Raw genomic sequence first — 895153 nt, 5'->3', positions numbered from 1 at the left:
CGGTTTGGACCGGCCTCGCCGCCCACCGTCCGCTCGGCAACATCAACCGGGCGCGCAATGCCCCCTACAGGCATTCAGCGGAGTTCCGGCAGAAGTTCAACGGCTGCCCGATCCACGAGCCAACTACGGGGTGTTGAGCATGACCGCATACTCCTGACCCATAGCAGCCCCTTCAAACCGCGGCCTTCGTCGTCCGCTTCGACGCAGGAAGCGGACGTCGTAGAAGTCCTCACGGCCTCGCTTGTAGGGCGGATGCAGCGCGTGCCGTGAACCCTGCGATCAGCATCACCAACGTCACCGCCTTGCGGCTGCTGACCGTGCCGACGCGCAGCTGTTTGATAGCCGACCCAAAGTTCCGCATTGAAGAGGTTGTCCTCGGGCAGGTCCTCCTTTGCCACCTTCCGCTGCTCGAACGTGACCGTGACCGGGCCGCCGCCTACGACATGTAGCGACGACGGCAGTCCGCAAGCGCTGTGGGAAGCGCTGTCCCGGACGATGGCAGGCACCCACCCGCAGACCATCCCCGATGCGGAGAGTGAACCGCTGGAGCCCGCTGTTCCCGGCCGCTCGCGTCGTCCGAGAAAATTTGGCTCGCCGGGCACCGCATCACGCGAACTTGTCAGGTAACGGACATCTTTGCGCCGGGAAGTCCGCTACTGGACAACCCGATTGCCGCCGACCGACGAAATCCCGTGAACAGATCCCCCCTACGCTCCCTCGACGGCAACCTGCTGCTCGAAGCCCTCGACGACACCGACCGAGCGCTCCTGGCACCGCATGCCGAACGGCGCGAGGTGGGGCGGGGCGATGTGCTGTTCCGGGCCGGCGACGACGTCAGCCACGTCACCTTCCCAGCCCAGGGCTGCGTCGTGACGCTGGTGGTGCCGCTTCAGGACGGCAAGTCGGTCGAGACCGCCACCGTCGGTCGGGAGGGGGCCATCGGCGGCGTGGTCAGCCAGGGCTACCTGCCGGCGTTCGGGCAGGCGGTCGTGCAGGTCGCCGGCCCGGCCATCCGCATCGACGCCGACCGCTTGGCCGAGGCCAAGCACACCTCGAAGACCGTTCGCGACCTGTTCGTGCGCTACGCCGACTGCCTGCTGGCGCAGGTGCTGCAATCGGTCGCCTGCAACGCCGCCCACACCATCGAACGACGCTGCCTGCGCTGGCTCCTGACCCTGCAGGACAGGCTGGGGACGCCCGACCTGCCGGTGACCCACGAGGTCCTGGCCGACATGCTCGGGGTACGGCGCGCCTACCTCACAGAGGTGCTGGGGCGCCTGCGGCGGGACGGCTTGATCGAGATCGGCCATCGGCGGTTGACGCTTCCGGACCGGGCGCGGGCCGAGGCGGCCTCGTGCGAGTGCCACGCCGCGGTGCGGCACCACTTCGCCGAGGTTCTCGGGGCCGTCTACGCCCCGGGGGGCCGGATGGTCGCCGTCGACGCCAGCGAGCCGGACAGGCTCAAGCCGCCTTCTCCCGCGGTCACGCTCCGGGAGATGGCTCCGTGAACCTCGAATTCCTGAACCGCCCCTCCGTCGAGGATGAGGCGCGCCTCGCCGCACTCGGCGCGTTCGACGTCCTCGACACGCCGCCCGAGCGGGGCTTCGACGACATCGTCCACCTCGCCCGCCGCCTCTGCGGCGCACCCGTCGCCCTGGTCAGCCTGGTCGACCGTGACCGCCAATGGTTCAAGGCGCGCGCCGGCTTCCCGCCCTGCGAGACCGACCTGGACCGCTCGGTGTGCAAGTTCGTCCTCACCGAGCCCGGCGTCCTGCAGATCCCGGACCTGACGCTCGACCCCCGCACCCGGGACAACCCGCTGGTGACCGGCGAGCCGCACCTGCGCTTCTATGCTGGCGCGCCGCTGCGCACGCCCGAGGGCCACGTGCTCGGCAGCCTGTGCGTGATCGACCACCGTCCCCGTCCGGGCGGCCTCTCCCCGGAGCAGATCGATGATCTGGAGGCGCTCGCCCGACAGGTCATGGACCAGCTCGTGCTGCGCCGGTCGCTCGCCGACCGTGACCGCGCCGGGCGCCAGGGCGAGGCCGTCGCGGTGGCCCTGGCAGGGGTCGCGGCGGCCGGCGGCGACCTCGAAGCGAGCTTCCGCGCCGTGCTGGCGGGCGCGATGCGCGCCGTCCCCACCGCCGAGGCCGGGGCGGTCGAGATCCGCGACGGGGATTCCCTGGTCTACCGCACCGTGACGGACGGGCTCGCGCAGCATCTCGGCCTGCGCCTCCCGATCCGGGGAAGCCTCGCGGGCGCCTGCTTCCTCGACGACGCGCCGCTCCGCGTCCCCGACGTCCGCCGTGACCATCGGGCCGAGCGGGATATCGCGGAGCGCCTACGGATGCGGTCCTGCCTGCTGGCGCCGGTGCGGCGCGGCGGCGTGGTGGTCGGCGTGCTGAAGCTGCAGTCGAGCTGCCCGGACGCCTTCGCCGACGGTGACCTGCAGGTCCTCGGCGTCTTCGCCGGCTCCGCCGCCTCCGGTCTCGCCGAGGCGGGCGAGTTCGCCGCCACCCGGGCGGCCGCCCGGACGGAGTACCGCCGACGCGCCGTGTTCGACAGCGCGCACGACTACGCCATCGTCCTGCTCGACCTCGACGGCAAGGTCACGGACTGGAACGCCGGCGCGACCAAGATCCTCGGATGGCGACCCGAGGAGATGTGCGGGAAGCCCGCCGACGCGTTCTTTACCCCCGAGGACCGGCGCGACGGCATCCCGGACATGGAGATGCAGTCCGCCCTGGAGGAAGGTCGGGGCATCGACGAGCGCTGGCACCTGCGCAAGGACGGCAGCCGCTTCTGGGCCAACGGCGAGATGATGGTGCTGCGCGACGAGGCCGGCGCGGCCATCGGGTACGTGAAGATCCTGCGCGACCGGACGGAGCAGAAGGAAAGCGCCGTCCGCCTGCAGGAGAGCCAGGACCGCTATCGGCTGGCGGCCCGGGCCACCAACGACGCGATCTGGGACTGGAACCTCGCCGCCAACCACGTGCTCTGGAACGAGGCCCTCACCGAGGCCTACGGCCACGTCTCCGAGGCCGTCGAGCCGACCGGCGACTGGTGGATCGCGCAGATCCATCCCGACGACCGGGCACGGATCGACGCCTCGATCCACGCGGTCATCGACGGCGCCGGCACGGCCTGGTCGGACGAGTACCGCTTCCGCCGTGCGGACGGCTCCTACGCGCACGTGCTCGACCGAGGCTACGTCCTGCGCGACGACGACGGCCGGGCCTGCCGCATGATCGGCGCGATGCTCGACCTGAGCGAACGCAAGCGGGCCGAGGACGCCTTGCGCGAGAGCGAGCGGCGGTTCGAGCTGGAGCGCGGCCTGCTGGAGGCGATTTTCCGCCAAGCCCCGGTCGGCATCTCCATTGCTGGGACCGAGGCCGGCATGCCGTCGTCGCTCAACGCCAAGGCCGAGGAGATCCTCGGGCACGGGCTCGGGACGGAGGGCGACGCCCGATACGTCTCCTACGGCGCCCTTCACCCAGACGGTCGCCGGTACGAGCCGGCGGACTACCCGACCCTGCGCGCCCTGCGGAACGGCGAGACGGTGCGCGGCGAGGAGATGCGCTATCGCAACACCGAGACGGGCGAGGTGCGCCTCCTGGAGGTGTCGAGCGGTCCGGTGCGCGACGCCGAGGGCGCGATCCAGGCCGCGGTGACGGTGCTGGTCGACGTCGGGGACCAGCGCCGGGCCGACGCCGAGACGCGCCGCCTCGCCGCCCTGGTCGAGCAGAGCCAGGACTTCATCGGCCTGGCGGCTCCCGACGGGAGCGTCGACTTCGTCAACGAGGCCGGCCGGCGCCTCATCGGCCTAGCCGATCTCGCCGCGGCGCGAGCCATGCCCATCGTGGACTATTTCGCGCCGGAGGAGCGCGCGCGGGTCCTCGACGAGGTGCTGCCGGCGGTCGAGCGGGACGGCTTCTGGGAGAGCGAGCTGCACTTCCGGCACGTAGTCACCGGTGCGGCGGTGCCCGTCCTCTACAATCTCTTCCCCGTGCGCGGTGCGGATGGGCGCAGGCTCGGCTACGGCACCGTCACCCGCGACCTCACGGAGCAGAAGCGGGCGCGCCAGGCGCTGCAAGCCAGCGAGGCGACGCTCAGGGCGGTGCTGGACACGGTGCCGGTCGGCATCCTGTTCGCGGAGGCGCCCTCCGGTCGCATCGTCGGAGGGAACCGGCGGCTGGAGGAGATTTTTCGCCATCCGGTCCTGCCCTCGCCCGACGCCGACAGCTACGGCGAGTGGGTCGCCTTCCACGAGGACGGCCGCCGGGTCGCACCGGAGGAGTACCCGCTGAGCCGCCTCATCCGGGAGGGGGTCGAGCACGCCGAGATGCGATGCGAGTACCAGCGCGGCGACGGCAGCCGCCTCTGGATCGAGATCGCGGGTGCGCCGATGCGCAACGAGGCTGGGAAGAGGGTCGGTGCGGTCGTCGCCGTGGCCGACATCGATGCCCGCCGTCGGTCCGAGGAACGGCAGGAGCTGCTCAACCAAGAACTCTCCCACCGCATGAAGAACCTGTTGGCGATGGTGCAGGCCATCGCCGCATCGACCCTGCGCGGCGCCACCGACATCGACGCGGCGCGTGACGTCCTGGGCAGCCGGCTGGTCGCGCTCGGCAAGGCGCACGACGTGCTCCTCGGCGGCGCCGCGGAGAGCGCCTCCCTTTCGGCCGTGGTCCGGGAGGGCGTCGGCGTGCAGGAATCGGCCGGTCGGCGCGTCGAGTTCGCCGGGCCGGACGTGGAGATCGGCGGCAAGGCCGCGCTATCCCTGGCGCTGACCCTGCACGAACTGACGACGAACGCGGTCAAGTACGGCGCGCTGTCGGTGCCGGACGGCGAGGTCGCGGTGAACGCGTCGCTGGTCGGGACGGAGGACGCGCCACGGCTTCGCATCGCCTGGATCGAGCGCGGCGGCCCGCCGGTGGTGCCGCCATCGCGAAAAGGGTTCGGATCGCGCCTGATCGAGCGCGGCCTGACGGCGCAGGTCAACGCCAGCCTCGCCCTCGATTACCGCCCCGAGGGGGTGAGCTGTGTCGTCGAGGCCTCGCTGGCCGATTTCCAGGCGGTCGCTTGAGGGTGCGACGCAACGAAGGGCCGGGCGACCAGTTGCCGATTGCCATGACGGATAACCCGAGCGTGACGACGGCCTTGGTTGTCGAGGACGAGATGCTCTGCCGCCTGGAAGTCCGCGACCTCCTGGAGGCCGACGGCTATGCCGTGGTCGAGGCCGGCAACGCCGCCCAGGCGCTTGAAAGGCTCGACGATACGGTCGGGCTGGTGGTCACCGACGTGCGCATGCCGGGACCGATGGACGGCCTCGCTCTGGCGCGCGAGGTGATGCGCCGTCGCCCGGACATGGCCGTCGTGGTCGTCTCGGCGCTGGTAGCCCCGCGGCCCGGGGACCTGCCCGACGGCATTCCCTTCGTCGCCCGTCCTTACCTGGAGAGCCGTCTGCACGAGGCCATCGGCGAGGCGCTGGCGGCCAGGGCGGCGCACGGTTGAGTTCGACGAAAACTCATCCGCCGGCCGGGGGGAGCATTCCCCGGGACCCGCGCACGTTGACGTCCGCTCACGCCCTCGGGGGCCGACAGGGAAACCCGCCAAGCAATCGGACACGGCGCTCCTGGGACCGCGTCCGGCCCGTGCCGCGTTAGGTCCGGCCCCGGCGATCCGCGGCCGCCTCCTGGACGGCACGGCGGAGGATGCGCGACAGGTCGGCGACTGAGTAGGGTTTGGGCAGCAGGTCGAAGCCGTGCGTACCCTCGGCCGCGAGCACGTCGCTGTAGCCACTTGTCAGGACCACCGGGAGGTCCGGCCGACGCCGACGGATCACCCCCGCGAGCTCGACGCCGTTCATGCCCGGCATCATCACGTCCGAGAACACTACCTCGAACCGGGTGGGGCCGCGTTCGATCTCGGCGAGCGCCCTTTCCGCGTCGACCGCCCAGACCGTGTTGTAACCGAGTTCGCGAAGCGCCTGCTCGGCGAATGCGCCGACGTCGAGGTTGTCCTCCACGACGAGGACCCGGGTGCCGTGCCCGTCGGCGAGCGCCTCCGGCTCCTCGACCGGCCCGGCGGCGTGCGAAGGAGCGACCCGAGGAAGGTAGAGGGTGAAGGTCGTGCCCTCGCCGAGCGCGCTTTCGACGGTGATCTCGCCGCCGGACTGCTTGGCGAACCCGAAGACTTGGCTCAGCCCCAGGCCCGTGCCCTGGCCGACGGTCTTGGTCGTGAAGAACGGCTCGAAGATCCGCTCAAGGTTCTCCGGGGCGATGCCCGAACCCGTGTCGGAGAGCGAGACCGCCACGAAGTCCCCACGCTGGCGCGGGTGCGCCCGCACGGCCGGGATCACCGTCGTACGACGAAGCCGGATGCGCAGGTTCCCTTGGCCGTCCATGGCGTCGCGGGCGTTGACGACGAGGTTCACGAGGGCTGTGTCGAACTGGCTCGGGTCGGCGTTCACGTGCAGGTCGAGGCTGTCACCCTCAGGCAGGTCGAGCTCGACCCGGACGCGCGATCCCGTGAGCGTGCCGACCATGTCGGAGACGGCAAGCACGGCGCGGTCAACCGCGAAGGTCTCGGGCCGTAGCGCCTGGCGCCGCGCGAAGGCAAGCAGTTGGCCGGTGAGCTTGGCGGCCCGGTCGACGGTGTCGGAGATGGCGCCGACGTAGCGGATCCGGCGCTCCTCGGCGAGGTCGGGTCGCTTCAGCAGGTCGGTCGACGACTTGATGACTGTCAGTAGGTTGTTGAAATCGTGGGCGACGCCGCCCGTCAACTGGCCGACGGCCTCCAGCTTCTGAGACTGGCGCAACTGCTCCTCAAGAGCCCGGCGCTCGGTGACGTCGCGACCGGCGGCGTAGAAGTGGTCGCCGCGCGGGATGGCGTTCCACGACATCCAGCGGAAGCCGCCGTCCTTCGTCCGGACGCGCACGTCGACGTCCTGCAGGTGGAGTCCGCCGCTGACGCGCTCGAAGGCCGCGGCCGCCTCCGGAAGGTCGTCGGGATGTACGAGGGCATCGAAGCGAGCCCCCACGACCTCGTCGGCACCCCACCCCAGCAATTCGGTCCACGCGGCGTTCGCCTTGCGGAAGATTCCGTCGAGCCCGCAGACCACGAAGAGGTCGCGGCTGGCCCGCCAGACCATGTCGCGCTCGTCGGCCCGCTCCTGGGCGGTGGCCTCCAGATGGTTCTCCAAACGGCGTCGGTCGGTAATGTCGTTGAACAGGATGGCGACCCGATGCTGCTCGGGCTCGCCCACCCGGAGAGCATGCACGTCGAAGTACCGTCCCATCGCAACGGAGCCGCTCTCGAACCGCACCGGCTGCCCCGTGCGGGCGACCTCGCCGTAGGTGTCGAACCAGGAGCGTTCGAGGTTCGGCACGAGGTCGCTCGCCCAGCGTCCGGCGGCTTCGTGTAGGCCGGTCTGCGCCGCGAAGGCGGGGTTCAGTTCGACGAAGCGGTAATCGACCGCGCGGTCGTTTGCGTCGAAGCGCATCTCTACGACACAGAAGCCACTATCCACGGCATCGAACAGCGCCCGGTAGCGGGCTTCGCTCTCTGCCAGGATGCCTTCCGTTGTCCGGAAGCGGGTGATGTCGAGCTGGCTCGCGAAAAAGTAACGGAGTTGTCCCGCCGGATCGAAAACCGGGCTGATGTACAACTCGTTGATGAACGACGTTCCGTCACGGTGGTAATTCAGGATCTCGACGACGACGTCGCGCCGGGCGGCGACCGCGTCGCGAACCTTGGCCACGTCCGCGGGGTCGGTGTCGCGGCCTTGGAGGAAGCGGCAGTTTCGTCCGATAAGCTCGGCGGCGTCGTACCCGCACAGGTTCTGGAACGCCCGGTTGGCGAAGACGATGGGATTGTCGGGCAGGTTGGGGTCGGTGATGATCTGCGGCATGCGGGTCTTCTCCGCCGCCGTGAACAGCAGATCGGTCGAGGCCGCGGACGTGCGCTGCCCCTGCTCCGGCTGGCGCAGACCGTCACCTAGCCGGGCCTCCAGCATCGCGACGCGCTCTTCGAGCTCGCGCTCGCGCCGCCGCAGCCTCTCGGTCTCCGCGTCCATGGCTCCCCCGTCACGGATGTCAGTAACTTTCCATCCGGCTCGAGACAACGTCCGCCCGCAGGCGACGCGGCGACACGGCGCATGCCGGTCTCCCTCCTTCGGGACGTTCGGCAGCGTCGCGCGTTGTCGACCGCTCCCGCCACGGGGGCGGAGAAGGGGACGCCATGCAATCGGATACGCCACGGCCGGGGGACGACCCGTTGCCGCCCATCGGTGACCCGCCGCCGGACACAGGGCCGCCCGAGGGCGATCCGCCGACCGAGCCGCCGGCGCCGCAGCCGCCCGGCCCCATCAACGGTCGCTGAGGCTGCTGCCCGCCCCCGCACGGGTGGCGCCCCTGCAGGACCGGGATGCCGCCACCGGCGCCCGGTCATCTCGCGGACGACATGGCTGGGGGCAGGTCGACGCCATTCTGCCGAGTGAGGACGGAGCCCGGGCCCGCGGACGACCGGCGATGATTGCGTAAGGGTGGAGGTGCGGCGTGCGTCCATGCCCTGGCCGCTCCCCTTCCGTGCTATCCAGCCGCTCGATTCCCCCACCGCCGCTGCCTTCGGTTCCCCGGTTTGATCACGCCCGCATTCATCCCAGACACGCGTTGCCACCCGAAAGCCGGGTGTTTCCCCGAAGCGGATCGCCCACTTCCCGGTGCGTCGAAGGGAGGATGCCTCGTTGAGCGCGCTTGAGATCGAGCGGCTCCGGCGGCGCGAGCGCGAACTGGAGGCGGAGGTGGCGCGGCTGCGCGACGAGCGCACTCCGCGCCAGGCGGGACACTACCGGGAGATCTTCGACAGCGCCGTCGACTTCGCCATCGTTACGACCGACCACGAGGGGCTGGTCACCGCCTGGAACCCGGGTGCCGAGCGCATCATGGGCTGGTCGGCCGGGGAGATGCTTGGCCGGGCGACCGATACCTTCTTCACGCCGGAGGACCGGGCGGCCGACCAGCCCGCAACGGAGATGCGGCGCGCCGCCGGGACCGGGCGCGCCTTCGACGAGCGCTGGCACCTCCGGAAGGACGGCTCCCGGTTCTGGGCCAGCGGCGAGATGATGCCGCTGCGCGCCGCGGACGGCGCCGACCTCGGCTTCCTCAAGATCCTGCGCGACCGGACCGAGGCGAGGGCCTCGGAGGGCGAGACCCAGCGCGTCCGGGACGAGCTGCAGGTCGTCACAGACGCGCTGCCGGTGCTGATCTCCTTCATCGACCGGGACCACGTCTACCGTTTCGTGAACCGGCGCTACGAGACCTGGTTCGGGCGGCCGGCGAGCGAGATCCTCGACCGCGAGGTGCGGGCTGTCGTCGGGGAAGAGGTCTACGCGGCGCGCCTTCCCTTCATGGCGCGCGCTCTCGCCGGCGAGGACATCACCTTCGACGCACTGATGCCGTCGCAGGGCGGCGCGTTCCTGCAATCGGAGATCCGTTACATCCCGCGCCGGACCGTGGGCGGGGCGGTGGACGGCTTCTTCGTCATGGTCACCGACATCGCCGAGCGCGAGCGCGCCCAGGCCGACCTGCGCGAGGCCGAGGACCGCCTCAGGCTGGCGCTGGAAAGCTCCGGCACCGGCATCTACGACTACGACCTCGTCACCGGCGCGCTGACCTGGGACGTGCGCACCCGGGCGCTTTTCGGCCTGTCCCCGGACGACCCGGTCTCGTACGAGGAGGCCTTCCTGCCCGGCGTGCACCCGGACGACCGGGAGCGGACGGACCGCACCGTCCAGGCCGCCATCGGTGCGGTTAAGGGCTTTGACACCGAGTACCGCGTGGTCGGGCTACGCAACGGCGTCGGGCGCGTGCTCGCGGCCAAGGGCAACACCGTCTTCCGGGATGGCGTGCCCGTGCGCTTCGTCGGCACCGTGCGCGACGTCACCGAGGCTCGCGCCGCCGAGGCCCGCGCCCGGCGCCTCGCGGCCCTGGTGGAGCAATCGAGCGACTTCATCGGCATCGCCGACGCGGGGGGCATGCCTGAGTTCGTCAACGAGGCCGGCCGCCGGCTGGTCGGGTTGGCGAACCTCAACGAGGCTTGCTCCCACGGTCTCGTGGAATACTTCGCCCCGGAGGACCGGGCGACCGTGCTGGAACAGGCGCTTCCGGCCGTCCGTGAGACCGGGTTCTGGGAAGGAGAGCTCGCGTTCCGCGACTTCGCCACCGGGGCGGCGGTGCCGGTCCATCACACAATCTTCTCGGTCCGCGACGCGCAGGGGGCGCTCTCCGGCTACGGGACGGTTGCGCGCGACCTGACAGAGCGTCGGCGCCAGGACGCGTTCCGTACCGCCCTGATCGAGCTCGGCGACCGCTTTCAGGCTTGCGGCGACACCGCCAGGATGGCCTACGCCGCCGCCGAGGTCGTGGCCCGCACGCTAGGGCTCGACCGGGCCGGCTACGGAACCGTCGACCTGGCGCTGGACTCCATCGATATCGAGAGGGACTGGACGGCCCCAGGCGTCGCCAGCGTCGCCGGCCACCATCGCTTCGGCGACTACGGCGATGTCCAAGCGGGTCTTGTCGAGGGCCGCGAGGTCGTGATCGCGGACGTGGCGACCGACCCGCGGACGGCGTCCGACCCAGGGCCCCTCCTAGCCATCGACGCCCGGGCCCTGATCAACATTCCGGTGATGGAGCACGGACGGGTCGTAGCGGTGTTCTTCCTGCACGACCGGCAGGTGCGGGACTGGCGGCCGGACAAGCTCGCCTTCGTACGCGACGTCGCCGAACGCACCCGCGCTGCCATCGAGCGCTTCCGCGCCGAGGCAAGCCGGCGCGAGAGCGAGGAACAGTTTCGGGTCTTCGCGCAGGCCATCCCCAACCAGGTCTGGGCCGCGTACCCCGACGGCTCGCTGTACTGGTTCAACGACCAGTTCTACGCCTACTGCGGCGAGCCGCGGGGCAGCCTGCTTGGCCCGGATGCCTGGGCTCGCATTGTCTATCCGGACGATATCCCACCCGTCGCCGCCGCCTGGGGGCATGCCCGCGCGACCGAAACCGTCTACGAGGCCGAGTACCGGCTGCGTCGTGCCGACGGCGCCCATCGCTGGTTCCTGGTCCGGGGCGAGCCGGTGCGCGACGCCGCCGGCCGTGTCACGCGCTGGGTCGGCACCAATACCGACATTGATGACCAAAAGAGCGTGACGAGCGAACTGGCCCGCCTCGCCGGCAGCCTGGAGCAGCAGGTCGAGGAGCGCACGCGCGACCGCGACCGGATCTGGCGCCTGTCGACCGACGTGATGCTGGTGGCGCGCTTCGACGCGACCATCGTGGCGGTCAACCCGGCCTGGACGGCCCTGTTCGGCTGGTCGGAGGGCGAGCTCCTGGGTCGCCCGTTCATGGACCTCGTGCACCCGGACGACGTGGCCTCGACCGTGGCGGCGGCGGGCGACCTCTCGGCCGGCTCGGTGATCCCGCGCTTCGAGAACCGGTACCTTCACAAGGACGGCAGCTACCGGTGGCTGTCGTGGACGGCGGTGCCGGACGAGAGTTTCATCCACGCGGTGGGCCGCGACTTCACGGCCGAGAAGGAAGGCGCCGACGCCCTCGCCAAGGCCGAGGAGGCCCTGCGGCAATCGCAGAAGATGGAGGCGGTCGGGCAACTGACCGGTGGGTTGGCGCACGACTTCAACAACCTGCTGGCCGGCATCTCGGGCTCGCTGGAGCTGATGCAAACCCGGATGTCGCAGGGGCGCATGGGCGACCTCGACCGTTACATGACCGTGGCGCAGGGCGCGGCCAAGCGGGCCGCGGCCCTCACGCATCGCCTGCTCGCCTTCTCCCGGCGCCAGACCCTCGACCCGAAGCCGACCAACGTGAATCGCCTGGTCCACGACATGGAGGAACTCGTCCGGCGCACGGTCGGACCCGGCATCCACTTGGAGGTCGTCGGCCTCTCGGGCCTGTGGCCGGCCTTGATTGATCCGGGTCAGTTGGAGAACGCGCTGCTGAACCTGTGCATCAACGCGCGCGACGCCATGCCGGACGGCGGACGCATCACCATCGAGACCGCCAACAAGTGGATCGACGACGCCGGCGCGCACAGGCACGACCTGGCGCCGGGCCAGTACCTCAGCGTCTGCGTGACCGACACCGGCACCGGCATGACGCCGGACATCGTCGAGAAGGTGTTCGAGCCGTTCTTCACCACCAAGCCTACCGGCCAGGGCACCGGCCTCGGCCTGTCGATGGTCTACGGTTTCGCCCGCCAGTCCGGCGGCCAGGTCCGGATCTACTCCGAGGTCGGCGAGGGCACGACGGTCTGCCTTTACCTGCCGCGCCACTACGGCGAGGCGGACGAGGACGACGTCGCGCGCAAGCTCGCCGAGGCCGGGCGTGCGGGCCGGGGCGAGACCGTGCTCATCGTCGACGACGAACCGTCGGTGCGGATGCTGGTGACCGAGGTGCTGGAGGATCTCGGCTACACCGCCATCGAGGCCGCCGACAGCGTCGCCGGCCTGAAGGTGCTGCAATCGGACGTGCGCATCGACCTGCTGGTGACCGACGTGGGCCTGCCGGGGGGCATGAACGGCCGGCAGATAGCCGATGCCGGCCGCGAGCGGCGGCCCGGCCTGAAGGTGCTGTTCATCACCGGATACGCCGAGAACGCGGTTTTGGGGAACGGGTACCTGAACCCCGGGATGCAGGTCCTGACGAAGCCGTTCGTGCTGGAGACGCTCGCCGCCCGCATCAAGGACCTGATCGCCGACGCGTAGGGGGCCGGCGCGCTACGCTTCGGCGGGCGAGGCCGCGAAGCCTCGCATCGCCTCGATGGCCTGCGCCCGCATGCGAAGGAGGGCGAGCCCGTCTAGGACGCCGAACAGCTCCCGCTCCGCCTCGCCGCAGTCGCGACCCGCCCCGAGCAGGGCCGTCACCTTCCCGGCCAAGCCGTCGGCGCGGAGTTGTTGCGAGGCGGTCTCGGCGCGCATCGTGCGCAGCATCGTGTCCAGGGGCATCGTCGGGTCGTCCGGTAAGCGCCCACGAACTCGGGCACGGATCAATGCGCGAATACGGCCAAGGTTGCGCCGGCTACCGCCCTAGGCGCGCCATGACGACCTGCCTCGGGATACCTTTCGGGGGTGGGGGTGTTGTCGGCGGCCCCCTCTCTCGGAGACCCTATGTCGAACCCCTTCTGTGCTGCGTTCCTGCTGGCCTTGGAGGCGCAGAAGGTCATCGAGTTGCGGCTGGTTCGGATCGCCTGGGGCGGGCCCGAAGCCCAGGTCGAGATGGTGTCGATGGTCGGCGAGAAGGTCGTGGCCGCGATGGAGGCGGCCAACACCCTGATGGCGGGCGGCACCCACGGCGACGTCGTCGCGCGCTATCGGGAACTGGTCGCCGACAACACCCGCCGCCTCATGGGCTGAGGTGCGGGAGGGCATCGGGGGGGATCGCGGAAGCGGGTGTCCGGCCCGGGATCCTCAGGCGTTGCGCCGGCCGTAGCGTCCCTCTAAGGGCGCCTCGAAATAGCGTCGGTGGGTCACCCGGACGTCAATCTTCTTGCGAAGCGTCCCGGCGGTGAGCGACTCCATGTGAAGGGCGGCCCCGCGGAAGGTCCAGGTGCGTAGCCCGGACAGGATCTCGTCGGGCGTGAGGGAACCGCGCTCGGCGATGAGCTCGGCTATCTCCTGCATGACGCGGTCCCAGAACTCCTCGGCCCGGAACCGGTCGAGTTGGTTCTTGACCTTGGCGACGCGGGCGGCCTCGTCCTCGGCCGCCTTCGTCCGGTCGGCGAGCGCGGCGTTCCCGGTCTGAAGTCTTGTAGCCAACTAGCTCGATCGTTCCGTTCGGAGGCAGCTTTCGAGCGAAGAGCGGCCATTCCAGCAGTTGTGGCAGAAGGTCCGGAAGTGGCGCCTTGTGGACCTTCGGCATGCTTCAGTGCGACTTGAGTGAGCGAGAGGGGGATGCCTTACAGCCGCCTGTGGATGGTCCGAGGGCGCCCTTGGCAGTGATCGCAGGATCGTATCCACTGCGTGTGCACACGAAGCTAAGGCGCCTGCAACTGCAATAACTTAGCTGATGCCTTCTGTTGAGGTCATGTTGGGTGAGAATCCTGGCTACTCACCCGCGGACTGGCGGATCCGCAGAGCGCTGGCCCTCTGCGCTGGGCGACCCGGCAATAGCAAAGCCGGCCCGGCTTGAGCCGGCTCAGCCGCTGCGGCTCTCTTCAAGCTCAACAGACGGCTTGCGCTCGCCCGCGTTTCCAGGAATCTTAGCCGTACACAGCGGTTCGCGCTCGAGCGAACGCGTCGTGTCGCGCCGGGGAAGGTGAAGAAACTGCCCCACGCTGGCCGGCGGCCAGCCTCGGACGCGTAGGCTGCCGGTCGGCGTGGGACCTCACGTGCTTCGTGGTGTATCGACCCTCCGCTCCGCCGGTGGCGTGCACCCCAGGTGCATCGACGCCGGCACGGATGACATCGGGCGCGGCAGCCGGCGCCAAGACATCGCTGAAGTCCCCGGCCGCCGGAGCACCTGTCAAAGGTCGGGGAGCCTACTCCAGCACCGATGTGCCTGCGCCGCTGTCCCCGCAGCGTAAACGCGGACGCATGCCCCGACGCGAGCCTGATCCGCCTCAGGTCGTGGACGATCTCCTGCGCCCGCTGCCCGTCTCACGGGCCGAGCTCGATGTGCTCGAGACCTTCCTCGGCGCCGAGATCGACGCCCTCTTGCGCGATCTGTTGCGATGAGGTGCGCGCCCCCCCCCCAGACCCTGCCGGCCGAAGTCTCGCCCGCACACAGCGCGACGACAGGCCTGTGGATCGCGACGCATCCCGGCTTTGCCTCTTACCATCACAGACTCACCCTGCCGCGACCGTCTGCGAGGCTCAAACCATGAAACTGATCAAGCGCTCGAACGGCTCGCTGCCTGCCCGCGACGGCCAGCTGCGCGCCTGCCTGTACCTGCGCGTCTCCACTGGCCGGCAGGCCGAGAGCGACCTCTCCATCCCCGATCAGCGCAAGTCCGTGCAGGCCTACTGCGCCGCCCATAGCTGGCCCGTCATCGCCGAGCATGTCGAACCCGGAGCCTCCGCCCTCGACGATAACCGCCCCGCCTTCCAGGCCATGATCACCCGGGCCGAGGACGGCGACCGCCCCTATGACGTCATCGTGGTGCACTCGCTCTCCCGCTTCTTCCGCGACGCGCTCGGGCTGGAGATGTATGTGCGTCGCCTTGCCAAGGTCGGGGTGCGGCTCGTCTCGATCACCCAGGAACTCGGCGATGATCCCGCTGCCGAGATGATGCGCCAGATGTTCGCGCTCTTCGACGAGTACAGCAGCCTCGAGAATAGCAAGCACGTCCAGCGCGCGATGAACGAGAATGCGCGTCAGGGCTTCTACAACGGATCCAATCTGCCCCTCGGCTACACACTCGAGGAGGTGGAGCGGCGCGGCAGCCGGATGAAGAAGCGGACGATCGTCGATCCGGTCGAGGCGGAGACGGTTCGGCTGATCTTCCGGCTCTACCGGCACGGCGATGGGCAATCCGGCCCTCTCGGAGTGAAGGCGATTTGCTGCCACTTGAACGAACGGGGCTACCGTACGCGGGCCGGCGCCCGCTTCGGCGTGGCAACGATCCACCGGATCCTGACGAATCGAATCTATGTGGGTGAATGGGGCTTCAACAAGCGCTGCTCGAAGACGGGGCAGGAGAAGCCGAAGGCAGAGCACATCGCCGTTGCGGTGCCGCCGATCATCGCGCTGGATGTGTTCGAGGCCGTGCAGGCGACGCTCAAGGCGCACAATCCGCGCGTCACGCCGGCGCGTGTGGTGTCGGGCCCGATCCTGCTCACTGGACTTGCGACCTGCACGACCTGCGGTGGCGCGATGACGCTTCGGACCGGCACCTCGAAATCGAAGAAGGTGCACAGCTACTACAGCTGCTCGACCAAGGGACGTCAGGGTGCGACGGGCTGCTCGGGCCGGTCGATCCGGATGGCAACGCTCGACACGCTCGTCACGGACCACCTTGTGACTGAACTGCTGCAGCCCGACCGCCTGCGGGCGACGCTGGCATCGCTCTGGGCGCTGAGGGCCGAGCGGGCAGCGGAGGTCGATGTTCGGGGAACTGCGCTACGCGGCGAACTCGCGGCAGCGGAAGAGAAGCTGCGGCGGCTCTACCGGCTTGTCGAGGACGGCGAGGACGAGCCGGACGATCTGCTGAAAGAGCGGCTCTTGGCGTTGCGGGCCAAGCGAGATCTGGCGAAGGCCGCCCTTGCGCGGATGCGCGAGGCCGGTCCGAGCCCATCCGAGATCGGACCTGAGCTGATCGAGCGCTTCGGGCGGCTGATGCGCGAGAAGGTGTCGTCGGGCGAGGTCCCGTTCCGGAAGGCGTGGCTTCAGGCGATCGTCGACCGGATCGAGGTCGGCGCGGATATGATCCGCATCATCGGCGACAAGGAGAGCCTGGAAGCCGCCCTCACCGGCGCAGACGGCACAGCCGTGCCCGGTGTTCGCAGTTCTGTACGCAAGTGGCGCGCCCTGCGGGAGTCGAACCCGCCTCTTCAGCGTGAAAGGCTGACGTCCTAACCGATAGACGAAGGGCGCTGGCGCTGGGCCGGGGCCTCTATAAGCGGGCGCGTCCCGGAGGGCAACGGCTCGTTTGCGGCTTGACGGGAGCGGCCGCGGCCGGTTTGTCGCGGGCGACACCGTTTGGACGAGGCTCGGATCGATGACCACCCGGCGCGACGACAAGGCCGCCCGCCCCCGGGGCCCGCGGCCCGGCGAGGGGCGGCGGCCGGCCCGTCCGTCCCGGCCTGCCGGGGCGGAGGGAGTCGGCGTCCTCTACGGATGGCATCCCGTGGTGCAGGCGCTCGGCAATGCGGGGCGCCGGCTCCACCGGCTGCTCGCCACCGAGAACGCCGCCGCGCGCCTCGCGGCGGAGCTCGGCCCCCTGCGGATCACCCCCGAGCTCGTGCGGCCGGGCGACATCAACGCGCTGCTGGGGCCCGACGCCGTGCACCAGGGCCTCTATCTGGAGGCCGAGCCCCTCCCCGCCCCCGGGCTCGACGATCTGCCGGACAACGCCCTGCTGCTCGCCCTCGACCAGATCACCGATCCGCACAATGTCGGCGCGATCGTGCGCACGGCCGCGGCCTTCGGCGTCACGGCCATCGTCACCACCGCCCGGCACGCGCCCGGCGCCACGGGCGTGCTGGCGAAATCCGCCTCGGGCGGGCTGGAGCATGTGCCCTTCGTCACCGTGCGCAACCTTGCCGAAGCGCTGATCGAGCTCGGCGAGCGCGGCTTCACCCGGATCGGGCTCGATTCCGAGGCGGCGGTCGATCTCGACACGATCACCCCCGCCCGGCCCGCCGTGATCGTGCTCGGCGCCGAGGGCAAGGGCCTGCGCGAGCGCACCCGCACCTGCTGCGACGTGCTCGCCCGCATTCCCTTCACGGGCGAGATCCGCAGCCTCAACGTCTCGAACGCCGCCGCGATCACGCTCTACGCCCTGCGGGTGCGCTGACCCGGGGCTCCGCCCGGATCCCGCCGCAGCGCCCTCGGGCGCCAGAAGGGCCTTCGGGATCCCCGGGGGTTCAGCCCGCCAGCAGTTCGCGGGCGACCGCCCGGTAGCCGATGTCGCGGCGGCAGAAGCCCTCCGGCCAGTCGATCCGGGCGACCGCCGCGTAGGCGCGCGCCTGCGCCTCCTTCACGCTGTCGCCGAGCGCCGTGACGGCGAGCACCCGGCCTCCGTCCGCGAGCAGGCGTTCGCCGTCCTGGCGGGTGCCGGCCTGGAACACCAGGGCGCCGTCGGCTTCCGCCGCGTCGAGGCCGCGCACGGCCGAGCCACGCACCACCGCACCGGGATAGCCGGCGGCGGCCATCACCACGGTCAGCGCCGCCCGTTGCGGATCGAATTCCAGCGCGACCCCTGTGAGGTCGCCCTCGCAGGCCGAGAGCAGGGCCGGCACGAGGTCCGAGCTGAGGCGCGGCATCAGCACCTGCGCCTCGGGGTCGCCGAAGCGGGTGTTGTACTCGATCAGCTTCGGTCCGTCGTCGGTCAGCATCAGCCCCGCGTAGAGGATGCCGGTGAAGGGCGTGCCCCGCGCCCGCATGCCGGCAAGCGTCGGCGCGATGATCCGCTCCATCACCTCCGCCTCGATCTCGGGGGTGAGGATCGCGGCCGGCGAGTAGGCGCCCATGCCGCCGGTGTTGGGGCCGCGGTCGCCGTCGAAGACGCGCTTGTGGTCCTGCGCCGTGCCGCAGGCGATCGCCCGGGTGCCGTCGCAGAGCGCGAAGAAGCTCGCCTCCTCGCCGAACAGGCATTCCTCCACCACCACGGCGGCGCCGGGCTCGGCGAAGAGGGCGCGGAGCGCACCCTCCGCCTGGTCGAGGGTCTCGGCCACCGTCACGCCCTTGCCGGCGGCGAGCCCGTCGGCCTTGACCACGATCGGCGCGCCCTGCTCCCGCACGTAGTCGAGGGCCGGGTCGAGGGCGTCGAAGCGCGCGAAACCGGCGGTCGGGATGCCGTACTCGGCGCAGAGATCCTTGGTGAAGCCCTTCGAGCCCTCGAGCTGGGCCGCCGCCTTCGTCGGACCGAAGGCGCGGATGCCGGCCGCCGTCAGGTCGTCGATGAGGCCCGCCACCAGCGGCGCCTCCGGCCCCACCACCACGAGGCCGACGCGCTCGGCCTCGCAGAAGGCGCGGACCGCCGCGTGGTCGGCCACGTCGAGGTCCGGGCGGTTCTGCCCGTGACGCGCCGTGCCGGGATTGCCGGGCGCCGTGAACAGGCGGGTGCAGAGGGGGCTCTTGGCCAGGGCATAGGCGAGGGCGTGCTCGCGGCCGCCGGAGCCGATCAGCAGGATGTTCATGGGTCGACGCTTGTCCCGGAAAAGCGGCTCCGGGGGAAGGGGGGAGCGGCGGCGCGCCGCGCATCCGGCCCGGTTGGCCGGTCTTTTCCGGACTTTCCTCAGGGGGCCGGCGCAGCGGAGCCCCTTCGCTGGTCCGCCTCACTGGGGCAACACCCCACTCGGTACCCGCTCAGTCCCCCTTCGCCAACGGATCCCTGCCGGCGCCGTTCCCCGCTGCCGTGCCCAGCGCGCCCGCCTCCGGCCGGGCGGGCAGGACCGCCCGGACCGTGGTCCCGACCGCGAGCGCGCTCTCGATCTGGAGGCGGCCCTGGTGGCGGTTCAGGCTGTGCTTGACGATGGCGAGGCCGAGCCCGGTGCCACCCTTCTCGCGGCTGGAGGCCACGTTCACCCGGTAGAAGCGTTCGGTGAGGCGGGGGATGTGCTCGGGTGCGATGCCGGGCCCGTCGTCGCGCACCGTGAGGACGATCTCGGGCCCGTGGCGCCCCTCCATGTGGGCGAGTTCCACCGCGACGCTCTCGCCGCCGTAGCGCACGGCGTTCTCCACGAGATTCTCGACGACGCGCGCCAGCTCGTCCGGCTCGCCCAGAACCGGGAAGGCGCCCTCCCCGTCAAAGGTCACCGTGACCCCGCGCTCGGCGGCGAGCGGGGCCTGCATCTCGACCATCTGGCGGGCGAGGCTCCCCAGATCGACTGGCTTCGTCGGCGGCATGTGCTCGCGCAGCTCGATGCGCGAGAGCGAGAGCAGGTCGTCGATCAGCCGCGTCATGCGCTGGGCCTGGGCGCGCATGATGTCGAGGAAGCGCGCGCGGGCGGGCGCGTCGTTGCGGGCGGGACCCTGCAGGGTCTCGATGAAGCCGAGCAGGGAGGCCAGCGGCGTGCGCAGCTCGTGGCTCGCGTTGGCGACGAAATCGACCCGCATCGCCTCCAGGCGCCGGGCCGCGGTGAGGTCGCGCAGGAACAAGACCACGTTCGGGCCAGACCCGTCCGGCATGGCGAGCGCCCCGATCTGCACCTCGAAGGCCCGCTCGGTCGGCACACGGGTGGCGTAGGCGACCTTGAGGGTCTGGCCGGTGCGCAGGACCTCCTCGATCCCGTCGAGCACGTCGGGCGCGCGCAGGCCGAAGGAGAGCGGGTGGCGCAGGCGCATCGCCGGCAGCAGGGCGCGGGCCGCCGGGTTGGCCTCGATCACCACCGCGCGCCGGTCCACTAGGATGACCGGGTCCGGGATGTTGGCGAGCAGCGCCTCGGCGATGACGTGGCGGTCGGCGCTGCGGGGCTGCGGCTCGGGCGCGGCGGGGCTGCTGCGGCGCGTCCCCGAGAGACCCCCGAGGCAGGCGGCCGCCAGCCCGGCGAGCGCGAGGAACCCGTCGAGCGCGCCCTGGAGCCAGGCCGCCAGGAGGATCAGGCCGATCGCCACCGCCGCGCCGGTCCAGGCGGCCCTCGTCCGGCTGTCGCGGCCCATCTCAGGCGGCCCGCATCCGTCAGCGGCCGCCGAGGCGCCGCTTGGCCTCGAAGGCGCCCAGCATCAGTAGGGCGATGCCGAAGGGCACGAGGTAGTAGCAGACCCGGAACAGCAGGAGCGAGCCGAGCACCTGATCGCGCGGCAGGCTGGAGAGCGCTACCAGGATGGTCGACTCGAACACGCCCGCGCCCCCCGGCACGTTCGAGGCGATGCCAAGCATCGCCGCCAGCACGTAGATCGCCAGGAAGGTGGTGAAGCCGATGGCGAGGCCGTCCGGCAGCAGGACGTAGAGGACGGCCGCCGCCGCGCAGACGTCGCCGATGCCCACGATCATCTGGCCGATCGAGACCGAGGCGCCGGGCAATTCCAGCCGCCAGTGCTTCACGGTCACGCTGCGGCGCTTGGCCGAGACCCAGGCGAGGTAGCCCAGCACCGCCGCGAGCGCGGCCAGCCCCACCCCCTGGTTGATCCGGATCGACGTGAAGGCGAGCCCCGCGAGCTGGCCCGCCTCGATGATCAGGCTCAGCCCCAGCACCACGCCCATGCCGAGCCAGAAGGTGAAGCCCGCGATCACCGTGAGCGCTGCGATCTTGGCGGCGTTGAGCCCGTGCCGGGCGTAGATCCAGTAGCGGATCGTGCCCGCGGTGAAGAGCGCGAAGCCGAGGGTGAAGCTCACCGCGTAGCTCGTGAACGAGGCGAGCGCGGTGACCCAGTAGGGCACGCTCACCCGCAATTGCCGCAGCGCCAGCGCGTCGTAGCCGGTGAGGAAGAGGTAGCTCACGACGACGAAGCCGAAGGCGATGGCGAACTGCTCGCCCGTCTTCTGCACCATCGCGGCGTGGAGGTCGGCCCAGGTGATGTCCTGTGCGAGGTGCCAGAGCACCCCGAGCGAGACGACGAAGAGGACGACGCTCGCGACCGTGCCGATCCAGGCGTAGCGCCTGCGCCCGCGCGCGGCCTCCGGGACACCTGCCGCGCGCGCCTCCGCGTCGGCGTCGACGGCCTCGGCCCGCTCGATCGCCGGGCGATGCTGGCCCTGGAAGTTCATGCCGATCGCTGTCCGCCTTCCTCCGGAGCGGCCGCCCGCCTCGCGACGAGACGACGGCGCCGGGCCGGCATCCGCGGACATGCTGGAACGATGCCTGCCCGGAAACCTGCCAGTGTTGTCGTGTCCGCGGGCAGCCCCGCGGCCTGTCGCCCGCATGTAGGACCTGTGGCCGCGGAAGGCCAGCGACGCGCGCCGCCCTCCACGGCCGCGTCAGGGCGCAGCGATGCCCGTCCGAGATGTCCGCAGGATGACGGAGGCTTGCCCAAGCCCCGCCCGGATGCGCTCGGCCACGGCGGGCGCGGTGCAGACATAAGTCGGGCTCGGATGCGGCACGCCGATCACCGGCAGCCCCGGCCGCAGGGACGCGAGCGCGGGCCGCGCCTCGCCCGCGAAGCGCCCGGCGAGCACCGCCACCGCGAGCCGGGGCAGCAGGTCGAGGAGCGGGGCGAGATAGGGCTCGGCGGCGCGCAGCTCCGCCCGGCGTGGGGCGCGGTTGAGCGCGCCGGGCGCGTGGATGACCCAGGGCACGACGTTCCAGATCAGGGTGTCGGCCCGCGGGATGCCGGCCTCGGCGAGGAACCGGAACAGGTTGGCGGCGGTGCCGGTGGCGCTGTCGCGGGTGACGAAGCCGGTGCGGAGAACCGCGGGTCCCGGCGTCTCCAGCAGGAGGAGCATCCGGGCCCCCACGCCGCCGTCGAGCGGGTCGGGATCGGGGACGGGCGCCTCCCGCTCCGCACTGACGCGACCGGCGAGCGCGCGGATCGGCGCGATATGGGGGGCGTCCAGGAGGGCGCGGCGCGCGGCGAGCTGCGCCGGGTCGCGCAGGGATTTCGGCTGGTCCGGCGCGGCCCCGGTCATACGGCCGCGGCGCACAGCGCCGCGAGCGTCGGCGGCAGCGTGCCGGAGAGGCGGAAGCGCTCGCGCCCCTCCTCCTGCGCCAGCCGCGCCTCCAGGCCGGCCGGGCCGCCGAACTGGAAACCGATCTGGCTGGCATAGGCAGCGCAGGCCCGGAGCTTGGCCGCCTCGCCCTCGGAAGCGAACGTGATCGTGATCTCGGGCAGGCCGGCGAAGAGGGGGGCCAGCGGCTGCTTCGGCTCGGCCGTCCGCACCGTGTAGGGGAAGTCGCGCCACCACAGGACCGGCAGGGCGAAGCCCGGCTCCTGCAGGGCGGGGCCTGGCCCGCGCAGGGCCTCGACCATCCGGACATGATCGACATGCCCGCCGATCGCCTGGGGGGCGAGCAGCACGTCCGGCGCGGTCTCGGCGATCAGCGCCGCCAGGGCGGGGGCGAGCGCGTCGGCGATGCGGTCGTCGGCCCGCGGCGCCTCGAACAGTTCCGGCGCCGAGCCGTAGCCCCGGTGCGGCGCCTCGCGGAAGGGCAGGTGCAGGGGCGGGGCGAGCCCAAGCTGGCGCGCGGCTTCCGCGTCCTCCGCCCGGCGGAGCGCCATGTAGTCGATCTTGGGACCGAGGCCCTTGTCGAGCTGGCAGGCCAGCGCGAAGCCCTGCGGCTCCGGCACCGAGGCGGTGAACACCGTCGCCATCACCACCCGCCAGCCGTTCGTGGCGAGCCGATTCAGCGTGCCGCCGCACGAGAAGGCTGCGTCGTCGAGATGGGGCGAGAGGGCGAGCGCTGTGGGCAAGGGGAGAACGGTCTCGCGCGGTCAGAGCAAGTGCGGCTCGGCGCGGAAGCGGCAGGCCGGATCGTGCGGCAGCGTCTCGGAGAAGTCCGTGTGCGGCGCTTCCGACCTCACCGCGGCGTAGACCTCCATGATCTGCCGGCCGACCGCGCTCCACGAGTAGACCCGGCGGCACTCCTCCAGGCCGGCCTCGGCGATGCGGCGGCGCAGCGCGTCGTCCTCCACGATCCGGGTGAGGGCGCGGGCGAGCGCCGGCACGTCGCCGGGGTCCACGAGGAGTCCGTTCTCCTCGTCGCGCAGGCAGTCCGAGACGCCGACCGAGTGGGTGGAGACGCAGGCCAGCCCCGCCGCCATCGCCTCCAGGATCGTGTTCGAGAAGCCCTCAGCGTAGGTCGGCGAGACGAAGACGTCGGCCGCCCGGTAGAGGTCCGGCACCGTGGCGTAGTCGGCGTAGCCGGTGAAGCGGATCGCGTCCTCGGAGAATCCCAGGCGCTGGGCCAGCTCCCTGGCCGGATCGACGTCCGGCCCGATGCCGGAGATCACCGCGGCGAAGCGCGTGTCCTGCTCGCGGAGCAGCGCCAGCGCCTCGATGAAGTCGAGCACGCCTTTCCGGCGGTCGACGCGGCCGTGGTAGAACAGGCGCACCGGCCCGTCATGGGCGGCCGGCAGCCCGTCGCCGGTCCCTTGCGCGAAGCGCGCGGTGTCGACCGCGCCCGGCACGATGGTGAAGCGGGCCGGATCCGAGCCCAGCCGGTCGCAGACCTCGGCCACGAAGGACTGGCCGCCGATGAGCAGGGCGTTGGCGTGGGCCAGCACCTCGCACATCGCGACCCGATGGGTCTCGCAGCAGGAGCCGACCCAGTGGCCGTCGCCGCCCTGGATCGAGACCACGTTCGGCAGGCCGAGGCGCTTGGAGGCGAGAAGCGTCGCCCAGCCGGTCGGGTAGCCGTACTGCGCGTGCAGCACGTCGAAGGGCTTTCTCGCGTGCTCGGCACAGATCGTCTCGACCATCGTGGCGATGTCGCGCTCGAAATCGCCGCTCTCCTGCTCGCCGAGCTGTTCGAGGCCGATCACCCGCACGCCCGGCACCGGCGGGGGCGGGCCGCCGCCGTAGACGCGGGTGCCGAAGGCGTCGCCCCGGTATTGCGAGATCATCGTGATGTCGTGGCCGGCCTGCACCAATTCGCGCAGCAGGTTCTGCGCGTAGACGCTCATGCCGGAGATCGCCGGGAAGTAGCGGCGGCTGACGAAGCAGATCCTCATTGCGGGCGGGTCTCCTGCACCGGCAGATCGGCGCCGGGGCCCCGGCAGGCGCGCAGGTATTCGAGCGCCTCGGGGATCATCCGGTCCGCCCGGTGGCTCTCCCGGGACAGCTCGACGCAGATCAGCTTGTCGTAGCCCACCGCCTCCAGCGCGTTCAGCACGCCCGGCACGTCCATGTCGCCCTCGCCGAAGGGCAGATGGATGTGGATTCCGCGGGCCATGTCCTCGATCGCCACGGTGCCGATCCGGTCGGCGAATTCGTGCACGGCTGCTGCCGGCTCGCGCTCGCCGGTGACGAGGCAGTGGCCGGTGTCGAGGGCGAGGCGCAAGCCGTCGATCCGCAGGGCGGCGTAGTCGTCGAGCGTCTCGACGAGCATGCCGGGCTCGGGCTCCAGGCAGGGCACGACGCCCCGCTCGGCCGCGTAGGCTACGACCTCGTGGAGCCCCTCGGCGAGCCAGCGCCGGGCCTCGTCGTGGTCGACGCCGGGCTTTGGCACGCCGGCCCAGAACGAGATCGCCTCGGAATGCAGCATCGCCCCGATATCGATGGCCCGCTTCAGGAAGCCGACGCGCCGGGCGCGGCCCGCGGCGTCGGCCGTCACGAGTGTCGGCTCGTGCTTGGCGGTGGGATCGAGCAGGAAGCGGGCCCCGGTCTCGATCACCGAGCCGAGTTCGAGCTTTTGCAGAAGGCTCGACACGCGGCCGGCCTCCGCCGCCCAGTTCTCGGCGAAGGGGTCGAGGTGGTGGATGTCGAGCGTCAGCGCCACGCCGTCGTAGCCCGCCGCCTTGATGAGGCGCAGGGCGTCGTCGAGCCGGTGGTTGGCGGCGCCATTGGTGTTGTAGGCGAAGCGCAGGCTCATGCGGCGCGCCCCCGCTGCTCCAGCCGGAAGGGCGCGTGGTGCGATTCCGGCTCGCGGTAGAGCGGGTAGTGGCTGCCGACGATCTCCTCGGCGAGCGCGGTGTCGAAGAGCGGCTGGCCGCCGAAGCGCTCGATCGCCTCCGGGGTCAGCCGCACCGGCCGCAGGGTCTCGCTGGCCTCGCCGAAGCGGATCAGCGGGTGCTCGCGCTCGAGGAGCTTGCGGGTGTTGCGCTCGCCGATCCGGTAGTAGCTCATGGTCTCGACCTCGAGACCGGGCACGATCGCCTTGGCGACGCCCACGCCTCCGCCGGGCGGCGAGCAATCGACGTAGAGCACGTCGAAGCCGGCCTGCTCCAGCCGGTCGCAGGCGATCCTGCCGCGGGCGTGGCCGTCGGCGGCCTCCTGGGTCGGCAGTTCCGAGAAGCGCTTGGTGGAGCGCTCGGAATAGACCGTGCCGGCGAGCACGCCGTGCAGGCCCTCCGGCGGCAGCACGATCCAGTCGAGCATGGCCTTGAGCGCCCGGCTCTCCTCCAGGTCGAGGCTCGGCAGGGCCTTCTGGATGAAGGCATCGACGTAGCCCGGAGGCGTGATGCGCCGCGCGAAGTCGAGGGGCCCGTGGCCGAAGCTCTTGCGCACCCGCGCGGCCTGGAATTCGAGCAGCGCCTTGCGCAGGGCCCGGTCGCGGTCCGGGTCGCAGGCCTCGCCGCAGGCCGAGAGCGCGATCGGGGTCGGGGCGTCGGCGAGATTGCTGTCGTAGCCGACCACGTAGAGGTTGGTCAGGCCGAACTGGTCGGTGGCGAATTTCGGCAGTGCCCGGATGCCGAGGCTCTCCAGCCGCGCCAGCATGGCGGCGTTCTCGTCCGAGATGCCACCTTCGAAATCGAGCATCACGCCCTGGTCGAGGGCGCGGAACAAGAGGCCGTTGCCGTCGCGCTGCAGCAGTTCCAGCACGCCGTGCCCGAGGGCGAAGTCCACGTCCGGGCCGGCGCCGAGGCCGTTGGTGATCAGGTTGGTGAAGGGCGTGTAGCCCTCCGACAATTCGAAATAGTCGGTCGCCGCGACGTCGAGGGGCATCAGCACGGTCTCGCCCGTGCCGCGGCGGGTGGCCGGGGTCCATTCGAGCACCGTGTCGCGCCCCACGGGCGAGCCCGCCGGCAGGCAGAGCGTCAGCGGGTCGGCGACGGATTTCGGGCCGAACACCCGGACGAGGTCGTTGTAGGAGCCGCGCTCCTTCTTGCGCGGCATGACGGCGAGCGACGGCATCAGGTTCTCGGCGATCTCGGCGACCGCGCCGATCAGCGCCTCGTCGTCGGTGGCGCCGTAGCCGATGCCGGACGGCATCGCGCCGACGAAGAAGGGATCGTCGAGGAAGAGCGAGACGAACCAGACCGGCACGCCGGTGCGGTCGAGGGGCGCGAGGTTGAAGCCGACGACGCGGCCCGGGGGCAGCACGTCGAGATAGGCCCGCACGGGGTCGGGCAGGCGCTCGGGCAGGCCCTCGATCCGGCGCGGGGCGCCGTAGCTGTAGGGCCGCGGCGCCTTGATGCGGGCGTGGCGGGCGCGGGCGTCCTGGTCCTGTTGGCTGGGGGTCGTCATGGATGCACCTCAGGACAAACGCGGTTGATCAGGGCGGCTGGCGCGGCTCCCCCCTCTCCCCGCGCGGGAAGAGGCCTGTCTGCACCCCGTCGTGCAGACAGGAAGCGGAGGCGAAGCCGCAGCGGCGGTGAGGGGGCTTGTCCGGATAAGCCTCTTCCGTCGAAGCCCCCTCACCCCCGCGTCGATCCCTTCAGGATCGATGCGCCGGCTCGCTCCGGCGACGACCAGGTCGCCGGAGCCCTCTCCCCGCGCACGGGGAGAGGGGAGGCCGCGATCTTCAAGGTGATGATCCGGAAGCACGGCGCTGAGGTGAAGGTCGGCGTGCATCACGGTTCGAACCTCCCGCCCCCACCCCGGTCGCTCGCGTAGGCGCCCACGACGAGCCGCATCGTGTGGAGATCCCGCGCCGCCGCGTAGGCCTCGCGCTCCGCCGGGCGGCGCAGCGCCGAGCCGAAGGCGCGCACCTGCTCGGTGAAGGGCGAGGCGTCCCTGTCGAAGGCGACATCCTGGGCCGCGCCCGATGCACCGTCGATGAACGTGAGGCGGCCGCCGGCCACCTGCCCCATCGTGTTCTCGGCGACCATCTGGCCGCGCGTGCCGACCACCTCCAGGCGGCGGCGCGGCAGCGCGTCCGGGCAATTGTAGGCGACGTTGAGACTCGCCAGCACGCCGCTCTCCGTGCGGCCGATCAGCAGGGCGCCGTCGTCCACGCTGTAATCCTGCGCGCGCGCCTGCGTGAGGGCGGCGATCTCGCGGATCGACTCGTCCAGCAGGAAATCCACGAGGTCGAGCCCGTGCGGCGCGAGGTCGATCAGCGCGCCGCCCCCGGCCCGGGCCGGATCGATGCGCCAGTTGTCGTGGCCTGCCTGCGGCGCCCAGTCCCGGTGCAGCCAGCAGGCGTAGACGATGCGCAAAGCCGTCACGGTGCCGAGGCGTCCGGTCCGGACCGCGTCCCGCATCAGGCGGTGGGCCGGGTGGTGGCGCTGGTCGAAGGCGGTGCCGTAGAAGATGCCGTGGGCCTGGACGGCCGCCGCCATCGCCTCGGCGTCGCTGAGCGAGGCCGCCATCGGCTTCTCGCAGAGCACGGCCTTGCCCGCGGCGGCCAGCGCCTCCACGGCCTCGCGGTGGAGATGGTTCGGCGTCGCGACGTAGACCGCTTCCACCTCGGGATCGGCGATCAGGCCGGCGAGGTTCGCGTAGGCCCGCGCTCCCTCGGCCTCGGCGGCCGCGCGGGCCGCCTCGCCGGGATCGCAGACCGCGACCAGCCGGTGCCCGGCCTCGCGGATGCCGGGCGCCATGTAGTCGCGGGCGACCCAGCCGTAGCCGACGATGCCCCAGCGGACGGGCTCCATCACCAGCGCTCCGGCAGGTCGACGAACTCGCGCCGCCGCACCCGGTCGGATTCCGCCGCCTCCGGCACCCCGGTGAAGCGCAGGCGCTCCGGCCCTTCCGAGTGCAGCGGGTAGGTGACGAGGCGGGCGTACTCGGCCTCGTAGCGCTCCGAGGGCCAGCGGATGGTGAAGCCGCCACCCGCGTCCGGCTGGTAGAGCGGGTTGAGGTGGAGTTCCGTGCCGGCCGGCGGCAGGGTGAGGCCGTCGATCACCGCGCGCGGGGCGGGCCGCATGCCGGGCCCGGCCACCACCGAGAAGGCCTCGCAGGCGCGCAGCTCCCCGGGCTCGCGGGGGCCCGGCGCGCGGGCCTCGACGAGCGCCCGCGTCAGCTCGGCGTCGTCGTAGACGAGGGCGTCCGGGAACAGCTCGGCGATGTCCTCTGCGGTCACCGCGCGGCCCGCCGAGAAGCCGGGGCTCTCGGCGTTGTGGATGTGGCTGATCGCGAGCCAGCCGTCGTCGCCGGCCGTCTGGCGCAGGGATTCGAGCAGGCGCGGCTTGTCGTCGAGGAAGTAGAAGGCGTCGTTGCAGAGCACGAGGTCGACCGGTGCGCCTGGGATCGGCCAGTGCTCCGAGGCCGCGTCGAAGCAGACGAGCTGCGCCTTGTCCCCGACCACCCAGTGCCGGGCGACCCAGAGCTTGGCGAAGACCACGTCGGCGCCCGCCACCTTGTGGCCGCGCCGCTTCAGCTCGCGCAGGTAGTGGCCGATGCCGCAGGCGAACTCGAAGACGCAGGTCGGCTCGTTCCAGTGCGCTTCCAAGAGCGCGAGGCCCGCCAGATAGGTCGGGTCGCTCCAACGGTGCAGGAAGTAGTCGCCGACCCGGCCCCAGCCGAGGAGCCGCACCGCGTCGCGCAGGGTGGCGGTGGCGCGGCTCTTGACGAGCTGTCGGATCTCGCCCGCGTCGGCCGGCGGCCCGGTCCACCAATCGTCCTGGTCGGCGAGCAGCGCGCAGAGCGCCTCGTCGGGCTCGCCCGCGTCGAGATGGGCGATCACGCGCTCGATCAGCTGGGCGCGGTTGATGCGCAGATAGGGGATGCCGTCGATGACCGGCCAGCGCGCGCCGGTCTCCTCGTCCGCGAGCGAGTGCGGGCGGTCGGCGCGGAGCGGGTTGCCGGTCTCGGGCGAGCGCAGGGCGAAGGGAATCATGGACTCAATCTAGAGCGCTCTCCGCCGAAGTGGACGCCGGTTCGGCGCAAGAGAGCACGTCAAAACAAGAGCTTAGAGCCGCGCCCGATTGCAACGCGATCGGGCGCGGCTCTAGGCCCGAACGGGAGACCCGCGACGCCGGGCCCGGAGCAGTCCCCTGCCCCGGAACGGTCTCGCGGGTTCCTCCCGATCACGGAATCCGCATATCGGCCAGAACGCGGTCGTGGAAACCCTTCACCGGGCCGGCATGCACGAGTTCCATGTCATCCAGCACCGTCTGCATCGTCAGCGAGGCGGCGTTTAGGTGCTGGGCGATCTGGAGCACGCGGTCGATGCAGTCGGCGGCGTGGAAGGCGCGGCCCTCGGCGGTCGCGTCGTCGGGCAGCACCGCGCGGGCGCGCACGACCTGGTCGCGCAGAGCAGGATCGAGCGCGTCGAGCGCCCAGCGCGCGGTGGTCTCCATGATCGGCCCGAGATGGTCACCGAGCAGCATCTCGCCGGTGAAGCCGGCATCCGGCATCGCGGCGTTGTGGAAGTGGTGCGCCATCGCGGCGAGGAACACGGTCGCGGGATCGGCCCGGTAGAACGGGCTGAGCGCCACGCCGTAGACCGCCACCATCAGGCAGTGCTCGGCGTGGTTCTCGGGCGGCTCGAGGAGGATCCGGGCGCGGCCCGGGCAGGTCACGCCCGCCCGCGGCTGCTGGGCGAGCGCCGCGACGAAGCCCGGCAGCGGGCCCGGCACCACCTCGGTGCGGATCTGGAGGCGCTCGCGCAGCCGCTCGCGCAGCGCCGGATCGAGCGCGTCCGTCACCGCGTCGAAGCCCGAGACCAGCACCTCGGCGACCGCCGCGTCCGAGAGCCCGGCCGAGGCCAGGAAGGCCGCGTCGAGGTCGCAGAGGCGGGTGGCGGCGAGCGCGGTGGCGGTGATGTCGAGGGCGACCTCCTCCGGGCTCGCGCCGCCGGTCAGCATCCCCCACCCTTGCGCGAACAGGCGCTCGGCGATGGAGCCGGTGCGGCCCGCCGAGCGGACGCGCTTCAGGTCGTTCAGCTCGACCAGGAGGTCCCGGAGCTCGAGCGGTGCGGCGGGGCCCGAGGGGGCCCCACCCTGATCGGCCGCGGCCATCAGTTCACGCCGAGCCAGTCGCGCAGCATCTTCTCCTGCTTGCCGAAGGCGTGCTCGGGCCCGTGGCCGTTCTTGACCATCGGAGCCTTGAAGAAGGTCGAGAGCTGCTCCTGCACGCCGCCGTCGCCGCGCTTCTTGGCCAGATCCAGCACGCGGGCGATCTCGATCACCAGGGGGGCTGCCAGGATCGAGTCCTTGCAGAGGAAGTTCACCTTGATCTGCATGCGCTGGCCCATGAAGCCGGTGACGTCGATGTTGTCCCAGGCTTCCTTGTCGTCGCCGCGCGGGCGGTAATAGTGGATGTGGACCAAGTGGTCCTCGACCGGATAGCCGAGGATCGAGTCGAGCACCGTGCCCTTGGTGTTGAGCTTCGACTGCAGCGAGTTCGGGTCGTTCAGCGCCAGGCCGTCGCGGTTGCCCAGGATGTTGGTCGAGAACCAGCCGTCGACGTGCAGTGCGCGGGCCTTGAAGGCCGGGGCCAGCACCGTCTTCATCATGGTCTGGCCGGTCTTGCCGTCCTTGCCGGCGACCGGGACGTTCAGTTCCTTGGCGAGCTCCAGCAGCGCCGGCACGTCGGCGGCGACGGAAGGCGTGAAGTTGGCGTAGGGGACGCCGCTCTTGATCGCCGCGTAGGCATAGAGCATCGCGGGCGAGATCGACTCGTCGCTTGAATCCAGGCCCCGCTCGAAGGCCTCGGCCGAGTTCAGGGTCGGGTCGCTGAGGTCGGGCCAGCGCTCGGTCGAGGCGAGGTTGACCACCACCACCTCGTCGAGGTTGCTCTCCTTCTGGAAGCGGCGCAGGTCGTTGGCGATGACCGAGACCGCCTCGCGGTGGTCCTTGGCGACGATGCGGTTCTGGCCGTCGATGTTCTTGCAGAACTTCGCGCTGCCGACCGCCGGCCAGGGCGTGATGCCCTTGAGCACCTGGGCGCCGTTCTCGATATCCTGCTTCGTCAGGACGCCGTGGCCCGCGGCCGCGGCGGCGAGATCGTCGCCGTTGAGGTCCCAGCCCCCGAAGACGAGGTCCTTGTAGTCGGCCATGCCGGCGACGGAGACGCCGGCGAGCGGCAGCCCGTCGAGTCGGTTCGATCCGGACTTGATCATCTCGATGCCGGCGATGGCGGTGGTGGCGACGGCCCCACCCATACCAACGAAGGCAACGCCGACACGGCGACCGGTCTGCATGCTCATCGGACGGGTACTTCCTCAACTGCGTGGCGCGGCGGCTCTTGTCGTGGTCACTGTCGGGCTGCCGCCGCGGGGCCCTGTAACTGGAGCGTACGGGCCTCGTTCCAAGCCCGGCACGAACACAGATGTGGCGCGGTTTGGATGAGCCGAGCCTGAACACGGCGGCGAATCGGCAGAATTCCGAGGACGTAACGCCGCATCCGTCCTGCCACGCGAGGATCACGCGAGGATCACGGCAGCGTCCCATTCTGGTCACGTCGGCTGTGGATAGAGCCGGCGCTGAACGAAAGCCCGGCCAACGAACGCCGCGGCACAAGAAGGACCAGACATGGGGGTTGTCCCGGAGCCGGCGCGCTGCGCCGACGACGTGAGCCGTCTCGTGCCTTGCGAGACCTTTTGCGAGGATCAGACCGTGGCGTGGCTGCCGCGGGCCGTGCGCGGACAAGAGCGCCGGAGCTTTGCCAAGACCCGTCGTGCGAAGACCCGCCGCGGCGCCACGCTGGTGGCCGCACTCCTGGCCGGTCTCGCCCTGCCGCAGACCGCATTCGCGCCGGTCGCCTCGGCCCATGACCGCATCGACCTGAGCCCACGCGCCGCGCAGGCCCTGGAGGCGCAGGCCGCGGCAGAGGCCGTGGGGGCTGCCGCGTCCGAGATCGAAACGCCCCGGGACGAGGTTGGTTCCGATGCCGTGTGGACCGGCGTGCCGGTCCCCGAGCAGGAGCCTGCGACGACCGCGCTGATCGAGGGCGACCTCGCCGCCCTGCCCCAGCCGGTGCGGGACGCCGCCGAGGAGAAGATCAAGTTCGGCCCGATGAGCGTGCCGCGCCGGGTGGTGGACACGATCCTGCGGGCCTCGGAGGAGGCCGGCGTCAATCCGGTCTACATGATGGCGCTCGCCGACAAGGAATCGAGCTTCGACACGGACGTGAAGGCCGCGACCTCCTCGGCGCAGGGCCTGTTCCAGTTCGTGACCGCGACCTGGCTGGAGATGATCCGCGATTACGGCGCCCGCTACGGGCTCGCCGCGGAGGCGGCGGCCGTGAAGGGCCGCGGCGGCGCGATCTCGGTCGCGGACGGGATGCGCCAGCGGGTGCTGTCGCTCCGCAACGACCCCTATGTCGCCTGCCTGATGGCGGCCGAGCTGGTGAAGCGCGACCGCGGCCGGATCGAGGCGCGGGTCGGGCGCGAGCTGAGCACGACCGAGCTGTACTTCGCCCACTTCCTCGGCACCGCGAGCGCGGGCCGCTTCCTCAGCCTGTCGAGCGACAAGCCCGAGGCCTCGGCCCAGAAGGCGTTCCGCTCCGCCGCGCGGGCGAACCGCAGCCTGTTCACGCAGAAGAGCGGCAAGGGCCGCCGCGGGCTCACGGTCGCCGAGGTCTACGAGCGCATCGACGGCATGATGGACAAGCGGCTGAGCCGCTACGAGGGCGTCGCCGCGCTCGCCCGCCAGCCCGAGCCGGAGAGCGACGAGACCCCGGTGCGCGTCGCCGAGCCCGCCGAGACCGGCCGCGTGCAGGTCACCGAGGCGTTGCCCGCGGGGCTGTAACGGCCAGCGCAACTCTCCCTCCCCCTTCTGCGGGGGAGGGCGATCGCGCATGCCTCAATGCGCCGCCTGCGCACCTCCGCCGAGCTTCACGTTCTTGAGGATGAGCGCCAGCGGCACGAGGCAGGCGGTCATCGCGCCGAGCACCCAGAACACGTCGATATAGGCCCAGTAGGCCACCTGGGTGGAGAGCTGGCTGCCGATCCAGGCGATGGCCTGATTCTGCGCGTCCGGCCCCGCCAGCCCGTGCTGCTGGAAGTAGCGCGTCGCCTGCGCCAGGGTCTCCTGGTAGGCCGGGCTCGACGGATCGACCGATTCCACCAGCCGGCTCTGATGGAACTGGCTGCGATAGGCCAGGATGTTCTGGGCGAGCGACACGCCCATCGAGCCGCCGACGTTGCGCGCCACGTTGATGAGCGCCGAGGCTTGGTCGGTCTGCTCCTTCCGCAGCCCCTCGTAGGAGGCCGAGGTCACCGAGAGGAAGATCATCGGCAGGCCGATGCCGATATAGATCCGCGACCACGCGAAGAACCAGAACGTGGTGTCGCCGTAGATCCGGGTGAGGTCGTACATCCCGGCGGCCACGATCGCCCCGCCCGTCGCGATCAGCCATTTGGGCTGCACGAAGGACGAGAGCCGCCCGACCAGCGCCATCATCGCCACCGTGACGAGGCCGCCGGGGCCGAGCACCAGCCCCGACAGGGTGGCGGTGTAGCCGTAGTACTCCTGCGTGATCTGCGGGATGAACTGCGTGGTGGCGATCAGGACCGCACCGGTGAACAGCATCACCACGAAGCAGGCGCCGAACTGGCGGCTGTTCAGCAGGCGCAGGTCGATGACCGGGTTCTTCCGGGTCAGCAGCCACGGGATCATGGCGCAGAACGCGACCACGGTGAGCACGCCGAAGACGTTCATCAGGGTCGAGGTGCCGAACCAGTCCTTGCGCTGGCCCTCGTCGAGGACGACCTCAAGCGAGCCGAGGAAGAGCGCCACCAGCAGGAAGCCGACAAGGTCGAAGCGCACCCCCTTCCGCCGCAAGTCCCGGCGCTTGCGCTTGGCCGCCTCGCTGTCCTCGATCAGCCAGTACATCAGGCCGAGCGCGATCACGCCGATCGGCCCGTTGATCAGGAAGCACCAGTGCCAGGAGGCGTTGTCGGAGAGCCAGCCGCCGAGCGTCGGGCCGATCACCGGCGCCACCACGATGGCGACGCCGTAGAGGGCGAAGGCTTGGCCCCGCTTCGCGGGCGGGAAGGAATCCGCCAGGATCGACTGGGCCAGCGGCGCCATGCCGCCGCCGCCGAGCCCCTGGAGCACCCGGAACAGCAGCAGCGATTCCAGGCTCCAGGCGAAGCCGCACAGGATCGAGGCGAGCGTGAAGAGCGCCACGCTCCACATGAAGAAGGCTTTGCGCCCGTAGCGCTTGGCTAGGAAGCTCGACGCGATCAGCGTGATGGCGTTGGCCACGAGGTAGCTCGTCACCACCCATGCCGCCTCGTCGGGCCCGACCGCGAGGCCGCCCGAGATGTAGCGGAGCGCGACGTTGGCGATCGTGGTGTCGAGCACCTCCATGAAGGTGGCGAGCGCCACCACGAGGGCGACCGCCCAGGGGTTGTGGCCCCCGGGCGCTTCGGAGGAGGCGGCGCTCACCGCACGTGGGCTTTCGGCACCACCGACATGCCCGGACCGATCGAGACATCGGTGGGCCAGGCGTCGACCACGATCTTCACGGGAATGCGCTGCGTCACCTTCACGTAGTTGCCGGTGGCGTTCTGCGCGGGCAGCAGGCTGAAGGCGGTGCCGGAGCCCGGCTGCACCGAGTCGATCCGGCCGGTGATCTTGCGGTCCGGATAGGCGTCGATCGTGACGTCGACGTTCTGGCCCGGGCGCATGTCGGTGACCTGGGTCTCCTTGTAGTTCGCGGTGATCCAGATCGCGTCGGGCACGAACATCGACAGGCTCTGGCCCGCCTGGGCGTATTCCCCGACGCCGCCGGTGAGACGCACGACGCGGCCTCCTTGCGCCGCCGTCACGGTCGTGTAGCCGAGGTTGAGCCGGGCCTGGTCACGCTGGGCCTTGGCCTGGGCAAGCTGCGCCTCGGCGCTGGCGCGCTGGGCTTTGAGTGAGCCGACCTGCCGCTCGGCCGCCACTACGTTCGCGTTGGCGCTCGTCAGCGCGGCCTGGCGCTGCTGCAGGGTAGAGGTCGAGGATTGCGATTGCTGGATGGTGCCGGCGCCGCGCTCGGCGAGCTTCTGGTAGCGGTCGGCATCCTCCTGGGCGAATTTCAGCGCCGCCTGCGCGGTGTCGACCTGGGCCTGCGCCACCTCGATCTGCGCCCGCTGCGCCGCGATCTGCGCGTCGACGTTCTCGATCGCCGCCTCGGCCGCCTGCACCTGCGCCTCGGCCTGCTCCAGCGCGACGCGGTAGTCGCGCGGGTCGATCTGGAAGAGCGTGTCGCCGGGCTTCACGTGCTGGTTGTCGGTGACCGGCACGGCCACGACGTAGCCGCCGACCTTCGGGGCGATCGTGAAGCTGCGCGCGTCCACGAAGGCGTCGTCGGTGGTCTCGTAGGGATGAACGTAGACCTGCCAGTAGAGGAACGTGGCCACGCCGAGCGCCACGAGAACGAGGCCGCCGAGCACGAACCACCAAGGATGGCGCCGCAGCACGCCCGGGCGCTCGGCCTCGTCCGTCTCGTCCCCGCCATCCTGGTCGGGATCCCGCGTCCCGGCCTCCTTGCGGGCCTCCTTGCCCTCCGGCGCGTCCTCTCGCGCGTCCTCCCGGTCGCCGGGCCGGCGCGCGGCGGGCTGAAGGTCGAGGATGTCGCGCGCGCCGTCTTGGTCGCGCGCCACGTCCGCCTCGGACCGGCGCGGGAACGCGTCGGCGGGCGCGGCCTGCCGCTGATCGTCGAGCATGGATGCTGATTGCCGAAGGAGGCGCCCCCTGGGGGCTGCGCCTCGGATGAACCCGCCTCGAAACCCAAAAGGTACGGATGCCACCAAAGTTCCATCCCGGGCTCTCGCGTCGCACGGAACGGCGCCCGCCACGCTGCGTTGCGGCAGAATCGCGGGTGGCACGCGCCGTCACGCCGCCGGAGGACTTGGCATGGCAGGAACGTCCGACGCGTCCGGAGGAGCTCCTTCCTCCGGCGGAGGCCTGAGCCCCTCCGGCGTTCCCCTCACCGGGCCGGCCCGGCTCGACGCGATGAGCACGGTGCTCGCCCGCAACTGGTGGCTCGTCGCCCTGCGGGGCGTGTTCGCCATCCTGTTCGGAATCGCCGCCCTCGTGGCGCCGGCCGCCTTCGTGCTCTCCCTGGTGCTGTTCTTCTCGGCCTATATGGTCGTCGACGGGATCTTCGGCATCGTCGCGGCGGTGCGGGCGGCGCAGCGGCACGAGCGCTGGGGCTTCCTGCTCTTCGAGGGGCTCGTCGACATCACGGTCGGCGCGGCGGCCTTCCTGGTGCCGGCCGCGGCGGTCTGGGCCTTCGTGCTGCTGGTGGCGGCCTGGGCCCTCCTCTCGGGCGGCCTGATGATCGCGGCGGCCTTCCGGCTGCACCTGCATTACGGGCGCTGGTGGCTCGGGCTCGGCGGGGCCGTCTCTGTGCTGTTCGGCATCGCGCTCCTGATCAATCCCGGCATGTCGGCGCTGGTGCTGACGTGGTGGCTCGGCGGCTACGCCGTGGCCTTCGGGGTGCTGCTGCTGATCCTGGCCTTCCGCCTGCGCGGGCGCCACGAGGCGGCGGGGCGGCCGGGGCCGCTGGCGCAGCCCTGAACCGGAACGTGAGGCTTTCGGGTCGTAGCGGGCTCGGGCGGGATTCGTCTAAGAACGGCCGTGGACAAGCGTGACAGGCGGCCCGGCCGCTGGCGGCGGATGCGATGAGCCCTCCCGATCCGGAACGCCCGGGCCCCGGCGCGCCGGAGCCGCGGCCCGACCCCGATACCCGCGCGGCCGCCCGCGAGGCGGCCTCGGCCGCCCGCGCCCTCGCGCGCCAGCTCGGCATCCTCGGCGCCGGCGCCGCCCGCGCGGCTCTCCGCGGCGGGAGCCGGCTCGGTGCCCGCGGCGCCGCGGGCCTCGGTAGTGCTGCCGAGCGGCTCAGGGCCCGGCGCCCCGCCGCGGCCGGCGCATCCCCGGGGGCCGCCCCCGCCGAGCAAGCTGCACCCGAGCGAGCCGCCGCCGCGCCGCGCCGGGCCTTCCGGCCCCAGCGCCGCACCCTCGCGATCCTGGCGCTGGTCCTCGTCCTGCCGCTGGGCGCCCTGCTGCTCTATGTGCTAGCCGCCTTCCTGACCCTGCCGCCGCTGGGCTCCGTCTCGAACGATCCGGGCAGCCGCGCGCTCACCGTCGAGGCCGATGACGGGCGCGTCTTCGCCACCCGCGGCGCCTTCCGGGGCGAGCGGCTGACCGCCGCCGACCTGCCGCCGACGCTGGCACAGGCCATCGTCGCCATCGAGGACCGGCGCTTCTACGGCCACTGGGGCGTGGACCTGCGCGGACTCCTGCGCGCCGCCTACCGCAACGCGCTCGGCGGGGGCGTGCGCGAGGGCGGCTCGACCATCACCCAGCAATATGTCCGCCTCACCTCGCTCTCCCAGGAGAAGACGCTCCGGCGCAAGATCCAGGAGGCCTTCCTGGCGCTTCGGGCCGAGAGCGAGATGTCGAAGAGCGACATCCTGCTGGGCTATCTCAACACCGCCTATTTCGGCGCGGGCGCCTACGGGGCGGACGCGGCGGCGCGACGCTATTTCGGCAAGCCCGCCAAGCAGCTGACCCTGCCGGAGGCCGCGATGCTGGCGGGCCTCGTGCGCGCCCCCTCGCAGCTCGCCCCCACCCGCAATTTCGGCGGCGCCAAGGAGCGGGCCGACGTGGTGCTCCAGGCGATGGTCGAGACTGGTGCCATCTCCACCAAGGAGGCGGACGCGGCCCGCGCCAAGACCGTGACGCTGCGCACGCCGCCCGAGACGCCGCCCGGCACCAACTACTTCCTCGACACGGTGCAGGCGGACGCCAAGCGCCTCACCGACACGGGCGGCGACCTCACGGTGCGCTCGACCTTGAATCTCGACCTGCAGAGCTTGGCCGAGGGCGTCATCGCCCGCCGCCTCGACGCGGAGGGGACGAAGAAGAAGGTCTCCCAGGCCGCCCTCGTGGCCCTCTCGCCCCAGGGCGCGATCCTGGCGATGGTCGGCGGGCGCGATTACGAGGACAGCCAGTTCAACCGCGCGGTCCAGGCCAAGCGCCAGGCCGGCTCGCTCTTCAAGCTCTTCGTCTACCTCACCGCCTACGAGCAGGGGCTCTCCCCCGACTCGGTTCTGGTCGACCGCCCGGTCCAGATCGGCGACTGGGAGCCGCAGAATTCGAACAACCGCTTCCGCGGCGCGCTCCCCTTGCGCAGCGCCTTCGCGCTCTCGGTCAACACCATCGCGGCCCAGCTCGGCGACGAGCTTGGCATTCCGGCGGTGATCGCCACCGCCAAGTCCCTGGGCGTCACGTCGGAACTGCCGAATGTGCCGAGTCTCGCGCTCGGCTCAGCCGAGGTGACGCTGCTGGAGATGACCCGCGCCTATGCGGGCGTGCTCGCCAACCGCACGCCGCTCGAGACCTACGCGGTCCACGCGATCCGGGGCGGCGGGCCCCAGCCGCTCTACCTGCGCCCGGATCCGGCCGCGACCCGGGGGCTCCCCGGCGACAGCCGCACCATGATGCTCGACTCGCTCCAGGCGGTGGTCGATTCCGGCACCGGCAAGGCCGCCAAGGTCCCCGGGCTGGCGGTCGGCGGCAAGACCGGCACGACCCAGGATTACCGGGACGCGTGGTTCATCGGCGTGACGCCCGACATGGTGGTCGGCATATGGGTCGGCAACGACGACAACAGCTCGATGAACCGGGTCGGCGGCGGCGACCTGCCGGCCGCGATGTTCCGGGACTTCGTGCAGCGGGCCTCGGCCCAGCTCGCCAAGGGCCGCAAGCGCCCCTCCGCCGCCCGCGCCGAGCCGGCGCCCGCCCCGGCTCCGGCGCCTGCCCCGAATCCGTCGGCCCCGGTCCCGCCCGCCGCGATTCCCGCGGGCGCCGAGGCGCGCGGCGTGCCGGAGGTGATCGATACCGGCACCCTGTCGTTCCGGGGCCGTGTGGTGCGGCTCGCTGGCGTCGAGGGCCAGGGCGGCGCGCTCGCCCGCCAGCTCGCCCGGTATCTGCGCCGCCGCGAGGTCAGCTGCGCGCCCGAGAGCGACGGTATGCGCTGCCGCATCGACGGCGACGACCTCGCCGCCCTGATCCTGGCGGCCGGCGGCGCGCGGGCGAGCGAGGACGCGCCGCAGGACCTGCTGGCCGCCGAGGAGCAGGCCCGCTCCGAGCGCGTGGGGCTGTGGGGCCGCGAGCGCTGAGGGCGCCGCTCGCCGAGCAGGGCGCGGATCCCCTCTCCCCGCGCGCGGAGAGGGGATCCTAGCCTCCGAGCGGGTGGGGGGCAGATCACGAAAAAGCCCTCCCCGCCGGCGGCGAGGAGGGCCCGTCTCACACGGGGGGCGCCCGAGGCGGCCCCTTCATTCACATCACGCGGCGATTGCCTGAGCCGACGGACCGGCCTGCCGCACGTCGGCATCGACATGGGCCTCGAAGCGCTTGAAGTTGTCCTCGAACATCTTCACGAGCCGCGCGGCCGTCTCCACGAAGGCGCCCTTGTTGGCCCAGGTCTTCACCGGGGTCAGGATGTGCGGCTCGACGCCCGGCACCGAGACCGGCACCGCGAAGCCGAAATATGGGTCGCGGCGGAACTCGGCCTGGGCCAGCGAGCCGTCGAGCGCCGCCGAGAGCAGGCGGCGGGTCACGCGGATCGGCATGCGGCGGCCGGTCCCGACGCCGCCGCCGGTCCAGCCGGTGTTGACGAGCCAGCAATCGACGCTGTGCTTGGCGATGAGATCGCGCAGCAGGTTGCCGTAGGTGCTCGGGTGCCGCGGCATGAAGGGCGCGCCGAAGCAGGTCGAGAAGGTCGCCTCCGGCCCGGTCAGGCCGCGCTCGGTGCCCGCCACCTTCGCGGTGTAGCCGGACAAGAAGTGGTACATCGCCTCGGCGCCGGTCAGCTTGGCGATCGGGGGCATCACCCCGAAGGCGTCGCAGGTCAGCATCACGATGTTCTTCGGGTGCCCGGCCCGGCCGGTGGCGCTCGCGTTCGCGATGAAGTCGAGCGGGTAGGCGCAGCGGGTGTTCTCGGTGAGCGAGGCGTCGTCGAAGTCCGGCACCCGGGTGAGCGGATCGATGATCACGTTCTCCATCACCGTGCCGAAGCGCTCGGTGGTGGCGTAGATCTCGGGCTCGGCGTTGCGCGAGAGGCGGATGGTCTTGGCGTAGCAGCCGCCCTCGAAGTTGAAGATGCCCTCGTTCGACCAGCCGTGCTCGTCGTCGCCGAGCAGTTGGCGCGAGGAATCGTTCGAGAGCGTGGTCTTGCCGGTGCCCGACAGGCCGAAGAAGATCGCCGAGCCGCCCTCGGCGTCGAGCGCGGCGTTGGCCGAGCAGTGCATCGGCATGACGCCCTTCCCGGGCAGGATGTAGTTCAGGTAGGTGAAGACCGACTTCTTCATCTCGCCCGCGTAGGCCGAGCCGCCGATCAGCACGATCTTGCGGGTGAAGTCGATGGCGATGACCGTCTTCGAGCGGCAGCCGTGCCGGGCGGGGTCCGCCTGGAAGCTCGGCAGGTCGATGATCGTCATGTCGGGCACGTAGGCCCCGATCTCCGAGCGGTCGGGCCGGATTAGCAGGTTGCGGATGAACAGCGAGTGCCACGCGAACTCGGTGAAGACCCGGGCCTTCACCCGGTGGGCCGGATCGGCCCCGCCGTAGAGGTCCTGGGCGAAGAGTTCCCGGCCCTCGGCGTGCTTCAGGAAGTCCTGGTAGAGGGTCTCGAACTGCTCCGGCGTGATCGCGCCGTTGTTGTCCCACCAGATCTCGTTCTCCGTGGCCGCGTCGCGCACCACGAACTTGTCCTTGGGCGAGCGGCCCGTATGGCTGCCCGTGGTCGCCACCAGGGCGCCGCCGCGGGCGAGCTGCCCTTCCTTGCGCGACAGGGCCTCCTCGTAGAGGCGCGGCGCCTCGAGGTTCCAGTGGACGGCCTTCAGATCGCGAAGGCCGATGGCCTCGGCACCGTGGCCCGCGTTGAACTCACCGATATTGGTCACGATCGTCACTCCCGAGCCCCTGTTCGCGCTTTGGTTCCGGCCCCGGCTTGCCCGTGGCCTTGGGGAGCGTCCGTGCGGTCGTTCAGGACCGCCGCACGCTGGTTCTCCGCTCCCGACCCTGCCTTGGTCGGGCGGCACGAGCCGCCCGGTCAATCCGAACTTTGGGCGTAGGTCCGCCCCACGGCCCCAGAGTTCGGAGCGCGGCCGGCAGAGCCGGGCCGCCGCGCGTGACTGGAGCCGACCGCCTGTCTGTATCCTGAACGATGGTCGCACGGGCGGGCGCGGGGGCGACGGAACCCCTATATTGTAACCCAGCAGACCACCCTTTCGGCCGGCCCCCCGCCCCGCTATGGCGGGCGCGCCGCCCGCCGGAATCGGCCTGCCCCGACACGAGAGTCCCCGATGCCGCAAGCCGTCGCCGGTCCGGAGATCGAGCGCCTGATCCAGCTTCTCGCCCGGATGCCGGGGCTCGGGCCCCGCTCTGCACGCCGCGCCGCGCTGCAGCTCATCAAGAAGCGCGACACGCTGCTCGGCCCCCTCGCCGACGCCATGCGGGTTGCGGCCGAGCGCATCGTGGTCTGCCACGCCTGCGGCAACGTCGATACCAGCGACCCCTGCACGATCTGCCGCGATGCCGCCCGCGATCCCTCGACGCTCGTGGTGGTGGAGGACGTCTCCGACCTCTGGGCGCTGGAGCGCTCGGGCGCGGTCCAGGCGCGCTACCACGTGCTCGGCGGCGTGCTCTCGGCGCTCGACGGCGTGCGGCCGGAACACCTCAACATCGCGAGCCTCGTCGAGCGGGCGAGCGACCCGGCGGTCAAGGAGATCATCTTGGCCTTGAACGCCACGGTCGACGGCCAGACCACCGCCCACTACGTCACCGAGTCGATCCGGCGCCTCGACCTGAAGGTCACCCGCCTCGCCCACGGCGTGCCGGTGGGCGGCGAGCTCGACTACCTGGACGAGGGCACCCTCATGGCGGCGATCCGCAGCCGCACGGCGTTCTGAGGGCGTTCTGTGCCCGTCATTTGACCGGCACTGCGCCCCACCCTATTCGAAACGCTTCCTCAGACGCCCGCGCGCCCCGCCCCGATCGAGCCATGGCCATCCTTCCCCTCGTCATCCTGCCGGATTCGCGCCTGCGCCTCGTCTCCGAGCCGGTCGGCCCCGTCACCAGCGAGATCCGAAAGCTCGCCGACGACATGCTGGAGACGATGTACGACGCGCCCGGCGTCGGGCTCGCCGGGATCCAGATCGGCGTCCAGAAGCGCATCGTCACCATCGACACCTCGAAGGAGGAGAATGTCCGCCGCCCGCAGGTCTTCCTCGATCCGGTGATCACCTGGGAATCGGAGGAGACGCGCGTCTACGACGAGGGCTGCCTGTCGATCCCTGACTACTACGCCGAGGTGACCCGGCCCGACCGCGTGCGCGTGCGCTTCCGCGATCTCGACGGCAAGGAGCAGGAGATCGAGGCCGACGGCCTGCTCGCCACCTGCCTGCAGCACGAGATCGATCACCTCAACGGCGTGCTGTTCATCGACCACATCTCGAAGCTGAAGCGCGACCGGGTGATGAAGAAGTTCGCCAAGGCGGCCAAGCGCGACGCCGCCTGAGGCCACCGGGATGCGCGTCGTCTTCATGGGCACCCCGGACTTCGCGGTGCCGACGCTGGCGCGGATCGCCGAGGACGGCCACGCGGTCGCCGCCGTCTACACCCGCGCGCCCGCCAAGGCGGGTCGCGGCATGAGCTTGCGCCCCTCCCCCGTCCACGCGCTCGCCGACCGGCTCGGCGTGCCGGTGCTGACCCCCGCGAGCCTGAAGGGGCCTGAGGCCGCCGAGACCTTCGCGGCCCACGGCGCGGACGTGGCGGTCGTCGTCGCCTACGGCATGCTCCTGCCGCCCGCGATCCTCGCCCTGCCCCGCCACGGCTGCCTCAACCTGCACGGCTCGCTGCTGCCGCGCTGGCGCGGCGCCGCCCCGATCCAGCGCGCCGTGATGGCGGGCGACCCCGAGAGCGGCGTCGGCGTGATGCGCATGGAGGCCGGGCTCGATACCGGACCGGTGGCGCTGGAGGCGCGGGTGCCGATCACCCCGGGCCTCACCGCGGGCGAGCTGCACGATGCCCTGATGCCCTTGGGCGCCGACCTGATGGCGCGGGCACTCCGGCAACTGGAGGCGGGCGACCTCGCCTTCGTGCCCCAGCCGGAGGAGGGCGTCGTCTACGCCCACAAGATCACGAACGATGAGGCGCGGATCGACTGGTCGCAGGCGGCGGAAGCGGTCGCCCGGCAGGTCAACGGCCTGTCGCCCTTTCCCGGCGCCTTCTTCGAGGCGGATCTCGGTAAGGGACCGGAGCGCGTGAAGGTGCTGAGGGCGCTCCCCGAGGCCGGCTCCGGCGCGCCCGGGACGCTCCTCGACGGCGACTGCACCGTGGCCTGCGGCACGGGCGCGGTGCGCCTGCTCGAACTGCGTCGCGCCGGCAAGGGCGGGGTCGCCAGCGGCGCCGAGTTTCTGCGCGGGGCGCGGCTGGAGCCCGGCGCGCGGTTCGCGGGCTGACATGCCCCGCTACAAGCTCGTCATCGAGTACGACGGCGCGCCCTTCTGCGGCTGGCAGCGGCAGGCGGAGGACCCGACCGTGCAGGCGGCCGTTGAGGCGGCGGTGCTGCGCTTCTCGGGCGAGGCCGTGCGGCTCACCTGCGCCGGGCGCACCGATGCGGGGGTGCACGCGATCGGGCAGGTGGCGCATCTCGACCTCGCCAAGGAGTGGCGCACCGACACCGTGCGGGACGCGCTGAACGCCCACCTCCGTCCGCAGCCCGTGGCGGTGCTCTCGGCCGAGATCGTGCCGGAGACGTTCGACGCGCGGCACTCGGCCATCCGGCGGCACTACCGCTACCGCATCCTCAACCGGCGCAGCCCCGCGGCGCTGACCCGCGCCCATGTCTGGCAGGTGCCCTGGGCGCTCGACGCGGAGCTGATGCACGCGGCCGCCCAGCGGCTTCTGGGCCGGCACGACTTCTCGGCCTTCCGCGCGGCGGAGTGCCAGGCCAACAGCCCCGTGCGCACGCTGGAGCAGCTCGACGTGGCGCGGGTGCGCTTCGGCCTGTTCGACGAGATCGTGGTGGCGACGGCCGCGCGCTCCTTCCTGCACCATCAGGTGCGGGCGATGGTCGGCACGCTGATGCTGGCGGGCTCGCGCCGCCTCACGGGCGACGACGTCGCCGAGATCCTGGCCACGAAGGCCAAGCACCGCTGCGGCCCGCTGGCCCCGGCCTGCGGGCTGACCTTCTCGGGCGTGGACTACGCCTGATCCGGCCCCTCGATGCGGAAGGCGGTCTTCACCGCCTCCGCTTGATCGAGCCCACGGTCTGCATCTGGGCCTGCGCGTCGGCGCGGTCGTCCTCGCTCGCGGCCGCCCAGTTCTTCTCGTAGAGCGTGACGATCCACTCGTCCTTGCGCCCCTGCGCGCCCTCGCGGGCGAGCGCCAGCCACATCAGGCCGCGCACCCGTTGCACCGGCACGCCGCCCATCCCGTTGACCAGGATGTCGCCCAAGAGTGCCTGGGCCGGGTGGTGTCCCTTCTCGGCCGCGAGGTTGAACCAGCGCGCCGCCTGGCGGGCATCGGCATCGACGCCGGTCCCGTCGAGGTAGAGCCGGGCGAGGTTGTACTGCGCGTTCGGGTCGCCGAAATAGGACGCCGCGTAGTTGAACATGTCGTAGGCCCGCGTCGGGTTCGGGCGCACGTAGGTGCCCTTGATCCCGTCGAGGAAGTAGGCGCCGAGCGCGTTGAAGGCGCTCGCGGTCACGCCGGCGATCTGCGCGTCCGGCGCGTCGTCGGTGCCGGCATCCGCGATGCGCGAGAAGTACTCGAAGGCCTTGAGGTCGTCGTGGGGCACGCCGTCCCCGTCCGCGTACATGCGGCCGAGCTTCCACAGGGCCAGCGCGTGGCCCTGGCCGGCGGCGTATTCGAGGGCGCGCGCGGCGCCCTCCTTGTCGCCCGCGTTGTACTCGCGCACGCCCGCGCGCAGCGCGTCCTTGGCCGAGCGGTAGGTCTTCTCCGCCACGGGGGTGCGCGCTGCCGCGTCGAGCGCGCGCGGGGCCGGAACGGAGGCGAGCGTCATCGCTGCCGCGAGCCCCGCGAAACCGAGCATGCGCAGCATCTCAAGTGCCCGAGGCCGACACGGATCGGCCTCGACCGGCCACGCAGTCCGGCTGAGGTCGGACCTAGACGTCCGCATAGGTCTGCGTCTCCTTGGCGCCGCCCGGATGGGTCACGGCGCCGGTCACCGCCGGGCCGACGCCCTGCGCGTATTTCCAGAGGTAGCCGGAGGTCGCAGTGTTCGGGCGCGGCGCCCAGGCCTTGCGGCGCTCGGCCAGCTCGTCGTCTGACAGTGCGACGTCGAGCGTACCCTTGATCGCGTCCAGCGTGATCAGGTCGCCATCACGGATCAGGCCGATCGGGCCGCCGACTGCGGCCTCGGGCCCGACATGGCCGACGCAGAAGCCACGGGTTGCGCCCGAGAAGCGCCCGTCCGTGATCAGCGCGACCTTGTCGCCCATGCCCTGGCCGTAGAGGGCGGCCGTGGTGGAGAGCATCTCGCGCATGCCGGGGCCGCCGCGGGGGCCCTCGTAGCGGATCACCAGAACCTCGCCCTCCTTGTAGGTCCGGTTCTGCACCGCCTGGAAGCAGGCCTCCTCGCCATCGAACACGCGGGCGGGGCCGGTGAAGACCTGTTTTTCCGCCGGCATGCCCGCGACCTTCACGATCGCGCCCTCGGGGGCGAGGTTGCCCCGCAGGCCGACGACGCCGCCGGTCGGGGTGATCGGGGCGTTGGCCGGGCGGACCACGTCCTGGTCCGGGTTCCAGGCCACCTTCTCGAGGTTCTCCGCGATGGTGCGGCCGGTCACCGTCAGGCAGTCGCCGTGGAGGTAGCCGTGGTCGAGGAGCGTCTTCATCAGGAGTGGGATGCCGCCGACCTCGAACATGTCCTTGGCGACGTAGCGCCCACCGGGCTTGAGGTCGGCGATGTAGGGCGTGCGCCGGAAGATCTCGGCCACGTCGAACAGGGTGAATTCGATGCCGCACTCGTGGGCGATCGCCGGCAGGTGGAGCGCCGCGTTGGTCGAGCCGCCGGACGCCGCGACGGTGGCGGCGGCGTTCTCCAGCGCCTTGCGGGTGACGATGTCGCGCGGGCGGATGTTCTTGGCGATGAGCTCCATGACCTTCTCGCCGGCCGCCGCGCAGAACTTGTCGCGGATCTCGTAGGGCGCCGGGGCGCCGGCCGAGTAGGGCAGCGCGAGGCCGATCGCCTCGGAGACGGTCGCCATGGTGTTGGCCGTGAACTGCGCGCCGCAGGCGCCGGCCGACGGGCAGGCGACCTGCTCCAGCTCGTCCAGATCCTCCAGGCTCATGTCGCCGACCGCGACCTTGCCGACCGCCTCGAACAGGTCCTGCACGGTGACCGGCCGGCCCCGGAAGGAGCCGGGCAGGATCGAGCCGCCGTAGATGAAGATCGACGGCACGTTGAGGCGCACCATCGCCATCATCATGCCGGGCAGCGACTTGTCGCAGCCGGCCAAGCCCACGAGCGCGTCGTAGGCGTGGCCGCGCATGGTCAGCTCGACGGAGTCGGCGATGACCTCGCGCGAGGGCAGCGAGGCGCGCATGCCGGCATGGCCCATGGCGATGCCGTCGGTGACCGTGATGGTGCAGAACTCGCGCGGGGTGCCGTGGGCGGCGGCGACGCCCTTCTTCACGGCCTGGGCCTGGCGCATCAGCGAGATGTTGCAGGGGGCGGCCTCGTTCCAGCACGAGGCGACACCGACGAGCGGCTGGTGGATCTGCTCGCGGGTCAGGCCCATGGCGTAGAGGTACGAGCGGTGCGGCGCGCGGTCGGGACCCTCGGTCACGTGCCGGCTCGGCAGCTTCGACTTGTCGTTCACGCGCGCGTCCATGACCCGGGCCCTGTCCGTACTCGGCGACGATCCCGGATATGGGGTGCGCGCGGCCGTTCCACATCGCCTTGCGGCGATGCGCGAAGGGCTGAAACGCTGTCCGGAATCCCTCGCAACAGCGCGGTAAAGCGTTGCAGAATCTGCCGTTTACCGCCGATGCTGAGGTGGTCCCGGTTTATGGCGGGAACGGGGCGGTTCGGGGCAGCACTCGGGGCAAACCCGGGATGCTTTCGCGGTGTTGCGACCCCGCCACAGCCACGCTTGGGCCTCCGAATACCGATGAGGATCCGGGCTAAGCTTGGGGGAGTGCCGCCGTCCGGTCCGGCGCCTCGAGCATCCGGTCGCTCTCGTCCTTCAGCTGCACGCCGGTGAGGCCGCGACTGAGCGCCTGCCCGAGGAGCCAGGCGAGCCGGAAGGCCGCCTTGTTGGGGCTGAGGCCGGCCGCGCGCACGTTCGAGATGCAGTTGCGCTCGGCGTCCGAGCGGCCGGGGCGGGGCCCGTAGGTCAGGTAGATCCCGAGGCTGTCGGGCGAGGACAGGCCCGGCCGCTCGCCGATCAGCACCGCGACGGCGCGTGCCCGCAGGGCCTCGCCGATGCTGTCGCCCAGCGCGACGCGGGCTTGGCCCGCGACGACCACCGGCGCGAGGCGCCAGTCGGCCTCCGCGGCGCGGGGCCGGAAGGCTTCGAGGACCGGCACGGCGTTCTCGTGGATCGCCCGGGCCGAGAGCCCGTCCGCGACCACGAGGGCGAGGTCGCAAGCCTCGCCCGCGGCGGCGGCCAGCGCCTCGCGGCTCTCCGGAGCGAGGCTGCGGCCGAGATCGGGCCGGCGCAGGTAGGTGGCGCGGTCCTCCGCCCGCGAGGCGGCACCGAGCGTGGGCAGGCCCAGCGCCTCGACGCCGGCCCGGACCGCCTCCGCGTCCAGCGGCGTGTGGACCGCGTCGCGCGCCTGGGCGTGGGCGAGGCCGAAGGCGAGCACGCTGCGGGTGGTCTGGCCGCTGCCGGCCCGGCCCAGGCCGATGCGGGCGGGGGTGAGCCGGGCGAGCCGGGCCCAGATCTCCGCCTCGCTCACGCGGCGAGCCCGGCCGCGTCGGCGAGCAGGCGGTTCTGCGCGCCCGCGACGAGGGCCCCTGCCCCGTCCGTCAGGCCGATCGCGTGGAGCCAGGCCTCGAACTCGGGCGCGCGCCTCAGGCCCAGCACCTCGCGCAGGTAGAGCGAGTCGTGGAAGGCGGTGGACTGGTAGTTCAGCATCACGTCGTCGGCGCCCGGCACGCCCATGATGTAGGTGCAGCCCGCAGCCCCCAGCAGCGTCAGGAGCGTGTCCATGTCGTCCTGATCGGCCTCGGCGTGGTTGGTGTAGCAGACGTCGACCCCCAGCGGCACGCCCATCAGCTTGCCGCAGAAATGGTCCTCCAGCCCCGCCCGGATGATCTCCTTGCCGTCGTAGAGGTATTCGGGACCGATGAAGCCCACCACCGTGTTGACGAGGAGCGGCCGGAAGGAACGCGCCACCGCGTAGGCGCGGGCCTCCAGCGTCTGCTGGTCGATGCCGTGATGGGCGTCGGCCGAGAGGCAGGAGCCCTGGCCGGTCTCGAAATACATCCCGTTGTCGCCGACGCTGCCGCGCTTGAGCCCGAGCATCGCGTCGTGGGCCTCCCTCAACAGGTCGAGCGTCACGCCGAAGCTCGCGTTCGCCGCCTCCGTGCCGGCGATCGACTGGAAGACGAGATCGACCGGCAGGCCCCGCTCCATCGCCTCCAGCGTGGTGGTGACGTGGGTGAGCACGCAGGATTGCGTCGGGATGGCGTGGCGCTGGATCAGCTCGTCGAGGAGGTGCAGGAGGTCGCCCAATGCCTGCACGGAGTCGGAGGCCGGGTTGATGCCGATCACCGCGTCGCCGCAGCCGTAGGAGAGCCCGTCGAGGATCGCCGCGGTGATGCCGGCCGGATCGTCGGTCGGGTGGTTCGGCTGGAGCCGCACCGCCAGCGTTCCGGGCAGGCCGATCGTGTTGCGGAACCGGGTCACCACGCGGGCCTTGCGGGCGACCAGGATCAGGTCCTGGTTGCGCATGATCTTCGACACGGCCGCGGCGATCTCGGGCGTGACCGCCGGGGCGATGCGGGCGAGCGTCTCGGAGCAGGCGGTGAGCAGGAACTCGCGGAAATCGCCGACCGTGAGGTGGCCGATCTCCCGGAAGGCGGCTTCGTCGTGCCCGTCGAGGATCAGGCGGGTGACGGCGTCGTCCTCGTAGGGGATCAGCGGCCGGGCCAGGATCTCCCGCAGGGGCACCTCGGCGAGGCACCAGCGCGCGGCCCAGCTCTCCTCCGCGGATTCGGCCGCGATCCCGGCGAGCCGGTCGCCCGAGCGGGGCGGCGTCGCCTTCGCCATCAGGGTGGCGAGGTCGGCGAAGGCGAAGCTTCGCGGGCCGACGACGTGGCGGTAGGCCATCGGGGCACCTCTCGGGCTCGTGACGTCGGCTCAGCGTATCAGACCGGGCGCGCATGGCGATGCCCCGCGCGTCCGTCAGGCCCCTCGCACCCATCCTGTCAGCAAGAACCACGCCCGCGGACGCGTCGTCCCGCTGCGGCGCCCGTGCGACGGCCCTGCCCGCCGAAGCGGCGGCTTCGCGACTCAGGCCGCCGCTTCCAGGCCCCGGCCCGAGGCCCGACGGTCCTGGATCTCGATGAAGACCCGCGTCACTTCGCTGTTGCGCGCCCGCAGCGTCCGGTCGAGGCGCGTCACCGCGCTCTCGATCTCGGCGCCCGAGAGGTCGTCCGCCATGTCCAGGCTGACGTTCACCAGGATGTCGTCGGGACCGAGATGCTGGGTCAGCACCTCGTTGACGTGGCGCACGCCGGGCTCGGAGCGCACGATCTCGCGGATCTGCGCCACCACCTCCGGGTCGGCCGCCTCGCCGATCAGCAGGCCGTGCGTCTCGATCATCAGGAAGATCGCCATGCCGACGAGCACGAGGCCGATGCCCACCGAGGCCCAGCCGTCGAGGGCCGGCATGTCGAGGAGATGGGCCGCCACCACGCCCGTGAAGGCGATCACGAGGCCGATGAGCGCCGCCACGTCCTCGACCAGGATCGTGAACAGCGACGGGTCCTTGCTGCGGCGGATCGCGGTGATCGGCGGGCGCGCCCCCTTCTCGGCCCAGAAGGCCCGCACGGCGACGAGGCAGGAATAGCCCTCCGCCGCGATGGCGAAGCCGAGGATCGCCACGTTCACCCAGAAGCCCGGGAGGCGGTAGCCCAGGATCGTGGCGTCGGCCGCCGGCTCGGGATGCATGATCTTCTCCGCACCCTCGTAGATCGCGAAGATGCCGCCGCCGAGGAAGATCATCAGCGCGACCACGAAGGCGTAGAAGTAGATCTCGCGCCCGTAGCCGAAGGGGTGGCGCGCGTCCGCCGGGCGCTTGGCCCGCTTCAAGCCCACCAGCAGCAGGATCTGGTTCGCTGTGTCGACCAACGAGTGCGCGCCCTCGGCCAGCATCGCGGTCGAGCCGGTGAGGAAGGCGCCCACGAACTTCGCCGCCGCGATGGCGAGGTTGGCGCCCGCGGCGGTGTAGATGGCGCCGGTGCTCTCGGCCATGCGGGTCTGTCCTGGCTGGGCCGGCACGCGGACCGGCCGGGATACGGGTGAGCCTGCAATGAGCCGGCAGAGGCCAAGGTTCCAACGCCGCGCCGTCCGCGGGCGGTGGACGGATGAGGGGCCGTTCGGCATCGTGCGGCGACCGAGGAGACGACCGGAGCCGCCATGTCCGCAACGATGTCCGCGACCACGCCCGCCTACGATCCCCAGAACGTCTTCGCCAAGATCCTGCGCGGCGAGATCCCGGCCCACCGGGTCTACGAGGACGACCACACCCTGGCCTTCATGGACGTGATGCCCCAGGGCGAGGGCCACACCCTGGTGATCCCGAAGGCGCCCTCGCGCGGCCTGCTCGACGCGGAGCCGGAGGCGCTCGCCGCCCTGATCGCGAGCGTGCAGCGGGTGGCGCGCGCCGTGAAGGCGGCCTTCGCGGCGGACGGGCTGACGGTTTTCCAGTACAACGAGCCGGCGGGCGGGCAGACGGTGTTCCACCTGCACGTCCACATCATCCCGCGCCGGGAGGGCGTGCCGCTGAAGCGCCACGAGGGCGGCATGGCCGACAACGCCCTGCTGGCCGAGCACGCGGAGCGGATCCGGGCGGCCCTGAAGGGGTAGGGCCGGCGAAGGCCGGCTCGGCGTCGAAGCGCGAGCGGCGGGAACCGGTTGCCGCACGCTCGGTTCGGGCGTGCGTGGACCCCTCTCCCCGCAGACGGGGACAGGGAGGTTGTATCGCTCAGGCCGCCGCGGTTCCGCCTGCCTGGGCCATGCCGGCGAGGACCCGCCGAAGCGCCGCGTTCTCGGCCTCCAGTTCGGCGATCCGGCGCAGCAGCACCGTCAGGGGCGCGTCGGCGGTCTCCGCAGCCGGCGCAGCCGGGGCGGGGGCCGCGGCCTCCTCCGCGAAGGTCACGCCGATGCCGTCCGCACGGCGCCAGCGCAGGGTGGCCCGGAAGGTACGGTCCTTCTGCGGGATGTAGAGGTCGAAGGTCGCGGGCAGCGTCGCGGTCTCGCTGAGCGCCAGCCGGGCGCCCGAGGCCGAGAAGTCCCGGACCATGCAGTCCATCGAGGACGCGCCGTTGTTGAAGCTGATGCGCCCCTTCAGGAATACGCGCTGGCGCACCTCGTTGCGATGCTCCGCCGACATCTCACCCGCCTCCGGATCGGTTTCGGTCCCGATCCTGGCACCGCGGCTCTTAAGAAACCTTTCCCGCAATACCGCACCCGGGCGCGGTTCAGGCGGTGTAGCGCCGGTCCACCGTCTGGAAGAGGTAGAAGCCGTTGAAGCGCACGGCCGTGTCGGCTGCCCGCCCGTCGAAGTCGAGCGGCGCCCCGCCCCCCGTCCCGAGCTTGCCCTCGAAGGTCCAGCGCCCGCCGCCGAGGAAGGCCGGAACCGCGCAGGATTCCGGCACCGCGCAGCACAGCCCCTCGACGCTCCTCAGGCGGAACAGGTTGTAGCTTCGCATCGGAAGTCCTCCGCTTGGCCGCCCCACTGGCGATGCGTGTATCGCAGCTGATGCTCCGCATCGCAGCCGATGCCCCGCCCCGTTGTGCGGTGCGGAGAATCAGCTTGACCGTGCTCATAATGGCACAATCGGTCGGGTTTATGTCGGCGTGTTTGCGGGGACGTTTCTCTCCAGCTCGTCGAGCCAGATCCGGGCAGAGGCGTCGGAGGGCGCGCGCCAGTCGCCGCGCGGCGAGAGCGAGCCCCCGGCCGCGACCTTCGGGCCGTTCGGGAGCGCCGAGCGCTTGAACTGGCTGAAGCCGAAGAAGCGCGCGAGGAAGACACCGAGCCAGCGCCGGATCACGGGGAGGTCGTAGGCGACGCGCTTGGCCTCGGGGAAGTCCGGCGGCCAAGCGCCCCGGCCCGGATCTCCCCAGGCATGCAGCGCCAGGAACGCGATCTTCGAGGGCCGGAACCCGTAGCGCAGCGTGTAGAACAGGTTGAAGTCCTGCAGCGCGTAGGGGCCGATCGTCCCTTCCGTGCTCTGGGGCGTGTCGTCAGCGTCCATCGGCACGAGTTCGGGCGAGATCTCGGTGTCGAGCACCGCCTGGAGGGTCCGGTTCTCCTCCGCGCCGAGCTGCCCCGAGGCGATGACCCAGCGGATCAGGTGCTGGATCAGGGTCTTGGGCACGCCGCTGTTCACGGCGTAGTGGCTCATCTGGTCGCCGACGCCGTAGGTGCACCAGCCGAGGGCCAGTTCCGAGAGGTCGCCGGTGCCGACCACGATGCCGCCGTGGCGGTTGGCGAGCCGGAACAGGTAGTCGGTGCGCAGCCCCGCCTGCACGTTCTCGAAGGTGACGTCGTAGACCGCCTCGCCCCGCGCGAAGGGGTGGCCCATGTCGGCCAGCATCTGCTTGGCGGCCGGGCGGATGTCGATCTCGGCCGCCGTGCAGCCCATCGACCGCATCAGCGCGTGGGCGTTGGACTTCGTGCCCTCCGAGGTGGCGAAGCCCGGCATGGTGTAGGTCAGGATGTCGGAGCGCGGGTAGCCCAGCCGGTCGAAGGCCTTGGCGATGACGATCAGCGCGTGGGTCGAGTCGAGGCCGCCCGAGACGCCGATCACCGCCCGCTTGGTGCCGGTCGCCTGGAGGCGCTGGGCGAGGCCCGCCACCTGGATGTTGTAGGCCTCGTAGCAGTCCTGCGCGAGGCGGTCGGCCTCGGCCGGCACGAAGGGGAAGCGCTCGACCCGGCGCTCGAGACCGAGATCCTCCATCGGCGGATCGAGCCGGAAGACGACCCGGCGGTAGGGCGGGGCGCCCGTCGATCCGGCACGGGCGTTGTCGTCGAAGCTTCCCGCCTGGCGCCGGTCCTGGGCGAGGAGATCGAGGTCGATGTCGGCGATGGTCGCCACCGGCGTTTGCGGGAAGCGCTCGCCTTCCGCCAGCCGTACGCCCACCTCGTCGATCGAGGTCTGGCCGTCCCAGGCGAGATCGGTGGTGGATTCCCCCTGCCCCGCCGCGGCGTAGACGTAGGCGCACGAGGCCCGCATCGAGGCCGCCCGGGTGAGGAGCGCGCGGGCATCCGCCCGGCCTACCGTGATCGGGCTGCCCGAGGGGTTGGCCAGCACCGTGGCGCCGGCGAGCGCCGCCCGCATCCCGGGAGCGTCGGGCACCCAGAGATCCTCGCAGATCTCGATGCCGAGCACGAAGCCGGGCAGATCGGAGGCCTCGAACAGCAGGTCGGTGCCGAAGGGCGCCTCATGGCCCGCGACCCGCACGCTCCCGCCCGCGATCCCGGCGCCGGAGGCGAAGTGGCGCTTCTCGTAGAACTCGCGGTAGTTCGGCAGGTAGCTCTTCGGCACCACGCCGAGGAGCCGCCCACGATGGATGGCGAGCGCCGTGTTGTAGATCCGGTTGCCCCAGCGCAGCGGCGCGCCGACCACCAGGAGGGGGCGCAAGGCCGCGGATTCCGCGATCAGCCGCCCGGCCGCGTCCTCGACCGCGTCGAGCAGCGTCGCCTGCAGGAAGAGGTCCTCGATCGCGTAGGCCGAGAGCGCGAGTTCCGGAAAGACGGCGAGCGCCGCGCCCCTGTCGTGGCAGGTCCGGGCCAGCTCCAGCACCGCCTCGGCGTTGCGCCCCGGCTCGGCCGGGTGGCTGCGGCCTGTGCAGGCGGCCACCCGCGCGAAGCCGTGACGGTAGAGCGAGCGGAACTCTGGAACCTGGTTCACGGCGGGCTGGCCTCGCGTGCGGGTAACCTTTCCGGGGATCTAAGGCACGGCGCCCCCGCTCTCCAGCGGGGCAGGGGTCTGGCTCAAGCGGGGCAGGGGCGCGTCAACGGCCGGTAAGGACCGGCGTCCCGGCTCAAGCCTCTGTTAACGACGACGCGCCTAACTCGGGGACGAGCCGCCCTCCCCCGGGCGGAAGCCCTGTTTCGAGTAACAGAAGCTCTCATGCGCGCATCGGGACGGCCCCCCTACTCACACCGCGATCCCTCCCGCCCCGGCCGCGGCGTCGACCGCCCGGGCCTCTCGCTCGGGGCGCTCGCGCACCGGCTGATGTCGCTGCGCCAGAGCCTGACGCGTCGCCTCGGCGGGGCCCCGCGCCATCCGGGCTACAACCTGCCGCGTCAGGGCCAGGCTGCCGCCCAGAGTTGGGCCACCCCGCCGAACGCCATGCTCGCCCGCGAGCCGCAGGTGCCGATGCCGCGCGTCCTGCCGCGCGAGATGGCACCGTTCGGCGCGTCGGAGCCGCGGTTCGGCGCGTCGGAGCCGCGTTTCGGCGCTCACGACGCGGGCGGCTTCGGCATGCCCGAGGCGGCCCGCGCCGAGCCGCAGGGCTGGCCCGACCACGTCTTCGACGACCGCGCCGGCTTCGAGCCCCTGCCGCCGCGCCACGAGAGCCGCATCGACCACGCCGCCTCGACGCCGGGCGTCCTGGTGCGCCAGCCCCGCCGCCCGGCCGCGATCGCCCCCGAGGGCGTGCCGGCCGACGCCTACACGAGCGCACCCGCCGCAGCACCCGCATCCGCCGCGTCCCAGCCTTCCGCCGTCCGCTTTACCCGCACGCCCGATACGGTCCTCCAGGAGCGCCGCCAGCGGGCGCTGGAGGCCGAGCGCGCCGCGCTGGAGCGCGCCCGCGCCGAGGCCCAGGCCGCGCTGCAGGCCCGCGCGGACGCGCAGGCCGCGATCGAGCGCGCCGAGGCCGAGCGCCGCGCCGCCGCCGAGGAGGCAGCCCGCCTGGAAGCCGAGCGCACCGCCGAGGCCGCCGCCGCGGCGGCCCGGGTCGATGCCGGCCCGCCTGTGCCGCTCTGGCGCCAGCCCTTCGTGGCGTCGGAGGGCGTGCGCTACTTCCGCACCCCCGACCGGCGCCCGGCCCGCCCGAGCGTCGAGCTGTCGGCGGAGGCGCAGGCCCCGCAGGCGGTGTACGGGCCGGTCGCGGCGATGAGCGGACCCGAGGCCGCCCTCGCCCCCGAACTCGCGCCCGAGACCTCCTCCGAGGTCGCGGCGATGCCGGAAGCCGGCGCGACGCCCGCCTGCGCCGACTTCTCGGACCTGCCCGACTGGTCGGGCGTGCAGCCCTGGTTCGGCAGCGACGACGGCTTCTCGGCCGCCGAGGCCTGGGCCGCGCTCGACGCCCGGCCCGAGGCGGCTCCCGAGGCGGCTGCGGAGATCGCTCCCGAAGCCGCCCCCGAGCCTGCCGTCAACGAGCCTGCGGCCGACGAGGCCGCGCCCTACGTCGCGGTGCCGGTCGACATCTCGCACCTGCGCTCGCTGCCGCCGAAGCCCGTCTACGTGCTCGACCGGCTGGTGCGCTTCGACATGCCCCCGCGCCCGGCCGACCTGCAGGACAATGCCAGCGCCCGCGCCGCCGAGGCCGCGGCCGCCGCCTTCCTGCCGCCGCGTCCTGCCCTGACGCTGGTCTTCGGGCCGGAGACGCCGGCCCCGGCCGGCCCGAGCGACGCCGCCGTGCCGGCCGCGATCGAGCCCGCCCCCGTGCCGCGCCCCCTCCGGCCGGCCCTGTCGGCGATGGCCGCCCGCGCCGCCATCCGCCCGGCTCGCCAGCCGGGCGCGCCGGAGCCGGCGCCCGCCGAGGCCCCCGCCTTCGAGTCCGCCGCGGTGCAGGTGCCGTTCCAGATGCCCGTCGCGGCCGAGGGCTCCGCGCCCGTCGCGGTGCCGATCCCGGCGCGCCCGGTCCTGCTGCGCGGCCGTGCCGCCCCGGCTCCCGAGCCGGCCGAGGAGATCGTCGAGGCGTCCGAGGCCGTGGAGGCCCCCCTCCCCTCTCCGGCGGAGTCCGGGCAGGCCGTGGCCGCCGAGCCGGCCCCCCTCCCCGCTCCGGTCCAAGGCCTGGTCCAAGGCCCGCTCCAAGCCGCCCCCGTCAACGTGCCGGCCGTGGTGCGCCCGCACCTGATCCCGGCCGGGCGCCACCTCGAGGTCGCGGCCTTCGCGAACGCCGATTACGAATTGCCCGCGCTCGAACTCCTCGCCCTGCCGGCCCCCGGCGGCAGCGAGGAGGTCGATGCCGACGTGCTGGAGCAGAACGCCCTCAACCTGCAGCAGACGGTCCAGGATTTCGGCGTGCGCGGCGACATCCTGGCGGTGCGCCCCGGCCCGGTCGTCACCCTCTACGAGCTGGAGCCGGCCCCCGGCACCAAGTCCTCCCGCGTCATCGGCCTGTCGGACGACATCGCGCGCTCGATGTCGGCGGTCTCGGCCCGCGTCGCGGTCGTGCCCGGCCGCAACGTCATCGGCATCGAGCTGCCGAACGAGACCCGCGAGACGGTCTACCTGCGCGAGCTCCTCTGCGCGCCGGACTTCGTGGAGACGAAGCACAAGCTCGCTCTGTGCCTCGGCAAGAACATCGGCGGCGAGCCGATCATCGCGGATCTGGCCCGCATGCCGCACCTGCTCGTTGCCGGCACCACCGGCTCCGGCAAGTCGGTGGCCATCAACACCATGATCCTGTCGCTCCTCTACCGGATGAAGCCGGAGGAGTGCCGCCTGATCATGGTCGATCCGAAGATGCTGGAACTCTCCGTCTACGACGGCATCCCGCACCTGCTCTCCCCCGTCGTCATCGACCCCAAGAAGGCGGTGATCGCCCTCAAATGGGCCGTGCGCGAGATGGAGGAGCGCTACAAGAAGATGTCCAAGATCGCGGTCCGCAACATCGACGGCTACAACGCCCGGATGAAGGAGGCCCGCGAGCGCGGCGAGACCATCACCCGCACGGTGCAGACGGGCTTCGACCGCCACACCGGCGAGGCGGTGTTCGAGGAGGAGGCGATGGACCTCAGCCCGCTGCCCTACATCGTGATCGTGGTGGACGAGATGGCCGACCTGATGATGGTGGCCGGCAAGGACATCGAGGGGGCGATCCAGCGCCTCGCCCAGATGGCGCGGGCGGCGGGCATCCACCTGATCATGGCCACCCAGCGCCCCTCGGTGGACGTGATCACCGGCACCATCAAGGCGAACTTCCCGACCCGGATCTCCTTCCAGGTGACGAGCAAGATCGACTCGCGCACGATCCTGGGCGAGATGGGCGCCGAGCAGCTTCTCGGCCAGGGCGACATGCTGTTCATGGCCGGCGGCGGGCGCACCACCCGCGTGCACGGGCCCTTCTGCTCGGATGCCGAGGTCGAGAGCGTGGTCGCCCACCTCAAGCGCCAGGGCCGGCCCGCCTATCTCGACGCCGTCACGGCGGACGATGCGCCCGACGAGGCGCCCGCCAAGGGCTCCCGCGGCGCCAAGGCGGCCCCGGCCGCGGAGGAGCGCGAGGAGGAGGCCCCGGTCTTCGACGTCGGCGCCTTCGCGGCTGCGGTGGGCGGCGAGGCCGGCGAGCTCTACGAGCAGGCGATCCAGGTGGTGCTGCGCGACCAGAAGGCGTCGACCAGCTACATCCAGCGCCGCCTGCAGATCGGTTACAACCGCGCCGCTTCCCTGATGGAGCGGATGGAGATCGAGGGCATCGTCGGCCCCGCCAACCACGCGGGAAAACGCGAGATCCTGGTCGATGCCAGCCATTTCGCGGGCTCCGCCATCGGCAACGCGATGGCGCACCCGCTCGGCGCCGCCGCGATGGACGACGAGGACTGACCCTTCTCCGCCCGACCCCGGCCGGGCGGTTCCGCGACGCGCGTCGCATCTTCGCCACAGGGGCGGGCTCTAAGCGGGCCCGCCCCCGCACGACCCGCACCGGCGCCCGCGCCACGAGGAGACAGCCCCACGATGATCGGCCGCCGCACCAGCCCCGCCGCGTCGCTTCTCGTCCTCGCGGCCTGGCTCGGCGCCGCCGCGCCGGCCGAGGCGCAGGTCGGCAACTTCCTCGACAGCCTGTTCGGCCGCAAGGAGCAGCCCGCCCCCGAGCCGCAGCCCGAGGTGGCCCCGCCCGCTCCGGCGCCCGCGCCCAAGAAGGCGGCGCCCAAGCCCCAGGCGGGCAAGGACGCCAAGGAGCACAAGGACGGGGTGAAGGAGGCGAAAGCTGCCAACGAGAAGACCGGCAGCATCAAGGGCCGGCCCACCGAGGCGAGGGCGCCGGCCCAGTCCGAAAAGGTCGCGGCCGTGGGCGCGCCCGCGGCGATCCCGGCCGCGCTGGAGCAGGCGGATCCCGCCACCGTGCTCGCCCAGGCCAACGCCTATTTCAACGGGCTGAACACGCTGACGGGCAGCTTCGTGCAGATCTCCGCGGACGGGCGCCGGATCGGCGGCAAGCTCAGCCTCGTGAAGCCCGGGCGCCTGCGCTTCGACTACGACCAGCCCTCGCCGCTGGAGGTGGTGGCCGACGGCCAGTCGGTGGCGGTGCGCGATCGCAAGCTCGGCACGCAGGACCTCTACTTCATCGCCCAGACGCCGCTGAAATTCCTGCTGCGGGAGAAGATCGACCTCGCCCGCGACCTCACGGTGACCGAGGTCGTCAATGAGCCGGGCGGCATCCGCATCGCGCTGGAGGATCGCGCCACGCTCGGCGGCACCTCGAAGATCCAGCTCTACTTCGACGCCGAGATGAAGACCCTGTCGCAGTGGCGGATCACCGACCCGCAGGGCTACCTCACCACGGTGCAGCTCTCGAACCTGCAGCGGGGCAAGGCGGTCGACGGGGCGCTGTTCTTCATCAATTACGGTCGCGCCGAGGACAAGGCGATGGCCGAGCGCATCAAGCAGTCGCAGAACCCCTGAGGGTGGCTGGCAGCGGCGCTTCGGATCGCGCTGCCCTTTTCCCGGATCACCTTCCACTGCGTTCCAGGCGTCCGGGAAAGGGGCGGCGCCTAGTCTGTCAGGCCGCCGGAGGTCGGTGGGAAACGGGTTCTTCTGCCCCGCCTCAGGCCGCGGCCACCGGCCGCCAGCGGTCGAGCTCCCGGTCGATCGCCCGCTCCGTCCCCTCCATGAAGGCGGCCGCCGAGAGGCCGGCGGCGAGCGGCGCGAGGTAGCTCACCACCACGGTCCCAGGCCGGCTCACCGACCCGCTCGGCCAGTACAGCCCGGAATTGACCGCGACCGGCAGCACCGGCAGGCCGAGCTTGCCGTAGAGCAGCTCCGCCCCGCGCTTGAACTGCACCGGCGCCCCGAAGGCGCTGCGGGTGCCCTCGGGGAAGATCAGCACCGAGCGGCCTGCCGCCACCGCCGCGCGGCTCTCCTCGATCATGGTGCGCAGCGCCTGTGTGCCGTTGGCGCGATCGATGATGATCATCGGCGAGCGGCGCAGGAACCAGCCGACCACGGGGATCGCGACGAGTTCGCGCTTGGCGATGATCGCCACGTCCGGCACCAGGATCAGGAAGGCCAGGGTTTCCCAGGCGGACTGGTGGTTGGCCACGATCAGGCAGGGCCCGTCCGGGATGCGCTCGCGGCCCTCCTCGACATGGCGCAGCCCGACGATGCCGCGCAGCCCGAACAGGATGCCGCGCGCCCAGAGCCGGGTCGCCGCGCGGATCGGCCGGGCCGGCGCGCCGCTCGCGGCGAAGGCCACGAGGGGCACGAGGAACAGGGCGGTCCAGGCGGCCCAGTAGGCGTTGAAGCAGGCGGAGCGAAGCGAGGGCAAGGGCGTGTCGGGCTCGAGGACGGCCGTCCGGAGACGGCGGAGCGCGCCCATACCGCCTTCCCCGCCCCGGTGCACGGCAATTCGCGCGCCTGCGACCCGGATGCACTGTCGGCGCGCGCCGGATCAGCTATCGAGTGTGGCCCCGCCCGACCGGCTCGGAAAGCCCCGCCCGTGCGCCTCACCGTCACCACCTGGAACATCAACTCGGTGCGCCTGCGCATCGATTCCGTGCTGCGCTTCCTCAGCGAGAACCGGCCCGACGTGCTCTGCCTGCAGGAGACGAAGTGTCCGAACGAGCTGTTCCCGCTGAAAGCCTTCGCCGGCACCGGCTACGAGCACGTCGTGTTCTCGGGCCAGAAGGGCTACAACGGCGTCGCGATCCTCTCGCGCTTCCCGCTCCTGACCCCTGAGATGATGGGCTTCTGCGAGCGGCCCGACGCGCGCCACATCTCGGCGGTGCTGGGGCGCGAGGCGGGACCGGCGGCGGGAATCGTGCTGCACGACTTCTACGTGCCGGCCGGCGGCGACGTGCCGGACCGCGCCCTCAACCCGAAATTCGCGCACAAGCTCGACTTCCTGGCGGAACTCCGCGCCTGGGGCGGACGGCGCGTCGCCGGCCCGGCGATCCTCGTCGGCGACCTCAACGTGGCGCCGCTGGAGCACGACGTCTGGTCGCACAAGCAGCTCCTCGACGTGGTGAGCCACACCCCCGTCGAGACCGAGGCGCTGGAGATTCTGCGGGGCGAGGCCGGGTGGATCGACGCGGCGCGCCACCTCACGCCCGAGCCCGAGAAGATCTACACGTGGTGGAGCTACCGCTCGCCGAACTGGGAGCTCGCCAACAAGGGGCGCCGCCTCGACCACGCCTGGGTCTCGCCGGATCTGGCCGGCACGGTCCGCGCCGTCACCGTCTCGCGCGAGACCCGCGGCTGGGAGCGTCCCTCCGACCACGTGCCCGTGACGCTGGCGCTCGAACTCTGAGGGGAACGCAGGCCCCGCCTCGCGCATTGCCGGGCATCACGAACCGTTGATGAGGCCCTCATGCGCAAGCTCCTGCTCGCCTTCCTGCTCCCCCGCGTCGTCTCCTGGCTGCGCCGCCGCTACGGCTCGCCGAGCCACCGCACCCGCCCGTACTGAGCCTCTCGTAATTTCCCTCCCCCCTCTGCGGGGGAGGGTGGCCCTCGTGTGAGCGAGGGTCGGGAGAGGGGTGAACGCTTCAGGATGGAGCTTTAGCCTGCATGAAGGTTGCACCCTCTTCTTGAAGCCGGGTTCCCCTCTCCCGACCCGGCCTGACGGCCGGCCCACCCTCCCCCGCAGAGGGGGGAGGGAAAATGTCGGCGCTACACCGCCTGCCGCGCGGTCTCGGGCATCAGCAGCACCGCGACGAAGCTCATCGCGGCGGCGATTCCCAGATAGGCACCCACCCAGGCGATGCCGCCCATCGCCACGAGGCTCTGCGCCAAGTAGGGCGCCGCCGAGGCGCCGATGATGCCCGCGAGGTTGTAGGTCACCGAGGCGCCCGTGTAGCGCACCCGGGTCGGGAACAGCTCCGGCAGCAGCGCCCCCATCGGCCCGAAGATCCAGCCCATCGCGAAGAGGCCGAGGCAGAGGAAGCCGAGCACCAGCGGCCACGAGCCCGAGCCCAGCATCGGCCCGAGCAGGAGGCCGAGGAACATCGTGAAGAGGGTGCCCGACATCACCACGGGGCGCCGCCCGAACCGGTCTGCCGCCCAGCCCGAGAGCGGAATGCCGAGGCCCATGAAGCAGACGGCGATGCACTCGAAGAGCAGGAAGGTTGGCCGCGTGTAGCCGAGGGTTCCCGTGCCGTAGCCCAGTGCGAACACGGTCGAGAGGTAGAACACCGCGTAGCAGGCCACCATCGCAAAGGTGCCGAGCAGGATCGCCCGCGTGTGCTGCGTGACCACGGTGGCGAGCGGCACCTTCTCGGGCTCGGCCCGGGCGAGCGCCGCCTTGAAGGCGGGCGTCTCGGTGAGCGCGAGGCGCACGTAGAGGCCGACGCCGACGAGCACCGCCGAGGCCAGGAACGGCAGGCGCCAGCCCCAGCTCTGGAAGGCCTCGGGGCTCAGCCCGAAGCTCAGCGCCAGGAAGCAGGTATTGGCCAGGATGAAGCCGACCGGTGCGCCGAGCTGCGGGAAGATGCCGTACCAGGCCCGTTTGCCCGGCGGCGCGTTCTCCACCGCCAGGAGCGCCGCCCCGCCCCACTCGCCGCCGAAGCCGAGCCCCTGGCCGAAGCGCAGGATGCACAGCGCTGCGGGCGCGAGCCAGCCCGCGGTGGCGTAGGTCGGCAGGCAGCCGATCAGCACCGTCGAGAGGCCCATGATCATCAGCGAGGCGACGAGCGTCGCCTTGCGGCCGATGCGGTCGCCGAAATGCCCGAAGAGCGCCGCGCCGATCGGGCGCGCCAGGAAGGCGATCGCGAAGGTGGCGAACGCTGCGAGCAGCTGCACGCCGGGCTCGCCCGGCGGGAAGAAGACCGGCCCGATCACCAGGGCGGCGGCGGTGGCGTAGATGTAGAAGTCGTAGAACTCGATCGCCGTGCCGACGAAGCTCGCCGTGAGGATGCGGCGGGCCGAGGTCGGCGGGACGGGTGCGGTCTGGAGCATGGGACGCGGCCTGAACTGAGGACGCGCCCGCCCTAGTGCAGCCGCCCCCGTTTGCCCAGCGGTCCGGCACTATTTCGCGGCGCGATGGAGTCGGGACGACCGCCGCGGGCGACGTCGCAGGGCGCGCCGAGTCCGCCGCATCGGACCTCCCCCACCGTGTGTCCGCACCGGATCTGCCCATGCGCCGGGCGCGCGGCGCCGGAAGGGGGCCGTTCGCGACGCGAAGTGCCGCTTTTTCAGGCGCGCACAATCCGGTTGCGGGCGGCTCGGCCGGCCGTCCGCGCGCGTGCGCGAGGCGGGACGCAAACCTCGGTTGGCACGGAACCTGCTCACGACCCCGTGTCCGTCAAAGGCGACGGCACCGCCCTCCGCCAGCAACGCCGCTGTCGCGATCCCTCCCGTCCCGCGCCTCAGGGCCGCGGCCGGCGGTGTGCATCGCTGCGCGGGTCGGCGGCCGGCAATTCCTGTTTCTCGAGGCAGATACATGCAGAACGGCGAGTCGAAGACCCGGCGCAGCATCCTCAAGGGCGTGGCCGCCGCCCTGTCGCTGACGGCCGCCGCGCGGCTGGCGCTCCCCGGCGGCGCCTTCGCGCAGGGCGCGGGGCCGGAGGTGAAGGGGGCCAAGCTCGGCTTCATCGCGCTCACCGACGCGAGCCCGCTCTTCGTCGCCAAGGAGAAGGGGTTCTTCGCCAAGCACGGCATGCCCGACGTCGAGGTGCTGAAGCAGGCCTCCTGGGGCACGACCCGCGACAACCTCGTGCTCGGCTCCGAGGGCAACGGCATCGACGGCGCCCATATCCTCACGCCGATGCCCTACCTGATCTCGGCCGGCAAGGTGACGCAGAACAACGTGCCGGTGCCGATGCACATCCTGGCGCGGCTCAACACCAACGGCCAGTGCATCTCGGTCGCCAAGGAGTATCTCGACGCCAAGGTCGCGCTCGACTCCAAGGTCTTCCGCGCCGCCACCGAGAAGAAGAAGGCCGCCGGCAAGTCCGTGAAGGCCGCCATGACCTTCCCGGGCGGCACCCACGACCTCTGGATCCGCTACTGGCTCGCGGCCGGCGGCATCGACCCCGACAAGGACATCGAGACCATCGTGGTGCCCCCGCCCCAGATGGTGGCGAACATGAAGGTCGGCACGATGGACGCCTTCTGCGTCGGCGAGCCCTGGAACGCGCAGCTCGTGCAGCAGGGGCTGGGCTACACCGCGCTCACCACCGGCGAGCTCTGGAAGGACCATCCCGAGAAGGCCTTCGCGCTCCGCGCCGCCTTCGTCGAGAAGTACCCGAACGCCACGAAGGCCCTGACCATGGCGGTGCTGGAGGCGCAAGCCTGGTGCGACCGGCCCGAGAACAAGGACGAGGTCGCGCAGATCGCCGCCAAGCGCCAGTGGATGAACGTCCCGGTGGCGGACGTGGCCGGCCGCATCAAGGGCACGATCGATTACGGCGACGGGCGCGTGGTCGAGAACAGCCCCTTCGTGATGAAGTTCTGGCGCGACCACGCCTCCTACCCGTTCCAGTCCCACGACCTCTGGTTCCTCACCGAGGACATCCGCTGGGGCAAGTTCGAGGCGACCACCGACACCAAGGCGCTCATCGCCAAGGTGAACCGCGAGGACATCTGGCGCGAGGCCGCCAAGGCGCTCGGCGTCACCGACATCCCGACCTCGACCTCCCGCGGCAAGGAGACCTTCTTCGACGGCAAGGTCTTCGACCCCGCGGACCCCGCCGCCTACCTCGCCGGGCTCGGCATCAAGAGGATCGCCTGATGGCCGCCACCTCCGCCACCCTGGGCACGGCCGCGCGCGACAGTGCCGCGGTCAAGTCCCGCCGCCTGCCCCGGATCACGGGCAAGGATCTCCGGGCGCTCGGCGCCCGGGTGATTCCGCCGCTCGTGGTGCTGGCCGCCTTCCTGCTGTTCTGGGAGGTCGCCTGCTCACGCCCGACCGCCGGCCTGCCCCCGCCCTCGCGGGTGCTCTCGGAGGCCTGGCCCATCATCTCGGACCCGTTCTTCGACAACGGCGGCACCGACAAGGGGCTGTTCTGGCACATCACCGCCAGCCTCCAGCGCGTCGCGCTCGGCTTCTGCCTCGCGGTCGTCGCGGGCGTGATGCTGGGTACGCTCGTCGGACAGTCCGAGTGGGCGATGCGCGGCCTCGACCCGATCTTCCAGGTGCTGCGCACGATCCCGCCGCTCGCCTGGCTGCCGCTCTCGCTCGCCGCATTCCGGGACGGCCAGCCCTCGGCGATCTTCGTGATCTTCATCACCTCGATCTGGCCGATCATCATCAACACCGCGGTCGGCATCCGCAACATCCCGCAGGATTACCGCAACGTCGCCGCCGTCATCCGGCTGAACCCGGCCGAGTTCTTCCTCAAGGTGATGCTGCCGTCCGCGGCCCCCTACATCTTCACGGGGCTCCGCATCGGCGTCGGCCTGTCCTGGCTCGCGATCGTGGCGGCCGAGATGCTGATCGGCGGCGTCGGCATCGGCTTCTTCATCTGGGACGCCTGGAACTCGTCGCACATCTCCGAGATCATCGTCGCGCTCGTCTATGTCGGCGTGATCGGCTTCATCCTCGACCGGCTGGTGGCGGCGGCAGGCAGCCTCGTCACCCGCGGCACCAGCGCGGCCTGAGGGAGGGCCAGACATGGCAACCGCACATCTCGACCTCTCGCAGGTCGGCATCAGCTTCACCCGGGGCGGCAAGACGACCGAGGTTCTGCGCGACGTGAACCTCAAGCTCGACAAGGGCGAGTTCGTTTCGATCATCGGGCATTCGGGCTGCGGCAAGTCCACGGTGCTCAACATCGTGGCGGGCCTGCTCAAGGCCTCGACCGGCTGCGTGCTGCTCGACGGCAAGGAGGTGTCGAGCCCGGGCCCCGAGCGGGCGGTGGTGTTCCAGAACCACTCGCTCCTGCCCTGGCTCACCGTGCGCGAGAACGTGGCGCTCGCCGTCGACAAGGTGCTGGCCAGGAAGAAGTCGCGCGCGGAGCGGGCGGCCTGGGTCGAGCACAATCTCGCGCTGGTCAACATGATGCACGCGGCCGAGAAGCGCCCGAACGAGATCTCGGGCGGCATGAAGCAGCGCGTCGGCATCGCCCGGGCGCTCGCCATGGAGCCGACCGTGCTGCTGATGGACGAGCCCTTCGGCGCGCTCGACGCGCTGACCCGGGCGCATCTCCAGGATCAGCTCATGGAGATCCAGGTGCGGCTCAGGAACACCGTCATCATGATCACCCACGACGTGGACGAGGCGGTGCTGCTCTCGGACCGCATCGTGATGATGACGAACGGGCCCTCGGCCACGATCGGCGAGATCCTGCCCGTGCCGCTCGCCCGGCCGCGGCGCCGGCTGGAGCTCGTCGAGGACCAGACCTACGTCCATTGCCGGGCGGAGGTGCTGGAGTTCCTCTACGCCCGCCACGCGAAGCCGGCGCTGGCGGCGTAAACATCGGGCGGTCCTGGCGCCGACCTCAGCGGAGAGCCGGGCCTGAAGCGCGCCCCCTCTCCCGCGCGGGAGAGGGGACCCGCGCCCTCATCGGCGCGGGCGGTGACTGTCCAAGAAGGATCAATCCTTCAGGTCGGCCGGCACCTTGCCGCCGTTCTCCTCGAGCTTCTTGATCACCTGCTTGTGCAGCCAGACGTTCATCGTGGCCGAGTCGTCCTTGTCGCCGGTGTAGTGCAGCTCGTCGGCGAGCTGCTTGCGGGCGGTGAGGCTCGAATCGAGGTCGAGGAGCTTCATCAGGTCCACGATCGAGGTGCGCCAGTTCAGCTGCTGCGGGTTCTTGGCGGCCATGTCGTTGAGCACCTGCTCGACATCGACCTTTCCGCCCCCGCCGGCCGGGGCCGCGGCGCCGCCCGAACCGGTGCTGCCCGTGGTCGCGGTCGAGGTCGGGTTGCTCGACTCCGAGGGGGCGGCCTCCGCGCTGCCGCCGCCGAACGGGTGCAGGATCTTGCTGACGATGCTTCCGAGAAGGCTCATGGCGGAACTCCTTTTCGCTCCGGGGCCGGGTTCGTCGCGGGACCGGAATCCCGCAGCCGCCTGACAACGGGTCGCACCCCAGGGCGTTCCCACGCGTGGGGCGTCCCCCCTCTTCCGGGCTCAGCGGCTGGCGTGCAGGGCGAAGCCGAGCAGGCCGAGCCCGGTCAGCAGACAGATGCCGCTCCAGCGCTCCAGGCTGGCGGCGCGGTCCGGGCGGCGCAGCGACAAGGCGGCGAGACCCACGCCGCCAGCGATGCAGGCGAGACTGATCATGGTGAGCATGCCGGGAAGAGAGATCTGATTTGGACCGACCACGTAGAAGAAGGCTCTCCGTATCGATAGTGATCCCCGTGCGCGGGGGCGGATTTTGTTGTGAAATCCCGATTTGTTGATCGGGCCGGTTGATCGCCGCCCTGTTTTCGGGCCTCTGCGGTTTGCAGCCGGCCCCGCCTGTGGCATGGCGCGCGCAAACCTCACGAACGGACCCCGCCCATGCGCTCGGCGCTCACCGCCCTGGCCACGCTCGCCGCGGCCGCCCTCCTCTCCGCCCAATTCGGCACCCAAGCGCTCGCGCAGAGCGCCGTCCCGGTCCGCATCGGCGTGATCCCGGTGATCGGCGCCGCGCCGGTCTTCGTCGCCGACCGCGAGGGCGGGCTGAAGCAGGCGGGGCTGACCCCCGCCTTCACCACCTTCGAGTCCGGGCCGAACATGATCCAGGCGCTGGCGTCGGGCACCATCGACGTCTACGTCGCGGGCATCGCGCCGCTCGCGGTCGCCCGCTCGAAGGGCATCGACGTGCGGGTGGTCGCCGCCACGGCGATCGAGGAGATGGTGTTCGTGGCCGGCCCCAAGCTCGCCCCCTACTTCGCCGCCGCCCCCGACAAGGCCGAGGCGCTGCGCCAGTTCAAGGCCAAGGAGAACCGCCCGGCCCGGCTCGCCACCCAGCCGCCGGGCTCGGTGCCCAACACCACGCTCCAGCACTGGCTCTGGCAGGCCGCCAAGGCCGACAAGGCGGACGTGCAGGTCGTCGCCATGGGCATCGACGCGACCCAGCAGGCCCTGCTCGCCGGCGCGGTCGACGGCGCCTCGATCCGCGAGCCGGCGCTGACCATCGTCCAGGAGCGCAACCCGGCGATCAAGCTGATCGCCACGGGCGCCGAGATGTTCCCCGACCAGCCGGGCACGGTGGTGGCCGTCTCGGGCGCCTTCGCGGACAAGAACCCGGCCGCGGTGCAGGGCCTCGTGGACGCGCTGGTCAAGGCGACCCAGACCCTCAAGACCGATCCCGACCGCGCGGCGCCGGCCGTCGAGCAGGCGCTCGGCAAGGGCATCACCGACGTCGCCACCATCCGCCGGGCCATCACCTCGCCGGCCGCCAAGTTCACCGCCGACCCGCGGGTGATCGTGGAGGCCACGAAGGCGATGCAGGATTATCAGGTCAGCATCGGCACCCTCGACAAGGCGGTTCCGGTCGACGGCCTGTTCGTCCCCTCCTACTACGAGAAGGCGGCGCAGCCGGCACGATGACACGCTTCCGCGCGACGCTGCTCGCCGCGGCGGGGCTGGCGGTCTTCCTCGGCATCTGGGAGGCCGCGCCCCGGCTCGGCCTGATCAATCCGGCCTTCCTGCCGCCGCCGAGCACGATCCCCGCCGCCTTCGGGCGCGAGATCGCACTCGGCGTCTGGACGGCGGCGGTGCTGTCGAGCCTCAGCCACTACGTGGCGGGGCTGGCCTGCGGCGCGGGCGCCGGGATCGGTCTCGGGCTGGTGGCCGGCATGTCGCGCGGCTTCGAGGCGGCGACCGCCTGGGTGGTGCGGCTGCTCCGCCCGATCCCGGGGCTGGCCTGGGTGCCCTTCGCGATCATCTGGTTCGGCGTCGAGCCGTCGGCTGCGGTGTTCATCATCGCGGTGGGCGTGTTCTGGATCGTGTTCTTCGCAACCCAGGGCGCGGTGCGGGGCGTCGACCGCGACCTCGTCGAGGTGGCACAGGCCTTCGGCTTCCGCGGCCCTCTCCAGCGCCTCGTCAAGATCCTGCTGCCCGCCGCGACCCCCGGCATCCTGGTCGGCCTGCGCACCGCGCTCGGCCAGGCCTGGATGGCGGTGGTGGCCGCCGAGATCTTCGGCGTGCCGGGCGTCGGCCAGCGCATGATGCAGGCCTCCTCGCTCCTCTCCACGGACATCGTGGTGGTCTACATGCTGACCATGGCCGGGCTCTACGGCCTGTTCGATTCCGCCTTCGTCGCCCTCCAGGGCTGGCTCCTGCGCTGGCGGGCCTGAGATGCCGGACACCATCATCGACATCCGGGGCCTCAGCCTCGTCTACGGCACGGGCGAGCGCCGCAACGTCGTCCTCGATGCCCTCGACCTCGGCGTGGTGCGCGGCGAGGTTCTGGTCATCGTGGGCGAGTCCGGCGTCGGCAAGTCGACCCTCTTGCGGGTGCTGATGGATCTGAGCCGCCCGAGCGGCGGCACGGTGGAGATCCACGCCCGGCCCGATTGCCGCACGCCGATGGCGATGGTGTTCCAGGACGCGCGCCTGCTGCCCTGGCGCCGGGTGATCGACAACGTCGCCTTCGGCCTCGAAGGCTCGGGCCTGTCGCGGGCGCAGCGCCGGGCGCGGGCACACGCGATGCTGGCGCTGGTCGGCCTCGCCGATTTCGGGGATCGCTGGCCGCACCAGCTCTCCGGCGGCCAGCGCCAGCGCGTCGCGATCGCGCGGGCGCTCGCGGTCGAGCCCGACGTGCTGCTGATGGACGAGCCCTTCTCGGCGCTCGACAGCTTCACCCGCGAGGGGCTGCAGGACGAGTTGCAGCGCATCACCCAGGAGACGGCCAAGACGGTGCTGTTCGTCACCCACGACATCGACGAGGCGGTGACCATCGCCGACCGCGTCGTGGTGATCGCCGGTCCCCCGGGCCGCATCGCCGCGGAGGTCCGGATCGGCCTGCCGCGTCCCCGCATCCGCCGCGACGCCGCGCTCCAGGACATCGCCCGGCAATTGCGGGCTGAGCTGTCCCGGCGCTCGGCGGATCTGTGAGGGAGGCGGGCTGCGGGCGCGCCGGCCGCCTCAGACCGCGAACCCTCGCAGCCCCCACGACACCGCCATGCCCACGAGCACGGCGGCCCCGAGGAAGCGCCGCCACGGGTTGACCCCGCGCACCACCTCGTCGAGCGCCCACCAAGCGAGGCAGAGCAGGGCGCCCGCTCGCGCCGCGCGGCCGAGCGTACCGGCCGGATCGAGCGCGAACCCGACCGCCGTGAGGCCGATGAACAGCCAGAGCGGCAGGTTCGGCCATTGTCCGACCGTGATCCGCCCGTCGACGCGGCTGCGGAAGGTCCAGTCGAGCGCCTGGCGGAGCGCGGGCACTGTCAGAGACGGGCGCCGTCCGCCCGGCGGATCGGCGCGCAGATCTCGGGGCTGATCTTGTCGAGGTGCTGGCAGGCGTTGTCGCGGTACCACGTCCGCAACTCGGGCTGGTTCGGTGCGACGTACATGCCCACGAGCACGAAGCCCGCGCCCACGAGGATGACGAGAAGCAGCAGGTTGCGCATCGGGCGGTCTCCCTGAAGCCGCCCGCGGGCGGCGCTCCCACAACGCGGCGATGCCCGAAGGGCTCCCGCCGGCATCCCGGCGTGCGGCCGCGCACGGTTAATATTGCGTCGGGTGGATCATAACGCATTCACGTTTCGTTAACGGCGAAATGTGGAAACCGCGCCGCAGATCTTAACGGACGATGAAAGGACTCGCGCAAAAGCCCCGCAATGCGCGATCGTTAAACGTCGCCGAGAGAACGCGGCCCAATTCGAGACGCCAGAGCCGGTCATGAGCAGAATCGAAGACCTGAAGTTCCTCGTGACACTGACTCTCGTGGTGCTCTGCGGCAGCGGCCTCGACGCGATGCTGCGCTGATCGGGGCGTTTTAGGCCTCGCGCATGAAGGCGCGCGCCAGGGCGTGGGCCGCCGCACTCGGAACGGTTTCGACGCGCCCGCCAGGGCAGGACGGTTCGACGGTGCGAAGGACCATCCGGGTCCGGTCGGCCCGTGGACGAGGGCTCGGCACGATGCGCGGGTCCGGTCCAGAACGCAGGACGCTTCTCAGGGCGCGAACCCGCGCAGCTTCCTCGACGCGCAAGCGCCAGATCCCGACCGCGAGGCCGGCAAGGCCCAGCCCTTCGAGCCAGAGCGCGATCTCGTAACCCGGTGCCATACCCGGTGTCATGCCCGTCCCCGTTGCAGGGCCGGTCTGTCGCGCGCATGGTTAGCGGATCCTTAACGGCCATCGCGCTGCAGCAACAGGCGCCTCGCGCCGCGCTGCGGCGCGAGGCGGGTCGCGGCCTACCGGTGCCGGTGGCTCCGGCGCGTCTTCACCGTCCGCTTGCGCGGCGCGGGCGCCATGGAGGGGTCCGCGGCCCCCGGTGCCATCGCGGGCGTGCCGCCCGGGGCGCCCGAGCGGCGCTCCATTCCGCCGAGCGGACCGCCGGCCTGGGAGCCCGAGGCATTGTAGGGCGAGCCGCCCTGCGCGAGGGCGGAGCCCGCCAGCAGGCTCAGCGAGGCGGCGAGCAGCAGCGTCGTCTTGGTCATCGGAACGGACTCCGGGTGCGGGGCGTGGCACATCCTGGGGCGACCGTCGCGGCCGGCCCCTCGGAGGAACCCTATCCTCTCGGGCAAGTTCCGCCCGGGGCCGGTCGTCGAATTGCGCAGCCCGGCGGCGCGACCTATCTCGCCCGTCTGACCTTGCCGACCTCTCCCGCGCCGGAGCCCCGTTGACCCTCCCCTCACCCGATGCCAGCGGCGCCTACCTCCTCATCGACGTGGCCGGCACGCCCTGCGCCCTGCCGCGCGCGGCCGCGGGGGAGATCCTGCCGCTCCCCGACCTGTTCCGGCCGCCGGCCAGCGGGGCCTGGCTCGCGGGCTTCCTCAATCTCGGCGGCGAGGCGGTGCCGGTGGTGGACCTCGCCCAGCTCCTCGGCCTGCGCGGCGCGACGCCTGAGCCGGGCCTGCACGCCCACATCGTGCTCGGCCGTGACCGGGACCTCGCCTACCTCGTGGACCGTGTGACCGACCTCGTCGGCGTGGCCGCGGAGGCGTTCCGGCCGGTCGACCCGGACCGGAGCCTGAACGGATGCGTCGCCGCCGCGATCGAGCGCGGCGGCCGTCTCGTCCACGTCCTCGACCCGGCCCGACTGCTCAGCGCCGAGGAGCGGATGCGCGTCGAGGCGGCCGCCCGCGCGGCGGCCGAGCGCCTCGCCGCCCTGCCCGCGGCCTGAGGCCCGGGGCCGCATGCGGGAGCCCGGCTCCAGGGATTCCCGGATCAGCCTCGCGGCCGATCCCGGCTACGGCGCCCTCAAGGCGCGGATCATCGCGCGCACCGGCCACCACTACTACGCCGACAAGGACGACCTGCTCTCCGACCGCCTGCGCCGCCGCTTCCGGGCCCTGGGCGTGGCTGACGCCGCCGCCTACGCCGCACTCCTGGAGCGGGCGCCCGAGGAGTGGACGGCGCTCGAGGCCGAGATCACCATCGGCGAGACCTTCTTCTTCCGCTACGCCGAGCAGTTCGCGGCGTTGCGCGGGACCATCCTGCCGGACATCCTGGCGGCGCGCGCGGCCGAGCGGACCTTGCGGATCTGGAGCGCGGGCTGCTCCACGGGGGCCGAGCCCTACTCGCTGGCGATCCTCGTGCACGAGCTGCTCGGGCCCGCCCTGCCCGACTGGCAGGTGACGATCCTCGGCACCGACATAAGCGCGGCGGCGCTGGAGACCGCGCGCGCGGCCGAGTACGGGCGCTGGGCCCTGCGCACCTCGCCGCCCGAGGAGCGGATGCGCTACTTCCGCGCCGTGCCGCCCCAGCCGGGCGCGGCGCGCGAGAGCGGCTACGCCCTGCGCGAGGCCTACCGCCGCCTCGTGCGCTTCGAGCGGCGCAACCTGCTCGAACTCCTCGGAGCCGGCGCCCCGCCGCATCTCGACGGCTTCGACCTGATCCTCTGCCGCAACGTGCTGATCTACTTCGACGCCGAGACCGTGGCGGCGCTGATGCGCGCCTTCGGCGCCCGCCTGCGGGGCCAGGGCTGGCTGCTGATCGGCCATGCCGAGCCGAACCCCGCCTTCGCCGGCTGGCTCGACGCCGTGAGCCTGCCCGGCACCGTCGCCTATCGCCGCCCGGGCGAGGCGCGCCCAGAGGTGGTACCCACGAAACCCTGGCAGCCGACGGCCCTGCCCGATCTGCCGCCCGCGCGACCGGACCCGCTCCCCGACGTCCCCCCCGCGCCGTCGCCGTCCGAGGACGGGGTGCTTCGTGCGCGGGAGTCCGTCCCGCCGCCATCCGCTCCGCCGGCCGGTGCGGCCGCCCCCGGGAGCGGGACGGATGCCGAGATTGACCTCGAGACGGACCCTGAGACCGTCCTCGCGGAGATCCGCGCGCGCGCCGATGCGGGCGAGAGCGGTGCGGCCTGGCGGGCGCTCGGCGCCGCGCTCGCCGTGCGCCCGACCGACCCGCGGCTGCGCTTCTACGAGGGGCTGATCGCGGCGAGCCTCGGGCGCGAGGCCGAGGCCGAGCGGGCCTTCCGGGGCGCGATCTATCTCGATCCGGGCTTCGTCATGGCCCACCACCATCTCGGCCTGCTGCTCGCGGGCCTCGGGCGGGCGGAGGCGGCGCGCCTGGCCCTCGACAACGCGCTGCGGCTGAGCCAAGCCCTGCCGCCGGAGATGGTGCTCCGCGAGGGCGACGGCGCGACCGCCGCCGAGATCGCGGCGGGCGCCCGGGCGGCGCGGGACGGGATCGGGCGATGAGCGGGGCGGGAGCGGCGTGAGCGCCGGGAAGGGCAGCGGGTCGATCGGCCGCACCGCCGGGGCGGTCATCGGCAGGGCCGCCGACGCGGCCGTCGAGAGGGCCGCCGAGCGGGCCAGGGCGCTCCGCGCGGCCCGGACCGAGGTGCTCGCCCGGCGCGGCCGCGACCGCGCGGCCCTGGCCGGGACGCGCGCCTACCTGGTCTGCGCCTGCGGCGCGGAGCGCTACGGCCTGCCGCTCGAGGCGGCCGCGGGGGTCCTGCCGATGCGCCCCTGCACCCCGGTGCCCGGCGCGGTGCCGGCCCTCGTCGGCCTCGCGGCCGTCTCGGGCCGCATCGTCAGCGTGCTCGACCTCGCCCGCGCCCTCGGGCGGCCCACCCCCGGAGCCGGCCCCGGCGGCCACCTCGTCACCCTGCGCAACGCCCCCGTGCCGCTGGCGCTCGCCGTCGACCGCGTGCTCGGCGTCGCCGAGATCGACTTGGACGCGCCAGACCTGGACGAGGAAACCTCGGCCAAGCCCGACCTGCCCGCGGCCGCGCATCCGTCCTCCGGCGGGATGGGCGACGCGGCCGTTTCGGGCTATGCCCCCGCCAAATCCGAGGGCGGCGACTTCGTCGTCCTCGACCTGCCGCGCCTGCTGCGGCGCGCCCTCCCCTGACGCCAGAGGCCGTTTCCCGGCCCCGGAGCACGCCGCCTTGACCTCGCTGTCGCTCTCGATCGGAAAACGGATCCTCCTCGGCTTCGTCGCCATCACGGTGGTGATCGTCGCCATGGGCTTCTACGCCATCGGCCAGATCGGCGCGGTGCGCGAGGCGACCGACGCGATCGTCGCCCGCGACCTCTCGGTGGCGCGCCAGCTCGACGACCTCGCCAACAAGGCGCGCGACATGGGCCTGTACCGCCGCAACGCGGTGATCGCCGTGCTCGCGCGCGAGACCGACGCGCAGGCGGTCAACCGGTCGCTCGACAACTGGCGCAACGCCGCGGGCGAGGCCGACGCCCTGCTGGCCTCCCTGGTCCGCGCCTCCAACGGCTACGCGGAATCGGCCTTCACGCCCGGGCGGGCCGCGATCTGGAAGCGGCTCGCGCTCGGCGCCGCCGACACCGCCAGCCTGTTCCGCCAGCTGCGCACCGCCAGCGAGGCGCAGGTCGCGGCGATCGCCGCGCGCGACGCCGCCGCGATCGAGGCGCGCAACCCCGACATCAACAGCATTCAGGAGAGCGTGCTGCGCGGCATCGAGCAGAACCGCAACGTTCTCGACGAGGGCATCGCCACGGGCCAGCGCACCGTCCAGGGCATCTACGAGGCGAGCCGCCTCTCGATCCTGGGCACGCTCGCCGCCTGCGCCCTGCTCAGCATCCTCGTGACCATCCTGATCAGCCGCGCCGTGGTCCGGCCGCTGGAACGGGTGATGGGCTTCGTGGAGCGCGTCGGCTCGGGCGACCTCTCGGGCGAGCTGCCCGCCCAGGGCGGCGACGAGATCGCCCGCCTCAGCCGGACGCTGAACCAGATGGTGGGCGGCCTCGCCGAGCTCGCCCGCACCAACCGCGCCGCGACCGCCGACCTCAACGCCGCGGCCGCCGAGATCCGCGCCTCCGCGCAGGAGCAGGCGGCCTCCGTCGAGGAGCAGTTCGCCGCCGTTCAGGAGACCGCCGCGACGGTGGACGAGATCACCCATTCGGGCGCCCAGATCTCGAAGCGGGCCGGCGAGGTCATCGCCACCGCCCAGGCCACCGCCCAGACCTCGCGCCAGGGCCTGCGCGCGGTCGCCGACACCGCCAAGGCCATGGACGCGATCCGCGAGCAGGCGGAGGCGGTGGCCGGCAACATCGTGGCGCTCTCCGAGAAGACCCAGGTGATCGGCGACATCATCGAGACGGTCAACGATATCTCGGAGCGCACGCACCTGCTGGCCCTGAACGCCGCCATCGAGGCGGCCGCCGCGGGCGAGGGCGGGCGCAGCTTCGCGGTGGTGGCCGCCGAGATGAAGCAGCTCGCCGACCAGGCCAAGGCCGCGACCGTGCAGGTGCGCGGCATCCTCGGCGAGATCCAGCGGGGCATCAACACCTCGGTCATGCTCACCGAGGAGGCGGTCAAGCGCGCCGCCACCGGCAAGGCGCGCTCCGACACGACGCACCGCACGATCGAGGAGATCTCGGCCCGCGTCGAGGAGAACGTCCAGACCTTCCAGCAGATCGTCGCCTCGACGAACCAGCAGCAGCTCGGCATCGAGCAGGTGATGGGCGCGCTCCAGAACATCCGGCAGGCGAGCCAACAGACGGCTGCCGGCACCCGCGAGGTCGAGGCGGCGTCCGCCAACCTCACGGAGCTGGCCCAGGCCCTGATGGCGCTCGCCGAGCGCTACCGGCACTAGGCCCGGGCTTCCGCCTTGGCCGACATCCGCCAGCTCCTGCTCGCCGCCTTCGAGGTCGAGCACCGCGAGCATATCGAGGCGATCCGCGCCGCGCTCGGCACCGCGGGGGCGGGCGCCGCGCCCGATTGGAACGACATCTTCCGCCGGGCCCACAGCCTGAAGGGCGCCGCCCGCGCGGTCGATCTGCCGCCCGTCGAGGCGCTGGCCCACCGGCTGGAGACCCTGTTCGAGCGGGTCAGCACGGGCGCCGCCCTCGACCGCGCGGCCGAGAGCGCCACGCAGCTCGCCCTCGACCGGATCGAGGCCTACGTCGCCGCCATCAAGGAGGCGCCGGACGCCGCCATGCCGGGCGACGCGCTGGCCGCGCTGGACGGCTGCCTCGGTCCGGACCGGTCGGAGGATCCGGCTTCCGCGCCGCCCGCCGAAGCGCCGGCCGCGCCCGCCTTCTCCGCCTCGCTGTCCCAGCTCTCTGCCGAACCCTCCACACCGCCCCTGCCGAGGCCCGCCGCCCCGGCCGAGCCGGCACCGGAGCCCGCCCAGGCGATCCTGCGCGTGCCGGCCGAGACCGTCGAGGCCCTGTCCCGGGCGAGCCACGACCTCACCAGCGCCCTCGGCGGCGCCCCGGTAGCGGAGGGCCTCGCCCGCATCGCCCGCGCCTGCACCGACCTGCGCCGCCGGGTCGGGGGGCTGGCAGGCGCTGGCCAGGCTGCCGACGACACCGCCGGCGAGGCGGCCCGGGCGGAGCTGCGCGGCCTCGACGGGGCGCTCGCGGCGCTCGCGCGCGAGGCCGGCGACCTCGCCCGACGCCACGCCGCCGCCGCCGCGGTGCTCGACGGGGCCGCCGCCCGGGTGCGCGCCGAGGCCGAGCGCCTCGCCCTCGTCCCGGCCGAGACCGTGCTGGGCCTTCTCGCCCGCACCCTGCGCGAGACCGCGCGCGAGCAGGGCCGCGACGTCGCGGTCGCCACCCGCGGCCTCGACGTCCCGGTGGACCGGGCCATCCTGCAGAGCCTGAAGGACCCTGTCCTGCACGCCCTGCGCAACGCGCTCAGCCACGGCTGGGAGCCGCCGGAGGTCCGCGCCGCCGCGGGCAAGCCCGAGGCGCTGCAGATCGGCTTGGAGGTCGCGCTGCGGGGCGGGCGGCTCGTTCTCACCGTCTGGGACGACGGCAGGGGCCCCGACCTCGCGGCGATCGCCGCGCAGGGCCGCCGCCGCGGCCTCCTCGTCGAGGGCGAGACGCCGGATCCCGACGCGCTCCTCGCCCTGGTCTTCGAACCGGGCTTCTCGACGGCTTCCAGCATCGACACCCTGGCGGGACGCGGCTTCGGCCTGTCGGTGGTGGCGGATGCCGCCCGCGCCCTCCAGGGCAGCGTGCGCCTCGGCCCCCGCGCGCCCGCCGGCAGCCAGCTCGTCCTCAGCCTGCCGCTCGCCGCCTCCCGGCGCAGCCTGCTCCTGGTCGAGGCGGGTGGGGCCACCTACGCCCTGCCGGGCGCGGGCGTGGCGCGCCTGCTGCGGGTCGAGCGCGCCGGTCTGCCGCAGGCCATGGGCCGGACCCTGCTGCGCGTGGCGGAAGCCGAGGGCCAAGGGGGGGGTGAGGCCGAGGCGAGTCTCCCGGTCGCGGCGCTCTCCGACCTCCTGAACCTGCCGGCGGCGGCGCCCGGCCGGAACCTCACCGCCGTGCTGCTGCGGGCGGGCGGGCGCCGCCTCGCCCTCGCGGTCGAGCGTCTGCACGACGTGCGCACGCTCCTCGTCCTGCCGGTGCCCCCCGTGGGCGCCGACCCAGACCTCGTCGCCGGCACCGCGATCCTGGCCGGCGACGTGCCGGTCCTGGTGCTCGATCCCGAGGGGCTGGCCGCCCGCGCCGACGGGGCCCTGCCCGCCGCCTCGACCGCGGCTCCGCCCGACATCGACGGCGAGGCCGCCGGAACCGCGCCGCGGGCGCGACGTTCGATGGTGCGCGCGACGATTCTGGTCGTCGACGATTCCATCACCACCCGCACCCTGGAGAAAGGCATCTTGGAAGCGGCCGGCTACCGCGTGGTCGTCTGCGTGGACGGACAGGACGCCCTCGACCGGCTGCGCGCCGAGATCGAGCCGGTGGACCTCGTCCTCGCCGATGTCGAGATGCCGCGCCTGGACGGCTTCGGCCTGCTGCGCGCGCTCCGGGCCGACGAGCGCTTCCGCCGCCTGCCGACCGTGCTGATGACCTCCCGGGGCGACCCCGAGGACGTCGCTCGCGGCCTCGAACTCGGCGCCGACGCCTACCTGACCAAGCAGAAGTTCGACCAGAGCGGGCTTCTCGAGACGATCGGGCGCCTGCTGTGAACGGGGCCGGCACGGCGCACGGCGGCCGCGTCCGGGTGATGCTGGTCGAGGACAGCCTCGTGGTGCGCGAGCTCCTGCGCCACATCGTCTCCCGCGACCCGCGCCTGGAGATCGTCGCGGCGGTCGCCTCCGGAGAGGAGGCGCTGACCCTGATCGACGTCGTGCGTCCCGACGTGATCTCGATGGACATCCGGCTCCCCGGCATCGACGGCCTGGAAACCACCCGCCGCATCATGACCGAGCACCCGACGCCGATCGTCGTGGTGGCGGACGCGGTCGAGGATTCCTCGCTGCGCATTTCCATGAACGCGCTGCGGGCCGGCGCCCTCTCGGTGGTCGAGAAGCCGGTGGCGACGACCCATGCCGGCTACGAGGGCATCGCGGGCGAGATCTGCACGCAGCTCCGTATCATGGCCCAGGTCCCGGTGATCCGCCGCCGGCCGATCGGCACCGAATGGGCCGGGCGTGGCCCCGCCGCGCCCGCGATCCGGACGGGTGCCGCGCCCACGGCAAGCCTCCAGGCGCCGACCGTCCTCGGCATCGCCGCCTCGACCGGCGGCCCCCCGGCGCTCGCCCGGGTGCTCGGCGCCCTGCCGGCGGATTTTCCCTTGCCCGTCCTCCTCGTCCAGCACATGGGCGCTGCCTTCATGGACGGGTTCGCGGGCTGGCTCGACGGGGTGGTGCCGCTGGCGGTCGGGATCGCGCGCGACGGCGAGCAGGCCAAGGCCGGCCGCGTCTACGTGGCGCCCGGCGACCGCCATCTCGAACTCGGGTCCAACCGCACCCTGCGCATCCTCGACACCGCCCCGGTCTCCGGCCAGCGCCCGGCCGCGACGGTGCTGTTCCGCTCGATGGCCCGGCAATGCGGCGCCTCCGGCATCGGCGCGCTCCTGACCGGCATGGGCGAGGACGGCGCGCTCGGTCTCCTCGACATGCAGGCGGCCGGAGCCCAGACCATCGCCGAGCACGAGAGCACCGCTGTCGTCTACGGCATGCCGGCCGCCGCCGTCCGGCTCGGCGCCGCCCGCAGCGTCCTGCCCCTCGACCGGGTGGCGGGCCAGATCCTGCGCCTCGTCGATCCCGAGGCCGTGCCGTGAGCGCCGCCGCGGAGCCGGGATCGGCCCCCCGCATCCTCCTGGTGGAGGACTCGGAGACGCAGGCCCTGGAGCTGCGCCTGTTGCTGGAGCAGAGCGGCTTCACTGTCGCCCGCGCGGCGACCGCGGAGGCCGCCCTCGACCACCTGAACCGCGAATTGCCCGACCTCGTCGTCGCCGACTACCACCTGCCCGGCATGAACGGCGACGAGCTGACCCGGCAGATGCGCCTCTCGCTGCGCACCCGGGCGTTGCCGCTCCTGATGCTGACCGGCGCCCGCGAGGGCGAGCGCCAGGGCCTGGAGAGCGGCGCCGACGCCTACGTCGCCAAGTCCGACGATCGCGACCTGCTGGTCCTGCGCATCCGGGCCCTGCTGCGTGAGCGCGGCAAGCCCGCGGCCGCCGGCGAGGCGCCGGGCGCGGCCGGGTTCCGGCGCGGGCGCGTCCTCGTCATCGACGGCAGCGCCACCTACCGCACCTTCCTGGCGGGCCTGCTCGGCCAGGAGGGCCACGCCGTCACCACCGCGGACGGGCCGGAGGAGGCGCTCGCCGCCCTCGACCGGGACGGCGAGCCCTTCGACTGCGTCACGCTCGACCTGCTGAGCCCGGCCTATGACGGGTTGGAGCTGTGCCGCGCGGTCGATGCGCGCCGGACGAGCCGGGCGGGGGGGGCCGGCTTCCACCTCGTCGGCATCTCGGGCTCGACCCCGGCCAAGGACTTCCTCGTGCGCGCCTACGCGGCAGGCGCCGACGACGTGGTGGCGAAGTCCGACGCCGAGGTGCTGGCGCTGCGGGTACGCGGCCTCGTGCGCCGCCGCCTTCTGGAGGAGGACGACCGCCGCATCGCCGGCGCTTTCGGGGCCCGCGAGCGCGCGGTGGAGCGGGCCCGCGCGGAGGCCGAGGCGGCGGAAGCCCGCGCCAGCCTCGCCGACGCGCTGGAACAGGCCAACAGCGATCTCGCCACGGCCAACCGCCGGCTGACCGAGGCGCAGGCCAAGCTCGTCCAGGCCGCCAAGATGGCCTCGCTCGGCGAGCTGGTCGCCGGCATCGCCCACGAGATCAACAACCCGCTGGCCTTCATCCTGGCCCACCAGGGCACGGTTGAGCGCCTGCTCGGCGAGTTGCCCGGCCTCGCCGACGAGCGCGGCGCGAAAACCCTCGCCAAGGCCCGCGACCGGGTCGGCGCCATGCGGATGGGCCTGACCCGGATCCAGGACCTCGTGCTCAACCTGCGCAAGTTCTCGCGCCTCGACGAGGGCGAGCGGGCGCTCGTCAACGTGCCGGAGGCGATCGAGACCGTGCTGGCGCTGATCCAGCACAAGCTCGGCACGCGCATCGGCGTAGAGCGCGACTTCGCCGGGCGGCCGGAGATCCGCTGCACCCCGGCGCTGCTCAACCAAGTGGTGATGAACATCCTCTCCAACGCCGCCGACGCGATGCCGGAGGGGGGCACCATCCGGATTGCCACCCGGGCCACCGAGGAGACCGACGAGATCCGCATCAGCGACACCGGTCCGGGTATTCCGGAGAGCCTGCGCGAGAAGATCTTCGAGCCGTTCTTCACCACCAAGCCCGTCGGATCGGGTACCGGACTCGGCCTCGCGATTGCCTACAGCGTCGTTCAGGCGCATAGCGGCGTCCTCAGCGTGGAGACGGCCCCGGGGGGAGGTGCCTGCTTCGTGATCGGGATCCCGCGGCAGGCTGTGGACGCATGACGCACGGTACCCAAGACGCGTTTCGAGACGGATTTCTGGAGGACGGGACGGGCTTGGCGGCGCATCGCGGCACGATCCTGGCCGTCGACGACGAGCCGGACATCCTGATCGCCCTCGAGGACCTGTTCGAGGACGAGTACCGGGTCCTCACCAGCCCGAAGCCCGCCGAGGCGCTGGAGATCCTGCGGGCCGAGCCGGATATCGCCGTGGTGATCTCGGACCAGCGCATGCCGGGCATGACCGGCGACGCGCTGCTGGCCGAGGCCCGCACTTTCCACGACGCCCAGGCCATCCTGCTCACGGGCTACGCCGACATCACCGCGGTGATCGGGGCGCTCAACCGTGGCGGCATCATCGGCTACGTCACCAAGCCCTGGGACGCCGGCCTCCTGCGCGGCACCGTCCGCACCGCCTTCGAGCGCCACAGCCTCGGGCGGGAACTGGCCACCGAGCGCGCCCTGCTGCGCGGCCTCCTCGACCACGCCGAGGAGGCGATCTCCTTCAAGGACGCGCAGGGCCGCTTCGTGCGCCTCAACGCCCGCAAGGCGGCGCTCCTCGGGCGCTCCGTCGCCGACAGCCTCGGCCGCCGCGAGGCGGATCTCGCGCCCGTGGCCGCCGAGAGCGCGGCGGCGGATCTCGCGGCCGTCCGCTCGGGCGAGGTCGGCAACACGCTCGTCTCGGAAGGGCCGGCCGGGGCCGAGCGCTGGACCCAGGTGGTCCGCGTGCCGATCCGAGACGCCGCCGGCGCCGTCGCCCACCTCGCCACGATCGAGCGCGACGTCACCGAGCAGAAGAGCCTGGAGGCGCGGCTGCGCCAGTCCGACAAGATGCAGGCGCTCGGCACGCTCGCCGGCGGCATCGCGCACGACTTCAACAACCTGCTCACCGCCATCCTCGGCAGCCTGGAACTCGCGGTGCCGAAGGTCGAGGGCCAGCCCCGCGTCCAGCGCCTGATCGAGAACGCCCGGGGCGCCGCCGAGCGCGGCGCCTCGCTGACGAAGCGCCTCCTCAGCTTCAGCCGCACCCACGACCTGCACGCCCGCGCCACCGACGTGAACACGCTGATCGCCGGCATGAGCGACCTGTTCGGGCGCAGCCTCGGCGGGCTGGTCACCGTGCGGACCGACCTCGCCCCGGACCTGCCGCCCGCCCAGGTCGATCCCGATCAGCTCGAACTCGCGGTCCTGAACCTCTGCATCAACGCCCGCGACGCGATGCCCGACGGCGGCACGATCGTGGTGGCAACGGACCGGCTCGTCATCGCGGACGATCCGGATCTCGCCCCCGGCACCTACCTGCGGGTCAGCGTGACGGACGAGGGGAGCGGCATCCCGCCCGAGATCCTGAAGCGGGTCTGCGAGCCCTTCTTCACCACCAAGGCCGTCGGCCAGGGCACCGGGCTCGGGCTCGCCATGGTGTTCGGGCTGGCCCAGCAGTCGAAGGGCCGCTTCAGCATCGAGAGCGCGGTCGGGCGCGGCACCCGGGTCGAGCTCGCCCTGCCCTGCGCCGAGGGCGCGGCCCAGGCCGAGACGGCCGAGGAGGCCGACGCCCCCCTGGCGAGCCGGCCGGCCCGGGTCCTCGTCGTGGACGACGACCCGGAGGTGCGCCACGTCACCGCCTCCTTCATCCGCCGCTTCGGCTACCGCGAGACCGAGGCCGCGAGCGGCACGGCGGCGCTGGCCCTCCTGGAGCGCGAGACCTTCGACCTCGTGGTGGCCGACCTTGCCATGCCGGGCATGAGCGGCGTGGACCTCGCCAACCTCGTCCGCGCGCGCTGGCCTGACCTGCCGCTCCTGATCCTCACAGGCCACGCCGAGGCGATCGAGATTCCCGAGGACCTGCCGGTTCTGGCCAAGCCCTTCCAGTCGGCGGAACTCGCACGGCGTGTGTCGGCGCTTCTGGATTGAGGCTCGGGCAGGCCCTGCTCAAGGACGACCCGCCAACGCGATCGCCTTGCGCAGGATGCGACGGCCGACAGGGAAGGCCTCGGAGATCAGATCGGCGGCATGCGTGTCAGACCCTGTCGGCATGAGCGCCTTCAGGGATGTGGTCTCAGGCCATCCTGCACCGGCCGGCACCCGAAATGAAGAAGGCGGCCCCGAGGGACCGCCTTCCTTAAGAGACCGCTGGTGCCGGACCGGCTCAGGCCGCGTCGGCGACCTGCTGGCTCGGGCCCGAATCCTTGCCGCGGGCGTCGACGTCGCGGTCGACGAACTCGATCACGGCCATCGGGGCGTTGTCGCCGTGGCGGAAGCCGGCCTTCATGATGCGGCAGTAGCCGCCCGGGCGGCCCTGGTAGCGCGGGCCCAGCACGGTGAAGAGCTTCTTGACCATGTCGGCGTCGCGCAGCTGCGCCATCGCGAGACGACGGGTGTGGACGCTGTCGGTGCGGCCGAGCGAGATCAGCTTCTCGACGACCGGGCGCAGGTCCTTCGCCTTCGGCAGGGTGGTGATGATCTGCTCGTGCTTGATCAGCGCGGCGGACATGTTGGCGAACATCGCCTTGCGATGCTCGGCCGTGCGGTTGAAGCGGCGACCGCGGTAACCGTGACGCATGGTGCTGGCCTTTCCGTATGCTGCCGGCCGCCGTGCCAAGGAACGGCCGGTGCCTCCTCAGGAGGCGTCTTCGTTCTCCGCTTGACCCCGCGGCGGGATTTTTTGGTTGGGGCGCCCCGGCTTCGCTGGGGCGCCACGTCGGTGCGATGCGCCGCTCCGGTCAAGCCCGGAGCGGCTTCGCCCCCTCAGTAGTGCTCCTCGAAGCGCTTGGCGAGGTCCTCGATGTTCTCCGGCGGCCAGCCGGGGATGTCCATGCCGAGGTGCAGACCCATGCCGGCGAGCACTTCCTTGATCTCGTTGAGCGACTTGCGGCCGAAGTTCGGCGTGCGCAGCATCTCGCCCTCGGACTTCTGGATGAGGTCGCCGATGTAGACGATGTTGTCGTTCTTCAGGCAGTTCGCCGAACGGACCGAGAGCTCCAGCTCGTCCACCTTCTTGAGCAGCGCTGGGTTGAAGGGCAGCTGCGGTGCGAGCGGGGCGGCCTCCTCCTTGCGCGGATCCTCGAAGTTCACGAAGACCTGCAGTTGGTCCTGGATGATGCGCGCGGCGTAGGCCAGCGCATCCTCCGGCGAGACCGCGCCGTTGGTCTCGACCGTCATGGTCAGCTTGTCCTTGTCGAGATCCTGGCCCTCGCGGGTGTTCTCGACGCGGTACGAGACCTTGGTGACGGGGGAGAACAGCGAGTCGACCGGGATCAGGCCGATCGGCGCGTCCTCGGGGCGGTTGCGCTCGGCCGGGACGTAGCCCTTGCCGGTGGCGACCGTGAACTCCATGCGGATCTCGGCGCCGTCGTCCAGCGTGCAGATCACGAGGTCGGGATTCAGCACCTGCACGTCGCCGGTGACCGCGATGTCGCCGGCGGTGACGAGGCCCGGGCCCGTCTTGCGCAGGGTCATGCGCTTCGGGGTGTCCGACTGCGAGCGGATCGCGATCGTCTTGATGTTGAGGACGATGTCAGTGACGTCCTCGCGCACGCCCGGGATCGAGGAGAACTCGTGCAGCACACCGTCGATCTGCACGGCGGTGACGGCCGCGCCCTGGAGCGAGGAGAGCAGCACGCGGCGCAAGCTATTGCCGAGAGTCGTGCCGAAGCCGCGCTCCAGCGGCTCTGCCACGACGGTCGCGACGCGCTTCGGGTCGTCGCCGGTCGTCACCTGCAGCTTGTTCGGCTTGATCAGCTCTTGCCAGTTCTTCTGAATGACCACGGTCCTACCTCTCGCCTCTCACGCGCCGCGCCCCGGGACGCCTCGCGTTTCGGCCGGTCCGCCTGGCTGCCCCCGCCCGCGGAACCGGTCCCTGAATGAAACCTACTGGGCGGCGACCCAGAGCTCCGGCACGAAGCTGTAGGCCGCCCCGTCCCGCGCCACGTAGCCGAGCGCAGGGAATTCGAGGTGGTTGCCGGCGATGAAGCTCCGGTCGTTCGCCACCATGTCGAGCACGCGCTTGCGGGTCTCGCGCGCCTGCTCGACGTCGACGTCGAAGACCATGCCGGCCTCCGGCTGCTTGAACTGGATCGCGGGCAGATGCACCACGTCGGTCCAGCTGAACAGGCTCTTGTCCCCGGAAACGATCCGGAAGCCCGTGTGTCCCGGCGTGTGGCCGGGCAGGTGCACGGCCTCGATGCCGGGCAGAACCTCGCCGCCCCGGTGGTAGCGCAGGCGGCCGCCGTAGGGCGCCACCGCCTTCTGGGCGTTCTCGAAATAGGCCTTGGCGCCCTCCGGCGCGCGGGCCAGCGCGTCCTCGCCGAGCCAGTGTGCCGCCTCGTCGGTGTGCAGCACGATCTCGGCGTTCGGGTAGCGCCCCTGCCCCCGGTCGTCGATCAGGCCGCCGGCATGGTCGGGATGCAGGTGCGAGATCAGGATCGTGCCGATCTCCTCCGGCTTCACGCCCGTGAGCGCCAGCGCCGCCGGCACGCGGCCGAGCGTGTCGCCGCCGAGGCTGCCCATGCCGGTGTCGATCAGGGCGGGCTTGCGGCCGGGGCCCGTGATCAGGAAGGCGTTGAGGGTGATCCTGGGATCCTGGGCGCGGAAGCCGGCCGCCTGGAGCCGGCCGGCCTCGTCCTTGGAGATGCCCGCGACGAGATCGAGGGAGCCCTGCAGGTAGCCGTCGTTGAGGACCGTGACCGTGAGGTCGCCGACCGGCCAACGCAGGACGCCTGGAAGTGCCTTCGAGCTGTCCGTCACGCAGATCTCCCCGTTCGAGTGCGCTTGTGGGCGGCGCCGCGCGAACGGCCCCGCCCGCCCTGTCGCACGGCCCCGCGACGGGGCCGTGTCGGTCGCCCGATCAGACGCGGCGGCGCTTGCGCGGACGGCAGCCGTTGTGCGGGATCGAGGTCACGTCGCGGATCGAGGTGACGGTGAAGCCCGCGGCCTGGAGGGCGCGCAAAGCCGACTCGCGGCCCGAACCGGGGCCCGAGACCTCGACCTCGAGGGTGCGCATGCCGTGCTCGGCGGCCTTGCGGGCGGCGTCCTCGGCGGCGACCTGGGCGGCGTAGGGGGTCGACTTGCGCGAGCCCTTGAAGCCCATCGCGCCCGACGAGGACCACGAGATCGTGTTGCCCTGCGCGTCGGTGATGGTCACCATCGTGTTGTTGAACGAGGCGTTCACGTGCGCGACGCCCGAGACGATGTTCTTGCGCTCGCGGCGGCGGACGCGTTGCGGTTCCTTGGCCATGTTCTGCTCGTCAGTCCTTCAGGCACGCCCGTAATGCCAGGCGCTCGGGATTCTTTTGGGATGTCGGCGGCGCGGATGCGGAGATCTGCGAGCGCCTGTCCGGGGCCGCAGAGGGACACCCGCACGACGGAGAGAAGGCCGAGCGCAGCACGGCCTCCCAAGTCCGAAAAGATTACTTCTTCTTGCCGGCGATCGGCTTCGCCTTGCCCTTGCGGGTGCGGGCGTTGGTGTGGGTGCGCTGGCCGCGGACGGGCAGCTGCTTGCGGTGACGGAGGCCACGGTAGCAGGCGAGGTCCATCAGGCGCTTGATGTTCATCGAGACTTCGCGGCGCAGGTCGCCCTCGACGATGTAGTCGCGGTCGATCGTCTCGCGGATCTGGAGCACCTCGGCGTCGGTGAGCTGGTTCACGCGGCGCTCGGCCGGGATGCCGACCTTGCCGGTGATCTCCTCGGCCTTCTTGGGGCCGATGCCGTGGATGTACTGCAGCGCGATGACGACGCGCTTGCCGGTCGGGATGTTGACGCCTGCGATACGGGCCAAGATATCACTCCATCGCCGAACCGAACGGTCCGGTCTTTCTGATTGCCGCGCGTCCGGTGGAGTCCGGCCCTTGCGCGTCCGTCGAACGACGACGCGGCCCGCGGCCGCCCGATCAGGGCACCTCGAGCCACGTTCCGAATGGACGAAGACCGGCCTGCTAGCGCGGGGCGGTCCACCTGTCAACCGCCCGTTGCAATCCGCTCAGATCTTCCGCACGGCGCCCTTGGCGGCGCTGGTGGTCAGCGCCGCGTAGGCCCGGAGCGCCGCGCTGACCTTACGCTTGCGGGGCGCTGCCGGGTGCCAGCCCCGCTGCTCTTGTGCCTGCCGCCGCCGCTCCAGCTCGGCCGGGTCGACCGCGAGATGGATGCGCCGGTTCGGAATGTCGATCTCGATCCGGTCGCCCTGCTCGACGAGGCCGATCAGGCCGCCCTCGGCGGCCTCGGGCGAGACGTGGCCGATCGACAGGCCGGAGGAACCGCCCGAGAAGCGCCCGTCGGTGACGAGCGCGCAGGCTTTACCGAGGCCCTTCGATTTCAGGTAGCTCGTCGGGTAAAGCATCTCCTGCATGCCGGGGCCGCCGCGCGGGCCCTCGTAGCGGATCAGCACCACCTCGCCGGCCTTGACCCGGCCGTTGAGGATGCCGTCGACCGCCGCGTCCTGGCTCTCGAAGACGTGGGCGGTGCCGGTGAACGAGAGGATCGAGGCATCGACGCCCGCGGTCTTCACGATGCAGCCGTCCTCCGCGAGGTTGCCGAACAGGACGGCCAGGCCGCCGTCCCGCGAGTAGGCATGCTCCGCGTCGCGGATCACGCCGCCCGTCCGGTCGAGATCGAGCTCGTCCCAGCGCGCCGCCTGGCTGAAGGCGACCTGGGTCGGCACGCCGCCGGGCGCCGCCCGGTAGAACTCGTGGACCGCGGGGCTGGCGCTCTGCCGCACGTCCCAGCGCGCCAGGGCCTCACCGAGCGTGCCCGCCGCGACGTTGCCGGCGCGGGCGTCGAGGAGCCCGGCCCGGTCGAGCTCGCCCAGGATGCCCATGATGCCGCCCGCCCGGTGCACGTCCTCCATGTGGACGTTGGCGACCGCCGGGGCGACCTTGCACAGCACCGGCACGCGGCGCGAGAGCCGGTCGATGTCGGCCATGGTGAAGGGCACCTCGCCCTCGTGGGCGGCGGCGAGCAAGTGCAGCACCGTGTTTGTCGAGCCGCCCATGGCGATGTCGAGCGTCATCGCGTTCTCGAAGGCCGCGAAGCTCGCGATGGATCGGGGCAGGACGCTCGCGTCGTCCTGCTCGTAGTGGCGGCGGGCGAGATCCACCACGAGATGGCCGGCCTCGACGAAGAGGCGCTTGCGGTCGGCATGCGTCGCCAGAACCGAGCCGTTGCCGGGTAGCGCCAGACCCAGCGCCTCGGTGAGGCAGTTCATGGAATTGGCCGTGAACATGCCCGAGCACGAGCCGCAGGTCGGGCAGGCCGAGCGCTCGATCGTCGCGACGTCCGCGTCCGAGACCCGGTCGTCGGCCGCCGCCACCATGGCGTCCACGAGGTCGAACTTGCGGGTGATGCCGTTCATCACGACCTTGCCGGCCTCCATCGGGCCGCCGGAGACGAACACGCACGGGATGTTGAGGCGGAGCGCCGCCATCAGCATGCCGGGGGTGATCTTGTCGCAGTTCGAGATGCACACCATCGCGTCGGCGCAGTGCGCGTTGACCATGTACTCGACCGAGTCGGCGATCAGCTCGCGCGAGGGCAGCGAGTAGAGCATGCCGTCGTGGCCCATCGCGATGCCGTCATCGACCGCGATGGTGTTGAACTCCTTGGCCACGCCCCCCGCCTGCTCGATCTCGCGGGCGACGAGCTGGCCGAGGTCCTTCAGGTGGACGTGGCCCGGCACGAACTGCGTGAAGGAGTTCACGACCGCGATGATCGGCTTGCCGAAATCGGAATCCTTCATGCCGGTGGCGCGCCAGAGGCCGCGGGCGCCGGCCATGTTGCGGCCGTGGGTGGTGGTGCGGGAGCGGTAGGCGGGCATCGGCGTCTCGGAAGGGGTTTTCTTGGAGGAATTTTGGGCCTTGTGCCGGCTGAAGGGGGCCGGGTTCAAGGGTGTTCGGATCGGTGCGGGCATGCAGCGTGGCCGGGGGCCCGTTCCGGCGGCTCGGTTCCGCGCATTCTCCCTCCCCCCTCTGCGGGGGAGGGTGGGCCGGTCGTCAGGCCGGGTCGGGAGAGGGGAAGCCGGCTTCCAGATCGGACGCGAACGGCATGAAGGGGTGAGCCCTGTTCTGCACCGTCGCTCCCGCTCTGCGGGACTTCGTCCCGACCGTCCCCCTTCGGATGCCACCCCCCCCCGCAGAGGGGGAGGGAGAGCGCGGGCGTCACCGTCGGCCCGTGTCGGGCGACGGGCGCATCTCACTCCGCAGCGCTCAGCGGCCCGGTCGCGGCGGCGAACTGCGCCGCGTGCAGGCGGCGGTAGTAGCCGCCGCGGGCCAGCAACGCCTCGTGGCGGCCCTCCTCCACGATGCCGCCCTCCGTCACCACCACGATGCGGTCGGCGTGCCGGACGGTTGCCAGCCGGTGGGCGATGACGAGGGTCGTGCGCCCCGCCGACAGCTCGGAGAGCGCCGCCTGGATCTCCCGCTCGGTCTCGGTGTCGAGCGCCGAGGTCGCCTCGTCGAGGATCAGGATCGGCGGGTTCTTCAGGAAGACCCGGGCGATCGCCATGCGCTGCTTCTGGCCGCCCGAGAGCTTCACGCCCCGCTCGCCCACCACCGTGTCGAGCCCCTCGGGCAGCCCGGCGATCAGGTCACTGAGCCGGGCGCGGCGGGCCGCCTCCAGGATCTCGGCCTCGCTGGCATCCAGCCGCCCGTACGCGATGTTCTCCCGGATCGTGCCGGCGAACAGGAACACGTCCTGCTGCACGATGCCGATCTGGCCGCGCAGCGACGCGAGCGTCAGGTCGCGGATGTCGTGCCCGTCGATCGTGATGCGCCCGGCCTCGACCTCGTAGAAGCGCGGGATCAGCGAGCAGAGCGTGGTCTTGCCCGCGCCCGAGGGGCCCACGAGGGCAACCGTCTCGCCGGCCGCGACCGCGAGGTTCAGCCCCCGCAGCACGGGCCGGTCCGGGCTGTAGCCGAAGGCGACGTCCTCGAAGCGGATCGCGCCGGAGAGCGGTCCGGCCGCTACCGCGCCCGGCCGGTCGGCGATGTCGGGCTCCGTGCCCAGCAGCGCCATGTAGCGCCGGAATCCCGCGATGCCCTTCGGGTAGGTCTCGACCACCGCGCCGATCTTCTCCAGCGGCCGGTAGAACACGCCGACCAAGAGCAGGAAGCCCACGAAGCCGCCGGCCGAGAGATCGCCGCGGACCACGAAGGCGGCGCCCCCTAGGAGCACCACGATCTGGACGAGGCGCATGCCGAGGTAGTTGATCGACAGGCTCGCCGCCATGATGCGGTAGGCCTCGAGCTTGGTGGCGCGGTAGCGGGCGTTGTCGGCCGCGAAGAGGGCGCGCTCGTGCGCCTCGTTGGCGAAGGCCCGCACCACGCGCACGCCGCCGACATTCTCCTCGATGCGCGCGTTGAAGGCGCCGACACGCCCGTACTGGGCCTGCCAGTTGCGGGTCATGCGCCCGCCGTAGCGCAGGGTCACGAAGGCGATGACGGGCAGGATCGCGGCCGTCATCAGGGCGAGCGGCGGGTGGACCCAGATCATCAGCGCGAAGGCCCCGAACAGCGTCATCACGGCGATGAAGAGATCCTCCGGCCCGTGATGCGCGACCTCGCCGATCTCCTCCAGGTCCTTCGTCACGCGGGCCACCAGATGGCCGGTCTTCTGGCCGTCGTAGAAGCGGAAGGAGAGTTTCTGCAGGTGGTCGAAGGCGCGGGCCCGCATCGTGGTCTCGATGTTGATGCCGAGCACGTGGCCCCAATAGGTCACCACCACCATCAGGCCGGCATTGGCCACGTAGAGGGCGGCGAGCCCCGCGGCTGCCAGCACGATCAGGCTCCAGTCCTGCTGCGGCAGCAAGCGATCGACGAAGAGCTTCACGGCGATCGGAAAGCCGAGTTCGAGCAGGCCCGAGAGCACGGCGCAGCCGAAGTCGACCAGGAACAGGGTGCGGTGGGGCCGGTAATAGGCGAGGAAGGCCTTCAGCATCGGGAACTCGCGAGGACGCGCGGACGCGGCGGCCCCCCTGATAGGGGCAGACGGTCCGGCTGCCCAGCGCTCCCGCCGCCGCGCCTGTCCTCAGCCCTGTGCCTTCAGCCCGTAGCTGCGGAACTTCTCGACGTTGCGGGCGATCTCGTCGTCCGGCAGCACCACCGGCGTGCCGACCTGCAGCGCCACCGCGTATTGCCGGCACAGCGTCTCCAGCTCCACCGCGAGCCAGAGCGCCTTCTCGAGGTCCGGCCCGGTCGCGATCATGCCGTGGTTGGCGAGCAGGCAGCAGGTCCGGTCTTCCAGCGCCGCCAGCGCGTGGGCGGAGAGTTCCTCCGTGCCGAAGGTGGCGTAGGGCGCGCAGCGGACCGTCGGGCCGCCCGCCGCCGCGATCATGTAGTGCACCGCCGGGATCTCCCGCCGGCACATGGCGAAGGCCGTGCAGTAGATCGGGTGGGCGTGCACCACCGCGTTCACCTCCGGCCGGCGTGCCAGGATGTCCCGGTGGAAGCGCCATTCCGAGGAGGGCTTGAGCGGGTGCTCGTAGGTGCCGTCGAGGCGCATGAACACGATGTCGTCCGGGCTCATGCGGGCATAGGGCAGGCCGGAGGGTGTGATCAGCAGCCCGTCCGCGTGGCGCAGCGAGACGTTGCCGGATGTGCCCTGGGTGAGCCCGAGGGCGTCGAGGCTGCGGGCGGCCTCGACGATCGATTGTCGGATCCGGAAGGCGTCGTGGCGTGCCATGTGCGGTCCCTTCGGGACGATGCGGAGAGAAAGGACCCGGCGCCCTGCCGGCACCGGAAGGGTCTAGCCCGCGGCTGGCACCGCGCGCTACCCGTATGAGCGGCTGGACGAAGGCTTCGACATTTGGCATTCCAAATGCCAATATCCCCAGCCCACACATGCCGCCGCTGTGGGCACCCGGCCCGGGTGGCTTTGAGTTGCCTGCACTTTCGGCTAGGTCTCGACTCACGGAGCGGCGCAGCAGCCGGTGAAGTCTGGATTCAGGATGTCCAACAGCGACCAGTTCAGCATCAAGCCGATCGTCGCGAGTTCGAGCCTGCGCACGCTGGCCTACGAGGCGCTGAAATCCGCCATCACCAACATGGACCTGTACGGCCGCCCCGACGAGGTGCGGCTGGACGAGCGCAAGCTCTCGCAGGATCTCGGCGTCAGCCGCACGCCGGTGCGCGAGGCGCTCACCGTGCTGGAGCAGGAAGGCTTCGTGCGCTCCGAGGCGCGCCGCGGCATCTTCGTGATCAAGAAGACCAAGGCCGAGATCGTCGGCATGATCCACGCCTGGGCGGCGTTGGAGAGCATGGCGGCCCGCCTCGCCTGCACCCGGGCGAGCGACGCGCAGTTGCAATCCCTGCGCACCGAGTTCCCGGAATTCTACGAGGGCCGCCCCGCCGAGCACCTCGACGAGTACTCGGACGCCAACATCCGCTTCCACCAGAAGATCATCTCGCTCGGCCAGTGCGAGGCGATCGCGAGCCTGTCGAGCAATCTGCTGATGCACGTCCGCGGCATCCGCAACACGGCTCTCCGCCAGGGAGAGCGGGCCGAGAGCTCGATCCGCGAGCACGTGGAGATCATCAAGGCGCTGGAGGCCCGTGAGGCGGAACTCGCCGAGCGGCTGGTGCGCGACCATGGCCTCGGGCTTGCCCGGCACGTGGATACCTACGGCCACTATCTCGACTGATCCGGCCGCAGGACAGGCCCCCAAGCCCGACCCGGCCCGTGCCGACCTCGGTGCCGGTGTCCGCACGCGCGGGGAGGGTCATATGCGCAGCCCCCCTTCCCGGTCTTGCCGCGCCGCACAAGACTGATGCGTCACAGGTTCAGCGTCCGGTCATGCGCTCGGCGCGCCGCGTCGCCGGATTGGATCGAAGATTCTTAACGGAAGTTGACGAAGGCGGATCATCCATGCACCGGTAGCATATTTGGCATGCCAAGCTTGGTATGCCAATTTGCGGCGCAACATGCGATTACGGCGATGCAACATCGCCAACGACGCACGTTCCGGTCCGAACCCATGCTCTTCGCCCTGCCCTTCCTCCTCGTCGCGCTCGCCGTCCTGGTCGTCGGCGTCCAGATCCTGCTGGTCGTCAAGGTGGCTGACATGTTCGAGTCGCCCCGCGACACGCGCCGCAACGTGCACACCCGCTACCCGGACGTGCCGGCCGGCCGCTACGCCTGAGGCGGTTTGAGGCCGTGCGGCCCCGAAGTCTTTGCGGGGCCGGGCCGACCGCTTTCGAGACGTGATCGCCGCAAGGTTTTGCTCACCATTTCGGTGTTAGGGTCAACAAATCGTTGATCCGAGCGACCCGAGGGCGCTGACGTGGCACTGGGCGCCCAGATCCCGGACGAAGGTTTCGTCCTTCTGCTGTCGGACCGCCCGGCCGAGCGCCGGGCGCTTGAGCGGGCGATCGGCCTCGTCGCGGCCTGCCGGGCCGCTGAATCCGGCACCGGCCTGCCGCCGGGCCGTCCGCGTCTCGCGGTGCTCGACCTCGACGCCCCGGCCCTCGCCGCCGCCGAGGCGGCTCTCGACCGGGCCGTCCCCCGCCTCGTGCTTGCCCGCGGGCCGGGCGCGTCCCCCTCGCCCGCCGCCCAGACCCTGCCCGCGAACGCGCCGCGCGAGACCGTGCTGGCCGGCATCTTCGCGATGCTGGAGAGCGCCGCGAAGGCCGAGCGCACCCGCACCCGCACGCTCCTCGCCCGCAGCGGTGCCGCCACGACCCTGGTGGCCGACCTGTTCGACAGCGCGGCGCTCGGCGCCCGGATCGATCCGGCCGAGATCGAGCGCGGCACCGAGATCGTTGTGGAGGCAGTCGCCGAGGCCGGCATCCGCGACTGGCTGCACACCGTCTGGCGGCACGATGCGGGCGTCTACCAGCATACCCTGAGCGTGGCGGGCTTCGCCGCCGCCTTCGGCTCCGTGCTGGGCTTAGGGAGTGCCGATCATCATCGCTTCGCCCGCGCGGCCCTTCTGCACGACATCGGCAAGGCGCGCATCCCTGCCGAGATCCTGAACAAGCCCGGCCGCCTCACCCCGGAGGAGTGGCGCCTGATGCAGCGCCACCCCGCCATCGGCGCCGACCTCCTGGCGGAGCAGGGCGGCACCGAGCCTACAGTGATCGCGGCCGTGCGCCACCACCACGAGCGCCTCGACGGCACGGGCTATCCCGACGGGCTCGCGGGCGCGGCGATCTCGGACCTCACCCGCCTCGTGGCGATCTGCGACGTGTACTCGGCGCTGACCGAGCGGCGCGCCTACCGCACCTCGATCGAGCCCCTGGCGGCGCTGGCCCAGATGGGGAGCGAGCGCGGCCATCTCGACCCGGCGCTGCTGGCCGCCTTCCGCCCCGTCGCGCTGGCCCACGCAGGGTAGTCCGGGAATCCCCAAGGGTGTCACACCCTTGGGCGGGGTCTGGGGCGGCGCCCCGGGTTGGAATCTCCGATCCGGCGAAGCCGGGGCGGCGGTTCCAAATGCAGGGCTCTGCCCTGCACCTGCCAAAGGTCTCGACCTTTGGGATCCGGGACCAGCCGTGGTTCGCTTGCCACACCGGGCCGCGATCCGCCCGGCGGGCCGCCGTCCGCCCCGGTTTCGCCGCAGGCGCCCCGGAGGCAGGCCGCCCCGCCCGCGAGCCCCGACCATCACTGTGCCGATCCGACCCTTCGCCCGCCTCGCCGCCCTCGCCCTGCCGCTGGGCCTGGCCGCCTGCGGCACCTCGGCCATCCTGCCGGAGGTCGCCGCCCCGACGCTGCCGGTGATCCTCGACGAGACGGCAGCCGCCGCCGCGATCTCGCGCTACCGCGCCCAGCACGGGCTCGGACCGGTGGTTGTGGATTCCGGGCTGACGAAGGCCGCCGCCTTCCAGGCCGGCAACAACGCCCGCGCAGGGAGGCTCAGCCACGACCTCGGCGGCACCTTCACGTCGCGCATGGCCTCGGCGGGCCTCGCCCGCTCCTACGCGGCCGAGAACCTCAGCGCCGGCTCCGAGACCTTCGACCAGGTGCTCGCCCGCTGGAAGGCCTCGCCCCAGCACAACGCCAACATGCTGATCCCGCAGATCCGCCGCATCGGTATCGCCCGCGTGGACGCGCCCGAGACGCGCTACCGCCGCTACTGGGCGCTGGTGATGGCGGGGAACTGAGGCGGGTTCCGGTCGATCACATCGGATGCCGGCGGGAAGAGGGGATCCGCTGAGACCGATATGACCAACCGGAAGCCGATCTCCTACTCCACCCGGTTCGGCTCGACCACGTTGCCGGTTCCGTTGTCGGCATCGTCCGCGCTGCTGCCGAACGGATAGCCGCGATCCTCGCCGCAGTAGAGCCGCCAGCCGCCGCGGGAATTGACCACCACCGGCGCCGACCCGAACAGGCCCCGCCCCCGGAAGACGTTGTCCGTCACCACGTTGTCGGAGGGCGTCTGGTGGCGCACCGTGCCGCCCTCCCCGCAATTGCGGTAGAGCCGCACGCCCCCCTGGCCCCGCAGGTCGAAGCGGTTGCCGGTGATGCGGTTGCGCGCCGAGCCGTCGACCGCGACCAACTCGCGCGCCGTCTCGGTCGCGATGGCGTTGTCCTCGATCCTGTTCTCGGCACTCTCCGCGTCGAGGTAGAGCGCGGTCGAGCGCGAGCGGCCGTCGAGCCGCGAATCCCGCAGCGTCACCCGGGTGACGCCGGGCCCGAGATAGAGCGGGATGTGCCCGAGCGCCGTGATCGTCGTGCCGAGGATGGCGATGTCCGTCGGGGCCGCCGCCTGCGCCCGCTCGGTGTGGCCGGGCCTGTGCGAGGAGCCGCGCAGCACCTCGGCCTGCCCGTTCACTCCCATGCCCCAGATCCGGACATGGCCGAGGATGCGGCAGTCGCGCACCGTGATCCCGGCGGGGCGCTCGAAGCCGCCGCCGGGCAGCGGGCGCGAGCGGATCGCCAGCGCGAAGGCGTCGATGGCGGGCGGCGGCTCGGCCCGGCCCAGCGTCGCGCCCGCGCAGTCGAGGGTGATGCCGGAGGCCGAGGCGCCCTCCAGCACGATCCGCTTCGTCACCCTGTCCTCGGGCCCGAGCCGCAGGTTGCAGGCGAGCGCGACGCTCTCCGCGCCCGGCTCCGCCGGGGCGAGGATCCGGGCGCGGGTCGCGGCGTCGCAGGACGCGGCGGCAACCCGGACGAGGGCCGGCGGTTCGGGCGGGGGCGGCGCGGGAAACGGCATGGCGCGGCTCTGACGCCGGAGACCGGCATTTTCGGGACGGTGGCCAAATCCCCGGGCCCCAGCGCCGCGAACGCGCCTATATCGACCCAGCCCCTCCCCCACCCGGTCGCGTGACGTGTCGAGCTCCTTCGAAGACCTTCTGCTCCGCTGGCTCCAGCCCTCCGCCGCCCTGCGGGCCGACGTCCTGGCGGCGGTCGGTACCGCGCTGGCGCTCGCCGTGACCCTGCACGCGCTGCTGCGCAAGCGCCGGGTCAGCGTCGCGGTGGCCTGGGTCGGCCTCGCCTGGCTCTCCCCGGTCTTCGGCTCGGTGCTCTACCTGATGTTCGGCATCAACCGGGTGACCCGGCGCGCCCGGAGGCTGCGCACCAAGCCCTCGGAGGCGCTGGAGGCGACGAGCCTCGAGGACGCGGTGGTGCCCCACACCCTCTGGCCCCTCGACCGGGCGGTGCGGCGCATCACCGGCCTGCCGGCGCTCGCGGGCAACGCCGTCCAGCTCTACCGCAACGGCGACGAGGCCTACCCGGCGATGCTGGCGGCGATCGCCGATGCGCGCACCAGCCTCGTGCTCACGAGCTACATTTTTCGCGACGACCCGACCGGCCGCCTCTTCTGCGCGGCGCTCGCCGAGGCTCGGGCGCGCGGCGTCGCCGTCCGGGTGATCATCGACGGCATCGGCGGTGGCTACTTCCGGGCGAAGGCCTACCGGCGCCTCGCCGCCGCCGGGGTGCGGGCCGGCCTGTTCATGCACTCGGCGCTGCCCTGGCGCATGCCTTTCCTGAACCTGCGCAACCACAAGAAGCTCTTGATCGCCGACGGGCGCCTCGCCTTCACGGGCGGGGTGAACATCTCGCAGCCCAACCGCCTCGCCACGCGGCCCGACCACCCGATCCGCGACACGCATTTCCGGATCGAGGGCCCGGTGGTCGAGCAGCTGATGGCGGCCTTCGCCAGCGACTGGGCCTTCGTGGACGGCGAGATCCTCGACGGGCCGACCTGGTTCCCGGACCTGCAGCCCGTCGGTCCCACCGTCGCCCGCGCGGTGACGTCGGGGCCGGACGCCGACATCATGAAGATCGAGTCGGTGATCCTGCACGCGCTGAACGGTGCCCGCGAGCGGGTCGCGATCGTGACGCCCTATTTCCTGCCCGACGAGGTGGTGATGGCGGCCCTCGCGCTCGCGGCCGAGCGGGGCGTGACCGTCGACGTGGTGATCCCGGCCCGCTCCGACCACGTCTTCGTCGACTGGGCGACCCGCGCCCACGTGATGTCGCTCCTGCGCAGCGGCGTCCGGATCTGGCTCGACGAGCCCCCCTTCGACCACTCGAAGGCGCTCGCCGTCGACGGGGCCTGGTGCTTCGTCGGCAGCGCCAACTGGGACATGCGCAGCTTCCGCCTCAACTTCGAGCTGAACGTCGAACTCTACGACGCAGCGATAGCGGAGGCGCTGGAGCGCTTCATCCGGGCGAAGATGGAGACGCGGCTGACGGAGGACGACCTGCGCGCCCGCCACCTGCCCGTACGCCTGCGCGACGCAGGCGTGCGACTGCTGCTGCCATACCTCTGACGACGCGCGGTGGCGGCTCCGGCGCCGGGCGCAGGTGCACCACGATCGGCCGGTGGTCCGAGGGGCCCCGCGGCAGGACCGCGCTGCGCTCGCAAACGAGGCCGCGGGCGAGGCAGCGGTCGAGCCGCAGCGGCACCATCCGGGCCATGGCGTGGGTCGGGTTGCGGGGCCCCACGTCGCGGAAACCCGGCATGAGGGCCGGGCCGACGATGTTGTAGTCGCCGAGCACCGCGGCGCGCTCGGGAAGAACTGACATCACCCGGCGGAGCTGGCGCCGGTTCAGCATCTGCCCGTGCGACAGGTGGACGTTGGCGACCGCGAATTCGCCGAGATCGAGCACCTGGGAGACTCGGTGGAACATCGCGCCGGACGGCAGCGGCACGACGAGCGGTGGGCTCGCCCAGGGCTTCGGCGCCCACATGGCGAGGCCGTGGATGCGGTCGGGCAGCTGCGCCCAGGCATAGACCCCACCGACCCGCTCGCGGAGCGCCGCGATGCCGCGGGTCGCCTCCTGCATCAGGAGCAGGTCCGGCTGCTCCTGCTCGATCAGCGACACGAGGTCCGCCACCGCCGCACCGGTCCGGCGCAGCAGGTTCCAGCTCACGATCTTGTAGCTGCCGGCCTCGCGGTCGGCCCGGGCGAGCGGGCTCGCGGCGACGGAGCCGAGGCCGAGCGGCCGGTGGGGCGCGGTATCGAGCATGCCGGGATCGGAGCTGACCTTGAGGCGGACGGGGCGCGTGACAACGCGGCACGGCCCCACCCGTTCGATGAGGGCGCCTAGGGGCGAATCGCGGCCGAACGGTGGTGTGCGGGTCGCGCGGGCGCGGCCTGCCTCCGGCCCCGCCCCGCGGGGCCGTGGGTTGACGCTGCGCGGCCCACGGGTGCAATGCCCGCGCCCCCACACAGCCGAAAGCGCGCCGATGCCGCCGCTCCTCGCCCTGCCCTTCCCGGCGATCGACCCGGTCGCCCTGGCCATCGGCCCGATCACCATCAAGTGGTACGCGCTCGCCTACATCGCCGGGCTGATCGGCGGCTGGTACTATGCCCGCCGCCTCGTCATGGCCGATTCCCTCTGGGGCGTGGTGCGGCGCCCGAGCGTGGCCGACATCGACGACCTCGTGGTCTGGGTGGCCCTCGGCGTCGTGCTTGGCGGGCGCATCGGCTACGTGCTGTTCTACAACCTGCCGCTCTACCTCTCGGACCCGGTGGAGATCTTCGCCATCCGCAACGGCGGCATGTCGTTCCACGGCGGGTTCCTGGGCGCGATCCTGGCCTTCCTGCTCTTCGCCCGGGTGCGCAGGCTCAACGGCTACAACCTCCTCGACATCGGCGCCGTCGTGGTGCCGATCGGCCTGTTCTTCGGCCGCATCGCCAATTTCGTGAACGGCGAGCTCTGGGGCCGGGTCGCGCCCGATTTCCCCTACGCAGTGGTCTTCCCTACGGGCGGCCCCCTGCCCCGCCACCCGAGCCAGCTCTACGAGGCGGCGACCGAGGGCCTGCTCCTCTTCATCGTGATGGCGCTCGCGGTGCGCCGCTTCGGCTTCCGGCGGCCCGGCCTCCTCGGCGGCATCTTCGTCCTCGGCTACGCGCTCGCCCGCACGGCCTGCGAGTTCTTCCGCGAGCCCGACCGGCAGCTCGGCTTCCTGTTCGGCGACAATCTCGGGCCGCTCGGCGGCGGCATCACCATGGGGATGCTGCTCTGCGTGCCGATGGCGCTCGTCGGCCTCGCCTACATCGTGCTGGCCGCCCGCGGCTGGACCCGGCCGCGGCACCCCGTCGAGGCGCCCGCCGCCGCGGACCGGGCGGTGGAGGCGTGAGCGCGCCGCCGAGCACGACGCCGAGCACGCCGCCGACCACGCCCCTTGGCGCAGAGATCGCCGCGCTGATCCGCGAGACCGGGCCGATCGGCATCGACCGCTACATGGCGCTCTGCCTCAGCCACCCGGTCCACGGCTACTACCGGACCCGCGACCCGCTGGGCGCGCGGGGCGACTTCACCACCGCGCCCGAGATCAGCCAGATGTTCGGCGAGCTTCTCGGCGTCTGGGTCGCCCTGGTCCGGCAGCAGATGGGCGAGCCCGAAGACCTCGCGCTGGTCGAGCTCGGCCCCGGCCGCGGCACCCTGATGGCCGACGCGCTGCGGGCGCTGCGCGCCGCCGCGCCGGACGCGCGCCTCGCGGTGCACCTCGTCGAGACGAGCCCGGTGCTGCGGGCCGCCCAGGAGGCGCGGCTCGCCGGGACCGGTGCCGTCTGGCACGGCGGGATCGACACCCTGCCGGCCGGCCCGATGATCGTGCTGGCCAACGAGTTCCTCGACTGCCTGCCGGTGCGCCAGTTCGAGCGGACCGGGCGCGGCTGGTGCGAGCGGGTCGTCGGGCTCGCGGACGGCCGGCTGGCCTTCGGCCTCGCGCCCGACCCGCTGCCCGAGATCGCTGCCGAGGCCCCGGAGGGCGCGCTGATGACCCTGCCCTCCGCCGGCCTCGACCTCGTCCGCAGCTTCGGACGGCGCCTGCGCGCCGAGGGCGGCGCCCTGCTGGCGATCGATTACGGCCATGCCCGGCCGGGCTTCGGCGATACGCTCCAGGCGCTCGCCGGCCACGCCTTCGCCGACCCGCTCGCCGCGCCCGGCGAGGCCGACCTCACCGCCCACGTCGATTTCGCGGCGCTCGCCCGCGCCGCGGCTTCCGAGGGCGCGGCCGTCTACGGGCCCGCGACGCAGCGCGACTTCCTGCTGGCGATGGGGCTGGCCGCCCGCGCCGAGCGGCTGAAGGCCCGGGCCGACGCGGATCGGGCCCGGGCGATCGATGCGGCCGCGGCGCGCCTGACCGACCCGGCCGAGCGCGGCATGGGCGGCCTGTTCAAGGTGCTGGGCCTGGCCGACCCGCGCCTCGGCCCGCTGCCGGCCCTCCCGGCGCCACAGACCTAGGCAGACCTAGCCGGCGAGGGACCCGAAGGCCTCGACCGTGGCGGGCGCGACCCGCTGCGCTCGCGGCCCGGAGGCACCCGGCCCGCTTCCGCCCTGCGGCGGCGCGGCACGCGGCGCCTCGCTCGGCCCTGTCGAGGGCGTGGGGCGCGCGCCGGTCTCCGGCAGCGGCGGCCAGATCGGGCGGTCGGGCTTGATCCTCTGAGACATCGTCCACCTCCTCCGAAGTCGCGGATCCGCGCGGGCCGCCCCACAAAATGCCAGGCCGGCCGCGCGGTTCCTTGCGCGATCAACCGTCGTCTCGGGCCTCCGGTTCGGCTATCGAGGCGTGGCGCCCGCACTCGCGCGCGCCCACACCTTGCCGGGAACCCGCCCATGCTCATCGAAGCGCCGGAACTGAGCGGGCACGCCGCTATCCGCCACGCCTTCTTCACCCGGCAGGGCGGCGTCTCGGAGGGGCTCTACGCCTCGCTCAACGGCGGGACCGGATCGAGCGACCGGCCCGAGCGCGTGGCCGAAAACCGGGCCCGGATGTGCGCGCAGCTCGGGCTGCCCGCCGACCGCCTCGTCGGCCTCTACCAGGTGCATTCCGCCGAGGTGGTCACCGTGGAGGCGCCCTTCGCCGAGCGCCCGCGGGCCGACGCCATGGTGACGCGGGTGCCGGGCCTCGCGCTCGGCATCGCCACGGCCGATTGCGGCCCGATCCTGTTCGCCGATCCCGAGAACGGCGTCGTCGGCGCCGCCCATGCGGGCTGGAAGGGCGCGCTCACGGGAATCGTCGGCGCGACGGTCGAGGCGATGGAGCGGCTCGGGGCCGAGCGGCGCAGCATCGTGGCCGTGCTGGGGCCGACGATCGAGCAGCCGAACTACGAGGTCGGGCCCGACTTCGTCGCCCGCTTCACCGCCGAGGCCCCCGGCATGGAGCGCTTCCTCGCACCGGCTGAGCGGCCCGGCCATGCCCAGTTCGACCTGCCGGGCTTCATCCTGGCCCGCCTCGCGGAGGCCGGGATCGGCGAGGCGGCCGCCCTGCGGCTGTGCACCTACGCCGACTCGGACCGCTTCTACAGCTTCCGCCGCACCACCCACCGGGGCGAGCCGGATTACGGGCGGCTGATCTCGGCGATCGCGCTCCTCCCCTGAGGGGCGGGGGGCTTGCCGGGGGGGGGCTGCGACACTTTGTCAAACTGGTCGGTGAAAAAAGCGTGGCCGCAGCGGAACCTTGGCCATTCGGGGCGTGTTGTACGGTCAAGGTATCCCCAGGGAACAAGGCAGCGCATCGTAAGGGGCCGTCACAGGCGGTCGGTGCGCTCCAGGCATCAAGCCAACCCGGAGGAGTCCTGAACGATGAGGCACAGTGCCGACCTGTCGCGAGTGCGCGGCGGCACGCGTCGAGTGTGAGGACCAGATGATCAAGACCCTGCTCAAGAGCGCCACCGCGCTCGTCGCCGTCACCGCCGCGGGCTCCGCGCTCGCCGCCGACCTCCCGCGCCGCGCCGCCCCGCCGCCGGTCTTCACGCCGGTTCCGGTCTTCACCTGGACGGGCTTCTACGCCGGTTTCAACGCCGGTTACGGCTTCGGCACCGGTAACGACCGCGGCCCGACCGTGGTCGCCGTCTCGCCCGGCACCCGCCTCTTCGCGGCCGGCAACACCTTCACCTCGGGCGTCCTCGCCTTCGGCGGTGAGCGCTCCTCCGAGGGCTTCGTCGGCGGCGGCCAGATCGGCTACAACTACCAGCTCACCCCGGGCTCGGGCGTCGTGATCGGCGTCGAGGCCGACGCGCAGTACGCCGATTTCGGCCGCAACCGGAACCGCTTCGCCTTCGCGGCGCCCGCCGGCAGCACCCTGGTGCCCGGCTCGCTCGCCTACAACCCGAACGGCCTGTCGAGCCTCGACTACTTCGGCACCGTGCGCGGCCGCCTCGGCTACGCCTTCGACCGCACCCTCGTGTACGCCACGGGCGGCTTCGCCTACGGCTCGGGCGGCGGCCGCGACTTCGGCCTGCCGAATTCCTCGCGCGACGACTTCCAGACCGGCTGGACTGTGGGCGGCGGTGTCGAGTACGCCCTGCCGACCGATTCCTTCCTGAACTTCTTCCGCTCCTCGGCCGTGACGCTGAAGGTGGAAGGTCTCTACGTGAACCTCGACCAGGGCCGCCGCAACAACGGCGCCTTCGCGACGAACTTCGCCGGGGAGACCTTCGTCGCCGGCGGCCCGAACACCCTGCTGGTCTCGGGGCTGGCCAACGTGCGCCGCGACACCGAGTTCGCCGTCGTCCGCGCCGGCCTGAACTACAAGTTCGGCTCGTACTGAGATCGACGCGCCCTGGCGTCGGCCCTGCGGCCGGCGACCCCGCAAGTCTCCCGAAGCCCGGCCGCGCGCCGGGCTTCTTTCATTTCGGGCTCGTTCCGAGCCTTCGACTTTAATCCCGAAAATCTTACCGCCTCGAACGGCGAAGTTTTCTTCCCCGCCCCTGACAAAGCCTCGCGTCCCTCCCCATTTGCCCTGGCGTCCGCGCGGCCCGTGAACGCCCGCGGGTCGTGACTCGAGGAGGACGACTCCATGAACAGCGAAGAACGCGACGTCATCAACGGCATCTTCCAGCGCCTGGAGCAGGCCGCGAGCCAGCCCCGCGACGCGGATGCCGAGCGCTTCATCGCCGACCGGATCCGCCAGCAGCCCTACGCGCCCTACGCGATGGCCCAGCTGATCTACGTGCAGGAGGAGGCGATCAAGAGCCTCAACCAGCAGCTGGAGGAGGCGCGCCGCCAGCAGGCGCAGCCGCAGAGTTCCGGCGGCGGCGGGTTCCTGTCGAGCATCTTCGGCGGCGGCCAGCGCCAGGAGCCCCCGCGCCAGGGCGGCGCCTGGGGCGGCCAGCCCGGCTACGGCCAGCAGCCCGGCTACCCGCCGCAGGGCCCGCAGGGCTATCCCCAGCAGGGCGGCTATCCGCAGCAGGGCGGCCCCTGGGGCGGCCAGCCGCAGCAGCCGGCGCGCGGCGGCGGCTTCATGGCCACCGCGCTCCCGATGGCGGCGGGCGCGGCGGGCGGCATGCTGCTCGGCAGCGCCCTCTCGAACGCCTTCGCGGGCGGCCACTCGCAGCTCGGCAGCGCGGCCGCGGCCGGCCTCGGGGGCGGCACGCAGGATCTCTCCGCCAACACGCAGGATTTCGGCGCCCCGCTCGGCGGCGGCTACGATGACGGCGGCGCGGGCGGCGGCGACGATTTCGCCGGCGACATGGACGGCGGCGACGACAGCGACTGGGCCTGAGGCCCCTTCCAGGTCCCTCTGGCCGGCGCCCGTCCGGGCGCCGGCCTCGTCAGGTCACAGGACCTCGACGCGGGTGCCGACCGGTACGCGCTCGTAGAGATCGACCACGTCCGCGTTCATCATGCGGATGCAGCCCGAGGAGACCGACTGGCCGATCGTGTGCGGCTCGTTGGTGCCGTGGATCCGGTAGAGCGACGAGCCGAGATAGAGGGCGCGCGCGCCCAGCGGGTTCTCCGGGCCGCCGACCATGTGGCGCGGCAGGTCCGGGCGCCGGGACAGCATCTCCTTCGGCGGCGTCCAGTCCGGCCACTCGGCCTTGCGGCTCACCGTCTTCAGCCCCGCCCAGGTGAAGCCCGGCCGCCCGACGCCGATGCCGTAGCGCAGCGCCCGGCCGCCCGGCTGGACGAGGTAGAGGAACTTGTTGGGCGTATCGACCACGATGGTGCCGGGCCGCTGCGGCCCGGGATAGGCGACCTCCTGGCGCTGGAAGCGCGGGTCGAGGCCGCGCTCGATCCGCTCCGAGCGGGGATCGGCCACCTGCGGCGCGGGATAGGCCATCGGGTCGGCCGCGCCCGGGTAGGGATCGGGCCGCGGCGCGGCCACGGCCGCCTGCGGCAGGGCCGCGTGACGCTCCGGCTGCCAGGACCGGCCCGGGACCGGCGCGCCGTAGGCGGCGCCCGGATAAACCGCGGCGCCCGGATATGCCGCGGCGCTCGGATAAGACCGCGCGCGCCGATCCGCCTGCGGCGCGGTGGGGGGGCCGCCGGGCACGCTGCCGGTCATCAGATACTCGATCAGCCCGCCGCCGTAGGCTCCGGGCTCCGCGTACCGGGCCTGCTGCGCCGCGTATCCGCCGCTCTGCGCCGCCGCCGGCGCGATCCCCGCCGCGGCGAGCGCCGCCGCGCACAATCCCCACCGCACACGCCCGTCCATCGTCCCAGCCCCCGCGCCTGACGGGCTTGGAAAGTCGGCCCGCTCGCCTGCACGATCCGGCCCGGCGCCGCGGATCCGGTGAAGGAAGATGGTGAATCGGCCCGGCTCCGCCGGATCTCCCCGGGGCGCCGGAATCAGCGTGAACCGCCCCTTAAAGGCTAAATCCGGCGGGTCGCGGTCATGGTCCGGAAACCGTTTGACAACTCCTGGCGGCTACGCTTCTCGGACTGTGCAGAAGGCCGACCCGCCGCGATGATCCAGAAGCGCTACCGCATCGAAGACAGTCTCGGCATCGTTTCGGTGCAGCCTCCCGTGGCCGAGGCGGCACCGGCCGATCCGGCGCGGCTCGACGAGATCCTCGGCGCGATCCAGGATTTGCGCCGCATCACCCAAGCCAGCGCGGGCGAGACGGTGGACGCCTGCCGGCGGGAGCTCGCCGAGGCCTTCGCCATGCGCTCCGAACTCGACGTGATGAAGGAGGCGATCTCGCGCACGAAGTCCGAGATCGCCGCCCTGCACCGGTCGGAGAACAACGGCAAGGGCATGCGCCGGGCCGCCGACGAACTCGACGCGGTGGTGGAATCGACCGAGAGCGCGACCTCGACCCTCCTCACCGTGATGGAGGAGATCGAGCAGAACGCCAACATGCTGCGGGCGGGCAACCTCGGCAAGTCGGCCCAGGAGAACGTCGACGCGATCCTGGAGCGGGTCGTGGTCGCCTACGAGGCCTGCAACTTCCAGGACCTGACCGGCCAGCGCATCAGCAAGATCGTCGGCGTGATGAAGTTCGTCGAGGACCATCTCGATCGGGTCCTCGCGACCTGGAACAGCCTCGAGAGCTTCCGCGACATCCTCGGCCCGATCGACGCCGCGGACCCGGACGACGAATCGGCGCTCCTCAACGGGCCGAAGCTCGACGAGGATCCGGGCCATGTCGATCAGACGGACATCGACGCGCTGTTCGACTAGATCGCGCGCGGCCCCTTTCCCGGCGAATCCGGGGCGCTTAGATCAGCCGCATGAGCCGGCGCGCCCCGTCAGATCTCCCGCCCGACCGCTTCGACGACGGCTCCGAGGACGGGCGCGACGACGAGGCTCCCGATCTCCTGCCCGAGGATGTCCTGCCCGAGGACGGCCAGGAGATCGACTTCGACTTCGAGCCGGGCGCGGTCCAGGCCGGCACCGAGGTGATCCGACGCTTCTGGACGACGCTGCCGACCTCGCCCGGCGTCTACCGGATGTTCGACCACAAGGGCGACGTCCTCTACGTCGGCAAGGCCAAGAACCTGAAGGCGCGGGTGGGCTCCTACGCGCGGGGGCAGGCGCACTCGAACCGCATCGCCCGCATGATCTCGCAGACGGCGGCGATGGAGTTCGTCACCACCGCGACCGAGACCGAGGCGCTGCTGCTCGAGGCCAACCTCATCAAGCAGTTGAAGCCCCGCTTCAACGTGCTGATGCGGGACGACAAGTCCTTCCCGTACATCCTGGTGACGGATGATGGCCCGGCGCCGCAGATCGTGAAGCACCGGGGTGCCCGGCGGCGCAAGGGCAGCTATTACGGCCCCTTCGCCAGCGTCTGGGCGGTGAATCGCACGGTCAACGCCCTGCAGCGCGCCTTCCTGCTGCGCACCTGCACCGACAGCTACTACGAGAACCGCACCCGGCCCTGCCTGCTCTTCCAGATCAAGCGCTGCTCCGGCCCCTGCACGGGCGAGATCGGCGAGGCCGATTACCGGGGTATGGCGGAGGCGGCGAAGAACTTCCTCGACGGCAAGTCGAACGCCGTCAAGGACCGCATGCGCGCCGAGATGCAGGAGGCCTCCGACGCGATGGAGTTCGAGCGCGCCGCGCGCTTCCGCGACCGGATCGCCGCGCTCTCCGCCATCCAGGGCGTGCAGGGGGTGAACACCCAAGGGGTCGAGGAGGCCGACGTCTTCGCGCTCGACGAGCAGGCCGGCCAGTTCTGCATCGAGGTGTTCTTCTTCCGCAACTTCCAGAACTGGGGCAACCGCGCCTACTTCCCGAAGGCCGACCGCACCATGACGCCGGAGGAGGTGCTGGGCTCCTTCATCGGCCAGTTCTACGACGACAAGCCGGCGCCCCGGACCGTGCTCACCAGCCACGCGGTCGAGGACGCGGAGCTGGTAGCCGCCGCCCTGTCGAGCCGGGTCGAGCACCGGGTCGAGATCCACTGGCCGCGCCGCGGCGAGCGGAAGAACCTCGTCGACTACGCCCAGAGGAACGCCAAGGAGGCGCTGGCGCGGCGGCTCGCCGACACCGCCTCGCAGGGCAAGCTGCTCACCGCGCTCGGCCAGGCCTTCGGGCTGGAGCGGGCGCCGCGACGGATCGAGGTCTACGACAACTCGCACATCTCGGGCACGAACGCGGTCGGCGGCATGATCGTGGCGGGTCCCACCGGCTTCATGAAGACGCATTACCGCACCTTCAACATCCGCTCGGAGGAGCTGACCCCGGGCGACGATTACGGGATGATGCGCGAGGTGCTGCAGCGCCGCTTCAAGCGGCTGGTGAAGGAGGCGCCCCGCACCGCGGGCGAGGCCGCGGCCTCGGCGCTGGAGGGCGGCGTCGCGGAGCCGGTGCCGGAACCGCAGGCCGATTCCGACGCCTTCCCGGCCTGGCCCGACCTCGTGCTGATCGACGGCGGCAAGGGGCAGCTCGACGCGGCCCGCACGGCGCTGGAGGAGGTCGGCGTCACCGACGTGCCCCTCGTCGGCGTCGCAAAGGGCCGCGACCGGGATGCGGGGCGCGAGACCTTCTTCGTGCCGGGCCGACCCGCCTTCCGCCTGCCGCCGCGCGACCCGACGCTCTACTTCGTGCAGCGCCTGCGCGACGAGGCCCACCGCTTCGCCATCGGCAGCCACCGGGCCAAGCGCAAGCGCGAGATGGTGAAGAACCCGCTCGACGAGATCGCCGGCATCGGCCCCACTCGCAAGCGCGCGCTCCTGCACCATTTCGGTACCGTGAAGGCGATCCAGCGCGCCGCGCTGGAGGACCTTGCGAAGACGCCCGGCGTGAACGCCGCGACGGCGCGTGCCGTCTACGACTTCTTCCATGCGGGCTCGTGAGGCGCGCGCGAGGGGATGGATCCGTTGACGCCCGAGGGAAGCCGTGATTTCACCGCGCCGATGAACGCCGTCCTCCCCCGACGCCGGTCGCAGGCCTGGACGCTCGCGAACTGCCTCACCTACGGCCGCCTCGTCGCCGTGCCGGTGATGGTGGGGCTGCTGTTCTGGCCCGACTCGATCTCTGCCCGCTTCACCGCGCTCGGGGTGTTCGCCGCCGCCGCGGTGACCGACTATCTCGACGGCTACGTCGCGCGCACCTACGGGCAGTCCTCGGCGCTCGGGCGCATGCTCGACCCGATCGCCGACAAGCTCCTCGTGGCCGCCTGCCTGCTGATGCTGGTGGCCGACCGCACCATCGCGGGCCCCTCGACCTGGGCCGCCATCGTGATCCTGTGCCGCGAGGTGCTGGTCTCGGGGCTGCGCGAGTATCTCGCCGAGCTGAAGGTCGGCCTGCCCGTGAGCCGTGTCGCCAAGTGGAAGACCACGGTGCAGCTCCTAGCGCTGGGCTTCCTCGTGGCGGGGCCGGCCGGCGAGACGATCCTGCCCGGAACCGAGCGCATCGGCGTCCTCCTCCTCTGGCTCGCCGCCGCCCTCACGCTCTGGACCGGCTGGGACTACATGAGGGCTGGCGTCAAGCACGCCATCGACGACCCGCGCTGAGCGGACCGGGCCGCCGCAGGAATCCTCGACGCATGGAAGGAGGCCCCGCCCGATGAAGCTCGTCTATTTCGCCTGGGTGCGCGAGCGGGTCGGCCGTCCCGAGGAGGTGGTCGAGCCGCCGGCGGAGGTCCGCACCGTCGCCGACCTCGTCGGCTGGCTGCGGGGACGCGGCGAGGAATACGCCTACGCCTTCGAGAACCCGCGCGTGGTGCGCGCCGCGATCGACCGGGTCCACGCCAAACCGGACGCCGCGATCGCGGGGGCCTCGGAGATCGCCTTCTTCCCGCCGATGACGGGCGGCTGACGCGCTTCCCTGCCGGCCCCGCGCCGGCCGCTCGGACGAGCCCCCCGGGACGACGGGACATTACTGTTAAATCCCGTGCGCGACCGCTCTCCTGTCGGCGGTGTTTCGCGCGAGGATTGCATCGTTAACGCTGCTTTCACGGGGACGGCCGCCACTCTGGGCGGTCCACTTGCCGTCGATAGCAGCCATGAATCTCCTGAACCGGACCCCGATCATCGCCAAGGTGATCATCCCCCTGCTGGTCGTCGCCCTCGTGGCGGCCGGCCTCGTCGTCCAGGCGCGCGGCGCCCTCGACCTTCTCGCCGGCCAGACCCGGGACATCGTCGACATCCAGTCCGCGCGCCTGGAGAACATCCTGGGCGTGCGCGTCAACGTCACCGAGGCCACGGTCCAGAGCCGCAACATCATCATCGAGACGCGCCAGGCAGAGATGGCGGGCTACAAGGAGCGCTACGACCATCACGTGAGCGCGACCTACGCGGCAGTGGACACGCTGATCCGGCTCGCCGACACGCCCGAGCGGCGCGCAGTCCTCCAGGCGCTCCGGCAGACCGTGAGCACGTATTTCGGCATCCTCGACCGGGTCACCGCCCTCGGCCTGCGCAACGAGACCGAGACCGCTGCCCGCCTCGCGCTGATCGAGGGCTCGCCCGCCCGCACCGCTGTACGCGACGCGGTACAGCAGCGGATCGACGTGCTGAGCCGCGAACTCGCCAAGGCCAAGGCCGACGCGGCCTCCGAGGCCGCGCGCGCGACGGCCCTGCTCATCGGTACCGCCCTGGCCGGCCTCCTGGCGGCCCTCGGGCTCGCCGCCGGCATCGTCGTCCTCGGTATCAGCCGGCCGCTCGCCCGCCTTGTCTCCGTCCTGGAGCGGATGGCCCGGGGCGAGGCCGAGGCGGAGATCGCCGAGGCGCGGCGCGGAGACGAGATCGGCGCGGTCGGACGCGCGGTCGAGGGCATCAAGGCGATGGTGGCGCAGAAGGCCGCCGAGCAGGCCGAGATCAAGCGCATCGCCGACGAGGCCGCCGCGACCGAGCGCCGCCGCACGATGGTGGAGCTGGCCGACGGCTTCGAGCGGGCCGTCGGCGGCATCGTCGGCAGCGTCTCGTCCTCGGCCACCGAGCTGCAGGCCACGGCCCAAACCATGACGGTGGCCGCGACCCAGACCGCCGGCCAGTCCTCGAGCGTCGCCGCCGCCGCCGAGGAGGCCGCGGCCAACGTCAACACGGTGGCGGCGGCGGCCGAGGAGCTTGGCGCCTCGGTCGGCGAGATCGGCCGGCAGGTCGCGGGCTCGGCCGACCTCGCCCGCCGCGCCGTCGGCGAGGCCGACCACACGGCCACGCTGGTGCATGAGCTGAGCGGTGCGGTCGCGCGCATCGGCGACGTGGTCGGGCTGATCTCCTCGATCGCGGGCCAGACGAACCTGCTGGCCCTGAACGCCACGATCGAGGCGGCGCGGGCCGGCGAGGCGGGCCGCGGCTTCGCCGTGGTGGCCGCCGAAGTGAAAGAGCTGGCCTCGCAGACGGCGCGTGCGACCGAGGACATCTCGGCCCAGATCGCGCGCATCCAGGGTGCGACGGGCGAGGCGGTCCAGGCCATCGGGGGGATCACGGGCCGTATCCGGGACATCGACGCGGTGGCGGCCCAGATTGCGGCGGCCGTGGAGGAACAGGGCGCGGCGACCCAGGAGATCGTGCGCAACGTCGCAGAGGCCTCGACGGGCACCAGCGCCGTGACGCGCAACATCATCGGCGTGGCCCAGGCCTCGGAGGATACCGGTGCGGCCGCGGGTCAGGTGCTCGGCGCGGCCGGCGCGCTGTCGCGCCACTCCGAGCAGTTGCGGGGCGAGGTGGGGCGCTTCCTCGCCACCGTCCGGGCCGCCTGAGCGGACGCGCCCGCGGGGCCGCGCACGGGACCGGGGCCGCCGCGTGGCGGCCCCTTGCTTTTTCCGGGGACCGCGCCTCAGGCGCGCCGCAGCGCGATCCCCGCGACGGTCGCGGCCCCGAGCAGCGTCGCGGCGACCGGCGTGGCGCTGCCCTGATGCCAGAGCCCGACCGCGACGGTGAAGAGCGCGCCGAAGGCCATCTGGGTGAACCCGTAGAGGCTGGAGGCCGCGCCCGCCGCGCGCGGATCGACGTTCATCAGCCCGGCCACCGCGTTCGGGCCGACGAGGCCGACGCCGAGCGCGTAGACGATGAGCGGCCCGATCAGGCTGATCACGCCGAGAAGCCCCGCCTGGTCGATCGCCAGCAGCGTGCCCGCGCCCGCGAGGCAGACGAGGTTGCCGGTGCGGGCGAGGCTCCGGATCGGCACGCGGCCCGCGAGCCGGTTCGCCGCCACCGCGCCCGCCACCATGCCGAAGACCACGATGAGGCAATCGAGCCCCACCTCCCCCGAGGAGCGGCCGAGCCGCTCGACCAGCAGGAAGGGCGCGACCGCCAGGAAGGCGTAGAGGCTGGTGCCCGCGCAGGCCCCCGCCACCAGATAGGCCCGGAAGACCGGCATCCGCAGGAGGCGCAGGTAGGCGGCCGCCATCGCGGAGGGGCCGGGCAGCGCCACCGGGTGCCGGTTGGTCTCCGGCAGGGTGACGACCACGAGCGCCCCCAGCACGGCGACGAGCGCGGCCAGCACCCCGAACACCGCGCGCCAGCCGAGCCAGGTATCGACGAGGCCACCGAGTGCCGGGGCGAGAGCCGGGGTCAGCGTCATCGCCATGGTGAGCAGCGCCATCCGGCGCGCCGCGTCGGTGCTCTCCGAGACATCGCGCACCATGGCACGGCCGATCACCAGCGTGCTGCAGGCCCCGAGCGCCTGCAGCACGCGGGCCGCGACCAGCACGCCGATATTGGGGGCGGGGACCGCGAGGAGCAGGCCGGCGAGATAGAGGCCGAGACCCGCGATCAGCACCGGGCGGCGCCCGTAGCGGTCCGAGAGCGGACCGTAGACGAGCTGCCCGCCGGCGAGCCCCACGAGAAAGAGCGTGATGGTGAGCTGGGCCACCGACGGTGTGGTGCCGAGATCGGCGGCCGCATCCGCCAGCGCCGGCACGAAGATGTGCAGCGCCAGCGTTCCCGTCATGGTGACGGCGACGAGGAGCGGGAAGGAGGCCTGCTGCCTCACTGCGTCCGGACGCGGTCCACCACGGCACGGGCCGCGGCGAAAGCCTCGTCGGCGTCGAGTTCCGTCGTGTCGAGCACCACCGCGTCGGCGGCGGCCTTGAGCGGGGCGGCGCTGCGCGAGGCGTCGCGGGCGTCGCGGGCCTGGATGTCGGCGAGGATCGCCGCGAGGGAGGCCGCTTCGCCACGGCCCTCCAACTCGCGGTGGCGCCGCCGCGCCCGCTCTTCGGCGCTCGCCGTGATGAAGAGCTTCACCCGCGCGTCCGGGCAGATCACCGTGCCGATGTCGCGCCCGTCGAGCACCGCGCCGTCCGGCGTGCCGGCGAAGCGCTGCTGCCAGGCGAGCAGCGCGGCGCGCACCGCCGGGATGCCGGAGACGCGCGAGGCCGCCTCGCCCATCGCCCGCTCGCGCAGGCGCGGGTCGGCGAGCCGGTCGGCGATCAGGCCCGTCGCGGCGCGCGCGGCCGCGGCCTCGTCGTCGAGCGGGATGCCCGCATCGATCAGGGTCAGTGCGACCGCCCGGTAGAGCAGCCCCGTGTCGAGATGGGGCAGGCCGTAATGGGCGGCCAGCCGCCGGGCGAGCGTGCCCTTGCCGGAGGCCGCCGGGCCGTCGATCGCGATCACCATCGGCATGGGCCTACTCCGCGATCCTGCCGCCGAGCGCCCGCATGGTCGGCAGGAAGCTCGGGAAGCTCGTGGCGATCATCGCGCCGTCATCGACCGTGACGGGCTCGCGCGTGGCCAAGCCCAGGACGAGGAACGCCATGGCGATGCGGTGGTCGAGATGGGTCGCGACCGTGCCGCCGCCCCGGGGCGCCGCGCCGTCGCCGTGCACCACGAGATCGTCGCCCTCGACCAAGTGGGCGACGCCGTTGGCCTTGAGGCCGGCGGCGACCGCCGCGAGCCGGTCCGATTCCTTCACCCGCAGCTCGTGCAGCCCGTTCATCCGGGTGGTGCCCTCGGCGAACGCCGCCGCGACGGCGAGCACCGGGTACTCGTCGATCATCGCGGGCGCGCGCTCGGCCGGCACGTCGACGCCCTTCAGCCGGCTCGCGCGCACGCGCAGGTCGGCGACGGTCTCGCCGCCCTCCTCGCGCTCGCGCAGCCGCTCGATATCGGCGCCCATCTCGATGAGCGTGGTGATCAGGCCCGTGCGCAGCGGGTTCATCATCACGCCTTGAATCGTCACCTCCGAGCCCGGCACGATCAGCGCCGCCACCAGCGGGAAGGCGGCCGAGGAGGGATCGGCCGGCACCACCACGTCGGTGCCGCGCAAGCTCGGCTGACCGGTGAGCGCGATGCGCCGCCCGTGGCCGCCGGGGCCGTGGGCCTCGACCGAGACCTCGGCGCCGAACAGGCGCAGCATCCGCTCGGTATGGTCGCGGGTGGCTGCGGCCTCGATCACGGTCGTGGTGCCGGGGGCGTTGAGGCCGGCAAGCAGCACGGCCGACTTGATCTGCGCGGAGGCCGCGGGCGTCTCGTAGGTGATCGGGATCGCCTCGCGGGGGCCCCGCAGGGTGAGGGGCACGCGCCCGCCCTCGGCCTCGGCCACCACCTCGGTGCCCATCCGCACCAGCGGGTCGAGGATGCGGCGCATCGGCCGGCTGCGGAGCGAGGCATCGCCGTCGAAGGTCGCGGTGACCGGCTGGCCGCCGACCACACCCATCATCAGGCGCGAGCCGGTGCCGGCATTGCCGAAATCGAGGGTCTCGGCCGGGTCGCTCATCCCGCCGATGCCGACGCCGCGCACCACCCAGCGCCCCTCGCCGAGCCGCTCGACGCCCGCGCCCAGCGCCTTGGCGGCGGCGGCGGTGCGCAGCACGTCGTCGCCCTCCAGCAGGCCTTCGACCCGGGTCTCGCCGATCGAGAGGAGGCCGAGGATCATCGCGCGGTGCGAGATCGACTTGTCGCCGGGCGGCCGGAGCGAGCCGCGCAGGGCCGAGCCCGGCGAGGCGGTGAGGGGCTGGGGGTCGGAATCGTGCGACACGGCTTATGGTCCGAAGGCGGCGGGCGGGCCGGATGAGCGCCGGAGGGGATCGACGGGCCGGTTAGCACCGATGGCGCCCGGCGTCATCCTGGGGCCAAGCCGGAGCCTGGGCCGGACACGCCCTTCGGTGCCCGCGGGACCCGCCGCGGGGCTCGCGCGCGGGCGGCCGCCAGCCAGGAAGCCGCTGAGGTTCGGGCGAAATCCGCCCGCGCCGCGCCATTTGACAGCCGCCCGCGCCGCGACTAACGGGGCCCCTCCCCAGACAGCACCGTGACGAGGTTTTCGCCCGTGGCCAGACCGGAACTCGGCTTGAAGCGCCAATGCATGAATTGCGGCGCGAAATTCTACGATCTCGCCCGCGACCCCGCCGTCTGCCCCAAATGCGGCTCGGTCTACCAGGCGACGACGGCGAGCCGGGTGGCCGCCCCGGCCCTGTCCCGCAGCAGCGCGAGCACGGACGACGAGGACGAGACGGACGAGAAGGGCCCGGAGATGGTCTCCCTCGATGAGGTCGAGGCCGCCGAGGACGACGTGGATACCTCGACCGACGACGATTCCGGCGACGATGCCGGCGGCGACGATGCCGACACCTTCCTGGAGGAGGAGGATGCCGGCGACGACGACGTCTCCGACCTGATCGACGGCGACATCGAGAACGACGAGGAGAGCTGACCTCGGTCCGCCGGCCGCACGGGGCGATCCGGGCGGCCGCGATCGAAAATGGTCGATCGGTGCGAAAAAGGGGTTGAGCGCGGACCGTCCTCCGCTTATAGAACCGGCCTCGCCGGGGCCCGAGGGCAGAGACCCGAGGACATCGGCGAGACGCCATCCGGAACCAGACCCGGATGGGTGATGAGAGTGGGGCCTTAGCTCAGCTGGGAGAGCGCTTCCATGGCATGGAAGAGGTCATCGGTTCGATCCCGTTAGGCTCCACCATCCTCCCCCCGGTCCGGTGACCGGGACTTGCCTCGCTGACGAGGCTCCAACATCCAGGCATAGCCAACCGGCGACGGTCCTGAGGATCGTCGCAACACGTAGAACGTTCGGCGGACGCCCGTCGGCGCGCCATAGCTCAGCCGACCGGCGTGCTCGCCAGCGAGAGGGCGCAGGTCGCGACCACGCGCCGTTGCGCGTCGCGGATGCTGACCGAGAGATGCAGGGGATCGTAGCGGCTCGCCTCGTCGCGCGCGATGTCGGCCAGCAGGCGCCGGCCCTGGCTCTGGGCCGAGGTCGTGTCCGGCCACTCGCTGCCCTCGTCGTCCTGGTGCGAGAGCTCGTGGTCGTGGATATCGAAGAAGTAGTGCGGCATCTCGGGGCCGTGACGCGAGGGAAGCGGTGCCCGAGCCGGCCGGCAGGCGCCTGTCCGGACCGGGACCGACCCGGGACAGCGCGACCGCCGGCGGCGACGGGCGTGTCGATGTTGTAGGCTGTGCCGCCAGCACCTCATACAGGTAAATTGCGAGCAAGTTTTCCGGTGGCCGGCCGCAGGGAGGGAAATGTCGCGCCAAGCCCGATGGGCGATGAAGCCTCCATGGTGTAGCATGGTATAGAATGAGTTGGACGACTGATCTTTCAGTCCGGAAACGTACCGTTTTCGACCGGAGGCCGAGCTGCGTCTGTCGCTCTATACAGACTTCTCCCTTCGGCTGCTGCTATATCTCGGCGCGGTCAGGGCGGACGGCTGGGCGACGACGCCGGACGTCGCGCGGACCTTCGGCATCTCGGTGCATCATCTGCACAAGGCGGTCCAGGGGCTGGCCCGGGCGGGCTTCGTCGAGGCGAAGCAGGGCCGGGCCGGCGGCGTGCGCCTCGCGCGCGATCCCGCCGCGATCCGGCTCGGCGCCGTGGTGGCCGAGCTGGAGGGCACCGGCTGCCTGATCGATTGCGGGCGCGGCCCCTGCCCGCTCGCCCGGGATTGCCTGATCAAGCACGCGCTCGACGCCGCCGAGCGCGGCTTCATCCGGGAACTCGACCGCTTCACCCTGGCGGACATCCTGGCCCACCGGACCGGGGCGACGCTGAGCGGACTGATCGCGGCCGGGCGGGCGGGCCGGGAGGCGTCCTCGGCCTGATGCGCCGTCAGGGATCCGTGCCGGGACCCGCGCCAAGATCGGTGCCACGATCCGTACGCGGACGGGACGAATCCCTCGTGCCGCCGTTGACCGGGGGTGATGCCGTTCCGCGGAGGTCCGAATGCCCGTGCTCGCCCGCGCCGTCCTGATCGCCGCCCTGTTCCCCGCCTTGCCGGTCCGCGCTGCGGCGACCGGTCTGGAGCGCGGCAGCCCGTTCTACCGGGCCGCGCCCTACGTGCCGCCCTCCGCGGCCACCTTCAGCGCGCCCGCCGAAGCCCTCCGCCCTGTCCACCTGCACGAGAGGCCGCCCGCACCCCGGGACGGCCGGCTGCCGAATCAGCGCACCGGACCGATGCACGAGCGCGCGGTGCGCGACATCTGCATCGGCTGCTGAGGGCCCGCGCCGATGGACGACCCGGCGCCCGCCCGCTATGGCGGTCGGTGCTCCTCCGGTGCACACCTCGCCCGGCCCCATCCCATGCGCCTTCCCACAACCCTGCCGGCAACTCTCCTGGCCTGCCTCGCGGTGCTCATGCCTCTCTCTCCCGCCAGGGCCGAACCCGTCGAGGCCGTGGAGCGGGCGGACGCGGCGGGCCTCGCCGCCGCGCTCCAGGCCCGCATCCTCGCGGCGCCGAGCGCGACGGCCGTGCTGGAGGCGTGGTGCGCGGAGCGCGGCCTCAGCCCCGAGCCGCGTCTCGTCGCCCTGCGGCTGGCCGCCCCCGAGAAGCCGCCGAGCGCCGAGCAGCGCCGCCGCCTCGGCGTCGGCGAGGCCGAGCCGGTGCGCTACCGGCGGGTGCGCCTCGCCTGCGGCGCGCACGTGCTCTCGGAGGCCGACAACTGGTACGTGCCGGCCCGCCTCACGCCCGCGATGAACCGCGCCCTCGACGAGACCGACGCGCCCTTCGGCCGGGTTGTGCGCCCGCTCGCGCCGGTGCGGCGCAACATCGGCCTGCGCGCCCTGGACCATGCCGGGCCGCCGGGCCGCGACACCCCGCTCTTCGCGGTGGAGGCGGTGCTGACGAGTGCGGCGGGCCAGCCCTTCTGCGAGGTCGCCGAGACCTATCTGGGCGCGGTGCTGGGGCCGGGCGTGCCCTGAGCTTGGCGCGGGCCGCAACATCCGGCTAAGAGCCTGACCCGGCCGCTCGCCGGTCTTCGGGAGGATACCATGACACCGCGCCGCTCCACGCTCCGCGCCGCCGGCCTGCTGGCCGCCCTGCTGACCGCCGGTCCCGGCCACGCGGCCGGCGATCCCAGCGGTGTCTGGCTGACCGAGACGGGGGATTCCAAGGTGCGGCTCGCCCGCTGCGGCGCGGGCTATTGCGGCACGGTGGCCAGCGTCGCGGGCAAGGGCCTCGACGCGAACAACCCCGATCCGGCGCTGCGCGGCCGCAGCGTCGTCGGGGTCCAGATCGTCAACGCGCCGAACGCGTCCGGAGACGGCTACGCGGGCACGCTCTACAACCCGAAGGACGGCAAGACCTATTCGGGCACCCTCAAGATGACCGGCCCGAACACCCTCGTGGTCTCGGGCTGCGTGATGAGCGTCTTCTGCAAGAGCCAGACCTGGAAGCGCGCGAACTGATCCGCTCGAACGCGCGAACGCCGCGCCATCCTGAGATGACGCGGCGTTCGTGCCCGGGCGCAGGGCCGGCTCAGTTCAGGACGACGACCTTCGCGCCGACCTTCACGCGCTCGTAGAGGTCGGTGACGTCCTCGTTGGTCATGCGGATGCAGCCCGACGAGACGGCCTGGCCGATCGTGTCCGGCTCGTTGGAGCCGTGGATGCGGTACTCGGTCGAGCCGATATACATGGCGCGGGCGCCGAGCGGGTTCTCGATGCCGCCGGCCATGTAGCGCGGCAGGTCGGGGCGGCGGGCCAGCATGGCGGCCGGGGGCGTCCACGACGGCCACTCGCGCTTGGCGGTGATCGTCTTGGTGCCCGACCACGTGAAGCCCGGGCGGCCGACGCCGACGCCGTAGCGGATCGCCTCGCCGTTCGGCATCACGAAGTAGAGGCGCCGCTCCTGGGTCGAGACCACAATCGTGCCCGGCTTGTAGGGGGCGTTGAAGGCGACGACCTCGCGCGGGATCGGCTGGACCTGCGCCTGCGGCGCCGCCTGGACGCCCTGGCCGTAGCCCGGCTGGTAGGCGCGGCCTGGCGTGCCCTGGTAGCCGTAGGGCTCGTAGGTATCGCCGTAATAGTCCTCGGCGTCCGTGGCGCCGAAGGGATCGTAGGAGGACGCGGCGAAGGCCGGCGTGGCGGCAAGAAGCGAGACGCCGAACAGGGCGGCGAGCGCAGTCGCGGAGGTCTTCATGATGAGCCTGCCTGAGCAATAACCTTTGCCATTACAAGCGTGAGCATAGGTCTCAGGTTCCACAGGGCCCGGAAGATTTTGCCGGGCGGAGGAATACCGAAGCTCGGCCGCGACTTCGGCGTCTTGACGCAGCCGTTTGTCCCCCGGTTGTTCACGGCCGCGTGAGCGGGCCTTTGGAACATCGCCTTTCAGAAGACCTCGTCGGTGTGCACGTCGAAGCGGGCGAGGCTTTGGAAGCCGAAATTCGTCGTGATGGCGACGTCGGTGGCGTCGCGCCCGCGCGCCATGACGATGCGGCCGATGCGCGGGCGGTTGTGGCGCGCGTCGAACGTGTACCAGCGCGGGCCCTCGGGCCCTTCGAGGAACACCTCGAACCAGGCGGAGAAGTCCATCGGGTCCGGCACCGCGGGCACACCGATATCGCCGAGATAGCCCGTGCAGTAGCGCGCCGGGATGTTCATGCAGCGGCAGAGGGTGACGGCGAGATGCGCGAAGTCGCGACAGACCCCCTCCTGCTGGGTGTGGCCGTCATGGGCTGAGCGTGTCGCGTCTGCCCGCATGTAGTCGAAGCGGATCCGGTTGTGGGTGTAGTCCACGATGGCCTGGACCCGGGCCCAGCCCTCCGGCGTGGAGCCGAACAGGTTCCAGGCAGTCTGGGCGAGCTTGTCGGTGTCGCAGTAGCGCGAGCCCAGGAGGAAGACGAGCACGTCGTCCGGCAGGTCCTGCACCGGGATCTGGCGCGCCCCGGGGGCGTACTCGTCGGGCTCGCCGGAATCCTGCACCACGAAGGAGGCCGACATCGCGATCCGGCCGGGCGGGGCCAGGATGCGGTGGCAGATGTTGTCGAAGCGGTCGCGGTACTCGTGCGCCGGCACCGGCGGATCGAGGCGGATCACGTGCGGGGTCAGCACGTCCGGCATCCGCGACGGGTGGACGCTGAGCATCAGGATCATCGGCGTCGGCTGGCTCGAATCGAAGGCGATGTCGAAACCGGTCCTGATCTTCATGGGGCACACCGCTCGGAGAGGGAGCCGGCGCGATGCAAGAGGCGCGCCCCCACCCGGCTCGGAGCGGGGCGCTCAGAGCACGGGCGGCGGCGGCTCGCCGCTGGCGCGCTCGGCCTCGACCAGAACGTCGAGCGGGCGCCAGGGTTTCTGGATGAACACGGCCTCGGGCGGCAGGTCCGGCCGGCTCACCCCGTGGCCGGAGGTGATCACGAGCCGCGCGCGAGGCCACAGGGTCGCGACCGCGTGGGCGAGCTGCAGCCCGTCCATGGCGCCGGCCAGCCGCACGTCGGCGAAGACCAGGGCAACGTCGCCGCCGTGATCCTGCAGCACCCGCAGGGCGGCCTCCGCGCTGTCGCAGCCGATCACGGCGAGCTCGGTCTCCTCGAGCAGGGTCTCGGCGAGCGCGCGGATCTGCGGCTCGTCCTCCACCACCAGGGCGAGGCGCCTCGGCTCCGCGATGGCCGGCGGCGCCTCGGCGGCCGCCGGCTCGGGCTCGGCCTGGCGCACGCGCCGGACGAGGGCGGCGAGATGCTCCGGCACGCCCTCGGCCACGAGGTCGTCGTAGAACGAAGCGAGGGTCTGCCCGATCTGGTCGAGGGGAACGCCCGGCGTGAGCGTGTCCAGGGCGGGTACGCGCCGCGCGCCGGCCCCGTCGCGGTCCGCTGTGCTCAAACTACCTCCCGAACGCTCCTGCACGCCCCGGCCGGGGCCTGTGAAAAGAAGTCGGGAACGGGCCGTCAGTTGCGCGGCCCCAGCGATTCCACCGGGATCTTCGGCCAAAACCTACGGCGTGGCGGGCGCGTCGGCGTCCGCGAAGGCCATCAGCCCCGAGACCGCGCGCACGTTCTGGTAGCGGGCGCCGCGGGTGCTCATCATCGCCTCGAACTTCTCGTGCACCTGGGCGACCGAGAGGCTGACCGCCTTCTTGGCCCGGCGCCCGCGTTGCGCCGCGGAGGCGAAGAAGATCGTCCGGTTGGCCCGCGCCGGGCCCGGCAGCAGCGCGGCGGCGGCGGCACCCGGCGTGTTCACCACCTTGGCCAGAAACTCCTCGGCGTCGTCCGGCCCGAGGAAGTGGGCGAGATAGACCTCGCCCAGCGTCAGCTCGCGGCCGATGCGCAGCGCGATGCGGGCGGCGTCGCGCTTCAGCATCTCGCCCGCCATCAGGGCTGAGAGGTAGGGATCGCGGCGCAGCTCAAGGATGCGGGCGCGCTCGGCCGGGTCCTGCACGGAGGGCCGGTCGTTGGCGTCGGCCACCACGAGGGCCGCGTCCTTCTCCAGGCCGTACCGGGCGCCGAAATCGCGCACCACGCCGAGCCAGGTCCGCTCGATGAACTGGTACAGGCCCGTGGCCGAGGAGGTCTTGGCCTGGACCGCGGTGATGAAGCTCGATTCCTTGTCGGCCACCGCCATCAGGAGCACGGGGTCGGTCTGCACGGCCTGGGCGGCCTTCACGATGGTCTGGACGAGGTGGCGCCGGATCTTCATCGGGCCGAATTCAAGCACGTCGTTCGGGTCGCCGACCGCGCTCTCGGAGAGCAGGAAGTCGTACGAGACCCGGTCGACGCTGTTCGAGCCGAGGTCGGTATCGAGATCGTGAACGTGCGCGAAGGCCGTCGAGGCGCGCAGCGGCGCGGCCGGCGCCGGGTTCTCGACCGCCCGCGGGGCGAGCGAGACGGTCTGCACCCGGGGGCGCGGCATCTGGATCTCGGTGGCGGCATGAGCGGTGGAGACCGCGTTGTCGAGGCCGATCCGCCCGAGCTCGGCCCCGGAGCCGATCAGCACCGCGCTGAGGCCGCCGGCCACGAGGGTGATGGAGAGGAGGGAGCGGGCGAGCGCCGGGCGGCTGCCGTGGTCGCGCCCGACGCAGGTCTCGGCCGTGATGGCGTCGGCCGGGCCGGCGCCGAAGCGGGTGGGCGCCTTGGCGGCGGCAGAGTAGGCGTTGCGCGACGTTCCGGCGGTGCGGCCCTGCATTGCGACTCACGTGCTCTGATCACGCGCCGGTGACGGCGCCTTCCCCGTGAGATGGCTTGACAGATGTGGCGACAACACGGCCGCGCTTGGGACGATCCTGTGGCAAACCCCGCCCGATCGGCGGCGAGCTTAGCCGTAGAATGTCACCCGTGACTTAATCGGTCCGCCTCGGCTAAGAGGGCGCGAACGCGCGGGCTCCGGCCGCGGCGCACGACACGAACGTTCCCAGCAGAGTCAATCCTCGATGAGCGGCGTCAACGAGATCCGGTCGACCTTCCTCGACTACTTCGCAGCAGCCGACCACGCCGTCGTGCCCTCGTCCTCACTCGTCCCGAAGAACGACCCCACGCTGATGTTCACGAACGCCGGCATGGTGCAGTTCAAGAACGTCTTCACGGGCGTCGAGAAGCGGCCCTACCAGCGGGCGACCACGGCGCAGAAATGCGTCCGCGCGGGCGGCAAGCACAACGACCTCGACAATGTCGGCTACACCGCGCGCCACCACACCTTCTTCGAGATGCTCGGCAACTTCTCGTTCGGCGACTATTTCAAGCCGCGCGCCATCGAGCTGGCCTGGAACCTGATCACCAAGGAGTTCGGCCTCAAGCCCGACCGCCTGCTGGTGACCGTCTACGCGGACGACGACGAGGCGGCGGGCCTCTGGAAGAAGATCGCGGGCTTCTCGGACGACAAGATCATCCGCATCGGCACCTCCGACAATTTCTGGCAGATGGGCGATACCGGCCCCTGCGGGCCGTGCTCTGAGATCTTCATCGACCAGGGCCCGGCGCTCCAGGGCGGCCCGCCCGGCTCTCCGGACGAGGACGGCGACCGCTTCCTCGAGTTCTGGAACCTCGTCTTCATGCAGTACGAGCAGGTCGAGCCGGGCAACCGCCTCGCCCTGCCGCGGCCCTCGATCGACACCGGCATGGGCCTGGAGCGCATGGCGGCGATCCTGCAGGGCGTGCACTCGAACTACGAGACCGACCTGTTCCGGGCCCTGATCGACGCGGTGGCGCACGCCGTCTCCCGCGCGCCGGAGCCCGCGACGCTCGCCTCCTACCGGGTGATCGCCGACCATCTGCGCGCCTCGTCCTTCCTGGTGGCGGACGGCGTGCTGCCCTCGAACGAGGGCCGCGGCTACGTGCTGCGCCGGATCATGCGCCGCGCCATGCGCCACGCCGAGCTGATCGGCTCGCGCGAGCCCATGATGTACCGCCTCGTGCCGGTGCTGGTGCGCGAGATGGGCCAGGCCTACCCCGAGCTGATGCGGGCCGAGAGCCTGATCTCCGAGACCCTGCGGCTGGAGGAGACCCGCTTCCGCCGCACGCTGGAGCGGGGTCTAGCCATCCTCGACGCCGAGAGCCGCGACCTCCAGGCCGGCGGCCAGCTCTCGGGCGAGACCGCCTTCACCCTCTACGACACCTACGGCTTCCCCCTGGATCTCACCCAGGATGCCCTGAAGGCCCGCGGCATCGGCGTCGACACGGAGGCCTTCACGGCCGCCATGCAGCGCCAGAAACAGGCGGCCCGCGAGGCCTGGAAAGGCTCGGGCGAGGCCGCGACCGAGACGGTGTGGTTCTCGGTGCGCGACCGCGTCGGCGCCACCGAGTTCCTGGGCTACGAGACGGAGGGCGCCGAGGGCATCGTCGTGGCGCTCCTGCGCGAGGGCGCCGAGGTCGAGGCGCTCAACGCCGGCGAGAGCGGGCTGATGCTGGTGAACCAGACCCCGTTCTACGCCGAGTCCGGCGGCCAGGTCGGCGATACCGGACTCGTCGTGGGGCCGGGCCTCACCGCCCGCGTCACCGGCACCGAGAAGAAGCTCGGCGACCTCTTCGTCCACCACGTCGCAGTCGAGGCGGGCACGCTCGCGCGGGACAGTGCCGTGGAGCTGAAGGTCGACCATGCCCGCCGTCGGGCGATCCGCGCCAACCACTCGGCCACCCACCTGCTGCACGAGGCGCTGCGGCAGGTGCTCGGCGACCATGTCGCCCAGAAGGGCTCGCTGGTGGCGCCCGAGCGCCTGCGCTTCGACATCAGCCACCCGAAGCCGATCGAGGCGGCCGAACTGCAGCGCGTCGAGGACATCGCCAACGCGGTGCTGCTGCAGAACGAGCCGGTCGTGACCAAGCTGATGGCGGTGGACGACGCCATCGCGTCGGGCGCCCGCGCGCTGTTCGGTGAGAAGTACGGCGACGAGGTGCGGGTCGTCTCGATGGGCAAGCCCGTGGACGAGGCCGGCGCTCTTGGTGCGACCGGCGCTCTTGCCGAGGGCGGGCGCCTGCCGAACTTCTCGATCGAGCTCTGCGGCGGCACGCACGCGGCCCGCACCGGCGATATCGGGCTGATCACCATCGTGGGCGAGAGCGCGGTGGGTGCCGGGGTCCGTCGCATCGAGGCGATGACCGCGGACGCGGCCCGCCGCTACCGGGCCGAGGAGGGCCGGGCGCTGGCGGCGCTCGCCGGCCAGCTCAAGGCGCCGGTCGCCGAGGCGCCGGACCGGCTCGCGGCGCTGATCGAGGACCGCCGCCGCCTGGAGCGTGAGCTGGCCGATGCCCGCAAGAAGCTCGCGATGGGCGGGGGCGCCGCGGGCGGCGGCGACGAGGCCCGCGAGGTGGCGGGCGTGAAGCTGATGGCGCGGGTGGTCGAGGGCGTCGAGATGCGCGACCTCAAGAGCCTCGCGGACGAGGGCAAGACCCGGCTCGGCTCCGGCATCGTGGCGATCGTGGGCGTGGCCGCGGACGGCAAGGCCGGTCTCGTGGTCGGCGTCACCGAGGACCTGACCGGCCGCTACGACGCGGTCGGGCTTGTGCGCGCGGGCGCGGGCCATCTCGGCGGCAAGGGCGGCGGCGGCCGCCGCGACATGGCCCAGGCGGGAGGACCCAACGGGGCCGGCGCGCAGGCGGCGCTCGACGCGATCGCCGAGGCGCTGGCGCAGGCCGAGGCGGCCTGAGGTCGGGGCGGATCGCCGTCAAAGATCCCGGGCCGGCGACCGCCGCGTCTTCCCTCCCCCCTCTGCGGGGGAGGGTGGCCCCTGCGTCAGCAGGGGTCGGGAGAGGGGTGAACGCTTCAGAATAGGACTGTGCCCTGCATGAAGGCCGCGCCCTCTCCGGCACCGTCGCTCCCCTCACCCGACCCGGCCCGACGGCCGGCCCACCCTCTCCCGCAGAGGGGAGAGGGAGGACGCGGGGGCGGCCGCCTGAACCGAGTGACGACAATGGCTCCGCAGGCGGGCAGAGCGGGTCTTAGGTTCGGGGTTAGACCGCCACCCGCCCCACCGCCTCCTCCACCAGCGCCGCGCCGCGCGCCTCCGACAGGGCTTCGCCCACCATCAGGATCGCCGGCCCCTCCAGTCCCGCCGCCTCGATCCGGTCGGCGAGGTCGGCGGCGCTGCCGCGCACCGTCGCCTGGGTCGGGCGCGTCGCGTTGAACACCACGAGCGCCGGGGTCGCGGGCGCCAACCCCTCGGCCACCGCCCGCTCCAGCAGCGCCCGGAGCGTGCGCTTGGGCATGTAGACCACGGTGGTGACGCTCGGATCCGCCAGCGCGCCCCAGTTCAGATCGTCGGGCAGCGCGCCGCGGCGGTCGTGGCCGGTGACGAATTGCAGGCGCCGCGCCGCGTCGCGGTGGGTCAGCGAGACGCCGAGCGAGGCGGCAGCCCCCTGCGCCGCGCTGACGCCGGGCACCACCGCCACCGGGATGCCGGCGGCGCGGCATGCCTCGATCTCCTCGCCGGCCCGGCCGAAGACCAGCGGGTCGCCGGATTTCAGCCGCACCACCTGCTTGCCCGAGCGGGCGAGCTGCACCATCAGCGCGTTGATGTCGTCCTGGCGGCAGGAGGGCCCGTGCCCGGTCTTGCCGACCAGCATCGTGCGGGCCTCGCGCCGGGCGTAGTCGAGGATCTCGGGCGCCACGAGGTCGTCGTACAGGATCACGTCGGCGTTGCGCAGGGCGCGTAGCGCCTTCAGCGTGAGCAGTTCCGCGTCGCCCGGCCCCGCGCCGACGAGCGTCACCGCGCCGCCCTTCGGCGCCGCCTCGGTCTGGGCGAGCAGGCCCGCGAGGTCATCGGCGTCCGGCGCCCGGTCGGGCTCGGCGAAGGCGCGGTCGGTGAAGCGCTCCCAGAAGAAGCGCCGCTCGGCAAAGCCGTGGAAGCGCCCGGTGACCGCCTCGCGCCAGTCGCGGGCGGCGGTGACCCAGCGGGCGAAGCCCCGCGGCAGCATCGCCTCGATGCGCGCCCGCACGGTCTGGCCGAAGACCGGGGCGGCGCCCTCGGTCGAGATGCCGACGACGAGCGGCGAGCGGTTGACGATGGCGCCGAACTTCACGTCGCAGAGATGCGGCCGATCGACCGCGTTGACGATGGCGCCGGCCCCGCGCGCCGCGGCCACGAAGGCCACGCAGTCGCGCTCGTCCTCCATCGCCCCGATGGCGAAGGCGGCGCCCCAGAGATCCTCCGGCGTCCAGCGCCGCGCGTGCAGCGTCACCCGGCCCGAGACGATCTCGCCCGGCACCGCGCGCAGCTCCTCGGAGGGATCCTCCGCGTAGACATCGACCTCGGCGCCCGCGGCGGCGAGGAGCTTCACCTTCCAGGGCGCGCCGCCGTTCGACCCGGCCAGCACCGCGCGCCTGCCCTGGAGCGGCACGAAGACGGGCAGGACAGCGAGCGGCTCCAGGCCGGCCTTGGTCTCGCGGGGTTCACGGGGAGAGCGCATGAGGATGGGCTTCGACATGGGAATCCGTCCAAAGTGCGGTCAGGCCGCCGAGCGCGCAAGCGCCGCGGGCAGCAGCTTGCGGATCTCTGGGATGCACGAGCCGCAATTCGTGCCGGCCCGGCAGGCCGCGCCCACCGCCTCGACGCTGTGGGCGCCCCCCGCGATCGCCGCCGTGATCGCGTCGAGCCCGACCCCGTGGCAGGCGCAGACCGTGGGGCCCGCCGCCGCGGTGGCGGCCCGGCCCGACAGCAGGGCGCGCCGCTCGGGGGCGTCGGGCGCGTCGGCGGCGAAGAGCGCCTTGGCGGCCTCCCAGTCGGGTTTCTGCTCGGCCGGCGCGTAGGCCAGGCAGGCGACGAGCCGTTCGCCGTCGTAGACGGCGCAGCGGTAGCGCCCGCGGGCGTGGTCGGCGTACTCGGCGAGCTCGTAGCCCTGGAACAGCCCGCGCATCAGCATCGCGATCTCGCGCGAGCCCTCCTGCGCGGCGAAGAGGAGGCCCCAGCCGCCCGTGACCGCCGCGCGCGCCCACCACCAGCCCTCGGGCGGGGCGACGCCCTCGCGGGTGAGCAGATAGCCCCGCGCCCGGTAGGCGACCGGTGCGACCGAGGCCGGCGTCGCCTTCAGCTCGGGCTGGCCGGAGACCGGGTCCGGCACGCCGCGCACCAGGGCGCCGACCCGGGCCTTCGAGGCGGTCGCGTCGCTCCAGTGCATCGGCATGAACAGGTTGCCGGGGGCGACCGAGGGCGTCACCATCACCTCCAGCTCCGCCGAGCCGTGCTCGGTCGAGACGGCCGCGATGCCGCCGTCGGCGAGGCCGTAGCGGGCGGCGTCGTCCGGGTGCACCTCGCAGAACGGCACGGCGCGGTGGGCCGAGAGGCGCTGGCTCTTCCCCGTGCGTGTCATCGTGTGCCAGTGGTCGCGGATGCGGCCGGTGTTGAGCACCAGCGGCCGCGCCTCGCTCACGGGTTGCGCCAGCGCCGGCGGCTGCACGGCGACGAAGCGGGCGCGCCCGTCGAAGGTGTAGAAGCGCCCGTCCGCGAAGAGCCTCGCCCTGGTCCCGCCGCGCTTCGGCAGCGGCCACTGCACCGGGCGGTTCACCTCGTAGGCGGCGTCCGAGATCTCGGCCAGCCCGCCGAGGTCGAAGTCGCGGCTGCCGTTGTTCTCGAAGGCCGAGAGGCCGGCATGCTGGCGGAACACGGCCGCCGCGCTGGTGAAGCTGAAGGCCTGCCCGTGGCCGAGCCGGCGCCCGACATCGGCCAGCACCGCCCAGTCGGGTCGCGCCTCGCCCGGCGCCTTGAGGAAGCGGCGCTGGCGCGAGATGCGCCGCTCCGAGTTCGTCACCGTGCCGTCCTTCTCGCCCCAGGCGAGCGCCGGCAGCAGCACGGTCTTCCGCCCCGTCGCCCGGGCTGTGTCGGAATCGGCCATCACCTCGGAGACGACGTAGAGGTCGAGCTTACTGACCGCCTCCCGGATCAGGTCGGCCCGCGGCATCGAGACCAGCGGGTTGGTGCCCATTACCCAGAGGGCCTTGATCTTGCCGCGCTGGATCGCCTCGAACAGGGCGACCGCCTTCATGCCCTCGCCCGTGATGATGTTGGGCGCGCGCCAGAAGCGGCGGACCCGGTCCACCTCCTCCGGCGCGAAATGCATGTGGGCGGCCAGCATGTTGGCGAGCCCGCCGACCTCGCGCCCGCCCATCGCGTTGGGCTGGCCGGTCAGCGAGAACGGGCCCATGCCGGGCCGCCCGATCCGCCCCGTGGCGAGGTGGCAGTTGAGGATCGCGTTGGCCTTGTCGGTGCCCTGGGCCGACTGGTTCACGCCCATCGAGAAGGCGGTGACCACCCGCTCGGTGCGGGTGAAGAGATCGTAGAAGCCGCCGATCTCGGCCTCCGAGAGGCCGGTGAGGGCGGCGACCGCGGCGCGGTTCGGCGCGATCAGCCGGGCGCGGTCAAGGGCCGCGTCGAAGCCCGCGGTGTGGTCGGCCACGAAACGGGCATCGAGCGCGCCCGTGTCGGCGAGGTGCACGAGGAGGCCCGAGAACAGGGCGGTGTCGCTGCCGGGCCGGATCCCGAGGAACAGGTCGGCCTCCTCGCCCGTCTGCGTCTTGCGCGGGTCGATCACCACGAGCTTGGTGCCGCGCTTGGTGCGGGCATCGACCATGCGGCGGAACAGGATCGGGTGGCACCACGCGGTGTTGGAGCCGGTGAGCACGATGAGGTCGGCCTCGTCCAGGTCCTCGTAGCAGCCCGGCACCGTGTCCGAGCCGAAGGCGCGGCGGTGGGCGGCGACCGCCGACGACATGCAGAGCCGCGAGTTGGTGTCGACGTGGGGCGTGCCGATGAAGCCCTTCGCGAGCTTGTTGGCGACGTAGTAATCTTCCGTGAGCAACTGGCCCGAGAGGTAGAAGGCGATCGAATCCGGTCCGTGCCGCTCGGCCGCCTTACGCAGGCCGCCCGCGACCGTGCCGAGGGCCGATTCCCAGCTCTGGCGCACCCCGTCGACCTGCGGTTGGAGCAGGCGGTTCTCCAGCGACAGGGTCTCGCCGAGCGCCGAGCCCTTCGAGCAGAGCCGGCCGAGATTGGCCGGGTGCTCCGGATCGCCCGCGATGGCGGCACCCCCCTGCCCGTCCGGCGTGGCGAGCACCCCGCAGCCCACCCCGCAATAGGGGCAGGTGGTGCGAACCGTCTGCTCCGGCACCGGCACGGTCATGGGTTCTTCCTCGGGCAGTCGTCGGGAGGTCGGCAGCAAGAGTCGGGCCGCCGGCCGTAGCTCTCCCTCCCCCCTCTGCGGGGGAGGGTGGCCCGGCCGTCAGGCCGGGTCGGGAGAGGGGAGCGACGGTGCAGAACCGCGCTCGGCATCGACGTTGAGCCGGAACCTGAAGCGGGGTTCCCCTCTCCCGCCTCGCTTCGCTCGGCACCCTCCCCCGCAGAGGGGGGAGGGTCGGGGTGGTCAGTACACGTCGGCCTGATACCGCCCGGCCTTCTTGAGCGCGGCCAGATAGGCCACCGCTTCGTCCGGGTTCTTGCCGCCGTGCTGGGCCGCCACGTCGATGATCGCGCGCTCGACGTCCTTGGCCATGCGCTTGGCGTCGCCGCAGACGTAGAAATGGGCGCCGCCCTCCAGCCACTTCCACAGCTCGGCGCCGTTCTCGCGCATGCGGTCCTGCACGTAGGTCTTCTCCGAGCCGTCGCGCGACCAGGCGAGCGAGAGGCGGGTCAGGACCTTGGCGTCCTTCAGCCCGTTCAACTCGTCCTTGTAGAAGAAGTCCGAGGCCTGGCGCTGGTGGCCGTAGAACAGCCAGTTGCGGCCCGGCGCCTCGGTGGCGGCGCGCTCGCGGAGAAAAGCCCGGAACGGCGCGATGCCGGTGCCGGGGCCGCACATGATCACGTCCTTCGAGAGATCCTCCGGCAGCGCGAAGCCGTGCGCCTTCTGCAGGTAGATCCGGACCTTGGTCTGCTCGGGGAGGCGCTCGCCCAGATGCGTCGAGGCGACGCCGAGGCGCAGCCGCGAGCGGTGATTGTAGCGCACCGCGTCGACCGTCAGCGAGACCTTGCCGACGTCCATCTTGGGCGAGGACGAGATCGAGTAGAGCCGCGGCTGCAACTCGTCGAGCGCCTCGAGGAAGACCTCGGCGTCGGGGCGCGCGCCCGGGAACTTGTGGAGCGCGGCCAGCACGTCGAGATACTGCGCGTCGCCGTCCGGATCCTCGCCGGAGGCCAGCGCCTGTGCCTTCTTGCGCTGGTCGCCCGAGGTGAGGAGCGAGAGGAGCTGGTAGAGCCCGTCGGGCGCCGCGCCCAGTGCGTACTCCGTGAGCAGGCGGTTGCGCAGGGTCTTGCCCCCGATCATCCGCTCGGGCCGGGCGCCGAGTTCGGCGATGACCGCGTCGACCAGCGCCGGAGCGTTGGCCGGGAAGAGCCCCAGCGAGTCGCCGACCACGTATTCGATCGGCGTGTCCTTCAGGTCGATCTCGATGTGCCAGGTCTCCTTCTCGCCGCCCGGCGCGTTGAGGCGCGTGCGGGAGAGGAAGGTGGCCTCGACCGGATTCTCGCGGCAGTAGCCGAGCGGCCCGAGCTCGACGGGCGCCTTCGGTGCATCGTCCGCCGCCTGCGCGGGGGCCGCGCCGCCGCCTGCGCCGAACGCCTCCTCCAGCTTCTTCAGCATCCGGAGCGTGTCCTTGCCGCCGGGCTGGCAGAGGTTCAGGCGCTCCTCCTTCTTCAGGAACAGTGCGTTGGCGTAGTCGGCGCAGTTGTAGCCGCACTGGCCGCAATCCTGCTGGGCCATGGCGGCCATCAGCTTCTGCGGCTCGGAACGGTCCTTGGCGAGGTCCATCCGGTCGGCCAGCGGCATGGAGGGATCGTGCCAGGGCGCGTCGTCGTTGTCGGCGAGCTTCGGGCCCGTCGCGGGGCCCTCCCCCGGCGCCAGCGCGGTCGCACCCGGCACCGCGGGACCGAGGAGCGCCGCGAAGTAGCCGGAGAGCCAGGCGCGCTGGTCCGGGTCGAAGGGTGCGGTCTCGGGGATCAGAACGAGGGGGGGCGAGACATGCTGGGTCATGCGGCGGCCTTCAGGGCGGGCTGTTCCTCGGCGGCGTCGCGGAGCGATTCCGCGCTGATGCGGGCGGTGAAGGACTGGAAGCTCTCCTCCGGGCCCTGGCGGCGGGCGAGATAGGCGCGCAGCAGCGCCTCGACGCGAGAGGGGCAATCCTCCGCCTTGACCGCCTTCCAGATCTCGGTGCCGATCTTCGGGTTCTCGGCGAAGCCCCCGCCGACCACGATGTCGTAGCCCTCGACGGTGTCGCCCTCCTCCGAGACGACGACCTTGGCGCCGATCAGGCCGATATCGCCGATGTAGTGCTGGGCGCAGGAGTGGTGGCAGCCGGTGAGGTGGACGTTCACCGGCACGTCGAGCTCCGTCACGGTCGCCTCGACGTGGTCGGCGATGAGCATCGCGTGGCCCTTGGTGTCGGAGGCGGCGAACTTGCAGCCGCGCGCGCCCGTGCAGGCGACGAGCCCCGAGCGGATGCCCGCGGCCTTCACCGAGAGGCCGAGCGCCAGGACCCGGGCCTCGACCTCGTCGACACGCGCATCCGGCACGCCCGAGAAGATGAAGTTCTGCCAGACCGTCATGCGGATCTGGCCATCGCCGCACTCCGCCGCGATCTTGGCCAGACCTCGCATCTGGTCGGAGGTCATCTTGCCGACGGGGAGCACCACGCCGACCCAGTTCAGGCCGGGCTGAACTTGGCTGTGCACGCCCACATGGCTGAAGCGGTCGGTCGGCTTGCGGGGCGCGACGTGCTCCGGCGCGACCCGGTCGAGCTTGCGCCCGAGCTTCTCCTCGACGGCGGCGAGGTACTTCTCGAAGCCCCAGGCGTCGAGGACGTACTTCATCCGGGCCTTGTTGCGGTTCGTCCGGTCGCCGTTCTCGATGAAGACCCGGATGATCGCGTCGGCGACCCGGTTGCAGTCCTCGGGGCGCAGCACCACGCCGGTGTCGCGCGCGAGGTCCCGGTGGCCCGAGATGCCGCCGAGCACGAGGCGCATCCACACGCCCGGCTCGACCGAGGCGCCCTCCAGCACCTGGATCGCCTGGAAGCCGATGTCGTTCGTCTCCTCCAGCGCCGGCATCACGCCGCCGCCGTCGAACGAGACGTTGAACTTGCGCGGCAGGCCGTAGAGCGAGCGGTCGTTGAGGATCCAGTTGTGCCAGGCCTTGGTGAGGGGCCGCGTGTCCAGCAACTCCTGCGCGTCGATGCCGGCGGCGGGCGAGCCGGTGACGTTGCGGATGTTGTCGGCGCCCGCCCCTTGCGCGGTCAGGCCGAGATCGGTGAGCCCGTCGAGGAAGGGCTGGGCGTGCTCAGGACTGATCTCGCGCACCTGCAGGCCGGCGCGGGTGGTGACGTGGCCGTAGCCGCCGCCATGCGCGTCCGCGAGGTCGGCGATGCCGGCGAACTGCCAGTGCTGCAGGATGCCGTTCGGCACCCGGATCCGGCACATGTAGGAGGTCTGGTTCGGCGCGACCCAGAACATGCCGTGGTAGCGCCAGCGGAAATTGTCCTCGGGCTTGGGCTGCTTGCCGGCCGCCGCCTCGGCTTTCAGGCGGTTGTGCCCGTCGAAGGGGTTCTCGGCCCGCTTCCACTTCTCCTGGTCGCAGAGCTTGCCGCCGTCCTTGATCGTGCGGTCCTGCGCCTTGATGTGGATCGCGTCGGGACCCGTGGGCTCGGCCGGGGGCGCGCCGGCCCCCTGCCCGATCGCGAGGCCGCCCGTCAGCCGGGCCGCCGCGATGCCGGAGGCGAAGCCTTCGAGGTAGCGCTTCTGCTCGGCGTTGAAGTTGTCAGCCATGGTCGCTTCCTTCACGCAGCGAGGGCTTCGGGCGCCGGGCGCCCGAACATGAGGTCGTCGAGATCGCCGCCGACCGGCTCTCCGGTGCGGATCAGGCGCTTGCACAGGGCCTGCTCGCCGATGTCGCCGACGAAGACCGCGCCGATCAGGCGGCCGTCCGCGACGAGGAGCTTGCGGTAGAGGCCGGCGCCCGGATCCGAGAGCACGACCGCCTCGGCGTTCTCCGGCGTGTCGACCACGCCCGCCGAGAAGACCGGCAGCCCCGAGACCTTGAGGCTGGTGGAGAGCGCGGTGCCCGCGTAGCTCGCCGCCTCGTCCGCGAGGTGGCGCGCCAGCGTGTCGGCCTGCTCGTAGGCGGGCTCGACGAGGCCGTAGATCTGGCCGCGGTGCTCGGCGCACTCCCCGAGCGCAAAGATGCGCGGGTCGGAGGTGGTCATGCGGTCGTCCACCGTGATGCCGCGCGCGACCGTGAGGCCGGCCTCGCGGGCCAGCGCGACGGAGGGGCGCACGCCCACCGACATCACCACGAGGTCGGCCGGCAGCACCTTGCCGTCGGCGAGGCGCAGGCGCTCGACGCGGCCCTCGCCCTCGACCGCGGCGGTGTCGGCCTTGAGCAGGACCTTCACGCCCCGCGCCTCCATGGCGCGCTTCACGAGGTTCGCCGCCGCGTGGTCGAGCTGGCGCTCCATCAGGCGGTCCATGACGTGCAGCAGCGTGGTGTCGACGCCGAGCCGGGCGAGCCCGACCGCGGCCTCGAGTCCCAGCAGGCCTCCGCCGATCACGACGGCCCGGGCGTGCTCCACCGCGGCCTTGCGGATCGCCGCGACGTCGGCGAGGTCGCGGAAGGTGATGACGCCCGGCAGCTCCATGCCGGGCTTCGGCAGGCGGATCGGGGTCGAGCCCACCGCCAGCACGAGCTTGTCGAAGGGCAGGACGTGGCTCTCGCCGACGATCGCCAGCCCGTTCTCGCGGTCGATGGCGGTGACGGGCGCGCCCGTGATCAGGCGGATGCCGTGCTCGGCGTACCAGTCGAGGCCCCGGAAGGCGCAGGCCGCCTCGTCCACCTCGCCGCCGAGCAGCGAGGAGAGCAGGACCCGGTTGTAGGCGGCGACCGGCTCTGCGCCCACCACGGTGACGTCGTAGCGCCCGGGCGAGCCCTCGGTCAGGCGCTCCAGGAAGCGGAGCGAGGCCATGCCGTTGCCCACGACCACGAGGCGCTCGCGGGTCAGGCCCGCCTGGGGCGGAGACTGCGCGCCCGCCGGATCCGTCCGGAATGTTGCCATCGCCTGAAGGGTCTCGATCCTCGAAGACAGGGAGGGGCGGACCGCCCAACAAAAAGCCGCTGACCGTTCGCCCCAGCGCGGCTCCCACCGTCTGCGCGCGAACCGGATCAGCGGCCTCGCTGACGGTGCTGTCCGTCGCCGTTGACGAACACGATCCTCCAGGCAGTTTCCGTGCCAGACGGGCCGGGCCGATCCCAAGTGGCCGCGCCAGCTTGGAATTCTTCGCATGCCGGGCAGGCGCGCGCCGCCGCCGGCAGCGGGGCGTGCGGTGCACAAAATTGAGGCGAATGGATTCGATGCGGGCAGAGCGCCCGGTCAGGCCAGCGTCTGCAATGGGACGGTCGCCGGGATCCGGAAGACCGAGCACCGCCGTGCGGCTTCGGCACGAGGGAAGCGGCTCGTCAGGGCACGGGCGCGTGTCGGGCGACGCGTGCCGGGCCGATGCTCAGATGAGGGCGGAGACCGCCGCGATCAGGCCGAAGACGGGGCCGATGCCGACGAGGAGCGCCCAGTGCCAGAGCACCGGCCCGGCGGTCCGGCGGTTGTCGTTGACGGGCCGGGGCGGTCGGGCGCGGAGCCTGACATAGTGCGACAGCACCACCCGACCGTCCGGCGGACGGTGCGTGGTCGGGAAGGTGTCGAGCTTGCGGCATCCGGGCATGGCGGACCTCAACGTCCGGACCGCCGCTCCGTTCCACCGGAGCGCGGGCCCGCTCAGCCTACCCCGTCCGGGCAGGCATCGGCCAGGATGTCGGGCCGGTAGAGGGCGAGGGCGGCGGCTTCCGGGTCCGGCCCCGGCGGGATCTGCCCGGCCGCCCGCATCTGGGCGAGCAGCCAGCGCGCCTGCCCGGGCTGCGGCGCCTGGGCCTCCGCGCCGAAGCGGATGTAATCCGGCACGCTTCGGGGCGCCGAGCCGACCGTCAGGTCGCCCGCGAGCGTGCGGCCGATCAGCTCCGCGTCGAGGCCGAGATAGGTCCGCCCGGCGAGGCGGTGGGCGAGCTCGGCCCGGTTCTCCGGCTCGGCGCACCACAGGCCGGCCCGCGCCACCGCGCGCACCAACGGCAGCGTCGCGCCGTCGTGCCTGCGCGAGACCGCCAGGACCTTCTCGGGCGCGTCCGGGGCGAGATCGCGGCCGAGCGCCGCGATGCGCCCGATCCCCGCCGCCACCGCGACGCCGTTCCAGGGCGCGCCGGCGCAGAAGCCGTCCACGAGGCCGCGCCCGAGCGCCTCGACGCTGTGCTGGGGCGGGACCACGACGAGCCGCGCCAGCCCGATGTCGAAACCGCCCCGCTCGGCGAGGAGCCGGAGCTGGTAGGTGTGGCAGGAGAAGGGATGGACGGTGCCGAGCGTGAGCGGCCGGCCCGCCTCGGCCCTGGCCCGCGCCACCCGGCCGAGGGCGTGGGCGACCGCGTCGAGGTCGTCGCCCTCCGGCGCCATCGCCTCCCAGAGCGCGTTCGTCACCGTGACGGCGTTGCCGTTGAGGCTGAGCCCGAGCGGCACCATCAGCTCCGCGGGCGGCCCCGAGAGGCCGAGCCCGCTCGCCAGCGCGAGCGGCGCCAGCATGTGGGCCGCGTCGAGATGGCCGAGGGCGAGCCGGTCGCGCAGGGTGGCCCAGGAGGGTTCGGGCGAGAGGTCGAGGTCCAGCCCCTCCGCCCGGGCGAAGCCGAAGACGTGGGCCGCGATGAGCGGGGCGGCGTCGCAGAGCGGTACGTATCCGACGTGTAGTCTCATCTGTGGAGGCCCATCGTCCTATCCCAGCAGGTCCGCGGTGGTGACGATGGCGCGGGCGATGTCGGCGATCTTGCGCTTCTCGTTCATCGCCTTGCGGCGCAGCTGCTTGTAGGCCTCCTCCTCGCTGAGGCCCTTCAGGTTCATCAGGATGCCCTTGGCGCGCTCGATCAGCTTGCGGTCGGCCAGCTCGCCCCGCGCCTCGGACAGCTCGCGCTGGAGCCGCGCGAAGGCGTTGTGGCGCAGGATCGCGATGTCGAGGATCGAGCGGATCCGCTCGGGTCTCAGCCCGTCCACCACGTAGGCGGAGATCCCGGCATCGACCGCCGCCTGCATCATCGCGGCGTCCGAGCGGTCGACGAACATCGCCACCGGCCGCTCCGCCTGCCGGGTGACGCTCGACATCTGCTCCAGGATGTCCCGACTCGGGCTCTCCAGGTGGATCACCACCACGTCGGGCGCGAGCGCGGCGACGCGCTCCATCAGGTCGGCGGTGTCGGGCACGACCACGACGCGCCCGATCCCGGCGGCGCGCAGGCCCTCCTCCAGGATGGCGGCGCGGGCCCGGCTCGGGTCGATCACGGCGACGGTGAGGCTGGTATCTGTCATCGCGGCCCGGTTCCGGCCAAGTCCCTGAGGCTTCTCGCGCCGATCACTGCTCTCGTCCTTGGCGGGCCGCGGGCGCGGGGCGATCGGCTGTCGCGACACGCTCTTATGCTCTGCCATGGGCAACGCAAGGCACATGCCCGTGTCGCCCGCCTCTCCCGCGGCGCGCGGTTGCACGATGATACGCGACGGCCCAGCTTCCGCCGCAAAGGAAGCTGCATTCTCGGGAATCGGCGGCGCGGATCGCGAGGTGGATCGGTGAGTCGGATGCTTGGACAGGACCCGCTGCGGGACAGCCAGGGACCCCGTCTGTCCCTCCCCTTCCTGCCGACGCTCGTCACCGCGGTGCTGATCGGCGCCGGCTCCCTGCTCTGCCGCGGCCCGGCCGCACCGCCGCCGGAGGCGCGCGTGGACGCGCAGGCCTTCGCGCCGGCCGCGTCCCTGCCCGGCCCCGCCCCCCGCGCGCCCGCCGCGCTGGTCTTCGCCGAGCACTTTCCGCTGAGCACAGCCGCGGCCGGCATGGCCTGGGAGCCGCCGGTCCAGGCGCGGCCGTCCCCCGCGCCGCGGGTCGCCGCGGCGCCCGCGCGTCGGCCGGTGGCGGCGCAGCTGCCACCCCGCCGTCCGGAGGCCGTCGTCGCCCGCGCGGCCGAGCCGGAGCTGACCTCCGTGGCCATCTCCCAGCCCTGGCTCGTCCCGCCGGCGGCTATCCCGGACGGCGAGGCCGAGGAGGAGGGGCTGCCCGCGCTCGCCCTGCCCTTCGCACCGGCAGCCCAGAAGGCCGCCGAAACGGTCGGCGAGGCGGTCGGCTACGTGCGCGGCCGCGCCGCCGCGCTGGGCGGCTCGGTCTCGATCCTCGTCGACCGGCTCCGCTGAGCCGCTGCGGGCCGCTCGCTCCGGGCCGCGTGCCTGAGGGGGTACCCCCAAAGGGCTGCGCCGAGTTCGCCGCGGCTCCGCTCTGGACCCGCCCGCGGGCCGAACTAGGTGCGGTGCATCACGGGCACCCGCAGATTCCGTTCCCATGGCCGCACGCATCGAGGATTACGCGCTTGTCGGCGACGGGCGCACCGCCGCCCTGATCAGCCGCGCCGGCAGCGTTGACTGGCTCTGCTTCCCGCGCTTCGATGCCGCCGCCCTGTTCGCGGGCCTGCTCGGCACCGACGATCACGGGTTCTGGCAGCTCGGGCCGGTGGCCGAGCACGCCGAGACCACCCGCGCCTACCGCGACGGCACGCTTATCCTGGAGACGCGCCACAGGACGCGCGAGGGCGAGGTCAAGGTCACGGACTTCATGCCGGCCGAGGACGGCTCGCACCTGATCCGTCTGGTCGAGGGCCTGAGCGGCAAGGTCGCGATGCGCACGGAGCTGGCGGTGCGCTTCGATTACGGGCTGGCCGTCCCCTGGGTCTCGCGCAGCGAACTCGACGACCTGCGCATGATCTCTGGCCCCCACAAGGTGGTGCTGCGCACGAACGTCCCCTTCCGCGGCTCGCACCGCCAGACCACCGTTTCCGAATTCACGGTGCACGAGGGCGAGACCGTGCGCTTCGTGCTGAGCTACGGCCCCTCGCACGAGGACGATCCGCCCCCCGTCGAGCCGCGCCGGGTGCTGGCCGCCACCGCCCGGTTCTGGCGCGACTGGTCGCACCATTGCGCGCGCGGCACGCCCTGGGACGACATCCTCAAGCGCTCGCTCCTCACGCTCAAGGCGCTGATCTACCGCCCCACCGGCGGGATCGTGGCGGCGCCCACCACCTCGCTGCCCGAGCAGCTCGGCGGCGTGCGCAACTGGGACTATCGCTTCTGCTGGCTGCGCGACTCGACCTTCACCCTCCTAGCGCTGATGGATTCGGGCTACATCGAGGAGGCGCGTGCCTGGCGCGACTGGCTGACCCGGGCGGTCGCCGGCAACCCGCAGCAGGCCCACATCCTCTACGGCATCGCGGGCGAGCGCCTGCTGCCCGAGATTGAACTCGACTGGCTGCCGGGCTACGAGGGCTCGAAGCCCGTGCGGGTCGGCAACGCGGCGATCGAGCAGTTCCAGCTCGACGTCTACGGCGAGGTCTTCGACGCGCTCTATCAGGCCCGCCAGCGCGGCATGCCGGAGGACCGCGAGGGCTTTCGCGTGGGCCGCGCCCTGATGAACCATCTCGACCGGGTCTGGCGCGAGCCCGACGAGGGCATCTGGGAGGTGCGGGGCGGGCGCCGGCACTTCGTGCACTCGAAGGTGATGGCCTGGGTCGCCTACGATCGCGCCATCCGCAGCTGGGAGGCGATCTGCGAGGCCGGCACCGCGCTCAGCCCGAGCGGGCGCCGCCTGCCCGACCCGCCGCTGGCGGAGTGGCGCGCGACCCGCGACGAGATCCACGCCGAGGTCTGTGAGCGGGGATTCGACAGGGAGCTGAACAGCTTCGTGCAGTTCTACGGCTCGAAGGACCTCGACGCGAGCCTGCTGCTGATCGCCCATATGGGCTTCCTGCCCCAGGACGACCCGCGCGTCGTCGGCACCGTGGAGGCGATCGGCCGCCACCTGATGCGCGACGGCTTCATCCTGCGCTACGAGACCCACGACCAGAGCACCGACGGCCTGCCCGGCGGCGAGGGCGCCTTCCTGCCCTGCAGCTTCTGGTACGCCGACAACCTGATCGGTCTCGGCCGCCGCGACGAGGCGCGCGCGCTGATCGAGCGCCTGATCGGGATCTGCAACGACGTTGGGCTGGTTTCCGAGGAGTACGACGTTCAGGCCAAACGCCAGGTGGGAAACTTCCCTCAGGCGTTCACGCATGTTGCGCTCGTCAACACCATCCTCAATTACAGCCGCACGGAAGGCCCGGCCAGGGAGCGCGGCGGGGCGGACGGCGCGGGCCCGGGCGAGACGATCCCGGCGGAGGCCCGCATCGCCGCATCGCCCGCGCTCTGAGCGCCCCACCGGTTTTGAGAGGCTGACACGATGAGCGGAGCAGACACCGTCGCCAGGACGGGCTTGAGCGAGACCGAGACGCTGGCGGTCAACACGATCCGCACGCTCGCGATCGACGCGGTGCAGCGGGCCAATTCCGGCCATCCGGGCGCCCCGATGGCGCTCGCGCCGGTCGCCTACACCTTGTGGAACCGATATCTCCGCTACGACCCTGCGCATCCGCACTGGCCGAACCGAGACCGCTTCGTGCTCTCGGCGGGCCACGCCTCGATGCTGCTCTACGGGCTCCTGCACCTCGCCGAGGTGGCCGAGAAGGATGGCGGTAACGCCCCGGCCATCTCGCTCGACGACATCAAGAAATTCCGGCAGCTCGACAGCCGCACGCCGGGCCATCCCGAGTACCATTTCACCACCGGCGTCGAGACCACGACGGGGCCGCTCGGCCAGGGCGTGGCGAACTCGGTCGGCATGGCGATGGGCGGCCGCTTCCTCGGCGAGCGCCTGAACAAGACCGACCTGCCGCTGTTCGACTACAACGTCTACGCGATCTGCTCGGACGGCGACCTGATGGAGGGCGTGGCCTCGGAGGCCGCCTCGATCGCCGGGCACCTGCGCCTCGCGAACCTCTGCTGGATCTACGACAACAACACCATCACCATCGAGGGCCACACCGAGCTCGCCTTCGGCGAGGAGGTGGCGACGCGCTTCCTGGCCTATGGCTGGCAGGTGCTGCGGGTGGCCGACGCCAACGACGTGCACGCGATCGCGGCCGCGCTCGAGACCTTCCTGCAATCGAGCGACCGGCCGACGATCATCATCGTCAACTCGATCATCGGCTACGGCGCGCCGACGAAGCAGAACACCGCCAAGGCGCACTCGGACGCGCTCGGCCCCGACGAGGTCAAGGGCGCCAAGCGCGCCTACGGCTGGCCTGAGGATTCCGAGTTCCTGGTGCCGGAGGGCGTCAAGGAGGTGTTCCGCGATGGCATCGGCAAGCGGGGCGCGGCCCTCTACGACCAGTGGCAGGGTTTTCTCACCGCCGCCAAGCAGGGCGATCCCGAGCACGCCGAGGCGCTCGACGCCTTCTTCGAGGGGCGGCTCCCCGAGGGCTGGGATAAGGACATCCCGGTCTTCGAGGCCGACGCCAAGGGGCTCGCCACCCGCGAATCGTCGGGCAAGGTGCTCAACGCCATCGCCAAGCACGTGCCGTTCCTGCTCGGCGGCTCGGCGGATCTGGCGCCGTCCAACAAGTCGAACCTCACCTTCGAGGGCGCGGGCTCGCTGACGCCCTTCGAGCCGGGCGGGCGCAACATCCATTTCGGCGTGCGCGAGCACGCGATGGGCTCGATCGTGAACGGGCTCGGCCTCTCGGGGCTCCGGGCCTACGGCGCGACCTTCCTGGTCTTCGCCGACTACATGCGCCCGCCGATCCGGCTCTCCGCCCTGATGGAGCTGCCGATCTTCCACATCTTCACCCACGACTCGATCGGCGTGGGCGAGGACGGGCCGACCCATCAGCCCGTGGAGCAGCTGCTCTCGCTGCGCTGCATCCCCGGCCTCGTGACGCTGCGCCCGGCCGACGCCAACGAGGTGGCCGAGGCCTACCGGGTGATCTTCAGCCTGCGCAACCAGCCGGCGGTGCTGGCGCTCTCCCGCCAGCCGCTGCCGACGCTCGACCGCTCGAAGTACGGGCAAGCCTCCGGCACCGCCAAGGGCGGCTACGTGCTGGCCGACAGCGAAGGCGCCCCGGAGGTGATCCTGATCGGCACCGGCTCCGAGGTGCAGCTCTGTGTCGGCGCCTACGAGGCGCTGAAGGCCGAGGGCGTGCGGGCCCGCGTCGTCTCGATGCCGTCCTGGGACCTGTTCGAGCGCCAGGACGAGGCGTACCGGAACAGCGTGCTGCCGCCCGAGGTTCTGGCGCGCGTGGCCGTCGAGCAGGGCTCGGTGATCGGCTGGGACCGCTACACCGGCTCCGCGGGGGCGATCGTCGGCATGCACACCTTTGGAGCCTCGGCCCCGATCAAGGACCTGCTGACGAAGTTCGGCTTCACCCCCGACAAGGTGCTGCAGGCCGCCCGCGACCAGATCGCCAAGCACAAGAAGTAGGCCCGAAAGTCGGGCCGCAGAGCGGGCCGCCCCCTGGGGTGGGGCGGCCCGCGCCCCTACATCGTCCGTAGGCCCCGTCCGGGGCGGCGCCCGTCTCGCGCCCCCCATTCATCCGAGGGATCGACATGAACGCGCTCAAGGCCCTGCATGCGGAACAGGATCAGGCGGTCTGGCTCGATTTCGTCGCGCGCGGCTTCATCGCCAAGGGCGAGCTGAAGGCGCTCGTCGAGCGGGACGGCCTGCGCGGCGTCACCTCGAACCCTGCGATCTTCGAGAAGGCGATCGGCCACTCGGACGAGTATGACGCGAGCCTCAAGGCCGTGATGGAGCAGGGTGATTCCCGCGTCATCGACCTCTACGAGGGGATGGCGGTCGAGGACATCCAGAACGCCGCCGACGTGCTGCGCCCGGTCTACGAGGCGAGCGACGGCGCCGACGGCTACGTCAGCCTGGAGGTCTCGCCCTACCTCGCGCTCGACACCGAGGCGACGCTCGCCGAGGCGCGGCGCCTCCATCAGGCGGTCTCGCGCGACAACCTGATGGTGAAGGTGCCCGCGACCCCGAAGGGAATTCCGGCGATCCGCCAGCTGACGGCGGAAGGCATCTCGATCAACGTCACGCTGCTCTTCTCGCAGGTGGAGTACGAGAAGGTCGCCCGCGCCTTCGTGGAAGGACTGGAGGCGCGCGCCAAGGCCGGCCACGACGTCTCGCGGATCGCGAGCGTGGCGAGCTTCTTCATCAGCCGCATCGACAGCCTCGTCGACAAGCTCCTCGACGAGAAGATCGCGGCCGCCAACGACCCGGCGACCAAAGCCGCGCTCGAATCGCTCAAGGGCAAGGTCGCGATCGCGAACGCCAAGCTCGCCTACCAGCGCTACAAGGCGATCTTCGCCGAGGCGACGTGGACCGCGCTCGCTGAGAAGGGCGCCAAGGGGCAGCGTCTGCTCTGGGCCTCCACGGGCACCAAGAACAAGGCCTATTCCGATGTGCTCTACGTCGAGGAGCTGATCGGCCCGAACACCGTCAACACCATGCCGCCCGCCACGATGGATGCCTTCCGCGACCACGGGCAGGTGCGCGCCACCATCGAGGAGGATCTCGACGGCGCCCGCGCGGTGATGAGCGCGCTGGACAAAGCCGGCATCGATATCGAGGCGGTGGCTCGGCAGCTCGTGGACGAGGGCGTGCAGCTCTTCATCGACGCCGCCGACAAGCTCCTCGGCGCGGTCGCGGGCAAGCGCGCAGCGCTCCTCGGCCACCGGCTGAACGGCCAGAGCTTCGCCACCGCGGAGGACTTGGAGAAGGCGACCGCCGAGGTGGTCGAGTCCTGGCGCGCGAGCGGCGCGATCCGCCGGCTCTGGGCCCACGACAGGACCGTCTGGTCGGGTGCCGACGAGGACAAGTGGCTCGGCTGGCTCCGCATCGTCGAGGATGAGCGGGAGAAGGCCGGCCAGTACGCCGAGTTCAGTGCCTGGGTGAAGGGCCGCGGCTTCAGCGACGCCGTGGTGCTCGGCATGGGCGGCTCCAGCCTGGGGCCGGAGGTGCTGAGCCTGACCTACGGCAACCGCGACGGCTTCCCGCGGCTCCGCATCCTCGACTCGACGCATCCGGACGAGGTGCGCGCCGTCGAGGCGGCGGTCGATCTGCCCAACACGCTCTTCATCGTCGCCTCGAAGTCGGGCTCGACGCTGGAGCCGAACGTCTTCCGCGACTACTTCCTCGGCCGCATGAAGGAGGTCGTCGGCGACAGGGCCGGCTCCCACTTCGTGGCGATCACGGATCCCGGCTCCGCCATGGAGCAGGCCGCGAAGGACGATCGGTTCGAGAAGATCTTCCACGGGGTGCCGCAGATCGGCGGGCGCTACTCGGTGCTCTCGGCCTTCGGGCTGGTGCCGGCGGCGGCCATCGGCATCGACGTTGCGGAGTTCCTGGACTGCGCCCGCACCATGGTGCGCTCCTGCGGGCCGGCGGTGCCCCCGTCCGAGAACCCGGGCGTGCGCCTCGGCGCGCTGCTCGGCACGGCCGCACTCCAGGGCCGGGACAAGGTCACGCTGGTGGCCTCGCCCGGCATCGCGAGCTTCGGCGGCTGGGCCGAGCAGCTCATCGCCGAATCGACCGGCAAGCAGGGCAAGGGTCTGATCCCGATCGACGGCGAGCCGGCGGACGTGCCGGCGGCCTACGGCCACGACCGCGTCTTCGTCTATCTGCGCCTCGACGGCCACGCCGTGACCCAGCAGGACGAGGCCCTGCGCAGCCTGGAGCGCGAGGGGCACCCGGTGGTGCGGATCAGCCTCGACAAGGTCGAGCAGTTGCCGCAGGAATTCTTCCGCTTCGAGATGGCGACGGCAGTGGCCGGCGCGGTGCTCGGCATCAACCCGTTCGACCAGCCCGACGTCGAGGCGAGCAAGGTCGAGACCAAGAAGCTGTTCTCAGCCGCGGAAGAGAGCGGGTCGCTGCCCGCCGAGGCGCCGCTCTACGAGGACGAGGGCATCGCGCTCTACGCCGACCTCGCCAACGCCGAGGCCCTGGGCCCCGCGGCCGACGGGCTCGACCCGGCGCTCCACGCCCATCTCGGCCGCCTCAAGGCCGGCGACTACCTCGCGCTGCTGGCCTACCTGCCCCGCAGCGAGGCCAACCACGCCGTGCTGCAGGAGGGCCGTCTCGCCGTGCGCGACGCACGCCACGTCGCGACCTGCCTGGAGTTCGGGCCGCGCTTCCTCCACTCGACGGGGCAGGCCTACAAGGGCGGGCCGGACACGGGCGTGTTCCTGCAGATCACCGCCGAGCCCACGGCCGATCTCGCGATCCCCGGGCGCAAGCTCGGCTTCGCCACGGTGGTGGCCGCGCAGGCGCGGGGCGATTTCTCCGTCCTTGCCGAGCGCGGGCGGCGGGCGCTCCGGGTCCACATCAAGGGCGATCTCGACGCGGGGCTGAAGCGCGTCGCGGCGGCGCTGAAGGCGGCGATCGGCTGATCTCCGTCCCGAACCAAACCGGGGGCGATCTAAGGAAGGGCAGCGATGCAACTCGGCATGATCGGCCTCGGCCGGATGGGCGGCAACATCGTCCGCCGCCTCCTGCGGGACGGGCACTCAGCGGTGGTCTACGACCGCGACCCCAAGACGGTCGCGGCCCTCGTCGAGGCGGGCGCCACGGGCGCCGACAGCCTGGAGGACCTCGTCGCCAAGCTCGAGGCGCCCCGCACCGCCTGGGTGATGCTGCCGGCCGGCGCCATCACCGAGGAGACGGTGAAGCAACTCGGCGACCTGATGGCGCCCGAGGACACGATCATCGACGGCGGCAACTCGTTCTACGGCGACGACGTGCGCCGGGCGGCCGAGCTGCGGCCCAAGGGCCTCCACTACGTCGATGTCGGCACGTCCGGCGGCGTCTGGGGGCTGGAGCGCGGCTACTGCATGATGATCGGCGGCGACAAGCCGACCGTCGACCGGCTCGACCCGATCTTCAGGACGCTGGCGCCCGGCGCCGGCGAGATTCCCCGAACCCCGGGCCGCGAGGGTCGCGATCCGCGCGCCGAACTCGGCTACATCCACGCGGGACCCTCAGGGGCCGGCCACTTCGTCAAGATGGTCCACAACGGCATCGAGTACGGCCTGATGCAGGCCTATGCCGAGGGCTTCGACATCCTTCGCCACGCCAATGCCGAGAGCGTGCCGGAGGCGCGCCGCTACGAACTCGAACTCGGCGACATCGCGGAGGTCTGGCGGCGGGGCAGCGTGATCTCCTCCTGGCTCCTCGACCTCACGGCCAGCGCGCTCGCGGGCGACGAGCACCTGGAGGACTATTCGGGCTTCGTCGAGGATTCGGGCGAGGGCCGCTGGACCATCAACGCGGCCGTCGAGGAGGGGGTGCCGGCCACCGTCCTGTCGAACGCCCTCTATCGCCGCTTCCGCTCCCGCGAGCAGGAGAGCTACGCCGACAAGCTGCTCTCGGCGATGCGAAAGGGCTTCGGCGGCCATCTGGAGCCGAAGCAGCCGAAGATGTGAGGAACCGCGGCCCCCGCCGCGGGATAGCCGAACAGACGACGGACCCGCCGAAGGACCCCCATGCCGAGCCACCTGCCCCCGGGCGCCCAGGTCCTGCCCGATGCCGACGCGGTCGCCCGCGCGGCGGCCGACCATCTGGTGGCGGTCTGCGCCGAGGCGCCCGGGGACCGGATCGCGGTCTGCCTCTCGGGCGGCTCGACGCCCAAGCGCCTCTACGAGCTGCTGGCCGGGCCCGATTACGTCGATCGCCTGCCCTGGGCCCGGCTGCACTGGTTCTTCGGCGACGACCGGGTGGTGCCCTGGGACGACGCGCGCAGCAACGTCCGCATGGTGCGCGAGGCCTTCGGACACGGGGCGCCGGTGCCGGAGACGCACCTGCACTTCATCCCCTCCGATCTCGGGCCCGAGCGGGGCGCCGAGGCCTATGCCCGCGCGCTCCTCGACTTCTACGGCGCCGACCGGCTCGATCCCGCCCGGCCGCTCTTCGACCTCGTCCTGCTGGGCCTCGGCGAGGACGGGCACACCGCCTCCCTGTTTCCCGGCAAGCCCGCCCTCGCCGAGCGGGAGGCGCTCGCCGTCGCAGTGCCGGAGGCCGGGCTCGCGCCCTTCGTGCCGCGCATCACCCTGACCCATCCGGCGCTCGCCTCCGCGCGCTGGTCGCTCTTCCTCGTCACCGGGGCGGGCAAGCGCGAGGTGCTGCGCCGCCTCCGCGCGGGCGAGGACCTGCCGGCAGGCCACGTGACCAGCCTCGGCCGGCTGGTCTGGCTGGTGGACGAGGCCGCTGCCGGGGCCTGAGCGAGGCCGCGTCACGCTTCGTTGACGCAGAGAAGCGGGATTCTCGCGCACGGCGGCGAACGGCCTTGATTCCGCCGCGGCGTCGGGGTCCGGTGGGGCGACCGATTTGCCGGGCCGACGACCCCCGATGACCGAAGATCTCGCGCCCTCGCAGCGCCCGACCGCGCGCGGCCTCTTGTTCCGCCGCCGCAGCCGGATCTCGCCCGGCCCTCTCCGCCCCGTGCAGCGGCGCGCGGGCGGCGGCGTGGCCGCCGGCATGCTCACCGGCGCGCTGCTCGGTCTCGCCTTCCTGGCCGCCTTTACCCTGCCCTTCGTGCGCGTGGGCGGTTCTCCCGGTGAGAGCGAGGCCAGGGCACGCGGGGCTGTCCGGGCCTCCGCGGTCGGGGATGCGTCGGAGCCGGGCGGCGGGCGATCGACGTCGGAGCGCACCGTTGCTGCCGAGATGTTGGACGCCCCCGGCCGCGGCGGGACGAATTAACGCCGCTTTCGGCATAGCCGGGACCTGAGATGGACGCGCTGCAGGATTGGCTTGGGGAACGACCGGGTCGATGCGATACAGCTTTTGCCCGGTCTGGTGCCTGAAGACGACAGATACGGCATCCATCTACAATCGTTCCGTACATCGGGCATGCTTCTCCTCCTCACCGACCGGCCGGACCGGAACATCGCCCTGGCGCAGCTTCTCGAGCAGATCGCGCCCTGCCGTGTCTCGACCGTTCAGGGGCGCTTTCCCGGGCGCATCGAGGCCCCACTCGGCCTCGTTGCCGATATCGACCTGCTCCAGCCGGCCGCCGCGCGCAGCCTGCGCACCCTCCGGGCGGCGGCGGGCGGGGCGCGCACGCCGCTCATCTGCCTGATGCGCAGCATGGGGGAGCGCAGCCTCGCGGAGGCGCGCAGCCTCGGGGCCGAGCTCTGCCTGCCCGGCGACACGCCGGTCCGCACCGTGGCGCAGGCGGTCCTGGCCCATCTGCGGCCCGCCCCCGTCGGCATCGAGGCGGTCGTCGCCCGCAGCGCCGTCGAGACCGGCACGGTGATCACCGGCCTGCTCGACGCCGTGCGCAACGGCGAGGCGGTGCAGCTCGCCGCGGTCGACGAGGGCCTGACGCCCGTGCTCACCGCGGTCGAGACCGGCGGCCTCGACCGCTGGCTCGCCACCGTGCGCAGCTACGACGACGCCACCTACCAGCACTGCCTGCTGGTGACCGGGCTCGCCGCGACCTTCGCGATCGACCTCGGCTTCTCCGAGCGCGACCGGCACCAGATCGTGCGCGCCGCCCTGGTGCACGACGTCGGCAAGGCCCGCATCCCCCTGGACATCCTGAACAAGCCCGGCCGCCTGGGCCCCGCGGAGCAGGCGGTGATGCGCTCGCACGCCGCGGTCGGCCACCGCATCCTCGTGGAGGCGGGCGGGTTCGACGCGCTGACGCTCGACGTCGTCCGCCACCATCACGAGGCGCTCGACGGCTCCGGCTATCCCGACGGCCTCGCGGGCAGCGCGGTCAGCGATCCGGTGCGCCTCGTGACGATCTGCGACATCTACGCCGCCCTCGTCGAGAGCCGGCCCTACAGGGTGCCGATGCCGAGCGGTCAGGCCGTCGACGTGCTGCTGGGCATGCCGGACAAGCTCGACATGGCGCTGGTGCAGGCGTTCGCCCGCAGCGTGTCGGGGACCTGAGGCAGGCGTGCGACCTTTTGTCCTAATCGTGTCCCGTGCCGGCCCATACCGGGCGACGCCTTCGGCCATGTCCGGAAAATTGTGACCGAAGGTTGTGTAGTATATCCTTCTTCATCTCCGGTTGTGTGGTGTGTTATTCCGGATCGGGTTCAAGTTATAGGTTCGGTTACTGGCGGTGCATATGCCCGGGTTAGGTTCGCTCCAGACCGGCGCCAATCGACCCGTAGGATCCAGTGACATACATGCGCGCATTTGCTCGACTCAGGCTGGTTGCAAAGCTGGCGGTGGTCTTCTCGGCCTTGATCCTCACCGCGGCCGGCACGGCCGCACTCACGTGGCGCGGCGCTGCCGCCGTGCAGGACGCCGGCGACTGGAACGAGCACACCCACCGGGTGCTCGAACAGGTCCAGGCCCTGACCACCGCCATGCTCAATCAGGAGACCGGACTGCGTGGCTACCTGCTCGCCGCCGACGAGCGTTTCCTCGAGCCCTACAAGGCCGGCGCGGGGCTCTACGCCGAGGCGTCCGCCCAGATGCGCCGCCTGACCGCCGACAACCCGCAGCAGCAGCAGCGCCTCGACCAGATCGACGCGCTCGCGCGCCAGTGGCGTGAGCAGATTGGCGACCGCGCGATCGCCCTGATGCGCGAGCCGGAAACCCGCGGCCAAGCCCGGCAGATCGAGATCTCCGGTCAGGGCAAGACGGCGATGGACGCGCTGCGCGCCAAGGCCGGCGAGGTCGATCGGGTCGAGCGCGCCCTGCTGGAGACGCGGATCGCGGCGGCCTCGGCGGCGGCCTCGGACATGCGCGTCGCCGTGCTGACCGGCCTGATGGTGATGATCGGCGCGGCGATCCTCGGCATCCTTCTCCTGAACCGCACCGTCTCCGGCCCGCTGCGCGGGATGACCGCCCTGATCGAACGTCTCGCGGCCGGCGACGCGACGACCGAGGTGAGCTACCGCGACCGGCGCGACGAGATCGGCGCGATCGCGGGCGCCGTGCAGGTGTTCAAGGACAACATGATCCACACCCGCCAACTGGAGCAGGAGACGGCGCTCGCCCGGACGGGCGCGGAGGCGCAGCGCAACGCGGCGATGCGCGGAATGGCCGACGACTTCGAGCGCGCGGTCGGCGGCATCATCGGCACGGTCTCGTCGGCGGCGACCGAACTGCAGGGCACGGCCCGCTCCCTGTCGGGCGCGGCCGATATCGCCGCCGGCCAGTCGAATGCCGTGGCGGCGGCGGCCGAGCAGGCGTCCTCGAACGTCGCCACCGTGTCGGCGGCCGCCGAGGAACTGGGCTCGTCGGTGGCCGAGATCGGCCGGCAGGTCGACGGCTCGGCGAGCCTGGCCCTGGCGGCTGTGGCGGAGGCCGACAGGACGGTCGAGCTGGTCCAGGCGCTGAGCGGGGCGGCCGCGCGCATCGGCGACGTGGTGGCGCTGATCTCGTCGATCGCGGGCCAGACGAACCTGCTGGCCTTGAACGCCACGATCGAGGCGGCGCGGGCCGGCGAGGCGGGCCGCGGCTTCGCGGTCGTCGCGGCCGAGGTCAAGGAACTCGCCGCCCAGACCGCGCGGGCGACCGAGGAGATCTCGACGCAGATCGGCCGGATCCAGGGCTCGACCGGTCAGGCGGTGACGGCGATCGGCGGCATCACCGAGCGGATCCGGGAGCTGAGCGGCGTCGCCAACGCGATCGCGGCGGCGGTCGAGGAGCAGGGCGCGGCGACCCAGGAGATCGTGCGCAACGTCGCCCAGGCCGCGACCGGCACCGCGGAGGTGACGACGAACGTCACGGTCGTCGCCGGCGCGGCGAGCGAGACGGGCGCGGCCGCGACGCAGGTCCTGTCCTCGGCCTCCGAGCTGTCGCGCCAGTCCGAGCACCTCTCGGCCGAGGTGCAGCGCTTCCTCGCCACCGTCAGGGCCGCGTGAGCGCGGCGGCCGGTCCCGGGATCCGTCCCGGGACCGGCCGACCGGCATTGTCGCGCGGGAGGGTTTCGGCAGGGGGCGGCCGGCGAACGGTGTCATGCCGCCGCCGGTCGACCACGCCGGTTCGTATCCCTGACCGGTCATCCCGGGGCCGCAGAGCGGAACCCGGAAGGACGGGGGGAGAGCCCGCCGAACGATCGAGCCGGGCAAGGGTATCCGGCGCCCCGCAGACGAGTTCTCCGCCGAAGTGGACGCCGGTTCGACGCACGTGCGGACCGGAGAGAGGGCTTCGAGCCCGATCGCGACGCCCGCGTCTCCAGCCGCGGCGCGCGCTTTGCCCTGCGGATCCGGTGCCTGGACCGCTCAAGCGAAGTGCTTCGAGAGCTTGAGCCCCTGGGCCTGGTAGTTCGAGCCGGCGCCCGCAGCGCCGTAGAGGGTGCGCGGCAGGGCCGCCATCCGCTCGTAGACGAGCCGGCCCACGATCTGGCCGTCCTCCAGCAGGAAGGGCACGTCGCGCGAGCGCACCTCCAGCACGGCCCGCGCCCCGCTGCCCCCCGCGCCCGCATGGCCGAAGCCGGGATCGAAGAAGCCGGCGTAGTGCACCCGGAACTCGCCCACCAGCGGATCGAACGGCACCATCTCGGCGGCGTGGTCGGGCGGCACCTGCACCGCCTCCTTGGAGGCCAGGATGTAGAACTGGCCGGGATCGAGGATCAGCGTGCCCGAGCCGTCGGCGGCGAGCGGCTCCCAGAAGTCGCGGACCGGGTGGCGGCCCGGCGCATCGACGTCGACGAGGCCGGTATGGCGCTTGGCGCGGTAGCCGATCAGCCCGTCGAAGCCCGCGAGATCGACCGAGACCGCGACCCCGCCCTGGAAGGAGGGCTCGGCCACGCTGACGAGGGGCGAGCGGGCGTGGAGCGCGGCGAGCTCGACCTCGCGCAGGCGCGGGTCGCCCCGGCGGAAGCGGATCTGGGACAGGCGCGAGCCCGTGCGCACGAGGACCGGGAAGGTGCGCGGCGAGATCTCGGCGTAGAGCGGGCCGGCATAGCCAGGCTCGACCTGATCGAAGGCGGCGGCCCGGTCGGTGATGACGCGGGTGAACACGTCGATGCGCCCGGTCGAGCTTTTCGGATTCGCGGAGGCCGCAAGCTCCCCCGGCAGCGCGAGACTCTCCTGCAGCTCGGCGATGTAGACGCAGCCGGTCTCCAGCACCGCGCCCTCGCTGAGGTCGATCTCGTGCAGGGAGAGCGCCGCCACGCAGGCGGAGACCGGGCGCTCGCGGCCCGGCAGGAAGCTCGTGCGCACCCGGAAGACGCGCCGCCCGAGCCTCAGGTCGAGGCTGGCGGGCTGGATCTGGCCCGGGGCGAAGGGGGCCTCCGTGCGGATCGCGCCCGCCTCGGCGAGCGCCGCGATGTCCTGGGCCGGCAGGATGCCGTCCCCTGCCGGCCGGTCGGCCTCGGAAGCCCGCGTCGTGCTGGTGTTCATGGCGCGTGGGATCCCGTGCGAAAAGCTCCTTGTCCCCTGAGGCGCCTAAGATGCGGTAAAACGCCGGGACCCGAAAGGTCCCCAGCCCGGAGCGCGGGCGGGGACCGAAGGGAGGCCCGGTCGCAGGTCAGGCGGATCAGGCGCGTCAGGCGCCGGGCAGGGTGGCAGGCTGCGGCGCGCCGAGGTGGCTCCGAGGAAGGCGGCGAGCGCGCCCAGGATCAGCGCTAGCGCCGCGTACAAAGCGCCTGATGGGTTGAAGGGGCCTCAGAGCTTGCTGACGAGGAGGCCCAGACCGAATCCGACGAGGCCTGCGACGACGAGCGAGGCGTGCGGCCACTCGGCGGACCGGTCATGGCCCTCTCGGAGGTAGTGGCGGCCGCGGTCGTAGGCGTCCTCGGCGTAGTCGTGAGCCTCGTCCGCCGCGTGCCGGACGGCGTCCTTGGCCTGACCGTAGAGGTTCTCGGCCTGCCCACCCGCCTCGCGCAGGCGGCCCTCCGCCGAGTCGCGCCGCGAGCCGGTGAGGTCACCGACCGCGCCCTGAACCTTGCCGCCCAGTTCCTTGGCGGCGCCCGTGATCCTGTCGGTGTCGATCATGTCGTTCTCCGTGACGTCCGTGGTGCGGGAGACGGCCCCGCGCGGGGCCGCCCGGTGACGTGTCGCTCGGCGCGCGCCAGCGAGACCGGCCCTCGGCCTCGCCCTCGGCATCGCCGGTGGCTTGGCCGACGACCGCCTTCGCCGAGCCACTGAGCGGCGCGGCGGAAGCCTTGTTTCGGTCCTCACGGGCGCGGCACGCCGTGCTGTGAGGAAACCTGCGACCAGACCGAGATGTGCGCCCCTGCGGGCAGGTCCAGTCGTGCGGAAGGATCAGGCCGGCTGTGTGCTCAGACGCTCCCGGCCTGGTAGGGGAACCCGTTCTCACGGCCCCAGACCACGGCCTCCGTGCGCCGGTGGACGCCGAGCTTGCGGTAGAGCGCGGCGCCGTGGTTGCGCACCGTGTTGCGGGAGAGGCCGAGCTTGCGCGCGATGGCGTCGTCGTCGAGGCCCGAGCAGATCAGGTTCAGGATCTGGCGCTCGCGCACGGTGAGATTCGGCGCGGCGGCGTCGCCGCCCTCGCGGTCGGGACGGCGCAGGTTCGCCAGCTTCTCGATCAGGCCGCGGCTGAACCACGAGGTGTCGGCCATCACCGTCTCGATGGCGTCGAACAGCTCGCGCTCGCCGCGCTTGCGATCGGTGATGTCCTGCAGGACGAGCAGGACGAAGTCCGCGTCGTTGATGCTGATGCGCTCGGCCGAGACCAGGCAATCGAGGTTCGCCCCGCTCTCGTGGCGCAGGCAGACCTCCGCGCCGAGCAGGTGGCCGCTGCGGGCGAGCCCCGCCTCGAACTGCTCGCGCTGGGCCTGGGTCACCCAGAGCCCTGCCTCGTCGAGCGAGCGCCCGACGACACGGTCCTCGCCGAAGCCGAGGACGCGGGTGAAGGCCTCGTTGACGGCGGTGATCCGGAAATCGTCGGCCCGCGCCAGCACGGTCGGCACGGGGGTGAGCCGGAAGGCCTTGGCGAAGCGCTCCTCGCTCTGGCGCAGGGCCGTCTCGGCTTTGCGCCGCAATTCGAGGTCGGCGAAGGTGAAGAGCATGCAGGGCTCGTCGCCCATCTCGATGGGCTGGCCCGCCACGATGACGAAGCGGCTGGCGCCGTCGGGCAGCTCCAGGCAGGCCTCCATCTGCGGGATGGTGCCGCCCTCGTTCAGCCGCGAGACCGCGAGTTCGCGGTTGCGGGCGCCCGCCAGCACGTCGACCTCGTAGACGCTGCGGCCGATCACGGCGTCGCGGGTATGGCCGGTCATCTCCAGGAAGCCGTGGTTGACCTTGATGTGGCGCAGGTCGGAGAGCCGCGTGATCACGGCGGGCGCCGGGTTCGCGTTGAAGGTCCGCTCGAAGCGCTCCTCGGCCTCGAACTGATCGGAGACGTCCTTGAGGACGAGCGCCAGGCAGCTCGGATTGCCCTGGTGATCCGTGGCGACGAGGCTCCGGAGCGAGTGCACGAAGTCCTGGTCCGGCCGGTCCGCACGGGTCACCTGGACCACGACGTCGTGGAAGGTCTCGCCGGCCACGACCCGCTCCATCGGGTAGGCGTCCGGGGCGCGGTTGTTGCGGTAGCGCAGGCGGAAGCGCTCCCGGTAGGCGTCGACCGTGGGGCCGAGCTCGTCGATCGAGGCGACCCCGTGCATGGCGAGCGCGGCCGCGTTGGCGTAGGACAGGCTCTGGTCGGGCTCGACCAGGATCACCCCCTCGCTCAGGCCGGCGATGATCTGCCGGAGCTCATGCCTGTCGACATCCGCCTTCACGGCCCCCACCGCCCCCTCGTTCCTGGCGCTGCCCGACCGGCAGCGGGGCACAAACGGGTTGCGCCCAAGGGTGTTCCGCGCGAGGCGGAGTTTTCAGTGGTATGCCCGTATTCCGGGGGCGAACGGTCTCGACCAGGGCGGGGCCCGGCCCGGCGGCCCGCACCCCGCGTGAGCGTGGGTCGTCCTGGTTCGGCTACTTCTTCGTCAGCCCGCCCAGCACGTTGCGCAGGATGGCGTCGCCCACCTGCTTGCCGACGCTGCGGGCCATCGAGCGGGCGGCGTTCGACACCACCTGCTCCACGAGCCCCGGCCGCGGGCGACGCCCGCTCCGCGTCGCCCCCTTGCCCTTCGGTGCCTCGTCCCCGCCGAGCAGGCTGCCCAGCACGCCCCCGAGCAGGCCGCCGAGCCCGCCCTCGCTCTCCTTGGCGGCCTCGGCCGTGTCCGCGTCGAGGCCCTTGCGGGCGGCGAGCATCTCGTAGGCGCTCTCGTTGTCGACGGCCTCGTCGTACTTGCCGCGCAGGGGGCTGCGGGCGATCACCTCGGCCCGCTCGGCCGGCGTGAGGGGCCCGACCCGGCCCTGCGGCGGGGCGATCAAGGCCCGCTCGACGATCGAGGGCGTGCCCTTGGCCTCCAGGAAGCTCACCAGCGCCTCGCCGACGCCGAGTTCCGTGATCGCCTTCGCGACGTCGAAGCCCGGGTTCTGCCGGAAGGTCTCGGCGGCGGCCCGCACCGCGCGCTGGTCGCGGGGCGTGAAGGCGCGCAGGCCGTGCTGCACCCGGTTGCCGAGCTGGCCCAGCACCGTCTCGGGCACGTCGAGCGGGTTCTGGGTGACGAAGTAGACGCCGACCCCCTTCGAGCGGATCAGGCGCACCACCTGTTCCACCGCGTCGAGGAGCGCCTTCGGGGCGTCGTCGAACAGGAGGTGGGCCTCGTCGAAGAAGAAGACGAGCTTCGGCCGGTCGAGGTCGCCCACCTCCGGCAGCTGCTCGAACAGCTCCGAGAGCATCCAGAGCAGGAACGAGGCGTAGAGCTTCGGCCGCTGCATCAGCTTGTCGGCGGCCAGGATGTTGACGTGGCCCCTGCCCTCCCGGTCCTTGCGCATGAAGTCGGCGAGATCCAGCGCCGGCTCGCCGAAGAACCTGTCGGCGCCCTGGTTCTCCAGGACCAGGAGCTGGCGCTGGATCGCCCCGACGCTGGCCGCGGAGACGTTGCCGTAGGTGCCGGAGATCTCCCGCAGGTTCTCCGAGCAGAAGTTGAGCAGCGCGCGCAGGTCCTTCAGGTCGATGACCGGCCAGTGGTTCTCGTCGGCGACCCGGAAGGCGATGTTGAGCACGCCCTCCTGGGTGTCGTTGAGTTCGAGGAGCCGCGCCAGCAGCAGCGGGCCCATCTCGCTGACCGTGCAGCGGATCGGGTGGCCCTGCTCGCCGAACAGGTCCCAGAACACGGTCGGGAAGCGATCGGGCTCGTACGTGATCCCGAGTTCCTCGGCGCGCTTGACGAAGACGGGCTTGGCCTCCCCGGCCGCCGCGATCCCCGAGAGGTCGCCCTTGATGTCGGCGGCGAAGACCGGCACGCCCGCGTTCGAGAAGCCCTCGGCCAGAACCTGAAGGGTCACGGTCTTGCCGGTGCCGGTGGCCCCCGCCACCAGCCCGTGCCGGTTGGCCAGCCGCAGCGTCAGCACCTCGGGCTTGGCGCTTGGCCCCGTGCTCTTGCCGACCAGGAGCGTGCCGTCGTCCGCCATCGTTCGAATCCCCGTGCGCTGCCGCCCGAGGTTATGCCGCGGCGCGGCCCGATTGCCAGAGCCGCCCGCACAGCTTGATTTCCCGCGCGCGAGGCCCGACAGACGGGGGCGATTTTTCGGGAAGGCCTGGATCCATGGAAGAACTGATCGCCCGCGTGACCAACCGCACCGGGCTCGACGCCGCCACGGCGCAGACCGCGATCGGGCACATCATCGCCTTCCTGCAGAAGGAGGGCCCGGCGACCGAGGTCGCCCAGCTCATGGCCGCGATCCCGGGCTCGGAGGCGCTGGTCGCCGACTCGAACGCCTCCGAGGGCGGCGGCGGCCTGATGGGCATGCTGGGCGGCATGATGGGCGGCGGCGTGATGGCGCTCGGCCAGAAGCTGATGTCGGCCGGCGTGCCGATGGGCCAGATGCAGCCGCTGGGGCAGGAGCTCTTCGCCTTCGGCCGCGAGAAGGCGGGCGAGGACGTGATGGGCCCGATCGTCGGCTCGATCCCGGGTCTGAACCAGTTCGTCTGATCCCGGGTCGGACAGCCGGCGCGACAGGCGCGCGCCGCTGTCATAAAAGCGTTCGCGCTTCGTGGTCATGAGTGTGACCGCGAGGCGCGGGCCGCACCGTCCGGGGGACGGCGGCCGGGGGCCTCCGGAGCGGGCTTCGACGATGGTCGCGAACTTCACCCGTGGGGCCGGCGCGGCCTTTGCGAGCGGCTGGGACCGCGGCGTGGCCGAGCCCATCGCCAAGCTCAAGCGGCGGGGCGCCGAGGCCGGCATCCCGGGGCTGGGCGGGCGCAGCCTCGTGCCGCCGGGCGCCACGCCGATCCGCTTCGCCGAGCGCTTCAAGGCGCCGCTCGCCACGCCGGGCCTGGGGCCGAGCCTCGGCCGGCTCGGCACGCTGGAGGTGCGGCTCGCCGTGAAGAAGGGCGAGGTGCGCCGGGCCCAGCGCCTGCGCTACGGCGTGTTCTACGAGGAGATGTCGGCGGTGCCGACCGGCATGGCGGCCTTCTCGCGCCGCGACGCCGACGAGTACGACGCGCTCTGCGACCACCTCCTGGTGATCGACCACGCCGCGACCGAGGCCAAACCCTTCCGCAAGGCTCGGCCCAAGGTGGTGGGCACCTACCGGCTGCTGCGCGGAGAGGTGGCCGAGCGCAACTTCGGCTTCTACTCGGCGGGCGAGTACGACCTCGGGCCGCTGCTCGCCGCCCAGGCCGGCAAGCGCATCCTGGAACTCGGCCGCTCCTGCGTGCTCAAGCCCTACCGCACCAAGCGCACGGTCGAGCTGCTCTGGACCGGCATCTACGCCTATCTGCGGCACCACCGGATCGACGCGCTGATCGGCTGCGCCAGCCTGGAGGGCACCGACCCGGACCGGCTCGCCCTGCCCTTGAGCTTCCTCCACCACCACGCCCGCGCCCCCGAGGGCTGGTGCGCGCGGGCGCTGCCCGGCCGCCACGTGCCGATGGATCGCCTCGCCCGCGGCGCGGTCGATCCGAAGGCGGCGCTCCAGGCCCTGCCGCCGCTGATCAAGGGCTACCTGCGGGTCGGCGCGACCTTCGGCGACGGGGCGGTGGTGGACCACCAGTTCGGCACCACCGACGTGTTCGTGGTGCTGCCCGTCGAGGCGATCGCGGCGCGCTATCTCGGCCATTTCGGGCCGGCGGCGAACCGGCACGCGGCCTGACGACCGCTCAAGCGGTCACAGCCGCTTGGCGAGTTCCGCCGCGCTCTGGTCGGCCGGGCGCATCAGGTTGAGCGCCCCGAGGAAGCGGTTCTTGCCGTCCATCACGTAGACCAGGGCGGTGTGCTCCATCGTGTAGTCGCCGTCCTTGGTGGGCACCTTGCGACTGTAGGCGCGGTAGCCCTTCACCGCTGCCGCGACCTGCTCCGGCGTGCCCGTGAGGCCGACGATGCGCGGGTCGAAGCTCGCCAGATAGGCCTTGAGGTCGGCGGGCCGGTCGCGCTCCGGATCGACCGTGATGAAGGCGACCTTCACGCCCTTCCCCTTCTCGCCCAAGGCCGCCAGCACGTCGGAGACCTGCTGCAGGGTGGTCGGGCAGATCTCGGGACAGTGGGTGAAGCCGAAGAAGACGAGGTGCGTGGCGCCCGCGAAGGCGCGCTCGGTCGTGGGGCGGCCGTCCTGATCGACGAGGCTGAACGGGCCGCCGACGCTGGCCACCGCCTCCTGCTGCGGGGGCACGAGCGTGAACCAAGCCGCGCCCGCGATGCCGACGAGGCCGATCACGAAGGCGGCGAGCGGGACGATCGCCCGGTGCAGCGTCGAGGTGCCGGAGGCCGCGCTCACGCCCGGACGTCCTTGCGCTCGTAGCGGGTGAGGAGCGGCGTCTGGGCCAGCGCGAACACCACCGTGATCGGCATGATGCCGAAGACCTTGAAGTTCACCCAGAAATCCTCCGTCTGCGTGCGCCAGACCACCTCGTTCAGCGCGGCGAGCGCCAGGAAGAACAGGCCCCAGCGGAAGGTGAGCTTGCGCCAGCCCTCGTCGGTCAGCGAGAACATCGAGTCGAGCACGACGGCGAGGAGCGGCTTGCCGAAGGCGAGGCCGCCGAGCAGCACCACGCCGAACAGCGTATTCACGATGGTGGGCTTCACCATGATGAAGGTCTTGTCCTGCAGGTAGAGGGTCAGGCCGCCGAACACCACCACGACGACGCCAGAGACCAGCGGCATCACCGGTAGGCGCCGCACCAGGGCGTAGTGGATGGCGAGCGCCGTCACGGTCGCGGCCACGAACAGGCCGGTGGCGACGAAGAGTTTTTGGTCGGCCACGATCCCGAAGCGCTCGGCGTAGGCGTTGCCGAGGAAGAACAGCACCAGCGGCCCCATCTCCAGGGCGAGCTTCAGGAGTGGCGGCAGGTGGCGGTGCGGAGGGGCGGATTCGATCTGCATGGCCCCGATATAGGCGTTTCGTGCGCGTCTGTCCGCGCACCTGTCCGCGCATCCCTGCGGGTGCCCGGGGTCGGGCACTAGCGGGCGCGGGCGTCAGCCGGCCTGCGGTCGTGGCCGGCGGCCGGCCTCCTGCGCCAGCAGGTACAGGCCCGAGCCGATCACGATCATCGCGCCGACGAGGGTCCAGCCGCTCGGCACGTCGCCGAAGACCAGGAAGCCGAGCGACACCGACCAGACGAGCTGCGTGTAGATGAAGGGCGCCAGCACGCTCGCCGGGGCGCGGGCGTGCGCCAGGATCAGCAGCCAGTGTCCGAAGGTGCCGATGAGCCCGATGCCGACGAGGAGCGCCCAGACCTGCGGGGTCGCGGGGCTCGACCAGATCCAGGGCAGGACCGGCAGCATCACGGCGAGCCCCGACAGGCCGGAGAAGAACAGCGTGGTGCGGGTCGAGTCGTGGGCCGCGAGCTTGCGCGTCAGGATCACGTAGAAGGCGTAGCAGACCATGTTGCCGAGGCTGAACAGCACGGCCGGGTGGACAGTGCCGAGGCCAGGCCGCACGATGACCAGCACGCCCATGAACCCGACCGCGATGGCGGCCAGCCGGTCGCGGGAGGAGCGTTCGCCCAGCAGCGGCCCGGCGAGCAGCGCCACGGCGAGCGGCGCGGCGAATTGGATCGAGACCGTCTCGGCGAGTTGCAGGTAGCGCAGGGCCAGGAAGTTCAGCGCCGTGGTGCCGAACAGCAGCAGCGAGCGCAGGATCTGCAGGGGCAGCCGGCGGCTCCGCACCACCTCGGGGTGGCGGACCGGGTTCAACACCAGGGTGATCAGCGCCACGTTGACCGCGTAGCGCATGAAGGTCGAGACCAGCGGGTCGACTCCGAGCCCTGCCAGGGTCTTGCCGCAGGCGTCGAGGCTCGCGAAGGAGGCGACCGCGCCGCACATCAGCGCGATGCCGACGAGCCGGCGCCGGTCCGGAACGGTGCGCGTCGCTGGGCCGGTCACGGCATGGGTCTGGGGGACATAGGTCTGGGGGACATGGGCCTGGGGCGCCTGGGCCTGGGGCACGTCAGATCTCACGGATGATCGGCCCAGCGGAGGGCGCCCGATCAGAGGTTGCGGCGAGGTCCGCTTCCTAACCCGGGATCGTAATCGGGGTGAGGCCGTTCGGCGCAGGGCTGCCCTGCCGGCCGCTTCGGCCCAGTTTCAGGTACAGGCTCAGCGCCGGGCTTCCCGCGGAGTCTCGCGGGCGTTCGCCTTCTGCACCCGGGCCTTCTCGCCGCTGTGGCTGGCGATGAGCGCGCCGAGATGTTGCTGGTCGAGTCCGCGGGCCGGGGCGGCTGCAGCCGCCGGCGCGCGCTCGGCCTGGCTCGGCGCGATCGAGCCGGTGGTGGTCGGCTCCGGGATGGCGCGGGCGAGGGTGGTGGGCTGCTCGCGCTGGACGCGCAGGGTCCAGTGGGCGGCGGTGGAGAGCGCGGCGATCGCCAGGATCGCCTTGATGCCACCGGTGAGGAGGCGTCGCATGGTCGTCAGGCCCGAAGGAACGCGGTGGCACGCGGCCGGTTCCCCGGCCCGTCCTTATCCTTACCGGGCGGCGTGAACGAAGCCACAAGAACCTGCCGGTGTCTTCGTCCCGGAACGGGCCAGCTCAGGCGCGGGTCAGATCACGCGCCAGATCATGGACGAGCCCGGAGAAGTTTGTGGGCCATGCGCCGGATCCGCGGTTCCTGTTCCCCGCGCCTCCGACACCCCTGCAGCCGCCCGGCCCACTGGGTCTCACGGGAGCGGCCCAGAGAACTGGTCCGGACCGCCCCGTCGCTGCCGACCCCGCTACCATGCCGGCCCGAGCGGGCTCGCGAAACCTTCAGGCGCATCGGCCGCGGGGACCGCCGATGTAGAGGGCGCGCGGGCGCCAAGCAACCGCGGCGATCCGTCCTGGCTCCATCTCAGGCCCCGATAACCGGGGGAAACAAGCTCGGCGGTTCGACCGTGATGCTCTCTGCGTCACAACTCGTGGCCTACCGCGTGAGCGCGTAGATGTTCACCTCGAGCTTGTCGTCGGTGCCGTCCGTGAGATCGGTGACGTACTCCTCGATGAAGCGGTCCTGGACCATGATGTCCTTGGCGTCGAGATAGGCGGTCAGCGTCTCGTAGGTGCCGTCGATCCCCTCGTAGGAGCCCTTGTGCGAGAAGCGCAGGGCCTTGCCGGAAGGCGTCGTGCCGAAGCGCAGCTCGCCCTCCGGCGCCCGCTCGGGCGTTTGGGCGACCGGGATCATCGCCTCGTACTGGAAGCCGTCGTCGTCGGTGCGGGTGAAGACCGCGATCGGCCGGCCGGCCGGCGCGATGCCGGCCTTGGCGAGGTCGGATTCGATGCGGGCGAAGATCTGGCGCAGGCTCTGGGCCGCCTCCTCCCACTTCGCCTTCCCGGCCAGGATCGCCGCGGGCTTGGCCGGCAGCGAGACTTCGTCCACGTCGCTCGCGTCGCCGGGCGTCTCCACGAGCGTCGGGCGCGCGGTGGCGGCGTTCGGCTTCGCGTCGGCGGGCGGCGCGGCCGGCGGCGTCAGCGCCTTCTCGGGCTGGGGCGCGGCGGAGCGCTCCGGGTCCTGCGGCGGGTTCGGCGCCGTCGTGGTCGGCAGCGGGTTCGTCTGCGCCGGGGACGGTGCCGTCGAGGGCGGCGGGGGTGGCTGTTGCTGTGCGAGGGCCGGGTGGGCGAGGACGAGGGCGGCGGCGAGCGCGGGACGAAGGCGGATCAAGGATACGCTCCGGCAGAAGGGGCTACCCGTCCCGGTTGCGAATCGGCCGGGCCTGGGGGCGCAAGGTAGTGACGAACCGGGCGTCCCGCGAGGGCGGCCAGGCCACGGCGGCGCGGCGATCGCGCGGGGGCGCCGCCCGCCCGGCCCCCTCGCGCCGGAGGGCCGGGTTTGCCATATAGCCCGCAGCCTTCGCCCCGATATCCGAGACAACCCGGCCCGCAAACGGCATGAGCGCACTCGCGAACCGACGTTTCCTGAAGATGCACGGCGCCGGCAACGCCATCGTGGTGCTCGACCTGCGCGGCAGTGCGCACCGTGTCGCGCCCGAGGAGGCGCGCGCCATCGCGGCCGATGCCGGCTCGCGCTTCGACCAGCTCATGGTCGTGCACGATCCCGTGAGCCCCGGCACCGACGCCTACATGCGGATCTACAACACGGACGGCTCGGAATCGGGCGCTTGCGGCAACGGCACGCGCTGCGTCGCCTACGCGATGTTCGACGACCCCGCCATGGCGCGCCCCGCCGAGGGCGGGCGCCTGACCCTGGAGACGGTGGCGGGCCAGGTCGGGGTGCGGCGGGTCGCCGAGCGCGCCTTCACGGTCGACATGGGCCGGCCGCGGCTCGCCTGGGACGAGATCCCGCTGGCCGAGCCCTTTCCCGACACCCGCCGGATCGAGCTGCAGATCGGCCCGATCGACGATCCCGTGCTGCACTCGCCGGGCGTCGTGAACATGGGCAACCCGCACGCGGTGTTCTTCACCGAGCGCGACCCGGACGGCTACGACCTCGCCCGGTTCGGGCCGCTGCTGGAGAACCACCCGATCTTCCCCGAGCGGGCCAACATCTCGGTGGCGCAGGTGACGGGGCGCGACACGATCAGGCTCCGGGTCTGGGAGCGGGGCGCGGGCCTGACGCTCGCCTGCGGCACCGCCGCCTGCGCCACCGTGGTGGCGGCCTCGCGCCTGCGCATGATCGGGCGCCACGCCACGGTGAGCCTGCCGGGCGGCGACCTCGTGATCGAGTGGCGGGCCGACGACCACGTGCTGATGACCGGCCCGGTCTTCCTGGAGGCGGAGGGCACCTTCGCGCCGGAGCTGTTCGCCGGGGCCGCCTGATGGCGGTCGAGACCCTGACCTTCGGCTGCCGGCTCAACACCGTCGAGTCGGAGGCGATGCGCGCGGCTGCCGGCGGCCATCCGGGCGACCTCGTCATCGTCAACACCTGCGCGGTCACGGAGGCCGCGGGCCGGGAAGCCCGCAAGGCGATCCGGCGGCTGCACCGCGAGCGGCCGGGCGCGACGATCGCGGTCACGGGCTGCGGCGCGCAGGTCGAGACCGCGGCCTACGCGGCGATGCCCGAGGTGGCGCGCCTCGTCGGCAACGCCGAGAAGCTCGATCCCGCCGCCTGGGCCGCCGCGCCCGCGCGGGACGTATCCGACGTGATGGCGGCACGCGCCGTGACGCCGACACGGATCACCGGCATGGCGGGGCACACCCGCGCCTTCGTGCCGGTGCAGAACGGCTGCGACCACCGCTGCACCTTCTGCGTGATCCCGTTCGGGCGGGGGAACGCGCGCTCGGTCGCCGTCCCGGAGGTGGTCGCGCAGGTCGCCCGCATCGTGGAGGCGGGCGGGCGCGAGGTGGTGCTGACCGGTGTCGATCTCACCGCCTACGGGCGCGACCTCGGGGACCTCACCCTCGGGCGCCTCGTGCGGGCGATCCTCGCCGGCGTGCCGGATCTGGCGCGGCTACGCCTCTCCTCGATCGATTCGGTCGAAGCCGACCCGGAGCTGGTGCGCGCCTTCGCCGAGGAGGCGCGGCTGATGCCCCATCTCCACCTCTCGCTCCAGGCCGGCGACGACCTCGTGCTGAAGCGGATGAAGCGGCGGCACCTCCGCGCCGACGCGATTCGCTTCTGCGCCGAGATCCGCGCCTTGCGGCCCGACACGGTGTTCGGCGCCGACCTGATCGCCGGCTTCCCGACGGAGACCGAGGCGCAGTTCGCCCGCTCGCTCGACCTCGTGGCGGAATGCGGGCTGACGCACCTGCACGTCTTCCCCTACTCCGCCCGCCCCGGCACGCCCGCCGCCCGGATGCCGTCTGTGGCCCCGGACGTGATCCGGGAGCGCGCGGCGCGGCTGCGGGCTGCGGGCGCCGCTGCGCTCCTGCGCCACCTCGACGGCGAGGTCGGCCGCACGCACCGGGTGCTGGCCGAGCGCGGCGGCACCGGCCGCACGGAGGGCTTCACGCCGGTCCGCCTCGCGGCAGAGCCCGGCACGCTCCACACCGTGACGATCGCCGCCCACGACGGCCGCGCGTTGATCGCGGCCTGAAGTCCCGGTTTCGAAAGGTCGAGACCTTTCGCGGGTGCAGGGCAGAGCCCTGCTGTTGGCCTCCGCACCCGGCCTTGCCGGGTCCGGAGACCAAATCCGGGGCTGCGCGCCCCGGACCCCGCCAAAGGGTCTCGACCCTTTGGAATCCCGGAAACCTACCCGCTCCAGCCGCAGCCCGCGAGCGCCGACCGCATGTGCTGCGGGGCCGGCGCCTCGGCCCGGATCGCGTCGCGCTTCGGGTAGAGCGGGATCGCGAGCGACCGGGCGTGCAACTGCAATACGCTGTCGCGCGGGCCGCCGCCGTAGATCGGGTCGCCCAGGATCGGCCAGCCGGACTCGGCGCAGTGCACACGCAGTTGGTGCGTGCGGCCGGTGATGGGCTTCAGCTCCAGCCAGGTCCGCCCCGCCGCCGGGTCGCGTCCGAGCACGCGCCAGTGCGTCAGCGCCGGGTCGCCCGCCGGGTCGGCCTTCATCCACCACGAGCGCGGATCGGGCGAGCGCCGGGCGAGCGCCAGGTCGATCTGGCCAGCCTCCGCCTCCGGCCCGCCCACCACCACCGCCCAGTAGGTCTTCTCGACGGCCGAGCCCGCGAACAGCTTGCCGAGCCGGGCCAGCGCCTTGGCGTGGCGCCCGAGCGCGAGGCAGCCCGATGTGTCGCGGTCGAGCCGGTGCACCGCCTCCGGCCGGCGCGGCAGGCCGAAGCGGAGCGCGTCGAGATGGTCGGTCAGGGTCTCGCCGCCCTTCGGGCCCGGATGCACCGGTAATCCCGCCGGCTTGTCGATGACGAGCAGCAGGGCATCGCGGTAGAGGAGGCGCGCGCCTATGTCAGGCAGGATCGGGGCGGACATATCCCCCGCTAGACCATTCCGGCGCGCCGGGACACCGGGCGCCAGCAAGGACGTGACGATGAGCGAGGACAAGCCGGGCTGGTTCGGCCGCCTGTTCGGGCGGAAGGGCGCCGAGAAGGCGCCGGAGCCTGCCGAGGAGACGCCGCCGCCGGACGAGGCCGCCTCCCCGGTCGATCCGGCTTCGCCGGCAGAGGGGCACCCCGACTTCGCCACGGCGGCCGACGACGTCACGCACGTGCCCTTGCCGCCGGAGGAGCCGGCGCCCGAGGCGCCTTCGCGCAACACGGTGCCGGACGTCGTCGAAGGCGCCGGCCTCATGCCGATCGAGGGACAGGAGGAGCGCCCGCCCGCCGGCACCGCGGGTGACGACCCGGCGCGCGGCGCCGAGCCCGCCGACACCACCTCCCAGGCGCGGGAGCCCGAGACCGGCGAGGCCGATAGCCCGGACCGGACCCCGGCTTCCGTCCCCGACATCCAGCCGGTCGACGCGGCCGCCGCGCTCGCCTTCGACGCCGGGGCGGAGCCGCAGCGCGAGCCCGAGGTCCGCGGCTGGTGGAGCCGCCTCACCTCCGGGATGAAGCGCACCTCGTCCAACCTGTCGGAGCGGGTCACGGGGCTCTTCACCAAGCGCAAGCTCGACGCCACGACCCTGGAGGATCTGGAGGACGCGCTGATCCAGGCCGATTTCGGCGTCGAGACCGCGACCCGGATCTCGGACGCCGTCGGCAAGGGCCGCTACGAGCGGGGCATCTCGCCCGACGAGGTCCGGTCCATCCTGGCCGCGGAGGTGGAACGGGCGCTCGATCCGGTGGCGCAGCCGCTCGCCATCGACGCCTCGAAGAAGCCCTACGTCATCCTCTGCGTCGGCGTGAACGGGGCCGGCAAGACCACGACGCTCGGCAAGCTCTCGCTGAAGTTCCGGGCCGAGGGGCGCTCGGTGATGCTGGCGGCCGGCGACACCTTCCGGGCCGCGGCGATCGACCAACTCAAGGTCTGGGGCGCGCGCACCAACACGCCGGTGATCAGCGGGGCGCAAGGGGCGGACGCGGCGGGCCTTGCCTTCGACGCGCTGAAACAGGCGCGCGAGGCCGGCACCGACGTGCTCCTCATCGACACGGCCGGTCGGCTCCAGAACAAGGCCGGGCTGATGGCGGAGCTGGAGAAGATCATCCGGGTGATCCGCAAGTTCGATCCGGAGGCGCCGCACGCGACGCTGCTCGTGCTCGACGCCACCGTCGGCCAGAACGCGCTGAGCCAGGTCGAGCTGTTCTCGCAGGCAGCACCCGTCTCGGGACTGGTGATGACGAAGCTCGACGGAACGGCGCGGGGCGGCATCCTGGTAGCGCTCGCGGCGAAGTTCGGCCTGCCGGTGCACTTCATCGGCGTCGGCGAGGGCGTGGAGGATCTGGAGCCCTTCGCGGCCCGGGATTTCGCGCGGGCGATCGCGGGGCTGGAGAAGGCGTGAGCCGCAGCACCCCCTCTCCCCGCTCGCGGGGAGAGGGCTTCATGCCCCCTTGTCGGGGCATGAAGCGAGGCGGCAGCCGGTGGTGAGGGGGCGACTCCGGAAGAGCCTCCTCCGGCAATACCCCCTCACTCTCGCTACCGCTTGTCGCGCCGACGACGAGGTCGTCGCGACCCTCTCCCCGCCCGGCGGGGAGAGGGGAATCCACCCGGAAGCCTCAGCTCCCGAACAGCCCGCGCAGTTTTGCCAGGAAGCCGCCCTTTCGGGGCTCCGCCGCTACCTCGGTGGTCGTCGGGATCCGCGCCCCGCCATCCGCCCGGCGCGGCGCCTGGACCAGGCCGAGGGCGGCCGTGTCCGTGGTCTCGCGGTCGATCAGGATGAGGCCGCCGGTCTCGCGGTTCTCCGCGTAGGCGTCGAAGGCCACGGGCCGATCGAGGGTCAGCGTCACGTCGGCGATGTCGTTGGCGCTGAGCGTCTCGGCGGGGCCGGGCTGGCCCGTCTCCGGGTCGATGCGGGTGCGGATCGCCGTCACGGTGGCGTTCGTCGTCACCGTGCCGATCTTGGCGAGCAAAGCCGCGCCCGGCGCCAGCGGGCTCTCGGAGGCCCAGAACAGGCGCACGTCGAGCGTGTCCGAGACCTGCATCGGCCGGTCGCTCGCCGCGATCACGTTGCCGCGGGAGGCATCGACCTGATCGGCGAGCACCAGCGTCACCGACTGGTCCTCGCCCGCGACCGCGAGGTCGCCGTCCGCCGTGTAGATGCGGGCGACCGTCGAGGTCCGGCCGTTCGGCGCGACCGTGACGCTGTCGCCCGGACGCACGCGGCCCGACGCGATGCGGCCCGAATAGCCGCGGAACTCCGAATCCGGCCGGTTCACCCACTGCACCGCCATGCGGAAGGGGGCGGCGAGCGCCTCCTCGTGCACCGGCACGTCCTCGAGATAGGAGAGCAGCGTGCCGCCCGTGTACCAGGTGGCGGCGGTGCCCGGCAGCACGACGTTGTCGCCGTTCTTGGCCGAGAGCGGGATCGCCCGCACCTCGGCGAAGCCCAGGTTCTTCGTGAAATCCGTGAAGCCTGCCAGAATTTCCTCGAACTTGGTCTGCGACCAGCCGACGAGGTCCATCTTGTTCACGGCGAGCGCGATCCGCCGGATGCCGAGCATCGAGACGAGGAGCGCGTGGCGGCGCGTCTGCCGGGTCAGGCCCTGGCGGGCATCGACCAGGATCACCGCGACGTCGGCCGTCGAGGCACCGGTCGCCATGTTGCGGGTGTACTGCTCGTGGCCGGGCGTGTCGGCCACGATGAAGGAGCGCTTCTCGGTCGAGAAGAAGCGGTAGGCCACGTCGATGGTGATGCCCTGCTCGCGCTCGGCCTGCAGGCCGTCCACGAGCAGCGCCAGATCGACCTCCTGACCCTGCGTGCCGTGCTTGCGGGAATCCCGCTGCAGGGCCGAGATCTGGTCGTCGAAGATCTGCTTGGTGTCGTGCAGCAGGCGCCCGATCAGGGTCGACTTGCCGTCGTCCACCGAGCCGCAGGCGATGAAGCGCAGCACTTCCTTGCGCTGGTGGGCGGCCAGGAAGGCCTCGTAGCCGAAGGTCTCCGGTGACTGGTGGATCGTCATCAGAAATAGCCCTCCTGCTTCTTGCGCTCCATGGCGCCCGCGCCGTCCTTGTCGATGACCCGGCCCTGCCGCTCCGAGGTGCGGGCGGCCAGCGTCTCGCCGATGATCTCTGGCAGGGTCGCCGCCGGGCTCTCCACCGCGCCGGTCAGCGGGTAGCAGCCGAGCGTGCGGAAGCGGACCTGGCGCATCTGCGGGGTCTCGCCGGGGTTCAGCGGCAGGCGCTCGTCATCGACCATCAGGAGCTGGCCGTCGCGCTCCACCACCGGCCGCTCCTTGGCGAAGTAGAGCGGCACGATCGGGATGTTCTCCTGCTCGATGTAGAGCCAGATATCGAGCTCGGTCCAGTTCGACAGCGGGAAGACGCGCAAGGACTCGCCCCGCTTCTTGCGCAGGTTGTAGAGGTGCCAGGGCTCGGCACGCTGGCGCTTCGGGTCCCAGCGGTGCTGCGCGGTGCGCAAGCTGACGATGCGCTCCTTGGCGCGGCTCGCCTCCTCGTCGCGCCGCGCGCCGCCGAAGGCCGCGTCGAACTTGTGCTGGTCGAGCGCCTGCCGCAGCGCCTGCGTCTTCATCACGTCGGTGTGGACCTCGGAGCCGTGGCTGATCGGACCGACGCCGCGGGCCAGGCCCTCCTGGTTGGTGTGGACCAGGAGGTCGAGGCCGAGTTCCTTCGCGCGCTGGTCGCGGAAGGCGATCATCTCGCGGAACTTCCAGGTCGTATCGACGTGCAGCAAGGGGAAGGGCAGCTTGCCCGGCGCGAAAGCCTTCAGCGCCAGGTGCAGCAGGACCGAGGAATCCTTGCCGATCGAGTAGAGCATCACTGGGTTCTCGGTCTCGGCGACCGTCTCCCGGAAGATGTGGATGCTCTCGGCCTCCAGGCGCTGCAGGTGGGTCAGCCGATCGGGTCCGAAGGTCTGTCTCGGCGCGGCCTGAACCGCTTGGGCGGCGCTCATCGGGCCATCTCCAGGTTGTGTTGGGTCTCTGTGGTCGCGGATTCCGGTTCGAACACGGCGGCTTCGCGGCCGGGCTCGACGTTCGCTTCAGGGCGGCCGACATGCAGGCCGCACTCCTTCTTCTCTTCCTGCTCCCACCACCAGCGGCCGGCGCGCTCGCTCTCGCCGACGCGCACCGCGCGGGTGCAGGGCGCGCAGCCGATCGACGGGAAGCCGCGGTCGTGCAGGACGTTGTAGGGCACGTAATTGTCGCGCACGAAGCGGTCGACGTCCTCGCGCGACCAGTCCGCCAGGGGATTGAGCTTCAGCAGGCCGCGCTCGGCGTCGTAGGCCGCGAGCGGGGTCGCGGCGCGGTTGGCCGACTGGCCGGCGCGCAGGCCCGTGAGCCAGCCGGCGGCACCCTTCAGGGCGCGGGCGAGCGGCTCGACCTTGCGGAAGCCGCAGCAGGCCTGCCGGGCGGCGACCGAGTGGCGGAAGCCGTTGATCCCCTCCTCGGCCACGAAGCGCTCCTCGGCCTCGCGCTCGGGCGCGAAGGCGCGGATGCGGATGCCGTAGGCCGATTCGGTCTCGGCCCAGACGTCGTAGGTCTCGGGAAACAGCCGGCCGGTATCGAGGGTGACGATCTCGGTGCGGCCCTTGGCGAGCGCGATCGCGTGGGTCAGCACCTGATCCTCGATGCCGAGGCTCGTGGTGAAGACCAGCCGGCCCGGCACCTCCGCCTCGATCAGGCGGATCCGGCCGGGCAGGTCGCGCTCCGTCAGGGCGGCCGCGAGGGCCTCGGCGGCCTGTGGGTTGAGCAGGGTCATCATGCGTCCGCGAAAAAACTGCGGTTGTGTGAGGGCTGAGATGTTCGCTATAACGAACGAAGTCAAGGCGGAGCGGCCTTGCGCACCGTGCATCCGCTTCCGTCGCGGGGGGTAGCGGCGCAACGGCCCGGAATCCGGTTTGGTTGCCTGTTCGGGAAAGATCCTTCTCGCCGGAGGAGATCGTCCCGCCGCGACAGGGCTTCCCGCCGCCGCCCCCGAACGTCATGCCGGAGGTCCCGTGGATTCGATCGACCTGAAGATCCTCGCCCTGCTCCAGACGGACGCGACCCTCTCGATCGCCGCGATCGGCGAGCGGGTCGGCCTGTCGCAGACGCCCTGCTGGAAGCGCATCCAGCGCCTGGAGGCGGACGGGGTCATCGACCGGCGGGTGGCCGTGCTCGACCCGGTCAAGCTCGGGCTCGGCCTCACGGTCTTCGTCTCGATCGAGACCGCCGACCACTCGAAGGACTGGCTGGAGCGCTTCGCCGACACCGTCTCGGCGATGCCCGAGGTGCTGGAATTCTACCGCATGGCCGGCGACGTCGATTACATGCTGCGGGTCGTCGTCGCCGACATGGCCGCCTACGACACCTTCTACAAGAAGCTCATCGCCACACTGCCTCTCAAGAATGTGACCTCGCGCTTCGCCATGGAGAAGGTGAAGTCCACCACCGCCCTGCCCCTCCCAGCGCCCCCGACGCACGGCCGGCACCTGCCCGGCACCGCGCCGACCCTAGCGGTGGTTGGGGAATAATCTTTTCTTTTGCGCCGCAACAACAGTCGGCTTTTTCTACGCCGGCACGGTTCTGTAAAAAGAACGTTCCCCGTTGACAGAAGCCTCGTGTACGACGACATGGTCCCCTGATGTCACGCCAAGCCATACTCCCCCGCACCGCGCCCTTCGCCGACAGCGAGCGCGCCAGTCTCGACGCGGTGCTCGGCGCCGCGACGCCGATCCAGCGCGCTTGGCTCGCCGGGTTCCTCGCGGGCCTCGACGCCGCGGGCGGCCAGCCCGCCGCCGTGCCGGCCGCTCCCCCGAAGGCCGCCGAGCCGCTGACGATCCTGTTCGCCAGCGAATCCGGCAACTCGGAGAAGCTCGCGGGCGACGTGGGCAAGCTCGCGCGCAAGCAGGGCTTCAAGCCGAAGGTGGTGGATTTCGCTGACCTCGACCTCGCGACCCTGCCGAAGGCCGGCAAGATCGTGGCCATCGCCGCGACCTGGGGCGAGGGCGAGCCGCCGGCCCGGGCCGTGCGGGCCTACGGCGAGCTGATGGGTGACGCGGCGCCCCGCCTCGACGGCGTGGCATTTGCGGTGCTGGCGCTCGGCGACACGAGCTACGCGGAGTTCTGCGCCATCGGCAAGGCGCTCGACGCCCGCTTCGAGGCGCTGGGGGCCAAGCGCGCGGCGGAGCGTGCCGACCTCGATCTCGATTTCGAGAAGCCCGCCGCCGACTGGATCAAGGCCACGCTGAAGGCGCTCGCGCCCGCGCCCGCCGACAACGTGGTGGCGGTCGATTTCGCTCGCGCGGCCGGGGCCGAGGACGAGGATGCCGAGCCCAGCCGCGAGCCCCACGTGGTCGAGGTCGTCGAGCACGTGAACCTCAACTCCTCGCGCTCCGACAAGGAGACGATCCACCTCGCGCTGGCCTTCGAGGACGGCGCGCCGGCCTACGAGCCGGGCGATTCGCTGGAGATCTACCCCGAGAACGACCCGCAACTCGTGGAAGAGATCCTCAAGGCTGCGGAGCTTGAGGGCGACGAGGCCCTGCGCAAGGCGCTCATCGCCGAGCGCGACATCACCACCCTCTCGGCCGCCACGATCGAGCGCTTCGTCAAAGCGACGGGCCACGAGGAGGCGCGCAAGCTCGTCGAGAGCGGCGAGGCGCGCGCCTGGATCGAGGGCCGTCAGCTCATCGACCTGATCGAGACCTACCCGGCCAAGCTCACCGGCGAGCACCTCAACGCCATCACCCGTCCGCTGCCGCCGCGGGCCTACTCGATCGCCTCCTCGCGCAAGGAGGTGGGTGACGAGGTCCACCTGACGATCGCCGCCGTGCGCTACGAGACCCACGGGCGCGCCCGCTCCGGCGTCACCTCGGTGCACGTGGCCGACCGCATCCGCGACGGCGCCAAGCTGCGGGTGCGGCTGAAGCCGAACCGCCATTTCCGCTTGCCGCAGGATCCCGCCACCGACATCATCATGGTCGGGCCCGGCACTGGCGTGGCGCCCTTCCGCGCCTTCGTGCAGGAGCGCCGCGCGACGGAGGCTCCCGGCCGGTCCTGGCTGTTCTTCGGCGACCGCCAGTTCACCCACGACTTCCTCTACCAGCTGGAGTGGCAGGAGGCTCTGGAGGACGGTTCGCTGACCAAGATCGACGTGGCCTTCTCGCGCGACCAGCCCGAGAAGATCTACGTGCAGGACCGGATCACCCAGAACGCCGCCGAGTTGGTCTCATGGCTCGACGGCGGCGCCCATCTGTACGTCTGCGGCGACGCCAAGAACATGGCGCGCGACGTGCGGGCCGCGGTGGTGAAGGCCTACGAGACCGCCAAGGGCCTGAGCCCGGCCGACGCCGAGGCGCAGGTCGCGGCCCTGGAGCGCGGCCACCGCTACCAGCAGGACGTGTACTAGGGACCTGACGCTCGCCCGGAGGGCGAGCAACCCCGGACCGGGGCGGGAGGCAGCCTCCCGGACACCAAGCCTCACGCTCTCTCTGCCCCGCGGCCTCGAGGCCCCGGCGAGGGAGAGACTTACGCTTTCGACGATATTGGATTCGTTCCATGGACGACCACAGCCCCCGCGACGCCGACGCCCCGGTCGAAACTCCGGCCGAGCGCACCTACGAGACGCCCCCGACCGAGCGGCCGATCACCGACGCGGAAGCCGCGCGCGCGGCCCAGCTCTCGGCCAACGAGCACATCAAGATCGCCAGCGGCTATCTTCGCGGCACGCTCGCCGACGGCCTGCTGAAGCACGCCACCGGGGCGATCTCGGACGATGACGGGCAGCTCGTGAAGTTCCACGGGATGTACCTGCAGGACGATCGCGACATCCGGGCCGAGCGCACCAAGAAGAAGCTCGACAAGGCCTACAGCTTCATGATCCGCCTGCGCATCGCGGGCGGCGTGGTGACGCCGAAGCAGTGGCTGATCCTCGACGACATCGCGCGCACCTACGCGGGCAACGCGCTGCGCGCCACCACGCGCCAGACCTTCCAGTACCACGGCGTCATCAAGTCGAACCTGAAGCGCACGATGGCGGCCATCGACGCGGCGCTCCTCGACACGATCGCGGCCTGCGGCGACGTCAACCGCAACGTGATGGCGGCGACGAACCCGGCCCAGACCGGTGCCCACAAGGCGGCCTACCAGCTCGCCAAGGACATCTCGGACACGCTGCTGCCGAAGACCAGCGCGTGGCGCGAGATCTGGCTCGACGGCGAGCGCGTGGTCGGCGGCGAGGAGGCGGCCGAGATCGAGCCGGTCTACGGCCGGACCTACCTGCCCAGGAAGTTCAAGACGGTCGTCGCCGTGCCGCCCTCGAACGAGGTCGACATCTTCGCCCACGACCTCGGCTTCATCGCGATCCTCGACAAGAAGAACAAGCTCACGGGCTGGAACGTGACGGTCGGCGGCGGCATGGGCATGACCCACGGCGAGACCGACACCTTCCCGCGCACCGCCGACGTGATGTGCTTCGTCAAGCCCGAGGACGCCCTGAAGGCGGCGGAAGCCGTGATGACGGTGCAGCGCGACTGGGGCAACCGCAAGGTCCGCAAGAACGCCCGCCTCAAGTACACGATCGAGCGCTACGGCCTCAAAGCCTTCCGGGCCGAGGTGGAGAAGCGCGTCGGCAAGCCGCTCGCCGACCCGAAGCCCTTCACGTTCACGGGCAACGGCGACCGCTACGGCTGGGTCGAGGGCGAGGACGGGCGCCACCACCTTACGCTCTACGTGCCCTCCGGCCGGATCAAGGACGTCGAGGGCGGGCCGCAATTCCTCACCGGCTTCCGCCGCATCGCCGAGGTGCACGAGGGCGATTTCCGCCTCACGGGCAACCAGAACGTGATCGTCGCCAACGTGCCGGCGGAGAAGCGCGCCGAGATCGACGCGCTGGTGGCCGAGTACGGCCTGACCAACGGCGCCGGGGCGCTGCGGCGCAGCTCGATCGCCTGCGTGGCGCTGCCGACCTGCGGCCTCGCGCTCGCCGAGAGTGAGCGCTACCTGCCGGATCTCATCTCCGAGCTGGAGGAGAGCCTGGCGAGCCACGGCTTGCAGGACGAGGAGATCACGATCCGCTCGACCGGCTGCCCGAACGGCTGCGCCCGGCCCTTCATCGCCGAGATCGGCCTCGTCGGCCGCGGTCCCGAGCGCTACCACCTCTATCTCGGCGCCGCCTTCGACGGGTCGCGGCTGAGCAAGCTCTACCGCGAGGACGTCCAGGCCTCGGAGATCCGCGGCATCCTCGACCCGCTCTTCGCCGACTACGCCCGGCACCGGCAGCCGGGCGAGCATTTCGGCGACTTCGTCATCCGCGCCGGCCACGTGGCCAAGACCGGCAACGGTCCGGACTTCCACGCGCGGATCGGGGCACTGAAGCCCGCCGCCTGAGGTGAGCGGGACGCGCTGTCCCTCTCATCGACGATGCTCTGTTTCCTGCCTCCTCCGGATACGGCCCGGAGGAGACGCGGGTTCTCTCGCGCGTGCGGATTGCTCGGCGAAGGTTTGAGCGGGTCCTGGCTCCTGCTTGGCTTGCTCTACGCGGGTGAGAGGTCTGTGGCCTGGGCCGCGTGTGCTGCCATTCGCGGGTGGCCAGCACCGGCGATCGTCCGGCCTTTGTGGCGTTTACAAGCTGTACCGGGCCTGCCGGCTCGGGGCGGCCCGAGCGTCAGGACCCGGCCCGCGGCCGCGTACCGGATCCCGGCGCGAACCGCATCCGGCCCACCGCTGCCAATCTTCCAAGCTTGCGCAAGCCGCCACGCACTTCCCGAGGAGCAATCCGCACGGGAGAGGGCGCGCAGCGCAGTTCTGGCTTGATCCAAACCCGCCGGCCCTCGCTGGGATCAGGAGCGGACGTGTGGATCCGGTGGACCCCTGGGAGCGGGAACCCGCCGCAGCCGACGTGACCGGCCGGAAACAGCCTCAGGCCGCCGTCCGTCCCGCCGTAAAGGCGGTGTGCCCCGCGATCAGCCCGCCCGAGAGCGCCTCGGCGATCAGGGCGCGGGTCTCCTCGACGCCGTAGAGCGCCACGAAGGAGCCGAAGCGGGGCCCGCGCGCCTCGCCGAACAGCACGTTGTAGATCGTACCGAACCACGCCTGCGAGACGCCCGGCCGCCCGTCCGGGCTCTTGGCCTTGCCGGAGAGGTCAGGGAAGTGGCGCCGCCCGACCTCGTAGACCACCGCCTGCAAGGCCTCCGGATCGGTCGAGCCGGCATGCGGTGCCAGCGTCTCCGCCAAATCCTCCAGCGCCGCCCGCTCCTCCGGGGTCGGCTCGCGGTAGGTCTTGGCCGGGCGCACGAAGTCCCGGAAGTAGGCGAGCGCGTGCCCGACCAGCCGGTCGAGATAGGGGTGCGTCTCCGGCCCGATCCCGGGGGCGTAGCGCCGGATGAAGCCCCAGAGCACCGCCTTGTCCTCGGTGTTGGCCACCGCCGCGAGGTTCAGCAGCATCGCGAAGTTGACGCCCCCGCCCTCGACGCGCTCCGGCTCCGGCGGCGCGCCCGCGTGCAGGTGCCAGACCGGGTTGCCGAGCCGCAGCTTGGCGTCCTGGCCCCGGTAGCGGTCGAGGAAGTTCAGGTACTCGTCGACGTGGCGCGGGATCACGTCGAAGAACAGGCGCTTGGCCTCGCGCGGCTTGTTGTACATGAACAGCGCCAGCGAGTCGGGCGTGCCGTAGGCGAGCCACTCGTCGATGGTGAGCCCATTGCCCTTCGATTTCGAGATCTTCTGGCCGCGCTCGTCGAGGAAGAGCTCGTAGTTGAAGCCTTCCGGCGGCTCGGCCCCGAGCGCGCGGGCGATCTGGCCCGAGAGCTTGACCGAGTCGATTAGGTCCTTGCCGGCCATCTCGTAGTCGATGCCGAGGGCCACCCAGCGCATCGCCCAATCGGGCTTCCACTGCAGCTTGGCGTGGCCGCCCGTCAGCGGGGTCTCGTAGGCCTCGCCGGTCGCGGGGTCGCGCCAGGCGAGCGTGCCCGTGGCGGCATCCACGCGGTCGATCGGCACCTGCATCACGTGGCCGGTCACCGGGTGGATCGGCAGGAAGGGCGAGTAGCTCGCCGAGCGCTCGGCGCGTAGCGAGGGCAGCATGATGTCCATCACCGCCTGGTAGCGCTCGGCCACCAGCAGGAGCGTCGCGTCGAAGGCGCCCGAGCGGTAGCATTCCGTCGCCGAGCGGAACTCGTAGTCGAAGCCGAAGGCGTCGAGGAAGCGGCGCAGCTCCGCGTTGTTGTGCGCGCCGAAGCTGTCGTGCGTCCCGAAGGGGTCGGGCACCTTCGTGAGCGGCAGGTTGAGCGCGCCCTGCAGCAGCTCGCGGTTCGGCACGTTGTCCGGCACCTTGCGCAGGCCGTCCATGTCGTCCGAGAAGGCGATGAGCCGGGTCGGCACCGCGTCCTTCGTCAGCACCCGGAAGGCGTGGCGCACCATTGAGGTGCGGGCGACCTCGCCGAAGGTGCCGATATGCGGCAGGCCCGAGGGGCCGTAGCCCGTCTCGAAGAGGATCTCCGACTTGGGCTTGCGCTCCAGCCGCGCGACGAGCTTGCGCGCCTCCTCGAAGGGCCAGGCGGCGGCGTGCGCGGCGGCCTCGATCAGGTCGGGGTCGAGGGTGAGCGGGGCGGGCATGAAGCGGTACGTTCCAGCATGTGCCGAGAACCCGCCTCACTAAGGCAGGGGCGCCGGACGGGTCAACGCGGGGGGCTCATGCCGGCGCTGCGCCGGATGGGACACCGGGATCACCGGCGAGGGCGCGCTCCAACGCACGCACGGCCACGACATAGGCCGGGAAGGTCGCCCGCATCCGCGCAAGACTTTCGTCGGTCCTGGCCGGATCGAGGTCGAACCCGTAGCGGTGCCGGACCCGGCGCCGAAGCCCTTCAGCTCGGTCAGCGAGAGGTAGAGGGCGTCGTCCAGCAGCGGTGGTCTGAGACCGACGACGGCGGCGCGCATCTGGTCGAGCAGGTCCTGATGCGAGGTCTCGCCGGTCGGGACCGTGCCGTCGATGTCGTTGGCAAGGCTGAGCAGCGTGTCCTCAATGCCGTTGTAGACGTTATGGACGGCCCCGGCGGTCGCCGTCATGCGGCCCCAGGCGTTGACCGCCTCCGGCGGCAACGCATCGTACTGCGCCGGAAAGGTATCGAGGTTCCGGAACTCGCGCGCGGCACGCTCAAGCTTCGGTCCGAGCTTCGCGAAGGCGGGATGCGATGACGCGATCATGCTCGAAAGCCTCCCGCTGCTCCTGCGTGAGATCGCAGGCGAAGATCAGATCGTAAGGGATGCCGGTGCCCCGCAGGATGCTTGCCAGCGCGCGCTCCACCTCCGCCCGCTCGGCCGGACCGACCGGACTCTCGACCAGGATCTCGATGTCCGAGTGCAGGCGGAAGCGGCCCGTCGCGAGCGAGCCGATCACGGAGGCGCGCTGACCGAGCGCGCCGAGGGCCGCGAGGCAGCGGGCGCTCAGGATCTCCGCCCGCCGACGCCGCTCCGCGCTGCGAGGATCTCCGCAAGTCGGCTCGTGGGTGCCATGACCGATTCCCGTTCGCCTCCAGCCGCTCGTTGCGCAGGTTAGGGGATTTCTGCCTTCATCAGAACGGGCTGACCGGGAAGAAGCGCAGGTACAGCTCCGCGTACTTGCCGTCGTCCCACAGGCGCTGGAGCGCGTCGTCGAGGGCGCGGGACAGCGCCGCGTCCTCCTGGCGGGTGACGAGGCCGATCCCTTCCCCGAAATAACGGTTCTCCAGGTAGTCGCCGCCCGTGAAGGCGCAGCACCCGGCCGCTTCCTGGCCACCGAGCCAGAGGGCTAGGTTGACCCCGTCCGCGAACAGGTACTCGGTCTCGCCCCGCTTCAGCGCGCCCTCGGCGGCGGCGAGGTCGGTGAAGTCCTTCACCTGCGCCTTCGGGAAGAAGGCCCGGAGATAGGCCGCGTGGGCGCTGCCCGCGATCACGCCCACGCTCCGGCCCGCGAGCCCCTCGGGTGAGGGCGGCGGCAGGGGCGCGCCCGTGCGGGCGGCGAAGCGGGCGGGCCAGCGGAAATAGGGCCGCGTCGCCAGGAACTTTTCCCGGAGCGTCGGGGTCAGCGGGATCGCCGCCGCCACCACGTCGCCCTGCCGCTCGTTCAGGGCGTCGAGCAGCGTGTCGAAGCGGCGCGCCTGCACCGTGCAGGTGATCGCGAGGCGCTCGCACACGGCGCGGGCGAGCTCCACCGAGAAGCCGGTCGGCGCCCCGTCGGGCCCGGCGAAGTGCAGCGGCGGGAACTCGTCGTCGGTGAGGAAGCGGACCGGCCGGCCGGTCTGGGGCGCCTCGACCCGCTCGCCGCGCGCGCGCGGATTCCAGAAGTTTGGGATCTTCACGACCTCGGAGGAGGTGGGCTCGGCCCGGATCTGTTGCGTACCGGACGCGCAGATCAGAATTGCCGCGAGGATCAGCCGAAATCGTGCCATCATGCCGGACGCGTCTTGACGGGATAACAGTCCTAGTGTCCGCTGGCCCCGGTCAGGCGGCTCGGCTCGCCCGCCTGTCTAGCACGTTCCGCGGGCCGCGGGAGCGGGTGACCGTGTCGTTCCTGCGCCTCCTGCTCAAGCCCGCCGCCGACGCGCCGGCCCTGCCGCCCGAGATCGCCTTCCTGCTCTGGGAGGGGGTGCCCGCCGCCGACCTCGCCCGTGCCGCCGAGTTCGCCCGGACGAGCGGGACCGACGCGGCGACCGCAATGCTCAATGCCGGCTGGATCGCCGAGGAGGAGTACTACCGCGCGCTCGCCCGGGCGCTCGGCGCCCCCTTCCTCGACGGCGCGATCCCGTTCGGCCCGGGCCTGCGCTACCCCGACAGCCTCCTGGCCGGGCTCGCGCCGCTCGCCACGGGCGCCGCAGCGCCCTGCGTCCTGGCGCCCCGCGGACCGCAGGTCGCTGAACTCCTCGAGACCGGCTACCGGCGCGGCATGCCGGCGATCACCACGCCGACGCGGCTGCGCGAGGCGGTGTTCGCGGCGCGCGGGCCCGAGATCGCGGCCTACGCGGCGGACAACCTGCAGCGCCGGGCGCCCCACTGGGCCTTCGGGCGCGAGCCGGCCAACCGCTGGCTGCTGTTCCTCTTCCTGCTCGCCTGCACCGGGCTCTGCCTGTTCGCCGCGCTGCCGCCGATGCTGGCGCTGGCCGTGACGGTCGCGGTGCAGCTCGTGTTCCTGGCGATGACGGGCCTGCGGATCGGCGCCGCCTTCCTGGGGGCCGGGATGATCGCGGGGCGCGTGCGGCCGCTCACGGATGCGGAGCTGCCCACCTACACGGTGATGATCGCGATGTACCGCGAGGCGGCGGTGGTGGACCGCCTCGTCCGGGCGCTCGCCCGGCTCGACTATCCGCGCTCGAAGCTCGACGTGAAGTTCCTGATCGAGGCGGACGACACAGAGACCGCGCGGGCGCTCGCCCGCTACCCTTTCCCGGCCCGGTTCGAGACGGTGGTGATGCCGCCGGGCCTGCCCCGGACGAAGCCGCGGGCCCTCAACGCGGCTCTGCCGCTCGTCCGCGGCAGCCTGCTCGTGGTCTACGACGCCGAGGACGTCCCGGCGGAGAACCAGCTCCGGCTCGCCGCCGCGCTCTTCGCGCGCTCCCCCGCCAGGACGGCAGCGCTGCAGGGCCGGCTGCTCGTCGACAATCCGGGCGATTCCTGGTTCGCCCGCTTCTTCACGCTGGAATATCTCGGGCTGTTCGGGGTGCTGAACCCGGCGCTCGCGCGCTGGCGCCTGCCGATGCCGCTCGGCGGCACCTCGACGCATTTTCGCACGCGGATCCTGCGCGAGCTGCACGGATGGGATGCCTGGAACGTCACCGAGGACGCCGATCTCGGCGTCCGCCTCGCGCTCGCCGGCTACGATGTCGGCGACCTGCCGAGCAGCACCGTCGAGGAGGCGCCGGTGCGCGGGCGGGCCTGGCTCCATCAGCGGGTGCGCTGGATCAAGGGCTTCCTCCAGACCAGCCTGACGCACGGACGAGCGCCGCTGGAGACGCTCCGCCGGCTCGGCCCGGTGCGGGGGCTGACGGCTCTGGCGCTGGTGCCCGGCGCCGTGCTCTCCGCGCTGGTCTACCCGCTCTACCTCGTGCTGACGACCTACGACCTGTTCCTGCGCGCGCAGCCGGAGGCGCCGACCCTGCTGGCGCGTCTGCCGCAGGGTCTCTCCATGTTGCTCTTCGTGGCCGGGTTCTTCGCCCTGATGCTGCCCGCGGCGCTCGGCTGCGTCCGACGCGGCTGGCTCGACCTGATCGTCTGGGTGCCCTTGATGCCGATCTACTTCTGCTGCGTCAGCCTCGCGGCCTGGCTCGCCGTGTTCGAGCTGGTGCGGGCACCCAACCGCTGGAACAAGACCGAGCACGGGCTCGCCCGAAGCTCCCGCAGCGGGCTGCTGCACCCGGGCCGGAAGGCGCCCGCCTGAGGCCTACCCGGCATCCTTCAGGGCCGCGAGGCCTTCCCGGTAGGTCGGGAAGGCCAGTTCCACGCCGAGTTCCTCCCGGATCAGGCGGTTCCGCACGCGCTTGTTCTCGCCGTAGAAGCTGCGGGCCATCGGGCTGAGATCGGCGGTCTCGAAATCGACCTCCGGCGGCAGCGGCAGGCCCGCGATCCCGGCGGCGTACGCGGTCACCACCTGCGGGGGCGCCGGCTCGTCGTCGGTGACGTTGTAGACGGCGCCCGGTCGGGGGCGGTCGATCGAGGCGCTGAGCGTCGCCGCGATGTCGTCGATGTGGATCCGGTTGAAGACCTGTCCCTGCTTGACGATGCGCTGCGAGCGGCCCTCGCGCAGCTTCACGATCGGGTTGCGGCCCGGTCCGTAGATGCCCGACAGCCGGAAGACCTGCACGGATTTCCCCGTCTCGCGGCCGAGGTCGAGCCAAGCGTTCTCCACCGCGAGGCGCATCCGCGAGCGGGCGCTGAGGGGCGCGGGCTCGGTCGCCTCGTCGATCCAGGCGCCGCCGTGATCGCCGTAGACGCCGATCGTCGAGAGGTAGCCGATCCAGCGGATGCGGCTGCCCACGATGGCCTCGCGGTAGGCGCGCAGCACCGGGTCGCCCTCAGGCTGCGGCGGCACCGAGACGAGGAGCACGTCGGTCTCCGCGAGATCCTCCGCGATGCACGGATCCGCACCCTCCGGCCCGAAGGCGCGCACCGCGAAACCTGTCTCATCCGAGAGCGCGCGGGCCTTCTCCGGATCGGTGACGCTCGCCCGGATCTGCCCGAAGCGCCCGCGCTGGCTCTCGGCGAAGCGCCGGGCCGAGAAGCCGAGGCCGAAGACGAACAGGTTCATGGGTCTTCTCAAGTCTCCGGATCCCGCGCGAGCGCCGCCCGCCACTCCGCCCGCACGTGCGGGTCGGCCTCGCCCGCGCCGTGCCGGGCGTGCAGCGCGGCGAGCGCCGAGCCGTCGAGGTAGCGCGCGGCGGCCCAGACGGCCATGCCCCGCACGAGCGGCGAGGGGTCGGCGAGATGGTCGAGGGCCGCGGCGCCGAGGGCCGGGTCGCCCGCGTTGCCGATGGCGATCAGCACGTTGCGCAGGAAGCGGTCGCGGCCGGTGCGCTTGACCGGCGTGCCGGCGAAGCGCGCCCGGAACGCCGCGTCGTCGAGGCCCGCCAGCTCCGCGAGGGGCGGCGCGGCAAGGTCGTCGCGGGCGCTCATCCGGGCATCCGCCGCCGCGTGCGCGAACTTGTTCCAGGGGCAGACCGCGAGGCAGTCGTCGCAGCCGAAGATCCGGTTGCCCATCGGGCGCCGGAACTCCTCCGGGATCGGGCCGGCATGCTCGATGGTGAGGTAGGAGAGGCAGCGCCTGGCATCGAGCCGGTAGGGCGCGGGGAAGGCGTCCGTCGGGCAGACGTCGAGGCAGGCGCGGCAGGAGCCGCAATGTCCGCGGCCGGGCGCGTCCGGCTCCATCGCGGCGGCGCTGTAGATCGCGCCCAGCAGGAGCCAGTTGCCGTGCTCGCGCGAGAGCAGCACCGTGTGCTTGCCCTGCCAGCCGAGGCCGGCGGCTTCCGCCAGCGGCTTCTCCATCACGGGGGCGGTGTCGACGAAGACCTTCACGGGTCGGCCGGACTTGGCGGAGAGGTAGCCGCCGAGTTCCTTCAGCTTGCCCTTCAGCACCTCGTGGTAGTCACGCCGCTGCGCGTAGGCCGCGATCGCGCCGCGGTCGCGGCGGGCGAGGAGGTCGAGCGGGTCGCTCTCGGGCCGGTAGCTCATGGCGAGCACCCAGACGCTGGCCACCTCCGGCCAGAGCGTCGCCGGGTCGGCGCGCTGGTCGGCGCGCTCGGCCATCCAGCCCATCTCCCCCTGTGCGCCCTGGGCGAGCCACGCGGCGAGGCGCTCGGGCAGCAGCGGCACCGCGTCGGGCGTGGTGAGGCCGAGCGCGCAGAAGCCGAGGGCGCGGGCCCGCGCCTCGACCAGCCGACGCAGGTCGGCGCCGGCAAAGGTTCGCTTGGGTGTAGGGCCCTGCACGCTCATCCGGGCTCGCCGCGCTCGCCGGGGCAACCCGGCGACGGCGCCGCTCTATCCCATCGGGCGCCGGGATCCCACGGGATCCCACGTCCCAGCAGCGGGCGCGCGGTGTCGCGGCCTGGAGCCGTTCCCGATCACGGTGCAATCGAGAACGGCTCCAAGTTCTTGTTGTGACGCGCGCTCTCTCGCCGAACCGGCATCCGCTTCGGCGGAGAGCGCCCTAGCCGCGCACGCTCGCTGCCACGGCCCGGGCGAGCTGGGCCGCCTGGTTGCGGATGTCGGGCACGGCGGTGCACTCCCAGAACACGCCGCGGATGAGCGGCCCGAGGGTCCAGAGCGGGGCGGGCGCCTCGCCGGTTCCGATCACCGAGAGATCGGGTCGCACGTCGAGGCCGATGCCGAAGGGGCCCGGCCGCGCCAGCCCGCGGCCGATCAGCCGGCGCAGGAGCGGGTCGGCGGTCTCGGCAACCCGGCCGATGCCGCGGGCGTCGAGGATGCACTGCACCGCGAAGGTCTCGGGCTCCCGCGCCCAGCGCGGCCGGCAGGTGACCAGGGCCTCGTCGGGCCGGTCCTCGATCGAGAGGAGCCTGGCCGCCCGGACCTCGAGCGTGCCGGCCGCGATCTCGGCGGCGATCGCCGCGCCCGCGGGCGGCGCGGCGCGGTGGCGGTGCACGTCCCAGAACGGTCGCAGATGGCGCAGGAACCGCGCCTTCTCGGTCTCCGGCAGGCCGAGCCAGAGCGTGTCGGTGACCGGCCGCAGGGCGTCCAGCACCCCGTGCCAGCCGATGCCGGAAGCGGCCGCCGCCGCGATCTCCCGGCGGATCCGCCGCAGGAGCCGCGTGAGCGAGCCGCGCTCGGCCGCGGAGAAGTCCGGCAGCGGCCAGGCGCCGGCCGGCGCGTGCACGGTTGAGATCTGCCCGCGCCGCGACAGGGCGACGATGCGGCCGGAAAACCCGTGGCGGCGCAGGTTCATCACGGCGTCCACCATGCTGAGACCGGTGCCGACCACGAGGACCGTCCGGTCAGGGTGGAGCCGCCCGAACCCGTCCGGGTTCCAGGGATCGGCCCGGTGCCGGCTCGCCGGCTCCTCGGGGGCCGCGAGGTTGCCCATCGCCAGCACGGCGCCGGCGGCGGCGAAGGGCCGGCCGCCCTCGCTGCGCAGGACGAGGCGTCCGTCCTCCGGCACGATGTCGGTGATCGCCTCGTTGACGAGGTGCAGCCGTGGCGCCCCGTCGCCCGTCAGCGCCGCGGTGAGCAACTCGGAGAGGTAGCGCCCGTAGAGGCCGCGGGCCGCGAAGGTACCGGCCGGCGTCCGGCGGATCCCCTCGGCCTCGTCGGCGCCGGCGAGCCAGTCCTCGAACTGCGTCGGCCGGTCGGGGAAGGCGCTCATGTTGGCGGCGCGCACGTTGAGGAGGTGGTCCGGATTGCCCGTCGCGTAGGCACGGCCGCGCCCGAAGCGCTCGGCGCGCTCGCAGAGCAGGACCGGACGGTCCGGCGGGAGCTGCGCCAGGAGCTGGATCGCCGCCGCGGTTCCGCTGAACCCAGCCCCGATCACGGCGATCGGCAGCGGCTGTGCCTCGGAGGGAAGCGGTCGGTCTGACATCGGTCTTTCGGGAATCCGGGTCGGTGCGGGGCCCTGGCGTCACAGCGGAAGAGTAGCTCCCGTACCCCCGGGCCGCCATGGAAGGGACCTCCCTTCTCCCGGCCGGATGGCGAAGGTCGCGCGCCCCTGCTGCGCTTTGTGGAGAAGAGTTTCCGCGCGGCCGCTCCCGTCCCGGATCCCAAAGGTCGAGACCTTTGGCGGGTGCAGGCAAGGTTCTGGATCTCGGCCCTGCAGTCGAACGCCCTGTCCAGAAGAGCCGGACAGGGCTTTCGGACCCGGGGCTACGCGCCCCGGGACCCCGCCCAAGCGGCTCGCCCCTTGGGGATCCCGTGGGATCACACCGTGGGCGCGGCCACCTTCTGGCGCAGGCCCGTGATCACCGCCTTCAGGATACCGGTGCCGACCGCCTCCGGGTCCGGCGTCGGCAGGTCGCCGCGCGCCGCGTAGATGCGCTCGTGCACGAAGGCGAGCTTGGCGATCACCGCGGGCGTCAGTGTGAACGGGTAGAGCGCGTTCTGGCCCATGCTGCGCGAGAGCGAGTTGATCGCGTAGGTCAGCGGCAGCCACGCCTCGATCAGGCGGTCGAGGTCGTGGGTCTGGTAGGGATCGAAGTCGATCACCACGGGCGCGCTCACCTCCTTGCGCAGGCGCGGGCGAAGGTGCAGCTCGAAGGTCGAGGCGGTCTCCACCGTGTCGACGATGTGCAGGTAGTGGGCGAAGGTCTCGGCGAAGTCCTCCCACGGATGGCTCGTGGCATAGGTCGAGACGTAGGATTCCTCCCAGTTCGCGGGCGCGCCGTTGGCGTAGTGCGTCTTCAGGGCGGCGGCGTAGTTCAGGCTCTCGTCGCCGAACAGGGCCCGAAAGGGCTCCAGATGCGGGCTGTTCTGCACCAGCAGGTACCAGAAATAGTGCCCGATCTCGTGCCGGAAGTGGCCCAGCAGCGTCCGGTAGTGCTCGCCGAACAGCGTCCGCCGCCGCTCGCGCTCGACGTCGTCGGCCTCGGCGATGTTCATCGTGATGAGGCCGTTGAGATGGCCGGTCATCACCGGGGGGCCGCCCATGTAGGTCTCGGACGGATCGACCAGGAAGTCGAAGGCGAGGCCGTCGGTGTACTGGGCCCGGGTCGCGAGCGGCAGGTCGAGGCGCAGCAGCGAGTAGAACAGCCGGTGCTTGGCCGCCTCGACCTGCCGCCAGCGGGTGAGGTTCCAGGGAATCGTGAGGTCCGGCACCACGTGGTTGTGCCGGCAGGTGGTGCAGAAGATGTCGTTGGCCTCGTCAGGCACCAGCCAGTTGCAGGCATTGTGCCGGGCATTGGCGCAGAAGCGGTAGCGGCGGCCCGGATGCGCGTAGGCGTGGTAGACCGGGATCCCGGCCGAGCCCGGATGGGCCGAGGTGCCCACCGGCTCCAGCGCCGAGACCTCGTGCCGGTCGCAGACATAGCCCAGGCGCCGCTCGCAGCTCTCGCAGGCGGTGGCCTCGAAGGTCACCGGCTGGTCGCAGGCCTGGCACTGGAAGATCTTCATGCACGGGTTCCGAGGCAGGCCGTGTCCGCCGCGGCGGCCGTGCCGGGGGACAGGCTTATCCTGTGCCACGCCCCTCACGCGTCAAAGTGTCTTGACGGACAAAGTTCCCTTGTCTCCAACCGGGGCGTCCGACCGCCGCTCCCGACGCGCGGCGGGGCCGCATGGAAGCCGCATGGAACTTGCTTGCGGCGTCCCCCGTGTATCATCGGGCGTCGCCCCGCCGCGCGGCGGGACCGGGCGGCGTCCGCGCCCGGAAACGCTCAGACGAGACTGCCCGTGTCGATCAAAGCCGCCCTGCACCACGTCACGCATTACCGCTACGACCGGCCGATCAGCCTCGGCCCGCAGGTGATCCGCCTGCGCCCGGCCCCGCACGCGCGGGTGAAGATCCCGGCCTACGTGCTCAAGGTGACGCCGCAGAATCATTTCCTGAACTGGCAGCAGGATCCGAACGGCAACTGGCTCGCCCGTCTCGTCTTCCCGGAGAAGACCGACGAGCTGAAGATCGAGGTCGACCTGACCGCCGAGATGGCGGTGATCAACCCGTTCGACTTCTTCGTCGAGGACTACGCCCAGACGGTACCCTTCGCCTACGAGGCGGACCTGAGATCCGAGCTCGCGCCCTACCTCGCCCTCGACGAGGCGCAGGGGCCCGAGCTCGACGCCTTCCTGGCCGCGCTGCCGGAGAAGACCGGGGGCGAGACCAACACGGTGCTCTTCCTCGTGGCGCTGAACCGGGCGGTGGCGGACGCGATCGCCTACGGCGTGCGCATGGAGCCCGGCGTCCAGAGCGCCGCCGAGACCCTGACGCTGAAATCCGGCTCCTGCCGCGACTCGGCCTGGCTGATGGTGCAGATCCTGCGCCGCCTCGGCCTCGCGGCGCGCTTCACCTCCGGCTACCTGATCCAGCTCGTGCCCGACACGACGGCGGTCGAGGGACCGGAGGGCACCAAGACCGACTTCACCGACCTGCACGCCTGGGCGGAGGTCTACCTGCCGGGCGCGGGCTGGGTCGGCCTCGACGCGACCTCGGGCCTGCTCTGCGGCGAGGGCCACATCCCGCTGGCCTCGACGCCGCACTACCGCACGGCCGCGCCGATCTCGGGGCTCGCGGAGCCCGCCGAGACCGAGTTCGGCTTCGACATGGGCGTGACCCGCGTCGCCGAGTCGCCGCGCGTGACGAAGCCCTTCTCGGACGGCGTCTGGGCCGAAATGGACGCGCTCGGCGAGCGGGTCGACCGGGATCTCGCCGCGCAGGACGTGCGCCTGACCATGGGCGGCGAGCCGACCTTCGTGTCGATCGACGATTTCGAGGCGGAGGAGTGGAACACCGGGGCGGTCGGGCCGACCAAGCGCGATCTCGCCGACAAGCTGATCCACCGCCTGCGCGACCGCTTCGGGCCGGGCGGCCTGCTGCATTACGGCCAGGGCAAGTGGTACCCGGGCGAGAGCCTGCCGCGCTGGGCCTTCGGCCTGTACTGGCGCCGGGACGGCCGCCCGGTCTGGTCGGACGCCAGCCTGATCGCGCCGGAATCCGGCACCGGCGCCACCATCACGCAGGCCCGCACCTTCACCGACGCGCTCGCCGAGCGGCTCGGCCTGCGCGCCTACGTGATCCCGGCCTTCGAGGATTCGGAGCACTGGGAGAAGGAGCGCGAGCGCCTGCCCGTCAACGTCACGCCGATCCGGCCCCAGAGCGGCTCGGCCGAGTACGACGCCCGGATCAAGCGGGTCTTCACGCGCGGCTTCGGGGAGCCGACCGCCTACGTGCTGCCGCTGGCGAGCCTCGCCATGGGGGGCTTCTCCGAGCGGGCCTGGATCTCGGAGGCCTGGGACTTCCGCCGCGGCCACGCCTTCCTGGTGCCGGGCGACTCGCCCGCGGGCTTCCGCCTGCCGCTGGCCTCCCTGCCGCACGTGCCGCCCGAGAGCTTCCCCTACTACCAGCCGCAGGACCCGCTGGAGGCGCGCGGCGATCTCGACGACGCGCCGGGCCGCGGGCCCGCGCGCAACGGCAGCGAGATCGAGGGCGTGGCGGTCCGCACCGCGCTCGCGGTCGAGCCCCGCGACGGGGTGCTGCGGGTGTTCATGCCCCCGCTCCAGCGCATCGACGAGTATTTCGAGCTCGTCGGCCACGTCGAAGCGGCCGCCGCCCAGTGCCGCCAGCCGGTCCACATCGAGGGCTACGAGCCGCCCTACGACCCGCGCGTCCGCGTCATCAAGGTCACCCCCGACCCCGGCGTGATCGAGGTGAACGTGCACCCGGCCGCCTCCTGGCGCGAGGCGGTGGAGATCACCACCGGCCTCTACGAGGAGGCGCGCCAGACCCGGCTCGGCGCCGAGAAGTTCATGACGGACGGGCGCCACACCGGCACGGGCGGCGGCAACCACGTGGTCGTGGGCGGCGCGACCCCCGACGACTCGCCCTTCCTGCGGCGCCCCGACCTGCTGAAGAGCCTCGTGCTCTACTGGCAGCGGCACCCCTCGCTCTCGTACCTGTTCTCGGGCCTCTATATCGGCCCGACGAGCCAGGCCCCGCGTATGGACGAGGCGCGCCACGACGGGCTCTACGAGCTGGAGGTGGCGCTCCATCAGGTGCCGGAGCCGGACGCGCCCAACATCCCGCGCTGGCTGGTGGACCGGATCTTCCGCAACATCCTGGTGGACGTCACCGGCAACACCCACCGGGCCGAGATCTGCATCGACAAGCTCTACTCGCCGGACGGACCCACGGGGCGCCTCGGCCTCGTGGAGTTCCGCGCCTTCGAGATGCCGCCGGACGCCCGCATGAGCCTCGCCCAGCAGTTGCTGCTGCGCGCGCTGATCGCTTGGTTCTGGCGCGAGCCCCAGACCGGTGGTTGTGTCCGCTGGGGCACGGGGCTGCACGATCGCTTCATGCTGCCCCATTTTCTGGCCACTGACTTCCGCTCCGTGCTGGATGACCTCGCCCGGGCCGGCTACGCTTTCGATCCGGTCGCCTTCGAGGCGCAGAGCCTGTTCCGCTTCCCCGTCTTCGGGAAGGTGGAGCACGAGGGCGTGCATCTCGAGCTGCGGCAGGCCCTGGAGCCGTGGCACGTGCTCGGGGAGGAAGGATCGAGCGGGGGGACCGTGCGCTTCGTCGACAGCTCCGTCGAGCGCCTGCAGGTGAAGGTGACCGGCTTCGTGCCGGGGCGCCACGTCATCGCCTGCAACGGCCGCCGCCTGCCGATGACCTCCACCGGCACGGCCGGGGAGGCGGTGGCGGGCCTGCGCTTCAAGGCCTGGCAGCCGGCTTCCTCGCTCCACCCGACGATTCCGGCCCACTCGCCGCTCACCTTCGACATCCTCGACGCCTGGAGCGGGCGGGCGCTCGGCGGCTGCCGCTACCACGTCGCCCATCCGGGCGGGCGCAACTACGAGACCCATCCGGTCAACGCCTACGAGGCGGAGGGGCGCCGCCTCTCCCGCTTCCAGCCGCACGGCCACACCCCGGGCCGGGTCGCGATGCCGCGCGAGGAGGCCAATCCCGAGTTCCCGCTCACCCTCGACCTGCGGACGCCCGGGCCGCAATGACCGCGCTCGCGGAGGTGAGGGAGGCGGCGGGCGGCCCCGTGCCGCTCGCGCGCTGGACGGAGGGCTACGCGCCGCTTCCGGGCCGGCCCGACGAGTACCTCGCCCCCGACGGCACCCCGCGCGCCGCGTCCGGCGGGGCCTGGTCGCGCCTGCTCGACCATCTCGGGCGCCTCGGCGAGCCCGAGATGATGGCCCGCTTCGTCTCGGCGGAGCGGCACATCCGCGACGCGGGCATCTCGTTCCGGGTCTACGGCGACCAGCGCGAGCATGCCTGGCCGCTGGGCTCCCTGCCCCTGGTGATCGGGGCCGCCGAGTGGCGCGACCTCAGCGCGGGGCTGGTCCAGCGGGCCGAGCTGATGGAGGCGATCCTCGCCGACGTCTACGGCCCCGGCGACCTCGTGGCGGGCGGCGACCTGCCGGCCGCGGTGGTGGCGGGCTCGCCCGAGTTCCTGCGCCCGCTCCACGGGGTCGCGCCACCGGGCGGGCGCTATCTCAAGCTCTATGCCGCCGACATCGGCCGGGGCCCGGACGGGCGCTGGCGGGTGCTGGCCGACCGGACCCAGGCGCCCTCCGGCCTCGGCTGGGCGCTGGAGAACCGGATGGTGCTGGCCCGCGCCTTCCCAGACATCTTCGAATCCTGCCACGTCGAGCGCTTCCCGGCCTTCTTCCAGGCGTTTCGCGACGGCCTCGCGGCGGGTGCCGAGCGGGCGGACCCGCGCATCTGCCTGCTGACCTCGGGCCCCTACAGCAGCACCTACGTGGAGCAGGCCGCACTTGCCCGCTATCTCGGCTTGATGCTGGTCGAGGGGGACGACCTCGTGATGCAGGACGGGCGGCTGCACGTCCGCACCGTCTCGGGGCTGAAGCGCTGCGATGCCCTCTGGCGCCGGATCGACGCCGACTACCTCGACCCGCTGGAGCTGAACCCCGCCTCGCGGCTCGGCGTGCCGGGCATCCTCGAGGCGCTGCGCAACGGCAGCCTCGTGATGGCCAACATGCCGGGCTCGGGCCTCGTCGAGTCGGGCGCCCTCGAACCCTATCTCGACGGCATCGCACGGCGCATGCTCGGCGAGCCCCTGCGGCTCGCCGGCCCGCCAACCTGGTGGTGCGGCGACCCGGACGGGCTGGCCCATGTGCGCGACAACCTCGACGCCCTGACGCTGCGCCCGGCCGCCACGCCCCAGCGCGGGGCCGGCCGCGACGCGCTGCTCGGGCCCCAGACGCTTGCCGCCGACCGGGCGCGCGCGGTGGCGGCGCTGAACGAGCGCCCCTTCGACTATGTGGGCCAAGCGCTCGGGCCGCTCTCGACCATGCCGGGCTGGGAGCGCACCGATCGGGGCCTGCGCCTCGTGCCGCGTCCCTTCGTGCTCCGGGTCTTCGCCGCCCGCACGCCCTCGGGCTGGCAGGTGATGCCGGGCGGGTTCTGTCGCGTCGCCGAGCGCGACGACGTGGACCCGACCGAGATGCGCCTCGGCATCCGGGCCGCCGATGTCTGGGTCCTCTCCGAGACGCCCGTCGAGACGCCGACCCTGATCCAGGGCCGCCCGCCCCGGGTGCGGCGGCTGGCCGGCCACCTGCCCTCGCGGGCCGCCGACGGCCTGTTCTGGTTCGGCCGCTACACCGAGCGGTCCGAGGCGGTGATCCGCCTCGTGCTCGCCCATCTCCGGAGCGTGGGCGACGCCGTCGTCACCGACATCGCGGGCGGCGCGCACGCTCCGACCGCGGCCCGCATCCGCCGCCTGATCGCCGAGTGGGGCGCCGGAAGCAGTCCCGACCTGCCGACGGCCGCCCTCGCCCAGGAGGCGCTCTCCGGGCGCGCGGTGCCGGGCTCGGCCCGCGCCCATATCGAGTCGGCCCGGCGCAACGCCGCCAAGCTCCGCAACCGCCTCTCGGGCGAGGCTTGGCGGGTGCTGGCCGACCTCGTGGACCTGCTCGCCCTCGATCCGGGCCGGGCCTTCACCGAATCGCAGCTCCTCGGCCGGGCCGAGCGTGCGCTGAGCCACCTCGCGGCGCTGTCGGGCCTCGCCCACGAGAACATGAGCCGGGCGGCGGGCTGGCACTTTCTCGATCTCGGCCGGCGCATGGAGCGGGCGATCAACACCTGCGATTTCGCGCTCGCGCTCGCCGACGACGAGGCCACGCCCGAGAGCCTCGGGGTGATGCTGGCGCTCTGCGACTCGCAGCTCAGCTACGGCTCCCGCTACCTGCAGGGCGTGGCGCTCGACCCCGTGCGCGACATGGTCCTGCTCGATCCCTACAACCCGCGCTCGGTGGCCTTCCAGGCGGAGGCGATCGCCCGCCACCTCGCCGACCTGCCCGCCCTCACGGCCGACGGCGTGCCGGAGCCCCATTGCCGGCTCTCCGCCCGCATCCTGGCGGAGTTCCGCAGCGGCGAGGCCGCCGATTTCGACGCGGTCGGCATGGCCCGCATGGAGGGCGAGCTGGAGCGGCTCGCCGACGCGATCGCCGGCCGCTACTTCCCGGCCGGCCCCCAGGCCGCGCGTCCGGAAAAGCTCGGGGGGCTCGGGTGATCTACACGCTGCGCCACCGCACCACCTACCGCTACGCCCGGCCCGTGCGCTTCGCCCGCTGCTCCCTGCGGCTGAAGCCGCAGGACGGCGAGGGCCAGACCGTGCTGGCGAGCGCGGTGACGATCGAGCCGAGCCCGGCCAGCGCCGTCACCCGGCGCGACTATTTCGGCATCGAGGCGCTGGGCATCCGCCTCGACACGCCCCACGCCGAGTTCGCGGTCGAGGCCAATTCCCGGGTCGCGGTCGATCGCCCCTCGCCGCCTGAGCCGGAAGCCGGTCCGGCCTGGGACGCGGTGCGCGACGCCGTGCTGGCGAGCCGCGACCTCTCGGGTCAGGCGCCCGTGCACTTCCTGTTCCCGAGCGCCCGCGTGCCCCTGGTGCCGGCGGTGACGGACTACGCGCGGCCGAGCTTCCGTCCGGGCCGCAGCGCCTACGGGGCCGCCCACGACCTGATGCGCCGGATCCGGGCCGATTTCCGCTTCGATTCGGGCGCCACCGCCGTCGACACGCCGCTGGCCGAGGCGTTCCGGCTCCGCGCCGGCGTCTGCCAGGACTTCGCCCACGTGATGATCGCGGGGTTGCGCGGCCTGGGCCTGCCGGCTGCCTATGTCAGCGGGTACCTGCGCACCACACCGCCCCCGGGCCGCCCGCGGCTCCAGGGAGCGGATGCGAGCCACGCCTGGGTCGCGGTCTGGTGCGGTGAGCGCTGGCTGGGCCTCGACCCGACGAACGACTGCGCCGTGGGCAACGACCACATCGTGGTGGCGCGCGGGCGCGACTACGGCGACGTCGCCCCGATCGACGGCATCGTCACCGCCTCGGGGCGGCAGCGGCTGCGCGTCGAGGTGGACGTGATCCCGGAGGGGGAGGAGGCCGGGGCCGCCCTCGCGCTGGCGGTCTAGGGGGCTCTCCCTCCCACCTCTGGGGGAGGGAGAGGCGTCGCGAACGATCCTACCCCCCGCCATCCGCGAAGCGCCGGAACGCCGCCAGCGTCTCGCCGCTGACATGGTGCTCGATGCCCTCGGCGTCGCGCCGCGCCGTCTCGGGGCTGACGCCCAGCGCGCAGAGGAAGCGCTCGACCACTTGGTGGCGCTCCCGCGCCTGGTCGGCCAGGATCCGCCCGGCCTCCGTCAGGAACACGCCGCGGTAGGGCCGCTGCTGCACCAGGCCGTCCTCGGAGAGGCGCTTGAGCATCTTGGCGACCGTCGGCTGCGCGACGCCCAGCCGGGCCGCGATGTCGACCTGCCGCGCCTCGCCGCCGTCGCCGATCAGGTCGGCGATCAGCTCGACATAGTCCTCGGCGAGTTCCGAGCGCCGGGCCTCGCGGGCCTGCCGAAAGCTCGCGACATGGACCTCCGGATCGACGAGCGGGTCTCCCGCGGGGGCGGTCGTGCGGCGGGCCTGCATCGGTCGGAACACCTCGTCTGGCGGAGGACTGGCGGCCCTCATAGCCCAGGAGGCCACGCACCGGGAGCCCCCGCACCTTAATCGGACCCTTCGCCCGAACGCGGCACCGGACGCGCGGCTTAGCTGTTCACAACGGTTATAGCACGAGCTATATTGCTCCGCAGGGGCCGGTCCGGTCTCCCACGAGGATCGTCGTGAACGTCAGCCCGCAGCCCATCGCCCCGGATCCGAGCTGGCGCTCCGCGAGGCCCGCGGACGAGCCGAGCCTCGGCGCCCTCAACGCCAGCGTGGCGGTGCGCGCGGGCGGCTCCTGGCCGCGGCGGCTCCTCGGCTTCCTGGGGCCGGGCTACATGGTGGCGGTCGGCTACATGGACCCGGGCAACTGGGCGACCGACATCGCGGGCGGCGCCCAGTTCGGCTACACCCTGCTCGCCGTCATCCTGATCTCGAACCTGATGGCGGTCGTGCTGCAGGCGCTCAGCGCCCGGCTCGGCATCGCCACGGGCCGCGACCTCGCCCAGGCCTGCCGCGACGCCTATCCGCGGCCCGTCGGCTTCGCGCTCTGGCTCGCCTGCGAGGCGGCGATCATCGCCTGCGACCTCGCCGAGGTGATCGGTACGGCGATCGCCCTGAAGCTGCTCTTCGGCCTGCCGCTCTGGCTCGGCGCCGTGATCACCGCCCTCGATGTGCTGGTGGTGCTGCTGCTGCTCCGGCGCGGCTTCCGGGCGCTCGAGGCCTTCGTGATCGGGCTGCTCACCGTCATCTTCGTCTGCTTCGCGGTGCAGATCGCGCTGGCCGCCCCACCGGTCGCGGCGGTGCTCGGCGGCTTCGTGCCCTCGCGCGAGATCGTCACGAACCCGGCCGCCCTCTACATCGCCATCGGCATCATCGGCGCCACCGTGATGCCCCACAACCTCTACCTGCACTCCTCGATCGTGCAGACCCGAGCCTACCCGCGCGATCTCGCGGGAAAGCGCGAGGCCCTGCGCTTCGCGGTGGCGGATTCGACCATCGCCCTGACGCTCGCGCTCTTCGTCAACGCCGCGATCCTGATCCTGGCGGCCTCCGTGTTCCACGCGAGCGGGCGCACCGACGTGGAGGAGATCGAGCAGGCCTACGAGCTGCTCTCGCCGCTGCTCGGCGTCGGCCTCGCCTCGACGCTGTTCGCGGTGGCGCTGCTGGCCTCGGGCCTCAACTCGACCGTGACCGCGACGCTCGCCGGCCAGATCGTGATGGAGGGCTTCCTCCGGTTGCGCCTGCCGAACTGGGCGCGGCGCCTGATCACCCGCGGCATCGCCATCGTGCCGGTGGTGGTCGTGGCGGTGCTCTACGGCGATGCCGGCACGGCCAAGCTCCTGGTGCTCAGCCAGGTGGTGCTGTCGATGCAGCTGCCCTTCGCGGTGATCCCGCTCGTCAGCTTCGTCTCGGACCGGGCCAAGATGGGCGCGCTGGTGGTGCCGGGCTGGCTGAAATGGCTGTCCTGGGCCATCGCCGGGCTCATCGTGGTGCTGAACCTGAAGCTGCTGGCCGACACCCTGGCGGGCGCCTGACTCCGCTGCTCGGTTGAGCGCGATCCGCACCACACCGCGCCCCCGATCCAGCTTGACCGTATCGAGGGCGCCGACGATTTCGGATGAGCAGTCGAACCGCGGGCCATTCTGGCCGTTAACCTGCCGATCTCAGCTCCCGGTGGGTCCAATGGCCAAGCACGACATCCTCGGATACTTCGAGCATCGCCGCGACGGCGCCTGGGTCTGCGTGCGCCCGTTCACGCTGACGACCCGCAGCGCCAGCATCGACATCCGCCAGGGACAGCGCTTCGATTACGGCAAGCGTGTCGGCGGGCTCGACCTCGCCGAGTACCTGGAGCAGCTCGGCTCGCAGTTCGGCTCGTAGCGGTTCTACCCGGGCGGCGGCGTCGGCGGCGTCTCCGCCTGGCTCTGCGCGCCCTCCCCCCGGCCGCCGGCCGGTGCGCCGGGGGATTTGCCGCGCTCGGGCGCTGCGGTCTCGGGATAGCGCTTGCGGTACTCGGCCAGGAACGCCCCGAGCGTCTCGGCCTTCGAGGCGCGCTGTGCGATCTCGCGGAAGCCGGGCTGTCGTGTCGGGTCGGCGCCGGTGATCAGCGCGAAGCTGCGCGCGTCCGCGCTCTCGGCCATCAGTCCTGAGAACTTGGCCTTCAGCCGCTCCAGCCCCAGGCGCTCGTCCGCGAGGTCGTAGGCGATGCCGGCGCGGATCACATCGGCGCGCGCCGCCTCGTCGAGGGTCTTCTTGCCGCGCCAGACCTCGCCGAGGAGCGCCTCGTGCGCCTCGCCCGCCCCCCGCCAGCGTCGGGCAGCCCAGAGGATGTCGGCCCTGAGGCGCGACACGTCCGGCCCGCTCTCGTCCTCGATCGTCTCCAGGGCGAGATCCGTGCGGCTCAGGTCCGACAGGGCGCGGGCGCGCACCAGGGCGCGGGCGCGGGCCAGATCCGTCGGCAGTTCCGGCAGGTGGGTCGCGTCGATCGCCTCGAGCGCCTGGAGCGGCTTGCCGTCCATCAGACGCACCGTGGCGAGGCGGGCCGCGACCGCCGCGCGGGCCTGGCCGGTGAGCCGGTGGTCGATCTGGTGCTGAAGCAGGTCGCCCGCGGAGTCGAGCAGGTCCAGCCCGACCAGCCGGTCGGCGAGGCGGCGCACCACCTCGTCGCCGCGCCGGCCGATCGGCGCGAACTCCTTGAAGTCGAAGTAGAGCGCCACCGCCTCGATGCCCGGCAGCGCGTCGCCGCGCCCGCCGAGATAGAGCCCGTCGAAGAGGCCCTGGGCCTCGGCGTTCAGAACCCGCGCGGTCTCGGAGGCCGGGAAGGCGGCCGCCGCGCGCCGCGTCGTCGCGAAGGCCTCGCGGAAGCGCCCGGCCACCGCGTAGCTTCGGGCGAGGCCGGCGATGATCGCCTCCTCGGTCGGGCCGCCGCGCCACGTCACGGCGAGGCGCTCCAGCCGGGCGAGCGCCTCGCCGGAGGACATCTTGGACGTGGCCAGAGCCAGCAGGGTCCGGCGCAGGGTCGCGGCGGCGGCGACGGGCGGCGCGGCCGCGACTTCCAGCCGCTCGTAGCGGTCGAGGGCGGCCACCGTCTGTCCGGTCAGTTCCTCCACGCGGCCCTTCACCAGGGCGAGGCGGTCTCGCGCCAGCGGGTCGCGCTTGGGCGCGGCCTCCATCCGGGCCACCGCGGCGTCGATGTCGCCGTTCTCGATCGCGGATTCGGCCGCCGCCGCGAGCACGAGGTCGCGCAGATCCTCGGGCAGGCGCCCGGCGAGGCCCAGGGTGCGGCCGAAGCCGGTCTCGGCCGAGCGCCACGCGCCCTGGCCCGCCTCCGCCACGGAGCGCCACAGCACCACCTCCGCGTCGCGGTCGAGCACCTCGCCGCCGAGCACGGCGCGGGCCTCGGTGAGGCGGCCGGCGCGCAGGAGGGCGAGCCCGCGCCAGATGGTCGTCTCGCGCTGCGCTGCCACCAGAGGATCGTCCGCCGCGGCGACGTCGAGGGCGGTCAGGCCCTCCAGATCGAGCCCCGCCGCGATGAGCGTGCGGGCGTGAGTGACCCGCAGGGGGCCGCGCTCGCCGGGCGGTGCCGCAGTCGCGGCGGCGAATTGCTGGCGCAGGATCGTGCGCAGGTTGCCGGACTTGCCGCGCGCCCAGATCTCCGGGTCGATGGCCGGGGCGCCGGCCTCGGCGAGCGCCGCCTCGGGGCGGCGCGCCACGCTCGACACGGCGAGCCCGCCCTCGCGCCCGACCGCGACCCCGTCGAGGTCCGGGCGCACCGCGAGGTCGTCGGCGTAGGCCAGCACCGCGAGGCCGAACCGGCTCGGCAGCAGCTCGAAATCGACGAAGCGCTGGCGCTTGGGCATGCCGGCCGGGCGCCGCGCCTGCGTGGTGACCACGGCGATCCGCTCGCCGTCGAGGTCGAGCCAGGTGGCCGCGCTCGGTCTCGGCAGATCGACCGCGAGGCCGAATCGCCCGGCCGCGTCGCTCAGCCGCCGCGGGGTCAGCACGGCGCTGGGGGTGAGCGTCTCGCCCGCGGCGAGTTCCCAGCCGGCGCCCTCGCCGACCGCCACCGGCAGCAGGTCCACGAGGCGGCCCGGCGGCACTGCGAAGCGCAGGACGGTGAGCTTGCCGACCCGGCGCGGCTCGCCCAGCGGCTGGAGCCCGCCCGCACCAGTCTCGGGCGGGCGTAGGGTCTCGTCGGTCTCGAAGGCGAGCGTCGCTACGCCGAGCCGCTCGAACATCGCGACGGGCGGAAGGGTGCGGAAGCCGAAGACGAGGCCTGCACCGGGCTTGCCGAGCGGCGGCTCGGCCTCCGGCTGCACGGGGCGGGCCACCTCCCGCACCGATTCCCGAGGTGCCGCCTCGCGCGACGCGGCGGGCCGCTGAGACTCGGCGCGGCGCGGCGCCTCCGGCGCTTGGTCGCCCGCCTGGGCAACCGCCTGAGTACCCGGCGCCGACGCGACAGCCGGGACGGCCGGCCTCTCCCCGGCCTTCACGAGATCGACCGAGACCGCGTCCTCGTCGCGCTCGACGCTCAGCGCGTAGCCCTCGGCCGGGGTGAGCAGCAGGCTAGCGGAGTCGGGGTCCGTCTCGGCCGAGAGGCCGGCGAGCGCCGGGGCCGTCCGGCCGCGCGCCTCGCGCACGTCGATGGTCCAGGCGCCCGCGATCCTGAGACGGGTGGCGCCGCCCTCCCGCAGGCTCTCGCTGTGCACGCCGGGCGGCAGGCGCAGGGAGAGGCGGGTCAGCGTCGGCAGATGGGCGATCTCGAGGGCGAGCGGCCGGCGCACCGGCGACGGGTTGCGCACCCGCAGGGCCGCCTCGGCGGCCTCGGCCCGCCGCGCCAGCTCCGCCACCACCTCGGCCGGCAGCGGCGGCACGAGGCCGGTCCAGTTCTCGGGCAGGAGGTCGACAAAGACCTGCTCGGCCGCCTCCTGCACGCTGACGCGGACGGGGCGCTGCAGGGCGAGACGCAGGCCGGTCCCGTCGGGGTCGCGCCGGGCCACCGAGATGTAGGCGGGCATCTCCTGGGCGAGCCGCTCTGCGCCGCCCGGCGCCCGCTCGGAGAAGCTGAGCACCAGCACGCCCGCGCTTGCCCGCGCCTTGACGGAGACCGGCTTGTCGAAGGTGAGGCGGATGCGGCCGTACGGGGCGGGCGCGGCGCCCTCCCCGGCCCGGGCCTCGCTGCCCTTCAGGGCAACGAGCCGCGCGGCGGCGGCCGGTGCCGCGGCCGGGAGCGCCGTCAGGATCCCCAGGAGCAGGGCCGCGCGCAGGGCCCGCAGGCCGCCCGCTCGCCCCCCCCTCACCTGCCCCGCCCCCATGGACCGCCCCGACGCCGTACGCCGCGGGACTCTGCGGGGGGCAGGGCTAACGGCGGCTTAATGGGACGGCCGCAGGTCCCGCCGCTCAGCGGCGCAGGACGAGGTTCGGCACGAGCTTGCCCTCGGGGCCGAAGCCGTCGAAGGCGCGCTTGCAATTGGCCTCCGGGTCCTTGCGGTAGCTCTCCAGATAGGCGGTGGCGGCGAGATGCAGCGTTCCGCCATCGAGGGCGCCCGGCTCGATACCGAGGCGGCGCAGGGCGGCCTTGAGCTGCTCCGGCTCGCCCCGCAGCTCCGCGCAGGCCACGTTGACGAAGCCCACCAGCCCGGCGAGCCGGGCCGCCATGGTCTCGTTCTTGGAGAGTTCAGGCGGCTTCGCCTCCCCGGCGGGCGGGGACGCCGGCGCGGCCGGTTCCTGCGCCTGCGCCGGCAGGGTACCTGCCCCGGCGAGCAGCGCCACCGCGGCGAGCCGCGCCGCCAGCATGATCCGTCGCATGGTGTCCTCCCTGTCCGTTCCCGCGCGGCCGTTGTGCCCGGCCTGCGCCTTCTCCTAGAGCCGTTCCCGATCGCGTTACAATCGGGAGCGGCTCTAAGTCCTTGTTTCGACGCGCTCTCTTTCGCCGAGCCGGCATCCGCTTCGGCGGAGAGCGGTCTAGCCCCGCCCGGTCCGGCGGAGCCACGGATGCCGGGCGATGGATCCCGGCGCGGTCAGCTCCCGAGGGCGGTGGCGCGGGCGAAGGCGGCGTTGAAGCCGCCGAGCGGCAGGGTGATGGTCACCGTCTCGCTGCTGTTGGCCTTCTGGGCGTTCACGACCAGCGCCTTGGCGGTCTTCATCGCGTCGGTGGCAAGCGTCGGGAAGCTGATCGGCACGAGGCAGCCCTCGCTCGTGCAGGTGGTGTAGGGCGCGCCCTTGCCGAGCACCGACTCGTCCAGCTTGAAGGTGACGCCGGTCTCGATGTTGAGCCCGAACGGCATCAGGATCAGCCCCTCGGCCCGGCCCTCCTGCGGGGTGCGCAGCTCGAACACGAACTGGCGGCGCCCGCTCTGGCGGTCGCCCTGCGACTGCGTGACGAGGCAGCTCGTCCGTGCCTCGGCCCGGGCGCAGTTCGTCGTCCACTCGCCGTAGGTCTCGCTCACCGTGTCGGCACCCGCGGGCCAGACGGCCGGGGCCGCCTCGGGCTTGGCGTCCGCAGGTTTCTCGGCAGCCTTCTCGGCAGGTTTGGCCTGGGGCTTCGGCTTCGGGGCGGGCTTGGGCTTGGGCTTCTGGGGGGCGGTCGGCGCCTCCTCCGCCTCGGGCGCTGCGTCCTGGGCGGCGGCCTGACCTGCGAGCAGCAGGGCCGCGAGCAGCGCGGCCCGCAGGCCGGCCTGCGGCCGGGGCGTCCGGCCCGCGGATCGGGCAAGCGCGCGTGTCGACATCGATCTCGTCCCCTCGGCGACGCACCGGAAGTCGGTGCGCGTCCAGACCTTTGGAGCCGTTCCAGATCCGGTCTCGACGGCCCGGTGCGCTCTAGCGCCGGGGCGGGGGCGAGGCAATCGCCGGGCGCGCGACGCTCGCCGCGCTCTCAGAACAGGCGGCGCAGGCTGCGCGCCAGCGCGAAGGCGAGGGTCACCACGCCGGGATCGCGGTCGATCGCCTCCTGCTCGGGGGCGGGGCACCGGGCTACGAGAACCGAGAGCATGACTCAACTCCATGGGCGTCGGGGGCGCTTCCACGGACCGTTCGGCCTCCTGTTGGGACGAATGTGCGGAGATCGCGCCGCCTGTGCAACGCGCGGTATCGCACGGGCCTCATGCGGCGATGTCATATGTATGAAAGTTCCGGCTTCTAGGAACACTTGCGCTCTTCTGCAGGTCTGCGCGACATCGGTGCCATCCCGTCGATCCTCCGTCGAAAGAACTGTCTTTCGGTTTGTCGCCCGATGGGGTGAAATCTTAATCTCTGCCGAACCCGCCCGGCCGCCGACGGTTGACCCCGCGGGCGGGCGCGGTCAGAAGCCCCCTTTGCGCGAGGCCGGCGGTCGCCGCGGCCAGCTGTCGCCGCTTCGTCACAGACGACGCTTAACCACCGACACTTTCCACCTGCCGCGCCCCGAGCCGGGGCGCGCGAGACGACGAGGATCCCCCCGGAATGACCGATCAGCCGACCCATCACCCGGTCTACGGCCGCATCAGCGGTCCCATCGTGATGATCGGGTTCGGCTCGATCGGCCGCGGCACCCTGCCGCTCATCGAGCGCCACTTCGACTACGACCGCGCCCGCTTCACGGTGATCGATCCGGTCGACACCCACAAGGACCTCGCCGAGAAGCACGGCCTGCGCTTCGAGACCGTGGCGCTGACCCCTGAGAACTACCGCGACGTGCTCACCCCGCTCCTCACCGAGGGCGGCGGCCAGGGCTTCTGCGTCAACCTCTCGGTCGACACCTCCTCGCGCGCCATCATGGAGCTCTGCCGCGAGCTCGGCGCCCTCTACATCGACACGGTCGCCGAGCCCTGGCCGGGCTTCTACTTCGACAAGTCGAAGAGCCAGGGCGACCGCACCAACTACGCGCTGCGCGAGAACATCCTCGACGCCCGCGCCCAGAAGCCCGGCGGCACCACGGCCGTCTCCTGCTGCGGCGCGAATCCCGGCATGGTCTCGTGGTTCGTGAAGCAGGCGCTCCTCAACATCGCTGAGGACACCGGCCTGGAACGGCCGGAGCCGAAGTCCCGGGCCGAGTGGGCCGCGCTGATGAAGGATCTCGGCGTCAAGGGCGTCCACATCGCCGAGCGCGACACCCAGCGCGCCAAGAACCCGAAGCCGCGCGGCGTCTTCGTCAACACCTGGTCGGTCGAGGGCTTCGTCTCCGAGGGCAACCAGCCGGCCGAGCTGGGCTGGGGCACCAACGAGACCTGGATGCCCGAGAATGCCCGCGAGCAGGAGAAGGGTTCGCGCTGCGCGATCTACCTGCTCCAGCCCGGCGCCGATACCCGCGTGCGCACCTGGGTGCCGACCGTCGGCGCGCAGTTCGGCTTCCTCGTGACCCACAACGAGGCGATCTCGATCAGTGACTACTACACGGTGCGTGAGGGCGATCGGCCGGTCTTCCGCCCGACCTGCCACTACGCCTACCACCCGGCCGACGACGCCGTGCTCTCGCTCCACGAGATGTTCGGCAATGCCGGCAAGGTGCAGGAGCGCCACCACATCCTCGACGAGAACGAGATCGTGGACGGCATCGACGAGCTCGGCGTGCTTGTCTACGGCCACAAGAAGAACGCCTACTGGTACGGCTCGCAGCTCTCCATCGAGGAGACGCGCCGCATCGCCCCCTACCAGAACGCGACCGGCCTTCAGGTGACGAGCGCGGTCCTGGCCGGCATGGTCTGGGCGCTGGAGAATCCGGAGGCTGGCATCGTCGAGGCCGACGAGATGGATTTCCGCCGCTGCCTGGAGGTCCAGACGCCGTATCTCGGCCCCGTGGTCGGCGTCTACACCGACTGGACCCCGCTCACCGACCGTCCGGGCCTGTTCCCGGAGGACATCGACACGAAGGATCCCTGGCAGTTCCGCAACGTGCTCGTGCACGGCTGATCCCTTCGGATCCGGCCGCCGGGGCCTCGGCCCCGGCGGCCCGCGTTGACGCTGCCGGGACCCTGGACCTATCTTTCGGCCATGTCCGTCGAGGTTCTGTACCACTGGCGTGAGGAGCGACCCGAAGCGCCGTTTCGGGAACTCGATGAAGCGCGCCTGCTCGCCGACGCCGTGACGCTCGACGGCGACACGATCGCGGCCTGGACGATCGGTACGATCGTCGGCATCTGGCGGAACGGCGAGGCCTACGAGGTCGAGTTCGCCGAGCCGATGGGTGCGCTCTGCACGGTCGAGGCAGGTCATCTCGCCTATGCGGGCCGCTCCGCACCGTGATTGACCCGCGGGAGCCGATCGAGGTTCCGCGCGGTAAGATCGTCGACTTTCCTCGCCACGGCACATCCGAGGGGCGGCCCGAAGGCCCGCTTCTTCCTGGCCTTCGGCTTCTCGCCGGCCGCACCCGAGGCGATGACCGAAGCCCTGATCGGCCATCTGATCGGGGAGCGCAGCGCCGTTCGGACCGACGTCGTGCACGGGCGTAGGCGCCTGATCGCGGAGGGGCCGCTCGCGACGCCGGACGGGCGCGAGCCGCGCGTGCGCACGGTCTGGCAGTACACGGCGGCGGGGACCGGGCGGCGTCTCGTCACCGCCGTGTCCCTCACCCGCTGAGAAGCAGCGGCGCTGTTGCGGGCCGTGCCCGCGGTGCTACCATCCGGGCGTAGGCAGGATGAGGCCCCGATGGCTCTGGCCGCGAGACGCGACGCCCGCATGAGCGTCGCCGAGTATCAGGTCTGGGTGGAGGGCCGCCCCGCCGGGGAGCGCTGGGAGCTGCTCGACGGCGAGCCCGTGCCGATGTCGCCGCCGCGGGAGCGGCATCAGCGGCTCGTCTACAATCTCCTCCGCCGGGTCGGCGACCTTGCAGATGCGCGTGGCTGCAGTGCCCTTCCGGGCCTCGCCATCCTGAGCGAGGCGATGGACGATTTCGCGCCGATCCCGGACGTCGTCGTGCGCTGCGGTCCCGAACTCCCGAGCGGCTACGCGCGCGATCCCCTGCTGATCGCCGAAGTCCTCTCGCCCTCGACCATGGCCAACGACCGCGGGCGCAAGGTCGATTTCTACCTCACGGTGCCGAGCCTGAAGACCTTCCTGATCGTCTACCAGAACGAGAGGCGGGTCGAGGTCTGGCAGCGCGACCGCGACTGGGAGATGCAGGTCTTCGGCCCGGACGACCGGATCGAACTGCCCGAACTCGGCGGCGCCTTGGCCGTTTCGGATATCTACGCCCGCGTCGCCTTCTAGCTCTCCGTCAGGTCCCACGCCCTTGCCCCACTTCGATGAGTTCTACGCCGACAAGCTGCGCGGATCGCTGGGCGTCACCGACGCGGAGGCGGTGCTGGACCTGCGCGGCGCCAAGCGGGCCACGGCCGAGGCCTCGCTGAAGGACATGCTGGAGCGCTCCCGCTTCGGAAAGAGCAAGGTGGTGGCGGTCCGCCTCGACTCGCCCCCCGAGGGCGGCGGCGAGACCCTGTTCCAGCCGATCGGCCGCCTCCTGCTCGACGCCAAGCGCCGGGGCCTGATCGAGCGCCTGCAGACCCTTCCGGCTCAGGATGGGCTGGGCTTCTACGTCTCGCTCGCCGGCAAGCCGCAGCGTTCGCCCGCGTGAGGCGCTTCGGGGGACGCAACACCCTGGAACGCCTCGCCCGCTTCGGCTACGGCGCGCGGGGCTTCGTCTACTGCGTCGTCGGCGCGCTGGCCGTGCTGGCGGCGCTCGGCGCGGGTGGGCAGACCGGGGACAGCAAGGGCGCGCTGCGGGCGGTGCTCGGCGGCCCGTTCGGGCCCGTCGTCGTCGGCGCGATCGCGGCCGGGCTCCTCGCCTTCGCGCTCTGGCGCCTCGTCGAGGGGATCACCGACGCGGACCGGCGCGGCACCGGTCCGAAGGGCTTGGCGGTGCGCGGCGCGCATCTCGTTAGCGCCGGCATCTATGCCGGCCTCGCGCTGACCGCGGCGAGCCTCAGCCTGGGGCTCGGCCTGAAGGGCGGCGACGGGATGCAGGACTGGAGCGCGTGGCTCATGGCCAAGCCGCTCGGCCGCTGGCTGCTGGCGCTGATCGGCCTGTGCGTGATCGCCGGGGGCTTCGGCTTCCTCGGCAAGGCGGTCGCCGGCGACGTGACCGAGCGCTTGGCGCTGAGCCGGAACCAGTGCCGCTGGATCCGCCCGGTCGGGCGCTTCGGCTACGCGGCGCGCGGGATCGCCTTCCTGATCATCGGCGGCTTCCTCGTCGTGGCGGCGTGGTATCAGCGCTCGTCCGAGGTGAGGGGCCTCGGCGAGGCCTTCCGGCTGCTGCGCCGCCAGGAATACGGCTGGATCCTGCTCGCCGTGGTGGCGGCCGGGCACGTCGCCTTCGGGGCCTTCGGGCTGATCCAGGCCCGCTACCGGCACATCGACGCGCCCGACATCGACGAGACGGACGACGCGGCGGCCCGGGCGTTCCGGGCGTTCCGCTAGGAATGATCTACGGCGAGGGCGCCGCCAGTTCCCGCCCTGCTGCCAGGAAGCGCTCGGGATCGACCGGCTCGCCGTCGATCCGGGTCTCGTAGTGCAGGTGCGCGCCGGTGGAACGGCCGGTGGATCCGACCCGGCCGACGATGGCGCCCGCCGCCATCCACTGGCCTGGCACCACCGCGATGCGCGCCAGATGGGCGTAGCGCGTGGAGAGGCCGTGCCCGTGGTCGATCTCGACCATGTTGCCGTAGCCGCCCGCGAACTCCGCCGCCGTCACGCGGCCGGGCGCCGTGGCGCGGGCCGGCTCGCCGATCTCCGCCTTCAGGTCGAGGCCGGTATGCAGGGCGAGGCCTCGGGTGAAGGGATCGAGCCGGGCGCCGAAGCCGCTCGACACGCCGTGCGGGCCCGTCACGGGCGAGCGCAGCGGCAGGGCCTCCGCGCGGCGGCGCAGGCGCTCGGCCTCGCCGACCGCGGCTTGCGCCGCCTCCAGCATGCCGGAGAAGTCGCCCGCAGGCAGCGGCACGAGCGGGCCGCCGATGCCGGAGGCCGTGCCCGCGAGGCGGGCGGGATCGACCCCGGCCCCGCGGATCACCCCGCGCAGGTGCCGCACCGTCCGGGCAGCCCCGTCGACCACTTGGCCCAGCGCCCGGGCCTGCGCCGCCTGCACCGCGTCGAGGCGGGCCTCGAGCCCGGCCAGACGCGCCTCCGCCCGCTCGACCCGCCGTTCGGGCCGCGGGCCGTCCTCGCCGCGCAGCTCGAACGCGTCGGGCGCGGGCCGGACCTCTCCGAGCGGAACGAGGCCGGGCAGGCGCCCGAGCACCGACTGGCGCCGCTCCAGCTCGGCCTGGCGCTCCAGGGCCGCCGACAGGCGGCGCTCCAGGTCGGTCCGCTCGTCGAGCTTCCGGCGGCCCAGCTCGATCTCGGCGCCGAGCTCACCGATGCGCGCCTCGTAGGCCGCCTGCATCCCGCTCTGGCGGCTCAGCAGGCGGCCGAGCGCGTCGTCGCGGAAGACGAGGCCGTAGGTCGCCGCACCCGCCCAGAGGGTCGCGAGCCCGAGCCCACCCGCGAGCAGCGCCCGGCCGCGGAATGGGCTCGGCCTGGGACCTCTCGGCGATGTCTCGGTGTGGCGCATGCTCGATGGGCTTCGCGAATCGCGACGCCCATCAGGAAGCCTTAGGGTTAAAGAAGCCCGAAAGGACTACCCCGCCGGCGCCGTCCGCCTGGGAAGCCGGATGGCCCGCCCTGCCCGCTCGACCCCGTTCAGGCCAGATCCCTGGCCGCGCCCAGCACCTCCTCGGCATGGCCCGGCACCTTCACCTTCGGCCAGATCCGGGCGATCCGTCCTTCTCGGTCGACGAGCAGCGTGGTGCGCTCCACGCCCATGTACTTGCGCCCGTACATGCTCTTCTCGACCCAGACGCCGTAGGCCTGGAGCGTCTCCTTGCTCTCGTCGGACGCGAGGGGGAACTGGAGGCCGTACTTGCCGCAGAACTTGTCGTGGCTCTTCACCGGGTCCGGCGAGAGGCCGATTACCCGCGTGTCGGCGGCCGCGAAGTCGGGCAGCAGCGCGTTGAAGCCCTGCGCTTCCAGCGTGCAGCCGCTCGTGTCGTCCTTCGGGTAGAAGTAGAGCACGATCTTGTGACCGCGCATCGCGGCGAGCGCGACGCTCTGCCCGGACGAGCCCGGCAGGGTGAAATCCGGGGCCGGATCTCCGACGGTGAGGGACATCGTGCCTTCCTTTCGGCCGATTGCTGGTGTGCCTGGGAACGACCCCGAAACAGCGGGTTCGACAGCCGATCTGGTCGGGATCATCGAGGCTCTTAAAATGAGCCCGCGTCCCGATCCAGCGGTCACGCTTCGAAGTTTGGTCTTGCCGCAAGGTCTCGATGGCTGAAACACCCGAGGGATCGACGCCGCCCCGGGCGGGCCGCCGCTGGGGACTTGCCTGCGGCCTCTCCGCGCTCGGGCTGGTCCTCCTGGTCGGGCTGGCGGGCGGCCTGGTCTGGCTGCGGCTCGCTGCCGGCCCGATCAGCCTGGACGCCTTCTCGGGCCGGGTCGCGGCGGCGGTGGCCGAGCGGATCGGTCCGGGCTGGCGGATCGACCTGAAGGATTCCTCCCTCGAACTCGACGCCGAGCATTCGCTGGCGCTGCGCATCGCCGGCCTCGACATCCGCAACCCGCAGGGCGCGCTGGTGGTGCGGGCGCCGCTCGCGGTGGTGAGCCTCGACAGCTGGGCGCTGCTGCGGCTCGCCGTGCAACCGCGCTCGATCGAGTTCCGCGACGTGCAGATGACGGCGCTCGTCCACCACGACGGCTCGATCGCCTTCGCGTCGCCCGATGCGGGGCAGGCCAGCACGCCCCAGACCCTGCCGAGCGTGGACACCGCCCGCGGCACGGTGTCGCCGCTCTCGGCCGGCATCGCCTCGATCTTCGGCGTGGTGCTCGATCCGGCCGGGGTCGTCGGCGCCCTGGACCGCGCCCGCGTCACCAACGCGCGCCTGACGCTGGTCGGCGAGGACGGGCAAGCCAAGGCGGTGTTCGAGCGCGTCAACGGCCTGTTCGGCCGCGACGCCACCCAGGACGCGCGCCTGTTCGAGCTGCGCATCGACGGTCCGCACGGACAGTGGCGCTTCGGCGGCACCCTGCGCGAGGCCGCGGACGGGCGCCGCACGGGCGTCATCACCCTCGACGACCTGCCGGTCACCGACCTCCTGCTGCTCTCCGGCCAGTCGAAGCTGCCGGTGACGACCGACCTCAAGCTCTCGGCCCGGGCCGACGCCGCCCTCCTCAACGGGCGGATCGAGACGATGCAGCTCGGCCTGCGCACCGGCGACGGCTCGCTGCTCATCGAGGAGAAGGACTTCAACCCCGTCACCGTCGAGAGCCTGACGGCGCAAGCGAGCTGGGACGAGACGGCGCGCGCGATGACGCTCGCCAGCCTCGACTATCGCGGCGCGGGCAACACGGTCCGGCTGTCGGGCCTCTGGCAGGCGAGCCCGGCCGGCGCCGACACCGCCTGGACCGCGACGCTCTCCGGCCGCGACGGCATCCTGCGGGGCGCCGCCCCGAAGGACCCGGCCGTGGCGATCGCTGCGCTCGACGCGCGCCTCTCGGGTCGGGCCGGCGGCGTCAGCATCGACGCGCTGACCCTCGCGGGGCCCGGCGTGAAGGGCCAGCTCGGCGGCACGCTCGGCACCAGCGCCGACGACGACGGGCTGACGCTCCACATCCTGGCGAGCGACAGCGAGGCGCGCACGGCCCTGCGGCTCTGGCCCGAGAACATCGCGCCGGGCGCGCGCAACTACCTCGTGGACGCGCTGCGCGGCGGGCGCATCGACAGCGTCGACATCCGGGTCGACATGTCGGGGGCGGAACTCGCCGCCGCGACCCGCGGCGAGCCGATGCCCGACAACGCGGTGCATATCGACTTCCGGGTCTCGGAATCGACGCTCGAAGTCTCCCCCGACGCGCCGCCCCTGACGCGGGGGCGCGTGGCCGGCACGATCACCGGCCGCACGACGCGCATCCGCGACGTCACCGCGGATCTGCGCATGGCAGACGGCCGCGCGCTCGGGATCTCGGAGGGCAGCTTCGTGATCCCGGAGATCACCCCCGACACGGTGGTGGCGCAGATCGGCCTACGGCTCGGCGGCAGCGCCGACGCGCTCGCCGCCCTGCTCCAGACCAAGATGTTCAAAAGCCTGTCGGGCGCCGATCTCGACCCTGCCACGGTCAAAGGCACGGCCGACCTGCAGATCGGCTTCCCGCTGAACCTCAAGCACATCCCCGACTTGGCCGACCTGCCGGTCGCGATCTCCGGCACCCTCTCCGACCTCTCGGTCGACAAGGTGGTGGGCAAGGACCGGCTCGAATCCGGCCGCTTCGCCGTCGCCTACGGCCGCGACGGGTTCAGCCTGAAGGGCGACGCGCGGATGCTCGGCGCGCCGATCACCGTCGACCTGCGCCAGCCCCGCACGGGCGGGGGCGGCGAGGTGCAGGTGGGCCTCGCCCTCGACGAGGCGGTACGGGCGAAGAAGGGCCTGCCGACTGCGCCGCAGCTCAGCGGCACGGTTCCCGTGCGGGCGGTGGTGCCGCTCGGGCGCGCCGGCAAGGCGCCTGTGCGCGTCGAGGCCGATCTGACTCGTGCGGGCATCGACGGGCTGCTGCCGGGCTTCACCAAGGCCGCCGGCAAGGCCGGGCGGCTCAGTTTCAGCCTCCTCGATACCCAGGGCGGAGCGGATCTGCGCGACATCGTGCTCGACGCCGGCACGGCCTCCGCCCGCGGCAGCGCGAGCCTCGGCGACGGGGGACTGGAGCGGGCCGAGCTCACCGGGGTGAAGCTCTCGCCCGGCGACGACATGCGAGTCGTGGTCGACCGGAACGGATCCGGCTACCGCGTGACCGTGCGGGGGGCGGTCGCCGACGCGCGTCCCTTCCTCAAGTCGCTGACCGGGCCGGACCAGAAGGGCGGGCGCGACGCCGCCCCGAAGGACATCGACGCCGACATCGCGCTCGGCATCCTGACAGGCCACAACGAGGAGGCGCTGACCAACGCGAGCCTCAAACTCTCGCTCCGGGGCAAGGACCTGCGCGCGGCGACCATCGCGGGCCGGTTCCGCTCCGCGCCCTTCGCGGCGAGCGTGACCAAGGGGGATCGCGGCGTGCCGACGCTCTCGGTCGAGACGGCCGACGCGGGAGCCACCCTGCGCTTCGTGGACATCTACCGCCGGATGTTCGGCGGCAAGCTCAGCGCCGGGATCAACCTGAACGACGGGCCGCAGGCGGGCGTGGTGCAGATCCGCAGCTTCACGCTGCGCAACGAGCCGGCCCTGTCGAGCATCATGGCCCGCGGTCCGGACATCCCGGAGAGCGTGGACGCCCGCGGCCGGCGCCGGCCCGCAATCCAGCAGGCGGCCGAGGTGACCTTCGACCGGATGCGGGCGAACTTCGTGCGCTCGGGCAGCCGGGTCGATTTCTCGGACGCGGCGATCTCGAACGCGGCGCTCGGCTTCACCCTCTCGGGCTATCTCGACACGGGGCGCGAGCGCACGGACATCAACGGCACCTTCGTGCCGCTCTACGGGCTGAACAACGTGGTGGCGCAGGTGCCGCTGTTCGGGCCGTTGCTGGCGGGCGGCCACAACGAAGGCCTGTTCGCGGTCAACTTCCGGGTGCAGGGGCGGCTCGCCGCGCCCGAGGTCAGCGTGAACCCGCTCTCGGCCGTGGCGCCGGGCTTCCTGCGCAAGCTGTTCAGCGCGGGCGGCTCCTTCGCGGACGGCGACCCGGCGGCGGCCCCGAGCGACCGGTAGGCCGGGTCGCGGATCCCGGCGCCTGAACGGCGCCGAACGGGACCGCTCCCGGACCGTTCAGGCGCCGCATGCGACACAATCCTCACCGATGGCCCGGCGCCTCGCCGGCCACGCGGCATCAGAGGATGTCCATGTCGCGCCTCCCCTCGCCTCGCCTCCGCACCCTCGGGCTACTCGCCCTGGTGCTGGCCGGCACCGCCGCCCAGGCGGCCGATTTCGACGGGCCCTACGGCCCGCGCCCGGATCTCGGGCCGGGCCGCGGCCCGGGCTTCGAGGAGGATTACGGGCGCCGGCCGCCGCCCCGCTTCCCGCGCTTCTCGGCCGGTCCGGACGGCGAGCCCTCCTGCCGGGTCTTCGTGAAGCGCCGCTTCGACGCCGACGGCGAGCCGGTGATCCGCCGGGTCCGGGTCTGCGACGAGCCGGAGGATCGCGGGCTTCCGCGGCGCCCGCGCTTCGACCCGCCGCCGCGCGACTTCTCCGATGGGCCCGGGGGCCGTTGGGGCGGGCCGCGCTGGTAGGCCTCGAACGACGAAGCCCCCGTCCGGTGCCGGGCGGGGGCTTCAAGGAGTTTCGGGCCTGCGTCCCAGTCAGGCCCGGGCCGGCGCCTTCTTCAGCGCCGCCGCGAAGGCCTTGAGCTGGCGGTTGAGGTCGGCCAACTCGTTCAACGCGATGGTCTTGTGGCCGTCCTTCACGGCCCGCTCGATATCCTCGACCTGGGTTGCCACGAGGCGACGCAGGGCTTCGGCGAATTGTTCACGGTTCATCGTCGCGCTCCCCGACCGACTTCTGGCTGATGGGCCCGTCATAGGGCGGTAGCCTTAACCGGCGGTTGCGGGACGGCGCGGCTCAGGTCCGCCAGGGATGGGCGGGCAGCTCCGTCTTGCCGATGGCTTGCGCGCCGGCCTGGGCGACCGCGTCGTCGTTCTCCACCGTCGAGCCGCTGACGCCGATCGCGCCCGACATTACCCCGTCCTCATCCACGATCGGGATGCCGCCCGGGAAGGTGATCAGACCGTCATTCGAGTGCTCGATGCCGTAGAGCGAGCCGCCGGGCTGCGAGAGCTGACCGATCTGGCCGGTCTTCATGCCGAAGAACACTGAGGTCTTGGCCTTCTTCTGGGCGATGTCGATCGAGCCGACCCAGGCGTCGTCCATGCGGTAGAACGCCTTCAGGTTGCCGCCCGAATCCACCACCGCGATGCACATCTGGGTGCCGAGCTCGGCCGCCTTGTCGCGGGCGGCCCGGATCGCGGTCTCGGCCTGTTCGATCGTCACGTGCATGGCTGGTTCTCCCTGGCTTTCCCTTGGCGGACGCCGGCCGGCATCCACCCTTGAAACGGCGGCGGCCGCCGGATCGCTCCGGCGGCCGCCCCCAAAGATCCGCTCGGGTCCTACTTGCCCGACATCGCGTCGGCCTTCTCGATCAGCGCCTCGGCCATGCGGATCGAGGCGATGTCGATGAGGCGGCCGTCGAGGGCGACCGCGCCGCGGCCGGCCTTGGCGGCCTCTTCCATGGCCACGAGGATGCGGCGGGCCTTCTCGACCTCCTTCTCGGAAGGCGTGAACACCTCGTTGGCGAGCTCGATCTGCGAGGGGTGGATCGCCCACTTGCCCTCGTAGCCGGCAGCGGCGCAGCGGCGGGCGGCCGAGAGGTAGCCGTCCTTGTCCGAGAAGTCGCCGAACGGGCCGTCGATCGGGCGCAGGCCGTAGGCGCGGCAGGCCACAAGCATGCGCTGCTGGGCGAACAGCCACGGGTCCTGCCAGTGGGTCTCGCGGTTGCCGGACTCGTCCTTGTCGGTGAGCACCGAGTAGTCGGGGTTGACGCCGCCGATCACGGTCGAGCGGGTGCGGCAGGACGCGGCGTAGTCGGCAACCCCGAAGGACATCGCCTCCAGGCGCTTGGAGGAGGTCGCGATCGCCTCGACGTTGGCCATGCCGAGCGCGGTCTCGATCAGCACCTCGAAGCCGAGCTTCTTCTCCCGCTTCTTGGCCTGCTCGATCTGCGTGACGAGAACGTCGATGGCGTAGACGTCCTGCGGGACGCCGACCTTGGGGATCAGGATCATGTCCAGCCGCGGACAGGCTTCGACGATATCGACGACGTCGCGGTACATGTAGTGGGTGTCGAGACCGTTGATGCGGATCATCATGGTCTTGTTGCCCCAATCGATCTCGTTCAGGGCCTGGATGATGTTCTTGCGGGCCTGCTCCTTGTCGTCGGGGGCGACCGCGTCCTCGAGATCGAGGAAGATCACGTCCGCCGCGGAGGTCGCCGACTTCTCCATGAAGGTCGGGTTGGAGCCCGGCACGGCGAGTTCGGAGCGGTGCAGGCGGGCCTTGGCCTGCGGGATCAGGGTGAAGCTCATCGGTGTTTCTCTCTCCTGGTAACGGTTCTGGTGCCGTCGTCGGGCCGCGGCTGCGCGACGCTCCCCGGTCCCCCGGGTGCAAGATGGGCCGCGGGCACGCCTACGACAGGGTGGAGCGCGCCTAGCCCGTCGCGCCGAAGCCGACGGCGATGCAGTTGATGGACAGGAGGAGCGCGGATTTCACCGCCTCGCGGCGATCCTCGTCGGTCTCCTGGCGGAAGCGGGCCAGCAGCTCGACCTGCTCGCGGCTCACTTGGTTGATGGTGGGCAGCCGGCCCTGGAGCCGGTCGCGGAACAGGGGAAAGCGCTCGGCGAGTTCGCGCCCACCGCTCACCCGCAGAACCATCTCCTTGGTCAGGGCGTACTCGGCCTCGACCATGCGGAAGATCCGGGCGCGCACGAGTTCGTCGGCCACGAGGCCCGCGTAGTCGCGGGCGATGTCGAGATCGACCATCATCAGGGTCTTCTCGACCTCGTCGAGGACGAGGCGGAACACGCGCGATTCCTCGAACAGGCGCTTCAGCTGCGCCTCGCCCTCGGCGCCCCGCACGTCGAGGAAGCTGCGGATGCCCGATCCCACCCCGTACCAGCCGGTGACGACGTGCCGGTTCTGCGACCACGCGAAGACCCAGGGGATCGCCCTGAGGTCGGAGAGCGAGCGGGCGCCGAAGCGCCGCGCGGGCCGCGAGCCGATGTTGAGGAGCGCGATCTCGTCGAGCGGGCTCGCCGCCTGGAAGTAGTCGACGAGCCCTTCCGTCTGCAGCAGGTTGACGTAGGCCGCCCGCGAGGCGCCCGACAGCGCCTCCATGGCGTCGTCCGCCCCGAGCCGGGCGGCACCGTTGCCGTTGGGCTCGGGCGCCAGCGCGTGCTCGAACACGGAGGCCGCCAGCAGCTCCATCTGGTAGGCCGCGGTGCCGCGGTTCGCGTACTTGAACGAGACGACCTCGCCCTGCTCGGTGATGCGGAAGCGCCCGTTGATCGAGCCGGGCGGCTGGGCGGCGATGCCCCGGTGGGTCGGCACGCCGCCGCGGCTGACCGAGCCGCCGCGCCCGTGGAAGAAGGCGATCGGCACGCCCGCGTGCTTGCCCAGCACGGTCAGCCGGGCCTGCGCCTTGTAGAGTTCCCAGTTCGAGGCGACGAAGCCGCCGTCCTTGTTCGAGTCCGAGTAGCCGATCATCACCTCCTGCACCCCGCCCTGCCAGCGGGTGGAGCGGCGCACGACCGGGGTCGCCAAGAGCTCCTTCATGATGGCGGGCGCGGCGCGGAGATCATCGATCGTCTCGAACAGCGGCACGATCGGCAGCGGGCAGATCTCGGTGCCGGCCCCGTCGAGGAACAGGCCCGCCTCCTTGGCCAGCAGGTAGGCGCCGAGCACGTCCTCGACCGAGCGCGTCATCGACAGGATGAAGCTGCCGAAGGCCTCGCGGTCGAGGGTGTCGCGCATCTCGGCCACGAGCGCGAAGGTGTCGAGGGTCTCGCGCGCCGCCTCCGGCAGGTCGTCGAAGCCGCGCTCCGGGTCGCGGGGCCGGGCGAGTTCGGCGAGCAGCCATTCGCGCCAGGCGGGGGAATCGGGCTCCGGCGGCGGGCGGTCGCCCTTTCGACGGGCCCAGAGGGCCTGCAGCGTCTGCGTGGTGCGGGTCGAGTTCTCGCGGATGTCGAGGCGCACGGTCGAGAAGCGGAAGATCTCGACCATGCGGCGGACCGGGCGCACGAGGTCGGTTGCGAGCCCCGTGCAGCGGGCATCGGCCAGCCCCTTCTCCAGGGTGCGCAGATCGTTGATCAGGCCGTCGGCGCTCGGATAGTCGGGGCCGGAGGGTTGCGCGCCCTCGTTGCGGGCGATCGTCGCCTCGAGCTTGCGCTGCACGCAGGTGAGGAACTGCCGGTAGGCCTCGCCCGGATTGCGGCCCGCGATGGCCTTCGCGTCGCCGCTCTCGGCGAGCGCGTGCGCGAGTTCCCGGCCGAACGCCTCCGGCACCGGCAGCGAGCGCTCGGTGAGCGAGAGCATGCGTGCGAGGTGGTTGATGCCGTCGCGGTAGCGCCGGAGCGAGGCCAGCGCGTTGCGCTTCAGGGTCTCGCGGGTGACGCTCGCGGTGACGTAGGGGTTGCCGTCGCGGTCGCCCCCGATCCAGCTGCCGAACTGGAAGAAGGGCGGCACCTCGAAGGTCTCGTCCGGGTAGTGGCGGCCGAGCGCCTCCTCCAGCGAGACCATCATCTCGGGCAGCATCTCGAAGAGCGATTCGTCGAAGAAGTGCAGGCCCCAGGCGACCTCGCGCTCGACGGTCGGCTTCTCCAGGTGCAGCTCGCCCGTCATCCAGACCAGCTCGATCTGAGCGCGCAGCTCGTTCATCAGCCCGTTGCGCTCGCGCTCGGTCCAGCGCGGCATCTCCAACTCGCGCAGCACGAGGTAGATGCGCCGGAACTTCTCCAGCACCGTCACGCGCTTGCCCTCGGTCGGGTGCGCGGTGATCGTCGGGCGGATGCGCAGGTCCTTCAGGAGCGCGTGGATCTGCGGCGCCTTGATTCCGCGGCTCGCGGCCTCGGCCAGCACCTTGGCGAAGGAGCCGCCGAGCGCCTCACGGCCCTCAGCGCGCTCGATTTGGCGGCGGCGGCGCATGGCCGCGTTCTGCTCGGCGATCGAGATCAGCTGGAACCAGATGCCCTGCACCTGGAGCGCGCGGGCCAGCATCTCGGGCGTGAAGGCGGAGATGTCGGCGGTGCCGTGCAGCACCGATTCCAGTTCCGGCTCGTGCCGGCGGGCTACGTCGAGGAGTGCGTGGAACAGGATGTCGAGCGGCTCCTTCGCGGAGGTACCGGTAATGACCGGGGGCGCGAAGGCGTTCTCGTCGGTGTGGCCGGGGGAGGCGTGGAGCGTTCGGGTCATGGGGCCACCTCGTGGCGCATGTTCTGGTGTCGATGGGCGCGATACCCTCCCTCCCCCGCAGAGGGGGAGAGAGGGCGGCACGTCAGGCCGCCTTCAGCACCTGCGCCACGGTCTCGCCGAAGGAGCCCGGGTCCGGCGCCACGGTGAGGCCGTAGGAGCGCATGATCTCGGCCTTCTCGGCGGCGCTGTCGCCGGTCGCCGAGATGATGGCGCCGGCATGCCCCATGCGGCGGCCCTTCGGGGCCGTGAGCCCGGCCACGAAGCCGATGACGGGCTTCGACATGTTCTCCCGGATCCAGGCCGAGGCCTCGGCCTCCTGCGGACCCCCGATCTCGCCGATCATCAGCACCGCGTGGGTGTCCGGGTCGCGCTCGAACAGGGTCAGGTGGTCGAGGAAGGACGAGCCGTTGATCGGGTCGCCGCCGATGCCGACCGAGGTCGAGATGCCGATGCCGAGCGCCTTCATCTGCGAGGCGGCCTCGTAGCCGAGCGTGCCCGAGCGCGAGATCACCCCGACATTGCCCTTGAGGTAGATGTGGCCGGGCATGATGCCGAGCATCGCTCGGCCCGGCGAGATGATGCCGGCGCAGTTCGGGCCGACCACCATGGTGCGCCGGTCCTTGGGGTAGCGCATGAGGTAGCGCTTCACCCGCATCATGTCCTGGGCCGGGATGCCGTCGGTGATCGAGCAGACGAGGCGCAGGCCCGCATCCGCCCCCTCCATGATGGCGTCGGCCGCGAACGGCGGGGCCACGAAGGTGATCGAGGTGGTGGCGCCCGTGGCCTCGACAGCTTCCTTGACGGTGTTGAACACCGGCACGCCCAGATGCGTGCGCCCGCCCTTGCCGGGTGTGACGCCCGCCACGACGTTGGTGCCGTACTCCAGCATTTCCTTGGCGTGGAACGTGCCCTTGTCGCCCGTGATGCCCTGGACCAGGATCGGGGTCTTCTCGTCGATGAGAATGCTCATGGCGCAATCTCCCCTCAGCGGTTCTTAGCGTTGTTCTTGGCGGTGTTGCAGGCGTCCACCGCCTTGACGGCCGCCTCCGACAGGGTGTCGGCGGTGATGAGGTCGAGCCCGCTCTCGGCCAGGATCTGCTTGCCGGCCTCCACGTTCGTGCCGGCCAGCCGCACCACCAGCGGCACCTCGATCTTCACCTCGCGGGCGGCCTTGACGACGCCCTCGGCGATCCAGTCGCAGCGGTTGATCCCCGCGAAGATGTTGACCAGGATCGCCTTGACGTTCTTGTCCGACAGGACGAGCCGGAAGGCCGTCGCGACGCGCTCCGGCGAGGCGCCGCCGCCGACATCCAGGAAGTTCGCGGGCTCGCCGCCCGCGTGCTTGATCATGTCCATGGTGGCCATGGCGAGGCCGGCGCCGTTGACGATGCAGCCGATCTCGCCCTCCAGGCCGATATAGTTGAGGTTGTGCTCGGCGGCCTGGGCCTCGCGCGGGTCGCTCTGCGAGGGATCGTGCATGTCCGCGATGTGGCGGCGGCGGAACATCGCGTTGTCGTCGAAGCTCATCTTGGCGTCGAGCGCCAGCACCCGGTCGTCCTTCGTGACGACGAGCGGGTTGATCTCCAGCATCGTGCCGTCGCAGTCGCGGAACGCCCGGTAGGCGTTCATGATGGTCTTCACCGCGGCCGAGACCTGCTTGATGTTGAGCCCGAGCTGGAAGGCGATCTCACGGGCCTGGAACTGCTGCAGGCCGACCGCGGGCTCGACCACGATCTGGATCAGCGCGTCCGGATCGGTCGCGGCGATCTCCTCGATGTCCATGCCGCCGCGCTGGCTCGCGATGACGCGCACGCGCTCGGCCTTCCTGTCGAGGACGTAGCCGAGATAGAGTTCGCGCTCGAACGGGTCGGCGGTCTCGATGTAGACCCGCTGTACCGGCTTGCCCTCGGGGCCCGTCTGGATGGTGACGAGGCGCTTGCCGAGGAGCTCGCGGGAGGCGTCCCGCACCTCGTTGTAGGTGCGGCAGAGCTTGATCCCGCCGGCCTTGCCGCGGGCGCCCGCGTGGATCTGCGCCTTCACGGCCCAGAACGAGCCGCCGAGTTCGGTCGCCGCGTAGACCGCTTGGTCCGGGCTGAAGGCGACGGCGCCCTTCGGGACCGCGACGCCGAAGCTCGCGAGAAGCTCCTTGGCCTGGTACTCGTGGACGTCCATGGCATCGCCTCCGATTTTTTTATGGGAGACCGCTGGTCTTCGAGCCGGCCTTTTCGGCTCCGTCGGTCCTGTGCATTTTATAGCGACAAGTTTTGTTTCGCGGGAGCGCCCGAAGGTGTTAAATTTTTTGACATTCGCGTTGAAAGCACCTTGAGGTGCGGCGAATGCTATCTGTATTCAATGGTGCGGCGCACGAAAACTTTGCCGCGACTGCACAGTGCTTCCTTCGTTCCCGACCATTCGAGCCGGCCTCCATCATCCCGGGCTCTCGCCTGCGGCGAGCCCCGGGATGATTGTGGTGCGGTCGGTGATGGCGCTCAGCTCACCTTGCCCTTCACGATCTCGAACACCCGTTCGTTGAGTGCGCCCGCCTCGCCGAGCAGCCCTTCGAGTTCGGAGAGCCGCTCGTCCGCGAAGGCGCGGTCTTCCAGGCCCCGGGCGTTGACCCAGACGTTCAGCGCCGCGCTGCGCAGGCCCGCGAAGGCCGAGAGCACGGCGACGCCCGCGTCGCTCACCACGTTGACGTTGCCCTTCTCGGCGGTGACCAGCGCGAGGTCGATCACCTTGCGGCAGGCGCGGCAGCAGGCGAGCGGCACGTCGGTGGCCTCCCGCAGGGCCTCCTGGATCTTCGCGGCGCGGGCCGCCTTCTCGTCGTCGGTGGCCTTGGGAAGGCCGTAGGCGCCCATCACCGCGTCGAAGGCCTTCACGTCCTCGGCGATCATGCCGGTGAGCTCGGCCCGCAGTGCCTCGGATCGGGCCAGCACGTCCTGCAGCTCGGCCTCGACCTCGACGTACTTCTTCTTGCCGATGGTGAGGTTGCACACCATCGAGACGAGCGCCGCCCCCATGGCGCCCGAGATGGCGGCGGCCCCGCCGCCGCCGGGCGTGGGGCTGGAACTCGCCAGCCCGTCCAGAAACTCCGCGATCGTCTCGTTCTCGGCCATCGGATCCTCCCTCAGGCCATCTTCTTGGCGAGAGCGTAGATCTCCTCGGCGTCAAGCACCTGCTCGGTGTTGTCGAAGAGCTGGCCGACGCAGGCGCGGTGGAGCTTCAGCTTGAGGCCGCCGATGCCGAGCGCCCCGAAGGCCTTCTTGCCGTGGCGGTCCTTGCCCTTGTCCATCGCCTCGAGACCGCCTAGCCCGAGCGGGGGCTGGGCGTTGTAGTCGGCCAGGAACTCGATCGAGGACTCGTCCTTCCAGGCCTCCTCGGGCACGAGTTCGAGGCCGATGGCGCCCGCCGAGAAGACGAGGTTCTGGCCCTTGACGATCCGGGCGCGCGAGCCGGCATCCGGGGTCTCGGCCGCCTTGACGTTCACGCCGAAGCGCTTGTTGACGGCGTCCGCCGAGGCCTGCGCCTTGTCGAGCGAGCGGCCGCAGAGCGTGACCTCGGCGCCCTCGCGGGCCAGCAGCGCCGCCGAGCGCATGCCGACCGGGCCGGTGCCGGCCAGCACCACCGCCCGCTTGCCCTGGAGCGAGCCGGCCGCCTTGGCGACCAGCGCGACGCCCGCCGCCGCGGTGGTGTTCGAGCCGTTCGAGTCGAGCATCACCGAGACGCGGAAGGGCCCGAAGAAGCGCTTCTTGACCGCGTCGAGCACCGCCTCGCCGGCCGCCATGTTGCCGCCGCCGACGAAGATCGCGGTCGACTTCTTCTCCGAGCCGCCGCGGGTGTAGATCGTGCCGTCGACGAGCGCGCCGACATTGTCCGGCGTGACGTTGCCGTAGCCGGTGATGTGGTCGGCCCCGCCGTCGTAGCCGACGACCGTGTCGAACACGCTCGGCACCGCGTCGGTGTCGAAGAGGAACAGCAGCTTCTTCATCGGATCGTCCTTTCGCCCGTCGGGGGGCGTGTGGGGTGTGGATGCTTTCTGGGGCGTACGCAGCCGCTTGCTAGCGCTTCGCCCGCCGAATCGGGCGCGGGTCCCCTCTCCCGCGCGGGAGAGGGACAGGGTGAGGGGCCCTGAGCCATACGGAGAGGCCTCGGCGACTCCGCGGCGAAGGGCCAGCCCGATCCGGGGAGTTCTCATCCCTCACCCCAACCCTCTCCCGCACGGGAGAGGGAGCGCGTCGTGTTCCTAGCCCTCGACCACGTTCTGGGGCTTGCCGGCGACGAAGGCCTCGACGTTGTCGACGAGCTGGTCGGAGAGGATCTGCATCGCCTCCTTGCTGGCCCAGGCGACGTGCGGCGTGACGATGAGGTTCGGCAGGTCCGCCTCGCACAGGATGTTGCCGTCCTTCGGGGGCTCCTGCGCCACCACGTCGAAGCCCGCGCCCGCGATGGTGCCGTTCTTGAGGGCGTCGAGCAGCGCCGCCTCGTCCACGAGCCCGCCGCGGGCCGTGTTGATGAGGATGGCGCTCTTCTTCATCTTGGCGAGTTGCTCGGCCCCGATCAGGTTGCGGGTGTCCGGCGTCAGCGGCACGTGCAGGGTGATGACGTCGGACTGCGTGAGGATGGTCTCGAAATCGACCAGTCCCTCCTGCGGGAAGACGTCGTAGGCGATGACCTTCATCCCCAGCGCCTCGGCGCGCTTGGCGATCGACTTGCCGAGCGCCCCGTAGCCGACGATGCCGAGCGTCGAGCCGGCGATGTCGTAGATCGGGTAGTCGAAGTAGCAGAACTGGGTTGACTTGGCCCAGTCACCGCGCCGCACGGAGTTGGCGTAGGGCACGATGGCGCGCCGCAGCGCGAACATCAGCCCGACCACGTGCTCCGGCACGGTGTTGAAGGCGTAGTTGCGGATGTTGACGACCGTGATGCCCTGAGCTTTCGCCGCGGCCTTGTCGACGACGTCGGTGCCGGTGGCCGCGACCGCGATCAGCTTGAGGTCGGGCAGCTGCTTCAGCGTGTCGGCGCGCATCGGCACCTTGTTGATCAGCGCGATCTCGGCGCCCTTCAGGCGCTCGACGGTGTCCTCGGGCGACCAAGTCGACTCGTACTCCACGTACTCGTGCGGGAAGTTGAACTCCCGAACCTTGGCGTCGAGGGATTCGCGGTCGAGGAACACGATCTTCTTCGTCATGAAACCCTCTCTCGGCAACGGACGCGTCCTCCGGGCCCCGGTTGATCCCGGGTGCCTCGGCCGGTCGCGCGACAACGGCGCGCCGGTCTTCTTCCTTGGACCCGCCGGGCTGCTCAAGCCCGCGGGTCGGGCCGCGGGGCGTTGTCCCCGCGGCCGTCATGATCCTTGCCGGATCAGTTCTTGTTGAGCGGGTGCTCGCGCAGGTAGTTCGACGCGGCGGCGACGCCCGAGCCCGGCGTGACCTTGAGGCCGCAATCGTTCATCGCCATCTCGGCGCCCGCGATGGCGCCGAGGAGCGACAGCTCGTTCAGGTCACCGACGTGGCCGATGCGGAAGACCTTGCCGGCGACCTGGGAGAGGCCGGCGCCGAGCGCGAGGTTGTAGCGCACGAAGGCGTGCTTGATGATCTGGGCCGCGTCCACGCCCTCCGGCACGACGATCGCCGTGACGGTGTCGGAGTTCCACTTCGGGTCCTTGGCGCAGGTCTTCAGGCCCCAAGCCGCGACCGCTTGGCGGGTGGCCTCGCCCAGCACGTGGTGGCGGTGGTAGACGTTCTCCAGCCCTTCCTCGAACAGGCAGGCGAGCGCCTCGCGCAGGCCGTAGAGCAGCGGCAGCGACGGGGTGTAGGGGAAGTAGCCGGCCGGGTTCTGCTTCCGGTGGTCCTCCCAGGCGAAGTAGACGTGCGCGAGCCGGTCGTTGCGCCCGGCCTTGCCCTCTGAGGCCTGCAGCGCCTTCGGGCTGACGCAGATCACGCCAAGGCCGGCGGGCAGCATCAGGCCCTTCTGCGAGCCCGCGATGGCGCAGTCGACCTTCCACTCGTCCATACGGAACGGGAGCGAGCCGATCGAGGAGACGCCGTCCACGAAGAGCAGCGCCGGGTGGCCGGCCGCGTCGATCGCCTTGCGCACCGCGCCGATGTCGCTGGTGACGCCCGTGGCGGTCTCGTTGTGGACCACCATCACGGCCTTGATCTCGTGATTGGTGTCGGCGCGCAGGGCCTCCTCGATCTTCTGCGGGTCGGCGCCGGTGCCCCAGGCCTCCTCCTGCACGACGACGTCGAGCCCGATGCGCTGGGCCATGTCGATCCAGAGGTGGCTGAACTGGCCGTACCGCGAGGTCAGCACCTTGTCGCCGCGGCAGAGCGTGTTGGTCAGCGCCGATTCCCAGATGCCGGTGCCGGAGGCCGGGAACAGGAAGATCGTGCCGTCGGTCGAGCCGTAGACCTTCTTGGTGTCCTCGAAGAGCGGCTTGGTCAGCGCCGGGAAATCGACCGAGCGATGGTCCTCGGAGGGCACCAGCATCGCGCGCTGGACCCGGTCCGGGATGTTGGTCGGGCCCGGCACGAAGAGGTGATTGCGACCGGGGCGTCTGGTTGCCGCCATGATGTTTCCTCCAATTCCCTAGGTCATGAACTGCCGGCTTCGCGTCCGGCGATGTCGGGTCGTGCGCGGACCGGGCGATGCGCGGGGAGGCCTGCCGGGCGGGGCGTCGCCGTCCGGTCGCCCGGGCGAGTCTGCCTGTTCGGATGGTCGGTCACGCGGAGCGGCGTGGCGGCCTCGCGCCGCTCGCGTCGCGGCATGCCTGCATGCCGGTCGCCTCCGATGTGCCCCGCCCATCCTGCGACGGCCGGGTCGCGCTTTCAAGCGCCTCGCCGCGTCATCGACACCTTCCTCTCGGTCGTCCCGCCGATTCGAGGGCGGTCCACGCCGCCACTCGGCCGGGCGTGATTATGGACGGCCAAGTCACGGAAAGAAAACCGGAAAAACTTCGCGACACTGGAAAAAAAATTTGCCTTTCCGGCCCGGTCGGGAACGCTCGATTGACTGATCTTTGCTGCAGCGCAACGTACGCAGTGCAGCGATCGACGGTCTCTCTGCTGCCGGGTGCTCCCCGTCGGCTTCATCTTTGGGGATGGGGCGCGGGCGCAGGCCGCTGAAGCCTCCCCCGGTCGCGACCGGGGCGCGTCATCAAACTGATATCGGATTCCGGTTTGGCTCCCGCTCGCCACAGCGGGAGGCGCGGGATGCGGGATGCGCGCGTGAGCGAGGAGCCGGAGACCGTGCGCGTTCGGACGCTGTTCCTGTCCGACACGCATCTCGGCACGAAGGGCTGCCAGGCCGGGCTGCTCCTCGATTTCCTCAAGGACTACGACGCCGACGTGATCTACCTCGTCGGCGACATCGTCGACGGCTGGCAGCTGCGCTCGGGCTGGTACTGGCCGCAAGGCCACAACGACGTGGTGCAGAAGCTGCTGCGCAAGGTCCGCAAGGGCGCCCACATCGTCTACGTGCCGGGCAACCACGACGAGTTCCTGCGCGACTATATCGGCACCACCTTCGGCGGGATCGAGATCGCCGAGAGCCGCATCCACGAAGCCGCGGACGGCCGGCGCTATCTCGTCATCCACGGCGACCAGTTCGACATGGTGGTGCGCCACGCCCGCTGGCTCGCGCATCTGGGCGACGGCGCCTACACCTTCGCGCTCTGGGTCAATACGGGTCTCAACCGGGTCCGCCGCCGGCTCGGCCTGTCCTACTGGTCGCTCTCGGCCTGGGCCAAGCTGAAGGTGAAGAACGCCGTCAACTTCATCGGCCAGTTCGAAGAGTTCCTCACCGACGAGGCGAGGCGCCAGGGCGCGGACGGGGTGATCTGCGGCCACATCCACCACGCCGCCAACCGCGAGATCGCGGGCCTGCGCTACCTCAACACGGGCGACTGGGTGGAATCCTGCACGGCGATCGTCGAGCACTACGATGGCCGCATGGAGGTGCTGCACTATCCGAGCATCCTGCGGGCCCGCGCGGCGGCGGAGGCCGAGCCGCCCGCCGAGGAGCCGGCGCTGCCCGGGCGGCGGGCCGTCGCGTGAGGCGGCTCCTCATCGCCACAGACGCGTGGCACCCGCAGGTCAACGGCGTCGTGCGCTCGCTCCAGCACATGGTCGAGGCCGGACGTGCGCACGGCTTCGACACGGTGCTGCTGACCCACCAGGATTTCCGCTCGGTGCCGCTGCCGGGCTATCCCGAGATCCGGCTGGCCCACGCCACCCGCCGCAAGGTCGCGGCGCGCTGGGACGGGCTCAGCCCCACCCATGTCCACGTCGCCACCGAGGGGACGGTGGGCTACGCCACGCGGCGCCACTGCCTGGCGCGGGGGCGGCCCTTCACCACGAGCTACCACACGCGCTTTCCCGAGTACCTCTCGGCCCGGCTGCCGGTGCCGGAGGCCTGGAGCTACGCGTGGCTGCGCCGCTTCCACGGCGCGGCCTGCGGCACCATGGTGAGCACGCCCTCCCTGGAGCGGGAACTGAGCGAGCGGGGCTTCGCCAACCTGATGCGCTGGACCCGCGGCGTCGACACGGAGCTGTTCCGACCGGCCGAACCGGGCGAGGCCCTGCCGGCGGAACTCGCCGACCTGCCCCGGCCAATCTTCCTGTTCGTCGGCCGGCTCGCGGTGGAGAAGAACGTCGAGGCCTTCCTGCGGCTCGACCTTCCGGGCAGCCGCGTCGTCGTCGGCGACGGGCCGGACCGGGCGCGGCTCGAAGGTCTGGGCCTGGGCGCGCGCTTCCTCGGCACGCGCACCGGGGCGGCGCTCGCGCGGATCTACGCGGGCGCCGACGTCTTCGTCTTCCCGAGCCTCACCGACACCTTCGGCATCGTGCTGCTCGAAGCGCTCGCCTGCGGCACGCCGGTCGCGGCCTTCCCGGTCACCGGCCCGCTCGACGTGATCGGCGGCACGCGGGCCGGCATCCTCGACGCCGACCTACGCGCGGCGGCGCTCGCGGCGCTCGCCGTCCCGCGCGAGGCCGCCCGCGCGGAGGCCCTGCGCCACACCTGGGCCGAGAGCGCGCGCCAGTTCTTCGGCAACATCGCGAGCGCCCACGCGCTGGAGGGGACGTCCGCCCGGGGCGCACCGGCCCTGGCCGGGCTGCGTTGAGGGGCGGTCTCCCGAGACCTAGGCCGCGACGGTTGCCGCGCCCGCCTCCGCGAGGCCGCGCAGGCCGAGCCGGTAGGTCACGTCGCTGTGGACGAGGCTGTCGGCGATGAAGCGGTCGAAGGCCGAGACCAGGCGGGGGGTGAGTTGCCAGAGCGTCTTGCGCGGTCCGGAGCGGGTCAGGAACCCGATCTCCTGCGCCGCCGCCAGGATGTTGCGGATGTGGCTCCGGGAGACGCTGAAGCTCTTCGCGAGTTCGCCGAGATCCGACTCCTGGAAGTGGTTCTCCGCGTCCGCGCCGCTCCTGTCGAGGACCGAGAGCAGGATGATGAGGGCGCTCGTGCTGCTCAGGAAGAACACGAGATCCATGTTGCTCCAGATCATCGCGATGATGCCGTCGAAGGCGTCGATCGCGCATTTGGCGTGGGCGGTCTGGAACGCGGCGTCGCGCTGCCGGGCAAGAGGAAACCCGGGCTCCGGATAGAGCAGGTCCAGGGCCGCGTAGTGGGCCGCCATCCACTCGCGGTCCCAGGCGAGCAGCTTCTCGGTGGGGCACAGGAGCCTGACGCGGCTGTCGTCGGGCTGCTTCCGCAGCACGAGGTCGCCCGTCTGGACCAGGCGTGCAACGAAGGTGTCGATCAGCCTCGGGCTGGCGAAGCCGAAGCGGGCCACCGTGGTCTTCAGCTTCGTCAGGGTCGGCCAGGTCTCGCGGTCCGCGCGCACGTAGTTCGCGTACAGGCAGACGATGATGGCGAGCGTCGTCACGCGCCCGACATCGGCGCCGAAACGGCCCGGGAAGACCTCGGAATCGTAGACCTTCCTGTGCTCCGCGATGAAGACGCGGCGCGCCTCCGGAAAGTCCGGATGGGCCAGGATCGCCTCGGCCGTCAGCGGGGCGGCGGGCGGGTAGTGGGCCGGCCGAGGAGTGTGCGCGGGCATCATGCCGCCTCTCCGTGCGCGTGCCCGAGATTGCCGTGAACGGCATCGGCTGCCCGGGAGAAGCGCGCTGCCCTGGTTGAGGCGGGCGCAAAACTTCTATTTTTGATTGAAGCGTGCATTTATAGACGAAAGTTCTGATGCAAACGTATCTTCTGTAGTACAATTGTACTATCTCGAATCTAGTGGCTTAATTTTCGTCCGTCAATGCGTAAAGTCCCGCATTCGCCCAAAGCATCGGCAAGCGATGCTGCGAAGTTCTCGATCCTTGGCGGTAGCGTAGAAGCTTTTTATCGTCGCGAGGTGTCTGAGTCTCGCATGTTACGTTCATGCGAGAGCGCATGCTTCGATCCACAGGGTTTCGCGTTGCTGCGCGCATTCCCGGCTCGGGCCTTGAGCGCGCAGGGTCCGCCGACCGCTCGAGCGATTGGTGCGGTGCCGCGAGCGGTCATGGATGCTCCGCGCGTCGTCCCGCTGCGCGCTGGCAGTCGAGGGCCGGCATTCCGTTGCGCCGCGCGTTCGCGTATCACGCCCGCGACGCAGGACGCCGCCATGCCCCCTTTCGACCCGGCCGAGGCCGCCCGATATCCGGCCGCGATCGGCTGCGACGAGGTGGGACGCGGTGCGCTGTGCGGCCCCGTTGTGGTCGCGGCGGTCTGGTTCGACCCCGCAGCCCTGCCCGGCGACCTGCTGGCGCGGCTCGACGACAGCAAGCGCGTGCCGGAACCCGTGCGCGAGCGCCTCACGCCCCTGATCCGGGCGCACGGGCGCGTTGCGGTGGCGGCGGGCTCGCGGGCGCTGATCGATCGCCTGAACGTGCGGGTCGCGACCCTCGACGCCATGCGGCGCGCGGTGCTGCGGCTTGCCCTCGTCGCCCCTGTGCTGGTCGACGGGCGCGACGGCGTGCCGGGCCTGGCCCTGCCCTGCCGCGCGGTGATCGGCGGCGACCGGCTGGTGCCGCAGATCGCCGCCGCCTCGATCGTCGCCAAGACGGTGCGCGACGACCTGATGCGCCGCCTCGCCCACCGCCACCCGGGCTACGGCTGGGAGCGCAATGTCGGCTACGGCACGGCGCTGCACCGGGCCGGGCTCGCGGCGCGGGGCCGGAGCCCGCACCACCGCCTGACCTTCACCCGCGGCTTCGCCTGACCCTGCGGGGGGCGCGGCGACCGCTCAGAACAGGGCGAGCTGCGTGCCCGGCACCGCGAAGGCCGCGGTGTCGAGCTTGAGGCTCTGCATCCGGTAGCCGAGCCGGGCCTTGGCGAGGCGCATCCGCTGCGCGATCAGCGCCGCGTAGGCGCCCTGCCCGGTCATGCGCTGGCCGAAGGTCGCGTCGTAGGCCCGGCCGCCGCGGCTCTGCGCCACCAGCGAGAAGGCATGCGCCTGCCGGCCCGGATAATGCTCGGCGAACCAGTCGGCCACGAGGTCCTTCAGCTCATGCGGCAGGCGCAGCAGCACGTGGCTCGCCTCCGCCGCCCCGGCCTCCCGGGCGGCGGCGAGGATCGCCTCGATCTCGTGGTCGTTCAGCGCCGGGATCACGGGCGCCACCAGCACCATCACGGGCACGCCCAGGGCGCTCAGATGCCGGATCGCCTCCAGGCGCTTCTCCGGGTGCGGCGCGCGGGGCTCCATGCGGCGGGCGAGCACAGGGTCGAGCGTGGTGATCGAGACCCCGACCGTGACGAGGCGCGCCCGCGCCATCTCGGCCAGGATGTCGCCGTCGCGGACGACCAGGTTCGACTTGGTGACGATGCCGACCGGGTGGCGGAAGCGGGCCAGCACCTCCAGCACCGCCCGGGTGATGCGGTGCTCCCGCTCGATCGGCTGGTACGGGTCGGTCGCGGTGCCGAGCGCGATCGTGGCCGGCCGGTAGCCGGGCGCGGAGAGTTCGCGGGCGAGCAGCCGCGCGGCGTCGGGCTTGGCGAAGAGCCTGGTCTCGAAGTCGAGGCCCGGCGAGAGCCCGACATAAGCGTGAAGCAGTAGACACAGCCGTGCTCGCAGCCGCGATAGGGATTGATCGAGCGGTCGAAGGAGATGTCGGGCGAAGTGTTGCGGGTGATGATGCGGGCCGCCCGCTCCCGCGTCACCTCAGTGCGCGGGCGCGTCGTCTCCAGCTCGCCCCAGCCGTCGTCGAAGCGGACCCGCGCGGCGGCCTCGAAGCGCCCGCTCGGGTTGGCGGTCGCGCCCCGGCCGCGCCGGGCCTCGGGCGGCACCGCGGAGGTCGCGAGGCGCCGGGATGCCGCCTCGTCCTGGCCTGTCGTCATTGCTGCACGGTCCGCTCGCTTCGAAGTACCCTTTAGGAACATAGAGCGAACACGCGCCGCGACAGCGCCTGTTTGTTAGGCAATCATCCGCCTTCACCTTCTGGATCCGCGAACAACTGCGCGAGTGGCCCAGCCGGAGGGTTTCTTTGCTGCAAAAATCGGTTATCGGCGCGCATGCTTTCCGCGGTGACCTACATCGCCCGGCCCGAGGGGCCCGACGCGATCGACCAGCTTGCCGACACCCTGAGCGCGCTCGTCGCCGGGGTGGCGGCCGGGCTCGTCGGCGACGCGGTGATCGTCGCCGGCACGGCGCATGACGGGGTGGCGACGGTGGCCGAGGCCACCGGCGCGACGCTCGTGGTGCTGCCGCGCGCGGCGAGCCCGTGGATGGCGGGCGCGCGCGTCGCCCGGCGCGACTGGGTGCTGTGCCTGGAGGCGGGCGATGTGCCGGCCGAGGGCTGGATCCGGGCCCTCGACCGCTTCATCGGCACGGCGCGTTCCGGAACGGCCCTGGCGCGCCTGCGCCGCCCGCATGCCGGCCTGCCCCAGCGGCTCATCGCCCGCGGCGAGGGCGTGATCGGCGCGGGCCGGGCGCGGGCCGGCGACCTTGTGCGCCGGGACACGCTGCTGGCCGGCCCCGGCTTCTCGCCGCGGCTCAAGCCGCGGCGGCTCGGCGCCCGGATCGAGCGGGGCTGACGCCTCAGGCGGGCGCGCCCCGCCGCAGGTGCTCGTCGAGCCGCGGCATGATCTCCACGAAGTTGCAGGGCCGGTGGCGGTAGTCGAGCTGCTGCGCCAGGATCCCGTCCCAGGCATCGCGGCAGGCGCCGGGCGAGCCCGGCAGGGCGAAGATGAAGGTCGAGCGCGCCAGGCCCGCGGTCGCCCGCGACTGCAGGGTCGAGGTGCCGATCTTGTCGTAGGAGATGCGGTGGAACACCGCCGAGAAGCCGTCCATGCGCTTCTCGAACAGGGGCTCGACGGCCTCGGGCGTGACGTCGCGGCCGGTGAAGCCGGTGCCGCCCGTCGTGATCACCACATCGATCCCGGGATCGCGGATCCAGGCCTCGACCCGGGCGCGGATCGCCGGCACGTCGTCGGTGACCACGGCCCTGTCGGCCAGCCGGTGCCCGGCCTCGGTGAGGCGCTGGCTCAGGGTGTCGCCGGAGCGGTCGTCCGTGAGGCCGCGGGTGTCCGACACGGTCAGGACCGCGATGCCGAGGGGGATGAAGCTGCGTGCGTGCGTCTCGCTGGCCATGCTCGGATCCTGTCTGCGCCCCGGCCCCTCATATGGGCATCCGGACGCGCGCGTCAGGGCCGCTCCGGTGGAGGGCCGGCGCGGCCGAGCCTTCAGCCCTTCGAGCGCAGCACCGGCTCGGGCGCGACCGGCTCGCAGTTCGTCATGAAGGTGTTGAGCGGCAGCGGGCGCGACTTGCACACGAAGGCGTCCTGCGGGCCGGGGGCCGGGACGGGGTCGCGGGCGACGATCGGGTTCGGCGCGCAGGCACCGGCCGCCGCGAGCGCGAGGGCGGCGAGCAGGGCGGCGGGCAGGTTCAGGCGGCGCATGCACCCCTCGGACGCGGAAAGACTGGGACCCCTTGGTGAGACCCTTGCCCAGCCCGGCCTCCCGGACAAGCGCGGGCGCCGCCCCGGGCGCGGCTTTGGCGGGCCCTGTCGCCCGGCCGCAACAACGGCCGGGTGCCCGGCCGCAACAGGGCCGGGCTCCGCGCGGCGTGTCAGCCGGCCTTCTGCATCGGCACGACGTTGTGCAGCGTCTTGTCGGCGTTGTCGAAGAAGCGCCGGATGTTGCGCGCCGCCTGCCGGATGCGCTGCTCGTTCTCGACCAGTGCGATGCGGACGTAGTCGTCGCCGTACTCGCCGAAGCCGATGCCCGGCGCCACGGCCACGTCGGACTTCTCCAGCAGGAGCTTGGAGAATTCCAGGCTGCCGAGCGCGCGGTACTTCTCCGGGATCGGCACCCAGGCGAACATCGAGGCCGACGGCGAGGGGATGGTCCAGCCGGCCTTGCCGAAGGAATCCACCAGCGCGTCGCGGCGCTTGCGGTAGATGCCCCGCATCTCCGCGATGCAGTCGTCCGGCCCGTTGAGCGCCGCGCTCGCCGCCACCTGGATCGGCGTGAAGGCGCCGTAATCGAGGTAGGACTTCACCCGGGTGAGTGCCGCCAGCAGCCGCTCGTTGCCGACCGCGAAGCCCATGCGCCAGCCGGCCATCGAGTAGGTCTTCGAGAGCGAGGTGAACTCGACCGTGCAGTCGATCGCGCCCGGCACCTGCAGCACGGAGGGCGGCGGCTCGCCGTCGAAATAGACCTCGGCGTAGGCGAGGTCCGAGAGCAGGATCAGCTCGTGCTTCTTCGCGAAGGCGACCAGATCCTTGTAGAAATCCAGGCCCGCCACGTAGGCGGTCGGGTTCGAGGGGTAGCAGACCACGAGCGCGACGGGCTTCGGGATCGAGTGCTGCACCGCCTTCTCGAGGGCCGGGAACATCGCGGGCGTCGGCTCGGCCGGGACCGAGCGGATGACGCCGCCCGCCATCAGGAAGCCGAAGGCGTGGATCGGGTAGCTCGGGTTGGGCACCAGCACCACGTCGCCCGGCGCCGTGATCGCCTGCGCCATGTTGGCGAAGCCCTCCTTGGAGCCCAGCGTCGCCACCACCTGCGTGTCGGGGTTCAGCGAGACGCCGAAGCGGCGCTGATAGTAGGCGGCCTGGGCCCGGCGCAGGCCCGCGATGCCCTTCGAGGCCGAGTAGCGGTCGGTGCGCGGGCGCCCCGCCGTCTCGACCAGCTTGGCGATGACGTGCTTGGGGGCGTCGAGGTCGGGGTTGCCCATGCCGAGATCGATGATGTCGGCGCCGTTGGCGCGGGCGGCGGCCTTGATCCGGTTCACCTGCTCGAAGACGTAGGGGGGCAGGCGCTTGATGCGATGAAAGTCGGTCATGGCGGTGTCCATCGCGCACGGTCCCGGGTCTGGCGTTTCGAGATCTGGCGTTTCGAGGGTTGCCGGGGGTGCGAACAGCCCTCCTAGCACGGAAGGCCCCGGTTCGCCGACCCCGAAAAGGCGGCTGCGGCGCGCCTACTGAGCCGGGGCGGGCGCCGGGTTGACCGATTTGCCGGCGCTCTCGGCGGCCCGCCCGCGGGCGAGGTTGCGGCTGCGGGCGCCCTCCAGCTCGGCCTCCAGCGCCTTCTGGCCCTCGGACGACTTCGCCCGCACCGGCCGCGGCGGGGCCGAGACGCCGACCGGGAGGAAGTCGGCGCCCTCCCGGCGCGTGTCGGTCACGAAGGCGGGGGCCTCGGGGCCCTTCGGCGCGGTGCCGGCGATGCCGAGGCTGCGCAGGCCGCCGACATCGCCCGAGCAGCCGCCCGCCGCGAGGGCGAGCGCCAGGGCGGCGAGGCGGCAGGGCGCGGGCGTGCGAGGCAGGAACATGCTGGAGAACATGCGGAAGATGTAGCGGCCGCGGCTCGGTTGGTCTGGCGAAATCTCCGGGTCGCGCTTTAATTTGTCGGAAACGAGGCCCCGCCCGACCCGTCGGGACAATGGGCCGGCCCGTCCCGCAGGGGACGGGGACAGCAGGGAGTGACGCACGCGTGACGAGCCCCCACACGCCGCCGCCGCAGGTGCCCGATTTCGAGGCATTGGCGCGCAATGCCGGCCAGTTCGTCGAGACCATGGGCCGCAACGTCTCGCAGCTTCTGAAGCCCGCGGAGGCGGGCGCGGGCGGCTCGGACGAATTGAAGGAGATGAGCCGGGCGCTCGGCACCGTCGCCGAGCACTGGCTCTCCGACCCGCAGAAGAGCATCGAGGCGCAGACGCGGCTCGGCGAGGCCTTCGTCACGCTCTGGGGCTCCACCCTGGTCAGGCTGCAGGGCAGCCCCGCCCCGCCGGTCGCCGCGCCGGAGCCGAAGGACCCGCGCTTCGCCCACGCCGACTGGACCCAGAACCCCTATTTCGACTTCATCAAGCAGGCCTACCTGATCCTCGTGCGCTGGTCCGAGGATCTGGTGGACCAGGCCGAGGGCCTCGATGAGCCGACCCGCCACAAGGCGCAGTTCTACCTGCGCCAGATCACCAGCGCGCTCTCGCCCTCGAACTTCGTTCTGACCAACCCCGAGCTGATCCGGCAGACGTTTGCCGAGAACGGAGCCAACCTCGTGCGCGGCCTGCAGATGCTCCAGGAGGACATCGAGGCGGGCAAGGGCGAGCTCCGGGTGCGCCAGTCGGACCAGGCGAGCTTCGAGGTCGGCCGCAACGTCGCGGTCAGCCCCGGCGCGGTGGTGTTCCGCAACGAGCTGATCGAGTTGATCCAGTACGCGCCCTCGACCGAGACGGTGCTGAAGCGCCCCTTCCTGATCGTGCCGCCCTGGATCAACAAGTTCTACATCCTCGACCTGAATCCGCAGAAGAGCTTCATCAAGTGGATGGTCGATCAGGGCCTGACCGTGTTCTGCATCTCCTGGGTCAATCCGGACGCCCGGCACGCGGACAAGGACTTCGAGAGCTACATGCGCGAGGGGATCGAGGCGGCGATCGACGCGATCGGCGCCGCGACCGGCGAGCGCGAGGTGGCGGCGGCGGGCTACTGCGTCGGCGGCACGCTGCTCGGCGTGACGCTGGCCCATCAGGCCGCCACCGGCAACACCCGGATCAAGAGCGCGACGCTGCTGACCACGCAGGTCGACTTCACCCATGCGGGCGACCTGAAGGTCTTCGCCGACGAGGCGCAGATCCGGCAGGTCGAGGCCCGCATGGCCGAGCGTGGCTATCTCGACGGCGCGCGCATGGCCAACGCCTTCAACATGCTCCGGCCGAATGACCTGATCTGGTCCTACGTCGTTAACAATTACGTCAAGGGCAAGCCGCCGGCGGCCTTCGACCTCCTGTACTGGAACTCCGACGCCACCCGGATGCCGGCGGCCAACCACGCCTTCTACCTGCGCAACTGCTACCTTGAGAACGCGCTGGCCAAGGGGAAGATGGTGCTGGGCAACGTGCGTCTGGACCTCGGCCGGGTGAAGGTGCCGGTCTTCAACCTCGCGACGCGCGAGGATCATATCGCCCCGGCGCTTTCCGTCTTCGAGGGCTCGTCCAAGTTCGGCGGCCCGGTCGATTACGTGCTGGCGGGCTCCGGCCACATCGCGGGCGTGGTGAACCCGCCCGCGAAGCCGAAATACGGCTTCTGGACCGGTGGACCCGCCAAGGGGCGGCTCGAGGACTGGATCGCGGCTGCCACCGAGCACAAGGGCTCGTGGTGGCCCTACTGGTTCTCCTGGCTGGAGGCCCAGGCGCCCGAGCGCGTCCCGGCGCGCATCCCCGGCGAAGGCCCCCTGCCCTCCCTCGGACCGGCGCCCGGCACCTACGTCCGGATCAAGTCCTGAGGTACGGGCCCTTCCCCTCTCCCCGCCGGGCGGGGAGAGGCCCGATCACCCCCTGCCGGGTGATCGGGGAGCCCGAAGGGCGAGGGTGAGGGGATGTTTCAGGGGCGGGCACGGCCGGAGCCGCCCCCTCACCTTCGGCTGCCGCCTCGCTTCATGCCCCGACGAGGTGGCATGAAGCCCTCTCCCCGCACGGCGGGGAGAGGGGATGCGCGACAGGTCCTGCGCGAGAACGGTGCGTCGCGATCAGTACTTTCGCACCAGCGGCGCGGGCGCGACCGGGCGGGCCGGCTCGCCGAGGACGTAGCGGAAGCCGACCGAGACGATGTCGGCGCTGGCATCCGTGTAGCCCGCGAAGGCGATGTTGCCGACGTTGTAGTCGCGGCCCGGGCCGGAGAGGATCCGGTTGCGGTCGAGGAAGAAGTGCGAGTAGGCGAGGTTGAGCGTCAGCTTCTCGTTCCAGCGGTAGCTCGCGCCGATCGAGGCGATGTAGCGGTCGCCGTCCGGCAGGCGCGCCGAGCGGTTGGCGAAGACGATCGGCGAGAGTTCGTAGGCGAAGCCGCCGCGCAGGGTGAGGTTGGGCGACCAGTCGTACTCGGCGCCGATCGAGTAGGTGTAGCCGTCCTTGTAGTCGAGCGGCAGGTTGCTCACCGGCACGCCGAGCGTGCGCGAGACGATGCCGATATTGCCCAGCCGGCTCCAGTTGTCCCACTCGAAGCCGAGATTGATCCGGGTGACCGGGTTGATCGCCTGGGTCAGGCCGACGCTGAGCTTCTCGGGCGTGTTGAGGTTGGCGGTGACCTGCCCGGCCGTGCGGGCGAGGGCCACCAGCGGCACGCCGATCGAGCCCTCGATGTCGTGGTGCACCGAGGAGCGGTAGCCGACGCCCAGCACCGTGCCGGCCCAGGGCGTGATAGTGGCGCCCGCCGTGAAGCCGACGCCCCAGGACTCGCCCTTCAGGAAGGCGCTCGGATAGACCGTCGGCGAGAGGCCCGGGATCGGCAGGGCCTGCCGGAGCGTCAGGCGGAAATACTCGATGTTCGGGCCGGCCGCGACCGAGAGCCACTCGTTGACCTTGAAGCCGATCACCGGGTTGAAGGCGAGCGAGAAGATCCGGCTCGAGCGGGCGTAGACCTCGCCGGCCCAGACCTGGTTCGGCTTGGTCACGAGGCCGAAGGGCGCGCCCGTCTGCAGGCCGATCCAGAGCCGGTCGCTGAGCTGGTAGGAGGTGGCGCCCGCCGGCACCACGGCGCCCTGGCCGATCTCGCCCGAGCTGCCGAGCGGCAGGAAGCCCGGATTGGTGCCGAGCGTCGGCGTGATCTCCGCCGACAGGTTGATGAAGGTGAGGTTCTGCTCGGTCACCCAGCCCGGCCGCATGGTGATGACCGCGGGGTTCCAGAACATCGAGGAGACGCCGCCGGAGCCCGACGCGGCGCCCGCGAAGGAGAGGCCCTGCGCCTGCGTGCTCTGCTCGCGGATGCCGAAGGCACCGGCCCGCGCCTCGTGCGCGCCCGCCCACAAACCCGTCGCCGCGACGCCCGCCAGCGCCAGAGCCCGACCCCTGCCCGTCATGGTGCAATTCCCTAGAGACATCTTCGACGGTGCTGGATTCCCGATTCTGCGCGGGCTGGCACCTTGGCTAACACATTGATGTGTGGCGCGCTTCTTTGCAAGTCAGGTCTTGGAAAGATGAATTCGCGTATATCGTTCAGTAAGGCCGCTTAAATTATTCGAAACATCAGTTTTGGCTGCAGATAACGATCGCAGGTGAAATAGTTTATATGTGAACCTTGCGGGATCTTGATCCGCTCAGGCCCGGTGTTGGCGCGGCTCTGTGACATCCGAGCAACAAACGGCGGTCGGCCCGGGCCGCATTCCACCCCGGCCGCGCTTGCCCGAGGCGGGCGCCGCCCCAAGTCCCGTGCCGACCACAACCTGCGGGAGAGACGCGATGAAGCTGATCCGCCACGGCGCACAGGGGAGCGAGAAGCCGGGCCTCGTCGACCGGAATGGCGGCTTCCGGGACCTCTCGGCGATCCTGCGCGACATCGCGGGACCAGCGCTCGCCAGGGACGCGCTCGACCGGCTGCGGATGATCGATCCCGAGAGCCTGCCGCTGCTGCCGAAGGACATCCGGCTCGGCCCCTGCGTGGGCGGCACCCGCAACTTCGTCGCCATCGGCCTGAACTTCGCCGACCACGCCGCCGAGACCGGCGCGCCGATCCCCGCGGAGCCGATCCTCTTCAACAAGGCCCCCTCCTGCATCTCGGGTCCGAACGACCCGGTGATCATCCCGAAATCCTCGGCCAAGACCGACTGGGAGGTGGAGCTCGCCGTGGTGATCGGCGCGCGGGCGAGCTACGTCCACGCCAACGAGGCGCTCGACTACGTGGCGGGCCTCTGCATCTGCAACGACGTCTCCGAGCGCGAGTGGCAGATGGAGCGTGGCGGCACCTGGACGAAGGGCAAGGGCTGCCCGACCTTCGGCCCGATTGGGCCCTGGCTCGTCACCCTCGACGAGATCCCGGATCTCAAGGCCCTGTCCATGAGCCTCGATGTCTCCGGCCAGCGCATGCAGACCGGCTCCACCGCGACCATGATCTTCGACGTGGCCCAGCTCGTCGCCTACACCTCGCATTTCATGATGCTGGAGCCCGGCGACATCATCACCACCGGCACGCCGCCGGGCGTCGGCCTCGGCATGAAGCCGCCGCGCTATCTCAGGCCCGGCGACGAGATGGTGCTGCGCATCGACGGCCTCGGCGAGCAGCGCCAGACCGTCATGGCCTTCGACGACTGGACCGCGAAGGTCTCCTCCGGCGAGCCGACGCACTGAACAACCTGTCGTTTGTTCCGGGTTGTAGGCGGGAAACCTGCAATCCCGGAGCATGGACAAAGATTTGTTTCGCTTCGGAACTGAAATTAACGCTCTCTTACGAGTTTCCGGCGGAGATTCGGTCGCACCCGAATTGGAAGCCGCCATGGCCCTGCCTGCACCCCGCCCGATGTCCGCTCCCCGCCCCGTCGCGTCGGGCGTCGAGGCTCCGCCGACGCTGGAGGCGATCGTCCGCCTCGCCGCCGAGGTGCGTCAACTCTCGCAGGACAAGACGGGGCGGATCCGCCAGATCACCGGCCAAGCGCGGATCCTGGCGCTCAATGCCCTGATCGAGGCGGCGCGCGCGGGCGAGCACGGGCGCGGCTTCTCGGTGGTGGCGCAGGAGGTCCGGGCCATCGGCGCCGAGGTCGAGGGCCTCGCCCGCGAGTTGGAGACGCATCTCGACGGCCGGATCGCGGCGTTGCAGCAATCGGTCGGCGCGATGGCCGGCCGGGCGCAGGAGGAGCGGCTCGTCGATCTCGCGCTGAACGCCGTCGAGCTGATCGACCGCAACCTCTACGAGCGCACCTGCGACGTGCGCTGGTGGGCGACCGACTCGGCGATCGTGGACTGCGCGGCCAATCTCACGCCCGACGCCGCTTCCTACGCCTCCGGCCGGCTCGGCGTGATCCTCTCGGCCTACACGGTCTATCTCGACCTCTGGCTCTGCGACCCCGCCGGCCGCATCCTGGCGACGGGCCGGCCCGACCGCTATCCGGGGCTGGCCGGGCGCAGCGTGGCGGGCGAGCCCTGGTTCCGGGACGCGCTCGCCCTGCGCAGCGGCGACGATTACGGCTGTGCCGACATCCGGCAGGAGCCGCTCCTGGGCAACGCGCAGGTGGCGACCTACGCGGCCGGCGTGCGGGCGGACGGGCAGGTGCGCGGCCCGCTCGCGGGCGTGCTCGCCATCCATTTCGACTGGGAGCCCCAGGCCCGCGCCATCGTCGAGGGCGTGCGGGTGGCGCCCGCCGACCGGGACCGGACCCGCGTCCTGCTGGTTGACGCGCGCCGCCGGGTGCTCGCCGCCTCGGACGGGCGCGGCATCCTCGGCGAGACCGTGACGGCCGATCCGGGCGTTGCGACGAGCGGCATCGTGCGCGATTCGGCCAGCGGCCGGCTCACCGCCTTTCACCGTACGCCGGGCTACGAGACCTATCGCGGGCTCGGCTGGTACGGGATGATCGAGCAGACCCCCGCCTGAGACTTCTGGTGCGAGACGCGCGAGGCTTGACGTCCGGCGGGCGATCCCGCTCAAAGGCAGGCATGAGCGAGACGCCATCTCCCCATTCCTTCGGGCCCAATTCCTTCGGGCCCTTTGCCTCCGCGACCGAGTTGGGCGCGATCCGCCACGACTGGAGCGTGACCGAGATCCGGGCGATCCACGACATGCCGTTGCTGGATCTCGTGCACCGGGCCGGCACCGTGCACCGGATGCACAACGACCCGGCCGACATCCAGCGGGCCGCGCTGCTCTCGATCAAGACCGGCGGCTGCCCGGAGGATTGCGCCTACTGCCCGCAATCGGCCCACCACAAGGGCACGGCGCTGCCCCGCGAGCGGCTGATGCCGGTCGAGACGGTGCTGAAAGAGGCCGCCGCCGCCAAGGCCAACGGCGCGCACCGCTTCTGCATGGGCGCGGCCTGGCGCCAGCCGAAGGACGGGCCCGAATTCGACGCCGTGCTCGCCATGGTGCGGGGCGTGCGCGGGCTCGGCATGGAGGCCTGCGTCACGCTCGGCATGCTCACCCCCGCGCAGGCCGGGCGCCTCGCCGAGGCCGGGCTCACCTCCTACAACCACAACCTCGATACCGGGCCGGACTTCTACGGCGACATCATCTCGACGCGCACCTACGAGGACCGGCTGAAGACGCTGGAGAACGTGCGGGCGGCCGGCATCGGCGTCTGCTGCGGCGGCATCGTCGGCATGGGTGAGGGCGTCACCGACCGCGCCCAGATGCTGCAGGTGCTGGCCAACCACGCGCCGCATCCCGAGAGCGTGCCGATCAACGCGCTGGTGGCCGTCGCGGGCACGCCGCTGGAGGACCGGCCCGCGGTCGATCCCCTCGACCTCGTGCGGATGTGCGCGACCGCGCGCATCGTGATGCCGAAGGCGCGGGTGCGGCTCAGTGCGGGCCGCAAGAGCCTGACGCGCGAGGCGCAGATCCTCTGCTTCCTGGCCGGCGCCAACTCGATCTTCTACGGCGAGCGCCTGCTCACCACCGCCAACAACGAGGCGGACGACGACGCCGCCCTCCTGCGCGACATCGGCATCACCGTGCACGAGCCGGTCCTGGCCGCGGCCGAGTAGGTTCCGGGTCCCCAAGGGCCAAGGCCCTTTCGGCGCCTGAAGGCGCTGCAGGCGGGGTCCCGGAGCGGCGCCCCGGGTTCGGCTTCCTCGCCCTGGGCTTGCCAGGGCGAGGAAGCCGACAGCAGGGCTCTGCCCTGCACCCGCCAAGGGTCTCGACCTTTGGAATCCGGGACCCTCAGGCCGCGTCCGGCAGCGTCACCCGGAAGCAGGCGCCGCGCGTGCCCGCGTCGAGAGTGAGCGAGCCGCCGTTGAGGCGGATCAGCTCCGATGCCACCGCAAGGCCGAGGCCGGTGCCGCCCGCCCGGGTCGAGCCCTTGAACGGCGCGAACAGGTGCGCCCGCGCCCGCTCCGGTAGGCCGGGCCCGTTGTCGGCCACGAGGATCGTCACCGCACCGCGGTCCGCGACGCAGCCGCGCGAGGCCGTCACCCGCACCTCGGGCGCGCTGGTCGTGTCCGATGCTAGCGCCTGCACGGCGTTGCGCACGAGGTTCGTCAAGGCGCGCGCGAGCTGCTCGGGATCGACGGTCGCCGTCAGATCCGGCGGCGCCTCGACCCGGATCGCCACCCCGGCCCCATCGGCCAGCCCCGTCAGATCCTCGAGTTCCGCGAGCAACGGCGCCAGCGCGACGCGGCGCGGGCTCGGGCTGGGCTCGCTCGCCCGGCCATAGGCCAGGGTCGCCTCGCAGAAGCGGATCGCCCGGTCGAGGGTCGCCAGCAGGCGCGGGGCCACGCGCTGCACGGTCGGGTCGGCAGCGCCCTCCAGGCGGTCGCCGAGGAGCTGCGCCGCGGTCAGCATGTTGCGCAGCTCGTGGTTGATCTTGCTGACCGCGAGCCCGAGCTCGGCCAGCCGCTTCTTCTGCCGGAGCTGGTCGGCGAGCCCCTGCGCCATGCGGGCGAGGGCGGTCTCGGCCACGCCGATCTCGTCGGTGCGGCGCGAGGGCACGATGCCGCGCTCGGCCCCCTCGGGATCGTCCGCGAAGGCCGCGATGTTGCGGGCGAGCCGGCGCACCGGCCGCACGATCGCGACCTGCAGCACCACGAAGACCACGCCGGCGGCGGCGGCGGCCACGATGAGGGACGAGAGCAGGAGCCGCAGGGCGAAGTCGACGATCGCCTGTCGCAGTGGCGCCTCGTCGATCAGTACTTCGACGAGGTCGAAGCCGTCTCGCCCGTGCCCGACCACGCGGATGGGCGCGTCGGCCGGGGCGACGATCGTGCGCCAGCCACCGCGGATCGCCTCCCAGATCGAGGTGTTGCGCAGGTCGACCGTGTCGGCCACGCGCTCCGGCACGGGATCGAGGGAGAGCAGGCGCTGGGTCTCGTCGCCCCGCACCGCGATCACCCGGGCGCCCGCCCCGACCAGCAGGTGGCGGGCGAGGTCGTCCGCGACCGGCTGGCCCTGGCTCGCGTCGAGCACCATGGCGGCCACCTGCGCCGCCGCGATCCGGTCGGAGAGCAGGGAGAGGCGGTAGTTCGCCACCGCCGGCACGTAGATCAGCACCTCGGCCACGGCCACGAAGGCCACCGTGATCAGGAAGAGGCGGGCGGACAGACCAAGGCGCAGTCCCGAACCGCGGCCGGCCGGCGCCGCGCTCCCGCGCTCCTGCAGCGCCCCGCCCTCTTCCGCACGCACACGCATCGACGCCTCGGCCGGCGCCCGTGAACCCGCGCCCGCTGCCGTTTCCTACCCCGCGCGATACTGCGCCGTCGAGAGGGGCGCCAGTGCACTCCTGTTTCCGCACAGGCCTTATCTGTCGTTAACCGACTTCAGATGCCTAACCTTCGGTTGTATCGCCGGGCTGTACTTTGCGTGATCTTTCGGCCTCGGCGGCCAGCTGCCGCCGCGCGAGGAGGCGGCGCAGCAGCACCGAGAGCAGCGCGAAGCCCGCGAGCGCGCCCAGGCCCAGCACCATCTTGGGCGTCACCAGAGCGCGCAGCGTCAGCGCCTCGTCGCAGCCCAGGTCCGAGGCCGCCTGGCAGACGGCCTGCGCCGCCTCGTGGGCCGCGACCACCTCGTCGATCCCGGCGCCCGTCGCCGCGTACACGAAGGCGCCGGGCAGGAGGCCGAGGAACGTCGCGGCCACGAAGGTCCGCAGCGGCACGCCGAAGGCGGCGGGCCCCAGATTCGTCATCCAGAAGGGGAAGAGCGGCAGCAGGCGCAGGAAGGCGATGTAGCCGAAGGCGTCCCGCCGGAAGCCCTCCGCGAGCGCGCCGAGGCGCGGCCCCGCCACCCGGTCGAGCAGGTCCGCCCCCGGTCCCCGGCCGATCGAGAACACGATGGCCGCGCCCGTGGTGGCGGCCGCGACCGAGACCAGCGCGCCTGTGACGATCCCGAACAGGAAGCCGCACACCATGGTCAGCATCAGGGTGGCGGGCACCGAGATCACCACCGCGCCGACATAGACGAGGTAGGCGGCCACCAGCGCGCGGACGTAGTCGGCGCCCACGAAGGCGTGCAGCCATGCCCGCGAGGCCAGCAGGGCGTCGAGGCTGACGAGCCGCGCCGCGCCGGTGAGGAGGGCAGCCAGCGAGACACCGACGAGGAGCGCGAGCGGCAGCCAGCGCAGGGACCTGCGGGCCCGTCCGGGACCGGCTTCCGGGCCCATACCCGGTGCCTCGGCCTCCTCCCTGCCCGGCCGGTTTCCGGCGCCCTCCTCCGGGCCGCTCAAGCGGGCTTGCGCATGCGCAGGATCTTGAAGAACCCGCCCGGGAAGGTCGGGGCGACGCCGATGAACTCGACGCCGTTGCGCCGGGCCCAGGCCTCGATGCGGGTCGACTTGAAGTCCGAGGACCAGCCGATCTTGGTGCAGAGCGGGGCCACGATCTCCTCGACCCGGGCGACCGGCCCGTCGGTCTGGCCGAAATGGTTGGCGAGCACGATCTCGCCGCCGGGCCGCACCACCCGCAGGAACTCGGAGAGCGCGGCCTCCGGATCCGGCACCAGGGTGATCAGGAACTGCGCCACGACCGCGTCGAAGCTGGCATCGGCGTAGCCCAGATGGCAGACGTCCATCACCTGCAGGCCGCGCACGTGGGCGAGCCCGCGCCGCTGCACCTTCCGGCGGGCGCGCTTCAGCATGTCCTCGGAGAGATCGACGCCGCAGACGAAGCTGCCGGCCGGGTAGTAGCCGAGCGAGAGGCCGGTTCCGACGCCGGCCTCCAGGATGCGCGGCCCGCAGGCTGCGGCCGCGCGCACCGCCGCGCGGGCTGCCGGCTCGGTCAGCTTGTCGTAGACCACGTCGTAGACCGGGGCCCAGCGGGCATAGGCCTTGCGCATCAGGGCCGTGCTCGGGCCCGTCACCTGCGGCTCGCTCAACATCGTGGCTTTCGTCCTGCGGTTCGCGCTCGGGAGATCTCTGCGGGCCGGCGGCCGGTCAGGCGGCCTGACCGGTCAGGCGGCTTGGCATTCAAGCGGCTTGGCATTCAGGCGGCTTGGGCCGGGCGCGCCGACAACGCGTCGACGCGGGCAATGGTGCCGCCGCCGAGCACCCGCGCGCGCGGACCCTCGTCGGCGTAGATGACGCAGGCCTGGCCCGGCGAGACGCCGTCCTCGGGCGTGGCCAGCTCCACCGTGAGGGCGCCGTCCCGGAACGCGAGCGTGGCTGGCCGCGGCTCGCGGGTCGAGCGCACCCGCACCGCGACGGGCAGGCCGTCCACGGCCGCGAGCGCCTGCGAGCCCAGCCAGTTCACGTCCCCGAGCCGGATGCGGCTGGTGGCGAGCGCGCTGCGGGGCCCCACCACGACCCGGGCGCTGTCGGGCTCCAGGCGCACCACGTAGAGCGGCTCGCCCACCGCGAGCTTCAGGCCGCGGCGCTGGCCGACCGTGTAGTGGATGATGCCCTCGTGCCGGCCGAGGACGCGGCCCTCCAGGTCCACCACCTCGCCGGGGCGCGCCGCGTCCGGGCGCAGCCGCGCGATCACGTCGCTGTAGCGGCCCTGCGGCACGAAGCAGATGTCCTGGCTGTCCGGCTTCTCGGCGACCGCGAGGCCGAGTTCCCGCGCGAGCGCCCGCGTCTCGTCCTTCGGCAGCTCGCCCAGCGGAAAGCGCAGATAGGCGAGCTGCTCGGGCGTCGTCGCGTACAGGAAGTAGCTCTGGTCGCGGGCCGGATCGAGGGCGCGGTAGAGGCCGCGGCCCCCCTCCGGCAGCGGCCGGCTCGCCACGTAGTGGCCGGTGGCCAGCGCGTCCGCGTCGAGGTCGCGGGCGAGGCCGAGCAGGTCGCGGAACTTGATCGAGCGGTTGCACTCGACGCAGGGGATCGGCGTCTCGCCGGCGAGATAGCTCTCGGCGAAGCGGTCGATCACCGCATCGCGGAAGCGGTCCTCGTAGTCGAGCACGTAGTGCGGGATGCCAAGATGGGCGGCGGCCGCGCGGGCGTCGTGGATATCCTGGCCGGCGCAGCAGGCCCCCCGGCGGTGGGTCGCCTCCCCGTGATCGTAGAGCTGGAGCGTGACGCCGACCACGTCGTAGCCCGCGCGTTTCAGCAGCCCCGCGACCACGGAGGAATCGACGCCGCCGGACATGGCGACGACGACGCGCGTCTCGTGTGGGGCTTTGGGCAGGTCGAGGGAGTTCATGACCGGATCCGGCGGCCCCGCGCGAACAGACGGTAACGGGGAATGGCCGCCCGCGGCCCTCTATAGTGGCTGGCGGCGGCACTTTCCAGGGCGGTGGCCGGGCCCGGGCCGCCCGGTGGCGCCCGCTCCGCTCGGCAAAAGCTGCCGCTCGCCCGGCAGCAACGGCCGGCGGTTCGGCTGCGCGCGCTACCGCCGGGTTTGAAAAAAATAGTCTTGTCAGTGGCTTGCGATGCGTCGCGGCGTGGCTCGCGCCTTGCTGCAGCCGTGTTCGAGGAGCAGGCATCGATGGCGTTCGCAACCACGGATCGGATGGATGGCGTTCCGGGCGGGTACCCTCGCCCGAGCCCGCGCGGCGCGGCGCGCGGGGCTGCGGCGGAGGGGTTCGATCGGATCCTGAATGCTGCCGGCGCGCGGGAGCCTCAGGCCGCGGACGCCCGGCGGACGGGCACGACCGTCCATGCCCAGAGCCGCGGGCCCGCGCCGCGGGACGAGGACGCCGCGCCGGCTCGCCGGGACGCGGCCGCCCAGCCGGCGGCCCGCGCCGACGGGCGCCGCGAAGCCTCGGATGCCCGGAGCGACGCGGCCGCGCGGTCGCAGGTCGCAGACGGGCGCTCGGATCCCGTGAACGATAAGCGCGCGGATGCCGCGACCGACGAGCGCGCGGACGCCGCGGCGGATGGCGGCGCCGATGCGGATGCGGACATCTCTGCCGCGGCTGCTGCCGGCCAGCCGAATGCGACCAAGTCCGAGGCGATGCCGGCCGGGACCGTGCCGCTGGGCGACCCGGTGGAGACGCCTCCGGTCCCCGGGGCGGTGGGCGTGGATATCGCCGCCCAGAACGGCCAGATCGCCGCGCAGGTCCCGCAGGAGGTGACCGCGGCGCAGGCGGTGCAGGCCGGCGCGACCGCCGTGCAGGCGCGGCCGAGCACCGAGGCCGCGACGGAAGCCGTGGCCGGCAAGACCGACGAGGCGGACGGAGAGACAGAGGAGGCTCCGGCCGATCCGGCCGCGCCCCAAGCGCTTCCGGCGTTCCTGGCGCTGCTCGCGGCCGCGCCCCCGCCCGCCGGTGCGGGCGCTGGAGCTCCCGCGCTCCAGGCCGGCGGACTGCCCGGGGCAGCGGCGCAGTCGGGCGGGCCGGTCGCGAAGGCGGCCGGGGTCTCCCTGATCCCGGGGCAGCTTTCGGGGCAGGGCCAGGGTCCGGCTCCGCAAAGCGTGCAGCCGCATGTCTTCGGGGAGCGGGCCGCCGCGCCCGGGATACCGGATAATCCGACAGGCGGTATCCAGGGCGCCGAGGATGGCAAGGCGGCGAGCGCGGGGCCGGCCGATGCCGGCGCCGCGAAAGAGGCCGCTGCCAAACCGGATCTCGTCGCGGCCCTGGCCGGGGTGGTGGCCGAGCCCGGCGCCGCGGCGGCCGGGCAGCCGGCCGGACAAATGCTTGGGCAAGGGCCCGGTCACGGCCTCGCCGACGTCTCAGCCCAGGCTGCCTCCCAGGGCATCGCCCAAACGGCCCCGACCCACGCGGCGGCCCACACCGCCGGGAGCGCTGCCGCGTCCGTTCCCGCGACGCCGCCGGTGCCGATCGGTCAGGTGCCGATGACGATCGGGCTGCGGGCGCTGTCCGGATCGAGCCAGTTCGAGATCCGGCTCGATCCGCTGGATCTCGGGCGCATCGACGTGAAGCTGGAGATCGACAAGGAGCGCGGCACCGTGATGACCCACATGGTGGTCGAGCGGGTCGAGACCCTGGCCATGCTCCAGCGCGACGCGAACAGCCTGCAGCAGGCCCTGTCCCAGGCCGGGCTCGACGCGCAGGAGGGCGGCATCAGCCTCTCGCTGCGCGGCGACGGGCAGTCCGATGGCCGGACGGGCGACCAGACCGGCGGGCGGGACGGCCGCGCCCCTCGCAGCGCCTGGATGCCGGAGACGGAGCGCGCCGCCGAGGCGCCGCTGCGGATGCTGCACGGCCTCGGTGGGCTCGGCGGCCTCGATATCCGGATCTAGCGCGATGCGGCCCCCCAATTGCCGGATCGTCGAGACACGGCCGATGCTTGCGGCCGGTTTTGAACCCGTTGCGCGAGATGTCGGCCGGCCCCGGAGAGGCCGCACGACGATCGGACCGTAAGGCCCGACAAGACAACGATTTTCGCGCCCGCGGACCGTCCGCTCGGGCACCACCGGATACCGGCAGGAGAGACCAGAATGGCATCGGGCATCGCGGCCGCCGTCGGCACCGCCACCACGACCTCCAAGACCGGCTCGGGCACGAGCGCCCAGGAGATCGCGGGCAACTTCACCCAGTTCCTGACGCTCCTGACCACGCAGCTCAAGAACCAGAACCCGCTCGACCCGATGGACACCAACCAGTTCACGCAGCAGCTGGTGCAGTTCGCGGGCGTCGAGCAGCAGCTCAAGACGAACGACCGCCTGGAGAGCATCCTCACCAGCAGCAAGGCGGCGAGCACCGCTTCGGCCACGAGCTATATCGGCCAGACCGTCGAGGCCACGGGCGCGACCGCCGACCTGAAGGGCGGTGCCGCGACCTGGACCCTCACGACCGACCGCGCCGCCCCGAAGGCGACCGTCACGATCCTCGACGCCAAGGGCAACACGGTCGGCACCCAGTCCCTGTCGCTCACTCAGGGCAGCCAGGGCTATACCTGGAACGGCAAGAACGCCGCCGGGATCTCGCAGCCCGAGGGCACCTACACCCTGAAGATCGCGGCCCAGGACGCGACGGGCACGCAGGTGAGCGTGAAGACCGGCGTGAGCGGCAAGGTCGACGAGGTCGATCTCTCGGGCAGCGAGCCGGTGCTCGTCATCGGCAACAACCGGGTGCCCCTGTCCAGCGTGACGAGTGTCGGGTTTTCCACAACGTCGGGCTGAGGGCGTCGGCGCCGGAAAGCGCGCGCGCCCAACGGGCTAGTCCCGATGCGCCGGGCCGGCGCGCGATTCTTGTCCCAGGCGAATCAAACCCGATCGGTCCGCTTCAACATCTCTTAAGCGGGCGCAAGTAGCTTCGATCTCGACAAGGTCAGTCGAGTTGTAGAGCGTATCATGACCGAACCGAACCGCCCGAGGGTCAAGTATGTGATCGGGCCCGATGGCAGCCCCCTGACCATCGCCGATCTCCCCCCGCCCTCGACCCGCCGCTGGGTGATCCGCCGCAAGGCCGAGGTCGTCGCGGCGGTGCGCGGCGGACTCCTCAGCCTGGAGGAGGCGTGCAAGCGCTACACCCTCACCACCGAGGAGTTCCTGAGCTGGCAGTTCTCCATCGACCAGCACGGCCTAGCCGGCCTGCGCACGACGCGCATCCAGCACTACCGCCACTGAACGAGGCCTGAGCGGCCGCGACAGGCCGGTCGAGTGAGGTTCCCGGAGCCGCGTCCCAGAGGGGCGCGGCTTCGTGCGTTCCGGCCGACCGCGCCGCCATTAACCACCTGCTAACCACGAACCCGGCAAATCTTGCCGGGGCGGCCCGGCGAGCGGGCCGGCCACGAGTTGTTCTCTCGCGGGTGCGTCGCGGTCGTGAAGCCGGTCTTCGATCTGATCCAGAAGCTCGGACCGGCCCGGCTCGCCGCCATGGGCGCGGTGACGCTGACGCTGGTCGGCTTCTTCGCCTTCATCATCATGCGGGTCTCGCGGCCCGACATGGGCGTGCTCTTCGCCGACCTCTCGATGCAGGATTCGGCCGCGGTGGTGCGCGATCTCGACGCCCGCGGCATCCGCTACGAGACGCGAGGAGATGCCGGCCAGACCATCATGGCCCCGCGCGGCGACCTCGCGCGCCTGCGCATGGACCTCGCCGGCAAGGGCCTGCCGGCCCAGCCCGGCGTCGGCTACGAGATCTTCGACAAGGGCGACGCCTTCTCGTCCACCAACTTCGTGCAGAACGTGAACCACCTGCGGGCGCTGGAGGGCGAGCTCGCCCGCTCGATCCGCTCGATCGGCCGCGTCCAGGCGGCGCGCGTCCATCTCGTCCTGCCCGAGCGGCGGCTGTTCGAGCGCGACCGCGAGGCGCCCTCCGCCGCGATCGTGCTGAAGCTGATGGGCGACCTCGATCCCGGCCAGGTCCGGGCGGTACGCCATCTCGCGGCCTCCGCAGTCGAGGGCCTGAAGCCCGAGCGAGTCTCGATCGTGGACGAGCGCGGACGGCTGCTCGCCGATGGGGCCCGCGGCGGCGAGGCCGAGCCCGGCGCGGCCTTCGAGGAGCGCCAGGTCGCGCTGGAGCGGCGCCTGCGCCGCCAGATCGAGGAGATCGTGGCGGGCATCGTCGGGCCGGACCGGACCCGCGTGCAGGTCTCCGCGCAGCTCGACACGAACCGGATCGAGAGCCGCTCGGAGACCTTCGACCCCGAGAGCCGCGTGGTGCGCTCCAGCCAGACCCGCACCGAAACCTCGCTGACGGGGGGACCGGACGGGCAGGTCACGGTCGGCAACGAATTGCCCGGCGCCAACCAGCAGGACAGGCCGGCCACGCAGAAGGACTCCACGAACAAGAACGAGGAGACCACGAACTACGAGATCTCCCGCGTCACCAAGACGGAGATCGTCGAGGGCGGCCGGATCAAGCGCCTCTCGGTCGCGGTCGCGGTCGACGGCGCCTACGCGCCGGGGCCGGACGGCAAGCCGGTCTACGCCGCCCGCAGCCCCGCCGAGATCGAGCGCATCGCCGCGCTGGTGCGCAGCGCGATCGGCTTCGACAAGGCGCGCGGCGACCAGATCGAGGTGGTGAACCTGCGCTTCGCCGAGGGGCCGGCCGTGCCGGACTTCGCTGAGCCCGGCCTGATGCAGTCGCTCCTGGCGCCCACCAAGGAGGACGTGATGCGCCTCACGGAGCTCGGCGTGCTGGCGCTGCTGACCCTGGTGGTGCTGCTCGCGGTGGTGCGCCCGCTGCTCCGCCGGGTGCTCGCCGGGGACGATCCGACCGAGGCCGCAGCGCTCGCCGGGCCTGAGGGTGCCGCCGTGGCGGTCGCGGGCGGGGCGACCCTGGCGCTGGCGTCCGACAGCCCGACCGCGCAGCTGATGGAGTTCGCCAAGATCAACGGGCAGATCCAGGCCGAGACGGTGCAGCGGGTGGTCGACATGGTCCGGCAGAGCCCGAGCGAGACCGCCGAGGTGCTGCGCAACTGGATCCATGAGACGTGATCGGGATCGATCGGGACCTGATCGAGAGAGCTTGAGGGAGCGGACGGGCGATGGCGGCGGGAGCGGGACCGATTGGGCCTCTGCTGGCGGCGGCGGGCGGTGGGAGCGGGGACGCCTTCTCCACCATGCCCGGCGTCCAGCGCGCGGCCGCGATGCTGCTGCTCCTCGGCGAGACCGAGGGCGCGCCGATCTGGCAGCGCCTGGATGAGGACGAGGTCAAGAAGGTCAGCCACGCGATGGTGCAGCTCGGCTCGCTCGAGTCCGAGGTGGTCGAGAAGCTGATCATCGACTTCGTCTCGCGCCTGTCCAACAGCGGCGGCATCTCCTCGAACTTCGAGCGCACCGAGGCGCTGCTCCTGAAGATCTTCCCCAGCGACCAGGTCTCGGCGATCATGGCCGAGATCAAGGGCGCCTCCGGCAAGCGCGTCTGGGCCTCGATCGCCCAGGTGGACCCTGAGATCCTCGCCTCCTTCCTGCGCAACGAGTACCCGCAGACGGTCGCCGTCGTGCTCTCGAAGGTGCGCTCGGACTACGCCGCCAAGGTGCTGACCATCCTGCCGGAGGAGTTCGCCATCGACGTGCTCAACCGGATGCTGCGGATGGAGACGGTGCAGAAGGAGGCGCTGCGCCACATCGAGGAGACGCTGCGCGTCGAGTTCGTCTCGACCATCGCCCAGACCGCGCGCCGCGACGCCCACGAGATGATGGCCGACGTCTTCAACGCCTTCGACCGGCAGACGGAAGGCCGCTTCCTCGCCGCCCTCGACCAGGCCAACCGCGGCTCGGCCAAGCGCATCCGCGAATTGATGTTCACCTTCGAGGACCTGCTGAAGCTCGACCCCGGCAGCGTGCAGACCCTGATGCGCAAGGTCGACAGCGACACGCTGTGCCGGGCGCTCAAGGGCGCCAACGAGCGGGTGCGCGGCTTCTTCATGAGCCAGATGTCGACGCGCGCCGCCAAGAACCTCGACGACGAGATGACCTCGCTCGGGCCCATCCGCCTCAAGGAGGTCGATGAGGCGCAGGGCAAGATGACGGAGATCGCCAAGGAACTCGCCGAGAAGGGCGAGATCATGATCGCCAAGGGCAACGCCGAGGAGGAGCTGGTCTATTGAACGCCCGCCCCTTCCTGTTCGACACCGACTTCCGCAAGCCGCGGACGGACCCCGCGGCCGAGGCCTCGGCGCGCGCCGCCGCCGAGGCCGCCGAGCGCGCCGCCGCCGACGCCTACGCGCGCGGCCTCGAGGGCGGCCGGGCCGAGGGCCGCGCCGAGGCGCAGGGACAGCTCCAGGCGCGGCTGGCCGACGCGATGAACCGGCTCGCGCTCTCCGTCGCCGGGCTGATGGCCCAGGCCGACGCGCGCGAGGCCGAGCGCGAGGCCCAGGCCGTCGAGGTGGCGGTGCTGCTGGCGCGCCGCGTGGCCGGCGAGGCGCTCGACGCGCGGCCGCTCGCGGTGATCGCCGAGGCGGCGCGCGGCGCGCTCCAGCACCTGCGCGGCGTGCCCCATCTCGCGGTGCGGGTCCACGACAGCCTCGTCGAGGAGACCGAGGCCCTGCTGCGGCGGCTCGCCCGTGAGCGCGGCTTCGAGGGCCGGCTCGTGGTGCTGGGCGAGCCCGACCTCGCGCTCGGCGACGCCCGCATCGAGTGGGCGGACGGCGGCGTCGTGCGCGAGCGCGCCCGCATCGAGGCCGCGATCACCCAGGCGCTCGGCATCGGCCTCCTCGCACCCGAATCCGTGCCCGCACCCGAACCCGACTTCCCGCCCGAACCCCCGAGCCCGTGATGTCCGACGATTTCAGCCTGCCCCAGCTCGGCGAGCACGATGCCGGCCTCGACGCCGACTCGATCCGCGAGGCGCCGACGAGCCCGAAGAGCGCCGCCGACCTCGAACAGCTCTTCGACGTGCCCGTGATGGTCTCGGCCGTGCTCGGCAATTCCCGCATGCCGATCGGCGACCTGCTGCGGCTCGGCCCCGGCACCGTGCTGGAACTCGACCGCAAGGTCGGCGAGGCGATCGACATCTTCGTCAACAACCGCCTCGTCGCCCGCGGCGAGGTCGTGCTGGTCGAGGACCGCCTCGGCGTGACGATGACCGAGATCGTGAAGAGCGAGAACTGAGTCCCTTGGCATTCCCGCCCGGCCGCGCGGCCGGGTGACGACAGGATGGGAGGTGCCCGATGCGGCTCCTGATGATCGGACGGCTCAACGGCGAGCTCGTCACCGCCTCGAAGATCGCCATGCAGCGCGGCGCCGCCGTGACCCAGGCGGACGGCGTGCCCCAGGGGCTGACCGTGCTGCGGGCGCGCGGCGCCGACCTCATCATGATCGATGTCGGCCTCGACATCCGCGCGCTCGTCGGCGCGCTGGAGGTCGAGCGCATCCGCACGCCCGTGATCGCCTGCGGCGTCGCCGCGGACGCGCGCGCGGCGGTCGCCGCCATCCAGGCGGGCGCCCAGGAATACATCCCGCTTCCCCCCGACCCGGAGCTGATCGCGGCCGTCTTGGAGGCGGTCACGGCCGATGGCCGCGCCTTCGTCTGGCGCGACCCCGCGATGGAGCGCGTGGTGCGGCTCGCCGACCAGGTCGCCCGCTCCGAGGCCTCGGTCCTGATCACCGGCGAGAGCGGCACCGGCAAGGAGGTGCTGGCCCGCCACGTCCACCAGAAGTCGCACCGGGCCTCGAGACCCTTCGTCTCGGTCAACTGCGCGGCGATCCCCGAGGCGCTCCTCGAATCCGAGCTGTTCGGCCACGAGAAGGGCGCCTTCACGGGGGCGGTGGCGCGCCGCATCGGCCGCTTCGAGGAGGCCAACGGCGGCACGCTGCTCCTCGACGAGATCTCCGAGATGGATGTCCGCCTACAGTCGAAGCTCTTGCGCGCCCTGCAGGAGCGGGTGATCGACCGGGTCGGCGGCACGGCCCCGGTCAAGGTCGACATCCGGGTGCTGGCCACCTCGAACCGCAATCTCGCCGAGGAGGTCCGCAGGGGCACGTTCCGGGAGGACCTGTTCTACCGCCTCAACGTGGTGCACCTGCGCCTGCCGGCGCTGCGCGAGCGCCCGGCCGACATCCTCGAACTCGCCGCCCACTTCGCCAAGAAGTACGCGGCCGTGAACGGTCTGCCACCGCGCCCGCTCTCGGCGGAGGCGCGCACCCTCGTCACCCGCAATCCCTGGCGCGGCAACGTGCGCGAGCTGGAGAACGCCCTGCACCGGGCGGTGCTGCTCGCCAGCGGGGCCGAGATCGGGCCGGAGGCGATCCTGACGCCCGAGGGCGAGGCGATCGGCCCGGCCGACGGCCCGGCCACCCGGGCGGCGCAGGCCGCGCAAGCCGCGGAGGCTGCCACCCGCGGCCTCGTCGGCCGCACCGTGGCGGAGGTCGAGCGCGACCTCATCCTCGACACCCTCGACCACTGCCTCGGCAATCGCACCCACGCGGCCAGGATCCTCGGCATCTCGATCCGGACGCTGCGCAACAAGCTCAACGAGTATGTCGAGGCCGGGCTGGAGGTGGCCGAGCCCGGCGGCGTGCGCGCGCTCGCGGCCTATGGGTAGCGCCCCGCCGGGCCGGCCGCCCGGTCCCGGACGATCAGCCGATCGCCACGCCGGTGAGCACGTCCGTCGCGCGCCGGACCTCGGCGACGATCATCTCCTCGCTCTCCGAGCCGCCGGCCATGTCCGCCAGCAGCACGGAGACGTCGCGCTTCACGTCCTCGCGGATCTCGGGGTTCTCCTCGGAGAGCCGTCCGATCAGCACGCCCAGCACGATCTCCAGCGCGGCGATCTTCGCGTGGAGGCGCGAGCCCTCGTCCAGCGCCTCATCTGGCGCGTCGTCCTGGCCGCCCCGGGGCGCGTCGAGGTCGCTGCTCATGCCTGTCTCCTGCCTCTGTCCCGATCGGTCCGGCGGCTCCGCCGGCACCCCCGCCTACGCGAAGGCGGGCCGGCAGGCCACCGGGCCGTCAGAGCGGCTGCGACCGGCGCATGCGGAGCAGGTCGAGGACGGCGACCCCGAGCGGCGGCAGGATGAGGAGCAAGGCGAAGATCAGGCCCACGGTTCGGTGTCCTCCGGACGTCTACGCCCGATCAATGCGCCGCCGGGGCCTCGAGTTCGGCGTGCCGGTCCGGCGGGGCCTGCTCCGTCAGGCGATGCCGGGGCCGCCCTCACCCACGATCTCGAGGGTGCGCAGCACGGCCATGCCGACCATCTCGGCGTCGACGGCGCCCTCCGGCGTCAGCGGCATCACGGCGATCGCCTCGACCTCGGCGGCCGTCTCGGGCCCGAGCACGACCCTGAGCACCGGCCCTTCCGGGCCCTCCGCGTCCTCCACCAGCCCGACGCGGTAGCCGCCGGCCTGGCCGAGCAGGCGCAGCGGGTGGGCCGCGGCGGGCGGCTCGGACCGCGCAGCGGGAGCTGGGGCGCGCTGGCCGAAGGTCGGGCGGATGACGTTGTCCATGCGCCCCTTATAGCGCGGATGCCGGGCCCGCGCGCGGGCCTGCCGCCGAGCCGGCCTCAGCGCGTCGCCGCCCAGGGCCCGGCGGAGGTCGTCAGGATCTCGGCGCCCGGATCGGACCCGTCCAGCTCCGCCACGGCGCCGTCCGCGTCCGGCTCCAGCCGGTCGAGCACGAAGGAGGCGGCCATCACGGTGGCGGCGACGAGGAGATACAGGGAGGCGGAGATCAGGATCCGCCGCAGCAGGTCACGAGACAGGGGCCGGCCCTCGCACGATGGCAATGCCTGCTTATCGCGACCATCCTGGGCCGTCTCGTGGCGGCCGAAATACCGCGAAACACGGGAAGCCGGCGGCCGCCCCTCAGGTGGCCTCCTCGTCCGCGTCGAGGTCGCGCCCGCGCGTCTCGGGGAGCATCAGGGCGGCCAGCGTGCCGACCACGCTGAAGGCAGCGAGGTAGTAGGCCGGGGCCAGCCGGTCGCCGCTGGCGGCGATCAGCCAGTTGATGACGTAGTTCGTGCTGCCGCCGAAGACCGAGACCGAGAGGGCGTAGACGATCGAAAGCCCGGCGCTGCGCACCGCCCGCGGAAGCGATTCGGGGATGCCCACGATGATCGCCGCCGCGTTGATCGAGGAGAGGGCGGAGAGCAGGAAGGTCACGGCGTAGACGCTCGCGGCCGTGCCCTCGCGGACCATCCACCAGAAGGCCGGCACGGCGAGCATGAGGATCGCGGCGCGAGGCCAGACCATGACCGGGCGCCGTCCGACCCGGTCCGCCAGGAAGCCGCCCGCGAGCGGGAACAGCACCGAGGCGAGGCCCAGCGCGATCGGCACCGCGCTCGACGCGGTCTCGGTCAGCCCGAGCGTCGCGCCCGCGTAGACCGGCATGTTGGTGCCGACCGCATTCGACACGGTCGAGGCCGCGATCACCAGGAAGGTCAGGCCGAGGAGCCGGCCGTGGTCGGCGAGGAGGCGGCGCACCACGCCGAGGGTGCTGGAGGCGGCCGCCGGATCCCGCCCCTCGCCCGCCGTCTCCGGCAGGTGGCTGCGGATGACGAGGCCCACCGGGATCACCGCGAGGCCGAGGCCGAACATCAGGCGCCAGCCCCAGGCGGCCATGGCGCCGTCGCCGACCGCGAGGGCGAGTCCCGTGGCGACGAGCCCGGCGAACAGGGCGGCGCAGCCCTGGCTGGCGATCTGCCAGCTCGCCACGAAGCCGCGGTGGCGCGGGGGCGCGGCCTCCAGCAGGAAGGCGGTGGCGGGGCCGACCTCGCCGCCGAGCGCCAGGCCCTGGATCAGCCGGCCGGCGATCACGATGACGTGGGCCCATCCGCCGATCTGCGCGTAGGTCGGGCAGGCGGCCAGCATCAGCATGCCGAGCGCCATCAGCCCGATGGTGATCAGCATGGCGGGCTTGCGTCCGGCCCGGTCGGCGAAGGCACCGATCAGCACGCCGCCGATCGGCCGCATCACGTAGCCGGCCCCGAACAGGGCGAGCGAGGCGAGCAGGCTGTGGCTCGGGTCGTCGGCCGGGAAGAAGGCCTCGCCGATCGCCTTGGCGAAGAAGGCGTAGACGGTGAAGTCGTAGAATTCGAGCGCGTTGCCCAGCACCACGGCGGCCACGGCCTTGCGGCCGAGCCGGGATGTGGGGGGCTGGGTCTGGTGTGGGGCGTGCGCCGCCGCGGTCGAGGCCATCCGGATCCTTCCGTCGTTCCGGCGGGCTTTGTAGGGCGGCGTACGCAGCGCGACAGCCCGGTCGGACGCGGCTCGCGGGCCAGACCGGCAACGCGGTGCTGACACTGTCGGGCGGCGGCACGGTCGAACTCGCCGGCGTGCGGGCCGACCTAGTCGATGCCGGGCTGTTCGTGCCCTGAGGCGGGCTACAGACGCACGACCTCTGCGGCAGCCCGACGGATCGTTCCGGCTGCCCGCATCTGCTAGTCTCCCGCGCAGGAAGGCCGGCTCCCGCGCCGGTCCGGACGCCTGGGACCATGCCGACGATCTACGAGGCGCACAGCTTCGCCGCGCTCGCCCATGCGGGCCAGCTCGACAAGCGCGGCCAGCCCTATATCCGGCACCTGGAGCGGGTCGCCAACCGCGCCCTCGCCCGGGCCGGCCACGCCCGCAGCGTCGACCGCCTCGACATCGATCCGCAGCTGGTGATGCAGGTGGCCCTCCTCCACGACGTTCTGGAGGACACGCCCCGCCAAGCCGCGGATCTGCGGGCGTCGGGTTTCCCGGAGGCGGTGATCGCGGCGGTGCGGGTCCTGACCAAGCCCGCAGTGCCGGTCCCCTATCCGGAGCGGATCGACGGGGTGATCGCGAGCGGCGACCTCATGGCGATCCTCGTCAAGATGTCCGACAACGAGGACAACCTCGCGCCCGACCGGGACCTGCCGGAGGCGGGCCTCCCGCTGCGCGAGCGCTACGCGACCTCCTTCGCGCGGCTGAGCACCGCGGCCGGGGCGCTCGGCTATACGGGCCCGTGAGCTGTACGACACCATGAGCCGTACGGGCGGCTTCGACCGCGAGCGCTTCGCCAAGTTCGTCAAGTGCCGCGCCATGATGGAGCGCGGCGCGACCGCGGGCGAGCGCGCGGCGGGCGCCGCCGCGGCGGCCCGGATCGCGGCGGCGTCCGGCCTGAGCCTCGCCGAGGCGCTGCGGCTGACCGGGGGCGGCCCGCCGCCCCGAGACGCACCCCGGGGCCCGCAGCGGCGGCCGCCGCCCTGGGAGAAGGCGCCGCTGCGCGCCGACCCGATCGGCCTCGACGAGATCCTGGCCCAGAAGGCGAAGACCGAAGCCCACCGGAAGCGCAAGGCTGCCGACGCCGCCCGGGCGCGGCGCGCGGACCTCGCCACAGAGGCCGCCGAGCGCGCAGCCTTGCGCGAGGCGCAGGAGGCGCGCGACCGCGCCTGGGCCGAGGCGCGCGAGCGGCGCGGGGATGCCTGACCTGCGCGCCGATTCCTACGCGGGGGCCCCGCGCTGCCAGCCCCGGATCTCGCGGATATGGCTCGCAGGCAGCTGCGCGGCGCCGGCCGCGGCCGCGACCGCCTCCAGATAGCCCGGCCGCGGCACGCCGGGCGTCGCGCTGCGGCCGAGATAGATCAGCGCCCGCTTAACGCCGCCCGCCGCCGCGACCGGCTGGTAGGCCTTCACGTAGAGCCCGCCTGAGACGCCCTCGTAGCGATCGAGCGCCGGCACGTCGGCGAGCGCCAGCTCCCAGAGCACGCCCCAGACCGAGCGGCCGGGATCGCGCACCACCGAGGCGTAGCCCTCGCGCATGATGATGAAGCGGTGGCGGCGCAGCTCCGCTTGGCCGACGAGGCGCGAGGCCGGGCAGCGCAGGGCCATGGCGGCGGCGTCCATGTTGGCGCCGTAGGCGAAGTAGAGGGGCATTGGGGGGAGGGCCGGCCGTGACCCTACTCGCCGGGATGGCTGTCGCGGCGGTGCGCCGCGCGCTCGTTGGCGAGGACTGCTGCGTACGCCACGGCCAGGACGACGGCCGAAATCACGAAGGTGACGAAGATCTCGCCCGCGTTCATGGCTTCAGGCTCCGCGATGCGCGTCTCGCCAGAAGATGTAGGTTCCCGCCGCTGCAAAACCAAATCGCGGCGAAGAACGCCATCCAGGGGTTCGGCGGCGCGCTCTCCACGCCGAAGTTCACCGCGGTGAGCGGCGTCACGACGCCCAGGATGACGAAGGCCACCGCGACGTTGTTGATCGCGGTGGCCAGGAGCTTGGTCTGCTCGTTGAAGGTGGCGTTCACCGGTCGGGCGGCGTCAGGCGAATTCGAGGATCACCGCGTCGACCGCGAGGCTGTCGCCCTCCTTGGCGTGGATCTTCGAGACCGTGGCGTCGCGCTCGGCGCGCAGCACGTTCTCCATCTTCATCGCCTCGACCACGGCGATCGGCTCGCCGTTCTTCACCTCCTGGCCTTCCTTGACCAGGATCTGCTTGACGAGGCCCGGCATCGGGCAGAGCACCTGCTTGCCCGAGCCCGCCTGCTCCTTCACCGGCATCAGGGCGGCGAGTTCCGCCTCGCGCCGGGTGTAGACCCGGGCCTCGGCGGCGCAGCCGGCGTGCTGGAGCGCGACGCCGTTGAGCAGGCTCCGCACCTGGATCGCCGTGCGCTGGGCGCCGATCGTCCCGGTCCAGACCGGCTCGCCGGGGCGCCAGTCGCTCGCCACCAGATGGGCGGCGCCGTCCTCCTCCGTCACCACGACCCCGTCCTCGTGCGGATCGACCGTCACGGGATAGGACTGGCCGGAGAGGATCACCACCCGGTCGCGCTCGAACTTCAGGAGCGCGGGATCGCGCATCTGACCCGAGATGCCGCGCTTGCGCTGGTTGAGCTGGTGGTCGATGGCGGCAGCGGCCGCCATCATCCGGCGGGCGACCTCGCCCGCGGGCTCAGGGGCCTGGAACCCTTCCGGGAACTCCTCGGCGATGAAGCCCGTCGAGAGCTGCCCCTCACGCCAGCGCGGATGCGCCATCAGGGCCGCCAGGAACGGGATGTTGTGGCGGATGCCGTCGATCGCGAAGGCGTCGAGCGCCTCGGCCTGCGCCTCGATCGCCTCGAGGCGCGTCGGCGCCCAGGTCACCAGCTTGGCGATCATTGGGTCGTAGTGGATCGCGATCTCGCCGCCCTCCTCCACGCCCGTGTCGTTGCGCACGATGGCGTGGCCCTGGCGGCCCTCCTCGGGCGGCAGGTAGGTGGTGAGCCGGCCGATCGAGGGCAGGAAGTTGCGGGTCGGGTCCTCGGCGTAGACGCGGCTCTCGACCGCCCAGCCGTCGAGCTTCACCTGGTCCTGGCTCAGCGGCAGCTTCTCGCCCGCCGCCACCCGGATCATCAGCTCGACGAGGTCGAGGCCGGTGATCATCTCGGTGACGGGATGCTCCACTTGGAGGCGCGTGTTCATCTCCAGGAAGTAGAAGGACTTGTCCTGGCCGGCGACGAACTCGACGGTGCCGGCGGAGTCGTAGTTCACCGCCTTGGCGAGCGCGACCGCCTGCTCGCCCATCTTGGCGCGGGTCTCCGCGTCGAGCAGCGGTGAGGGCGCCTCCTCGATGACCTTCTGGTTGCGGCGCTGGATCGAGCACTCGCGCTCGCCCAGGTAGATCACGTTGCCGTGCTTGTCGCCGATCACCTGGATCTCGATGTGGCGCGGGTCGGTGATGAACTTCTCCACGAACACCCGGTCGTCGCCGAAGGAGGACGAGGCCTCGGACTTGGCGCGGGCGAAGCCCTCCGCGACCTCGTCGGCCGAGTGGGCGATGCGCATGCCCTTGCCGCCGCCGCCGGCCGAGGCCTTGATCATGACGGGATAGCCGATCTCGTCGGCGATCTTGACCGCGTGCTCCGGGCTGTCGATCACGCCGAGGTAGCCGGGGACCGTCGAGACCTGGGCGGCCGCCGCCGCCTTCTTGGACTCGATCTTGTCGCCCATCGCCGCGATGGCGCCCGGGTTCGGGCCGATGAAGACGATGCCGGCCTCGGCCAGCGCCTTCGGGAAGGCCTCGCGCTCCGAGAGGAAGCCGTAGCCCGGGTGCACGGCCTGCGCGCCCGTCTTCTTGCAGGCCTCCACGATCTTCTCGATCACGAGGTAGGACTGCGCGGCCGGTGCCGGCCCGATATGCACCGCCTCGTCGGCCATCGCGACGTGGACGGCATCGCGGTCGGCGTCCGAGTAGACCGCCACGGTCTTGATGCCCATCCGGCGCGCCGTCTTGATGACGCGGCAGGCGATCTCACCTCGGTTGGCGATCAAAATCTTGTCGAACATGCGCCGCTCGGACCGTTGCTTCCCTGGGAGATGATCCGGGTTCTGGAGCCCGGTCGGATTCCCCGATAAAGCAGATGTGCAGCGGACGGAAGCTGTGCTTTGTGCGGTTGCCTGGGATGCCAGATGCGCCCGCTCAGGCGGCCAGCGCGAAGCTCGGGCGGCGCGCCTCGCCGGGCTGGCGCGACCAGCTGTTGGCGGCCAGCGCGAAGGCCATCAGGTTCTCGGCGCTGGACTGAGCCTCGCGCACGATCTCGACGGCGATGCGGGCGGCGACCGGGGTCGGGCCGCTGCGGCCGGAGAGCGATCCGGCGAGCCAGACGGCGGTCTCGCGCTCGATGCGCCCGGTCGGGCGCTCGCCCCAGACCGCGAAATCGACGACCGCCGCGATCAGGTAGTCGCCGAAGGCGGGCTCCGCCGGCACCGCGCGCTCCAGGGCGATCAGCATGTCGGCCTCCTCGCGGCTGCCGATCCCGTCGGGCAGGACGTCGCGCATCAGGCGGCGCAGGTCGGCCTCCGTGATCTGGCCGGCGCTCTTGGCATGGTTGCAGAAGTGCTGAAGAGAAGTGTTGATCATGACTTGCTGCCTCCCCGGCTGTTTGTCTGTGCCGGTGTTTGTCCTTCGATGTAATGGACTATGGTCCGCCGGGATCCTCTTGGAGGTTAACGCGAAAATCTGAACCTGTGTTCAGGTAAACGGCCGCTCACGAAGCAGGCTTTCGGGAATCTTGCTGCGGGCGCCCGCGCCAGGCATCAGGTCCCTGGGAACAAATGCCGGTCGGGCCGCAGTTCCGGCGGAACGGTCGCCCTGGCCCCGCATTGTTGCTCGGTTCCCTTCCCCGGAGTCGAGTTCCATGACCCTTCTTAAATGGGCCCTCATCTGCTTCGTGATCTCGCTGGTCGCGGGTGCTCTAGGCTTCACGGGGATCGCCTCGGGTGCCGGGTCGCTCGCCCGCATCCTGTTCGGCCTGTTCCTGCTGGTCGCGATCGTGATCGTGGTCATCGCCTTCGCGATCGGTCAGGCGGTGTTCTGAGGTGACGTCCCTGGCCGGCCGGACCTGCCTCGTCACGGGAGCGACGAACGGCATCGGCTACGAGACGGCGCTCGGGCTAGCCCGCGCGGGCGCCGCGCTCGTGCTGGTCGGGCGCGATGCCGGGCGCCTCCGGGACGCGGAGGCCCGCATCCGCGCCGCCCTGCCTGAGGGCCGCCTCGAGGCCCGGCAGGCCGACCTGTCGAGCCAGGCCGAGATCCGCCGGCTCGCGGCCGATGTCGCTCGCTCGCACGACCGGCTCGACGTGCTGGTGAACAACGCTGGCGCGATCTTCGACAGGCGCGAGGAGACGGTGGACGGGATCGAGCGCACCTGGGCGCTCGATCATCTCGGCTACGTGCTGCTCACCCTCGAACTGCTCGACCTGCTGGCCGCCTCCGGGCGCGCGGGTGCCGCCGCCCGCATCGTCAACGTCGCCTCGCGGGCGCACGAGCGCGGCCATATCGACTTCGACGACATCGAGGGCACGCGGCGCTACGGCGCGATTCGCGCCTACGCGCAGGCCAAGCTCGGCAATGTGCTGTTCACCTACGCGCTCGCCCGCCGGCTCGCGGGCCGTCCGATCACCGTGAACGCGCTGCATCCCGGCGTTATCCGGTCCGGCTTCGCCCGCAACACGGGCGGCGTCCTAGGCTTCGGCTGGGGACTGATCCGGCCCTTCCTCTCGACGCCCGAGGCGGGCGCCCAAACCTCGCTGCACCTTGCGGTGAGCCCGGAGGTCGAGGGCGTGAGCGGACGCTACTTCGCGCGCTGCCGGGCGGTGCCCTCCTCGTCGGAGAGCCGGGACACAGGGGTGCAGGAGCGGGTCTGGGCGCTGAGCCTGGAGCAGGTCGGCCGGGGCTGAGGTCCGGACGCCACTCATCCGGCGTGGCAGTCCCTCGATGCCCGCGCTCCCCTGCACCGGTCCCGCCCGCAGGGGCAGGCGAGCCGGCACCCGGAATTGCAGCCGCCTTCAGGCAGCGCCCGCGTGCGGGGCCGGCACCTCCGTCGAGATCGCGTCGATCGTGCGCGGCACCGGGCTGCCCTGGCCGTCGGAGCGCTGGATGCGGATCTGCTGGTTGACCGGCTGCATGTTGCCGAAGGGCGTCGAGAAGGCGATCTCGGCCGCGTCCCGCCCGACGCCGATGCGCACCAGCCCGTCGAGGTCGGCTTGGCGGGTCGCGTCGAACAGCCACCAGCGCCCGTCGAGATAGGCCTCGAACACCGCGTGGAAGTCACTCGGCACGAGTCCGTGGGCGTAGCAGCTCACGAAGCGGGCCGGGATGCCGAGCGCCCGGCAGAAGGCGGCGCCGAGATGCGCGAAGTCGCGGCAGACACCCGCACGCTTGAGCAAACTCTCGTGCGCGGTGGTCTCCTGATCGCTGGCGCCCGGCACGTAGGCGATGTGGTCGTGGATCCAGTTGCAGATCGCGTTGACGCGCTGGTGGCCCTTGGGCAGCGCCGAGAACTCCGCTTGCGCGAAAGGTGTCAGCCGGTCCGAGGAGACGAAGCGGCTCGGCAACAGGAAGGGCAGGATGTCGAGGGGCAGCGCCGAGACCGGCGTCTCGTTGATCGTGGCCGGGTCGGCCCGGTGCAAGGTGAGATCGACCTCGGCGTTGTATTCCAGCGCGAACGGCCCCACCGGCACGTTGACGCCGAGATAGCGGTTCTGGAGATCGGGCGTGACGTAGATGTCGCGCTTCAGGGCCGGCGTCAGCACGAGGCTCTCGCTCAGGATCTCGACGCTCTTCAGCTTCGCCACCTCCAGGTTGAAGATGAAGGTGGTGTCCGAGAGGATGTTGTAGGACAGGCTGCAACCGAGGGTGTAGCGCATCAGGTTTCCTTGAGGGCTCTGGCCGGGAACGGCTTGCAAGGAGCGGGCCTCGCTGCGAACGCGCCCGCCGCGCGTCCGGTTCGCGCCGCCGCAACTGAGGTGCGATATATCGTTCAAGTAGGTTTTGTATTTTCTAGGTTGCGATCGCTCGGTCGAGCCCGCAAGGTCTTCCCGCAAGCCATCTGATTCGAATCTGAACTGTGACGTCGCACCCGGCCGGCAGCCCGTCGGCGCGAGCGGCCGTGCTTGCCTGATCGGGAGGATGCCAATGGCTGTCAACTTCAGCGTAGTCGGGATTTTCTACAGTACCCAGGTCGATCTCAGCAAGGTCGGCGGCAACACCGTCGCGGAAATCATCCAGTATCTCTTCCAGACGGTCGCGCCGTTCTATTATACCAGCGTGGATTCCGGCGGCGAGCAGATCATCAGCAGCTTTAAGTACAACCATCCGGCCCCGTTCGTCGGCCGGTCCGGCATCCAGTATCCCGCCGGGTCATACATGCTGTCGCAGACCTTCACGAGCGAGGCGCCCAATCCCTACAACGTCTGGCAGTACTACCTGGCCGACGCCAACGGCCAGCGGGTACCGGTTCCCGGAACGCAGTCCTACACGCAGACGACCGTGCAGGACGGCTGGTCGATCGTCTGGCGCCTCGTCACGATCTGCAACGGGCCGACGAACCTCGCGCGGCGCCTGCACAAGCTCGACCCCAAGGCGGCCGACGCGCTGGCCGGCACGCCCTGAGGCCTCAGCCCCGCGCGGCGGCCCCGCCGCGCGGGCACAGGATCACGGTGAGCGAGCGCACGCCCTGCGCGCCGTGGATCAGCACGCCCTCGATGTCGGCGGTGGCGGACGGCCCCGTATGGAGCACCGCGTAGGCGGCCTGCCCGAATTCCGGCCGCAGATAGGCGGCCTGGACGTTGGGCAGGATATCGGCCGGATCGAGCAGCACCACGAGGTGCTGGGCGAGGTAGGCCACCGCGTTCACGACGAGCTGGTCTTGCGTGAACAGAACCGAGCCCGTCTCGGCGATGCCGAACACGGCGCGCACCACCGCCACATCGACGTCGTCCACGTCCCGCGGGCGGGCGACCGCCGTGAGATCGCGGTTGCCGGCGAGCTCCGGCACCGCGGAGGCCACGACCCGCGCCCCGTCCAGCCGCTCGCGCACGCCCGCGAAGACGTCGTCCGCGCCGGGCTCGGCGATGCGCCCGCCCATGCGCTTCAGGCGCTCGCCGAACTCGGCCACGAGGTCGTCGCCGACGAGCGGCGTGAACAGCGGCACCGCGGGCAGCGGGTGCTCGCCCGCCGGCCGGTTCTTCCGGATCTCGGCGAGGATCGCGTCGCGCGCGCTCATTTGGCGCCGCCCTTCATGCGGTTCTCTCTGTACCAGGCGTGGAAGCTCTGGCGCGGGGCGTCCGGCATCTCGCGCTTCTTCCCCCAGGTGTTGAGCGGGTTGTAGACGGCGAAGCGCGGCAGCACCTTGAGCGCCGAATCCGCCGCGCCGATCGCCGCCCGGTAGGCCGCGGGCCGGGAGAGCACGGCGCCGGCAGCCTTCATCATGCCCTGCTTGAGCATCGGGATCTGGTGCTCCTCGGCCAGCACCTTGCGCCAGGCGAAGATCTGCTCGTGGATGTTGATCTTCACCGGGCAGACGTTGGTGCAGGAGCCGTTCATGGTCGAGGAGAACGGCAGGGTCGAGTATTTCCGCTTGTTGAAGGTCGGGTCGATGATGAGCCCGATCGGGCCCGCGTAGGTCGCCCCGTAGGAGAGTCCGCCCGAGCGCCGGTAGACCGGGCAGGTGTTCATGCAGGCGCCGCAGCGGATGCATTTGAGCGAGGTCCAGAACTCCTCCATGCCGAGCCGGGCAGCGCGGCCGTTGTCGACCAGCACGTAGTGCATCTCGGTGCCGGCCCGGGGCCCGCGGAAATGCGAGGTGTACTGGGTGATGGGCGAGCCGAGCGCCGAGCGGGCGAGGATGCGCAGGAACACGCCCAGATGCTCGACGCGCGGGATCAGCTTCTCGATGCCGATCGAGTGGATCTGGAGCTTCGGCACGTTGCCCGAGAGGTCGGCATTGCCCTCGTTGGTGCAGGTGACGACCGTGCCGGTCTCGGCCACCGCGAAGTTGCAGCCGGTCAGCCCCGCGTCGGCGTTCAGGATGTAGGGCCGCGTGGTCTCGCGCTGGCTCTCGGCGAGGTAGTGGGCGTCGTCGTTGTCCGGGTCGGTGCCGAGCGTGCGGGCGAAGACCTCGGCCACGTCGAAGCGGGTCTTGTGGGCGGCCGGCACCACGACGTGGCTCGGCTCCTCGTTGTCGAGCTGCTGGATGCGCTCGCCGAGATCGGTCTCGATGATCTCGACGCCCTCGCCCTCCATGAAGTGCCGGAAGCCGCACTCCTCGGTGAGCATCGACTTCGACTTCACCAGCGTCCTGGCGCCGTGGTCGCGCAGGATGCCGAGCACGATGCGGTTGTGGTCGGCCCCGTCCCGCGCCCAGTGCACGTGGACGCCGTTGGCCCTCGCCGCCGCCTCGAACTGCTCGAGGTAGGTGTCGAGGTTCGAGAGCGTGTGCTGCTTGATCTGCGAGGCGAGTTCCCGCAGCTCCTCCCACTCGGGGATGCCGTGGGCGGCCGTGTCGCGCTTGCGGCGCAGGTCCCACAGGCGCTCGTCGTGGGCGGCGGCGTGGAGCGGTGCGGCGAGGAAGCGCTCGGCGGCCTCGCCCTGGTCGATCGGCCGGTCGCCGCGGATCTTGGCTCCGCGGGGCTGGGGCTCGCGCTGGGCTGGCGCCTTGATGGGCTTCGAGGTGCCCTCGGCATGGTCGAGGCGGCGCCCATCCTGGCCGCGCTCGCTCTCGTCGTCGGGCGCGCGCACGACGGGATTGACGATCCCCTCGGCTTCCCGGGGGTGAAGCTCCTCGCTCATGCGGCGGCTCCGTTCAGCACCTGGGCGATGTGGATGTACTTGAGCGGCAGGCCGAGGCGCTCGGCGCAGCCCTTCTGGTGCATCAGGCAGGAGGAATCGGCCGAGACCACGTAGTCGGCCCCGGCCCGCTTCTGGTCGGCCACCTTGTCGTAGCCCATCTTGGCCGAGACCGCCGGCTCGAAGACCGAGAAGGTGCCGCCGAAGCCGCAGCACTCGTCGGGCCGGGCGAGGTTGACCAGCTCCACGCCCTCGACCTTCTGCAGGAGGTTCAGGGGCTTGGAGAAGTAGGGCAGGTTCAGCTCCGACGGACGGGCGTGCCCGATGCCGCGCAGCGCGTTGCAGTTGGCGTGGTAGGCGACTTTGTGGGGAAATCGCGCCCAGGGCAGCGCCTCGACCTTCAGCACGTCGTGCAGGAACTCGACCAGCTCGTAGGTACTCTCGCGGACGCGCTTCACCTCCTCGGTCTGTGGGATCGCGGTGAGGTGCTCGCGCACCTGATGCACGCAGGAGCCGGACGGGGCGACCACGTAGTCGAAGCCGGAGAAGTTCTTGACGAAGAGCGCCTCGGTGGCGGCCGCCTCTTGATGGCAGCCGGTATTGGTCATCGGCTGGCCGCAGCAGGTCTGGTCGTAGGGGTATTCCACGTCGAGGCCGAAGCGCTCCAGCAGCTCCAGGGTGGCGATGCCGACCTCGGGCTCGAAGGCGTCGACGTAGCAGGGGACGAACAGTCCGATACGCATGGCGGCTCCCGGCTCGCCAGCTCCCTGCTCACGTGTGCGTGTGGAACGGTTCGAAACTGGCCGTCCCGGTCTAGCGGATGAGGTTGGTCTTGGCGAGGTCGAGAACCGCGTCACCGCGTCCGCTCATCACGGCGCGTAGCATGTAGAGGCTGAAGCCCTTCACCTGCTGGCCGTCGATCTTCGGGGGAATCGACAATTCGTTCCGCGCCACCGTCACGTCGAGGAGCGAGGGGCCATCGAAGGCCAGGAACTCCTTCACGGCGCCCGGCAGATCGCCCGGGTCCTCGACGCGCAGGGCGAAGATGCCGGCGGCCCGCGACATGGCGGCGAAGTCCGGGTTGTCGAGCGCCACGCCGGTCTCGATGTAGCCCGCGGCCTTCATCTCCATCTCGACGAAGCCGAGCGAGCCGTTGTTGAACACCACCACCTTCAGCGGCAGGCGGTGCTGGCGCAGCGTTAGGAAGTCGCCCATCAGCATCGCGAACCCGCCATCGCCCGCGAGGGCGACGACCTGCCGGTTCGGCTCCGCCGCCTGGATGCCGATGCCCTGCGCCATGGCGTTGGCCATCGAGCCGTGCACCCAGGAGCCGATGAGGCGGCGCCGGCCGTTCATCTGGAGGTAGCGCGCCGCCCAGACGGTGGGCGTGCCGACGTCGGCCGTGAACACGGCGTCGTCCGCGGCCGCCTCGCTGATCACGCGGGTGAGGTATTGCGGGTGGATCAACCCGCTGCCCGGGCGGCCCGTGGCGAGCTCGTCCAGACCCTCCCGAGCCTTGGCGTAGTGCTTGAGGCTGGCATCGAGCCAGGCACGGTCCGTCTTGGCGGAGAGCTTCGGCAGCAGCGCCTGGATCGTCGCCCGCACGTCGCCGACGAGACCGAGATCGAGCCGGCAGCGCCGCCCGAGCTCGTGCGGGCGGATATCGACCTGCGCGATCTTGGCGTCCTGCGGGTAGAACTGCTTGTAGGGGAAGGCCGTGCCCAGCATCAGCAGGGTCTCGCAGCCCATCATCGCGGCGTAGCCCGAGGAGAAGCCGATCAGGCCGGTCATGCCGACATCGTAGGGGTTGTCGTACTCGACGTGGTCCTTGCCCCCGAGCGCGTGCACGATCGGGCTCTTCAGGGCCTCGGCGAGCTGCATCAGCTCGGCATGCGCGCCCGCGCAGCCGCGCCCGCAGAGCAGGGTGACGCGCCGCGAGCCGTTGAGCAGGGCGGCCAGCGCGTCGAGTTCGGAGTCGGCCGGGCGCGCCACGGGCCGCGGCGGGATCAGGCCCGCGCGGGGCGTCGGGCCGCGCTTGGCCGCATCCTTGGGCGCGTCCTTCAGGGCGACGTCGCCCGGGATCACCACCACGGCCACGCCCCGCTGGCCGATCGCCGCGCGGATCGCGTTCTCCAGCACGAAAGGAAGCTGCGCCGGGTCCGAGACCAGCTCGCAATAATGGCTGCAATCGCGGAACAAAGCGGTCGGGTTCGTCTCCTGGAAGTAGCCGGAGCCGATCTCGGCCGAGGGGATGTGGGCGGCGATGGCGAGAACCGGCACGCCGGTGCGGTGGCAATCGTAGAGGCCGTTGATCAGGTGCACGTGGCCCGGCCCGCAGGAGCCGGCGCAGACGGCGAGGTGCCCCGTGATCTGACCCTCGGCCCCGGCCGCGAAGGCGCCCGCCTCCTCGTGGCGGACGTGGATCCAGTCGATCGTGCCGCGCGCCCGGAGAGATTCCGTGAGGGCGTTCAGGCTGTCCCCGACGACGCCGAAGATGCGGCGGACGCCGGCCTCCTCCAGGGTCTCGACGACGAGGTCGGCGACGGTCGTGATGCGCATGGGCGGGAGGCTCCTGTATCCGCGGGCCGAACCCGTGGAGAGAGAAGCGGTTCCTCGCCCGAACATCCGAGCAGCCATCTCTCCGGTGCAGGGGCTTGGCGCGGAGAGCGGTCTTCCGCGCTATCCCGCATCCCGCAGCTTGGCGAAGCGCTTCAGGACGCGCTCGCGGCGCAGGCGCGACAGGCGCTCGATCCAGAAGATGCCGTCGAGCTGGTCGATCTCGTGCTGAAGGCAGGCCGCTCGAAAACCCTCGGCGCGCTCTTCCTGCTCGGCGCCGTCGAGGTCGCGGTAGCGCACCCGTACCCAGGCGGCGCGCGCCACCGTCTCGGCGACGCCCGGCATCGAGACGCTGCCCTCGCGCCCGTCCGCGCGCTCGGGCGCTGCCTCCAGAATTTCCGGATTGCAGTAGAGCGTGGCCGGGCCGCCGGGCTCGGGGCGCAGCACCACGAGGCGGCGCAGCTCACCGATATGCGCCGCGGTGAGCCCCGCCGCCATCGCGGCGTCGAGGCTCGCCGTGAGGTCCTCGGCCAGCACCCGCAGGTTGTCGTCGAAGGTCTCGACGGGCGCGCATGGCTGGCGCAGCCGCGGATCGGGCCAGAGGATCAGCGGCCGGGCCGGCACGGCCTCAGCGCACCAGCGCCAGGGAGGCGCCGGACTTGGTCAGCTGGCCGTCGAGCGCCCCGCCGCCCTGGCGCAGGCGCGCCGCCACGGTGCCCCCGGCCTGGTAGAGGTAGACCTCGCCGTCGCGAAAATCCCAGGCCGAGACCTTGGCGAGGTCCTTGTTCGGGCAGCCGCCGGCGCTCGCCTTGTAGAGGTCGAGGGCGGGCGCGCTCGACAGGGTGACCTTGCAGCTCGCGCCGGTGGCGTCCTTGGCGTCCCAGGTGCCGACCACGGCCGAGCGGCCGCTCGCCACGACCGGCGGCGGGGCGGGCGGGGGCGCGACGGGCTCCGGGATGACGTTCGAGGCGGGCGGCGCCGCGGTCGCGACCTGGGTGCCGGGGGCAACCACCGGGCCGTCCGGCGCGGCGGCGACGCCGGGCGGGGGCGCGAGCGGGCTGGTCGTCACGGCGCCCGAGGGCACGGCCGGCACGGAGGTGTCGAGGGCGGCCTGGGGCCCGGGCCCGCGGGTGCGCGGGGCGTCGAGACGCTGCGAGGCGCAGGCCCCGAGGCTGGCGGCGAGCACCAGAACGGCGGTTGTCGACAGAAACGGACGCGTCATCGACCTCGGATCCCGTGGGGGCGCCCCCTCATGGCGCGCGGCCTCTGCCCTCGCCATCAAATGCGATGCCCGCAAGGCGGTGCCGGGAGCGGGGTCCGGGGAAGCGGGGACGGCGGGGGATTTCCGCCGCACTGTGGCGGCCCTGCCGCACCCGCGCTTCGCGCCGCGCAACGCGAAACGGCCGGGGTGTCGCCACCCCGGCCGTCTGAGGCATCGCCCCATGTCGCGCATCCCAAAGGTCGAGACCTTTGGCGGGTGCAGGGTGGAACCCTGCATTTGGAGCCGCCAGCCCGGTTTTGCGGGGGCGGAGGTTCCAACCCGGGGCCCTGCCCCGGAACCCCGCCCAAGGACCTGGGGCCCTTGGGAATCCTGGAACTCAGACCTCGCGCTCGACCATCATTTTCTTGATCTCGGCGATGGCTTTCGCCGGGTTCAGGTTCTTCGGGCAGGTGTTGGCGCAGTTCATGATCGTATGGCAGCGATAGAGCCGGAACGGGTCGTGCAGGCTGTCGAGCCGGTCGCCGGTGTTCTCGTCGCGCGAGTCGATCAGCCAGCGATAGGCCTGGAGCAGGGCCGCCGGCCCGAGGAAGCGGTCGCCGTTCCACCAGTAGCTCGGGCAGCTCGTGGTGCAGCAGGCGCAGAGGATGCACTCGTAGAGGCCGTCGAGGCGGGCGCGGTCCTCCGGCGTCTGGCGCCACTCCTTCTCGGGGGCGGGCGTCTCGGTCTGGAGCCAGGGCTCGATCGCGGCGTGCTGGGCGAAGAAGTTGGTCAGGTCCGGGACCAGATCCTTCAGCACCGGCATGTGCGGCAGCGGGTAGATCCGCACCGCACCGTCCTTGTCCTTGCGGGTGAGGATCGGGAGCGCGTTGTCGGGGCTCCGGCACTCGTCGATGCCCATCGTGCAGGCCAGGGTGTTCTGGCCCTCGATGTTCATGGCGCAGGAGCCGCAGATGCCCTCGCGGCAGGAGCGGCGGAAGACCAGGGTCGAGTCGACCTTGTTCTTGATCCACAGGAGCGCGTCGAGCACCATCGGACCGCAATCGTCGCGATCGACCTGATAGGTGTCGATCCGCGGATTGGCGCCGTCGTCCGGATTCCAGCGGTAGATGCGGAAGGTCTGCAGGTTCTTGGCCCCGGCGGGTGCCGGCCAGGACTTGCCCTCGCGGACCTGCGAGTTCTTGGGAAGGGAAAACTGGGCCATGTGTCTGGAATTCCCGTGACTGGTGGGAGCGCCTTCGCGGTCCGGCTCGTCTGGTCAGGGTCCGGCGTACGGCATGTGCCACACGCCGGGTGTGAGAACGGTCGAGGCCGGCACGGGCGCGCCGCAGCCGAGGCTGCGGCGGTTATGGCGTTCAGTACACGCGCGCCTTGGGCTCGATGTACTGGATCTCGTTCGACATCGTGTAGGTGTGGACCGGGCGGTAATCGATCGTGGTCCGGTGCGCGCTCTCGTCGAGCCAGGAGAGGGTGTGCTTCATCCACTCCTTGTCGTCGCGGTCCGGGAAGTCCTCACGGGCATGCGCGCCGCGCGATTCCTTGCGGTTGGCGGCCGATTCCATCGTCACCACCGCCTGGCCGATCAGGTTGTCGAACTCCAGGGTCTCCAGGAGGTCGGTGTTCCAGACGAGCGAGCGGTCGGTGATCTTGATGTCGGCCGCCGCATGCCAGACCTTGTTGATCAGGCCGCGACCCTCCTCCAGCACCTCGCCGGTGCGGAAGACCGCGCAGTTGTTCTGCATCGTCGTCTGCATCTCGAGGCGCAGCTCCGCGGTCGGCGTGGCGCCGTTGGCGTAGCGGAAGCGGTCGAGGCGGCTGAGCGCCTTGTCGGTCGCCTCTTTCGGGGCGTCCGGGATCCGGCCGTTGGCCTCGACGATGTCGGCGCAGCGCAGGCCGGCCGCGCGGCCGAACACCACGAGGTCGATCAGCGAGTTCGAGCCGAGGCGATTGGCGCCGTGCACCGAGACGCAGGCCGCCTCGCCGATCGCCATCAGGCCCGGCACCACCGTGTCCGGGTCGCCGTTCTTCAGGGTGAGCACCTCGCCGTGATAGTTCGTCGGGATGCCGCCCATGTTGTAGTGCACGGTCGGCAGGACCGGGATCGGCTCCTTCGTCACGTCCACGCCCGCGAAGATCTTGGCGCTCTCCGAGATGCCCGGCAGGCGCTCGTGCAGGATCTTCGGGTCGAGGTGGTCGAGGTGCAGGAAGATGTGGTCGCCGCCCTTGCCGACGCCGCGGCCCGCGCGGATCTCCATGGTCATCGAGCGCGAGACCACGTCGCGCGAGGCGAGGTCCTTGGCGGACGGCGCGTAGCGCTCCATGAAGCGCTCGCCCTCGGAATTCGTCAGGTAGCCGCCCTCGCCCCGCGCCCCTTCCGTGATCAGGCAGCCCGCGCCGTAGATGCCGGTCGGGTGGAACTGCACGAACTCCATGTCCTGCAGCGGCAGGCCGGCGCGCAGCACCATGCCGCCGCCGTCGCCGGTGCAGGTATGGGCCGAGGTCGCCGAGAAGTAGGCGCGGCCGTAGCCGCCGGTCGCCAGGATGGTCATCGCGGCCCGGAAGCGGTGGATCTCGCCGGTGGCCTGATCCATCGCGATGACGCCGCGGCAGCGACCGTCCTCGTCCATCAGGAGGTCGAGGGCGAAGTACTCGATGAAGAAGTTGGTCTGGTTCTTCACCGCCTGCCCGTAGAGGGTGTGCAGCATGGCGTGGCCGGTGCGGTCGGCCGCCGCGCAGGTGCGCTGGGCGGTACCCTTACCGTAATCGGTGGTCATGCCGCCGAAGGGCCGCTGGTAGATCTTGCCTTCCTCGGTCCGCGAGAAGGGCACGCCCCAGTGCTCGAGTTCGTAGACCGCCGCGGGGGCGTTGCGCACGAGGTACTCGATCGCGTCCTGGTCGCCGAGCCAGTCCGAGCCCTTCACGGTGTCGTACATGTGCCAGCGCCAGTCGTCCGGGCCCATGTTGCCGAGCGAGGCCGAGATGCCGCCCTGCGCCGCCACCGTGTGCGAGCGCGTCGGGAACACCTTGGTGATGCAGGCGGTGCGAAGCCCCGCCTGCGAGCAGCCGACGGTGGCGCGGAGGCCGGCGCCGCCGGCGCCGACGACGACGACGTCGAAGCTGTGGTCGTGGATGGTGTAGGCGGGCTGCGACCCGTTGGTGCCGTTGGCGGCCATGGAGAAGCTCCTTGGGTTCCGGTCAGACGAGGCGGGAGAGCCCCACGCGCAGGATCGCGTAGAAGCAGGCCACGGCGACGACGACCGTGTAGATGGTGTTGGCGAAGAGCGCGGTGATGCGCAGCGCCTTGTCGTGGACGTAGTCCTCGATGATCACCTGCATGCCGACGCGCATGTGCAGCGTGACCGAGAGGATCGTGAGGATCAGCAGGATCGCGACGAGCGGGTGGCCCATCAGCGCCACCGCCTCCGGGTAGGGGCGGCCCGCCATCAACGCCACGATGATCACGAAGCCGATGATCAGCGGCGGGTTGGCGGCGGCGGTGAGGCGCTGGAACCACCAATGGTCGGCCCCGTGCCCGGAGGCGCCGAGGCCGCGCACGCGGGCGCGCGGGGTGCGGATGGAGACGTTCGTGTTCTGGCGGTTGTCGGCCATGGGGTCGCCCTTTCTCAGCGCAGGACCAGGGCGGCCGCCCAGATCACGAGGGTGAGGGCCACGGAGCCGATCAGGGTGAAGCGCGACAGGTTCATCCGGGTCTGGCGGTCGAGGCCGACGCCGAAATCCCACACGAAGTGGCGCAGGCCGCCCAGCATGTGGTGCATCAGGATCCAGGTGTAGCCGAACAGCACGATCCGGCCGATCCACGAGCCGAAGAACCACGCGACCCAGCCGTAGGCGGCCGGGCCCGAGGCCAGCGCCACCAGCCAGATCGCGACGAGCGCGGTGCCGCCGTAGAGCGCGGTGCCGGTGACGCGGTGGAGCACCGACATCGCCATGGTCCAGGTCCAGCGGTAGATCTGGAGATGAGGCGAGAGGGGTTGGGCCACCGTGGGCCGGGCTGTCGGTGCCATGCTGAATGGGCCTCGCAGTTGCGAACTGAAGCGTCTCTAAACTGGTAGGGCTAGGCCGCCGAGGGGCAAGCCGCAATGCGGCATGAACGATCCGGCAGATCTGTCACGCTTATGATTCTGAATACGATTTTTTCGGACTAGCCGCCTGCGCATGTCCTTGGCCCATCTCACGGCAGCCACCCCAGCGCGCGCCACCACAGGTAGTTCAACGGCGCTGCAACAACGAGTGATGCAGTGCCGAAGGCGAGGGTGAGCCGGGTCGCATCCTTGAGCGATACGCCGCCGAGCTCGCGCGCGAACACGATCGGCGGCGCCTGGTAGGGGAAGAACACCGTGCTGTAGCCCACGACCTGGATCATCACCACGGTCAACGCGGGCAGGCCGCTTCCCGTCGCCATCTCGCCAGCGAGCGCCGTGTAGAGGGCGGGCGCGCCGTTCGCTGTGACGAGGAGCGTCAGCAACGTCGCGATGCCGGTGAGCACGGCGTAGTTCTGGGTGGCGGCCCCCGGCTCCAGCGGCGCGACCGCCAGCAGCGCGTGGCCGAGGCGGGCGCCGAGCCCCGTCTCGTTGACGAGGGCCACGAGCCCGAGCAGGGCCGCGATGTAGAAGCAGGTGCGCAGCGAGACCTGCCCGAAGGCGTCGGCCGGAATCACGCCGACTCGCGGCATGATGCAGATGGCGGCGGCCGCGAGCCCGATCCAGGCCGGGGCGATGCCGTGCAGGCTGTCGGTCGCCCAGAGCGCCAGGGTCGCGACGAGGAGAGCGGCGAGCCGCCGTTCCGAGCCCGAGAGCGGGGTCGCGGTGGCGGCGCCGTCGCGCCGGGGCTCCAGCCGGTCGGGGAAGAGGCGCACGACGAGGAGCGTCAGGAGGCCGCCCTTCACGATCGCCAGGACCGGGCCGTGCAGCCAGAGATAGGGCAGGTAGGAGAGATGCAGCCCGAGCAGGCTCTCGGCGGCGCCCGCCATGACGAGGTTCGGCACGTTGGCGGGCAGGATTGCGGCCGAGAGGTTGGGCGTCGCTACGCCCACCGCCAGCACGGCGGCGGCCCGGCCCGGCCGCCCGGGGCCGAGGCCGAACCGGTCGCACAGCGCCAGCGTCACCGGGATCATCAAGGCGATGCGCCCGAGATTCGAGGGCATCACGAAGGCGAGCCCGACGCTGAAGGCGACGAGGCCGCCGATGAAGCGCGGGTAGGAGCCGCCGAGCCGGCCGGAGAGCCCCTGCGCCAAGCGCGCGCCGAGCCCGGTGCGGGTCATCGCCTGCCCCACCACCATGCCGGCGAGCACGAGCCAGAAGGCTGAGGCCGCAAACCCCGAGAACACGGTGGCGGGCGCTCCGAGCTTCAAGAGCATCGCGAGCGCGAAGAAGACGAGGACCGTGACGATCTCGGGGATCAGCGCGGTCGCCCACAGGCCCATGCAGAGCACGAGCAGGGCGCCGGTCGCCCAGATGGCCGCCTCTCCGTGCATGGATGAGCCCCCGTTCCAGGGCAGCAGCATTCTGCCGGTTTGGAACCGTTCGCAATTCGGGACTCGTTGACGGAGCCTTCGTGGAAGGCGAAGGAAGTGCGCCGCGCTCCGCTTCCCTCGCAAGCGGCAGGCGCGCGACGCGTTTCGCCGATCACGGATGCGAGAGCGGCCCGATGATGCGCTTCGACCTCGTCGATCTCTCGCTGTTCCGCCACGTGGTGGAGGCCGGGTCGATCACCCACGGGGCGGGTCGGGCGAACCTCGCGCTCGCCGCCGCCTCGACGCGCATCCGCGGCCTGGAGGAGAGCCTCGGCGCCGCGCTCCTTACCCGCAGCCGGCTCGGCGTCAGCCCGACGCCGGCGGGCCGGGCCCTGCTCGCCCATGCCCGCACGATCCTGGCGGCGATCGAGCGCATGCAGACCGAACTCTCGGCCTTCTCCGGCGGCACGGTCGGGCAGATCCGGGTGGTGGCAAACACCAACGCGCTCACCGAGTTCCTGCCCGACGCCCTCTCGGCCTATCTGGCGGCGCATCCCGGCGTCAGCGTCGATATCGACGAGCACACCTCCGACGAGATCGTCGGTCTGGTGGCCGAGGGCGCGGCCGATCTCGGTATCCTGTCGGGGACGGTGGACACGGCTGCGCTCCAGACCTTCCCGTTCCGGCAGGACCGCTTCGTGGTGGCTGCGGCCAACACCCATCCGCTGGCGGGGCGGGAGGCCGTGGCCTTCGCGGAGGTGCTGGAGCACGACCTCGTCGGGCTGGACCGAGCGAGCGCCATCACGCGCTTCCTGGCCGAGCGCGCCGCGCGGATCGGGCACCCGATGCGGCTGCGGGTGCAATTGCGCGGCTTCGATGCGGTCTGCCGGCTGGCCGATGCCCGGGTCGGGCTCGGCATCGTGCCGGAGAGCACGGCGCGGCGTGCGGCCCGCGGGCTCGACATCGCGGTGGTGCCGCTGACCGATCCTTGGGCGAGCCGCGACCTCTCCTTGTGCCTGCGCGACCTGGACGCGCTCCCGGCCTTCGCACGGGCCTTCGTCGCGCATCTGCGGGCGTGACACGGCATGACATGGAGAAGGGGCCGCCTCGCGGCAGCCCCTCAGGAAGACCTACTCCTTGTCGCCGCGATGGACGCCCTTCTCGCGGTTCTCCTTCAGGCGGCCGTCGTCCGAGTGCTGCACGGAGCCCTGCTGCGGTGTGTCGGGATTCTTGTGATTCTGGCGCGAATGATCAGTATTCGTGGACTGGTTCTGCTGCTTGCGGTCGGTCATTCAGGATTATCTCCCAGTTGACCCGGCAAAGCGCCGAGACTGTCCGATCAACAGGCTCGCCGCGATGCGGTTCCGGGATTTCCTGTGCTTGAATTCGACTGGGGTGCGACATTCAGACGGCTTGATCGACGGCGTCGAATCTCGCTCGCGCGCTCGGCGCGATCGGAAACATCTGAGGCGTCTGATGGAATCCGCAGCGGCCCGACTCGGTCCCCTCGGCACGGGCGGCGCGGCACGCGGGCCGCCTGCGGCGAGCGGTAGCAGCGGGGACGGCGGGGCGCTCGCTGTGGGCAGGCGCGTCGGCTTGGCGTAGCCTGGACGCGACTGTCGGGCGAGGGAGTGCTGGCGTGATCGCGACGATGGATTCGGTGGCTCCGCGGCGCGGGGCGGCGCTGTTGCTCGAGGTGCTGCGCTCGGAGGGCGTGCGCTACATCTTCGGCAATCCGGGCACCACGGAGCTGCCCCTCATCGACGCGCTCACCGAGACGCCGGACATCGCCTATATCCTGGCCCTGCAGGAGGCGAGCGCCGTGGCGATGGCGGACGGCTACGCGCAAGGAGCGCGGCGCCCGGCCTTCCTCAACCTGCACACGGCGGGCGGGCTCGGGCACGGCTTCGGCAACCTGATCAACGCCCACGTCTCGGGCACGCCGCTCGTGGTGACGGCGGGCCAGCAGGATTCGCGGCACGCCATCACCGACCCGCTGCTCTCGGGGGACCTCGTCGCGATCGCGACGCCCGCGGTGAAATGGGCCCGCGAGGTGACGAACGCCGACCAGCTCGCGATCCTGCTGCGGCGGGCCTTCCACGATTGCAGCGCCGCGCCGGCCGGACCCGTCTTCCTGTCGCTCCCGATGGACGTGATGGAAGCGATGACGACGGCGCCCGCGGGCGCGCTCTCGGAGATCGACCGCTGCGCCACGGCCGGCTCGCTCGACCGGCTGGCCGATTACCTCGCGGCGGTCCCGCCCGGCCGGCTCGCGATCATCGCGGGCGACGAGATCGACTCGAGCGACGCCTCGGCCCAGGCGGTGGCGTTGGCCGACCTCTTCGGGGCGCCGGTCTACGGCTCGTCCTGGCCGGCCCACATCCCCTTCCCGACCGCGCACCCGCTCTGGGCCGGCAACCTGCCGACCAAGGCCACGGAGATCGCCGATATCCTCGGCGCCTACGACGCGATCTTCGCGCTCGGCGGCAAGTCGCTGATCACGATCCTGTACACCGAGGGCTCGGCGGTCCCGGCCGCCACGCAGGTGTTCCAGCTCTCGGCCGACGTGCGCGACCTCGGGCGCACCTACACCACGACGCTCTCGATGGTCGGCGACATCCGCGCCTCCCTCGACGCGCTGCTCCCGCTCCTGAAGCCCCGCCTGGCCGGCCGGGCCGAGGCCTATGCGGAGTTGCGGGCGCGGGCTGCCGCGGCGCGCCACCAGCGGCGCGCCCGGCTCGCTGCGGCGGCCGAGGCCGCCTTCGCCGACCCGGTGATCGCGCCGCTGGTGGCGGCCCGCGAGGTGGCGCGCGCGGTCGGTCACGATGTCGCGATCATGGACGAGGCGCCCGCCACGCTGACCCATCTGCGCACCTTCCTCGACAGCCCGAACACCCACCAGTACGCGGCCATGCGCGGCGGCGTGCTGGGCTGGGGCATGCCGGCCGCGGTCGGATTCTCGCTCGGTCTCGACCGGGGGCCGGTGGTCTGCGTCGTCGGCGACGGGGCGGCGATGTACTCGCCCCAGGCGCTCTGGACAGCGGCGCACGAGGGCCTGCCGGTCACCTTCGTGGTGATCAACAATGCCGAGTACAACATCCTGAAGCGGTTCATGAAATCGCAGGACCACTACGCGTCGGTGCGGGCCAACCGCTTCATCGCCATGGACCTCGTCGATCCGCGCATCGACTTCCCGGCACTCGCCGCCTCGATGGGCGTGCCGGCGCGCCGCATCGAGCGGGCCGGGGACATCGCGCCCGCGATCGAGGCGGGCATCCGATCGGGGAAGCCGAACCTCGTGGAGGTGGTGGTTCAGGCGACGTGAGAGATCAGATCGCTTCGAGCAGTCCCAGCGCGTCCTCGGTGTACTCGATATCCCCGTTCCAGTAGCGGACGAGGACGTCGAGGTTCTTGCCGACCCAGGCTTCCGGGGCTCGCTCCTCGCCCGGGTTCAGGCGGCACCCGTCCACGAACCGGTAGGGCCGGAGCGCGTGGGAGCCCATCTGGGGGTTGCGCACCTTCGGGTTGGGAGAGACCTTTCCGCGGACATCGTGCCGGGCGCCGTCGCGCCGCGAGATGAAGACGATGAAGGGCAGGCCTGTCCTCCGGGACCGCAGCTTGGCCATGCCGAATGTCGCCCGCCCCTGCGGCTCGTCGGTGTGGCGGGTGCTCTGGAAGTTCATTCCGGCCTCCTCGATCCGCGCCGTCACGGCCGGGATGGTGCTCTGCCCCGTCCTAGAAATCCAGGTCCGCGTAGTGCGGGGCCGGCGGCATGCCGGGCACGCGGTCGGCGAGCAGGCTGCGGAAGGAGGGGCGGGACTTCACCCGGGCGTACCAGTCCCGCGCGGTCTCGTCGTCGTCCCAGGGCACGTCGCCGAGATAGTCCACGCAGGAGAGATGCGCCGCGGCGGCCAGATCCGCGTAGGTGAGGTGGTCGCCCGCGATCCAGCGGCGCCGGGCGATCAGGTAGCCGATGTATTTGAGGTGGTAGCCCACATTGATCCGCGCCGCCCGGATCGCGTTCATGTCCGGCGCCCCGCCACCGTCCCGGCTGGACATGAAGCGCTTCGAGATCTTCTCGGTGACGAGGTAGCCCGTCACCTCCTGGTCGAATTTGACGAGGAACCAGTCGAGCAGGCGGCGCACCTCGACCCGGTCGGCGGTCGCCTCCGGCATCATCCGCCGGCCCGTGAGGCCGAGCCCCCGGGTCTCGTCGAGATACTCGGCGATGATGCCCGCGCCCGGCACCACGAGCCCGCCCTGCTCCAGCAGCACCGGCGTCTGGCCGGCCGGGTTGAGCATCAGGAACGCGTCGCGCCGCTCCCAGGGCTTCTCCTCGGCGAGCACCGGCTCCATGCCCATCTCGGCGAGCACGAGCCGGATGAAGCGGGAATTGGCGCAGAAGGGGAAGTGATAGAGCGTCGCCATCGAGGCCGTTCGGAACGGGCGGGGTGCCGGCCGGACGCACCGCACGAAAGTTCGCGGGACCGGGCAGGCATGATCAGATATGGCCCGATCGTTGCCGAGCCCTTAACACGCTCGGCCGGCGCCGGTAACCGCCCGTCAACCTTGGCGGCCGATCACGTCGTCCTGGCGGCCGCGCGATCTTTCGGGCTAGTCGGGCCCGCTCACTCCTGGCAACCGAGGCTGACAGAATGGATGCGACGAGCATCGTGAAGGCGGTGGTTCTCGCGCTCGTCGAGGGCGCCACCGAGTTCATCCCGGTCTCCTCCACCGGGCACCAACTCCTCGTCGGGCACTTCATCGGCTTCCACTCGCCCAACAACACCTTCGAGGTGCTGATCCAGCTCGGCGCCATCCTGGCGATCCTGGCGGTCTATTTCCGCCGGCTGCTCGCCGTCGCCCTCGCGCTGCCGCGTGACCCGAACGCGCGCCGCTTCGTGCTGGCGATCCTGCTGGCCTTCCTGCCGGCCGCGATCATCGGCGGCCTCTTCTCGAAGGTGATCAAGGCCTACCTGTTCAATCCCTGGATCGTCTGCGCCACCCTTGTGGCGGGCGGCCTCGTCCTCCTCGTCCTCGACGACACGGACCTCGAGGTCGAGAAGACCGACGTCTACGATTTCAGCCTGCCGATGGCGCTGAAGATCGGCGTGTTCCAGTGCCTCGCCATGATCCCCGGCGTGTCGCGCTCGGGCGCCACGATCGTCGGCGCGATGCTGATGGGCGCCGACAAGCGCTCGGCCACCGAGTTCTCGTTCTACCTCGCCATGCCAACCATGGCGGGCGCCTTCGCCAAGGACCTGCTCGACAACTACAAGAACCTGAGCGCCAACGATGCCGGCCTGATCGTGATCGGCTTCGTGGTGGCCTTCTTCGCGGCGCTGGTCGTGGTGCGGACGGTGCTCGACTACGTCGCCCGCCACGGCTTCTGGCTGTTCGGGTGGTGGCGCATCATCGTTGGCTCTCTCGGGTTCGTGGGGCTGATCATCCTGGGGTGACGTGCTTGGGCCGATCCTCATGGGCCGATCCTCATGGGCCGATCGTCCTGGATTGGGACCGTTCGGGCCGGCTCGGCCCATCGGACGATTGCCACGCTTCTGCGGGTGTGCGAGGGCAAGTGACGAGAACGGGCGGGTGTAACCGCCGGCCTGAGGATTCGCAGGGCCCGACGCGCATGGAAGACAGACCGCTCGCCGACCTCTTCGAGCCCGCGACCCGCGAGCGCTGGCTCGGCCTCGTCGAGGGCGTGCTCAAGGGCGCGGATTTCGAGAAGCGCCTCGTCTCGAAGAGCGCGGACGGTCTGCGCATCGAGCCCCTCTACGATCCGGCCGAGCCCGCGTCCCAGCCGGTGCGCGCGCCCGGCCCCTGGCGCGTCGTGCAGCGGGTCGATCATCCGGACGCCGCTTCCGCCAACGCCCAGGCGCTGACCGACCTCGAGGGCGGCGCCGACGCGCTGACCCTGGTCTTCGCGGCGGCGCCGACCGCCCGCGGCTACGGCCTCGCCGCCGCGAGCGTGGATGAGCTCGACGCGGTTCTCCAGGGCGTGATGCTGCCGCTGATCGCCCTGCGGCTGGAGGCGGGGGGGCAGGCGCTGGAGGCCGCCGGCCTGATCAAGGGCTTGGCCGAGCGGCGCGGCGAGGATCTGGCCGCCCTCGACCTCGATCTCGGCATCGACCCGGTCGGCAAGCTCGCCGCCACCGGCAGCCTCGGTGCGGTCTGGTCCGACATCGTGCCGAAGCTCGGCGCGACACTGCGCGACTTCGATGCCGCGGGCTTCAGGGGCCGGGCGCTGCTCGCCGACGGACGGCCCTACCACGAGGGCGGCGCGGGCGAGGTGGACGAGCTCGCCGCGGTGCTCGCCACCGCCGTCACCTACCTGCGGGCGCTCGAGGCCGAGGGGCACACGCTGGAGCGGGCCCGCGACGCTGTCGCCGTGCTGCTCGCCGCCGACGCCGACGAGTTCCTGGGGCTCGCCAAGTTCCGCGCCATGCGCCGGCTCTGGGCCCGGGTCGAGCAGGCCTGCGGGCTCGACCCCAAGCCGCTGCGCCTCCACGCCGAGACCGCGTGGCGGATGATGACCCGGCGCGACCCCTTCGTGAACATCCTGCGCACCACCATGGCGACGGCGGCCGCCGGGCTCGGCGGCGCCGACAGCGTGGCCGCCCTGCCCTACACGCAGGCGCTCGGCCTGCCCGACGCCTTCGCGCGGCGCGTCGCCCGCAACAGCCAGATCGTGCTCCTGGAGGAGTCGGGCCTCGCCCGGGTCGCCGATCCGGCCGCGGGCGCGGGCGGGTTCGAGGCGCTGACCGCCGACCTGACCGAGCGGGCCTGGGAGGCCTTCCAGGCGATCGAGCGCGAGGGCGGCATCGTGGCCTCGCTCAGCGTCGGCAAGCTGCAGCGCCGCATCGAGGCGGTGCGCGAGACCCGGGCCCGCAACGTCGCCACCCGCCGCGAGCCGCTGACCGGCGCGACCGAGTTCCCGCACCTCGCCGAGAAGCCCGTGACGGTGCTGGACGTCGCTCCCGCGGCGGCGCCCGCGGCCTCGGATTTCGGCGCGGGCGCGGCGGTCGCCTGCGATCCCCTGCCCTCGGGCCGCCTCGCCGAGCCCTTCGAGGCGCTCCGCGACGCCTCCGACGCGGTGCTCGCCAAAGCGGGCGCGCGCCCGGCCGTGTTCCTGGCCAATCTCGGGGCGCTCTCGGCCTTCAACACCCGCGCCACCTTCGCGGCCAACGCCTTCGCGGCGGGCGGCATCGAGGCCCTGTCGAACGACGGGTTCGCGGACGAGGCGGCGCTCGCCGAGGCCTTCCACGCCTCGGGCGCCCGGATCGCCTGCATCTGCTCGTCGGACGCGGTCTACGCCGAGCGCGCGGTCGGGGCGGCCCGCGCCCTCAAGGAGGCGGGGGCCGGCACGGTCTACCTCGCCGGCAAGCCGGCCGATCCGGACGCGCTGAAGGCGGCAGGCGTCGATGGCTTCCTCCAGGCGGGCGGCGACCTGCTGGCCTTCCTCAGCGAGGCCCTGCGGCGGGCGGTGAAGGGCTGAGGCGGCCGGCGCGGCCCGCGCGCAACCGAAACCGCTCTGACGAGTTTCAGCCACGCTCCGCGCGCACCGCGTCGGGGAGCTTGGACCGGATCAGTCGGACATCCCACGATGAAGCACTTCGCCCTCGCCGCCGCCGTCCTGACGCTCGCCGCAGCGGGCATCGGCTCGGCCGACGCCGCGCGGCGTTCGGCCCAGGTGCCGGACCGCTTCGACGGCAACTGGAGCATCGAGGTCGTCACCGAGTCGGGCTCCTGCGACCGGGCCTACCGCTACGGCGTGCGCATCAACCGGGGCGAGGCGAGCTACCCGGGCGGCGACTTCCAGGTGAGCGGCCGCGTCGCGCCGAACGGGCAGGTGCGGGCCACCATCTCCAACGCGCTCGGCAGCGCCAACGTGGTCGGTCGCCTCGCCAAGGACGGCTACGGCCGTGGCACCTGGACGGCCTCGGGCAGCAGCCAGTGCCGCGGGCGCTGGAACGCCGAACGGCGCAGCTAGAAACGGTTCCGTTCGCACGCTGCGGCAGAGCGTCGCAGGCCTTCGTTCGGTCAAGGCGGACGCCGTACCGCCCGCTCCGGAATGCTGCGCCGCGGCGTCCGGAGCCCTGTTCCGGTCGCAATCGGGTGGGAGGATCCGGGCTGTCCGGTGCCCCTCGAGACCTCCCGCATGAAGATCGCGCTTCTCGGTTCCCTCGCCGTCCTCGCCCTCGTCGCCGCGGCCGAGGCCCGGCCCCGGCCCAAGGTCGATGCGGAGGCGACGCTGGCTCCGCTGCGCCAGGCCGCCACCGACTGCTTCGCCGAGACCGTGATGTCCAATCCGGGCGCCATGAACCATGCCCGTGCCGGGCGCTGGTTTCAGGCCGCCGGGGTGATCGGCTTCCTGTGCCGGCCCGAGGTCGACGCCATGGTGATGGCGCATGACCGCGCCTACGGACCCGGCACCGGCGACCGCTACTTCAAGGGTGCCTATGCCCGGCATCTCGACCGGCAGCTGGCCGCCCGCCTCCAGCCGATGCTGGATCGCAAGGCGGTCGCCAGCGCCGAGCCGCCCGCCGAGAAGGCGGAGCCCGAGGAGACCGCCGCGCACTGAGACTCAGGCCGCCTCCGGCCGATCGGCCCGACCGCGATAGGACAGAGCCTCGGCCAGATGCAGCCGGCGCACCGTCGCCTCGCCGTCGAGGTCGGCGAGCGTGCGGGCGAGGCGCAGCGTCCGGTGGAAACCCCGGGCGGAGAGGCACAAGGACTCGGCCGCCGAGCGGATCAGTGCCGCCCCCTCCGCATCGGGCCGCGCCACCTCCTCGATCAGCGTCGCCGGGCAGGTCGCGTTGGTGGTGGCCGCCGACAGGCCCCGCGCCGCGTAGCGCTCCCCCTGAAGCTTGCGCGCTGCCGCGACCCGGGCGGCGGCCTCGGCCGAGCCCTCCTCCGGCGGCGGCAGGATCAGGTCGGCGGCGCTCACCGCCGGCACCTCGATGCGCAGGTCGATCCGGTCGAGGAGCGGGCCCGAGATCCGGGCGCCGTACTGGGCCATGCAGCGCGCGTTCGGCCCCCGGCGGCAGGCGTAGCCCGGCTCCAGCGCCTGCCCGCAGCGGCAGGGATTCATCGCGGCCACCAGCTGGAAGCGGGCCGGGTAGACCACGCGGTGGTTCGCCCGCGCGATCATGATCTCGCCGGTCTCGAGCGGCTGGCGCAGCGAGTCGAGCACCTGCGGGGTGAACTCGGGCAATTCGTCGAGGAACAGCACCCCGCCATGTGCCAGCGAGGCCTCGCCCGGCCGCGCACCCAGGCCCCCGCCCACGAGCGCGGCCATCGAGGCCGAGTGGTGCGGCTGACGGAACGGGCGCCGGGTCGAGAGCGCCCCGCCGCGCAGCTCGCCGGCCACCGACTGGATCATCGAGATGTCGAGGAGTTCGCGCGGGGTGAGCGGCGGCAGGATCGAGGGGAGCCGTGCCGCCAGCATCGACTTGCCGGCGCCCGGAGGGCCGTTCATCAGGAGATTGTGGCCGCCGCTCGCGGCGATCTCCAGGGCGCGCTTGGCGCCCTCCTGGCCCTTGATGTCGCGCAGGTCCGGCAGCGGTCCGGTCAGTGCGGCGATCGCGGGCTCCGGCCGGGCCATGACCTGGCTGCCCTTGAAGTGGTTGGCGAGCTGGATCAGCGAGCGCGGCGCCAGCACGTCGAGGTCGCCGCCGGCCCATGCCGCCTCCGGGCCGCAGGGAGCGGGGCAGATCAGCCCGAGGCCGCGGGCCCCCGCCGCGATCGCGGCCGGCAGCACCCCGTTCACCGCCGTGATCGTGCCGTCGAGGGCGAGTTCGCCGAGCACGCAGTAGCCGCCGAGCGCGTCGACCGGGATCGCGCCGATCGCCGCCATCACGCCCAGCGCGATCGGCAGGTCGTAGTGCGAGCCCTCCTTCGGCAGGTCGGCTGGCGCGAGGTTGACGGTGATGCGCTTGGCCGGCAGCGCCAGCCCGGAGGCGATCAGCGCGCCCCGCACCCGCTCGCGCGACTCGGCCACGGCCTTGTCGGGCAGGCCGACGACCGCGAACTGCACCGTGCCCGGGATGATCTGCACCTGGACGTCGACGGCCCGCGCCTCGATCCCCTCGAAGGCGACGGTGGCGACGCGGGTGACCATGTGGGAAATCCTCGGACCGGGAGGATAAGCCTAAGCTTGAGCGTGGCCGCTGACAATCTGGAGTCGTCGCTGGGAGGGCCCAGGAACAGGCAGGCCGCCGGTCCGTTCACCGGGTCCGGACCTGCGCGGCCAGCGCGAGATCCGGCTCTCGAACGACATGCCAGGAGACGATCGCATGCGCCCGACCCTCATCCTCGCCGCCGCCCTCTCGCTCGGCCTCTGCACCCTGGCGCGAGCCGACCAGAAGCTGCCTCCCGATCAGCAGGCCAAGGTCGAGGCCATGCTGCGGCAGGAGGGCTTCACCAAATGGGACGAGATCGAGCTCGACGACGGCATGATCGAGGTGGACGACGCGATCGACGCCGCCGGCAAGAAGTTCGACCTCAAGCTCGATCCGCAGAGCCTCGCCATCGTCAAGCGCAAGGCCGAGTGAGACGGGCTCCCCCTCTTCCCGCTTGCGGGGAGAGGCCAGTCCGCACCTTGTCGTGCGGACAGGAAGCGCAGGCGAAGCCGGAGCGGCGGTGAGGGGGCTTCACGCAGGAGTCTCTTCCGGAGAAGCCTCCCCACCATCGGCTTCTGCCTCGCCACGCTTCCCGACCTGGGGGAGACGTGGCCCTCTCCCCGCACGGCGGGGAGAGGGGATGCAACCCGATCGGCCCGCCCGGGCGAAGGCCGCGCGTTTGGGCACTACGGCACCCGCGCGAAGAAGGTGCCGGACACCGGCGCGCCCTCGTTCAAGGGGCGCAGGCCCTGCAGGCGGGTGATCAACCCGCTCTCCCCGCGTGTCGCCTCGCGTGTCAGCGTGAACAGCGGCTCGCCCGGCTGGTGCACCGCGACCCCGTAGCGGTTCACCGTCCGCCCGTCCGCGTAGCTGTGGAAGGCGACCGTCAGGCCCCGCGCGCCGGCCTCCGCTTTGCAGAGGATACGCTCGTCGGTCTGGAAGCCCTGCGCGGTGAGCAGGCAGCCGCCCCGCGCGCCCGGCGGCCCGATCGCGAGGTCGTAGGTGACGGCGATTCCCGTGCCGCCCGCGGTCCGGCCGCCCACCGCCTCCCAGCGGTAGCGGCCCTGCCAATCCCCGGCCGCGCCCGCGCCGCCCGCGAGCAGCACGCTCGCCAGCGCGGCGGCCATCGTCCGGCCCCGGTCGATCCGCATCCGCCCCCTCCCCGGCTGTCGCTCCGGTGCAGCATGGCCGCCCCCGCGCGCCGGCTCAACCCGGGCCCGGCTTGCATCCGGCGAACCGTCCGGCCATATAGGCGGCGGGGGGTTGGTGAGGGACGTATCACTCGCCAACCGGGTCAGGTCCGGAAGGAAGCAGCCCTAACGAGCCCGAGCGGGTCTTCGTCCAGCCTCCCACCCTTTTCCGATGCGCCGCGCATCGCGGACCGCTGCGACCCGCGCGGTCGGGAGCGGTCGCCCGGCGCCTCTCCAGATGGTCGCATGGACGCGCGCACGGGCACCCCTGACGACGAGCCGGGGCTTCCCGGATTTCCCGCCGCCCCCGCGGCGGCCGCGCCCTACCGGGTGCTCGCCCGCAAGTACCGTCCCCAGAACTTCGACGACCTGATCGGCCAGGGTGCCATGGTGCGCACGCTCGCCAACGCCTTCGCGGCCGGCCGCATCCCGCAGGCCTGGATGCTGACCGGCGTGCGCGGCGTCGGCAAGACCACCACGGCCCGCATCCTGGCCCGCGGCTTGAACTACCTCCGCGCGGGCGTGCCTGATACGGGCCCCACTGTGACGATGCCGGAACTCGGCACCCACTGCCAGGCCATCATGGAATCCCGGCACATGGACGTGCTGGAGATGGACGCCGCCTCGCATACCGGCATCGACGACGTGCGCGGCATCATCGACGGCATCCGCTACGCGCCCGTGTCGGCCCGCTACAAGGTCTACATCGTGGACGAGGTCCACATGCTCTCGGAGAAGGCCTTCAACGCCTTCCTGAAGACCCTGGAGGAGCCGCCGCCACACGCCAAGTTCGTGTTCGCGACGACCGAGATCCGCAAGGTCCCGGTCACGATCCTGTCGCGCTGCCAGCGCTTCGACCTGCGCCGGGTCGAGGCCGACGTGCTCTCCGGCCATCTCCGGAAGATCTGCGCCGCCGAGGGCGTCGCGGTCGAGGACGAGGCGCTCGCCGCCCTGGTGCGCGCCGCCGAGGGCTCGGTGCGCGACGCGCTCTCGCTGCTCGACCAAGCGATCGCGCACGGGGCGGGCACGGTCACGGGTGCCGGCGTGCGCGACATGCTGGGGCTCGCCGACCGGGGCCGCATCGTCGACCTGTTCGAGGCGGCGATGCGCGGCGACGTACCGGCGGCTTTCGCGGAGCTGCGCGCGCAGTACGATTCCGGCGCCGACCCGGCCGTGGTGCTCTCGGATCTCGCCGGCTTCACCCACCTCGTCACCCGCCTGAAGCTGGTGCCGGAGGCGGCCGCCGCCGACCCGACGCTGAGCGAGGTCGAGCGCACCCGCGGGGCGGCCTTCGCGCAACGGCTCTCGGTGCGGGCTCTCTCGCGGGCCTGGCAGATCCTGCTCAAGGCGCTGCCCGAGGTGCAGGCCGCGCCCCGTCCGCTGGCGGCGGCCGAGATGGCGCTGGTCCGCCTCGCCTACGCGGCCGACCTGCCCACGCCTGACGAGGCCCTGCGCCAGCTCCGCGCCGAGGCCCTGGCCGGCGGCGAGCCCGCGGGCACCCCCGCCGTCCGTCCATCCCCGCCCCCGGCGCCCGCGCTCGCCGCGGAGGCGCAGCCCGAGCGTCCGACCCCGTCGCGGGCGGCGCAGGGCGGGGCGGCCCCCGCCCGCCAGCCGCTGGTGCCGGCGCCGGAGTCGGCCCCTTCGCCTGCCGTACCGCCCGTGCGCGCGGTCGAGACGGCCGGCCCCCGGCTCGCCCGCTTCGAGGACGTCGTCGCGCTGGCCGGCGAGCGCCGCGACATCTTGTTGAAGGCGGCGTTGGAGCGCGACGTCCACTTGGTCCGCTTCGAGACGGGCCGCATCGAGTTCCGTCTCGCCGAGGGCGGGCGCAAGACGCTCGCGACCGACCTCGCCCGCGCGATCGAGGCCTGGACCGGCCAGCGCTGGGTCGTCACGCTCGCCCGCGAGGAGGGAGCCTCCACCCTCGACCAGCAGAGCCGCGCCGCCGACGCCAGCCGCCGCGAGAGCGCCGCCGCCCACCCGCTGGTGCGCGAGGTGATGGCCCGCTTCCCCGGCGCGCAGATCGTCGACGTGCGCGATCTCGCGCCCGAGGGCGCGGCGACCGCCGAGGTCGAGATCCTGGGCGAGGCCGACGCCGCCGAGGCGGAGGGCGCCGACGACGAGGCGTAGCGCCGCGCGCGGCGGCGCCTTACATCCGGGCCATCATCAGAGAGACGGGACGAGCCGCATGCGCGACCTCATGGGCATCATGAAGCAGGCCCAGGCCATGCAGGAGAAGATGGCCAACCTGCAATCCGAACTCGACGCCGTCGAGGTCACGGGCGCGGCCGGCGGCGACGCCGTGCGGGTCACGATGACCGCCAAGGGCCTGGCCAAGGCGGTGCAGATCGACGCGAGCCTGATGGTCGCCGACGAGCGCGAGATCCTGGAGGATCTGGTGGTCGCCGCGATCAACGACGCCCGCGGCAAGGCCGAGCAGGTGGCGCAGGAGCGCATGGCCGAGCTGACCAAGGGCCTCCCCCTGCCGCCCGGCATGAAGCTGCCGTTCTAGGCGCGGCCGACCCCGGCCTTCCGCCGCGCATGGCGGAAGGCCGGGGGGTGAGCTTTCGGACGGCGCGGCGCGGCTACGCCGCCATCGTCTTCTTCACGGTCTCGACGAGCTGCTTCAGGCTGAAGGGCTTGGGCAGGAAGTTGAAGGCCTCGCCCTCCGGCAGGTTCTTGCGGAAGGCGTCCTCCGCGTAGCCCGAGACGAAGATGACCTTCAGCTCCGGCAGGTGCTTGCGCACCTCGCCGAGCAGCGTCGGCCCGTCCATCTCGGGCATCACCACGTCTGAGACGATGAGGTCGATGACGTGGTCGCCCGCGCGCACGATCTGCAGCGCCTCGATGCCGGAGGCCGCCTCCAGCACCGTGTAGCCGCGGGCCGAGAGCGCCCGGCTGTTGACCGCCCGCACCGGATCCTCGTCCTCGACCAGCAGGATCGTGCCCTGCCCGGTATGGTCCGCCGAGGGCTTGCGCGGAGCGGGCTTGGGGGTGGCCGCGGCCGGCGGGGCGGCGCGCTCGACCTCCGATGCAGGGGCCGCGGCCGACGCGGCCTCGGCGCCCTTGGCCGGCGGGTAGCTTGCGGGCGGCAGGGCCGGCGCGGCGGTCTCGGCCGCCCTGGGCCCGGATTCGGGCGCGGTCTCCGGAGCGGGCTCGGGCAGCGCCTCCGGCACGTGGCGCGGCAGGTAGATCTTGAAGACGGTGCCCTCGCCCACGACCGACTGCACGTCGATCGTGCCGCCCGACTGCTTGACGATGCCGAACACCGTCGAGAGCCCGAGGCCCGTGCCCTTGCCGATCTCCTTCGTGGTGAAGAACGGCTCGAAGATCTTCTCCATGATCTCGGGCGGGATGCCCTCGCCCGTGTCCTGCACCTCGATCAACACGTGGTCGCCCGGCGGCGGCCCGCCGCGGCCGTCCGCGACGGCGTCGGGGCCCGGATCGGCCACGTTGGTGGTGCGGATAAAGAGCTTGCCGCCGCCCGGCATCGCGTCGCGGGCGTTGACCGCGAGGTTCACGATCACCTGCTCGAACTGGTTGACGTCGGCCTTGACGGGCCAGACCTCGCGGCCGTGCTTCAGCTCCAGCCCGACCCGCTCGCCGAGCAGTCGCTTGAGCAGCAGGGTCAATTCGGAGAGCGACTCGCCGACATTCATCACCTCCGGCCGCAGGGTCTGGCGGCGCGAGAAGGCCAGCAGCTGCCGCACCAGGCCCGCGGCCCGGTTGGCGTTCTGCTTGATCTGCATGATGTCCTGGAAGGCCGGGTCGGTCGGCCGGTGGCTCGCCAGCAGCAGGTCCGAGTAGCCGATGATCGCCTGCAGCACGTTGTTGAAGTCGTGCGCGATGCCGCCCGCGAGCTGGCCGACCGCGTTCATCTTCTGCGACTGCGCTACCTGCTGTTCCAGCTGGCGCTGCGCCGTGGTGTCGAGTGCGTAGAGGATCACCGACTCGCGCTCGTCCTCGTCGAGCGCCTCGCCGGTGCCGCCGGCGGTGATGAGCCAGACCCGGGCCGAGCGGTTGCCCGGACCCTTCAGGCTCACCTCGATCGGCGCGATCTCGGAGAGGCCGCCCGCCGCCTTGGCGAGCGCCGCGTCCACGCCCTCGCGATCCGTGAGCGCGTCGGTGACGTTCGGCTCGTGGACGGTGGCGTCCTGAGCGGTCTCGCCCGCCTCCTCGACGGTGTGGCTCGGCAGGGTGCCGAAGAGCCGCGCGAAGGAGGCGTTGGCCCGGGCGATCCGGCCCGAGCGGTCGAGCGTCGCGATGGCGATCGGCGAGTTGTTGAGGAAGCGGGCGAGCCGCACCTCGGCGGCGCGCTGCGGCTCGTCGAACTCGGCCCCCGCCGAGCGGTTGATCACGAAGGTGCGCGAGGCACCGGGCTTGCCGTCCTTGCCGAAGGCGATGCGGTGGTAGAGCCGGGCCGGCAGCGGGTGGCCGTTGCGGCGGCGCAGGTCCAGGTCGAACCGGTCGGTGCGCACCTCGCCCGGCAGGCCGACGCTGCGGGTCAGCGCCTCGGCGCCGGGTGCGATCTCCGAGAGGTGGGGCCCGCCCGAGCCCACGGTCGCGAGGTCGTAGCCGAGCCAGGCCGCGAGCGTCGCGTTCATGTAGACGATCGCTCCCTGCGGATCGATCGACAGGAAGCCCGCCGGCGCGTGGTCGAGATAGTCGATCGCGTGCTGGAGTTCCTGGAAGACGTTCTCCTGGCGCTCGCGCTCGGCGGTGATGTCGGAGACCGTCCAGAGCGCGGCGGCCCGGCCCGGCCGGGGCAGCGGGCGCACGTGGATGCGGTACCACGCGAAGTCCCGGGCGCCGCCCCGGGGCGGGGGCGCCATGCGGATCTCCTCGGTGTGGCTGCGCCCGTCGCGGGAGGCCTGGGACAGGCGGTAGACCGCCTCCGACACCTCCGGCGAGCCGACGAAGACCCGCTCGACCGAGCGCAGGTTCGAGAAGCTGTCGCCGCCCGCGACCTGCAGATAGGCCTCGTTGGCGTAGATCAGGCGGCCCCCCTCCTCCGCCACCAGGGCGGCGTCCGGCGAGCCGTCCACGATCGCCTTGGTGATGTCGTCCCGCGCTCCCTGCCCCGCGAGCTGGATCGCGCCGATCGCCAGGGCGAACAGGAAGAACACGCCCGCCATGGCGAGCAGCGCCAGCAGCCAGACGATGAGCGACTGCGCCTGCTCGTTGGCGACGAAGGAGAGGCCGATGGCCGCGCCCACGAGGAGCCCCGCCAGAACGAGCAGGAGCCCGACCCGGCCCGGCCGCTCGGACCGGTCGATCGAGCCCGGCACGGGCGTCGCGACGGGCGTCGTGGGTCCTGACAACTCGGCCATCACGCATCAATCCAGTAACCGGACCCGGTTAGGCCCCGGGCCCGGTGACGGCAAGGGGGCCGTCACCGCGCCCGTCTTACGGGAAAAGTGTGCATGGGCGGTAGCTTTGCGGGGCCCGCGCGGCCCCTGGGCGGCGGGACGGGGTCCGCGGCGGACTACGTGCCCGCCTCCTCCGGCGCCGGCCCGCCGAAGCAGCGGCGCACCGCCTCCCAGAAAGCCTGCCGCTCGTCGGGCGTGCACAGGTCGAGGCGCGCCCGCACGAGGCGCAGGCCCGCGGCGGCGTCCGGGCTCTCGCGAATCTCCGCCTCGCTCGGGGCGCGGTGTGCGGTCGTCGTCGGCATGACGTGAGCCCTCCGGTACCCCCACGCGGCCCGCGGGCGTCTGGCGCCCATCCGTTGCCGCAGACCACTTACGCCGGGCCGCGCCGTTCCGTTCCGCCGCGCGATCGGGCATGAGGCGTGGGCTCAAGGGTCGGACGGGGCGTCCGGCCCGCGCGAAAGGGGGACGGGCCGTGCGGCTCAGCGTCGAGGATCTGGCCTGCCGGCGCTCGGGGCGGCGCGTCTTCGCGGGCCTGTCGTTCGCGCTCGGCCCCGGCGAGGCGCTGGCGGTGACCGGGCGCAACGGGGCCGGCAAGTCGAGCCTGCTGGCGATCCTGGCGGGCCGGCTGCGGCCGGACGCTGGCCGGGTACGGGCCGCAGACGTCGGTGAGGCGAGCCTGCCCGAGTGCCTGCACGCGGTCGGCCACCGGGATGGGCTGAAGGCGGCGCTGACGGCGGGCGAGAACCTCGCCTTCGCGCAGGCGCTGCTCGGGGCGCCCCGGACCGCGCCGCGGCAGGCCCTGGAGCGCCTCGGACTCGGCCACGCCCACGACCTGCCGGTGGCCTATCTCTCGGCCGGGCAGCGCCGCCGGGTGGCGCTTGCCCGCCTCCTCGTCTGCCACCGGCCGCTCTGGCTCCTCGACGAACCGACGGCGGCCCTCGACACGGCCTCGCAGGGCCTGCTCGCCGGGCTGATGGCCGAGCACCGGGCTTCGGGCGGCCTCGTCGTGGCGGCGACCCACCAGGCGCTGGGCCTGGAGGACGCCCGCACCCTGGCGCTCGCCGCACCGGAGCCTGGCGCGGCGCCCTCGACCTTGGACGCGGATCCGGAGGACTGGGCGTGATCGGCATCGTCTCGGCCCTCGTCGCCCGCGACCTCGCGTTGGCCGCCCGCGTCGGCGGCTCCGGCGCGCTCTCGCTCGTCTTCTTCCTGATGATCGTGGCGCTAATCCCCTTCGCGCTCGGGCCCGATCTCAACCTGCTCGCGCGGATCGGCCCGGCGATCCTCTGGCTCGCGGCAGTGCTGGCGACGCTCATCGGCCTCGACCGCCTGTTCCAGGCCGACGAGGAGGACGGCTCCCTCGACCTGATGACCGCCGCGCCGGCACCCCTCGAACTCGTGGTGCTGGCCAAGGTCGCGGCGCACTGGCTGACCACCGGCCTGCCGCTCGCGCTGGCCTCGCCACTCTTCGGCCTGCTGGTCGCCCTCGACGGCACCGCCATGGGGGCGACCGCGCTGACCCTCCTCGTCGGCACCCCGGCGCTCACCTTCATCGGCGCGGTCGGCGCGGCACTCACCGCCTCGATCCGCCGGGGCGGGCTGATCCTCGCGGTGCTCGTGCTGCCCCTGATGGTGCCGACCCTGATCTTCGGCGTCTCGGCGACCGAGGCGGCCGCGGGCGGCACGGTGCCCTTCACGACGCCGCTCGCGGTCCTCGGGGCCCTCAGCCTGATCGCGGCGGTGGTCGGCACCCTGGCGGCTGCCGCCGCCCTGCGCTGGTCGGAGTAGCGCGTCCTTTACGCTCCCCGGTGGAGGGCGTATCCGGCCGCTTCACGCGGCTCGTCGAAGGGCAGTCGAAGGGCAGTCGAGGGGCATATGCCGGCCGGTATCAGGCGCTGCACCGAGGTTGAGGGCGCCTGCGCGATCCACGAGGCGCCGCCGGAGATCCGGGTCCACGCCGACCTGCTCTACGTGCCGGTGGAGTACGGCGCCCTCTGGGGCCTCTACGCAGGCGGGGTTCGGATCGACCGGGACGACCCGCTCGACGCGGAGGCGGCGCGGCAGGTCGCCGATCTCCGCGACGCCGCCCCCCGGATCGACGGACGCTTCCACTATCTGGGCGACGTGGTCGAGCATTTTGGCCACTTCGTCGTCGGCAGCCTGTCGCGCCTCTGGGCGCTGCCCGCGGGTGCGGATACCGCCCTGCTCTACCACGGCGCGCAGGACCGCGAGCGGCTCCGCGGCCTGGGCTTCCTGGAGCCCATGCTCGGATCGCTGGGGGGCGGGCTGGAGGCGATGCGGAATTTCCACACCCCCGTCCGGCTCGCCGAGGTGACCGTGGCCGAGCGCGCCTTCCGGGAGAACCGCTCGGCGAGCCGGGCCTATGACGGGCTCTGCAAGGCGATCGGGCGTCCCTGGCTCAAGGGCGTCGCGGTCGACGGCGATCGGCGGCCGGCCTACCTCTCGAAGCTGAAGCTACCTCCGGGCAGCCTGCACAAGCTGGAGAATGAGGCTGCCCTGGTGCGCGAGCTTGAGCGACGGGGCGTCGACATCGTCTTCCCGGAAGAGCTCGATCTCCGCGCCCAGGTCCGGCTCTTCGCCGAGCGGCGGCACATCCTGGGCGTCACCGGCTCGGCCCTGCACGTCTCGCTCTTCGCCGCGCCCGAGCGGCGGATCCTCGGCCTCAACTGGTGCCGCAACCTCAACTCGAACCTCCTGCTCTTCGACGCGCTGAACGGCAACCGGGCGCACTACTACTTCGCCGACGGGGTGACCTGGGTCCGCAACGACGCCTACGCGGCGGAGCGCGACTACTTCCTGCGCTGGTCGCTGCCCGACCCGGCTTCCGTCGCCGCCGCCCTGGTCGAGCGCGCGGCGGATTTCGACGGCATCGCCGCGCGGGATGCGCGGGAGGCGGTGCCGCGGGGGCTCTTCGCGCGCTCCGCCCACCGGGCCCGCGCCGGGATGCGCCGGCTCCTGCGCCTCCGTTCGTCCTGACCGCCCGGGTGCGCGCCCGCCCCGCATTGCCGCTGCACCGCACTCGACGCTAAAAGCCGGGCCGAGAGCCCCGCACCGCGCGGGGACGTCACGGTATCAGGCAGGCCGCCGGGACAGCCCGCGCGTGCCCTCAGGCAGGCAGGATGTCCTCGGCCCCGATCTCCCTCTGGACCCGGCTGTCCAACCCCAGCCACTTCATGCGCTGGTCGGGCAGGCTCGTGCCCTGGCTCGCCGGCCTCTCCGCCCTCGCGCTCGCGCTCGGGCTCTATCTCGCGTGGTTCGTCGCCCCGCCCGACTACCAACAGGGCGAGACGGTGCGGATCATGTTCATCCACGTGCCGGCGGCCTGGCTCGGGGTGTTCTTCTACGGCGCCATGAGCCTGTCGGCGGTGGGCACCCTGGTCTGGCGCCACCCGCTGGCGGACGTGGCCCAGCGCGCCGCCGCGCCGATCGGGGCGGCCTTCACGCTGATCTGCCTCGTCACCGGCTCGCTCTGGGGCAAGCCGATGTGGGGCACCTACTGGGTCTGGGACGCGCGGCTGACCTCGATGCTGCTGCTGTTCCTGATCTACTGCGGCATCGTCGCGCTCTGGCGCACGATGGAGGACCCCAACCGGGCCGCGCGCGCGGTGGCGATCCTGACGCTGGTCGGCGCCGTCAATCTGCCGATCATCAAGTTCTCGGTGAACTGGTGGTCCACCCTGCACCAGCCGGCCTCGATCCTGCGCATGGGCGGCCCGACCATCGACCCCTCGATGCTCTACCCGCTCCTCCTGATGATCTTCGCGGCGACGCTCGGCGGCACCACGCTCCACCTCTACGCCATGCGCACCGAGGTGATGCGCCGCCGGGTGCGCACGCTGACGATCCGCGAGGCCGAGCGGCTGGACGCGGGCCGCGTCGGCGTGGCGGCGCCCGCCGCCAATCCCGCCGCCCTCCCCCTCGGCCAGGCGCTCTGAGGACCCGACCATGGATCTCGGACCCCATGCGGGCTTCATCCTCGCGTCCTACGCCTTCACGGCGCTGGTGATGGGCGCCCTGGTGCTCAACGCCGTGCGCGACCGGCGCGCGCAGAGCCGGGCGCTCCGCGGCTTCGAGGCGCTGCGCGGCTCAGAGGCGCTGCGCGCCTCCGGGGAGGAGCGGCGGTGAGCGCCGAGGCTCCCGCGCCGGCCCGCCGCTCGCTCCTGCTGATCCTGCCGCTCGTCACCTTCGCGGTGCTGGCCGGCGTGTTCTTCCTGCGCCTGCGCTCGGGCGTCGACCCGGCCGCCCTCCCCTCCGCGCTCGTAGGACAGCCGGTGCCGGCCTTCGCGCTGCCACCGGTGCCGGGCGTGACCGCGGACGGCGCCCCCGTGCCTGGCCTGACCTCCGCCGACCTCAAGGGCCAGGTCACGGTGCTGAACGTCTGGGCCTCATGGTGCGCACCCTGTCAGGTCGAGCACCCGATGCTGATGCGGCTGGCCCGCGAATCGGGCTTTCGCCTCGTCGGCATCGCCTACAAGGACGCCCCTGAGAAGGCGCGCGCCTTCTTAGGCAGGCACGGGGTGCCCTTCCGGGCAGTCGGCCTCGACGAGACGGGGCGCGTCGGCATCGATTTCGGCGTCTACGGAGTGCCCGAGACCTTCATCATCGGCCCGGACGGCGTGATCCGCGACAAGCTCGTCGGCATCGTTACGCCCGAGAACCTCAAGGACGTGCTGGAGAAGATCCGCCGCGCCGGGCAGGTCGCGGCGGCGCGCTGAGGCGCATCGGGCCGCGGACGAGCGCCGCAATTCCTCAGCGCCGCTCGTTGTAGGCCTTGTTCTGCGCGGCCAGCGCCGCGTCGAGCTTGCGCAGGGCCGCGGTGCGGGCGATCTCGCCCTCGACGTCGCGGATCGTCTCCTCGACGAGGTGGTTCTGCAGGCTATAGCGCGCGTCCGTTGGCGCGAGCGCCTCGCGCTCCTGAAGGCGCTGCACCGCTTGGCGCACCACGGTGTAGACTGCTTCGCGCTCGGCACGGGACATGGCCGGGTTGACCGCCTGGGCGACGAGTTCGGAGAAATCCGCCATGTCCTCAGCCTCCTCGTGCACGCGTCTCGGGGAGGCCCTTCTGGCAAGCCCGGCCCCGGGGGGCAAGCGCGCCCGCATCGAAGGGATCGCGGGCCGTCGGCCTCACTCCGCACCGACGCAGTTCGCGTAGAACGTCGTGGTGGCGGGCCAGTCCGAGAACACGCCGCGCACGCCGACCTCGCCGTGGAGCACGTCGAGGAGCGTGAGCGCGTCGCCGTCGCGGTCGATCGCGGGGCGCACCGACCGGTAGTAGCCGCCCCCGCCGCCCTTGAGGGGTCCCGAGCGCTCCAGCGACCACGCGATCAGGTCGAGCCCGGCTGCCCGCGCCGCCCGGGCGTAGGGCGAGGGCACGATGCGGTTCTGGGCATCCGTCGTCACCAGCATCCAGAGCGGCGGCGCGAGGATGCGCACGCCCTGCGCCCGCAGCGCCTCCATGCCGGGGTTCCAGGTCTCCGGCCGCATCGGGTCGAAACCCGGCGCGGTCTCGTCGCGGTCGTCGAGGAAGACCGCTTGGCGGCCGAAGGCGGGCTCCTTCGCCAGCCAGTAGAGCACGTCGCGCAGCTGAAAGCTCTGCGGGAAGACGTCCTCGGGTGGTATGCCGGCCTCGCGGTAGGCGTCGATGAGCTGCTGGGCGTAACGATCCTGCGTGTAGGTGCCCTCGAACGGCATCGGCACCTCCGGCGCCTTCAGCTCGGGGGTGAACTTGCGGCCGAGGGACCTCACCAGCGCGATGTACTCCTGGTGCGACATCAGCGTGGCCCCGTCGACGTAGAGGTCGGTGCGCCAGCGCGGCGTCGCGTTCATGTAGGCGCCGAGCGTCGTGGCCTCCGGGTCGGCGGCGTCCATCTTGGGCTTCAGCGTCTTGAACTCGTCGAGCGTCAGGTCGCTGGTGCAGCACTTCGCCGAGGCCTTGCGGCCGGTCGCGGGGTCCGCCGGTGTGAAGGGCGCCGTGCACTTCGCGGCCAGCTCCGGCCGGGCCAGGATATCGGTGGTGGTGTGCAAGTCGCACTGTGCGTGGCGGCAGACGAGCTGGCGGTCCCGCGTGAAGGTGACGTCGCACTCGATGATCCCGGCCCCCATCCGGGCGGCGGCCAGCACGCCCTCGCGGGTATGCTCGGGGAATTGCAGCGGCGCGCCCCGGTGCGAGATCGAGAACTGCTTCGCGACGTAGGGGCGGTCGGCCCCGCACGCCTTCAGCCGGTCCTGCAGTGGGCCGGGCTTCATCGTGTCGACCAGATGGAAGGGCCGCGGCCCGATCTGCGCGGGCTCCGCGGCGGCGGCGCCCGCGAGCGCCAGGATCAGGGCGAGGGCGGAACGGACGCGCATGCGGGCTCTCCGAGGGCTCCCGGCCCTGCTAGTCCCGCGCCGTGACGCCCGCGTGACCCGCCCTCAGACGGGGAAGCACAGCACCGCCCGGGTGCCCGGCCGGCCGGCGTCGTAGGCGATCTGCGAGCGCAGGTTCGTGGCCATCGCCCGGATGATGCGGGCGCCGAGGCCGGTGCCGCGCGGGCGCCCCTCACCGGTCCAGCCGATGCCGTCGTCCTCGACGCTGAGCGTCAGCATCTCGGCCGCGCGGCTCACCGCGACCCGGATCTCCCCCGGCACCTCGGACGGGTAGGCGTACTTGTAGGCGTTGGTGACGAGTTCGGTCACCACCACGCCGAGCGACACCGCCTTGTCGGTCGCGAGCCGCACGGGCTCGGCGCTGAGGCGGATCGAGTGGTCGCGGCCGGCCGCCTTCATCGAGGCCTGGAGTTCCTCCACGAGGCTCGCCAGATAGGCGTCGAGTTCGACCGCCTCGACGTCCTGCGAGGTGTAGAGGCGCCGGTGGATGCCGGCGATCGCCGAGATGCGCGCCTGCATCTCCTCCAGCGCCTCCTTGGCGGCCGGATCCGCGACGGCGTTGGTCTGCATGCGGGCGAGCGCGGCCACCAGCGCCAGCGAGTTGGCGACCCGGTGGTTGACCTCGCGCAGCAGCAACTCGGCCCGGTCGCGGGCCTCGCGCACCGCGGCCTCGGCCCGCTCCTTGTCGCGGCGCAGGGCCTCCTGGCGGAGTGCCGTGTCGACCGCCTCGCCGAGCAACTCCCGGAACTGGCCCTGGAGGTCCTTCCAGACGTAGTCGACCGCGCCCGCCTTCAGGGCGGCCACCGCCACGCGGCTGTCCTCCGATCCGGTGACGTAGATCACCGGCGGCGCGTCGGGCAGCGCCCGGATCTCGGGCAGCAGGTCGAGCCCGGTCTGGCCCGGCATGTGATGGTCGAGGGCGACCGCGTCGATGCCCCCTTGCGCGAGCCGCGCGAGGCCCGCCGCACCGTCCAGCGCCGTCTCGACGCTGTAGCCGCGCGCCTTCAGGCCCCGCTGCACGAGGCGGGCGAGGCCCGGATCGTCGTCGATGTAGAGGATGCGCCCGCGCGCGGGCGCGCCGCCCGGCGGCGCGGACGGAGGCGACGCGCTCATGAGTTCTCGGGCACCTGCATCACCGAGAAGAACAGTCCGAGCTGGCGGATCGCGTGCGAGAAGCCCTCGTAGTTCACCGGCTTGGTGATGTAGACGTTGGCGCCGAGATCGTAGCAGCGCTGGATCTCGCGCGCGTCGTCGGTGGTGGTGAGCACGACGACCGGCGAGCGCTTGGTATGCGGGTTCGCCTTGATCCGCTCCAGGATGTCGATGCCGGTCATGTCCGGCAGGTTGAGATCGAGCAGGATGAGGAGGTGGCGCCGGGCGCTCGCCTCCCCGGTCCCGTCCGGGCCGAACAGGTAGGCCAGCGCGTCCGTGCCGTTGCGGAACGGCACGATGTCGTTGTTGACGCCCGCGCGCCGGATATTGCGCTCGATGAGGCGGGCGTGGCCCTCGTCGTCCTCGATCATCACGATGCACACGGGATGCACGTCCAAGTCCCCCAATCCCCTGTCGTCACGCGGCCGCGCGGTGCGGCGCGCCTGGGCTCTGCGCCTCGCGCGGCAGCGTGACGCTGAACGTCGTTCCCTGCCCGAGCTCCGACGATACCTCGATCCGGCCGCCCAAGGAACGGACCAGCGCCTTGACATGCGCGAGACCGATCCCGTCGCCCGGCCTGTCCTGGGCACCGGAGCGCCGGAACAGCTCGAAGATGCGGGCGTGGTCCTGGGGCGCGATGCCCCGCCCGTTGTCGGTGACCGTGAAGCGCACCCGCCCGCCCGCGACCGACCGGCCCTCGATTGTGATCAGGCCCGGCCGGCCCGGCGCGAGATATTTCAGGGCGTTGTCGATCAGGTTGCCGAAGATCTGCTCGACGGCCAGCCGGTCGGCGGTGATCTCCGGCATGTCGTCGGCGATCACGACCCGGGCGCCGGCGGCATCCGCCTGGTGGCGCTGCGCGTCGGCCAGCCCCTGCACCAGCGCGCGCATGTCGAGGGGCTCCGGCCGGAAGGTGCGCCGCCCCTCCCGCGACAGCTTCAGGATGGCGGCGATCAGCGCCTCCATCTTGGTGATCGCCACCCGGATGAAGCCCAGCGCCTCCTCCATGTCGGCGTCGATCCGCGCGGCCTCGGCATGGGCCCCGAGCGCCGCCCGCACGTCCTCGCGCGCGGCCTCCAGCTCGCTCGTGAAGCCCATCACGTTGACGAGCGGCGCCCGCAGGTCGTGGCTGACGATGTAGGCGTAGCGCTGAATCTCCTCGTTCGACTCGCGGAGTTCGGCCTCCGCCTCGCGCTGCTCGGTGATGTCGGTGTGGACGCCGACCCACTCGACGATCTCGCCCCGCTCGTCGAAGAGCGGCACCGCGCGGATCGCGTAGGTGCGCCAGCTCCCGTCGCGCGTGCGCACCCGGTGCTCGAACACGAAGGTGCGCCGCTCCGCCACCGCCGCGTTCCAGGCCTCTACGCTGGCCTGCGCATCCTCCGGGTGGACCGCGTTCGCCCAGCCGTAGCCCTCATATTCGGGCCGGCTCTGGCCGGTGATGGCCGCCCAGCCTGGCTGCTCGCCGACCATGCGGCCGGAGGCATCGTTCGTCCAGAGCACGCCGCGCACCGCCCGCATGGCGCCGAAGAAGCGGTCTCGCTTGCGCCGCACGGAGGCGAGGAGGCGGGCGTTGTCGATCGCGACCGCGGCCTGTGCGGCGAAGCCCGTGATCAGCCGCTCCTCGCGCGGGCCGAAGCGGCCGGGCTGCGGGTGCCCGAACAGGAGCGCCCCGAGCCGCTCGCCGGTGCCCGAGACCACCGGCGCCGCGAGGTAGCTGCGCACCGGAAGGTGGCCCTTCGGCATGCCGCCGTGCGAGCCGTAGCGGGGGTCCTTCGCGACGTCGTCGGAGCGCACCACGCCCTCGGCCAGGAAGGTCGGCTGGAACAGGCCGGTCGCCCGCGGCAGGCCGAAGCGGGTGAAGGCCTCGCGCGGGCCACCCGTCAGGCTGAACAGGCGCCAGACTTCCTCATCGTTGCCCTCCTGGCCCACGGGCACGCGCTCGAAGAAGGCCCCGTAGGCGCCGCCCACGAGTTCGGTGGCGGCCTCGATCACCGTCTGGACGAGACGCTCGATGTCGTGCTCGGCCACCAGGGCCGCGCCGGCCCGGTTGAGCAGTTCCAGCCGGGCGGTCTCATCCTCGAGGCCGCGCCGCGCGATCTCCGAGCGGCGGCTCGCCCCGGCCTGGGCGAGCGCGGCGCCCGCGAGCAGCAGGGTCACGAGCGAGCCGACGCCGAGCACGTAGGGCCAGACGTCGCCTCCGGCATCGCGCGCGAAGCCGGGGGCTGCGGTGACGAAAAGGGTCCAGGTGTGGCCGGCGATGTCGAGGTCGCGCCGCGCCGCGAACCTGCGATCGGAGGGCTGTTCCGCGGGGCCGGACTCGTAAAGCGTCGCACTCCCGGGTGATTCCCCAAGCACCGCCCCGTCCTGGATGCGATAGGTCACCTCCGGCACGCCACCGGGATTGAGCGGGGAGGCGACGCGCGAGAACAGGTCGCCAGCCCGGAAGGGGCTGTAGACCCAGCCCGTCAGCAGGCGCCGCCGCTCCTCGACGGTCGCCGGCACCGCGCCGCCCGCGTAGACCGGCAGGTAGACGAGGAAGCCCGCCTGCTTGTCGCGATCGATCTCCTGCACCAGCTCGACGCGGGCCGAGAGGGCCGGCTCGCCCGTGTCACGCGCCCGCGCCATCGCGGCCCGGCGCACCGGCTCGGAGAACATGTCGAAGCCGATCGCGGCCGCGTTGCGCAGGTCCAGCGGTTCCAGAGCGACGATGGCAGTGGGGTCCGGGCCCGGCGGCTCGGGCCGGAGCCGGAAGTCGGGCAGCCCCTGCGCGCGCATCTCGGCCACCAGCGCGTCCGCCTCCTCAGGCCGGAAGCGGCGGGCGTAGCCGATACCGCGAGTCCCGCCGTAGAGGTCGGCGATGCGCAGGCGGCCCACGAAGGCGGCGAATTCCTGCTGCGTCACCCGCTCGCTCGCGGCGAGCAGCCCGGCCGCGCCGCGCAGGAGCGCGACGTAGGTGTCCAGCCGCTCGCGGACGCGGTTGGCCTGCTGATTGGCCAGCCGCTCGAAGCGCTCGTGGTCGCGCCGCTCGCTCGCGGCCTTGAGCTGCAGCGCCGCACCCCCGGCGGCCAGGAGACCGACGAGCAGGACGACCAGCGGGAGGGAGAAGTGCCGGGACGCGGCCGCCCTGCGCGGCGCCGGGGTTCCGGAGGGCGTGGCGGGCGGGATGGCGCGGTCCTGGGGCTCGGAATCGTGGTGCCGCTCTCTGCCATCTCGGCGGACCGAGCGCCAGCGTCGATCCTCCGGTATGGTGGACGGCGGGGCGCGCAGCCCGCAGGCCGCTCGGGGCGTTGCGGTCCGCGATGCCCCGAGCGATCCCCGCCGTCCCGGAGTAGCCCTTGGACACCCTCGCCGACCATCTCGCCCGCGCCGCCGACGAGGGACGGCGCCGTGCCCGGGGCTTTCCCGGCCGGATCGGACGCGACGCCCTCCCCTTCGCGGTCCTGGAGGCCTTCGACGCCGAGATCCGCGGCCATGTCGAGCGCGACCGCCGGATCGAGGACGAGCGCGACCGGGTTCTGATCGCCGCCGTGAAACTCGCCGAGACGCCCCCCGAAGAGGGCGACGAGGCCGTGGAGCGGGCCCGCGCGGGGCTCATCGACGCGCTCGACTACCTTGAGCAGGCCGTGCTGCGCCTCGGCATCGTCAACCGCCGGGCCGCCAAGGCGGGACTCGGCACGGCCGGGGGGGCCGTGGGGGAGCGCAGCGGCTCCTGACCGGAGCCGCTGCGCCGCCGGCTCAGAACCGGGCGCCCTGGTTGGCGCCGATCCCGCCGAGGCCGACGCCCGTGTTGGCGCTCCGGCCGGAGCCGCCGCCCATGTTGCCGATGCCGCCGTAGCGGCTGCTGATCCCCTGGCCGCGCAGGATGCCGGTCGGATCGCGCGGATCGGTCGCCCGCCCGATCTCGACGGTCTGGGGCGGCGCCACGATGCCTCGGCTGTCGCCGTAGCCACTCCACCGACCACTCTGCGCGACCGCGAGGCCCGGACCGAGTGCGAGGACGGAGACTGCCACGAGTGCCGCTCTGACGATCATATTGACGCCCTTTCATGCAATGTTGGCCTACATCAAGGTCAACGCTGGGAAGGGCGTGCGTATTCACAGACCAAAATGATCGTTATTGGGGCATTGTGTGCATGCACACAAGGCAGGTCCGTTTGACCGAGAGATCTCGATTCGTCTCCGGATTTTCCGGATGCCTGCGGTCCCCAGGACGTGTCGGCGCGATGCTGGCGCAGAGGGCAATCGTCTCCCCCGCGGCCCGCATCGGCCCGAAGCTAGTCCTAAGTGAAGCGGCTGCCGAACCTCAGATCTCGGTCTCGCGGCGGACGATCGCGTCCTCGCCGCTGCCGGATTGGGCGAGACCGACATCGGGGCGGTCGTCCGGGCCGAGGGGTTCGTTGGACGGTGGCTCGGCAGAGCCGGTCCGGCGCCTGCGCGGGCTCCCGTCCGGGAGCGGTCCGGCGGGCTCGGGCGGGTCCGCGTCGGCGGTGCGGGTTCGGGTGATGCGGGTTCGGGTCATGGCTGCGGCCGTCCGGCTTAGCTCTCGCGACGCCCCTCGAAGGGCCCGGCCTCGCCCCGCTCGCGCGCCTCGGCCTCCGTGCCGGCCCGCTCCATCGGGCCGTCGGTCGGGCGCACCTGCCCGGTCGCGGTATCCCGCGGCGTGACCGCTGCTCCTTCGGCCTCGGGCGTCCCTGCGGGCCCGCGCCGCGTCGGCGTGCGGGCCTGATCGTCGGTGTCGTCGCGCATGCTGGTCTCCGTACTGTCCTGCCTGGACAACGGCCGAGACGCGCGAGCGGTCCCCGGCCTCAGGCGTCGTCCTCCCGCGCGAAGACCTCGCCCTGCTCGGCCAGCCGCACGTCTGCCTCGTCGGCGGGCAGGGCTTCGAGGTCGCGGTACTCCGTGAGGAGATGGCGCAGCTCCGCCGTCTCCGGCTCCGCGCGCCCGGCCAGGAGCGCGGCGACCCGCGCCTCCGTCTCGGCCCCGTCTCGGCCCTCCGCCGCGACCGCCCCGGCGATCGCCGCCCGCTTCTCCCGCAACGCGCTCATCCCGCTCCCTCCGCTCCTCCGGCCTCAAGGGGCCTCACGCGGCCTCATGGGGCCGTAGGATCAACGCCGGGACAGCGCGATGGCACCGTCATTCGTGAGCGTGAAGACGATGCCGTGCCGGCGCAGGGCCGCCGCCGCCGCCGACCGGGCCCGGCCGGAGGCCCCGCTCTCCCCGTCCTCCAGGCGGCGGACGGTGGAGAAGGAGAGCCCGCTCGCCCCGGCGAGCTGCTGCATCGACCAGCCGAGCAGGGCGCGGCCGGCCCGCAGATGCGCGCCCGCGAGGAACTGATCCAGACCCTCCTGAACCGGCGCCGTCATGCTCCCGGGCATGCTCGCCAGCACGGACCCGCCCCCGGCAAGGGCGAGGGGCGCGACGTAGTTCGTCCAGCTCTCGATCGCTCCGGACGTGTCGCGCATCGGCACCATCACGAAGCGGTAGGGCACGATCGCGCCGCCAGCCAGGACGAGGCGCGGCTGCGTGTGCACGACCTGCTTCGAGAGGTAGAGCGCGCGGCCGTGGTCGCGCCAGCGCGCGCGCTCCTCCTTCAGCACCGGCAGGGTCGGCTCGCCGAGGAGCTCGGCCTTGGGCAGCCCCACGAGCTCCAGCCACTCCGCGGAGAAGTCGGTGTAGGGGTAGACCCGGCTCGACGAGGTGAAGGCGCCGACCTGCTCGAAGATCGCGCGCCGGCGCCGCCGGTCGACCTCGCTGGCGCGCGCCAGCGCCTCGCGGTCGCTCACGTCGATGAGCACGCCCATAGCGCGGCGCGGACGCCCGTCCGGCGCCACGATCACCTCGCCGCGGCTCATCACGGTGCCCAGGGTCCCGTCCGGGCGGACCACCCGGAAGGTGGCTTGCGCCACCCGGCCGGTCTGCAGCATCTCCGAGGCGGAGGTGACGCCTGCGCGGTCGTCCGGATGGACCAGTGCGAGCAGGAGCCCGTACTCCGCCCGCGCGCGGTCCGGTTCCAGGCCCAGGATCCGGAACAGGCCCGGCGACCAGACATGCGCGCCGGTCGCGAAGCTCCACGACCACGTGCCCGTCAGCCCGAAGCCCTCGACCATCCGCAGGACCTGTCCCGGTGATAGTCCGGCTAGGACAGCCGGGGTGTCCTCCTGTGGGGTGATGGCGCGGTCCGGCTGCATGGCGAAAGGCTTGTCGAAAGGCTTGGGATGCGTGTCGGTCGCCGGACGCGCGTGATCGAGGGGCGTGGATCGGGCGCGAGCCTAGGCGGTCTCTCGTGTGCGGGAAATCCGTAAATCTCCTCTGTTTCCCGTGGGCGTCGCCGCCTCGCCGATTGCGCCGGATCCGGGCCAGCTCGCACGATCCGGGTGACGCGGCCGCGTGACATCCCGCGCCCGGCCTGCGGCGGTCCGTGCGGCAGGACCTGGGACGCGCCGCCGCGCCGCGGTAGGGGAGAGCCGTGCGGGCGCGCCCGCGATCCGGGATCCTGCACGATGCTGGCGCCTGCCACCCTGCGGCGGCTCGACCTGACGACGCTGCGCCTGTTCGTGGCCGTGTGTGAGGAGGGCAGCTTGACCCGTGCCGCCCGGCACGCCGCGACCGCGCCCTCCGCCGTCAGCAAGCGGCTGGTCGAGCTGGAGCAGGCGCTCGGCGTCCAGCTCCTCGAGCGCGGCGCGCGGGGCATGACGGCGACGCCCGCGGGCGAGACGCTGCTGCACCACGCTCGGCGCATGCTGCGCAACGCCGAGCAGATCGCCCTCGAACTCGCCGAGCACGCCAAGGGCGTTCGGGGCATCGTGCGGATGCTCGCCAACCTCTCGGCCATCGTGCAGTTCCTGCCCGAGGACCTGCGCGCCTTCCTGGCGAGCCAGGGCGCGATCAAGATCGACCTGGAGGAGCGGCCGAGCGGCGGGGTCGTGCAGGGCGTGGCCGAAGGGGCGGCCGAGATCGGCATCTGTGCCGGCAGCGTCCCGGCCGCGGGACTCGACCGCACCCTCTACCGCCGCGACCGGCTCGTCGTGGTGATGCGCCGCGATCACCCCCTGGCCGGACGGGATATCCTCGCCTTCGCCGAGACCCTCGACCACGACTTCGTCGGCCTGCACGCCGAGAGTTCCATCCATGGCAGCGTCCAGGCGGAGGCGCTGAGCGCCGGCCGCCCCTTGCGCCTACGCGTGCACGTGCCGGGCTTCGACGCGGTCTGCCGGATGGTTCAGGCCGATATGGGCCTCGGCGTGGTGCCGCAGGGCGTCTTCGGCCTGTTCGGCGGCGCCACGGACCTCGTGGCCGTGCCGCTCTCCGACCCCTGGGCGCTGCGCACGCTGCAGATCGTGACCCGGCCGGGGCCCCTCACGCCGGCGGCGAGCTTGCTGCTCCGCCACCTCGCTGCGCTGCCCGATTGAGGCCGGATTGCGGCCTCAACGTGGAGGCGGCACGAAAGACAATTCTTGCGTGCCGTATTCTTGCCACAGTGCGAAAAGCGTTGCAGTATCGCGACGAACGCCGAATCGCCGGGCGATGGAGGCAAGCTCCCATGTCTGTCGTTGAATGGCGCGGGTCCTCGCGCGAGCCGATCCAGAGCGAGACGACGCCGCGCGAGCGCCGCGCCAAGGCCGTCGCGCACGCCAACCAGCTCCGCGCCCTGGCCTGGGCTGCCCTGCGGGACGGGGCGCCCCACGGCGCGATGCGGGCGGCCACCGCCCGCACCGCCGCCCGGCGCATCCTGCAGCACGAGCGGCGCGCCGCCGTGCTCAACCGCGCCCTCGCGCAGGCGCTCGAAGCGCTGATCGAGGAGCAGGCCGACCTCGTCGGCTGAGCCAAGTATCGCCGGGCACAGCCGATTGACGGTCGCCGGGTCTCCGGCGGCCGCCCTAGAGTGCGGAGCCTGTCAGCTCCAGGCGAAGGTGTTGTGGTAGGCGGCCATCGGCGTCTCGCCGGTGATCTCGCTCACCTGGAAGGTGCCGCCGAAGGCCTCGTCCTGGATGCCGCCGCCGTAGACGACGTTCCCGGGCGCGGCCGCGTTCTGGTAGGCGGCGTTGGTGACGGTCGAGTCGGCGGCCAGCATGAAGATCAGCGAGCCCGACATCGGCGTGCCGCGACCGGCTTGGCTGTCCGCGAAGTTGTCGAACGCGCGCACGTCGTCGAAGGTGTTGCCGCTGCCGTAATCCGAGAAGGCGCCGTCCCCCATGCGCACGGTGTCGACGTTGCTCACCTGGACGCCGGTGCCGCCCTCGATGATCACGCCGACGCCGGAGGGCGAGTTGTTGCCGTCGATCAGGCCGTTGGCGACCGTGACGTTGTTGCTGCCGATGTTGACGTTATCCTCCGTCCAGGAGGTCGCCAGATCGTTGTAGCTGTAGAAGTCGGTCAGGCTGCTGTTATCCGAGCGGTTGAACTGCACCAGCTGCCCGCGCGGATAGGGGCCGCGCATGTTGTAGCCCTCGATCCCCTGGAGCGTCGCGTTCGGCGAGTCCTGGAGGTAGACGCCCGTCGAGGCGTCGCGCACCGTGACGTGGCTGACCGCCGCCCCGGGCGTCTCGAACAGCCCGATGCCGTACTGCTCCGGATCGCTGTTGGGCCCGGAGGCCGGCGCCCCCGCATTGATGATCTCGACGCCGTCGACCGTGAGGTTCTGCGCGCCGATCGCCTCGATACCGGTGCCGCCCTGGTCGGCCCCGTTGTAGTGGATGCGGACGTTGCGGATGGTGACGTTCGCGTCGCCGTCGAGTTCGATGCCCGCCCCGTCGGCGTAGATGTCGAGGTTCTCGATCACGTCGCCGCTCTGGGCCTGAATCGTGCCGTCGTGCCGGGTGAGCGTGGCCGTAACCGCGCTCGCGGCGGTGTCCACACCGGTCAGAAGGGCGACGGCGTCCGTGTCCGGTGCCGCGGGCGTCGGGACGGCGGGCTCGGTTCCGGCCATGGGCTGGCTCTCCATCGTGTCCGGTTGCGGGGTCGTCTGCGGGGCCGGGCCCTGGGCCATGGCCGGGCTCGTCGCCGGTGAGGCGTCCGGTGAGGCGGCGGGGTCCGCCCTGTCGGATCCGTTGAAGTGCCAGTCCCGCTCGACGCGGGTCCAGAAATCGTCGAGGGCGTGGCTGTCGTTGTGACCTGTGAACCGCATCGTTCGAGGTGTCTCTTTCTCTGCCTAGAGGATGCCTGGCCGTGAGGGGCCGGCGTCGCCGTGCACGGGGCGCGCACGGCGTTTCGGGCGGAGCCGCCCAGGGCGGCGCCGCGTCGAACACGGAATTGATGGACGGCCGGAGGCCGGAAGTGAGAAGGATGTCCGGTATATCAGAGTACAAAAACTGATTTTGTACGACCGCGTACGTTTTGTTGTGTGTTAGGATTGGTAATATATTTGTATCTGGCTGCCAAGCTCAAAAGCTAGAAAGGGGTGATCGTGTGCCCCGGCGGTGAATAGGCGATTTCGACTTTCCGCCGGATCAAATGCCATGGCCCGTCTCGCCCGGGCGCGGCGCCGGCAGGGGCCACGCCGCCGGAGGTTCGGGCACGCGGGCCCTTTGCGGTTCCGGCACGAGCGCCGCGTGCACTGCATTCGACGGCGAACGGGACTTGGTTATCGAAGGCGAGCACAGTACCTGGCGCGCTTGCCAGGGCGGATGATTGTGGCAAGACTGTTCAGCCTGGGGGGATTTGCCGTCCGGCGCGGAGGCAGGGCGGGCGTTGCGCCGAGATCCGCCGGCGCCGCACGAGGGAGGTCTCGATGAATTGGGCTTGCCTTCAGCGTTCCGCGATCGCCGCCGCGATCGTGCTTCAGCCCGTGGCCGCCGCCCAGGCGGATCGACTCAGTCTCTCGACGACCGAGGCGCGGACCGTCCTGTTCATCAGGACGGATCCGGACAAGGTGGCCAAGGCCCTTCCCGCGGGCTGGACCGCCGTGCCGGGATCCGGCGCCACCAAGGACGCCAACCTCGTCCTGATCCTGATCGAGGGTTTCGCCCAGAGTGACGCGGAGGGGGAGGCCGCCCCCTATCCAGACAAGTACGCGGTCTGGGGAACCTCGGCGAAGAACGATCGCGGCGCCGCCGGCTTCATGGTGGTGGGCGGCCTGATCGCGCCGGCGCAGGGCGCGCCCGGGGCCTACGGCGTGTACAGGCCGGCGCGGGTCACGATGAGCAAGACGTCCCGCGCGGACGAGGGCGGCGCCACGCAGGTTGAGGAATCCTGGGACTTCGCGACCGACGACGGCGACAGGCTCCGCCTCGCCGCGCGCTACGCGCGCGGCCTCGGCACGCGCAGCCGCGTCGAGCCGAAGGTGTACACGGTGGCCAAGCCCGACTTCCACCGCGTCTACAAGGCGGAGCAGGTCTCCGAGATCGTCCACGCGGGCCCGGCCGGCCCGTCCGGCAGCACAGTCGCGTTCGGCGCGAGCGGGCCCGTCTTCTCGGGCCTGCTCGACGACGGCGCGCAGGTCGTCGCCGTCGCGTCCGTGCCGGCCTATCACCGGCAGATCTTCTTGCCCGATTGAGAGCTGCCGGCGACGGTCTCGCGACCGCCGCCGGTTCCGGTCCGTGCTAGCCGGGGAAGGAGCCGAACCCCTCGAAGGCGTTGGTGGGCGTCGTGACGGGCTCGGCCTCGGGTCGGTCCGCCGCCTCCTCGATGCGGCCCTGGGGAGCCTGATCCGTGGTCTGGTCTATCGGGTCGGTCGGTGCGGGGGCGGGCGGCAGGGCTGTGCGGTCGTGCTGCGCGTCCAGGGTCATCCGAACTCCTCGGTCTGCTGCGGATTTCACGGCACAGCTTGGGTAAACGCCCGAAGCCGCGGGGCAACCCGCCCCAGGACATGGCTGGCGCCGCCCGCCGGGGCTTGCGCGCAGAGCGCGGCACCGCGGCTACAGCCAGCGCCCGCGCGCGATGCGATAGCGGCGCGGGGAGCGGACGGTGCGGGTTGCGGGCATGGGTCGATGAGTGCGGCATCCGAGTGGCGCGCGGCGCGCAACGTCAAGGCGCGGGCCCGGCTGGAACGGGCCCTGCCGGCAGTCTTTCCGGCGCCGGTGCTGCGGCACGCCCTGGCGCGCCCGCTGACCCCACCGACGCCGCGGCTCGCCGTCGAGAGCTACTGGCGCGCCCACGTGCTGCGCGCCGACAGGCTGGCTCGGGCGCTGGCCGCGCGATCGGGCACGCCCGAGGGCTGGGTCTGGCGGGCGGGCCCCGAGGCCGCCGCCGGCTTCCGGATGCCGCCAGCGCCTTTCCGCGAGGCGGAGCACGCCCGGGGTCCCGGCGCCTGCTGCGTCTGCGGCCAGCCGGTCTACCGCTTCGGCTGGCACCGCGACCTCTGGGGGACGGGCACCCCCAACCGCAACGCCCGCTGGCACGCCGCCTGCGTCGCGGCCTGGAAGCTCTGGGTGGCGCCGAGCGATCAGGTGAAACTGCTCAAGGCCCGCCAGCGCCACCGCTGCGCGGCCTCCGCCAAGCGCCTGCTGCGCACAGCCGAGGTCGATCACCGGGTGCCCCTCTACCGGGTCTGGCGCGAGCACCGGACGCTGCCCTGGCCGGAACTCCTCGGCTTCTGGGGCCTGCCGAACCTGCAGGTCGTCAACCGGGCGAGCCACGCGGCCAAGTGCGGGGAGGAGGCGGCCGAGCGGGCGAGCGCGCGCCGCGCCCTGGCCTCCCTGCCTTGAGGTCGGCTCGACCGCCCGGCCCGTGAAGCGGAGCGCGCGGAAACAAGCGCGCGGCCTGCGGCATTGCCCGGCTGAGCGCCGCGTCGGGTCCGGACCCGCGCGGCGGGTCGGGGAGACAATCATGGTGTTCCGCTCGGAAGATCCGCCGCCGCCCGCCAACCTCAAGGTCGACACGCCGCCCGACGCGAAGCACCCGACCACCGCGATGCTGAAGGGCGACATCGATTCGGGCCGCAGCGGCGACAAGATCCCGCACTACGACCCGGGCCTCTCGCAGCTCGGCACCGACGACGAGGCCGCGGGCCGCCCGCCGGGCCCCGACCGGATCGCCGCGGCGCGCGCGACCGAGGCCGCCACGCCCCGGGTGCGGGAATCGGCCGACCCGCACGGGCGCCGCGGCTGGGTGATGCCCGCCTTCATCGCCTTCATCGTCGCCGCAGCAGCGATCGTCGGCGGGGTTCTCTGGCTCTCGCCGGCCTGAGGCACCGCGGCATGCGGGGCCGGAACGCCGCCCTCGACCGTGCGTCCGAACGAAGCGCGGGGCTATCGGAGGCGGGAGGCGCACCACGGCTTGGCCGTGTGAGAAGCTCAGGAACAAAGATCCCCATGCCCGATTGCCTGCGCAAGGAGCATTAGCTTCGCGAAGGTCGTATTATTCGGACAATGATCCTGGCTTACTTATGTTAAGTCAGAATGTTTGCCTGGATATTGTCGTCGTCGAGGCGACCTTGCACGATGGGGAGCGGCTGGAGCGCGTGGCAGATCTTGTCCTGATCACAGGGGGAGCCGGCTTCATCGGCCGCCATCTCGCGACCGCCCTGCTTCGGCGCGGCTACCGGGTTCGGGTCTTGGACAGCCTGATCGAGCAGGTGCACGGCAGCGGCTCCGGCACCGTGCTTCCCCCCGAGGTCGAGTTCGTCGCGGGCGACGTGCGCGACGCGGAGGCGGTCGCCCGCGCCCTCGAGGGCGCCGACCACGTTGTCCACCTCGCCGCCGAGGTCGGGGTCGGGCAGAGCATGTACGCGGTCGAGCGCTACGTCTCGGTCAACGATTGCGGCACGGCGCAGCTCTTCCAGGGACTGATCGAGCGGCCGGTGCGGCGGGTCGTCGTCGCCTCCTCGATGAGCGTCTACGGCGAGGGGCTGTACCGTACGGAGGACGGCCGGACCGTCGAGGACGCCGTCCGAAAACCCCGCCGACCCGGCGAGCCCTGGGACCCGCTCGACGGCGAGGGCCGGCCGATGCGCCCCGTGCCGACGCCGGAGAGCAAACGCCCCGCCCTCGCCTCGGTCTACGCACTGACCAAGTACATGCAGGAGCGCCTGACGCTCACCCTCGCGCCGGCCTACGGCATGGAGGGCGTGGCGCTGCGGCTCTGGAACGCCTACGGGCCGGGCCAGGCGCTCTCGAACCCCTATACGGGCGTGCTGGCGATCTTCGCCGCGCGCATCCACAACGGCCAGCGCCCGATGGTCTTCGAGGACGGGGCGCAACGGCGCGACTTCGTCCATGTCGAGGACGTGGCCCAGGCCTTCGTGCTGGCACTCGAACATCCGGCCGCGGCCGGTCAGGTCTACAATGTCGGCAGCGGGCAGGACCGCAGCGTCACCGAGGTGGCCGAACTGCTGGCCGCCGCGATGGGCCGCGAGGATCTCGGGCCCGAGATCACCGGTCAGGCCCGGCTCGGCGACATCCGTCACTGCATCGCCGACATCTCCCGCATCCGGGACGAGCTCGGCTACGCGCCGTGCCGGGACTTCGCCGAGGGGCTCACCGAACTCGCCGCCTGGGTCGCCGAGCAGCAGGCGATCGACCGCGTCGCCGAGGCGCGGCGCGAGCTGGAGATGCGGGGGCTGGTGGCGTGAGTGCGGGGGCGGCAAACCCGGGCGGCGACCGCCCGGTCCTGATCACCGGCGGGGCCGGCTTCGTCGGCGCCAACCTCGCCGACCGGCTGGCCGGCGAGGGCCGCCCGGTCATCGTCTACGACGCGCTGGCGCGGGCGGGCGTCGAGGCGAACCTCGCTTGGCTGAAGGCGCGCCATCCGGACCGGATCACCGCGATCGTCGCCGACATCCGCGACGCGGGCGAGCTCGCCCGCGCGGTGCGCGAGGCGGGCGCCTGCTTCCACTTCGCCGCCCAGGTCGCGGTGACGACGAGCCTCGCCGACCCGCGCGCCGACATGGAGGTCAATATCGGTGGCACGCTGAACCTCCTGGAGGCCGTGCGGGCGCTCTCCCGCCCGGTGCCCGTGCTCTTCGCCTCGACCAACAAGGTCTACGGCGCCCTGCCGGACATCGCCCTGCGGGAGGAGGGCGACCGCTACCTGCCGGAGGACGAATCCGTGCGCGCGCGCGGCGTCGGCGAGGACCGGCCGCTCGACTTCTACACCCCCTACGGCTGCTCCAAGGGCGCGGCCGACCAGTACGTGCTCGACTACGCCCGCTCCTACCGCGTCCCGGCGGCGGTGCTGCGGATGAGCTGCATCTACGGCCCGCGCCAGATGGGCACCGAGGACCAGGGCTGGGTCGCCCACTTCCTGATCCGGGCTCTCGAAGGCCGGCCGGTCACGATCTACGGCGACGGGCGCCAGATCCGCGACGTGCTGCACGTGCGGGACGCGGTGAACGCCTACTGCGCCGCGCTCCGGCGGATCGACGCGGTGGCCGGCCGGGCGTTCAACCTCGGCGGCGGGCCGGCCAACGCGGTGAGCCTGCTGGCCTTCCTCGACCATGTCGAGCGCCTGACCGGGCGCCCGGTCGCGCGGGCCTTCCGCGACTGGCGCCCCGGCGACCAGCGCTACTACGTCTCCGACACCACGCGCCTGCGGGCGGCTCTCGACCTGCCCGCTCCCACGCCCTGGCGCGAGGGCGTGGCCGACCTCTACGGCTGGCTCCGCGAGACGCGACCCGCCACGCCGGCTCCGGCCAAGGTGGATTTCGCGGGGGCGGCCGAATGAGAGTCGCCCTCGTCAACCCGCCCTGGGACTACCGCAACAGCATCTATTTCGGCTGCCGCGAGCCCCATCTGCCGCTCGAACTCGGCTACGGCGCGGCGCTCCTGGCGTCCGCCGGGCACGACACGCTGACCGTCGACGCGCATCTCGAAGGGCTCTCCGCCGAGGAGGCCGCCCGGCGGGTCGCGGCCTTCGGCCCCGGCATGACGGTGGTGGCGACCGCGCCGACCTACCTGTTCTGGCGCTGCGCCCCGCCGGAGCTGCGCGTGCCCCGCGCCTTCCTGGACGCCCTCGGCACGGCGGGCGGGCGCACGGTGGCGGTCGGGCCGCACGGCTCGGCGACGCCGCGCCCGGCGCTGGAGAAGCTCGGCTGCGACGCCGTGGTGCGCGGCGAGTGCGAGGAGATCCTGCCGCTGCTGGCCGGCACGGACGACCTCGCCCGGGTACCCGCCCTCGCCTATCGGCGGGCCGACGGCACGTCTGCGGTGACCGGCGGCCCGCACGCGAGCCGCTTCACCGACCTGCCGGCGCTCCGCTGGCCCGATGCCTGGATCGCCCGCCACCGGCACCACCACCACCGCTTCGACGGAGAGCCGGACGGGCCGGGCGCCGAGGTCGAGGCCTCGCGCGGCTGCCCCTACACCTGCAGCTTCTGCGCGAAGATCGATTTCCGCGACGCGTATCGCAGGCGCGACCTCGGGATCCTGCTCGACGAGATCGACGGGTTGATCGCCCAGGGCGTGACCTATCTCTACTTCGTCGACGAGATCTTCCTGCCGCAGGCGCCCCTCCTCGACGCGCTCGCCGCCCGCGACATCCGCTTCGGCATCCAGACACGGATCGACCTCTGGAAGCCCGACATGCTGGACCGGCTGGGCGCGGCGGGCTGCGTCTCGATCGAGGCCGGCGTGGAGAGCCTGACGGAGAAGGGCCGCGCGGCGCTGGACAAGCGCTGCCGCGCCTCGACCGACGACCTCGCCGAGCGCCTGATCCGGGCGCGCAAGACCGTGCCCTTCGTGCAGGCGAACCTGATCGCGGTGGCGGGCGACGATCCCGGGATGGTGGCCGCGTGGCGCGAGCGCCTGCGCGCCCAGGGCGTCTGGGCGAACGATCCCGTGCCGCTCTACCCCTATCCGAGCTCCCCCGACTACCGCCGCCTCTGGGGCGAGCCCGACGACGAGGCCTGGGAGCGGGCGCACGCCCATTATCTCGGCCAGTTCGAGCGTTTCAGCGACATCCAGGAGGAGCGCCCCCTGCCCTTGCGCGAGCTGGAGGCGGCCTGCGGATGCCGGTAAACGCCCGCCACGCCCGCCCCCACATCCTGATGAGCGCCGACGCGCTCGGCGGCGTCTGGCCCTACAGCATGGACCTCGCGGGCGCGCTGACGCAGCGCGGGCTCGCCGTCACCGTCGCGGTGCTGGGGCCCGTGCCCGAGCCGGAGCGCGCCGCCGCGGCCGCGGCCGCCACCGGCGCCCGGATCCTCCCGACCGGTCTGCCCCTCGACTGGACGGCCGGGCGGCCGGAGGAGGTCCGCGGGGCCGCCGCCGCCCTCGCCCGGCTCGCGCGCGAGCTCGGCGCCGACCTCGTCCACCTGCACGCCCCGGCGCTCGCGCTCGCCGGCTTCCCCGTGCCGGTGGTGGCGGTCTGCCATTCCTGTGTCGCGACGTGGTGGGAGGCCTGCGGTGCCGGACCGATGCCCGCCGACCTCTCCTGGCGGGCGCATCTCGCTGCCGAGGGCTGCCGCGCCGCCGACGCGCTGCTCGCCCCCACCGAGGCCTTCGCGGCAGCGACTGCCCGCGCCTACGGCCTCGCCCGCGCGCCCCGCGTGGTGCGCAACGGGCGCGACCGACCGGATGCCGTGCCGCAGGGAGGGCCGGCCGGCCACGCCTTCACCGCCGGCCGGCTCTGGGACGGGGCCAAGAACGCCGCCACGCTCGACCGAATGGCCGCCCGGCTCCCCTGCCCGGTCCTTGCCGCCGGCCCTGTCGAGGGGCCGAACGGCGAGCGGATCGATCCCGCCCATCTGCGCCTGCTCGGACGGCTGGACGAGGCCGGCATCGACGCGCAGCTCGCCGTGCGGCCGGTGTTCGTCTCGCTCGCCCGCTACGAGCCCTTCGGCCTCGCGGTGCTGGAGGCGGCGTGCGCGTCTTGCGCCCTCGTCCTCTCCGACATCCCGAGCTTTCGCGAACTCTGGGACGGCGCCGCGCTCTTCGTGGAGGCGGAGGACGATGCCGCCGCGGCCGCGGCCGTCGCGGACCTGATGGCCGACCCCGCCCGCCGCGCCGCTTTGTGCGAGGCCGCCTGCGCGCGCGCCGCCCGCTACGGCGTCGCCGCGATGGCGGACGGCGTGCTGGCGGTGTTCCGCGATTTGCTGGCTTCCGCTGACCACGACGCCCTTCCTGCGCCCTCTGCAGGGGAAGGTAGAGCGCGGATGGGTGTGGTGCGGATCCTCGAACGCGGGGGCGCCGCATGAGGATCGCCTACTTCACCCACTCGCTCGAATCCTGCTGGAACCACGGCAACGCCCATTTCCTGCGCGGCGTCCTGCGCGAGCTGATCGCCCTCGGCCACGCGGTCGAGGCCTACGAGCCCGAGGGCGCCTGGAGCTTGGCGAACCTCCTGGCCGATCATGGCCCGGCGGGCCTCGACGCCTACCGGGCGGCCTATCCGGACCTCGCCTCCGCCCGCTACGGCGCCGTCGAACCCGTGGTCGCGCGCGCGGCCGAGGCCGACCTCGTCATCGTCCACGAGTGGAACGAGCCGGCCCTCGTCGCCGCTCTCGGCCGGGCGCGGGCGGCGGGCGCCCGCTTCACGCTGCTGTTCCACGACACCCATCACCGTGCGGTGAGCGCTCCGCACGAGATGCGCCGCTTCGATCTCTCGGGCTACGACGGCGTGCTGGCCTTCGGCGAGACCCTGGCGGAGGTCTATCGCGGCCAGGGCTGGGGGGCCCGCGCCTTCGTCTGGCACGAGGCCGCCGACACCCGGCTGTTCCGCCCACCCGCCGGGGAGAGTGCGCGGGAAGGCCGGCAGGACGGCCTCGTCTGGATCGGCAACTGGGGCGACGGCGAGCGCACAGAGGAACTCGACGCCTTCCTGTTCGGCCCCGCGCGCGAGGCCGGCCTAGCCCTCGACGTCTACGGCGTGCGCTACCCCGAGACCGCGCTGGCGACGCTCCGCGCCCGCGGTGCCCGCTACCACGGCTGGGCCCCGAACGCCGCCGCCCCCGGGATCTTCGCCCGGCATCTGGCGACCGTGCACGTGCCGCGCCGCTTCTACGTCGAGCACCTGCCCGGCATCCCGACGATCCGGGTCTTCGAGGCGCTGGCCTGCGGCATCCCGCTGGCCTCGGCCCCCTGGAGCGACGCCGAGGGGCTGTTCACGCCCGGCGCCGACTACCTCGTGGCCCGCGACCGTTCCGAGATGACGCGCCACCTGCGGGACCTGCGGGCGGACGCGGACCTGCGCGCGGCGCTCGCCGCCCGCGGCCTCGCCACGATCCGGGCCCGCCACACCTGCCGCCACCGGGCCGAGGAACTGCTCGCCCTCGTGGACGGCCTGCGCGCCCCCGCCCCCCGATCCCTGGAGGCCACCGCGTGAGAATCGCCTTCTACGGCTCCAGCCTGCTCTCGGCCTACTGGAACGGCGCGGCGACCTACTACCGCGGCATCCTCTCGGCCCTGGCGGGCCACGGCCACCGCATCACCTTCTACGAGCCCGACGCCTTCGACCGGCAGAGCCACCGCGACATCGACCCGCCGGACTACGCCGAGGTCGTGGTCTACCCGGCGACCGGGGAGGGCTTGGCGCGGGTGGTCGCCGCGGCGGCGGCGGCCGACGTGGTGGTCAAGGCGAGCGGCGTCGGCGTGTTCGACGACGAGCTGCTCGACGGGATCCTGGCGGCCGCGAACCCGGGCGCGCTGCGCATCTTCTGGGACGTCGACGCCCCGGCGACGCTCGCCGAGATGCGCGCCGATCCGGGCCACGTCCTGCACCGGGCCCTGTCCCAGCTCGACCGGGTGCTGACCTACGGCGGCGGTCCCCCGGTGATCGCCGCCTACGAGGGCTTCGGCGCGCGCGCGTGCATTCCGGTCTACAACGCCCTCGACCCGGCGACGCATCATCCGGTCCCGCCCGATCCCCGTTTCGCGGCCGACCTCGCCTTCCTCGGCAACCGCCTGCCCGATCGCGAGGCGCGGGTGGAGCGCTTCTTCCTGGTCGCCGCCGCACGATTGCCAGAGCGCGCCTTCCTGCTCGGCGGCAGCGGCTGGGAGACGCGCGGCCTGCCCCCGAACGTCCGCCACGTCGGCCATGTCGGCACGCGCGACCACAACGCCTTCAACACCAGCCCGCGCGCGGTGCTCAACATCGCCCGCGACAGCATGGCGGCGGTGGGCTTCTCGCCCGCCACCCGGGTCTTCGAGGCGGCGGGCGCGGGCGCCTGCCTGATCACCGACGCCTGGGAGGGGCTCGACCTCTTCCTGAAGCCGGACGCCGAGGTGCTTGTCGCCCGCGACGGCCGGGACGTCGCCGACCACGTCGCGGCGCTGACGCCCGAGCGCGCCCGCGCCATCGGCGAGGCCGCCCGTGCCCGCGTTCTCGACCGGCACACCTACGCGCTGCGCGGCGTGGAGGTGGACCGGATCCTGCGCGAGGCGGCGGCCGAGAAGGCGGAGCGCGGCGTCCTCGTCCTTGAGCGGAGCACCGCATGAGGCTCGTCGTCCTGGGCCTCAGCCTCACCTCCTCCTGGGGCAACGGCCACTCCACCACCTACCGTGCCCTCCTGAAGGCCTTCGCGGCGCGCGGCCACGAGGTGCTGTTCCTGGAGCGCGACGTGCCCTGGTACGCCGCCCACCGCGACTTGGCCGAACCGGATTTCTGCCGGCTCGAACTCTACGCCGACCTCGACGCCCTCGGGCGCTACCGCGCGGCGATCGTGGCGGCCGATGCGGTCATCGTCGGCTCCTACGTGCCGGACGGGATCGCGGTGGGAGACCGGGTGCTCGCCTGGGCGCGAGGCGCCCGCGCCTTCTACGACATCGACACGCCGGTGACGCTGGCAGCCCTCGAGGCCGGCACCTGCGCCTATCTCGACCCTCGGCAGATCGCGCTCTACGACCTCTACCTCTCCTTCACGGGCGGCCCAACCCTGGCGCGGCTGGAGCGGGACTACGGCTCGCCCGCCGCCCGCGCGCTCTACTGCTCGGTCGATCCGGAGGCCTATCCGGCGCTCGGCGGGGCCGCGCGCTACGATCTCAGCTATCTCGGCACCTACAGCCCCGACCGGCAGCCGGCGCTGGAGCGCCTGCTGCTCGAGCCGGCGCTCCGCGCGCCGGACCTCCGCTTCGCGGTGGCCGGCCCGCAATACCCGGCCGACCTCGTCTGGCCCGACAACGTCGCGCGCATCGAGCACCTCGCACCCGGCGACCACCCGGCCTTCTACGCGGCGAGCCGCTACACCCTGAACGTCACCCGCGCCGACATGGTGCGGGCCGGCTGGAGCCCGAGCGTGCGCCTGTTCGAGGCCGCCGCCTGCGGGACGCCGCTGATCAGCGACCGCTGGGACGGCCTCGCCGACGTGCTGGAGCCGGGCCACGAGATCCTGACGCCGGACGGCCCCGAGGCCGTCCTGGAGATCCTGCGGGCGCGGCCGGAGGCGGAGCGGACCGCCCAGGCCGATGCCGCCCGCGCCCGCGTGCTCGCCCGCCACAGCGCCGCCTGCCGGGCGCGGGAGCTCGAAGACCACCTGGAAGCGTGCCGCGCACGGCCGCGCGGCCGCACGGCCGATCTCGCATTCGTCCCCGGTTGAGGAGCGTGAACATGCACGAACGGTATGGCGCGGAGGCGGGCGGGCACGTGCTGGTGGCGGGCGGTGCCGGCTTCATTGGCTCGCACCTGATCGACGCGCTGCTCTCGGAGGGCGCGCGGGTGACCTGCCTCGACAGCTTCCGCACGGGGCGGCGCCAGAACCTCGCCCATCTCGCCCGCGAGCCGCGCCTCGACCTGATCGAGGCGGACGTCACCGGGCTGCTGCCGCCCCTGCCGCGGGTGGGACAGGTCTTCAACCTCGCCTGCGCGGCCTCGCCGCCGCACTACCAGGCCGACCCGCTCCACACGATGATGACGAGCGTGATGGGCACGAGCCGCCTCTTGGAGCACGCCCGCGTCTGCGGCGCGCGCTTCCTGCAGGCCTCGACCTCGGAAGTCTACGGCGATCCCGAGCGGCACCCGCAGGAGGAATCCTACTGGGGCAACGTCAACCCGACGGGCCCGCGCGCCTGCTACGACGAGGGCAAGCGCGCCGCCGAGACCCTGACCTTCGACTACGCCCGCTGCCACGGCCTCGACGTGCGGGTGGCCCGCATCTTCAACACCTACGGACCGCGCATGCGGGCCGACGACGGGCGCGTGGTCTCGAACGTGATCTGCCAGGCGCTCGCGGGCGACGACATCACCGTCTACGGCGACGGGCGGCAGACCCGCTCCTTCTGCTACGTCAGCGACCTCGTGGACGGGCTGATGCGGCTGATGGCGCGGGCCGAGACGCCGGACGGCCCGGTCAACCTCGGCAATCCCCGCGAGATGACGGTGGCCGAGCTGGTCGACCTGGTGCTGCGCATGACCGGCTCGCCCTCCGCGATCGTGCGCCGGCCCCTGCCGGTGGACGACCCCCAGCGCCGCCGCCCGGACATCGGCCGCGCCGAGCGCCTGCTGGGCTGGGCGCCGCGGGTCGCGCTGGAGCAGGGGCTGGAGGCCACGATCGCTTGGTTCGCCCGTGAGGTCGCGCCCCGCGAGCGGGCCCGGCCCGAGCCGCTCGCCGCGGCGGCCGTGTGAGCATCATGGCACGCGCGCCCATACGGGTCGGGATCGTCGGGGTCGGCAACTGCGCCTCCGCCCTAGTGCAGGGTCTGCGGCACTACCGCGATGCCGGGCCGGGGGACGACGTGCCGGGGCTGATGAGCCCGGATCTTGGCGGCTACCGGGTCGGCGACATCGCGGTGGTCGCGGCCTTCGACGTCTCGGCCCGCAAGGTCGGGCGCGACCTCGCCGCGGCGATCCTGGCCGAGCCGAACAACACCCACCGCTTCTGCGAGGTCCCCGAGACCGGCGTCACCGTGCGGCGCGGGCCGACCTTCGACGGGATCGGCCGCTACCTCGAAGGGATCGTGCCGGAGGCGCCCGAGCCCCCGGTCGATGTCGCCGAGGAACTCCGGCGCACCGGCACCGAGGTGCTGGTCTCCTACCTGCCGGTGGGCTCGCAGGCGGCGACCGAGCACTACGCGGAGGCGGCGCTGGCTGCCGGCTGCGCCTTCGTCAACTGCATCCCGGTCTTCATCGCCTCCCATCCCGAATGGGCGGCCCGCTTCCGTGCGGCGGGACTGCCGATCGTCGGCGACGACATCAAGAGCCAGGTCGGCGCCACCATCGTGCACCGGGTTCTGGCCAACCTGCTCCGCGAGCGCGGCGTGCGGCTCGACCGGACCTACCAGCTCAATTTCGGCGGCAACGCCGACTTCCTGAACATGCTGGAGCGCGAGCGGCTCGAATCGAAGAAGCTCTCGAAGACCCGCGCGGTGACGAGCCAGCTCGGCGCCCCGATGCCGGCCGAGAACATCCATGTGGGCCCGAGCGACCACGTGCCCTGGCTCGCCGACCGGAAATGGGCGCAGATCCGGCTGGAGGGCTCGGGCTTCGGCGGCGTGCCGCTGAACATCGAGCTGAAGCTGGAGGTCTGGGACTCGCCGAACTCGGCCGGCGTCGTCATCGACGCCGTGCGCTGCGCCCGCCTCGCCCTCGACCGAGGCGTCGGCGGGCCGCTGGTGGGCCCATCGAGCTACTTCATGAAGGCGCCGCCCGAGCAGTTCACCGACGCCGAGGCGCGGGCGCGGACGCTGCGCTTCGCCGCCGGGCAGGAGGGGTGATGAGAGCGGGCCCATCGACTGCCGCCCGCGTGATCCTCCCTCCCCCCTCTGCGGGGGAGGGTGGCCCCTGCGTCAGCAGGGGTCGGGTGAGGGGTGCGACGGGGCAGAATGGAGCTTTGGCCTTCACGCCTGCTCCGCCCTCTTCGGAAGCCGGGTTCCCCTCTCCCCCCCTGCTTCGCAGGGTACCCTCCCCCGCAGAGGGGGGAGGGAAAGCGCGTGGCCTTCATCGGGGGGAGAGCCCGACCGATGAGCGCTGCCGCCGCACCGCCCGGACCGCCGCATGAGGCAGATCTTCCTTCTCCGGCACGGCAGCCACGACCGGCTCGACCGGATCCTGTGCGGCCGCATGCCCGGCGTCCGCCTCAGCGCGACCGGCCTCGCCGAGGCCCGGACCGCCGCGCGCCTGATCACCGCCCGCCTCGACGGGGCGGATCGCCCCCGCCTCCTCGCGAGCCCGCTGGAGCGCGCCCAGGAGACGGCCGCGGCCGTTGCGGAGGCGCTGGGGCTCGGGGTCGAGACCGAGGAGGCCCTGCACGAGGTCGATGTCGGCGCCTGGACCGGCCGCCCGCTGGCCGAGCTGCACGGCGAACCCGGCTGGGGGCACTGGAACGCCGCCCGCGGCAGCGCCCGCCCGCCCGAGGGCGAGAGCGCCGCCGAGATCGCCGCCCGGATGGGCGCCCTGCTCGACCGCTTCCGCCATGATGGGCCGCCCGTGATCCTGGTGAGCCATGCCGAGCCGATCCGGATCGCCGGGCTCGCGCTGCTCGGACTCGGGCTCGACGCCTACGACAGCCTCGCCCTGTCGCCGGCTGGACTCTGCGAATTCGCGCTCTGGCCCGGCGGCGGCCGGCTCGTCGCCTGGAACGAACGGAGCCCCGCATGAGCGCAGTCGCCTCGGGCCCGCAGGACGACCGATCCGCCCTCGCCCGCGAGATAGCGGCGCTCGCGCCCTGGTTCCACAACATCGCGATCGACGGCGTCGCGACCGCGCCCGACCACTTCCTCGGCGACTACCCGGCGGTGAAGTGGGCCCGCTTCGCGCACGCGATCCCGCAGGACCTCACCGGCCGCAGCGTGCTCGACATCGGCTGCAACGGCGGCTTCTACAGCCTGGAGATGAAGCGGCGCGGCGCCGCCCGCGTGCTCGGGCTCGATTCCGACGAGCATTACCTCGCGCAAGGCCGCTTCGCCGCCGCGCGCCTCGGGCTCGACGTCGAGTTCCGTATCCTCTCCGTCTACGATGTCGGGGCGCTGGCCGAGCGCTTCGACGTGGTGCTGTTCATGGGGGTGCTCTACCACCTGCGCCACCCGCTGCTGGCCCTCGACCTGATCCGCGAGCACGTCGCGGCCGACCTCTTCGTGTTCCAGTCGATGCTGCGCGGCTCGCCCGCGGTCGAGCCGCTGGCGGAGGATTACGACTTCTGGGAGATGGACCAGTTCGAGCGGCCCGGTTACCCGCGGCTGCACTTCGTCGAGCGCGAATACGCGCACGACTGGACGAACTGGTGGATCCCCAACCGCGCCGGCATCGAGGCGATGCTGCGGGCCTCAGGGTTCCGCATCGAGAGCCGGCCCGAGGCCGAGGTCTATATCTGCCGCAGCGCCCCGCTCCCCTACGCACCGGGGGCGGTCTATCCGGCACGCGCTGCCGAGGGGGGCCGATGATCGAAGCCGTGATGCTCTGGAACGAGCCCAACAACAAGTCGCACTGGGACCCGGAGCTCGACCCCGACTGGATGCTCTTCGCCGAGATGGTGAAGGGGGCGGCCCGCGCGATCCGCGCGGTCAACCCGACCCTGCCGCGGGTGCTCGGCGGCATCTCGCCGATCGATCCGGTCTTCATCCGCAACATGGCGTCCCGCGGCGTGCTGGAGCACCTGGAGGCGGTCGCGGTCCACGGCTTCCCGCTCGACTGGAACCTCTGGCAGATCCACGAATGGCCCGCGCGGATCGCCGAGATCCGGGCGGTAACCGCGCTCCCCGTCTGGGTCTCGGAGGTCGGCGTGTCGAGCTTCGGTGCCGAGGAGGTCCAGGCCTGGGGCTGCGCCCGCACGGCGGAGCTGCTGAAGGGCCAGGCCCCGCGCATCCACTGGTACAGCCTCTACGACCTGCCGCGGGAATGGGAGGCCACCACCCGCCACAAGGAGGCCGAGGGCTCCTCCTACTACCGGCACTTCCACATGGGCCTGCTGCGCCAGGACGGCACGCCGAAGCTGGCGCTGGAGGAATTCGCCCGGCACACGCCCGATCTCGGCCTGTGCCAGTGGTTTCACTTCGAGGACCACCGCCTCGACGCGGCGGTCGACTGGATGAAGCGCCTCGGCGTGACGCACCTGCGCACCGGGCTCTCCTGGGCCGACAGCTTCCGGCCGAACGCGCTCGACTGGTTCGACCGCCAGATGGCGGCCCTGCGCGACTTCTCCGTGACGCTGACCTTCTGCTTCACGCCCGAGCACCGGGGCATCAGCCCGCACCACACCAGCCCGCCGCTCGACCCGGCCGAGTACGCCGCCTTCTGCGCCGAGATGGTGCGACGCTACGCGCCGGCGGGCTGAGCCCTCCCGGGCGGGCCCGGCGGCTGGCCGGTCAGCGCGCGAAATAGGCTGCGAGCACCCGGCGGTAGATCGCGGTGAGCCGCTCCAAGTCGGCCACCGCCACGCACTCGTCGACCTGGTGCATGGTCTCGCCGACGAGGCCGAACTCGATGACCGGGCAGGCATCCTTGATGAAGCGGGCGTCCGAGGTGCCCCCCGTGGTCGAGAGCGCCGGGCGCCGGCCGGTCTCGGCCAGGATCGCGTCGGAGACGAGGTCCACGAAGGCGTCGGGCCGAGTCAGGAAGGCCGGTGAGTTCGAGGGCAGCAGGTCGAGGCTGTAGCGGACCGCGTTGCCGGCCGCCCGCTCCAGGCGCGCCCGGATCTCGGCGCCGAGCGTCTCGGCCGTCCACCTGTCGTTGAAGCGGATGTTGAAGGTGGCCCGCGCCTCGGCCGGGATCACGTTGGTGGCCGGGTTGCCGACGTCGAGCGTGGTGAATTCGAGGTTCGAGGCGTCGAAATGCGCCGTGCCCCCGTCGAGCGGCTCGGCCAGCAGCGCGGCGGCGAGGCGCAGCATCCCGGGGATCGGGTTCTCGGCCCGGTGCGGGTAGGCGACGTGGCCCTGGCGCCCGTGCACGGTGACCCTGCCGGTGAGCGAGCCGCGCCGGCCGATCTTGATCATGTCGCCGAGCGCCGACGGGTTCGTGGGCTCGCCCAGCACGCAGTGATCGAAGCGCTCGCCGCGCGCTCGCGCCCAGTCGAGGAGCTTCACGGTGCCGTTGACCGCCGGCCCCTCCTCGTCGCCCGTGATCAGGACGGCGATCGAGCCCGCGGGCGCGCCGTGCTCGCGCAGATGGGCCAGCGTCGCGGCGAGCCAGCAGGCGATGCCGCCCTTCATGTCGGCGGCGCCGCGCCCGTAGAGCATCCCGTCCGCCACCGCGCCGCCGAACGGGTCGTGCCGCCAGGAGCCCGCGTCGCCCGGCGGCACGACATCGGTGTGCCCGGCGAAGACGAGGCAGGGGGCCTCGGTGCCGAGGCGGGCGTAGAGGTTCTGGATGTCCGGGGTGCCCGGCTCCGAGAAGACCGGCCGCTCCACCGCGAAGCCCGCCTCCCCGAGCACGCGGGCGAGGAGAGCGAGGGCGCCGCCCTCCTCCGGGGTCACCGAGGGGCAGCGGATCAGGGCCTGGGCGAGGGCGAGGGCGTCGGAGGGCATCGGATCTTCCCGCAGGTGGTCCGCCCCTTTAGGAGAGACGGGCCCGGCGGCGCCAGCCGGGACGCGGGACGGCGCGGCCTTTCGGACCGATACGGGCGAGTTTCGACGATCGGTGCAAGCCGAGCTTTACATGCGGCGTGCTGTGTGGAGCCCAGCGTTCCGCACGGGGCCGGAGCGCCGCCGCCGACCCGCCCCCGACGTGCCGTCCATGAGTTCCGCCGAGACCGGAGACGCGCGCGATCCCGCCGGCCAGGGCCGCCGCGGCGCCCCGCGCGTCCCGGCGTTGATCCCGGCCTCGGCCCTGCTGCCGGACGGCACCGTGCAGGTCTGCGTGATCCGCGACATCTCGACGGGCGGCGCGCGGCTGTCGATCGCCCGCCGCCACTCGCTCGCCGAGACGTTCCGGCTGCAGGTCGCCCGGTTCGAGCACCCCTTCCGGGTGCGGCGGGTCTGGCAGCACGGCGACTTCGCCGGCGTGATGCTGGAGGTCGGCCAGGGCGCCGACCTCACTTCACCATCGCCACCTGCGCGTCGCCCGTCCGGCGCAGCACGCTGACGGTCACGTCGTTCTCGTGCCGCTGCAGGCGCAGGTCGAGGCGGCTCGCCCCGAGCTTCAGGTTGAAGATCGAGATCCCGTCGAGGAAGGGCGGCAGGATCGGGTTGCGGAAGCGCACGCGGTTGCGCCCGTGGTCGAGCTCCATCCCGAGGCAGGCGGCCAGGAACGCGAAGGGCGCGGCCGCCGCCCAGGCCTGCGGGCTGCAGGCCACCGGGTAGGAGACCGGACCGCGCTGGCGGCGGCGCATGAAGCCGCAGAACAGCTCCGGCAGGCGCTTGGCATCCTGGTAGAGCGAGGTCTCGAACATGCCCTGGAAGATGCGCGCCGCCTCCGGCTTCAGGTCGTAGCGGGCGAGCCCCATCGCGATCATCGCGTTGTCGTGCGGCCAGATCGAGCCGTTGTGGTAGGACATCGGGTTGTAGCGCGCCTCGCCGCGGGCGATCGTGCGCACGCCCCAGCCGTTGAAGCCGTCCTTTGAGAGCAGGTTCTCGGCGACCCGCGCCGCGCGCTCCGGGAGCGCGATGCCGGTGAAGAGCGCGTGGCCGGCATTCGACGAGCGCACCGCGCATTGCCGCTTCTCGCCGTCCAGCGCCAGCGCGTAGGTGCCGATCTCCTCGTTCCAGAACGCCGCGTCGAACTTTTCGCGCAAGGAGCGCGCCTCTTCCGTCAGCGTCTGGGCCAAGTCGTCGTGGCCCAGCATCGCGGCCAGCTTCGCCATGCCGTTCTTGGCGGCGTAGACGTAGCCCTGCACCTCGCAGAGCGCGATCGGGCCCTTGGCCAGATGCCCATCCGTGTGGAAGATCGAGTCGTGGCTGTCCTTCCAGCCCTGGTTCTCAAGGCCCTTGTCGGTGTCGCGGGCGTACTCGACGAAGCCGTCGCCGTCCCGGTCGCCGTAGGTGTTCATCCAGGCGAGGGCGAGTTCGAGCGCCGGCCAGACCTTCGCGATGGTCTCGCGGTCGCCGGTGACCGAATAATACTCCCAGGCCAGCATCACGAAGAGCGGCGTGCCGTCGATCGTGCCGTAATAGTGCCGGAACGGCACCTCGCCGAGCATCGCCATCTCGCCGCGCCGCGTCTCGTGCAGCACCTTGCCGGGCTGGGCGTCGGCGGCGGGGTCGACAGCCTTGGCCTGCGTTGCCGCGAGGTATCCGAGCACGCCCTTGGCGAAGTTCGGGTCGATCCACAGCGCCATCATCGCCGTGATGATGCCGTCGCGCCCGAACACCGTGGAGTACCAGGGGATGCCCGCGAAGGGGTAGATGCCCTCCGGGGTGCGGCTCGCCAGCATGTAGAGGTCGGCGGTCGCCCGGCAGGCGCCCTCGTTGAACTGGTCGTTCGAGGAGATGATCGTGGTGATGCCCGCCGTCAGCGCCCGCTGGTCGCGCCGCGTGTCCCGGTAGGCGCGGGCGAAGATCGTGCCCTCGGAGAGGCCCTTCGGCGGCTTGGCGTGGCTGCTGCCGGCCGCCAGCGACAGCTTGGCGGCGGCGTCCTCGCCGACCTGATCGGCCGCGGGCGCGCTGGTGAAGGCCTTGTGCGCCTCGAACACCACGCGCACGAAGAGCGAGCAGCGCCCGCCCGGCGGCAGCGACACCTCGAACACGGCGCGGCCCGGCTCCAGGCTCTTCGGCTCCGGGCCGAAATGCAGGGAGGTGGTGCGCACGATCTCGTCGAGGCCGACGTAGCGGAACTGTACCTCCGTGCCGCTCGCCACCTGCACGGCGCGCTTGCCGCGCTTTTGCCGGTCGGTGCCGCGCACCTCGAACAGGTCGCGGTAATCGGCGTCGAACGCCACCGCGATCTTCAGGGTGCGGTGGCGCGAATCGTAGGAGCGCAGGCCGATCCGGTCGTAGCAGGCGCCGCGGAACAGGAACTTGGTGCGCTCGATCGCGATCACCTCCCGGGGGATCGTGATCTCGTCCTGCCCGTCGAGGCGGATGTCGGGCGTCGTCATGTCGACGCTGAGCGCGCCGTTGTCGTCCTGCATCACCGAGGACAGCATCAGCGGGCGCTGGTCCTCGATCGTCAGCTCCAGACGCGACAGGTAGCGGGTGTCCTGGAAGTACACGCCCTCGGGGCCGGGCTGCATGCCGATATCGCCGTAGGCGTCGAGCACCGCGAAGGATTCGCCGAACTTGAGGGAGCGGAGCGGCCGCTCCGTCAGCGAGGTCTGCGCCTCGATGTGGTAGGGCGGCAGCACCTCGTCCGCGTCCTGGAAGCCGCGCAGGGCCGCCTGCGTCACCGCCTGCACCTTCGTCACGCTCTCCGCCATGCGCTCAGCTCTCCGGTTCGGGCCTGTGTCGAGGATGCGAATCGACAGGGCCGCCGCATCGGGCGATGCGGCGGCCCTTGTGACCGTCTGAGTTAGGCGGTTCCGCGGCATCGGCCAGGGCGAATCGCACCCCGGCCGACGTCTTTGCGAGACCCGTGCCGTGCCGGTCTTCAGACCGGCATGGCGGCGACCGAGAGGCCGGGGCGCGCGGTGCCGTTCAGCTCGCCCAGGTTCGGCGTGAAGGCGGCGGCCTTCGGCATCCGGATCACCTCGCCCTGGCGGGCGATCAGCTGCTCGTAGGCGGCCACGTACTTCTTCACCATGCACTCGGCCGTGAAGGCGGTCTCGAAGTGCTGGCGCACGCCCGCCCGGCTCATGGTCTTGACCTTTGCGACCGCGGCGACCGCGTCGTCCATCGAGTCGCAGAGCACGCCGCCGACGCCGTCCTTGATCACCTCGGGCACCGAGCCGTTGCGGAAGGCGATCACCGGCGTGCCGGCCGACATCGCCTCAATCATCACCAGGCCGAAGGGCTCCGGCCAGTCGATCGGGAAGGCGAGCGCCAGCGCGTTGCCGAGGAAGTCCTTCTTCTGCTCCTCGTTGATCTCGCCGATATACTCCACCAGCGGGTGGTGGATCATCGGCTCGATCACCTCGTCCCAGTAATCCTGGTCGGCCTTGTCGACCTTGGCGGCGATCTTCAGCGGCGTGCCGGAGCGGATCGCCATCTCGATCGCGCGGTCGGGGCGCTTCTCGGGCGAGATGCGGCCGAGGAAGGCGAGGTAGCCGCCCTTCGACTCGGGGTAGTACGGGCAGTTCTCCTTCGGCAGGCCGTGATGGATCGTCGAGATCCAGTTCACGTCCGGCGGCATCGGCAGGCGCTGGTTGTCGGAGATCGAGACCAGGGGCATGCCCGTGAAGGTGCGGTAGACCGGCATGAAGTCCGGCACGTCGAGGCGGCCGTGCATCGTGGTGACGCACTTGTGGTTCAGGTCCTCGAACATCGGGTACTGAAGCAGGTCGATGTGGAAGTGCAGGATGTCGAACTCGTGCGCCCGGCGATGGACCTGATGCAGCATCGCGAGGTGGCTCGCGGTGTGGTCGCGGTAGCCGAGCAGGCGCAGGCCCTCCGGCGTGCACGCGGCGAGCTTGGCGCTCGTCTGCGAATCGCCGCTGGCGAACAGCGTGACGTCATGGCCCTGGCGGACCAGCTCCTCGGTGATCCAGCTGACGACGCGCTCGGTGCCGCCGTAGAACTTCGGGGGCACAGCCTCCGAGAGCGGAGCGATCTGGGCAATGCGCACGAAAGTGTCTCCTGTGAAGGCCGGAATGCTGCGGGGATCTAACCCGGTCGGGCCTGAGTGGGACATGAACAGAACGGACGGCCAAGGTTTATGGTTCCGCACCGCCGCGCCCGTCACGGACGTTTTGTGCGCCGCGCAACGCCCTCCCCGCTTTCCCCACAGCGCGGGGCGCCCTACCCTCCCGAGCTTGGCCGCAGGCACCTCGAAGGCGGACCGACCGCGCGCCCATTGATGCGGCGTCTCGTTTCTGTCATAAGCCGCCCCGCGTCGAACCGCCCGGCCGTAGGGCTGCCGTGGCGGCTCGTGCTGCTCCACCAGAAGCAACTTCGCGCACACCTCCCCGGACACCGGACGGAGGGCATTGCGCATCGGAGAGCCAAATGCCCAAGCTGAAGACCAAGTCGGGCGCCAAGAAGCGCTTCAAGATCACCGGCACCGGCAAGGTGATGTACGCCCAGGCCGGCAAGCGCCACGGGATGATCAAGCGGACCACGAAGCAGATCCGCAACCTGCGCGGCACCACGACCCTGTTCGAGGGCGATGCCGCCAACGTGAAGAAGTACTTCCTGCCCAACCAGCGGTAAGTCCTTCACCACCCGAGCGATCTGTCTTTTTCGTAATCCAGGAGATATCCCATGGCCCGCGTCAAGCGCGGCGTGACGAGTCACGCGAAGCACAAGAAGGTTCTGAAGGCCGCCAAGGGCTATTACGGCCGCCGCAAGAATACGATCCGCATCGCCAAGCAGGCGGTCGAGAAGGGCATGCAGTATGCCTACCGCGACCGCAAGAACAAGAAGCGCACCTTCCGCGCCCTCTGGATCCAGCGCCTCAACGCCGCGGTCCGCGAGCACGGCCTGACCTACTCGCGCTTCATCGACGGCCTGGCCAAATCCGGCATCGTCGTCGACCGCAAGGCGCTCTCGGAGCTCGCCATCCACGAGCCGGCGAGCTTCGCCGTCGTCGTCGAGAAGGCCAAGGCCGCCCTGCCGGCCGCCAAGGCCGCCTGAGCGACCCGCATCACGGATGCAGCGAAGGCGCGGCGCTCCCCGGGAGCGCCGCGCCTTTTCCTTTTGCGAAGCCAGCCCTCGGGCGTTTGCGCGCTTGCGCGATCTCCGGCAAACGCGCACACGCCCCGGCAACAGCGAACCGGCAGACCAGCGGAACCATGGCGACGACCGACCTCGACACGCTCGAACGCGATCTCCTGTCCCAGGTCGAGGCGGCCTCCGACGAGGCCGCCCTGGAGACCGTGCGCGTCGCCGCACTCGGCAAGAAGGGCAGCGTCTCGGAACTCTTGAAGACGCTCGGCGCGATGACGCCCGACGAGCGCAAGGCGCGCGGCCCCCTGATTAACGGCTTGCGCGACCGGGTGCAGGGTGCGCTCGCCGGCCGCCGCGAGGCTCTGGCCGAGGCGGCGCTCGAAGCCCGGCTCGCCGCCGAGCGGATCGACGTCACCCTGCCCCTGCGCGAGGCGCCCGACGCCCGCGGGCGCATCCACCCGATCTCCCAGGTGATGGAGGAGATCACCGCGATCTTCGCCGATATGGGCTTCTCGGTCGCGGAAGGTCCCGACATCGAGACGGACGAACTGAACTTCACGGCACTGAACTTCCCGCCCGGCCACCCGGCCCGCGAGATGCACGACACCTTCTTCCTCGCGCCCGACGCGCAGGGAAAGCGCAAGGTGCTGCGCACCCACACCTCGCCGGTGCAGATCCGCACGATGCGGTCGAAAGCGCCGCCGATCCGCGTGATCATCCCGGGCCGGACCTACCGGCACGATTCGGACCAGACCCACACGCCGATGTTCCACCAGTGCGAGGGGCTGGTGATCGACAAGGCCGCCAACATCGCCAACCTCAAATGGGTGCTGGAGGAGTTCTGCCGCGCCTTCTTCGAGGTCGAGGCGGTGAAGATGCGCTTCCGCCCCTCGTTCTTCCCCTTCACCGAGCCCTCGGCGGAGGTCGATATCCAGTGTTCGCGCAAGGGCGGCGAGATCCGCTTCGGCGAGGGCACCGACTGGCTGGAGATCCTCGGCTGCGGCATGGTCCACCCGAACGTGCTGCGCAATTGCGGGCTCGATCCGGACGAGGTCCAGGGCTTCGCCTTCGGCGTCGGCCTCGACCGCATCGCCATGCTGAAATACGGCATGCCGGACCTGCGCCCCTTCTTTGAGGCGGACGTGCGCTGGCTAGACCATTACGGCTTCCGCCCGCTCGACGTGCCGAGCCTGGTCGCTGGCCTCACTGCCTGATCCCGTCGGCGGCTTAGGCCGCCGCCCGCGCATCCTGCCCGGCGCGCCCGCGCGGCGCTTGGCCGAGGGACCACCCCGATGAAGTTCACCCTCTCCTGGCTCAAGGACCACCTCGACACCGGCGCCTCGCTCGATGAGATCGCCGAGACGCTGACCCGCATCGGCCTGGAGGTCGAGGGGATCGAGGACAAGGCCGCCGCGCTGAAGCCCTACGTGGTGGCGAAGGTGCTGACCGCCGAGCAGCACCCGAACGCCGACCGGCTCCGCGTCTGCACGGTCGATGCCGGCGACGGTCAGCCGCTGCAGGTGGTCTGCGGCGCGCCGAACGCGCGGGCCGGCATGATCTCGGTCTTCGCGCCCCCCGGCACCTACGTGCCGGGCAAGAACATCACCCTGTCGGTCGGCACGATCCGCGGCGTCGAGAGCCGCGGCATGCTCTGCTCTGGCGCTGAGCTCGGCCTCGGCGACGACCATGACGGCATCCTCGACCTTCCCGACGATGCCCCGGTCGGCCAACCCTACGCGCTCTATGCCGGGCTCGACGACCCGGTCATCGAGATCAACCTGACGCCCAACCGCCCGGATTGCACGGCCGTGTCGGGCATCGCCCGCGACCTCGCGGCGGCCGGCCTCGGCACCCTGAAGCGGGCGCCCGAGCCGCCGGTGCGCGGCCAGGGTCCCTGCCCGGTCGCGGTGACGCTCGATCTGCACGAGCAGCACCGCGACCTCGCCCCGCTCTTCGCGCTCCGCCTCGTGCGCGGGGTGAGGAACGGGCCCTCGCCCGAGTGGATGCAGGCGCGGCTGCGCGCGATCGGGCTCCGGCCGATCAACGCGCTCGTCGATATCACCAACTACATGACCTTCGACCGCGGCCGGCCGCTGCACGTCTTCGACGCCGCCAAGGTGAAGGGCGGCCTGACCGTCCGCCTCGCCCGCGCGGACGAGACCCTGAAGGCGCTGGACGGGCGCGAGCACCGGCTCGGCCCCGAGACCGTGGTGATCACCGACGAGGCCGGCGTCGAATCGATCGCCGGCATCATCGGCGGCGAGGCCTCGGGCTGCGACGAGAGCACGACCGACGTGCTCGTCGAATCGGCCCTGTGGAACCCGCAGAACATCGCCCAGACCGGCCGCCGCCTCGGCGTTGTGACGGATGCGCGCTACCGCTTCGAGCGCGGCGTCGATCCGGCCTCCACGCTGCCGGGCCTCGACCACGCCACGCGGCTGGTGCTCGAGATCTGCGGCGGCACGCCGACCGAGGCGACGGTCGCGGGGGCACTCCCCGAGACCGAGCGGGTCATCGACTTCCCCTGGACCGAGGTGCGCCGGCTCGCCGGGATCGACCTGCCGCGGGTCGAGATGAAGGTGATCCTCGAAGCCCTCGGCTTCCACGTGGCGGGCTCGGGCGACCGGGTGAAGGTGCTCACCCCCTCCTGGCGGCCCGACATCGAGGGCAAGGCCGACCTCGTCGAGGAGGTGATCCGCATCGCCGGCCTCGACCGGATCGAGGCCAAGCCCTTGCCGCGCGCGGAGAGCGTCTCGAAGCCCGTCCTCACCCCGATCCAGAAGCGCACCCGGCTTGCCCGGCGGGCGCTGGCCGGCCGCGGCCTGATGGAGGCGGTGACGTGGTCGTTCATCCCGCACGCGGACGCCGAGCTGTTCGGCGGCGGCGGGGCCGACCTCGTGCTGGCAAACCCCATCGCCTCCGAACTCTCCGACATGCGCCCGAGCCTGGTGCCGGGCCTGCTCCGCGCCGCGCAGCGCAACGCCGACCGCGGCTACCCGGACGCGGCCCTGTTCGAGGTCGGCCAGTGCTTCGCGAGCGACGCGCCCGAGGGTCAGAGCATCCGGGCGACCGCGGTGCGCCGCGGCACGGCGGGCTTCACCGGTGCCGGCCGGAACTGGGACGGCGCGGCGCCCGCCGTCGATGCCTTCCAGGCCAAGGCCGACGCGCTGGCGCTGCTCTCCGCCCTCGGGGTCCCGACCGGCGGGCTGCAGGTGGTGGCCGGCGGCCCGGCCTGGCTGCATCCCGGCCGCTCCGGCACGCTCCAGTTCGGGCCGAAGAACCAAGTCGGCTTCTTCGGCGAGATTCACCCGCGGGTGATGAGGGCGCTCGACCTCAAGGGCACGCTGGTGGCCTTCGAGATCGACCTCGGCGCCCTGCCGCTGCCGAAGCAGCGGGCCACCAAGACGAAGCCGGTGCTGGCGCTCTCCGACCTCCAGCCGCTCGCGCGCGACTTCGCCTTCGTGGTCGGCCGCGACGTCCCGGCCGGCGAGATCGTGCGCGCCGCGCAAGGGGCCGAGCGCAAGCTCGTGGTGGGGGTCGACGTGTTCGACCTCTACGAGGGCGCGGGCGTGCCCGAGGGCCAGAAGTCGGTGGCGGTCGCCGTGCGGCTGCAGCCGACCGAGCGCACGCTGACCGACGCCGAAATCGAGGCGGTGAGCCAGAAGATCGTGGCCGAGGTCGCGCGCAAGACCGGCGCGACCCTGCGGGGCTGAGCATGGACGACGCCATCCTGATCGCTGAACTCTCGGCCGCGACGCATCTGCCGAAGGTCGCCCTCCGGAAGGCGCTGGAGCGGCCGGAGGTGGTCGCGCCCGAGACGCTGCGTCTCCTTGAGGTCGCCGCCACGGGCGCCGATCTCGAGGAGGGCGAGGCCAATCTCCTGTTCTGGGGCTTGCACGTGCTGGCGCACGCCCGCGACACCCGGGCGCTCGCACCGCTGCTGCGCCTGCTCCGCCAGGACGAGGACACCCTCGACGCGTATCTGGGTGACGCCGTCACCTCGACCCTGGCGAAGGTAGTGGCGAGCCTTTTCGACGGGGATCCGGAGCCGATCTTCGCGCTGATCCGCGACAGCACGGTCGACGACGCCGTCCGGCAGGCCCTGTTCTCGGCCTGCGTCACCCTCTGCCACACCGGCCGGATCGACCGGGATGCCGTGCAGGCTCTCCTCGTCCGCTTCGACGACGCCAAGGCCGCGGTCGAGGAGGGCATCGCCTGGATCGGCTGGGAGGAGACGATCGCGCTCCTCGGCTTCCGTGACCTCGCGCCCCGGGCCGAGGCGGCGCGGAGCGACGGACGCATCACGGACGAGTTCAGCGATGCGGGCTGGTTCAAGGAAGCTTTGCGCAAGGCGGTGAACCGGCCCGACGACCTGCGCCGCTTCGATGCCTGGAGCTACGGCACGCTGGACGATCCGCTGGCCGACCTCGCCTGGACCGAGGAGGGCGCGGGGCTGCCGCAGCAGAACCCCTACCGGGATATCGGCCGCAACGATCCCTGCCCCTGCGGCAGCGGCCAGAAGTTCAAGAAGTGCTGCCTCGGCAAGGTCGCAACGGTCTGAGGCTCACCCACCCGTCCCGCTGAGCGGGTTCGCGGCGTCCCAGCCGTAGGACAGCGTCTCGAAACGCATCGCGCGCGCATCCACCATCAGGAGGCGGCCGACCAGGGGCTCGCCGAAACCGGTGACCGCGCGGACCACCTCCATGGCCATGAGCGAGCCCATCACGCCCGCGAGCGCCCCGAGCACGCCGGCCTCGGCGCAGGGCGGAATCGAGCCCGCCGGCGGTGGCTCCGGGAACAGGCAGCGATAGGTCGGGTTCGGGTGTCCCGCCGCACCCGTCTCGTGCGCCCGGATCGTGGTGAGCGAGCCGTCGAAGCGTCCGAGCGCGGCGGTGACCAGCGGGCGCCGGGCGTGGAAGCAGGCGTCCGAGACGGCGTAGCGGGTGGCGAAGTTGTCCGAGCCGTCCGCCACCAGATCGTACTGCGCGATCAGGTCCACCGCGTTCTCGGGCGTGATCCGGTGCGGATGGGCGACCACGGCGACGTGCGGGTTGAGGCGCGCGACCGCGTCGCCCGCGCTCTCCACCTTCGGGCGACCGATATCGGGCGTTCCGTGGATCACCTGCCGCTGCAAATTCGAGAGCGAGACGGTGTCGTCGTCCACGATGCCGATCGTGCCGATGCCGGCGGCGGCGAGATACTGGATCAGCGGTGCTCCGAGCCCTCCCGCCCCGATCACCAGCACGCGGGCGGCCTTCAGCCGGTTCTGGCCGGGGCCGCCCACCTCGGCGAGCACGAGGTGGCGGGCGTAGCGTTCGATCTCTTCGGGGGCGAGGGCCATGAGGGGCAGATAAGCCGGCTGCTGCCCAAACGAAAGCGCCGTCCCGGTCGGGGACGGCGCGAACGCGATCGAACTGCCGAGGCGCCTCTAGCGCGGCGCCAGGATCATGATCATCTGCCGGCCTTCGAGCATCGGCTCGCTCTCGACCTTGGCGATCTCGGCGGTCTCGTGCTTCACGCGCTCGAGGAGGCGCAGGCCGAGATCCTGGTGAGCCATCTCGCGGCCGCGGAAGCGCAGGGTCACCTTGACCTTGTCGCCCTCCTCGAAGAACCGCTGCACCGACTTCATCTTGACGTCGTAGTCGTGCTTGTCGATGCCGGGACGGAGCTTGATCTCCTTGACCTCGACCGTCTTCTGCCGCTTGCGCGCCTCGTTCTGCTTCTTCTGCTCGTTGAAGCGGAAGCGGCCGTAATCGAGGAGCTTGCAGACGGGCGGCGCGGAGTTCGGCGCGATCTCCACGAGATCGAGGCCCGCCTCCTCGGCCATCTGAAGGGCGTCGAAGAACGGGACGACGCCGCGGTTCTGGCCTTCCGCGTCGATGAGCTGCACGTCGCGGACGCCGCGAATGTCCCGGTTGGCGCGCGGCCCGTCCTTCTGCGGGGCCGGCATGGCTCTCATAGGTCTACGAATGGCTGCTATCTCCTGCTGCAACGACGAAGAGGCGACCCGGAACATCCTTCCGAGGGATGTCCTGACCGCCGCCGCTCCGGCCAATCCCGGATAAACCTACCTTGGCTCAAGCGTACAGCAAGTCAACACACCTCGGCATGTGCGAAGCGCAGTTCTTCGAAGATGGTTCCCGAAAGACACGTTAGATGTGAGAACGCGCCGGCACGGCCGCAAGATCCGTCGCCCGGATCCGTCGTCTGGATCGGTCGCGCCGTGCTCCCGTCAGGTGGCCCGTCCGAGGAGGCGCGCGTAGACGTCGAGCGTGTCGCCGACCATGCGCTCCAGCGAGAAATTCGCCTCGACATGCGCCCGGGCGCGGCGGCCCAGCGCGTCGCGGGCGCTGGCGCCGAGCGCGAGGGCGTCGCCGAGCGCGGCGGCCAGCGCGTCGGCGTCCCCGGCCGGCACGCGCCAGCCGGTGCGCTGGCCAGGCTCGACGTCGGGCGGGCTCAGCACCGTCTCGGGCACGGCACCGAGGTCGGAGACGACGACGGGTGTCCCGAGCGCCTGCGCCTCGACCGCGGCCCGGCCGAAGGCCTCGGGCTCGACGGAGGGCACCGCCACCACGGACGCCGCGCGAAAGGCCGCCGGCATGTCGGTGCAGTGCCCGACGCGTCGCACGATGCCCTGGAGGCCGCGCGCGGCGATCAGGGCGTCGATCTCGCGGACGTAGCCCTCCCGGCCCTGGGGGTCGCCCGCCAGCACCACCGCGAGGTCGCCGACGCCGCGGCCCCGCATCAGCGCCGCGGCCTCGATCAGCACGCGGTGGCCCTTCCAGGCGGTGAGCCGGGCGGCGAGCAGCACCACGCGCTCGTGGGGCGCCACGCCCCAGCTCCGGCGCAGGGCCTCGACTCGCCCGGGCCCGACCGCAACCGGCGTGAAGGCGGCGAGATCCGTGCCGCGGTGGATCACCTGAACCCGGTCCCCCGCCTGCTCGGCGTGCAGGCGCCGGATCAGGTCGGCGGTGTAGTGCGAGTTGGCGATCACCGCGTCGCCCCGCGCCATCACCGAGTTGTAGAGCACCTTCACACCGGTCCGGCCCGAATAGCTGCCGTGATAGGTCGTGACGAAGGGCAGCCTGAGCCTCCGCGCCGCGCCGAGCGCCACCCAGGCCGGGGCGCGCGAGCGCGCGTGGATCAGCCCGACGCCTTCGCGCCGGCAGAGGCGGGCGAGGCGGCCGACGTTGAGCGCCATCGCGAGCGGATTCTTCGAGCCTGCCGGGAACGGAACCCAGACGCCGCCCTTGGCCTGGAGCTCGCCGACCAGCCGGCCGCCCTCCGTGGCGACCAGCGCCCGGGCGCCCGCCGCGGCGAGGCCCGCCGCGACGTCGACGGTGGTGCGCTCCGCGCCGCCTGCGTCAAGCGCGGGGATGATCTGAAGCACGCAGGCGCCCGCGAGCGGCGGTGCCTGTGTGGGAAAGCCGGTGGGGCTGCGCGTCTCGCCGGTCATCTGCGGAACGCTACCCTCTGTCTCGTACGCATCGTCACAGGATCGGCCCCGGGCTTTACGGTCGGGTAAACGGAGCCTGAAGCTGAAGCGTTCAGGCCGGGAAGCATCGCGAGAGGAGAAGGGGATGGGGCAGACGGATGAGGCGCCCGCGTTCATCGCGGTCGGGGACGGCGGGAGCCGGCGCGAGATCGCCCTGCGGGTGCGGGACGGCGCTGGGCCGCCGGTGGTCTGGCTCGGCGGCTTCCGCTCCGACATGGGCGCCACCAAGGCCGTGGCGGTCGATGACTGGGCGGAGCGCGCGGGGCGCCGCTTCGTGCGCTTCGACTATACGGGCCACGGCGCCTCGGGCGGGGATTTCGCCGCCTGCACGATCTCGACCTGGCTGGAGGATGCCGAGGCTGTGATCGCGGCCCATGCGCCGGAGCGGCCGGTGCTCGTCGGCTCCTCGATGGGCGGTTGGATCGCCTGCCTCGCCGCACGGGCCCGCCTCGCCGCCGGGCGGCCGGCCGCCGGGCTGGTGCTGATCGCCCCGGCCCTCGACTTCACCGAGGACCTGATGTGGGACCAGTTCCCGAAAGGCGTGCGGGACGCGCTGGAGCGCGACGGGGTCTGGATGCGCCAGAGCGCCTACGCGCCGGAGCCCGATCCCGTCACCATGGCGCTGATCGCGGACGGGCGGCGGAACCGGCTGCTGACCGGCCCGCTCGATCTCGGCTGCCCGGTCCACATCCTCCAGGGGATGCGCGACCCGGACGTGCCGCACCCGCACGCCTTCAAGATCCTCGACCGGCTGCCCGCGGAGGGCACGGTGCTGACCCTGATCGCGGACGGCGACCACCGCCTCTCGCGGCCGCAGGACATCACGCGGCTGATCGGGGCGGTGGCGGAGATGGCGTGAGAAACGGTCTGACGGCGCCGGACGGGGAGCCTGGCGCCGTCAGGGCGCGCCTCCGACGAGGCTCGCGCCCCGTCGCGGCCGACGCGCGACCGAAGGGTGGATCAGTGCAGGCTGACCGGCTGCAGGTCGTGCGCGAAGGCGTTGGCCAGCACGACCTCGCGGGAATCCGCGAGCAGGATCGGGGCGCCGCTCGCCGAGAGCAGGGCGAAGAGGTCGAGGCCGGGCGTCAGGTCGGGCGCCTGCGGGAACATCCGCTTGACCTCGTCCGAGGTGATCGGGCGCACGTAGGCGATGTGGCCCTCGCCGAGCGCCGCGAGATCGGCGGTGTTGAACTCGGCCGGATCGAGGTCGGCCGGCGTGAGGGGAGACGGGTTCAGATCGGTCATGTCGTGCCCTCCTTTCGAGGCAGAGCTTCAGGCCTGTCGTGCGGTCCCGAAGCGACCGCGGGGCCTGATCCGCATGTGGTGTCGGCGCGCTCTGCGATCAATCCTTGCCGGCCAATCCTTGCCGGCTCGACACTTGACGGGCGTTTAATCGCCGGGCGGCAGCGGTTTCCCGGTCTGAGGCTGCCGGCCGGAGAGGGCACCCGCGGCGGCAGGGCCGCGCGCGAAGCCGCCCGTCTCAATCCCGCGCTGAGATCGCGATCTTGCGCACCACGCGCTCCGGTTCGGGGCGGGCGAGGTCGATCGACAGGAGTCCGTTCTGGAGGTCGGCGCCCAGCACCTCCATGCCGTCGGCGAGCAGGAAGGCACGCTGGAACTGGCGCGCCGCGATGCCGCGGTGCAGGAAGTGCCGCTCGCGCTCCTCGACCTGCCGGCCGCGCACCACGAGCTGGTTCTCTTCCAGCATCACGTCGAGCTGGTCGCGGGTGAAGCCCGCCACCGCCAGCGTGATGCGCAGGCGCTCGGGCTCCCGCTCGGTGCGGGGCACGCGCTCGATGTTATAGGGGGGGTAGCCGTCGTTGGCGGCCTTCGACACCCGGTCCAGCGCCTGCTCGATCTCGTCGAAGCCGAGCAGGAAGGGGTGTCCGAACGGGGAGGGACGGGTCATCGCAGGCAAGCGTCCTTCAGGCGGGGCCCCGGGCCCGCGAAGGCCTGTGGGCACCCCGTGTCGCGGAGCCCGCCGCGGCAGCGCTCCCGCCCGGCCGTGCCGGATCGCGGAAAGATATGGAAGGCGCCGCGCTGGGCATCAAGGGAGGCGCTTTCCGCGGCCCGGCGGGCGGCCGGACCACCGCTCCGGATGCTGGATGCGGCCACCCTACACGCCGTTGTCGGTGCTGGGCGGGTCTGTCCCGGGCCAGAGCGGATTTCGTCGCCGTGGATGAGGCCGGGATGATTCGGCAATACTGTCGGCAACCTTCTGCAGGCTCCAATCGGGTCTTGAGTAACAGTTTGGAACTGCTCTGAATTTCGAGGCAGACCTTGATCCGGGGCGCCGTCCCGCGATATCGCCCCCGCAGGGATGCAGCCGCCGGGCCACGGCGTGCGGCCGAAGACCGGAGGCTCCATGACCGCGTCGTCCAGCCCGCCCGGCCACATCGCGCTGCCGCGCGTGGTCGATGTCTGCGGCGACGACGCGGACGTGCTTGCGCTGTCGGTCGCCCGCTTCGTCGCGGCCGGCTACCTGACGGGCGACGTGGCCTGCTGGGAGGCGGCCTTCGACGGGGCCGAGCAACTGCTCGGGCCGGACGAGGGAGGGCGCTTCGTTGCGGGCGTGGTTGGTATCGTGCGCGCGCTGCGGGCGGAGCGGGACCGGGACTGGTCCTTCATGCCCGCGACCTGCTGCCGCGTCACTGGGCACGAATGCGCCCTGGTGGGGCTGATCGGCCGCGGCCGGCGCTGCCTCTGGGACGAGGTGGCGCGGGGTGCGGCCGAGATCACCGGCCGGGCCGAGGCGCCCCGGCTCGTGGCCGCGCTGCGGGCGGCGGTCGGGTCGATCGACGCGGCGGCGGACCGGCTCGGGAGCAGCGTGCCGCGCAGGCCCGCCGGTTCGGCCCTGCACTGAAGCCGCCCGGCCGGCGCGCGAGTTCGAGACGCGAGAGAGGAAGACGCAACGGTGATGGTCGCACAGCAGGTGTCGATGCGGGGCGCAGGGAGCAGGCGCAGCCCGGGTGTTCGGTGCGGCCTCGCCGCGCTCGGCCTCTCGGTCGCGCTCGCCGGGGCCGCCCGCGCCCAGGATGCCGCGGCCACGAGCGCGCCGGCCGCCGCTGGGGCGCCGATCCGGTTGCAGCTGAACCGACTGGAGGCCTCGGGCGAGGCCTGCCGCGCGACCGTCGTGGTCGACAACCTGAAGGGGCCCGCGATCAAGTCCTACAAGGTCGATCTCTTCGCCTTCGACACCGAGGGCGTGGCGCAGAAGCGGGTCGCCGTCGAGCTCGGGCCGCTGCCCGCCCGCAAGACTACCGTGAAGCTGTTCGAGTTCGCCGGCATCACCTGCCCGAAGATCGGCCGCGTTCTCTTGAACGACGTGCTGGCCTGCGAGGGCGGCGAGGGCGGCCGGGAGGGATGCCTGGAGCGCACCGAGACCGAGACCAAGGCCGGCGTTCCCCTCGATCGGTGATCCGATCATCAGGACGCCGCGGGTCAGGCAGGCCGCGGCGTCCGCCCCGAAGACGACCGGCTGCCCGGCGCGGATGCGCCCGGCGGCCAGAGGCCATTGCGCGTGAGGGCTTGGCCGCAACCCGACCCGATGACCTGAGGAGCCCCCGATGGAGAACACCGCCCCGCTCGATGCCGCGGCCGTTGCGCACGACATGTCCTTCGTCGGCCTGTTCCTTCAGGCCGACCCGATCGTGAAGGGCGTGATGATCCTGCTGGTCGTCGCCTCGATCGCCTGCTGGACCGTGGTGTTCGAGAAGGTCGTGCGCCTCGCCGCCGCCAAGCGGCAGGCCAAGGCTTTCGAGGCGCTGGTGCGCTCCGGCGGCAGCCTCGACGGCGAGCAGCGGGGCATCTCCGGCCACATCGTGAAGGCCGCGATCGAGGCGTGGCGCGACCAGGATCCGAGCGAGACCCGCGCCGAGCGGCGCGACCGCATCGAGCGCGCCATGCGGGCCGCCCTCGGCCTGGAGATGAAGCGCCTGCAGAACGGCCTCGCGCTGCTCGCCACCTCCGGCTCGACCGCCCCGTTCATCGGCCTGTTCGGCACGGTCTGGGGCATCATGAACTCGTTCTCCTCGATCGCGAAGAGCCAGGACACCTCGCTCGCCGTGGTGGCGCCGGGCATCGCCGAGGCGCTCTTCGCCACCGCGATCGGCCTCGTCGTCGCGATCCCGGCGGTGATGGCCTACAACAAGCTCTCGGGCGACATCGCGCGGCTGCAGAGCGGCTTCGTCTCCTGCATCGGCGTGCTCGGCAACCGGCTCGCCCGCGACCGCGGCACCGTCAAGCACCGCGCCGCCGCCGAGTAGCCTACCCCGAACCGGCGGGCGCGAGCGCGCCCGCGTCACGGCCCCGCCCCCCGGTGCGGCGGGGTCTCCCGCAATGCATATGCCTGCGCGGCGCCCGCGAGAGCGGCCGGCCGCCAGCCCGGAGGACGCCCGATGGCGATGGGTTCGATCCGCGCGAGCGGGGGCGACGACGAGGACGGCCTCGACGCGACCCCGATGTCCGAGATCAACGTCACCCCAATGGTCGACGTGATGCTGGTGCTGCTGATCATCTTCATGGTGGCGGCCCCCCTGATGACGACCGGCGTGCCGGTGCAGCTGCCCAAGACCGCCGCCGCCAAGGTGGCCCAGTCGCAGAAGCCGATGGAGGTCACCGTCGACAAGGAGGGCCAGCCCTCCATCGCCAAGGAGGTCTTCACCACCGAGGGTCTGACGGCGCGTCTGCGGGCGATGGCCGCCGAGAACAAGGACCAGGTCGTGCTGGTGCGCGGCGACCGCGACGTGCCCTACGGCAAGGTCATGGAGGTGATGGGCCTCGTCGGTCAGGCGGGCTTCACCAAGGTGTCGTTGATCGCCCAGTCTCCGGGCGGGGCTGCCCCCGGCGCCGCGGCGCCCGCGAGCGGCGGGACGGCGCGCTGATCCCATGAGCGGTACGTCCATGCCCGCCGGGTCCGACCTCGCCGGCCTCGCGCCCGACGGGCCGGGGAGCCGCCCTTCTGGGCTTGTCGCGGCCTTCCTCGTCGCGTTCGTCCTGCACGCGGGCGCGCTGCTCGCGATCACTTTCCTGCGCCTCGCGCCGCCGGCCCCGCCCGGCGAGCAGCAGGTCACGGTCGATCTCGCGCCCCTGATGACCGAGGCGCAGACCGAGTCGGTGCTGGAGAACCAGGCCGCCGTCGAGACGCCGCCCGAACAGCAGCCCACCGAGCAGCCGGTCGAGGAGGCGACGACCCCGCCGCCGCCGCCCGAGGTCGCCGAGGTCAAGCCCGAGGAGACACCCGCCGAGGCCCCGCCGCAGACCCAGGCCCTGACCGAGGCGCCGCCGGACGCCCGGCCGATCGAGCCGGAGAGCCAGGTCATCACCTCAACCGCGCCCGAGGCCGAGGCGCTGGCGCCCCCGCCGCCGACCGTCGCCGAGGCTCCGAAGCCCGTCGAGCCGGAGAAGCCGAAGCCGGATCTGGCTAAGCTCAAGGCGGAGCGCGAGGCGAAGCTGAAGGCCCAGCGCGAAGCCAAGAAGCGCGAGGAGATGCTGGAGAAGCGCCGTGAGGAGCTGCGCGAGGCCAAGCTGAAGGCTCAGCGCGAGGCGCGGGCGCGCGAGTCCCGCGCAGCCGAGGGCGCCGAGCGCGCCTCCGCCGCGTCATCGCGCCAGAATGCCGCCGGCCGTGCCGCGGCGGGCAGCGACCCGAGCGCGATGCGCCAGTGGACCGGCGCGATCAGCGCGGCGATCCACGGCCGCATGAACGCGGGAGCCGCTGCCGGCACAAGCGGCGGCACCGCCGTCGTGCGCTTCACCGTGATGCGCTCGGGCGCCGTCAGCGGCGCGGGTCTCGCGCGCAGCAGCGGCGTCGGCCAGATCGACAGCGCCGCGCTCGGCGCCGTGCGCGGCAGCCTGCCGCCGGCGCCCGCGGGCGTGACTCAGCCCAGCCTGACGGTCACGATTCCGTTGAACTACCGGGTGCGCTGAGCGTTATCCCGCGGTTCACGCACTCGTGTGCCGGGGCCGCCGGAACCGCAGCCCCGGAAAAGGCTTGGCCGCGCGGCGCAACGGGCGCCGCGCCTGCCGAGATCTCCATGACCCCTGCTGCCGATGCGGGCGCCACTGCGCCCTCGCCACGCGCCCTGCGCGGCCTCGACGCGCTCAACTTCTTCCTGGCCGACGTGCGCGACGGACTCGGGCCCTACCTGGCGATCTACCTGCTCGCGGTGCGCGGGCCGGACCAGGGCTGGAACGAGGCGACGATCGGCCTCGTCATCACCATCTCGGGCATCGCCGGGCTGATCGCCCAGACCCCGGCCGGCGCCCTGATCGACCGCACCAGGGCCAAGCGGCTCGTGGTGATCGCCGCCGCGGTCGCTGTGACGCTCAGCTCGCTCGCCCTGCCCTTCATCCAGAGCTTCTGGCTCGTTGCCGCCACCCAGTCGGTCGCCGGCATCGCGGGCGCGATCTTCCCGCCCGCGCTCGCCGCCATCACGCTGGGCGTCGTCGGCCCGAAGGCGTTCGCCAAGCGCATCGGCCGCAATGAGGGCTTCAACCACGCGGGCAACGCCGTCTCGGCCGCGATCGCGGGCGCCACCGCCTACTATTTCGGGCCCATCGTGGTGTTCTGGCTGATGGCGCTGCTCGCCGCGGCCTCGATCGGCGCGATGCTGATGATCCCGGCGCGGGCCATCGACGACGACCTCGCCCGCGGCCTCGACCACCAGGAGGGCTCGGGCGACGAGCAGCCCTCGGGCCTCGGCGCGCTCGTCCAGAACCGCACGCTGCTGCTCTTCGCGCTCCTTTGCGCCGCCTTCCACCTCGCCAACGCCGCGATGCTGCCCTCGGTGGGCCAGCTCCTCACCAAGCTCTCGGGCAAGGACCATGCGACCTCGCTCATCGCGGTCTGCATCGTTGCGGCGCAGTGCGTGATGGTGCCGGTGGCGGTCTTCGTCGGTGCCCGGGCCGACGCGATCGGCCGCAAGCCGATCTTTCTCGCGGCCTTCGGGGTGCTGGCCCTGCGCGGCGTGCTCTACACCTTCTCCGACAACCCGTTCTGGCTCGTCGGCGTACAGCTCCTCGACGGGATCGGGGCGGGGATCTACGGCGCGCTCTTCCCCGTGGTGGTGGCCGACCTCACCCGCGGCACCGGCCGCTTCAACGCCGCGCAGGGGGCGGTGGCGACCGCCCAGGGGCTCGGCGCCGCCTTCAGCGCGACGCTCGCCGGCGCGCTGATCGTCTGGGCCGGCTTCTCCGTGGCCTTCCTGGCGCTCGCCGGGATCGCGGGTCTCGCCTTCCTGGCCTACCTGGTCCTGATGCCCGAGACCTACGGCTACACGCCGCCGGGAGCCAAGCCGGGCAGCACGCCCGGCAGCAGGCCGGGAGACCGCCGCCTCGCCCCCGCCGCCGCCTGATCCCGCCCTCGCACACCGAAAGATCCGCGCCGCATGGGTGCCTCACTGACACCGAACCTCGCGACCTGGGGGATCGCGGGGCTGGCGACGCTCGGCGTCATCGTGCGGCCGATGGGCTGGCCCGAGGCGATCTGGGCGGTGCTCGGCGCTGCCGCACTGGTGGTGCTGGGCCTCCTGCCGCCCGGAACCGCCTGGGCCGGGGTGCTGAAGGGGACGGACGTCTACCTCTTCCTCGTCGGCATGATGCTGCTGGCCGAGATCGCCCGGAAGGAGGGGCTGTTCGACTGGCTGGCCGGGCTCGCGGTGCGGGCGGCGCGCGGCTCGGCCACGCGCCTGTTCCTGCTCGTCTACGCGGTCGGCACGCTCGTCACGGTGTTCCTCTCGAACGACGCCTGCGCGGTGGTGCTGACGCCGGCCGTCTACGCCGCCGCCCGGGCCGCCCGGGCGCAGGATCCCCTGCCCTACCTCTTCATCTGCGCCTTCATCGCCAACGCGGCGAGCTTCGTGCTGCCGATCTCGAACCCGGCGAACCTCGTGGTCTTCGCCGAGCACATGCCCCCGCTGGCGGAATGGCTGCGCACCTTCGGCCTGCCCTCGGCGGCCGCGATCCTCGCCACCTACGTCGCCCTGCGCATCACCCAGAACGGCGCCCTGAAGGCCATGACGCTGGCCGCGGAGGTCGAGACCGCGCCGCTCGGCACCGGCGGCAAGGTCGCGGCCGCCGGCATCCTGGCGACGGCGGGCGCGCTGATCGCCGCCTCGGCCGCGGGCATCGATCTCGGCCTGCCGACCTTCGCGGCCGGTGTCGCCACCACGCTCGTGGTCCTCATGATCCGGCGCGGCGGCCTAGTCGATGTGGTGCGCGACGTCTCCTGGGGCGTGCTGCCGCTTGTGGCGGGGCTCTTCGTGCTGGTCGAGGCGCTGGAGACGACGGGCGTCCTGCGCCTGCTCGCCGACACCCTGCGGGCCTGGGCCTCCGCGGATCCGGCCGCCACAGCCTGGGCGGGCGGTGCCCTCGTCGCCTTCGGTACGAACCTCGTCAACAACCTGCCGGCCGGGCTCCTGGCCGGCGCCGCCGTCCAGGAGGCCGAGGTCTCGCGCAGGATCGCGGGCGCCATCCTGATCGGCGTCGATCTCGGGCCGAACCTCTCGGTCACCGGGTCGCTGGCCACCATCCTCTGGCTCACGGCGATCCGGCGCGAGGGCGAGCACGTCTCGGCCTGGCGCTTCCTCAAGCTCGGCCTCGTGGTGATGCCGCCGGCCCTGATCCTGGCGCTCGCCGCGCTCCTGCTCGTCTGAAGGTGTCGCCGTGAGCCCCGCCCTCCTCTATCCCTTCATCCTCGCGGCCGGCGCGCTTCAGGCGCTGGGCAACGCCATGAACGCGCGCCTGCGCGGCGGCCTCGTGAATCCCTGGCTGGCGGCGGCCGTCTCCTTCGCGCCGATCGTCTTCGTCTTCGTGACGCTGTTCCTCCTCCGGCCGATTCCGCTGCCGACAGTCGAAACGCTCGCCGCCATGCCCTGGTGGGCGCCGCTCGGGGGGCTGGCCGGCGCCGTGGCGGTCTTCGGCGGCCTCGCGCTCATCGACAAGGTCGGGGCGGGGCCGTTCAACGGCCTGCTCATCACCGGCAACATCCTGACCTCGCTCGCGCTCGACGCGCTCGGGCTGTTCGGCCTGTCCGGCAGCGGCTTCCGGCCGATGCCCTGGCTCGGCGGCCTCCTGATGGTCGCGGGCATCGTGCTGATCGCCCGCGCGCGGCCGGCCGGCCGGGACGAGGACCGCCCCGCGGGCGGGCGACTGCTCATGCCCTTCGTGCTCGGGGCGGGCGCGCTCCAGGCGCTCGGCGTCGTCTGGAACGCGCAGCTGCGCGGCGCGCTGGTCAATCCCTGGCTGGCGGCGGCCGTCTCGTTCCTGCCGATCCTCTTCGTGTTCCTGGCGATTTTCGCGGTGCGGCCCCTGCCGCTGCCGACGCGGGCCGACCTCGCCCGCATGCCCTGGTGGGCGCCGCTCGGCGGGCTCGCGGGCGCCGTGGCGGTGTTCGGCGGCCTCCTCTTTGTCGATACGGTGGGCGCGGGCGCCTTTAACGGCCTGCTGATCACCGCCAATCTCTGCACCTCGATCGCCATGGACCATTTCGGCTGGCTCGGCATGCCGGTCTGCCGTGCAGGGTCCCGGCGCCTCGCAGGCGCCGGCCTGATGGCGGCCGGTATCCTGCTGATCTCCCTGTTCTGAGCGGATTTGACACCCTCGACGAGGAATCCTGACCGAGGCTTGAGCGTAAAACTCGCTTTTTCGGAACGGCGCCCTACATAGAAGAGTGCCGCATTCTCGCGGCAGTGTCCGCCCGTCGAAGCGGCACGACGGCCCGTCACCCCGCATCCGGGCCGAACCCGAACCAGCCGATCGTTGCGCGCCCTCGAGCCCGCGGCGGCCAGAAAGGGACAGGATGACCCACGACACCGACACCGAGATCGACGACGCGGACGAGGTGCGCGATCTCGAGGCGGAAGCCAAGGCCAAGGCCGAGAACCGCGCCGAGCGGGCGGAGCGCGCCGAGCGCATGGCCCGCGAGGGCGCGCAGGCGATGGCCGAGCATCTCGCGCAGATCAAGGCGGTGGATGAGCGCACGACGCGCCTGAAGGCGCTGCGCCTCGCCAAAGAAGCGGCCGACGCCCAGGCCAAGGCTGCGGAAGCCGCCGCCAAGGCCGAGGCGAAGGCTGCCAAGGCTGGCGCCAAGAAGTCCGCCCGGAAGGCCTGACCCGGCCATGTCCGACATGCGCAACCGCCGCCCCGCCGATCCGCGCCGGGCGGCGGAGGCCGCCTTCAAGGCGGCGACAACCCGCAAGCCCGAGAGCCCCCCGCCGAGCGCGCCCGCCGCGGTGCCGGGTGTGCGCGAGAGCGTGACCCTGCGCCTCGACAGCGCCGTGCTGGAGCACTTCCAGAAGGACGGACCGGGCTGGCAGGACCGTATCAACGACGCGCTGAGGGCGCTCGTCCTGCGCGAGGGCTGATCCCCTCAGCGCCCCCGCCGCAGGCGGTTCACGGCGCGGTCGAGGGCGCCCAGGAATGCGGAGCGGTCCTGCCGGGTGAACGGCCGCGGGCCGCCCGTCACCACGCCCGCCTCGCGCAGATCCTGCATCAGGTTCCGGGTCGCCAGCGCCATCCCGACCGAGGATTCGCTGAACGGCTTGCCGTTGGGTGCGATCACGCTGGCGCCTGCCTTCACACAGCGGCTCGCCAGCGGCACGTCGGCCGTGACCACGATGGCGTCCGGTCCGGCCCGCTCGGCGATCCAGTCGTCGGCCGCGTCGAGGGCGTCGCCGACCACCACCCGCTCGATCCAGGGCTCGCGCGGCAGGTTGAGCAGGCTGTTGGCCACCACGTAGACGTGGAGCCCGTAGCGGGCCGCCACCCGGAAAGTCTCGTCCTTCACCGGGCAGGCATCGGCATCGACGTAGATCGCGGGCGTCGTGGTCATGATGAACCCTGCGGCGATCCCCGCGGCACGAGGCGGGCGGCGAAGCTCAGGGCGATCAGCAGCGCGCCCAGCGCGAACTGCCAGCGCTCGATGTCGCCGCCGACCGAGATGACGACGGCGTGCCCGATCACCGCGAGGCCCGCCAGCGGAAATCCGAACCGGATCGCCAGCCGGAGGGCCCGGAGCCAGGATCGTCCCATCAGCGCTGCCCGGCGGTGCGCAGGGGCGTGACGGTCGCGTCCCCTCGCGTCTCCGCCCGCGACATGGCCGGGGCGGCCGCGTCGGCGGTGCGCTCCAGGGTGGCGATGGCGAGCGGCTGGCCGCGGCCGCGCAGGGCGTGGGCGCCGAGGGAGCGGGCGCGGATGCCGGCCGGCAGCGCGGGCAGGCGGTCGAGCAGGTCCTGCGAGATCAGGATGCCGGTGCCGAGCGGCCGGCACAGGGCCTCGATCCGTGCCGTCACGTTCACCGCGTCGCCGAAATAGGCGATCTTGTGCCGGTCCACCCCGACTTCCGCGGTGACGATCGGACCGCCGTGCAGCGCCGCGCGCAGGCGCGGCACCGTGCCGAAGCGGGCCCGCCACGCCTCGGCGTCGCGCTCGATCCGGTCGAGCACGTCGAACACGCAGGCCACGCAGCGCGCCTTGTGCAGGCCGCGCTTCATCGGCCACGTCACCATCGCCATGTCGCCGATATAGTCGTCGATGGCGCCCGCGTTGCGCCGCACCGGCTCGGCGAGCGCCGCGAACACGGCCGCGAGATATTCCTGGGCCCGCAGGTCGCCGTGCGTCTCCGCGAAGGCGGTCGAGCCCACGACGTCGAGGAACAGGAAGATCCGCTCCTCCTCCACCGGCCGGTGGTAGCGGCCCACCATCAGGTTGACGAAGACCTCGGCGCCGATGAGGTCGCGCATGCGGATCACGAAGACGAGGAGCGCCGAGACCGCGAGCGCGTAGGTGAGGACGCGCGGCGTGGTGCGCACCGCGTCGGAGAGCGGGTCGGGGGTCAGCCCGAAGGCCCAGACCACGAGGCCGCCCAGCGCGTTGCCGGCCACGATCATCGCCACGTAGGCCAGTTCCGCCGCCGGCACGAAGATGCTCGCCGGCAGGCGCCGGATCCGCGCCTGGAGCCCGGCCAGGATCAGGCCGCGGTCGAAGGCGAGCGCGGTGCCGCCGATGCAGACGCCGTAGGCGAGGCCGGCCAGCGGCGAGGCGCCGTCCGCGAAGACGAAGTTGTAGACGAGCCCCGCGCCCGCGCAGGCGAGGAGGATCAGCGCCCAGAACCAGCGATGCTGCGGCAGCATCATGCCCCCCCGTGGCGTCAGGCGCCCGGCAAAAACCCTTGCGGGCCTCCGGGCCGCTTCTCAAGAGGCGTCGCGCGGGACCTTGGACGAAAGTCCAATCCCCGACGGCGGGGCCGACCCATTGCTCACCGCCCCTTGATGGCGCGAATAAGGCATCGGCCGTGCCGACGCGCGGCCGAAGGCTTCAGATTCGGTGCGCTGCAGGTCGGGCTCGCGGTTCCCCGGCAGGCCGGGCCTCGGGAACACGCAACGATGCGCGGGCCGCGGCGTTGCGCGGTCGAGGAGCCGGAAGGCGGGCGCACCGCGAAACGGGCTCCGGGTCCGGGCCGGCCGCAGGCGCTTTCCACCCGGCACAAGCCATCCGCGAGGGGAGAGGCAGAGATGTACGCCAGAAGCTTCGGCGCCACCGGCATCTCCGTCCCAGTGATCGGCCAGGGCACGTGGCGCATGGACGGCTCCGAGCGGGCCGCCGCCGTCGCGGCCTTGCGCGCCGGGATCGATGCCGGGATGAGCCATATCGACACCGCCGAGATGTACGACGACGCCGAGTCGATCGTGGCCGAGGCGATCGCCGGCCTGCGCGAGGAGGTGTTCCTGGTCTCGAAGGTCGTGCCGGGCAACGCCACGCGGCGCGGCGTGGTGCGGGCCTGCGAGGCCTCGCTGCGGCGGCTGAAGACCGACCGGCTCGACTGCTACCTGCTGCACTGGCCGGGCCACCACCCGCTGGAGGAGACGATCGCGGGCTTCGAGGACCTGCGCCGGGACGGCAAGATCCTGTCCTGGGGGCTGAGCAACTTCGACGTGGACGACCTCGACGCGGCGCTCCGCATCGCCGGTCCCTACCGGATCGCCTGCAACCAGGTGATCTATCATCTGGGCGAGCGGGCGATCGAGCACGCCGTCCTGCCCTGGTGCGCGAAGAACGGCGTGGCGCTGGTGGGCTACTCCCCCTTCGGGAGCGGCGAGTTTCCGGACCCGTCGAGCCCGGGCGGGCGGGTGCTCGCCGGCATCGCCGAGGCGCACGGCACCAGCCCCTACGGCGTGGCCCTCGCCTTCCTGACCCGGCTCGACAACACCTTCACGATCCCCAAGACCGTGCGGGCGTCGCGCGCGCGGGAGAACGCGGCGGCCGCCGACATCCATCTCAACGCCGCCGAGATCGCGCTGATCGACGCGCATTTCCCGCGCGGCCCCCGTCCGCGCACGCTGCCGATGCTGTGAGCCCGCGATCCGCGTCGGGGTGTTGTGGCGCGGACCGCGTGTTCCGGGTACGGAACGGCTACGCTCGCTGGCGCTGGCCGAGCCGGTCCGCGGCGCGTTTCGGACGCCGGCACGCCCGTTGGCGAGGGAGATGCGGATGCGACGCCCACGTGCCGGGCCGGTGCTCGCCCTGGCGGCTCTGCTCTGGCCCACCCTTCCCGCCCGCGCGGCGGCAGAGGAGGCCGAGACACCGGCCGGTCCCTACGGCGAGCGCCTCAAGCTCGACGCGCGCGGCATCACTCTGACCTTTCCGGACGACGCCGCGAAGCTGCGCATCGGCGGCCGGCTCCAGCTCGACTTCGGTGCGGCCGGCCTCCGGCAGCCGGGGCTGCCCGAGCCGTTCTCCGACAACATCGCGGTGCGCCGCTCCTGGATCGAGAGTTACCTGACACTGGGCAAGACGCTCGAACTCGTCTTCCAGTACGATTTCGCCGAGCCGATGCGGCCGATCAACGACGCGGCGATCGGCTGGAAGGGCATTCCCGACACGATCCTGACGGTCGGCAACATGAAGGAGCCCTTCAGCCTCGACCAGCTGATCAGCGACAACAACACTGTCTTCACCGAGCGCTCGCTCGCCGACGCCTTCGCGCCCGCGCGCAATTTCGGTTTCGCGATCGGCCGGACGATGGGCGACTGGACCGCGGTGGTCGGCGTCTTCGGCGGCAACGCCAACACCGGCATCCGCAGCGAGGGCGTCTCGGCCGCCGCCCGCCTCACCGCGGCGCCGATCAACACCGACGCGCAGGTGCTGCATCTTGGGATCGCGGGCAACTACCGCAGCCTGCCGCGCGACGAGGCGCCGCTGCAGCTCTCCGCGCGCTCGGAGGCCTTCCTGTTCGCCCGGCCCTTCGTGAACACCGGCGAGATCCGGGACGCGGCGAGCGTCGGGCGCCTCGGCCTGGAGGCGGCCTACCGGCACGGGCCGGTGCTGATCCAGGCCGAGTACATCCGCACCGAGGTCGAGCGCTTCGACGGCGCGCGGCCCTTGAGCTTCCAGGGCGGCTATATCGAGGCCAGCGTGGTGCTCAACGGCGAGGGCCGCCGCTACGCGCTGACGCCCGAGTACGGCACGACCTACGCGATCTTCTCCGGCGTCCGGGTCGGCGATGCGGAGCGGGTCTCGAACGGCGGGTTCGGCGTGTTCGAACTCGCCGCCCGCTTCAGCGCGATCGACCTCGACGACGGCCCGGTGCGGGGCGGCATCGAGCGCGACGTCTCGGTCGGGCTCAACTGGTATCCGGACCGGAACGTGCGGCTGATGGCCGACTACGTCCGCTCTCACGCCGCGCCCTCCGCCATCGCGGGCGGGCGCTCGATCGATGCCGATACCTTCATCGGGCGGCTTCAGTTCTACTGGTAGGCGGAGGGGGCATTCCCTCTCCCCGCCCGGCGGGGAAAGGGGATCCGCGGCGCCGAACCGGGCCGCTCTCACTCCGCCGCGAAGAGCTGCCAATCGGTGCCTTCCGCAGCCGCCTCTGCGGCGGGGGCAGCCTCCGCCTTCGGGTCGCCTGGCGCGGTCTCGCAGGCGAGGCCCGGCACGGCGATGACGCGGTTGCCGCGGAAATCCGTGCGGCTCACCACCGCGCCGCGGCTCTCCATGTAGCCGAGGAGCCGCCGCGCCCGGCCCGGGGAGCGGCTGCCGATCGCCTTGGCGAGCGCCGCGTCGCCGGGGCACGGCTCGCCGCCGAGCGCCGCACGGGCGATGAGCAGGAACACGCCCTGCACCTCCTCGGGCATGGTGGCGGCGAGGTTCGTCGCCGCGCTCCAGCTCTCGTCGCCGCCCTCACCTGTCTCAGGGAGTGCCGCGATGCCCGCCCGCGCGACGCTGAGGGCTCGGCGGAAGGCCGACATCCCGTAGGCGTCGCCGTCGAGGCCGCGCATGCGGCAGCGCACCAGGAAGTCCTGGTAAACCACCGCCACGGGCTGGTGTGCCGCGTCGGCATCCGTGACCAGCCCCTGCAGCACCACCTCGCAGCCGGCCCGGTTCTCGGCCGGGTCGAGGGCCGGTGCGGCGGGCGCGGGCTCCGGCCGGTGGGCGGCGAGCTCGCGCATCAGGTCGGCCGGCGTCACCCGCGGGGCCGCGACCGGGCGGGCGCGGGGCGGCAGCACGAAGCCGCCCTCGCTCGCCGGTGCCAGGATCTGCGCCCGCAGGTCCGCGTCCGCGACCCCGGGCAGCGGCAGGAGGCCGGGCGCCACCGCCCGCGCGCCGGTCACCACCGCGCCGATGCGCAGGCCGAGCGGCCGGCGGCTCAGCGCCGGCCCGAGCGCCACGAACTCGCCGCGGCCGAGATCTCGGAAGCGCTCGGCTCCCCGGCGGTCGAGCCCGAGCAAGTCGGCGGCGCGCGCCATGTCGATGTCGAGGAAGGTGCGGCCCATCAGGAAGTTGGTGGCCTCGGCCGCGACGTTCTTGGCGAGCTTGGCCAGCCGCTGCGTCGCGATCACGCCGGCCAGGCCCCGCTTGCGCCCGCGGCACATCAGGTTGGTCATCGCGCCGAGGGAGACCTTGCGGGCCTCGTCCGAGACGTCGCCCGCCGCCATCGGCGCGAAGATCTGGGCCTCGTCCACCACCACGAGGCAGGGGAACCAGTGCGCCCGCTCGGCCTCGAACAGCCCGCCCAGGAAGGCCGCGGCGGCGCGCATCTGCGCCTCCATGTCGAGGCTCTCCAAGTTCAGCACCACCGAGACCCGGTGCGCCCGCACCCGCGCGGCGATGGCCTGGAGATCCGCCTCGCTGTGCGTGCCCTCGACCACGAGATGATCGTAGGCCTCCGCGAGGCTGACGAAATCGCCCTCCGGATCGACGATCACCTGCTGCACGAGGCCGGCGCTCTGCTCCAGCAGGCGGCGCAGCAGGTGCGACTTGCCCGAGCCCGAATTGCCCTGGACCAGCAGGCGGGTGGCGAGCAGTTCCTCAAGGTTCAGCCCGACCGGGCGACCCTGGCCGGCGCCGTCGAGGCCCGTGCCCATCTCGATCGTGCCGTCGCTGCCGATCGCCATCGCTGATCCGGTTGCCGCCTTGAAAAGTCCGCGTCCTGGCTAACACGGGCGGGCGGCGGAGGATGCGGCGGGCGGAGGGCTCGTCCACAGGATGCGGCGAGTCTGGGGATGGCGGGCGCGATGCGCGCTCTCCCTCCCCCTTTGCGGGAGAGGGGGAGTTTCTTGGGTTTTACTTGCCGGCCTCGCCGCCGGTCGAGCCCTGCTCCCGCAGGGTCTTGCCCTTGTCCTCGGCGGCCGGGTCGGCCTTGGCCGGGGGCTCCTTGGCGGCGGGCTCCGGCGGGGTCGCGGGGGCGGCCTCGATCGGGGCGCTCGGGCTCGGGCCGCCGGCGGCCGGATCGGGCTTGCGCTCGGGCTCGTTGCGGTTCGGCGTCGCGGTGTTCGGCTTCGGGCTGCCGGGCGCCTTCTCCAGCACGGGCTCGGCCGTGTTGGTGTCGGCGGGCTTGGCCGGGCTGTCCTTGCCCTCGGAGGCCTTGCCGGCGGCGGGCTGGCTCGCGCTGGGCTTGGTCTCGGCCGGCTTGTCCGCCGGCTTCGCCTCGGCAGGCTTGCCACCCTCGGCGGCCTTGGTATCGGCCGGCTTGGCCTCGGCCTTGTCGGCGGCGGGCAGCGGCTTCGGGCTGTCGGAGAGCGTGCGCAGGTAGGCGATCACGTTCGCCCGTTCCTGCGGCGACGAAATGCCCGCGAAGGCCATCTTGGTGCCCTTGATGAAGCCCTTCGGGCTCGCCAGGAAGTGGTCGAGGTCGTCGTAGGTCCAGGTGCCGCCCTTCTCCTTCAGCCCGGCCGAGTACTCGAAGCCGCCATGGCCGCCCTTGGCGCGCTCGACGATCTCCCAGAGGTCGGGGCCGACCTTGTTGGGGCCGCCCTTCTCGAAGCTGTGGCAGGCCTGGCAGGCCTTGGTGCCGCCCTGGCCCTTCTCGACGTTGGCGCTGGCCAGCCGCACGGCGATCGGCTCGACCTTCGCGGCCTCGGCCGGCGCGCCGCTCTCGGGTGGCGGCTCGGGCAGGTCGTAGCCCGCCTTGCCGGCCGGTTTCGGGTGGTAGATCAGCTCTGCGACGAAGCCGGATCCGACTGCGAACAACACGGCGCCCAAGACCGCACCGGCGACCTTGTTCAGCTCGAACGAATCCATGCTCACTCAACTCCGCTGGCGTGACGGGGCAGGACGCCGGACATTGGAAGATTTCGAGGGTGCCTTAGCCGCTCCGGGGCGATCTTGACAATGCCGGAACGCGGCCAAGCTTGCCCACGGCGCGGATCTGTCTCATCCGGTCCCCTCAGGAATGCGCCCCCGCGAGGGCGACGGCGCGAAATGACAACGCGGAAACCGCCTGTTAAGGCAGCGCCGCCCGACCACGCCGGTGTCTCCCCGTGTCCGATCCCCTGGTCCTCATCCCCGCGCGGCTCGCCGCGACGCGCCTGCCGAACAAGCCGCTCGCCGACATCGCGGGCGAGCCGATGATCGTCCATGTCTGGCGTCGCGCGATGGAGGCCGGGATCGGCCCCGTAGTGGTGGCCACCGACACCGACGCGATCGCGCAAGCCGTGCGCGGAGCGGGCGGCCTCGCCGTGATGACCCGGGCCGACCACCCCTCCGGCTCCGACCGGCTCGCCGAGGCGCTGGAGCAGGTCGATCCGGCCGGCCACCACGATGTCGTGGTCAATGTGCAGGGCGACCTGCCGACGATCGACCCGGCCGCGATCGGCGCGGCGGTGGCCCCGCTCGCCGACCGCACGGTCGACATCGCCACGCTCTGCGCCGAGATCGAGAGGCCCGAGGAGGTGGACGACCCGAACGTGGTCAAGCTCGTCGGCCACCGGGTCGGCCCGCGGCGCCTGCGCGCGCTCTACTTCACCCGCGCCCGTGCGCCCTGGGGACCGGGCCCGCTCTTCCACCATATCGGCCTTTACGCCTATCGCCGCACCGTCCTCGCCCGCTTCATGGCGCTCCCGCCCGGCGAGCTGGAGACCCGCGAGAAGCTGGAGCAGCTGCGCGCGCTGGAGGCCGGCATGCGCATCGACGCGGTGATCGTCGACGACCTGCCGCTCGGCGTCGACACCCCCGCCGACCTCGAACGCGCCCGCGCCGTGATGGCCGGCCGCCGCCTCAACTGACGCTGCCACGACTCCCGCCATGAACCAGACCATCTCCTACCAGGGCGAGCCCGGGGCCAACTCGCACATCATCGCGGCCGAGGCCTTCCCGGGCTGGACCTACCTGCCCTGCCCCACCTTCGAGGACGCCTTCGCGGCGGTGACCGAGGGGCGGGCCGCCCGCGCGATGATCCCGATCGAGAACTCGATCGCGGGGCGCGTCGCCGACATCCACCACCTGCTCCCGACCGCGCCGCTCAGCATCGTGGCCGAGCACTTCCTGCCGATCCACTTCCAGCTCATGGCCCTGCCCGGCGTGGCGCTGGAGGAACTCCGGAGCGTGCACAGCCACATCCACGCCCTCGGCCAGTGCCGGCGCATCATCCGGCGCCTGGGGCTCGCCCCCGTGGTGGCGGGCGACACGGCGGGCGCCGCGCGCCAGGTCGCCGAGGCCGGCGACCGCACGATGGCCGCGCTCGCGCCCGCCATGGCGGCGGGCGTCTACGGGCTCGACATCCTGGCCCGCGACGTCGAGGACGAGGCCCACAACACCACCCGCTTCGTGGTCTTCGCCCCCGAGTCCGAAGTCGTGGAGAACGCGGGCGGGCCCTTCGTCACGAGCTTCATCTTCCGGGTGCGCAACATCCCGGCCGCCCTCTACAAGGCACTCGGCGGCTTCGCGACCAACGGCGTCAACATGTCGAAGCTCGAGAGCTACATGGTCGAGGGCCAGTTCACCGCGACCCAGTTCTACGCCGAGGTCGACGGCCATCCGGACGATCCGGCGCTGGCCCGGGCGCTGGACGAGCTGGACTACTTCTCGCGCGAACTGAAGATCGTCGGCACCTACCCGGCCCACCCCTTCCGCGAGGCGGCGCGGCCGCCTGCCGAGTAGGGCGCGCCTACGCGGCCGAGAAAAGCCAGGTCGTGGCGGCCGCGAAGGTCTGCCCCGGCCGCAGGATGCAGGAGGGGAAGTCCGGCCGGTTCGGCGCGTCCGGGAACCCTTGCGTCTCGAAGCAGACCCCGTCGCCGGAGCGGTAGGTCCGCCCCGCGGGCCCCACCAGCGTGCCGTCGAGGGTGTTGCCGGTGTAGAGCTGCAGCCCCGGCTGCGTCGTCGCCACCTCCAGCCGGCGCCCGCTCAGCGGATCCTCGCAGGTCGCGGCCGGCCGCAGGGTGCCGGACTCGCCCCGCAGCACGAAGCAGTGGTCGTAGCCCTTGGCCCGCACGATCTGCGGATCGCCCGCGCGGATCCGGTCGCCGAGGGCGGTGGCTTCGCGGAAATCGAGCGGCGTGCCGGCGACCCCGCGGATCTCCCCCGTCGGGATGCCGGTCGGGTCGATCGGCAGGAAGGCGTCGGCCGCGGTCGAGACCGCGTGGCCGAGCACGTCGCCCGTGCCTTCTCCGCCGAGATTGAAGTAGCTGTGGTTCGTCAGGTTCAGCACGGTCGGGCGGTCGGTCCAGGCCCGGTAGTCGATGCGCACCAGCCCGTCCTCGGGCAGGCTGTAGGTCACCTCCACGTCGAGGTTGCCGGGAAAGCCCATCTCGCCGTCCGCTGAGCGGCGCGCCAGGACGAGCCGATCGGCCTCGGCCGCGGTCGCGTGCCAGATCCGGTGGGCGAAGCCCGCGGGGCCGCCGTGCAGGGTGTTGGGCGGCTCGTTGACGGGTAGCCGGTAGGTGCGCCCGTCGAGGTCGAAGCGGCCTCCCGCGATCCGGTTGGCGAAGCGGCCCGCCACCGCTCCCAGATGCGGGCTCACGGTCTCGTAGCCGTCGAGCCCGTCGAGCCCGAGCACCACGTTGGCGAGGCGCCCGGCCCGGTCCGGCACCTCCAGCCGGGTGACGACCGCGCCGTAATCGATCACCTGCATCCGCAGGGGGCCGCGCGCCAGCGTGTACCGGGTGACGGGCTCTCCGTGCCGGGTCCGCCCGAAGCTCTCCGCCACCATGATCCTGCGCCTCCGCCGACCCCTGAGCGGGATGTCCCTGGACAGCCGCAGGTTCCCGCCGCTCAGGCGCCGGCCAGCGCCTCCGGCTCGTCGCGCTGCATCCGGTGAAGGCGCGCGTAGGTGCCCTCGGCCGCCAGCAGGTCGTCGTGGCGGCCGCTCTCGGCGATGCGGCCGGCCTCCATCACGACGATCCGATCGGCCTGGCGGATGGTCGAGAGCCGGTGGGCGATGACGAGCGTGGTGCGGCCCTGCATCAGCCGCGTCAGGGCTGCCTGCACCAGCCGCTCGCTCTCGGCATCGAGCGCGGAGGTCGCCTCGTCGAGGAGCAGGATCGGCGCGTCCTTCAGGAAGGCGCGGGCGAGCGCGATGCGCTGGCGCTCGCCCCCCGAGAGACGCTGCCCTGCGGGGCCGACGCGGAAATCGTAGCCCTCGGGCAGCTTGGCGACGAAGTCGTGAGCGGCCGCCGCGCGGGCCGCCGCCTCGATCTCAGCTTGAGAGGCACCGGGCCGGCCGAAGCCGATATTGGCCGCCACCGTGTCGTCGAACAGCGTCACCTCCTGCGAGACCACGGCGACCGCCGCGCGCAGCGACGCCAGCGTCACCGCCCGCACGTCCTGCCCGTCGATGAGCACGCGGCCCGCCGTGACGTCGTAGAGGCGCGGCACGAGGTTCAGGAGCGAGGACTTGCCCGAGCCCGAGCGCCCGACGAGCGCCGTGGTCGAGCCCGGCGCCACGTCGAGGTCGATCCCCTCCAGCGCCGGCGCGTCGGGGCGGTAGCGGAAGTGCACCCCCTCGAAGCGGATCGCGCCCACCCCCATCGCGAGCGCCGGGGCGCCCGGCGCCTCGCGGATGGTCGGGGCCTCGTCGAGCAAGTCGAAGTAGCGCCGAAGCGCCGCCGCCGCCTCCTGCAGGATCGCGTTGAGGGTGCCGAGTGCGCGGGCGGGCTGGGCCGCGAGCAGCAGAGCGGCCACGTAGCCGGTGAAGTCGCCGACCGTGCGCTCGCCCGACATCACCCGCTGCCCGACGAGCGCCAGAACGCCCGCCACCGCCAGCCCGCCGCCGATCTCCAGGAGCGGGTCGAGGCGCCCGCGGGCATTGGCGGCCTTCATCTTGAGGCGGCGCACCTCGTCGAGCGAGGCGCGGGCTCGGGCCTTGAGGTAGCCCTCCATGCCGTAGGTCTTGGCGACGCGCACGCCGGCCAGGCTCTCCGAGATCAGGCTCGCGGTCGCGCCCATCTGCTCCTGCGTGGTGGTCGAGACCCGCCGGAGCTTCTTGCCGATCCGCCCGATCGGTCCCGCCACGAACGGCACCGTGACGGCGGCCACAAGGGTCAGGACCGGGTCCATCCAGATGAGGGCCGCGACCAGCCCGATCAGCATCGCCACGTCGCGCAGCAGCACCGTGGAGATCCGGGTCAGGGCCTCCTTGATGAAGGCGAAGTCGGTGGTGAAGCGCTGCGTGAAGGCGGCCGGGCTCTCGCGCCCGAGCTGGGCGAGGTCGGCCTCGATCAGGTGGCCGTAGAGCGCGGCCTGCATGTCGGCCTCGACCCGGGTGACGACGCGGTTCGTCAGCACGGTCTGGCCGAGGAGCGCGAAGCCGCGCACGGCCGTCACGGCGATCACCACCGCGGGCCCGTAGGTCAGGGCGGAGGGGTCCTTGTGGTCGAAGGCGTCGAAGGCGGCCTTGATCAGCGCCGGGTAAAGGCCGGTGGCGGCGCCCACGACGGCGATCAGCACCAGCACCACCGCGAGCGTACCGCGGTGGGGGGAGAGCCACACGCGCCAGAGGCGGGCGAGGAGCGGGATCGTGTCGCCCTTCAGGCGCGCCATGGCAGGAATCCGGGATCCGCGGGGGTCGGCGGGGTTTGCCGCCGCCGGCCCTCGGGATCAAGGGAGGGGTGAGCGGCTCAGTCCCGCTCGCCGCGCGGGCCCCGCTCCCGCTGCCAGCCGTGGCCGTGATGCGGGCGCATCGGCCGGGCGAGCACCAGGGCGCGGCGCTTCTGGTCCTGGTCGAGGGTGGCGTAGAGCGGGCCCGAGGCGTCGGCGAGCTTGCGCAGGGCGTCCGCCCGGGCGCTCGCCGCGTCCGCCATGGCGCGCAGCGCGCCCGGCGCGTCGTCGATCATCCGGCCGCGCTCGGCCCAGGCCTCGCGCTGGCCCTGCCGCAGCCGCGAGAGGTCGCGCATCGCCGCCTCGACCGGCGGCCACAGCTTCTCCTGGTCGGGCGTCAGGCGCAGCCCCGCGTGCAGCGCCGCGATGCGCGCGTCCGCGAAGGCCGCGCGATCCTCCTTCGAGAAGGCGCTCCAGCGCCCGCCGAACGGCTCGGGCCGCGCCTCGCGCGCCGCCGCCACGCCCGCCAGCCCGAGGGCAGCGACGCCCGCGAGGATGGCACCCTTCATCACAGCTCGGGTCATGCATCTCTCCATCGTTCGCGCCGGGAGGGCGCGCCGCGTGCTCCGGAGGAGGCGCCGCGTGCCGGAACGGCCAAGCCTGGATAGCCGAGCCCTCCTGGCGGCCCCCTGTCCGGGACATGACATCGCGTTCATCTTCGCGTTCATGCGGGGCGCGCTCTGCGCCCGGCCTGTATCCGGCTTGTGTATGCAACACTGTTACATTACTGGCGCCGTGTGGCAGCGAGGGAGCGGGCGGTGCGGTTGGGAGAGATCGGGCGGGGCCGCACAAGGGTCGGGCGCGGCATGGTCCGGGCCGCCGCGCTCGGGCTGGCGTTCCTCTGGCTGGCGCTCCCGGCCGCGGCCGAGCCGCTGCGGGCGGTGGCGACCTTCTCGATCCTGGCCGACCTCGTGCGGCAGGTCGGCGGCGCCCACGTGAGCGTGGCGAGCCTCGTCGGGCCGAACGCCGATGCCCACAGCTACAACCCGGCGCCGGCCGATTCCCGCACGCTCGCGCAGGCCCGCATCATCGTGACGAACGGCCTCGGCTTCGAGGGCTGGATCGACCGGCTGGTCCAGGCCTCCGGCACGAAGGCGCCGGTCGTCGTCGCCTCGACGGGGGTGCGGACCGTTGCGGCCGATCCCGGCCACGGCCACGATCACGGGAGCGACCCGGGGGGCGACCATGACCACCCGCCCGGGCGCGGCCGGCCGGCCTCGGACACGGAGGTCGATCCGCACGCGTGGCAGAGCGTGGCGAACGTGCGCACCTACGTCGCCAACATCCGCGACGGCCTCGCGGCGGCGGATCCGGCGCACGCCGACGACTACGCCCGCAACACGACCGCCTACCTCGCCGAGCTCGACCGCCTGGAAGCCGAGATCCGGTCCACCGTGGCGGCGATCCCGCCCGAGCACCGGCGCGTCATCACCACGCACGATTCCTTCGGCTATTTCAGCGCCGCCTACGGGCTCGCCTTCATCGCTCCCCAGGGGGTGTCGACGGCCTCCGAGGCCAGCCCGAAGGGCGTCGCCCGGATCATCCGCCAGATCCGCCGCGACAAGGTGCCGGCCGTCTTCCTTGAGACGATCGCCGACCCGCGCCTGATGCAGCAGATCGCCCGCGAGAGCGGCGCGCGCATCGGCGGCAAGGTCTACTCGGACTCGCTCTCCGGCCCGGACGGACCGGCTCCGACCTACCTCGCGATGATGCGGGCGAACCTGAAGGCCTTCGCGGCGGCGCTCGGGCCCGGCTAGCATACCCGCCGCATCCCTGCCCTCGCCTGGACGGTGGGCCGCCCCGGCCTTAACGTGCTCGCATGTTCGATGCGTACGTCCGGACCGATCCACGCCTGGAGCACGTGTGCGAACATCTCGCGGCCGCCCGATCCCGCGACGACGTGGTGTCGGCCCTCTGCCGGTGGACCCGGCAGGCGGTGGGGTGCGACGGCGTCGCCGTCGCCCTGCGGGAGGGCGCGTTCTGCCGCTACGTCGCCGAGAACGCGATCGAGCCGCTCTGGAAGAACCAGCGCTTCCCGCTCGCGGACTGCGTGTCCGGCTGGGCGATGTTGAACGGCGCGACCGCCGTCGTCCCGGACGTGGCTCTGGATCCTCGGGTCCCGGCCGCGCCCTACCGCAGGACCTCGATCCGAAGCCTCGTCATGGCGCCGGTCGGCGCGCCGGAGGCGGTGGCCGCCCTCGGCACCTACTGGTGCGCCTTCGTCGCCCTCGACGCGGAGACAGTCGGCCGCGTCGAGCATTTGGCGCGCCGGGCCGGCGAGGCCCTCGCCCGGCTCAGGGAACGCGACCCGGCCGATCCGGCGGCGGTGGCCTAGCGCCCCCGCCAGGCCCCGGCGGGTTGCGGAACGGCGGACGGACCCGCGGATCCCATGGGCCATGCCGACCATGACAGAGCGTAAACCGATGGTTAAGAGGCCCGCTCTAGCTTGACCGATTGACCGGCCGGGCCGTCGCCCAGGGCCCGAGGAGAGCGCGTGGCTTGGGGGTTGGCCTGGGGTTTGGCTGGGGGGTCCGATCGCTGGCGATTCTACCGGCTGCTCGGCCGCGAGGTCGCGGGCGTCGTCCGCGCGGCCGCGGCCCGGCTCACGGCGCCGCCGGATATCTTGGCGCGGGTGCGGGTCGCGGGCCTCGTCATCGCGCCCCACGACCTGCGCACGGCCGACGCCACCTTCGCGGACGACATCTACGCCGGCCTCTTCTTCTTCGCGGGCCGCTCGCTCGCGGCCAGCGGCGGGTCGCCCTTCGACTACGCGCCCCCCTCCCCCGAATGGGCCGAGGTGCTCTACGGCTTCGGCTGGCTGCGCCACCTGCGCGCCGCCGACACGGCGCTGGCGCGCGCCAACGCCCGCGCCTTCGTGGCCGATTTCATGACGGGCCGGGGCGATCCCGCGCTCGCCCGCCGCACGCCCGTCGCCGCGCGGCGCCTGATCTCCTTCCTGTGCCAGTCGCCGCTGGTGCTGGAGGGCGCCGACCACGGCTTCTACCAGGCCTTCCTGAAGGCCATCGCCCGCAACGCGCAGCAGCTGGAGCGGGACCTGCGCCGGGGCGTGCCGCCGGGCTGGCGGCTGAACGCCGCGGTCGCGCTCTGCTACGCAGGCCTGTGCTGCGAGGGCATCCAGCCGATCCTCCGGCGGGCGACGCGCGTGCTCTCGCGCGAGCTCGACCGGCAGATCATGGCCGATGGCGGCCACCGCTCGCGCGACCCGCACTTCGCCATGGAGTTGCTGCTCGACCTCTTGCCGCTGCGCCAGAGCTATCTCAGCCGCAACGTCGAGCCGCCGGCGGCGCTGATCCGCGCCATCGACCGGATGCTGCCGCTGCTGCGGCTGCTGCGCCACGCAGACGCCTCGCTCAGCCACTTCAACGGCATGGGCGCGACCGCCGCCGACCAGCTCGCCACGCTCCTCGTCTACGACGGGGCGCTCGCCCGCCCGCTGATGCACGCGCCGAACTCAGGGTACGAGCGGCTGGAGGCGGGCCGGGTCGTGGTGGTGGCCGATGTCGGCGCGAGCCCGCCGCTCGCCGATTCGCGCAATGCCGGGGCGGGCTGCCTCTCCTTCGAGATGTCGAGCGGGCCCCAGCGTCTCGTGGTGAATTGCGGCCTGCCGGCGAGCGGGGCGGACCTGCGCCGGGTCGCCCGCTCGACCGCCGCCCACTCGACGGCCTGCGTGGGCGACGCCTCCTCCTGCCGCTTCCTCGGCCCCGGCGGCTGGTGGGGCGAGCGGGCGGCCGCCGCGTGGCTCACGCGCCGGCTCGGGCCGGTGGTGCTGCGCGGGCCCCGCGACGTGCGCTCGGAGCGCACCGAGACCGACGACGGCCTCGTGCTCGCCGCCCGCCACGACGGCTACGCGCCCGATTTCGGCCTCGTGCACGAGCGGCGCTGGGTGCTGTCCGCGGATGGCGCCCGCCTCGACGGCACGGACGCGTTCCGGCGGACGAGCCGGACCGGCCCGCGCGAGCCGGAGGTCGCCGTGCGCTTCCACCTCCACCCGGCGATCGCCGTGCGCGGGGTCGGCACGGAGCTGGAACTGGCCTCGCCGCTCGGCGAGGTCTGGCACTTCGCGGCCGAGGGCGCGGCCGTCGCGATCGAGGAGAGCGTCTACTTCGCGGGCCTCTCGGGGGCGCGCCGCACCGACCAGATCGTCCTGCACCTGCGGCTCGGCATCGACGGCGAGGGCACCGAGGTGCGCTGGTCGTTCCGCCGCCGCGCGGCGGCGCCGGGGCGGGGTTGATAACGCTTCCCGGTCGACCGCTCCGGGAGCCGCAGCACCCCCCTCTCCCCGCTTGCGGGGAGAGGCCTGCAGGCACCCTGTCGTGCCTGCGGGAAGCGGAGGCGAAGCCGCAGCGGCGGTGAGGGGGCGATGCCGGAAGAGACTCTTTCGTCGAAGCCCCCTCACCTTCGGCTGCCGCCTCGCCGCGCCGACGACAGGGTCGTCGCTCCCCTCTCCCCGCAAGCGGGGAGAGGGGAGCCGCGGCGCTCGGGAGATCCGACCCGAATCCGGACGCTCCCGGACCCGCAAAGCTCCATTAGGCTTGCCGCGCGTAAATCGTTGTGGACGCGCGTCCGCGGCGGCATCGTGAGGCATCTGCCAAGCGGAGCCGTCCCCGTGCCCTCTCTCTCGACCCGGCTGATCCCGCCCGCGATGCTGGACGTGATCAAGCGCTCGCCCACCCTCTACGGCGTCGGCCGCAAGGCCCGCTTCGCGCTGGGCTCGCGCCTCGGCGCACGGCCCGTCGCGGGGATCGGGCGCGCCCACTACAACGACTTCATGCTGACCTCGACCGCGCCCGACAAGGTCGCGAGCTACATGGCCGGCGCCGAGCAGTTCGTCGACATCCTGGAAACGGCGGTGCACGAGGCCGGGCGCGACTGGGACTCGATCGGGCGCGCGCTGGAGATCGGCTGCGGCTACGGCCGCATCGTGCGCCAGCTCTCCCGCCGCCTGCCGGGCGAGCGCATCGCCGTCTGCGACATGATCGAGGAGGGCGCCCGCTTCACGGCGGCCGAGTTCGGCGCCACGCAGGTCCCGGTGATGGAGCGGGCCCAGCCGAAGCCCGCCGCCGCCTACGACCTCGTCTACCTGCTCTCGGTCTACACCCACCTGCCGCGGTCCGTCGTGCACGCCAACCTTGCCGACGTGGCCCGCGCGCTGAAGCCCGGCGGGATCGTGGTCTTCACCATCCACGGCCAGGGCTCGGCCGAGCAGGCCGAGCGCTACGAGCAGTTCTGGCTCGACAAGCCGGCCGTGCTCGCCGCCATGGCGCGCGAGGGCTACTACTATGCCCGCTACCCCTACTACACGGCCGATTACGGCCTGACCTGGTTCAGCCGCGCCGCCGTCGAGGCGCTCGTTGCCGAGGCGGCGCCGGACCTGGAGCTCCTCTCCTACCGGCCGACGCAGCTCGACGGACATCAGGACGTCTTCGTCTACCGGCGGCGCTGAGCGCGAGGGCGGATCGTCGCGGGGCTCCCTGGCCGGCCGGATCGGTTCCGTGCTACCGGCCGGGCCAGATCGCCACCGACCACAAGACCTCTGCCGAAGATTCCGCCATGTCGCATGATCAGGTGCGGGTTGCCCGCGCGCTCCTCTCCGTCTCGGACAAGACCGGGCTCGTTGATTTCGCCCGCGCGCTCCACGCGCGCGGCATTGAGCTGGTCTCGACCGGCGGCACGCACCGCGCGCTCAGCGAGGCGGGTCTGCCGGTGCGCGAGGTCGCCGACCTCACGGGCTTCCCCGAGATGATGGACGGCCGGGTCAAGACCCTGCACCCGGCGGTGCACGGGGGCCTGCTCGCCATCCGCGACAACCCCGAGCACCAGGCGGCGCTCGCCGCCCACGGCATCGGCGCGATCGACCTGCTCGTCGTCAACCTCTACCCGTTCGAGGCGACGATCGCGGCGGGCAAGTCGTACGACGACTGCGTCGAGAACATCGATATCGGCGGTCCGGCCATGATCCGCGCGGCGGCCAAGAACCACGGCGACGTCGCGGTGGTCACGGATGTCTCGGACTACGCCACGGTGCTGGCCGCGCTCGAGGCCGGCAACGGCGCGCTCTCCACGAACCTGCGCCGCGGCCTCGCCCAGAAGGCCTATGCCCGCACCGCCGCCTACGACGCGGCGATCGCCAACTGGCTGAGCCGGCATGTCGAGGCGGAGGGGCCGGCCCCGTTCCGCGCCGTCGGCGGCAGCCTCGGCCAGGGTCTGCGCTACGGCGAGAACCCGCACCAGATTGCGGCCTTCTACCGGACGCCCGGCACGCCGCGGGCCGGCGTCGCGACCGCGCGCCAGCTCCAGGGCAAGGAACTCTCCTTCAACAATTTCAACGACACCGACGCGGCCTACGAGTGCGTGGCCGAGTTCGACCCGGCCCGCACCGCGGCGGTGGCGATCATCAAGCACGCCAACCCGTGCGGGGTGGCGGAGGGCGCGAGCCTGCTGGAGGCCTACGAGCGCGCGCTCAGCTGTGACCCGACCTCCGCCTTCGGCGGCATCGTGGCGCTGAACCGCCCGCTCGATGCCGAGGCCGCGCGCAAGATCGTCGAGATCTTCACCGAGGTGATCATCGCGCCCGACGCCAGCGAGGAGGCCCGCGCGATCGTCGGCGCCAAGAAGAACCTGCGCCTGCTGCTCGCCGGCGGCCTGCCCGACCCGCGCGAGGCCGGCGAGACCGTCCGCACGCTGTCCGGCGGCCTGCTGATCCAGGGCCGCGACAACGCCGTCGTCGACGACATGCCCCTGAACGTTGTGACCAAGCGCCAGCCGAGCGAGGCCGAGTACGCCGACCTGCGCTTCGCCTACCGGGTGGCCAAGCACGTCAAATCGAACGCGATCGTCTACGCCCGCGACGGCGCGACCGTGGGCATCGGCGCCGGGCAGATGTCGCGGGTCGATTCCTCGCGCATCGCCGCCTGGAAGGCGCAGGAGGGCGCCGACCGCCTCGGGCTGCCCGAGAGCCTCGCCAAGGGCGCGGTGGTGGCCTCCGACGCCTTCTTCCCCTTCGCGGACGGGCTGATGGCTGCCGCCGAGGCCGGAGCGACCGCGGTGATCCAGCCCGGCGGCTCGATGCGCGACGCCGAGGTGATCGCGGCCGCCGACGCGGCCGGGCTCGCCATGGTGTTCACGGGCTTTCGCCACTTCCGGCACTGAGCCTCGGTATCCCCTCTCCCCGCCTCGCGGGGAGAGGGATGCCTCCTCCTCGCATCGCGTGGTCCGCCGCAGGCCCGCTCGCCCGAGCTTGACGGCCGTCTCCCTCCGGGCCTACACGCCGGCCCCATGATCAGCACCCGCCTCGCCGGACTCTATACCGCGCCGCTCCCTTAGCGGCCGTGCTCGTCATGCCCAGCCGCCCGCGTCGCCGGCGGCTGGTATCGTTTCCGAAGACCGTCGGCCTCGCCTCACATCCGAGGTTTCGCCGTGTCGTCCCCGCTCAAATCCCCTGCTCCTTCCGTCGGCCTGATCGGCTTCGGCGCCTTCGGCCGCCTGATCGCCCGCCACCTCGCCCCGCACCTGCGCGTGCTCGCCTACGACCCGTTCGTGGCCCAGGACGCCTTCGGGCCGGACGCCGTGCCGGCCGACCTCGCCACCGCCGCCGCCTGTCCGGTCGTGATCCTCGCCACGCCGGTCTCCGGCCTGCGGGACGTGGCCCGCGCCGTCGCCCCGCACCTGCGGCCGGGCGCGCTCGTCGCCGATGTCGGCTCGGTCAAGGTCGTGCCCGCCGCGATCCTGCGCGCGGAGCTGCCGGCCCACGTCGCGATCCTGGCGACGCACCCGCTCTTCGGCCCGCAGAGCGCGCGGGACGGTCTCGCGGGGCTGAAGGTCGCCGTCTGCCCGGTCCGGGGCCGGCGCGGATTGCGGGCGGCGGCCTTCCTGCGCCGGGTGCTCGGCCTGGAGGTGATCCTGACCACGCCCGAGGCCCACGACCGCGAGATGGCCTCGGTGCAGGGCCTGACCCACCTCATCGCCAAGGTGCTGGTTCGGATGGAGCCCCTGCCCAGCCGGATGACCACCCGCAGCTTCGAGCGGATCCTGGAGGCGGTCGAGATGGTCCGGCACGACGCGCCGGAGGTCTTCGCCGCGATCGAGCGCCAGAACCCGTTCGCCCCGGAGGTGCGGCGCCGTTTCTTCGCGCTGGCCGCCGAACTGGAGGCGGAGCTCGACGCGGACCGCCAGTCTCCGCGCCTCGCCCTCGCGCGGTGAGGCCCGAGAAGCGCGAACGGGGCGAGCCTTCCGGCCCGCCCCGCGCGTTCCTGGGATACCCGGCGCGTCGCCGCGCCGGGAGGCTCGTTCAGGCCAGGATGTCCCGATCCTTGGTCTCGGGGATGAAGATCAGGCCCACCACGAAGGTGAAGAGCGCGATCACGATCGGGTACCAGAGGCCGTAGTAGATGTCGCCGGTCTGGGCCACCATCGCGAAGGCGGTGGCGGGCAGGAGGCCGCCGAACCAGCCGTTGCCGATGTGGTAGGGCAGCGACATCGAGGTGTAGCGGATCCGGGTCGGGAACAGCTCCACCAGGGCGGCGGCGATCGGGCCGTAGACCATCGTCACGTAGATGACGAGGATCGTCAGGATGCCGACCACCGCGAGCTTCTGGCCCGTGAAGATGTCGAGCGGGTTCGAGGACTTCACCACGGTCGGGTTGTTCGCCGCCGAGGGGTAGCCCGCCTCCGTCAGCGCCGCCGGCACCGCCTTGGCGAAGTTCGGATCGGCGACCGGGAAGTCCTTGCCGTTGACGCTGACCACGGTCGGCGTGCCCGCCGGCTGGTTCTCGGTCTTGTAGCTCACCGCGGAGCGGGCGAGCAGCGCCTTGGCGATGTCGCACTCCTTGGTGAACTTGGCCGTGCCGACCGGATTGAACTGGAACGAGCACTCGTCCGTGTTCGTCTTCACCACCACCGGCACGTTCGCCTGCGCCGCGTGCAGCGCCGGGTTGGCGTTGGCGGTGAGCATGTTGAACAGCGGGAAGTAGGTGAGCGCCGCGATCAGGCAGCCGCCGAGGATGATCGGCTTGCGGCCGATCCGGTCCGAGAGACTGCCGAAGAACAGGAAGCCGCCGGTGCCGAGGATGAGCGACCAGGCGATCAGCACGTTCGCGGTGAACTGGTCGACCTTCAGGATGCTCTGCAGGAAGAACAGCGCGTAGAACTGGCCGGTGTACCAGACCACCGCCTGACCGGCGGTGAGGCCGAGCAGAGCGAGGAGCGCCCACTTGGCGTTCCGCCACTGGCCGAAGGCCTCGGACAGCGGCGCCTTGGAGTGGGTGCCCTCCTCCTTCATCTTCTTGAAGGCCGGGCTCTCCTGCATCTGCATGCGGATCCAGACCGAGATCGCGAGCAGCGCCACCGAGACGAGGAACGGGATGCGCCAGCCCCAGACCTGGAAGGCGGTGAGCGTGGTCGTGGTGCCGTCCGGGTTCGTCACGACGGTGGCCGGATAGGCGCTGTTCACGTAGCCCTGGGTCGACAGGATGATGATCAGCGAGAGCAGCAGGCCGAGCGTCGCGGTCGTCTGGATGAAGGCGGTGTAGAAGCCGCGCCGACCCGGGGGCGCGTGCTCGGCCACGTAGACCGCAGCGCCGCCGTACTCGCCGCCGAGCGCGAGGCCCTGGAGCATGCGCAGCACCAGCAGCGTCACGGGCGCGACCCAGCCGATGCCGTAGGCGTTGAGCGTGGTGTAGGAGGGCAGCAGGCCGACCGCGAAGGTCGAGATGCCCATGATCAGGATGGTGACGAGGAAGGTGTACTTGCGGCCGACCATGTCGCCGAGCCGGCCGAACACCAGGGCGCCGAAGGGACGCACCAGGAAGCCCGCCGCGAAGGCGAGCAGCGCGAAGATGTTGCGGGTCGCCTCAGGATAGGCCGAGAAGAACTGCGCGCCGATGATCGCGGCGAGCGAGCCGTAGAGGTAGAAGTCGTACCACTCGAAGACGGTGCCGAGCGAGGAGGCCATGATGACCTTCTTCTCACCGGCGGTCATCGGCCTGTTCGCCACCTCGGCCCGCGGGACTGCGGTTGCCACTGCCATGTGCGTCGATCCTCCAGTATTGTTCTTACAGGTCCGCTGAGCGGATCCCGGCTGTGCGGCGCATTCGGAATGCGCGAGTGCAGCAAAGTGCTATCGCATGCCTCAATCCCGCCCAATAGGTAAAACGCCGCGATTTACAGGCATCTTCAGAGTGTAACGGCCCTGGCACAGGATCGCCGGATCCAGGCATTGGGACGGGTGCGGGCCTTGAGCCCGCGCCCTTCGGTACGGTGCTGCGGAACAGCTGCGGCTTGGAACGGCCGCAGCTTGCGCTCAGCCCGCCCGGTTCTGGCGGTTCTCGATCAGGTCGTCCACGACCGCCGGGTCGGCGAGCGTCGAGGTGTCGCCGAGCGTCGAGAAATCGTCCTCGGCGATCTTGCGCAGGATGCGGCGCATGATCTTGCCCGAGCGGGTCTTGGGCAGGCCCGGCGCGAACTGGATCAGGTCCGGCGAGGCGATCGGGCCGATATCCTTGCGCACCCAGGCGACGAGTTCCTTGCGCAGCGCGTCGTCGCCTTCCTCGCCCTCGTTGAGGGTGACGTAGGCGTAGATGCCCTGGCCCTTCACATTGTGCGGGAAGCCGACCACCGCCGCCTCCGCCACCTTGGCGTGGGCGACGAGCGAGGATTCGACCTCGGCCGTGCCCATGCGGTGGCCAGAGACGTTGATCACGTCGTCCACGCGGCCGGTGATCCAGTAATAGCCGTCCGCGTCGCGGCGCGCGCCGTCACCCGTGAAGTAGAGGTTCGGGTAGGTCGAGAAGTAGGTCTGCTCGAAGCGCTCGTGGTCGCCGTAGACGGTGCGCATCTGCCCGGGCCAGGAATCCGCGATGCAGAGGTTGCCCTCGCAGGGGCCGTCGATCTGCTTGCCCTCGGCATCGACCATCACCGGCTGCACGCCGAAGAAGGGACGCGTGGCCGAGCCGGGCTTCAGCGCGGTGGCGCCCGGCAGGGGCGTGATCAGGATGCCGCCGGTCTCGGTCTGCCACCACGTATCGACGATCGGGCAGCGGGAATCGCCGACCACCCGGTAGTACCAGTCCCAGGCCTCCGGGTTGATCGGCTCGCCCACCGAGCCGAGCACGCGCAAGCTGGCGCGCGAGGTCGTCTTCACCGGGCCCTCGCCCGCGCCCATCAGCGATCGGATGGCGGTCGGCGCCGTGTAGAAGATGTTGACCTTGTGCTTGTCGATGACCTCCCAGAAGCGGGCGTTCGAGGGGTAGGTCGGGATGCCCTCGAACATCAGCGTGGTCGCGCCGTTCGCGAGCGGGCCGTAGACGATGTAGCTGTGCCCGGTGACCCAGCCGACATCGGCCGTGCACCAGTAGACCTCGCCCTCGCGGTAATCGAACACGTACTGGTGGGTCATCGCGGCGTAGACGAGATAGCCGCCGGTTGTGTGCACCACGCCCTTGGGCTGGCCGGTCGAGCCCGAGGTGTAGAGGATGAAGAGCGGGTGCTCGGCCTCGAAGGCCTCGGCCGGGCAGGCGTCGGTCACCTGCTCGGCGGCCTCGTGGTAGTAGACGTCGCGCCCCGGCTCCATCGCCACGCTGCCGCCGGTGCGGCGCACCACGATGACGTGGTCGACGGCGTCCTTCGGCAGGCGGCCGATGGCGGCGTCGACGTTGGCCTTGAGCGGCACCTTGCGGCCGCCGCGCAGGCCCTCGTCGGCGGTGATCACCACCTTGGCGTCGCAGCCCTGGATGCGGGCGGCGAGCGAGTCGGGCGAGAAGCCGCCGAAGACGATGGAGTGGATCGCGCCGAGCCGGGCGCAGGCCAGCATCGCGTAGGCGGCCTCCGGGATCATCGGCAGGTAGATCGTCACCCGGTCGCCCTTGCCGACGCCGCGGTTGCGCAGGATGTTGGCCATCCGGCAGACCTGCGCGTGCAGCTCGCGGTAGGTGATGTGCTTCGACTCGTTCGGGTCGTCGCCCTCCCAGATGATCGCGGTCTGGTCGCCGCGGGTCTCGAGGTGGCGGTCGATGCAGTTATAGGCGACGTTGGTCCGGCCGTCCTCGAACCAGTTGATCGAGACGTTGCCCGGCGCGAAGCTGGTGTTCTTGACCTTGGAGAACGGCGTCATCCAGTCGATGCGCCGGCCGTGCTCGCCCCAGAACGCCTCCGGATCCGAGACGGAGGCGCGGTACATCTCCTGGTACTTGGCATCGTCCACGAGGGCGCCCTGGCGCCAAGCATCCTGAACGGCGACGACCTTCTCGTTCATCACGCTTCTTCCCTGAACACGCCCGGTCGTCGGCACGGTCCATCCGCGCGTGCCGGGCTTTTGAGAGTGTCATGCCCCGCCGGCCGGCGGCTCGCAAGCGCCCGGTGGGAAGGGTATTTGATCGAGCCCAATACAAAGCGCCGGAACTGTCTTCGCGCAGACTTGCCCGGCCCGACCCGCATTGGACCAAAGGAGGAGCCGTCCGCGACGGACCTAAGGGCCGGGCGCCCCGTCGCCGTAGCGGTCGCGCCAGGCCGGCGGCAGCCCGTGCAGGGCGAGCGCGGGCGCGGGCGGGTGCCCCGGCAGGCTCGCGGCAGCGTGGACGCCCACCGCCACAGCGCGGGCCAGCACCTGCGCCGCCGCATCGCCCAGGCGCGCGAGATCGACCACGGGCTCGCGGAGCGGGACGGCTCCGGTGGCGACCGCGAAGACGACGTCGCCATCGAGGGGCGTGTGCACCGGCTGGATCGCGCGGGCGAGCCCGTCCTGCGCGGTCACCGCGAGGCGGCGCGCCTGCGCCTTGGTCAGCACCGCGTCGGTCGCCACCACCGCGAGCGTCGTCGCGCCGCCCGGCAAGGCGCGGGCCGGGAAGTCCAGGGCGTCCGCGGGCATCCGCGCCGGCCAGCCGAGCCCGCCGAACTCGGCCTCCCACTCGTAGGGCGCGGCCCAGAAATGCGGGCCCTCGCCGACCGTGACCCGGCCGAAGGCGTTCACCGCCGCCAGCGCTCCGACCCGGAACGGGCTCCCGCCGACCAGGGCCGAGGCCGAGCCGATCCCGCCCTTGAGGTTGCCGGTGCGCGCGCCCGTGCCCGCCCCGACCGAGCCGAGCGCGAAGTCGCGAGCGGCCGCCCGCGCCGCCGCGTAGCCGAGGTCGCGGTATGGGGAAAAGCGCCCCCAGGCCTTGTCGCCGCCGTTGAGGAGGTCGAACAGGATCGCGGCCGGCACGATCGGCACGCGCACGCCGCCGACGGGAAAGCCGCGCCCCTGCTCGGCGAGCCACGCGACCGCGCCCGCCGCCGCGTCGAGGCCGAAGGCCGAGCCGCCGGAGAGCACCAGCGCGTCGATGCCCTCCACCGTGCGCTCGGGGTCAAGCAGGTCGGTCTCGCGGGTGCCCGGCCCGCCGCCGCGCACGTCGACCGCGGCGGTCACGCAGGCGTCGAACAGGATCGCGGTGACGCCGGTCGCGGCGCCCAAGTCGCTCGCGTGGCCGACCCGGATGCCGGCGATGTCGGTGATGCGGCTCGTCATGCCCGCCAGCATCGCACGGCCGGGGCGCAAAGCCAGCATCGGACGGGGCGCCGCCGGGCGGATCGGCCGCTGAGCCGGTTCGTCAGGCCCTGTTCGCGAAGATGTGTTCCGGCCACGGCGGGACCGGAAACCGATGAGGCCCGGGACGCGGCCGTGGAAGCGGCGCCATTTTGCGGTACAGCATCTTGCTGCTGTGCTCCGTATGCGGGAACTATAGGCTGGGGGGTTGGCGTATACGAAGCACGGATAGGAGCGAGTCTTGTGCGTGTGACAGCGAGCGAGGAGCGGGCCGGATCCTTCCCGGATCTGCGCCGGGTGCTCGATGCCTCTGGCATCGTCGGGACCTGGGACTGGTACGTGACGCGCCGCACGGTGCTCTTCGACGAGGGGGCGGCCGCGCTGCTGGCGGGCGATCCCCAACTCGCCGGGCGGGAACTGCGCAATCCCGAGGCGACGGCCGGCATCCACCCGGACGACCTCGGCTGGGTGATGGCCGAGATGGCACGCGCCTTGGAGGCTGGCGGCGTGATCCTCGCCGAGTACCGGGTGCGTCGTCCGGATGGGAGCGTGCGCTGGGTGCTGAGCCGCGGGCGCGTCTATCTCGATGGCGAGGGCCGGCCCCTGCGCGCGCACGGGCTCCTCATCGACATCACCGAGAGCCGCGAGGAGGGCCAGCGTTACGTCGCCCACGCCGTTCCGTCTAAACCCGCCCCGACCGACCGGCTGATGGACCTCTGCGGCGAGCTGCGCATGCTCGCCGACACGATGCCGTCCTCGACGCTGCGCCTGCTCGTCGACCTCGTGCTCCTCGAGATCGGCAGGAGCGGGCTGGATGCCCCGGAACCCGGCTCGCGCCACTGAGCAGCCTCGCCGGGCGGACCCGGGTTGGCGCAGGGGGCTCCGGCGTCCTAAGTAGCCGTCTCGTGCAGGCGGCCTGCCCGTGCCGCGCCGCGCCCGAACCGGAGACAGCCCAGACGTGATCGCACGCCTCCTCGCCGCCGCGCTCCTCCTCGCCGGGCTCAGTGTCCCGGCCGCGTCCCAGGAGCCCGCGGCCTCGGCCGCGATCGCCACCGGCGAGAATACCGGCGCCTGGGTCCACGCCGTCACCCTGATGGGCGCCCCGAAATACGGCCCCGGCTTCAAGCATTTCGACTACGCCGACCCGAAGGCGCCGAAGGGCGGCCTCGTGCGCCTCGGCGCGCAAGGGGGCTTCGACAGCTTCAACCTCGTGGTGGCGGGTCTGAAGGGCGACGTCGAGGGCGGGATCCAGCAGATCTACGACACGCTGACCACGGAATCGCAGGACGAGCCTTTCACCTCCTACGGCCTGCTCGCCGAGGCGATCCGGGTCGCGCCCGATCTCGGCTCGGTCTCCTACCGGCTGCGCGAGGGCGCGCGCTGGCACGACGGAAAGCCGGTGACGCCCGAGGACGTGATCTGGTCCTTCGAGGCGTTCAAGGCGAACAGCCCGCTCTACGCCGCCTACTACCAGAACGTGGCCAAGGCCGAGGCGACGAGCCCCCGCGAGGTCACCTTCACCTTCTCGGAGACCGGCAACCGCGAGCTGCCGCAGATCGTCGGGCAGCTGCGCGTGCTCCCGAAGCACTGGTGGACCGGCAAGGACGCGCAGGGGCGCGCCCGCAACATCGCCGAGACGACCCTGGAGCCGCCGCTCGGCTCCGGCCCCTACCGTCTCGCCCGCTTCGAGGCCGGCCGCACCGCGACCTACGAGCGCGTGGAGGATTACTGGGGCAAGGACTTAGCCGTGAATGTCGGGCGCAACAATTTCGGCACGATCCGCTTCGAGTATTTCCGCGATGGCTCGGTGCTTGTGGAGGCGCTGAAGGGCGACCTCTACGATTTCCGCGTCGAGAACATCGCCCGCAACTGGGCCACCGCCTACGACGACTTCCCGGCCGTGAAGGAGGGCCGCCTCGTCAAGGAGGAGTTCCCCGACCGCGGCACCGGGATCATGCAGGCCTTCGTGTTCAACCTGCGCAAGGACAGGTTCACGGACGAGCGCGTGCGCCGCGCCCTCAACCTCGCGATGAACTTCGAGGAGATGAACCGGGCGCTGTTCTACGGCCTCTACCGGCGCATCGATTCCTATTTCTACGGCTCGGAGCTGGCCTCCTCCGGCCTGCCCGAGGGCGAGGAGCGGTTGGTCCTGGAGGGCGTGAAGGACAAGGTTCCGGCGCGCGTCTTCACCGAGCCCTACAGGAATCCCGTCAGCGACACGCCGGAGGCGGTGCGGACGAACCTGCGCGAGGCGGTGCGCCTCCTGCGCGAGGCCGGCTACGAGCTGCGCGACGGCCGCATGGTCAACAAGCAGACGGGCGAGCCGCTGGCCTTCGAGATCCTGTTCGCGCAGGGCGCCTTCGAGCGGGTGGTGCTGCCCTACGCCGCCTCGCTCAAGCAGATCGGCATCACGGCGACCCCCCGGATCATCGACCAGGGCCAGTACCAGAACCGCGTGCGGGCCTTCGACTTCGACGCGACCATCCATTCCTGGGGCGAGTCGCTCTCGCCGGGCAACGAGCAGCGCGACCATTGGGGCTCGGCCGCCGCCGACCGGCAGGGGTCGAGCAACGTCGCGGGCATCAAGGATCCGGGCATCGACGCGCTGATCGACCGGGTGATCTTCGCCAAGGACAGGCCGGGCCTCGTCGCAGCGACCCGGGCGCTCGACCGGGTGCTGCTCGCCCACAACTACGTGGTGCCGCAATGGGCCGCCGGCGTCAGCCGCACCCTGCGCTGGAATCGCTTCGCGCATCCCGCGACGCTGCCGGCCTATGGCGGCTCGGGCTTCCCGACCACGTGGTGGTACGACGAGGCGTTGGCCGCCAAGACCGGGGCGCCGCGCTGATGCGGCCGACCCGCCGCATCCTGCTGGGTGCCGGCGCGCTGGCGCTGCTGCCGCGCGGCGTCAGGGCCGATCCGGCGCCCGGCGTTCCGGCCGTGCCCGCGATCGCGGTCGGCGGGACGCCCGAGCGGCACGGGATGTCGAGCTTCGGCGAGCTGAGATACCCGGCCGACTTCGCCCGGTTCGCCTACGTCAACCCGGAGGCGCCCAAGGGCGGGCGCTTCTCCTCGTTGCTCTCCCAGACCTTCGGCAACCAGGCCTTCGGCAGCTTCAACACGCTCAACCCCTACGTGCTGCGCGGCGACGGCGCGGCCGGCATCGAGCGCACCTTCGACAGCCTGATGGTGCGGGCGTTCGACGAGCCGGACGCCCTCTACGGCCTCGTGGCCCGCTCGGTGGCGGCGAGCGCGGACGGGCTGACCTACACCTTCCGGCTGCGTCCCCAGGCACGCTTCCACGACGGCACGCGGCTCACGGCCCACGACGCCGCCTTCTCGCTCACCACGCTTCGCGACCGGGGGCACCCGGCGATCTCCCAGGAGATCCGCGACATGACCGAGGCCACGGCCGAGGATGACGGGGTGCTGGTGGTGCGGTTCAAGCCCGGCCGCGCCCGCGACCTGCCGCTCACCGTGGCGCAGCTGCCGATCTTCTCCCGGGCGTGGTGGGGGACTCGAGACTTCGAGGCCTCCACCATGGAGCCGATCCTGGGCTCGGGCCCCTACCGGGTCGCCCGCGTCGATGCCGGCCGCGCCATCGGCCTGGAGCGGGTCGCGGATTACTGGGCGGCGGACCTGCCCGTGAATGTCGGCCAAAACAATTTCGACGAGATCCGGTTCGAGTATTTTCGCGATCGCAACGTCGCCATGGAGGCCTTCAAGGGCCGGGCCTACACCTTCCGCGAGGAGTTCGTCGCGCGGCTCTGGGCCAACGCCTACGACTTCCCGGCGGTCACCGAGGGCCGGGTGCGCCGCTTCACCGTGCCGGACCGGCGCCCCTCGGGCACGCAGGGCTGGTGGCTGAACACCCGCCGGCCGCAGTTCCGCGACCCGAAGATCCGCGAGGCGGTGAACCTCTGCCTCGACTTCCCCTGGATGAACAGGAACCTGATGTTCGGCGCCTACGCGCGCACCGTCTCGTTCTTCGAGAATTCCGACCTGAAGGCGGAGGGGCCGCCCTCCCCCGAGGAGATGGCGCTGCTGGAGCCCCTGCGCGACCGGCTGCCGGCCGAGGTCTTCGGCGAGCCCTGGAGCCCCCCGTCGCCGACGGCTCGGGCCAGGACCGGGTCCTCCTGCGCCGCGCCGACGCGCTGCTGCGCGAGGCCGGCTGCACCCGCGCGGGCGGTGGCCTCCTCCTGCCGGACGAGAAGCCCTTCGCGATCGAGTTCCTCGACTTTGACCCGAGCCTGGAGCCCCACACCCAGGCCTTCATCCGCAATCTCGGCCTCCTGGGGATCCGCGCCGCCATCCGCAACGTCGATCCCTCGCAGTACCAGGCGCGCGTCAACGACTTCGACTTCGACGTCACCTCGCGCCGTTTCTCCTCGGGCATCACGCCCGGCGCGGAGCTGCGCCAGATGTACGGTTCCCGCGCGGCCGGCGTGAAGGGCTCGAACAACCTCGCCGGCATCGGCGACCCCGCGGTCGACGCGCTCCTCGACGCGGTCGCGGGCGCGACCTCGCGCGACGCGCTGCGCCACGCCGCGCGCGCGCTCGACCGGGTGCTGCGGGCCGGCCGCTACTGGGTGCCGATGTGGTATTCGGGCGTCCACCGCCTCGCGGTCTGGGAGGGGTTCGGCCGGCCCGAGGCAGGGCCGGACTACGACCTCGGCGCCCCCGCGACCTGGTGGTCCGAGGCCCGTGGCGCCACGCCTTAGGGGATCCTGATGCTCGGCTACATCCTGCGCCGCGTCGCCCTGATGGTGCCGACCGTGCTCGGCATCCTGCTCATCACCTTCGTGATCGTGCAGTTCGCCCCCGGCGGTCCCGTGGAGCGGGTGATCGCCCAGCTCCAGGGCCAGGGCGATGCCGCCATGTCGCGCGTCACCGGCGGGTCGGGCGATTTCGGGGGAGCGGGGCGCGCGGGCGGCGCGGAGAACACCTCCAAGTACCGGGGTGCGCAAGGCTTGAGCCCCGACTTCATCGCGAAGCTCGAGAAGCAGTACGGCTTCGACAAGCCGGCCTACGAGCGCTTCCTGAAGATGATCTGGGACTACGCCCGGTTCGATTTCGGGCGCAGCTATTTTCGCGATGTCACCGTTATCGAGCTGATCCGCGAGCGGCTGCCGGTCTCGGTCTCGCTGGGACTCTGGATGACGCTCTTGTCCTACGCGATCTCGATCCCGCTCGGCATCGCCAAGGCGGTGCGCGACGGGACCCGTTTCGACCGCTGGACCTCCTTCGTGGTCATCATCGGCTACGCGGTGCCGGGCTTCATGTTCGGGCTGATGCTGATCATCCTGTTCGCGGGCGGCTCCTTCTTCCAGCTCTTCCCGCTCCGCGGCCTCGTCAGCGAGGGCTGGGAGACCTTCTCGCCCTGGCACAAGGTCACGGACTACGCCTGGCACATGGCCCTGCCGCTGACCGCGCTGGTGATCGGCGCCTTCGCCACCGCGACGCTTCTGACCAAGAACTCCTTCCTCGACGAGATCCGCAAGCAGTACGTGCTCACCGCCCGGATGAAGGGCCTCTCCGAACGCCGGGTGCTCTACGGCCACGTCTTCCGCAACGCGATGCTGATCGTGATCGCGGGCTTTCCCGGCGCCTTCATCTCGGCCTTCTTCACCGGCTCGCTGCTGATCGAGACGATCTTCAGCCTGGACGGCTTAGGCGAACTCTCCTTCCGGTCGATCACGGGGCGCGACTACCCGGTGGTCTTCGCCACCCTCTACATCTTCTCGCTGCTCGGGCTGGCGGTGAACCTGCTGTCCGACCTGATCTACGTCTGGATCGACCCGCGCATCGATTTCTCCGCGCGCCAGACCTGATTTGCTCCGCGAGCCCGGCGCTGCTACCGCGCCGGCCTGTCCCGGAGTCCGTGCCCAGCGTGTCCGCCCTCTCCCTCGTCATCCGGCCCGAGCATCCCGACGACGACGGGGCGATCGGGCGCCTGCACGCCCGTGCCTTCGGGCCGGGCCGCTACGCCCGCACCGCCTACCGGCTGCGCGAGGGCGTCGGCCACCGGGCGGATCTCAGCGTCACGGCCTCGGTCGGCGGGTTCCTGGCGGGCTCGGTGCGGATGAACGCCGTGCGGGCGGACGGCCCGGCCTTCCTGGCGCTCGGGCCGCTCGCGGTTGATCCGAGCTTCGAGGGGCGCGGCGTCGGCTCCAGCCTGATGCGGGCCTGCCTGGACGCCGCGAAAGCGGCCGGCGAGGGGCTGGTGATCCTAGTGGGCGACGCCCCCTTCTACGCCCGCTTCGGCTTCGTCCCCGTGCCGTCCGGGCGCCTCGTCCTGCCGGGACCGGTCGATCCGGCCCGCTTCCTCTGGCTCGAACTGGCCGAGGGTTTCGCTGCGCGCGTCTCCGGCACGGTGCTGGCGGCCTGATCGCGCACCCGGCCGGATGGCCCAGCATCGCGAAGGCGATCCCGGTCCACCTCGGTTCCGGACTTGGCAGCTCGACGCGCCGCGGGCTACCTGATGCGGGAGGGGGAGTGCCCGGGCGCGTCCCGAGGCCGCCCCCTCGTCAGGCATCGCGCCAAGACGGTGCCCGTGAGGGAGAGGGACATGCGTCAGACCATGCTGCGCGGGCTCGCGGCCGGCCTCGTCGGACTCGGCCTCGCGACCGCCCGGATCGGGCCCGCCACAGCGTTCCAGCCGCCGCAGGGCATCGAGGCCGTGCAGGCCGGGTTCGACGCCGCGCGGTTGGAGGCCATCGCCGACTTCGTGCAGCGGGATGTCGCCGCGGGCAAGATCCCCGGCATGGTGCTGCTCGTCCTGCGCGACGGCCGCCCCGTGCTCGCCCAAGCCTTCGGCGAGCAGACGCCCGGCACGCCGATGCGCACGGACAGCATCCACCGCATCGCCTCGACCACGAAGCTCTTCGTGACCACGGCCGCCATGCGCCTTTACGAGCAGGGCCGTTTCAAGCTCGCGGACCCGGTCGCGGCCTACCTGCCGGAACTCAAGGCGCTGAAGGTCTTCGCCGGCTCCGAGATCGCCACCGAGGGGGACGCCCCGTCGCCCGTGGCGCCCCAGCGCGCGCCCACGATCCACGACCTGATGCGGCACACCGCCGGCTTCACCTACTGGTGGATCGGGCCGGCCAACGCGGTGCGCCGCAACCAGCGCGAGCAGAACCTCGAAGGGCTCTACGACCTCACCGGCGAGGAGATGCTGGCCAAGCTCGCGCAGCAGCCCCTGCTCTACCAGCCCGGCTCGACCTTCGAGTACTCCATCGCCACCGACGTGCTCGGGCACCTCCTGGAGCGGATCGAGGGCAAGCCGCTCGACCGGATCGTGGCCGAGCAGGTGCTGCAGCCGCTCGGGTTGGAGGACACCGTCTGGCAGGTGGACGAGGCCCGCGCCGCGCGCCTCGCCGAACCCTCGCGGCAGATCCTCGAGAAGGACCCGCTCGCCTGGGTCTACCCCTGGCTCGACCTGCGCAAGGCCCCCAAGCGCTTCTCGGGCGGGGCCGGCCTCGCCTCCACGGCGGGCGATGTCGGGCGGCTCCTGCAGATGCTCGCCAACGGCGGCGCGATCGACGGGGTGCGGCTCCTCGCGCCCCAGACCGTGCGCCTGATGCTGCACAGCGACCACCTCAACGGGATCCGGGGACCGCGCAACAACGTCGATCCGGGCTACGGCTGGAGCCTCGTGAACCCGGTCCGCCTCGCCACGGGACCGCACGCCACGCCGGGCGCGGCCGGCGACGTCTACTGGGGCGGCATCACCGGCCCGCGCTACATGATCGACCCGGCCGAGCGCCTCGTGGTGGTGGCGATGTTCCAGGCGCCGAGCCTGCGCGGGCACTACTACGCGATCCTGCGCCAGATGGTGTACGGCGCGATGACGAAGTGATGCCCGGAGCCCGGCTCCCGCCTGCGCGGGGTTCGATCGAGCCGGCTACATCGTTTTCAGGGCCGTCAGGGACGGCATGAAGAAGTAGCCGGCGGCGGTCGGCACCACGAAGGGTTCCGGCATGTCGAGCGTCGAGCGGACCGAGCCGGTCGGGTAGTTCGGCAGCGGCTCGTCCATCTGCCGCGGGCCGCCGGCCTGCCCGATGATCGGGTCATGGCCGGGGGTGACGGCGCCGCCCCCGGGGCGCATCTTGGCGGGCGGGAAGCTTGGGGCGTTCGACCAGTCCTTCTGGATGAACTCGAACTGCTCGACGATCGAGGTCTGATAGCAGACGAACATCAGGCCCCGTTCCTGCACGGTCGTCGTCTCCTCCGTCGCCTCGTCGACCTCCGGCCCGAAGGGGATGCCCTGGCGCATGATGCGGTGGGCCTGGACGAAGCCCTCCGGGTCCTTCAGGCCGAGCGTTCCCGGATCCTTCAGGTCGTCGCGCGGGTAGGTCTTGCGGATATGCGCGCCGTAGGGGCAGCGCCGCTGCGCCTTGTCCTGGGAGAACTCGAAGGCGTTGTTGCGCGCCGGGTCGGCCCCGAGCAGCGGGTCGTCCTGCAGCGGCGCAAGCATGACGGGCGCGCCGCTCTGCCAGCGCCCGACCATGCGGGCACCGAGCAGCGCCGGGTCTGTGCCGAGCGCCGCGGCCTGCGCGTCGAGGAAGGCATGGAACTCCGGCACGCGCTGGTTCAGGCGCCGGAACACCATGTAGGAGCCGTCGCGCATCCAGGGATGGGGCAGGTGCGGCTCGGGTCCGGGCTCCTCGAAGGGCTTGTCGGGATCCTGCCCCGGATAGCCGAACACGAAGGCGCCGGGCCAGAGCAGGTCCTGGCCGGGGACGCCCTGGTTCGGGTTCTCCGGGTTCGTCCGGGGGGTGATGCCGCGGACGCCCGGATTCGAGATACCGTCCAGGAAGCCGAAATGCTCGTGGCCGCGCTGCGGGCGCGTGATCCCGGTCTCGCGGTCGACCACCGCGACGGCGTTGCCGAAGAGCGCGACGATCGCGCTGGCCTCCGTCTCGGCCGGACCGGGCTGCCCGACCTCGCGTGCGGGCCCCGCCACGAGCAGGACGCCGTGGATCGTGTCGCTGGCGAAGGCCGGCTTCCAGACGGGGTTGCCGTTCGCGTCGACGGGATCGGAGAGCGCCGCGGCCTGCGCGGCGGCGCCGGCCATGAAGGACGGATCCATGCCGGTGCACTTGGCAGCGCCCAGCAGCGTCTCCAGCCCCGCATGCGTGAAGCCGATGTTGATGCCGATCAGCGGCAGCCGGTGGCGATGCCCTTCCCGCTTGTAGGCCTTCACCTGGAGCTCGCGGGCGAGGGCGCTGCTGGTGGTCGTGATGCGATCGGTCAATCGCTCCCTCAGGACCTTCCTGAACTTGCGGGCGTCCAGGATCTTGAAGAAGACGAAGACCTCCTCGTCCTTCTGCAGGCCGACGATGATGTCGCCCTGGATCTCACATTCGCGAAGATGCGGGTCCTTCTGCTTGGGGACATTGGCGTTCGAGGGGGTGATACCGGCAACGCTCATGGACATGGCGCTCTCCGATAGACGTGTCAGTCGACGCCTGGAGAAGAACTCTGGAATTGTGCGCTGCGAACTGGCCCATCTCCGTCGAGAGCGGGTTCGAATCATTATAGCGGCGCGCCGATACTCTATGCATGGCCGCGCTTGGGGCGCAACCTAGAGCATTCTCAAGGAGCCGGCTTGATTTCGTTGAGGATGTGCGGCCTCAGGCGGCCCGGCCCCGCCGCCCCTCGACCAGCCACATCGCCAGCACCGCGGCTGCGAGCCCGACGAGCGCCCAGAGGCCGAGCGCCAGCGGGTAGACCTCGACACCGCGGATGATGGCGCTGTCGCTCGGGCGGAAGCCGATCCAGTCGGCGCCGGCGAGCCGTCCGCCGCGCACGCTCTGCAGGCGCGGCACGGTGACCGCGCCCGCCTCCGCCACCCGGCGCACCGAGCCGGAGGCGCCCTCCGCGACGGGGCGCAGACGCTCGGTGTCGCTGAAGACGTCCGTCAGCTCGCGCGGGTTGGCCGGGCCGACGCTGACGAAGGCCACGAGGTTGCCTGAGCGCAGCGTGTGCAGGCCGAGTTCCTGCGCCTCGAAGGTGGCGCTGAACAGGCCCGGCTCGGCGGGGCTGAGCGTCAGCGTCCGCTCGCGGCCAGTCGGCCCCGTCACGGTGACCGGCTCGGCCGTGTCCGCCATGGTCTGGCGCTCGACCCGGACCTCGCGGCCGTGGCCGGTCATCTGCGCCCTGAGGGCCTCCTCCTCCAGCGCCGGCTCCTTCATCAGCCAGTGGGCCAGCCGCCGCAGCAGGTCGAGATAGGGGCCGCCCTCCTGGTAGCCGCGGGCCCAGAGCCAGGCGTGGTCGGAGAGAAGGAGCGCCACCCGGCCCTTGTCCTCGCGGTTCAGCGCCAGCAGCGGCAGGTTGTCGGCGCCCGAGAGGATCGGCTGCACCCCGGCCCGGGTCTGAGCCGCGACGATGCGCAGCCAGTCGCCCCAGGCCGGCGGGCCGTCCGCTTGCGCGCCCGGCAGCAGGCGGGTGACGGGGTGGCGCACGCCTGTTTGCGTCGGCGTCGCCTTGTAGGGCCGCTCGACCACGCGCCCGTTCGGGTCGCCCGGCAGGATGCCGGCGAGGCGTGTACGGGCGAGACTCGCCGCGCCGGCGAATTCCGGACCCGCCGCGATGAGGAGCGCCCCACCCTCGCGGACATAGCGCACGATGTTGTCGAAATAGGCCTGCGGCAGCACGCTCTGGTTGGCGTAGCGGTCGAAGATGATCAGGTCGAAATCCTTGATCTTCTGGACGAACAGCTCGCGCGTCGGGAAGGCGATCAGCGACAGCTCCGAGATCGGCGTGCCGTCCTGCTTCTCCGGCGGGCGCAGGATGGTGAAGTGCACCAGATCGACGTTGGCGTCCGATTTCAGCAGGTTGCGCCAGGTGCGCTCGCCCTGGTGCGGCTCGCCGGAGACGAGGAGGACGCGCAGCTTCTCGCGGATGCCCTCGATGGGCAGCACCGCCCGGTTGTTGATGGTCGTCAGCTCGCCCGGGAGCGGCTCGACCTCGATCTCGACCACGTTCGGGCCGCCGTGCTCGATCCGGGTAGTCAGCGCGAAAGGCCGGTCGGTCGGGACCGAGCGGCGGTCGATCTCCTCGCCGTCGCGCCGCACGGTGACCACCGCCGAGCCGGTGCCGCCGCGCTCCATCACCTCGGCGCGGACCGTCAGGTCCTTGCCGACGATGCCGAAGCGGGGAGCTTCGAGCAGCTTGATCTGCCGGTCGCGCTCGTCGGCGTGGCCGGTGACGAGGACGTGGAGCGGGGCCTTCAGGCCCAGCGCGGCCATCGAGGCCGGGATGTCGTGCACCACGCCGTCGGTGAGCATGACCACGCCCGCCAGCCGCTCCGGCGGCACGTCGGCGAGCGCCTGGCCGAGCGCGGCGAACAGCTTGGTGCCGTCGTCGCCCTCGCGGGCATCCGGCACGTCGATGAAGCGGGGCTCGATGTTGGTCAGCGCCCCGAAGCGGCGCTGCAGCTCGGCCCGGACCTGATCGGTCATCTGCGGTCGGTCGCCGAGGCTCTGCGAGCCGGAGCGATCGACGATCACGGCGGCCACGTCCTTCACCGGCTCGCGGTCCTCGCGGACGAGGGCGGGGTTGGCGAGCGCGGCGAGCACCAGGGCCAGCACCAGCACGCGCAGCAGCCCGACCCGGCCGCGGCTCGCGATAGCCAGAAGTCCCAGCAGCGCGACGACGACGCCGAGGCCCGCCAGAACCGGCCAGGGCAGGAGCGGGGTGAAGCTGAGGCTCAGCATGCGCTCACTGTCCCAGCCGCTCGAGCAGGGCCGGCACGTGGACCTGATCCGCCTTGTAGTTGCCGGTGAGCGTGTACATGACGATGTTCACGCCGCCGCGGAACGCCATCTCGCGCTGGCGCTGGTCGCCGCCGACGACCGGGTAGAGCGGCTCGCCGCGTCGGCCCACCGCCCAGGCGGCGGCGAGATCGTTGCCCGTGATGATGAGCGGGCTCACCCCGTCGCCGGCTCGGGCCGGGCGGCGCTCGGCGCCCTCGCCCACGGGGGGCAGCGCCTCGACCCAGGTCTGGCCGCTGGCGTAGCGGCCCGGGAAGGTATCGACGAGGTAGAAGGCCTTGGTGAGCACGTGGTCGGCCGGCACCGGCTCCAGCTCGGGTACCTCCAGCGTCGCCAGCATCTTGCGCAAGTAAGCGCCCTCCGGGGTCGGCGCGGCGCCGGGGCGGGAGGTGAGGCCGTCGCGGGTGTCGAACAGCACCGTACCGCCATTGCGCATGAAGGCGTCGATGCGCCGGATCGCCTGCTCGCCGGGCTGCGGCCGGTTCGCGGCGATCGGCCAGTAGATCAGCGGGTAGAAGGCGAGCTCGTCCTTGGCCGGGTCGATGCCCGCGGGCTCCCCCGGCTCCAGGGCGGTGCGGCTCGCCAGCATCTGGGTCAGGCCCGTGAGGCCGGCGCGGCTCGCCTCGTCCACCGCCGCGTCCCCCGTCACCACGTAGGCGAGCCGGGTGACGAGGGCCGATTCGATGCCGTTCGGCCGGTTGGCGGCGGGCTCCTCGGCGCGCAGGGGCAGAGGCGCCAGCAGCGGCGCCAGGAGGAGGCCGACAGCGACGAGCGCGGTCGGGCGCGAGCGCAGGCGCCCGAACCCGCCGCGGGTGAGGAAGCCGCCGAGCCACAGGCCCGCGAGGGTGTCGAGCGCGAGGAGCATCAGCGCGAAGGTGAAGAGCGCGGGCCGCAAATCAAGGGTCTCGGCCCCGGCCAGCGTACCGGTGCGGGCGCCCGCGAGCTTGGCGAGATCGAGCGGCACCAGCGCGTCGCCGGAGCGTAGAGCGTTGACCGCGATGCCGCCATCCGCCGGCCCGTAGAAGCCTGGCGGGTGCTCCGGCGTGGCGCGGTCGCCGTAATCGGCCGCGACCGCCTTGGCGGAGGCCGGTGGCGAGCCGAGCGCCCCGAACCCGTCGAGCGCGAGGCGCGGCGCCAGGATCGCGGCGGGCGGGCGCGGGCCGCCATCCGTCGGCGGGGCCGCGGATCCGGCGAGCGCCACCACGCGGCGCAGCATGTCGATGAAGAGGCCGGAGAGCGGCAGGTTCGACCACGTCGTATCGGCGGTGACGTGGAACAGCACCACCCGCCCCTGCCCCCGCGTCTCGGCGGTGACGATCGGGGTGCCGTCCTGCAGCGAGGCCCAGGTGCGGGCGGGAAGATCCCCGTCCGGCTCGGCCAGGATCTGGCGGCGCACGCCGATATCGGCCGGCGCGGAGAGGCCCGCGAAGGGGCTCTCGGGCGCGAAGGGGGCGAGTGTCTTCGGGTTGTCCCAGGATAGCGTGCCGCCGAGGTTGCGCCCGCCCCGGCGCAGGCGCACCGGCACCAGCGGGTCGTTGCCGGCCGCCAACCGCGGCCCGGCGAAGCGCAGCAGGAGGCCGCCTTCAGCCACGAACTTCTCCACTCGCGCGGTGGTGCGCTCGTCCATGGCGCCGACATCGGCCAGCACCAGCACCGTGACCTGGTTGTCGAGGAGCTGGTTGATCGACTCGGCCGTGCCCTTGGCGCCGCGGGCCTCCTGTACGTCGGCGAAGGGTTGGAGGGCGCGGGACAGGTAGTAGGTGGGGGCGAGCAGCGGCTGGGCCTGGTCGCTGGTGCCGCCGAAGACGAGGCCGACCCGGCGGCGCTTGCCGCGCTCGTCCATCAGCACCACGGCGCCGGCCGAGCGCTCGCCCGATACCTCCAGGCGGCTGATGTTGTTGCGCAGCTCCACCGGGATCTCCAGCGGCGCCTCGGCCGCCAGCGCGCTGTTCTGAAACGCGAAGTCGTGCTCGGCGAGCGGCAGGCCGCGCTGATCGAGCGCCCGCACGGTGCCGACCTCGCGCCCGTTCGGTGCGGCGCGCAGCACCTTGGCCGTCAGCTTGCCCGCCTGCTCGGCGGCAGTCAGCGCTAGGGTGGGCGGCGCGTCGGCCCGCAGCAGAGTCACGGCGGTGCCGTTGGCCGCGGCGAGCTTGGCCAACTCGCCCGTGAAGGCGTCGGCCTGCGTGCCGGCAACGCCGTCGCTGATCCAGACGAGGCCGGCACCGGGGTTCTTCTCCAGGAAGGCGCCGAGCACCGGCAGCAGGCCCGCGCGCTCGGCGAGGTGCGGGCGGGGCGCTAGCGCGCGCAGGCGCTCTAGGGCGGCGGCCGGGGTGCGGGCCTCGATCGCGGCCGGGGCTTCGGCGCTGCCGAGAACCGCCACGGGCCTTCCGTCGCGGGCCGCGCCCTCGATCGTGTCCTGGGCGACCGCGAGGCGGGCGCGCCAGTCGTGGGCGGCGCTGGTGCCGTTGTCGAGGAGCACGAGGAGAGCGCTGCGCCCGCCACCGACCCCCACCCCTTGCGGGTTCCAGACGGGTCCCGAGACCGCCAGGATCAGGGCGGCGGCGGCGAGCAACCGGAGGATCAGCAGCCAGGGCGGCGTGCGGGCGGGCGTCTGCCGCTGCGGTAGGAGGTCCGCGACCAGCTTCAGCGGCGGGAAGGCGATGCGCCGCGGGCGCGGCGGCGTCACCCGGAGCAGGAACCACAGGGCCGGCAGGCCGACGAGCGCGGCCAGCGCCAGCGGCGCGGCGAAGGTCAGTCCGAGCACGACGCCTCCTCAGGCCCCGCGGGCCGCGACCAGCGTCATCAGGCGGAGCGCCGCCTCGCTCGCCGGCCGGTCGGTGCGGTGGAGCGTGAAGGTCCAGCCCTGGGCGCGGGCGATCTCGGTGAGCGCGGCGCGGTGGGCAGCGATCCGCTCGCGGTAGGCCGCGCCCCAGATGGCGGCCTCGCCGATATCGAGGGCGAGGCCGGATTCGAGATCGTGCAGCACCGCCTGGCCGGCGAACGGGAAGGTTTCCTCGATCGGATCCACGACGACGACGAGGTGACCGCGGCTGCCGCGGCCGGCGATGTCGCGCACGGCGGCGCCGACCCGCTCGGGCGGCGTCAGGAAGTCGCTGACGAGGATCGCCTCGTCGAACCGGCCGGGCTCGGCGCGGGGCGGCAGATCCTGGGTCAGGCCGGCCTCGTCCGCGACGAGCGCTTGCGCCAGCCGCTCCACGATGTTGCGCGCCGCGGTGGCCCGGGTGAGGCCGAGCAGGCCCACCCGCTCGCCGCCCTCCACGAAGGCGTCGGCGAGCGCCAGCCCCAGCACCAGGGCCCGCTCGATCTTCGGCGCCGTCGCCAGGTCCGAGGAAAAGCCCATCGAGGCCGAGCGGTCGATCCAGAGCCAGATGTTGTGGGCGGCCTCCCACTCGCGCTCGCGCACGTAGAGCCGGTCGTCGCGGGCCGAGCGGCGCCAGTCGATGCGCGCGGCGGCCTCGCCGGTGACGAAGGGGCGGAACTGCCAGAAGCTCTCGCCGGGCCCCGCCCGGCGGCGCCCGTGCAGGCCGTGGGCGAGCAGGCTCGACACCCGCCGCGATTCCAGGATCAGCCGGGGCATGCGCTCGGCGAGCGACGCGGCGCTCTCGCTCTCGTGCCGGCCGGGATTGCGCGCTTCGGCGCCGAGGGCGCGGGTCGCGACCAAGCTCAGAGCCGCTCCGCCAGCTTGGCGATCAGCCCCTCGACGGTCTCGCCGTCGGCGCGGGCCGCGTAGCCCAGCGCCATGCGGTGCTTCAGAACGGGTTCGGCCAGCGCCTTCACATCCGCCACCGATGGGGCGACGCGGCCCTCGATCAGCGCGCGGGCGCGGACCGCCAGGGTCAGCGCCTGGCTGGCGCGTGGGCCGGGCCCCCACATCAGCTTGCCCTTGACCAGTGCGTCGCCGCTGTCGGGCCGGGCCGCGCGCACGAGGTCGAGGATCGCCTCGACCACCGCCTCGCCGACCGGCAGGCGGCGCACGAGGCGCTGGGCGGTCAGCAGCTGGTCGGTGCTCATCGCCGGCTTGGCCCGCGTCTCCTCGACGCCGGTGGTCTCGATCAGGATGCGGCGCTCGGCGGCACGGTCGGGATAGCCGACGTCGATCTCCAAGAGGAAGCGGTCGAGCTGCGCCTCGGGCAGCGGGTAGGTACCCTCCTGCTCGATCGGGTTCTGGGTGGCGAGAACGTGGAAGGGGCGCGGCAGGTCGTGGCGCTCGCCGGCCACCGAGACGAAGTGCTCCTGCATCGCCTGGAGCAGGGCCGACTGGGTGCGCGGGCTCGCCCGGTTGATCTCGTCGGCCATCAGCAGCTGCGTGAAGACCGGTCCTCGCACGAAGCGGAAGGAGCGGCGCCGCTCGGCATCCTCGTCGAGGATCTCGGTGCCGAGGATGTCGGAGGGCATCAGGTCGGGGGTGAACTGGACGCGGCGCGCGTCGAGGCCCAGCACCGTGCCCAGCGTCTCCACGAGCTTTGTCTTGGCGAGGCCGGGCAGGCCGACGAGGAGGCCGTGTCCGCCGGCCAGGATCGTCACCAGGGCGAGATCGACCACCTGCTCCTGGCCGAAGATCACCCCGTGGATCGCCTCGCGGGCTTCACCGACGGCGCCGAGGCAGCTCTCGGCGGTGGCGACGATGCCCTCGTCGAGGGCGGTGGCGGCTGAGCCTGATGTCATGCGCGCGGGCGTTCCTTCATCCGGACGCCGAGTGTGGCGCGCTTTCCGCCGGGCTGGCAAGGTCGGCATCGCCGCACGGCCCGTGGGGCTCCCTCCCCCTCACGAACCCGTGCCCGCGGATGCCGCCGCGCGTCAGAGCGTCATGCCGTCGTGGAAGCGGTCGGGGTCGATCGGCAGCAGGAACTGCACGCCGAGGCCGCCCTCGAAGTAGCGCACGACCCGGCCCAATGTCTTGCCGACCGTGACGACGCTGCCGATCGCGGGCTGGGCCGCGCAGGCGATGGCGGCGCCCGACATCGAGAAGTCGATGATGCGGGCGTGGACCTCGCGGCCCGTCTCCAGGCGCAGGACGATGCCCGGCAGCTTGGGAACGATGCGCTCGTGGGTGCGGCCCTCGGGCAGGCCGAGCATCTCGCGGTTCGCGAGCCATGTCAGCTGCGAGGCGATCTTGTCGCGCTTGCGCGCCGTGCCGGCGAGTTCGATCGCGAAGCCGCCCGCGGTATGGCGGGCGATCGCGCCCTCGATGCGGCCGACCTGCTCGAGGTAGAGGACGACGCGCTCGCCCACGCTGCCGACTACCGCGCAGGTCAGCCGCACGCCGCCCGGCGACATGTCGACGGTCTGGCAGGGAAATTCCCGGCGGTCGCTCAGCATGTATCGGCCGAGCAGCGCCACCTTGACGCGCTGGAAGCGGCGCTGGTCGGACGCGCGCACGGCGTGCCGCAGCGTCGGGACATGCCCCATCTCGGGCACGACGACGGCGGGGCCTGCGGGCATGACGAGACTCGCTTGCATCCGGACCCGGCTGGAAGAGTGGGATCGGACCCGGACGTTATGCGCCGCCCGTTACGAAAGCCTTGTTCGGTTGTCCGAAAGCCTCAGGTCGTGCCGCGACGCCTCAGGCACGCCCGCCGCGATGGACCAGCAGGTGCCCGCGTCGCATCGGGGCGGCGTCGTTGGCGGGGACCGGGGGAACCGCGCCGGGCAGCGGGGTGGTGCCGGTCCCGAGGATGCGCAGCGAGACGGTCTCCAGCCCGGCCAGCGGCCGCAGGCCGATCCAGTGCGGCACGGTGAGCGGGCTGAGGGTGCCGATCATCCGAGCATGTGTCCGGCCGCGGTGGCGCAGGGGCAGCAGCAGGAGTTCGAGGTCGAGGCTCTCGCCGGCTGCCGTGTGTCCGCGCAGGCCCATCACCGCCCCGACGCCCTCGCCGGCCACGATCTCCAGAACCTGCCAGGACTCGGCATGCGCCGGCCCGGCACGCGCGGGGTCGGGCTCCCAGAGGCCGCCGAACGGGAGACCGCGCAATTCGCGGCCGAACAGCGCGCAGACCCGCGTGCCGGCGAGCCGCAGATGCGCCCCGCGCATCGGCAGGTTGAGTTCGAGGATCAGGCTGTCGGCAAGCAGGTGCCGGATCTCGCCGGGCTCGATCTCCGCGCGCTCGGGCGCGCTGCGCTCCCCTCGGATGCGGTTCCAGTAGGTATGCAGTGCGCGGCTGGTGGGGTGCTTCATGTGTGCCGGATCCGTCCCTGACCGAGCGGGGCTGTCCCGGTTCGGCACGCCCGCGGACGGGTTTCCGAACGATCGTGAAAGCTTAAGGAATCACTGCGCACACCCTATGCCTTCGCCGGGCCTCCGGCGCGCGTAACCTGTCCTTAGGGTTAATTGTCCCCCGCTATCGCGACGCGCGGTCGCCGCGACGGGGCCTGACCGTGCCAGGAACTTGACCGTACGGGGACTTGCCGCGCGGCGCTGCGCCCCGACATGGTGAGCGATGGATGCCTCCCCCGACTTTCCGCGCCAGAGCCGCGTGCCCGTGTTCAACCTGCCGGGCGTCGTCACCGCCTCGATCGCCCTGCTGATGGCGATCCACGCGGCGCGCACCCTCGTGCTCCCGGACGATTGGGACATCCGGCTGTTCGACGCGCTCGCCCTGCTGCCGGTGCGCTGGACGCTCTGGGTCGATCCCGACCGCGCCCAGGCGGTGATCGACGCCGCGGGGAAGACGGCGATACCCGGCTACGCGGAGGCCGTCGAGACCTATATCCGCGTCTTCGCGAGCGACCCGGAGCCGAAGCTCTGGACCTTCGCCACCTACGCGCTGTTGCACGGCTCCTGGCTGCACGTGATCTTCAACAGCGTCTGGCTCGCGGCTTTCGGCTCGCCGGTGGCGCGCCGCTGCGGGGCGTGGCGCTACGGGCTGATCGGGCTCGCCGGCACGGTGGCGGGGGGCGCGCTCCACGTGGCGATCGATCCCTTGAGCACCGCGCCGCTGGTGGGCGCCTCGGCGGGGGTCTCGGCCCTGATGGCGGCCGCGGCCCGATTCGTGTTCCAGCCGCCCGCGGCCGGCTACGGCAGCCAGCCCTGGCAATTGCCGCCGCGCCGCCCGCCCGAGACGCTGCCCGAACTCCTGCGCAACCGGACGGCCGCGACCTTCCTGATCATCTGGCTCGTCACGAACCTGCTGTTCGGTCTCATCGCCCTGCCGTTCGGCGGCGAGGGAACCTCGATCGCCTGGGACGCGCATCTCGGCGGCTTCGCGGCCGGCTTCTTCCTGTTCCCGCTCGTCGATCCCCTGAGCCGCCGTCCGCACTGACGTGACGGTGTGCCCATGCGAAGATCGCAGGGGTTGCCCGCGTCCGGCGCTTGCCATCGGGATACAATCGCCACACACTCGCCTTGATCGGCATGAGAGCCGGGACGAACCCGGCCGGGCCGCAACCAGCGCGCCGCGGGCTGCGGCGTGCTTCTCCAGGCAGGGAGGGGACATGACCGTCGCACGCATCCTCATCGAGAAGGGCTCTTCCGTCGTTACGATCAGCCCGGCGCACACGCTGGACGCCGCGATCCACCTGCTCGCCGAGAAGAGCATCGGTGCGCTCGTGGTGACGGAGGCGGACGGCGCCGTGGCCGGCATCCTTTCCGAGCGCGACATCATGCGGGTGCTGTCCAAGCTCGGCGCCGCGGCACTCGACGAGCCGGTCTCCGCGCACATGACCCGCAAGGTGACCACCTGCGGCCGCAGCACCACCGTCGAGGAGGTGATGCAGACCATGACGGCAGGCCGCTTCCGCCACGTGCCCGTCTGCGAGGACGGCCGGCTCGTCGGCATGATCTCGATCGGCGACGTGGTGAAGCGCCGCATCGCGACCGTCGAGGCCGAGCACCAGGCGCTGCGCGACTACATTACCACGGCCTGATCCCGGGGATCCCGAAGGGCCTCGGGCCCTTCGGCGGGGTTCGGGGCAGAGCCCCGAGCCTCGGCCGCGGATTGGCTTCGCCGACCAGGGCTCCGCCCTGGACCCGCCGAAGGTCTCGGACCTTCGAGATCCGGGACCTCACGCCCTGGCGCTCGCCCCGGCCATCAGCGCGCGCAGGCGGGGGAGCGCGGCGCGGGCCGCCGCCTCGCCGAGCGCGATCCCCTCGGCGGCGCGGTGGAACTCGAACAGGCCCATCCCGGCAAGGTCCGGACCGATGCTGAGATCGGGCGGGTCGCGCTCCAGGCGGGCGCGCGAGATGCGGTCCTGCGTGATGTTGAAGGCGTCGAACATCACCCGGGCGATGCCGGGCGCGGCCGGGACGGGATCGCGCGGCCGGCGGCGGCGCGCCCGCACGGCCCCGAACAGGCTCCAGCGCCGCCGCGCCTCGACGGCGCCCGCCACCGCCCGCTCCACCGGGTCCGCACCCGCGGCCTCGACCACTCGGCCGCGGGCGCCGGACTCGCAGCCGAGGTTGACGCAGACCACGAGGTCCGCCCCCATCGCCCGGGCGAGCGCCACCGGCACCGGGTTGACCAGGGTGCCGTCCATCAGCAGGCGCCCGTCGATATGGACCGGCGGGAAGATCCCCGGCAGAGCGTAGGAGGCCTGCACCGCCTCGATCAGGGGGCCGCGGCTCAGCCAGACCTCGTGGCCGGCGCCGAGTTCGGTCGCGACCGCCGCGAAACGCACCGGCAGGTCCTCGATGCGGCGCGCCTCCAGATCCGCCGCGAGCCGCCGGCGCAGGCGGTCGCCGCCGATCAGGCTCGCTCCCGACAGGCGCAGGTCGAGCAGGCCGACGACCCGGCGCTTCGTCAGCGATCGGGCGAAATCCTCCAGCAAGTGGAGCTTTCCGGCGGCGTAGCAGGCGCCGACCACCGCGCCGATCGAGCAGCCCGCCACCACGCTCGGATGGATGCCGGCTGCCTCGAGCGCCCGGATCACGCCGATATGCGCCCAGCCCCGGGCCGAGCCGCCCCCCAGCGCCAGCCCGAGGCGCGGGCCGCCCGGCGCGGCCCGGCGCGGCTCGACGGCGTCCGGCCCGAAGCCCGGATCCGGCGCCGCGCGGAGGCTCAAGGCTCGGCGGGCCGCAGCATCGCGCGCCCAGCCGTCCGGTCGAGCGAGACGCTGCGGTAGAAGCAGTCGCGGCGCCCGGTGTGGCAGCAGCCGCCGTCGCCGCCGACCGAGACGGTGATCAGCACGGCGTCCTGGTCGCAGTCGGTGCGCATCTCGACGACGCGCTGGATCTGGCCGGAGGTTGCGCCCTTGTGCCAGAGCTCGCCGCGCGAGCGCGACCAGTACCAGGCCTCGCCGGTCTCCAGCGTGCGGGCGAGCGATTCCGCGTTCATGTGCGCGAGCATGAGCACGCGCCCGTCATGCGCGTCGACCGCGATGCAGCTGATCAGCCCGTTCGCGTCGAAGCGCGGCGTGAAGGCGGAGCCCTCCTCGACCTCGTGGCGGCTGCCGGGCGCGTCGAAGGGCGGGGGCGTGGTCATCGGTTCGGCCGCCGCGTCAGCCCTTGCCGCCGCGCACGAGCGTCAGGAAGCGGACCTGCTCGTTCGGGTCGTCCCGGAAGACGCCGCGGAACTGGCTGGTGATGGTCGAGACGCCGGCCTTCTGCACGCCGCGCATCGCCATGCAGAGATGCTCGGCCTCGACCAGCACCGCGACGCCGCGGGGCTTGAGGATGCTCTCGATCACGTCGGCGATCTGGGCCGTCATGGTCTCCTGCGTCTGCAGGCGGCGGGCGAAGGTGTCGACCACCCGGGCGAGCTTCGAGAGGCCCACCACGCCCTTGGTCGGGTAGTAGGCGATGTGGGCGAGCCCCATGAACGGCACCATGTGGTGCTCGCAGTGGGAGTAGAACGGGATGTCGCGCACCAGCACGATGTCGGAGTAGCCCTCGACCTCCTCGAAGACCCGCTCCAGCAGCTCCTCGGCATCGGTGTCGTAGCCGCCGAAGAGCTGGCCGTAGGCCTTCGCCACGCGGGCGGGCGTGTCGCGCAGGCCCTCGCGGTTCGGGTCGTCGCCGGCCCAGCGCAGCAGGGTCCGCACGGCGGCCTCGGCCTCCTCGCGGCTCGGCCGCCCGAGCGCGATGCCCTCGGGGACGCGGGTGGCGGAGGCCGGCTCCGGCGCGATGTCGGGGGCCGCCTCGGCGCGGGGCGCGTTGTCGTTGCGCATCATCGGCAGGGCCCGGCCCTCCTCGGCCTCGACCGAGCGGTAGGACAGGGATTTGAGAGCGGCATCCATGGCATCTCCCGCCCGCGCCACACGGGACTTCATGGTCGTGCTGTCGGGCTTGGCGTACATCGCGACAGGGCGTCCCGGGCCTCGTGTCCGGCACGGGAGGCGGATCCGGCCGGTGCCCGCTGCGATCGAGCGCCCCTGGCCGTGGGCGCGACCCTGGTCGACGGCCGCCTCCTCGCGAAGCGGCGTGTTCACGCCTATATCGTCGTTTCGGCGCCGTCGCGCAACGGACCATCCGATGCGCGGCGTGCGGGGCTGATCCCGATCCCGACGGTCTCCTGCGAGAGCGACGCTTCGATGCTCGACGACATCTACAACCGGCGCATCCTCGAACTCGCCGCCGACATCCCCCGCCTCGGGCGCCTCGACCGGCCGGATGCCAGCGCCACCGCGCACTCGAAGCTCTGCGGCTCGACCGTGACGATTGATCTGGCCCTCGACGCCGAGGACCGCGTGGCCGACTTCGCCCACGAGGTGCGGGCCTGCGCGCTCGGTCAGGCCTCGTCCTCGCTGATGGCGCGCCACGTGGTCGGCGCCTCGGCGGAGGATCTCAGGGCGCTGCGCGAGGCGGTGCGGGCCATGCTGAAGCAGGGCGCGCCCGCGCCGGAGGGGCCGTGGACGGATTTCGCGGTGCTGGAGCCGGTGCGCGACTTCAAGGCCCGCCACGCCTCGACGCTGCTGACCTTCGACGCGGTGGTCGATGCCCTCGACCAGATCGCGGCGAAGCGCCAGGCCGCCTGAGGGGCCGCGCTTGGGCCTGACCCGCCGGGCGGCGCACGTCGCGATCCGCGGCTACCAGCTCACCCTGTCGGGCCTCGTCGGGCGCCAGTGCCGGCACTGGCCGAGCTGCTCCGCCTACACCGATGAGGCGATCGCCCGGCACGGGCTCTGGCCGGGCGGCTGGATGGGCCTCGCCCGGATCTGCCGCTGCGGCCCCTTCGGCACCCACGGCATCGATCTCGTGCCGGAGGCGCCGCCGCCGCGCGCGGCCTGGTACCGCCCCTGGGCCTACGGCCGCTGGCGCGGCACGCTGACCCCGCCGCCGCTCTGCGAGGCGGTGGAGGAGCGGGCCGAGGAGGCCGGTCTGCCTGCCTCTCCCCCGCGCCGCGGGGTTTCCACCTTCCGGTAGGGTTTCCACCTCCCGGTAGGGTTTCCTTGCCCTGAACGCGATCTCAGCAAGTCGCTGTATCCGCGTCAGGCGCGGTTGGGTCTGCGGCGAGGCCGCCTCCCAGGACCCCCGAATCGATAAAATTGCGCGCATCGGCTTCAGCGCGGCGCAGCGGGCGTGGCGGCATCGTGACCCCACGAACGAGGGTGGTGGCCCGGGGTGGTTGCGATGCGCGGCGGATCGGTTCTGAAGGTGCTCGGTGTCGCGGTCGGCCTGTGCGCCGGCCTGCTCGGCGGGGCCGCCGAGGCCGCCGAGGCCGCCCTCCCCCTGCCGGCGATCGAGGCCGGCGCGACTCCGCTCGGCGCGGCCAAGCCGATCGCCGCGTGGGTGACGTTCTGCCAGGCCTACGGGACCGAGTGCGCGGTGGACCGGAACGAGCCGGCCCGGATCAGCCTGACGCCGGCCCTGTGGTCGACGATCGTCGCGGTCAACAAGCGCGTGAACAAGAGCGTGCGGGCGATGACCGACCAGGATCACCTGGGCACGCCCGACCGCTGGGATCTGGCCGAGGACGGCATCGGCGACTGCGAGGACTTCCAGCTCCTCAAGCGCCACCTGCTGGCCGCCGCCGGCCTGCCCAAGCGCGCCATGCGGATGACGGTCGTGATCGACGAGAAGGGCGAGGGCCATGCCGTGCTCACCCTGATCACCGACCGCGGCGACCTCGTGCTCGACAACAAGACCAGCCAGATCCTGCCCTGGCACCGCACCGGCTACGTCTTCGTCAAGCGCGAGAGCCAGGACGCCACAGCGTGGGTCTCCCTCGGCGGCCTTACCTCCCCGGCGATGACCGCCAACCGCTGAATCAGGCCGCCTCGGCGACCATGAGCGGACGCTTCACGGCCTTGAGGCGGACGACGTAGGCCTCGATCCGGCCGACGAAGGCGGCGAGATGCGGCGCCACGCCCCGCAGGCTGGCGAGGTCGCGCAGCAGAATGTCGAGGGCGAGTGCCCGGTCGCCCTCGGTAGGGCAGGACGCCGCGAAGGTATCGACGGCGTACTCGGCGATCCCCTGCGCCCCGTCCCGCCCATCCTCGGCGAGCGCGCGGATCACGTGCTGGATGGCGGGCTGCATCTGCGGTCCTGTTGCTTGCGGCGCTTTGGGCGCTCTGGCCGGGTTCTTGCAAGATGGCCTTTGCAAGGTCGTCTTGCGGTATGGTCTACCGGTCCGGGCGAATCGCCCGGCCGCGGAGCAACGTCTCAAGCCGGCAAACGGGCGCGGAATCAAGCTCTCCCGCGCACGCGCGGCTCACGCATGCCCTTGATGCATGGCAGCAACGTCTCCGCATCGGCGTGCACGCAACACCATTTTTCTTTGGAACCCTGTGACGCCGCGCGCGTTAATTCGTCCTTCACTTTCGGGTTGAGCGCCGTTCGGCGTCATGCAACCTTCATCGCAACGACAAGGGCGGTGGGGGCAGCGGGCATGACGCACGCGGTTGTCCAGGATGTGGCCGAGACGGCGCTGGCTCTGTCCGCCCCGCGCTGGCGCGCGGTCGCGGGGCGGCTCGGTCGGGCCTGTAGCTTCGGTCTCGTCGGCACGATCCTGATGCTCGGGGGCGCCTCAACCCAGGCCGGCACCAAGCCCGCCCTGCCGGAGGACGGGCTCGTCGTCGAGTCGGGCGGCGAGGTGCGCCCCGTCGCGGCCTGGACGGCGATGTGCGCGCGGATGCCGGATGAGTGCGCCGTCGACACGCGCGAGCCGGCCGTGATCCCGCTCAACACGGCCCTGTGGCGGACGCTGACCAGCGTGAACCGCCGGGTCAACGCGCGCATCAAGCCGATCACCGACCAGGCCCACTGGGGCGTGGTCGACCGCTGGGAATACCCGGACGACGGTTTCGGGGATTGCGAGGACTACCAGCTCCTGAAGCGCCGGATGCTGGTGGAGCGCGGCCTGCCCAGGCGGGCGCTGCGCATGACGGTGGTGATCGACGAGATCGGCGAGGGCCACGCGGTGCTGATGGTGCGCACCGACCGCGGCGACTTCATCCTCGACAACAAGACCAACGCGGTCCTGTCCTGGCGCCGCACCGGCTACGCCTACATCAAGCGCGAGGGCCAGGACAGCGAGCGCTGGGTTTCGCTCAACGGCGGTGCCTCGCCGACGGTGACGGCGAACCGCTGAGGTCCTGGATTCCAAAGGTCGAGACCTTTGGCGCGTGCAGGGCAGGGCCCTGTATTTGAACGCTCCCTCCCGGCGGAGCCGGGACGGAGGGTTCAAGCCGGGGCGTTGCCCCGGGACCCCACCGAAGGGTCTCGACCCTTCGGTGGGGTCCCGGAATTCAGACGCCCGCGATCAGGCCGGCGAGCCGCAGCGCGAGGCTGCCCGAGAGCAGGCTCCAGCCGCAGGCGATCATGGTGGCCAGCATCACGAAGGGGATCGGCCGCCCCTCGATCCGGCGCCCGCGCACGGTGTTGCGCAGGATGATGAAGGGTGCGCTGAAGGCCAGCATCGGCAGCGCCGCCGCCGCCGCCACGCCGCCCCGTTCCAGCAGGCTGAAGCTCGCCCGGCGGGCGGTGAACAGCTCGTAGGCGCTGGCGAGCAGCCCCGAGAGGGCGAGGCCGACGCAGAGCGTGCGGATCGATTCGAGGGCGGCGGGCGAGACGACCATGCGCGCGGACTCCTGTACGAGATCGCGCGCACTCTAACCCGGTCGTTTACGAAACGTTAAGCGTTTGTCCGGGCTAGGGTTAACCCGTCAACAGCGGGGCCTACTCGTCGAGGTCGATGTCGAGGATCGGCATGCGGAAGACGAACGAGTCGTCGCCGTCCTCCTTGTCGTCGGCGATCACGCCGATCGATTCCTCGCCGATATAAACTTCCGCCGAGTCGGCGGCCTTCATGGCGACGATGCGGATGTTGTTGTTCGCGAACTTGCGGCGCAGGTAGTCCTGCAGCTTCGCGATCTCGGGCTTGGTCACGCGGTCTCGTCTCCTCTCTCTGACGGGGCGCGGGCTTGCCACGCCGGGGAGCGGGCGGCAAGCGCGGGCTCAGATGCCCTCGGCCATTCAGATGCCCTCGGCCATGTGGATGAACTGGTCCATGCTGACGAGCTGGTCCATGGCCCGTGCGGGTTCGGCGCAGCCCGCCGTGCCGACGACGCGGGCGGGCACGCCAACGACCGTGGTGTTCGGCGGCACCGGCCGCAGCACCACGGAGCCGGCGGCCACGCGCGCGCAGGCCCCCACCTCGATGTTGCCGAGGATCTTGGCGCCCGCGCCGATCATCACGCCGCGGCGGATCTTCGGGTGGCGGTCGGCCCCCTGCTTGCCGGTGCCGCCGAGCGTGACGGCGTGCAGGATCGAGACGTCGTCCTCGATCACCGCGGTCGAGCCGACCACGAGGCCCGTGGCGTGGTCGAGGAAGATGCCCCGCCCGATCCGCGCCGCCGGGTGAATGTCGCACTGGAACACCTCCGACGACCGGCTCTGCATGTAGAGCGCGAGGTCGCGCCGCCCGGCGGTCCAGTAATGGTGCGCGAGGCGGTGCGCCTGGATGGCGTGGAAGCCCTTGAAGTAGAGCACCGGCTCGATCGCCCGGAAGGTCGCGGGGTCGCGGTCCATCACCGCGACGATGTCGGCCCGGAAGGCCTCGCCGATGCGCGGATCCTCGCGCAGAGCCTCGTAGAAGCCGTGCGCCACGAGCTCGGCCGGCAGCGCCGGATGCCCGAGCCGGTGGGCGACCCGGTGGGCGACAGCGCCCTCCAGGCTCTCGTGGTTCAGGATGTTGGCCACCATGAAGGAGGCGAGCTGCGGCTCCTCGCGCAGCACGGCCTCGGCCTCGGCGCGCAGGCGCGACCAGACCGGATCGCAGACCGCGAGCGTCTCGTCGTGGCCGTGGGCGGCGTGACTGACGGCGGGGCTTGCGCTCATGCTTCTCTCCTCGAACGCGGGTCTCCCGGGGCGCGGCGGCGCGCCCGTGGGGCGAGCGGCGTGCCTTCTCCGGTCCGCCGCGACGCAGCGCGCTCCGGGGAAGGATCCTACCCGATAACGACCGCCGACGAAGTCCCGATCCTGCGGCATCAGGGTTGCGCAGGCACAGGTCCTCCCGGGGCGCGGCGTTGTGCTGTGCGGCAGAGCGTGGGGCCGGGGCCGGTCCCGATCAAGATCCCTGGGGTGGTGCGCCGTGACGAAGAGGCTCGGCAGAAACGGGTCATGCCGCCGCACGGCGGCGTGAGGCTCGTCCGCCCGAGGCCGGGGGCCTTCGGGCGGGGCCGATTCGATCCGTGCGCGTCCTCGCATCGGCCGACCCGCGGCGAGACCAATCCGGTCGATCATCCCGCCGAGGAAGAGCGTGTCCCCCTACCCCACTAGCTCGATCCGCCCCTCCCGGCCGATCAGCCGGGCGAGGCCGCGCACACGGTTGAGCAGCCGGTCGCTGCCCAGAGCCTCGACATCCGCGGGCAGGTGAAGCGTCACGGTCCGGTCCGCGACCGCGAGCGGCGCCCGCCCCAGCACGCCACCCATCCCGGCCGAGAGCGGGAAGGCCACCCGCAGCAGAGCGCCGAGGAGCCGCGCCCGCTCGAACAGGCGCGGGCCGGCGAGCGCCCGCAGCACCGGGCTCGCCTTCTCGGGCGCGACTCCGTCGTGCCGCAGCGCCACCGCCAGCGCCAGATAGGCCCGGCCCGGATGGTCGATGCCCGTGAAGGCGCCGTTCTGGATCAGCGCGATGCTCTGCTCGCCCCGGTAGTCGGGATGAGCCCGCCAGGCGAGGTCGGAGAGCAGGCAGGCGGCGTGGCGCAGGCGGCGCTCGTCGAGGGTCTCGGGCCCGTCGAGGCTCTCCACGAAGCGGTCGGTCCAGCCGATCAGGTCCTCGGCGTGGGCGGGCGAGCGGGCGCGCAGCGCGTTCAGCTCGCCCGCCGCGGCGATGAGCGCGTCCACCGCCCGCGCGTCGCGGTCGAGCTGCTCGTAGAGCAGCCCCTCGCGCACGCCGGTCGCCGAGATCGCGATCTCCCGCGGGCGCCCGACCCGGATGACCTCCTCCAGCACCACGGCGCCGTAGGCGAGCAGCGGCCGGCGCGCCTCCGAGATCGCCTCGACGTCCTGGAGCTGGGAGGCGTCGGACTGCTCGACCACCTGCAGGAAGCTCAGCTCGTCCGAGGGCTCGACCGTGTAGCCGTGCATGACGTGGAGCGGGTACTGGCGCGCGGCCATGTGCAGGCGGGCGAGCGCCCGCCACGTGCCGCCCACCGCGTAGAAGGTCCGGCCCTTCAGCGTCTCCAGCTGCGGCGCGGCCTTGCGCATGTGCTCGCGCACGAGCTTGGCCGCCTTCTTGAGCGAGCCGCCCGAGAGATCCTGCAGGGCGAGGCCGCCGAGCGGCATCGTCACCCCCTGCCCCACCACGGCGCCGCGCACGTCCACGAGTTCGAGCGAGCCGCCTCCGAGATCGCCCACCACGCCGTCCGGCGCGTTGAAGCCCGAGATCACGCCGAGTGCCGAGAGCTCGGCCTCGCGCCGCCCGGAGAGGAGCTGGATCTCGGTTCCGCAGGCCGCCCGCGCCGCCTCCAGGAAGTCGGGGCCGTTCTCGGCGTCGCGCGCGGCGGCGGTGGCCAGCACGTGCAGGCGCGTGACGCCCATCGTGTCGCAGAGCACCCGGAAGCGGGCGAGCGCCGCGAGCGCGCGCCGGACAGCCTCCTCGTTGAGCCGGCCCGTGGTGAGCACGTTGCGGCCCAGGCCGCACAGGACCTTCTCGTTGTAGATCGGCGTCGGCGCGCGGCCGAGCCGGTCGTAGGCGACGAGGCGGACCGAGTTCGAGCCGATATCGATGATCGCGACGGGGTCCAGCCGGTCGCCCGCCGCGGGGGAGGTGGCAGGATGAAGATCCAAATCCGCCGATCCTTGTCGTCGCCCGCCCCACCGGCGCGGCCCGGGGCCCCTAGCTAGAGGCAAAACGCGGCGCGTGGAACCGGAGGCGGGCTGCGGCGCGGGGTTTTCCCCGCGCGGCCGAGCAGCCCGGGGCCCGGAGAGTGGGGCCCCGGGCAACCCGCCCTACGGCTTCTTCGGCTCCGCGGCCTCCGGCTTCTGCTCGCTCGGCGAGGGCGGAGCCGCGGCGGTGCGCTCGATCTTCGCCTCCTGGCGCAGCTTCAGGATCAGGTCCTGCTGCGCCTTGCGGATCAGGTGCTGGTCGATCTGCTCCTTCAACTCGTCGAAGGTCGGCAGCGGCTTCACCCGCTTCTCCTCGACCTTGATGACGTGCCAGCCGAACTGGGTCTTGATCGGGTCCGAGACCTGGCCGACCGGCAGCTTGAAGGCGGCGTCGGCGAACTCCTTCACCATCCGCTCCTTGGTGAACCAGCCGAGGTCGCCCCCTTCCGTCTTCGAGCCCGGGTCCTTCGAGGTCTCGGCCGCGACCTTGCCGAAATCCTCGCCGCCCTTGATCCGCGCGGCGATCTTCTTCGCCTCGGCCTCGTTGTCCACGAGGATGTGGCGGGCGTGCACCTCCTCCTCGGGCTTCATCAGCTTCACGCTCTGGTCGTAGACCGCGCGCGCCGCCTCGGGCGTCGCCGCCTTCCTGGCCTCGCGCTCGAGGTACTCGTCGAGCAGCAGCTTGTCGCGGAAGTAATTGAGCTTGCGCTTGAAGTCCGGGGTCTCGGCGACCTTGGCTGCCTCGGCCGCCTGGGCGCCGACCTTCAGGTCCACGAGGTAGTCGACCAGCAGGCCCTGCTTCTGCGCATCGTCCACGCCCGGCAGCGACAGGGCCGGGTCGTCGGAGGCCACGGCGAGGTCGCCGCCCGTGATCGGCTGGCCGTTCACCTTGGCCACCACCGTGTCGGGCGCGATCGGCGCGGGAGCCGGGGTCTCGGCGGCCTTCGCCTCGGGTGCCTTGCCGGCCGGGGCCTGCGCCGCGGCGAGCCCCGGCAGCGCGAGGGCGAGCGCGAGGGCGCTGGCGCGCCAGAGATGGGTCGGCTTCGTCATGGCGTCGGAATTCCTCGGCGTGCGCCTGGAACCAGGCATTGGCGGCCGCGCTCGCCGCGGGGGACTGAGTCCCGGAACGGCTTGCTGAGAGGTGCGAAGCGCGGCTTTCGGCGACACAGGTGGCTTGACCCCGCGCCGAACGCAAGCGTTGCGGCAGATCAGTCCTGACGCCGAACACCCGATCGTGAGGACTGCCCTCGGATCGTCGGCGGCCGCAGGCGTGGAGACCGCGAAATCGCCCGCCTGTGGGCGCCGCCTCTTTCAGGTGCGCACCCCGATGTTTACCTCTATAAGCCCGGCCAACTCAGCCAAGACCGGCCCGTGGCGGCACGCCGCCCGCGGGCTCGCGCGTCCGTAGGTTCACGATGCTAGGCAATCTCGCCAAGAAGATTTTCGGCTCCTCGAACGACCGTCGCGTCAAGGGCTACCGCCCGCGCGTCGCGGCGATCAACGCGCTGGAGCCCGAGCTTCAGGCGCTCTCGGACGAGGCCCTGCGCGCGCGCACCGACATGCTGAAGGCGGAACTCGCCAACGGCAAGACCCTCGACGACATCCTCGTGCCCGCCTTCGCCACGGTGCGCGAGGCCGCCAAGCGCGTGCTCGGCCAGCGCCACTTCGACGTGCAGCTCATCGGCGGCATGGTGCTGCACGAGGGCGGCATCGCCGAGATGCGCACCGGCGAGGGCAAGACCCTGGTGGCGACGCTCCCCGTCTACCTCAACGCGCTCTCGGAGAAGGGCGTCCACGTCGTCACGGTCAACGACTACCTCGCCTCGCGCGACGCCGAGTGGATGGGCCGGGTCTACCGCTTCCTGGGGCTGACCGTCGGCACCATCGTGCACGGGCTCGACGACGAGCAGCGCAAGGCGAGCTACGCCTGCGATATCACGTACGGCACCAACAACGAGTACGGGTTCGATTATCTCCGCGACAACATGAAGTACGAGATGTCCCAGCTGACCCAGCGGGGGCACAACTTCGCCATCGTGGACGAGGTCGACTCGATCCTCATCGACGAGGCGCGCACGCCGCTGATCATCTCCGGCCCCGTGGACGACCGCTCGGAACTCTACGTCGCGGTCGACGCGATCATGCCGCGGCTGGAGAAGTCCTACTACGACCTCGACGAGAAGCAGCGCACCGTCTCGCTGACCGAGGAAGGCAACGAGTTCATCGAGGAGGCCATGCGCGAGGCCGGCATCCTCCGGGAGGGCGACCTCTACGACGCTCACAACGTTTCCCTCGTCCACCACGTCAACCAGGCGCTGCGCGCCCACACCCTGTTCACGCGCGACAAGGACTACATCGTCCGCAACGACGAGGTGGTGATCATCGACGAGTTCACCGGCCGCATGATGCAGGGCCGGCGCTACTCGGAAGGGCTCCATCAGGCGCTGGAGGCCAAGGAGCGGGTGACGATCCAGCCCGAGAACCAGACGCTCGCCTCGATCACCTTCCAGAACTACTTCCGCCTCTACAAGAAGCTCGCCGGCATGACCGGCACGGCCTCGACCGAGGCGGACGAGTTCGCCGAGATCTACAAGCTCGAAGTGGTCGACATCCCGACCAACAAGGAGGTCGAGCGCGTCGACGAGGACGATCAGGTCTACCGCACCGTCGAGGAGAAGTACGAGGCGATCATCGAGGAGATCGACCGGGCCCATTCCCGGCTGCAGCCCGTTCTCGTCGGCACCGGCTCGATCGAGAAGTCCGAGTACCTCGCCGACCTGCTGCGCAAGCACGGCTACAAGGCGCTGGACTATTCCGACCCGAACGCGCTGACCGACGTCTACGCCGCCGCCCGCGAGGGCCGGGTGACCAAGCGCTTCGCGGTGCTGAACGCCCGCTTCCACGAGCAGGAGGCCTACATCGTGGCCGAGGCCGGCGTGCCGGGTGCCATCACCATCGCCACCAACATGGCCGGCCGCGGCACCGACATCAAACTCGGCGGCAACGTCGAGATGCGCGTCGAGAAGGAACTCGCCGGCATGGCCGAGGGGCCCGAGCGCGACGCGGCGATCGAGGCGATCAAGGCCGAGATCGCCGAGAACCGCGCCAAGGTGCTGGCGACCGGCGAGCCGGCCGACCCGGCGGCCGGCCGCAAGAAGGACCTGCCCGGCGGCCTCTACATCATCGGCACCGAGCGCCACGAGTCGCGGCGCATCGACAACCAGCTGCGCGGCCGCTCCGGCCGGCAGGGCGATCCCGGCCGCTCGAAGTTCTACCTCTCGTTGCAGGACGACCTGATGCGGATCTTCGGGTCCGACCGCATGGACGGGATGCTGCAGAAGCTCGGCCTGGAGAAGGGCGAGGCCATCATCCATCCCTGGATCAACAAGGCCATCGAGAAGGCGCAGCAGAAGGTCGAGGCGCGCAACTTCGACATGCGCAAGAACGTGCTCAAGTACGACAACGTGATGAACGACCAGCGCAAGGTCGTCTTCGAGCAGCGCCGCGACTTCATGGGCCAGGAGAGCGTGCGCGAGACCGTCGACGACATGCGCCACGGCGTGATCGACGACCTCGTGGCGAGCCACATCCCCGAGAACGCCTACGCGGAGCAGTGGGACGTCGCGGGCCTGCGCCAGCGCGTCTCCGAGGTGCTGAACCTCGACCTGCCGGTTGAGGAGTGGGCGAAGGAAGAGGGCATCGCCGACGAGGAGATCCGCGAGCGCCTGCGCAAGCACGCCGACGAGGCCTACGCCGAGCGCGCCGAGAAGAACGGCGCGGAGGTCACCGCCTATATCGAGAAGCAGGTGCTGCTCCAGACCCTCGACCACCTCTGGCGCGAGCACCTCGTGACGCTCGACCACCTGCGGCAGGTGATCGGCTGGCGCGGTTTCGCCCAGCGCGACCCGCTGAACGAGTACAAGTCCGAGGCCTTCGATCTCTTCAACAGCCTCGTGGCCAGCTTGCGCGAGCAGGTGACCGGCCAGCTCTCCCGCGTCGAGATCATGTTCCAGGAGCCGGACCAGGCCGGGGCTCAGCCCTTCCCGGGCGAGGCGCCGAGCCTGCCGCCGATGTTCGCCCAGCACCTCGACCCGGTGACCGGCGAGAACGAGTTCGGCCGCGGCTCCGGTAGCGACGGCGGCGCGGGCCCGGCGCTCGGCTTTGCGGCGCAAGGCCTTGCGGCGGACGGCGCCGTGCTGGAGCGCGACCCCGCCGATCCGGCCACCTGGGGCCGCGTCGGCCGCAACGAGGCCTGCCCCTGCGGCTCGGGCAAGAAGTACAAGCACTGCCACGGCAGCTATCAGGTCTGACGTTGCGCGACTTCCCTCCCCCCTCTGCGGGGGAGGGTGGCCCGCGAAGCGGGTCGGGTGAGGGGAACCCGGTGTCAGGTGCCGTCGCGGCGGCGATGCCAAGCATCGTCCTGAAGCGTCGTCCCCTCTCCCGCCTCACTGCGTTCGGCACCCTCCCCCGCAAAGGGGGGAGGGAGAGCGGCACGCGCCGCGCCTCCGATCAAGACACTCACCCCATGCCCGCCCTGTTCATCGCCGGTGCCGGCACCGAGATCGGCAAGACCTACGTCACCGCCGCCCTCACCCGGCAGCTGATCGCGGATGGCCGCCGGGTCCGCACCCTGAAGCCGCTGGCGAGCGGCGTCCCGCCCCTCGACGACCCGGCCTTCGCCGCGAGCGACACCGCCCGGCTGCTGGACGCCCAGGGCCTCGCGCCGACGCCGGAGGCCGTCGAGTCCTGCTCGCCCTGGCGCTACGCCGCGCCGCTCGCGCCCGATCAGGCGGCGGCGCTCGAGGGCCGTACCCTGGCGCTCTCCGACCTCGTCGCTTGGTGCCGCGCCGAGATCGCCCGCGCCGAGGACGTTCTGATCATCGAGGGCGTCGGCGGCCTGATGAGCCCGGTCACGGCGGACGCCACCGGGCTCGACTGGCTGCGGGCGCTCGCGATCCCGGCGCTCCTCGTCTCCGGCAGCTATCTCGGCGCGATCAGCCACGCGCTCACCGCCAGCGAGACCCTCCGCTTCCACGCCGTGGCGCTGCGGGCGGTCGCGGTGAGCGAGAGCCCTGGCGCGCCGACGCCGCCGGAGACTGTCGCGGCGGCGATCCGGCCGCGGGTCGCGGCGCCGGTCTTCTGCCTCGGTCGCGGAGAGCCCTGCCCCGGAGGCCTCGTGGCCGCGGCGGCCGCGTGACAGGCCGCCAAGCTTTTGGCCGGCCCGTGGGACCGCGGAGCCCGGTCGCGCGTTGTAGCGCCCGACAGACCCGGATCGGGTCGCGCCTGCCCGGAGCCGACAGTGAGCCAGAGCGAGGTCCGCGCGGGTTGCGAGGCCGGTGACGGCGGCGGCCGGCTGAAGCCCGCCCTTCTGCTCGGTGCGCTCGGCGTCGTCTACGGCGATATCGGCACGAGCCCGCTCTACGCCTTCAAGGAAGCGGTGCGGGCGGCCAATCCCGGCGCCCACAGCGCCGATCCGGCCGCGGTGACGGGCGCCGTCTCGCTGATCCTCTGGGCCCTGATCCTGATCGTCTCGATCAAGTACGCGGTGCTGATCCTGCGGGCCGACAATAACGGCGAGGGCGGCATCGTGGCGATGCTGGCGCTGCTCGGCGCCCGCCACGCCAAACCCGGCTCCTGGCAGGCGCTGCTGCTCGTGATCGGCCTCGTCGGCGCCGCCCTCCTCTACGGGGACGGCGCGATCACCCCCGCGATCTCGGTCCTCTCGGCGGTGGAGGGCCTGAAGGTCGATGCCCCCGCCCTGGGGCGCTTCGTCGTGCCGATCACCCTGGCGATCCTCGTTGCCCTGTTCCTCGTGCAGAGCAAGGGCGTCGCCTTCATCGGCCGGATGTTCGGACCGGTGATGCTGGTCTGGTTCTGCGTGCTCGTCCTGCTCGGCCTCGGCGGCATCTGGCACCGGCCCGAGATCCTCGCCGCGGCCAATCCGCTGAAGGCGGTGGAGTTCATGGGCCATGCCGGCTGGGGCGTGAGCTTCGCGATGCTGGGCGCCGCCTTCCTGGCGGTCACCGGCGGCGAGGCGATGTACGCCGATCTCGGCCATTTCGGCGCCGGGCCGATCCGGATCTCGTGGTTCGCCCTCGTGCTGCCGGCCCTCGTGATCAACTATCTGGGCCAGGGCGCGGGGCTGCTGCTGGAGCCGGACGCGATCGAGAACCCGTTCTACCGCCTCGCCCCGGACTGGGCGCACTACCCGCTGATCGGGCTCGCGACGCTCGCCACCGTGATCGCCTCGCAGGCGATCATCTCCGGGGTCTTCTCGCTCACCCAGCAATCGATCCAGCTCGGCTTCCTGCCCGCGATGCGCATCGTCCAGACGGCCTCCGACGAGCGCGGGCAGATCTACGTGCCGGCGGTGAACTGGCTGCTCGCCGCGGCCACGCTGACGGCGGTCGTGGTGTTCGAGACCTCGGACGCGCTGGCCGGCGCCTACGGCATCGCGGTCTCGCTGCTGATGGCGATCACCACGATCCTGGCCGCGCTCATCGCGCACCGATGGGGCTACGCGCTGCCTGCCATCCTCGCCGTCAACGGATTCTTCCTGCTGATCGACCTCGTTTTCTTAAGCGCCAACAGCGTGAAGCTGTTCGAGGGCGGCTGGTTTCCGCTGGTGCTGGCCGGCTTCGTCGCGCTGATGATGCTGACCTGGCGGCGCGGCAACCAGCTCATCGAGGAGGCGCGCGCCGCGATGCGCCAGCCCGAATCCGCCTTCCTGGCGAACATGCAGCACCGGGACATCGTCCGCCTGCCCGGCACCGGGGCCTTCCTGTCGGCCGCGACCCACGGCATCCCGCTGCACCTCTCGCGCTTCGTCGAGCGCAGCCACGCGCTGCATCGGCGCGTCGTCATCGTCACCGCGCTCTACGAGGAGACGCCGACGGTGCCGGAGGCCGAGCGCGCGCACGCCACCCTGCTGGCGCCGGACTTCTACCGGCTGACCCTGCGCTACGGCTTCATGGAGGACGCCTCGATCCCCGAGGGCCTGCGCTGCGCGGTCGAGCACCGGCACCTCCCGGCCGCGATCCTCGACGACATGACGGTCTTCATCGGGCACGAGACAGTCATCCCGAAGAGCGACGACCGCGGCATGATGCCGTGGCGGGAGAACCTGTTCGCCTTCATGCAGCGCAACGCCGAGCGCACCGGCGCCTATTTCTGCGTGCCGACCCGGCAGGTGGTCGAGGTAGGCACCGAGATCGAGATCTGAGGGCGTCCTCCAACCCTCGCCATCGGCCGCCCGAGTCGTTAGAAGCCCGCGTCTCCCGAGACTTGGGCATCCATGGATCCGACGACACGCGCCGACGCGCACCGGCTGCCGGTGCGGGTCTACTACGAGGACACCGACTTCTCGGGCTTCGTCTACCACGCGAGCTACCTGCGCTTCATGGAGCGCGGCCGTACCGAGCTGCTGCGGGATCTGGCTGGCGACCAGTCCGACCTCCACCGCGACGCGGACGGGCTCGTCTTCGTGGTGCGCCGCATGGAGATCGACTACCTCAAGCCCGCCCGCATGGACGACGCGCTGACCATCGTCACCGCGACGCGGGAGCTGCGCGGCGCCTCGATGCACCTCTCCCAGGCCGTGATGCGGGGCGAGGAGGCCCTGGTGCGCGCCGAGGTGGTGGTGGCCTGCGTGCGCGGCGGCCGGGCCATTCGCCTGCCCGAGCGGTTGCGGCAGAGGCTCGCGCCGGAAGGGGCGCCCGCGGCAGATACCAATTCTTAACCCTGCCAGGGCCTTAACTCGTCCGCATGCATTCCCGCGGAGCGGCCTGCCCCGCGCGGCCCTAACTTCGACACGTTCGGCGGCGATTGCCGTTGATATCGTTCGACGATTTGGCCCGAGCGCGAGCCTTGCCCGCTTCGGTACGGGCGCGCCCCGGGCACCGAGGAACAGGTCCATGAATCCAGCCGACGCCATGGCGGTCCACGCACCGGTCGCCGATATGAGCCTGCTCGGCCTGTTCCTGCAGGCCCACTTCGTCGTGAAGATCGTGATGGTGGGCCTGCTCGCCGCCTCGGTCTGGTGCTGGGCGATCATCGTCGACAAGACCCTGCTGTTCCGCCGCACCCGCGCCGAGATGGATTCCTTCGAGGACGCGTTCTGGTCCGGCCGCTCGCTGGAGGAGCTGTTCCGCTCGTTCAACGACCGTCCGGCCACCGGCCTCGCCGCCGTGTTCGTCGCCGCCATGCGCGAGTGGAAGCGCTCCTTCGAGGGCTCGGGCCGGCAGATCCAGTCGCTGAGCCAGCGCATCGACAAGACCCTCGACGTCACCATCCAGCGCGAGGTCGAGCGCCTCGAGTCGCGCCTCCTCTTCCTCGCCTCGATCGGCTCGGCCGGCCCCTATATCGGCCTGTTCGGCACGGTCTGGGGCATCATGACCGCCTTCACGTCGATCGCGGCCTCCAAGAACACCTCGCTCGCGGTCGTGGCGCCGGGCATCGCCGAGGCGCTCTTCGCCACCGCGATCGGCCTGTTCGCGGCCATTCCCGCGGTGCTCGCCTACAACAAGCTCCAGGCCGAGGTGGCCAAGGCCCAGTCGCGGCTGGAGGGTTTCGCCGACGAGTTCTCGGCGATCCTCTCCCGCCAGATCGACGAGCGCCTCTCGCTCGCCGCCTAACCCGGCGAACCTGACCCGGAAGGACCTGATCCATGGGCATGGCAGCGGGCGGCAAGGGCGGCACACGTCGGCGGCGCGGCGGGCGGCGCGCCGGTGCGATCAACGAGATCAACATGACGCCGTTCATCGACGTCGTACTGGTGCTGCTGATCATCTTCATGGTGGCAGCCCCGATGATGACGGTCGGCGTGCCGCTGGACCTGCCGCAGTCGAAGGCGGCGCCGCTCAACTCCGACACCAAGCCCATCACACTGTCGATCCGCCAGACCGGTCAGGTCTTCCTCGGCGAGGACGAACTCTCCGACGACACGATCGTGCCCAAGCTCACCGAGGCTTCGAAATCCGGCACCGAGGAGCGGGTCTTCGTGCGCGGCGACAAGCGCGTCGATTACGGCCGCGTCGCCCAGGTGATGGCGATCGTCACCGGCGGGGGCTTCCGCAAGGTCGCCCTCGTCACCGAGCCCGACCAGAGATAGCGGGGCGCCAGCGTGGCACTCAAGCTCGACCGCAGGGAACCGGGGGTCTGGATCTCGGTGGGGACCCACGTCGCCGTGGTGGCCGCCGCGATCATCGGCATCTCGGCCCCGGCGCTTCCCGAGGCGCAGGAGGGCGTGCCCGTCGAGGTGATCACCGAGAACCAGTTCTCGGAGCTGACCAAGGGCGAGCGCAACGCCGAGAAGCCGCTCTCCGACGCCAAGCCCCGGGCCGACCGCAAGGCGGAGACGTTCGAGGAGCGCGAGCCGGAGAACGCGAAGGTCGACTCGCCGACCGCGCCCACCCGCACCGCCGACATGAAGGTCGCCAACGCCGACGCGATGGCGCTGCGCATGAGCGAGCCGGACCCGGCCGAGGAGAAGGCCAAGGCGGAGGCGAAGGCCGCGGCGGAGAAGGCCGCCGCGGAGAAGGCCGAGGCCGCCAGGGCCGCCAAGGCCGCGGCGGCGGAGAAGGCCGCGGCCGAGAAGGCGGCCGCCGCCAAGGCGGAGGCCAAGGCGAAGGCCGAGGCCGCCAAGGCGGAAGCGGAGAAGCGCGAGGAACTCGCCAAGCTGATCGAGCGCGAGGAAGCGGAGGCCGCGGCCGAAGCGAAGGCCAAGGCCGCCGCCAAGGCGAAGGCGGATGCCGCCGCCAAGGCCAAGGCCGAGGCCGCCGCGAAGGCCGAGGCCGAGCGCAAGGAAGCCGAGCGCCAGAAGGAGATCGCCGAGGCGAAGGCCGAGGCCGAGCGCGAGAAAGCGGAGGCGGCCGCCAAGGCGAAGGCGGAGGCCGCCGCCAAAGCCGAGGCCGCCGCCAAGGCCGCCAAGGCCAAGGCGATGGCCGACGCGAAGGCCAAGGCGGATGCCGAGGCCAAGGCGCGCAAGCAGGCGGAACTGGCCGACAAGTTCAACGCCGGCGACATCAAGTCCCTGCTCGCCTCGAAATCGCCCTCGCAATCGACCGGCGCGACGGGACGCGACGTGCAGCGCGTCGCCTCGCTGGGTGCGGCCACGGGCACCTCGCAGAAGCTCTCGCCCTCGATGCGCGACGCGCTCGTCGGCATGCTCCAGCAGCAGATCGAGCGCTGCTACTCGGCGCCCCCCGGCGCCTCGCAGGGCGTGATCCTGCCGGTGCTCGACATCCGGTTGAACCCGGACGGGACGCTCGGCGCCGAGCCGCGGGTGATGCGCTCGGGCCAGAACGCGACCGACCAGTCGATCGCCTCGGCGGCGCTCCGGGCGGTGCGGCGCTGCGCGCCCTACAAGATCCCGGCCCAGTACGCGCCCTACTACAACGACTGGAAAGCCATCAACGCGGAGTTCGAGTTCACGGCGACCTGACGCCCGCGACCCGACCCGCCCGATCCAGCGACCGGACCCGACCACCATGCATCTCGCTCACCCGCGGCGCCGCGCGGCGCCGCTCGCCACGCTCCTGGCTCTCCTCGCCCTCGTCCTGTGCGGGCTGCCCGCGCAGGCGCAGCTCCAGCTGCGCATCGGCGGCGGCGCCTTCCAGCCGCTGCCGATCGCGATCGCCGACTTCGCGGGCGACCCGAGCCTCGGCGGGCTCGTCTCCGGCGTGGTCGCGAACAACCTGCGCCGCTCCGGCTACTTCACGCCGCTCGACAAGGGGCGCTTCCCGGAGAACCCGGCCTTCGACGCGGCGCCGGCCTTCGACAAGTGGCGCGCCACCGGCGTGCAGGGCCTCGTCACGGGCCGCGTCTCGCGCGACGGCGGCGGCCGCCTCAAGGTCGAGTTCCGGCTCTGGGACGTGACCTCGGGCCAGCAGATGACCGGCCAGCAATACGCCACCGACCCGGCCAACGCCCGCCGCACCGGCCACCTGATCTCCGACGCGGTCTACACGAAGATCACCGGCATCGGCCCGTGGTTCGACAGCCGCATCGCCTTCGTGGACGAGTCCGGCCCGAAGGAGAACCGCCGCAAGCGCCTGATGGTGATGGACCAGGACGGCGCGAACGTGCGCGCCATCACCACCGGCGAGAACGCCATCGTCGCCCCGCGCTACTCGCCCGCGACCCAGGACATCGCCTTCATGGCGCAGGCCACGGGTCACCAGCCGCGCGTACAGGTGATCAACCTGGAGACGGGAACGCGGCAGGCGGTCGGCAACGTGGACTCGATGAGCGCGAGCCCGCGCTTCTCGCCGGACGGCCGCCGCCTCGTGATGAGCGTGCAGCAGGGTGGCAACGCCGACATCGTGACGATGGACCTCGCCTCGAAGGCGCAGCGCTCGATCACCAACGGCATGGCGATCGATACCTCGCCGACCTACTCGCCGGACGGCTCGCAGATCGTGTTCGAGTCCGACCGCGGCGGCTCGCAGCAGATCTACGTGATGGGCGCGGACGGCTCGAACCCGCACCGCATCTCCTTCGGCGAGGGCTCGGCCTCGCAGCCGGCCTGGTCGCCGCGCGGCGACCTCATCGCCTTCACGCGCCAGCGGAAAGGGGGCTTCGCCATCTGCGTGATGAAGCCCGACGGCTCGGGCGAGCGGGTGCTGACGGAGGGCTTCCACAACGAGGGCCCGACCTTCGCGCCGAACGGCCAGTACGTGCTGTTCTTCCGCGATCCGGGCGGCCAGGGCGGCGGTAAGCTCTACATGGTCGACATCACCGGCAAGGTGGAGCAGCCGGTGCCGACCCCCTCCTACGCCAGCGACCCGACCTGGTCGCCGCTGCTCGCTGGGCGCTGAGGGACCTGGATCGAGAAGACGCGCAACAACGGCGGCCCGATCGGGCCGCCGTTCTGCTTTTGCCGCAAGTGCGCAGCCCTATTCGAGGTCGTGCGGCGCGCGCAAGTTTGATCCGGCTCGCAGATCGCCGTAGCCTGAAGCCTCCGAAACAGAGGAGAGGTGCCGGGCATGGTGGGTTGGATCGTCGGAAAGCTGAAGTGGCTCCTCGTGATCTGCGCCGTCGGCGGCCCGATTGTGACGCTGTCCTGCTGGCACGACGGCAACCGCCGACGAGAGGTGATGGCCAACGGCGTCGAGACGGTCGCTGCCATCGACAACGCCAAGCGGGTGAAGCGCCGCCGCGGCGGCACGACCTACAAGCTCGATCTCAGCTGGCGCGATGCGGGCGGCGTCGAGCACAGGGTCGAGGATGTCACGATCTCCCACGAATTCGCCCGGCAGATCATCGTCGAGGACCGACTGGTCGCCGCCTCCCTGCCGATCAAGTACATGCGTGGTGGGACCGGCGAAGGGACGTTGGCCTCCGAGAACCTGATCGTCCTGCCCGACACGGCGCATCAGGAGCAGACCGATGCGGAGCTCGTCTATGTCGGCGCTGGCGTGGGCGTCGTGGGGGTGATCGGCTGTGCCCTGATGTTCCGGCCCCGGCGGCGACGCCGCGAGCCCGTCCCGGCCTGACGGTTCGCCACCGGGGGCGGTTCTTCGGCCTCACTCCCGGGCGAGCAACCGATCCCGCTCCCGTAGGGCCGGGAACAGCCGGCCCCAGGCCAGCGCAATCAGCACCGTCATCGCGCCCCCGGCGACCACGGCCGGCACCGCGCCGAGCGCGGCCGCGAGGAGGCCGGACTCGAACTCGCCGAGCTCGTTCGAGGCGCCGATGAAGACGGTGTTCACGGCCGCGACCCGGCCCCGCATGGCGTCCGGCGTCTCGCCCTGGACGAAGCTCTGGCGGACGTAGACGCTGATCATGTCGGCCGCGCCCGTCACGAACAGGCAGAGCATCGAGAGCGGCAGCGAGGTCGAGAGGCCGAACACCACGATGGCGAGGCCGAACACGGCGACCGCCCGGAGCATCCGGATGCCCGCGTGGCGGCGCAGCGGTCGGTAGGCGAGCCATATCGCCATCGTGACGGCGCCCGCAGCCGGCATGCTGCGCAACGCCCCGAGCCCGAGGGGGCCGACATGCAGCACCTCGGCGGCGAAGATCGGCAGGAGCGCGGTGGCGCCGCCGAACAGCACGGCGAAGAGGTCGAGGCTGATCGCGCCGAGCACCACGGGCTGCGAGCGGATGTAGGCGAGCCCGGCCGAGAGCGTGGCCCAGCTGACTCGCGGCCGCTCGCTCGAAGCAGCGGGCCGGAAGCGGATGGCGGCGACGAGGAGAGCTGCGAGCGCGAAGCTCGCCCCCGCCCCGCCGAAGACCACCGCCGGCCCCGCCGCGTAGAGCAGGCCACCCGCCGCCGGCCCCAGCACGGAGGAGGTCTGCCAGAGCGAGGCGTTCCAGGCGATGGCGCCGCCGAACAGCTCGCGGGAGACCAGCGTCGGCAGGAGCGCCTGCAGCGCCGGGTTGGCGAAGGCGCGGCCGGTGCCGACGAGGATCACCAGCGCGTAGACCGGCCAGACCGCCTGCGCCCCGGAGAGCGCGTAGAGGAGCAGCCCGAAGCTCGTTGCCGCCTGCACGCCGAAGCTGAATGCGGCCACGAGCCGCCGGTCGTAGGTGTCGGCGACGTGGCCGGTGATCAGCGCGGCGAGCATCGCCGGCAGGAAGCCCGCGAGCCCGACGAGGCCGAGCGCCAGGGCGGATTTCGTCAGGTCGTAGACGAACCAGCCGATCGCCACCGCCTGCATCTGGTAGGCGAGCCCGGTGAGGAAGCGGGCCGCGCCGAACAGGCGGAAATCGCCGTTGCGGAAGACGGCCCAGCCGGTGGTCGCGAGTTTCGGGGTCGCAAGTGTCGACATCGGGCCGTGCTGAGACCCCTGGCGTGGCGCGTCAAGCGATCCGCGCCGCACGGCCGCGTGATCGGCCCCTACTCGGCCGCTTCCACCTGCGCCTCGGGATCGACCAGCGGGAAGCTGCAGGTGACGCAGGTGCCCGCGCCCGGGCTCGACTCGAGCGTGACCCGGCCGCCGTGCAACTCCACGAAGGAGCGTACGATCGAGAGCCCGAGGCCGACGCCGCGGTGGCGGGTGCCGAGCGTGCGGCTCTCGAAACGGTCGAAGACCAGGGCGGCAACCTCGACCGGCATGCCGACGCCGTGGTCGCGCACGCTGAGCGTGAGGTCGGTCGCGGTGCGGCGCGCCTGCACCTCGATGCGCTCGCCCGGATGCGAGAAGCCGACCGCGTTCGACAGGAGGTTGAACAGGATCTGCCGCACGCGCTTGCCGTCGGCGTAGATGCTGCCGATGCCGGGGGGCACGTCGAGCTGCACGGTGAGCCGGGACTCCGCGAGCCGGTCCTCGATGCCGCGCATCGCCGCCTCGACGGTGGCCGGCACGTCGACCATCTCGCGCTGCAGCTCCAGAGAGCCGGCATCGATCGAGGCGAGGTCGAGGATGTCGTTGATGATGACGAGGAGCGCGCCCGACGAGCGCATGATGTGCTCGGAATACTCGCGCTGGCGGACGTTGAGCGCACCCACCGATTCGTCGCCCAGGAGCTGCGTGAAGCCGATGATGTTGGTGAGCGGCGAGCGCAGCTCGTAGGAGACGTGGTGGACGAAGCTGTCGCGCAGCTGCGCGGCCTTTTCCAGGGCGTCGTTCTTCTCGGTCAGCGCCCGTTCGACGTTCACGCTCGCGGTGACGTCGATGAGGGTGAGCAGCGTCGCGCCGTCCGGCAGGGGCTGGGCGGTGCAGTCGAGCACCGTGCCGTCCACCACCTCCAGCCGGCAGGCGAGGCCCTCGCGGCTCTCCAGGCCGACGACGCGGTCGCGGATGTCGAGCCAGGGCTCCTCGGCGGGCGCGAGGCGGCGGCAGGCCTCGATCACCGCCTCGACGCGCGGGCGCTCGGCGATCAACTCGGGGTCGAGGCGCCAGAAGGCCGAGAAGGCTCGGTTGGCGAGGGTCAGGCGCCCGTCGCCGCCGAACACGGCGACCGGCTCGCGCAGGGTGTCGAGCGTCTCCGCCTGGACCCGCATCAGGGCGTTGTAGCGGGATTCGAGGTTCACCCGGTCCGAGACGTCGTCGAACAGGTAGGTCAGACCCCCTTGCGGGTTCGGGTCGGCCACCACCCGGAGGGTCCGGCCGTCCTGCAGGTACCACCAGGTCTCGTTGGCCTCGACGGCGCGGTAGGCGGCCAGCACGCCATGCTTCCAGGCGCGGAAATCGGCGTGCTCCTCCAGCTTCCGCTGGGCCCGCAGGTGGTCGAGGATCTCGCCGTCGGAGGGCCGGCTCTCCAGGAAGGCGGCGTCGAGGTCCCAGAGCTGGCGGTAGGCGGCGTTGTGGAAGATCAGGCGCTGGCGGTCGTCGAACATCGCCACCGCGGTCGGCAGCTGGTCGAGGGTCCGCACGTTGGCGTTCATCTGCCGCTGCAGGTCGGCGCGCACGCTCTCCAGCTCCGAGACGTCGACCGCGATGCCGACCCGGCCGCTGTCGGCGCGGCTCTCGAACACGTCGAGCACCCGGCGGCTGCCGGCGACCACGGCGGAGAGGCGGGCCACCGCCGGACCCGCGCCGCGCCGCGCGGCATCCTCGCGGGCCACCGTCTCGCGGGCCGGCCGGTCGAGGAGTTCGAGCCCCTGGTCGAGGGCGGCCTCGCGCGACGGTGCCTCGACGGCCGCCGCGTAGGCCATGTTGACCCAGGCCAGCCCCCCCTCGCGGTTGCGCCGCCAGACCGGCTGCGGGATCGCGTCGAGCAGGGCGGAGAGCGCGGCCACGCCCCGACGCGCCTCGTCGAGCGTCCCGCGCAGCTCCGCGATCTCGCGGCGCTCTTCGCTGGTCTCGCGCAGGCGCAGCAGGGCTCGGCCGGCCACCGCCTGGCCCTGCGCCTCGATGCTGCGGCCGGCCTGGCTGCGCAGCGCGAGATGGAAGCCTGTGCCGCGCACCAGCAGGGCCTCGACCGCCGCCTCGATCGCGCCGGCGTCCGCAGGCAGCAGCCATGAGCCGAAGGCGAGCACGCGCCGCGCCGCACCCGCGGCCGAGCGGCCCTCGAAGGCGAGGCCGACATCGCCCTCGATCACCGGCTCGCTGCGCTCGTTCCACGTCACGATGATCTGGCGCTCGGCGTTGAGCAGCATCTCGGCCCGGTCGTGCGCGCCGCGCAGCGCGTCCAGCGCCGCGGCCTGCTCGCGGTCGCGCCGGGTCCAGCGCGCGCGCTCGCGCAGGTGCAGGAGCGAGAGAATCGTGGCGAAGGCCAGGAGGCCCCCCAGCACCGAGAGGCTGGCCACGCCGTGCATGTGGAGCGCCGTGGCGGCATCCGCGGGCGCGGCCCAGGCGGCGCCGAGGCAGAAGAGCCCGCCGACACCGATCGCGCCGACGCGGGCCGCGAGCCGCGCCGTCCGTTCGAGACCCATGACCCGCCTCATCCCTAGAGCATCGTTCGAACGGTGGCGCGCGGCTTCCGGATCAGGACAATGCACATTTTCGAAACCGGGCCCATCATCCCGAATCGCGAGATCCGGGACGATGGGCTCGACCGCCGATGAGGCCGGCGCACGCGATCGCGCGGCGCACGCGGCACCGTTCCCGCCGGCCATCCTCACGGATCGCCGGCGCGTCGCCTCATCTGAAGATTCGGTTCACCTTAGCGCGGGGTCGAATCGCGCCGGAAGGGGTTTTGCGCGCAGGCCCGGGAGCCGGGGCGCACGCCACGCGCGCGCGACACACAGAAGACACAGTGCCCGGGCCCGGCACAGGCTTGACAAAATGCAAAGAGCCCGGCGAGGCGGCCGGGCTCGATAAGGCTCAAGAAAATTTTGAGCGACGGGGCCGGAGCCCTCAGTAGCGGTAATGCTCGGGCTTGAACGGGCCGCTCTCGCCGACGCCGATATACGCTGCCTGATCGGGGCGCAGCTTCGAGAGCTTGGCGCCGACCTTCTCGAGGTGCAGGGCCGCGACCTTCTCGTCCAGCGCCTTCGGCAGGGTGTAGACCTGCCGCTCGTACTTGCCCGGGTTGGTCCAGAGCTCGATCTGGGCCAGCGTCTGGTTGGTGAAGGAGGCCGACATCACGAAGGACGGGTGGCCGGTCGCGTTGCCGAGGTTCACCAGACGCCCCTCCGACAGGAGGATGATGCGGTGGCCGTCGGCGAACTCGATCTCGTCGACCTGCGGCTTGATGTTGGTCCACTTGAGGTTCTTCAGGCCGGCAACCTGGATCTCGTTGTCGAAGTGGCCGATGTTGCAGACGATCGCCCGGTCCTTCATCGCCCGCATGTGGTCGAGGGTGATGATGTCCTTGTTGCCGGTGGCGGTCACGAAGATGTCGGCGCGCGGGGCGGCGTCCTCCATCGTCACGACCTCGTAGCCCTCCATCGCGGCCTGGAGCGCGCAGATCGGGTCGATCTCCGAGACCAGGACGCGGCAGCCGGCGTTGCGGAGCGAGGCGGCCGAGCCCTTGCCGACGTCGCCGAAGCCCGCGACCATCGCGACCTTGCCGGCCATCATCACGTCGGTGCCGCGGCGGATGCCGTCGACCAGCGACTCCTTGCAGCCGTAGAGGTTGTCGAACTTCGACTTGGTGACCGAGTCGTTCACGTTGATCGCCGGGAAGAGCAGCTTGCCCTCCTTGGCGAGGATGTAGAGGCGGTGCACGCCCGTGGTGGTCTCCTCGGAGACGCCCTTGATCGACTCGGCGAGGCCCGCGAACCAGCCCTTCGGCTTCTCCTTCAGCTTCTTCTTGAGGAGCGCGAAGAAGACCTCCTCCTCCTCGGAGCCCGGCTTGTCGAGGAAGGCGGTGTCGCCGTTCTCGGCGCGCAGGCCGAGATGCACGAACATCGTGGCGTCGCCGCCGTCGTCGAGGATCATGTTCGGCATGCCGCCGTCGTGCCAGTCGAACAGGCGGGCGGTGTAGTCCCAGTACTCCTCCAGGGTCTCGCCCTTCACGGCGAAGACCGGGATGCCGGCGGCGGCGATCGCGGCGGCGGCGTGGTCCTGGGTCGAGTAGATGTTGCACGACACCCAGCGGATATCGGCGCCGAGGTGCTTCAGCGTCTCGATCAGCACCGCGGTCTGGATCGTCATGTGGAGCGAGCCGGCGATCTTGGCGCCCTTCAGCGGCTGGCTCGGGCCGTATTCCTGGCGGACCGCCATCAGGCCCGGCATCTCGCTCTCGGCGATCGAGATCTCCTTGCGGCCGTAATCGGCCAGACCGATGTCCCTGACGATGTAATCCTTGGCCATGGGGTCTGAAGCTCCGTGTCTCGGCTTGGGGTCCGGTGCGGGCGGGCCTGCGCGGGAGCTTCCTCCCGCGGGCTACGACCGCGTCGGCGACGCCTGTAGCAGGTCGAGACCAGCGAAGCAATCAAGACATAAAGATGTCTTTATGCCTGTTCCGATCGACCCCGGAGCGGGCCGGGGCCGATCGGTCCGGCATCAGTCCCGGCCGCGGACGATCCAGCCCAGGCCGAAGGCGACGGCGGCCACCACCGCCACCGTGGTCGCGCGGTTCTCGTTCGCCCGGTGCGCCAGGGCCCGGCCGTGGCGCTCGGCGCGGTCGCGATAGTGCCGGCCGCGCGACTCCGCCTCGTCGTAGAGCGCCCGGCCGCGCCCGCGCACCTCGTGGGCGAGGTGGCGTCCGTCGCGGGCGAGGGCCTCCGCCGTGTCGCGCGCCTCCGCGTAGGCGTACTGAGCCGCCCCCGCCGCCTGGTCGATCGCGCCCTCGATCTGCCGGCCGGGCCGGCCGCCCACGGCGCCCACGGCGGTCTTGGCGCGCCCGCGCAGGTTGCGGACGCCGCCCTCGAAGTGATCGCGGTTCATGTCTGTTCCTCTGTCTGGGATTGCGGTTCCGGAAACGAAGAAGGCCGGCAGAGCCGGCCTTCCGCGGTCGATCGGCTGTGCCGAGGGCTCAGCGGCCCTTGACGGCGTCCGCGGCCTTCTGCGCGGCGTTGTTCACGCCGTCCTTGACGCCGCCGACGGCGCGCTGGGTCTCGCCCTTCAGCTCCTGCGCCTTGCCCTCGGCCTGCATCTTCTCGTTGCCGGTGGCCTTGCCGATGCCCTGCTTGACGTTGCCGACGGCCTCGTTGGCCAGGCCCTTGAGCTTGTCGGTGGTGCTGCTCATCACGTCACTCCCATCAGGTTCGCGGCCCGGTCGACGCGGCGGGGATCGCCGCGGCGGGCTGCTTCGGGGCGTGAACGGCCAAGCCCCCTCCTTGTTCCGATCCCTGCGTGCCACCGCGCACACCGATCCGTGAGCGGTGAAGTTTTTTTGACGGGCCCGCGAATTCTTTGCTGAAGACGGCAAGACAGCTTTCGGGCAGGCTCTGTGTATGCCGTATGCCAGCGGCGCGCACGGATGGAACGGATGAGCATCGCGATCGTCGGCGCAGGCGCCATCGGCGGGCAACTCGGCGTCAAGCTCGCTGCCGCGGGCGAGCGGGTCACCTTCATCGCGCGCGGCGCGAACCTGGAGGCGATCCAGGCGGGCGGCATGCGGCTGATCGAGGAGGACGGCTCGGAGGTCCATGCCCGGGACGTGCGTGCCGTGCGGTCGATGCAGGAGGCGGGGGTGCACGACACCGTGCTCCTCACCGTGAAGGCGCATCAGGTCGGGCCGATAGCGGCCGACCTCCGACATCTGATGGGGCCCGACACCGCGATCGTGACCCTGCAGAACGGGATCCCGTGGTGGTACTTCCTGCACGGCTACGACGGGCCGCAGGCGGGCCGGCAGGTCGAGAACTCGGATCCGGGCGGCCAGATCGCCCGCCACATCGACGCCGCGCGGGTGATCGGCTCCGTGGTCTACCCCGCCGCGATCCTCGAGAAGCCGGGCGTGGTCCGCGTGGTGGAGGGCAACCGCTACACGCTGGGCGAGCCCGACGGCTCGATGAGCGCGCGGGCGCAAGCGCTCTCGGAGCGGCTCGGCCACGCGGGCTTCAAGGCGCCGGTGAGCGCCGACATCCGCTCGGAGATCTGGCTCAAGCTCTGGGGCAACCTCAGCTTCAACCCGATCTCGGCCCTGACCCACGCGACGCTCGTCGACATCTGCCGGTTCCCGGAGACCCGTGCGCTGGCGCGCGCGATGATGCTGGAGGCGCAGGCGATCGCGACCGCGCTCGGCGCCACCTTCCGGGTCGATATCGATCGGCGCATCGCGGGGGCCGAGAAGGTCGGCGCGCACAAGACCTCGATGCTGCAGGATGTCGAAGCGGGCCGGGCGATCGAGCTGGAGGCGCTGGTCGGCTCGGTGATCGAGCTCGGCCGGATCACCGACACGCCGACCCCGCATATCGATGCGGTCTACGCCCTGATGCGGCTCCTTGCCCGGAGCCTGGAGACGCAGGGCGGCCGGCTCGTCGTCCAGCCCGCCTGAAACGGCAAGGGCCGCCCCCTTTCGGGGACGGCCCTGCCTGGTGCGGCGCGCGCCGCTCAGCCGCCGATGCGGCCGGCCAGGCTTGCCGAGTGGGCGTGCTCGTCGGCGATGAAGGGCAGCGCCTCGTTGGCGAAGGTGCGGCCGGCATTGCTGTCGCCGTTGCGGGCGTAGGTCTGGTAGAGCGCGAGCGTGCGGGCGTCCGACCGGGCCTGCTGGCTGATGTAGGTGCGGTCGAACTCGCGGCTGTTGCGGGCCGCCTGCAGGCGGGCGATGCGCTCCTGGCCGTTCGGGCCGAGCGCGACGCGGCGGCCGGCCTCGGCCGGGCTGTTGTCCACGATGCCGACGCCGCCGAGCACGCCGCCGACGATGTTGGTGCCGAGGTTGGCGGCGATCGTCACGGGGGCCAGCACCACGCCGAGCGGGTTGTCGAGACGGGTTGGGATGCCCTGGCGGTCGGAGACGACGCGGCCGGTCGCGCTCAGCGAGGTGCCCTCCGGCAGGAGCGCCTTGGTGGTGGCCTCACGCTCGACCAGGACGCGGTTGGCGTAGTTGCGCACGCGCGGGTTGCGGGAGCGCTCCAGGGCGATGCGGCTGGCCTCGATGCTGGCGGCGTCCGAGCGCAGGGCCTCGGTGCGGAACGCGGGCGTCGAGGTTCCGGCGGCGCCGATCGGGGCGTCGGCGCCGATGCGCAGCGGCAGAGCGTCCTGCGCGAGGGCCGGGGTGGCGATGGCGGCAACGGACAGGCCGAGGGCGGCCAGGACGGTCGTCTTCATGACGGGTACTTCCTCGAAGATCGTGCTGGAAATCGTTCGTTCTGCCGGTGCTCCCAGAGAGCACGGTCGCGCCGTCAACTTGTGCAGTGCAGTCCTGTTCCGCATGCCCACAAGTCTGTGATCACAGGATTGGGCGAGCCGTGAGCCGCCCTTCACTCTTGGGACAGCGGCGAAAAAAATTGTTTTCCAACAATGACTTGGTAGGTGAATGAACCTTTCGAGCCGGTGGCTGGAGGGAGATCCGCCTTTCCAATTTGGCCTGTCGTCAGGTCCCAAGACAGCTATCAGACATGCGTATAATGCATATCTAGCCGGCGGTTGGCGCCTCCGCCTCCAACTCGACCACGACGATCTCGGGCGGAATACCGAACCGTACCGGCAGCCCGCTCATGCCGAGTCCGCCCGAGACCACTAGGTCGGTCTGCTCGCGGACATGCCCGTAGGCGTAGCGCGTGCCGTAGCGCGAGGGCACGATGATCGGACGTCCGAAGGGACGCACTTGGCCACCATGGGTGTGGCCGGACAGGGTGAGCGCGACCCGTGGCGGCACCTTCGGGAAGATGTCGGGCTCGTGCGCGAGCAGGATCGCGGGCGCGTCCGCCGGGATCTGCGCGAGCGTTCCGGCCAGGTCGTCCACGCCGGGGCGGAGGGTGGGGTCGCGTCGGCGCGCCGGGAGCAGCGCGATCTGGTCGCCGAGCCCAGCGAGCCAGACCGTCGCGCCGCCGAGATCGAGCGGCTGCACCGCGTTCTCCAAGACGCGGATGCCCGCCTCCTCCAGCGCCCGGCCCGCGATGGTCGGGCCGTGCCCGCGCCGCTGCGCCGTCCGGTCCTCCCACCAGTCGTGATTGCCCAGCACCGCGAAGGTGCCGAGCGGGGCGCGCAGGCCCCCGAGCACCGGGGCCCAGCGCGCCGCGTCGATGGTGTCCGTGACGAGCTTCATGCCCGCGACGTAGTCGCCGGTGAGCACGATCACGTCGCCGCCGAGCCCGTTGGCGACCGCGACGATCTCGGCGATCTGCGCGAGCGGCATCCAGGGCTCGCAGGCGTGGATGTCGGAGAGCGCGACGATGCGCAGCCGCCGCCCGGCCGGCCAGGGCGCGCGCGTGCGAATGCGGTAGCGTGTGACGACGATCCGGCGCGGCTCGATCCCGACCGCATAGGCCGCCGTGCCGGTCCCGGCGAGCGCGGTGCCGCCGAGGCCCAGCAGGACCGTCCGCCGCGTGACCGTGACGGCGCGGCGCCGGTCAGGCATCCGCGCCGTCGTCCGGGAACAGGCCCGGCTGTCGGCTCGGGTCGGTGCGGGGAGCGGGCAGCCCCATGTGCTGGAAGGCCCGGGCGGTGAGGACGCGGCCGCGGGGGGTGCGCTGCACGAAGCCCTGCTGGATCAGGTAGGGCTCGATGATGTCCTCGATCGCGTCGCGCGGCTCGGAGAGCGCGGCCGCGATCGTCTCGATGCCCACCGGCCCGCCCCCGAACGAGCCCGCGATCAGGCTCAGGTACTTGCGGTCCATCACGTCGAGGCCGATCGCGTCCACGTCGAGGAGTTGCAGCGCCCGGTCGGCGAGGGTGCGCGTCACCACCGGCTCCTCGGCCACCACCGCGAAGTCGCGCACCCGCCGCAGCAGCCGGCCCGCGATCCGCGGCGTGCCGCGTGCCCGCCGGGCGATCTCGTTGGCGCCCTCCGCCGACATGCCGAGCCCCAGGACCCGCGCGCCCCGCTCCACGATGAGCTGCAGCTCGTCCACATCGTAGAAGGCCAGCCGGATCGGGATGCCGAAGCGGTCGCGCAACGGCGTGGTGAGCAGGCCCGCCCGGGTGGTGGCGCCGACAAGCGTGAACTTCGGCAGGTCGATCTTGACCGAGCGGGCGGCCGGCCCCTCGCCGATGATCAGGTCGAGCTGGTAGTCCTCCATGGCCGGGTAGAGGATCTCCTCCACCGCCGGGTTGAGGCGGTGGATCTCGTCGATGAACAGGACGTCGCGCTCGTCGAGGTTGGTGAGCTGTGCGGCCAGATCGCCGGCCTTGGCGATGACGGGGCCGGAGGTGGAGCGGAAGTTCACGCCGAGCTCGCGGGCGACGATCTGGGCGAGGGTTGTCTTGCCGAGGCCGGGGGGCCCGACGAAGAGCACGTGGTCGAGGGCCTGGCCCGTCTTGCGGGCGGCCTCGATGAAGATCTGCATGTTGGCCCGCGCCGCCCGCTGGCCGACGAACTCCGCCAGCGACAGAGGACGGATGCTCTGCTCCGGGTCGTCCGGGCGCCGTTCCGGGCTGAGGATCGGGTTGCCGGCGGCCGGGGCCGCGGACGGCATGGTCGATGGCTTGGCCGACGACTGGGCGGACGGCTTGCGCGGGGCTCTCGGCTTTCTCATCGATCCTGCTCGCGGCCCGGCCCGGCTCCGCGCCGGACGCGCGCTCGGCCGCCGGACCTGACTACGCGCTGAGGGGCCGGCGGCTCAAGCGCCCAAAGGCCGGGAGGCCCGGTGCCGGGACCGCGCGTCAGGATTGCAGCGCGACCGGCATCGCCTCGACGCCGATCTCGGTGACGCCGCGGGCGTCGAGCGAGGCGCGCAGGGCCAGGGCCGGGGACTGACCCGTGAAGGCGGCGAGTACCGGCCCGGGCTCCGCGCCCGCGGGGCCGGAGCCGAGAAGCTGCGTCACTCGCCGGGCGATCGCGGGCGCCGGGTCGATCCAGGTGACCGGCCAGGGGGCGAGGCGCTCGAAGCGGGCGCGGAGCAGCGGGTAATGGGTGCAGGCGAGGCAGACCACGTCCGTGCGCCGCCCGTCCTCCGCGGTGACGAAGCAGGGCGCGATCTCCGCGGCGAGGGCCGTGTCCGGCACGGGCGCGCCCGACAGTTCGGCCTCGGCGTAGTTCGCGAGGTTCGGCGAGCCCACGAGCGCCACGCGGCAGGTGTTCGCGTAGGTGGCGATCAGGTCGCGCGTGTAGGAGCGCGCCACCGTGCCGGGCGTGGCCAGCAGGGAGACGAGGCCCGAGCGGGTCGTCTCGGCGGCGGGCTTGATCGGCGGAACGACCCCGACGAAGGGCGTGGTGAAGCGCTGGCGCAGAGCCGGCAGCACGAGCGTCGAGGCCGTGTTGCAGGCGATCACCACGAGATCCGGGTGATGCACCGCGATCAGCCGCTCCATCACGGCGAGCACCCGGGCGACGAGCGTCGCCTCGCCGAGGCGTCCGTACGGGAAGGCGGCGTCGTCAGCGGCGTAGACGTAGCGGGCGTCCGGCCGGGCGCGGCGCACCGCTTCCAGCACCGTGAGGCCGCCGAGACCGGAGTCGAACACGAGGATGTGAGGCTCGACGGGCGCCGCACGGGCGGCGACGGACAGGCTCGCCCCGGCCATGAGATCGATCCGCATACGTCGCGATACCCCGCGCTGAAGGAGGGTAGTGTCAGCCCCGAGGGTTAAGGCACTCTCACTGAGGCCGGAAAAAGGCTCCGCGCCCGCCTGCCCGCGCGGCCCGCTGGCGCCTCGCACGCCGCTTTCGGGCCGGCTGCGGCAGAATCGCCGCGCCCGCGTTGCCGGTCGCGCGCTTGGCCATATCTCCTCCTCGGATGCCGTCCCGGGAGCAGAGTGTTTTCCTGGGGCCCCGGTCGAGGAGAGGAATGCCATGGCAGCCACAGCGGCCACCCGCGCGTCGGCGCAGAGCGCAGCCGTACCCGCCGCCTTTCCGCCGCCCGCCGTGACGGTCCGGCCCGTCGACCGCGCCGCCTGGCTCGCCGCCTACCGCCATGTGCGGGCCGAGACCGAGCGCCGCGCCGCCCCGCTCTCTCCGGAAGACCAGCAGATCCAGTCGATGGCCGATGCCAGCCCGACCAAGTGGCACCGGGCGCACACGACGTGGTTCTTCGAGCAGTTCCTGCTGCGCGAGCACCTGCCGGGCTATTGCGTCCACGACGAGCGCTGGCACTACCTGTTCAATTCCTACTACGTCGCCGCGGGCCCCCGGCAGCCGCGCATCGCCCGCGGCCTGATCACCCGGCCGAACGCCGATGAGGTCGCCGCCTATCGGCGCCACGTCGATCAGGCCATCGAGACTCTGCTCGGCCAGGCCGCGCCCGGCTCCCTGGAGGCGGTGCTGCCGATCCTGGAGATCGGGCTCTATCACGAGCAGCAGCACCAGGAGCTGATCCTCACCGACATCCTGCACGCCTTCGCCCAGAACCCGCTCGGCGCACTCTACGACGCGGACTGGCGTTTCCCCCAGGCCACCGCCCGCCCCGGCACGGTGGAGCTTCCGCGGGCCGTCGTGCAGGTCGGGCACGAAGGGAACGGCTTCTCCTTCGACAACGAGCACCCGCGCCACGACAGCCTGATCCTGCCCTGCGCGGTGGACCGGGCGCTGGTCACCTGCGGCCAGTGGCAGGCCTTCATGCGGGACGGCGGCTACGAGCGCCCCGACCTCTGGCTCTCGGACGGCTGGATCGCCGCGCAAGAGCAGGGCTGGGAGGCGCCGGGCTACTGGCGGCGGGAGGGCGAGGGCTGGAGCGTGATGACGCTCGGCGGGCGCCGCCCGGTCGAGGCGGACCAGCCCGTCACCCATATCAGCTACTACGAGGCCGACGCCTACGCGCGCTGGGCCGGCCGCGACCTGCCGACGGAGGCCGAGTGGGAGGTGGCGGCGCGCGACCACGGCCTCGACGACGCCTTCGGCCTCGTCTGGCAGTGGACCCGCAGCCCCTACGTTGCCTATCCGGGCTACCGGCCGCTGCCGGGCGCGCTCGGCGAGTACAACGGCAAGTTCATGGCCAACCAGATGGTGTTGCGCGGCTCCTCCGTCGCCACGCCGGAGGGCCACGCCCGGCTACCCTACCGCAACTTCTTCTACCCGCACCAGCGCTGGCAGTTCACCGGCCTGCGGCTGGCCAACCAGCGCGGCTGACCTAAGGCCGATCCTCAAGCGGGTCGCCGCCGGATCGGCGCGCGGCCTCAGGCCGTTGTCCTCGTCTCCTCGCGCGACCGCCCGGCACCACGCCGGTGCGGCCGCGCCAGCCCGGAGCCTGTCCCGTGACCATCAAGCCCGTTTTCGACAACGCGACGCCCGTCACCCAGGCCCCGGAGCCCCAGGGCTTCCTGGACGACGTGCTGCAGGGCTTCGCGCAGGCGCAGAAGACCCTGCCGGCCAAGTACTTCTACGACGACGCCGGCTCGGACCTCTTCGAGGCGATCACCCGGCTGCCCGAGTACTACCCGACCCGCACCGAGCTCGCGATCCTCGACGCGCAGGGGCCGGCAATCGCCGCCGCCCTCCCCCAGGGCGCCGCGCTCGTCGAGTTCGGCAGCGGCTCGACCGTGAAGGTGCGCCGCCTCCTGCGCCACCTGCCCGACCTCGCGGCCTACCTGCCGGTCGACGTCTCGGAGAGCTTCCTGCACGCGCAGGCGGCGGGACTGCGCGCGGACTTTCCGGTCCTGCGGGTCGAGCCTGTCGCGGCAGACTTCACCCGGCCCTTCTCGCTGCCGGCCGATCTCGGCGACGCGCCGCGGGCCGGGTTCTTCCCGGGCTCGACCATCGGCAATTTCGAGCCCGCCGAGGCGGCGCGCCTGCTCCGCCAGTTCGGTGCCGTCCTGGGTGCGGGGGCCGTCCTGGTCGTCGGCGTCGATCTGGTGAAGGACCACGCGGTGCTGGAGGCGGCCTACGACGACGCGGCCGGCGTCACGGCGGCCTTCAACCGCAACGTGCTGACGCGGATCAACAGGGAGCTCGGCGGCACTTTCGACCTCGACGCCTTCGCGCACCGGGCCGTGTTCAACGACCAGGCCTCGCGCATCGAGATGCACCTCGTCGCCCGCGCCGCGCAGGACGTCGCCGTGGCGGGTCGCCCGGTCGCCTTCGCGGCGGGCGAGTCGATCCACACCGAGAACAGCTACAAGTACACGGTGGAGAGCTTCCGGGCACTTGCCGCCTCGGCGGGCTGGGCGCCGGTCCAAGTCTGGACCGACCCGCAGGCGCTGTTCTCGGTGCACGCGCTGCGGCTGGGCTGACCGCGACGTTCCCTTCCCCCCCTCTGCGGGGGAGGGAGCGCGACGCGCTCACCCCGAGCGCTTCTCCATCATCGCCTTGACCTGCATGAGCTGGTCCCAGACTTGGCCCGGCGAGGTGTTCATCATCTCGAAGCCGGCGGCGACGCCCCAGTAGATGCCGAGGCAGATCACCGGCACCAGCACCCAGGCTAGCACCTCCTCGCCGCGCTTGCGCCGCTGACGGCGGCGCCGGCGCTGCTCCCGGGCAGTGAGCTTCTTCGGCGCCGGGGCGTAGGTGGTCTGCGCGAGGGGGCCCTCCTGCAGATCGTCGGTCATCGAGCCCCTCCCGTCGCGGCGGCACCTTCACGTGCCGCCGCGCCTATACCCTCGCGGGTCGGTTGGTGAAACCCCGCGGCGCCGTCCGGCTGCCTCAGGCCCGGACGAGCGGCACCTTCGGCACGGTCCGGACGCTCTTGCCGCCGGAGCCGCCGCCGCCCTTGTCGTCCTTCGGCGGCTTCTTGCGGCTGGTCGAGCGAGGCTTGGCCCGCTTCTTCTTGGCCGCGGTCGAGGCCACGTCCTTCTCCGGCTTCGGGGTGACCGGGCCGGCCGGGAACTCGAAGCCGAGCGAGTCCTTGGCACCGGCCTTGGCCTCGGAATCCTCGGGCTTCTTCAGCACCACCTTCACGGCGCCGCCGTCCTTGAGGCGCCCGAACAGCACCTCGTCGGCGAGCGGCGTCTTGATGGTGGACTGGATCAGGCGAGCCATGGGCCGGGCGCCCATCGCGTCGTCGTAGCCGTTCTCCACCAGCCAGTCGCGGGCCTCGTCGGTCAGCTCGATCGTGACGTTGCGGTCGGCGAGCTGCGCCTCGAGCTGGAGGACGAACTTGTCCACCACCTTGGCCACGACCTCCTTCGGCAGGTGACCGAACGAGATGATCGCGTCGAGCCGGTTGCGGAATTCCGGCGCGAACAGGCGGTTGATCGCCTCGACGTCGTCGCCCGAGCGCTTGGACTGGGTGAAGCCGTAGGCCGACTTTGCCAGATCCGAGGCACCCGCGTTCGACGTCATGATGATGATGACGTTGCGGAAATCGACCTGCTTGCCGTTGTGGTCGGTCAGCTTCCCGTGGTCCATCACCTGCAGCAGGATGTTGAACAGGTCCGGATGCGCCTTCTCGATCTCGTCGAGGAGGAGCACGCAGTGCGGGTGCTGATCGATCCCGTCGGTGAGGAGACCCCCCTGGTCGAAGCCGACATAGCCGGGCGGCGCGCCGATGAGGCGCGAGACCGTGTGGCGCTCCATGTACTCCGACATGTCGAAGCGCAGCATCTCGACGCCGAGGCTGGACGCGAGCTGCTTGGCGGCCTCGGTCTTGCCGACGCCGGTCGGGCCCGCGAACAGGTAGGAGCCGATCGGCTTGTCGGGATCGCGCAAGCCAGCACGCGCCAGCTTGATCGCCGAGGTCAGGGCCTCGATCGCGTTCGACTGGCCGTACACCACCCGCTTCAGGTTCTCGGTGAGATTCTGGAGAACCACCGCGTCGTCCTTGGAGACGGTCTTGGGCGGGATGCGGGCCATCGTGGCGATGGTCGCCTCAATCTCCTTCACGCCGATGGTGCGCTTGCGCCTAGCCTCCGGCACCAGCATCTGCGAGGCGCCCGTCTCGTCGATCACGTCGATCGCCTTGTCGGGCAGCTTGCGGTCGTTGATGTAGCGGGCCGACAGCTCGACCGCCGCCTTCACGGCGTCGGTCGTGAACTTGAGCTTGTGGAACTCCTCGAAGTACGGGCGCAGGCCCTTCACGATCTCGATCGTGTCGGGGATCGAGGGCTCGTTGACGTCGATCTTCTGGAAGCGGCGCACGAGGGCCCGGTCCTTCTCGAAGTACTGACGGTACTCCTTGTAGGTGGTCGAGCCGATGCAGCGCAGCGCCCCGGAGGCCAAGGCCGGCTTCAAGAGGTTCGAGGCGTCCATCGCGCCGCCCGAGGTCGCACCGGCGCCGATCACCGTGTGGATCTCGTCGATGAACATGATGGCGTTGGGGTGCGCCTCGATCTCCTTCATCACCTGCTTGAGGCGCTCCTCGAAGTCGCCGCGGTAGCGGGTGCCGGCGAGCAGCGTGCCCATGTCGAGGGAGAAGACCGTCGCGTCGGCGAGCACCTCCGGCACCTCGTGCTGGATGATCTTGCGCGCGAGCCCCTCCGCGATCGCGGTCTTGCCCACGCCCGGATCGCCCACCAGCAGCGGGTTGTTCTTCTGGCGGCGGCAGAGCACCTGGATCGTGCGCTCGACCTCGGCGTGGCGGCCGATCAGCGGGTCGATCTTGCCGTCGCGGGCCTTCTTGTTGAGGTTGACGCAGTAGGCGTCGAGAGCGTCGCCCTTCTTCTTGGTGCCGCGCGCCTCGCCGTCGTCGCTCGGCCGCTCGGAGGACCCCTCCTCCTCGGCGCCGCGCACGGGCTTGGCCTCCGAGGCGCCGGGGCGCTTGGCGATGCCGTGGCTGATGTAGTTGACCGCGTCGTAGCGGGTCATGTCCTGCTCTTGCAGGAAGTAGGCGGCGTGGCTCTCGCGCTCGGCGAAGATCGCCACCAGCACGTTGGCGCCGGTGACCTCCTCGCGCCCCGAGGACTGCACGTGGATCACCGCGCGCTGGATCACCCGCTGGAAGCCGGCCGTGGGCTTGGCGTCCTGGCGGCCGTCACCGGTGAGGTTGGAGAGCTCGGTGTCGACGTACTCGACGAGGCTGCGTTTCAGCGTGTCGATCTCGACGTTGCAGGCCCGCATGACGGCCGCGGCGTCCTGATCGTCGGTGAGCGCCAGCAGCAGGTGCTCCAGCGTCGCATATTCGTGCCGGCGCTCGCCGGCGAGCGCCAGGGCGCGGTGGAGGGCTTGTTCTAGGCTGCGTGAGAAGCTGGGCAAAGCTGGCCTCTGTGTGGGTGCCTATTTCTTTTCCATAACGCACTGAAGAGGATGTTGGTGCTTGCGCGCAAAGTCCATGACCTGCGTCACCTTGGTCTCCGCGACCTCGTAGGTGAACACCCCGCACTCGCCCACCCCGTTGTGATGCACGTGCATCATGATCTGGTAGGCGTCCTCGTGCGATTTGTTGAAGAACCGCTCCACGACGAGGACCACGAACTCCATGGGCGTGTAGTCGTCGTTGAGGAGCAGAACCCGATAGAGGCTCGGCCGCTTGGTGCGCGTCCGGGTCCGGGTGATGATGGCCGTGTTCGAGCGGTCGTCGCCGCCGCCGGATCCGCCGGGACCGGAGGCCATCGCCGTGGTGGGGGCCGGAACGCGACCGGCCGTGACGTCAGCGGTGCCCAGCATCGGGACCTGAATCATCTCTCTCGAACCGAACCCTGAACGGCAGCCGGTGCGCGCCCCACCCGGAGCACGGCGCGCCCGCGAGCGGCGCGCAGGGCCAATCTACAGATCGATAGGCGACTTCGCCAGTCGCCTGCGCGAAACTGTCCTGGCAGGGCGGCCGGCTCCCGCGCGGGGCTCGCGCAAGGGCGGCCGCGGCCCGGCACAGGCACCGCCGCGCCCCGATCGACGGGGCGCGTGCAGTGCGGCATTTCGGCCAAGGCACGGGCGCGTCTCGCGATCCGCCGCCGGGTGCGGGATCCCATTAACCGCCCTGTAACCGCGGCTTCCTAATCTCCCAACGATGCAGCGGTGCCACGGAAGACGTGTCCGGCGCGCCCGCCTCCACCATGATGCGGACCGGTCGCGCACCGGTCTTCGAGGGCGATCACTCGTGATGCGTAGCGTACAGAGCCGCTCCCGGACGGCACCGGCCCTCGCCGCGACCCTCGCGGCCGCCGCGGTGCTGACCGCCCTGGCCTCCCCGGCCGAGGCACGCCGCCGCGGCCACCATGCCCGGGCGGGCGGCGGCTACAACCCGCCCTACGCCGCGATGGTGGTGGACGTGAAGAGCGGCAAGACGCTCCACGCGGTCAACGAGGACGCGCTGCGCCACCCCGCCTCGATCACGAAGGTGATGACCCTCTACATGCTCTTCGAGCAGATGGAGAAGGGCCGCTTCGCGCTCGATTCCGAGCTCTCCATCTCCGCCAAGGCCGCCATGCAGGCGCCCTCGAAGCTGGGTCTCCGTCCCGGCTCCACAATCACGGTCGAGGACGCGATCAAGGCGCTCGTCACGAAGTCCGCCAACGACGTGGCCTGCGCCATCGGCGAGAACATCTCGGGCTCCGAGGAGCGCTTCGCCCAGGCGATGACCTCCAAGGCGAGGGCGCTCGGCATGAGCCGCACCACCTACGCCAACGCGTCGGGCCTGCCGGACGCCGACCAGATCACCACGGCGCGCGACCTCACGGTGCTGGCCCGAGCGATCCAGGACCGCTTCCCGCGCTACTACCGCTACTTCCAGACCCGCTCCTTCGCCTTCCGGGGCCGGGTCATCGGCAACCACAACCGCCTCGTCGGCACGGTCGAGGGCGTGGACGGCATCAAGACCGGCTACACCCGCGATTCCGGCTTCAACCTGATGACGGCGGCCAAGCTCAACGACCGCCAGATCGTGGCTATCGTGCTCGGCGGCAAGTCGGGCGCGAGCCGTGACCGGATCATGGCCGATCTCGTGCGCCAGAACCTGCCCCGCGCCTATGCGGGCGCCCGCCAGACCGCGCCGACCACCGAGATCGCCGAGCGCGCCCGGCCCGCGGTCGTGGCCGACGCCGTCTCGCGCACCCGCACGCAGCTCGCCTCCGCCGACGACGAGGTCGAGACCACGGCCTCGACCGAGCCGATGGACATCACCCCGAACCGCTCGACCGCGACGCCGGGCAGCGGCGGCTACGGCGCCCGCGCCCTGCCCAGGTCCGCCCAGGCCTACGCGGCGACCGCCGGCCAGAGCCCCTTCCCGGGCGGCGGCAAGTCGGACGCCCGCCTCGCCGCGGTCGAGGCGCCCGCCTCCCGCGCCGAGTCCCCGAAGCCCGCGCTCGCCAACGGCCCGAAGGTGACGCCGACCGCCTGGGTGATCCAGCTCGGCGCCATGGACGACGAGGGCAAGGCCCGGGCGATGCTGAGCGAGGCCCGCGCCAAGGTCGGCGGCACGCTCGCCAAGGCCGCCCCCTACACGGTGAAGGTCGAGCACGGCGGTGCCACGCTCTACCGCGCCCGCTTCTCCGGCTTCTCCGAGCAGGAATCCGCGCAGGACGCCTGCGCCGCGCTCAAGCGCGGCGGCTTCAGCTGCTTCGCCACCCGCAGCTGAGCCCCTGCCCGCGGCCCGGCCGCGGATCACGCATCGCGAGCCGTTCGCGAGACGACCCGCGGGCCCGTCGCCCGCGGCGCGCCCGGCCGCGTTCCGGCCGGCGCCATCCCTTGTGCAGATCTTCGACAACGCGCGTGGAGTATCAGCGATGTCGGTACGTCAGCCTGTCGCGGGCCGCGTTGATGCGGGCCGCACGCTCGGCGCTTCCCCCCTGGTCGGGATGGGCCGCCTTCATGAGGCGCCGGTGCGCCGCCCGGATCTCCTCCAGGGTCGCCCCGCGCTCAAGCCCCAGGACCTGGTACGCCTCCTCCTGCGTCATCGCCCCTGGCTGAAGCGGACGGCCCGGCCCCGGGTCTCGATCAGCCTCAGCGTCTACACGCCAGCCGGGACGCCGGCGGTCCAGATACGCGTCTAGCATGCGCAATCCGTCCGGATCCTGAGCCCGGCAGGCCTGCCGCAGGCTCAAGAGCTCCGGCAGCGCCAGCGCGTCGAGATCCGTTCCCGCCCGCGGGCCCGCGATGACCTGCCCGCCCACGACCGTGCCGTCGACCCCCAGCGCGACCTCGACGAGGCGCGAGCGGAAGCGGCGCGTGTCCGGCCCGGTCCGCCGGCGCCAGGGCGGCCGCAGGCCCCCCGCGAGACCCGAGACGAAGCGCGCGAGGCGGGAGCCGGTCCGCTCCGGGCCTTCGAGCAGCCAGACGCCGAGCAGCCCGAGCACGAGGGCGGGGCCGACCTGCCCGCGCAGCAGGAAGAACCCGGCGAGCCCCAGCGCCCCCCAGGTCGCCGCGCGCCGGGCGAGGCCGCCGGTGAGACGCGGGTCGAGCCGGTGCCGGTTCTTCGAGAACCACCAGAGGCCGAGGCAGGCCGCGAGGCCGATGACGAGCAGCATCCGTGGATTCTCAGCGCCCCAGGCCGTACTCGGCGCCGACCCTGCCGCCGACCCGCACCTTCACGCCGTTGCCGAGATCGCGGAACCCGTCCCGGTCGCGAGCCTGCGGCGCCCCCTGCCCGCAGCCCGGCCGCGGCGGCAGGCGCACGCCCTCGGGCGCGTTCTCCGGGCAGAGCCGGGGCCGCTCTGGCCGCTCGGCCGCGACGGTGGGAAGCGTCAGAAGGAGGGAGGCCAGGAGCGCGAGCCCGACGCACGATCCCCCTCCCCCCTCTGCGGGACTTCGTCCCGACCGACCTGGCCTTACGGCCGGGCCACCCTCCGCCGCAGAAGGCGGAGGGAAAGTGTCGCGCATAGCGTGCCCGATCCCGCTCATTGCCGGTTCTCCGCCACGTCCGCGGTGGTCACCCGCACGGTGCGGGTGCGCCCGTCGCGCTCGACCGTCAGGCTGACGGCCTGGCCGACGCCCGCCGCCTGGAGCGCCGCGGTCAGCTCCGCCAGCCGGTGGATCGGCTTGCCGCCCACGCCCACGATGATGTCGCCGATCTCGCCCGTGCCGGGATCGACCCCCTGGAGGCCGGCGGCCGCCGCGGGCGAGCCGCGCAGCACCCGCAGCACCACCACGCCGTCGATGCCGAGTCGCGCGGCCGTCGCCTCCTGGCCGGCGATGATGCCGATGCCCGGATTGCGCACCCGGCCGGAGCGGATCAGGTCCGGCACCACGCGGTTCACCGTGTCGACCGGCACCGCGAAGCCGATGCCGGCACTCGCCCCCGAGGGCGAGTAGATCGCGGTGTTGACGCCGATGAGGCGCCCGGCCGAGTCGAGGAGCGGACCGCCGGAATTGCCCGGGTTGATCGCCGCGTCCGTCTGGATCACGCCCGAGAGCTCCCGCCCCTCCCCCGTCGGCAGGCGCCGCTGGAGCGCGCTGACCACGCCGGTCGTCAGGGTGTGGTCGAGGCCGAACGGGTTGCCGATGGCGTAGGTCGCCTGCCCCACCTTCAGGTTGGCGGAGGTGCCGATGGCCAGCGGCGGCGGCATCTTCGAGACGCGCCCGAGCTGCAGCACCGCGAGGTCGTAGGACGGCGCGGTGCCGACGACCCGCGCGCCCACCACCTCGCCCGAGGAGAGGCGCACGGCGATCGAGCCGCCGGAGCGGGTCGCGGCCTGGACAACGTGGTTGTTGGTGACGACGTGGCCGCCAGCGTCCCAGACGAAGCCGGTGCCGGTCTGGGTGCCGCTGCTGCCCTGGCTGCCCTCCTCCTCGTCGTCGAGGCTCATCAGGGCCTGCCCGCGCGCTGCGGCCTGGGCGAAGACGTGGACGACCGAGGGGCTCGCCTGCTCGAACAGGGTGACCGTGGTGGATTCGGCTGGCGCGAGGTCGCCGCGGGCGGTGACGGCGCGCGGGGTCTCGACCGAGAACAGCAGGGCCGTGACGTAGGGCTGCGCCACGAACAGAGCCAGCAGCACCAGCACCGCCACCAGGGCAGTGCGCACGAAGCGATCCGGCACGTCTCGAAACCCCTCGTCCGCCCACCATCCCAGGCCACGCCCGGGGCCGCGCGGATACAGCATCGCGCCCGCGTTGCCGAGCGGCCACGCCCTTAACTGGTCGTTCAGCCTGTCCCCTTCAACAGAAAGGAAACCGTCCCGCGATCGTGCGGCAGCGCACCACGGCCCGGCGGAGAAGGCGATAACCGATTGGTCATCACTGACGGGGACAATCTTCGTCAGGGAATGAGCAGTCTTCAGGGTCTTTGCGGTGTCGAGCCGTCGTGCAGGCCACGGTTTGCGTCGAAACCGTGGCCTCTCCGAGGGTCAGGGTAGAGAAAAGATCGCAAAGTCGCCCTTGAGATGCTGCCATTCACGACGATCAAAGGCCTACCGTGCCGTCCGGACTATCGGCGGCCGGGTTGCCTGAACGGACGAACCAGTTCGGAAGGAACACAAGGACCATGGAAACCGAAGCTCTCGAACGGCCCGCCGATCTGACGATCTGGCGCACCCTCCCGGCGAGCTCGCCGCTGGCCCAGCCGGAGCGGTACGGCACCCTGCGCGAGGCGATCGCCGCCGCCGCCGGCGCCCTCGCCGACCCCGCCAAGCAGCCCTGGATCATCACGGAGGAGGGCGAGATCCTCTCCCCGAACTGGATCCGGACCTACCTGAACTGAGACGGCCCGAAGCGGTCCCTGACCGAGCCGGTCGGGGGCCGCTTCGGCGTCGGGGGGCGGTTCAGAACCAGCCGCGGACGCGGAAATACACGATCGGTACCAGCGCGCTGAGCAGGATCAGCCCGAGCGCGTAGGGATAGCCGTAGGCCCAGTCCAGCTCCGGCATGTGCTTGAAGTTCATGCCGTACATCGAGGCGATGAGCGTCGGCGGCACGCCCACCACCGAGACCACGGTGAGCACCCGGAAGACGTTGTTCTGCTCGATCTGGATCAGGCCCAGCGCCGCGTCGAGCAGGAACTGCACGTTCTCGGAGAGCCGCGTCTCGAACTCGTCGAGGGACTCGATGTCCCGCCGGATCGTCTCGAAGCGCGCATCCTCCTCCTGCCGGAGCAGGTCCTCGCAGGCGCCCGCCACGTAGGGAACGATCCGCTGCAGTCCGAGCAGGCTCGAGCGGATCTTGCCGAGCGCCTTGCCGCGCCGGCCGATGCCGCGCAGGATCCGGCGCAGCGCGAGGTCGCGCCGCCGCGGCGGCGGCGCCTCGCCGTTGCGCGGTCCGCCCGCGCTCACGTCGAAGTCGAAGACGCGGGTGGCGAGCGCGTCGAGTTCGGCGCCCATATCCTCCAGCGCGTCCGCCAGCCCGTCGACCAGCTCCTCCACGATGAGCAGAAAGGTCTCGGTGCTGGAGGCCGCCCGCTCGCCCTCCGCCAGACGCTTGCGCGCGCCCTCGAAGGCCCGCAGCTCGTGGAAGCGCACGGTGACGAGGTGATCCGGCGTCAGCACGAAGCCGAGCGGCTTCAGCTGCGAATCCGCCCGCTCGAAGGTGATCATCGGCGTCGAGAGCGAGAGCCCGTTCTTCAGCCGGCGCAGCCGGCTCGAACTCTCCACCTCACTGAGCGCCTTGCGCGACGGCACGCGGATGCCGGTCGCCGCCTCCACCGCCCGGGCCTCCTCGGCGGAGGGGTCGTTCAGGTCGATCCAGACCGCGTCCGCCGGCAGGGCGGGGCCCGATCCGGCAGCGGCGGGCGCGAGCTGCCCCTCCGGTCCGTGCAGGGTCAGCATGGAGGATCGATATCTCTTTCGGGGGAGGCGAAGGAAAAAACGCGTCGTCGGCCCGTTACGCTGGGGTGCGACAGTCTTGACTCAATACGCCCTCGTGGCTATCTCGCCGCCGGCCGTTAGCACTCACACCCCATGAGTGCTAACGGCCGGGCTTGAAGGCGGCGACGCGCGCCGCATCAACGCCACTTCGAGTTCTGAAGCAAGAGGGCAGCTCATGAAGTTCCGTCCGCTGCACGACCGCGTCGTCGTCCGCCGTATCGAGGGCGAGGAGAAGACGAAGGGCGGCATCATCATCCCCGACACCGCCAAGGAGAAGCCCCAGGAGGGCGAGATCGTGGCCGTCGGACCCGGCGCCCGCGACGAGCAGGGCCGTGTCAACGCGCTCGACGTCAAGGCCGGCGACCGCGTGCTGTTCGGCAAGTGGTCGGGCACCGAGGTCAAGATCGACGGTCAGGACCTCCTGATCATGAAGGAGTCCGACATCATGGGCGTCGTCGCCTAAGTCGGGCACCGCTTTTTCACCGCCCCTGGAGACCCGGTCGCGGTCTCGGGGCACGTCCCCAGAACCCTAGAGCGAAGGAAGCCACCACATGGCAGCCAAAGACGTTCGTTTCGCCGCCGACGCCCGCGAGAAGATGCTGCGCGGCGTGGACATCCTGGCCGACGCGGTCAAGGTGACGCTGGGCCCCAAGGGCCGCAACGTCGTCATCGAGAAGTCCTTCGGCGCCCCGCGCATCACGAAGGACGGTGTGACGGTCGCCAAGGAGATCGAGCTCGCCGACAAGTTCGAGAACATGGGCGCCCAGATGGTGCGCGAAGTGGCCTCGAAGACCAACGACATCGCGGGTGACGGCACCACCACCGCGACCGTGCTGGCCCAGGCCATCGTCCGCGAGGGCGCCAAGTACGTCGCCGCCGGCATCAACCCGATGGACCTGAAGCGCGGCATCGACCTCGCCACCCAGGCCGCCGTGAAGGACATCACGGCGCGGGCCAAGAAGGTCGCCTCCTCCGACGAGGTCGCCCAGGTCGGCACGATCTCCGCCAACGGCGACAAGGAGATCGGCGAGATGATCGCCCACGCGATGCAGAAGGTGGGCAACGAGGGCGTGATCACGGTCGAGGAGGCGAAGACCGCCGAGACCGAGCTCGACGTCGTCGAGGGCATGCAGTTCGACCGCGGCTACCTCTCCCCGTACTTCATCACGAATGCGGAGAAGATGATCGCCGAGCTCGAGGATCCCTACATCCTCATCCACGAGAAGAAGCTCTCCTCGCTCCAGGCCATGCTGCCGGTGCTCGAGGCCGTGGTGCAGACCGGCAAGCCGCTCGTCATCATCGCCGAGGACATCGAGGGCGAGGCTCTGGCCACCCTCGTGGTGAACAAGCTGCGCGGCGGCCTCAAGGTCGCGGCCGTGAAGGCTCCGGGCTTCGGTGATCGCCGCAAGGCGATGCTCGAGGACATCGCGATTCTGACCAAGGGCCAGATGATCGCCGAGGATCTCGGCATCAAGCTCGAGAACGTGACGCTCCCCATGCTCGGCCGCGCCAAGCGCGTGCGCATCGAGAAGGAGAACACCACGATCATCGACGGGACCGGCGAGAAGGCCGACATCGAGGCCCGCGTCGCCCAGATCAAGGCGCAGATCGAGGAGACCACCTCGGACTACGACCGCGAGAAGCTCCAGGAGCGCCTGGCCAAGCTCGCGGGCGGCGTCGCGGTGATCCGCGTCGGCGGCGCGACCGAGGTCGAGGTCAAGGAGAAGAAGGACCGCGTCGACGACGCCCTCAACGCCACCCGCGCGGCGGTCGAGGAAGGCATCGTCCCCGGCGGCGGCACGGCGCTGCTGCGCGCCAAGAAGGCCGTCTCCGAGCTGAAGTCCGACGTTCCGGACGTCCAGGCCGGCATCAAGATCGTGCTGAAGGCGCTTGAGGCCCCGATCCGCCAGATCGCCCAGAACGCGGGCGTCGAGGGCTCGATCGTGGTCGGCAAGATCACCGACAACACGGGCTCCGAGACCTTCGGCTTCAACGCGCAGACCGAAGAGTACGTCGACATGATCCAGGCCGGCATCGTCGACCCGGCCAAGGTCGTGCGCACCGCCCTGCAGGACGCGGCCTCGGTCGCCGGCCTGCTGGTGACGACGGAGGCCATGGTCGCCGACGCGCCGAAGAAGGACAGCCCGGCCCCGGCGATGCCCGGCGGCGGCATGGGCGGCATGGACTTCTAAGTCCGGGCCACTTGTCGAGAGACGAGGAGGGGTCGCCGCGAGGCGGCCCCTTTTCTGTTTGGCCGCCGCAGATCGGCCCGTTGCGACAACTCGAGGAATCGCTACCTTCGTTCCACGGCGAAGCGTCGGCTTTCAGAACCGTTCGGACCGAACGCCACGGCGATCCCGCAGGGGACCGCCGATCCGCGAACTCGACCATGTCCGCCTGCTGTCCGCCGTGACAGGGGATGATGCGCAGTGCGTGCCTGCTGGCACCACCGGCACGGTCGTGGGAATCTATGCCGGGGGTGAGGCCTTTGAGGTCGAGTTCACCCGGCCGGTGGACACGCTCGCCACAGTCGATGGCCGCGCCGGCACACTCGTCGCGCGGTGGGGCGTGACGCCCGAGCCTGGCCGGCCGGCTTCACGATCGCACATGCTCGCGTCTCTGCCGCGGCCGGTGTGACAAACGGCCTGCGGCTGGCGGCCCCCGTCTTGCCTCACCGGACCGGCTGCCTACGATCCAGCGCGATCCTTCGAGGAGACAGGAACTTCAGATGCCAGCATTCCGGACCGGTCAGCATTTCAATCGCCGGGTGAGCCTCGTGGCGCTCGCCTTCGCGGTCCTGCCGCTCGGCCCCCTGCCTGCCCTCGCCCGCGAGATGCCGGAGGCCGCGGCGGGTCAGGCGGCGCGCAAGCCGAACGTCGTGGTCCTGGCGACCGGCGGCACCATCGCGGGCGCCGGTGCGGACGCGGCCAACAGCGCGACCTACCAGGCCGCCAAGGTCCCGGTGGACAAGCTGCTCGCCGCAGTGCCCGCCATGAGCAACGTCGCCAACGTGCGCGGCGAGCAGGTCTTCCAGATCGCCTCCGAGAGCTTCACGGACGCGCAGCTCGTGCAACTGGCCAAGCGCGTCTCGGCGCTCCTGAAGCAGGACGATGTGGACGGCGTGGTGATCACCCACGGCACCGATACCCTGGAGGAGACGGCCCTCTTCCTCGACCTCGTCGTGCCGAGCGACAAGCCGATCGTGGTGGTGGGCTCGATGCGACCCTCGACCGCGATCTCGGCGGACGGCGCCCTCAACCTGCTCGACGCCGTTACGGTGGCGGGCTCCAAGGAGGCCGTGGGCAAGGGCGTGATGGTCACGATGAACGACCAGATCCAGGCCGGGCGCGACGTCACCAAGCGCGTCAACGTGGTGCCGAGCGCCTTCTACAGCCAGTGGGGCCCGCTCGGCATGGTGGTCGAGGGCAAGACCTACTTCTTCCGCTCCTCGGTGAAGCGGCACGGCAAGAGTTCCGAATTCGACATCGACCAGATCGACAGCCTGCCGCTGGTGGCGATCGTCTACGGCTCCGGCAACATGTATCCGGGCGCCTACACGGCCGCGGTCGATGCGGGCGCGAAGGCGATCGTCAACGCGGGCACCGGCAACGGCTCGGTCGCGGGCTACCTCGTCGACACGCTGAAGGACATCCGGTCCAAGGGCACGCTGATCGTGCGCTCCTCGCGGGTCGGCGACGGCATCGTGCTGCGCAATGCCGAGCAGCCCGACGACAAGTACGACTGGGTGGTGGCCCACGACCTGAACCCCCAGAAGGCCAAGATCCTCACCGCGGTGGCGCTGACCAAGACGAACGACACCAAGGAGCTGCAGCGCATCTTCTGGGAGTACTGAGCCCGAACGGGCCGGCGCCTCCGAGGCGCCGGCCCCCCCGGCGACGGCGGGCTCGTGTAAACGTTTACGGTCGATCGTCCGAGGTCTAGAACGCGTTCCGAAAGCGGACACATCCCGCGTCGATGCGCGGGGCGGACGGCGAGGAGAACCCATGGCGGAGATCCATCCCGAGGTGGCGGCGGTCACGGCCCGCGTGGTCGAGCGCTCGCGGGCGAGCCGGCGGCGCTATCTCGACTTGATCGAGCGGGAGCGGGAGAACGGCGTTCACCGGCCGAAGCTCGCCTGCGGCAACCTCGCCCACGGTTTCGCGGCATCGGGCGAGGACAAGGCCGCGATCCGGGCCGGCCGGTCGATGAATATCGGCATCGTCACCGCCTTCAACGACATGCTCTCGGCCCATCAGCCCTACGGACGCTACCCGGACCAGATCAAGATCTTCGCCCGCGAGCGCGGGGCCACCGCCCAGGTCGCGGGCGGCACGCCGGCCATGTGCGATGGGGTCACGCAAGGCCAGCGCGGCATGGAGATGTCGCTGTTCTCGCGCGACACCATCGCGCTCTCGACGGCCGTCGCCCTCAGCCACGGCATGTTCGACGGCGCCGCGCTCCTCGGCATCTGCGACAAGATCGTGCCGGGCCTGATCATCGGGGCGCTCCGCTTCGGCCACCTGCCGACGATCCTGATTCCGGCGGGACCCATGCCCTCGGGGCTCGCCAACAAGGAGAAGCAGCGCATCCGCCAGCTCTACGCGGAGGGCAAGGTGGGGCGCGACGAGCTGCTCGAATCCGAATCCGCCTCCTATCACGGGGCCGGCACCTGCACCTTCTACGGCACGGCCAACTCCAACCAGATGATGATGGACGTGATGGGCCTGCACATGCCGGGCGCCTCCTTCATCAATCCGGGCACGAAGCTGCGCCAGGCGGTGACCCGGGCGGCGATCCACCGCCTCACCGAGATCGGCGCGGACGGCAACGACTACCGGCCGCTCGGCCTGTGCATCGACGAGAAGGCGATCGTGAACGCGGTGGTGGGGCTGCTCGCCACCGGCGGCTCGACCAACCACGCCATCCATCTGCCCGCCATGGCGCGCGCGGCCGGCATCGTGCTCGATTGGGAGGATTTCGATCGGCTCTCGGCCGCGGTGCCGCTGATCGCGCGGGTCTACCCGAACGGCTCGGGCGACGTGAACCACTTCCATGCCGCCGGCGGCATGAGCTTCGTGATCGCCGCGCTCCTCGACGCGGGCCTCCTGCACGACGACATCCTGACGGTGGCGGGCGGCTCCCTGCGCGATCATGCCCGCGATCCGAAGCTCCACGGCGACGACCTCGTCTTCGAGGAGGCGGTGCCCGAGAGCCTGGACCCGGCCATGCTGCGCCGGCCGGCGGAGCCGTTCCAGCCGGACGGCGGCATGCGGCTGGTGAAGGGCAATCTCGGCCGCGCCACCTTCAAGACCAGCGCGGTCGAGCCGGAGCGCCGCACGATCCAGGCGCCGGCCCGGGTGTTCTCCGATCAGGACGCGGTGATCACGGCGTTCAAGGCCGGCGAGCTTGAGGGCGACGTGGTGGTGGTGGTCCGCTTCCAGGGCCCGCGCGCCAACGGCATGCCGGAGCTGCACAAGCTGACGCCGCCGTTGGGCGTTCTGCAGGATCGCGGCCACAAGGTCGCGCTGGTCACCGACGGGCGCATGTCGGGGGCGTCCGGCAAGGTCCCGGCGGCGATCCACCTGACGCCCGAGGCTCTCGCCGGTGGCCTGATCGGCAGGATCCGCGACGGCGACATCGTCCGGCTCAGCGCCGAGGAGGGCCTGCTGGAGGTGATGGTGGACGCGGCCGAACTCGACGCCCGCGAGCCGGCCCCGGTGCCGCCGCCGGAAGAGGGCACGGGCCGCGAGCTCTTCGCCTTCATGCGCCACGGCGCGGACGGCGCCGAACAGGGCGCCTCGGCGATGCTCGCTGCCGCGGGCCTGTAACGGGGTCCCAAAGGGTCGTGACCCTTTGGCGGGGTCCCGGGGCGGAACTCCGGGTTGGCTCCTCCGTCCCGGCTCTGCCGGGGCGGCGGAGCCAAATGCAGGGCTCCGCCCCGGGACCCCGCGAAAGGTCTCGGACCTTTCGAAGCGATGACCACAGGAGGTGATGCCGTGAACGACCTGACCAGCATCGACGCGCTGATGCGCTCCGTCGCCGTCATCCCGGTCCTGGTGATCGAGGACGCGGCCCATGCGGTGCCGATCGCCGAGGCCCTGGTGGCGGGCGGGCTCACCGCCCTGGAGGTTACCCTGCGCACGCCCGCGGCACTCGATGTCATCCGCGCGATGGCAACGGTCGAGGGCGCGGTGGTGGGTGCCGGCACGGTGCTGAACCCGCGCGACCTCGACGCGGCGCTGGCGGCCGGCGCCGAGTTCATCGTCTCGCCGGGGCTGACCGACCCGCTGACCGACGCCGCCAAGGCGAACGGCGTGCCCTACCTGCCGGGCGTGGCCAACGCCGCCGACATCATGCGCGGGCTCGACCACGGGCTCGACCGGTTCAAGTTCTTCCCGGCGGAGGCCTCGGGTGGGCTGAAGGCCCTGAAGGCGCTGGCAGCCCCGTTCGGTCAGGTCCGCTTCTGCCCCACGGGGGGCATCACGGAAGCGACCGCCCCGCAATGGCTCGCCGAGCCGGCGGTGCTCTGCGTCGGCGGCAGCTGGGTGGTGAAGCCCGGCGCGCCGGACACGGCAGCGATCCGGGCGGCGGCTGAAGCGGCATCGGGTCTGAAGGGCTGACCGGGGTCACCCCTCTCCCCGCCGTGCGGGGAGAGGCCTGTCTGCACCTCGTCGTGCAGACAGGAAGCGGAGGCGAAGCCGCAGCGGCGGTGAGGGGGCGATTCCGGAGGAGGCTCTTCCGGGAAAGCCCCCTCGCCTGCCGGCTCGCTTCGGCAACGACAAGGTCGCCGAAGCCCTCTCCCCGCATGGGGGGAGCGGATCCACAACTCACGGTTTGATCGACCGAGATCAGCTATTCGGTTCCCGCCACCGTTGTTCCGGGTTCCGCTCGGCAGGCTCGGGATGGTGGGCGTCAGTGGGGCCGGTGCCGGCCGAGTAGAGGAAGCGCCCGCCTACTCCGCCGGCACCGGCATGCGCGCGTCGCGCGGGGTGAACAGCCCGCTCTCAGGCTGCATCTCGACCCTGCGGTCGTGCAGCGCGTTCAGCGTCGAGCGATGGCCGATCGAGACGATCGTCGTCCCGGGCAGGAGCTGGCGCAGCATCCGGTAGATCGCGGCCTCGCTCGGTTCGTCCAAGGCCGCGGTCGCCTCGTCGAGGAAGAGCCAGTCCGGCTTGGCGAGCAGCGCCCGGGCGATGGCGAGCCGCTGTTGCTCGCCGCCCGAGAGGCGCCGGTCCCAGTTGTCCACCTCGTCGAGCTTGTCGGCGAGCTGGGGCAGTTGCGCGGCGACGAGCGCCTCGCGGATCGCCGCGTCGTCCACCTGATCGACCGTGTTCGGATAGGCGATGGCGCCGCGCAGGGTCCCCAGCGGCAGGTAGGGCTTCTGCGGCAGGACCAGGGCGGACTGCCCGGCCGGCACGTCGATCCGGCCCTTCCCGAACGGCCAGATGCCGGCGATCGCGCGGAACAGGGTCGACTTGCCGGATCCCGAGGGGCCGGCCACCAGGGTCGCGGCGCCCTTCGGCAGGGCGAGCTGGTCGGCCCGCACGATCTCGCGGCCGTCGGGCAGCGCCAGGGTCAGGCCGCGCGCGGTGACCGGTCCCTGCGTGTCGTTGCCCTGCTCCAGGCCGTAGCCCGCGGCCGAGAGCGCCTCCGCCTTCGTCATCGCCCGCTTGAAGGAGCCGAGACGGATGGTGTTGGCCCGGTAGGAGGCCAGGGTGATGTAGCTGTTGACGAAGAAGTCGAGCGAGCCCTTCACGTTGCTGAAGGCGTCCGAGGTCTGCTGCAGGGTGCCGAGCGTGATCTTCTTCGAGAAGAAGGACGGCGCCGCGACGATCAGCGGGAAGACCGCGCTCGCCTGCCGGTAGGTGAAGGTGAAGGCGATGAGCTTGATGCGCCGGAAGATGATGTCGACGTAGTTGTCGATCACCGCGTGGAACAGCGTGGCCAGCCGCGAGGCCTCGGCGCGCTCGCCGCGCATCAGCGCGATCTGCTCCGAGTAGATGCGATCGCGGGCGAGCGAGAAGCGGAAGTCGGCCTCGACCTGCTCCTGGCGGAAGTTCAGCCCGATCAGCGGCCGGCCGATGACGTGGGTGAGCCAGGTGCCGACCACCGCGTAGGCGATCACCAGCCAGACCAGGAAGCCCGGGATCACCGTGTCGGTGAAGGGCAGCACGAAGTCGCGCGAGATCGTCCACAGGATGACGATGAAGGAGACGAGCTGCGCCGCCTGGCTGAGCAGCCGGATCGACAGGCTCGCGGTCTGCTGGATGAAGGCGTTGACGTCCTGCTGGATGCGCTGGTCCGGGTTGTCGGCCTCCACGTCCGTGAAGGGGATGCGGTAGTGCGTGCCCTTTCCGAGCCAGCGCTCGTAGAGGCTGTGCGTCAGCCAGGTGCGCCAGCGGATGTGCAGGGAGGAGTCGACGAAGAGGTCGAACATGCCGATCGCGATATTGATGACGGCGAGCGGGATGAAGATCCAGGTGATCTGGTACCAGAAGGCCTCGGCGTTCAGCTCCTGTAGCGTGTTGTACATGTCGCGGTAGAAGAAGTTGAACCGCAGGGTCAGCGCCACGTCGGCGAAGTTCACGAAGATCGAGAGCGCGACGAGGCGCTGACCGATCTGTCCCTCGGTGCGGCCGAACCAGCGGAACAGGCCGATCTCCTTGGTCGGCGCGTCCCGGTTGGCGAAGTAGGGATCGGCGATCAGCGTGATGTCGCGGATCGGCTTCCAGTAGGAGATCGCCAGCACGATGCCGCCGAAGACCACGGCACCGGTCGCCGCGAAGGCCGGGGGCAGCAACGCGGCGATCACCGGCGGCAGGGCGCCCATGGCGGCCAGCGTCTTGGTGCCGGCGAGCAGCAGGTAGCCGATGCCGTAAACCGAGACGAAGATCTTCAGGTAGGCGGAGAGGTTGGCCGAGGCCAGCAGGATGCCCGCCATCGCGAAGCCGGCGAGCGAGACGTAGAGCGGCGGCGAGGGGATTCCCGGCATCGCCAACAGCACCAGGGCGGCCAGTGCGGTGAGCACGGCCTGCATCCCGAGCCCGCTCCTGAATGCGGCCACGCGCGTCTCCCAGATCGTCCCGAGCGTCCGGGGCTCAACGACCTCGATCGTCTTCCCCTTGCCGCCGTCAGCGGCAGTGACGGCGGGTCGTGGCGACATAGAGGCACCCGGCCCGGGATGTCGCGTGAAACTTTCGCAATCTCCCCCGAGGGTGGCGCGGCCGATCCGCCTACCAGTCCCACTCCTCGAAGCCCGGCTCGCGGCAGCGGTAGCCGACCGGGCATTGCGGGTTGTCGCGGGTGGGCACGAAGCGCAGCTCGGCGATCTCCGAGAAGGTGCAGAAGGAGCGGTCGCGCACGAACCGCTCCGGCGGCCCCTTGGGCACGGCGAGCACGACGGCGCCCTCCTGCTTCACCAGGGCTATCGTCTCGGCGCAGGAGAGGAGCCGGCCGGTCGAGGTGGAGGCCCGGCCCTGCGCCTTGGCCGGGGCGCCGAAGGCGAGGCCGATGAGGCAGGCGCTGACGAGGCGTCGCATCGTGGGAAACAGGCGCCTCAGCACGCTCGGAAACCTGAACAGAGCACAAGCATGGCAGTTTCGACGGCCCGCGGGAAGACCCCGGGTGTCACCCGGTTGCAAAGCCCGGCGATAATCCGCCGTGGCGGTGCCGTAATCGGACGGTTTATGGATTTGCCGCTGGCGCAGGCCGGTTAACATTCGGTTGCCCGGAACGCGTTCGCGGTTTGGTACGCCCGTTCTTCTTCCTCCGGGGGGTTCGGTTCCCTGATGACGCTCTCGATCCTCGACCTCGACGCCGTGCGCTCCGCCCCCGTGGCGCGCGAACCCTATGCCTGGACGCTCGGCCAGAACGTGCTGAAGCCCGAGGCGATCGACGCGATCCGGCAGGATTTCCCCGACATCGCCAAGCCCGGCTACCTCACGGTGGACGAGGTGGCGCTCAAGGGCCGGTTCAAGGCGCTGATCGACGAGTTGGAGAGTGACGATTTCTCCCGCATCCTCGGCGAGAAGTTCGGCATCGACCTCGTGTCCTGCCCGCGCCTGACCACGATCATGCGGCGCAGCCAGCCGAAATACGGCTCGATCCACACGGACGGGCCCTCGAAGGTGCTCACACTCCTCGTCTACATGAACGACGCCTGGGACGCTCCGGCGGCCGGCCGTCTGCGGGTTCTGTACGACGGGAAGAACTACGAGCCTTTCGCGGTCGAGGTGCCGCCGACGATGGGCACGATGTTCGCATTCCTGCGGGCGGACAATTCCTGGCACGGGCACGAGCCCTTCGAGGGCGAGCGCCGCGTCGTGCAGGTGGCGTGGCTGAAGGACGCGTCGGAGCTGGAGCGCAAGAAGAAGCGCAACCGCACGGCGCAGTTCCTGAAGGGCATCTTCGGGCGCTGAAGGGGCCTGCGGGGGGGCAGCATGGCCGGGGGAATGGCGGTGGCGGCGGGCCTCGAACCGGGTCTGCCAGACGAGGGGACCGAGCCGGGCCGACGCGGCCGCGCCTGGCTCGGCGTGCCGCTCGTCCTGGCGGCGGGCTGGGGCGCGTTCCTGGCCTTCAGCGCGGTCTTCCTCACCGAGGACCTGCCGCTCCGGCCCGCGGCAGTCGAGCGCGAGGGACCGGCCCTCGACTTTCCCGATCCGGGTCCTGGCGCGGTGCAGGCGGCGCGGCGCGTCGCCTACGGGCTCGACGAACCGGGCCGCGAGGGCGCGCGCGAGGCGGCCGGCGGGGCGCACAAGATGGCCGCCGCCCGCCCGGCGGAGGCGCGGGCCCCCGAGCCGGCCGCCGCGCCCTATGTCGGCCACCCGGTTCCGCCGCTCCTGCACGAGCGGCCCGACCATGTCGGCGTCTGGGGGCCGAACGCCGCCGCCTGCGGCGCGCCGCACCGCCGCCGCGGCTACTACCAGGCGACGATCACGAGCGAGCGCGCCCAGGCCGGGCGCACGGTCTGCACCTTCCATGACGGGCGGCGCGTCGGCAACGCCTGGATCGCGGGCGCCGAGTGCACCGACCGCGGGCGGCGCTGGTCCTCCCAGGTCCGCCTCGTGGTCGACGGCGACCGTCTGACCTGGACCAGCGCCAAGGGCAGCGCGAGCTACGTGCGCTGCGGCCGCCGGGCGGGGTGAGCGGCCTGAGTCCGTGGGACTCCCGACCGGTCCTTCACGCCCCGAACCGCTCGAATTTCGGGAAGCTGCGGGTCATCAGGCTGCCCGCGTCCGAGCGGTGGCCCATCCACTTCTCCAGGAGCCCCAAGTTTGCGAGCCGGCTCTGGCCCGCCGTGTCGCGCCAGGGCAGGCCCTCGGCGAGCCGGAAGACGTGGGCGCCGGCCAGCACCGTCTGGCGGCAGCGCTGGAGCCGCACACCCTTGCCGCGGGCGAGCTCGGACAGCTCGGTGATGGGGAAGACCAGCAGCAGCTTGTCGGCCGTGCAGACCGCGACGTGGTCTCCCTCGCCGGCCGGCACGAGGAGGGCCGCGGTCGCGTCTCCGTCGAGGCCCAGCACGCTCTTGCCCTTGCGGGTGTTGGCGACCAGCGCGTCGGACGGCGCCAGGAAGCCGCGCCCGTCCGAGCCCGCGATGAGGAGCCGGCTTTCCGGCCGGTAGGGGAGCGCGGCCACCACCTCGGTGCCGTCGTCGAGATCGACCATCAGGCGCACGGGATCGCCGAAGCCGCGGCCGCCCGGCAGCTTCGAGGCCTCGATGGTGAAGACCTTGCCGTTCGAGGCGAGCAGCAGGATCTTGGCCGTCGTCTCGCTCGGGAAGGCGATCTTGAGCGCGTCGTCGCCTTTGAACGAGACGCCCGAGAGGTCGGCGACGTGGCCCTTGAGCGCCCGGATCCAGCCCTTCTCCGAGACGATCACGGTGATGGGTTCGCGCTCGACCAGCGCCGAAGTGAAGTCGACGCCCGCGGTGTCGGGCGGGTTCTCAAGCGTCGTGCGGCGGCGGCCGAGCTTGGTCTCGGGGCCGAAGGTCTTCTTCACGGCCCGGATCTGGGCCTGGACCGTCTTCCACTGCCGCTCGTCGGAGCCGAGCAGGCCCTCGATCTCCGCCTTCTCGGCGGTCAGCGCCTCGAACTCGCGCTTCAGCTCCATCTCCTCAAGCTTGCGCAAGCTGCGCAGCCGCGTGTCGAGGATGGCGTTGGCCTGGATCTCGGTGAGATCGAAGCGGGCGATGAGAGCGGCCTTGGGCTCGTCCTCCTCGCGGATGATGCGGATCACCTCGTCGAGGTCGAGATAGACGATGAGCAACCCGCCCAGGATCTCCAGGCGCCGCTCGATCTGGCCGAGGCGGAAGCGCGAGCGGCGCTGCAGCACCACGCGGCGGTGGTCGACCCACTGCCGCAGACACTCGGCGAGCCCGATCACCCGCGGCACGACGCCGTCGACCAGCACGTTGAGGTTGAGCGGGATGCGGGCCTCCAGCTCGGTGAGCCGGAACAGCGACTCCATCAGGATGACCGGGTCGACGCTGCGCGCGCGCGGTTCCAGCACGACGCGCACGTCCTCGGCCGACTCGTCGCGCACGTCGGCGAGCAGCGGCAGCTTCTTCTCCTGCAGCAGCTCGGCCATCTTCTCGATGAGCCGCGCCTTCGGGATGCCGTAGGGGATCTCGGTGACGACGATGTTCCAGGTGCCGCGGCCGAGATCTTCCTTGGACCAGCGGGCGCGCACCCGGAAGGCGCCGCGCCCGGTGCGGTAGGCCTCGGCGATCGATTCGGCCGAGTCCACGAGGATGCCGCCGGTCGGGAAGTCCGGGCCCTGCACGAACTTGGCGAGATGCGCGGAGGTCGCCTCGGGGTGGGTGATCAGGTAGAGGGCCGCGTCGCAGAGCTCGGCCGCGTTGTGGGGCGGGATCGAGGTCGCCATGCCGACCGCGATGCCCTGGCTGCCGTTGGCCAGGAGGTTCGGGAAGGCTGCCGGCAGGACGATCGGCTCCTCCTTCTCCCCGTTGTAGGAGGGCCGGAAATCGACTGTGTCCTCGTCGATCCCGTCGAGCAGCAGCCGCGCCACCTCGGTGAGGCGCGCCTCGGTGTAGCGGTAGGCGGCCGGGCCGTCGCCGTCGATGTTGCCGAAATTGCCCTGGCCGTCGACCAGGGGATAGCGCTGGGCGAAGTCCTGGGAGAGGCGCACCAGCGCGTCGTAGATCGCCTGGTCGCCGTGCGGGTGGAAGTCGCCCATCACGTCGCCGACGATCTTCGCGCACTTCTTGTGTGCGGTGGTCGGATCGAGGCGTAGCAGCCGCATGCCGTAGAGGATGCGCCGGTGCACGGGCTTCAGGCCGTCGCGCGCGTCGGGCAGCGCCCGGTGCATGATGGTCGAGAGCGCGTAGGCGAGGTAGCGCTCCTCCAGCGCGGATTTCAGCTCGACGCTCTCGATGCCGTCGCCGGACGGCGGCTCGAAGGGCTGTCCCATGACGGCTCCAGCTTCAGTGACTCACACGGAACATAGCATGAACGTCGTCAGCCGTCACGCTGGCTGAGTGCGACGAACCGTGCCCGCTCCTCCGGCACCGGCAGGGCGCGGGGGCCCCAGATGTGCTGGCTGAGGAAGTAGCCCGTCAAGGTAAACCCCTTGGTAACGTCGTCCGGGCCCATCCCGGCGCCGATGAGGAAGCCTGGCAGCGGCAGCAGGCGGTCGCGGTAGGGCTCGCCCGCCGAGGCGCTGACCGCCCGGCCCGTGCGGGGCGAGACGTAGATCAGCGCGTCGTTGGAGCCCGTCGCCGCGCAGGCGCCGAGATCGAGTCCGAAGCCGAGTTCGGCGAGGACCGCGAGCTCGAAGCGCACCATCAGGGGGGGCGCGATGTCGGGATCGTCGAGCGTCTCGATCAGGATGCGGGCAGCCTCGTAGAGCGCCGGGTGCGGGTCGCGCTCGGGCAGGAGGCGCAGCAGTCCCGCCATGTGGGTGACGCCGTAGAGGGCGAGCGAGGAGCCGATCAGGCGCGAGACCGCGGATTCCTCCGGCTCGACCCGGTAGGTGCCGAGCGCCTCGTCGAGACGCGCTCGCCAAGCGAGCCGCACGCGGTTGCCCGGCTGCAGCACCGGCTGCATCCGCCGCGAGCGCCCGCCGTGTACGAGGCCGAGATGGCGCCCGTGCTCGCGGGTCAGGGCCTCCAGCACCGCGCCGGTCTCCCCGTGGCGGCGCACGCCCAGAACGATGCCCTCGTCGGTCCACTGCATGGGTGAGAGATAAGCGCTCGGAAGCCGTTCGGCACCTGTTCCTCCCCGGCGCCGCGGCGGCTTATTCTCCCAGCTCTGGAGGAGATTCGCATGTGTTCACGGGTCCTGGCGTCCGTCGCCGTTGCATTGCTGGCCGGCGGCTGCATGGGCAGCCGGGCCGCGCCCGACATGCCGGCATCCGGCACCGCGCGCGAGCGCTTGGCCGCCCTGGCGCTCCGGCAAGTCGCATTCGGCTCGGTCTCGCTGATCCCGGTGCGGTTCGAGCACGCCCGGATCAGCGGACCCTTCGAGGATGCCGGGCGGACTCTCTACTGCGTCTCCGCACACATGAAGGGCCGGACCTTCGACAAGCCCGAGAAGCCGAAGATCGTGGTGCGGGCGGACGGGACCGTGCTCACCGTGATCGAGGACGACGAGGTCTGCACCGGACACCGGACCGTGCCGTTCCCGGAACTGGAAGCGCTCGGGAACCGGGCGGGGTGAGAGGCACCCGCGCTAATCCGCACCGACGGAAGCGGCGGGATGCGGGATCGGGCCGTCCACCATGAAGCCGGCTATGACGTACGCTCACCCGGCAAGACGACGCGCGCCTCGACCCGCGGATCCGAGCGGACGAGCGCGGTCTCAGGCGCTCGCGGCGAGTCCGAACCGGGTCTCGATCGCGGCGGTGAGCCGATCCACCATCGTGTCGAGCGGGACATCGGAGGTGTCGACCGTGGCTTGGCAGCGGGCGTAGAGCGGCTCGCGACTCATCAGCACCGCGCGCAGCTCCTGCATGGCGGTGGCGTGGTCGCCCGTCATGGCCAAGTGACCCTGGTCGCGCACCCGCTGCATGTGTTCCTCGGGCTTGGCCCGCAGCCAGATGCTGTAGAAGTTCTGCAGCAGCAGGTCGTAGGTCAGGGGCTCGGCCACGATGCCGCCGCTGGTGGCCAGGATCATTGGACCCGGATGCTCGGTGAGGCGGCGCAGCGCCGCCTGCTCCAGGCGCCTGTAGCCCTCCTGCCCGTAGATCGCGAAGATTTCGCGCACCGAAAGGGCGTTCTCGCGCTCGATCTCGGCGTTGAGTTCGATGAAGGTCCAGCCGATGCGCTCCGCGGTGAGGCGCCCGAGCGTCGACTTGCCGGCGCCGCGCAGGCCGACCAGCGCGACCCGCTGGCGCATGGCGCCCGCGCCCTGCGCGCTGCCCGAGAGGGCTGCCTTGGCGGCCGCGATCTGCGCGGGCGTGGCCCGGGCCACGAGATCGCGCATGACCACCCAGTCGGGGATCGCGTCGTTGCCGGTGATGAGATCGTCGAGGCGCACGCCCATCGCGTTGGCCACCCGGCGCAGCAGGATGATCGAGACGTTGCCCTGACCGCCCTCGAGCTGCGCGATGTAGCGCTCGGACAGGCCCGAGGTCTGCGACAGCGTCTTGCGCGACAGGCCGCGCACCGTGCGCCCGTGGCGGACCCGGCGACCGAGATCGGCCAGAAAGTGAGATTCCTGTTCCACCACGCCGTTCATGGCGTCCGTCCGCCTTCCTTGCACGCAGCGACGGCAACCCCGGGGGCTGCCCGTCCTGCTCCAGCGCGGCGGCACGCCTGCCCTGTGCCGTCCGCGTCCGATCCGTCGATACCCGAGTTAGACCTTCCCGGCCAAGCCTCCTGGCCCGGCCAAGCCTTCCGGGCCAAGCTTTCCGGAACCCCTCCCGGCACGGACCCCGCGAAGCCTCCTGGCCTCGTTCATCCGTGGACGCCGTCGCCTCCCACCCGGATCGGGCACTCCCCCGTCGCGTGCTGCGGCGGTTCTGGGCCGCTCACGCTGCAGTGCAGCGAGCCCGCCATCTATCTGTTGTCCCGCGTCGCAAGGGTCAAGCCGCGACGGCCCTGTTCACTGCGGATAGGGTGCCGTGGCGCCTGCGTCCCTTGGGCTTACTGCGCGGCTGGCTGCGCAGCCGGCAGGGCGTTGGCCTCTTGGATCGCCGGGGAGCCGGCCTTGCGGGCGAGTGCGGCGGGCTTGGCCGCGGGGCCGGCGACGGCGGCCAGCAGCTGCGGGCTGGGCCGGCGCGGCGGCAGCGGCACCTCGACGCTCTCGGCATGCGCCGGGTCGGCGGCCGCCTGGCTCTGCGCCGCGGGGGCCGCTGCCTGCGCCGCCGGCTGGGGCGCGACCTCTACCGCGGCGAGGTCTGCGGCGGCCAGCTGCACCGGCGCCGCGCCGCCGAGGGCAGCGGGCCGGCGCGGCGGAAGCGGGACCTCGACGCTCTCGACCTGGGCGACGGTAGCCGCCGACAGCGTCGGCGCGTAGGCGAGCGCCGTGCCGGCCGCCGCGAGGTTGGCGTCGGCGGGCGGCGCCCCGGTGAACAGGCTCGCCACCGCGCTGGCCGAGGCCGCGACCGGGGCCACCACGCTGGCGACCTCCGTGGCGATGCCCTGGCGCTTGGCCGCGTAGTAGTAGCCGCGGTTGTAGTAGGCGTAGGCCTGCGCGAGGTCGCCCTTGGCCGTCTTGTAGGCACCCGCCAGGTAGGCGACCCCGTAGCGCAGGTTGGTCGCGGGGTCGTAGAGGCCGGCGGCGTCGCCCTGGTAGCCGAGGCCCTTGGCCGTCGCGTGCTTGATCTGCATCAGCCCGAGCGCGCTGCCGCCCCGGGCGTTCGGGTTGTAGTTGCTCTCCCGCTTGACCACCGCGTGGACGAAGCTCGCGGGCACGCCGTTCGCCTTGGCCTGCTGCTCGATCAGCGCGTCGATGTTGTCGCGCGCGCCTTGAGCGAAGGCCGTGGCCGGCACCGCCGCGAGGGCGGCCGCGAGGAGGAGGCGATGCATTCGAGACCCGGTGCTTGTTCTGGCCAAGCTGTGGTCGTGTCGAAATGAGGCCGGAAAGCGGCCCGCCCGCGTCAGCCTGTGGGCGGGGCGACCGCCGGGCCGGGCCTGTGCCTCGTGCGACACAGCACGCGCCGCGCGGCCTCCGCCCTCACGCCGCGCGTCCGTTGCGCGCGGGTCACAGCGGGACCGCCGGGCCCAGGATCAGGCGGTCGATCGCGGCTGCGAACCCGTCCGCTGCGTTCGAATCGGTCGTCTCCGTCGCTGCCGCCTTCACCGATTCGTCGGCGTTGCCCATCGCGACCGAGAGACCGCTGCGGGCGAACATGGCCCGGTCGTTGGCGGCGTCGCCGAAGGTGGCGATCTGCGCCGGCGCGAGGCCGAGATGCCGGCCCATCCAGTCCACGAAGGCGCCCTTGTCGCGGCCGGGCGGCGTCACGTCGAGGTAGTAGGGTTGCGAGCGGTGGACGCTCGCCCCCGCGCCCAGCGCCTGCCCGAGCATCCGCTCGCAGGCCGCGAGGCCGGCCGGGTCGCGGCTGACGCCGACGATCTTCTGGGCGCGCCCGAGCAGGGGGCTAAGATCCGCGCAGACCCGCGGCTCGGCCTGGAGGGTGCGGCGCTCGAGGTCCGTGTAGGCACCGTCCGGGTCGCGCAGCCACCACGCGCCCGCGGCGAAGACCCAGACGTCGATCCCCGCCTCCTCCAGTCGCCGCACCGCCTCCCGCGCGGCCTCCTCGGGAATCGTGTGCTCCTCGATCACCGCGAGGTCCGGACCGACCATGCAGGCCCCATTGAAGGCGCCGAGCGGCAAAGTCAGGCCGAGGTCCTGGACGAGGCCGCGCAGGCCGACCGGCGGGCGCGACGAGGCCACGGTGAAGCCGATGCCGGCCGCCGCGAGACGGCGCACCGCCGCCACGGTCGCCGGTGTCAGCCGCTTGTCGTCCGTCACGAGCGTGCCGTCCACGTCCGAGATCACGAGGGCGATGCTGGGTCTCACGCCGCCCTCCCCGCCTCGGGCCCGAGCGCCGCCACCACCGCCTCCGCGATGCGCTCGGGTGATTCGAGGATGCCCACCCGGATCGGCCGCTCGTCCGGATCCGGCGGCTCCAGGGTCGCGAACTGGCTGTCGAGCAGGGCCGGCGGCATGAAGTGGCCGGCTCGGGCCGCCAGCCGCCGCTCGATCAGCGCACGGTCGCCGTCGAGATAGACGAAGCGCACCTCGGGGCGTCCCTGCGCCAGCCCGTCGCGGTAGCGACGGCGCAGGGCCGAGCAGACGATGACGCCGGGCTCCCCCGCCGCCAGCCGCTCGCCGATCCAGGCCGCGATGCGCGCGAGCCAGGGGGCGCGGTCGGCGTCGGTCAGGGGCTGGCCGGCATGCATCTTGGCGACGTGCTCCGGGCTGTGGAAGGCGTCGCCGTCCACGAAGGTCCAGCCGAGGCGCCGCGCGATCGCCTCGGCGACGGTGCTCTTGCCCGAGCCCGAAACCCCCATCACCACGAGGATGCACGGGGGCACCCGGTCGGCCGCGTCTGGTTGGGTCACGGATCGTCCTCCCGACAGCAATCAATAGGTCGGGTGCGGCCGGAGAAAAGCTTTTCGGGCCCGTTCGGCCGGGAGGCGGCCCGCCGCGGGGTGTGTGCAGCGGGGACGCAGGCCGCGTCCGCAGGCTCTCCGGCCCGGTGTGGCCGACCCGCTACGGACGCGGGAACGGGATTAAGCTAGGCAGCGGACTTGGCGAAACCGTCAGGCGATCCTGGATGCGCGCTTCACCCCTCGCCCTGTGCGCCGCGCTCGCGGTCTCGGGCTGCTCGGTCCTGCCCGCGGCGGGACCGACCGCGCGCGCGGTCGTTGCCGGCGCGGAGGTCGAGACGTCGGACGGACTGTTTGCGCGCTACGAGATCATCGACATCACGCCCGCCGTGGTCGAGGCGCTGCGCACCCGCCCGCTCGACAGCCTGCTCGCCTCCTTCGGCGACCACCGCCCCTCGGTCGAGCCGGTCATCGGCGTGGGCGACAGCGTCGCCGTCTCGATCTGGGAGGCCGGCTCCGGCGGCCTGTTCTCCGGCCCGCTCGTCGCCGACCGCTTCTCCGCCGGATCCAAGTCCGCGCTGATCCCCGAGCAGACCGTCACCCGCGACGGCGCCATCTCGGTGCCCTATGCCGGCCGCATCCAGGTGCTCGGCCGCCGGCCCCAGGACGTGCAGGCGCTCATCGAGAACGAACTCGCCGGCAAGGCCATCCAGCCCCAGGTGCTGGTCACCGTCGCCAAGCCGGTCTCGCAGGCCGTCACCGTCACCGGCGAGGGCGCGGCGGGCGCCCGCATCCCGCTCTCCACCCGCGGCGACCGCCTGCTCGACATCATCGCCACCGCCGGCGGCGTGCGCTCGGCCGTCAACGAGACCTTCGTGCGCCTCTCGCGCGGGCAGACCACCGCCACCGTGCCGCTGACCACGATCGTCTCGAACCCGCGCGAGAACATCTACCTGCGCCCGGGCGACACGCTCACCCTCGTGCGCGATCCGCAGACCTTCCTGGCGGTGGGCGCGCTCGGCAGCGCCACCGAGGTCCCGTTCGGCGCCGACGGCATCACGCTCGCGCAGGCGCTGGCCAAGTCGCGCGGCCTGTCCGACTTCCAGGCGGACCCGGAAGGCACCTTCGTGTTCCGCTTCGAGCCGGCCGCCGTGGTGCGCAAGCTCAATCCGGGCTCGCGGCTGCTCGCCACGCCGCTGGTGCCGGTGGTCTACCGGATCAACATGCGCGACCCCAACAGCCTGTTCACCACCCAGGCCTTCCGCATGCGCAACCGCGACCTGATCTACGTCTCCAACGCACCCTTCACCGAGCTGCAGAAGGTGCTGGGCGTCTTCTCAACCGTCACCGGGCCAGTCTCCTCCGCCGCCGCCATCTACGCATACTCGAGATAGGAATCCGCCCGCGCGAATGTGGACGGCGCGTAACCTTTCCGGAACTCCGTTCTTGCGTTCCGCCCGCGCTTCGTCGTTTCCTGCGGTGACGGCCGGCCGGGGCGGGCCGGCCTCGAGAGCCTTTGTAACCGTCGGATGTTCGGGAGCCGATTTCGTGGGCGCGGAAACGGCTCTAGAAGGACGCCGATGAAGATAGGACGCGTCGCTCTCGGCCCCGGACAGCTGTGCGGGGCGACCCTCGGGGACCGGCCCGCACCGGCCCGGCCGGGCGGCGGGCGGCTGCGGACACGCCTGCTCGCCCTCTCCCTGGCCGCTCTCCTCCTGCCGGCCGCGGCCGCGCGCGCTCAAGATCCGCAGACCCAAGGAGCGAGCGACGCTGCGGCCACGGTGACGATCGGCGTCGCCGTGCCGCGCTCTGGCGCATACGTCGCAGTGGGCGAGCAGGTTCTGCGCGGCATTGAGGCGGCCGCGCGCGACGCCAATATTCGCGGCGGCCTAGACGGACGGAAAATCCTCCTCGACGTGCAGGACGACGCCTGCGACTCGAACACGGCGGTCGCGGTCGCCAACCACTTCGTCCGGCAGGGCGTCCGCCTCGTCGTCGGGCATGTCTGCTCGAATGCCTCGATCGCGGCCTCCGAGGTCTACGCGCAGAACGGCGGGCTGATGATCACGGCGGCCTCCGTCGCGGCACGCCTCACCGATCGCGGCTTCCCGACGATCTTCCGGGTCTGCGGGCGCGACGACGATCAGGCCCGGCTCTCGGCCGCGGTGCTGGCCGAGCGCTTCCGCGACCGCAAGATCGCCCTGATCCAGGACACCAGCCCGGCCTCGCGCAACCTCGCGGCGGCCACGAAGGACAACCTCAACCGCATCGGCATCAACGAGACGCTGTCGGTCGCCTTCTCCCCGAGCGAGGCCGACAACGCGGCGCTCGTCGACAGGCTGAAGGGCGCGGGCATCGAGGTGGTCTATTACGGGGGCGACGCCGCCGAGATGGGGCGCCTCGTGCGGATCGCGGCCGAGCGGGGCTTCCGGCCGCAATGGTTCGGCACCTCGGCGATCGCAACGCCCGACTTCGCCAAGATCGCCGGACCGGCGAGCAACGGCGTGCTGATGACCTTCTACCTCGACCCGAGCCGGCAGCCGGCCGCCGCCGAGGTGGTCAAGGCCTTCCGGGCCGAGGGCGTGGACCCGACCGGCTCGACGATCTACGGCTACGCCGCCCTCCAGGCCCTGGTGGCGGCCGGCAACTTCGCCCGCACCACCGACCCGAAGCGGCTCTCGGCCACCCTCCACGCCGAGCGCTTCGACCTCGTTCTCGGCACGGTCGGCTTCGACGCCAAGGGCGACGTGACCGCGCAGGGCTACGTGCTCTACGTCTGGAAGGACGGCGCCTTCACGCCCGCCGGGAAGTAGGGTCCGTCACAGCGCGAGCGCGGCGTCGACCTCGGGCCCGCGCCCGTGCTCGCGCAGCACGCCCGCCAGATGCGGGCGCACCCGCAGTTGGAGGGCGTGCAGGCGCCGCACCGCCGCGGTGAGCGCGCCGCCGCGCCCGAGCAGGTCGTCGGCGAATCCCGTCATCCGGGTGTTCGGCCAGGCGGGCTCGCGCAGCGCGTGGAGCCGCGCCACCAGATCCTCGGCGCCGGCCTCGGGTTCGGCGCCCGCGAACAGGATCAGCAAAGCCGCGGTCGAGCGCGACAGGCCGTAATGGCAGTGGACCAGGAGGTGGCCGTCCGCCCCGTCGAGATCGCGCCCGAAGGCCAGGATCGCCGCGACATCGGCGCGCTCCGGCGGGACCAGCCCCGCGCCCGGCCCGAGGCAGTCGTGGAAGTGCAGCGTCGTGCGCCGGTGAGTCCCATAGGCCGCGAAGGCGTCGGGCTCGGGCGTGCCGGGATCGAGCAGCGACAGGACATGGCTGACCCCGCGCGCGCCGTGCTCGGCCAGTTCCTGGAGGCCGCAGACGGTGTGCAGGGTGATGGCGGGAGCGATGGGCGGGCTGGCGGGGTTGGTCATGTCCGGGAGCTAGCACGCGCCCCGCCCGGTTTCGAGCGGCGGTTTCGAGACCTGTCGTCGCCGTGCTAGGGGCGCGCCGACGCGCGGATTCGGGCCGCGTGCGGGGATCGGATCGCGTCCCAGGCCCGTTCTGCTGCGGACGGACGAACGAGGTACCATGACGACCCGCAAGCCGACCCTGAAGAGACGCGCCCTCCTGGCGGCCGGGCTCGGCGCGGCAGGGCTGGGGGCCTCCGCGCGGGGCGCTGGCGCGCAGGCGATGCCGGAGCTGCGCTGGCGCCTCACCTCGGCCTACGCCAAGAATCTCGACATCCTGTTCGGTGCGGCCGAGACGCTCGGCCGGCTCGTCGGCGAGGCGACGGACGGGCGCTTCCAGATCCAGGCCCAGGGCCCCGGCGAGCCGGTGCCGCCCGAGGGTCTGATCGACGCCGTCGCCGCCGGCACGGTCGAGATGGGGCACGGTCCGGCCTCGCTGGGGGCCGGCAAGGATCCGGTCTTCGCGCTCGCTACCGCCATCCCCTTCGGCCTCAACGCGCGCGGCCAGAACGCGTGGTGGAACGCGGGCGGGGCCGCCGACCTGTTCGGCGAGGTCTTCGGCAAGTTCGGCCTCGTGGCGCTGCCCGGCGGCAATACGGGCGCCCAGATGGGCGGCTGGTTCCGCAAGGAGATCAAGGGCGTCGCCGATCTCCAGGGGCTGAAGTTCCGCATCGGCGGCCTGGGCGGCCAGGTCCTGACGAAGTTCGGCGTCGTCCCGCAGCAGCTCTCCGGCCCCGAGATCTATCCGGCGCTGGAGGCCAAGCGCATCGACGCCGCCGAGTGGATCGGCCCCTACGACGACGAGCGGCTCGGCCTCCAGAAGGTTGCGCCGATCTACCATTACCCGGGCTTCTGGGAGGGCGGCGCGATGCTGCACTTCTGGATCAACGCCGAGAAATGGCGGGCCCTGCCGAAGCCCTACCGGGCGATCCTGCAGGGGGCCGCCGCCCAGGTCGCCGCCGAGGTCCAGGCCCGCTACGACGCGCGTAATCCGCAGGCCCTGCGCCGGCTCGTCGCAGGCGGCGCGCAGCTGCGTCCCTTCCCGCAGGATGTGATGGAGGCGGCGCTTAAGAACGCCAACGACGTCTACGGCGAGATGGCCGCCAAGAACGCCGATTTCCGCCGCGTCTACGAGGCGATGAAGACCTTCCGCAACGAGGCCTATCTCTGGTTCCAGGTCGCGGAGTACACCTACGACAACTTCATGATCCGCGCCCGCGCCCGCGGCTGAGCGACCAAGAAAAAAGGCCACTCCCGAGGGAGCGGCCCGAAGTCTAGGGAGGAAACGCCCAAAGAGGGCTGCGGAAGCGCGACGCCATCGCGTTCCCGCGATGCACAATCTGCTCCCTCGCCCGCCGGCTTGCAAGCGGATTGGGGCAGGAGGGCTGTCGTTTCTCGTGCGGCGCAGCACATGGCGGTCGGCTGTATCACAAATGCCGCAGATCGTAGGTCTGCCGCAGCCATCGGCGGTCCGGCGCCCTAGCTCATCGCCCGGTACGGGGCGGGAGCATTCACGATGGCGATCCAGGGACAGCGCATCCGGGTGCTCAACGACGTCGGGCCCCGCGCGGAGGGCGCCTACGTCCTCTACCTGCTCCAGCAAGCCAACCGCGCCCACCACAACCCGGCGCTCGAATACGCCATCGAGGAGGCGAACCGCCTCGGGCTGCCGGTGGTGGTCTGTTTCGGCCTGCTCGACGGGGCGAGCGGCTTCCCCGAGGCCAACGCGCGGCACTACGCCTTCCTGCTCCAGGGCCTCGCCGACGCGGCCGCGGGGCTGGAGAAGCGCGGCATCGGCTTCGTCATGCGCAAGGCCTCCCCGGCCGCGGTCGCGATCGATCTCGCCCGGAAGGCCGCCCTGCTGGTGCTCGACCGCGGCTACCTCGCGATCCAGAAGGGCTGGTACGCGGAGATCGCCGAGGGCGCCGATACCCGCATCGTGCAGGTCGAGGGCGACGTGGTGGTGCCGGTCGACACCGCCTCGGGCAAGCACGAGCACGCGGCCCGCACGCTCCGGCCGAAGCTGCACCGGCTCTGGGACGTGTTCATCGAGCCGCTGACCGCGCGCCGGGTGAAGCACCGGGCGGACGGGCTGAAGCTCCGCTCCGAGATCGACATCTCCGATCCCGACGCGGTGCTCGCCGGCATGACCCTCGACCGCTCCGTCCCGCCGGTCGCGCGTTTCCGCGGCGGCGAGACGGAGGCGCGCCGCCGCCTCAAGGCGTTCCTCGGCGAGGCCTTCGCGGGCTACGGGGCCGGGCGCAACCGGCCGGAGGCGGGCGCGGCCTCGCACATGAGCCCCTACCTGCATTTCGGCCAGATCTCGCCGGTCGAGATCGCGCTGGCGGTCCGGGCCGCCCGGGAGGGCGACGCCGAGGACCGCACCTCCTACCTGGAGGAGGTGATCGTCCGCCGCGAGCTGGCGATGAACCACGTCCACCACACCGCGCGCTACGATTCCTACGTGCAGGCCGTGCCCGAATGGGCCCGCAAGACCCTGACCGAGCACGCCGACGACCCGCGCCCGCATCTCTACAGCGAGGACGACCTCGCCGCGGGCCGGACCCACGACCGCTACTGGAACGCCGCCCAGGCCGAGATGCGCGAGACCGGCTACATGCACAACCACCTGCGCATGTACTGGGGCAAGAAGATCCTCGAATGGTCCCCCTCCCCCGAGGAGGGCTTCGCCCGCACGCTGCGGCTCAACAACCGCTACTTCCTCGACGGGCGCGATCCGAACTCCTTCACCAACGTGGCCTGGGTCTACGGCCTGCACGACCGCCCCTGGGCGAAGCGCAAGATCTTCGGCACCGTGCGCTACCAGAGCGAGAACTCGCTCCGGAAATTCGACGCCAAGGCCTATCTGCGCACGGTCGCCGACCTGTGCGCGGCGGAAGGCCGGCCGCAGGATTTTTTGGGGTGAGCCGGCCTCCTCCGTAACGCTCTCGCCGTCGCGCAACCTGCCCGTCCGCGCCCTCGCTCCACGCCTGCGGGAACGCATGCGCGCCGCCACGTCCGGAGCCGATTTCGCGGACGCAACCGTTCCGAAGGCACGCCTGAGCAGGCCTCGCCCTTGACGAGCGGAACGCTCCGGCTATCAGATATAGCTCAAGCTATATCTGATAGCCGGAGCGAGGTAATGAGCGTGCGCGTCGAGTGGGGACTGGTTCTTGTGCAGGCGGTGCGCGTCTCCGCTCTCACGGCCTGCCTTCTCGCGGGCGCCCTGCCCGTCCCCGCACAGGACCGGCCGACAGCGCGGGAGAACGCGGCGCCCGCGGGCCTCGACAGCGAGCACCTGTTCGGGTTCGTGGAGGGCTCCGATATCGGCGTGCCCGGCGAGGTGGAGTTTGAGTTCGAGGCGACCGGCCGTTCCGGGCGGGGCGGCGGCCGCTTCCGCGCGGTCGATGGCGGGCTGGTCGTGAAGATCCCGCTCGACCCTGCCTTCCGGGTCGCGCCGGGGATCGGCTTCCACCGCTTCGCGGCCGCCGGCGTGCCGGGTCTGGCCGACCGCGGCACCGGCGGGCTCAGCGGCGCCTTCGTGGAGACGCGCCTGCGCCTGCTCGACCGGCGGGAGGGCCCGTTCGGCCTCACCCTCAACGTGGTGCCGAGCGTCGGCCGGGTCGATACCGGATCGGGCCTGCCGGCCGAGACCTACGGGCTCGACACCGCGCTGCTGGCCGACTGGGAGATCGTGCCGGGCAGCCTCGTGGCCGCCGTCAATCTGGGCTTCTCGCTCGCCGCGACACGGCTCGACGGCAGCGGCGAGCGCCTGCGCGGCTCCGGCCTCGAACTCGCCGGGGCGCTGGCCTACGAGGCCCGTCCCGGCCTGTTCGTCGGGGCCGAGGCGCGGTACGCCCAGGCCTTCGCGGGGCTGGGGCTCGACCGGTTCAGCGGGCAGGCGGTCTATCTCGGCCCGACCGTCTACGCCACGCTCACCCCGCAGGCCTGGGCCTCCTTCACCTGGAGCTTCCAGGTGGCGGGTTCGGCCGACGACGTGGCACGCCCGCTCGACCTCACGAACTTCGACCGGCACCAGACCCGGCTGCGCTTCGGGCTGAGCTTCTAGGCTTATCCCCGGCGCGGAGTCGGGCCCGGGCTGGCGGGGGCGCCGCGGCGGCCTATCGTGGCCGGTGGGACCACCGGATCGAGGACATGCCGCGCCTGCGCTACCGCTCCGCCCTGTCGCGCCTGCGCCGGGCCTCCACCGACGCCTTCCCGATCTGGCGCGGGCGCCTGCTGTTCCTGCTCGGCGGGATCTGCGTCGGGCTCGCCGCGGTGCTGATGGCCAAGCTCGCCGACGGGGCGCAGGTCCTGTTCCGTCAGGTCACCGCCCCCTCCCCCCTGATCGCGCTTCTCCTCACCCCCGCGGGCTTCGCGCTCGCGGCGCTCCTGGCCCGCACCGTGTTCCCGAACTCGCAGGGCTCCGGCATCCCGCAGGTGATCGCCGCGCGCCACACCCGCGACCCGGGCCTGCGCCATGCCCTGATCTCCCTTCGCGTGGCCGCGGGCAAGATCGCCGTGATGTGCCTCGGTCTGCTCTGCGGCGCGTCCGCCGGCCGCGAGGGGCCGACCGTGCAGGTCGGTGCCGCAATCATGGCGGCCTTCGGCCGGCTGACGCCCGAGCGCCTGCCCGGCGTGATCCTGGCGGGCGGAGCGGCCGGGGTCGCGGCGGCCTTCAACACGCCGCTCGCCGGCATCGTCTTCGGCATCGAGGAACTGGGCCGGGCCTACGAGGCGCGCTCGTCGGGCCTGATCGTCGCCGGCATCGTCGCGGCCGGCCTGACCGCGCTCTGGCTCACCGGCAACTACACCTATTTCGGCACCGCGCGCGCCGAACTGCCGCTGGGGCAGTCCTGGCTGGTGGTCGCGGTGCTGGGCACCCTCGGCGGCCTCGCGGGCGGCCTGTTCAGCCGCCTCGTCATCGCCTTCGCCCGGGGGCTGCCCGGCCGGGCCGGCCGCTGGATCGCCCGCCGGCCGATCGCCTTCGCGGGCCTCTGCGGGCTGGGCGTCGCCCTGTGCGGGCTCGTCTCGGGCGGGGCGGTCTACGGCACCGGCTACGAGGAGGCCCGCGCGATCCTGCACGGGGAGACCGCGGCGCATCCGGACTTCGCGCCCCTGAAGTTCCTAGCGACCGTGCTCTCCTCGGTCAGCGGCATCCCGGGCGGCCTGTTCGCGCCCTCGCTGGCGGTGGGAGCCGGCATGGGCGGGGCGCTGCACGGGCTGTTCGGCAGCGTGCCGGTCGGCGCGCTCGTGCTGATCGGCATGGTGGCCTACCTGACCGGCGTCCTGCAGGCGCCGATCACCAGCTTCGTCATCGTGACGGAGATGACCCAGGACCACGCCATGATGATCCCGCTGATGCTCGCGGCCCTCCTGGCGGACGCGGCCTCGAAGACCGTGTGCCGCGGCGGACTCTACCACACGCTGGCTGAGATCATCCTGGAGAAGGCGCGCCGGAGCGCGCCGGTTGAGGCGGCCGCAAGCGGGGCCGCCTCGACCGGTGCGGAGACGCCCTAGTTGCAGCCTTCCTTGTGCACGGTCTTCGAGTTGCCCATGCCGTCCTCCTTGTGAACGGTCTTCGAACCGCAATCGACGCTGCCCGTGGTGATGTCCCGGCGCTCGACCACGCCCTCGCGGCGCTCGACGGCCACGCTCGGAGCCGTATCGCGACGAACGACCGTGGTTTCCTCCGCAGTCGCCGCGTTCGAAAGGCCAACGAAGGCCGAGAGGGCGATGCCGGCGAAGAACAGCTTGTGCATGGATACGATCTCCTCTGGTCGTCGCTGCTGCGAGTTCATGGCAGCTGCGCCCGAAACGCCATCGAGAACGTTTCCGTTCCGGAGATATGTTCTGCGCGTCTAGGCCTTATCTTCGCGCTCGTTTTTGTCGTGCGCAAGTTTATTGTGGCTGCAAGCCGTTCTCTGCCGCAAGCGTGGTCTCTGACGAGGACGTGCCTGCGGGTGTGGGCGACGAAGCCGACCTATCGGCCCGGCCCGCGCGTCGCGCGGTCGGCCTCCGCTCGGCGCCCCGGGCGATCAAGGCGGTGTCCCGTCCCGTGGGGACCGGGCACCGCCTCAGTCTTGGCCTCCGGAGGACTCTGCGCGCAAGGTGATCGGGACGGTGAGCGCGCTCGCTCCGTTCGAGCAGCCTCCCGGCCAGTTCGGTTTCAGGAGGCGGTGGAAGCTATAGCGATCGTCGGCACTCCGCCGTAGCCTCGCGCGTTCCGCCCTGGCACATTGGCCGGGGCTGTTGCAGGCGCGCGACAGATGCGTTCGCCCCACCCGGGAGGATGAGCCGTACCGTGACAACCCTGTACGTGAGCCACCCCTCCGCCCTCGACCACCTCGTGCCCGAGGGTCACCCGGAGCGGCCGAGCCGGATCCGCGCCGTCGAGCGCGTGCTGGAGAACGAGCGCTTCGCCGGCCTCGTGCGGGTGCAGGCGCCGCGGGCCGAGCCCTCGGTCGCGGCGCTCGCCCATCCGGAGGCCTATGTCGAGGCGATCGTCGCCGCGGCGCCCAAGGAGGGCATGGTCGCGATCGACGGCGACACGGTGATGTCGCCCGGCACGCTGGAATCGGTACTGCGCGCGGTGGGCGGCGCCAACCACGCGGTCGACGCGGTGATGGCGAAGGAATGCGCCAACGCCTTCGTGGCGATGCGACCGCCCGGCCACCACGCCGAGCGCCAGCGCGCGATGGGCTTCTGCGTGTTCAACCAGGCGGCGATCGCGGCGCGCTACGCCCGGACCCATCACGGCGTCTCCCGCGTCGCCCTGGTCGACTGGGACGTGCATCACGGCAACGGCAGCCAGGACATCTTCTGGGACGACGAAGCGGTGCTCTACGCCTCGACCCACCAGATGCCGCTCTTCCCCGGCACGGGCGCTGCCTCCGAGCGGGGCGCGAAGGACACGATCGTGAACGTGCCGCTGCGCCCGAACGACGACGGCGCGGTGTTCCGCGAGGCCTTCGAGACGATCGTGGCCCGAGTCGATGCCTTCCAGCCCGACCTGATCCTGGTCTCGGCGGGCTTCGACGCGCACCGGCTCGACCCGCTGGCGAACCTGCGCCTCGACGAGGCCGATTTCGGCTGGGCCACCCGGCGGCTCCTCGAACTCGCCGACCGCCACGCTGGCGGGCGCCTCGTCTCGATCCTGGAGGGCGGCTACAGCCTGGAGGGGCTCGGCAAGTCGGTCTACGAGCACGTGGACGCGCTGATGGGGCGCTGAGCCGCCCTCACCCCTCCAGCAGTTCGTCGCCGACCAACTCGATGCCGAAGCCCGACAGGCCCACATAGGAGCGCGCCGAGGTCGCGAGGTTGCGGATCGAGACGACGCCGAGGTCGCGCAGGATCTGCGCGCCGAGGCCGACCTCGCGCCACTGCCGCACGCGCTGGGCCTCGGCGCCCTCCTCGGGGCCGCCCTCCGCGACGCGCTGGAGCGGCACGCCCGCGGTGCCGTCGCGTAGATACACGAGGACGCCGCGACCCTCCTGCGCGAAGCGGGCCATCACCGCCTCGATCTGGCGCCCGCCCTCGATCACGTCGGCCACCACGTTCGAGCGGTGCAGCCGCACCAGCATGTCGCGCCCGTCGCCGATCGCGCCGTGCACGAAGGCGAATTGCTGAATGGTCTCGAAGGGCGTGGTGTAGGCGTAGCCCACCATCGCGCCGTGCTCGGTCTTCACCGGGAACTGGCCGACCCGCTCGACGAGCTTCTCGCGGGCCTGCCGGTAGGCGATGAGATCCGCGACCGAGACCTGGCGGAGCTTGTGCGTCTCGGCGAAGGCCGTGATCTGCGGCCCCTTCATCACCGTGCCGTCGTCGTTGGCGAGCTCGCAGATCACGCCGACGGGCGGGAGCTTCGCGAGCCGGCAGAGATCGACCGCGGCCTCGGTATGGCCGGAGCGCATCAGCACGCCGCCGTCGCGGGCGATCAGCGGGAAGACGTGGCCGGGCCGCACGAAGTCGGCCGCGCCCATGTTGCCGTTGGCGAGCGCCCGGACCGTGTTGCAGCGCTGCTCGGCCGAGATGCCGGTGGTCAGCCCGTGCTTGACGTCGACCGTCACCGTGAAGGCGGTGCCGAGCGGCGCGTCGTTGGCCGCCACCATCGGGGCGAGGTGGAGCCGGCGCGCCTCCGCGAGCGTCACCGGTGCGCAGACGATGCCGCAGGTGTTGCGGATGATGAAGGCCATCTTCTCCGGCGTGCAGAGCGCGGCGGCGACGACGAGATCGCCCTCGTTCTCGCGGTCGTCGTCGTCGGTGACGACCACGATTTCGCCGCGGGCAAAGGCCTCGATGGCCTCGGTGACGGAGTGGTGGGACACGGGAATTCTCGGGGTTTCGTGCGGGCGATCGGCGCGGCCGAAGCTTCAGCCGACCTGCCCCCTGTGGCGCAGATAGTGATCGGCGAGCACGCAGGCCATCATGGCCTCGGCCACCGGCACGGCGCGGATGCCGACGCAGGGGTCGTGGCGGCCCTTGGTGACGATCTCGGCGTCGCGGCCCTCGCGGGTGACGGTGCGGCGCGGCGTGAGGATCGAGGAGGTCGGCTTGACCGCGAAGCGGCAGACGATGGGCTGGCCGGTGGAGAGCCCGCCCAGGATCCCGCCCGCGTGGTTGGCGAGGAAGGCCGGCCCGTCGTTGCCGGCGCGCATCTCGTCGGCGTTGTCCTCGCCGCGGAGCGCCGCGCTGGCGAAGCCGTCGCCGATCTCGACGCCCTTGACGGCGTTGATCGACATCATGGCGGCGGCGAGATCCGCGTCGAGCTTGCCGTAGAGCGGCGCGCCGAGGCCCGGGGGCACGCCCTCGGCCACCACCTCGATCACCGCGCCGATGGAGGAGCCGTCCCGGCGGATGCCGTCGAGGTAGGTCTCGTAGAGCTTGGCGGCCTCGGGGTCGGGGCAGAAGAACGGGTTGCGGGCGACCTCCTCCCAGTCCCAGCGGGCGCGGTCGATCGCGTGCGGGCCCATCTGCACCAGGGCGGCGCGGATCGTGATCCCCGGGATCACCTTGCGGGCGATGGCGCCGGCCGCGACCCGCGCGGCGGTCTCGCGTGCCGAGGAGCGCCCGCCGCCGCGATAGTCGCGGATGCCGTACTTCGCCTCGTAGGTGAAGTCGGCGTGGCCGGGCCGGTAGCTGTCGCGGATCTCCGAATAGTCCTTCGAGCGCTGGTCGGTGTTCTCGATCACGAGCGCGATCGGCGTGCCGGTGGTGAGCTGGCGCCCCTCGGTGCGGTCGTCGCCGAACACGCCGGAGAGGATCTTCACCGCGTCCGGCTCGCGCCGCTGCGTGGTGAAGCGCGACTGGCCGGGCTTCCTCCGGTCGAGCTCCGCCTGGATCTCGGCGACTGTCAGCGGCAGCCCGGGCGGGCAGCCGTCCACCACGCAGCCGAGGGCGACCCCGTGGCTCTCGCCGAAGGTGGTGACGCGGAACAGGTGGCCGAAGGTGTTGTGGGACATGGCGCTGCGTGCCTTAGCGCGGCTCGGCGCGGCCCACAAATCCCCCGCCGCCGGAACCGTGCGGGCCGCGGAGCCGGACGGGACGCGCGCCGTTCGCTTCGCCGTCCCTGGATTGTCGGCGCGTTCCGCGGCAGAGGGTCGTCGCGGGCTCGGCGCGATCAGGACGCCGCCCGGCAGGGAGGACGGCGCGATGGCGCTCCGGGACGTTCTGGCGGCGCTGCTCGTCGCCCTCGTGCTCGGCCTCGCCTTCGTGGCGATCAAGGTCGGCCTCGAGACGCTGCCGCCGCTCCTGCTCACCGCCCTGCGCTTCCTGTTCGCCGCGCTCCCCGGTGTCTTCCTCGTCCGGCCGCCGCGCGCGCCCGCCCGGCTCGTCGTCGCCTTCGGCCTCCTCCACGGCGTCGCGCTGTTCGGGCTGATGTTCCTCGCCATCGCGCTCGGCATGCCGGCCGGCCTCTCCTCCCTGGTGGTCCAGGTCCAGGTGTTCTTCACGATCGGACTCGCCTTCGTGGTCTTCCGCGAGCGGCCGAGCGGGCTCCAGGTGGTCGGCGGGCTCGCGGCGGCCTCCGGCATCGCGGTCATCGCCGCGTGGCAGGCCCAGACAGCCGCGCTCCTCCCCCTCTTGCTGGTGCTCGCCGCCGCCCTGGCGTGGGCGGCGGCGAACCTCGTCGCGAAGGCGGCCGGGCGTATCGACATGCTGGCCTTCATGATCTGGGCGAGCCTCGCCGCGACGGCGCCGCTCCTCGTCCTGTCGCTCATCTTCGAGGGGCCCGCGGCGATCGCGCAGGGTCTCGGCCGAGCCGACTGGCGGACCGTCGCCGTCGTCCTGTTCATCGCCTATCCCACGACGATCCTGGCCTTCACCCTGTGGAACGGCCTGCTCGCCCGCTACCCGGCCGCCACCGTGACGCCCTTCGCGCTGCTCGTGCCCGTGGTCGGGATCTCGAGCACCAACACGCTCCTCGGCGAACCCTTCGAACCGGCCGAGGCGGTCGGCGCGCTCCTGATCTTCGCGGGCATCGGCCTCAACGTCCTGGCGGCCCGCCGGCGGCGCGCCCCGGCCGGAGCGGGCCCGGCTCCGGCAGCGCCAGCCCCCCGCGCGCCCTGAGCGCCCGGTAGGCGGCGACTCCCGCCGCGAGGTCGGCGCGCAGACGCTGCTCGTCTCCGAGCGCCGCGAGGTCGTAGCTGAGCCCGAGGATATGGGCCGCCTCGTAGCCCTCGGGTAGCTCCCCGGCGCTCCCCAGGCGGATCGCGCGCACGGGCAGCCGGTCGGCGAAATCGGCGAGCCGCTCCCGCAGCGCGTCCCCGCTCGCGCGGAGATGGGCCCCGGCGCGCGGGCCGTGCTCGCGGATCGCCGCCACCGACCCCTGGGCCAGCGAGAGATGCACCGCCTCGCGGTCGGCGGGGAACAAGTAGACGAGGTAGTAGCCCTGCGTGGCGCTCGTCGTCACGGCCGGGTCGAAGGCCGCGAGCCAGGGCACCGCGGCCCAGTGCGTGCCGCGGCCGGGACTGCCCTTCACCAGGAATGGGCCGTCGATGCCCTGAAGGGCCCGGCGCAGCTCGTCCGGCGCGCCCCGGCGGATCACCGCCGCGAGCGGGTGCCCGGCCGGCGGATCCGCCCGCGCCAGTGGGTATTCCTCGACGATGCGGCGCAGCGCGTAGCCGAGGCTCACGGCCGCGCCAGCACCCCGCCGGAGATCGGCTCGCGCACGCCGGTCGTCGCCGGGAAGGTGATCGGCAGGCCCTGCATCGAGCGCACCGCGAGGTAGGCGAAGGCCTGGGCTTCCAGATAGGCCGAGGACCAGCCGATCGCGTCCGCCGTCGTGATCTCGGCGCGCAAGTGGTAGTTCAGCAACCGCACCAGCTCGCCGTTCCTCGCGCCACCGCCCGCCACGATCCAGCGGGTCGGGATCTCGGGGGCGTGGTCGAGCGCGCGCGCCACAGCGCGCGCCGTGAAGGCGGTGAGCGTCGCCGCGCCGTCCTCGGTCGAGAGCTGGCCCGCGAGCTTGTGCGAGAACCAGTTCCGGTCGAGCGATTTCGGCGGTTTCCTGAAGAAGAACGGGTGGGTGAGGAGCCAGGCGAGCAGCTGCTCGTCGGGTCGGCCCCGGGCGGCGGTGCGCCCGCCGTCGTCGAGGTTCTTACCCTCGCGCTCCTGCATCCACTCGTCGATGAGGGAATTGCCCGGCCCCGTGTCGAAGGCGATCACGCCGCCCCGGGAATCGACCAGCGTCGCGTTCGCCACCCCGCCGATGTTGAGGATGCCGAAGGGGCCATCCATCCCGGCGGCCTCGGCCAGCGCCTTGTGGAAGACCGGCACCAGCGGCGCCCCCTGCCCGCCCGCCTCGATGTCGGCCCGGCGCAGGTCCGACACCACCGCGATCCCGAGGCGCGAGGCCAGCGCCTGCCCGTCGCCGATCTGGATCGAGATGCGGTGGTCCGGCCGGTGGATCACGGTCTGGCCGTGGAAGCCGATCACGTCGATGTCGGCGGCTGTCAGGCCGTTGTCGGCCAGGAACTGCTCCACGGCCTCCGCGTGCGCCCGGGTGACGAAGTCCTCCGCCTCCGGCAGGCGGCCGGGCCGGTCGTCGGGCCGCACCACGCTCTCGGCGTCCTTGGTGGCGGCGCGCAGCAGGGCCTTCTCGTCCTCGCTGTAGCCGCGGTAGCCGGTGGGACCGAGGGGGGCGAGATAGTTGTTGTGGCCCCGCTCGACCCGGACGGTCTCACCGTCCGTCTCGATCAGGGCGATGTCGACGCCGTCCAGCGAGGTGCCGCTCATCAGGCCGATCGCGCGCATCATCGCCATGCCGGACTCCCCCGTGCCTTTCGGGGAGCGCCCTGCTAAGAGCCGCCCCGAACCAACCTCATGCCGGCCGAGCTAGCACGCGGGCGAGAGCCTGTCGCCCGGCCGCCCCTCCGGGACACCCCCATGACGCCTGAGAGCTTCGCCCCGAAATCCGATTTCCTCCGGGTCCTCATGGAGCGCGGCTACGTCCATCAGGGCTCGGACCTCGCCGGCATCGATCAGGCGGCGCTCGACGGGCGGCTGACGGCCTATGTCGGCTACGATTGCACGGCGGCCTCGCTGCATGTCGGCCACCTGCTGTCGATCATGATGCTGCACTGGCTGCAGAGGACGGGCGGCAAGCCGATCGCGCTGATGGGCGGGGGCACCACCCGCGTCGGCGACCCCTCGGGCCGCGACGAGTCGCGCAAGATTCTCACGCTGGAGCAGATCGAGGAGAACAAGGCCGGCATCCAGAAGACCTTCGCGCGCTTCCTCACCTTCGGCGAGAGCGGCAACGAGGCGCGCATGGTCGACAACGCCGAGTGGCTGACCCGGCTCAACTACATCGAGATGCTGCGCGACATCGGCCGGCACTTCTCGGTCAACCGCATGATGTCGATGGACAGCGTGCGGATGCGGCTGGAGCGCGATCAGGAACTCTCGTTCCTGGAGTTCAACTACATGATCCTCCAGTCCTACGACTTCGTGGAGCTGAACCGCCGCTACGGCTGCATCCTGCAGATGGGCGGCTCGGACCAGTGGGGCAACATCGTCAACGGCATCGATCTCGGCCGCCGGCTCGGCACGCCCCAGCTCTACGGCATCACCTGCCCGCTGCTGACCACGGCGTCGGGCGCCAAGATGGGCAAGACCGCCGCCGGCGCCGTCTGGCTCGATGCCGGGATGCTCTCGCCTTACGATTACTGGCAGTTCTGGCGGAACACCGAGGACGCCGACGTCGAGCGCTTCCTGAAGCTGTTCACGCTGCTGCCGCTGCCCGAGATCGCGGACCTCGCCGGCCGGGGCGGCGCGGCGATCAACGAGGCCAAGAAGGTGCTGGCCACCGAGGCGACCGCCCTGATGCACGGCCGCGAGGCGGCGGAAGCCGCCGCCGAGACCGCGCGGAAGACCTTCGTGGAGGGGGCGCTCGCCGCCGACCTCCCGAGCGTGACCGTGCTGCGCGCCGCGCTGGAGGCCGGCCTCGGCGTGCTCACCGCCTTCGGGCCGGAGCACGCCCGGCTCGTGCCCTCGACCAGCGAGGCGCGCCGCCAGATCAAGGGCGGCGGGCTCAAGGTCAACGACGTGCCAGTCACGGACGAGAAGGCCGTGCTCGCGCTCGGCGACCTCACGCCGGAGGGCGTGATCAAGCTCTCCTTCGGGCGCAAGCGCCACGTGCTGCTCAAGCCCGAGTGACACAAGTGCGGGTGATCCGGGTTCTGGAAAAGCCGGCCGCCCGTGTGGCCAAGCCACGGACAAGGGCGGCGTCTTCCTCCATAGTGCCGGAAGACCGGCCCGTGGCCGGAGCCGTGACGGAGAATTGCGTGATCCTTCGAGCCCGCCACGTCGTGGCCGCAGGCCTCCTCGCCCTCGCGGGGAGCGCCCTGCCCGCCCGGGCGCAGCCGCTCGGCTACGTCTTCCAAGCGCCGGATGCGCCGACCGTGCTGCAGACGGACCGGTTCGGCCGGGTCATCGTGCCCCCGACGCGGCCCGACCTCGCGGTGCCGCCCGTGCCGGTGCCGCACGTGATGAACGGCGGCGGCTTCGGGCTGACCGGGTTCGACTACTACAACGACGCCTCCAGCGAGGGCCGGTTCGGCGTGCGCAAGCAGCCGAAGACCTACGTGCTGGCCCCCGCCCCGATCGACCCCGCTTGGCGCTACTGAGCGGGTCAGAGCGCGGTTAGGAGCTCAGGGCTCTGCCCTGAGGACTCGCCAGAGGGCCGGCGGCCCTCTGGACTCCCTTCCACGCAAGCTTCAGCGGCTCTTCTGGTAGAGCTTGCTCGCGATCTCGAAGATCTCCTGGGGCGCGTAGTCCGGCGCGAAGGCGCCGTAATTGCCGTCGAGCTCTGGGATCTTGCCGCCCTCCGGGGGCCCGTCGACGATCTCGAGATTGCCCGGCGGATCGCCCGGCAGCGCCACCTCGTCGTTCGACCAGACGCCCGCCATCTCCGGGTAGTCCGGCGAGCCGAAGGTGTAGAGCCGGCGGTGCGAGCCCTCCTGCAGGTACTTCTGACATTCGGGGATCTTGTCGAGCACGATGTTCGGCGTCGGCAGCATCTTCTCGATCTCGACGCCGGTGAGCTTCTTGAGGGCCAGCGCGTAGGCGTGGGCGTGGACCGAGCCGCGCACCAGGAGGTAGCCGCAGACCTCGCGGCCGGTCGGGTCCTTCAGGGTCTCGTAGACGCGCAGCTTGTGCAGGCGGGCGCCACACTCGAGATGAAAGTTGTGCAGGAGGTCGATGATCAGGTTGCCCGAGGTCGTCACCATGTCGGCGTTCCACGACTGGGCGTTGGAGTTGACCGGCGTGGCGCCGCCCCCTTGCGAGAAGAAGGCGCCGGCTAGCCGCACGTCCTGCATCTCGTTGAACGGGGCCTTCGAGACGTCGACGTTCTCGGTGTCGTCGCCCGGCCCGTTGTTGAGCAGCGCGACGCCCGTCGAGACCAGCTCGACATGGCCGAGCTCCTCCGTGAAGATGCTCGACACGAGGCTGTAGAACGGGCGCAGCTTCGACTTGTTGCGGAAGTTGAAGCTCTGGAACATGTAGTTCCCGAGCGTTGACATCTCGCCGTACTTGCCGCCGAGCAGTTCCTGCAGGGCCGCGGCGGCGTTGGGATCGGGACGCTTCGGTGTCGGCAGTTCGGCCTGGAGACGGTCGAGGCGCATGAACATGGATCAGTCCCTCCGGATCGGCACTGAGATGCCGGAAGGGCTACCGTGGGTTCTGGGTGATGTTCCTGATTCGCGTTGAGGTAGTCCGGCCACGGGGCCGTTTGCCGCAGCCGGGGGGTCCCCTATCCGCTCAGGCGCGCAGGGCCGCGTCGAGATCCGCGATCAGGTCGGCCGGGTCCTCCAGACCGATCGAGAGGCGCACGACCTCCGGCCCGGCGCCGGCCGCGCTCTTCTGCGCGTCGGTGAGCTGGCGATGGGTGGTCGAGGCCGGGTGGATCACCAGCGAGCGCGTGTCGCCGATATTGGCCAGATGCGAGAAGAGCTGGAGGTTAGAGACCAGCTTCACGCCCGCCTCGTAGCCGCCCTTCAGGCCGAAGGTGAAGACGGCGCCCGCACCCTTCGGCGTGTAGCGCTGCGCCAGGGCGTGGTAGCGGTCGCTCGGCAGCCCGGGATAGCTGACCCAGGCGACCGCGTCGTGCCCCGCCAGATGCGTGGCGACCGTGAGCGCGTTGTCGGCGTGGCGCTGCATCCGCAGCGGCAGGGTCTCGATGCCGTTGAGGATCAGGAAGGCGTTGAAAGGCGAGAGCGCCGGCCCGAGATCGCGCAGGCCGAGCACCCGCACCGCGATGGCGAAGCCGAAATTGCCGAAGGTCTCCGAGAGCACCATGCCGGCATATTCGGGCCGCGGCCCGCTCAGCATGGGGTAGCGCTCGTCGCCCGCCCAGTTGAACGTGCCCCCGTCCACGATCAGGCCGCCGATCGAGTTGCCGTGGCCGCCCAGGAACTTGGTGGCCGAGTGCACCACGATGTCGGCGCCGTGCTCGAAGGGCCGGATCAGGTACGGGGTCGCCATGGTGTTATCGACCACGAGCGGGATGTTGTGGCGCCGGGCGACCTCCGACAAGGCCCGGATGTCGGTGATGACGCCGCCCGGATTGGCGATGGACTCGCAGAAGATCGCCTTGGTGCGCGGCGTGATCGCGGCCTCGAAGGAGGCCGGGTCGTCGGCATCCGCCCAGGCGACCTCCCAGCCGAAGCTCTTGTAGGAGTGGTTGAACTGGTTGATCGAGCCGCCGTAGAGCTTGTTGGCCGCCACGAACTGGTCGCCCGGCTGCATCAGGGCGTGCATGGTCAGGAACTCGGCGGCGTGGCCTGAGGCGACCGCGACCGCGGCGGTGCCGCCCTCGAGCGCCGCGATGCGCTCCTCCAGCACGGCGTTCGTCGGGTTGGTGATGCGCGAGTAGATGTTGCCGAAGGCCTGCAGCCCGAACAGCGAGGCGGCATGGTCCACGTCCTCGAAGACAAAGCTCGTGGTCTGGTAGATCGGCGTCGCCCGCGCGCCGGTGGTCGCGTCCGGCGCCGCGCCCGCGTGGATCGCCAGGGTCTCGAAGCCGGGCTGCCGGTCGCTCATCGGAAATCTCCTGGCTCGCCTGTCGGGTCTCGCGGGGCCGCTTGCCGGCGCGCGGGCTCGGCACTCGATCCGAGCCGTGTACGCCTGCCGGGGAGCGCGGTGCAAGACGGGCGGCGGTGATCCGGCCTGTCCCGCCGCCGGTCGCGCGCTGCACGGGCTACCGCAGGAGGTAGGCGAGGCCGACCGCCAGAAGGCTCACGAACAGGACGATCGCGGGGGTGGAGACGATCGGCCGATCCAGGCCGAGGATGCAGCTGATGTCCTCGCGGACGGATCCGAGCTTTCCACCCCTGAATGCGTACAGGATCGCGCAGGATGCGAGGAGGACGGCCAGGATCAGCAAGCCGAGCCCGGTGCTCCGAAGTGCCGCCCTGAGCACTTCTTGGACGATCATGTCGAACATGCGTCTCCGCCGGCCGTAAGGGGGACGGCTATCGTACAGGGCAAGGGCTGCCGGGCACGTTCGAGGCGAACGCAAGATCCTGTCCGGCACCGTGCCGCGACCCACGCAGTGCCTGGACCGAAATGGAACGCGGCGCCTGGCCTGCACGTGGGAGATTGCAAATCCGAGTCTGGCAGGCTGCGTGCGTCGTCGATGTGGGGAGTGTCGTCGGTTGCCGATCGCGCGTGGGGGAGCGAGATGGAGCGGGCCAGTGCGAGGCATGCTCGCTGCCGGTTGCGTCCTTCTCATCGGGCCGGCAGAGGCGCGTGACGAGGCGCAGCCCCTCAAGGTGCATGTGACGGGCAGCATCGATCCGGGCCAGACCGAGGAAGACTTGGATCTCGGCGGTGGCCTGATCGAGCTCCTCCTCACCGGAAGCATCCGGCCGCGGCATCGCAGCCCTCCTGATCAGGCCTCGATCGCCGCGCCTCCCGCGCAGCCTGCGCCGCAGCCTCCGGTGCCGAAGCTCATCGCGTATGACGGGGACCTGCCCAAAGGCACGGTGATCGTCAACGAGACGCGCAGCGAGGTCTATCGCGTCGTCGGGCGTGGGCGCGCGGAGCTTTATCGACCCGGCGGGGATGTCCTGGGCCTCGCCAAGCTGCTGGTACCGCGCTGAGTGGCCCGAATGAGGATGAAGCGGATCCCGGTGTCCCGGGATCCGCTTCAATCGTCCCCCACGATTGCCGTTGGCGGGCGAATGACGTGTTCTCAGCGGATGCGACGACCGCAGCCCGTGGGCACCATCGAGTAGTATTCGGGGCTGAGAACCGTACGGGTCTCCTCGTAGATCGCCGGGTTGTAAGCGTTCCGGGCAAAGCCGCCGCGCTGGTAGATGATCGCCTTCCGGAAGTCGCGGGATTCGGTCTCGCGGAGGATCCCCTTCGGGTTCACGAGATCGACTTGCCGATGGTAGCGAACCTTGTAGCAACGGTCGTTCTGGGGGACGACCTGCTCCGTGTAGCTCGGATCGTAGCCTTGAGCGAATGCGGCATTGGACAGCGTTGCCGCACCGGCAATGATGGCAAGATACAGTGTGCGACGCATGGTATGACCCTCTGTGTGGATCTGGTGGCGACAATTTCCTGCTATCGTGGGGATTGGAATGGGTCACTACGCATTTTGTGCTGATGCTCTGGTTTTGCTCAAATTTTTGCACTCCATTGGACAGGATTGGCAGATTGGTCATCAAACTAATTCGAACGACTGACCCGAACGGGGGATGCACATTCAATCTTGCTAGAAGCGGGCGCAGGCTCGGTGATTCGTGTAATAATCAAGCCATGTGAATTCTGGGAGGCGGGCCCTCACGAGCGACCTGTGGCATTGCAGCAGAAAACGCTTTAGAGCACGCGCCGTCCGTTAAAACGGACGTCCTCGTTCCGCCGGGGCGGCTTTCGACAGGCCGCGGTGCCTCTGGCACCGATCCCGGGCGGGGACCATGACCACGAGGCGACCGCGATGATTCCCGAAAACGCTAACGAGAAGCTGTCCCTGCCCAAGGACCGGATCCGCGTCCTTCTGCTGGAAGGGATCAACGACAGCGCGGTCGCGCTGATGCAGGGGGCGGGCTACACGAACCTCGTGCGGCTGCCGAAGGCGCTCGATCGCGAGGCGCTGCACGAGGCGATCCGCGGCGTGCACATCCTGGGCATCCGCTCGCGCACCCAGCTCGACGAGGCGGCGTTTGCCGCCGCCGACCGGCTGCTGGCGGTGGGCTGCTTCTCGGTGGGCACCAACCAGGTCGATCTGGAGGCCGCCCGCAGCCGCGGCATCCCGGTCTTCAACGCGCCCTTCTCGAACACGCGCTCGGTGGCCGAACTCGTCATCGGCGAGATCGTGATGCTCCTGCGCCGCATCACGCCGCGCTCGGCGGGGGCGCATGCGGGCGCGTGGGACAAGTCGGCCACGGGCTCGGTCGAGGTGCGGGGCAAGACGCTGGGCATCGTGGGCTACGGCAACATCGGCACGCAGCTCTCGACGCTGGCCGAGGCCATGGGCATGCGGGTGATCTTCTACGACCACACGGACAAGCTGCGCCACGGCAACACCGAGCCGACCGAGAGCCTGGCCGAGCTGCTCGCACAGGCGGACGTGGTCTCGCTGCACGTGCCGGAGACGGAGGCGACCGCCAACATGATCGGGGCGGCCGAGATCGCCCGGATGAAGCGCGGCGCCTACCTGATCAACAACGCGCGCGGCACGGTGGTGGATCTCGACGCGCTGGCGGCGGCCCTGGCGTCCGGGCATCTGGCGGGCGCGGCGGTGGATGTGTTCCCGAAGGAGCCGGGCTCGAACGCCGAGCGCTTCGTGAGCCCGCTGCAGGGGCTCTCCAACGTGATCCTGACCCCCCATATCGGCGGCTCGACGGAAGAGGCGCAGGAGCGCATCGGCTCGGAGGTCGCCCGCAAGCTCGTGGACTATTCCGACATCGGCTCGACGGTCGGCGCCGTGAACTTCCCGCAGGTGCAGCTGCCGGCCCGGCCGACCGGCACGCGCTTCATCCATGTCCAGCGCAACCTGCCGGGCATGCTGGGGCGCCTCAACGAGGTCTTCGCGCGCTCAGGCGTCAACATCGCCGCCCAGTTCTACCAGACCGACGGCGAGGTCGGTTACGTGGTGCTGGAGACCGATGCCGGCACGGCGGATGCCGAGGTCCTGCTGGAGCAGATCCGCGCCATCGAGGGCACGATCCGGGCGCGCCTGCTCTACGAGCGCCGCTGAGCCGCGCCGCCAGGGGCGGGAGGCCGCACCCCCGTGCGGGGGGTGCGCGAGGCCGCACCCCCGGAAGGGCGCGGCCCGCCACCTCAAAAAAGTCCCGATGCTCGTGCTGTCCGGAACACCCCCGTCCGGACGGAAACGACCCGTTTCATGCTGAAGACCGCCTTCGTCGCCGCCCGCGACCGCCAGCGCCTGTCGGAGATCGCCACGATCCTGATTGGCTTCGGCGTCAACCGGGTCGTGGACCGGCTCGGACTGCGCTACCTGCCGCTGCTGCCGCGCCGGAAGCCCCGCGTCGACGTCACCCGCCTGTCCGAGCCCGAGCGGATGCGCCGCGCCATCGAGGCGCTGGGCCCGACCTTCATCAAGTTCGGGCAGGTGCTGGCGAGCCGCCCGGACCTCCTCTCCCCGGCCTGGACCGAGGAGCTGGAGAAGCTCCACAGCCAGGTCTCCCCCGTGCCCTGGGAGGTGATCCGGCCGCAGCTGGAGGAGGATCTGGGCGCGAGCCCGCACGAGATCTTCGCCGAGTTCGACACCGACCCGATCGCCTCCGCGTCGATCGCCCAGGTCTACCGGGCGCGCCTGCACACGGGCGAGGCGGTGATCGTGAAGGTGCTGCGGCCGAACCTGCGCAAGATCATCGAGGCGGACCTGCGCCTGATGGCGCACGGGGCCCGCATCGTCGAGACCGAGTGGCCGGACATGGCCCGCTACCAGCCCCGCGAGCAGATGCGCCACCTCGCCGAGGGGCTCAACGGCGAGCTCGACCTCCTGAACGAGGCCCGCAACTGCGAGCTGCTGGCCCAGATCTTCGAGGACGACGACGACATCGTCTTCCCGAAGATCCACTGGGAATGGTGCTCCGAGCGGGTGCTGGTGCAGGAATTCATCGACGGCATCCCGCCGACCGACGACGCGCGCCTGCGCGCGGCCGGTGTCGACAAGAAGCTGCTCGCCCAGAAGGGCACCGACGCCTTCCTGCGCATGGCCTTGATCGAGGGCGTGTTCCACGCCGATCCCCACCCAGGCAACATGCTGGCGCTGCCCGGCAACCGCATCGGCTTCATCGATTTCGGCATCATCGGCCGGCTGTCGCGGCGGCGGCGCAACCAGCTCCTCGTGCTGATCGGCGCCATGCTGAAGCAGGACGCGGACGGGCTGATGGCCGTGCTCCTCGACTGGACTGGGGCCAGCAATCCCGACATGACCAAGCTCCAGCTCTCGGCCCAGTCCTTCGTCGAGAGCCACTCCTCGATCCCGCTCAATCTCGGGCTCGTGCTCACCGACTTCATGACCATGGCCCGCGAGAACGACCTCGCGATGCCGACCGATCTCGCGATCCTGTTCAAGGGCCTCGTCACGGCCGACGGGGTGATGCGCCATCTCGACCCCAACTTCGACCTCTTCGCCGCCGCCGGCCCGACGGTGCGGGCCAGCATGCAGACGCAGTTCTCGCTCTCGGGGCTGAAGGCGAAGGCCGAGGCGCTCGGCGTCGGCCTCTACGGGGCGGCCTCGGAGCTGCCCACCCTGATCCACCTGATGCTGGTGCGGCTGAAGCAGGGCAAGGTCACGGTCGAGATCGAGGTGAAGGGGCTCGACAAGGTCACCCGCGGCATCGAGCGGGCGGCGGCCCGCGTCGCGGTGGCGCTGGTCGTGGCGGCCTTCGCCACGCAGCTCGCGCCTCGCCTGATCGATCTCGGCACGCCGGCCTTCGTGACGATCGGCATGATGGTCTTCATACTCGGCGTCGGTTGGCTGGTGCTGCTGGGACGCAATAAGTGAGCTGACTGCCGGATCAGCTCAGGCGAAGTCCAGCGGTGAAAGAAATCAGTCTCGGTCCTGTTCTATGCTTGTGCGCCCCGCGCGCCATGCTAGGCTGATTCTGCCCCTCGAATCGCGGGACTGCGGGCGGGGCGGCGAATCAGAAGCGGCGCAAGCTGTCGGTCGCCGTCCGGACCGGACGATCCCGATCCCTCGTCTCCCGCGCCGCGGGGCGGGCGCCGACACGCGTCATCGTCGCGATGACCCGGACCGGCGAGGCGGTGGGGCGATGACGGCGATGATCATCCTGTCCGAGGAGCACGGCGAGGCGCGTCGCGTCGCGTCGCTGGAGACCGAGAACCGGCACCTGCGCGCGCTCCTGCTGGCGAGCCGGAAGGTCGATGCCGAGCTGCGCTACGGCGCGCGGCGCGACCGCGTGGAGGCCGACCGGCTCCGGGCCGAGGCCGAGCTGCGCGACAGCCGCTACCGCCGCGACATCGCCGAGCTGCGCTCGAACGCGGATCGCCAGGCGCTGCTGATGCAGGAGCTGGCCCACCGGGTGAAGAACACCCTGGCGATGGTGCAGGCGATCGGCACCCAGACCCTGCGCACCGCCCCCTCGCTCGACGCCGCGCGCGCGGCGCTCGACGCCCGCCTCATCGCGCTGGCCCAGGCCCACGACGTGCTGCTCCAGGGCGCCTCCGCGCAGGATCCCCGGTCCACGGTCCCGCTGCGCCGCATCGTCGCGACTGCGGTGGCGCTCCACGGGAGCGAACCCGACCGCTTCGCCGTGTCGGGCCCCGAGATCGCCCTGGCCGCGCGGTCTGGCCTGACGCTCGCGCTGCTCCTGCACGAACTCGGCACCAACGCCGCCAAGTACGGTGCCCTCTCGACGCCGGCCGGCCACGTGACGATCGACTGGGCGGTCGAGGAGCGGGCGGTCGAGGAGGAGACCGCCGGGACGGAGCCCGGGGCCGCCCGCTTCCGGTTCCGCTGGGAGGAGGCCGGCGGACCGCCGGTGAGCCCGCCGCGCCGGGCCGGGTTCGGCACGCGCCTGATCGAGCGCAGCCTCGTGCGGGGTTTCGGGGGCCGCGTCGATCTCGCATACCCGGCCTCCGGCCTCGTGCTGAGCTTCGAGGCGCCCTTCGCGATGCTGGCGGCCTGAGGGCGCCGCCGGCCGGCTGCGCGGCCGTCGCGCCTTGACGGGGGCGGGCCCGGGGAATAGGGCCCCGGGCTTCCGGTCCAGAGAGTGCCGCGCGAAGCCTGATGACAGAGAGCCCCGCTGAGCAACCCGTCGTTCTCCTTGTGGAAGATGACGGTCTCCTGCTGATGGAGGCCTCCGACACGCTGGCCGATGCGGGCTTCACGGTGCTGGAGGCGACGCACGCCGACAAGGCGCTGAAGGTCCTGGAGAACCGCGACGACGTCGAGGTGCTGATGACCGACGTCGACATGCCGCAGGGTTCGATGGACGGCTTCGCGCTGGCCCGCCTCGTCGCGCATCGCTGGCCGGCCATCCCCGTGCTCGTCGTGTCCGGCATGGGCACGCCGGGGCCGAACGACATGCCGGACGGCGCCCGCTTCATCCCCAAGCCCTACGAGCCGTCGACGCTGGTGCGGACGCTGCGCGCCTTCGTCCGCCGGGCCGCCTGAGCGGTCGCTGCTCCGTCCGGCCTGACCGCGCCGTTTCCGGGACGGCCGGGCGCCGGGTGATCCGGGCCCTGCTCGGTCAGGGCAGGCCGCGATCGGACGGCGGCCCCGCCACCACCTTGCCCGGGTTGAGGATGCCGGCGGGATCGAGCGCCGCCTTGAGCCTGCGCATCAGGTCGAGGCCGACCGGGTCGCCGTAGCGCTCCAGCTCCGCACGCTTCAGCAGGCCGACCCCGTGCTCGGCCGCGAACGAGCCGCCCATCGCGTGCACGATGTCGTGTACGATGCGGTTGAAGCGCCCCCACTCGGCGAGGAACGCCTCCCGCGCCATGCCGGGCGGCTGGCTCAGATTGAAGTGGATGTTGCCGTCGCCGAAATGCCCGAAGGCGCAGACACGGATGCCGGGCATCGCCGCCTCGCAGGCGGCGGAGGCCTCGGCCAGGAAGGCGGGCAGGCGCGCGAGCGGCAGCGAGACGTCGTGCTTGATCGAGGCGCCCTCGCGCTTCTGCGCCGCCGGCATCGCCTCGCGCAGGGACCAGAGCGCCTGGTTCTGCGCCTCGCTCGCGCCGATCGTCGCATCCTCGACGATCCCGGCCTGCATCGCCGCGGCGAGCACCGCCTCCATCTCGGCCCGCGTGTCGGCGTCGGGCCGGGCGGAGGCGAGTTCCACCAGCGCGTAGGCGCCGTGCGCACCCTCGAGCGGGCGCACCGCCCCGGGTGTGTGGGCGAGCACGATGTCGAGCCCGAAGGGCGGCATCACCTCGAAGGCGGTGAGGTCCCGGTCGCAGGCATCGCGCATCCTCGTGAACAGCGCGAGCGCCCGCTCGGGCGAGGCGAGGCCCGCAAAGGCCACCGTGGTCGAGCGGGGCCGCGGGAACAGCCGCAGCACCGCCGCGGTGACGATGCCGAGCGTGCCCTCCGAGCCGATGAAGAGCTGCTTCAGGTCGTAGCCGGCATTGTCCTTGCGCAAGTGCCGCAGCCCGTTCCAGACCCGGCCGTCGGAGAGCACCACCTCGAGCCCGAGCACGAGGTCGCGCGCGTTGCCGTAGGAGAGGACCTGCACGCCGCCCGCGTTGGTGCTGATGCCGCCGCCGATCCGGGCCGAGCCGCGCGAGGCGTATGAGAGCGGGAACAGGAGCCCCGCCGCCTCGGCGGCGTCCTGGAGATCGGAGAGGATCGCGCCGGCCTCGACCGTCGCGGTGGCGCCGACCGGGTCGATGTCCCGGACCCGGTTCATCCGGGCGAGCGCGAGCACGAGGCCGCCCCGCGGCACGCCGCCCCCGACGAGGCCGGTATTGCCGCCCTGCGCCACCACGGGCACGCCCGCCTCCGCGCAGGCCCGCACCGCGAAGGCGACCTCCTCCGTGCTGCCCGGCCGCGCCACGGCGAGCGCCTCGCCCCGGTAGAGACGCCGCTGCTCGGCGAGGTAGGGCTCGACATCCTCGGCCGCGGTGAGGATGTGGGCCGCCCCGAGCCGGGCGCGCAGCGCATCGAGCAAGCCGTCCATCCGGGATCCCCCCTCGCCGCGTGGCCGCCGTTCACGGGCCGCGCGGCCTGTTTCTCGGATCCGCGCCCGCTTCGCCGCGGTCCGGGCTGGCGCGGGCGCCGTCCTGGCCTAATGTGGACCCGCGGCGATGCGGGCGTAGCCCGTCCGCGCCGGCCGCGGAAGCCCGGGGATCTCCCTCGGACCCTGACCCGACGACCGTCCTGCTCAGAGGCGACGCATGCTCTCCGTCATCCCGAACCCGCCGCGCACGGCCCTGCCGATCGTCGGCAGCCCGGACCTCTTCCCGGTGCGGCGGGTCTACTGCGTCGGGCGCAACTACGCGGCGCATGCCCGCGAGATGGGCGCCAACCCCGACCGCGAGCCGCCCTTCTTCTTCATGAAGCCCGCCGACGCGCTTCTGGTCGTGGGGCCGGAGCCGGCCCAGCTACCCTATCCGCCCCGCACCGAGAACTACCATTTCGAGATCGAGATGGTGGTGGCGCTGGGCAGGGGCGGGCGCGACATCCCGGTCGCCGAGGCGCTCGACCACGTCTACGGCTACGCGATCGGCCTCGACATGACCCGGCGCGACCTGCAGGACGAGGCCAAGGCGCTGCGCCGCCCCTGGGACCTCGGCAAGGCCGCCGACGCCTCCGGGCCGATCGGCCCGCTGTACCCGGTCGCCGCTCTCGGCCATCCGGATTCCGGCGCGATCACGCTCGCGGTGAACGGAGAGGTGCGCCAGAGCGGCGACCTCTCCGAGATGATCTGGTCGGTGGCCGAGCAGATCGCCTACCTGTCGGGCTATTTCGAGCTAGCCCCGGGCGACCTCGTCTTCACCGGCACGCCCTCGGGCGTCGGCCCGGTGCGGCGCGGCGAGCGCATGACGGGGGCGGTCGCCGGGCTCGGCGCGATCGTGCTCGACGTGGTCTAGGCGGGTGCTGCTCGACAACCCCCTCGCCCGGCGGCTCTTCCACCTCGGGGCGCTCGCGCTCCGGGGCATGACGCTGGGCGTGCGCGGTGCGGCCTTCGACGGGGCGGGCCGCGTCTGCCTCGTGCGCCACACCTACGTGGCGGGCTGGCACCTGCCGGGCGGCGGCGTCGAGATCGGCGAGAGCGCGGCCGAGGCGATGCTGCGCGAGTTCCGCGAGGAGGCGGAGATCGCGGTCCCGCCCGAGGCGCTGCAGCTGCGCGGCCTCTACCGCAATCTCGCGGGTTCCCGCCGCGACCACGTCGCGCTCTACGTGGTGCACGGCGTGACGCGGCTGCGCGAGAAGCTGCCGGACCGGGAGATCGCGGCCTGCGCCTTCTTCCCCCTCGACGCCCTGCCGGAGGGCACGACCCGGGGCACCGCCGCGCGCCTGCACGAGATTCGCGGGGGGCTGGAGGCCGCCGCGCACTGGTAGGAAGGCGGCGAAGATTTTCACCCCCGACGCCCTTGCGCCGACGGGCCGAATGGTGTTTAGAGACCGGCGTCGGCGGGGCGCCGGCCGGTTCTTCCGGCGAGCGCCAGCAGGACATGCGAGCGGGTGTAGCTCAGGGGTAGAGCACAACCTTGCCAAGGTTGGGGTCGAGGGTTCGAATCCCTTCGCCCGCTCCAGTTCTCCCAACCACGACGATCTCCACGACAAGCCGCCTCCGGGCGGCTTTCGTCGTTTCCGGGGCGTACTCCGGTGCTGCCTCTGCGCTCGGATTTCGCGAGTCCGGGACGCGAAGCTTCGCTTGCATCGGCGGCCGGAATGGTGTTTAGAGACCGGCGTCGGCGGGGCGCCGGCCGGTTCTTCCGGCGAGCGCCAGCAGGACATGCGAGCGGGTGTAGCTCAGGGGTAGAGCACAACCTTGCCAAGGTTGGGGTCGAGGGTTCGAATCCCTTCGCCCGCTCCAGTTTTCCCAACCACGACGATCTCAACTATAGGCCGCCCCTGGGCGGCCTTCGTCGTTTCCGGGCTCGGGCCTCACGCCTCCGAAGGCTCGGCCTTGTACCAAGTGAAGTGCTTCTTCACCGGCTCGGTCACGGTCCAGGTGCCCGACCAGCCGCGCGGCGACACGAAGGCCTCGCCCGCCCGGTAGCTCCGCGAGACGCCCGCCGCGTCGGTCGTGGTGACGGCGCCCTCGATGAGATGGATGAACTCGTCGTGCTCGAAGTCGATGCGGAAGGCGCCGACCCCGCAGGTCCAGATGCCGGCGGCGTAGCGCTCGTCCGGGCTCTTGAAGATGGTGGTCGCGGTCTGGCGCGGGTTGCCCGACACGATGTGCGAGGGCAGCGGCAGGTAGGATTTCTCGCGCGGCTGGACGGCCGGGAAGTCGTGGTTGCCCATCAGCGGCCCGTCGAGCAGCGGCGGGGCCGCGCCCCGCGGACGCAGCAGGACCGGCAGGCTGCCGAGCAGCGCCAGCGCGGGCCCGCCGAACGTGTGGAGAAGCCGTGCGATTTCCATGCGATCCCCTCAGACCGTCCGGACGTTCTGTCCCTGCCGCACCATCGGCCCGGCAGGCGCGCACGAGATCCGTCCTGTCTTCGGGCGCGAAGGACACCGTACAGGGAATCGACCGCGACACAATTTGGTTGATGTGGAAGAGGACTTCGGCCTTCGCGTATAGATACCGAAGTGCAAATTGAATGCTTGTGTAGGGTTAAGATAATCTTCGACGTCCGCACATGCGTGGCGACCGCGCGTTCCCGGAGGTCGCGCCGGCTCGATCACTTTGGAGTGCTGCTCGTCGGGAAGAGAGGCCCGCCACGCGGTGGCGGTGCAATGGATCGGCTGGGACAGCGTCGCTTCCGAGCCCGAACCGTGTTCTGTGAGGGAAACACCAACCGAAAGGTTGGTGCGGCCAAGAGGACTCGAACCTCCACCCCTCGCGGGACTAGCACCTCAAGCTAGCGCGTCTACCAATTCCGCCATGGCCGCATCGGCACCCCGAAGGGAGACCGCTTGTCCGATCCGGCGGCCTGGCTGGCCGGTCCGTCTCGGTGAGCGGCGCAATAACAGATCGATTCCGGCCCGACAAGCGCCGTCGCGCGGAACGCCTCGAAAATCACGCCATCCGGGCTTCCGGCTCGAACAGGGGCGCGGCCCCCTCTCCGATCGAGGTGCCGGGCGCGCGCAGGGTCTCGGGCTTGCGGATCAGCTCGGTCACCTCGACGGAGATGCGGTTGCCCGTCACCACAATCTGGCCGCGAGCGATCGGGTGGTCGTTGGCCAGGATCTCGACCATATCGCTCTCGCTCGCCTCCAATTCGATCACCGCGCCGCGGCCCATGCGCAGCAGCATGTGCAGCGGCATGCGGCAGCGCCCCAGCACCACCGTGACATCGACCTTCAGATTGTCCAGAACCGCCACGCGCCACGCTCTCGTCACTCGGGGGCACCGGCCGGCGCTTGCTCGCGCGCGCGGGGCGGTGCTCTGGGGGAGCTTCCGCGCATCATGGTGAAGCCTTGGTAAACGCCTCTCGCCTCGAGACCGCACCGGAGACCTTCTGGCCGCGTGCCGGTGCCCCGCCGGTGGCGTGGCGGGTCAGCGACGGGCTCGTCGATTACGAGGCGGCGGTCGCCTGGATGGAGGCGCGCGCCGCCGCGATCGCTCGGGGCGAGGCCGACGAGTGCGTCTGGCTGCTGGAGCACCCGCCGCTCTACACGGCCGGCACCTCGGCCAAGGCCGCCGACCTCGTCGCGCCCGAGCGGTTCCCGGTCTACGCGTCCGGCCGGGGCGGCCAGTACACCTATCACGGTCCCGGCCAGCGCGTGGCCTACGTGATGCTCGACCTGAACCGCCGCCGCACGGACCTGCGCGCCTACGTGGCCTGCCTGGAGGCGTGGCTGATCGCGACGCTCGACGCCTTCAACGTGCGGGCGGAGCGGCGCGAGGACCGGGTCGGCGTCTGGGTGCGGCGGCCCGAGCGGGGCGCGGGCGTCGAGGACAAGATCGCGGCGATCGGCATCCGAGTGCGGCGCTGGGTGAGCTTTCACGGCATCAGCCTCAACGTCGAGCCGGACCTCTCCCACTTCGCCGGCATCGTGCCCTGCGGGGTGCGTGAGCACGGGGTCACGAGCCTCGTCGATCTCGGCCGGATCGTCAGCTTGGCAGAGGTCGACATGCAGCTGCGCGCTGCGTTCGAGCCGATCTTCGGCGCCACGGTGCCGGATCCGGCCGGCTGAAGCGCCCGCTCATGGTTTCGAAAGGTCGAGACCTTTCGCGGGTGCAGGGCAGAGCCCTGCTGTTGGTCTCCGCACCCGGCCTTGCCGGGTCCGGAGACCAAATCCGGGGCTGCGCGCCCCGGACCCCGCCAAAGGGTATTGACCCGTTGGGATCCCGTGACCTCCGCCTCAGAAGTCCGCGTGGAGCCGCGTGCCGAAGAAGTGGGCCGGGCCGCGGTCCTGGTTGTAGGCGGGGTTCGAGACGAGCTGGTAGTCGAAGGTCACGGTGACGAACTTCGCGAGGCTCAGGGCGTAGTAGGCCTCGACCGCCCGCTCGGGCGCGTAGGTCAGGCGCCCGTCGCCGATGAGCAGGCCGAGACCCCCGTTGGCGAAGAAGGCCCGGTGGGTGCGCGAGATCGCGTTCATCGTCGCGCCCAGCCCGATCGTGTCGAGCGGCCGGTCCCAGGCAGCGCCCTTGATCGAGACGCCGCCCGAGAGGCTGGCGTCGATGTCGGTGAAGTTGGCGCTCTCGTTGCGCCCGTCGTTGACGCTGGCGCGGGCGAAGATCCCGACATCGTCGGTGACCGCCTGCTCCAGGTTGGCGTAGAGCCCGCTCTTGCGGCGCGGGCGGCGGGTCGCCTGCACGGCCTCGCCGATGTCCGCGAAGGCGCCGCCGAGCGTCAGCCCCACGACCTGCCGGTAATTGGCGGTGTTGACCACGTTGGTGAAGGCGCCGAGCCGCACGCGGCCGGGCTGCTCCAGCACCGGCAGGGTGTGGCGGGTCTCCAACTCCACCACGGCACCCGCCCGCTCGAAGACGCGCGGGTCGAGCACGTCGCTGGAGGGCTGCTTCGGCACCTGCGTGTAGGCCGCCCGGATGGCGAACTCCCGCCGGTTGTACTCGACATACACACCCTGCGTGAAACCGGGGAGGTTCGCCGGGAAGTCCCAGGCCGAGGCGGCCCAGAGAGACCAGTTCATGAAATCGACACGCGGGTCGTGGGCGTAGACGTTGCCGTCGAAGAAGTCGCCGAGCGCGAACTTGCCGGCCACCACCGTGATGCGCTCGACGTCGCGGCGGGTCGCCACCTGGTTGATGCCGTCCGGCACGTCCTCGGTCTCGCCGCCGAGGCCGAAGGTCTGGCGCACGAAGTAGCGGTTGGAGCGCAGCTTCGGGAAGGGCGCGCCCGCCTTCTGCGCCTCGCCGTTGACGAAGCCCGCGACGCCGAGCGTGCGCGAGAGGCCGAAACCCTGGCTGAATTCCGGGTTGTAGTAGAGTTCGGTGCCCTCCGTCAGCTTGAAGCCGATGAAGGCGGTCGCCGTCGTGGTGGCCTGGGCCTGATGCGGCACGAGGCTCTGATCGCCCCGGTAGGGCGAGCGGAAGCCCGGCACGCCCTGGTTCACGAAGGTGGTCTGGCCGTGCAGCGAGAAGCGGTCCGAGACGTCGGTGTCGGGCACGTGCGGCGCCGCCTCGTCGGGCTCCGGCGGCAGGCGCAGGCCCTCCGGGTACCAGGAGAGGCGCGCCAGCATCTGGTTCGAGGTGAAGGCTGCCCGCGTCGAGACCGCGCCGCCGAAGGGGCCCGGCACCGCGCCGAGATCGAAGCGCCCGCCCGAGCCGAGATCGATGTAGCGGTAGTCGAGGCCGACCGCGATCCGGTCGGTGATGGCGTATTGCAGGCCGGCGCCGAGGGTGAAGCCGATCCGGTTCTCGTCGCGCCGCGCCGTGGCGGCCGGGCCGCCCGCGAGGTCCGGATAGGTCGCCAGGATCCGGGTCGTCGCACCGGCGAGCCCGAACGTGGCGTAGACCAGCGCCCGGTCGAAGCTGTAGCCGAGGCGGCCCCGCAGCAGGCCGTAGAAGTCGGTCTTGGCACGGATCACATCGAAGACCGGGTCCGCGTCCTCGTAGCCGAGGCGCAGCGCGTTCGAGCCGACCGGCCGCTTCAGGTTCGCGCCCGAGACGTCCGCCTCCACGCCGTAGAGCCAGGGGCCGGTTTGCCAGTTCCGGCCGCCGAAAACGCCGCCGACCGCGGTCGTCGCCTCGCGCCCGCGGTCGGAGCGGCCGGTCGCGTCGCCGGTGCGGAAATCGGGGATGACCCGGCCGCCGATCGTGGTCGGGCCGAAATTCAGCGCGCCGAAGGAGCCGCCCGCGCTGCCCTGCAGGCCGAGATAGGGGCCGGACCAATCGACGAACGCGCTCTGGCCGGCCGACGGGGCGGAGGCGGGGTCGGCAGCCCGGGCCAGGGCGGGAAACAGCGCGGCGAGCAGCGCGGCGGAGGGACGGAGCCCGGCCGCCGGTCGCATCCACCTCCGGCGTAACCCCTTGCCAGCCGCCATGACGCCCCCCACGAGCAATCCGATCCGGCGTTTCATAGCTTGTGCTATATGTCTCGCAAGGCGCGGCCGGGTCCGTCGCCCAGGACCCGCGGGCGCGTGGCAGAAATGCCGCGCCGGGATGACGGAGACGTGACGCCGGCTCAAGCTTTGCCGCAGGGGTGGAAACATGCTGCCCCGTCACCGTTCTGTGAAGGCGGGGGCTCGCAGGCCGCCGGGATGCGAAAGGCGGTTCCAGCGTGCGCTCGGGGGCTCTGCGCGACGGGTTGATTGTGGTCGGCGCCGTCGCGGCGACGGTCCTGCTCTGGCGGCTGCTGCCGGTCGAGGCGTGGCTGCGCGGTTTCGGGGCCTGGAGCGCCGGGCTCGGGGGCTGGGGTCCGGTGGCCTTCGCGGGCATCTTCCTCCTCGCCACGCTGCTGGTGATTCCCTGCACGCCGCTCACCATCGCGGGCGCGGTGGCGTTCGGCTGGTGGGCGATGCCGATCGTTCTGGGAGCCGCCACCGCGGGCTCGCTCCTGGCCTTCCTGGCGGCACGCTCCGTGCTTCAGGGGCCGGTGCGGCGGATCATCGACCGGCGGCCGGCCTGGAAGGCGACGGCCGAGGCGGTCGGCGACGGGGATTGGCGCCTGCTCCTGCTGATGCGTCTGAGCCCCTTCGTGCCCTTCAACGCCCAGAACTACGCGCTCGGCATCACCGATGTCGGTCTCGGCGCCTTCCTGCTCTCGACGGTGCTCGGCATGCTGCCGGGCACGGTGGTGTGCATCTATCTCGGGGTGATCGGCCGCGCGGCGGGCAGCGAGGATCCGGTGCACTGGGTCTCGCTCGGCCTCGGTCTCGTCGCCACGCTGGGCCTCGTCTGGATGACCCGGCAGCGGGTCCGGGCCAAGCTGCGGGATCGCTCCGGCCCCGGCCGGGCGCAGCCGGATCGCGGCGTGGGCGTGCGCGGATTGGAACAGGAGCAGGGCGCGGGACCATGACCGTCGCGGTGAAACCGAGCGACCTTCCCGTACCGCATCCCGCGCCGTCCGGCGCGCTGCGGACGGGCGAGACCTGCTGGCGGCAGGTGCGCGCGCCGCGCGCGGCCCTGCTGCACGACGGCGCCGCCTATTTCGCCGCCGCGCGCCAGGCGCTGGTCGCGGCGCGGCACTCGATCCTGCTGATCGGCTGGAGCTTCGACCCGCGCACCTGCCTGCGGCCCGAGAGCGCCGACCCGTCCGCCGACGAGGCGCTCGGCGACCTGCTGCGGCGCCTGAAGCTGCAGCGGCCGGAGCTGGCGATCCGCCTGTTGATCTGGGACATGCCCTGGCCGATCTCGGCCAACAGCGACATGAAGCCCCCGGCGATCCGGGAGCGGCTCGGCCCCGGCATCGACTACCGCATCGACCCCACGCTGCCCTTCGGCGCCTGCCAGCACCAGAAGATCCTGGTGGTGGATGACCGGATCGCCTTCTGCGGCGGCAGCGACTTCGAGGCGAACCGCTGGGACACGCCCGCCCACCGTGACCGCGACGCCCGCCGCCGCCTGCCCTCGGGGGAGGCCTACCCGCCGCGCCACGACGTGATGATGGCGGTGGACGGCGACGCCGCCCGCGCGCTCGCGGCGCTCGCCCGGGAGCGCTGGCACGCGGCGACCAGCGCGTGGCTGCCCCCCGAGCCGGCCGCGGCCGGGCCTGTGGCGGATTCCTCCGAGGATCCCTGGCCCGAGACCCTCGCCCCGGACTTCGCCGACGTGCCCCTGGCCATCGCCCGCACGGTGCCGGCGCGGGGCCCGGCGCCGGCGATCCGCGAGAACGAGGCCCTGTTCCTGCGGGCGATCGCGGGGGCACGCCGCAGCATCTACCTGGAGAACCAGTATTTCACCGCCCCACTCGTCGCCGAGGCGCTGGGGCGGCGGCTGGAGGAGCCGGACGGGCCCGAGATCGTGGTGGTGGTGGCCGAGCGCAGCCCGAACGGCTTCGACCGGCTCACCATGGACAGCGCCCGGCGCGGGCTGATCGCCCGGCTCAAGGCCCGCGACCGCTTCGGCCGCTTCCGCATCCTGGCGCCGCACACCGTGGCCGGGCAGCCGATCCTCGTCCATTCCAAGGTCTCGGTCTTCGACGACACCCTGCTGCGGGTCGGCTCGACCAACCTGAACAATCGCTCCTTCGGCTACGACACCGAGTGCGACCTGGCGATCTCCGCCGGCGACGGGACTGAGGATGCGGAGCTGCGCGCCACCATCGCCCGCACGCGGGACCGGATGCTCGCGCACCATGCCGGCTGCGACGCGCGCGCCTTCGCAGCGCGGGTGGCCGAGCGCGGCAGCCTGCGGGCGGCGCTCGACGATGTCGTCCTCGTGTCACCGCGCCGGCTCTGTCCGCTCGTCGCCTCGCACAGGGGGCTGCTCGCCCGCTTCATCGAGGCCTGGCACATCGGCGACCCGGACGGCCCGGACGATGCGTGGCGGCCCTGGCGCCGGCCCGGGCTGCTGCGCGCGGCCGTGCGGGCGAAGCTCGGGGACTGAGCGTGCACCGCTCCGGATGAGGCGTGGGTTCCCGCTCCCGGCTGGAGCGGAAGAGCTGTGCGGTTCAGCCTACCACCTCCGAACCGGTCTCGGCCTGCCGCTCTTGTGCCGCGGCGACCGGCGCCAGCACGATCTCGGCGAGCAGCGGCCGGTGGTCGGAGGCCAGCCGGGCGAGCGCGCCGCCGGCGGGCCCCATCCGTTCCACGGCGATGCCCGGCCCGACGAAGACGTGGTCGATGCGCAGGAGCGGCAGGCGGGCCGGGAAGGTCGCGCCCGAGCGCGCACGCCGCTCGCCGGAGAGCCGGCGCGCGTCGGTGAGCCGCCCGGCCAGCCGCCGATAGGCGCGCGACCAGGGCGTGGCGTTGAGATCGCCCAGCAGCACCACGGGGTCGCGGCAGGCCGGACTCCCGAGCCAGTCCGGCCCGAGCAGCGCGGCGACCTGCGCCAGCCGCTCGCCGCCTGTCAGCCCGAGATGCGTGTTGAACACCTGCAGCCGCCGCCCGCCGACCGTCACCTCGACCCAGAGCGCGCCGCGCGGCTCCAGCCCGAGCCGCCTCGGATGCCCGGGCAGAGCCGCCGCCCGCACGAGCCGCGACGGGTGGGGGGTGAGGATCGCGTCGCCGTAGCGCTCGCCCTCGACGTGGAGCGCCGGATGGAAATGCTGCTCCATCCGCAGGGCGGTGGCGATCACCTCCGCCTGGTCGCGGCCGTCGGTGCGCCGGCGCCCGACATCGACCTCCTGCAGCGCCACGATGTCCGGCGCCAGCGCACCGATCACCGCGGCGATCCGCTCGGGCGCGATCCGCCCGTCGAGGCCGAGCCCGTGCCGGATGTTGTAGCTGAGGAGACGGATCAAGGGTGCGCGCTCGCGATGGGGCCGGCGGCCCGAGGCCCCTCAAGATAGGGCGGCGCCGAGGCCCCGCCTCACGCCGCCTCGGCGATCGAGATTGGATCGATGGCGTCGGCATCGGGCGCCGAGGCGACGGAGGCCACGAGCAGCAGGAGGAGCGCCGACGCGACCGCGACGGTCGCCAGCACCGCCGTGACGATTGCCGCGTGCCGACGGGCGGCGTGGATCAGCGCGCAGCCGAGGGCGAAGGCGCAGACCTGCACGAGCGGCGCGGCGAGGTTCGGAGCCATGGAAACTGTCCCCCCTATGCGTCCGTCCGGTCGTCCGGCATCGGACCTGTCCAGCACCGCGATACGGGCGACCGGAACCCGGGCGGGCCGGATCTCCCGGGTATCGCAGCGCGATCACGATCACGGAAGCATGAACTTTCATGACCCGTTTGGGGTATGTGCCCGCGCCTCGCCCGTGAGCCTATGGTCCGGAGCGGACGCGTGACCGATGGGGACGCGCGGACCGGGAAGGTGCGCGATGGAGAGCGAGGAAACGGTCTCGGACCTGATCGACCGCTTCTACGAGGCGGCCCTGCGCCCCGAATTGTGGCGCGAGACGCTGGAGGCGAGCGCGCGCGTCTTCGGAGCCGAGGGGGCGCTGATGCTGCCGGGACCGGACGCGCCGCTGGAACTCGCCTGCAACCCCTTCCTCGACGCGGCGATCGCCGACGGGCTGGCGCGGGGCTGGCTCGCCCACAATCCGCGGGTGCTGCGCGGCATCCCGGCGATGCGCGACCCCACGCGGGTGCTCACCGAGCAGCATATCTTCACCCCGCGCGAGCTCGACCACATGCCGTTCCACGCCGAGTACGTGAACGCCCACGGCCTCCGCCATTTCGCGGGGCTTTACCTCGTGCCCGCGGGCGGGCGCAGCCTGATTCTGTCGCTGGAGCGCGCGCCCCGCAGCGGGGCCTTCGGGCAGGGCGAGATCGATGCCCTGGAGCGGGTGGTGCCCCATCTCCAGCGGGCGGGGCGCCTCGCCCTCAGGATCGCCGAGGCGCGGGCGGGCTCGGCGCTGGAGGCCTTCGACCTCCTGCGCTGCGCCGGGATGCTCCTCGACGGGGCCGGCGCGGTGCTGCGGATGAACGCGCGCGCCGCGGCGCTGATGGGGCGCGGGCTCAACGTGCTCCAGGGCGCGCTGATCGCCCAGCACGGGCCGAGCAACGCGGCGCTCGGGCGGCTGATCGGCGGCGCGGTCCGCGCAGAGGGCCGGCTCGGGCCGGTCTGCCGACCCGTGGCGGTGCCGCGCCCGGGGGGTGCCCCGCCTCTCGTCGTGCACGCCGCGCCCCTGCCCGGCGCGGCGGGCGACCTGTTCCAGCAGGCCCGCGCGGTGCTGCTCATCGTCGATCCGGCCGAGGCGCACCCGCCCGGCGAGGCGCTGCTGCGCGAGATCTACGGCCTCACCACCGCGGAGGCGCGGCTCGCCCGGATGCTCGCCGACGGGCGCGACCTCGGCGATGCGGCGGACGCGCTGGGCGTCGCGGTGAGCACCGCGCGCACGCAGCTCAAGGCCGTCTTCGCCAAGACCGGCACGCGGCGCCAGGCCCAGCTCGCGGTGCTGCTCGCCGGGCTCGGGCGCGGGCCCTGAGGGGCGCGCCCGAGCGCTTCCGCGCCGCGGGCGCCTCACGCCGGCTCGAACAGCGGCACCTGGCTCATCTCCGGCACCCGCACGATCCCCTTGTCGGTGATGCGGATCTGCGGGATCACCGAGAGCGGGATCAGGTTGAAGCCCATATACGGGATGGCGCAGCCGGCCTCGGTCCAGGCCGCCTTCAGGGCCCGCACCGACTCGGCCACTGCTCCGACCCGCCGGTCGGAGATCAGCCCGGCCACGGGCAGCTCCACCAGGGCGACGACCGCCCCGTCCGCCACCACGCAGACGCCCCCTTGCACCTCCGCGATGGTCTCGACCGCGAGCCGCATGTCGGCCTCGTTGAGCCCAGCCACCACGATGTTGTGCGCGTCGTGGCCGACGCTGGAGGCCACGGCGCCCCGCCTGAGCCCGAAGGCGCTGAGGAGCCCGTGGGCGACGTTGCCGTTGAGCCCGTGCCGCTCGATCACGGCCACGTGGCAGAGGTCGTGCGACCGAAGCGTCTCCGCCCAGTCGGCTCCCGGCACCAGCGGCACCTGCGCGTGGGCGAGTTCGATCCCCGGCAGCACCGTGCGGATGGCGTTGACGGTGCAGGGCCCGGCCGGCAGCGGCGGCACGAGCCCCGGGAGCGGCACGGGCAGCCGCACCGTGCGGTAGGCGGGCTCCGGGTAGCGGTAGGGCCGGGCGAGCGCCGCCTCGAGGCGCGGCGTGGGCGCGCGGCCCTCCACCACGAGCTCGCCCCCGTACCACGTGGCCTGCGGCACGAGCTCGTCGTCGAGGAGCACGAGGTCGGCCCGGCGCCCGCCCCCCAGCCCGCCGATCTCGCCGTCGAGGCCGAAGCGGGTCGCGGGGTGCAGCGAGCCCATCGCCCAGGCGGCGGGCTTCGGGATGCCGAGCCGCACCGCCTCGCGCACGACCCAGTCGAGCCCGTAGGCCAGGAGGTCGTCCGCGTCCCGGTCGTCGGTACAGGCGCAGACCCGCTTCCAGGCCGCGCCGTAATCCGTCACCGTGCCGATGGCCTTGGGCAGCGAGTGCCAGGGCGTCGTCGGCGGTCCGCCGCGCAGGAAGATCCAGAGCCCGGCCTCAAGGAGGTCGTCGGCGATCTCGGCATCGACCGCCTCGTGCGTGTCGGTGACGCCGCTCGCCGCGTACGGCGCCACGAAGTCCCGCCCGTAGATGTGGCCCGAGACCGGGCGCCCGCGCTCCAAAGCCGCCGCCAGGATGGCGTGGGCCCGCGGATCGCCCTCGGCCACCGCCACGAAATCCATCTTCTCGCCGAGCGCGATCGCCTCCGGCCAGGCATCGAACAGGGCCGCGATCTTCTCCGGCGTCAGGTCGCCGCCTGCGGTCTCGATGGCGGGGCCCGTCGCCGGCACGGTGCTGGGCACCGAGAGGTAGATGCTGAGCGGGGCCTCGCGCGCGTCCTCCAGCATCCAGGCGACGCCGTCAGCGTCCAGCACGTTGCCGATCTCGTGGCTGTCGCAGACGATCGTGGTGGTGCCGTTGACGAGCGCGGCCTCCGCGTAGGCGCAGGCCGTGACCATGCTGCTCTCGATGTGGAGGTGCGGATCGACCAGCCCTGGGGCCAGGATGAGGCCCTGCGCGTCGTAGCTGTTGGGGCCCTTGTAGGTCCCGGCGGCTTTGAGCGCGGCGATGCGCCCGCCCGCGATCCAGATCTCGCGGTCGGGCAGGATGCGCTCCGAGTAGGTCGAGAGCGCCCGCGCGTTGGTGATCACCAGATCGGGCTCGGCCCGGCCCCCGGCGACGTCGGCGAGGCGCCGCGTCATCCTGGCGAGCGGTTCGACGGAGAAGCGGTTCAGCGGAGCGGTCATCGGGGCCCTTCACCGGTTTGGGTGGGGAGAGGCGGGCATGGAGCGTGCCATGGCGGCGCCGGCCTGACGAGGGAGACCGCGCCGGCCCCGGCGCCGGACGGGCCCGCTGGGCCCTCTGCTGCGGACAGGCTATGGCGGTTACATTTTTCGAAACTGTCCGGTCTCATTTCCCCACCCGGCTCCGGTACGACCAGGGTCGAGCGCTTCAGCCGGAACGGTCATTCGACCTAATCGCGGTGGGGGGCAGGCGGCCTTTTGGCCTAAGTGCACCAAGGCGATAGCGGATGCCATTGGGAGGCGCAGCGGGTGCCATCACTGGCGATACGCTAGCTGCAACCTTAGAGCCGCACTCCGCGGAAGGCCGACAATCGAAGAGATTGTGCGGCGAGATACAAGGCAACTACCCATCTGAAGCGGCGTGAGGCATCCTGCCTGCATGCCACGCTTTCGATTGGGTCTCGCACGCGCCGCCACCATCGTGGCCGCCTTGCTATTTTGGACGTGGACCACAGCGAAGGCAGCGGTGACGCTCATCGGAGCGAGCACCGTGGGTGATGATTTCAACCAGCTATTGGAGCGCCTGCCCACTTGGGCAAACTGGCTTTTCTCCACGCCCTGGTGGGTGCCCAGCGCACTCGCCGCGACACTGACCGGATTTCTTATTTGGCTCAGTTGGCCTCAGGAGCGGGATACTCAGCGGGGTCAAGCATCTCAACCGCCCTCAAGGCAGGCAGCAGGTTCCGCACCCTTGACTGTGGTTGCCAATCACAAGTTCGTACGCTCTCCCGTCAGGTTGGATGGTCACCGCTTCATAAACTGCTCTTTTGAGCAAGTTTTTGTAACATGGGATGGCGGTCCATATTCATTCGAGAACTGTCAAATTGACGCCACCCGCGTTGATGGGTTCCAGACAAATAATCCTGCCATCGCTGAACAGATGCGGCTCTTTGGCATACTAGGATTGCTGCATCCAAAAGGTGCTCGCGGTATGGGCCTTCCCATCGAGCCTGCTGACGAGATACTATTCCGGGCAGTTGAGGCCGCCCCAGAGGAGCCAAGCCCCAATTTTTCATACGAAGTTCGCAACGTCGAAAACCATTGGGTTCTCGCTGTAACAAATAAAGGAGAGGAGGCTACGTTTAGTGCGAAGTTAGACCTAGACGGCCTCTCATCGCATTGGCTTAGAAAACCCGCTGAAATGCTTGATGGAACATGGGGCGTGAGCCAAAATGCCTGCAATCATAGGACGATAGCGTATAGCGCTCGGGAGGCTATGTACCTTTTTGAGGTTAGCCAGATAGATCGAACGTGCCAGAGTTTTGTTTGGGGCCTGCTAAATAACACATTCTGGGGTGTCTCAACAGAACCTTGGGATGCTTCCCTTGAGGATGCGGATGCGCCTCACGGCGTGATTAGAGTATTAATGCGAGTATCGACAGAGCCGGGAAGGATTTTTGCAATCATGCTCTCGATAAGGAGGGACCGCATGGCGATCATTTCGAGTGCAGATCTTGAGCATCGGTCGCCTCAAGCGCCTGTAGCTTGAACGCTGTCGTGAACTTACCAAAGGCGAGCTTATTGCGGATGTTCGGCTCCGTTTCTCTCACGCCGATGGCATCCAGCTTCTCGACAAGCTGCGCGTAGGTCACTCCCTTGCGCTTCAACTCAGACTTCAGAATGCCCTTCACGCTGGTATCCCATGCCTGTTCCGTGTCGTCAGCCATGGTACATCCTGTCTGATTGCGGATGCCATCAGTTACGATGCATAGGGATTGGCTTTCAAGGCAATGTTGCAACACTTCCTTCTCTCGACTCAGGCCCGCATCTTCTCGCTCTAGGCCATTTACAAGGGTAGCGGGGACAAAGCCTACATCAACTTTCGGCGCCTTCGCTGGTCTCTCTGTTGTTTGGAGGGCTTCTCTCTGCCGTCGGCCTAATGATCCTGTTCGCTGTTGCGGCAATCGAACTCAACCATCAGGCCGACTGACATGACGATTAGACTTCCGGTAACTATATATGAGACGAGGCAACCTGAAGTGAAGTTTGTCGCTGAGGCGGGTGCTCCCCAGGCTGGGTAAGTCTCACGAAGGCACGCCGAGGGATCGATGCGCGCAGCTACGTGGTTTGCCCCTTCCCCACACGGAACCCTCAGCGCGCAAACCTTGTAGATTAGGTGCAACCGCCCCGCTTCGCCCAACCGAGGCCCCATGCGCCGCCGCTCCGCTCTCCTCTGCGCCCTCCCCCTCTGCCTTACTCTCACCCCGGCGCGGGCGGACGTGCTGATCCGGATCGACAAGGACACGCAGACCATGGCGGTCAGCGTGGACGGGCAGCCGCGCTTTTCCTGGCCGGTCTCGACGGGCAAGGCCGGGCACGACACGCCGAACGGCAGCTTCCGGCCACAGCGCATGGCCCGCACCCATTTCTCGCGGGAATGGGACGACGCGCCGATGCCCCATTCCATCTTCTTCACCGGCTCCGGCCACGCCATCCACGGCTCCTCCCACCTCTCGGCACTCGGGCGCCCGGCCTCGCACGGCTGCGTCCGCCTCGCGCCGGGCAAGGCCGCCGCCCTGTTCCGGCTGGTGAAGCAGGAGGGGCCGGGCAACACCCGCATTGTGGTCCAGGGCGAGGCCGCCCCGCGCGTCGCGAGCCGCGGCGGGGTCCGGGCGGTTCGAGGCCGCGGGCTCTACGAGTCGGACGGGGTGATGTTGGCCGGGATGCAGATGGGCCGCGGCGCCTACGCGCCCGCCCCCGTCCGCCGCGCCCCGCGGGGCTACGCGGCGCGCAACCCCTACGGTTACGGATACGGCTATGCCCCGGCCCATGGCGGCGCGGTCTACGTCGACGACGGCTACTGAGTCTCGCCCGCGGGCACGGCCGTCAGCTCGGCCTGGAAGCCCGCGAGATAGGCGGTGAGGCGCGCCGCCAGGGCGCCGTCCGCGCACTGCACCCAGAGCGGGGCCGGCAGGGCCGTCCGGTCGAGGCCGATCAGCAGCAGCTCGACCATGCGGGCGGCGTCCCGCTCGGTCGACGCCGCGAGCAGACGGGTGCCGGCCGGCGTGCCGACGAGGATCGCGATGTGCGCCATGCCCGGTAACGGCTGAGGGCGGCCGGTCGTTGCGCGCGCATGCCGCCGCAGCGGGGCGGGCCCAAGCTGAACCGTTGCTGTCGGCCGCCTTCAGGCTTCCTGCACGCGGCCCGGCGCATCGTCCGGATGTGAGCGGCCGGGCGATCCGGCCGCGCCCCAGACGAACCGGATCCGAGGCCATGACGAGACTTCCCATCCTCGCGGCCGCCGCGCTGATCGGCGTCGGCGCCCTCTCCTCCACGGCGGCCGAGGCCCGCGGGCGCGGCGGCGCTCTCGCCGCCGGCCTGATCGGTGGCCTCGCCGCGGGCGCGCTGATCGGCGCCGCCGCCTCCGCCCATGCCGAGCCGGCCTACGGCTACGGCTACGCCCCGCCCCCGCCGCCGCGCCCCTACGGCTACGCCCCCGCTTATTACGGCCGCCCGCGCGTGGTCTACGAGGAGCCGGCCTACGAGACGCGCCGGGTGATCTCCTACGAGCGCGTGCCCGTTGGCTACGCCCCGGTCCGGCGCCGCTGGGACGGCCCCTACGACGGCGGCTGGTAGGTCGCTGATCCGCCGCGGGAACCGCCGGCCCTTCGCCCCGTTCGGGAGACGCGAAGGAGAGCATCATGACGACAGGCAAGATCGCGGGCGCCCAGGCACCCGCGGGCGAGAACGGCGAGATCGGCCTCGCCCGGGGCGAGCGGCTCGCCATGCGGATGTGGCGCGACGAGCCGCCGAACGCCGACAAGCCGACCTCGGTCTCGGCCCACGAGACCGTTGGCTACGTGCTCAAGGGCCGGGCCGAGCTGGTGCTGGCGGGCGAGACCGTGCTGCTGGAGCCCGGCGATTCCTGGCTGGTGCCGGCGGGTGTCGAGCACACCTACCGGATCCTAGAGACCTTCACGGCCGTCGAGGCCACCGCCCCGCCGGCCGCGTGACCGACCCTCGGCGCGGCCCTCAACGCATCATCGTCACGGTCGCGCCGACCTCGACCCGCTGGTAGAGATCGACCACGTCCTGGTTGTACATGCGGATGCAGCCGTAGGACGCGAAGGTGCCGATCGAGCTCGGCCGGTTGGTGCCGTGGATCGCGTACTGCCCGCCCGACAGGGTCAGCGCCGCCGCGCCCATCGGGTTGCCGGGCGAGCCCCCGGCGATCAGGTTCGGCAGGCGCGGGTTGTCGCGCTTCACCTCGGCGGGCGGCGACCAGGCGGGGCGCACGTACTTGCCGTCGATCGCCGTGGTGCCGAACCACTGCTTGCCCGGCTTGCCCACCGCCACGGGGTAGCGGATCGCCGTCCCGTCGCCGTTGACGAGGTAGAGCCGGCGCTCCGAGGCGCTCACCACCACCGAGCCCGGCGCCGCCGCGTAGGGGAACGCCACCACCTCGCGGGCCTGCGCCGGAGGAGCCCCGAGAGCCGCCAATCCGAGGCCGGCAAGCCCCGCCCAAACCCTGTACCGACCCGCCATCGAACCTTCTCCGCGAAGCGTGACCGTGATGCCTGCCGAGTAAGTCGCGGGTCCGCTTACGCGTTCCGGAAAAAGCTTGGTTGACGAGGGGTTTGTGCGCGTCGATCGGGCGGATCGGTGAAAGGCGTGGGATCGCGCTCGCTCAAAGGCGACGCACCGTCTTCAGCGCTCGGTAAGGTCCAGCGGCTCGCGCGCCTGCCAGCCGTGGCGGGCAAGCTCCGGGTCGGCGTGCTCCTCCACCGGCCAGCCGACGCAGAGATAGGCGACGAGCTGCCAGGCCGCCGGCACGTCGAGGAGCGCCGTGACGGCGCCGGGCTCCAGGATCGAGACCCAGCCGACGCCGAGATTCCGGGCGCGCGCGGCGAGCCAGAAGGTCTGCACCGCCGCGACCACCGAGTAGCGCAGCATCTCCGGCATGGTCGCCCGGCCGAGCCCGTGGCCCGTCTCGGTGCCCTGGTCGCAGAACACCGCGAGATGGACCGGCGCCTCCCGCAGGCCCGCGAGCTTGAGGGCGCGGTACTGCCCGGCTCGCGCGCCCGCATAGCTGAGCGCCGCGTCCGCGTTGCAGCGCGCGAAGCTCGCGGCCACGCCCGCCCGGCGCTCCGGGTCGGCGACGCGCACGAAGCGCCAGGGCTGGCTGTTGCCGACCGACGGGCTCAGATGCGCCTCGTCGAGGCAGGCCCGCAGGATCGCCTCCGGCACCGGATCGGTGCGGAAGCGGCGCACGTCGCGCCGCCACGCGAACAGGTCGCGCAAAGATCGGCGGAAGGCCTCGTCGAAGGTGGGCGGCGCACTCATCGTCCGGCCGCTCATAGCGGGATCCGTTCTCCGGGAGCAGCCAGAAAAAAGGCCGCCCGGGTGGGGCGGCCTGGAGTCCTTGGGTCTCGAAACCTCTGGAGTGCCGGGATCGTGTGGGCCGGACGGCGACCGAGGGCTGGGGAGCTCGGGTTTCGGGCGCCGGCCGGGCACGGGCCCGACGAGATTTCAGTGCTTGTTGTGCTGCCGCAACAAGGCTCGGAAAAGGCGCGATCTGGGCGGAATCGTGGTGTTTCGTATCTTCCGCGTTGCGTGCGCGACACAGGTGGTGCCGCCGCGGCCCCTTGCGGCCGGCGCGGGCGCCGCCCATCATCCGTGAATCGAGAGCCGACTCAGGGACACGGGCGCGGGACGGAGTGGGAATGAGCGAGCGGACGGTCGACGACGCGACGATGCGGGTGATCCCATTCCCGAACGCGCCGAGCCCACCGCAGATCGCCTTCAACCGTGACGAGCTGCGCACGATCTTCAATCTCTACGGCCGCCGCGTCGCTGAGGGCGAGTGGCGCGACTACGCCCTCGATTTCCGGCGCGACAAGGCAGTGTTCTCGATCTACCGCCGCGCCTCCGAGATGCCGCTCTACCGCATCGAGAAGGACCCGAAGCTCGCCCGGCGCCAGGGCGCCTACGCGGTGATCGCGGCGGGCGGCCTCGTGATGAAGCGCGGGCACGACCTCGCCCGGGTGATCGCCGTGCTGGAGAAGCCGTTGCGGGCCGTCTGAGAAGTCCGGGATCCTCAAGGGCCTTGGCCCTTGGGCGGGGTCCCGGGGCGGACAGGGCAAATGCAGGGCTCTGCCCTGCACCCGCCAAAGGTCTCGACCTTTGGAATCCAGGACCTCGAGGGCGCGTCAGAAGACGGCCACCAGCCCCACGCCCACCACCATCAGCACCGCGCCGAGCACGCGCCACAGGCTCGCCGGATGCACCGGAAAGCCGATCAGGCCGAAATGGTCGAAGGCGATCGAGGCGCAGACGCCGACCGTCACGATGATGCCGAGGAAGCTCGCCGCCCCGATCGCCGGGGAGGCGTAGAGCTGGGCCAGGATCAGCAGTACGCTGAGCAGGCCGCCGGCCCAGGCCCACCAGGGCACTGCCGTGATCTGCTGCGCGTTCGGGACCACGAGCTTGCCGGTGGCGAAGCCGCCGACGAGAAGCGCGGTGGTGCTCACGAGGAGCGTGATCAGCCCGGCCGTGATCGGCAGGCCGAGGGATTTCGCGAGCGTCGCGTTCTGGCCCGGCTGGATCGCGTTGGCGAGACCGGCGACGACCGTCAGAGCGTAGAGGAACCACATGGCCGGGCAATCCGGCGCGGGACGGTCCGTTTCCCCACAAATCCCGCGCTGCGGCGGTTCACCGCTGGCCCGGCGCTTACCCACGAAAATCGCCCATGAAAAAAGCCCCGGCTCGCGCCGGGGCTTTCCGTCCGTTCCGGACCTGTCAGGCTCAGCGGCGGTCGCCGAGGAGCGAGAGCAGGAACTGGAACATGTTGATGAAGTCGAGGTACAGCGTCAGCGCGCCGTTCACCGACATCTTGGCCGCGCCCTCGGCGTCGAAGCCGCTGTAGAGATACATCTCTTTCAGCTTCTGCGTGTCGTAGGCGGTGAGGCCCGCGAAGATCAGCACGCCGAGCAGCGAGATCGCGAACTGCAGCGCGCTCGAGGCCAGGAAGATGTTGACCAGCGAGGCGATGATCAGACCGATCAGGCCCATGATCAGGAACGAGCCCATCCCCGAGAGGCTGCGCTTCGTGGTGTAGCCGTAGAGACTCAGGCCGCCGAAGGTCGCCGCGGTGATGAAGAACACCCGCACCACGCTCGCGCCCGTGAAGACGAGGAGCAGCGTCGACATCGACGCACCCATCACGGCCGCGAAGGCGAAGAACATCGTCCGGGCGGATGAGGCCGACATCCGGTCCATCCGCATCGAGAAGACGAAGATGAACACGAGGGGGGCGAACATCAGCACCCACTTGAGGGGGCTGTTGTAGAGGGTCTGACCAAAGGGCGTCAGCGCGAGCTTGCCGGTCGCCGTCGCGGTGGTCGCGGCCATGTTGAGGCCGAGCGCGACGAGGCCCGAGATGCCGAGGCCGACGACCATGTTGTTGTAGACGCCGAGCATGAAGCTGCGCAGGCCCTGGTCGACGTCGACCTGCGTGCCGGCGTATCCCGGCGCCTGCTGGGCGCCGTACCGGAAGGGGCTGTTGTCGAATGCCATGGGAGTTCCCTTGAGGATGCTCTCTCAGCGTGGTGTTCAGGGCGAGGCCCACGCAGGACCTCTGGCGCCGAAGAGCGCCTCGTGATCGAATATGTTGCGTCGCGAGGCTGCACACAAGGCCTCCGCCGAGCTTGCAGGGCCTGTTTTCGGGGCCCGAATCCTTTAATTTTGTTCATGAAATTCGGGATTAAACGGTGCTCGCCGGCCGTCGTTCGGCGCTCCGGTCACGCTCGCCGGCCCGATCTACGGACGGCCGCGGTGCCGCGCTGATCCGATCGGCCCCACCCACCGCGGGCGCGCTCCGTCGCCCGGACGAGCCGCGGGGATCGATGCACCGATCGATGCACCGGCTGGACGTCGTGGACTTCCTCAAGCAGGGCGGCCGCGACTTCCAAGCCCGGATGAACGCTGTTCTGCGCCGCGACATGGAAGCCGAGACGGAGCGGACGCCGTAGGGATCGCTCCCCTCCCTGCCCTCTTCGCTCCCGCTCACAGCCCGCGCAGGTAGGGCGCGGGCTTCTGCCCCAGGATGCGCCAGGTGCCGGCAAGGCCGAGGCCGACCGCCAGGACCACCGCGAGCCCGGCCGCGACGAGCGCGCCCGAGAGGTCGAGCGCGAAGTCGAGCCGCATCACCTTCGTGACGATGACCCAGCCGGCGAGCGCACCGGCGATCATCCCGAAGAGCGCGGTGGCCAGTCCCAATGCGCCGTATTCGATGCCGTAGGCGGCGAGCAGGCGGCCGCGGCCGGCCCCCAGCACCTTCAGCACCACGGCGTCGTAGAGCCGGGCGCGGTGACCGGCCGCGACCGCACCCGCGAGAACGAAGAGGCTCGCCAGCACCGCGACCGCGCTCGCGCCGCGGATCGCCAGAACCAGCTTGCCCACGAGGTCGCCGACCGCGTCGAGGGCGTCCTTCACCCGCACGCTGGTGACCGACGGGAAGGTATGGGCGACGTCGCGCAGGATGCGGTTCTCGGCCGCCCCGTCGGTGCCGCCGGCCAAGCTCAGCGTCGCGAGGTCGGCGTGCGGCGCGCCCCGGAAGGTGCCGGGCGAGAACACCATCACGAAGTTGATGCCGAGGTTGCGCCACTCGACCTTGCGCAGGTTCGCGATCCGCGCGGTCACGTTGCGGCCGAGCACGTTGACCGTGACCTCGCTGCCGATCTTCAGCCCGAGCTGGCGCGCGAGTTCCGCCTCGAAGGAGACGAGCGGGGTCTTCGCCTCCTCGGCGCTCCACCACCGGCCCGCCGTCAGCACCGAGCCCTCCGGCAGGTCCGCCGCGTAGGTGATGCCCCGGTCGCCGTCGAGCACCCAGGCGGCGTCCTCCGGCGGGCGGATCTTGCCCGCCGGCACGCCGTCGAGGGCGACGATGCGCCCGCGCATCATCGGCACGCGCTCGATCTTGCCATCCGGCGCGGCCTTGGCCAGGAAGTCGTGGAACCGGTCGGCCTCGGCCGAGGGGATGTCGAGGAAGAACAGGTTCGGCGCCTTCGCGGGCAGGCTCGCCGAGATCGTTCGCCGCACGTTGGCGTCGATCACGCTGAGCGTCACGAGGAGCGTCACGCCGAGGCCGAGCGAGAGCACGATGGTGGGTGTCAGCGCGCCCGGCCGGTAGAGGTTCGCCAGCGCCATGCGCGGCGCCGCGCGGCGCGGGCGCGGCAGGCGGCGGGCGAGCGCCATCAGGCCCGTCGCCACGAGCCGCAGCAGCCCGAAGGCCAGGCCGGCCGCCGCGATGAAGACCAGCGCGACCCGCTTGTCGAAGGCCGTGGCAACGGCAAGCGCCACCAGGGCGAGTAGAGCGGCGGCGAGCATCACCCGATAGCGCGCACGCGGCTTCCGGGCGGACGGATCGACCGTGTCGCGGAACAGCCCCGAGACCGGCACGTCGTGGGCACGGCCGAGCGGCGTGATCGCGAAGGCGAAAGCGGTGAGCAGTCCGTAGGCGGCGGCCAGCAGCAGCTCGCCCGGCGCCAGCGTCGGGTTGAGCGGCAACGGCAGCGCGTCGTGGAACAGGGCGTCGATCGCGAAGGGCAGTCCCGCCCCAAGGACCAGACCCGCGAGAGTGCCGAGGCCCGCGATCAGCATCACCTGTACCAGATAGAGCCCGACCACCTGCGATCCCGGCGCGCCAACGCTCTTCAGCGTGGCGATCGAGCCACGCTTGCGTTCCACGAAGGCGTGCACGGCGTTCGCGACGCCCACACCCCCGACGATGAGCGCCGTGAGGCCGACGAGCGTGAGGAACTGGGTGAAGCGCTCGATGCTCTTGGCGAAGCGGGGATCGGCGTTGGAGCGCGCGCGCATCTCCCAGCCGGCCTCCGGCGCGGCCTCGGCGATGCGGGCGGCGGCCGCGTCCAGCGCGGCGTCCGAGGCGCTCGGCACCGCGATGCGGTAGCTCCAGCGGTTGAGGCTGCCCGGCTGGACGAGGCCGGTGGTGCGCAGCGCCTCCTGGGTGATGATAAGGCGCGGCCCGAAGCCGAGCCCGCCCGCGATCTTGTCGGGCTCGCTCACGACCGTGGCGCGGATCGCGAAGGGGTGGCCCGCGAGCGTGATCCGGTCGCCGACCTTCAGGTCGAGCCGGGTCAGGAGGGCCGGGTCGGCGACGGCGCCCGGCACGCCGTCGCGGGGGCCGAGCAGCTCCGCCAGCTCCGCGTGCGGCTCGGTGACGAGGACGCCCGCCAGCGGATAGGCCTCGTCGATCGCCTTCAGCTCGACCAGAGCGGCGCCCTCGCCCGCCACCGCCATGGCGCGGAGCGTCGCGACGGTGCCGACCCGGCCCTCGCGGGCCAGCGCGGCGCGCTCCTCCGGCGTCGCCTCGCGGTTGATCAGGCTGTAGCTGAGGTCGCCGCCGAGGATGCGCCGGCCCTCGCGGCCGAGCCCGTCCGAGAGCGAGCGCGAGATCGAGGTGACACCCGCGATCGCCATGACGCCGAGCGCGATGCAGGCGAGGAAGACGCCGAAGCCCGAGAGCCCGCCGCGGAACTCCCGGAGCGCGAGGCGCAGGATCAGCGGCAGGCGGCGCGCCCGCTCGGGCGGGGTGAAGGTGCCGTGCATCAGGCGCTCGCCGGTGCGGTGACGGGAGTGTCGCCGGCTTCCGCCTCGATCCGGCCGGAGCGCATCCGGATGGTGCGGTCGCAGAGCCGGGCGAGGCCGGGATCGTGGGTGACGAGGACCAGGGTGGCGCCACGGTCGCGCTTCAGCCGGAACAGCAGGTCCACGATCTGCCGGCCCGTGGTCTCGTCGAGGTTCCCAGTCGGCTCGTCGGCCACCAGGATCGCGGGATCGGGCGCGACCGCGCGGGCGATGGCGACGCGCTGCTGCTCGCCGCCCGAGAGCTGAGCCGGGTAATGGTGCAGCCTGTGGCCGAGCCCGACCGCCTCCAGTTCCGCTCTGGCGCGGGCATGAGCCTCCGGCCGGTCGGCGAGTTCGAGGGGCAGCGCCACGTTCTCGAGCGCCGTCATGGTCGGCACGAGGTGGAAGGCCTGGAACACGATGCCGATCCGCCGGCCGCGGAAGCGTGCCAACGCGTCCTCGTCCAGGCCGCGGAGATCGGTGTCGTCGATCCGGATCGTGCCGGAATCCGGCCGCTCCAGCCCGGCCATCACCATGAGCAGCGTCGACTTGCCCGACCCGGAGGGCCCGACGAGGCCGACCGCCTCGCCGCGGGCGACGTCGAGCGAGATGCCCCGCAGCACGTGGACGCGGGCCGCGCCCCGCCCCAGGCTGAGATCGATGTCGCGCAGGCCGACCGCAGGGCCGACCAACTGGGCGCCGCTCGTGTCTCGGGTCTTGTCTGTGCTCACCGGGAGGCCGATCTGTGCGCGATGACGGGAAGCATGGCGGATGAGGCTCGGGTGTGGCGGCAGCGAAATCGGTGCGCGACGACACCCGGCTGTTGCGGGGGCGATATGGGCTCATCTCCGGGCGCACGCCAAGAGGATGGAAGGCGGGTGCGCCATGATGGCTCTGCCGCGCGGCGTCTGCCCCGTCTCGGTGCTCTCCTCCTCGCCGTCCTGGTGCTGCTGATGCCGGCCATGCTCCCGGCGGGGGCGCAGACCGCCCGTCCGCTCAACCTCGTGGCGCTCGGCGACAGCCTCACGGCCGGCTATCGCTTGCCGGCGGAGGCCGCCTTCCCGGCGGTTCTGGAGCGGGAGCTGAAGAAGAAGGGACACACCGTCACGGTCGCCAATGCCGGCGTCTCGGGCGACACCTCGACGGGCGGGCTCGACCGGGTCGACTGGTCGGTGCCGGACGGGACCGACGGCGTCATCCTCGAACTCGGCGCCAACGACATGCTGCGCGGCACCGACCCCGCGGTGACCCGGAAGGCGCTCGACACGATCATCGCGCGGCTGAAAGGCCGCGGCATTCCAGTCCTGCTCGCGGGGATGCGGGCCTCGGCCAATCTCGGGCCGGACTACGTCGCCCGCTTCGACGCGATCTATCCCGATCTCGCCAAGCAGCACGGGCTGGTACTCTACCCGTTCTTCCTGGCGGGCGTCGCGGGCGAGCGCGGCCTCAACCTCGACGACGGCCTGCACCCGAACCCGCGGGGCGTCGAGGCGATCGTGGCCGGCATCCTGCCCACGGTTGAGAGCTTCCTCACCCGGCTCGGCAAGCCCGAGCGCTGAGGGGAGCCGGACCATGCCGCGCCTGTTCACCGCGCTCGCCGTGCCCTCGGAGATCGGCGAGCGCCTCGCCCGCTTCCGCGGCGGCCTGCCCGGCGCCCGCTGGGTCGAGGCGGCCGACTACCACGTCACGCTCCGCTTCCTCGGCGACATCGACGCGGACGTGGCCGAGGACGTGCTGGAGGCGCTCGCCGGCCTGCGCGCGCGGGATCCGGTTTCGGTCGTGTTGGAGGGGCTCGGCGCCTTCGGGGGCGACCGGCCGCGGGCGCTCTTCGCGGCGGTGGCCCAGGATCCGGGCCTGATGGACCTGCAGGCCGAGCAGGAACGGCTGGTGCGCCGGGCCGGCGTCGCGCCCGAGACGAGGCGGTTCACGCCCCACGTCACGCTCGCGCGCCTGAAGCGCGAGGCGAGCCCCGAGGCGGTGGCGATGTACGTCGCCCAGAGCGGCCTGTTCGAGCCGCTGCGCTTCGAGGCCCACGCCGTCACCGTATTCTCGGCCCGCGAATCGACGGGGGGCGGTCCCTACATTGCCGAGGCCGAGTTTCCCTTCGCCTGATCGCGCCTCAGAGCCGGCGCAGCGCCACGCTCTCGATGCGGTGGCTCGCGCCCTTCGACAGGATCAGGCTGGCGCGCTGGCGCGTCGGCAGAATGTTCTCGACGAGGTTCGGCAGGTTGATCGTGGTCCAGAGCCGGTCGGCGATGGCGAGCGCCTCCGCCTCCGGCACCTCGGCGTATTTGCGGAAGTAGGAGCGCGGATCGCGGAAGGCCGTCTGGCGCAGCTTCATGAAGCGGGTGACGTACCAGCGGTGCAGGTCGTCCTCGTGCCCGTCGAGGTAGATCGAGAAGTCGAAGAAGTCCGACACGAAGGGGATCGCCGTGCCGTCCCGCGGCAGCCGGGCGGGCTGGAGCACGTTCAGCCCCTCGACGATCAGGATATCGGGGCTCTCCACCACCCGCTCCTCGCCGGGCACCCGGTCGTAGACGAGGTGCGAGTAGAGCGGCGCCGTCACGCGGCCGTGGCCGGACTTCACGTCGTGCAGGAAGCGCAGGAGGGCGGCCGTGTCGTAGCTTTCGGGGAAGCCCTTGCGCTCCATCAGGCCGGCGGCGGCGAGCTCGGCGTTCGGCAGCAGGAAGCCGTCCGTGGTGACGAGATCGACCTTCGGGGTGTTGGGCCAGCGGGCGAGCAGCGCCGCCAGGATGCGGGCTGTGGTCGACTTGCCGACCGCGACCGAGCCCGCGAGCCCGATGATGTAGGGGGCCTTGCGCTCGCGCTCTGCGATGAGGAAGCGCTGCGTCGCCTTGAACAGCCCCTGGGTCGCCGCGACGTAGAGCGAGAGCAGGCGCGAGAGCGGCAGGTAGATCGCCACCACCTCCTCGATCGAGATGGGGTCGTTGATCGATTGAAGCCGGGTCAGATCCTCGCTCGAGAGGGTGAGCGGCGTGTCGGCGCGCAGGCTCGCCCACTCGTCCCGGCTGAAGCGGCGATAGGGCGAGAGCCGGTCCGAGCCCGCGCCGGTCACCGGATCCTGGCCGGTCTCGCCGATCGGGGCCGGCGCGAAGCTCATGTGTGGCGCCTCGCGGCCTTCTCGGCGAGCCCGCTCTGGGCCGTGCGTCGCTCCAGCTCCGCCATCACCGCGTCGAGGCTGACGCCGCCCGCCTGGAGCACCACGACGAGGTGGTAGAGCACGTCCGCGGCCTCGGCCGTCAGCCCGGCGCGGTCGCCCTGCACGGCGGCGATGGCGGCCTCCACCGCCTCCTCGCCGAGCTTCTTGGCGGCCTTGGCGGGGCCGCCCGCCAGGAGCTTGGCCGTGTAGGAGGCGTCCGGGGAGGTCCCGGCGCGGCTCGCGACCAGCCGCGCGAGATCGTTCAGGGTGTAATCACTCATGCAACACCGTGCATCTGGGGGCCCGCAACGGCGCCGCGTGTGGCGGGAAATTGCGTCAACGTCCGCCCGGGAGCAAGCCGCCCGGCTAACAGATGATGGGGCCTCCCCATCCGTCTTTCGTACCGAGGCCGCATCCGCGGCCCGCGTCCGTTCACGCGTCGAGCCGCATGGCGAGGCCGGCCGCCGCCATATGGGCCTTGGCCTCGGCCACGCTGTGCTGGCCGAAGTGGAAGATGGAGGCGGCCAGCACCGCGCTGGCGCCTCCCTCGGCCACGCCCGCCACGAGGTCGTCGAGGCCGCCGACGCCGCCCGAGGCGATCACCGGCACGGCGACCGCGTCCGTGATCGCGCGGGTCAGCGCTAGGTCGTAGCCCGAGCGGGTGCCGTCCCGGTCCATCGAGGTGACGAGCAGCTCGCCCGCCCCCTTGGCCGCAACCGTGCGGGCGAAGGCGATCGCGTCGAGCCCGGTCGGGTTGCGCCCGCCATGGGTGAAGATCTCCCAGCGGGCCGGCTCCCCGGGACCGGAGACGCGCTTGGCGTCGATCGCCACCACGATGCACTGCGCGCCGAACTTCTCCGCCGCGCGGGCCACCAGATCCGGGTCCTTCACGGCGGCCGTGTTGATCGCGACCTTGTCGGCACCCGCGAGCAGCAGCGCCCGCACGTCCTCCACGGCCCGCACGCCGCCGCCGACGGTCAGCGGCATGAAGCAGGCCTCGGCCGTGCGGCTCACCACGTCGAGCAGCGTGCCGCGGGCCTCGTGGCTCGCGGTGATGTCGAGGAAGCAGAGCTCGTCCGCGCCGGCCGCGTCGTAGGCCTTGGCGGCCTCCACGGGATCGCCCGCGTCGCGGAGTTCGAGAAACTGCACGCCCTTGACGACGCGGCCGTCCTTGACGTCGAGGCAGGGGATGATGCGGGTCTTGAGCAAGACGGGATCTCAGTCGGTCGTGTCGTCGGGGTCGGCCGGGAAGGGGCGCGCGAGCATCTCCTCCCGGGTGTAGGGGCAGGCGGTCGGGAAGACCCTGATGGGCAGGCCCGTCTCACCCGAGGCCTCGTCTCGCGCATCGCGATAGGCCCGCACCAGGGAATCCGTCAGGCGACTCTTCAGACCGGGATTGTCTTTCAGCACGTCCGCCGCCCTGTTTCGGTGCGTTCGGATCGATATGGCCCAGCTTCGCGTCCGGCGCTCGGGCTGATGGTCCCATTTCAGCATGTGCAGCAGGATCACGCGCCAGGCGCTGACCAGGCTGTTGAATTCGGTCCGCCCTAAGGTCTCGATCTCCTCGGCGAGGTTTTCGAGGTCGAGACCCGCGAAGTCGCCGGCGCGCAGACGCGCGCCCTGCTCCTGCGTCCAGGTGTAGAAGTCGTCCTCGTAGGCGGTCCCGGCCTCCTGCGGCCGGGCCGCCGCCTTCACGGCGCTCATCGCCGCCTCCTGGCGCGATCCTGTCGAGGCTTCAGCCTATCACATGCCGGCCCGGCCGGCTTGAGCGATGGCCTTGAGCGCCGCGCGCGGGTCGATCCGGCCGTCGTAGAGGGCGCGGCCCGTGATCGCGCCGGCGATGAGCGCGCAGTCGGGCTGGAGCAGGCGGTGCACGTCGTCGATCGAGGCGAGGCCGCCCGAAGCGATCACCGGGATCTTCACGGCCTGGGCCAGCGCCAGCGTCATCTCGACATTGAGCCCCTTCAGGATGCCGTCGCGCGCGATGTCCGTGTAGATGATCGCCGCGACGCCCGCGTCCTCGAAGCGCCGACCCAATTCCTCGGCGGTCATGCTGGAGGTCTGGGCCCAGCCCTCGACGGCCACGCGGCCGTCCTTCGCGTCGATGCCGACCGCGACCTTGCCGGGATGGCGGCGCGCGGCCTCGCGCACGAAGGCCGGATCGCGCACCGCGGCCGTGCCGATGATCACCCGGGCGATCCCCTTGGCGATCCAGGCGTCGAGGGTCTTCATGTCGCGGATGCCGCCGCCGAGCTGCACCGGGAGCGAGACCCGGGCGAGGATCGCGTCCACGGCGGCGGCGTTGCGCGGCTCGCCCGCGAAGGCGCCGTCGAGATCGACGACGTGGAGCCAGGAGAAGCCCTGCGTCTCGAAATCCGCGGCCTGCGCGGCGGGGTCGTCGTTGAAGATCTTGGCGCGCGCCATGTCTCCCTGCACGAGGCGGACGCAGCGCCCTTCCTTCAGATCGATGGCCGGATACAGGATCACGCGAAAAACCCTTTCGTCCCAGAAGGATCTGCCGGCCCTCAGGGACGCCACTTGAGGAAGTTGGCGAGCAGCGCGAGGCCCAGGCGCTGGCTCTTCTCGGGGTGGAACTGCGTTCCGGCGACGTTGTCCCGGGCGACCATCGCGGTGACGGGCCCGCCGTAATCGACCTCGGCCACCACGTCCTCCGGCCGGTCAGCCTTCAGGGCGTAGCTGTGCACGAAGTAGGCGTGCAGCCCCTCGGGACCCGTCGGGATTCCGGCGAGCAGGGGATGGCTGCCCGCGGCGAGCGTGTTCCAACCCATATGCGGGATCTTCAGCGCCGGGTCGGCCGGACGGATCGGCCCGACATCGCCCGGGATCCAGCCGAGACCGGGCGTGACCGCGTATTCGAGGCCCCGCGTCGCCAGGAGCTGCATGCCGACGCAGATGCCGAGGAAGGGCCGCGCCCGCTCATGGGCGGCCCGCTCCATCGCCGCGACCATGCCGGGCACCGCGTCGAGGCCACGCCGGCAATCGGCGTAGGCACCGACGCCGGGCAGCACCACCCGGTCGGCCGCGGCGACCACGTCGGGATCGCCCGTCACCGCGATGCGGCTGTCGAGCCCGGCCTCGCGGGTGGCGCGCTCGAAGGCCTTGGCGGCCGAGTGCAGGTTGCCCGAGCCGTAATCGATGATGGCGACGGTCTCGCTCACCGAGCAGCCTCGCTCGCCGGGAACAGGCCGATCACCGGATCGCGCTCGCCCGCGAAGGCCGGGCGCTGGGGCGCGGGCGGTCGGGTCGCCGGGTCGAGCCAGCGCGCCATCACCCGGGCCTCGGCCTCGGCGGGGCTTCCCGCCAGCACCGCGTCGCGCGCCGGCCAGCCCCGACGGGCGAGCGTCCAGCGACGCAGCGACGAGGCCTCCAGTCCGATGAGGATGGAGACGAGCAGGCTGATCAGCGTGGCAGCGATGCGCGAGAGTCCGAGCAGGTGGCCGAGCCCTGCGACCACGGCGAGGCTGAGCCCGACGATCAGCGCCGCGAGCCAGAGCCTGTGGAACAGGAACCACGCGACCGAGAAGGCGAAGGCCGGCCAGGAGAAGCCGTCCTGCACGATCACCGCGCGGTCGAGCCCGTAGGCCTCGCCGGGCCGGGCCTCGGGGGGCAGGTGGAGCGTGTAGCTGCGCATCCGCATCCGGTTCTCCTAGAGCGAGCCCTTGGTCGAGGGCACTCGGCCCTCTTCCCGCGGGTCGAGCGCCACGGCCTTGCGCAGGGCGCGGGCGAGGCCCTTGAAGCAGCTCTCGGCGATGTGGTGGGCGTTGTCGCCGTAGAAGGTCTCGACGTGCAGCGTGATGCCGGCGTTCATCGCGAAGGCCTGGAACCACTCGCGCACCAGCTCGGTGTCGAACTGCCCGATCTTCTCGACGCGGAAGCTCGTGCGGAAGACGAGGAAGGGCCGGCCCGAGATGTCGATGCAGACGCGCGAGAGCGTCTCGTCCATCGGCAGGTGCACGTCGGCGTAGCGGGCGATGCCGCGCTTGTCGCCGAGCGCTTTCGCGAAGGCCTGCCCCAGGGTGATGCCGCAATCCTCTGCCGAGTGGTGCTGGTCGACGTGCAGGTCGCCGTCGACCTTGATGTCGAGGTCGAACAGGCCGTGGCGGGCGAACAGCTCCAGCATGTGGTCGAGGAAGCCGATGCCGGTGGCGATCCGCGCCTGCCCGGTCCCGTCGAGGTCGATCGAGACGCTGACGTCGGTCTCCGCCGTCTTCCGGCTGATGCTGGCGCTGCGCATTCTTCTACGTTTCGCGGGTGGTTGGGGACAGGTGCTGGCCGGTCCGGAGGTCTCGGGGTCTTCTAGTGTGGTTTCGGGTGTGGAGGGAAGCGCACCGTTCGGGGCATGCCCCGCTTCCCACCACACCCGAAGTCGGGCCTGCCCGACTTGGGCACCGGGGAACGGATCTCGGGCAAGCCCGAGGTCCGCGGGGAGAGAGCAACGCGCTCAGCCTTCCAGCACCCGCCCCGCCACCGCGTCGAGCTTGGCCGTCAGCGCGGGGTCGCGCGCGGCCGGGGCCGTCATGATGGCGCCGTCGAGTGCCCGGTGCGAGCCGGCCGGGCAGTCCTCGCGCGTCGCCGGGAAGTCGCGGGCGAGGCGCGCCACGAGGCGGGCGGCCTTGTCGGCGTTGGCGCGCGCCACCGCCACCACGGCGGCCACGTCCACCGCGTCGTGGCCCGGGTGCCAGCAATCGAAGTCGGTCACCATCGCGATCGTCGCGTAGGTGATCTCGGCCTCGCGGGCGAGCTTGGCCTCCGGCATATTGGTCATACCGATCACGTCGAAGCCTTGCGCCTTGTAGGCCTTGGACTCGCTGAGCGAGGAGAATTGCGGCCCGTCCATGCACACGTAGGTGCCGCCGCGGGCGACCGCGATGCCTTCGGCCTTCGCGGCCGCCGCGATCCGGTCCTGCAGGCGCGGTCCGACCGGGTGCGCCATGGAGACGTGGGCGACGCAGCCGTTGCCGAAGAACGAGGTGGCGCGCCCGTGCGTGCGGTCCACGAACTGATCGACGAGCACGAACAGGCCGGGCGGCAGCTCCTCGCGGAACGAGCCGCAGGCCGAGAGCGAGACGATGTCGGTGACGCCGGCCCGCTTCAGGACGTCGATATTGGCCCGGTAGTTGATGCCGGCGGGCGAGAGGCGGTGGCCGCGCCCGTGCCGGGCCAGGAACACGATCTTGGTCTCGCCGATCCGGCCGACGCGCAGCGCGTCCGAGGGCTCGCCCCAGGGTGAGGAGACGGCCTCCTCGCGCACGTCCTCCAGACCCGGCAGGTCGTAGACCCCGGAGCCGCCGATCACGCCGAGCACCGCCGCCGTCATGTCACCGTCCTTCTCGCGCCTGTCATGGCGGCCCCAAATGGAAACGGGCCCCGTGCGGGGCCCGTAACACACTTGTCCGACGAAGCGCAGCCGCGTGTCCTTGACCGATCCCGCGACCCGTGACGCCCTCCCTCTCCCCGCTGCGGGGGGAGGGCGCGCGGCTCAGTACGTCTTGTGCAGCTCCGGCTGGAGACCGTGGGTCTCGCCGCCGACATCCGCCCAGACCCGCTTCTTCACGTAGTAGAGCAGGCCGGCCAGCACGATCAGGAACAGGATCACCCGCAGACCCAGCGCCTTGCGGGCCATCATGTGGGGCTCGGCCGCCCAAGCCATGAAGGCCGAGACGTCCTTGGCGTACTGGTCCACCGTCTCGGGTACCACGGGCCTGCCGTCGTCGCCCTTCGGGTAGCTGACCTGACCCTCGCTGATGGGGTTGGGCATCGCGATGATGTGGCCGGGATAGTACTTGTTGTAGTGGCCGCCGTCCGGCACCTCGGTACCCTTCGGCGGGTCCTCGTAGCCGACCAGCAGCGCGTGGATGTAGTCGACGCCCTGCTCCGAGTAGCCGGTGAAGGGCAGCGCATCGAGCACGAACCACGGGAAGCCGCGCTCGTAGGTGCGGGCCTTGGCCAGCACCGAGAAGTCCGGCGGCGCCTTGCCGCCGTTGGCGGCGGCCGCCGCCTGGTCGTTCGGGAAGGGCGGCGGGAAGCGGTCGGCCGGGCGGCCGGGCCGCTCGAACATCTCGCCGGAATCGTTCGGCCCGTCCTTGACCTGGTAGGTCGCGGCGAGCGCCTTGACCTGGGCGGCCGAGTAGCCGGGCCCGCCCGGCTCCGCGAGGTTGCGGAAGGCCACGAGCTTCATGCTGTGGCAGGCCGAGCAGACCTCCTTGTAGACCTGGAAGCCGCGCTGGAGCTGGCCCTGGTCGAAGCTGCCGAACACGCCGGCATAGCTCCACTTCTGGCGGGGCGGCTGGGGCGTGTGGCCGTCGTCGGCCCGGGCCGGGGCGCCCATCAGGGCGCCGCCGAGGGAGGCCGCGACCAGGGTCGCGGCGAGGAGCGTGCGGATCGTCATCGCGTCTCTTGCCCTCGTCTCAGCCCTTGGTCGTCGGTGCGGCGGCGGCGCCCGCGGGTAGCCCCGACCCGCTCACCTGCTTGCCCGGTCCCGTCACGCTCTCGAGGATCGAGCCCGGCAGACGGGTCGGCGTCTCGAACAGGCCGACCAGCGGCATCACGACAAGGAAGTGGGCGAAGTAGTAGGCCGTGCAGATCTGCGAGGCGATGACGTAGCCGCCCTCCGGGGGCTTGGCGCCGAGCCAGCCCAGGATGATGCAGACCGCCACGAACACCCAGAAGAACTGCCGGTAGATCGGCCGGTAGTTGCACGAGCGCACCCGCGAGGTGTCGAGCCAGGGCGCGAGCGCCAGGATCAGCACCGCCGAGAACATCAGGATCACGCCGCCGAGCTTCGAGGGCACCGCGCGCAGGATCGCGTAGAAGGGCAGGAAGTACCATTCCGGCACGATGTGGGCGGGGGTCACGGCGGGGTTGGCCGGGACGTAGTTGTCGGCGTGGCCGAGATAGTTCGGCTGGTAGAAGATGAACCACGCGAACAGGATCATGAACACCACGACGGCGAACACGTCCTTGATCGTGGCGTAGGGGGTGAACGGCACCGCGTCCTTCGAGGACTTGATCGGGATGCCCGTCGGGTTGTTCTGACCCGTGACGTGCAGCGCCCAGACGTGGAGCACCACGACGCCCGCGATCATCCAGGGCAGCAGGAAGTGCAGGGAGAAGAAGCGGTTCACCGTCGGGTTGCCGACCGAGTAGCCGCCCCAGAGCAGGCTCTGGATCGTGTCGCCGACCACCGGAATCGCCGCCAGGATGTTGGTGATGACGGTGGCGCCCCAGTAGCTCATCTGGCCCCACGGCAGGGTGTAGCCGAGGAAGGCGGTGGCCATCATCAGGAGGTAGATGACGACGCCCAGGATGTAGAGCACCTCGCGCGGGGCCTTGTAGGACCCGTAGTAGAGGTTGCGGAAGATGTGGACGTAGACGGCCACGAAGAACATCGAGGCGCCGTTGGCGTGCGCGTAGCGCAGGAGCCAGCCGTAGTTCACGTCGCGCATGATGTGCTCGACGGAATCGAAGGCGCCCTTGGCCGAGGGTTCGTAGTGCATCGCCAGCCAGACGCCGGTGATGATCTGGATGCCTAGGAACGCGATCAGGATCGCGCCGAAGGTCCAGAAATAGGTCAGGTTGCGCGGCACCGGGAAGGCGACGAACGACGAGTGGACGAGGCCGACGATCGGCAGCCGCGACTCGAACCACTTGGCGAGCCGGCTCCGCGGCACGTAGGTATTGCCGTGTGCGCTCATGGTGGGGATCCTCCGGGGGCTCGGTAGCCTCTTCTCGTCACGCGGCGGCCTTGCCGCCCTCCTCGCCGATGCGGATCTTGGTGTCCGACTGGAAGGCGTAGGGCGGAATCGGCAGGTTGGTGGGGGCGGGACCGCGGCGCACGCGCCCGAGGGCGTCGAACTGCGAGCCGTGGCAGGGGCAGGACCAGCCCTCGAAATTGCCGGAATGGCCGATCGGCACGCAGCCCAGATGCGTGCAGTTGCCGTAGACGACGAGCCACTGGTCGTGGCCCTTCTTGACGCGGGTGTCGGCGGCGGCCGGGTCGATCAGCTGGGAGACCGGCACGGCCTTCATGTCCGTGATCTCCTTCTCCGTGAGCTTGCGCACGAAGATCAGCTTGCCGCGCCAGAACACGTTGATGATCTGGCCGTCGCTGATCGGCGAGAGATCGACCTCCAGCGGCGCACCGGCCGCGATGGTGGCGGCGTCCGGCGCCATCGAGGCGACGAAGGGCCAGGCCACCGCGACGGTGCCGACCGCGAGACCGGCACCAGTGGCGAGGAAGAGGAAGTCCCGGCGGGTGCCCTCCTGCGGGGCGGCGCCGGCGGGCGCGGCGGCAGTCGTGTTCGCCAAGGTCTCGTGCCTCCCAAGAAGAGCGGGTGTTCTCACCGTAGCCGACGAGGCGTGCCGCCCGCGCGCGCGGAGCCGGTGATCCGTAGGGGACCACAGCACGATCGTTCTAAACTGTGCAATGCGACCGCCCGTCGCCCGAAGTCAAGGCGGGGACAGGGCTCCTCCCGCACCGCGGCAGGAAAGCGGGGCCGGATGTAGCTTCCGGGGCGCGGTCGGGGGGCTGTGCGGGTCGGGATCCCCCTCGTCATCGCGCGCGGAGAGCGGGGATGCGCTGCGATGTCCGCGCTAGCCGGCCGCCGGCCGCGGCAGGAGGCCCGTGGTCAGCCGGCGCCAGCGCAGAAGGAGGAGCCCCGCCACCACGAACAGCCCGGCGCAGAAGCCCGTCCAGATGCCGTAGCCCTCGAACCCGGCGCCCCAGGCGAGGCCTGCGCCGAGCGGGACGCCGAGGCCCCAGTAGCCGCCCACCGCGACCCACATCGGCACCGTCGTGTCCTGCAGGCCGCGCAACATGCCAAGGCAGACCGACTGCACCCCGTCGGCCACCGCGAAGAGCGCCGCGAAGCCGATGAAGGCGACCGCGACCGGCAGCACCCCGGTGTTCGAGGGCGCGCCGAGATCGAGGAACAGGCCCGTCAGGGTCGCGGGCGCGGTGAGCTGGACGCCCGCGCAGAGCGTCATGAAGCAGAAGGCGAGGCCGAGCGCCACGAGGCCGGAGCGGCGCACGCCCGCACCGTCGCGCCGCCCGTAGGCGAGCCCCACCCGCACGGTCGCGGCCTGGGCGACGCCGTTCGGCACCATGAAGCAGAAGGCCGCAATCTGGATCGCCACCGCGTGGGCGGCGAGCTGGGTCGCACCGAACAGGCCCATGCCGAGCGCCGCGGCCTCGAACAGCCCGGCCTCGGCAAGCCCCGTCGCCACGATTGGCAGGCCGAGCCGGAAGACGCGGCCGAGCAGCACCGGGTCGAACCGCCAGAGGCGGTGGAACAGGCGGTAACGGTGCAGCCGGCGGTCGCAGAGCACCACCGCGATGAGCAGGACGAGGCTGAACGTCGCCGCCGTCACGGTGGCGAGCCCGACGCCCGCCATGCCGAGATCGAGACCTGTCGGGAAGGCGTTGCTCGCCGGGAAGGCGAGCCAGATGCCTATCGCGACGTTGAGCGGCAGGGCCGCGAGGCTGGCGGCCAACGCCCAGCCCGGCCGCTCGAGCGCGGCGAGCGCGCCGCGCAGGCCCATGAACAGCAGGGCCGGCCACATCGCCCATTGCAGCACGCGCATGTAGGCGCCGGCGGCCTCGGCCAGCGCGGGGGGCTCGCCGATCGCGGCCAAGAGCGGGCCCGTGTACCAGAGCAGCACCATCATGGGCGCGGCGATGAGCGTCGCCGCCCAGAAGCCCGCCCGCAGGGTGCGGCGCACCGGGTCGGTCGCGCCGGGCTCGCGCCCCAGCGCCTCGGCGATCAGGGGCGCCACCGTGCTGGTGAGCCCGATGCCGCCGATGAACAGGATGAAGTAGAGCCCGTGCGCGAGCGTCGCCGCAGCGAGCTGTTCCGCGCCCAGGCGTCCGAGCATCACCACGTCGGCCATGATCAGGCCGTGCTGGGCGAGGTTGATGAGAACGAGGGGGGCCGAGAGCGCGAGCGTCGCGCGCAGTTCCCGGAGCCAGGGGCGGCGCAACGGGGCCCCTTCCCGCGCGGGGAAGCCCGCGAGGTCGAGTGCCGGCATCGGAGGATCTCTTCGGATACGAGGACGGCGCGGCCCTGCCGCGCCGGATGATATGGGGATTTTCTAGCCGCCCAAGGCGTCGGAAACGTGTCGTTCCGCGTCCCGGTCGGGCAGGAAGCCGCCGGACTGGCGTGTCCAGAGCCGGGCATAGAGGCCGCCGCGGGCCACCAGCTCGGCATGGGTGCCCTCCTCCACGATGCGGCCGCGGTCGATCACGATCAGGCGGTCGAGCGCCGCGATGGTGGAGAGCCGGTGGGCGATGGCCAGCACGGTCTTGCCCTGCATCAGGGTGTCGAGCGCGTCCTGGATCGCGGCCTCGACCTCGCTGTCGAGGGCCGAGGTCGCCTCGTCGAGGATCAGGATCGGGGCGTCCTTCAGGATGACCCGCGCGATGGCGATGCGCTGGCGCTGGCCGCCCGAGAGCTTCACCCCGCGCTCGCCGACCTGCACGTCGTAGCCGCGCCGGCCCTTGTGGTCGACGAGGTCGGCGATGAAGCCGTCGGCATGCGCCAGGCGCGCCGCGCGCTCGATCTCCGCCTGGGTCGCGTCCGGGCGGCCGTAGGCGATGTTGTCGCGGATCGAGCGGTGCAGCAGCGAGGTGTCCTGGCTCACCATCGCGATGGCGCCGCGCAGGGATTCCTGCGTCACCCCCGCGATGTCCTGCCCGTCGACCAGGATGCGCCCGCTCTCGACGTCGTGGAGCCGCAGGAGCAGCGACGCGATGGTGCTCTTGCCCGCGCCAGAGACGCCCACCAGCCCCACCTTCTCGCCGGGGCGGATCGAGAGCGAGAGGTCCTCGATCACGTTGGCGTCGCCGCGCCCGTAATGGAAGCCGACCCCCTCGAAGCGGATGCCGCCGCCCCGGACCGCGAGCGTCTTGGCGCCCGGCGCGTCAACCAGCGCGTGCGGCCGGCTGATCGTCTGCATGCTCTCCTGGATCACGCCGACATTCTCGAACACGCCGCGCACCGTCTGCATCACCCAGCCTGACATGGCGATGAGGCGCAGCACGAGCGCGAGCCCCGCCGAGGCCTCGCCGGTGCTCATGGCGCCGCGCTGCCACAGGAGCAGCGAGGCGGTTCCCGTGGCGATCAGCAGCGCGCTGTTGAGGAGGCCGAGCAGCGTCGTGGTCAGCGTCACCAGCCGAAACTGGTGCAGATACGCCTGCGTGTGCACGTCCACCGCCTCGCGTACGGCGGCGCGCTCCTCGCGGTCGCGGGCGAAGAGCTTCACCGTCAGGATGTTGGTGTAGCTGTCCACGACGCGCCCAATCACCGTGGAGCGGGTATCGGCGGTGCGGTGCGAGCGGGCCCGGGCGCGGGGCACGAACCACGCGGTCAGGCAGGCGTAGGCCACCACCCAGATCACGGCGGGCAGCGCCAGCCAGAGCGAGATCGAGCCGAACAGCCCGACCGCGGTCACCGCGTAGATCGCCACGTAGAGCAGCGTGTCGATGAACACGACCGCGAGTTCGCGCACCGCCGGCCCGACCTGCACCACCCGGTTGGCGAGCCGGCCCGCGAAGTCGCCCTGGAAGTACGACAGCGAGTGGCCGAGCGTGTAGAGATGCGCCCGCCAGCGGATCTGGTTGGTCGATTGCGGTACGACGAGCTGGTTCGACAGTACCTCGTGCAGCCAGATCGAGACCGGGCGGATCAGAGCGACGAGCACCAGCGCCAGGGTGATGCCGAGCGCGTGGTCCTGCAGGACGGTGGCGCGGTCGGCGCTCGTCAACAGGTCCACGAACCAGCGCATCACGAGGTAGAGCGAGGCCTCGACCGTGCCGGCGATCACCGCGATCACGAAGAGGGCGAAGAGCGCCCAGCGGATCGGGTGCAGGTAGAAGCGCGCGAAGCCGAGCACCGTCTTCGGCGGCATCCGACCCTCTTCGAAGGGTGCGAACGGGTCGATGCGGCGCTCGAGCCAGTCGAGGAACATCAGGGTCACGGGGGCTCGAGGCGGGTCCCCTTAGGTAAGCCCGCTTGACCCGGGGCCAAGCGCGGGGCGATGCCGCGGCGCGCAGACCTGCCCTGCGCGTCCTCGCCTCCGCCGCCAACTCCGTAGCCATGCTCCGTCTCGCCCTCTACCAGCCCGACATCCCGCAGAACACCGGCACGCTTCTGCGCATGGCGGCCTGTCTGGGCGTCGCCGTCGAGATCATCGAGCCGGCGGGCTTCGACGTCTCGGACCGGCACCTGCGCCGCTCGGGCCTCGACTATCTCGACCACGTCGCGGTGACGCGGCACCGCTCCTGGGCGGCCTTCGAGGGCTGGCGCCGGGCGGAGGGCATCCGCCTCGTGCTCGCCACAACGGCGGGCGCCCTGCCCCACACGGCGTTCGGCTTTCGGGATGGCGACTGTCTGCTGATGGGGCGGGAATCGGCGGGTGTTCCGGAAGCCGTGCACGCGGCGGCAGATGCCCGCGTGGTGGTGCCGATCCGGGCCGGAATGCGCTCGCTCAACGTCGCGGTCGCGGCCGCTTTGGTGGTCGGCGAGGCTCTGCGCCAGACGGGCGGGTTCCCGGGGTGAGAGGCCCGCCCACCAGCGGCCGGAACCCTCGCCCTCGCCCCCGGCGGTAGGGTGCCTCCTACGCTAAGCGGCCCGCGACAAGGTCGAGCCCAGGTCCGGCCCTAACGCCCTTCCTCGTCCTCCTTGCGCCGACGCTCGGCCTCGTAGCCCGCCGCGATGCCGAGATCGATGGCGCGGCGCGCCAGCCGCACGCCGAGCCAGAACAGGATCAGGCAGATGAGGACGATCAGTCCGGCCTTGAGCGGATTCATGGGGAGCGCCTATCTCATGCGGCCCGGCCCGGAAACCCCGAGGCCCCCTCCCCCGACCTGGCGGACCGTTTGAGCGCGCGCGAGACCTTCCACATCGAGATCCTGGGCGCAGCGGACCGCGCCGAGCCCGATTCCGTCCTTTCCCGCGTCTCGGTGCGGGTCGAGGATCTGGCCGGGGCCGAGGAGCGGGCGCTGCGGCTCTTCGCCCGCGCCCGGGTGCCCCAGCGCGCGGGCGAGCCTGCCGAGGCCGTGCGGGTGATCGACGGAGCCGGCCGCGAGGTGTTCTTCCGCAGCCGCTTCGACGAGGGGGCCTGACGGCTCGCGGCTCAGACAAGGTAGGCTGCGCCGAACTGCGCCGCGATGATGCCGTCCGGTTCGACCGTGCCGCTGTCTTCAGCCGGAGGTCGCACGCCGGCCTCGGAAGCGCGCCATTGACTTCGCAGCTGCGGCACCGCATAACTGCAGCGCAGCGTCAGCGGCCGACCAGGGTCCGCTTGAGGGGGCTGCGTGACGGATTCGCGGGACCGCACGAGCGGCCTGGAGGCTCCGGCCCCCCTCTTCATTCGTGCATGCACCCGGGCCGCCCCATCACGCGGGCAGCCTCCTGCTCCAGGGACCGCTACATCGTTCCGCGCCGCCAGACAGGCCGCGCGCCGCGCGGTCCTGCTGCAACGAGACATCCGACTTGACCCAGTTCACCGATTTCGGCCTCGCCCAGCCCGTGCTCCGGGCCCTCAGCGAGGCCGGCTACACCGCGCCCACGCCGATCCAGGCGCAGGCCATTCCCCCCGCCATGCAGGGCCGCGACCTGTGCGGCATCGCCCAGACCGGGACCGGCAAGACCGCGGCCTTCGCGCTGCCGATCCTGCACCGGCTCTCGCTCTCGGACCGCCGCGCCCCGCGCCGCGGCTGCCGGGTGCTGGTGCTCTCGCCGACCCGCGAGCTCGCCAACCAGATCGCCGATTCCTTCGCCGATTACGGCCGCCACCTGCCCTACACCACCACCGTGGTGTTCGGCGGCGTCACCATCGGCCGCCAGGAGCGGGCGCTGGCGCCGGGCGTCGACGTGCTCGTCGCCACCCCGGGCCGCCTCATCGACCTCGTCGACCGGCGCGCCCTGACGCTGGAGGGCGTCGAGATCCTCGTCCTCGACGAGGCCGACCAGATGCTCGACCTCGGCTTCATCCACGCCCTCAAGCGCATCGTGCGGATGCTGCCGCAGAAGCGCCAGAGCCTGTTCTTCTCGGCCACCATGCCGAAGAACATCGCTGGATTAGCCGAGCAGTACCTCTCCGATCCTGTGCAGGTCGCCGTCACCCCCGTCGCCACGACCGCCGAGCGCGTCGAGCAGCAGGTGATGTTCGTTCACACCGGTGCCAAGCAGGCGCTGCTCGGCCACATCCTGCGCGATCCGAAGATCGACCGCGTGCTGGTCTTCACCCGCACCAAGCACGGCGCCGACCGCGTGGTGCGCGGGCTCGACAAGGTCGGGATCGTCGGCGCGGCGATCCACGGCAACAAATCGCAGCCCCAGCGCGAGCGGGCGCTGGCCGCCTTCCGCGACGGCACCTGCCGCGTTCTGGTGGCCACCGACATCGCCGCCCGCGGCATCGACGTCGAGGGCGTGACCCACGTCGTCAACTTCGACCTGCCGAACGTGCCGGAGAGCTACGTCCACCGCATTGGGCGCACCGCGCGGGCCGGGGCAGACGGCCTCGCCATCTCGTTCTGCAACGACGAGGAGAAGGCGTATCTGCGCGACATCGAGCGCCTGACCCGCCAGAAGGTGCCGGTGGCGGGCTTCCCCGAGGGCTTCACCCCGCCGTCCCGCCAGGAGGCCGCCGAGATCGCGGCCTCCGAGGAGCGCCGGCCCGAGCGGCCGCAGCAGCGCAACGGCGGGCGCCAGGGCCAGCCCCGCCAGGGTCAGGCGCGTCACGCACAGGGTGCCGGCGGCCAGGGCCGGCCGCAGGCCGCGCGTCCCGGCGAGCCCGGACGTCAGGGCCGGCCGCCGCAAGGCCGTCCCCAGCAGGGCCGCCGCGAGGAGCCTCGCCAGGATCGGGCGGCGCGCCCGGACGGCCGCCCCGCGGGCGGCCAGGCGCGCCGTGGCAACCGCCCGCAGGGCGGGGGCGAGGGCCGTGCCATCGGCTGGCTGGAGCGCGCCCCGCGCTCCTGATCCGGCTCGCAGGCTGATCACCGAAACGCCGTCCCGCATCGCGGGGCGGCGTTTCGCGTTTCCGGGGGCTGGCCCTGGCCGCGCGGCGCGCCATCTCCCCTCCGTCGTACGTGTAGGGAGCCCCGGCCAGACCATGCGGTTCGAGCTGTATCGGGATGCGGGTGGTCAGTGGCGGTGGCGTCTGCGGGTGCAGAACGGCAACGTCGTGGCCGATTCCGCGGAGGGCTACGCCCGCCGGGAGGATTGCGAGCACGGTATCGCCCTGGTCAAGCAGAGCGCCGCCGCACCGACCGTCGACATGACCACCCGGATCGCCTGATGTACGTCCACCGACAAACCGTGCAACGCTTCGGACGGTCCGGGCGTTTCGCGGCGTCGGGCCATCTCCCGCTCGAACTCCGTCACCGAGGAGCTGTGAACGTGTTGAGGAAATTCCTGCTGGCCGCCCTGCTGGTCCTGGGCTTCGCGGCCGCCACGCCGCATGGGGCCTCCGCCGCTCCGGTCGGTCCCGATCCGGCCCTCGTGGCAGGTGCCGCGCCCGTCGCCGAGAAGGCGCAGTTCTACTACGGCCCGCGCCGCTACTACCGCCGTCCCTACTACGCCCGCCGGTTCTACCGCCCGCGGGTGTACTACCGCCGCCCCTACTACGCCCGCCGGTTCTACGGTCCGCGCCGGTTCTATGGCCCGCGCCGCTTCTACTACTGATCGCTCTGGACTGATCTTGCCCGGACCCGCCCGGCCGCTCCCGCGAGCGGTCGGGTTTTTTCTTGGCCCAGGCGCAGATGCCTCACAAAGCGGCGCCGATGTCTGTTGGATCGGCAGAATGCGCTGTGTTTCGCGCCGCTCCGATGTAGAATCGGGCGCAACGGAGCGGCTGGCGGCAAGACCGGCCGCCCGTGAGGAGACGCCCCATGAAGACCGCCGCGCTGCGCCGCGCCCGCTCGCACGACCTCTGGCAGGCCGTGCCGCTCGAATGCTTCGTCTGCGCCGCCGCCGTGTTCCTGGCCGCCGGTCTCAAGCTCGCCGGCTTCATGCCCTGACCCGGTCCGGGCGCTGACAGCGGCCCCCGAATCGGTTCTGATGGCCGATGGGGAAGGTGCGGCATGGACCTCATGGACGCTGAAACGCTGCCCGACGAGCGGCCGCAGGGGGACCTCACGGTCCGCACCATTGCGATGCCGGCCGACACCAACGCCAACGGCGACATCTTCGGCGGCTGGGTCCTCTCGCAGATGGATCAGGCCGGCGGCATCGCAGGCGTCGACCGCGCCCAGGGGCGGGTCGTCACCGTGGCGCTCGACGCCATGACCTTCATCCGCCCCGTGCGGGTCGGTGACGTGCTCTGCGTCTACACCCGCGTCGTGCAGGTGGGCCGCACCTCGATGAAGATTGCCGTCGAGGCCTGGGCCCGGCGCTTCTGCACTCAGGTCCGCGAGCGAGTGACCGCGGCGACCTTCACCTTCGTGGCCATCGATGAGGCCGGTCGGCCGCGCCCGATCCCGCCCGCGCCTGAGGCCCCGGTGCGGCCCTAGAGCGCTCTCCGCCGAGATGGAGGCCGGTTCGGCGAAAGAGCGCGTCAAAACGAGGACGGAGAGCTTTTTCGGTTGCAGCTCGACCGGCTAAGGCCTCAGGGGCGGCTCGCCTAGGCCTCGGGCACGGCCTCGAACTCGGTCTTCAGGCAGGCGACGAGGCGGCGGAGCCAGAGCCGGGCCTCGGCGGCGGCGTCGCGGGCGCTGTTCGCCTCCTCCTCGGCTCGCAGGGCCCGCGCCTCCGCGGCTTCTGCCGCAGCCTGGGCGACCGCGAGCGCGGCCTCGGCGGTCTCGGCCCGGTGCTCGGCTGTCTCGGCCGCAGCCTCCGCCGCGCGGGCGCGCTGCCCGGCGGCCTCGGCCTCCGCCCGCTCTCGCCGGATCCGCCCGCCAGCCTCGCGGATCAGCTGGATCGCGGCCGGCCCCTCGAGGTCGGCCTCCGGGTCGGAGAGGTCGGCCCCGCCCGTCGCGGTTCCGAACAGGTGGACGATCCGCTCTTGGTCACCCAGGGCGACGAGGCGCTGCAGCGGGGTCAGCCCGGCCGGGTGGTTCGGTCCTGGGAACGGCTCGGCACGGTGTTCCGCGGCCTCTCTCACCGCTCGTCCTCCCCGTCGAGATCGGCGAACTCGCTGACGACGGTCTCGTGGATCCGCATCAACCAGTCCTCGGCCGCGCGGGCGCGTGCCTCGGCCTGCTCGGCCCGCGTCTCCGCCTCCCGGATGCGGGTCTCGGCGTGCATCTCGGCCGCTGCGGCGCGGATCTCGGCGGCACGCACGCGCCCCTCCGCTGCGTCGACCTCTGCGCGCGCCTGCCGCATCAGGTCCTGCATCTGCTGCTCGCGGTCGAGAGCGTGGGCCTCCGCCTCGCGGGCACGGCCGGCGGCGGCGCGCACCCGGTCGATCAGGCCCGCCCAATCCTCGTGAGAGGCCGGCGATGGGGCGTCCGGCCCGCCGGTGGGCGACCGGACGAGGCGCACGAGGCTGGCGAGTGGGTCGGGTCGGTGCGGCCCGGTGGCGAGCCCGGCGGGTCGCTCCCAGCGCAGCTTCCTCGTCGTTTCCATGTGACGCCCAGCCCCCGTCCCCGACCGCCGTGACCCGGAGGCGGTCGCGGCAGGCTGAGACTTGGTTAACGTCGGTAAACAGGCGGTTAAGATCCTGGCTTGCCCCCGCCGGCGAAGTGCATGGATCTGTCTTTCAAATGGCCGATCGAGCGGGTGGCCGACGTGACTGCTCGAACGACTGTCGGCCCTCCGCCGCGGACTCTGGCAAGGAACTCGCGGGGCCCCGAACAGCCGGGGCTGACGCGCGACGGCCCGCCCGGCGCGGGTTTCCGGGCGGGCCGCCGATCGGTCCGGATCAGTGGGCGTTCAGGAGCAGGTCTGCCGATCCGACGAAGGTCGCGATCAGCCCGCAGGAGAAGACGCCGATCATCGCGTAGGTGAACGCCTTGGTGAACATCGCGGATCTCTCTGTTCTCATGTCCTCTGGGAATTGCCGTGTTCGCGCGGGAGGCTATCGGGCGCCCCGAAGCGAGCGTGGTCGAGGCAAGAACGTTGCCGCAGTGCACAATCGGTCGCAGCCCGCACCGCCGAAGCGACGGCCCTCTTCGGTCTTGTCCGGTTGCGCGGCGCGTGCCCGTAAGGGCGGAGCGGGTGGTAAGGATGTGTGACCAGCGGCTGCCGCTCTGTGCTGCGGCGCACGCATCGCTGCACGTTTGGCGGCGACAGGAAGTTCGTCCCGGATTCTTGTGAGTGCTTCCACGAGATCTGAGCGGACCGCTTGGCTACTGTGTGCGCTACGCCTTGATCTCTGTGTGTAATCCGTGTTCTTAAGCCCCGAGGGGCTTCTCCTAGGACATCAAGAAATGACAGAAGAATTGTCTGACTCGACTCCCGATATCGTCGTGCTGACGGGTGACATTGTGTCGGCCTACGTTTCGAACAACTCGGTTCCTGCGGCCGAGCTCGGTGGTCTGATCGCCGGCGTGCACGCCGCGCTGCTGCGGTTGACGCACGCGGGCGCGGGCGTGGGCAGCGCTCCCGCCGAGGAGCCGGTCGAGAAGCCTTCCGCCGCCCAGATCCGCAAGTCGGTCACCGATGAGGGCCTGATCAGCTTCATCGACGGCAAGACCTACAAGACGCTCAAGCGCCACCTGACCACCCACGGCCTCGATCCGCGCTCCTACCGCCAGCGCTACGGGCTGCCCGACGACTACCCGATGGTCGCTCCAGCCTACGCCGCGCAGCGCTCGGCGCTCGCCAAGCAGATCGGTCTCGGACGCCCCGGTGCCCTCGCCGAGCGCGAGGCCGGCAGCCGTCGCAAGGCGGCCTGATTCGGTCCGGCCCCGCCGTCCCCTCGCCGGCGGGGCCCCGCGCGCTAGATGCGGGGCATGCCCCGCTGGTTATTCGTCATCTTCGCCGCCGCCCTCTTCCTGAGCGTCGCCGGCATCGTCCTCACGTTCCTGCGGACCGGGCCGACGGACAATCAGCCCTCCACCACGGTACCCCGCGCCGCGCCCTGAGCGCTCGGCCGCGACGCCGCATCGCGGACCGCGCGGAGGGCCATCTTGATCCAGTTTGTTGTCCGTCCGCTCCGCAGTGGCAGCCTTTGGGATCTTGCCCTCGGGACTGTCCATGATCGACGCTGACCCACAGTTGGCCGGCCTGCACATCCTGCTGGTCGAGGACGACTACGTCGTCGCAGTCGAGATGGAGCGCTGGCTGCGCGGGGCCGGGGCGAGCGTGGTCGGGCCGGTGGCCCGCATCGAGCAGGCGCTCGCGCTGATCGTCGGGCAGGTCCTCGACGCCGCCGTGCTCGACATCAACCTCGATGTCGGCCTCGGCGCCGAGGACACGGTCTACCCCCTGGCGGACCGGCTCGACGCGCTCGGCGTGCCCTACCTGTTCGTCACCGGCGACGTGCGCGTCGGCCGCCTGCCGCGATACGCGGCCAAGCCGCGCCTCGAGAAGCCGCTTCAGGAGGCGGAACTCGCGGCCGCCCTGCGTGGCCTTCTCGATGCCCGGGCCGCCGAAGCGGTCGGCATGGATCTCGGCGCGAGCCTCCGGAGCCCGGCCGGCGGCTGATACGCTGCCCTGGTCCTCCGCGCGTCGGCGGGAGGTCCCAGACCGAACTGGATCTCAGCTCCCTTTAGCCCGTCGTTGACCCTGCTGACGGAAAGCCGCACCGGCCGCGGCCCGGTTAACCGGCCGGCCGAGGGACCGCCGCCAGAGTAGCGGCCACGTCTCGGTGGACGCCCGCGCGTCCCGCCGCCCGGAGAGTGCCGTGTCCACGATCCCACCCGATGCCGGCCCGACGCGCCGGATCCTGCACGTGTTCCGAGCGCCGGTCGGCGGCCTGTTCCGTCACGTCGTCGATCTCACGCGGCTCCAGGCGGCTGCCGGACATGCGGTCGGCCTCGTCTGCGACGCTGATACGGGGGGTGTGCGGGCCGAGGAGATGCTGGCCGATCTCGCCCCGCAACTGGCGCTTGGCGTCCTGCGCGTGCCGATGCGGCGCAACCCCGATCCGGGCGACCTCGCGGCCCTGCGTGCTGTGGCGCGCCGTGCTGAGGCAGTGGGCGCCGACGTGCTGCACGGCCACGGGGCCAAGGGCGGCCTCTATGCCCGGCTCGCCCCAGTGCGCAGGACGGGCGTCCTGGCGCCGGTCCGCGCCTACACTCCGCACGGCGGCAGCTACAACTACCGGCCGGGCACCCTGCTGCACCGGCTCTACATGGGCGTCGAGGGGCTGCTCGCCCGGCGGACCGACGTCTTCCTGTTCGAGAGCGCGTACGTGGCCGGGCGCCACGCCGCCTATGTAGGGCCAAGCTCCACCGTCGCCCGCGCTGTCACCCGCATCGTCCACAACGGCATCGGCGAGGCGGAGTTCGTGCCGGTAGTGCGGGCCGAGAACCCGTTCGACCTCGTCTACGTGGGCGAGCTGCGCGAGGCCAAGGGTCTGCCGGTGCTGCTCGAAGCCCTCGCGCACCTGCGTGCTTCCGGCCGCCCTCTGACCCTGCTGATGGTGGGCTCGGGGCCTGACGAGGCGGTCCTGGCCGCGCGCGCCGCCGGCCTCGGCCTTGCCGGCGCGGTCGTCTTCGAGCCCGCCCAGCCGATCCGCCCGGTCCTCGCCCGCGGCCGGGTGATGGTGGTGCCCTCCTACGCCGAGTCTCTCCCCTACGTCGTGCTGGAGGCCGCCGCCGCCGCCCAGCCTCTGGTCGCCACCGATGTCGGCGGCATCCCGGAGATCTTCGGCGCGGCCGCCGGCGACCTCGTGCCGCCGCGGAACGCGCGGGCGCTGGCCGAGGCGATCGGCCGCCTGCTCGACGAGGAGCCCGTGCGGCGCGAGGCCCGCTTCCGCGCGCTCAGCGACGCCGTGCGCGCCCGCTTCTCGATGCGCAACATGGGCGAGAGCGTGCTCTCGGGCTACGAGGCGGCCCTGCGGGCCCGGGCGTCGAGCGGGCAGGCGTCGGCCGCGGGACGGCCGGGGCCGGCCTCCGCTTAAACATTCCTACAGGCCGGTCTGGCAGGGTTCAGTGATGATCAGCCGGGTGCGTCAGGGGCGAAGCGTCCGATGAGTGCGTTCGATGTCCGCGATATCCTGAAGGCGGCCGGCCCCCCCGGCGCGGTGGACGCGCCGCGCGCGCCGCTCGCCGAGACCACCGCCCCGCTCGCTCCCGGAGCGATCTCGCCGGTCGTCGTCGCCGGCCTGGTGCGCATGGCCGAGTTCGCGATGATCTGCGTGCTCGGCATCGTTCTCCATGCAGGGCTGCTGGGCGGGGTCGTGCCGTTCGGTCTGCGCTACGCGGGTGTGGTCGGCGGGATCGCCGCGGCCGCGATCGGCCTGTTCCAGATCGCGGGTGCCTATCGGATGGCGGCCTTCCGCAACGTCTTCAAGTCGGCGGTCAAGCTCTGTGCCGGCTGGGCGCTCAGCTTCCTCGCGGTCGCGGCGGTCCTGCTGCTGACCAAGCTCGGCGACAATTACTCGCGTCTCTGGTTCGGCAGCTACTTCGCGGCCGGCCTGCCGCTCCTGCTCGCGGGCCGCATCGTGCTCGGCCGCGTGATCCGCGACCAGACCCGCAAGGGGCGCTTCGATCGGCTCACGGCCATCGTCGGCGGCGGCCCGGCGGCCGAGGAGCTGATCAATGCCCTGGAGACCCAGAAGGAGAGCGGCATCCGCGTCGTCGGCGTGTTCGACGACCGGGGCGACGCCCGCTCCGGCGACGTGGTGGCCGGCCACCCGAAGCTCGGCACGGTGAGCGACCTCGTGGCCTATGCCCGCCATACCCGGCTCGACCTCATCGTGTTCACGATCCCGATCTCGGCCGAGGCGCGCATCCTGCAGATGCTCGCCAAGCTCTGGGTGCTGCCGATCGACATCCGGCTCTCGGCCCACGCCACGAAGCTGAGGCTTCGGCCGCGCAGCTACTCCTATCTCGGCTCCGTTCCGGTGCTCGACGTGTTCGACAAGCCGATCGCGGACTGGGACGTGGTGGTAAAGGCGGTGTTCGACCGCTGCGTCGGCGCCCTGCTGCTCCTCGCGCTGGCGCCCGTGATGCTCGGCGTCGCGGCCGCCGTGCGGCTCACCTCGCGCGGGCCGATTCTATTCCGGCAGAAGCGGCACGGCTTCAACAACGAGATCATCGAGGTCTTGAAGTTCCGCTCGATGTACGTCGATCAGTGCGACCCGACCGCCGTGCGCCAGGTAACGCGGGACGATCCCCGGGTGACGGCCGTTGGCCGCTTCATCCGCAAGACCTCGCTCGACGAGCTGCCCCAGCTCTTCAACGTGCTGAAGGGCGACCTCTCCCTCGTCGGGCCCCGCCCGCACGCGATCGGGGCGCGGGCCGCCAACACCTTCTACGATCAGGTGGTGGACGGCTACTTCGCCCGGCACAAGGTCAAGCCGGGCATCACGGGCTGGGCCCAGATCAACGGCTGGCGCGGCGAGACCGACACGAACGAGAAGATCCAGCGCCGCGTCGAGCACGATCTCTACTACATCGAGAATTGGTCGGTGCTGTTCGACCTGCAGATTCTCGTCACCACGCCCTTCGCGCTGCTCAAGGCCGAGAACGCCTACTGAACGCCCCGCTTCAGGCACGGACGAGAAGGGGCCGCCCGGCTATGCCGGGCGGCCCCTTCTCGTTGGCGGTCGCGAGAAGCGGTGGGCTACGGCAGAGCGCCGGCCTTCTCTTTCGCCTGCATGATGGTGTCCCGACAGGCGTCGGCTTTGCCGGCCTTGTCCTCCGCGCGCGCCTTCTCGACGAGCTTGCGCGCCTCGTTCACGCCCGCGGCGGTAGGCTTCACGCTCGGGTCGCTCGGCTTCACGGTCGGCGCCTTGTCGAGGGCCTTGTCCGAGTTCGAGGAGACCGGACCGCCCGGCGGCACCGTGCCGGTCACCTGCGCGGCCCCGGCGCTGTCGAGGCGCTTCTCCAGCGTCGTGATCTCGTCCGCGCAGGGCGTGGCGAGCGCGGGGGCGGTCATCAGCAGCAGGCCGGCAAGGGCGGGAATCATCCGCATCGGGCGTGTCTCCGTCTGGTTCGGGACTTGTTGGTGGATCGTTGTTCGCCCGTGGCAATCGACGGTCGTGTCACCCCGTTCCCGAGACCTGAGGCCGCAGCCCGGAACGCAAAAGCCTCGCGGGCCGGAGGGGCCGCGAGGCTTTTCCAGAGTGGAGGCGGGCCCTTCGGCCCGCCATACCCGTGCGGCTGTCAGTACTTGCGCACCAGCGGCTGCGGCTCGGCCATCGGCACGGGCGCCTCGCCGAAGGTGTAGCGGATGCCGCCGTAGACCGAGAGCGGCTGCCCGAGCGTCGTGGTGCGCGGGTCGTTCACGGGATAGCGGTTGGCGACGAGGCCCGGCTCGAAGAACGTGCCGAAGTTGCTGTAGCGGTTGTTCGTCAGGTTGGTGACGTAGCCGAACACTTCGAGGTTCGGGTTCACGCGGTAGCTCGTGTTGAGGTTCAGCACGTACCACGGCGGCAGCTTGCGGTTCAGGTTCGACTCGTCGCCGCGGTAATAGGCGGACGAGAAGGCCTGCAGCGCCATGCCGACCCGCCAGCGCGGCAGGACCTCGACGTCGAAACCGACCTTGAACTGGTGGTCGGGGATCAGCGGCACCTTGTTGCCCGGCACCACGAAGATCGCGCCGTCGTCCGAGAGCGGGTTGTTCGGCGAGGAGAGCGTGCCGTTGAAGCGGAAGGTGGCGTCGATCAGGGCGTAGTTGGCGTAGACCGAGAGCCAGTCGGAGACGTATTCGAGCCCGACCTCTACGCCCTGGCGGCGGGTGGCCGGAACGTTCACGAAATAGCCGCGGGCGGCGTTGCCCGGGGTGGCGAGCGACAGGATGTCGTTCGTCAGGTCGGTGCGGAAGGCGCCGATCTTATAGTTCACCAGGCCGCCGTCGTAGAAGTTCGGCAGCGCGCCGCGGAAGCCCACCTCGTAGGTTTGGCCGGTGACCTGCTTGAGCGGCGGGTCGGCGACCAGCGAGTTCGGGATCAGGCAGGGCCGCAGCGGGTTGGCGCAGGCGAGTTCGAGCGGCGTCGGGGCGCGGTTCGACTCCGAGTAGCCGCCGTAGAGCGACAGGCCCGGGCTGAAGCGGTAGGTCAGGCCGGCGAGCGGGTTGATCTTGCTGTAGTAGTGCGTCCCCGTCACGTCCGGCGAGAAGCCGGTCTGATCCTGGCTGGAGATGCGGGCGAAGTTGAGCCGCGCGCCGGCCGTGAGCGACAGGGCGTCGGTCAGGTCGATCGTGTCGGTCGTGTAGAGACCCATGTAGAGGTTGTTGCCGGTGACCGAGCTCGGCGCGATGCCGAGCGCGCCCGCGGTGCGGATGAAGTCGGTGCCGAGCCCCGGGATGTTGCCGTAGAACGGATTGTTCGGGTTCGTGGTGACGCTCAGGTTCGGATTGATGACGCCGAGCGTGCTCGACGACTTGTAGCTGTAGTCTGCCACGTCGATCGAGCCGCCGACCACGAAGCTGTTGCCGAAGCCGAAGACCTTGTCCCGGTTGGCCGCCTGGAGCGAGCCTCCGTAGCCGGTGGCCTCGGTCTTGGTGACGTCGAGGGTCCCGTAGGGCACGCCCGCCGTGAAGGGCACGCCGTTGGCGCCAGCACCCCGGCCGAGGATGAGGAACTGGTTGGTGAAGGCGTTGCGGCTCTGGCCCGGAGCCTGCTCGAAGCCGTCGTCCTCGTAGCAGAGACGGCCGCGGAACGAGGAGTTGCGCGAGCAGTTCTCGAAGTCGCCGTCGTTGCCGTCGATGTAGCGCTGGCTGAAGCGGCGGAAGTAGGCGTTGCCCGAGAGGTCCCAGGTCGGCGAGATATCGACCCGGCCGGTCATCTGCAGCGTGCCGACCTCCGTCGTGGTGGTCTGCGGATAGGTGAAGATCGCCCGCGGATCGACGTGCGTGAAGTCGACCGGCGTCGCGGCTGCGGCGCCGAAATAGGTGCGTGCGAGCTGGCCGATCAGGTGAAACTCCGAATCCGGCGTGCGGTAGCCGAGGTCGGCGTAGACTCGCCCGATGGTGCTGGGCGACTGGTAGCGCCAGCCGCGATCGTTCAGGCCGTCACCCGCGAAGTAGAAGCTCCACGGCCCGATCATCTTGCCGTACTGGAGCGAGCCTGCGATGCGGCCGTCCGAGCCGCCGAGCGCGGTGATCTCGGTGCCCTGCCAGGTGAAGCCGTTCTTCATCTGGATGTTGATCGCGCCGCCGAGCGCGTTGAGGCCGAAGACCGGGTTGCCGGTGACGACATCGATCCGGTTGATCGCGACCTGCGGGATGAGGTCGAGGTTGACCGTGTCGCCGAAGGCCTCGTTGATGCGCACGCCGTTCTGGTAGACGGCCAGCCCCTGCGGCACGCCGGTGACCGGCGAGGCCTGGAAGCCGCGATAGTTGATGTCGACGCGGTTGTTGTTGCCCTGGCTGTCCGAGATGTTGAGGCCGGGCACGCGGCGGGCCAGCGTCTCGACGGCGTTGAAGGTTGCCCGGTCGAAGTTCAGGTCGGCGGCCGTCACCGACTCGACCGTGCTGGGGATCTTCCAGAGCGGCTGGGCGCCGCCGCGCAGGCGGGTCGTCGCCGGAGCCTGGGCGACCGGGCCGCCCGGCCCGTCGATCGCCGCCACGCTCGGCGCGCCGTTGCCGGCCGACACGCCGACGGGCGTGGTCGCCACGACGCTGATCTCACCGAGCGTGACCGCCTGCTGCGCCTGCGCCGCGAACGGCAGCAGCGAGACGGACGCGGCCAGGAAGCTTCTGAGCCCCCACATGGACATCCCCTAACCCTTCCAAGAACCCAGTCGAACCCTCGCCCCTTCTGTGCGGGGCTTAGGATTCGACTGATGCCGGGATCGTAGGGGCACGACAATCGGCCGGAGGGGGCGGGGGCGCTGTTTCGGGGTGAAGCTGCGCGGTAATCAACCGGCCGTGATGTTAGGGCAACAGAATTGCCACATGTTTTCAGACACTTAGGCTAATCTGGCAGGAGCGCTCGGGAGCTTTCGGCAAAGAAATGAAACCCTTGCGAGCATGTCTGCAACGGCAGGTCGAGGCTATGGAGGCCGCCGCGGGTCCGGGACGCCTCGAACCCCCGGCCCGTGCTTCGACAAGCCTCCGATCCGAATCGGGCGGGCCCGGCCCGACCGATCAGAGCTTCGCCTGGATCTTTCGGGCGATCTCGCCGAGGCGCTGCTCCAGGAGCGTCGGCACCTCGCAGACATAGGTCAGGGCCTGGGTGCGCTCCTGAAAGATGCGCCGGTCCCAGGCGAACTTGGTTTCCAGCTCGGACTGCTCCTTGGGCAGCTCCCGCGCGTCGGCGGCGGAGGGCGCGTCTTTGGTCTGGCTGATCTGGTCGGCCTCCTCGCGGATGCGCTCGGCCATGCGGCGCTGGCCCTGCGCGTAGCGGGCGATGCCGTGCATGATCTTGCCGCGCTCGCCGTTGATCACCTCGAACACGCCGGCATAGACCCGGGTGAGGCCCTGCTCGCGGGCGGCCTTGTCGGGGAGCTTGGCGACGTAGCCGTCGAGCAGGCCGTCCACCTCCTGCAGCTCGGTGCGGCGGGAAGCGATCTTCTGCGCGAGCGCGGCGGCCTCGTTGTCGTTGCCCCACTCGGCAGGGGCGGACCCGAGATCGGGGCCGGTCCAGAACTGGCCGGGGCTCAGGCTGGCGACCTTGCGCTGCACGCAGGGCCAGTCGGGGTCGGTCTTCGGCTGGGCGAGGGCCGGGCCGGCGAGCGTCAGGAGGGAGGCGGTGAGAAGCGACAGGCGAGTCATGCCACGGATCATGCGTTGTCTCCGGCCGGGCCGCCGCGCCGGGCCATGATGCCGCGGCCGGGATCGTAGGCGACGACCGCGAGGGTGAAGAAGGCGAGCGTCGTGCCGACGACGACCGCGCAGGCGGTGGGCTCGAACTGCCCGTAGAGGGCGAAGCGGACGAGCTGCACCGCGTGGGTGAAAGGATTGCACTGGCAGATCCAGTACAGGGTCTCGGAGGATTCCCGGATGCGCCAGAGCGGGTAGAGGGCGGACGAGGCGAAGAACATCGGGAAGATCACGAAGTTCATCACGCTGGCGAAGTTCTCCAACTGCCGGACCAGCGAGGACAGGAACAGGCCGATGGCGCCGAGCATCAGCCCCGAGGCCAGGAAGGCGGGCAGCGCCGCGAGGTACCCGATGGCCGGGATGTCGGTCTCCCAGAACCACGCCACGGCCAGGAACGCGTAGGCCTGCACCACCGAGACCGAGACGCCCGCGATCAGCTTGGCGAGCAGCAGCAGCCAGCGCGGATAGGGGCTCGTCAGCAGCACCTTCATCGAGCCGACCTCGCGGTCGTAGACCATCGAGAGCGAGGATTGCATGCCGTTGAAGAGCTGGATCATCACGGCCAGCCCCGGCACCACGTAGACCTCGTAGAGCACGTAGGTCTGGTAGGGCGGCTCGATCGAGACCCCGAGCGTGTTGCGAAACCCGGCCGCGAAGATGAACAACCAGACGAGCGGGCGCACCATCGCGGAGAAGAACCGCTCCTTCTGGTTGAAGAAGCGCAGGAGCTCGCGGCGGACGATGCCGCCGAGGCAGATCAGGTAGCCGACGGCATCCAAGCGGCCGAGATGGGCCGGGGCGCGCCGGGCCGTGGGGTTCACGGAAATGCTCACGCGGCCTTCCTTCCCGGCTCGGCGACGAGGCGCCGGAAGGCGTCCTCCAGGCTCTCGGCGCCCTGTCCGATCGTGCCGGCGGTGCCGCGAGCGACGATCCGGCCGCGATGGAGCACCACGGCGTCGTCGTCCGGGGAGATCTCCTCGAAGATGTGGGTGGCCCAGAGCACCGACAGCCCCTCCTCCCGCACCAGGGCGCGCACGATGGCGACGATGTCGGCCCGCGATTCGAGGTCGAGCCCGACCGTCGGCTCGTCGAGGAGCAGGAGGCTCGGCCGGTGGATCAGCGAGCGGGCGATCTCGATGCGGCGCGACTGGCCGCCCGACAGCGTGCGCACCTTGTCGACCCGCCGGTCGGCCAGGCCCACCCGGTCGAGGAGCGCCGCGATCCGCTCGCGCGCGGGCCGGCGGGCGATGCCGTGCAGGCTCGCGTGGTAGGCGAGGTTCTGCTCGACGGTGAGATCCGTGTCGAGGGTGCGGGCCTGGAACACCACGCCGAGACGGGCGAGCGCCCGCGAGGGCTCCCGGTCGAGCCCGTGGCCGAAGATCGCGACCCGGCCCTCCTGGTTGTTGTAGAGGCGCGTGATCACCGAGAAGAGCGTGGTCTTGCCGGCCCCGTTCGGGCCGAGCAGCGCCATGAAGCGCCCGCGCTCCACGCTGAGCGACACGTCCGCGAGCGCGGCCCGCGCGCCGAAGCGGTGGCTGACGCTCTCGACCGAGAGGGCCGGCGCCTCGCTCATCGCGCGAGGGCCCTTTTGGCGTCGCCCACCGCGTCGAGGCACTCGTCGTACTCGCCTTCGCCCTGCTCGCGCTCGGCGACCCGCAGGGCCTTCTTGAGCTTCGGCAGGACGGACTCGGGCGGGTTCTTGGCGAGCTCGTCCTTGATCATCGCGATGCCGGTCGCGCAGGCGGACTTGTCGTCGGCGAAGGCCGGCCCGCAGAGCAGGATGAGCCCGAGGCAGAGGGGGGCGGCGCGCATCGTCACTTCACCGTCAACGTGCCGGTCATGCCCTTGGCCTCCAGACCGCGGGCCTCCCACTTGTAGGCTCCCGGCTTGATCGCCACGAACTCGATGGCGATCTCGCCCGGATCGTCGAATTCGAGGTGGTCCGGCGGCCCGCCGCCATGGATCTCCAGATGGTTGATCACGATCTGGTTGAGCCAGATGTAGCGGAAGAACTCGGGCGCGTAGAACTTGTATTCCTGCCGCCCCTTGGCGACGATCCGCAGCCGGTAGGCACGCCCCGCCTCCAGCTCGATGTCCTTGTTCTCGACCACGAAGTCGTTGCCCTCCTCGTTGCCGAGGACGAGGTCGGGCAGGTTCTCCCGCTTCTTGGTGAGGTCGAGGGCGGAGGCCGGGGCCGCGACGAGCGCGGCGAGCCCGATCAGGGCCGCCGGAAGAAGCCTGCGCATCGGCAAAGGTCCCAAAACGATCACTGCGGGGAGACGGCCACGCCCCAGGGGAGCAGGCCGACGGGAATGCTCTTGACGACCTTCTCGGCCGCGACGTCGATCACCGAGACGTCGTTCGAGGTGCCGTTCGTCGAGAACAGCAGCTTCTGGTCCGGCGTGAAGGCGAGCTGCCAGACGCGCTGGCCCACGGGGAGGTACTTCTGCACCTCGTAGGTCTGCGCATCGATCACCGCGACGCGGTTGGCGGGCCCGAGCGCCACGAAGGCCTTCGAGCCGTCTTTCGTGATCCGCACGCCGACCGGCTGGATCGCCTCGTCGTTCACGCTCGGGATCTTGAAGGTGATCTTCTTCACCACGCGGCGCGTGGCCACGTCGATGACGCTGACCGTGCCGCCGACCTCGGCCGAGACCCAGAGGAACTTTCCGTCCTGCGTGAACTCGGCGAAGCGCGGGCGCGCGTCCACCAGCACGTTGTCGATCACCTGGAAGGTCTTGGTGTCGATGAAGTGGGCCATGTTGGTGGTCTCGGAGGTGTTGACCAGGACCTTCCCGTCCGGCGATAGGCCCATCCCCTCCGGCTCGACGCCGACCGGCACCTCGGCCAGCACCCGGTTCTTCTCGATGTCGATGACCGTGACCTGGCTGTCGTCCTCGTTGGCGACGTAGAGCGGGTTGCCGGAGGCATCGAGGATGAACTGCTCGGGATCGGGACCGGAGCGCAGCGAGCGCACCACCTTGCCGGTGGCGGCGTCGAGCACGTCGATCCGGTCGTCGTCGCTCGCGCAGACGAAGACCTCCTTGCCGTCCGGGCGGACCGTGATGCCGCGCGGGCGGCGTCCGACCTTCCACGTCCCCGTCACCGTCATCGTGTCGGTGTCGATGACGCTGACCGAGTTGCCCTTCTCGTTCGAGACGTAGACGGTGTAGGCGGACGCGCCCTCCGTCAGGCCGATCAGCGCGGCAGATCCCAGCGCGGCAAGTCTCAGCACTGCCGTGACGCAGCGGTCCATCCCGATCCTCCCTGGTCCCACCCCTTCGGCGGGCCTTCGTTGCGACGGATTGTAATGCGTTTCCCGCCGGTTGCGAGGGCGCGGGCCGGGGCGGCGCCCGGCGCGCATCGCCGCATCCGGCGCGCTACTTCAGCTTGCAGGCGGTCTCGGGCAGGTCGATTCCAAGCGTGTCGAGCGGCGTGCGCTGGTGCAGGAAGCCCTGCTCGGGCGCGACCGAGACCAGCATCTTGGGCTGCACCACGATGAGCGGCTGGCGCAGCTGCTGGTCCCAGGGACGGAAGCTTAGCGACACGCCCTTGTAGGCGGGCACGCTGAAGGCCGGGTCGGTGAGGTAAGGGCCGAGCACGGCCGGGTCGGCGGTCTTCCTGACGGTCGCCGCGTCACCGACGATCCGCACCGCGGTCCACACTTGGTAGTCGAGCGGGCGCATCAGCCGCTTCGTGAGGCGCCGGAAGCGGTTCTGCGCCTGGGCGGCGCCCCAGGTCTCCAGCACCGGCGACCACGTGGTGGCCACCAGCCCCTGCGTGCCGCCCACGGGTCGCGGATCGACCGTCCGGTAGGGCACGTAGTCGCCCCAGTCGCCCGCCTCGTCGGCGACGATCGCCATGTCGTAGTCGAGCCCGCGGGTGAACACCATCGCCTCGGCCCGGGTCGGCGTGTCGCCCCGCGCCTTGGCGAGCGGCCCGAAGGTCCAGGGCTTCTCGGCGGTGATCTTCAGGCCGAACTTGCGGGCCGAGTTCTTCAGCGCCTCGGCGTAGAGCCGGTCGGCCTCGTTCGGGCCGACGATCAGGAACAGCTTCCGCCAGCGCATCAGGGTCAGGTACTGCGCCAGCGCGTCGGTCTGCATCGCCCGCGAGGGCACGATGTGGAAGAGGTTCTTACGGCAATCGGCCCCGCGCAGGCGATCGTCGGGGGCGGCGGCGTTGAGGATGGCCGCGCCCGTCTCCTTGAGCGCGTCGGCCACCGCCAGCACCTCGTCGGCCGGCAGCGCCAGGATGATGAACGTCGTGCCCTTCTCCGCGAGGGAGCGGGCGGTCTCGACGGCGCCGGGGCCGCCCTCGGCGAGCGGCGCCTCGTCCAGCACGTAGCTTTGCTTCGTGAACCGCCCCGTCGTGTTGTTGTCGGCGATCGCCATCCGGGCGCCTGCCACGCCCTCGTCCTCCGGCGGGGCCTCCGCGTCGTAGGAGGAGGGCTGGGGCTGGACCCGGTAGATCAGGCCGATCCGCGTCTCGGAAGGCGCTGGCGGAGCGGGAGAAGCCGCGGGCGCTTGTTGGGCTGCAGGCGCCTGCTCCCCGGGCGCCTGCGCGACGGCGGGCGGCGCGGCGCCGGTGAGCACCAGGGTCAGGGTGAAGGCGGGGATGAAGGATCGTGCAGGTGCGCGCATGCGGCCGGCAGGTAACAGCATAACCCCCGCCCACTCAACGGCCCGCGGCCGATATCCGGCCCGCGCGGCCCCGCGCCCGACGATTTCCCGCTCACATCCCTGCGGGCGGGCGCGTGGGGGCGAGCGGGGCCGAGCCGGAGAGGCGCGGCGGCCGGTAGCTCAGGGTCTCGTGGCGCAGACTCGGATGACGCACCCGCGAGGCGCGGCCCTCGTCGCGCATCCGCTTGTCCGCCTCGGCCCAGCCCGGCAGGTCGTCCGCGTTCCAGTGCACGGTGCTGGCCTCGTCGCACCAGTGCGAGAGGCGCGGCATCGCGGCCCGGTGGGCGCCGCTGCCCATGTAGGTCCGCATGCTCTCGGCACCGTCCCAGGCCGTGAGCGTCCAGAAGGTCCAGTCGCGATCGTTCAGGACGGCACCGCCCCGGAAGCCGGGCGCGGACCGCACCTGCCGGGCCGTTCGGACCGCGTGGACCGCGAAGGCCGGCAGGAAGCGGAGCGCCCGGATGCGCAGGCGCGTGACGCTGACGAGGGGCATCGCGATTCCTTCTCCGGCCCGGTGCGGCGACGATGCCGGAGGCGCCGGGGATTGCCAAACCGTCCCGGCGCGCGATCCTTGGGTAACGCGCCACCCCGTCACGAGCGCGATGCAGGGAGACCGGCCATGCCTCTCACGATGCCCGTGCGCGCGACCCTCGCAGCGCTCGCCGCCCTTGCCGGCCACATGTCCTGTCCTGCGCGGGCGGAGCCGACGAAAGCCGCGATCTTCCCGGTCGAGCTGCTCGATCCGGGCGTCGTCGGCGGCCGCCGGGCGCGGCCCGACGAGACCCGCAAGCTCGCCCTCGTCACCGACGAGCTGAAGGCGGCGCTCGCCAAGCAGGGCGGCCTCGAGCCGGTCGATACCGCGCCCCAGGCGCCCGAGATCGCCAAGCAGGGCCCCTTCTACAAATGTGAGGATTGCGCGGCCCCCATCGCCAAGACGCTGGGTGCGGACCTCGCGGTGACCGGCTATGTGGAGAAGGGATCGAACCAGATCTTCAACCTGTATGTCCGCATCCTCGATGCCGCCAGCGGCAAGCCGGTGCGGGCCGGACAGGTGGTGATCCGGGCCGACACCGATGATACCTGGGCGCACGCGATGCGTTGGGTGGTGAAGAACCGCCTGCTCGCCGAGCCCCTGCCCGGAAAATCGTGACCGTTCCCACGCCCCTGCCCTCCGCCCCGCCCCGCCTCCTCGTCAGCGTCCGCTGCGTCGCCGAGGCCGAGCGCGCCTGCGCGGCGGGTGCCGACCTCGTCGACGCCAAGGACCCGGAGTGCGGCGCGCTGGGCGCGCTGCCGGTCGCGACCGTGCGGGCGCTGGTCGGGCGCCTGGCCGGCCGCGCGGTCACCAGCGCGGTGGCGGGCGAGCCCGCACTCGAGAACATGGAAGCCGCCGTCCGGGCGATGGCGGCGACCGGCGTCGACTACGTCAAGGTGGCGCTGCCCCCCGGCTGTTCCCCCGCCCTGCTCTCGGCCGCGGCGGCGGCCGCGCCCGGCCGCCTGATCGCGGTGCTGTTCGCCGAGGACGCGCCCGATGCCGGCCGCGTCCCGGCGCTCGCCGCGGCGGGATTCGCCGGCGCGATGGTCGACACCGCCGGCAAGGACGGCCGGCGCCTCCCCGACCTGCTCGACGGGCCGCACCTCTCCGCCTTCACCGCCGCCTGCCGGGCGCACGGGCTGCTCTCGGGACTCGCCGGCTCGCTCAGGATCTCCGACATCGCCGGCCTCGCCCGGCACGCGCCGGGCTATCTCGGCTTCCGCGGCGGGCTCTGCCGCGATCGCGACCGGCGGCTCGACCTCGATGCCGGCGCGGTCGCCGAGGCGGTGCGGACCCTGCGCGCCCTGCCCGCCCGGGAGGCCGCGTGAGCGCGGGGCTCACCGTGGTGAAGCTCGGCGGCAGCCTGCTCGCCGACCCGGAGCGCCTGCGCGCCCGGCTGCGGCGGCTCGCTGTCGGCGCGGACGGTCCCTGCCTGATCGTGCCGGGCGGCGGCCCCTTCGCGGACGCCGTGCGGACGGCGCAGGCGGCCCTCGGCTTCGATGACCGGCTCGCCCACCGCCTCGCGCTCGACGCGATGGGGCAGATGGCAGAGGTCTTTCTGGATCTGGAGCCGAGGCTTGCCTTGGTCTCGACGCTTCCCCCTCCCCCCTCGGCGGGGGAGGGTACCCCGCGAAGCAGGAGGGGGCGGGACGAAGTCCCGCAAAAGGGGAGCGACGATGCAGGGAAAAGATCCTCCCTCCATGAAGGGTGCGCCTCTTCCGTTCGCGTCGCTCCCCTCTCCCGACCCGGCCTGACGGCCGGCCCACCCTCCCCTGTAGAGGGGGGAGGGAGGGCCGCGCTCGTGTGGAATCCGTCGAGCCTCCGCGCCGGCCACCCCGACATCCCCGAGACCTGGGACGTCACCTCCGACAGCCTCGCGCTCTGGCTCGCCCGTGATGTCGGCGCGGCCGCCTGCATCCTCGTGAAGTCCGCCGCCCCTCCGCCCGGCACCGGCCCGGCGGATTGGGCGCGCCACGGGCTCGTCGACGCGGCGTTCCCGACCTTCGCGGCGCGCTACCGCGGCAGCATCCGCATCGAGGGACCGGCGCAAGGCCGGGTCGCCGCGTGAGCCAGCCCGAACACCTCGTCTTCATCACCGGCAAGCTCGCCCGCGCGCGCCTGGAGAAGGTGGCCGCCACCCTGCCGGCCAACCGCTTCGCCTGGAGCATCGCCGATTCCGGCGTGAAGGTCGCGGCCCTGATGACGGAGGAGATCATCCGCCGCCGGGTCACCCTGCCCGAGGGCGCGACCCGGGTGATCCTGCCCGGCCGCTGCCGCGCCAACCCTGAGGCGCTGGCGGCGCATTTCGGCGTGCCGGTGGAGCGCGGGCCGGACGAGATCGTGGATCTCCCCGCCCATCTCGGGCTCGCCGGCCGCACGCTCGATCTCTCGCGCCACGACCTGCGCATCTTCGCCGAGATCGTGGACGCCTCGAAGATGACGCCCGAGGCGATCCTCGCCAAGGGCCTCGACCTCGCCCGCCGCGGCGCCGACGTGATCGACCTCGGCGGCCTGCCGGACACCGCTTTCCCGCACCTCGAGGACACGGTGCGGCTGATGAAGCAGGAAGGGCTCCGGGTCAGCGTCGATTCCTTCTCGCTCGACGAGCTGACCCGCGGCGCGAGGGCCGGTGCGGACTTTCTCCTCAGCCTCAACGAGGAGACCCTCGGCCTCGCCTTCGAGACCGGTGCCGTGCCGGTGCTGGTGCCGATGCGGCCCGACGATCCGGCCTCCCTTGACCGCGCCATCGAGCGGATGGAGCGCGCCGGCCTGCCCTACATGGCCGACCCGATCCTGGAGCCGATCCATTTCGGCTTCGTGGACTCGGTCGCGCGCTACCGCGACCTGCGGGCGCGCTGGCCGGAGGCCGAGATGATGATGGGAACCGGCAACCTCACGGAGCTGACCGAGGCCGACAGCCTCGGCGTCACCGCGTTGCTCGCCGGCATGTGCTCGGAGCTCGCGATCCGCAACGTGCTGATCGTGCAGGTCTCCAACCACACCCGCCGCACCGTGGAGGAGCACGACGCCGCTCGGCGCGTGATGTACGCGGCCAAGGCCGACGCGGCGCTGCCCAAGGGCTACGGCCGGGCACTTCTGGCACTTCACGACAAGCGCCCCTTCGTGCAGACCCCGGATGAGATCGCCGCCCTTGCCGCCGAGGTCCGCGACCCGAACTATCGCATCGCGGTCGCCGAGGACGGCATCCACGTCTACAACCGCGACATCCACAAGGTCGGCACCGACGCGATGGCCTTCTTCCCGGATCTCAACGTGGCGAGCGACGGCGCGCACGCCTTCTATCTCGGGAACGAGCTCGCCAAGGCCGAGACCGCCTGGCGGCTCGGCAAGCGATACGTGCAGGACGAGCCCCTGATCTGGGGCGCGGCGGCCGAGGCCGAAGCCGAGGACACCACCGCCTTCAAGAAGGCCGGCCACACGAAGCATTCGGGCCCCGGCGGACCGCCGCCCGGCACGCGCGATGCCCGGATCCCGGCCGAGGCCGACGCGGAACCGCCCGAGACCGTCGGCGCGGAGGAAGCCCGCGCCGAGGCGACGGTGGACGCAACGCCAGGTCCGAAAAAGACGCGGCTCGTCTGCGGCAAGCTGGTGGCCGAGGACTGAAGACCGTGCCGTTGATCCTCGAGACCGTCGTCACCACCCTGTCGCCCGAGGGCGAGTTGCACCTCGTGCCGTTCGGTCTGATCCGCGAGGACGACGCCTACGTGCTCGCCCCGTTCCGGCCCTCGCCGACGATCCGGAACCTGGAAGCCAACCCCTATTTCGCCGCGTCGAGCCCGCGCGACGTGCGGGTGATCGCGGGTGCGGTCACGGGCCGGCGCGACTGGCCGGTGGTCGATTGCGCCGCGATCCCGGGCAAGCGACTGGCCGACAGTTTCGGCCACGCCGAGTTCGCGGTGGAGGCGGTCGAGGACGATGAGACCCGGCCGCGCTTCCGCGGGCGCCTGATCGGAGCTCACGCCCACGAGCCCTTCATCGGCTACAACCGGGCGCAAGCGGCGGTGCTGGAGGCCGCGATCCTCTCGACGCGGCTGCACATGCTGAGCCCCGAGAAGATCCTGGCGGAGATGGCCTATCTCGCCATCGCGATATCCAAGACGGCCGGGCCGCGCGAGCGCGAGGCCTGGGACTGGATCGAGGACAAGGTCGCGCAGGCCCTCGGCCGCAGCGAGCGGGTCCTCGCAAACCCCGGCGCCGCATCCTAGACGGCGCGCGAAGGAGAGACGTCCATGAGGTTCATGAGACTCGCGGCCGTGGCGGCGCTCGCCACGGTGTCGTTCACGGCCCACGCCCACGGGCCGACCCGGCAGAAGATCTCGGAGAGCGTCGAGATCAACGCGCCCGCCGACAAGGTCTGGGCGGTGGTCGGCAACTTCCAGGACGGCAGCTGGATCCCGGTGGTCGAGAAGACCGAGGGCAAGGGCGGCAACGAGGTCAAGGCCACCCGCACGCTGACGCTGAAGGGCGGCGCCACGGTCGAGGAAGAGCTCGCCAAGTACGATGCCGAGAAGAAGAGCCTGATGTACCGGATCAACAAGGTCGACGTGAAGACCCTGCCGGTGAACGACTACTCCTCGACCATCGAGGTCGAACCGCAGGGCGACAAGACCAAGGTTACGTGGCGCGGCGCCTTCTACCGCGGCTACATGAACAACGATCCGCCGCCGGATCTCAACGACGAGGCCTCGAAGAAGGCCGTCCAGGGCCTCTACCGCGCCGGCCTCGACAACCTGAAGGCCAAGGTCGAGAAGGGTTCGTAGCACGAGCCCCGTCGACTTCCGCGCATCCCCTCTCCCCGCTGTGCGGGGAGAGGGCCGCGACGACCCTGTCGTCGGCGGGGCGAGCCGGCAGGCGATGGTGAGGGGGCTTCGACGGAGGAGTCTCTTCCGTCGAAGCCCCCTCACCGCCGCTCCGGCTGCGCCTTCGCTTCCCGCAGGCACGACAGGGTGCCTGCGGGCCTCTCCCCGCACGCGGGGAGAGGGGGGTGCCTCCTCCTGTCAGAATCGGACGGATATTGGCATGCGCCCGCACGGCACCATGCGTCTCGGGGGGCATCGTGGCGCTCTCCTCGCCCTCGCCCTCCTTGCCGCCCTTCCCCACCCGGCCCACGCGGCCGAGGCCCTGGTCACGGTCCAGGGCGACAACGCCGTCGAGGTGGTCGATCTCGACGCCGCCAAGGTGGTCCGGCGCATTCCCGTCTCCGGCTCGCCCGCCGGCATCGCGCTCTCGCCCGACCGCGACACGGCCTACGTCACCCGCCCTGACCTGCCGGGTCTCGCGGTCATCGACCTGAAGACCGACACGGTCGTGCAGGACCTGACGCTGCCCGGAGGCCCCCTCGGCATCGGGGTCAATCCGCGCGCCGGCACCGTCTACGTCGCCGACTGGTACGCTTCCCGCGTGCTCGTGCTCCGTCCCGAGAGCGGACGGCTCGTGGCTGACGGGGAGATCGCGGTGGGCAAGTCCCCCTCCGGCCTCGCCGTGACCCCGGACGGCGCGACGCTCCTCGTCGCCAACCGCGAGGCCGACAGCGTCTCCGTGGTGGAGATCGCCGCGCGAAAGGAGGTCGCCCGAATCCCCGTGGGGAAACACCCCTTCGGCCTCACCCTCGATGCCGAGGGCCGACGCGCCTACACCGCCAACGTCACGGGCGACGACGTCTCGGTGATCGACGTGGCGGCGCGCCGCGAGGTCGGCCGGGTGAAGACCGGCGACCGGCCCTACGTGGTGGCGCTGACGGGCGGGCGCGGCTTCGTCACCGACCAGTACGCCAACAGCGTCACGGCCTTCGACCTCGCGACGCTGGCACCCCTGCGGGCGATCGATGTCGGCGACCATCCCGAGGGCGTCGGCGCCACGCGCGACGGCCGCTTCCTCTACGTCGCCAACTGGGGCTCGAACACCCTGAGCGTGATCGATGCCGCGACCCTGCAGGTCGTGCGCGAGATCCCGACCGGCGACGGCCCGCGCGCCTTCGGGGATTTTCTGCGGTAGGGGCTCCCCCGGGCGGCAGCCGCGCTCAGGCCGCTTCCGGCGGCTCGTCCGGGTCGGGGGCGCCGGAGGAATTCAGGATATCCTCCAACTCGTCCACCAGCATGTCGATCTGCTCGTGTGTGGCGAGCACCTTCACCACCTCGCCGCCCTCGGTGGCGAGTGCCAGCTCGATATGCGGGCCGACCCGGCTCGTCAGGACGCGGGCGAGGATCTTGACGGCGGTCATGCGGGGCTCCCGGTAAAGGCCTTAGGGTTGTCGGCGGCGATGAGGGCGACCGCCACGGCGGGGCCGCAGGTCGAGGCCCAGGCGGGCTCGCCCGCGATCCGGCCCGCCAGGATCTCCGTGAAGGGGATGGCTCGCCGACCGAGCCGGGCGGCGAGGCGCTCGGCCAGGAACGCGCCGGCCCCGCAGGTGACGAGGGCCGCGTCCGGTGGCAGGTCGGGCCGCGACAGCAGGGCGGCGGCCGCGTCGTGGAGCTGGCGCAGCTGCGCCTCGGCGAAGTGCGCCGCAAGCGCCCGCCACTCGGCCGCGCTCGCCTCCTGGCGATCGCGCCCGATCATCCGCGCGAGCCGGGTCTCGCTCTCAGGCACCGACTTGCCCTTGAGGTCGCCCGTGTGCTGCTGGTCCGCCGCCTCGGCCAGATCGCCCAGGATGCGGTGGACGTCGCCCGCATGCGCGAAGGTCTCGGCCATCAGCCGGGTGCGCCGCCCGCGGAACGGGGCGTGGTCGGTGAGCGCCAGGAGCGGCGTGCGCACCACGCCCGTATAGACGAGTTCGCCCGTCTCCAGGCGCTCGGCGTCGCTGTAGCCCGCGCTCTCCGGTGCGCCGTCCAAGATCGGGATCAGGTCGGCGGTGGTCGATCCGATATCGACGAGTAGCGCGTGGCGCAGATGGCGCCCGACGAGGGCGGCGGTCGCGTGCCAGTTCGCCGAGGCGATGTCGGCCGCCCGGCTCTCCGCCTGGTCCGCCGCGACGAACCCGGACCGGCCGGCGTAGATCCGCACGTCTCCGGCGAGGTTCCGCGCCGCCCAGCCGGCGAGTTGCGCGACTCCGTCCGCGCGGTCGGCGAAGCAGTCGGTCAGCTCGCCCGTCATGGTAACGGCGTGCTCCGCCTCGCCGCGGGTCCAATCGGGCAGCTCGGCCAGTGTCCGGTCAAGGGCCGGCAGGCCGCGCCAGAGCGGGCAGGCCGCCTGCACCACGTCCTGCACCGCGCCGTCCGCCACGAGGGCCGCCTTGACGTGCACCCCCCCGAGATCCCACCCGATTGTCGTGCGACTTGGTGTCGAGGCTGCGGGCACGGGGTGTCTCTATGCGTGACGGTTTCGCGGTGATCCCGGTGCTCGACCTGCGCCACGGTCAGGTGGTCCAGGCGCGCCGGGGTGAGCGCGCCTCCTATGCCCCGATCGAGACGCCCTTGGCAAAGGGCTCGGCGCCCGAGGCGGTCGCTGCCGGGATCCTGGCGGCCTTCCCAGCCCCCCTCCTCTACGTCGCCGACCTCGACGCGATCATCGACGGCGCCGCGCCCGACCGCGCCGCCCTGAAGGCGATCCTGGCGGCGATCGCGCGGGTCTGCCCGGATACGGCGCTCTGGGTCGATGCGGGCTTTCGGGATCCCGAGGCGACCGCGGCCTTCCTCGATGCCGGGCTCGGGCGCCCGGTGCTCGGCAGCGAGAGCCAGCGCGATGCGGACCTGGTGCGGGCGCTGGCCGACCGGGCGGTGCTCTCCCTCGACAGCCGGGGCGACGCGCGGCTCGGACCCGACGCGCTCCACGACGACGCGAGCCTCTGGCCCCGCGACGTGATCGTGATGACGCTGGCCCGCGTCGGCGCCGATGCCGGTCCCGATCTCGACGGTATCCGCGACGTCCGGGGCCGGGCGCCCCGGGCGCGCGTCCACGCGGCCGGCGGCGTGCGCGGGCCGGACGACCTCGCGGCGCTCGCGCGGGCGGGCGCGGCCGGCGCCCTGGTCGCCACCGCGCTCCACGACGGGCGCCTGCGCCCCGAGCATATGAAGGCCCTGGCCGGATAAACTTCCGGCCTGGGGCCGGCGCTGCTATATCCCGGGCCGACCCCGAGCGACGGCACGACGAGATATGGACAAGTTCACCACCCTGGAGGGCGTCGCGGCGCCCATGCGGATCATCAACGTTGACACCGACCGCATCATCCCGAAGCAGTACCTCAAGACGATCAAGCGGACCGGCCTCGGCAAGGGCCTGTTCTCGGAGATGCGCTACAACGAGGACGGCTCGGACAACCCGGACTTCGTCCTCAACCAGCCGGCCTACCGCAACGCCAAGATCCTGGTGGTGGGCGACAATTTCGGCTGCGGCTCGTCGCGCGAGCACGCGCCCTGGGCGCTCGCCGATTTCGGCATCCGCTGCGTGATCTCCACGAGCTTCGCCGACATCTTCTTCAACAACTGCGCCAAGAACGGCATCCTGGCGATCGTGGTCTCGCCGGAAGACCTGGAGAAGCTGTTCGAGGATGCCGAGCGGGGCTCGAACGCCACGCTCACCGTCGATCTCGAAGCCCAGACCATCCGCGGCCCCGACGGCGGCACGCTGCACTTCGATATCGATCCGGCCCGCAAGCACAACCTGCTGAACGGCCTGGACGAGATCGGCCTGACCCTGGAGCGGGCACCCGCCATCGACGCCTACGAGGCCAAGCTCGCCGCCCGCGGCTGGGCCTGAGCGCAGGCTCCGCTCACGGTTCCTTTACCTTGATGCCGCCTTGAATGGGCGGCATTCGAGACCGCAAGGAGCCGCCTGATGACGACGACGCCGCGCGCCACGATCCTCGCCCTGATGGGGCTCGCCGGGATGCTGGCGGCCGTGCCTGCCCGGGCGAGCTTCGATGCCTGCCTCGCCGGGATCCAGGCCCAGGCGGCCCAGCAGGGCGTCTCGGCCCAGGCCTTCCGCGCGGCGACCGCCGGGATCAGCTTCGACGACAAGGTCATCGAGCTGTCTCAGGCCCAGCCCGAGTTCAAGACGCCGATCTGGGACTACATGGCCGCCCTCGTGGACGAGGAGCGGGTCGAGGACGGGCGCGCGGCCATGCGCCAGCACGCGGCCGCCCTCGCGCAGGCCGAGGCGCGCTACGGCGTCGATCGCCACACCATCGCGGCGGTCTGGGGTGTCGAGTCGAATTTTGGCAAGAACCTCGGCAAGATGCCGCTGGTGCAGTCGCTGGCCACGCTCGCCTGTTCGGGCAATCGGCGCCGGGACTTCTTCCGGGGCGAGTTGCTCGCCACCCTCAAGATCATCGCCCACGGCGATATCGCGCCCGAGCGCCTGACCGGTTCCTGGGCAGGCGCCTTCGGGCAGACCCAGTTCATGCCGACCACCTACCAACGCCTCGCGGTCGACCTCGACGGCGACGGGCGCCGCGACGTGGTCGATTCGGTGGCCGACGCGGTGGGCTCCACGGCGAACTTCCTGCGCGCCGCAAAGTGGAACAACGGCACCCCTTGGGGCTACGAAGTCCGCCTGCCGCGCGGCTTCAACGTGGCGGCGGCCGGCCGCAAGAACAAGCACGCGGTCGCCCATTGGGCCTCCCTCGGCGTGACCCGCGTGGACGGTCGCCCGCTCTCGGGCGAGGGCCCGGCCGGGATCATTGCGCCGGCCGGCATCGACGGCCCGGCCTTCCTGGTGACCAGGAACTTCGACGCGATCTACTCCTACAACGCCGCCGAATCCTACGGCCTCGCCATCGCGGTCCTCTCCGACCGGCTCCGCGGCCGCCCTGGCGTGCAGGCCGACTGGCCGACCGATGATCCGCCGCTGTCCCGCGCCGAGCGCCGCGACCTGCAGGTCCGCCTGACCCGCCGCGGCTACGATGTCGGCGAGCCGGACGGCAAGGTCGGCCAGAAGACCCGCGACGCGATCAAGGCGGTGGAGCGCGAACTCGGCATGCCGCAGACCGGCCGCCCGGGCGGCAAGGTGCTGGAGGCGCTGCGGCGGGGGTGAGGCCGTGTGGCCTGCCGTAGCACCTGACGCCATACCGGGTTGATCGTACCGGATGCCGATGGATCCCCCTCTCCCCGCGCGTGGCGAGAGGGCTTCATGCCCCCTTATCGGGGCATGAAGCGAGCCTGCAGGCGGGCGTGAGGGGGCCTCGGACGGAGAAGCCTCTTCCGTTCAAGCCCCCCACCGCCGCTCCGGCTTCGCCTGCGCTTCCCGCAGGCCCGCGCGCGGGGAGAGGGGGAGCCGCCGCATCTGTCGTAATTGAACGGATCCGGTCTTGCCACGCTTCGGGTTGATTTCGTCGGCGTCCGGGAATGACGGCGGTGAGAGCCTGCCCGAACCATTCGATCGGAAACCATTTTACAGGCCGTGCTTCGCCCAGATGGCCTGGATCTCCGCCTCGGTCGCGAAGTCGCCCCGTGCCTCGGCTGCCTCCGCCTCATCGAGCTCGGCCTCTTCCTCCGAGGAGGCCTGGTAGGCCGTTCCATCCTCGTCTGCGTACGCGAGCAAGCGCTGCGCGATCTCGTCCTGCATCCGTCTCACAACACCGGGAGTGATGTGCGGATCGCTCGCAGGAACGCTTCGGCATCCGCAAGTCCCTCTTCAGCGTCTGCGCGGGATGGCATAGCGCTCAAGTCGTCGGCCGAAGCGCGGCGGTGCTCCGTTCTGCTGAGGGCTCGGCCGAAGGCCGGATCGATGTGGCCGGGCAGGACGATATGCTTGCCGAAACGCGCGATCAGGCCGGGATGCGTCCGGACGATCACCGCGTTGGGATGGACACCGACCGTCAGCAGGCGGTCTGGGCCGCGTAGAACATCGCGTAGAAGGCAAGACAGCACGTGCCCTCGCTGTCGCCGTGCTCGTGCAGGAGCCGCGCGCTCGCCAGTGCCCGCTCGGATTTCCGCATGAGGTCGTCTGCCCGCGCCACGGCCCGATCGAGCAGCGTCGTCATCGCTCGCTCCCAAGCGCATCGCGGGCATCCTACAGCCGATCTGCGCCCGCCGAAGGTGGACCCGCCGCGGGCAAAGAAAAACCCGCCCCGGACGGACCGGCGCGGGCTTTCCCTGAGGGTGCCGCCCGTGAGGGCGGCGCATCCCAAAACCTTACTCGGCGGCGGCAGGGGCCTCGGCGGCCGCCTTCGCGCCTTTGTTGCGATCGACGCGCTCGACGATGCGGGCCGACTTACCGCGGCGGTCGCGCAGGTAGTACAGCTTGGCGCGGCGCACCTTGCCGCGGCGGGCCACCTTGATCGAGTCGATCATCGGGGAGTGCACCGGGAAGACGCGCTCGACGCCCTCGCCGTACGAGATCTTGCGGACCGTGAAGCTCTCGTTGAGGCCGCCGCCCGAGCGGGCGATGCAGACGCCCTCGTAGGCCTGCACGCGGGTGCGCTCACCCTCCTTCACGCGGACGTTCACGATCAGGGTGTCGCCCGGCTCGAAGTCCGGAATGGTCTTGGCGAGGCGCGCGACTTCCTCGCGCTCCAGCTGCTCGATGATGTTCATGGCAATGCTCCAGCCGTTGCGTCCCGGATCCCCGGATGGGATCGGCACGCCAGGATTTCGGCGATCCTGTTGTGAGTTGGCGGTGCCGTTACAGGATCGTGACGGGTTTGTCGAGGCGGCTCGCCCGGTTGAGAAAATCCGCAGGCCGGGCCACATGAGAGACGGCGCGCGCGGCGCCGTTCCCGGCCGGCCTTGAACCGGCGCAGCGGACGAGGATCTTTTCGCGATGTTCATCCAGACCGAAGCCACCCCGAACCCCGCCACCCTGAAGTTCCTGCCGGGCCGCGTGGTCCTGCCCGAGGGCACCTTCGAGGCGAAGGACGCAGGAGGCGCCGCCCGCTCGCCGCTGGCCTCCCGCCTGTTCGGGGTGCCGGGCGTCGCCGGCGTCTATTTCGGGCACGACTTCATCTCGGTCACCAAGGCCGAGGGCGAGGATTCCTGGCCCCAGGTGAAGCCCGCCGTGCTCGGCGCCATCATGGAGCATTTCCAGTCCGGCGCTCCCGTTCTTGAGGACGCCGCCGACGCCGCCGACGACACCTCCGAGGAGTTCTACGACGCGGCCGACCACGACACGGTCGTCACCATCAAGGATCTGCTGGAGACCCGGGTGCGCCCGGCGGTGGCGGGCGATGGCGGCGACATCACCTTCCGGGGCTACAAGGAGGGCGTGGTCTACCTGGAGATGAAGGGCGCCTGCTCGGGCTGCCCCTCCTCCACCGCGACGCTGCGTCAGGGCGTGCAGAACCTGTTCCGCCACTTCCTGCCGCAGATCCGCGAGGTCCAGGCGATCTGATCCGCTGGGGCTGACGCCCAAGACAGACGCCCTCGCGCAACACCTGCGCGCCAACCCTGTGCAAGCACGGCCGCTCCGCCTGACGGGGCGGCCGTTTTGCCTTAGGATTTTGTGGATCCATCGACAGGGCCGGCACCCGGAGGGCGCCGGCGGACGGGAGTGAGCTTGCGTATCCTGGCCATCGACACGGCGCTCGACCTCTGCTCGGCCTGCGTCCTCGACGACGCGGCCGAGGCACCGCTTGCGCAGGAGAGCATGGCGCTCGCCCGCGGCCATGCCGAGGCCCTGCTGCCCCTGGTCGAGCGGGTGATGGCGCGGGTCGAGGGCGGCTTCGAGAGCCTGGAGCGGATCGCCGTCACGGTCGGCCCGGGCAGCTACACGGGCCTGCGGGTCGGGCTCTCGGCGGCGCGCGCCCTCGGGCTGGCCTTGGCCAAGCCCGTCGTCGGCGTGACCACGCTCTCCGCCCTGCTGACGCCGCTGCTCGCAGCCAACCACGAGGGCACGCTCGCCGCCGCGATTGATGCCCGTCACGGCGCCGTCTACCTGCTGGCGCTGAGCGCGGGCGCGGGCATCGTGGTGCCGCCCGCCCACATCACGGTCGAGGAGGCCGCCGAGCGGCTGAGCGCCGGCCCCGTGACGCTGGTCGGCTCGGGCGCGCCCGCGCTCGCGGCCGCCCTCCAGGCCCGCTCCGTGCCCGCCACGATCGCCGACACCGCGGGCCCCGACATCGTCTCGGTCGCCTCTCTCGGCCAAGTGGCGGACCCCGCCCAGGCCCTGCCGCGGCCCATGTACCTGCGCGGGCCCGATGCCCAGCCCCAGGATCACGCCCGCCTCGCTCGCCGATGACCCGCCCCGTCTCCCCCTTCTGGCCCTACGAGTGGTGGCTTTCCTGGTGGGACGCGCTCCTGCCCCAGCCCTACGTCGCGCCGCTCACTGACGCCGCACAGGCGCGGGCGATGGCGCGGCTGCACGCCACCGCCTTCGCCCGGCCCTGGGACGCGCACGAGTTCGAGCGGATGCTGTGCGAGCGCTCGACCCACGCCCACGCCCTCTGGCGGGCCGGCACGCTCCAGGGCTTCATCCTCTCGCGACAGGCCGCCGACGAGGCCGAGATCCTCACCGTCGTGCTGGCGCCCTCGGCCCGCGGCGGCGGCCTGAGCCACCGCCTGCTGCGCGAGCATCTGGCGTCCCTCGCCCGCGCCCGCGTCGCCGCGGTGCATCTGGAGGTGGACGAGGGCAACGCACCCGCGCTGAAGCTCTACGCCCGGCACGGCTTCGTCCGGGTCGGGCAGCGCACCGGCTACTACCTGAAGGCGGACGGCAGCCGCACGACCGCGCTGACCATGCGGGCCGACCTCGCATGATCGCGGGGATCCAATACGGGACGAGGCTCCCGCGGTGACGCGGCTCGGCATCGCCGCGCGCCTCGCCGTGATGGCCCTGGCCTTCGGCCTGCTCGTCGGCCCGCACTGGCTGTGCCTGCGCCTCGGGCGTCCCTCTGGCCGGGCGCCGGTGCTGTTCCACCGCCTGTTCCTGCGCCTCTTCGGCGTGCGGGTGACGCAGAGCGGCACGCCACCGGGCCCCGGCGAGCCGGCCCTGGTGCTGGCCAACCACGTCTCCTGGCTCGACATCGTGGCGCTGGGCAGCCTGCGCCCGCTCTCCTTCGTGGCGAAGTCCGAGATCGCCGGCTGGCCGGTGATCGGCTGGTTCGCGGTGTTGCAGCAGACCCTCTTCATCGACCGGGCGCGCCGCGGGGCGACCGCGGAGGTCAACCGGGCGCTGGGCCAGCGCCTCGCCGCGGGCGAGCTGATCGTGCTCTTCGCTGAGGGCACGACCGGCGACGGCACCCGGCTCCTGCCCTTCCGCTCCTCGCTCGTCGGCGCCGCCCGCACGGCGATCGAGGCCGAGGAGGGCCGCCTGCCGCATCTGCGCCTGCAGCCGCTGGCGCTCGCCTATCCCCGCCGCAACGGGTTGCCGGTCACCCGGGGCGAGCGCCCGGACGTGGCGTGGTACGGCGACATGGAGCTGGCGCCCCACCTCGCCACCTTCTTGCGCGAGGGCCCCATTGACGTGCACGTTGTCTGGGGCGCGCCGATCGCCTTCGAGGCCGGCACCGACCGCAAGCGCGCGACCGCCCAGGCCGAGGCCGCGGTGCGGGGGGCTCTTCGGGAGCTGCGAGCCGGGACGCCGCAGGCCGGCACCCTCACCGGGGCGCGCCCGACCGGTGAGCCGGTCCCGTCCGGCGATCTGGCGCCGGTGTGAGCCGCCGCGACGCGCGGCCGAAACTGTGCTAGAGCCCGCCTCCCGGCCGCACAGACAGGACTTCGCGGCCGGTCGACGGACAAGCGGGACCGGACGCGTTGAAGAAAGCCTTCGTCAAATCCTACGGCTGCCAGATGAACGCCTACGACGCCGCCCGCATGGCGGACGTGCTGGGCGCCGAGGGCTACGCGCCGACCGACACCGTTGAGGACGCCGATGTCGTCGTCCTCAACACCTGCCACATCCGCGAGAAGGCCGCCGAGAAGGTCTATTCCGAGCTCGGGCGCCTGCGCGAGCTGAAGGGCGAGCGCCGGCGCGCCGGCCTCGACACCCGCATCGTGGTGGCGGGCTGCGTGGCGCAGGCCGAGGGCGCCGAGATCGTCGCCCGCCAGCCCGCCGTCGACGTGGTGGTCGGTCCCCAGAGCTATCACCGCCTGCCCGACCTGATCGCCCGCTCGCGCGAGCGCCGCGTCGTCGACACCGAGTTCCCGGTCGAGGACAAGTTCGACCACCTGCCGGCCCGGCGCAACCGCGGCGTCACCGCCTTCCTCACCGTGCAGGAGGGCTGCGACAAGTTCTGCGCCTTCTGCGTGGTGCCCTACACCCGCGGCGCCGAGGTCTCGCGCTCCGTCGCGGCGGTCGTCGGCGAGGCCGAGAAGCTCGTCGCCGAGGGCGTGCGCGAGATCACCCTGATCGGCCAGAACGTGAACGCCTATCATGGGCTCAGCGCCGACGGCGCGGCCGCAACGCTCCCCGACCTGATGCGGGCGGTGGCGGCGATCCCCGGCGTGGCGCGCATCCGCTACACCACGAGCCACCCGAACGACATGGCGGACGACCTGATCCGCGCCCATGCCGAGATCCCGGCCCTGATGCCCTACCTGCACCTGCCGGTGCAGTCCGGCTCCGACCGCATCCTCAAGGCGATGAACCGCAAGCATACGGGCGACCAGTACCGCCGCCTGATCGAGCGGGTGCGGGCGAGCCGGCCGGACATCGCGCTGTCGTCGGACTTCATCGTGGGCTTCCCGGGCGAGACGGATGAGGACTTCGCCGACACGATGCGGCTCGTGGAAGAGGTCGGCTTCGAGAGCGCCTTCTCGTTCAAGTACAGCCCGCGTCCCGGCACGCCCGCGGCCGAGCGCGCCGACGCGGTGCCGGAAGCCGTGAAGTCCGAGCGTCTCGCCGCGCTCCAGGCGCTCCTCGACCGGCAGCGCCACGCCTACCAGCGCGCCGCCGAGGGGCAGGTGGTGGACGTTCTGGTCGAAAAGGCCGGCCGCCATCCCGGCCAGGTCGCCGGCAAGACGCCGCACATGCTGGCCGTCCATTTCGAGGCACCGGCCTCCACCATCGGCAGCGTCGTCGCGGTGCGCATCCGCGAGGCGGGGGCGAACAGCCTCACCGGCGAGCTGGTCCAGCGGGCCGAGGCCGCGTGAGGCGACACCGCGCCTCTCCCGCCGCGCGCGGGAGGGACTTATCTACGTCCCACCACAAGAGGACCTGCCTTTGACGCCATCTGACGGAGCGGCCGGGCGGGGCGCGCCGCGCCCCCGGAGCGCCGGCCCCCGCGGCCCCTACGAGACCGCCGAGATCTCGCTGACCTTCGACGACAACCGCCTCGCGAGCCTCGTCTTCGGACAGTACGACCAGAACGTCGCGCATATCGAGCGCCGGCTGGAGGTGACCGCGACCGCGCTCGGCAACCACCTCGTGGTCAAGGGTCCGCCGGACGCGGCCGAACTCGCCCGCCGCGTCTTCGAGAAGCTCTACGACCGCTCCCGCGCGGGCGGTCCGCTCACGATCGGCGACGTCGACGGCGCGATCCAGGAGGCGACGGTCCAGGGCAACCTGTTCCCCTCCGCCGAGATCCCGGCCGGGACCGGCAACGGGAACGGCGGCAACGGCCAGCATTTCGAGCAGATCGCCACCCGTCGCCGCGGCGCGGTCCGCGCCCGCAACGCTGCGCAGGACGCCTATATCCGGGCCCTGCGCACCAACGAACTCGTCTTCGCCGAGGGGCCGGCCGGCACCGGCAAGACCTGGCTCGCCGTCGGGCACGCGGTCTCGCTCCTCGAGCAGGGCCACGCCGAGCGGCTGATCCTGTCGCGCCCCGCCGTCGAGGCGGGCGAGCGCCTAGGCTTCCTGCCGGGCGACATGCGCGAGAAGGTCGATCCGTATCTGCGCCCGATCTACGACGCCCTCTACGACTTCATGGAGGCGCGCCACGTCGACCGCGGCCTGCAGACCGGCATCATCGAGATCGCGCCGCTGGCCTTCATGCGCGGGCGCACGCTGACCAACGCCGTGGTGCTGCTGGATGAAGCCCAGAACACCACCTCCATGCAGATGAAGATGTTCCTGACCCGGCTCGGCGAGAACTCGCGCATGATCGTGACGGGCGACCCGAGCCAGATCGACCTGCCGCCGGGCCAGAAATCCGGCCTCGTCGAGGCGGTCTCGGTGCTCGACGGCGTCGAGGGCATCGGGCGCGTCACCTTCAAGGACGTGGACGTAGTGCGCCACGACCTCGTGCGCCGCATCGTCACCGCCTACGAGCGCGCCGCCCACGGCGAATCGGAGGCCGACCGCAACCCGAACCCGCGCCGCCGGCCGCTCGCCTGACCATGCCGGAGACGGACACCGAGATCGACGTGGCGGTCGATGACGTGCGCTGGGAGGCGGCCCTGCCCGACCTCGAAGCCCTGGTGATTCGCGCCGTCGAGGCGGGGATCGCCGCAGCCCCCGAGCGGCCCGCGGGCGCCCTGGAGGTCAGCGTGCTGCTCGCCGACGACGCAACCGTGCAGGACCTCAACCGCACCTGGCGGGAAAAGGACAAGCCCACGAACGTGCTGTCCTTTCCGGCTGCCCCGCAGCCGCGCCATGCCGGCGTCGCGACACCGCTCGGCGACGTGGTTCTTGCGTATGACACGGTGCTGCGCGAGAGTACGGAGCAGTCGAAGCCGTTCCGCGACCATCTCGCCCATCTTCTCGTTCATGGCACCCTGCACCTGCTCGGACAGGACCACGAGACCGGCGAGGCCGAGGCCGACGCCATGGAGGCCCTCGAGATCGCGGCGCTCGCCGGACTCGGGGTGCCGAACCCCTATGCCGAAGAGCCCGAGCCCCTCTGAGCGGTCGGTGACCTCACCCCAGACCCGGACGACATGACCAACGATCGAAGTCGCGGCGCGGCCCAGGCCGCGTCCAGCACCCCCGAAGGCGAGCAGGGCCAGGCGCGCGAGCCCTGGTACGACCGCCTTCTCCAGGCGCTGCACCTGAAGCCGCGCGACAGCCTCCGCGACGACATCGAGGACGCGCTGAGTGAGCCCGATACGGGCGAGAACGGGTTCTCGCCCTACGAGCGCGCCATGCTCAAGAACGTGCTCGGCCTGCACAAGGTGCGGGTGGACGACGTGATGATTCCCCGGGCCGACATCGTCGCGGTCTCGATCGACACGAGCCTCGGCGACCTGCTGCGCCTCTTTCGCACCGCCGGCCATTCCCGCCTGCCGGTCTACGGCGAGACGCTCGACGACCCCCGCGGCATGGTCCACATCCGCGACTTCGTCGATCACATCGCGGCCCGTGCCGAGGCCGGCGCCCGCCGCGGCTCGCCGGTGCCGGGCGCGCAGGCGGCGGCGATGGCCGGCGCGCTCGATCCGCAGAGCCCGGGCGCCCGCACCCGGCGCGGGGCGGCGCGCGCGCTGCGCATGCTCAACCTCGGCAGCGTGGACCTCTCGGCGACGCTCGCCTCCACCGGGATCCAGCGCCCGGTCCTGTTCGTGCCGCCCTCCATGCCGGCGATCGACCTCCTGGTCCGCATGCAGGCGCAGCGCACCCACATGGCGCTCGTCATCGACGAGTACGGCGGCACCGACGGGCTGATCTCGATCGAGGACCTGATCGAGATGGTGGTCGGCGACATCGAGGACGAGCACGACGTGGCCGAGGGCCAGATGGTGCAGCGCCTCGACGGCGAGGGCGAGATCTTCGTGGCCGACGCCCGCGCGCCGCTCGCCGAGGTCTCGGAGGCGACCGGCGTCGATCTGGTGGCGGCGGTGGGCGAGATGGCCGAGGAGATCGACACGATCGGCGGCATGGTGGTGACGCTGGCCGGCCGCGTGCCCGCCCGGGGCGAGACGATCAGCGGCCCGGGCGATCTGGAATTCGAGGTGCTCGACGCCGACCCGCGCCGCCTCAAGCGCCTACGCTTCAAGCGCGGCCCCGCCCGGATCGAGGCGGTGGTGCCGCTGGCCCTCCCTCCGCCCGCCGCGGTCGCGGAGCCGCCGCGGGCGTGAGGTCGCGGACGGCCTGAGCCTCGTTCACGAGGAGCGCACGAAGCTGTAGGCGACGGCGCTCCCCGGGGTTGAGATCGCGTCGATCGCTTGCGCCGTCACGCTTTCGGCGCCTTTTCCCGGCCAAGGGATCCGCATACGGGTCCCGGACCGATGGCACCGACGCTCTCCCTTCACAGCCGCACCGCCGCGCATCCCTCCGACGGGCCGCGCGGGAGCGCAGGCGCCCTGCGCCCGATCCTGCGCCTCACCGGCTGGCGCCGGCTCGGCCTCGCCTGGCTCGCGGGCGCGCTCGGCGCGCTCGCCATGCCGCCTTTCGGCATCCTGCCCGCGCTCGCCCTCTCGCTCAGCGTCGCCGTCTGGCTCACGGACGCCGCCGCCGCGGACCGCCCGGCGCTCCGGCGCCTCCTGCCCTGCGGCCTCGTCGGCTGGGCCTGGGGCTTCGGCTACCTCACCGCCGGCCTGTGGTGGCTCGGTGCCGCCTTCCTGGTCGAGGCCGACGAGTTCGCCTGGGCGATGCCGCTCGGCGTCGTCGGCCTGCCCTTCGGGCTCGGGCTGTTCTACGGCGCGGGCTTCGCGGCGGCGGGCGCGCTCTGGGTCCGCGGCCCCGGCCGGATCGCGGCGCTCGCCTTCGGGATCGGCGCCGCCGAGTGGCTCCGCGGGCATATCCTGACCGGCTTTCCGTGGAACACGCTGGGCATGGCGCTGGGCCAGGATCTGCGGCTGATGCAGGCGGCGAGCGTCGTCGGGCTCTACGGGCTGACCGTGCTCGCCGTGCTGGTCTGCGCCGCGCCGGCCACGCTCGCCACCGGCTCGAACCCGCGCAGCCGCTTCGGGCCGACGCTCGCCGCCGCGATCGTGCTGGCGGCGCTCGCGCTCTACGGCGCGTGGCGGGTCGGCCCGGCGCCCGATCCGGTGGTGGCGGGCGTGCGCCTGCGCCTCGTGCAGCCGAACCTGCCGCAGGACGCCAAGTTCCGGCCGGAGAACCGCGACGACATCGTCGAGCGCTACGTCGAGCTGACCCGCCGCGCCCCTGAGCCCGGCGAGCCCCGCCCGACCCACATCGTCTGGCCGGAATCGGCCTTTCCGTTCCTGATCCAGCGCGATCCGGACGCGCTCGCCAAGGTCGGCGCCGGGATCGAGCCGGGACAGATCCTGCTCACCGGCGCGGCGCGGGCCGACGAGCCGCTGCCGGGCGAGCGCCTGCGCTACTACAATGCCATCCTGGCGATCGAGCCGGGCGGGCGGATCACGGACAGCTACGACAAGGTCCACCTCGTGCCCTTCGGCGAGTACCTTCCGGCTCCCCTCGACTGGCTCCTGCGGGCGGTGGGCCTGCGCCAGTTCGTGGCGATCCCCGGCGGCTTCACGGCCGGCGAGCGGGCGGCTCAGCGCATCCTCACCGTACCGGGCCTGCCGCCGGTCGCCGCCACGATCTGCTACGAGGCGATCTTTCCGGGCGCAATCCTGCCCGCGGGCGCTGCGCCGGCGGGCCTGATCCTGAACGTCACCAACGACGCGTGGTTCGGCGACACGCCGGGCCCGCGCCAGCACCTCGCCCAGGCGCGCCTGCGCGCCGTCGAGGAGGGCCTGCCGCTGGTGCGCGACGCGAATACGGGCATCTCGGCCGTGATCGACCCGCACGGGCGCGTCACCGCGAGCCTGCCGCTCGACCGGGAGCGGATCCTCGACGCCGACCTGCCGGCGCGCCTCGTCGGCGGCACCCTCTACGGCCGCCTCGGCGACCTGCCCTTCGGGCTGATGCTGGCCGCCTGCCTGCTGGGGGCGCTACGTGCCAATCTGCGCGCCAGCGCGCGCGCGCGACCGCGGGCTGGGATGCGCGCATGAGCGTTGCCGTGAGGGCGCCGCACCCGCTGCTGCTCGGGTGCGGCCTGATGCTGGTCGCGTTCAACCTGCGCCCGGCGCTGACCACCGTCGGGCCGCTGCTCGCCGCGATCCGGGCCGAGACGGGCCTCGGCGCCGCGGGCGCCTCCGTGCTCACCACCCTGCCGGTGCTGTTCCTCGGCCTCGCCTGCGCGCTCGCGCCCGCGGTCGGGCGGCGCCTGGGTCCAGACCGCGGCATCCTGCTCGCCGCCGCGATCGTCGCGGTGGGGCTGGCGCTGCGGGCGCTGGGTGGCCTTGTGCCGCTCTTCGCCGGGGCCTGCATCGCCTCGCTCGGCATCGGGCTCGCGGGCGTGCTGATCCCGGGGCTCGTCAAGCGCGAGTTCCCGGGCCGCGCCGGGCTGATGACCGGCCTCTATACCATGACGCTCTGCCTCGGGGCGGCCGCGGGCGCCGGCCTCACCGTGCCGCTCCAGGGCCTGTTCGGCGGGGACTGGTCGCTGGCGCTCGCCGCCTGGGCGGCGCCGGCCGTTCTCGCCGCGCTCGCCTGGGCTCCCCTCGCCCGCCCGGCCAGCCCCGCCGCGCCCGCACCGGCGCCCCGCCGGGCGATCTGGCGCGAGCCGCTGGCTTGGCAGGTCACGGGCTTCATGGGCCTGCAATCCTCGCTCGCCTACATCCTGTTCGGCTGGGTGCCGCTGGTGCTGCACGACCGGGGCCTGAGCACCGTCGATGCCGGCTTCGTGGCGGCGTTGATGAGCGTCGGCCAAGCGCCGGCGGCCCTGCTGGTCCCGACCGTGGCCGCCAAGCTCCGCGACCAGCGCGGGGCGGCGCTCGCCATCGTCGGGCTCACCGCCGCCTGCTACCTCGCGGTGGCGCACGGGCCCGTCGCGCTGCTTGTGCCCGCGACGCTCGCGCTCGGCTTCGGGCTCGGCGGCTGCTTCGGGCTCGGGCTCACCATCATCGTCCTGCGCGCGCGCGACACGCGGGGAGCCGCCGCGCTCTCGGCCATGGCGCAGGGCGTCGGCTACACCATCGCCTCGCTTGGACCTCTCGGCTTCGGCCTGGCCCACGAGGTGTTCGGCGGCTGGGGTGCCTCCTCGCTGCTGTTCTGCGCTCTGGCCGCAGGCGCCGCGGCCTGCGCGCTCGGAGCCGGACGTGCCCGGCAGGTCGGGGCGGCCTGAGGGGCCCGGAAAAACCCCGGTCCCGTTACCCGCCCGGGTCGCATGAGAGGCGGTTCGTTCCCCACGGCGCCGTTCCGAAGCTTCCGCGTCCACCTCGACGCCGGAGAGACCGTCACAGAGATCGAGTCCTTGTCCAAGTCCCTGTTCGCCGAGCGCTCCACCTGCTCCGATAACCTGACCTGGCACACCCTCCAGCCCCGCGAGGCCCGCTGGCGGACACTCGGCCAGAGGCCGGCCATCGCGTGGTTCACGGGTCTCTCGGGCGCCGGCAAGTCGAGCATCGCCAACGCCGCCGACCGGGCGCTGACCGAGGCCGGGCGGCACACGATGGTGCTCGACGGGGACAACCTGCGCCACGGTTTGAACCGCGACCTCGGCTTCAGCGCCGCCGACCGGGCCGAGAACATCCGCCGCGCCGCCGAGACCGCCCGCCTGATGGCCGAGGCCGGGCTGGTGGTCGTGGTTTCGCTGATCTCGCCGTTCCGCGAGGAGCGCGCCATGGCCCGCCGCATCGCGGGCGACGTGCCGTTCCTCGAGGTCTTCATCGACACGCCGCTCGCGGTCTGCGAGGCGCGCGACCCCAAGGGGCTCTACGACCGGGCGCGCGCCGGCAAGATCGCAGACTTCACCGGCATCTCGGCCCCCTACGAGGCGCCGGAGGCGCCGGACCTCGTGATTCGCACGCAGGATCTCACGGTCGAGGACTCGGCCGGGACGCTGATCCCGCCGCTGCTCCGCCTCAGCGCGGCCTGAGGCCGGCTCCGCTCCGCGCGGCCCACATCCCAACAGGATCGTCGCCCCGCGCCCTTTCCGAGAGCGCAGCCCTCCGCTACGCCCCGCTCGGCTCCCGCGACGAAGGGTGAATCATGACGGCGGCGGACCCGTTCCTGGCAGGCTTCACGCTGCAGGACATCGATGCGGGCGGCGTCCGGATCCGCACCGCGACCGGGGGCTCGGGCCCGCCCCTCCTTCTGCTGCACGGTCACCCGCAGACGCACAGCACGTGGCACGCGGTGGCGCCTCAACTCGCCCGGCGCTTCAGCGTGGTGGCGATGGACCTGCGCGGCTACGGCGATTCCGACAAGCCCGAGGGCGGCCCCGGCCACGCGAACTACGCCAAGCGCGCGATGGCGGCGGACGCGGTCGCGGTGATGCGCGCGCTCGGTCACCGGCGCTTTGCGGCGGTCGGGCACGACCGCGGCGGGCGCGTCGCGCACCGCATGGCGCTCGACCATCCCGACGCGGTGACCCGGCTCGCCCTGTTCGACATCGCGCCCACCGCGACCATGTACGCGCGCACCGACAAGGCCTTCGCCACCGCCTATTTCTGGTGGTTCTTCCTGATCCAGCCGGCGCCCCTGCCGGAGCGCCTGATCGGCGCGGACCCGGAATTCTTCCTGCGCACTCATGTGGACGGCCAGTCGAAGACGCCGGGCAGCCCGAGCCCGGAACTCTTCGCCGAGTATCTCCGGGTCTACCGCGACCCGGCGACCCGCCACGCCATCTGCGAGGATTACCGCGCGGCCGCAACGATCGATCTGGAGCACGACGCGGCCGATGCCGAGAAGCGCGTCGTGGTGCCGCTGCTGGCGCTCTGGGGCGCGAAGGGCACGGTGGGCCGGACCTACGACGTTCTGGCGACCTGGCGGGAGAAGGCTGCCAACGTGCGCGGCCACGCCCTCGATTGCGGCCACACCCTGCAGGAGGAGCGCCCGGACCTCGTGCTGGCCGCGCTGGAGGACTTTCTGGGGTGACACCCTTTCCGGCTCACCGCGAGGTGCCGGAGAAGTCCCCTCACCTTCGCTACCGCTCGGCTCGCCCCCGGCGAGGGGATGCGCAATCTCGAACCGCTCTACTGGATGCCGCCTTACTCTCCGACGCCGAACAGCTTCTCGAAGAAGTTGCGGTCGTCCTGGGGCTGGGCCTGACGGCGGCGGGGTTGTGGCTGGGCCGGCTGCGGGTTGGTGCCGAAGATCTGGCCGAGGATCTCCTCCGGGCCGCCCGCCGTCGCCACGGAGGCCGTGGTCGCCGCCTCCGGCGCCCGGCGCCAGCGGTTCATGCCGGGCAGTGGCACGGGCGTCTGGCCTTTCAGCGCCACGCTCATGTAGGTTTTCCAGATCTCGACCGGCAGGTTGCCGCCCGAGGCCTTCTTCGTCGGCTCGCCGTCGTCGTTGCCGAGCCACACGCCCGTGACGAGGCTGCCCGAGTAGCCGATGAACCACGCGTCGCGAAAGTCCTGGCTGGTGCCGGTCTTGCCGGCCAGATCCCAGCCCGCGATGTCGCCTTTGCGCGCCGTGCCCGACACGAAGGTCTCGTGCATCATCGCGTTCATCATGCCGACGGCGTTCGGGTCGATGACCCGGCCGAGCCCGCCCTCGCCCCGCCGGTACAGCACCTTGCCGTCAGCAGCCTTCACCGTGGCGATCACGTAGGGGATCACGCCGGTGCCGCCGTTGGCGAAGGCGCCGTAGGCGCCGACCATCTCCAGCGGCGTCACCTCGGAGGTGCCGAGCGCGATCGAGCCGTTGGCCTGGAGGGGCGAGGAGATGCCGAGCCGCTGGGCCGTCTGCACCACGGCCTTCGGGCCGACCTCCTGGCCGAGGCGCACCGCGACCGTGTTGAGGGACTGGGCGAGCGCGCTGCGGAGCGTGACCGCCCCCTCGTAGCGGTGCGAGTAGTTCTCCGGCTGCCAGTTGCCGATCTTGATCGGGGCGTCCTCGCGCACGCTGTCGGGCGTGGCGCCGCGCTCGACCGCCGCGAGGTAGACGAAGGGCTTGAACGAGGAGCCGGGCTGGCGCCGCGCCGTCGTGGCCCGGTTGAACTGGCTCTGGGCGTAGTCGCGCCCGCCGATCAGCGCCCGGATCGCGCCGTCCGGCTTCATCGAGACCAGCGCGCCCTGGTGGACGTTGTAGCGGGTGCCCTGCTTGTTCAGCTCGTCCACCAGCGCCCGCTCGGCGGTGGCCTGGAGGCTGGTATCGACGGTGGTCTGGACCACGATGTCGCTCTCGAACTTGCCGACGAAATCGTCGAGCACGTCCATCACGAGGTCGGCGACGTAGTTGGCCGAGCCGCCGCCCCGGCTGCCCGCGGGCTTGGCGGGTTGCGCCAGCGCCACCTTCACGTCCTGGGCCGGCACGAAGCCGAGCTCCTGCATCGCGGCGAGCACCTGGGCGGCGCGCGCCTGTGCCGCGGGCAGGTTGCGGTTCGGGGCGAGCCGGGACGGCGCCTGGACGAGGCCGCCGAGCATCGCGGCTTCCGCCAGGCTCACGCCCTTGGCGGGCTTGCCGAAATAGCGCTGCGCCGCCGCCTCGACGCCGTAGGCGCCGGCACCGAAATAGACCCGGTTCAGGTAGAGTTCGAGGATCTCGTCCTTGGAGTATTTGTGCTCCAGCCACAGCGCCAGGATCGCCTCCTGGATCTTGCGCGAGGCCGAGCGCTCCGGCGTCAGGAACAGGTTCTTGGCGAGCTGCTGGGTCAGCGTCGAGCCGCCCTGCGCCACGCCGCGCCGGGTCAGGTTCTGCGCCACCGCGCGGGCGATGCCGACCGGATCGACGCCGAAATGGGAGTAGAAGCGCCGGTCCTCGATCGCCACGAAGGCGCGCGGCAGGTAGGGCGGCAATTCCTTGATCGAGACGACGCGCCCGCCGGTCTCGCCGCGATTGGCCAGGAGCGAGCCGTCGCTCGCCAGGATGGCGATGTTCGGCGGCCGCTTCGGCACGGCGAGCTGATCGATCGGGGGCAGTTGCGAGGCGTGGTAGGCGACGAGGCCAGCCACCCCGATGACGGCCCAGAGCCCGAGGACGACGCAGCCGTAGACGAGCCGCCCGAGGAGCGAGCCGCGCCGCTTCTTCGGTTTGCGCACCGGACTGTGGGCCGGGCCGCGCTTGGGCGCGCCGCTGCCGCCGGACTTGCGCTTGGCGCCGCCGTCCCGTCCCGATGCCGCCACGCCGCCTCCCGCCCGATCCTGGCGGGACAGGCGCAGGTCGAGGGTGCCGGGCGCCGCGACGCGGCCTTCCGGCACGTCGAAGTTCGGCTCGCTCCGGTCCCGTCCGCGTCCGTTCGCCATGCCCGTGTCTGGTCCTGCGGCTGTGCCGGCTCGCGTCCGGCGCCGGCCCGTGACCCTGCTACGGCACCGTAAATGCGGCGGGTTTAAGAGGTCTTTACCATCGGGGCGCACGGCGAGCCGGCCCGATGGGCGATCGGAATCGAGGGCGCACGGGACAGCGTTCCGGATGCGTCGAATGCGAGCGAGTTTTACAAGTGGGGGTTGAAGGATCGGGGCGTCGATAGGTGTTCTGCGGGCCCCTGCCGGGCCCGGGACAGGGTGCTACGATGATCGATGCCCTCCAGAGCGCGACCGGCGGCATGGTCGCCGCCCAGGCCCGCTTCACGGAAGCCGCCGTGCAGGTGGCCCGCATGCGGGCCGGCCCCTCGGGAACCGGACAGCCGATCGGGACGCATCTGCCCGCCGCCGCGCAGATCGACCTCTCGCAGACGGCGCGCGACCTCGTCGCGTCGCGCGCGGAGTTCGCCGCGAACGCCGCTGTCGCCCGCGCCGCGGACGGCGCGACGCGGCGCCTGCTCGACGTGCGGGCCTGACGCCGTGGCCGCCCCGAGCCCCGCGCTGCGCCCCCTGGCGGAGCCCGCCGAGCGCCGCGCCTCACCCCGCGCGCGCATCGACGAGAGCGGATTGATCGCCGTGGACGAGCACACCTCCCTGCCCTGCCTGATCTACGACCTCTCCGAGCACGGCGTGCGGCTGGTCTCGCTCGACGCCACCTGCGTACCGGAGGTCTTCCTGCTGGCCGCGACGCGCTTCCCCGAGCCGCGGGTCTGCCGGGCGGTGTGGCGCGGCGCCGAGGAGATCGGTGCCCGGTTCGTCGTGCCCTGAACTGATGGGCGGGCCGAGCGCGGGAGCGGATCAGGGCATCGCGCCGCCCGCGCCGCCGCCGGGCCGCGTAGCCGGGGAGCGGGCCGCCTCCGAGGCCAGGAAGACATCCTGGTCGATCAGGCCTCCGGGATCCGTCGCGTCGGAACCGAAGATCGACGTGTAGGCGCTGCCGCCGAGGACGCTCCTGGCCGTGCGGAGATAATCCCGGACGGCCGCGTTCAGCTCGGCGAGATAGGTGTCCGGCTCGATCAGATGGTTATCGAGCCTGAAGATCAGCCGGGTCTGCCGGTCTTTGAGTTCCCGGTCGGCGGCTGCGAGCCGGTCGATCACGGGGCCCGTCAGCGGTATCCCGTGCTCGGCGGCCGTGCGCCGCCAGTCGAGATGGGGGTCGAGATGATCGTCCTGAGCCACGGCAGATCCTCTGCTGCTGGCAGCCCGGCGGCCACCCGGAGGGCTCGATCCGCCTGCTGTCGACGATGTTGGTTCAGAGCTATAGCAACCCGTCCGCTCGGGCCAGGGCCCGAGCCCGTAATCGCGCCAGAGCTTGCGCGACCAGGGATATCCGCGTGCCGTGCTGACCAGGATGCGGTTGGCCGGATACAGGATCCGGTTCGCCATCTGGTGACACACGCCCGTGACGCCGTAGCGGATGCCCGCCATCTGGTCCGGCCGCGCGAGGCAGTCGGCGACGTCGCGGTCGCCCGGATGCCAGACCAGCCGCATCCCGCCCGCGCTGCGCCCGTAGCAGCCCCAGGCATCGCCGAGGCTGCTCGTGACGTAGGTGTGGTCCCAGTTCTGGTTCATAGCGGCGGGGATGGCCCAGCCGGTCAGCTCCGCGATCCTCAAGATGCACCTCGCGCGGCGACGTGCGGCGCGGGCGCGCCGCAACCTCGCAGCCTGATCTACGCCGGCAATAGTTTCCTTCAAGTTTGTTTTTGAACGTGAAGTTGATTATTTTCCCGCCTGTGGCCGGGAATCCCGTCCCGGTGGGACGGCTCAAGCCGCCCTGAGCCGGGACGCGTCGCGAGGGGGCGCTTGCAGGCTGAGCGAGGCGGGACGCCGGAACAGGATGTCGAGCCGGGTCCCGCGGACCAGCCGTTCGAGGAGAAGCGGGACGAGGGCCGCGCTCGCCGTGACGACCAGGGAGGCGAGCCCGATATCCATGATCAGCCCGGTCTCGGCGATGAGCGTGCGGGTGGCGGCCATCGGCAGGAAGAAGGCGAGGTAGATCGCGAGGGAGCGGCTGCCGCAGTACCGGAGGGCCCCCGCGACGGGACCGCCCGCCCGGGTCAGCAGCACCGCGGACGCCACCAGGGCGAGCGCCCCGGCACCCCGAGCAGCAGGCCGAGGCCCGGCAGGCTCGCGAGCGCCGGGGTGCCCGGTCCCGAGACCGGCGTGAGGGCGAGCCAGCCCTCGGCCAGCGCCCAGAGCGCGAGGGCGCCGCTCGCCGGCCCGGGCCTCGCCCGGACAGCCTCCGCGAAGGTGAAGACGCGGCCCGCGAAGAGGTAGCCCGCCACGAAGAAGACGTAGCGCGCGCAGAACTCCTCCACGAGGTAGGAGGGCGTCTGGGGCGGCAGCACCTGCAGCAGCGCCGCGGCCCCGAGCAGGACCGGGCCGGGAAGCCGCCGCAGCAGCTTCGTCACCACCGAGAACACCGCCAGCAGGTAGATGAACCACAGGGTGGCGTAGGGCTCGACCATTGCCAGGGCGAGGTGGCGCAGCATCGCCGTCGGCCCGCCCTCGCCCGCGATCTCGCCGTACTTCGCGGCCGACTGGATCAGCAGCCAGAGACCGTAGAAGTAGGCGAAGTGCACCACCCGCTTGTCGGCGAAGGGGCGCCAGCCGCGCCCGATCACCCGGCCGAGGAACAGGCCGGAGAGCAGGAAAAAGGCCGGGATCCGGAAGGGCTGGGCGAAGGCCACAAGCGGGTGCAGGAAGCCCTCGCCGCCCAGCGCCGCGCCGGTGCTGAGCGTCGCGTGCATCGTGACGACGAGCAGGATGCAGAGCCCCTTGGCCACGTCGACCCAGGCGAGCCGCGGGCTCGTGTCATTGAGAGGTTCGAGCCGCGGGCTCGTATCATTGAGAGATTCGAGCCGCAGGCTCGCTCCGCCGAGCGATGCGGGGTGCAGGCCCTCCTCCGCCACCGTTCCGGCCCGCGACTCCATCCGCGCCTCCCCGTCCTCCCGACATGCAACCAGCCGTCGTCAGCATCGTGCCAGGATTCGCGGCCCGAGCGCAGCGTTCGGTGAAGACTTGGTTAAGGCGCCTAACGGTCCCGGTGCGCGCCGCGGCGCTCGCGGGTCGTCCTCGTGGCGGCGTGGAAGTCGTCGGGCTTGGTGCGGACCCAGGCGAGGAAGCGGGCGATCTCCGGATCCGCCCGCAGGGCCTCGACGTCGGCGAGCCGGCGGGCGATCTCGGCCTCGCTGTAGCGGGCGTGGATCGCCGAGTGGCAGATCTGGTGCAGCCGCACCGTGCCCCGGTGCGTGCCGCCCTTCAGCTTCGGCGTGAGATGATGCAGGCTGGAACGGGCGCCCGGTGGGATCTGCCGGTCGCAGAGCGGGCACATTACCGGCGCGGCCGCGAGCGGCCCGTGCGTTGCCGGGTCGTCGTCGCGCCACCTGCGCTCCCGCCTGCCCAAATCCGCTCCTCCCGTCCCGGCATATGGTGCACCGGGTGCCGTTCAGCGCACCTCGGCCGCCGCGGCATCGGGACACGCGCGGGCGCCCCCGAACAGGGCTACGGCCTCCTTGTCCCGCGCGCCCAGGATGCTGACATGGTCGCCCGGCAGTGCTTCGAAGCGAGCCTTGCCGGCCTCCGCCAGCCGGCGGCCGAGGCGCTCCGGCACGACCGGGTCGTCCGTGCCGTGCACGATCAGGATCGGGCCGCGGAGTCCCGCGATGCGCGCATCCGACCGGTAGGTGTCGCGCAGGAGCCAGCCCGGCGCGGCGGGAAAATGCACGCGCGCCGCCGAGACCAGGGAGTCGAACGGCGCCTCCAGGTAGAGGCCGGCCGGCGCTCCGGCCGGAGGCAGGCGCGCCGCCACCGCTACCGCGACGGCCGCCCCGAGCGAGTGGCCGTGGAGCAGGACGGGCGCGCCGGGCGCCCGCGCGCGGGCCTCCGCGACGGCGGCGAGCCCGTCCGCGATCAGCCCCTCCTCGGAGGGCGCGCCGGTCGAGCCCGGATAGCCGCGATAGGCCGGGGCCAGCACGCCCCAACCGGCCGCACGCCAGGGATCGGCGGCGAAGCGCTCGGCGTGGAATTCCGGCATCGAGGCGTTGCCGTGGAAGCTCACCACCACGCCGCAGCCCGGGCGCGGCGCCCGCCACAGGGCATGGAGGCGCTCCCCGTCCGCCGTCCCGACGGTGATCGCTTCGGTTCCCGCGGGCGCGGCCCGCTCGCCCACGGAGGCAACGTCCTGATAGGCGCCGGGGTAGATCAGCCGCCGCTGCGCCAGGGCCAGAATGCCGACCAACCCTGCGCAGAGCACGACCGCGGCGGCGGACAGGATGATGAGGATGCGCATCGGGACGCTCGGGCCGGGAGAGGCGCACCGTTATAGCCCCGCTGCTCCCGCGGGCGAGACGCGGTCGTCCCGGCGAAGTGCGGAGCCGGTAAGGGCGCGCGGGCGCGTCGCGGTTCGCCTCCTCTCCGGTGAGCGGTTGCGGCCTGTCAGGCCAGGCGACTGCCGCAGCATTGACAAGGCCCGGTAAACCACGGAGGCTCCCGCCCGTTCCGAGGGGAGCCCCCGTGAGGGGGGCTGAGATTGGGCCCGGCGGCCCTGACCCTTGAACCTGATCCGGCTCATACCGGCGGAGGGACGGGAACCTGCGGCCTGCACTTGGGGCCGGACTCTCATCTGCCCCTCTTCCGTGATTCGGATCGCTCCAAGGAACCAGGGAGAGATCCACCATGAACGCACCCGTCCTGCCCAAAGACGTGAAGGGCTCGCCCGAGAGCGTCACCACCGGCCCGGTCCACGGCTCGCGCAAGGTCTACGCGCCGGTCGCGGGCCGCGACGACATCCGGGTGCCGTTCCGCGAGATCGCGCTGACCGACCCGAAGGAGGCGCCGGTCCGCGTCTACGATCCCTCCGGGCCCTACACCGAGACGGACGCGCGGATCGACCTCGCCGCCGGCCTGCCGCAGGTGCGCGAGCCCTGGATCGCGGCGCGCGGCTACGCCACCGCCGAGGCCCGCGCCGTCAAGCCCGAGGACAACGGCTTCACCTCCGCCGACAAGCTGGTCGCCCCCTGCCCGGCCGAGCGCACGCTGCGCAAGGCCGCGCCCGGCCAGATGGTGACGCAGTACGAGTTCGCCCGCGCCGGGATCGTCACCGAGGAGATGATCTACGTCGCCCATCGTGAAAACCTCTGCCGCGAGCAGATGCTGGAGCGGGCCGAGGCCGCGCTGGCCGACGGCGAGAGCTTCGGCGCGGCGGTGCCGGCCTTCATCACCCCCGAATTCGTGCGCGACGAGATCGCCCGCGGCCGGGCGATCATTCCGGCCAACATCAACCACACCGAGCTGGAGCCGATGGCGATCGGCCGGAACTTCCTGGTCAAGATCAACGCCAATATCGGGAACTCGGCCGTCACCTCCTCGGCGGCGGAAGAGGTCGAGAAGCTGGTCTGGTCGATCCGCTGGGGCGCCGACACGGTGATGGACCTGTCGACGGGCCGCAACATCCACAACATCCGCTCGTGGATCGTGCGCAACTCCCCCGTGCCGATCGGCACCGTGCCGATCTACCAGGCGCTCGAGAAGGTCGGCGGCGACCCGCTCAAGCTCGACTGGGAGGTCTTCAAGGACACGCTGATCGAGCAGGCCGAGCAGGGCGTCGACTACTTCACGATCCACGCGGGCGTGCGCCTCGCCCACGTGCCGCTCACCGCGCGACGCGTCACCGGCATCGTCTCGCGCGGCGGCTCGATCATGGCGCGCTGGTGCCTCGCGGGCCACCGCGAATCGTTCCTCTACGAGCGCTTCGACGAGATCTGCGACATCATGCGGGCCTACGACGTCTCGTTCTCGCTGGGCGATGGGCTCCGCCCCGGCTCGATCGCCGACGCCAACGACGCCGCGCAGTTCGCCGAGCTGGAGACGCTCGGCGAGCTCACCAAGATCGCCTGGGACAAGGGCTGCCAGGTGATGATCGAGGGCCCCGGCCACGTGCCGATGCACAAGATCAAGGTGAACATGGAGAAGCAGCTGCGCGAGTGCGGCGAGGCGCCGTTCTACACGCTCGGCCCGCTGACCACCGATATCGCGCCGGGCTACGACCACATAACCTCCGGCATCGGCGCCGCGATGATCGGCTGGTTCGGCACCGCGATGCTCTGCTACGTCACGCCGAAGGAGCATCTCGGCCTGCCGAACCGCGACGACGTGAAGACCGGCGTCATCACCTACAAGATCGCCGCCCACGCCGCGGATCTGGCCAAGGGCCACCCGGCCGCGCAGCTGCGCGACGACGCGCTCTCGCGGGCCCGGTTCGACTTCCGCTGGGAGGACCAGTTCAACCTCTCGCTCGATCCCGACACGGCGCGCAGCTACCACGACGAGACCCTGCCGAAGGACGCCCACAAGGTCGCGCATTTCTGCTCGATGTGCGGGCCGAAATTCTGCTCGATGAAGATCACGCAGGACCTGCGCGCCGAGGTGCTGGCGATGGAGGAGGCGGGCGCGGTGATCCACACCGCACCCGTCATGTCCGAGGCCCAGCGCGAGGCCGGCATGAAGGCGAAGTCTGAGGAGTTCCTGGCCGAGGGCGGCAAGCTCTACGTCGACGCCGCCGAGTAGGCGCGGCAGACATCCGCGACGGTGCGGGGCGGCGGGGACCGGACGGTCGCCGCCGCCCTTTTTCGTGCCTGTTCGAGCCCGTACAATTTCTGGTGAACCGGTAAGGGCGCGTTAACGGTTCTTCTGAAAGTCCCCCGGCTGTTAAAGCCGCGGTCATCATCCGGGCGCCAGATGGGACCTCAGTGATCTATCGGAGGCCCATGGCCATGAGCGAGATCGGCAGCGTGCAACCGGCGGAACGGCCGGCGCCCGTCGTCGCGTCGATCGCGAGCGCCGCGCCGACACGACTGGTCGCGGCCGAGCCCGAGCGCACCCCGCTGGAGCCGGCAGTGAGGATCGACCTGAGCGCGGATGCGGACGCCCCCTCCCCCGCGCCGACGGAGGCGGATTACCGCGCGCAGTACGTGCGCGACGCCGAGGCGCGGCAGATGGTCTATCAGGTGGTCGATCCGGCCTCGGGCGACATCGTCGTCCAGCTGCCGAGCGTGACGGTGCTGAAGGCCCGCGCCTACGCCGAGCGCGAGGCGGCCCAGACGGCGCGCCCCGGCGCGCAGACGGCCCAGATCGACCGGACCGCCTGAGGGCGCCGGTCTTCCGGTCCGCAAACGAAGAAGGCCGGGGCGATTCGCCCCGGCCCTCTCTTCGTTCGGCCTCTTGTCTTTGGCCGGAGGGTCCGGGCGCCGCCGCGAGGCGGCGCCCGTCCCGGTCTTAGCGCAGGAGCTGCAGCACGCTCTGCTGGGCCTGGTTGGCGAGCGAGAGCGCCGAGACGGTCAGCGACTGGCGGGTCGAGAGGGCCTGCGAGTTGGCCGCCTCCTCGTTGAGGTCCGCGTCGGTGAGCTTCGACGAGCCGGTCTGCAGGACGTTGATGATCTGCTTGTTGAAGTCCTGCCGGTTCTGCACCACCGACAGGTTCGAGCCGAAGGTCGAGGCCTGGGAGCGGAGGGCCGAGGAGGCCTGCGTCAGCGACGTGATCACCTTGTTGGTCGAGGAGATGTCCTCGAACTCGTTCAGGCCGTTCTGTCCGAGCCGAGTCAGGCCGAGACCCGCCGGATCGAAGGTGACGCCGATCAGGTTCATCGTCGATGAGCCCTTCTCGTTCAGCGTCAGCTTCAGCGTGTCGCCGTTCAGCAGGTTGACGCCGTTGAACGAGGCGTCCTGAGCCGTGGACTTGATGTTGTCCAAGATCTGGTTGAACTGCGAGAGCAGCGACTTGCGGGTGTTCTGCGAGTTCACGTCCGCAACCGGGGCCTGCGCGGTCGAGAACAACGTCGCCGCCGTGCCACCGATGGTGCCGCCGTCGGCCGCGCTGCCAATCGTCGACGAGGCGTAGTCGTTCGTCGTCGAGATCGTCAGCTTGCCGCTGGCGTCCAGCGAAGCCTGCATGTTGTTCAGGGCGAGCTTCGTGTTGAGGTCATCGAGCGTCTTGACCGTGCCGTTGGTACCGTCGCCGAAGGTGACGTTGACCGCGGTGCCGCTGTTCAGCGACCCGAAGGTCAGCGTCTTGCCCGAGAGACCGCCGGGGGTCGATGTGCGGGCTGCGGTGAAGCTCGTATCGGTGCCTGCATTGCCGCTCAGGCCCAGCGCGGACAGGGCGTTACCGGACCCCGTGATGTTGAGGTCCGCGAGCGTGCCCGTGCTGATTTTCAAGGACCCGTTGGTCGCGACCGACGAGTTGGTCGCGCCGGTCGCCGTCTTCAGCGTGGCCGATCCGCTCGCGTTGGTCGTGGTCTGGGTGCCGGTCGCAAGGTCGATCGCGGTGAGGACGTCGGCGACCGTACCGCCCTGGAGGTAGACAGTCGAGTTGCCGTTGCCGTCGGTTACGATGTTGCCGTTCTTGCCGGACCCGCTCGCGACGTTCGCGGCCGCGGGAACGGCGGCGTTCTTGAAGCTGATGGTCTTGCCGTTGACGTTCAGCGTCGAGCCATCCTGAAGCAGGGTGCCCAGGGAGCCGGCCGCCGTCGTGCGCGTGACCGAGACCGTGGCCGTGCCGGAGCCCGTCGAGGACGTGAGGCCGAGGGCCTTGAGCTGGTCGGCCTTGCCGCTGATCTGGAGGTCGGCACCGGTGGCAGAGTTGAGGACGATCTTGGCTGAGGCAACGTTGGAGGCCGTCTCGCCGGTGGCCGTGGCGACCGTAGCGGCGCCGGCCGAGATCGAGGCGGACGAGACCCCGCTCGCGAGATCGACCGCACTCAGCAGGTCGCTGATTGTGGCGACGTTGCCGTTGGCGCCGAGATAGACGGTCGAATTACCGTTGCCGTCGGTCGCGACGTTCGAACTGGCGATGAAGCCGTAGCCGGTCGGGACCGTGCTGGTGGTTGGGGCGGCGGTCTTCGAGAACGTGATGGTCTTGCCGTTTACGGTCAGGGTGTCTCCGTCGCCGAAGCCGGCGGCAGCACCGCCCGTATTCAGCACGGTGGCGCCCGTTGCGCCGGTGATCGTGCCGCCCGTCATCGTTCCGGCCGCACCGAGCTTCGTCGTGCCGGACACCGCCGCGCCGTTGGCAGCCGTACCGTCGTACAGCACGTTGCTGGTCGCCTGAGCACTCAGATACGACGTCGTCCCGCGCAAATCCGAAGCCGTTGCGCCGGTGATCGTGGTCGAGACGTTCGACTTGGTCGAGTAGCCGATCGTCGCCTGCAGCGCCTGGTTGGCGACCGACTTGGCGTTGTCGACGAGCTTCTGCAGCGAGGTGATGCCGGTGTTGGCGGCCTGGATCACCTGCACGCCGTTCGAGATCGAGTCGAGGATGTTCGAGAGGTCGCCCGCGCGGTTGTCGAGGCCCTGGGCCGTGAAGAACGAGCTCGGGCTGTCGAGGGCGGAGTTGACCTTCTTGCCGGTCGCGAGGCGGTTCTGCGTGGTCGACAGAAGGGCGGCCGTATCCTGGGCCACGAGCAGGTTCTGCCGCGTGGCAGACGAGAGAGTGATGTTGGACATCGGGGCGATCCGTGCTGATCTGAAGACCTGCCTTTCTGGCAGTCGCCCCAGAGATCACGCGGGCCCTTGCCGAGGCCTTAATCTGATCCGCGAGGTTCCTCGCCTGAGACGCCAAGCGCGGTTTTTCCGGAGCCCGCGTTGAGTCACGGTTAACGAAGTGTGACTAGGGTGGCGTCAGGTTATCCGGAGAGCACGCCATGCCCCTGCGCATCGAACTGAAGCCGTTCGAGCGGCTGATCATCAACGGGGCGGCGATCCGCAACGGTGAGCGCCGCGCGGCCTTCCTGATCGAGACGAGCTGCAAGTTCCTGCGCGAGAGCGAGATCATCACCGAGAGCGAGGCGGACACGCCCTGCAAGCGCCTGCACCTGACGCTGACGGTGATCTACCTCACGGAGGAGCCGACCGGGCCGCTGGCCCTGTTCTACGCGCAGGCCGCCGAACTCGTCCGGCAGGCGCCCGGCACCGCCCCCTACCTGGCGGCGATCCAAGAGGAGCTTGAGGCGGGCCGGCACCACGCCGCGATCAAGCGCGCCCGCGACCTCGTGGCCTACGAGCGCGCCGGGCTGGAGCGCGCCGCCGAGCCGGCCTCCGGCTGAGGCGGGGCTTCAGCGCCCCTGCAGGCCGGACGAGAGGTTCTGGTTGATGGCGATCAGCGCGTCGAGCTTCTCGCGCGAGGGATCGACCATAGTGTCGAGGATCCGGCGGAACACGAAGGCCGCGAGGTTGGCCACGTTCTGCTGCAGGTCGGGCGGCAGCGGGCTGTCGGCGTCCGTCGCGGCGGTCGCCAGGATCGTCCAGACCTTCTGGTTGAAGGTGAGCACCGCGTTGAGCCCGTCCGCCTGGTTGTCCCAGTCGTCGCGCACCGCCTGGAGCTGGCGGGCGGCCTTCATCAGCACGGCGGCCTCCGCCTCCCGCGGGTTGAGCGCGACCTGCGCGGTTCTGGCATAGGCGTTGGCGGCGTAGCTCATGCGGACACGATCCCTGCAACCCGTTCCCGGACGGCGGATGCCGCCTGAGGGGCATCGCCCGGGATTGATCCCACGAGTATGCTTAAGGGTCTGTAAGCGCCGGTCGCCGCAATCGCGCCCGCATGCGGTGCCAGACCCGCGCCGGTGCGGGGAGGCTCTCGGCCTCCGGGATGCTGTCTTGCGATGACGAATTTTCTGCTCGGGGCAGTGGCCGGCGCGCTCTTCGCCTGCGTCGGCACCATCGTGGCGGTGCGCCATCCGGAGATCCAGACCCGCCTCGGGCTTCGGCCCGCGGTGCTGCTGGCCGCGGCCCCTGTGCCCGCGCCGCGGCCCGAACCCGCCTGCCCGCCCCCGCCGACGGCCCAGAAGGTCGGCGGCGTCGACATGCTGCTCTCGCCGCGCCGCTTCTGGTGGATCGCGCCCTGAGCGCGGCGGGGTCGAGCGTGTCCGACGGTCAGACGCTGCTGAGCAGGAACATCAGCGCCGTCGTGGCGACGGTGGTGCTGAGGAAGCCGCAGAGGGCGGCGGCGAAGGAGGGGCCGGTCGGGGCGGCAGCCCGGGTACCGAGGTCCTGGCCGAGATCCTGGTCGATCTGCTGGCTGAGGCTGTGGTTCATGGCGGAATTCCTGTCTGCGGGCTGGCGCCGCGCATGAGTTAACAGTGCGGTCAAGCTCGCGCGGCTTCTGTGCGGCGGCGCACGGGCTCGATCGGGTTCGGGGATGATGCGTACGGGTCGGCCTCGCCGCCGCTAGTCGCAGCGGTTGATCCGCTTGGCGACGCGAAGGGCACGCAGCTCGCTGCGCAGGTCGATCGCGACCACGCCGGCCCCGCACTCGTCGAAGGCGTCGCGGGCATCGTTGTAGCGGTCGCCGACCTCGTCGAGCGTGTCACAGACTCGCTCGCGGTCGCCGAGGCGCGCTTCCTGACGGGCCTGATAGCGGAGGGCGACGGCCTCATCGACCTTGCGCCGGGCCTCGATGCAGGCCGGTGCCGCGAGTGCTGTCTGCGCCGACAGGGCGAGCCCGAGTGCGGCGATGGCGTTTGAGGATCGTTTCATGGGAACACCGTGGAACGGGCTTACAGGCGACGGGCCGGACGGCGGCGTGCGCCCGCGCGTATGTTTGACGTGGTCCGATGCGGTCCGTCTCCGGACACGGGGTTTGTGGAGGCTGAGGGCGGTCTCCCTGGACCGGGACGCCCGCATCTCCTGTCGTCTGGCTGTGAAACGGCAGAGCTAAGCCGATGGTTCCGCGGGGTGTTTCGCACCGCGGCGGCGCGAGACCAGGAGTTCGGCGAGGGTGACCGGGACGAAGCCTTGGGCATCCACACCCACGTCGTACTGCCTGGGGATCGGCTTGAGCTGCCCGTGCGAGTGGCCGTGCAGGTTGAGCGCGCCGCGCCCGATGCCGTTCCAGGTCCTGAACGCGTAGTGGCACAGGACGAGGCGGCGTGCCTCGACCGTGATCTCGGCATAGGCCCCGACCCAGGCCCAGCCCGGCGCCGCCAGCGTCTCGGGGCCATCGTTGTTGCCGCTGATCAGCCGCTTGATCCCCCGCAGGTCGGCCAGGATCTCGCAGATGCGCGCTTCGCTCGGGCCGAGCGCGAAGTCGCCCAGATGCCAGACCTCATCCTCGGGCCCGACGCGGGCGTTCCAGGCGGCGACCAGGGCATCGTCGTGCGCCGGCAGGTCCGGGAACGGCCGGCGATCGAGCCGCAGCACCCGCGGATCCCCGAAATGTGTGTCGCTGGTGAAGAAGACGGTCATGGCATGGTCCGGATCCCACATATGACGCGCGGCGGCCGGTCCGGCTCCGCCGCCGATGCGGACAGCGTGCTGCCGGGCCGCCGGATTCGGCTGGACAGGATGCGGCGCGGGCATTAACCAGAGCGGCGACGCGGGCGTAGTTCAGTGGTAGAACGTCAGCTTCCCAAGCTGAATGTCGTCGGTTCGATCCCGATCGCCCGCTCCAATCCCTTTTCCTATAGCTGACAGGCCCTTGCGAGGCGTTCTTCACGCGCTTCGCGCTGCCCCTGAAACGGCGGGATACAACGGGGATACAACGCCCCCTCGAATCACGCCCCCTCTCCAAAGGCCAGGGAAGGGCTAACCGTGCCGTGGTTCGCCCCTTGCCGGGCGGCCACGGATCCCCGAGGATCGCCCCATGACGCACGCCCCCTCGAAACGCCTGCCGGCCTGAGCCAGCCGTCTCGTCCGGAAATCCGGACGGCCATGCGTTCCGTTTCGAGGGAGGGCACCATGCCCGTCTACATCACCGCCGACCTGCACCTCGGCCATGAGGCGTGCCTGTCCTACTGCGCCCGTCCCTTCCGCTCGATCGCCGAGCACGACAGGGCGCTCGTCGACCGGTGGAACAATCGGATCACCGACGTCGACGACGTCTACGTGCTCGGCGACTTCAGCATCGGGCTGTCGGCCCGGGAGCTCCGCCGCGTCTTCGGCGAGCTACGGGGGCGCAAGCACCTCGTCGTCGGCAACCATGACGGCGCGAAGACCCTGGCCCTGCCGTGGGCGAGCCCGCCCCGGGACATCCTGCGCGTCACCCTGGAGCGGACGCAGCTCTTCCTGAGCCACTACCCGACCCGGTCGTGGCCCGGCATGCACGCCGGCACCCTCCACCTCTACGGCCACACTCACGGCGCCATCCAAGATACGCGGCATTCCTGCGACATCGGGGTTGACCGGTGGGCGTACCGGCCGGTCACCCTGCGCGAGATCCGGGAGCACCTCGCGACGCATGCCGGCCCCCTAGAGGAGGAGATCGCCACCGCCGACGAGCGCACTCTCCGGAGGCTCGCGGCGTGATGCGCGGATCCTACACCTACAGCGAGCCCCCCGCGGGAGCAGTGACCTGCCGGACGTGCGGGCGGATGAACCTCGCGATCTCCCGCAACGAGGCGGAGCGCCGCGCGGCGGAGGCGAACGCGCATCGGCGGCCGGGGGACCCCCGACCGCCGGTTACGGTGGCTTATTTCAGCTGCTGCATGCGCCCCCGGTACAGGCCGGCCAGGCTTGGGGATTGCCCGGACGGTGCGACGTACTCGTCGGTTCTGTGCGAGCGCCTGGACGAGGGCGGCTAGCCCGAGCCGCCCCGGTTCCGGCGGTAGAGGTTCACCGTCCGCCAGATCGCTACCCGCACGGCGTCGGCGTCGTCGCCCCGTACGGGCATCGACCAGACCTCGCCCGTGTCGTCGCGCCAAAACCGCATCAGAATGTAGCGCTGCCCGACCTCGCACCCGTCCATGACGTCGGGATCCCGGCGCCGGAACAGAAGCGCTCGGCCGTGCTCGACGCCGACGACCTGCCCGAGAAACTCGTCGATCGGCTCGGCGCGCTCCTCGTCGTGCAGATGGAAGGGCGGGCACGCCACCCGGTGCGGCTTGCCGAGGGCCGGCTCGAACTCGATGCGGTCCTCGGCGTGGGCCTTCGTCCAGAAGCCCATGTCGAAGGTCAGCGCGAGGGCGGGTGCCGCAGCCGGTGCAGGGCCTGCCTCGCCCGCTGCGGGCGGCGCCTCGGGCTCCGGCGTCGGCTCGGGGGCCGGGGTCTCCGCCTTCTCCTCCTCGTCTTCCTTCTCGTCCTCGACCGCGGCAGCCTGCGCGGCGGCCCGCGCGGCGATCGCGGCCTCTGCCCGCTCGCGCTTGAGCCGGGCGCGCTTCAGCGCGAGCGGGCTCGGCGGCGAGATCGCTGCGCCGAAATGGTGCCTGAGGACCTCGTCGATCGGGAGCCCCTGCTTCACGTACCACGGGCTCCCGTCGTCCCGGGCCGCGGGCTCCGGCTCGGGTGCCGGGACCGACGACTGGGGCGCCTCCATCATGTCGAAGAGGTCGCGCGGGCGCTCAGGCGCGGGGGGCTTCTCGGCTTTCGAGTGCACCAGGCGCGCGAGCTCGCGCGGCCGGCGGAACGGGGCCGCCACGGTCTCGGCGACCCACGCGCGGTGGGCGTCGAGGTCGTGGGCGGGCAGCGGGGGACGGGCCATGGCTACTCCTCCATCTCGATCAGGCGCCCCGGATCCAGTTCGCGCGCTTCTGCGCACGGGGCAGCTCGCGGTAGGCCTCCTCGGCCACGGCCAGCAGGCGCGCCCGCAGGTCTAGGGCCTCCTCGCGCAGGGGGTGCCGCGCGAATCTGTCGTGCGTCGCGATCACCAATCGCGACCCGATCCCGGCGCCCTTCGCGGCCCGGCGGTACCACGTGTCGAGGACCTCGCCGCGGTGCGCCGGCTCGCGGCCCTGGAAGAGGAAGCCCGCGTCGAACTCCGCGAGAGCCTTTTGCGCCTCGATCACCGCGGGGGTCAGGGCGTCGAGCTCGATGCGCGGAGCTGGCTCCAGCTCATGTTGACCCGATGGCCCGGGCACAGCCTCGGGCGCGGGCCCCCTGGCCACCACGGCTCCCCGAGGAGAAAAGGGCGGCCGGGGGCGGCCTCCTCAACCGCCGGGGCAGGCTGCTCGGGAGCGGGGGCGGCGGCCTCGGAGGGCAGCTTCTTCAGCAGGGCGAGCGCCTCGGCGCCGGCCTCGGCGACGCCTCCGTGCGCCTTCGCGTACGCCCGCACGATCTCTACGGGCATGCCCGTGTGCTCGGCGGATCCATCCCCGGGCTCGTGGAACGTCATGTACCGGCCGAGGCCGGACGCGACGACCGCCGGATCGCGGAAGTCGGCGTGGACCGTGATCCCGCCGCCTAGGCGCTGGACGGAGAAGATCTTGCCGTCCTTGCAGCGGATCTGCGTGGGTCTGATGGGCGTGGTCACAGCAGCATCTCCAGGGCTTCGGCGTCGTCGGCGGGGATCGCGGCGTGAGCCGGTCGCGCGACAGCCCGGCGGTTGGCGTCGTGGTAGATGGCGAAGGCGTTGTCGGCCGCGTTCCACAGGGCGGGTACCCAGGACCGCAACCGGCACCTCGGCATCTCGGCCGCATGGTGGGCCTCCCGCACGATGGCGGCCGCCTCGGCGAGGGGGAGGCCAACGGCCCAGGCCGGCACCGGCCCGGAGCGAGCCCAGTGCTCCGGCACGACGAAGTCCGGGGTGTATTTCAGGAGATAGGCGACCGCCTCCGCGATCTTCTCGTCGGCCTGCTCCCTCGCCTTCCGATCGAGCGTTGCCGCGAGCTTCGCGAGCCGGGCCTGCCTCCGGTCCTCGGCCGCCTGCTGCTCGGGCGGGAGGCCGCGGATCTGGCGCGCGTGCCGCCGGGCGCCCTCGCCCTCGACGACCCAGTGCAGGTCCTGGTGGACGAGCCGCCAGCCGCGGCCGCGGGCGGGATCGGTCACTTCCTCTACGAGCCCGAGACGCAGCGCGTAGTGGAGGTGGTTGCCAGTGTTGCGCCAGGCCACGTGCGGACCGGCGAGCGCGTAGGAGCGGCGCGCGACGCGGGAGCCGTACGCGGTGACGGCCTCCTCGGGACCGAGCCAGTCGTGGCCCTTGAAGAGGCGCAGCACGTCCCTGTTCACGTAGGCGTTCCACGCCTGGTAGCGGTCGGGGCCGTAGCCGCCGAACGCGAGGGCCAGCTCGAAGGTCTCCAGCAAGGCGGCGCGCTCGCGCTCGATGGCGTCGTGGTCTTCCTGCGTCACTGGGATCTCCTCAGAAGGGGCAGTCGTCGAGGATGGAGAAGCCCTCCGAAGCCAAGGACGGCAGCGGCGGGAAGGGGAGCTCGGGCTCGGCGTCGAGCTGCGGGTCGGGCTCGTCGGGACCGGGTCGCTGGGCGTCTCGGTCGTAGAGCTCGCGCTCTTCGTCGGGCGTGAGGCTGTCGAAGAAGTCGTCTTTCACGCGGCCCATGGCAGGCTCCTCAGAAGGGGATGTTGTCGGGGTCGAACGGCAGGGCCGGCCCGCGCGGGGCGGCCCGGACCGGCTCGGGCGGCAGGGCGGCGCGGCAGGCGTCCGGCATGACGCGGCAGGAGCGCGAGCAGAAGAAGGTGCCGCAATCGTCGAGGCCGACGTGGACGCGGTACCGCTCGCCCGGCTGGATGCCCCGGCCGCTCGGGCACTCCTCGCAGGAGAGCCGCTTCCGGGCCGTGTGCTCGCGCGTGACGCCGCGGTCGGCGAAGGTCGGCTCGTCCTCGACCGGGCCGCCGTAGACCTCGCGCATGACCCACTGCGGGATCATCGGCCGGCCTCCGGGGCCGGCACGTAGCTGACGATGCGCTGCAGGCGGAGCGCCCGCAGGACCGCCTCACCGGGCGCGCGGCGGCCGAGGCGGACGTCCGACACGTACGCTGGCGAGACCCCCGCCGCGGCCGCCCAGGCGCTCGCGCTTCCGGCGGCGCGGATTGCCTCCTCCAGCGCCGCGAGGGCGTCGACCGGCCCTCCGCTCTCCGCCGGCCGCGCCGGCGCCTCTTCGCTTACCCCGCCCGCCACGATGCCCTCCGCCGCTCGCGATACGCGCCGTCGCGCATCCGCTTCGCAGCAAATGTCAGCGCGTCGCCGGTTTCCGTCAAGCACAGACCAAAACTTTTTTCAGTTCTCAGCACTACAGCATCAGGGGGTCGCCGGTCTTTGGCGCCGTCTCGATCCGGGAAACGAGCTTAAGAAAAGCGTTACAGTCCTTGAGAAACGCGTTACATGAATTTTATGCTTGCGGAATGCTTGGCACGGTGGGACCATTCGCCTGTCAGCGTATTCGCTGATCGGTCCAAGACGGCCCGCCACCCCCGGTTTCCTGAGAGGACCCATGGCCCCGCCGATCACGTTCGGCACCGCGTGGCGCTGCGTCGGCGCCCACCGCCGGTACGGCAACGACCTGCCCCTCTGGCTCTGCGACGAGCCCCCCGCCGCCTACTCGGACGCCTACAAGCGCGCCCGGGGCATGCTCGTGGGCATCGGCTACTCGTGGACCGACCGCGGGCACAGCGAGCCCCGCCTCCTCGCCTGCTGGTGGGACCTAGGCGTCACCGTCGACGTCGCCGCCCTCCGCGTCGAGGTCGACCGCGTCGTCGCCGAGGCGGCCGCCGAGCGCGAGGCGAAGGCGGTTGCCGAGCAGGAGCGCCACGAGCGCGACGTCGCCCAAACCGAAATCGCCGCTCCCCCGATTCGCGCGGCCCTGCGCGCCCTCCTGCAGGAGCGGCCCTGGGCCCTGGGACGGTCCCTCGCCGAGGCCCGCGATCTCGCCGCCGCAGAGACCTGGACGTCGTGGGGTCTGCGCAGCGCCGAGCGCTATCTCTCGAACGCCGCGGGCAACATCCTCCGCGCGGAGGAGCGCCTCGGGCGGCCGGCCCCTGCCGCGTGGTTCGCCCGCGCGGCAGACGAGGCGGTCCGGGTGGCGGCCCTGGAAGCCTGCCGCGCCCTCTCCGCCCGCGACGAAGACTGGGCCGCCGTCCAGAACGGCGAGGGCTGGTCGCAGGCGACGACGTGGACGGGGCACGTCCTCAGCGAGCGCGAGAGCCTCGACCAGGGGCAGGCCGCTCACGCGCTCGGCTTGCTGCACGGGCATCGGCGGCAGCTCTCCGACGAGGCCTGCATCGCGTGCTTCGGCGAGGCCCCGGCGCGGCGCCGGCGGCCGGAGCCCGAGGAGCAGCCGGCCCTCGGCTTCTGACTTTCTGGCACCCCCTCTTCAATCGCATCGGACACACGGGAGAACGGACATGACGAACTGGGCGAAGCGGATGGCCGAGTTGATCGCGGCCACGGTGAAGATGGTCCTGGCGGCGCTCGCGGCGCTCTTCGGGCTGGACAACCACGGCCTCGGCGCGGCGACGAAGCGCGCGGGTGCCGCGGCCCGCGCCGTCGCCTCCGGGACTGGCGACGGCCTCGCCGCCGCCGGGCGCGCTGTCGGCCATGGGCTGACCGGGCCGCTCCGAGCGCTCGACCTGACCGCGTCCGCAGTGGGCCAGACCCTTGGCGCGATGCTGCCGCAGGCGCCGGTGACCGCGAAGACCGTGGCCGACAGCGCCGTGGCGCGGGACGACAGCCGCACCCATCTCGTCGACCCCGAGCACCAGGCGGCGCGCGACGGCCTCGTCGCCGCCAGCCTCGTCGGGATCCGCGTGCAGGGCGCCGCCTCCTCGCTCCTGAGCCGCGGAGGTCCCCTCCATGCGATCCACGCCGACCATCTCACGCCCAACGTCAAGGCGTGGCTTGAGGAGCTGACGCCGGTCCAGCTGAAGGCCGTCATCGACGCCCCGGCCCATCTTCTCGACCGGCACATCGGCGCCGACGCGCAGAGCGACCTCATCCCCGGCCTGCCGCGCGTGCTCTCGACGATGGCTCGGCTGGCGAAGGAAGCGACGGGCGCCAACGACATGGACATGGAGGCCATGATCGCGAAGGCGAAGGCCAACCTGCGGGGCGATCGTGCCGCTGTCGCGGAGATGATGAAGCGAGGCCCCCGCCCTCCGCAGGAACCCGACGAGGGCGGTCAGGTCATCCCGATCCGCGGCCCGCGCCCCTCGCCCCGGCCGTCATTCGGCTAAGCCGGGGTCGCCCCTGAAACGACGAGGCCTGCGGGAGAGGATCCGGCGGGCCTTTCCTTTTGGGGTGACCCGCGCCCGGTCAGACGCCGCAGACCTCGCGAAGGCCTTCGACGAGGCGGGTCTGCCGGGCGAGGAGCGCCTGGAGCTCGGCGATCTCCTGCCGGGCGAAGGCGAGCTCCGCCTGGGCCCTGGCGGCCCGGCGATTGGCGGCGGCCTGGTCGGCGCGGGCTTCCTCCAGGCGGTCGGCGAGGGTGAGGACCGAGTGCTTCTCGGCGCGCTGCTGGCGCCGGATCTCGCGCACGCCGTCCTGGATCGCGAGGTGCCCGAGGGCGAGCCCCACGCCGACGGTGCCGGCGGCCTCGAAGCCAACGTCGCGGGCGTGGTGTGTCATGGCGGGCGTCTCCAAGGGCGGGGCGATCTCTCCCCCTGAAGATGGGCCTGGGCTCGAATCCGGGTCAAGAATCTGGGGAAGATGTCCACAATCGACGGTGATCGAAGTCCTGGCCTGTTGTGCCTTGCCCTGTGCGCCCGAATCGAGCGCACGTCGGGCCGACGTCGGGCCACATGCGCCTGCCGCCTCCGAAGGCCTCCGGGGACGCGATACCCGCGGGGCCCCTGTTGGGGACCGCCATCCGGACGGCGTCCGCTCGGAAATTCGTTTCAGTCTCTAGGAGTAACGGGGGGAGAGCCCCCTACACCGGATTTCAACGTCCCCGCCGGCGACCGGTGTGTTGGCCGTCGCAGAGGCCCGGGCGAGCCTCCCGGACATGGTCAACACGCGCATCAAACTCGACGTCAGCGCCCTGAGGCGGGCTGGGATCACGCGGGCGAAGGAGCTCCGAAGCGCCCTCGACGAGGCGGCCCTGTACTTGGCAGCCTCCGCCCGCAAGCGGCTGCGCGAGGTCGCGGCCGAGGTCTTCGATCGGCCGACGCAGTTCACGCTCGACGCGTTCCGGTACCGCAAGCTCCAGGGCGAGGCCCCGGCTCAGACGATGAAGAGCGGGATCGCGGCGCGCAGGTTCGCGTAGGGCGCGATGCGGTTGTCGGCCAGCACCAGCGCCGCGCGCTCCTGCTCGGACAGGCCGGTGACCCGGATGCACGGGACGCGGTCGAAGCCGAGCCGGCGCGCCGCGGCCATGCGCCCGTGGCCGGCGATGACGACGCCGTCCTCGTCCGCGAGGATCGGGTTAGTGAAGCCGAAGCGCTGGATCGCGGCCGCGAGCTGCGCGACCTGCTCGTCGGAATGGGTACGCGCGTTGCGGTCGTAGCCGCGCAGGGTGCGCACCTCGACGATCTCGATTGCTGCGTACCTCAAGGGATCGTCGGTGCGCACCTGTAAGTCCCTGAAAATTCACGGGGTACGCGGGGTGCGTACCCAAACCGATCTTGTGTGGGCCGCCGGGTCTCGGACCGCATGACCTGAAGGCCTTGCCCCCCCGGGGAGGGACCCGCCCCCGGGCCTCCCCGGCCCGGATCACGCCTCGCCGCCCGCCTTCCGGGCCGTGGCCGACGTCTCGCGGCGGGCGCGCAGCAGGACGCGCAGATCCTCGCCGGGCTGGAAGCCCACCAGGATCGCCGTGCCGTGCCTGACGGCCTGAGCGACCGCCTGCGGGACGCGCTCGCCCCGGAGGTCAGAGGGTCGCACGATGACAGGGGTGCGCCGGTAGCCCACGGGGTCGCTCCATCGCCTTGCCGGAAGGGGCGCCCGGTCGGGGGTCCGCCCCGGGCGCCTTGTCGGTTCCAGCGAGGGTCAGGCTCCCGGCCTGCCGTGCGACGGACAACACACCGCCCGGGCCGGAGGGCGGGTCCGGTCCCGGGAGGGGCCTGGGGCTAGGCGACGGTGTCGCGCGAGATGCGGGCGAAGAGCGCCGGGACGGTCGCGGCGGGCAGGTACCCCCTGCGCTGCAGGGCATGAGCGGCCCGGCGGACCAAGCCCTCGACATGGACGCCGTGCGGGTGCGTCCGCCCCCGGGGCCGCGGGCGCCGGTCAGGGGCGCGTCGCGGATGGCGTCGACGAGGGCGCGGTCGAGCTCTCTCGGATCCGGCAGCCCCGAGGCCTTGCGCTCCGCCCGCTCCCGGCGCTTGCGCTCGGCGTCCTCGCGCTTGCGCTCGTCCTCCACCGTGAGGGCGCGCCTGCGGTAAGTCGTGGGTGCGGATGCGATCTCGGACATGCCCGATCATGCCCCTCGGGGACGCAAGGATCGAGGCCGAGGCGGTGCAGATCTGCACCCCCGCCCCGGTGCCTCGGGACGTGCAGATCTTCACCACCGAACCCGCCCCTCGGCGTGAAGATTTGCACCACCTGAACCTATACCCACGCCCCGGTTTCCCTCTACGGACGGATCGGGAGACGGTGCAATTTCGCGCTACAATACTAATTGACGTGACCGTCATTCCCCGGCAGGGGCGGGCCAACCACCCCTCCACGCCCTCCGGTGTCCCTTTAGTTTAGTATTAGGGGATCGCAGACGCGCCCCGGTCAAGGCCCTCCAACCCCCTCTCCGCAGGGGGGAAGGGGCTTGTTCCTGCCACGCCGGGTGCTACCCTCCGGTGGTGAAAATCTTCAAGCGATAGCCATGGCCGCCTCGCCCAAGCCCTCCGCTCCGTCCGCCCGCTCCCGGCGGGCGCCGTTCGTCCCGTCGGTGCGCGGTGACCTGGAGCAGGCGTCCGCCTCGCCGGAGGCCTTCGCGACCGTCGCCCCGTCCGTGCCGCGGCCGGTCGCCTACCTCCTCGACCGCCGGCTCTGCGCCGTCCCGCGGGTCGGAGCGAGGGACGTGGCGTTGTGGGAGTGGCTCGTAACGCAGGCTGTCGCGGCGCACCCGGACGGCCTGCCCGCCGACGGCGTCGAGCTCACGCTCCCGGCCCGTCCCGCCCTCGTCGCCATGAGCGGGCACGGCCGGCCGGTTCAGCCGCGCGAGCTCGCGGACAGCCTCGTGCGTCTCCTTGGTGGCGAGCGCCAGGAGCTGCGCATCGGCGACGCCTTCCGCGCCTCGCTTCCGGCCTGGGTGCCGCCGCTCCTCCGGCAGGGCCTCTACGGCTACCTCGACCTCGCCGTCCTCGCGCGCCTCAAGACGAAGGGGGGCGCGCTGCTCTACCGCCACCTCGTCGGGCGCCTCGCCGCCGACCGTGTCCGCTACCTGCCGGAGGCGCCTCCCCATGTCATCACGGTGCCCGTCTCCGAGCTCGGCGAGGTACTCGGCATGCCCGCCCCGATCCGCATGGGGCCGCTCCGGATCCGCTACCTGAAGCCTGCGCTCGAAGACCTCGCTGACCACACCTCGGCTTTCACCGTCACCGCGGAGGAGGCCAAGGACGAGCTGGGCCGCAACATCTCCGTGGCGTTCTCCGTGCGCTTGCGCCCGCCGGAAATGCGGACGGCGGCCGCCCGGCTCCTCGACAAGGAGAGCCTCAGCTTCCTGCAGGCACACCCGGACGCGCCGGCCTTCCAGCTCCGGGCGTCGACCTTGGTGAAGCTCGGAAGCGCGCTCCCCTCTCGCCGGGTAACCCAGCCGAAGGCGGGATCGCGCCGCCGGCCCGTGGCCGCCCTGGCGTCGGAGCTGCATGCCTGGCGGCGGCTCTGGCTCGCCGCACTGGACGAGGCGATCACCGGCACCGCCCTGACGACCGGCTTTGAGACGGGGGCCTACAGGGGGCGGAAGCTGCTCGACGCGATCGAGCGCGACGGGGCCGACACCACCTTCTGGGCCTTCGTCATGGCGGAGGTGGATAGCCCGGACCTCCAGGTCCGCCTCGACACCGGGGCGAGCAACGAGGCCATCCGGACCCTGGCGAAGGCCGAGGCCGCCCGGGTCCTGCGCTTCCGGGACGCGCGCGCCGAGCGGCGCCGTGCGTTGAGGCATGCACGCGCGGAGGGCACGATCCCGCCCGCGACCCCGAAATCGAAAATCACCGATTCGCTGACGATGCCCGCTCCCGCCCCCGTCTCCCCCCCTGTCGCCCCGGCGCCCGCGCCCGCCGTGCCGGAGATCGATGTCGCGCTCGCGGCGATGCTCTCGACCGAAGAGGCCAAGGCTGAGGCCAAGAAGCTGTGGTGGTACTGGCAGCCGGCCGCCGAGTTTCCGCACCTGCACGCGGCCGCGAAGGCCAAGCTGCTCCTCGACGAGGACCTCGACCTGCAGTTCCCGATCTTCGCCAGGGCCGACGCGGCCATGGGCGGCGAGTACCGGGCGAACCTCGCGAAGCTGGCCTCGACCTTCGACATGCCCCGGCAGCCGCATGAGGATCGGGTCGCGACGCGGGTGCCCGACTTCATCGACGCGGACCTCGCCGAGGCCCTGATCACGTTCCTCGGCATGACACTCACAGTGCCGGTGCAGAACGGTGTTGCCGCCGACCCGAAGGGCATCCTCCTTCGGGATCGGGCCTTCGTCCGGGAGCGGGTGGTGAAGGCCCGGGCCGAGTGGCAGGAGCGGGCCTCGCGTTGGGGCGATGCGTACGTGCGCGGAAAGCGCAGGACGTTCGAGCAGACGCAGCGCGATATCTACGAGACGCCCCTATTCGTGGCGACGGCCAGGGACGGCAACGGCGTCCATCGCGCGGCCCCGCCGCCTCTGCCCCCTCCACCCCAGCCCGAGGCCAAGCCCCCGGCGAAGGCCGAGTAGGAGCGCCCTTCGGAGCCTTGGCCGCGCTGTCGCGTTTGCTCCTTTCGGCCTAGACCGGCCTAGACACTGTCACAATCGGTGGCACCCTCTCTAAGTCGCGGCGCGCAATAGGCGATTTGGTCCTTCGCGCCCCGGGGGTCTGCCAGATGTACGCCGTCTCTGCGTTCGCCGAGGACATCCTTTACGGCTCGGACAAGCCGGGTATCGTCGTCCGCAAGCGCGCCGTCCGCACCCACTGTGCGGCCAGCTACCTCTCCGACAAGCAAGTCCTCCTCGACATGATCCGGGCCCGCGTCTGCCGGTTCGGCCTTCGGTCCGAGGACATCCACCGGTCCCTGGCGACCTGGCGCACCGGGGAGCACTGGCGCCTCCTCGACGGCGACTACGATTGCAACATCAGCCTGAAGCGGGCCTACCAGGTCGCCGAGGCGATCGGGCTGCGCAAGGCTGCCTTCGAGGTTGAGGATCCCGACCCCACGAATGCGGCCAACCCCTCGCAGAACTCGCCCGCCGCGGCCGTGCCGGCCCGCTAACCCCGGCGTGTTGTCTCTCGCATGACGTAAGCCGGGTCAGCACGATCCTAGCGCATAGGCATATCGCCCGGGGCTGAGGCCGCCCCCTCTTTTTAGCGGCTGGGTCGACAGCACCTTGAGCTTGTCACCTCAGGCAAGAAGTTCGGCCTCAATGTTGTCGTGGCACCAAATCTTTCCAAAAGGGGTATCAACCTCAATGTGAAAAAGATCAACCTGTCCCGACCTGTGAAAGTACATCAGATTTTTATCTTTGAGACGACCATTGAATTCGCAAATGATGTAATCGCGTTTATCGTAGCCATCCTTAGAGGACCACGGCTTTATGCTGACATATCTTAGTATCCCACCTTGATAATCTTCCTCATTGCCGACGAGATCGTCGGGAGTCAGGCGAGCTTCTTCAGTCTCTTGCGCGACAGCCGCCTTAGCGTCAGCCCAAGCGCGGCGCATTGCTCCAGCAAGATGAGCCCGCGCGCCCTCGCCAATTGCTGTCGCCACCTCCCTCGCCAAAACCCACGACCGGCGCATGATCGCACCCAAGTCGTAACGGCTCCGCTTCGACATCACGCAAATCCTGCTAGAACTACAAGTGAAGGCGAGGCTGTTGTCAGGCAGTTGAAATGTCCAGCGGCTGACCTTGGCCCTGTTCAAGCAAGGTGGCCAGGTGGAAGCAAGGAATGTGGAGTTTGCGAGGGGATAGCTGCTTCACGCCCTTGGGACGGGCGAGGAGCCGGTTGCCAGCCCCAAAGTCAGAGCCGTTGGCACAATGTGCCAAACGACCTGAAATCCAGTGGGTGAGGCTCTATCGCGCTCCTTAGGGCCCACGGTTCTGGGTTTGGGCGGGATACGAACAAGCTCAGTTATCCACAAGATCCTCGCGCCTTACGGCTTGGGCGAACATGCCGAGCCGGAAGGGCTGATGACCGGGGCGGCCCTCATCGCCACCGGAGCTGCGTTCGCGAGGCGCCTCGTGATCGCGCCGCACCCAAATTATCCCAGGGGCCCCCGAGCGTTCCTGGCGGCGGAATGCCGCGAGCCGCGCGCCCGGCTGCAGGTGTCCTTCGACGACCAGCTCGCAACCACGTGCCAGCGGAACGAGGCTTGGCTGCGCGGCAGCTAGGGCGCAAGGTCACCCAGGGCCTCGGCATCATCGTCGGGAATGGGTCGCTGCCGCGGCCGGCGAGGCGGGACGCCGTTCTCGTCGAGGCCGACCAACTGGTTCACGTAGAGCGAAAGGGCCCGAACGTCCTCCAGCTCGGGCGGATCGTGGAGCTTGCTCGTGACCCAAGTCTTGTCCCGCGACATGCCTAACCAGTCGCTGGAGTAGATCGGCACTTGAAGTAATCGAGTGAACGAGTACTCGCCTTGGCTCGGGATTTGCAGCCCCTGCCATGCCTTTACGAAGTGCTGCGGCAGCTTGATGATAATTGCTTCCGGGTCACGGTCTCGTTCCAGTCGGACTTCCTTGATCAGGAGGTCGCGTTCCTTCGCGATGATCTCCCGGAAGTGTTGGGCCAGCGGAGCGACTTGGAACACGGGGAGCCATGGTAGCGCGTGCCCCTCCAGCCTCTCGACAAAGAGCTGCCGACCTGGAGGCTTCTCCGGCCTGAGGCGCTGCCTCCTGCGTTCGAGGTTCCTCTCATCGAGCTTTCCCTTCAAGTCATAGCTGAGGTTGGCGTAGATGACGCGACGGGTGATCGGCATGGCGCCGTCCTACCGCGCCGCGGTTGACGCTTCGTCTATGCCGCCTCGCCCAGCGAGGCCACCGTCTCGTCGAGACTGGGAGCGAACTCCTGACCCTTTCCCGACCTTGAGCTTCATGCTCTCCTTGATCCGCTGTGCTGCTAAAAGCGAACACCCTGCAGGTGAACATAACGCCCGGATATCATTGCCATTAGGCGACGCGGCTTTGCCCTTGCATCCGCGCATTCTTTGGCTGTCAAAGGACAGCCTCGGTTCCTTGCCTGCGTCGAGAAACTGAACCGACTGTGCCGCTACGTCTGCGCTGGACCGCCGATCTGAAGCCTTTCGGTCGCACGAGCGTTCATGCCACTCTTGTGCGGTCGCCCCGGGATCGCGCATAAGCACCGCGATGGACACTGGCGGTCTGCATAGGCGTCGCGTCGCGGCGCGAGAGTGGTGGGTGCTCAGCGCCCGCGCGCTCGTGCTCGCCCTGGCCCTGTTCATCGTCGCTCCCGTCGCGGGCGTCGGTGAGGACCTCGCGTTCCACGCCCCCCGTCACCACGGACTGACCGAGATGGCTGCCCTCGACGCGGCCGCCCCCGAAGAGGCTGCCGACCCGGGCTTCGCCTGTCATCTCCATTGCGGCTGCCACCAGGTGGCTCCGCCACAAGTGTCGGCCGACGTCACGCTGGCACCGGAGTTCGCCGCCCTGACCTATTCCTGGGTGGCCGAGATGCCGGCCTCCGTTGCTCCCGACCGCCTGACGAGACCGCCCCGCGCGTGAGGTGACGCCGCGCCCATGAGCGCGCGTTCGCCCGGCCGTCCGACGCGGCGCCGGGCTCGTCTCCTCACCTGAACCAACGGGAGCGACCGCGACCGCCCAGAGGGGCCGTCCGGCATCCCGGCCGAGCGGTCCCCATGCGCATCCTCCTGTTCGCGGTCCTCCTGGCCGCCGGCATCGCCATCGGCGCAGCCGTCCCCGCCGTCACCGGCTTCGTCCAAGGCAGCCTGTCCGCCGCCGGCCTGCCGAAAGACCTGTTCGCTTTCACCGCGGGCCCGGCTCCCGCCAAGCCCGAGCCCGAGCCCGCACGAGCCGGGGCCGGGCAGGACGGCGATGACGACAAGGGAGCCGCGTCCCCCGAAAAGGCCCACGGTAAGGAACCCGGAGTGCACGGGCACGAGGCGGCCGAGGGGCACGCCGAGGCCGAGGCAGGCGTGATCAAGATGGCCCCAGAGCAGGTCTCGGGGCAGGACATCTCGGTCGTGAAGGTCGAGGGCGGCACCCTCGCCCGGCACCTTCTGGTGCCCGGCACCATCACCCCCGACACCGACCGGATCGCCCGTGTCCCGGCCCGGGTCGTGGGTACCGTCGCGGAGATGCGCAAGCGTCTCGGCGACCGGGTTGCCAAGGATGAGGTCGTCGCCGTCCTCGAAAGCCGGGAGGTCGCCGACGCCAAGAGCGAGTATCTCACCGCCTCCGTGCGGGCCGAGCTGGAGAAGACCAACTACGATCGCCAGCAGGCGCTCTGGGACAAGCGCGTCTCGTCGGAGCAGGTCTACCTGCAGGCCAAGGCGACCTATACGGAAGCCACCCTGCGCGTCGACCTCGCCCGCCAGAAGCTCTCCGCCCTGGGGCTGAGCGCGACCGAGGTCGCGGCCGCGCAGAAGCGGGACGAGGCGACGCCGAACCAGTCCACCCTGCGCCGGTACGAGCTCCGCTCGTCGCTCGCCGGCCGCATCGTCGAGCGCAAGGTCGACGTCGGGACGAAGGTCGGCGGAGAGGGGGACCCGGCCGACGTCTACACCGTCGCCGACCTCTCGACCGTCTGGATCGAACTCTCGGTGCCGACCACCGAGCTTGCCAAGGTGCGGGAGGGCGCACCGGTCGCGGTCACCCCGGCCCAGGAAGGCGGCGACCGCCACGCCGACGGCAAGGTCGTCTTCGTCAGCCCGTTCCTGAACCCGGACACCCGCTCGGCCCGGGTCATCGTCGCCCTGCCGAACCCGGACCTCGCCTGGCGCCCCGGCACCTTCGTCACCGCCGAGGTCGAGATCGCGCACGACGCGGTCGAGGTGCGCGTCCCGAAGGCTGCCCTGCAGACGGTCGGGGGCGAGCGCGTCGTCTTCGTGCGCACGGAGGAGGGCTTCGAGAAGCGCGAGGTCGAGCTCGGGCGCTCGGACGACGATTCCTACGAGGTCGTCTCCGGCCTGAAGCCGGGCGACCCCATCGCGGTCGCCAACTCCTTCCTCCTCAAGGCCGAGCTCGGCAAGTCCGAAGCCGGCGACGACGACTGAGCGGGAGACCGGACATGATCTCCCGCATCCTCGACTTCTCCGTCCGGCAGCGCTGGCTCGTCGTGCTCCTGTCGCTGCTGGCCGCCGGCTTCGGCGTCCACGCCCTGACGAAGCTGCCCATCGACGCGGTGCCCGACATCACCAACAACCAGGTGCAGATCAACACCGTCGCGCCCGCGCTCTCGCCCTTCGACATCGAGAAGCAGGTCACCTACCCGGTCGAGACCGCGCTCGCCGGCATCAAGGGCCTCGAATACACCCGCTCCCTCTCGCGCAACGGCTTCTCCCAGGTCACGGCGGTCTTCGCCGACGACGTCAACGTCTACTTCGCACGCCAACAGGTGGTGGAGCGCCTGAGCGAGGCGCGCGAAGGGCTGCCGTCGGAGATCGAGCCGCACATGGGGCCGATCACGACCGGCCTCGGCGAGATCTACATGTGGACCGTGCGCTACGCGGCGCCCGGCGAGCGGAAGGCTTCGCGCCCGGGCAAGCCCGGCTGGCAGGCGGACGGCAGCTACCTGACGCCCGAGGGGCAGCGGCTCGCGACCGAGCTGGAGCGCGCGGCCTACCTGCGGACGGTTCAGGACTGGGTGATCCGGCCGCAGGTCAGGACCGTGCGGGGCGTCGCCGGCGTCGACAGCATCGGCGGCTACGAGAAGCAGTACCATGTCCAGCCGGACCCGACGAAGCTGACCGCGCTAGACCTGTCCTTCGGCGACGTCGCCCGGGCGCTCCAGGCGAACAACGCGAACCAAGGCGCCCGCTACCTGGAGGACAACGGCGAGGGCTACGTCGTCCGCTCCTCCGGCCGCCTGGAGAGCATGGACGAGATCGGCAACGTCGTGGTCACGACCCGCGGCGGCGTCCCGGTCCGGGTGAAGGACATCGCCGAGGTGCGGATCGGACGCGACCTGCGCACCGGCTCGGCCAGCGAGGACGGCCGGGAAGCCGTCGTCGGAACCGCCCTGATGCTCATCGGCGAGAACAGCCGCACGGTCGCGGCCGCCGTCGACGCCAGGATGCGCGAGATCCGGCGCTCGCTCCCGCCGGGCATCGAGGTCCAGACGGTCCTCGACCGGACCCGTCTGGTCGAGGCGACCATCCGGACCGTGGCGACGAACCTCACTGAGGGAGCGGCCCTCGTCGTCGTCATCCTGTTCCTGCTGCTCGGCAACATCCGCGCCGCCGTCATCACGGCCCTGGTGATCCCGGTCGCGATGCTGATGACGACGACCGGCATGGTCGAGGCCGGCATCTCGGCCAACCTGATGAGCCTCGGGGCGCTCGACTTCGGCCTCATCGTGGACGGGGCGGTGATCATCACCGAGAACGCGCTGCGCCACCTCGCCGAGCGGCAGCACGCCCTCGGGCGGGTCCTCACCCTGGAGGAGCGCCTGGCCACGGTGCGGGGCTCGGCCGAGGAGATGATCAAGCCCTCCCTCTACGGGCAGGCCATCATCATCCTGGTCTACGTGCCGCTACTGACCTTCACCGGGGTCGAGGGCAAGATGTTCGAGCCGATGGCGCTTACCGTCATCATCGCCCTCGCGGCGGCCTTCGTCCTCTCCCTCACCTTCGTCCCGGCGATGGTGGCCATCGTGGTCACCGGCAAGGTGACCGAGAAGGACAACCTCATCATCCGCGCCCTCAAGGCGGCCTACCGCCCGATGCTCGGCGCCGCGGTCCGCGCCCCGCTGGCCTTCGTGGCGCTGGCCCTGCTGCTCCTCGCCGGGAGCGGCGTGCTGCTGGCCCGGCTCGGCACGGAGTTCATCCCCACCCTCGACGAGAAGAGCATCGCGCTGAACGCGCTGCGCATCCCGTCAACCTCGCTGTCGCAGTCCCAGGCGATGCAGCTCAAGGTGGAGGAGGCCATCGGACGCTTCCCCCAGGTCGCCTACGTCTTCTCGAAGACCGGCACGGCGGAGGTGGCGACAGACCCGATGCCGCAGAACTCCTCGGACACCTTCGTCATCCTCAAGCCCCAGGAGGAGTGGCCCGACCCGGGCCTGTCGAAGGCAGAGCTGCAGGAGGAAATCGAGAAGGCGGTGGGCCGGCTCGCCGGCAACGTCTACGAGTTCTCCCAGCCGATCCAGCTCCGCTTCAACGAACTCCTGGCCGGGGCCCGCGGCGACCTTGCCGTCAAGGTCTTCGGCGACGAGTTCGAGCCGATGACGCGGGCGGCCGACCGCATCGCCGACATCCTGCGGGGCACGCAGGGCGCGGAGGACATCAAGGTCGAGCAGACGGCCGGGCTTCCGATCCTGGAGATCAAGGTCAACAAGACCGAGGCCGCACGCCTCGGGCTCAGCACCGGCGCCATTCAGGAGGTGATCGGCGCGGCCATCGGAGGCCGGCAGGCGGGTCTCCTGTTCGAGGGCGACCGGCGCTTCCCCATCGTGGTGCGGCTCACCGACAAGGTGCGCGAGGACCGCGAGGCGCTGGAGAATATCCCGGTTCCGCTGCCGCCCGGGCCCAACGGGCGCTCGACCTCCGTCCTCCTGAAGCAGGTGGCGAGCTTCTCGGTCTCGGAGGGACCGAACCAGATCAGTCGCGAGAACGGCAAGCGGCGCGTCGTCGTCACCGCGAACGTGCGCGGGCGCGACATCGGCTCGCTCGTGGCCGAGGTCCAGGGGAAGGTCGCCGAGCAGGTCCGGATGCCGCCCGGGTACTACGTGACCTGGGGCGGTCAGTTCGAGAACCTCGCCTCGGCCAAGCGCCGGCTGACGGTGGTGGTGCCGGCGTGCTTCTTCCTGATCTTCCTCCTGCTCTACTCCGCCCTGGGCTCGGTCCGGGACGCGCTTCTCGTGTTCAGTGCGGTGCCGCTCGCCCTGACCGGAGGCATCGCGGCCCTGTGGCTGCGCGGCATGCCGTTCTCGGTGCCGGCCGCCGTCGGCTTTATCGCCCTGTCCGGTGTGGCAGTCCTCAACGGCCTCGTGATGCTGACGTTCATCAAGCAGCTCGTCGCCGAGGGACGCCCCCGCCGGGAGGCGATCCTGGAGGGCGCCATGACCCGGCTGCGGCCCGTCGCCATGACTGCCCTCGTCGCCTCGCTCGGGTTCGTTCCGATGGCGTTGGCGACTGGGACAGGCGCGGAGGTCCAGAAGCCGCTCGCGACCGTGGTCATCGGCGGCCTGATCAGCGCCACCCTGCTGACCCTAGTCGTCCTGCCGGCCCTCTATGCGCGCTTCGGCGGCTCCCGCGCTACGCCGCCGGTCAACCATGACGAGGACGCCGGTGGCGCCGCGCCGTTCCGGCAGGCCGCCGAATAGCCCGCCTGCCGCAGGCATCGAGGGGCAGCCCGAGCCCCTCGATGTCTTCTCCGTTCAGCCGATCCGACCTAGCGCCGGAAAGGTCTCCATGATGAGGGAGGCCACATCGGTCATGCGGTCGGTGACCATCAGCAGCCCCATCGCCACCATTACGCCCCCGCCGACGAGCTGAAGCGCACGGCCGAACCAGCGTAGGGTCCGGAGGTGCGCCACGAAGCCGGACATAAACAGGGCCGCCGCCACGAACGGCACGCCGAGCCCGAGCGAGTAGACGGTGAGCAGGGCGACGCCCTTGCCCGAGGCCGAGGAGGCCGTGACCGCCAGGATGGCACCGAGGACGGGACCGATGCATGGGGTCCATCCGAAGGCGAAAGCCGTTCCGAGGAGATAGGCGGCGACGGGTCCCCGACCCGGCGGATCGCCGTGCCAGCGCAGCTCGCGCTGCAGCCAAGCGGGCCGCAGCAGACCGGCAGTGAACAGGCCGAACAGGATCACCAGCAAGCCGGAGGCGAGGTTCAGCGTCTCGCGATGAGCGAGCAGGGCGAAGCCGAGCGCGCTCGCCCCCGCGCCGAACGCGACGAAGACGGTCGTGAACCCGAGCACGAAGCAAAGGCTCAGGCCGAGCGTGCGAAGGCTGTCGCGCTCGCCGGCGGCCGACTGCCCGGCGACGTAAGACACGTAGCCCGGAACGAGAGGCAGCACGCAGGGCGATAGGAACGATACGGCGCCGGCCGCGAAGGTCGCGAGGAAGCCCACGCTTGAGGCGTCGATGGCCATCGGTTCAGCCCCGGCGGAGTGATGGACGCAGGATCGTCACTCCTGATCGGCCCCGGCCGCGGCGAAGATCTTGAGAATGCGTTGGCGCTCCGCCTCGGTCCCGCCGGGCCCCGTCGGCTTGAGCGCCGCCGCGCCCCGGACCGGATCGCGCTTGCCGGCGAGAGCAACCGGGCCCGCGGCCGGCACAGCGACCTCACGCGGCCCTGCGGCCAGAGCCTCGGGGCGGCTCACCTCGCCGAGACCGCCTCCGGCCGCGACCATGGTCTCTCGGAACGACCGGTGCTGGCCGCCGTCCTCGTACACCAGCCGGACGGCGGGCGTCCCGCTCGCCACGAGGGCGGCGACCTGCCGCTCGTCATCCGCCTGCTTCCGCGCGACCGCGCCAGCCGTGGCCTCGTCGCCGGCATCGAACACGTATCGGCCATCGGCGACGCCGACGCCCGGCTCGGCCCTCGTGACCTCGAACCGGTCGGACCCCTCCTTGAGGTTCCTCCAGAACGCGATGTTTGGGTCCTGCCGGTGCCGGGCCATGTTTTCCGGCGTCATACGGAACGGGTAGGACTGGAACTGGACGGCGCGCTGGCCGCCCGCGAAGGCCTCCCGCACCACGGCATAGAGTTCCGAGATCGCCTCGTCCGTCATCGCGAAGCAGCCCCGCGACGAGCACGAGCCGTGCACCATCAGGTGCGCACCGGTGCGTCCCAGGGAGCGGTCGTACTCGTTCGGGTACCCGAGATTGAACGAGAGGTAGAGGCTCGAATTCGGGTTCATGGACGCGGGCGTCACCGCGTAGAAGCCCTCCGGCGCCTGCCGGTCCCCCTCCCGGGTCTTGGGCCCCAGCTGACCCGACCAGCGGCACATCGGGTAGGTCTTCAGGAGGGCGTACTTGCCGTCCGCGCCGCGCTTCCAGAGCTCGATCTCGGACTCCTTCTTGTAGGCCCGCATCAGGATCGGGTCCGCCGGCGAGACACCCTTGGCCGACATCAGGGCCAGGGTCGCCGGCGGGATCGGCGCGAGGTGGCGCGTCGAGGCCGCGTATTGGCCGTCCTGGCAGGCGGACAGCGCCAGGAGGAGGGCCAGACCGAGCGTTATCGTCTTCAGCATGTCGGCCTCGCCGAGGTCGGCTTCCGAGCCTGGGCTCGAAGGATTGATGACAGGTTGCCGTGGGTGCGGTTCGGCGGAATCGGGCCCCTCACGGGATTGGCCCCCCGGCACTGCGATGCCCCCGCCGCAGAGGAAGTCCGTCGAGGAGCAGCAGCACCACACCCGCCGAGATCCAGACGTCCGCCAGGTTGAAGGTGAACCAGCGGATGCCGCCGGTGTGCAGGTCGAGGTAGTCCGTGACGACGCCGTCCATGAGCCGGTCGACGAAATTGCCGGCGGCCCCGCCCGCTATCGCGGCGAGCCCGAGGCGTTCGAGCCCGCCGCCCGCGGCCAGGGCCCAGCCGGCCACAAGGCAAGTGAGCGTGCCCTGGATGGCGAGGAGCAGCGCCAGGGAGGACTGGTCGTGCGCCGGGAACAGGCTGAAGCTGATGCCGTGGTTGAACGACAGGCTCAGGTCGATGAAGGGCAGCGCGCCCCTGACGGCGCCTTCCTCCAGCCACGCCTCGGCCACCGCCTTGGCGACGAGGTCGATGGCCGCAGCGGCCCCGGCCACCCCGGCCACGGTCGCGGCCCGGCCGGCCCACCCTGACAGGGAGATCATCAGGCCCTCAGGAGACGGAGCGCGTTGGCCGTCACCAGGACGGTCGCGCCGGTGTCGGCCAGGATGGCCGGCCAGAGGCCGGTGATGCCGGCGATGGTCGTCACCAGGAACACGGCCTTCAGGCCGAGGGCGATCGCGACGTTCTGGCGGATGTTGCCCAGGGTCGCCCGAGAGAGGGAGACCAGCGCGGCCACGTCGCCCACCCGGTCGTTCAGCACCGCCGCGTCCGCCGTTTCCAAGGCCGCGTCGGTGCCGCCGCCCATCGCGATGCCGACGCTGGCGGCGGCGAGCGCCGGCGCGTCGTTGATGCCGTCGCCGACCATCGCCACCGGACCCGCCGCCTTCAGGGCCGCGATCTCGGCGAGCTTGTCCTGGGGCAGGAGCTCGGCCTTCACGTCGAGCCCGAGTTCGGATGCGACCGCCTCGCCCGTGCGCCGGTTGTCGCCGGTCAGCATCACGCTGCGGACGCCGAGCTTCCGCAGGGCCGAGATGCCGGCCGCCGCGTCGGCGCGGGGTTCGTCCCGGACCGCGATGGCGCCCAAGGCCTCGGCGCCGCGGACGACGATGACCACCGTCTTGCCGGCGGCTTCCAGGTCCGCGATCCCGCCCTCGGCCTCGGGGCCGAGCCGCGCGCTCTCGGCGGCGTGGCGTGGGGAGGCGACGAGCACCGTCTGACCCATCACCGTGGCCGACACCGCCTTGCCGGGGATGGCGCGGGCGTCCCGCGTCGGGCGCAGCGGCACCCCGTCCGCGCTCGCCCGGTCGAGGATGGCCCGGGCGATGGGGTGGCTGCTTCCGCTCTCGACCGCGGCGGCCAACCCGAGAAGCGAGCGCTCCGACGCGTCCGGGGCGAAGACCAGGATGTCCGAGACCCGCGGTCGTCCGGCGGTCAGCGTCCCGGTCTTGTCGAACGCGACCGTGCGAACCCGCCCGATGACCTCCAGCGCGGCGCCGCCCTTGACGAGCAGCCCGCGTCGCGCTCCAGCGGCCAGTCCGGAGGCGATGGCCGCCGGGGTCGAGAGCACCAGCGCGCAGGGGCAGGCGATGAGGAGGAGCGCCAGGCCCCGGTAGATCCAGGTGCCCCAGTCGGCGCCGAGCAGCGGCGGCACGACCGCGACCGCGGCCGCGAACGCGAACGCGATGGGCGTGTAGACCGCGCTGAACCGATCGATGAAGCGCGCCGTGGGCGATTTCGACGCCTGCGCCTCCTCGACGAGATGCAGGATGCGGGCGACCGTGTTGTCGGCCGCCGTCTTGGTGACCCGGACCTGGAGCGCGCCGTCGGCATTGACGCTGCCGGCGTAGACAGGGTCGCCGACCTCCTTGGGCTTCGGGACCGACTCGCCGGTGATGGGGGACTCGTCGAGGCTCGAAGCGCCGTCGGTGATCACCCCGTCGGCGGGCACGCGGTCGCCCGGCCGCACGACCACGACCTGACCGACGGCCAGCGACGCGGCGGCCACCTCGCGGATGGTGCCATCGGCCTCGTCGACCAGGCGGGCGGTCTTCGGCACCAGGGCGGCGAGCGCCTTGATGCCGGCCCGCGCCCGGCCCGCGGCCACGACCTCCAGCATCTCGCCGACCGTGAAGAGCAGCACGACGATGGCGGCCTCCTCGGCGGCGTGGATGGCGAGCGCCCCCGCGGTCGCGACCGACATCAGCATCTCGATGGAGAAGGGCGTGCCGGCGAACGCCGCCACGGCCGCGCGGCGGCCGTAATAGGCGAGGCCGACGAGCGCCCCTGGCCAGTAGGCGTACTCGCCCACCACGCCCGGCGCGACCCGCTCGACCAGGAAGCCGGCGGCGAACAGGGCGCCGATCAGGATGCCCAGCAGCGCCTTCCGGGTCCGCCAGAGCGGCGGCTCGGGCTCCTCCGCGGTCTCAACGGGCGGGGCCCCGCCCGAGGCTTGCGCCAAGGCCAGTTCCGCGGCCGTGGGAAGCGGCGCGACGCCGTAGCCCAGGCGCTCGATGCGCCCCTCCAATTCGGTCCTCGGCGTCGCGGCCTCGTCGAGCGCGAGATCGAGGACTTGGCTGCCGTAGTTCACGCGCACGTCCGCGACGCCCGGCAGCCGGGAGACGGCGGTCTCGATCTTCCCGGCGCAGGTCGGGCAGTCCATGCCCTTGACCCTGTAGCGCAGAGCCTGCGGTCCGTTCGTGGGGAAGGATGTGCGGTCCGCGCCGGCGGCCTGGTTCATGGTGCGCTCCGTTCGCCGGGCTCCTGGTCCGGACTGGGAAGGCCCCCTACATGCACCCTGTAGTCACTACAGGGTCAAGGCCGTGCGGACTGCCTCTTCCATGACCATCGGCAGCCTCGCGGAGGCCACGCAGACCCGTGTCGAGACGGTCCGGTGGTACGAGAAGGTCGGGTTGCTGCCCCCGCCGGCGCGGTCGAGCGGGAACTACCGGCTCTACGGGCCCGAGCACCTGCGCCGGCTGAGCTTCATCCGCCGCGGTCGCGCCCTGGGGTTCACCGTGGAGCAGATCCGGGACCTGCTCGCCCTGGCGGACGACCGTGAGCGCTCCTGCGGCGAGGTCGACACCATCGCCCGCGCCCATCTCGCCGATGTGGAGCGCAAGCTGGCCGACCTGACCCGGCTCGCCTCGGAACTCCGCGAAGTCATCGGCCAGTGCGGCTGCGGGTCGGTCGCGGATTGCCGCATCATCGAGGCCCTGTCGCCGTTGGGTGAGCCCGCGTGACGGACCTGGGCCCAGGTCAGCGAGCGACGTAGGGGGGCATCAGCACACGGCTCTCGAACAGCCCCTTGGCCACGAACCCGCAGCACGCGACGGCGAGGACGGCGACCGTAATCGCGACGAAGGCTCGGCGCGCGGCGGCCCGGACATGCGGCCTGACGCGACGGCGACGACCCGCGTTCCTCTGGCCCCAGGAATGACGCTCCTTCATCACCAGCTCGGCCTTTCCTGAAATGGAGGCTTGTCACGATTGCACCGTCACGACGCCCGCTAGGCACTAGCTCCGCCTTAGAACCGAGAGGCGGATTTGCGGTGAGATGTATGCCCGACCTGCCACCGTGAGGTAATTACGGAGGCTGGCAGATGTACACCAACCAGCCGACGCTTCGCCCAGGAGCGGCTAGGCATACGGGGATCCGCAGCGACCACATAAGCGCAAGCCGAGCGACTACTTCGACCCAACTGGCATGGGGGCGAAATTCCTCGGTGATTGACCCGCGACGTCAGCGTTTAGGCCAGGAATGCGCGACCAACCCTGCGAGCCGGGGAAGCTGAGCGCCCTGATTACCTCCTCGAACCGGGCTCGCGCGTCCGACCAGCCCTGCGCGAAATCAAACAGCTCCCGCAGGGCCGGCGAAATCTCCTTGTAGGCCGCGAGTGCGGCGACCAGCGCCCCGAGCGAGAGCCGTCCCTGGATGACAAGGTAGCCGCCGACCGAGAAGAAGAAGAACGGCGTCAGGTTGGCCGTGTAGTTGTAGATGCCCTTGAGCCGGCCCTTCAGATCGGCGATCTCGACACGCACCCGCTCCAGCGCCTCGGCCTGGCGCATCTGCCGGAGGAGGACCGGGGGATGTTCCGCGGTTCCGGCTTCAGGCGCGGTCAGGAGGCCGCCGAGAGTCCGGGTCGCATGCACCCGCTCACGCACCTTGGCGTTCAGGCGCCGCTGCAGCCGCGGCAAGAGCGTGAGCTGCACCGGCAGCATCACCAACGCGGCCAGCGCCAGGGCGGCATCCTGGAGGAGTAGGAAGGCCACGCTGGTCAGGAGCGTGCCGCCCTGGACGAAGGGCACGGCCACCAGGCCCGCGCCGGCGTAGCCGATGGGCTCGACCTCCTGCACGGCGACGGCGGCCAGCGCGGCGCGGCGCTCGGGCGACCGCTCCCCACGGGCACGCCGGAAGACGGCGAGGCGTAACCGGCGCACGAGGCGCTCGTTGAGGCCGCCGCGCGTCCGGTTGACCGCGTACTTGGCGAGGCCGCCCAGCGTCAGCACGGCGAGGTAGCTCGCGCACAGCGCGAACAGGAGTTCGACACGTCCCAGTTCGAGCCCGAGGAAGGCCATCCCGGGATGGCCGTCGCCCTCCGCGTCCGAGAGGGCGTGGTTGATGATGTGCTTGGGGATCTCCAGGAGGAGCCACGCGGCCGGCAGCGTCAGGAGCGAGAGCAGCAGCAGCCGCAACTGCGGGCGCAGCGTCGCCCGCAGGACGAAGCGCTCAAGGCGCCACTCTTCGGGATTTCCCGCGCCGCGCCGGCGCCGTTCGCGCAGCGTGCGCCAGGCGAGGCGCAGCGCCATCCACCCCGTCCAGGCCGGCGCCACGACGAGAGCAAGGACCGACACGAGCTCCATCCACCAATGGCCGTGGGGTCCGTCGAGGCCGGCGACACGGTGGATCAGGTCGTGGACGACGATGGGCGTGAACAACAATGGCACCGCGACGGGAAGGTGGATACAGGCGGAACAGGTCCCCCCGCGCAATCAAGCCGGATGGGAGGCCGTGCCGGCCTACATGCGTTCCTTGATGCCGGAACCGACGAGCCACCAGTTGACGGGGTAGCTGGTCAGGAATCCCGCGACCATGGCGAGCTGCATGGCGGCCCAGAACTCGACCGAGTTCACCGGGGCCCGCTGCCCCGCGAGGTGCGGGAACAGGTAGAACTGCGCGAAGGCCATGAAACCGTACATGCCGACCTGCCAGGCGATCAGCGAGGCGGTGTCCGCCTTCACGGCCGCCACGAGGCCCTCGCCGGGGGAGAGCCCCCGCATCGGCACGATGGCGTAATACTGGAACACGATCCCCAGCGCGTAGGCGAAGACGAAGTCCAGCACCCAGACCGCGTACATCTTCTCCTCGAACAGGGAGTGCCAGCCGAACCAGACCGCCACCGCCGGCACCAGGAAGGCGAGCCACTCGGCGGCGACGTCGCCCAGCATGCAGCCGCTGCCACAGTGGAGCGCGCCCTTGCCGACCATCACCGAGAACGGAGTGCCGGTCATGTTCGGCGGCTCCTCGCCCCGCTCCTTGGCGTGGTGGTGCGCCTCCATCGTGGCGAGGCGACCGTATCGGAAGTAGGCCCACACCACGGCGACAGTTCCGAACAGGGCGCTGACCGGCCAGACCACGTTCATCACGGTCATGTGCTGCGGATGGCGGATGACCTGCACCGACAGCAGCAGGGCGCACGCGACCCCCAGCAACAGGGACGCGACGGCGAGGGCGTGGAGCCAGGTCGGGAACATGCAGGCTCCTAGCGGGCGGACGAGGGGTCGAGCTTCGTCGCCCGCAGGCGCAGGGCGTTGCCGATCACGCTGACCGAGGACAGCGCCATCGCCGCGGCCGCGATGACCGGCGAGAGCAGGATGCCGAGGAACGGGTAAAGCAACCCAGCCGCCACCGGCACACCGGCGGCGTTGTAGACGAAGGCGAAGAACAGGTTCTGGCGGATGTTGCCCATCACCGCCCGAGATAGCCGCCGCGCCCGCACGATGCCGAGGAGGTCGCCCTTGAGCAGCGTCAGGCCCGCGCTCTCGATGGCCACGTCGGTGCCGGTCCCCATTGCGATGCCGACGTCCGCCGCGGCGAGCGCGGGAGCGTCGTTCACGCCGTCTCCGGCCATCGCGACGACCTGACCGGCGGCCTTGTGCCGCTCGACCACGGCGGCTTTCTGGTCGGGCAGCACCTCGGCCTCGACCTCCTCGATGCCGAGCCGGCGCGCCACAGCGTCGGCAGTCGTTCGGTTGTCCCCAGTCAGCATCACGACCCGGATGCCCTCGGCCCGAAGCGCGGCGAGCGCCTCGGGCGTCGTCGCCTTGACGGGGTCGGCGATGGCGATGACGCCGGCCACGCGCCCGTCGACGCCCGCGAAGATCGCCGTGGCGCCGTCGCGCCGGAGCTCGTCGGCCTCGGCCGCGTGGGCCGAGACATCGACGCCCTGCTCACGCAGGAAGGCTGCGTTGCCGAGGGCCACGCGGCGGCCCTCGACGGTGCCGAGCGCACCCTTGCCGGTCGGGCTGTCGAAATCCTCGACGGGGGAGGCCGCGATCCCGCGCTTCCCGGCGGCCGCCACGATGGCCAGGGCGAGCGGATGCTCGCTCGCCCGCTCGACGCTCGCCGAGAGGCGCAGCACGGTAGCCTCGTCGAAGCCTGTCGCCGCCACGACCCGCGTCACCGCCGGCTTGCCCTCCGTCAGCGTCCCCGTCTTGTCGACCACCAGCGTGGTGACCCGCTCCATGCGCTCCAGGGCCTCGGCGCTCTTGACCAGCACCCCGGCCTGGGCGCCGCGGCCGACCCCGACCATGATCGACATCGGCGTGGCGAGGCCGAGCGCGCAGGGGCATGCGATGATGAGCACCGCGACCGCCGCAAGCAGCGCGAACGTGAAGCGCGGCTCAGGCCCGAACGCCATCCAGGCGACGAATGCGAGCACCGCCACGCCGATGACCGCCGGCACGAACCAGCCGGCGACCTGGTCGGCGAGGCGCTGGATGCGCGCGCGCGAGCGCTGCGCCTCGGCCACCATCTGGACGATGCGGGCCAGCATGGTGTCGCGCCCGACCTTGGTCGCCTCGACCACGAGCGAGCCGGACTGGTTGAGGCTGCCGCCGATGACGCTGGCGCCGACCTCCTTGCCGACGGGCATGGATTCCCCTGTCACCAGGCTTTCGTCCACCGAGCTGCGGCCCTCCACGACGGCGCCGTCGACCGGCACCTTCTCGCCGGGGCGCACGCGCAGACGGTCGCCGACGCCGATGGCGTCGAGCTGCACCTCCTCGTCCGTACCGTCGGGGTGGATGCGCCGGGCCGTCTTCGGCGCGAGGTCGAGTAGCGCGCGGAGCGCGCCACCGGTGCTCTCGCGGGCGCGCAGTTCCAGCACCTGCCCGAGCAGCACCAGCACGGTGATGACCGCGGCCGCCTCGAAATAGGCCGGCACCGCCCCGCCATGCCCGCGCAGCGCCTCCGGGAAGAGCCCGGGCGCGAACGTCGCGACCACGCTGTAGGCCCAGGCCACCCCCGTCCCGAGGGCGACCAGGGTGAACATGTTCAGGTTGCGCGAGACCACAGAGCGGTAGCCTCGCACGAAGAACGGCCAGCCGGCCCAGAGCACGACCGGGGTCGCCAGCGCGAACTGTATCCAGTTGGACGTCTGCTGGCCGAGGCGCTCGGTGAGGCCGAACAGGTGGCCGCCCATCTCCAGCACGAACACCGGCAGGGTCAGGACGAGCCCGACCCGGAACCGCCGGGTCATGTCGATGAGCTCCTCGCTCGGTCCTTCGTCGGCGCCGACCATCGCCGGCTCCAGGGCCATTCCGCAGATCGGGCATGCCCCGGGGCCGACCTGCCGAACTTCCGGATGCATCGGGCAGGTGTAGATCGTGCCTTCGGGCACCGGGTCGGCCTTCGTCGCGGCTTGGCCGGGATCGACGTAGCGGACCGGGTCGGCCTCGAACTTGGTCCGGCAGCCGTTCGAGCAGAAGTAGTACGGGTGGCCGCCGTGCTCGGCCCGGTGCTTCGTCGTATGCGGGTCGACCATCATCCCGCAGACCGGGTCCTTCACACGGTCGGCACCCGCGTCGTTCGCCGCGATGCCGGCTTGGTCGCCGTGCGCTTGGCCATGTGCATGCCCGTGCCCGTGACTGGCATGGCCGTGGCCGCCCGCGCAGGCGTGGCCTCCCGGGGCGGGGTGATGTCCCTGTGGCGCGTCGCTCATGACCGCTCCTTCCGCATGGCCGAGGAAGCGCCGCCGGGCCACGAGCGACCCGACGGCAGCCGGCGGCTTACTGGCGGCCTTCCTTCTGGGCGTTCTTGTCGAGCCAGGACGTAAGTTCCTTGATGCTCTTCTCCTGCTCCTGGATGGTCTTCTCGGCGATCTTCTTCGCCTCGGGATTGTCGCCGTTCTTGAGCCCGACCTGGGCCATCGCGATGGCGCCCTGGTGGTGCGGGATCATCGCGCAGATCCAGGCGACGTCGGCGTCCTTGGCCATCATCCCCTGCATCATGGGACCGTTCATCGACATCATGGCCTGCTGCAGGCCCTTCTGGGCCTCGGTCATCTGGCCGCCCATGCCCTGCATGGCCTGGGACATGTGACCCTGCATGTCCTTCATCGAGTCCTCCTTGGCGGCCGACGCCGCCTTGCAGGCCGCGGGAAGCTCGAACGAGGGCCCCTGCATGGAGCCGTGGTCGTGGTCGGCGGCGAAGGCCGCTCCGGTGCCGGCGAGCGCCAGGGTCGCGGCGAGGGTCAGGGTGCGAACGAACAAGATTGCCTCCTCAGGTTGGTTGGCGGGGGCGGCCGGTCGAGCCGCCGCGTCGGGTTCAGGCGGCCATCTTCCGGCAGCTCTCGGCGCAGGCCCGGCACTGCCGGACGCAGTCCTGCATGTCGCCGACCTGCTCGCAGCTCCTGGCGCAAGCCTCGCAGACCTCGGCGCAGGCCCGGCAGGTGTGCTTGTGCTCGGGGGTGCCGATCAGCATGAAGTGCGCCGAGGTCCGGCAGATCTCCGCGCAGGCCATCATCAGGCGGAAATGCCCCGGCTCGACGTGCTTCCCGCCGGCCGGCAGGCAGTGGTTCGAGGCCATGCCCAGGCAGGTCTGGTAGCAGCGCAGGCACTCGTCGATGCATGATTGCATCTCGCTCGACACGTGGCTCATTCAGGCATCCTTCTCGCTTATATTGGCGAATGAGGGCAAAGCTAGAGATCTGACAAAGTATTAACTCGATCAGCCAGCTATAACCTGGATAGCAAACTCCCCAATCCGCGAAGCGTTCAGAAATAAATACTCTGGACGATCACGGATTTGGGAGAGCCGCCTACCTGCGCGAGGGCGACCTCACTGGGTGCCCTTCTTCTTGAGGAAGGCCTCCATCTGGGCGATCTCGACGTCCTGGGCCTTGATGATCTCCTCGGCCAGCTTCCGGATCTCGGGGTCCTTGGAATGCTGGAGGGCGACCTTGGCCATGGCAACGGCCCCCTTGTGGTGGGGGATCATGCCGCGCACGAAGTCGACGTCGACGTCGTTCGTGTAGCGGATGTCCATGTCCCGGTGCATCTCGGCGCCGACGTCCCGGAACGCCTTCGTGGCCGGCGTGTCCGCCTTGTCCGTCGCCGTCATCGTGGCGTGGTCGTGCCCGGCATGTCCGGCATGGTCGTGGGCCTCGTGCGCCAGGGCGATGCCCAAGAGACCGAGGGCCAGGGCCGCGGCGGCGAGTGTCGAGGTCAGCGTCTTCATCGAAGGATTCTTCCTGGTGCTTCGGGTCAGTTGAACTTGCCGCTGGCGGTCGCGCCGTCGGGGCCTGTGAGCTGCACCGCGCCCTTCGGGCTGTCGCCGAGGGCCGCCGCGGCCTTGCCGGTCAGGCGGTTGCCGTCGGCGGGCTCCAGGGGCACGCGGGTCGGCTTGCCGCCGACGACGAGGATGGCCGTGCCCTTGAAGCCCGCGGCCGGGACCGGCTTCTGGCCCTCGTCGGACACGAACACGTTGACGGTCTCGCCCTTGGCGACGAGCTCGACGTGGAACTTGCCCGCGTCCGCCACCCGGCCGCCGTGCTGGCCGGCGGTCTCGTGGGCGTAGGCGGCGGTCGCGGCCAGGAGGGCGCCGGCCAGGGTCAGTCTCGGAAGCATCATGCTCAGGTCTCCTCTCGGGGTTCAGTAGGCCTCGGCCGGGCGCGGGCGCGCTCCGTCCGGGGATGGGTGGGCCGGCGCCTCGGCGTGGAGGGCGCGCAGCCGCTCAAGCGGCTTGCGTCCGAAGCGCAGGAACAGGACGGGGGTGAGGAAGGTGTCGAGCAGCGTCGCACTGACGAGGCCGCCGAAGATCGTGACCGCGACCGGGTGCAGGATCTCCTTGCCCGGGCTCGCCGCGTCGTAGAGCAGCGGTACCAGGGCCACGCCGGCCGAGAGCGCCGTCATCAGTACCGGGGTCAGCCGCTCCAGGCTGCCGCGCACCACGAGGTCGGGGCCGAACGGCACGCCCTCATGCAACGACAGGTTCAGGTAGTGGCTGATCTTCAGGATGCCGTTGCGCGCGGCGATGCCGGTCAGCGTGATGAAGCCGATCATCGACGCCACGGACAGCGGCTGCCCGACGAGCCACAGCGCCGCCACCGAGCCGATCAGGGCGAGCGGCACGTTGCCCATGATGATGAGCGCCAGCGCGGGCGAGCGGTATCGGCTGTAGAGGATGGCGAAGACCAGGGCCAAGGACAGCGCCGAGAGCGCCGCGATGGTCCGGCTCGCCTCCTCCTGCGCCTGGAAGGTGCCCTCCAGGCTGGTGAAGAAGCCGGGCGGCAGCGGCTCCTTCGCCACGGCCTCGCGGATGGCCGCCACGATGGTGGCCATGTCGCTCTCGCCGTTGGTGTTGGCCTGGACGACGATGCGGCGGCGGGCGTTCTCGCGCAGGATCTGGTTCGGCCCGTCGGTCTCGCGGATGTCGGCCACCTGGCGCGCCGGAACCCAGCCCGAGGGCGTCTCCAGCAGCAGGTCGCCGAGGCCCGTGGTGGTCCGGCGGTTCTCGGAGAGGCGCAGCACCACGTCGAAGCGGCGCACGCCGTCGACCACGGTCGAGACCACCCGCCCGTTCGAGAGGCGGCTGATCTGCTCGACGACGGCGGCCGGCTGCACGCCGTAGAGGGCCGCCCGGGTGTAATCGACCCGAACCTCAAGCTGCGGGATGCGGACCTGCCGCTCGACCTGAAGGTCGACGAGCCCCGGGATCGCGGCCATCCGGTCGCGCAGGGAGTTGGCGACCCGACGAAGGGCGTCAAGGTCCTCGCCGAACACCTTGAGCGCGATCTCGGCCCGCACGCCCGAGAGCATGTGGTCGAGCCGGTGCGAGATCGGCTGGCCGACGTTGACGGCCACCGGCAGGGCCGCGAGGCGCCCGCGGATGTCGGCGACGAGCGCCTCCTTCGGACGCTTGGCGCCTTCGTCGAGCGCCACCTCGATCTCGGACGAGTGGACGCCCTCGGCGTGCTCGTCGAGCTCGGCCCGGCCGGTTCGGCGGCCGACCGCCTTCACGCCCGGGATGTCCAAGAGCAGCTTCTCGGCGATCAGCCCGACCCGGTTGCTCTCGGCCAGCGAGATCCCCGGGTTGAAGGTCATGTTGACCGTGAACGAGCCCTCGTTGAACGGCGGCAGGAAGGCCCGGGGCAGGTTCCAGGCGGCCACGCCCGCGGCCACCACCGCCGCCGCGACGGTGCCGACCAGCAGGCCCTTGTGGCGGAAGGCGACCCGCAGCAGGGCGGCGTTGCCGCGCTTGAGCAGCTTGAGGAAGCGGCTGTCGTGCTCCTCCAGGTTCCTGAGCCCCGGCAGCAGGAGCGAGGCCAGCACCGGGGTCAGGGTGATCGAGGTGAGCAGGCTCGCCAGGATCGAGATGATGTAGGCCTGCCCCAGGGGCGCGAAGAGCCGGCCCTCGATGCCGGACAGCGCGAAGAGCGGCACGAACACCAGGATGATGATCAGCGTCGCGTAGACGATGCCGGAGCGGACCTCGTTCGAGGCCTCGACCACCACCTGGAACACGCTCTTCGGGTTGCCGGCCCGCCGGTTCTCGCCGAGCCGCCGGTAGATGTTCTCCACGTCCACGACCGCGTCGTCGACGAGCTCGCCGATGGCGATGGCGAGACCGCCCAGCGTCATCGTGTTGATCGACAGGCCGAACAGGTGGAACACCACGGCGGTCGTCAGCACCGAGACTGGGATGGCGAGCAGCGAGATGGCCGTGGTGCGCACGTTCAGCAGGAAGGCGAACAGCACCACCGCCACCACCAGCACGGCCTCGAAGAGGACGCGCTCGACGTTGCGGATCGAGGTCTCGATGAAGTCGGCTTGGCGGAACAGGACCTGGTCGGCCCGGATGCCGGATGGCAGGGTCGGCGACATCTCCTTCAGGGCCATCGCGATGCTGCGGGTCAGCTGCACGGTGTCGACGTCGGGCTGCTTCTCGACCGAGACGATGACCGCGGGCTTGGCCATGTAGCCGGCGTCGCCGCGCTTCGTCCGTGCGGCGAAGGAGACCTCGGCCACCTGGCGCAAGTGGACCGGCGTCTCGGCGACCGTCGCGACCACGAGGTTGCGCAGGTCGTCGAGGCTCATGGTCCGGCCGATGTTCCGGATGAGGTACTCGCGGGAATGCTGGTCGGTGAAGCCGCCGCCGGCATTGGTGCCGAACTGCGCCAGCGCCGTCTCAAGCTGGGCGTTCGACACCCCGAGCGCGCGCATGGCGGCCGGGTTCGGGCTGACCCGGAACTGGCGCACCTCGCCCCCGATGGGGATGACCTGCGCCACGCCCGGGATGGTGAGGAGCCGCGGCCGGATGGTGAAGTCGGCGACCTCGCGCACCTGCATCGGGGTCGCGGTCTCGCTGGTCACCGCCACCAGCAGTATCTGCCCCATGATGGAGGAGATGGGGCCCATCACCGGGGTCACGCCCCGCGGCAGCTGGTCCTGCACCAGGGCGAGCCGCTCGGCGACCTGCTGGCGGTTGCGGTAGATGTCGGTGCCCCAGTCGAACTCGACGTAGGTGATGGACAGGCCCACGCCCGAGACCGAGCGCACCCGGGTCACGCCGGGCAGCCCGTTCATCCGGGTCTCGATGGGATAGGTGACGAGCTGCTCGACCTCCTGGGGGGCGTAGCCCTCCGCCTCCGTCATGATGGTGACGGTCGGCTTGTTCAGGTCGGGGAAGACGTCGACCGGCAGCTTGGTCGCGGTGAAGGCGCCGAAGAGCACCAGCACCGTGGCCAAGGCGAGGACGAGCAGGCGGTTGCGGACCGACTGGCTGACGAGGAAGGTGAACATCGGGCGCCTCCTCAGCGGACCTGGTCGAGGAGCTCGGCGCCCTGGGTCACCACCCGCTTGCCGGGTCCGATCCCCTCGGCGACCAGCACGCGGCCGCCGTCGAGCGGCTCGACCCGCACGGGCCGGGCCTCGAAGCGCTCGGCGGTGGTGTGCTCGTAGACGACGTCCTGCCCGTTGCCGGTGCGCACGACGGCCGCGCGCGGCAGCGCCAAGCCGGACTGCTCGGTGTCCGTCCCGGCCAGCACCGTGACGAACTGGCCGACCCGCAGGCCGGAGGCGTCGCCGGACACCGCGAATTGCACCGGGATGGCCTGGTTGCGGTCGGCGAGACCCGTGCCCTGGTAGGCGAGCTTCAGGCTGCGTCCGTCGGCGAGCCGCGCCGTGGCGTTCTGGGCCGCGGTCAGGGCGTCGAAGCTCAGGGCCTCGACCCAGAGGCGGTTCGGGTCGACGATCTGGAAGACCATTGCCCCCGGCGCGGCCATCTGGCCGGCCACCGCGGTCGCCTGCGCCACTACGCCGTCGACGGGAGCGACCAGGGTTTCGGGCTGCTGCCGGATCTTGTCGAGGGCCGCGCGGCGGTCGTGCAGGCCGTTGAGCTCGGCGACCGCGTCGTCGAGCTGGGTCGTGGCGACCGCGCCGGTGGTGGCGAGCTTCCTGTAGCGCTCGACCCTGCGCTCGACGATGGCGATCTGCTGGTCGAGCTCGCCCTGGCGCTGCCGCATGTCGGAGACGTCGACCGCCTGCACGGGCGGCGTCACGGTCGCAAGCACGTCGCCCTTGCGCACCTTCGTGCCCAGGCGGGGGAACAGGCCGGAGGGCGGCGGCGAGAGACGGCCGCCGACCGAGGACTGCACGACGCCGCTGGCGTTGGGGTCGGGGATGATGCGGCCGGGCAGCTCGACCGAGCGGTGGAAGCTTCCCTGCTCGGTCATGGTGGTGCGCAGGACCAGCAGCCGTTGCGTCGGCTTCGGCACGAAGACGGAGCCGTCGGGCAGGCGCTGCGCGAGGTCCGACGAGCCAGGGGCGCGCGGCTCGATCAGGGCGGCCCCCTGCACGGGTGCTCCATGATCCTCGTCGCCGTGAGCGAAGGCGGCGGTGCCGAGGACGAGGGTGATACCGATGGCGAGCAACGCCACCGCCGGCGCGCCGCGGCGACCGCGCGCGAGTGCCGTCACAAGCACGCCGAGCAGGAAGGCCACGGCGACCGCGGCCACCAGGATCGGGTCCTTGGCCGTCAGTCGCTCCCGGAGCCCGCGGGCGAACTCGGAGGCACGCGACAGGGCCGCCTGCGCCGGCGCCGGTTTGGCTGGAGCTGCGGTTGCCTGTGAGGCGGGATCGGGCACGGTGACCGCGACGGTAAGCACGTCGACTGCATCCCCGGCCGTGACAGTCGCCACGAGGTCGTGCCGACCGGGTTTCGCCAGCCATGGGGCTGGCAGCGCGTAGCCGCCCTCATCCGTGGCGGCCGCGGTCTTGGGCCCCTCGGGCGTCTCCACCTCGATGGTGGCGCCGGTCACCGGCTCGTTCGTCCGGAAGCGGTCGAGGAACAGCGTCAGCGTGCCGTCCCGGGGGATGGCGACGAGCTCGAAGGCGTCGGACAGCGCCTCGCCGCGCGGAGCGATCGTCTTCGAGACAGGCGGCGGTGCGGTGCCGTGGTCGTGGCCCTCGTGGGCGAGCGCGGGCCCCGCCAGGACGGCGGCAAGCAGCGCCACCGCGTGCAGGGCGGCGGCAAAACGGGTCGACATGAACAGGAATCCTCGCGTCGGGAAGTCCGGGCGCGCCGCGCTCGCGGACGCACTCCGGGCGTTGCGCGCCTCAGGCGCGCCTCACCTCACGCGAGGGATCGTGGGGGCTTGGGCAGGGCCTCGGGGCCGGCACCGGCGCGACCCGAGACGTCGCGCGGGATCAGCGTGACGGTTCGGACCAGGGTCGGCGCCAGGGTATAGGGCCCGGAGAGGACGCCGATGGCGCAGCAGGCCATCGTTCCGCAGCAGCGGGTCTTGCAGCCGACCGGGCAGCATTCGTCCTGACCCGGCTCGATGCGCGCACCCTCGACCCTGGTCGGGGTGAGCGCGAGCTTGGCCCATGCCGGCGAGACGGTCCGGACCACGACCTCAGGCGCCACGTAGACCGAAGGCGCGGTGGCCTTGGGCGCCGACTGAGCGATCTTAGGCTGCGCCGCGGCGTGGTGACCGTGGTGCGCGTGTCCCTCGTGGGCCTGGACGGCGGACGGCGCGACGTAGGCGATGATCGCGAGGATCATCGCCGCCATCAGGCGCACGATTTGCCGGTCGAGGCTCATGAGGTCTGGCTTACACCGGTTCGAGTGGCGGGACTATGTCCGCGGGTGGGACGTGAATGCCCAAACGGAGGTTTGGTTGCCGTCGTCGGGTTTCAACCCGCCGCGCGCAGCGGCTCTGCGGGGTAGCCGGCGGCAGCGATGGCCTGGGCGATCTGGTCGACCGGCCCCGCGACGCCGGACACGGTGACGATCTTGGCCCCCAGGTCCACGTCGATCCGGGCATTGGGCTCGACGGCTTGGACGGCGCGGGCCACGGCCTTGGTACAGCCGCCGCACCCCATCTTCTCGACCTTTAAGCGGTACATGACGCTCTCTCCTGGATGGCGTCCCATCCAGATGGGGCTTCACATGATGGGAAGGTCAAGGGATCACCTGCCTGGCCGGACCAAGTTACTGATGCCTGAGGGGCTTTCGCTTGACCGCGAAACCGCAAACCGGCTGAACATCCCAAGATTGCCGGGGAGGCGGCGGGCGGCATCATGCGGGCCTTTCGGTGGATCCCACGGCCACCGTCCAGCGAACAGCGACGCTGCCGCTCCCACTTACCGACATCCTCGTCCCAACTTGCGGACCGCTCCGACGAATGCCCCTTGACCCCGTACCACGGTACGGACCGTAGGCTTGTGCAGCATCGGCATCGCGGGGACGGAAGATGAGGAACCTGACGATCGGCAGGGCGGCGCGGGAGGCCGGTGTCGGCGTTGAGACCATCCGGTTCTACGAGCGCCAGGGCTTAATCGCGCAACCGGCCAAAGGGTCTGGCTATCGGACCTATTCGCCTGAGGTGGTCGCTCGCATCCGATTCATCCGGCAGGCCCAGAGGATCGGGTTCTCCCTCAAGGAGGCGCAAGAGCTCCTCGCCCTACGCGCCAATCCAGAGGCCGACTGCGCTGACGTGCAGGCCCAGGCTCGGCACAAGATCGCCGAGGTGGACGAGAGGATCTCCGAGCTCCTGCGCGTCCGCGCCGCCTTGGAGGCTGTGGTCGCCTCGTGCCCGGGCCACGGCGGCCTGAGCGGCTGCACCATCCTGGAAGCCCTCGACCAGGCACCGCCGGAAGCGGCCGCGTGTCGATGCGACGAGCCGATGAAGAGGAAGTCACCATGAGGACGGTCACTTTGAAGGTCGAAGGTTGGCGGTGCGCTGCCTGCTCCGCCTCGGTCGGTTCGCTTTTGGAGGCCCATCCCGGCGTCCGTGGCGTCGATGTCTCCTTCGATAAGGGGCGCGTCCGCGCCCTCTTCGACCCCGTGACCACCAGCGAGGATCGCCTGGTCGAGCTGATCGAGAAGCGCGGCTTCCGGGTCGTGGCCCGGACTTCGGCCTGATCTGGCTGGCTGGACATTCCTGGAGACGGACCGATGGCCGCAGCGGCACTCGACACCGACCTTTCCCTCTGGAGCGAGGAGCCGGCGAGCCGGCCCGACCGGGCACGCATCCGCGCCCGGATCGGCGGCCTGCACTGTTCGCTCTGCACCGGCACCATCGAGAAGGCGCTGGGTAGCCAGCCGGGCGTCGACAAGGTGGCGGTCAGCCTGACCCACGAGCAGGCCCTCGTCGAGTACGACCCGGCGGTCGCGCGGCCGGCGAAGCTTCTGGGGATCCTGCGCGACATCGGCTACACCATCTCCGATCCGCGCAAGGTCCGGCCCTACGAGGAGGAGGAGCGCGATCTCGTGCGCGAGAGCCGCCGCTTCGTCGTGGCGGTCGCCCTAAGCGTCGCCTCAATTCCCATCATCGCGGACCCCACCCTCGGCTGGATCGGCTTCCTGCCCGCCCTGGTCTGCCTCAGCCTCGGCGCGATGGTCTTCCTCGTCCTGCGGAAGACCAGCCTCCTCGCCGCGGCGGCCAGCACCGCCGGTCTCGCAGTCCTGGCACTCGGCCTGCTCTACCTGAACCTCCAAGGCTACCTCGCGGCCTCCGCTCCCTGGCTCGTGGCCGCGCTCGCGGTCGTGCTCGTCTTCGGGGTCGGGCGCCACATCCTGCACATGGCCGTCCAGGCCCTCCGCCGCGGCATCCTGAACCAGCACGTGCTGCTGGAGATCGGCGCCTTCGCAGGCATGCTCGGCGGCGTCATCGGGCTGGTCCTCGACCGGCCGGACTACCCGACTGCGCCGTTCTTCGCCGTCTCGGTCATGGTCGCGACCTACCACATCTTCTCCGAGTGGCTGTCGCTCATCGTCAAGACGCGCAGCTCCCAGGCCGTGAAGCGCCTCCTCGACCTCCAGCCGGAGACCGCCCGCGTGGTCCGGGACGGCCAGGAGCGGGATGTGCCACTGGAAGCCGTCGCGGTCGGCGACCTCGTCCGCATTCGCCCCGGGGAGCGGGTGCCCGTCGATGGCACAGTCGCGGGCGGCCGCTCCGCCGTCGACCAGGCCCTCGTCACCGGTGAGCCAATTCCGGTCGAGCGCGCTGAGGGCGACGCCGTCATCGGCGGCTCGATCAATGGCACCGGCACCCTGCTGGTCCGGGTGACCGCAGTGGGAGCCGGCAGCTTCCTGCAGAAGGTGGTGCGCGAGGTCGAGGACGCCCGCGCCCTCAAGCCCGGCCTGCTCCACCTCGTCGACCGCGTCCTGCAGGTCTACACTCCGACCGTGCTCGTGGTGGCCGCGCTGGCCTTCGTCGGCTGGCTCGCCGGTTCGTGGTTGGCCGGCGGTGAACCCGACATCGAGCGGGCCGTGTTCGCGGGCCTGAGCGTCCTAGTCATGGGCTATCCCTGCGCCGTCGGCATTTCGGCACCGCTCTCCATCGTGCGGGGGGCCGGCGAAGCCGCCGAGCACGGCATCCTGATGCGGACCGGCGAGGCCTTCCAGGGCTATCGCCTCGTCGACACCGTCGTCCTCGACAAGACCGGGACCCTCACCGAGGGTCGGCCCGCGGTCCGCGAAGTCGAGGCGTTCTCCGGGAGCGAGGCCGATCTCGTCGCCCTTGCCGCCGCGGCCGAGGCCTCGTCCGAGCACCCACTCGCGCAGGCAGTGGTCAAGGCCGCGTTCACGCGCGGCGCCGTGCCCCCGGACGTGATCTCGTTCGAGGCCATCCCGGGCAAGGGCGTCGTCGCCCAGACCGTGGCGGGCGAGGTCCTGGTCGGCAGCCCGGCGTTCCTGGCAGGCCGTGGCGTCGACCTATCGTCCGCGGCGGCCCGCACCCAGGACCTGGAGGGGGCCGGGCGCACCGTCATCATGGTCGGCCGGGACCGTCGCCTGCTGGGCCTGCTCGCGCTTGACGACAGCCTACGGTCCGACGCGGCGCAGGCGGTTGCGGCGTTGCGGGCTGAGGGCCTGCGGACGGTCCTACTCACCGGTGACAACGAGCGGGCTGCCCGCCGGATCGCCGCCGAGGCGGGCATCGACGAGGTCCACGCGGGGGTACTGCCCGACGGCAAGGCGGAGACCGTGCGGCGCCTGCAAGCGACGTCCAAGGTCGCGATGGTCGGCGACGGCATCAACGATGCGCCCGCCCTGATGCAGGCCGACGTCGGCATCGCCATGGGCGGGGGCACCGACATCGCCATCGAGGCCGCCGACATCATTATCCTGTCGAACCGCCTGGCCGCGCTGCCGCTCGCCCGCCGCATCAGCCGGCGCAGCTACGCCAAGATGCTCCAGAACGTGTGGCTGGCCTTCGCCTTCAACGGCCTCGGCATACCGGTGGCCGCGACCGGGCTCATCAACCCGATCTGGGCCATGGTCGCCATGGCGGTCAGCGTCACCGCGATCTTTCTCAATTCCCTCTGGGGCCAGCCCGGACTGTTCCTGGGTGCGATTACGAGCGTCGGCAGCCTGCCCGCCACGAACGGGCTCGCCATCGAAGGAGGTCGGCGATGAGGTTCCTGATTTCTTCGAGCGGGGCGGCCGCGCTGGCAGCCCTCCTCCTGGGACCGGTCGGGCCGGTGCGGGCCCAGGATGACACGCCGGCCATGTCACGCCGCGGCTCCGACCTGAAGGTCGCGACCATCCCGGTGGAAGGCATGGTCTGCCTCTCCTGCGCCGCCTCCATCAAGCGGGCGGTCCGGAAGGTGGACGGCGTGACCGACGCGGAGATCGATTTCGTCGGCCGCACGCTTCGCGTCACTTACGCCGCCGGCCGGCCCCTCCTGCTCGGTCGCGTGCGGACGGCCATCGCGGGCCTTGGCTACACCCCCGGCACTCCCGTGGTGGCGCCGTGACGCTCGAACATCTCGTCCAGCCCCTGGCGGCCGGCGCCGGCGGGCCGGCCGCCCTCTGGATCGCGTTCCTCGCCGGGGTCCTGGCCAGCGCGGTCTGCTCTTGCACCCTCCCAGTCGGGCTCGGCCTGGCCAGCGTCGCCGGGGCCTCGGAGGCAGGGGCCCGACGTGCCGGCCTGCAGGTCGCCGCGTCCTTCTTCGCCGGAATCGTCCTGAGCCTCGCCGTCCTCGGCTCCGCGGTAGGGCATCTCGGCGCGCTCGCGACGGAGGCGTTCGGCCGGAACTGGGCCCTGCTCATGGCCGTCGTCTCGCTTGCGGCGGCGCTTCTCGCCTTCTGGTGGCCGCGTCTGCGCACCCGAGCCCTGACGGCTTGGCGCCGCCCCGGCCTCCTCGGCGCCTTCGCCTACGGCGTGGTGTTCAGCGTCGGCACCTCGGTCGCGCCGCTGCTGCTGCTGCTCACGGTGGCGGCCGCGGAGGGCCGGTCCGGGCGCGGCGTCGTCCTCGCCCTCGCATTCGGCCTCGGTCGGGGCCTGCCCTTCCTCGCCGCGGGTGCGGCCGGGAGCGCGATCACCCGCCTGGCCCGCCTCGGCGTCTGGGGCCGAGCCCTGCAGCTCTTCAGCGGCGGCGCCCTCCTGTTGGTCAGCGCCTACTACGCACGGGTCTACGCGGACCTGCTCTGAACCCTGGAGACCTCATGAGTGACGAAACCGCCTCCCTGACGGAGGTCATCTTCTCCGTGCCGGGTATGATGTGCGACGGCTGCGCCGAGACGGTCCATGACGTACTGACGGCCGTGCCGGGGGTCCGCCAGGCAAAGCCCAGCACCTGGCGCAAGCGCGTCGCCGTTCGCTTCGAGCCGTCCCGCGTCGGACCTGCGGAGATCCGGTCGGCGCTCGCCAAGGGCGGGTTCGACGCCGTCGAGGTGCAAGCATGATTCCCGGAGAGACGGAACCCGCGGAGGCTGACCGCGAGCGCCTGCTCCGCGTCCTCGCGGCGGCGGCGTTCGTGATCTTCTTCCAGGCGTTCATGGTCGCGCCGGTCCTGCCGCAGTTGGCGCAGGGGTTCGGCGTCTCGCCCGAGCGGGTCGGGCTCATCGTTCCGGCCTACTTGATCCCGTACGGAGCGGCGACGCTGGTCTACGGGCTGCTGGCGGACCGCCTAGGCGTCTGGCGCGTCATGGCTGGCTCCCTGGCCGCCTTCGCGGCGCTCACGGCCCTGACAGCCACGGCGAGCTCGGTCGGGCAACTCGCCACGTGGCGCTTCCTGACCGGTTTGGGGGCGAGCGGGGTCGTCCCCCTCGGCCTCGTTCTCGTCGGCCGGCTCTTCCCCTACGAACGACGGGGGCGCCCCCTGGGATGGCTGTTCGGCGCCATGGCCGGCGGCATGGCCTTCGGGTCGACCTTCGGCGCCCTGCTCGAACCGGTGGTCGGGTGGCGCGGCCTCTTCCTGACCGTCGGCGCCGCCGGGGGGGCGCTCCTGCTCGTCCTCGCGCCGACACGGGGGATCATCCCCAGCGCCACGGTGACCGGGACACGGTTGCCCGACCTGTTCCGCGGCTACCGCGACCTCCTGCTCAACCCACGCGGACGTCGCACCTACGGCTTTGTCCTGCTCAACTCGATGTTCCACTCCGGCGTGTTCACCTGGCTCGGCCTGTACTTCGAGCAGCGATACGGGCTCGGTCCCGTCGGGGTCGGGCTGGCGCTCCTCGGCTATGGCATCCCGGGCTTCCTCCTGGGGCCCGTCATCGGCCGCATCGCGGACCGGCGAGGGCGCGGCCGCCTCCTCCCGGTCGGGCTGCTCCTGGGGGCCTTCGCGGCGGCGGCTCTGACCCTCGACGCGCCGCTTCTCCTGGCGGCGGTGGCGGTGACGGTCCTGTCGCTCGGCTACGACATGACCCAGCCGCTGCTCGCCGGCGTCGTCACGGCACTCGGGGGCCAACGTCCGGGCCAAGCCATGGGGCTCAACGTCTGCCTGCTGTTCACCGGGTTCGGGCTAGGAAGCCTGCTCTTCGGCGGATTGCTCCGTCTCGGGTTCGGTACGACGCTCGCCCTGTTCGCGGCGGCGGAGTTGGCGCTCGCCGCAGCTGCCGTGCGTCTCTTCCGGTCCGAGACGCCGTCGGTCGAGGGAGGACGCCCATGAACGCGCCAAGGTCCGAATTCGGCGAGGCAGCCCTCGACACCCTCATCCTCGCCGCACTCCGGCAGGCGCAGCGGGAGGGGGCAAGCGGCGCGGCCGAGCATCTCCTCTGCGCACTGGAGGCACTCGTCCTCGACACCGGGAGCCCGGCATGTGCCTCGGCTTGCCTCGACGAGGCCTATCTCGACCTCGCCGGGGCGGCCCGAGGTACGGCGCGTGCTCGCCACCGCGGCACGATGTGAGGGTCACCCGCCTGCTCAGGCCACCTCAGCTCCGCGGTACCGGGCGAACACGCTCCGCCCCTCGGGTCCGAAGAGGGTGACCTCGTAGGTGTCGGGCTCCATGCCATCGACCTCCATGCCGGGCGAGCCGACCGGCATGCCCGGCACAGACAGCCCGGTGCCCTTGGGCTTCTCCGCCAGGAGCCGCTTGATCGCGCCGGCCGGCACGTGGCCCTCGACCACGTAGCCGCCGACCTGGGCGGTGTGGCAGGAGGCAAGCTCGCGCGGCACCCCGAGGCGGATCTTGAGCGGGTTCACCGGGCCCTCGGTCACGGTGACGGTGAAGCCGGACTCGCGCAGGTGCGTGACCCACTTCTCGCAGCAGCCGCAGTTCGGGTCCTTGGTCACCGCGACCGGGGGCAACCCCTCCGCCAGGGCGCCCCGTCCGAGGGCCAGCCCCGCCGCCAGGCCCGCGAGCAGGGCACGCCGGGACGGCATCGTATCGCTCCGCATCGTCAACTCCCGTTCGCTCTCACTCGGCCGCCTGCGGCAGCCTCACGTTCCCGTCCGCGGCCTTGCGAGCGACCAGATCCGCCGGCGGCAACCCGCGCCCTTTCACCAAGGCGTAGACCGCCGGGATCACCACCAGCGTCAACACCGTCGAGGAGACCATCCCGCCGATCATGGGAACCGCGATCCGCTGCATGACCTCGGAGCCCGAGCCGGTGCTCCAGAGGATGGGCAAGAGGCCAGCCATGATGGCGACCACCGTCATCATCTTCGGGCGTACCCGCTCGACGGCACCGACCATGATGGCCCGCTGCAGGTCCGCCCGCGCAAGTGGGCGGCCCTCGCGCGCGCAGCCGGCGCGGACCTCGTCGAGGGCATGGTCGAGATAGACCAGCATGATCACGCCGGTCTCGGCGGCGACGCCGGCCAGGGCGATGAAGCCGACCGCCACCGCGACCGACATGTTGAAGCTCATCCACCAGAGCAGCCACACCCCGCCGACCAGGGCGAAGGGCAGCGACAGCATCACGATGAGCGTCTCGGTCAGCCGCCGGAAGTTGAGGTAGAGGAGTAGGAACACGATCAGCAGCGTCAGCGGCACCACGAAGGAGAGGCGCGCCTCGGCCCGCTCCAGGTACTCGTACTGCCCGCTCCACTGCAGGCTCGTGCCCTGCGGCAGCTTGACCGTGTCCGCCACGGCCTTGCGCGCCTCGGCCACGTAGCCGCCGAGGTCTCGCCCCGCGATGTCGACAAACAGGTAGACCGCGAGTTGCCCGTTCTCGGTGCGGATCGAGGTCGGCCCGCGTGTCAGTTCGACCTTGGCCACCTCGCCAAGCGGCACCGTGCCGCCCCCCGGCAGCGGCACTTGCACCTCGTTCGCGATGGCCCTGGGGTCCGAGCGGAAGGCCCGCGGGTAGCGCACGTTGACGGTGTATCGCTCGCGGCCCTCGACGGTGTTCGTCACGGTCTGCCCACCGAGGGCCGTCGCGACAACGTCCTGCACGTCCCCGACCATCAGACCATAGCGCCCGAGCGCCTCGCGCTCCGGCGTGACGTCGAGGAAGTAGCCCCCGATGACCCGCTCGGCATAGACGCTCGACGTGCCAGGCACGGTCCGCACCACCGTCTCCACCTGGCGGGCCACCCCCTCCATCGCCGTGAGGTCGGTGCCCAGCACCTTCACGCCCACTGGGGTGCGGATGCCGGTCGAGAGCATGTCGATGCGGGCGCGGATCGGCTGCGTCCAGGCATTCGACACGCCCGGGAACTGCAGGGCCGCGTCCATCTCGGCCTTGAGGCTCGCGAGCGTCACGCCCGGCCGCCACGCCGCCTTCGGCTTCAGGGCGATGACCGTCTCGAACATCTCCATCGGCGCAGGGTCGGTCGCGGTGTTGGCGCGCCCGGCCTTGCCGTAGACCGAGGCCACCTCGGGGAACGACTTGATGATGCGGTCCTGGGTGGCGAGGAGCTCGCCGGCCTTGGTCACCGAGATGCCCGGCAGCGTCGTCGGCATGTAGAGCAGCGTACCCTCGTCGAGCTCCGGCATGAACTCCGAGCCGAGTTGCCGGGCCGGCCATGCGGTCGCCGCCAGCACGCCCACGGCGAGCAGTATGGTGAGCACTCGGGCCCGCAGCACACCGGCGATGAGCGGCCGGTACAGCCAGATGAGGAGGCGGTTCAGCGGGTTGCGGTGCTCGGGGACGATGCGCCCGCGCACGAACAGCACCATCAGCGCCGGCACCAGCGTGACCGAGAGGAGCGCCGCCGCCGCCATGGCGAAGGTCTTGGTGTAGGCGAGCGGTCCGAACAGCCGTCCCTCCTGGCTCTCCAGGGTGAAGATCGGCAGGAAGCTCACCGTGATCACGAGGAGCGAGAAGAACAGGGACGGCCCGACCTCGCTTGCCGCCTCGACCAGGACCTCGACCCGAGGTTTGTCCGGTGGCGCCCGCTCCAGGTGCTTGTGGGCGTTCTCGATCATGACGATGGCGGCGTCGACCATGGCACCTACGGCGATGGCGATGCCGCCCAGGCTCATGATGTTGGCGCCGATGCCGAGCGCTTTCATACCGGCGAAGGCCATCAGGATGCCGACCGGCAGCATCAGGATGGCGACGAGCGCGCTGCGTACGTGCAGCAGGAAGACGATGCAGACGAGGGAGACGACGACGCTCTCCTCGACCAGCGTGTGCCGCAGTGTGTCGATGGCCGCGTCGATGAGCTGCGAGCGGTCGTAGACCGGCAGGATCTCGGTGCCCGCCGGCAGGCTCTTGGCGACCTCGGCGAGCTTCGCCTTCACGCCCTCGATGACGTTGAGGGCGTTGGCCCCGAAGCGCTGCAGGACGATGCCACCGGCAACCTCGCCCTCGCCGTTCATCTCGGTTAGGCCGCGCCGCTCGTCCGGCCCGAGCTCGACCCGGGCGACGTCCCTGACCCGCAGCGGCGTGCCGCCGGAGGTCTTCAGCACGACGTTCTCGATGTCGGCGAGGCTCCGGATGTAGCCGCGCCCGCGCACCATGAACTCGAATTCGGAGAGCTCGACCGTGCGGCCCCCGACGTCGGCGTTACTTGACCGGATGGCGTCCCGGAGCTTGTTGAGCGAGATGCCCTGGGCCCGCAGGCGGTTCGGGTCGACGACGACGTTGTACTGCTTGACGAAGCCGCCGACGCCGGCGACCTCGGCCACACCCTCGGCGCGCGAGGCCCCGAACCGGATGACCCAGTCCTGCATCGACCGGAGCTCCGCAAGCGTCCGCTCCTTCGCGACCACCACGTACTGGTAGACCCAGCCGACGCCGGTCGCGTCGGGCCCCAGCATTGGCGTCACCCCGGCCGGCAGGCGGCTCGCCGCGCCGTTGAGGTATTCGAGCACGCGGGAGCGACCCCAGTAGGGGTCGGTGCCGTCCTCGAAGATGACGTAGACGAAGGACACGCCGAAGAAAGAGAAGCCGCGCACCACCTTGGCCTTCGGCACCGTCAGCATCGCGGTGGTCAGCGGATAGGTGACTTGGTCCTCCACCACCTGCGGCGCCTGTCCCGGGTACTCGGTGTAGACGATGGCCTGTACGTCCGAGAGGTCGGGGATGGCGTCGAGCGGCAGAGACCTGAGCGCCAGGATGCCGGCCGCCACAGCGAACACGGTCCCGAGCAGCACCAGCACGAGGTTGCGGGCCGACCAGCCGATCAGGCGGGCGATCATGGCGTCGCCCCCGTGCCCGCCGCCTGCCGGTCGTCCTTCGGTGCGGCGATGGACTGGAGCGCCGCCTTCAGGTTGCTCTCGGCGTCGATCAGGAAGTTCGCCGCCGTGACCACCCGGTCACCGGCCGTGACCCCCTCGCGGATCTCGACGTAGCCCCGGCCGCGCAGGCCGACCTTCACCGCCTTCGGCTCGAAGCGCCCCTCGCCGTGGTCGAGCAGCACGACCTGACGCTCGCCGGTGTCGATGACCGCGTCGTCGGGCACCGCCACCACCGGCTTGGCGTCGCCCGTCGCGATCTCGACGTCCGCGTACATCGACGGGCGCAGGACGCCGTCGGGGTTCGGCAGCTCGATGCGCAGCCGGGCGGTCCGGGTCTCCATGTTGAGGTGCGGGTAGATCCGGGTCACCGTCCCGCTGAAGGTCCGGTCGGGGAAGGCCCGCGCCCGGACCGTCGCCTTCTGCCCCTCCGCCACCCCGGCGAGGTCGCGCTCGGTCACGTCGGCCAGCACCCAGACACGCGTGTGGTCGACGATGCGGAACAGGACGTCGCCGGACTTGGCCTTCATCCCGTCCGAGACGTTGCGCTCGACCACGACGCCGTCCCGGGGCGCGGACCATGTGATGGAGGGTGGCACCTTATGGGTCCGCTCGATCTCGTCGATGACCTCCGGCGGGATGGCGAGGTTCTCTAGACGCCGACGGCCGCCCTCGTAGCCGATGGAGGTCAGGTACTGGGCCGCGACCGCGTTGATCTCGGGCGCGAACAGGCGCAGCAACGGCTGGCCCTTGCGGACGTGGTCGCCCGTTGTGACCGGCTCGACCTTCTCGATGAAGGCGTCCGTGCGCATGGCGATGACGGAGACGCGGCGCTCGTCCTCCCCGACGCTGCCCGGCGCCCGCACCGGCACCGACAGGACCCGGCGCTCCGCGAGCTCGGTCCGCACGCCGGTGCGCTGGACCTTGCCCGGCGAGACCTTCACGACGCCGGCCTCGTCCTCGCCCGCGTAGACGGGAATGTAGTCCATCCCCATCGAGTCCTTCTTCGGCACCGACGAGGTGTCGGCCAAGCCCATCGGGTTCCGGTAGTAGAGGACGCGCCGGGCGTCACCGCCGGGCTTGGCCGCCTCGCCCGGCTCCGCGTGGTGCCCGGCCATGTCTGCGGGCATGGTCTCGCCGTCCCCGTCGTCGAAGCGCACGTCCTCGCTGGCGCGGACGGCCCGGAACTCCCGGCCGTCCGCCGTCACCATCGGCGACGCCGAGTAGACGGGCTTCCCGTCCGGGTCCCAGTAGTAGACCACCGGTCCGGACGCGGGCTTGGACCGGGCCGGCGCCTGCGCGGCGGGCAGCAAGCGGGCGACGCCGTGCCGGACCCGCTCGACGAACGCCGGAACGGGACCGTCCTGCTGTCCGGCCCAGTAGCCGAGGCCCCCCGCCGCGAGCGCAGCGAGGGTGCCGGCGAACCATGCCGAGCGGGTCATTTCGCGGCCTGAAGGACCAGCTTGTCCTCGACCGTGCCGGTCTCGCCCTGGACCTTGGCGGCCAGCGACAGGCGCCAGCGGCCCTGCATCGAGAGCTTGGCCTTGAAACGGTAGATGCCGGGCTCGGTCGAGGGGACCTGCTCGACCTTGGTGGCCATCTCCTCCATGGCATCGGGGGCCATGTCGAGGCGCTTGGCGAAGACTACGGCGTCGGTCACCGGCTTGCCGCTCCGCTGGTCGACGAGCCGGACGGCGATGACGGCCTCGCCGACCTTCGCCTCCTGCTGCACGAGTTCGAAGCGGTAGTCCTTGATGTCCGCCAGGGCGGGCGGGGCGAACGTCGATGCTGACAGGGCGGCGCCGAGCAGCGCGGCCGGCACGGCGCGCGCGAAGGGGTTCTTGGTCACGGGTCTCATCTCCTGAACACGATGGATGGCGAGGCGCGGACGCGCGTCACCGTGCCGGCGCGAGCGCCGGCGGCATCGGGTTCAGGCTCGGGGGGGCTCGGGTAGCGGTGGCCCGTGCAGGCTGGCGAAGGACGCCGTGTCGGGCCAAGCCGGTGCCGCACGCGTCGCGCTTGGCGCCGCGATGGCGATCGCGCTCGGCAGCAGAGAGGCGACGCTGGCGAGGCAGAGCGCCATCAACGGGCAGCCCGACTTGGCGCAGTCCGACTTGTCCGCCTTCTCCGGCGGGCAGCAGGGCATGTCGTCCATGTTCATGCCGCCCATGTCCATGCCGGCATGGTCCATGGCAGGCATCGGCTCGTGCGAGCCGCGAGCCTGAACCATCGCGGACGCGTGCATGCCCGTGGCGGCCGCGGAGGCGGTCACCGGCGTCAAGGCGAGGCTGAGAACCGCCAGGAGCGGGAGCAGCCGCCGGAGGGCGAGCCAGAACGTCACGAATCGACGATGCCAGTTTTCCGGGTCACGCGGAAGGTCGATGGCCGCCCTGGTGCACCTTCCAACGGTGGGAAGGTCAAGAGCCCGCGACGGCCGGGACCGGTACGGTCGATCCCGGCGATCTTCCGAGGTCGTCAGTACCCGTGATGGTGATGGTGGTGGCCCCGGTCGAAGTGAACGGGACGGTCGTAACCGTGGTGATGGTGCCGCTCGTGACCATGGCGGTGACCGTAGCCATGGTGCTGGTGGTGCTCCCAGTGATGGTGGTGGTGCCGAGGACCATGGCCATACCACTGCGCCGAGGCGGCGCCGGGAACCAGGATGAGCGCCGCGACGGCGAGACCTGCGAGACGTGCCTTCATGGTGATGACCTTCCGGTTCGAGAGTGAAGGCAACCTGGACGTGCGGCATTGAACCGGTTCTGAAGCGGGCGCGCAGCTTCCGTTCAGCGAGCGGCGTGCCTTCGCCGGTCAGCCTGCGGCGCCCGGCGGAGATATCTTGGCCGCCTCTACCTCGCGCTCCAGAGGGCTCCCACTAGCGCGACGTTGGCCAGGGCGAGCGCCAGCAGCAGGGCGTAGGCCGCGTCCACGCCGCCGTAGGCAAGCACCATGGCCCCGAGCGACGGGGCGAGCGCCTGCGCTGCCAAGCCCGGCCGGGCGAGCCGCCCAACCAGGGTCGCGTAACGTCCGGGTCCGAACAGCGCGAGCGGCACGGTGCCGCGGGCGATGGAGTAGATCCCGTTACCGGCCCCGTAGAGCACCAGGGCGACGCCGACTGTCGGCACGCCCACCGCAAGGACCGCGAGGCCGGCTGCCACCAGCACCATGGCCACGGTCAGCGTCCATAGCGGGTGATGCCGGCCCTTGTTGGCCATCTCCACGATGCGGGCGCCGACCTGGGCTGGCCCAATCAGAGCGCCGTAGCACACAGCCGCTGCGAGCGCGACGCCGCGGGCCTGGAGCAGCGTGATCAGGTGAACCGAGACCAGCGTCATCACCGTACCGCCCAGGACCAGCACGCCGGCCATCAGCAGGAAGGCCCGCCGCTCGCGCGGCGTCAGCGGATCGCCGTGCCCGTGCGTCCCCTCCGCGCCAGGGGGCGCCGCGGGCGCCGGCGGGATCAGACCGAGCACCAGCGGCAGGGTCACGGCGAGGTGCAGCCCGGCATAGGCGAGGCAGGCGCCGCGCCAGCCGACCTGCTCGACGAGGAAGGCCGAGAGCGGCCAGCAGACGGTGCTCGCGAACCCGCCCCAGAGGGTCAGCGTGGTGATGGCCGGGCGCGCCTCGGCGCCGTAGAGCCGGCCTAGCGTCGCGAAGGCCGGGTCGTAGAGGCCGCAGCCCATGCCGAGGCCGAGGAGAAGCCAGCCAGCGAGGAACGCCGGCAGGTTCGGCGCCAGGCCGATCACGACGTGTCCCGCCGCCAGCAGCAGGGCGGCCAGCGCCAGGACCGGGCGCCCGCCGTGCCGGTGGATGGCGATTCCGACCCGGGGCGAGGCAATTGCCGCCACCAGGAGCCCGATCGAGAGGCCGCCGACCACCCAGGCCAGCGGCCAGCCCGTGTCGGCGGCGATGGGGCCGGCGAGCACCGCCGGCAGGTAGAACGACGAACCCCAGGCGAGGATCTCCACCACCCCCAAGGCCGAGATGACGGTGAGGCGGCCGCGGCCGCTCATGCCGGCGCGCCGCAGCAGGACGCCGATACCGGGCGCCGCGCCGGTGCGGGCGGGCAACAGGTGTCCGTCGCGGCCGGTTCGGGGCCGCCGCAGCATCCGTCAGCGGCGGGGTCCGCCCGGGACGTCGAGCACACCCCGGTCTGCGGCAGGACGAGGTGCACGTCGTCGGCGGCGGCAAGGTCGCCCGCCAGCGCGGCGGCCACCGAGCGGACCTGCTCGAAGCCCGTCAGCATCAGGAAGGTCGGCGCCCGCCCGTAGCTCTTGATGCCGACCGTGTAGAAGCCGGGCTCGGGGTGGGACACCTCGCGGTGCCCGTGCGGCTGGACCGAGCCGCAGGAGTGCAGGTTCGGGTCGATCAACGGCCCCAACGCCCGCACGCTCTCCAGCCAGGGATCGAGGTCGACGCGCAGCTCCCGCGTGAGGGCGAGGTCGGGGCGCTGCCCGGTCGCGGCGACGATCCGGTCCACCGGCCCGAGGGTGCGTGGCCCTTCCGCGGTGACGCAGTCGACTAGGAGGCGTCCGCAGCACTTCCGAATGGCGGTGACCGCGAACCCCAGCGCCAGGGGCAGCCGGCCACCCTCGACCAGGCCGCGCAGCCGCGTGCCGAGGTCGCCGCGGCCGGCGAGCTCGTCGGCCGCCCCGCCTCCGTAGACGCGCGACAGGTCGGTCCCGCGGGTCGCCCAGAGGGCCATGGTCCTCTCCGCCTCGTCGGCGAGGCGCGCGAGGTCGAGCAGCACGTTGGCCGCGGAGTGGCCGGCGCCGACCACCAGGGTGGTCTGGCCGGCGTACACGGCCCGCTCGCGACCGAGCACGTCCGGGATGCCGGTCGCGATCCGGTCGGCGAGCCCGGCCTCGCCGACCGCCGGCAGGCCGCCCGCGCCGAGCGGGTTCGGCTGGCCCCAGGTCCCCGACGCGTCGATGACGGCGCGCGCAAGGTCGCGGCGCGTGTCCCCGCCGGCCCCGGCGACCGTCAGGACGAACGCCGTGTCGGCGCGGCCGCGGCCGGTCACCTTGTCGATGCCGAGGCGCCCGAGCTGCGTCACCCGCGCGCCGGTCTCGACGGCGCCGGCCAGCCCGGGCGTGGCGGCTAGTGGCGCCAGGTAGCGGTCCACGAACTCATGGCCAGTCGGGAAGCCATCCTCGGGCGGGGCGTCCCAGCCCGTCCCCAGGAGCGCCCGGGCCGCCGGGTCGACGTTGTACCGCCACGGCGAGAACAGGCGCACGTGCCCCCACGCCCGCACGTGGGCGCCGACCTCCGGGCCCGCCTCGTAGACCCGCACCGGCAGGCCGCGGGCAAGGAGGTGGGCGGCCGCCGCCAGGCCGACCGGACCGGCGCCAATGACCGCGATCGGGAGCGGTGACGTCGTCTCGAACATGCTCTCCTCCCTAGTTTCCGGAACTATCGAAATAGAGGGCACGGCATCAGGCTGCCTCGCCCGTCCCGGAGCAGGTCTCGTCGGCGCAGCATTCGTCCGCGAGGAACCCGACGAGGGCGTTCATGGCGGGGTAGACGGCCCGGCAGATCAGGGTGGTGGCCTGCCGCTCCTGCGAGACCAAGCCGGTGAGGATCAGCCGGTGCAGGTGGTGCGACAGCGTCGAGGCGGCGGGAATGCCGACGCGCTCCTGCAACTGGCGCACCGGCAGGCCGGCGTGCCCGGCCCGCACCAGCGCCCGGTAGATCCGGAGCCGGGCAGGGCTGCCCAGCGCCTCAAGCTGCCTGGCGGCTTGTTCGACGTTCATGGAACAACCCTGAGGCCAGCGCTCCGCTCGGTCAAATGCTATTTCGATGGGGGTCGAATTAACTGCGGAACCATAGCATCGCCAAGCTGCTTGAAGGGGCCTCACCCATCCGTCGCATCCCTCTCAGTCGCAGGTCCCGCCGGGACCTGCGCAAGGCAAAGTTCGATGACCACCCCTTCTCTGTTCTGGCTGCACGTGCCTTTGGAGACGACCCGCGGCGACTACCTGGAGGTGCCCTTCGGTGGAAAGTTGGTCGTGTTGGGCAAGCCTGCGGTCCTGTGCGAACGACCCCTCCATGTGCCGGATTCGCTCACTGCCGCGACGACGGCCGTCGTGCGTCAGTGGCTCCTGTTCGACCCGCTCCCGGAAAGCGACGCGCGGGCGCTTTTGGAGGAACTCCGGGCGAAGTTTCCGGTCCTCTCCCTTCGCCAGGATGCAGCTCTCAGGGTCGGTGCGTCGGACCTTCATGTAGCGTCGCACCATCTCTACACCGGGATTATTCCCACCCTGATCCCTGCCCACCTGACACCGTCGCCTACCTGGGTCGATCTTCAAATCAGGAGCCACATGGATGGGCGGTCGACGCTCGGGTCCATCCTCGCTGGCTGCCCGTCGGTGACGGACGAGCGCATCCTCACCGCGCTCGATCTCCTTGTTGCGTCACGCTACGATGTCCTCCCGCGCTCGATCTTCCTGGCGCAACTGACGATCTTGGATGCTCTCGCGGTGCGGGCTGAGCGCCCACCGGGAATCAGGGCGTGGCTTTCTGAGAAGATCGAAGAGGCCAAAGCCTTGCAGGACGGGGGGCTTCTGTCGAGCCTCGAAAACCTCAAGCTCGGCTCCCACGGTGCCGCCGTCCGAGCCCTTGTCGGCAGAGCAGCCGAGGCCAAGGGCATGAGTGGCGAGAAGCAGAAAGCGCTTAAGAGCTTGGCGGGAAAGCTTTACGGGGTTCGCTCTAGCCTCTCTCACGCCGGGGCCGGAAGTGACTTGGATGTCCAGGGTGCAAAAAATCTTGCTAGGTTGGTCCTAGACGCCGCGATTGAGCACCCGGCCGTGCTTGATCCGGCTTACGGCACGCGCTCAGTGTAGGCCACGGGCGGAAGCGCCGACCGGTTCGCTTCAAACCTCGCGCGGAGCCGGCCTTGGGGCAGCCCCGCGCTCGTACCAGCCCTGGCTGCGGTTCACGATCCACACGACCGAGAGCATGACCGGCACCTCGATGAGGACGCCGACCACGGTGGCGAGCGCCGCGCCCGAGTTGAAGCCGAACAGGCTGATGGCAGCCGCGACCGCCAGCTCGAAGAAGTTCGAGGCGCCGATCAGGGCCGAGGGGCCCGCGACGCAGTGCTGCTCTCCCGCGGCGCGGTTCAGGAGGTAGGCCAGCCCCGAGTTCAGGTAGACCTGAATCAGGATCGGCACGGCGAGCAGGCCGATGACCGCCGGCTGCGCCAGGATCTGCTCGCCCTGGAAGCCGAACAGCAGCACCAGGGTCGCCAGGAGCGCGACGAGCGAGGCGGGCCCGAGCTTGGCGAGGAGCCGGTCCAGCGCCGGCTGGCCTCCCGAGGCAAGGAGGCTGCGGCGCACGACCTGCGCGATGATCACCGGGATGACGATGTAGAGGACCACCGAGAGCACTAGCGTGCCCCAGGGCACGGTGATGGCCGAGAGGCCGAGCAGCAGGCCGACGATCGGCGCGAAGGCCACCACCATGATGGTGTCGTTGAGCGCGACCTGGCTCAGGGTGAAGTGCGGCTCGCCCCGGGTCAGGTTCGACCACACGAACACCATCGCGGTGCAGGGCGCCGCCGCCAGGATGATGAGCCCGGCGATGTAGCTGTCGATCTGATCGGCCGGCAGGTAGGGCTGGAACAGGTAGCCGATGAACAGCCAGCCGAGCGCCGCCATCGAGAACGGCTTCACCGCCCAGTTGATGAACAGCGTCACGCCGATGCCGCGCCAGTGCCGGCCGACGTGGCGCAGCGAAGCGAAGTCGATCTTGAGCAGCATGGGGATGACCATGAGCCAGATCAGCACCGCGACGGGCAGGTTCACCTTGGCGACCTCGGCCGCGCCGACGGCGTGAAAGAAGCCGGGCATGACGTGGCCGAGCGCGATGCCGGCCACGATGCAGAGGGCGACCCAGACGGTCAGGTAGCGTTCGAACAGGGACATCGGGCTTCCTCAGGCGGTGGCGACGCGGCGGCCGTGCTCGTCGACCACGCGCTCGCCGCCCTCCTTCACGAACTCCCCCCGTTGGTCCGGCAGCAGGTCGAGCACGGCCTCGGACGGCCGGCACAGGCGCACGCCCTTCGGGCTGACCACGAGCGGGCGGTTCAGCAGGACCGGATGGGCCTCAATCGCGTCGAGGAGCTGCTCGTCGGTCAGCGACCGATCGGCGAGGCCGAGTTCCGCGTAGGGCGTGCCTTTCTCGCGCAGCACGTCCCGGACCGAGAGGCCGGCACGGGCGAGCAGTTGCTTGATGAGCGCCCGGCTCGGAGGCGTCTTCAGGTACTCGACCACGTGCGGCTCGACGCCGGCGTTGCGGATCATCGCCAGGGTGTTGCGCGACGTACCGCAGGCGGGGTTGTGGTAGATGACGACGTCCATCACGCGACCTCCGGGTGGGCCGAGGTGGCGCCGGCGAGCTGGCCGATCTCCCGGACCTTCGACGACAGGGCGACCTGGTCAAGGCTGCCGAGCGGCAGGGCAACGAAGGCCGCGATCCGATTCTTGAGGTAGCGCTGGGCGGTGACGAAGGCGCGCTTGCGCTCCATCTCCGAGCCCTCCGCCTCCGCGGGGTCCTCGATGCCCCAGTGGGCCGCCACCGGCTGGCCGGGCCAGTACGGGCACGCCTCGCCAGCGGCGTTGTCACAAACGGTGAAGACGAAATCCATGACGGGGGCGTCAGGCCCGGCAAACTCGTCCCACGACTTCGAGCGCAGGCCCTCGGTCGGGTAGTCAATCTCTCGCAGGACTTGCAGCGCCAGCGGGTGCGGCTCGCCCTTCGGTTGGCTGCCGGCCGAGAAGGCGCGGAAGCGCCCGCCGCCCTCCTTGTTGAGCATGGCCTCGGCCAGGATCGAGCGGGCCGAGTTGCCGGTGCAGAGGAAGAGGACGTTGTAGGCGGGCTCAGGCATGGAGGGTGTCCCCGGTGGTGCAATCGCAGGCGGCGAGCGCGGCGACGGCCGGGTTGCACACCTCCGGGTGGCCCTGGCAGCAGTCGCGCATCAGAAACTGGACGAGGTCTGATAGGCCGGCATAGGCGGCGCTGTAGATGACCGACTTGCCCTCGCGCCGGGACGTGATCAGCCCGGCATGCGAGAGCTCCTTGAGGTGGAAGGAGAGATTGGTGCCGGCGACGCCCACGGTCTCCGCGATGACGCCGGCCGCGAGGCCGTCGGGACCGGCCGTGACCAGGGCGCGCACGACCCGCAGGCGATGCTCCTGTCCGAGGGCCGCGAAGGCGGCGAGGGCTTGCCGTTCGTCCATCGAATGACCTACATATCAACTTCTGTTGAAACGTAGAGGAATCAAGCGCCTTGGACAAGCCCCAGCAGCCGTTCGCCGACGGGATGCCCAACCTCTCCGAGGCGCATTTCGAGGTGCCGACCGCCGAGCGCGTGGAGGTGTCGATGCCGCTCGCCCACGCGCCGCGCTTCCTGATCCTCTACGGCTCGCTGCGCGCGCGCTCGTTCAGCCGCTTCCTGGCCTACGAGGCGGCGCGCCTGCTGGAAGCGATGGGTGGCGAGGTGCGGATCTACGACGCCCACGGGCTGCCGCTGCCCGACGACGCCACCGCCGACCACCCGAAGGTGCAGGAGCTGCGGCAGCTCTCGATCTGGTCCGAGGGCCAGGTCTGGGTCTCGCCGGAGCGCCACGGCAACCTGACTGGCGTGATGAAGAGCCAGATCGACTGGCTGCCCTTGAGCGAGGGCTCGGTCCGGCCGACCCAGGGGCGGACGCTCGCGGTGATGCAGGTCTCGGGCGGCTCGCAGAGCTTTAACGCCGTGAACTCTCTGCGGGTGCTCGGGCGCTGGATGCGGATGATCACCATCCCGAACCAGTCGTCCGTGCCGATGGCCTACAAGGAGTTCGACGACGCCGGCCGCATGAAGCCGGGCCCCCTGTACGAGCGCGTGGTCGACGTATGCGAGGAGCTGATGAAGTTCACGCTCCTGACCCGCGGGAGGGCCGACTACCTCGTCGACCGCTACAGCGAGCGCAATGAGCGCGAGCCGGAACGGCTCAAGGCCATCGCTTCCGACATCGGTTTCGCCAAGCCCTAGGCTTGCGTCGTCGACGATGATCGTTCGCTGGACTCCGGCCCTCACGAGTGGGCGCGGTAGGCGCGACGGAGCAGGCGCGTGTTATGCCGCGCCTGTTCCTCGACCGGGAGCGGGCTAAGGCATCAGGCGAAGTCCTCGTCGTAATACATCGAGTCGTCCACCTTGCCGTCGGTCTCAAGCTCCGGTTCCATGTAGGCGATCCGCCCTGCGACGCGCTCGAACGTCATCACAGTCGTGAAGACGATCTTGTCGCCATGGAACGCCCGATCCTGGTCGTTCTCGCCGTTCAGCGATCCGGTCAGGGTCGCGACCAGCGCGTCGTCACTCGGCTTGAAATCGTATTCCTCGATGTAGAGCTCATCGAAGTAGGCGTTCGTCGAGGCGATCTCGCCGTCCAGGCCCCCCTCGATCATCATCGGGTCGTCCTGGACGAACGCGTTGACATCGTCGCTCAGATGCCTGGACCTCCAGAACCGGCCGTCGAAGTGGCCCTGGCTCGCGAGGAAGTCGCACAGCTCGGACGTGAGATCCTCGACGCCGGGCAGGTCGGCGGGAAGCCCCCGGAGCGTTCCGACTCGCTCGTCCATTAGGCGCAGGTCCGGGATGAGGATTTCAGCCTTGCCGATGTCGCTCAGGGGAAACCTGGTTTCCGCCCGGAGCGCCGCGGCCGTCTTGTATCCGAAGAATGCGGCCACGAGTTCGTGCGCGTGAGAGGAGCCCAGCTTGTTGCCGGTCAGGAGGCGATAGCGCGCGCGCAGGTGGTCCGCGCAGTCCTTGGGAAGGGACATGGCACATCCATTTCACACCGGCGTCTTGAGGGGGTGGTCACAAGCGCTTGATGATCACCCTGCGCCGGCAGAGATGGTTGCCGTTCAGGTATCGATCCGAGATCGAGTTCGCCGCCTTTTGGGTCGCTTGCAGCCCGGGCATCGGCTCCGGTTTGGAATGTAGCCGTCGCGACCACGCTCGGCAACTGGCATCCCGCGATCGGGCGTCTGGTTATCCCGCACCGGACGGGGCTTCGCCCTGCGGGCCCCCATCGGACGCGCCGCGGCGCGTGCGCCCGTCCCGCGCCCCGCTCCTGGCCTTCGCACGCGCGTCCGTGCGAAAAGCCCGGCACCAAGCTCGACAGGGCGGCAACTGGGGGGATGCGGTGATCACCATCGGGATCAGGGCGGCGCCACGCGTGGTCACCTTCGCGGTCTACGACACGGACGCCAAGACGGTCATCAACGTCGAGGAGATCAGGATCCCGGCGGCCTTTGGGACCCCCGACGGGCTGAAGTACCTGCGTAGCAACCTCCTGGACGTCCTGCGCGAGTTCCGGGTCGAGAGGGCCGGCGTGCGGCTCACCGAGCCCAGCGCGCAGTCCCTCAGCATCGACCGCGTCCAGATCGAGGGCGTCATTCAAGAGGCCTTCGCCAGCAGCGAGCTCTCGGCCTATTTCGCAGGCCCGATCGCCACCGGGGCGGCCCGCCTCGGTATCGAGCGGACGCGGTTCAAGCCACTCGCCGACGGCGAGGACGGGTACGGCATCGAGAACTGGGGAAAGATGTCGAAGGAGGAGCGGGAGGCGATCCTGTACGCCATGGGGGCCGAAAATGCTTAAGCCGTACAACAAGGCCGAGCTGACCTTTGAGCGGGTGCGGGACATCGGCGCGGACGGCCGCAACTCGGAGACCTTCCTCTCGCGCGATCACCAGCTCAACGCGGAGATCGTAACGAAGCGGATCGCGAAGGCGAGCCTGGCCTCGCCGGCCGAGTTCTTCGCGGAGTCGCAGGCCCTCTACGCGAGCGCTCATCAGAACGTCGTCCAAATCCACTACGCCTGCTACGACGAAGACCATATCTACCTAGCGATGCCGTTCTACCGCCGCGGCTCGGTGAAGGGCCTCATCACAGGCCGCTACATGACCGTCCGCGAGATCGTCACGGTCGCCTGCCAAGTCCTGAGCGGGCTCCACCACATCCACTCGAAGAAGCTCGTCCACTTCGACGTGAAGCCCGACAACATCCTGCTGTCGGACCGGGGCGAGGCGCTGGTGTCGGACTTCGGGCAGGCCAAGCAGATGAACTTCGTCGGGAAGGCCGAGCAGGACCGGCATTACACCCCCATGATCCCGCCCGAGGCCCTGGCGGAGGATCGGTTCGACCTCACCTTCGACATCTACCAGTTCGGGCTGACCCTCTACCGGATGTGCAACGGGAACGAGGCCTTCCACGCGCAGCTGGCGAAGTACGGTCCGCCGGGACCCGGTTTCGACCGGGCCGGCTTCCGGTATGACGTCCGGAACGGGCGGTTCCCTGACCGCCGGGCGTTCGCGCCGCACATCCCGTCGAAGCTCCGCAAGGTCGTCCGCGCCTGCCTGGAGACAGAGCCCTCCGATCGATACGGTTCCGCCCTGGACGTGGCCAACGCACTGGCCGACATCGACGGCTGCCTGCTCGACTGGCGCCTGGAGGCAACAGCTGATAAGAGAGTTTGGAGGAAGAACGAAAACGGAACGTCGTACGAGTTCACCGTAAACGGGGACGGGAGCTCCGAGTGCTACAAGACGAAGGACGGCGGACGGCGGCAGCGCGTGACCGCCGCATGCCAGACCAAAATCTCCGAGCGGGACGTGGAGCGGCTGCTAGGTTCCTACTGATGGCCAAGATCAAGAACGACCCGAGCCGATACGTCAGGCGCTCCAGCCTTGCTGGGCGCCCGGCCGCCTGCGCGGGCGAAAAGGGCGATCAGGCGAACCGGAAGCCCGAGCGGGATTTCCTGGCCGCCCCCATCGGCGACGACTTCTACGTGGATTTCCGACCTCAGGGCCGTCGAGACAACACATAGAGATCCGCGTGACTGCGCCGCGGATCGCATTCGGGCCGTCCGGACGTGAGACGGGGCGAGCGACCGGCCCCGCACCGGCGCGACGATGTCACCGCTTTGCACTGCAAGGCCGGCCGTAAACCGTGCCGTCGTGCTCCAGGGTGCCGTCCGGGCGCACGACGAGATCGACATCGTACGGGACCTCCGCTCCCCCCATGCCGTAGCACTGGGGCGACCGGACGCGGCCGCCGCCAAAGGTGGCCCGTCGGCAGTCCATCAGGTCGATGCCGACCTCGCCGGGTCCGGAGCCAACCTCGATCGTGGGTAGGTCCTGCCCGACCGCGCAGTAGCGGCCCGGCACCGGCTGGGGCTCCGCGGCGGCCGGCGCGGCGGCGAGCAGGGCGATGAGGGTCAGGGCGCGCACGGTCAGATCTCCAGGGTGAGGAAGGGATCGAAGGCAGAGTTCTCCAGCTCGACCCGCCATTCGCCGTTGCGGCGGCGGTGAGAGGTGTCGTGCCCGCGGGCGTTGGCGAGCACCCTCGTGCGCCCGAGCCGGTAATCGACCGTCCGGTGCACGTGCCCGTGGATCCAGAGATCCGGGGCGTGCTCGCCCTCCAGGATCGCGGTCAGGTCGCTGGCGTACGCCGCGTCGATCGGCTCGCGAACCTCGCCGTGGAGCAGGCTGCGCGGGTGGGGCGCATGATGGGTCACGACGATCCGCGGCCCGTCCCAGGGCTCGGCGAGGCATCGCTCGATCCTCGCGCGGTGTTCGGCGTGCAGCGCGGCCGCGGCCGGGGGCCGGAATGCGGCCGGCGTCCCCAGCCGATCGCGGGTCTGGATGAGGCGATGATCCCGCATGCCGGTCTGCCGGTCCCCCGCGACCCGCATCGCGAGCGCGCGGTGGTCCGCCCCGCCGACGGCATAGTCGGTCCAGAGCGTGGCGCCGATAACCTGGACGCCGTCGACATGCCGGGCTTGCCCGCAATCGAGCAGCGTCACGTCCGCGGCGATCGCGGCGTCCCGGGCGCGGGCGAGCTCGTCGGGCAGCCTCGTCCGCCACAGGTCATGATTGCCCGGCACATAGATGACGTGCCGCGCCCGCGGGACGACGTGCTCGGCGAGCCACGGGAGCGCCCTGCGGCACAGGCCGTCGGCGACGTCGCCGGCGACGATCGCGACGTCGACGCGCGGGCCGGGGGGCGGCGTCCAGGGCGACGCGTCGATGTGCAGATCAGACATCACCCAGACGGTCGTCATCTCACTCTCCCCCGACGGCCCACGCCGTCCCGTCCGCCTCGAACCACGCGGCCGCCGCTCGAACGACGACCCGCCCCTCGACCCGGAAGCCGCTCTCCTTGATCCGGTAGCGCAACCGCTTCGCCCCCTCCGGCCGGGGCAAGTCCGCGAGCTCGCCCGCGGCCCAGGCGTGGACGTCTCGGGCCCCCGTTCTCAGGCACCGGAGCCGGGCTGCCTCGCTCGCCCGGAGCGTCACGCCGACGAGGACGACGCAGAGCCGGTGGCCGTCCACGCGTCCGGAAATGCGGACGGACCACCGGGACCGCGTCCTGTTGCGGTACACCTCAACCACCCCCGACCACCCGACGCCCGTTGGCGTGCTCGGGGCACAGGCAGCGCAGCCATCCGCCCTGGCGGACCCGACCCGGCTTGCCGCATTCCTCGCAGATGTACGCGCTGAGGTGCTCGACGCTGTCGACTAGGCTCTGCGTGTATTCGCAGTTCTCGTTGGCGTCGTAGTACCAACGAATACTGCCGAACTTCTCCTTCATCTGCGTCGAGTGGAAGCCGTCCGGAACGCCGGTCTCCTTCATGAGCTCGGCGGCCCCTTCCCAGAGCCATCTCCAGCCGGGGCCGCACTCGAACCCGCCCTGGCCGAACACCTTCCTGTGGCGCCGGGCGAGCTTCTCGCGCCAGTCGAGGGGGCTGCGTGGGGCGCCGTCGCGCCATCGGCACGCGAGCGTCCGCGCCAGGAGCGTCAGCATGAAGGGGCCGGGCACGGGCCCGACGAACTGTGAGCCCCCATCGTCCCGTCGCTCGCGCTCGACCGCGAGGAGGGGCGCGCTCCACCGCACGAGCGGGCCGTGGCGGGACGGCTCGACCGCCGAGACGGTGACGCTGTCCGCGCCCCGGTACGTGCGCAGCGCGGCCGCCGCAATGCCAAGGAATTCTTCTGCGATCATCGGTCTGCTCCTTCGTGCGGGGGGGGGCGCGGATCCGTTTCACGACCTCTCCTCCCGAGGCTCGCGGCGGTTGTCGCTGGGCGGTAGCATCCGGGCGAGGCGGAGGAGCTGCTGGCAGAGCAGGCGGACCTCCCCGCTACCGACGCGGTCGAGGGCGTATGAGCGTTCGGCGTGCCGCATGACGACGATGACGGCGTCCGCGAGCTCGGGGCGGACCCGGTCGCTCAGGGTCTCACCGCGGACGGTCTCGACGGTCATCGTGACGACGGGCATCGACTTTCGGGCGTGTTGCATCGTGGGTCTCCGAGCGTTGGGGGGGTGGTGAAGGGGGAGGTCAGTGCCGGGGCGCGAACGTCTCGCGGCTCGCGAGCACGGCCTGGAGCATCCGGCGCAGGGGGCGCAGGGAGCCGCCTGCCCACGGGACGAGGGCGAGTTCGTCGGGCGAGAGGTCGGGCATCCAGGCCGGATCGACGCCGCGCTCCTGCCGCATCTCCTCGACCATCCCCGCCGCGATGACGGGCAGGTCCTCGGCACGGGGCGCGGGCATCTCCACGCACCGGAACCGGTCGCGCAGGGCCGCCGGGACGCGCCCCAGCTCGTTGACCGTGGCGAGGAACGACACGCCCGAGCAGTTGACCTCTGCCTCAAGGTACGGGTCGAAGATCCTTGCGCTCGTAGACCGCTCCAGGAACGGGAGCAGCACGTCGACGAGAGACCCGTTGCGGCGGTCCGGAGACGCCTTGTCGAGCTCGTCGAGGTTGATCAGCGCGGACGCCGACATGGCCTGCAGGAGGACCTGAAGCGGGACGCAACCCCGGCCGGATCCCCACTGCCGGGACGTGCCGCCGAACGCCGCGTCGGACACGCCCCCCGCGCCGTAGATCACCGTGCGCAGGCCGAGGCGCCCGCCGAGCCAGGTCACGAGCGACGTCTTCCCGAGGCCGGGCGGGCTCACGATCAGGGTCGGCTGGATCCACGTGTGCCGGGCGCCGACCAGGTCCGAGGCGATCGTCTCCAGCACGGGGCGCGCGAACGGGTACCGGCGGACTCCGTCATCGACGAGGGCTTGCGGGTCGACCGGCGCGGCGAGCGGCAGGGGCTTGCCGGCGATCGCCTCGTACTCGGCCCGCGGGGTGTCGCGCCGCTGCTGCCCCGTGGAGCTCGGCTTCGGCAGGTGGTCGAGCGCCGGCACGACGACGAGCGACGGCGCCGCCCGGGAGGCCTTCGCGTCCGCGAGGATCTCCCGAACCCCGCGCGCCGGCGCCTGCGCAGGGGGCGCCTCTGGCCTCGGCGGGTCGAGGAGATCAAGGTCGAGGTCGCCGTCCGACGCCGGGGGCGCGACCTGCCCCGCGCCCCCACGCAGGATCTCGTCCTCGTCCTCGACCATGCGGAGCCCTGCGCCGATGGTCGTCCAGGCCTGGATCCAAGCGGCGGCTTCGACGTCGAAAGTCTCCAGGCGCGGGAAGCTCGGGCCGGGCACGTACGGGACGTCATCGTGGGGCGCCTGAGCGTCCTCGGCGCGGAGGAGAGCGTGCCTGATGATCAGGAACGCGCGGTCGAGCTCGGCCGCTCGGACTTGCGCGGCCGCGATAGACAGGAGCTCCGCCGCGAGCCGGGCCGAGGCGATCTCGCAGCCCAGCTCCGCCTGGTGGAAGACTAGGACCGCCGCGACGTCCCGGACGAGGGCGAGCGTCGGCGCCGGCAGGCTGGCGCGGAGGCCTTCTCCGGAGAGGCGGCGCTCCAGCTCCGCGACCCGCGCGATCGTGGCGTCCTCGTAGGCGGCGGTGATCGCCGCGACGGTGCGCTCGCGCAGGCCCGCCGCGCTGCGCAGCGGGTTGAGGCGGGTGCGCAGGTCGTCGACGGCGCTGTGACCCGCCATCCCGCCGCCGTAGAGGAGCTGCACCCGGGTCCGGGTGTCCCGGCCGTCGCGGGGCCCGGCGAGGTCGCGCGGGTCGATGGCGACGGCGCGCACGGCGGCCGCCGTCGAAGAGGCGTGCTTGGGCATGGGGGTACTCGCAGGTACGGAAGAAAGGATGCGCGTAGAGGCGCGCCGAGCAGGGCTCAGGCGGCTAAGGCGGTCCGTTTCCGTATCAAGCGAGCGGTCATCACGGCGGGGGTGTCCCTGCGAGTTGAGCACCCACGATGCCCTGGCCCCGCCCCCCTGTCGAGCCGTCCCGAGCGCGGTCCTGTGGACACCCTCCCGGCCTGGTCAACGCCCCCTCAACAGGGCCGCTCGAATCCCGCGGATCGGCCAGACTGACAATATGTCGCAGGCGCCCCGCACCGCCTTGGGACGCCCTCTCTCTCACGGGGCCGCCCTACGAATCGGTGCCGCTGCGAAATTCCGCGTACAGAGTCCAGTGCGAATCGGACGAACGCGCTAACCCTGATCCCGGGATCACGGGACGGGGTGGAACATGGCGCAGGACAACTCGGGGACGTCGTCGGGGATCGGCTTCTTCGGCCTCCTCTGCATCCTCTTCATCGGGCTAAAGCTCACCGGCTACATCGAGTGGTCGTGGTTGTGGGTGCTCGCCCCGATCTGGGGGCCGGTCGCGATCGGTCTCTTCTTGATGGCGGTCGGCGCTCTGGGCCTCCTCTGGAGCAGGCACGCGGACCGGGAGCGCCGGCGGATCCGCGAGCGTCGCTCGGGACGGTCGGCATGACCCGCGCCCCGATCCCGCCGGAGCTGCGGGCCCGCCTCCACGCGAGGTTCCCCAAGTCGCCGCTGTGGGCGCCGGTCGAGCCGGCCCCCTCGCCGTGGGAGGTCATCCGCAACGCGCTCGTGACGGGGCGCGACCACGGCCTGAATGAGAGCGAAACGGCGGTAGGCATCTACGGGGTGCTCGTCGCCCGCGGGCTGATCACCGAGGGCCGGGTATGAGCAGCCGCGCCTTCTACGCCGCCCTCGTCCCCGAGCAGCAGCACGCCTTCCGCGCGGCGGTCACGGACATGCGGGAGGGCCGCGCCCCCGAGGCCGTGCGGGAGGCCTGGGCCGCCCTCGACATCGGCGAGGACATCCTCGACCGCCGGGTGACGATCGTCATCTGGGAGCTCGTCGAGGAGCGGCTCGCCCTGCTCCCGGAGAGCGAGCGCGCCCCGATCGCGACCGCGCTGCTCGGGGGTGCCCCATGAGCACGACCGACATCGTCGTCCTGACCTCGGCCGCCCTCCTGTGCGTGGCCGTCGCGATCGTCGCCGTGATCGCCCTCCAGGAGCTGCGCCGGCCCCTGCTGAAGGGGCGCCTCGACGACCTTCTGCGGGAGGTCTCGGCCAAGAAGGACAACTGCCCGTGAGCGAGAACCGCGACGCCGACGGCTTCCGACGCTTCATGGTGGAGCACCTCGCCCGGTGCGTCGGCCTCTCCGTCGAAGAGTTCGAGACCCCCTCCGTACCTGCCGTGCCGGAGATGGAGAGCTCCGCGGCGCGGATGATCCGCGCCACGGGCTGCGGCCTCCCGCGAGAGAGGAAGGCCCCGGCGGGCGAGCTGCCGGCGGTGGCGAGCTTCTGGAGCTGAGGGAGGAACCCATGATCGACCTGCTGGCCATCGTCCGGCTCGCCATCAGGGCGTCCGAGCAGACCACGTCCCCCAAGATCGAAGCCATCAAATGGCTGCGCCGCGCCTTGGGCGTCGGGCTCAAAGAGGCGAAGGACATGGTCGAGGACGCCTACATGTGCGGCCCCGTCCGGTTCGCCGAGAAGCACGCCCGCATCGCGGGGATCGAGCACACCTGCCCGAACCGACCGCTGGAAGACTTGGAGGGGAACGCGCTGGACCAGGCGCGCGAGGCTCAGCGGAGGTTGCTCCAGCTTGCCAGCGCTGTCGGCATCAACGCCGAGGCGCTCCTGCAACCGGCGGCCTACAGCCCGGCCGAGTGCATCGCGCAGGCCCGGGTCGAGCGACGCGCCCGCGAGCTCTACGAAGCCGGCAGGAAGCGGGTCAGGGGTCGCCCGGCCTGGGACCAGCTGGATCCGAACTGCCCGTACGATCTCGGCATGAAGGCTTACGCCCTCAGCGAGGCCAAGCGCGAACTGGCGGAGGCCGCCTGACCATGACGACCCTCTGGCACAAGGACCGCTACTGGCCGTCCGAGCTCTCCCCCCTGACGGGCGCCCCGATCGAGGGGGCGATCCAGCCAGGGATCTACGCGGAGACCAAGGAGGACTGGGAGCGCGTGCGGAAGCGCGGCTTCCGGCAGGGCGTCGACCGGCTCCGGCGGGTCGGCGTCTCGGCCGAGCCCGGCATCGCCCCGGCCGGCCTCATGATGAACGTCGCCACCGCCGCGCAGCTCGCCTGGCTCAAGGCGAACGAGACGGCCGCGATCCCGGCGCCGGCGACACCCGCCCTCGGGCCGGTGCGGGTCGCCCTGTCGCCCCTCGCGCTCATGGCGAGGCGGGCTTAGCCGGTCAGAGCAGGGTGAAGTCTCTGGGGTTTTCGAGGCGCCAGAACCGACCCGGCGGCTTGAGCTCGCCGTGGATCGAGACCATCCGCCCTGTCTTATGGGCGTCGACCGCCTGCAGGTACTCCTCGGGGGGCAGCGAGACCCGCACCCGGATCATGCCGTGCTCGTCGCTGTCCCACTCGACGATGACGTCCTGGGTGCCCGAGATGCTGAAGAGGTCGCTCGGGTTCTCGTTCGAGTGGAGCGTCCGGATCTTGCCGACGATCGTGCGCCGCCGCTCCTCGTCGGAGTGGCGCAGGGCCTTCGCCGCCTCGCGCATGATCTCGGCCGATAGCGCGTGCCGGATCTCAAACGAGGGGGCCGCCCCGACGTCTGGCATGCCCCACTCGGGCGAGAAGACGATGTCGAGCCGCACCTCGCCGGCATGCGGAACCTCGACCAGGGCGGCGAGCTCCTCGCATGCGTTCGCGTTGAGCCCGGCCTCGTATCCCCGCACGATCTCGCCGGGGTCCTCGCGGGCGATCGCCCCCTCGATGAGGCGCAACCCGCGGGCGAGCCGCTGCACCGTGCGGCGCTCCAGGGGCGGTGCCGGCGGGGCGGCCTCGCCGGGCATGATCGTGTTCGGGCCGACTGGGCTCTCGACCGTGAAGCCGAAGGAGCCGCGGAACGTGTGCCCGAACCGGCACTCGTCGGCGTAGCGCTGCGCCACGCCGTCGACGCGGGTGAAGTAGGCGCTCGCGTGGAGCTCGGCATGGGCGGAGGCGGCGAGGAGCCGGGCCATCCGCCGGATGAACTCTTCGGCGGTGCCGAGCTTGATCGTGTCGTGCCGGATGACCGAGTCCGGCAGCCGCGACTTGATCAGGTCGTAGCTGATGGCCCGGATCGCCGCGATGACCGCGGCCGGGTCCCGGTCTTCGAGCGCGGTCAGCGTCCGGACGGCTTGGCCGATCCGAACCTGGGCGTCGCGAGCCTGCGACGTGCCGGGCAGGAGGATCTCGATCTCGTCGTCATCGGGCCCAAGGGCGAAGAGCTCCAGCCCGCTGCGCAGCGCCTGCCTGCGCCACCCGGCCGTCGCCAGGTAGCGCTTGAGGGAGCCGAGCGGCACACGCTCGATGTCGTCTGGCTCGCTGGTCATCGGCCTGCCAGCGCCTCCTCGCGGGCGAGCGTCATGATGCCCTGGAGGCTGTCGGGTGTCAGCACGTTGCTGCGCGGGATCCGGATGCGCTTCGTCGAGACGTTGTCGGTCGGCGGATCCTCCGTCCGGTACCAGTAGCAGCAGTGCCGCAGGTACATCTCGGTCTCGGACCCGGTCAGCCACTGGACCTCGTCCCGGGGCAGGCAGAGCAGGATGAGGATGGTCATGACATCGCCAGGGTCGCGCTCGGCGATGGTCCGGTGCGCGCGCGCCTCCAGGTCGTAGACGACGTGCTCTTCCTCGTGCTCCCAGTCGACGCTCGCCTTCATCTGGAAGCGGACGGGGGTGCCGGTCTCGACGCGCTCCCGCCCGCGCATCTTCACCCGGTAGAAGTAGCCGTCGATGCCGTAGTCGAAGATCGGCTTGGCGGCGATGTTGAGCCCGGCGCGGCCGGCCAGGGCATGGACGTACGCGAGCGACAGGGCCTCCTGGGTGTGCTCCCGGCTGATCAAGTCCCCGCCCCGGCAACATCGTTCTTGCCGCTCGGCATACCATGCAACCTAGTGGAGTCCAGGGGATCGCTCAGGCCCCCCGGCGCTCTCGCGCCTGCAGGGCCTCCTCCACGAGCTCCGCGACCCGCTGCCCCGCGGCGCAGGCCTGCTTCGCCCGGATGGCAACGATCCGGTGCGGGGGCGTCCCGGGCGACGAGACGACGAGCTCGCCGTCGGCGTGGAGGCGGACTGTAATCGTGACGGGGTCGCTCATGGCAGGGGAAGGGGCTTGAAGCGCGCGCGCTCGCGCTCGTAGTGCTCCAGGACGTGGTCGATCCAGGGGGCCATGCCGCTCGCCTTAAGCTTCAGGCGCTGAGCCCGAGCGTACACCTTGCGGGTCACGTCCTCGATGCGTGCCTCCTCGCGGTTCTCGGTCTTGTCCCGCGCGTGCGCCAGGATCGCCGAGCCGGCGCCCCCGAGCTGCTCCTCGTCGAGGAAGGTTCCGAGCGTGCGCCGGGCATCGTGCGGGGTCCAGACCCTGATGCCGTAGCGCTCGAACAGGTTGCCGTGAGGACGCTTGAACAGCGGCCCCTTCTTGCCCTTCCTCGTCTTGCCGGCCTTCGTCTTGCCCTCCAACCGATGGAAGAGGCCGGTGAACCCGGCCGGGGTCACGTGCTTACCGTCGACCCGACTGGGGAAGCGCCACGGCGATGACGGGTCCGCCCCGAGCCGATCGATCGCCGCGATCGCGGCCGGCGGGATCGGCAGTGCGTGCGGGCGGCCTCCCCTCCGGCCGCTCTTCATTTCCTTCGCGGTCCAAGTCCAAACCTCCCAGCCGGGCATGTCGGGCATGGGGATGACGCCGTCGCGCCGGGTGCGTCCGAGGCTGCCCGTCCTCTGCCCGGTCAGGACGACTGCCCAGACGGCTGCCAGCATGCCGTTCTCGGTCTCCTGGTCAGTCGAGCTGAGGGTACGGTGATGCTCGATGACGAGCAGCGTTCGGACGAGCTCCTGGATCGTCGGCGTGTGCTCGCGAGCCTTCGGGCTGTACTCGATGTGCCAGCGCTCCTGCCACCACGCGTGCTTTTCGTCCGCGAGCCCCGAGCGCGTCGCATGACTGCGCCACCCCCAGGTCAGCGCTTCCTTGCACTGCGCGACGACGCGGGCCGCGGCGGAGAGCGTGCGGGATTCGATCACGCGGTCGCGCAGCTCCTCCAGATCCGAGATCTCGATCGAGGCCAGCTCCAGCCTCTCGATGGGCTCGAACTCGGGACCCGCATGGTAGGCCGAGTAGCTGCGCCGGTAGCTCTCCTTCAGGTCAGGCAGCTTCGCGGCGAGGAACTCGGCCATGAGGTCCTGCCACTGCCATGGCCCGCGCCGGCGGCGGTCCTCGTCGGACTGCACCTCGACAGTCTCCGCGAAGGCGGCGTCCGCGGCGAGCTCGACCGGCTTGCCCTTGGCCAGCACCGCCTCGAACACGTGCAGATCCTCGCGCGGGTTGACCCCGGCCTCGACGTCCCGGCGCGCGCGGTCGGCGGCGAGCCGGGCCGCCGGCAGGGTCAGGGCGTCCATGGAGCCGAGGCGGAACGTCCCCTTGCGGTGGCGGAGGTACCACGTGCCCGCCGCACGCGTGATCCGCAGGGTGAGGCCCGGGGTGTCCACGTCGGCGATCTCCGCGCCGCGGCCGACGAGCTTCCCCTCCTGGATCATGCGGGCCGCGCGCTCGACGGTCGCCGCCGTCATCTTCACGCGCTCGCGCTCGTAGCTGCCCCTGCCTGCCGCCTTCGCCATGGCCCATCCCCCGGGATACAACGGGGATACAACACGGGTATTCGGGCCGTGGCAACGAAGTTGTCACCCCTCTAAACGTGGAAAAACACGCAGGATCAATGGCTTCTGAGGAGATGGTTAACTGAATATCGGGAGGGGTTCACTTGGGCCATATAGCTTCCCAAGCTGAATGTCGTCGGTTCGATCCCGATCGCCCGCTCCACCTTTCCTTGTCCGTCCCGGTAAATAATCCGGGAGTTTGAGCGTCGGGCCGCGCTCTCGTCAGCCGCTTTGGCCATCCGTTCCCGGATGTCGTCCAGCGTTGTCTGGGCGTAATTGGCGGTGGTGGCCGAGGAGGTTCTGCACAAGGCGCAGATTCCCCGTCGCCCTCAAGGTCAGCGCGGCGGCGTGCCGGACGTCGTGCATCGGCCGAAGGTCTTTGATGCCCGCCTTCTCGATCGCGCGCCGCATGTAGGTCGCGAGGCCCCGCGCCGTGATCGGATAGCGCACCCCTTCTCCAGCGCCGTCTTTAAACGGACACAGGTCCGGGTCCGCTGGTACAGGTAGGTGAACACCTCCTCCCGGTGGTTTCCCTCCTCGGTCCGCAGCAGCTCCGCCACCTCGGGGGTGATCGGCAGGACGTGCGGCTTGTCTTACTTGAGGAGAAGCCTGCTCGGACAGACGAGCGCCAACTCCGCCGGCTCGCCGCATAGCCGGTACAGGGCAGCCGTCCCGAGGTAGGATGGGTTCCCTCCTTCGGCTCTCCCATGCCCCGAACCCAATCGATCGCCGGAGAAGAGTTGAAGCTGCTCCACGTCTTCGAAGACGAGACCTCCAAACCAAGCATCGGTGGATGGCACTCGGCACACTCGTCGTGCCTGACGAGCACCTTGCGCATGTGCGCGCAAAGTTCCTGGCGATGAAGCGGACGATGGCGGTGTAGGGCGAAATGAACTGAAAGCGAACAGACCGGAAGCTCCTTGAGCGGAACAAGCGGCTAGAGCTGTTCCCGATCGCGTTGCAATCGGAGACGGCTCTAAGCTATTGTTTTGACGCCCTCTCTTGCGCCAAACCGGCGTCAACTTCGGCGGAGAGCGCTCTAGCTAAAGCCGCGATAGCGCTCATCGTCCAACACCGCGTGATGCAGTTCCACACGGTCATCATCTGCATGGACAATGTCGATGACGACAGGAACAACGATAGTCTCCCGGAGGCGGGGTAAAACAAATTTTTCCATCACGTGCTGCCCAATTTCGCCCGCGCCTATCCGATTAATTCAAAGTTCGCAGTTCTATTCGACAAAAGGAATAGCTACATCCCGCTGCAGTTCTTCCGACGGACCGCGAACTTCGCCGTCCGACGCGACAGCAAGATTGATCATCGGCCGGTCCGCCGGCGCCGCTACGAGGACTCCGCGGCGGACATCCTGTTTCAGGTCAACGACCTGCTGCTCGGAGCGGTCGGCTTCCGGCTGATCGCAAAGCACAAGGCGGACGCAACGAAGGACGGCCCGAAGGCGGAGCTCGCTCTCCACATCATGCGAGCAAGCCCGGCGCGTTCCTTCTGGCAGGACACCCGTCGAGGCGCAGAACGGAGCCAGTTGTTGTGGCGCCTCCGGCTTAGGGTTTGGACTCGATCAGCACCAGAAGGTGATGACGGCGGCCAGCGCGAGAGCCGAGGCGTAGTTGCGGGCGAGCTTGTCGTAGCGGGTCGCGACGCGGCGGAAGTCCTTGAGGCGGCAGAAGGTGGCCTCGATCCGCCAGCGTTCGCGGTAGCGGCGCCTGTCATGATGGATCTTGCGCTTGCGGCCGCGCTTGCCTGGGATGACCGGGGTGATGCCCTGACCGCGCAGGTCGGCGCGCAGCCAGTCGGCGTCGTAGCCTTTGTCGGCGGCCAAGCGTCGGATACGCCCCGGCGCTTCGGCGAGCACCGCCGGGGCGGTCGTCACGTCGCTGGCATTTCCCGGCGTCAGCAGGAGGACGCCGGGGCGCCCGAGCACGTCGGTGAGGGCGTGGATCTTGGTCGTCTGGCCGCCGCGCGACGGGCCGATGCCCTGCGCGCGAGCCCCCCTTTGCCGCCGTGGGCCGAGCGGTGGGCCCGGACGTAGCTGCTGTCGATGGCCGCAGCGTCACCCGCCCATCCGGCCTTAGCCAGGGCAGAGAGCATCGCGCGCCAGAAGCCACGACGGGACCAGCGATTGAAGCGGTTGTAGACGGTTGTGCGCTTGCCATACGCGGCCGGGCAGTCGCGCCAGCGGCAGCCCGAGGTGAGCACGTGCAGGATGCCGAGATGACCTGCCGGTCGTCCTTGCGCTCGGGCCCAGGTTGGTCCTTCGGCATGAACGGCTCGATCACTGCCCACTGGTCGTCCGAGAGCCAGAACAGATCCGCCATCGCCGCCTCCGTGCTGCAAACGGCGGCGGTGAATCACAAAACCAAAACCCTCGCAACGCCTTGGTCCGGTTCACACCCTAGCGCACCTCAGCGAGGACGATCGGGCTGACCCATCGGGCGGGTGCGTTCACCTGTTGCCGAGCGCCGGCCCTCCGGCCGTTCCGCCCGTGCCGGGCGGCCCGCTCGTCGGCGTCCCGCCGATGTTCACTCCCGGTGTCGTGCCGGGGATGGAACTGTTGCTCGGATTGGCCGCGTTCCCCCGTGTGGGCGGGCTCGGACCAAGATCCCGGTCTCCCGGTTGCACGCCGCCGGTTTCCGCCGGCGCTCGGACGCCGGTATTGCCCGCGCCGCCGGTCACAACCTGCGCGGCAGCCGGGCTGGCCAGAGAGAGGGTGAGCGCTGCCGCAAGGGCCGTCGTCTTTCGCATTCGATGATCCGGTTGCTGAGGTCGGAGCACAACCCGCGAGATCTCCGGGTGTTCAACCCCCGGTGTCGCCGGGAGGTAAGAAACGGTTAACCATAGCGGCGTAGCCGGAATACCGAGCTGCCGGTCACCGTCTCAACACCGGGGCAGCGCGTGACAGGCGATCCGAGCCACCCTCTCGGATCGCCGACACGCCGCACCCACATTCGCGCTGCGGCAGACGACGGGTGCGCCTGTGATCGCTCCTCGGCCTGGACAGCTGACCCCGTGATCGTGCCCTCCGAGGTCATCGCCTTCCCACCGCGAGCGACGCGGCAGATCCCGTTCGCAAGTCAGCGCATCCCCGTGCCGGCTGCCCGATCCATATCGATACAATCAATAACGGGTATCGATCGCAGCTGTTTGAATGATGGTGCGATGCAACGCAAATAACCTCTCGAAGCGAGGCATCGCCCCGCAAAACTCGAGAAGGCTCAGCATCATGACCGTCCGTACCCTCGTTCTCGCCGCTGTCGCTGCCGCCACCGTCGCGGGTTCCGCGACGGCGGGCGAGCGCATCGATCTCACCCCCACGCTCTACCGCGAGCAGGCTCGCGCCACGGCAGCGGTCCGGCCCGCTTCCGAGCTGACCACCACGCCGCGCCTCGTCCCGGCAGCCCCGGCCAACCCGCGGGTCGTCGCCGAGGCAATCGCCCGCTGACGGCCAGCGCGTCAGGCCCGTCCCTGTAGCCAGGGACGGGCCGCGAACGGATCCCAGTGACGATCGATTCCGCTTTGCGGTCGATCAGGCGGCCCGCACGGTCGCGAGGAAGCGCCGCACCTCGGCGTTCAGGTGCTCTGACTGGCGCGACAGCTCGGAGGCCGAGACCAGCACCTGGGCGGCAGCGGCGCCAGTCTCCTCGGCCGTTCCCGCCACGCCCGCTATGTTCGTGGTCACCTGGGTGGTGCCGGCGGAGGCCTGTGAGACGTTGCGCACGATCTCCTGCGTCGCCGCGCCCTGCTCCTCCACCGCTGCCGCGATCGAGGTCGCCACGCCGGAGATCTCGCGGATCCGGCCCGTGATGCCGCCAATGGCCCGGACCGCCTCGCCGGTCGCGCCCTGGATCCGGCCGATCTGGCTGGTGATCTCCTCGGTGGCGCGCGCGGTCTGGTTGGCGAGTTCCTTGACCTCGGCGGCCACCACCGCGAAGCCGCGCCCCGCCTCGCCGGCCCGCGCGGCCTCGATCGTCGCGTTCAAGGCCAGGAGATTGGTCTGGCCCGCGATCTGCGAGATCAGCGCCACCACGTCGCCGATGCGGGCGGTCGCGCCGCTCAATTCTTGTACGAGTGCGGAGGTCTGCACCGCCTCGCCGACCGCCTGTCGGGCGAGTTCGGCGGAGCCGTCCACCTGCCGGCCGATCTCGCCGACCGAGGAGCCGAGTTCCTCGGTCGCCGCCGCGACCGTGGTGACGTTGGCCGCCGCCTGAGCGGCCGCGGCAGCGACCGTGGTCGATTGCGCGGCCGTCTCGTCGGCGGTGGCGCTCATGCTCTGGGCGGTAGCCTGCAACTGGCCCGCCGCTGCGGAGACCGTGCCGACGATGCCGCCGACCGCCGCCTCGAAGCTGTCCGCCATCTGGCGCATGCCGGTCCGGCGCTGTTCCTCCGCCGAGGCGCGGGCGAGCGCCGTGTCGGCTTCCAGCTGGCGGGTCCGGATGAGGTTCTGCCGCGACGCTTCGAGGGCGCCCGCGATGGAGCCGATCTCGTTGGCACGATCGGTGTGGGGCACCGGAGCCTCCACGTCGCCCGCAGCCAGCGCGCGCATTCGCAGGATCAGGCGATCGATCGGCCGGGTGACGCCGGCGAGAACGTAGAGGATGCCCGCGAGAGCAACGATCAGCGCCGCGCCGCAGAGCAGGAGCGTGAACCACATTCCCGAGCCGTAGGTCGCCTCCGCGACGGCGCGGGCTTTGTCGCCGCCGGCGACGTTCAGGAGCGTGTCGCGATCGAGCGCGTCGAGGGCAGCGTTGAAGTTCTTGCGCGAATCCTGGAAGATGTCGTTCAGGGCATTCTGGCTCTTCGACTCGGCGGAGGCGATCAACTTCGTTCTCTGCGCGAGATAGGCTGTCCAGCTCGTCCCGAAGGTTTCCCAGAGCGCGCGCTCCTCCGCGCTCGAGATCAGCTTCTCGTACCGCTTGGCGACCTCTTCCACCTCTTTCAGGCGCAAGTCCGAGGCCGCGTTGAGCTCGCTCACAGGCTCGATACCCGTGACGTAGCGCGCATCCACCGTCCGCAGACGGGCGACCTTGTACTTCAGCTCGCCAAGCTCGCGCACGCTCGGCATCCAGTTCTCTGATATCTCCAGGGCGTTGCCGTACACCGCGCGCAACTGCACGGTGCTGAGCACACCTTGAGCGAGTATGCACACAGCAAGGAGCGCGATCGCTCCCCGAAGTGCGTGCGAGATCCTGATGCCCATGCGCCCCTCACCGAACGGTTTTGCGCATCCTCGGTTGGGGACGTTAATGTTGACCTAAATATACGGCGATTCCTGCCTTGATGCGACATTTCAATATTGATTTTGAAATCTGTGGTTGTATCCATCAACGGCATTCGCTGTTCCGTGATGGCGTCGCCCGACACTGACGGGCTGTTGCGGGCTCCGCCCCTGCGGCCCGGATGCCCTCTGCGCCTGCACCGATGTCGTGCGGGGCGGCGGTATAGGCGCGAGCGATGGACGCGAATTCTGGCGTTCGCAGGTAACCGTAGGATTTGTGGTGGTTCGGCTCGCCGTCGAGGCGCCGGAAATCGTTGACGACCCGCTTGTCGACGAGACTGATACCAGCATCACTCTCCGCGTAGTCCGCGTCCAGCGCGCCCATGATCGAGACGATGTCGTTCCCGTCGGCGAGATTCGTCCAGGCCGAGACGTTGTTCGGCACCCGCAGGGCTCCGTGCTCGGCCTCGAACTTGAGCTTCACCTTCGCCAGCCCCAGGGGCGAGCCCATCGTGACGAGGTGCGCCACGCGCAGGACCGGATCCTCGCGCTCAAGCGTGCGTAGCACGTCGTACGCGACGACCGAGCCCATCGAGTGCGCGACGAGCAGGATGCGGCGGTTCCGGTACGCTCTCAGGCGCTCGGCCAGCCGGTCGCGGACCTCGCGCGCGAAGCGCCGCTCGCCGTGATAGTGCCAGAGGTCGTCGAAGCGGTGTTCGAGGATCAGGTCGTCTACCAGCGTGAGGCCCGTCGCCTCCTCGATGCGGTCGATGCCGGCATAGACCGGCGCCAGCGCGTCCTTCGCGGTGATCGCGGACGCCGCCTCGCCCTCCTGCGGTGCCCCGGCCTCGTCGCGGGGACGATAGGGCTCCCGGTTGCTCTCGTCCGACAAGGGCGTGTCGTAACGGAGATCGGCCCAGTAAACGAAGGCGAAGGAGAAGACCGGATCCGTGGTCGGCCCCGTACCAGCTAGTCCCTCGGCGATCGCGGTCCGCCACCAGCGCGTCTTCTCATCGACGGGCGGCTTGTTGGCCAAGCCGTGAATGCCGACGATGACGCTGTCGCGCTCCATCTGGACTGATGTTCCCCCGCTCGAACGAACCGGTAACGCGACAGGGCGGGTTCGGATGCGTGCGGGCGGGGGACTGCGGCGCTACGGCATGTGTCCGCGAGATGGGGGCCGGCTCGCTGTACAATGATGGGGCGCCCGCGACGGCACGGGATCTTCCGATGATCCGAGCATCGTCGAAGACCCTTCCGAGGGTCGAGGCCGACATCCGCTCGGCGTCCACGCGGGCACCGCTCGGCCAAGCGGGCGGCCGCCGGATCAGCCCTCGGGGAAGCGGGCGAAGGACGGCAGGTCCTTCGCCGCCGCCATCCAGGCGAGACGCTCGGCGGTCTGGATATGGGCGGTCGGCGGCAGGGCCGCGGGCTCGTCGAGGGTGCCGGTCTGCACGTCGATCATGCCCGGCAGCGTGTGCTCGTTGACGTAGAACAGGCCTGTGCCGCAGGCGCCGCAGAAGAGCCGCCGTCCGTGCTCGGATGAGCGGTAGGTCGTGGGCGTCCCGGTAACCTGCAGGGACTGCGCGGGCACCATCGCCCACGCCACCATCGGTGCCCCCGCGTGGCGGCGGCAATCCGTGCAGTGGCACAGCGCGCTGTGAACGACCTCCGAGGGCATCGCGTAGGAGATCGCGCCGCAATGGCAGCGTCCTGTCAGCATCCTGGTGCCCCGCTTCATCCGTGCCCGGCCCCGCCGCGACGTACTCCGCCGCGATTGACGCCGATTCCGGCGAGAACTACCACGTGGCTCCCCGGGCGGAGAAGCGGCGCCGAATCGGTCCCGATGCCCCCTGCGGGGTCCTGGGGGAGTTCCTCGGCGAGAGGCGTTTCAGCACGATGTACAAGGCAGAGACGCGCGGAATCAGCGTGACCGTCATGCCCCGTTTCGTCGAGGAAGAGTCTTCCCCCGGCGAGAGCCGCTACTTCTTCGCCTACACGGTCGAGATCGTGAACAACGGCGACGAGCAGGTTCAGCTGCGCGCTCGCCACTGGCGGATCATCGACGGGCGCGGGGCGTGCCAGGAGGTGCGTGGCACCGGCGTCGTCGGCAAGCAGCCGGTGCTGGAGCCGGGCGAGTCCTTCAGCTACACGAGCGGCTGCCCGCTCACGACGCCCGACGGCCTGATGGCCGGCAGCTACACCATGGCGACGGTGGCCGGCGAGAGCTTCGAGGCCGAGATCCCCGCCTTCTCCCTCGACAGCCCGCACGTGCGCCGCAGCCTGCACTGAACCGGGCGCATGTGCGCAGCACCCGTGCGGGCAGGACGCGCCCGAGGAAGAACGCCCCATGCGGACCGGTGACCGGCTCGAACCCCTCGATCTGCTCGCCCGGCTCGTCGCGTTCGACACCGAGAGCAGCAAGTCGAACCTGGACCTGATCGCCTGGGTCTCTGCCTATCTCGATGGCTGGGGCGTCCGCTACGTGACAGTGCCGAATGTGGCCGGCGATAAGGCCGCCCTGTTCGCGACGCTGGGGCCGGAGGTAGACGGCGGCGTCGTCCTCTCCGGCCACACCGACGTGGTGCCGGTGGCGGGCCAGAGCTGGAGCGCCGACCCCTTCACCCTGCGGGTCGCGGACGGGCGCGCCTACGGACGAGGCGCGGTCGACATGAAGGGCTTCTGCGCGCTGGCGCTGGCGCTCGTTCCGGAGATGCTGGCGGCGGACCTGCGGCGGCCGATCCACATCCTGCTCTCCTACGACGAGGAGACGACCTGCCTCGGCGTCGCGGACACGATTGCGGTCTTCGGCCGCGACCTGCCGCGGCCCGGTGCCGTGATCGTCGGCGAGCCCACGAACCTTGAGGTCGCCGACGCGCACAAGAGCGTGGTGACCTGCCTGACCACGGTGCACGGGCACGAGGCGCATTCTTCCAAGCCCATGCTCGGCGCCAACGCCGTGATGGCGGCCGGTGATCTCGTCGCCGCGCTCAACGGCATCGCCGACACGATGATCGGGCGGGGCGATCCCTCGGGCCGGTTCGATCCGCCCTTCTCGACGGTCCATGTCGGCACGATCCAGGGCGGCACGGCCCGCAACATCCTGCCGAAGGTCTGCAGCTTCAACTGGGAGTATCGCGGCCTGCCCGACCTCGACCCGGCCGAGATCCCGGCCCTGTTCGGCGCGGCGGTGGCGCGCGTCACCGCCGAGCGGCTCAACCGCTACGGCGATTACGGGCGCATCGAGACCCTGGAGGAGGTGGCGGTGCCGGGCCTCGCGCCGGAGCCCGGCTCCGAGGCCGAGCGGCTCGCCCTGCGGGCAGCCAGGCGCAACCGGACGGTCTCGGTGCCCTACGCCACCGAGGCCGGGCGCTTCCAGGCAACGGGAATCCCGACCGTCGTGTGCGGGCCCGGCTCCATCGATCAGGCGCACCAGCCGGACGAGTTCATCACGCTGGCGGCGCTTGGCCAGGGCGAGGCCTTCCTGCGCCGCCTGATCGCGGAGTGCTGCCGATGAAACCGCCGCCCGACCGGGTGAAGCTGCGCCCTCTGGAGCGCGAGGACCTGCTCTTCGTGCACCAGCTCAACAACAACGACAGCATCATGCGCTACTGGTTCGAGGAGGCCTACGAGTCCTTTGCCGAGCTGGCGCAGCTCTACGAGCGCAACATCCACAACCAGACCGAGCGGCGCTTCATCATCGCCAACGACGGCAACGAGCGGGCCGGCATGGTCGAGCTCGTGGAGATCAACCACCTGCACCGGCGCTGCGAATTCCAGATCGCCGTGCATCCGGGCTTCCAGGGCCGCGGCTACGCCTGGCAGGCGACGCGCGTCGCGATCGACTACGCCTTCAGCGTGCTCAACATCCACAAGCTCTACCTGCACGTGGACAAGGACAACAAGCGGGCGGTGCACATCTACGAGCGCTGCGGCTTCCGGCCCGAGGGCGTGCTGAAGGACGAGTTCTTCATGAACGGCCGCTATCGGGACGCGGTGCGGATGTGCCTGTTCCAGCCCGAATACTTGGCCAGCCGCGGCAGCGGCGACATCGCCGAGCCGGTGCTGAAGACCTGAACACGAAAAGGGAGGCGCCGTTGCCGGCGCCTCCCCTTCGATCCCGATGCGTCGGCTCAGTTGCGGCCGCCCATGTTGCCGCCGGCTCCGGTCTCTCGGCCGGCGCCCGCGCCGCCCTGCATGCCGCCACCCTGCATGCCCTGGCGGCCGCCGGCATTCATGCCGCCGCGCTCGGCGCCGCCGCGGTTCTCGCCCATGCCGCCGCGCTCGCTCCGGTCGGAGACGTTGCGCATGCCGCCGTCGCGACCGCCCTGCTCGCGCATGCCGGCGTTGCGGGCGCCGTTCTGCTCGCGCGCCTCCATCCCGGCGCGGTCGCGGCCCTCGTTACGCCCGTCCCGGCGCTCGGCATCGCGGCCGAAGCCCCGCTCATTGCGCTCCGCGCGGTCCGCCCGCACGTCGGTGCGGCTGCGCTCGCTGAAGCCCGCATTGATGGTCCCGCCGCGGCGCTCGCTGGTGCTGACCGTCAGGCGACGATACTCCGGCGAGCCGTAGAGGACGCGCTGGCCGCGGACCACGACGTAGCGCTCGCGCGGGCCGGTCTCCCGGACGCTGACGAGACGGCGGTACTCGGGCGAGCCGTAGAGCACACGCTGGCCGCGGATCACCACGTAGCGCTCGCGCGTGCCGCCCTTCACGGCGACCAGGCGGCGATACTCGGGCGAGCCGTAGAGGACGCGCTGGCCGCGGATCACGACGTAGCGCTCCCGCGGGCCGCTGCGGTGCTCGGTGACGATCAGGCGGCGGTACTCGGGCGAGCCGTAGACCACCCGGCGGCCGCCGATGAAGACGTAGCGGCCCTCGCGGCGAAAGCCGCCGTCGACCACGTTCGTGCGGCTGCGGATGTCGGTGCGGGAGCTCACGTCGGACCGGCCGCGAACCTCGCTGCGGCGCTCGTCGCGCGCGCCGCGCTCACCCCGCACCTCGCCACGCTCGGCCCGGTCGCCGTCGCGGTTGCCGCGGCCCTCGGCCCGTGCACCGTCACGAGCCTCGCCGCGCTCACCGCCGCGCTCGGCCGTCGCGCCCCGGTCCGCTCCGCCGCGAGCCGCCTCGCCGCCACGCGCCTCGGCGCCCTGCCCCATCGCGCCGGAGCCGCGCTCCATGCCGCCGCGCTCCGCCCCGCCCCGGGCCTCCGCGCCGCCGCCGGCCTTCATGCTCGACCCGGCGGCGCCCCCCCGCGCCCCGGCCTCGCCGCCGGCCGTGCCGGCCGCGTTCTGCGCGTAGACCGAGGTGCTGAACAGAAGGGCCGCGAGGCCCACCGCAATCTTGTTCATCGTGTTTCCTCCGGAATTCTGAGACGCCTCGAAACGTCGCAGAACCCGAAAGGGTTCACGCGAAAAGTGAGCCTCCGATGTTGGCCTCATCAGTCGCGAAAGCTTGGCTATTCGCGGACGGTTACTGGGCCGGGCGATCCGCGATCTCGCGCTCGACCTCGGCCGGATCCAGCGCGTAGCGGCGCGAGCAGAACTCGCAGGTGATCACGATGCGCCCGTCATCGGCCACCATGTCCCGGCGATCCTCAGGCGTGAAAGAGCGGATCATGCCCATCACCCGCTCGCGCGAGCAGCGGCAGGTCTCGCGCACCTCTTGCGCCTCGAAAACCCGCACCCCGCGCTCGTGGAACAGGCGGTAGAGCAGGCTCTCGCTCGACAGGTTCGGATCGACCAGCTCGTGGTCCTCGATCGTGCCGGTGAGCGAGCGGGCCTCAACCCAGGCATCGTCCTCGGGCGCGCCTTCCCCGAGATGCGCGTGGCCCTCCGGGACGTCGCCCGGTGGCAGGTCGGCGAGCCGCGCGCGGTCGATGGATTGCGGCAGGAACTGCACCAGCAGACCGCCCGCACGCCAGCGGCTCGCGCCGTCCTCGAAGGCCTCGGCGACCGCGAGCCGGACCTGCGTCGGGATCTGCTCGGACTGGCGGAAATACTGGTGCGCCGCCTCCTCGAAGCTCTGGCCCTCCAGCGCGACGACGCCCTGGTAGCGGCTGGCCGCCGAACCCTGGTCGATCGTCATGGCGAGGTGGCCGCGACCGACGAGGTCGGCCGCCTTCAGCGGTCCGGCACCGAGCGCGGCGACCCGCTCCGCGTCGAAGCGGGCGGTGGCGCGGAGCCGGTCGGGGGCCTCGAAGTCCACGACGATCATCGCGACCGGCCCGTCGGTCTTGGTCTGAAGCTGGAAGCGGCCCTCGAACTTCAGCGAAGAGCCGAGCAGCACGGTCAGCGCCGCCGCCTCGCCGATGAGGCGCGCGACCGGGTCCGGATAGCCGTGGCGGCGCAGGATGGTGTCGATCGACGGCCCAAGCCGCACAGCGCGCCCGCGCACGTCGAGGGCCTCGACCGCGAAGGGCAGCACGGCGTCGTCGCCGCCCGCGTGGCCGTTGGTTTGGACTTCGGTTCCGGACGTCATGCCTGCTCCGCGAGGTCGTCGGCCACGAACGCGGCCGCCCGACGGAGGGGCTTTGGGTCAGCGCGCCGGGCCGGGGGATGGGGGACGGGCGCGTTGCCCGACGAGGCCCCCATATGGGGCTGCCGCCGGATTTTCGCGAGAGCGCCGCCCTCCCCCGGGCAGAGAGAGGATCGGCGCGCGTCAGAGCCCGTTCGCGCGGAGGCACCAGGCCAGCACGCCCTTCTGGGCGTGCAGGCGGTTCTCGGCCTCGTCGAACACCACGGATTGCGGGCCGTCCATGACCTCCGCCGTCACCTCCTCGCCGCGATGGGCGGGCAGGCAGTGCATGAAGATCGCGTCCTTGGCCGCCGCCGCCATCAGCTCCGCGTTGACCTGATAGGGCGAGAGCAGGTTGTGGCGGTGCTCGCCGTCCTCGTCGCCCATCGAGACCCAGCAATCGGTGACCACCGCGTCGGCGCCGTCCACCGCCGCGAAGGCGTCGGTGGTGAGGTTGACGCGCGCGCCTTCCTGCTTAGCCCAGGCCATCACGGCGGCGGGCGGCGCCAGTTCAGGCGGGGCCGCGACGTTCAGCGTGAAGTCGAAGCGCGCGGCGGCGTGGACCCAGCTCGCCAGCACGTTGTTGCCGTCGCCCGACCACGCCACCGTGCGGCCCTTGATCGGCCCGCGATGCTCCTCGAAGGTCAGCAAGTCGGCCATGATCTGGCAGGGATGCGAGACCTTGGTGAGCGCGTTGATTACCGGCACGGTCGCGTTCTCGGCGAGTTCCAGCATCAGCCCGTGGTCGAGGATGCGGATCATGATCGCGTCGACGAAGCGGGAGAGCACCTGCGCGGTATCACCGATGGTCTCGCCGCGGCCGAGCTGCATCTCGCTGCCCGTCAGCATCAGGGTCTCGCCGCCGAGGTCGCGCATGGCGACGTCGAAGGAGACACGGGTGCGGGTCGAGGGCCGGTCGAACACCATGCCGAGATACTTGCCGGCGAGCGGGCGCTCGGCGGGGGGCTCGCCCCGGCGGCGGCGCGCCTTCATGGCGGCGCTCGCGTCGAGCACGGCGCGCAGCGTCTCCGCCGAGAGGTCCTTCAGGTCGAGGAAGTGGCGCGGGCCGGCACCCTCGGCGGGGACCGCGTGACCGTTCGTCTGGGCAATCATCTCACACGTCGTTTCTCATCATCCGTGCACGGGATCGGTCCGACCCCGTGCGACCCGGCGCATCGGCGCCGGCGCGCAGTCGTGCTTGCCGCCGGGCGAGCGGGTGCCCGCCCGGTGGATCGTCGGTCTACTCGGCGGCGCCGCGCAGTGCCCCGTCGAGGCTGGAGGCCGCCGCCTCCAGGCGGTCGACGGCCTGCGCCACGTCGTCCTCCGTGATGATCAGCGGAGGCAGGAGTCGGACCACATTGTCGCCGGCCGGGATGCAGAGCAGGTGCTCGGCCCGGGCCGCGGCCGCGAAGTCGGTGTTCGGCACCCGGAGCTTGAGGCCGAGCATCAGGCCCTCGCCGCGGATCTCCTCGACGACGCCGGGGTGGCGGTCCATCAGGCCGGCGAGCTTCTGCTTGAGGTTGAGCGCCGTGCGGCCGACCTGCTCCAGGAAGCCCGGGGCCAGCACCACGTCGAGCACGGCGTTGCCGACCGCCATGGCGAGCGGGTTGCCCCCGAAGGTGGTGCCGTGCGAGCCCGGCACCATGCCGCGCGCCGCCTCCCGGGTGGCGAGGCAGACGCCGAGCGGGAAGCCGCCGCCGATGCCCTTGGCCGCGCTCATGATGTCGGGCGTGACGCCCGACCACTCGTGCGCGAAGAGCTTGCCGGTGCGCCCGACCCCGGTCTGGACCTCGTCCATGATCAGGAGCAGGCCGTGCCGGTCGCAGAGCGCGCGCAGGTGGCGGAGTTCTGCCGCCGGCACCACCCGCACGCCGCCCTCGCCCTGGATCGGCTCGATCATCAGCGCGGCGGTCTCGGGGGTAATGGCCGCCTCCAGTGCCGCCATGTCGCCCGCCGGCACCTGGTCGAAGCCGTCGACCTTCGGGCCGAAGCCCTCGATGTACTTCTGTTGGCCGCCCGCCGCGATGGTGGCGAGCGTGCGCCCGTGGAAGGCGCCCTCGAAGGTGACGATCCGGAACCGCTCCGGATGACCGCCGGCCGCGTGGTACTTGCGCGCCATCTTGATGGCGGCCTCGTTGGCCTCAGCGCCCGAGTTGCAGAAGAAGGCGATGTCGGCAAACGTCGCATCGACCAGCCGCTGGCCCAGCCGCTCGCCCTCCGGGATCTCGTAGAGGTTCGAGACGTGCCAGACCTTGCCGGCCTGCTCGGTCAGTGCGGCGACGAGGTGCGGGTGGGCGTGGCCGAGCGCGTTGACCGCGACGCCCGCGCCGAAATCGAGGTATCGCTCGCCGCCGCGCGCGACCAGCCACGCGCCCTCGCCGCGCTCGAACGCGATCGGGGCCCGCACATAGTTCGGCAGAAGGACGGACGTCATGGGTCCCAGCTCCTGTGTCCGGCGCGCGGCGCGGGCCCTCGGCCACCACGGCCCTCAGCACCCGCCCAGAAATGAAAGTGCCGCCTCGTCACCGGGGCGGCACGCGCGCGATTACTATGAAACAGCCGTCTCCTGTCAATGATTTGACGGACCTGACAGCCATGCGGAGGGGCTTCTGGGCCAGCCCCTGCCGCCTTACGCGCCTCTGCTCCGCCCCCTTGCGCGGCCCGCCGCCCCTGTGCTCAGACCCCGCCCGACGGACCGCCACGAAGGGAATCAGCATGAGCTCGATCAAGGAACGGCTACAGGCGCTCGGCCTCGCACTGCCGAAGGCGGCAGCCCCCGTGGCGAACTACGTGCCCTTCGTGCGCACGGGCAACCTCGTGGTGATCTCCGGCCAGATCTGCTTCGGCCCGGACGGCAAGCTCGCGCCTGAGCACACCGGCAAGCTCGGCGACACAGTCTCGAACGAGGCGGGCATCGCGGCAGCGCGGCTCTGCGCCCTCAACGTCCTGGCCCAGCTCGAGGCGGCGGTGGGCGATCTCGACCGCGCGGTCGACCAGTGCGTGCGGCTCGGCGGCTTCATCAACGCGGTCCCGACCTTCGCCGGGCTGGCGCCGATCATGAACGGCGCCTCCGACCTGATGGTGGAGGTGCTCGGCGACCGCGGCCGCCACGCCCGCTCGACAGTCGGCGTCGCGGAGCTGCCCCTCGACGCCGCGGTCGAGGTCGAGGCGATGTTCGCGGTGCGCTGATGCGGGCGCCCGACTGGCTCACCGCGCGGCCGATCGCCCATCGCGGCCTGCACGACCGGGCGGCGGCCATCCCCGAGAACACGCTGGCGGCGGCGCGCGCCGCGGTCGCACGAGGCTTCGCGATCGAGTGCGACGTCCAGCGCACCGCCGACGGCGAGGCCGTGGTGTTCCACGACTTCGCCCTCGGCCGGCTGACGGGGCGGAGCGAGCCGGTGGCGAGCCTGCCCGCCGCGGATCTCGCGCGCCTCGCGGTCGCGGGGACGGACGAGACCATCACCCCCCTGCCCGCTTTTCTCGCCGCCGTCGGGGGCGCCGTACCGCTCGTCGTCGAGATCAAATCGCGCTTCGACGGCGACCTCGCGCTCGCGCGGCGCGTCGCCGAGATCGCGTCCGGCTACGACGGACCGCTCGCGCTCAAGTCCTTCGACCCGCGCGTGGTGGCCGCGCTCCGTGACCTCGTGCCGGAGCGGATCCCGCGCGGGATCGTGGCCGAGTCGACCCAGGACGACCCCGCCTACGCCGCCCTGCCCGAGAGCGAGCGGCGCGCGCTCGCGAACCTTCTCCACCTGGAGGAGACCCGGCCGGACTTCCTGTCCTGGCGCGTCGACGACCTGCCCTGCGCGGCGACGCATCTCGGCCGCTTCCTCGGCCACCTGCCGGTGATGGCCTGGACGGTGCGCAATCCCGACCAGCGCGCGCGGGCCGAGGCCCATGCCGACCAGATGGTGTTCGAGGGCTTCGTGCCCTGAGGGAGCGCGGCTCCCCCCTCACCCTCGGCTGCCGCCTCGCTTCGGCGACGACAAGGTCGCCGAGGCCCTCTCCCCGCGAGCGGGGAGAGGGGATCCGCGGCACCGGATTGATTGATCGGAAGCGTGTCAGCCGTCCTGCGCTCCCTTGAGGAACGCCTCGGCGCTTCGCAGCGCCAGGGCCATGATGGTGAGCGCGGGGTTCGCCGCGAGCGAGCTCGCGAAGGTCGAGCCGTCGCTGATCCAGAGGTTCGGGATGTCGAAGCTCCGCCCGTAGGGATCGACCACGGCCGCGTCGCCGCTCCGGCCCATCCGGCAGGTCCCGATCGTGTGGGCGACGCGCTCCAGAACCCAGATGTCGCGCGCGCCCGCCGCCTCCCAGAGCCCCCGCATCAGCGCGGTCGCGTGGGCGTTGAGGCGGCGCTCGTTCTCGCCGTAGCCGAAGCTGATATGGGCCCGGCGCAGGCCCAGCGCGTCGGTCTCGTCCGAGAGCGTCAGCCGGTTCTCGTCGCAGGGCAGCGTCTCGCCGTTGATGCCGATGCCGGCCAGATGGTTGTAGCCGTCGAGGCAGGCGTGGAGCGCCGGACCCCAGAGGCCGCGGGTGCGGGCGACGGCGTTGGCGAGCGTGAGAGGCTGCACGCCGAGGCTCTGCACGAGGTAGCCGCCCGCGAAATCGGCGTCCCGCGGCCGGACCATGTCCTCGGTGATGAGCGAGGACGGGTAGCCCCGGTTCATGCGAATCGGGTCGGGAAAGCTGCCCCAGACCTGGGTCGCGACGTGGCCCATGTAGTTGCGCCCGACCTGGTCGCTCGAATTGGCGAGCCCGAGGTTGAGCAGAAGCCGCGGCGTCTCGACGGCGCCCGCGCAGAGGAAGACCGCCCCGCAAAGCTGGCGGTGGTCGATCCCGTCCCGCCGGTAGACCACGCCGGTGATCCGGCCGCCTGCGTCCCGCTCCAGCCCGTGCGCGACGCTCTCCGGCCGGATCTCGGCGCCGTGGCGGAGCGCGTGAGGAAGGTAGGTCACGTCCATGCTGGTCTTGGCGCCGTTGCGGCAGCCCTGGTGGCAGTAGCCGCAATTGATGCAGCCCTCGCGCGCCGGACCGCCCTCCTGGGAGAAATCGCGCGAGACGACCGCCGCCGGCGCGTCGGCGGCGCGGATCCCGCTCCGCCCGCAGGCGAGCGCCATGATCTCGGCCGGGCCGTTGCGCCGCACGGGCGGGAGCGGGTAGTGCCGGCCCGGATCCCACGGGTAGGGGTCGGCGCCCGAGACTCCGATGAAGCGCTCGACCCGCTCGTAGAACGGGATGAGATCCTCCAGGCCGACCGGCCAGTCGCAGCCCTCGCCGGTCTCCGTGCGGAGCGCGAGGTCGCGGGCATCGGGACGGGGCACGAAGGCACCCCAGTGCAGGGTCGAGCCGCCGACGCCGGTCCCGCTGTTGTTGGCCCCGAAGGCCTCAGGCGTGGTGCCGCCGCTGAGGCGCTCCTGAGTCCAGTAGATCTCGTCGGCGAGCGGCTCGTCGAAGGCGAACTGGGCGGGCTCGAAATTCGGCCCCGCTTCGAGCGCCACCACCTTCAGGCCGGCCGCGGCGAGCCGCGCTAGCACGGGCGCGCCGCCGGCCCCCGTGCCGATCACCACCGCGTCGACGGACTCGGTCCCGGCGTAGCGCCGCATCCCGTCGAGCTTCATCGGACCACCTCCGCGGGTTCGCGCCGGGCCGGATGCGCGGGTGCCGGCTCCGGAGGTTCGGGCTCCCAGGGCTCGGGGTCGTTCCGGCCGGTCCGGACGAAGCCCGGCAGGTCGCGGGCGAGCCCGTCCGCGCCGACCGTGCCGGTGCCCCCTGCGCCGATCCCCGAGAAGCCGAGGCGGGCGAGTGTCGCCGGGTGAGACAGATAGGTCCGCACCGCGTCGGCCCGCACATCCTCGAACCAGAGCACCATCCGCTCCGGGTCGAGTCGCGGATGCGCCGCCCCGGGCACCGCGAGCCGGCCCTCCTGGGCCGCCCGCAGCAGCGCGTCCTGCCCCGCGCCGTCGCGGGCCAGGAACGGTGCCCCCGTCGCCCGGGCGGCCGCGTCGAGGCTGCGCAGGCCGGCACGGTAGGCATCCGCGTCGGGTGGCAGGCGGGCGAAGCGCCATCCGTCGCCCACGCCGCTCGCCAGCCGCGCGTCGAGCCGCGCCGCGATGTCGAACCCGGCCTCGGGCAGCACGCGGGCCACCACGGCGCGCAGCAGCGCCAGCTCGACCGGGTCGAGGGCTGCGGGCGTGTAGGCCGGATCGTCCGGCCGGGCCCGCTCCGCGAGCGCGGCGCGCAGGCGCGGATTGACCCGGTCGGAGGCGATCAGAGCGGCGTAGGAGTCGGGGATCTCCGCCGTCCGAGCGCGCTGGGGCGGTGCGCCCGCGAGGTGGGCGGCGATCGCGGCCGCGACGGCGTCCGGCCGCTCCAGCGGCAGCAGGTGGCCGGTCCCGTCGAGGATCTCGGTGCGCGCGTGGGCGAGGTGCGGCGCCGTTAGGGCAGCCTGCCCCGTGGGGCCGAGATCGGCGTCCTCGCTGCCCGCCAGGATCAGCGCGGGCGTGCGCAGGACCCCGATGCGGGCAGCCCAATCCTCGTTCGCGCCGGATTCGAGCCAGGCGCGCCAAGCCTCCGGCGCGGCCCGCAGCACGTCGGCGGTCGCCTTGTCCTCGTCCTCGGGGGCCAGCGGCGCGCTGACGTTCTGCCGGATGAAGGCGCGGGCCGCGCGCGCCCGCGTCTCGGGATCGGCCCCGATCCAGGCCAGCATCTTCCGGCGCCGATCCTCCGCGATCGGCTCCGGGCTCGGCGGCGAGCCCGCCACGAGGACGAGGTGGCTCAGGCCCACGAGGTCGGGGTCGCCGTCCTCGGCGCGGCGCGCCAGGGCGAGCGCCACCTTGGCGCCCATGCTGTGCCCGGCGAGCGCGAAGCGGCCGGGGCGGGCCGCCCGGATCGCGGTGGCGACGCGCTCGGCCATCGCGGCGACGTCATAGCCCGTCGCCTCCGCCGCCGCGCCGAAGCCCGGCAGATCGAGGGCGAGACAGCGCACCGTGCCGGCGAGCCGGTGGGCGACCGGCTCCCAGGTCCGGGCGGAGCCGCCCAGGAAGTGCAGGCAGACCATGAGGTCAGGAGAATTTCCGGGCTCGGGCATCGGGCCGAGATTGCGCGCGGCTAACTTGGATCAAGCGCGGCGGATGAAATGCCGCGCTTCGGCGTGGTGCGGCGGATGACGGCGCGGCCGGATCCCGGCATAGAGCGGCCGGACCCCTCGCCCGGAGAATGCCGGTGACCGACGCCGCGGACGCCAAGCCCCTGATCTTGCTGACGAACCCGATCCACCCGGAGGCGGTGGCGCGGCTGGAGACCGGGGCCCGCGTGGTGACCGCGCCGGATACGGGAGCCGACACGCTGCGGCGCCTCGCCGAGGGTGCGGCCGGTATGATCGTTCGGGCGCAGTTGCCCGACGACATCCTCGACCACGCGCCGCGCCTCCGCGGCATCGTCCGGCACGGGGTCGGGCTCGATTTCGTGCCGCTGGCAGCGGCGACCGCCCGCGGGCTGCCGGTCGTGAACCTTCCGGGCAGCAACACCCGCGCGGTGGCCGAGTACGTCTTCGCCGCCCTGTTCGACCTTCGCCGCCGGCTCGCCCATCTCGACCGGACGCTCCGCGAGAGCGGCTGGCTCGCCGCCAAGACGCTGGCGAACGACCTGCCCGAGATCGGCGGCACGACGCTCGGCGTGCTGGGTCTCGGTGAGATCGGACGGGCGGTGGCGGGGATCGGCCAGCACGGCTTCGGGATGCGGGTGCTGGGAACCGCGCGCAGCCGCCAGGGCCTCGACGGTCTCGTCGAGCCGGTCCCGATCGAGCGCCTCTTCGCGGAGAGCGACGCGGTGGTGATCGCCTGCCCGCTGACCCCGGAGACGCGAGGCCTCGTCGGGGCCGGCCTGATCGGGCGGATGCGGCCCGACGCGGTGCTGATCAACGTCGCCCGCGGCCCGATCGTGGAGGCCGATGCTCTGGCCGACGCTCTGGAAGCGGGCCGGATCGGCGGCGCGGCGCTCGACGTCTTCGCGGTGCAGCCCCTGCCCGAGGATCACCGCCTGCGCGGCTGCCCGAACCTGCTCCTCACGCCGCACGTCGCCGGCACCACCGCCACCAGCCTGCGCACGATGGGACTCGGCGCGGTCGACGCGATGCTAGCGATCCTGCGCGGCGAGCGGCCGGCGACGGTGGTCAACCCGGAGATCTACGGCTGATCGCTGGATCAGCCGAGCGCCGCAGCGATCGCCCCTTCCAGCGCCTCGGGCTTGGTCTGCGGCGCGTAGCGGTCGATCACCCGGCCGTCGCCGTCGCAGAGGAACTTGGTGAAGTTCCACTTGATCGCGCCCGTGCCGAGGAGGCCCGGCCGCTCGCGCTTCAGGTGGACGAAGAGCGGGTCGGCCTCGGGGCCGTTCACCGCGACCTTGGCCAGTACCGGGAACGTCACGTCGTAACCGAGCGTGCAGAACTGCGCGATCTCCGCGGCATCGCCCGGCTCCTGCGCGCCGAACTGGTTGCACGGGAAGGCCAGCACCGCGAGCCCGCGGTCGCGGTGGCGCCGCCACAGCGCCTCCAGGCCGGCATACTGCCCTGTGAAGCCGCATTTCGAGGCGGTGTTCACGATGAGAACCGGCCGCCCGCGATACTGCGCGAGCGCGTGCGGGCTGCCGTCCGCGGCGCGCGGCGCGAAGTCGTGGATCGTGGTCATGGGTCGTCCGAACCAGGCGCCCCGGGGGCGGGGCGCCTCCGACAGCTAGGCCGTCGCGCGCCGCTCGACCAGGCGGGCGAGGTAGGCGCTGCCGATCGGGATGATCGTGTCGTCGAAGTTGTAGCTCGCGTTGTGCAGGCCCGGCCCCGGGTTCGAGCCGAGCCAGGCATAGGCGGCCGGCACCTTCAGCGCCATGTCGGCGAAGTCCTCGCTGCCCATGCGGGGCGGGGCGCTGGTGTTGACCTGTGCGTCCCCGAACAGCTCGGCGGCGATCTCGGCCGCGGCCCGCGTCTGCTCTGGGGCGTTCTCCAGCACCGAGAACACGTCCTGGATCTCGACCGTGATCTCGGCGCCGTAGGCCGCCGCGAAGCCCGCCGCGAGCTCCCGGATGCGGCGGGCGGCCAGCGCCCGCAGATCCCGGTCGAAAGTCCGGATGGTGCCGGCCATGTCGGCGCTCTCGGGCACCACGTTGTAGGCCGAGCCGGCGTTGAGCCGGGTGATCGACAGCACGATCGACTTCAGCGGGTCGGCGTTGCGCGAGACGATCGACTGCATCGCCTGGGCGAGGCCCGTGATGATCACGATCGGGTCGATGCCCTTGTGCGGCTGCGCCGCGTGGATTCCGCGGCCCTGGACCCGGATGTCGAAGAAGTCGGCCGCCGCCATGATCGGGCCGGGGCGCAGGCCGATCGCGCCGTGCGGCCCGTTCGGCTGGTTGTGCAGGCCGTAGATCTCGTCGCAGGGAAATTTCTCGAACAGGCCGTCGGCCAGCATGGCGCGGGCGCCGCCGCGGCCCTCCTCGGCGGGCTGGAACACGAAGATCGCGGTGCCGTCGAAGTCGCGGGTCTCGGCGAGGTAGCGGGCCGCGCCAACCAGCATCGTGGTGTGCCCGTCATGGCCGCAGGCGTGCATCTTGCCCGGATAGGTCGAGCGGTAGGGGAGATTGGTCTCCTCCTCGATCGGCAGGGCGTCCATGTCGGCCCGCAGTCCGACGCGCCGGCCGCCGCCGCCGCGCCCCTTGAGCACGCCCACCACCCCGGTGCCGCCGATACCCCGGTGCACCTCGATCCCGTAGCCCTCCAGGAGATCCGCCACGATGCCGGCGGTACGCACCTCCTCGAAGCCGAGTTCAGGATGGGCGTGAAGGTCGCGCCGGAGCGCGGTCAGCTCGTCGGCGTAGGTCTTGATGCGGTCGATTGGGCTCATCTCGGACTCAGGTCTCGCGCTTGAACGGGGTCAGGCTGTCGAATTCCCCCACGAGGGCTTTCACGTGGGCACGCTCTCTCTGCAAGTAGTCGGCCACGGCTTTGCGCAACCCTGGGTCGGCAATGTCGTGGGCCGAGTGCATCAGGACAGGTCGGTAGCCGCGGGCGAGCTTGTGCTCCCCTTGCGCGCCCGCCTCGACGCGCTTCAGTCCGCGCGCGATCGCGAAGTCGATCGCCTGGTAGTAGCAGATCTCGAAGTGCAGGAAGGGGTGGTCCTCGATGCAGCCCCAATTGCGCCCGTAGAGAGCGACGTCCCCGATCAGGTTGATTGCGCCCGCGATGTAGCGGCCCTCGCGCCGGGCCATGATCAGTAGCACCCGGTCGGCCATCCGCTCAGAAAGCAGCGAGAAGAAGCGGCGGTTGAGGTAGGGGCGACCCCATTTGCGAGCCCCGGTGTCGGTGTAGAAGGCGAAGAACGCGTCCCAGTGCGCCTCGGTGATGTCCGAGCCCGTGAGGTGCTCCACCGTGATGCCATCGGCGAGCGCGTCGCGCCGCTCGCGCCGGATGCTCTTGCGCTTGCGTGAGGCCAGCGCTTCCAGGAAGGCGTCGAAGCTGGCGTAGCCCTCGTTCACCCAGTGGAACTGCTGGTCGGTGCGCTTGAGGAAGCCGGCCGCGCCCGCCCGCTCCCACTCGGCCTGCCGCATGAAGGTGACGTGGATCGAGGAAGCCTCCGCCTGGTCGCGCAGCGCCCGCAGGCCCGCGATCAGCCCGGCCGTGGTGACGTCCGGGTCGGCACCCGGCGCGATCAGGAAGCGCGGGCCGGTGACGGGGGTGAACGGCACGCTCACCTGCAGCTTCGGGTAGTAGGAGCCGCCCGCCCGCTCGTAGGCGTCGGCCCAGCCGTGGTCGAACACGTACTCGCCCTGGCTGTGGCTCTTCAGGTAGCAGGGCACGGCGCCGAGGAGCGCGCCGTCCCGCTCCAGGCTGATGTGGAGGGGAAGCCATCCGGTCTCGCGGGAGACGCAAGCGGAATCCTCGAGCGCCGACAGGAAGGCGTGGGAGACGAAAGGATTGTGTGTCTCGTCGCCGTCGCCGAGGGTCTCGGCCGAGGTGGCGCAGGCGTCCCAGGCGGCCGCGCCGATCTCCTTCAGGCCGGCGAGCGCGCGCACCTGCAGGGCAGAGGCGGTCTCGCGGGGCGAACCGGGTGTCTCCATAGGCGCAGATCTAGACCCGAACGCCAGAGGGGCCAAGCGGTTCGGGCCCCGGCCGCCCCGGCCTGTATCGGGCGCGGCGTCGCAGGCACAGACGTGCCCCGGAGACCGTGGGTCCCCAGGGCACGCCTCCGGTGTTAGATCAGCGGGCCGCGGGGGCGGTGCCGGTGCGCGGCATCGTGGCCCCGGTTCCGGTGCCCGCGCCGCCGGGCGCCACCGTCCCGGTCGCGCCCGGCATGTCGCGGCCCGGCATGCCCTTCTCGGCGTTGCTCTTCACGCTGCCCGGATTGTTCATGTTCTGCTCGGCGCTGCCGGCGGGCATGCCGACCGTGCTGCCGGGCGTCGTGGTCGCCTGCGCGAAGGCTGCGCCGGTCAGGGCGAGCGTGGCGGCGAAGGCGAGGGCGGTTGCGCGCATGGTGTTCTCCGGGTTCTGAAGAGATGTCCTGCGGTGATCCACAGTGATCCACCTACGAACGATCCGGATCAGGAAAGGTTCTATACAATCGCTCGGAACGTTTTGCTGCGATGCAGCTAGAGCAGGCTCGGCCGAAGTCGGAACGGACTCTGTGGCCGAGCAGCCTTCGACCGGAGAGACGTGTTCCATTCACATCTGATCGCCGACGGCTCCAGTGAAAGCGGGCGGCGGCGCGCAGCCGCTCGGATGGGGATCCTGACGCCGGCCCGGCCCCGGGGCAGCCCGAACGCCGGGATCAGCCCTCAACCCGGTCCGGTGGTGCGCCGCCTGGCACGACGGCCGAGCGGTCGGCGGCATCCGAGGCGTAGGCATTGATGATCGCGGCGAGGAGCCCCGGGAACCGCGCCTCCACCTCGGCGCAGCGCGAATGGTTGCGCATCTCCACGCCGTGACGCTCGCTGCGGATCAGGCCGGCCTCGCGCAGCACCTTGACGTGGTTGGACAGCGACGATTTCGGCAGGACCCGGTCTCCCAGGGCGGAGACGGCCGAGCAGGCCTCGACGCAGCCCGCCTTCATGATCCTCGCGAAGATCGCCGCGCGGTTCGGGTCGGACAAGGCGTGCAGGATCGCCTCGGGGGGCACGTCCTCGATGTCTGGGTGGAACAGCGGCCTCATCGTTTTCTCATATGGGGGTCTTGAACCATCGCGCCACAGTTCCAAACTTCCGAACTATGGGACCGAGGCCGCCGTCCGGGCGCCGGCCCATGCGCAGGTCATCTGCGAAGGATAGCACGGAAGGTTCGCCCACATGGCAAAGCTTGAAGGCAAGGTCGCGGTCGTGACCGGCGCATCGAAGGGCATCGGCGCCGGTATCGCCAGGGCGCTGGGGCGCGAGGGCGCGGCGGTGGTTGTCAACTACGCGTCGAGCAAGGCGGGCGCGGAGGCGGTGGTCGCGGCCATCACGGCGGCCGGCGGCCGGGCCGTCGCGGTCCAGGGCGACGTCTCCAAGGCCGAGCAGGCTCATGGCCTGATCGAGGCGGCGGTGGAGCGGTTCGGCCGTCTCGACGTGCTGGTCAACAATTCCGGCGTCTACGAGTTCGCCGCGATCGAGGAGGTGACGGAGGCGCATTACCGCCGCCTCTTCGACGTGAACGTGCTGGGCGTCCTGCTGGCGACCCAGGCGGCCGCGAAGCATCTGGGCGAAGGGGGCAGCATCATCAACATCTCGTCGGCGATCACCGACGTGCACACCCCGACCGCGGCGGCCTATGCGGGTACCAAGGGTGCGGTGAACGCGCTCTCGGGCGTGCTCGCCAACGAACTGGCCCCCCGCAAGATCCGCGTCAACGTGGTGAGCCCCGGCCTGGTGGTCACCGAGGGCACGCACACGGCCGGCGTCGTCGGCTCGGACATGGAGGCCGGCATCGTCGCGCAGACGCCGCTCGGCCGCGCGGGCCAGCCGGACGACATCGCCGGGGTGGTGGCGTTCCTCGCCTCCGACGAGGCCCGCTGGCTGACCGGCGAGGTGATCAACGCCAGCGGCGGCATCCGCTGACGGCGCGGCGGCGAGCGCGCCCGGAAGCGCTCGCCCGCTGGCCGGTGTGATCACCCGGTCGGCGGGGGATGTTGCGGCAGGCGATCACGGCCGGGAGCGTCCCACCAGCGCCGCGACCGGATCGGCCGGGCCGCCTTCCTCCGTCAGTCCGGCGACGACGCCTGCCCGGTCGGCCTCCGAGCGGTTCTGGCTCATCTTCCACTTGCCGGCGATGCGCGTGAGCGTGATCTCGATCCCGACGATGCCGCGGATCTGGGCGGCGGTGAACGCCTCGGGCGCATCGGAGACCGCCCAGGGCTCGGGCCGTGCGGCCTCGCGGGCCGCCGTCAGGTCCTCGATCTGGCGGCGCAGCCAGCCTTCGTCCTCGACGACGCGGGGGCGGCCCCAGGCCTGGACCACCGCGTAGTTCCAAGTCGGCACGACCCGACCGGTCTCGCGCTTGGTCGCGTACCAAGAGGGCGTCACATAGGCCTGAGGCCCCTGGAACACGCAGAGGCACTCACTCACGGTCGCGAGATCCTGCCATTGCAGGTTGGGGCGGGCCAAGTGGGCGCGGAGCGTGCCGTGCGCGCCGTCGTCGTCGAGCAGGAACGGGATCGGGTTCGCCAGCAGGCCGCCCGGGCCGGCGCTGACGAGGAGGCCGAGGGGGTGGGCACGCACCAGTCCGGCCAGGAGCGTGGGGTCGTCCTCGCGAAAATGCTGCGGCTCGTACACGAATCCCCCCTCCGGCATGCGGGCTGTGCAATGCCGGAGAGGCATGAACCGAAATGGCTCGGACCGGAAGGGCCGTCAGGCCGGCGGCGTGAGGACGAGCTTGCCCACGAAGGGCGCGTTCTGCTTCGTCGTGGCGGTGCAGGCGAAGTCGTGCTCGCCCGCCGGCAGGGTGCGAAGCCGCAGCGTCCCCTTCCCGTTCTGCTTGACGAGGTAGCCCTTCTCGCTCGCCACATGGACGAGGTCGCCGTCCGCGTGGAGAACACGGGCGTTCTCGAACTGGCCCGGCGCCGTGATCGTCACCGGCGTCTTAGCGTGGCTGACCACGCGGATCTCCACATTGGTGTCGGCCGGCAGGCGCAGCTCCGCGGGGGCGCAGACGGGCTTCCCGTCTTGCTCGTCGATGGTCAGCTCGATGGGGGGCATGGCGTCGGTAGCGGGCTTCGGCAGCGGCTTCGTCTGCTCGGCCGAGGCCGGGCCCGCGAGCGCCAAGGCCGTGATCAGGCTGCCGACCAGCAACGTGTGCCGGGGGGTGAATCGCATTGCGTCCGCTCCGTCTCCAGGGTCGGGAAATCCGTGCAGACAGTGCGGGCGGGCGCCCGCGGGTTCCGGTGCGCGACGCGCCGCCGCGTCCGCAGGCTTCGGGCGTCGCCTTCCGCGCGCCGCCGTCGATCCCTTCGCCGGTTCGCGCGTTGCCGACGCGGACCGGCGCGTGGGCCAGGACGTGCTATGACACGACGCCGCACGCGCGACGGACGCGAATCGACGGCATCGGCCGCCCTGCGGGCGGTCCCGAGGAGACGGAAAGACACTGCATGAGCGCGCCGCGCGAGGTCGAGCTGAAACTGGAATGCGTCGGGCCGGATCTCTCCGCCCTGGCCAGGCACCCGCTGCTCCAGGGGGCACCGGAGCCCCGGCTTATCGTCTCCACCTACTTCGACACCGCCGACCAGGACCTGCGCGCGGCCGGGCTGACGCTCCGGGTCCGGCGCAAGGGCGAGACCTTCGTGCAGACCGTGAAGTCCGGCGAGGGCGGCATCGGCCTGTTCGACCGGGCCGAGTGGGAAGTGCCCGTCCCGGGCGAGGCGCCGGAACCGGAGGGCTTCGCCGACACGCCGGTCCGCGCGGTGCTGGAGGGGGCGAAGGATCCAGCGCTCGCGCCCCAGTTCAGCACCGTGGTGATGCGGGCCGAGCACCCGGTCGATTACGGGGCCTCGCGCATCCTGGTGACCCGCGACGAGGGCCGGGTCGAGACGCCGTCGAGCGGGGACGCCGCCCTGACCGAGCTGGAACTCGAACTCGAATCCGGCACGGCCGGCGATCTCTTCGCCCTGGCCCAGGCGCTCGCCGAGACCGTCCCGCTGCGCCTCGGGGCGCGCGCCAAGAGCGAGCGCGGCTTCGCCCTCCTCGACGGCCGCTCGCTCCGCCCGACGAAGGCCGAGCCGGTCGTGATGCCGGAGGGTGCGCGCGCGGCGGACGCCTTCCGCCTGATCGCGCTGGCCTGCCTGCGCCAGTTGCGCCTGAACGAGGCCGTCTTTCTGGCCGCGAAGCCGCCGGAGGCTCTGCACCAGATGCGGGTCGCGATCCGTCGCCTCCGCTCGGCCTTCTCGCTGTTCAAGCCGCTGCTCTCGGCCGACCCGCGCGCCGCGATCCTCAACGACGAGATCAAGCGGGTCACCGAGCCTTTCGGGCAGGCGCGCAACCTCGACGTCTTCCTGGCCACCACCCTGCCCGCCGAGATCGAGCGCCGGCCGGACGAGCCCGGCCTTGTGGCCCTGCGCGAGCGGCTGGAGGCCGAGCACGCCCGCGCCTACGCCGCCGTGCTGGCCACCCTCGACGCCCCGGAATGGCGCGCGCTGCTGATCGATCTCGTCGCCTGGATCGAGACCGGGCCATGGCGCGAGGCCCCCGGCGCCGACGAGGATGCCCGCGACTTCGCCGCCCGGGTGCTCGATCGCTTCCGGCGCCGCGTGAAGCAGCGCGGCCGCCACCTCGACCGGCTCGACCCGGAGGAGCGCCACCGGGTCCGCATCGCCGCCAAGAAGCTGCGCTACGGCGCCGAGTTCTTCGCCGGGCTCTACGATTCCAAGAAGGCCCGCAAGCGCCACAAGGTCTTCGGCGACGCGCTCTCCGATCTGCAGGACCATCTCGGCGCGCTCAACGATCTCGCCACGGCCCACACGGTGATGGCGGACCTCGCCGTGCCAGAGGACGGACCGGCGGACGGAATGGTCGCGTTCGCGGCGGGCCTCACCGCCGCCGACAAGGAGGCGGACGCCGACGCCCTCCTCGAGAAGGCGGCCGAGGCCCACGACGACTTGGTCGACGTGAAGCCGTTCTGGCGCTGACACGCGGCTCACCGAGGGGTGGCTGGAGCGCCGGCTCGCTTCCGACGCCGAGGCGCGGCGGGCCGCCCCCGGCGGAGGGGGCGTCGGTGGCGGCCCGCCAGCCGTGTCGCGGATCGCGACCCGGCCGGCAGAGTTTCGGACGCACGCATTTCTGGCGTGTGTCCGCCTGCGGCTATTCTGTCTGTGAGGCGCTACCCTGGTCGGACCGCTGTGGAGACCCTCGCCCGCATCGCCGGGCGCCGGGCTCAAGAGCGGCACGGGGAGCCTTGTTTCCGGTCTCTTCGGACCGGGCCGACCGCGACGGAGTCGCGTCGGTCGAGGCCATGTCCCGCGGCGTGAGCTGTCTGCCGACCCGCCCCCACGGGGGCGGGCCGGAGACCTGCCTCAGGTGCCGAGGCCGCCGACGCAGACGTACTTGGTGTTCAGGTAGTCGTCGATGCCCTGGTGGCCGCCCTCGCGGCCGACGCCCGACTCCTTCACGCCGCCGAAGGGCGCCACCTCGGTGGTGATGATGCCCTCGTTGACGCCGACCATGCCGTATTCCAGCGCCTCCGAGACCCGGAAGACCCGCCCGAGATCGCGCGTGTAGAAGTAGCAGGCCAGCCCGAACTCCGTGTCGTTGGCCATCCGGATCGCCTCCGCCTCGTCGCGGAAGCGGAAGAGCGGCGCCAACGGCCCGAAGGTCTCCTCCTTGGCGACATCCATGCCCGGCACCACGTCGACCAGCACGGTCGGCTCGAAGAACGAGCCGCCGAGCGCGTGGCGGCGGCCCCCCGCGATCACCCGCGCGCCCTTGGCGGTGGCGTCGCGGATATGCGCCTCGACCTTCTCGACCGCGGCGTGGTCGATGAGCGGGCCCTGCACCACGCCCTCCTCCGCGCCGTTGCCGACCTTCAGGGCCTTGGCGGCTGCGGCCATCTTCTCCGCGAAGGCGTCGTAGATGCCGTCCTGCACCAGCACCCGGTTGGTGCAGACGCAGGTCTGGCCCGAGTTGCGGTACTTGGCCAGCATCGCGCCCTCGACCGCCCGGTCGAGGTCGGCGTCGTCGAAGACGATGAAGGGCGCGTTGCCGCCGAGCTCCATCGACACCTTCTTCACCGTGCCGGCGGCCTGGCTCATCAGGATCTTGCCGACCTCGGTCGAGCCCGTGAAGGTGATCTTCTTCACCAGCGGGTTGCCGGTGAGTTCGCCCCCGATCGCCCGGGCCGAGCCGGTGAGGATCGAGACGAGGCCCGCCGGGATGCCGGCCCGCTCACAGAGCAGGCCCCAGACCAAGCCCGAGAGCGGGGTCTGGGTGGCGGGCTTGATCACGATCGGGCAGCCGGCGGCGAGCGCGGGGGCGAGCTTGCGGGCGATCATCGAGGACGGGAAGTTCCAGGGCGTGATCGCCCCCACCACGCCGACCGGCTCCTTGGTGACCAGGATGCGCCGGTTCTGCCAGGGCGAGGGGATGACCTCGCCGTAGACGCGCCGGGCCTCCTCGGCGAACCACGTGACATAACCCGCCGACATGGTGACCTCGGCCCGCGCCTCGGCGAGCGACTTGCCCTGCTCGGCGGTGAGGATGCGGGCGAGATCCTCCTGGTTCTCGGTGATCAGCGCCGCGAGCTTCTTGAGCAGCGTGGCGCGCTCGGCGGCGGTCTTGGCGCGCCAGGCCGGATAGGCCGCGTGCGCCGCCTCGATCGCCCGGCGCGTCTCCTCGGCGCCTATGTTGGGCACGCGTGCAATGACGGCGCCGGTGGCGGGGTTCGTCACCTCGATCGACCCGGACCCGCTCTTCGACCATTCGCCGCCGATCAGGCAGGCATCGACGAGCAGGCTCGGGTCCTTCAGGGACAGGGTCTCGGTCTCAGGCATTCTGGGGTTCCTTAGGAGGCTGCGGCGTGGCGGGCCGCGGCTTGATGGGCACGCTTAGGGCCGTATTCCTCGCCTGTGCCTCTGCTTTTGTCTCGAACACGTGGGGCGCCAGATCGCGACTTGCCAGCGAGGCGCCGAGCTTCAGCCGCATGAAGGCGCTCGTGGTGTAACGCGCCGCGGTCTCGTAGTAGCGATTCTCCAGATACGCGATGGTGGAGAAATAGGCGTCGCTCACCGTCGGGTCGCACTCGAACCCGTCGTAGTTCGCCACGAGATGGACCTTGCGGCCGATCTCCTGGCAGGCTCGCTCGTACTCGCGGCGCACCAGCTCGACGTCGTCGATCGTGCGGATCTGGTGGCCTTCGAGATTCGAGAACAGGATGTTGCGCTCCGGATCGTAGCTGATCCGCTCTGCAAGAGAGAGGCCGAGCAGCCAGGGCTCCAGCCCCATCACGCCCTCGCGGAACAGGCGCGGGTCCATCGGCCTCGGATTCTGGACGATCGGCGCGAAGCCCATCTGGGCGAGGATGTCCCGCTCGATGTCGATGCCGGGCGCCACCTCGATGAGTTCCATGCCGGCCCGGGTGCGCCGGAAGACGCAGCGCTCCGTCACGTAGAGCACGGGCTGCCCGCGCTCGGCCGCGAAGGCGCCGGAGAAGGTCACCTGCTCCACCGCAGCGATGAACTTCCGCGAGCGCCCCTCCTGCAGGATGCGCACCTGCCCGTCCTCGATCGCGATCCCCAGCCCGCCCGCCGTGAAGGTGCCGGCGAAGACGAGGCTCTTGGCGTTCTGCGAGATGTTGATGAAGCCGCCCGCCCCCGCGAGCCTTTTGCCGAAGCGGCTGACGTTGACGTTGCCTTGGCCGTCGCACTGGGCGAGGCCGAGGCAGGCGAGGTCGAGCCCGCCGCCGTCGTAGAAGTCGAATTGCTGGTTCTGGTGCAGCACCGCCGCGGGATTGAGCGCCGCACCGAAATCGAGCCCGCCCTGCGGCAGGCCGCCGATCACGCCGGGCTCGGCGGTGAGCGTCAGGTATTTCAGCACCCGCTCCTCGGCGGCGACCGCGGCCACGCCCTCCGGCATGCCGATGCCGAGATTGACCACGCCGCCCGGCGGCAGCTCGAAGGCGCAGCGCCGCGCGATCACCTTGCGCTCGTCGAGCCCGATCGGCGCGATCCGGTCCAGCGGCACGCGCTGGCGGCCCGTATAGGCGTGGTTGTAGGCGGTGCCATAGGTCTGGCGGTGGTTCTCCGGCTGGCTCAGCACCACGCAATCGACCAGCACGCCAGGCACCTGCACCTCGCGCGGGTTGAGCGAGCCTGCCTCGGCCAGCCGCTCGACCTGCGCGATCACGAAGCCGCCCGAGTTCTTCGCGGCCATGGCGGCCGCGAGGTTGTCCAGCGTCAGCGCCTCGCGCTCCATCGTGATGTTGCCGGCCGGGTCCGCGGTCGTGCCGCGGATCAGCGCGACGTGGACCGGGAAGGCCCGGTAATGGAGCCAGGGCTCGCCGCCGAGCTCGACCACGTTGACGAGATCTTCGGTGGTCTTCGCGTTGAGCTTGCCGCCCTCGAGCCGCGGGTCCACGAAGGTGTTGAGGCCGACCTTGGTGATGTGGCCGGGCGTGTGCGCGGCGATCTCGCGGTAGAGGTGCGAGACGACGCCGAGCGGCAGGTTGTAGGCCTCGATCTCCCCCTCGACCGCCATGGCGCCGAGCTTGGGCACCAGCGACCAGTGGCCGCCCACGACCCGCCGCACCAGGCCCGGCAGCGCCAGCCGGTTGAGGCCCCGCTCCTTGCCGTCGCCGGGGGCGGCCGCGAACATCAGCCCGAGGTCGCGCGGCGCGCCCGTCGCCTCGAAGCGGCGGGCGAGCGCCAGGATCAGCTCGTCGGGCGTGCCGATGCCGACGAAGCCCGACACCGCCACCATGTCGCCGTCGTGGATGATGGCGGCGGCCTCGTCGGCGCTGACGATCTTGTTCTTCAGGCTGCCCATCGCGACGCCCCCTCCCCTCGCTAGCCGCGCGCGCTCAGCCAGTCGGCGATGCCGGAGCCGAGCAGCGCCTGCGCCTTGCCGCCGACGAAGACGCCGACATGGCCGCCGGGCAGCCCCAGCTCCGTGTAGTCCTGCGTGCCGATCTTGCCCTGGAGGGCCCGCGACGTGGCGGGCGGGATGATGTGGTCGTCCTTGGCGAAGACGTTGAGCACCGGGCAGGTGATGTCGGAGAGCTTCACCGTGCGGCCCGACAATTCGAAGCGGCTCTCGACCAGCTTGTTCTCCTGGTAGAGGTCCTTCAGCCACTGCTTGGCCGCCTCGCCCGGATGGTCCGGCCGGTCGGCGATCCACTTCTCCATGCGCAGGAAGTTCAGGAACTTCTTCTTATCGGCGAGCGCGTCGAGCAGGTCGAGGTTGTACTTCGTCAGCGTCCGCATCGGCGTCATCATGGAGAAGACCGAGCCCATGAAGGCGCCGGGCAGAGACCCTTGCGTCTCGATCAGCCGGTCGATGTCCTCCGGCCGCAGTGAGCGCGCCCAGAGGTTGATGAAGCCGTGGCCCGGACGGTTGTCGACCTGGTCGGCGTGGAAGTCGATCGGCGTGATGGTGAGCACCATCGCGTTGACCTGATCGGGGTTGAGCGCCGCGTAGCAGGTGGTGAAGACGCCGCCCTCGCAGATGCCGAGCAGGTTCAGCCGCTCGCGCTGCGTGCGCTCCTGGATCACGTTGACGCACTCGGCGAGGTAGCCGTCCACGTAGTCGTCGATGGTGACGAAGCGCTCGGCCCGGCCGGGATTGCCCCAGTCGACCACCCAGAGGTCGAGGCCGAGGTTCAAGAGGTTGCGCACCAGCGAGCGGTCCTCCTGCAGATCCGCCATGGTGTAGCGGCCGATCAGCCCGTAGACGATCAGCACCGGGGGCAGGCCCTTGGATTCGGCGAGCGGCCGGTAGCGGTAGAGCGAGACCTTGTCCTGGCTCCAGACGAGGTCCTTCGGCGTGGTGGCGATCTGCACGTCCGCGTCGCGGATCTCGCCGAAGAGCTTGGCGCCCTCCGCGAGGCGGCGTCCGAGCGCGGAGGCCTCCGCCACGGCGTCGGCGGGCGTGATGGTGGGGCGGCTGCTGCTCACGCGGTGGCCTCCATCCGGCCGGAGCGTCTCGCGCGCTTGAGCGCGCGCAGTTCCCGGCGCAGTTCGGTGACGGTCTTGTGCAGGTCGTCCAGTTCCGAGCGGGTCGGGTAGCCGAACATCCGGCTGTAGAACTCGGCGAGATCCCCTTGCGCGACGCGCAGCTCGGTAGCCGCCTTCAGCGAGTCGCGCTGGCTCGTCAGGAAAGCCTCCGAGCGCTGGGTCTCGACCAGCACGTCGTTCGCCGTCTCGATCCAGAGCGCCATCAGTTCGCGGGCCGATTCGAGCGGCTTGCCGGCCTCGGCCCGGGCGTTCACCGCTTGCGAGAAGGCGCCGGTGGCGCGCGTCCAGGCCTCCAGCATCAGGGTGTTGTGCTCGAGGTTGCGCCGCCTCAGTGCCGTCCAGGCCGCGGTGAGCGCGGCGAACTTGCGCTCGACCTGGAACAGGTCGGCGAATTGCGGGCCCTCGGCCATCCGGCTGAGCGCCGCATCCACCTCGCTGGTGGCCGAGAGCCAGCCGCGCGGGTCGAACACCTTGGCCAGCACCTCGGCGGCGACCGGGTCCTGGCCCTCCTTGTCCCGGAGGCTCGTCGTGAAGCTCGCGGCGACCGCCTGCGCGTCGGCCCAGGCGCGGGCGTAAGCCGCTTGCGCCTTCTGCGCCGCGTCGGAATCCGCCGCGAGGGCGGGACCGGCCGCGAAGGCGCCCATCATGTTGGCCTGCGCCTCGGCGAAGGAGCGCGCACCCCGCCCCCAAAGCTCCGCCATCGCCTTCACGCTCTCGAAGGGATCCATCGACACCGCCTCCCCTGTCCCGAACCCTCGCGCCGCCGGGCGTCCAGGCCCGGCGGGATCCCGATCGCCTCAGGCCGCCTTCTGGGCCGTGCCGTCGAGGGCCTCGGCGTAGATCGCGTAGGCGTCCTTGTGGGTGACCTCGCGCGGGTTGTTCACGAGGAGGCGGGTCTGCTTCATCGCGTCGGTGGCGAGCCGCTCAAGGTCATCCTGCTTCACGCCGACTTCCGCCAGCGAGGCCGGAACCTTGCAATCCCGGCAGATCGCCGCGAGCCCGTCCACGAAGCGGGCGGCGGCCTCGCTCTCGGGCAGGTTGATCGCCTCCGGATCGAGGATCGGCGCGAGCTCGGCGTAGAGCCCCTGCGCGTGGCTGAGGTTGAACCGCATCACGCCCATCAGCACGAGGGCGTTCGAGAGCCCGTGCGGCACGTGGAAGATTGCGCCGATCGGATAGGCCAGCGCGTGCACGGCCGCGACCGGCGCGTTGGCGAAGGCCATGCCGGCCAGCATCGAGCCGAGCAGCATGCCCGAGCGTGCCTCGAGGTTCTTCGGCTCCGTGCAGGCGGTGCGGATATGGGTCGAGAGCAGCGCCAGCGCCTGCTTGGCGAGCTGGTCCGAGATCGGGTTCTTCTTGTTCTTGCTGGTGAAGGCCTCGGTGGCGTGCACCATCGCGTCGATGCCGGTGGCGGCGGTGACGTGGGCCGGAAGTCCCAGGGTCAGTTCAGGGTCGAGCACCGCCCAATCGGGCAGGAGCTTGTGGGAGACCACGCCCTTCTTCTCGGTGGTGGGCGTGGTCACGATCGAGATCGGCGTCACCTCCGAGCCGGTGCCCGCGGTGGTGGGCACCAGGATCAGGGGCAGGCGCTCGCCCAGCGCCAGGCCGACGCCGTAGATGTCGTCGAGCCGCTCGTCGGACTTGGCGAGGTAGGCCACGAGCTTGGCCGTATCGAGGGCCGAGCCGCCGCCGATCGAGAGGACGAGATCGGTGCTGGCCTCGCGGGCACGGGCGGCGGCCGCCTCAATGATGCTGGCCGGCGGGTCCGCCTTCACGTCGTCGTACACATCGATCTGCACGCCGGCCTCGGCCAGCGCCGTCTCGGCCGCGGCGGTCAGCCCGGCATCCCGTACGCCCTTGTCGGTGACGAGCAGGACGCGCTTGGCCTTCAGCCCGGCCACGATCTCGGGGAGCTTGGCCGAGGCGCCCGCCTCGAACAGCACGTTCGGCGTGGTCTGGAAGGTGAAGGGCTTCATGGCGCGCATCCTCGGCTTCGGCGTCGGGCCCGCGCGCGGGAGTCCGCGCGCGGCAGTATCAGGTGCCTGGGTCGTCCCGCCTCAGGCGGTCGCCTCGGGCTGCGACGGCTTCACCTTCTCGCGCAGCTCCTTCACGAGCACGCGGGTGTTCTCCGAGTAGTCGATCGGCACCGCCACGAGGTGGACGCCGCCGGCCTGGAACGCCTTCTCCAGCGTCGGCCCCAGATCCTCGACCGCGCCGACCCGGTGTCCCGTGGCGCCGTAGGACTCGGCGTACTTCACGAAGTCCGGGTTCTTGAAGGTCATGCCGTAATCCGGGAACTCGTCCACCGCCTGCTTCCAGCGGATCATGCCGTAGGCCGAGTCGTCCAGGATCAGCACCACGAGGTTGAGGCCGAGCCGCACGGCCGTCTCCATCTCCTGGCTGTTCATCATGAAGCCGCCGTCGCCGCACACCGCCATGACACGGCGCTTCGGGTAGAGCAGCGCCGCCATCATCGCCGAGGGCAGGCCCGCGCCCATCGTGGCCAGCGCGTTGTCGAGCAGCAGCGTGTTGGCCACGTAGGTGCGATAGTTGCGGGCGAACCAGATCTTGTACATCCCGTTGTCGAGGCAGACGATGCCGTCCTCGGGGATCACCCGGCGCACGTCGCGCACCAGCCGCTGCGGGGTGACGGGGAAGCGGTCCTCGTCGGCCCGGTCGGCGATGCGGGACAGGATGTGCTCGCGCAGCGGCAGCAACGCGCCCGCGTTCGGCAGCCTGTCCTCCAGCCGGTCGGCGAGCAGCTTCAGGGTGGGGCCGAGATCGCCCACCACCTCGGCGTCGGGGTAGTAGACCTGCTCGACATTGGCCGGGGTGTAGCTGATGTGCAGCACCTTCTGGTCCGGCTGGCCCATGAAGAAGGGCGGCTTCTCCACCGTGTCGTGGCCGATGGCGATGATGAGGTCGGCGGCGTCGATCGCCTCGTGCACGTAGTCGCGCTCCGACAGGGCGGCGGTGCCCATGTAGAGGCGGGTGCCGTGCGCGACCGTGCCCTTGCCCATCTGGGTGGTGAAGAACGGGATTCCGGTGCGCTGCACGAAGCCGCCGAGGTCGCTCGTCGAGCGCGGGCGGGAGGCGGCCGCGCCCAGCATCACCAGCGGGCGCTTGGCCGCGACGATCATCTCGGCGGCGCGCTCGATCGCCTTCGGATGGGCGACCGGGATGTCGATCGGGTGGGAGGGCACCGTGTACGAATCGGCTTCCTCGGCCGCGATGTCCTCGGGCAGCTCCAAGAGGACCGGGCCGGGCCGCTCCTCCATGGCGACCCGGAAGGCGTCGCGCACGATGGTGGGGATCGAGGAGGCGGAGACGATCTGGCGCGCCATCTTGGTGATCGGCTTCATCGAGGCGATGACGTCGACGATCTGGAAGCGGGCCTGGCGCGAGGAGAGGATGCCCTTCTGGCCGGTGATGATGATCATCGGCATGGCGCCCAGATGCGCGTAGGCGGCGCCGGTCGAGAAGTTGAGCGCGCCCGGGCCGAGCGTGGCGAGGCAGACGCCGGGCTTGCCGGTGAGCCGCCCGTAGGTTGCGGCCATGAAGGCTGCGGCCTGCTCGTGGCGGGTCAGGACGAGCTCGATCTTCGAGGTGCGCAGGGACTCGACGATGTCGAGGTTCTCCTCGCCCGGGATGCCGAAGACGCGGTCGACGCCCTCGTTCTCCAGCGCTTGCACGAGCAGGTCGGATCCCTTCGGCATCCTCTCGGTCCCTCTTCAATCGCGCCGCGCCCGCCCCATCCGGCCGCGCGGTCCCAGTGTCGGATGCTCGGGGTTTCCTGCAAGCTGGCGCATCGGACAACCAGTTCAGCCGAGCGAATCAAGACACGAGTATAGGATTCGCGTCGGATGAAAGCGGTTGCACGCCACCGTCCCGCGGCACGCAGCTTTCGTGCCGTGAGGCCCCGCGCGGCGAGCGGAGGCGCCCCGCGCCGGTAGCCGGGGAACCTCACCGCGCGAGGGCCGTGTCAGCGCCCGTAGATGTCCTCGACGCGGATGATGTCGTCCTCGCCGGTGTAGGATCCGACCTGGACCTCGATGAGCTCGAGCGGGATCTTGCCCGGGTTGGTCAGCCGGTGCATCGAGCCGATCGGCAGGTAGACCGCCTCGTTCTCGTGGACCAGCACCACCCGCTCGTCCACCGTTACCTCGGCCGTGCCCTTGACCACCACCCAGTGCTCGGCCCTGTGGTAGTGCTTCTGAAGGGAGAGGCGTCCGCCCGGCGTCACCATGATCCGCTTCACCTGGAAGCGTGCGCCGATGTCGATGCGCTGGTACCAGCCCCAGGGCCGGTACATGCGCAGATGCGCGTCCGCCTCCGGATGCGCGCGGGCGCGCAGCTGGCCCACCAGCTCCTTGACCCGCCCCGAATGCGCCTTGGAGGCCACCAGCACCGCGTCGGGCGTGGTCACCACGACCACGTCCTCCAGGCCCACCACCGTGGTCAGCCCCTCGCCCTCGCTGTGCACGAGGCTGTTCCGCGTGCCGATCAGCTCGACCCGGCCGCGCAGCGCGTTGCCGTCTCCGTCGCGCTCCAGCACGCCCCAGACCGCGTCCCAGGTACCCACGTCCGACCAGGGGAAGGAGACCGGCAGCACGCCCGCGCGGGCCGTGCGCTCCATCACCGCGTAGTCGATCGAGATCTTTGGGATCTGGCCGAAGGCTTCGGCATCGAGGCGCACGAAATCGAGGTCGCTGGCCGCCGCCGCCAGGGCCGCCTGGGCGCCGGCCATTACCGCCGGGGCGAAGGCTTCGAGTTCGGCCAGCATCACGTCGGCGCGGAACAGGAAGTAACCGGAGTTCCAGAGCGCGCCTTCGGCGATGAGACGCACGGCGCCCGCCGCATCCGGCTTCTCGACGAAGCGCTCGACCGCACAGGCGCCGTGCGCCTCGCCCGCCTCGGCGGCGAGCGGGCTGCCGCGGCGGATGTAGCCGTAATCGGTGGCGGGCCGGGTCGGCTCGATGCCCAGCGTCATGATGGCGCCCGCGCGCGCGCCCTCGGCGGCCGCGGCGACGGCGCGGCGGAAGGCAGGGGCGTCGCCGATGACGTGGTCGGCGGCCATGATGAGCACGATGGCCTGCGGGTCGGCCTTGGCCGCGTGCAGCGCCGCGACCGCGACGGCCGCGGCCGAGTCGCGGCCTTGCGGTTCGAGGACGATGTCGGCGGTGAGGCCGGCCTGCAGGAGCTGCTCGGCGACGATGAAGCGGGACTCGGCCGCCGCGATCACGGTGGCCCGGGCGAACAGGCCGGGCTCGGCCACGCGCAGGGCCGTGGCCTGGAAGGTGGACTGTTCCGGATCGACCAGGCGGGCGAACTGCTTGGGCATGCTCTCGCGCGATGCAGGCCAGAGCCGTGTGCCGGAGCCCCCGCACAGGATCACGGGACGGATGAGGGTCGAAGGCTCGGACATGGTGTGGTCGCCGGGATCCTGCGGTGGCACTCCCGCCACCTTCCGTCCTTTCCTTTAGCCCGAACCCTGCCCGTTTGTCGCGCCGCGATCGCCCCGGGCGTTTTTCAGGCCGCAGCGTCCTCCGACGGCCTCGTCCGCGGTTCGGCCGGCGCTGTCCGGCGCGCCGCGAGGCGGCGGGACAGTCCGCGCCCGCCGCGGTCGAGCAGGTGCGCGGCCACCCCCGGCAGCGTACGGGCGCCCATCAGGGAGCCGAGTGTGAGGCACTGCGTGCCGAAGCGACCCTTGAAGCCCTCGTCGCCGCAGAGGAAGTCGACCGTGTGCAGGCCGTGGTCGAAGGCCCAGACGATGTAGTCGATCATCAGCACGAGGCCCGGCGAGGCGCGCTCGAAATCCGGGTCGTAGGTGGTGACGAACGCCATCAGCGTGCCGCCCTGCACGAAGTTGATTGAGGCGGCGACCGGTGCGCCGTCGCATTCCAGCACGAAGACGCGCAGCAGCCCGGCCTCGTCCAGCACGCGCACCATCGCGGCGAGCGCGCCCGAGCCCTCCGCGTAGAACAGGCCCGGTGGCAGACCGTTGGCCGTGAGCCAGGCGCGCTTCCTGGCGATGAACCAGCCGATCAGGTCGTCGAGGTCCGCGCCGGGCGCGAGCAGGCGGGAGGTCATCGGCCCCCGCTCGGCAATGAACTTCTGACCCCTGCGGTGGTTCTGGCGCATCTTCTTCGGCTGCCCGTCGAACCATGCCTTCCCGCTCGGGAAGGGGCCGCACACTCGCCAGTTCTGCTCGGTGCGGTGGTTCGGGCGCAGGCGGACCCCGCCCGAGGGCGCACCGACCAGCGCGCCGGCCCGGGCCTCGGGACGCAGATGGCTCAGATAGGCGAGGTCGAACCCGCCCGCGCCCGAAAGATGGGCCCACATCCGGGGCAGGAGATCCGCGCCCATGTCAGGGGCGAGGAGCGCGTCCGCGAAGTCGCTGCAATCCTTGGCGGCCCATTCGAGGACGCGCAGGCCGCGGCGGCGCACGGTGGCGAGCGGCAGCACGCCGACGAGGTCCGCGCCGCGCCAGGCCAGCACGATGGCGAGGCGCCGCCCCCCGCCGTCCCGCACGCTGTCCCACCACGCCGAGATCCAGGCGTGGCTCTGGAACACCAGGGCGCCGCGGGCCTTCCAGAGCCCCGTCCAGGCCGGGCCGACCGCCCGGAGCCGCTCGGCCGTGCCGACGATCTCGAACCGTTCCATCGCAGGCTCTCCGTCAGGCGCTCTGCCGGGGCCGCTCCGGCTGCCCGCGCAGACGCCGGACGAAGCGGGCGATGTGCCGGCCCATCTTCTTCAGGGGCAGGATGTAGAGGCCGGAGAGCGACTGATAGGCCGCCGCGTCCCGGTCCATGATGCCGAACTTGAAATCCTCGTCGGGCTTCGGGACGCAGAGCGTGCCGAAGAGCCGGTCCCAGAACGAGAACAGCAGGCCGAAGTTCTTGTCGTAGTGGCGCGGGTCGGTGGAGTGGTGCAGCTGGTGCCAGTGCGGGCACAGGACCACGTGGTTGAGCGCCCCGAACGAGATCTTGAAATGGGTGTGGCGCACGAAGTCCATCATCAGGATGTTGCGCATCACGTAGACGTTGACGCCGAAGATCGTGACCTCGACCGGATCGAGCGAGAGCAGCGTCCAGATCCCGAAGCAGATGCCGGGGATCACGCCGTCCCAGGCGCGGTTCATCAGCTCGTCGAGCGGGTGGACCCGGTCCTTCGTGATGCCGATCATCACCTCGGCCGAGTGGTGCACCTTGTGCAGCTCCCACAGGAAGGGGAAGCGGTGCTGCGCGGTGTGGTAGAGATAGTAGGACAGGTCGTAGGCCAGCAGCATCGTGAGGGTGAAGACCACCACTGTCACCGGGCCGGGCTCGCCGAGGATCGGCTGGTCGATGCCGAAGAGGGCGCCGAACCCGCGGTTCGTGGCGTAGCCCACCGCGACCACGAAGGTGATGCCCGCCGGCAGCATCAGAAACGGCATCAAGACACGCCGCGTGATCCAGAACAGCACGTCGGCGCGCGCCGAGGGGTGGACGATCACCTCGTGCGGGATCGCGAACTCGAAGAACTCCCGGAACGAGTAGCGCTCGGCCGTGCGCAGGTAGGCGACCAGCGCGCAGACGAGCGCGGTGGCGAGCAGGAGCCCCGCGGCGAGCAGGTTGCCCGAGGAGACGCGCCGGATGATCGCGTCGATGAAGTTCATGACATCGTCCATGTCGAGTCCTCCTCGCAGCGGCTTCAGGGCGCGCGGCCCGCGGCCTTCGGGGGGATGAGGGCGTCGAGGAGCGCCGCCACCGGCCGCTCGGCCCCGTCGCGGCGCGTGACGAAGCCGAAGGCGTCGGCGTAGTCCCAGTGGGTCCAGCCGATGCAGCGCCGCTCGGCCGCTGCCCGGACGGCGGCGAGCCAACGGGCGCGGTCGGCCAGGGGAGCGGTGTCGAGGGCGCCGAACTCGTTGGCGATGACCGGGCGGCGGTGGCGCGCGATCCAGTCGCCGACCGGGGCGAACTGACGGTCGATCGCCTCTGCGGTCCAGGGCTGCCGGATCTGCCGGGCGAGCTCGGCCGCCGAGTCCGCCCGGCCTTCGCGCGCGAGGCGCGCCGCGACCGCCCGCACGGCCGGGTCTTGCGACGCGGCCGGGAAGGGCAGACCGCCGAGAAAGCGCAGCGGGTCGTCGGCCGCGCCCCAGTCGTTGCCCTGGTGGGTGAAGGCCATCGGATCGTAGAAGTGAAAGGCGTAGACGAGGCGCGGGTCGTCGAGGGGGGTGAGCGCGGCCATCGCCTCGACACGCTGCGGCCCACCGGGCGACACGACGAGGATCCGCTCCGGCGCGTGGACCCGCAGGGCAGCCACCGCGCGCGGCAGCTGCCCGGTCCAGGCCTCCGCGTTCGGCGGTTCGTTCAGCACCTCGAACAGCAGCCGGTCCGGGGCGAGGCGTGCGTAGCGCCGCGCCAGGACCGCCCAGGCCGCGTCGAGCAGCGCCAGCGCCCGCTCGGGCTCGGCGCGGTGCAGGGCGCCGAAGCGGTCGCCCGGATGCATGTCGAGGCTCACGGTGAAGCCGGCATCGAGGAGCTGCCGCAGAGCCGCGTCGAGGCGCCCGAGCCGCTCGGCCTGGCCTGTGCCCGTGCCCAGGGCCGGCATCAGGTGCTCGCCGTCGAAGGGCAGGCGCACATGGGTCAGGCCGCGGGCGAGCAGCCGGCGCAGCAGGACGGGATCGGGCGGCGTCGGGGCGTCCCCCTCGATCCAGCCCGTCAGGTTGAAGCCCCGGGCGAGCCGGCCGACGAGGGAAGCCGGCACCCCGCGCTCGGAGTCGCCCTGCGCCGCGCAGAGCGCGGCCCGGCCGGGCGCCGCGGCGGCCGGGCCCGGCAGGGCGAGCAGGAGAGCGAGCAGGAGACCGGGCAGGAGACCGGGCAGGAGACCGGGCAGGAGACCTGGCACGAGGGCGCGCATCGGAAGGCTCAGCCGCGCCGCGTCAGCAGCAGGTAGAGCGCGTGCGGGTTCGTCACCGCGTAGCGCGGCAGCAGGCGCGCGGGTTCGAGGCTCGCGCGGTAGGCCCATTCGAGACCGAAGCGCTGCATCCAGTCCGGTGCCCGGCTGCGCGCGCCCGACAGGAAGTCGAACAGGCCGCCGGACGTCTTGATCACGCCGACGCCCGCGAGCGCCGCTTGCCAGCGCAGGGCGAAGGCCTGCTCGCGCGGCACGCCCATGCCGAGCCAGAGGATGTCGGGCTGCGCCCGCGCGATCGCTGCGACCTGCTCGGCCGCCTGCGCGCCCTCGATGTAGCCGTGATGGGCGCCCGCGAGCCGCAGGGTGGGATAACGGGCACGCACGTTCGCCGCGGCCCGTGCCATGCCAGCCTCCGTGGAGCCCAGCATGTAGAAGCTGAGGTCCAGCCGCACGGCCTCCTGGGCGACGTCGTGGAAGAGGTCCGTGGTCGCCACGCGCTCGGGCAGGCGGAGGGCGCGATCCCGCAGGTACGAGGCGAAGACCAGGGGGGCGCCGTCCGCGTGGATGAGGTCGCTCGTCTCGAACAGCCGCCGGATCTCTGGGTCGCGCGCGCAGAGCGAGAGGACCTGACCGTTGGCCGAGGTGATGATCGGGGGCGGCGCGTCGCGGCCCCGGCGGTCGAGGGCGAGATCGACCAGAAGGGCGGTCGCCTCCTCGCGCCCGTGCACCGCGATCGGCAGGCCGCCCAGGCCGACGCGCGGCACCGCCGCCAGGATCGGATCGCGGTGGAGGCCGCGCGGCGTCGCGCGCTCCGGCACCGCGGGCGAGCGGCGCGCCCGCGGCTCAGCGCGGCCGATTGCCTTCAACGGGATGCCCCGCCCGCGGCCTCGGCCAGGCCGTCCGCCGGGCGCCGCTCCCTGGCCGCCGTCGAAGTGGGTCTCAGCCATAGCGTCGCAGCGCCTTCCGATCGACCTTGTTGAGGATGATGCCGGCGAGGCTGCCGGGCGCGCGCCCGAACAGGTCGAGCGCCGCCTTGACGTCGTCGCGGCTCGTCCGGCCCCACTCGACCACCAGGGCCGTCCGGTCCGCGTGGGCGAGGAGCAGCCGTCCCTCGACGCCGCGCAGGAGGCTCGACCCGTCCAGCACGATCAGGTCGAAGCGGCGGCGCAGGTCCGCCACCGCCCGTCCGAGCGCCGGGCTGAAGAACAGCTCCGCGGCCTTGGGGTCGTCCCGAGCGATGCCGATGGGCAGGAAGCTGATCGCGTCGACGGTCCCGTGGTGGACGAAGTTGCCGGGATCGGACGCGTTGCGCAGCGCGTCGAGGAGGCCGGGGCTCTGTCCGGCCCGGCGGGAGCGGGTGAGGCGCGCGTCGCGCGTGTCGAGATCGACCAGCAGAACCTTGCGGCCCTGGGCCGCGAACGCCGCCGCGAGATGCTCGGCGACCGTCGACTTGCCCTCGCCCGGCAGCGCCGAGGTCACCAGCAGGGTGTCGCCGCTGCGCCCCGCGATGCCGCGCTGATCGAGTCCGGACCGGTCCAAGCCCTGTGCCCCGGCCCCGGCATTGAGCGGCAGGGCGAGCATCCGGATCGCCTCGTCGAAGCGCGCGTGCTCGCGGCTGTCGCCGATGAGCCGCGCGTGTCCGGAGCCGCCCTGGCCGCCATCGCGCCCCCCGCCCGCCGCGAGCCGGCTCGCGGAGACCCGCGGCAGGGTGCCGAGCAGGGGCACGCCGAGACCCCGCTCGACCGCGCCCGCGTGCCGCAGCCCCGGCTCCATCGCCTCGGCGGCCGCCGCCGCGCCGAGCCCGAGCACCAGCCCGCCCGCCAGGGCGACGAGGAGCAGGAGCCCGGTCTTCGGCGCGCTCGGCCGCAGGGGCGGGGCCGCGGGCGTGAGCACCCGCGCCTCGGCGCCGACGAGGTTCTGCTGCTCGCTCGTCTCCTTCTGGCGCAGCAGGTACTGCTCCAGGATGACCTTGCTGGCCTGCGCCTCGCGCTCCAGCTCGGCGAGCCGCACCCGCGCCTGGCCGCGCTGGGCGGCCTGCTTCTTGAGGCGCTCGAGGCTCGCCGTGAGGGTGCGCTCGCGCGCGCTCGCCGCCTCGGCCTCGTTGCGCAGCCCTTGCGCGAGGCGGCCGATCTCCGTCCGGATCTGGCCCGCGACGGTGCGGACCTGCGCCTCCGCGGCGCCGACGGCCGGATGGCGCGGGCCCAGATTGTTGCGCAGGTCCGCGAGTTGCGCGCCGAGCTGGGCGTATTGCTGGCGCAGGTTGGTCACGACGCTCGATTGCAGCGCCTCGGCGAGCGTGCCCCCGCCCTCGGCGCCGGAGGCCGTGGCCCGCCGCGCCTGCGCGTAGCGCGCGCCCGCTTCGGCACCCCGGGCCTGGGCCTGGGTGAGCTGCTGGCTCTGCTCGGCGATCTCGCGGTCGAGTAGGGTCTGAGCGGAGCCCAGATCGACGATGCCGTTCTGGTTCTTGAAGGTCGAGACCGCGCGCTCGGTGTCCCGCGCCCGCGCCCGCAGCTCGTCGAGGCGTCCGCCCAGCATGCCGGCGGCGTTCCTGGCCGCCTCCTGCTTCTGGCGCTGCTGGTCCGCCAGGTAGGCGCCGGCCAGCGCGTTGGCGACCTGCGCGGCGGTCTCGGCGGAGCCCGAGCTGTAGGCGATCTCCAGCACGTAGGTGAGGCCGCGGCGGCGCACGCGCAGACGCTCGCCGAAGCGCTGCAGCACCCGCTCCCGCTGCTCCGCCGCGCTCGGGGCGGGGGTGGCGAGGCCGAGGAGACCGCGCAGGCCGGCCGCGGCGCGCTCGATCGCCGAGGTCTCGCTCAGCTCGCCCGCGCGGTCGAGGCCGAGTTCGGCCACCACGCGCTTGGCGAGCGTGGAGGATTCCAGGATCTCGACCTGGCTCTCGACCGCCGCCGCGTCGGACCCGATGCCGCCGAGCACGACCTCGGATTGCGCCACCTTCTGCGTGCGCGGATCGACGATGAGGATCGCGGTGGCCGTGTAGGTCTTGGGCACCAGAGACAGGACGATTCCCGCCGTCACGACGCAGAGCAGCGCGACGCCCGCGATCAGCCACCAGCGCCGGGCGAGGAAGCGCCGGGCCGCCGCCAGGTCGACGATCGCGTCCGCCCGACCCTCCGAGCGACCTCTGTCGATCCGTGTCGAAAGATCGGCGTGCGCAACAGGGTAGAAGTGTTCAACCATCCCGATGTTCGGCTTCCGTGTATGGGTCGCTGATACGCCAGCATTCCCCAGGGCGGCTCGAATCTCACCATCTGTTACCTGAAGACGAACTCCTTTTATTCCAGATGTAGGCGACGGTGCGGCCCGTCTTTCGCGTAAGGATTGGTTAACAACGCTCGGACAGCCGGAAAAATGTACCCGTGGAAAACTACGTAGCGCCCGCCTGCGGCGTATTCAACGATCCGATCAGTGCGGGTTGGATCGTGTGGCCACGCCCCTAACTCAGGGCGCAACAGCACCGAACGGCCTCCGGAGGCCGTGGGTCCCCGGAGGATTGACGAACTTTGGAGTCTTCAATTCCGGACAGTTTGCCGCAGGACGGTCGGGGCGTGTCGCGCGCGGTGCTGGAGCACCTGCTCTTCCTGTGCGTGGCCGTCGCCCTGGTCGGCGTGCCGATCGTGGCGCACCTCGCGAGCCCGGCGGCGGCGATCGCGCTCTGCGCCGCGGGATCAATCGTCGCGGCGGTCTACGTGCGCGCGGCGGCGCCAGCGCTCCTGATCTTCGCCTACCAGTTCCAGAACCTGTTCGTGTCGCTGGTCTCGCCCTGGCTGGCGGACACGCCGGCCTTCAACGCCGCCCGCGGCTACAACTTCATCATCACCGCGACCTTCTGGCTGTGGATCGTCGGCGGGTACTGCCTCGCACCCCGGGCCCGGAGCCGGCGACTCGACGCTCTGCTCTGGCCGAGCGTTCTCGCGCTGGGGGTAATCGGCGTCTATTTCGGCCTCGGCCTCGCCCGCGATCCCTACGCGGCGGTGGTCTACCTGCGGAACGCCGTCACGCCCTTCCTGGTGTTCCAGCTCGCCCTGGTGGTCGCGGCGGATGGGCCGGGCGACCGGCTGCGCTTCCTGCGCGTGCCCGTCTACCTGCTCCTGGCCTACGGCTTGGCCGAGTTCCTGGCGCGCGACGCGCTGTTCGACCTGATCCGGGCCAACAGCTACATGACGTTCAGCCTCGCCGACATCGCGCGCTCGGGCGAGTGGATCGAGACGATGCGCAAGACCGGGCGCGTTTTGCGCGACCTGCAGGACACCCAGGTCGTCTCCTTCCTGAACACCGACCTGTTCGGCTTCTCCGCCCTGAAGATGTACCGGATGCTCGGGCCTAACTTCCACGCGATCAGCTTCGGCTACGGGCTGATGTTGGCCGCCTTCCTGCTGCTGCGCTGGCGCCAGCCCTTGCTCTTCTGCCTCGCGCTGTTGCTGCTGGTGCTGGTGGGTGCCAAGGGCGCGCTGGTCTGCCTCGGCCTGTGCTGCGCGGCGCTCCTCCTCGACCGCCTGCGCTCGGACGCGACGCTGCCGGTCTTTCTGGCGGTTCTCGTCCTCTACGCCTGCGCGGTGATCGTGACCGGGCGCGCGGGCGGCGACTACCACGTGCTGGGCCTGTTCGGCGGCCTGCACGCCTTCCTGGGCGCGCCCTGGGGCGCGGGCCTCGGGGCCGGCGGCAACCTCGCGGGCGACGCCACCCGGATCGACTGGGAGAAGGCGCAGGCGATCGGGCGCACGGATTGGCCGGTGGAGAGCGCCTTCGGTGTCCTGCTCTATCAGGTGGGCCCCGGCGTGCTCGTCCTCTGCGCCGTGCCGGTCTGCGCGGCGCTCGCTGCCTGGCGTCTGTCTCGGCGCTTGTTCCCGACTCTGCAGGGGCAGGCCCTCGCGCGGGACCTTCGGCTCTTCGCCCTCGGCGCCCTCGCGGTGACGTTGAACGGCCTCTTCCAGGAGGAAGCCTTGTTCGCACCCCTCGCGCTCGGAGGCATGATGATTGTGCTGGCCGACCGCCTGGGCGAGGGCCTCTGCCGTCTGCCCGCCGACGCGGGTTTGGCCGAGGCGCGCGCGGCCGGACGCCCGGCCCAGGGCAGCCCGGCATGAGGGGATTCGCGGTTCCAGGCCTGATCCCGCGCCTGCGCGATCTCGGGGCGCGACCCGGCCTGCGCGACCTCGCCCTGGCGCTTGTCCTCAAGGTCGGCGGCTCGGGCCTCGCCTTCGCGATGCTGACGCTCGCCGCCCGCGCGATGGGGCTGCACGAGTTTGGCGTCTTCGCCTACTGGTTCAGTGCCCTCTCCTTCGCGGCGGTCGCCGTCCTTCTCGGCCAGGAGGCGGCGATCATGATCGACTGGCAGCGGGCGCTCGACGCGGGCGGGCCCGCTGCCGCGCGGGCAGGCCTTCGCCGCTCGGCTCGCGTCGTCCTGCTCTCCGGCCTCGTGGGCGGCGCCGTCACGGCCTGCGCCGGGCACCTCGCCGGAGCCGGCTGGCTGTTCTCGGCGCTCGCCGGCACCTTCTCGGTGCTCCTCGCCGCCCTGGTCTACGGCACCCACGTCGCCCGCACCATAGCGGGGATCGCGCGGGGCGACGGGCAGTTCGAGCTGACTTGGCGCCTGTTTCCCACGGCTGGCGCGGCGCTCGCTCTGCTGGCGAGTGTGCCCTTCCACGCCGAGACCTTCTTCGCCTGGGCCGTCGGCGGCATCCTGGTGGCGCTGGGGATCCAGGCTGCGGGGATCGGTGCGGCCCTGCGCGGTGCCTCAGCCGGAATGGCGCCCGTAAAGGCGGCGCTCGATCCTCTCCCCGTCTGGGCGGCCCGCTCGGCGCGGCTCTGGCTCGGCGGCGTGCTCGACGCCGCAAACCAGTATGTCGATGTCTTCCTGATCGGCCTTCTGTTGAGCCCGGTCGAGGCGGGCCTCTACTACGCGGCCGCGCGGCTGGCCGCCCTGTTCGCGATCGTCTCGGCGGGCCTGCACGTCTTCTCCAGCCGGGAGATCGCGCGCCATGCCGCCGATCCCGCCGGCCCCGGCATGCGCGCGGCGCTCCGTCTCGTCGGCGGCGCGACGGCGTTGGCGGTCGGCGGCGGCGTCCTCGTCATCTTTGTCGGAGGGCAATGGCTGCTCGACCTGTTCGGGCAGGCCTTCCACGCCGCCTATCCGCCGCTGGTGATCCTCACCGTCGGCGTGGCGGCGATCGCCCTCGGCGGCCCGGTCCCGGCGGTGATGCGGCTCACCGGCCACGAGGCCGCCTACGCGCGGATCGCCGGGTACTTCGTCCTCGCTCGCTGTGCCTGCGTCGCCGCCGCGGCCCTGGCGGGCGGGCTGATCGGCGCGACGCTCGCGAGCGCCCTCTGCTCGCTCGCCTGCGCCGTCACTCTCAACGCGGTCTGCCGCCGACGGGTCGGCATCGACCCCTCCGTGCTCGGCCTGATCGGCGGCGCCGGACGCGCCCGCGAAACGCTGCCATGAGATCCTCGATGAGATCCTCGATGCAAGATGCCGGCGACGCGCAGCTCACCGAACCGCCCGGCGCCGGCACGCAGGCGCGGGTGCCGGCCGCCACGGGTCCGCACGTTCTCCTGGTTCAGCCTCAGGCGGAGAATGCCGGCGCCCAGGCCATCGCCCGCATGCTGGCGACGGCGCTGGCGGGACGCGGGTACCGCACTGGGCAGATCTTCTTCTACCGCAAGACCGGCGCCTTCGACGCGGAGCCGGGCGTCGCCTTCTGCGCCGCGGAGCGGCCCCGAACGCCGCTGGCCTTCCTGCGCTTCTTCCTCGACCTCGTACGCCGCATCCGCCGCGCGCGGCCCGACGCGGTGCTCTGCTTCCAGCACTACGGCAACATCATCGGAGCCGCCGCCGCGCGGCTGGCCGGCGTGCCCGTAGTGATCGCCAACCAGAACTCCGCCCGCGACACCACCCCGCCGCGCGCCCGTCTGGTCGACCGCTGGCTCGGCGCGCTCGGCCTCTACGGCCGCATCGTGGTGAACTCCCACGACTCGGCGGGCGACCTCGCGGATTATCCGGCGGGCTACCGTGCCCGCGTGGTGCATATCGACCACGGCTTCGTCGGCCGCGACAGCGCACTGACGCTGGCCGAGGCGCGTGCCCGCCTCGGCCTCGCCCTCCCGGCGGGCGGGCGCCTGCTCGGCTGCGTCGCGCGCCTGCACCCACTCAAGAACCTTGAGGCGGCCGTGCGGCTGCTGCCGCAGGATCCCGCCTGGCACCTCGCCCTGGCCGGCCAGGGCGCGGAGCGGGACGCGTTGGCCGGTCTCGCGCAGAGGCTCGGCTGCGCGGCGCGCCTGCATCTCGTCGGCGAGCTGCCGCCGGACCGGGTCGGCGACTTCCTGCGCGCGCTCGACGTCTTCGTGTTTCCCTCGCGCGCCGAGACCTTCGGCCTCGCGGCGGTGGAGGCGGCGCAGGCCGGCGTGCCGGTGGTAGCCAACGCCCTGCCGGTGCTGCGGGAGGTGCTGGCGACGGACGAGGGCCCCTGCGCCCTGTTCGTCGATACGGAGGACGGGGCCGCCTTCGCCGAAGCCGTGCACCGGCTGGAGCGCGAGCCGGACCTGGCCACCCGCCTCGTGCGCAGCGGCAGCGGCCTCGGCCGGCGCTTCCCGGTCGACACAATGGCCGAGGCCTACGACACCCTCCTGCGCGCGCGGATCGCCGCGTCTCGCCCGGCCTGATCTCATCGCAGGTGCGTACGGAGGAAATACAGTTTTCATCCCCGAATGACTTGGAATTTGATCTGTGCATGCTGAGGCCGGGCCGGGTGCCAGGGCGGTCGGGTCGATGCTATCGCTCGGGCCGTGACGATCGAAGACTCCTTCGCCGTCCGGGCGGCTGATCCTGGTCCTTGCGCCACCCCGGTTCTCCGCCTGCCCCGCGGCGGCCTTCGGCACTGGCATCTGCGCCTCGTCGCGGGCCTGCGCGCCGCGGGGGCGGCGCCGCGCGTGGCCTGGACCGAGGCCGAGCCGCCGCCGGCCGGGATGGAGACGCTGTTCGCGCTGGAGCGCCTGCTCCAGCCCCGGCCAGGCCCCCGCCCGAGCGAGGGCACGACACCCGGCGCGGCGGAGCTGCCCGAGGATGACGGCACCGGCTCCGTCCGCATCGCCCTGCCGGGCGCGGCGGAGGCCGGCGCGGCGGCCTGGACGATCCTGTTCGACGGCCGCCCCGGCGAGGCCGGGCTGCTGCAGGCCCTGCTGCGCGGCGGGGCGCCGCTCGTCGAGGTCGTCGGCGGAGGCGCCGTGCTCGCCGCGGGGCGGCCCTCCGTCGAGGCCGCCGCCAATCTTTGCGAGGCCTACGAGGCGGTCACGGCGCGCCTCACGCCCATCCTTGCCGCCGCCCTGCTGCGGCCCACCCCCTCGGCGCCCGCCGCACCGCGCCCCGACCGAGGCCGCCCGCTCGCCGCGCACGCCCTGCGGCGGCTGGGGCGGATGCTCGCGCGGCGCCTCTACCATCTCTGCTTCTATGCCCCCCACTGGCGCACCGGCTGGCGCTTCAGCCGCGGCGCCACCGTCTGGGACAGCGCGGAACTCGGCGGCGAGCCGTGGCGGGTGCTGCCGGATCCCGGCCATCGCTTCTACGCGGATCCCTTCCTATTCCACTGGCAGGGCAGGACCCACCTCTTCGTGGAGGATCTCGACCACCGCACCGGCAAGGGCGTGATCTCGGCCGTCGCCTTCGGGCCGGAGGGGCCGCGCGGCGCGCCGGAACCCGTGCTGGAGGAACCCTTCCACCTCTCCTACCCGTTCGTGTTCGCCCATGACGGCGCGGTCTGGATGATCCCCGAGACCTCGCAGAACCGCACGGTCTCGCTCTACCGGGCCGATCCCTACCCGCATCGCTGGGTGCGCGTGCGGGATCTCCTCACCGATCTCGTGGCGAGCGACGCGACGCCGATCCGCTTCGCGGGGCGCTGGTGGATGTTCGCCACCCTTCACGACGGCGCGGGCGCGCACTCGGACATGCTCGGCCTGTTCCTGGCGGACGACCTCGTCGGCCCCTGGCGCCCGCACCGCGCCAACCCGCCGCTGATCGATGCGGGTGCGGCCCGTCCGGCCGGCGCGATGATGGTGCGCGACGGCCGCCTCTGGCGCCCGGTCCAGGACTGCACCCGCCTCTACGGGGGGGCGCTGGGCCTCGCCGAGGTCACGATGCTGACGGAGACGGCGTTCGCGCAGACCGTGCGCGCGCGCATCGCCCCCGGCCCGGCCTGGCCCGGCCGCCGCCTCCACACGCTGAACGCGGCGGCCGGGATCGAGGTGATCGACGGCTCGGCAGCGCCGCTGCGCCTGTTCCACCGGCCCTGAATGACGCGGTGTGGAGAGCGCGCTGGCGAGGGGAAGCGTCGGCGGTTCGGGGGACGCCGCGGCCGGGCTGTCGTGCGATTGAGACGATCGCAACATCACCTTGCTTCGACAGGATCGACCTTCGTGACTTCGCCACTGTGATGACCGATCATCGGTACGGACAAGGTTACACAAAGGTGCTGGGACAGAGGCGAGGTTCCGGAACACCGTCCCGATGCCCTTGCCCTTCCGCGACCCCCATCCCCTTGCCGAAACCGTAACTCAAGGCTACTCAACCTCCAGACTTCTGCCGCCGCTTCCGTCGACCGCGCCGGGCACGACGTCAGATATCCCGCTCAAGGGGTCGATGTTCTTGAGGATGGGCCTGTAGCTCAATGGTTAGAGCCGACCGCTCATAACGGTCTGGTTGCAGGTTCGAGTCCTGCCGGGCCCACCACAAATTGCGATCGCTCTATCCATTGTCATAGCCTGCTCTCGGGCATGTAGAGCCGAAGTGACGGCCGCCCCAGGCCAGTGATGACGCGCTCATCGCGTGTCGAGATAAGGGTCATGCCTTTGTCCGGAGCATGCAAAGGGTTGTGGCCGGGACGCGCCTGGCATGAATGACATCCGTACCGAGATCCTCAGTGGAAGCCGGGCCTTCCAGGATGACGGCGCCAACCTTGTTCGAAAGCTTCGCCAGGGCGCGGCTGTCATCACTGCGCACAGATCAGCGCCTCGGCTGCCAGCGCTTCCTGGTCGGCGAATAGGCCGTGGAAGGCGTAGGTCAGGGCGGCCTCCGATGTGATGTCGGCGATGCTGACCTCATTCAGCCCGCGCTCCCGGAACAACCGGGAGGCGACCCCGATTTCGCACGCTCTTCTGCGGCTCGGGAGACCTGTGCGATCGCGCTCGTGATCCCTGCGCCTGCCGGAATCCGAAGAAAGATCGTTCCCGGCAGGCCCGCGGGGGGGCTGGGGCGGGCCTGCCGGGACACCGCGCGCAACGATGGATCGTCCGCGCGATCTCTGCTTGAAGGTCGCGGCCGTCAGGCCGATGCACCGGCCGCGGCCGTGCGGCCGGCGCCCTCGGGCTGCGCCGCCGCCTCGCTCGGCCGCCGCACCCGGAACCAGAGGGCGTAGAGGGCCGGCAGGAACAGCAGGGTCAGCAGGGTGCCGACGCCGACGCCGCCGATCAGCACGTAAGCCAGCGCCCCCCAGAACACGGAGTGGGTGAGCGGGATGAAGGCCAGCATCGCGGCCGCGGCCGTCAGGATGACGGGTCGCGCCCGGCGCACGGTGGATTCCACGATGGCATCGTAGTCCGACAGGCCCGCCGCGCGGTCGTGATGGATCTGGTCCACGAGGATCAGCGTGTTGCGCATCAGGATGCCCGACAGGGCGATCAGCCCGAGGATCGCGTTGAAGCCGAAGGGCTGATGGAAGATCAGCAGCGTCGGTGCGGCGCCCACGAGGCCGAGCGGAGCGGTGGCGAAGACCATGAACATGGTCGTGAACGAGCGCACCTGCAGCATGATGACCGTCAGCGTCACGAACAGCATCAGCGGGAAGACGAGCACCAGCGACTTCATCGCCTTCTCGCTCTCCTCCACGGCGCCGGCGGTGTCGATGCGGTAGCCCGGCGGCATCTTCGCCTTGATCGGATCGAGCAGAGGCGCGACCTGCGCGTGGATGTCGGGCGGCTGCCGGCCGTCGAGCACGTCGCCCTGCACCCGTATGTAGGTCTCGCGGTTGTAGCGCTTCAGGACCGCGTCCTCCGTGCGGCTCTCCAGCCGCGCGACCTGCGACAGCGGCACCTGGCGCCCGTCCTTCGTGGCGAGGGTCAGGTCGCCGATCTCGCCGAGCGAGCGCCGCTCGGGGCCGGGGCTGCGCAGGAGCACGTCCACGGAGCGCAGGTTCTCGCGCACCTGCGTGGCGGGCGTGCCGTTGAGGTAGTTCTGCAGCTGCTGGCCGGCCTCCTTCGGGGTCAGGCCGATCAGGCGCAGGCGCTCCTGGTCGAGCGCGAGGTGCAGGCTCGGGGTCTTGTTGCCCCAGTCGAGGTGGACCATGCGCATGTTCGGGTTCGTGGCCATCGCCTCGGCGACCTCGGCGGCGATGCGGCGGATGACGTCGAGATCCGGCCCGACCACCCGGAAGGCCACGGGGAAGCGCACCGGCGGCCCGAACACGATCTGCAGCACCCGCACCCGCGCCTCGGGGAAGCGCCCCGCGTCGACGAGCTTGCGCACCTTGACCCTGAGCGCGTCGCGGGCGGCGGCGTCGGCCGTCTGCACCACGATCTGCGCGAAGGCCGGGTCGGGCAGTTCGGGATCGAACGAGAGCACGAAGCGCGGCATGCCCTGGCCGATATAGCTCGTGATCTCGCGCGCCTCCGGCAGCTCGCGCACGGCCGCCTCGACCCGCTTCACGCTGGCCTCGGTGGTGCCGAAGGCGGAGCCCGCCGGCAGCGTCACCTCGACGATGAGCTCCGCCCGCTCCGAGTTCGGGAAGAACTGCTGCTCGACACGGCCCATGGCCACCACGGCGAGCCCGAACAGGCCGACGGTGATGCCGGCGGCCCACCACTTGTGGTCGACCGAGAGGCGCACCACGCGGCGCAGGCGCTCGTAGTTCCTGGTGGCGTAGATCGCGTCGTGGCCGCCCTCGACCTTCTTGATGTTGGGCAGGAGCTTGACGCCGAGATAGGGCGTGAAGGTCACGGCCACGATCCACGAGATGATCAGCGAGAAGGCCACCACCCAGAAGATGTTGCCCGCGTACTCGCCCGCCGTGGAGGCGGCGAAGCCCACCGGCAGGAAGCCCGCGATGGTGACGAGCGTGCCGGTCAGCATCGGCGCGGCGGTGGCGCTCCAGGCGTAGGTCGCCGCCGCGATCCGGTCGGCCCCCTCCTCCATGCGCACCACCATCATCTCGATGGCGATGATCGCGTCGTCCACGAGGAGACCCAGCGAGATGATCAGGGCGCCCAACGTGATGCGGTCGAAGTCGCGGCCCGTGAGCATCATCACCACGAACACCGCCGAGAGCGTCAGCGGCACGGCCAGCGCCACCACGATGCCGACCCGGAAGCCGAGCGCCACGAGGCTGACCACGATCACCACCGAGAGGGCGGTGAAGAACTTGACCATGAACTCGTGGATGGCCTCGTCGATGACCTTGGCCTGGTCGGTGATCTTGGTGAAGCCGATGCCGGTGGGCAGCTCGTGGTGGATCGCCACTTCCTCGGCGTTGAGCGCCTCGCCGAGGCTCAGGCCGTTGAAGCCGGGCTTCATCACGACGCCGAGCATCAGGGCCGGCTCGCCGTCGTTGCGGATCTCGAAGGCCTTCGGATCCTCGTAGCCGCGCTTGACCTCGGCGATGTCGCCGAGCTTGAGGCTGCGCTCGCCCGCCGCCACCGGCAGGTTTCGGATCGCGTCGAGGCCGTCGATGGCACCGTCGAGCCGGAGATAGACGCGCGGACCCGCCGCCTCCACGAAACCCGCGGGCGTCACGTCGTTCTGGTTGGCGAGCGAGGCCAGGAGCTGCTGGCCGGTGATGCCGAGCGTGGCGAGTCGCTGGTAGGAGACCTCCACGAAGATCTTCTGGGCCTGCTCGCCCAGGATGTTGATCTTCTCGACGCCGGGCACGCGCAGCAGGCGCTGGCGCAGGTCCTCGGCGCGCGTCACGAGGTGCCGGTGCGGCAGGCCCTGGGCCTGGAGCGCGTAGAGGGCGAAGTAGATGTCCGAGAACTCGTCGTTGAACAGCGGGCCCATCACGCCGCGCGGCAGGCTCGAGGCCTGGTCGGAGAGCTTCTTGCGCGCCTGGTAGAACTCCGACTGCAGCTTGGCGGGCGGCATGTTGTCCCGGAAGAAGACCTTCATCAGCATCAGGCCGGGGCGCACGGTCGTCTCGACGCGGTCGTAGTAGACGAGTTCCTGCAGGCGCTTCTCGAGCGGGTCGGCGACCTGACGCTGCATCTCGTCGGTGTTTGCGCCGGGCCAGGCGGCCGAGACCGACATCACCTTCACGGTGAAGGTCGGGTCCTCGGCGCGGCCGAGCTTCTCGAAGGCGAAGAACCCGGCCGCGGTGACCGCGAGGAGGAGGAAGAGCGTGACCGCGCGCTCGCGGACGGCCAGCGCCGAGAGGTTGAAGGCGGAGGGGCTCATCGCGCGACACCCGTCATGCTGGAGGGCGCCAGCCGGACCTTCTGGTCGGCCTTCAGCAGGTGCGCGCCGAGCGCCACGATCCGGTCGCCGGGATCGAGGCCGCCGACCACCTCGGCGCTCTCCTCGCCCATGCGGGCGACCTGCACGACCCGGGGGCGCACCGTGCCGGTGGCGGCGTCGAGCCGCCACACGGCGGTGCCGCCGCCCTGGTCGAAGAGGGCGCCGAGCGGCACCGCGAGGGTCTCGGGCCGCCCGGCCGCGGCCGGCTTCAGCTGCAGGGTCACGGTGGCGCCGAGGGGCGCGGCCTCGCCGCCGCCCGAGAGGATGTAGCGGGCGCGGTAGGTGCGGGTCACCGGATCGGCGGTGGCCGAGAGTTCCCTGAGCCGCGCCGGGTAGGTCGCCTCGCCCTCGGCGTAGAGGGTGGCCGAGGCCGCCCCCTTCGCGAGGCCCCGGCTGCCCTCGGGCAGGAAGACCTCCGCCTCACGCGCGCCGTCGCGGGCGAGCTTGACCACAGTCTGGCCCGCGGCGACCACCTCTCCGGGATAGGAGGGGACCTCCATGACGATCCCGTCGGCATCGGCCTGCAGTTCGGCATAGCCCGCCTGGTTGGCGATCTGGCGGGCCTGGGCCTCAGCGCTGGCGAGCTGGGCGACGGCCGCGTCGGCGGCGGCCTTGTTCTGGTCGTAGGTCTGCTTGGAGGTCCAGCCGTCGCCGACCAGCTTGCGGCTGCGCTCCTCGTCGGCCCGGGTCTTGATCATCTGGGCGCGGGCCGCCTCGACGGAGGCCTGCGCGGCGTTGAGCGCGAGGTTGAAATCCGTCGGGTCGAGACGCATCAGCGGCTGGCCGAGCCGGACGCGGTCGCCCGGATCCACGAGGCGCTCGAAGATCTTGCCGCCGACCCGGAAGCCGAGATTACTCTCAGTCCGGGCGCGCACGACGCCGGTGAAGCGGGCCACGCCGGCCGAGGCGCGGGCGACCTCGATCGTCTGCACCAGCGGCGGCTCGGGCGCCACGGCGGTCTCGCCGGGCGAGCAGGAAGCGAGCGGCAGGGCAGCCAGCACCAGAAGCCATCTCGTCGTCATCACCGATCTCCCGACAGCCGACGCAGCGGCCATCAAAACATTATGACAATCATCTATTATGGGGCGATCGCCGCGTCAACGGCGATCTTCCGGGCGGCGCCACCGGCGCCGGGCCTCAGTCCAGCCGGAGGCTGCGCAGCTTCGATCCGGCGGCTTGGCCCGAATCCCCGGCGCCGATCGCGCCGATCCGGCCCTCCGAGACCCAGACCCGGTCGCCGACGATCGTCAGGCCGCTGGGGCCGTCGAATCGCCGCACGTCCTCGATCACGGCCTCCTCGCCCCGGATCGTGACGCGACTGAGCGGACCCGCACCTTCGACCATGAGGAACCCGGTCCGGTGTGGCTTCAGGCCGTCGGGGAACTTGAGGGGGCGCGAGGTGGCAAGCTTCGTGATCCGCCCCGCGCGACCGCCCTCGACGGCGACGCGGAAGAGTTCGCCGGTCATGAAGGTGTTCACGTAGAGATCGCCGTCCGTCCCGAAGGCGATGCCGTCGAGGCCGCCCTTCAGCGCGGGGTCCTCGGCGAAGATCTCGAACTCGGCCGCGCCCGGCTTCAGCCGGAGGATCTGGGGCGAGGCCGTGTTCGTCACGTAGAGCGCGCCGTCGCTGCCGAGGGCGAAGTCGTTCGCGATGGAGCGCGGATCGGGCAGGCGGACGGAGGATTTCAGCGCCCCAGTGCGCAGGTCGAGCGCCTTGACCCAGGCGCCCTCGGTTCCGCTCGGCCCCGGGATCCTGAGCATCGAGGCGTCGTTCGATGCGACCCAGAGCGTCCCGCTGGGCTCGTCGACGAGCACGCCGAAGGTCGAGCGCGTCCCGTGGCTGCCGGGTGCCAGGAACGGGGTGACGGCCCCGCTGCCGGCATCCACCCTCAGGACCCCGCCCTCCGTGATGCTGCTGACGTAGAGATTGCCCTTCGCGTCGGCCGCGACGTTCTCGGGATGCCGGCCGGAGGCCGGAAGCGCGATCTCGTCCGGCCCCGCCGCGCTGCCGGGATCGCTCAGGGCGAGGGTGCCGCATGCGAGGAGCAGCCGCAGGGCGGCGCGTGGCAGGACGTTGCGCATCATGGCGTTGTCTCCGACGGATTATTGGGTGGGGCCGGTATCCGGCCGCCCGCGTCTCTGTCCGGTCTCGCCGATCGCGATGCCCGGTCCGCGCTTCGCCTATATAAATGACGCATGTAATTTAAAAGGTCAATCCGGACCGCCCTGCAGGCGTCGGGCCCGGGCTGGCATGCCGCGCGTCCGCCACGGGCACGGGCGCGTTCGGCCGCCTCGCGAACCATTCCGAGGCGTGCGGCTTATCTCCGATCCTGGGAGGATCCATGATCGCCAAGCCCGACGCGCCCGATCTCGCGCGCTCCGACCTGCTGCAACGGCCCCCGCAAGGGCGCGTCGTCGGCACGACCACCAGGCCGCTCATCGTGACGCCGACCTTCGTCTCGCGCACCGACGCGACGCCCGACGACGAGCGCCCGCGCGATGCCGGTTCGGGCGTCGGCCCCGCCGGCCGGGAGGTCACCCATCCGGACCGGCACCCCTCGGCACTCGCCCTGGAGCCGGACCCGAACCGCGCCTTCGAGCACTGGGACGAATACTGGCGCAAGGTCCACGGGCCCAAATTCGCCTACGCGGAGCCCGGCACTTCGAACGACCGGGTGCTGCGCTACGACCAAGTGCACCGGATCGCCTCGGGCCCCTCCTCCGCCTCCCGGCCGCCCTACAGGGCCATGGTCGAAGCGGACGGCAAGCTCGTCCACGACCCGGCCGCGCGCGTGCCGGCCTACCGCCGCCCGAGCTGGGACGGGTTCGCCTACATCGCCTACGGCGCGGAGGAGGACATCGAGGCGGTGCTCGGCCAGGAGCAGTACGCCGAGCGGATCATCGCGGACGAGCGCACGGCGTTCCGGATGGTCACCCGCGAGATCGCGCGCGAGTACATCCTCATCCCGAGCGCGCGGCACCGCGATCCGGTGAGTCTGGTGAAGATCCACCGCCGCCGGCCGGACCTGTCCCGCGGGGAGTTCCAGGCGCGCTGGCTCTCGGAGCATGGCGACCTCGTCGTCGGACAGCCGGCGACGACGGAGTTCGTCCGGCGCTATGCCCAGTTGCATCCCTTCGGCTCGACCCAGGACGATCCGGAGGGCTCGAAGATCGACGGCATCTCCGTCCTCTCCTTCGCCAGCCTGAACGATGTCGAGGACTACCTCGTCACCGCCGATTACGCGGCCATCGAGGCGGCGGAGGCCGAGCTTGCCGACCCGGACGTGTCCGAGTTCTGGACGGCGGTGAACTACAGCGTGATCAACCGCCTCGTGCCCGAACGCGCCACGGAGCGGTGACGGGCGACGGCCGGGACGGGATCAGCTCATCCGCTCGACGGCGAGTGCCGTCGCCTCGCCGCCGCCGATGCAGAGCGCGGCGATGCCCCGCTTGAGCCCGTAGGATTCGAGCGCCGCGAGAAGGGTGACGACGACCCGGGCACCGGACGCTCCGATCGGATGCCCGAGCGCGCAGGCGCCGCCGTGGACGTTCACCTTGTCGGCGGGTAGATCCAGATCGTGCATCGCGGCCATCGCCACGACGGCGAAGGCCTCATTGATCTCGAACAGGTCGACCTCGGCCAGGTCCCAGCCGATGCTCTCGGAGAGCTTGCGCAGCGCGCCTACCGGTGCCGTCGGGAAGCGGTTCGGGGCGTCGGCATGCGTCGCGTGCCCGACGATCGCGGCGAGCGGCGCGAGCTCGCGCCGCTCCGCCTCCGATCGACGCATCATCACCAGGGCCGCGGCCCCGTCCGAGATCGAGGACGCGTTGGCGGCGGTGACCGTGCCCCCCTCGCGGAAGGCCGGCTTCAGGGACGGGATCTTCTCCGGCCGCGCCTTGCCCGGCTGCTCGTCGGCAGCCACGGTACGCTGGGCCTTGCCCGCGCCGACCGTGATCGGCGCGATCTCGCGCGCGAAGAACCCTTCCGCCTGCGCCCTCTGCGCCCGCGTCAGGGAGGTCAGCGCGAAGGCGTCCTGTGCCTGGCGGGTGAACTGATAACTCTGGGCGCAATCCTCCGCGAAGGCACCCATCAGGCTGCCCCGGTCGTAGGCGTCCTCCAGGCCGTCGAGGAACATGTGATCGACGACGCGGCCGTGGCCCATGCGGTAGCCCGCCCGCGCCCGGTCGAGCAGGTAGGGCGCGTTGCTCATGCTCTCCATGCCGCCGGCCACCGCGATGGCGGCGCTGCCGGCCCGCAGCAGGTCGTGGGCGAGCATGGCGGCCTTCATGCCGGAGCCGCACATCTTGTTGACGGTCGTCGCACCGGTCGAGAGCGGCAGGCCGGCGCCGAGCGCGGCCTGCCGGGCCGGAGCCTGACCCTGGCCGGCGGAGAGGACGCAGCCGAAGACCACCTCCTCCACGGCCTGCGCGGGCAGGCCCGCCCGCTCGACCGCCGCCCGTATGGCGGCCGCCCCGAGATCCGGTGCGGCGAGCGTGCCGAGGTCGCCCTGGAATCCCCCGATGGGTGTCCTGGCCGATCCGACGATGACGATGGGGTCTTGGTCGCGCATCCGGGATCCTTTCGGGATGGAGGGATTCATCGGGGCGCCATGCGCAGGGCGCCGTCGAGGCGGATGGTCTCGCCGTTCAGCATGGTGTTCGTGCAGACATGCTCGACGAGGGCGGCGAACTCGGCTGGGTGCCCGAGGCGCTTGGGGAACGGCACGCCGTCCGCGAGGCTCGCCTGAACCTCCGGAGGCATCCCGGCCATCATGGGCGTCTCGAAGATGCCGGGGGCGATCGTGACGACGCGGATGCCGAAGCGCGCCAGCTCGCGAGCGACCGGGAGGGTAAGGGCCGCCACGCCCCCCTTCGAGGCCGCGTAGGCGGCCTGCCCGATCTGGCCGTCGAAGGCCGCGATCGACGCGGTATTGACGATGACACCGCGCTCCCCGTCGGCGCCCGGCTCCTCCTTCGCGATCGCGTCGGCGGCCAGGCGGATCATGTTGAAGGTTCCGACGAGGTTGACGCCGACCGCCCGGGCGAAGCTCTCCAGCGCGTGCGGGCCGGTGCGGCCCAGCACCCGCTCGCTCGGGGCTATGCCCGCGCAGTTCACGAGACCGTGCAGATGCCCAAACGCGTCGAGGGCGAGCCGCACGGCTGAGGCGCCCTGATCTGCGTCGGTGACGTCCGTCCGCGCGAAGCGGGCGCTCGCGCCGATCTCCGCGACGACGCGCCGGCCCGCCTCCTCGGCGACATCGGCGACGACGACGCGGCCGCCCCCCTCTGCCAGCCGCCGGACGACGGCCGCGCCGAGGCCCGAGCCCGCACCCGTGACGAGAAAGACGTGGTCCTTGATCCGCATCGTGGGCTCGATCCGTTCTGAGGCCGGTCCGGTACCCGGACGGGGCTTGCGTGCATCGAGGGGACGTCCGCGGTCGCCGGCACGCGACCGCCGCCCGCCTCATTCGTGGAGCCGCGCGACGGCATCGACCGGCTTGCGCTCGCTCACCGGGGTCTTCTCCGGCGCATCAAGATCGGCACATCCCATCGTCATACCGGACAGCATGATGTCGCAGGTTCGCCGATCGGGCCAGCGCGTCCATCCGAGCAGGCGGCGCAGATCGTGGAGCATCGCCTCCGGAACATCGCGTGTGAACGGGTGAATGTCCTCTGCCACGAGGACATCTCCTGTGGTTTGCAGATGTCATCCGTCTCTTTGCAAGGTAGCGTGTCACAACGATCCCGGACCTGGACGGATCCCTCCGGACCTTGCGCGTACCGGCCGGACCATGGGCAGCCTCGACGAGCGGACGAGTTCTGCTCGTCTGGAAGCGTGGACACCGTCGAGCCCGCGAAAGAGCGCTATCGGCCTCGCGGCGCACCGCCTCCGCGCATCGAGGGCCCCAGTCGCCGCAGGAGATGCAAGCCATGGAGAATGCCTGCCGATGCCGTGCGTGAGATGCTCGTGCCGGTGATCAAGATTCCGCTCCGCCGAAGTCAATGCAGCTCCGGGATAACGCCCACACGCTGATAACCGTGAGCCGGTGGAGACGTCCCGCATCAGGGTCAATTTCACGGATGCTTGATTGGCGTGTTGCAGCCTGGAGGCGCAACAGTCGAGTGCGCCGAAGGCCAGCCGTCACGACAGGTCTGGGTTTGGCAGTCCGCAGTTGGAACACTGATGACACGGAACCTTGAGCCCGCTCCTATCGATGGCATGGAGGCCTGCATCCACCGCGCCACGAGCGCGTCGTCCCACATCATCGACGATGCAGATCCCGTGGCCGAGTTGGCTCGGCTCAGCCGATCGCATCACGAGCGGGCGATCCTGCCCAAGGTCCCGCTTCATGCCGAAGCGCTGGACGCCGCCTTGGTTGCGGCCGAGTTCGATCCGACGCCTCCGGCAAAGGATTGATGTCCCCGCCTCGTCGGGACCGAGCGTATGACAACGATGGTTCTCTGAGTCCCTAGGGTCGCAGGGAGCCGTCGCCCGATCCTGGGCAAGGTAGGGTGGCGCGATCCGAACCGGTCCGGTGCCGCCATCCCTAGGCTCAGGCCATGCCGACAGCGCGCGAAAGCGCCTACTTCGATGGTCCCGAAAAAGAAAAAGCCCCCGAGAAGGGGGCCGTTTTCTTGACCATCACGAGCATCGTGATGGTGGGCGCGACAGGGATCGAACCTGTGACCCCTACCATGTCAATGATCTTCCCAGGGTGGAACGCACGGAAATCATTGGATTTCTCCTCCGAGCCGTTCCGGCAAAAGGGCCTGATGTTCCGGCCCCGTTCACGGTTCCTGGTTCGCCGAACCAGCGGGAACTACCAGGATGGCGCGCCGGTCGTCTAGGGCTGGATCGTGGTCCCGGGCTCCGCGCAACCATAGATCCCTGTGCAAAGTTGGCGCGTGTCTTCACGTGCACCCATCTCACTAATCACCAAGCGGCGGCTCGCCGCCACCGAGGCGCTGCAGGCCGGGCACCGGGCCGCAGGTCGCGGCATTGAGGCCGCGGCCTGCGAGATCCGCGCCCAGGCGCTCCGAGAGGCAATCGCGATCATCCGGGCCCGCGCGCTTCCGGCGCTGGAGACCTACCAGAGCCAGGGCGTGCGTCACGCTGAGCGGCCAGAGAGGAGCACCAGCCGATGACCGACCCGCTCTCATACCGCCTGCACCGCTGGCTCTACGACAAGCGACTACGGGCTTGGACGGGCGGTTAGCTTATTCAAAATGATCGAACTTATAGATTTTCTTAACGGGAATTTGCCAGGATCTGCAAAGAATTTGCAATCTGGTTTTGTCTCACGCTATTAATTACGCTGAACGCCTCAACCTGTGCTCTCGCCCTTCCCGCTTTTGGCCCTCGTACGAATCCAAACGTGAGACGATCCACATTTTTGTTAGATGCGCTTAATAACGAGCCAGGACCTTCGAAAGTGGTTAGTTTCCAAGTCGGCCCTGTGGCAGTGAGCTGTGCATCGACAGTAAAGGTAATTGAACCGCCGAACACCCCGGTTGGTCCATCCTTGCTCCAAACTTTGAACGGTCCCGCCGTATTTTTCATTGCAAAAAAATGTTTGAGACCGAGTGTTCCTGATAAATTCGTATCGGCTGGTAGCTTACAATTATCGTTGAGTCTGGTCTGACTAAGCTCTGCAAGCGAAAAAGTAAGGTATGTTGTGAAATTTTGCTCTCTTGAGCGCTCATAAGAAAAACCTGTCGCAAAGGTGAGAGGCGCCTGAATAAACGAGAATGCTGGCGCCACCTTGCCATCTTGCGTTACCGACAAGCTCAACTCTACAACTGCCTGAATATCCTGCTCAATAATCTGCACTCGATCCAGCTCTGTTCCATCCCCGCCGGCGATTTCAACCAGTTCGCAGCGAATACGCTGCACGATAGAGGCAACAGTAGGCGCAGTCTCAGTCTCAGAAACTCGCCTGTAGGGAACATCGAAGGCAGGGACGGTATTCACACAACCGCCAATCAAGGGACAGGCGGCGGTCGCTGAAATAAATGCAACGAGCCTACTGATGCATCGTGAGCAGCTCATTGTCACCCTCCAACTTTTTCGATTTCATAATCCCTTCCGAACTGGTCAAAAACCTCGCCCCACAAAATATTATTTAGCCATACAGGACCGTATACCAGCACTCTACCTCCATTCCGATATATTTTACCAGATACTTTTTTTCCTCTATTGCGCTTGCTTCTTACAAGTTCTGTTACGAAAATTTCCAGCTCCTGATCTTTGGATCTTTGCTGCGGTGTAACGTCAATATCTAACGGAAATTCGGCTCTAAGATTATTACGTGCAATATGAGACTCTTCGACAGCTGCTGCAGACGGTGCCCTAGGAGTGGATGCCGGCTGCGCTACCGTAGACTCCGGAGTTGGCGTAGCAGAGGGTGGCTGCGCCGCCGTCTGCTTATCGGCAAAAGTTTTGAGGTATTTCAGTAATTTTTCGATTAGATCTATATAAATGAAGAGCATGACAGCCACCCATCATTCATCAGATTTCAACTCAGCAGATTACTGTGATTCCAGCAAGGCTTCACATGCATAAATTCAATGATAGTAGCACAAAAGTCACAGTTGATGCGAGGGGCGTTGTCCACAACTTAGTAGACAACGGTCCCATTACGTGTGCTGCCGGGCGTGCTTGGGAAGCTGCAGAATGCAGTCCCCGCAGCCTCTTCATATGCTCAGTTACATAGTGGAGCTGAGGTGAGCTGCTGAACCCGCCGACAAATCCACGCCGCCGGTTGCGCGCGGCCTGCTCCTCCGTGCAACGTGTTCGCCATCCCGGGCACGGCACCCGATTCGAGATCGTCGGGGTAGGGTGTGAGCGACACAGAGGACCGGGGCGGGCGAGAGCTTGTGCTAAACGCCAAGACCCCTGTGACCTCGTGAGGGCGAAGGCGCTCACCAGAGAGGATGTGGACGCCGCGATCGCCGCCCATCCGACCGCGCCGGGGATCCTGGCCGATCCCGCGACGGGGAAGGGCTGGCGGCGCACGATGCTCCGCACGGCGATCCTGATGGGTCGGCCGGAGAAGGCGTGAGGGAGCCACTATGGCGCTGAGGGATATCGCCCTGATCTGGCTCCGTCCGCCAGCGAAGCCGCCGGCGAGCACACAGGAAGGCCGGGTGCCCTACCCGACCCTCCGGGCGGCGATTATCGCGTCCCGCACCCCTCCGGCCGACGGGCTGAAGCCGTGGCTGAGGGTCGGCACAGGTTTCGGATCCACAGTCCTGGATGAGCAGGGCATCGCCGTGCTGGTGGCGGCCTTCGAGGCCGGCCACCAGGGAGGACCCGTCTAAGCCATCGCAACGGGTAGCTCGCTGACCTGCGTCGTGTAGCGCGGCGTCCGCATCTTGAACTTCGTGTTCCAATCCCGCTTCTCCAGCACGCCGGCCCGGGCCGGCACGACGGCGCCCGCGCCCCAGCGGGCGTTGCAGGTGTCAATCGCCGCCATCAGCGGGCCCGAGCGCTCCCGATCCATCTGCCCGATCAGTGCCCGCGGGCTATCCTCCAGACGCATGAGGTCGGTGGTGATGACGCCGGCCTTGCTGTAGCGCCACGGCCGCTCATCCGGCTCGCGCCATGTCTTGGCGACGCCCAGCAGCGCGGCCTTGATCAGCACCAGCGAATCGCTGGTGGCCTCCGGCAGCGTGACGGTCGTGGAGACCGAACGCATCGGGTCGCCCCGGTCGTGCTCGCTCGTGTGGTAGAAGACGCTGACGTGGTTGGTCGCGAGTCCGCCGCGGCGCAGTTTCTCCCCGAGCCGCGTCGCGTGCGTCGAGACCGCCTGCTCCAGTTCGGTCCGGTCGGTGATCCGGCGCGAGAACGAGCGGGTGACTGCGCAGCCCTTGCGCTGGGCCGGCATCATCTCGAGCGGCAAGCAGGCCAGCCCCCGCAGCTCGTGGATGATGCGCTCGCCCACCACCGTCATCGCCTTTCGCACGGGCCGCGGGTCGAGATCGCGCAGGTCCGCCACCGTGTCGACGCCGAGCGCCTCGAGCTTGGCGAGCGAGGCGCGGCCGATGCCCCAGACCTCCGAGACCGAGATTCGGCAGAGCCAGTGGTCGTAGGCCACCGGGTCGCTCAGGTCGCACACCCCTTCGAGGTCCGGCACCGTCTTCGCGATGTGGTTGGCGAGCTTGGCGAGCGTCTTGGTCGGGCCGATGCCCACGCAGGTCGGGATCCCGGTCCAGGCGCGGACCGTGGCGTGCAGGTCCCGGGCGAGCTCGACGCGCCGGTCCGCCCGCACGTCGGAGAAGTCGAGGAAGCTCTCGTCGATGGAGTAGATCTCCACGCGGGGCGAGAAGTCCCGGTACACCGCATTGGTGCGGGCGCTCATGTCGCCGTAGAGCGTGTAGTTCGAGGAGAACACCCGCACGCCCTGTGCCCGGCACATCTCCCGGATCTTGAAGAAGGGGTCGCCCAGGCGGATGCCGAGCGCCTTCGCCTCGGCCGTGCGGGCGATGGCGCAACCGTCGTTGTTCGAGAGCACGATGACGGGCACGCCCGCGAGCTTCGGGTCGAACACGCGCTCGCACGAGCAGTAGAAGGAGTTGCCGTCGATCAGCGCCAGCGCCCGCCCGCCGCCGACCGCGTCCCTGGCCGCGCTCATGCGCGGGCCAGGGCGCGCCGGGCCACGTGCCAGCGGATCGAGAAGGTGACGACGCCCCAGATCGAGGCCTCGGCAAACTCCTCGACCGCAAAGGTCGGAAGGTCCGGGTTCTCGAAAGCGAGGCGCGCGACGTTGCCCTCGATGATGAGGCGCTTGATCGACATCTGCCCGTCGATCGCCGCGACGACGATGCTGTGATGCCCGGCCTTCAGGCTCCGATCCACGCAGGCAAGGTCGCGGTCGAAGATGCCGGCGCCGCGCATGCTCTCGCCGCTGATCTGCCAGAGGAAGGTGGCCGGCGGGTTCGGCACCAGCCAGCGCGGCAGCTCGAGCACACCCTCCAGGAAGTCGTCGGCGGGTGAGGGGAAGCCGGCGCACAGCCTCTGGCCGAGGATCGGCACGCGGACCGTGGCGGCGCCATCGACGGGAAGCTCTGTGACGCGAACGAGGCTCACGCGCGCTCGCTCGGTTCGAGCGGGGCGCCGCGCACGTAGCCGCGCGAGATTAGCCAGTCCCGGCGCAAGTATCGGCGCTCGGCTTCGGCCAGATCCGTGAGTGCGTCCGCCACCGCCTGAACAAGGGCCGCCCAGGTGTCGCCGCCCGCCGCTCGCGCGTACGCACTGGCGATCCGCTCGGCTTTAGATGACGGCGTTTCGAAAGGTTGGCCGTGCATCCGCGCGTCTCCACAAACCAGAACGTTTGCAGAACAAGCAGAAGTGCCGCACCCGGTTCAACATCCGTGTCCGCTGCAATCGGCGCGCCTGTGCACACCTGTGGATAATGGGGAAAAGCACGCTCGCCAATGAGCAGAGCGTGCTTCGTTGGACGCACGGTCCAAGTTAGTCTACTAAGATAGGGTACCGCTGGATGTCGCCGACTTATTTAGGCTTCAGGGACGTGCCAACCGATACTTAAGTCTGATCGCGCGCTCTCGACCTACCGTTTCCAGCGCGCTCTCATTTTTCTTGACCAAGGCCTCAAATTCCTTCTGATCCATGATCTGTTCGCCTTGTTCTTCAGAAATCTGATCTTTGATATCTTCCGGCAAACGATCAGCAATCAGCCGAACCAGCTCGGCCAAAACTTTCACCTCAATTTCAAGTTCTTCGACGGATTTGGCCATCAACGTTTCGCTCCATTAATACCAATTGATCCGAGCACCAACGATCATGCGGGAAAAAAGTGCCCAGCTTAGAAACCCGGGAAGGCTGACCGGCCGAGACCCCGAGCGTCGATGCTAATCGAGTGCTCCGAACGGCAGCCTCCCGTAGGCTGACTCATAGATCGTCAGGCGCCGACCGAGCTTCCGCATAGCCCATCGGATCCGGCGCAGGCGCCACGCGTGCAGCATGAGGGCGAGCGGGTTCATGCTGCTACGCCTCCTCGCAGGAGGACGCCGCACAGCTCGGCGTCGGCGTCCGGCTCGTCGTCGGACGCATCGCCCTCTAGGTCGGTCAGGTGCAGGCCGTTGGCCGCCACCGCCGGCAGGTTGCCGTCCTCCTCGTGCGAGCCGAGCCCGCACAGCGAGGCCTCATCATCGGCCGCCACGCCGATGCAACCCGAGCCGTAGGGGGACGCCCCGTACAGCACGTTGTCGGCCTCGAGGTCCGCGTCGCCATCGAGCATGTCGAGGGCGGCGAGGCAGCGGTCGATCCGGGCAAGGTCGGCTTCGATCTGGCGGGAGATGGCGGCGAGCAGGGCCGCGAAGCGCGCGCGCTGTTGCGCGTGCGCCGCCGCCACGGATCGCGGCAACGGGAAGTGGTAGGACACGGGGTAGGTCTCGCTGGTCAGAAGGAGCTTCTCACGGCTCCCGCCCCATACGGGGCACGCCGGGAAGCGGACCCGGCAGCCGGGGGGTGAGAACCTGCCAGCGAGACAGGCAGACCGCTTTTAAGCCCTCGCGGGCTCTGGACAGCACGGCCTCCCCCGGCCAATATGGCCGCGTTCGGTGCCGCACAGCCAAGTGCGTCCGTTCCGACCCCGCCAAGGGTCGAGTATCTGCCGCCGCGACCCTCGCCGAAGGGTTCGCAGGCCCCGCCAAGGGCCGCGGCATCGCTGGTCCGGGTTCTCACACCCACGGACGACGCTAGACGCAGACCCGCCAGCCCGCAAGCTGTGCGGGTTTTTGCGTTCTAGGCCTTCGCTCTGATTGCAGGTCTTGTGAGTCGACCTGTCGCATGATCGCCCTTACAGCCGGTCTACCGTGAGCCACACCCCTGGCTCACCTGCGCTTGGCATAGGGTCATCAAATGAGGCCTCCGATGGATTGGCCGCAACAAGCAAGCGTGGGGAGCGCGTTGAGTATGCGCCTAGCCCTGGACTTGAGATGGGTAGCGCATAACTATCTTCCGATTGGGAGAGCTTTGCATGCCCCGCTTCAATTCCTCAGCCATCGAACGCGCCGAGTACGACGAGCCGAGCAGCACGCTGCAAATCTGGTTCGTGGAGAGTGGCGGCCCGTACAGCTATTACGGTGTGCCGCCGCATATCTTCCAGGGGTTATGCGCCGCAGCCTCGCAAGGTCAATATTTTGCAGTGTATATTCGCGACAAATACAACAGAGATACGCACAGCTACCGCAGGTAGGCGCATCGCACCCCAGACAGCTCGGGGCTTGCTGCTGGGGCTCACCGTTGTCGAGCAACAGAGAGCCCCAGCCCAACCTGCCCCTCCGGTGCGCTGTTGGACGGTAGGCTCCTCCTACCCGCGCCCCATCGTCCTCGTCGAATCCGGCCGCCCGGGGTTCACCTCCTTCCCAGCAGGCGACGTGGCGCCCTAGCTAAGGCTACGGCACCGGCCAACCCCAGGACCGCAGCGCCGGCCACGCCTGCTACCAGCAGGTCGCGCTCCTGGCTCGTCCAGAACTCGTGCCGGGTTGTGCGCGCCCGGCCCGAGAACCGCCCGTCAATTCGGCGAGCCCCGGCGCGATGGCCTGGGCAGCCGCCATCATAAGGAAGGTATGCCCGACCCATACCTCCCGCTGCGGGTTCTCGACCGCATAGAGGATCGCCTCGGCAGGGCTAAAAAATCGGTGCGACAAGAGGGCTCGGTATCGTCGCTGGGCCATCGCATCTGACAAACCGCGGTGGACGAAGCGGAATTTGAGGTTTCGTACCGATGGCTACAAAGCTGCTGCTGTGGTTACTATGCCGCGCGTGAGGAGCGCCTGCAGAGCATGCCTGAAATCGATTTGCGTTCTCGGTCTATAAGTCCGCAGCATAACGTGTATTTTGTAAGGCCTGGAAAGAATTACCACCTATATCAACCCTTTGTGCACAGTGAAGCTATCATCGCAGATCTTCCATTCTTGGAGCTTCAGCGAGGTGTTGCGCTTGAGGAGCAGGCATCTGTCATCAATCGCATCCATAGATCACGGGCAATCAGAAACTGGTATCGAGGCGACCGTGAGAACGCGTTTCCAAGTCGCGACCTTAGCGTGTATCCCGACAATGTGCGGGACCTTGGCATCTCCCAGCTCAAGTCTGTAGTCGAGAGGTACTTTTCTGAGGCGAAGAAGGGCGATCTCGTTCTAGTTATTCCTGGTTCCATTACCTCTGACGCTTATATAGGCGAGCTTACAGGCGAGCCGTCAGATATTATTACTTTGAGCTATGAGTATGTCTATAATAACGAGCCACTACAGGGAAGAAAAGTTAAGTGGCTAGCAACAACGAAAAAAAATCTCTGGCCGATCCTATATTAGAGATATCGGCCAAGCCAAACGCATTCGTGCTGCTGAATCAGGATGTTCGGCGGAAGCTTTATGAGCTTGCATACGGCGGATTCATCTGGGGTAACGACACAAATGCCAGACTATATGTAAACAGCGATGTTTATACTAGCTATGATGATTTTATAATACAGGGATTTGTGAACTTCGTCAGCTCCAACACTAGGGCGGTAGCGGAAGGCCGAGACGGAGGTATCAAAGGGTTCGCCGAGGCGGCATTTACGCGCGCCGGGAACTTCACTCCTGACCTGAAGACCGACGTCAACTCGCCTGGCTTCCTCAACCTGTCGTCGATGCAGGTGGTCCCTCTCGTCGTTGCTGCGCTCTTCGCTGCGGCGGTAGAGATCGGCCTGCCCGCCCAGCCCGCCGCAGTTGCCGGCACTCTGAGGATCGGAAACTCACTCGCGTCGGCTGACGACGCTTGTGTCGCAGAGGTGGAACGTCTTGCAATCGCACAGCTCGTCCTACTTGGGGCTGACGGCTGGGCTGAAGCATGCGACAAGGCACGGCATTCTGCCCAGCAGAACGGAATCAGAGGACCTGCACGCCTCAGGCGATGACACCAGATGAGCATTTCGTCGCTGATCGAGAAGGCGCCCAAGTGGGTGATTGCTATCGTGTCTTCGGTCGCGACGACGGGGGCAGGAATTGTCACATGGTTTTGGACCGACTATGGGACATTCCGTAGTGCGCAGAACGAGATCAACAAAACTGCTGCAGAGCAATCGATAGCCGCAGATGCAAGTCTCGACCAATATATTGTGAAGTTCAAGAACCTCGTTATAGGCAAATCGGAGGTCACAGATAAGGATCGAGATGAGTTTTCGGACGCCATTCGTGCGGCTCAAGCCAAGGCGTTCGAACTAAAAAATCGATACCCTTCTCTTGTATCTTACTATGATGCCTACACGAACTCCCTTGTTGGCTTAAAGCAGTCGCTGAATAATCTGACGGGACCTCTCGACGGCAAGAAATACGTAATGGCGTTAAGCAGGTATTTCGTGGCGCAGCAAGCCTGGAGAGAAGAGGTCTCGCGAGCGCAGAGCAGCTATTGGCGCACGTTCGCATTCAGGTAAGCGCCGACCCTCACTCACAGCACTGCTGCAGCCAGCCGCCATCCGCCCTTCCGCCGGCAGATGCGCAGCCCGGTCGCAGCGAGCCGGGGGCGTGCCGCGTCGAGCGCAGCGGCAAGGGCCGCTTCATCCCGCCAGTGACCCGCGCTGATCAGGGCGGCCACCGGATGCCGCTTCCCTTGCGCGAGGACCTGGAGGCTGCGCAGCACGCCGACCGGGAGGCCGACGGCGCCGAGCGGCCCGGCAATGATCAGCGCGTCCAGATCGACCGACGCGAGCTTACCCGGCGGCGGCAGGATGCCGAGGCGGGCTTCCGAGCGGACCCGGGCCGTCTCGGCCGCCACGCGCGAGGCTTCGGCCGCGCGGGCGGCTTGGCGCCGCAACTCGCGCTCCCGGGCCCGGCGGTGGCCCAGGCCGGCGAAGCTGTCGGCGGCGGCGCTGTAGAAACGCGGGCGGCCGCGCCGGTCGAGCACGGGCGTGCCGTCCAGGTAGGTGAGTGGGATCCGGGCCGCAGGGTCGCGGCCCTCGACCAAGATGCGGGCGTGGCGCTCCATCCATCCGGGCTCGAGCTTCCGAAACTCCGGCGAATCATCAGGCATCGCTCGATTGCACGACATCGGCTTGAGGCTCGATTAAGGGGCGCCGGCCATGCTCCACCGGGGACGATGGAGACGACCCATGCGGGCGTGGTTGGTGATGGGCGTGGCGGGCTTCGCGCTCATGAGCGGCCTTCAGGCCGCTGAGGCTCGGGGCGGGCGCGGCGGCGGCGGCCTTATCAGCGTCCGAGGCTACACGACCCAGCGCGGGACCTACGTGGCGCCCCACGTCAAAAGCCGGCCAGACGGGGTGCCGGGCAACAACCTGTCGTACCGCCCTGGCGTGGCGGCTTCGGTGGCGATCGGCGGCGCGACGGGCGGAGCGGTCGCCGCTGGTCTGCCTGCTGGTGGCGGTGGGGTCGTCCAGACTGCATCCGCCACCGACGGCTTCCCCGAGGTGGCGCGTGCGCCCCGCATGCCGCTCTATGAGTGCCCGGCTGGCCAGCGCATCGCCTGGAACGACGAGCTCGACGACGGCTTCTGCATCCTGAACTGAGGCCAGATCGGCCGTCAGTCTGTTCCGAGCAGCGCCCGGCGGCACGGCGAGCGCGGCGGAAGCGTCGAGGAGCTGATCGATCGCCGCCACGATGGCTGGGCCATCCAGAACGGGCATCATCAGGCGAGCCCGTTGTCCTTCGCCCCCGGCATGGAGACGCCCATGTCCGCGGTCATCGTCCCGGTCGCGCGCATCCGCTTCGCCTGAGCCTTGAGCCCGGCATCCGCGGAGACGGCGACGTCGACCCAACCGTAGAAGTTGGCGTTCTCCATCCGTGAGGCGGCAGCGGCCATCCGGTCCGCCGCCGCCCCGAGATCGCCCGAGCCGCGCCCGAGCGCGCCCGGGGCGGGTGCCGGCGGGATCGGGTTCGGGATCTCCCGCGCACCGATGACGCCCGAGCCCCGGCGAGCCCGCGCGAGTTCGCCCGGGTGGACCTTGAAGCCCTCCCAGGCGCCCCAGCCCTCGCGCCGCCGGATCGACTCGGCGAGCCTGCGCTGGTTCTCCGGGGAGAACCTGTCGTCCCAGCCGAGGCCGGTGTGCTTCATGTGCTCCTTCATCGTCCGGCCAACGATCTGGAAGGCGCCGAGAGCCGACGAGGAGCCGTGACGCGCGCGAACCGAGCGGCCGAAGCGATAGGCTTCGGCCAGCGTCATCTCGGTCAGCGGCTTGCTGGGCAGGCCGTATTTCCCTTTGCCGAGGACGACGTTGTAGGGGTCCTTGCCCGCCGTGCCCTCGGCGCGCATGACGGCCTCGAACCACGACTCGCCCGTGCCGGTGCCGGGGCCCGCCTCGCCGTTCGGGACGACCGAGCCGCCGCCCCCGCCGAGGCGGCGCAACCCGCCGCGGCCGGAGCCCGTTCCCGTCCCGAGACCGCCGCCGAGCGTATCGCCGCCGGCCGAGCCTTTGAGGTCGTCGCTGCCCGACGCGCCCGAGAGCCCGTCGCCTCCCTCGACCCGGACCTGCACCTTGATGCCGTCGGCGAAGATCGCCTTGAGCCGCTCGAACAGCGACCGGCCCTGCTCCTCGACCTTCGGGGCGTCCTTCTGGAGACCCTGCACGATGCCCTCGGTCTCGGCCTGTCGCAGAGCGGTCGTCTCGGCATTGAAGGCCTTCGTGAGCTTGGCGACCTCGCGCTCGGCGCCGCGGTGCGCCTCGGCAACCCGCTTCACCTCTTCAGCGAGGCGTCTGGCCTGCTCCGATCCCTTCGTGAAGGCAGAGGCCTTGCCGAACGCGTCCGCGGCCTTCCGGGCGCCGTCGAACTCGCGGGCGAGCCGGGCCGTCTCCCGCTCAGCCGCCGAGAGGTTCTTGACGGTGCGTTCCAGCGGGCCGCGGGCGTCGAGCACGCCTTGCGCCGCCTTGGCTTGCCGCTCGACGTCCGAGAACGCCTTGGCGAGCCGGCCGACCTTCTCAGAGAAGCCCGAAGCCTTCTCGGTCTCCTTGAGCGCCTTGACGACCTTGGCGATCTCGGCGGACGCTTTGTCCTCGCCAGCGATGACGAGGCGGGCCTCGATCGAGCGCGCGGCCATGGTCTATACCCTCCTCCTCGCGGCCTCCGCCTTCGCCTCAGCGTTATCGACGGCTGCCCGGAACCACCACAGGATCTCGCTGACGGTCAGGCCGCCGACCGATCCGGCGTCGAAGCCGGCGTCGAAGACGAGGTCTCGGGCGAGGTGTTCGAGGCCACGCTCTCCGCCTCGCCTTCCCGGAAAAAATCGATGATGGCCTCGCGGACCTTCCGGGTGTCGCGCAGGCCGAGCTCGTCGAGGATCAGCGGGTCGCCGGCCTTGTCGCCCTCGACGTAAAGGCGCTCGGCGTAGCGCGCGATCGTCGGCATGTCGTCGACCCGGCGATGATACTCGCCGGCCGGAACCCAGACGAAGGGGTCGCCCAGCTCCATGACGTCGCGGAACTTCGGCTCCCGGAACTCGAGCTGCCGGATAACGGTGTGCCCCGTGATGGGCTTGTCGAGCTTGACGACCTTGTTCGGCACGGTGATCTCCTACGTGCTGGGCCGGCCGGCCGATTGGCCAGGGCGAGGGAGAGCGTCGGGGATGGCGAGGTGCGGCCGTTTAGGCTGCGGGCTGACGCCCCGGAGATGCAGCGGGAGGCTCAACGACGGGACGCCGTAAACGGTCGACCTCAGCACGGCCGAAGGCAGGACGGATCGGCTGGCGTTGCAGGCATCGAAAGAACGATCGGCGGCAGCCGCGACACCTCTAGCCCTATCGATGGCAGGCTGGGCGATTGGGCTGCAGATGATCAGCACAGCTGCGCCTCAGAGCTTGATGCCGAGCGGCGCGAGGCGCACGCTGTCACCACCGCGCATGGTAATCGTCGCGGGGTGCCCGCCCGTCAGCGACTTGATGCCGGAGTGGGACCCATCCGATCCGATGACGGCGTACTTGGCGTTGGTGGCGACCCCGCTAAGGGTGAGCCGGGCGCGCAGCGGCGTGCCGACGAACTCGGCCGGGATCTTGGGGCCATGGTCGACGACGGCAGAGCCGATCTCGACGGTGCCGGTCGCAATGAGCGTCTCGGCCGAAGACGGTGCGAAAATCTCGATGGTCGCGCGCATGGGAGCTCCAAAATGATGATGGGTGCGGCCGCGCCCGCCTTGACCCTCGATGCTCGTCACGGGGCAGGGAGGCGGGCTTTCCGTTGCTCGGCGGGCCGCGGCGCCGTCAGGCTTCGCCCCGAAACTACGTGGCGCCGCTGCGGCGGCTCTCGATCTCGACGCGCAGCCGCGCGAGGTCCTCGACATGCGGAAGGTCGAACGTGACGTGCGTCAGCACCTTGGCTGCATTGAGCTCAGAGTTGCCAGGTGCTCGGATGTGGAGGGGCGCGACCATCATCCCGCCCAACGCCGAGCGGATGGCGTTCAGCTCGGCCCGCGCCCGACCGAGGGCCACCGCTGCATCACAGAACGCAGCCTCCGCAGCAGCCTCGGCCTCGACCAAGCTTGGCCGAACCCGCGCATCTAGGTCGCGCCACGCAACCTTCACCTGGCCGGTCAACGCCTCCAGCGCTTCACCGGCGCTCTCCGCCTCGACCGCGGCCGCCGAGAGCGTCGCATTGGCACCGGCTACCGCCGCGATCGCGGCTGCAACAGCAGCAATGCCCTCAGCCCGCCGCTGCTTGGCCTCAGCCTCGCGAACCGCGGCCTGAGCCTGTCGCACGCCGGCGAGCGCTCGATCGTAGGCAGCTCTGGCGGCTTTCTCTTGGGAGAGCAGCACGTCGAACTCCCCGATCGCCACCGAGAGATCAGGGGCAGGACGACGCTGAACGGCGGGAGCGCGCATCAGCGCCCGCCCTCGGCCCGACGCGCGGCCTCGGTCTGCTGCTGGCGAGCCGCATAGACGGAGGCATGGTCGACGCCCTTCGCGCGCTCCGCCTGTCGCTCCTGCCGCTCGGCGCCGGGCGCCTTGTCGGGATCGAGGCTCAGCTCCTGCCGCCCAGCCATGCGCTCGTCCAGGCTCGTGCGGCCGCTGACCTTCGGGCTAGCCCGGAGAACGGCGCGAGCCTCCTCGGCGGACAGGCTGGTCTCCAGCGCCATCGCGAGCGCCTGGGAGCCGCGGCCCTCCGCCTCGGCGCTACCCACGATGCCGCGAATGCGCTCCCGCTCCTCGCTGCGGATACGCTTCTCGTCCTCGTCCATGTTGCTGCTCCTGATGCTGACGCCTGCCCCGGCGCGGGTGGTCGGAAGTCGGTTGGTGCCGCGGACGCGCGCCGCGAGATCGGACACGACGCTGTCGAGCGTGCCGATCCGGTCCGCGAGGCCGGCGTCGATGGCTCCCTGACCGATGAAAGTGCGGGCCTCGGTCGCTTGGGCTTTCTCGACCGTCAGCTTCGGCCGGCCAGCCGCGACGGTCGCGAGGAACTGCCCCCAGAACGTCAGAACCTCGGCCTGCAGATCGGCACGGACCTGATCGGAGAGCGGCCCGAACGGGTTGCCGTCCACCTTGTTGGCACCGGCATGGATCAGCGTGACCTTCCGGCCCGCCTTCTCCATCTCCGCCTGCCGGTCGATGTGGGCCAGGACCACGCCGATGCTGCCGACGATGCTGGTGGGCGACACGACGATCTCGTGTGCCTGGCTGGCGATGCCGTAGCCGGCGCTCGCCGCCATGTCGTCCACGAAGGCCACGACTCGCTTGCTGGCGCGAGCCTGCCGGATCTGCTCCGCCAGCCGGAACATGCCGGTGGCCTCGCCGCCTGGGGTGTCCAGGTCGAGGACGATCGCGTGCACGGTCGAATCCGCGCTCGCGGTCCGGATCTGTAGGGCGATGCCCTCGTAGCTGACGATGCCGGAGCTCGCGCCGATATATGCGCCGCGGTTTGCCAACGAGCCGACGACCGGGACGAAGGCCACGCCATCGGCGACGCGGTAGGGCTTTCCATCGTCGCGCCGCCCGGCGAAGCGGCTCGCCTCCGGGCTCGGCGCCTCGACCTCGAAGCCCGGCAGGCGGCCGTCGAGCGCCGAGAGGATGACCTCGAGCTTGGTGGGGTGGAACAGAAGCGGGCGCGACAGCGCCTCGGCAATCCGCACCAGGTGCGTGCCTGACATGATCAGCCCTCCGCCCGGCGTGCGCCGCTGTCACGGGCGAGCGCGTCGAGAGTGATCTCCCGCTCGACGCGCTTCCTGGCGTCCAAGTTTTCGAGGATCGCGGTCGCGAGATGTCCGACAAAGCGGTCAAGCTGCTCGGACGACATCGCATCTTTCACGGAGCTGGCAGCCTTCTGGGCCTGCTCCTGGGCCCAAGCCAACGCGGGATGATCGGCCGCCATCTTCAGGCCTCATCCCGGTTGGCGGCGAGGTCCTGGGCGTCCTGCAGGAGCCGGCTCGCGACGGCCTCGCGGACCAGCTCGGCCACCGGCATGCCGCGCTCGGCGGCGGCTCGGCCGATCGCTCGCTTCAGGGCGAGCGACACCGGCACATCGAGGCGCTCGGTGTGCGCGGCGAGCGATGCGGGCTGCAGATCGGCGTGAGGGCGCGTCAGGTTCATGGCGCCAATGGTGCCGCGCCTCGCTTGGTAGAGGGAGACGACAAACCCCCCCTTCGCGAGACATCTCGGGACACGGATCAGCGCGGGCTCGCGCGCCACTCCTGCAAGGCGGGAAGGTCGACCATCATCCGGCCGGTCGTGCTCACCCACCCGCATCCGCTGGCTGCGGCCCAACGGTGGATGGTCTTCTTCGTAACCCGCATGATCCGGGCCGCCTCGCTGGCACTCACACGGTGATCAGCCTGGGGCGTGAGGCCCAGGGGTGCGCGTATCGCATCCACCTCGACTCCCCGACGGCGCAACTCGGCTTCGGTCTCGGTGAGCATCTCGATGATCGTCTGCCGGCGCATCAGCAGATTGGCGACCCTCGCGTGGTCGGCCTCAGCCCGCGCCTCGACGGCAGCGGCCCGCCCGCGCGCCTGAGGCGCGGGCGGGCGCTCAGCGTGCCGGCCGGCCATGACGGGCAGCCCGGCGGGCGGCGCGGTTTGGTGCGGGGGAGGTCTCAGCGGCGCCACTGCCGGCCCTCGCGTCGGCGGCCGCAACCGCGGCGCGCTTCGCAGCCACTCCAAAGGCGCCGTCGATTTGGGTCTCGATGACCTTGCGGAGCGCAAGGTCCTTGGTGACCCGGGCGGGAATGCTCATCAGGTCCGAGCGGAGCGGCCCGCAGATTTCCTCCACGATGCCGAGTGCTTCAGCCCGCGCCTCGTTGATGAGCGCGCGCGAGCGCTCCTCAAGCCGCATGGCGATCTCGTCGGCCCGCAGGTCGCGAACACGCGCCTCGCCGGGGTCTTTCGTGACCCGGGCTACTTCCGTTCGGACCTTGTAGGACACGTAGCCCTGAACGCTGCCGGCGAGAGCGTATCGGCCATGGTCCAACTTCGTCACAACACCCTGATCAGCAAGGCTTCTGATCTGCCGGTCGGTTAGGTCCAGAATGGTGGCCAGCTCTGGCCCCGAGACGTCCATGGAAGGCTCCTCAAACGGAAACGGAAGTGAAGATTCTGAAGGGCCGAAAACGCTCAACTTGCGCGCCCTTCCGCGCCGCAGAGGCCGCGCAGGCCCCCACGGTCCCTTAAGGGGGGCGGCGGTAGGGGGGCGCAGGCCGACCCCGCGGCCAGGGGAGCGAGGAGCATCGAGGAGCGCAGGTGAGACATTCGGCGGGTGTGCCCTGGTCTGTCACGCGCGTGACAGCAGGCCGGCGGATGCGTGACACGGACCTGCGATGAGCCGGCGTCCCGCGCGGCCTCCCTCTCCCCACGGGTCATCGCCCGAGCGTGGCGTCAGCAGGCTCAGTGCAAGGCTGAACCCAGAGGGCGCACCCGCGGCTCGTCGGCGTCCTCGGGTTCGGTGGGGCACACGCGATCGAGCACACTGTTCGTCACGGCAGCGGCGTCGTTGCCGATGACGTCGATGATCGCGAGCGCGCCAACAAGGTTCGGGTCGTCGGCAAGGGTGTCGCCGAGGTTGGCCGCGGCGCGGCGGGCAGCCGCCATCGATGCGCGCGCCTGATCGAGCGCACGTCGCAGGGTGCGTGCGGTCATCACCACTCCTGGCTGTCGATTGAAGGATCGCGGATCGAACGAAAAAGCCGCCCGAACGGGGCGGCTGGCCGAGGCACGATTCCAGCTGATCGGGCACGAGGAGGCGCCCGATCTGTATCAGGCGGCAAGCACAAAGCCTGGGTTATCCACAGGATCTGCATACGGCAGCGGGTCAGCGTTGGAAGGGTGCAGCCCCTCTGCGGCCGGGCCAGGGCGGGGGCGCGGTTCCCGGAGGAGGCGCGCGATCGAGGCTTGCTCCCCTCGCGGCCAGCCCGGGTTCAGCAGGGCCGCGGGATCAGGATCATTGCACGCGCGGCATGCAAAACCCTGAAGTGGGGCGCCGGCTTCAGGATGAGGCTCCCAGATCCTGTCTAGGCCGAGCCGCGCGGGTGAGGCGTGAGCAGGCGCGCGTCCCCCCTCAAGGGGGCGCGAGCGCGCCTGCTAACGTCGCAGGATCACGCGCCCCAGCGCCTCGCGTGCGGGTGCGCGCATGCGTGCGCGCACGGGGATTCGGGCTGAACTGGCAAGGTCAGAACCTCGGCCCCGTAACTCCCGCGCCCCAAGCAAGGACGCTGACGCGGACGCGCCCGAGGCGCGCCGGATCAGCTGCGTAGCGACGCTGGTATCAGGCTAAGGGTGTCGCAATTTGGTCCTCGACATTACCACCATAGGTACCGAGGACGAAGTTGCGACAGGCGTTCGAATGGGGGCCTGGCGTTGGCTTTCCATGCCGCTCCCAGGTCCGGCGCGTGTTGAAACCAGCTTCGATCCACGGCTTCAGTCGAGAGGCGGATCGGGCTTGTGATTGGCGGCCTTCTGCTCGCCGTCGAGCCTCCTTTCTGAGGCGGTCCCGCTCACGATGTGCGTCCAACACCTGTTCCGGAGTCAGATCGGTGGCCGCGATATGCGTGAGGCCGAGGCGAGCCTTCTCTACCGCGGTCAGGTTGAGGCGGCGACCGATGGCCAGACTCGTGTAGGAGGGCGGAATCTGCCGGACCTGCTCGAGCGTCGCAACAATCCAGTTTTGCGGCATGTCGGGGATGTACCGCGAGCACCATTCTCGGGCGACGACCTCAGCGGTATGCGGCTGACAGGAAAGGACGATGTGGATAGCGATTTCGTCGAACCATGCCTCAGCATCGTCAGTTCGGCACGGACCCCCGTGGCGATCAAGGAGCAACTGCGTGATCTGCTGACGCCTGAGGCGTGCCGGCAGAAGAACACTCGGAGGCTGCCTCTTTCGGGCAGGACGCTCTTGGTTTCGGGCGAGCGGCGCGCTATGTGTTTTTGCAGTGTACTGGACTTGTTTCTGGGGCCCTCGTAGTTGCTGCTGCGGGGGCCTTTCTTTGTCTAGCGCTACGCTGCCCCCCTTGAGGGGCCTTCTCATCTGATACCCATCTCCTTGTAGGCTTCGACCTTCCGGATATGGAAGGCGGCGTGGACCAGCTCGTTGGCACAGCGCCATGCTTCATCGTTGGGAATACCACGCCTTATCAGCTTGTGCGCGGTGTTTCTGTAGGCCTTCGATCGCAGTTTGTCCCACTCTGGAGAATATAGGTGAGGCAGTTGCTCGAGCGTATTTTGCAGCAACTCAGCATTCCGGCTTAGGGGAAATCCCACGACTTGCGGGGCGGGCTGCGAATGCACCTCGCCGATGCGGCGGCGGACTTCGCCATCCGAGCGCGTCCGGCGCGCCCCACAGGCGCGCGCCGCCGCGGCGCGATCGGCCGGGCTCGGAGGAGGCGGTTGCGGCGCGCGCCGGGGCTTAGTCGGCGGGCGCGGCCGCTCCGCGACCTCGACGCCGGCCGCCGCGAACAAGGGCAGGCGGGGATCGGTCATTGCAGGCCTCCACCGGCAGCCTCGACCCGGGCGAGCACCGCGCGCTCGAACGAGATCCCGTAGCCACGCGCGACCTGATCCGGAAATCCCTGTTCCGACAGATTCGCGATGAAGGCCGCGGACTGGCCAGCCAGCGTCAGGCGGCGCCGGCGCGGGGTGGCGCTCAAGACTGCGCTGACGGCGGTATCAATGACGTGGCTCGGGACGGCGATGATCATGGTCATGGCTCCTCTCGTGCTTTCCGGAGGCGCACACCAGGCCCCTCCCCGTTCTCCTCGATCAGGATCACGCCGCCAGCTTCGAGCGCACTCTGCATCTTGGTGACGCTCGACATCCGCGCGTCCTGCCCGGCCTCGAACCGGTTCACCGTGTTCACGCCGACGGCCGCCTCTCTCGCGAGATCCTGTGTGCTCCACCCGAGAGCGGCCCGGGCCATTCGGCAATGAAGCGGCGTCATAAGGGGCATTTATCACCATTGACGGTTGACTCCAACCCTTTGGGAAGGCAAATACCTCCAATGGTGACATTCTCACCTTTTCGGCCGGTAAATGCCCCGTCCGAGGGCGTTCGCGCGGCCTGGCTGCTGCTCGCCAGAAGGACCGCCATGAGGCCCGACATCCTCACCCCCGCCGACGTCGCGATCGAGTGGGGCTGCTCCGAAAAACACGTTCGCAACATGATCCACCGGGGCGAGCTCGGCCACTTCCGACTCGGCGGCAAGCTCCTGAGAATTCCACGATCCGCCGTAGAGCAAGCAGAATGCGCAAGACAGACGACGACGCCTACACCATCGGCCGGCTCCGCACCGACGAGTTCCCCCGAGGCGAATGCGTCCTCATCTTCCGCCAGGACGGCAAGCGCCGGCGCTTCCGGCTCGGCACGGACAACGAAGCTGAGGCTCGTCGCCGAGCGCCAACGATCTATGCCGAGGCCGTGAAGCCGAAGGGCTCCTCAGTCGGCGAACTCTGGCAGGCTTACCGGCTTGAGAAGGCCGGCAAGCCCTCCGTGGCGATCATGGAGCATCAGTGGAAGGCGCTCGGCCCGCACTTCGGCCGGATGAACGCCGAGGACATCACGATCGACGACTGCAACGCCTACGCGGCTGCGCGCCGCGCGATCGGCCGGAAGGACGGTACGATCTTGACCGAGCTGAACCGGGTCCGGACCGTGCTGAACTGGGCGCACAAGCGCCGGCTGATCCGGGTCTCGCCCCACATTGAGCGGCCGTCCGCGCCGAAGTCGAAGACCGAGCACCTGACGCGCGATCAGGTCCGGGCCCTGCTCAAGGCCTGCTCAATGCCGCACCTGCAGCTCTTCGTGTACCTCGCCTACGCCACCGCCGGCCGGGCCGGCGCGATCCTCGATCTAACCTGGGATCGCATCGATTTCGCGCGGGGCAAGATCGATCTGGAGAACCCCGACATCCGGGTCCCGCACAAGGGCCGCGCCGTGGTTCCGATGAACCGCACGCTCCGGATGCGCCTGCTTGAGGCGAAGCAGGGCGCGCGCTCGGACTACGTGGTCGAGTGGGGTGGCCAGAAGGTCGGCTCGGTGAAGCGGGGTCTCGCCAAGGCGGCTGAGAACGCGGGCCTCCCGCACGTCCACCCGCACATGCTCCGTCACAGCGCGGCGGTGCGCCAGGCCGAGGAAGGCGTGCCGATGGAGGAGATCGCGAGCTTCCTCGGCCACAGCAACGTCAACGTTACGCGGCGCATCTACGCGCGGTTCAGCCCGCACCATCTGCTCAAGAGCGCGGCGGCGCTGGAGCTGGATGACTTCGATCTGACGGAGGTGAAAAGGACCGCCTGAGAGGGCTTCTGCTGGTCCTGATTGGGTGCCTCTGGTTTTGCGAACCAGAGGTAACTACCATCAAATCAGCTAAGTGCTTGATTTGATGGTGGGCGCGACAGGGATCGAACCTGTGACCCCTACCATGTCAAGGTAGTGCTCTCCCGCTGAGCTACGCGCCCGGTCCGGAGCCGCTCGGCTCCGGTGAGACGGGGCTATAGCGGCTGCCCCGGCGGCGCGCAAGCGGGTTTTTGCCGGGCGGATCGTGGGTCGTGCCCGCCGCGTGCAACGCTGCACCGCTTGCGAAAATGCGCTATGGCGCCCTCGCCGACCCGGTGGTCGGCGGCGGGGGGACCCGCCCGGACCGCAGCGACGGGATATGCGTTTCTTCATCGACTACGACAACGGCGAGCGGATCCGCGGTTGGATCGTGCCCGACAACCCGCTCGCGATCAGCCGGGTCGCCGTGGCGGTCGACGGGCGCCGCGTCGCCGAGGTCGAGTCGGCCCATGTCGACATCGTGTTCAAGCAGAACGGCTGGCACTCCACCGGTCAGTGCACCTTCGAGCTGACCGAGGCCGAGGTGCCCGACATCGCCGCCCTGCCGCGGCTCGAACTCTACGACGCCGACACCAACGTGCTGGTCTACCGTCGCGCCCCGCCGGCCGGGCTGGTGTCCGAGCGGGTCATGCTGATCAACACCAGCATCCAGCCCGAGAGCGTGCTTCAGGCAGCCCTCTTCCCGCATTTCCAGCAGGCCCATTTCGGCCTGGAGCGGCTCTCCGACGAGATCCTCACCAGCATCTTCGGCTGTCGCTACGTCGCCTCGGCGCTGCTCGCCGGCGCCGTCACGGTGCCGCGCTACGAGGGCCATTTCACCCCCGACATCGCTGTCGCGGCGATCCTGCTGCACGACCCTTATGTCGAGATGGCGACCCGGATGCGCTGGATGAAGGCGCAGGCGCCGGTGGCGAGCGATCCCGCCCGCGCCTGGCGCCTCGGGCGCTTCGCGGAGGCCGCGCAGTTCAGCACGGAGTACGATTACGCCGACCTGCGGAGCCTCAAGCGGTTCTTTCGCATGATGCCCGAGCCCGCCTACTACCTGCTCTACAACCCGCTGACGCGCCAGCTCGGCACCCGGCTGCCGGACGACCCGCTGAACCCCGGCAACTCGATCGTGGCGATCGAGATCCTGGCGCGCGTGGCCATCGTGGGCCATCGCGACTATTTCGACGCCTTCGCCTCGACCCTGTTCGACCGGCTCGGGATCGAGGCGCCGATCCCCGTGCCCGCGCCGATCCCGGCCGAGACGCTGGCGCTGGCCGAGCGCCTGCGGGCGGTGCGGGCCGTGGAATCGATGCTCGTCTTCGACGTCGCTATGGCGGACGCGGTCACCGCATCGCTCGCCAAGGGCTGGGCGCGCTGAGCGTGGAGCCGGACGCCCTCCTCACCGGGCGCGGGCGCCCGCGCCGCCTGCCGCTGCGCCGGGAGCCCGACGGGCTGAGCCTCGATCTCTCGGGGCTCGGAGGGGCCTGGGTCACCGTCACGCTCACCGACGATCCAGGCGCGGCCCGCAACGCGCGCCTGCTGATGAGCTTCCTGGCGGGCGAGTCCGGCCGGCCGGGCGCGCCGCTCGCCGAGGAGGCGCTCGGCGGTGGCGTCTTCGCCTGGACCGGGCGGCTGCCCGAGGATGTGAGCGCGCTCCGCGTCACCGGTCTCGTGCCGGGCCGCCCGCTCTCGCTCCAGCGGATCGCGCTGCGCCAGCGCTCGCGTCCCTCACTCCTGGCGCGCGGCCTGCTGCGCGACCCCGCCCTCACCCTGCGGGCCGCGTTCTGGCGCGCGCTCGGCAAGCGGGTGCGCGGGCGCGCCTTCCTCGACCGGGCGCTCCGGCACCGGCGCGAGACCGGCTACGGTGCCTGGATCCGGCGCAGCGCCACGCTCACGCCCGCCGACCGCGCCCGCATCCGCGCGGAGGTCGCGGGCTGGGAGGCCGCCCCGCTGATCTCGGTGCTGATGCCGGTGCACGATCCGGCGCCCCGCGTGCTGCGGGTGGCGATCCGCTCGCTCCAGGCGCAGCTCTACCCGCACTGGGAGCTCTGCCTCTGCGACGACGCCTCGCGGAAGCCCGCGGTGGTGCGCCTGATCGACCGTCTCGCCGCCCGCGACCCGCGCATCCGGGTCGTGCGCAGGCCCGAGAACGGTCACATCGCCCGCGCCACCAACGATGCGCTGGCGCTGGCTCAGGGCGCCTTCTGCGCCTTCATGGACCACGACGACGCGCTCCCCGAGCAGGCGCTCTACGAGGTCGCGCGCGCGCTCCGCGATGATCCCGGACTGGTGCTCGTCTACAGCGACGAGGACAAGATCGAGGGGCGCGGGCGCCGGTTCGAGCCGCATTTCAAGGCGGATTTCGACCGCGAGCTGCTCTACGGGCAGAACTACATCAACCACCTGACGGTGGTGCGCACCGATGCAGTCCGGGCGCTCGGCGGCCTGCGTCCCGGCTTCGAGGGCAGCCAGGACCACGACCTGCTGCTGCGCCTGACCGATCAGCTCGATCCGGCCCGGATCCGCCACATCCCGATGGTGCTCTACCATTGGCGGGCGGCGGGCGGCTCCGGCACCTTCTCGGACCGGGCGCTCGCCCGCACGGAAGCCGCCCGGCTGCGGGCGGTCGCCGAGGTGGTGGAGCGCCAGGGCGCGCGGGCCGAGCAGGGCCCGCACGGCTTCGTTCGGGTGGTTCGCCCTCTGCCGGAGCCCGTGCCCCGCGTCTCGGTCATCATCCCGACCCGCGACCGCGCCGAGCTCCTGCGGGTCACCCTCGCCGGGCTGTTCGGCGCGACCGACTACCCGGATATCGAGGTGATCGTCGTCGACAACGACAGCCGCGAGCCGGAGACCCGGGCGCTGTTCGAGACCTATCGGGACGATGCGCGCCTGCACGTGGTACCGGCGCCCGGACCGTTCAACTTCTCGGACCTGTCGAACCGGGGCGCGGCGGCCGCGAGCGGCGCGGTGCTGCTCTTCCTCAACAACGACGTCGAGGTGATCGAGCCGGGCTGGCTCTCCGAGCTGGTCTCGCAGGCGGTGCGGCCGGAGATCGGCGCGGTCGGGGCCAAGCTCCTCTACCCGGACGGCACGGTGCAGCACGGCGGCGTCGTGCTCGGCATCGGGGGCGTGGCCGGCCACTCCCATCTCGGCCTGCCGGACGAGGATCCCGGCTACTTCGCCCGGATGGTGCTGGTGCAGGAGGTCTCGGCGGTGACCGGCGCCTGCCTCGCCATGCGGGCCGAGGTGTTCCGCGCGGTCGGCGGCTTCGATGCGGAGGCGCTGAAGGTCGCCTTCAACGACATCGACCTGTGCCTGAGGATAAGCGCAGCCGGCTACCGCATCCTGTGGACGCCCTTCGCTAAGCTCGTCCACCACGAATCGAAGAGCCGGGGACCCGAGGACACGTCCGAGAAGCGCGCCCGTTTCCAGGCGGAGACCGCGGTGATGCAGGAGCGCTGGGGGCCTGAGCTGCGGGCCGATCCGTACTACAACATCAACCTGTCGCGGATCTCGGCGCACTACCGCCTGTAGGCAAGAGATCCCGTGGCGGTGCCAGGCCTCCCGATCAGTTCAGTTGGGTCGAGATGCTGTTGAACTTGGCGTTCAGCTGCGTGCCGATGATCTGAAGCGTGCCGATGATCACCACGGCGATGAGCGCTGCGATCATGCCGTACTCGATAGCAGTCGCGCCGTCGCGGTCCTTCAGGAAGCGGGTGATCAGATGCATGGGTCCCTCTTGCACTCCGTGCTCTAGGCTCTAGCCGGACTCTCGTTCGGCGCCGTGAGCAAGTGATGATGTACCAGAATACAACTTAACGGATTATCGCCTCGCGCGAACATATGTCGCAGGGAAGGTGATACGAGCGCCAAAGCTCTGGGAACTTTGATCGCGGTGCTGTGATTCCGCGCGGTAGCGGAGAGTTGTGCACGATCTGGTTGTGCCGGTCTGTGTGACGTTTAGCGCCGCGCGCTCAGGCGCGAGGCAGCGAGAACCGCAAGCGTCACGCCCAGCACGAGCAGCGTCGAGGCGGCGTTGATCTCCGGGTTCACGCCGAGCCGGACCTGACTGTAGAGGCGCATCGGCAGCGTCGTGGCGCCGGGCCCCGAGACGAAGCTCGCGATGACGAGATCGTCGAGCGACAGGGTGAAGGCGAGGAGGAACCCGGCGAGCACCGCCGGCGCGAGGAGCGGCAGGGTCACGGTGGCGAAGACCCGGAGCGGCCCTGCGCCGAGGTCCGCGGCGGCTTCCTCCAGGCCTCGGTCGAGGCCGCGCAGGCGCGCGCCGACCACGACCGCGACGAAGCCGGTGCAGAAGGTCGCGTGCGCGATCACGAGGGTGCCGATGCCCCGGTCGAGCCCGGTGCCGACGAAGAGCAGGAGCAGGGACAGGCCGATGATCACCTCGGGCATCACCATCGGGGCGAAGACGAGGCCGGTGAGGAGGGCTCGCGAGCAAAATCGCCCGTGCCGGGCGAGGGCCAGGGCGGCGAGCGTCCCGAGCACCGTTGCGACGGCGCCGGAGAGCAGGGCCACGCGCAGGGAGACCCAGGCGGCGGCGAACAGCGGCCCGTCGCTCAGCAAGGCCGCGTACCAGCGGGTCGAGAAGCCGCCCCAGACGGTGACGAGCCGCGAGGCGTTGAACGAGTAGACCGCCAGCACCAGGATCGGCGCGTACAGGAAGGCGAGGCCGAGCCCGAGCACGGCGCGCAGGAACAGGCTCATGCGTGTCGCACCGGACGCATCACCGGGCGGCCTCCCGGCCGGCGCCGCGGAACAGCAGCACCGGGCCGATCACGATGAGCAGGAGCAGCACGGCGACCGCCGAGGCCAGCGGCCAGTCGCGATTCGAGAAGAACTCGCTCCACAGCACGCGCCCCAGCATCAAGGTGTCCGAGCCGCCGAGCAGATCGGGGATCACGAACTCGCCGACCATCGGGATGAAGCAGAGCAGCGCCCCCGCCGCGATGCCGGGGGCGGCGAGCGGCAGCGTCACGCTCCAGAACGCCCGCACCGGCCCGGCCCCGAGATCGGCGGCGGCCTCGCGCAAGCTGCCGTCGAGGCGGCTCATCACCGCGTAGAGGGGCAGCACCATGAAGGGCAGATAGGCGTAGACGAGCCCGATCAGCACGGCCGTCGGCGTGTTCAGGATCTCCAGGGGCCGCGCGATCAGGCCGAGGCGCAGGAGACCCGCGTTGAGCAGCCCCTCCGGCTTCAGGATCGCGATCCAGGCGTAGACCCGCACGAGGAAGCTCGTCCAGAACGGCACCACCACGAGGGCGACGAGGAGCGGCTGAAGCCGCGCGGGCGCCCGGGCCAGCGCGTAGGCCAGCGGCGTGCCGAGCAGCACGAGGACGAGGCTCGCCGCGCCCGCATAGGCCAGCGAGCTGAGCGCGGCGTCGCGGTAGAACGTGTCGAACCACAAAACCGCGTAGTTCTCGAAGTCGAGCGCTTCGAGGAAACTCGCCCAGCCCTCGCGGCCGCCCTGCCAGTCGAGGACCGGCAGGTAGGGCGGCATCGCGGTGGCGGCGTCCGAGAGGCTGATCTTCAGGGTGATCAGGAAGGGCACGAGGAAGAAGGCCGAGAGCCAGACGAGCGGCGGCAGCCGCACGAGGCGCGCGCGCCAGCGCGCATGCCATCGGTCTGCGGCCGAGGTCCTCATGCCGGCAGGATCGTGGCCGCCTCGGCGGCGAAGCGCAGGCGGACGGAGGTGCCGGCCGGGAAGGCGTCCGCGCCCTCCGGTGGGCCGCTCGCACGAATCGCGCTGCCGTCGGAGAGGCGCAGGGCGCGGGCGATGCGGTCCCCGAGGAAGACGCGCTCCGCGACCGTCGCCGGGATCCCCGCCGATGCGCCCTCCCCCGCCTCGTCCGGCCCGAGCGCGACCCGCTCCGGACGCACCGCCACCACGACCGCGTCCCCCTCGGACAAGGCGGCAGCGGGCGCGCGGGCGCGCAGAGGTCCGGACGCGGTCTCGACCGCCCGGAGGCCGCCCGGCTCGCCCGGACCGAGGCGGCCGGGGATCAGATTTACGTCGCCGAGAAGCCCCGCCACGTAGCGGCTCGCCGGCCGGTCGTAGAGCTCGGCCGTCGCGCCGACCTGCACGATGCGCCCCTGCGCCATCACGCCGACCCGGTCGGCGAGCCGCATCGCCTCCTCAGGATCGTGCGTTACCACGATGAAGCTCGTGCGCAGGCGCCGCTGCAGGGCACGCAGCTCGCTCTGGGTCTCCTCCCGGAGTGCCCGGTCGAGGGCGGTCAGCGGCTCGTCGAGGAGCAGCAGTCGGGGCTCGCGGGCGAGCGCGCGGGCGAGCGCCACCCGCTGGCGCTGGCCGCCCGACAGCGTGTCCGGCCGGCGATCGGCGAGATCCTCCAGGCGCACCATCCGCAGCAGGTCCGCCACGCGCCCGGCCCGTTCCGCCCGGGGCCGGTCCGCGAGGCCGTAGGCGACGTTCCGCGCCACGCTCATGTGCGGGAACAGCGCGTAGGACTGGAACATCATGTTGATCGGGCGCCGGTGCGCGGGCAGCCCGGTCAGGTCCTGCGTGCCGAGTCGGATCGTGCCCGCGTCGGGCTGCTCGAAGCCGGCGATGAGGCGCAGCAGAGTGCTCTTGCCGCAGCCCGAGGGACCGAGCAGGCAGAACACCTCGTTCTCGGCGAGCGCGAGGTCGACGCCGTCGACGGCTGTCGCGCCGCCGAAGCGTTTCGTCACGCCCGCGAGCCGCAGAAGCGGCGCGGATGCCCCGTTCGTCGCGGTCACGATCCGCTCAGCCGTCCTCGCGCAGGGCCTCGGCGACGCGGGCCTCCAGAAGGTCCGGCCGGCGGATCACCAGGGCGCCGCGGGTGCGATCGACCAGCCCCTCGCTCGCCATGGCGGTGAACTCGCGCGTCACCTGCTCGCGGCGGCAGCCGATGCGGGCGGCGAGCACGTGGTGGTAGGGCGGCGGGCTCACCACCCGCTCCTCCCCCCCGCCCGCGCGCGGTACCGAGAGGCGCAGCAATTCGGCGTAGAGGCGGTGCCGCAGGTCGAGCAGCGCGTGCTCCATCAGGCGGGTGTTCAGCTCGCGCACGCGCTTGGCGAGCAGGCGGAACAGCCGATCGGCGATGGCCTCGGAGGCGAACACGATCTGCCGGAACACGGCGGCCGGCACCACGCAGACCTCGCCGCGGGTGAGCGCCGTGACGTTGGCTGAGCGCCCGACCCCGTCGATCGCCGCGAGCTCGCCGAAGAAGGCGCCGCCGCGCATCTCGCCGAGGATCACCTCCTTGCCCGACTGGGTGCGGTTGAGGATCCGCACCTCGCCGCCCGCCAGGAAGTAGACGTCCGTGGAGATGTCGTCGAAATCGACCAACACCTCGTGCTCGTCGAAACGGCGCCAGTGGCAGCGGGTCTCGAACGGAGCGAGATCGATGCCCGGCTCCTTGAAGAACGGTATGGTGGACAGCCGCGCCATCCGGATCAGCCCCTCGCTGCGCGGGCCCGTCGCCGCGGGACCCGGGAGCGGGTTCTTCGCAGGGAGGCGCCCCGTGTCCGGTCGATCCGGGCCGGGGCTTCGACGTGGCCGTGACGTGTCCGCGAATGGTGACGGCAGCCTCCGGGGCGGTCAAGGCTGGGCCGGGTTTCACGACCCTGTCCCGGCACGATTCAGGTGGATGAGCCGCGCTGACACCATTGTGAGGCGCGGGCTTCTTTCCGCTGCCCGGTCCGCGCGCTAACGAGAAGACATCTCCGATCGCGGCCGGCCCTGGGGGCGCGGCGGGCCGCGGCGGCCGATCGAACCGGCGTTGCGCCGGCCGTCGCGCGTCCGTGGGCCCCGACCGAGCCCGCGTCATGTCCGCCCCCTTCCCGACGATCCTGCCGGAGATCCCCCCGATCCTGCCGGAGATCCCCCCGATCCTGCCGGAGGCTTGGGCCCGGCCCGCCCGGCAGGCGACGCTCGGCGCCGCCTTCGAGCGCGCGGGACCGGGACTGCATACCGGGCGCCGCGCGAACGTGCGGGTCTCGCCGGCCGCGGCCGGAGCCGGCATCCTGTTCCGGCGGCAGCTGAAGGACGGGCGCCGGGCCGACGTGCCGGCCCTCTGGCGCTACCGCGAGTCGCAGCCGCTGTGCACGGCGCTCCGCTCGAGCGACGGCATCCTCGTGCGCACCGTCGAGCACCTGATGGCTGCGCTCTCCGCCCACCGCATCGACAACGCGCTGGTCGAGATCGACGCCGAGGAGCTGCCGATCTTCGACGGCAGCGCCCTGCCCTGGTGCGCGGGCATCCGCGGGGCGGGCCGTATCGAGCAGGACGCCCCACGCCGGTCTTTGCGGCTACGGCGTCCGGTCGCGGTGCGGATGGGCGAGCGTTCCTTGAGCGTCGAGCCCTGCGATCACCTCCGCGTCTCGGCGCATCTCGCCCTGGCGCATTTCCCGGGAATGGACTGGACCGGGCCCGTCGATCCCGAGACCTTCGACCGCGCCCTCGCGCCCTCGCGCAGCTTCGGCCGCCTGAAATGGGCGGTGCCGCTGAAGCTCTACAGCTTCCTGACCGGGAAGCCGGTGCTGCGCGGCGCGAACCTCCGTACCACGGCGGGTATCGTCGGGAGCCGCGTCGTCGGCGGCATGCGGGTGCCGGACGAGCCCGTGCGCCACCGCGCGCTCGACCTCGTCGGCGACCTCGCGCTGATCGGTCACCCCCTGCTCGGCCACGTCAGGGCGGCGCATACGGGCCACGAGCTGAACCACGCGCTGGTGGCCAAGCTGATGGCGGAACCGGACGCCTGGGAACTGGTCTGAGCTGCAGCCCCGCTCAGACCAGACCCGCGAGGGCACCGAGGCCGATCATCACCAGCGGCAGCAGGGCAGCTGCCAGCACGGTCTGGGTCGCGGTAATGCCGGCCATCAGCGGGGCGTCGCCGCCGAGCTGGCGGGCCATGATGTAGGCCGAGGAGGCGGTCGGCAGGGTCTGGAACAGCAGCGCCGTCACCGCCGCCGGACCGCTCAGCCCGAGCGCGAGGCAGGCCAGCACGGTCGCCACCGGCATCAGGCCGAACTTGAACAGCGAGGCCGCCGCCACCGGCCGGATCCAGGCCCGCGCCGTGCCGAAATCGAGCGCCGCCCCGACGCAGAGCAGGCCCAGCGGCAGCGAGGCCTGACCCAGGGCCTTCAAGGCCGGCTCGATGCCCGGCGGCAGGGGCAGGTGCGCCGCCTGGAGCAGGATGCCGCCGAGGCTGCCCAGCACCAGCGGGTTGAGGGCGATCTGCCGGAGGATCAGGCCGGGACGCGCCTGCCCGGCCGTGCCGTAGCGGGCGAAGATCAGCACGCAGAGCACGTTGACGGTCGGCACGATCGCGGCGTTGGCGACCGCGGCCAGCGCCACCCCTTGGGCCCCGTAGAGCCCCGCCGCCGCCGAGACGCCCACATAGTTGTTGAAGCGGATGCCGCCCTGGAAGACCGAGGTGAAGGCCGCGCCGTCGAGCCGGAAGAGCGGGCGCGCCGCGACCAGCACCAGCGCGACGCAGGCCGTCGAGAGCACCAGCACGGCGGCGAGTTCGAGCACCGGAACCCCGTCGAGCCGGGCGGTGGCGAGCCCGTGCACGAGCAGGCTCGGCAAGAGCACGTAATAGGCGAGCCGTTCGGCCTGCGGCCAGAAGGCGGGTGCCAGGAAGGTCCGGCGTCGCAGGACGGCGCCGAGCCCGATCAGGAGCGCGATCGGCACCAGCGCCGCGAGAATGGTCAAGGTCATGGCGTGCCGTATACCGGCCCGCCCGCCCGCGAGAAGATGCGCCGCCACTCCGGCGTGACAGCCCCGCGCGCGCGTCCCCTCCCAGCGTCCTCTTGCAACCGCCCCCGGCCCCGGCCAGAACGCGGGCCATGCTGCGCGTCAACGACCTCACCTACCGCATCGGCGACCGCGTCATCCTGGACGGGGCGAGCTTCACCATCCCCGAGGGCGCGCGGGTCGGCCTCGTCGGGCGCAACGGCGCCGGCAAGACCACCCTGTTCCGGGCGATCCTCGGTGACCTGCCGACCGACGACAAGGCGGTTGCGATGCCCAAGGGCATGCGCATCGGCGCCGTGGCCCAGGAGGCGCCCGCCGGCCCCGAGACCCTGCACGCGGTGGTGCTCGCCGCCGACACCGAGCGCGCCCGCCTCATGCAGGAGGCCGAGACGGCGGACGGGATCCGCCGGGCCGAGATCGAGACCCGGCTCGTCGATATCGGCGCCCACTCCGCACCGGCCCGCGCGGCCGCGATCCTGCACGGCCTCGGCTTCGACGCGGCGGCGCAAGGGAGGCCCTGCTCGGACTTCTCCGGCGGCTGGCGCATGCGCGTGGCGCTCGCCGCCGTGCTGTTCTCCGAGCCCGACCTGCTGCTCCTCGACGAGCCGACCAACTACCTCGACATCGAGGGCACGCTCTGGCTCTACGACTACCTGCAGAAGTACCCGCGCACCGCGATCATCATCAGCCACGACCGCGACCTCCTGGACGAGAGCGTGGACCACATCCTCCACCTCGACCGGGGCAAGCTGACGATCTACCGGGGCGGCTACACCAGCTTCGCCCGGCAGCTCGCCGAGAAGCGGGTGCTCCAGGCGAAGGCCAAGGCCAAGCAGGACGTCGAGCGCGCCCATCTCCAGAGCTTCATCGACCGCTTCAAGGCCAAGGCCACGAAGGCGCGCCAAGCGCAGTCGCGCATGAAGCGGCTCGCCAAGATGGAGCCGATCGCGGCCCTGATCGAGGACGACGTGCCGGTGATCCACCTGCCGAGCCCGGAGAAGCCGCTCTCGCCGCCGATCGTCGCGATGGAGCGGGTCCAGGCCGGCTACGCCGACCGGATCGTGCTCTCGGGGCTCAATCTGAGTCTGGCGCCTGATGACCGGGTGGCGTTGCTCGGCGCCAACGGCAACGGCAAGTCGACCTTTTGCAAGCTGATCGGCGGGCGTCTGCCCCCGCTCACCGGCCAGGTGAAGCGCTCCTCCAAGATGGATGTGGCCTACTTCGCCCAGCACCAGCTCGACGAGCTGCGCCCCGCCGAGAGCGCGGTCGCGCATGTCCGCACGCTGATGCCGGGCGAGCCCGAGGCGAAGGTGCGCTCGGCCGCCGCCCGCCTCGGCTTCGGCGCGGCCAAGGCCGATACGCCGGTGCAGCAGCTCTCGGGCGGCGAGAAGGCGCGCCTGCTGATGGGGCTCGCGGCCTTCCGGGGGCCGCACCTCCTCATCCTCGACGAGCCCACCAACCACCTCGACATCGAGAGCCGTCAGGCGCTCGTCGAGGCGATCAACGACTACGAGGGCGCCGTCATCCTGGTGAGCCACGACCGCTTCCTGGTCGAGGCCTGCGCCGACCGGCTCTGGCTGGTCTCGGACGGCACGGTAAAGACCTTCGACGGCGACATGGACGATTACCGCCGCCTTGTGCTCGCCGGCCCCGAGCGGGAGGAGCGCGACGCGGACGGCAGCGGCGGCAAGCAGGCCGAGGCCAGGCGCGCGGGCGTCGAGCGCCGCGCCGCGCTCGCGCCGCTCCGCAAGCGCCTGGAAGGCGTCGAGGCGCGCATGGCCAAGCTCACGGCCGCCATCGCCAAGATCGACGCGGCCCTGGAGGACGGTACCGCCTTCCGCGAGAACGCCGCCAAGGCCGGCGAGATCGCCCGGATGCGCGCCGAGGCGGCCGACGCGCTCGCCGCGGCCGAGGAGGAGTGGCTGAATCTCAGCGCGGAGATCGAGGCGGCCTGAGCCGCCGCAACGCGGCCGCGCCCACGGCGTTGTCGCCCGAGACGAGGGCGGCGGAACGGGACGGCATGGCACGGCGACCTCACAGCATCGGACCGGTCCTGGCGCGCGGCGCCGCGAAGGGCCTCGGCATCGCGGCCCTCGGCGGGGCAGCGGCCTGGCTCGCCTGGAGCCGCCTCGCCGTGCCGCACCGGGTGCCTCTCCACCCCGCCCTGCCCGCGCGGCGCGAGGACCTCGATACCGCCCGCGCCGGCCGCGTCTCGTTCTACGGCGACGACGCGGCGGACGGAGTGCCGCTGCTCCTCGTCCACTCGGTCAACGCGGCGGCGAGCGCCTACGAGGTGCGCCCGCTCTACGGGCATTACCGGCGCGAGCGGCCGGTCTACGCCCTCGACCTGCCGGGTTTCGGCTTCTCGGAGCGGTCCCGGCGACCCTATACGCCGGGCCTGATGGTCGAGGCGATCCACGCAGTGGCCAGCGAGATCCGGCGCCGGCACGGCGGTGTCCGGATCGACGCGCTCGGGCTCTCGCTCTCCTGCGCCTACCTTGCCCGCGCGGCTCTGGAGCGGGCGCAGGATTACCGCAGCCTCGCGCTGATCAGCCCGGCGGGCTTCGACGCGCGTCTCTCCGGCCGCGGCGCATTCGGCGGCGACCGCCGCCGCCCGACGACGCGGGCGCTCCTCGACGCGCCGCCGCACGGCCGGGCGCTGTTCGACGCGCTCACCAGCCGGCCGAGCCTGCGCTTCTTCCTGGAGAAGACCTGGGGGTCGCCCGAGATCGACGAGGGGCTGCTCGAATACGACCACGCCACGACGCATCAGCCGGGGGCCGAGCACGCGCCGTTCTGCTTCGTATCGGGCTACCTGTTCCCGACCGACACGACTCGGCTCTACGAGGCGCTGTGGCTGCCGGTGCTGATGCTGCACGGGGAGCGGGGGGACTTCGTCGATTACCGCGACGCCCCGCGCTTCGCCGCGCGGCCGAACTGGCGCGTCGCGGCGCTGCCGACCGGTGCCTTCCCGCATTTCGAGCGCCTGGACGAGGTCCGCGCCCGCTACGACGCCTTCCTGGCGGAGATGGCCTGAACCGTCAGTTCACGGCGGCGCTGGCCGAGCGCGCGCGGGGCGCCAGCGTCCGCGGACCACCCATCAGGGCGTCCAGTCGGCTCATCCGGGCCGTGAAGCCCTCCGAGGCGGCGATAGCCGCCCGGCTCTGCGGCTTCGCGGCGGGCTTGGCGTGATGCGCCTCGCGGGCGGCGGCGAGCGCCGGGAAGGCGAGGAGGCCAGCGAGGGCGAGAGCGACAGCGCGACGATGCGATGACATGACCGCGATCCTGTTTCAAACGGCGAGGCGAAATGCGCCATGCCCGATTGCCGCCAAGCTAGGCTTGTCGACTCCTGCAATCTGTGCGGTGGGGCACATCGCGCGATCGACGCGCCGGTTGTACCGGATCGTAGAGGCCGCGTAGGCTGGGCAGGGGGCGCCGGGTGTTCAGATCCCGGGCGCGGGGAAGCGCGGAGGCGGGTATGTCGCCGGAACTGAAGGAATCGCGCGCGGCGCTGATCCTGCTCGCCGTCGCCGTGGTCTCGGTGCTGGCCTTCGGGGTGTTCACCCTGCTCACTCAGATCGGCTGAGTCGGCGCGGAGCCCGCCGCGCCCAGGCGCGTTGACGAGGTCGCGACGCGGGAGATCACGACCACATGGACGGCGCCGATCTGTTTCCGGGCTTCGAGGCGCTCTGGCTCGACGCGCCCTGGGGCAAGGCTTTCGCGCGGGCCGGCGGCCCCGAGGCGGCGCCACCGCTCCTGCTGCTCCACGGCTTCCCGGAGTGCCACGCGATGTGGCACCGGATCGCCCCCGACCTTGCCCGCGACCACCGGGTGATCTGCCTCGACCTCAAGGGCTATGGCTGGTCCGCCGCGCCCGCGGGCGATCCCGCGCACGAAGCCTACGCCAAGCGCACGCTCGGCCGCGAGATCGTCGCCCTGATGGAGCGGATCGGCCACGTCCATTTCGCGCTCGCCGGCCATGACCGCGGCGCACGGGTCGCTTACCGCCTCGCGCTGGACGAGCCTGGCCGTGTCTCGCGGCTCGTGCTCGTCGACATCGTGCCGACCGCAGTGCAGTGGGAGCGCATCACCGCTCGCCCCGGCATGAACCCGCACTGGCCGTTCCTGGCGGAGCCCGCCCCCGGCCCGGAGCAGCAGATCGCGGCCGGGCCCGACGCCTATTTCGAGGGCCTGCTGACGGAGTGGGCGGGGGCGCACGACCTCGCGGTCTTCGATCCGCGCGCGCTCGACCTCTACCGGCAGGCCTGGAACGTGCCGGACCGCATCCACGCCATGTGCGAGGATTACCGGGCGGGCGCCGGGCCGGACCGCGCCGCCGACGAGGCCGACATCGCGGCCGGCCGGACGCTCGCCATGCCGGTGCTGGTCCTGTCGAGCCGTGAGTACCTCAACAAGGGCAAGCCGGAGACCGCCCTGGAGGCGTGGCGGCGCACCCTTGCGCCGAACGCGGTCGGCACGGAGATCGCGGGCGGCCACTTCCTGGCGGAGGAGAACCCGGAGGCGACGCTGCGGGCGATGCGGGATTTCCTGACGGGCTGATCTCCGCCGCGCGCCCGTGGGGAGGCCGACGGCCTACTCCGCCCTGAAGCGTGCGAGAACCACGGCCGTCTCGCCGTAGGCGCGCCGCTCCAGTTCCTCGAAGCCGTCGGGCAGCGCGACGCTGGCGGAGCCGGATTCCTCCACGACGGCCAGCGCGCCCGGGGCAAGCCAGCCGCCCGCGGCGGCGCTTGCCAGGGCCGCCGGGGCGAGGTCGCGGCCGTAGGGCGGATCGCAGAAGACGAGACCGTAGGGCGCGCCGGGACCCATCGGCCCGAGCTTCGTGGCGTCGCGCCGGAACAGCCGCGTCGTGCCCTCGGCGCCGAAGGCCTCGATGTTGTGGCGGATGACGCCGCGCGCCTCGGTACCCTCGTCGACGAGGAGCGCGTAGGCGGCCCCCCGCGACAGGGCCTCGAAGCTGAGCGCTCCGGTCCCCGCGAAGAGGTCGAGCACCCGCGCGCCGGGGACGGGATCGTCGTAGGCGTGCGCCAGCACGTTGAACAGCGCCTCGCGCAGCCGGTCCGAGGTGGGCCGGATCGCGTCGGTGCGGGGCGTGGCGAGGCGTCGGCCGCGCCAAGCCCCGCCGACGATCCTCACCGGGCCCCGCGGGGCGGCCGGCCGCCGCCGCCCGAGCGGCCGCCGGGACCACCGCCGCCGGGCTTGAAGCCACCGGACTTGAAGCCGCCGGGCTTACCCCCGGGCCTCCCGCCGCGGGTGGGCGCACCTTCGCCGCGTCCGCCGAAGCCGCCGGGACGGCCGCCGGGCTTGGGCCCGGCCTTGTAGCCGCCGCCCTCGGATCCACCGGACTTCGCAGCCCCGGGTCTGCCGCCGAACTTCGCACCGCCGGGCTTGCCGCCGCCGAACGAGCCGCCGGGCTTCCGGTCACCGAATTTGCCGCCCGGGCGAGCCCCGGCATCCCGCGGCCCGGTCCCGCGGGCCTCGCCGTAGCCGCGCTCGCCGAAGCCGCGATCGCCGGAGCGCCCGCCGCCTTCCGACCCGCCCGCGCGGCGCGGGGCGCGCTCGGCACCCTCGCCGCGGGGGGCGCGCTCGGCGCGCGCCGGACGATCCGTCCGCGCCGCCCGGTCCGGGCGCGGTGCGCGATCGGCCCGGGCAGCCCGCTCGCCGCGCGCCTCGTCACCGGACCGGTAGCGCGGCCGCGCGTCCGCCCGGGGCGCGCCCGCCTCGTCCGACTTGGCGTAGCGGGGACGCCGCTTCGGCGGCTCGGCCGCGGGCTCCGGCTGCGGGCTGGGACCCAGGCGCTCGACCAGCACGCGCCGCTCGCCGCTCTTGATCGCGCCGACCCGCTCGCGCCCGCGCTCGGCGGCGGCGGCCCGCTCGATCTTCGGATCGGCGCCGCGGCGCGGCGGACGGCCGGGGCGCTGCGTCTCGCCCTCATCGGCGCGCCAGACCGAGCGGCGCGGGCCGGGGCCCATGCCGCCGGTCGGCACCCGCTCCGGTGCGGCCGCCGGGCGCGCCGGCCGGGCCGGGCGCTCTCCGCGCTCGCCGCCGTCGCGGTAGGACCGCTCGCCCCGCTCTCCCCGGTCCGCGCGCTCGGTCCGGGCCTCCTGGCGGCCGGCTTCTTGGCGACCCGCGTCCTGGCGCGCCGCCTCCTTCTGCTTCGGCGAGCCGAAGGGCGCGATCGGCTCGCGCACCGGGCTCTCGAAATCGACGCCGGCCTGCTCGGCGAGCGTCTTGCCGAGCTGCTCCTTCAGCACCTTGGTGCGCACCTCCTCGGTCAGCCCCATCTCGAGGTCGCCGAGCTGGAACGGGCCGAAGGAGAGCCGGATCAGCCGGTTCACCTGCAGGCCGAGATGTTCGAGGATGCGCTTGACCTCGCGGTTCTTGCCCTCGCGCAGGCCCATCGTGATCCAGAGGTTGTCGCCCTGGACCCGGTCGAGGGTGGCCTCGACGGGGCCGTACTCCATCCCATCGATGGTTACGCCCTTGCGCAGCCGGTCGAGCTGCGCCTGGTCGGTGTCGCCGTGGGCGCGCACGCGGTAGCGGCGCAGCCAGCCTGTGTCGGGATGGGCGATGACCTTGGCGAGGCCGCCGTCGTTGGTCAGCAGCAGCAGGCCCTCGGTGTTGATGTCGAGCCGGCCCACCGCCACGACGCGGGGCATGTCCTCCGGCAGCGCCTCGAACACGGTCTGGCGCCCCTCGGGGTCGCGCGCCGTAGTGACGAGGCCGCGCGGCTTGTGGAAGATCCAGAGCCGGGTCCGCTCGCGCTCCGGCATGGGCTCGCCGTCGATCAGGATGCGGTCGGATTCCGTCACGTTGACGGCCGGTGAATCGAGCACCTGCCCGTTGAGGCTGACCCGGCCGGCCGCGATCATCGCCTCCGCGTCCCGGCGCGAGGCGATGCCGGCGCGCGCGATCGCCTTGGCGATGCGCTCGCCCTCGTAGGCGCTCTCCTCGGGGGCCTCGCTCGGCGCGGTGGGCTTGGCGGGGTGCTCCGGCGCGCGACGGCGCAGCGGGGCATCGCCGCCCGCGCGCTCGGCCCGCGCGTCGCGGGCCTTGGGCCGCCGCTCGCTGTCGGGCTTCTCGGTGTTGGCGTCGGTCGCGGGCGTCCAGGCCTGCGCGGACGGGTCGTCGGCCCGCCCGTCGCGGCCGCTCTCGGATGAATTGTCGCTCATGGGCCAAGCCCATAACAGAGGCCGCCCCGGTGCGCGAGACGTCAGATTCGGCCGTGGGCTAGCCCCGCAGCCGCGCCAGCCAGAATCCGAGGCCGGCGCGGGGCCGGACGGCGGGCGCAGGTTCCTGGGGCGGCAGCGGTCCCTCGTCGAGGCGCCAGCCCGTCGACCAGAAGCGCTGGCCGCGGGGAGCGCGGGCGACGAGGCCGATCCGGATCCGCTCGCGCCCCTCCGGGATCCGCGCCGAGACCCAGATCCGCTGCCACGCGCCGCGCAGCGCGAGGTCTGCCCCGGCGCAGGCGAGCCGTTCGTAATCGATGGCCGCGAAGACCGCCTCGCCCGCGAAGCGCTCCGGCAGCCAGATCCAGGCCGAGAAGGTGTGGATCGGTCCGCGTGGCAGGGCGCGGGCGTCGCAATCCTGCCGGAACGAGGAGATGCCATCGCCCCGCGCGGCGTGGGCGCGCGTGCCCGAGAAGGCCCGGACGGGCCGGGCCGGGGGGCGCATCGGTTCCGGTGACAGCCCGCGCCAGAGCCGTTCGGCGCTGTCGCTGAGGAGGAGCCAGGGTTCGAGATCGACGTCCCAGGCCTCTTCCTGGGGGGCGAAGCGGCGGACGCTGCCCTGAAAAACGCCGTCGCCGACCCGGCGCACCGGCCCGGGCGCCCAGTCGGGTCCGGCCGCCGCGACGCGCAGCAGCGTCGAGGGGCCGTGGCGCCGGATCGCCCGGAGGAGCTGCCCGAGATCGGCCTCGGAATCCTCCGGCCCGACCTTGCGGACGAGGATCTTCGAGCCCGCGCCGAGTTCGTCGAGCATCCGCCGTTTCAGGTGGGCGACGCGGCCGTATTCCCGTTCCAGGAGCGCGGCCGGATCGACATCGCCGACCGTCCGCGCGGTGTTGGACCAGATGCCGTAGCGGCGGCTCGCGCAGTAATAGGTGCCGCTCGCCGCCTCGGCGAGGTGCAGGTCGCCCGGCGCGCCCAACTCCGCGAAGTCGGTATCCAACGCGTGGATCAGGTCCGGCAGCGGCGTGTAGGAGAAGCGCAGCAGACCCGAGGGCTCGGCGCCGCCGTAGCGCTGCACGAAGCCGAACTCGCAATTGCCGCCGAGGCTGCGGAAGGCGTGCAGGCGCGCGGCGATGTCGGCGCCCGGGTCCCGACCGTTCCCCGCGCCCGGCTTATCCGGGTCTTGCTGATCCACACGTGCGTCAAGGGCGCGGCTCACCGGTGCCCGCCGAGCAGCGCCGCGCCGAAGCCGAGGAAGATCGCCCCCGTGGCCCGGTCGAACAGGCGCCGCGCGCCCGGCCGGACCAGCAACCCGGCGATCCGTCGGCCGCCGACGCCGTAGACCCCGTACCAGAAAGCCTCCGCGGCCGCGAAGGTGAGGATGAGAACGAGGAATTGTGGCGCCTGGGAACGGGCCGGGTCGATGAATTGCGGCAGGAAGGCCGCCACGAACATCAGGAGCTTCGGGTTGCTCACCCCGATCAGGAACCCGCCGCGGAACAGCCCGGCGGGCGACGGCGCTCGGGCGAGCCCGGTGGCGGGGTCATGCGCTGCGCCCGCGCCGCGCCAAGCTCGAATTCCCGCCCAAGCGAGATAGGCGACGCCCGCGTAGCGCAGCACCTCGAAGAGCAGCGGCGAGGCCGCGAGCACCGCGCCGAGGCCGGCGGCGGCGGCGATCAGCACGAGGACGAGGCCTGAGAGGCAGCCAGCCATCGCGAACAGGCTCGGCCCGAGGCCGTAGCGCGCGCTACGGGTCATCACGTGAAGCATATTCGGGCCGGGCGTTCCCGAGAGCAGGAAGACCGCGCCGAGGAAGAGCCACCACGTCTGGAGCGTCATGCCGCCTGATAGCGCGGGCGCGGATCGGCCTCAATCGCGATCGCGCAAACGCAAGGAGGCGGCCCTGAGGGCCGCCTCCCGTGAAATGTCCCGGTTGTGGGGCTCAGAGCCTCGGCGCGCGGCCGCGGATCACGCCGAACACGGCGGAGATCAGGAACAGGGCGATCGCGACGAAGAACACGATCTTGGCCGCTTCCATGGCGGTGCCGGCGATGCCGCCGAAGCCGAGAAGCGCGGCAACGAGTGCGATGACGAGGAAGGTAACGGCCCAACCGATCATGGTAACCTCCGGAGCATTCTGTCAGGTTATTGTGCGGGATCGTGTCTTCGCGCCTGCCCGAAGGCGGCCGCGCAAATGTCTCAGAGCTTGCCGCCGACGGCGCTCTTGACCGTGTCCTTGGCTTCACCGACGCCGCGTTGGGTGGTGCCCTTCAGCTCCTGCGCCTTGCCTTCGGTCTTCAGGCGGTCGTTGTCGGTCGCGTTGCCGATGCCCTGCTTGGCGTTGCCGATCGCCTCGTTGATCGCGCCCTTGATCTTGTCGGTGGTGCTGCTCATGGCTTCATCCTCCGGATGATTGGATCGCGGCTTGGCCGCTTCGGGGACAGAACGGTGAGCTTGGGCGAAGTGTTCCACGAGCCGGTCAGGAAGGGATCGGAGCCCGAAGCGGCTCCCGGATCGGCACCGTGAGCGAGCTGCGTCCCGGCGCGGGCCCCCTCGATCTCGCTTTCGCGGCGGCGCGGCAGGCGGCCGAGGCCGGCGAGGTGCCGGTGGGTGCCGTCGTGGTGCGCGAGGGAGCGGTGCTGGCTGTCGCCCACAACCGACCCCGCGCCCTGCGCGATCCGACCGCCCACGCGGAGATCCTGGCGATCCGCGCCGCCTGCGCCGCGCTCGGGGACGAGCGGCTCACCGGCTGCGACCTCTACGTAACGCTGGAGCCCTGCCCGATGTGCGCCGGGGCGATCAGCTTCGCGCGGATCCGGCGCCTGTATTTCGGTGCCGCCGATCCGAAGGGCGGGGGCGTCGAGCACGGGCCGCGCGTGTTCGACCAGCCCACCTGCCACCACGCGCCGGAGGTCTACGGGGGCTTCCGCGAGCGCGAGGCGGCACAGTTGCTTCGGGACTTCTTCACACCGCGCCGGGGCTGATCGCGAGGCCCCTGCCGGACCGGCCGAAGCGGACCTCTCAGCGCCCGTCCTCGACGGGCTCGGCCCGGCGGCTGATGCGTGCGGCCGCCTTCACGAGCGTCAGGATCTCATCGCGCATCGCCGTGTCGGAGATCGCGTCGTAGGCCTGCAGCAGCGTCAGCGCTCCGTCCTGCTGCAGCATGTCGAGTTCGTTACGTCCGCGCGCCTCAGGCCCCGGATCGTCGGCGAAGAAGACCGAGACCGGCACGCCGAGCCGGTCGGCGATCGCGCGCAGGCGCCCGGCACCGATCCGATTCTTGCCGGCCTCGTATTTCTGCACCTGCTGGAAGCTGATGCCGAGGGCATCGGCCAGCATGGTCTGGCTCATGCCGCTGGCCGACCGCAGCAGCGCGACGCGGCTGCCGACGCTGTGATCCGCCTCTGTGGTCTGCTTCGGCTTCGCGCGCGGTTCGGGACTTTTGGTCATGGCGGAGTGGCGACCCTGAGGTGAGCGGAGCGCGAGGCTATCGGTCCGGAATACGGGATGCCGTCCAAGGCCTACCGGCCCGCGACCAGGGTGAGTGACCAACCTATATCAAGTCTTGCGCCAGCGCGCGAACCGGAACCTCCACGATCGCGGTCCGGCCACCCGGTCAGCGGCGGCCGAACAGGCGCTCGATGTCGTGCAGCGCCAGGGCGACGGAGGTCGGCCGGCCGTGGTTGCACTGGCCCGCATTCTCCGTCGCCTCCATCTCGCGCAGGAGCGCGTTCATCTCCTGCGGGCGCAGGCGCCGCCCGGCCCGGATCGAGCCGTGGCAGCTCATGCGGGAGAGGATCGCGTCGAGGCGCCGCCCGAGGGGGCCGGTCTCGGCGGCGGCCGCCCCGCCCTCCTCGTCGCCCCCGGCCTCCAGCGCGTCGAGGATGTCGGCGACGAGGGCCTTGAGCGAGGCGCCGCTGAGGATCGCCGGCACCTCCCGCACCAGGATCGCGCCCGGACCGAAGGCCTCGATCGTCAGCCCGAGGCGCTCCAGGTCCTTTCCCGCTGCGACGAGGCGCGCGGCCTCGTCGTGGCCGAGCTCCACCACCTCGGGGATCAGCAGGCCCTGGCGCGCGATGCCGCCCGCGCCTCGCTCGCGCTTCAGCCGCTCGTAGACGAGGCGCTCGTGGGCCGCGTGCTGGTCAACGATGACGATGCCGGTGCGGGTCTGGGCGAGGATGTAGGTTTCGTGGAGCTGCGCCCGTGCGGCACCGAGCGGGAAATCGAGGGCCTCCTCGCCCTCCGGACCCGGCTGGAAAGCGGCGGCTTCCGGTGCGAACTGAGGCGTAAGGTTCGGGTCGGGCGCATCAGCCGGTCCGGCCGGAAGCGGCTCGCGCGGGCCCGCGTCGAGCGGGAAAGGGTCGAGCTCGGCCTGCGCCCTCTCGCCGAAGCCGCCCGTCGGCAGGACGCGGCGCTGGCCCGCATAGCCGGGCGGCGCGGCGAAGGAGGGCGCCCGCGCGGGGCTGGCCGGCAGCGCCGTCTGGAACAGGCTGGGCGCGCTCTCCCCGCTGTAGCTGCGCAGCAGAGGTGCGGTGGGCGGGGACCGAACGTGAGCGGGCCGCAACGCCTCAAGGGCGCGAGCTGCGCCGGTCGTCGCCGTGCGGGCACCCGCGCGGCGCAGGGCGTCGTGGATCGCGCTGACCACGAGCGCCCGGACAAGCCCGGGATCGCGGAAGCGCACCTCGGTCTTGGCCGGGTGCACGTTGACGTCGACGAGCGCCGGGTCGCAGGCGATGACGAGGCCGAGCACCGGGTGCCGGTCGGAACTCATCGTGTCCGCGTAGGCGCCGCGCACGGCGCCGAGGAGCAGCCGGTCGCGCACCGGCCGGCCGTTGACGACGAGGTGGATGTGGTTAGCCGCGCCCCGGTGGAAGGTCGGCAGCCCGACATGGCCGGTGATGGCGAAGCCCTCGCGGGCGAGATCGACGGGCAGCGCGTTCGGGGCGAACTCGGCGCTTAGCACGCCCGCGAGCCGGCGCAGGCCCGCCGCCGGGCCCTCCCCCTCCTCGGCCGCCAGCACGAGGGGCGTGCCGCCCTCGCTGCGCAGGGTGAAGCGGATCCGCGGATGGGCCACCGCGAGGCGCCGCACGATCTCGGAGACGGCCGCACTCTCGGCCCGGTCAGATTTTAGGAACTTGAGCCGGGCCGGGGTCGCGGCGAACAGCTCCGTGACCTCGATCCGGGTGCCGCGCTGGGCGGGGGCGGGGCGCACCTCGCCCCGTCGGCCGGCATCCACCGTCAGGGTCGCGCCCTGCGCGGCGTCGGCCGTGCGCGCGGTGAGCGTGAGCCGCGAGACCGCTCCGATCGAGGGCAGCGCCTCGCCGCGGAAGCCCAGCGTGTCGATGCGAAAGAGGTCGCCGTCCGGCAGCTTCGAGGTGGCGTGGCGCTCGACCGCCAGCGCCAGATCCTCCGGCCCCATGCCGACCCCGTCGTCGACCACCCGGATCAGGCGGCGCCCGCCGCCCTCGATCGTCACCTCGATCGTCCGCGCGCCCGCATCGATGGCGTTCTCGACGAGCTCCTTCACCGCCGAGGCGGGGCGCTCCACCACCTCGCCCGCCGCGATGCGGTCGACGAGGATCGGGTCTAGGCGGCGGACCGGGCGGGAGAGGGCGGACATCGGAGCGGATTATAGCGCCGCCCGACCCCGGGTGCCACGCCGGGCGCCGCCTCGGTCCCCGCCACGCGCGCGGTCGCTCACGGCACGGCGAGCCAGGCCCGGCTGAGCGCGAGGCCGGCGACCAGCCCGGCGAGCCCGAGCCCGACCGAGGCCGCCACGTAGAGCATCGCCGCGCCGGTCTCGCCGCGCTCCCAGAGGGCGACGGTGTCGAGGGAGAAGGTGGAGAAGGTGGTGAAGCCGCCCAGGATCCCGGTGGTCAGGAACAGCCGCAGGGGCTGCGAGGCCTCGGCACGCAGGGCGAAGGCCCCGGCCACCACGCCCATCAGGAGGGAGCCGAGGATGTTGATCAGCACTGTCGCGAGGGGAAAGCCCAGCGCCGGCGCGAGGCGCGCCACCGCGAGGTTCACGCCGTGGCGTGCGCCGCCGCCCAGGCCGGCGCCGAGGATGACGAGAAGGGCGTTCATGGCGCGTGTCCGTGAGGCGGACCGGCCGGACCGGCCGGCGCGCCGCCTTACGGAATCGCCCGCGGGCCTGTCAAAGCGTGGCCAAGACGCACCCGGACCAACGTATTCGGACCCGCGCGGCTCAGGCCCGGCGCGCGGCCGGACCGCCGAGGCTGATCCGGCTGGCCCCGCGCTGGCCGTAGCTCGGCGGGCTGTAGGGCCGGCGCGAGAGGTCGTGCAGCATGTTGCCGACGAGGCCGGCGGCGCGCCGCAGCGTGGCGCCCTCGCAGGTCGCGGCGATGCGGATGCCGAGCTCGTGGGTGTGGCTGCGGCCGTAGAGGTAGACCGCGAGCCGTGCGCGGACGCCCTCGGGAATGCCCTCGACGATCGTGTCGAGGGATTCGGGCTCGGCACGAGCGATCAGACCGAGGGTCTCGGGCGGAACGGGGCAATCGCGAACGGGATCATCGACGCTGAGCGCGGGGGCTCGGTTCATGGCGGCACCCTGGAACGAATGGTTGACCGAATGTTGCCGCCGATCGGTTAACGAAAGGTAACCATCCGAGATCTCGCAAGGACAGTTGCGCGGCCGCTACAGTCTAAGCTTGGCCATTGGATGGATATGCACTGGGATCGCACAGCGACTGTGCTGACCTGCCGCAGGTGAAGGCAGTGTCGGCGCGATGGACGCGCAGGCGTAACCTGCGGCTGGGTGACCGGACATGCAGCGCCCGGGCAGAAATGCGGCGTCGGGCAGGTTGGCAACGCGGCATGGCGAAGCTTGTTCCGGAGTTCAGGCCTGATTCGTCCGCTCGTCGCGCGAGCGCCTGGGCGTCTGTCCCGCAGCCACGGATGTGCAGGCTCTCGATCCTTCGCGTGGAGGCTGTCGTATCAAACGCAGTGCGGAGGATGCGCTCCGCGCCAGCGGCAGCCGGTCGACCGGGCCGGCCGACGGGCGGCACTGTGGTCCGCGGCGCCGCCCGCAGGTATTCGAGGTCGGCGACGGGGCACGCGCGGCGTGGCGCCGCCGCGCGGGAAGAATGCCGTGGCGGCGCTCGTTGCCTTTTGGGGCGGCGCTGGCCGCGCCTAGAGCGGTCGGCCGAGTCGGCGCGCCAGGAGGCCCACGATGCCTTCGCGGAACAGCAGCACGCAGAGCACGAAGACGAGGCCCTGGATCACCGTCACCCAGGCCCCGAATGGGGCCAGGTAGGTCTCCATCGTGACGATCACCAGCGCGCCGATGATCGGGCCAAACACCGTTCCCATGCCGCCGACCAGGGTCATCAGCACCACCTCGCCCGACATGGTCCAGTGCACGTCGGTGAGCGAGGCCAGTTGGAACACGATCGCCTTGGTGGCGCCCGCCAACCCCGCGAGCGAGGCCGAGAGCACGAAGACCGCGAGCTTGTAGCGGTTGACCCGGTAGCCCAGCGAGATCGCCCGGGGCTCGTTGTCGCGGATCGCCTTCAAGACCTGCCCGAAGGGCGAGTGGATGATGCGGTAGATCGCCAGCATCCCGAGGAAGAACACCACCGCGACGAGGCCGTAGAGCACGCGGTCGTCCGCGAGGCTGACCAGACCGAAGAGCGCGCCGCGCGGCACAGCCTGGATGCCGTCCTCGCCGCCCGTGAAGGGCGCCTGCAGCGAGAAGAAGAACGCCATCTGGGCGAGCGCCAGGGTGATCATCGAGAAGTAGATGCCCTGCCGCCGGATCGCGAGCGCGCCGAAGGCGAGGCCGAGGAGGCCCGCCACCACGGTGCCGGCGAGGATCGCGAGTTCGGGCGTCAGGCCCCAGTGCTTGGCCGCGTTGGCCGAGACGTAGCTCGCCATGCCGAAATAGGCGGCGTGGCCGAAGGACAGCAGGCCGCCGTATCCGAGGAGCAGGTTGAAGGCGAGTGCGAACAGCCCGAAGCACAGCACCTTCATCAGGAAGACGGGGTAGAGCACCAAGGGCGCCAGCGCGAGGGCGACCGCGAGCCCCATGAAGACGCGCCGGTGGAGCGCCCGGTCGTCCCGGGTCTCGCGCGGGGCCGCCGCGATCGGAGTGGCGGCGAGGCTGGCGGTGTCGGCCATGGGGATTCTCCTTCGACCGCGCTCAGGCCGTGCGGCCGAACAGGCCGGCGGGCTTCACGAGCAGCACCAGCACCATGATGACGAAGATCACGGTGGCCGACCCCTGCGGGTAGAACACCTTGGTCAGGCCCTCGACGAGACCGAGCGCGAAGCCGGTGATCACCGAGCCGAGGATCGAGCCCATGCCGCCGATCACCACCACGGCGAAGACCACGATGATGATGTCGGCGCCCATGTTCGGGTTGACCGAGTAGATCGGCGCCGCGAGCACGCCCGCGAAGCCGGCGAGCGCCACGCCGAAGCCGTAGGTGAGCGTGAGGAAGAGCGGCACGTTCACGCCGAAGGCCTGGACCAGCGTCGGGTTCTCGGTCGCGGCGCGCAGGTAAGCGCCGAGCTTGGTCTTCTCGATGACGAGCCATGTGGCGATGCACACGGTGAGCGAGGCGACCACCACCCAGGCCCGGTAGTTCGGCAGGAACATGAAGGGCAGGCGCTGGCCGCCCGACAGCTCGGCCGGGATCGCGTAGGGGAGCCCGGAGACGCCGTACTGGTTGCGGAACAGGCCCTGGATGATCAGCGCCAGCCCGAAGGTGAGGAGCAGCCCGTAGAGATGGTCGAGCTTGTACAGACGCGCGATCAGGAGCCGCTCGAGCAGGATGCCGAACAGGCCCACCACCAGCGGCGCCAGTCCCAGCGCCCACCAGTAGCCGAGGCCCAGATAGGTCAGCAGCATCCAGGCCACGAAGGCGCCCATCATGTAGAGGGCGCCGTGGGCGAAGTTGATGATGTTGAGCAGCCCGAAGATGATCGCGAGCCCGAGCGACAGGATCGCGTAGAACGAGCCGTTGATCAGCCCCAGCAGGAGCTGGCCGAACAGGGCCTGGGTCGGCACGCCGAAGATCGTCGTCATGGTGGCTCACGCGTCCGTGCGGCGCCCCGCCCGGTGCCGGGCGGGGCCGGGGGAGATCAGCCCTTCACCAGCGGGCAGCCGCCCTCGCCCAGCGGTCGGAAGACCTCGTTGCCGGGGATGGTGGCCAGCGTCTTGTAGAGGTCCCACTCGCCCTTCGACTCTGCGGGCTTCTTGACCTCGAACAGGTACATGTCGTGGATCTTGCGCCCGTCCGCGCGGATCGTGCCCTTGCCGAAGAGCGGGTCGTCGGTGGGCATATCCTTCATCTTGGCGACCACCTTCGCGCCGTCCTTGGCCTCGCCCTTCAGCGCCGCCACCGCCTTGAGGTAGTGGATCGTGCCGGCGTAGACGCCCGCGTGGTTGGCGGTGGGCTTGCGGCCCTTCATCTGCTGGGAGAAGCGCTCCGAGAAGGCGCGGGTGCCGTCGTTGAGGTCCCAGTAGAACGGCTCGGTCAGCACCAGCCCCTGCGCCACCTTGGTGCCGAGCGCGTGCACCTCCGAGGAGAAGACGAGGAGGCCGGCGAGCGCCTGGCCGCCCCCAGTGATGCCGAACTCGCCCGCCTGCTTGATCGCGTTGATGGTGTCGCCGCCGGCATTGGCCAGCCCGATCACCTTGGCGCCCGAGCCCTGCGCCTGGAGCAGGAAGGAGGAGAAGTCGGCGGTCGGGAACGGCGTCTTGACCGAGCCCACCACCTTGCCGCCGTTCTTGGTGACGACCGCGGCGGTGTCGCGCTGCAGCGTCTGGCCGAAGACGTAGTCGGCGGTGAGGAAGAACCACGTGTCGCCGCCGCGCTTCACCATGGCGCCGCCGGTGCCGTTGGCGAGCGCCACCGTGTCGTAGACCCAGTGCACGGTGTTGGGCGTGCATTGCGGCCCGGTGAGGTCGGCGGTGCCGGCCCCCGAATCGATCAGGACCTTGTTCTTCTCGCGGGTGACTTGGTTCACCGCGAGCGCCACCGAGGAGGTGACGCCGTCCACGATCACGTCCACGCCGTCGCGATCGTACCATTGCCGGGCGATGGCCGCGCCGACGTCCGGCTTGTTCTGGTGGTCGGCGGAGACCACCTCGACCTTCACGCTCGGGTCGATCTTAGCGAAGTCCTCCACCGCCAGGCGGGCGGCCACCACCGAGCCCTCACCGCTGATGTCGGTGTAGACGCCGGAGCGGTCGCCGAGCACGCCGACCTTCACGGCGGTCTGCGCGTGCGCCGCGCCCATGGTCAGGGCACCGAGCGCGCTCGCGAGCAGAACGGATCTCAGCATCTGTCGTCGTCCTTCCTGAGGCGGGCGGGTGGCCCGGCAGCGCGGTTCGGTTGTGCGGATCTCAGACGCCCAGATAGGCGTGCAGCTTGTCGATGTTGGCGTCGAGATCCGCGTTCGGGATCATGTCCACGACGCGGCCCTGCTCGACCACGTAGTGGCGGTCGGCGAGCGTCTGGGCGAAGCGGAAGTTCTGCTCGACCAGCACGATGGTGTAGCCGTCCGCCTTCAGCTTCAGGATCGTGCGGCCGATCTGCTGGACGATGACGGGGGCGAGGCCCTCGGTCGGCTCGTCGAGGAGGATCAGCTTGGCGCCGGTCCGCAGGATGCGGCCGATGGCCAGCATCTGCTGCTCGCCGCCCGAGAGCTTGGTGCCCTGGCTCCCCGCCCGCTCCTTGAGGTTGGGGAAGAGCGCGTGAATCTCGGCCACCGACATGCCGCCGGGCTTCACCTTCGGCGGCAGCATCAGGTTCTCCTGCACGGTGAGGCTCGCGAAGATGCCGCGCTCCTCGGGCACGTAGCCGATGCCGAGCCGGGCGATCGAGCGGGACGGCATCCCGATCGTCTCGACGCCCTCGTAGGTGATCGAGCCGGCGCGCCGGCCCAGGATGCCGATGATGGCGCGAAGCGTCGTGGTCTTGCCCGCGCCGTTGCGGCCGAGCAGGGTCACCACCTCGCCGGCCCGCACGTCGAGATCGACGCCGTGCAGGACGTGGCTCTCGCCGTACCAGCCCTCCAGGCCGCGCACGGCGAGCAGCGGGGCGGCCGAGGCCGCCGGGTTCGGGACGCGCGCCGCCTCAGGCATGACCGGATCCGATATAGGCCTCGACCACGCGGGGATCCTTCGAAACGCTGGCGTAGTCGCCCTCGGCCAGCACCTGGCCGCGCGCCAGCACGGTGATGCGGTCGGAGAGCGAGGCCACGACCGACAGGTTGTGCTCGACCATCAGGATGGTGCGGTCCTTGGCGATCCGCCGGATCAGAGCGGCGGTGCGGTCCACGTCCTCGTGGCCCATCCCGGCCATCGGCTCGTCGAGGAGCAGCATCTCCGGATCGAGCGCGAGCGTGGTGGCGATCTCCAGCGCCCGCTTGCGGCCGTAGGACAGCTCCGCCGCCTGCGTCTCGGCAAAGGACGAGAGGCCGACCGCCTCGACCAGTTCGAGCGCCTCGCCGTCGAGCGCCCGCAGCACCCGCTCGGGCCGCCAGAAATCGAATGAATCGCCGCGCCGCCTGCGCTGGAGCGCGATGCGCACGTTCTCCAGCACGCTCATGTGCGGAAATACGGCGGAGATCTGGAAGGAGCGCACCAGCCCGAGCCGGGCGACGTCGGCGGGTTTCATGCCGGTGATGTCCCGGTCCTTGTAGCGGATCGAGCCGGCGCTGGGCTGGAGGAACTTGGTGAGCAGGTTGAAGCAGGTCGTCTTGCCCGCCCCGTTCGGGCCGATCAGCGCGTGGATCGTGCCGCGCACGACCGCGAGGTTCACGCCGCTGACGGCGCGGAAGCCCTTGAACTCCTTCGTCAGGCCGCTCGTCGCCAGGATGACGTCCTGTGCCAAACGCATCCCTCCCATGTGATTTCGGGGGAGGTTTACCGTTCGGGCACGGCCCGCGTCCACCGCATTTCGAATTCAGCCGGGGACAAAGCTCGGGCGCTGACAACGCCCGCGGTTGCGCCGCGCGTTCCGCGGATCGGGCCCGGTGACCGGGCGCGTAAGAGGCGGGGCTCGCGCCCCGCCCTCGTCATCGATCCGAGATCCGCATTCAGAAGGCCGGGCCGCCGGAGGTCTGGCCGTACTGCTGGACCGGGAAGTTCTGCTGGTTGGCGTTGCCGGCCTTGGCCGAGCTCACCGCGCCCCAGCCGTCACGGACCTGCGGCCGGGCGACGGTGATCGAGCCCGTGGTGAGGTCGTCGTAGGCGGTCACCGGCGCGCGCTCCGCGTGCGGCCAGTTGCCGGCCTGAGCGAACGCGGCCGGGGCGGCCAGGCTCAGAGTAATCGCGACGGCGGCGGTGGCGAAACGGTTGGTCATCGTCAGTATCGAGTCTCTATTTTGCGGCCTCCGCCCAACGCGGAAGCTTCCTGCTTCCGCATCCGGTGGCCTTTGTTCTTGCACGAGACAGAGGTGGGTGCGCTCCCTCCGGCCCGACGTGTGGACGAGCACACGGCCGATCCGCGGATTGACCGGGCTGGCGCCGCCGGGAGCGAGCGCGTATCCGGGAGCGGCTTCGGCGAAGGAGTGCGGACGGTGACGATCATGGCGGCGGAGGGAACCGGACTCGAGGCGCTCGGCACGCCTTGCCTTCTCCTCGACGAGGCCCGGCTGCGGGCGAACGTCGCGCGGATGCGCGCCCGCCTCACCGCGCTCGGCGTGGCGTTCCGGCCGCACCTGAAGACCGCGAAGTCGCGCGAGGTCGCCGAGATCGCGATGACGGCGCCGGAGGGCCCCGCCATCGTCTCGACCCTGCGCGAGGCGGAGTATTTCTGCGAGGCCGGGCTGCGCGACGTGGTTTACGGCGTCGGCATCGCGCCGGACAAGCTCGACCGCGTCGCCGCGATCCGGGCGGGCGGCGCCGATCTCGCGGTGATCCTCGACTCCCCCGAGCAGGCCGACGCGGTCGCCGAACATGCCGACCGCAGCGGCGACCCCCTCCCAGTCCTGATCGAGGTCGACGCGGACGGGCACCGCTCCGGCGTCGCGCCGGGCGACGCGGATCTGCTCGTCGCGATCGGGCGCCGGCTCGTGGCGGGCGGGGCGTCCTTGCGCGGCGTGCTGCTCCACGCGGGCGACAGCTACGCCCTGAGCGACCCGGAGGCGCTCGCAGCGGCCGCCGAGGCCGAGCGCGTCGCCGCGGTCACGGCGGCCGACATCTTGCGCGCGGCGGGGCTGCCCTGCCCGGTGGTCAGCGTCGGCTCGACGCCGACCGCGCGCTTCGCCCGGGATCTCACCGGGATCACCGAGGTGCGGGCCGGGGTCTTCATGTTCGGCGACCTGTTCCAGGCGGGCGTCGGCGCGGTCGAGCCCGAGGACATCGCGCTGAGCGTGCTCGCGACCGTCATCGGCCATCAGCGGCGGAAGGGCTGGATCATCACGGATGCCGGCTGGATGGCGCTCTCGCGCGACCGCGGCACGGCGCGACAGGCGGTCGACCAGGGCTACGGCGTGGTCTGCGATCTCGATGGCAGACCCTTTCCGGACCTGATCGTGGCCGACGCCAACCAAGAGCACGGCATCGTGGCGCTGCGCCGTGGCTCGGGGGCCGCGCTGCCGGATCTGCCGATCGGCGCGCGCCTGCGCATCCTGCCGAACCACGCCTGCGCGACGGGCGCGCAGCACGAAAGCTACCACGTCCTCGACGGCGCCGGCCGCGTCGCGAAGGTCTGGCCGCGCATCAACGGGTGGTGAAGGACCCGGACCGCGACAGGCTCTCCTTTCCCTGCGGGCTATCGTATTCGCACGTCCCTGGCGCCCCTCTCCCGCGCTCTCCCTCCCCCCTCTGCGGGGGAGGACGCGGAGCCCACATTCCCGCCGCAGATCCGGTAATCAAGAGGGAGAAGGGACCCGCGCCCTTCCGGCTATCGCAGAGGAGCACACGGAGCCCATGACCGATCCGATCGAGCGCATCGCCACCGCCGCCGTGCCGACGCCCGCCGGGCACTACTCGCAGGGGACCGCGTGGCGCGACCTCGTCTTCGTCTCCGGGCAGCTCGGGCCGCGCCCCGACGGCACGCACACCTCCACTGAACCCTTCGAGACCCAGGTGCGGCAGGCGCTCGCCAACCTCCTGGCCATCCTGGCGGAGGCCGGCTGCGGGCCTGAGCGGGTGCTGCGCGTCACCGCCTATCTGGTGGGCGTCGAGAACTGGCCGCACTTCAACCGGATCTACGCCGAGGTCTTCGGTGACGCGAAGCCGGCCCGCACCGTCGTTCCGGTGCCGGCGCTGAACCACGGCTACCTCGTGGAGATAGAGGCGATCGCGGCCCGGCCCGAATAACGCCCGGCCCGACCGACCCGGCGGGTGCATTGATCCGGCGCATTGACGCTCGCGGGGCGGGATGGGAAAGCCTTGGGCCATGACGCGGCCCGACATGACCCATTCCTCGCCCCATCCCTTGCCCTCCGAGTCGGACCTCGCCGCCCTCAAGGCCGAGGCCGGCGCCTGGTTCACCAAGCTGCGCGACCGGATCACCGGCGCCCTGGAGGCGATCGAGGCGGAGGCCGGGGGCCCCTTCCACGAGGATGCGCCGGGCGAGCCGCAGACCTTCGTGAAGACGCCCTGGGAGCGCACCGACCACTCGGGCGCGCATGGCGGCGGCGGCACCATGGCGATCCTGAAAGGCCGGGTGTTCGAGAAGGCCGGCGTCCACGTCTCGACGGTGCACGGCGAGTTCGCCCCCGAGTTCCGGGCGCAGATGCCGGGCGCCGCGGAGGACCCGCGCTTCTTCGCCACCGGCATCTCGCTGATCGTCCATCCCTGGAACCCGCACGTGCCGACCGTGCACATGAACACGCGCTTCGTGGTGACCACGAAGGCGTGGTTCGGCGGCGGCGCCGACCTCACGCCCGTGCTGGAGCGGCGGCGCACGCAAGAGGATCCCGACAGCCAACTCTTCCACGCGCGCCTGCGGCAGGCCTGCGAGGCGCACGCGCCCGCTGTCGACTACGCCCGCTACAAGGCGTGGTGCGACGAGTATTTCTGGCTCAAGCACCGCAACGAGCCGCGCGGCATCGGCGGCATCTTCTACGACTACCACTGGACCGGCGACGCGACGGCCGACCTCGCCTACACGCGCGACGTGGGCCTCGCCTTCCTCGACGCCTACCCGGAGATCGTCCGGCGCAACCTCGCCACGCCCTGGACGGAAGCCGACCGCCACGAGCAGCAGGTGCGGCGCGGGCGCTACGTCGAGTTCAACCTGCTCTACGACCGCGGCACGATCTTCGGCCTGAAGACCGGCGGCAACGTCGCCTCGATCCTGTCCTCGCTGCCCCCCACTGTCCGCTGGCCGTGACGGATTCGGTCCCGACCCGGTTCGCGCCGCAGCAGGAGGCGGCGCTGAAAGCCATCTCCGCCTGGCGCAAGGGCGGCGGCGATCAGGTCTTCCGCCTGTTCGGGTATGCCGGCACTGGTAAGACCACGCTCGCCCGCCGCATCGCCGAGGATGTCGAGGGCTCGGTGGTGTTCGGCGCCTTCACCGGCAAGGCGGCGTCCGTCATGCGCGCCAAAGGCTGCCACGACGCCGGCACGATCCACAGCCTGATCTACCGCACCAAGGAGGCGGAGGAAGGCGGGCCGACCTTCACGCTCAACCGCTCGGGGCCCGCCGCCAAGGCCGACCTCATCGTCATCGACGAGTGCTCGATGGTCGATGCGGACCTTGGGCATGACCTGCTCTCGCTCGACAAGCCAGTCCTGGTGCTGGGGGACCCGGCCCAGCTGCCGCCCGTGCGCGGCGGTGGTTTCTTCACCGAGGCCGAGCCCGACGTGATGCTCACCGACGTGCACCGGCAGGCCGAGGACGACCCGATCATCCGCATGGCCATGACGGTGCGAGAGGGCGGGCGCCTCGCGCTCGGCACCTACGGGGCGAGCCAGGTGGTCTCCCGGCGCGACATCGATTCCGAGCAGGTGCTCGACTGCGATCAGGTCTTGGTCGGGATGAACAAGACCCGGCGGCTCTACAACAACCGCCTGCGGGAGCTTGCCGGCCACACCGACCCGATGCCGGCGGTGGGGGAGAAGCTGGTCTGCCTCCGGAACGACCGCACCAAGGGCCTGCTCAACGGCTCGACCTGGACCGTGAAGGCGCTGCGCGCGCCGCCGCGCCCCGACATGGTCCGGCTCGACGTGGTGCCGGAGGACGACCCGGCGCTCAGGCGGCGCGCCACCGACATCAAGGTGCTGCGCCAGATCATCTCGGGGAGCGAGGAGGAGATCCCGCTCTACCTCCGCCGCGAGACCGACGAGTTCACCTACGGCTACGCGCTCACCGTCCACAAGGCGCAGGGCTCGCAGTGGGACAAGGTGGTGCTGTTCGACGAATCCTTCGCCTTCCGCGAGCACCGGGCGCGCTGGCTCTACACCGGCCTGACGCGCGCCGCGGAAGCGGTGACGGTGGTGGTGTAGCGCGGGATTCCCCCCTCCCGTGCGGGAGAGGGTTGGGGTGAGGGACGAGAACTTTCCGGATGAGACGCGACCCCGCCGCGGACACAACGCCGAGCCATATTTTAAGGCTCCGGGTCCCTCACCCGGCTTTCTGCGAAAGCAGACCTCTCCCGCACGGGAGAGGGAACTCGCGCTCTATCCGTGCAGAGGCTCGCTCGGCATAGGCCATCGCCCTGCCGACGGAGCGGGAGGGTCGAAGCCGCTCAGCCCAGCCGCGCCTCGACGGCCGCAAGCAGCGTGCACAGAGCCACCGCTTCCGCCGCCTTGCGCACTTCGGCGAGGCTCGGGAAGGTCGGGGCGATGCGAAGCGTCCGGTCGTTCGGGTCCCGGCCGTAGGGGTGGGTCGCCCCGGCGGGCGTCAGCGCGATCCCGGCCTCCTTGGCGAGCGCCACCACACGGCTCGCCGTGCCGTCTTGCACGTCCAGCGTGATGAAGTAGCCGCCCTTCGGGGCGCTCCACTGCGCCACGCCCTGGCCGCCGAGCCGGGCCGCGAAGGCCTCCTCGACCGCCGCGAATTTCGGCGCAATCAGCTCGCGGTGCTTCTCCATATGGGCGGCGATGCCGGCATCGTCCCGCAGGAAGCGGACGTGGCGGATCTGGTTCAGCTTGTCCGGGCCGATCGAGCGGCGCCCGGCCTGGGCGAGGTACCAGCGCACGTTCTCCGGCGAGGAGGCCCAGAGCGCGAGGCCGGCGCCGGCCAGCGTCACCTTCGAGGTCGAGGCGAAGACGAAGGCCCGGTTCGGGTTGCCGGCCTCGGCGCAGGCGTCGAGGATGTTGGCAAGCTCCGGCCGCTCGGCGGTGAGGTGGTGCACCGCGTAGGCGTTGTCCCAGAAGATCCGGAAGTCGGGCGCGCCCGTGTTCATCGAGGCGAGGCGCCGCACGGTCTCGGCGCTGTAGGTCTCGCCGCTCGGGTTGGCGTATTTCGGCACGCACCAGATGCCCTTGACGCTCGGATCGGCCGCGGCCTTCTCGACCGCGTCCATGTCCGGGCCCTCGCCGGTCATCGGGATCGCGATCATGCGGATGCCGTAGCCCTCGCAGAGCGCGAAGTGGCGGTCGTAGCCCGGCACCGGGCACAGGAAGGTGATCGGCTCTTCCTTCGACCAGGGGCCCTTGCCACCCGGCACGCCCTTGAGCAGCGCGTACACGATGGTGTCGTGCATCAGCGCGAGGCTCGAATTGTTGGCGACGACGATCTGGTCGGCCGGCGCCCCCATCAGGGTCGAGAACAGGGCGCGCGTCTCGGAGAGGCCCTGGAGGTTGCCGTAGTTGCGCGCGTCCGTGCCGTCTTCGGCGGTGGTGTCGCGATTCCCCGGCAGCGCCAGCATCTCGGCCGAGAGGTCGAGCTGGGCCGAGGCCGGCTTGCCGCGGGTCATGTCGAGCTTGAGGCCCTGGCCCTTGAGCGCGTCGTATTCCTGGCGGAGGCCCGCGCGCAGGTCTGCGAGGGCGTCGGTCGATAGGTCGGACAGCGGCGGCATCGGCCGGCTCCTGGGACTTGTGGCTGGTTGCGCGCCCTTCCGGCCCAAATCGCCGCCGCCGTCAAGCGCCGCGTTGGCATTCGGGCGCGTCAGCGCTTACGTGCGGCCCGGGACGCAACTCCCGGACCGGACGGAGACAGCCTTGGCCGAGCACGACGCCCTTCCCAAGATGCACGCGACGACGATCCTGATGGTGCGCAAGGGCGGCCGCGTCGTCATCGGCGGCGACGGACAGGTCAGCCTCGGCCAGACCATCGTCAAGGGCAACGCCCGCAAGGTCCGGCGCCTCGCCAAGGGGCAGGTGATCGGCGGCTTCGCGGGCGCCACCGCCGACGCCTTCACCCTGTTCGAGCGGCTGGAGGCCAAGCTGGAGCAGTATCCCGGCCAGCTCACCCGCGCCTGCGTCGAGCTGACCAAGGACTGGCGCACCGACCGCTACCTGCGCCGCCTGGAGGCGATGATGCTGGTGGCCGACAAGGAGGTGAGCCTGCTCCTCTCCGGCGCAGGAGACGTGCTGGAGCCCGAGACCGGCGTGATGGCGATCGGCTCCGGCGGCAACTACGCGCTCGCCGCCGCGCGGGCCCTGGAGGACGGGGAGCACGATGCGGAGACTATTGTCCGCAAGGCGATGAAGATCGCCGCCGATATCTGCGTCTATACGAACGGCTCGCTCGTCATCGAGAGCCTGGACGCCGCCGCTGCAACATAGTCCCACCGTTAATCGGTGCTTGAGGTATTCTGCTCATGGTGCCGCCCCGGGGGACGGGTTCGGCATATCATGAAGATCGGCACCAAGCTTCTCGGGCTCGTCGGCGGATGCAGCGCCGTGACCGTCGTGGTGGCGGCGCTGGGCATCGGCTCGCTCCACACCCTCAACGCGGCGATCAGCGAGACGCGGTTCGCGGCGACGCGTGCCCTGAACGGGGCCAACCTCAACCGTCTCGCCTCCGAGGTGACGATGGATTCGCGCGGCGTCTACGCCTCGGCCGACCGCGCCGAGGCCCGGAAATACGCCGACGGCATCACCCGCGGCCTCGCCGCGATGGACGCGCTGCTGCAGGCCTGGGCGCCGATCGTCGGAGACAAGGACCGCGCGCTGTTCGAGGCGGTCACCCGCGACGCTGCGGCCTTCGCGCGGATGCGGACCGAGATCGCCCGCGCCGGCACCGAGGAATCGCCGAAGGCGGCCGCCGCGCTCGGCTTCAACGACGCCAACCAGGGCAACCGCCGCGCCTTCCAGGCCGGCATCGCCGAGCTGGTCAAGCGCGGGCGCGACGAGGTCGAGGCGATCGATACGGCGACCGACGCGCTCTACAGCCAGCGCATGGCTCTGCTGCTCGCCCTGGCACTGGGTGGTGTGCTCGGCAGCCTCGTCCTCGGCGGGCTGATCGGCCGCCGCCAGATCGCCCGGCCGCTCACCGCGGTCTCGGACGCGATCCGTGCGCTCGCGGGCGGCCGGCACGACCTGCCGCCGGTCAAGCCGACCCGCGACGAGATCGGCGCGATCTGGGCCAGCATGCAGGTCTTCGCCGACGCCATGCGCACCGCCGAGGCCCTGCGCGCCGATCAGGCGCTGGCGGGTTCGGCGGCGCGCTCCGCCCGGCAGGCCGAGATGACGGCGCTCGCCGACCGGTTCGAGGGCAGCGTCGGCGAGCTGGTTCAGCACCTGGCCGCCGCGGCGACCGAGATGGAGGCCACCGCCCGCAGCCTGACCACGACGGCCGATGCGACCAGCCGCCGCTCGGAGGCCGCGGCCCAGCGCTCCGGCGAGACCGCGGGCAGCGTCGAGGCGGTCGCCGCGGCGACGCAGCAGCTCGCCGCCAGCGCCAACGAGATCGGCACCCAGGTGGCGCGCACGGCCGAGGCGGCCGCGGGCGCGGTCGCCGGCACCCGGCGCAGCCGCGAGCAGGTCGAGATCCTGGCCCGCAGCGCCGGAGGCATCGGCGAGGTCGTCGGTCTCATCGCCAGCATCGCGGGTCAGACCAACCTGCTGGCGCTCAATGCCACGATCGAGGCGGCGCGGGCCGGCGAGGCGGGCCGCGGCTTCGCGGTGGTGGCGGCCGAGGTCAAGGAACTCGCCGCCCAGACGGCGCGCGCGACAGACCAGATCACCGCGCAGATCGCCACGATCCAGGACGCCACGCGCGAGACCGTGTCGGCGATGGGCGAGATCGATGCGACCATCGGCGGCGTGCACCAGATCGCGCTCGGCGTCGCCGCCGCGGTCGAGGAGCAGCAGGCCGCCACGCGCGAGATCGCCCGCAGCATCGCGGGCGCCGCCGAGGGCACGCGCGCCGTCACCGGCAGCATGGCCGAGATGCGCGGCGACGCCCAGGCGGCGGGTGCCGGCGCCGCGCAGGTCCTGTCCGCGGCCGGCGAGCTGGCCCGCCGGGCGGACGAGCTGGGCGTGCAGGTCGACGGCTTCGTCGCCGAGGTCCGGGCAGCCTGAGCGGCAAGGTCCCGGATCCCAAAGGGCCTGAGCCCCTTTGGGATCCCCGCTCACCCTTGCGCCGCAGGCGCCGAGACCCCATTCCGGGCTCTGCCGCACACGAGGACGAGCGCCGAGGCAGCCCAGGGCGATGACCACGTTTTCCCCCCGCGAGATCGTTTCCGAACTCGACCGCTTCATCGTCGGCCAGCACGAGGCCAAGCGCGCCGTCGCGATCGCGCTGCGCAACCGCTGGCGCCGCCAGCAGCTCACCGGGCCGCTGCGCGAGGAGGTGGCGCCCAAGAACATCCTGATGATCGGCCCGACCGGCTGCGGCAAGACCGAGATCGCCCGCCGCCTCGCCCGGCTCGCCAACGCGCCCTTCCTGAAGGTCGAGGCCACCAAGTTCACCGAGGTCGGCTATGTCGGCCGCGACGTCGAGCAGATCGTGCGCGACCTCGTCGAGGTGGCGATCGGCCTGACCCGCGAGGAGAAGCGCAAGTCCGTCCGCGCCAAGGCCGAGGCCGCGGCCGAGTCGCGCATCCTCGACGCCCTCGTCGGCCCGACCGCCTCCCAGGCGACCCGCGACAGCTTCCGGAAGAAGCTCCGCGACGGCCAGCTCGACGACAAGGAGGTCGAGCTGGAACTCGCCTCCGGCGGCCCCGCCGGCCTGCCGATGTTCGAGATCCCGGGCATGCCTGGCGCCTCGATGGGCGCGATCAACATCGGTGACATGCTGGGCAAGGCGCTGGGCGGACAGCGCGGCAAACCGCGCCGCATCACCGTGCGGGACGCCCACGCGCCGCTGCTGGCCGAGGAGAGCGACAAGCTCGTCGACGACGAGGCGCTGGTGCGCGAGGCGATCCGCGAGGTCGAGGACAACGGCATCGTCTTCCTCGACGAGATCGACAAGATCTGCGCCCGCGAGGGCCGCTCCTCGGCGGACGTCTCCCGCGAGGGCGTGCAGCGGGACCTCCTGCCGCTCATCGAGGGCACCACGGTCGCGACGAAGCACGGGCCGGTCAAGACCGACCACGTGCTGTTCATCGCGTCGGGCGCCTTCCACGTCTCGAAACCCGCCGACCTGCTGCCCGAGTTGCAGGGGCGCCTGCCGATCCGTGTCGAGCTGCAGCCGCTGACCGTCGAGGACTTCAAGCAGATCCTCAACGCCACGGAGGCGAGCCTCCTCAAGCAGACGGTCGCCCTCTTGGAGACCGAGGGCGTGACGCTCGCCTTCTCGGACGACGCCGTTGACGCGCTCGCCCGCGTCGCCGTCGAGGTGAACGGCTCGGTCGAGAACATCGGCGCGCGCCGGCTGCAGACGGTCCTGGAGCGGGTGATCGACGATATCTCCTTCACGGCGACCGACCGCGCCGGCGAGACGGTGGCGATCGACGCCGCCTATGTACGGGCGCGTGTGGAGAGCTTGGCGGCGAACGCAGATCTCAGCCGGTTCATCCTGTAGCGGGCCGAGCAACACTTTCCGGGAAGCCGCATCGATGGCCCTAATATCCCCTCTCCCCGCGTGCGGGGAGAGGGCTTCATGCCCCCTCGTCGGGGCATGAAGCCAGCCGGCAGGCAATGGTGAGGGGGCTTCGACAGACGAGGCTCCTCCTGAGCGGCCCCCTCACCATCGCTCCGGCTTTCGCCTGCGCTACCCGCAGGCACGACAAGGTGCCTGCGGGCCTCTCCCCGCGCGCAGGGAGAGGGAATGCCGGTGACCCGCACCGTTAGACCGGGAACGGTCAGAGGCGACATCATCGTGACATCCTCCCGCCCCGGCAGCCCGCTCCTCCCCGTCGCCGCGCTCGTCGCCGGCATGGTCTCGCTGCAGAGCGGAGCGGCCTTCGCCAAGACCCTGTTCCCTGTTGTCGGCGCCTCCGGCGTCTCGGCGCTCCGCGTCGGCTTCTCGGCGCTGATCCTGCTCGCGGTCTGGCGGCCCTGGCGACGGAGTCTGGCCCTCCGCGATGGCGGCTGGATCCTGCTCTACGGGGCGGCGCTCGGGCTGATGAACCTCTTGTTCTACCGCGCGCTCCTCACCATCCCACTCGGGCCCGCGGTCGCGATCGAGTTCGCGGGGCCGCTCGCGGTCGCGCTCTCGGCCTCGCGGCGGCTCTCCGACTTCGCCTGGATCGGGCTCGCGGTGCTGGGGCTCGGCCTGCTGCTGCCGTTGGGCGGGACGGGCGCGCTCGATCCGGTCGGCGTCGCCTACGCGCTCGGGGCGGCGCTCGCCTGGGCGCTCTACATCCTGTTCGGCCAGCGCGCCGGCCGGGCGCACGGGGGGCAGGCGGTCTCGCTCGGCATGCTGACGGCGGCGCTCGTGATCGCGCCCTTCGGCCTCGCCGAGGCGGGATCCGCGCTGTTCGTCCCCGCAACCCTGGCGAGCGGCCTCGTCGTCGCGGTGATGTCGAGCGCCCTGCCCTACTCGCTGGAGATGGTGGCGCTCCGCCGCCTCGACCGGCAGGCCTTCGGGGTGCTGATGAGCGTCGAGCCGGCGATCGCCTCGCTCGCCGCGCTCGCGCTGCTCGGCGAGCGCCTGAGCCCGGTCCAGTGGTTCGCCATCGGCTGCGTGATCGCGGCCTCGGTCGGCATCACCGTGCGGAGCCGGCCGCCTCGGGCCCTGCCCGGCGTCCCCTGACGGGGTTCAGCCCGGCATCCAGACCTGCCCCGGCCGGAGCGCCAGGAAGCGCTCGCGCGGCACGCCCGCAGCGTCGAGGGCGGCGTCCAGCGCCTCGGCGGGCCGCTCGACGCCCTCGTCGGTGAGCCGGAAGGTGCCCCAGTGGTGGCCGAGCGCCTGGCCCGCCCCGAGCAGCTTCAGGGCCGCCACCGCGTCCTCCGGGTTCATGTGCTGCGGCTGCATGAACCAGCGCGGCTCGTAGGCGCCGATCGGCAGCGTCGCGAGACGGGGCGGCCCGAAGCGCTCGGCGATCGCCCGGAAGATCGCCCCGTCGCCGAGGCCCGTATCGCCCACATGGTAGTGCACGCCCGCCTCGGAGGTCAGCACGAAGGCGCACCACAGCGCCATGCGTCGGTCGTTCAGTCCGCGCGCCGACCAGTGGTTGGCCGGCGTCAGGTGGACGGTGAGGCCCTGGCCCAGGTCGAGGCTCTCGCCCCAGTCGCGGGTCTCCACCGCCATGGTGTCGTCGTAGCCGCGCAAGATCGCGTCGTTGCCCAGCGGCGACAAGATCGTCGGCTGGTGGTCCTGCCAGAGCCTGGCGACGGTGGGCCCGTCGAGATGATCGTAGTGGTTGTGGGTGATCAGCACCGCGTCGATCGGCGGCAGGTCGGCGTAGGCGATGCCGGGCGGGTTCACGCGCTTGGGGCCGGCGAAGCGCAGTGGGCTCGCGCGCTTGGCGAAGACCGGATCGATCAGGATGTTCCGGCCCGCTACCTGCACGAGGTAGCTCGCGTGGCCGATCAGCACGACGCGCAACGCCTCGACGCGCTCCGGCGGCTTGTCGGCCGGGAAGGGGCTCGGGAACTGCGCCGGCCAAGCCTCGCCCTCGCGCGAGAGCTGCCAGCGGATGATGTCCGAGAGATCCTTGTCGGCGGCCTGCTCGGGGCTGTGGAAGCGCAATCCGTCGAAGTGGTCGCTCTTCGGACCCTGGTAATAGGGGTTCCGCGATCGGCGGTGCGCCGCGTAGCCGACGCCCCCGAGGGTCATCACCGTGGCCGCGCTGGCGACCGTGAGCAGGCTGCGCCGTTTCATGGAGCGGGAGATGGACGGGCGGGCTCGACCGTCAAGCGTGAGTGGCGCGCGTGCCGCAGGGCGCGCGGCCGTGCGGCACGGCCTACTCGGCGGCCTCGACGGCGAGCGACAGCCGCGCCCGGTAGACCACCGCACCCGCGACGTCTCGCACGCAGGCGACGTAGTCCTGGCGCTCGACGTCCGGCAGCATGTCGCGCACGATCGCCGACATGATGCGGGTGACCTTGCCGCGGGCCGCGTCGAGGTCCGGCAAGTCGAAGCCGACCTCGTCACGTACCGGCTGGGCCCCGTCGTGCAGGTCGATGAAGTAACGGGGCATCGGGACTCGCGGGGCTCGGGTTCGTTACGCAACAGTTAACCGTGATATGGTTAACGAAGCCTTCACGCGTTCCTTACGAGCGCCACCGCAGCTCCCGCCGCTCAAGCGGATTCGCGAAGGGTCGTCCGGCGCGGGCGGCCTCCAGGGCCTCGCGCTTCAGGCGGAAATACCATTGCGACGGCAGGTCGCCGTCGCCGAGCAGCACCATCGTCGGCTTGCGGTCCAGACCCGCCTGGGCGTGCTGCAGCACCTGCTGGTCCTGGGTCAGGAACTGGCGCATCAGGGGGCGCGCGACGGGTTTCAGCAGGTTCAGAGCCGGCATGCTCCAGTAGAGCGCGTTGGTGAGCATGGTCCGGTTCTCCGAGAGCGGCGTCGCGAAGGTGTAGTTCGCCACGCGCTTGTGGCCGGCGCGGATGCGCTCCAGCCGCACGCCCGGTAGCCGGAACTCGATCTCCACCTCCGGCACGCCGCCGAGCAGGCGGTAGACGGGCGAACTCTTCGTGGTCGCGTGGCTCGTCATGACGAAGCCGTGCTCGACGGGCTGGAAGGTCTTCACCTTCTCGCGTAGCTCCTTCGAGGGCCGGAACCACCAGGAATCGTGCACGAAGGCGACGTGGCCGGGATCGACGAGGCTCAGGGTGGTCAGGTCGAACGAGGCCTCGACCTCCAATTCAACCACCAGCGAGCCCGCCGGCTCGAAGTCGAGCTCCGGCACGGCCGGCGCCCCGCCGCCGGGTGTCGGGTTCGGGTTGACCCAGAGGAAACCGGCGCTCTCCCGCACGGGGAAGCGTTGCACGGCGATGCGCGAGAAGTCGGCGGCGTCGTGGGTCGAGAGCGTGGGCACCTCGCGGCAGCGGCCGTCCGTGCCGAAGCGCCAGCCGTGGAACGGGCACATCAGGGTCTGTCCGTCGAACCGTCCCTTCGACAGCGCCATGCCCCGGTGCGGGCACCGGTCGCGCAGCGCGAAGGGCTGCCCGTCCGGTCCGCGCCCGAGCACGATCTGCTCGCCGTTGAGCGAGACCGCGCGCAGCGCCTGTCCGCCCCGGCCGCGGAGCGCCGCGGCTTGCCCGACGCAGTACCACGCATCGGCGAGCGGCTGGCGCATGGCCGCCGGGTCGAGGGCGTCGTCGGAGCGCGCGTTGGGCAGCGGGGAGACGGACAAGGGGGCCCTGGGGCTGACGCGGGAAGTCTGCGGCCCTGATACGCCGCCGCGCCGGGCCGCGGAAGCCTGCCGGTGCGGCGTGCCGCGTTGCGGCGAGTGGGCGCAGCCGGCGGCCTTCACAAGCCGCGCTGCTGCCCCTACCTTGGGCTCTCCCGCAATCAACGAAAGGAGGTGATCCAGTGTCTCATTGTCATCAGCCGCGCATCTCGGCTTACCGGACCTGGACCGTCGCCTCCGGCGCCCGCCTCTAAGGGCGTCCGAGTTCCGACATCGGACCAGTTTCGGCCGGACCGCGGTTCGGCAATGGAAGGGCCGCCCCTGGGGCGGCCCTTCGGCTTTTCGGGTTGGTGTTTCTCGGGTCGGCTCAGCGCCGGGCCTGGAACAGGGGCTGGGCCAGCGCCTCGGCCCGCGCCCGCCACAGGTCGCACTCCTCGCGCGAGGCGTCGCGCTCGGCCTCGAACCGCGCGCTCTCGGCCTGGGCGGCGTCGCGCTCGGCCCGCAGGCCGTCGCACTCGGCCAGGATCCGGTCACGCTCCGCCCGGAAGTTCTCCAGGAGCCCGACCTCCTCCCGCACATGGGTGCGAAGGGCGCGGATCTCCTCGGCCAGCTTCGCCTTGAGTGCGTCTTCCCGATCGGATTCGAGGTCGAGCTTGGCCTTGAGCATCAAGTTCTCGGCCATCAGTTCGGCGAGATCCGGATCCTCCGCGCGGATGCCGCGGCCCTCGACGACGCGGGGGCTCCAACCGGGCTCCGGGCGCGCCGGCTCGATCCGCGGGCCGCGCCGGACCGGCTCGGCCGGGTTCTCGGCGCTGGCCGGGACTTGCGCCTTCATGGCGGCGAGCCAGTCGCGCAGGGGGCCGGAGGCGGGCCGCGGGCCGGTGTCGGTCGGCGGATATTGACGGGCGGGTTCCGACATCGGCTTGTGTCGTCCTGTTCGGGATGCTGCATTCAAGCCCGAACATGCTTAACAAGCCGTAAAGCTTAACGACTCCTCCCGGTCCCGCCCCGGACTTGTCTCGGCCGGGGCGGCCCGGCTTGACTTCGCCCGCCCGCACGGTTACCGCCGCGGACCCGTCCGACGATCGTCGTCGACACCGAAGCCGACCGGCCCGAGAGGCCGGAGGCCAACGCCCGACAGCGCGTGTGCGCCCTCGGGCGCACTCGGCGTTGGCGACGGACCCGAGGAAACCCACGCCTTGGCCATCCGAGAGGTGTTCGAGCCATGCCGACCGAGCGCCTGAACATCGAGGACGCGATCAACGAGATCTGCCCGTGGTCGGGCAAGCCGATCTCGGCGGACGCGCTCACCCTCTACAACGGCGCCGTCGTGGGCTTCTGCAACACGGAGTGCCGGGACAAGTTCGCCCGCGCCATCCAGGCATTCGAGGCCGACCTCCAGGCCCGCCGCGTCGAGCGGGCCGGGCTGCACCAGTAAGCGGGACAGACGAGCCGCATGTTCGAAGGTCTCTCCGACCGCCTCTCCGGCATCCTCTCTGGGCTCACCCGCCGCGGTGCGCTGACCGAGGCCGACGTCACCGCCGCCATGCGCGAGGTGCGCCGCGCCCTGCTGGAGGCCGACGTCGCCCTCGAGGTGGTGCGCGGCTTCACCGACCGGGTGCGCGAGAAGGCGGTCGGCGCCGTCGTTCTGAAGTCGGTCACGCCCGGCCAGATGGTCGTGAAGATCGTCAACGACGAGCTGGTGGCGATGCTCGGCACCGACGCCGAGACGGTCGATCTCAACGCCCCCGCCCCCGTGCCGATCCTGATGGTCGGCCTGCAGGGCTCAGGTAAAACGACCACAACCGCCAAGATCGCCCGGCGCCTCACTGAGCGCGAGCGGCGCAAGGTGCTGCTCGCTTCCCTCGACACCCGCCGCCCGGCCGCGATGGAGCAACTCGCGGTGCTGGCCAAACAGGTCGGCGTCGAGTCGCTGCCGATCGTGGCCGGCCAGTCGGCGGTCCAGATCGCTAAGCGCGCGATGGACGCCGCCCGGCTCGGCGGCTTCGACGTGGTGATGCTCGACACCGCCGGCCGCACCACGGTGGACGAGGGCCTGATGGCCGAGGCCGCCGAGGTGAAGGCCGCGACCCGGCCGCACGAGGTGCTTCTGGTGGCCGACGCGCTCACCGGCCAGGACGCGGTCAACACCGCCCGCGCCTTCGACCAGCGGCTGGGTGTCACCGGCATCGTGCTCACCCGCATGGACGGCGATTCGCGCGGCGGCGCGGCGCTCTCGATGCGGGCGGTCACCGGCAAGCCGATCAAGCTTGTCGGCGTCGGCGAGAAGGTCGACGCGCTGGAGGAGTTTCATCCCGCGCGCGTGGCCAACCGCATCCTCGGCATGGGCGACATCGTCTCCCTCGTCGAGAAGGCGGCGGAGACCATCGATGCCGAGCAGGCGATGCGCACCGCCGAGAAGATGCGCAAGGGCAAGTTCGACCTCGAGGACCTGTCCCAGCAACTCGCCCAGATGGAGAAGATGGGCGGCATCGGCGGCCTGATGGGCATGCTGCCCGGCATGGGGCAGATCAAGAAGCAGGTCGAGGGCGCCAACCTCGACGAGAAGATGTTCAAGCGCCAGCGCGCGATCATCTCGTCGATGACGCCCCAGGAGCGCAAGAACCCCGACCTCCTCAAGAACTCCCGTAAGAAGCGCATCGCGGCGGGTTCCGGCGTGAAGGTCGAGGAGATCAACAAGCTCCTCAAGATGCACCGAACCATGGCCGACATGATGAAGGCCATGGGCTCGGGCAAGCGCGGCATCGGCCAAGCGATCGGCAACATGTTCGGCCTCGGCGGCGGGATGCCCGGCGGGATGCCGGGCCTGCCCCCGGCATGCCGGAGCCCAGCCCTGAGCAGATCGCGGCGCTGGAGAAGCAGTTCGGCGGCAAGCTGCCGCCCATGCCGCCGGGACTCGGTGGCGGAAAGATGCCGGGCCTTCCGGGGCTCGGCGGGCCGAAGATGCCGGGGCTTCCCGGTCTCGGTGGATTCCCGTTCGGGAAGAAGAAGTAGGGCGACCGGCGTCGCAGGTTCGCGCGCCCTCCGCCCGTCCATGACCTCGTTCTAGGAGAAAACCATGTCCCTGAAGATCCGTCTCACCCGTGGCGGCGCCAAGAAGCGCCCGTACTACCGCATCGTCGTCGCCGACGCCCGCTCCCCGCGCGACGGCCGCTTCATCGAGAAGGTCGGCGCCTACGACCCGATGAAGGCCAAGGACGATCCGGCCCGCATCGTGCTCGACACCGAGAAGGTCCAGGCCTGGCTCGCCAAGGGCGCCCAGCCGACCGACCGCGTCCTGCGCTTCCTCGACGCCGCCGGCCTCGCCAAGCGCCCGGCCCGCAACAACCCGCAGAAGGCCGAGCCCGGCGAGAAGTCCAAGGAGCGCGCCGCCAAGCGCGCCGAGAAGGCCGCCCCGGCCGAGGACGCCGCGGCCTGAGGGCCACCGGCCTGAGGCGCCTGTCCTCGGCCCTTGCTTACCAGCCCCTCCCCGGTATGGGGAGGGGACGGAGCGAGGGCGGTACCGGTCGGTGCGCCACGGCGCGCCGCGTGACTGCCCTCCCCGCCCGCCGCCCCGCGGCGCACCAGCCAAGGACAGAGCCCCGCATGGCCCGTCGTCCCGGATCCCACTCGCACGGCGACGGCGCGCGGCGCTCGGGCCGTCTCGATCCGGCCGCGGTGACCTCCGCCCGCAGGGCGCCTCCCCCGAAGCCCGTCTCGCCCGATCCCGACCTCGTGCTGCTCGGCGAGTTCGGCCGCCCGCACGGCCTGCACGGTGAGATCCGGCTGAAATCCTACACCGGTGATCCGCTCGCCATCGCGGGCTACGGCCCCCTGCGCACCTCCGACGGGCGCAGCCTCGAACTCCTCGATGCCCGCCCTGCCCCGGGCGCCGCCGCCGACATCCTGCTCTGCCGCGTGAAGGGCGTGGCCGACCGCACCGGGGCCGAGGCGCTCAACCGGGTCAGCCTGTCGATCGCGCGCGAGAAGCTCGGGGAGCCCGACGAGGACGAGTTCTTCCTCGCCGACCTGATCGGGCTCGCGGTCGTGGACGAGGCCGGGGCTCAGCTCGGCAGCATCGTGGCGGTGCCGAATTACGGCGGCGGCGACCTCCTGGAGATCCGCTCCGTGCAGGGCGGCCCGACCGCCCTCCTCCCCTTCACCAAGGCCTTCGTGCCGACCCTCGACGTCGCGAACGGCCGCGTCGTCGCGGTGCTGCCCGGAGACTTCTTCGCACCCCCCGGCGAGAAGCCCGCCGACGAACCGGCCTGAACGTCCCTGAGCCCGCTCAGCGGCCCTCGCGCGTCGCCGTGTCGGCGCAGGGTCGGATGCCCGCGGGATCGGGCCGCCGCTCCGGCGCGGGCGCCTCGAAGACCGCCAGGTAGGTCCCGTCCTTGAGCCACGAGAAGTCGGTCTCGCGGTAGCCCGCGGCCGCCAGCTCGCAGCGCAGCAGCGCCGGCGGCGTGCCGTGGCGGGCCGGCACCGCGTCGGCGTCGAGGATGCCGACCCGGCCGCCGGGCTTCATCGCCGCCGCGAGGTTGTGCAGCAGCCCGTAGGGCTGGACGATCTCGTGATACATGTGGACGAGGATCGCCGCATCGACCGAGGCCGGCGGCAGGCGCGGGTCGTGCGGCTCGCCCCGCACCACCGTGACGTTGGAGAGGTCCCGCACCCGCTTCTCCAGGGCAGCGAGGTAGCTCGGCGTCACGTCCTCCGCGAGGACCCGGCCCTGCGGGCCGACCAGCGGGCTCAGCCGCACCACGTAGTAGCCCGAGCCCGCGCCGATATCGGCCACCGTCTCGCCGGGCGCGATGCGAAGCAGGCGCGCCACGTCGGCGAACTCGCCGTTGCGGTCGCGCTGGCCTTCCGGCGTCCATTGCGGCGCCACGATCTCGGCCACCGGCCGGTCCGGCTTCGGAAAGGCGGAGGCCGTCGCGCCCGGCGGTCCCAGCGGTTCGGCGGCCTGGGCAGCGGCGGAGAGGGCGAGCAGGACGAGGGCGGCGCGGATCATCGGGCGGGCAACGCCGGCGCCTGCCGGGCCGTTGCAGCGCGCGATTGACCCAGGCCGGTGCCCCCGCCATCACCCCCGCATGACGATGCCCTCCCGGCCCTGGCGGGCCACGATCCTCACCCTCTACCCGGAGATGTTCCCGGGCCCGCTCGGCATCTCGCTCTCGGGCGACGCGCTGGCCCGGGGCGACTGGACCTGCGAGGCCCGCAACATCCGCGAGCATGGGATCGGCCGCCACCGCAGCGTGGACGACACCCCGGCCGGCGGTGGCGCCGGCATGGTGCTGCGCTGCGACGTGCTGGCGGCGGCGATCGACGCTGCCACGGAGCCGGGCGATGCCCGCCCGCGCCTGCTGATGTCGCCCCGCGGCCGCCCGCTGACCCAGGCGCGGGTGCGGGCCCTCGCCGAGGGGCCGGGCGCGCTCGTCGTCTGCGGGCGCTTCGAGGGCGTGGACGAGCGCGTCATCGCGGGGCGCGGACTGGAGGAGGTCTCGATCGGCGACTACGTGCTATCCGGCGGCGAGATCGCTGCCCTGACGCTCCTCGACGCCTGCGTGCGCCTGCTTCCCGGCGTGATGGGCAAGGCGGCCTCCGGCGAGGAGGAGAGCTTTGAGGGGGGGCTCCTCGAATACCCGCACTACACCCGGCCGCGCGAGTGGGAGGGGTGCTCGATTCCCGACGTGCTGAACAGCGGCAATCACGGCGCCGTCGCCCGCTGGCGCCGGGCCGAGGCCGAGCGGATCACCGCCGAGCGGCGGCCGGATCTCTTGGCGGTGCACGCGCCTGGGCGGGCGCGCTGACGATCGGCATATCCCTGTTGCGGGCAAGCCCCTTGCGCACGACCGCGACTCGGCGCACGAGCACCGGCTCGATTCGCCCCAGCGTCATGGCGAATCCGACTGCCAGGTGATGCCGATGTCCGACCGTCCCGCCGCCCGTCCGCGCGTGCCGAACTTCTCGTCCGGCCCCTGCGCCAAGCGCCCCGGTTGGAACCTCCAGGCCCTCTCGGACGCCGCGCTCGGCCGCTCGCACCGCTCGGCGCTGGGCAAGGCCAAGCTGAAGCAGGCGATCGACCTGACTCGCACAGTGCTGCGCGTGCCGGCCGACTACCGCATCGGCATCGTGCCCGCCTCCGATACCGGCGCCGTCGAGATGGCGATGTGGACCATGCTGGGTGAGCGGACCGTCGAGGTCGCGGCCTGGGAAGCCTTCGGCCTCGAATGGGTCACCGACGCGCTCTCCGAGCTGAAGATCAGCCCGCGCATCCACAAGGCGTCCTACGGCACGCTGCCGGACCTCTCGGCCATCGATACGCGGCGCAGCGACGTCGTCTTCACCTGGAACGGCACCGCCGCCGGCGTGAAGGTCCCGAACGGCGACTGGATCGCGGCCGACCGCGAGGGCATCACGATCTGCGACGCCACCTCCGCGGCCTTCGCGCAACCGCTCGCCTGGGACAAGATCGACGTCCTCACCTTCTCCTGGCAGAAGGTGATGGGCGGCGAGGCCGCGCACGGCATGCTGATCCTCTCGCCCCGCGCCGTCGCGCGGCTGGAGAGCCACACGCCCGCCTGGCCGGTGCCGAAGGTGTTCCGCCTCACCAAGGGCGGTCGGCTCATCGAAGGCATCTTCCAGGGCGACACCATCAACACGCCCTCGATGCTCGCGGTCGAGGACTACATCGACACCCTGCGCTGGGCCGAGTCGATCGGCGGCCTCGACGCGCTCCACGCGCGGGCCGATGCCAACGCCGCCGCGGTCCATGCCTGGGTGGCGCGCACGCCCTGGATCGGCCATCTCGCAGTCGATCCCGCCACCTACTCGAATACCGGCGTCTGCCTCGTCATCGCCGATCCGGACGTGCTGGCGAAGGGGGATGCGGCCGTTGCGGCCGTGGCCTCCGGCATCGTCGCGGCCCTGGAGCGCGAGGGCGTCGCCCTCGATATCGGCGCCTACAGGGACGCGCCGGCGGGCCTGCGCCTCTGGTGCGGCGCGACCGTCGAGACCGCCGATCTCGAAGCCCTCTTCCCCTGGCTGGACTGGGCCTTCGCGCAGGAGAAGGCGAGGCTCTCTCGAGCGGCCTAGGGCGCAGCGCGGAGCCCTGCCGCAGGGTTCCGCACCCCGCACCTGAAGGCCTCGGACCTTCGGGATCCATGACCATTCGACCACGCGAACGAGGGGCGGCGAGAAATCTCGCCGCCCCTCGTTCGCGTGGTCCATGCGGGACGCGCCGGGCGCGTCCCGAGGAACATCAGAAGGTGAAGCCCGTCTCGACCATGTAGCGGTCTTGGCTCGCCCGGTTGCCGGCGGGACCGAAGCCGAAGCCCACATTGGTGCCGCCGAGCGCGAGGTCGCCGCGCTGGAAGTCGGTGAGCTCGACATGCGAGTACTCGCCGCGGATGAAATAGCGACCCCAGGTGAAGGTCGGCGTGACCGTGAAGGAGTAGGCCGCGCTGCCAGGGCCGTAGCCGAGGATGTTCGTCCGGTTGAGCAGGGTCGGGCTGCCGCTCTGGGTGATGTACTCGAAGCGACCTGCGAGGGCGAAGTTGTCGGTGAAGGCGTAGCTCGCCAGGATCGCGCCGCCGAAGGTCTCGCCGCCGATCTGACCGATCGAGGCGACCCGATCGACGCTGGTGTACTGGATGTACGGCGTCACGATCCACGGGCCGTTGGCGTAGGTGTAGTTCGCACTGATGATGCTGCTGTTCTGCTGCGGCAACGGGGTGGCATAGTAGAACCGCGCGCTCTGGTTCAGGCTGTCGTAGTGCGAGAAGTTCGTGCCGCCGTTGACGCCGATGGTGTTGTAGTCGTCGAGCTTGTAGGTGATCGCGCCCGTGACCCAGTTCAGCTCACCCGAGTAGAAGCCGTCGGTGACCGCGAACGAGGCCGCGAGCGGGCCGCTCGCGTAGTTGATCTGCACGCCCTGGTTGATGATGTTCTCCTGGTTGAACAGGAGGCCCCGCGAGATGTTCAGGTTCTGGAAGGTGAAGGCCAGCTCGGTGCCGATATTGGTCGGCATGCGGCCGCCCTGGATCGACCACTCGTCGTTGATCACCCACTTGCCGAACACCACCGGGAGCGGGCTGAACAGCAGGCCCGTCTGGTCGATCGCGCTGAAGGTCGGGAAGCCAAGTGCCGGGATCGAGTACAGGCCGGTCTGGATGTAGAACTGGAACGGACCGTCGGCCTTCTGGATGAAGGCCTGGACGTTGCTGAAGTCGACGCGGGCGACGCGGTCGTCGCGCTGCCCCGGGACGAACGGCGTGTAGAACGACGAGATGCGGTCGCTGTAATTATACGCGTAGCCGGTGATGGCGCCGCCGACGTAGATGTCGCCGATTCCGGTGGTGAAGCAGGACGGATCCGGGTTCTGCTTGATCACGCCGGCATAGGCCGGGAAGGTGATGGCGGTCTTGCAGGGCCCCGTTACGGGCACTGCGACCGGCGCCGGCATGTCGGCGGCCTGAGCCTGGACGAGGCCGAGCATCAGCGCAGCCGACGCGGTCGCGCTTCGCAGGATCAGCTTCACAGTCATGGAATTTCGAGCCCCAAGTGTTCTTGTGTGCGTCCAAGGTGCCGAAACGGACCATGCATCGCAAAATCAAACTGCGAGCATCTGCCTAGTTTTCGTGCATTCGGAGGTCTCGAAGATCGTTGGCGACCGGATGTTGCAGCAACGACACAATGGCGCGAGCTGGGTTTCCCGGTTTGGTTAAGCAAGCCTTGATTGAGGATCAAAGAACGTCCGTGAGCTCCGGTCCAGCGGCGCCCGTGTGCTCGTCGCGTAGCCCGTCGCCCTGCCCGGATCACGGGCTGATTCGAACCCCGCTCAAGGTCTTCCGAACGCGGAACGGCCCCGGCTCTGGGAGCCGGGGCCGTCCTGTACCGGATCGCGTGATTGGATCGATCAGTAGTTGTAGGCGCGCTCGCCGTGGTCGGCGATGTCGAGACCCTCGCGCTCCTCTTCCTGCGTGACGCGCAGGCCGATCGTCAGATCCACCAGCTTGTAGAGGATCGCCGAGCCGATGCCCGACCACAGGATGGTGAAGCCGACGGCCTTCACCTGGGCCAGGACCTGGGTGGCGAGCTCGTAGGTGCCGACAGTCAGCTCGCCGGGCTTGGTGGTGTAGTCGGGGATGCCGACGCCGCCGAGGGCCGGGTTGACCAGGATGCCGGTGGCGATGGCGCCGATGATGCCGCCCACGCAGTGCACGCCGAACACGTCGAGCGAGTCGTCGTAGCCGAGGGCGTTCTTCACGCTGGAGCACATGATGAAGCAGACGGCGCCGGCGACGAGGCCGAGCACGATCGAGCCCATCGGGCCGGCGAAGCCCGCGGCCGGGGTGACGGCGACGAGACCCGCGATCGCGCCCGACAGCATGCCGAGCAGCGACGGCTTACCCTTGAGCGCCCACTCGACGAACAGCCAGGAGACGGCGGCGGCGGCAGTGGCCACGAAGGTGTTGATCATCGCGAGCGCGGCCGAGCCGTTCGCCTCGAGGTTCGAGCCGGCGTTGAAGCCGAACCAGCCGACCCAGAGCAGCGCGGCGCCGATCGTCGTCATGGTGAGCGAGTGCGGGGCGAGCAGGTCGCGGCCGTAGCCGATGCGCTTGCCGAGCATCAGGCAGCCGACGAGGCCCGCGATGCCGGCGTTGATGTGGACCACGGTGCCCCCTGCGAAGTCGAGGGCGCCCCACTTGAAGAGCAGGCCCGCATCGCCGAGCACGGCGTCGTACTCGGCCTTCGCCGCGGCATTCGCCTCACCGCCCGCTGCGGCGAGCTTCTTGGCGGCGTCCGCGAACACGTCCGGGCCGCCCCAGTACCAGACCATGTGGGCCATCGGGAAGTAGATCAGCGTGACCCAGAGGATCGAGAACACGACCAACGCCGAGAACTTCATCCGCTCGGCGAAGGCGCCGACGATGAGGGCCGGAGTGATCATCGCGAACGTCATCTGGAAGCAGATGTAGACGTATTCGGGGATCACGACGCCGTTCGAGAAGGTCGCGGCGACCGAGTTCGCGTCGACGCCCTTGAGGAAGGCCTTCGAGAAGCCGCCCACGAAGTCGTTGAGGCCGCCGCCGTTGGTGAAGGAGAGGCTGTAGCCGAAGCAGACCCAGAGCAGGCAGGCGATGCAGGCGATGGCGAAGACCTGGGTCAGCACCGAGAGCATGTTCTTGGTGCGCACGAGGCCGCCGTAGAACAGGGCGAGGCCCGGCACGACCATCATCAGCACGAAGGCCGAGGAGACCAGCATCCAGGCGGTATCGCCCTTGTTCGGCACCGGCGAGGGCGGCGGCGAGGCGGCTTCCGGCACTGGTGTCTGTGCCAGCGAGGGCTCGATCAGGAGCGCGGCGAGTGCCGCACCTCCCAGCCCGAGCGCGAGGGCGTTGCGAAGTTTCATGGACACGAGACTCCCGGTCGCGTTTGCTGTCGCTTGAGGTGAAGGATTGTGCGGGTGGCGCGGCCTGCCCGCGCCCCGGGCCGCTTCGGCCCGGCGAAACTCAGAGAGCGTCGGCGTCGGTCTCGCCGGTGCGGATGCGGACGGCCTTCTCCAGCGGCATCACGAAGATCTTGCCGTCGCCGATCTGGCCGGTGCGGGCGGCCGCCGCGATCGCGTCGATCACGCTGGAGACGAGATCGGAGGCCACTGCCACCTCGATCTTCAGTTTGGGCAGGAAGCTCACCGCATACTCGGCGCCGCGATAGATCTCGGTGTGACCCTTCTGGCGGCCGTAGCCCTTGACCTCGGTCACCGTCAGGCCGTGCACGCCGATGCCGGTGAGGGCGTCGCGCACCTCCTCCAGCTTGAACGGCTTGATGATGGCCATCACGATCTTCATGGGCGGCGCCCCCTGCTTCCGGTTGGGGCCTCGGCCGGCGCGCTCGGGCGGCGTGGGCCTCGGTCCGTTTGTCCGCGGTGGGCCGGCATGGCCCCGCGATCGGAGGCGCCTCATTCAAGGACTATGCCAGGGCTCGCGAGGGCGGAACCTTTTGGGGTGGCGTCGGTCTGCCCAGGCTTTGATCGTATCTGATGCGTATCTGCCGCTCCAATGGCCGAGCTTGTGCCTAAAAAACGCGCAAGTTGGCGATCCCGGCGGCAGATCTGCTTCCCGGAGGTGCCTCAGCCGCGGCGGGGGCGGATCAGCCCTTCCTGGGCCACCGAAGCCACCAGGGTGCCGTCTTGAGCGAAGATCTGGCCCCGGGCGAAGCCGCGGGCCCCGCCGGTGCTCGGGCTGTCCTGCCTGTAGAGCAGCCAGGAATCGGCCCGGAACGGGCGGTGGAACCAGAGCGCGTGGTCGAGGCTCGCACCCTGGATGTCGGGATCGAACACCGAGCGGCCGTGGGCGATCAGCGTCGCGTCCAGCAGCGTCATGTCGGAGGCGTAGGCCAGCACCGCGCGGTGGATCGCCGGATCGTCCGGCAGGAGCGAGGCCGCCCGCAGCCAGACATTGCATACGGGCTCGGCCGGACCGGGTTCGAGGTAGCGTCTGAGGTCCACCGGCTTCAGCTCGATCGGGCGGGGCCGGGCGAAATAGCCGGTCAGCGCGGGCGGCAGGGTCGCTCCGCCCCGCGCGATCAGCGCCTGCACGGACGGCAGCGCGTCGGGGTCGGGCGCGCCCGGCATCGGCATCTGGTGTGCGTAGCCCTCCTCCTCGGCGTGAAACGAGACCGACGTGGCGAAGATCGGCCGCCCGTGCTGGATCGCGCGCACGCGCCGCGTGGTGAAGCTGCCGCCGTCGCGGATGCGCTCGACCTCGTAGACGATCGGCGCCTTCGGGTCGCCGCCGAGCAGGAAGTAGGCGTGCAGCGAGTGCGGCGGCCGGCTCGCCGGCACGGTGCGGCTGGCCGCCACGAGCGCCTGGGCCACCACCTGCCCGCCGAACACCCGGGGCCAGCTCACCTTCGGGCTCACGCCCCGGAACAGGTCCTCCTCCAGGCGCTCCAGATCGAGGATGTCGAGAAGCTCTGTGACGATGTCGGTCATGGGGCGAGCGGTGCCTTTCGGCGCGGCGGTGGGTTATCGGTGAACGCGGATCGACATAGCACCGCCCGCGCGGCAAGCCACGCGCGGGCGGGGGGCAAACCCGGGGAGACGGATGAGCGGAGCGAGCGGGCGGTCGGGCGGCCGGAAGCTGATCGTGGCCGGTGGCGGTATCCCGGGGCTGACCCTGGCGCTGGCGCTCGCCCGGGCGCACGCAGGCGCACTCGCCGTCGCGGTGCACGATCCGGCGCTCGCCGCGGGCGCGGGCCGCCACCGCGGCCGCGCCTACGCGGTCGCGGCGGGCGGGCGGCGAATGCTCGCGACCCTGGGCATCTGGGAGCGCCTCGGGACCGCGGCCGAGCCGATCACCGAGATGGTGATCAGCGACAGCCGCCTCGCCGACCCGGTGCGACCCGTCTTCCTGACCTTCGGGCGGGAGGCCGGGGCGGAGGTGGAGGACGGCGCGCCTTTCGCCCACATGGTCGAGGCCGAGCCGCTGGCCGCCGCCCTGCTCGACGCCTGCCGGGAGGCCGGCGTCGCGCTCGTCGCCCGCGGCATCGCCCGCACGGAGGTCGTGGACGACGGCATCCGCGCGGTCGCGCCGGACGGCACGGCCGAGACAGCGAGCCTGGTCGTGGCGGCGGACGGGGCGCGCTCGCGCCTGCGCGAGGCGGCGGGGATCGGCTGGGTCGGCTGGTCCTACCCGCAATCGGGCATCGTCGCGACGATCGGGCACGACCGGTCGCATGGGGGCCGGGCCTACGAGCACTTCCTGCCGAGCGGGCCCTTCGCGGTGCTGCCGCTGGCGGATGGGGGCGCGCTCGGCCACCGCTCCTCGATCGTCTGGACGGAGCGCAGCCGCGACGTGCCTGCGCTGCTCGGCGGGGACGCGGAGGAGGTTCTGGCCGAGATCGAACGGCGCTTCACGCCGGAACTCGGCCGGCTCGGCCTCGAGGCGGGACCGCACGCCTACCCGCTGGCCTTCGGCATCGCGCGCCGCTTCCGCGCGGCCCGGCTGGCGCTCCTGGGCGATGCCGCCCACGTCATCCACCCGATCGCAGGCCAGGGCCTGAATCTCGGGCTCGCGGACGCTGCCGCGCTCGCCGAGTCCGTGACCGGAGCGCTCCGCCTCGGCCTCGATCCGGGCTCGGACACGGTTCTGCGCGACTACGAGCGCGCTCGCCGCTTCGATACGCTGGCGATGGGTGCGGCGACGGACGGGCTGAACCGCCTGTTCTCGAACGACGCCCTGCCGCTTCGGCTCGCCCGCGACCTCGGCCTCGGGCTGGTCGACCGGATGCCGGGGCTGAAGCGCTTCTTCATCGGCGAGGCCGCCGCCTCGCGGGGCGCGCAGCCGCGGTTGATGCGGGGTGAACGGCTGTAGGGCGGAACGAGCGCCGCGGCGGCGGCTCTCCCCTTCCCCGCATAGGGGGACCAGGGAGAGAGCCCGGACAGCGGTTCTTCGGGGGCGATTGCGTCGCCCCCGCCCCTCACGCCTTGGTCTTGGCGTAGCGCTCGATGCCTTCCTGGATCAGGCGCTCGGCCTCGGCGCGGTCGCCCCAACGCACGATCTTGACCCACTTGCCGGGCTCTAGATCCTTGTAGTGCTCGAAGAAGTGCTGGATCTGGCTGACCGTGATGTCGGGCAGGTCGGTGTAGTTCTCGACGCGGTTGTAGCGCTGGGTCAGCTTGCGCGACGGCACCGCGATGATCTTCTCGTCCTCGCCGCCGTCGTCCTGCATCACCAGCACGCCCACGGGGCGCACGCTGATCACCGCACCCGGGATGATCGCGCGGGTGTTGGCTACCAGCACGTCGCACGGGTCGCCGTCACCCGACAGCGTGTGCGGGATGAAGCCATAGTTTCCGGGATAGAACATCGGCGTGTAGAGGAAACGGTCGACGACGAGCGCGCCGGCCTCCTTGTCCATCTCGTACTTGATCGGCTCGCCGCCGAGCGGCACCTCGATGATCACGTTGACGTCGTGCGGCGGGTTCTTGCCGATCGAGATGGCGTCGATGTTCATGGAAATCCTCCCGGCCCGCGCGTGCGGCGCCGCTTCCTGCGGTTTCTTATAACCGCCGGCAGAAGAATCAAATCGGATGCGCGCCCGCGCGCGGGCGGCGGGCGAACCTGATCAGAAGATTCATCCGAAGATGTAGCCGATCTTGGTCAACGGGACGCCGGCGACGCGGTCGAGCACGCGTGCGCCGGCGCGGCCGCCCAGCGCCGCGTAGAAGGCGCTTGCCCGGTTGTTCTCCTCCAGGGCCCAGGCGCCGACGCGCGCCAGACCGTGATCCGCGAGGTCGTTGCGCACGGCGCGGAACAGGCGCCGGCCGAGACCGAGCCCCTGATATTCCGGCAGAAGGTAGAGTTCGTCGATCTCGCCCTCGCTGCCGAGGCCGCGGCTGCGCGCTCGGCCGTAGGTCGCGTAGCCGACGACGGCGTCGCCCGCGTCGAGCACCGCGACCGGGCGGCCCCGCCGCATGGCGCCGCGCCACCACGCCCCATCCCGCTGGGCGATCATGCGTTCCAGGGCCACCCCGGGGATGATGCCCCGGTACGCCTCGCGCCAAGCCGCGTCGAACACCCGCGACAACCCGCCGACATCCCCCTCGCGGGCCCGGCGGATGCTCGTGGTGCGCGTGCTCATGGCCGGACCTTCCTGGTGGGGCTGCCTCGTGGGGGCTGCGGGCTGACAACACCGGTGTCGGCCCGCAGGTTCAGTCGCGATCCTGGCGAACTGAAGGCAAGAGCGGTGCCGTTGACCTTCGCCGGCGCCGCGCCGGAAATTGCCGCCGCTGGGCGCGGCTGTTAGAGGCGGCGGACCAACCTCCCGCAAGCGACCCGATCCGCCCTCCGTGTTCAAGCGATTCCTGAAGCCCGAGACGCGCTACGCCCGGCGCATGGCGCGCATCGCCCGCTTCGAGCGGCCGATCACCGGCGCGGGCGGGCGGCTGATGGCCTGGGCCAACATGCTGTTCGTGGATCACGGCGTGTTCCGGATGGCCTATCTCAACCGGCACCGTGTCGGCCGAGGCGAGATGTGGCGCTCGGCCCAGCCCGGCCCGCATCAGCTCGCCCGCTTCCGCCGGGAGGGCGTGCGCACCATCCTGACCCTGCGGGGCGGGCGCGAGCACGGCTCCTGGCCGCTCCAGCGCGAGGCCTGCGAGCGGCATGGGCTCAAGCTCGTGGAGTTCGTTCTGCGCTCGCGCGAGGCGCCGGACCGCGCCACGATCCTGGCCGCGCGCGAGGTCTTCGCGTCGATCGAGTACCCGGCCGTGATGCACTGCAAGTCGGGCGCGGACCGGGCGGGCCTCGCCGCCGCCCTCTACCTGATCCTGCACGAGGGCCGCCCGGTGCGGGAGGCGGCGCGCCAGCTCTCGGCGCGCTACGGCCATTTCCGCTTCGCCAAGACCGGCATCCTCGACGCCTTCTTCGCCCGCTACCTGGTCGAGGGCGAGGCGCGGGGCCTCGACTTCCTGACCTGGGTCGAGACCGCCTACGACCCCGAGGCGCTCAAGCGCGATTTCCGCCCCGGCTTCTGGTCCGACCTCGTGGTCGACCGGGTGATCCAGCGGGAATAGGCGGCGCTCGAGTTCCGGGGATCCCGAAGGACGTCCACGCCCTTCGGCAGGGTTCGGGCCGGGCCCCGATCGGCGTTGCCGAACCACCAGCGCGCTGCCCTGGACCCGCTAAAGGTACTGGACCTTTGGGATCCGGGACCTTGCGGACAGCGTCCGCCTCAGATCCCCTGCTGCTCGGTCTCGACCAGGATCTCGCGTTTTCCCGCGTGGTTGGCGGGGCCGACGATGCCCTCGATCTCCATCCGCTCCATCAGCGAGGCGGCGCGGTTGTAGCCGATCTGCAGTCGACGCTGGATGTAGCTGGTGGACGCCTTCTGGTCGCGCAGCACCACCTGCACGGCCTGCTCGTAGAGGTCGCCGCCGGTCTCCCCGAAGGCGCCCTGGTCGAACACGGCGCCGTCCACCTCGATCTCGGCCGTGCCGGCCTTGCCCTTGGCCCCCTTCCCCGCGGCCTCCTCCTCGTCCTCCGCCGTGACGGCGTCGAGATAGGCGGGGCGGCCCTGGCGCTTGAGGTGGGCGACCACGCTCTCGACCTCGGCATCCGAGCAGAAGGGCCCGTGCACGCGGGTGGTGCGCCCGCCGCCGGCCATGAACAGCATGTCGCCCTGGCCGAGAAGCTGCTCGGCGCCCATCTCGCCCAGGATCGTGCGCGAGTCGATCTTGCTCGTCACCTGGAAGGAGATCCGGGTCGGGAAGTTCGCCTTGATGGTCCCGGTGATCACGTCCACCGAGGGGCGCTGGGTGGCCATGATCAGGTGGATGCCCGCCGCCCGCGCCATCTGGGCCAGCCGCTGGATCGCCCCCTCGATGTCCTTGCCGGCCACCATCATCAGGTCGGCCATCTCGTCCACCACGATCACGATGTAGGGCAGAGGCGACAGGTCCATCGCCTCGTCCTCGTAGATCGCCTCGCCGGTCTGCCGGTCGAACCCGGTCTGAACGGTCCGCGTCAGCACCTCGCCGCGCGCCTGCGCCTCCTGGACGCGGGCGTTGTAGCCGTCGATGTTGCGCACGGCGATCTTGGACATCTTCTTGTAGCGCTCCTCCATCTCGCGCACGGCCCATTTGAGGGCGATCACCGCCTTCTTCGGGTCCGTGACGACGGGGGAGAGCAGGTGCGGGATGCCGTCGTAGACGGACAGCTCCAGCATCTTCGGATCGACCATGATCAGGCGGCACTCCTCCGGCTTCATCCGGTAGAGGAGCGACAGGATCATGGTGTTGATGGCCACCGACTTGCCCGAGCCGGTGGTGCCGGCAACGAGCAGGTGCGGCATGCGGGCCAGATCCGCGATGATCGGCTCGCCGCCGATGTTCTTGCCGAGGCACAGAGCGAGCTTGTGCTTCGTCTCCACGAAGTCGGCCGAGGCCAGGAGCTCGCGCAGGAACACGGTCTCGCGGCGGGTGTTCGGCAGCTCGATGCCGATGGCGTTGCGGCCGGGCACGACCGCGACGCGGGCCGAGACCGCCGACATCGAGCGCGCGATGTCGTCGGCGAGCGAGATCACCCGGCTCGACTTGGTGCCGGGCGCCGGCTCCAGCTCGTAGAGGGTGACGACCGGGCCGGGGCGCACCGCCAGGATATCGCCGCGCACGCCGAAATCGCCGAGCGTGGCTTCCAGCAGGGTCGCGTTCTGCTCCAGCGCGTCGGCCGAGACGAGGCTCGCGGCCGACGGGCCGCGCGGTTCCGCCAGGAGGCCGAGCGCCGGCAATTCGTAATCGTCCGGGTGGACCGGGGGTGGCAGGGGCTGGCGCCGGGCCGGCACGGGCGCGGCAGCCGGCGGCGCGACACGCGAGCGCGGCGGCTCGGGCGCGTCGTCGTCCTCGTCCACCTCCGGCAGGTCTGCCGGCGCGCTCGGGGGCCGGGCGCGCTGCGGCCGCGGCGCTTCCATCTCGTCGAAGACCGGCTCGCGCCGGGAGGACGGCCGGTTCTGGGCCGGCGGAACGTGGTCGGCCCAGGGCGCCTCCTCGTCCGCGAAGGCGCGCTGCGCCGCGAGCGTCGGCGAGGCGCCCGCATAGGCGAGATTGCCCGACCGCCTGTCGCGCCAGCCCTCGACCGCGTCGCCGAGCGCCGCGCGACCCCGCATCACGGCCTGCGCCAGCGCGCCGAGTCCGACGAGGCCGAGGCCCGGCTCGCCCGCGACGTCGCGCTCCTCCGAGCGGTGGGCGGGGCGTCGTACCGGCGGGGCGGGCTCGTAGGCGTCGTAGGCCTCGTCCGCGTCGTTGAGGCCGGCACGGCAGGCGCCCGTGAGGCTGAGGATCGCCACGACCGCGTAGGCGAAGCCGACCAGCGAGGCGACGGGCCCCGCGACGGCGCCGACCACCGTGCGGCCGAGGCCGAGCAGCGAATCACCCGCCACGCCGCCGAGCCCGGTCGGGAGCGGCCAGCGTGCGGTCGGCGGCAGGGCGCTGGCCACCGCGCTCGCGGCGCAGAAGCCGATGATCCAGAGCGCGATGCGCAGGCCCCCGCGCGGCAGGTCGCGCTCACGCATCAGCCGCATGCCCCACAGGGCCGGCGGCAGGACCAGGGCGAGGGAGCCGAGGCCGAGGATCTGCATGGCGAGATCCGAGACTACCGCGCCGGGACGACCCAGCACGTTGTGGGCGGCCTGATCGGTGGCGTGGTTCAGGCTCGGGTCGTCGATCGACCACGTCGCCAGCGCCACGGTCATCGCCACCGCGGCGGTGAACAGCACGAGGCCGCCCATCTCCGTCAGCCGCCGCGCCAGGAACGGGCGCAGCGTGTCGACGAAGGTGTCGTAGGGCGACGCGGAGCGGCGAAGCGAGCGCATGCGGGACCGGACGCGTGAAGGGGCAATGGCCGTGAGGCACTTGGCCAAAACGCTACGGATGACCCGTTAACGGGCGGCTAAGGTTGAGGAAGGCTCAACCGGAGGATGCGGCCGGGCCCGGCCTTGGTGCAATCGGCGCCCCGTTGTGGCAGACCGCTGCCATGAAGATCGACGGCCGCTCCTATCGCACCATCGTGCCGCACGCCGACGGCGTCAGCGTCGAGGTCATCGACCAGACGCGCCTGCCCTTCGCCCTGGAGATGAGGCGGCTCGCCACGCTCGACGACGCGGCGGTCGCGATCCGCACCATGATCGTGCGCGGCGCGCCGCTGATCGGCGTCACCGCCGCCTACGGGCTCGCGCTGGGCTTGGCGGAAGACCCCTCCGATGCCGGCCTCGCCCGCACGGTCGAGGTGCTGGCCGCCACCCGTCCCACCGCGATCAACCTGCGCTGGGCGTTGGACCACGTCGCCGCCAAGCTCCGCCCCCTCCCCGTGCCCGAGCGCTTCGGCGCCGCCTTCGCGGAGGCGGGCCGCATCGCCGAGGAGGACGTGGCGAGTTGCCGGGCGATCGGCGAGCATGGCGGGCGGCTGCTGGCCGACCTCGCCAGGGCGAAGGGCCGGCGCATCAACGTGCTGACCCACTGCAACGCGGGCTGGCTCGCCACGGTGGATTGGGGCACCGCGCTCGCGCCGATCTACATGGCGCACGAGATGGGCGTCGATCTCCATGTCTACGTGGACGAGACCCGGCCCCGGAATCAGGGCGCGGCGCTCACCGCCTTCGAGCTGAATGGGCACGGTGTGCCCCACACGGTGATCGCCGACAACGCGGGCGGCCACCTGATGCAGCACGGCGAGATCGACGTCTGCATCGTCGGCTCGGACCGCACCACGGCCTCCGGCGACGTCTGCAACAAGATCGGCACCTATCTGAAGGCGCTGGCCGCCTCCGACAACCGCGTGCCCTTCTACGCCGCGCTCCCCTTCTCGACGATCGACTGGACGCTGTCGGACGGCGTCGCCGAGATCCCGATCGAGGAGCGCGACGGGCACGAGGTCACGCACCTGACCGGGCGCCTGGCGGACGGGGGCTTCGCCACCGTCGAAGTGGTCTCGCCCGGCAGCCCCGTGGCCAACCCCGCCTTCGACGTGACGCCCGCTCGCCTCGTCACCGGCATCATCACGGAGCGCGGCGTCTGCGAGGCCTCTCCGGAAGGCCTGCTCGGGCTCTACCCGGAGCGGCGCCGGGCGGCCTGAGCAAGCAGGGCATCCCCTCTCCCCGCACGGCGGGGAGAGGGGAAGGCGTGGCGCCTCCGGTGACCCGACGGCTCCCGCTCTACGGCTCCCATTGCGCGAACACGGCCGAGTCGAAGCGGAAGACCTCCTCGCCGTGCTGGTTCGTGCCGGTGTTGTGGGCAAACGCCAGCCCCCAGCCCGGGCGCGAGGTCGAGGCCCGGCGGTCGGTGAGCGTGGTGCGGTAGCGGATCGTGTCGCCCGCGTAGACCGGCTTCAGCCAGCGCATCTTCTTGAAGCCCGGCGAGGGCCCGAGCATCGGCGCCGGTCCGCGGGCGGCCGTGTAGGCGTGGTCGCGCGCCCGCGTCGTGGTCAGCCGCCGCATGTAGGCCGCCGCCGTGTGCCAGCCCGAGGCGCACAGCCCGCCGAAATGGGTATGCGCGGCGGCTTCCGCGTCGAGGTGGAAGACCTGCGGGTCGTAGGCTCGCGCGAAGGCCACGACGTTCTCGGGCGTGAAGGTGTAGGGTCCGAGATCGCGCGTCCGGCCGATCTCGGCCAGACCGATGAAGTCGAGGATCTCCGCGTCGTCCGGCTCCGGGCGCTGGGCCGGCGTCGCCAGGGTCACGGGCCGGGGCGGCGGCGGCTCCGCCCCGCGGCGCTGGAACATCACCGAGAAGGCTTGGGTCATCACGATGCGGCCCGCCCCGTTCTCCAGGCGCGCGGCGAAGCGCACGAAGCCGAGCCCCGCCTTCGATGCGGAGGCCCGGCAATCCTCCACCGTGGTCTTCAGGACGAGGCTGTCGCCAGGCACCACGGGAAGCATCCAGCGCAGCTCGTCGATGCCCGGCGAGCCCAGCGTCGAGGCCCCGCGGAACACGCTGGCGTGCAGGAGCCTCATGCCGAGCGCCGCGCTCTGCCAGCCGGAAGCGATCAGCTTGCCGACGAAGGTCGATTCCGCGGCCGCCTCGTCCAGGTGGAAGGGCTGCGGGTCGAACTCTCGCGCGAAGGCGACGATCTCGTCTCGGCCGACCGTCAGCGGGTCGCTGACGAAGCGGTCGCCTGGCTTGAAGTCCTCGTAGAAGGGTGCCGACATCGGGCGCCTCAGTTGGCGAAGCGGAAGTGCAGCACGTCGCCGTCCTGTACCCGGTACTCCTTGCCTTCCAGGCGCAGCTTGCCGGCGTCGCGCGCGCCGCCCTCCCCCTTCAGCGCGACGTAGTCGGCGTACGCGATGGTCTCGGCCCGGATGAAGCCCTTCTCGAAATCCGAGTGGATCACGCCGGCCGCGGCCGGGGCGCGGGTGCCATCCGTGATCGTCCAGGCGCGGGCCTCCTTCGGGCCGACCGTGAAGTAGGTGATGAGGCCGAGGAGATCGTAGCCCGCCCGGATCACCCGGTTGAGGCCGGGCTCCGTGAGGCCCACCGCCTCCAGGAACTCGGCTTGGTCGGCCGCCGGCATCACGGCGATCTCGCTCTCGATCTTGGCCGAGACCACCACGGCGACCGCGCCCTCCTGCTTGGCGCGGGCGAAGACGGCGTCAGAGTGCGCGTTGCCCTTGTCGGCGTCGCCCTCGTCCACGTTGCAGACGTAGAGCACGGGCTTGGCCGTCATCAGGCCGAGCTGGCGGAACAGGAACTCCTCCTCGGGCTTGCGCTCGACGAGGCGCGCCGGCTTGCCGTCGCGCAGCAGCGGCAGCGCCCGGTTGACGAGGTCGAGGAACTCCTTGGCCTCCTTGTCGGCGCCCCGGGCCTTCTTCTCCAGGGCGACGACGCGCTTCTCCAGGCTCTCGAGGTCGGCCAACATCAGCTCGGTCTCGATCGTGTCGATGTCGGCGATCGGGTCAACCTTGCCCTCGACGTGGGTGACGTCGCCGTCCTCGAAGCACCGCACCACGTGGGCGATGGCGTCCACCTCGCGGATATTGGCCAGGAACTGGTTGCCGAGCCCCTCCCCCTTCGAGGCGCCGCGCACCAGCCCGGCGATGTCCACGAAGGTCAGCCGCGTCGGGATGATCTCCTTCGAGGAGGCGATCTTCGCCAGCGCCTCGAGCCGCGGATCCGGCACCGCCACGTCGCCGACATTCGGCTCGATGGTGCAGAACGGGTAGTTCGCCGCCTGAGCCGCCGCGGTCTGCGTCAGCGCGTTGAAGAGGGTCGACTTGCCGACGTTCGGCAGGCCGACGATGCCGCATTTGAAGCCCATGGCTCAGTCCTAATGCTCGGTCATGACGGCCTCGGGGCCGACGGTGAAGGGGTTGAGGATGGTGGTACCGCGGACGGTGCGGCCGTGCTGGTAATCCTCCGACAGGAGGTAGCGGCATCCGGCCCGGATCGCGGCGGCGAGGATCACGCAGTCCCACCACTGGAAGGTGGTTTCCTTCCGGATCTTCCACGACTGCGCGATGAGTTCGAGATCGGTGGCGCCGTGGGAGAAGGGTTGCAGCGCGGCGGTCATGCGCTGCATCTCCCCCTCGTCGATGCCGACTTTGCCCCGCAGGATGGCGTTGTGAAGTTCGCCGAGGATCTGGGGGCTGACGATCAGGGCATCGCGTTGCGCGAGCGTCGCGAGCCAGTGCGCAGCAGCCCTCTGCTTGTCGGGGTAACGATCGTCGCGAGCGTAGAGAAGAACGTTCGTGTCGACGAAGACCAGCTCAGTCGTCATCGTAGAGCTGCGCCGTCGTCGGAGCCTTCCCGTTCTCGTCCAGCACGTGAAGTGGCGGCCCCGCCAGGAACATGTCGAGCGCCTCGCGCTGCGTCATCGGCCGGCCGACCCGCTGCTCCACGGCCTCGGCGACGAACTTGGACAGGCTCTTGCCGTCGCGCGCGGCCGCGACCCGCGCCCGCTGCAGCAGCGCCTCGCTTATGGTCACGGTCACGTTCTTCATCGCTGCCTCCGGGTCGCCCTCGATATCGTGTCCTCGTGTTTCCGTGTCAATTCTTCGGCGGGGCACCCCGCGCCACCGTCTTCACGTCGTCCCAGCCGCGGCCCGCCATGGCGAGGTGGACCTTGTTCTGGAAGCTCGCGTCGTCGCCCGCGGCGAGGATGGGCGCGTGGTCGGCCACAGCCCGGCGGAGATCCTCGACCCAGGCCTCCTCGGCCTTGCCGAAATCGTTGAGCACGTAGGCGTGCACCTGTGCCTTGTCGCCCGGATGGCCGATGCCGAGCCGCACGCGCCGGTAGTCGTTGCCGCATTGCGCGGTGATCGAGCGCAGCCCGTTATGGCCGGCATTGCCGCCGCCGAGCTTCACCCGGAGCTTGGCGGGGGGCAGGTCGAGCTCGTCGTGCAGCACGATCACGTCGCCGAGCGCGATCTTGTAGAAGCGCTGCGCCTCCGAGACGGCGCGGCCGGACTCGTTCATGAAGGTCTGCGGCTTCAGCAGGATGGCGCGCTCCGAGCCCAGCACCACCTCGGCGGCCTCCCCCTGGAAGCGGCGGCGGAACGGGCTCGCCCGGTGGACGCGGGCGATCTCGTCGACGGCGAGAAAGCCGATATTGTGGCGGTTGCGCGCGTAGCGCGGGCCCGGATTGCCCAGGCCGACGATGAGCCGCATGGGTCCCTCGCGACATGAAAATGCCCCGGCCGCGGGGCCGGGGCATCGGGAGGTAGAACGGGACGCAAGAGGTCCCCGGGATTACTCCTCGGTCTTCTCCTCGGCGGACTCATCCGCCTCGGCCTCGGCTTCCGCCTTCTCCTCGGCGGCCTCGGCGGACTGCGCCTCGGCGATCGCGGCCTCCTCGGCCTCGACCTCGGCACCGAGCACTGTCGGCGGCACGACGTTGGCGACCGGATCGGTCGCCTCGCCCGTGTAGGTGCCGGCCGGGATCTTCAGGTCGGAGACGTGGATCACGTCGCCGATCTCGCGGCCGGTGAGGTCCACCTCGATCGCGTCCGGGATCTGGTCGGGCGCCACGTCGAGCGAGAGGGTGTGCAGGGTGATGTTGAGGGTGCCGCCCTGCTTCTTGATGCCGGGGGCCGCGTCCTCGTTCACGAAGTGCACCGGCACCTCGACCACGACGGTCTGGCCCTTGACGACGCGCAGGAAGTCGACGTGCAGCGGCGCACCGGTCACCGGGTCGAGCTGGAAGTCGCGCGGGATGGCGCGGACCTTCTTGCCGCCGGTCGTGATCTCGAACACCGTGGTCTTGAAGCCGCCGGCATAGATCAGGGTGCGGGTGCGGATGAGGTCGACGGCGATCGACTCGGGCGGCTGGCCGGCACCGTAGACGACGGCGGGAATCTTGCCCTGGCGACGAACGGCCCGGGCGGCCCCCTTGCCGACCCGGTCGCGTGCCACGGCCTCAAGCGACTTCACTGCGCTCATGGCGTGATCCTTCTGAATGATGGCATGGGCAAACGAGAAAGGCCGCCCGAAGCGGACGGCCCGACCGATCCCCAGTGCGCCCGTGCCTCCAAGGGTGTCTGTTGGGCGCGGGGGGCGCTTACACCGGGACGCGCCGGAAGGCAAGGACGGCCGCCGCGCGAGGAACCTTGCCAAGCCGCGCCAGCCGAGGAACCTTGCCAAGCGGCGCCAGCCCTCGATAGAGCCCGGCCTGATCATTCTCATCAGGACGAGACCGCGCCATGGCCAGCTACAACCTCCTGCTCCTCCCCGGCGACGGGATCGGCCCCGAGGTGATGGCCGGCGTCGAGACCGTGCTGGCGGCCTTGCGCGAGACCGGCATCGCCCGCTTCGAGACCGAGACCGACCTCGTGGGCGGCGCGGCGATCGACCGGCACGGCAAGCCGCTGGCCGACGAGACCCTGGAGCGCGCCAAGGCCGCCGACGCTATCCTGCTCGGAGCGGTCGGCGGGCCGAAATGGAACGGGGTCGCCTACGACATCCGCCCGGAGGCCGGCCTGCTGCGTCTTCGCAAGGATCTCGCCCTCTTCGCCAACCTGCGCCCCGCGATCTGCTACCCGGCGCTCGCCGACGCTTCGGCGCTCAAGCGCGAGCTGGTCGAGGGCCTCGACATCATGATCGTGCGCGAGCTCACCGGCGGCGTCTATTTCGGCGAGCCGAAGGAGATCACCGTGCAGGCGGACGGCTCGAAGCGCGCGGTCGACACCCAGGTCTACACCACGGGCGAGATCGAGCGGATCGCCCACGTCGCCTTCGACCTCGCCCGCAAGCGCTCGGGCCGCGTCGCCTCGGCGGAGAAGAACAACGTGATGAAGTCGGGCGTCCTCTGGAAGGAGGTCGTCACGCAGGTCCATGCCGAGCACTACGCCGACGTCGCGCTCGAGCACGTGCTCGCCGACAACTGCGCCATGCAGCTCGTGCGGCGCCCCAAGCAGTTCGACGTGCTGGTGACCGACAACCTGTTCGGCGACGTGCTCTCGGACGTCGCCGCCATGCTCACCGGCTCGCTCGGCATGCTGCCCTCGGCCTCCCTCGGCGCGGCCGGGGACGGCGGGATGCGGCGCGCCCTCTACGAGCCCGTGCACGGCTCGGCCCCCGACATCGCGGGCGCCGACAAGGCGAACCCGATCGCCATGATCGGCTCGCTGGCCATGTGCCTGCGCTACTCCTTCGGCCTGGGCGAGGCCGCCGACCTCCTCGACGGCGCCATCACCGACACGCTCGCCGCCGGCACCCGCACGGCCGACATCGCCGCGGACGGCGCCGGGGCGGTCGGCACGAAGGCCATGGCCGAGGCGATCGCCGCCGCCGTGCGGGCGCGGGCGGCGTAGATCCTCGGGGGCCCTGCCCCGAGACCCTGCCCAAGGGCCTGCAGGCCCTTAGGAATCCCCGGAACGAGAAAGGGGCGCGCGGCCCTCGCCGCGCGCCCCTTCGCATCGGAGGGATCCGATGATCTCAGTACGGGTTGCCGTAGCGCGACACGTAGGAGGTCGGGTCGATCGCGTCGACGAACGAGAGGTCGACGTTGCGGATCGAGCTGTTGCGGGCGCCGATGAACGGGCCGTTGGTGATCGGGTCGGGCAGGATGCCGAAGCCGAAGCGGTCGTTGCGGCCGTAGACCGGGTTGAGCTGGTTCGACTGCGCGATCAGAACCGGGTTGGTGGCCGGGTTCGAGACCGAGCCGTTGTTGGCCTCCACCACGTTGCCGGCGTCGAGCCAGCTGCGCGGGCGGATGCGGATCGGCAGCGGGCGGCTCACCCGGTAGTAGCCGACGCCGGGAGCGTAGCCGTCCTGGGCCTGGACCGGGGCCGTGCTGCCGAGCCCGATACCGGCGACGGCGAGGGCGCCCAGCAGGGCGATCTTGATCGAGCGCATGTCGCACCTTGGTTAAAGCGGGGGTGATCGTGGCGGGAAAGTGTTAACAATCCGCCGCGTCCTGTTGTTGAGTAGACGCCTGAGCGTTGCCGTGGTTCCACCCGTACGGCCGAGCTAGCACGGATTTGCCCCAGATTCGCCTCATTTTTTCGTGGCCGTCCTATCCGCGTCCGGCCGCGGCGCGGCGGGCGCGGATCGAGCCGGTCCGGCCCACCGGCGGGTCTGCCGCGGCGCTCGGCTGAGGCGGCCGGCAGCCGGGATCGCGGCGCGTCTCGGCGGCGCGGAACAGGTCCGCGGCCGGGCCGTCCGCCCCCTCCAGGGTCAGGGCGTCGAGCGCGCAAGCGAGCGCCCGCGGCTCGGGCGGCTGGGCGAGCGGCGCACAGAGCCAGCCGTCGATGCGCAGCGGCGCGGCGGTGAGCGTCGCGAAGCCGGTGCAGACCCGCCGCGCCGCGCCGGCCAGCGTCGCCTCCAGGGTCACGATTGGGCCGAACTTGGTGTCGATCCGGCCCCGGATGCCGGTGCGGACCACCGCGATGCCGGGCCCGTCCGCGCCCCGCCGGACCAGCGTCACGAAGAGGCTCGGGGCCTCCCCGCCGGCCTCGCGGGCGAGCGTCAGGCGCAGAGCGCTCGACTCGATCGCGTCGAAATCGCCCCGGGCCAGCGTCTCCTCGCGCAGGCCCGTCACCGGGTTGAGTCGCACCGGCTCCAGCCGCACCGGATCGATCGCCTCCGGCTCGTCGAGCCCGAGCCGGCCGGGCAGCGACGGCGCCGCCGTCCGGGCCGGGGCCGCGACCGCGGACGGCACGAAGGGGGCCTCGGCGGCGGACGGCTCGGGCGCCACGGGCGGCGCCTCGCTCCGGCCGCGGGCCAGAAGCGCCAGCAGCGCCACCGCGCCGCAGGCCGCCGCCAGCTTCAGGCTCAGCCCGAGCAGCGGCAGGCGCGCCGGGGCTGGTTCGTCGTCGGTCCGGTCGAACGGCATCGTGCGCAACGGGGTCCGGGGGCTCGCCTCGGCGGATCCGCGTCCGCCGCGCCCCGAGCTTCGCCGCGGGTCCCGCACCAAGAGGTTGCCGCGGCTCCCGGCATCAACCGGTTCCCGCGCCCAGGGTGAATCGAAGGTTGCGGCTGTGACGGCCTGTGCGCCACCGCCGCTTGACAGGCGCGCAGGTCCGGCGTCTTGCTCCCCGCGGCTGCCGCACCCACCTGCCCGTCAGGTCCGGTGCGCGCGGCCATGCCCGCATTGGGGCAAGCGATCCGGCCGGTGGGCCTGCGTCGCGGCAGGCAGAGGTGCCGGGGCCCGCGCGAGACGCGGTGGACGGGTCGCGACGGACAAGCGGAGTGGACAATGGGCTACAAGGTCGCCGTCGTGGGCGCCACGGGCAACGTGGGCCGCGAGATGCTGGATATCCTGGCCGAGCGGGCGTTCCCCGCCGACGAGGTCGTGGCGCTGGCCTCGCGCCGCAGCCAGGGTCAGGAGGTCTCCTTCGGCGACAAGATTCTGAAGGTCAAAGCCCTCGACACGCACGACTTCTCCGACACCGACATCTGCCTGATGTCGGCCGGCGGCGAGGCCTCGAAGGAGTGGAGCCCCCGCATCGGCCAACAGGGTTGCGTGGTCATCGATAACTCGTCGGCCTTCCGCTACGACGCGGACGTGCCGCTCATCGTGCCCGAGGTGAACGCCGACGCGATCGCGGGCTTCACCAAGCGCAACATCATCGCCAACCCGAACTGCTCGACGGCCCAGCTCGTCGTGGCGCTCAAGCCCCTCCACGAGGCGGCCGGCATCAAGCGTGTGGTGGTCTCGACCTACCAGTCGGTCTCCGGCGCCGGCAAGGACGCGATGGACGAGCTGTTCAACCAGACCCGGGCCGTCTTCACGGCCGGCGAGGTGACGAACACCAAGTTCACCAAGCGCATCGCCTTCAACGTCATCCCCCACATCGACGTGTTCATGGAGGATGGCTACACGAAGGAAGAGTGGAAGATGGTCGCCGAGACCAAGAAGATGCTCGACCCGAAGATCAAGCTCACGGCCACCGCCGTGCGCGTGCCGGTCTTCATCGGGCACGCGGAAGCGGTGAACGTCGAGTTCGAGCGCCCGATCACCCCCGAGCAGGCCACCGAGATCCTGCGCGCCGCCCCGGGCGTGCTCGTGGTCGATAAGCGCGAGAACGGCGGCTACATCACGCCCCACGAGGCGGCCGGCGAGGACGCGACCTACATCTCCCGCATCCGCGAGGACGCCACGATCGAGAACGGCCTGAACTTCTGGTGCGTCTCGGACAACCTGCGCAAGGGCGCGGCGCTGAACGCCGTGCAGATCGCCGAGGTTCTGATCAACCGCAAGCTCCTGAACAAGGCCAAGCAAGCGGCCTGAGGTTTCGCGAGCCGGTACTGCGCCGGCTCCTCGCCGGATCCCGATTGATCCGTCCAACGCCGTCCCACTCGCGGGGCGGCGTTTCTCGTTTCGCCGGATATAGGAATTATAACTGGATATTCCTTTTTTGTTCTGGTATTTGATCCTAATCGAGGGCGATTTGGGTCGGCGCCATGACGAGACGGGAACCGGTCGGTGACGAGATCCGGCAGCTGAGGGGTGTCCTGGCCGGGCTCTCCCTCGACACGAAGCTGCTCCGCCTGGAGCACGCCCTGTGGCGGAAGGGCTGGTCCGACCAGCCGCGCGCTCCGGCCGGGCAATCGGACGGCGGGCAGTGGGTCGCCGGCGGCGGCGGTGGCGCCGTCGATCCCGAGGTGCTGCGGCTGGTCACGCCGCAATGGGCCCAGATGCCCGAGGCCGAGCCCGCGCAGAGCCGAGAGGAGACCCGTCTCGAAGACGGGACCCGCATCCTCTCGATCCGCATCCGCGCGGGCCGGCGCGACTTCGACGAGCAGCACGCGGTCACCGCGCCGGACGGCGAGAGCCGGATCTTCGAGACGCTGGGCGCGACGCAGACCATCCGCGACGGCGTCTCCGGCGAGATCCTGGGGCGCAGCACCTTCACGGCGAACGGCGTCGAGCCGGACGCGACGATCCAGCCGGCCCTCCTTCCGGCGGTTCCGGCCGCGGTGGTGGCCGCGCAGGTCCTGCGCACGCTGGAACTCGCCGGCACGCTGTTCTCGTTCCTGTCAGCGAGACGCGGCGGCTACGGCACCGTCCTCGGCACCACGGCGCACGAGTTCCGCGGGGCAGAGGACTTCAGGGAGATGCCGGCGATCTGGGTCGGACGGGTCGATCAGCAGGACCTCGAGGCTGCCTGTCCGAAGACTGGAGAGATCCAGACTCGACTCGACGCGGTCAACGCGGCCGTTCGGCGGGAGGGCCGGCTTCGAACGCCCAGCCAGATCGGCATCGAGGTTCACGCTCGCATGGATCGCTGGGTCAAAGATCAAGACGATAGTAACTTCAAGTCGGAACTCTCGATCGATCGAGACGGGTTCGAGATCTTCACCAACCCGGCAGGGACGAGCCGGCTCGACATCTACCATCAGGCCCGGCCCACGGTCACCTGCGTCTATGACCACAAGACAGGGAGCCGCGGCCTCGTTTGGTCGAACGCGGTGCGCTACGCGTCCGCTGCGAAGAAACATTTCCCGACGACGCAGCGGATCATCGTCATTCAGGTAAGGCCGCGCACATGACCACAATCGAGCAGAGACGTTGGCTTTCTCGAAGTCTCTTGAAGCGCAATTCTGATCTGGTCCAGATCGATAGATTTTCGATCTGGATCCGGCCCATTAAACACTGTATAGCCGGAATATGGATCAAAAGTTGTAGGGACAAGAATTTATTCTACCCCAAATTTAACGTCACTCCGCTCTACTGGGTAGGCGCAAGCACCGAAGAGCAGGTCTGCAGTTATACAGAATATTTTCCACGGAAGCCTCGTCCGGCTCCGTTCACACGAGAGTATCTCCTAGAACACAGATTCGGACCTCTGCCAGCTTCGGCAGCGCATGACGCATGGCGAGCGAGTGTCGGTCTCTGGGAATGGACGGCCCCCGGCATCGACCGCATTTTCACACGCGCGGTTGAGGAACAGGTGTTGCCATTGCTGCGTCCCATGTCCGCGGATCACCGTGCTTACTTGGATTTCTACCGTCGCTACATTGTTCCTGATGGCAGACTGCACGATGAACAGCGCATGGCGATCGCGATAGCGGAGGGGTGCCTCGACGAAGCGCGCACGTTCCTCGCGCAGGTCTGGAAGTGGTACGAGACGGACAGCTACGGCGACTACGAGCCGCCGGACCAGATCGACTATCCGAAGCCTGGCCAAAGGAAACGGGCTGCCATCCAGGCTTGGGAGAAGGCCTACCTCTGTACCGGCTATCGTAAGAAGCGCCGCCGCATCCTCGAAGTTGTCGAACCGCTGCGGACCGGCGACCGCTCAGCGCTTGCGGCCATCCTCCACCGTTGGGAGGCCGAGGCGGCGCGGTTCCACGGCGTCGAGCGCTGGTGGGAGCCGACGCCGTTTCCCATCGAGGAGGGGCTAGGCTGAGTGACCGATGAAGGGAGCCGCGCGCTTCTCTCGGACGCGAACTATGTGGGTACTTTCCCGCACAATGCGGAACCATCGCTGCGGCACAGGGGGGGCTCCTCACAGGATGCCCGCCATGCTCGTTCCGGAACCGCCGCGCCTCCGCCGTCGCGAGGTTTGCCTCCTCTGCCTGCTGGCCCTCTGGGTCGTGGCTCTGCTCCGCGTCGAGCACGCGCCGCCGCTGACGCCGCCGGCCGTGCCCTACGCCGCCTCACGCTGAGGCGGCGGCCTCCAGCGCATCGACGTCGCCGTCGCCGATCGCGCCGAGATGGGCCGTGATCCGGTCCGCGTCCCAGTCCCACCACGCGATCGCCACGAGCCGGGCGATGTCGGCGTCCGAAAAGCGCATCCGCACGACCCGGGCCGGGTTGCCGGCCACGATCGCGTAGGGCGGCACGTCGGCGCTCACCACGGACTTGGCCGCGACGACAGCGCCGTCGCCGATCGTGACGCCCGGCAGGATCGTGGTCTCGTAGCCGAGCCAGACGTCGTTGCCGACGACCGTGTCGCCCCGGTTCGGGAACTTGCCGGCGGGCACCGTCGCCCAGGCGCCGCCGAAGATCGCGAACGGGTAGGTCGAGGGCGCGTCGAGCCTGTGGTTGCCGCCGTTCATCAGGAAGCGTGTGCCGGCCGCGATCGCGCAGAAGCGCCCGATCACGAGGCGATCGCCCAGGAAGGCGAAGTGGTACAGGATGTTGTCGAGGAAGGCGCGGGGTCCCGCCGGGTCGTCGTAGTAGGTGTAGGCGCCGACCTCGACGTTCGATGGCAGGTCGAGGTTGCGGATGAAGGTGACCCGCGGATGGTCCGCCAGCGGGTGCAACCGGCCCGGGTCCGGTCCGGTACGCGCGTCGTGGGCCATGCGGGCTCCTGATTCGGTCGCGGGAGCGCGCAAGGTGGCGCGCCGAGAGGGCGAGAGCGTGGAGATCTCGGCTCCGGGAACTTGAACTTGCCCCGGTCCGGGGTTATCTACGCACCAACAGTTCTGATGGCAGTCGAGAGGCTGCGGTTCGGAGTGGGTCCCCCGGGGCCCGCTCTTTTTTATTGCCGCATCCCGCTGTCGATCACGCGCCCCGCGGGCGCCCGGAATCGCGAGACCAGCATGGCGGAAGCCCCCGAGAGCATCACACCCGAGAATCCCACCCCCGAGAAGCGCCTCGTCACGGAGAGCGGCGTTGCCGCCCGCGTCGTCCAGGTGATCGAGGGCGCGGTCGAGGGGCTGGGCTACCGGCTCGTGCGGGTGAAGGTGACATCGGGCGGCAACGCCACGGTGCAGATCATGGTCGAGCGGCCCGACGGGCTCTGCGCGATCGAGGATTGCGAGGCGGTGAGCCGCACGATCTCGCCGCTCCTCGATCTCGATGACCCTGTCGGCGGCGCCTACAACCTCGAGATCTCCTCGCCGGGCATCGACCGGCCGCTGGTGCGGGTCTCCGACTTCGCCCGCTGGGCCGGCTACGAGGCCAAGGTCGAGCTTGCCCGCCCGCTCGACGGCCGCAAGCGCTTCCGCGGCATCCTGGGCGAGCCCGACGCCGCGATGCTCACCGTGCCGATCGACCTGCCCGACGTGAAGGAGGGCCTGCCGAGCCGCATCGTGCTGCCGCTCGCCGACCTCGCCGAGGCGCATCTCGTGCTCACCGACGACCTGATCCGTGAGTCGCTCCGCCGGGGCGGCCCGCCGGACGAGGACGCCGACGGGCCGGAGGAGGACGAGGAGCCCGAGGAGGAGGCCGCGCCGCAGGTTCGCTTCATTCCGGCCCCGAAGCGCCCGAAGCCGAAGGCGGACCGGCCCGTGAAGGCCAAGTCCTCTGCCAAGCCCGCCAAGGGGCCCGGCCCGAGGAAGCCCGTGATCACCAAGGCGAACCGCCTCAAGGACCGCGACTCGTTCCACTGAGCGCGGCGCCACCCGTTTTCCGCCGCTCCCGCGGCCCCTGAACACCGTATCCGAACGGAAAGGACCTGAACCATGGCCGTTGTCAGCGCCAACAGGCTCGAACTCCTGCAGATCGCCGACGCGGTCGCCCGCGAGAAGGTGATCGACCGCCAGATCGTGATCGAGGCGATGGAGGAGGCGATCGCCAAGGCCGCTCGCTCGCGCTACGGCGCCGAGACCGACGTGCACGCCGAGATCGACCCCAAGACCGGGGCTCTGCGCCTCTCGCGCCACCTGCTCGTGGTCGACGAGGTCGAGAACGACGCCCGCGAGATCACCCTCGACCAGGCCCGCCGCTACAATCCCGGCGCGCTCGTCGGCGACGTGATCTCCGATACCCTGCCGCCCTTCGATTTCGGCCGCGTCGCGGCGCAGTCGGCCAAGCAGGTCATCGTCCAGAAGGTGCGCGACGCCGAGCGCGACCGCCAGTACGAGGAGTACCGCGACCGGATCGGCGAGGTCGTCAACGGCCTCGTCAAGCGCGTCGAGTACGGCAACGTCATCGTCGATCTCGGCCGCGGCGAGGGCATCGTGCGCCGCGACGAGATGATCCCGCGCGAGACATTCCGTCCCGGCGACCGCATCCGCTCCTACCTGTTCGACGTGCGCCGCGAGGTGCGCGGACCGCAGATCTTCCTGTCCCGCTCGCACCCGCAGTTCATGGCCAAGCTCTTCGGCCAGGAGGTGCCCGAGATCTACGACGGCATCGTCGAGGTGAAGGCGGTCGCCCGCGACCCGGGCTCGCGCGCCAAGATCGCGGTGATCTCGCGCGACGGCTCGATCGATCCGGTCGGCGCCTGCGTCGGCATGCGCGGATCCCGCGTCCAGGCGGTGGTCGGCGAGCTGCAGGGCGAGAAGATCGACATCATTCCCTGGTCCGAGGACCAGGCGACCTTCATCGTCAACGCGCTCCAGCCGGCGGAAGTGGTGAAGGTGGTGCTCGACGAGGAGGCCGACCGCATCGAGGTGGTGGTGCCCGACGACCAGCTCTCGCTCGCCATCGGCCGCCGCGGCCAGAACGTGCGGCTGGCCTCGCAGCTCACCGGCTGGGACATCGACATCCTGACCGAGGCCGAGGAATCTGAGCGCCGCCAGAAGGAATTCGCCGAGCGGACCCAGGTCTTCATGGAGGCGCTCGACGTCGATGAGACGGTCGGCCAGCTTCTGGCGGCCGAGGGCTTCCGCAACGTCGAGGAGATCGCCTACGTCGACACGCAGGAACTCTCGAACATCCAGGGCCTCGACGAGGAGACCGGTGCCGAGATCCAGGCGCGCGCCCAGGAGCACCTCGCACGCATCGAGCAGGAGCACGACGACCGCCGCCGCGAACTCGGCGTCGAGGACGAGCTGCGCGAGATCGACGGTGTGACGACGCCGATGCTGGTCGCCTTCGGCGAGAACGACGTGAAGACGGTCGAGGATCTGGCGGGCTGCGCCACCGACGACCTCGTCGGCTACACGGAGGGGCGCGGCCCCGAGGCCGTGCGCCACGCCGGCTATCTCGACGGGTTCGACCTGTCGCGGGCCGAGGCGGAGGCCATGATCATGGCCGCCCGCGTGCGGGCGGGCTGGATCGAGGCCGCGCCCGAGGAATCGGAGGCCGTTGAGGGCGAGGGTGAGGCCGAGGCCGAGCCCACCGAGGCGCAGGCCTGAAGCAGGCGGGGAGCCGCGCCGTGGAGGCCGCCGAGATCGATACGGGCGAGGAGCCGGCGCTCGACGCCGGCCCGGGTATGGGGCGCCGGATGCCGCAGCGCACCTGCATCGTCACGCGTGCCGTCCAGGCGCCCGAGGTGATGATTCGGTTCGTGCTGGGCCCCGATGGTGCGGTGGTGCCGGACCTGCGGGCGCGCCTTCCGGGCCGCGGGGCCTGGGTGACGGCGCGCCGCGACACGGTGGCGGAGGCGGTGAAGCGGCGGCAGTTCCAGCGCGCCTTCCGGGGCAAGGCCGGCGCCGTGCCGGCCGACCTGCCCGACCGGATCGCCCTGGCGCTGCGCGAGGATCTGCGCCAGGCGATCGCGCTCGCCAACAAGGCGGGCTGCATCGTCGCCGGCTTCTCGAAGGTCGAGTCGGCGATCGGCGGCGAGCCCGGCGTTGCAGCCCTAATCCACGCCGCTGAGGCGAGTCCCGACGGGCGCCGCAAGCTCGTCGCGGCATTGCACCGGCGGCATGGCAGCTCCATATCGGGGATCCCGATCGTGGATGACCTGTCTGAAGACGAATTGGACATGGCCTTGGGTCGGGATCATGTGATACACGCTGCGCTCGTCGCAGGAGTCGGAGCCACCGGCTGCCTGGCGCGTTGGCGTCGGCTACGCTCCTTCGAGGGCGCCGGTACGGCGATCGAGGAGCCGGGCTCTGCACGCGAAGACGGGGGCGTCCTGCCTCCGCCGGGGGGTGCCTGAGCCTCCGGGCGGTTGCGGGTTCGAAGCCCGCGTCCGAGCGGGATGCGACATCTAAGGAATTCTTGGCCGGATCCGTGGGCTTGAGCTCACCGCTTCCTGCTCAGAACGAGTCAGGTCGGCGCTCAAGGGGGCGCCGGTTCACGGGACGATGGAAACCCTCAAGGGTTCGAACTGAATGAGCGATACGAACAACCCGGGCGACAAGACTCTGAGCAAGGCTCCCGCGCGACCGCTGTCCAGCAAGCGGCCGATCGAGGCGGGGACCGTGCGTCAGAGCTTCTCCCACGGCCGGTCCAAGCAGGTCGTCGTGGAGACGGTGAAGCGCCGCGTCATCGGCGCCACGCCCGGCACACAGGCCCCGACCCGAGAGGCGGCGCCCGCTCCCGCGGCCCGTCCGGCGCCCGCTGCGCCGGCCGCCGCGCGGCCCGCGCAGCGTCCGACCTCCGGCGTCGTGCTGCGCACGCTGAGCGAGCAGGAGCGCGAGGCCCGCGCCGCGGCGCTCGCCGACGCTCAGCGCCGCGAGCGTGACCAGCAGGAGGCGCGCCGCCGCGCCGAGGCCGAGGCCGAGGCTGCCCGCCGCGAGGCCGAGGCCGCCGCCCAGCGCGAGCGTGAGGCCGCCGAGGCCCGCAAGCGCGAGGCGGAGGCTCAGGCCCGTCGTGAGGCCGAGGAGCGCCAGCGCGCCGCGGAAGCCGCGAAGGCCGCCGCTGAGGCGCCCGCTGCGCCGCCCGTCCAGGCTCCCGCCCAGCCCGCGCCGGCTCCGGTCGCGGCCGCCCCGAGCGCGCCCGCTGCCCCGGCCCGTCCGGCGGCTCCGGCTGCCGCACGTCCGGCTTTGGCCGCTGCTGCGCGGCCCGCTTCTCCCGCCGCGGCCCGCCCTGCGGCGCCCGCCGGTGCCCGTCCGGCCGCCTCCGCGGCCCCGGGCGCCCGCCCGCCCGTCGCGCCCCGGCCGGCTTCCACCGAGCCGCGCCGCACGATCACGGCCGACTCGCGCAAGCCCCGCGACCTGAACTTCATGGCCCGCCCGGCGCCCGCGCCGGAGCCGGAGAAGCCCGCCACCCCGACGACCGCCCAGCGGCCCGCCGGCGCGGCCGCGCGCCCCGCCACCGGCCGTCCCGCCGCGGCGGAGGACGAGAGCGACAACACGAAGCGGGTGATCCGGCGTCCCGGCCAGCCGCTCAAGATCATCGCGGCGCCCAAGACGCCGAAATCCCCGGGCGGCGACCGCAACCGCGGCCGCCTCACCATCGCGACCGCCACCTCGGGCGAGGACGAGCGCACGCGCTCCGTCGCCTCGTTCCGCCGCCGCCAGCAGCGGATGAGCGGCCATCGCCAGATGGAGCAGAAGGAGAAGCTGTCGCGCGAGGTGACGATCCCCGAGACCATCACCATCCAGGAACTCGCCAACCGCATGTCGGAGCGGGCCGTGGACGTGATCCGTCTGCTCATGAAGCAGGGCCAGATCCACAAGATCACCGACGTGATCGACTCGGACACCGCCCAGCTCATCGCCGAGGAACTCGGCCACACCGTGCGCCGCGTCGCCGAGTCGGACGTCGAGGAGGGCCTGACCTCGGACGAGCCGGATCTGGAGGAGGATCTCGATCCCCGTCCGCCGGTCGTCACGATCATGGGCCACGTCGATCACGGCAAGACCTCGCTGCTCGACGCCATCCGCAAGGCGAACGTGGTCGAGGGCGAGGCCGGCGGCATCACCCAGCACATCGGCGCCTACCAGGTGGCGGCGCCGTCGGGCGATCTCATCACCTTCATCGACACCCCCGGCCACGCGGCCTTCACCTCCATGCGCGCCCGCGGCGCCAAGGTGACGGACATCGTGGTGATCGTGGTGGCGGCTGATGACGGCGTGATGCCCCAGACGATCGAGGCGATTCAGCACGCCAAGGCGGCGAACGTCCCGATGATCATCGCGGTCAACAAGATCGACAAGCCGGACGCCAAGCCGGAGCGGGTCCGCACGGAGCTGCTGCAGCACGACATCCAGGTCGAGTCGATGGGCGGTGAGACCCTCGAGTTCGAGGTCTCCGCCAAGACCGGCCAGGGCCTGCCGGAGCTCCTCGAGGGCATCCAGATCCAGGCCGAGATCATGAACCTGCGCGCCAACGAGAAGCGCGACGGCGAGGGCACGGTCATCGAGGCCCAGCTCGATCGCGGTCGCGGGCCGGTGGCCACGGTCCTGGTCCAGCGCGGCACGCTGTTCACCGGCGATATCGTGGTGGCGGGCGCCGAGTGGGGCCGCGTGCGCGCCCTCATCGACGACCAGGGCGAGCACGTGCAGTATGCCGGCCCGTCCGTGCCGGTCGAGGTGCTGGGCTTCAACGGTACGCCGGATGCCGGCGACCGCGTGATCGTGGTGCCGAACGAGGCCCGCGCCCGCGAGGTCACAGAGTACCGCGCCCGTGTGAAGCGCGAGCGCCTGGCCGCCCGCACGGGCGGTGCCAACCGCTCGCTCGTCGACATGATGCGCGATCTCAAGGAAGGCGCTGGCCGCAAGGAGCTGCCGATCGTCATCAAGGGCGACGTGCAGGGCTCGGTCGAGGCGATCTCGGGCGCGCTCGACAAGCTCGGCAACGACGAGGTTGGGGCACGCATCCTGCTCGCCGGGGTCGGCGGCATCACCGAGTCGGACATCACCCTGGCGCAGGCCTCGAAGGCCTTCGTCATCGGCTTCAACGTGCGGGCCCACAAGGAAGCGCGCGAGTCGGCCGAGCGCAACGGCATCGAGATCCGGTACTACAACATCATCTACGACCTCGTGGACGACATCAAAGCCACGCTGTCGGGGATGCTGCCGCCGACGCTCCGCGAGGAGCGCCTGGGCGAGGCCGTGATCCAGGAGGTCTTCGAGGTCTCGAAGGTCGGCAAAGTCGCGGGCTGCCGCGTTCAGGACGGCATCGTCGAGCGCGGCGCCCATGTCCGCCTGATCCGCGACAGCGTGGTCATCCACGAGGGCAAGCTCAAGACGCTGAAGCGCTTCAAGGACGACGCGAAGGAGGTCACCTCCGGTCAGGATTGCGGCATGGCCTTCGAGAACTTCGAGAACATGCGCGCCGGCGACACCATCGAGTGCTACCGGGTCGAGGAGATCCGCCGCAGCCTCTGACGCGGTCTTTTCAAGGCCGGTCGCGGCGGCTGCAGCCCGGGCTGCAGCCGCCGTTTTCTATTGTCCCGCTCCGCGCCGGCCGACTCCGCCGCGGTGCCAGATCGCTTTTGGATGATGGCCCAGAAACCTTCCCCAACCGGCCCCTCGCAACGCCAGCAGCGCGTGGCCGAACTCGTGCGCCACGCGCTCGCGGAGGTGCTCCAGCGCGGCGACGTGCAGGATCCGACCCTGTCCTCGCACGTCATCACCGTGCCGGAGGTGCGGATGTCGCCGGATCTCAAGCTCGCCACCGCCTACATTATGCCGCTCGGCGGCCAGGACGAGGCGCCAGTGCTGGCGGCCCTCGACCGCAACCGCAAGGTCCTGCGCCAGGAGGTCGCCCGCCGGGTGAACCTCAAATACGCGCCAGAGCTGCGCTTCCGCCGCGATGAGACCTTCGACGAGGCCGCTCGCATCGATCGCCTGCTGCGCGACGAGCGGGTGAAGCGCGACCTTGATCGCCCCGACGACGATGACGCGGCCGAACCGGATGCCGGTCCCGGGCATTGACCCGGGTCTGCCGCAGATCGCCCGCCCGGTATCACCGGGCGCCAGAACCCCGATGCACACGGAAGCGGGCTTCGACGCCATCCCGCCGCCGCTCGAGAGGACAGACACGGCTTTGATCAACGAGTTTCCGCCCCCGGAGCGCCCGGCCGCCGCCGAGATGCCCCCGTCCCGCGAGCGCCGCTTCCAGGGCGAGCGCCAAGGTGAGGGCCACGGCGAGCGCCGTCCGCAGCGCGGGCCCCGGCCCGACCGCCCGAAACGCCGCGACGTCTCCGGCTGGGTCATCCTCGACAAGGGCGTCGGCATGACCTCGACCCACGCGGTCGCGGTGGTGAAGCGCCTGTTCAACGCCAAGAAGGCGGGCCATGCCGGCACGCTCGATCCGCTGGCGTCGGGCATCCTGCCGATCGCGCTGGGCGAGGCGACGAAGACCGTCCCGTTCGTGATGGACGGCCGCAAGGCCTACCGCTTCACCGTCGCTTGGGGCGTCGAGACCGACACCGACGACGGTGAGGGCCGCCAGGTCGCCACCAGCGAGGCGCGCCCGAGCCGCGAGGCCGTCGAGGCCGCGCTGCCGACCTTCCTCGGCTCGATCGAGCAGGTGCCGCCGCGCTTCTCCGCCATCAAGATCCAGGGCGAGCGCGCCTACGATCTCGCCCGCGAGGGCGAGGTGGTGGAACTCGCCCCTCGCCGCGTGCAGATCGACCACCTGGCGATCGTCGAGCATACCGGCGACCACACGGTGATCGAGGCGGAGTGCGGCAAGGGCACCTACGTGCGCGCCATCGCCCGCGACCTCGGGCGCATGCTCGGCTGCTACGGCCACATCGCGGCGCTCCGGCGTACCCGCGTCGGCCCTTTCATGGAGGCGGTCGCTTGCCAGGTCGCGGGTCTCGACAACGAGAACCCGGATGCCAACCTCGCCCATCTCCAGCCGGTCGAGACGGCGCTCGACGGCGTGCCCTCGACGGCGGTCTCCCGCGACATGGCCCTGCGCCTGATGCGCGGACAACCGGTGATCCTGCGCGGGCGCGACGCGCCGGCCGCTGGCAAGGCCTTCGCCACCTGCGGCGGCATCCTCGTCGCGGTCGGCGACGTGGAGCGCGGCGAGCTCGTGCCGCACCGGGTCTTCCATCTCGGTGGGACTGCGGCGAACCGCCCGGCCTGAGGCCCCGGCGGGTCCGGAACGAAGGCTTCCTCGGCCTGTTGGCCCGCGGGTGCATAGCCGCCCGCGGGGAACCTGATGCCTGAGTACAGCTTCGACGTCGCGATCATCGGGGCCGGCACCGCCGGCATCGCCGCCTACCGGGCAGCTGTGGAGGCCGGCGCCGACGCGGTGCTGATTGAGCGCGGCCCCGGGGGAACCACCTGCGCCCGAGTGGGCTGCATGCCCTCCAAGCTGCTGATCGCGGCGGGCGAGGCCGCTCACGCGGCCCGACAGGCGGGTCTGTTCGGCGTGCGCGTCGGCGAAGTCCGGATCGACGGGCCCGCCGTGCTGCACCGCGTCCGCGCCGAGCGCGACCGCTTCGTCAGCGCCGTCTTCGATTCCCTCGACGAGATCCCGGACGTGCGCCGCATCGCGGGCGAGGCTCGCTTCCTCGACGCCCGCACCCTCGCGGTCGGCCCGCACAAAGTTGCGTTCAGCTCGGCCGTCATCGCCACCGGCTCGAGCCCGGCCGTGCCGAAGCTGCTCCGAGGGCTGGGCGATCGGGTGCTCACCACCGACACGATCTTCGAGATCACCGATCTGCCGGATTCCCTCGCGGTCCTGGGCGGCGGGCCGGTCGGGGTCGAGCTGGCCCAGGCGATGGCGCGCCTCGGCGTCGCCGTCACCGTGATCGACACTGGATCGACGCTCGCCGGCCTCACGCATCCGGATCTCGTGCAGGCCGCCGCGGAGATCTATGCCGCGGATATGACGCTGCTGCGCGAAACCGAGATCGAGCGCGCCGAGGCGACCAACGCGGGCGTGCGCCTCGCGTGGCGCGGGGCCGACGGCACCCGCGGCGAGGGCTGCTTCGCCAGCGTCCTGTCGGCGGCCGGGCGGCCGCCGAATCTGGCGGGCTTGGACCTGGCCGCAGCCGGCCTCGACCTGGATGACGAAGGCTTGCCGCGCTTCGATCCGCGCAGCCTCGTCTGCCACGGAACGCCGCTCCTCATCGCGGGCGACGCCAACGCCCTGCGGCCGATCCTGCACGAGGCGAGCCGCCAGGGCACGATCGCCGGGCGCAACGCCGCAGCACTCGCGCGGGGTCAGAGCCTCGACGCGCCCGAGTCGTGGACGACACTCGCGATGGTCTTCACCCATCCACAGACCGCGCGGGTTGGCGCTCCCTACGACGACGGGGCCGAGGATCGGGTCGTGGGCACCGCCAGCTTCTGCGACCAAGGCCGCGCCCGCATCGAAGCGGCGAACCAGGGCGGCATCCGCCTCTGGGGTGACCGCGCGGGCCGCCTGCTCGGCGGCGAGCTGATCGGCCCGGAGGTTGAACACCTCGCGCACATCTTGGCCGATGCCATCGCGGCCGGACGGACGGTCCAGGATCTTCTCGATCGTCCTGTCTACCACCCGACGGTCGAGGAGGGACTGCAGAGCGCCCTCACGGCGCTGGCGCGCGCGGCGCCGCAGGCGTGAGGCCCGCGCACAACCGCAGGGTGGTCGATACCAGCGCGGCACGCTCAGAGCATTGCGCTCAATCTGTCCGCCCGGCATACCGGGCGTCCGATGAGTCAGTCTCCCTCCTGATGCCGCAGATCGCAACGCCGGGCGATCACGTCGACCTCGACGCTCTCGCACCCGACGAACTCGACCAACTCGACACGGGTGTCGTCGGCCTCGACGCTTCGGGCGCCGTCGTCGTCTTCAACGAGGGGGCCAGCGCGCTCTGGGGATTGTCCCGGGAGGCCGTGCTCGGGCGCAACTACTTTCGCGAGGTGGTGCCCAGCACCAACGTGCCGGGCTTTCTCGGTCGCTTCCTGGCCGGGCGCCGCCGCGGCTCCCTCGACGAATCGTTCGAGTTCGTGTTCGGCCGCATGCCGGGCTCCCTGCGCACGCGCGTCCACATGCGCAGTGGCCGGACGCACGACTGGCTGACGATCAACCCGCTGGAGAGCCTCGGCGCCGGCCCGTCGCGCGAGGCCGTGATGGCGGCGATCGGCAGCCGCGTCCGGGCGGAGCCGGTCGATCCCTCGATCTGTGAGCGGGAGCCGATCCACATCCCGGGCTCGATCCAGCCGAACGCCGTGATGCTGGCGGCGGACGCCGAGGCCCTGACGATCGTCGCCCACAGCACCAATGCCTTCGATATCCTGCCGGGCCCCGAACCGTTCCTCGACGGGCGCCCGCTCGCGGCGGTGCTGCCGCTCGGCTTCATCGATGTGGTGCGGGCCCGCCTCGCCGCCGGCACACTGACGGACGGCCGCTCGGTGCGCCGGACCCTGCGCCTCGACGGGCAGGAGGGCGCCTACTACGCGGTGGCGCACGCCCATGCGGGCCGCCTCATCGTTGAGTTGGAGCGCGCGCCCGATAGTCCGGACGATTTTGGCGATGCCCGCCAAGCCGACACGGAGCTTGCGGTGGGCCGCCTGCGCGCCGCCGAGACGCTGGCGGAGGCAGCCCAAATCGCCGCCCACGAGGTCCGGGCGCTGACCGGTTTCGAGTGCGTGCTGGTCTACCGGTTCGACACGGACTGGAACGGCGAGGCGGTGGCCGAGGACAAGATCTCCGACTGGTCGCGCAGCCTGTTCGGCCTGCGCTTCCCGGCTTCCGATATCCCGGCCCAGGCTCGTGCCCTCTACACCCGGGCCAAGAGCCGCTTCGTGATCGACCGGGACTGCGTGCCGGTCCCGCTGGTGGGCGCGCCCACTCTCGGCAACGCACCGATCGACCTCACCTTCGCGCAGAACCGGACCCTGTCGCCGATCCATCTGGAATATCAACGCAATCTCGGCGTGAACGGGTCGATGTCGATCTCGATCATGGTCGAGAACCGGCTCTGGGGCCTGATGATCGGCCATCACCGGCAGCCGCACTACGTGCCGCCCGAGACCCGCGCCGCCGCGACCGTACTTACGGACGCCTTCGCCATGCGGGTGCAGGAGATCGCGGCGCGCACGCTCTGGGCGGAGCGGCAGGCGCATCTGGCGACCGAGGCGCAGCTGGTGCGGGAGCTGACGCGCTCCGACGATTTCGTCGCCGCCCTGACCGGGGCCGAGACCACGCTCCTCGATCTGTTCGGTTCGACCGGAGCCGGCATAGTCGCGGGCGATCGAGTGACGCTGATCGGGCGGACGCCGCCTGACGACGATGTGCTGGCGCTCTCGGCCTGGGTCAGGCAGCGGATCGGCCCGGACGGGACGAGCTTCTCCTCGGAGAGCCTCGCTGCGGACTTCCCGACCTTCGCGACCCACCGCGAGATCGCCAGCGGCCTGCTCGCCGTCTTCGTGGACGGGCAGCGCGAGAACCTGATCCTCTGGTTCCGGCCCGAGGTGCCGAGCACCGTGACCTGGGGCGGCGACCCGCGCAAGCCCGTCCTGGCCGGCGACGGCCCGGTGGCGGTGCTGCCGCGCCGCTCCTTCGAGCGCTGGGTGGAGGAGCGCACGGGCTTCGCCGCCCCGTTTGCCGAGTGGCAGGTCTCGCTCGCCGTCTCCCTCGCCCGCGCGGTCGAGGGCGTGGTGCTGCGCCAGCGCCGCAAGATCGACGAGCTGACCAGCCTGCTCGCCGAGAAGGAGCGGCTGCTCGCCCAGAAGGACCTGCTGACCCGCGAGATCGACCACAGGGTCAAGAACTCGCTTCAGATCGTCTCGTCCTTCCTGCAGCTGCAGCGCCGCAACATCGCGGATGCGGACGCCCGGCAGGCCTTCGCCGACACCTCCGCCCGGGTGATGAGCGTCGCGCGCGTCCACGACAGCCTCTATCAGGCCGAGACGATCGAGGAGGTCGATCTCGGCCAGACCATCGAGAGCCTGTGCCGCGACCTCGCTGGGCTCGCCGGAGAGGGGCACGCCGTCGATCTCACGGCCGAGGCCGGCCTGATGGTGCCCTATCGCAAGGCGGTGGCGCTCTCGCTCATCGCGACCGAACTCGTCACCAATGCGTTCAAGTACGGTGCCTCCGGTCCGGGTACGGGCCGCGTCGCGGTCGAGGTCTCGGCGGCGGGCCTCGGGGTGAAGCTGCGCGTCTGCGACGACGGCGCGGGCCTGCCGGACGGCTGGGACTCGAACCCGCGCGGCACCGGCCTCGGCATGAAGCTGATCCGCGCCATGCTCGACCAGATCAACGCTCGGCTCGAGGTCGCCAACGATCCCGGCGCCTGCTTCACCGTCACCGCATGATCGGGGATCTGCACCGGCGCCTGCGCGCGGCGACGGAGGCGGCGCACGCGGGTCTCGAGCACGATCTCGGCTGGGAGCGGCGTGTGGCGACCGTGGCCGGCTACCGCGCTCTGCTCGCGCGGTTGCGTGGCTTCCACGCGGCCTACGAGCCGGCGATCGGCGCGGGCCTCGCCGACGAGCCCTTCTTCGGTCCGCGGCGGCGCCTCGATCGGCTCGACGCCGACTTGGCCTATCTCGGCCTCGACGCAGCGGCGATTAGCTGCCTGCCCTTTCCTGATACGCCGCGGCTCGACGGCCCGGCGGCGCTGGGAGCCCTCTACGTCCTAGAAGGATCGACGCTCGGCGGTCAGGTGATTGGCCGCCGCATCGCGGCCCTGCACGGGCTGACGACCGACGGGCTCACCTATTACCGCGCGCACGGGCCGGCGACCGGCGCGATGTGGTCCGCCTTCCGGGCACGGTTGGAGACGGTGGCCGACGAGGCCGCGCTGACCGAGGCAGCGGTCGCCACCTTCCGGGCGATGCGGGACTGGCTCTGCGCGGACGACGCTGCGACGTCCCGCGCCGCATGAGCGGACATCCAGTAGACTACTTCAGGGGTCGCGAGACCCCCTCTCCTCGCACCCGGGCAGAGGGTCTCAGCCCCGGTCTCAGCCTCCCTGCCCCTCCGACAGGATCCCCTCCACGAAGCCCTCCAGCCCCGTGCGGCGGGTCCGGCGCAGGCGCTCGGCGGTCAGGATGCTCTGCAGCGCCGTGAAGGCGTTCTGCAGGTCGTCGTTGACGATGACGTAGTCGTACTCGCTCCAGCGCTGGATCTCGTGGCGGGCGTTCTGCAGCCGCTTCTCGATCGTGGCCTGCGAATCCTCCGCCCGGCGCTCCAGGCGCTGGCGCAGCTCCGCCATGCTGGGGGGCAGGATGAAGACCGTCACCACATCGTCGGCGAGCTTGGAGCGCACCTGCCGGGTGCCCTGGTAGTCGATGTCGAAGATCATGTCCCGGCCGGCCGCCAGCACCCGCTCCACCGGGCGGCGCGGCGTGCCGTAGAAGTTGCCGTGCACCTCCGCCCATTCGAGCAGGTCGTCGCGGGTCCGCAGGTCGTCGAAGGCCTCGCGCTCGATGAAGTGGTAGTGCTTGCCGTCGATCTCGGAGGGGCGCCGCGCCCGGGTCGTCACCGAGATCGAGAGATCGAGACCCCAGCCGCCGTCCTGCGCGATGGCCCGCGTCAGCGTGGTCTTGCCCGCCCCCGAGGGCGAGGACAGGATCAGGATGAGGCCGCGCCGCGCGATCGCGTCCGGCCTGTGCCGCACCGGCTCCGTCATCCGCGCCCCCCGCTCGTCCATTCCGTCACGCGCAAACTCACTCGACGTTCTGCACCTGCTCGCGGAATTGCTCCACCACGGCCTTCAAGTCGAGTCCGATCCGCGAGAGCGCGGCGTCGTTGGCCTTGGCGCAGAGGGTGTTGGCCTCGCGGCCGAGTTCCTGGGCCAGGAAATCGAGCCGCCGCCCGATGGCGCCGCCCTTGGCCAGAAGCTCCTGCACCGCGCCCACATGGGTGCGCAGCCGGTCGAGCTCCTCGCGCACATCCGCCTTGGCGGCCAGCAGTACCGCCTCCTGGTGCAGGCGGTCGGGATCGAGGCCGCCGCCCTCGGTCAGGCCGGCGACCAGGGCCGCGAGGCGCGCGCGCACCGCCTCCGGCTTGCGGGCGGGGCACGCCTCGGCGGCCTCGGTCAGTTCGGCGATGCGCGCGATCTGCCCGCCGACGATCTCGGCGAGCTGGCGCCCTTCGGCGCGGCGCGCTTCGACGAGGTCGGCCACCAGCCGCACCACGCCCTCCGCGAGGTCGCGGGCGAGCGAGTCGGTCTCGGGCGCGGCCTCCTCCTCGGTCTCGATCACGCCGCGGATCGCGAGCAGGCCGTCCATCGTGGCGGGCGCGATGCCCTCGGGCACGGGCACCCGGGCGACGGCGGCGGCGAGGCTGCCGAGCAGCGCCTCGTTGACCCGCACCCGCACGGCGGTCTCCGGCTTCGTCAGCGCGAGGCTGAGCTGGCACTGGCCGCGCGACAGGGTCTTCTGGAGGGCGGTGCGGGCGACCTCGCCGGCCGCCTCGTAGCCGTTCGGCACGCGCAGGCGCACGTCGAGCCCGCGCCCGTTGACGCTGCGGACCTCCCAGGCCCATTGCACAGGCCCGGAGGTGCCGGCGGCGCGGGCGAACCCGGTCATGCTCGCGATCATGGGGCGGTCGATTCCGGCGCTTCCTTCGTTCCCCCCACAAAGGGGGCGGGGCGCGCCGGATTGCAAGCGCTGAGAGAGCCCTACGACAGGCGCGCTATGGCTGCTTCAGCACCGGCACGGTCTTGGGCGAGCCGAGATCGTAGGTCTTGTTCCGCAGCGGGTCGAGGCGCGTGCCCTCGGAGGCGTCGAAGGCCTTCGGGCGCGTCGCGCCCTGGCCCTCGATGAAGGCGGCGTTGGTGCCGGGCGGCGCGTAGGCCGAGGCGCGGCCGGGCGTGGCCGGTTCGGCGGCGGGCTCGACCTTGTCGACGCCGCCGGCATCCGGCGTCGGGCTCTGGCGGGAGCGCTCGACGGCGCGCCAGCGGGCGACGTTGCGCTGGTGGCCCTCCAGGCTGTCGGCGAAGGCGTGCCCGCCGGTGCCGTCGGCCACGAAGTAGAGGTCCTTGGTGCGCGAGGGGTTCGCCACCGCCTCCAGCGCGGCGCGGCCCGGATTGGCGATCGGGCCCGGGGGCAGGCCCTCGATCACGTAGGTGTTGTAGGGGGTCGGCCGGTCGATCTCGGAGCGCAGGATGCCGCGGCCGAGCGTGCCGCGCCCGCCGACCAGCCCGTACACGATGGTCGGGTCCGATTGCAGCTTCATGCGCCGGTTAAGCCGGTTCACGAAGACGCCGGCTACCCGCGGGCGCTCGTCGGCCCGGCCGGTCTCCTTCTCGACGATCGAGGCGAGGGTGACCATCTCGGCCGGCGTCTTCACCGGAACCTCGGCGTTGCGGCGCAGCCAGATCTGGTTCAGCACCTCGCGCTGCTTCTGCTTCATCAGGTTGACGATCATCTGGCGCGTCGCGCCGCGCTCGAACTTGTAGGTGTCGGGCAGGAGCGAGCCCTCGGCCGGGATCTCGCCGATCTCGCCGGTCAGCACGTCGTTCTCGTTGAGGCGGGTGACGATCTGCTCGCTCGTCAGCCCTTCCGGGAAGGTGATGGCGTGCTGGACCTGCCGGCCGGCCGTCACCGTGTCGATGGCGTCGCTGATGCTGGCGCGGGCCTTGAAGTTGTACTCGCCGGCCTTCAGCGGCGGCTTGCCGCCGAAGCGTGCCGCGAACTCGAACAGGCCGGTATGGCCGATCACGCCCTCGCGGCGCAGGATCTCGGCGATCTCGCCCGTGCCGCTGCGGGTCGGGATCACCACCACCTTGTCGGCGGCGAGCGGGCCGGGCTCGTGGATCTGGCGCTGGAACAGGGTCAGACCGATCATCGCCCCGATGGCGACGACGACCGCGAAGGTCAGGAGTCCGCTGATCGTGGCGACGAGCCCGCCGCGCTCGCGCACCGGCCGCTCGGGCGGCGGAGGCGCGGCGGTCGGCTTGATCGCCTCGTGCGGCGAGCGCGGCGAGAGCCGGTTCGGCAGCGCGGCCTCGTCCCGGGTGATCGGCGTCGACTCGAACGTCTTGCGTCTGCGGAAGAACATGGGGATCCTGCTCGGGCTCGTCCCGGCGCGCGCGGCGCGCACAGGGCGTCGTCCCGCGTCGGGTGAAGGCCGCGGCGGGACGAACCTAGCGGGTTTTGTGGCGAAATTGCCATTCGGCGCGGCAGAATGCCCGTGCAGGCCGCGCCGTTGTCCCGTGTCGGCCGCCTCAGCGCGAGGAGCGCAGCACCTGCAGGTCGAGGTCGCGCACCTTCTTGCGAAGGGTGTTGCGGTTGACGCCGAGCAGCTCCGCCGCGCGGATCTGGTTGCCGCGGGTGGCCGCGAGCGCCGCGCCGATCAGCGGGCCCTCGATCTCGCGCAGGATGCGGTGATAGAGGCCGGGCGGCGGCAGGGTGTCCCGGTAGCCCGAGAAGTATTCGGAAAGATGCCGCTCGACGGCGCCGGACAGGCTCTCCGATTCGCTGCCCTTGCGGGCCCCGTTCTGGCCCTGCGCCGCGGCGGGCGGGGCGAGCGGCAGGGTGTCGAGTTCCGCCTCGATCACCGGACCCGTGATGGTCTCCTGCGGGTAGAGCGCCGCGAGGCGGCGCACGAGGTTCTCCAGCTCGCGCACGTTGCCGGGCCAGCGGTAGCGCTTCAGCCGCTCCATCGCGTCGCCGTCGAGCGTCTTGCGGGTCAGTCCCTCCCGCTCGACCAGCACGAAGAAGTGGCGCACGAGGTCCGGCACGTCCTCCGAGCGCTCGCGCAAGGCCGGCAGGCGAAGCGGCACGACATTCAGGCGGAAGAACAGGTCCTCGCGGAAGATTCCCTGCTGGATCGAGATGCGCAGGTCCTTGTTGGTGGCCGCGATGATCCGGACGTTCGTCTTGATCGGCACGCGCCCGCCGACGGTGGTGTACTCGCCCTGCTGCAGCACGCGCAGCAGGCGCGTCTGGGCCTCCATCGGCATGTCGCCGATCTCGTCGAGGAAGAGCGTGCCGCCCTCCGCCTGCTCGAAGCGGCCCGCCGAGCGCTGGAGCGCGCCCGTGAAGGCGCCCTTCTCGTGGCCGAACAGTTCCGACTCGATGAGGTCGCGCGGGATCGCCGCCATGTTGACCGGCACGAACGGCCCCGTGCGGCGGCGGCCGTAATCGTGCAGAGCCCGCGCCACCAGCTCCTTGCCGGTCCCGGACTCGCCGGTGATCATCACGGTAAGGTCGGTGGGCATCAGGCGGGCCAGCGCCCGGTAGATCTCCTGCATGGCGGGCGAGCGGCCGACCAGGGGAATGTCCTCGTTCTCGGGCCCGGCCCCGGGTGCCGGCGCCCCGCGGGGGCGGGACAGCGCGCGGCCCACGATGGCGATGAGCTCCTTCAGGTCGAAGGGCTTGGGCAGGTATTCGTAGGCGCCCCGCTCGGAGGCGCGGATCGCCGTCATGAAGGTGTTCTGCGCGCTCATCACGATGATCGGCAGTTCGGGGCGCACCCGCTTGATGCGCGGCAGCAGGTCGAACACGTTCTCGTCGGGCATCATCACGTCGGTGATGACGAGGTCGCCCTCCCCTTGCGCCACCCAGCGCCAGAGCGTCGCGCAATTGCCCGTGGAGCGGACCTCGTAGCCCGCCCGCGAGAGCGCCTGGTTGAGGACCGTGCGGATCGCGGCGTCGTCGTCCGCGACGATGATGTGGCCGTTGGGCATGACTCTACTCGGCCTCCGCGACCGATTCGCGCCCGTCGCGGGCGCTCGACATGGGGAGGAGAAGGCGGAAGGTGGTGCGGCGGGGGGCGGGATCGCACTCGACGATCCCCCCGTGGTCGCCGACGATCTTGGCCACCAATGCAAGACCGAGGCCGGAGCCAGAGGCCTTCGTGGTGACGAAGGGGTCGAACAGGTCCGGCAGGAGTTCCGCGGTGATGCCGGGGCCGTTGTCGCGCACCGCCACCTCGATCGGCAGGCTGACGCGCTCCCGCGAGCCCGGCACCTGCAGCCTGAGGCCGGTGCGGAAGGCGGTCGAGAGGGTGATCTCGCCGTCCACCGTGTCGGCGCCGATCGCCTCGGCGGCGTTCTTCACGAGGTTGAGGATCACCTGGATCAGCTGGTCGCGGTTGCCGAGCACCGGCGGCAGCGAAGGATCGTAGGTCTCCACGAAGCGGATGTGACGGGCGAAGCCCGACTGGGCCGAGCGCTTCACCTGGTCCAGCACGCCGTGGACGTTGACCGGCACGCGCTCCACCGGGCGCTCGTCGCCGAACAGCTCCATCCGCTCGACGATGCGCACGATGCGGTCGGACTCGTCGCAGATCAGCCGGGTCAGGACCCGGTCCTCCTCCGCGCCGGATTGTTCGAGCAGCTGCGCCGCGCCGCGGATCCCGGCGAGCGGGTTCTTGATCTCGTGGGCCAGCATGGCGCCGAGCGCCACCATGGAGCGCGCCGCGCCCCGGTGGGTGAGCTGTCGGTTCATCTTGTCGGCGATGGTGCGCTCCTGGAGCATCAGCACCACGCTGTCGCCACTGTCGCCGAGCGCCGTGGCGAAGACGTCCACGCTGCGCTCCTGGCCGGTGCGCGGCGAGACCAGCTCGACCCGGTACTCGCTGACGCTGGAGCGGCGGCGGCGCACCTCGGCCACCAGCGCGATGATCGGCGAGGCGAACGGGATGATGTCGCGCAGTTGCCGCCGCTGCATCAGCCGGGCGGAGGCATCGAAGAAGCTCTCCGCCGCGTGGTTGCAGTGGACGATGTGGTCGTCCGGGCCGATCGTCAGCACCGGCAGCGGCAGCGCGTTCAGCACCGCCGTGCCGCTGAGGCCCGGTACGCCGGTCTCGGCGTCCGCAAGGTGGCCCGAGAGGTCGCCCGCTTCGCGTTCCGTCACGCCCATGCCCCCCTTGACCATGCCCCCCTCGACCATGCCGCCGCTCACGCGGCCTCCGCGACCGCCGGGGCGGGCGCACCGAACGCGTCGCGCAGCAGGGCGCGGGCCGTGGCCGGATCCGTGGTGGTGAGCAGCCGGGTCCGCGCTTCCGGCGACAGCGCACCGCCGGTCTCCGCGTAGGCCGCGAGATGCTTGCGGGCGTGTCGCACGCCCATGTGCTCGCCGTAGAGGGCGATCAGCCCGTCGTAGTGCTCGACCGCGATCGCGGCCTGCTCCGCGCGGGTGGGCGCCGGCGCGGGTTCTCCGGCCAGCGCCCGGGCGATCTGGCCGACGAGCCAGGGACGGCCGACCGCCGCGCGCCCGACCATCACGCCCGCCGCGCCCGAGGCCGCGAGGCAGGCGCGGGCATCGGCCAGATCAGCGATGTCGCCGTTGGCGACGACCGGGATCGCGACCGCCTCGACGACCGCGCGGATTGCCGCCCAGTCGGCCCGGCCCTTGTAGAATTGCTGGCGCGTCCGGCCGTGCACGGTCACGGCGTCGAGCCCGATCGCCCCCGCGCGCCGGGCGAGTTCCGCGGCGTTGAGGCTCTGGTGATCCCAGCCGAGGCGCATCTTCACGGTGACCGGCACGGTCACGGCCGCGCGCACCGCCTCCAGAAGCCGGCAGGCATGGTCCAGGTCCCGCATCAGGGCGGAGCCCGAGGCGCCGCCGGTCACCACCTTGGCCGGGCAGCCCATGTTGATGTCGATGACGTCCGCGCCGCAGCCGACCGCGAGCCGCGCCGCCTCGGCCATCGGCTCCGGCTGGCAGCCGGCGAGCTGCACCACGTGCAGGTCCACGCCCGACCCCTCCGCCCGCAGCCGCGCCTCGCTGGCGCCGCGGGCGAACTCGGCCGCCGCCACCATCTCGGAAACGACGGCGCTCGCGCCGAGCCGCCGGGCCGCCCGCCGCATGTGCAGGTCGGTGACGCCCGAGAGCGGAGCCAGGAGCGCGAGGGGCGCCGGAGCGCCGCCGCGCAGGGCGCTCAAATAATGATCATCGGTCATTCTGCTCAAGGAATAGACAAAAGCTGCGCCGACGCAAGCGGCAACCGCGTTGATTTCGGAGGTTGCCCCGCTTAAAGCCGGGGCACCCCGCCCGGTACCCTCCCCGGTGCAGGTCTGCATGCGCGCCCTCGCGCGCCGAACGCGTCAACCTTGCGAGAGGGGAAGGCCCGTCATGTCCACCACCGGTTCGAGCGTCGCCGCGGTGGTCGTGGCAGCGGGCCGCGGCATCCGAATCGGCGGTGGCACGCCGAAGCAGTACCGGCAGGTCGGCGGACAGGCCGTGCTCACGCGGACGCTGGCCGCGCTCGGTGCCCTGCCGGTCGTCGGGCGGGTGCAGGTGGTGATCGCCCCCGACGCCGCCGCCTTCTACGAGACCTGCCTGGCGGATCTCGATCCGGCCGTCCGGGGCAAGCTCCTCGCGCCCGTCGAGGGCGGGGCGACGCGCCAGCAATCGGTGCGGGCGGGCCTCGAGGCGCTGGCCCAGGCGGGCGCGCCCGAGATCGTGCTGGTGCACGACGCCGCCCGACCCTACGTGGACGCCGCTCTGATCGACCGCGCCGTCGCGGCGGGCCGCGACCATCGCGCCGCGGTGCCGGGCGTGGCGGTGAGCGACACGATCAAGCTGGTCGACGATCCCGGCGACGGCATCGGCCGGGTGCGCGAGACGCCGGCCCGCGAGGCCTTGCGCGCGGTGCAGACCCCGCAGAGCTTCCATTTCGCCGCCCTTCTCGACGCCCATCGCTCGGCGGCGGCGGCGGACCTTCACGGCTTCACCGACGACGGCGCGCTCGCCGAGTGGGCCGGCCTGCCGGTCGTCGTCTTCGCGGGCGACCTGCGCAACCGCAAGATCACCCAGCCGGCCGACCTGATCGAGGCGGACCGCGCCTTCGGGGCGCCGGATAGGAGCACGCCCATGACCCAGTACGTGACCCGCCTCGGCACCGGCTTCGACGTCCACGCCTTCACCGAGGGCGACCATGTCTGGCTCGGCGGCGTGCGGATCCCCGCCGACCGCGGCGTGCTCGCCCACTCGGACGGCGACGTCGCCCTGCACGCGCTCACCGACGCGCTCCTCGGCGCCATCGCGGACGGCGATATCGGCACCCATTTCCCGCCCTCCGACGAGCGCTGGCGGGGTGCGGCCTCCGACCAGTTCCTGGCCCACGCGGTCTCGCTGGTGCGGGCGCGCGGCGGGCGCATCGACCATCTCGACATCACGGTGCTTGCCGAGGCGCCGCGCATCGGCCAGCACCGCGAGGCGATCCGGGCGCGCATCGCCGAGATCGCCGGCGTGCCGCTCTCCAGCGTCTCGATCAAGGCGACCACGACGGAGAAGCTCGGCTTCGTCGGCCGCGCCGAGGGTCTCGCCGCCCAGGCCGCCGCGACCGTGCGCCTGCCCGACGAGGAGACCGTACCCGTGGACGCGCAGGCCGAGACCGCGATGCGGCAGGGCTGAGGTGATCGCCGACGCCGCCCTCCTGGCCCGGGCCGAGGCCCTGGTCGCGGCCTACACGCGGGCAGGCTTGCGCATTGCCACGGCGGAATCCTGCACGGGCGGCCTGGTCGCGGGGCTGTTGACCGCCGTTCCCGGCTCGTCGGCGGTGGTCGAGCGCGGCTTCGTCACCTACTCGAACGAGGCGAAGACCGAGGCGATCGGCGTGCCGGCCGCCCTCGTCGCGGCCCACGGCGCGGTGAGCGAGCCGGTCGCCCGCGCCATGGCGGAGGGTGCGCTCGCCGCCTCGCGCGCCGACATCGCCGTGGCGATCACCGGTATCGCAGGCCCTGGCGGCGGCAGCGCGGGCAAGCCCGTGGGCCTCGTGCATTTCGGCCTCGCCGCGACGGGATACCCGGTCCTCCATCGGGAGCGTCGCTACGGCGACCCGGGCCGGGCCGAGATCCGCCGGCTCGCCGTAGAAGAGGCGCTCGATCTGCTTGAACTCGTCTTGCGCAGCGCAGGCACGTCGTAGTTCGAGAGCCTGATCGGTTTGGCTGTCGGGGGGACTGCTTGGGTTGGAAAGTGGACATGCCACTCGCGGTTTGCGTCGCTGGATGAATGGAGGTCGAGAGCGATGCCACATCGCTTCTTCCACGGCTCTGGCAGGACGTTAGCTCCAACATTCGGTTGCAGCCTGTAGAAGGAAAGCGTCCTGTAGCTCCAAGCGTAGGGCACGCAATCCTTCAGCGCCGCCGTATGCAAAAAGTACTGGAACTCTGCCGGAGCCTCGCGGATCGAAGCGAAGAAAGATCGCTCTTCGACCTCGTCCGCCCCGAACGCGACGACTGCGCGATGCCTGATACCGTCTGCCCAAAGCCCGACGATCACGGTTGGCAACAGAACGGTGAGGATCACGAAGACTGCCGGCTTGACGGCATCGGTGATGATTTTCCGGAGGGATCTGGCGAAAACCAGGGCGGACGCCGCGACACCCAAGAGGGCGATCACCCGCCAATAGGGGATGCCGAGCCGGTCAGACCAGTCCGTCGCAAGGAAGATCGGCTGCAACGGGTTGCCGAACAAATTTACCGTCGTCACGATGTAGGCGAGTACAGCTAGGAACACCTTCAATATCAGCATCTCTGGCTGGTCGTGCGTCGAATTCTTGAGCGTCATATGTCGCAGGAGGCTCTGTTGCTTTCGCTTCCGGTGCGTCCGCTCCGGGTCGCAAGCAGCCCACGCACAGCCGAGCGGAGCGGATTGTGGCACCCGACCGCACCTATTGGCTATGGTGCTCCGAGCGGCGTGGCATAGGCTCCGATCCGATGTGGCGGCCGAGATCGGTCGACACGACGGAGGACGCTGCATGTCGGATCTCGCAACCCTGCGCCGCCTCTCGGGCCTCAGCCCGGAGCCCGCATCCCTGAAAGGCTCGGCGCTCCTGCTGATCGACCTGCAGGAAACCTACCGCGCGGGCGTGATGCGGCTGGAGGGCGTCGAGCCGGCCATCCGGGAGGCCGCGGAACTGCTGCGGCGGGCGCGCGAGGCCGGCATCCCGGTCTTCCACATCCGCCACGATGCCGGGCCGGGCTCCCCCTACGACGTGCGCGCGGCGATCGGCCAGATCAGCCCGGAGGTGGCGCCGCAGGGCGACGAGGCGGTGATCACCAAGGGCTATCCGAGCGCCTTCGTCGGGACCGACCTCCAGGCGCGGCTGGAGGCGACGGGGGTGAAGGACGTCGTGCTGGCGGGGTTCATGACGCATATGTGCGTGAACTCGACCGCGCGCGGCGCCTTCAACCTCGGATTCCGCCCCACCGTGGCGGCGAGCGCCACCGCGACCCGCGACCTGCCGGCTCCCGACGGCGGCGTGGTGCCGGCGGCCCAGCTCCAGGCCGCGAGCCTCGCGGCCCTCGGCGACCTGTTCGCCGTGGTGGCGCGCGGGCAGGCCGACATCCCGGATTGAGCCCGGCCCCGCGCGCGTAGCGGCGGCCTGCCCCGCCGACGCGCCGTTGCGGCCGGACCGCCGCGGCGTAGGATCGCCAGCAGAGAGGACCGCCCGATGGACTCACGCGCCTCCGTCTGCATCGTCGGCGGCGGCCCGGCCGGGATGATGGCCGGGCTGCTCCTGGCCCGCGCCGGCCTCACCGTCACGGTGCTGGAGAAGCACGCCGACTTCCTCCGGGATTTTCGCGGGGACACGATCCACCCCTCGACCCTCGACCTGATGGACGAGCTCGGCCTCGGCGACGCCTTCCGTGCCCTGCCCCACCGCCGGGTCGAGATGCTCGCGGGCGTGCTCGGCGGGCGCGCCTACCGCATCGCCGACTTCCGGCGCCTGCCCGCGCGCAACCGCTTCATCGCGCTGATGCCGCAGTGGGATTTCCTCGATTTCCTGGCCCGGGCCGGCCGGCGCGAGCCGGGCTTTCGCCTGCTGATGCGGACCGAGGCGACCGCGCTCGTCAGCGCGGACGAGCGCGTCGGTGGCGTGCGCGCCCGCGGGCCGGAGGGCGAGGGGATGATCGCGGCCGATCTCGTCCTCTGCGCGGACGGGCGGCACTCGGCCATGCGGGCGGCGGCGGGCCTGCACCCCACCGTCTTCGGCGCACCGATGGACGTGCTCTGGTTCCGCCTCCCGCGCCGGCCCGACGAGGACGAGGCGACGGCGGGCCATTTCGGGCGCGGGCGCATCATGGTCACCCTCGACCGCGGCACGCACTGGCAATGCGCCTACGTGGTGCCGAAGGGCGGGGATGCCGAGATCCGGGAGCGCGGCCTGCCGGCCCTGCGGCGCGCGATCGGTGCGCTCGTGCCGTTCCTCGCCGACCGGACCGCCGAGATCGCCTCCTGGGACGACGTGAAGGTGCTCACCGTCGCGCTGGACCGGTTGGAGCGCTGGCACCGGCCGGGCCTGCTCTGCATCGGGGATGCCGCCCACGCCATGTCGCCGCTCGGGGGCGTGGGCATCAACCTCGCGATCCAGGACGCCGTCGCGGCGGCCAACCTCCTGGCGGGGCCGCTGCGCGCGGATACGCTGACCGAGTTCGACCTCGCCCGAGTGCAGGCGCGCCGGATGCGCCCGGTGCGGCTGACGCAGGGTTTGCAGCGCCTCGTCCAGGACCGGGTGATCGCCCGCGTGCTCGGTGCGGCGGTGACGGCGCCAGGGCCGCTGCGGCCCCCCCTCGCCCTGCGGCTCCTCGACGCCCTGCCGGTCCTCCAGCGGCTGCCCGCCCGAGTCATCGGGCTGGGCTTCCGGCCGGAGCACGTCGCCGAGTGGGCGCGCCCTCAGGCCGCCGCGCCGTAGATCCGGTCGGCCCGGCCCTCGAACGCGTCGGTGAACTTGCGGAAGGCCCGGTCGAACATCGTGCCCATGAGCAGGCCGAGCGTCCGGCTCTTGAACTCGTAGGTGATGAAGAAATCGACGTCGCAGCCGCCCGTCGCGTTCTCGCGGAAGCTCCAGCGGTTCTCGAGATGCCGGAACGGGCCGTCGATATACTCGGCCACGATCCTGAGCGCCGGCCGATCGAGGCTCACCCGCGTGGTGAAGCGCTCGCGGATCGCCTTGTAGCCGACCCCCATCTCGGCGACCAGAACCTCCTGGCCCTCCCCGCTGCCGGGTACGCGGCGCAGCACCCGCAGCGACTCGCAGAGCGGCAGGAAGTCCGGATACTGCTCCACGTCGGCCACGAGGTCGTACATCTGCTGCGGCGTGTGGCGGACCGCGCGGGTGACCCGGAAGGAGGGCATGCGAAACCGAGGAACTCAGGCGGACTTGGCGGGAGCGAGGCGGGCGTTGCGGGCCGCCTGGAGCCGCGCGAAATCCTCGCCGGCATGGTGCGAGGAGCGCGTCAGCGGCGTCGCCGAGACCAGCAGGAACCCTTTGGAGTAGGCGGTGGTCTCGTAGGTCTTGAACTCGTCCGGGGGCACGAAGCGCACGACCTCGTGGTGCTTCTTGGTCGGCTGCAGGTACTGGCCGATGGTCAGGAAGTCGACGTCTGCCGAGCGCAGGTCGTCCATCAGCTGCACCACCTCGTTCCGGTCCTCGCCGAGGCCCACCATGATGCCGGACTTGGTGAAGATCGTCGGATCGAGCTCCTTCACCCGCTGCAGCAGCCGCACCGAGTGGAAGTAGCGCGCGCCGGGGCGCACGGTGAGATACTTGCCCGGCACCGTCTCGAGGTTGTGGTTGAACACGTCGGGCTTGGCCGCCACCACGACCTCCAGGGCCCCGTCCTTGCGCAGGAAGTCCGGCGTCAGGATCTCGACCGTGGTGCCGGGGCTGGCCCGGCGGATCTCCGCGATCGTGCGGGCGAAGTGCTCCGCGCCGCCGTCCTTCAGGTCGTCGCGGTCGACCGAGGTGATCACGACGTGGTGCAGGCCGAGCTTGGCCACCGAGTCAGCGATCTTCAGGGGCTCGTCGGCGTCGAGGGCGTCCGGCAGGCCGGTGCGCACGTTGCAGAAGGCGCAGGCCCGCGTGCAGGTGTCGCCCATGATCATGAAGGTGGCGTGCCGCTTCTCCCAGCACTCACCGATATTGGGGCAGCCCGCCTCCTCGCAGACCGTGACGAGCCCGTGCTCGCGGACGATGGCGCGGGTCTCCGACCATGCCTTCGAGCCCGGCGCCTTCACGCGGATCCAGTCGGGCTTCCGGGCCTGGACGGGCTGGTCCGGCCGGTGCGCCTTCTCGGGGTGGCGCGGGCGGGCGGTCGCCGGGCGAGGATCGTTGGTCAGGAGATCGAGGACGACGGCCATGGATCGATCTTCGCCTCACCGCGCGGGCGCTCCCGCGGTGGCGGGGCTTTCTGAAGGAGAAGCCCTGACTTAAGGCCTTCCCCCGGGGACCGCAAACCCGCGCGACCGCCCGTCGCGATTCCGACGGGACAGCCCTGCCGCTCCGTCATGCGCCCACCGTGCGGCGCTCCCGCGCGATCGAGAACAGACGTCGCGGTGGTACCGGACGGGCGTGTTCAAAACTGCGCATCCGCAACGGCTTGTCAGGACAGGTCGGGCCGGCTTAGTCAGCCCGCTTCTCAGCGGGACCATTGTGGGTGTCCCGCCACGTGAGGCAGCCCGAGTACCGGATGCGTTTCGAGATCGAGCGGAAGTTCCTGGTCGCGCATGATGGCTGGCGCGCGGCCGCAACCGGCCGGCGCAGTCTGCGCGACGGGCTGGTCGGCCAATTCGGACGGGGCAAGGTGAGAGTGCGCCTCGACGAGGATCGGGCTTGGCTCACCGTGAAGGGCGCGCGGCTCGGTATCAGCCGCCCCGAATTCGAGTACGAGATTCCCTGCGCCGACGCCGAGGCGATGCTCAGCAATGTCTGCGTCGGCACGGTGATCGACAAGACGCGCCACTGCGTACCCCATGATGGCCTGACCTGGGTCGTGGACGAGTTCGGCGGGTGCCTCGCCGGCATCGTGCTGGCCGAGGTCGAGCTCGAGGCGGAGGATCAGCCGTTCTCAAGGCCCGACTGGCTCGGCGGCGAGGTGACGGGCGATCTGCGCTTCCGGCAGACCACGCTGTTGCACCTCTGCCGCCAGACCGACCGGCCCGTCACCATGGCGGACATCTTGGCCCTGCCCGCCGCGCTCTGAGCGCTGCGATGCAGCGCAAAAAATTTGCGGCCAGCGGGTCCGGGTAGAGCACGGTCCCGGAGCGTCAAGAATGGTCGAGTCGTCGTGATTCCATTAACCATCCCCGCGTGATCCGGGCGGGAGGGATGATGGTTGCGGCTCTGAAACGGGCGGTCAGGTTGCGGCGCACGATGCGCGAGCGCGACACGCGGATCGAGGCCAGCGGATGCGCGAAGGCCCGTCCGATCCCAACCGCTGAGGCCGCGTCCGCCGCGGGGCACGGGCTGACGGCTCGTGAGTTGATCCGCATGGCGCAGGCTGCCCGCCGCGCCCGGCAGGATTAGGCGCGCGGAGCGGGCTGGCGCGCCGACGTCTTCGGCGCGATCAGCGCCTCGCCGACAAGGACCAAGCGAAAGCGCCCGGCCTCCGCGAGCGGAGGCCGGGCGCTTTCGCTTCAGCCGGCCCCGTCCGCCTGCGCGAGAGCGGCGAGCGTGCAGATGTCCCTGGCCGGCCCCAGCCGCAACTGCTCGGCCTGCCGCACCGGGGCCGCCACGGGCGCGGCAACGGGCGCGGCCGCGTAGGCCAGCGCGGCGGTCGAGCCGGCCTTGCGCTTCTCGTAGAAGGCGTTGCCGCCCGCCACCGCAACGTAGTGCATGTTATTGTAGGGGAAGCGGTGCCCGGCGGTGTGGAAGTACATCGCCTGCCCGACCTTCGGGTGGCGCTCTCCGGCGAGCACCTTGTCGGCGACGTCCGCCACCGTCTCCAGGCTCTTCGGCTCGTTCATCGGCTTCGTGAGCACGCCCGCCGCGAACTGGCGCGGCTGGCCGACCACCTCGCAGATGCCGCCCGGGAAGGCGGCCGATTCCAGTCGGTTCATCACCACCGTGCCGACGGCGAGCAGCCCTTCCGGGTCGCTGCGCTTCGACTCGAAGTACATGGCGCGCCCGAGGCAGTCGCGCTCCGCGTCGTTGACGGCCAGTGCGGGCTTGCGGCCGGGAATCGATCCGGTGACCGAGGGCGTCGCGGTGTTGCAGCCGCCGAGGCTGCCGCACGCGAGGATGAATGCCAATCCGGATACAGTCTTCGCCGTCCTCACACCCTGCATGCGCGCGCGCTCCCTGCCCGTCGATTCCTGCGGCCCTCGTCGGCCGGCCTCAGCCACGCTCAAGCTTGCGTGCAGATTCGGGGCAGAGATGTGGCGACGTCCTTACCGTCTCGTTAACGAGCTTGGGAAAGCTCCGCGCGCATCCGCTCCGCCTCGGCCCGGAAGCTGCGGACCGGGACGGCCAGCGAGCGGGCACCCGTCCCTTCCGGACGGCGCGCCACGAGGACGCCGACCACCGCGGGACCGCTCTCGCCCATCCGCAGCAGCGCGGAGCCGGACTCGCCGGGCAGGGCCCGGCAATCGTGCATCAGGAGCGGCGGCTCGGCCTGGTCCTCCACCGCGCAGTTGCCCTGCGCGCTCATGCGCTCGGCGCGGGCGTGGCTGTAGCCGGCCCGCCGGATCTCGTGGCGGGCTGCCTCCGCACGCGCGTCGGCGAGCGGCACCGGGCGCAGATCCACCGGCTCGGCCAGCGCGATCAGGGCCCAGTCTTTCGCGAAGTCCGCCGGCGCGGTGCCGAAGGTGTAGCCGGGGCCGGTGACGTAGCGCTGGGCGATGGCGTGGGCGTTGTAGGTGCCCTGGCGCCAGCCGGCCACGAAATGCACGCTCTGCGGCCCGACCCAGCGGGCCCGCGGTCCGTCCCAGAGGCAGTGGGCGGCGCTCAGCACGAGCCGCGGGCCGATCAGCGTCGCGCTGCAGAAGGCGCGGCGGTTGGCGCCGAGCACGACGTTGAGCTTGCCGACCGCCGCGTAGGGCCAGACGCCCGCATCGACCGCGACCTCCTCGGCCGCCGCCGGCAGCGCCAGAAGCGTGCCGAGAACGAGCCCCGCCGCGAGCCTCATCCGGCAATCAACCGGGCAAAGCTCGCCAGATCGACGTTGCCGCCGCTGATCACCACCCCGACCCGCTTGTCGCGCACATCGACGTGGCCGGTGAGGACGGCGGCCGCCGCCAGGCAGCCGGTCGGCTCGACCACGAGCTTCATGCGCTCGGCGAAGAAGCGCATCGTCTCGACGAGCTGGGCGTCCGAGACGGTGAGTACGTCGGTGACGTGACGCGCGATGATCGGGAAGGTGTGGTCGCCCAGATGCGTGGTCTGCGCCCCGTCGGCGATCGTCTGCGGCACGGGGATCCGCACGATCCGTCCGTCCCGGAACGAGCGCTGGCCGTCGTTGCCGGCCTCCGGCTCGACCCCGTAGATCCGGGCCTCCGGCATAAGCTCGGCGGCGGCGAGCGCGCAGCCCGCGAGTTGGCCGCCGCCGCCCAGGCACGCGACCAGGATGTCGAGCGGACCGGTCTCCTCGATCAGCTCCAGCGCCAGGGTGCCCTGGCCGGCGATGACGTCCGGGTGGTCGTAGGGCGGGATCAGGCTCAGGGACCGCTCCGCCGCGATGGCCCGGCCCAGCGCCTCTCGGTCCTGGCTGTAGCGGTCGTAGGTGACGATCTCGGCCCCGTAGCCGCGGGTCGCCGCGACCTTCATGGCGGGCGCGTCGAGCGGCATCACGATGGTGGCCGGCACGTCCAGCAGCCGGGCCGCCAGCGCGATCGCCTGCGCGTGGTTGCCGGAGGAGTAGGCGATCACGCCGCGTCGGCGGGCGGCCTCGGGCAGCGCCGCGATGGCGTTGTAGGCGCCGCGGAACTTGAAGGCGCCGGCCCGCTGCAGGTTCTCGGCCTTGAAGAACAGCCGGCCTCCCGTGCGGGTATCGGCCGTGCGGGAGGTCAGCACCGGCGTGCGGTGCGCCGCCCCCCGGATCCGCTCCGCCGCGCGGGCGACGTCGGCGTAGCTCGGCAGTCCCTCGGTCGCCCCGCCCTCACGCATGATCATTCCCCTGACGTGTATTCGGGCCGGATCCTAGTCGCGACCGTTCGCGGACGCCACGCCGCGCGTGGCGCTGGCACAACCTGTGCTCGGTATCGTGTGCGCATCTCTGCGCACGCGAGGGAGCGATCCCCTGGACAAGGTCTCCTGCCAGCGCGGATCGGGTGTCGGGAGGGATCTCCTGAGCCGCCAGCTCGTGAGCCGCGAGGAGCTGCTGGCCCCCGCAACGCTCACGGTCTGGCCGCACAGCCTCGACGCGAAGGCGGTCGAACCCCGCGAGATGCCGAGCCTGCTCCTGGCGCTGGAGGAAGCCGCCATCGCCCTGCGCAGCGGCGACGGCACACCCTGGGTCATCACGAGCGCCGGCACCATGCTGCCGCCCACCCTGTTGCGGAGCCTGATCGCGGTGCCGTGACGCCGACGCCGTGGCAGCACGCGCCAGACAGTTCGCCGACGACCGATCGCGCGGAAAGCCCCTTGCCATCCGGGGCGAAACGGATCTAGCCTCACCCCGTCGACGCCAGATCGGGCGTCGGTCTGAGAGAGGAGGCCTGCGATGAGCCGACACGGTTCCTGCGTCCCGACATCTCGTACCGCCGATCCGGATCAGGACACGCCGCCGAACAGGTACCTGCAGGGATAGTGGCGCCTCGGGCGATCGAGGGTCGAGTTCCCCGGCCGGCAGGGCTGGTCGGGCTGGCAGCTCCCCCATCGCACCGGAACACGCGTGGCCCCTGCGAAGGCCCGTCAGCTCACCGGCTGGCGGGCCTTTCTCGTTGTCCCCGTCCGCTGAGGGCACGCCGGTTTGGCAGGCCCCGCCGGACGGCGCCGGGGCGCCGATCCGGCGGGGCCGGTCCCGCTTTTCAGGTGTGGATGACCTTCCCGTAGGCGTCGAGCACACTCTCGTGCATCATTTCCGACAGCGTCGGGTGCGGGAAGACCGTGTGCATCAGCTCTTCCTCGGTGCTCTCCAGGGTCATCGCTACGACGTAGCCCTGGATCAGCTCGGTCACCTCGGCGCCGATCATGTGGGCGCCGAGCAATTGGCCGGTCTTGGCATCGAAGATCGTCTTGATCAGGCCGTCCGGCTCGCCGAGCGCGATCGCCTTGCCGTTGCCCGCGAAGGGGAAGCGGCCGACCTTGACCTGGAAGCCCTGCTCCTTGGCCTTCGCCTCGGTGAGCCCGACGCTGGCGATCTGCGGGTGGCAGTAGGTGCAGCCCGGGATCTTGCCCTTGTCCATCGGGTGGGTGTGCAGCCCCTTAATGGTCTCGACGCAGATCACGCCCTCGTGCTCGGCCTTGTGGGCGAGCATCGGCGGCCCGGCGACGTCGCCGATCGCGTAGAGGCCCGGCACGTTGGTGCGACCCAGGCCGTCCGTGACGATGGTGCCGCGGTCGGTCTTCACGCCGAGCTTCTCGAGGCCGAGATTCTCGATGTTGCCGACGACGCCCACCGCCGAGATCAGCTTCTCGGCCGAGATCTGCTGGGACTTGCCGTCCTGGCCCTCGATCGTCGCGGTGACGGAGTTCGCCCCCTTCTCGACCTTCGTCACCTTGGCGCCGGTGAGGATCTTGATGCCCTGCTTCTCGAAGCGCTTGCGGGCCATGCCGGCGATCTCGGCATCCTCCACCGGCAGGATCTGCGGCAGCAGCTCCACCACGGTCACCTCGGCGCCCATGGTGCGGTAGAACGAGGCGAACTCGATGCCGATCGCGCCCGAGCCCATCACCAGCAGGCTCTTGGGCATCGCCTCGGGGACCATGGCCTCGTAGTAGGTCCAGATCTGCTTCTTGTCGGGCTCGATGCCGGGGATCGCGCGCGGGCGCGCGCCGGTCGCCAGGATGATGTGCTTGGCGCTGTAGCTGCCGGCACCCTTCGCGCCCTTCGGGGCTTCCGCCCGCTTGGTCTCCTTCACGGTGACCTTGCCGGGCTCGTTGCCCTTGGCGACCGACTCGACCGTGGCCTCGCCCCAGATCACGTCGACCTTGTTCTTCTTGAGCAGCATGCCGACGCCGCCGTTGAGCCGGCCGGAGACGCCGCGCGAGCGCTTCACGATCGCGGCGGCGTCGAACGAGACCTCCTTGGCCGAGAGCCCGTAATCGGAGGCGTGCTGCATGTAGTGGTAGATCTCGGCCGAGCGCAGCAGCGCCTTGGTCGGGATGCAGCCCCAGTTCAGGCAGATGCCGCCGAGATGCTCGCGGTCGACGACCGCGGTCTTAAAGCCGAGCTGCGCCGCGCGGATTGCCGTGACGTAGCCGCCCGGGCCGGCGCCGATGACGAGGATATCGTAGGTATCGGACATTGGCTCTCTTCCCCCGCGCGCTTCAGACCAGCATGCCCATCGGGTTCTCGATCAGGCCCTTGAAGGCCGAGATCAGCTCCGCGCCGAGCGCCCCGTCGAGGACGCGGTGGTCGCAGGAGAGCGTGCAGCTCATCACCTGCACCACGGCCGGTTGACCGTCCTTCACGACGACGCGCTTCTCGCCCGCGCCCACCGCCAGGATGCTCGACTGCGGCGGGTTGATCACCGCGGTGAACTGCTTGATGCCGAACATGCCGAGATTCGACACCGAGGTGACGCCGCCCTGGTACTCTTCGGGCTTCAGCTTCTTGGCGCGGGCGCGGCCCGCGAAGTCCTTCATCTCGTTCGAGATGGTGGAGAGCGTCTTCTCGTCGGCCCGGCGGATGACGGGCGTGAACAGGCCGCCGTCGATCGCCACCGCCACGCCGACCTCGGCGTGCTTGAAGCGCAGGATCCGGTCCTCGGCCCAGACCGCGTTGGCGGCCGGCACGCGGGTGAGTGCGAGGCCCATCGCCTTGATGACGAAGTCGTTGACCGAGAGCTTGAACAGCGGCTTGCCGTCCTTGTCCTTGCCCGCCGAGGCGTTCAGCGTCTCGCGCAGCTTCATCAGCGCGTCGAGTTCGCAATCGACCGTGAGGTAGAAGTGCGGGGCCACCTGCATCGCCTCGGTGAGGCGCTTGGCGATGGTCTTGCGCATGCCGTCGAGGGGCACCTCCTCGTAGGCGTCCTTCTGAAAGAAGCCCTTGACCTGATCGAGCGAGAGGCCTGCCGGCGCGGCCGCGGAGGGTGCGGCCTTCGGGGCGGGGGCCGCGGCCTTCGGCGCCTCGGCGGCGGCCTGCGGGGCGGGAGCCGCCTTCGTGGCGCCCGAGGCCTTCGCCTCCTGCACGTCGCGGGCGATGATGCGGCCGTGCGGGCCTGAGCCCTGGACGGCGGCGAGATCGACGCCTTCCTGCTTGGCGATGCGGCGCGCCAGCGGCGAGGCGAAGACGCGCCCGCCGGAGGCGGCCTGAGCCGGCGCCCCGCCCGCGGCCGGCTTGGCGCCGTCGGGGGCCTCGTTCACGCGGGCGTAGGACATGTGGCCGTCGCCGGGGGTGGTGTTCTGCCCGGCATCGGATTTCGGCGCCTCCGCGGCGGGCTTGGCCTCCGCCTTCGGCGCGGAGCCGCCGCCCGCGGCCGCGGCCGCGACGTCCTCGCCCTCGCCCGCGATGATCGCGATCAGGTCGTTGACCGGCACGTCCGCCGTGCCCTCCGGCACCAGGATCTTGGCGAGCACGCCCTCGTCGATGGCCTCGACCTCCATCGTGGCCTTGTCGGTCTCGATCTCGGCGAGCACGTCGCCGGACTTGATCGCGTCACCCTCCTTCTTGAGCCACTTGGCGAGGTTGCCCTTCTCCATCGTGGGGGACAGGGCTGGCATCAGCACGTTGATGGGCATGGTGTCAGGTCTCGGGCTGGGCCGGGGCGGCGGGATTGTCGAACGGGAAGAGGTCGTCGAGCGGGAACGGGGCGGCCTCGAAGGGCGACATGGCGACGGTCTCACCGCGCCGAACGATGCCTTCGAGGCGCCACGCGCCCTCTTTCAGCGTGAAGGATTCGAGCAGGCCGGCGGCGGAATCGAGCTGCCAGAGGTGCTCGACGCCGGCTTCTGCGTAGATGCGGCGCTTCGGACCGCGCACGAGCCGGGCCGTCGCGGACGACGGAAGCTCGCAGATCCAGTTCGGCGGCGTCCGCGTGAACGCCGCCTCGGGCTGGCCAGCCATGTGCGCACGGCGCCAGCCGGCCAGAACAGGAACCACCACCTGCGCCCCGAGATGAAGCTCGGGCTGGAACATCAGGATCCAGTTGCGGCGCCCGCCGCGGTCGAGGGATGAGCCCAACTGCCCGACAAGGCTCGCAGTCGCGGCACCGTCGCGCGGGTGCTGGGGCTTGCGAGTCTCCAGCACGCCGTCGATGATCTCAGCCACCAGATGCTCCGGCACCGCTTCGAGGTCGGCGTAGGTCGCTGGACGATGTGCGGGCGCTACCATAGTGCGGCCGGCGTTAGTTGAGATCGCCGGAATCGAGACCTTCCGCCTCGATTCCCGCACGGATGCGCTCGAACGCCTCCTCCTCCGACATCTCGGTCTCCAGCGCGTAGGCGCGGGCGGCCTGCCGGGCGAGGTCGATGAGGAGGCGGCCCCAAGTTGCCGGATCGTCGAAGGAGCGTCGCAGCGCAACGCTCACCGCGCCGTCCACCACGATGGCACGCAGGACCTCGACGCCGCCGTTCTCGGTGACGTCAGGGGGGACGGAGAGTTCCTCGAACGTTTGGCTCATGGCTGGCAGCCCTCTCTGTGTCGCCCCGCGCGGGACCCGCGCGGGGGAGGAGCGGCGCGCGGGCCTACTTGTAGCAGACGCTCTTTGCGGCCTCGACGACCTCGGCCACGGAGGGCAGCGCGAGCTTCTCGAGATTGGCCGCGTAGGGCATCGGCACGTCCTTGCCGGTGATGCGGATCACGGGCGCGTCGAGATAGTCGAAGGCGTCGACCATCAGGCGGGCCACGATCTCGGCGCCCACGCCCGATTGCGGGAAGCCCTCCTCGACCGTGATGCAGCGCCCGGTCTTCTTCACCGACTCGACCACGGTGTCGGTGTCCATCGGTCGGATGGTGCGCAGGTCGATGACCTCGGCCTCGATCCCCTGCTCGGCGAGCACCTGCGCGGCCTTCAGCGCGTAGGTCATGCCGATGGCGAAGGACACGATGGTCACGTCCGAGCCCTGGCGGTGGATCCGCGCCTTGCCGATCGGCAGCACGAAGTCGTCGAGCTTCGGCACCGGGAACGACTGCCCGTACAGGATCTCGTTCTCGAGGAAGATCACCGGGTTCGGGTCGCGGATCGCGGCCTTGAGCAGGCCCTTGGCGTCGGAGGCCGTGTAGGGCGCGATCACCTTGAGGCCGGGCACGTTCGAGTACCACGCCGCGTAGTCGTGGCTGTGCTGGGCGGCGACGCGCGCGGCGGCGCCGTTCGGGCCGCGGAACACGATCGGACAGCCGAGCTGGCCGCCCGACATGTAGAGGGTCTTGGCCGCCGAGTTGATGATCTGGTCGATCGCCTGCATGGCGAAGTTGAAGGTCATGAACTCGACGATCGGCTTCAGGCCGGCGAGCGCCGCGCCGACGCCGATGCCGGCGAAGCCGTGCTCGGTGATGGGGGTGTCGACCACGCGCCGCGCGCCGAACTCCTGCAGCAGGTTCTGCGTGACCTTGTAGGCGCCCTGGTACTCGGCGACCTCCTCACCCATGACGAAAACGTCGCCGTCGCGGCGCATCTCCTCGGCCATGGCGTCGCGCAGCGCCTCGCGCACGGTCATGGTCACCATCTCGGTGCCGGCCGGGAACTCCTCCATCACCGGCTCTTTCGCCTTGTTGGTGATGGTGGCGGGCGCCGCCGGGGCGCGCTGCGCGTCGTCGTCGGTCTTGGCGGCGGGCGCCGGCTTATCGGCCAGACCCTCGGCCTGCATGTCGGGCGTCGGGGCCGGATGGCCGCCCGCGCCGTTCGGCTTGCCCTTGCCGCCGGAGGCGGCGGCCGCGGCGACATCCTCGCCCTCGCCCGCGATGATCGCGATCGGCGTGTTCACGGCGACGTTCTCGGTGCCCTCCGCGATCAGGATCTTGGCGAGCACGCCCTCGTCGATGGCCTCGACCTCCATCGTGGCCTTGTCGGTCTCGATCTCGGCGAGCACGTCGCCGGATTTGACCGCGTCGCCCTCCTTCTTCAGCCACTTCGACAGCTTGCCCTCCTCCATCGTCGGAGAGAGGGCGGGCATCAGGATGTCGGTCGCCATGTTCTGCTCTGTCGTGGGGCGGCGGGGCGGCCAGGAAGCGGGCGGGCTACGGGTGCTGCGCGGGGGGGGCGCCGGTCAGGCGCTCGCCTCCAGCAGGATGTCGGTCCACAGCTCGGAGGGATCCGGCTCGGGATCGTTGGTGGCGAATTCGGCCGCGTCGTTGACGATCTCGCGCACCTTGGCGTCGGTCGCCTTCAGCTCGGACTCGTCGACGCCGTGCAGCTCAATCAGGCGCTTGCGCACCATCTCGATCGGGTCGTGCTCGTCGCGCATCTTCGAGACCTCGTCCTTCGACCGGTACTTGGCCGGGTCGGACATCGAGTGGCCGCGATAGCGGTAGGTCTGCATCTCGAGGATGTAGGGGCCCTGACCCGAGCGGGCGTGCTCGATGGCCCGCGTCGCGGCCTCGCGCACGGTGCGCACGTCCATGCCGTCGACCTGCTCGCCCGGGATACCGAAGGAGAGGCCGCGCTTCGAGAAGTCCGTCTGGGCCGAGGCACGGGCGACCGAGGTGCCCATTGCGTAGCGGTTGTTCTCGATCACGTAGACGACCGGCAGCTTCCAGAGGGCCGCCATGTTGAAGCTCTCGTAGACCTGGCCCTGGTTGGCCGCGCCGTCGCCCATGTAGGTGAGGCTGACCTTGCCGTTCTGCCGGTAGGCGTCCGCGAACGCGAGGCCGGTGCCGAGCGAGACCTGGGCGCCGACGATGCCGTGGCCGCCGAAGAACTGCTTCTCGCGGCTGAACATGTGCATCGAGCCGCCCTTGCCGCGGCTGTAGCCACCGCGCCGGCCGGTGAGCTCGGCCATCACGCCGCGGCTCTCCATGCCGGTGGCCAGCATGTGGCCGTGGTCGCGGTAGCCGGTGATGACCTGATCGCCCTCGATCGAGGCCATCTGCATGCCGATGACGACGGCCTCCTGACCGATATACAGGTGACAGAAGCCGCCAATCAGGCCCATGCCGTAGAGTTGGCCCGCCTTCTCCTCGAAGCGGCGGATCAGCAGCATCTCGCGGTAGGCGTGGAGGTCTTCGTCGCGGGTGAATTGCGGAGCGTTCGGAGCGGGCCGGTGCGCCGCCTCCGCGCCGCCTTTGGCCGCCTCAGGCTGCGTGTGCGCCGCATCCTTCGCAGCGTCCTTGCCGGCGTCCATGCTTCGCTCCCCGGAATATGACCGTTTCGGGGCTCGGTTTAGGCCAGGATGCTTGCGATTGCGAGTGGCGCTCCTCTGACAGCCATGCATGGATGTCAGGGCGATGCAACCTGTAGCCTGCGCTCAGGGCGTGATGACAACCACATCGTTTGCGTGAACCCGGCCGAGTACGACGCGGGCGCGCTCCTCAAGCAGGTCGCGGTCGATCTGCTCGCTGCGCAGCAGGGCCACCCGGTGCTCCCAAGTGGCGCGCTCGGCCTTGGCGGCGGCGAGTTCCTGCGAAAGCCCGTAGGCCTGGATCTTCAGGGCCCGCTTGGCTTCGAGGCCGCGGTTGCCGTTCTCGGCCTGGGTGACGAAGTAGCCGACGACCAGCGCCGATACGCTCCAGAGAGCGAGCGGGAGCACGACCATTCTGACGCGGCGACGGACGACCATGGCGCGACCATCCGCGCTCAAGGTTACGAATGCCCTAACGGAACCGCGCGCAGGCACGGGTGAGCACGAGTCCGACGCCCTCCTGGGCGAAGGCGTCCCGGTACGCCGTGCGGACGGTCTCGAGCGCCGAGAGGGTCGCTGGCGTCTCCGGCGCTATGACGAGGACGATGCGGGTGGGCTCGCGCAGCAGGCGTCCGTCCGGGCGCCGCCACTGGCCCTCGCCGCGCAGCACGGTGAGCCCGTCGGGAAAAAGCGGGGTGATCTGCCGGGCCAGGAACCGGCGCCAAGCGGACTCGGTGACGCGGCTTCCATCGCTCCGGACGAGACCGAACAGGAGCTGGGCCGAGAGCATCGGCTCGGCGCCAGCGCACAAAGAATCTGCCCTCGCGGCCGGGGCGGCCGCGAGGGCGACGAGAAGTCCCAAATGGAATCTCAAGTGAGATCCCGAGTGGCAGGCGCCGAGGAGCGCCCGCTTGCCCGCCCGGCTCAGCGGCCGAGCTGCTTGATCGCCTGCCGGCCGGCGTAGCGGCCCTGCGGACCGAGGCCTTCCTCGATGCGGATGAGCTGGTTGTACTTGGCCAGTCTGTCCGAGCGGGCGAGCGAGCCGGTCTTGATCTGCCCGCAATTGGTGGCGACCGCGAGATCCGCGATGGTCGAGTCCTCGGTCTCGCCCGAGCGGTGCGACATCACCGCGGTGTAGCCGGCGCGCTGGGCCATATCGACAGCGGCCAGCGTCTCGGTGAGCGAGCCGATCTGATTGACCTTGATCAAAATCGAGTTGCCGGTACCGCTCTCGATGCCCCGCGACAGGCGCTCGACGTTCGTGACGAACAGGTCGTCGCCGACGAGTTGGCAACGGCTGCCGATCTTGTCGGTGAGCAGTTTCCAGCCCTGCCAGTCGTCCTCGGACATGCCGTCCTCGATCGACAGGATCGGGTACTTGGCGACGAGCTCCGCGAGGTAGTCGACCTGTTCCTCGATGGCCCGCGTGCGGCCCTCGCCCTCGTAGTGGTAGGCGCCGTCCTTGAAGAACTCGGTCGCCGCGCAGTCGAGCGCCAGCACGACGTCCTGGCCCGGCTTCAGGCCGGCGGCCTGGATCGACTCCATCACGAAGTCCAGCGCGGCCTCGGCCGAGGGGAGGTTCGGGGCGAAGCCGCCCTCGTCGCCGACGTTGGTGTTGTGGCCGGCCTTCTTGAGCGCGCTCTTGAGGGTGTGGAACACCTCCGCGCCCATGCGCACCGCCTCGGCCAGCGAGTCGGCGCCGACCGGCATGATCATGAATTCCTGGAAGTCGATCGGGTTGTCGGCGTGCGCGCCGCCGTTGATGATGTTCATCATCGGCACCGGCAGCACCCGGCCCTGCACGCCGCCGACGTAGCGGTAGAGCGGCAGGCCGGAGGTCTCGGCCGCGGCCTTGGCGACGGCCAGCGAGACGCCCAGGATCGCGTTGGCGCCGAGCCGCGCCTTGTTGGGCGTGCCGTCGAGGTGGATCATCGCCTCATCGACGGCGACCTGATCTTCCGCGTCCATGCCGCCGATGGCGTCGAGGATCTCGGTCTGCACGGCCTGGACGGCGTTGAGCACGCCCTTGCCGCCGTAGCGGCTCTTATCCCCATCGCGCAGTTCCACCGCCTCGTGGGCGCCGGTCGAGGCGCCCGACGGAACGGCGGCGCGGCCGAAGGAGCCGTCCTCCAAGAGCACGTCGACCTCAACGGTCGGATTGCCCCGGCTGTCCAGGATCTCGCGGGCGGCGATGTTGGTGATCGCGGTCATGGAAATCCCCTCAGCTGTCTTCGGCGGCTCGCGCGGCGCCATGAATCGACGCCGGCCCCGCGGCGTGCGGTCGCTGGGCTTATTGTCCAACCTCGGCGGTCCGGCAAGCCGGGCGCCGGGCCCGGGCATCTGATCGAGCACCGCCGGTGCGACGGAGCGCGAGGCTGCCCCGCCCCGGCCGCGGATGCAACCGCGCGGCGGGCGCGCTATAGCGGGTCTATGACGAACGATACGCTCCAACTCGGGCAGGCCACGCCCTGGCCTACCTCTCCCGAAGAGGCCCGCCTCGACCGGGTGCCGAATCCGCACCCCGACACCGACTACTGCGCCCGCTTCACGGCGCCGGAATTCACCTCGCTCTGCCCCGTGACTGGGCAGCCCGACTTCGCGATCCTGGTGATCGACTACGTACCGGACCGCTGGCTCGTCGAGTCGAAGGCCCTGAAGCTTTATCTGGGCTCCTTCCGCAATCACGGCGCCTTCCACGAGGATTGCACGGTGGCGATCGGCAAGCGCCTCGCCGAACTGCTGGAGCCCCGCTACCTCCGGATCGGCGGGTTCTGGTACCCGCGCGGCGGCATCCCGATCGACGTGTTCTGGCAGACCGGCGAGCCGCCGAAGACGGTATGGCTCCCTGATCCCGGCGTCCCGCCCTATCGCGGGCGCTGAGCGCATGAAGCTGAATGTATGAAAAAGGGCGACCGGCACGTGCCGGTCGCCCCTTCATCGAAACGTCGTTGGCGGTAGCTCAGTAGCCGTAACCGTACCCATAGGCCGGGCCGCCGTAGCCGTAAGCCGGACGACCGTAGTAGCCGTCCCGAGCGTAGGCATCGCGCGCCGCGCCCGCAGCGATCGCGCCGGCCGCGAGGCCCGCGATGCCCAGACCGACCGCCGCACCCGTGCCGATACCGCGGCGGCCGCGATATCCGTGACCGTAGCCGGCGTGCGGAGCATATCCGTGACCATAGTAACCGCGGGGACGAGCATCGGCGGCGGTCGTTGCGAGAGTCCCGAGGGTCAGGGCGGCAGCGGAGATGATGGCGAACTTGCGCATGATATCCTTTCTCGATCGGTGATCGAATTCGGGGACTCAACGCCCGACCGCCGCCGGGGTTCCACCAAGCTCCGACCGGGCAATACTGATGCGTTCCTGCATCCGGATGCGGGAGTTCGTGTTTCCGCGCAGATGAACGGCAGCTGAACCGCGCCCCACCTTGCGCAACTGGGCCCGGGCTCGCCCGGGGCCCCGCGAAAATGACGACCTCGCAGCGCGGGCGTGAACTCGGCGCGCGGCACGTCTAGGATCGGTCAGCATCACGGAGCCGCCCGTATGGATACCCTGTCGCTCATCCTCGAAACCTTCGCGCCGATCGAGGGGCGGCGGATCCTCGATATCGGCTGCGGGCCGGGCGTGCTCGCCAAGGCGCTGGCGGCCCGGGGCGCGGCGGTGACCGGGATCGATCCGGGCGAGGCCGCGATCCGCGACGCCGCGGCGCGGGCGCCGGGCGCCCGGTTCGAGCGGGCCTCCGCTGAGGCCCTGCCCTTCGCGGCGGCCAGCTTCGACGGCGCCGTGATCCTCAACGCGCTCCACCACGTGCCCGACCCGGCGGCCGCTCTGGCCGAGGCGGCCCGCGTGGTCGGCCCGGGCTGCCCGGTGGTCGTGGTGGAGCCGCTCGCCGAGGGCAGCGCCTTTGCGGCGCTCAGGCCCATCGAGGACGAGACCGCGATCCGGGGGGCGGCGCAGGCGGCGATCGCCGCAGCGATCGCGTCCGGCGCCTTCATCTGCACCCGGGACGTCACCTTCACGCGCGCAGAGACCTTCGCCGACCTCGCGGCCTATCTGGAGCGGGTGACGAGCGTGGAACCCGCCCGACGCGCCGCGATCGAGGCCGATCCGGAGGGTATCCGCGCCGCCTTCGAGGGCGCAGCCGCGCGGCGCGAGGGAGGCTACGAACTGAGGCAACCGCTGAGGGCGCACGTGCTGGTCCCGGCCGGCTGAGTGTGGTCGGGGACGGGCCTGCGACACACGAGCCCTTCCGCTCGCGGCCTGCCGCGCCACATGAGCCGCAGCACAGCCCCCGCTTGAGGTAAGGATCCGATGTCGAAGCTCGTCCATGCCATGGTCCGCGTCCGGGACGAGGCGCGCTCCGTGGATTACTACCGGACGGCCTTCGGGCTGGACGTGGCCGAGCGCCTCGACTTCCCGGACTTCACGCTGATCTACCTGAGCAACTCCGAGGCGTCGTTCGAGCTGGAGCTCACGGTGAACAAGGACCGGAGCGAGGCCTACAACCTCGGCGACGGCTACGGCCACCTCGCCGTCACGGTCGACGACGTCGCGGCCGAGCACGCCCGTTTCAAGGAAGCCGGCCTGCCGGCCACCGACCTGAAGACCCTGAAGCACGGCGACCGGGCACTCGCGACCTTCTTCTTCGCCACCGATCCGGACGGCTACAAGATCGAGGTGATCCAGCGCGGCGGCCGCTTCGTCTGACGCCATCCGCCCCGGCTTTGGCGCCGGGGCGCCCTCCCCCGCGATTCCGAGATCCGATGAGCAGCCCCACTCGCATCGTCTGCCTCCGCCACGGCGAATCGACCTTCAACGCCGCCCACCGCGCCACCGGCCGCGATCCCGGCCACCGCGACGCCCGCCTGACCGAGCGCGGCCAGGCCCAGGCCGAGGCTGCCCGCGAGCGCCTGCGCGGCATCCCCTTCGACCTCGTGGTGACCTCGCCGCTGACCCGGGCGATCCAGACCAGCGCGATCGTGTTCGGCGATCATCCGAGCGCGCCACGGGTGCTGGTGGAGGTGTTGCACCGGGAGTGCCAGGAGAGCAGCTGCGACGTCGGCCGCGCGGCCTCCGAGATCGCCGCCGAGTTCCCGCACCTCGATGTCGGGCACCTGCCCGAGGTGTGGTGGCACGCGGCAGAGGGCTCGCAGGTCGGCGACTACCCGGTCGAGCCGCGCCACCTGTTCGACGCCCGCGTTGCCGATTTCCGGGAATGGCTGCGGGCTCGCCCCGAGCGCACCATCGCGGTGGTCGGGCACGGGACGTTCTTCTTCCACCTGACCGGGATCTGGCTCGACAACTGCGACGTCACCGAACTTGATCTCGCGGCGCAGCCCGCGGCGGCTTGATCCGCGCGCCCCCGACGCGCGTCGCCTCAATCCCGCGCCAGCATCTGCCGGCCGATGGCGAAGACCCGGCCGTCCCCGAGAAGATGGGCCGTGAAGCCGTTCGGGAAGAGCGGCTCGAAAGCCTTGTCGCGCACGTTCAGCCCGCCCGTGAAGGCGCCGAAGGCCGGCATGACGAGCCGGGCGCCGTCCGAGACGAAGCAGCGGCGGCGCACCGCGCGGCCCCGCATCGCCACCTTGCCGCAGGGATGGAGGTGGCCCGCCACCTCGCCGGGGCCTGCGCCCGGCACGGGCTCGTGCCGCAGCGTCAGCGCGCCGAGCGTCAGCGTGTCGGCGTACCGGCCGCCGACGCCCTCCCGCACCGCCGCGTCGTGGTTGCCGGCGATCCAGACCCAGTCGCGCCCCGCCTGCAGGGCGGCCACCATCGCCCGGTCGCCGGGCTCCATGCGCTCGGGCCCGCGCGCGTCGTGGAAGGAATCGCCGAGCGCGACGACGCGGGCCGGATCGAAGCGCAGCACCGCCTCGTGCAGGTTCGCCAGCGTCTCGCGGGTGTCGTAGGGCGGCAGGAACTGACCCGAGCGGGCGGCGAAGGCCGAGCCCTTCTCCAGGTGCAGGTCGGAGACCACCAGCGTGCCGTGCCCGGGCAGCCAGAGCGCGCCAGAGAGGTCCAGCACCGCCTCCTCGCCGGCGAGCGTCAGGCCGGCGGGCTTACTCGTCTTCTCAAGTCTCTGGCCGAGCGCCAAGATCGCATCCTCATCCGGGGGACCGGGGCGCGTCATCGGCTCTAGCCAAGCGCCTCTTCGAGAAGCTGCGCCTCGGCCTCGGCCAGGATCTCGTCCGCGCCCTCGCCGTAGACCTTCTCGCGCCCGATCTCCAGCATCACGGAGACGGAGAGCGGCGAGACGCGGTCGAGCGCCCGGTGGATGATTCGCCCCTGGATGCGCTCTAGCATCATGCCGAGGCGCCTCACGTCGAGGAGTCCGGTTGCCGCATCCTGGCGCGCGGCGCGCAGGAGCAGGTGGTCGGGCTGGTGCTTGCGCAGCACGTCGTAGACCAGATCCGTGGAGATCGTGACCTGCCGCCCGGTCTTCTTCTGACCGGGATGGCGCCGCTCAATCAGCCCGGCGATCACCGCGCATTGCCGGAAGGTGCGCTTCATCATCGCGGATTCGGCAAGCCACGCCTCGAGGTCGTCCCCCAGCATGTCTTGGGCGAAGAGTTCGGCGAGGAAGCCGGGCTCGCGGGCGATGCGCTCCGAGATGTCGCGCGTCATCCAGATCGCGAGGCCGTAATCGTTGGCGGCGAAACCGAGTGGGCGCAGGCCCGCCCGCTCCAGCCGCCGGGTGAGCAGCATGCCGAGCGTCTGGTGGGCGAGCCTGCCCTCGAACGGAAAGGCCGACAGGTAGGAGCGCTTGGCCCGCGGGAAGGTCTCGACCAGCAGGTCGCGCGGCCCGGGCAGCACGGAGCGGCTGCGCTGCTGCACGAGGTAGTCGGCCACTTGGCGCGGCAGGCGGTCCCACTCGAATGGATCGGCGATCAGGGCCCGCACGCGTGCGGCCAGGAAGGTCGAGAGCGGGAATTTCGATCCCGCGTAGCTCGGGATGGCCGGGTCGGTGCCGGGCCCGGCCCGCGTCACCATCGCCTCGTCCTCCATCAGCCCCTCGAAGCGTAGCACCTCGCCGGAGAACAGGAACGTGTCGCCGACGGTCAGCGTCTCGGCGAAATCCTCCTCGATCTCGCCGAGCACCCGGCCGGTCTTCGGCAGGATGGTCCCTGGCTTGGCCCGCACCGAGCGGACGAGGCGCACCTTCACCTTCGCGGATTCCACGATGGTGCCGATGTTCATCCGGTACTGCTGGGCGGTGCGGGCGTCGCGCACCCGCCAGAGCCCGTCCGGGCCGCGCAGGATCTTGGCGAAGCGCTCGTAGGCGCGCAGCGCGTAGCCGCCGGTCGCCACGTAATCGACCACCGCCTCGAAATCCTCCCAGGCGAGCTTCGCATAGGGCGCGGCCGAGACGATCTCCTCGTACAGGTGCAGCGGATCGAAGGCGTCGGCGCAGGCCATGCCGAGCACATGCTGGGCGAGCACGTCGAGGGCGCCGACCCGCGCGTCAGGCGTGTCCTGGGCGGCCTCCTCGACGGCGTCGAGGGCCGCGCGGCACTCCAGGATCTCGAAGCGGTTGGCCGGGACCAGGTAGGCCTTCGAGGGCTCGTCCATCCGGTGGTTGGCCCGCCCGATCCGCTGCATGATCCGGCTCGCCCCCTTCGGTGCGCCGATGTTGACCACCAAGTCGACGTCGCCCCAGTCGATGCCGAGATCGAGGGTCGCGGTGCACACGATGGCGCGCAACTGCCCCGCCGCCATCGCGGCCTCGACCCGACGGCGCTGCTGCGCGTCGAGAGAGCCGTGATGGAGCGCGATCGGCAGCACGTCGTCGTTGAGGCGCCAGAGTTCCTGGAAGGTGTACTCGGCCTGCAGCCGTGTGTTGACGAAGACCAGCACCGTGCGGTGCTGGCGGATCAATTCGTAGATCGCCGGCATCGACTGGTGGGCGGTGTGCCCGGCGAGCGGCAGCGGACGGTTCGATTCGAGCAGGCGCAGGTCCGGTGGGGCGCCGCCCTTCACCACCACGAGGTCGGCCAAGCCGGTCGCCCCCCTCTCCCCGCTGGGCGGGGAGAGGGGGGCGGGCACCCCGCCGAGCCCGCGGGGAGCGAAGCCGGAGCGGGGGTGAGGGGGGGGCGCAGGGCGAGGCTCGTCCGTCGAAGTCCCCTCACCCTCGCCTGCCGGCTCGCCGCGCTCCCCGACGAGGGGGAGACGCGGCCCTCTCCCCGCGCGCTGGGAGAGGGGATCCGCGGCATTCGGATCATCCGCACCGCTCGGCCGCTGCGGCACGAGATACTTCCTCAGCTCGTCCGGCTCCCGCACCGTGGCCGACAGGCCGATCGCGGTCAGCCCCGGGCTCAGGCGGTGCAGCCGCGCCAGCGCCAGCGAGAGAAGATCGCCCCGCTTCGAGGTCACCAGCGCGTGCAGCTCGTCGAGGATCACGCAGCGGAGGTTCGCAAGCAGGTCCGCCGCCTCGCGGTGGGCGATCAGCAAGGCGAGCTGCTCGGGCGTCGTCAGCAGGATGTCGGGCGGGCGCGCGATCTGGCGGGTGCGCTTGTGCGCCGGGGTGTCGCCGGTGCGGGTCTCGACGCGGACCGGCAGCCCCATCTCGGCCACCGGCGCCTCCAGGTTGCGGGCGATGTCGACCGCGAGCGCCTTCAGGGGCGAGACGTAGAGGGTGTGAAGCCCCCGGCGCTGCGACGCCTTCGTGGCGCTCAAGCCGACGAGGCTCGGTAGGAAGCCGGCCAGCGTCTTGCCGGCCCCGGTCGGCGCGACGAGGAGCGCGGAGCGGCCCTCGCCCGCGATGCGCAGGAGATCGAGCTGGTGCGGGCGCGGACTCCAGCCGCGCCCCGAGAACCAGGCCCGGAAGGCCGGGGGTAAGTGATCCGCGCTCAGGCGAGCGCCATCAGGAAGCGGTCGATGAGTTCCAGCGCCCGCTCGGTCATCGCACCGGGGTAGCGCACGAAGATGTGGCAGCCGCCCGCGTAGACCGCCGTGTGGCCGCCATTGCCGGCCGCCGCCCAGCGCACGGCCATGTAGAGCGTGTCGTCGAGGAGCGGGTCGGCGGTGCCGATGGTGAAGAGCGCCGGTGGCAGGCCCTTCAGATCAGCGTAGATCGGCGAGACGTCGGGGCGGCGCCGGTCGATGCCCTCGCGCACGTAGTCGTCGGCGAAGCGGGTGAGGTCCTCGGTGTTCACCACGAGGCGCTCGGACCCCCAATTGCGAACGGACGGTGTCAGGCCCAGATCGTAGAAGCCCGCGTTGAGGTTCGCGCCCCGGAAGGCGCGCGGCAGGTTGTGCCGGTCGCGCAGGCGCAGCAGCACCATCACGGCGAGGTGCGCGCCGACCGATTCGCCGCCGATCGTCAACGCCGAAATCCCGAACTCCACCCGGCCGGGCCCGGCGAGCCAGAGGGCCGCGGCCTCGCAATCGAGGAGGGCCGCCGGGTAGGGATGCTCGGGCGCGAGCCGGTACTCGACCGACAGGCAGACGAAGCCGCAGGTGTCGGCGATGCGCTCCAGCCAGGGATCCTGCTCGTCGGCCGCGCCCCAGACCCAGCCGCCGCGGTGGATGTGCAGGTAGGCGCCGCGCAGCTTCACGCCCGGCCGCGGGCGGATCACCCGCAGCGGCAGCGCGCCGCCAGGCCCGTCGATCAGCATGGTCTCGGCGCGGGCGCTGCGCGGCATCGCCGGCGAGGCCTGCGTGCCGGCGCGGCGCCGCGCCCTCACCTCGGCGATCGGCAGCGTCCACGGGTCCGCCTGCGCGGCGTGGGCGGCCACGACCTCGGCGTTGAGGCGCAGGGTTTCCGGATCGATCGTCGCCGGGTCGAACAGGGCGTGGTCGATCATTGTCTCGGTCGTTCCGTGTGTTCGGCCGCACAGGATAGGGCGTGCGGCCCGCCTCTGTCGTGCGCGCCGTGTGCGGATATCTTGGCGGCTCAAGCTTGCGTTGCCATCTCGGCCAAGCCGGTGAAACCGCCCAACGCCCGAGCCGGAGGGGAGTTTCGTCGGGGGTGTGACGCGCGTGTCACGCTTCCGCCGGGTTCGGGGGCTCTTGAGTCGCATGATCCCGAATGGCACCGGACGCGAACACGAAGGTCGCAGGCAGATGATGGTCGAGCACGACAGGCACCGCGCGGGCGGACCGTACCAGGCCTATCCGGGCGAGCCCCATCGCGGCCGCGACAACGCCCTGCGCCGCTTCATCGGCGGCTCGCCGACGGCGGTGTTCCTGCGGCTTCTCTTCCTGTCGGTTCTCGTCGGCGCCTTCATGGCGATGCTCGGGCTCACGCCCGGGCAGCTGTTCTGGCACGCCTACGATTCGGCCCGCGCGCTGATCGACCTCGGCCTCGCGACCTTCCACGATTTCGGCGGCTGGATCCTGGCGGGCGCCGTGGTGGTGGTGCCGCTCTGGTTCATCTCGCGGTTGTTCTCCACGTCGAAGTAGACATCGCCCTCCGGAGTGGTGGCCGTGCGACTGGTTGATCAATCGCCACCTGTCCGCCCACCCCTCTCGCCTCTGCGGGAGCTGGTGGCCCGCGAAGCGGGCCGGGTGAGGGGGGCGACGGTGCGGAATAGGGCTCAGCCCTGCCTGAAGGCCGCGCCCCTTCCGGACGCTGGGTTCCCCTCACCCGACCCCTGCTGACGCAGGGGCCGCCCTCCCCCGCGGATGGGGAGGGAAATCGCGCCTCGTCTCCAGGACGTGACCGGGCCGCTCGCAGCCTATTGCAGGTGGCGCGTGTAGGTTTCGCCGGCTGCCGCCTTGAGCGCCGCGCCGGCCTCTCGGCCGATCGCCTCGGCGTCCGCCACCGCGCCGCCGCGCGTCACAGCCCAGTGCCGGCTGCCGTCCGGCAGGAAGAGCAGGCCGTCGAGTTGCAGCCGCTCGCCGTCGATCTTAGCCAGCGCCGCGATCGGCGTGCGGCAGGAGCCATCGAGCTCGGCCAGGAGCGCACGCTCGCAGCCGACCGCGATCGTCGTTCGGGCGCAGGCGACCGGCGCCAGCAGCGCCCGCACCGCAACGTCGTCCGCGCGGCACTCGATGCCGAGCGCCCCTTGCGCCACCGCCGGCAGCATGTCGTCGGTCTCCAGCACCGAGCGGGCCATGCCCTCCAGACCAAGCCGCTGCAGGCCAGCGATGGCGAGCAACGTCGCATCGCACTCGCCTGCCTCCAGCTTGCGCATGCGGGTGTTGGCGTTGCCCCGCAGCGGCACGATCTGCAGGTCCGGCCGGCGCATCAGCACCTGGGCGCCGCGCCGCAGCGAGGAGGTGCCGACGCGCGCGCCGGGTTTTAGCCCCGCGAACCCGTCCGCGTGGGGCGACAGGAAGGCGTCGCGCGGGTCGTCGCGCTCCAGGATGCAGGCGATCACCAGCCCGTCCGGCAGCCAGGTCTCGACGTCCTTCATCGAGTGGACGGCCACATCCACCTCGTCGGCGAAGAGCGCCTGCTCCAGCTCCTTGGTGAACAGCCCCTTGCCGCCGATCTCCGACAGCGGACGGTCCAGCACTTTGTCGGCCACTGTGGTCACCACGACGATCTCGGTCTCCAGACCGGGATTGGCTGCGACGATGCGGTCGCGGACCATGCCGGTCTGGGCGAGCGCCATCGGGCTGCCGCGGGTGCCGATGCGCAAGGGGCGGTTCAGCATCGGATCCTCAGAAGGCCTGGAGCACGAGCTCGGTGTGCTCGACGCTGGGCGGCGCCTCGAAGCAGGGCGAGACGATGGCGCGGTAGTCCTTCCAGGCCTGCGAGCCGGTGAAGTCCTGCGTGTGCGCCTCCAGCGTCTCCCACTCGATCAGCAGGCGGTAGCGCTGCGGCTTCTCGACCGAGCGGCGCACATTGAAGCTGACGCAGCCCTTGGCGGCGCGGAAGATCTCGGAGGCGCGCTTGATGCCGGTTTCGAACTCGGCCTCCATGCCGGGCTTCACGTCGATCTGGGCGATCTCGAGGATCATCGAGGCACTCTCCTAGAGCAGCGAGCGGCCGAGCTTGGCCGCCAGGATGCGCTGCGGGCTCTTGGACGGGTCGGCCTGGGCGGCGACCGGCAGGTAGGCGGTCTGCTCCAGCATGTACTGGCCGCCCATCGCCCCGTGCATCACGAGGTCCGAGAAGGTGACCCAGGTCTGGCCGGGCAGGAAGTTCACGTCGGCCTGCGGGGCGCTCGCCTGGTAGGCCTCGTCCTGCTTCAGGGCGTCGTGCAGGTGCAGCATCAGGTGGTCGTACTCCGAGCGCCGCGCCTTGGTGATGCGGAGCGCCGCTAGCAGCTTGGCCGAGAGCGGCGAGTAGCCCGGTAGCCGCGGCAGAAACTTCTCGGCCATCGAGCCGAAATCCTCGCCGACGCGCCAGCGCCGCGGCTGGCCGCTCGGGTTGATGTTGCGGAAGACGCGCAGGATGCGCTTCTCGCCGATCGGGTTCGACGGGAAGGCGTCGACGTGCAGCCGCGTGTCGTCGCGGCGCCAGCTGAGCTTGCGCCTGTCGACGTCGAAGGGCCGGTAGGACGTGCCGGCAAAGCTCACCCGGCCGATATAGTCCGGCAGGTAACGGTCCACGATGCCCTCCGCGAACTTGCGGTAGCGCACGAGAAGCTGGCGCAGGGCCTCCTGCTCCTCCGGCGTGCCGGCCGCCCCGCGCAGTTCCGCCTCCGCGCCACGGATGTTGACGTTCTTGGCCTTGCCGTCGGCGAAGGGGCGTTCGACGAAGCGCCGCTCGAAATCGCTGAACGGGAAGTCGAGGTCGGGGAAGAGCAGGACCGCGCCGTCCTCCAGCGCCGCCGCGAGCGAGCGCGGGGCGTCCGACTGCGAGACGGTGAGGATGGGGCTGATCATGTCCCGGACGACTCCTGCCGCTGTCACGCCGCGTGAACGGATCCGGGATGTAGCCGAGCAACCGCCGCGGCGCCAGCGAACCGATTTAGCGGTGGATGACGAAGCGATCCGCATCGCGCCCGGAGCGCGGCGCCCGCGCACGGGTTGCGCAACCGGGGCCGGATCCGGCACGTTCGAGGAATGTTCCGGGTGCCCGGCACCCCTTCCGGTGACGCGAGAGATCGTCGATGGCGACGCTGAAGGAATTCGAGGAGGCCCTGCGCGAGCACGGCATGAACATGGCGCTCGCGCTCCTCGAACGGCTGCGCGAGCGCGACCGCGCCACCCGCACGGTGAAGCCCGCCCGCCGTCTCACGGGCCAGAAGATGACGCCCGAGCTCGCCCGGACGATCCTCGACCTGCACGCCACCACCGGCATGACCCAGCAGGAGATCGCCTTCAAGGTCGGCGTCAACCAGGGCCGGGTCAACGAGGTGCTCAAGCGCGGCAAGTGGCTCAGCGACGATCCGCAGGCACCCGAGGCGGTCGCCCGCGACAAGGCCAAGGAGCGGATGGCGAAGTCCCACACGCCGCGCGGCTCGGCGGGCACCGAGGCCCGAGCCGCGTCCAAACCCCGCAAGGCGGCCGCGAAGGAGCGCAAGGCCCCTACCCCGAGCCGGGGCAACCAGGGCCAGCTCGCGCTGGGGGATTTCTGAGACCGAGTCCGCTCGATCCGCGCGGGCGTCGGCGCGATCGGTCGGCAGCTTCGTGATGCCGGTGGTCCGGAAACCTGCATCCGCCTCGGCGTTCCCCTCCTGCCCGACAGGGAGCGGGATCGCCCATGCGCCACGTCCTCACCGCCCTTCTGCTGACCGTCACCGCGAGCGCCGCGAGCGCGCAGGGGCGGCCGGACACCACGACGATGACCTGCAAGCAGGCCCGCGCCACCGTGCTCCGCGCGGGCGCCATCGTGCTCGGCACCGGCGGGCCCACCTACGACCGCTACGTCCGCGACCGCAATTTCTGCGCGCCGACCGAGGTGACCCGGGCGGGCTTCGTGCCCACTCGCGACACGCCGCGCTGCTTCGTGGGTTACACCTGCTTCGAGCCGGGCGTCGGCGACTGGTTCGGCGATTTCTGAGGGCACACGAAAACGCCCCGGCCGGTGGCCGGGGCGCTCCCTCACGCGGTTCTGACGGATCAGGCCGCCTGCTGCACCTCACCCTCGATCGCCTCGGGCTTGCGGCCGCTGGCGATCTGGATCTGGCGCGGCTTCTTCGCCTCCGGAATCTCGCGCACGAGATCGATGTGGAGGAGGCCGTTCTCCAGCGCCGCGCCCGTCACCTGGACGTAGTCGGCGAGCTGGAACCGGCGCTCGAAACCGCGGGCGGCGATGCCCTGGTGCAGCACTTCCACGCGGCGGGCCGTGTCGCCCTTGCGCTCGCCCTTCAGGGTCAGCGCGTTCTCCTTGACCTCGATCGACAGATCGGCCTCGGTGAAGCCGGCGACCGCGACGGTGATCCGGTACGCGTTCTCGCCGGTGCGCTCGATGTTGTAGGGCGGATAGCTCGGGACGCTGTCGGCGCTGACGAACTGGTCGAGGGCCGAGAACAGCCGGTCGAAGCCGACGGTGGAGCGGTAGAGGGGAGCAAGATCGAACTGACGCATAACATATCCTCCGTGGAGCAACATGCTTCTCTGCATTCACGCTGGTCCGCCCGAGGGCCGGACCGTTGTCGTGCCGCCGTCTGGCCGGCACATCCTGGATATCGTGGCGGCCCGATCTGCCTTCAAGAGCCGCGAGGCCGCGGAACAGGTCGTCGCGACGATTTTTTCGCACTCCCTCGCTTGAGCTGACCCGCCGATGCTGACGCTCGACTCCACGCCCGACAATCCAGTCCCACCCGGAGGTACGCTGATCGGTGTCCGCACCCAGGACGGTCTGACTCTGCGGGCGGCCTACTGGCGCGCGCCGGCCCGGCGCCACAAGGGGACGGTCTGCCTGCTTCAGGGCCGGGCCGAGTTCATCGAGAAGTACTACGAGGTGATCCGCGAGCTGATCGCCCGCGGCTTCGGCGTGGTCGCCTTCGACTGGCGCGGCCAGGGCGAGTCCGGCCGGCAGGTCGGCGATCCGCGCAAGGGTCACGTGGCGCGCTTCGACGATTACCGCCTCGATCTCAAGGCGATCGAGGACAGCGTGCTCCTGCCGCTGATGCCCGAGCCCTACCATTGCCTCGCCCACTCGATGGGCGGCTGCATCGCCTTCACGGGCGCGGCCGAGGGCTGGCTGCCCTTCGGCCGCATCGTCACCGTGGCGCCGATGCTGTCGATCCGCATGGTCGCGTGGCCGGGGGCGGCCTCGGCGCTCGCCCGCTCGCTCAAGGTGCTGGGGCTCGGCCGGGCCTTCGTGCCCCGCCTGTCGCACGTGCCCCCTTTCGGTGCGCTGATCGGGCTCGCGCGCCGCCTGCGCGGCCGTCCGCACGTGCCGCACGATCCCGGCGCCTCGATCGCCACGATGCCGTTTCCCGGCAACCGGCTCTCGCGCGATCCGGTCCGCTACGCCCGGAACGCCGCGGCCGCGCGGGCGGTCGGCGCCGGGGCGGTGGGTGATCCGACCGTGGCGTGGCTCGCCGGCGCCTTCCGGGCGATGGCGCGCTTGCGCGACCCGCGGATGCCGGCCCGTATCGCGACGCCGACCCTGATCCTCGGGGCCGGCGCCGACCCGGTCTGCGGCACGCCGGCCACCGAGCGTTTCGCCGCCCGGCTCAAGGCCGGCATGATCCTAGTGCTGCCGGACGCCCGGCACGAGATCCTGCACGAGCGCGAACCGATCCGTGAGGATTTTTGGGCCGCCTTCGACGCCTTCGTGCCGGGCAGCCCGGTGCCGCAGGCGGAGGGCGACGCGCGGCGATCGTTGGCCGCGGTGTAGCACCCTCCCCTGCGCCGGCCCCTCAGTCGTCGGCGTCCGGATCGAGGTCCTTCGGCTTGACGAAGCGCTCCAGCCGCCCGGTGCCGCCGGCGATGTCGGCCCAATGGTCGGCCTCGAAGTCGATCACCGCGAGCGCCGCCGTGGGGAACTGCGTGGCGAGGCGCCTCCGCTCGGCCTTCGGGCCGCTGCCGACGACCTCCGTGGCGAAGTCCTGCAGGCCCGGGTTGTGGCCGACGACGAGGAGCGTGCCGGCATGGTCGGGCGCGCCGCGCACGACGTCGAGGATCTGCGCCGCGTACGCCTCGTAGAGCGCCGGGATGGTCTCGCCCGGATTGCCGTCAAGGGGCACCCGCACGGCGTCCCACGTCTCCAGGGTGCGCCGAGAGGGCGAGACCAGCACGTGGTCCGGCCGCAGGCCCGCTTCCGCGATATAGGCGCCCATCCGCGGCGCGGCCTGCCGGCCGCGCGGGTTGAGCGGCCGGTCGAGATCGGCCACCCCGGGCGGCCGATCGGACTTGGCGTGGCGCAGGAGGATCAGGCGGCGCATCAACGGAATCCCACGACGGCGTGCGGAACGTAAGGAGCTTCGAGGGCGGCGATCTCGTCCGCCGTGAGCCGGAGGTCGAGCGCCGCGACCGCGTCGTCGAGGTGCTGCGGCTTGGAGGCGCCGACGATCGGGGCGGCGACGTTCGGCTGCGCCAGCACCCAGGCCAGCGCCGCCTGCGCGCGGGGCACGCCGCGGGCCTCGGCGACGCGCGCCACCGCCTCGACCACCTTGCGGTCGGCCTCCATCGTCGCGCCGTACAGGTTCTTGCCGACCTCGTCGGTCTCCTGCCGGGCGGAGGCCGCGTCCCAGGGCCGGGTGAGCCGGCCGCGGGCGAGCGGGCTCCAGGGCAGCAGCGCCACGCCCTGATCGACGCAGAACGGGATCATCTCGCGCTCCTCCTCGCGGTGGAGCAGGTTGAGGTGGTTCTGCATCGTGGCGAAGCGCGTCCAGCCGTGCCGGTCGGCAGTGAACTGGGCCTTGGCGAACTGCCACGCATACATCGAGGAGGCGCCGATGGTGCGCGCCTTGCCGGCCTTCACGACGTCGTGCAGCGCCTCCAGCGTCACCTCGATCGGCGTGCCGTAGTCCCAGCGGTGGATCTGGTAGAGATCGACGTAGTCGGTACCGAGCCGTTTCAGCGAGGCGTCGATGGCCTGGAAGATCGCCTTGCGGGAGAGACCGCCCGCGTTCGGCGCGTCGGTGAGCGGGTAGTAGACCTTGGTGGCCATCACGATGTCGTCGCGGCGGGCGAAGTCCTTCAGCGCGCGGCCGACGATCTCCTCCGAGGTGCCGTCCGAGTAGTAGTTCGCCGTGTCGAAGAAGTTGATCCCGAGGTCGAGCGCCCGGCGGATCAGCGGCCGGCTCTCGGCCTCCGGCATGGTCCAGGGATGGGGCCCGCGCTCCGGCACGCCGTAGGTCATGCAGCCGAGGCAGATCGGCGATACGTCGAGGCCGGTGCGGCCGAGTTTCTTCGTCTTCATGGGCTGGCTCCGCTCGTCCCCCGCGTCCGGGCCGGTATCTGGGCCGCGCTCTCGCAAATGCGAGGCCTCAGCCGCCGCGGCTCTCGCGCCGCATCATGAAGGCGAGCTTCTCGAACAGGCTGACGTCCTGCTCGTTCTTCAGGAGCGCGCCGTGCAGCGGCGGGATCAGCTTGCGGCCATCGCGCTCGCGCAGGGTCTCGGGCGCGATGTCCTCGGAGACGAGGAGCTTCAGCCAGTCGAGCAGCTCCGAGGTCGAGGGCTTCTTCTTGAGGCCCGGCACCTCGCGCGTCTCCAGGAAGACCCGCAGAGCCTCCTCGACCAGCCGGTGCTTGATGCCCGGATAGTGCACATCGACGATGCGCTTGAGCGTCTCGGCGTCCGGGAACTGGATGTAGTGGAAGAAGCAGCGCCGCAGGAAGGCGTCCGGCAGCTCCTTCTCGTTGTTCGAGGTGATGATCACGACCGGCCTTTGGCGGGCCTGCACCGTCTCGCCGGTCTCGTAGACGTGGAACTCCATCCGGTCGAGTTCGGTCAGCAAGTCGTTCGGGAACTCGATGTCGGCCTTGTCGATCTCGTCGATCAGCAGGACCGGGCGTTCGTCGGCCGCGAAGGCCTCCCAGAGCTTGCCGCGCCGGATGTAGTTCGCGATGTCGGAGACCCGGGGGTCGCCGAGCTGCGAGTCGCGCAGGCGCGAGACCGCGTCGTACTCGTAGAGGCCCTGCTGCGCCTTGGTGGTCGACTTGATGTTCCAGGTGAGCAGGCGCGCGCCGAGGCCCTTCGCGATCTCCTCCGCCAGCACCGTCTTGCCGGTGCCAGGCTCGCCCTTCACCAGGAGCGGACGCTCCAGCACGATCGCGGCGTTGACCGCCGCGGTCAGGTCCGGCGTCGCGACGTAGGTCTCTGTTCCGGTGAAGCGCATCCGCCCGTCCCCGCTGCTCTGGTCGAGAGCGTCCGAGTTAGGCGGCGCGTCGTCCAGGGGCAAGCGGCGCGGTTCCAGTCGTCCTCAGAGGTGGGGGGCCGCCGCGCGCAGCGAGGAGACCTTCGGGAGGCGCCAGACGTCGTCCTTGCTGGGGTGGGCCCTCAGCACGGCGTCCGCCGCGAGCGTCACCACCATCATCAGGATCGGCATGCCGACCAGCGTCCCAACCAGGATCATCTCCGCCCCCCGATGTCGCATTTAGCGATCAATAGAGATGATTGTTCTCGGAGGATGGTTAACGAAGTGTTAACACCGGCCATTCGTCAGCTCTGAGATCGCCGCCGCACCGCCTTCCCGCACGATCTGCAGGGAGGCGACTCGGGGCGGAGAGCAAGACCAAAACGCCCCGAGGATTGTGTCGCGCAGTTTGCTCTTTCAGGTATCGCCGGCCTCGTCTCAGACCTTCTTGGGATCGAACCAGATACAGCTCTTGGAGAGTTGCTGCAGGTTCAGCTGCGAGCTCGTCTGCGGCGCGACCTGGCCGTTGATGGCGATATTGACCTGGGTCAGCACGTCGCTGCCGAACTTCTGCGGGTGCGAGAAGTAGCAGTACTGTGATTCCGGTACCTTCTCGTCGCCCTTGAACTGCCAGCCGGTGACGATGTTGCCGTCGAGATAGGGCACCGCCTTGAACACCGTGAAGGTGGTGCGCACGGCCGCGTTCCCGTCCTCGCCCTTCGACTGGGCCGCCACAACCTGGGCGATGTCCGGCCGGGTCTGGGGCTGGGCCACCACGGGCTGGTCGAGCTTCAGCACGTTGTCGGTCAGCGTGACCTCGCCCTTGGTCTTGATCGTCACGTCCGAGAGCGCCGCCTGCAACGCCTGGGCGATGCGCTCGGCGGCCGACTCGTACTGGCTGAGATAGGCCCAGCCATAGGCGCCCGCCCCGATGCCGATACCGGCGAGCGCGACGAAGGTCCCGGCGCCGGCCGCCCGCAGCAGGAAGGCGCGCGCGGCCACCATGCGGGCCTCCGCCCGCAGACGGCCGTTGACATGCTGGGCCAGCACGACGTTCTCGGGGGTGCCCGCGGCGTGGATTGTCATGCACCGGCTCCGGCGCTGGCGGTGACAGGAGGCTGGACGGGCCCTTGCGTGCCCGCGTGGGCACCCGCATGTGCGGCAGGCTGGCGCCGGTCGAGCGGGATCACGGCGCCGGAGGGCGCCTCACGCTGGGGCTTGGCCTGCGCCAGCCCGATCTCCTGGCGCAGGCCCTCTGTCAACTGGTCGATCAGGTAGGGGCTCGCGGCCGGGTCGATCGTCGCGCCGAGGTCGTCCTCGTCCATGAAGGTCTTGCGCACCGAGACCGCCGAGAGCGCCAGGATGGTCGAGGCGAAGGCGGCGCAGAGCGCGGGCACAAAGACGAAGATGCGCAGGAAGGCGTGGACCTGCGCGTCGGTCACGTCGATCGGGTCGACGCCGTAGACCATCGCGGTGAAGGAGTGCAGCTGCGACCGGTTGACCGCGTTGCGGTAGGCCTGCTCGGCATCGGCCACGCGGCGGTCGGCCTGGCCGCGGTCGAGGGCGGCGCGGGCCTTGCGGGCCTCCTCCAGCTCCTTCGTGAGCGCCGCCCGGTCGGTGCCGGCCTTGGCGACGCTCGCCGCGAGCGTCTGGGTGCGCGGGTCGGTGACGCATTTCAGGTTCTGGTAGCGCACGCCGCGGCTGTTGGTGCCGAACACCTTCTCGCAGCGCTGGGCCGGCAGGCTCGCGAGCTGGGCGGCGTTCTCGGTGGAGCGCCTCTCGATCTGGTCGAGTTCGGTCGTGTATTGCTGCACCCGCGCGTCGGCGGCGGCGATCCGGTTGTCGAGGCTGGCGCGGTCGGCCTGCGCGTCCTTCAGCGCGGTCTTGGTGCGCGCCGCCTCCATCAGGCGGGGATGGAACATCATCTCGCCGAGCTGCGAGACCGATTTCGTGGTCACGCCCGCCGCGAAGATGATGCCCACGATGGCGAGCCCCCGCACGAACCACGACCGCTGCGTGCGGGCGAGGATGCCCAGCGGCACGCGGCACAGCTCCACCGCCGCGTAGACCAGCGGGGCCAGCAGCATGAAGTAGAAGGCGTGCCAGTCGCCGTCGCTGTAGACGCCCGCGAACAGCCACGCGCCCGCGAGCGAGGCGCCGATCACCATGAACTCGACGAGATACGCGATCGCGACGTAGCCCCACTTGATCCGGTAGCCCTTCTCGACGTCGCGCTCGTGCTTCCAGCGCTGGGACTCGAGCGACCATGCGCGTCGCTCGCGCTGGACGTCCCGGCTCGGAGGTGACTTCGACATGGGTTTCCCGGGGCTCGGACGACGCGACGAGGGCTTGAGCGAGGGCTTGAGCTTTACCGTTCGTTAACCGGCTGCGGTATGCGCATAATGTGCCGTTTTTGCGCCGCGGCCGCGGGATCCACCGAAAGAGCCGTGCGGTGGCCCATATGCCTCACCCCGCCTCGCGGGGCGGGTTGCCCGCGCGCCGCTCCCGTGAGATGCCGGACGGGCGCCCCGGCGGGGCGGGATTCCGGTTGCCCGGTGCCACCGGCCCGCCCATGATCCCGGCCGATGCAACCCTCGGATGCGGGGCCGGAACCGGAGCGCCATGCCAGAGGTCCATACCGGCTCCTACAAGGAGGCGATCCTCTTCCTCGTCACGGCGGGGATCGTGGTGCCGCTGTTCCACCGCCTGCGGATCAGCCCGGTGCTGGGCTTCATCGGGGCGGGCGCGCTGCTCGGACCCTTCGGCCTGGGCCGGCTCTCCGAGCAGTACGGCTGGGTCTCTCTCTTCACCATCGGCAACCGCACCGAGATCGCGCATCTCGCCGAGTTCGGCGTGATCTTCCTGATGTTCATGATTGGGATCGAGCTGTCCTGGGAGCGCCTGCGGACGCTCCGGCGGCTCGTCTTCGGCCTCGGCTCCCTTCAGGTGATCTGCTCGGCGCTCGTGATCGGCGCGATCCTGTTCGGCCTCAAGGTGCCGCTCGCGGGCGCCGTGATCGTGGGCATCGGGCTCGCGCTCTCCTCCACGGCGGTCGTGCTGCCGGTGCTGGCCGAGCAGAAGCGGCTGAACACCCCGACCGGCCGGGCGAGCTTCGCGGTCCTGCTGTTTCAGGATCTCGCCGTGGCTCCAGCCCTCTTCGCCATCGCGGTGCTGGGTCGCACCGACGGGGCCAATATGGGCGGCGCGCTCGCGCTCGCGCTCGCCCAGGCGGTGGTGGCGATCGTCCTCATCGTGGTGGCGGGGCGCCTGGCGCTGCGCCCGCTCTTCCAGCTCGTGGCGCGCACGAAGTCGACCGAGCTGTTCATGGCGGCGTGCCTCCTCGTCATCGTGGCGACGGCGCTCACCGCGGCGGCGAGCGGCCTCTCGATGACGCTCGGCGCGTTCGTCGCCGGCCTCCTGCTCGCCGAGACCGAGTATCGCCGGGCGATCGAGGCGACGATCGATCCATTCAAGGGCCTCCTGCTCGGCGTGTTCTTCGTCTCGGTCGGCATGAACCTCGACCCGGCCCAGCTGGTCGCCGCACCGGGCGCCATCCTCGGTCTGTCGCTCGCCCTCCTCCTGATCAAGGCGGTGGTGGTGCTGATGGCCGCCCCCGCCCTCAAGATCGCGCGGCCGGTCGCCCTGGAGACCGCGCTGCTCCTCGGTCCCGGCGGCGAGTTCGCCTTCGTGCTGATCGGCGGCGCGGTGGCGGGCGGCCTCGTGCCCGAGGAGGTCGGCGCGGCCGCGCTCATCGTTACCACGGTCAGCATGATCATGATCCCGGGCCTCGCCGCGCTCGGGCGCCGGATCGGCCAGCGCGCCGCCAAGAAGCAGCTCGGCCGGGCACGGGCCGAGCCGCCGCCGGACCGCCAGCAGAACCGGGTGATCGTCGCTGGCTACGGGCGCGTCGGCCGGCAGGTCGGCGAGATGCTGACCCGCCACAAGATCCCGTACATCGCCCTCGACGCGGATGCCGCCCGCGTCGCCGAGCAGCGCCGCCTCGGCAACCCGGTCTATTTCGGCGACTCGGCCAGCGCCGAGCTGCTGCGCCGCTGCGACATCGCCACGGCCCGCGCCCTCGTCGTCACCCTCGACAACCCGCGCGGCGTCGAGGCGGTGGTCGCCGCCGCCCGCGCGGAGCGGCCGGACCTGACCATCGTGGCCCGCGCCCGCGACGCCCGCCACGCCACCGCCCTCTACGACATGGGCGTGGACGACGCGGTGCCGGAGACGATCGAGGCCTCGCTCCAGCTCTCGGAGGCGGTGCTGGTCGATGTCGGTGTGCCGATGGGCCTCGTCATCGCCTCGATCCACGAGCGCCGCGACGAGTATCGCGCCATGCTGCGCCGGAAGGAATCCGACACCCGGCCGGTCTTCCGGGCTCGCCGGACGGTGGGCAAGCACGCCGAGCCGCGGGACGCGGCGCGCGAGGCGAAGGACCCGAAGGAGAAGCCCGTCAGCCGGACCGCGTGAGCGGCGCCGCTTTCCCTGCCCCGCAGAGGGGGCAGGGAAAGCGGCGCGCGTCAGGCCGGAGCTGCCTCGAACAGATCCTTCGGGATCTTGCGCCGCTGCGCCCTCCGCGGCCGCTCCTCAGGCTCGGCCCCTGCCGCGTAGCGGCAGCGATAGGTCACGGCGTCGGGCGGCCCCAGGCCGGTGTTCAGCGGCACCGTCACGGTGTCGCCGTCGAAGCGCCAGCCGCGGGCGCCCTTGTCCCAGTAGAGCCAGACCGTGCCCGGATGGCCCTCCAGCCGGAAGATCGCGGCCTTGCGCGTCATCGACTGGAGGTGGCGCGGCGCCAGCATGCCCTTGGCCCGGTAGGCCTCCTGCGTGGGCGCCGGCTGGCGCTCGATGAAGGTGTTGCGCACGATCTCGATCACGGCGCCGGGCCGGGCGAGAAACCGCTTGAAGTCGCGCATGTCGCGCAGGACAACAGACATCGCCGATCCCCCGCTCCGAGCCACGCCGCCGGAAAGCCGATCCTCAGGCCTCGACATCCCGATTGTGGCGCTGCCCGCATCAGCTTTCGTGACCGCGCGCGATGCGAATACGCCGCTATCAACAGGTCTTGGCGTCTATACACAGCAATTGGAGTGCCCGGCCGTGCGGGCCCGGGATGCGGATCGCGCGCCGCCCGCGCTTGACCCGGGCGCCCGGCCCGCGCGTTATCCGCCCATGCTGCTGCAGTTCTTCACCGCGCTCCGCGACGCGAAGGTACCCGTCACGCTCCGGGAATACCTGACGCTCCTCGACGCCCTCGACCGCGATCTCGCCGACAAGCGCGTCGAGGAGTTCTATTTCCTGGCCCGCACGGCGCTGGTCAAGGACGAGGGCCATCTCGACCGCTTCGACCGGGTTTTCGGAGAGGTCTTCCGCGGCCTGGAGAGCCTCGGCGAGGCGGTGGCGCCCGCCGCGATCCCCGAGGAATGGCTGCGCAAGCTCGTCGAGAAGCACCTCACGGAGGCCGAGAAGGCCGAGATCCGGGCGCTCGGCTGGGACAAGCTGTTCGAGACGCTGAAGCAGCGCCTCGCCGAGCAGAAGGGCCGGCATCAGGGCGGCTCGAAATGGATCGGCACCGGCGGCACCTCGCCCTTCGGCGCCTACGGCTACAATCCGGAGGGCGTGCGCATCGGCCAGGACGGCAACCGCAACTTCCGCGCGGTCAAGGTCTGGGACCGGCGCGACTTCCGCGATCTCGACGACACCGTGGAGCTCGGAGCCCGCAACGTCCGCGTGGCGCTCAGGCGGCTGCGCCGCTTCGCCCGCACGGGCGCGGCCGAAGAACTCGACCTCGACGGCACGATCCGAGCGAGTGCGCGCCAGGGCTATCTCGACGTGAAGCTGCGGCCGGAGCGCCGCAACGCCGTGAAGGTCATTCTCTTCCTCGACGTCGGCGGCTCGATGGACTGGCACATCGAGCTGGCCGAGACGCTGTTCTCGGCGGCGCGCTCCGAGTTCAAGCACCTCGCGCACTACTACTTCCACAACTGCCCCTACGAGGCGGTCTGGACCGAGAACGCCCGCCGCCACGACGACCGTACGCCGCTCCTCGACGTGATCCGCACCTACGGCCCGGACTACCGCCTCGTCTTCGTCGGCGACGCCTCGATGAGCCCCTACGAGATCGCGATGGCAGGCGGCTCGGTCGAGCACTGGAACGAGGAGCCGGGCGCGGCCTGGATGCAGCGCCTCCTCGACCACTTCCCGAAGGCGGCCTGGCTCAACCCGGTGCCGGAGGGGAACTGGGGCTACACCCAGTCGATCGGCATGATGCAGCGCCTCGTCGGCGGGCGGATGTTCCCGCTGACGCCGGACGGGATCGACCGCGCGACGCGGGCATTGCTCCGGTGACGGCGGACCGGGAGCCGGAGGGCGGGTTCGCCCCACTCGCGCCGGAACTCGACGTCACCGATCTGGACGCGAGCCTGCGTTTCTGGTGCGGGATCCTCGGTTTTCGGATCAGCTACGCCCGCCCTGAGGACGGCTTCGCCTATCTGGAGCGGGCCGGCGCGCAGGTCATGCTCTGCCGCCGCAACGGCAACTGGGAGACCGCGCCGCCGGAGCATCCTTTCGGCCGCGGTCTCAACCTGCAGATCGCCGTCGCGGCGCTCGACCCGCTCCTCGGTTGCCTGAAGGCGGCGGGATGGCCGCTGTTCCGCGAGGCGCACGCGGCCCGCTACCGGGTGGGCGACGGCGCCGTCGCCCTCCGCCAGTTCTTGGTGCAGGATCCGGACGGATACCTGCTGCGCTTCTCCGAGCGGCTGCCGCCTCAGCCCTGACGGGCCGGCGTGTGGACGGTCAGCCCGTCGAGCTCGGGCGTGATCTTGATCTGGCAGGAGAGGCGCGAGGTCGCCCGCACGTCGGAGGCGAAGTCGAGCATGTCCTGCTCCATGTCCTCGGCGGGGCCGACCTGCTCGGCCCACTCGTCCGCGACGTAGACGTGGCAGGTGGCGCAGGCGCAGGCGCCGCCGCACTCGGCGTCGATGCCCGGCACGTTGTTGCGCAGAGCCGTCTCCATCACGGTCGCGCCCACGCTGCCCTCGACGGTCCGGGCCGTACCGGCGGCGTCGATGTAGGTGATCTTGGGCATCTCAGGCTCCGGGGGTCGTCAGGCGTTGCGCCGATGGCTGTCGCCAAGGTCCGTCACAATGGTCCGTCGCACGGCGGCGCGCCTGCTTGGCGGCAGGGGCCGCGGAATGCAAGCGCGCGCTGGGCGCAGGCAGGCAGATAGTGTGCCGCGGGCCAGCCGCCCGCTCGCCTGCGCCCTCACGCCGCGTCGGCGATCGCGGCGAGCACCCGGGCCGCGGCCTCCCGCAACGTGCCGGTCTCCGGCTCGGCCCCGGCGCGCAGGTCCACCTCGATCCGCTCGCAGAGCGCGCGGACCTCACCGGCCCCGATGCCGGCGGCCGAACCCTTCAGCGTGTGGGCGGCGTCCGCGCGCGCGCGCCGGTCGGCGGAGGGGTCGGCAACGAGGGCCACGAGCCGGTCGCACTGACCGGCGAAGAGCCCGAGGATCTCGGCGGCGAGGTCGTCGTCGCCCCCGGTCTGCTCGCGGAGTTGCTCCCGGTCCAGGCTGGGAGCGGTCGTCGCGCCGGTCATCGAGATGCCTTTCCCTGCGCACGGCGCCCGCTATCCACAGTCGTGGCGGCCGCTCGGTCGCGCCGGCCGACGCCTTGAGGCATCATGGCTTTGGCGGGCTGAAACGTGCGCCGTCGCGGCGTGGTAACCATTCCGTTAAGGTTTTCCGGGGGCGGCCCGGGGGTTCGGGTATCCGGGCCCTGCGGCGCCGTCTAGACTTCATTGGTAAACGGGTAATCGCGCCCGGAGGCCGGATGTTTGCCGGCCGCAGGCGCGAGGCGTAACGGGGCGCGTTGCATGGCGACGGAAAAGAAGCTGAAGGATCCCGCCGAGGCGGCGCTCTCTGCGATCGAGCAGGCGCTGAACCTCGACGCCCTGACGCCCCCCGGGACCGACCAGCGGGCTGAGCCGCGCCTGCCGGACGTGGGCGAGGCCGAGCCCCTGATGGATCCGGCGGGTCGGCAGATGCCGCCGCGTCTCGACCTCGACCAGCCCCTGCCCTCCGATCTGCCGCCGCCGGGGCGTGAGCGCGCCCGCCGCGAGGGCGGCCTGCTGCCGCCCGACCGCTCGCTGGTGGCAAACGACGATCGGCGCAACATCGGCATCCTGCAGCAGACCCTGCGCGTGCGCCCCTCGCGCAAGCCCTACCTGTTCGCGGCGGTCGGCGCGGCGCTCTGGCTGAACGGGCTCCTGCTGATCGCTTGGCTCCAGTCGAGCGGCGACCTGAAGGGCTTCCTGGCGAATCTCACGCCGCTCCAGGCAACGGTCGGCGCCGCGGCGCTCGCCGGCCCGGTCTTCCTCTTCCTCATCGCCGCGATGCTGGCGGTGCGCGCCCAGGAGATGCGCCTCGTCGCCCGCGCGGTCGGCGAGGTGGCGGTCCGCCTGGCCGAGCCCGAGAGCTTCTCGACGGACGCGGTACTGACCATGTCGCAGACGGTCCGCCGCGAGGTCGCGGCGGTCGGCGACGGCGTCGAGCGGGCGCTGGCGCGGGCCGGCGAGCTGGAGACCCTGGTGCGCGGCGAGATCGCGACGCTGGAGCGGGCTTATTCCGACAACGAGATCCGCATCCGCGCGCTGGTCGACGAGTTGGTCGCCCAGCGCGAGGCGATCGTGGCCAACGCCGAGCGCGTGCGCGGCGCGATCACCGGCTCCCACCAGAGCCTGAGCCAGGAACTGGAGGGCGCCTCCGAGCGCATCGTCGCGGCAATGACCGGCGCGGGCGACCGTGTGACCCAGGCCCTCGACGCGCGCGGGGAGGCGATCACCGCCTCGCTCGGCGAGGCCGGCGAGCGCGTCGTCGGCGCGATGACGGGCCGGGGCGACGACCTGATCGAGCGCCTCGTGGCGACGAGCGAGGGCGTGCGCGGCAGTCTCGGCGAGGTCGGCGAGACCCTGGCCCGCACCTTCGAGACCCGTGCGGGCGCGGTCACCCAGGCCTTCGAGACCGCGGGCAGCGGCGTCAGCGAGCGGCTCGCCGAGAACGCCGCGCAGGTGGCTCGCACCCTGGCCGAGACCGGTGCGGGCGTCGCCGAGGCGCTCGACCGCCAGGGCAGCGCGGTACGCGAGAGCTTCGAGCGCTCCGCCGGGACGCTGGAGAGCGCGTTCCTGGCCCGCGGCGGCGAGCTGACGGACCGTTTCGCGGCGACCGGCACCGAGCTGACCGAGCGCTTCGCCTCGACGGGCGGCGCCATCACCGCCCGCTTCGCCGAGACCGGTGCGGCCTTCACGCAGGATCTGGAGACCCGCGGCACGACGCTGCGCGGCGCGATCGAGGCCGCCGGCAACGGCGTCGCCGAATCCATCGAGAGCCGCGGCCGTGAGGCGCAGGGCGCGCTGGCGCTGGCCGCCGGCGCGGTGGTCGAGAGCTTCGCGTCCCGGACCGAGGCGCTGCGGGACGACCTCGTGGGCTCGGCCGAGCGGGCCGGCGAGATCGTCGCCGGACGGGGCGCCGAGATCGCCGCCCGCATGGAGGACGTCGCCACGCGCCTCCACGCCACAATCGCAGTGCAGGGCGCCGACCTGGAGACCCGCCTCGACGCCGCCGGCACCCGGGCGGGCGACCTCATGGCCGCGCGCTCCGAGGACGCGGCCCGCACGCTGGAGACCGCCTTCGCCAATCTCGGCCGCTCGTTCGAGACCGGCGCCAGCGAGGCGATCGGGTCGCTGCGCGGCTCGGTCGACGGGTTGAAGGCCGAGCTCGATTCGAGCATGGCCGAGACCGTGGATGCGATCCGCCGCAACGTCGCCGAGACGGCCGCGGCTCTTGGCAGCGGCGGCGCCGAGGCGGGCGAGGCCCTGCGCCGCGCAGCCGCCGGCTCGACCGGCGAGCTGGAGACCCGCACCGTCGAGGTGGTGGAGATCTTCGAGCGGCGGCTCGCCGCCTTCGCCGGTGAACTCACCGCCCGCGCCGACGCCGCGGCCGAGGCCCTGCGCGCCAGCGCCGAGGGCGCCCACGGCGCGACCGCCGCCCGCACCGCCGAACTCACGGCGGCGGTCACCGCCAGCATCGACGTGCTCCGCGGGATCTCGCAGGAGGTCGGCGACACGATCGAGGCCCGCGCCACCGGCACCCTGCGCCAGCTCGGCGAGGCGGAGGCCCGGACCGGCCAGGCCTTCGGCGGCCACGCCGACGCCGCCGTTGCGGCGTTGCGCGCCGCCATGGAGCGCCTGCAGGCCGAGATGGCGAGCCGCACGGAGGCCGCCAGCGGCACCCTCGCGCGCGCCGCCGAGCAGGTCGGCGGCGAGCTGGCCGACCGCCTGGAGGCGATCGAGACGGCGCTCGGCAGCCACGGCCGCGGCGTGGTCGAGCTGCTCTCCAGCCACGCGGAGGAGACCCACAACCGCATCGCGGGCACCGGCCGCGACATCGTTCTGGCGGTCGCCAGCCAGGGCGCACGCATCGCCGAGACCCTGAGCCAGAGCGGCGCCACATTCGCGGAGACCGCCGAGGGTCGCGTCCGGGCGATCGACGAGACCATCGGCAGCCGTCTGGCCGCCCTGCAGGAGACGATCGCGAAGGGCGACATCCTGGCCGACCGGATCGGCCGCGACACCGCCGGGCTCGGCGAGACTGTCGGCGCGCGCCTCGCCGAGATCGACCGGATCGTCACCGTCGAGGGCCCGGCGCTCGCCGACCGGATCGCCGAGCGCACACGCGACGCCCAGGCCGCTGTCGACACCCATCTGGCCGCTCTGGAGGAGCGCTCGACCAAGCGCTCGGCCGAGATCGGCGAGACCTTCGCCAACCTCGTCACCCACATCGATGGACACCTCGGCGCGCGCGCAACCGCGCTCAACGAGGCCCTGATCGTGCGCACAGGCGAGATGGCGCGCATCATGGCAGAGGGCGGGCGCGATCTCGTCCAGTCGCTCGACGGCCGCATGGGCAGCATCGCCGACGAGGTCTCCGAGCGCGGCGACCGGGTCGGCGCGATGCTCGCCGCCCGCGCCGAAGAGATCGCCGGCCGGCTCGACCGCCAGACCGCCGAGCTCGCCCGCCAGCTGGAGGACGGCGCCGGCCGCTTCGACACCGGCGTGCTCGGTCGCTTGGAGGCGATCGGCACGGCGCTGGAGGAGCGCGGCCGCCTGCTCGACGAGCGCTTCGGCGCCCAGGCCTTCGAGGCGATCCGCCTGATCGAGAGCCGCACCGGTGCCGTGGACGAGAATCTCTCGGCCCGCACCCGCGAGCTGGTGACGCTGATCGAGAGCCGCACCGGCAACCTCGACACGGTGCTTGCCGAGCGCGTCGCCGAACTGACCCGGACGATCTCCGAGCGCACGGAGAGCGTTGATGCCGCCATGGCGGTGCGGGTGCGCGAGCTGCTGGACCTCGTCGAGGAGCGGACCCGCGTCGCCGACGCGGATCTCGCCGCCCGCACCGAGGCGGTGCGGGCCGCCTTCGCCGAGCGCGCGGAGCAGCTCGGTCGCCTCGTCGACGAGCGGATTGCCACGATGGCGGGCGAGCTCGACGAGAAGGGCCGCACGGTGTTCGGCGCGGTCGGCAGCCGCATCACGGAACTCGGCCGCCTGTTCGACGGCGGCGGCAGCGCGCTCGCCAGCCTCATCGATCAGCGCGGTGAGACCGTGCTGGCCCGGCTTCAGCAGACCATCGCGGACGCCGAGCGTATGCTGGAGGACGGCGAGGGCCGCCTCGGCCGGACGCTCTCGACCCGCACCTCGGACATCAGCAGCCTGCTCGACGAGGGCGTGCGCACGGTGCACGACCTCCTGGACGACCGCACCGGGCAGATCCGCGGCCTCCTCGGCGAGCACGCCAGCACCCTGGCCAAGAGCTTCGACGGCCAGATCGGCCCGCTGCGCGAAGCCTTGGACAACCGCGGCCGCGAGGTCGTCACCACGATCGAGGCTTCTGTCGGAACCGCCGCGGAGGCGCTGGAGGCCCGCACCCGCGACCTCGCCGCGCTGTTCGAGCAGCGTCTGGGCGATCTGGAGACGCTGGTCGACGGCCGCGGCGAGCGGCTCGGCCAGTCGATGGAAGCTCGCACCCGCTACCTCGAGACCCTCTTCGAGCGCGCGCACGCGGCCCTCGACAACACGGTGGGCGAGCACAGCCGGGCTCTCTTCGGCTCCGTGGACGAGCGGGTGCAGGCCCTGCGCACCGTGCTGGAAGAAGCACCCACCGCCATCGCTGGCCTGCTGGAGAGCCGCGAGCGCGAGCTGGCGAGCAGCCTGGAGCAGCGCATGGAGCGGCTGCACGCACTGTTCGAGGACGCGCGCGGCGCACTCGACAGCGCGCTGTCCGATCAGGGCACGCGCCTCGTCGGCACCGTGGACGAGCGTGTCCGGGCCCTGCGCGCGCTTGTGGACGAGGCCCCCACGGCGATTGCCGGCCTGCTCGACACCCGCGAGCGCGAGCTGGGCGAGAGCCTCGACCGCCGCGCCGAGCGCCTGAACGGCCTGTTCGAGGTGGCGCGCGGCGCCCTCGATGACGTGACCGACCGGCAGACCCAGCATTTCATGGGTGCGATCGAGGAACGGATCCATGCCCTGCGCGCGCTTGTGGACGAAGCGCCCACGGCGATTGCCGGCCTGCTCGACACCCGCGAGCGCGAGCTGGGCGAGAGCCTCGACCGCCGCGCCGAGCGCCTGAACGGCCTGTTCGAGGCGGCGCGCGGCGCCCTCGACGCCGCGACCGACCAGCAGGGGCGGAGCTTTACCGGTGCGATCGAGGAGCGGATCCACGCCCTGCGCACGCTGGTGGACGAGGCGCCGACGGCAATCGCCGGGCTGATGGAGACCCGCGAGCGCGAGCTCGGCCAGAGCCTCGACCGCCGGGTGGCCCGCCTCCAGGGCCTGCTCGACGAGGCCCGCGCCGCCTTCGATGCCGCCTTCGAGCAGCAGGGCGGGCGCATCGCCGGCACGGTCGATGCCCGCGTCCAGACCCTGCGCTCCATCCTGGAAGAGGCGCCGGCCGCCATCGCCGGCCTCATGGAGAGCCGCGAGCGCCAGATGGTGCAGAGCCTGGAGGCCCGCACCGACCGGCTGCGCGGCCTGTTCGACCAGGCCCAGACTGCGCTCGACGCGACCGCGCAGGACCACGGCGACCGCCTCGCGGCCGAGGTCGAGGGCCGCATCGGCGCTCTACGCGGTCTGCTGCAGGAGGCGCCGGCCGCCATCGCCGCGCTGGTGGAGACCCAGGAGCGCCAGGCCGCTGCCGCGGTCGAGCAGCGCACCCGCAGCCTGCGCACCCTGTTCGAGGAGGCCCATGCCGGCCTCGACGCGATCGTGGCGGGCCGCGGCCGCGCGCTTGCCGAGACGATGGATGCCCGCGTGGACGCCCTGCGCGCCCTGTTCGAGGAGGCGCGCGGCACGATCGAGGGCCTGCTCGACGGGCGCGCACTCAATCTCACCGACGCGGTCGAAACTCGGGTGCGCGCGCTGACCGAGGCCTTCGACGCCCGGCTCAACGACCTCGACACCCTGGTCGAGGGCCGCACCGAGGCGCTGGCCCGCCATGTGGAGGAGCGCGGGACGGCGCTGGCCGATACGGTCGATGCCCGCAGCGAGGCCTTCACCAGCCGCATCGACAGCCGCATGAAGCTGTTTGCCACGCTGGTGGCCGCGCGCGGCGACGCCCTCGCCACCGCCTTCGACGACCGCCACGACGCCTTCGCGAGCCTCGTGGACGCGCGCATGGCGAGCCTCGTCTCCGCGCTCGACGACCGGGCGCGGCGCCACGCGGCCCTCGCGGAAGCCCACACGGCGGCGCTCGCCGCCGTCCTGGACGAGCGCAACGGTGCGGTCTCCAGGCTGCTCGACGAGCGCGCCGGCGAGATGGCGGCGGGCTTCGAGCGCCGCGCCGACGCGCTGCGCACCCTGGTCGATGCCCGCGGCGAGGCTCTGTCGCGCCGACTCGCGGAGAGCGCCGAGACGCTGGTGCGCGCCATCGAGGAGAAGGGCGGCGCCCTCGTCGCCAGCGTGGACGAGCGCGGCGGCGCGGTCGGCGCCGCGATGGAACACCATGTCGAGCGCCTGCGCTCCACGATCGACGGGCCGGTGCTGCAACTCGCCGACGCGCTCGGCGAGCGCGGCGCGGCGATCGAGCGGGCGCTCAGCGAGAGCGGCGCGCCGCTGATCGAGGCCCTCCGGTCCCGCACCGAGGCGCTGGCCGCGCAATCGCGCGAATCGGCGCGGCTCCTGCGCGAGGCCGTCGAGGACGGCGCCGCGCGGGCCATCGAGAATCTCGGCCAGACCAACGAGCGCCTGCGGCGCGATCTCGGTGGCGTGCTCGTGCGGATCGACTCGGCCAACGAGGCCCTGCGCGACCTGCTCGACAACGCGGGTGAGAATCTCGGGGCGATCGAGCAAGGGCTCGCCGGGCGCGTCGCCCAGATCCAGGAGGCCCTGGACGAGATCGCCCAGCAGACCGGGCAGGCCAGCGAGGGCGTCGCCGCCCAGGTCGGTGCCCTCCGGGCGGTGGCCGAGGGGGCCGTGCGCGAGGCCGCCGGCCTCGCCGAGGCACTCGACGGGCGCGGGCGCTCGCTCGCCGCGCTGACGACCGGCCACGTCGCGGCCCTCGACCGCTCGGCGGGCGCGCTCGCCGCGATCGAGGACCGGCTCGCCAGCACCCTGTCGGGCCGCGAGGGGGCCGTTGAGGCGGCGCTCGCCGGGATGGAGGAGCGCTCGGAGGCGCTGGAGACCCGCACCCGCGCCTTCGCGGAGGGGATCGAGCGCAGCCTCGCGGCCGCCGAGGAGCGGGCCCGCACGGTGGGCGAGAGCCTCACCCGCTCGGCCCAGACCGCCAGCGCGGCCGTCGCCGAAGCCTTCGCGGGCCTGAGCACGGGTGCCGGCGCCGAGGGCGAGAAGACCGCGCAGGCGGTTCGGACCGCCCTGGAGAGCGCGGCGCGTGACATCCGCACTGGCTTCGAGGCGGCGCAGGGTCGCTTCGGCGAGTCGGTCAGCGCGCTGCGCGAGATGGCCACGCAGGTCCGGGGCGAGTTGGAGGCGACCCGCGCCGACCTCGCGCGCGGTGTGCTGGAGATCCCGCAGGAGACGCAGGACGCGGCCGGCGAGATGCGCCGGGTAGTCTCCGACCAGATCAAGGCGCTCAACGAGCTCTCGGCCCTGGTCGCCAAGTCGAGCCGCGCGGTCGACGTGGCCCAGCCCGCCGCCCAGGCTGCCTCTCCGCCCGCCGAGCAACGCCGAACCGCCGAGGCGGGAGGCCGCCCGCAGCCGGCCCAGCGCCCGGCGGCACCCGCGGCCCCCGTCGCGACGCCTCCCGCGCCCGCGCCGAAGCCCGCTTCGGCCCAAGCCGACGCGCCGCGCCCGGCCGGCAACCCGGCGCCTGCCCGCACCACCGCCGCCGCCCGTCCGGCGCAGGCCCGGCCGGCAGGACGCCCGGCCGCCGGGGACAAGAGCGGCTGGCTCTCGGACCTGCTGACCCGCGCCTCCCTCGACGAGGACGAGCCGGCCGCCAGCCGGCCCGTCGTGGCGGGCGAGCCGAACCGGACGCTCGAGAGCATCTCGAACGACATCGCCCGGATGATCGAGCACCGCACGGCGGTCGAACTGTGGGAGCGCTACCGCCGCGGCGAGTCGAACCTGTTCGACCCGCGCATCTACACGGCGCAGGGGCGGCAGACCTTCGCGGACGTCCAGCGCCGGTATCGTGCCGATGCCGAGTTCCGCCGCACGGTGGACCGCTACGTCGGCGAGTTCGAGCGCCTGCTCGGCGACGTGATGAAGAACGATCCGGACACGCGCCGGGCCGACGCCTACCTCACCTCGGAGACCGGCAAGGTCTACACTCTGCTGGCCCACGCGAGCGGGCGCTTCGAGGGGGCGTAAGGGGTTCCGGGGCGACGAGACGGAGGGGCTGGCCGCCAGGCCCGCCCCTTCTCGTTTCGGCCAGCGAAGACCCGCTCCTCAGAGCAGCCCGAGACCGACTAGCTCGCGGCGCAGGGCCTCCGGCATCTCGGCGATGTCGCCAGCCGCCGCGGCGTCGAGGTCGGCCGGCGCGTCGGCGGCCGCGAGGTAGCGCCAACCCTGGAACGGGCGGCAGGGCCGGGGCGCCACGGGCACCAGCGGCTCGCCGAGGACGAGGCGGCAGCGCGGGACGCCGTCAGCGCCGGTCACGGGCTCGATCGCCGTCACGGTCTGTCGGCAGCACAGGGTGCCCTTGATCACCCAGTAGATCGAGCCGCGCCCGACGATCTCGGCGCGGCGTGAGGGAACCATGCGGGTGACGTGGAACGGTGCCGGCTCTCGCCCTGCCAGCGCCGCCTCCTGACGGCGGCGCGCCTGCCAGGCGGCGAGGTCGGTGATCGAGGTCGTGCCGACGCTGAGCTTGAGCAGGTGGAGGACGGGCTGCGTCGAAGCCTTGGGGGAGGATCCGGCGGAGGATCCGGCGGAGGATCCGGCGGAGGATCCGGCGGAGGATCCGGCGGAGGACTTGGCGGAGGACTTGGCGGAGGACTTGGCGGGAGGCTTAGATGAGGGCTTGGTCACGGTCGCAACGATCCGGGGCTCGCGACCGGTCCTGAGACCCGGTCGCGAGCCCCATAGACCGATCCGTGCGCGGCGGCGACCGCGGCGCGTCGTCCCCTCAGGAGAACAGCGCCAGCTTCTCCTCGATGCTGAGGAGGTCGATGTCGTCGAGGGTTGCCGGGGCCTCGTTCGGCTTCTCCGAAGCCTTCTGAGCCTCCTCAGCCGCGGTATCGTCGGCCGAAAGACGGATGGCTGCCTCGGTGTCGCCCGGTTCCGAGACGTCGAGCGAGGCCTGGAACTCGACGGCGGCTTCCGGAGCCGGCTCGGCCACGGCCAGGATCAAATCCTCGCTGGCAGCCCCTGCCGGCGGGACCTCGGCCGTCGGCTCTTCGTGCGCGTCGATAAGCGCCGCAAGCGCCGGGGCCGGCTCCTCGACATCGAAGCCGAGGATCAAGTCCGGGGTGCTTTGCGTGGAGACCTCGGCGCCAGTCCCGACCGGCTCGAATACGTCGAGCGCAGTTTCCTCGGCCGCAGCTTCGGTGACCACCGCTCCTTCGATCTCGAGCGCCATCACGGGCTCGGTGGCGCTCTCCGCCTTCACCACCACGGGTGCCTCGACGAAGGCGAGGTCGTCGTCCAGCGCTGTCGCGCCGAGATGGGAGGCGACCGCTACGGGCGTGGCCTCCGCGTCGATGAAGCGGTCCACATCGCTCTGGCAGAGGTCGGCCGCGGCCTCGGCCGTTTCCGTGCCGGGCGCGGGCGGGAGACGCGCGCCGTCCGCGTCCCAGATCGCGATCATCGAGGACAGGCGATCCTCGAGATAGCGCAGCGTGTGGACGATGCGGCTCGTGCGCTGCGCCGTCAGGTCCTGGAACGAGCAGGCGGTGTAGATCTGAGTGGCGTGCCGGTCGAGGCGGTCGCAGAACTCGCCCTCGACGCCCCGCTCGCGCAGGAGCCAGGCCGCTTCCTGCACCTGCTCGGCCGCTCCGAGGATGTCGGAGGTCGCCCGCTCGGTCGTGCGCACGATCGCGTCGAGGGCCTCCGAGGCCGTGCCGAGCCGGCTCTGGTCCTGGCCCGGCGCGCTGATCGCCGCGATCTCGGCCTTGGTCCGGCTGATCGCATTGGCCATGTCGAGGAGGTTCCCGCGCAGGTGCGCGAGGTCGTCGGGCGGACGCTGGGACGTGACCACGTTCTCCAGCCGGGCGATCGCATCGAGCACCGTGCCCGTGTCGGACCCGCGGTTGCGGCGGGCGTGCTCGTCCAGGAACCAGCGCCCGCGCTCGCTCTCGGCCATCGCCCGCGCGATGACTTCGTAGGCGTCCGGCTCGTAGGGCGTCAGCGACTGGGATCCGGACATGAACGCGTCCTCGCACGGGGTCCCGGCGCGGGCAGACCGGCCGCGACGGACGGTGCGAATTTGACAGAGCGAGTTTAACGCGCGCTTACGGGGGGCCCTCGCCGCGCCCGTCCCGTCAGCCCCCGAACCGCTTGTCCCAAGTCCTGACCGCCCCCGCCGAGACCGGTGCGCCGCGCCTCGCGCTGCTCTACGCCGTGGTCTTCGTCGAGATCGGCATCGCCATGCCGTTCATGCCGGTCTGGCTCGACGCGCTCGGCCTCGACCCGACCGTGATCGGCCTGCTGCTGGCGCTGCCGATCGCGACCCGCATCGTCGCCACGGCGCCGCTGATGAGCCTGATCGACCGCGGCGTCGGCCCGCGCACGCTGCTGCTCCTCGGCAGCCTCGGCCTCGCGCTGACCTACGCCGCGATGCCGGCCGCCGCACCGCTCGGCTGGGGGCTGCTCGCCGCGCTGATCGTGCTCAACGCGGTGGCCGGCGCGCCGCTGGTGCCGAGCATCGATTTCCTGACGCTCGCGGCCGTCAGGGCCCGGCCGCGGCTCGACTACGCCCGCATCCGCATGGCGGGCTCGGTCGCCTTCCTCGTCGCCAACCTCGCGGGCGGCGCGCTGCTCGGAGCCCTCGGCGGGCAGGTCGCGGTGCCGCTGCTGCTCACCGGCCTCGCGCTGATCGCCAGCGGCGTCGCCTACGCGAGCCGCGACGTGGCGCCCGCCCCGGTGCGCGCCTCCGGCGGCGAGAGGCCGCGGCTGCCGATCAAGCTCTGGCTCTGCATCGGCGCGGCCGCCGCGATCCAGGCGAGCCACGCCGCGATCTACAGCTTCGGCAGCATCCACTGGACCGGGCACGGCTTATCGACCGCGACGGTGGGCGGCCTCTGGGGCGTCGGCGTCGTCTCGGAGATCGTGCTCTTCGCCCTGATCGGGCGGCTGCCCGCGCGCTGGCGCACGCCGTTCCGGCTGCTCGCCCTGGGCGGCACCGCCGCCGTGGTGCGCGCCCTCGGGCTCTACGCCTTCGGAGACGTACTGCCGGCCCTCGTCGCGCTCCAGGCGCTGCACGGCTTCACCTTCGGGGCGACCCAACTCGGCGCGATGGCGGCGGTCTCCGGCATCGCGCCCGAAGGCGCGCGCGGCCGGGCGCAGGGCACGTTGAGCGCCGTGAACGCCACAGTGTCGGCCAGCGCCACGATCCTCACCGGCTTCGCCTACCGGGCGGCCGGCCCACTGGCCTTCGCCATGATGGCGCCGCTGGCGCTCATCGGCCTCCTGCTGACGGCTGCGGCGGCACGGGATGTGCGCCAGGGCACGCTCGCCTAGGCGATCGATACCGGACCGTAACCCTAATCTCGTCATAAGAGGGGCGCAGGAAGGGCGGCGTGATGGACCCGAGAGCCCCCAGGGCAGCCAACGGAGGCCGCGCGTGCTGAGCGTCGCACGGACCCGGATCGTCGAGGACGCCTCGGCCGCGCGCGTCCACGACGGCGCGGACGGGCGGCTCGCGCTCGCCGGCCGCTGGACCGCCGACCAGGGCGCCTCCGTCGAGGTCGCGGCCCGGCGCGTCGCGGAGGCGGCATCCGGCCGGGCCATCGTGGTCGATCTCGCGCCGATCGAGCGGCTCGACACGCTGGGCGCCTGGGTGCTGGAGCGGACCCGGGCCGAGATCGAGGCCGCGGGCGGACGCCTGAGCTATGCGGGCGCGACGCCCGAGTACCGCATCCTGCTCGGCGAGATGTCCCTGCGCGAGCCCGAGGCCTCCTCCGCCGAGCCCATGGGCCGGATTCACGGCGCCCTCGACGGGCTGGGCCGGCGCGTGGTGGGCGCCGGCCAGGATATCGTCACGGGCGTCGCCTTCCTGGGCGAGGTGGTGGCGGCCTGCGGGCGGGTCGCGGCGCGGCCGCGCACCTTCCGCACCAGCGCCTTCGTCAACCAGATCGAGCAGGTGGCGCTGCGGGGCGCGCCGATCATCGTGCTGATCTCGTTCCTCGTCGGCGGCATCGTCGCCCAGCAGGGCATCTTCCAATTGCAGCGCTTCGGCGCGCAGACCTTCGTGGTCAACCTGATCGGCCTGCTGATCCTGCGCGAACTCGGCGTGCTGCTCACCTCGATCATGGTGGCGGGCCGCTCCGGCTCCGCCTTCACCGCCGAGATCGGCTCGATGCGCATGCGCGAGGAGGTCGATGCGCTGCGCGTCATGGGCCTCGACCCCGTCGAGGTGCTGATCGTGCCGCGCATCCTGGCGCTCGTCGTTGGCCTGCCCATGCTGACGCTGATCGGCGCGCTCTCGGCGCTGCTCGGCGGTGGGATCACCGCGATGCTCTACGGCGGGCTCACCCTCGACCAGTTCCTCGCCCGCCTCCAGGCGGCGGTCGGCCTGCACCACGTCTTCGTCGGCCTGATCAAGGCGCCCTTCATGGCGCTCGTCATCGGCATCATCGCGACGATCGAGGGTTTCGCCGTGGAAGGCTCGGCGGAATCGCTCGGCCGCCACGTCACCGCCTCGGTGGTCAAGTCGATCTTCATGGTGATCGTTCTGGACGGCCTCTTCGCGGTCTTCTTCGCGGCCATCGACTTCTGAGGCGAGCGTGCAGGCATCCCAGCCCGACCCGATCATCAGCGTGCGCGACCTCGTCGTGGGATTTCGCGACCGCACGATCCTGAAGGGGCTCGACCTCGACATCCGCCGGGGCGAGATCATGGGCTTCGTTGGGCCCTCGGGCCAGGGCAAGTCCGTCCTCACCCGCACCATCCTGGGGCTGATCCCGAAGCGCTCGGGCACGATCCGGGTCTTCGGCCAGGATATGGACGGGATGAGCGCCGCCGAGCGCCGCCGGGTCGAGCAGCGCTGGGGCGTGCTGTTCCAGCACGGCGCCCTGTTCTCGGCGCTCACCGTGAAGCAGAACATCCAGGTGCCGATGCGCGAGCACCTGAACCTGTCCGAGCGCCTGCTCGACGAGTTCGCCCGGCTCAAGATCGAGATGGTGGGCCTGAAGCCCGAGGCCGCCGACAAGTATCCGTCGGAACTCTCGGGCGGCATGATCAAGCGCGCGGCGCTCGCCCGCTCGCTGGCGCTCGACCCCGAGATCCTGTTCCTCGACGAGCCGACCTCCGGTCTCGACCCGATCGGCGCGGGCGAGTTCGACGACCTCGTGGCAACCCTGAAGCGGACCCTCGGCCTCACCGTGTTCATGGTGACCCACGACCTCGACAGCCTCTACACCGCCTGCGACCGCATCGCGGCGCTCGGCGACGGCCAGATCATCGCGGCGGGCCCGATCGACGAGATGCTGGCCCACGACCATCCCTGGCTGCGCTCCTACTTCCACGGCAAGCGCGCCCGCTCGATCGTCACGGGGGGTGACATCCATGCATGATCCCTTGCCCGGTCTCTTGCCCGGTCTCTTGCCCGGTCTCTTGCCCGGCCTCCGCGCGGCCACGCTTCGTGCGACCCCGCACCGCGCCGTTCCCCGCTCTCGGATGAAAGTGTGAGCATGGAGACGCGCGCGAACTACGCCCTCATCGGCGCCTTCACCCTCGCGGTGATCCTGGCCGGCTTCGGCTTCGTGCTCTGGCTGTCGGGCGGCTCGTCCCGCCAGGTCGCCCAGGGCGTGCGGATCGTGTTCTCGGGCAGCGTCGGCGGCCTGTCGCGCGGCTCGAGCGTGACCTTCAACGGCATCAAGGTCGGCGAGGTCACGGAGGTGAGCCTTCTGCCGCAGGACCCGCGCCGCGTGATCGCGCAGATCAAGGTCGAGCCGGCGACGCCGCTGCGCGCCGACACCCGGGCCCGCCTCGATTCGGCGATGCTGACCGGCGTCTCGGTGATCGCGCTCTCGGGCGGCAACGCCGACGCGCCCGCGCTGAAGCCCGGCCAGAACGGCGAGCAGCCGACGATCTTCGCCGATTCCTCCGACATCCAGGACATGATGGCGGCGGCCAAGCAGATCGCCCAGCGCGCCGACGACGTGCTCCAGCGGCTCGACAAGGTGGTGGCCGGCAACGAGGGCGCGATCAACCGGACGCTGGCCAACGTCGAGGCCTTCTCGAAGACGCTGGCCGATGCCGGCCCCTCGATCGCCGGCCTCGTCAAGGCGGTGGACGGCGAGCGCCTGAACCACGTCATCCAGAACGCCGACCGTTTCTCCGGCGCGCTCGCGAATGCCAGCCCCGACATCGAGGCGGGCCTGCACGACGCCCGGGCGCTGGCCGCCAAGCTCAGCGCCTCGGCCGACCGCATCGACGGCGTGCTGAAGGGCGCCGAGGGCTTCCTCGGCTCGGCCTCGGGCCAGCAGGGCTCCTCGACCTTCACGGAGGTACGCGAGGCGGCGATCTCGGTGCGCGACGCGGGCCGGGCCTTCCGCACGCTGTCGGAGAACCTCGACAAGCGCACCGCCAACATCGCGACGAGCTTCAACCGGCTCTCCGGCTCCGGGCGGCGCGAGGTCGAGGCCCTGTCGACGGACGGGCAGCGCACGCTCGGTGCGCTCAACCGCACGGTCAAGAGCCTGGAGCGCGACCCCTCGCAGGTCATCTTCGGCGGCAAGCCGTCGTTGCCTGAATACAACGGTGGGCGCTAGAGGGAGCGTGCGGCGGCCCCATGTGTCCGCACGCACGGCACCGGTCGCGAATCCGGTCCGTTATAACGCGCAGCTTGCACCCGGTCCGGTGCCCGTCCACGGGTGCTTGTCGGTATCCCGCTAGGTATTCCGGATGACGCAGAACCTCCCGGCTCTCGCGCTGGCCACCGCGTTGGTCGCGCCGCTTCTCGGCGGCTGCGGCGGCGGTGGCGCGCCGCTGACCTTCGACCTCGCCGCCCTCCCCCCGACGGGCCGGCCGGCGATGGCGGGGCGCGCGATCGTGGTGGTCGAGCCCGTGGGCATCCAGCCCTTCGAGTCCGACCGCATCATCGTGCGGGAGCCCGGCGGCTCGCTCTCCTTCCTGGGCGGCGGCCAGTGGGCCGATCGTCTGCCGCGCCTGATCCAGACGCGCCTCATCCAGAGCCTGGAGAATTCCGGACGCCTGCGCTCGGTCAGCCGCCCGAGCGACAAGGTGGCGTCGGACTACCAACTGATCAGCGAGATCCGCGCCTTCGACGTCTCGGCCGGCACCGGCGAGGCGGTGGTCGATCTCTCGGCCAAGCTGATCGCGGAGGGGACCGGCCGCGTCACCGCCGCCCGCGTCTTCACGGCGCGCGTGCCCGTGAAGTCCGTCAATGCCGGCGCCGGCGCCGCCGCGCTCGACGCGGCCCTCGGCACCGTGCTCGCCGACATGGTGCGCTGGGTGAATACCGGGCGCTGAGGTCCGATACGGATCGGAAGGGCGGCCGCCCTTACTCCATCACGGCCGCCTTCATGATCACCACCATCGTAGCGCGGCCCGGCAGATCACCGGTGCAGCGCACCGTGTGCGGCCGGTCGCAGCGGTAGCGCAGGGTCTCCCCCGCCCGCGCGGTCTGGACGACGCCCGCCACCTCGACCTCGAACACGCCCTCGCGCACCGAGAGCGACTCCACCGAGCCGCGCTGGTGCGGGTCGGAATCGAGCACGCCGCCGGGATCCGCCGAGACGTCGTACCATTGCAGCCACTCGATCGTCTTGACCCAGCCGATGATGGCAAGCCGCACCCGGCCGTCCTCGGAGAGGAGGATCGGCGTGTCGGCGCGGGAGGCCTTCTCGATGAAGGGCTCCTCGTCGTTCGTCGCCAGCACCCGCTCGATCGAGACGTCGAGCGCCTGGCTCAGGCGCCAGATCGTGGCGAGCGTCGGGTTGGTCTCGTTGCGCTCGATCTGGCTGATGATCGACTTGGCCACCCCCGACTGCTCGGCGAGTTCCGAGAGCGAGAGGTTGTAGGCCTTGCGCAGCCGCTGGATCGTTTTGCCAAGCTGCCCCGACAGGGCCTGGGCGCCGGTGAGCAGATCGCGCGTGCGACCCCGTTCGATCCGTTCCGCCTGATCCTGCATCGCCGCCGACTGCCTGAATTCGTTCCGTTCTTCGAACGAACGTACGATAGTTCAAACGCCCCCCTGCCGTCCAGGCGAGGCGATGTCGCTCAGTGCCAGTGCGCGAAGAAGTGGTGGACCGGGCCGTTGCCGCGGCCAATCATCAGCCGGTCGGCCGCCGCGATCGCGCCGCTCACGTAGGTCTTGGCCGCGCCGACCGCGTCCGGCAGGTCGAGGCCGCGGGCGAGCCCGGCCGCGACCGCCGCGGACAGGGTGCAGCCGGTGCCGTGGGTGTTGCGCGTCGCGGCCCGCGGGGCGGGGAAGCGCCGGACGCCCGCGGGGGTCACCAGCAGATCCACGCTCTCCGCGCCCTCCCCGTGTCCGCCCTTGATCAGCACCGCGCGGGCGCCGAGCCGCAGGAGACGATGCCCCTGCGCCTCCGCCTCCGCCTCCCCGACCGCTACCGCCTCGTCCAGCAGGGCCGCGGCTTCCGGCAGGTTCGGCGTGATCAGGTCGGCCCGCGGCATCAGGGTACTGCTGAGCGCCGCCACCGCGTCGTCCCCGATGAGGCGGTCGCCACTGGTCGCGACCATCACCGGGTCAAGCACCACGGGGATCGTCCCGGCATGATGGTCGAGGGCAGCCGCCACTGCCGCGATCACGGGGGCGCGCGACAGCATGCCGATCTTCACCGCGGCCACCGCGAGATCGGAGAACACGCTGTCGCACTGCGCCGTCACGAAATCGGCCGGCACGTCGTGGATCGCCTGGACGCCGAGCGTGTTCTGGGCGGTGAGCGCGGTGATCACGCTGGCGCCGTAGACGCCGAGCGCCGAGAAGGTCTTGAGGTCGGCCTGGATCCCGGCGCCGCCGCCCGAATCCGAGCCCGCGATGGTGAGGGCGATCATCGGGCCCCTCCCCGCTCGGCGAGCGCCGCGTCCACACGGGCGCGCAGGTCCCGCGCCCGGCCCTCGACGGCCTCCGCCCCGAACAGGGCCGAGATCACCGCGACGCCGTCCGCGCCGGCGGCGATCACCGCGGCGGCGTTGCTCGAATCGATGCCCGCGATGGCGCCGAGAGGGAAGGAGGTCCCGCGCGCGAGGCGCCCCCGGAAGACGATGCGGGCGAGGCCCTCCAGGCCGACCGGCGGGTCCGGATTGTCCTTGCTGCCGGTCGCGAACACGCCGCCGATGCAGGCGTAGTCGACTGGCAGGCGGTAGAGCTCGTCGGCCTGCGCGGCGGTCTTCAGGGTGAGCCCGACGATCGCGCCCGCGCCAAGGAGCGCCCGCGCGTCGGCCGGGTGCATGTCGCCCTGGCCGAGATGCACGCCCTCGGCACCGGCGGCCAGCGCCAGGTCGACCCGGTCGTTGACGAGGAGCGGCACGCGGCCGGCGAGCGCCGACCGGATCGCGCGGATCCGCTCCAGCGCGGCGCGGGCGTTCGGGATGTCCTTCTCGCGGTACTGGAGCAGGGTGCAGCCGCCGGACGCGGCCTCGACCGCCATCGCGGCGAGCCGCGCGCCGTCGCCGCCGCAGATTCCGACGTCGAGGAGCCCGTAGAGTCTCAGGTCGACGTGGGGACTTCCGCTCATCGTTGCCTTCCCGCGGATGCGCGGCCGGATCGCGGAACAACCCGCTCAACCGCCGCCCTCCGAGCGGTTTGGGTCGCGGGCGCCCGCTTTGCAAGGCTGGGCACGCGCTCCGGTTGACGGCGGGCGGCTAAGTACGGCTAAGAACCTGTCGCGAACCTTTCATGGTGCGGTGAGAGGGCACCCGGCGCGGCGGCGTATCGCGCAAAGCTTCGAGGCGTCGCGCTCCGGGAAGGGCGCGGCCCGAGTGCTTCCCCGTCCAAGTGTTTCCCTGTCGATGTCGAGCATGTCCGGAGTCGAGAACGTACGGGGCACGGAAGGGCGGGAGGTGCCGCCCGGCGCGGTGGAGAATCCCTCCTCCGTCGGCCTCGTCGCGGTCATCGTGGCGGCGACCGAGGGCGAGCCGCGCGCGCTCACGGTCCGGGTGCCCGGGCAGGCGCCGGGACGCGACGACGGCCTGCCCGCGGGCCCACTCGTCTCCGAGCACGCCACCCTGGAGCGGGGGCTTCGCGCCTGGGTCGAGCGGCAGACGCACCAGCGCCTCGGCTATGTCGAGCAACTCTACACCTTCGGCGATCGCGACCGCTCGGGCGATGCGGCGGCCGGCGCCCACACGCTCTCGGTGGCCTATCTGGCGCTGGTGCGCGAGGAGCGGCCCGCCGGGCTCGCCGAGGCGGCCTGGCAGAACTGGTACCGCTACCTGCCCTACGAGGATTTCCGCCAGGGCCGTCCCCCGCAACTCGACGCGATCGCCGCCCGGCTCGAGGCCTGGGCCGCGGAGCCCGCGGAGGCGAAGCTGCGCCGCCTGCGCGCCGACCGGCTGGGGCTGACCTTCGGGCTCGGCGGCGGCACCTGGAGCGACGAGCGCGTGCTGGAGCGCTACGAGCTTCTGTTCGAGGCCGGACTGATCCCAGAGGCGCAGGGCAATGCGGGCCAGGCGGTGCCGGGCGACCCGACCGGGGTGCCGATGGCCTTCGATCATCGCCGGGTCCTCGCCACCGCGATCGGGCGGATGCGCGGCAAGATCAAGTACCGCCCCGTCGTGTTCGAGCTGATGCCGCCGGCCTTCACCCTGCTGCAGCTCCAGCGCAGCGTAGAGGCGCTCGCCGGTACGCCGCTGCACAAGCAGAACTTCCGCCGCCTCGTGGCGCAGCAGGGGCTGGTGGAGGAGACCGAGGACGTCACCAGCGGCACGGCCGGACGCCCGGCCCGCCTCGTGCGCTTCCGCCGCGAGGTGCTGCTGGAGCGCCCCGCCCCGGGCCTGAGGCTGACGCCCTCGCGTCGGCCTTAAGCGCCACGCCCGGTTCGCACGAACGTTTCGAGAGGCGCCGAGCCCGTCGGTCGCTGGCTGACCGATGTCTGGGCACAGTATCCCGCATCATACTCAATTCTTGCATATGTTAATGCGGGTCGTCTCTATAGTTCAGACAAAGACCTTCCTGGTACAGAACAATTCGCGCTTTCTGCGCGACGAGGATTGACGTTCTGGTCCGTGGCGCTCTTGCCCGGGGCAATGCGCCCCGCGGCCGGGCCGGGCATCGCCGCCCGTTCGATCGCAGGGAGGTCTCGATGTCGATCGTGATGCCCGTCGCTCCGCCTCGCCGGAACGCCCGCAGGACCGGTATCCCGATCGCCCTGCTCGTCCTTCAGGCCTGCTGGGGCGGCGTCCCCGGCGCACGCGCGGAGGCGCCCGCCCGGGTGGACGAGGCGGGGCCGGGCGCCCCCGACCCGGCTGCGCCGCGCGTCTCCGCGCGGGACGTCGCCGGCGAGCAGGGCACGGCCATTCCCCTCCAGGTCGAGGTGCGACACCGGCCCGGCCGGTCCGGGGGGAGCACCTACATCCTCGGCCTGCCGAAGGGCGCGCGGCTCAGCGATGCGGACCACGCGGTCACCACCGCCGAGGACCGCGCGATGGTCGAGGTGACGGACTGGAAGCTCGCCAACCTCGCCGTCACGCTCCAGCCGGAGCAGACCGGCGCCTACACGCTGGCGGTCGCGGCCCTGTCGCTCACGGAGACCGGGCGCCCGCTGCCGATCGCGCGGTCGGTCTTCACGCTGCGGGTGCAGCCGCGGCAGGAACGCGCCGTGCCTGCCCCCGCGCCTGCCCCAGCGCCCACGCCCGTCGCCGCCGCGCCCGTCACGCCGCCCGCCATCCGACCGGCGGCGACCGCCGCGGACATCGAGGCGCCGGATCCCGCACCGGCCCAGCGCCGCGCCGAGGCCGCGGTCGCCCGGACGGAAGCGACCGCAGTCGGACCTGCAGTTGGACCGGCAGCCGCGCGAGCGCCGGGCCCCGGCGAACCACCCGCGCCGACCCCGCAGGCGGCGGCCCCGCCCTCGGATCCCCAGAACGCGCCCCTGCTGGCACGGGCCGAGCGGCTCATCCGATCGGGCGATATCAGCGGCGCCCAGCTCGTGCTTGAACATCTGGTCGCGCGGGGCGATGCCCGCGCCACCTTCCTGCTCGCCCAGACCTGCGATCCGAAGATGCTGCGCGCTTGGCGCGTCCACGGATTGCGCCCCGATCCGGAGCGCGCGAGCGCGCTCTACGCCCGGGCAGCCGCAGCCGGCCTGCGCGATCCCAAGAGCGTCGCCGAGGCGGCGCGCTGAGCCATCAATCCGAGGGAGCACGGCGATGGGGACGAGGGGCATGAGGGCGGTCCGATCCTGTGCGACGGCCTGGAGGGCGGCCTGGAGGCTGGCCTGCGCGACAGCCTTCGCGCTGCTTCTCGCCGCGGGGCTGGCGCGGGACGCCGCGGCGCAGAAGCGGCCCGCCGCCCAGGACTCGGCGACCGAGACGGCGCTCAGCGAGACGCTGAACGCCAACACCGTCTCGATCGTCACCGGCACGCCCGGCGGCACCTATTTCCGCACCGGGGCCGACCTCGCCTTCGTCCTCGACGACGGCGACAGGCTCCGCATCCTCCCCATCCTGGGCCGGGGCGCCGGGGCCAACGCCTACGACCTCCGCTTCCTGAAAGGGGTCGATCTCGGCTTCGTGCGCACCGATACCCTGGACCAGCTGCGCCAGGACAAGCGCCTCAAGGAGATCGAGAAGCGGATCCACTACATCGCCAAGCTCTTCAACGACGAACTCCACGTCATCGCCCCGAAGGAAGTGGGCGCGGTCGGCGAACTCGCGGGCAAGCGCGTCAGCTTCGACGTGAAGGGCAGCGGGACGGATTACAGCGGGCGCGCCATGTTCCGCGAACTCGGCGTCGCGGTCGAGGCGGTCAACGTGGACCAGCCGACGGCCCTCGAGATGCTGCGCCGGGGTGAGCTCGATGCGGTCGTCTCGGTGGCCGCCCGACCCGTCGCGATCGTCGCCGGCTTCGAGCCGGCAGGCCGGTTCCACCTCGTCACGGTGCCCTACAGCGACCGGATCGGCGAGGCCTACGTGCCCGCCACGCTGACGGGCGCCGACTACCCGAAGCTCGTCGACGGCTCGAAACCCGTCGAGACGCTCGCGGTCGGCACGATCCTCGGCGTCTACAATCACCCGAAGGGTTCTGAGCGCTACAGGAAGCTGGAGCGCTTCACCGCCGCCTTCTTCGACCGGTTCGACCGGTTCCTGGCGCCCCAGCATCATCCGAAATGGCGCGAGGTGAACCTCGCGGCCGCCGTCCCGGGCTGGACCCGGTTCCAGCCGGCGCAGGATTGGCTCGACAGCCACCGCGGTGACACGCCGTCCCAGGGCGAGGTCGAGCGTTTCCTCAGCGAGCAGCCGCAGGGCGCCGCCGCCGACAAGGAGGCGGTCTATCAGGCCTATCTGCGCTGGCGCCGCGCGGAGCGGTCCGAATACGGGATGGCGCGCCGCTAGAGCGTGCGGCGTTTCCACGGAAACAGCAGCACGCTCTATCTCTTTGTGGTCGCACGATGCGGAAAACCGGATTCCACTTTTCCGCATCGTGCTCTAGCGGCAGGCTCAGCGCACCGTGACGCCACGCCGAGCGTGAGCCTCACTTGTCCGCGTAGGTGTGCGCGTCCTCGGGGAAGCGGCCGGCGCGGACCTCCTCGGCGTAGGTCTTCACCGCACCCTCGATATGGGCACGCAGCGAGCCGAACTGCTTGACGAATTTCGGTGTGCGCTCGGAGAGCCCCAGCATGTCCTCCAGCACGAGGATCTGGCCGTCGCAGGTGGACGAGGCGCCGATCCCGATCGTGGCGGCGGTGACTTCGGGCGCTGCCGCGATGGCGCGGGCCACCGGCTCCACGATGCCCTCCAGCACGATCGCGAAGGCGCCCGCCTCGCTGATCGCGCGGGCATCCTCCAGGAGCAGGCGCTCGCCGTCCGGGCCCCTGCCCTGCACCCGGAAGCCGCCCATCGTGTTCACAGACTGGGGGGTGAGCCCGATATGGCCCATCACCGGCACGCCGCGCTGGGTCAGGAAGGCGACCGTCTCGGCGAAGCGCGCGCCGCCCTCGAGCTTCACCGCGCCCGCGCCGGTCTCCTTCAGGATGCGGGCCGCGCTCATGAAGGCCTGCTCGCGGCTCGCCTCGTAGCTGCCGAAGGGCATGTCGACCACCACGAGGGCGCGGCTCGTGCCCCGCATCACCGCCTGCGCCTGAAGGATCATCATCTCCAGGGTGACAGGCAGCGTCGATTCCATCCCGTGCATGACCATGCCGAGCGAATCGCCGACCAGGATGAAGTCGCAGTAAGGGTCGAGGATCGAGGCCGTGTGGGCGTGATAGGCGGTGAGCGAGATGATCTTGCGCCCCTCGGCCTTGGCCTTGGCGATGTCGACGGCGCTGCGGCGGCGGGATTGCACGACCTGTGACATGGGCGGGGTGTCCTCGGCAGGATGTCCTCGGCACGGCTTCCGGCGGGTCCGTGACCCGTCCCCGGCCTGCGGCGGGTTATACGGGCTCGGCGCCCCTGAAAAACCCCACCGCCCGCCGAAAGCCCGCCTTTGTCGCCCCCCGCGCCCGCTCAGCGGCCCCGCAGGATCAGCCGGTCGCCGCGCACCTCGTAGCCGGGCAGCCGCGTCAGGAAGCTCTGGCCCAGAAGGTTCTGCGCCAGCGCGCCCGTGCGGGCGACGAGGGCCGGGATGCGCCGCTCGGTGATCGGGCCGATGCTGATCGCGTCGATGAGGATCGGCGCGGCGTAGGCCGTGCCGTTCGCCGTCGAGACCCGCGTCGTGAAGTCGTTGTCGCCCGGGCGGATCCCGAGCGCGGCGGCGTTCTCGGCGGTGAGCACCACGGCGCTGGCGCCGGTATCGAACGCGAAGGTCTGGACCCGGCCGTTCACCTCGGCCTCGACCTCGAAATCCCCGTCCTGCCGCCGGACGATGGCGACGGTCTGGCCCGAGACGACGGCGGTGCCCGGCCGCAGCTCGCCGACGACCCGGGATCTGACGCCCTGGATCTCGTCGCGGTAGCTGTACCCGACGATGCAGGCGAGCCCGAGCGCGAGCCAGATCAAGGCGTGGCGCAGGTTGACGCCGAGACCGCTGCCGAAGCGGCGCCAGTAGCCCGCGGTGACCAGCACCAGGGTGCCGACCCCGAAAGCCACGCCCGCAAGCGTGTCCGGCTCGACGCCGGCCACGCTGCCCGTCCCGTCCGTGATGATGAGGGCGGCCACCACGGCCAGGATCGCGGCGATTGCCAGGTACTGGATCATCGACGGGTCACCCGGAGATCGCCGGCTCGGCCGCGCGCGACGGATAGGCCGCGTCGAGCCGCGCCGCCAGTCCCGCCATGATCGCGCGCCGCTGCGGCTCGCCGAGCAGGCCCCAGGCGGCGATCTCGTCGCGGGTGCGCCCGCATCCGCGACAGAGGCCGGTCTCCGCATCGAGGATGCAGACCTTGGTGCAGGGACTCGACGGCTTCTGCGACATGCCCCCACTTGCCCGCCGATCCGCCCGCAGATCAAGTGCGGTGCGGGCCCGCGTCGGGCCGGCACTGGGCGCCAGGCAGGCGATCAGGGCAGCACCGGTCGTCAGGCCGGCACCGGGCGTCAGGCCGGCAGGCAGGCGATCAGGCCGAGGAGGCCCGCAATCTCCGCCGCCTGCTGGCAGGCGCCGACGACATCCCCGGTCTGCCCGCCGATCCGGGAGGCGGCGAGCCGCGTCAGCGCGAGGGCGGCGAGGCCGGAGAGCAGCAGCATCAGGAGGATGCCGTGGGCGGGCAGCCCGAACGGCAGGGCGAGGAGCGCCAGCACGAGGCCGAACCCGGCGGCAACACCGAGCGTCCCGCGGCTCGGGCGGCCCACCGCCGAGCTGAGCCCGTCCGGCCGAGCCGGCCCGAGCAGCACCATCGGCAGCAGCGCCGCCACCCGCGAGAGCGCTGCGGCGAGGAGCAGCGCGACCGCCGCCACTGCGGCGACCCTGTCGAGCAGGGTGGCGAGGGCCCCGATCCGCAGCAACAGCGCCAGGACGAGAGTCGTCGCCCCGTAGGCGCCGATCCGGCTGTCGCGCATGATCTCCAGGCGCCGCTCCCGCGTCGCGCCGCCGAACCCGTCCGCGACATCGGCGAGCCCGTCCTCGTGCAGGGCGCCGGTCACGACGACGGAGACCGCGAGCGCCAGCACCGCCGCGAGGAAAGGCCCGAGGCCGAGCGCCCAGGCCGCCAGCAGCGCGCCGGCCGCCGGCAGGGCCAGGATCAGGCCCGCGACCGGCAGCATCCGGGGCACCGTCGTGAAGTCGGGCGCCGCGTACGGGTCGCCGGGCCCGAGATGCGGCACCGGCAGGCGCGAGTAGAAGCGCAGGCAGGCGGCCAGATCGTGCAGGAGGAAGCGGCCCGGCCAGTCGGCCTCCCCGCCCGAGGATCGCTCGCCCATCGCCCGCGCTCCCTCCGCCGCCCGAGCCCTGGGCGGCCGGCGCCTTCACCCCCCGGCCCGGCGGCACTATAGCGTGCTCGCCGGGCCCCGCCGCAGCCGCCGCGCCGGCCGCCCACAGGATTGCGCACATGACCGAGAGCCGCCCCGAGAGCCCCTTCGCCGACATCCGCCGCCTCGTCGCCACCATGCCCGAGGCCGACGCGGAGGCCGTGGGCGCGGTCGCGGCGCGCGAGGCGCAGCTGACGAAGCCCGCGGGCGCGCTCGGCCGCATGGAGGAGCTGGTCGCGTGGCTCGCCGCCTGGCAGGGCAAGGCGCCGCCCTCGCTTGACCGGCCGCTGGTCTGCGTCTTCGCGGCGAGCCACGGCGTGACGCGGCGCGGCGTCTCGGCCTTCCCCGACGCGGTCAACCGGCAGATGCTCGACAACTTCGCCGCCGGGGGGGCTGCGATCAACCAGATCTGCGCCACCTACGGCCTCGGCTTCAAGGTGTTCGACCTCGCCCTCGACGTGCCGACCGGCGACATCTGCGAGGGCCCGGCGCTGGACGAGCGCGGCTGCGTCGCCACCATGGCCTTCGGCATGGAATCGATCGCGGCCGGCACCGACTGCCTGGGGCTCGGCGAGATGGGCATCGGCAACACCACGATCGCGGCGGCGATCTACGCCGCCCTGTTCGGCGGTGACGCCGCGCACTGGGTCGGCCGCGGCACCGGGGTCGACGCGGCGGGGTATGCCCGCAAGGTCGCGGCCGTCGAGGCGGCGCTCGCCCACCACGCCGGCCATCTCGACGACCCGCTGGAGGTGCTGCGCCGGCTCGGCGGGCGCGAGATCGCCGCGATGGCGGGCGCGATCCTGGCAGCCCGCCTGCAGCGGGTACCGGTGGTGATCGACGGCTATGTCTCGACCGCGGCGGCGGCCGTGCTGCACGCCCTTGACCCGCGCGCCCTCGACCATTGCCTCGCCGGCCACGTATCGGCGGAGGGCGCGCACGCCGAGGTCTTGGAGCGGCTCGGCCTCAAGCCCCTGCTGGCGCTCGGCATGCGCCTCGGCGAGGGCTCCGGCGCCGCCCTGGCGATCGGCCTGCTGAAGGGGGCACTCGCCTGCCACCGGGACATGGCCACCTTCGCGCAGGCCGGCGTCTCGGGCAGGGCCCAGACCTGAGAACGCGCTTTGCCCGGAAGGGCTTGAACACGCTATGGGGTGGCCCGACCGGATGCCGGCACACGAGCCGCATCGCTGACCAAGACGTAAGCCATGAAGATCACCCAGGCCTTCACCTTCGAGGCGGCGCACCGTCTGCCGAACGTGCCCGCGACGCATCGCTGCCACCGGATGCACGGCCATTCCTACCGGGTCGAGCTGACGGTAGCGGGCGCGGTCGATCCCCGGACCGGCTGGGTGATCGACTTCTACGACATCGAGGAGATCTTCCGGCCCCTGCTGGAGCGCCTCGACCACCACACGCTCAACGACATCGAGGGGCTCGAGAACCCCACCGCCGAGCACATCGCGGCCTGGATCTGGCATCGGGCCAAGGCGGGCCTGCCGGGCCTCGCGTCGGTGCGGGTCTACGAGACCCCGATGTCCTGGGCGGAGTACGCGGGTGAGTGAGATCGGCGACGACCGCGCGCTGGTGCTGTTCTCAGGGGGGCAGGACTCGGCCACTTGCCTCGCCTGGGCGCTCGACCGCTACGCCCGCGTCGAGACGCTCGGCTTCGACTACGGCCAGCGCC

864 protein-coding genes, 8 tRNA genes, 1 other RNA gene, 8 pseudogenes and 1 riboswitch (2 of these 882 running past the window's edge) are annotated in these 895153 nt (G+C 71.5%); of the genes and pseudogenes, 399 read left to right on the top strand and 482 right to left on the bottom strand.

Going from position 1 to position 895153, the window contains the following annotated elements; translation table 11 throughout:
* The 5 genes from DK427_RS16455 to DK427_RS16435 all read left to right on the top strand — a co-directional run.
* On the top strand, positions 1-137 hold the 3' end of the coding sequence (locus DK427_RS16455) for a catalase family protein (RefSeq protein ID WP_109952204.1). 979 nt of this gene lie to the left of the window's left edge; the window shows 137 of its 1116 coding nt (coding positions 980-1116); its start codon lies off the left edge, out of view; the stop codon is at positions 135-137.
* A gap of 129 nt (positions 138-266) precedes the next feature.
* Positions 267-449, top strand: a complete 183-nt coding sequence (locus DK427_RS16450; RefSeq protein ID WP_109952203.1) for a hypothetical protein — start codon at positions 267-269, stop codon at positions 447-449.
* Between the two features lie 243 nt (positions 450-692).
* Complete coding sequence (locus DK427_RS16445; RefSeq protein WP_109952202.1) at positions 693-1508, top strand: Crp/Fnr family transcriptional regulator; 816 nt, start codon at positions 693-695, stop codon at positions 1506-1508.
* Entirely contained in the window at positions 1505-5086 is a 3582-nt protein-coding gene (locus DK427_RS16440; RefSeq protein ID WP_245930594.1) for a PAS domain S-box protein, read from the top strand. The genes DK427_RS16445 and DK427_RS16440 overlap by 4 nt, the downstream gene beginning before the upstream one ends.
* Positions 5087-5148: 62 nt before the next feature.
* Positions 5149-5514, top strand: coding sequence for a response regulator (locus DK427_RS16435; protein ID WP_245930593.1), 366 nt, complete (start codon positions 5149-5151; stop codon positions 5512-5514).
* A 148-nt stretch (positions 5515-5662) separates the two neighbouring features.
* On the opposite strand, the gene DK427_RS16430 is transcribed toward DK427_RS16435, so the two are convergent.
* Positions 5663-8077 (bottom strand): hybrid sensor histidine kinase/response regulator, encoded by a 2415-nt coding sequence (locus tag DK427_RS16430; RefSeq protein WP_109952200.1) that lies wholly within the window; start codon positions 8075-8077, stop codon positions 5663-5665.
* Positions 8078-8746: 669 nt separating this feature from the next.
* Between DK427_RS16430 and DK427_RS16425 the strand changes: the two genes are divergently transcribed.
* Entirely contained in the window at positions 8747-12775 is a 4029-nt protein-coding gene (locus tag DK427_RS16425; protein ID WP_245930592.1) for a PAS domain S-box protein, read from the top strand.
* A gap of 12 nt (positions 12776-12787) precedes the next feature.
* Here DK427_RS16425 and DK427_RS16420 read toward each other — a convergent pair whose 3' ends face one another.
* Positions 12788-13015 carry a hypothetical protein gene (locus DK427_RS16420; RefSeq protein WP_109952199.1) on the bottom strand — a complete coding sequence of 76 codons (228 nt, stop codon included), beginning with the start codon at positions 13013-13015 and terminating at the stop codon, positions 12788-12790.
* 162 nt (positions 13016-13177) lie between these two features.
* On the opposite strand from DK427_RS16420, the gene DK427_RS16415 reads away from it, so the two are divergent.
* Positions 13178-13423: a hypothetical protein gene (locus tag DK427_RS16415; RefSeq protein ID WP_109952198.1), complete on the top strand. Its 246-nt coding sequence runs from the start codon at positions 13178-13180 to the stop codon at positions 13421-13423.
* Between the two features lie 54 nt (positions 13424-13477).
* On the opposite strand, the gene DK427_RS27120 is transcribed toward DK427_RS16415, so the two are convergent.
* Positions 13478-13825 (bottom strand): hypothetical protein, encoded by a 348-nt coding sequence (locus DK427_RS27120; RefSeq protein WP_245930591.1) that lies wholly within the window; start codon positions 13823-13825, stop codon positions 13478-13480.
* Positions 13826-14888: 1063 nt separating this feature from the next.
* Here DK427_RS27120 and DK427_RS27115 point away from each other — a divergent pair.
* Positions 14889-16013, top strand: a pseudogene (locus tag DK427_RS27115) (recombinase family protein); the annotation flags it as partial.
* A gap of 513 nt (positions 16014-16526) precedes the next feature.
* Here DK427_RS27115 and DK427_RS16400 read toward each other — a convergent pair.
* Positions 16527-16601, bottom strand: a tRNA-Glu gene (locus DK427_RS16400).
* A 124-nt stretch (positions 16602-16725) separates the two neighbouring features.
* Here DK427_RS16400 and DK427_RS16395 point away from each other — a divergent pair.
* Positions 16726-17523, top strand: a complete 798-nt coding sequence (locus DK427_RS16395; RefSeq protein WP_109952197.1) for a TrmH family RNA methyltransferase — start codon at positions 16726-16728, stop codon at positions 17521-17523.
* A 70-nt stretch (positions 17524-17593) separates the two neighbouring features.
* Here the strand turns inward: DK427_RS16395 and purD are convergent, their stop codons facing one another.
* The 12 genes from purD to DK427_RS16335 all read right to left on the bottom strand — a co-directional run bounded on the left by purD (position 17594) and on the right by DK427_RS16335 (position 31582).
* The gene (purD, locus tag DK427_RS16390; RefSeq protein ID WP_109952196.1) at positions 17594-18868 is read right to left on the bottom strand and encodes a phosphoribosylamine--glycine ligase; all 1275 of its coding nucleotides are present in this window, start codon (positions 18866-18868) and stop codon (positions 17594-17596) included.
* A gap of 169 nt (positions 18869-19037) precedes the next feature.
* Complete coding sequence (locus DK427_RS16385) at positions 19038-20330, bottom strand: ATP-binding protein (RefSeq protein ID WP_109952195.1); 1293 nt, start codon at positions 20328-20330, stop codon at positions 19038-19040.
* Between the two features lie 19 nt (positions 20331-20349).
* Complete coding sequence (locus tag DK427_RS16380; protein WP_109952194.1) at positions 20350-21378, bottom strand: putative bifunctional lysylphosphatidylglycerol flippase/synthetase; 1029 nt, start codon at positions 21376-21378, stop codon at positions 20350-20352.
* A gap of 210 nt (positions 21379-21588) precedes the next feature.
* Positions 21589-22236 (bottom strand): uracil-DNA glycosylase, encoded by a 648-nt coding sequence (locus tag DK427_RS16375; protein WP_109952193.1) that lies wholly within the window; start codon positions 22234-22236, stop codon positions 21589-21591.
* On the bottom strand, positions 22233-23018 hold the full coding sequence (locus DK427_RS16370) for a PIG-L deacetylase family protein (protein WP_109952192.1): 786 nt from the start codon (positions 23016-23018) through the stop codon (positions 22233-22235). Before DK427_RS16370 ends, DK427_RS16375 begins: the two co-directional genes overlap by 4 nt.
* Before the next feature lie 21 nt (positions 23019-23039).
* Positions 23040-24278, bottom strand: coding sequence for a glycosyltransferase family 4 protein (locus DK427_RS16365; protein WP_109952191.1), 1239 nt, complete (start codon positions 24276-24278; stop codon positions 23040-23042).
* Positions 24275-25138, bottom strand: coding sequence for a sugar phosphate isomerase/epimerase family protein (locus DK427_RS16360; protein ID WP_109952190.1), 864 nt, complete (start codon positions 25136-25138; stop codon positions 24275-24277). Before DK427_RS16360 ends, DK427_RS16365 begins: the two co-directional genes overlap by 4 nt.
* The gene (locus DK427_RS16355) at positions 25135-26733 is read right to left on the bottom strand and encodes a YcaO-like family protein (protein ID WP_109952189.1); all 1599 of its coding nucleotides are present in this window, start codon (positions 26731-26733) and stop codon (positions 25135-25137) included. Before DK427_RS16355 ends, DK427_RS16360 begins: the two co-directional genes overlap by 4 nt.
* Positions 26734-27059: 326 nt before the next feature.
* Positions 27060-28085, bottom strand: coding sequence for a Gfo/Idh/MocA family protein (locus DK427_RS16350; protein WP_109952188.1), 1026 nt, complete (start codon positions 28083-28085; stop codon positions 27060-27062).
* On the bottom strand, positions 28085-29269 hold the full coding sequence (locus DK427_RS16345; protein WP_109952187.1) for a class I SAM-dependent methyltransferase: 1185 nt from the start codon (positions 29267-29269) through the stop codon (positions 28085-28087). The genes DK427_RS16350 and DK427_RS16345 overlap by 1 nt, the downstream gene beginning before the upstream one ends.
* A 190-nt stretch (positions 29270-29459) precedes the next feature.
* Positions 29460-30392 carry a hypothetical protein gene (locus tag DK427_RS16340; protein ID WP_109952186.1) on the bottom strand — a complete coding sequence of 311 codons (933 nt, stop codon included), beginning with the start codon at positions 30390-30392 and terminating at the stop codon, positions 29460-29462.
* Complete coding sequence (locus tag DK427_RS16335) at positions 30392-31582, bottom strand: inositol-3-phosphate synthase (protein ID WP_109952185.1); 1191 nt, start codon at positions 31580-31582, stop codon at positions 30392-30394. Before DK427_RS16335 ends, DK427_RS16340 begins: the two co-directional genes overlap by 1 nt.
* 325 nt (positions 31583-31907) lie before the next feature.
* Between DK427_RS16335 and DK427_RS16330 the strand changes: the two genes are divergently transcribed.
* Positions 31908-33125: a transglycosylase SLT domain-containing protein gene (locus tag DK427_RS16330; RefSeq protein ID WP_109952184.1), complete on the top strand. Its 1218-nt coding sequence runs from the start codon at positions 31908-31910 to the stop codon at positions 33123-33125.
* Positions 33126-33179: 54 nt separating this feature from the next.
* Here DK427_RS16330 and DK427_RS16325 read toward each other — a convergent pair whose 3' ends face one another.
* A complete protein-coding gene (locus tag DK427_RS16325; protein ID WP_109952183.1) occupies positions 33180-34769 on the bottom strand; it encodes a DHA2 family efflux MFS transporter permease subunit in 1590 nt (529 codons plus the stop codon).
* Entirely contained in the window at positions 34766-36034 is a 1269-nt protein-coding gene (locus DK427_RS16320) for an HlyD family secretion protein (RefSeq protein ID WP_245930590.1), read from the bottom strand. Before DK427_RS16320 ends, DK427_RS16325 begins: the two co-directional genes overlap by 4 nt.
* Before the next feature lie 190 nt (positions 36035-36224).
* Between DK427_RS16320 and DK427_RS16315 the strand changes: the two genes are divergently transcribed.
* Positions 36225-36890 (top strand): HdeD family acid-resistance protein, encoded by a 666-nt coding sequence (locus tag DK427_RS16315; protein WP_109952182.1) that lies wholly within the window; start codon positions 36225-36227, stop codon positions 36888-36890.
* A gap of 104 nt (positions 36891-36994) precedes the next feature.
* A complete protein-coding gene (locus DK427_RS16310; protein WP_109952181.1) occupies positions 36995-39496 on the top strand; it encodes a PBP1A family penicillin-binding protein in 2502 nt (833 codons plus the stop codon).
* 165 nt (positions 39497-39661) lie between these two features.
* Here DK427_RS16310 and DK427_RS16305 read toward each other — a convergent pair whose 3' ends face one another.
* Positions 39662-41281, bottom strand: a complete 1620-nt coding sequence (locus DK427_RS16305) for a phosphoenolpyruvate carboxykinase (RefSeq protein WP_109954213.1) — start codon at positions 41279-41281, stop codon at positions 39662-39664.
* Between the two features lie 402 nt (positions 41282-41683).
* Between DK427_RS16305 and recR the strand changes: the two genes are divergently transcribed.
* The 4 genes from recR (at position 41684) to truA (ending at position 44594) form a co-directional block, all read left to right on the top strand.
* Positions 41684-42289 (top strand): recombination mediator RecR, encoded by a 606-nt coding sequence (gene recR, locus DK427_RS16300; protein WP_109952180.1) that lies wholly within the window; start codon positions 41684-41686, stop codon positions 42287-42289.
* 92 nt (positions 42290-42381) lie between these two features.
* Positions 42382-42897 (top strand): peptide deformylase, encoded by a 516-nt coding sequence (def, locus tag DK427_RS16295; RefSeq protein ID WP_109952179.1) that lies wholly within the window; start codon positions 42382-42384, stop codon positions 42895-42897.
* A 10-nt stretch (positions 42898-42907) separates the two neighbouring features.
* Positions 42908-43840, top strand: a complete 933-nt coding sequence (gene fmt / locus DK427_RS16290) for a methionyl-tRNA formyltransferase (RefSeq protein WP_109952178.1) — start codon at positions 42908-42910, stop codon at positions 43838-43840.
* Between the two features lies 1 nt (position 43841).
* The gene (gene truA / locus DK427_RS16285; protein WP_109952177.1) at positions 43842-44594 is read left to right on the top strand and encodes a tRNA pseudouridine(38-40) synthase TruA; all 753 of its coding nucleotides are present in this window, start codon (positions 43842-43844) and stop codon (positions 44592-44594) included.
* Between the two features lie 28 nt (positions 44595-44622).
* Here the strand turns inward: truA and DK427_RS16280 are convergent, their stop codons facing one another.
* The 5 genes from DK427_RS16280 to DK427_RS16260 form a co-directional block, all read right to left on the bottom strand.
* Positions 44623-45435, bottom strand: coding sequence for a tetratricopeptide repeat protein (locus tag DK427_RS16280; RefSeq protein WP_425452475.1), 813 nt, complete (start codon positions 45433-45435; stop codon positions 44623-44625).
* A 73-nt stretch (positions 45436-45508) separates the two neighbouring features.
* Positions 45509-47239: a dihydroxy-acid dehydratase gene (ilvD, locus tag DK427_RS16275; protein WP_109952175.1), complete on the bottom strand. Its 1731-nt coding sequence runs from the start codon at positions 47237-47239 to the stop codon at positions 45509-45511.
* Between the two features lie 292 nt (positions 47240-47531).
* A complete protein-coding gene (eutC, locus tag DK427_RS16270) occupies positions 47532-48308 on the bottom strand; it encodes an ethanolamine ammonia-lyase subunit EutC (protein WP_109952174.1) in 777 nt (258 codons plus the stop codon).
* Positions 48305-49684 carry an ethanolamine ammonia-lyase subunit EutB gene (locus DK427_RS16265; protein ID WP_109952173.1) on the bottom strand — a complete coding sequence of 460 codons (1380 nt, stop codon included), beginning with the start codon at positions 49682-49684 and terminating at the stop codon, positions 48305-48307. The genes eutC and DK427_RS16265 overlap by 4 nt, the downstream gene beginning before the upstream one ends.
* A gap of 183 nt (positions 49685-49867) precedes the next feature.
* Entirely contained in the window at positions 49868-50830 is a 963-nt protein-coding gene (locus DK427_RS16260) for a cation diffusion facilitator family transporter (RefSeq protein WP_109952172.1), read from the bottom strand.
* A gap of 165 nt (positions 50831-50995) precedes the next feature.
* Here DK427_RS16260 and DK427_RS16255 point away from each other — a divergent pair, with 165 nt between their 5' ends.
* Positions 50996-51445: an HIT family protein gene (locus DK427_RS16255; protein ID WP_245930589.1), complete on the top strand. Its 450-nt coding sequence runs from the start codon at positions 50996-50998 to the stop codon at positions 51443-51445.
* Positions 51446-51563: 118 nt separating this feature from the next.
* On the opposite strand, the gene DK427_RS16250 is transcribed toward DK427_RS16255, so the two are convergent.
* From DK427_RS16250 to DK427_RS16240, 3 genes are all read right to left on the bottom strand, one after another.
* Positions 51564-51971 (bottom strand): PilZ domain-containing protein, encoded by a 408-nt coding sequence (locus tag DK427_RS16250; protein ID WP_109952170.1) that lies wholly within the window; start codon positions 51969-51971, stop codon positions 51564-51566.
* 88 nt (positions 51972-52059) lie between these two features.
* Positions 52060-52290: a hypothetical protein gene (locus DK427_RS16245; RefSeq protein WP_109952169.1), complete on the bottom strand. Its 231-nt coding sequence runs from the start codon at positions 52288-52290 to the stop codon at positions 52060-52062.
* 138 nt (positions 52291-52428) lie between these two features.
* Entirely contained in the window at positions 52429-54495 is a 2067-nt protein-coding gene (locus DK427_RS16240; protein ID WP_109952168.1) for an NAD(+) synthase, read from the bottom strand.
* A 222-nt stretch (positions 54496-54717) separates the two neighbouring features.
* Between DK427_RS16240 and DK427_RS16235 the strand changes: the two genes are divergently transcribed.
* On the top strand, positions 54718-58362 hold the full coding sequence (locus tag DK427_RS16235) for a DNA translocase FtsK (protein ID WP_109952167.1): 3645 nt from the start codon (positions 54718-54720) through the stop codon (positions 58360-58362).
* 132 nt (positions 58363-58494) lie between these two features.
* Positions 58495-59442, top strand: a complete 948-nt coding sequence (locus DK427_RS16230; RefSeq protein ID WP_109952166.1) for an outer-membrane lipoprotein carrier protein LolA — start codon at positions 58495-58497, stop codon at positions 59440-59442.
* Positions 59443-59584: 142 nt separating this feature from the next.
* Here the strand turns inward: DK427_RS16230 and DK427_RS16225 are convergent, their stop codons facing one another.
* Entirely contained in the window at positions 59585-60355 is a 771-nt protein-coding gene (locus DK427_RS16225; RefSeq protein ID WP_109952165.1) for a lysophospholipid acyltransferase family protein, read from the bottom strand.
* Positions 60356-60475: 120 nt separating this feature from the next.
* Here DK427_RS16225 and xth point away from each other — a divergent pair, with 120 nt between their 5' ends.
* Positions 60476-61285, top strand: a complete 810-nt coding sequence (xth, locus tag DK427_RS16220; RefSeq protein WP_109952164.1) for an exodeoxyribonuclease III — start codon at positions 60476-60478, stop codon at positions 61283-61285.
* A 359-nt stretch (positions 61286-61644) separates the two neighbouring features.
* Here the strand turns inward: xth and DK427_RS16215 are convergent, their stop codons facing one another.
* Positions 61645-62928 carry an MFS transporter gene (locus DK427_RS16215; RefSeq protein ID WP_109952163.1) on the bottom strand — a complete coding sequence of 428 codons (1284 nt, stop codon included), beginning with the start codon at positions 62926-62928 and terminating at the stop codon, positions 61645-61647.
* Positions 62929-63412: 484 nt separating this feature from the next.
* On the opposite strand from DK427_RS16215, the gene DK427_RS16210 reads away from it, so the two are divergent.
* Genes DK427_RS16210 through DK427_RS16200 form a run of 3 tightly spaced genes read left to right on the top strand, consistent with a single transcriptional unit; the run spans position 63413 to position 66385 of the window.
* Complete coding sequence (locus DK427_RS16210; protein ID WP_109952162.1) at positions 63413-64702, top strand: CmpA/NrtA family ABC transporter substrate-binding protein; 1290 nt, start codon at positions 63413-63415, stop codon at positions 64700-64702.
* The gene (gene ntrB / locus DK427_RS16205) at positions 64702-65571 is read left to right on the top strand and encodes a nitrate ABC transporter permease (protein WP_109952161.1); all 870 of its coding nucleotides are present in this window, start codon (positions 64702-64704) and stop codon (positions 65569-65571) included. Before DK427_RS16210 ends, ntrB begins: the two co-directional genes overlap by 1 nt.
* A gap of 13 nt (positions 65572-65584) precedes the next feature.
* The gene (locus DK427_RS16200) at positions 65585-66385 is read left to right on the top strand and encodes an ABC transporter ATP-binding protein (RefSeq protein WP_109952160.1); all 801 of its coding nucleotides are present in this window, start codon (positions 65585-65587) and stop codon (positions 66383-66385) included.
* Positions 66386-66505: 120 nt separating this feature from the next.
* Here DK427_RS16200 and DK427_RS16195 read toward each other — a convergent pair whose 3' ends face one another.
* Positions 66506-66919: a DUF3597 domain-containing protein gene (locus DK427_RS16195; protein ID WP_109952159.1), complete on the bottom strand. Its 414-nt coding sequence runs from the start codon at positions 66917-66919 to the stop codon at positions 66506-66508.
* Between the two features lie 120 nt (positions 66920-67039).
* The gene (locus DK427_RS26730; protein ID WP_204165178.1) at positions 67040-67201 is read right to left on the bottom strand and encodes a hypothetical protein; all 162 of its coding nucleotides are present in this window, start codon (positions 67199-67201) and stop codon (positions 67040-67042) included.
* A gap of 210 nt (positions 67202-67411) precedes the next feature.
* On the opposite strand from DK427_RS26730, the gene DK427_RS16190 reads away from it, so the two are divergent.
* Genes DK427_RS16190 through DK427_RS16180 form a run of 3 tightly spaced genes read left to right on the top strand, consistent with a single transcriptional unit; the run spans position 67412 to position 69955 of the window.
* Positions 67412-68446, top strand: a complete 1035-nt coding sequence (locus tag DK427_RS16190) for an ABC transporter substrate-binding protein (protein ID WP_109952158.1) — start codon at positions 67412-67414, stop codon at positions 68444-68446.
* The gene (locus DK427_RS16185; protein ID WP_109952157.1) at positions 68443-69195 is read left to right on the top strand and encodes an ABC transporter permease; all 753 of its coding nucleotides are present in this window, start codon (positions 68443-68445) and stop codon (positions 69193-69195) included. The genes DK427_RS16190 and DK427_RS16185 overlap by 4 nt, the downstream gene beginning before the upstream one ends.
* Before the next feature lies 1 nt (position 69196).
* Complete coding sequence (locus tag DK427_RS16180) at positions 69197-69955, top strand: ABC transporter ATP-binding protein (protein ID WP_109952156.1); 759 nt, start codon at positions 69197-69199, stop codon at positions 69953-69955.
* A 30-nt stretch (positions 69956-69985) separates the two neighbouring features.
* Here DK427_RS16180 and DK427_RS16175 read toward each other — a convergent pair whose 3' ends face one another.
* From DK427_RS16175 to DK427_RS16160, 4 genes are all read right to left on the bottom strand, one after another.
* Positions 69986-70285: a hypothetical protein gene (locus DK427_RS16175; RefSeq protein ID WP_109952155.1), complete on the bottom strand. Its 300-nt coding sequence runs from the start codon at positions 70283-70285 to the stop codon at positions 69986-69988.
* A 2-nt stretch (positions 70286-70287) separates the two neighbouring features.
* Positions 70288-70470, bottom strand: coding sequence for a hypothetical protein (locus DK427_RS16170; protein ID WP_109952154.1), 183 nt, complete (start codon positions 70468-70470; stop codon positions 70288-70290).
* Positions 70471-70838: 368 nt separating this feature from the next.
* Complete coding sequence (locus DK427_RS16165) at positions 70839-71126, bottom strand: hypothetical protein (RefSeq protein WP_109952153.1); 288 nt, start codon at positions 71124-71126, stop codon at positions 70839-70841.
* 128 nt (positions 71127-71254) lie between these two features.
* On the bottom strand, positions 71255-71500 hold the full coding sequence (locus tag DK427_RS16160) for a hypothetical protein (RefSeq protein WP_109952152.1): 246 nt from the start codon (positions 71498-71500) through the stop codon (positions 71255-71257).
* A 182-nt stretch (positions 71501-71682) separates the two neighbouring features.
* Between DK427_RS16160 and DK427_RS16155 the strand changes: the two genes are divergently transcribed.
* The 8 genes from DK427_RS16155 to DK427_RS16120 all read left to right on the top strand — a co-directional run bounded on the left by DK427_RS16155 (position 71683) and on the right by DK427_RS16120 (position 83118).
* Positions 71683-72186 carry a chemotaxis protein CheW gene (locus DK427_RS16155; RefSeq protein ID WP_109952151.1) on the top strand — a complete coding sequence of 168 codons (504 nt, stop codon included), beginning with the start codon at positions 71683-71685 and terminating at the stop codon, positions 72184-72186.
* A 13-nt stretch (positions 72187-72199) separates the two neighbouring features.
* A complete protein-coding gene (locus DK427_RS16150; protein ID WP_109952150.1) occupies positions 72200-73708 on the top strand; it encodes a CheR family methyltransferase in 1509 nt (502 codons plus the stop codon).
* Between the two features lie 67 nt (positions 73709-73775).
* The gene (locus tag DK427_RS16145) at positions 73776-74363 is read left to right on the top strand and encodes a chemotaxis protein CheW (protein WP_204165338.1); all 588 of its coding nucleotides are present in this window, start codon (positions 73776-73778) and stop codon (positions 74361-74363) included.
* A gap of 46 nt (positions 74364-74409) precedes the next feature.
* Positions 74410-76080: a methyl-accepting chemotaxis protein gene (locus tag DK427_RS16140; protein WP_109954211.1), complete on the top strand. Its 1671-nt coding sequence runs from the start codon at positions 74410-74412 to the stop codon at positions 76078-76080.
* A gap of 15 nt (positions 76081-76095) precedes the next feature.
* Positions 76096-78402 (top strand): hybrid sensor histidine kinase/response regulator, encoded by a 2307-nt coding sequence (locus DK427_RS16135; protein ID WP_109952149.1) that lies wholly within the window; start codon positions 76096-76098, stop codon positions 78400-78402.
* Between the two features lie 38 nt (positions 78403-78440).
* Positions 78441-79499 carry a chemotaxis-specific protein-glutamate methyltransferase CheB gene (cheB, locus tag DK427_RS16130; RefSeq protein ID WP_109954210.1) on the top strand — a complete coding sequence of 353 codons (1059 nt, stop codon included), beginning with the start codon at positions 78441-78443 and terminating at the stop codon, positions 79497-79499.
* A complete protein-coding gene (locus DK427_RS16125) occupies positions 79496-81211 on the top strand; it encodes a response regulator (RefSeq protein WP_109952148.1) in 1716 nt (571 codons plus the stop codon). Before cheB ends, DK427_RS16125 begins: the two co-directional genes overlap by 4 nt.
* The gene (locus tag DK427_RS16120; protein WP_109952147.1) at positions 81208-83118 is read left to right on the top strand and encodes a response regulator; all 1911 of its coding nucleotides are present in this window, start codon (positions 81208-81210) and stop codon (positions 83116-83118) included. Before DK427_RS16125 ends, DK427_RS16120 begins: the two co-directional genes overlap by 4 nt.
* A 235-nt stretch (positions 83119-83353) precedes the next feature.
* Here the strand turns inward: DK427_RS16120 and rplQ are convergent, their stop codons facing one another.
* From rplQ to DK427_RS16075, 8 genes are all read right to left on the bottom strand, one after another.
* Entirely contained in the window at positions 83354-83767 is a 414-nt protein-coding gene (gene rplQ / locus DK427_RS16115; RefSeq protein ID WP_066917987.1) for a 50S ribosomal protein L17, read from the bottom strand.
* A 185-nt stretch (positions 83768-83952) separates the two neighbouring features.
* Positions 83953-84972 carry a DNA-directed RNA polymerase subunit alpha gene (locus DK427_RS16110; RefSeq protein ID WP_066917989.1) on the bottom strand — a complete coding sequence of 340 codons (1020 nt, stop codon included), beginning with the start codon at positions 84970-84972 and terminating at the stop codon, positions 83953-83955.
* A gap of 102 nt (positions 84973-85074) precedes the next feature.
* Positions 85075-85950: an MBL fold metallo-hydrolase gene (locus DK427_RS16105; RefSeq protein WP_109952146.1), complete on the bottom strand. Its 876-nt coding sequence runs from the start codon at positions 85948-85950 to the stop codon at positions 85075-85077.
* A 100-nt stretch (positions 85951-86050) separates the two neighbouring features.
* Positions 86051-86440, bottom strand: coding sequence for a 30S ribosomal protein S11 (rpsK, locus tag DK427_RS16100; protein ID WP_066917992.1), 390 nt, complete (start codon positions 86438-86440; stop codon positions 86051-86053).
* Positions 86441-86612: 172 nt separating this feature from the next.
* Positions 86613-86981: a 30S ribosomal protein S13 gene (gene rpsM / locus DK427_RS16095; protein WP_066917993.1), complete on the bottom strand. Its 369-nt coding sequence runs from the start codon at positions 86979-86981 to the stop codon at positions 86613-86615.
* Positions 86982-87182: 201 nt separating this feature from the next.
* The gene (ilvD, locus tag DK427_RS16090) at positions 87183-89012 is read right to left on the bottom strand and encodes a dihydroxy-acid dehydratase (protein ID WP_109952145.1); all 1830 of its coding nucleotides are present in this window, start codon (positions 89010-89012) and stop codon (positions 87183-87185) included.
* A gap of 374 nt (positions 89013-89386) precedes the next feature.
* A complete protein-coding gene (locus tag DK427_RS16080) occupies positions 89387-91129 on the bottom strand; it encodes an ABC transporter ATP-binding protein (RefSeq protein ID WP_109952143.1) in 1743 nt (580 codons plus the stop codon).
* A gap of 90 nt (positions 91130-91219) precedes the next feature.
* Positions 91220-91873, bottom strand: coding sequence for a class II aldolase/adducin family protein (locus DK427_RS16075; protein ID WP_109952142.1), 654 nt, complete (start codon positions 91871-91873; stop codon positions 91220-91222).
* A 265-nt stretch (positions 91874-92138) separates the two neighbouring features.
* Between DK427_RS16075 and DK427_RS16070 the strand changes: the two genes are divergently transcribed.
* The 4 genes from DK427_RS16070 to DK427_RS16060 all read left to right on the top strand — a co-directional run bounded on the left by DK427_RS16070 (position 92139) and on the right by DK427_RS16060 (position 95286).
* A complete protein-coding gene (locus DK427_RS16070; protein ID WP_109952141.1) occupies positions 92139-92831 on the top strand; it encodes a GntR family transcriptional regulator in 693 nt (230 codons plus the stop codon).
* 333 nt (positions 92832-93164) lie between these two features.
* Positions 93165-93329 carry a hypothetical protein gene (locus DK427_RS26385; protein ID WP_162559809.1) on the top strand — a complete coding sequence of 55 codons (165 nt, stop codon included), beginning with the start codon at positions 93165-93167 and terminating at the stop codon, positions 93327-93329.
* A gap of 141 nt (positions 93330-93470) precedes the next feature.
* Positions 93471-94520: an HD-GYP domain-containing protein gene (locus DK427_RS16065; RefSeq protein WP_109952140.1), complete on the top strand. Its 1050-nt coding sequence runs from the start codon at positions 93471-93473 to the stop codon at positions 94518-94520.
* Positions 94521-94791: 271 nt separating this feature from the next.
* Positions 94792-95286 carry a CAP domain-containing protein gene (locus tag DK427_RS16060; RefSeq protein WP_425452474.1) on the top strand — a complete coding sequence of 165 codons (495 nt, stop codon included), beginning with the start codon at positions 94792-94794 and terminating at the stop codon, positions 95284-95286.
* Positions 95287-95369: 83 nt separating this feature from the next.
* On the opposite strand, the gene DK427_RS16055 is transcribed toward DK427_RS16060, so the two are convergent.
* Positions 95370-96341: a right-handed parallel beta-helix repeat-containing protein gene (locus DK427_RS16055; protein ID WP_109952139.1), complete on the bottom strand. Its 972-nt coding sequence runs from the start codon at positions 96339-96341 to the stop codon at positions 95370-95372.
* Between the two features lie 115 nt (positions 96342-96456).
* Between DK427_RS16055 and DK427_RS16050 the strand changes: the two genes are divergently transcribed.
* Positions 96457-97905, top strand: coding sequence for a phospholipase D-like domain-containing protein (locus tag DK427_RS16050; RefSeq protein ID WP_109952138.1), 1449 nt, complete (start codon positions 96457-96459; stop codon positions 97903-97905).
* Here DK427_RS16050 and DK427_RS16045 read toward each other — a convergent pair.
* Complete coding sequence (locus DK427_RS16045) at positions 97796-98605, bottom strand: endonuclease/exonuclease/phosphatase family protein (RefSeq protein WP_109952137.1); 810 nt, start codon at positions 98603-98605, stop codon at positions 97796-97798. The two genes, DK427_RS16050 and DK427_RS16045, sit on opposite strands and share 110 nt — an antisense overlap.
* A gap of 220 nt (positions 98606-98825) precedes the next feature.
* On the opposite strand from DK427_RS16045, the gene lgt reads away from it, so the two are divergent.
* Together lgt and DK427_RS16035 are read left to right on the top strand one after the other, a co-directional pair.
* A complete protein-coding gene (lgt, locus tag DK427_RS16040; protein ID WP_109952136.1) occupies positions 98826-99722 on the top strand; it encodes a prolipoprotein diacylglyceryl transferase in 897 nt (298 codons plus the stop codon).
* Positions 99719-100831, top strand: a complete 1113-nt coding sequence (locus DK427_RS16035) for a class I SAM-dependent methyltransferase (RefSeq protein ID WP_245930586.1) — start codon at positions 99719-99721, stop codon at positions 100829-100831. The genes lgt and DK427_RS16035 overlap by 4 nt, the downstream gene beginning before the upstream one ends.
* Positions 100832-100837: 6 nt before the next feature.
* Here DK427_RS16035 and DK427_RS16030 read toward each other — a convergent pair whose 3' ends face one another.
* Complete coding sequence (locus DK427_RS16030; protein WP_109952135.1) at positions 100838-101038, bottom strand: hypothetical protein; 201 nt, start codon at positions 101036-101038, stop codon at positions 100838-100840.
* Between the two features lie 165 nt (positions 101039-101203).
* Here DK427_RS16030 and pgeF point away from each other — a divergent pair, with 165 nt between their 5' ends.
* From pgeF to DK427_RS16015, 3 genes are all read left to right on the top strand, one after another.
* Positions 101204-101968, top strand: a complete 765-nt coding sequence (gene pgeF / locus DK427_RS16025; protein WP_109952134.1) for a peptidoglycan editing factor PgeF — start codon at positions 101204-101206, stop codon at positions 101966-101968.
* A 268-nt stretch (positions 101969-102236) separates the two neighbouring features.
* Entirely contained in the window at positions 102237-103139 is a 903-nt protein-coding gene (locus DK427_RS16020) for an outer membrane protein (RefSeq protein WP_109954207.1), read from the top strand.
* A 249-nt stretch (positions 103140-103388) separates the two neighbouring features.
* Positions 103389-104093, top strand: coding sequence for a DUF2076 domain-containing protein (locus DK427_RS16015; protein ID WP_109952133.1), 705 nt, complete (start codon positions 103389-103391; stop codon positions 104091-104093).
* A gap of 54 nt (positions 104094-104147) precedes the next feature.
* On the opposite strand, the gene DK427_RS16010 is transcribed toward DK427_RS16015, so the two are convergent.
* Positions 104148-105026 (bottom strand): L,D-transpeptidase, encoded by an 879-nt coding sequence (locus DK427_RS16010; protein WP_109952132.1) that lies wholly within the window; start codon positions 105024-105026, stop codon positions 104148-104150.
* Between the two features lie 252 nt (positions 105027-105278).
* On the opposite strand from DK427_RS16010, the gene DK427_RS16005 reads away from it, so the two are divergent.
* The 5 genes from DK427_RS16005 to DK427_RS15985 all read left to right on the top strand — a co-directional run bounded on the left by DK427_RS16005 (position 105279) and on the right by DK427_RS15985 (position 110964).
* Positions 105279-105995 carry a protein phosphatase CheZ gene (locus DK427_RS16005; protein ID WP_109952131.1) on the top strand — a complete coding sequence of 239 codons (717 nt, stop codon included), beginning with the start codon at positions 105279-105281 and terminating at the stop codon, positions 105993-105995.
* 50 nt (positions 105996-106045) lie between these two features.
* Positions 106046-108115: an excinuclease ABC subunit UvrC gene (gene uvrC, locus DK427_RS16000; RefSeq protein WP_109952130.1), complete on the top strand. Its 2070-nt coding sequence runs from the start codon at positions 106046-106048 to the stop codon at positions 108113-108115.
* A gap of 60 nt (positions 108116-108175) precedes the next feature.
* Positions 108176-108775: a CDP-diacylglycerol--glycerol-3-phosphate 3-phosphatidyltransferase gene (gene pgsA / locus DK427_RS15995; protein ID WP_109954206.1), complete on the top strand. Its 600-nt coding sequence runs from the start codon at positions 108176-108178 to the stop codon at positions 108773-108775.
* A gap of 52 nt (positions 108776-108827) precedes the next feature.
* On the top strand, positions 108828-109079 hold the full coding sequence (gene moaD / locus DK427_RS15990) for a molybdopterin converting factor subunit 1 (RefSeq protein ID WP_109952129.1): 252 nt from the start codon (positions 108828-108830) through the stop codon (positions 109077-109079).
* A 187-nt stretch (positions 109080-109266) separates the two neighbouring features.
* Positions 109267-110964 (top strand): methyl-accepting chemotaxis protein, encoded by a 1698-nt coding sequence (locus DK427_RS15985; RefSeq protein ID WP_109952128.1) that lies wholly within the window; start codon positions 109267-109269, stop codon positions 110962-110964.
* Positions 110965-111041: 77 nt separating this feature from the next.
* On the opposite strand, the gene DK427_RS15980 is transcribed toward DK427_RS15985, so the two are convergent.
* The 3 genes from DK427_RS15980 to aroA are packed head-to-tail and all read right to left on the bottom strand — an operon-like array spanning position 111042 to position 114182.
* Positions 111042-112199 (bottom strand): multidrug effflux MFS transporter, encoded by a 1158-nt coding sequence (locus tag DK427_RS15980; RefSeq protein WP_281276956.1) that lies wholly within the window; start codon positions 112197-112199, stop codon positions 111042-111044.
* Positions 112196-112828 carry a (d)CMP kinase gene (gene cmk, locus DK427_RS15975; RefSeq protein WP_109952127.1) on the bottom strand — a complete coding sequence of 211 codons (633 nt, stop codon included), beginning with the start codon at positions 112826-112828 and terminating at the stop codon, positions 112196-112198. The genes DK427_RS15980 and cmk overlap by 4 nt, the downstream gene beginning before the upstream one ends.
* Before the next feature lie 4 nt (positions 112829-112832).
* Positions 112833-114182, bottom strand: a complete 1350-nt coding sequence (aroA, locus tag DK427_RS15970; RefSeq protein ID WP_109952126.1) for a 3-phosphoshikimate 1-carboxyvinyltransferase — start codon at positions 114180-114182, stop codon at positions 112833-112835.
* A gap of 288 nt (positions 114183-114470) precedes the next feature.
* On the opposite strand from aroA, the gene DK427_RS15965 reads away from it, so the two are divergent.
* Both DK427_RS15965 and DK427_RS15960 read left to right on the top strand, forming a co-directional pair.
* Positions 114471-114854 (top strand): TIGR02300 family protein, encoded by a 384-nt coding sequence (locus tag DK427_RS15965; protein WP_109952125.1) that lies wholly within the window; start codon positions 114471-114473, stop codon positions 114852-114854.
* 188 nt (positions 114855-115042) lie between these two features.
* A tRNA-Ala gene (locus tag DK427_RS15960) sits at positions 115043-115118 on the top strand.
* A 136-nt stretch (positions 115119-115254) separates the two neighbouring features.
* On the opposite strand, the gene DK427_RS15955 is transcribed toward DK427_RS15960, so the two are convergent.
* A complete protein-coding gene (locus DK427_RS15955; protein ID WP_109952124.1) occupies positions 115255-115491 on the bottom strand; it encodes a DUF6894 family protein in 237 nt (78 codons plus the stop codon).
* Between the two features lie 301 nt (positions 115492-115792).
* On the opposite strand from DK427_RS15955, the gene DK427_RS15950 reads away from it, so the two are divergent.
* The 4 genes from DK427_RS15950 (at position 115793) to DK427_RS15935 (ending at position 117836) form a co-directional block, all read left to right on the top strand.
* Positions 115793-116254 (top strand): RrF2 family transcriptional regulator, encoded by a 462-nt coding sequence (locus DK427_RS15950; protein WP_342772547.1) that lies wholly within the window; start codon positions 115793-115795, stop codon positions 116252-116254.
* A gap of 121 nt (positions 116255-116375) precedes the next feature.
* Positions 116376-116648, top strand: a complete 273-nt coding sequence (locus tag DK427_RS15945) for a hypothetical protein (protein ID WP_109952122.1) — start codon at positions 116376-116378, stop codon at positions 116646-116648.
* A gap of 84 nt (positions 116649-116732) precedes the next feature.
* Positions 116733-117350, top strand: coding sequence for a hypothetical protein (locus DK427_RS15940; RefSeq protein WP_162559808.1), 618 nt, complete (start codon positions 116733-116735; stop codon positions 117348-117350).
* A 69-nt stretch (positions 117351-117419) separates the two neighbouring features.
* Entirely contained in the window at positions 117420-117836 is a 417-nt protein-coding gene (locus DK427_RS15935) for a DUF2147 domain-containing protein (RefSeq protein WP_109952120.1), read from the top strand.
* Positions 117837-117906: 70 nt separating this feature from the next.
* Here DK427_RS15935 and DK427_RS15930 read toward each other — a convergent pair whose 3' ends face one another.
* The 4 genes from DK427_RS15930 to DK427_RS15915 all read right to left on the bottom strand — a co-directional run bounded on the left by DK427_RS15930 (position 117907) and on the right by DK427_RS15915 (position 121547).
* The gene (locus DK427_RS15930) at positions 117907-118569 is read right to left on the bottom strand and encodes a L,D-transpeptidase (protein ID WP_109952119.1); all 663 of its coding nucleotides are present in this window, start codon (positions 118567-118569) and stop codon (positions 117907-117909) included.
* A 188-nt stretch (positions 118570-118757) separates the two neighbouring features.
* Positions 118758-119576 carry a transglutaminase-like domain-containing protein gene (locus DK427_RS15925; RefSeq protein WP_109952118.1) on the bottom strand — a complete coding sequence of 273 codons (819 nt, stop codon included), beginning with the start codon at positions 119574-119576 and terminating at the stop codon, positions 118758-118760.
* Positions 119577-119648: 72 nt separating this feature from the next.
* Positions 119649-120200 carry a response regulator gene (locus tag DK427_RS15920; protein WP_109954204.1) on the bottom strand — a complete coding sequence of 184 codons (552 nt, stop codon included), beginning with the start codon at positions 120198-120200 and terminating at the stop codon, positions 119649-119651.
* A 159-nt stretch (positions 120201-120359) separates the two neighbouring features.
* Positions 120360-121547 carry a transglycosylase SLT domain-containing protein gene (locus tag DK427_RS15915; protein ID WP_109952117.1) on the bottom strand — a complete coding sequence of 396 codons (1188 nt, stop codon included), beginning with the start codon at positions 121545-121547 and terminating at the stop codon, positions 120360-120362.
* A gap of 244 nt (positions 121548-121791) precedes the next feature.
* Between DK427_RS15915 and alaS the strand changes: the two genes are divergently transcribed.
* Positions 121792-124500: an alanine--tRNA ligase gene (gene alaS / locus DK427_RS15910; protein WP_109952116.1), complete on the top strand. Its 2709-nt coding sequence runs from the start codon at positions 121792-121794 to the stop codon at positions 124498-124500.
* A gap of 304 nt (positions 124501-124804) precedes the next feature.
* Here alaS and cysG read toward each other — a convergent pair whose 3' ends face one another.
* The 8 genes from cysG to DK427_RS15865 form a co-directional block, all read right to left on the bottom strand.
* Complete coding sequence (gene cysG / locus DK427_RS15900; RefSeq protein ID WP_109954203.1) at positions 124805-126259, bottom strand: siroheme synthase CysG; 1455 nt, start codon at positions 126257-126259, stop codon at positions 124805-124807.
* A 39-nt stretch (positions 126260-126298) separates the two neighbouring features.
* A complete protein-coding gene (locus tag DK427_RS15895; RefSeq protein WP_109952115.1) occupies positions 126299-128965 on the bottom strand; it encodes a nitrate reductase in 2667 nt (888 codons plus the stop codon).
* Between the two features lie 240 nt (positions 128966-129205).
* Positions 129206-130807, bottom strand: a complete 1602-nt coding sequence (locus tag DK427_RS15890; protein ID WP_109952114.1) for a sulfite reductase subunit alpha — start codon at positions 130805-130807, stop codon at positions 129206-129208.
* The gene (locus DK427_RS15885; RefSeq protein WP_109952113.1) at positions 130804-132594 is read right to left on the bottom strand and encodes a NirA family protein; all 1791 of its coding nucleotides are present in this window, start codon (positions 132592-132594) and stop codon (positions 130804-130806) included. Before DK427_RS15885 ends, DK427_RS15890 begins: the two co-directional genes overlap by 4 nt.
* Before the next feature lie 11 nt (positions 132595-132605).
* Complete coding sequence (locus DK427_RS15880; RefSeq protein WP_109952112.1) at positions 132606-133877, bottom strand: NAD(P)/FAD-dependent oxidoreductase; 1272 nt, start codon at positions 133875-133877, stop codon at positions 132606-132608.
* 445 nt (positions 133878-134322) lie between these two features.
* The gene (locus tag DK427_RS15875; protein WP_109952111.1) at positions 134323-134538 is read right to left on the bottom strand and encodes a hypothetical protein; all 216 of its coding nucleotides are present in this window, start codon (positions 134536-134538) and stop codon (positions 134323-134325) included.
* Between the two features lie 53 nt (positions 134539-134591).
* Positions 134592-135608 (bottom strand): CmpA/NrtA family ABC transporter substrate-binding protein, encoded by a 1017-nt coding sequence (locus DK427_RS15870; protein WP_109952110.1) that lies wholly within the window; start codon positions 135606-135608, stop codon positions 134592-134594.
* 18 nt (positions 135609-135626) lie between these two features.
* On the bottom strand, positions 135627-136214 hold the full coding sequence (locus DK427_RS15865; protein WP_109952109.1) for an ANTAR domain-containing response regulator: 588 nt from the start codon (positions 136212-136214) through the stop codon (positions 135627-135629).
* A 264-nt stretch (positions 136215-136478) separates the two neighbouring features.
* Between DK427_RS15865 and DK427_RS15860 the strand changes: the two genes are divergently transcribed.
* The 9 genes from DK427_RS15860 (at position 136479) to DK427_RS15820 (ending at position 149639) form a co-directional block, all read left to right on the top strand.
* On the top strand, positions 136479-137084 hold the full coding sequence (locus DK427_RS15860) for a hypothetical protein (protein WP_109952108.1): 606 nt from the start codon (positions 136479-136481) through the stop codon (positions 137082-137084).
* Positions 137085-137229: 145 nt separating this feature from the next.
* Positions 137230-139128, top strand: coding sequence for a glycoside hydrolase family 15 protein (locus DK427_RS15855; RefSeq protein WP_109952107.1), 1899 nt, complete (start codon positions 137230-137232; stop codon positions 139126-139128).
* A gap of 30 nt (positions 139129-139158) precedes the next feature.
* The gene (gene tkt, locus DK427_RS15850; RefSeq protein WP_109952106.1) at positions 139159-141234 is read left to right on the top strand and encodes a transketolase; all 2076 of its coding nucleotides are present in this window, start codon (positions 139159-139161) and stop codon (positions 141232-141234) included.
* Between the two features lie 125 nt (positions 141235-141359).
* Positions 141360-144206: a bifunctional transaldolase/phosoglucose isomerase gene (locus DK427_RS15845; RefSeq protein ID WP_109952105.1), complete on the top strand. Its 2847-nt coding sequence runs from the start codon at positions 141360-141362 to the stop codon at positions 144204-144206.
* 45 nt (positions 144207-144251) lie between these two features.
* On the top strand, positions 144252-145238 hold the full coding sequence (gene gnd, locus DK427_RS15840; protein WP_109952104.1) for a phosphogluconate dehydrogenase (NAD(+)-dependent, decarboxylating): 987 nt from the start codon (positions 144252-144254) through the stop codon (positions 145236-145238).
* A gap of 60 nt (positions 145239-145298) precedes the next feature.
* Positions 145299-146033: a 6-phosphogluconolactonase gene (gene pgl / locus DK427_RS15835; RefSeq protein WP_109952103.1), complete on the top strand. Its 735-nt coding sequence runs from the start codon at positions 145299-145301 to the stop codon at positions 146031-146033.
* 127 nt (positions 146034-146160) lie between these two features.
* Positions 146161-146511, top strand: a complete 351-nt coding sequence (locus tag DK427_RS15830) for a hypothetical protein (protein WP_109952102.1) — start codon at positions 146161-146163, stop codon at positions 146509-146511.
* A 150-nt stretch (positions 146512-146661) separates the two neighbouring features.
* Complete coding sequence (locus DK427_RS15825) at positions 146662-147708, top strand: HD-GYP domain-containing protein (protein WP_109952101.1); 1047 nt, start codon at positions 146662-146664, stop codon at positions 147706-147708.
* Positions 147709-147950: 242 nt separating this feature from the next.
* A complete protein-coding gene (locus tag DK427_RS15820; protein WP_109952100.1) occupies positions 147951-149639 on the top strand; it encodes a methyl-accepting chemotaxis protein in 1689 nt (562 codons plus the stop codon).
* A gap of 360 nt (positions 149640-149999) precedes the next feature.
* On the opposite strand, the gene DK427_RS15815 is transcribed toward DK427_RS15820, so the two are convergent.
* The 4 genes from DK427_RS15815 to DK427_RS15800 form a co-directional block, all read right to left on the bottom strand.
* A complete protein-coding gene (locus tag DK427_RS15815) occupies positions 150000-151121 on the bottom strand; it encodes a 2'-deoxycytidine 5'-triphosphate deaminase (RefSeq protein ID WP_109952099.1) in 1122 nt (373 codons plus the stop codon).
* A 264-nt stretch (positions 151122-151385) separates the two neighbouring features.
* Positions 151386-151715 carry a CsbD family protein gene (locus DK427_RS15810; protein WP_109952098.1) on the bottom strand — a complete coding sequence of 110 codons (330 nt, stop codon included), beginning with the start codon at positions 151713-151715 and terminating at the stop codon, positions 151386-151388.
* A 287-nt stretch (positions 151716-152002) separates the two neighbouring features.
* Positions 152003-153463, bottom strand: a complete 1461-nt coding sequence (locus tag DK427_RS15805) for a helix-turn-helix transcriptional regulator (RefSeq protein ID WP_109954202.1) — start codon at positions 153461-153463, stop codon at positions 152003-152005.
* Between the two features lie 193 nt (positions 153464-153656).
* On the bottom strand, positions 153657-155204 hold the full coding sequence (locus tag DK427_RS15800) for a helicase HerA-like domain-containing protein (RefSeq protein WP_109952097.1): 1548 nt from the start codon (positions 155202-155204) through the stop codon (positions 153657-153659).
* A 134-nt stretch (positions 155205-155338) separates the two neighbouring features.
* Between DK427_RS15800 and DK427_RS15795 the strand changes: the two genes are divergently transcribed.
* Entirely contained in the window at positions 155339-155725 is a 387-nt protein-coding gene (locus DK427_RS15795) for a hypothetical protein (protein WP_109952096.1), read from the top strand.
* Between the two features lie 142 nt (positions 155726-155867).
* Complete coding sequence (gene olsB, locus DK427_RS15790) at positions 155868-156887, top strand: l-ornithine N(alpha)-acyltransferase (RefSeq protein WP_109952095.1); 1020 nt, start codon at positions 155868-155870, stop codon at positions 156885-156887.
* A gap of 15 nt (positions 156888-156902) precedes the next feature.
* Here olsB and DK427_RS15785 read toward each other — a convergent pair whose 3' ends face one another.
* From DK427_RS15785 to DK427_RS15765, 5 genes are all read right to left on the bottom strand, one after another.
* Positions 156903-157481: an SCO family protein gene (locus DK427_RS15785; RefSeq protein WP_109954201.1), complete on the bottom strand. Its 579-nt coding sequence runs from the start codon at positions 157479-157481 to the stop codon at positions 156903-156905.
* A 23-nt stretch (positions 157482-157504) separates the two neighbouring features.
* Positions 157505-158113, bottom strand: coding sequence for a septation protein A (locus DK427_RS15780; RefSeq protein ID WP_109952094.1), 609 nt, complete (start codon positions 158111-158113; stop codon positions 157505-157507).
* A gap of 93 nt (positions 158114-158206) precedes the next feature.
* A complete protein-coding gene (locus tag DK427_RS15775; RefSeq protein ID WP_245931032.1) occupies positions 158207-159115 on the bottom strand; it encodes a DMT family transporter in 909 nt (302 codons plus the stop codon).
* Between the two features lie 213 nt (positions 159116-159328).
* Positions 159329-159634 carry a hypothetical protein gene (locus DK427_RS15770; protein WP_109952093.1) on the bottom strand — a complete coding sequence of 102 codons (306 nt, stop codon included), beginning with the start codon at positions 159632-159634 and terminating at the stop codon, positions 159329-159331.
* A 494-nt stretch (positions 159635-160128) separates the two neighbouring features.
* Positions 160129-160863 carry a GyrI-like domain-containing protein gene (locus DK427_RS15765; protein ID WP_109952092.1) on the bottom strand — a complete coding sequence of 245 codons (735 nt, stop codon included), beginning with the start codon at positions 160861-160863 and terminating at the stop codon, positions 160129-160131.
* A gap of 227 nt (positions 160864-161090) precedes the next feature.
* Here DK427_RS15765 and dapF point away from each other — a divergent pair, with 227 nt between their 5' ends.
* The gene (gene dapF / locus DK427_RS15755; RefSeq protein ID WP_109952090.1) at positions 161091-161978 is read left to right on the top strand and encodes a diaminopimelate epimerase; all 888 of its coding nucleotides are present in this window, start codon (positions 161091-161093) and stop codon (positions 161976-161978) included.
* Positions 161978-163195 (top strand): tRNA (N(6)-L-threonylcarbamoyladenosine(37)-C(2))-methylthiotransferase MtaB, encoded by a 1218-nt coding sequence (gene mtaB / locus DK427_RS15750; RefSeq protein ID WP_109952089.1) that lies wholly within the window; start codon positions 161978-161980, stop codon positions 163193-163195. The genes dapF and mtaB overlap by 1 nt, the downstream gene beginning before the upstream one ends.
* 155 nt (positions 163196-163350) lie before the next feature.
* Here mtaB and DK427_RS15745 read toward each other — a convergent pair whose 3' ends face one another.
* A complete protein-coding gene (locus DK427_RS15745) occupies positions 163351-164043 on the bottom strand; it encodes an RluA family pseudouridine synthase (protein ID WP_109952088.1) in 693 nt (230 codons plus the stop codon).
* Between the two features lie 58 nt (positions 164044-164101).
* Here DK427_RS15745 and ftsY point away from each other — a divergent pair, with 58 nt between their 5' ends.
* Complete coding sequence (gene ftsY, locus DK427_RS15740) at positions 164102-165508, top strand: signal recognition particle-docking protein FtsY (protein ID WP_109952087.1); 1407 nt, start codon at positions 164102-164104, stop codon at positions 165506-165508.
* A gap of 214 nt (positions 165509-165722) precedes the next feature.
* On the opposite strand, the gene cysN is transcribed toward ftsY, so the two are convergent.
* The 3 genes from cysN to DK427_RS15720 are packed head-to-tail and all read right to left on the bottom strand — an operon-like array spanning position 165723 to position 168882.
* The gene (cysN, locus tag DK427_RS15730) at positions 165723-167126 is read right to left on the bottom strand and encodes a sulfate adenylyltransferase subunit CysN (RefSeq protein ID WP_109952086.1); all 1404 of its coding nucleotides are present in this window, start codon (positions 167124-167126) and stop codon (positions 165723-165725) included.
* Positions 167126-168076, bottom strand: a complete 951-nt coding sequence (gene cysD, locus DK427_RS15725; protein WP_109952085.1) for a sulfate adenylyltransferase subunit CysD — start codon at positions 168074-168076, stop codon at positions 167126-167128. The genes cysN and cysD overlap by 1 nt, the downstream gene beginning before the upstream one ends.
* Complete coding sequence (locus DK427_RS15720) at positions 168073-168882, bottom strand: phosphoadenylyl-sulfate reductase (protein ID WP_109954199.1); 810 nt, start codon at positions 168880-168882, stop codon at positions 168073-168075. Before DK427_RS15720 ends, cysD begins: the two co-directional genes overlap by 4 nt.
* A gap of 238 nt (positions 168883-169120) precedes the next feature.
* Between DK427_RS15720 and DK427_RS15715 the strand changes: the two genes are divergently transcribed.
* The 3 genes from DK427_RS15715 (at position 169121) to DK427_RS15705 (ending at position 173492) form a co-directional block, all read left to right on the top strand.
* Positions 169121-169636 (top strand): Lrp/AsnC family transcriptional regulator, encoded by a 516-nt coding sequence (locus tag DK427_RS15715; protein ID WP_066924247.1) that lies wholly within the window; start codon positions 169121-169123, stop codon positions 169634-169636.
* Positions 169637-169746: 110 nt separating this feature from the next.
* The gene (locus DK427_RS15710; RefSeq protein WP_109952084.1) at positions 169747-171513 is read left to right on the top strand and encodes a diflavin oxidoreductase; all 1767 of its coding nucleotides are present in this window, start codon (positions 169747-169749) and stop codon (positions 171511-171513) included.
* Between the two features lie 149 nt (positions 171514-171662).
* Positions 171663-173492 (top strand): NADPH-dependent assimilatory sulfite reductase hemoprotein subunit, encoded by a 1830-nt coding sequence (locus tag DK427_RS15705; RefSeq protein ID WP_109952083.1) that lies wholly within the window; start codon positions 171663-171665, stop codon positions 173490-173492.
* A 531-nt stretch (positions 173493-174023) separates the two neighbouring features.
* Here the strand turns inward: DK427_RS15705 and DK427_RS15700 are convergent.
* From DK427_RS15700 to DK427_RS15685, 4 genes are all read right to left on the bottom strand, one after another.
* Positions 174024-175715: a lysine--tRNA ligase gene (locus DK427_RS15700; RefSeq protein ID WP_109952082.1), complete on the bottom strand. Its 1692-nt coding sequence runs from the start codon at positions 175713-175715 to the stop codon at positions 174024-174026.
* Between the two features lie 39 nt (positions 175716-175754).
* Positions 175755-176306 (bottom strand): ribonuclease toxin HepT-like protein, encoded by a 552-nt coding sequence (locus tag DK427_RS15695; protein ID WP_245930585.1) that lies wholly within the window; start codon positions 176304-176306, stop codon positions 175755-175757.
* Positions 176257-176499 carry a nucleotidyltransferase domain-containing protein gene (locus DK427_RS15690; protein ID WP_109952081.1) on the bottom strand — a complete coding sequence of 81 codons (243 nt, stop codon included), beginning with the start codon at positions 176497-176499 and terminating at the stop codon, positions 176257-176259. Before DK427_RS15690 ends, DK427_RS15695 begins: the two co-directional genes overlap by 50 nt.
* A gap of 175 nt (positions 176500-176674) precedes the next feature.
* A complete protein-coding gene (locus tag DK427_RS15685) occupies positions 176675-177532 on the bottom strand; it encodes a transporter substrate-binding domain-containing protein (protein WP_109952080.1) in 858 nt (285 codons plus the stop codon).
* Between the two features lie 110 nt (positions 177533-177642).
* On the opposite strand from DK427_RS15685, the gene DK427_RS15680 reads away from it, so the two are divergent.
* Positions 177643-179511, top strand: a complete 1869-nt coding sequence (locus DK427_RS15680) for a glycosyltransferase (protein WP_245930584.1) — start codon at positions 177643-177645, stop codon at positions 179509-179511.
* A 3-nt stretch (positions 179512-179514) separates the two neighbouring features.
* Here DK427_RS15680 and DK427_RS15675 read toward each other — a convergent pair whose 3' ends face one another.
* From DK427_RS15675 to DK427_RS15660, 4 genes are all read right to left on the bottom strand, one after another.
* Positions 179515-180378 carry an SDR family oxidoreductase gene (locus tag DK427_RS15675; protein WP_109952079.1) on the bottom strand — a complete coding sequence of 288 codons (864 nt, stop codon included), beginning with the start codon at positions 180376-180378 and terminating at the stop codon, positions 179515-179517.
* A gap of 8 nt (positions 180379-180386) precedes the next feature.
* Positions 180387-181559 (bottom strand): tRNA epoxyqueuosine(34) reductase QueG, encoded by a 1173-nt coding sequence (queG, locus tag DK427_RS15670; protein WP_109952078.1) that lies wholly within the window; start codon positions 181557-181559, stop codon positions 180387-180389.
* A 214-nt stretch (positions 181560-181773) separates the two neighbouring features.
* Positions 181774-183156, bottom strand: a complete 1383-nt coding sequence (locus DK427_RS15665; protein ID WP_109952077.1) for an FAD/NAD(P)-binding protein — start codon at positions 183154-183156, stop codon at positions 181774-181776.
* A gap of 335 nt (positions 183157-183491) precedes the next feature.
* Positions 183492-184679 carry a zinc-binding metallopeptidase family protein gene (locus DK427_RS15660; RefSeq protein WP_109952076.1) on the bottom strand — a complete coding sequence of 396 codons (1188 nt, stop codon included), beginning with the start codon at positions 184677-184679 and terminating at the stop codon, positions 183492-183494.
* A gap of 276 nt (positions 184680-184955) precedes the next feature.
* On the opposite strand from DK427_RS15660, the gene DK427_RS15655 reads away from it, so the two are divergent.
* The 3 genes from DK427_RS15655 to DK427_RS15645 are packed head-to-tail and all read left to right on the top strand — an operon-like array spanning position 184956 to position 191661.
* Complete coding sequence (locus tag DK427_RS15655) at positions 184956-188228, top strand: transglutaminase family protein (protein ID WP_109952075.1); 3273 nt, start codon at positions 184956-184958, stop codon at positions 188226-188228.
* Positions 188225-190759, top strand: coding sequence for a circularly permuted type 2 ATP-grasp protein (locus DK427_RS15650; RefSeq protein WP_109952074.1), 2535 nt, complete (start codon positions 188225-188227; stop codon positions 190757-190759). The genes DK427_RS15655 and DK427_RS15650 overlap by 4 nt, the downstream gene beginning before the upstream one ends.
* The gene (locus DK427_RS15645; RefSeq protein ID WP_109952073.1) at positions 190756-191661 is read left to right on the top strand and encodes a transglutaminase family protein; all 906 of its coding nucleotides are present in this window, start codon (positions 190756-190758) and stop codon (positions 191659-191661) included. Before DK427_RS15650 ends, DK427_RS15645 begins: the two co-directional genes overlap by 4 nt.
* Before the next feature lie 49 nt (positions 191662-191710).
* On the opposite strand, the gene mntR is transcribed toward DK427_RS15645, so the two are convergent.
* Positions 191711-192166 carry a manganese-binding transcriptional regulator MntR gene (mntR, locus tag DK427_RS15640; RefSeq protein ID WP_109952072.1) on the bottom strand — a complete coding sequence of 152 codons (456 nt, stop codon included), beginning with the start codon at positions 192164-192166 and terminating at the stop codon, positions 191711-191713.
* 215 nt (positions 192167-192381) lie between these two features.
* Here mntR and DK427_RS15635 point away from each other — a divergent pair, with 215 nt between their 5' ends.
* Positions 192382-193716 carry an Nramp family divalent metal transporter gene (locus DK427_RS15635; protein WP_109954197.1) on the top strand — a complete coding sequence of 445 codons (1335 nt, stop codon included), beginning with the start codon at positions 192382-192384 and terminating at the stop codon, positions 193714-193716.
* Between the two features lie 148 nt (positions 193717-193864).
* Positions 193865-194062: a hypothetical protein gene (locus DK427_RS15630; RefSeq protein WP_066925728.1), complete on the top strand. Its 198-nt coding sequence runs from the start codon at positions 193865-193867 to the stop codon at positions 194060-194062.
* A 5-nt stretch (positions 194063-194067) separates the two neighbouring features.
* Here the strand turns inward: DK427_RS15630 and DK427_RS15625 are convergent, their stop codons facing one another.
* The 3 genes from DK427_RS15625 to DK427_RS15615 form a co-directional block, all read right to left on the bottom strand.
* Entirely contained in the window at positions 194068-197481 is a 3414-nt protein-coding gene (locus DK427_RS15625; protein ID WP_204165175.1) for a hypothetical protein, read from the bottom strand.
* Between the two features lie 100 nt (positions 197482-197581).
* Positions 197582-197989, bottom strand: a complete 408-nt coding sequence (locus DK427_RS15620) for a hypothetical protein (protein WP_109952071.1) — start codon at positions 197987-197989, stop codon at positions 197582-197584.
* Positions 197990-198201: 212 nt separating this feature from the next.
* On the bottom strand, positions 198202-198909 hold the full coding sequence (locus tag DK427_RS15615) for an invasion associated locus B family protein (protein ID WP_109952070.1): 708 nt from the start codon (positions 198907-198909) through the stop codon (positions 198202-198204).
* Positions 198910-199621: 712 nt separating this feature from the next.
* Between DK427_RS15615 and DK427_RS15610 the strand changes: the two genes are divergently transcribed.
* From DK427_RS15610 to DK427_RS15585, 6 genes are all read left to right on the top strand, one after another.
* Entirely contained in the window at positions 199622-201067 is a 1446-nt protein-coding gene (locus tag DK427_RS15610) for a homospermidine synthase (protein ID WP_109952069.1), read from the top strand.
* Between the two features lie 81 nt (positions 201068-201148).
* Positions 201149-201400, top strand: a complete 252-nt coding sequence (locus tag DK427_RS15605; protein ID WP_109954196.1) for a DUF4926 domain-containing protein — start codon at positions 201149-201151, stop codon at positions 201398-201400.
* Positions 201401-201733 (top strand): DUF6883 domain-containing protein, encoded by a 333-nt coding sequence (locus DK427_RS27445; protein WP_342772505.1) that lies wholly within the window; start codon positions 201401-201403, stop codon positions 201731-201733.
* Between the two features lie 69 nt (positions 201734-201802).
* Positions 201803-202363, top strand: a complete 561-nt coding sequence (locus tag DK427_RS15595) for a Uma2 family endonuclease (protein ID WP_109952067.1) — start codon at positions 201803-201805, stop codon at positions 202361-202363.
* 22 nt (positions 202364-202385) lie between these two features.
* Positions 202386-202727: a hypothetical protein gene (locus tag DK427_RS15590; protein WP_109952066.1), complete on the top strand. Its 342-nt coding sequence runs from the start codon at positions 202386-202388 to the stop codon at positions 202725-202727.
* Positions 202724-203569, top strand: coding sequence for a DUF1206 domain-containing protein (locus DK427_RS15585; protein ID WP_109952065.1), 846 nt, complete (start codon positions 202724-202726; stop codon positions 203567-203569). Before DK427_RS15590 ends, DK427_RS15585 begins: the two co-directional genes overlap by 4 nt.
* Positions 203570-203576: 7 nt before the next feature.
* On the opposite strand, the gene DK427_RS15580 is transcribed toward DK427_RS15585, so the two are convergent.
* Positions 203577-204698, bottom strand: a complete 1122-nt coding sequence (locus DK427_RS15580; protein WP_109952064.1) for a M23 family metallopeptidase — start codon at positions 204696-204698, stop codon at positions 203577-203579.
* A gap of 128 nt (positions 204699-204826) precedes the next feature.
* A complete protein-coding gene (locus DK427_RS15575; RefSeq protein WP_109952063.1) occupies positions 204827-205294 on the bottom strand; it encodes a peroxiredoxin in 468 nt (155 codons plus the stop codon).
* Between the two features lie 158 nt (positions 205295-205452).
* On the opposite strand from DK427_RS15575, the gene DK427_RS15570 reads away from it, so the two are divergent.
* Together DK427_RS15570 and DK427_RS15565 are read left to right on the top strand one after the other, a co-directional pair.
* A complete protein-coding gene (locus DK427_RS15570) occupies positions 205453-208875 on the top strand; it encodes a YhdP family protein (RefSeq protein WP_109952062.1) in 3423 nt (1140 codons plus the stop codon).
* Between the two features lie 131 nt (positions 208876-209006).
* Positions 209007-209393 (top strand): hypothetical protein, encoded by a 387-nt coding sequence (locus tag DK427_RS15565; RefSeq protein WP_109952061.1) that lies wholly within the window; start codon positions 209007-209009, stop codon positions 209391-209393.
* A 69-nt stretch (positions 209394-209462) separates the two neighbouring features.
* Here DK427_RS15565 and DK427_RS26725 read toward each other — a convergent pair whose 3' ends face one another.
* The 10 genes from DK427_RS26725 to DK427_RS15520 form a co-directional block, all read right to left on the bottom strand.
* Positions 209463-209639, bottom strand: a complete 177-nt coding sequence (locus DK427_RS26725; protein WP_197430535.1) for a hypothetical protein — start codon at positions 209637-209639, stop codon at positions 209463-209465.
* Positions 209640-209721: 82 nt separating this feature from the next.
* Complete coding sequence (locus DK427_RS15560) at positions 209722-210156, bottom strand: GlcG/HbpS family heme-binding protein (protein ID WP_109952060.1); 435 nt, start codon at positions 210154-210156, stop codon at positions 209722-209724.
* Positions 210157-210266: 110 nt separating this feature from the next.
* Positions 210267-211241 carry an HpcH/HpaI aldolase/citrate lyase family protein gene (locus tag DK427_RS15555; protein WP_109952059.1) on the bottom strand — a complete coding sequence of 325 codons (975 nt, stop codon included), beginning with the start codon at positions 211239-211241 and terminating at the stop codon, positions 210267-210269.
* Between the two features lie 121 nt (positions 211242-211362).
* Positions 211363-214122, bottom strand: a complete 2760-nt coding sequence (locus DK427_RS15550; protein WP_109952058.1) for a phosphoenolpyruvate carboxylase — start codon at positions 214120-214122, stop codon at positions 211363-211365.
* 82 nt (positions 214123-214204) lie between these two features.
* Positions 214205-215092, bottom strand: a complete 888-nt coding sequence (gene sucD / locus DK427_RS15545; protein ID WP_109952057.1) for a succinate--CoA ligase subunit alpha — start codon at positions 215090-215092, stop codon at positions 214205-214207.
* Positions 215093-215106: 14 nt separating this feature from the next.
* On the bottom strand, positions 215107-216294 hold the full coding sequence (locus DK427_RS15540) for a malate--CoA ligase subunit beta (RefSeq protein WP_109952056.1): 1188 nt from the start codon (positions 216292-216294) through the stop codon (positions 215107-215109).
* Between the two features lie 317 nt (positions 216295-216611).
* Entirely contained in the window at positions 216612-217238 is a 627-nt protein-coding gene (gene fchA / locus DK427_RS15535) for a methenyltetrahydrofolate cyclohydrolase (RefSeq protein ID WP_109952055.1), read from the bottom strand.
* An 11-nt stretch (positions 217239-217249) separates the two neighbouring features.
* Entirely contained in the window at positions 217250-218110 is an 861-nt protein-coding gene (locus DK427_RS15530) for an NADP-dependent methylenetetrahydromethanopterin/methylenetetrahydrofolate dehydrogenase (protein WP_109952054.1), read from the bottom strand.
* 255 nt (positions 218111-218365) lie between these two features.
* Positions 218366-219310: a D-2-hydroxyacid dehydrogenase gene (locus DK427_RS15525; RefSeq protein ID WP_109952053.1), complete on the bottom strand. Its 945-nt coding sequence runs from the start codon at positions 219308-219310 to the stop codon at positions 218366-218368.
* A gap of 173 nt (positions 219311-219483) precedes the next feature.
* A complete protein-coding gene (locus tag DK427_RS15520) occupies positions 219484-220692 on the bottom strand; it encodes an aminotransferase class V-fold PLP-dependent enzyme (protein WP_109952052.1) in 1209 nt (402 codons plus the stop codon).
* 656 nt (positions 220693-221348) lie between these two features.
* Here DK427_RS15520 and DK427_RS15515 point away from each other — a divergent pair.
* Both DK427_RS15515 and DK427_RS15510 read left to right on the top strand, forming a co-directional pair.
* Entirely contained in the window at positions 221349-222176 is an 828-nt protein-coding gene (locus DK427_RS15515; RefSeq protein ID WP_109954195.1) for a UDP-2,3-diacylglucosamine diphosphatase, read from the top strand.
* Positions 222173-223243, top strand: a complete 1071-nt coding sequence (locus DK427_RS15510) for a glycosyltransferase family 4 protein (RefSeq protein WP_109952051.1) — start codon at positions 222173-222175, stop codon at positions 223241-223243. The genes DK427_RS15515 and DK427_RS15510 overlap by 4 nt, the downstream gene beginning before the upstream one ends.
* Positions 223244-223261: 18 nt before the next feature.
* Here the strand turns inward: DK427_RS15510 and DK427_RS15505 are convergent, their stop codons facing one another.
* A complete protein-coding gene (locus DK427_RS15505) occupies positions 223262-224182 on the bottom strand; it encodes a hypothetical protein (RefSeq protein WP_245930582.1) in 921 nt (306 codons plus the stop codon).
* A gap of 546 nt (positions 224183-224728) precedes the next feature.
* Between DK427_RS15505 and DK427_RS15500 the strand changes: the two genes are divergently transcribed.
* Positions 224729-225325: a ribonuclease HII gene (locus DK427_RS15500; RefSeq protein WP_109952050.1), complete on the top strand. Its 597-nt coding sequence runs from the start codon at positions 224729-224731 to the stop codon at positions 225323-225325.
* 24 nt (positions 225326-225349) lie between these two features.
* Here DK427_RS15500 and DK427_RS15495 read toward each other — a convergent pair.
* Positions 225350-226440: pseudogene (locus tag DK427_RS15495) on the bottom strand (PA0069 family radical SAM protein).
* 174 nt (positions 226441-226614) lie between these two features.
* On the opposite strand from DK427_RS15495, the gene DK427_RS15490 reads away from it, so the two are divergent.
* Positions 226615-227136 (top strand): hypothetical protein, encoded by a 522-nt coding sequence (locus tag DK427_RS15490; protein ID WP_109952049.1) that lies wholly within the window; start codon positions 226615-226617, stop codon positions 227134-227136.
* A 4-nt stretch (positions 227137-227140) separates the two neighbouring features.
* On the opposite strand, the gene moaB is transcribed toward DK427_RS15490, so the two are convergent.
* The 4 genes from moaB to DK427_RS15470 form a co-directional block, all read right to left on the bottom strand.
* Entirely contained in the window at positions 227141-227692 is a 552-nt protein-coding gene (gene moaB, locus DK427_RS15485) for a molybdenum cofactor biosynthesis protein B (protein ID WP_109952048.1), read from the bottom strand.
* A 92-nt stretch (positions 227693-227784) separates the two neighbouring features.
* Complete coding sequence (locus DK427_RS15480) at positions 227785-228000, bottom strand: hypothetical protein (protein WP_109952047.1); 216 nt, start codon at positions 227998-228000, stop codon at positions 227785-227787.
* A 170-nt stretch (positions 228001-228170) separates the two neighbouring features.
* On the bottom strand, positions 228171-229388 hold the full coding sequence (locus tag DK427_RS15475) for an LL-diaminopimelate aminotransferase (RefSeq protein ID WP_109954193.1): 1218 nt from the start codon (positions 229386-229388) through the stop codon (positions 228171-228173).
* Between the two features lie 135 nt (positions 229389-229523).
* Positions 229524-229874 carry a hypothetical protein gene (locus DK427_RS15470; protein ID WP_109954192.1) on the bottom strand — a complete coding sequence of 117 codons (351 nt, stop codon included), beginning with the start codon at positions 229872-229874 and terminating at the stop codon, positions 229524-229526.
* 161 nt (positions 229875-230035) lie between these two features.
* Here DK427_RS15470 and DK427_RS15465 point away from each other — a divergent pair, with 161 nt between their 5' ends.
* Complete coding sequence (locus DK427_RS15465) at positions 230036-231823, top strand: PHA/PHB synthase family protein (RefSeq protein ID WP_245930581.1); 1788 nt, start codon at positions 230036-230038, stop codon at positions 231821-231823.
* 243 nt (positions 231824-232066) lie between these two features.
* Here DK427_RS15465 and DK427_RS15460 read toward each other — a convergent pair whose 3' ends face one another.
* A complete protein-coding gene (locus DK427_RS15460; protein WP_109952045.1) occupies positions 232067-233392 on the bottom strand; it encodes an OmpP1/FadL family transporter in 1326 nt (441 codons plus the stop codon).
* Between the two features lie 379 nt (positions 233393-233771).
* Here DK427_RS15460 and DK427_RS15455 point away from each other — a divergent pair, with 379 nt between their 5' ends.
* The 3 genes from DK427_RS15455 to bioB all read left to right on the top strand — a co-directional run bounded on the left by DK427_RS15455 (position 233772) and on the right by bioB (position 237002).
* Positions 233772-234656: a fumarylacetoacetate hydrolase family protein gene (locus DK427_RS15455; RefSeq protein WP_109952044.1), complete on the top strand. Its 885-nt coding sequence runs from the start codon at positions 233772-233774 to the stop codon at positions 234654-234656.
* Between the two features lie 145 nt (positions 234657-234801).
* A complete protein-coding gene (locus tag DK427_RS27390; RefSeq protein WP_425452473.1) occupies positions 234802-235896 on the top strand; it encodes a methyl-accepting chemotaxis protein in 1095 nt (364 codons plus the stop codon).
* A gap of 62 nt (positions 235897-235958) precedes the next feature.
* Positions 235959-237002 carry a biotin synthase BioB gene (gene bioB, locus DK427_RS15445; protein WP_109952042.1) on the top strand — a complete coding sequence of 348 codons (1044 nt, stop codon included), beginning with the start codon at positions 235959-235961 and terminating at the stop codon, positions 237000-237002.
* A gap of 175 nt (positions 237003-237177) precedes the next feature.
* Here the strand turns inward: bioB and DK427_RS15440 are convergent, their stop codons facing one another.
* The 4 genes from DK427_RS15440 to mnmA all read right to left on the bottom strand — a co-directional run bounded on the left by DK427_RS15440 (position 237178) and on the right by mnmA (position 241577).
* Positions 237178-238641 carry a sensor histidine kinase gene (locus DK427_RS15440; RefSeq protein ID WP_109952041.1) on the bottom strand — a complete coding sequence of 488 codons (1464 nt, stop codon included), beginning with the start codon at positions 238639-238641 and terminating at the stop codon, positions 237178-237180.
* Between the two features lie 136 nt (positions 238642-238777).
* The gene (locus DK427_RS15435) at positions 238778-239608 is read right to left on the bottom strand and encodes a TVP38/TMEM64 family protein (RefSeq protein WP_109952040.1); all 831 of its coding nucleotides are present in this window, start codon (positions 239606-239608) and stop codon (positions 238778-238780) included.
* 59 nt (positions 239609-239667) lie between these two features.
* Complete coding sequence (locus DK427_RS15430; protein ID WP_109952039.1) at positions 239668-240321, bottom strand: methyltransferase domain-containing protein; 654 nt, start codon at positions 240319-240321, stop codon at positions 239668-239670.
* Between the two features lie 104 nt (positions 240322-240425).
* Positions 240426-241577 carry a tRNA 2-thiouridine(34) synthase MnmA gene (gene mnmA, locus DK427_RS15425; protein WP_109952038.1) on the bottom strand — a complete coding sequence of 384 codons (1152 nt, stop codon included), beginning with the start codon at positions 241575-241577 and terminating at the stop codon, positions 240426-240428.
* Positions 241578-241862: 285 nt separating this feature from the next.
* On the opposite strand from mnmA, the gene DK427_RS26720 reads away from it, so the two are divergent.
* The 8 genes from DK427_RS26720 to flbD all read left to right on the top strand — a co-directional run bounded on the left by DK427_RS26720 (position 241863) and on the right by flbD (position 250273).
* Positions 241863-243578 carry a flagellar hook-length control protein FliK gene (locus tag DK427_RS26720; protein ID WP_109952037.1) on the top strand — a complete coding sequence of 572 codons (1716 nt, stop codon included), beginning with the start codon at positions 241863-241865 and terminating at the stop codon, positions 243576-243578.
* A 198-nt stretch (positions 243579-243776) separates the two neighbouring features.
* The gene (locus DK427_RS15415) at positions 243777-244460 is read left to right on the top strand and encodes a flagellar hook assembly protein FlgD (protein ID WP_109952036.1); all 684 of its coding nucleotides are present in this window, start codon (positions 243777-243779) and stop codon (positions 244458-244460) included.
* Between the two features lie 171 nt (positions 244461-244631).
* A complete protein-coding gene (gene sciP, locus DK427_RS15410; RefSeq protein WP_066928168.1) occupies positions 244632-244907 on the top strand; it encodes a CtrA inhibitor SciP in 276 nt (91 codons plus the stop codon).
* A gap of 195 nt (positions 244908-245102) precedes the next feature.
* Positions 245103-246722, top strand: coding sequence for a flagellar basal-body MS-ring/collar protein FliF (fliF, locus tag DK427_RS15405; protein WP_109954191.1), 1620 nt, complete (start codon positions 245103-245105; stop codon positions 246720-246722).
* 125 nt (positions 246723-246847) lie between these two features.
* Entirely contained in the window at positions 246848-247837 is a 990-nt protein-coding gene (locus DK427_RS15400) for a flagellar motor switch protein FliG (protein WP_245930580.1), read from the top strand.
* On the top strand, positions 247834-248505 hold the full coding sequence (locus tag DK427_RS15395; protein WP_109952034.1) for a FliH/SctL family protein: 672 nt from the start codon (positions 247834-247836) through the stop codon (positions 248503-248505). The genes DK427_RS15400 and DK427_RS15395 overlap by 4 nt, the downstream gene beginning before the upstream one ends.
* The gene (gene fliN / locus DK427_RS15390) at positions 248505-248840 is read left to right on the top strand and encodes a flagellar motor switch protein FliN (RefSeq protein ID WP_109952033.1); all 336 of its coding nucleotides are present in this window, start codon (positions 248505-248507) and stop codon (positions 248838-248840) included. Before DK427_RS15395 ends, fliN begins: the two co-directional genes overlap by 1 nt.
* 59 nt (positions 248841-248899) lie before the next feature.
* Positions 248900-250273 (top strand): sigma-54-dependent transcriptional regulator FlbD, encoded by a 1374-nt coding sequence (gene flbD / locus DK427_RS15385; protein ID WP_109952032.1) that lies wholly within the window; start codon positions 248900-248902, stop codon positions 250271-250273.
* 34 nt (positions 250274-250307) lie between these two features.
* On the opposite strand, the gene DK427_RS15380 is transcribed toward flbD, so the two are convergent.
* The 4 genes from DK427_RS15380 to DK427_RS15365 form a co-directional block, all read right to left on the bottom strand.
* Positions 250308-250589, bottom strand: coding sequence for a hypothetical protein (locus DK427_RS15380; RefSeq protein WP_109952031.1), 282 nt, complete (start codon positions 250587-250589; stop codon positions 250308-250310).
* A gap of 268 nt (positions 250590-250857) precedes the next feature.
* The gene (locus DK427_RS15375) at positions 250858-251172 is read right to left on the bottom strand and encodes a hypothetical protein (protein WP_109952030.1); all 315 of its coding nucleotides are present in this window, start codon (positions 251170-251172) and stop codon (positions 250858-250860) included.
* Between the two features lie 56 nt (positions 251173-251228).
* Positions 251229-251450, bottom strand: a complete 222-nt coding sequence (locus DK427_RS15370) for a hypothetical protein (protein WP_109952029.1) — start codon at positions 251448-251450, stop codon at positions 251229-251231.
* 79 nt (positions 251451-251529) lie between these two features.
* Positions 251530-252861 carry an MFS transporter gene (locus tag DK427_RS15365; RefSeq protein ID WP_109952028.1) on the bottom strand — a complete coding sequence of 444 codons (1332 nt, stop codon included), beginning with the start codon at positions 252859-252861 and terminating at the stop codon, positions 251530-251532.
* 296 nt (positions 252862-253157) lie between these two features.
* Here DK427_RS15365 and DK427_RS15360 point away from each other — a divergent pair, with 296 nt between their 5' ends.
* Positions 253158-253655, top strand: coding sequence for an HD domain-containing protein (locus DK427_RS15360; protein WP_109952027.1), 498 nt, complete (start codon positions 253158-253160; stop codon positions 253653-253655).
* Between the two features lie 13 nt (positions 253656-253668).
* Complete coding sequence (locus tag DK427_RS15355; protein WP_109952026.1) at positions 253669-254115, top strand: hypothetical protein; 447 nt, start codon at positions 253669-253671, stop codon at positions 254113-254115.
* Positions 254116-254130: 15 nt separating this feature from the next.
* On the opposite strand, the gene DK427_RS15350 is transcribed toward DK427_RS15355, so the two are convergent.
* The 5 genes from DK427_RS15350 to DK427_RS15335 form a co-directional block, all read right to left on the bottom strand.
* Entirely contained in the window at positions 254131-254562 is a 432-nt protein-coding gene (locus tag DK427_RS15350; RefSeq protein WP_109952025.1) for a gamma-glutamylcyclotransferase family protein, read from the bottom strand.
* A gap of 23 nt (positions 254563-254585) precedes the next feature.
* Positions 254586-254708: a hypothetical protein gene (locus DK427_RS27385; protein ID WP_281276955.1), complete on the bottom strand. Its 123-nt coding sequence runs from the start codon at positions 254706-254708 to the stop codon at positions 254586-254588.
* Entirely contained in the window at positions 254705-254932 is a 228-nt protein-coding gene (locus tag DK427_RS15345) for a hypothetical protein (protein ID WP_109952024.1), read from the bottom strand. The genes DK427_RS27385 and DK427_RS15345 overlap by 4 nt, the downstream gene beginning before the upstream one ends.
* 13 nt (positions 254933-254945) lie before the next feature.
* Complete coding sequence (locus DK427_RS15340; RefSeq protein WP_109952023.1) at positions 254946-256949, bottom strand: acetyl-CoA carboxylase biotin carboxylase subunit; 2004 nt, start codon at positions 256947-256949, stop codon at positions 254946-254948.
* A gap of 133 nt (positions 256950-257082) precedes the next feature.
* Positions 257083-257523: a hypothetical protein gene (locus DK427_RS15335; RefSeq protein ID WP_109952022.1), complete on the bottom strand. Its 441-nt coding sequence runs from the start codon at positions 257521-257523 to the stop codon at positions 257083-257085.
* A 277-nt stretch (positions 257524-257800) separates the two neighbouring features.
* On the opposite strand from DK427_RS15335, the gene DK427_RS15330 reads away from it, so the two are divergent.
* Entirely contained in the window at positions 257801-257980 is a 180-nt protein-coding gene (locus tag DK427_RS15330; RefSeq protein ID WP_109952021.1) for a DUF1328 domain-containing protein, read from the top strand.
* A gap of 10 nt (positions 257981-257990) precedes the next feature.
* Positions 257991-258842, top strand: a complete 852-nt coding sequence (locus DK427_RS15325; RefSeq protein ID WP_109954190.1) for an SDR family NAD(P)-dependent oxidoreductase — start codon at positions 257991-257993, stop codon at positions 258840-258842.
* Between the two features lie 108 nt (positions 258843-258950).
* On the opposite strand, the gene DK427_RS15320 is transcribed toward DK427_RS15325, so the two are convergent.
* Positions 258951-259811 (bottom strand): transglutaminase-like domain-containing protein, encoded by an 861-nt coding sequence (locus tag DK427_RS15320; protein WP_109952020.1) that lies wholly within the window; start codon positions 259809-259811, stop codon positions 258951-258953.
* Positions 259812-260079: 268 nt separating this feature from the next.
* On the opposite strand from DK427_RS15320, the gene DK427_RS15315 reads away from it, so the two are divergent.
* Positions 260080-260556, top strand: a complete 477-nt coding sequence (locus DK427_RS15315; protein ID WP_109952019.1) for a hypothetical protein — start codon at positions 260080-260082, stop codon at positions 260554-260556.
* A 4-nt stretch (positions 260557-260560) separates the two neighbouring features.
* Here DK427_RS15315 and DK427_RS15310 read toward each other — a convergent pair whose 3' ends face one another.
* The 11 genes from DK427_RS15310 to DK427_RS15260 all read right to left on the bottom strand — a co-directional run bounded on the left by DK427_RS15310 (position 260561) and on the right by DK427_RS15260 (position 272000).
* Positions 260561-261169: a LutC/YkgG family protein gene (locus DK427_RS15310; protein WP_109952018.1), complete on the bottom strand. Its 609-nt coding sequence runs from the start codon at positions 261167-261169 to the stop codon at positions 260561-260563.
* On the bottom strand, positions 261166-262734 hold the full coding sequence (locus tag DK427_RS15305) for a lactate utilization protein B (RefSeq protein WP_109952017.1): 1569 nt from the start codon (positions 262732-262734) through the stop codon (positions 261166-261168). Before DK427_RS15305 ends, DK427_RS15310 begins: the two co-directional genes overlap by 4 nt.
* A complete protein-coding gene (locus DK427_RS15300) occupies positions 262731-263474 on the bottom strand; it encodes a (Fe-S)-binding protein (RefSeq protein ID WP_109952016.1) in 744 nt (247 codons plus the stop codon). The genes DK427_RS15305 and DK427_RS15300 overlap by 4 nt, the downstream gene beginning before the upstream one ends.
* A 70-nt stretch (positions 263475-263544) precedes the next feature.
* Positions 263545-265290, bottom strand: a complete 1746-nt coding sequence (gene poxB / locus DK427_RS15295) for a ubiquinone-dependent pyruvate dehydrogenase (protein ID WP_109952015.1) — start codon at positions 265288-265290, stop codon at positions 263545-263547.
* Between the two features lie 120 nt (positions 265291-265410).
* On the bottom strand, positions 265411-265911 hold the full coding sequence (locus DK427_RS15290) for a peptide deformylase (protein WP_109952014.1): 501 nt from the start codon (positions 265909-265911) through the stop codon (positions 265411-265413).
* Between the two features lie 4 nt (positions 265912-265915).
* The gene (locus tag DK427_RS15285) at positions 265916-266509 is read right to left on the bottom strand and encodes an AprI/Inh family metalloprotease inhibitor (protein ID WP_109952013.1); all 594 of its coding nucleotides are present in this window, start codon (positions 266507-266509) and stop codon (positions 265916-265918) included.
* Between the two features lie 376 nt (positions 266510-266885).
* Entirely contained in the window at positions 266886-267710 is an 825-nt protein-coding gene (locus tag DK427_RS15280; protein WP_109952012.1) for a succinate dehydrogenase iron-sulfur subunit, read from the bottom strand.
* 151 nt (positions 267711-267861) lie between these two features.
* Positions 267862-269679, bottom strand: a complete 1818-nt coding sequence (sdhA, locus tag DK427_RS15275; RefSeq protein WP_109952011.1) for a succinate dehydrogenase flavoprotein subunit — start codon at positions 269677-269679, stop codon at positions 267862-267864.
* A 22-nt stretch (positions 269680-269701) separates the two neighbouring features.
* A complete protein-coding gene (gene sdhD, locus DK427_RS15270) occupies positions 269702-270115 on the bottom strand; it encodes a succinate dehydrogenase, hydrophobic membrane anchor protein (RefSeq protein ID WP_109952010.1) in 414 nt (137 codons plus the stop codon).
* Between the two features lie 14 nt (positions 270116-270129).
* A complete protein-coding gene (sdhC, locus tag DK427_RS15265; protein WP_109952009.1) occupies positions 270130-270531 on the bottom strand; it encodes a succinate dehydrogenase, cytochrome b556 subunit in 402 nt (133 codons plus the stop codon).
* Positions 270532-270698: 167 nt separating this feature from the next.
* Positions 270699-272000 (bottom strand): SLC13 family permease, encoded by a 1302-nt coding sequence (locus DK427_RS15260; RefSeq protein ID WP_109954189.1) that lies wholly within the window; start codon positions 271998-272000, stop codon positions 270699-270701.
* 173 nt (positions 272001-272173) lie between these two features.
* Here DK427_RS15260 and DK427_RS15255 point away from each other — a divergent pair, with 173 nt between their 5' ends.
* Complete coding sequence (locus DK427_RS15255; protein WP_204165174.1) at positions 272174-273058, top strand: LysR family transcriptional regulator; 885 nt, start codon at positions 272174-272176, stop codon at positions 273056-273058.
* Between the two features lie 51 nt (positions 273059-273109).
* On the opposite strand, the gene DK427_RS26375 is transcribed toward DK427_RS15255, so the two are convergent.
* The gene (locus DK427_RS26375) at positions 273110-273271 is read right to left on the bottom strand and encodes a hypothetical protein (RefSeq protein ID WP_162559807.1); all 162 of its coding nucleotides are present in this window, start codon (positions 273269-273271) and stop codon (positions 273110-273112) included.
* A gap of 359 nt (positions 273272-273630) precedes the next feature.
* Here DK427_RS26375 and DK427_RS15250 point away from each other — a divergent pair, with 359 nt between their 5' ends.
* Positions 273631-275304, top strand: coding sequence for a thiamine pyrophosphate-binding protein (locus tag DK427_RS15250; RefSeq protein WP_109954187.1), 1674 nt, complete (start codon positions 273631-273633; stop codon positions 275302-275304).
* Between the two features lie 4 nt (positions 275305-275308).
* Here the strand turns inward: DK427_RS15250 and DK427_RS15245 are convergent, their stop codons facing one another.
* Together DK427_RS15245 and DK427_RS15240 are read right to left on the bottom strand one after the other, a co-directional pair.
* On the bottom strand, positions 275309-275662 hold the full coding sequence (locus tag DK427_RS15245; RefSeq protein ID WP_109952008.1) for a hypothetical protein: 354 nt from the start codon (positions 275660-275662) through the stop codon (positions 275309-275311).
* A gap of 52 nt (positions 275663-275714) precedes the next feature.
* The gene (locus DK427_RS15240) at positions 275715-276407 is read right to left on the bottom strand and encodes a glutathione S-transferase family protein (protein WP_109952007.1); all 693 of its coding nucleotides are present in this window, start codon (positions 276405-276407) and stop codon (positions 275715-275717) included.
* A gap of 227 nt (positions 276408-276634) precedes the next feature.
* Here DK427_RS15240 and DK427_RS15235 point away from each other — a divergent pair, with 227 nt between their 5' ends.
* The 4 genes from DK427_RS15235 to DK427_RS15220 all read left to right on the top strand — a co-directional run bounded on the left by DK427_RS15235 (position 276635) and on the right by DK427_RS15220 (position 280566).
* Complete coding sequence (locus tag DK427_RS15235; RefSeq protein WP_109952006.1) at positions 276635-277438, top strand: undecaprenyl-diphosphate phosphatase; 804 nt, start codon at positions 276635-276637, stop codon at positions 277436-277438.
* 176 nt (positions 277439-277614) lie between these two features.
* On the top strand, positions 277615-279480 hold the full coding sequence (locus DK427_RS15230) for a methylmalonyl-CoA mutase family protein (protein ID WP_109952005.1): 1866 nt from the start codon (positions 277615-277617) through the stop codon (positions 279478-279480).
* A gap of 108 nt (positions 279481-279588) precedes the next feature.
* Positions 279589-279975: a hypothetical protein gene (locus tag DK427_RS15225; protein ID WP_109952004.1), complete on the top strand. Its 387-nt coding sequence runs from the start codon at positions 279589-279591 to the stop codon at positions 279973-279975.
* A 168-nt stretch (positions 279976-280143) separates the two neighbouring features.
* On the top strand, positions 280144-280566 hold the full coding sequence (locus DK427_RS15220) for a hypothetical protein (RefSeq protein ID WP_109954186.1): 423 nt from the start codon (positions 280144-280146) through the stop codon (positions 280564-280566).
* Between the two features lie 3 nt (positions 280567-280569).
* On the opposite strand, the gene DK427_RS15215 is transcribed toward DK427_RS15220, so the two are convergent.
* Positions 280570-282105 (bottom strand): YifB family Mg chelatase-like AAA ATPase, encoded by a 1536-nt coding sequence (locus DK427_RS15215; protein WP_109952003.1) that lies wholly within the window; start codon positions 282103-282105, stop codon positions 280570-280572.
* Positions 282106-282280: 175 nt separating this feature from the next.
* Here DK427_RS15215 and DK427_RS15210 point away from each other — a divergent pair, with 175 nt between their 5' ends.
* Positions 282281-282538 carry a PepSY domain-containing protein gene (locus tag DK427_RS15210; RefSeq protein ID WP_109952002.1) on the top strand — a complete coding sequence of 86 codons (258 nt, stop codon included), beginning with the start codon at positions 282281-282283 and terminating at the stop codon, positions 282536-282538.
* Positions 282539-282792: 254 nt separating this feature from the next.
* On the opposite strand, the gene DK427_RS15205 is transcribed toward DK427_RS15210, so the two are convergent.
* On the bottom strand, positions 282793-283257 hold the full coding sequence (locus DK427_RS15205) for a DUF5991 domain-containing protein (protein ID WP_109952001.1): 465 nt from the start codon (positions 283255-283257) through the stop codon (positions 282793-282795).
* A gap of 105 nt (positions 283258-283362) precedes the next feature.
* Between DK427_RS15205 and ffs the strand changes: the two genes are divergently transcribed.
* From ffs to DK427_RS15190, 3 genes are all read left to right on the top strand, one after another.
* An RNA gene (gene ffs, locus DK427_RS15200) (signal recognition particle sRNA small type) lies at positions 283363-283461 on the top strand.
* Positions 283462-283542: 81 nt separating this feature from the next.
* On the top strand, positions 283543-285423 hold the full coding sequence (locus DK427_RS15195) for a DNA polymerase III subunit gamma/tau (protein WP_109952000.1): 1881 nt from the start codon (positions 283543-283545) through the stop codon (positions 285421-285423).
* 58 nt (positions 285424-285481) lie between these two features.
* Entirely contained in the window at positions 285482-285805 is a 324-nt protein-coding gene (locus DK427_RS15190; protein ID WP_109951999.1) for a YbaB/EbfC family nucleoid-associated protein, read from the top strand.
* A 73-nt stretch (positions 285806-285878) separates the two neighbouring features.
* On the opposite strand, the gene DK427_RS15185 is transcribed toward DK427_RS15190, so the two are convergent.
* Positions 285879-288623, bottom strand: a complete 2745-nt coding sequence (locus DK427_RS15185) for a hybrid sensor histidine kinase/response regulator (RefSeq protein WP_109951998.1) — start codon at positions 288621-288623, stop codon at positions 285879-285881.
* Positions 288624-288778: 155 nt separating this feature from the next.
* Complete coding sequence (locus tag DK427_RS15180) at positions 288779-288964, bottom strand: hypothetical protein (protein WP_109951997.1); 186 nt, start codon at positions 288962-288964, stop codon at positions 288779-288781.
* A 170-nt stretch (positions 288965-289134) separates the two neighbouring features.
* On the opposite strand from DK427_RS15180, the gene ccmA reads away from it, so the two are divergent.
* From ccmA to DK427_RS15150, 6 genes are all read left to right on the top strand, one after another.
* Positions 289135-289785 carry a heme ABC exporter ATP-binding protein CcmA gene (gene ccmA, locus DK427_RS15175; protein ID WP_109951996.1) on the top strand — a complete coding sequence of 217 codons (651 nt, stop codon included), beginning with the start codon at positions 289135-289137 and terminating at the stop codon, positions 289783-289785.
* Positions 289782-290450, top strand: a complete 669-nt coding sequence (gene ccmB / locus DK427_RS15170) for a heme exporter protein CcmB (RefSeq protein ID WP_109951995.1) — start codon at positions 289782-289784, stop codon at positions 290448-290450. Before ccmA ends, ccmB begins: the two co-directional genes overlap by 4 nt.
* Positions 290451-290537: 87 nt before the next feature.
* Entirely contained in the window at positions 290538-291659 is a 1122-nt protein-coding gene (locus tag DK427_RS15165) for a glycosyltransferase family 61 protein (RefSeq protein WP_109951994.1), read from the top strand.
* Between the two features lie 143 nt (positions 291660-291802).
* Positions 291803-292618 carry a heme ABC transporter permease gene (locus tag DK427_RS15160; RefSeq protein ID WP_109951993.1) on the top strand — a complete coding sequence of 272 codons (816 nt, stop codon included), beginning with the start codon at positions 291803-291805 and terminating at the stop codon, positions 292616-292618.
* Between the two features lie 10 nt (positions 292619-292628).
* Positions 292629-292808 carry a heme exporter protein CcmD gene (gene ccmD / locus DK427_RS15155; protein WP_109951992.1) on the top strand — a complete coding sequence of 60 codons (180 nt, stop codon included), beginning with the start codon at positions 292629-292631 and terminating at the stop codon, positions 292806-292808.
* Complete coding sequence (locus tag DK427_RS15150) at positions 292805-293398, top strand: DsbE family thiol:disulfide interchange protein (RefSeq protein WP_109951991.1); 594 nt, start codon at positions 292805-292807, stop codon at positions 293396-293398. The genes ccmD and DK427_RS15150 overlap by 4 nt, the downstream gene beginning before the upstream one ends.
* Before the next feature lie 34 nt (positions 293399-293432).
* On the opposite strand, the gene DK427_RS15145 is transcribed toward DK427_RS15150, so the two are convergent.
* The 6 genes and pseudogenes from DK427_RS15145 to DK427_RS27550 all read right to left on the bottom strand — a co-directional run.
* Positions 293433-293705 (bottom strand): hypothetical protein, encoded by a 273-nt coding sequence (locus DK427_RS15145; RefSeq protein ID WP_109951990.1) that lies wholly within the window; start codon positions 293703-293705, stop codon positions 293433-293435.
* A 102-nt stretch (positions 293706-293807) separates the two neighbouring features.
* On the bottom strand, positions 293808-295031 hold the full coding sequence (locus DK427_RS15140; RefSeq protein ID WP_109951989.1) for a glycerophosphodiester phosphodiesterase family protein: 1224 nt from the start codon (positions 295029-295031) through the stop codon (positions 293808-293810).
* A gap of 63 nt (positions 295032-295094) precedes the next feature.
* Positions 295095-296162, bottom strand: coding sequence for a sensor histidine kinase (locus DK427_RS15135; protein WP_109951988.1), 1068 nt, complete (start codon positions 296160-296162; stop codon positions 295095-295097).
* Entirely contained in the window at positions 296159-296572 is a 414-nt protein-coding gene (locus DK427_RS15130; protein WP_109954185.1) for a response regulator, read from the bottom strand. The genes DK427_RS15135 and DK427_RS15130 overlap by 4 nt, the downstream gene beginning before the upstream one ends.
* 46 nt (positions 296573-296618) lie before the next feature.
* Positions 296619-298232, bottom strand: a complete 1614-nt coding sequence (locus DK427_RS27555) for a sensor histidine kinase (RefSeq protein WP_425452599.1) — start codon at positions 298230-298232, stop codon at positions 296619-296621.
* Between the two features lie 342 nt (positions 298233-298574).
* Positions 298575-299105 (bottom strand): annotated as a pseudogene (locus DK427_RS27550) (CHASE domain-containing protein); the annotation flags it as partial.
* Positions 299106-299539: 434 nt separating this feature from the next.
* Between DK427_RS27550 and DK427_RS15120 the strand changes: the two are divergent.
* Complete coding sequence (locus DK427_RS15120; protein ID WP_109951986.1) at positions 299540-299917, top strand: hypothetical protein; 378 nt, start codon at positions 299540-299542, stop codon at positions 299915-299917.
* A 22-nt stretch (positions 299918-299939) separates the two neighbouring features.
* Here the strand turns inward: DK427_RS15120 and DK427_RS15115 are convergent, their stop codons facing one another.
* From DK427_RS15115 to DK427_RS15095, 5 genes are all read right to left on the bottom strand, one after another.
* Positions 299940-300215 (bottom strand): hypothetical protein, encoded by a 276-nt coding sequence (locus DK427_RS15115; protein ID WP_162559806.1) that lies wholly within the window; start codon positions 300213-300215, stop codon positions 299940-299942.
* 292 nt (positions 300216-300507) lie between these two features.
* Positions 300508-300723, bottom strand: coding sequence for a hypothetical protein (locus DK427_RS15110; RefSeq protein ID WP_109951984.1), 216 nt, complete (start codon positions 300721-300723; stop codon positions 300508-300510).
* Positions 300724-300740: 17 nt separating this feature from the next.
* Positions 300741-300950: a hypothetical protein gene (locus DK427_RS15105; protein ID WP_109951983.1), complete on the bottom strand. Its 210-nt coding sequence runs from the start codon at positions 300948-300950 to the stop codon at positions 300741-300743.
* 59 nt (positions 300951-301009) lie between these two features.
* Positions 301010-301249, bottom strand: a complete 240-nt coding sequence (locus DK427_RS15100; protein ID WP_109951982.1) for a hypothetical protein — start codon at positions 301247-301249, stop codon at positions 301010-301012.
* Positions 301250-301309: 60 nt separating this feature from the next.
* The gene (locus DK427_RS15095) at positions 301310-302392 is read right to left on the bottom strand and encodes a PAS domain-containing protein (protein ID WP_109951981.1); all 1083 of its coding nucleotides are present in this window, start codon (positions 302390-302392) and stop codon (positions 301310-301312) included.
* 312 nt (positions 302393-302704) lie between these two features.
* Between DK427_RS15095 and DK427_RS15090 the strand changes: the two genes are divergently transcribed.
* A complete protein-coding gene (locus DK427_RS15090; protein ID WP_109951980.1) occupies positions 302705-303613 on the top strand; it encodes a LysR family transcriptional regulator in 909 nt (302 codons plus the stop codon).
* A gap of 131 nt (positions 303614-303744) precedes the next feature.
* Entirely contained in the window at positions 303745-304026 is a 282-nt protein-coding gene (locus DK427_RS15085; protein ID WP_245930576.1) for a hypothetical protein, read from the top strand.
* A 72-nt stretch (positions 304027-304098) separates the two neighbouring features.
* Here DK427_RS15085 and DK427_RS15080 read toward each other — a convergent pair whose 3' ends face one another.
* A complete protein-coding gene (locus DK427_RS15080) occupies positions 304099-305328 on the bottom strand; it encodes a right-handed parallel beta-helix repeat-containing protein (protein ID WP_109951979.1) in 1230 nt (409 codons plus the stop codon).
* A gap of 603 nt (positions 305329-305931) precedes the next feature.
* Between DK427_RS15080 and DK427_RS15075 the strand changes: the two genes are divergently transcribed.
* The gene (locus tag DK427_RS15075) at positions 305932-306696 is read left to right on the top strand and encodes a hypothetical protein (protein ID WP_109951978.1); all 765 of its coding nucleotides are present in this window, start codon (positions 305932-305934) and stop codon (positions 306694-306696) included.
* 46 nt (positions 306697-306742) lie between these two features.
* Here DK427_RS15075 and DK427_RS15070 read toward each other — a convergent pair whose 3' ends face one another.
* Positions 306743-306928: a hypothetical protein gene (locus DK427_RS15070; RefSeq protein WP_109951977.1), complete on the bottom strand. Its 186-nt coding sequence runs from the start codon at positions 306926-306928 to the stop codon at positions 306743-306745.
* 201 nt (positions 306929-307129) lie between these two features.
* Between DK427_RS15070 and DK427_RS15065 the strand changes: the two genes are divergently transcribed.
* The 14 genes from DK427_RS15065 (at position 307130) to DK427_RS14995 (ending at position 321276) form a co-directional block, all read left to right on the top strand.
* Positions 307130-307846: a hypothetical protein gene (locus tag DK427_RS15065; RefSeq protein ID WP_109951976.1), complete on the top strand. Its 717-nt coding sequence runs from the start codon at positions 307130-307132 to the stop codon at positions 307844-307846.
* Positions 307847-307967: 121 nt separating this feature from the next.
* Positions 307968-308327 (top strand): hypothetical protein, encoded by a 360-nt coding sequence (locus tag DK427_RS15060; RefSeq protein ID WP_109951975.1) that lies wholly within the window; start codon positions 307968-307970, stop codon positions 308325-308327.
* 274 nt (positions 308328-308601) lie between these two features.
* Entirely contained in the window at positions 308602-309711 is a 1110-nt protein-coding gene (locus DK427_RS15055) for an NAD-dependent epimerase/dehydratase family protein (protein ID WP_109954183.1), read from the top strand.
* The gene (locus tag DK427_RS15050) at positions 309708-310802 is read left to right on the top strand and encodes an NAD-dependent epimerase/dehydratase family protein (RefSeq protein WP_109951974.1); all 1095 of its coding nucleotides are present in this window, start codon (positions 309708-309710) and stop codon (positions 310800-310802) included. Before DK427_RS15055 ends, DK427_RS15050 begins: the two co-directional genes overlap by 4 nt.
* The gene (locus tag DK427_RS15045) at positions 310799-312094 is read left to right on the top strand and encodes a TIGR04295 family B12-binding domain-containing radical SAM protein (protein WP_109951973.1); all 1296 of its coding nucleotides are present in this window, start codon (positions 310799-310801) and stop codon (positions 312092-312094) included. Before DK427_RS15050 ends, DK427_RS15045 begins: the two co-directional genes overlap by 4 nt.
* A complete protein-coding gene (locus DK427_RS15040; protein ID WP_109951972.1) occupies positions 312085-313272 on the top strand; it encodes a glycosyltransferase in 1188 nt (395 codons plus the stop codon). Before DK427_RS15045 ends, DK427_RS15040 begins: the two co-directional genes overlap by 10 nt.
* Positions 313269-314399: a CgeB family protein gene (locus tag DK427_RS15035; RefSeq protein ID WP_109951971.1), complete on the top strand. Its 1131-nt coding sequence runs from the start codon at positions 313269-313271 to the stop codon at positions 314397-314399. Before DK427_RS15040 ends, DK427_RS15035 begins: the two co-directional genes overlap by 4 nt.
* Positions 314396-315511 carry a CgeB family protein gene (locus DK427_RS15030; protein ID WP_109951970.1) on the top strand — a complete coding sequence of 372 codons (1116 nt, stop codon included), beginning with the start codon at positions 314396-314398 and terminating at the stop codon, positions 315509-315511. The genes DK427_RS15035 and DK427_RS15030 overlap by 4 nt, the downstream gene beginning before the upstream one ends.
* The gene (locus tag DK427_RS15025) at positions 315508-316608 is read left to right on the top strand and encodes a CgeB family protein (RefSeq protein ID WP_109951969.1); all 1101 of its coding nucleotides are present in this window, start codon (positions 315508-315510) and stop codon (positions 316606-316608) included. Before DK427_RS15030 ends, DK427_RS15025 begins: the two co-directional genes overlap by 4 nt.
* Before the next feature lie 11 nt (positions 316609-316619).
* A complete protein-coding gene (locus DK427_RS15020; protein ID WP_109951968.1) occupies positions 316620-317633 on the top strand; it encodes a UDP-glucuronic acid decarboxylase family protein in 1014 nt (337 codons plus the stop codon).
* 5 nt (positions 317634-317638) lie between these two features.
* Positions 317639-318721 carry an inositol-3-phosphate synthase gene (locus DK427_RS15015; RefSeq protein WP_109954182.1) on the top strand — a complete coding sequence of 361 codons (1083 nt, stop codon included), beginning with the start codon at positions 317639-317641 and terminating at the stop codon, positions 318719-318721.
* Between the two features lie 280 nt (positions 318722-319001).
* Positions 319002-319604, top strand: a complete 603-nt coding sequence (locus DK427_RS15005) for a histidine phosphatase family protein (RefSeq protein ID WP_109951966.1) — start codon at positions 319002-319004, stop codon at positions 319602-319604.
* A complete protein-coding gene (locus tag DK427_RS15000) occupies positions 319601-320386 on the top strand; it encodes a TIGR04290 family methyltransferase (protein ID WP_109951965.1) in 786 nt (261 codons plus the stop codon). Before DK427_RS15005 ends, DK427_RS15000 begins: the two co-directional genes overlap by 4 nt.
* Complete coding sequence (locus tag DK427_RS14995) at positions 320383-321276, top strand: glycoside hydrolase 5 family protein (RefSeq protein ID WP_109951964.1); 894 nt, start codon at positions 320383-320385, stop codon at positions 321274-321276. Before DK427_RS15000 ends, DK427_RS14995 begins: the two co-directional genes overlap by 4 nt.
* Before the next feature lie 31 nt (positions 321277-321307).
* On the opposite strand, the gene dapE is transcribed toward DK427_RS14995, so the two are convergent.
* On the bottom strand, positions 321308-322465 hold the full coding sequence (gene dapE, locus DK427_RS14990; RefSeq protein WP_109951963.1) for a succinyl-diaminopimelate desuccinylase: 1158 nt from the start codon (positions 322463-322465) through the stop codon (positions 321308-321310).
* Positions 322466-322595: 130 nt separating this feature from the next.
* On the opposite strand from dapE, the gene DK427_RS14985 reads away from it, so the two are divergent.
* Entirely contained in the window at positions 322596-323021 is a 426-nt protein-coding gene (locus DK427_RS14985) for a PilZ domain-containing protein (RefSeq protein ID WP_109951962.1), read from the top strand.
* Here DK427_RS14985 and DK427_RS14980 read toward each other — a convergent pair.
* Complete coding sequence (locus DK427_RS14980; RefSeq protein ID WP_109951961.1) at positions 322972-325290, bottom strand: amylo-alpha-1,6-glucosidase; 2319 nt, start codon at positions 325288-325290, stop codon at positions 322972-322974. The two genes, DK427_RS14985 and DK427_RS14980, sit on opposite strands and share 50 nt — an antisense overlap.
* Positions 325291-325460: 170 nt before the next feature.
* Positions 325461-326594 carry a glycosyltransferase family 4 protein gene (locus tag DK427_RS14975; RefSeq protein WP_109951960.1) on the bottom strand — a complete coding sequence of 378 codons (1134 nt, stop codon included), beginning with the start codon at positions 326592-326594 and terminating at the stop codon, positions 325461-325463.
* 380 nt (positions 326595-326974) lie between these two features.
* On the opposite strand from DK427_RS14975, the gene rpmI reads away from it, so the two are divergent.
* From rpmI to DK427_RS14950, 5 genes are all read left to right on the top strand, one after another.
* Positions 326975-327178, top strand: coding sequence for a 50S ribosomal protein L35 (gene rpmI / locus DK427_RS14970; RefSeq protein ID WP_056244427.1), 204 nt, complete (start codon positions 326975-326977; stop codon positions 327176-327178).
* Positions 327179-327229: 51 nt separating this feature from the next.
* On the top strand, positions 327230-327601 hold the full coding sequence (gene rplT, locus DK427_RS14965; protein WP_066926412.1) for a 50S ribosomal protein L20: 372 nt from the start codon (positions 327230-327232) through the stop codon (positions 327599-327601).
* A gap of 158 nt (positions 327602-327759) precedes the next feature.
* A complete protein-coding gene (gene pheS, locus DK427_RS14960) occupies positions 327760-328848 on the top strand; it encodes a phenylalanine--tRNA ligase subunit alpha (RefSeq protein WP_109951959.1) in 1089 nt (362 codons plus the stop codon).
* A 78-nt stretch (positions 328849-328926) separates the two neighbouring features.
* On the top strand, positions 328927-331347 hold the full coding sequence (gene pheT, locus DK427_RS14955; protein ID WP_109951958.1) for a phenylalanine--tRNA ligase subunit beta: 2421 nt from the start codon (positions 328927-328929) through the stop codon (positions 331345-331347).
* Positions 331348-331349: 2 nt separating this feature from the next.
* Positions 331350-332195 (top strand): DUF1186 domain-containing protein, encoded by an 846-nt coding sequence (locus DK427_RS14950; protein WP_109951957.1) that lies wholly within the window; start codon positions 331350-331352, stop codon positions 332193-332195.
* A gap of 3 nt (positions 332196-332198) precedes the next feature.
* Here DK427_RS14950 and DK427_RS14945 read toward each other — a convergent pair whose 3' ends face one another.
* The 3 genes from DK427_RS14945 to DK427_RS14935 form a co-directional block, all read right to left on the bottom strand.
* Positions 332199-332975, bottom strand: a complete 777-nt coding sequence (locus DK427_RS14945) for a HesA/MoeB/ThiF family protein (RefSeq protein WP_109951956.1) — start codon at positions 332973-332975, stop codon at positions 332199-332201.
* An 87-nt stretch (positions 332976-333062) separates the two neighbouring features.
* Entirely contained in the window at positions 333063-333584 is a 522-nt protein-coding gene (infC, locus tag DK427_RS14940; protein ID WP_216858843.1) for a translation initiation factor IF-3, read from the bottom strand.
* Between the two features lie 282 nt (positions 333585-333866).
* A complete protein-coding gene (locus DK427_RS14935) occupies positions 333867-335090 on the bottom strand; it encodes a glycosyltransferase family 4 protein (protein WP_109951954.1) in 1224 nt (407 codons plus the stop codon).
* A gap of 124 nt (positions 335091-335214) precedes the next feature.
* Here DK427_RS14935 and DK427_RS14930 point away from each other — a divergent pair, with 124 nt between their 5' ends.
* On the top strand, positions 335215-335988 hold the full coding sequence (locus DK427_RS14930) for an alpha/beta fold hydrolase (protein ID WP_109951953.1): 774 nt from the start codon (positions 335215-335217) through the stop codon (positions 335986-335988).
* A gap of 101 nt (positions 335989-336089) precedes the next feature.
* Here the strand turns inward: DK427_RS14930 and DK427_RS14925 are convergent, their stop codons facing one another.
* Together DK427_RS14925 and DK427_RS14920 are read right to left on the bottom strand one after the other, a co-directional pair.
* Positions 336090-336374, bottom strand: coding sequence for a BQ00720 family protein (locus DK427_RS14925; RefSeq protein WP_109951952.1), 285 nt, complete (start codon positions 336372-336374; stop codon positions 336090-336092).
* A gap of 235 nt (positions 336375-336609) precedes the next feature.
* Complete coding sequence (locus tag DK427_RS14920; protein ID WP_109951951.1) at positions 336610-337038, bottom strand: Hsp20 family protein; 429 nt, start codon at positions 337036-337038, stop codon at positions 336610-336612.
* A gap of 456 nt (positions 337039-337494) precedes the next feature.
* On the opposite strand from DK427_RS14920, the gene DK427_RS14915 reads away from it, so the two are divergent.
* The 10 genes from DK427_RS14915 (at position 337495) to DK427_RS14870 (ending at position 345490) form a co-directional block, all read left to right on the top strand.
* Positions 337495-337992 carry a hypothetical protein gene (locus DK427_RS14915; RefSeq protein ID WP_109954181.1) on the top strand — a complete coding sequence of 166 codons (498 nt, stop codon included), beginning with the start codon at positions 337495-337497 and terminating at the stop codon, positions 337990-337992.
* Positions 337993-338067: 75 nt separating this feature from the next.
* Positions 338068-338547 (top strand): Tat pathway signal protein, encoded by a 480-nt coding sequence (locus DK427_RS14910; protein WP_425452598.1) that lies wholly within the window; start codon positions 338068-338070, stop codon positions 338545-338547.
* A 148-nt stretch (positions 338548-338695) separates the two neighbouring features.
* Positions 338696-339394 carry a MotA/TolQ/ExbB proton channel family protein gene (locus DK427_RS14905; protein WP_109951950.1) on the top strand — a complete coding sequence of 233 codons (699 nt, stop codon included), beginning with the start codon at positions 338696-338698 and terminating at the stop codon, positions 339392-339394.
* Positions 339395-339526: 132 nt separating this feature from the next.
* Positions 339527-340012, top strand: a complete 486-nt coding sequence (tolR, locus tag DK427_RS14900) for a protein TolR (protein ID WP_109951949.1) — start codon at positions 339527-339529, stop codon at positions 340010-340012.
* 4 nt (positions 340013-340016) lie between these two features.
* Complete coding sequence (locus tag DK427_RS14895) at positions 340017-341054, top strand: TonB family protein (protein WP_245930574.1); 1038 nt, start codon at positions 340017-340019, stop codon at positions 341052-341054.
* A gap of 107 nt (positions 341055-341161) precedes the next feature.
* Entirely contained in the window at positions 341162-342481 is a 1320-nt protein-coding gene (locus DK427_RS14890) for an MFS transporter (RefSeq protein WP_109951947.1), read from the top strand.
* Between the two features lie 33 nt (positions 342482-342514).
* The gene (locus DK427_RS14885) at positions 342515-343780 is read left to right on the top strand and encodes an arsenic transporter (protein WP_109951946.1); all 1266 of its coding nucleotides are present in this window, start codon (positions 342515-342517) and stop codon (positions 343778-343780) included.
* A gap of 10 nt (positions 343781-343790) precedes the next feature.
* Positions 343791-344711 (top strand): DMT family transporter, encoded by a 921-nt coding sequence (locus DK427_RS14880; protein ID WP_109951945.1) that lies wholly within the window; start codon positions 343791-343793, stop codon positions 344709-344711.
* A 214-nt stretch (positions 344712-344925) separates the two neighbouring features.
* Positions 344926-345237 carry a hypothetical protein gene (locus DK427_RS14875; RefSeq protein ID WP_109951944.1) on the top strand — a complete coding sequence of 104 codons (312 nt, stop codon included), beginning with the start codon at positions 344926-344928 and terminating at the stop codon, positions 345235-345237.
* A gap of 7 nt (positions 345238-345244) precedes the next feature.
* Positions 345245-345490, top strand: coding sequence for a BrnA antitoxin family protein (locus DK427_RS14870; RefSeq protein ID WP_109951943.1), 246 nt, complete (start codon positions 345245-345247; stop codon positions 345488-345490).
* A 5-nt stretch (positions 345491-345495) separates the two neighbouring features.
* Here DK427_RS14870 and DK427_RS14865 read toward each other — a convergent pair whose 3' ends face one another.
* The 3 genes from DK427_RS14865 to DK427_RS14855 are packed head-to-tail and all read right to left on the bottom strand — an operon-like array spanning position 345496 to position 347257.
* Positions 345496-345957, bottom strand: a complete 462-nt coding sequence (locus DK427_RS14865) for a YaiI/YqxD family protein (RefSeq protein WP_109951942.1) — start codon at positions 345955-345957, stop codon at positions 345496-345498.
* A complete protein-coding gene (locus tag DK427_RS14860; protein WP_109951941.1) occupies positions 345954-346157 on the bottom strand; it encodes a hypothetical protein in 204 nt (67 codons plus the stop codon). The genes DK427_RS14865 and DK427_RS14860 overlap by 4 nt, the downstream gene beginning before the upstream one ends.
* Positions 346157-347257 carry an adenylate/guanylate cyclase domain-containing protein gene (locus tag DK427_RS14855; RefSeq protein ID WP_109954180.1) on the bottom strand — a complete coding sequence of 367 codons (1101 nt, stop codon included), beginning with the start codon at positions 347255-347257 and terminating at the stop codon, positions 346157-346159. The genes DK427_RS14860 and DK427_RS14855 overlap by 1 nt, the downstream gene beginning before the upstream one ends.
* Before the next feature lie 381 nt (positions 347258-347638).
* Here DK427_RS14855 and DK427_RS14850 point away from each other — a divergent pair, with 381 nt between their 5' ends.
* Together DK427_RS14850 and DK427_RS14845 are read left to right on the top strand one after the other, a co-directional pair.
* Complete coding sequence (locus DK427_RS14850) at positions 347639-348478, top strand: aldo/keto reductase (protein ID WP_109951940.1); 840 nt, start codon at positions 347639-347641, stop codon at positions 348476-348478.
* Positions 348479-348614: 136 nt separating this feature from the next.
* Positions 348615-349880 (top strand): OprO/OprP family phosphate-selective porin, encoded by a 1266-nt coding sequence (locus tag DK427_RS14845; protein WP_109951939.1) that lies wholly within the window; start codon positions 348615-348617, stop codon positions 349878-349880.
* Positions 349881-349948: 68 nt separating this feature from the next.
* Here the strand turns inward: DK427_RS14845 and DK427_RS14840 are convergent, their stop codons facing one another.
* Both DK427_RS14840 and DK427_RS14835 read right to left on the bottom strand, forming a co-directional pair.
* Positions 349949-351517 carry a helicase HerA domain-containing protein gene (locus tag DK427_RS14840; RefSeq protein ID WP_109951938.1) on the bottom strand — a complete coding sequence of 523 codons (1569 nt, stop codon included), beginning with the start codon at positions 351515-351517 and terminating at the stop codon, positions 349949-349951.
* A gap of 169 nt (positions 351518-351686) precedes the next feature.
* Positions 351687-352643, bottom strand: coding sequence for a c-type cytochrome (locus DK427_RS14835; protein ID WP_109951937.1), 957 nt, complete (start codon positions 352641-352643; stop codon positions 351687-351689).
* A 239-nt stretch (positions 352644-352882) separates the two neighbouring features.
* Between DK427_RS14835 and DK427_RS14830 the strand changes: the two genes are divergently transcribed.
* Positions 352883-353626 (top strand): 3-deoxy-manno-octulosonate cytidylyltransferase, encoded by a 744-nt coding sequence (locus DK427_RS14830; RefSeq protein WP_109951936.1) that lies wholly within the window; start codon positions 352883-352885, stop codon positions 353624-353626.
* 19 nt (positions 353627-353645) lie between these two features.
* Complete coding sequence (locus DK427_RS14825; protein ID WP_109951935.1) at positions 353646-354500, top strand: prephenate dehydratase; 855 nt, start codon at positions 353646-353648, stop codon at positions 354498-354500.
* 7 nt (positions 354501-354507) lie between these two features.
* On the opposite strand, the gene DK427_RS14820 is transcribed toward DK427_RS14825, so the two are convergent.
* The 3 genes from DK427_RS14820 to DK427_RS14810 form a co-directional block, all read right to left on the bottom strand.
* A complete protein-coding gene (locus DK427_RS14820) occupies positions 354508-355548 on the bottom strand; it encodes an aldose epimerase family protein (protein ID WP_109951934.1) in 1041 nt (346 codons plus the stop codon).
* A 62-nt stretch (positions 355549-355610) separates the two neighbouring features.
* The gene (locus tag DK427_RS14815) at positions 355611-357377 is read right to left on the bottom strand and encodes an ABC transporter ATP-binding protein (RefSeq protein WP_109951933.1); all 1767 of its coding nucleotides are present in this window, start codon (positions 357375-357377) and stop codon (positions 355611-355613) included.
* A 77-nt stretch (positions 357378-357454) separates the two neighbouring features.
* Entirely contained in the window at positions 357455-357958 is a 504-nt protein-coding gene (locus DK427_RS14810; protein WP_109951932.1) for a Spy/CpxP family protein refolding chaperone, read from the bottom strand.
* Between the two features lie 282 nt (positions 357959-358240).
* Here DK427_RS14810 and DK427_RS14805 point away from each other — a divergent pair, with 282 nt between their 5' ends.
* The 6 genes from DK427_RS14805 to DK427_RS14780 all read left to right on the top strand — a co-directional run bounded on the left by DK427_RS14805 (position 358241) and on the right by DK427_RS14780 (position 365654).
* A complete protein-coding gene (locus DK427_RS14805) occupies positions 358241-359191 on the top strand; it encodes a metal ABC transporter solute-binding protein, Zn/Mn family (protein ID WP_109951931.1) in 951 nt (316 codons plus the stop codon).
* A gap of 62 nt (positions 359192-359253) precedes the next feature.
* The gene (locus tag DK427_RS14800; protein ID WP_109951930.1) at positions 359254-359769 is read left to right on the top strand and encodes a GAF domain-containing protein; all 516 of its coding nucleotides are present in this window, start codon (positions 359254-359256) and stop codon (positions 359767-359769) included.
* Positions 359770-359952: 183 nt separating this feature from the next.
* Positions 359953-361686 carry a heparinase II/III family protein gene (locus tag DK427_RS14795; protein WP_109951929.1) on the top strand — a complete coding sequence of 578 codons (1734 nt, stop codon included), beginning with the start codon at positions 359953-359955 and terminating at the stop codon, positions 361684-361686.
* A gap of 375 nt (positions 361687-362061) precedes the next feature.
* Entirely contained in the window at positions 362062-362898 is an 837-nt protein-coding gene (locus tag DK427_RS14790) for a class I SAM-dependent methyltransferase (protein WP_109951928.1), read from the top strand.
* A 107-nt stretch (positions 362899-363005) separates the two neighbouring features.
* Positions 363006-364604, top strand: coding sequence for a bifunctional phosphoribosylaminoimidazolecarboxamide formyltransferase/IMP cyclohydrolase (purH, locus tag DK427_RS14785; protein ID WP_109951927.1), 1599 nt, complete (start codon positions 363006-363008; stop codon positions 364602-364604).
* A 267-nt stretch (positions 364605-364871) separates the two neighbouring features.
* A complete protein-coding gene (locus DK427_RS14780) occupies positions 364872-365654 on the top strand; it encodes a prephenate dehydrogenase/arogenate dehydrogenase family protein (RefSeq protein WP_109951926.1) in 783 nt (260 codons plus the stop codon).
* Positions 365655-365742: 88 nt separating this feature from the next.
* On the opposite strand, the gene DK427_RS14775 is transcribed toward DK427_RS14780, so the two are convergent.
* From DK427_RS14775 to DK427_RS14765, 3 genes are all read right to left on the bottom strand, one after another.
* On the bottom strand, positions 365743-367479 hold the full coding sequence (locus DK427_RS14775) for an MFS transporter (RefSeq protein ID WP_109951925.1): 1737 nt from the start codon (positions 367477-367479) through the stop codon (positions 365743-365745).
* Positions 367480-367752: 273 nt separating this feature from the next.
* Positions 367753-369702: an acetate--CoA ligase gene (acs, locus tag DK427_RS14770; RefSeq protein ID WP_109951924.1), complete on the bottom strand. Its 1950-nt coding sequence runs from the start codon at positions 369700-369702 to the stop codon at positions 367753-367755.
* A 213-nt stretch (positions 369703-369915) separates the two neighbouring features.
* The gene (locus tag DK427_RS14765) at positions 369916-370950 is read right to left on the bottom strand and encodes a P1 family peptidase (RefSeq protein WP_109954179.1); all 1035 of its coding nucleotides are present in this window, start codon (positions 370948-370950) and stop codon (positions 369916-369918) included.
* 261 nt (positions 370951-371211) lie between these two features.
* On the opposite strand from DK427_RS14765, the gene DK427_RS14760 reads away from it, so the two are divergent.
* The 6 genes and pseudogenes from DK427_RS14760 to DK427_RS14735 all read left to right on the top strand — a co-directional run bounded on the left by DK427_RS14760 (position 371212) and on the right by DK427_RS14735 (position 378829).
* Positions 371212-371811 carry a PAS domain-containing protein gene (locus DK427_RS14760; protein WP_162559805.1) on the top strand — a complete coding sequence of 200 codons (600 nt, stop codon included), beginning with the start codon at positions 371212-371214 and terminating at the stop codon, positions 371809-371811.
* 115 nt (positions 371812-371926) lie between these two features.
* Entirely contained in the window at positions 371927-373816 is a 1890-nt protein-coding gene (locus DK427_RS14755) for an extracellular solute-binding protein (protein ID WP_204165173.1), read from the top strand.
* A pseudogene (locus DK427_RS14750) lies at positions 373816-375689 on the top strand (extracellular solute-binding protein). The gene DK427_RS14755 and the pseudogene DK427_RS14750 overlap by 1 nt, the downstream one beginning before the upstream one ends.
* 9 nt (positions 375690-375698) lie before the next feature.
* Positions 375699-376799, top strand: coding sequence for a microcin C ABC transporter permease YejB (locus DK427_RS14745; RefSeq protein WP_109951923.1), 1101 nt, complete (start codon positions 375699-375701; stop codon positions 376797-376799).
* A gap of 59 nt (positions 376800-376858) precedes the next feature.
* Positions 376859-377356, top strand: a complete 498-nt coding sequence (locus tag DK427_RS14740; RefSeq protein ID WP_109951922.1) for a GNAT family N-acetyltransferase — start codon at positions 376859-376861, stop codon at positions 377354-377356.
* 180 nt (positions 377357-377536) lie between these two features.
* Positions 377537-378829, top strand: coding sequence for a serine hydrolase domain-containing protein (locus tag DK427_RS14735; protein ID WP_162559804.1), 1293 nt, complete (start codon positions 377537-377539; stop codon positions 378827-378829).
* A 45-nt stretch (positions 378830-378874) separates the two neighbouring features.
* Here DK427_RS14735 and DK427_RS14730 read toward each other — a convergent pair whose 3' ends face one another.
* The 7 genes from DK427_RS14730 to DK427_RS14700 all read right to left on the bottom strand — a co-directional run bounded on the left by DK427_RS14730 (position 378875) and on the right by DK427_RS14700 (position 388944).
* Positions 378875-380404 (bottom strand): Dyp-type peroxidase, encoded by a 1530-nt coding sequence (locus DK427_RS14730; RefSeq protein ID WP_204165172.1) that lies wholly within the window; start codon positions 380402-380404, stop codon positions 378875-378877.
* Positions 380405-380606: 202 nt separating this feature from the next.
* A complete protein-coding gene (locus tag DK427_RS14725; RefSeq protein ID WP_109951919.1) occupies positions 380607-382691 on the bottom strand; it encodes a hypothetical protein in 2085 nt (694 codons plus the stop codon).
* Positions 382692-382695: 4 nt separating this feature from the next.
* Positions 382696-385512 carry a DUF4159 domain-containing protein gene (locus tag DK427_RS14720; protein WP_109951918.1) on the bottom strand — a complete coding sequence of 939 codons (2817 nt, stop codon included), beginning with the start codon at positions 385510-385512 and terminating at the stop codon, positions 382696-382698.
* Positions 385513-385521: 9 nt separating this feature from the next.
* Positions 385522-386430 carry a DUF58 domain-containing protein gene (locus DK427_RS14715; protein ID WP_109951917.1) on the bottom strand — a complete coding sequence of 303 codons (909 nt, stop codon included), beginning with the start codon at positions 386428-386430 and terminating at the stop codon, positions 385522-385524.
* Positions 386431-386432: 2 nt separating this feature from the next.
* Complete coding sequence (locus tag DK427_RS14710; protein ID WP_109951916.1) at positions 386433-387434, bottom strand: AAA family ATPase; 1002 nt, start codon at positions 387432-387434, stop codon at positions 386433-386435.
* Positions 387435-387566: 132 nt separating this feature from the next.
* Positions 387567-388178 (bottom strand): PilZ domain-containing protein, encoded by a 612-nt coding sequence (locus DK427_RS14705; RefSeq protein WP_109954176.1) that lies wholly within the window; start codon positions 388176-388178, stop codon positions 387567-387569.
* Between the two features lie 154 nt (positions 388179-388332).
* On the bottom strand, positions 388333-388944 hold the full coding sequence (locus DK427_RS14700) for a PAS domain-containing protein (RefSeq protein WP_109951915.1): 612 nt from the start codon (positions 388942-388944) through the stop codon (positions 388333-388335).
* A gap of 262 nt (positions 388945-389206) precedes the next feature.
* On the opposite strand from DK427_RS14700, the gene DK427_RS14695 reads away from it, so the two are divergent.
* Both DK427_RS14695 and DK427_RS14690 read left to right on the top strand, forming a co-directional pair.
* Positions 389207-390028: a rhomboid family intramembrane serine protease gene (locus DK427_RS14695; RefSeq protein ID WP_109951914.1), complete on the top strand. Its 822-nt coding sequence runs from the start codon at positions 389207-389209 to the stop codon at positions 390026-390028.
* Between the two features lie 172 nt (positions 390029-390200).
* Complete coding sequence (locus tag DK427_RS14690; protein WP_109951913.1) at positions 390201-390632, top strand: CBS domain-containing protein; 432 nt, start codon at positions 390201-390203, stop codon at positions 390630-390632.
* 138 nt (positions 390633-390770) lie between these two features.
* On the opposite strand, the gene DK427_RS14685 is transcribed toward DK427_RS14690, so the two are convergent.
* The 3 genes from DK427_RS14685 to folE are packed head-to-tail and all read right to left on the bottom strand — an operon-like array spanning position 390771 to position 392939.
* On the bottom strand, positions 390771-391766 hold the full coding sequence (locus DK427_RS14685; RefSeq protein ID WP_109951912.1) for a patatin-like phospholipase family protein: 996 nt from the start codon (positions 391764-391766) through the stop codon (positions 390771-390773).
* A complete protein-coding gene (gene hisI / locus DK427_RS14680) occupies positions 391763-392185 on the bottom strand; it encodes a phosphoribosyl-AMP cyclohydrolase (protein WP_109951911.1) in 423 nt (140 codons plus the stop codon). The genes DK427_RS14685 and hisI overlap by 4 nt, the downstream gene beginning before the upstream one ends.
* 16 nt (positions 392186-392201) lie before the next feature.
* Complete coding sequence (gene folE / locus DK427_RS14675; protein ID WP_484194922.1) at positions 392202-392939, bottom strand: GTP cyclohydrolase I FolE; 738 nt, start codon at positions 392937-392939, stop codon at positions 392202-392204.
* Between the two features lie 294 nt (positions 392940-393233).
* Between folE and DK427_RS14670 the strand changes: the two genes are divergently transcribed.
* The 3 genes from DK427_RS14670 to DK427_RS14660 all read left to right on the top strand — a co-directional run bounded on the left by DK427_RS14670 (position 393234) and on the right by DK427_RS14660 (position 394908).
* Positions 393234-393677 carry an iron-sulfur cluster assembly scaffold protein gene (locus DK427_RS14670; protein WP_109954174.1) on the top strand — a complete coding sequence of 148 codons (444 nt, stop codon included), beginning with the start codon at positions 393234-393236 and terminating at the stop codon, positions 393675-393677.
* 16 nt (positions 393678-393693) lie between these two features.
* Positions 393694-394065: a membrane protein insertion efficiency factor YidD gene (yidD, locus tag DK427_RS14665; protein ID WP_109954173.1), complete on the top strand. Its 372-nt coding sequence runs from the start codon at positions 393694-393696 to the stop codon at positions 394063-394065.
* Between the two features lie 207 nt (positions 394066-394272).
* Positions 394273-394908: a transglutaminase-like cysteine peptidase gene (locus tag DK427_RS14660; protein WP_109951910.1), complete on the top strand. Its 636-nt coding sequence runs from the start codon at positions 394273-394275 to the stop codon at positions 394906-394908.
* A gap of 1 nt (position 394909) precedes the next feature.
* On the opposite strand, the gene DK427_RS14655 is transcribed toward DK427_RS14660, so the two are convergent.
* Positions 394910-395179, bottom strand: a complete 270-nt coding sequence (locus DK427_RS14655; protein ID WP_109951909.1) for a hypothetical protein — start codon at positions 395177-395179, stop codon at positions 394910-394912.
* 351 nt (positions 395180-395530) lie between these two features.
* On the opposite strand from DK427_RS14655, the gene DK427_RS14650 reads away from it, so the two are divergent.
* Positions 395531-396232 carry a transglutaminase-like cysteine peptidase gene (locus DK427_RS14650; protein WP_109951908.1) on the top strand — a complete coding sequence of 234 codons (702 nt, stop codon included), beginning with the start codon at positions 395531-395533 and terminating at the stop codon, positions 396230-396232.
* 157 nt (positions 396233-396389) lie between these two features.
* On the opposite strand, the gene DK427_RS14645 is transcribed toward DK427_RS14650, so the two are convergent.
* From DK427_RS14645 to DK427_RS14625, 5 genes are all read right to left on the bottom strand, one after another.
* Positions 396390-396719, bottom strand: coding sequence for a DUF6949 family protein (locus tag DK427_RS14645; RefSeq protein ID WP_109951907.1), 330 nt, complete (start codon positions 396717-396719; stop codon positions 396390-396392).
* A gap of 100 nt (positions 396720-396819) precedes the next feature.
* On the bottom strand, positions 396820-397029 hold the full coding sequence (locus DK427_RS14640) for a DUF3126 family protein (RefSeq protein WP_109951906.1): 210 nt from the start codon (positions 397027-397029) through the stop codon (positions 396820-396822).
* An 87-nt stretch (positions 397030-397116) separates the two neighbouring features.
* Complete coding sequence (gene cysE, locus DK427_RS14635; protein WP_109951905.1) at positions 397117-397980, bottom strand: serine O-acetyltransferase; 864 nt, start codon at positions 397978-397980, stop codon at positions 397117-397119.
* A gap of 429 nt (positions 397981-398409) precedes the next feature.
* Positions 398410-399933 carry an exopolyphosphatase gene (gene ppx, locus DK427_RS14630; RefSeq protein ID WP_245930573.1) on the bottom strand — a complete coding sequence of 508 codons (1524 nt, stop codon included), beginning with the start codon at positions 399931-399933 and terminating at the stop codon, positions 398410-398412.
* A 162-nt stretch (positions 399934-400095) separates the two neighbouring features.
* A complete protein-coding gene (locus DK427_RS14625) occupies positions 400096-401022 on the bottom strand; it encodes a peptidylprolyl isomerase (RefSeq protein WP_109951904.1) in 927 nt (308 codons plus the stop codon).
* Positions 401023-401387: 365 nt separating this feature from the next.
* On the opposite strand from DK427_RS14625, the gene secA reads away from it, so the two are divergent.
* The 9 genes from secA (at position 401388) to DK427_RS14580 (ending at position 412466) form a co-directional block, all read left to right on the top strand.
* Positions 401388-404282 carry a preprotein translocase subunit SecA gene (gene secA, locus DK427_RS14620; protein WP_109951903.1) on the top strand — a complete coding sequence of 965 codons (2895 nt, stop codon included), beginning with the start codon at positions 401388-401390 and terminating at the stop codon, positions 404280-404282.
* Positions 404283-404497: 215 nt separating this feature from the next.
* Positions 404498-405169 (top strand): dethiobiotin synthase, encoded by a 672-nt coding sequence (gene bioD, locus DK427_RS14615; RefSeq protein WP_109951902.1) that lies wholly within the window; start codon positions 404498-404500, stop codon positions 405167-405169.
* Positions 405170-405271: 102 nt separating this feature from the next.
* Entirely contained in the window at positions 405272-407194 is a 1923-nt protein-coding gene (locus DK427_RS14610; RefSeq protein WP_109951901.1) for a potassium transporter Kup, read from the top strand.
* A 72-nt stretch (positions 407195-407266) separates the two neighbouring features.
* Positions 407267-407710, top strand: coding sequence for a tol-pal system-associated acyl-CoA thioesterase (ybgC, locus tag DK427_RS14605; RefSeq protein ID WP_109951900.1), 444 nt, complete (start codon positions 407267-407269; stop codon positions 407708-407710).
* 175 nt (positions 407711-407885) lie between these two features.
* Positions 407886-408605, top strand: a complete 720-nt coding sequence (gene tolQ, locus DK427_RS14600) for a protein TolQ (protein ID WP_109951899.1) — start codon at positions 407886-407888, stop codon at positions 408603-408605.
* A 32-nt stretch (positions 408606-408637) separates the two neighbouring features.
* A complete protein-coding gene (locus DK427_RS14595; RefSeq protein ID WP_109951898.1) occupies positions 408638-409081 on the top strand; it encodes an ExbD/TolR family protein in 444 nt (147 codons plus the stop codon).
* A 12-nt stretch (positions 409082-409093) separates the two neighbouring features.
* Positions 409094-410413, top strand: a complete 1320-nt coding sequence (gene tolA / locus DK427_RS14590) for a cell envelope integrity protein TolA (RefSeq protein WP_109951897.1) — start codon at positions 409094-409096, stop codon at positions 410411-410413.
* A gap of 46 nt (positions 410414-410459) precedes the next feature.
* Positions 410460-411788 (top strand): Tol-Pal system beta propeller repeat protein TolB, encoded by a 1329-nt coding sequence (tolB, locus tag DK427_RS14585; protein WP_109951896.1) that lies wholly within the window; start codon positions 410460-410462, stop codon positions 411786-411788.
* 168 nt (positions 411789-411956) lie between these two features.
* Positions 411957-412466, top strand: a complete 510-nt coding sequence (locus tag DK427_RS14580) for a hypothetical protein (protein WP_109951895.1) — start codon at positions 411957-411959, stop codon at positions 412464-412466.
* A 30-nt stretch (positions 412467-412496) separates the two neighbouring features.
* Here the strand turns inward: DK427_RS14580 and DK427_RS14575 are convergent, their stop codons facing one another.
* From DK427_RS14575 to DK427_RS14555, 5 genes are all read right to left on the bottom strand, one after another.
* Positions 412497-413744, bottom strand: coding sequence for an MFS transporter (locus tag DK427_RS14575; RefSeq protein ID WP_109951894.1), 1248 nt, complete (start codon positions 413742-413744; stop codon positions 412497-412499).
* Between the two features lie 68 nt (positions 413745-413812).
* Positions 413813-416293: a sensor histidine kinase gene (locus tag DK427_RS14570; RefSeq protein WP_109951893.1), complete on the bottom strand. Its 2481-nt coding sequence runs from the start codon at positions 416291-416293 to the stop codon at positions 413813-413815.
* Between the two features lie 424 nt (positions 416294-416717).
* On the bottom strand, positions 416718-418118 hold the full coding sequence (gene ahcY, locus DK427_RS14565; protein WP_109951892.1) for an adenosylhomocysteinase: 1401 nt from the start codon (positions 418116-418118) through the stop codon (positions 416718-416720).
* Between the two features lie 192 nt (positions 418119-418310).
* Positions 418311-418694: a CsbD family protein gene (locus DK427_RS14560; protein ID WP_109951891.1), complete on the bottom strand. Its 384-nt coding sequence runs from the start codon at positions 418692-418694 to the stop codon at positions 418311-418313.
* A gap of 88 nt (positions 418695-418782) precedes the next feature.
* Entirely contained in the window at positions 418783-418995 is a 213-nt protein-coding gene (locus tag DK427_RS14555) for a CsbD family protein (protein ID WP_109951890.1), read from the bottom strand.
* 243 nt (positions 418996-419238) lie between these two features.
* Here DK427_RS14555 and DK427_RS14550 point away from each other — a divergent pair, with 243 nt between their 5' ends.
* Entirely contained in the window at positions 419239-420249 is a 1011-nt protein-coding gene (locus DK427_RS14550; protein ID WP_109951889.1) for a 2-dehydropantoate 2-reductase, read from the top strand.
* Positions 420250-420305: 56 nt separating this feature from the next.
* On the opposite strand, the gene DK427_RS14545 is transcribed toward DK427_RS14550, so the two are convergent.
* The 4 genes from DK427_RS14545 to murI all read right to left on the bottom strand — a co-directional run bounded on the left by DK427_RS14545 (position 420306) and on the right by murI (position 424391).
* Positions 420306-421022 (bottom strand): DUF4142 domain-containing protein, encoded by a 717-nt coding sequence (locus DK427_RS14545; protein WP_109951888.1) that lies wholly within the window; start codon positions 421020-421022, stop codon positions 420306-420308.
* A gap of 307 nt (positions 421023-421329) precedes the next feature.
* Complete coding sequence (locus tag DK427_RS14540) at positions 421330-422274, bottom strand: metallophosphoesterase (protein ID WP_109951887.1); 945 nt, start codon at positions 422272-422274, stop codon at positions 421330-421332.
* The gene (gene ruvB / locus DK427_RS14535) at positions 422267-423331 is read right to left on the bottom strand and encodes a Holliday junction branch migration DNA helicase RuvB (RefSeq protein WP_109951886.1); all 1065 of its coding nucleotides are present in this window, start codon (positions 423329-423331) and stop codon (positions 422267-422269) included. Before ruvB ends, DK427_RS14540 begins: the two co-directional genes overlap by 8 nt.
* A 187-nt stretch (positions 423332-423518) precedes the next feature.
* The gene (murI, locus tag DK427_RS14530; protein ID WP_109951885.1) at positions 423519-424391 is read right to left on the bottom strand and encodes a glutamate racemase; all 873 of its coding nucleotides are present in this window, start codon (positions 424389-424391) and stop codon (positions 423519-423521) included.
* A 253-nt stretch (positions 424392-424644) separates the two neighbouring features.
* Here murI and egtB point away from each other — a divergent pair, with 253 nt between their 5' ends.
* Together egtB and egtD are read left to right on the top strand one after the other, a co-directional pair.
* Positions 424645-425916, top strand: coding sequence for an ergothioneine biosynthesis protein EgtB (egtB, locus tag DK427_RS14525; protein WP_109951884.1), 1272 nt, complete (start codon positions 424645-424647; stop codon positions 425914-425916).
* A 125-nt stretch (positions 425917-426041) separates the two neighbouring features.
* Entirely contained in the window at positions 426042-427016 is a 975-nt protein-coding gene (egtD, locus tag DK427_RS14520) for an L-histidine N(alpha)-methyltransferase (protein WP_109951883.1), read from the top strand.
* A gap of 48 nt (positions 427017-427064) precedes the next feature.
* Here egtD and DK427_RS14515 read toward each other — a convergent pair whose 3' ends face one another.
* From DK427_RS14515 to clpS, 3 genes are all read right to left on the bottom strand, one after another.
* Positions 427065-427331 carry a hypothetical protein gene (locus DK427_RS14515; RefSeq protein ID WP_109951882.1) on the bottom strand — a complete coding sequence of 89 codons (267 nt, stop codon included), beginning with the start codon at positions 427329-427331 and terminating at the stop codon, positions 427065-427067.
* A gap of 94 nt (positions 427332-427425) precedes the next feature.
* Entirely contained in the window at positions 427426-429912 is a 2487-nt protein-coding gene (gene clpA / locus DK427_RS14510; protein WP_109951881.1) for an ATP-dependent Clp protease ATP-binding subunit ClpA, read from the bottom strand.
* Positions 429913-429933: 21 nt separating this feature from the next.
* Entirely contained in the window at positions 429934-430269 is a 336-nt protein-coding gene (gene clpS / locus DK427_RS14505) for an ATP-dependent Clp protease adapter ClpS (protein WP_109954171.1), read from the bottom strand.
* 487 nt (positions 430270-430756) lie between these two features.
* Between clpS and DK427_RS14500 the strand changes: the two genes are divergently transcribed.
* Positions 430757-432229 carry an SPOR domain-containing protein gene (locus DK427_RS14500; protein WP_109951880.1) on the top strand — a complete coding sequence of 491 codons (1473 nt, stop codon included), beginning with the start codon at positions 430757-430759 and terminating at the stop codon, positions 432227-432229.
* A 142-nt stretch (positions 432230-432371) separates the two neighbouring features.
* Here DK427_RS14500 and DK427_RS14495 read toward each other — a convergent pair whose 3' ends face one another.
* From DK427_RS14495 to DK427_RS14485, 3 genes are all read right to left on the bottom strand, one after another.
* A complete protein-coding gene (locus DK427_RS14495; protein WP_109951879.1) occupies positions 432372-433118 on the bottom strand; it encodes a J domain-containing protein in 747 nt (248 codons plus the stop codon).
* 10 nt (positions 433119-433128) lie between these two features.
* On the bottom strand, positions 433129-433266 hold the full coding sequence (locus DK427_RS27105; RefSeq protein ID WP_245930572.1) for a hypothetical protein: 138 nt from the start codon (positions 433264-433266) through the stop codon (positions 433129-433131).
* 221 nt (positions 433267-433487) lie between these two features.
* Positions 433488-434627, bottom strand: coding sequence for a S1C family serine protease (locus DK427_RS14485; RefSeq protein WP_109951878.1), 1140 nt, complete (start codon positions 434625-434627; stop codon positions 433488-433490).
* A gap of 443 nt (positions 434628-435070) precedes the next feature.
* On the opposite strand from DK427_RS14485, the gene DK427_RS14480 reads away from it, so the two are divergent.
* Positions 435071-435286, top strand: a complete 216-nt coding sequence (locus DK427_RS14480) for a hypothetical protein (RefSeq protein WP_109951877.1) — start codon at positions 435071-435073, stop codon at positions 435284-435286.
* Positions 435287-435347: 61 nt separating this feature from the next.
* Here the strand turns inward: DK427_RS14480 and DK427_RS14475 are convergent, their stop codons facing one another.
* Positions 435348-436346 (bottom strand): CorA family divalent cation transporter, encoded by a 999-nt coding sequence (locus tag DK427_RS14475; protein WP_109951876.1) that lies wholly within the window; start codon positions 436344-436346, stop codon positions 435348-435350.
* A gap of 214 nt (positions 436347-436560) precedes the next feature.
* Here DK427_RS14475 and groES point away from each other — a divergent pair, with 214 nt between their 5' ends.
* From groES to eda, 6 genes are all read left to right on the top strand, one after another.
* The gene (gene groES, locus DK427_RS14470; RefSeq protein ID WP_066926338.1) at positions 436561-436848 is read left to right on the top strand and encodes a co-chaperone GroES; all 288 of its coding nucleotides are present in this window, start codon (positions 436561-436563) and stop codon (positions 436846-436848) included.
* An 88-nt stretch (positions 436849-436936) separates the two neighbouring features.
* Positions 436937-438577, top strand: coding sequence for a chaperonin GroEL (gene groL, locus DK427_RS14465; protein WP_109951875.1), 1641 nt, complete (start codon positions 436937-436939; stop codon positions 438575-438577).
* 58 nt (positions 438578-438635) lie between these two features.
* The gene (locus DK427_RS27380; RefSeq protein WP_281276954.1) at positions 438636-439022 is read left to right on the top strand and encodes a DUF4926 domain-containing protein; all 387 of its coding nucleotides are present in this window, start codon (positions 438636-438638) and stop codon (positions 439020-439022) included.
* Positions 439023-439113: 91 nt separating this feature from the next.
* Entirely contained in the window at positions 439114-440238 is a 1125-nt protein-coding gene (locus DK427_RS14455) for an asparaginase (protein WP_109951874.1), read from the top strand.
* A 151-nt stretch (positions 440239-440389) separates the two neighbouring features.
* Positions 440390-442213, top strand: a complete 1824-nt coding sequence (edd, locus tag DK427_RS14450) for a phosphogluconate dehydratase (RefSeq protein ID WP_109951873.1) — start codon at positions 440390-440392, stop codon at positions 442211-442213.
* A gap of 177 nt (positions 442214-442390) precedes the next feature.
* Positions 442391-443005, top strand: coding sequence for a bifunctional 4-hydroxy-2-oxoglutarate aldolase/2-dehydro-3-deoxy-phosphogluconate aldolase (eda, locus tag DK427_RS14445; RefSeq protein WP_109954168.1), 615 nt, complete (start codon positions 442391-442393; stop codon positions 443003-443005).
* Between the two features lie 332 nt (positions 443006-443337).
* On the opposite strand, the gene DK427_RS14440 is transcribed toward eda, so the two are convergent.
* Both DK427_RS14440 and DK427_RS14435 read right to left on the bottom strand, forming a co-directional pair.
* Positions 443338-445449 carry an ABC transporter ATP-binding protein/permease gene (locus DK427_RS14440; protein ID WP_109954167.1) on the bottom strand — a complete coding sequence of 704 codons (2112 nt, stop codon included), beginning with the start codon at positions 445447-445449 and terminating at the stop codon, positions 443338-443340.
* Positions 445450-445618: 169 nt separating this feature from the next.
* Positions 445619-445924: a hypothetical protein gene (locus tag DK427_RS14435; protein ID WP_109951872.1), complete on the bottom strand. Its 306-nt coding sequence runs from the start codon at positions 445922-445924 to the stop codon at positions 445619-445621.
* 246 nt (positions 445925-446170) lie between these two features.
* On the opposite strand from DK427_RS14435, the gene DK427_RS14430 reads away from it, so the two are divergent.
* Positions 446171-446803, top strand: coding sequence for a 2OG-Fe(II) oxygenase (locus tag DK427_RS14430; RefSeq protein WP_109951871.1), 633 nt, complete (start codon positions 446171-446173; stop codon positions 446801-446803).
* Positions 446804-446824: 21 nt separating this feature from the next.
* Complete coding sequence (locus DK427_RS26715; protein ID WP_204165171.1) at positions 446825-447529, top strand: peptidase inhibitor family I36 protein; 705 nt, start codon at positions 446825-446827, stop codon at positions 447527-447529.
* A 34-nt stretch (positions 447530-447563) separates the two neighbouring features.
* On the opposite strand, the gene parC is transcribed toward DK427_RS26715, so the two are convergent.
* Positions 447564-449813, bottom strand: a complete 2250-nt coding sequence (parC, locus tag DK427_RS14420) for a DNA topoisomerase IV subunit A (protein ID WP_109951870.1) — start codon at positions 449811-449813, stop codon at positions 447564-447566.
* A gap of 47 nt (positions 449814-449860) precedes the next feature.
* Positions 449861-450577: a DNA repair protein RecO gene (recO, locus tag DK427_RS14415; RefSeq protein WP_109951869.1), complete on the bottom strand. Its 717-nt coding sequence runs from the start codon at positions 450575-450577 to the stop codon at positions 449861-449863.
* Between the two features lie 90 nt (positions 450578-450667).
* Between recO and DK427_RS14410 the strand changes: the two genes are divergently transcribed.
* The gene (locus tag DK427_RS14410) at positions 450668-451060 is read left to right on the top strand and encodes a hypothetical protein (RefSeq protein WP_109951868.1); all 393 of its coding nucleotides are present in this window, start codon (positions 450668-450670) and stop codon (positions 451058-451060) included.
* A gap of 141 nt (positions 451061-451201) precedes the next feature.
* Here DK427_RS14410 and DK427_RS14405 read toward each other — a convergent pair whose 3' ends face one another.
* From DK427_RS14405 to DK427_RS14390, 4 genes are all read right to left on the bottom strand, one after another.
* Positions 451202-452104, bottom strand: coding sequence for a helix-turn-helix transcriptional regulator (locus tag DK427_RS14405; RefSeq protein WP_281276953.1), 903 nt, complete (start codon positions 452102-452104; stop codon positions 451202-451204).
* Between the two features lie 383 nt (positions 452105-452487).
* The gene (locus DK427_RS14400) at positions 452488-453372 is read right to left on the bottom strand and encodes a transglycosylase SLT domain-containing protein (protein ID WP_109951866.1); all 885 of its coding nucleotides are present in this window, start codon (positions 453370-453372) and stop codon (positions 452488-452490) included.
* Positions 453373-453547: 175 nt separating this feature from the next.
* On the bottom strand, positions 453548-454366 hold the full coding sequence (locus DK427_RS14395) for a Cof-type HAD-IIB family hydrolase (RefSeq protein ID WP_109951865.1): 819 nt from the start codon (positions 454364-454366) through the stop codon (positions 453548-453550).
* On the bottom strand, positions 454363-454860 hold the full coding sequence (locus DK427_RS14390) for a gluconokinase (protein WP_109954166.1): 498 nt from the start codon (positions 454858-454860) through the stop codon (positions 454363-454365). The genes DK427_RS14395 and DK427_RS14390 overlap by 4 nt, the downstream gene beginning before the upstream one ends.
* A 266-nt stretch (positions 454861-455126) precedes the next feature.
* On the opposite strand from DK427_RS14390, the gene DK427_RS14385 reads away from it, so the two are divergent.
* Positions 455127-456293, top strand: coding sequence for a polysaccharide biosynthesis/export family protein (locus DK427_RS14385; RefSeq protein ID WP_109951864.1), 1167 nt, complete (start codon positions 455127-455129; stop codon positions 456291-456293).
* A gap of 186 nt (positions 456294-456479) precedes the next feature.
* Positions 456480-457712, top strand: a complete 1233-nt coding sequence (locus DK427_RS14380) for a branched-chain amino acid ABC transporter substrate-binding protein (protein WP_109951863.1) — start codon at positions 456480-456482, stop codon at positions 457710-457712.
* A 6-nt stretch (positions 457713-457718) separates the two neighbouring features.
* Here the strand turns inward: DK427_RS14380 and DK427_RS14375 are convergent, their stop codons facing one another.
* On the bottom strand, positions 457719-458309 hold the full coding sequence (locus DK427_RS14375; RefSeq protein WP_109951862.1) for a tyrosine phosphatase family protein: 591 nt from the start codon (positions 458307-458309) through the stop codon (positions 457719-457721).
* A gap of 157 nt (positions 458310-458466) precedes the next feature.
* Here DK427_RS14375 and DK427_RS14370 point away from each other — a divergent pair, with 157 nt between their 5' ends.
* The 4 genes from DK427_RS14370 to DK427_RS14355 all read left to right on the top strand — a co-directional run bounded on the left by DK427_RS14370 (position 458467) and on the right by DK427_RS14355 (position 463865).
* The gene (locus DK427_RS14370) at positions 458467-459576 is read left to right on the top strand and encodes a TRAP transporter substrate-binding protein (protein WP_109951861.1); all 1110 of its coding nucleotides are present in this window, start codon (positions 458467-458469) and stop codon (positions 459574-459576) included.
* 285 nt (positions 459577-459861) lie between these two features.
* A complete protein-coding gene (locus DK427_RS14365; RefSeq protein ID WP_109951860.1) occupies positions 459862-461271 on the top strand; it encodes a deoxyribodipyrimidine photo-lyase in 1410 nt (469 codons plus the stop codon).
* Positions 461272-461487: 216 nt separating this feature from the next.
* Positions 461488-462414, top strand: a complete 927-nt coding sequence (locus tag DK427_RS14360; protein WP_109951859.1) for a transporter — start codon at positions 461488-461490, stop codon at positions 462412-462414.
* Between the two features lie 86 nt (positions 462415-462500).
* Positions 462501-463865 (top strand): chloride channel protein, encoded by a 1365-nt coding sequence (locus DK427_RS14355; protein WP_109951858.1) that lies wholly within the window; start codon positions 462501-462503, stop codon positions 463863-463865.
* Here the strand turns inward: DK427_RS14355 and DK427_RS14350 are convergent.
* Entirely contained in the window at positions 463862-464107 is a 246-nt protein-coding gene (locus tag DK427_RS14350) for a hypothetical protein (protein ID WP_109951857.1), read from the bottom strand. The two genes, DK427_RS14355 and DK427_RS14350, sit on opposite strands and share 4 nt — an antisense overlap.
* A 542-nt stretch (positions 464108-464649) precedes the next feature.
* On the opposite strand from DK427_RS14350, the gene DK427_RS14345 reads away from it, so the two are divergent.
* Positions 464650-465576, top strand: a complete 927-nt coding sequence (locus DK427_RS14345) for a histone deacetylase family protein (RefSeq protein WP_109951856.1) — start codon at positions 464650-464652, stop codon at positions 465574-465576.
* Between the two features lie 7 nt (positions 465577-465583).
* On the opposite strand, the gene ribB is transcribed toward DK427_RS14345, so the two are convergent.
* Both ribB and aroC read right to left on the bottom strand, forming a co-directional pair.
* Positions 465584-466672 (bottom strand): 3,4-dihydroxy-2-butanone-4-phosphate synthase, encoded by a 1089-nt coding sequence (ribB, locus tag DK427_RS14340; protein WP_109951855.1) that lies wholly within the window; start codon positions 466670-466672, stop codon positions 465584-465586.
* A 45-nt stretch (positions 466673-466717) separates the two neighbouring features.
* The gene (gene aroC / locus DK427_RS14335; RefSeq protein ID WP_109951854.1) at positions 466718-467806 is read right to left on the bottom strand and encodes a chorismate synthase; all 1089 of its coding nucleotides are present in this window, start codon (positions 467804-467806) and stop codon (positions 466718-466720) included.
* Positions 467807-467996: 190 nt separating this feature from the next.
* On the opposite strand from aroC, the gene DK427_RS14330 reads away from it, so the two are divergent.
* On the top strand, positions 467997-468911 hold the full coding sequence (locus DK427_RS14330) for an EamA family transporter (protein ID WP_109951853.1): 915 nt from the start codon (positions 467997-467999) through the stop codon (positions 468909-468911).
* Here the strand turns inward: DK427_RS14330 and DK427_RS14325 are convergent.
* The gene (locus DK427_RS14325; protein ID WP_109951852.1) at positions 468829-469476 is read right to left on the bottom strand and encodes a DUF3578 domain-containing protein; all 648 of its coding nucleotides are present in this window, start codon (positions 469474-469476) and stop codon (positions 468829-468831) included. The two genes, DK427_RS14330 and DK427_RS14325, sit on opposite strands and share 83 nt — an antisense overlap.
* Positions 469473-470606 (bottom strand): anhydro-N-acetylmuramic acid kinase, encoded by a 1134-nt coding sequence (locus DK427_RS14320; protein ID WP_109951851.1) that lies wholly within the window; start codon positions 470604-470606, stop codon positions 469473-469475. Before DK427_RS14320 ends, DK427_RS14325 begins: the two co-directional genes overlap by 4 nt.
* 123 nt (positions 470607-470729) lie before the next feature.
* Between DK427_RS14320 and tyrS the strand changes: the two genes are divergently transcribed.
* Both tyrS and DK427_RS14310 read left to right on the top strand, forming a co-directional pair.
* Positions 470730-472001, top strand: coding sequence for a tyrosine--tRNA ligase (gene tyrS / locus DK427_RS14315; protein ID WP_109951850.1), 1272 nt, complete (start codon positions 470730-470732; stop codon positions 471999-472001).
* Between the two features lie 128 nt (positions 472002-472129).
* Positions 472130-472471, top strand: a complete 342-nt coding sequence (locus DK427_RS14310) for a hypothetical protein (RefSeq protein ID WP_245930569.1) — start codon at positions 472130-472132, stop codon at positions 472469-472471.
* A 90-nt stretch (positions 472472-472561) separates the two neighbouring features.
* On the opposite strand, the gene DK427_RS14305 is transcribed toward DK427_RS14310, so the two are convergent.
* The 3 genes from DK427_RS14305 to DK427_RS14295 all read right to left on the bottom strand — a co-directional run bounded on the left by DK427_RS14305 (position 472562) and on the right by DK427_RS14295 (position 475290).
* Complete coding sequence (locus DK427_RS14305) at positions 472562-473476, bottom strand: manganese catalase family protein (RefSeq protein WP_109951849.1); 915 nt, start codon at positions 473474-473476, stop codon at positions 472562-472564.
* 130 nt (positions 473477-473606) lie between these two features.
* The gene (locus DK427_RS14300) at positions 473607-474887 is read right to left on the bottom strand and encodes an O-acetylhomoserine aminocarboxypropyltransferase (protein WP_109951848.1); all 1281 of its coding nucleotides are present in this window, start codon (positions 474885-474887) and stop codon (positions 473607-473609) included.
* A 157-nt stretch (positions 474888-475044) separates the two neighbouring features.
* A complete protein-coding gene (locus tag DK427_RS14295; protein ID WP_109951847.1) occupies positions 475045-475290 on the bottom strand; it encodes a hypothetical protein in 246 nt (81 codons plus the stop codon).
* 259 nt (positions 475291-475549) lie between these two features.
* Between DK427_RS14295 and DK427_RS14290 the strand changes: the two genes are divergently transcribed.
* Positions 475550-475948, top strand: coding sequence for a hypothetical protein (locus DK427_RS14290; protein ID WP_109951846.1), 399 nt, complete (start codon positions 475550-475552; stop codon positions 475946-475948).
* Positions 475949-476040: 92 nt separating this feature from the next.
* Here the strand turns inward: DK427_RS14290 and DK427_RS14285 are convergent, their stop codons facing one another.
* Positions 476041-476376, bottom strand: coding sequence for a hypothetical protein (locus DK427_RS14285; protein WP_109951845.1), 336 nt, complete (start codon positions 476374-476376; stop codon positions 476041-476043).
* Positions 476377-476790: 414 nt separating this feature from the next.
* Here DK427_RS14285 and serA point away from each other — a divergent pair, with 414 nt between their 5' ends.
* From serA to DK427_RS14265, 4 genes are all read left to right on the top strand, one after another.
* Positions 476791-478053 carry a phosphoglycerate dehydrogenase gene (gene serA, locus DK427_RS14280; RefSeq protein ID WP_109951844.1) on the top strand — a complete coding sequence of 421 codons (1263 nt, stop codon included), beginning with the start codon at positions 476791-476793 and terminating at the stop codon, positions 478051-478053.
* Between the two features lie 147 nt (positions 478054-478200).
* On the top strand, positions 478201-479832 hold the full coding sequence (locus tag DK427_RS14275; protein WP_109951843.1) for an ABC1 kinase family protein: 1632 nt from the start codon (positions 478201-478203) through the stop codon (positions 479830-479832).
* A 268-nt stretch (positions 479833-480100) separates the two neighbouring features.
* Complete coding sequence (locus tag DK427_RS14270; RefSeq protein WP_245930568.1) at positions 480101-480976, top strand: HWE histidine kinase domain-containing protein; 876 nt, start codon at positions 480101-480103, stop codon at positions 480974-480976.
* Positions 480977-481077: 101 nt separating this feature from the next.
* Positions 481078-481464: a response regulator gene (locus DK427_RS14265; protein ID WP_109951841.1), complete on the top strand. Its 387-nt coding sequence runs from the start codon at positions 481078-481080 to the stop codon at positions 481462-481464.
* 76 nt (positions 481465-481540) lie between these two features.
* Here DK427_RS14265 and DK427_RS14260 read toward each other — a convergent pair whose 3' ends face one another.
* The gene (locus DK427_RS14260; RefSeq protein WP_109951840.1) at positions 481541-482968 is read right to left on the bottom strand and encodes an FAD-binding oxidoreductase; all 1428 of its coding nucleotides are present in this window, start codon (positions 482966-482968) and stop codon (positions 481541-481543) included.
* 217 nt (positions 482969-483185) lie between these two features.
* Here DK427_RS14260 and DK427_RS14255 point away from each other — a divergent pair, with 217 nt between their 5' ends.
* From DK427_RS14255 to DK427_RS14240, 4 genes are all read left to right on the top strand, one after another.
* Positions 483186-483881 (top strand): fumarylacetoacetate hydrolase family protein, encoded by a 696-nt coding sequence (locus DK427_RS14255; RefSeq protein WP_109951839.1) that lies wholly within the window; start codon positions 483186-483188, stop codon positions 483879-483881.
* A 4-nt stretch (positions 483882-483885) separates the two neighbouring features.
* On the top strand, positions 483886-484353 hold the full coding sequence (locus DK427_RS14250) for an NUDIX domain-containing protein (protein WP_245930567.1): 468 nt from the start codon (positions 483886-483888) through the stop codon (positions 484351-484353).
* A gap of 119 nt (positions 484354-484472) precedes the next feature.
* Positions 484473-484547 (top strand) — tRNA-Gly (locus tag DK427_RS14245).
* Between the two features lie 209 nt (positions 484548-484756).
* Positions 484757-484831 (top strand) — tRNA-Gly (locus DK427_RS14240).
* Between the two features lie 71 nt (positions 484832-484902).
* Here DK427_RS14240 and DK427_RS14235 read toward each other — a convergent pair.
* From DK427_RS14235 to DK427_RS14225, 3 genes are all read right to left on the bottom strand, one after another.
* Positions 484903-485382, bottom strand: a complete 480-nt coding sequence (locus DK427_RS14235; RefSeq protein WP_109951838.1) for a cupin domain-containing protein — start codon at positions 485380-485382, stop codon at positions 484903-484905.
* 389 nt (positions 485383-485771) lie between these two features.
* A tRNA-Leu gene (locus tag DK427_RS14230) sits at positions 485772-485856 on the bottom strand.
* Positions 485857-485983: 127 nt separating this feature from the next.
* Complete coding sequence (locus DK427_RS14225) at positions 485984-486289, bottom strand: FliM/FliN family flagellar motor switch protein (RefSeq protein WP_109951837.1); 306 nt, start codon at positions 486287-486289, stop codon at positions 485984-485986.
* 95 nt (positions 486290-486384) lie between these two features.
* Here DK427_RS14225 and lipB point away from each other — a divergent pair, with 95 nt between their 5' ends.
* Positions 486385-487104: a lipoyl(octanoyl) transferase LipB gene (lipB, locus tag DK427_RS14220; protein ID WP_109951836.1), complete on the top strand. Its 720-nt coding sequence runs from the start codon at positions 486385-486387 to the stop codon at positions 487102-487104.
* A gap of 168 nt (positions 487105-487272) precedes the next feature.
* On the opposite strand, the gene DK427_RS14215 is transcribed toward lipB, so the two are convergent.
* Positions 487273-489384 carry a carbohydrate porin gene (locus tag DK427_RS14215; RefSeq protein WP_109951835.1) on the bottom strand — a complete coding sequence of 704 codons (2112 nt, stop codon included), beginning with the start codon at positions 489382-489384 and terminating at the stop codon, positions 487273-487275.
* 269 nt (positions 489385-489653) lie between these two features.
* Between DK427_RS14215 and DK427_RS14210 the strand changes: the two genes are divergently transcribed.
* Together DK427_RS14210 and DK427_RS14205 are read left to right on the top strand one after the other, a co-directional pair.
* On the top strand, positions 489654-490391 hold the full coding sequence (locus DK427_RS14210) for a TVP38/TMEM64 family protein (RefSeq protein ID WP_109951834.1): 738 nt from the start codon (positions 489654-489656) through the stop codon (positions 490389-490391).
* Positions 490388-491920, top strand: a complete 1533-nt coding sequence (locus DK427_RS14205; RefSeq protein ID WP_109951833.1) for a phospholipase D-like domain-containing protein — start codon at positions 490388-490390, stop codon at positions 491918-491920. Before DK427_RS14210 ends, DK427_RS14205 begins: the two co-directional genes overlap by 4 nt.
* A gap of 64 nt (positions 491921-491984) precedes the next feature.
* On the opposite strand, the gene DK427_RS14200 is transcribed toward DK427_RS14205, so the two are convergent.
* Both DK427_RS14200 and DK427_RS14195 read right to left on the bottom strand, forming a co-directional pair.
* A complete protein-coding gene (locus DK427_RS14200; RefSeq protein ID WP_109951832.1) occupies positions 491985-492776 on the bottom strand; it encodes an endonuclease/exonuclease/phosphatase family protein in 792 nt (263 codons plus the stop codon).
* A 68-nt stretch (positions 492777-492844) separates the two neighbouring features.
* Positions 492845-493060, bottom strand: coding sequence for a hypothetical protein (locus DK427_RS14195; RefSeq protein WP_109951831.1), 216 nt, complete (start codon positions 493058-493060; stop codon positions 492845-492847).
* A 238-nt stretch (positions 493061-493298) separates the two neighbouring features.
* Between DK427_RS14195 and DK427_RS14190 the strand changes: the two genes are divergently transcribed.
* A complete protein-coding gene (locus DK427_RS14190) occupies positions 493299-494408 on the top strand; it encodes a helix-turn-helix transcriptional regulator (RefSeq protein WP_109951830.1) in 1110 nt (369 codons plus the stop codon).
* Positions 494409-494443: 35 nt separating this feature from the next.
* Here DK427_RS14190 and DK427_RS14185 read toward each other — a convergent pair whose 3' ends face one another.
* Positions 494444-496243, bottom strand: coding sequence for an adenine deaminase C-terminal domain-containing protein (locus DK427_RS14185; protein ID WP_109951829.1), 1800 nt, complete (start codon positions 496241-496243; stop codon positions 494444-494446).
* A gap of 1493 nt (positions 496244-497736) precedes the next feature.
* The gene (locus tag DK427_RS14180) at positions 497737-497967 is read right to left on the bottom strand and encodes a DUF6471 domain-containing protein (RefSeq protein ID WP_109951828.1); all 231 of its coding nucleotides are present in this window, start codon (positions 497965-497967) and stop codon (positions 497737-497739) included.
* Between the two features lie 483 nt (positions 497968-498450).
* On the opposite strand from DK427_RS14180, the gene DK427_RS14175 reads away from it, so the two are divergent.
* Positions 498451-499104, top strand: coding sequence for a L,D-transpeptidase (locus tag DK427_RS14175; protein WP_109951827.1), 654 nt, complete (start codon positions 498451-498453; stop codon positions 499102-499104).
* On the opposite strand, the gene DK427_RS14170 is transcribed toward DK427_RS14175, so the two are convergent.
* Entirely contained in the window at positions 499098-499334 is a 237-nt protein-coding gene (locus DK427_RS14170) for a hypothetical protein (RefSeq protein WP_109951826.1), read from the bottom strand. The two genes, DK427_RS14175 and DK427_RS14170, sit on opposite strands and share 7 nt — an antisense overlap.
* Before the next feature lie 179 nt (positions 499335-499513).
* Here DK427_RS14170 and DK427_RS14165 point away from each other — a divergent pair, with 179 nt between their 5' ends.
* Both DK427_RS14165 and DK427_RS14160 read left to right on the top strand, forming a co-directional pair.
* Complete coding sequence (locus tag DK427_RS14165; RefSeq protein WP_109951825.1) at positions 499514-499876, top strand: hypothetical protein; 363 nt, start codon at positions 499514-499516, stop codon at positions 499874-499876.
* Positions 499877-499941: 65 nt separating this feature from the next.
* Complete coding sequence (locus DK427_RS14160; RefSeq protein WP_109951824.1) at positions 499942-500253, top strand: cupin domain-containing protein; 312 nt, start codon at positions 499942-499944, stop codon at positions 500251-500253.
* 19 nt (positions 500254-500272) lie between these two features.
* On the opposite strand, the gene DK427_RS14155 is transcribed toward DK427_RS14160, so the two are convergent.
* Together DK427_RS14155 and bluB are read right to left on the bottom strand one after the other, a co-directional pair.
* On the bottom strand, positions 500273-500785 hold the full coding sequence (locus tag DK427_RS14155) for a L,D-transpeptidase (RefSeq protein WP_109951823.1): 513 nt from the start codon (positions 500783-500785) through the stop codon (positions 500273-500275).
* A gap of 162 nt (positions 500786-500947) precedes the next feature.
* Positions 500948-501583 (bottom strand): 5,6-dimethylbenzimidazole synthase, encoded by a 636-nt coding sequence (gene bluB / locus DK427_RS14150; RefSeq protein ID WP_109954163.1) that lies wholly within the window; start codon positions 501581-501583, stop codon positions 500948-500950.
* A gap of 380 nt (positions 501584-501963) precedes the next feature.
* Here bluB and DK427_RS14145 point away from each other — a divergent pair, with 380 nt between their 5' ends.
* Positions 501964-502323 carry a DUF2794 domain-containing protein gene (locus DK427_RS14145; protein WP_109951822.1) on the top strand — a complete coding sequence of 120 codons (360 nt, stop codon included), beginning with the start codon at positions 501964-501966 and terminating at the stop codon, positions 502321-502323.
* 126 nt (positions 502324-502449) lie between these two features.
* On the opposite strand, the gene DK427_RS14140 is transcribed toward DK427_RS14145, so the two are convergent.
* Entirely contained in the window at positions 502450-502893 is a 444-nt protein-coding gene (locus DK427_RS14140) for a DMT family transporter (RefSeq protein ID WP_109951821.1), read from the bottom strand.
* Positions 502894-503044: 151 nt separating this feature from the next.
* Entirely contained in the window at positions 503045-503815 is a 771-nt protein-coding gene (locus DK427_RS14135; protein ID WP_109951820.1) for a Bax inhibitor-1/YccA family protein, read from the bottom strand.
* Positions 503816-504144: 329 nt separating this feature from the next.
* Here DK427_RS14135 and DK427_RS27100 point away from each other — a divergent pair, with 329 nt between their 5' ends.
* Positions 504145-504270: a BrnA antitoxin family protein gene (locus DK427_RS27100; protein ID WP_245930566.1), complete on the top strand. Its 126-nt coding sequence runs from the start codon at positions 504145-504147 to the stop codon at positions 504268-504270.
* 34 nt (positions 504271-504304) lie between these two features.
* On the opposite strand, the gene DK427_RS14125 is transcribed toward DK427_RS27100, so the two are convergent.
* Together DK427_RS14125 and DK427_RS14120 are read right to left on the bottom strand one after the other, a co-directional pair.
* On the bottom strand, positions 504305-506869 hold the full coding sequence (locus DK427_RS14125) for an ABC transporter permease (protein ID WP_109951818.1): 2565 nt from the start codon (positions 506867-506869) through the stop codon (positions 504305-504307).
* On the bottom strand, positions 506869-507579 hold the full coding sequence (locus DK427_RS14120; RefSeq protein ID WP_109951817.1) for an ABC transporter ATP-binding protein: 711 nt from the start codon (positions 507577-507579) through the stop codon (positions 506869-506871). The genes DK427_RS14125 and DK427_RS14120 overlap by 1 nt, the downstream gene beginning before the upstream one ends.
* A 261-nt stretch (positions 507580-507840) precedes the next feature.
* Between DK427_RS14120 and DK427_RS14115 the strand changes: the two genes are divergently transcribed.
* Together DK427_RS14115 and thpR are read left to right on the top strand one after the other, a co-directional pair.
* A complete protein-coding gene (locus tag DK427_RS14115) occupies positions 507841-508446 on the top strand; it encodes an arylesterase (protein WP_245931022.1) in 606 nt (201 codons plus the stop codon).
* A gap of 13 nt (positions 508447-508459) precedes the next feature.
* Positions 508460-508999: an RNA 2',3'-cyclic phosphodiesterase gene (thpR, locus tag DK427_RS14110; RefSeq protein ID WP_109951815.1), complete on the top strand. Its 540-nt coding sequence runs from the start codon at positions 508460-508462 to the stop codon at positions 508997-508999.
* Positions 509000-509006: 7 nt separating this feature from the next.
* Here thpR and coaA read toward each other — a convergent pair whose 3' ends face one another.
* From coaA to DK427_RS14040, 14 genes are all read right to left on the bottom strand, one after another.
* The gene (gene coaA / locus DK427_RS14105; protein ID WP_109951814.1) at positions 509007-510008 is read right to left on the bottom strand and encodes a type I pantothenate kinase; all 1002 of its coding nucleotides are present in this window, start codon (positions 510006-510008) and stop codon (positions 509007-509009) included.
* Positions 510005-510328 (bottom strand): phosphoribosyl-ATP diphosphatase, encoded by a 324-nt coding sequence (locus DK427_RS14100; protein WP_109951813.1) that lies wholly within the window; start codon positions 510326-510328, stop codon positions 510005-510007. The genes coaA and DK427_RS14100 overlap by 4 nt, the downstream gene beginning before the upstream one ends.
* Before the next feature lie 151 nt (positions 510329-510479).
* Positions 510480-511256 carry an imidazole glycerol phosphate synthase subunit HisF gene (hisF, locus tag DK427_RS14095; protein WP_109951812.1) on the bottom strand — a complete coding sequence of 259 codons (777 nt, stop codon included), beginning with the start codon at positions 511254-511256 and terminating at the stop codon, positions 510480-510482.
* A 9-nt stretch (positions 511257-511265) separates the two neighbouring features.
* Positions 511266-511751: a DUF29 domain-containing protein gene (locus DK427_RS14090; RefSeq protein WP_109951811.1), complete on the bottom strand. Its 486-nt coding sequence runs from the start codon at positions 511749-511751 to the stop codon at positions 511266-511268.
* 39 nt (positions 511752-511790) lie between these two features.
* The gene (gene hisA, locus DK427_RS14085) at positions 511791-512534 is read right to left on the bottom strand and encodes a 1-(5-phosphoribosyl)-5-[(5-phosphoribosylamino)methylideneamino]imidazole-4-carboxamide isomerase (protein ID WP_109951810.1); all 744 of its coding nucleotides are present in this window, start codon (positions 512532-512534) and stop codon (positions 511791-511793) included.
* A 38-nt stretch (positions 512535-512572) separates the two neighbouring features.
* Positions 512573-513226: an imidazole glycerol phosphate synthase subunit HisH gene (gene hisH / locus DK427_RS14080; RefSeq protein ID WP_109951809.1), complete on the bottom strand. Its 654-nt coding sequence runs from the start codon at positions 513224-513226 to the stop codon at positions 512573-512575.
* Complete coding sequence (locus DK427_RS14075) at positions 513223-513699, bottom strand: DUF2628 domain-containing protein (protein ID WP_109954162.1); 477 nt, start codon at positions 513697-513699, stop codon at positions 513223-513225. The genes hisH and DK427_RS14075 overlap by 4 nt, the downstream gene beginning before the upstream one ends.
* Positions 513700-513714: 15 nt before the next feature.
* Positions 513715-514302: an imidazoleglycerol-phosphate dehydratase HisB gene (gene hisB / locus DK427_RS14070; RefSeq protein WP_109951808.1), complete on the bottom strand. Its 588-nt coding sequence runs from the start codon at positions 514300-514302 to the stop codon at positions 513715-513717.
* Positions 514303-514509: 207 nt separating this feature from the next.
* Positions 514510-515385 carry an S-methyl-5'-thioadenosine phosphorylase gene (locus tag DK427_RS14065; RefSeq protein ID WP_109951807.1) on the bottom strand — a complete coding sequence of 292 codons (876 nt, stop codon included), beginning with the start codon at positions 515383-515385 and terminating at the stop codon, positions 514510-514512.
* 162 nt (positions 515386-515547) lie between these two features.
* Positions 515548-516456 (bottom strand): cytochrome c1, encoded by a 909-nt coding sequence (locus DK427_RS14060; protein ID WP_109951806.1) that lies wholly within the window; start codon positions 516454-516456, stop codon positions 515548-515550.
* Positions 516457-516475: 19 nt separating this feature from the next.
* Positions 516476-517762, bottom strand: a complete 1287-nt coding sequence (locus DK427_RS14055; protein ID WP_109951805.1) for a cytochrome b — start codon at positions 517760-517762, stop codon at positions 516476-516478.
* Between the two features lie 37 nt (positions 517763-517799).
* A complete protein-coding gene (gene petA, locus DK427_RS14050; RefSeq protein WP_109951804.1) occupies positions 517800-518375 on the bottom strand; it encodes a ubiquinol-cytochrome c reductase iron-sulfur subunit in 576 nt (191 codons plus the stop codon).
* Between the two features lie 285 nt (positions 518376-518660).
* On the bottom strand, positions 518661-520094 hold the full coding sequence (locus DK427_RS14045) for an MATE family efflux transporter (RefSeq protein ID WP_109951803.1): 1434 nt from the start codon (positions 520092-520094) through the stop codon (positions 518661-518663).
* Between the two features lie 63 nt (positions 520095-520157).
* The gene (locus DK427_RS14040) at positions 520158-522032 is read right to left on the bottom strand and encodes an ABC transporter ATP-binding protein (protein ID WP_109954161.1); all 1875 of its coding nucleotides are present in this window, start codon (positions 522030-522032) and stop codon (positions 520158-520160) included.
* Positions 522033-522160: 128 nt separating this feature from the next.
* On the opposite strand from DK427_RS14040, the gene DK427_RS14035 reads away from it, so the two are divergent.
* Positions 522161-522622 (top strand): tRNA (cytidine(34)-2'-O)-methyltransferase, encoded by a 462-nt coding sequence (locus DK427_RS14035; protein ID WP_109951802.1) that lies wholly within the window; start codon positions 522161-522163, stop codon positions 522620-522622.
* A gap of 101 nt (positions 522623-522723) precedes the next feature.
* Here the strand turns inward: DK427_RS14035 and DK427_RS26370 are convergent, their stop codons facing one another.
* Positions 522724-522873, bottom strand: a complete 150-nt coding sequence (locus DK427_RS26370) for a hypothetical protein (protein ID WP_162559802.1) — start codon at positions 522871-522873, stop codon at positions 522724-522726.
* Between the two features lie 69 nt (positions 522874-522942).
* On the opposite strand from DK427_RS26370, the gene DK427_RS14030 reads away from it, so the two are divergent.
* The 6 genes from DK427_RS14030 (at position 522943) to DK427_RS14010 (ending at position 526578) form a co-directional block, all read left to right on the top strand.
* The gene (locus tag DK427_RS14030) at positions 522943-523188 is read left to right on the top strand and encodes a hypothetical protein (RefSeq protein WP_109951801.1); all 246 of its coding nucleotides are present in this window, start codon (positions 522943-522945) and stop codon (positions 523186-523188) included.
* A gap of 370 nt (positions 523189-523558) precedes the next feature.
* Positions 523559-525046, top strand: coding sequence for a DEAD/DEAH box helicase (locus DK427_RS14025; RefSeq protein ID WP_109951800.1), 1488 nt, complete (start codon positions 523559-523561; stop codon positions 525044-525046).
* Between the two features lie 133 nt (positions 525047-525179).
* Positions 525180-525365, top strand: coding sequence for a YegP family protein (locus DK427_RS14020; protein ID WP_109951799.1), 186 nt, complete (start codon positions 525180-525182; stop codon positions 525363-525365).
* A 101-nt stretch (positions 525366-525466) separates the two neighbouring features.
* Positions 525467-525751 (top strand): hypothetical protein, encoded by a 285-nt coding sequence (locus tag DK427_RS14015; protein ID WP_109954160.1) that lies wholly within the window; start codon positions 525467-525469, stop codon positions 525749-525751.
* 206 nt (positions 525752-525957) lie between these two features.
* Complete coding sequence (locus DK427_RS27375; protein WP_281276952.1) at positions 525958-526086, top strand: hypothetical protein; 129 nt, start codon at positions 525958-525960, stop codon at positions 526084-526086.
* A gap of 72 nt (positions 526087-526158) precedes the next feature.
* A complete protein-coding gene (locus DK427_RS14010) occupies positions 526159-526578 on the top strand; it encodes an acyl-CoA thioesterase (protein ID WP_109954159.1) in 420 nt (139 codons plus the stop codon).
* 110 nt (positions 526579-526688) lie between these two features.
* Here the strand turns inward: DK427_RS14010 and DK427_RS14005 are convergent, their stop codons facing one another.
* Positions 526689-527168 (bottom strand): hypothetical protein, encoded by a 480-nt coding sequence (locus DK427_RS14005; RefSeq protein ID WP_109951798.1) that lies wholly within the window; start codon positions 527166-527168, stop codon positions 526689-526691.
* Positions 527165-527632 carry a hypothetical protein gene (locus tag DK427_RS14000; protein WP_109951797.1) on the bottom strand — a complete coding sequence of 156 codons (468 nt, stop codon included), beginning with the start codon at positions 527630-527632 and terminating at the stop codon, positions 527165-527167. The genes DK427_RS14005 and DK427_RS14000 overlap by 4 nt, the downstream gene beginning before the upstream one ends.
* Positions 527633-528435: 803 nt before the next feature.
* On the opposite strand from DK427_RS14000, the gene DK427_RS13995 reads away from it, so the two are divergent.
* The 5 genes from DK427_RS13995 (at position 528436) to DK427_RS13980 (ending at position 532655) form a co-directional block, all read left to right on the top strand.
* Positions 528436-528903, top strand: coding sequence for a Ros/MucR family transcriptional regulator (locus tag DK427_RS13995; RefSeq protein ID WP_109951796.1), 468 nt, complete (start codon positions 528436-528438; stop codon positions 528901-528903).
* A gap of 57 nt (positions 528904-528960) precedes the next feature.
* Positions 528961-529092, top strand: a complete 132-nt coding sequence (locus tag DK427_RS27370) for a hypothetical protein (RefSeq protein WP_281276951.1) — start codon at positions 528961-528963, stop codon at positions 529090-529092.
* A 112-nt stretch (positions 529093-529204) separates the two neighbouring features.
* Positions 529205-529654 (top strand): response regulator, encoded by a 450-nt coding sequence (locus DK427_RS13990; RefSeq protein ID WP_109951795.1) that lies wholly within the window; start codon positions 529205-529207, stop codon positions 529652-529654.
* A gap of 199 nt (positions 529655-529853) precedes the next feature.
* Positions 529854-531074: a glycosyltransferase family 4 protein gene (locus tag DK427_RS13985; protein WP_245930564.1), complete on the top strand. Its 1221-nt coding sequence runs from the start codon at positions 529854-529856 to the stop codon at positions 531072-531074.
* 69 nt (positions 531075-531143) lie between these two features.
* Complete coding sequence (locus DK427_RS13980; RefSeq protein WP_109951793.1) at positions 531144-532655, top strand: undecaprenyl-phosphate glucose phosphotransferase; 1512 nt, start codon at positions 531144-531146, stop codon at positions 532653-532655.
* 86 nt (positions 532656-532741) lie between these two features.
* Here the strand turns inward: DK427_RS13980 and DK427_RS13975 are convergent, their stop codons facing one another.
* The 10 genes from DK427_RS13975 to DK427_RS13930 form a co-directional block, all read right to left on the bottom strand.
* Entirely contained in the window at positions 532742-533092 is a 351-nt protein-coding gene (locus DK427_RS13975; protein WP_109951792.1) for a hypothetical protein, read from the bottom strand.
* A 191-nt stretch (positions 533093-533283) separates the two neighbouring features.
* Complete coding sequence (locus tag DK427_RS13970) at positions 533284-535839, bottom strand: TonB-dependent receptor (protein WP_109951791.1); 2556 nt, start codon at positions 535837-535839, stop codon at positions 533284-533286.
* Positions 535840-536209: 370 nt separating this feature from the next.
* Entirely contained in the window at positions 536210-536848 is a 639-nt protein-coding gene (locus tag DK427_RS13965; protein WP_425452470.1) for a hypothetical protein, read from the bottom strand.
* Positions 536845-537717 carry an ABC transporter permease gene (locus DK427_RS13960; protein WP_109951790.1) on the bottom strand — a complete coding sequence of 291 codons (873 nt, stop codon included), beginning with the start codon at positions 537715-537717 and terminating at the stop codon, positions 536845-536847. Before DK427_RS13960 ends, DK427_RS13965 begins: the two co-directional genes overlap by 4 nt.
* The gene (locus tag DK427_RS13955) at positions 537714-538457 is read right to left on the bottom strand and encodes an ABC transporter ATP-binding protein (RefSeq protein ID WP_109951789.1); all 744 of its coding nucleotides are present in this window, start codon (positions 538455-538457) and stop codon (positions 537714-537716) included. Before DK427_RS13955 ends, DK427_RS13960 begins: the two co-directional genes overlap by 4 nt.
* Positions 538454-538696 (bottom strand): hypothetical protein, encoded by a 243-nt coding sequence (locus tag DK427_RS13950; protein ID WP_109951788.1) that lies wholly within the window; start codon positions 538694-538696, stop codon positions 538454-538456. The genes DK427_RS13955 and DK427_RS13950 overlap by 4 nt, the downstream gene beginning before the upstream one ends.
* Before the next feature lie 2 nt (positions 538697-538698).
* Positions 538699-539130: a cupredoxin domain-containing protein gene (locus DK427_RS13945; RefSeq protein ID WP_109951787.1), complete on the bottom strand. Its 432-nt coding sequence runs from the start codon at positions 539128-539130 to the stop codon at positions 538699-538701.
* Positions 539131-539150: 20 nt separating this feature from the next.
* Positions 539151-540140: a YVTN family beta-propeller repeat protein gene (locus DK427_RS13940; RefSeq protein WP_109951786.1), complete on the bottom strand. Its 990-nt coding sequence runs from the start codon at positions 540138-540140 to the stop codon at positions 539151-539153.
* 124 nt (positions 540141-540264) lie between these two features.
* Entirely contained in the window at positions 540265-541524 is a 1260-nt protein-coding gene (locus tag DK427_RS13935) for an ABC transporter substrate-binding protein (RefSeq protein WP_109954157.1), read from the bottom strand.
* A 91-nt stretch (positions 541525-541615) separates the two neighbouring features.
* A complete protein-coding gene (locus DK427_RS13930) occupies positions 541616-542056 on the bottom strand; it encodes a DUF3291 domain-containing protein (RefSeq protein WP_109951785.1) in 441 nt (146 codons plus the stop codon).
* A gap of 126 nt (positions 542057-542182) precedes the next feature.
* On the opposite strand from DK427_RS13930, the gene DK427_RS13925 reads away from it, so the two are divergent.
* From DK427_RS13925 to DK427_RS13890, 7 genes are all read left to right on the top strand, one after another.
* Positions 542183-542713 (top strand): DUF3280 domain-containing protein, encoded by a 531-nt coding sequence (locus DK427_RS13925; RefSeq protein WP_245930563.1) that lies wholly within the window; start codon positions 542183-542185, stop codon positions 542711-542713.
* Entirely contained in the window at positions 542710-543423 is a 714-nt protein-coding gene (locus DK427_RS13920; protein ID WP_109951784.1) for a (5-formylfuran-3-yl)methyl phosphate synthase, read from the top strand. The genes DK427_RS13925 and DK427_RS13920 overlap by 4 nt, the downstream gene beginning before the upstream one ends.
* Positions 543420-544163, top strand: a complete 744-nt coding sequence (locus DK427_RS27095; protein WP_245930562.1) for an amino acid kinase family protein — start codon at positions 543420-543422, stop codon at positions 544161-544163. The genes DK427_RS13920 and DK427_RS27095 overlap by 4 nt, the downstream gene beginning before the upstream one ends.
* Positions 544160-545719 carry a DUF6513 domain-containing protein gene (locus tag DK427_RS13905; protein ID WP_109951783.1) on the top strand — a complete coding sequence of 520 codons (1560 nt, stop codon included), beginning with the start codon at positions 544160-544162 and terminating at the stop codon, positions 545717-545719. Before DK427_RS27095 ends, DK427_RS13905 begins: the two co-directional genes overlap by 4 nt.
* Positions 545720-545724: 5 nt before the next feature.
* The gene (locus tag DK427_RS13900; RefSeq protein ID WP_109951782.1) at positions 545725-546321 is read left to right on the top strand and encodes a DUF447 domain-containing protein; all 597 of its coding nucleotides are present in this window, start codon (positions 545725-545727) and stop codon (positions 546319-546321) included.
* 24 nt (positions 546322-546345) lie between these two features.
* Positions 546346-546876 carry an SRPBCC family protein gene (locus tag DK427_RS13895; RefSeq protein WP_109951781.1) on the top strand — a complete coding sequence of 177 codons (531 nt, stop codon included), beginning with the start codon at positions 546346-546348 and terminating at the stop codon, positions 546874-546876.
* Positions 546877-547135: 259 nt separating this feature from the next.
* Complete coding sequence (locus DK427_RS13890; protein ID WP_245930561.1) at positions 547136-548110, top strand: YVTN family beta-propeller repeat protein; 975 nt, start codon at positions 547136-547138, stop codon at positions 548108-548110.
* A gap of 25 nt (positions 548111-548135) precedes the next feature.
* Here DK427_RS13890 and DK427_RS13885 read toward each other — a convergent pair whose 3' ends face one another.
* Both DK427_RS13885 and DK427_RS13880 read right to left on the bottom strand, forming a co-directional pair.
* The gene (locus tag DK427_RS13885) at positions 548136-548336 is read right to left on the bottom strand and encodes a hypothetical protein (RefSeq protein ID WP_109951780.1); all 201 of its coding nucleotides are present in this window, start codon (positions 548334-548336) and stop codon (positions 548136-548138) included.
* The gene (locus tag DK427_RS13880) at positions 548333-549409 is read right to left on the bottom strand and encodes a hydantoinase/oxoprolinase family protein (RefSeq protein ID WP_204165170.1); all 1077 of its coding nucleotides are present in this window, start codon (positions 549407-549409) and stop codon (positions 548333-548335) included. Before DK427_RS13880 ends, DK427_RS13885 begins: the two co-directional genes overlap by 4 nt.
* Before the next feature lie 11 nt (positions 549410-549420).
* Here DK427_RS13880 and DK427_RS13875 point away from each other — a divergent pair, with 11 nt between their 5' ends.
* From DK427_RS13875 to DK427_RS13865, 3 genes are all read left to right on the top strand, one after another.
* Complete coding sequence (locus tag DK427_RS13875; protein ID WP_109951779.1) at positions 549421-550140, top strand: HisA/HisF-related TIM barrel protein; 720 nt, start codon at positions 549421-549423, stop codon at positions 550138-550140.
* A 64-nt stretch (positions 550141-550204) separates the two neighbouring features.
* On the top strand, positions 550205-550807 hold the full coding sequence (gene leuD, locus DK427_RS13870; RefSeq protein WP_109951778.1) for a 3-isopropylmalate dehydratase small subunit: 603 nt from the start codon (positions 550205-550207) through the stop codon (positions 550805-550807).
* A gap of 78 nt (positions 550808-550885) precedes the next feature.
* Positions 550886-552082: a lytic murein transglycosylase gene (locus tag DK427_RS13865; protein WP_109951777.1), complete on the top strand. Its 1197-nt coding sequence runs from the start codon at positions 550886-550888 to the stop codon at positions 552080-552082.
* A gap of 357 nt (positions 552083-552439) precedes the next feature.
* Here DK427_RS13865 and DK427_RS26710 read toward each other — a convergent pair whose 3' ends face one another.
* The 3 genes from DK427_RS26710 to rplS form a co-directional block, all read right to left on the bottom strand.
* The gene (locus DK427_RS26710) at positions 552440-552613 is read right to left on the bottom strand and encodes a hypothetical protein (protein ID WP_204165169.1); all 174 of its coding nucleotides are present in this window, start codon (positions 552611-552613) and stop codon (positions 552440-552442) included.
* Between the two features lie 253 nt (positions 552614-552866).
* The gene (locus tag DK427_RS26365; RefSeq protein WP_162559801.1) at positions 552867-553031 is read right to left on the bottom strand and encodes a HEPN domain-containing protein; all 165 of its coding nucleotides are present in this window, start codon (positions 553029-553031) and stop codon (positions 552867-552869) included.
* 151 nt (positions 553032-553182) lie between these two features.
* Entirely contained in the window at positions 553183-553584 is a 402-nt protein-coding gene (gene rplS / locus DK427_RS13860) for a 50S ribosomal protein L19 (RefSeq protein WP_109951776.1), read from the bottom strand.
* 226 nt (positions 553585-553810) lie between these two features.
* On the opposite strand from rplS, the gene DK427_RS13855 reads away from it, so the two are divergent.
* From DK427_RS13855 to DK427_RS13800, 12 genes are all read left to right on the top strand, one after another.
* Positions 553811-554377 (top strand): NifU family protein, encoded by a 567-nt coding sequence (locus DK427_RS13855; protein ID WP_109951775.1) that lies wholly within the window; start codon positions 553811-553813, stop codon positions 554375-554377.
* A 165-nt stretch (positions 554378-554542) separates the two neighbouring features.
* Positions 554543-555223: a tRNA (adenosine(37)-N6)-threonylcarbamoyltransferase complex dimerization subunit type 1 TsaB gene (gene tsaB, locus DK427_RS13850; RefSeq protein ID WP_109951774.1), complete on the top strand. Its 681-nt coding sequence runs from the start codon at positions 554543-554545 to the stop codon at positions 555221-555223.
* Entirely contained in the window at positions 555220-555741 is a 522-nt protein-coding gene (locus DK427_RS13845; RefSeq protein ID WP_109951773.1) for a GNAT family N-acetyltransferase, read from the top strand. The genes tsaB and DK427_RS13845 overlap by 4 nt, the downstream gene beginning before the upstream one ends.
* A gap of 34 nt (positions 555742-555775) precedes the next feature.
* On the top strand, positions 555776-556639 hold the full coding sequence (locus tag DK427_RS13840) for a lysophospholipid acyltransferase family protein (protein ID WP_109951772.1): 864 nt from the start codon (positions 555776-555778) through the stop codon (positions 556637-556639).
* A gap of 98 nt (positions 556640-556737) precedes the next feature.
* The gene (gene miaB / locus DK427_RS13835) at positions 556738-558075 is read left to right on the top strand and encodes a tRNA (N6-isopentenyl adenosine(37)-C2)-methylthiotransferase MiaB (RefSeq protein ID WP_109951771.1); all 1338 of its coding nucleotides are present in this window, start codon (positions 556738-556740) and stop codon (positions 558073-558075) included.
* Between the two features lie 70 nt (positions 558076-558145).
* Entirely contained in the window at positions 558146-559261 is a 1116-nt protein-coding gene (locus tag DK427_RS13830) for a PhoH family protein (protein WP_109951770.1), read from the top strand.
* Positions 559262-559263: 2 nt separating this feature from the next.
* The gene (gene ybeY, locus DK427_RS13825; RefSeq protein WP_109951769.1) at positions 559264-559770 is read left to right on the top strand and encodes an rRNA maturation RNase YbeY; all 507 of its coding nucleotides are present in this window, start codon (positions 559264-559266) and stop codon (positions 559768-559770) included.
* A 33-nt stretch (positions 559771-559803) separates the two neighbouring features.
* Entirely contained in the window at positions 559804-560937 is a 1134-nt protein-coding gene (locus DK427_RS13820; RefSeq protein ID WP_109951768.1) for a hemolysin family protein, read from the top strand.
* A gap of 150 nt (positions 560938-561087) precedes the next feature.
* A complete protein-coding gene (gene lnt, locus DK427_RS13815; RefSeq protein ID WP_109951767.1) occupies positions 561088-562782 on the top strand; it encodes an apolipoprotein N-acyltransferase in 1695 nt (564 codons plus the stop codon).
* Entirely contained in the window at positions 562779-563957 is a 1179-nt protein-coding gene (locus tag DK427_RS13810; RefSeq protein WP_109951766.1) for an MFS transporter, read from the top strand. Before lnt ends, DK427_RS13810 begins: the two co-directional genes overlap by 4 nt.
* 129 nt (positions 563958-564086) lie before the next feature.
* A complete protein-coding gene (cysC, locus tag DK427_RS13805) occupies positions 564087-564710 on the top strand; it encodes an adenylyl-sulfate kinase (RefSeq protein ID WP_245930559.1) in 624 nt (207 codons plus the stop codon).
* A gap of 113 nt (positions 564711-564823) precedes the next feature.
* On the top strand, positions 564824-565711 hold the full coding sequence (locus DK427_RS13800; RefSeq protein WP_109951764.1) for an alpha/beta fold hydrolase: 888 nt from the start codon (positions 564824-564826) through the stop codon (positions 565709-565711).
* A 113-nt stretch (positions 565712-565824) separates the two neighbouring features.
* On the opposite strand, the gene DK427_RS13795 is transcribed toward DK427_RS13800, so the two are convergent.
* Positions 565825-568023, bottom strand: a complete 2199-nt coding sequence (locus DK427_RS13795) for a transglycosylase domain-containing protein (protein ID WP_109951763.1) — start codon at positions 568021-568023, stop codon at positions 565825-565827.
* Between the two features lie 266 nt (positions 568024-568289).
* On the opposite strand from DK427_RS13795, the gene DK427_RS13790 reads away from it, so the two are divergent.
* Together DK427_RS13790 and DK427_RS13785 are read left to right on the top strand one after the other, a co-directional pair.
* Complete coding sequence (locus tag DK427_RS13790; protein ID WP_109951762.1) at positions 568290-568556, top strand: flagellar protein; 267 nt, start codon at positions 568290-568292, stop codon at positions 568554-568556.
* Positions 568557-568560: 4 nt separating this feature from the next.
* Positions 568561-568848 (top strand): PilZ domain-containing protein, encoded by a 288-nt coding sequence (locus DK427_RS13785; protein ID WP_245930558.1) that lies wholly within the window; start codon positions 568561-568563, stop codon positions 568846-568848.
* A gap of 30 nt (positions 568849-568878) precedes the next feature.
* Here the strand turns inward: DK427_RS13785 and DK427_RS13780 are convergent, their stop codons facing one another.
* The 4 genes and pseudogenes from DK427_RS13780 to DK427_RS13765 all read right to left on the bottom strand — a co-directional run bounded on the left by DK427_RS13780 (position 568879) and on the right by DK427_RS13765 (position 572371).
* Positions 568879-569694: a hypothetical protein gene (locus DK427_RS13780; protein ID WP_162559800.1), complete on the bottom strand. Its 816-nt coding sequence runs from the start codon at positions 569692-569694 to the stop codon at positions 568879-568881.
* Between the two features lie 150 nt (positions 569695-569844).
* Positions 569845-570866: pseudogene (locus DK427_RS13775) on the bottom strand (acyltransferase family protein).
* 248 nt (positions 570867-571114) lie between these two features.
* On the bottom strand, positions 571115-571486 hold the full coding sequence (locus DK427_RS13770) for an HNH endonuclease family protein (RefSeq protein WP_109951760.1): 372 nt from the start codon (positions 571484-571486) through the stop codon (positions 571115-571117).
* Positions 571487-571528: 42 nt separating this feature from the next.
* Positions 571529-572371 carry an alpha/beta hydrolase gene (locus tag DK427_RS13765; protein ID WP_109951759.1) on the bottom strand — a complete coding sequence of 281 codons (843 nt, stop codon included), beginning with the start codon at positions 572369-572371 and terminating at the stop codon, positions 571529-571531.
* Positions 572372-572573: 202 nt separating this feature from the next.
* Positions 572574-572683: riboswitch (TPP riboswitch) on the top strand.
* A 74-nt stretch (positions 572684-572757) separates the two neighbouring features.
* On the opposite strand from DK427_RS13765, the gene thiC reads away from it, so the two are divergent.
* Together thiC and DK427_RS13755 are read left to right on the top strand one after the other, a co-directional pair.
* Positions 572758-574647 carry a phosphomethylpyrimidine synthase ThiC gene (gene thiC, locus DK427_RS13760; RefSeq protein ID WP_109951758.1) on the top strand — a complete coding sequence of 630 codons (1890 nt, stop codon included), beginning with the start codon at positions 572758-572760 and terminating at the stop codon, positions 574645-574647.
* Between the two features lie 206 nt (positions 574648-574853).
* Positions 574854-575228, top strand: a complete 375-nt coding sequence (locus tag DK427_RS13755) for a hypothetical protein (RefSeq protein ID WP_162559799.1) — start codon at positions 574854-574856, stop codon at positions 575226-575228.
* Between the two features lie 127 nt (positions 575229-575355).
* On the opposite strand, the gene DK427_RS13750 is transcribed toward DK427_RS13755, so the two are convergent.
* Complete coding sequence (locus tag DK427_RS13750; protein ID WP_109951756.1) at positions 575356-577581, bottom strand: DUF1522 domain-containing protein; 2226 nt, start codon at positions 577579-577581, stop codon at positions 575356-575358.
* Between the two features lie 197 nt (positions 577582-577778).
* On the opposite strand from DK427_RS13750, the gene DK427_RS13745 reads away from it, so the two are divergent.
* Complete coding sequence (locus tag DK427_RS13745; RefSeq protein WP_109951755.1) at positions 577779-578180, top strand: flagellar biosynthesis repressor FlbT; 402 nt, start codon at positions 577779-577781, stop codon at positions 578178-578180.
* Positions 578181-578189: 9 nt separating this feature from the next.
* On the opposite strand, the gene flaF is transcribed toward DK427_RS13745, so the two are convergent.
* Positions 578190-578552, bottom strand: a complete 363-nt coding sequence (flaF, locus tag DK427_RS13740; RefSeq protein ID WP_109951754.1) for a flagellar biosynthesis regulator FlaF — start codon at positions 578550-578552, stop codon at positions 578190-578192.
* 183 nt (positions 578553-578735) lie between these two features.
* On the opposite strand from flaF, the gene DK427_RS13735 reads away from it, so the two are divergent.
* Positions 578736-578978, top strand: coding sequence for a hypothetical protein (locus DK427_RS13735; protein WP_109951753.1), 243 nt, complete (start codon positions 578736-578738; stop codon positions 578976-578978).
* A gap of 28 nt (positions 578979-579006) precedes the next feature.
* On the opposite strand, the gene DK427_RS26360 is transcribed toward DK427_RS13735, so the two are convergent.
* The 3 genes from DK427_RS26360 to DK427_RS13725 all read right to left on the bottom strand — a co-directional run bounded on the left by DK427_RS26360 (position 579007) and on the right by DK427_RS13725 (position 580317).
* The gene (locus DK427_RS26360; RefSeq protein ID WP_162559623.1) at positions 579007-579168 is read right to left on the bottom strand and encodes a hypothetical protein; all 162 of its coding nucleotides are present in this window, start codon (positions 579166-579168) and stop codon (positions 579007-579009) included.
* Positions 579169-579300: 132 nt separating this feature from the next.
* Positions 579301-579609, bottom strand: a complete 309-nt coding sequence (locus DK427_RS13730) for a hypothetical protein (RefSeq protein ID WP_109951752.1) — start codon at positions 579607-579609, stop codon at positions 579301-579303.
* 177 nt (positions 579610-579786) lie between these two features.
* Positions 579787-580317 (bottom strand): metallophosphoesterase family protein, encoded by a 531-nt coding sequence (locus DK427_RS13725; protein WP_109954152.1) that lies wholly within the window; start codon positions 580315-580317, stop codon positions 579787-579789.
* Positions 580318-580447: 130 nt separating this feature from the next.
* Between DK427_RS13725 and DK427_RS13720 the strand changes: the two genes are divergently transcribed.
* Positions 580448-580522: transfer RNA gene (locus DK427_RS13720), tRNA-Gly, on the top strand.
* A 287-nt stretch (positions 580523-580809) separates the two neighbouring features.
* A complete protein-coding gene (locus DK427_RS13715; RefSeq protein WP_109954151.1) occupies positions 580810-581376 on the top strand; it encodes a metallophosphoesterase family protein in 567 nt (188 codons plus the stop codon).
* A 271-nt stretch (positions 581377-581647) separates the two neighbouring features.
* On the opposite strand, the gene DK427_RS26705 is transcribed toward DK427_RS13715, so the two are convergent.
* Genes DK427_RS26705 through DK427_RS13675 form a run of 7 tightly spaced genes read right to left on the bottom strand, consistent with a single transcriptional unit; the run spans position 581648 to position 584914 of the window.
* Complete coding sequence (locus DK427_RS26705) at positions 581648-582547, bottom strand: hypothetical protein (RefSeq protein WP_186383784.1); 900 nt, start codon at positions 582545-582547, stop codon at positions 581648-581650.
* A 19-nt stretch (positions 582548-582566) separates the two neighbouring features.
* On the bottom strand, positions 582567-582851 hold the full coding sequence (locus tag DK427_RS13700; RefSeq protein ID WP_109951751.1) for a hypothetical protein: 285 nt from the start codon (positions 582849-582851) through the stop codon (positions 582567-582569).
* 8 nt (positions 582852-582859) lie between these two features.
* Positions 582860-583315, bottom strand: coding sequence for a hypothetical protein (locus tag DK427_RS13695; protein WP_109951750.1), 456 nt, complete (start codon positions 583313-583315; stop codon positions 582860-582862).
* Positions 583312-584130, bottom strand: coding sequence for a hypothetical protein (locus tag DK427_RS13690; RefSeq protein ID WP_109951749.1), 819 nt, complete (start codon positions 584128-584130; stop codon positions 583312-583314). Before DK427_RS13690 ends, DK427_RS13695 begins: the two co-directional genes overlap by 4 nt.
* 10 nt (positions 584131-584140) lie before the next feature.
* Entirely contained in the window at positions 584141-584335 is a 195-nt protein-coding gene (locus DK427_RS13685) for a hypothetical protein (protein ID WP_109951748.1), read from the bottom strand.
* A gap of 10 nt (positions 584336-584345) precedes the next feature.
* Positions 584346-584663, bottom strand: coding sequence for a hypothetical protein (locus tag DK427_RS13680; RefSeq protein ID WP_109951747.1), 318 nt, complete (start codon positions 584661-584663; stop codon positions 584346-584348).
* Complete coding sequence (locus DK427_RS13675; RefSeq protein WP_109951746.1) at positions 584660-584914, bottom strand: hypothetical protein; 255 nt, start codon at positions 584912-584914, stop codon at positions 584660-584662. The genes DK427_RS13680 and DK427_RS13675 overlap by 4 nt, the downstream gene beginning before the upstream one ends.
* A 313-nt stretch (positions 584915-585227) precedes the next feature.
* Between DK427_RS13675 and DK427_RS13670 the strand changes: the two genes are divergently transcribed.
* Together DK427_RS13670 and DK427_RS13665 are read left to right on the top strand one after the other, a co-directional pair.
* Positions 585228-586088: a hypothetical protein gene (locus tag DK427_RS13670; protein ID WP_109951745.1), complete on the top strand. Its 861-nt coding sequence runs from the start codon at positions 585228-585230 to the stop codon at positions 586086-586088.
* Between the two features lie 49 nt (positions 586089-586137).
* Positions 586138-586965 carry a hypothetical protein gene (locus DK427_RS13665; protein WP_109951744.1) on the top strand — a complete coding sequence of 276 codons (828 nt, stop codon included), beginning with the start codon at positions 586138-586140 and terminating at the stop codon, positions 586963-586965.
* Between the two features lie 79 nt (positions 586966-587044).
* Here DK427_RS13665 and DK427_RS13660 read toward each other — a convergent pair whose 3' ends face one another.
* Positions 587045-587356, bottom strand: coding sequence for a hypothetical protein (locus DK427_RS13660; protein WP_109951743.1), 312 nt, complete (start codon positions 587354-587356; stop codon positions 587045-587047).
* 340 nt (positions 587357-587696) lie between these two features.
* On the opposite strand from DK427_RS13660, the gene DK427_RS13655 reads away from it, so the two are divergent.
* Positions 587697-587993, top strand: a complete 297-nt coding sequence (locus DK427_RS13655; protein ID WP_162559798.1) for a hypothetical protein — start codon at positions 587697-587699, stop codon at positions 587991-587993.
* Here the strand turns inward: DK427_RS13655 and DK427_RS13650 are convergent.
* Both DK427_RS13650 and DK427_RS13645 read right to left on the bottom strand, forming a co-directional pair.
* Positions 587951-588280 carry a ParB/Srx family N-terminal domain-containing protein gene (locus tag DK427_RS13650; protein WP_109954150.1) on the bottom strand — a complete coding sequence of 110 codons (330 nt, stop codon included), beginning with the start codon at positions 588278-588280 and terminating at the stop codon, positions 587951-587953. The two genes, DK427_RS13655 and DK427_RS13650, sit on opposite strands and share 43 nt — an antisense overlap.
* A 159-nt stretch (positions 588281-588439) precedes the next feature.
* Positions 588440-588637: a hypothetical protein gene (locus DK427_RS13645; RefSeq protein ID WP_109951741.1), complete on the bottom strand. Its 198-nt coding sequence runs from the start codon at positions 588635-588637 to the stop codon at positions 588440-588442.
* Between the two features lie 904 nt (positions 588638-589541).
* Between DK427_RS13645 and DK427_RS13635 the strand changes: the two genes are divergently transcribed.
* The gene (locus tag DK427_RS13635) at positions 589542-591587 is read left to right on the top strand and encodes a hypothetical protein (protein ID WP_109951740.1); all 2046 of its coding nucleotides are present in this window, start codon (positions 589542-589544) and stop codon (positions 591585-591587) included.
* Between the two features lie 146 nt (positions 591588-591733).
* On the top strand, positions 591734-592120 hold the full coding sequence (locus DK427_RS13630) for a hypothetical protein (RefSeq protein WP_109951739.1): 387 nt from the start codon (positions 591734-591736) through the stop codon (positions 592118-592120).
* A gap of 129 nt (positions 592121-592249) precedes the next feature.
* On the opposite strand, the gene DK427_RS26355 is transcribed toward DK427_RS13630, so the two are convergent.
* Together DK427_RS26355 and DK427_RS13620 are read right to left on the bottom strand one after the other, a co-directional pair.
* Positions 592250-592684, bottom strand: a complete 435-nt coding sequence (locus DK427_RS26355) for a hypothetical protein (protein WP_144762837.1) — start codon at positions 592682-592684, stop codon at positions 592250-592252.
* Positions 592685-593236: 552 nt separating this feature from the next.
* Positions 593237-593824, bottom strand: a complete 588-nt coding sequence (locus DK427_RS13620) for a hypothetical protein (protein ID WP_109951737.1) — start codon at positions 593822-593824, stop codon at positions 593237-593239.
* Positions 593825-594263: 439 nt separating this feature from the next.
* On the opposite strand from DK427_RS13620, the gene DK427_RS13615 reads away from it, so the two are divergent.
* The 3 genes from DK427_RS13615 (at position 594264) to DK427_RS13605 (ending at position 599367) form a co-directional block, all read left to right on the top strand.
* On the top strand, positions 594264-594587 hold the full coding sequence (locus DK427_RS13615; protein WP_238178671.1) for a hypothetical protein: 324 nt from the start codon (positions 594264-594266) through the stop codon (positions 594585-594587).
* A 134-nt stretch (positions 594588-594721) separates the two neighbouring features.
* Positions 594722-596098 (top strand): efflux RND transporter periplasmic adaptor subunit, encoded by a 1377-nt coding sequence (locus tag DK427_RS13610; RefSeq protein ID WP_109951735.1) that lies wholly within the window; start codon positions 594722-594724, stop codon positions 596096-596098.
* A 14-nt stretch (positions 596099-596112) separates the two neighbouring features.
* On the top strand, positions 596113-599367 hold the full coding sequence (locus tag DK427_RS13605; RefSeq protein ID WP_109951734.1) for an efflux RND transporter permease subunit: 3255 nt from the start codon (positions 596113-596115) through the stop codon (positions 599365-599367).
* A 54-nt stretch (positions 599368-599421) separates the two neighbouring features.
* Here the strand turns inward: DK427_RS13605 and DK427_RS13600 are convergent, their stop codons facing one another.
* The 4 genes from DK427_RS13600 to DK427_RS13585 form a co-directional block, all read right to left on the bottom strand.
* Positions 599422-600144 carry a cytochrome c biogenesis CcdA family protein gene (locus DK427_RS13600; RefSeq protein WP_109951733.1) on the bottom strand — a complete coding sequence of 241 codons (723 nt, stop codon included), beginning with the start codon at positions 600142-600144 and terminating at the stop codon, positions 599422-599424.
* A gap of 36 nt (positions 600145-600180) precedes the next feature.
* A complete protein-coding gene (locus DK427_RS13595) occupies positions 600181-601248 on the bottom strand; it encodes a L,D-transpeptidase family protein (RefSeq protein ID WP_109951732.1) in 1068 nt (355 codons plus the stop codon).
* Positions 601249-601336: 88 nt separating this feature from the next.
* Complete coding sequence (lspA, locus tag DK427_RS13590; protein WP_109951731.1) at positions 601337-601849, bottom strand: signal peptidase II; 513 nt, start codon at positions 601847-601849, stop codon at positions 601337-601339.
* Complete coding sequence (locus DK427_RS13585) at positions 601849-604044, bottom strand: heavy metal translocating P-type ATPase (RefSeq protein WP_109951730.1); 2196 nt, start codon at positions 604042-604044, stop codon at positions 601849-601851. The genes lspA and DK427_RS13585 overlap by 1 nt, the downstream gene beginning before the upstream one ends.
* Before the next feature lie 100 nt (positions 604045-604144).
* Between DK427_RS13585 and DK427_RS13580 the strand changes: the two genes are divergently transcribed.
* Complete coding sequence (locus tag DK427_RS13580) at positions 604145-604546, top strand: MerR family transcriptional regulator (RefSeq protein WP_063110606.1); 402 nt, start codon at positions 604145-604147, stop codon at positions 604544-604546.
* 16 nt (positions 604547-604562) lie between these two features.
* Here the strand turns inward: DK427_RS13580 and DK427_RS13575 are convergent, their stop codons facing one another.
* The 12 genes from DK427_RS13575 to DK427_RS13520 form a co-directional block, all read right to left on the bottom strand.
* Complete coding sequence (locus DK427_RS13575) at positions 604563-604754, bottom strand: hypothetical protein (protein ID WP_091881969.1); 192 nt, start codon at positions 604752-604754, stop codon at positions 604563-604565.
* Between the two features lie 237 nt (positions 604755-604991).
* The gene (locus DK427_RS13570; protein WP_238178672.1) at positions 604992-606251 is read right to left on the bottom strand and encodes a multidrug ABC transporter ATPase; all 1260 of its coding nucleotides are present in this window, start codon (positions 606249-606251) and stop codon (positions 604992-604994) included.
* A 72-nt stretch (positions 606252-606323) separates the two neighbouring features.
* A complete protein-coding gene (locus DK427_RS13565; protein WP_024830745.1) occupies positions 606324-607058 on the bottom strand; it encodes a DUF4396 domain-containing protein in 735 nt (244 codons plus the stop codon).
* Positions 607059-607066: 8 nt separating this feature from the next.
* Positions 607067-609526, bottom strand: a complete 2460-nt coding sequence (locus DK427_RS13560; RefSeq protein WP_109951729.1) for a heavy metal translocating P-type ATPase — start codon at positions 609524-609526, stop codon at positions 607067-607069.
* 67 nt (positions 609527-609593) lie between these two features.
* Positions 609594-610076, bottom strand: a complete 483-nt coding sequence (locus DK427_RS13555) for a DUF305 domain-containing protein (RefSeq protein WP_024830747.1) — start codon at positions 610074-610076, stop codon at positions 609594-609596.
* 55 nt (positions 610077-610131) lie between these two features.
* A complete protein-coding gene (locus tag DK427_RS13550; protein WP_109951728.1) occupies positions 610132-610464 on the bottom strand; it encodes a four-helix bundle copper-binding protein in 333 nt (110 codons plus the stop codon).
* Positions 610465-610644: 180 nt separating this feature from the next.
* Positions 610645-611043 carry a CopM family metallochaperone gene (gene copM / locus DK427_RS13545; protein WP_109951727.1) on the bottom strand — a complete coding sequence of 133 codons (399 nt, stop codon included), beginning with the start codon at positions 611041-611043 and terminating at the stop codon, positions 610645-610647.
* A 26-nt stretch (positions 611044-611069) separates the two neighbouring features.
* Positions 611070-611435 (bottom strand): hypothetical protein, encoded by a 366-nt coding sequence (locus DK427_RS13540; RefSeq protein WP_109951726.1) that lies wholly within the window; start codon positions 611433-611435, stop codon positions 611070-611072.
* A 21-nt stretch (positions 611436-611456) separates the two neighbouring features.
* On the bottom strand, positions 611457-614606 hold the full coding sequence (locus DK427_RS13535; protein ID WP_109951725.1) for an efflux RND transporter permease subunit: 3150 nt from the start codon (positions 614604-614606) through the stop codon (positions 611457-611459).
* Positions 614607-614617: 11 nt separating this feature from the next.
* Positions 614618-616351 (bottom strand): efflux RND transporter periplasmic adaptor subunit, encoded by a 1734-nt coding sequence (locus tag DK427_RS13530; RefSeq protein WP_109951724.1) that lies wholly within the window; start codon positions 616349-616351, stop codon positions 614618-614620.
* Between the two features lie 86 nt (positions 616352-616437).
* A complete protein-coding gene (locus DK427_RS13525; RefSeq protein WP_109951723.1) occupies positions 616438-616908 on the bottom strand; it encodes a hypothetical protein in 471 nt (156 codons plus the stop codon).
* A 92-nt stretch (positions 616909-617000) separates the two neighbouring features.
* Positions 617001-617213 carry a heavy-metal-associated domain-containing protein gene (locus DK427_RS13520; RefSeq protein ID WP_109951722.1) on the bottom strand — a complete coding sequence of 71 codons (213 nt, stop codon included), beginning with the start codon at positions 617211-617213 and terminating at the stop codon, positions 617001-617003.
* A gap of 347 nt (positions 617214-617560) precedes the next feature.
* Between DK427_RS13520 and DK427_RS13515 the strand changes: the two genes are divergently transcribed.
* Genes DK427_RS13515 through DK427_RS13480 form a run of 8 tightly spaced genes read left to right on the top strand, consistent with a single transcriptional unit; the run spans position 617561 to position 623446 of the window.
* Entirely contained in the window at positions 617561-618013 is a 453-nt protein-coding gene (locus DK427_RS13515; protein ID WP_109951721.1) for a MerR family DNA-binding protein, read from the top strand.
* A gap of 11 nt (positions 618014-618024) precedes the next feature.
* Positions 618025-618231 (top strand): heavy-metal-associated domain-containing protein, encoded by a 207-nt coding sequence (locus tag DK427_RS13510; protein ID WP_245930557.1) that lies wholly within the window; start codon positions 618025-618027, stop codon positions 618229-618231.
* 33 nt (positions 618232-618264) lie between these two features.
* Positions 618265-620727 carry a heavy metal translocating P-type ATPase gene (locus DK427_RS13505; RefSeq protein WP_109951719.1) on the top strand — a complete coding sequence of 821 codons (2463 nt, stop codon included), beginning with the start codon at positions 618265-618267 and terminating at the stop codon, positions 620725-620727.
* Complete coding sequence (locus tag DK427_RS13500; protein WP_109951718.1) at positions 620724-621068, top strand: heavy-metal-associated domain-containing protein; 345 nt, start codon at positions 620724-620726, stop codon at positions 621066-621068. Before DK427_RS13505 ends, DK427_RS13500 begins: the two co-directional genes overlap by 4 nt.
* Positions 621065-621745 (top strand): cytochrome c biogenesis CcdA family protein, encoded by a 681-nt coding sequence (locus DK427_RS13495; protein ID WP_109951717.1) that lies wholly within the window; start codon positions 621065-621067, stop codon positions 621743-621745. The genes DK427_RS13500 and DK427_RS13495 overlap by 4 nt, the downstream gene beginning before the upstream one ends.
* Positions 621746-621759: 14 nt before the next feature.
* Entirely contained in the window at positions 621760-621999 is a 240-nt protein-coding gene (locus tag DK427_RS13490) for a heavy-metal-associated domain-containing protein (RefSeq protein ID WP_109951716.1), read from the top strand.
* Positions 621996-623207: an MFS transporter gene (locus tag DK427_RS13485; RefSeq protein ID WP_109951715.1), complete on the top strand. Its 1212-nt coding sequence runs from the start codon at positions 621996-621998 to the stop codon at positions 623205-623207. Before DK427_RS13490 ends, DK427_RS13485 begins: the two co-directional genes overlap by 4 nt.
* Entirely contained in the window at positions 623204-623446 is a 243-nt protein-coding gene (locus DK427_RS13480; protein WP_109951714.1) for a hypothetical protein, read from the top strand. Before DK427_RS13485 ends, DK427_RS13480 begins: the two co-directional genes overlap by 4 nt.
* A gap of 15 nt (positions 623447-623461) precedes the next feature.
* Here DK427_RS13480 and DK427_RS13475 read toward each other — a convergent pair whose 3' ends face one another.
* From DK427_RS13475 to DK427_RS13455, 5 genes are all read right to left on the bottom strand, one after another.
* Positions 623462-623938, bottom strand: a complete 477-nt coding sequence (locus DK427_RS13475; protein ID WP_186383785.1) for a DUF411 domain-containing protein — start codon at positions 623936-623938, stop codon at positions 623462-623464.
* Between the two features lie 19 nt (positions 623939-623957).
* The gene (locus DK427_RS13470) at positions 623958-627131 is read right to left on the bottom strand and encodes an efflux RND transporter permease subunit (RefSeq protein WP_109951712.1); all 3174 of its coding nucleotides are present in this window, start codon (positions 627129-627131) and stop codon (positions 623958-623960) included.
* A complete protein-coding gene (locus DK427_RS13465; protein ID WP_109951711.1) occupies positions 627128-628609 on the bottom strand; it encodes an efflux RND transporter periplasmic adaptor subunit in 1482 nt (493 codons plus the stop codon). The genes DK427_RS13470 and DK427_RS13465 overlap by 4 nt, the downstream gene beginning before the upstream one ends.
* Positions 628606-629016 carry a FixH family protein gene (locus DK427_RS13460; protein WP_109951710.1) on the bottom strand — a complete coding sequence of 137 codons (411 nt, stop codon included), beginning with the start codon at positions 629014-629016 and terminating at the stop codon, positions 628606-628608. The genes DK427_RS13465 and DK427_RS13460 overlap by 4 nt, the downstream gene beginning before the upstream one ends.
* 81 nt (positions 629017-629097) lie before the next feature.
* A complete protein-coding gene (locus tag DK427_RS13455) occupies positions 629098-629508 on the bottom strand; it encodes a hypothetical protein (RefSeq protein WP_109951709.1) in 411 nt (136 codons plus the stop codon).
* A gap of 143 nt (positions 629509-629651) precedes the next feature.
* Here DK427_RS13455 and DK427_RS13450 point away from each other — a divergent pair, with 143 nt between their 5' ends.
* Positions 629652-629897 carry a hypothetical protein gene (locus DK427_RS13450; RefSeq protein ID WP_144762843.1) on the top strand — a complete coding sequence of 82 codons (246 nt, stop codon included), beginning with the start codon at positions 629652-629654 and terminating at the stop codon, positions 629895-629897.
* A 119-nt stretch (positions 629898-630016) separates the two neighbouring features.
* On the opposite strand, the gene DK427_RS13445 is transcribed toward DK427_RS13450, so the two are convergent.
* Genes DK427_RS13445 through DK427_RS13435 form a run of 3 tightly spaced genes read right to left on the bottom strand, consistent with a single transcriptional unit; the run spans position 630017 to position 632920 of the window.
* Positions 630017-631180, bottom strand: a complete 1164-nt coding sequence (locus DK427_RS13445; protein ID WP_109954149.1) for an MFS transporter — start codon at positions 631178-631180, stop codon at positions 630017-630019.
* Positions 631177-632556, bottom strand: coding sequence for an FAD-dependent oxidoreductase (locus tag DK427_RS13440; protein WP_109951707.1), 1380 nt, complete (start codon positions 632554-632556; stop codon positions 631177-631179). The genes DK427_RS13445 and DK427_RS13440 overlap by 4 nt, the downstream gene beginning before the upstream one ends.
* A gap of 46 nt (positions 632557-632602) precedes the next feature.
* Entirely contained in the window at positions 632603-632920 is a 318-nt protein-coding gene (locus tag DK427_RS13435) for an ArsR/SmtB family transcription factor (protein ID WP_109951706.1), read from the bottom strand.
* 165 nt (positions 632921-633085) lie between these two features.
* Here DK427_RS13435 and DK427_RS13430 point away from each other — a divergent pair, with 165 nt between their 5' ends.
* Entirely contained in the window at positions 633086-634009 is a 924-nt protein-coding gene (locus DK427_RS13430) for a hypothetical protein (protein WP_109951705.1), read from the top strand.
* 30 nt (positions 634010-634039) lie between these two features.
* On the opposite strand, the gene arsB is transcribed toward DK427_RS13430, so the two are convergent.
* Genes arsB through DK427_RS13410 form a run of 4 tightly spaced genes read right to left on the bottom strand, consistent with a single transcriptional unit; the run spans position 634040 to position 636406 of the window.
* Complete coding sequence (arsB, locus tag DK427_RS13425; protein WP_109951704.1) at positions 634040-635092, bottom strand: ACR3 family arsenite efflux transporter; 1053 nt, start codon at positions 635090-635092, stop codon at positions 634040-634042.
* Positions 635093-635101: 9 nt separating this feature from the next.
* Positions 635102-635527, bottom strand: coding sequence for an arsenate reductase (glutaredoxin) (gene arsC / locus DK427_RS13420; protein WP_091882014.1), 426 nt, complete (start codon positions 635525-635527; stop codon positions 635102-635104).
* Positions 635527-636054: an arsenate reductase ArsC gene (locus DK427_RS13415; RefSeq protein WP_109951703.1), complete on the bottom strand. Its 528-nt coding sequence runs from the start codon at positions 636052-636054 to the stop codon at positions 635527-635529. The genes arsC and DK427_RS13415 overlap by 1 nt, the downstream gene beginning before the upstream one ends.
* A complete protein-coding gene (locus tag DK427_RS13410; RefSeq protein WP_091882020.1) occupies positions 636047-636406 on the bottom strand; it encodes an ArsR/SmtB family transcription factor in 360 nt (119 codons plus the stop codon). The genes DK427_RS13415 and DK427_RS13410 overlap by 8 nt, the downstream gene beginning before the upstream one ends.
* A gap of 50 nt (positions 636407-636456) precedes the next feature.
* Between DK427_RS13410 and arsH the strand changes: the two genes are divergently transcribed.
* On the top strand, positions 636457-637203 hold the full coding sequence (gene arsH / locus DK427_RS13405; RefSeq protein ID WP_109951702.1) for an arsenical resistance protein ArsH: 747 nt from the start codon (positions 636457-636459) through the stop codon (positions 637201-637203).
* 122 nt (positions 637204-637325) lie between these two features.
* On the opposite strand, the gene DK427_RS13400 is transcribed toward arsH, so the two are convergent.
* Complete coding sequence (locus DK427_RS13400) at positions 637326-637991, bottom strand: hypothetical protein (RefSeq protein ID WP_109951701.1); 666 nt, start codon at positions 637989-637991, stop codon at positions 637326-637328.
* A 365-nt stretch (positions 637992-638356) separates the two neighbouring features.
* Between DK427_RS13400 and DK427_RS13395 the strand changes: the two genes are divergently transcribed.
* From DK427_RS13395 to DK427_RS13385, 3 genes are read left to right on the top strand one after another with little or no spacing between them, the layout of a single operon-like run.
* Positions 638357-638812, top strand: coding sequence for a hypothetical protein (locus tag DK427_RS13395; RefSeq protein ID WP_091882029.1), 456 nt, complete (start codon positions 638357-638359; stop codon positions 638810-638812).
* Positions 638805-639851, top strand: a complete 1047-nt coding sequence (locus tag DK427_RS13390; protein WP_091882032.1) for a serine/threonine-protein kinase — start codon at positions 638805-638807, stop codon at positions 639849-639851. The genes DK427_RS13395 and DK427_RS13390 overlap by 8 nt, the downstream gene beginning before the upstream one ends.
* The gene (locus tag DK427_RS13385) at positions 639851-640039 is read left to right on the top strand and encodes a hypothetical protein (RefSeq protein ID WP_109951700.1); all 189 of its coding nucleotides are present in this window, start codon (positions 639851-639853) and stop codon (positions 640037-640039) included. The genes DK427_RS13390 and DK427_RS13385 overlap by 1 nt, the downstream gene beginning before the upstream one ends.
* A gap of 88 nt (positions 640040-640127) precedes the next feature.
* On the opposite strand, the gene DK427_RS13380 is transcribed toward DK427_RS13385, so the two are convergent.
* From DK427_RS13380 to DK427_RS13355, 6 genes are read right to left on the bottom strand one after another with little or no spacing between them, the layout of a single operon-like run.
* Positions 640128-640442, bottom strand: coding sequence for a hypothetical protein (locus DK427_RS13380; RefSeq protein WP_238178676.1), 315 nt, complete (start codon positions 640440-640442; stop codon positions 640128-640130).
* Positions 640443-640444: 2 nt separating this feature from the next.
* On the bottom strand, positions 640445-641275 hold the full coding sequence (locus tag DK427_RS13375) for a metallophosphoesterase (RefSeq protein WP_109951699.1): 831 nt from the start codon (positions 641273-641275) through the stop codon (positions 640445-640447).
* Position 641276: 1 nt separating this feature from the next.
* Positions 641277-641546: a hypothetical protein gene (locus DK427_RS13370; RefSeq protein ID WP_238178678.1), complete on the bottom strand. Its 270-nt coding sequence runs from the start codon at positions 641544-641546 to the stop codon at positions 641277-641279.
* Positions 641547-641598: 52 nt separating this feature from the next.
* On the bottom strand, positions 641599-642216 hold the full coding sequence (locus DK427_RS13365; RefSeq protein WP_109951698.1) for a hypothetical protein: 618 nt from the start codon (positions 642214-642216) through the stop codon (positions 641599-641601).
* Positions 642217-642255: 39 nt separating this feature from the next.
* Positions 642256-642510 (bottom strand): hypothetical protein, encoded by a 255-nt coding sequence (locus tag DK427_RS13360; RefSeq protein ID WP_109951697.1) that lies wholly within the window; start codon positions 642508-642510, stop codon positions 642256-642258.
* 40 nt (positions 642511-642550) lie between these two features.
* Positions 642551-644221 (bottom strand): AAA family ATPase, encoded by a 1671-nt coding sequence (locus DK427_RS13355; protein ID WP_109951696.1) that lies wholly within the window; start codon positions 644219-644221, stop codon positions 642551-642553.
* Between the two features lie 412 nt (positions 644222-644633).
* On the opposite strand from DK427_RS13355, the gene DK427_RS13350 reads away from it, so the two are divergent.
* Genes DK427_RS13350 through DK427_RS13325 form a run of 7 tightly spaced genes read left to right on the top strand, consistent with a single transcriptional unit; the run spans position 644634 to position 646619 of the window.
* The gene (locus DK427_RS13350) at positions 644634-644882 is read left to right on the top strand and encodes a hypothetical protein (RefSeq protein ID WP_109951695.1); all 249 of its coding nucleotides are present in this window, start codon (positions 644634-644636) and stop codon (positions 644880-644882) included.
* Positions 644879-645100, top strand: coding sequence for a hypothetical protein (locus tag DK427_RS13345; protein WP_109951694.1), 222 nt, complete (start codon positions 644879-644881; stop codon positions 645098-645100). The genes DK427_RS13350 and DK427_RS13345 overlap by 4 nt, the downstream gene beginning before the upstream one ends.
* A complete protein-coding gene (locus DK427_RS13340) occupies positions 645097-645351 on the top strand; it encodes a hypothetical protein (protein WP_109951693.1) in 255 nt (84 codons plus the stop codon). Before DK427_RS13345 ends, DK427_RS13340 begins: the two co-directional genes overlap by 4 nt.
* Positions 645348-645512, top strand: a complete 165-nt coding sequence (locus tag DK427_RS26350; protein ID WP_162559797.1) for a hypothetical protein — start codon at positions 645348-645350, stop codon at positions 645510-645512. Before DK427_RS13340 ends, DK427_RS26350 begins: the two co-directional genes overlap by 4 nt.
* Positions 645509-645733 (top strand): hypothetical protein, encoded by a 225-nt coding sequence (locus DK427_RS13335; RefSeq protein ID WP_091891827.1) that lies wholly within the window; start codon positions 645509-645511, stop codon positions 645731-645733. The genes DK427_RS26350 and DK427_RS13335 overlap by 4 nt, the downstream gene beginning before the upstream one ends.
* A gap of 11 nt (positions 645734-645744) precedes the next feature.
* Positions 645745-646266 carry a ribosomal protein L7/L12 gene (locus DK427_RS13330; protein ID WP_109951692.1) on the top strand — a complete coding sequence of 174 codons (522 nt, stop codon included), beginning with the start codon at positions 645745-645747 and terminating at the stop codon, positions 646264-646266.
* A gap of 2 nt (positions 646267-646268) precedes the next feature.
* Positions 646269-646619, top strand: a complete 351-nt coding sequence (locus DK427_RS13325) for a hypothetical protein (protein ID WP_109951691.1) — start codon at positions 646269-646271, stop codon at positions 646617-646619.
* Positions 646620-646623: 4 nt separating this feature from the next.
* Here DK427_RS13325 and DK427_RS13320 read toward each other — a convergent pair whose 3' ends face one another.
* From DK427_RS13320 to DK427_RS13295, 6 genes and pseudogenes are all read right to left on the bottom strand, one after another.
* Positions 646624-647754, bottom strand: a complete 1131-nt coding sequence (locus DK427_RS13320) for a hypothetical protein (protein WP_109951690.1) — start codon at positions 647752-647754, stop codon at positions 646624-646626.
* The gene (locus tag DK427_RS13315; protein WP_091891815.1) at positions 647751-648266 is read right to left on the bottom strand and encodes a DUF4365 domain-containing protein; all 516 of its coding nucleotides are present in this window, start codon (positions 648264-648266) and stop codon (positions 647751-647753) included. Before DK427_RS13315 ends, DK427_RS13320 begins: the two co-directional genes overlap by 4 nt.
* Before the next feature lie 70 nt (positions 648267-648336).
* A complete protein-coding gene (locus tag DK427_RS13310) occupies positions 648337-648519 on the bottom strand; it encodes a hypothetical protein (protein ID WP_109951689.1) in 183 nt (60 codons plus the stop codon).
* A complete protein-coding gene (locus DK427_RS13305) occupies positions 648516-650036 on the bottom strand; it encodes an integrase arm-type DNA-binding domain-containing protein (protein WP_109951688.1) in 1521 nt (506 codons plus the stop codon). The genes DK427_RS13310 and DK427_RS13305 overlap by 4 nt, the downstream gene beginning before the upstream one ends.
* A 261-nt stretch (positions 650037-650297) precedes the next feature.
* Positions 650298-650525: a tyrosine-type recombinase/integrase gene (locus DK427_RS26345; protein ID WP_162559796.1), complete on the bottom strand. Its 228-nt coding sequence runs from the start codon at positions 650523-650525 to the stop codon at positions 650298-650300.
* A gap of 1126 nt (positions 650526-651651) precedes the next feature.
* A pseudogene (locus tag DK427_RS13295) lies at positions 651652-652408 on the bottom strand (IS5 family transposase).
* A 905-nt stretch (positions 652409-653313) separates the two neighbouring features.
* Between DK427_RS13295 and DK427_RS13285 the strand changes: the two are divergent.
* The gene (locus DK427_RS13285; RefSeq protein WP_204165167.1) at positions 653314-653532 is read left to right on the top strand and encodes a hypothetical protein; all 219 of its coding nucleotides are present in this window, start codon (positions 653314-653316) and stop codon (positions 653530-653532) included.
* An 84-nt stretch (positions 653533-653616) separates the two neighbouring features.
* Here the strand turns inward: DK427_RS13285 and DK427_RS13280 are convergent, their stop codons facing one another.
* From DK427_RS13280 to DK427_RS13270, 3 genes are all read right to left on the bottom strand, one after another.
* Entirely contained in the window at positions 653617-655287 is a 1671-nt protein-coding gene (locus DK427_RS13280; RefSeq protein WP_109951685.1) for a methyl-accepting chemotaxis protein, read from the bottom strand.
* 124 nt (positions 655288-655411) lie between these two features.
* Positions 655412-656377 carry an esterase/lipase family protein gene (locus tag DK427_RS13275; protein ID WP_245930556.1) on the bottom strand — a complete coding sequence of 322 codons (966 nt, stop codon included), beginning with the start codon at positions 656375-656377 and terminating at the stop codon, positions 655412-655414.
* Positions 656378-656632: 255 nt separating this feature from the next.
* Positions 656633-657028, bottom strand: a complete 396-nt coding sequence (locus tag DK427_RS13270) for a GFA family protein (RefSeq protein WP_109954147.1) — start codon at positions 657026-657028, stop codon at positions 656633-656635.
* Positions 657029-657204: 176 nt separating this feature from the next.
* On the opposite strand from DK427_RS13270, the gene apaG reads away from it, so the two are divergent.
* From apaG to speG, 3 genes are read left to right on the top strand one after another with little or no spacing between them, the layout of a single operon-like run.
* The gene (apaG, locus tag DK427_RS13265) at positions 657205-657597 is read left to right on the top strand and encodes a Co2+/Mg2+ efflux protein ApaG (protein ID WP_109954146.1); all 393 of its coding nucleotides are present in this window, start codon (positions 657205-657207) and stop codon (positions 657595-657597) included.
* Positions 657598-657655: 58 nt separating this feature from the next.
* A complete protein-coding gene (gene argE, locus DK427_RS13260) occupies positions 657656-658822 on the top strand; it encodes an acetylornithine deacetylase (RefSeq protein WP_109951684.1) in 1167 nt (388 codons plus the stop codon).
* A complete protein-coding gene (gene speG, locus DK427_RS13255) occupies positions 658819-659382 on the top strand; it encodes a spermidine N1-acetyltransferase (RefSeq protein WP_109954145.1) in 564 nt (187 codons plus the stop codon). Before argE ends, speG begins: the two co-directional genes overlap by 4 nt.
* A 56-nt stretch (positions 659383-659438) precedes the next feature.
* Here speG and DK427_RS13250 read toward each other — a convergent pair whose 3' ends face one another.
* The 4 genes from DK427_RS13250 to DK427_RS13235 all read right to left on the bottom strand — a co-directional run bounded on the left by DK427_RS13250 (position 659439) and on the right by DK427_RS13235 (position 664252).
* A complete protein-coding gene (locus tag DK427_RS13250) occupies positions 659439-660653 on the bottom strand; it encodes a hypothetical protein (RefSeq protein ID WP_109951683.1) in 1215 nt (404 codons plus the stop codon).
* Between the two features lie 121 nt (positions 660654-660774).
* Complete coding sequence (locus DK427_RS13245; RefSeq protein WP_109951682.1) at positions 660775-661782, bottom strand: Hsp33 family molecular chaperone; 1008 nt, start codon at positions 661780-661782, stop codon at positions 660775-660777.
* Between the two features lie 180 nt (positions 661783-661962).
* A complete protein-coding gene (gene argF, locus DK427_RS13240; protein ID WP_109951681.1) occupies positions 661963-662931 on the bottom strand; it encodes an ornithine carbamoyltransferase in 969 nt (322 codons plus the stop codon).
* Between the two features lie 127 nt (positions 662932-663058).
* Positions 663059-664252 (bottom strand): aspartate aminotransferase family protein, encoded by a 1194-nt coding sequence (locus tag DK427_RS13235; protein WP_109951680.1) that lies wholly within the window; start codon positions 664250-664252, stop codon positions 663059-663061.
* A gap of 281 nt (positions 664253-664533) precedes the next feature.
* Here DK427_RS13235 and DK427_RS13230 point away from each other — a divergent pair, with 281 nt between their 5' ends.
* Both DK427_RS13230 and DK427_RS13225 read left to right on the top strand, forming a co-directional pair.
* On the top strand, positions 664534-665007 hold the full coding sequence (locus tag DK427_RS13230) for a RidA family protein (RefSeq protein WP_109951679.1): 474 nt from the start codon (positions 664534-664536) through the stop codon (positions 665005-665007).
* Positions 665007-665756 carry a glycerophosphodiester phosphodiesterase family protein gene (locus DK427_RS13225; protein WP_109951678.1) on the top strand — a complete coding sequence of 250 codons (750 nt, stop codon included), beginning with the start codon at positions 665007-665009 and terminating at the stop codon, positions 665754-665756. The genes DK427_RS13230 and DK427_RS13225 overlap by 1 nt, the downstream gene beginning before the upstream one ends.
* 126 nt (positions 665757-665882) lie before the next feature.
* On the opposite strand, the gene DK427_RS13220 is transcribed toward DK427_RS13225, so the two are convergent.
* The gene (locus DK427_RS13220; protein ID WP_109951677.1) at positions 665883-667439 is read right to left on the bottom strand and encodes a GMC family oxidoreductase; all 1557 of its coding nucleotides are present in this window, start codon (positions 667437-667439) and stop codon (positions 665883-665885) included.
* Positions 667436-668878, bottom strand: coding sequence for an alpha/beta hydrolase (locus tag DK427_RS13215; RefSeq protein WP_245930555.1), 1443 nt, complete (start codon positions 668876-668878; stop codon positions 667436-667438). Before DK427_RS13215 ends, DK427_RS13220 begins: the two co-directional genes overlap by 4 nt.
* A gap of 164 nt (positions 668879-669042) precedes the next feature.
* On the opposite strand from DK427_RS13215, the gene DK427_RS13210 reads away from it, so the two are divergent.
* The gene (locus DK427_RS13210) at positions 669043-670014 is read left to right on the top strand and encodes an NAD(P)-dependent oxidoreductase (protein ID WP_245930554.1); all 972 of its coding nucleotides are present in this window, start codon (positions 669043-669045) and stop codon (positions 670012-670014) included.
* A gap of 8 nt (positions 670015-670022) precedes the next feature.
* Here DK427_RS13210 and DK427_RS13205 read toward each other — a convergent pair whose 3' ends face one another.
* The 5 genes from DK427_RS13205 to DK427_RS13185 form a co-directional block, all read right to left on the bottom strand.
* The gene (locus DK427_RS13205; RefSeq protein ID WP_109951674.1) at positions 670023-670505 is read right to left on the bottom strand and encodes a glutathione peroxidase; all 483 of its coding nucleotides are present in this window, start codon (positions 670503-670505) and stop codon (positions 670023-670025) included.
* A gap of 45 nt (positions 670506-670550) precedes the next feature.
* Positions 670551-671711, bottom strand: coding sequence for a M20 aminoacylase family protein (locus DK427_RS13200; protein WP_109951673.1), 1161 nt, complete (start codon positions 671709-671711; stop codon positions 670551-670553).
* Positions 671712-671718: 7 nt separating this feature from the next.
* Positions 671719-672924, bottom strand: a complete 1206-nt coding sequence (locus DK427_RS13195) for a GNAT family N-acetyltransferase (RefSeq protein ID WP_109951672.1) — start codon at positions 672922-672924, stop codon at positions 671719-671721.
* 139 nt (positions 672925-673063) lie between these two features.
* Entirely contained in the window at positions 673064-673336 is a 273-nt protein-coding gene (locus tag DK427_RS13190) for a hypothetical protein (RefSeq protein WP_109951671.1), read from the bottom strand.
* 295 nt (positions 673337-673631) lie between these two features.
* Positions 673632-674012, bottom strand: a complete 381-nt coding sequence (locus DK427_RS13185; protein WP_109951670.1) for an ArsR/SmtB family transcription factor — start codon at positions 674010-674012, stop codon at positions 673632-673634.
* Between the two features lie 133 nt (positions 674013-674145).
* Here DK427_RS13185 and DK427_RS13180 point away from each other — a divergent pair, with 133 nt between their 5' ends.
* Positions 674146-674892, top strand: coding sequence for a glucose 1-dehydrogenase (locus DK427_RS13180; RefSeq protein WP_109951669.1), 747 nt, complete (start codon positions 674146-674148; stop codon positions 674890-674892).
* Positions 674893-674976: 84 nt separating this feature from the next.
* Here DK427_RS13180 and DK427_RS13175 read toward each other — a convergent pair whose 3' ends face one another.
* Both DK427_RS13175 and DK427_RS13170 read right to left on the bottom strand, forming a co-directional pair.
* Positions 674977-675606, bottom strand: a complete 630-nt coding sequence (locus tag DK427_RS13175; protein ID WP_109951668.1) for an FMN-binding negative transcriptional regulator — start codon at positions 675604-675606, stop codon at positions 674977-674979.
* Between the two features lie 75 nt (positions 675607-675681).
* The gene (locus DK427_RS13170; RefSeq protein WP_109951667.1) at positions 675682-676146 is read right to left on the bottom strand and encodes a cupredoxin domain-containing protein; all 465 of its coding nucleotides are present in this window, start codon (positions 676144-676146) and stop codon (positions 675682-675684) included.
* Between the two features lie 272 nt (positions 676147-676418).
* On the opposite strand from DK427_RS13170, the gene DK427_RS13165 reads away from it, so the two are divergent.
* Entirely contained in the window at positions 676419-677951 is a 1533-nt protein-coding gene (locus tag DK427_RS13165; RefSeq protein ID WP_109951666.1) for a CYTH and CHAD domain-containing protein, read from the top strand.
* Positions 677952-678335: 384 nt separating this feature from the next.
* Here the strand turns inward: DK427_RS13165 and DK427_RS13160 are convergent, their stop codons facing one another.
* From DK427_RS13160 to DK427_RS13105, 12 genes are all read right to left on the bottom strand, one after another.
* The gene (locus DK427_RS13160; RefSeq protein ID WP_109951665.1) at positions 678336-679808 is read right to left on the bottom strand and encodes an NAD-dependent succinate-semialdehyde dehydrogenase; all 1473 of its coding nucleotides are present in this window, start codon (positions 679806-679808) and stop codon (positions 678336-678338) included.
* Positions 679801-681798: an acyl CoA:acetate/3-ketoacid CoA transferase gene (locus DK427_RS13155; protein WP_109951664.1), complete on the bottom strand. Its 1998-nt coding sequence runs from the start codon at positions 681796-681798 to the stop codon at positions 679801-679803. Before DK427_RS13155 ends, DK427_RS13160 begins: the two co-directional genes overlap by 8 nt.
* A gap of 20 nt (positions 681799-681818) precedes the next feature.
* Positions 681819-682925, bottom strand: a complete 1107-nt coding sequence (gene phaC, locus DK427_RS13150; RefSeq protein WP_109951663.1) for a class III poly(R)-hydroxyalkanoic acid synthase subunit PhaC — start codon at positions 682923-682925, stop codon at positions 681819-681821.
* Positions 682922-683713: a poly(R)-hydroxyalkanoic acid synthase subunit PhaE gene (locus tag DK427_RS13145; RefSeq protein WP_109951662.1), complete on the bottom strand. Its 792-nt coding sequence runs from the start codon at positions 683711-683713 to the stop codon at positions 682922-682924. Before DK427_RS13145 ends, phaC begins: the two co-directional genes overlap by 4 nt.
* 69 nt (positions 683714-683782) lie before the next feature.
* The gene (locus DK427_RS13140; protein WP_109951661.1) at positions 683783-684961 is read right to left on the bottom strand and encodes an iron-containing alcohol dehydrogenase; all 1179 of its coding nucleotides are present in this window, start codon (positions 684959-684961) and stop codon (positions 683783-683785) included.
* 81 nt (positions 684962-685042) lie between these two features.
* Positions 685043-686701, bottom strand: a complete 1659-nt coding sequence (locus DK427_RS13135; RefSeq protein ID WP_109951660.1) for an acetolactate synthase large subunit — start codon at positions 686699-686701, stop codon at positions 685043-685045.
* Between the two features lie 266 nt (positions 686702-686967).
* The gene (locus DK427_RS13130) at positions 686968-688410 is read right to left on the bottom strand and encodes a mannose-1-phosphate guanylyltransferase/mannose-6-phosphate isomerase (RefSeq protein WP_109951659.1); all 1443 of its coding nucleotides are present in this window, start codon (positions 688408-688410) and stop codon (positions 686968-686970) included.
* Positions 688411-688514: 104 nt separating this feature from the next.
* On the bottom strand, positions 688515-689648 hold the full coding sequence (locus DK427_RS13125; RefSeq protein WP_109951658.1) for a GNAT family N-acetyltransferase: 1134 nt from the start codon (positions 689646-689648) through the stop codon (positions 688515-688517).
* A 13-nt stretch (positions 689649-689661) separates the two neighbouring features.
* Entirely contained in the window at positions 689662-690654 is a 993-nt protein-coding gene (locus DK427_RS13120) for a sterol desaturase family protein (protein WP_109951657.1), read from the bottom strand.
* A 23-nt stretch (positions 690655-690677) separates the two neighbouring features.
* Complete coding sequence (locus DK427_RS13115) at positions 690678-691886, bottom strand: glycoside hydrolase family 5 protein (RefSeq protein WP_162559795.1); 1209 nt, start codon at positions 691884-691886, stop codon at positions 690678-690680.
* A gap of 8 nt (positions 691887-691894) precedes the next feature.
* Positions 691895-692830 (bottom strand): WecB/TagA/CpsF family glycosyltransferase, encoded by a 936-nt coding sequence (locus DK427_RS13110; protein ID WP_109951655.1) that lies wholly within the window; start codon positions 692828-692830, stop codon positions 691895-691897.
* The gene (locus DK427_RS13105; RefSeq protein WP_109951654.1) at positions 692823-695078 is read right to left on the bottom strand and encodes a GumC family protein; all 2256 of its coding nucleotides are present in this window, start codon (positions 695076-695078) and stop codon (positions 692823-692825) included. The genes DK427_RS13110 and DK427_RS13105 overlap by 8 nt, the downstream gene beginning before the upstream one ends.
* Before the next feature lie 368 nt (positions 695079-695446).
* Between DK427_RS13105 and DK427_RS13100 the strand changes: the two genes are divergently transcribed.
* The 5 genes from DK427_RS13100 to DK427_RS13080 all read left to right on the top strand — a co-directional run bounded on the left by DK427_RS13100 (position 695447) and on the right by DK427_RS13080 (position 701619).
* Positions 695447-696982 carry a hypothetical protein gene (locus DK427_RS13100; protein ID WP_109951653.1) on the top strand — a complete coding sequence of 512 codons (1536 nt, stop codon included), beginning with the start codon at positions 695447-695449 and terminating at the stop codon, positions 696980-696982.
* Positions 696979-698340 (top strand): lipopolysaccharide biosynthesis protein, encoded by a 1362-nt coding sequence (locus DK427_RS13095; protein WP_109951652.1) that lies wholly within the window; start codon positions 696979-696981, stop codon positions 698338-698340. Before DK427_RS13100 ends, DK427_RS13095 begins: the two co-directional genes overlap by 4 nt.
* Positions 698341-698360: 20 nt before the next feature.
* Positions 698361-699557 carry a glycosyltransferase family 4 protein gene (locus tag DK427_RS13090; protein WP_109951651.1) on the top strand — a complete coding sequence of 399 codons (1197 nt, stop codon included), beginning with the start codon at positions 698361-698363 and terminating at the stop codon, positions 699555-699557.
* Positions 699558-699680: 123 nt separating this feature from the next.
* Entirely contained in the window at positions 699681-701183 is a 1503-nt protein-coding gene (locus DK427_RS13085) for a glucosamine inositolphosphorylceramide transferase family protein (protein ID WP_109951650.1), read from the top strand.
* A gap of 360 nt (positions 701184-701543) precedes the next feature.
* Positions 701544-701619 (top strand) — tRNA-Ile (locus DK427_RS13080).
* Between the two features lie 259 nt (positions 701620-701878).
* On the opposite strand, the gene DK427_RS27365 is transcribed toward DK427_RS13080, so the two are convergent.
* From DK427_RS27365 to DK427_RS13065, 4 genes are all read right to left on the bottom strand, one after another.
* On the bottom strand, positions 701879-702013 hold the full coding sequence (locus tag DK427_RS27365; protein WP_281276950.1) for a hypothetical protein: 135 nt from the start codon (positions 702011-702013) through the stop codon (positions 701879-701881).
* Between the two features lie 197 nt (positions 702014-702210).
* Positions 702211-705327 carry an efflux RND transporter permease subunit gene (locus tag DK427_RS13075; RefSeq protein ID WP_109951649.1) on the bottom strand — a complete coding sequence of 1039 codons (3117 nt, stop codon included), beginning with the start codon at positions 705325-705327 and terminating at the stop codon, positions 702211-702213.
* A complete protein-coding gene (locus DK427_RS13070) occupies positions 705324-706409 on the bottom strand; it encodes an efflux RND transporter periplasmic adaptor subunit (protein WP_109951648.1) in 1086 nt (361 codons plus the stop codon). Before DK427_RS13070 ends, DK427_RS13075 begins: the two co-directional genes overlap by 4 nt.
* Before the next feature lie 115 nt (positions 706410-706524).
* On the bottom strand, positions 706525-707472 hold the full coding sequence (locus DK427_RS13065; RefSeq protein WP_109951647.1) for a Vgb family protein: 948 nt from the start codon (positions 707470-707472) through the stop codon (positions 706525-706527).
* Positions 707473-707729: 257 nt separating this feature from the next.
* On the opposite strand from DK427_RS13065, the gene DK427_RS13060 reads away from it, so the two are divergent.
* Positions 707730-708746 (top strand): EthD domain-containing protein, encoded by a 1017-nt coding sequence (locus tag DK427_RS13060; protein WP_109951646.1) that lies wholly within the window; start codon positions 707730-707732, stop codon positions 708744-708746.
* Positions 708747-708767: 21 nt separating this feature from the next.
* Here the strand turns inward: DK427_RS13060 and DK427_RS13055 are convergent, their stop codons facing one another.
* The 3 genes from DK427_RS13055 to DK427_RS26340 all read right to left on the bottom strand — a co-directional run bounded on the left by DK427_RS13055 (position 708768) and on the right by DK427_RS26340 (position 711067).
* Positions 708768-709958, bottom strand: coding sequence for an acetyl-CoA C-acyltransferase (locus tag DK427_RS13055; RefSeq protein WP_109951645.1), 1191 nt, complete (start codon positions 709956-709958; stop codon positions 708768-708770).
* A gap of 26 nt (positions 709959-709984) precedes the next feature.
* Positions 709985-710752 carry a 3-hydroxyacyl-CoA dehydrogenase gene (locus DK427_RS13050; RefSeq protein WP_109951644.1) on the bottom strand — a complete coding sequence of 256 codons (768 nt, stop codon included), beginning with the start codon at positions 710750-710752 and terminating at the stop codon, positions 709985-709987.
* A gap of 99 nt (positions 710753-710851) precedes the next feature.
* Positions 710852-711067, bottom strand: coding sequence for a hypothetical protein (locus DK427_RS26340; protein WP_162559794.1), 216 nt, complete (start codon positions 711065-711067; stop codon positions 710852-710854).
* 504 nt (positions 711068-711571) lie between these two features.
* Between DK427_RS26340 and DK427_RS13045 the strand changes: the two genes are divergently transcribed.
* Both DK427_RS13045 and DK427_RS26335 read left to right on the top strand, forming a co-directional pair.
* Positions 711572-711805: a hypothetical protein gene (locus tag DK427_RS13045; protein WP_162559793.1), complete on the top strand. Its 234-nt coding sequence runs from the start codon at positions 711572-711574 to the stop codon at positions 711803-711805.
* A gap of 143 nt (positions 711806-711948) precedes the next feature.
* Positions 711949-712236: a hypothetical protein gene (locus DK427_RS26335; protein ID WP_162559792.1), complete on the top strand. Its 288-nt coding sequence runs from the start codon at positions 711949-711951 to the stop codon at positions 712234-712236.
* A 400-nt stretch (positions 712237-712636) separates the two neighbouring features.
* Here DK427_RS26335 and DK427_RS26330 read toward each other — a convergent pair whose 3' ends face one another.
* A complete protein-coding gene (locus tag DK427_RS26330) occupies positions 712637-713281 on the bottom strand; it encodes a hypothetical protein (RefSeq protein WP_162559791.1) in 645 nt (214 codons plus the stop codon).
* A 158-nt stretch (positions 713282-713439) separates the two neighbouring features.
* Complete coding sequence (locus tag DK427_RS26325) at positions 713440-713886, bottom strand: DUF3597 domain-containing protein (protein ID WP_162559790.1); 447 nt, start codon at positions 713884-713886, stop codon at positions 713440-713442.
* Positions 713887-714323: 437 nt separating this feature from the next.
* Here DK427_RS26325 and DK427_RS27360 point away from each other — a divergent pair, with 437 nt between their 5' ends.
* Positions 714324-714449: a hypothetical protein gene (locus DK427_RS27360; protein WP_281276949.1), complete on the top strand. Its 126-nt coding sequence runs from the start codon at positions 714324-714326 to the stop codon at positions 714447-714449.
* Positions 714450-714459: 10 nt separating this feature from the next.
* The gene (locus DK427_RS13035; RefSeq protein ID WP_109951641.1) at positions 714460-714708 is read left to right on the top strand and encodes a hypothetical protein; all 249 of its coding nucleotides are present in this window, start codon (positions 714460-714462) and stop codon (positions 714706-714708) included.
* Here the strand turns inward: DK427_RS13035 and DK427_RS13030 are convergent.
* The 5 genes from DK427_RS13030 to DK427_RS13015 form a co-directional block, all read right to left on the bottom strand.
* On the bottom strand, positions 714705-716021 hold the full coding sequence (locus tag DK427_RS13030) for a Y-family DNA polymerase (protein ID WP_109951640.1): 1317 nt from the start codon (positions 716019-716021) through the stop codon (positions 714705-714707). The two genes, DK427_RS13035 and DK427_RS13030, sit on opposite strands and share 4 nt — an antisense overlap.
* Entirely contained in the window at positions 716018-716476 is a 459-nt protein-coding gene (locus DK427_RS13025) for a LexA family protein (protein WP_109951639.1), read from the bottom strand. The genes DK427_RS13030 and DK427_RS13025 overlap by 4 nt, the downstream gene beginning before the upstream one ends.
* On the bottom strand, positions 716473-716694 hold the full coding sequence (locus tag DK427_RS13020) for a hypothetical protein (protein WP_109951638.1): 222 nt from the start codon (positions 716692-716694) through the stop codon (positions 716473-716475). The genes DK427_RS13025 and DK427_RS13020 overlap by 4 nt, the downstream gene beginning before the upstream one ends.
* 216 nt (positions 716695-716910) lie before the next feature.
* On the bottom strand, positions 716911-717144 hold the full coding sequence (locus tag DK427_RS26320) for a hypothetical protein (RefSeq protein WP_162559788.1): 234 nt from the start codon (positions 717142-717144) through the stop codon (positions 716911-716913).
* A 242-nt stretch (positions 717145-717386) separates the two neighbouring features.
* Complete coding sequence (locus DK427_RS13015; protein ID WP_109951637.1) at positions 717387-717791, bottom strand: hypothetical protein; 405 nt, start codon at positions 717789-717791, stop codon at positions 717387-717389.
* 597 nt (positions 717792-718388) lie between these two features.
* Here DK427_RS13015 and DK427_RS13010 point away from each other — a divergent pair.
* The 4 genes from DK427_RS13010 (at position 718389) to DK427_RS26310 (ending at position 720827) form a co-directional block, all read left to right on the top strand.
* Positions 718389-718607, top strand: a complete 219-nt coding sequence (locus DK427_RS13010; RefSeq protein WP_109951636.1) for a KTSC domain-containing protein — start codon at positions 718389-718391, stop codon at positions 718605-718607.
* Between the two features lie 589 nt (positions 718608-719196).
* Positions 719197-719724 carry a hypothetical protein gene (locus tag DK427_RS26700; RefSeq protein ID WP_204165166.1) on the top strand — a complete coding sequence of 176 codons (528 nt, stop codon included), beginning with the start codon at positions 719197-719199 and terminating at the stop codon, positions 719722-719724.
* Positions 719679-720311, top strand: coding sequence for a hypothetical protein (locus DK427_RS26315; RefSeq protein ID WP_162559787.1), 633 nt, complete (start codon positions 719679-719681; stop codon positions 720309-720311). The genes DK427_RS26700 and DK427_RS26315 overlap by 46 nt, the downstream gene beginning before the upstream one ends.
* Positions 720312-720317: 6 nt before the next feature.
* Entirely contained in the window at positions 720318-720827 is a 510-nt protein-coding gene (locus DK427_RS26310) for a hypothetical protein (RefSeq protein WP_162559786.1), read from the top strand.
* 14 nt (positions 720828-720841) lie between these two features.
* On the opposite strand, the gene DK427_RS13000 is transcribed toward DK427_RS26310, so the two are convergent.
* A complete protein-coding gene (locus DK427_RS13000; protein ID WP_109951635.1) occupies positions 720842-721378 on the bottom strand; it encodes a hypothetical protein in 537 nt (178 codons plus the stop codon).
* A gap of 124 nt (positions 721379-721502) precedes the next feature.
* On the opposite strand from DK427_RS13000, the gene DK427_RS12995 reads away from it, so the two are divergent.
* Positions 721503-721916, top strand: coding sequence for a hypothetical protein (locus DK427_RS12995; protein ID WP_109951634.1), 414 nt, complete (start codon positions 721503-721505; stop codon positions 721914-721916).
* 119 nt (positions 721917-722035) lie between these two features.
* Here the strand turns inward: DK427_RS12995 and DK427_RS12990 are convergent, their stop codons facing one another.
* The 14 genes from DK427_RS12990 to DK427_RS12935 all read right to left on the bottom strand — a co-directional run bounded on the left by DK427_RS12990 (position 722036) and on the right by DK427_RS12935 (position 730675).
* Positions 722036-723442, bottom strand: coding sequence for a lysozyme family protein (locus tag DK427_RS12990; protein WP_109951633.1), 1407 nt, complete (start codon positions 723440-723442; stop codon positions 722036-722038).
* An 86-nt stretch (positions 723443-723528) separates the two neighbouring features.
* Complete coding sequence (locus tag DK427_RS12985) at positions 723529-723906, bottom strand: hypothetical protein (protein ID WP_109951632.1); 378 nt, start codon at positions 723904-723906, stop codon at positions 723529-723531.
* Positions 723907-724191: 285 nt separating this feature from the next.
* Entirely contained in the window at positions 724192-724491 is a 300-nt protein-coding gene (locus tag DK427_RS12980) for a hypothetical protein (RefSeq protein WP_109951631.1), read from the bottom strand.
* 124 nt (positions 724492-724615) lie between these two features.
* Positions 724616-725215: a hypothetical protein gene (locus DK427_RS12975; protein ID WP_162559785.1), complete on the bottom strand. Its 600-nt coding sequence runs from the start codon at positions 725213-725215 to the stop codon at positions 724616-724618.
* A complete protein-coding gene (locus DK427_RS12970) occupies positions 725215-726480 on the bottom strand; it encodes a S49 family peptidase (protein ID WP_109951629.1) in 1266 nt (421 codons plus the stop codon). Before DK427_RS12970 ends, DK427_RS12975 begins: the two co-directional genes overlap by 1 nt.
* Before the next feature lie 2 nt (positions 726481-726482).
* Positions 726483-726701, bottom strand: coding sequence for a hypothetical protein (locus DK427_RS12965; protein ID WP_109951628.1), 219 nt, complete (start codon positions 726699-726701; stop codon positions 726483-726485).
* Positions 726702-726703: 2 nt separating this feature from the next.
* The gene (locus DK427_RS12960; protein ID WP_109951627.1) at positions 726704-726919 is read right to left on the bottom strand and encodes a hypothetical protein; all 216 of its coding nucleotides are present in this window, start codon (positions 726917-726919) and stop codon (positions 726704-726706) included.
* Between the two features lie 77 nt (positions 726920-726996).
* Entirely contained in the window at positions 726997-727377 is a 381-nt protein-coding gene (locus DK427_RS12955) for a hypothetical protein (protein ID WP_109951626.1), read from the bottom strand.
* On the bottom strand, positions 727358-727885 hold the full coding sequence (locus tag DK427_RS12950) for a hypothetical protein (protein ID WP_109951625.1): 528 nt from the start codon (positions 727883-727885) through the stop codon (positions 727358-727360). Before DK427_RS12950 ends, DK427_RS12955 begins: the two co-directional genes overlap by 20 nt.
* A gap of 323 nt (positions 727886-728208) precedes the next feature.
* Positions 728209-728460 carry a hypothetical protein gene (locus DK427_RS12945; protein WP_109951624.1) on the bottom strand — a complete coding sequence of 84 codons (252 nt, stop codon included), beginning with the start codon at positions 728458-728460 and terminating at the stop codon, positions 728209-728211.
* Positions 728461-729085: 625 nt separating this feature from the next.
* The gene (locus tag DK427_RS26305; protein WP_162559784.1) at positions 729086-729640 is read right to left on the bottom strand and encodes a hypothetical protein; all 555 of its coding nucleotides are present in this window, start codon (positions 729638-729640) and stop codon (positions 729086-729088) included.
* 203 nt (positions 729641-729843) lie between these two features.
* Positions 729844-730299, bottom strand: a complete 456-nt coding sequence (locus tag DK427_RS26300) for a hypothetical protein (RefSeq protein WP_162559783.1) — start codon at positions 730297-730299, stop codon at positions 729844-729846.
* Positions 730296-730523, bottom strand: a complete 228-nt coding sequence (locus DK427_RS12940) for a hypothetical protein (protein ID WP_109951623.1) — start codon at positions 730521-730523, stop codon at positions 730296-730298. The genes DK427_RS26300 and DK427_RS12940 overlap by 4 nt, the downstream gene beginning before the upstream one ends.
* Positions 730520-730675, bottom strand: coding sequence for a hypothetical protein (locus DK427_RS12935; protein WP_245930553.1), 156 nt, complete (start codon positions 730673-730675; stop codon positions 730520-730522). The genes DK427_RS12940 and DK427_RS12935 overlap by 4 nt, the downstream gene beginning before the upstream one ends.
* A 66-nt stretch (positions 730676-730741) precedes the next feature.
* On the opposite strand from DK427_RS12935, the pseudogene DK427_RS27545 reads away from it, so the two are divergent.
* Together DK427_RS27545 and DK427_RS12925 are read left to right on the top strand one after the other, a co-directional pair.
* A pseudogene (locus DK427_RS27545) lies at positions 730742-731041 on the top strand (helix-turn-helix domain-containing protein); the annotation flags it as partial.
* 17 nt (positions 731042-731058) lie between these two features.
* The gene (locus DK427_RS12925; RefSeq protein ID WP_109951620.1) at positions 731059-732108 is read left to right on the top strand and encodes a tyrosine-type recombinase/integrase; all 1050 of its coding nucleotides are present in this window, start codon (positions 731059-731061) and stop codon (positions 732106-732108) included.
* A gap of 86 nt (positions 732109-732194) precedes the next feature.
* On the opposite strand, the gene DK427_RS12920 is transcribed toward DK427_RS12925, so the two are convergent.
* A tRNA-Val gene (locus tag DK427_RS12920) sits at positions 732195-732269 on the bottom strand.
* 197 nt (positions 732270-732466) lie between these two features.
* Here DK427_RS12920 and DK427_RS12915 point away from each other — a divergent pair.
* Both DK427_RS12915 and DK427_RS12910 read left to right on the top strand, forming a co-directional pair.
* Positions 732467-733513, top strand: coding sequence for a hypothetical protein (locus tag DK427_RS12915; RefSeq protein WP_109951619.1), 1047 nt, complete (start codon positions 732467-732469; stop codon positions 733511-733513).
* Between the two features lie 2 nt (positions 733514-733515).
* Complete coding sequence (locus tag DK427_RS12910; protein ID WP_204165165.1) at positions 733516-735669, top strand: glycosyltransferase family 2 protein; 2154 nt, start codon at positions 733516-733518, stop codon at positions 735667-735669.
* Positions 735670-735703: 34 nt separating this feature from the next.
* On the opposite strand, the gene DK427_RS12905 is transcribed toward DK427_RS12910, so the two are convergent.
* The 5 genes from DK427_RS12905 to DK427_RS12885 all read right to left on the bottom strand — a co-directional run bounded on the left by DK427_RS12905 (position 735704) and on the right by DK427_RS12885 (position 739585).
* Complete coding sequence (locus DK427_RS12905) at positions 735704-735865, bottom strand: Flp family type IVb pilin (RefSeq protein WP_109951618.1); 162 nt, start codon at positions 735863-735865, stop codon at positions 735704-735706.
* A 230-nt stretch (positions 735866-736095) separates the two neighbouring features.
* Positions 736096-736860, bottom strand: a complete 765-nt coding sequence (locus DK427_RS12900) for an ABC transporter permease (RefSeq protein ID WP_109951617.1) — start codon at positions 736858-736860, stop codon at positions 736096-736098.
* A 19-nt stretch (positions 736861-736879) separates the two neighbouring features.
* Complete coding sequence (locus tag DK427_RS12895; protein ID WP_109951616.1) at positions 736880-737797, bottom strand: ABC transporter permease; 918 nt, start codon at positions 737795-737797, stop codon at positions 736880-736882.
* Positions 737794-738891, bottom strand: coding sequence for an ABC transporter ATP-binding protein (locus tag DK427_RS12890; RefSeq protein ID WP_109951615.1), 1098 nt, complete (start codon positions 738889-738891; stop codon positions 737794-737796). The genes DK427_RS12895 and DK427_RS12890 overlap by 4 nt, the downstream gene beginning before the upstream one ends.
* Before the next feature lie 7 nt (positions 738892-738898).
* Positions 738899-739585, bottom strand: a complete 687-nt coding sequence (locus DK427_RS12885) for a Crp/Fnr family transcriptional regulator (RefSeq protein ID WP_109951614.1) — start codon at positions 739583-739585, stop codon at positions 738899-738901.
* A 377-nt stretch (positions 739586-739962) separates the two neighbouring features.
* Here DK427_RS12885 and DK427_RS12880 point away from each other — a divergent pair, with 377 nt between their 5' ends.
* Positions 739963-740910 carry a UDP-3-O-acyl-N-acetylglucosamine deacetylase gene (locus DK427_RS12880; protein ID WP_109951613.1) on the top strand — a complete coding sequence of 316 codons (948 nt, stop codon included), beginning with the start codon at positions 739963-739965 and terminating at the stop codon, positions 740908-740910.
* 13 nt (positions 740911-740923) lie between these two features.
* Here the strand turns inward: DK427_RS12880 and DK427_RS12875 are convergent, their stop codons facing one another.
* Complete coding sequence (locus DK427_RS12875) at positions 740924-741859, bottom strand: AEC family transporter (protein WP_109951612.1); 936 nt, start codon at positions 741857-741859, stop codon at positions 740924-740926.
* A gap of 128 nt (positions 741860-741987) precedes the next feature.
* Here DK427_RS12875 and DK427_RS12870 point away from each other — a divergent pair, with 128 nt between their 5' ends.
* On the top strand, positions 741988-743850 hold the full coding sequence (locus DK427_RS12870) for an ABC-F family ATP-binding cassette domain-containing protein (RefSeq protein WP_109951611.1): 1863 nt from the start codon (positions 741988-741990) through the stop codon (positions 743848-743850).
* Between the two features lie 65 nt (positions 743851-743915).
* The gene (locus DK427_RS12865) at positions 743916-744932 is read left to right on the top strand and encodes an alpha/beta fold hydrolase (protein ID WP_109951610.1); all 1017 of its coding nucleotides are present in this window, start codon (positions 743916-743918) and stop codon (positions 744930-744932) included.
* 4 nt (positions 744933-744936) lie between these two features.
* Here DK427_RS12865 and DK427_RS12860 read toward each other — a convergent pair whose 3' ends face one another.
* Entirely contained in the window at positions 744937-745170 is a 234-nt protein-coding gene (locus DK427_RS12860; protein ID WP_109951609.1) for a hypothetical protein, read from the bottom strand.
* Between the two features lie 376 nt (positions 745171-745546).
* Here DK427_RS12860 and DK427_RS12855 point away from each other — a divergent pair, with 376 nt between their 5' ends.
* Positions 745547-746455 (top strand): alpha/beta fold hydrolase, encoded by a 909-nt coding sequence (locus tag DK427_RS12855; protein ID WP_109951608.1) that lies wholly within the window; start codon positions 745547-745549, stop codon positions 746453-746455.
* Between the two features lie 33 nt (positions 746456-746488).
* Here DK427_RS12855 and rsmD read toward each other — a convergent pair whose 3' ends face one another.
* The 6 genes from rsmD to DK427_RS12825 all read right to left on the bottom strand — a co-directional run bounded on the left by rsmD (position 746489) and on the right by DK427_RS12825 (position 751476).
* Entirely contained in the window at positions 746489-747049 is a 561-nt protein-coding gene (gene rsmD / locus DK427_RS12850; protein ID WP_109951607.1) for a 16S rRNA (guanine(966)-N(2))-methyltransferase RsmD, read from the bottom strand.
* A complete protein-coding gene (locus DK427_RS12845) occupies positions 747046-749085 on the bottom strand; it encodes a pseudouridine synthase (RefSeq protein WP_109951606.1) in 2040 nt (679 codons plus the stop codon). The genes rsmD and DK427_RS12845 overlap by 4 nt, the downstream gene beginning before the upstream one ends.
* Before the next feature lie 58 nt (positions 749086-749143).
* On the bottom strand, positions 749144-750277 hold the full coding sequence (locus DK427_RS12840) for a hypothetical protein (RefSeq protein ID WP_109951605.1): 1134 nt from the start codon (positions 750275-750277) through the stop codon (positions 749144-749146).
* A 20-nt stretch (positions 750278-750297) separates the two neighbouring features.
* Positions 750298-750921 carry a LysE family translocator gene (locus DK427_RS12835; protein ID WP_109951604.1) on the bottom strand — a complete coding sequence of 208 codons (624 nt, stop codon included), beginning with the start codon at positions 750919-750921 and terminating at the stop codon, positions 750298-750300.
* Positions 750922-751024: 103 nt separating this feature from the next.
* On the bottom strand, positions 751025-751201 hold the full coding sequence (locus DK427_RS12830) for a DUF1328 domain-containing protein (RefSeq protein WP_109951603.1): 177 nt from the start codon (positions 751199-751201) through the stop codon (positions 751025-751027).
* A gap of 80 nt (positions 751202-751281) precedes the next feature.
* Positions 751282-751476, bottom strand: a complete 195-nt coding sequence (locus DK427_RS12825) for a CsbD family protein (protein WP_109951602.1) — start codon at positions 751474-751476, stop codon at positions 751282-751284.
* A 128-nt stretch (positions 751477-751604) separates the two neighbouring features.
* Here DK427_RS12825 and DK427_RS12820 point away from each other — a divergent pair, with 128 nt between their 5' ends.
* A complete protein-coding gene (locus DK427_RS12820; RefSeq protein WP_245930552.1) occupies positions 751605-752066 on the top strand; it encodes a nucleoside deaminase in 462 nt (153 codons plus the stop codon).
* 37 nt (positions 752067-752103) lie between these two features.
* On the opposite strand, the gene DK427_RS12815 is transcribed toward DK427_RS12820, so the two are convergent.
* From DK427_RS12815 to DK427_RS12770, 10 genes are all read right to left on the bottom strand, one after another.
* Entirely contained in the window at positions 752104-752532 is a 429-nt protein-coding gene (locus tag DK427_RS12815) for a helix-turn-helix domain-containing protein (protein ID WP_109951600.1), read from the bottom strand.
* A gap of 166 nt (positions 752533-752698) precedes the next feature.
* Positions 752699-754702 carry a DNA mismatch repair endonuclease MutL gene (mutL, locus tag DK427_RS12810; protein ID WP_109951599.1) on the bottom strand — a complete coding sequence of 668 codons (2004 nt, stop codon included), beginning with the start codon at positions 754700-754702 and terminating at the stop codon, positions 752699-752701.
* 77 nt (positions 754703-754779) lie between these two features.
* Entirely contained in the window at positions 754780-755166 is a 387-nt protein-coding gene (gene crcB / locus DK427_RS12805; RefSeq protein WP_109951598.1) for a fluoride efflux transporter CrcB, read from the bottom strand.
* Positions 755167-755287: 121 nt separating this feature from the next.
* Positions 755288-755641 carry a hypothetical protein gene (locus DK427_RS12800; RefSeq protein ID WP_109951597.1) on the bottom strand — a complete coding sequence of 118 codons (354 nt, stop codon included), beginning with the start codon at positions 755639-755641 and terminating at the stop codon, positions 755288-755290.
* A 590-nt stretch (positions 755642-756231) separates the two neighbouring features.
* Positions 756232-757218, bottom strand: a complete 987-nt coding sequence (locus DK427_RS12795; protein WP_109951596.1) for a branched-chain amino acid ABC transporter permease — start codon at positions 757216-757218, stop codon at positions 756232-756234.
* 22 nt (positions 757219-757240) lie between these two features.
* Complete coding sequence (locus DK427_RS12790) at positions 757241-758128, bottom strand: branched-chain amino acid ABC transporter permease (protein ID WP_109951595.1); 888 nt, start codon at positions 758126-758128, stop codon at positions 757241-757243.
* Between the two features lie 56 nt (positions 758129-758184).
* Positions 758185-759390 (bottom strand): ABC transporter substrate-binding protein, encoded by a 1206-nt coding sequence (locus DK427_RS12785; protein WP_109951594.1) that lies wholly within the window; start codon positions 759388-759390, stop codon positions 758185-758187.
* Between the two features lie 61 nt (positions 759391-759451).
* Positions 759452-760192 (bottom strand): ABC transporter ATP-binding protein, encoded by a 741-nt coding sequence (locus tag DK427_RS12780; protein ID WP_109951593.1) that lies wholly within the window; start codon positions 760190-760192, stop codon positions 759452-759454.
* Positions 760185-760949: an ABC transporter ATP-binding protein gene (locus DK427_RS12775; RefSeq protein ID WP_425452587.1), complete on the bottom strand. Its 765-nt coding sequence runs from the start codon at positions 760947-760949 to the stop codon at positions 760185-760187. The genes DK427_RS12780 and DK427_RS12775 overlap by 8 nt, the downstream gene beginning before the upstream one ends.
* A 199-nt stretch (positions 760950-761148) precedes the next feature.
* Positions 761149-761415, bottom strand: a complete 267-nt coding sequence (locus tag DK427_RS12770; RefSeq protein WP_109951592.1) for a hypothetical protein — start codon at positions 761413-761415, stop codon at positions 761149-761151.
* A gap of 225 nt (positions 761416-761640) precedes the next feature.
* Here DK427_RS12770 and DK427_RS12765 point away from each other — a divergent pair, with 225 nt between their 5' ends.
* The 4 genes from DK427_RS12765 (at position 761641) to DK427_RS12750 (ending at position 765511) form a co-directional block, all read left to right on the top strand.
* The gene (locus DK427_RS12765; protein WP_109954142.1) at positions 761641-762789 is read left to right on the top strand and encodes a DSD1 family PLP-dependent enzyme; all 1149 of its coding nucleotides are present in this window, start codon (positions 761641-761643) and stop codon (positions 762787-762789) included.
* 196 nt (positions 762790-762985) lie between these two features.
* Positions 762986-763378, top strand: a complete 393-nt coding sequence (locus DK427_RS12760; RefSeq protein ID WP_109951591.1) for a RidA family protein — start codon at positions 762986-762988, stop codon at positions 763376-763378.
* Between the two features lie 79 nt (positions 763379-763457).
* Positions 763458-764396 carry an oxygen-dependent coproporphyrinogen oxidase gene (gene hemF, locus DK427_RS12755; RefSeq protein ID WP_425452586.1) on the top strand — a complete coding sequence of 313 codons (939 nt, stop codon included), beginning with the start codon at positions 763458-763460 and terminating at the stop codon, positions 764394-764396.
* Complete coding sequence (locus tag DK427_RS12750) at positions 764393-765511, top strand: ATP-dependent DNA helicase (RefSeq protein WP_109951590.1); 1119 nt, start codon at positions 764393-764395, stop codon at positions 765509-765511. Before hemF ends, DK427_RS12750 begins: the two co-directional genes overlap by 4 nt.
* Before the next feature lie 242 nt (positions 765512-765753).
* Here DK427_RS12750 and DK427_RS12745 read toward each other — a convergent pair whose 3' ends face one another.
* Positions 765754-767028 carry an aspartate aminotransferase type Ic gene (locus DK427_RS12745; protein WP_109951589.1) on the bottom strand — a complete coding sequence of 425 codons (1275 nt, stop codon included), beginning with the start codon at positions 767026-767028 and terminating at the stop codon, positions 765754-765756.
* A 169-nt stretch (positions 767029-767197) separates the two neighbouring features.
* Here DK427_RS12745 and hslV point away from each other — a divergent pair, with 169 nt between their 5' ends.
* From hslV to DK427_RS12725, 4 genes are all read left to right on the top strand, one after another.
* The gene (gene hslV, locus DK427_RS12740; protein ID WP_425452597.1) at positions 767198-767737 is read left to right on the top strand and encodes an ATP-dependent protease subunit HslV; all 540 of its coding nucleotides are present in this window, start codon (positions 767198-767200) and stop codon (positions 767735-767737) included.
* 69 nt (positions 767738-767806) lie between these two features.
* Positions 767807-769477: a methyl-accepting chemotaxis protein gene (locus tag DK427_RS12735; protein WP_109951587.1), complete on the top strand. Its 1671-nt coding sequence runs from the start codon at positions 767807-767809 to the stop codon at positions 769475-769477.
* A 130-nt stretch (positions 769478-769607) separates the two neighbouring features.
* A complete protein-coding gene (hslU, locus tag DK427_RS12730; RefSeq protein ID WP_109951586.1) occupies positions 769608-770921 on the top strand; it encodes an ATP-dependent protease ATPase subunit HslU in 1314 nt (437 codons plus the stop codon).
* 354 nt (positions 770922-771275) lie between these two features.
* On the top strand, positions 771276-772094 hold the full coding sequence (locus DK427_RS12725) for an EamA family transporter (RefSeq protein WP_245931017.1): 819 nt from the start codon (positions 771276-771278) through the stop codon (positions 772092-772094).
* 6 nt (positions 772095-772100) lie between these two features.
* Here the strand turns inward: DK427_RS12725 and DK427_RS12720 are convergent, their stop codons facing one another.
* From DK427_RS12720 to DK427_RS12705, 4 genes are all read right to left on the bottom strand, one after another.
* Positions 772101-773165: an MBL fold metallo-hydrolase gene (locus DK427_RS12720; RefSeq protein ID WP_109951584.1), complete on the bottom strand. Its 1065-nt coding sequence runs from the start codon at positions 773163-773165 to the stop codon at positions 772101-772103.
* An 82-nt stretch (positions 773166-773247) separates the two neighbouring features.
* The gene (locus DK427_RS12715; protein ID WP_109951583.1) at positions 773248-773484 is read right to left on the bottom strand and encodes a DUF6894 family protein; all 237 of its coding nucleotides are present in this window, start codon (positions 773482-773484) and stop codon (positions 773248-773250) included.
* Positions 773485-773557: 73 nt separating this feature from the next.
* Positions 773558-774589 (bottom strand): aromatic ring-hydroxylating oxygenase subunit alpha, encoded by a 1032-nt coding sequence (locus tag DK427_RS12710; RefSeq protein ID WP_109954140.1) that lies wholly within the window; start codon positions 774587-774589, stop codon positions 773558-773560.
* 421 nt (positions 774590-775010) lie between these two features.
* Positions 775011-775562 (bottom strand): ATPase, encoded by a 552-nt coding sequence (locus DK427_RS12705; protein ID WP_109951582.1) that lies wholly within the window; start codon positions 775560-775562, stop codon positions 775011-775013.
* Between the two features lie 306 nt (positions 775563-775868).
* Between DK427_RS12705 and DK427_RS12700 the strand changes: the two genes are divergently transcribed.
* From DK427_RS12700 to rimM, 4 genes and pseudogenes are all read left to right on the top strand, one after another.
* Entirely contained in the window at positions 775869-776081 is a 213-nt protein-coding gene (locus DK427_RS12700) for a glutathione S-transferase (RefSeq protein WP_066926959.1), read from the top strand.
* A gap of 18 nt (positions 776082-776099) precedes the next feature.
* A pseudogene (ffh, locus tag DK427_RS12695) lies at positions 776100-777658 on the top strand (signal recognition particle protein).
* A 64-nt stretch (positions 777659-777722) separates the two neighbouring features.
* A complete protein-coding gene (gene rpsP / locus DK427_RS12690) occupies positions 777723-778082 on the top strand; it encodes a 30S ribosomal protein S16 (protein ID WP_109951581.1) in 360 nt (119 codons plus the stop codon).
* Positions 778083-778249: 167 nt separating this feature from the next.
* Positions 778250-778915, top strand: a complete 666-nt coding sequence (gene rimM, locus DK427_RS12685) for a ribosome maturation factor RimM (protein ID WP_109951580.1) — start codon at positions 778250-778252, stop codon at positions 778913-778915.
* Between the two features lie 16 nt (positions 778916-778931).
* Here rimM and DK427_RS12680 read toward each other — a convergent pair whose 3' ends face one another.
* On the bottom strand, positions 778932-779654 hold the full coding sequence (locus tag DK427_RS12680; RefSeq protein ID WP_109951579.1) for a class I SAM-dependent methyltransferase: 723 nt from the start codon (positions 779652-779654) through the stop codon (positions 778932-778934).
* 79 nt (positions 779655-779733) lie between these two features.
* Between DK427_RS12680 and trmD the strand changes: the two genes are divergently transcribed.
* A complete protein-coding gene (gene trmD, locus DK427_RS12675; RefSeq protein ID WP_109951578.1) occupies positions 779734-780453 on the top strand; it encodes a tRNA (guanosine(37)-N1)-methyltransferase TrmD in 720 nt (239 codons plus the stop codon).
* A gap of 115 nt (positions 780454-780568) precedes the next feature.
* Complete coding sequence (locus DK427_RS12670) at positions 780569-781738, top strand: phosphoserine transaminase (protein ID WP_109954139.1); 1170 nt, start codon at positions 780569-780571, stop codon at positions 781736-781738.
* A gap of 166 nt (positions 781739-781904) precedes the next feature.
* On the opposite strand, the gene DK427_RS12665 is transcribed toward DK427_RS12670, so the two are convergent.
* From DK427_RS12665 to tesB, 4 genes are all read right to left on the bottom strand, one after another.
* Positions 781905-783188, bottom strand: coding sequence for an outer membrane beta-barrel protein (locus tag DK427_RS12665; RefSeq protein WP_204165307.1), 1284 nt, complete (start codon positions 783186-783188; stop codon positions 781905-781907).
* Between the two features lie 372 nt (positions 783189-783560).
* Complete coding sequence (locus tag DK427_RS12660; RefSeq protein WP_109951577.1) at positions 783561-785057, bottom strand: ammonium transporter; 1497 nt, start codon at positions 785055-785057, stop codon at positions 783561-783563.
* A gap of 100 nt (positions 785058-785157) precedes the next feature.
* Positions 785158-785496 (bottom strand): P-II family nitrogen regulator, encoded by a 339-nt coding sequence (locus tag DK427_RS12655; protein ID WP_109951576.1) that lies wholly within the window; start codon positions 785494-785496, stop codon positions 785158-785160.
* Between the two features lie 281 nt (positions 785497-785777).
* Positions 785778-786641: an acyl-CoA thioesterase II gene (gene tesB / locus DK427_RS12650; protein WP_109951575.1), complete on the bottom strand. Its 864-nt coding sequence runs from the start codon at positions 786639-786641 to the stop codon at positions 785778-785780.
* Positions 786642-786753: 112 nt separating this feature from the next.
* On the opposite strand from tesB, the gene DK427_RS12645 reads away from it, so the two are divergent.
* Positions 786754-788022, top strand: coding sequence for an FAD-dependent monooxygenase (locus DK427_RS12645; RefSeq protein WP_109951574.1), 1269 nt, complete (start codon positions 786754-786756; stop codon positions 788020-788022).
* A gap of 106 nt (positions 788023-788128) precedes the next feature.
* Here DK427_RS12645 and ppa read toward each other — a convergent pair whose 3' ends face one another.
* Both ppa and DK427_RS12635 read right to left on the bottom strand, forming a co-directional pair.
* Positions 788129-788665, bottom strand: coding sequence for an inorganic diphosphatase (ppa, locus tag DK427_RS12640; protein WP_109951573.1), 537 nt, complete (start codon positions 788663-788665; stop codon positions 788129-788131).
* Positions 788666-788785: 120 nt separating this feature from the next.
* On the bottom strand, positions 788786-789292 hold the full coding sequence (locus DK427_RS12635) for a GNAT family N-acetyltransferase (protein ID WP_109951572.1): 507 nt from the start codon (positions 789290-789292) through the stop codon (positions 788786-788788).
* A gap of 208 nt (positions 789293-789500) precedes the next feature.
* On the opposite strand from DK427_RS12635, the gene DK427_RS12630 reads away from it, so the two are divergent.
* The gene (locus DK427_RS12630; protein WP_109951571.1) at positions 789501-790226 is read left to right on the top strand and encodes a tyrosine-protein phosphatase; all 726 of its coding nucleotides are present in this window, start codon (positions 789501-789503) and stop codon (positions 790224-790226) included.
* A gap of 158 nt (positions 790227-790384) precedes the next feature.
* Here DK427_RS12630 and DK427_RS12625 read toward each other — a convergent pair whose 3' ends face one another.
* On the bottom strand, positions 790385-793018 hold the full coding sequence (locus DK427_RS12625) for a DNA translocase FtsK (protein ID WP_109951570.1): 2634 nt from the start codon (positions 793016-793018) through the stop codon (positions 790385-790387).
* Between the two features lie 161 nt (positions 793019-793179).
* On the opposite strand from DK427_RS12625, the gene mtnA reads away from it, so the two are divergent.
* A complete protein-coding gene (gene mtnA, locus DK427_RS12620; protein ID WP_109951569.1) occupies positions 793180-794277 on the top strand; it encodes an S-methyl-5-thioribose-1-phosphate isomerase in 1098 nt (365 codons plus the stop codon).
* 79 nt (positions 794278-794356) lie between these two features.
* On the opposite strand, the gene DK427_RS12615 is transcribed toward mtnA, so the two are convergent.
* The 6 genes from DK427_RS12615 to DK427_RS12590 form a co-directional block, all read right to left on the bottom strand.
* Positions 794357-795346 carry a MaoC family dehydratase gene (locus DK427_RS12615; RefSeq protein WP_109951568.1) on the bottom strand — a complete coding sequence of 330 codons (990 nt, stop codon included), beginning with the start codon at positions 795344-795346 and terminating at the stop codon, positions 794357-794359.
* Positions 795347-795354: 8 nt separating this feature from the next.
* On the bottom strand, positions 795355-796452 hold the full coding sequence (gene ychF, locus DK427_RS12610; RefSeq protein ID WP_109951567.1) for a redox-regulated ATPase YchF: 1098 nt from the start codon (positions 796450-796452) through the stop codon (positions 795355-795357).
* Between the two features lie 9 nt (positions 796453-796461).
* On the bottom strand, positions 796462-796911 hold the full coding sequence (locus DK427_RS12605; RefSeq protein WP_109951566.1) for a PIN domain-containing protein: 450 nt from the start codon (positions 796909-796911) through the stop codon (positions 796462-796464).
* Positions 796901-797134: a hypothetical protein gene (locus DK427_RS12600; RefSeq protein ID WP_109951565.1), complete on the bottom strand. Its 234-nt coding sequence runs from the start codon at positions 797132-797134 to the stop codon at positions 796901-796903. Before DK427_RS12600 ends, DK427_RS12605 begins: the two co-directional genes overlap by 11 nt.
* 46 nt (positions 797135-797180) lie before the next feature.
* On the bottom strand, positions 797181-797801 hold the full coding sequence (pth, locus tag DK427_RS12595; protein WP_109951564.1) for an aminoacyl-tRNA hydrolase: 621 nt from the start codon (positions 797799-797801) through the stop codon (positions 797181-797183).
* A gap of 81 nt (positions 797802-797882) precedes the next feature.
* Positions 797883-798572 carry a 50S ribosomal protein L25/general stress protein Ctc gene (locus tag DK427_RS12590; protein ID WP_109951563.1) on the bottom strand — a complete coding sequence of 230 codons (690 nt, stop codon included), beginning with the start codon at positions 798570-798572 and terminating at the stop codon, positions 797883-797885.
* A gap of 260 nt (positions 798573-798832) precedes the next feature.
* On the opposite strand from DK427_RS12590, the gene leuB reads away from it, so the two are divergent.
* Complete coding sequence (gene leuB / locus DK427_RS12585; RefSeq protein ID WP_109951562.1) at positions 798833-799942, top strand: 3-isopropylmalate dehydrogenase; 1110 nt, start codon at positions 798833-798835, stop codon at positions 799940-799942.
* A 124-nt stretch (positions 799943-800066) separates the two neighbouring features.
* Here the strand turns inward: leuB and DK427_RS12580 are convergent, their stop codons facing one another.
* Both DK427_RS12580 and DK427_RS12575 read right to left on the bottom strand, forming a co-directional pair.
* Complete coding sequence (locus tag DK427_RS12580) at positions 800067-800486, bottom strand: hypothetical protein (protein WP_109951561.1); 420 nt, start codon at positions 800484-800486, stop codon at positions 800067-800069.
* Positions 800487-800646: 160 nt separating this feature from the next.
* Positions 800647-801465: a hypothetical protein gene (locus DK427_RS12575; protein ID WP_109954137.1), complete on the bottom strand. Its 819-nt coding sequence runs from the start codon at positions 801463-801465 to the stop codon at positions 800647-800649.
* Positions 801466-801828: 363 nt separating this feature from the next.
* On the opposite strand from DK427_RS12575, the gene DK427_RS12570 reads away from it, so the two are divergent.
* The 4 genes from DK427_RS12570 to DK427_RS26295 all read left to right on the top strand — a co-directional run bounded on the left by DK427_RS12570 (position 801829) and on the right by DK427_RS26295 (position 805244).
* Complete coding sequence (locus DK427_RS12570; RefSeq protein ID WP_109951560.1) at positions 801829-802863, top strand: aspartate-semialdehyde dehydrogenase; 1035 nt, start codon at positions 801829-801831, stop codon at positions 802861-802863.
* Positions 802864-803036: 173 nt separating this feature from the next.
* Positions 803037-804125 carry a hypothetical protein gene (locus DK427_RS12565; protein ID WP_109951559.1) on the top strand — a complete coding sequence of 363 codons (1089 nt, stop codon included), beginning with the start codon at positions 803037-803039 and terminating at the stop codon, positions 804123-804125.
* Between the two features lie 446 nt (positions 804126-804571).
* Positions 804572-804985, top strand: coding sequence for a hypothetical protein (locus DK427_RS12560; protein ID WP_162559780.1), 414 nt, complete (start codon positions 804572-804574; stop codon positions 804983-804985).
* A gap of 115 nt (positions 804986-805100) precedes the next feature.
* Positions 805101-805244, top strand: coding sequence for a hypothetical protein (locus tag DK427_RS26295; RefSeq protein WP_162559779.1), 144 nt, complete (start codon positions 805101-805103; stop codon positions 805242-805244).
* Here the strand turns inward: DK427_RS26295 and DK427_RS12555 are convergent.
* Positions 805236-805883: a CatB-related O-acetyltransferase gene (locus tag DK427_RS12555; RefSeq protein ID WP_109951557.1), complete on the bottom strand. Its 648-nt coding sequence runs from the start codon at positions 805881-805883 to the stop codon at positions 805236-805238. The genes DK427_RS26295 and DK427_RS12555 overlap by 9 nt on opposite strands.
* Before the next feature lie 240 nt (positions 805884-806123).
* Between DK427_RS12555 and rimP the strand changes: the two genes are divergently transcribed.
* The 9 genes from rimP (at position 806124) to DK427_RS12510 (ending at position 818926) form a co-directional block, all read left to right on the top strand.
* Positions 806124-806915 (top strand): ribosome maturation factor RimP, encoded by a 792-nt coding sequence (gene rimP, locus DK427_RS12550; protein WP_109951556.1) that lies wholly within the window; start codon positions 806124-806126, stop codon positions 806913-806915.
* A gap of 72 nt (positions 806916-806987) precedes the next feature.
* The gene (gene nusA / locus DK427_RS12545; RefSeq protein ID WP_109951555.1) at positions 806988-808607 is read left to right on the top strand and encodes a transcription termination factor NusA; all 1620 of its coding nucleotides are present in this window, start codon (positions 806988-806990) and stop codon (positions 808605-808607) included.
* A gap of 20 nt (positions 808608-808627) precedes the next feature.
* Positions 808628-809356 carry an RNA-binding protein gene (locus tag DK427_RS12540; RefSeq protein WP_281276988.1) on the top strand — a complete coding sequence of 243 codons (729 nt, stop codon included), beginning with the start codon at positions 808628-808630 and terminating at the stop codon, positions 809354-809356.
* A 175-nt stretch (positions 809357-809531) separates the two neighbouring features.
* The gene (gene infB / locus DK427_RS12535) at positions 809532-812474 is read left to right on the top strand and encodes a translation initiation factor IF-2 (RefSeq protein ID WP_109951554.1); all 2943 of its coding nucleotides are present in this window, start codon (positions 809532-809534) and stop codon (positions 812472-812474) included.
* A gap of 114 nt (positions 812475-812588) precedes the next feature.
* Positions 812589-813023 carry a 30S ribosome-binding factor RbfA gene (gene rbfA, locus DK427_RS12530; RefSeq protein ID WP_109954135.1) on the top strand — a complete coding sequence of 145 codons (435 nt, stop codon included), beginning with the start codon at positions 812589-812591 and terminating at the stop codon, positions 813021-813023.
* Between the two features lie 157 nt (positions 813024-813180).
* Entirely contained in the window at positions 813181-814188 is a 1008-nt protein-coding gene (gene truB / locus DK427_RS12525; protein ID WP_109954134.1) for a tRNA pseudouridine(55) synthase TruB, read from the top strand.
* Positions 814189-814263: 75 nt separating this feature from the next.
* Entirely contained in the window at positions 814264-815655 is a 1392-nt protein-coding gene (locus DK427_RS12520) for a dihydrolipoyl dehydrogenase (RefSeq protein ID WP_109951553.1), read from the top strand.
* Positions 815656-815765: 110 nt separating this feature from the next.
* Positions 815766-818354, top strand: a complete 2589-nt coding sequence (locus tag DK427_RS12515) for a histidine kinase dimerization/phosphoacceptor domain -containing protein (protein ID WP_109951552.1) — start codon at positions 815766-815768, stop codon at positions 818352-818354.
* A complete protein-coding gene (locus DK427_RS12510) occupies positions 818351-818926 on the top strand; it encodes a biliverdin-producing heme oxygenase (protein WP_109951551.1) in 576 nt (191 codons plus the stop codon). Before DK427_RS12515 ends, DK427_RS12510 begins: the two co-directional genes overlap by 4 nt.
* 78 nt (positions 818927-819004) lie before the next feature.
* Here the strand turns inward: DK427_RS12510 and gmk are convergent, their stop codons facing one another.
* The 6 genes from gmk to dusB all read right to left on the bottom strand — a co-directional run bounded on the left by gmk (position 819005) and on the right by dusB (position 825898).
* Entirely contained in the window at positions 819005-819673 is a 669-nt protein-coding gene (gmk, locus tag DK427_RS12505; RefSeq protein WP_109951550.1) for a guanylate kinase, read from the bottom strand.
* Positions 819674-819710: 37 nt separating this feature from the next.
* A complete protein-coding gene (locus DK427_RS12500) occupies positions 819711-820574 on the bottom strand; it encodes a YicC/YloC family endoribonuclease (protein WP_245930917.1) in 864 nt (287 codons plus the stop codon).
* Positions 820575-820680: 106 nt separating this feature from the next.
* Positions 820681-822048 carry an endolytic transglycosylase MltG gene (mltG, locus tag DK427_RS12495; protein WP_109951548.1) on the bottom strand — a complete coding sequence of 456 codons (1368 nt, stop codon included), beginning with the start codon at positions 822046-822048 and terminating at the stop codon, positions 820681-820683.
* A 166-nt stretch (positions 822049-822214) separates the two neighbouring features.
* The gene (ntrC, locus tag DK427_RS12490; RefSeq protein WP_109951547.1) at positions 822215-823678 is read right to left on the bottom strand and encodes a nitrogen regulation protein NR(I); all 1464 of its coding nucleotides are present in this window, start codon (positions 823676-823678) and stop codon (positions 822215-822217) included.
* A gap of 4 nt (positions 823679-823682) precedes the next feature.
* On the bottom strand, positions 823683-824897 hold the full coding sequence (locus DK427_RS12485; RefSeq protein ID WP_245930915.1) for a two-component system sensor histidine kinase NtrB: 1215 nt from the start codon (positions 824895-824897) through the stop codon (positions 823683-823685).
* Complete coding sequence (gene dusB / locus DK427_RS12480) at positions 824894-825898, bottom strand: tRNA dihydrouridine synthase DusB (RefSeq protein ID WP_109951546.1); 1005 nt, start codon at positions 825896-825898, stop codon at positions 824894-824896. The genes DK427_RS12485 and dusB overlap by 4 nt, the downstream gene beginning before the upstream one ends.
* A 172-nt stretch (positions 825899-826070) precedes the next feature.
* Here dusB and DK427_RS12475 point away from each other — a divergent pair, with 172 nt between their 5' ends.
* Positions 826071-827354, top strand: a complete 1284-nt coding sequence (locus tag DK427_RS12475) for a bifunctional 2-C-methyl-D-erythritol 4-phosphate cytidylyltransferase/2-C-methyl-D-erythritol 2,4-cyclodiphosphate synthase (RefSeq protein WP_109951545.1) — start codon at positions 826071-826073, stop codon at positions 827352-827354.
* 1 nt (position 827355) lies between these two features.
* Complete coding sequence (locus DK427_RS12470; RefSeq protein WP_109951544.1) at positions 827356-827865, top strand: CinA family protein; 510 nt, start codon at positions 827356-827358, stop codon at positions 827863-827865.
* Here DK427_RS12470 and DK427_RS12465 read toward each other — a convergent pair.
* The gene (locus tag DK427_RS12465) at positions 827769-828509 is read right to left on the bottom strand and encodes a hypothetical protein (protein WP_109951543.1); all 741 of its coding nucleotides are present in this window, start codon (positions 828507-828509) and stop codon (positions 827769-827771) included. The two genes, DK427_RS12470 and DK427_RS12465, sit on opposite strands and share 97 nt — an antisense overlap.
* Before the next feature lie 190 nt (positions 828510-828699).
* Between DK427_RS12465 and DK427_RS12460 the strand changes: the two genes are divergently transcribed.
* Together DK427_RS12460 and DK427_RS12455 are read left to right on the top strand one after the other, a co-directional pair.
* The gene (locus DK427_RS12460) at positions 828700-829299 is read left to right on the top strand and encodes a cysteine hydrolase family protein (protein ID WP_109951542.1); all 600 of its coding nucleotides are present in this window, start codon (positions 828700-828702) and stop codon (positions 829297-829299) included.
* Between the two features lie 96 nt (positions 829300-829395).
* Positions 829396-830637: an FAD-dependent oxidoreductase gene (locus tag DK427_RS12455; RefSeq protein ID WP_109951541.1), complete on the top strand. Its 1242-nt coding sequence runs from the start codon at positions 829396-829398 to the stop codon at positions 830635-830637.
* Here the strand turns inward: DK427_RS12455 and DK427_RS12450 are convergent.
* Together DK427_RS12450 and lipA are read right to left on the bottom strand one after the other, a co-directional pair.
* Positions 830619-831080: a type II toxin-antitoxin system RatA family toxin gene (locus DK427_RS12450; protein ID WP_109951540.1), complete on the bottom strand. Its 462-nt coding sequence runs from the start codon at positions 831078-831080 to the stop codon at positions 830619-830621. The two genes, DK427_RS12455 and DK427_RS12450, sit on opposite strands and share 19 nt — an antisense overlap.
* A 15-nt stretch (positions 831081-831095) precedes the next feature.
* A complete protein-coding gene (gene lipA / locus DK427_RS12445) occupies positions 831096-832085 on the bottom strand; it encodes a lipoyl synthase (protein ID WP_109951539.1) in 990 nt (329 codons plus the stop codon).
* 329 nt (positions 832086-832414) lie between these two features.
* Between lipA and DK427_RS12440 the strand changes: the two genes are divergently transcribed.
* Positions 832415-832927 (top strand): CYTH domain-containing protein, encoded by a 513-nt coding sequence (locus DK427_RS12440; RefSeq protein ID WP_109951538.1) that lies wholly within the window; start codon positions 832415-832417, stop codon positions 832925-832927.
* A gap of 433 nt (positions 832928-833360) precedes the next feature.
* On the opposite strand, the gene DK427_RS12430 is transcribed toward DK427_RS12440, so the two are convergent.
* The 3 genes from DK427_RS12430 to DK427_RS12420 form a co-directional block, all read right to left on the bottom strand.
* Positions 833361-833975 carry a cell wall hydrolase gene (locus tag DK427_RS12430; RefSeq protein WP_425452585.1) on the bottom strand — a complete coding sequence of 205 codons (615 nt, stop codon included), beginning with the start codon at positions 833973-833975 and terminating at the stop codon, positions 833361-833363.
* 149 nt (positions 833976-834124) lie between these two features.
* Positions 834125-834850, bottom strand: coding sequence for a trypsin-like serine peptidase (locus tag DK427_RS12425; protein WP_109951535.1), 726 nt, complete (start codon positions 834848-834850; stop codon positions 834125-834127).
* Positions 834847-835827: a threo-3-hydroxy-L-aspartate ammonia-lyase gene (locus DK427_RS12420; protein ID WP_109954132.1), complete on the bottom strand. Its 981-nt coding sequence runs from the start codon at positions 835825-835827 to the stop codon at positions 834847-834849. Before DK427_RS12420 ends, DK427_RS12425 begins: the two co-directional genes overlap by 4 nt.
* A gap of 196 nt (positions 835828-836023) precedes the next feature.
* On the opposite strand from DK427_RS12420, the gene DK427_RS12415 reads away from it, so the two are divergent.
* Complete coding sequence (locus DK427_RS12415) at positions 836024-836242, top strand: hypothetical protein (RefSeq protein WP_109951534.1); 219 nt, start codon at positions 836024-836026, stop codon at positions 836240-836242.
* Positions 836243-836690: 448 nt separating this feature from the next.
* Here the strand turns inward: DK427_RS12415 and lpdA are convergent, their stop codons facing one another.
* The 9 genes from lpdA to eno all read right to left on the bottom strand — a co-directional run bounded on the left by lpdA (position 836691) and on the right by eno (position 845313).
* Positions 836691-838130, bottom strand: a complete 1440-nt coding sequence (gene lpdA / locus DK427_RS12410; RefSeq protein WP_109951533.1) for a dihydrolipoyl dehydrogenase — start codon at positions 838128-838130, stop codon at positions 836691-836693.
* 22 nt (positions 838131-838152) lie between these two features.
* A complete protein-coding gene (locus tag DK427_RS12405) occupies positions 838153-839565 on the bottom strand; it encodes a pyruvate dehydrogenase complex dihydrolipoamide acetyltransferase (protein ID WP_109951532.1) in 1413 nt (470 codons plus the stop codon).
* 4 nt (positions 839566-839569) lie between these two features.
* Complete coding sequence (locus DK427_RS12400) at positions 839570-840157, bottom strand: Uma2 family endonuclease (RefSeq protein WP_109951531.1); 588 nt, start codon at positions 840155-840157, stop codon at positions 839570-839572.
* Between the two features lie 13 nt (positions 840158-840170).
* Complete coding sequence (locus DK427_RS12395) at positions 840171-840446, bottom strand: DUF5076 domain-containing protein (RefSeq protein ID WP_109951530.1); 276 nt, start codon at positions 840444-840446, stop codon at positions 840171-840173.
* Between the two features lie 64 nt (positions 840447-840510).
* Positions 840511-841956: a pyruvate dehydrogenase complex E1 component subunit beta gene (locus tag DK427_RS12390; protein WP_109951529.1), complete on the bottom strand. Its 1446-nt coding sequence runs from the start codon at positions 841954-841956 to the stop codon at positions 840511-840513.
* Positions 841957-842031: 75 nt separating this feature from the next.
* Positions 842032-843105 (bottom strand): pyruvate dehydrogenase (acetyl-transferring) E1 component subunit alpha, encoded by a 1074-nt coding sequence (pdhA, locus tag DK427_RS12385; protein ID WP_109951528.1) that lies wholly within the window; start codon positions 843103-843105, stop codon positions 842032-842034.
* A gap of 123 nt (positions 843106-843228) precedes the next feature.
* Positions 843229-843540: an FtsB family cell division protein gene (locus DK427_RS12380; protein WP_109951527.1), complete on the bottom strand. Its 312-nt coding sequence runs from the start codon at positions 843538-843540 to the stop codon at positions 843229-843231.
* Positions 843541-843574: 34 nt separating this feature from the next.
* Positions 843575-843892 carry a DUF3574 domain-containing protein gene (locus DK427_RS12375; RefSeq protein WP_109951526.1) on the bottom strand — a complete coding sequence of 106 codons (318 nt, stop codon included), beginning with the start codon at positions 843890-843892 and terminating at the stop codon, positions 843575-843577.
* Positions 843893-844026: 134 nt separating this feature from the next.
* The gene (eno, locus tag DK427_RS12370) at positions 844027-845313 is read right to left on the bottom strand and encodes a phosphopyruvate hydratase (protein WP_109951525.1); all 1287 of its coding nucleotides are present in this window, start codon (positions 845311-845313) and stop codon (positions 844027-844029) included.
* A 219-nt stretch (positions 845314-845532) separates the two neighbouring features.
* Here eno and queF point away from each other — a divergent pair, with 219 nt between their 5' ends.
* Entirely contained in the window at positions 845533-845982 is a 450-nt protein-coding gene (gene queF / locus DK427_RS12365; protein WP_109951524.1) for a preQ(1) synthase, read from the top strand.
* A 79-nt stretch (positions 845983-846061) separates the two neighbouring features.
* On the opposite strand, the gene DK427_RS12360 is transcribed toward queF, so the two are convergent.
* Positions 846062-846367 carry a hypothetical protein gene (locus tag DK427_RS12360; protein WP_109951523.1) on the bottom strand — a complete coding sequence of 102 codons (306 nt, stop codon included), beginning with the start codon at positions 846365-846367 and terminating at the stop codon, positions 846062-846064.
* Positions 846368-846643: 276 nt separating this feature from the next.
* Between DK427_RS12360 and DK427_RS12355 the strand changes: the two genes are divergently transcribed.
* From DK427_RS12355 to DK427_RS12345, 3 genes are all read left to right on the top strand, one after another.
* Positions 846644-847312: a class I SAM-dependent methyltransferase gene (locus DK427_RS12355; RefSeq protein ID WP_109951522.1), complete on the top strand. Its 669-nt coding sequence runs from the start codon at positions 846644-846646 to the stop codon at positions 847310-847312.
* 99 nt (positions 847313-847411) lie between these two features.
* Positions 847412-847807 (top strand): VOC family protein, encoded by a 396-nt coding sequence (locus DK427_RS12350; protein ID WP_109951521.1) that lies wholly within the window; start codon positions 847412-847414, stop codon positions 847805-847807.
* 56 nt (positions 847808-847863) lie between these two features.
* Positions 847864-848451, top strand: coding sequence for a histidine phosphatase family protein (locus tag DK427_RS12345; RefSeq protein ID WP_109951520.1), 588 nt, complete (start codon positions 847864-847866; stop codon positions 848449-848451).
* A 26-nt stretch (positions 848452-848477) separates the two neighbouring features.
* Here DK427_RS12345 and pdeM read toward each other — a convergent pair whose 3' ends face one another.
* The 3 genes from pdeM to DK427_RS12330 are packed head-to-tail and all read right to left on the bottom strand — an operon-like array spanning position 848478 to position 852900.
* A complete protein-coding gene (pdeM, locus tag DK427_RS12340; protein ID WP_109954131.1) occupies positions 848478-849191 on the bottom strand; it encodes a ligase-associated DNA damage response endonuclease PdeM in 714 nt (237 codons plus the stop codon).
* 41 nt (positions 849192-849232) lie between these two features.
* The gene (locus DK427_RS12335; protein WP_109951519.1) at positions 849233-851947 is read right to left on the bottom strand and encodes a ligase-associated DNA damage response DEXH box helicase; all 2715 of its coding nucleotides are present in this window, start codon (positions 851945-851947) and stop codon (positions 849233-849235) included.
* Complete coding sequence (locus DK427_RS12330) at positions 851944-852900, bottom strand: alpha/beta hydrolase (protein WP_109951518.1); 957 nt, start codon at positions 852898-852900, stop codon at positions 851944-851946. The genes DK427_RS12335 and DK427_RS12330 overlap by 4 nt, the downstream gene beginning before the upstream one ends.
* Positions 852901-853159: 259 nt before the next feature.
* Here DK427_RS12330 and DK427_RS12325 point away from each other — a divergent pair, with 259 nt between their 5' ends.
* A complete protein-coding gene (locus DK427_RS12325) occupies positions 853160-853498 on the top strand; it encodes a DUF6460 domain-containing protein (RefSeq protein WP_109951517.1) in 339 nt (112 codons plus the stop codon).
* A gap of 275 nt (positions 853499-853773) precedes the next feature.
* Here DK427_RS12325 and hemC read toward each other — a convergent pair whose 3' ends face one another.
* Genes hemC through kdoO form a run of 3 tightly spaced genes read right to left on the bottom strand, consistent with a single transcriptional unit; the run spans position 853774 to position 855874 of the window.
* Positions 853774-854697, bottom strand: coding sequence for a hydroxymethylbilane synthase (hemC, locus tag DK427_RS12320; RefSeq protein ID WP_109951516.1), 924 nt, complete (start codon positions 854695-854697; stop codon positions 853774-853776).
* A 7-nt stretch (positions 854698-854704) separates the two neighbouring features.
* Positions 854705-855004, bottom strand: coding sequence for an antibiotic biosynthesis monooxygenase family protein (locus tag DK427_RS12315; RefSeq protein ID WP_109951515.1), 300 nt, complete (start codon positions 855002-855004; stop codon positions 854705-854707).
* A gap of 12 nt (positions 855005-855016) precedes the next feature.
* Positions 855017-855874: a Kdo hydroxylase KdoO gene (gene kdoO / locus DK427_RS12310; protein WP_109951514.1), complete on the bottom strand. Its 858-nt coding sequence runs from the start codon at positions 855872-855874 to the stop codon at positions 855017-855019.
* Between the two features lie 227 nt (positions 855875-856101).
* Between kdoO and DK427_RS12305 the strand changes: the two genes are divergently transcribed.
* The gene (locus tag DK427_RS12305; RefSeq protein ID WP_109951513.1) at positions 856102-856569 is read left to right on the top strand and encodes an RNA polymerase subunit sigma-70; all 468 of its coding nucleotides are present in this window, start codon (positions 856102-856104) and stop codon (positions 856567-856569) included.
* Between the two features lie 125 nt (positions 856570-856694).
* Positions 856695-856994 carry a hypothetical protein gene (locus DK427_RS12300; protein WP_109951512.1) on the top strand — a complete coding sequence of 100 codons (300 nt, stop codon included), beginning with the start codon at positions 856695-856697 and terminating at the stop codon, positions 856992-856994.
* 59 nt (positions 856995-857053) lie between these two features.
* Here DK427_RS12300 and DK427_RS12295 read toward each other — a convergent pair whose 3' ends face one another.
* Complete coding sequence (locus DK427_RS12295) at positions 857054-857521, bottom strand: Hsp20 family protein (protein ID WP_109951511.1); 468 nt, start codon at positions 857519-857521, stop codon at positions 857054-857056.
* A 196-nt stretch (positions 857522-857717) separates the two neighbouring features.
* Between DK427_RS12295 and DK427_RS12290 the strand changes: the two genes are divergently transcribed.
* Positions 857718-858782: an alpha/beta fold hydrolase gene (locus tag DK427_RS12290; RefSeq protein ID WP_109951510.1), complete on the top strand. Its 1065-nt coding sequence runs from the start codon at positions 857718-857720 to the stop codon at positions 858780-858782.
* 22 nt (positions 858783-858804) lie between these two features.
* On the opposite strand, the gene DK427_RS12285 is transcribed toward DK427_RS12290, so the two are convergent.
* The 6 genes from DK427_RS12285 to DK427_RS12265 all read right to left on the bottom strand — a co-directional run bounded on the left by DK427_RS12285 (position 858805) and on the right by DK427_RS12265 (position 863561).
* On the bottom strand, positions 858805-859329 hold the full coding sequence (locus DK427_RS12285; protein ID WP_109951509.1) for a SixA phosphatase family protein: 525 nt from the start codon (positions 859327-859329) through the stop codon (positions 858805-858807).
* Positions 859329-860309, bottom strand: a complete 981-nt coding sequence (locus DK427_RS12280; RefSeq protein WP_109951508.1) for an aldo/keto reductase — start codon at positions 860307-860309, stop codon at positions 859329-859331. The genes DK427_RS12285 and DK427_RS12280 overlap by 1 nt, the downstream gene beginning before the upstream one ends.
* A 67-nt stretch (positions 860310-860376) precedes the next feature.
* The gene (locus tag DK427_RS12275) at positions 860377-861228 is read right to left on the bottom strand and encodes an AAA family ATPase (RefSeq protein WP_109951507.1); all 852 of its coding nucleotides are present in this window, start codon (positions 861226-861228) and stop codon (positions 860377-860379) included.
* An 84-nt stretch (positions 861229-861312) separates the two neighbouring features.
* On the bottom strand, positions 861313-861465 hold the full coding sequence (locus DK427_RS26290) for a hypothetical protein (protein ID WP_162559778.1): 153 nt from the start codon (positions 861463-861465) through the stop codon (positions 861313-861315).
* Between the two features lie 219 nt (positions 861466-861684).
* Positions 861685-862332 (bottom strand): hypothetical protein, encoded by a 648-nt coding sequence (locus DK427_RS12270; protein ID WP_109951506.1) that lies wholly within the window; start codon positions 862330-862332, stop codon positions 861685-861687.
* The gene (locus DK427_RS12265; RefSeq protein ID WP_245930911.1) at positions 862329-863561 is read right to left on the bottom strand and encodes a GumC domain-containing protein; all 1233 of its coding nucleotides are present in this window, start codon (positions 863559-863561) and stop codon (positions 862329-862331) included. Before DK427_RS12265 ends, DK427_RS12270 begins: the two co-directional genes overlap by 4 nt.
* 307 nt (positions 863562-863868) lie before the next feature.
* Here DK427_RS12265 and DK427_RS12260 point away from each other — a divergent pair, with 307 nt between their 5' ends.
* Positions 863869-865719 carry a cation:proton antiporter domain-containing protein gene (locus tag DK427_RS12260; protein ID WP_109951505.1) on the top strand — a complete coding sequence of 617 codons (1851 nt, stop codon included), beginning with the start codon at positions 863869-863871 and terminating at the stop codon, positions 865717-865719.
* A gap of 50 nt (positions 865720-865769) precedes the next feature.
* Here DK427_RS12260 and DK427_RS12255 read toward each other — a convergent pair whose 3' ends face one another.
* The gene (locus DK427_RS12255) at positions 865770-866183 is read right to left on the bottom strand and encodes a hypothetical protein (RefSeq protein ID WP_109951504.1); all 414 of its coding nucleotides are present in this window, start codon (positions 866181-866183) and stop codon (positions 865770-865772) included.
* A gap of 235 nt (positions 866184-866418) precedes the next feature.
* Between DK427_RS12255 and DK427_RS12250 the strand changes: the two genes are divergently transcribed.
* Both DK427_RS12250 and DK427_RS12245 read left to right on the top strand, forming a co-directional pair.
* A complete protein-coding gene (locus DK427_RS12250) occupies positions 866419-867594 on the top strand; it encodes a vWA domain-containing protein (protein WP_109951503.1) in 1176 nt (391 codons plus the stop codon).
* On the top strand, positions 867591-868022 hold the full coding sequence (locus DK427_RS12245) for a bleomycin resistance protein (RefSeq protein WP_109951502.1): 432 nt from the start codon (positions 867591-867593) through the stop codon (positions 868020-868022). The genes DK427_RS12250 and DK427_RS12245 overlap by 4 nt, the downstream gene beginning before the upstream one ends.
* On the opposite strand, the gene DK427_RS12240 is transcribed toward DK427_RS12245, so the two are convergent.
* Positions 868013-868333, bottom strand: a complete 321-nt coding sequence (locus DK427_RS12240; RefSeq protein ID WP_109951501.1) for a 2Fe-2S iron-sulfur cluster-binding protein — start codon at positions 868331-868333, stop codon at positions 868013-868015. The genes DK427_RS12245 and DK427_RS12240 overlap by 10 nt on opposite strands.
* Before the next feature lie 176 nt (positions 868334-868509).
* Complete coding sequence (locus DK427_RS12235) at positions 868510-868842, bottom strand: Hpt domain-containing protein (RefSeq protein WP_109951500.1); 333 nt, start codon at positions 868840-868842, stop codon at positions 868510-868512.
* 276 nt (positions 868843-869118) lie between these two features.
* On the opposite strand from DK427_RS12235, the gene DK427_RS12230 reads away from it, so the two are divergent.
* A complete protein-coding gene (locus DK427_RS12230; RefSeq protein ID WP_109951499.1) occupies positions 869119-877128 on the top strand; it encodes an apolipoprotein A-IV repeat region-like domain-containing protein in 8010 nt (2669 codons plus the stop codon).
* Between the two features lie 78 nt (positions 877129-877206).
* On the opposite strand, the gene DK427_RS12225 is transcribed toward DK427_RS12230, so the two are convergent.
* Both DK427_RS12225 and DK427_RS12215 read right to left on the bottom strand, forming a co-directional pair.
* Positions 877207-877635, bottom strand: a complete 429-nt coding sequence (locus DK427_RS12225; protein ID WP_109954130.1) for a DUF1489 family protein — start codon at positions 877633-877635, stop codon at positions 877207-877209.
* Positions 877636-877885: 250 nt separating this feature from the next.
* Entirely contained in the window at positions 877886-879124 is a 1239-nt protein-coding gene (locus tag DK427_RS12215) for a ribonuclease E domain-containing protein (protein ID WP_109951498.1), read from the bottom strand.
* A 143-nt stretch (positions 879125-879267) separates the two neighbouring features.
* On the opposite strand from DK427_RS12215, the gene DK427_RS12210 reads away from it, so the two are divergent.
* The 5 genes from DK427_RS12210 to DK427_RS12190 all read left to right on the top strand — a co-directional run bounded on the left by DK427_RS12210 (position 879268) and on the right by DK427_RS12190 (position 884412).
* Entirely contained in the window at positions 879268-880437 is a 1170-nt protein-coding gene (locus tag DK427_RS12210) for an MFS transporter (RefSeq protein WP_425452596.1), read from the top strand.
* A 106-nt stretch (positions 880438-880543) separates the two neighbouring features.
* Positions 880544-881695: an ABC transporter permease gene (locus tag DK427_RS12205; RefSeq protein ID WP_425452595.1), complete on the top strand. Its 1152-nt coding sequence runs from the start codon at positions 880544-880546 to the stop codon at positions 881693-881695.
* Between the two features lie 7 nt (positions 881696-881702).
* Entirely contained in the window at positions 881703-882491 is a 789-nt protein-coding gene (locus tag DK427_RS12200) for an ABC transporter ATP-binding protein (protein ID WP_245930909.1), read from the top strand.
* A 117-nt stretch (positions 882492-882608) separates the two neighbouring features.
* Complete coding sequence (locus tag DK427_RS12195) at positions 882609-883691, top strand: MlaD family protein (protein WP_109951496.1); 1083 nt, start codon at positions 882609-882611, stop codon at positions 883689-883691.
* A gap of 133 nt (positions 883692-883824) precedes the next feature.
* Positions 883825-884412 (top strand): ABC-type transport auxiliary lipoprotein family protein, encoded by a 588-nt coding sequence (locus tag DK427_RS12190; RefSeq protein ID WP_109951495.1) that lies wholly within the window; start codon positions 883825-883827, stop codon positions 884410-884412.
* Between the two features lie 31 nt (positions 884413-884443).
* On the opposite strand, the gene DK427_RS12185 is transcribed toward DK427_RS12190, so the two are convergent.
* The 3 genes from DK427_RS12185 to thiE all read right to left on the bottom strand — a co-directional run bounded on the left by DK427_RS12185 (position 884444) and on the right by thiE (position 886643).
* Positions 884444-885073 carry a helix-turn-helix domain-containing protein gene (locus tag DK427_RS12185; RefSeq protein ID WP_109951494.1) on the bottom strand — a complete coding sequence of 210 codons (630 nt, stop codon included), beginning with the start codon at positions 885071-885073 and terminating at the stop codon, positions 884444-884446.
* 89 nt (positions 885074-885162) lie between these two features.
* Positions 885163-885960 (bottom strand): bifunctional hydroxymethylpyrimidine kinase/phosphomethylpyrimidine kinase, encoded by a 798-nt coding sequence (gene thiD, locus DK427_RS12180; protein ID WP_109951493.1) that lies wholly within the window; start codon positions 885958-885960, stop codon positions 885163-885165.
* Positions 885957-886643 (bottom strand): thiamine phosphate synthase, encoded by a 687-nt coding sequence (gene thiE / locus DK427_RS12175; RefSeq protein WP_109951492.1) that lies wholly within the window; start codon positions 886641-886643, stop codon positions 885957-885959. Before thiE ends, thiD begins: the two co-directional genes overlap by 4 nt.
* A 283-nt stretch (positions 886644-886926) precedes the next feature.
* On the opposite strand from thiE, the gene DK427_RS12170 reads away from it, so the two are divergent.
* From DK427_RS12170 to DK427_RS12160, 3 genes are all read left to right on the top strand, one after another.
* Positions 886927-887931 (top strand): NUDIX hydrolase, encoded by a 1005-nt coding sequence (locus tag DK427_RS12170; protein WP_245930907.1) that lies wholly within the window; start codon positions 886927-886929, stop codon positions 887929-887931.
* 278 nt (positions 887932-888209) lie between these two features.
* Positions 888210-889250: a hypothetical protein gene (locus DK427_RS12165; protein WP_109951491.1), complete on the top strand. Its 1041-nt coding sequence runs from the start codon at positions 888210-888212 to the stop codon at positions 889248-889250.
* Between the two features lie 40 nt (positions 889251-889290).
* Entirely contained in the window at positions 889291-890460 is a 1170-nt protein-coding gene (locus DK427_RS12160) for a TAXI family TRAP transporter solute-binding subunit (RefSeq protein WP_109951490.1), read from the top strand.
* A gap of 139 nt (positions 890461-890599) precedes the next feature.
* On the opposite strand, the gene panB is transcribed toward DK427_RS12160, so the two are convergent.
* The 4 genes from panB to cobS all read right to left on the bottom strand — a co-directional run bounded on the left by panB (position 890600) and on the right by cobS (position 893421).
* Positions 890600-891424, bottom strand: coding sequence for a 3-methyl-2-oxobutanoate hydroxymethyltransferase (panB, locus tag DK427_RS12155; RefSeq protein ID WP_109951489.1), 825 nt, complete (start codon positions 891422-891424; stop codon positions 890600-890602).
* 149 nt (positions 891425-891573) lie between these two features.
* Complete coding sequence (locus DK427_RS12150) at positions 891574-892263, bottom strand: retropepsin-like aspartic protease family protein (protein WP_245930905.1); 690 nt, start codon at positions 892261-892263, stop codon at positions 891574-891576.
* Positions 892264-892270: 7 nt separating this feature from the next.
* On the bottom strand, positions 892271-892480 hold the full coding sequence (locus tag DK427_RS12145) for a DUF1289 domain-containing protein (protein WP_109951488.1): 210 nt from the start codon (positions 892478-892480) through the stop codon (positions 892271-892273).
* Between the two features lie 119 nt (positions 892481-892599).
* Positions 892600-893421, bottom strand: a complete 822-nt coding sequence (gene cobS, locus DK427_RS12140) for an adenosylcobinamide-GDP ribazoletransferase (RefSeq protein WP_109951487.1) — start codon at positions 893419-893421, stop codon at positions 892600-892602.
* Positions 893422-893549: 128 nt separating this feature from the next.
* On the opposite strand from cobS, the gene cobT reads away from it, so the two are divergent.
* The 3 genes from cobT to queC form a co-directional block, all read left to right on the top strand.
* Positions 893550-894581 carry a nicotinate-nucleotide--dimethylbenzimidazole phosphoribosyltransferase gene (cobT, locus tag DK427_RS12135; RefSeq protein ID WP_109951486.1) on the top strand — a complete coding sequence of 344 codons (1032 nt, stop codon included), beginning with the start codon at positions 893550-893552 and terminating at the stop codon, positions 894579-894581.
* A gap of 93 nt (positions 894582-894674) precedes the next feature.
* A complete protein-coding gene (queD, locus tag DK427_RS12130; RefSeq protein WP_109951485.1) occupies positions 894675-895031 on the top strand; it encodes a 6-carboxytetrahydropterin synthase QueD in 357 nt (118 codons plus the stop codon).
* A gap of 1 nt (position 895032) precedes the next feature.
* A protein-coding gene (gene queC / locus DK427_RS12125; RefSeq protein WP_109954125.1) for a 7-cyano-7-deazaguanine synthase QueC crosses the window boundary here: on the top strand, positions 895033-895153 show its start. 596 nt of this gene lie beyond the right edge of the window; the window shows 121 of its 717 coding nt (coding positions 1-121); the start codon lies at positions 895033-895035; its stop codon lies beyond the right edge, outside the window.

The sequence above is a fragment of the Methylobacterium radiodurans genome (genome assembly GCF_003173735.1).
Classification (GTDB): Bacteria; Pseudomonadota; Alphaproteobacteria; order Rhizobiales; family Beijerinckiaceae; genus Methylobacterium; species Methylobacterium radiodurans.
Note: the sequence above shows the minus strand (reverse complement) of the source record. Positions and strands in the feature narration are given on the sequence as shown.

Bases quoted from the DNA above. Each gene is read 5' to 3' on its own strand.
- uvrC (WP_109952130.1), top strand. From the start codon at position 106,046: ATGAGCCGGCGCGCCCCGTCAGATCTCCCGCCCGACCGCTTCGACGAC.
- DK427_RS13685 (WP_109951748.1), bottom strand. From the start codon at position 584,335: ATGGGCCGCGTGAAAGACGACTTCTTCGACAGCCTCACGCCCGACGAA.
- DK427_RS15620 (WP_109952071.1), bottom strand. From the start codon at position 197,989: ATGCGACGGATCATGCTGGCGGCGCGGCTCGCCGCGGTGGCGCTGCTC.
- DK427_RS14915 (WP_109954181.1), top strand. From the start codon at position 337,495: ATGACCGCGTCGTCCAGCCCGCCCGGCCACATCGCGCTGCCGCGCGTG.
- DK427_RS14355 (WP_109951858.1), top strand. From the start codon at position 462,501: ATGCCGCGCCTGCGCTACCGCTCCGCCCTGTCGCGCCTGCGCCGGGCC.
- DK427_RS13375 (WP_109951699.1), bottom strand. From the start codon at position 641,275: ATGACGACCGTCTGGGTGATGTCTGATCTGCACATCGACGCGTCGCCC.
- DK427_RS15075 (WP_109951978.1), top strand. From the start codon at position 305,932: ATGAATTGGGCTTGCCTTCAGCGTTCCGCGATCGCCGCCGCGATCGTG.
- arsB (WP_109951704.1), bottom strand. From the start codon at position 635,092: ATGTCCCTGTTCGAACGCTACCTGACCGTCTGGGTCGCCCTCTGCATC.
- DK427_RS14735 (WP_162559804.1), top strand. From the start codon at position 377,537: ATGCGTCAGACCATGCTGCGCGGGCTCGCGGCCGGCCTCGTCGGACTC.
- DK427_RS13635 (WP_109951740.1), top strand. From the start codon at position 589,542: ATGGCCGCCTCGCCCAAGCCCTCCGCTCCGTCCGCCCGCTCCCGGCGG.
- DK427_RS15365 (WP_109952028.1), bottom strand. From the start codon at position 252,861: ATGGCCTCGACCGCGGCGGCGCACGCCCCACACCAGACCCAGCCCCCC.
- DK427_RS14300 (WP_109951848.1), bottom strand. From the start codon at position 474,887: ATGAGCGACCGGCAGCCCGGCTTCGAGACCCTGGCGATCCACGCGGGC.
- DK427_RS16190 (WP_109952158.1), top strand. From the start codon at position 67,412: ATGCGCTCGGCGCTCACCGCCCTGGCCACGCTCGCCGCGGCCGCCCTC.
- DK427_RS12170 (WP_245930907.1), top strand. From the start codon at position 886,927: ATGTCCGGAGTCGAGAACGTACGGGGCACGGAAGGGCGGGAGGTGCCG.
- DK427_RS14570 (WP_109951893.1), bottom strand. From the start codon at position 416,293: ATGGGTCTCGAACGGACGGCGCGGCTCGCGGCCCGCGTCGGCGCGATC.
- arsC (WP_091882014.1), bottom strand. From the start codon at position 635,527: ATGGACGTCGTCATCTACCACAACCCCGCCTGCGGTACGTCGCGCAAC.
- DK427_RS15475 (WP_109954193.1), bottom strand. From the start codon at position 229,388: ATGACCGACTTTCATCGCATCAAGCGCCTGCCCCCCTACGTCTTCGAG.
- DK427_RS12915 (WP_109951619.1), top strand. From the start codon at position 732,467: ATGCGTTTCTTCATCGACTACGACAACGGCGAGCGGATCCGCGGTTGG.
- DK427_RS15940 (WP_162559808.1), top strand. From the start codon at position 116,733: ATGCGCCTTCCCACAACCCTGCCGGCAACTCTCCTGGCCTGCCTCGCG.
- rpmI (WP_056244427.1), top strand. From the start codon at position 326,975: ATGCCCAAGCTGAAGACCAAGTCGGGCGCCAAGAAGCGCTTCAAGATC.
- DK427_RS15145 (WP_109951990.1), bottom strand. From the start codon at position 293,705: ATGGCGGATTTCTCCGAACTCGTCGCCCAGGCGGTCAACCCGGCCATG.
- truB (WP_109954134.1), top strand. From the start codon at position 813,181: ATGCCCCCGTCCCGCGAGCGCCGCTTCCAGGGCGAGCGCCAAGGTGAG.
- DK427_RS14515 (WP_109951882.1), bottom strand. From the start codon at position 427,331: ATGACCGACGATCTGCAGGAGGGCCCCCTCGCGCAGACCACCTACGCC.
- DK427_RS12600 (WP_109951565.1), bottom strand. From the start codon at position 797,134: ATGAAGAACGTGACCGTGACCATAAGCGAGGCGCTGCTGCAGCGGGCG.
- DK427_RS13365 (WP_109951698.1), bottom strand. From the start codon at position 642,216: ATGATCGCAGAAGAATTCCTTGGCATTGCGGCGGCCGCGCTGCGCACG.
- DK427_RS13280 (WP_109951685.1), bottom strand. From the start codon at position 655,287: ATGGGCATCAGGATCTCGCACGCACTTCGGGGAGCGATCGCGCTCCTT.
- DK427_RS14560 (WP_109951891.1), bottom strand. From the start codon at position 418,694: ATGAACCGCGATCACTTCGAGGGCGGCGTCCGCAACCTGCGCGGGCGC.
- DK427_RS12380 (WP_109951527.1), bottom strand. From the start codon at position 843,540: ATGGTCGTCCGTCGCCGCGTCAGAATGGTCGTGCTCCCGCTCGCTCTC.
- bluB (WP_109954163.1), bottom strand. From the start codon at position 501,583: ATGAGTGCGCCGCCCACCTTCGACGAGGCCTTCCGCCGATCTTTGCGC.
- DK427_RS14290 (WP_109951846.1), top strand. From the start codon at position 475,550: ATGCTCGCTGCCGGTTGCGTCCTTCTCATCGGGCCGGCAGAGGCGCGT.
- DK427_RS12615 (WP_109951568.1), bottom strand. From the start codon at position 795,346: ATGTCGGCACCCTTCTACGAGGACTTCAAGCCAGGCGACCGCTTCGTC.
- DK427_RS12475 (WP_109951545.1), top strand. From the start codon at position 826,071: ATGTCCACCACCGGTTCGAGCGTCGCCGCGGTGGTCGTGGCAGCGGGC.
- DK427_RS14185 (WP_109951829.1), bottom strand. From the start codon at position 496,243: ATGACCGCTCCGCTGAACCGCTTCTCCGTCGAACCGCTCGCCAGGATG.
- DK427_RS14400 (WP_109951866.1), bottom strand. From the start codon at position 453,372: ATGCATCGCCTCCTCCTCGCGGCCGCCCTCGCGGCGGTGCCGGCCACG.
- DK427_RS12895 (WP_109951616.1), bottom strand. From the start codon at position 737,797: ATGAGGACCTCGGCCGCAGACCGATGGCATGCGCGCTGGCGCGCGCGC.
- DK427_RS15490 (WP_109952049.1), top strand. From the start codon at position 226,615: ATGCTTTCCGCGGTGACCTACATCGCCCGGCCCGAGGGGCCCGACGCG.
- DK427_RS14475 (WP_109951876.1), bottom strand. From the start codon at position 436,346: ATGCTGACCCTGCACGGACCGGAGGGGCAGCTCGCGCCCGCCGCTGCC.
- DK427_RS12215 (WP_109951498.1), bottom strand. From the start codon at position 879,124: ATGTCCGGATCCCAGTCGCTGACGCCCTACGAGCCGGACGCCTACGAA.
- DK427_RS12970 (WP_109951629.1), bottom strand. From the start codon at position 726,480: ATGTCAGGCACGCACCTGGTGCGGATTGCCGAGGCGCTGTCGCGCCCG.
- DK427_RS16310 (WP_109952181.1), top strand. From the start codon at position 36,995: ATGAGCCCTCCCGATCCGGAACGCCCGGGCCCCGGCGCGCCGGAGCCG.
- DK427_RS15525 (WP_109952053.1), bottom strand. From the start codon at position 219,310: ATGACGAAGAAGATCGTGTTCCTCGACCGCGAATCCCTCGACGCCAAG.
- DK427_RS15100 (WP_109951982.1), bottom strand. From the start codon at position 301,249: ATGAGCGCGTTGCGGGAGAAGCGGGCGGCGATCGCCGGGGCGGTCGCG.
- DK427_RS14945 (WP_109951956.1), bottom strand. From the start codon at position 332,975: ATGGCCCTCGCCCCCGAAGAGATCGAACGCTACGCCCGCCACCTCGTG.
- DK427_RS13950 (WP_109951788.1), bottom strand. From the start codon at position 538,696: ATGCGCGCCGCCCCCCTCTGCCTCGGGCTCATCCTGCTCTGCGGGCCG.
- DK427_RS13715 (WP_109954151.1), top strand. From the start codon at position 580,810: ATGCCCGTCTACATCACCGCCGACCTGCACCTCGGCCATGAGGCGTGC.
- DK427_RS12260 (WP_109951505.1), top strand. From the start codon at position 863,869: ATGCCAGAGGTCCATACCGGCTCCTACAAGGAGGCGATCCTCTTCCTC.
- DK427_RS12800 (WP_109951597.1), bottom strand. From the start codon at position 755,641: ATGAACCGAGCCCCCGCGCTCAGCGTCGATGATCCCGTTCGCGATTGC.
- DK427_RS15205 (WP_109952001.1), bottom strand. From the start codon at position 283,257: ATGCGGATCGACCGGGGCCGGACGATGGCCGCCGCGCTGGCGAGCGTG.
- DK427_RS14270 (WP_245930568.1), top strand. From the start codon at position 480,101: ATGACGGCGATGATCATCCTGTCCGAGGAGCACGGCGAGGCGCGTCGC.
- DK427_RS15720 (WP_109954199.1), bottom strand. From the start codon at position 168,882: ATGACCCTGCTCAACCCACAGGCCGCCGAGGCCCTCGCGGCCGCCCTG.
- DK427_RS15160 (WP_109951993.1), top strand. From the start codon at position 291,803: ATGTCCTCGGCCCCGATCTCCCTCTGGACCCGGCTGTCCAACCCCAGC.
- fchA (WP_109952055.1), bottom strand. From the start codon at position 217,238: ATGGCCGAGAACGAGACGATCGCGGAGTTTCTGGACGGGCTGGCGAGT.
- DK427_RS12980 (WP_109951631.1), bottom strand. From the start codon at position 724,491: ATGCGCGCGACCATCGAGATTTTCGCACCGTCTTCGGCCGAGACGCTC.
- DK427_RS14995 (WP_109951964.1), top strand. From the start codon at position 320,383: ATGATCGAAGCCGTGATGCTCTGGAACGAGCCCAACAACAAGTCGCAC.
- pheT (WP_109951958.1), top strand. From the start codon at position 328,927: ATGAAGTTCACCCTCTCCTGGCTCAAGGACCACCTCGACACCGGCGCC.
- DK427_RS12770 (WP_109951592.1), bottom strand. From the start codon at position 761,415: ATGACCAACCGTTTCGCCACCGCCGCCGTCGCGATTACTCTGAGCCTG.
- DK427_RS14540 (WP_109951887.1), bottom strand. From the start codon at position 422,274: ATGCCTGACCGGCGCCGCGCCGTCACGGTCACGCGGCGGACGGTCCTG.
- DK427_RS16280 (WP_425452475.1), bottom strand. From the start codon at position 45,435: ATGCTCGGTTTCGCGGGGCTCGCGGCAGCGATGACGCTCGCCTCCGTT.
- DK427_RS13195 (WP_109951672.1), bottom strand. From the start codon at position 672,924: ATGGAGACACCCGGTTCGCCCCGCGAGACCGCCTCTGCCCTGCAGGTG.
- DK427_RS12825 (WP_109951602.1), bottom strand. From the start codon at position 751,476: ATGAGCAGCACCACCGACAAGATCAAGGGCGCGATCAACGAGGCGATC.
- poxB (WP_109952015.1), bottom strand. From the start codon at position 265,290: ATGCGCATCACGACCGTCGCCGACCTCGTCGTCGAGACCCTGGAGGAG.
- DK427_RS13270 (WP_109954147.1), bottom strand. From the start codon at position 657,028: ATGCTGACAGGACGCTGCCATTGCGGCGCGATCTCCTACGCGATGCCC.
- DK427_RS14350 (WP_109951857.1), bottom strand. From the start codon at position 464,107: ATGCACAAGCTGTTCTTCGCCGGCATCGCCCTCTCGGCCTTCGTTGGC.
- DK427_RS13515 (WP_109951721.1), top strand. From the start codon at position 617,561: ATGAGGAACCTGACGATCGGCAGGGCGGCGCGGGAGGCCGGTGTCGGC.
- crcB (WP_109951598.1), bottom strand. From the start codon at position 755,166: ATGAACGCCCTTCTCGTCATCCTCGGCGCCGGCCTGGGCGGCGGCGCA.
- DK427_RS14125 (WP_109951818.1), bottom strand. From the start codon at position 506,869: ATGCACGGCACCTTCACCCCGCCCGAGCGGGCGCGCCGCCTGCCGCTG.
- pgsA (WP_109954206.1), top strand. From the start codon at position 108,176: ATGAACGCCGTCCTCCCCCGACGCCGGTCGCAGGCCTGGACGCTCGCG.
- DK427_RS15570 (WP_109952062.1), top strand. From the start codon at position 205,453: ATGGCTGAAACACCCGAGGGATCGACGCCGCCCCGGGCGGGCCGCCGC.
- DK427_RS12960 (WP_109951627.1), bottom strand. From the start codon at position 726,919: ATGAACCTGACGCGCCCTCACGCCGATCTGCAGCCCGCATCGCTCGCC.
- DK427_RS14045 (WP_109951803.1), bottom strand. From the start codon at position 520,094: ATGCCGGCACTCGACCTCGCGGGCTTCCCCGCGCGGGAAGGGGCCCCG.
- DK427_RS16250 (WP_109952170.1), bottom strand. From the start codon at position 51,971: ATGTCGGCGGAGCATCGCAACGAGGTGCGCCAGCGCGTATTCCTGAAG.
- DK427_RS16315 (WP_109952182.1), top strand. From the start codon at position 36,225: ATGGCAGGAACGTCCGACGCGTCCGGAGGAGCTCCTTCCTCCGGCGGA.
- DK427_RS13400 (WP_109951701.1), bottom strand. From the start codon at position 637,991: ATGTCCCTTCCCAAGGACTGCGCGGACCACCTGCGCGCGCGCTATCGC.
- DK427_RS13560 (WP_109951729.1), bottom strand. From the start codon at position 609,526: ATGAGCGACGCGCCACAGGGACATCACCCCGCCCCGGGAGGCCACGCC.
- DK427_RS14655 (WP_109951909.1), bottom strand. From the start codon at position 395,179: ATGCAGCCCGCCATCCAGCACGTGATCCGCGCGCTCGCCGAGGATGGG.
- DK427_RS14500 (WP_109951880.1), top strand. From the start codon at position 430,757: ATGCGTAGCGTACAGAGCCGCTCCCGGACGGCACCGGCCCTCGCCGCG.
- DK427_RS13505 (WP_109951719.1), top strand. From the start codon at position 618,265: ATGGCCGCAGCGGCACTCGACACCGACCTTTCCCTCTGGAGCGAGGAG.
- DK427_RS26705 (WP_186383784.1), bottom strand. From the start codon at position 582,547: ATGGCCCGTCCCCCGCTGCCCGCCCACGACCTCGACGCCCACCGCGCG.
- edd (WP_109951873.1), top strand. From the start codon at position 440,390: ATGGCGGAGATCCATCCCGAGGTGGCGGCGGTCACGGCCCGCGTGGTC.
- DK427_RS15505 (WP_245930582.1), bottom strand. From the start codon at position 224,182: ATGATGCCCGCGCACACTCCTCGGCCGGCCCACTACCCGCCCGCCGCC.
- DK427_RS14180 (WP_109951828.1), bottom strand. From the start codon at position 497,967: ATGGCTGACGACACGGAACAGGCATGGGATACCAGCGTGAAGGGCATT.
- DK427_RS14020 (WP_109951799.1), top strand. From the start codon at position 525,180: ATGCGGTTCGAGCTGTATCGGGATGCGGGTGGTCAGTGGCGGTGGCGT.
- DK427_RS12390 (WP_109951529.1), bottom strand. From the start codon at position 841,956: ATGGCGACCGACATCCTGATGCCCGCCCTCTCTCCGACGATGGAGGAG.
- DK427_RS16200 (WP_109952160.1), top strand. From the start codon at position 65,585: ATGGCAACCGCACATCTCGACCTCTCGCAGGTCGGCATCAGCTTCACC.
- DK427_RS15355 (WP_109952026.1), top strand. From the start codon at position 253,669: ATGAGCCGTACGGGCGGCTTCGACCGCGAGCGCTTCGCCAAGTTCGTC.
- DK427_RS13610 (WP_109951735.1), top strand. From the start codon at position 594,722: ATGCGCATCCTCCTGTTCGCGGTCCTCCTGGCCGCCGGCATCGCCATC.
- DK427_RS26730 (WP_204165178.1), bottom strand. From the start codon at position 67,201: ATGCTCACCATGATCAGTCTCGCCTGCATCGCTGGCGGCGTGGGTCTC.
- DK427_RS14145 (WP_109951822.1), top strand. From the start codon at position 501,964: ATGAGCGAGCGGACGGTCGACGACGCGACGATGCGGGTGATCCCATTC.
- DK427_RS15400 (WP_245930580.1), top strand. From the start codon at position 246,848: ATGCCCGGCGTCCAGCGCGCGGCCGCGATGCTGCTGCTCCTCGGCGAG.
- DK427_RS13475 (WP_186383785.1), bottom strand. From the start codon at position 623,938: ATGCGGAGCGATACGATGCCGTCCCGGCGTGCCCTGCTCGCGGGCCTG.
- alaS (WP_109952116.1), top strand. From the start codon at position 121,792: ATGAGCGGCGTCAACGAGATCCGGTCGACCTTCCTCGACTACTTCGCA.
- olsB (WP_109952095.1), top strand. From the start codon at position 155,868: ATGGTCGCGAACTTCACCCGTGGGGCCGGCGCGGCCTTTGCGAGCGGC.
- DK427_RS12925 (WP_109951620.1), top strand. From the start codon at position 731,059: ATGCGCAAGACAGACGACGACGCCTACACCATCGGCCGGCTCCGCACC.
- argF (WP_109951681.1), bottom strand. From the start codon at position 662,931: ATGATTGCCCAGACGAACGGTCACGCGGTCCCCGCCGAGGGTGCCGGC.
- DK427_RS14650 (WP_109951908.1), top strand. From the start codon at position 395,531: ATGACGCACGCGGTTGTCCAGGATGTGGCCGAGACGGCGCTGGCTCTG.
- DK427_RS14035 (WP_109951802.1), top strand. From the start codon at position 522,161: ATGCTCCGTCTCGCCCTCTACCAGCCCGACATCCCGCAGAACACCGGC.
- truA (WP_109952177.1), top strand. From the start codon at position 43,842: ATGCCCCGCTACAAGCTCGTCATCGAGTACGACGGCGCGCCCTTCTGC.
- thiD (WP_109951493.1), bottom strand. From the start codon at position 885,960: ATGATCGCCCTCACCATCGCGGGCTCGGATTCGGGCGGCGGCGCCGGG.
- panB (WP_109951489.1), bottom strand. From the start codon at position 891,424: ATGTCACAGGTCGTGCAATCCCGCCGCCGCAGCGCCGTCGACATCGCC.
- DK427_RS13855 (WP_109951775.1), top strand. From the start codon at position 553,811: ATGTTCATCCAGACCGAAGCCACCCCGAACCCCGCCACCCTGAAGTTC.
- DK427_RS16010 (WP_109952132.1), bottom strand. From the start codon at position 105,026: ATGGACGGGCGTGTGCGGTGGGGATTGTGCGCGGCGGCGCTCGCCGCG.
- DK427_RS13145 (WP_109951662.1), bottom strand. From the start codon at position 683,713: ATGGATCCCTTCGAGAGCGTGAAGGCGATGGCGGAGCTTTGGGGGCGG.
- DK427_RS16335 (WP_109952185.1), bottom strand. From the start codon at position 31,582: ATGAGCATGCAGACCGGTCGCCGTGTCGGCGTTGCCTTCGTTGGTATG.
- DK427_RS26335 (WP_162559792.1), top strand. From the start codon at position 711,949: ATGCCGACAGCGCGCGAAAGCGCCTACTTCGATGGTCCCGAAAAAGAA.
- DK427_RS12235 (WP_109951500.1), bottom strand. From the start codon at position 868,842: ATGACCGGCGCGACGACCGCTCCCAGCCTGGACCGGGAGCAACTCCGC.
- pheS (WP_109951959.1), top strand. From the start codon at position 327,760: ATGGCGACGACCGACCTCGACACGCTCGAACGCGATCTCCTGTCCCAG.
- DK427_RS12660 (WP_109951577.1), bottom strand. From the start codon at position 785,057: ATGAAACTTCGCAACGCCCTCGCGCTCGGGCTGGGAGGTGCGGCACTC.
- DK427_RS15025 (WP_109951969.1), top strand. From the start codon at position 315,508: ATGAGGCTCGTCGTCCTGGGCCTCAGCCTCACCTCCTCCTGGGGCAAC.
- DK427_RS13060 (WP_109951646.1), top strand. From the start codon at position 707,730: ATGATCGCCAAGCCCGACGCGCCCGATCTCGCGCGCTCCGACCTGCTG.
- DK427_RS15255 (WP_204165174.1), top strand. From the start codon at position 272,174: ATGATGCGCTTCGACCTCGTCGATCTCTCGCTGTTCCGCCACGTGGTG.
- DK427_RS13320 (WP_109951690.1), bottom strand. From the start codon at position 647,754: ATGACCAGCGAGCCAGACGACATCGAGCGTGTGCCGCTCGGCTCCCTC.
- cysN (WP_109952086.1), bottom strand. From the start codon at position 167,126: ATGACGATCCACCAGTCACCGGAGACCTTCGGCTACGAGGCCTTCCTG.
- DK427_RS12990 (WP_109951633.1), bottom strand. From the start codon at position 723,442: ATGGCCGCGCGCTCGATCGAGGCCCGCCTCGTCATCGCTGGCGAGGAC.
- DK427_RS14895 (WP_245930574.1), top strand. From the start codon at position 340,017: ATGAGCGGTACGTCCATGCCCGCCGGGTCCGACCTCGCCGGCCTCGCG.
- DK427_RS16340 (WP_109952186.1), bottom strand. From the start codon at position 30,392: ATGGCCGCGGCCGATCAGGGTGGGGCCCCCTCGGGCCCCGCCGCACCG.
- DK427_RS15810 (WP_109952098.1), bottom strand. From the start codon at position 151,715: ATGATCGACACCGACAGGATCACGGGCGCCGCCAAGGAACTGGGCGGC.
- DK427_RS15820 (WP_109952100.1), top strand. From the start codon at position 147,951: ATGCGCGCATTTGCTCGACTCAGGCTGGTTGCAAAGCTGGCGGTGGTC.
- dapE (WP_109951963.1), bottom strand. From the start codon at position 322,465: ATGCCCTCCGACGCCCTCGCCCTCGCCCAGGCCCTGATCCGCTGCCCC.
- cobT (WP_109951486.1), top strand. From the start codon at position 893,550: ATGACCGAGAGCCGCCCCGAGAGCCCCTTCGCCGACATCCGCCGCCTC.
- DK427_RS15560 (WP_109952060.1), bottom strand. From the start codon at position 210,156: ATGCACGTGACGATCGAACAGGCCGAGACCGCGATCCGGGCCGCCCGC.
- DK427_RS14825 (WP_109951935.1), top strand. From the start codon at position 353,646: ATGAACCAGACCATCTCCTACCAGGGCGAGCCCGGGGCCAACTCGCAC.
- DK427_RS12790 (WP_109951595.1), bottom strand. From the start codon at position 758,128: ATGACGACGATCTTCGGCGTGCCGACCCAGGCCCTGTTCGGCCAGCTC.
- DK427_RS15610 (WP_109952069.1), top strand. From the start codon at position 199,622: ATGACCGATCAGCCGACCCATCACCCGGTCTACGGCCGCATCAGCGGT.
- DK427_RS13465 (WP_109951711.1), bottom strand. From the start codon at position 628,609: ATGACCCGCTCGGCATGGTTCGCCGGCACCCTCGCTGCGCTCGCGGCG.
- ychF (WP_109951567.1), bottom strand. From the start codon at position 796,452: ATGGGCTTCAAATGCGGCATCGTCGGCCTGCCGAACGTCGGCAAGTCG.
- DK427_RS15285 (WP_109952013.1), bottom strand. From the start codon at position 266,509: ATGACGCGTCCGTTTCTGTCGACAACCGCCGTTCTGGTGCTCGCCGCC.
- DK427_RS13050 (WP_109951644.1), bottom strand. From the start codon at position 710,752: ATGCGGATCAAGGACCACGTCTTTCTCGTCACGGGTGCGGGCTCGGGC.
- DK427_RS12655 (WP_109951576.1), bottom strand. From the start codon at position 785,496: ATGAAGATCGTGATGGCCATCATCAAGCCGTTCAAGCTGGAGGAGGTG.
- DK427_RS14285 (WP_109951845.1), bottom strand. From the start codon at position 476,376: ATGCGTCGCACACTGTATCTTGCCATCATTGCCGGTGCGGCAACGCTG.
- DK427_RS15250 (WP_109954187.1), top strand. From the start codon at position 273,631: ATGGATTCGGTGGCTCCGCGGCGCGGGGCGGCGCTGTTGCTCGAGGTG.
- DK427_RS15330 (WP_109952021.1), top strand. From the start codon at position 257,801: ATGACCCTTCTTAAATGGGCCCTCATCTGCTTCGTGATCTCGCTGGTC.
- DK427_RS13735 (WP_109951753.1), top strand. From the start codon at position 578,736: ATGACGAATTTTCTGCTCGGGGCAGTGGCCGGCGCGCTCTTCGCCTGC.
- DK427_RS14980 (WP_109951961.1), bottom strand. From the start codon at position 325,290: ATGGCGGAGAGCGTGACGAAGGTGCAGGCGGTGACGCAGGCGGCCCTG.
- DK427_RS14840 (WP_109951938.1), bottom strand. From the start codon at position 351,517: ATGGCGATCGGCAGCGACGGCACGATCGAGATGGGCACGGGCCTCGAC.
- DK427_RS16160 (WP_109952152.1), bottom strand. From the start codon at position 71,500: ATGACCAAGACGACGCTGCTGCTCGCCGCCTCGCTGAGCCTGCTGGCG.
- DK427_RS13755 (WP_162559799.1), top strand. From the start codon at position 574,854: ATGAGCGAGATCGGCAGCGTGCAACCGGCGGAACGGCCGGCGCCCGTC.
- DK427_RS14855 (WP_109954180.1), bottom strand. From the start codon at position 347,257: ATGCTGCCGCAGCATCGCTGGTTCTGGGCGCTGATCCTCCTCGCCTGC.
- hemF (WP_425452586.1), top strand. From the start codon at position 763,458: ATGACGCGGCCCGACATGACCCATTCCTCGCCCCATCCCTTGCCCTCC.
- lgt (WP_109952136.1), top strand. From the start codon at position 98,826: ATGCCGCCGCTCCTCGCCCTGCCCTTCCCGGCGATCGACCCGGTCGCC.
- DK427_RS13160 (WP_109951665.1), bottom strand. From the start codon at position 679,808: ATGCCTGAGACCGAGACCCTGTCCCTGAAGGACCCGAGCCTGCTCGTC.
- queD (WP_109951485.1), top strand. From the start codon at position 894,675: ATGAAGATCACCCAGGCCTTCACCTTCGAGGCGGCGCACCGTCTGCCG.
- dusB (WP_109951546.1), bottom strand. From the start codon at position 825,898: ATGACCGATGATCATTATTTGAGCGCCCTGCGCGGCGGCGCTCCGGCG.
- DK427_RS13585 (WP_109951730.1), bottom strand. From the start codon at position 604,044: ATGAACCAGGCCGCCGGCGCGGACCGCACATCCTTCCCCACGAACGGA.
- copM (WP_109951727.1), bottom strand. From the start codon at position 611,043: ATGAAGACGCTGACCTCGACACTCGCCGCCGCGGCCCTGGCCCTCGGT.
- DK427_RS13970 (WP_109951791.1), bottom strand. From the start codon at position 535,839: ATGTCCATGTGGGGGCTCAGAAGCTTCCTGGCCGCGTCCGTCTCGCTG.
- folE (WP_484194922.1), bottom strand. From the start codon at position 392,939: ATGGATGCCGCTCTCAAATCCCTGTCCTACCGCTCGGTCGAGGCCGAG.
- DK427_RS14140 (WP_109951821.1), bottom strand. From the start codon at position 502,893: ATGTGGTTCCTCTACGCTCTGACGGTCGTCGCCGGTCTCGCCAACGCG.
- rplQ (WP_066917987.1), bottom strand. From the start codon at position 83,767: ATGCGTCACGGTTACCGCGGTCGCCGCTTCAACCGCACGGCCGAGCAT.
- DK427_RS13975 (WP_109951792.1), bottom strand. From the start codon at position 533,092: ATGCGGATGATTCCCGCCCTTGCCGGCCTGCTGCTGATGACCGCCCCC.
- DK427_RS13305 (WP_109951688.1), bottom strand. From the start codon at position 650,036: ATGGCGAAGGCGGCAGGCAGGGGCAGCTACGAGCGCGAGCGCGTGAAG.
- DK427_RS13630 (WP_109951739.1), top strand. From the start codon at position 591,734: ATGTACGCCGTCTCTGCGTTCGCCGAGGACATCCTTTACGGCTCGGAC.
- aroC (WP_109951854.1), bottom strand. From the start codon at position 467,806: ATGTCCCACAACACCTTCGGCCACCTGTTCCGCGTCACCACCTTCGGC.
- DK427_RS13995 (WP_109951796.1), top strand. From the start codon at position 528,436: ATGACAGAAGAATTGTCTGACTCGACTCCCGATATCGTCGTGCTGACG.
- DK427_RS12835 (WP_109951604.1), bottom strand. From the start codon at position 750,921: ATGACGCTCCAGACGTGGTGGCTCTTCCTCGGCGCGGTCTTCCTGCTC.
- DK427_RS13485 (WP_109951715.1), top strand. From the start codon at position 621,996: ATGATTCCCGGAGAGACGGAACCCGCGGAGGCTGACCGCGAGCGCCTG.
- DK427_RS14625 (WP_109951904.1), bottom strand. From the start codon at position 401,022: ATGACGAAGCCGACCCATCTCTGGCGCGCCAGCGCCCTCGCGCTCGCC.
- trmD (WP_109951578.1), top strand. From the start codon at position 779,734: ATGACGATGCCCTCCCGGCCCTGGCGGGCCACGATCCTCACCCTCTAC.
- DK427_RS13730 (WP_109951752.1), bottom strand. From the start codon at position 579,609: ATGAAACGATCCTCAAACGCCATCGCCGCACTCGGGCTCGCCCTGTCG.
- DK427_RS15245 (WP_109952008.1), bottom strand. From the start codon at position 275,662: ATGAACTTCCAGAGCACCCGCCACACCGACGAGCCGCAGGGGCGGGCG.
- DK427_RS15430 (WP_109952039.1), bottom strand. From the start codon at position 240,321: ATGTTGAGCGAGCCGCAGGTGACGGGCCCGAGCACGGCCCTGATGCGC.
- DK427_RS14925 (WP_109951952.1), bottom strand. From the start codon at position 336,374: ATGACCGATCTGAACCCGTCTCCCCTCACGCCGGCCGACCTCGATCCG.
- DK427_RS12720 (WP_109951584.1), bottom strand. From the start codon at position 773,165: ATGAAACGGCGCAGCCTGCTCACGGTCGCCAGCGCGGCCACGGTGATG.
- DK427_RS15500 (WP_109952050.1), top strand. From the start codon at position 224,729: ATGCCCCCTTTCGACCCGGCCGAGGCCGCCCGATATCCGGCCGCGATC.
- DK427_RS15520 (WP_109952052.1), bottom strand. From the start codon at position 220,692: ATGGCGGCAACCAGACGCCCCGGTCGCAATCACCTCTTCGTGCCGGGC.
- DK427_RS14710 (WP_109951916.1), bottom strand. From the start codon at position 387,434: ATGACATCAGGCTCAGCCGCCACCGCCCTCGACGAGGGCATCGTCGCC.
- DK427_RS12645 (WP_109951574.1), top strand. From the start codon at position 786,754: ATGAGCGGAGCGAGCGGGCGGTCGGGCGGCCGGAAGCTGATCGTGGCC.
- DK427_RS13235 (WP_109951680.1), bottom strand. From the start codon at position 664,252: ATGACGTCCGTCCTTCTGCCGAACTATGTGCGGGCCCCGATCGCGTTC.
- DK427_RS14690 (WP_109951913.1), top strand. From the start codon at position 390,201: ATGACCGTCGCACGCATCCTCATCGAGAAGGGCTCTTCCGTCGTTACG.
- acs (WP_109951924.1), bottom strand. From the start codon at position 369,702: ATGAACGAGAAGGTCGTCGCCGTTCAGGATGCTTGGCGCCAGGGCGCC.
- DK427_RS13220 (WP_109951677.1), bottom strand. From the start codon at position 667,439: ATGAAGCTCGACGGGATGCGGCGCTACGCCGGGACCGAGTCCGTCGAC.
- DK427_RS13765 (WP_109951759.1), bottom strand. From the start codon at position 572,371: ATGCGCATCCTCATCATCCTGTCCGCCGCCGCGGTCGTGCTCTGCGCA.
- DK427_RS13385 (WP_109951700.1), top strand. From the start codon at position 639,851: ATGGCCAAGATCAAGAACGACCCGAGCCGATACGTCAGGCGCTCCAGC.
- DK427_RS16055 (WP_109952139.1), bottom strand. From the start codon at position 96,341: ATGCCGTTTCCCGCGCCGCCCCCGCCCGAACCGCCGGCCCTCGTCCGG.
- DK427_RS15185 (WP_109951998.1), bottom strand. From the start codon at position 288,623: ATGGCCGAGTTGTCAGGACCCACGACGCCCGTCGCGACGCCCGTGCCG.
- argE (WP_109951684.1), top strand. From the start codon at position 657,656: ATGCGGACCGGTGACCGGCTCGAACCCCTCGATCTGCTCGCCCGGCTC.
- DK427_RS16080 (WP_109952143.1), bottom strand. From the start codon at position 91,129: ATGCTGAAGGCCTTCCTCGCCTATTACCGGCCCCACCGCACCCTGTTC.
- DK427_RS15650 (WP_109952074.1), top strand. From the start codon at position 188,225: ATGACCGCGCTCGCGGAGGTGAGGGAGGCGGCGGGCGGCCCCGTGCCG.
- DK427_RS12395 (WP_109951530.1), bottom strand. From the start codon at position 840,446: ATGAGCCAAACGTTCGAGGAACTCTCCGTCCCCCCTGACGTCACCGAG.
- DK427_RS12995 (WP_109951634.1), top strand. From the start codon at position 721,503: ATGCGGGCGTGGTTGGTGATGGGCGTGGCGGGCTTCGCGCTCATGAGC.
- DK427_RS16180 (WP_109952156.1), top strand. From the start codon at position 69,197: ATGCCGGACACCATCATCGACATCCGGGGCCTCAGCCTCGTCTACGGC.
- DK427_RS13665 (WP_109951744.1), top strand. From the start codon at position 586,138: ATGACGAACTGGGCGAAGCGGATGGCCGAGTTGATCGCGGCCACGGTG.
- DK427_RS14365 (WP_109951860.1), top strand. From the start codon at position 459,862: ATGGCGATCCAGGGACAGCGCATCCGGGTGCTCAACGACGTCGGGCCC.
- DK427_RS13490 (WP_109951716.1), top strand. From the start codon at position 621,760: ATGAGTGACGAAACCGCCTCCCTGACGGAGGTCATCTTCTCCGTGCCG.
- pdhA (WP_109951528.1), bottom strand. From the start codon at position 843,105: ATGGACGCCGGCAAGGACGCTGCGAAGGATGCGGCGCACACGCAGCCT.
- sciP (WP_066928168.1), top strand. From the start codon at position 244,632: ATGACCGAACCGAACCGCCCGAGGGTCAAGTATGTGATCGGGCCCGAT.
- DK427_RS12830 (WP_109951603.1), bottom strand. From the start codon at position 751,201: ATGATCGGTTGGGCCGTTACCTTCCTCGTCATCGCACTCGTTGCCGCG.
- DK427_RS13810 (WP_109951766.1), top strand. From the start codon at position 562,779: ATGAGCGTTGCCGTGAGGGCGCCGCACCCGCTGCTGCTCGGGTGCGGC.
- DK427_RS12865 (WP_109951610.1), top strand. From the start codon at position 743,916: ATGGCACGGCGACCTCACAGCATCGGACCGGTCCTGGCGCGCGGCGCC.
- DK427_RS14375 (WP_109951862.1), bottom strand. From the start codon at position 458,309: ATGACCAACCCCGCCAGCCCGCCCATCGCTCCCGCCATCACCCTGCAC.
- DK427_RS15630 (WP_066925728.1), top strand. From the start codon at position 193,865: ATGGCCAAGCACGACATCCTCGGATACTTCGAGCATCGCCGCGACGGC.
- DK427_RS13155 (WP_109951664.1), bottom strand. From the start codon at position 681,798: ATGGGCAGCCTGAAGAACAAGATCGTCAGCGCCGACGAGGCCGCCGCC.
- DK427_RS13035 (WP_109951641.1), top strand. From the start codon at position 714,460: ATGGCGCTGAGGGATATCGCCCTGATCTGGCTCCGTCCGCCAGCGAAG.
- DK427_RS13890 (WP_245930561.1), top strand. From the start codon at position 547,136: ATGCGCCCGCACGGCACCATGCGTCTCGGGGGGCATCGTGGCGCTCTC.
- DK427_RS15180 (WP_109951997.1), bottom strand. From the start codon at position 288,964: ATGCCGACGACGACCGCACACCGCGCCCCGAGCGAGGCGGAGATTCGC.
- DK427_RS16385 (WP_109952195.1), bottom strand. From the start codon at position 20,330: ATGGGCCGCGACAGCCGGACGAGGGCCGCCTGGACCGGCGCGGCGGTG.
- DK427_RS13190 (WP_109951671.1), bottom strand. From the start codon at position 673,336: ATGCGCGCAACCGCCCTCGCCTTCGCCGCCACGCTCGCCCTGACCGGC.
- DK427_RS15090 (WP_109951980.1), top strand. From the start codon at position 302,705: ATGCTGGCGCCTGCCACCCTGCGGCGGCTCGACCTGACGACGCTGCGC.
- DK427_RS13065 (WP_109951647.1), bottom strand. From the start codon at position 707,472: ATGATGCGCAACGTCCTGCCACGCGCCGCCCTGCGGCTGCTCCTCGCA.
- DK427_RS15335 (WP_109952022.1), bottom strand. From the start codon at position 257,523: ATGATCAACACTTCTCTTCAGCACTTCTGCAACCATGCCAAGAGCGCC.
- DK427_RS15225 (WP_109952004.1), top strand. From the start codon at position 279,589: ATGAAGCACTTCGCCCTCGCCGCCGCCGTCCTGACGCTCGCCGCAGCG.
- DK427_RS14850 (WP_109951940.1), top strand. From the start codon at position 347,639: ATGTACGCCAGAAGCTTCGGCGCCACCGGCATCTCCGTCCCAGTGATC.
- DK427_RS12185 (WP_109951494.1), bottom strand. From the start codon at position 885,073: ATGCAGGATCAGGCGGAACGGATCGAACGGGGTCGCACGCGCGATCTG.
- infB (WP_109951554.1), top strand. From the start codon at position 809,532: ATGAGCGATACGAACAACCCGGGCGACAAGACTCTGAGCAAGGCTCCC.
- DK427_RS13930 (WP_109951785.1), bottom strand. From the start codon at position 542,056: ATGCCCCTCGTCAGCGTCACGCGCCTGCGCATCCGGGCGCTCCGCTTC.
- DK427_RS13820 (WP_109951768.1), top strand. From the start codon at position 559,804: ATGACCAACGATCGAAGTCGCGGCGCGGCCCAGGCCGCGTCCAGCACC.
- DK427_RS13445 (WP_109954149.1), bottom strand. From the start codon at position 631,180: ATGAGCGGCCGCGGCCGCCTCACCGTCATCTCGGCCTTGGGGGTGGTG.
- DK427_RS16045 (WP_109952137.1), bottom strand. From the start codon at position 98,605: ATGCTCGATACCGCGCCCCACCGGCCGCTCGGCCTCGGCTCCGTCGCC.
- DK427_RS14820 (WP_109951934.1), bottom strand. From the start codon at position 355,548: ATGGTGGCGGAGAGCTTCGGGCGGACCCGGCACGGAGAGCCCGTCACC.
- DK427_RS14495 (WP_109951879.1), bottom strand. From the start codon at position 433,118: ATGCTGCTCGTCATCGGCCTCGCGGCCTGCCTCGGCCTCTGGTGGTTC.
- DK427_RS26370 (WP_162559802.1), bottom strand. From the start codon at position 522,873: ATGAATCCGCTCAAGGCCGGACTGATCGTCCTCATCTGCCTGATCCTG.
- ppa (WP_109951573.1), bottom strand. From the start codon at position 788,665: ATGAACATCGACGCCATCTCGATCGGCAAGAACCCGCCGCACGACGTC.
- DK427_RS14160 (WP_109951824.1), top strand. From the start codon at position 499,942: ATGACGACAGGCAAGATCGCGGGCGCCCAGGCACCCGCGGGCGAGAAC.
- fmt (WP_109952178.1), top strand. From the start codon at position 42,908: ATGCGCGTCGTCTTCATGGGCACCCCGGACTTCGCGGTGCCGACGCTG.
- DK427_RS14055 (WP_109951805.1), bottom strand. From the start codon at position 517,762: ATGAGCGCACACGGCAATACCTACGTGCCGCGGAGCCGGCTCGCCAAG.
- DK427_RS12440 (WP_109951538.1), top strand. From the start codon at position 832,415: ATGCGTTTCGAGATCGAGCGGAAGTTCCTGGTCGCGCATGATGGCTGG.
- DK427_RS26350 (WP_162559797.1), top strand. From the start codon at position 645,348: ATGAGCACGACCGACATCGTCGTCCTGACCTCGGCCGCCCTCCTGTGC.
- DK427_RS16070 (WP_109952141.1), top strand. From the start codon at position 92,139: ATGTCCAACAGCGACCAGTTCAGCATCAAGCCGATCGTCGCGAGTTCG.
- DK427_RS13660 (WP_109951743.1), bottom strand. From the start codon at position 587,356: ATGACACACCACGCCCGCGACGTTGGCTTCGAGGCCGCCGGCACCGTC.
- DK427_RS12420 (WP_109954132.1), bottom strand. From the start codon at position 835,827: ATGCGTGAGGGCGGGGCGACCGAGGGACTGCCGAGCTACGCCGACGTC.
- DK427_RS14800 (WP_109951930.1), top strand. From the start codon at position 359,254: ATGTTCGATGCGTACGTCCGGACCGATCCACGCCTGGAGCACGTGTGC.
- DK427_RS13205 (WP_109951674.1), bottom strand. From the start codon at position 670,505: ATGACCACGATCCACGACTTCGCGCCGCGCGCCGCGGACGGCAGCCCG.
- DK427_RS14075 (WP_109954162.1), bottom strand. From the start codon at position 513,699: ATGCGCAGCTACACGCTCCACCTGCCCCCCGAGGCCCGGCCCGGCGAG.
- cysE (WP_109951905.1), bottom strand. From the start codon at position 397,980: ATGAGCGCAAGCCCCGCCGTCAGTCACGCCGCCCACGGCCACGACGAG.
- DK427_RS15165 (WP_109951994.1), top strand. From the start codon at position 290,538: ATGCCGGCCGGTATCAGGCGCTGCACCGAGGTTGAGGGCGCCTGCGCG.
- DK427_RS13600 (WP_109951733.1), bottom strand. From the start codon at position 600,144: ATGGCCATCGACGCCTCAAGCGTGGGCTTCCTCGCGACCTTCGCGGCC.
- DK427_RS14805 (WP_109951931.1), top strand. From the start codon at position 358,241: ATGGTCCGGGCCGCCGCGCTCGGGCTGGCGTTCCTCTGGCTGGCGCTC.
- DK427_RS12405 (WP_109951532.1), bottom strand. From the start codon at position 839,565: ATGCCCATCAACGTGCTGATGCCAGCCCTGTCCCCCACGATGGAGAAG.
- rbfA (WP_109954135.1), top strand. From the start codon at position 812,589: ATGGCCCAGAAACCTTCCCCAACCGGCCCCTCGCAACGCCAGCAGCGC.
- DK427_RS15540 (WP_109952056.1), bottom strand. From the start codon at position 216,294: ATGGACGTCCACGAGTACCAGGCCAAGGAGCTTCTCGCGAGCTTCGGC.
- DK427_RS16350 (WP_109952188.1), bottom strand. From the start codon at position 28,085: ATGGAGCCCGTCCGCTGGGGCATCGTCGGCTACGGCTGGGTCGCCCGC.
- DK427_RS14260 (WP_109951840.1), bottom strand. From the start codon at position 482,968: ATGGACGGCTTGCTCGATGCGCTGCGCGCCCGGCTCGGGGCGGCCCAC.
- DK427_RS14775 (WP_109951925.1), bottom strand. From the start codon at position 367,479: ATGGCAGTGGCAACCGCAGTCCCGCGGGCCGAGGTGGCGAACAGGCCG.
- DK427_RS13135 (WP_109951660.1), bottom strand. From the start codon at position 686,701: ATGCCGAAGGGATCCGACCTGCTCGTGCAAGCGCTGGAGAACGAGGGC.
- DK427_RS15955 (WP_109952124.1), bottom strand. From the start codon at position 115,491: ATGCCGCACTACTTCTTCGATATCCACGACCACGAGCTCTCGCACCAG.
- DK427_RS15830 (WP_109952102.1), top strand. From the start codon at position 146,161: ATGACCGAAGATCTCGCGCCCTCGCAGCGCCCGACCGCGCGCGGCCTC.
- DK427_RS12715 (WP_109951583.1), bottom strand. From the start codon at position 773,484: ATGCCCCGTTACTTCATCGACCTGCACGACGGGGCCCAGCCGGTACGT.
- rplS (WP_109951776.1), bottom strand. From the start codon at position 553,584: ATGAACATCATCGAGCAGCTGGAGCGCGAGGAAGTCGCGCGCCTCGCC.
- DK427_RS12555 (WP_109951557.1), bottom strand. From the start codon at position 805,883: ATGGCCCACGACGCGCGTACCGGACCGGACCCGGGCCGGTTGCACCCG.
- sdhA (WP_109952011.1), bottom strand. From the start codon at position 269,679: ATGGCCGCCAACGGCACCAACGGGTCGCAGCCCGCCTACACCATCCAC.
- lipA (WP_109951539.1), bottom strand. From the start codon at position 832,085: ATGGCCGTCGTCCTCGATCTCCTGACCAACGATCCTCGCCCGGCGACC.
- DK427_RS13865 (WP_109951777.1), top strand. From the start codon at position 550,886: ATGACGACGACGCCGCGCGCCACGATCCTCGCCCTGATGGGGCTCGCC.
- DK427_RS13525 (WP_109951723.1), bottom strand. From the start codon at position 616,908: ATGAGCCTCGACCGGCAAATCGTGCGCCTGATGGCGGCGATGATCCTC.
- DK427_RS12875 (WP_109951612.1), bottom strand. From the start codon at position 741,859: ATGACCTTGACCATTCTCGCGGCGCTGGTGCCGATCGCGCTCCTGATC.
- DK427_RS12965 (WP_109951628.1), bottom strand. From the start codon at position 726,701: ATGGCGGCCGATCATCCCGCGTTGGCTTGGGCCCAGGAGCAGGCCCAG.
- DK427_RS13580 (WP_063110606.1), top strand. From the start codon at position 604,145: ATGACCATCGGCAGCCTCGCGGAGGCCACGCAGACCCGTGTCGAGACG.
- DK427_RS26360 (WP_162559623.1), bottom strand. From the start codon at position 579,168: ATGAACCACAGCCTCAGCCAGCAGATCGACCAGGATCTCGGCCAGGAC.
- DK427_RS14000 (WP_109951797.1), bottom strand. From the start codon at position 527,632: ATGGAAACGACGAGGAAGCTGCGCTGGGAGCGACCCGCCGGGCTCGCC.
- DK427_RS14380 (WP_109951863.1), top strand. From the start codon at position 456,480: ATGAAGATAGGACGCGTCGCTCTCGGCCCCGGACAGCTGTGCGGGGCG.
- DK427_RS14555 (WP_109951890.1), bottom strand. From the start codon at position 418,995: ATGAGCAGCACCACCGACAAGCTCAAGGGCCTGGCCAACGAGGCCGTC.
- recO (WP_109951869.1), bottom strand. From the start codon at position 450,577: ATGCAGTGGACCGACGAGGGCATCGTTCTGGGCGTGCGCCGCCACGGG.
- DK427_RS12190 (WP_109951495.1), top strand. From the start codon at position 883,825: ATGACGCAGAACCTCCCGGCTCTCGCGCTGGCCACCGCGTTGGTCGCG.
- DK427_RS13845 (WP_109951773.1), top strand. From the start codon at position 555,220: ATGACCCGCCCCGTCTCCCCCTTCTGGCCCTACGAGTGGTGGCTTTCC.
- DK427_RS16355 (WP_109952189.1), bottom strand. From the start codon at position 26,733: ATGACGACCCCCAGCCAACAGGACCAGGACGCCCGCGCCCGCCACGCC.
- DK427_RS13120 (WP_109951657.1), bottom strand. From the start codon at position 690,654: ATGGACGATGTCATGAACTTCATCGACGCGATCATCCGGCGCGTCTCC.
- DK427_RS14545 (WP_109951888.1), bottom strand. From the start codon at position 421,022: ATGAAGACGACCGTCCTGGCCGCCCTCGGCCTGTCCGTTGCCGCCATC.
- rimP (WP_109951556.1), top strand. From the start codon at position 806,124: ATGGCGGAAGCCCCCGAGAGCATCACACCCGAGAATCCCACCCCCGAG.
- parC (WP_109951870.1), bottom strand. From the start codon at position 449,813: ATGGGACAGCCCTTCGAGCCGCCGTCCGGCGACGGCATCGAGAGCGTC.
- DK427_RS13000 (WP_109951635.1), bottom strand. From the start codon at position 721,378: ATGGAGCGCCACGCCCGCATCTTGGTCGAGGGCCGCGACCCTGCGGCC.
- ybgC (WP_109951900.1), top strand. From the start codon at position 407,267: ATGGATCCGACGACACGCGCCGACGCGCACCGGCTGCCGGTGCGGGTC.
- DK427_RS14985 (WP_109951962.1), top strand. From the start codon at position 322,596: ATGCGGCGTGCTGTGTGGAGCCCAGCGTTCCGCACGGGGCCGGAGCGC.
- kdoO (WP_109951514.1), bottom strand. From the start codon at position 855,874: ATGATCAGCCCCATCCTCACCGTCTCGCAGTCGGACGCCCCGCGCTCG.
- DK427_RS15310 (WP_109952018.1), bottom strand. From the start codon at position 261,169: ATGAGCGCGCGCGACGCGATCCTCGCCGAGATCCGGAAGAACCGGCCG.
- hemC (WP_109951516.1), bottom strand. From the start codon at position 854,697: ATGCTGAACCGCCCCTTGCGCATCGGCACCCGCGGCAGCCCGATGGCG.
- DK427_RS12240 (WP_109951501.1), bottom strand. From the start codon at position 868,333: ATGCCCAAGATCACCTACATCGACGCCGCCGGTACGGCCCGGACCGTC.
- DK427_RS15665 (WP_109952077.1), bottom strand. From the start codon at position 183,156: ATGTCAGACCGACCGCTTCCCTCCGAGGCACAGCCGCTGCCGATCGCC.
- DK427_RS13310 (WP_109951689.1), bottom strand. From the start codon at position 648,519: ATGAGCGACCCCGTCACGATTACAGTCCGCCTCCACGCCGACGGCGAG.
- DK427_RS14575 (WP_109951894.1), bottom strand. From the start codon at position 413,744: ATGTCGACACTTGCGACCCCGAAACTCGCGACCACCGGCTGGGCCGTC.
- DK427_RS15855 (WP_109952107.1), top strand. From the start codon at position 137,230: ATGGCCGCACGCATCGAGGATTACGCGCTTGTCGGCGACGGGCGCACC.
- DK427_RS13225 (WP_109951678.1), top strand. From the start codon at position 665,007: ATGCGGGCGCCCGACTGGCTCACCGCGCGGCCGATCGCCCATCGCGGC.
- DK427_RS15300 (WP_109952016.1), bottom strand. From the start codon at position 263,474: ATGCGTATCGGACTGTTCGTCCCCTGCTACGTCGACGCCTTCGAGCCC.
- DK427_RS12305 (WP_109951513.1), top strand. From the start codon at position 856,102: ATGGCGACGCTGAAGGAATTCGAGGAGGCCCTGCGCGAGCACGGCATG.
- DK427_RS15130 (WP_109954185.1), bottom strand. From the start codon at position 296,572: ATGATCGAGGACGACGAGGGCCACGCCCGCCTCATCGAGCGCAATATC.
- DK427_RS13565 (WP_024830745.1), bottom strand. From the start codon at position 607,058: ATGTTCCCGACCTGGCTCCACGCCCTCGCCGTCGCGTCCCTGTTGCTG.
- DK427_RS15580 (WP_109952064.1), bottom strand. From the start codon at position 204,698: ATGCGCCACACCGAGACATCGCCGAGAGGTCCCAGGCCGAGCCCATTC.
- DK427_RS15595 (WP_109952067.1), top strand. From the start codon at position 201,803: ATGGCTCTGGCCGCGAGACGCGACGCCCGCATGAGCGTCGCCGAGTAT.
- DK427_RS12950 (WP_109951625.1), bottom strand. From the start codon at position 727,885: ATGGACGTCTCGGGGCCAGAGCTGGCCACCATTCTGGACCTAACCGAC.
- DK427_RS15305 (WP_109952017.1), bottom strand. From the start codon at position 262,734: ATGAGCGAGGAGCTTCACCCCCGGGAAGCCGAGGGGATCGTCAATCCC.
- sdhC (WP_109952009.1), bottom strand. From the start codon at position 270,531: ATGGCACCGACAGCCCGGCCCACGGTGGCCCAACCCCTCTCGCCTCAT.
- DK427_RS13340 (WP_109951693.1), top strand. From the start codon at position 645,097: ATGAGCAGCCGCGCCTTCTACGCCGCCCTCGTCCCCGAGCAGCAGCAC.
- hisB (WP_109951808.1), bottom strand. From the start codon at position 514,302: ATGCGCAGCGCCAGCATCAGCCGGAAGACGGCGGAGACCGACGTCAGC.
- DK427_RS16255 (WP_245930589.1), top strand. From the start codon at position 50,996: ATGTCCGCAACGATGTCCGCGACCACGCCCGCCTACGATCCCCAGAAC.
- DK427_RS15605 (WP_109954196.1), top strand. From the start codon at position 201,149: ATGTCCGTCGAGGTTCTGTACCACTGGCGTGAGGAGCGACCCGAAGCG.
- DK427_RS13895 (WP_109951781.1), top strand. From the start codon at position 546,346: ATGAGGTTCATGAGACTCGCGGCCGTGGCGGCGCTCGCCACGGTGTCG.
- DK427_RS13795 (WP_109951763.1), bottom strand. From the start codon at position 568,023: ATGGCGAACGGACGCGGACGGGACCGGAGCGAGCCGAACTTCGACGTG.
- DK427_RS16015 (WP_109952133.1), top strand. From the start codon at position 103,389: ATGAACAGCGAAGAACGCGACGTCATCAACGGCATCTTCCAGCGCCTG.
- DK427_RS15880 (WP_109952112.1), bottom strand. From the start codon at position 133,877: ATGGCAACATTCCGGACGGATCCGGCGGGCGCGCAGTCTCCGCCCCAG.
- DK427_RS16225 (WP_109952165.1), bottom strand. From the start codon at position 60,355: ATGGGCGCGCTCCGCCGTCTCCGGACGGCCGTCCTCGAGCCCGACACG.
- thpR (WP_109951815.1), top strand. From the start codon at position 508,460: ATGCCGCGCCTGTTCACCGCGCTCGCCGTGCCCTCGGAGATCGGCGAG.
- recR (WP_109952180.1), top strand. From the start codon at position 41,684: ATGCCGCAAGCCGTCGCCGGTCCGGAGATCGAGCGCCTGATCCAGCTT.
- DK427_RS14435 (WP_109951872.1), bottom strand. From the start codon at position 445,924: ATGCGACGCCTCGTCAGCGCCTGCCTCATCGGCCTCGCCTTCGGCGCC.
- DK427_RS12350 (WP_109951521.1), top strand. From the start codon at position 847,412: ATGTCGAAGCTCGTCCATGCCATGGTCCGCGTCCGGGACGAGGCGCGC.
- DK427_RS13390 (WP_091882032.1), top strand. From the start codon at position 638,805: ATGCTTAAGCCGTACAACAAGGCCGAGCTGACCTTTGAGCGGGTGCGG.
- DK427_RS13670 (WP_109951745.1), top strand. From the start codon at position 585,228: ATGGCCCCGCCGATCACGTTCGGCACCGCGTGGCGCTGCGTCGGCGCC.
- DK427_RS14410 (WP_109951868.1), top strand. From the start codon at position 450,668: ATGTGTTCACGGGTCCTGGCGTCCGTCGCCGTTGCATTGCTGGCCGGC.
- DK427_RS15575 (WP_109952063.1), bottom strand. From the start codon at position 205,294: ATGTCCCTCACCGTCGGAGATCCGGCCCCGGATTTCACCCTGCCGGGC.
- DK427_RS12975 (WP_162559785.1), bottom strand. From the start codon at position 725,215: ATGCGCGCTCCCGCCGTTCAGCGTCGTCCTGCCCCTGATCTCTCGGTG.
- DK427_RS13055 (WP_109951645.1), bottom strand. From the start codon at position 709,958: ATGCGCGACCAAGACCCCATCGTCATCGTCGGATCGGCCAGGACACCC.
- DK427_RS15565 (WP_109952061.1), top strand. From the start codon at position 209,007: ATGTCGCGCCTCCCCTCGCCTCGCCTCCGCACCCTCGGGCTACTCGCC.
- cheB (WP_109954210.1), top strand. From the start codon at position 78,441: ATGCTGGTCGAGGACAGCCTCGTGGTGCGCGAGCTCCTGCGCCACATC.
- DK427_RS12855 (WP_109951608.1), top strand. From the start codon at position 745,547: ATGGACGGCGCCGATCTGTTTCCGGGCTTCGAGGCGCTCTGGCTCGAC.
- DK427_RS14090 (WP_109951811.1), bottom strand. From the start codon at position 511,751: ATGAGCGCCGTGAAGGCGGCGGCCCGGCCGCAGGAGGCCGGGACCGCC.
- DK427_RS14670 (WP_109954174.1), top strand. From the start codon at position 393,234: ATGCTCGACGACATCTACAACCGGCGCATCCTCGAACTCGCCGCCGAC.
- DK427_RS12735 (WP_109951587.1), top strand. From the start codon at position 767,807: ATGAAGATCGGCACCAAGCTTCTCGGGCTCGTCGGCGGATGCAGCGCC.
- DK427_RS13045 (WP_162559793.1), top strand. From the start codon at position 711,572: ATGACACGGAACCTTGAGCCCGCTCCTATCGATGGCATGGAGGCCTGC.
- DK427_RS13575 (WP_091881969.1), bottom strand. From the start codon at position 604,754: ATGAAGGAGCGTCATTCCTGGGGCCAGAGGAACGCGGGTCGTCGCCGT.
- cysD (WP_109952085.1), bottom strand. From the start codon at position 168,076: ATGAGCGCCGCCCAAGCGGTTCAGGCCGCGCCGAGACAGACCTTCGGA.
- DK427_RS13800 (WP_109951764.1), top strand. From the start codon at position 564,824: ATGACGGCGGCGGACCCGTTCCTGGCAGGCTTCACGCTGCAGGACATC.
- DK427_RS16185 (WP_109952157.1), top strand. From the start codon at position 68,443: ATGACACGCTTCCGCGCGACGCTGCTCGCCGCGGCGGGGCTGGCGGTC.
- serA (WP_109951844.1), top strand. From the start codon at position 476,791: ATGATTCCCGAAAACGCTAACGAGAAGCTGTCCCTGCCCAAGGACCGG.
- DK427_RS12195 (WP_109951496.1), top strand. From the start codon at position 882,609: ATGGAGACGCGCGCGAACTACGCCCTCATCGGCGCCTTCACCCTCGCG.
- DK427_RS14265 (WP_109951841.1), top strand. From the start codon at position 481,078: ATGACAGAGAGCCCCGCTGAGCAACCCGTCGTTCTCCTTGTGGAAGAT.
- DK427_RS13520 (WP_109951722.1), bottom strand. From the start codon at position 617,213: ATGTACCGCTTAAAGGTCGAGAAGATGGGGTGCGGCGGCTGTACCAAG.
- DK427_RS13215 (WP_245930555.1), bottom strand. From the start codon at position 668,878: ATGGTCTGCCTGCACTTCCTGGGCGGCTCCGCCCGGACCTGGGAGCCG.
- DK427_RS16360 (WP_109952190.1), bottom strand. From the start codon at position 25,138: ATGAGCCTGCGCTTCGCCTACAACACCAATGGCGCCGCCAACCACCGG.
- DK427_RS13105 (WP_109951654.1), bottom strand. From the start codon at position 695,078: ATGGTTGAACACTTCTACCCTGTTGCGCACGCCGATCTTTCGACACGG.
- lspA (WP_109951731.1), bottom strand. From the start codon at position 601,849: ATGATCTCCCTGTCAGGGTGGGCCGGCCGGGCCGCGACCGTGGCCGGG.
- DK427_RS12580 (WP_109951561.1), bottom strand. From the start codon at position 800,486: ATGCGCTCGATCAAGATCGCCCTGCTGGGCGCCCTCGCCGTCGCCGGT.
- DK427_RS12785 (WP_109951594.1), bottom strand. From the start codon at position 759,390: ATGCTGAGATCCGTTCTGCTCGCGAGCGCGCTCGGTGCCCTGACCATG.
- DK427_RS15220 (WP_109954186.1), top strand. From the start codon at position 280,144: ATGAAGATCGCGCTTCTCGGTTCCCTCGCCGTCCTCGCCCTCGTCGCC.
- DK427_RS14905 (WP_109951950.1), top strand. From the start codon at position 338,696: ATGGAGAACACCGCCCCGCTCGATGCCGCGGCCGTTGCGCACGACATG.
- DK427_RS13745 (WP_109951755.1), top strand. From the start codon at position 577,779: ATGCCCCTGCGCATCGAACTGAAGCCGTTCGAGCGGCTGATCATCAAC.
- thiC (WP_109951758.1), top strand. From the start codon at position 572,758: ATGAACGCACCCGTCCTGCCCAAAGACGTGAAGGGCTCGCCCGAGAGC.
- DK427_RS16230 (WP_109952166.1), top strand. From the start codon at position 58,495: ATGATCGGCCGCCGCACCAGCCCCGCCGCGTCGCTTCTCGTCCTCGCG.
- DK427_RS13925 (WP_245930563.1), top strand. From the start codon at position 542,183: ATGCCTCTCACGATGCCCGTGCGCGCGACCCTCGCAGCGCTCGCCGCC.
- DK427_RS13875 (WP_109951779.1), top strand. From the start codon at position 549,421: ATGCGTGACGGTTTCGCGGTGATCCCGGTGCTCGACCTGCGCCACGGT.
- DK427_RS12900 (WP_109951617.1), bottom strand. From the start codon at position 736,860: ATGAGCCTGTTCCTGCGCGCCGTGCTCGGGCTCGGCCTCGCCTTCCTG.
- DK427_RS13010 (WP_109951636.1), top strand. From the start codon at position 718,389: ATGCCCCGCTTCAATTCCTCAGCCATCGAACGCGCCGAGTACGACGAG.
- DK427_RS15005 (WP_109951966.1), top strand. From the start codon at position 319,002: ATGAGGCAGATCTTCCTTCTCCGGCACGGCAGCCACGACCGGCTCGAC.
- cmk (WP_109952127.1), bottom strand. From the start codon at position 112,828: ATGCCGATGGTGATCGCGATCGACGGCCCGGCGGCCTCCGGCAAGGGC.
- DK427_RS15530 (WP_109952054.1), bottom strand. From the start codon at position 218,110: ATGAAGAAGCTGCTGTTCCTCTTCGACACCGACGCGGTGCCGAGCGTG.
- DK427_RS13230 (WP_109951679.1), top strand. From the start codon at position 664,534: ATGAGCTCGATCAAGGAACGGCTACAGGCGCTCGGCCTCGCACTGCCG.
- DK427_RS13125 (WP_109951658.1), bottom strand. From the start codon at position 689,648: ATGGAACGGTTCGAGATCGTCGGCACGGCCGAGCGGCTCCGGGCGGTC.
- hslV (WP_425452597.1), top strand. From the start codon at position 767,198: ATGCACGCGACGACGATCCTGATGGTGCGCAAGGGCGGCCGCGTCGTC.
- DK427_RS15380 (WP_109952031.1), bottom strand. From the start codon at position 250,589: ATGAGCAGCGACCTCGACGCGCCCCGGGGCGGCCAGGACGACGCGCCA.
- DK427_RS15080 (WP_109951979.1), bottom strand. From the start codon at position 305,328: ATGCGGTTCACAGGTCACAACGACAGCCACGCCCTCGACGATTTCTGG.
- DK427_RS15135 (WP_109951988.1), bottom strand. From the start codon at position 296,162: ATGAGCGCGTCGCCTCCGTCCGCGCCGCCGGGCGGCGCGCCCGCGCGC.
- DK427_RS14370 (WP_109951861.1), top strand. From the start codon at position 458,467: ATGACGACCCGCAAGCCGACCCTGAAGAGACGCGCCCTCCTGGCGGCC.
- DK427_RS14215 (WP_109951835.1), bottom strand. From the start codon at position 489,384: ATGCGACCGGCGGCCGGGCTCCGTCCCTCCGCCGCGCTGCTCGCCGCG.
- bioB (WP_109952042.1), top strand. From the start codon at position 235,959: ATGAGCGAGACGCCATCTCCCCATTCCTTCGGGCCCAATTCCTTCGGG.
- DK427_RS12565 (WP_109951559.1), top strand. From the start codon at position 803,037: ATGACGAGACGGGAACCGGTCGGTGACGAGATCCGGCAGCTGAGGGGT.
- DK427_RS12815 (WP_109951600.1), bottom strand. From the start codon at position 752,532: ATGACCAAAAGTCCCGAACCGCGCGCGAAGCCGAAGCAGACCACAGAG.
- DK427_RS14810 (WP_109951932.1), bottom strand. From the start codon at position 357,958: ATGACCCGAGCTGTGATGAAGGGTGCCATCCTCGCGGGCGTCGCTGCC.
- DK427_RS12345 (WP_109951520.1), top strand. From the start codon at position 847,864: ATGAGCAGCCCCACTCGCATCGTCTGCCTCCGCCACGGCGAATCGACC.
- DK427_RS13945 (WP_109951787.1), bottom strand. From the start codon at position 539,130: ATGCGCAGGCTTCTTCCGGCGGCCCTGATCGGGCTCGCCGCGCTCGTC.
- DK427_RS15105 (WP_109951983.1), bottom strand. From the start codon at position 300,950: ATGCGCGACGACACCGACGATCAGGCCCGCACGCCGACGCGGCGCGGG.
- DK427_RS13355 (WP_109951696.1), bottom strand. From the start codon at position 644,221: ATGCCCAAGCACGCCTCTTCGACGGCGGCCGCCGTGCGCGCCGTCGCC.
- DK427_RS15875 (WP_109952111.1), bottom strand. From the start codon at position 134,538: ATGCCCGGATGCCGCAAGCTCGACACCTTCCCGACCACGCACCGTCCG.
- DK427_RS12710 (WP_109954140.1), bottom strand. From the start codon at position 774,589: ATGCGCCAGCCGCTCGCCGATGCGTGGTACTGCGTCGGGCAAGCCGCG.
- DK427_RS12510 (WP_109951551.1), top strand. From the start codon at position 818,351: ATGATCGGGGATCTGCACCGGCGCCTGCGCGCGGCGACGGAGGCGGCG.
- DK427_RS13470 (WP_109951712.1), bottom strand. From the start codon at position 627,131: ATGATCGCCCGCCTGATCGGCTGGTCGGCCCGCAACCTCGTGCTGGTG.
- DK427_RS12860 (WP_109951609.1), bottom strand. From the start codon at position 745,170: ATGTCATCGCATCGTCGCGCTGTCGCTCTCGCCCTCGCTGGCCTCCTC.
- DK427_RS12285 (WP_109951509.1), bottom strand. From the start codon at position 859,329: ATGCGCCGCCTGATCCTCCTGCGCCACGCCAAGTCCGATCGGCCGCCC.
- DK427_RS15700 (WP_109952082.1), bottom strand. From the start codon at position 175,715: ATGCCCGCCCCGCTCACCCTCGACCCCGACCTGATCGAGGCCGCCGCG.
- DK427_RS14040 (WP_109954161.1), bottom strand. From the start codon at position 522,032: ATGTTCCTCGACTGGCTCGAGCGCCGCATCGACCCGTTCGCACCCTTC.
- DK427_RS12355 (WP_109951522.1), top strand. From the start codon at position 846,644: ATGGATACCCTGTCGCTCATCCTCGAAACCTTCGCGCCGATCGAGGGG.
- DK427_RS12375 (WP_109951526.1), bottom strand. From the start codon at position 843,892: ATGCTCTCGGCCCAGCTCCTGTTCGGTCTCGTCCGGAGCGATGGAAGC.
- DK427_RS12290 (WP_109951510.1), top strand. From the start codon at position 857,718: ATGCTGACGCTCGACTCCACGCCCGACAATCCAGTCCCACCCGGAGGT.
- DK427_RS12455 (WP_109951541.1), top strand. From the start codon at position 829,396: ATGGACTCACGCGCCTCCGTCTGCATCGTCGGCGGCGGCCCGGCCGGG.
- DK427_RS16170 (WP_109952154.1), bottom strand. From the start codon at position 70,470: ATGCGCAACCTGCTGCTTCTCGTCATCCTCGTGGGCGCGGGCTTCGTG.
- DK427_RS13530 (WP_109951724.1), bottom strand. From the start codon at position 616,351: ATGTCGACCCGTTTTGCCGCCGCCCTGCACGCGGTGGCGCTGCTTGCC.
- thiE (WP_109951492.1), bottom strand. From the start codon at position 886,643: ATGAGCGGAAGTCCCCACGTCGACCTGAGACTCTACGGGCTCCTCGAC.
- lpdA (WP_109951533.1), bottom strand. From the start codon at position 838,130: ATGTCCGATACCTACGATATCCTCGTCATCGGCGCCGGCCCGGGCGGC.
- egtB (WP_109951884.1), top strand. From the start codon at position 424,645: ATGGCAGCCACAGCGGCCACCCGCGCGTCGGCGCAGAGCGCAGCCGTA.
- tolR (WP_109951949.1), top strand. From the start codon at position 339,527: ATGGCGATGGGTTCGATCCGCGCGAGCGGGGGCGACGACGAGGACGGC.
- DK427_RS13350 (WP_109951695.1), top strand. From the start codon at position 644,634: ATGGCGCAGGACAACTCGGGGACGTCGTCGGGGATCGGCTTCTTCGGC.
- DK427_RS12450 (WP_109951540.1), bottom strand. From the start codon at position 831,080: ATGCCCTCCTTCCGGGTCACCCGCGCGGTCCGCCACACGCCGCAGCAG.
- DK427_RS14930 (WP_109951953.1), top strand. From the start codon at position 335,215: ATGGGGCAGACGGATGAGGCGCCCGCGTTCATCGCGGTCGGGGACGGC.
- DK427_RS14595 (WP_109951898.1), top strand. From the start codon at position 408,638: ATGGGCATGGCAGCGGGCGGCAAGGGCGGCACACGTCGGCGGCGCGGC.
- DK427_RS14550 (WP_109951889.1), top strand. From the start codon at position 419,239: ATGAGCATCGCGATCGTCGGCGCAGGCGCCATCGGCGGGCAACTCGGC.
- DK427_RS14320 (WP_109951851.1), bottom strand. From the start codon at position 470,606: ATGGCGATGATGCGCGCGATCGGCCTGATGAGCGGCACCTCGCTGGAC.
- DK427_RS13360 (WP_109951697.1), bottom strand. From the start codon at position 642,510: ATGCAACACGCCCGAAAGTCGATGCCCGTCGTCACGATGACCGTCGAG.
- tesB (WP_109951575.1), bottom strand. From the start codon at position 786,641: ATGACCGACATCGTCACAGAGCTTCTCGACATCCTCGATCTGGAGCGC.
- queG (WP_109952078.1), bottom strand. From the start codon at position 181,559: ATGAGCGTGCAGGGCCCTACACCCAAGCGAACCTTTGCCGGCGCCGAC.
- DK427_RS16030 (WP_109952135.1), bottom strand. From the start codon at position 101,038: ATGTCTCAGAGGATCAAGCCCGACCGCCCGATCTGGCCGCCGCTGCCG.
- DK427_RS14660 (WP_109951910.1), top strand. From the start codon at position 394,273: ATGCGCGGCGGATCGGTTCTGAAGGTGCTCGGTGTCGCGGTCGGCCTG.
- DK427_RS12255 (WP_109951504.1), bottom strand. From the start codon at position 866,183: ATGTCTGTTGTCCTGCGCGACATGCGCGACTTCAAGCGGTTTCTCGCC.
- DK427_RS15815 (WP_109952099.1), bottom strand. From the start codon at position 151,121: ATGAACACCAGCACGACGCGGGCTTCCGAGGCCGACCGGCCGGCAGGG.
- DK427_RS14135 (WP_109951820.1), bottom strand. From the start codon at position 503,815: ATGGCATTCGACAACAGCCCCTTCCGGTACGGCGCCCAGCAGGCGCCG.
- DK427_RS15915 (WP_109952117.1), bottom strand. From the start codon at position 121,547: ATGCAGGGCCGCACCGCCGGAACGTCGCGCAACGCCTACTCTGCCGCC.
- DK427_RS27370 (WP_281276951.1), top strand. From the start codon at position 528,961: ATGCCCCGCTGGTTATTCGTCATCTTCGCCGCCGCCCTCTTCCTGAGC.
- DK427_RS12590 (WP_109951563.1), bottom strand. From the start codon at position 798,572: ATGAGCGCAGTGAAGTCGCTTGAGGCCGTGGCACGCGACCGGGTCGGC.
- DK427_RS15930 (WP_109952119.1), bottom strand. From the start codon at position 118,569: ATGAAGACCTCCGCGACTGCGCTCGCCGCCCTGTTCGGCGTCTCGCTT.
- DK427_RS13070 (WP_109951648.1), bottom strand. From the start codon at position 706,409: ATGACGACGAGATGGCTTCTGGTGCTGGCTGCCCTGCCGCTCGCTTCC.
- queF (WP_109951524.1), top strand. From the start codon at position 845,533: ATGACGAACGATACGCTCCAACTCGGGCAGGCCACGCCCTGGCCTACC.
- DK427_RS14835 (WP_109951937.1), bottom strand. From the start codon at position 352,643: ATGGATTCGTTCGAGCTGAACAAGGTCGCCGGTGCGGTCTTGGGCGCC.
- DK427_RS14580 (WP_109951895.1), top strand. From the start codon at position 411,957: ATGGTGGGTTGGATCGTCGGAAAGCTGAAGTGGCTCCTCGTGATCTGC.
- DK427_RS13980 (WP_109951793.1), top strand. From the start codon at position 531,144: ATGAGTGCGTTCGATGTCCGCGATATCCTGAAGGCGGCCGGCCCCCCC.
- purD (WP_109952196.1), bottom strand. From the start codon at position 18,868: ATGAACATCCTGCTGATCGGCTCCGGCGGCCGCGAGCACGCCCTCGCC.
- coaA (WP_109951814.1), bottom strand. From the start codon at position 510,008: ATGAGCTTCGCGCCGGCCCCGATCGGCGAGACCGGCCAGGATCCGGTG.
- apaG (WP_109954146.1), top strand. From the start codon at position 657,205: ATGTACAAGGCAGAGACGCGCGGAATCAGCGTGACCGTCATGCCCCGT.
- DK427_RS27375 (WP_281276952.1), top strand. From the start codon at position 525,958: ATGAAGACCGCCGCGCTGCGCCGCGCCCGCTCGCACGACCTCTGGCAG.
- DK427_RS15865 (WP_109952109.1), bottom strand. From the start codon at position 136,214: ATGACAGATACCAGCCTCACCGTCGCCGTGATCGACCCGAGCCGGGCC.
- DK427_RS14170 (WP_109951826.1), bottom strand. From the start codon at position 499,334: ATGGCGCACATCGCGATCCTCGTCGGCACGCCGGCCGGCACCCGTCTG.
- mnmA (WP_109952038.1), bottom strand. From the start codon at position 241,577: ATGAACTCCCTCGACCTGCCCAAAGCCCCACACGAGACGCGCGTCGTC.
- DK427_RS15340 (WP_109952023.1), bottom strand. From the start codon at position 256,949: ATGTTCGACAAGATTTTGATCGCCAACCGAGGTGAGATCGCCTGCCGC.
- DK427_RS12330 (WP_109951518.1), bottom strand. From the start codon at position 852,900: ATGATCGACCACGCCCTGTTCGACCCGGCGACGATCGATCCGGAAACC.
- DK427_RS26385 (WP_162559809.1), top strand. From the start codon at position 93,165: ATGCTCTTCGCCCTGCCCTTCCTCCTCGTCGCGCTCGCCGTCCTGGTC.
- DK427_RS13345 (WP_109951694.1), top strand. From the start codon at position 644,879: ATGACCCGCGCCCCGATCCCGCCGGAGCTGCGGGCCCGCCTCCACGCG.
- DK427_RS15035 (WP_109951971.1), top strand. From the start codon at position 313,269: ATGAGGATCGCCTACTTCACCCACTCGCTCGAATCCTGCTGGAACCAC.
- DK427_RS12880 (WP_109951613.1), top strand. From the start codon at position 739,963: ATGTCCGCCCCCTTCCCGACGATCCTGCCGGAGATCCCCCCGATCCTG.
- DK427_RS15925 (WP_109952118.1), bottom strand. From the start codon at position 119,576: ATGAAGATCAGGACCGGTTTCGACATCGCCTTCGATTCGAGCCAGCCG.
- mtnA (WP_109951569.1), top strand. From the start codon at position 793,180: ATGAAGATCGACGGCCGCTCCTATCGCACCATCGTGCCGCACGCCGAC.
- pgl (WP_109952103.1), top strand. From the start codon at position 145,299: ATGCCGAGCCACCTGCCCCCGGGCGCCCAGGTCCTGCCCGATGCCGAC.
- clpS (WP_109954171.1), bottom strand. From the start codon at position 430,269: ATGGCCTCCGGTCCCGGCGGATCCGGCGGCGGCGACGACCGCTCGAAC.
- DK427_RS26290 (WP_162559778.1), bottom strand. From the start codon at position 861,465: ATGATCCTGGTTGGGACGCTGGTCGGCATGCCGATCCTGATGATGGTG.
- DK427_RS15440 (WP_109952041.1), bottom strand. From the start codon at position 238,641: ATGCGTGTGCGTGCGGAAGAGGGCGGGGCGCTGCAGGAGCGCGGGAGC.
- DK427_RS15705 (WP_109952083.1), top strand. From the start codon at position 171,663: ATGGACGACCACAGCCCCCGCGACGCCGACGCCCCGGTCGAAACTCCG.
- DK427_RS15065 (WP_109951976.1), top strand. From the start codon at position 307,130: ATGAGTGCGGCATCCGAGTGGCGCGCGGCGCGCAACGTCAAGGCGCGG.
- DK427_RS15555 (WP_109952059.1), bottom strand. From the start codon at position 211,241: ATGAGCTTCACCCTGATCCCGCAGGCCAAGGCCCGCCTGCACCGCTCC.
- DK427_RS13430 (WP_109951705.1), top strand. From the start codon at position 633,086: ATGACCACCCCTTCTCTGTTCTGGCTGCACGTGCCTTTGGAGACGACC.
- DK427_RS15000 (WP_109951965.1), top strand. From the start codon at position 319,601: ATGAGCGCAGTCGCCTCGGGCCCGCAGGACGACCGATCCGCCCTCGCC.
- hisI (WP_109951911.1), bottom strand. From the start codon at position 392,185: ATGACCACGCCCCCGCCCTTCGACGCGCCCGGCAGCCGCCACGAGGTC.
- DK427_RS13885 (WP_109951780.1), bottom strand. From the start codon at position 548,336: ATGACCGCCGTCAAGATCCTCGCCCGCGTCCTGACGAGCCGGGTCGGC.
- DK427_RS14885 (WP_109951946.1), top strand. From the start codon at position 342,515: ATGGGTGCCTCACTGACACCGAACCTCGCGACCTGGGGGATCGCGGGG.
- def (WP_109952179.1), top strand. From the start codon at position 42,382: ATGGCCATCCTTCCCCTCGTCATCCTGCCGGATTCGCGCCTGCGCCTC.
- rplT (WP_066926412.1), top strand. From the start codon at position 327,230: ATGGCCCGCGTCAAGCGCGGCGTGACGAGTCACGCGAAGCACAAGAAG.
- ahcY (WP_109951892.1), bottom strand. From the start codon at position 418,118: ATGGCCAAGGATTACATCGTCAGGGACATCGGTCTGGCCGATTACGGC.
- DK427_RS15895 (WP_109952115.1), bottom strand. From the start codon at position 128,965: ATGACCGTGCCGGTGCCGGAGCAGACGGTTCGCACCACCTGCCCCTAT.
- tkt (WP_109952106.1), top strand. From the start codon at position 139,159: ATGAGCGGAGCAGACACCGTCGCCAGGACGGGCTTGAGCGAGACCGAG.
- DK427_RS14065 (WP_109951807.1), bottom strand. From the start codon at position 515,385: ATGACGGCGGCGGTGCTCGGCGTGATCGGCGGCTCCGGGGTCTACGAC.
- DK427_RS14295 (WP_109951847.1), bottom strand. From the start codon at position 475,290: ATGTTCGACATGATCGTCCAAGAAGTGCTCAGGGCGGCACTTCGGAGC.
- cobS (WP_109951487.1), bottom strand. From the start codon at position 893,421: ATGGGCGAGCGATCCTCGGGCGGGGAGGCCGACTGGCCGGGCCGCTTC.
- DK427_RS12705 (WP_109951582.1), bottom strand. From the start codon at position 775,562: ATGTCGGAACCCGCCCGTCAATATCCGCCGACCGACACCGGCCCGCGG.
- DK427_RS13325 (WP_109951691.1), top strand. From the start codon at position 646,269: ATGACGACCCTCTGGCACAAGGACCGCTACTGGCCGTCCGAGCTCTCC.
- DK427_RS15470 (WP_109954192.1), bottom strand. From the start codon at position 229,874: ATGTTCCTGCCTCGCACGCCCGCGCCCTGCCGCCTCGCCGCCCTGGCG.
- moaD (WP_109952129.1), top strand. From the start codon at position 108,828: ATGAAGCTCGTCTATTTCGCCTGGGTGCGCGAGCGGGTCGGCCGTCCC.
- ftsY (WP_109952087.1), top strand. From the start codon at position 164,102: ATGAGCGAGGACAAGCCGGGCTGGTTCGGCCGCCTGTTCGGGCGGAAG.
- nusA (WP_109951555.1), top strand. From the start codon at position 806,988: ATGGCCGTTGTCAGCGCCAACAGGCTCGAACTCCTGCAGATCGCCGAC.
- DK427_RS15460 (WP_109952045.1), bottom strand. From the start codon at position 233,392: ATGACGGGCAGGGGTCGGGCTCTGGCGCTGGCGGGCGTCGCGGCGACG.
- sdhD (WP_109952010.1), bottom strand. From the start codon at position 270,115: ATGGCCGACAACCGCCAGAACACGAACGTCTCCATCCGCACCCCGCGC.
- DK427_RS14815 (WP_109951933.1), bottom strand. From the start codon at position 357,377: ATGGCGCGCCTGAAGGGCGACACGATCCCGCTCCTCGCCCGCCTCTGG.
- DK427_RS13990 (WP_109951795.1), top strand. From the start codon at position 529,205: ATGATCGACGCTGACCCACAGTTGGCCGGCCTGCACATCCTGCTGGTC.
- DK427_RS14305 (WP_109951849.1), bottom strand. From the start codon at position 473,476: ATGTTCATGCGCCTCGACCGTCTCCAGGCCGAACTGCCGACACCGAAG.
- ccmD (WP_109951992.1), top strand. From the start codon at position 292,629: ATGGATCTCGGACCCCATGCGGGCTTCATCCTCGCGTCCTACGCCTTC.
- DK427_RS13030 (WP_109951640.1), bottom strand. From the start codon at position 716,021: ATGAGCGCGGCCAGGGACGCGGTCGGCGGCGGGCGGGCGCTGGCGCTG.
- rpsP (WP_109951581.1), top strand. From the start codon at position 777,723: ATGTCCCTGAAGATCCGTCTCACCCGTGGCGGCGCCAAGAAGCGCCCG.
- DK427_RS15695 (WP_245930585.1), bottom strand. From the start codon at position 176,306: ATGATCGCGTCATCGCATCCCGCCTTCGCGAAGCTCGGACCGAAGCTT.
- DK427_RS14060 (WP_109951806.1), bottom strand. From the start codon at position 516,456: ATGACGATCCGCACGCTCCTCGCCGCGACCCTGGTCGCGGCCTCCCTC.
- DK427_RS26355 (WP_144762837.1), bottom strand. From the start codon at position 592,684: ATGTCGAAGCGGAGCCGTTACGACTTGGGTGCGATCATGCGCCGGTCG.
- DK427_RS14865 (WP_109951942.1), bottom strand. From the start codon at position 345,957: ATGACCACGACGCCCGCGATCTACGTCGATGCCGATGCCTGCCCGGTG.
- cysG (WP_109954203.1), bottom strand. From the start codon at position 126,259: ATGCGCTCTCCCCGTGAACCCCGCGAGACCAAGGCCGGCCTGGAGCCG.
- DK427_RS14195 (WP_109951831.1), bottom strand. From the start codon at position 493,060: ATGGCTCCGAACCTCGCCGCGCCGCTCGTGCAGGTCTGCGCCTTCGCC.
- DK427_RS13790 (WP_109951762.1), top strand. From the start codon at position 568,290: ATGATCGATGCCCTCCAGAGCGCGACCGGCGGCATGGTCGCCGCCCAG.
- DK427_RS16265 (WP_109952173.1), bottom strand. From the start codon at position 49,684: ATGGCCTACCGCCACGTCGTCGGCCCGCGAAGCTTCGCCTTCGCCGAC.
- DK427_RS16215 (WP_109952163.1), bottom strand. From the start codon at position 62,928: ATGCTCCAGACCGCACCCGTCCCGCCGACCTCGGCCCGCCGCATCCTC.
- DK427_RS12665 (WP_204165307.1), bottom strand. From the start codon at position 783,188: ATGACTGTGAAGCTGATCCTGCGAAGCGCGACCGCGTCGGCTGCGCTG.
- DK427_RS12270 (WP_109951506.1), bottom strand. From the start codon at position 862,332: ATGACAATCCACGCCGCGGGCACCCCCGAGAACGTCGTGCTGGCCCAG.
- DK427_RS13750 (WP_109951756.1), bottom strand. From the start codon at position 577,581: ATGTCCAACATCACTCTCTCGTCTGCCACGCGGCAGAACCTGCTCGTG.
- DK427_RS14935 (WP_109951954.1), bottom strand. From the start codon at position 335,090: ATGACCGGCGAGACGCGCAGCCCCACCGGCTTTCCCACACAGGCACCG.
- DK427_RS12575 (WP_109954137.1), bottom strand. From the start codon at position 801,465: ATGCCGTTCGACCGGACCGACGACGAACCAGCCCCGGCGCGCCTGCCG.
- DK427_RS16375 (WP_109952193.1), bottom strand. From the start codon at position 22,236: ATGACCGGGGCCGCGCCGGACCAGCCGAAATCCCTGCGCGACCCGGCG.
- DK427_RS14890 (WP_109951947.1), top strand. From the start codon at position 341,162: ATGACCCCTGCTGCCGATGCGGGCGCCACTGCGCCCTCGCCACGCGCC.
- DK427_RS27385 (WP_281276955.1), bottom strand. From the start codon at position 254,708: ATGAACGCGGGCGAGATCTTCGTCACCTTCGTGATTTCGGCCGTCGTC.
- DK427_RS15040 (WP_109951972.1), top strand. From the start codon at position 312,085: ATGCCGGTAAACGCCCGCCACGCCCGCCCCCACATCCTGATGAGCGCC.
- DK427_RS15190 (WP_109951999.1), top strand. From the start codon at position 285,482: ATGCGCGACCTCATGGGCATCATGAAGCAGGCCCAGGCCATGCAGGAG.
- DK427_RS15240 (WP_109952007.1), bottom strand. From the start codon at position 276,407: ATGGCGACGCTCTATCACTTCCCCTTCTGCGCCAATTCCCGCTTCATC.
- mntR (WP_109952072.1), bottom strand. From the start codon at position 192,166: ATGCAGGCCCGCCGCACGACCGCCCCCGCGGGAGACCCGCTCGTCGAT.
- DK427_RS14205 (WP_109951833.1), top strand. From the start codon at position 490,388: ATGACCGTCGCGGTGAAACCGAGCGACCTTCCCGTACCGCATCCCGCG.
- DK427_RS14390 (WP_109954166.1), bottom strand. From the start codon at position 454,860: ATGGGGGTTTCGGGCTCGGGCAAGAGCACCGTCGCCGAGGCGATCGCG.
- DK427_RS12760 (WP_109951591.1), top strand. From the start codon at position 762,986: ATGACCGATCCGATCGAGCGCATCGCCACCGCCGCCGTGCCGACGCCC.
- DK427_RS16120 (WP_109952147.1), top strand. From the start codon at position 81,208: ATGACGCACGGTACCCAAGACGCGTTTCGAGACGGATTTCTGGAGGAC.
- DK427_RS14480 (WP_109951877.1), top strand. From the start codon at position 435,071: ATGGAAACCGAAGCTCTCGAACGGCCCGCCGATCTGACGATCTGGCGC.
- DK427_RS14255 (WP_109951839.1), top strand. From the start codon at position 483,186: ATGCTCTCCGTCATCCCGAACCCGCCGCGCACGGCCCTGCCGATCGTC.
- DK427_RS15235 (WP_109952006.1), top strand. From the start codon at position 276,635: ATGGATGCGACGAGCATCGTGAAGGCGGTGGTTCTCGCGCTCGTCGAG.
- pth (WP_109951564.1), bottom strand. From the start codon at position 797,801: ATGCGGCTCATCGTCGGCCTGGGCAATCCGGGCCCGCGCTACGCGCGC.
- DK427_RS15435 (WP_109952040.1), bottom strand. From the start codon at position 239,608: ATGGGCCCGGAAGCCGGTCCCGGACGGGCCCGCAGGTCCCTGCGCTGG.
- DK427_RS12460 (WP_109951542.1), top strand. From the start codon at position 828,700: ATGTCGGATCTCGCAACCCTGCGCCGCCTCTCGGGCCTCAGCCCGGAG.
- DK427_RS13140 (WP_109951661.1), bottom strand. From the start codon at position 684,961: ATGAAGCCCTTCACCTTCCAGACCACGCCGAACGTGCTGTTCGAGGCG.
- DK427_RS15985 (WP_109952128.1), top strand. From the start codon at position 109,267: ATGAATCTCCTGAACCGGACCCCGATCATCGCCAAGGTGATCATCCCC.
- ybeY (WP_109951769.1), top strand. From the start codon at position 559,264: ATGCCGGAGACGGACACCGAGATCGACGTGGCGGTCGATGACGTGCGC.
- DK427_RS13110 (WP_109951655.1), bottom strand. From the start codon at position 692,830: ATGGCTGAGACCCACTTCGACGGCGGCCAGGGAGCGGCGCCCGGCGGA.
- DK427_RS13165 (WP_109951666.1), top strand. From the start codon at position 676,419: ATGAGCGCGCCGCGCGAGGTCGAGCTGAAACTGGAATGCGTCGGGCCG.
- DK427_RS15260 (WP_109954189.1), bottom strand. From the start codon at position 272,000: ATGCACGGAGAGGCGGCCATCTGGGCGACCGGCGCCCTGCTCGTGCTC.
- DK427_RS13330 (WP_109951692.1), top strand. From the start codon at position 645,745: ATGATCGACCTGCTGGCCATCGTCCGGCTCGCCATCAGGGCGTCCGAG.
- ilvD (WP_109952175.1), bottom strand. From the start codon at position 47,239: ATGGACGCGCGCGTGAACGACAAGTCGAAGCTGCCGAGCCGGCACGTG.
- sucD (WP_109952057.1), bottom strand. From the start codon at position 215,092: ATGAGCATTCTCATCGACGAGAAGACCCCGATCCTGGTCCAGGGCATC.
- DK427_RS12500 (WP_245930917.1), bottom strand. From the start codon at position 820,574: ATGACCGGGTTCGCCCGCGCCGCCGGCACCTCCGGGCCTGTGCAATGG.
- DK427_RS12670 (WP_109954139.1), top strand. From the start codon at position 780,569: ATGTCCGACCGTCCCGCCGCCCGTCCGCGCGTGCCGAACTTCTCGTCC.
- ruvB (WP_109951886.1), bottom strand. From the start codon at position 423,331: ATGCCGTCCGCGGCCCCGGCCGCCGGCAACCCGATCCTCAGCCCGGAA.
- DK427_RS13180 (WP_109951669.1), top strand. From the start codon at position 674,146: ATGGCAAAGCTTGAAGGCAAGGTCGCGGTCGTGACCGGCGCATCGAAG.
- DK427_RS26320 (WP_162559788.1), bottom strand. From the start codon at position 717,144: ATGGCCAAATCCGTCGAAGAACTTGAAATTGAGGTGAAAGTTTTGGCC.
- DK427_RS14745 (WP_109951923.1), top strand. From the start codon at position 375,699: ATGCTCGGCTACATCCTGCGCCGCGTCGCCCTGATGGTGCCGACCGTG.
- DK427_RS12465 (WP_109951543.1), bottom strand. From the start codon at position 828,509: ATGACGCTCAAGAATTCGACGCACGACCAGCCAGAGATGCTGATATTG.
- hslU (WP_109951586.1), top strand. From the start codon at position 769,608: ATGACCACGTTTTCCCCCCGCGAGATCGTTTCCGAACTCGACCGCTTC.
- DK427_RS15770 (WP_109952093.1), bottom strand. From the start codon at position 159,634: ATGCGACGCCTCCTCACCGGTGGCATCAAGGCGATCCTGGCGATCGCC.
- DK427_RS14360 (WP_109951859.1), top strand. From the start codon at position 461,488: ATGAGCGTGCGCGTCGAGTGGGGACTGGTTCTTGTGCAGGCGGTGCGC.
- DK427_RS14845 (WP_109951939.1), top strand. From the start codon at position 348,615: ATGCGACGCCCACGTGCCGGGCCGGTGCTCGCCCTGGCGGCTCTGCTC.
- DK427_RS15860 (WP_109952108.1), top strand. From the start codon at position 136,479: ATGCTTGGACAGGACCCGCTGCGGGACAGCCAGGGACCCCGTCTGTCC.
- DK427_RS15320 (WP_109952020.1), bottom strand. From the start codon at position 259,811: ATGCGCTACACCCTCGGTTGCAGCCTGTCCTACAACATCCTCTCGGAC.
- ntrB (WP_109952161.1), top strand. From the start codon at position 64,702: ATGGCCGCCACCTCCGCCACCCTGGGCACGGCCGCGCGCGACAGTGCC.
- DK427_RS15085 (WP_245930576.1), top strand. From the start codon at position 303,745: ATGTCTGTCGTTGAATGGCGCGGGTCCTCGCGCGAGCCGATCCAGAGC.
- DK427_RS14730 (WP_204165172.1), bottom strand. From the start codon at position 380,404: ATGAGCGTTGCCGGTATCACCCCCTCGAACGCCAATGTCCCCAAGCAG.
- DK427_RS12160 (WP_109951490.1), top strand. From the start codon at position 889,291: ATGAGGGCGGTCCGATCCTGTGCGACGGCCTGGAGGGCGGCCTGGAGG.
- DK427_RS12315 (WP_109951515.1), bottom strand. From the start codon at position 855,004: ATGATCCTCGAGATCGCCCAGATCGACGTGAAGCCCGGCATGGAGGCC.
- DK427_RS14705 (WP_109954176.1), bottom strand. From the start codon at position 388,178: ATGGGGCATGTCCCGACGCTGCGGCACGCCGTGCGCGCGTCCGACCAG.
- DK427_RS14010 (WP_109954159.1), top strand. From the start codon at position 526,159: ATGGACGCTGAAACGCTGCCCGACGAGCGGCCGCAGGGGGACCTCACG.
- DK427_RS12300 (WP_109951512.1), top strand. From the start codon at position 856,695: ATGCGCCACGTCCTCACCGCCCTTCTGCTGACCGTCACCGCGAGCGCC.
- DK427_RS13185 (WP_109951670.1), bottom strand. From the start codon at position 674,012: ATGAGGCCGCTGTTCCACCCAGACATCGAGGACGTGCCCCCCGAGGCG.
- moaB (WP_109952048.1), bottom strand. From the start codon at position 227,692: ATGGCCAGCGAGACGCACGCACGCAGCTTCATCCCCCTCGGCATCGCG.
- mltG (WP_109951548.1), bottom strand. From the start codon at position 822,048: ATGTTCTTCCGCAGACGCAAGACGTTCGAGTCGACGCCGATCACCCGG.
- DK427_RS15710 (WP_109952084.1), top strand. From the start codon at position 169,747: ATGTCACGCCAAGCCATACTCCCCCGCACCGCGCCCTTCGCCGACAGC.
- DK427_RS16380 (WP_109952194.1), bottom strand. From the start codon at position 21,378: ATGAACTTCCAGGGCCAGCATCGCCCGGCGATCGAGCGGGCCGAGGCC.
- DK427_RS16005 (WP_109952131.1), top strand. From the start codon at position 105,279: ATGATCCAGAAGCGCTACCGCATCGAAGACAGTCTCGGCATCGTTTCG.
- DK427_RS12275 (WP_109951507.1), bottom strand. From the start codon at position 861,228: ATGCGCTTCACCGGAACAGAGACCTACGTCGCGACGCCGGACCTGACC.
- DK427_RS15020 (WP_109951968.1), top strand. From the start codon at position 316,620: ATGCACGAACGGTATGGCGCGGAGGCGGGCGGGCACGTGCTGGTGGCG.
- DK427_RS12940 (WP_109951623.1), bottom strand. From the start codon at position 730,523: ATGACCATGATCATCGCCGTCCCGAGCCACGTCATTGATACCGCCGTC.
- DK427_RS15195 (WP_109952000.1), top strand. From the start codon at position 283,543: ATGGACGCGCGCACGGGCACCCCTGACGACGAGCCGGGGCTTCCCGGA.
- DK427_RS13130 (WP_109951659.1), bottom strand. From the start codon at position 688,410: ATGTCCGAGCCTTCGACCCTCATCCGTCCCGTGATCCTGTGCGGGGGC.
- DK427_RS13095 (WP_109951652.1), top strand. From the start codon at position 696,979: ATGAGGGGATTCGCGGTTCCAGGCCTGATCCCGCGCCTGCGCGATCTC.
- DK427_RS15745 (WP_109952088.1), bottom strand. From the start codon at position 164,043: ATGTCCGCCCCGATCCTGCCTGACATAGGCGCGCGCCTCCTCTACCGC.
- flaF (WP_109951754.1), bottom strand. From the start codon at position 578,552: ATGAGCTACGCCGCCAACGCCTATGCCAGAACCGCGCAGGTCGCGCTC.
- DK427_RS16430 (WP_109952200.1), bottom strand. From the start codon at position 8,077: ATGGACGCGGAGACCGAGAGGCTGCGGCGGCGCGAGCGCGAGCTCGAA.
- DK427_RS15885 (WP_109952113.1), bottom strand. From the start codon at position 132,594: ATGGCTGACAACTTCAACGCCGAGCAGAAGCGCTACCTCGAAGGCTTC.
- rimM (WP_109951580.1), top strand. From the start codon at position 778,250: ATGGCCCGTCGTCCCGGATCCCACTCGCACGGCGACGGCGCGCGGCGC.
- DK427_RS14155 (WP_109951823.1), bottom strand. From the start codon at position 500,785: ATGGCGGGTCGGTACAGGGTTTGGGCGGGGCTTGCCGGCCTCGGATTG.
- DK427_RS14115 (WP_245931022.1), top strand. From the start codon at position 507,841: ATGCCGGCCATGCTCCCGGCGGGGGCGCAGACCGCCCGTCCGCTCAAC.
- DK427_RS12265 (WP_245930911.1), bottom strand. From the start codon at position 863,561: ATGTCGAAGTCACCTCCGAGCCGGGACGTCCAGCGCGAGCGACGCGCA.
- DK427_RS15350 (WP_109952025.1), bottom strand. From the start codon at position 254,562: ATGCCCCTCTACTTCGCCTACGGCGCCAACATGGACGCCGCCGCCATG.
- DK427_RS12400 (WP_109951531.1), bottom strand. From the start codon at position 840,157: ATGGTAGCGCCCGCACATCGTCCAGCGACCTACGCCGACCTCGAAGCG.
- DK427_RS14455 (WP_109951874.1), top strand. From the start codon at position 439,114: ATGCCAGCATTCCGGACCGGTCAGCATTTCAATCGCCGGGTGAGCCTC.
- DK427_RS16210 (WP_109952162.1), top strand. From the start codon at position 63,413: ATGCAGAACGGCGAGTCGAAGACCCGGCGCAGCATCCTCAAGGGCGTG.
- DK427_RS14695 (WP_109951914.1), top strand. From the start codon at position 389,207: ATGGATGCCTCCCCCGACTTTCCGCGCCAGAGCCGCGTGCCCGTGTTC.
- DK427_RS14235 (WP_109951838.1), bottom strand. From the start codon at position 485,382: ATGGAAATCGCACGGCTTCTCCACACGTTCGGCGGGCCCGCGCTGGCG.
- DK427_RS15685 (WP_109952080.1), bottom strand. From the start codon at position 177,532: ATGATGGCACGATTTCGGCTGATCCTCGCGGCAATTCTGATCTGCGCG.
- DK427_RS15360 (WP_109952027.1), top strand. From the start codon at position 253,158: ATGCCGACGATCTACGAGGCGCACAGCTTCGCCGCGCTCGCCCATGCG.
- DK427_RS15945 (WP_109952122.1), top strand. From the start codon at position 116,376: ATGCCCGTGCTCGCCCGCGCCGTCCTGATCGCCGCCCTGTTCCCCGCC.
- DK427_RS15455 (WP_109952044.1), top strand. From the start codon at position 233,772: ATGAAGCTGATCCGCCACGGCGCACAGGGGAGCGAGAAGCCGGGCCTC.
- DK427_RS13415 (WP_109951703.1), bottom strand. From the start codon at position 636,054: ATGCCTGAGCCCGCCTACAACGTCCTCTTCCTCTGCACCGGCAACTCG.
- DK427_RS12700 (WP_066926959.1), top strand. From the start codon at position 775,869: ATGCCGACCGAGCGCCTGAACATCGAGGACGCGATCAACGAGATCTGC.
- DK427_RS15890 (WP_109952114.1), bottom strand. From the start codon at position 130,807: ATGACCCAGCATGTCTCGCCCCCCCTCGTTCTGATCCCCGAGACCGCA.
- DK427_RS13170 (WP_109951667.1), bottom strand. From the start codon at position 676,146: ATGCGATTCACCCCCCGGCACACGTTGCTGGTCGGCAGCCTGATCACG.
- DK427_RS14910 (WP_425452598.1), top strand. From the start codon at position 338,068: ATGCGGGGCGCAGGGAGCAGGCGCAGCCCGGGTGTTCGGTGCGGCCTC.
- DK427_RS13090 (WP_109951651.1), top strand. From the start codon at position 698,361: ATGCAAGATGCCGGCGACGCGCAGCTCACCGAACCGCCCGGCGCCGGC.
- DK427_RS15110 (WP_109951984.1), bottom strand. From the start codon at position 300,723: ATGACCCGAACCCGCATCACCCGAACCCGCACCGCCGACGCGGACCCG.
- DK427_RS12780 (WP_109951593.1), bottom strand. From the start codon at position 760,192: ATGCCTGAGGCGGCGCGCGTCCCGAACCCGGCGGCCTCGGCCGCCCCG.
- DK427_RS16320 (WP_245930590.1), bottom strand. From the start codon at position 36,034: ATGCTCGACGATCAGCGGCAGGCCGCGCCCGCCGACGCGTTCCCGCGC.
- DK427_RS13245 (WP_109951682.1), bottom strand. From the start codon at position 661,782: ATGACGTCCGGAACCGAAGTCCAAACCAACGGCCACGCGGGCGGCGAC.
- DK427_RS14875 (WP_109951944.1), top strand. From the start codon at position 344,926: ATGACCCACGACACCGACACCGAGATCGACGACGCGGACGAGGTGCGC.
- DK427_RS16150 (WP_109952150.1), top strand. From the start codon at position 72,200: ATGCGGGAGCCCGGCTCCAGGGATTCCCGGATCAGCCTCGCGGCCGAT.
- DK427_RS13440 (WP_109951707.1), bottom strand. From the start codon at position 632,556: ATGTTCGAGACGACGTCACCGCTCCCGATCGCGGTCATTGGCGCCGGT.
- DK427_RS12325 (WP_109951517.1), top strand. From the start codon at position 853,160: ATGATGGTCGAGCACGACAGGCACCGCGCGGGCGGACCGTACCAGGCC.
- DK427_RS12165 (WP_109951491.1), top strand. From the start codon at position 888,210: ATGTCGATCGTGATGCCCGTCGCTCCGCCTCGCCGGAACGCCCGCAGG.
- murI (WP_109951885.1), bottom strand. From the start codon at position 424,391: ATGCGGATCGATCTCATGGCCGGGGCGAGCCTGTCCGTCGCCGCCCGT.
- DK427_RS14950 (WP_109951957.1), top strand. From the start codon at position 331,350: ATGGACGACGCCATCCTGATCGCTGAACTCTCGGCCGCGACGCATCTG.
- DK427_RS26700 (WP_204165166.1), top strand. From the start codon at position 719,197: ATGCCTGAAATCGATTTGCGTTCTCGGTCTATAAGTCCGCAGCATAAC.
- DK427_RS13725 (WP_109954152.1), bottom strand. From the start codon at position 580,317: ATGACCGTCTTCTTCACCAGCGACACACATTTCGGGGATCCGCGGGTG.
- DK427_RS12625 (WP_109951570.1), bottom strand. From the start codon at position 793,018: ATGCGCTCGCTTCGCCGCTCCGCGTCGCCCTACGACACCTTCGTCGAC.
- gnd (WP_109952104.1), top strand. From the start codon at position 144,252: ATGCAACTCGGCATGATCGGCCTCGGCCGGATGGGCGGCAACATCGTC.
- DK427_RS15825 (WP_109952101.1), top strand. From the start codon at position 146,662: ATGCTTCTCCTCCTCACCGACCGGCCGGACCGGAACATCGCCCTGGCG.
- DK427_RS12870 (WP_109951611.1), top strand. From the start codon at position 741,988: ATGCTGCGCGTCAACGACCTCACCTACCGCATCGGCGACCGCGTCATC.
- ilvD (WP_109952145.1), bottom strand. From the start codon at position 89,012: ATGCCCGCCTACCGCTCCCGCACCACCACCCACGGCCGCAACATGGCC.
- purH (WP_109951927.1), top strand. From the start codon at position 363,006: ATGTCGCATGATCAGGTGCGGGTTGCCCGCGCGCTCCTCTCCGTCTCG.
- DK427_RS16395 (WP_109952197.1), top strand. From the start codon at position 16,726: ATGACCACCCGGCGCGACGACAAGGCCGCCCGCCCCCGGGGCCCGCGG.
- DK427_RS14920 (WP_109951951.1), bottom strand. From the start codon at position 337,038: ATGACCCGTCCCTCCCCGTTCGGACACCCCTTCCTGCTCGGCTTCGAC.
- DK427_RS15800 (WP_109952097.1), bottom strand. From the start codon at position 155,204: ATGGCGGACGACGGCACGCTCCTGGTCGGCAAGAGCACGGGGCCAAGC.
- DK427_RS16245 (WP_109952169.1), bottom strand. From the start codon at position 52,290: ATGCGAAGCTACAACCTGTTCCGCCTGAGGAGCGTCGAGGGGCTGTGC.
- DK427_RS27390 (WP_425452473.1), top strand. From the start codon at position 234,802: ATGGCCCTGCCTGCACCCCGCCCGATGTCCGCTCCCCGCCCCGTCGCG.
- DK427_RS14275 (WP_109951843.1), top strand. From the start codon at position 478,201: ATGCTGAAGACCGCCTTCGTCGCCGCCCGCGACCGCCAGCGCCTGTCG.
- DK427_RS13500 (WP_109951718.1), top strand. From the start codon at position 620,724: ATGAGGTTCCTGATTTCTTCGAGCGGGGCGGCCGCGCTGGCAGCCCTC.
- ntrC (WP_109951547.1), bottom strand. From the start codon at position 823,678: ATGCCCAACGGCCACATCATCGTCGCGGACGACGACGCCGCGATCCGC.
- DK427_RS26725 (WP_197430535.1), bottom strand. From the start codon at position 209,639: ATGAACCGTGAACAATTCGCCGAAGCCCTGCGTCGCCTCGTGGCAACC.
- pgeF (WP_109952134.1), top strand. From the start codon at position 101,204: ATGCTCATCGAAGCGCCGGAACTGAGCGGGCACGCCGCTATCCGCCAC.
- groL (WP_109951875.1), top strand. From the start codon at position 436,937: ATGGCAGCCAAAGACGTTCGTTTCGCCGCCGACGCCCGCGAGAAGATG.
- DK427_RS16165 (WP_109952153.1), bottom strand. From the start codon at position 71,126: ATGGCACCGGGTTACGAGATCGCGCTCTGGCTCGAAGGGCTGGGCCTT.
- rpsK (WP_066917992.1), bottom strand. From the start codon at position 86,440: ATGGCCAAGGAACCGCAACGCGTCCGCCGCCGCGAGCGCAAGAACATC.
- DK427_RS13620 (WP_109951737.1), bottom strand. From the start codon at position 593,824: ATGCCGATCACCCGTCGCGTCATCTACGCCAACCTCAGCTATGACTTG.
- DK427_RS14860 (WP_109951941.1), bottom strand. From the start codon at position 346,157: ATGGGACGATCCTGGCTCCGGGCCCTCCGGCTGGCGATCCGGTTCGGA.
- DK427_RS26375 (WP_162559807.1), bottom strand. From the start codon at position 273,271: ATGACCGACCGCAAGCAGCAGAACCAGTCCACGAATACTGATCATTCG.
- secA (WP_109951903.1), top strand. From the start codon at position 401,388: ATGCTAGGCAATCTCGCCAAGAAGATTTTCGGCTCCTCGAACGACCGT.
- DK427_RS12955 (WP_109951626.1), bottom strand. From the start codon at position 727,377: ATGGCCGGCCGGCACGCTGAGCGCCCGCCCGCGCCTCAGGCGCGCGGG.
- flbD (WP_109952032.1), top strand. From the start codon at position 248,900: ATGCGGCTCCTGATGATCGGACGGCTCAACGGCGAGCTCGTCACCGCC.
- DK427_RS13410 (WP_091882020.1), bottom strand. From the start codon at position 636,406: ATGGACGAACGGCAAGCCCTCGCCGCCTTCGCGGCCCTCGGACAGGAG.
- DK427_RS12280 (WP_109951508.1), bottom strand. From the start codon at position 860,309: ATGAAGACGAAGAAACTCGGCCGCACCGGCCTCGACGTATCGCCGATC.
- bioD (WP_109951902.1), top strand. From the start codon at position 404,498: ATGCCCGCCCTGTTCATCGCCGGTGCCGGCACCGAGATCGGCAAGACC.
- DK427_RS13115 (WP_162559795.1), bottom strand. From the start codon at position 691,886: ATGCGCGCCCTCGTGCCAGGTCTCCTGCCCGGTCTCCTGCCCGGTCTC.
- DK427_RS12515 (WP_109951552.1), top strand. From the start codon at position 815,766: ATGCCGCAGATCGCAACGCCGGGCGATCACGTCGACCTCGACGCTCTC.
- DK427_RS12885 (WP_109951614.1), bottom strand. From the start codon at position 739,585: ATGGCGCGGCTGTCCACCATACCGTTCTTCAAGGAGCCGGGCATCGAT.
- DK427_RS12765 (WP_109954142.1), top strand. From the start codon at position 761,641: ATGGCGGCGGAGGGAACCGGACTCGAGGCGCTCGGCACGCCTTGCCTT.
- DK427_RS12145 (WP_109951488.1), bottom strand. From the start codon at position 892,480: ATGTCGCAGAAGCCGTCGAGTCCCTGCACCAAGGTCTGCATCCTCGAT.
- DK427_RS13075 (WP_109951649.1), bottom strand. From the start codon at position 705,327: ATGAGCCCCTCCGCCTTCAACCTCTCGGCGCTGGCCGTCCGCGAGCGC.
- DK427_RS12905 (WP_109951618.1), bottom strand. From the start codon at position 735,865: ATGCATCTGATCACCCGCTTCCTGAAGGACCGCGACGGCGCGACTGCT.
- DK427_RS12360 (WP_109951523.1), bottom strand. From the start codon at position 846,367: ATGCGCAAGTTCGCCATCATCTCCGCTGCCGCCCTGACCCTCGGGACT.
- DK427_RS15550 (WP_109952058.1), bottom strand. From the start codon at position 214,122: ATGACCCGAACGCTCCACGCCTCCCCCGGCCACACCGACGAGAACGCC.
- DK427_RS12425 (WP_109951535.1), bottom strand. From the start codon at position 834,850: ATGAGGCTCGCGGCGGGGCTCGTTCTCGGCACGCTTCTGGCGCTGCCG.
- DK427_RS13535 (WP_109951725.1), bottom strand. From the start codon at position 614,606: ATGTTCACCTTCCTCGTCAGCCAGTCGGTCCGCAACCGCCTGCTCGTC.
- DK427_RS15315 (WP_109952019.1), top strand. From the start codon at position 260,080: ATGGCTGTCAACTTCAGCGTAGTCGGGATTTTCTACAGTACCCAGGTC.
- DK427_RS12295 (WP_109951511.1), bottom strand. From the start codon at position 857,521: ATGCGTCAGTTCGATCTTGCTCCCCTCTACCGCTCCACCGTCGGCTTC.
- DK427_RS14100 (WP_109951813.1), bottom strand. From the start codon at position 510,328: ATGAGTGATTACACCCTGAACGATCTCGCGCGGCTGGTCGCGAGCCGC.
- DK427_RS12945 (WP_109951624.1), bottom strand. From the start codon at position 728,460: ATGACCGCACGCACCCTGCGACGTGCGCTCGATCAGGCGCGCGCATCG.
- leuB (WP_109951562.1), top strand. From the start codon at position 798,833: ATGGCCAGCTACAACCTCCTGCTCCTCCCCGGCGACGGGATCGGCCCC.
- DK427_RS12605 (WP_109951566.1), bottom strand. From the start codon at position 796,911: ATGACGACTGAGCTGGTCTTCGTCGACACGAACGTTCTTCTCTACGCT.
- DK427_RS12635 (WP_109951572.1), bottom strand. From the start codon at position 789,292: ATGAGCACGCGCACCACGAGCATCCGCCGGGCCCGCGAGGGGGATGTC.
- DK427_RS13550 (WP_109951728.1), bottom strand. From the start codon at position 610,464: ATGAGCCACGTGTCGAGCGAGATGCAATCATGCATCGACGAGTGCCTG.
- DK427_RS14330 (WP_109951853.1), top strand. From the start codon at position 467,997: ATGGCGCTCCGGGACGTTCTGGCGGCGCTGCTCGTCGCCCTCGTGCTC.
- DK427_RS16235 (WP_109952167.1), top strand. From the start codon at position 54,718: ATGCGCGCATCGGGACGGCCCCCCTACTCACACCGCGATCCCTCCCGC.
- fliN (WP_109952033.1), top strand. From the start codon at position 248,505: ATGTCCGACGATTTCAGCCTGCCCCAGCTCGGCGAGCACGATGCCGGC.
- DK427_RS15415 (WP_109952036.1), top strand. From the start codon at position 243,777: ATGGCATCGGGCATCGCGGCCGCCGTCGGCACCGCCACCACGACCTCC.
- DK427_RS15660 (WP_109952076.1), bottom strand. From the start codon at position 184,679: ATGAAGATCTTCCAGTGCCAGGCCTGCGACCAGCCGGTGACCTTCGAG.
- DK427_RS13955 (WP_109951789.1), bottom strand. From the start codon at position 538,457: ATGAGCGAGGCGCCGGCCCTCTCGGTCGAGAGCGTCAGCCACCGCTTC.
- DK427_RS16330 (WP_109952184.1), top strand. From the start codon at position 31,908: ATGGGGGTTGTCCCGGAGCCGGCGCGCTGCGCCGACGACGTGAGCCGT.
- DK427_RS13680 (WP_109951747.1), bottom strand. From the start codon at position 584,663: ATGATCCCGCAGTGGGTCATGCGCGAGGTCTACGGCGGCCCGGTCGAG.
- DK427_RS13285 (WP_204165167.1), top strand. From the start codon at position 653,314: ATGACCGTCCGTACCCTCGTTCTCGCCGCTGTCGCTGCCGCCACCGTC.
- DK427_RS12680 (WP_109951579.1), bottom strand. From the start codon at position 779,654: ATGATCCGCGCCGCCCTCGTCCTGCTCGCCCTCTCCGCCGCTGCCCAG.
- DK427_RS26365 (WP_162559801.1), bottom strand. From the start codon at position 553,031: ATGACGACGCTGCTCGATCGGGCCGTGGCGCGGGCAGACGACCTCATG.
- lnt (WP_109951767.1), top strand. From the start codon at position 561,088: ATGGCACCGACGCTCTCCCTTCACAGCCGCACCGCCGCGCATCCCTCC.
- DK427_RS14645 (WP_109951907.1), bottom strand. From the start codon at position 396,719: ATGGTCGTCTCGCCCGCCGCCCTCGAATCGATCCGCACGCTCTGCGTC.
- DK427_RS14385 (WP_109951864.1), top strand. From the start codon at position 455,127: ATGCGCGCTTCACCCCTCGCCCTGTGCGCCGCGCTCGCGGTCTCGGGC.
- DK427_RS12775 (WP_425452587.1), bottom strand. From the start codon at position 760,949: ATGCGTTTGGCACAGGACGTCATCCTGGCGACGAGCGGCCTGACGAAG.
- speG (WP_109954145.1), top strand. From the start codon at position 658,819: ATGAAACCGCCGCCCGACCGGGTGAAGCTGCGCCCTCTGGAGCGCGAG.
- DK427_RS15215 (WP_109952003.1), bottom strand. From the start codon at position 282,105: ATGGTCACCCGCGTCGCCACCGTCGCCTTCGAGGGGATCGAGGCGCGG.
- DK427_RS13540 (WP_109951726.1), bottom strand. From the start codon at position 611,435: ATGATGCTTCCGAGACTGACCCTGGCCGGCGCCCTCCTGGCCGCGACC.
- DK427_RS13480 (WP_109951714.1), top strand. From the start codon at position 623,204: ATGAACGCGCCAAGGTCCGAATTCGGCGAGGCAGCCCTCGACACCCTC.
- DK427_RS13435 (WP_109951706.1), bottom strand. From the start codon at position 632,920: ATGAACGTCGAACAAGCCGCCAGGCAGCTTGAGGCGCTGGGCAGCCCT.
- DK427_RS26295 (WP_162559779.1), top strand. From the start codon at position 805,101: ATGCTCGTTCCGGAACCGCCGCGCCTCCGCCGTCGCGAGGTTTGCCTC.
- DK427_RS26720 (WP_109952037.1), top strand. From the start codon at position 241,863: ATGGCGTTCGCAACCACGGATCGGATGGATGGCGTTCCGGGCGGGTAC.
- mtaB (WP_109952089.1), top strand. From the start codon at position 161,978: ATGGCGGTCGAGACCCTGACCTTCGGCTGCCGGCTCAACACCGTCGAG.
- tyrS (WP_109951850.1), top strand. From the start codon at position 470,730: ATGACGCCTGAGAGCTTCGCCCCGAAATCCGATTTCCTCCGGGTCCTC.
- DK427_RS15015 (WP_109954182.1), top strand. From the start codon at position 317,639: ATGGCACGCGCGCCCATACGGGTCGGGATCGTCGGGGTCGGCAACTGC.
- DK427_RS14175 (WP_109951827.1), top strand. From the start codon at position 498,451: ATGCGCCGCCGCTCCGCTCTCCTCTGCGCCCTCCCCCTCTGCCTTACT.
- DK427_RS15935 (WP_109952120.1), top strand. From the start codon at position 117,420: ATGACACCGCGCCGCTCCACGCTCCGCGCCGCCGGCCTGCTGGCCGCC.
- DK427_RS14870 (WP_109951943.1), top strand. From the start codon at position 345,245: ATGTCCGACATGCGCAACCGCCGCCCCGCCGATCCGCGCCGGGCGGCG.
- DK427_RS13200 (WP_109951673.1), bottom strand. From the start codon at position 671,711: ATGAGCCCAATCGACCGCATCAAGACCTACGCCGACGAGCTGACCGCG.
- tolQ (WP_109951899.1), top strand. From the start codon at position 407,886: ATGAATCCAGCCGACGCCATGGCGGTCCACGCACCGGTCGCCGATATG.
- DK427_RS14165 (WP_109951825.1), top strand. From the start codon at position 499,514: ATGACGAGACTTCCCATCCTCGCGGCCGCCGCGCTGATCGGCGTCGGC.
- DK427_RS15095 (WP_109951981.1), bottom strand. From the start codon at position 302,392: ATGCAGCCGGACCGCGCCATCACCCCACAGGAGGACACCCCGGCTGTC.
- DK427_RS15870 (WP_109952110.1), bottom strand. From the start codon at position 135,608: ATGAGACTACACGTCGGATACGTACCGCTCTGCGACGCCGCCCCGCTC.
- DK427_RS12570 (WP_109951560.1), top strand. From the start codon at position 801,829: ATGGGCTACAAGGTCGCCGTCGTGGGCGCCACGGGCAACGTGGGCCGC.
- DK427_RS16260 (WP_109952172.1), bottom strand. From the start codon at position 50,830: ATGGCCGAGAGCACCGGCGCCATCTACACCGCCGCGGGCGCCAACCTC.
- DK427_RS12150 (WP_245930905.1), bottom strand. From the start codon at position 892,263: ATGATCCAGTACCTGGCAATCGCCGCGATCCTGGCCGTGGTGGCCGCC.
- groES (WP_066926338.1), top strand. From the start codon at position 436,561: ATGAAGTTCCGTCCGCTGCACGACCGCGTCGTCGTCCGCCGTATCGAG.
- DK427_RS14765 (WP_109954179.1), bottom strand. From the start codon at position 370,950: ATGACGAGCCGCATCACCGACATCGCCGGCATCCGGGTCGGCCACGCG.
- DK427_RS12250 (WP_109951503.1), top strand. From the start codon at position 866,419: ATGCTGCTGCAGTTCTTCACCGCGCTCCGCGACGCGAAGGTACCCGTC.
- DK427_RS13595 (WP_109951732.1), bottom strand. From the start codon at position 601,248: ATGCTGAAGACGATAACGCTCGGTCTGGCCCTCCTCCTGGCGCTGTCC.
- DK427_RS13020 (WP_109951638.1), bottom strand. From the start codon at position 716,694: ATGCACGGCCAACCTTTCGAAACGCCGTCATCTAAAGCCGAGCGGATC.
- DK427_RS15795 (WP_109952096.1), top strand. From the start codon at position 155,339: ATGGAAGAACTGATCGCCCGCGTGACCAACCGCACCGGGCTCGACGCC.
- gmk (WP_109951550.1), bottom strand. From the start codon at position 819,673: ATGACGGAGCCGGTGCGGCACAGGCCGGACGCGATCGCGCGGCGCGGC.
- DK427_RS16415 (WP_109952198.1), top strand. From the start codon at position 13,178: ATGTCGAACCCCTTCTGTGCTGCGTTCCTGCTGGCCTTGGAGGCGCAG.
- DK427_RS16075 (WP_109952142.1), bottom strand. From the start codon at position 91,873: ATGGCACGCCACGACGCCTTCCGGATCCGACAATCGATCGTCGAGGCC.
- DK427_RS26710 (WP_204165169.1), bottom strand. From the start codon at position 552,613: ATGCAGGACGAGATCGCGCAGCGCTTGCTCGCGTACGCAGACGAGGAT.
- DK427_RS13965 (WP_425452470.1), bottom strand. From the start codon at position 536,848: ATGATCCGTGGCATGACTCGCCTGTCGCTTCTCACCGCCTCCCTCCTG.
- DK427_RS15140 (WP_109951989.1), bottom strand. From the start codon at position 295,031: ATGCGCGTCCGTTCCGCCCTCGCCCTGATCCTGGCGCTCGCGGGCGCC.
- DK427_RS13935 (WP_109954157.1), bottom strand. From the start codon at position 541,524: ATGCGCGCACCTGCACGATCCTTCATCCCCGCCTTCACCCTGACCCTG.
- DK427_RS16365 (WP_109952191.1), bottom strand. From the start codon at position 24,278: ATGAGGATCTGCTTCGTCAGCCGCCGCTACTTCCCGGCGATCTCCGGC.
- DK427_RS14190 (WP_109951830.1), top strand. From the start codon at position 493,299: ATGGAGAGCGAGGAAACGGTCTCGGACCTGATCGACCGCTTCTACGAG.
- DK427_RS15675 (WP_109952079.1), bottom strand. From the start codon at position 180,378: ATGAACCTGTTCGTCTTCGGCCTCGGCTTCTCGGCCCGGCGCTTCGCC.
- DK427_RS26310 (WP_162559786.1), top strand. From the start codon at position 720,318: ATGAGCATTTCGTCGCTGATCGAGAAGGCGCCCAAGTGGGTGATTGCT.
- DK427_RS13250 (WP_109951683.1), bottom strand. From the start codon at position 660,653: ATGAACAAGATTGCGGTGGGCCTCGCGGCCCTTCTGTTCAGCACCTCG.
- leuD (WP_109951778.1), top strand. From the start codon at position 550,205: ATGGACAAGTTCACCACCCTGGAGGGCGTCGCGGCGCCCATGCGGATC.
- DK427_RS16345 (WP_109952187.1), bottom strand. From the start codon at position 29,269: ATGATTCCCTTCGCCCTGCGCTCGCCCGAGACCGGCAACCCGCTCCGC.
- DK427_RS15375 (WP_109952030.1), bottom strand. From the start codon at position 251,172: ATGGACAACGTCATCCGCCCGACCTTCGGCCAGCGCGCCCCAGCTCCC.
- DK427_RS15280 (WP_109952012.1), bottom strand. From the start codon at position 267,710: ATGGCCCAGTTTTCCCTTCCCAAGAACTCGCAGGTCCGCGAGGGCAAG.
- DK427_RS12230 (WP_109951499.1), top strand. From the start codon at position 869,119: ATGGCGACGGAAAAGAAGCTGAAGGATCCCGCCGAGGCGGCGCTCTCT.
- DK427_RS12725 (WP_245931017.1), top strand. From the start codon at position 771,276: ATGGTCTCGCTGCAGAGCGGAGCGGCCTTCGCCAAGACCCTGTTCCCT.
- DK427_RS26715 (WP_204165171.1), top strand. From the start codon at position 446,825: ATGGCCGGGGGAATGGCGGTGGCGGCGGGCCTCGAACCGGGTCTGCCA.
- DK427_RS15845 (WP_109952105.1), top strand. From the start codon at position 141,360: ATGAACGCGCTCAAGGCCCTGCATGCGGAACAGGATCAGGCGGTCTGG.
- DK427_RS12795 (WP_109951596.1), bottom strand. From the start codon at position 757,218: ATGGCCGACACCGCCAGCCTCGCCGCCACTCCGATCGCGGCGGCCCCG.
- DK427_RS13275 (WP_245930556.1), bottom strand. From the start codon at position 656,377: ATGGAGCGCGACAGCGTCATCGTCGGCATTCACGGCTTGGCCAACAAG.
- DK427_RS15780 (WP_109952094.1), bottom strand. From the start codon at position 158,113: ATGCAGATCGAATCCGCCCCTCCGCACCGCCACCTGCCGCCACTCCTG.
- DK427_RS13605 (WP_109951734.1), top strand. From the start codon at position 596,113: ATGATCTCCCGCATCCTCGACTTCTCCGTCCGGCAGCGCTGGCTCGTC.
- DK427_RS15070 (WP_109951977.1), bottom strand. From the start codon at position 306,928: ATGACCCTGGACGCGCAGCACGACCGCACAGCCCTGCCGCCCGCCCCC.
- DK427_RS15060 (WP_109951975.1), top strand. From the start codon at position 307,968: ATGGTGTTCCGCTCGGAAGATCCGCCGCCGCCCGCCAACCTCAAGGTC.
- DK427_RS27100 (WP_245930566.1), top strand. From the start codon at position 504,145: ATGCACCGATCGATGCACCGGCTGGACGTCGTGGACTTCCTCAAGCAG.
- DK427_RS12520 (WP_109951553.1), top strand. From the start codon at position 814,264: ATGCCTGAGTACAGCTTCGACGTCGCGATCATCGGGGCCGGCACCGCC.
- DK427_RS15480 (WP_109952047.1), bottom strand. From the start codon at position 228,000: ATGCGCCGCCTGAACCTGCCCGCCGCCCTGCTCGCCGCCCTCGCGCTC.
- eno (WP_109951525.1), bottom strand. From the start codon at position 845,313: ATGACCGCGATCACCAACATCGCCGCCCGCGAGATCCTGGACAGCCGG.
- infC (WP_216858843.1), bottom strand. From the start codon at position 333,584: ATGCCGGCCCCGCAGAAGGACGGGCCGCGCGCCAACCGGGACATTCGC.
- DK427_RS15615 (WP_109952070.1), bottom strand. From the start codon at position 198,909: ATGTCGACACGCGCGCTTGCCCGATCCGCGGGCCGGACGCCCCGGCCG.
- DK427_RS16195 (WP_109952159.1), bottom strand. From the start codon at position 66,919: ATGAGCCTTCTCGGAAGCATCGTCAGCAAGATCCTGCACCCGTTCGGC.
- dapF (WP_109952090.1), top strand. From the start codon at position 161,091: ATGAGCGCACTCGCGAACCGACGTTTCCTGAAGATGCACGGCGCCGGC.
- DK427_RS15210 (WP_109952002.1), top strand. From the start codon at position 282,281: ATGCGCCCGACCCTCATCCTCGCCGCCGCCCTCTCGCTCGGCCTCTGC.
- DK427_RS12845 (WP_109951606.1), bottom strand. From the start codon at position 749,085: ATGAGCGACAATTCATCCGAGAGCGGCCGCGACGGGCGGGCCGACGAC.
- DK427_RS15230 (WP_109952005.1), top strand. From the start codon at position 277,615: ATGGAAGACAGACCGCTCGCCGACCTCTTCGAGCCCGCGACCCGCGAG.
- mutL (WP_109951599.1), bottom strand. From the start codon at position 754,702: ATGTCCGCCCTCTCCCGCCCGGTCCGCCGCCTAGACCCGATCCTCGTC.
- tolB (WP_109951896.1), top strand. From the start codon at position 410,460: ATGCATCTCGCTCACCCGCGGCGCCGCGCGGCGCCGCTCGCCACGCTC.
- DK427_RS26300 (WP_162559783.1), bottom strand. From the start codon at position 730,299: ATGACCGATCCCCGCCTGCCCTTGTTCGCGGCGGCCGGCGTCGAGGTC.
- DK427_RS14700 (WP_109951915.1), bottom strand. From the start codon at position 388,944: ATGAAGCACCCCACCAGCCGCGCACTGCATACCTACTGGAACCGCATC.
- DK427_RS12745 (WP_109951589.1), bottom strand. From the start codon at position 767,028: ATGCCGCCGCTGTCCGACCTATCGACCGACGCCCTCGCAGACCTGCGC.
- DK427_RS13940 (WP_109951786.1), bottom strand. From the start codon at position 540,140: ATGGACCGCTGCGTCACGGCAGTGCTGAGACTTGCCGCGCTGGGATCT.
- DK427_RS15045 (WP_109951973.1), top strand. From the start codon at position 310,799: ATGAGAGTCGCCCTCGTCAACCCGCCCTGGGACTACCGCAACAGCATC.
- DK427_RS16420 (WP_109952199.1), bottom strand. From the start codon at position 13,015: ATGCCCCTGGACACGATGCTGCGCACGATGCGCGCCGAGACCGCCTCG.
- DK427_RS14725 (WP_109951919.1), bottom strand. From the start codon at position 382,691: ATGCTGAGCCTCAGCTTCACCCCGCTCCTGCCCTGGCCGGTTCTGGCG.